The following is an 825,751-nucleotide window of genomic DNA, read 5'->3' on the forward strand; positions in this document are numbered from 1 at the left end:
AGTCTGCGCGCGGTGCCGGGCTGGGCAAACAATTATTGGCGGAAGGCATACGCCGCACCGAATTATTGTTCCCGCGATGCGCGATCCGGATTTCGGCGCAAGAGCACTTGCAAGCCTATTACGGCGGCTTTGGTTTCCTCCCGGTTTCCGATATTTATATGGAAGACGGCATCCCGCATATAGAAATGCTGAGATGAAATAATGATTCCTATCAATATTGTTCGTATACGAATGATTTGACATCAACCGATCAGGCGGGTAAGATGACGGCTTGTTAATCAAGCAACCGGGATATCAAAAACAGGAAAATGTGAGGTTATCGTGATGCTGCGCGACAGAATGAAAAAGTGTCGCTAAACTCGCGGTCATGAATGACATCGCCAAACTTGTTACCGTCAATGATTCGATACGCATCTTGCAAAGCGTACGTCGCATAGCGCAGTGCGTGGAGCACCACTCCAAGCGTCTGGCAGTCACTCATAACATCACATCGCCACAACTAGTGGCACTTCTTGCAATTGCAGAATTAGGGCCGAGTACGCTTAGATCCATAGGGCGTGCCATACAACTCAGTCCTAGTACCGTGGTCGGCATTGTCGACCGGCTGGAAGAAAAAGGCTTGGTGCAGCGTGAGCGCGATACGCGTGACCGCCGCAATGTATTTGTCGCCGTGACTGAGGCGGGCCAACAGGTCCTCGCCAACGCACCGTCGGCATTACCGAATGGTTTCGATAGCCTGCTAGGCTCATTACCCGAAACCGACCGCCAGGCTTTGATCGTCACGCTGGAACAATTTGCCTCTTTGCTCGAAGCCAAAATACCTGCCGAACCTGTGTAGCAGGATGCTTGTGTAAGTAATACAAGCTCCGCCGCAAACCTGATCTCCCATAACTGATGAGTGTAACTATGGCCTTTACTGGCTGTGGGGATCGCTTTTCTCGGAAAAGGAGAAAGCATGAACACGGAAGTAGCCAGCGCAGCCGATTACATCACGCTGCGCCCGCCCGAACGTAGTGATGGCGCAGCCCTGCATGATTTGATCGCAAGCTGTCCGCCTCTGGACCTGAACTCCCGCTACGCCTACCTACTGCTGTGCGAACACCATGCCGCGACTTGCGTTGTGGCAGAAGCAGAAGGTCAACTGGTCGGTGCCATCACCGCCTACATCCCACCAGCGAAGCCAGACACGCTTTTCATCTGGCAAGTCGCCGTCGCACCAGACATGCAAGGCCACCAGATCGCCTCCCGCATGCTGGACCAACTGATAGCACATTGTGCCGCCAGTTACCGGTTTCAGAAAATTGAAACCACCATCAGCCCCAGCAATATCGGCTCACGCAAATTATTCGAAAGCTATGCCCGGCGTCATCGCGTAGACATACAGGCGCAGCCTTACCTGGCCGCCAGCGAATTCGGTGCCGGTCAGCATGAAGAAGAATGGCTGTATCAACTTGGTCCGGGTTTGCGCGCAGCTTGATTGCGTGCGGCCCGATCATTTCACTTACCCACCATCAGGAGAAACACGATGCGTATATTCAATCGACTTGAATCAGAAGTTCGCGGTTACATCCGTTCATTCCCTACCGTTTTTGCGAAAGCGCAAAACGCCGTACTCACCGATGAAGGTGGTCGCAGCTACATAGACTTCCTCGCCGGCGCAGGCACGCTGAACTATGGTCACAACAATCCGATCATGAAGCAGGCCGTCATCGATTACTTGTCGGAAGACGGTATCGTGCACGGGCTCGACATGGCGACCAGCGCCAAGAAAACCTTTCTGCAAACCTTCGAAAGCCATGTACTGGTGCCACGCAAGATGCAGTACAAGATTCAGTTCACCGGTCCGACCGGTACCAATGCAGTAGAAGCCGCGATCAAGCTGGCGCGTAATGTGACGGGCCGTCAGATGGTGATTTCATTCACCAATGGTTTCCACGGCGTGTCGCTGGGTTCGCTGGCGCTGACCGGTAATCGCAAATTCCGCGATGCCGCTGGTGTCTCGCTGAATGACGTGCATCGCGCGCCATACTCCGGCTATTTCGGGATGAACATCGACACCATCGCAATGCTGGACAAACTAATCGTCGATCCGAGCAGCGGTGTTGATTTGCCTGCCGCCATCATTGTTGAGTGTGTACAAGGCGAGGGTGGTCTGAATGTGGCCGGGCTGAACTGGCTGAAAAAGCTGGAACAACTGTGCCAGCGCCATGAAATCCTGCTCATCGTCGATGACATCCAGGCTGGTTGCGGCCGTACCGGCACTTTCTTCAGCTTCGAGCCGGCCGGTATCAAACCGGACATCATCACGCTCTCGAAATCACTGTCTGGTTTTGGCTTGCCGATGGCGGTGCTGCTGATGAAACCGCAGCTCGATGTATGGAAACCGGGCCAGCACAACGGCACCTTCCGTGGCAACAATCTGGCCTTCGTGACAGCGACCGCCGCCTTGCAACACTACTGGGGCGACAATCGCTTCCAGATGTCTATCCAAAAGAAATCACTGGTCATCGAAGCCTTCCTCGACAAGCTGGTCGCCAGCTATCCGGATGCGCAACTCACGCGTCGTGGGCGCGGCATGATGCAAGGGATCGCCTGTGCCGACCCGGCGCTGGCAGATCGCATCACCAGTATCGCCTTCCAGAACGGTTTGATTATCGAAACCTCGGGTGGTGAGGATGAAGTCGTCAAATTGCTGATGCCACTCACCATCGAACAGGAAACCCTGCTGGCCGGTCTCGACATCCTTGAGCATGCAGTCGCCGAAGCCGTTGATGAAAAAATCAAGGACAACGTCGAATCGAATAAAGAGGTGACCGTATGATCGTGCGCCGACTGAAAGACATACTCGATACCAGCCGTGATGTGAAAGCCAAGACCTGGGCCAGCCGTCGCCTGCTCTTGCGCGAAGACGGCATGGGCTTTTCCATGCATCACACTGTCATCTATGCCGGTACGCAAACGCATATCTGGTACCAGCACCATCTGGAAGGTGTGTACTGCGTCGAAGGCGTCGGCTCGGTTGAGCTGATTCCTTCCGGTGAAACCTTCCGCATCGAGCCGGGTACCTTGTATGCGCTGAATAAAAACGATGAACACTGGTTGCGTGCGGAAACAGATCTGCACCTGATCTGTACCTTCAATCCGCCGCTGGCCGGAACCGAGACGCATGATGAGAACGGTGTCTATCAATTAGTCCCGGAAGAACCGGTCAGCAATATCGCTGCCGCCAAAACCGAAAAAGTCACAGCAGAAAGTTGAGGAGAAGATGATCATGCTATCGCAAGATGCTTACCCCACACGTACGCAAAACAATGCCGGCATCCTGGCGCGCCAGGATCCGGTAGTGTATGAAGTCGAGAACAAACGCAAGGCGGCACTCGATGCTGCACAGCGTGCATCGTATGAAAAAAACGGTTTCCTGCTGATGCCGGAATTATTCAATTCGGACGAAGTGAATTACTTGTTCAATGCGATGCAAGGCATGCGTGAAGAATTCACGAATGCCGGACGCAAGGAAGTGATTGCCGAACCAGGCAGTGGTGAAGTGCGTTCCATCTTCAATGTGCATCGCCTGAATGAGATCTTCGCCAACCTGGTGCGTGATCCACGCGTGTTGAATGTGGCGCGTGAAATCCTGGGTAGCGAAGTCTATATCCACCAGTCGCGTATCAACTACAAACCCGGCTTCACCGGCAAAGAGTTTTACTGGCATTCGGATTTTGAAACCTGGCATAGCGAAGACGGCATGCCAGCCATGCGCGCATTGAGCTGTTCCATCCTGTTGACCGATAACAGCGAGTGCAATGGCCCGCTGATGCTCATCCCGGGTTCGCACCATCACTATGTGTCCTGCATGGGCGAGACACCGGATGAGAACTATAAGAAGTCACTGAAGAAGCAGGAAGTCGGCGTGCCCGATCCTATCCTGCTGCGCTATCTGGCTGATATGGGCGGGATCACTTCGTGCGCAGGCAAAGCAGGTTCGGTGGTCTTCTTCGACTGCAATACCATGCACGGCTCGAATGGCAACATCACGCCTTACCCGCGCAGCAATGTCTTCTTCGTCTACAACAGCATCGCCAATCAGCTCGACGAGCCGAAAGGTGGCCTGACACCGCGTCCGGAATTCGTCGCTGCGCGTGAGGGCATTGCTGAACTTAAACCGGAAGCCCTGCTGATCGCCTGAACGGCATAGCTGTCACGAAAGGACTTATGGAAGAAGCTTACCTGCGTTCTTTTGCGCTGTTCTTTGCCTTGTTCAACCCCTTCCTGATGAGCATTTATTTGCTCGACTTGATCAGGGGTTTGCCGACGCCGACGTTTGCGCGGGTACTGATACGTGGCAGCATGATCAGTGCCTGCGTGTTTGTGCTGTTTGCCTGGGGTGGCGAAGCCTTCTTCCGCGATTATCTGCAGGTACGTTTCGCTTCCTTCCAGATCTTTGGCGGCATCGTCTTCCTGCTGATTGGTTTGCGCTATGTGTTTTCCGGTGCGGCCGCGATCGAAAGCCTGCGCGACAATCCGACTGCGATGGCGGGTAGTATCGCGATGCCTATCATGATAGGACCGGGTACCGTCAGTGCGGCGGTCGTCATCGGTACGCGCTTGCCCCTGGGTGGTGCGGCTGTGGTGATCGTCGGCACCCTGATCCTGACAGTCAGCATACTGGTGGTGATGAAGGTCGCGCATGACAAGCTGAAGGAGCGGCATGCAGCGATGACGGATCGTTATATTGATTTGGTCGGGCGGATGTCAGCGCTGCTGATAGGGACGATCGCGATCGACATGATACTGACAGGGCTGCAAAGCACCGGCTTTATGGCGGAATAGCCGGGCTATGCTGCGTCGCAATATGGGGCGGGCTGATGGTGCGCGATGCCCGGGATCTGCTATGTCAGCGCGTTGTTGCGGGCAAACGACATAAAGCGCGCTGGCGGGCTGTCCAAGGTCAATTCTGCTCAAAAAAAACTTGCCCTGGCTTACCTTTTTCGCAAGGGCTGTGCCTATACTCACCTCGAGAGCAGCTTAGCTTTCAATATAGAGCAACACCAAAAAACCAAATCAAAGAAAACATAGAGGAGACACTATGAAATACGTTCAACGCGCTGTCGCATTGGCATTCGTTTCGGCATTCTTGGCTGGTTGCGCGTCTACTGCAACAGATACAAAATCCGATGCAAAACCTGCTCCGGCAGCGACCCCGGCGCCAGCGGCTGCACCGGCCGCAGCTGCACCTGCAGCGGCTCCTAGCCCTGCACTGCAAAAAGCAGTGGAAGCGACACTGGCGAAGGAAAGTGAACTGAAAGGTACCAAAATTGCAGTAGCAGCGACGGCAGACGGCGCAGTTACCTTGTCCGGCACAGTGAAAAACGACTGGCAGCAATACCTGGCTGGTGAAACAGCGAAGAAAGCTGCTGGCGTCAAATCAGTTAAAAACTCGATCAAAGTACCAGACTGATTTTTTGCACATGAAAACAAAAACGTCGGGCATGCCCGGCGTTTTTTATTGTCTGTTGCTGATCTTGTTTGCGCTCAAACCGGCAAATTCAGCCGGCCTTCTTCTGCCAGCTGACGGATGATGCGTATCGTATCGATATCGGCTTCCTGGTAAGCGGACCGGCGGAATTCATTGTAGAAAGCATCCATATCGTCATCGCTGGTGCCGGTGTCATACGCAAAACGTACGAACAGGGCACCCGGACTCGGTTCCTCTATCGTAATCAGCAGGCTGGATGCCGGAATATCTTCCTGCGCCGGGACGTCATAGTGCACTTGTTGCAGAGGCGTCAGGTTGACGCGGTCATGCACCAGCAACTCACCATAGCGCAGCGTGCGCGCTATCACCTCTTCACTGCGCGACAAGAGCTTGCATTCATCCAGCCACGGGATGAACAGCTTGGGCGATTCTGCACGCATGACCAGGCCGCGCCACAGTTGATCGCGCGTCAGCGTATCGATTAGCGGGTTGAGTGGGTCGTTGATTTCTACCAGGTGCTGGAATTGCATAACTATTCGTTTCGTATGGTGTGTAAGACATGGTGCTGTGTTTGTATTGTACTGTGTCGCGCGCGATCGCCAAACCTAGATCTGCCACAGAGTGTGGTGAGGGCGCAGCAGAGATAAGTACGCTTGTAAGATTTACAGTACGCCTGCCACCATGTACTTATGGTCTAATGCCCATTATCTCTTGCTGAATTTCCATCATGAAACGCACATTTACCGTTATCGGATTGGGAGCCTTCGGCTCTACGGTGGCTCGCGAACTGGCGCGCCTGGGCAATGATGTACTAGGTATAGACCTCGACCCGGAGCACGTCAATGCGATAGCCGATGACATCACGCAAGCCGTGGTGGCTGATGCGCGTAACGAAGACACACTGCGCGACCTCGGCGTACACGACAGCGATGCGGTGGTAGTCGCCATCGGTGAAGACCTGGAAGCCAATATCCTGGTTACGCTGACCGTCAAAAATATGCCCAAGCCGGAAGTCTGGGCGAAAGCACTCAACCACAACCATCACCGCATCCTGCATAAGCTGGGTGCGGACCATATCGTGCATCCTGAGCATGAAATGGGGCTGCGTCTGGCGCACGCCATGATGTATCCGGAGGTGTTGGATTACATCAGCCTGGGTCACGATTTGTTCACGGTAGAAGTACGTGCATCGGAAAAACTGGTCGGGCAAAGCATCGCCACACTGGGCCTGGACGAGCGTGGCGTGCAGATGCTGATGGTCAAACATCAGCGGGAAATCCTGACACCGCCATCAAATGACTACGTCTTCCGCGTGGGCGATCAACTGGTGATGGTCGGTACCCTCGATAATTTGCGTAATCTGTCCCCATACTTATGAAACGCGGGTTCCGTCCGCCGCTGGTCTATCGCCAGGTGAGGCGACAGGTCTTGCACCTGACGCCGCCACAGGCCTTGATCCTGTCCTTCGTCGGCTTGTCGCTGGTGGGGACGGTCTTGCTGAAGTTACCAATGGCGAGCAACACACCGACCACCTGGATGCAGGCTTTGTTTACAGCTGTATCGGCATCGACGATTACCGGCCTGTCAGTGGTGGATGTCGGCAGTCACTTCACGCAATTTGGTTTATGGGTGTTGCTGGGACTGATCCAGCTCGGCGGTATCGGTTTGCTGACCTTTGGCGTATTGATCATCCATCTGACCAGCGGCCGTTTGACCTTGCGTGATCGTGCTGCCTTGCAGGATTCGCTGAATCAAAGCGGGCGACTCGATATGCAGGCGCTGCTGCGCGTGCTGTTTGGTTTCATCATCGTGATGGAATTGTTTGGTACAGCGTTGTTGGCGATACAGTGGGTGCCGCAACTGGGCTGGTCGCGTGGCTTGTTTTTCAGCTTCTTCCATGCGGTATCAGCTTTCAACAATGCCGGTTTCGGACTGGAAGCAAACAGCCTGGGGAATTACGTCGGCAATCCGCTGATTAATCTCGTCATCACTTTCCTGTTCATTGCAGGCGGCATAGGTTTTGCGGTAATCGCCGACTTGCGCGCCAAGCAGCGTTTCCGTGAACTGGCTTTGCACACCAAGCTGATGTTGATCGGCACCTTATTCATCAACCTGCTGGCGATGCTGGTCTTGTTTGCGCTGGAGTATGGCAACCCGGATACGCTAGGCAGCCTGCATGGCCTCGGTACCAAGTTATGGGCCAGCTGGTTCCAGGCAGTGGCACCGCGTTCGGCTGGTTTTACGACCATGGATACGTCCATGCTGACGCAAGGCAGTGCTTTCTTCGTGATGACGCTGATGTTCATTGGTGCGGGCAGTGGTTCTACCGGTGGTGGTATCAAGCTAACGACCTTTATCATCCTGCTGGTTGCGACGCGTGCCTTCCTGCGCCAGCAACACAATCCGGTGCTGTTCGGTCGCAGCATCGATGCCAGCCTGACCCTGCGGGCGCTGGCGATTACCATCATTGCGCTATTCTTTGTGGTGACAGGCACCTTTCTGTTAACACTGACCGAACACGCCAACTTTTTGGATCTGGCCTTCGAAGTGGTGTCGGCGGCTTCCACCACCGGTTTATCGCGTGGTGTGACTTCAGGACTCTCAACCAGCGGGCAGTGCGTCATCATGGTCCTGATGCTGGTCGGGCGCGTGGGCCCGCTGACGCTGGCCTTTACGCTGGCCAATACGCGTGGTGCAGGTGTTACCTATCCGGCCGGGCGGGTGAATATAGGTTAAGTTGCCTATTTTGCACCCCAGACTGAAACCAGCCGAATGCCAGCGACGGCTGTCCGCGGACTGATACAATGGCTGGCTTTCTTTTCCGGTTTACCTGATGTCCCACTCCCCGAATCCAGTCCACGGTTTGAACGCGCCCCAGCGCGATGCCATTAAGTACATGGACGGCCCATGCCTGGTGCTGGCCGGCGCCGGTTCGGGCAAGACACGCGTGATCACGACCAAGATCGCCAGCCTGATCGAGGAACACGGCTACGAAGCCAGGAATATTGCCGCGCTGACTTTTACCAATAAGGCAGCGCTGGAGATGCAGGAACGTATCGCCAAACTGTTGAAGGAGCCGAAGCAGGCCAAGCAGTTGACGGTCAGCACCTTCCACTCGCTGGGCGTTAAAATCCTGCGTCAGGAAGCGAAAGAACTGGGTCTGAAGGATCGCTTTTCCATCATGGATAGCGACGATTGCTTCTCGCTGGTACAGGATCTGGCCGTCACCACCGACAAGCAATTGATACGCCGCATACAGACCTCGATGTCTTTGTGGAAAAACGGCCTGATCGATCCGGATATGGCCTTGAACCAGGCGAAGGACGAAGACGAAGCGCAAGCCGCACGTATTTACCGTAACTATGTCGCCACCCTGTCTGCTTATCAGGCGGTCGACTTCGATGACCTGATCCGTTTGCCGGTGGAGTTATTCCGCAATAATGAAACAGTGCGCGACAAATGGCAGCGTCGTTTGCGCTATCTGCTGGTCGATGAATACCAGGATACGAATACCTGCCAGTACGAACTAGTCAAACTGCTGGTGACGGGCGTCGGCAAGAAGCCGATGTTTACCGCGGTGGGCGACGATGACCAGGCGATCTACGCATGGCGCGGTGCCACTATCGAGAACCTGAAGCAATTGCAGGTCGATTTTCCGGACCTGCGCATCATCAAGCTGGAACAAAACTATCGTTCCAGCACGCGCATCCTGCAGGCCGCCAACTCGGTTATTTCAAATAATCCGAAACTGTTTGAAAAATCTCTGTGGTCCGAGCACGGCCTCGGCGATCCGGTCAAAGTCATGGGCATGCAGGATGATGACCAGGAAGCAGAACAGATAGCCATCATGCTGTCTGCGCATCGCTTCGAGCGCCGCGCCAAATTCTCTGATTACGCCATCCTGTATCGCGGCAACCACCAGGCGCGCGTGATTGAGCAGGCACTGCGCAAGGAACGCATTCCTTATACGATTTCCGGCGGGCAGAGTTTCTTTGATCGCGCCGAGATCAAGGACATTATTAGTTATCTGCGCCTGATTGCAAACCAGGATGACGATCCGGCTTTCATCCGTGCGGTCACCACACCGAAGCGCGGTGTCGGCCAGTCGACGCTGGAAGCGCTGGGTGCATTTGCCGGACAATGGCAGTGCTCGCTGTTCGAAGCGGTCTTTAAAGGCGGCCTGGAATCCAAGCTGGCCGATCGCCAGCTGACGCCTTTGCGCGAGTTCTGCACCTTCATCAACAATCTCGAACACCATGCGCATCGCGAAGGCCATGCCGCATCGCTGCTCGACGACATGATGAAAGAGATTAACTACGAAGCCTATCTGTACGATAACTTCGACGACAGGCAGGCGCAGTCGCGCTGGCAAAACGTGATCGACTTCACCACCTGGCTCAAGGAAAAAGGTTCGGGCGGCAAGGAAGGCAATGATCCGGAAAAGAGTTTGCTCGACCTGACGCAGATGGTGGCGCTCATGACCATGCTGGAAGGCAAGGATGAGGAGCCGGATGCGGTGCGCATGTCTACGCTGCATGCGTCCAAGGGTCTGGAATTTCCCCATGTCTTCCTGGTTGGTGTGGAAGAGGGCATCCTGCCGCATAAAGGTGATCCTGATGCACCGGTTGATACCCTGGGTGCGCGCATAGAAGAAGAGCGACGCCTGATGTATGTCGGCATTACACGCGCACAGCGTTCGCTGCATGTCAGCTGGTGCAAAAAGCGCAAGCGTGCGCGTGAACACGTGCATTGCGATGTCTCGCGCTTCATCAAGGAAATGAAGCTGGACGAAGGCGATGCGGTGCCGACTGAGGAAGAAGTTATTACGCCGCAGAACCGCCTGGCGAATCTGAAAGCCCTGCTGCAAAAGCCGAAATCAGCCGGAGCCTGATTCTGTTTGCCGGCTGATGGCATGGATCATGCAGGTGTTCTGGTGCTGATATTTCCGTCATTATCCTGGCCCTGAGTGAGCTGAACCATGGCAAATCAATCGACTTTCCGTAGCATTAAAAAACACGCGCGCCATACTGCACGGGTATCGCGGCACTCTTTCCGTATCGCGATTTTCCTTGGCGGCGCAGCCTGCGTTGCCGTGTGCTCACTCGGTTTTGCATGGCTGGCAGAAGAGATGCTGGGCCTGAATCGCAAGATTACACATGCCTACTGGTGGAGTGCCTTGCTGATGTTGCCGCTGGGTTTTGCCGGTATCCGCTGGATGACGATACGACTTGCGCCGCAGGCGCGTGGCAGTGGTATTCCGCAAGTCATCGCCGCGATGTCGCTGCCAGCGGGTGCAGCGCAGAACAGTCTGGTGTCACCGCTGCAATCGATGTGGAAAGTGGTGCTGACGGCGGCCGGTTTGCTGGTAGGCGCTTCCATCGGACGTGAAGGGCCTTCGGTGCAGGTTGGCGCGGCCGTGATGTTGGCGTGGGGGCGTTGGTGGCAGAAGCGCCCGCGCTTTGCGGTTGGTTTTCGTCCCGAGGCATTGATAGCGGCCGGGGCAGCGGGTGGCCTCGCGGCGGCGTTCAATACGCCATTGGCAGGTGTCGTGTTTGCGATAGAGGAGTTGGGCCGTGGTACCGCAGTACGCTGGGACCGGCTGGTGATGTCGGCGGTATTGGGTGCCGGTTTCATCGCCTTGTCGGTATTTGGCAATAACTCTTACTTCCATCTCAACGAGTCCATACTGGCATTGAATGCGGCGTGGTGGGTGGTCGTAGTGTGTGCGTTGGTCAACGGTGTACTGGGCGGCTTGTTCGGCAAGATGCTGTTGGCCGGGCCAGCGTCGTGGTTACCTGCCGGCCAGCGTAGCTGGACTGAGCGTCATCCGGTTTTGTTGGCGGCTATTTGTGGTTTGCTGGTGGCTTTGCTCGGTATGCTGGCGCAAGGGACGACCTATGGCACCGGCTATGAACAGGCGGCGTCTCTGTTGAATGGTCATCCGGTTGATAGCATGCTGTTTGGCCTGGCCAAGCTGGGTGCCACCATACTGTCTTATTTCGCCGGTATTCCGGGCGGGATTTTCACGCCTTCATTGGCGATAGGTGCCGGTATCGGCGACAATATCGCCCAGTTGCTGCCAAGTGCCGTGGATGGACGGTTGATGGCTTTGTTGTCGATGGCGGCTTTTTTGGCTGCCGCTACGCAGGCGCCTATTACTGCCAGCGTGATCGTGATGGAAATGACGCGCAGCCAGGACGTGACTTTGCTGTTGCTGGCGACGACTTTGGCTGCGTCGCTGGTGTCACGGCAATTTTGCCCGCGTCCTTTTTATCATGCGGCTTCGCGTAATTTCCGGCGCGAAGCGATACATCAACACCGGATGTCACGCACGGCAGAAAGCTGAGTCGTGCCGGACCTTAATCAGGAAGTACACAAGATGAACGAAGATCGCCTCGTCGATATTGAAATCAAGATTGCGCACCAGGAAGACTTGCTCGATTCCCTGAATCAGCTGGTCTATCAACAGCAAAAGAAAATCGATGAACTGGAAGCGTTATGCGCTGCACTCGCGCGTCGGCTGAAAGACGTCGTGATCGCCGACAATGAGCGCAATGCAGCGAATGAAAGACCGCCGCATTATTGATGCGGCAATATTACTATCCCGAACCTATACATACTGAATCATGAGTACACCGAACGAAGAGCAAAAGTTATTGCATGCCAAGCTGAATATGGAAACCTCGCAAATAGGCTGGCAGGAATTGCTGCGCTATTTCGCTGGTGGCCTGGTGATCGTGGTCGCCGACGAGCTTGATCTGGTCGATGTGGCGGCGCGCTTTGCGATTGATGACAAGGCGGCGGTCGAGCATTGGCTGAGCACCGGTCAGCTGGCCAAGGTCAGTGACGCACAAGCCCATATCTGGCTGGAAGCGGATGCCATGCTGTGGACCGTCGTGGCGCGGCCGTGGGTGCTGGTACAAGAAAAGAAGCTGGCGTGAACAAGGACCCCTTGCACGGACTGAGCCTGGAGAAAATCCTGGTCGCACTGGTAGATCACTACGGGTGGGAAGAACTGGGACGTCGGATCGATATCAAGTGTTTCAACATCGATCCGAGTATCAAATCCAGCCTGACTTTCCTGCGCAAAACACCGTGGGCAAGAAGCAAGGTGGAAGAACTGTTTATACACATGCCCGACTAAGCCGGGCATGTCGGCAGGGCAGGATTACAGTTTGGATTGGTGGTGGATCGCGACGAACAGCGTAGCCAGCGTCGACAGCACTGCTTCGAAGTGTGCTTGCGGTTCGGTGTTGTCCCAGATGTAATGCACCATCACTGCTTCAAATTCCTTGCTGCGTTTTTTCGCGGTGACCGAGTGGGCACGGGTAATCGCTTTCAGGAACTGGCGGCGCATATTTGGCAGGACCGGAATATGTTCGCTGTCATCGAGGAATTCAAAACCGCCCGGCAAAGGGCCGCCTTTCATCTGGAACTCGAGGCGTTCAAATACTGCCGGTGGCAGGTTCTTCACTAATTCACACGCGCTTTCATTGAGCTTGAGCACCATGCTGAAGCCAGCTGGGTAAATCACATCCGAATCATCACGTTCCGACAGGAACACTGCCAGGCGTAACGAATACTCGGCCTGATACGCGTCGTCATACGAGCTCTTCAGGCTGGTACGGGTCGCTGGCCAGAAGATCAATGTGCCCGGTGTGCTTTCGTCATCCGGGTCCGGGAAGAATTCGAGTGAGATGTCGTCAGCGGAATCACCTGCGACGGACAGCATTTTCAATACGGGTGCAGCAAGGTCGCCCAGGATCGATGCGGCAATCGCGCCGGTGGCAGCGATATCGGCATTGGTCAGGTCTTCTACGATGTAGCCATTCAATGGCTTGAGTAATGCATTTGGGTCGAGCATGAGCGAGGAAGTCATTCTTAAAATTGATGTTATTTGCCTGCGCATTTGGTCCGCAGGCAAGCGTCGTTGCAATATAACTTAAAACCCGATGCGCACGAAGTGGAAATATTAGCTGAGTGCTTATTTGTGATGAACGGATGAATCTGTTTAAATGGCCGCACGCAGTCGGTCGCGGCCGACATTCATTTTCGCAATCAAGCAAGGACGCATTATGTATACATGGCTACTGCCTGCGGTGAAAGCCGTACTGCCACACGTGGGTACGATTATTTCCGCCGCGCTGCCGGTGTTTCAAAGTCGCAAGATCGATGAAAATGCGGCAACTCAGGAAGCCTTGTTGCAAAGGCAGATTAGCGAACTGCAGGAAGTCGCGTCGCATAACGCCGTGCATATCAAGGAGCTGGCCGAGCAATTGAAGCAAATGGTGGTGACGCTGGAGCAAGGCGTGATTGCCAATGAACGGCGCTATCGACGCCTGACGGCGTTATCGGCGCTTGCCACGGTCTTATCAATAATAGCTATCGCATTATGGTGGACGGGCGCACGCTGAAGAGTTGCCGCAGTGCATGAGGCGGATTTAAAAGCTGAACTTTTCGACAATATGGTGGGTCAGTACTAAGGCGTGTGACATCTGTCAGCAGACAGGGAGCATGAATTGCCGGGCGGATACATCACCTGGTTTCTTATTACTGAACAAAGGACTTGCCATGATAAAACTAAGCACCATACTCGCCGGCACCGCCGTCGCCATGTTTGCCCAAATCGCAGCGGCGCAGGCTCCAATGACACAAACCCAAGCGGCAGTACCCGCCAATGATCCTGCTTACATCGATCAGTCTCGCTTGAATTACAAGGAAGACCCGTATGTGAAAGCTCGTATTGCGCGTGGTCAGGCCAATGCAGAATATCGCGCTGAACGTAAGGAAGCGCGCACCGAGTACAAGCAGGAAGTCGGTGCCGCCCGCGCTGAACGACGCGAAGCCGTCAAGGATGCGAATACTACACGCGCCTCCGAAATCAGAAATGAACCGATGAAATAAGGATCGCTTACCTGCGCGCTGCCAAAGTGTGGTGCGCAGGAGCGCAATAGCAATTACAGCTGTAATTATCCCTTTCTGTATCCGACGATATAAATGCAAATCGTCCGGTCAAGCTGAGCAGGCATCGGTAAAATATCGTTTTACCTGAACCAGGTCTGTCAAAACCTTACGTTGCTACGCAAGGTTTTATTCCTCACTGTATGTCTGACCCCGCTCATCCTACTGCCGAGTCGCCTCGCGATCGTCGTATTGCGCATCTCGATATGGATGCTTTTTACGCGTCGGTTGAATTGCTACGCTATCCGGAATTACGCGGCCAGCCTGTTGTGATCGGCGGGATGTCCGTGCATGCGCCTGTGACACTGGAAGACGGTAGTCGTCAGTATGCAAAGTTGCGCGACTATGTCGGACGTGGTGTTGTGACGACTTCGACGTATGAAGCGCGCGCGTTGGGTGTGTTCTCTGCGATGGGGCTCATGAAATCGGCCAAGCTGGCGCCCGATGCCATCCTGTTACCGGCTGACTTTGATGCTTATCGTCATTACTCGCGCCTGTTCAAACAGGCAGTCGCCGACATCGCGCCGCATATCGAAAATCGTGGCATCGATGAAATTTATATCGACCTCAGTGAACACACTGAAGAAACCTATGCACTGGCATCACGTATCAAGACGGCGGTACAGCAGGCTACAGGCTTGTCATGTTCGATAGGCATCGCACCCAATAAATTGCTGGCAAAAATATGTTCGGATCTGGAAAAACCGAATGGCCTGACCATACTGACCCAAGCCGATATCGTGACGCGCATCTGGCCGCTGCCCGCACGCAAGATCAACGGCATTGGTCCGCGCGCGGCAGAAAAACTGACGGCGCTTGGCCTGAATACTATCGAAGAATTGGCTGCAGCAGATGCGGCGATCCTGCATGAACACTTTGGTCGCTCCTATGCAGGCTGGCTGGGGCGGGTGGCGCAAGGCATAGACGAACGCCCGGTGGTGACATACTCCGAGCCCAAATCGGTGAGCCGTGAAACTACCTTTGAAAACAACCTGCATGCCAAGCGTGATCGTGTAGCGCTGGGCGGCATCTTTACCCGTTTGTGCGAACGCGTGGCCGGGGATTTACAGCGCAAGGGCTTTGTCGGTCGCACGGTTGGTATCAAGCTGCGCTTTACCGACTTCCGGATAGTCACACGCGACCTGACCCTGCCGGACTATACCGATGATGCGGTCACGATCCGACAGGCGGCAGGGGAATGCCTGAAGCGGATCCCTCTCGATCAACCGTTCCGTCTGTTGGGTGTGCGTATAGGCACGTTGGCCAGGAAGGATGCGGTGCCTACGGTAGGGCCTGTCGTTGTGCAGGGTGAGCTGTTCCGCGAAGGGCAGGACTAAGGAAGTCACCGGTCGTCAGTGTTGGGTTCCGGGGTTCTGTTGGGAAAATGCTGCATTTTGGTGCATTTTTTGAAATGAGCTGAAAAGTTTATTTTATTTTCATTTCGACAACTTTCTGCTTTGATGTGTGTGCATACTTCGTGCATCTGCCGCATTACTGATCCCTTGTTAAAAATCTATACCTGCCCGGTTCAGGGTACGGCCTTATCTGGCGCGGCTTCCCGGCTACCTTCGCCAGAATTTGTCAGTATTTTTCAGGTTTCCCGGTGGTAATATTTTTGTCATAAAAGGTTTGCTGTCTGCTTCTTGCATCATGAAATAAGTCCGGAACGTCGTTGTGATCCACCTTGTTTATGAGAGAGATGAAAATGAAAAACCTGAAAATTGGCCAGCGTCTGAGCCTGAGTTTTGGTGCGATCGTCGTCTTGCTGGTGATACTCGCAACACTGGCCTTTACCCGGATAGGTGGTTTGAACGACGCGATTGCCGAGGTCGATGGCGATCGTTACCCGAAAACCGTCCTCGCGAATGTCATGAAGGACGACCTCAACCAGATCGCGCGTAATATGCGCAATGCCCTGCTGATGACGGACAAGGCCGCGATCCAGGCCGAGCTGGCGCAAATCGGGAAGGCAGCGACATCCCTCGGCAATGCGCTGGGCGAACTGGACAAAACCATACATTCCGAACGCGGGCGACAGACGATCGCAACCTTGCAGGCTGATCGCAGCAAATTCATTCCATTGACAGAAAACTTCATCAAGCTGGCGTCGGCCGGTATCAAGGATGAAGCGGTTGCCTTGTTGTTTGCTGAAGTACGCCCGGTGCAGCTGAGTTATCTGACGTCCATCGACAAGCTGATCGATTATCAAAACGAGCTGATGAAGAAATCCGGTGCCGAGGCAAATGCCCAAGCCAGCCAGACGCAATTACTGATCGGGATTTTCTCTGTTATCGCCGTATTGTTTGCCGCGGTGTTTGCTGTGCTCGCGACGCGCAGCATTACGCGTCCACTGAGTCAGGCAGTAGTGCTGGCGCGCAAGGTGGCTGATGGTGATTTGACCGGCAATATAGTCGTCGAGTCCAAGGATGAAACCGGACAATTGCTGCAGGCATTGAAGGATATGAATGCAGGTTTGCTGAAAATCGTCACGCAAGTGCGGCTCGGTACCGACACCATAGCATCTGCCTCGCATCAGATTGCGACTGGAAACCTCGACTTATCATCGCGTACCGAGCAGCAAGCCAGTTCGCTGGAAGAAACTGCGTCGTCGATGGAAGAGCTGACCAGCACCGTCAAACAGAATGCCGAAAACGCGCGGCAGTCGAATCAACTGGCACTCTCCGCTTCCGAAGTAGCAGTACGCGGCGGCGTGGTGGTGTCGCAAGTGGTCGATACCATGGGTGAAATCAATGAGTCCGCCAAAAAAATCGTCGACATCATAGGCGTGATAGACGGTATAGCGTTCCAGACCAACATCCTCGCGCTCAACGCTGCAGTGGAAGCGGCACGCGCCGGTGAACAAGGTCGCGGCTTCGCCGTGGTTGCTTCCGAAGTGCGCACGCTGGCGCAACGTTCGGCCAGTGCGGCCAAGGAAATCAAGGAACTGATAGGCGACTCGGTCGATAAAGTCAGTGTAGGTTCGCGCCTGGTGGATGATGCTGGAGCCACCATGCGTGAAGTTGTCGAAAGCGTGAAACGCGTCACCGACATCATGAGCGAAATTACGGCGGCCAGCCAGGAACAAACCGATGGTATAGAACAGATCAATCAGGCAGTGATGCAAATGGATCAGGTGACCCAGCAAAATGCAGCATTGGTGGAGGAGGCCGCTGCTGCCGCTGAATCACTGCAGGGACAGGCTAGTCATTTGTCGCAGGTGGTCAGCGTATTCAAGCTGGATGGTAATGACGCCGCGCTTGCGACTGCCGTGCCGACCTATGTCGCGCCAGAACCCGCCAAGGTGCAAGGCAAGCCTACATTGCACAAGGTGAAGAGCTCGCAGCAAAAAATCGAAGACCAGGAATTTGCTCGCGTGCCGCGTAATGCCGTACCGGCGGGCGATGAATGGGAGCAGTTCTAAGCGTTCAGACAGACAGCGGAAAGCAAAAAAGCCAAGCTTCACGCTTGGCTTTTTAATTGGGTGGCCTGGCGATTTACTTGTCTTCGCCGTCGAGATTGAGTTTCTCGTGATTTTTGCCATAAAACTGTACGCCCATCGCAATCCGTTCACGGCCGCTTTCACGGCGATGCTTGTTGGTATCGCGCAGTGAATAAACGCAGCCGCAATATTCCTGCTGATAAAAATTCTCGCGCTTGGAGATTTCGATCATCCGGGCGGAGCCGCCTTTCTTGCGCCAGTTATATTCCCAGTACAGCATGTCCGGATACTTGGCCGCAGCGCGTACGCCGCAATCATTGATCTGGTTCATGTCCTTCCAGCGCGAGATACCGAGCGAGCTGGAAATAACCGGGAAGCCGTGTTCGTGTGCGTACAGTGCAGTGCGTTCAAAACGCATATCGAAACACATGGTGCAGCGTATGCCGCGCTCGGGTTCGTTCTCCATACCCTTTGCACGTTCGAACCAGTTATCGGTGTCGTAGTCGGCATCGATGAACGGTACGTTGTGTTTCTCGGCAAAGCGGATGTTTTCTTCCTTGCGCAACAGATATTCTTTTTCCGGATGGATGTTCGGGTTGTAAAAGAAAATCGTGTACTCGATACCGCTCGCCAGCATCGCTTCCATCACTTCACCAGAGCAGGGCGCGCAGCAGGAATGCAGCAAGACCTTGCCGGGTTTGCTGGGGAGGGGGATGGGTTCGCGTTTGAATTTGGGGGTGGAATCGGTCATCTTGGTTCTCGCATTGTTTCAGGCGTATCAGCGCGTGGCTAATTGCATTGTCGTACTGCAGCGCCGAAAGGCAAGGAATGCGGGTTTTAAATTTGTTCAGGTCGCTATGGTATCAGAAGCAAATACGGATGAATCCTTGTCGCTATCCCAGCATTGAAGGTTAAGTTGCCTTTAAGGAATGTGGACCTCTGGCGGCGATCATTCGTGGCAAATATGTAACGCCGGATCAAGAAAAATACGCATATTAATATTAATGAGAATTATTACGAATTAGAATTGCGCAAACTTTCAATAATCCTGCATCCGCCAGCCTACCGTCAGCCAGTGCATTCTCTAAAGGAAATACTGTGCTGCAACCTAAAACTATTGCGGTGGCCGTTACTCTCGCGTGGGCTGCTCCGCTATCGCTGGCCTTGGCCCAGCAAAATGACACCGCTACAAATCCAGCTATAACGACTCTGCCAGAAGTCAAAGTGACGGCGAGTGATGATGCCAGTAGCGAATCAACACATTCTTATGCAGCACATGCAGTGACCGTCGGTTCCAAAATTCCGCAAACTCTGAGAGAAACACCGCAATCGATCAGTGTGGTGACGCGCCAGCGCATGGACGATCAAAACATCACCAAGATCGAGGATGTGCTCAAGCAAACGACAGGTGTCAACGTGACCCGTCTGGACGGCGCGGGTAACTTCAACTCGATACAGGCGCGCGGTTTCGATATCGGGACGATACAGCTTGATGGCCTGGCTATCAGCCAGGGGGCGAACTATTCCACGGCGCTTGATACGGCCATTTATGACCGGATAGAAGTGTTGCGCGGACCGGCAGGTTTATTGCAGGGAGCAGGTGAACCAGGCGGCACCATCAATCTGGTGCGCAAACGTGCACGTGCAGACTTTGGTGGCAGTGTTGGCGTCATGTTGGGGTCCTGGGATACGCGTAGAGCAGAATTCGATTTAACCAGCAAGTTGGATGAGGCTGGACGTATCCGCGCGCGCGTCGTCGGTCTGGTTGATGACAGGGAAAGCTTCGTTAATACACTGGAAAGCAAAAAGTCTCTCGGTTACGGGACTATCGAAATCGACCTGACGTCGCGTACTACTTTGTCAGTTGGACTGGCGCATCAAAAAGTAGATTCCGTCGTGGATCAGGGTTTACCGGCATTGGCAAACTACACGCTACCGAATGTTTCACGGTCTACCTTCATTGGCAGCAAAAACAATGTGCAAGACATGCAAACCGATGACATGTTCGCGGAACTGGAACATAAATTCGACGATGGTGGCTTGTTCAAATTTGCCGCCCGTCAAATTGATCGTTCGATGATCTACAAGGCTTTACGGGCGAATGGTCTGGCAAGCGTTACTACCGGAGATGTTGCCTATCAGACGGTTAATTTTGAGCAAGAAGCAAGGAATGTCAACTTCGACGCCTACTATGCCGGTCCATTCCAGCTGGGCGGCCGCACCCACAAAGTCCTGGTGGGGCTGAACCGGAGTACCGAAGAGTCGAAGAACCGATCAGTGTTTGGTCCGACCGGCACGATGAATATCTATAACCCGAACAACGACCTTCCATATCCTTCACTGAATATGGGGAATTTCACCAACGGTAGCAAACAGACGCAAACAGGTTTGTATGGACAACTGCAACTCAAACCTCTGGACCGCTGGACTTTCCTGCTGGGCGGGCGTTTAGGGCGCTGGGAAACGGAATCGCGGAATCCGACTACAGGCGCAGTCAGCTCGACTTCCAAACCTGGCACACAGTTCACGCCATTGACGAGCGCTATCTATACCTTAAGCGACAACTCTTCCTTGTACGCCAGTTACGCAGAGACCTTTGTCGGCCAGACTGCTATCGACAAGAATGGCAAACTGCTGGATCCACGTACAGGCTCGCAGATTGAATTCGGTATAAAAAGTGAATGGCTCGATAAGCGCGTCAATACCAGCTTCGCATTGTTCCGGATTATCGATAAAGACCGTGCGATTGATGACACCAGCACTGCCAGCCTGACCGACTCCATTCCAGGCGGAAAAGTCCGGAGCCAGGGTCTGGAGGCTGAGGTGAGCGGCCAAGTAGCGCCTGGCTGGGAATTGGTGGCCGGTTACGCTTATACCTCCGCGAAATACCTGCAAGCGCCTATCGCTTCGATAGGGCAGGCGTTTTCACCCATCACGCCACGGCATAGTTTCAATCTGTGGTCCAAGCATATCTGGCGCGATGGCGCGTTTAATCGCTGGAGCCTGGCAGGCGGTTTGAAAGTGGTGAGCGATTTTGCTTCAGGAATAGGCGCGACGCGTGTGGTTGGTGACGGCTATGCGACGGTGAGTGGACAAGTCGGCTACCAGATCGACAATACGACAACAGCCAGTCTCACGGTTACCAACCTGTTCGATAAAAAATACTATGAAAAGGTCAGTAACTTCGGACGTCAGAACTTCTATGGTGAGCCACGCGCAGTTATGTTGGCAGTCAAAAAAGTATTCTGATGAGGGGATTCGCCTACCTGTGGCAGGCCGCGGAATCGCGAGTACGCGATTCCCTTCAAGTCCCGCCGTGTGCCGCGCAGGCGGCGCACTCCAATCCGCAGAGTGTCGGCTGCGCCGAATAGGGAGCTGAAAACAAAAATGCCCGCTTGCGCGGGCATTTTCTTTTTCTGGCGGAGTGGACGGGACTCGAACCCGCGACCCCCGGCGTGACAGGCCGGTATTCTAACCAACTGAACTACCACTCCAACTACTAAACTGCTTCAGGCTCTCCGTTTGACTGAATGGTGGGTGCTGACGGGGTCGAACCGCCGACCTACGCCTTGTAAGGGCGCCGCTCTACCAACTGAGCTAAGCACCCGCGAATACGATTGCTCAGCCAAACTTGTGTTGACGTCTACCAACACCTGAAGGGGGCGAAGTATAGAACATAATAAAAAATTTGTCACCACTGTTTGTCGAATCTTTTCGAAATTTTCTATTTTCATTGCGAAAAAAGCCATCTTTCGGTCAGTGGTGGTGCTAAGCGAGTTTGCCCCGGGCAACCTATAATGGGCGCCTTCCCCCCGTTATTTCCGAGTACCTCTTATCAATACTTTACTTCGCCGCATCATACACGCGGTCCTGTTTGAATTTTTTGCCCTCATCATCCTGGTGCCGCTGATGTCGTATGGCTTCGGCATGGATATGCTGCATTTCGGCGCGCTGGCCGTGATGCTGGCTATCAGCGCGATGGCCAGTAATATGATTTACAACCACATCTACGAAGCCTTTGAGCACCGCTATGGCTGGCGTCGTACGGTGCGCATGCGGGTTTGGCACACCATAGGCTTTGAAGCCTTCTTCATGGCGATAGCCTTGCCCCTGACGGCCTGGTGGCTGGAGATTTCCTTGTGGGAGGCGCTGACACTGGATCTGGTGTTCTCGGCCTTCTTTATGCTGTACGCGTTTTGCTTTAACTGGGTATTCGACATCATTCGCCATCGTCTGGGTCAGGTGCGCAGCAAGTAAAAACCGGGGTGCTAGACCCCGTTTTTTTATCAGGCGTTGGCTGACTTGCGTCGCGCCGCATCCGCCACCGGGCGGGTCGACAGATGCACTTCCGACGGTACATGCAAGGTCGTGGTCGGATGAGCAAAGACGATGCCGCGTTCTGCACAGGCGCGCATGAGTTCCAGATTGATGTGCTGCTGTACGTCCATGTACACGGTGTATTCGCGGCTCAGCAGGTAATACACCACTTCAAATTCCAGGCTGCTGGGTCCGATCCGGACAAAGTGGGCGCGGTCGTAGCGTGTCGAGGGCGCGTCTTCGATGATCTTGCGCACTGTCGCCGAGAGCTCCGCAATTTTGTCGACAGGTGTGTCATGCGTGATGCCGAAGTTGAAGAGCACGCGTCGTTCCGACATGCGTTTGTAGTTGCGTATCGGCGATTTCAGCAGCTCGGTGTTCGAGCGCACCAGTTGCTCGCCGCTCAGGCTGCGCAGGCGGGTGGTGCGGATACCGACGTATTCAACGGTCCCCAGCAAGTCGTCCACCACGATGAAGTCACCGACCTCAAACGGTTTATCCAGTCCGATCGACAGCGAGGCAAACAAATCGCTGAGTATCGCTTGCAGCGCAAATGCGATGGCGATACCGCCTATGCCGAGGCTGGCGACGAAGGCCGTGATGTTGACCCCCAGATTTGCCAGTACCGCCAGCAAGACGGTCAGCATCACCGCGATGCGCAGCAAGAAGACCATGGTAGTCGTCGTGGCAGCATTGCGTAATTCGGGATCGACTTCGGGATCCACCACTTTTTCCATCCAGATATTGATACCGCGATTGAGCCAGATGGCGATCTGGATACCGATCAGAATGATGCCGAGTTGCGATAAGCGCAGTTCGACAATGGCGGGCAGGGTGAGTGTGTTGAGGCCGATCAGGATGGAGAGCAGCAAGAGCAGAAAGCGTTTGGTGCCGGCCAGTGTGCCGACGATGACTTCATCGACGCGGCGTTTGGTGATGAGGTGAAGTACCGACATGCGGCGCTTCATTAAACGCATCAGGAAGCGCGTCAGCAGATCCATGACGAGGAAACTGACCACGGTTGCCAATAATGCGTGCAGCCAATCTTCCAGCGAAATACCAAACATAAACCAGTCTTGCAGTAACATCATTCCATCACCTCTTGTTCAAATGCATTTTGCATGATTTGCACATGCGACAACTTTTCTTGAGTAAGGTAGAGGTTGCATGGCGGGAATAGTTCGCAGGAAATTTCCACGGACGCCCGTCCATCACGTGTAGAGGCAGGCGGGCTGCGGCTTTCCCGCTTAAGATCAATTACTTATTAAGTGCTATCTCATGGATGCTTCGACTTCTGAACTGCCGCTGTTTCCCCCGCTGCAAGCAAATCGCAGCGGAATGTTGCCGGTCGACGACCGGCATACCCTGTACTGGGAAGAGTGCGGCAATCCGCAAGGTGTACCGGTGCTGTTCCTGCATGGTGGGCCGGGTGGCGGGATTTCGCCGCGGCATCGGCAATTCTTTAATCCCGACTATTACCGTATTGTTTTATTCGATCAGCGTGGTGCCGGTAAATCGACGCCGCTGGGCGAGTACCGCGATAACACGACGCAGTTACTGATCTCAGATATCGAAGCCTTGCGCGCGATGCTGGGGATAGGACAGTGGCTGGTATTTGGTGGCTCATGGGGTGCGACGCTGGCGCTTGCGTACGGGCAGGCACATCCGCAGAACTGTCTAGGCTTCATATTGCGCGGGATCTTCCTGTGCACGCGCGCCGAGATAGATTGGTTTATGCACGGTATGCGCTGGTTTTTCCCCGAAGCGCATGCAGCCTTTGTCGCGCCTATCCCGCCGGAAGAGCGCGGTGATTTGCTGCAAGCCTACAAACGACGTTTGTTCAGCGATGACGCGCAAGTGTCTCTGCAGGCGGCACGCGACTGGAGTCGCTATGAGGGGCATTGCCTGTTCCTGAAGCCGCAGCCGGAAATGCAACAAGTGTTCGAAGACGACGTGGTGGCATTAGGAGTGGGGCGGCTGGAAGCGCATTACTTCCTGCATCACGGCTTTATGGAAGAAGACCAGTTGATACGCAATATCGACAGGATTCGTCATTTGCCTGCGGTGATCATACAAGGTCGCTACGATGCGGTTTGTCCGCCGGTATCTGCCTACCGCTTGCATGAAGCATGGCCGCAAGCACGTTTGCAAATCATCGCGGATGCAGGCCATGCAGCGCTGGAACCGGGTACTGCGGCAGCATTGGTAGCGGCGACTGAACAATTTCGTTTGCAGCAAAGATTTGACTAGGTAAGTAGTGATCAACAGCAAGATGGCGGTGCGCGCGCGATGTCGTTAAGATAGTCGTCAACGTGATGCGACTCATGTCGCATCGAACAGTTGATCCTGGCATGAAGATAAAAAGCGATGATAAAAAAACGTATCACCATATGTGCAATGGCACTTTTGCTGGCGGGTTGCGGCGCGCGCTCTTTGCTGGAAAAACCGGCAGAAACCACACCGGACGGCACTTCCACGGCTGATTCGATCAGCGAGTACCAGCTCGCATTGGCCCATCGCATCACGCAGGTTAATTCCACCAAGGTCTATATCGGACGGCCGCAAGCCTTGCTGCGTTCCGTGGTGGTGGTGAAGTACGTGGTGGATGCGAATGGCAGCTTGTTGCGCAGCGAGATCATGCGCTCGAATCGCGATCGCGTGACAGAGACCACGGCACTCACCAGTGTGCGCAATACCGCGCCTTTCCCCAAACCCGCGCCAGCGCTGTTGCGACATGGTCGGGTCGAAGTGATCGAGACCTGGCTCTTCAATAAAGATGGCCGCTTCCAGTTGCGCACCATCGCTGAACCGCAGATGGATGAATAAGCGCTTCATGCTGACGGGCGGAGCGACACTGTCTTGAGTGGCGTCTGGCTGTTTAATGCAGCGGCGAGCGCATTGCTGCTGCCGCCTTTAAACCTGATCCTCTTATGCGCGCTGGGCTTGCTGCTGCGACTGCGCTGGCCGCGTCTGGGTATGGCGGTCTCAGTATTGGCCTTGCTGGTGTTGACGGTGTGCAGCACACGGTTTGGTGCCGGCTTGTTCGTCGCACCACTGGAAAAACAAAATCCTCCATTGCAACTGAACGATGCCGCCGGGACACAGGCTATCGTGGTGCTCGGTGGTGGTCGTCTCACCAACGCGCCGGAATACGCCGGACAGGACATCCCGAGTTCGGCCAGCCTGCAGCGCCTGCGATATGCGGCGCATCTGTATCGCGGCACACATTTACCGGTATTGGTCAGCGGCGGTCGTCCGGATGGTGGCTATACATCGGAAGCCAGTGTGATGGCGCACGTGTTGCAGGAGGACTTCTCAGTGCCGGTGCGTTGGCTGGAACCAGCTTCCAACAATACCGCCGAAAACGCGCAGTTATCCGCGCGCATGCTGCGTGCAGCAGGTGTGAAGCGCATCTTGCTGGTCACCGATGCGATCCATATGCAGCGCGCGAAATGGATATTCATGCAAACCGGACTGGAGGTCGTCGCCGCGCCGACCATCTACATCAGCCACGCACACACGACCCCGGCCGACTTCCTGCCATCCAGCCAGGGCTTGCAATTGAGCGCTTATGCCCTACATGAATGGCTGGGCCTGGGCTGGTATCGCTGGCGGCATCCGAATCTGGCGCATTGAGACACGCGAAATAAATTGCGTGGAATAAACATAGCTCAGGCACGTTGCCGCGAATCTGCTTAAAATGGCTGGGCTGGTACCAATTGCCGGCGTATCACCATCAATATTTTTTCGGGGGCCGCAGCATGACTTTGATTGATAGTAAGCGTCCTTCCAAGCTGTACTACTTCTCGGAACGCAATGGTTTGGAGCGTTCCTTATCCCTGGGCGAGTTCCGCCTCAGCCCGCCAACTTCAGACCAGATCCTGCTGCCTAACGACAGCTACTTGGTGCTGAGCATGACCAAAACCTGGGACGGCACCTTGTTCGACGCCATGCCCAGCATAGATTCCTATCTGGTAGTGCATGACGCCGAAGAGTTCGGTGAGCGCGTACATCGTGCGGCACAAAAGGTTTTGCCTAACTGGGCGGGCATCGATGCAGCCATTTCCTACGGCGCACCTAGTCCGCTCGGCAAGATTTTTTCCAAAGCGAAGAACCTCGCAGGTCAGAACGAATGGCGTTTTGCGTGGCGTCCCATGCAAAGCTGGGCGTCAGTCAATCCTGTAGTTATCCAAATCGGCAATATTGAAGATATCGCCGAACTCCACAGCCGGAACGACTAAGCAGCTCACTCTTCGCGTAGGTCCGGCATTTCCAGAAACGGAAAACGATGAAAACACTCACATTCGACGTTGCAGTAATCGGTGCCGGTAGTGCGGGCATGTCGGCCTATCGTGCAGTCAAGGCGCATGGCAAAACCGCCGTCTTGATAGAAGGCGGCCCTTACGGGACAACCTGTGCACGCGTCGGCTGCATGCCGAGCAAGTTGCTGATAGCCGCAGCTGAAGCGGCACATGCAGCGAGTGAGGCACCGGGCTTTGGTGTGTATCCCGGCCCTGTGCGCATAGACGGCAAGCAAGTCATGCAGCGTGTGCGGTCCGAGCGTGATCGCTTCGTCGGCTTTGTGGTGGAAAGCGTGGAGTCCATAGGTCCGGCCGAGCGCTTGCACGGTTATGCGCGTTTCATTTCTCCCGGCTGCCTGCAAGTCGGCGACGATATCCAGGTCATGGCCGAGCGCGTCGTGATTGCGACGGGCTCTACACCGCAGATTCCGCCGGAATTGCGCGGACTCGGCTCACGCGTGATCACCAGTGACGATATTTTTGAGCGCGACGACTTGCCGGAATCGGTGGCCGTAGTGGGCGCAGGTGTCATCGGACTGGAGCTGGGACAAGCCTTGCAACGCCTGGGCGTGCGTGTGGCCTTGTTCGGCCGCAGTGGTCGTGTGGCGCAACTGGATGATGCCGCTATCAATCAAAGTGCCATCGACGGCATAGGTGAAGATCTGGATTTACGCCTGAATACCAGTGTGGTTTCGGCGCGCGTGGTCGATGAACAGGTTGAATTTGTCTCGCGCGACAAGGATGGCAAGGAGCGCACCGAGCACTTTCAGTATGTGCTGGCAGCGGCTGGTCGCACGCCTAACGTACAAAAGATCGGACTGGAAAACACCGGTTTGCAATTGAACCCGCAAGGCATCCCCTTGTTTGATTCATTGACGATGCAGTGCGGCAATAGCGCGATCTTTATTGCGGGCGATGCTGACAATGACCGTCCGCTGCTACACGAAGCGGCCGATGAAGGGCGTATCGCCGGTGACAATGCGGTGCGCTTCCCGGAAGTGGTGGCGGGTTTGCGCCGTACTCGCCTGATGATCGCTTTCACTGATCCGCAGATTGCAGTGGTCGGGCAAACCAATAGTGACCTCAAGCCGCGTCAGTTTGAAGTTGGTCAGGTTTCGTTTTCCAATCAGGGGCGCAGCCGTGTCATGCGGCAGAATCGCGGTCTGCTGAAAGTCTATGGCGAGCGCGGTACGCATCGTTTCCTGGGTGCTGAAATGGTCGGGCCGCGTGCCGAACACATCGGCCATTTGCTGGCCTGGGCCTGCCAGAGCGGCATGACAGTCGGGCAAATGCTGGATATGCCGTTCTACCATCCGGTGGTGGAAGAGGGCTTGCGTACGGCTTTGCGTGAGCTGAAGGAAAACCTGCTGAAGGAAGAGGATGCGATCGAGCATTGCACCGATTGCACGCCCGGCACTTGAGAATAAGCTGGGTAGGCGGATTTATTTGCCTAGAATGTGCGGTAACGCTTATTCGCGCCAGCCAAAGTATGATAAAACTGAGGAACGCGATTGCAACTAAACAATAATGTTTAGGTCACAGCATTGCTTGCCTATATAAATATCCGGCGAAAACCGGATCACAATAGCAACAACATAGCCAATCGCACTGCTGCATCTCAACGCGGGTCCGTTTGACAAGTCCATATTGAAGACGCGACACTGCTTTTGTCCAGATTAAAAAAGGGGCCCTATTATGAAAGCATCTACCTTGAAAACCACACGGAGCGATATGAAAACCTTAGTCAAAGACGCCCAAGAATTATTTCGTGAAGCAACCAGCGCAACGGGTGAGCGCGCCGATGAATTGCGTAACCGCGGTTTGCAACTGCTGGACAACGCCCTGGTAAAAGCACACGAAGTGCAAACCGCTGCGATTGAAACCGGTAAGGAATTGGCAGAAAAAACCGATGACTACGTGCATGAGAATCCATGGCGTGCAGTCGCTATCTCGGCTGGTGTTGGCGTATTGGTGGGACTTTTGATCTCGCGTAAATAAGTCATACGGCATTCGATATGGAACAGCAAACCCCGCGTTCTTCAGATTTCCGGCCCGGCCTTGTGAGCGGTGCCGTCAATCTCGCTAAAAATATGTTCGGCTTATTCATGAGCCGGATAGAACTGGCAGCGCTTGAACTGGCCGAGGTCCGTGCCAATGCATTGAAGCTGGTCGCCCTGTTTGTGCTCGGCGCGATCGTCGCGTGGTTTGCAATCGCTTACTGGAGCGCATTGATTGTCTATCTCAGCTGGCCGGTACTGGGCTGGAAGATATTGTTGATACTCGCGATTGTCTTTACTGCGGTCGCAGTCGGCATCCTGCTGTATGTGCAATCCCTGCTGCGGGAAGGCAAATTGTCGATGCCGGCCACCATGGCCGAATTGCGTAATGACCATGACGCGCTGTTGTAATCGCAGAGGATACGCATGAGCACACATCATCAGGAGCCGGAAGAAACAACGGCACAGCGCAAGCAACGTATACTCGAGCAATGCAAGGCGTATCGGGTCGCCATCGGTGAAGCGCGCGATGTCGTGCGTGAAAATCTGGGCGCAGATGCCATTGCTAAAACAGCGATCGGTTTGGTCAGTGTCCGCGCGCAATCAGCATTTTCGAATGTGGCGGATCTGTTTGATCTGAAGAGCCTGTCCGGTGACAAGCTGCGTCGCTTGTTGCCACTGGTCGTCAGCGGCGTGTCCCTGCTGAGCAAGCGTTCGGTATGGCGTCCTCTTTTGCGTGGTGCAGCAGTGGTAGGGAGTGCGGGTGCCGCGCTGTATTTTCTGTCGAAGAAAAAGAAGGGCAAGCACGTCGCGCTGCACGAGCATTTGTAATGCAGTGAAATGAACAGATAATAAAAAAGCCGACTTCAAGTCGGCTTTTTTGTTGGGCGCTGAGTCTCTTACTTGGCAGGAGCAGCAGCTGCATCGGCTGCCGGAGCGGCTGGTGCGGCCGGAGCAGGTACTGCAGGTTCTGCGAATTTGGCACCTGCGCTATTGGCCATCAGGACCACTACGCGTTCAACTTCAACGTCGTCCAGATCAGGATTGCCGCCTTTGGCTGGCATCGCGCGGATACCTTCGATTGCATGCTTGGCCAGTGTGTTGTAACCCTGGGCTATACGTGCACTCCATGCGCCTGCATCACCCATTTTAGGAGCGCCGGCTGCGCCTGTTGCATGGCAGGCAGCGCAGGCCATCTTGTAGACTTCATCGCCGGTTTTCAGGACTTTGGGGGCGTTCACATCTTTGAGTGTGAAGCCGTCATCTGCTACTGGTTTGATACGGGCGGCGACTGCTTCTGGCGACAAGCCATCAGAACCGGCACCTATGTGCTTTTCGTTGGTGACATACAGCACCAGCAAAACGATACAGATTATGGGGACAAGGAAACCCGCCAGGATAGCCATGATGAGTTGCTTAGGCGTTTTGATCGCGGATTCTTCTTCGTGGTGTGCGTCGCTCATTATTCCCTCAATACAATTATAAAAATCGTTATACGGGCGCATGCGCTCCCTGCATGCCCAGGCGGATAACACAAATACAATGGCCGCCAAACGCTCGATTATAGACGCAAAGCAAATGATAGGGAACGGGAAAACGTCGCTTTACGTGGACGGAAAGACAGAAAAACGGTATCCTGCAGGCCTCCTCGGTAGTCCCTCATGCGGCTGTAGCTCAGTGGATAGAGTATTGGCCTCCGAAGCCAAGGGTCGCTGGTTCGATTCCAGCCAGCCGCACCATTAAGTCTTATAAATCAAATAGTTACAAAATATCTGCAATGGCGACGCGTGCTTGCGTGCGCTGCATGAGCGTTGTTCGCGCCGCGCTCAGCGAGCAGCTGATGCATATATATAGTCGTTTGCCCGCAGTCCGGAATACCTTGTTTGGGCGATAGCCCGCCGTATGTGCCGTGGATAGAATCCATTCCGCAGGTTCGCTTTAATTCACTCTCAATACGGAAGAAAAATAATGAAAAAACAGTTACTGGTGGTTTTGCTCGGTTCCGCTCTGGCAGCGCCATTGGCTGCATACGCAGAAGGTGCATATGTAGGTGTCAACGTCGGTCGCAGCGACCAAAAATTAAGCCTGGATGGTATCGGTTCCATTTCGGATAGCGGTACTGGCTATAAACTGTACGGTGGCTACGGTTTCAACAAGAACTTTGGCCTGGAAGCTGGTTACATCAAACTGGGTACCGGCAAGGCATCGTACGTTGACGGCGCTGACTCCGGTTCGATCAGCTCGAAGCCGCAAGCACTGTATGTTGCTGCAACCGCGACCTTGCCGGTCAATGACCAGTTCTCGCTGTTTGCAAAAGTGGGTGCGTCTTTCAACCGTACCAAATTCGAAGCGGTTGAAAACGGCGTAAGCGGCAGCGAAAAGAAAAGCCGCACGACCGCATTGCTGGGCATCGGTGCTGCGTACAACGTAACGAAAAATGTAGCAGTCGTTGCCGAGTACGAAGACTACGGCAAGCTTGCCAAAGTCGATGGTGCCCACCTGAAAGCAAACCTGCTTTCCATCGGTTTGCGTTACAAGTTCTGATCGTCGTATCGGTAAAGAAAAAGCCTGCTGATGCAGGCTTTTTTTATGTGGCAATGGCCGGGGCTGTCAGGGTGACGGTGGCGACAGTTGATCCTGCTCCTTGGACGCGACGAAGAAAGCCGGGCTGGCCAGCAGCATAGACACCAGTTGCGCCTGGCGGTTGGTGCCGGTTTTCAGGTAAATATTTTTGAGCTGGGTTTTGACCGTATGTATGGAGCGGTCACGTTCGCTGGCAAACTCATCCAGGGTTTTGCCGCTGCATAGTGCAATTGATAATTCCGCTTCGGCGTTGGTAAGGCGGAACAGTTTTTTGATCAATTCACTGGTTGCTGCAGGGATGGCTTCGGGATCAAACGCAAACATCAGCGCTGCACCATGTATGCGCGGCGAGTCCTGTAACTGCAGCGGTGTGATCATCAGCATGAGCGGCAGCTTGCCGCTACGCGGCAGCAATATCACGTGATTGAAATCTTCATCCTTGCTGCGACTGGCAACTATCGACTTGGATAACTCCAAATTGAGTTTGCGTGTCAGCTTGTCATCCGGCGTTTGCAGGTGTCCATTTTCCAGGCGCAGATAACCGCTCCCGAGCAAAGTCTCGGCGCTCCGGTTGTAATGGGCGACAGTTGCGTACTCATCAAACAGGAAGGTCGGCATAGCCAGCATATTCAGGCTGCTGGCCAGGATATCCTGGCCCAGCTGCAGGCCGGACAAGCGTTGACGCATCTGGATCGCGCGTTGCAGGTGCGGCAGGAATGTATTGAACTGCGCGATTTCATCCGGGGTAAATGGCGGCTGTTCGGGGCTGCGCTGCAGATAGAGCTGGGTTTCCCACGGACCTTCCTGCAGTACGACGGCAGCAGCAGCGAAGGCGACGCCTTGTGGCGCCAGCCATTCCTTATAAAAACGGGTGTCCGGGAAATTCGGCGGGAAAGCGATATCCAGATTGCTGGCGTAAAAATTGGCTATTGGCGCTGCGACCAGATGCTGCGCCAGGATGTCATCGCTGGCGTAATCGAGCGCGTAATTTTCTGTCCAGTGCGGCACGATGCCGCCGCCCATCCACAGATACTTCATGTCCAGCGTTTCATTGTGGCGTATCGCCATCAGGACTGCTTTGAGATTAAACACCTCAACCAGCTTTTCGGCAAACAGCTGGAATCCCTGGGGCGCCATGACCGCATCGTAAATATGGCCGAGGAAATCATATTCCGCGGTGTCTTCAGCGCTTATTTTTCTTGTCATTGTGTGGTGCGTGATTGTTTGCGGATGCAAATAATTGCTTCTCGGCACTATCATATTGGAGGCCTAGTGTCGGAGCAAGGTATCACCACCAGTCTGGCTCTGGCTGTCGGCTTTTTACTACTCCCGAAACAGGGTAACCATCACATCACGTATCCATTTGTTGGCGGGATCGTAGTGAAAGCGTTCATGCCAGTGTTGTTTAATGTCGACATTGGGAAACGCGATTGGTGACTCCAGGATTTTGACATCGGTCGAATACGACGCGATCTTTTGCGCCATCCGGTAAGGAATGGTTGCGATCGCGTCGGTTTGTTCGATGATCATGGGTAGCACCAAAAAATTCTGCGAAGTCATTACGATCTTGCGGCGCAAATGTTCGGTCAGCAGTATCTTTTCTATCGCCGCGTCATGTCCGGTGTTGGTCGACAGCACAATCACATGGGGCGTATCTACATACTGTTGCGGTGACAGACTATCCTTCACCGTCGGGTGATCTTTGCGTGCGATGCATGCGAACTTGTCGGTGTAGAGACGCTGTTGGTAAAAGCCTGCTTTCAGGTAAGGAAATAAACCGACTGCGAGATCGATCTCACCATTCGCCATCGCTTCCTTTGCACCTTGTTCGGGTATCCGGCGCACACGTACACAGGCGTTAGGAGCTGCGGTCTGGATGTGCTTCAACAATTTCGGCAGCAATAAAATCTCGCCGATTTCCGTCATGTAGAAGGAAAAGGTTTTGGTTGTAGTGGCAGGATCAAATACCGAATTGATTTGCAGCGCAGAAGTGATCAGCTCACACGCGCGACTAATCGGCTCTATCAATTGCTCCGCATACGGCGTCGGCTGCATGCCCTGACTGGTGCGCACGAACAGTGGATCATTAAAAATCATTCTTAAACGCGCGAGCGCATTACTCATAGCCGGTTGGCTAACTCCGAGTCTAACGGCGGCAGATGTCACGTTACGTTCTTTGACTATCGCATCAAAGGCAACTAGTAGATTGAGATCTACGGAAGCAATATTCATATCGTGTGCATATTAGAAAGCAGTGGAATCCAGAACGCATTTCACAAATATCCGTGAGATGCGTTCTAGTATCGATTTGAGGAAACTATATATCACATTAAATTCGCAATATGGCCCGGACGCAGTATTCATAAGCCGTATGCATCGCATACGGAACGCCACATAGACAAATGATTACCCCACCCTTAAATTCTCTTCAAGTATGGCAAGCCCAAGCTGGTAGCCCGTCCTGACCCCTGCAGTTTTCGCGAGAACCAGGCCGCTTGCATCGATGCAGCAACGCTTAACAGATGTATACGTTTTGTCACAGCCGTCTGGCTGGCGGCCGCAGTCCGGTGTGAACCCGGAAGTTCAAGCAAAAACAGATCAAAGCGGGAGTAATGAAATGTTGATGGATGACAAAAGGATAGTTGTCGCCTTCGGCGGCAATGCGAGTTACCCGCCCAATATAAAAGGCCTGGCGGAGGAGCAGTTCGCGCTGATCCAGATCGCCTGCGAACACCTGGCGCGCCTGCTCGAAGGCGGCTTCAAGCTGGTGCTGACGCATGGCAACGGGCCGGTGGTCGGCAATATCCTCTATCGCATGGCCAAGACCGCACATGAGCTGGCGCCCATGCCTATGGATATCTGCGTTGCGCATTCACAAGGCGGCATGGGCTACATGCTGCAGCAGACCCTGACCAATGTGCTGCACGAACATGAAATTGATGTGAGGGTTTCCTGTCTGGTGACGCAGGTAGAGGTTGATGGTGATGACCCGGCCTTCCTCAAGCCGAGTAAGCCGGTAGGGAAGTTCTTCACAAAAAAAGAAGCCGATGCGATGGCGAAGGAAACCGGATGGAAGTTTGCCGAAGATTCAAATCGCGGCTATCGGCGCGTGGTGCCTTCGCCTCTCCCTTTGCGCATATTGGATACGGCCGCGATCGAAGCCCTTATTTACGCCGGTATCGTACCGATCGCCGCGGGTGGTGGCGGTATTCCGGTCATCCGCGACATCCATGGCGAGTTTCATGGCGTACCTGCCGTCATCGATAAGGATTACACCAGTGCGTTGCTGGCCAACCAGATCGGTGCAGGAACCCTGGTCATGTTGACAGGTGTGGAGCGGGTGGCGCTGGACTTTGGCAAACCGACCCAGCGTTTGCTGAGTGAGATCACTGCAGCGGATGCGGCGCGATACATGGCGGAAGGCCAGTTCCCGCCGGGCAGCATGGGACCAAAGATAGGTGCGGCATTGAAATACCTCGAACGAGGAGGGCGCCGCGTGATTATTACTTCGCTGGAGCATGCCTTCGAGGCGTTACAGGGGCGGGCAGGTACGAGGATAGTGCGCTAAATGAATGCGATGGTGAATGTGACTGAGAGTGCGACCACGAACGTGTCGACAAATGCAATCAAATTAATCGGCTTCAAGGCATACGAGGCGCTGGTGCGGGCGGGTGGCGATGCGCAAGCGATACCCGGTTTTGCGCATACACCGTATCTGCATGTAAATGGAGAGATCATCTGGCTGGGTTCAGACCTGGCCGAGCTGCATCCACGTGCGGTCATCATGGAAAGGCCGTTCCTGCTGAAAGGGAAGACGCAGCATTTTGATACCAGTGACAGCAGGCCCTGGCACCCGCATCGTGGCGTACTGGAAGCAGCGCATTTGCCGCGCGTGATGGAAACCTGCCGTGCCTTGTGCAAGCCTTTGCAGACACTCGCTCCGGCCAAAGGCTTTGGCTCCATGTTGCTGAATCAGGTACCGGAATATCCGCTGAATCTCGCCAGTCGCAATATAGAAAACATCGCCTGTGGTTTCAGGAAAGGCAGCCCGGAGCATGTGTACCAGGCTGCGCTGCCCCTCATAGGCTTTGGCCCAGGAGTAACACCGCCCGGGGATGACTTCATAGGTGCGGCCTTGTTTGGACGTGCCTTGCTGGCCAAGTCGGATGCGGCTGCGTGGGACGATATAGCGCAGCGCCTGCTGGGCAAGGCCAAAGATCGCAGCCACATCATCAGCTCTACCCTGATGGCGGATCTGATTGCAGGTCACAGTTTCGCACCCCTGCATCAATTGGCGGAAGCGCTGATGTATGCGCAAGCTCAGGCTGAAGTCATTGCCGCGATACAGAAATTAATACGCATAGGTCATTCGTCCGGCTGGGACATGCTGAGCGGATTCATCGTCGGGTTGACGGGGCGTGTATCGCTATGCGACTGAAACTGACGCAGGTACAGATAGGCGCGGGCCACGAAGTCTTCTGCGGAGAGCAAGCTATGGATAGTCATTCACGATGAGATCCAATTTAAATGGTACGGCTTTGTGCCGGAGGCTGGCCAATCTGATGCGGCCACATGTCAGTAAGTCGACCAAGCTGATAGGTATACATACCGGCGGCATCTGGGTGGCGGAATATTTGCGTACCGCACTGGAACTCAGTTCACCCATAGGGACGCTGGATGTTTCTTATCAGCGAGATGATTGTGGCCATCGTCAACTGAACTTCGGTGTGCATCGTTCCAAGATCCCATTCGATATGAACGGACAAAAAATCATCATCGTCGATGATGTCTTATATACGGGACGCACCATACGCGCAGCGATCAATGAGGTATTCGAATACGGCCGCCCCGAGAAAATTGAACTGGCCGTAGTCGTCAATCGTGGCGGACACGAATTACCGGTCAAGGAGACCTTTTGCGCCAAGCACATCAACCTGCCTTACTCACAGTCGCTGAAGCTGATACGGGATAACGAAGGCAGTCTGATTTTTAAGTTGAATGACAATGAGCGCGCCGCTACGCCATCAACGATTTGATCTGCGGAATTAATACTAAGCGCAATTTCAGTTGAAATAAAAATGGCGAGCGGTATGGATACCGTTCGCCATCAGAGATACTCCTGGGTGGAGGCAGTGTTATTTTTGCGCGTCCTTAGCAGTGTTCTCGATTTTCTCACCGGCTTTTTCTATCTGTTCGCCAGCTTTCGACATGGTCTTGTCGACTTCTTTACCTGCTCTCTCAGCAGGTCCTTCTTTCTTCTCGCAGCCGACCAGTGCCAATGCCAGCATGCCAGTGACCACTACTGCAATTGCGGTATTTTTATACTGATTCATTTGTTGCCTCCTTGAATGTGTTTCCTGATTGATGAGTTAATTACTTCTTATTCTTGCCAACTTCATTACCAATCACACCACCCACAGCTGCACCGCCCACAGTACCAAGGGCGCTACCACCCGTCAACACAGCGCCGCCTACTGCACCAGCACCTGCGCCGACAGCCATGCTTTTTTCTCGATGCGACATGTTTTCACAACCGGCCGCGCCTAACAAAACGGTAGCAGCCAGTACCGGGAAGATAATTTTCTGTATCGTTTTCATGGGGAATCCTTTTCATGTAAGAGGAGTACATATGAGTGACACCCAAGTTACGCAATTAATTCCCCGTCTTCGGTGCGTTAGCGCACCCAAGCCTGGTCTAAGTTGTTACAGATTGTGAGTTTGTTGCTAGGGGCATGCAATCTCTGCGCATGTTTCATGACAGAACTTTTCCATACTTAAAAATATTTGAACGTTATCTTCGCGTTAGCAAGCTGTTAGCAGACACGTAGCGCTTCGTTCCCATCGCGTGTATTGCGCGGATGAATGCTGCGCATCATGTTGATGAATTATCTGTGCAATGCAGAATCATCGTAGTACCTACCCTCTTGTGTGCAGTGCGCCATTCATTTCGTGAATCACGTGCATTCGTCACCGTGCATAGACGCACCCCTTATCCATTCCTAGTATCAGCTCCCATCCTTGCCAATAAAGACGCGTAAGAATTTTTACGTTCTGTCCTCGCTGGCATGGATGGTGGAGACGCATCAGAAATAGTTTTTGCATCCGATAGCTGTTACTCAAATCTAATCTAATAAAAGAGACGAATCGTGAAATCAAAAATATTACTTAGTACCTTGTTGACTACTGCCATCGCCACATCGGCTGGCGCAGCACTGGCCCAGACATCGGTCACGATGGAAGGTGTGGCAGATGGTTTTGCCGGATCCATGCGTAACAGCGGTGACGCCGCGAGTACTTCAAAAATCGGTAGCGGAGGTTTGTCGACTTCGTACATCGGCTTCAAAGGGAGTGAAGACCTGGGCGGTGGATTGAAAGCCAGCTTTACACTGGGTGCCTTCTATCGGATAGACGATGGTGCATCCGGCCGTTTCAACGGCGACACCTTCTTTGCACGGGATGCCAACGTCGCGCTGTCGAACCAATACGGCAAGATCACGCTGGGTCGCATGACACCACCGACGACTTTGCCGCTCTACATGTTCAACCCGATAGAGGATTCCTTCACGCTGTCGCCGCTGGTGCTGCATGCCATCGTCGGTACCAGTGTGTTCCCGGGCACCTTTGGCAAAACCGACAGCGCATGGAGTAATTCAATACGCTATACCTCGCCGACCTTCGCCGGCATCACCGTCAACCTGCACTATCAGTTTGGTGAGACGGCAGGCAATTCGTCGAAAAACAACAAGGGTGCCAACGTGCTTTACCAGAACGGCGCGCTTGGACTGGGTCTGGCCTATCACGATGTACAGGTAGGTAACCCGGTCGACAACCCGATTGTTCCTAACGGCCCGAGCGTGATGCTGTCAGTGCCGGTTGCGGGTGGACCCAACCTGGTTGCGACGCGCCAGAAGCTCACGTTTATCGGCGGCAGCTATGACCTCGCTTTCATGAAACTGTTCGCGACCTATGACCGCGCGACACATAACGTGGATCTGAAGGATCAGACTGGAACATTGGGTGTCAGTGTTCCGGCTGGCAGCGGCAAATTCCTTGCCGCAGTGGCACAGACCAAACGTGAAAGCACGGTGTTCGATGATCTCAAGCGCACCACGGTTTCGGTCGGCTATGACTATTTCCTTTCCAAACGCACAGATCTCTATGCATTTGTCATGAGCGACAAGACGACCAACTACGCAAATGCGGGCAGCTTTGCAGTTGGTATGCGGCATCGCTTCTGATGCAAGGTGAAAGATGTGCCGTCCGCACCGGATGGCACATCGGCAACTTCACATCCTGACCATCATTCATGTGATGAATTCGCAGCATACGGATCAGCGCGTAGACAAATGTAAACCCTATTTCTAAGATCGATTTCAATCTATGCGCATGATTATTTGCCTGATGCCGGAAGACAAGATGTAGATGGTCAGTGATGACCTGTACTGAATTTCTCGCAAAGCTTAATCGTAATAAAACATACCTATAAAGGGGACAAGCATGATTACCAGCCGTAGAGCATTTCTGAAGACAGTTGCAACAACCGCAGGTGCAGGTACATTGACATATGGCCTGTCACCGTTCGCATTCGCCGCCGATCCTATCAAGATTGGTATCCTGATGCCGGGTTCCAAACTGGACCACGGCTGGATGGAGTCCGCGTACAACGGCATCAAGCGTGCAGAAGCGCGCTACGGTAACAAGGTCAAAATTTCATTTATTGAAAACGTAAAGTTTGGCGATATGGAGCAAGTGCTGGTATCGCTGGCTACCAAGAATGACCTGGTGATCGGTGCGGCCGGACAGACACAGGCGTCCGTGCTGAAAGTCGCGCAACGCTTTCCCAAGGTAAAGTTTTCCATCGTTGGTCCTACCGGCACACCGACTGCCAACGTCGCGCAATACGACGTGTTGCAGGCGCAGATTGGCTTTGTCGCTGGTGCGGTGGCGGCCATGTCGTCGAAGAACGGCGCGGTCAGCTATGTAGGCGGTGCAGAGATTCCAGCCATCGTGAATACCGGCAAGGAATTCGGCAATGGCGCACGTTACATCAAACCGGATATTAAATACTTTGAAACCTACACCGGTGATTTTGACGATGTCACCAAAGCCAAGGAAGCCACGCTGGCAGCGATCGGGCAGGGCGCGGATGTGCACTACAACATCCTGAATCTCGGTGTACGCGGCATGGAGCAGGCAGCGCGCGACAAAAACACCAAGATGATAGGCAGCTACACCAATTACTGTGCCGATAAAAATCCTTTGTACCTGGCGTACACAGTGAGCGGTATCGGCTTCATGCTGGAGTACGCAATCGATCAAATGGTGGCCGGTACCTGGAAGCCGGAGTACAAACCATTTGGACTGGCTATGGGTCCGCAATCGGCAGGTATAGAAGTATGCGGTGGCATGACGCCGCAAATGCAGGCCAAGATCAAGGAAATCCAGGACGCGCTGTTGGCGGGCAAGATCAAAGTCCGGGTGGGATAACACCATGGCTATCCTGGAGATTGCAGGCGTTACCAAACGCTTTGGTTCGCATTTGGTGTTGAATGATATTTCCCTCAGCGTGGAAGCCGGTGAAGTGCATTGCCTGCTTGGCGAAAACGGTGCGGGAAAATCGACCTTGTGCAACCTCATCTTCGGCGTCCATCAACCGGACGCCGGCTTGATTAAATACGATGGCGGCGAGTTTCGCCCGAGCGGGCCAGCGAATGCGCTGGAGCTGGGCATTGCCATGGTGCATCAGCACTTCAGCCTGGTTTCCAATATGTCGGTAGTGGAAAACCTGATGTTGGGGCGTGCCAAAACCATCCTCAAACAGGACTGGATTATCCAGCGCATGCAGGAGCTGGCGGATGAATACGATCTGGCGATCGATCCGCACTGCATAGTCGGTGACCTGTCGGTAGGTGAACGGCAACGCATAGAGATCATTAAGTGTTTGCTGAGCGATCCACGCTTGCTATTGCTGGATGAACCGACTGCTGTGTTGCCACCGGAAGAGGTGGACTCGTTGCTGACCGTGTGCCGCAAGGTGGCGGAAAGCGGACGCGGTGTCATTCTCGTCACGCATAAGCTGGCAGAGATCGCCAAGGTCGCCGACCGTACCAGCGTCTTGCGTCAGGGGCGCATCGTGGAAAGCGTCCGCATGGAAGGTGCTGACATGCATGCGCTGGTGCGTTCTATGGTGGGCCGCGATGTTAAATCCGGCGACTCCGTGCTTGCGGCAACGCTGGGCATCATCAGCGATGCTGGCCAGGATGCAGCGACAGCTGCACCAGCGGCTGCCAAAGGTGTCGACAGTCGTTCACTTGGCTTGCCAGCCCTGCAGTTACAAGGACTGACTTTCCAGGACAAGGATGGTGTCACGCGCCTGAGTGATGTGCATCTGTCGGTCGCACGCGGCGAGATCGTCGGCATCGCAGGGGTTGAAGGGAATGGCCAAAGTGAGCTCGGTGCCATCATCGCGGGCTTGCTGACGCCGACTGGTGGCGCGATGAAGATAGGTGATCAGGACTTGACTGGCAGCTCGGCGCAAGACATTACAAATGCCGGTGCCGGTATCGTGCCGGAAGACAGGCATGCAGTTGCATGCATCTCGGAACTCAGCGTGGCAGAAAATCTATTCCTCGCTTCGCTGGAAAAATTCTCCCGCTTCGGCTTGCTGGATCGCGAAAAGATGGCGAAACGTGCGGCCAGCATGATGACCGAGTTTGATGTGCGTGCGACCAGCCCCAATGCACCGATGTCCAGCTTGTCAGGTGGCAACCAGCAAAAGGCGGTACTGGCACGTGAGCTGTCACTGGACCCATTGATATTTTTATTGGCTGCACAGCCTACTCGCGGCCTTGATGTCGGCGCAGTGGAGGCGGTCTTCAATCGCATACGTACTGCCGCCAGTAATGGACTGGGCGTCTTGCTGATTTCCAGCGACCTGAATGAGTTGATCGCGGTTTCCGATCGTGTTGCCGTGATGTACCGCGGGGCTATTGTCGGCGAACTGCCTGCGGACCCTGCCAATCGCGAAAAAATCGGCGCCATGATGTCTGGCCATTTGCATTAGGAGAAATAAGCATGGCGAACAAATCTGCACTATGGAGCGAGGGCAGTCCCTCCTTCGGTTTTAAATTCAATATCTCTTTGAAAGTAATCGTTCCGGTTGTGGCGACTATTGTTGCCTTGTTGCTGGGTGTGTTGCTCATCGCCTGTACAGATAGCTCGGTTTCGGAAGCGATCGAAGCATTCTGGGATGGCATGGTGGGTAGCGAGTACAACATAGGCGCGTCCATCAATCGCTCGATCAGCCTCGGTCTCGTTGGCTTGGGCTTCATCTTTGCCAATCGTGCCAACCTGACGAACGTCGGTGGCGAAGGGCAGATTGCGATCGGCGGCATGATGGCGACTGCGGTCGCTTTGCATGGTGCCGGTAGCCTGCCGTTCGGCCTCGCTTTCATCCTGCCTTTGCTGGCAGGAACCCTGGGCGGTGCATTGTGGGGTGGCCTGGCGGGTGCATTGAAATCATGGCGCGGTATCAATGAAGTGATCAGCACTTTGTTGCTTACCTTCATCGCACTGCCTTTGGTGTATTGGTCGGTTGAGTCGGTACATCTGTTGCGCAAGCCGATGACGCAAGTCTCTGCCTTGCCGGAGTCCGCCATCATTCCGGAAGTGACCAAGCTGCCTATGCTATTCCCTTCCAACCCGATGTCGCCTCTGCATATCGGCCTCATCCTGGCGGTGATTGCCGTGATTGCGGTCGGCATCGTACTGACTCGCACACCGTTTGGCTTGAAGCTGCGTGCGGTAGGTCTGAATCAAATGGCTTCGCGTCGTGCCGGTATGCGTTCCAGTTTCCTCGTGGTGCTGGCGATGGGACTCGCAGGTGGCTTCGGCGGCCTGGCTGGCGCCATCATGATCCAGGGTCAGCAGTATTACCTGACCAGTGATTTTTCTTCCGGTTATGGCTTTGACGGACTGGTCGTGGGTTTGTTGTCGCGTGGTTCGGCCTGGGGTGTCGTGGTCGGTGCCTTGCTGTTTGGCTTCCTGCGTTCCGGCAGTATCGCGATGGAAATCATGGCGCATGTACCCGCTGCAGTTGTATTGATTAGCCAGGGCCTGATCGTGATTGCGATTGCCGGTTCAGCCATCTTTATGGATAGGAAAGCATCATGAGCGAAGATCAATTGGCAGTATTCCTCGGCTCCGGCCTGCGACTGGCGATGCCTATCATCCTCGCCGGCATGGGTGAACTGGTTAGCCAGCGCGCCGGTGTGCTCAACCTGAGCCTGGACGGCATGATGCTGACGGCGGCCTTCGCTGCAGCGTGGGCTTCATGGGTCACTGGTAGTCCGGTGGTCGGTGTCATGGTCGGCGTGATGGCTTGCCTGATCGTGGCCTTCTTCCAGGCGATATTGAGCGTTACCTTGCGCGCCAATCAACTGGTGGTGGGTATAGGTTTCAACATCCTGGCGCTGGGGGCGACGACCTTCCTGTATCGGGAAATTTTTGGCCCGCTGTCACGTGACACCATCCCTGGTTTTGCCAAGTTGCATATCCCTGGCCTGAGTGAAATTCCGGTGCTCGGCCCCGCCTTGTTCCAGCAAACCGGTCTTGCTTATATCGGTTTGATCATGGTGGTGGTGACCTGGGCCTTGCTGAAGTACACCTCCTTCGGTCTGGCTGTACGTGCGGTGGGTGAAGATCCGCGTGCTGCTGACAAGGCAGGTATCAACGTCAAGCTGATCCGCTATATGGGTGTGCTGTATGCAGGCACGCTGGCCGGACTGGGTGGTGCTTTCATGTCCATCGCAGACAGCAATACCTTTACCGAAGGCATGACGCGCGGTGCCGGCTACCTCGCAATCACGGCTGTCATCTTTGGTGGCTGGGCACCGTGGAAGACCTTGGGTGCGTGTCTGCTGTTTGGCTTTGCGACTGCACTGCAATTCCTCGCACCTGCGATGAACCTGAACATACCGGTCGCTTCGCTGTTGATGCTGCCTTATGTGCTGGCCTTGTTTGCGATTGCAGGCTTTGTCGGTAAAGGGCGTCAGCCATCCGGCCTGACCCTGGCATTTGAACGCGGGCGTTAGGTATCGCAGTCTTGTTCGGCAATTTATAAATAGAAACTTTATCCAAGGAGGATGTATGAACGCGAAAGATGCTCAAGCCTTGAAGAGCGGCGTAGCGGGGGCAGGATTGAATCGCATCGGCTCGGTCGGTGCGCACAATCACTGGCTGGTTAATGAAAAGCACGTAGACCTGGTAGGCACGCCGGTAGCTCCGGCACCTGTCACCATCCAGTCTGATCCGCAGACGGTGACCTTTGATGCGCACCGCACGGCGCTTATTGTCATCGATATGCAAAATGACTTTTGCGCGAAAGATGGCTGGGTTGATCACCTGGGTGTGGATTACACACCATGCCGCCAGCCGATAGAGCCGTTGCAGAAACTGCTGCCGGTACTGCGTGATGCCAAGGTACCTATCATCTGGGTTAATTGGGGCAATCGTCCGGATCTGTTGAACATGCCACCTAACCAGCATCATCTGTACAAACCGAAAGGTAGCGGCATCGGCCTGGGTGAGCAATTGCCCACGCGTGCCGCCAATGTGCTGGAGAAGGATAGCTGGGCTGCGGCGGTGGTGGATGAGCTGAAGATTCATCCACAAGACATCAGCGTGGATAAATACCGCATCAGCGGATTCTGGGATACGCCGCTCGACAGTATCCTGCGCAATATGGATATCAAGACCGTGATGTTTGCCGGTGTAAACACCGATCAATGCGTCTTGTGCTCGCTGCAGGATGCCAACTTCCTCGGCTATGCGTGCATCATGGTCGAAGACTGCTGCGCCACGACATCACCTGAATTCTGTACGCAAAACGCAGTGTTCAATGTGAAAAAATGTTTTGGCTTTGTTACGAACAGCGACAAGATCATCGCTGGCTTCCAGGAAAAATAAGAGACGAAGCTGCTCGTCCTCCTCCACCTTATTAGTTGAGTTTGCTCATGCGTACGGTTTCCCAATTGCTGATGTTGAAAAACAAAAGCCTGTGCAGTACTTGTTCCCGCACACCATTAATCGATGCTCTCAAGATTATGGCGGTGCATGACGTCGGTGCAATGGTTGTGATTGATGAAGGCAAGCTGGTCGGTATCTTGTCCGAACGGGATTATGCCCGCAAGGTGGCGCTGGCCAATAAAAGCTCCATGGACATTTGCGTGGGCGAAATCATGACTAGCCGTGTCACGACGGTCAGCAAAGAACATACGGTGGAAGAGTGCATGACCCTGATGTCGGACGGGAATTTCCGCCATCTGCCGGTAACGGAACGAGGTTTTGTGATTGGTGTGATCTCGATAGGGGACCTGGTCAAGGAAGTGATTTCTACCCAGGAAGAAACGATCCAGTATCTCAAGACCTACATTCATAGCTGAGTGGTGTGATGCCCGCGAGTAGCGGGCTGAAGATTATTGTTTGATGCAACCATGTGGTGATCGCAATGCTAAGAGTATCTAGTGATGCGATCACCATTATTTTTTGGTGCCGGAGTTCAGCATGAAACAAGCGGAAAAACTGCAAAAAACCATCTTCAACAACATTCCGGATCAGGCATGGATGAAAGACATCGATTCCAGGTATGTACTCGTCAACGATGCCTTCGTTGCTGCCTCGGGTCTGAGCGAGGAACAGATACTGAATAAAACCCCGGAAGATATATGGCCGAGCGACTGGAGCCAGCAATACATGGCGACAGACAGGAAAGCCATCAGCTGCGGCACCAGGGTCAGATATGAAGAGCCGCAAAGTGATGAAGATGGCACGGTCAGATGGTTTGACACGATCAAGGCGCCGATACGGGATGAGGGCGGTTTCATCATCGGGACAGTAGGCATCTCACGCGACATCACGGATCGCAAGCAGGCAGAACAGGAATTGCTGGAGTCGCGTAATCAATTGCGCGAACTATCCGGTTATTTGCAATCGGTGCGTGAAGAAGAGCGGACACGCATAGCCCGCGAGTTGCATGATGAGTTGGGGCAATCGCTGACGGCCATACGCATAGGCTTGAGCGTGATAGAAGAGCAGATGCAGTCGCAGCAGGGTGATTCCTTGCAAAGTCTGAACTCGCTCAAGAAAATAACCGAGTCTACTGTTGAGTCAGTACAAAGGATCACGGCAGATCTGCGGCCACTCATACTTGATGAGCTGGGTTTGATCTCGACGATAGACTGGTTGCTCGAATCCTTTGCGCAGAATTCAGGCATTACTTACGAAGTATCACTGCCGACCGACAGCCTGGAGTTCAGTCCGGAATTGCGGACGGCGATATTTCGCGTCCTGCAGGAAGCGCTGACCAATATCATGCGACATAGCCAGGCCTCACATGTCGTGGTGCAGCTGCAAAGCGATAAGCGGAACGTCGTATTAAGAATCACCGACAACGGTAACGGCATAGATTTTTCCGGACAACGGGAAAAAAGCCTGGGGCTGGTTGGCATGCGGGAACGGACTTTGATGCTGGGCGGGAAGTTATACATACACAGCGAAGCCGGAGTCGGTACCAGCATAGAAATGCGGGTGCCTAAGGTCTGAACATTTTTCCATCCTGTCCGTAAGCTTCCATCCTGATACACGTCGTTGGGTATCGCCTTGCTTGTCTATAAGGCCGCCAGCGGTAAGTGCAAATCGCTAGCTCATATTGTGCATAGTCTTTAGGCCTCACTATTGAATGAGATGCATCCTATATCCTATCCTTGTCCAGACCGTTATCGTACAAAGCTTTAATGAATAAGGGAGATAACGATGATCAGACAACTGGGCGTAGCAGCGCTTGGTGCCGCATTGATGGCACCTTTCTTGGCACAAGCAGAAGGGGCATATGTTGGCTTCAATGCAGGACGTGCTAATCAGAAATTGAGTGTAAGTACAGATGAAGGAGGCGGCTCGGTCAAAGATAATTCAACCGCATACAAACTGTATGGTGGCTATGAATTCAATCAGTACTTTGGTGTGCAAGGTGGCTATGTCAATTGGGGGAAAGGAAAAATTGATTACGCCTCCGACGATATCAAAGGTACTTTTGGTAGCAAAGTACGATCGCTTTATATAGCTGCTACAGCCACGTTGCCGGTCAATGATCAGTTTGCGCTGTTTGCAAAACTGGGCGTATCGCGGAACCGTGTCAAGGTAGTGGATACCTACACGGACGCAGGGGTTGCCGGATATGAGTCTGGATCTGAAACTCGTACAGCTCGCTTGATTGGTATAGGCGCTGCTTATAATTTTTCCAAGAATCTGGCAGCAGTGGTTGAGTATGAGGATTTCGGCAAAGTGGCCAAAGATGATGGCGTCAGTTTGAAAGCGAATCTGTTCTCGGTCGGTTTGCGATACAAGTTCTAATACTGTTTGAAGTGCTCAGAAAGGTCGGCTTGCAGCTGACCTTTTTGTTTTTAAGCGATAGATATACTGTGCACCAAGCTCTTGCCCGAGGATCTCAAAAGTGAGGCTGCACCATGATGAATAGATGCGACCTCAGTCTATAGTTTTTATGGTGTCCGGATGCAGTCGAAAAAAAAGCCAGCTTGCAGCTGGCTTTTTATATTTACGCTTCAACGTTGGCAGCGATGTGGGCCAGTGCTTCTTCGACCTGATCAACCAGGATCAGGCATAAGTCGCCTGCTTCCAGTTTCGCCAGCGCGGTATCGATGGCGAGGAATTCACCCTGGATTTCCTGTGTGAACTGGGTGCGTTTGGCATTGCTCAGGCCTTCGCGCAGCAGGGCCAATACTTCACCATCGGCACGGCCGCGTTGGCATTGGTCTTCGTACAGGATGATGTCGTCGAATGCATCGCCGAGGATCTGGGTCTGGCGACGCAAATCTTCGTCACGGCGATCACCGGCACCGCTGATGACGACCATGCGGCGTTTGGCTGGCATGCCTTCCACTGCGCGGGTCAGTGCTTCGATCGCGTCAGGGTTGTGGCCGTAGTCGGCAATCACCGTCGCGCCTTTGTGCGAGAAGATGTTGAAGCGACCTGGTGTGGAACTTGCGCTGTTTTCAAACGTGCGCAAACCTTGCAGCACGACATCCCAGTCGAGGCCGAGACCCCATGCAGCGCCGATGGCGGCCATCGCATTTTCAATCTGGAAACCAACGGTACCGTTGTGGGTAATAGGAATGTCCGAGAGCTGGATGCGGTGTTCGAATTGACCTTCCGACAGGATGATCGCATTGCCATCCTGGAACAGCACGCGATGACCTTGTGCGCGATGTGTTGCGAGCACGGCTTGGTTGCCATCCTGTGCAAAGAAGGTGACGCTGCCCGGGCAGCTGCTTGCCATGTTGGCGACCATAGGATCGGCCGCGTTCAGCACTGCAGTACCGGTAGGTGCGACGTTTTGTACGATCACGCGCTTAACCACGGCGAGATCTTCCACGGTTGAGATGAAGTTCAAGCCGAGGTGATCGCCGACACCGATGTTGGTGACAACTGCAACGTTGCAGCGATCAAAGCCGAGGCCTTCGCGCAGGACGCCGCCACGTGCGGTTTCCAGCACGGCAGCATCAACGTCAGGGTGCATCAGGACATTGCGTGCGCTGCGCGGACCGCTGCAGTCGCCGGTATCGATACGTTTGTTTTCGATGTAGACGCCATCGGTGCTGGTCATGCCGACACGGTATTTATTACCTTGCAGGATGTGTGCGATCAGGCGAACGGTCGTGGTTTTGCCGTTGGTGCCAGCCACTGCGACAACCGGGATACGACCATCGTCACCTTCCTTGAACATGGTGGAGATGATGGCTTCACCAACCGGACGGCCTTTGCCGAACGAAGGTTTGATGTGCATGCGCAAGCCTGGCGCGGCGTTGACTTCAACCACGCCACCGCCTTGTTCTTCCAGGGTCTTGATAACGCTTTCGCAGACCAGGTCGATACCGCAGATATCGAGGCCTATCATTTGTGCTGCTTCAACCGCACGTGCTGCGAGGTCAGGATGGACATCATCGGTGACGTCGGTCGCGGTGCCGCCGGTGCTGAGGTTGGCGTTGTTGCGCAAGACAACCTGTACGCCTTTAGGCGGTACGCTTTCCAGCGTGTAGTTAATCTTGGCCAGGGTCGCCAGTGTCAGGTTGTCGACCTTGATCTTGGTCAGCGGGCTGGCATGGCCATCGCCGCGCAATGGATCGAGGTTAACCTGGTCGATCAGCTGGCGTATGGTTTGTGTGCCATCACCGATGACTTCCGGTGGCGCGCGCCGTGCTGCGGCGACCAATTGCTTGCCGACGACCAGCAGGCGATAGTCATGACCCGGCAGATAGCGTTCCACCACGACGTCGCTGCAGATTTCGTAAGCGACGGCGAATGCGGTTTTGACTTCTTCTTCCGTCTTCATGTTGACGGCGACGCCTTTACCCTGGTTGCCATCGCGTGGTTTGATGACGACAGGTGCGCCGATATCTTGCGCAGCTTGCCATGCTTCTTCGGCAGTGGTGACCGAGGCGCCGTCAGGTACCGGTACACCGGCCGCTGCCAGCAAGAGTTTGGTCATTTCCTTGTCTTGGGCGATCGATTCAGCGATGGCGCTGGTGAAGCCGGTTTCAGCTGCCTGTATGCGCTGTTGGCGGCTACCCCAGCCAAATTGCACCATGCTGCCTTCGGTCAGGCGGCGATATGGAATGCCGCGTGCGACTGCTGCATCAACGATGGAGCCGGTGCTAGGTCCAAGGCGGATGTCTTCGTCGAGTTCACGCAGGCTGGCCAATGCAGTTGCGAGGTCGAACGGGGTGTCTTCGGTCGCTGCACGGCACAGGTTTTGCGCCAGCTCGAATGCGAGGCGGCCGACTGCTTCTTCAGTGTACGCAACGACGACTTGATAAATGCCAGGCTCTACGGTCTGGATGGTGCGGCCAAATGTGACCGGGCAACCAGCCTGGGCTTGCAGGCAGAGTGCTGCGCTTTCCAGCACGTGCGCCATGGAGAATGTGGTGTCAGCCGGTTCCAGGAATTTGATTTCCGGGAAGCGTGCACGCAAACGGTCTTCAAAACCGGGAATGGCGAGTATGGTTTGTTCAATCCCATTGCAGGACACAATGGCTTCGATCGACGTATGCCGACTCCACAGGTTGGGGCCGCGCAGGGCGCGAACGCGTGATATTTCCATGAGCATCTTCCTTCTTGGCGCAACGGTTCTCTTTTTTCCGCTAGCCGGTGCTTTATCGATTAACGCATCGAGATAGACTGCGTTGGTCTCTTTATTATCGTGATGTGCGTAAACTGAGCTCATGATTTTTAGGCCGTGACGTTAGCATCTGTTGATTCAAATGTTTCTATCCCGGCACGCATCAAATCGGGGCTGATGCCCAAGGCCCACGCTGCTGCAATTGCTGCCAGACTGTTTTCAATGCTGAGGTCGGCACGTTCCTGCGCTGCGCTGACGACAACTTCTTCCTTGCCACTTGCCAGTACGATGTTGCCGTCGCGTACATGTACGCTGCGGCCGCCTTCGGCCTGGTGCGCAACGATGACGGGTGTCGACGCTGCAGCAGCAAAGAAAATCACGCTGCCATCGCACAGCGCAGCAAATTCAGCTACGCGCGCATCGGCGGCATTGAGTACGGCAACGCCATCAGGCAATACGATGTCGACCTGGGTACGTGCAACCTTGGTCATTTGATCGGCGTCTTCTATATAGAACTCAGGCAGCTTGTCATCCGGGTCGATATTCGTGACCACGCCAACCTGGCACCAATCATAGGCCAGGCCTTCGGACAAGATGGCTTTGCTGCTGTTTTCAAATACTGCGGCTTCAACCATGCGGTTGAGCAAGACCTGGCGGGTTGCGTGCCAGTTGTCGCTTTTCTTTTGCTGTACATGACGCTGATGCAGGAACAAGCCGTCGCGGCAAGCCAGGCCGACGTATTTACCTTGCAAGTGCAGCAGCCATGCGATCAGGCGCGAAACCACGGTGGTGCCGTTCGAGCCGGTAACGCCGACGATAGGAATGCGGCCGTTTTGATCTTCGGCAAACAGATGGTCGACGATCGCGCGTCCGACCGGACGGGCCGGGCCGTCGGCTGGTTTCAGATGCATCAGCAAACCAGGACCAGCGTTGACTTCAACGATGGCGCCGCCTTGTTCTTCCAGCGGACGGGAAATATCTTCTGCCACCAGGTCGACGCCAGCAATGTCGAGGCCAACGATGCGTGCAGCCAGCGAAGCAGCAGCGGCAACGCTAGGGTGAACCTGATCGGTCACGTCAAAGGCGACGTTGCCATTGCGTTGTACCAGGATGGTCTCGCCGGCGGTCGGGATGGATTCGGTGGTGTAACCCTGGCGTGCCAGCTCCAGCAGCACGACGCGTGGATCATCCGCTTCATCGATCAGGATCAGGTTGAGCGGGCAATCTTCACTGCTGCCGCGACGTGGATCGCTGTTGAGCTGGCTATTGATCAGTTCGGAAATGGTCGAGACGCCGTCGGAAACGATGGAAGCCTCTTCGCCGCGTGCAGCAGCGACCAGGCGGCCACCGATAATCAGCAGGCGGTGCTCGTTGCCGCGCACGAAGCGCTCAACGATGACATCACTGCTTTCCTGTTCGGCCAGCAGGAACGCCGCTTCGATATCTTTTTGATTGTTCAGGTTGGTCGAGACACCACGGCCGTGATTGCCGTCCAGCGGTTTGACGACAACCGGCAAGCCTATGCTTTCAGCAGCATCCCAGGCATCGGCCACGCTGTTGACGATGCGGCCTTCCGGCACGGGTACGCCACAGGATTGCAGCAAGGTCTTTGTTAATTCTTTGTCACTGGAAATGGTTTCCGCGATGGCGCTGGTCTGGTCAGTCTCTGCGGTCCAGATGCGGCGTTGGCGCGCACCGTAACCCAGTTGCACCAGATTGCCTTCGTTCAGGCGCATCGATGGGATGCGCCTATCGGTCGCGGCATCGACGATACAGCCGGTGCTTGGTCCGAGGGCAACGGATTCCAGGATCTCGCGCAGATTGTCGACGGTGGCTTTGACGTCAAACGGTTTGTCCTGGATCGCGGCCATGACCAGATCGCGGGCGGCAACGAGTGCGGCGCGGCTGACTTCTTCATGACGGGCGCGAACGACGACTTTGTATACACCGCGTTTCGAGGTTTCACGTGCTTTGCCGAAGCCGCTTTGCATGCCAGCCAGGTTTTGCAGTTCTATCATCACGTGTTCCATGATGTGACCTGGCCAGGTGCCTTCACGCAAGCGCATCAGGAAACCGCCGTGTACACCGACGCCGCAATGATGTTCGACCAGGCTAGGCAACCAGGCGGTCAGCCGCTCATAGAAGCCGGGGATGGTGTTGGAAGGAAAATCTTCCAGTTCGCCAATATCAACCCATGCCTCCAGCACTGGACGATAAGTCCAGATATTTGGTCCGCGTAAACTTAGCACATCGATAATATCGATGGTTTTGTTGTTCATTTGTAATGGAAAGTATGTAGGGGAAAAGCCAAAACTTGGTGGCTAAAATAGCTGTAACGCGCTCGCGGTTTTTTGGTTTACTTATTTAGTGATTATATTTTTCATGAGATCGAATACGACAAACAAGTCGGGTTCGTTTGGATATACTGGCCGCCAATCTGAGACAAAACCATATATTCTGGTCGCAAGTACACGAATATTCGTTCTTTACGGAAACCCTTCCAGCTTGATGAAAACCGCCTCTTCACCTTTATTGACAGCAAAAAATGCCGTCCCTGCAGCATGGCAGGATGTCAACGCCCGCTTGAGCAAGGATGAAATCATACTCGCTCACCTCGAGCTTGATCTTGATTTAAGTCTACATTTCGTTACTGGCATTGTAATTCTTACAAATTTACAACTGTTGGCGCGCACGCATGCTGAGGCAGATTGGCAAGTCTGGCCTTTGCGCGCCGATATGGCGTTGAAACACTACGATCACGCCGGTGTCGGCAGTCTGGAATTGCACGATGCAAATGCGCGGCTAGCGCTCTGGCGCTATACGCTGGCGCAGAATCCGCAGGCCTTGCACCTGATTACCGAGTTTGAACAACAGCGTCATGCGATCGCAACCGGTGTTGCACAGGTCCGGCCGGAAGCTGAAGAAGCAGCAGATGATGAGGATGGCGAGGACGGCAATGCAGCGGAAGAGCAACCGCCATCGACCGCTTCGCTGTTCCGTCTGTGGCGTTTCGCCAAACCGTATCGCGGTCAATTATTGCTGGGTTTTATCCTGACGCTGGCGTCGACCGCAGCTACCTTGGTGCCGCCTTACATGACCATGCCGTTGATGGATAACGTCCTGATCCCATATCAAAACGGCGTGCCTATCGATAAAGGCCTGGTCGCGCTTTACCTCGGTGGCTTGTTTGGTTCAGCCTTGTTTGCCTGGGGTTTGGGCTGGGCGCGTACCTACATCCTGGCACTGGTCAGTGAGCGCATAGGCGCGGATTTGCGTACCACCACTTATGAGCATTTGCTGCGTCTGTCGCTCGAATACTTTGGCGGTAAACGTACCGGTGACCTGATGACACGTATCGGCTCCGAAACCGATCGTATCTGCGTGTTCCTGTCCCTGCATTTGCTGGATTTTTTCACCGACGTTCTCATGATCATGATGACGGCGGCTATCCTGATTTCGATCAATCCGTGGCTGGCGCTGGTGACACTGCTGCCGCTGCCTTTCATCGCCTGGATGATCCACGTCGTGCGCGACAAACTGCGTAACGGCTTTGAAAAAGTGGATCGCATCTGGTCGCAGGTGACCAACGTATTGGCCGACACCATACCGGGCATACGCGTGGTAAAAGCATTCGCACAGGAAAAACGCGAAGCCGCACGTTTCCGTGAAGCGAATAATCACAATCTGGTAGTCAATGATCGTGTCAATAAAGTCTGGTCACTGTTTTCGCCTACGGTTACTTTCCTGACTGAAATCGGTTTGCTGGTGGTGTGGGCGCTGGGTATCTGGCAAGTGTCGCAAGGCATGATTACGGTCGGTGTGTTGACCGCTTTCCTTGCCTACATCAGCCGCTTCTACACCCGACTCGATTCGATGAGCCGCATCGTTTCCGTCACACAAAAAGCGGCAACCGGTGCCAAGCGTATTTTCGATATCCTGGATCATGTTTCCAGCGTGCCGGAAGCAACGAATCCGGTGCATCTGGATAAAGTGCAGGGCAAAATCACCATCAACAATATCGGTTTCCGTTACGGTAATCGCGCGGTGATACGCGGTCTCGACCTGACCATCAATCCGGGTGAAATGATCGGGCTGGTGGGTCATAGCGGTTCCGGCAAAAGCACGCTGGTTAACCTGATTTGTCGTTTCTACGATGTATCCGCCGGTGCGATCATGGTCGATGGCGTCGATGTGCGCTCGATACCTATCCCTGAATACCGCCGCAACATCGGCTTGGTGTTGCAGGAACCGTTCCTCTTCTTCGGTACCATCGCAGACAACATCGCTTACGGTAAACCGGATGCCAGCCGCGCAGAGATCATCGCAGCGGCGCGCGCCGCGCATGCGCATGAATTCATCCTGCGCCTGCCGCATGGTTACGACTCCATGGTCGGCGAGCGCGGACAAACCTTGTCCGGCGGTGAGCGTCAACGTATCTCGATTGCACGTGCTTTGCTGATCGATCCGCACATCCTGATTCTCGATGAAGCAACCTCGTCAGTTGATACCACCACCGAACGTGAAATTCAAAAAGCGCTCGACAATCTGGTGCGTGGCCGTACCACCATCGCGATCGCGCATCGCTTGTCCACACTGCGTCGCGCTGATCGCATCGTCGTGATGGATAGAGGCCAGATCGTTGAAGTCGGTTCGCATGATGAACTATTGCAACGTGAAGGCGCGTACTACAAGCTGTATCAGGCGCAACAGCGCCAGGCGGAAGATATGCTGGAAGATGGAATCAAAGTCGGGGAGGTCGCATGAGCAACTTTCAATTAACGCGCAACGCTTTCGGCAAACTGATTTATTCGGCACCGGGCGAAGAAGCGCAGGAAGGTGTCGTGCCCGTACGTTCTTTCCCTATTGCCGCGCCGGATATAGGTATCGCCATCGTCAGTCCTGATGGCCATGAATTGGTGTGGATAGAAAAGCTTAGTGATTTGCCGGAAGCCACGCGCCTCTTGCTGGAAGAAGAATTGGCGAGCCGTGAATTCCTGCCCGAGATCAAACAGATCAAACGCGTCTCCGTATTCGCATCGCCCAGTACCTGGACGCTGGCGACCAATCGCGGCGACGCGACGCTGGTACTCAAGGGTGAAGAAGATATCCGTCGCATTGGTGACTCGGCACTGCTGATTGCAGATACGCACGGGATACAATTCCTGATCCGTGATTTGAATAAACTGGATAAGACCAGCCGTAAATTGCTCGACAGATTCTTATAATCTGATGCACGTCTGCATGGCGTGCATCACTGCTGAGGAGAAATGTTGATGTCTGATCGCCTGCCAGCAGTACTGCAAAACCTGGCCATCCCCGTCATCGGTGCGCCTATGTTCATCGCCAGTGGTCCGGCGCTGGTCAAGGCGCAATGCAAGGCAGGTATCGTCGGCGCTTTCCCCGCATTGAACGCCCGCCCGGCAGAGTTGCTGGATGCCTGGCTGACCGACATCCAGTCCGAGCTGGCAGACTACAAAGCGGCACATCCTGATGCCATCGTCGGCCCGATTGCCGTCAATCAAATCGTGCATCAATCGAATGACCGCCTCGCGCATGACGTCGAGGTGTGCGTCAAGCATCGCGTACCCATCATCATTTCATCGTTGCGCGCACCGCCCAAGGAAATGATGGATGCCATCCATAGCTATGGCGGCATCGTGCTGCATGATGTGATCTCGATACGCCACGCACAAAAAGCATTGGAAGCGGGCGTCGATGGCCTGATCCTGGTGGCGGCTGGTGCCGGTGGTCATGCCGGTACGCTGTCGCCGTTTGTGCTGGTCGGCGAGGTGCGTAAATTCTTCCAGGGGCCGATCGCCTTGTCCGGTGCAATCTCGACCGGCGATGCAGTCCTGGCAGCGCAAGCCATGGGAGCAGACTTTGCATACATGGGCACGCGCTGGCTGGCGACCAAGGAATCGAATGTCGATGATGCCTACCGCGACGCCATCGTGACATCTGCGGCGGCGGATGTGATCTATAGCAATTTGTTTACGGGTGTTCATGGCAATTACCTGAAAAAATCCATCATCAATGCCGGACTGGATCCGGACAATTTGCCGCAAGCGGACAAGACCGTAATGAATTTCGGTTCCGGCAGCGGCAGCAAGATCAAAGCCTGGCGTGATATCTGGGGTGCAGGGCAGGGCGTCGGACTGATAGACGATGTGCCGCAAGTGGAAGAAGTGGTACAGCGCCTGATAGCCGAATACGCAGCGGCAAAGAAACGACTGCATATATAAAAAAAGCCCTCAGAAGAATGAGGGCTTTTCAATTTGCATCAGAGGTTTACATGCCGAAGCGTGCTCCTGCACCAAGCAGGGTAGCGACACCCAGTATGGCAAAAATGGCAGCGGCGATCCGGTGCACCAGCTTCACCGGCATGCGGTCGGCAATCTTGTCACCGAAGTAAACCGCAGGCGCATTTGCCAGCATCATGCCGAAAGTCGTACCGGCCACCACCCACACAAAGGAGTGGAATTGCGCAGCCAGTGCGACGGTGGCGACTTGTGTCTTATCACCCATCTCTGCGAGGAAGAAAGCGATCAGGGTGGTCATGAACACGCCGTACTTCGCCAGTTTGGTATCGTCTTCATCGAGTTTGTCGGGGATCAGGGTCCAGCCCGCCATCAGGATGAAAGACACGCCCAATACCCAGCGTAATACTTCCGGTCCCATCATGGTGGTAATCCAGGTACCAATCGCAGCGGCGAACGCATGATTAGCGATGGTCGCGACGAAAATCGCCAGCACGATAGGTAATGGTCTGCGGAATTTTGCTGCGAGGAGGAAGGCGAGTAGTTGCGTTTTGTCGCCGACTTCAGCGAGGGCAACGATGCCGGTAGAAACGAAGAATGCTTCCATGAGGGGTATAACTTTCTCGGGCCGGACGAATAACCAAAGACCAAACAACGACCCCGGCCCATGCGGTCGTAATTTGATCAATGGTCTCGCCAAGTCTTGCGACTATCTGCACCATGGCATGCGTGCCAAGAGTGTTGATGCAGATTCCTTTGTTGCCAAAGGCCGGCTACTCCCCAATGTTCAGGCGCAATGATAGCAGAATTGTGCAGTGCGGGTTTGCACTTTTGCCGTGGCGCATGCCTATTTGTCATTGTTAGGGAATTAACACGTGGCTTAAGGTTCCTACCCTGGTGACAGATGAAAACCAGACTGCAAGACGGCAATCATTGTCGGGCAGCAACCAAGGAGGAATGATGAGCAAGCACGTTACCGTCAATACCAGGCGCCCGGTGAAGACCACCGGACAAGAGCAGACCGAGTTGAAGTTGCCGCATGAAACCGATGAGTCACCCGATGAGCATGCGCTCAAGCCGCGCGATGTCATGCATCAGGCATACAAGGATATCGAGCAGGGGCAAATGGATACCGACCGCAGGGGCATGCCCGGCGTCGAAGAAGTGCAGCGCAAGCGGCCCGGGCAATCGGTGCAGGAAGATATCCCGGCATCGTCACGGATGCCGCCCAGCACACCTAAGAAATAATGCTTAGTTAATCACGCACCGGAACGCTGCCTGCTATCGACGAACGGCTGCCCGGTACTGCCTGGTTGCTCGCGCCGTGATAGGCAAACGCGACCGAAGTCTTGACCGTCGGCGTGGTGTTGACACCTGCTGCATGGAATAGCTTGCTGTGGAAAAACACCACATCGCCCTGATGCAGGTCGACCGGCTGGCCTTGTGCAAACAAGGCTGCATTTGGCGCATGATCAGGACGCAGGAAGTCGAGGTCGTCCAGCTGCTCGCGTGTAATGTCGAGCCTGTGCGAACCGGGGATGAACTTGAGGCCACCGTTGCTTGCCATTTCATCGCCGAGCGCCAGCCACACGCAGATCAGGTCAGGTTGGGTAAACGACCAGTAGCGTATATCGCGATGCCAGCCGGTCGCCGTGCCAAATTGTGGATGCTTGGTCATCACGGAATTGTGATGTGCCAGCGTCAGGTAAACCTCTTCGTCGAATAGTTGTTTGAGCTTGTCAACGATGCGCGGATCACGTGCCCAGTCATGAAAACACGGGTCGCGATGATAAGCGCCACGCAAGCGGCGTACGGTGCGGCCACCTTCGGCATCCAGTGATGCCGGTGCGCCCGGATAGCCGAGCTCGGCTTCATACTCCAATGGTTGTTGCGCGGCTTGCAACTGCGCTTTGGCTACCGCCAGCATGTGCTCGCATGCCGCCGGTTCCAGCAACTTTCGGAAAACCAGATAACCATCTTGTTCAAATTGCGCAATCTGCTGGTCGGAAAGTATCGTGGAAAGTGCCGTGTCCATTGGTGTAATGTGCTCCTTGCTCATTTTTATTGTGGATGATGATGCAGTGTAGCGCTTTGCCGCTTAGCTTGCAGGTGGGCAAATGACGTAGATCAAAAATGCTGCAAATTTAGTTAGAACTCATTTCACCAATATCCGCGAGTGCGAACGCGGCTATTTGGGAGGTAGTGCAAGGCGTGTCGCGCAGCCAAGGGTGGTCCCTTGGCAAGCGGCGCAACGCAGCAATACGCCCAAATAGCCCGTTCCCTTCGGGTTCTTACCAAAAACGTCGCTGGCCGCGTTGTGCTCCTTGCGCATAGGCTACTATGCGACGCGTCGCACGCCTTGCCAGCACCGCTTTTGGTAAGAACGCATCTCACGGATATTGGTGAAATGAGTTCTATACACTGGGTTGGTAGTTGTTGCCTGCAGCATTCCATTTTTCGACATGCCACTTCCAGTTGATGCGACCAATGACATTACCATCTGCATCCAGGCCTTCGACTGGTCCGTGGAATACGGCAAACATCACGCCGCCATTCGGGCTGACCGGCTGGTGGATCGCGCCTTCGTTTTCCCACAGGTAGCAACCGGCGTTGAACGGGCGCTCGGGTTCGTCGTGATAATAGAAACCACCTTCGATCATATAGCCTTCGACCGCACCGACGTGCCTGTGTATAGGCGCAACCGCACCGGCTTCGAATCGGATCAGCAGTGTGAAGTGACCGGTGGTGGCATTCGCATGCAGCAATTTGAAATGTGCGCCCGGCATCGCCCATGGCAGCCATTGCATATCCTGCGGGTGGCAGGTGAACAAAGTGTCGGCGGGGTTAGCCTGATTCGACTGATTCGGTTTGTTACTCATCGCATTCTTTACCAATTGCAGTTAGAACGCATCTCACGGATATTGATGAAATGAGTTCTACGTATAATGAAAACTTCTTAATAATCTCTGCCCTCATGACCCGCATCTGTCCGAAGTGCTCTTATGCACGCAAGCCCAGTGATGAAGCCCCGGAATGGCAATGCCCGTCTTGCCAGCTTGCCTATAACAAGGCATCCGGCGAGCCTGTGGTTTCCAGCCGCTATGGTACGCCTGCTGCAAAAAATCGGAGTGCTTCGTCGGGTTTGCTGAAATGGAGCGGGGCATTGGGTGTGTTGGGCCTGGCATTATTCCTCGGTAAACCACTGTGGTCTGGTCAGCAGACACAGCCTGCAGTTGCATCCGGTGTGCAGCCACAGGTGACATTGTATGCCACCGAGTGGTGTGGCTATTGTGCTGCCACCCGTAAACTGTTTGAAGAACAAGGCATTGTCTACACCGAACTCGATATAGAAAAAACCACTGTCGGTTATGAAGGCTTTAAAAAACTGGGCGGCAATGGCGTACCGGTTGTCGTGATCGGTGACAAGGTCATCCATGGCTATGACGAACGGGCGTTACAAAAGAACCTGACGCCCTGGTTCAAGAAATCTTGATAGTACGCACGCACATTCTGCGTGCTCAATAATCTGAAAGGTGCATATGCGCAAAACAAAACTTCCATCCGGTCTGGCCGTACCTGTGCTCGGACAAGGTACCTGGTATATGGGCGATGAAGCACATCGTCGCGCGGATGAAATCGCCAGCCTGCGACTCGGGCTGGATCTCGGCATGACATTGATCGACACCGCTGAAATGTATGGCGACGGCGCATCGGAAAAACTGGTTGGTGAAGCAATCGCAGGGCGTCGTGATGAAGTCTTCTTGGTCAGCAAAGTCTTGCCCAGCAACGCATCGCGCAGCGGCACCATTGCCGCGTGTGAACGCAGCCTGCGTCGCCTCGGCACCGATTGTATCGATCTGTATCTGTTGCACTGGCGCGGTCGTACGCCGTTCGCGGAAACCATTGCAGCATTTGAAGCACTGCAGGACGCGGGCAAAATCCGTTACTGGGGCGTCAGCAATATGGATGTTGATGACATGCGTGAAATTGCGCGTGCACCTGGCGGTGACGCAATGGCGACCAACCAGGTTTTATACAACCTGACACGCCGCGGTATTGAATATGATTTGCTGCCGCAGGCGCAGGATAGCGGTTTACCGTTGATGGCTTATTCGCCGATAGAGCAGGGTCGCCTGACCGATTATCCGGAAGTGCAGGACATAGCAGACCGACACGGCGTGACTCCGGCGCAGGTGGCACTGGCCTGGGTATTGCGCCAGGAAGGTGTGATCGCGATTCCGAAAGCATCGACTCCTGAGCACGTACGGGAAAACCGCGCTGCACTCGATCTGCAATTGACGGCGGAAGATCTGGAGGAATTGGATGATATGTTCCCGCCGCCGGATGGCCCAGAACCGCTGGAAATGATTTGATGGTGCGGGTGTATGGTGACGCAAGTCGCGTCGCCATGCGCTGTTAGTTCTCTTGCTGCTCGCTTAAATCGTCGAGTGCACCACGCAGCAAATCGAAAGCAGCCTGCTGGAATTCTTCAGCCTGGCTGCATTTCATCTTCAGGCGCAGGGTGACCGCATCACCGTACTGCGCATCGATCACGCTGACTCTCTGCTGTTCGCAATAACGACGAAACGTCGATTCATCGGCGAACTGCAAGGCATAGCGCCGTTCACACATGGGCTCGACCGGGATCAGTTCGGCATTCTTGACGGCTTCCGAGATCGCCTGCCCGTAAGCACGCGTCAAGCCTCCGGCACCCAGCTTCATGCCACCCCAGTAGCGGACCACCACGGCCAACACATTGAAGACATCCTTGTGTACCAGCACGTTGTACATAGGCCGCGCCGCGGTACCGGATGGCTCGCCATCATCATCCAGGCCGGAATCGCCATCGCACATCAGTACCCAGCAAAAATGCACCGCATTCGGATGGGCCGCACGCAGCTCGACCAGTTTGACGCGCGCCTCCGCCCGCGTTGTCAACGGGTAGAGCAGGCCGATGAAGCGGCTTTTTTTGATTTCTATTTCGGCGGTGGCCGGTCCGACTAGCTGGTACATGGTTAGGTCAAAAACAGCAGAACAGCGATGATAAGCGACTAAGCACGAAAGCGCCTAACCCCCAATGCCAGCGCGATGTTTTCAGCTGTTATCCCATATCTATGGGATGGGCGATGTTGCTCTGCGGATATAACATCAATTCGTCGGGAGTCGTTGATACAGACGATTTCCTGCTTCGCCGCGGCGCGCAAGCCACTTCCCGACTCAAGAAATTCCCCCTAAAGCATTGCTGGCCAGACTGCCCCTCTCTACATCAGACGGAGGCGGCTGGCGTTCCTGTTCAATTTATCGAAAGTTGTTTCATTATGAAAAATCTGAAAATCGGTCAGCGTCTGACACTGAGTTTCGGTGCCGTAGTTGCGGTACTTATTATCCTGGCAGCCATTGCCTACACCCGCCTGGACAAACTGGATGCCGCGATCAGCGTAGTCAGCAATGATCGTTATCCCAAGACCGTCAATGCCCACATCATCAAGGACACCTTGAATGAAACGGCGCGCAATATGCGCAACGCCTTGTTGATGACAGATGCAAACCAGATCAAGGGCGAGCTCGATACCATCGCCAAGGGTTCGGTTACCATCAGCGCTGCGCTCGATAAGCTGGATCAGACCATCAAAAGTGAAAAAGGGCGTACCTACGTCAAAGCGCTGACTGATGCGCGCGGCCGCTTCACCCCGGCCAAAGATAAATTTGTCTCGCTGATAGAACAAGGCATGCGTGCAGAGGCGCAGATATTGTTGTTCGCCGAAGTGCGTCCGGCACAACTGGAATACATGGCCGGGCTGGACCGGCTGGTTGACTATCAAAGCACGCTGATGCACAAGTCGGGAGAAGATGCGCATGATGTGTCCGAAAGTGCGCAGCAGCTGGTCGCCATACTGTCCGTGATTGCCGTCCTCATCAGCGCTTTCCTCGGTTTCCTCGCGACGCGCAGCATTACCCGTCCATTGAGTGAAGCCGTCGGTCTGGCGCGTAAAGTGGCGGATGGCGACCTGACCGGCACCATAGTCGTGAAATCCAAGGATGAAACCGGCCAGCTGCTGCAAGCCTTGCAGGATATGAACAACGGTCTGGTACGTATAGTCACGCAGGTACGCATGGGTACCGATACTATCGCCACCGCATCCAGCCAGATCGCGACCGGCAACCTGGATTTGTCGTCCCGCACCGAAGAACAGGCCAGTTCGCTGGAAGAAACCGCATCGTCGATGGAAGAGCTGACGTCGACCGTCAAGCAAAATGCCGACAATGCACGCCAATCGAATCAACTGGCCATGACGGCATCCGAAGTCGCAGTGCGTGGTGGCGCAGTGGTGTCGCAAGTGGTGGAAACCATGGGTTCCATCAATGATTCGGCTAATAAAATCGTCGACATCATAGGCGTGATCGATGGTATTGCCTTTCAGACCAATATCCTGGCCTTGAATGCAGCAGTAGAAGCTGCGCGTGCCGGTGAGCAGGGTCGTGGCTTCGCGGTGGTGGCATCGGAGGTGCGTAACCTGGCACAACGTTCGGCCAGTGCAGCAAAAGAAATCAAAACCCTGATCGATGATTCAGTGGAAAAAGTGGGTGCTGGCTCGCGCCTCGTCAATGAAGCGGGCGTCACGATGGGTGAAGTTGTTGAAAGCGTAAGACGTGTGACCGACATCATGAGCGAAATCACTGCAGCCAGCCAGGAGCAGACGGACGGCATAGAGCAAATCAATCAGGCCGTGATGCAAATGGATCAGGTCACCCAGCAAAATGCGGCGCTGGTGGAAGAAGCTGCTGCTGCTGCGGAATCCTTGCAAGACCAGGCCAGCAATTTGTCGCAAGTGGTCAGCGTATTCAAACTGGATGCGAACGCGGTGGCATTGTCACCGGCGAGCAAGAAAGCAGTTGCGACCAGGACCGCCGCCAGCAAGCCAGTCGCACCAGCTGTGCGTACAGCGAATACGGATAAGCAAATAGTGCGTCAGCGTGCCACTGTAGTAGCCGGTGACGGCGATGAATGGGAGCAGTTTTGACGTGTATGCAGTTGAATCAAGAAAACCAGTCCGGGGACTGGTTTTTTTTCGTCTGCAAAATCACCAACGCAAAACACGCGGCCCTAGCCATGCACCTATAACGCTGGGGATCAGGATGCCGATCAGATACCAGAAGCCGATAAACGGCGCGGCAATTTCCGGGCAGTGGAAGGAATACACCAGGGTCGCGGCAGTACCAGCTGCAAAGCCTGCCCCCGCACCTGCCAGACGCAGGCGGGTAGGTGCCAGCTCCCGCATCACTTTCAGCAACGCGACAAAAATGGGCAAGGACAGGATAGCGATCAGCCACGAACAGTAGTGCCAGGTATCACCCCAGAACAAATATGCGCGCTCATCCGGTGCCGCATTCATCATGCTCGTCGCGGCAATCAGCCAGATCAGCACTATCGGTGTCGCAATGACAAACGGTAAAGCGCGGGTACGCGCGCCTGGTGCCGACAGACGGGTGACGGCCAGCCAGCCACAGGCGACCAGCGCCAGCACGAAAATCATTTTGATCCAGAACGCAGGCAGCATGGCCAGTTCGGCCATATTCGGACGCAGGCCGAGGAAGGCCAGCATCAGGACGATGCTCAGCAACAGGCCGCCAGCGATCAGCGCGGCAAAATACCGCAGCGGCAGCTTCGGTGCTGCGATGTCTGGCCCGCTCGCCAGCATATTGATCAAGTCATCTGTTTTCATGATATTTCCTGCAATTTGAGCGCCAGTGCTTTCAGGCCGCGATGTACGGCGACCTTGACCGAGGCTTCGGATATATTCATTGTTGTTGCCGTTTCGCGCACCGACCAGCCGTCCAGCTTGGTATGTACGATGGCGGCACGTTGCTGTTCCGGCAGCAACTCCAGCAGTTTTCCCAGGTCACGCTGCGCTTCATGCGCATCGCCGTCCGCAGTTGTGAACAATTCATTTTCATCATCCAGCGGATCATTTAGTGTTTCGCGTCGCGCATGGCGGCGTAACCAGTCGATCAGCTTGTACTTCGCTATTGCATAGACCCAGGCGGTCAACGGTGCATCTACGTCATACGTCGCACGCTGGTTATGTATCGCCAATAGTGACTCCTGTACCAGGTCTTCCACTTCGTCCGGCCAGCGGCTGAGGCGGCGGCGTAAAAAGGCGCGCAAATGCGTAGCCGTGAGTTGCAGGAAGTTACGGTAGGCGATCTGGTCCCCAGCGAGCCCCTGCACCAATAGCGCATGCAAGCGTAATTCGCTTAATTCGTTGCGATCAGGCTTCTCTCTATTAGGTATTCGTTGCATCAGGGCTTTCGGTAACACGATGTGCAAAATAAATTTCGCAAAGAACAGATTTAATTCATTTTTCTTGTAACCAAATTCGGTTTCAGTGCGAACTACCTTTTACATCATCACTGTAATGGGTAGTCCCATGAAACCGTTAATTCTGACCGCTGTAAGCGCGCTGGTAGAACTTTACACCAGAGCAAGCACCATGCGTTACCTGCCTGCGCAAAGACGGGGCGCGTGATGGCCAGCCCGATCATACATCCGGCCTGGCTGCGTACCGCGCACTGGATTAATGCGATCGCGGTTCTGTTACTGATTACCAGTGGCTGGCGCATTTATAACGCGTCGCCGTTTTTCGATTTCTCGTTTCCGCCCGAGCTGACGCTGGGTGGCTGGCTGGGTGGTGCCTTGCAATGGCACTTCTTCGCGATGTGGCTGCTATTCATCAACGGCATCTTCTATCTCGCGATCAATCTGTTTTCAGGTCGCTTGCATCGTCAGTTCTTCCCGATTTCGCCACGTGCATTTCTGCAGGACATGGCCGCAGCCCTGAAAGGCAAGCTGGCGCACGCCGATCCACGCAAGTACAACACCGTGCAAAAAGCAGCCTATCTGTTTGTGATTGCCGATTTGATCCTGATTGTTTTGTCAGGCCTGGTGTTGTGGAAGTCGGTGCAATTCCCATTGCTGCGCGAATTACTGGGTGGTTATGAAGCTGCGCGTCGCGTGCATTTCTTTGCGATGTCTGCACTGGTTGGCTTTGTCGCCGTGCATCTGGTGATGGTGGCACTGGTGCCGCGCACGCTGGTGGCGATGATACGTGGCCGATAGAAGGATCAGGGGATGAATATGTTGAAGAAGAAATCGATAGTGATGCCATCCAATGCTGAGGCCATGCTGGCAGATGCGATACGCAAGGTGCAGCAGCCATCGCGCCGTGCTTTCCTGCAGCGCACGCTGACGCTGGGTGGACTGTCCTTGCTGACCGGCTGCTCTATCAGCGATGACAGCAGTGTGGAACAGGCTCTGACCAAGGTGTCGCAGTTTAATGACAAGGCGCAGGCACTGATTTTTGATCCGAATCGTCTGGCACCGACTTATCCCGATTCCATGATCACGCGACCGTTCCCATTCAATGCTTACTACGGTGTAGACGAGGTAAGACAAGTGGATGGTGACGCCTGGCGGCTCGAACTGAGTGGACTGATAGCCAATCGCGCGCCGTGGAGCCTGGCACAACTGCAACGCTTGCCGCACAGCGATCAGGTCACGCGCCATATCTGCGTGGAAGGCTGGAGCGCGATAGGCAAATGGGGTGGCGTGCCGTTTTCATACTTCCTGCGCCGCATTGGTGCCGACCTGAGCGCGAAGTACGTCGGCTTCAAATGTGCCGATGATTACTACACCAGCATCGATATGCCGACCGCGCTGCATCCGCAAACCTTGATGGCGTTGACCTACGACGGCAAGACCTTGCCGCCTGAATACGGCTATCCGATGAAGCTGCGCATGCCGACCAAGCTAGGCTACAAGAATCCGAAACACATACAGGCAATTTACGTCACGAATACGTATCCAGGGGGCTATTGGGAAGACCAGGGATACAACTGGTTCGGTGGCAGCTGATAACAGCCGCCCTGAAGTTTTACACGCGCAGTTCTCTTTTTAATCACTCAAAGGAAATACATCATGAAAACAATTACTACTGCAGTTCTGTCCGCTTGCCTGTTGATGTCCGGTGCCGTATTTGCACAGGACGCAATGAAGAAGGATGGGATGGCGCACGACGGCATGGCGAAAGACAGCATGTCCAAGGATGCGATGAAAAAGGATCACATGGGCAAGGACGGTATGGCCAAGGATGGCATGAAGAAAGACTCCATGAAAAAAGACCACATGGGTAAAGATGCTATGAAGAAAGACGGCATGGGCAAGGATGCCATGTCCAAGGATGAAATGAAGAAGTAATCATGTCCCATGCGCTTGCCGCTTGAGCGTCAAGTGCATGAGCATGTTGCAACGGGCGCGATGGCACAGCATCACGTCCGTTTTATGCTTAGGTGGTCAGGGGTTTGTAGCGGATACGCTTAGGTTTCGCGCCTTCTTCACCCAGGCGTTTACGCTTGTCAGCTTCGTATTCCTGATAGTTGCCGTCAAAGAAGGTGACTTGCGAATTGCCTTCGAATGCCAGGATATGGGTCGCGATACGATCGAGGAACCAGCGATCATGGGAGATCACCAATACGCTGCCGGCGAATTCCAGCAAGGCGTCTTCCAGCGCACGCAGGGTTTCCACGTCCAGATCGTTGGACGGTTCATCCAGCAGCAATACGTTGCCGCCCATCAGCAGGGTTTTGGCCAGATGCAGGCGGCCGCGTTCACCACCGGACAGGTTGCCGACGATTTTTTGCTGATCGCCGCCTTTGAAGTTGAAACGACCGAGGTAGGCACGCGACGGCATTTCAAAACGACCGACGGTCAGGATGTCGGCACCGCCGGTAACGTCTTCAAATACGGTCTTGCCATCATTCAGCGTATCGCGCGACTGATCGACGATAGAGACTTTGGCGGTGGTGCCGATCACGACTTCGCCGCTATCCGGTTGTTCCTTGCCAGTGATCATTTTGAACAGCGTCGACTTACCGGCACCGTTAGGGCCGATAATGCCGACGATCGCACCAGGTGGAATGCGGAAGCTCAGGTTATCGATTAGCAGGCGATCACCGAATGCCTTGGAGACATTCTTGAATTCGATCACTTCATTACCGAGGCGTTCAGCGACCGGAATGAAGATCTCCTGTGTTTCATTACGCTTTTGGTATTCGTGTTCGGACAACTCATTGAAGCGGGCCAGACGTGCTTTCGATTTAGCCTGACGACCTTTCGGATTCTGGCGTACCCATTCCAATTCCTTGGCAATGGTTTTCTGGCGCGACGATTCGGATGCTTCTTCCTGCTTCAGGCGCTCGCCTTTTTGTTCCAGCCACGAGCTGTAGTTGCCTTTCCAAGGAATGCCATGGCCGCGATCCAGCTCCAGTATCCATTCGGCCGCATTATCGAGGAAGTAGCGATCATGGGTAATCGCGACGACGGTGCCCGGGAAGCGTTGCAGGAATTGTTCGAGCCAGTCCACTGATTCAGCGTCCAGATGGTTGGTTGGTTCGTCGAGCAGCAGCATGTCGGGTTTGGACAGCAGCAAACGGCACAGAGCAACGCGCCGTTTTTCACCGCCGGACAGGACACCGATTTTGGCGTCCCATGGTGGCAGGCGCAATGCATCGGCGGCCATTTCCAGTTGTTGTTCCGGATTGTCGCCAGCGGAGGTGGAGATGATGGCTTCCAGCCGTGCCTGTTCGGTAGCGAGGGCGTCGAAGTCAGCATCCGGATCGGCATAGGCAGCATACACTTCTTCCAGTTTGGCCTTGGCTTCGAACACTTCACCGAGTCCACCTTCTACTGCCTGGCGCACGGTTTGTTCCGGATCGAGTTGTGGTTCCTGTGGCAGGTAGCCAATGTTGAGGTTAGGTGCCGGGCGTGCTTCACCGATGATATCGGTATCGATGCCAGCCATGATTTTCAGCAGCGTTGATTTACCGGAGCCGTTCAGGCCCAGTACGCCGATTTTTGCGCCGGGGAAGAAGGACAGCGAGATATCTTTCAGGATCTGACGTTTCGGTGGGACGATCTTGCCCACGCGGTTCATGGTGTAGACGTAATTTGCCATTGTTATTTCTAGATGAGGTTGCTTGTCTAAGAGGTGGGTGCAAGGATAACCGATGCGGCGCGCGAGGGTAAGCCTGATAGCCGATATCGATGGATATATCGGTGACAAAAGGCTTTAAGGGGTTTTAAAACCGAAAATTTGGCGGTTTGTAAACTAGGGCTGGGCGAGATTCAACTTTAGTGCAACACTGTCTATGCATATGGTTATATTTTCTTGCATTATGGAGTCGCTTATCCTATTGTGCGACGCACCATCCTTCTAAAGAGAGCACTCTTTGGCTTCACCAGATAAAAAAAGCAGCCTCGCTGCATTGACTCTGGCCGCTGTCGGCATAGTGTACGGCGACATTGGTACCAGTCCTTTATATACGATGAAAGAAGTGTTCTCCAAGGAACACGGCCTGGCTCTCACCCCGGAAAACCTGCTCGGCGTCGTCTCGCTGATTGTCTGGGGCCTCATCGTTATCGTTTCCCTTAAATACGTCACACTAGTGCTGCGCGCGAATAATCGCGGCGAAGGCGGCATCATGGCCCTGATGGCGCTGGCACTTTCTTCCGTCACGCGCAATTCACGCTGGTACTTCCCGCTGCTGGTCATGGGTTTGTTCGGTGCCACGCTGTTCTACGGCGATAGCGTGATTACTCCCGCGATTTCCGTACTCTCAGCGATTGAAGGCCTGAGCGTCGCGACCGAAACCTTTGATCCTTATGTGGTGCCGCTGACGGTGGCCGTACTGGTTGGCTTGTATTCGTTGCAGGCACGCGGCACGGCTGGTATCGGCAAATGGTTTGGTCCCATCATGGTGATCTGGTTTGCCACACTGGCAGTGATGGGTGTGATCAACATCATTGATGCGCCGCAAATCCTGTATGCACTCAATCCTTGGCATGCATTGCACTTCCTCGACGGTAATCGTTTCCTCGCTTTCATCGCGCTCGGCGCTGTAGTGCTCGCATTCACCGGCGCGGAAGCGCTGTATGCCGATATGGGGCACTTCGGCGCCAAGCCTATACGCATGGCGTGGTTCATGGTGGCGTTCCCGGCGCTGGCTTTGAACTACCTTGGACAAGGCGCGTTGCTGCTGATGCATCCGGATGCCGTAACCAATCCGTTTTATCAGCAACTCGGTGCATGGAGTATTTATCCGCTGGTGGCCCTGTCGACGATGGCAGCCATCATTGCATCGCAGGCGACGATTTCCGGAACATTCTCCATGACCAAGCAAGCGATCGCCCTGGGCTTCCTGCCGCGCATGAAGATTGAATTCACGTCGGCCAGCCAGATCGGTCAGATTTATATTCCTGCGGTGAACTGGTTGCAAATGACCGTGGTGGTGATGGCCGTGGTCGGTTTCGGTTCGTCGTCCGACCTGGCAGCAGCATATGGTATTGCCGTGACAGCTACCATGCTGGTGACCACGATACTGACCTTCTTTGTGATCCGTTATCGCTGGAAATACAACCTCTTGTTGTGCCTGGCTTCGACCGGTTTCTTCCTGGTGATAGACCTGAGTCTGTTCTCGGCAAATATGCTCAAGCTGTTCCACGGTGGCTGGTTCCCGCTCTTGCTCGGTATGATTTTGTTTACCCTGATGCTGACCTGGAAACGCGGTCGCGAACTGGTATTCGATAATTTGCAAAAACATGCGATTCCACTCGAAGACTTCCTCGCTTCGCTGTTCATTTCGCCACCGACCCGTGTGCCTGGCACCGCGATCTTCCTGCGTGGTGAATCAGATGGCGTGCCGCACGCAATGTTGCACAACCTGTCGCATAACAAGGTGCTGCATGAGCGCGTCGTGTTCCTGACTGTACGCATGATGGAAGTGCCGTATGTGCCGACTACCGATCAGGTACGCATCCATTTGCTGGGCGATGATTGCTATCAGATGGATGTGACTTACGGCTTCAAGAACGTGCCGGATATTCCTGCGGCGCTGGAGCTGGCCAAGGATCAGGGACTGGAATTTGAAATGATGGAGACTTCATTCTTCATCGCACGCCAGACCGTGGTGGCGAATCCTGTGCGCGGTATGGCGCTGTGGCGTGAACACATCTTCGTCGCGATGTCGCGCCATGCACGCGGTGCAGCGGATTACTATCAAATCCCATCCAACCGCGTGATTGAACTGGGTACCAAAGTAGAGATTTAAGCGTAGTAGACGGAGAAAGAGAAAAGGCAACACAGCTGTGTTGCCTTTTTTATGTGCGCTTACTTTTGTGTATCGCTGCTTGCAGGTCGGTAGTTTTGCCACACGCCATCTGCTGAATACAAGCCCAGTGCGATCCAGATTGCGGCAAAGCCGATCAGGCGCGCGCTATTGAATGGCTCGTGATACAGCCATACGCCGACCAGTAATTGCAAGGTAGGCGTGATGTATTGCAGCAGTCCGAGGGTGGAAAGCGGAATGCGTCGTGCGGCGCTGGCAAACATCAGCAAAGGGATGGCGGTGATCGGACCTGCAGCCACCAGCAACCACTGCGAAGTAGCGGGTGCGTGGATAAAACTATTTTGCCCATTCCACGCCATCACGCTTAACGCCAGGATGGCTAGCGGAAACAGCAACAAAGTTTCCAGCGACAAGCCTTCCAGCGCACCCAGCGTAGCGGTCTTGCGCAATAAACCGTAGGTACCAAAAGTCAGGCCCAGTGTCAGGCCTATCCACGGCAAATGTCCGTTTTCCCAGGTCAGCCAAGCTACCCCGACAGCAGCAATCAATACGGCTGCCCACTGCATGCGACGCAGTCGCTCACCCAGCACTAGGAAACCGAGCAAGACATTCACCAGCGGCGTCATGAAATAACCGAGGCTGGCATCGATGATGCGGTCATGATTCACCGCCCAGATATACACAAACCAGTTGGTCGAAAGCAGCAAGGCGCTGGTGGTAAACCCTGCCAGTACTTTGGGTTGGCGCAAGACCGTGCTCAACCACGTCCACTGCCTGCGCACGGCGAGCACGATCAGCAGGAAACCGAGCGCCCACACCATGCGATGCAGCAGGATTTCGAGCGGCGCAATGTCGTGCAGGGATTTGAAATAAATCGGAAACGAGCCCCAGGCCAGATAGGCGCAGAGTGCGTACAGCATGCCGGGATTCATGATGGATAAGTCCGTAAAGTAGGGCGGAAAAGTTGCCCTGAGTAACGGAAGGATTATCCCAGTAATCGGCAAAGCGCGTTTTTGTCAGGAAAAAATGAGGGTTTGCCTGGCGACGTACGAGCAGGAAGAAAAAAGCGCACTACAGCCAGGAGGCCGTCGTGCGCGAGAGGGTACTGCAGAGAGAAATATTTTAGTCAGGCATCAGAACGTGTAGTTCGCGGCGATCCACAGACGACGTGGTTCCATCGTGCTGATGTATTGGTTGGCGAAGCTGGCAACCGGAGCTGCTGGAGTGCCGCTTGTGGTCGTGACCGGACGGTAATCAACAAAGTTTTTATTAAATACGTTATTGAGAGCCATATTGAAGGAGAGCGCTTTGTTTACCTTGTATGTGCCGCCCAGGTTCAACAATGCGTATGACTTGTAATCACCCAATAAGGTTTTGGTATTGGTAAATCTTCCGCTATCTTCACCGCGGTAACGTTTGCTCTTGTACTCAGCTTGCGCCCACAGATTCAGTTGTTCCGAGAAGCGCCAATCCAGTTTCACGTTAGCTGCGTGCTTAGGTGTATTTTCCAAAGGTCGTCCAATGTTGACGCCACTTTTTTGTTCACTATTGGTATAGGTATAGTTGGCCGCTACTCTCCATACGCGAGCAAATTCCAGACTGGTTCCCAGTTCCAGACCTTTTACTGTTGCGCTGTCTACGTTAACTGGAAAACTTCCTGCGGCGCCGCCACTGGGTGGAATGTAGCCGCTGAGGTTGCTAATCGCATTCTTGAAATCTGTCTGGAATACGGTCGCATTGGCACGAAAGCCTTGGTTATTGTCGAAGTAGGTGCCGAACTCAGCGCTGACACTGCTTTCTGGCGTAAGCGCAGGATTGCCATACAACGGCGTAGTGCCCTGACCACCGATGCCGGAAATGCCATCAACTAATTGTTCCAGGTTAGGTGTGCGATATGCTTTGCTGACACCGCCTTTCAAGGTCCATTGATCTGTTGTATTCCAGACCAGGTACACACGTGGTGTAGTGGCGCCGCCAAATGTGCTGTGGTTGTCATGGCGGACACCGACAGTCAATGCCAGATCTTTGCGTATGCGCCATTCATCTTCAGCAAAAATACCAACTTGCTTTTGATCAAAAGCACGTGTGGCAATCGCATCCGTCATCTTGGCTTCCCACCATTGCGCACCGACGGTCAGCATGTGGTTGTCCAGCGAAGTCACCAGCTTGGTATCAAAGATAGTGCTGGTTGACTCGAGTGTACGGGGTGAGCCGGCCGGTTTGCCGCCCGGCGCATTATTTGGAATGGTTCGACCTATGGTTTCAGTTTTGGTCTGGCTGATACTGGATTCCAATACGCTATTAGCCATGCGTAGTGTGTGCGCCAGAGTGACTTGATCACGATTGAATTTTTGCTGAGGCAAATAGCCGCGATAAGTGCCAGGTCGATCCAACGTACCAAGTTGACCACGGCTGTTGTCGTAGGTTTGACGGGCTCGGTCTACATCAAGCGAGATATCGTTGTTTTTGTTCGGTGTGAAAGTCAGTTTTACACCAGCGTTGTCGACCGTCGATTTAACCGGATCATTACCCAGGGTCAGGCTGTTAGGCAGTTTGCCCGGCCATTGGATATTGGAGTCATCGCGATGGAATCTGCGCGCCCGCACTTGCAGACCCAACAGATTCTCTACCAATGGGCCACTCAGATAGACACTACCAGCCTGGGAATCGCCGAATTGCGATTCGCCTTGAAAGGTAGCTTCCGCGGTGACCGTACCAGACCAGACTTTGCCGACTTTGCGCGTAATGATGTTGATCACGCCGCCCATCGCATCGGAGCCGTACAGCGTGGACATCGGTCCGCGGATGACTTCGATACGTTCGATGGCTGCCGGTGGTGGCAGGAAGGATGTGGATGTTTCGCCGAAGCCGTTAGGGGTGACTGTGCCCGCGGCATTTTGCCTGCGGCCATCAATCAGGATCAGTGTGTAGCGGCTGTTCATGCCGCGCATGCTGATATTCAAGCCACCGGTTTTGCCAGGTGCGTCGCCTACGTCTACGCCTTCAACGCCGCGCAAGGCTTCCGCGATGTTGTTGACGCGGTTGGATTCCAGTTGTTCACGTGTGATGATGGTGATGCTGGCAGGCGCTTCCTTAATGGTTTGTTCGAAACCCGAAGCACTGACCACGACTTCTGCCAGGTGCTGATCTGAGGTTTGTGCAATTGAAGAGGCCGAGACAAGCATCAATGCTGCCGCCAAAGGCCAGCTCCGGCGAACATGGCGCTCCAGTGCACTTTCGGCGCGGGAAGTGGTGGTCGTTGACGGGTCAAATGGACGTGCGCCATCCGGTGATTGCATTGCTGCCATGCTTGCTCCAAAAAAAGGGGATCCCCAACAAGGGTGTCGATGGCTGGCTAGTACACAGGGGAAATGGAGCGGGGGACGTCCTACTTCGGTGTTTGGCTGGCTGGTCTTTAACGTTTTCTTAACGTAAATTTAACGCGATATTAATGCAAACGAGAATGATTTGCAATATCGATGAAGGGACCAATGCGCTTGTTGAGAGTTTTCTTGCGAGTAGTGTGGTGTATTTGATGCACGCGCGCGCAAGACTCCGACGTAGCCGGAAGATTGCTAAGAGAAAACGCAAAAAATACGGAGAAGAATGAAGATGGAGGATGCGCAGGCCAGGCCAGCCGACGCACCATAGGCTTAACCTTCGGCCGGATCGTCGAAGAAGAACTCTACCGATTCCGCCTTTTTGCCGACCTGCAGCAAGCCCTGATCCAGCAATTCGTCGTAATAGCAGACCTGGTTGCGGCCGTGGTCCTTGGCGTAGTACAACGCCTGGTCGGCGCGACCAAGGATGACGACCGGAGTTTCCTGCGAGATGCTGGCGAAGCCGATGCTGACGGTAATTTGCCCGACTTGCGGGAAGGAGTTTTGTTCGATGTTGGAACGGAAGCGTTCAAACACCATTTGCGCATCGGCCAGCGTCGCCGAGCGTAACAGCACGACAAATTCCTCGCCGCCGAAACGGAAGACGCGATCCTGTGCGCGGAAGGAGGTGCGCAGTACGTTCGCCACCAGGATCAACACTTCGTCGCCGTACAGATGACCGAACTGGTCGTTGACTCGTTTGAAATGGTCGATATCGATGACGGCCAGCCATTGCGATTTTGATTCTGCATGATGACGGCGCTCGTTGTCATCACGTGTCACCGATTCGGATGGTTTGGCATTTACCATGCGCGCGAACTTCTCGTCGAAGGTCTTGCGATTGAGCAGGCCGGTCAGCGAATCGCGTTCGCTATAGTCGAGCAGGCTTTGATAGTTGCGGTAGACGCTGAGTATGCCTTCCATCACTTGCAGCATCTGCGCTGTAAACGGCTGTGTATGCGCAATTTCCAGGCAGGTCGAGACTTTGTCGTTTTGCCAGATCGGGATCCACAACACGTGCTGGCCGTTTTCGCGGGTTTCTTCGAGGCGGGCCTTGCGTTGCGCGATGCAGGCGACCAGGCCGGGAAAAGACACGATAGGTTCGCCGGGCTGATCGGACGAGGATTGCTCTTCATCCACGGTTTTGACGGCGCCGCCGGAAATCCACACACGTGGACGCACGAACAGTTCGCCACGTGACTGGAATAATTCCATCACACGCGCCTCGGCTACGCCGACCATGTTCAACAAGGCGGTCATGACCGAAATGTCGAGCAGATCGTGGTCGCGGTGGCCGGTGATCTCTACCAGGTGATCCAGTAGCGATCCCATCATGAGGGGTTCTGAGGTGCTCACACGTTATCCATGCAAAGACTTCGACCAGAAGATGTAGTGTGTATCCGTGTGAGCATGAGGCGTGACTTCAAGAAAAATTTTCTATCAAGAGAAGCTAATTTCAAGAGCGCAAGGGAAGCAATTAAGCTGCTTTTATTGGTTTTTATTGCTTAATTAGTTAGAACCATTCTATCTGAATAGAAAGCAACAAATCCCTGGCTTGACGCATGGAAACCATATTTTACGTTTGCTTTTTTTCCTTGCTATGACATGGGGTGTGGTCAACTGACACGCCGTTTTCGAAAAGTAACAAAATAGTTTCCATGCGGTAATTTAATCGCGTGCATATTCTGTGCCCGGCGTTTTTCTGCGTGGAAAACACTGTGTATGGACGCCGGAACGGCAAAGATGTGCGACATCACTTTTAGCTACAGCGAGGTGCGTGCAAGCAGCATACTTGGAGCAATCTTTGCGCATAATCTTTGCCCGGGATGTTCATGTTTGCACCTGCTGTCTTGCTCATCGTGCGTGCCGCAAAGAGCCGCATGTAGGTAAGCGAAATGCGGGTGCACCGCAGGAGGGCATGCATGGTCTTGTCGCTGTGCATCTGCACCTTTCCTGTTCAATTGATTAACAGGCATCCAAATATTTTGCATCAATTCCATAATTCGACTATTATCGAATCATGGAAACCAAAAACGCTATCACTTCCCTTGCCGCGCTCGCGCATGATTCCCGCCTTGCCGTGTTCCGTCTGCTGGTGCAGGCCGGACCTGAAGGCCTGGCCGCCAGTAAAATCAGCGAGGCGCTGGAAATCCCACCGTCCTCACTGTCTTTCCACCTGAAAGAACTGAGCCATGCAGGTTTGCTGACCGGCACCCAGGACGGTCGCTACATACATTACGCAGCCAACTACGACGCCATGAATGGCCTGATCGCCTTCCTGACCGAGAACTGCTGCGGCGGAAATCCGTGCACGCCGGTATGTACTCCGGTATGCGATGACACGAAAACAGCAACGCGCTGATTCCAACAGTTTTTCACTCACTGCAGGTTCATCAAATGTTAGACAAGACTTTTAATGTACTTTTCCTTTGTACCGGCAACTCAGCGCGCAGCATCATGGCGGAAGCCTTGCTGTCGACCATGGGGCATGGCCGCTTTCGGGTTTTCAGTGCGGGTAGCCAGCCGGGCGGCACGGTCAACCCGTTTGCCGTCGAACTGGTAAAGACGACCGGCTATCCAAGCGAAAATTTGCGTAGCAAGAGCTGGGATGAATATGCAGCGGATGGCGCGCCGAAAATGGATTTCATCATTACCGTGTGCGACAACGCCGCCGGGGAAGTCTGCCCGATCTGGCCGGGACAGCCGATCTCTGCACATTGGGGTTTTGAAGATCCTGCCGCTGCGCAAGGCAGCGATGAAGAAAAACGCGCAGTCTTCCACAAGGTTTTCAAACAAATCATGGGACGGGTGAATACATTCGTCAGCCTGCCGATCGCCATGCTGGAAAAAAACGCGATTCATCACGAACTGAAAAAGATAGGCGCAAGCAGTGTCTAGTCTGCTCTTCTTGCGCAAGTGCGGGATGTGATGCTGACCGCTTTCCTCATATTTATCGCCACCATCGTTTTGGTGATCTGGCAGCCGCGCGGTTTAAAGATAGGGTGGAGCGCCAGCATAGGTGCTGCGCTGGCATTGCTCAGCGGTGTAGTGCTGCCGACAGATATCGCCATCGTGTGGGGCATAGTCTGGAATGCCACCATCAGCTTCATCGCCATCATTATCATCAGTCTGTTGCTGGATGAGGCGGGCTTCTTTGCATGGGCCGCGTTGCACGTAGCGCGCTGGGGGCGCGGCAGCGGACGGCTATTGTTTGCGTATCTGGTTTTGCTGGGCGCACTGGTCGCCGCCTTGTTCGCCAACGATGGCGCTGCATTGATACTGACCCCCATCGTGATCGCGATGCTGACGGCATTACGGTTCAGCCCCGCCGCGACACTGGCCTTCGTGATGGCAGCGGGCTTTATCGCAGACACCGCCAGCCTGCCACTGGTGGTATCCAATCTGGTGAATATCGTCTCCGCGGATTACTTCAAGATAGGTTTTGCCGAATACGCATCCATCATGCTGCCGGTGAACCTGGTGGCGATTGCGGCGACGCTGGGCATGCTCCTGCTCTTCTACCGACGCGACATTCCCGCCAACTACGATGTCGACAGCTTGCAACTTCCTCGTCAGGTGATACGGGACCCTGCCACTTTCCGCGCCGGATTCTGGGTACTGGGTTTGTTGCTGGCGGGCTTTTTCGGCCTGGAACCTATGGGTGTTCCTATCAGCGCGGTGGCGAGTTCAGCCGCCATCATCCTGCTGATAGTGGCTGCGCGCGGCCACCTGATTTCGACGCGCAAGGTACTGCAGGATGCACCATGGCAGATCGTGCTGTTCTCACTCGGCATGTATCTGGTGGTGTACGGCTTGCGTAATGCAGGCATGACCGATTACCTGGCAATGGTGCTGAATCATTTTGCTGAATACGGCGTGTGGGGTGCTGCACTGGGCACTGGTTTGCTGACGGCTTTGCTTTCTTCGGTGATGAACAATATGCCGACGGTGCTGGTCGGCGCACTGTCGATAGATGCCAGTACTGCACAAGGCGTAGTGCGTAGTGCGATGATTTACGCGAATGTCATAGGCAGTGATCTCGGTCCCAAGATCACGCCCATCGGCAGCCTGGCTACTTTACTCTGGTTACATGTGTTGGCGCGCAAAGACATCCGCATCACATGGGGCTACTACTTCCGTGTTGGCGTCATATTGACCTTGCCAATTTTGCTGATGACCCTGATTGCACTGGCATTGCGTCTGCAATGGACTTTATAAAGCACATCCATCATGAACACATTTGATGATAAAAGCCTGCCGGCGTTTGCGCTGAACCAGATTGACATCCCAACGCCGGAGAAGCTGGCGATTCCTTCGCACTACACGCATGCACCGCGCATATTGCTGTTGTATGGCTCATTGCGTGAGCGTTCTTTCAGTCGCTTCCTGACCGAAGAAGCAGCGCGCATCCTGCTGCATTTCGGCGCGGAAGTGCGCATCTTTGATCCGCGCGATTTGCCGATTGCAGGCAGCGTGGCTGAATCGCATCCTAAGGTGGTGGAGTTACGCGCATTGAGTATGTGGTCCGAAGGGCAGGTGTGGTGCAGTCCGGAGCGGCATGGCACGATTACCGCCGTGATGAAAAACCAGATCGACTGGATACCGCTGGAGCAGGGCGCGATGCGTCCCAGCCAGGGACGTACGCTGGCGGTGATGCAAGTCAGCGGTGGTTCGCAATCCTTTAATACCGTGAATACGATGAGGGTACTGGGGCGCTGGATGCGCATGTTTACGATACCTAACCAGTCATCGGTAGCCAAAGCTTACGATGAGTTCGACGCGGCAGGGCGCATGAAGCCTTCGCCATACTACGATCGCCTGTTTGATGTGATGGAAGAGCTATACAAGTTCACGTTGCTGCTGCGCGAACGTAGCGATTACCTGACAGATCGCTATAGCGAACGCAAACAACGCCACGTAGAAGAGTTGAAGTCCACCGCTCCCGCAGTAGATGTGATCTGACCTTACACATGCGGTATTGCTTAATGGTCTATAACAATACCGCTATGGGAAAACTGGCAGATCTCAAGTAGAATCATTTCCACCAAAGTTGGGCTCATCCAGTTCGCTGACTTATTTCCAAGCTGAGTCAGCCAGCTTCAGGTAACGCCAGTCCCGATACTCAACTGGATTCCTGTAGTTCCCACGATGCATTTCGTGCACCGTATCTTTCCCGCCTACTGATTACCCCGTGCTTTGCAGTTTTGCTGCAAGGCTGCAACACGTGCGTCTGCTGTCAGTGTGAGGGCAAGAACGGATTCCAACTAACCCATCAAAAGGAGTAAAGATCATGATGATCCGTTTGTCCAAAATCGCTATGGTGCTGGCCATGGCCCTGTTCGCATCACTTGTCAGCTTTGGCAATATCACTGACTATCAAACCAACTTTGCGTTTGTGCACCATGTGTTTCTCATGGATACCACTTTCCCCGGTAACAGTATTACTTACCGTGCGATTGAATCGCCGTTCATACAGCACGCCGGTTATATCTTCATCATCGCGCTGGAAACCGCGACTGCACTCCTGTGCTGGATAGGAGGGTTCAAGTTATGGCAAGCGCTTAAGGGCGATAATGTCGCTTTCCGCCGTGCCAAGAAATACGCAATCGCTGGTTTGACCCTGGGTTTCCTGACCTGGCAAGTCGGCTTTATGTCGGTAGGTGGCGAGTGGTTTGGTATGTGGATGTCGAAAGAGTGGAACGGCGTGCCGGATGCCAGCCGTTTCTTTACGACATTGTTGCTGGTGCTGATTTATGTCGTGATGTCGAATGACGATATCGATGAATAAGGCTTGACCTTCCTACGGTGGGAAGGTCTACAGTGTAGTCAGTTGTCCCACTTAAGGAGTCTGGTCATGTATGAATTGCAAGTTGAAGAAATGAGCTGCGGTCATTGCGTAAGCAAAGTGACCAAAACAGTACTGGAAGTAGATGCGTCAGCGAAAGTAGAAGTCGATCTGGCGCAGCGCAAAGTGCGTGTGCAGTCGGATGCTGCGCTGGAAGATATCTCTGAAGCGATCAGCGATGCAGGTTATCCGGTGACTGCCAGCGCTACTGTTTAAAAAGCAGCGCAAAAAACAAAGAGCGAGTTGGCTATGCCACTCGCTCTTTTTTATCGTCTGGGGATTTAATCCTTGCTCGTCAATTCCGGCAGCTGTGTCAATACATCGTCGCCATATGTACGCAGGACTTCGGAAATGATGACCCGATATCCGTCCAGCCAATTGGCCTGTGCTGCTTTCGCCTGTAAATGTACCGGGTGCTGGATCAGGGCTTGCAGTGAGTCCAGCGTATCCCAGTAGTAAACATTGGACGTCAGTCCGTTGCTGGTATTTTCCCAGCTTTCTTCACCCAGATAGCCGGGCATGGTCTTGGCGGCGTCCGCGATGATGCGATCGAGTCTGTGGAACTCATCATCGAACTGTTTGGTGGCGAAGATAAAAGTAGATGAATACATGGCCGCTATCGGTAGAGATACTGGGACGGCACATTCTAATCCGCAAAACTGAACGCGTATGTATGTTGTGCGCTACAGGGCAGACGCAATCAATGCGAACAACAGCCGCTGCTTTCCTCGCCATCAGCCTGCGCCAGTCCTTGCAGGATAGGGCAATCTGCACGCGCATCGCCATTGCAGGTTTGCGCCAGGTGCTGCAGGGTGTCGCGCATTTCAGTTAATTCCGCCACGCGCTTATTCAGGTCTTCCACATGGGCCAGCGCGATGGCCTTTACATCGGCGCTGGCACGATGTGCGTCATTCCACAGTGACAGCAAGTCGCGGATCTGGTCCAGTGCGAAACCCAGTTTGCGTGCACGCTTGATGAAGCGCAGCGTGTGCAAATCGTTTTCGTTATAAGTGCGGTAGCCAGCGTCGCTACGCGCACTTGGTTTGATCAGCTGGATGCTTTCATAGTGCCGGATCATCTTGGCGGTGATGCCGGATGCATGTGCTGCTTCGCCGATATTCATACTATGTCCTTTCGTTCTGGGTGTTGCTTACTTACTGTCATGCCCGGCGCTCGGATGCCAGCGGCGCAGCAGCAGTGCATTGCTGATCACGCTGACCGAGCTGAAGGCCATCGCCGCACCAGCGAGCATAGGATTGAGCAAGCCGAATGCTGCCAGTGGAATGCCGACCAGGTTGTAGATAAACGCCCAGAACAGGTTCTGGCGGATCTTGCTATAAGTGCGGCGCGAGATATCGATCGCATCTGCCACCAGTGACGGATCGCCACGCATCAGTGTGATACCCGCCGCATGCATCGCAACGTCGGTACCGGTCGCCATCGCAATGCCGACGTGAGCCGCTGCCAGCGCAGGCGCATCATTGATGCCATCGCCCACCATCGCGACGATATGGTCCCCCTGTTGCAACTCGGTGATCTTGGCGGTTTTGTCGGCCGGGAGCACTTGTGCGATTACCTGCTTGATGCCGAGTGCGCTACCGACTGCATTCGCGCTGCCGTAGTTATCACCGCTCAGCAACACGGTATCTATGCCGAGTGCATTCAGGCTGGAAATTGCGCGTGGTGCGCTGTCCTTGATTTCATCGGCAAAGGCGATCAGGCCCAGCAATTCCCTGGGCTCATCTGCCAGTGCCAGCCATGAAATTGTATGGCCGGTGTTTTCCAGTTCCTGCGCGCGTTCAGTGAGCGCGCCGCCATTCAGGCCCAGCTCTTCTATCATGCGCGAGCTGCCGAGTTGCAGGCGACGACCATTGATGACGGCGGCGACACCGCGGCCGGGTAAGGCTTGTACTTCGCTGACCGGCAGCAGTTCTATATTGTCTTTGCGTGCGGATTCGATGACTGCATGTGCCAACGGATGCTCGCTGCCGTTCTGGATGGTGGCGGCCAATTGCAACAAGGTCTTGGCTGGTATGCCATTGCCTTGCATCGCCGCGACTTGCGGTTTGCCCAGGGTCAGGGTGCCGGTTTTATCGAACACGACGGTATTGACGCGATGGACTGTTTCCAGCGCTTCCGCATCCTTGATCAGGATGCCGGCTTTCGCGGCGACGCCGGTGCCAGCCATGATGGCGGTCGGAGTCGCCAGGCCGAGCGCACATGGACAGGCGATGACGAGCACGCTGACCGCATTGATGATGGCGGTTTCCATACCGGCACCGGCCAGCCACCAGCCGATCAGGGTGGCGAGTGCGATCAGCAAAACGATAGGGACGAAGATCGCGCTGACTTTGTCGACCAGACGCTGGATAGGTGCTTTCGCCGATTGGGCGTTCTCTACCATGCGGATGATGCGTGACAAAGTGGTCTCGGCACCGACGGCGTCGGTACGCACCAGCAGCAAGCCATCCGCATTGATGGAAGCACCGGTTACTTTGGCGCCGACCTGTTTGACCACCGGCAGGCTTTCACCTGTAATCAGCGATTCATCGACCTGGCTATTGCCTTCGATGATGGTGCCGTCTACCGCGATGCGTTCACCGGGGCGTACCACCACGATGTCGCCGACCTTGACCGAATCGATAGCCACATCGGTATCCACACCATCGCGGCGTACGCGGGCGGATTCGGGACGCAGTTTTTGCAGCGCGCGGATGGCGGAGGCGGTTTGTTTCTTGGCACGTGCTTCCAGCCATTTGCCGAGCAGGATCAGGGTGATGACGACGACTGACGCTTCAAAGTAGAGATGCGGCATATGGTCGGGCATCGCGGTCAGCAGTAAATAGATGCTCAGACCGTAAGCAGCGCTGGTGCCCAGCGCGACCAGCAAGTCCATATTGCCGGTGCCTGCCTTGACTGCGTGCCAGCCTGCTTTATAGAAGCGCGCACCGAGCCAGAACTGCACCGGGGTTGCCAGCGCCCATTGCAGCCAGCCCGGCAACATCCATTCGATACCGAAGGGTTGCAGGAACATCGGCAGTACCAGCGGGATGGCGATCAGGGCGGAGTACATGACCGGCAGCCAGTCTGGGGCCGATTTCTGTTCGCTTGCCTGTTGTGTGGTTGGTGATTTGGTCAGCGGCAGCGCTGCGCCATAGCCAGCTTTTTCTACTGCCGCGATCAGGGCTGAGTTGCTGGTGCCGCGATTGACTTTGACTTGTGCGCGGTCGGTGGCGAGGTTGATGCTGGCGTCGAGTACGCCATCAACCTTGCGCAAGGCTTTTTCGACACGGCCAGCGCAAGAGGCGCAGGTCATGCCTGTGATGTCGAGCGTGACTTCTTCCTGCGGCACTTCGTAGCCCGCTTTTTCAATTGCCTGCCGGATCATGTCGGCCTGGACTTGCGAGGTCGCCTCAACCGCGACTGAATCGGTGGCGAGATTGACACTGGTTTGTTGCACGCCGGGTATGGCATTGATGGCTTTTTCCACGCGGGATGCACAGGACGCGCAGGTCATGCCCGCCACATCAAGGGTGATGCGACGGAGATTGTTTGCAGCTGTTTGTGACTGGGCGGTCGTCATGATGGACTCACTGGTGACTGTAGATGTAAGCAGTGTCGACCTTACCATGATGGGAAGGTCAAGGGCTTTTTTCAAGGGTGGCGAAGAATAGTTAGCCTCGAAGAATAGAGGCGAAAATCAATGTGAGTATGTACTCACTATTAATTCCTTCATTGCAGGCAATGATGAAATCAAGAGATACGGGTACAAACCTGGGTGAGAATATTCCTTATAAATAGGAATGATACGCATTATAATTACGCGATCTGCGTTGCCCGCAGCGCTCTCCAGCGTGGGTGACTACCTACACTTATATAGATACTGACCATCATGTTGCGTGGATTATTTGTCTTATTGCATCGCTGGTGTGGCCTGACGATTGCACTGTTCCTGCTGATCTCCGGCTTGACCGGTGCGGTGATTTCCTGGGACCACGAGCTGGATGAATGGCTCAATGATTCGCTGTTCAAAGTGGACAGCCGCGGTCCTTATAAGCAATCGATGGATCTGGTCAAGGTGGTCGAGCAAGCTGATCCACGTGCCACCGTGACCTTCATGCCTTTGCAGTTTGAGGAAGGTCACTCGGCCTTGTTTGGTGTGAGTGCCAAGGTTAATCCGGCTAGCGGTCGTTTGTATGAGCTGGGTTATAACCAGGTATTTGTCGACCCGGTCGCCGGACGCATAGTCGGCCAGCGCGAGTGGGGCGCGGTATCGTTGTCACGTGAAAACCTGCTGCCTTTCCTCTACAAACTGCACTACAGCCTGCACATCCCGGAAATGTGGGGCATAGATGAGTGGGGTGTCTGGTTCATGGGCATTATCGCCATCATCTGGGTGGTCGATTGCTTCTTTGGCTTCTATCTGACTTTACCGGTACGACGTGAAAAGAAACTGGCAGCAGTGCAAGCCGGTGGCAACGACAATCGCAAAACCTGGTGGCAACGCTGGCAACCGTCATGGCGTGTGCGCTGGAGTGGCGGTTCGTACAAACTCAATTTCGATTTGCACCGCGCATTCAGCCTGTGGACCTGGGGCTTGCTCTTCATCCTGGCGTTCACTGCGTTCTCGCTGAATCTGTATCGCGAAGTGTTTTATCCGGTGATGTCGCTGGTGTCGAAAGTGACGCCTGGTCCCTTCGATGTACGTACCCCGGTTGATCCGAAGCATCCTATATTGCCTGTCCTCGGCTTCCCGGATGCGATACAGAAAGCGACCGCCGAAGCGAATCAGCGTGGCTGGAAAGAGCCTATCGGCAGTGTGTTTTACTCAAATACCTTTGGGATCTATGGCGCCAGCTTCTTCCATCCTGGCGATGACCACGGTGGTGGCGGGGTAGGGCCAGCGGCGCTGTACTTCGATGGCAAGAATGGTTCTTACCTCGGTAATCGTTTGCCGTGGCAGGGTACGGCAGCAGATATTTTCCTGCAAATGCAGTTCCCGTTGCATTCAGGACGCATCCTCGGTTTGCCGGGACGCATCCTGATTTCGCTCATGGGCTTGCTGGTTTCCATGCTGAGTATCACCGGTGTGGTGATCTGGTGGAAGAAACGCAAGGCGCGTGTCCGTTCCGAAATCCAGGTACGTAACGCCGTCATCGCCAAAGGCGATTTGCCACAAGCGACTGCTTAATCCCGTCCTATATACATAGGGTCGGGCGAGACATAAGCGACGATGCGCCGGTTCAACAGTCCGGGCGGCGCAACCAGTTGCAGGTCGAAGGATGTGACGGTGAAGCCGACATAGAAATGCCAGGCAAAGGATTTGTCACCGACCACGAAGTTGATGATTTCACCGCCTTCGACATTTACCCATTTGGTATCAGGTGTAATCACGATGGTGCGTATTGCCGCTGCAGCGGTGGATGGGTAGCCGAGCAAATCGACGCGGGTCGTTTCGGAAAATGCCGGTGCGCTGAGCATCATGCATGCGGTAAAGGCGAGGGTAAGTAATCTGGTCTGCATGGCAGCCTCCGGGCGTGGGTAGTACTTGTTCTGTAACGTCTTCTGCAACTTATGCTGCAAAGGTGCTCCGTTTAGAGCGCCGATTCATCATACAGGTTCCACTGTTTCTCCATCGCATGCCTTACATGACATCGCCGGCAAGCATCCGCGTTTCACGCGACAATATATCTTTTTGATATATCCAAAGCCAAAATGGATGATTTACAAGCGCGGCGCGGGTGACTAACATCGCCCTGTAGCGTAGGTCGCGCGTAACTCGTGCATCCTTGCGTGAGACATCTGGCTTATAAAGGAACCCTATGCCCGGCTTCAAACGAAAACATTTATCCGCACTCGCCTTGCTGGGCGCGCTGGCCATACAGCCACTGTGGGCGGCTGATCTGAAGATCGCCTTGTCCGCCGATGTCTCCTCCCTCGATCCGCACTATCTGAACATCGCACCTAACGTTGCTTTCTCTTCGCACATATTTGATGCATTGGTGAATGTAGATGCCAACGGAAAACTGGTGCCGGGCCTGGCGACGTCGTGGCGCGCCGTCGACGCGACCACCTGGGAATTCAAGCTGCGGCACGATGTGAAGTTTCATGACGGCTCCAAATTCACCGCCGAAGACGTGGTGTTCTCACTGGATCGTCCGGCCAAGCTGACGAATAGCCCCGGCCCCTATACCGCCTACACTAAACAAATCGTTGCGAAGAAAATCGTCGATCCTTATACCGTGCGCCTGAGCACTGCGACACCTTATGGTCCGCTGGCACTCGATGTAAGCGCCATCTTCATCGTCTCGAAGAAAGCGGCAGAGAAAGCCAGCACGGAAGATTTCAACAGCGGCAAAGCATTGATAGGTACCGGCCCGTATAAATTCGTCAGTTTCAAACGCGGTGACCGTATCGAGGTCGCGCGCAATGATAGTTACTGGGGCGGCAAATCGGACTGGGATAAAGTCAGCTTCCGCATCATTACCAACTCCGCACCGCGACTGGCCGCTCTGCTGTCCGGCGACGTTGATGCAATCGAAGGTGTGCCGACCGCCGATCTGAGCAAGCTGAAAGGTAACGCCAAATTCAAGCTGGAACAAAAGATTTCATGGCGCACCATCTTCTGGGAAATCGATCAATCCGAACGCAGCTCACCATTTGTGACAGACAAGGCAGGCAAACCATTGCCTGGCAATCCTTTGCGTGACGCCCGTGTACGCCAGGCGATTTCCAAGTCCATCAATCGCAAGGCGCTGGTAGATCGTACGATGGAAGGCCTGGCAGTGCCGGCATCGAATATCGTCGCGCCGGGTTTGCTCGGTTATAACGATGCGTTGAAAGTGGAAACCTACGATCCGGAAGGTGCGAAGAAATTGCTGGCCGAAGCCGGTTATCCGAATGGCTTCGCGCTGACGCTGCACGGCCCGAACGACCGCTACATCAATGACGCACAAGTGGTGCAAACCGTCGCGCAATTCCTCAATCGCATAGGCATACAAACCAAGGTCGTCACTTTGCCGCTGTCGGTATACTTCAGCAAGGCACGGGCTGGTGAGTTCAGTGTCGCGCTGCTGGGCTGGGGCACACTGGCCGGGGACTTCGGTCTGCGTACGCTGGTCGGCACCTCGAATCCGGACACCGGCTGGGGCACCTGGAACTGGGGCAAGTACAGCAATCCGGCACTGGACAAGCTGATTGCTTCTTCGCTCGGCTCGGTCGACCAGGCCAAGCGTGCCAGCTACGCACAGGAAGCGGCAGCCGTTGCGATGAAGGATTATGCGGTCGTGCCTTTGCATCATCAATATGCGACCTGGGCAATGCGCAAGGGCTTGAAGTACACTGCGCGTACCGATGAATTCACTTTTGCACATCAGTTCCACCCAGAATAAATCCAGCGTGCTGTCTGCTTGCGCTCGTCAACTCGCGGGCGGAACCTGAACCATGTTTGATTTCATCCTGCGTCGCCTCGGACAAAGCATACTGGTGCTGGTCGTCATGTCCTTGCTGGTATTTGTTGGCATCTATGCGATCGGCAATCCTATCGACATCCTGCTCAGCCCGGATGCGGATCAGGTCGAACGCGCCCGCACCATCGCGGCCTTCGGCCTGGACAAGCCCTTGTGGCAGCAATATTTCATCTTTATCCAGAATGCCGCCAGCGGCGACCTCGGTCGCTCTTTTGCGTTCGGTACTTCCGCGCTGGGTCTGATATTGGAGCGCTTGCCAGCGACGATGGAATTGGCAGTGTGCGCGATCCTGATGTCCATCGTGCTCGGCATACCGCTGGGTTTGTGGGCTGGCCTGCGTCCTAACAGCTGGACCGGTAAAAGCATCATGGCAGTATCGATATTGGGATTTTCGCTACCGACCTTCTGGGTCGGGCTGATGCTGATCATGGTGTTTGCAGTGCAGCTGGGCTGGTTGCCGGCCAGCGGGCGCGGTGAAACGACCCTATTACTCGGCATACCGGTCAGCTTCCTGAGCTGGGATGGTTTGAAGCATTTGCTCTTGCCTGCCTTCAATCTCGCGCTCTTCAATATTGCACTGGTGATACGCCTGACGCGAGCCGGTGCGCAGGAAGCCTTGTTGCAGGACTATGTAAAGTTTGCACGCGCCAAGGGGCTGCGCAATAGTCGCATCATAGGCGTGCATGTACTGAAGAACATCCTCATACCCATCGTCACCGTGATTGCCTTGCAGTTCGGTTCCATCATTGCGTTTGCGATTGTCACCGAATCGGTCTTTGCCTGGCCCGGTATGGGCAAGTTGATTATCGATTCGATACGCGTGCTGGATAGACCCGTCATCGTTGCTTACCTGATGCTGATTGTGGCTCTGTTTATCCTGATTAACCTGATAGTCGATGTCGTGTATTCGCTGCTGGATCCGCGTGTACGCTTGTCGGATGCGAAGGGCTGATGATGGACGCTACGATCACAGCTACCCGCATTGAAACGCCATTCCGGCGTTTTGCGCGCAATTTCTTTGCCAGCAAAGTCGCGACGCTGGGGTTCATCGCCTTGCTGCTGATCGTGCTGGCGGCGATCTTTGCACCTGTCATCGCACCGCAAAATCCGTACGACCTGGCGCAGATAGATATCATGGATTCGCGACTCGAACCGGGTACGCAAAACTTCGACCACAGCCTGACGTACGTACTGGGTACCGATGAGCAGGGGCGGGATATGCTGTCGGCGATACTGTATGGCGTACGTATTTCCATCATCGTCGGCGTCGTGAGTACCGTGATTGCCTTGCTGATAGGTTTGACGCTGGGCTTGTTCGCCGGTTACTTCGGCGGCCGGGTGGAAAGCCTGATCATGCGCATCGCCGATATCCAGTTATCGTTCCCGCCTATTCTGGTGGCGCTGATCCTGCTGGCATTGATGGGGCCGGGCGTAGGCAAAATCATCATCGCGCTGGTCGCGGTGCAATGGGCGTATTACGCACGCACTGCGCGCAGCGCGGCACTAGTCGAACGCAAGAAAGAATATATAGAAGCCGCCAGCGGCCTGGGTTTGCCGCCGTTACGGATTGTCTTCCATCATTTGTTGCCGAATTGCCTGCCACCGCTGATCGTGATCGCCGCTTTGCAGGTGGCGTCGGCGATTTCACTGGAGGCGACCTTGTCCTTCCTCGGCATAGGCTTGCCCGTAACTGAACCGTCGCTGGGTTTGCTGATTGCGAATGGCTTTGATTACATGATGTCCGGTAAATACTGGATCAGCCTGTTCCCGGGCATCGCCTTGTTACTGACTGTAGTCGCCATCAATCTGGTTGCTGACCAATTGCGCGACGTGCTGAATCCACGCCTGCAAACACAATGACGATACCGACCCTCACTGTACAAAATCTGCAGATGCACTTCTCTGCACGCGAAGGCGTGGTGAAGGCGGTGGAGGATGTGTCCTTCTCGGTCGCGCCGGGCCAGATCATGGGCCTGGTGGGTGAGTCTGGCTCGGGCAAGTCTATGACCGCGTATTCGATCATGGGCCTGATCGACCCGCCGGGCAAGATAGTTGGCGGCAAGATCATGCTGCGCGAACAAAACCTGCTGGAGCTATCGCCGGAAGCGATGCGTCGTGTACGCGGCAACCGCGTCGCGATGATTTTCCAGGATCCGATGATGACGCTGAATCCAGTCTTGCGTATCGATACGCAAATGATGGAAGCGGTGCTGGCGCATCAGGATGTCAGCAAGGCGACTGCGCGCGCAATGGCACGTGATGCTCTGGCGCGGGTTGGTATCGCGTCGCCGGATGAACGCTTGCTGGCGTATCCGCATCAATTCTCTGGCGGCATGCGGCAACGGGTGGCGATTGCCATCGCGCTGCTGAATAAGCCTGACCTGATTATCTGCGATGAGCCGACCACCGCACTGGACGTTACGATACAGGGACAGATCTTGTACGAGATGCAAAAGCTGTGTCGTGAATCCGGTACCGCATTGATCTGGATCACCCACGACTTGTCGGTGATCGCCGGACTGGCCGATGCCTTGTGCGTGATGTACGCAGGCAAGGTGGTCGAAAGCGGGACTGTGCAACAAGTACTGGAACAAACGCGCCATCCATATACGCATGGCTTGATTGCCTCGTCGCCATCGCGCAATGTAGCTGGTCAAGCTCTGCGCCAAATCCCGGGCATGACGCCATCCCTGCTCAACCTACCTTCCGGTTGCGCCTTCCGCACCCGCTGTGATCGTGCGACTGAACAGTGTGCGCAAACGCCGCCTTTATCCATACATGGCACGCATACTTTGCGTTGCTTCCATCCGGTGTCGCAGGCAGTGGAGGTGGCGCATGGATAAAGCTTTGCTGGAGCTGCGTGATGTCAGCAAGCGTTTCGTCAAACCGCTGGATACGGCGGCGCGTATAGCTAAAGTATTCGGTGCGCAACGCGCAGCAGAAGTTGTGCATGCCGTAGATCACGCGAACCTGAGCATACAGTCCGGTGAAGTAGTCGGACTGGTTGGTGAGTCAGGTTGCGGCAAATCCACGCTGGGACGTATGACAGTCGGTTTGCATACCCTGTCCTCCGGTACTCGCTGGTGGCAAGGTGAGGACATGGCACAGCTGTCCGGCGGTGAGTTGCGTCGCAAGCAATTGGCCATGCAAATGATTTTCCAGGATCCGTATGCATCACTGAATCCGCGCATGCGCATACAGGACATCGTGGGTGAAGCACCGCTGGCGCATGGCATGGTGACGCGGGCAGAACAGAAGGACTATGTCGCCAACCTGTTGCAAAAGGTTGGGCTGGACCCGGCACTGGTGCATCGCTTCCCGCATCAATTCTCCGGCGGACAACGTGCACGCATAGGGATAGCACGCGCACTCGCAGTACGTCCCGAGTTACTGGTATGTGATGAAGCAGTGGCGGCGCTGGATGTATCGATACAGGCGCAAGTGCTGAACCTGTTTATAGAATTGCGGAATGAGCTGAAGCTGACCTATCTCTTCATCAGCCACGACCTGGGCGTAGTGCGACATATCTCGGATCGTGTCGTCATCATGTACCTCGGTCGCATCGTGGAATCGTCACCGACTGCTGAATTGTTTGTACAAGCAAACCATCCGTACACCAGCGCCTTGCTGGCTTCGGCGCCCAAGCTGGAAGTGAAGAAAATCGACTTCGTTGCGGTTAAAGGCGAGATCCCGTCGCCGCTACATCCGCCTTCAGGTTGTCACTTCCATCCGCGTTGCCCGCATGCGATGCCGCGTTGCAGCGTCGAACAACCCGTGCTGAAAGAAATCGCGCCGCAGCACTTCTCGGCATGCCATCTGAACGACGTGGCTTAAGCCGCGGTCTGCTTGCGATTGATATAGCGTCGTGACAGTGCTTCCAGCGGACCTTGCGTATGCGTACTGAGCCACCAGCGACTCAATAGCAGTTGCAGCAACATGATGGCGAAGGCGATCAGCATCCATCCGGCCGGCGGCCAGCTGGCTCCCAGGCCGAAACCAAATCCCTGTATCAATACTGAACACAGCAGTGATTGCATCAGGTAGTTGCTGAGCGCCATGCGACCTACCGGTGCCATCCAGTCGGCCAGCCAGCGCTGGGTGCCGGAACCAGCCAGCATCAGACAGGCGACATAAGCCGCAGCCAGGCAGCTGCCGCCGACCGGCAGCCATGCATATGCAATATAAGAGTAGGGTGACGGATGCAAAGGATCGATCGCCTCTGCCAGGATCAGCGTGGCCCAGATCAGGTTGAATGGTATGCCTATTGCAAATCCGGCCAGGCGCACGCGCCGCCAGAAAATAGTGTGGCGCCACGGTTGCGTCAGCCAGCCGCGTCTCACCGATATCACGCCGAGCAGGAACAGCACGGCGATATGCGGCAGGATGAAAACGGATTGGGTGGTTACCGAGATGTAATCACGTACACGCTGCACTGCGATACTGAGGTAGCCGCCGTAGGTATAGATGGTGCGCGCGGCCTCCACTGCATAGACCTCATTTTTACTTTGCGCGATCAGATCATCACTGCTGAAAAGTTGCGTGCCGAAGAAGACATTCAGCAGCAGAAGGGCAGCAAATATACCGAACCAGACGTACAGATGCTTGCGCACCCGGCGCAGTTTCGCATTCGCCAGACCGGACAGTACCCAGAATCCGGCGATCGCATACACGGTCAGGATGTCGCCGAACCAGATCAATACGCCATGCACGACGCCGCAAGCCAGCAACCACTTCATCCGGCGGCGGTATAGCTGCTCGGCATCGCTCCAGCGCCCCAGCTTTTCCTTGGCCGAGCGTGCGATGAGGACAAAGCTGGCACCGAACAGGAAGGCGAATATCGGATAAAACTTTTGTTCGGCGAAGAAGGCGACGAAAGCGACCGACAGGATATCGAACAGGCTGGCATCAACTGGCAGCACGCCATAACGCAGGGAGTTGAAGCCCCAGATAAATGAAAAGACATTGACCAGCAGGATGCCGAACACGGCTATGCCGCGCAAGGCATCTATATGCGCATGGCGCGCGTAATTGGTCGGAGCGGAGGGAGGATTCATGGTTGCTTGCCAGTGTGCATGAAGCTACAGGTCGCAGCATAGTGCGACCTGTCAATTCGGTACAGCGGGTTTAATCTGATACGAGTGCGCCGGATGCGGCGTCTGTTTCATTGGCTGCGGCCAGCCGGGCTTCATGTCTTTGCGACAGTACCCAGGTGAATTCGGCACCGAGCAAAAAGATTTGCGCCGAATAATAAATCCATGCGAGCAGGACTACCAGCGAACCGGCAGCGCCAAAGCCGGAGGCCATATTGGTTTTGCCGAGGTAGAGACCGATCAGGGTTTTGCCGACACTGAACAGCAAGGCAGTAATGACTGCGCCGAACCAGACATCGCGCCAGGCGATAGTCGCACGTGGCATGAATTTATAAATCATCGCAAATAGCGTGGTGATGACGCCGAAGGATACGGCCAGGTTCAATAGATGCAACACGATGGTCCAGTCGCCCAGCATGCTACCCCACCATTTGCCGAGCGCCGCCAGCGCCGCGCTGAGTATCATTGATACCAGCAGCATAAAGCCCAGACCCATCACCATGCCGAAAGACAACAGACGGGTGAAAACGAATTTCCAGATGCCACCGCTGTTGTTGTCAGCTGAAACTTTCCAGATACGGTTTAGTGCGCTCTGCAATTCGCCGAACACCGCGGTCGCACCTATCATCAGCGTCAAGGTACCCAGAGTGGCGGCGATGATGCCCTGGCCCGGCTGGCTGACGGAGCGCAAGATACCTTCTACGGCCGCTGCACCGGTATCGCCGACCAGGCCGCGCAGTTGCGAGATGATTTCTCCTTGTGCCGTGTTTTGGCCGAAGAAGAAGCCTGCAATCGCGATCACGATGATCAGCATTGGTGCAAGGGAAAAGATCGTGTAATACGCCAGTGCGGCGCCCATACTCGGTGCAAAATCCTGTAACCAGGCTTGTACCGCTTCTTTGGTCAATGACCAGGCATCTTGCAGGTGCGTTGTTTTCATTGTTGGTGTCGCTTTCTGCGGTGATCGGCAATTCGAGTTTTTTAATTTCTCTGCTGCAGTTTCCCGGATTGTACCGATAGTTGGGCTGTGATGTTGCCGCCCCCGTGATGGCATAAGAATTGCTGCCGGGTAAAGACAGATGCGATGTGATGCGCGCGGCCTGCTATGCTGAACTATCTGCCGTTCATAGTCCGCCATATTTCCATGCCGCGCCGCCATCATCACCATGTCTACGTCGTCGAATTATCGACCGATGTGCTCTACGAAGCTCGTTTTAAAAAGGCGAATCCGGATTACATCCCGGGTAAGCCCTGTGTCTACGTTGGCATGACCGGGCTGGACCCGGACCTGCGCTTCGATAAACACAAGGCAGGTATACAGAGCAATCGATACGTCGAGAAGTTCGGTTTACGTCTGTTACCGGAGCTATATGCGGTGTACAACCCTATGCCGTATGAGGCTGCATGCGAGATGGAGGTAGAGCTGGGCATCGCGCTGCGTGAAGCAGGCTACGGCGTGTGGCAGGCATGATGCTGCAAAAAAACATTTAGACGCGGAACCATTCCAGTTTTGACAAGGTCAGACTGGGACTCATTCCGCAAATACCTGTGTGTGTTACCGGATATTTGCGGCCTGAGTTCTGGTATGACTGCTGGGTTGCGATTCAAAAGGCGCTGCAACAACCAGGGATGCCCGGGCACAATTCGGGTGATTTCGCAGCAGTTATCGTCTTTTGTCCATCCCATCGGCGACGAAAGGTCAATCTTGCTTAGCTCCGTGAAGCGCATCGCGTGGAGTGTAAGCACTTTTCAAATTGGATGTGTATAGCAACTAATTGCAACGAAATGCTACGGCGACTTGATGCAATTAATCGGGATACACATCTTTGCTCCGTGCAAACCTGCATATCTGCATATCTGCAGTAGCGACGGAGGTCTGATAGCCAGCATGGAGCGGACAGTTTGTTTAGATTGGAAATCATGTTCTGTAGTTTATTTACACCCGTGCGGGCCGGTCAGCGCATCGCGTTGCTGGTTCTTGCACTTATTCCCTGTATTCCTGCGTTTGCGTTTGAGTTCAACGACGTCGCGAAGAAAGCCAAGCAGTTATCGACTAGCTCCTACAAGGCACCACAGAAAAATATTTCGAAAGCCCTGGAGAACCTGAATTACGACCAATACCGCGATATCCGCTTCAAACCTGAGCGTGCATACTGGCATGCAGACAAATTACCGTTCGAGCTGACCTTCTTCCATCAGGGTCGCCAATTCGAAAGCCCGGTGCGCATCAACGAAATCGTCGGTAAACGTGCGCGTGCGATTCCATTCGATCCCAAAGGCTTCAACTACGGTGCCAACAAGTTGACACCACATGACCTTAAACATCTGGGCTATGCCGGTTTCCGCGTGCATTACGCGATCAACACCCCCAAATATAAAGATGAAGTAGCAGTCTTCCTGGGCGCAAGTTATTTGCGTGCGGTTGGTAAAGGCCAGATCTATGGCTTGTCCGCACGCGGGCTGGCGGTCGATACCGCTCTGAACTCCGGTGAGGAATTTCCAAAGTTCGTGGAGTTCTGGATAGAGCGTCCGACTGCAAACAGCAAGCAGTTGACTATCTACGCCTTGCTCGATTCGCGCCGTGTAACCGGTGCATATCGTTTCACGATCAAGCCGGGCGAACAAACGGTGACAGATGTGAAGTCGCAGCTTTACCTGCGTGAGAATGTGACCAAGCTCGGCATTGCACCGTTGACCAGCATGTATTTCTTTGGCGAGAACCAGCGTTCGACCACCGAAGATTACCGTCCGGAGGTGCATGACTCGGATGGTTTGTCGATACAGTCGGGTACCGGTGAATGGATCTGGCGTCCGCTGGTGAATCCGAAACGCTTGCTGGTGACTTCGTATAGTTTGAGCAATCCGACCGGTTTTGGTCTGATGCAGCGTGATGAAAAGCAAAGCAGTTATGAAGACCTGGAGTCGCGCTACGAAGCACGGCCGAGTGCGTGGGTAGAACCAAGCGGCAAGTGGGACGCGGGTCGCGTGGAGCTGGTACAGATACCGACTCCGGATGAGTTCAACGACAACATCGTCGCTTACTGGGTACCCGATGTTATTCCTAAGCCGGGCACTGCCATCAATCTGGATTACCGCCTGTACTGGAACAAGAGCTCGCAACAGCGTCCCCCTTTGTCCTGGGTAAGCCAGACACGACGTGGCCATGGCCACTTGCGCAAACCGGATGACAGCACTGCGCTGTTCGTTGATTTCGAAGGACCTATCTTCAAGAAGCTGCAGGCTAACGCCAAGATAGAATTCCGCGCCTCGTCGGATAGCAATGGCGAAATCATGGAAGCACATACCTACCGCAATGAAGCGACCGGCGGCTGGCGCGCTGCGCTCAGGGTCAAGCGTATAGACGACAAGAAACCGATAGAACTGCGCGGCTTCCTGCACACCAACAACACAACTCTGTCGGAAACGTGGAGTTATATCTTGCCGGCGGATTAATGGACGCGCCCCGTATTCCGACCCAGTGTCGGCATTACCTCGATCACCTGGCCTTGCCGGAGCAGGAACGGCGTGCACTGGAAGAGCAGCTGGAACAGAGTGCGACATTTTCCACGCGCGTAGCGATGGGTGATTTGCATAATGCGCTGGCAGGTGAACATGCAAATCCTGATAACCCGGCGCTGGGTTCGGTGCTGGCACGTACCTGGCTGGCGCTGGCACCGAAGACAGCGGATAAGGCGTCAGGTAAGACAATACCAGCCGCAGCGCTCAGTGATGAGGCCGGTGTACCCTTAAGCATTGCACCGCCTATCAACCGCGCTTCGATGGTGCCGGAACCCTGGGGCGCCTTGAATCCGCTGACGCGCTGGGTGCAGCGTATCTTCAAGCGACAACCGAAAAAATCACCGCCCGCCACTGATGCTGTGACACCTGCCAACGATGGTGCAAAAGGCGGCACCCGTCGTCTGGTTTTGCTCCTGTTGATGCTGGGTCAGACCGGACTGGCTACTTATTACATGAGTAGCGTCTTGCCGTATCAGGGCAAGCAGCCATTGGAAATAGCGATGCTGGCTTTGTTTGCCCTGCTGTTCTGTTGGGTTTCGGCTGGCTTCTGGACTGCGATGACCGGTTTCATTCTGCTGGCTCGTGGCAAGGATCCCCACTTGATTTCCCGGACGGCGGTGACGGATGGACCGATAGACGCGGCTGCGCGTACCGCGATCGTGATGCCTATCTGTAATGAAGATGTGGCGCGGGTGTTTGCCGGCTTGCGTGCGACCTATGAGTCGGTAGAAAAAACCGGACAGCTGGATAGATTCGATTTCTATGTATTGAGCGATAGCAGCAATAGCGACACCTGCGCCGATGAAGTCTCCGCCTGGGCCATGCTATGCAAGACGATTAATGGCTTTGGTCGTATCTTCTATCGTCGTCGCCAGCGTCGGGTACGCCGCAAGAGCGGCAATATCGATGACTTCTGCCGCCGCTGGGGCAAGAACTACCGCTATATGGTGGTGCTGGATGCCGATAGTGTGATGAGTGGCGATTGCCTGACCAAGCTGGTGCAATCGATGGAAGCGAATCCGGATGCCGGCATTATCCAGACTGCGCCACGCGCGGCGGGTCGCGATACTTTATATGCGCGCATTCAGCAATTTTCGACGCGCGTGTATGGCCCCTTGTTTACCGCTGGCCTGCATTACTGGCAGCTGGGTGAATCGCATTACTGGGGACACAACGCCATCATCCGCATGCAGCCTTTCATCGAGCATTGCGCCTTGTCGCTATTGCCGGGCAAAGGTCCGTTTGCAGGTGAAATCCTGTCGCATGATTTCATCGAAGCTGCACTGATGCGCCGTGCTGGCTGGAAAGTCTGGATCGCCTATGATCTGGATGGCAGTTATGAAGAGATGCCGCCTAACTTGCTGGATGAGTTGAAGCGCGATCGTCGCTGGTGCCAGGGCAATCTGATGAATTTCCGCCTGTTCCTGTCCAAGGGCATGCATTCCGTACATCGCGCGGTATTCGTCACTGGTGTGATGGCTTATCTTTCTGCACCGTTGTGGTTTCTGTTCCTGATACTGTCGACCGGTTTGCTGATGCAACACACGCTGACAGAGCCTATCTACTTCACCGAGCCGTGGCAGTTATTCCCGAACTGGCCGCAATGGCATCCGGAAAAAGCGTTGGCCTTGTTCAGTGCCACAGCGACTTTACTATTCCTGCCCAAGATCCTGAGTGTGCTGCTGATCTGTATGCAGGGTGCACAGCAGTTTGGTGGGCGTCTGCGTCTGGTCGGCAGTATGTTGATCGAAATGTTTTTCTCGATGTTGCTGGCACCGGTGCGCATGCTGTTTCACACGCACTTTGTGATCGCTGCCTTCATGGGTTGGGCGCTGCGCTGGAAATCGCCGCCGCGTGAAGATGCCGAGACCAGTCCCGGTGAAGCGATACGCAAGCATGGCTTTCATACGCTGCTGGGCCTGACCTGGGGCGGCATTATCTTCTGGCTGAATCCGACCTTCCTGCCTTGGTTGCTGCCTATAGTCGGTTCGCTGGCAGTGGCGATTCCGGTGTCGATTTATTCCAGCAAGGTTTCCAACGGTTTGCGTTTCCGCCGCAAGAAGCTGTTCCTGATCCCGGAAGAAGCGCAGCCACCAGTGGAATTGCAGGATATGGTTGCCTATGTCAAAGCCGCACCGCGCAGCATGAACTTTGTCGATGCAGTGGTCGATCCACGCTTCAATGGAGTGATGTGCGCCAGCAGCTATATGCATGCGCATCGTTCGCTGGAAGCGCAGCGCAGGCGCAAGGATCAGATACAGGATGCGGTGAAGAATGGCCCGACCACTTTGCCGGACGGGCAAAAGAATGGCTTGTTGGCTGATCCAGTCTTCCTGTCGCAACTGCATCTGGACGTCTGGTCATCCGAGCAGGCGCATCCGGGCTGGTTCAAACATTTGCGTGAAGCGAATGAGAAAGAACAACTGAGTTTGCGCCACGCCGGGCGCGGTGCGCTGGGTTTGGAAGAAAGAAAACAGCCAGCCTGATTCCGGCGATGACGACATGATGCCGCTACCCTCCTTAAGCCGGAGCAGTAGCGGCATTTTTGTATGTGCCTCCGCTCTTGTCATCCGCAGGCAGGAAGATACGGAAGGTACTGCCACCGTTGGCACTATCCAGTAGTTCCAGTGTGCCGCCATGTCGTTCGATCAGGTGACGCGCCAGCGTCAGGCCGAGGCCGGTACCAGTTTTGCTGCCGGTGACACGGCCACGGTAATAGCGATTGAAGATTTTCTCGCGCTCATCGACGGCGATGCCGGGGCCATTGTCGGTGACGTCAATATGCCAGCCTGAGGCTACCGGTTCTGCACGCAGCACCACGGTACTACCACTCGGGGTGTATTTGACCGCATTGTTCAGCAAGGTGCTGATGACCAGGCGCAGGATGTCGGCGTCCGCGCGGACTGGTTTTTTGACGCGTTCCGAATCGATCAACAGTTTATGGTTGTCGGTAAATGGCTTGGCCATATTGACCGCATCTTCGAGTAACAGGTGCAAAGTCGTATCGGTCGCTTGTACGCCCTGACCAAACATTTTCAGTCGTTCACTGCTGAGGTAATGCGTGAAGAGTGAGGACAGTCTTTCTGTCGCACGATGGATTTTTTCCAGGCGCAGCGGTGCCTTAGCAGATCCCTGTTCACCTTCACGTGTCATGTTTTGTGCAGCGGCATCGATCACGGCAAGTGGGGTGCGCAGTTCATGTGACACCATTGCGATGAATTGTTGCTGTTCTTCATGTGCGGCACGTTCCTGTGCCAACGCCTTTTCTACTTCTTCCATCGCTGCCAATAAAGCCTGGGTGCGTTCGGCTACCTGTTTCTCCAGTTCGCGTTCCGAGCTGCGTACCATTTCGATGATGCGGCTCTGCGCGCTTTCATTTGCTTCACGCATGCGCTGATAGCGTTTGGTGATCGCATAGAACACGGTCAGGAAGACCAGTACCGAAGACGTCGCAGTTGAATAATTCAGGAAGTCATTGCGCACATAGCCGCGTATTGCCAGGAACTGCAACATGATAGCCACCACAAAAGTACTGCAGGCAATGAAGAAGGGCAGGCGTACTTCTATATTGCTGCGCAAGACATGCTTGACCAGGATCAGCAGCGCCAGTGGACCGGTCAGGAACGTGATGGCGAAGGAGAGCAGGTTGATCGCTGTTTCGAAACGACTGGTTACCGCAATCCCGACTATCAGCAAGGCATAGCCGCGTAGCGTCCACAGGTAGATCATGCTCAGGCGCGGCCGCAGTTCACGCATGCCGACAAAGCGAAACAGGAATTCGACGGAGGTCACCATGCCGGCCACGAGGCCGAAGAAGCGCATGTAGTTCAGCTCCCGCATATAGTCGGCACCAAAGGCGGCACGTACCGAACTGGTCGCAGGCAGGTTCATGATAACGACGCAGATGACGTAGAGCGCGAAGTAAAGATAGACACCGTCACGGATCGCACGCTCGAACCAGAGTGCGGTCAGGATCAGCAGGATGCAAATCCCGGTGCGTATACCCCAGATGAATTCTTCCTTGGCGGTCGCGCGCGCATAAGCCGAGGGTTCCCACAGCACCAGGTCCTTGGCCATGATCTGGCCGGTGTGTACTTTCATATAGAAAGTACGTGGCTGGCCATCGTTGATGACGATCTTGTAGAGCGGATTACGATAGTCGGTCGCGCGCAGAGGCACGACTCGCTCACCATCCGTATAGAACTCCACATCTTTCGGATAGTAGTAAGCCATTTGTTCGGTGGCGGCAGGCATTTGTAATTCCAGCCACCACTCTTGTGGTTGTGCCGAATCCGGTTGCAGCGTTGCTTTCAGCCAGGCGGTGTTGTTGCGGCCTATTTTTTGTAATACCTCGGGTCTGGTTTCAAACTTCTGCGCCATGTCCGGCTGCATGACATCTGTTAACGTCAGTTTTCCGTCGGGATCGATCAGACTTTCTATCCGCGACGAGATATCGATGCGTTCCTGATCCAGCGCTATCGGTTCAGCCAGTACGTAGGAACTACAGAGGAGTAAGAGGAGTAGCCACAGGCGGCACAGGGAGGAAGACATATGCGTACAGATGACGAAGCTTGGCGTCGAACATGAAAAAGATGACGCATGATAACAGCTGGCAACAAGGCTGCATAAGGCCTGGCGCGGGGTTGTGGGTTTAAAACCTCAGCTGCAGCTGGCTATCGAACTGATGTTGTTTGCCTGAGATGGGGTCGGTGAAGCGTACCGATTTGGCCAGCAATTGCAGTGGCTGGCTGTAGTCTTGTGCCGCCCCTTCATCCGGATACAGATGTGGGTAGATGCGGTCATTCACGATGGGGATGCCGAGTGCCGCCATGTGGGCGCGCAGCTGGTGCTTCTGGCCGCTGACGGGTTGCAGCAGGTAACGACCGTGCTCGCCCTGGGTTTCCAGCAGGGAGATATCCGTTTCGGCATTCGGCTCGCCAGCGACTTCGCACATCTTCATGAAGGCATCGCTTTCAACCAGGCGACTGCGATAGGTAGTTGGCAGCACGAGATCGCTGCGTAGCGGCGCAATGGCCTGGTACTCCTTGCTGACACTGCGCTCACGGAACAGGGTTTGATACAGATTACGTGTGTGTGGCTGTATTGTGAATAGCACCAGCCCGGCCGTTTCCCTGTCGATGCGATGCATGGGGGCCAGCGTGTCTATGCCGAGGGAACGCTTCAGGCGTACCAGCAAGGTTTCCTGCAAATAGCGTCCGGCGGGCGTGACTGGCAGGAAGTGCGGTTTGTCGACCGCGATCAGATACTCATCCTGATACAGCACCACCTCATCGAAGGGGATGCGTGGCTCTGCCGGCAGGCTGCGGTAGTAATAAATTTTGCTGTGTGGCTGATATGGGCTGGCAGGTGTCAGTACCTGTCCGTCGGCAGCGATGACATCACCGCGCTGCATGCGCGCCAGCCATTCGCTATGTGGAATCGCCGGGAAGTGTGCGCACAGGAAGTCCATGATGGTCGGCCAGGTTCCGGCCGGGAGCGCAACGCTGCTGGGACCGACGCCATCCTTGCTGGGTGGCTGCTGAGCTGGAGCCGTTTTCACTCGCTGTCTGCATCCAGGCGTTTGGCGCGTTGCAAGCGCCATTCCCAATCAGGCTCTCCGCCGTACACATCTTCCAGCGTGGTGTCGGTTTCCTGCATCTTGGTATCGAGTGCAATGCGGTTATCGAAGACGAAGCATTCGCCTTCCCAGTCCTTCTCCGCATCCGGCATCTCGAGGAAGTAGTTGAGGATGCCGCCTTCCAGTTGATAGACCGGCACGCCCATGTCCAGCATCCACGCGCTGGTTTTTTCGCAGCGTATGCCGCCGGTGCAGTACATTGCCACGCGCTTGCCGCTGGCCTGCCATTCCGGCACATGCTCTTCTATGTATTTGGGGAAGTCGCGGAAGTTATCGACGCCGGGGTCGACCGCATTCTTGAACTTGCCGAGTTTGTATTCAAAGCTGTTGCGGTTATCGATCACGACCACGTCGTCCTGCGCGATCAGTTCGCGCCATTCTTGCGGGCTGACATCGATCCCGGTGCGACCGATCGCATCGACGTTGTCGACACCGAGGAACACGATCTCGGATTTACGGTGCACTTTCATGCGGGCAAACGGTACCGTTTTGCAGGCACTGCGTTTGAAAACGATATTGCTGAATGCGTCATCCAGGCGCGGGTCGGTTTTGAGCGCGTGCTCGAAGCTATCCAGTGCGGCAGCTGTACCTGCCAGCACACCGTTAATGCCTTCATCGGCGATCAGGATGCTGCCTAACAGGTCGCGTGTCAGTTCACGGCATACCGTGACGACCGCATCGGCATCTGCCAGTCTGGCAAATTTATAAAAAGCGATGTGGAATTGCTCTGCGGCTGGGGCTAATGTCGGATTCATAGCGCGAATTGTCGCAGAAATTGAGCCGCAAGGCGTTAATGACAAGGAGATAAGTCCATGAAAAAAGCCGACTCAAATGGTCGGCTTTTCTATGGATGAGTTCAGCTTAATCAGGTCTGTGTAATTTCTCTGCTTCCTGTTTTTGCTTGCCGGAAGAGAAGATATCCCACAGCGTCATGAACAGGGCGGCGATGACCGGGCCGATCACAAAGCCGTTCAGGCCCAGCAGCGCCATGCCGCCGACGGTGGAGATCAAAACGATAAAGTCCGGCAGCGCAGTGTCCTTGCCGACCAGGATGGGGCGCAGGATGTTGTCGACCAGGCCAATCACCAATACGCCAAAGGCGATCAGGCTGACGCCTTGCCAGATTGCACCTGTCAGCAGGAAGTAGATCGCAACCGGAACCCAGATCAGCGCCGCACCGACCGCAGGCAGCAACGACAGGAAGGCCATCAGCACACCCCACAGCAAAGCGCCCTGGACACCGAGGAACCAGAAGGCGATGCCGCCGAGCGCGCCTTGCACAGCAGCAACGATGATATTGCCTTTGACAGTGGCGCGGATGGCGGTGGTCAGGTTGTTGAAGAGGGTGCGTTTGTGATCCGGATTCAGTGGTGCTGCTGCGCGGATGCGGGCAGCGATCTTGTCACCGTCACGCAGCAGGAAGAACAGCATGTACAACATGATGGTGAAGCTGATCAGGAAGTTGAAGGTGTTTTGCCCGATGCTGATGGCCTGCTTGGTGATGAATTCACTACCTTGTACCGCTGCTTGCGACAGCTTGGCCTGCAAGGTGGCGACATTGGTGAGGCCGAATTTATCCATCTGGTTGACGACCCAGGTCGGCAGTGCGGCAACCACTTTTTCAAAGTAGACACTGAAGTTCAGCTGGCCGGAGCGAATGTTGCTGTACAGGTTGGTCGCTTCATGTACCAGTGAAATCGAAATCAGCACCAGCGGCAGGATCACAACCACCAGGCAGATACCCAGTGTGGCGAGTGCTGCCATATTGCTGCGCTGGTTCATTTTGATCAGCAGTTTGCGGTAGAACGGCGAAAACAGAATGGCCAGTACCGCGGCCCAGAATACTGCGCCATAGAAGGGCAACAGGATACCGATGAAGGCTACCGAGAAGGCAATCAATAAGGCCAGGAAAGTCTTTTGCTGGATTTCGGGATAGTTCATATAGGAGGCCTTGTGTACGGAGCTTCGGGTGTTGTTGCTTATGCTACCCGAAGTTATGCACAAAGTGAGAGCGCTAACTCACATAAGCGCGCTGTGATGCGGGATAGCGTCGGTCGGTAGGCACAGAATCAGGAAACTGCAGACGAAAAAAAGACCGGCGCGTAGGCCGGTCTTAAGAGTTACACCTAGTTACCGTGTGACTATTATTCTGCTGGTTTGCTCATGTGTTTAGCACGCATTGGTTTCAATACGAACCATGCCATCAGAGCTGCAACAGCGTTCAGTGCACTAGCTACGACGAACACTGCGTACCAGCCGCCGGTTGCCGAAGCCAATACTGCCGACAGTGGAACCAGCAGGGAAGCTGTGCCTTTAGCTGTGTACAGCAGGCCAGCGTTCGATGCTGCGTATTTGCTGCCGAATGTATCTGCGCAAGTCGATGGGAACAGCGAGTAGATTTCGCCCCATGCAAAGAACACGATACCGGTCAGGATAACGAATGCGAATGGGTTGTGGCCGTAGTGGAACAGAGCCAGGATACCAACTGCTTCGATAGCAAATGCGATGAACATGGTTGGTTCACGACCGATTTGATCCGATACCCAGCCGAAGAATGGACGGGTCAAGCCGTTCAGTACGCGGTCGATAGCCAGAGCGAATGTCAGTGCTGGCAGTGTCAGACCCATCATGCTGACTTGTACGTCGAACACTTTGAAGTCACGAGCGATCGAACCCAGTTGCGCAGTTGCCATCAGGCCACCAGCTGCAACCATCACGAACATTGCGTACATGATCCAGAAAACTGGTTCACGCAGAACTTCGCTTGGTTTGTAATCACGTTTGGTTTGTTGAACGTTTGCGACTGCATCGCCTTTTTTGTGCTCAGGAGCACGCGACAGGCACAGAGCAACCAGAACCACGATGATGCCTTGGCCGATACCGAAGTACAGGAACGCATCTTGGTAGCCGCGGGTAGCGATCATTGCCGAGATAGGGATGATGGTTACAGCAGAACCAGCGCCGAAACCAGCAGCGGTCAAGCCAGCTGCCAGGCCGCGACGGTCCGGGAACCATTTCAATGCGTTACCAACGCAAGTACCGTATACAGCGCCAGCGCCGATACCGCTGATAACAGCTGCAAAGTACAGAGTTGCGAGGGAGTCAGCGAACGAGTTGATGAACCAGCCCACACCGCACAATACACCGCCGACCAGAACAACTGGACGTGGACCGAATTTATCTACGAACCAGCCTTCGATAGGTACCAACCATGTTTCGGTCAGAACGAAGATGGTAAATGCGACTTGAATTGCAGCGCGGCTCCAGCCGTGTTTTGCTGCGATAGGATCGACGAACAGTGTCCAGCCGTATTGCAAGTTCGCAATCATTGCCATGGCAACGATACCCAGGATCAATTGGATCCAACGGTACGATGCTGAGCGAGTAACAGTGCCTTCAGCACCGATAGTAGTTGCTTGATTCATTTTTGCCTTCTCTCAACTCTCAAGTAGAAAATGCACGTCATAATTCAGGATCAGGACGTACCCTCGTTGTAATAAACAACGGATGATTCATTTCGATCATTTGCAACCGCATCGATCTGTCGGAAAAGTTTGTAGCTCATCCAAACTCGTGCGCGGCTCGTGTTTATTTAATTCAACGACGCTACTATCGAAGAAGCGCGCATCGTTTGCTAGGGCTGAAAGCAATAATATGAGATATTCATGTTGTGGATATCACGTATTCGCGTGGCGCAAAAAAATGTGAATTGTGGATACCACGTAAGAATTTTGTGGATACTACGTAGAAATTGCGAAATGGAGTGAAAGTGGCGCTGTGCTTGATGTTGCGCCTGATGCAGCGAATATGTGGTCACTTATTCAAGGCCATAAGTGAACAATTATCCGGCAAGTGAAACAGCTGCAAACACCAGATGAACCATGCTTGTTTTCAGGTGTTTGCGGAGGGGATGCAGGTGCTTTAAGGACAGAACTTACATCCAGTATTTCGGATACGAGCGTTCTTTCGGGATATTGTTGAACACCAGGGCGACCAGTACCACGATGATGCTACCGATCAGGGTAGGTGTCAGCAAGAAGCTCCAGGCTGGTGCTGCCAGCATCACAATCACAGGGTTGGAGCCAGCCGGTGGATGTACGGTGCGGGTAAGCTGCATGACAGCGATTGCAGTACCGGCTGCCAGTGCCATGCTCCACCAGTGTGCGCCGAACAGGGTCAGGAACAACAAGCCGATCAGGGATGACAGGAAGTGACCGCCGATCGCATTGCGCGGTTGCGAGAAGGGGCTTTCAGGGAAGCCAAAGATCAATACACAGCTCGCGCCGAAGGAGCCCAGCACCAGCGGTACGTGGCTGATGTCGGTGGCGATGGCGACAGCAGCGATGGCAAGAAAGCCGCCGAGCCACGAAAGTGCAATATGACGCATGGGCGCACGTGGTGGCAAGGCGGTACCACCGCGCATTTTGGAGAAAAATGAATTCATAGCTTGTCCGTAGTAAGTTTGGGTTGATCCGGGTCTGTCGGTATCTGATGTGCGTCAGATAAATTCCTGTTACTTGAAAAGACAGACAGATCTGTATAGTATCGATACCGATACGTGACTGCAATACTTCTTTTTTGATTTGTGGGAAAAAAGCAATGGTGGATAAACGGGAAGTCCTGGTGCAGACGGCGATGAAACTGTTTGCGCAAGGCGGCTATACAGGCGTAGGCATAGATCGCATCATCGCCGAGGCAGGGATAGCGAAGATGACGCTATATAAGTACTTTCCATCGAAGCAGGATCTGATCATGGAAGTGCTGACGCAGCGCGATGTATTTTTTCGCACTTCGCTGATGAGCTATGTCGACCAGCAGGAGGGGCAGGTGCAGAAGATACTTGCGCTGTTCACCTGGCATGACCAATGGTTCAAGCGCAAGGACTTCAACGGCTGCATGTTCATCAATGCCGCTGCCGAATTCCATGAGCGCAAAAATCCCATCCATCAAATCTCGGCGCTGCACAAAAACCTCATCATTGACTATATAGAGTCATTGTTACGGGAAACACACGGTGCGCAGGCCCACAAACTGGCTACCCAGATCAATATGCTGCTGGATGGCGCCATTGATGCCGCCCATTTGACCGGCAATCCTGATGCCGCCATGCAAGCATGGGAAGTCGCGCAATACCTGGTTGAGCGCCCGCACTGAATATATCCGCCGCCCGGCAGAAGGTGTAAGGTAGCGGCAACAATGTGCCAGAGCGGATAAATATTTTCCATACGATGGAATAAAGCGGCAGCACCATCGTTTACCTCAATGTCAGCGCATTGTTGTGTGCCTAGACGTAAACGATACAAGCCGATGGGCGAGCGTATGGCTTGCCTTGATCGACTTGCCACTATCCATCGAAAAGGAACAAAAATGAAACTCTCACATATCGTATTGTCCGCCGTTGCTGCAGTCGTATTGTCAGGTAGCGCCTATGCGCAAAGTGTTCCGGTCAAGAAAGCGGACGGCATCCTGGTCACCACCAGTGGCATGACGGTCTACACCTTTGACAAGGATGTTGCCGATAGCGGCAAGAGCGCTTGTAACGGCCCTTGCGCTACTGCATGGCCACCAGTTTCCGCCAAAGACGTCAAAGTCAGCGCACCGTATTCCGTGGTGACACGTGATGACGGCAGTCCGCAGCTGGCTTACAAAGGCAAGCCACTCTATCTGTTTGCATCCGACAAGAAAGCCGGTGATCGTACCGGCGATAACTTCAAGGATATCTGGCACGTCGTTAAGGACTAAGACCTGAGTTACGGTAAGTTGCCATGCAAGATGAACGTGACCGGCTGATCGCCTGTATCCCCCGACTTCGTCGTTATGCCCGTGCGCTGCTGGGTGATCGCACGGGGGCGGACGACCTGGTACAGGACACAATGGAACGTGGCTGGAAGAAACTATCTACATGGCAACGCGGCAGCGATATGCGCGCGTGGCTGTTCGGCATCATGCACAACCTGCATGTCGATCAGGTGCGCAAGCCATCGCTGCCGACCGAAGAGCTGGATGACGACACGCCTGTGCCGGTGTCGCATCACGCGGTGAGTGACGGCCTGGAAATGCGTGACCTGGATACGGCTTTGCGCAGTTTGCCACCGGAGCAGCGCGAGATCCTGCTGCTGGTTGCATTGGAAGAAATGAGTTATGAAGAAGTCGCGGCCACCCTGGGCTTACCGCTGGGTACCGTGATGTCACGATTGTCACGTGCACGCCAGAAGTTGCGTGCACAAATGGAAGGGCGAGCTGTCGTGTCGCTATTAAAGGTAGTCAAATGAGCCAGCACACGGTGACGGAAGCAGATCTGCATGCCTACGTTGACGGCTTCCTGAGTGAAGCGCGGCAACGCGAGGTCGTGCTTTATCTGGCAGAGCGGCCGGAAGAGCAGGCACGGGTGCAGGCGTATCGCGCACAGAATGAAGAGTTGCGTGCCTTGTTCCGGCCAGTATTGGATGAGCCGGTACCGCCGCGACTGAAATCCGGTTTGCGCAGCTGGAGCGAACGCTATGGGCGCTATGCAGCAGCGCTGGTGATTGCACTCGCCGGTGGTGCGGGTGGCTGGGTCTTGCACGGCGCGACACAAACGAATCCCACCCTGGCGCAGTTTAACGGCGGAGTAGCGCCGCTCAAGGTATCGACGCTGGCGCGTCAGGCTGCGGTTGCGCATAGTGTCTACAGTCCGGATGCGCGTCGTCCGGTTGAAGTCAGTGCCGAGCAGGAAGACCAGTTGGTCGCCTGGCTGTCGAAACGTACCGGCAGTCCCATGCGCCCACCCAAGCTGGGCAAGCTCGGCTATGAATTAATCGGTGGCCGTTTGTTGCCAGGTGAAAGCGGCCCGGTGGCGCAGTTCATGTATCAGGATGGCCTGGGGCAGCGCCTGACGCTATATGTGTCGACCGACCAGGCACAGAACAAGGACACCGGTTTCCGTTTCGCGCAGGAAGGGGCGGTGAATGTGTTCTATTGGATAGATGGCAAATTCGGTTATGCTTTATCCGCCGGTATCGACAAAGGCCAACTTGCTAACATCGCGCATGCGGTGTACGAGCAATTGGATAAAGTACAGTAGGCTGGCCAGATAACTACGGAGATCAGCATGCTCTATCAAGGATCGTGTCATTGCGGCTTGCTCAAATTTGAAGCAGAAGGCGAGCTGCAACAAGTGGTGGATTGCAATTGCTCACATTGCAGTCGCAAAGGTTTCCTGCTGTGGTTCGTGCCACGCGCACAAATGAAGATCACCAGCGGTGATGGCAAGTCCACCGTCTACAAATTCAATAAACACCGGATAGACCATCATTTCTGCCCGACCTGTGGTTGCCAGACATATGGCATGGCCAGAGATAAGGACGGCAATGAGATGGCGGCAGTCAATGCACGTTGCCTGGAAGGTGTAGACCTGACCGTATTGAAGGTACAGCACTACGACGGCAAGAGCGCCTGAAGATTCCTGCGCCGGATGTTTACGGATAACCGATAGGTTTGCCCGGCAAGTCCGGTAGCGGGATGAATTCGGTTTCGCCTGGTACCGCAGCGAAGCGTTGTAAGCGCCAGTCCTCCTTCGCTTGCTCCAGTCGTTCTATCGAGCTCGAAACAAAATTCCACACCAGGTAACGCGAACCATCCATGGGTTCGCCGCCGAGCAGCATCAGGCGGGTAGTGCCGTTGCTGCCATTGCGCAAGGTAACGGCGGTATTGGCGCGCAGTACCAGCAACTGGCCGGGACCGTAGACACCATCACGGCCGAGGTCGAGCTGACCTTCGACTACATAAATAGCCTGTTCCGGATACTCGGCCGGTACGTCCAGTCGCGCCTTGGGTGCCAGTGCGACATCAACATAAAACAAATCCGATAGCGTAGGGACGGGCGAGCTTTTGCCGAAAAAGCTGCCAGCAATAATCTTGGCCGATGCACCGTCGCCTTCAAGTATCGGTAAATCGTTGGCCGCTACGTGCACGAAGCCGGGATCGGTTTCTTCATGCTTCTTCGGCAGTGCGACCCAGCATTGCAATCCTTCGATGGATGAACCACTGGCGCGCAAGGCTTTGCCGGTACGTTCCGAGTGCACGATGCCGCTGCCTGCGGTCATCCAGTTCACTGCACCGGGTTGTATGGTTTGGATAGAGCCGACGCTGTCGCGGTGTTCGATCTCGCCATCAAAGAGATAGGTCACGGTAGCGAGACCGATGTGTGGATGCGGACGCACGTCCAGGCCGTGACCGGCGGTGAATACGTGCGGCCCCATCTGGTCGAGGAAAACGAAAGGACCGACCATGCGCTTCTGCGAAGTAGGCAGGGCGCGCCTTACTTCAAAGTTATCGCCGAGATCGCGCGTACGCGGGATGACGACGGTTTCCAGTACGCTTTGGTCGGTATCCATATACGGTCCTGACTTGAGTTGGCTTTAGTTGGCTTGCGTGATGATCTTGATTTCACCTGACAACGCTTTGTGTACCGGGCACTTGTCAGCGATTTTGTTCAGGCTGTCTTTTTGTTCAGCGCTCAGGTTGCCATGATAGTGCAGGGTGCGGTTGAATACATAAGCACCATCCTGCTCACCAGCGACCACGGTTACGTCGACTTTTTCCAGCGGGATTTCCTTGCGGCCAGCGTACATATTCAATGTCACTGCAGTGCAGGCACCGAGTGCGGCTGCCAGCAAATCGTGCGGCACAAAGCCTGCATCATCGCCGCCAAATGCGGATGGCGCATCAGCGATGAGTGTGTGTGGACCGGCTGCGACGATGTGTTGCAGTTTGCCTGCACCTTTGGTGACTTTGATTTCCATCTGTAAATACCCCTAAATAGTTGCGTGATTGATCATGTTCCGTACGACATCTGCGTGCCTGCAAGAGGCGCAGCGCGACACCACTATAGCCTAGCCAGAAATCTGTCGTCTTGATCTGGGTTTGGTTTGCTGATCTGCAATCTTTCAAAAGAGTCATGCCAAAAACGCATGTCTTCACAAAAAATTCTAACTCTTATATATGACATAAGACATTTGAGTTAAAATGTGGATCGCGGCTTTTACACAAAGCTTACGCGCTCTAGTTATCTTGATCATGGATAGGACAACAACATGCCTAACAGCAGCACGCAGCAGCAAATTCCGGTCACACTGATTCCCGGTGATGGCATCGGCCCTGAAATCGTTGATGTGGTTGTGCGCGTATTTGATACGCTCGGCAATCCGTTCGCATGGGAAACCCAACAAGCTGGCGTGAACGCGCTGGAAAAACATGGCGATTTGTTGCCGCAGGCTACGCTGGACAGCATCAGCCGCACCGGCCTCGCCCTGAAAGGCCCGTTGAGCACACCAGTCGGCGGCGGCTTCCGCTCCGTTAATGTGCGTTTGCGCGAAGCCTATCAGCTCTATGCCAACGTACGTCCTGCCCGCACCATCGTGCCAGGCGGCCGTTACGAAAAAATCGACCTGGTATTGATACGTGAAAACCTCGAAGGCCTGTACGTCGGTCACGAGCACTATGTACCTATCGGCGATGACGCACATGCAGTGGCCATGGCGACCGGTATCAATACTCGTGCCGGTAGCCGTCGTATTTCCAAGTTCGCATTTGACTACGCGGTGCGCAACAACCGCCGCAAAGTCACCATCGTGCACAAGGCGAACGTACTGAAAGCATTGACCGGCCTGTTCCTGGAAACGGCGAAACAGGTTGGCCTCAACTACGCAGACCAGATCGAATTCAACGATCGCATTGTTGATGCCTGCGCGATGCAACTGGTACTGAATCCATGGCAGTTCGATGTTATCGTTTCCACCAATTTGTTCGGCGATATCCTGTCGGATCAGATCGCAGGTCTGGTCGGCGGTTTGGGCATGGCACCGGGTGCGAATATCGGTGAACGCGCAGCTATCTTTGAAGCAGTGCACGGCTCGGCACCGGATATCGCCGGTAAAGGCATGGCTAATCCGACCGCACTCTTGCTGGCGGCAGCGTTGATGCTGGAGCACAAAGGCCAGAAAGAGAAAGCGACTTTCCTGCGTGATGCGATTGATTCGGTACTGAGCACCGCAAGCGGTCGTACCGCCGATCTGGGCGGCACCGTCTCTACATCCAAGTATGGCGATCTGCTGATAGAGCGCATACGGGACATGCAAAAATAAATCTCTGTATCCGGCAGTTGTTTATCGACTGCTTATAAGAAAAACGCATGATGAATTTGTTTCATCATGCGTTTTTTATTTCTGCTGGCTGTTTGCTTGCGGCCGGGTCGGTATCCGTAACACTGTCGCCGCACCTATCGCAGCCAGTACCAGCAAACTCAGCTGTACCCACGGGCGACCGGAAAAACTCCAGATCGATACGGCAATCATGAGGGACATCGAGCCTATCGCCACGCACTTGGTCCGCAACGTGAGACTGCGATGCTCTTCCCAATTGCGCAGCATGGGGCCTATCAGCTGGTGCTGCAGCATCCACTGATGCACACGCGGCGAGGCCTTGGCAAAGCAGGCTGCGGCCAGCAGGACAAAAGGTGTGGTCGGTAAGCCTGGCAGGAAGATGCCGATGATGCCCAGCGCCAACGCGATGCCGCCGGCTAAACCGTAGAGTGCCTTGGCCAGACGCGAGCGCGGTTTGTTTTCTGTTGGGGTTGTCGGCATGAAGCGGATAGGTATTGAATAGTGAGATTCGGTACGTCGTTATCAACTGATAAGGAGCGCATCCGGAACAAGAATACATGGTTCTGATGATCTGTATGTGGGGTTGAAAAGCTGGACAGGGCTCCACGTCCAGCTTTTCTGCATGTGCTGCGGTTTCATTTATGCAACGCACACGCATTTGTATAAATCCGCGCATTGCAATTGTAGCGGCTTCTCGGCTATTATGAGAATAATTCTCATTTGCATTGATGTCTTACTCGCAATGTCTGCCACTGACACCCTCCTGCAGCAGCAAGTCCACACGCTATACAGCAACCACCATGGTTGGCTGTTCGGCTGGCTGCGTAAAAAGCTGGGTTGCGCACACAATGCGGCTGACATCGCACAAGACACTTTCCTGCGCATACTTACCGCGCAAGACAAACGCAGCGACCTGGATTTGCGCGAACCGCGCGCCTACCTGACGACGGTCGCCGGGCGCGTCATACTGAATCACTATCGTCGCCTGTCGCTGGAACGTGCTTATCTGGAAGCATTGGCGCTGGTACCGGACATGTACGCACCGGCACCTGAAGACCGCCTCATCATCCTCGAAACCCTGCACGAAATCGACGCCATGCTGGACGCCTTGCCGCACAAGGCGCGCACGGCGTTCCTGCTCGCGCAGTTTGAAGAACTTAGCTATGCGGAAATAAGTGTGCGCCTTGATGTCAGCGTGCGCACGGTCAAGCGCTACATGGCGCAAGCGTTCGAAGAATGCATCATGCTGGACCTGTAATGACGGCGACTACCTTCAATACTGATGACCGCCGTCCGATAGACCGGGCGATCGCACGTGAAGCGGCGCAATGGCTGGCAGCCTTGTATGACGGCCAGACCGATGAAGATGTTGCTGCCTGCAAACGCTGGCGTGCGGCAGATCCGGAGCACGAACGTGCGTGGCAGCGGGCACAACGCATCAATCAGAAATTCGGCATCGTGCCTGGCGCAGTCGGTTTGCCTGCACTGGGTCGCAAGGTACGGGTGGACCGTCGTCGCGTCGTCAAGACGCTGCTGCTCTTCATGCTGGCCGCGCCGGTTGGTTATGCATCGTATCGCTATACGCCGTGGGCAGCGATGAATGCAGATTACCGGACCGCGAAAGGCGAACATCGCGAGATCAGTCTGGCCGATGGTACGCGCGTCCATCTGGGTACCAATACCAGTATAGATATTGCTTACGATGGCACGCAGCGCCTGTTGCGTCTGCATGCCGGTGAAATTGAAGTGAGCACAGGCAGTGATGCCGACCATGCTGGTTATCGTCCTTTCATCGTGCAAACAACGCAAGGGCACATACGCGCGTTGGGTACACGCTTCGTCGTGCGTAAGGATGAAGGCGCGACTACCACCCGAGTCAGCGTACTCGAGCATGCGGTCGAGATCAGACCGCAGGCGGCAAACGGCAAACTGATCGTACTCAATGCCGGACAGCAAACGCGCTTTAGTGTCAGCGGTTTTGACATGGTCGAGGCGATTGATCCGCATGTGGTGGACTGGACCAATGGCGTGCTGTTTGCGAGCAAGATGCGTCTGGAAGATTTTGCTGCGGAGTTGAATCGCTACCGGCCCGGCTTGCTGCGTTGTGATCCGGCAGTGGCTGACTTGCGCATTACCGGCTCCTTCCAGCTCGACAACACTGACAATATTCTGAATGCGCTGCCTGATGCCTTGCCGGTGGAAGTACTGTTCCGTACGCGCTATTGGGTGACGATAGTCGCACCTGCACCGGCAGCAAAGGCTTGATCCGATATTTTAAGTAAAGAATTTTTCCTCTTGTCGATTTCGAACGTCGATATTTCCTTCGCCGGCTCTATGCCGGCATCTTTTTTTAAATACTTTTGTTTTATATGTCCCCTTTGTTGATTTCGCGTGTCATTGACTCGTAGCGAATGACATAGACCTCGATCAAAGGACGAATAATGATGCACCACACCCACCATTCCTCGCGCGCTGCGCAGAGGCAACTGCCGCCAGTTACACCCATGGCCAGGAATATCTATTGCGCCTTGCTCGCCATGAGCCTGGCGCTGGGCGCAGCACTGGTCTCCGAACCTGCACATGCACAGGAGAGTGCCACGGCTGCTGCACGCAAGGCTTACGCGATACCAGCCGGGGCGCTCGGCGAAACCCTGGCAGATTTTGCTGGCAAGGCCGGTGTCACCATCCAGATCGATTCCGCCGTGGTCGAAGGTCGTCGTTCGCCGGGCTTGAGTGGCAGCGTATCTGTATCAGAAGGTTTTGCCCGCTTGCTGGCAGGCTCAGGCCTGGAGGCGGTCGAACGTAGCCGCAATATCTACGTATTGCGTACTGCGCAAATGGAATCGACGCTGCCAGCGGTAACGGTCTCAGCGGCAGTGGCGGAAGATGCGACTTCCTACACCGCGCGTACAGTATCGATAGGCAAAACCGATCAGAAGCTGAAGGACATTCCGCAATCCGTCAGTGTCGTCACGCGTCAGCGCATGGATGATCAAAACATGACTTCCATTTATGACGTGCTGGAAAACGTAACCGGTGTCGTCACCACGGCCAGCCCGATGGCAGGCAAATACTTCTTCGCCCGCGGCTTTCCTATCACTTCCTTGCAATACGATGGCGTGCCTTTGTCACGTCAATACTATTCACAAGCCAGCAGCCTGACGGAAAACATGGCTTTGTACGAACGTGCTGAAGTACTGCGTGGTGCGGCTGGTCTGTGGCAGGGCGCGGATAGCATGGGCGGGGCTGTGAACCTGATACGCAAACGCGGCCAGGCTGAAAAAACCATCAGTGCTACCGTGAAGGCAGGTTCATACAATCACTACGGCGCGCAACTCGATGTCGGTGGCCCGCTAAATGAAAGCGGCACCATCCGTGGTCGCGCAGTGCTGGATTACGATACGCAGGATTCCTTTATCGATTTCGTCGGCAGCAAGAACACGACACTGTATGGTGCGATCGATATCGACCTGACTTCGCAAACCACTCTGGGTTTGGGCATCAGCTACGAAAAAACCAAAGCCACGCCGTCGTTTGCCGGTTTGCCCCGTTATGCCGATGGCGGCTCGCTGAACCTACGGCGCGGTACCTTCCTCGGTTCGGACTGGAATGAACTGAACAATCAGCAGACCCGTGTGTTCGCAGACCTGACACACAGATTCAATGACGACTGGCGACTGAAAGTGGGCGCGGTCTATATGAATGAGCGCAATGACTCCTTGTATAGCTACGGTGAGGGTGCGGTTTCCCGTGCGACCGGCACAGGTACCAACCGGATAGGTGTGGCTACTGATTTCCGTGGCGAACATGTGGGGCTGGATGCGGCGCTGAGTGGCAAGTTCCAGGCCTGGGGACGTCGCCATGAAGTCATCATGGGTGCCAACTATTCGAACTACACCTCGGATGACAAATATGCGATTGCCACCGGTCTTGGTGCTATCAATGTATTCAACCCGAATCCATATACACCGAAGCCGACCATGGCCAGCCTGGCTGCGCTGTCGAACCTGTCGACCGGTGCGTATGACGTCACCAGCAAAGGACTCTACGGCACCACCCGTCTGTCACTGACAGATCCGTTGAGCCTGATCATAGGCGGTCGCGTCAGCTGGTATGAAAATAAGTACGACTCGGTGAGCCGCTGGGGCGCAGGCACCACGCTTAGTAAAAGCTCGGGTGAATTCACGCCCTACATGGGCCTGACCTATGCGATCACGCCACAATGGACTGCTTACGGTAGCTATACCGAAGTGTTCGTACCGCAATCGCAACGTAACGCTGCACAACAGACGCTGGATCCTATTATCGGTAGCAACTACGAGCTTGGTATCAAAGGTGAGTTGTTCGATCAGCGTGTAAATACCTCGCTGGCCTTGTTCCGCTACATCCATAAAAATCGCGCAGTGCAGGACATAGACTCCGGCCTGCTGTGTGATGGTGATTACTGCTCACGTGCTTCCGGCAAGGTACGCAGCCAGGGTGTCGAAGCAGAAGTCGGCGGCAAGATTACTTCGCGCCTGAACCTGACCGCTGGTTATACCTACAACACGACCAAGTATCTGCAGGATGCGGAGAACGAAGGTTTGATTTTCAATCCGCAAGTGCCGAAACATCTGTTCCGTGCCTGGGCCGACTATCGTGTCAGTGATGCCATCAGCACCGGGCTCGGCATGACCACGCAAAGCGATACGCAAGGTCGTGACAAAACGGTGGTGCAGGGTGGCTATACGGTATGGAGTGCGCGTGCTGCATATCGCATCGATCCACGCTGGACGCTGGCATTGAACGTCAACAATCTGTTCGACAAGCATTACTACTCGGCGATAGATCGCAGAAACTTCGGTTCCTTATACGGCAATCCACGTGAAGTCATGATGACCCTGCGCGGTACCTTCTAAGCAGTTAAGGCAATGCAGTCAGCAGGCCGGAAGAGCAGATAGCCCTTCCGGCTTTTTTATTGCCTGCCGTCAGGGTGAGGCAGTGCCAAGGCTTGCTGGTCGCGGGTTTGCTCGTACCGGGATGCAAAAGGGTGGCGCTTTTAATCAGTCGGAAAAATTGTAATTTCCCCTCCAATGAGAATAATTATCATTTATAATTACCCCGGAATACCGTTCGGCATGCGGATCTAACACTATTTGCGAAGCCGATAACTAAGCAGGTTGGAGGTAAGCAATGAGTAAGTCCCACAGCAGTAATTTTGACAATATTGCGCGCGAGCACAGCGTGTTGCTCAACGAGTATGGTCGTGTCCAGAGCCGTTGCAGCGAACTGGTGGCGCGTCAGGTCGATCAGATCGAAGCCCTGCGCACAGAGATGGCGCGCAAGGATGCGGAAATCATGCGCTTGCGTGCTGAAGTGATCGCCCGCGATACCGAGCTGGCTTTTGCGCGTGAAGATATGGCGACACTGGAGGCCACCATACCGGGTCTGCCTACCCGCATCAGCCTGGTGCGCCGGGTGGAATCACTGACCGAACACATACAAAGCTTGATGCGCGAGCGTCTGGGCTGGCAGTGGCTGGGCAAGTCAGCAAGGCCGGAAGCACATGCGTCGCACCCGGTCATTCCAGCTGATTTGCGCCAGAAGTCTGTGCTGTGCATAGGCAAGGATGACTCAAGTACTTCAGTGGCGCAGATGGAAGTAGAGCGCGCAGGCGGCTACTTTCTGCATCACGACGGCACCGATACGGAAGATGAAATCGCGCTGGAAGCAAGTCTGGTCGCAGCGGACCTGGTGATTTGCCAGACCGGTTGCGTCAGCCACAACGCTTATTGGCGCATACAGGATCACTGCAAGCGCACCGGCAAACAATGCGTGCTGGTCAATCAGCCGCGCGCGATGCACTTCGTGCGCGATGCGGAAGACTTGCGGGCCATGAGTGAAAAAGCGCAGCAAGCGCAACATGTCGAAGTTGAACTGGCTGGCACCCTGAGTCCGGCAAAATAAGGTCGCCCATGTCTTCCAACGAGAACGCGCTGCGTCAGGAAATCAGCGTCTTATATAGCGACCATCATGGTTGGTTGCAGGGCTGGTTGCGCAAAAAACTCGGCGATGCCAGCAAGGCCGCCGACCTCGCGCATGACACTTTCGTGCGTTTGCTGGCGCGGGAAGAGTTGATCGCAGCGCGTGAACCGCGTGCCTTCCTGACCACCGTCGCGCAACGTGTGCTCTTTAGTCACTGGCGACGTGAAGAGCTGGAGCGCGCCTACCTGCACGCGCTGGAACAAATGCCGGTAGCGTTAGCGCCATCGCCGGAAGAGCGCGCCATCCTGCTGGAAACCCTGGTCGAAATCGATCGCATGCTCGATGGCTTGCCCACTCCAGTCAAACGCGCTTTCCTGTATGCGCAACTGGATGATATGAGTCATGCCGAGATCGCCGCGGAACTGAAGATATCCATCACCACCGTTAAACGCTATCTGATACGCGCTGGCGTGCAGTGCTACTTCGCGTTGGAGCAGGCATGAGCAAGCCTGCGCCAGGCATGACTATCGACGTGCCGCCACAAGTCGCCAGACGCGCAGTCGAATGGCTGGTCGCGCTGCAATCCGGAGATGTCTCGCGTGAAGCATTACAGGAATGGCTGGCGCAGCATCCTGATCATGCGCGCGCGTGGCAGCGCATAGAAAGCGTGAATAACAAATTGCGCGGTGTAGCGTCACCGCTGACTACGGCGCTGGCACACGCTACGCTGACTGCACCACGTTCCAACAAACGCCGCGAAGCAGTCAAAACCCTGGCTGCATTCTTCTTTGTCGGTGCGGCTGCGTATATGGCGGAAGAACATTTGCCGTGGCGCGCCTGGGCGGCCGATGAGCGCACCGCTTTGGGCGAGCGTCGCACCATTGTGCTGGCTGATGGTACTGAGCTGACGTTGAATACCGATAGCGCGGTCAATATTCGTTACAGCGAAACGGAACGTCGCGTCTTGGTACTCAGTGGCGAAATCATGGTGACCACTGCGAAAGACAAGGAAGTCATCGCCCGACCATTCATAGTGCAGACTGCACAAGGTGAGCTGCGTCCGGTCGGTACGCGTTTCGCCGTACGTCAGCAAAGCGAGTTCAGCAGGCTGGATGTATTTGAAGGTGCGGTAGAAATACGCCCGAAGGATGGTGCCGGGCTGGTGCGTGTCATACAGGCAGGCCAGCGTGTGCAGTTTACGCATGATGGCATCTCCGAGCCTGTCAACCTGAAGGGCGATGACGGTGCCTGGACCGAAGGCATGATAGTCGCCAGCGGTATGCGTTTGCAGGATTTCCTGGCTGAGCTGTCGCGTTACCGTCGCGGACGCCTGAGCTGCGATCCGGCGATTGCAGGTTTGCGTGTTTCCGGCACCTATCCTTTAAACGATACCGATCTGGTACTCACGGCGCTGCGCTCCACCTTGCCGGTAGAGGTGCATTATCTGACGCGTTACTGGGTCACGATACGACCCGAAAAGATGGGCTAAAGCCACTGAGATTTATCCGCCTCATGTGCTTCTGAAAATTTTTTCTATCGTAGTGGTCTGTTTTCGATTTTGGTTGGACATACGAGATAAGCAAGTCACATCTCTAAACCAACACAGGAATCGAAAATGCAGCATCTACTCTGTACCGGACCTGAAGCGCACCTGAAAGCGCGCACGCTCAGTCCAGGCAAACTGGCGCCACTCGCCAGTGCCATCGGCCACCTTTTCCTCGCCGCCAGCCTCGTTACCATCGTTACTGTACCGAGCCTGGTGCAGGCCGCAGATGCTGCGCCAGGCACACCTGCCAGTTTTGCTGCGCGCAAGACTTACGACATTCCTGCCGGTGCCCTGGAAACCGCACTCAATCGCTTCGGCCGCGAAGCCGGCATCTTGCTGTCGTTCCCGACTGAATTGACCAACGGTCTGAAGACCAAGGGTTTGCAAGGTAGCTATAACGTGCAGGAAGCCTTGCCTTTGCTGTTGTACGGCACCGATCTGATCGCGGTGATAGACGGTCCCAGTGCCGTCATCCGTCGTCCCAGCGTGCCTGTCGGTGAAGCCAACTTGCCAGTCGTGCATGTGACCGCAGCGGCGACGGCGACCACGGAAGGCAGCCAGTCATACTCATCCAGTGTCGTGTCACTCAACCGTGGCGATCAAAAACTGAAAGACATTCCGCAATCCGTCAGCGTCCTGACACGGCAGCGCATGGATGATCAGGCGCTGACGACATTGGCCGATGCAGTGGGCAATAGTACCGGCCTGGTCGCAACCCAGGGCGTGGGTCCGGGCACGGTCATCATGTCGCGCGGCTTCCAGATCGATAGCTACCAATACGACGGCGTCCCTATGCCGCGTAATACTTACTCCATTGGTAACTGGAGCAGCGAATCACTGGTTTTTTATGACCGGGTCGAAGTACTGCGCGGTGCCGCTGGCCTGACACAAGGTACGGGCAGTCCTGGCGGCGCGATTAACTTTGTCCGCAAACGCGGTCAGGCGAACAAGACCGTCACAGTGACTGCCAAGGCTGGTTCCTGGGACCGCTACGGCTTGCAACTGGATGCCGGTGGGCCGCTGAATGCGGAAGGTACATTGCGTGGCCGTGTAGTACTGGATGAAGATCGCAGCGATTCATATATCGACTATGTATGGGCCAATACGCGCACCCTGTACGCTGCGCTGGACTTCGATATCAGCCAGAACACGACAGTCGGTATCGGTGTCAGCAACAAGGAAACACGTTCCCGTCCTTCCTTTATCGGCTTGCCACGTTATGCGGACAATAGCGACATAGGCTTGCCGCGCTCAACCTACACAGGATCTGGCTGGAATCGTGCCTACAACGACCAGACCAGTGTGTACGCGGATCTCGATCATCGCTTTAACGACAACTGGACGTTCAAAGCGTCGGCGGCCACCATGCGGGAGAAAAATACTTCCGTGCATCAGCGCATATCTGCTTTGGGTAACGGCATACAGCCGGGTGGCAATACCGTGCGTTACGGTGACTTCGCGATGAATCTGGAAGGCGAACAATTCGGCCTGGATGCCTATGTGCGCGGACGCTTCGAAGCGATGGCCATGAAGCATGAAGTCATCTTCGGCGCCAACTATTCCAAATACCATACCGATGATGCTGTTGCCCGGAAATGGACGACCGGCGGCAATATCTTTGCGATCGATAACAATCGCCCATGGCAAGACTTCGCCAGCATATTGGCGCTGCCAGGTTCGACCAATACCGTCAGCAGTTACGATGTAAAACAAAAAGGTGTCTACGGTACCTGGCGTGCACAGGTGACGGATAGACTGACCGGTATCCTCGGTGGACGTGTCAGCTGGTTTGAGCAAATGTATTCAGAACCGGCACGTGGCACGTCGCCACGCTATGAAAGCACTAACAGCGCTTCCGGTCGCTTTACACCATATGGTGGTTTGGTCTACGCGTTGAATAATCAATGGTCGACGTATGCCAGCTACTCGGATGTGTTTGAGGTGCAATCAGCACCTGTACTGGGCGGCGGCACGATCAAGCCTATCACCGGCACCAACTATGAATTTGGCGTCAAAGGCGAATTGGCGGATGGACGTGTGAATACATCGTTTGCGGTATTCCGTTACGACCACAAAAATCGCGCAGTGCCTGACCCGAATGGATTGGGTTTGTGTAACGGCAATGATTGCTCACGCGCTGCCGGTAAAGTACGTAGCCAGGGTTTCGAAGCCGAAGTCAGTGGCGAAGTACTGCGTGGTTTGCAACTCTTTGCGGGTTACACCTTTAACACTACCAAATATCTGGTAGATCCGGAGAACGAGGGCAAAGTATTTAGTACCTGGACGCCTAAGCATATGCTCAGACTGTGGGCTGACTATAAATTGCCGGGCGATCTGAGCAAGTTCAGTGTAGGTGGTGGTGTGAATACGCAGAGCCATGCACTTAGCTATGATCGCAGCTTCGATGTACCAGGTTTTACAGTCTGGAATACACGTATCGGCTATCAGGTCACGCCTGAAGTATCACTGGCGCTCAATATTAATAATCTGTTCGACAAGACCTACTACGTGCCTTCATACAATAGCGGTTCCGCGAATAACTACTACGGTACGCCGCGTAGCGCTTTGCTGACTTTGAAGTACACGCCGCGTTTCTGATCAGTCAGATCTGGTGCATAGATACGCTGGCATATCTGCGAAGGTATGCCAGCGTTTTCTTTTTAAGCCGTGACCAGCGCGCCGCGTATCTGTTGCAAGGCACCCGGATCTTCGATCACTGACAAATCGCCGGGATCACGTCCTTCGCATATCGCCTGTATCGAACGGCGCAAGAGTTTGCCGGAGCGGGTTTTGGGCAGGGCACTGACGAAGTAGACATGCGAGGGACGGCCGATGGGCCCCAGCCGTTTGTCCACCACCTTCATGATTTCGCATTCGAGCTTGCGCGCATCTTCCGGATTGGATGCGCTCGCCGCATTCTTCAGGATCACAAAGGCGACCGCACATTGTCCCTTGATCGGATTCTCGACGCCGACTACCGCGACTTCCGACACATTGGCATGGCTGGAGATGCTTTCTTCTATCTCGCGCGTACCCAACCTGTGTCCGGCGACGTTGATGACGTCATCGGTACGGCCGAGGATGAAGTAATAGCCATCCGCATCGCGTATGCCCCAGTCGAACGTCGAGTAAGCCTCGCGTTTGAAGTTGCGCCAGTAGGTGCTGACAAAGCGCTGGTCGTCGCCATACAGGGTTTGCAGGCAACCCGGCGGTAACGGGCCTTCGATGATGACCACGCCTTTTTCATTGGCCTTGCGCTCTTCGCCGCTATCTTCATTGATGACTTTGACCTTGTAGCCATACATGGGCTGGCCAGGGCTGCCGGAACGCGTCGGCTTGTCGCCCACGCCTTTGGCCACCGAGATAATGGGCCAGCCGGTTTCGGTTTGCCAGTAGTTATCGATGACCGGCACACCGAGTACGCCTGAAATCCAGTCGGACGTGGTTTGATCCAGTGGCTCACCTGCGAGATACAGCGCCTTGAGTGAAGAGAGGTCATGCTTCTGCAGCAGCTCCAGAGGTTGCTTCTTCAGGACGCGGATCGCAGTTGGTGCCGACGACATACGCGTGACTTTGTATTTCTCGACGATGCTCCACCAGACCGAGGCATCCGGTCGTATCGGCAAGCCTTCATAGAGGATGGTGGTCATGCCTGCCAGCAGCGGGCCGTAAATGATGTAGGAGTGACCGACCACCCAGCCTATATCCGAGGTGCAGAAGAAGGTCTCGCCGGGTTTGCCGCAAAAAATCAAATCCATCGAAGTCGCGAGTGCGACCGCATAGCCGCCGACATCGCGCAGCACGCCTTTCGGCTTGCCGGTCGTGCCCGAGGTGTAGAGGATGTAAGACGGCGAATTCGATTCCAGCCAGGTCACCGGCACCGCCGCATCCATATGCTGTTTGCGCAGGCTGGCGTAGTCGACGTCGCGTCCTTCTACGGTTTTCATAGCAGCCAGGCCGCGATCCAGCATCAGCACATGAGCCGGTTTGTGTTCGGCCAGTGCAATTGCTTCGTCCAGCAGAATTTTGTAGGGCGTGATGTTGCAGCCACGGGAACCGGCATCGGCCGAGATGATGAGCGTGGGTGTCGCATCGTCTATGCGTGTGGCCAGGCTGGTCGACGCAAAGCCGCCGAACACGACCGAGTGGATTGCACCTATGCGGGCACAGGCCAGCATCGCGAATGCGGCCTCCGCCACCATAGGCATGTAGATCAGGACGCGGTCACCTTGCTTGACGCCGAGTGCCTGCATCATGGCCGCGCTGCGATTCACCTCTGCGTGCAACTGCGCATAGGTGTAGGTGACCTCGCTATCGGTTTCGGTCGAGATAGCGACCAGCGCGGGTTGCTCTGCGCGCGTGGCCAGATGGCGATCCACCGCGTTGTAGCAGAGATTGGTGGTGCCACCGACAAACCATTTGGCGAACGGTGCCTTATCGTAATCCAGCGTCTTGCTGAATGGCGTTTGCCAGTCTATGCGTTGGGCTTGCTCGGCCCAGAATGTATGTGGGTCATCAATAGATGAACGGTAAAACGCGTCATATGCTGCGGCATCGAAACTCATACGTCTCCTCCGGCCAGGTAAAGCTATGTCTGTGTTTTTATCTTGTATGTCTGTGTCGGTCGCTATGCCGACACAGTTTGCTGCATCCCTTAAATTACATACAGATCCACGTACTCATGGACAGGCATGGCTTCCAGTTTCTTTTGGTCGAGTGACACGTCGAGTATGCGTTGCTGTTGCTTGGCCGGGAACTGGCGCGCCAGGTTGATTTTGAACTTGGCTTCCAGCAGCGGTATGCCTTCCTTGCGCCGACGCGCATGGCCGACCGGATACTCGACCACGATTTCCTTGAGCTTCTTGCCATCCTTGAATTCGACCGTCAGCGCGTTCGCAATCGAGCGCTTCTTGGGATCGTGGTAATCCTCGGTGAAGGACGTGTCTTCGACGCAGACTATCTTGTCGCGCAAGGCATCGATGCGCTTGTCGGCGGCGACGTCGTCTTCGTAATCGGAGGCGGTGAGACGACCAAAGATCAATGGGACGGCGACCATGTACTGGATGCAGTGATCGCGATCTGCCGGATTATCCAGCGGTCCCTTTTTATCGATGATGCGTATGCAGGCTTCGTGCGTACGTATCGTGATTTTTTTGATGTCTTCAACTTTCTTGCCCAGCCTGCCCAGTTCAGTGTGCAGGGTCATCGCTGCTTCCACTGCGGTCTGTGAATGGAATTCAGCCGGGAACGAGATTTTAAACAACACGTTTTCCATCACATAGGATGCGTACTTGCGCTGGAACTTGAAGGGCTGGCCTTTGAACAATACGTCATAGAAGCCCCAGGTTTTGGCCGTCAATACCGATGGGTAACCCATCTCACCAGTTTTCGCGATCAGGGCCAGGCGTACCGCGCGGGAAGTCGCATCACCCGCAGCCCAGGATTTACGCGAACCGGTATTCGGTGCATGGCGGTAAGTGCGCAGCGATTGACCATCGACCCATGCCAGCGACACTGCATTCAGGATTTCATCCCGGCTCAGACCCAGCATCTCGGCCACCACGGCGGTGGAAGCAACCTTGACCAGTACCACGTGATCGAGGCCAACCTTGTTGAAGGAATTTTCCAGTGCGATGCAGCCCTGGATTTCATGGGCCTTGATCATGCCGGTCAGCACAGCCTTCATCGTCAGCGGCTTCTTGCCTGCGGCGACAGCTTCGCGTGAGAGCCAGTCGGCAGTGGCGAGGATGCCGCCGAGGTTGTCGGATGGATGTCCCCATTCCGCTGCCAGCCAGGTGTCATTGAAATCCAGCCAGCGGATCATCATGCCGATGTTGAACGCGGCTTGTACCGGATCGAGCTGGAATTGTGTGCCTGGCACCTTGGCACCATTCGGCACGACGGTGCCGGGAATGATGGGACCCATCAGTTTCTTGCAGGCTGGATATTCGAGTGCTTCCAGGCCGCAACCCAGCGTGTCGATCAGGCAATTGCGTGCGGTGTCGTAGGCGAGCCGGGAAGAGATCCGGTACTTGGTGACGTAATCGACGATATCGACCAGTACTTTGTCGTGTTTGGGACGGACGTTGGAGATATGGGCTGACATGGGCATCCTGTAATCGGTATGGTTGCGGGCGGCTTACTTGCGTTTGGCGAGCGGCACGAAGGCGAGGTCTTCCGGGCCGACGTAGTGCGCGGAAGGGCGGATGATTTTGTTGTCTATCCTTTGTTCGATGATGTGCGCGGCCCAGCCGGAGGTGCGCGCGATCACGAATAGCGGTGTGAACATGGCAGTGGGTACGCCCATCATGTGATACGAGACGGCGGAGAACCAGTCGAGGTTGGGGAACATCTTTTTGACATCCCACATCACTGTTTCCAGGCGCTCGGCGATGTCGTACATCTTCATCGAACCGGCATCCTTGGATAGGGTGCGCGCGACTTCCTTGATGACTTTGTTGCGCGGGTCGGAGATGGTGTAGACCGGATGGCCGAAGCCGATCACGACTTCCTTGTTGTCGACGCGGCGTTTGATATCGGCTTCTGCCTCGTCCGGATTTTCGTAACGCTTCTGGATTTCAAAAGCGAATTCATTCGCGCCGCCATGCTTGGGGCCGCGCAGTGCGCCGATGGCGCCAGTGATCGCAGAGTACATATCGGAGCCGGTACCGGCGATGACGCGACCGGTGAAAGTCGAGGCATTGAATTCATGTTCAGCGTACAGGATGAGCGAGGTGTGCATTGCCTTTTCCCATTTGGCAGATGGCTTTTCACCGTGCAGCAAATGCAAAAAGTGTGCACCTATCGAATCGTCGTCGGTTTCGACTTCTATCCGTTTGCCGTTATGGCTGTAGTGATACCAGTAGAGCAGGATGGAGCCTAGCGAAGCCATCAACCTGTCGGCGATGTCGCGTGCGCCGGGTGCATTGTGGTCATCCTTTTCCGGAATCACGCAGCCCAGCGCGGAGACGCCGGTACGCATCACGTCCATAGGATGCGAGGCGGCAGGCAGCCATTCCAGTGCTGCCTTGACGTTGGCGGGCAAGCCGCGCAATTCCTTCAGCTTGATCTTGTACGCTTTCAGTTCAGCGACGGTAGGCAGCTTGCCATGCACCAGCAGGTGGGCGATTTCTTCAAATTCGCAACTGTCAGCAATATCCAGAATGTCGTAACCACGATAGTGCAAGTCATTGCCGGTTTTGCCGACCGTACAGAGTGCGGTATTACCTGCAGTCACGCCTGAGAGTGCAACGGATTTCTTGGGTTTGAAGCCTGTAGCTGGTGTCTCCTGTGATGCGCTCATACCTGTCTCCTTATGGATGGTGTATTCGTGATCGGTTGTGCTTACTTGTCGGCGTATTTCTTTTCCAGTTGATCGAAATAAGGTTTGTTGACCAGACGCTGGCGTTCGCTGAACGGGGTAACCAGTGCCGGATCTTCATCGAGACGATGCGTGTCGCGCAGCACGGTGAGTGCTTGCTGCATGCCAGCCACCGCGCCTTGCAGGGCGGCATTCGCGTACAGCACGATGCCGTAGCCGAGATCGGCCAGTTCATCGGCGTTGAATATAGGTGTCTTGCCGCCTATGACCAGGTTCATCAGTTGCGGCTTATCCAGCAACTGCGGCAGCTTGCGGATTTCATCTGCGGTTTCGGTGGCTTCGACGAAGAGGATGTCGGCACCGGCTTCGCTGTAGCGTGCCGCGCGTTCGAGTGCATCGTCAAAGCCATGCACGCTGCGGGCGTCGGTGCGCGCCATGATCAGCATGCCAGCGTCGCTGCGCGCATCAACGGCGGCGTGTATCTTGCCGACCATCTCGGCGCAGGAAATCACTTCCTTGCCATTGAAATGGCCGCAGCGTTTGGGGCTGACCTGGTCTTCCAGTTGTACCGCGTCGGCACCGGCACGTTCCAGCGTGCGTATGGTGTGGCGTACATTCAGGGCATTGCCGAAGCCGGTGTCGGCATCGACGATGATGGGGATATCGACTGCGTCGCGGATGCGGGCAGTGTGGTCTGCCAGTTCATTCAGGCCGATGAAGCCCTGGTCCGGCATGCCGAAGTACATATTGGTTACACCAGCGCCGGTGATGTAGAGCGCTTCATAACCCAGGTCGGCGATGACACGTGCTGACAGCGCGTTGAATGCGCCGGGGACCAGCAAACCGCGTCGGGCATTCACTTTGTCACGTAACACTTGCTTGCTGCTGTTGGACTGACTGCTCATTGCATATCCTTTAGCCTGGGTGTTTCATGGAGTTCGCTGTGTACTGTATTTGCAATGCCTGTGCCATGCCGATGAGGTGGTTAATGCAACAGCTGTGGACATTTGGTGCTCAAAGGAAAGCGCTTGTAAATCAAGTGCTTGGGGGTGGAGGCGAGTTTCCAGCCGGATATGGGTTGGCCGCGCTGGAAGCAAAAGCCGTGTTACATTTGAAACGTTTGAAACGTGCGGGTGAAACATGAAACGTTCGACCTCTCCTTTCCGTGACGCAGCCGACAAGCCGGTTATCTGGACGGTTTCGATTTCGCGTTTGTTCGAGTTGTTTCGCGACATCACGCTGGAATTTGATGATCAGGCCGACATCGAGCCTATTCATCTGGGCTTTGAAGACGCGGTGCGACACATACGCGAACGACTGGCGACTGAGCGTTGCGATGCGGTGATTGCGGCGGGTTCGAACGGCGCATATCTGAAAAGTCGTCTCTCGGTGCCCGTCATCATCGCCAAAGCCAGCGGCTTCGATGTAATGCAGGCGCTGGCCCGGGCGCGCAAGATCACGCCGGATATCGGACTCGTCACCTACCAGGAAACTATGCCCGCACTGGCCGAGTTCCAGACGACCTTTGGCCTGCAGATCGCACAGCGCACCTATGTCACCGAAGAAGATGCGCGGGCGCAAATCAATGAATTGAAAACAGCAGGCGTGAAAGCCATCGTCGGCGCAGGTCTGATCACCGATCTGGCGGAAGAGGCAGGTTTGACCGGTGTGTTCGTCTATTCCTCCGCTTCCATCCGGCAGGCATTTGAAGATGCGCTGGAACTGGCGCGCCTGACGCAACTGGAAGCGACGCGCGGCCGTAGCTTCCCGGTGGCTGACACCTTGCGCGCCAAACATCACATCAAGGACTTGCGTGGTGAATCCGCCGCGATGGAAAGTGTGCGGCAATCGGTCACGCTGTTCGCGAAATCAGCCGCCACCGTATTGATCCAGGGCGAAACCGGCACTGGCAAGGAACTGGTCGCGCAAGCGATACACCGCGCCCATCCGCTGATGCAGGGCAAGACGCAGGCAGGCCATCCGTTTGTTGCGGTCAACTGTGGTGCACTGGCAGAGTCGCTGCTGGAATCTGAATTGTTCGGCTATGAAGAGGGCGCATTCACTGGTTCACGTCGCGGCGGCCGCGCTGGTCTGTTTGAAGCTGCGCATCGCGGCACCTTATTCCTCGATGAAATCGGCGAGATGCCTTTGTCTTTGCAGACGCGCTTGCTGCGTGTGCTGGAAGAGCGCGAAGTGGTGCGCGTAGGTGGTACCCGGCCGATACCCGTTAGTGTACGCATCATCAGTGCCACGCATTGCGACCTCGATGAGCGAGTCAGGCAAGGGCGATTCCGTGCGGATCTGTTTTATAGGCTGAGCGTATTGCGGCTCAGTTTGCCGCCCTTGCGCGAGCGCAGCGACGACGTGGCGGCACTGACGGAATGGTATTTAAAAAATGCACTGGCCGCGCTGGATGTCCGGTCACCCGCCAACCTGCAGGCCGAGATACTGACTTGCCTGCCTATGTTGACTGCTTACACATGGCCGGGCAATGTACGCGAACTGCGTAACCTGATGGAGCGACTGGCCTTGTTCCTGGCGGCGGCGCCGTTACAGGCATTGACACCAGCCTTCCTGAAAAGCATCGCGCCCGAGCTCAGCTATCTCGCAACACCGGCATTGCAGGCATTGCCGGTGGCCGAGGAAACATTGCAACAGGTGCTACAACGCTTTGATGGCAATCGTGAAGCGGCGGCAAATTATCTGGGCATCAGTCGCACGACCTTGTGGCGCAGGCTGCAGGCGGCCGGCGACGACTAATACCAGATGCATTAAGCCGCAGCGCTTACACATCCGGACGATATCTGCTGCCGCTTCATGTCGTTTCCCGACGACAGCAGGCTGTCCTTATTTGCATCTGACGTTTTCCCCATATACAATTGAGAATGATTCTTATCATCATTTGGTGGCGTGTTGCCCCGGTGCTGGTAGGGGAAAACGACATGTCTGCCACCGAAAACGCGCTAAACCACGAGATCAGCACGCTATACAGCAACCACCATGGCTGGTTGCAGGGATGGCTATGCAAGAAACTGGGTAACGCTTTTGATGCGGCCGACCTGGCGCAAGACACTTTCACCCGCATCCTCAGTTCGCGCGACATATCTGCCATCAAGGAGCCGCGTGCCTATCTGACCACCGTAGCCAAAGGTTTGGTGATCAACTGGTATCAGCGGCAAGCGCTGGAACGTGCCTACCTGGATGCTTTGGCATTGTTGCCGGAGCCGCAAGCGCCATCGGCCGAGCAGCGTTACATCATCCTCGAAACCCTGCACGAAATCGACGCCATGCTGGATGCATTGCCATCCAAAGTCCGGCGCGTATTCCTGCTCTCGCAGATAGAGGGTTTGAAGTACGAAGAAATCGCCGTACAAATCGACGCGTCACTGATTACCGTCAAACGTTATATGAAGCAAGCTTTCCTGCACTGTCTGGCATTCCATGAGTGAGGTGGCTGTCATGCGCAGACCGGAGGCGATAGATCCGCTCATCCTGGATGAAGCAGCGGACTGGCTGATGCTACTCGGCGCTGGTGCGACGGACGAAGAACGTCGTGCCTGTGAGCGCTGGAGCAAGCGCAGCCCCGAGCACACCCGTGCCTGGGCGCGTGCGCAATTGCTATTGAATAAACTGGGTGGCTTGCCGTCTGCACTGGCGATGCCTGCATTGACTCGTGAGCCAGCAGCGGGACGTCGTGCTGCAATTACAAGGCTGGCAGCCATACTTGCGCTGGCACCCGCAAGCTGGGGCATCTGGAAAGTGATAGCTGCGCAGGACTGGATAACGGATTGCCGTACCGCAGTCGGTGAACAGCGTGTCATGCATCTGGCGGATAACAGCGAAGTGACGCTGAATACGGCAACCGCTTTCAATGTTCATTTCAATTCCACGCAACGCAATATCAATTTGCGCAGCGGCGAAATCCTGATCCAGACGGCACGTGAAGCGACGGCTAACTATCGTCCGTTTAGTGTCAGCACTACGCAGGGGCTGATGGAAGCGCTCGGCACACGTTTCAGCGTGCGGGTGTATGACGAGACTACCCATTTAGCCGTGCTGGAAGGCGCGGTCAAAATCACACCGAATCAAAATGCGCTGCAACAGCAGGTGCTGCATGCAGGCCAGCAGGTGACATTTACCAAAAATGCGATAGGTGAAATTACCGCGGCAGACAATGTCGTCGTAGCGTGGACTGAGGGCATGCTGGTGGCAGACCGCATGCGGCTGGCTGATTTTGCCGCTGAACTGAGTCGCTACCGCAGCGGCATAGTCCACGTTGATCCGGCGGTTGCGCAAGTCCGGGTATCCGGTGCTTTCCCCCTGCGTGATACGGACAAGGCGCTGGCCATGCTGGTATCCACTTATCCGGTCGATGCGCAAACGCGCTTGCGCGGCCACTGGATCACTTTGGTAGCACGCTGAATAAATATTTTGCAGGTGCTGATACTTTTTTCTTTTTCAACTGGCAGAGAGATTGAAGAACACATTCTCTATCGTTGAAAAGGAATTCAATTTCATGTCATCTGCATGTCCGCGCCTTGTTGAGCGCCGTTTAAACCACGCTATCCGGATAGCGCTTATGAGTATGGCACTCGCCAGTGTTTCTGCCTTGATTCCAGTTGCACATGCGGCCGATACGCTGGACGCAGTTGCTGCTCGTCCATACAACCTGGCGTCCGGCCCATTGGGACGTAATTTGTCCAGCTTTGCCGCGCAAGCCGGTATCGCACTTTCGTTTGATCCCGCATTGACCGAAGGGCTGACGAGTCCGGCCTTGTCCGGCACATATTCCGGACGTGAAGGCTTACGCAAGCTGTTGAGTGGTAGTGGCCTGGAGTTGGTGCAGCGTACCGATGGCAGTTATACGCTGGGGAAAATAGCGACGGGTGCCAGTGCACCGCGTGAGAGCTCGACTTTGCCGGAAGTGCAGGTCACGGCAGTGCAAACAGCAACCACTGAAGGTACAGGTTCCTACACCACGGGTTCCGCCAGTACTGCCACGCGTCTGAATTTATCAATACGCGAAACGCCGCAATCGGTCAGCGTCATTACGCGTCAGCGCATGGATGACCAGGGTTTGTCGCAATTGTCTGATGTAGTAGCGCAGACGCCAGGCCTGGTGATTGCACAAAGCGGCAATGCCGGATCGGATTCGAGCCCTATCTATGCGCGCGGTTTTGCGGTGGAAAATTATCAGGTCGATGGCGTGGGGCAGGTTTTTTCCGGCTATAGCTCGGTATTCCAGAGCAATGACATGGCGCTCTATGACCGGGTGGAGGTGGTGCGTGGTGCGACCGGCCTGATGAATGGTGTGGGTTCACCCAGCGCAACGATTAACCTGATGCGCAAGCGTCCAACTGCACAATTCCAGGCTTCGGCAAAAGTGGAAGCAGGATCATGGAACTACTATCGGGCAGAAGCCGATATCTCGGCTCCGCTGAATGAAGCGCGTACCTTGCGCGGACGCGTAGTGGCGGCTTATCAGGAAAACGATTCCTATATAGATCGCCTGCACGAAAAGAAGGAAATCCTCTACGGCATACTCGAGGCTGATCTCAGCCCTTCGACCCTGGCCACTTTTGGTGTGACGCTGCAAAACCACGATGCCACCGGCCATTCGCGCAGTGGGCGTCCGGCTTATTTCGATGATGGCTCGCGTACCAGCTGGGCGCGTTCCGATTCCGCTGCCGCCTCGTGGGCTTATTCCAGGCGTCACAGCCAGGCCATCTTTGCCTCCATCGAGCATCAATTCGATAACGAATGGCTGGTCAAGGGAACCCTGAGCCAGGGTAAGGTTGATTACGATGAATTGCTGGGCTACATGGTGGTTGGCTTTCCGAATAAGGCAACTGGTGCCGGAGCTACTTTGTACGCCAGCCGCTGGGTCGGTAACCCGACGCAGAACAGCCTGGATCTGTACGCCAGCGGGCCGTTTAATTGGCTGGGTCGCAAACATGATTTGGTCATCGGTACGACAATCGCGCGTACGACGGTGGACGCGCCTACCTATGGCGGCTGGAATGTGTTGCCGGTTCCGAATGTCTATACCTGGGATGGGAATACGCCAGGCAATCCGAACACCAGCGTACAGGGCAGTTACCAGGACAAGGAAAGCATGAGCAGTGCGTACTCAACCGCACGCTTTAAACCTACCGATGCCTTGTCTGTCATAGTCGGTGCGCGTATTACCAACTGGGAGCGTGTGCAGTCGACCGTCAAAATCAGTCCCTATGAAAACAATAAGGTGACGCCTTATGCGGGGCTGGTGTACGACTTCAATAAGAACTGGTCTGGCTATGCCAGCTACACCGACATCTTCAAGCCGCAAAGCAATAAGACGCCTACCGGTGACTTTCTTGATCCATTGCTGGGTAAAAGTTATGAAATCGGTGCGAAAGGCGAATTTTTCGACAAGCGCCTGAACCTCGGGCTCGCCGTATTTAAAATCCAGCAAGACAATCTCGGCGTTTCCATTCCAGGCGTCTTTGCGCCGGATGGATCGCAAGCCTACCGCGCGGTTTCCGGTACTTCCACCCGTGGCTATGAAGTTGAGTTGGGTGGTGAGCTGGCGCGCAACTGGCAGGGCTCGATCGCTTATGCACGCAGCATGACTTCTGACCGTAACAACATGCCGCTCAATACCAATATCCCGCAAAACACCTTCAAGCTCTTCACGACTTATCGCCTGGCCGGTTTCGGCGATGGCCTGACGGTCGGTGGCGGTGTGCGTTGGCAAAGTGAGATTTACAGCGATAACCAGGGACCCGTTGGCAAAAGATCCCGTTTTACCCAGGAAGCATATTCGGTCGTCGATCTGATGGCGCGTTATCAGATTTCCAAACAATTGACGCTGACGGCCAATCTTTATAACGCTTTCGATAAATCGTATTACACCACGACCGGTGGAGCTTATTACGGTGCGCCGCGCAATCTGCGGGTGGGACTGGACATGCGCTTCTAAGCCTGGCGCGCATTTGCAGCATGCAGCACAGCCACCCGGAGTGCCAGATCGCACTTCGGGTGGCCCTTTTTTCAATCTCGTTGGTCATAGTAAGTAAGGAGTGGAGATTTTCCAGTCCTGTCTGATGGTGGATGTTTTGATGTGTATGTCCGGTTTTGCCTGTTTTCCACTGCTTTCGCTGCCAGTTTGTGGCGGCGGGCTGGGTTGCGGGCGCTTTTTGCTGCATGTTTTCGTTAACGCTTGCAAAGCCGGATAACAAGCGCGTAGCTGATTTTTCGCAAGGCTGTTTAATTTTTTATTACATAAAGGGTAATCACATGATCAAAAAAACACTCGTCACCATGTTGCTGTCATCGTTTGCTGTTGCGGCCAGTGCCCACCAGGTCTGGGTAGAGCGTGATGCTTCCGGCCCGGCCAAAGTCTATGTCGGCGATGTCGATGGTGAGCGCGATCACGGTGACGATGTCGCCAAGCTGGCAGCGACTACCCAGGTATTTGGCAAGGACAGCAAGCAGCTGGCCAAGCTCACTACCAAAAATGAATATCTGGAAGCAGCGGTAAGCGGTAGCGGCGATGTGCGCCTGATCGCTGACCAGGTCTGGAAGCCATGGAAAAACAAGGATGGCCAGATGCAAGCCGCCGTCTTCAATTCGCGTGCCGGTCGCACTGAAACCGCGGCTGTGCTGGATTTTGAATTGGTGCCGGTTAAAGCCAATGGCAATGTCTTCACATTGACCTTCAAAGGCGAGCCTGTTGCGAATAAAAAGGTCAGCGTCATCAATCCGGAACAATGGGTCAAGGGTTTCACCACCGACAAGGAAGGCCGCGTTCAGGTTCCGCTGCAAGGTAAGGGTCGTTACATCCTGATGAGCAACCATGAACAAAAGGGTGACCTCGAAGTCGCAGGCGACAAAGTACAAAAAATTTCGTACACGACGACCCTGAGTTTCGTTAACAAGTAAGTTGCAATAGTAGTGATATCCAGGGGCGCAGCATGCTGCGCCCCGATTAGTCTTGTGGTGACTGGTTTCTTTTCTCCCGACATGGTGCGGGATGTTTTTTACGAGGTTTTATGCGCATTTCCTTTTCTCCTTTTGCTTTGCTGGCCACCAGCTTGTTTCTGACCAGCGCTGCTGCGCATGCTGACTACGTCTGGCTGGAGCGCGATACGGCCGGTACCGCACATGCCTATATCGGTGAGTTTGAAGCGGTAAAAGGATCGCCAGCGAGCATCAGCGCAGCACGTGCTTTCATGGCCGATGGCAAGGACCTGCCATGGTCGGCAGAAGCCGAGCGCCTGAATATCGCTGCACCGGCGAACGGCGATTTGCGTCTGGCAGCGACGCGTATCGGTGAAAAGGGCGTGCTGAATTACTTCCAGGCCAAGAATGGGCGCAGCGAAACCAAAGCGGTTAATGATCTGGAGTTGGTGCCGACAGAAGCCAATGGCAATACCTTCAAGCTGGTATGGAAAGGCAATACCGTCGCAGCGTCGCAAGTCAACGTAGAGACTTCCGAAGGCTGGCACCGGGTACTGAAGCCGGGCAAGGACGGCACGGTGACGCTGAACGCAGTATTTCCTGCGCGCTACCTGCTGGAAGTGACAGCGCGGGTAAACGGTACCGTTACTTTGGATGGCAAAAAATATGATGACGTGCGTCACACAGCAACGCTGACATTTGAGGTCAAGAAATAATGAATACGCGCAAGAGCTTTACCCGCAAGCAAAAGACAGTGGGTCTGGTGGTGCTGGTCGCTGCGTTGGCAGCCATCGGTTTGTGGTCCGGTAATCGTGGTGACGCGCAGTACGAAGTCGCACCGGTAGCGCGCGGCAATATTGAAGCGACGGTGACGGCTATCGGTACGCTGCAGCCCATGAGTTCGGTTGATGTTGGTGCCCAGGTATCTGGCCAGGTATTGAAGCTACATGTGCAGCCCGGCGATGTCGTGAAGAAAGGCCAATTGCTGGCGGAGATCGATGCCAGCGTGTTGCAGGCGACGGTGGATGCTGGCCGCGCACAACAAACCGAGTTACAGGCGCAGCTGGCGGAACAAAAGGCGCAACATAAGCTGAGCGCGCAGCAGCACGAGCGCCAGCAACAAATGCACAAGGATGAATCGACCCGACTGGAAGATGTGCAGACGGCAGAAGCCAACCTGGCGGCTGCGGTGGCACGCATCGCCCAGACCCAGGCGCGCATTGTGCAGACCCAATCCAGCCTGAAGGCAGATGAAGCCCGCCTTGGTTACACGCGGATTTATGCGCCTATGGGTGGCACCGTCATCGGCATCGATGCAAAAGAAGGGCAGACCCTGAATGCAACTTATCAGACGCCGACACTGATGCGCATCGCTGATCTGTCGGAAATGACGGTATGGACCACAGTGTCGGAAGCAGATATCCGCCGTGTCAAAGCAGGCCAGGCGGCCTACTTCACGACGCTGGCGGGCGACCGTCGTCGCTGGAATGGACAAGTACGTCAGGTCTTGCCGGCACCTCCGGCTGCTCCGGCGACGCAAAGCAATCCTAACCAGACCCCGGTCAGCAAAGTGGTGCAGTACACCGTCTTGTTTGATGTGGATAACAAGGATGCCGAACTGCTGCCGCAAATGACCGCACAGGTTTCCTTCATCACGGCTTCGGCGCGTGATGTGCTGGTGGCGCCGCTGAACGCCTTGCAGGCGGTAGAGCACAAGCCGCAGATCTATACCGCGCGCATATTAGGCAGCGACGACAAACCGCAAACGCGAGAAGTGCGTACCGGTGTCAGCGACAGGCTGGCGGCGCAAGTGGTCGAAGGTTTGAAAGAAGGCGAGCAACTGATTACCGGTGAGGTCGTGGCGCAGACCAAGACACGGAGGTTTCAGTGGTAACAGACGCGCCGCTGATTGAGCTGCGGGAGATACGCAAGCAATACGGAGGAAATGGCGATGCACCGGCGGTAGAAGTACTGCATGGTTTATCGCTGAAGATATACGCCGGTGAGTTCGTGGCGATCGTCGGTGCATCGGGCTCCGGCAAGTCGACGCTGATGCATTTGCTGGGCTGTCTGGACCGGCCCAGCTCGGGCAGCTATCTGTTTAGCGGGCGCGATGTGGCGACGCTGGATAGTGATGAGCTGGCGTGGTTGCGTCGTGAAGCGTTTGGTTTCGTATTCCAGGGTTATCACCTGATAGCAACCGAGTCGGCACGCGAGAACGTCGAAGTACCTGCTATCTACGCCGGGATGCCGGAAGATGAGCGTGCCGCGCGCGCATCCGCACTGTTGACGCGTCTGGGCTTGAGCGACAAGCTGGATAACCGGCCGAGCCAGTTATCGGGTGGCCAGCAACAACGTGTCTCGATAGCGCGTGCGTTGATGAATGGTGGTCGCATCATCCTTGCCGATGAACCGACCGGAGCGCTGGACAGCAAGAGTGGCGCGGAAGTGATGGCGTTGCTGAATGAACTGGCTGATGCAGGACATACCATCATCCTGATTACACATGATCGCGATGTGGCGGACCAGGCACGACGCGTCATAGAAATACGTGATGGCGAAATCGTCGGCGATTCTGGCGTGTCGGCCATCAAACAAGCTTTGCCTGCACCGGATATGACACAAGCCGGACGCGACGCCGGTGCTTCATTCTGGGATGATTTGCGCGAAGCGGCGCGTACCGCATGGCGTGGTATGCGCATGAACCGCACGCGCACCGGCCTGACCCTGCTCGGCATCGTGATAGGTGTTGCTTCGGTGATCGTAATGCTGGCGGTAGGCGAAGGTGCCAAGCAACGCGTCATCGATGAGATGGGTTCGCTGGGTACCACCATCATGTACCTCGGGAGTGGTCATCCGTCGAATGGCGGGCCGCCGGGACGTCTGACGATAGAAGATCTGGATGCAGTAGCTGCACTGCCGGAAATTGGTCATGTCATGCCTATCATCGGTGATCCGGTTACCGTGCGTCGCGGTAATGTCGATCGCCAGGTTTACGCATTCGCCAGTGCTTATGTGATGCCTTTGGTGCATCGCTGGCGCGTCGGCAAGGGACGCTTCTTCACCCCCGAAGAAGATGAGCAGCTGGCTCCGGTCGTGGTCATCGGCCACAAGGCATGGAAAAACTTCTTCCCGGATGGCAGCGACCCACTTGGCAAGCAAATCCTGATCGTCGATGCACCGTTTGAAGTAATAGGCGTGATGGCTGAACGTGGCGCGGATTCAGGCTCGCAGGATTACGATGAAATGGTCTTCATCCCGTACAACTCCGGACGCATGCGCGTCTACGATGCGCGCGCCGAACCTGATTACACGGTGGTGGAAGCGGCATCGGAGGAATTGGTTGGGAAAGCGGAAGCCGCGATGAAAAAGCTGTTGATAGAACGGCGCGGGCGCGATGACTTCCGTATCGGTAACGCCGCAGCAAAATTGCAGGCAGCGGCACAAACCAGCAATGCGATGAAGATGATGCTGGGTCTGATCGCGGCCGTCTCGCTGATCGTTGGTGGCATAGGTGTGATGAATGTGATGCTGATGACGGTGCGCGAGCGCACCCGCGAAATCGGCATACGCATGGCGACCGGTGCGCGTGAGCGCGACATTCTGCGCCAGTTCCTGACGGAAGCGGTGCTGGTGTCGGTGGTCGGCGGCGTCATCGGCGTGGCCTCTGGCTTGTTTATAGGTGCGGCACTGTTGTTCTGGAATGTGGCAGTGATTTTTTCGCTGTCGGCCATCATCGGTGCCTTCGCCTGTGCAGTCGCGACCGGTTTGATTTTCGGCTATATGCCAGCGAAGAAAGCGGCCGGGCTGGATCCTGTGATCGCTTTGGCTTCTGAATAAGCGGACTAAGAAAATGATGAAGATATGGACAGGACTTTCTGCTGCCTTGCTGCTCGCCGGTTGTGCGAGCCAGGGTACGCAGGAAACATTGGCGCCGGAAGTTGCTCCGCAATGGCGTCAGGCACAGCAGGGCAGCATGCTGCCCACTGCCGTGACGCGCGACTGGTGGCGCAGCTTTGGTAGCACTGAGCTGGATAGCTTGCTCGAAGCCGCACAAGCGCAAAGCTATGATCTGGCGGCGGCAGTCGCACGGGTCAGGCAAGCGCAGGCAACCGCCACTATTGCAGGTGCTGCCTTGCTGCCGGAACTGAATGGCAACCTTGGTGCAACGCGTAATGGTCGCCTCGGCGGTGATGGCAATGGCACGCCTAGCGGCACTGTGTACCAGGCTGGATTAACGGCCAGCTATGAACTGGATTTCTGGGGGCGCAATCGCGCCTTGCGTGACAGTGCGCGTGCTGATTTGCGGGCAGCAGAATTTGATCGCGACACGGTATACCTGACAGTGACTGCCGGTGTGGCTTCGGCCTGGTTGCAGACCATGGGTTTGCGGGAACGGGCAGCGATAGCCGATCTCAGTGTGGCGAGTGCGCAGCGCTTGCTGGATGTGATCGAGTCGCGCGCACGTGCCGGTGCGGCCAATCCGCTGGAACTGGCGCAGCAGCGTGGCGTACTGGCAGCTCAGATGCGCGCGCGTGCGGCGATCCGTCAGCAAGCGGAAGACAGCCAGACCACACTGGCCGTTCTGCTCGGACGTAATCCATCTTTATTAAGCCTGGCTGCGACTGATTTGAAAGGTTTGCAGGCGCCAACTACAGGCGCGGGCTTGCCTGCTGAATTACTGACGCGCCGCCCGGATATCGCACGGGCTGAAGCGCAACTGGCGCGCGCGGATGCGAATGTCATCGCAGCACGCGCGGCGATGCTGCCGCGGATTACCCTGGGTGGCGACATGACGGCTGCCAGCAACCGGGTCAGCAGCGTATTTGATAATCCGGTGTATAGCCTGGCCGCTGGTCTGGCTGCGCCTATCTTTAATGCCGGAAGATTGGCAGCAGGACGTGATCTGGCAGTAGCGCAAAGGGAAGAGTTACTGGCGAACTATCGTCGTGCCATCGTTGCGGCCTTCGGTGATGTCGAGACTGCATTGAATGCGGTGGCGGGTATAGATGCACAACGTGTTGCGCAAGAAGAAGAGCTGCGCCAGGCACAGCGTGCGTTTAATCTGGCCGAGTCACGCTATCGTGTGGGTGCGGAAACTTCGCTGACTTTGCTGGATGCGCAGCGCACCTTGTATGCTGCACAGGATGCAGCAGCACAGTTGCGTACGCTACGCTTGCAGGCATCGGTCAGCTTATACAAGGCACTTGGTGGTGGTTGGCAGTCTACTGTTGCGGAGCCGCAGGGATAGGCACGGCACGTGTTTTGAAGGGCGGGCGTAAATGCTCGTCCGGCATTTCCAGCGCTTCCGGTGCAGGCGCTGCCTCATTCGTCAGGTAGCGCTCTACCAGCTGGAAGAAGCGGGAATAGAATTTCTCTGATGCGATGGTGGTGCTGGCGACTTTGACCAGAGAATCATCGCTCGATGAAAACGGCAGCGACAAGGAGCCCAGCGCGCCTACGCCGACACTGGCCGAGTTATTGATCTTCTTCAGCGCATAACGATCTTCCAGCGCATTCGCAAACACCGAGGTCAGGTTGCCATCCGCATTGTCGGTGGTGCATACGACGCGGAACGCGATTTGCACATGCACGTCATTCTCCGGCTGGAAACTCTTGCGCGCATCGATTTGCGTGGTGGTGTACGCGCTGATCACATAGCCCTGGCTCAACAAGGTGCGACGCACCGCCTCACATGCCACTTCGGATGAAACCGTGAAGCGGCGTGCATAAATTTCAGTTGTGTCGAATTTTTCCGTTTGATAGGCAACAGGCTTGGGCCCTGCGCAACCGGCTATCGTTGCCAGCATCAGTGCTGACAACAGGATGCGGGAGCTGAATTGCATAAACTAAATTCTCCAAAATAAGCGCATAGCGGTCCATGCGCTGTTGATTGACTCTTGTTGCCGTGAAAAATTCCTTCTATTTTCCGCAAAAAGCCCGGTGTTTGCTTTCTAAATAGTCATTTTGCGGACTTTCTTCACATTTGCCGTGATGCTGTCCGGCTATTTTCCCTGTTTTTAAGTCGAATGAAAAATGGGGTGGATGCTCCAGCCAAGTCGAATCTCAGTTAATCTTCATGCTTTGTTGCTTCGATATGAGAAAAAGTAATGGGTAATCTGGTGATTGTTCGCCATGGCGAGTCACAGTGGAACAGGGAAAACCGTTTTACCGGCTGGGCAGATATCGACCTGACCGCGAATGGCATAGAGCAGGCACGTTGCGCCGGACGCGCGCTGGCCCGGGCTGGTTTCCGTTTCGACCTCGCGATTACTTCCATGCTGAAACGCACCATACGTTCACAATGGCTGATCCTGGATGAAATGGATGCGATGTTTACGCCGGTCATCAGTCACTGGCGTCTGAATGAACGTCATTACGGCGCACTGACCGGCCATAGCCGTGCGGAAATGATAGAGCGCTTTGGTGAAGAGCAGGTCTGGGCCTGGCGTCGCGGCTTCGATAGCCGCCCGCCCCTGATGGAGAGTACGGATGCCCGTGCACCGCAACAGCAGGCGCGATACAAGGACGTGCCGCGTGCTGAATTGCCGCTGGGTGAATCGCTGCACGATACGGTGGAGCGTGTTCGGGTAGTGTGGAACGAAACCATCGCGCCGGTACTGAAGCAAGGCAAAGATGTCATTATTTCTTCGCATGGCAATAGCCAGCGCGCATTGGTCAAGTTGCTGGAAGATATGCCGGACGAAGAAGTGGCACGCTTCGATGTACCGAACAGCGTACCGCTGGTTTATAAACTGGATACCGATCTGCGTGTGCTGGAAAGAAAATCGATGACCGATATCCCACATCCGGGTTCATCCGCGATACTTTGATTTAAAAAAGCCGACCTGGGTCGGCTTTTTTATTGGGCGTATGCCACAGCCTGCATGGCATGTAGCTGATTACTTCCCTATTTGTTTGCTCACACCATTCTCTTGCTGGTTCAGGGTCTTTTGTTCCAGCTTGGTGATGTGCCCGCCATTCTGGCTGGCCATGGCTCGCTCTTCCTTGCGTATCTGATGATCTTCCTTGTGTAGCTTCTTCGCCTCTGGCTTGGACATTTTTCCTTCTTTCACTTCCTGGTGTATGCGCTTGTCCTGCTTGTCCAGGCGCTGGTTCACTTCGGCACGACGTGGATGTTCTTTCTGAAATTCGGTTGCCGCAAATGACTGTGTACTTACCGCTGCCAGCATGCCGACTACACCAATCAGGGACAGAGTTTTACGCATCGCATTCGACATGATTTTTCCTTAAGTGTTGTTTGTTGTGTCTAGTAAGCAGTAGGGGATTCTACGTAGCTACGCGTACATAAACGTGGTTTCCAAAACTGGCGATGACAGGAATTGCGACTGAAGTGTAAGCAAATGTTTGCTGGCGCCAATTCGGGCAAGGTCCGGTCGGGCAGGGGATGGCGATGAGTGTGGTGACTATTCTGATGACGACTACCGTGATGGTTGCCGTGACTTTGTGGCTACAACGTCAGCGTTAATACGCATGTTGCCAACAATCGTTGATTAACGGCGACGCTGCTCTTCGAAGAAGTCGCGTTTCAGGAATTCTTCCAGTTCCGTACTGTCGCGCAGGCGCGCCGACAGCACCACCACGCGACCCAGACGTGGTGAGTTCCAGTTGAAGTCTTCTTTTTCATATAGACGTATCAGATCTATCATCCGGCGCACGATGGCGGTTTCGATATCGCCACCCGGCCCTGCGTCCACCTGTATCAACTGGCGTGAATTGGTTTTGCGGCGCAAGTCCCAACCGCGGAACAGGAACTCTGCCGTGCGCACACCCTTGAAGGTAATCTGGAACACGCCGCCGGATTCATTGCGACCGCGCGATTGACGCTGCACCATCTCGGCGATGTTGGCACGTGCGATCGCATTATCATCTTCCACTGGCTTTGCATCGGGTTCGATAATCCCGGCGGCACGACGTCGTTCGCGTGCAGCGGCCAGCATGTCGCTCATGTCTGGTGGCAGTGCTTCCTTGCTGGTAGTTTTGGGCGCGACTGGCGGTGGTGTACCTTTGTCAGCCTGGCGTATAGGTTCGGTCTTTTTCCGCGAAGCAGATTTTTGTTGGCGTGGTGCGGGATTCGATTTCTCGACTTTCTTTTGCTCGGGTTCCGGTGGCGTTTCCGCCTTGGGCGCTGGCTTGGGAGCCGGTGCCTGTGTAATCAGGCTGACTTCCAGCGGCGCTGTCGGCGATTCACCTGATTCCACTACGCGCACCTTGGCCTGATCCAGCGCAAACAGCAGGATCAGCGCATGTATCAGCAGTGAGAGCCCTAAGCCTATGGCGGGGCGGGCACGCATATGGGTCAGAATGGATGGGAACTTCATGTTCTACTGCAAATGGAAACTGCCGTCATTATGACTGCGCTATGGAATTTTGTTCGACTGATCTGCGCTCAATAAATTCGTTATTGGTAATGATGGGGCGTTTCCCTTGCAAATATGAATGAAAGTTATGTAAATGTTACGTTTGCGCCGGGGCAAATACACGTAATCATGGCGCTGCTGGATTCCTGATAGAGAAGGAGACATATATGTATTTCATCCGCAAGTTGGGTGGTCTGGCCTTGTTGTGTTGGTGCGCCGCCGGTTGGGCGCAAGGATCGGCGACGGAAACGGACAGCTGGATCTATCTGGAGCCAACGCAGATAGACAGCACACGCTTTCTTGGTCCGCCGCCTGATGCGGCGGCGACCCGACGCGAGATTGATGCCATGCTGCTGATGCAGGAGCAACGTACCCCTGAGCAAGCTCGGCAGGCTGCGCTGGATCATGAGCAAAGTGTTTTCCGCTTTGCTGACGTGATGGGTAATAAATTCCAGCGCGATCGTTTGCCGCTGACGACGCGTTTGTTTGACACCTTGCATGAGACCGGCAATGCGATGGAGAAGCAAGGCAAGAAGAAGTGGCGACGTGTGCGTCCGCCAGTGTTTGACACGCGTATACGGCCGGTAGCCAGGTACTCTGCGAGCGGTTCCTATCCAAGTGGGCACGCTACTTTCAGCTTCCTGGCCGCCATCGTATTGGCGGATATGGTGCCGGAAAAGAGCGAGCGGATCTTTACGCGTGCGCGGGAATTCGGAGAGCATCGCGTCATGGGCGGCGTGCATTACCCGAGTGATATAGCTGCAGGGCAGCGACTGGCGACGTTGATCGCTGTGCTGATACAGCAAAATCCAGCCTTCCAGCAAGACTATGCGGCGGCACGCGCCGAATTGCGTGCGGCGTTGGAACTGCAATAAGTCCTTACACCCGGCGTCGTGCATGACGCCGGGCATCTTTTCCGCAAAAACACCCTTAAATACGTGCTCATCGCGCTTGCCGCCGGATCAACTGCGGGCAATTCCTGGCTGTTTATCGTCATATCTGACTGTATATATCGTTTGCATGATGTTTGAGCCTCCGTTTGTTGACGGCTGTTTTAAAGCGGCAACTGCGAAGCTGAAAAGCATTTCTAAATTAATAACTTATTTGTGAAATAATCGAAAAATATTTGTATGCTGCGGCGCAGCAAATGTGTTTCGATACTGGCCTCGATTTACAAAAAATTTTTGATCCCGTGAAAAAAACCACCCTACGTTTTTAGCTATAAACGGTGCGGTCTTCCGGCTGATTCGTCATATAAATTTGGTGAATATCAGCCATTCATTGCGACGCAACAGAGGGGTAAAAAACGTGATTTTTTAAGGGTAAGTACGTAGTTTGGCTAAGTATAACTACGTATTGTTCGCAAAAGTCCGAGTGCGTATCGTCACGAAATCTTAACGCTAGCTTCACCCTATCGTGAGATGAAAAAAACAGGTTTTAAAGCAGTTCCGGCGGCATGTTGCAGGAATTTTTTGAGTAACCGGATCACGAAATCACTTTGCCGCGAGGCAAAAAAATTTCGCTCAGGGATGACTTGAAAGCGACCCGTAAGCAGACCTTCGGGACAGCGCAAAAAATGCTTTTTTTGTCTGAGTTGGGCGAAAACCAGATTAAGTCGCTGCTCTAGCGATCCCACCCGGATCTCCAAGGCAAAAGGCGGAACGGCATACGACCGGTTCATTTATGACCGCCTTGCAAATACAACTTGAGGATGTCTTTGCGATCAAGCTGCACGCGAACGCATTAACTATTAATCATTGTTTGGTTTTGGCCCCGGCTCAAAACTGCGATGAACACGAGGAAGAGAAATGACAACAGCAACACAACAAATATCGGGTGGCGCATCCGGTACATCGAACGCGACGCGCTGGCTCCAGCTCGTAGTAGGTGTCGTATGTATGATCGCTACAGCTAACATCCAGTACGCATGGACATTGTTCGTACCGGAAATCCAAGGCACATTCGGTTGGGCCCGTGCTGAGATTCAAATTGCATTTACGATTTTCGTCTTGGTTCAAACCTGGCTCGCACCTATCGAAGGTTACTTCATCGATAAACTCGGCCCACGTCTGATGGTTGCGTTCGGCGCGATCTTCATCGGTCTGGCTTGGGTCATCAACTCGCAAGCGACAACCCTGATGGGCTTCTACGTCGGTGCAGCGTTGGGTGGTGTCGGTGTAGGTTCGATCTACGCAACATGTATCAACAACGCGTTGAAATGGTTCCCGGACCGTCGTGGTCTGGCAGTTGGCTTGACCGCTGGTGGTTACGGTGCTGGTTCCGCTGCAACGATCTTGCCGATCGCAGCGATGATCAAAACATCGGGTTTCCAAGAAACATTCCTGTTCTTCGGTATCTTGCAAGGTTCGCTGGCTTTCCTGGCAGCATGGTTCCTGCGCTCCCCAGCTAAAGGCGAAGTTAGTGCGTCTGCCAAACTGGTACAAGCTGCACGTGACTACACCCTGAAAGAAGCGCTGAACACCAAACTGTTCTGGCTCATGTTCTTCATGTTCATCTGCGTAGTTACCGGCGGTATGATGGCTGTGGCGCAACTGGGCGTTATCGCACAAGATTTGGGCGTTAAAGAATTTGAAGTCGATATGTACTTCTTCGTGATGGCTGCATTGCCGCTGGCACTGATGCTCGATCGAATCATGAACGGTATTTCCCGTCCATTGTTCGGCTGGATCTCGGACAACATCGGTCGTGAAAAAACCATGGTGATCGCGTTCACACTCGAAGGCTTCGGTATCATCGCTTTGGGCTACTTCGGTCACAACCCATGGGCATTCTTGATCTTGTCCGGCGTCGTGTTCCTGGCATGGGGTGAAGTCTACTCGCTGTTCTCGGCTCTGGCTGGTGACGCGTTCGGTACCAAACACATCGGTAAGATCTACGGCGTGCTGTACACCGCAAAAGGTATCGGTGCTCTGTTCGTACCAGTTGGTAACCTGATGATGGAAGCAACCGGCACATGGTCCACCGTTCTGTACACCGTTGCATGTATGGATCTGACCGCAGCTATCCTCGCAGTTGTTGCATTGCGCCCAACTCTCAAGAAACACGTGGCCTTCTCCGCGGATCTCTTGAAGAAGGAGAAAGCTGCAGAAGCTGCTAACGGAGGCGCTCCGGCGCATGCCTAAGCCGCATTAACGCAAAGATTAGAACTCAACTTTCAGGCTCCTTCGGGAGCCTATTTTTTTAGACCCGCATATGAGAGCAGTGTCATGACAGAACGGCCGAATGCAATGAGCGAAAATTTATCCGGTATCAGCCAGGAATTGCCACTGGCAGTACGTATGCAGATCGAACAAACGATACGCCTGGCGATGGCGGACGCGGTGGGTACGATCAGCAAGCATATTGAAGATGGCAAAGGGAAGGCAGACAAGGCGGTCGTCAGTGGGCGTAATGCGCGCTGGCTGATCTTCCCCGCCGCGATCATCCTGGCCTTATGGATGTACGTGCCGAGTCCGTTTTCGCTGCAGCACTTGCGGGAAGAAAAAGCGAAGTTGACGAAAGATATCGCCAAGCTGCGGCAAAGCGGTGCCAATGCCGATGTCATCACCTGTGACGTCAACGGTGAGGTGCGCTTTTGCGCGAAGATAGATAGCAATGCCCGGGGCAACTGGGACGGCTATCAAATCATCCAGAACAAATAAGTACCTGGCAACCTAGGCTCACATATACTCAATGCGGGTCCTGGTGTTGTGCACGGTTCGCCTGGTAATAGGCGATAAACTCATGCGCTGTCAGCGCTTTCGAGAACAACCAACCCTGACCAAAATCCACATCATGCGCGAGCAGATAGTCTGCCTGTGCTTGTGTTTCTACGCCTTCAGCAACGATTTGCAGCTTCAGGGCTTTGGCCATTTCTATGATGTAAGGCGTGACGCTGCTGGTCGCTGATTCGGTATCGACCGTGTCGATAAAGGATTTATCTATCTTGAGGGTATCCAGCGGTAAGCCCTGCAAATAGGACAGGCTGGAATAACCGGTACCAAAATCGTCAATGGCGACCGCATGCCCCATTTCGCGCGCGGTATTAATCGTGGTACGTGCCGCCTCTATATCCATAAAGCCGCGTTCGGTTGCCTCCAGCCAGATTTGCTGGGGCTGTATATCCGTGCCCTTGAGCGCTGCTTGCACGACATTGAGTACGCGGCCGGTCTTGATATCCTGCGCGCTGATATTAATAGCGATGTGCAACGTACGGTCTGCCTGCAGCACGTGGCGCATATCCCGTATTACTTCAGTAACGACCTGGTCCGTGATGGGCAGGATCAGCCCGCTTTCCTCTGCCAGCGGTATAAATAAATCGGGACGCGTCATGCTGCCATCCGGCCGTTGCCAGCGCACCAGTGCTTCGGCACCCACACATAATCCGGTTTTCAGTTCTATCAGCGGTTGGTAGTGCACGATGAATTCGTGTTTATCCACCCCCAGTTTTAATTCGCCCAGCGGTGACAGACGTTTGCGCGATACCCAGACGACCAGGCCGACCATAAAGGCCGCCATCAATAATCCGAGTGGCAGCAGCACGATCATTTCGCGTCCCGTTTGCGCAGCGATGCCGCTATCCGGTTCGATGACGACTGCAATCAGGTCTTTGTCGTGCAGTACTTTCGAAGCGTACGGTATGCGTTTCCCCGCTAGTAATTGCTGCACCAGCTCGGGATCCGGATCATGCAGGCTACCCAATAGCTTGCCGTTACGGGTTGCCGTCACCAGTTGTACTTCAGGGTTCAGGATGATGTCGGCGAAGCGCGCTGGATCGATCAGTACCTTATAGGCCTGGGCGCTGATGCCTATCATGCCCTTGCCGCCATTCACTTCGGGAATGATATTGGTGCTGATAGCCAGCCCGTTATCGGTAGTAAATTCGATGGGGGTTTGCCTGACTTCCCGCAGGATTAGTCCGGCTGGCGTGCATTTCAAAAGACCATCCGAGAAATACCCTATGTCTTCTATGCTGCGGGTATTCATTTCGATCAGGCGCATTTGCCGGATATGGGCGGTCGAGCAGGGCGGGCTGGTCAATTGATGTGCGGCTTGCAGTGCACGCTCGGCATCTCCCAGTGAAATACGCGCGCGTTCTATCCCGCGTTGGGCGATGGTCAGCAAACGGGCGGATTCGATATCGCTGGCGCGTTGCCAGGACAGATAGAGGGTGGCAGAAATCGGCAAAAGTGCACCGAGTACAGCCAGCATGGTTGCGATGACGATGATTTTGGCGCGACTCAAGAGGTCTCCCTTATAGGCATCTTGCATGGCCGTGCTGCTGCGACCTTCATATGAAGGTCCGGGCGATACAAATGTACTTCCTTTTGGTCAAGAGTGGTTTGCTGTGTTTCATCTATATATAGAGAGGCCGCGCTGCTTATTATTAGTGTGTGGTGCCCGGCTGGCGACATCTTGTTAAAAAATATAGTCAGGCGAGGCTAATAAGTCGCTAAAACACCTTGCTTGCTTCCCTTGGGAGGCCTAGATTGTGCTTATGCTCACTCATAGTCGCGGCGAACTGGCGGCAAGAGAGTAAACTGCGTGCATCTTTTCGCACCCCGCGATACGAACATTCTTGTGAGCAACCATGTCTGAACCATCCTTTCCCCTTTTCTCCGACCTGAAACTGAGCGAGCCGCTGCTGCGCGTGCTGCAGGAATTGGGTTATGAGTCGCCGTCGCCGATCCAGGCTGCAACCATACCTTTGCTGCTGGATAACCGCGATGTGCTGGGGCAGGCCCAGACCGGGACCGGTAAAACAGCGTCTTTCGCCCTGCCTATCCTGGCGCGTATAGACATCAAACAAAGCACGCCGCAAGCGCTGGTGCTGGCGCCGACGCGTGAACTGGCGATCCAGGTGGCTGAGGCGTTCCAGCGGTACGCTACTTATATTCCCGGTTTTCACGTGTTGCCTATTTATGGCGGCCAAAGCTATGGCGCGCAACTCAGCGCCTTGCGTCGCGGCGTGCATGTGGTGGTGGGAACCCCGGGTCGGGTCATCGACCATCTGGAAAAAGGTTCGCTCGATCTGTCGCGTATCAAAACCATGGTGCTGGACGAAGCCGATGAAATGCTGCGCATGGGTTTCATCGATGATGTCGAAACCATTCTGCAAAAAACACCCGAGTCGCGGCAGACTGCTTTGTTCTCCGCCACAATGCCATCGGCCATCAAACGGATAGCGACCACTTACTTGCGTGATCCTGACCTGATCACGGTGGCGGCCAAAACCGGTACCGCTGACAACATCCGCCAACGTTACTGGCTGGTCAGCGGTATGCAAAAACTGGATGCGCTGACCCGCATTCTGGAAGCCGAACCGTTTGACGGCATGATCATCTTTGCCCGTACCAAGCTTGGTACTGAAGAATTGGCCAGTAAATTGCAGGCACGCGGTTTCTCGGCTGCGGCTATCAATGGCGATATCCAGCAACAGCAACGCGAACGCACCATCCAGCAATTAAAGGATGGCAAGATCGATATCCTGGTTGCGACCGATGTGGCCGCACGCGGGCTGGACGTCGAACGCATCAGCCACGTCATCAACTACGACGTGCCTTACGATCCGGAAAGCTATACCCACCGTATCGGTCGTACCGGTCGTGCTGGTCGTAGTGGTGAAGCCATCCTGTTCATCGCACCGCGTGAGCGCAACCTGCTGAAAGCGATCGAACGTGCGACGCGCCAGCCGATCTCGGTACTGGAACTGCCTAGCGTGGAAGCGGTGAATGATGTGCGTATCGCGCGCTTCAAGGAACAGATTACCGACACCATCGCTGCAGGCGGTCTCGAAGTATTCCATTCGCTGATCGAGGATTACGAGCGTGAACACAATGTGCCGGCAGTGGAAATAGCTGCCGCGCTGGCCAAACTGGCGCGTGGTGATGTACCGCTGCTGCTGGATAAAAAGAATGAAGTACGCGAACGCACATGGTCGGACGACAAACCAGTGTCTGGCGGTCGCTTCGAGCGTGGCGAACGTTTTGAGCGCAGCGAGCGCTCGGCTACGCCACGCAAGGAACGCATTCCGCGCGCACCTGATCCGGGCATGCAAACCTTCCGCATTGAAGTCGGCCATATGCATGGCGTGAAACCGGGCAATATCGTCGGTGCAATCGCGAATGAAGCGAGCCTGGATTCCAAATACATAGGCCGCATTGAAATCTATGACGACTACAGCACGCTGGATTTGCCGGAGAATCTGTCGCCGGATCAATTCAATCACCTGAAAACAGTCTGGGTTGCTGGTCAGCAATTGAATATCAGCCGTGATGGCGACGCATCAGCAGCACCTGCGGCACCTGCCAGAGCCGCCAAGCCTGCATTTGAAAAACCGGCTCGTACTGAAGCCGCCCCGGTTGAAAAAACCGCGCGCAAGGAAGTCCGTGAACGCGCCGAGCCGGCCGCCGCCGCAGCAGAGCCTGCCAAGAAAGAACGTGCTCCGCGCAAAGGCGGCACGGTCGATATGGAGCCGTATCGTATCGAGGTCGGCCATGCGCATGGCGTCAAGCCTGCCAATATCGTTGGTGCGATTGCCAATGAAGCAGGGCTGGAAGCCAAATATATAGGCCGTATTGAAATCTTTGATGATTACAGTCTGCTGGATTTGCCAGCCGGGATGCCGTCCGAAGTGTTTGAGCAATTGAAATCGGTCGCCATCGGTCCGAACAAGCTGCGCCTGAGCCGTTCCGGCGTTGCGCCGGCACCGGAAAAAACCACAGGCAAGAAAATCACACTGTCGGCACCGAACAAAGGTGGTGACCGTCGGGTGGCAGAGAAGGCGCGCAACAGCAAGGCGCCGTCGAAACGCGCTGGAACCCTGGATAGCCGCTCTGCCGAGGCGGCCAAACCGAAGTCCCATCGTAAGGGTAGTAAGCCGGTGTAGCTTTTTTGCAAAGAGTGTGACGGATGTAAGCACGACGCAAAAGCTGCGCTATTATGTCCATTCGGCAATGTTAGCGAGGTAATGATGAACGTCTTACTTTACGCACTCTGTTGTTTAATCCTGCCACTCTGGATTTTCAGTGGCTTGTACCTGGCGGTCGAGATCTTCCTTGATCTTAAGGAACGCTATGCACGCTATGTAAAGAGTCAGTCGAATCGTCAGTAAATCGACTGTTTCTTTATGCTGATATCAGCGAGACATGCGCTGCCACGATGCGCCAGCCCTCCGGCAGGCGTAGCCAGGTATGACTTTGCCTTCCGATCCGCGGTTCACCCACTCGGGTGAATTCGGTATTGGCGGTTGCATAATCCCGACCATAAGTCGTAATCACCGTATTCACCAATTCACGTTCCAGGCCTTTCGATGGTCGCGCCAGCCGGAACGCCTTGATCGCCTCATATCCCAACAGATTTTCGCCAGCACCATAGCGCAGGGTGTGCGGGCTATTCCAGAATAATTCGTCCAGCACTGCCACATCATTGCCGGTGAGTGCGGCTTCATAGCGCCGGAATGCTGCGGTCACTTCCGCAACGATTTCCGGCAGGTTGATTTCGTGTGCCATCGTGTCTCTTTCCTTTTATGGCTTGTTCGCTTGGCCTGCATTCTTTTGGCTGGCGCGATGCAAAGTCTGTACGGCATTCAGCAAGTCACCTTTGGTCATCGCATCGTCTACGGCAATGCCAAATTGCGCGGCTTCGGCCAGGTGCTGTGGTTCTGCCGGTTCATCCTGGTCTTCGCGTACGGTCATTGCTTGCCGGATGGCGTATTCCAGGACGCCGAGACGTTCGATCAAATCTTCCATAGGGTTTGCTTGTGTCATATCCGTTGGTCTTGCGGTCAAATCTTAATGCACATGCGTCGTCTATCGACTCCTTACTGCCTTTATTCAACCGTCACCGATTTCGCCAGATTACGTGGCTTGTCGACGTCGGTGCCGCGCGCGAGTGCGGTGTGATAGGCCAGTAACTGCAGTGGTACTACATGCAGGATAGGGGACAGCAAACCATAGTGTTCCGGCAGGCGTATGACATGCACGCCTTCACCTGAGGTGATGCGCGAGTCGGCATCCGCGAAGACATACAGCTCACCGCCGCGGGCGCGCACTTCCTGCATATTCGATTTCAGTTTTTCGATCATCGAGTCATTCGGTGCGACGGTGACGACCGGCATTTCCTGCGTGACCAAAGCGAGTGGGCCGTGCTTCAGTTCGCCGGCCGGATACGCTTCGGCGTGGATGTATGAAATTTCTTTCAGTTTCAGCGCGCCTTCTAACGCGATCGGATAGTGCAGGCCGCGTCCGAGGAAGAGAGCGTTTTCCTTGCGGGCAAAGGCTTCGGCCCACGCAATGATTTGCGGTTCCAGCGCGAGTACAGCAGAGATCGCAGATGGCAGATGGCGCATGGCTTTCAGCTGTGCAGCTTCTTGCTCATCGTTGAGACGACCTTTGATTTGCGCCAATGCCAGCGTCAACAGGAAGAGGCCTGTCAGTTGGGTGGTGAATGCCTTGGTCGAAGCGACGCCGACTTCAACCCCGGCGCGTGTGATGTAGGCGAGTTCGCATTCGCGCACCATGGCGCTGGTCGCAGCATTACAGATGGTCAGCGTATGACGCATGCCTTGCGCTTGCGCATGGCGCAGCGCCGCCAGCGTGTCTGCGGTTTCGCCACTTTGCGAGATGGTGACTACCAATGAATTCGGATTCGGTACGCTGTCGCGATAACGGTACTCACTGGCGATTTCCACGTTGCAGGTGACACCGGCGATGGCTTCTATCCAGTATTTGGCGGTCATGCCCGAGTAGTAGCTGGTGCCGCAAGCCAGGATGAGTACGGAGTCGATTTTCTTGAAGATGCCGTAAGCCTTGTCGCCGAAGATGTCAGGTGTGATGGAAGCAATGCCTTCCAATGTGTCGGAAATGGCGCGCGGCTGTTCGAAGATTTCCTTCTGCATATAGTGACGGTAAGGTCCAAGCTCGACCGCGCCGGTGTGCGCATGTACGGTTTTGACTTCGCGCTGCACTGGTTTGCCGTTTTCATCGACGATCCAGACACGTTGCAGTTGCAAGTCGACGACATCGCCTTCTTCCAGATAAATGATCTGGTCGGTGGTGCCTGCCAGCGCCAGTGCATCGGAAGCGAGGAAGTTTTCGCCGTCGCCTATACCGACGATCAATGGTGAGCCGCGACGGGCGCCAACCACGCGATGTGGTTCATCGCGGCTGAAGACCGCAATCGCAAAAGCACCTACCAGGCGCTTGGTCGCTTGTTGTACGGTTTCGAACAAGTCACCTGTATACATATGATCGACCAGATGGGCGATGACTTCGGTATCGGTCTGGCTTTCAAACACATAGCCCAGGGTTTTCAGTTCGTCGCGCAGTTCATCGTGGTTTTCGATAATGCCGTTGTGTACCAGCGCGATGCGGTCACGCGAGAAATGCGGATGGGCATTGTGCGAAGCCGGTGCGCCATGGGTGGCCCAGCGTGTATGCGCGATACCTGTGAAGCCGCTCAGGTGTTCCTTTTCGATTTGCTTTTCCAGCTCGGCCACGCGCGCAGTGCTGCGTGCGCGTTCCAGTTTGCCATTGACGTGCAGCGCGACGCCGCAAGAGTCATAACCGCGATATTCGAGTCGTTTAAGGCCTTCGACCAGGATGGGAGTGATATTGCGTTGAGCGACTGCGCCGACGATACCGCACATAGGAACCTCGTTGTGTAGAAATGAATTGCACCATACTAGTGGAAGCAAAATGAAATAAGATTTCAAAATTTTGCAATATTTGGCTTATTATTCTATAGACTGTCTATAGTGAAATATAAATTCAAATACTACGGATATTTTTAATAAATGCTCACTAAGCAAGTGGATTTGGACGAACTGGACAAGCGCATACTCAATGCCTTGCAGATGGATGCGTCGCAGACCAACAACGAGCTGGCGCTTGCCGTGCATGCGTCGCCGCCAACCTGTTTGCGTCGCGTCAAACGACTGATAGATGCGGGCGTGATAGAACGCCAGGTTGCGATCGTGGCGCCGGAAAAGGTGGGGGCGGGCCTGACCTCGATAGTGGAAATCACGCTGGATAACCAGGCGGATGAGCGCCAGGTCGAGTTTGAGGCATTGGTGGCGCAGGAGGGGGCGGTGCTGCAATGTTATCGCGTGTCACCGGGGCCGGATTTTGTGCTGGTGGTGCAGGTGGCGGATATGCCGGCATATCACGCGCTGGCACATCGCCTGTTTGCGACGCATGCGAATGTGCGTAACGTACGTAGTTTCTTTTCCATCAATCGCAGCAAATTTGAAACGCGCATCGCGGTTTGATGATTACCGCGATGGCGTGAAGCTGCATTTACTTCTTGATCTTGACCGGGCGTTGCCAGTTGTCGACCGTGATTTGCTTGGCGCGTGAAACGGTCAGTTTATCCGCTGGAGCATCCTTGGTCAGGGTGGTACCAGCGCCCAGCGTTGCACCTTTGCCGACGCGTATCGGTGCGATCAATTGTGTGGCGCTGCCGACGAAGACATCGTCTTCTATGATGGTGCGTGATTTATTGACGCCATCGTAGTTGCAGGTAATCGTGCCCGCACCTATGTTGACGCGTGAACCTACCGTCGAGTCGCCGACATAGGTCAAATGATTGGCCTTACTGTGCGCAGCGATGTCACTGTTCTTCACTTCGACAAAATTCCCGATGTGCACATCTTCCGCGAGGACGGTGCCCGGACGCAGACGCGCGTAAGGGCCGATGATGCATTCGGCACCGACCACTGCATTTTCAAAATGGCTGTAAGGGCGGATATGGCTACGCGCACCTATGGTCGTATTGTGGATCACGCAGTTGGCATCGATACGCACGCCATCGGCCAGGCTGACGTCGCCTTCAAATACACAGCCGACATCAATGGTCACGTCGCGGCCGCAAGTGAGCGTGCCGCGGATGTCTATGCGCGCCGGATCGGCCAGCGTGACGCCTTGTTCCAGCAGGGCATGGGCGAGATTGCGTTGATGTATGCGTTCCAGCTCGGCCAGTTGCACCTTGCTGTTGACGCCGTGCGTTTCCCATTCGTGGTCTGGCTGTGCGGAAACAACAGGCACGCCGTCAGCGACTGCGCTGGCAACGATATCGGTCAGGTAATACTCGCCTTGCGCATTGTTGTTGGACAACTTGGCCAGCCATCGCTTGAGTGCAGCAGTCGGCGCGACCATGATGCCGGTATTTATTTCGTTGATCTCGAGTTCGGCGGGTTGGGCGTCTTTCTGCTCAACTATGCGCGTGATAGCACCGTTTTCGCGGACGATGCGACCATAGCCGGTCGGATTGCCGAGGTTGACGGTGAGAATGCCCAACTTATCTTTACCCGCGCTGTCCAACAAGCGCTGCAGTGAAGCTGCAGTAGTCAAAGGCACGTCGCCATACAAAATCAGCGTCGGCGTATGATCATCTAACTGGGGCACAGCCTGCATCACGGCATGACCGGTACCCAGTTGTGGTTCCTGTTTGGCAAATGACAAATCCTTGGCTTGCAGCAATTGCGGTACTTGTTCACCGCCGTGGCCGTAGATTACGCATAAACGTGTGGGTGACAATTGCCGTGCAGTATCGATCACATGGGAGAGCAAAGGCTTGCCCGCCAACGGATGTAGCACTTTCGGCAGCGCAGATTGCATGCGCTTTCCCATACCTGCAGCAAGAATGACGATATTCATAGGAAGCCAGTTAAAAGAATGCAAAATTTTATCACGCGTCCCCTGCGACATTTTGCAAAAAAAGCCACCATCGTACTGATGGCTAGCTTGTTGCTCGCCTGCAGCGCGGCGCGTCTCGGGTATAGCAATGGTGAAACGATTTCGTATTGGTGGCTGGATAGCTATGTCGACTTCGACAGTTCACAAAAGCAATGGGTTAAGGAGCGGATAGATAAGGTCTTTGTCTGGCACCGCCAGACCCAGCTCAAGGAATATGTGCGGCTGATAGATCGTATGCGGCACAGGGATTTTGCCGCGGTAACGCAAGCCGATTTGCTGGGTGATTACCGCGATGTCACCACGCAGGTGCTGGAGATCGCCGACAAAGCGACGCCAGATTTCGCCGACCTGGCTTTATCCCTAACGTCGGAACAGATCGCCAACATAGAAAAGAAATTTGCCAAATCGAACGATAAATTCCGCAAAGAGTATCTGGTCGGTACAAGCGAAGAGCGCCAGGAATTCCGCTATCGCAAGGCCCTGCAACAGGCGCAGTATTGGTTCGGTGGTTTCAGCCGTGAACAGGAAGCCAGCATACGCAGCCTGTCCGATGCACGTCCCCTGAACAATGAATTGTTGATGGCCGAACGCCTCAGCAGACAGCGCGCGCTATTAGATGTACTGAAGAAAATACACGCTGAAAAACCGGGTAAGGAAGCGGCAGTTGCGATGCTGAAGAAGTATGTGGCCGCCACTGTGGATAGATACGGCAACCAGCAGCATCAGGCTTTCTTTGAGCAATCAAATGCGGCGAATGCGCGCATGGTGGCGGGCATCATGCACATGACCACACCCAAGCAAAAGAACTACTTCATACAAACCCTGCAGGATTGGGTCAACGACTTCAACAAATTGGCGGCCAAGGCTGCTTGATTGTCAGCTCGGTAATAACATCACCAGCTTGACCTCACGCGCAGCCGCGAGGTTGAGCGTCACTTGTTCAAAAGTGAGTGCGCCTTGCGTCGGATGCCGGAAGCGACGACTGCCGCCATCCCGGCCCAGCACATGATGTGCATTCCACATGGTTTTAAATTCCTCGCTGTCTCGCCTTAACTCGGCGATCAGGCTGGCATAGGGTTCGTCATCGGCGTACTTGCCGCAATCAGCGCGGAATTCGGCGACCAGCCGTTGCGCGCGCTCCGGCCAGTCGGCGATCAGGCTGCGCGCACTGCTGCTGTCAAACATGAAGCGCAAGAGATTGGCCGGTGCCGCTGACTTGCCCTGATCCAGCCAGCCGCTGAATAAATCTGTGGCCGGACGATTCCAGGCGATCGCATCCCATTGCCGGTCCAGAATATAAGCGGGAGTGCGTATCGCTTTGACGATGGCTGCGAAGTTGGCGGATGGACTGTCGTGGTTGGCTTCCGACGTGTCCAGTTTGTCAGCCAGGCGAAACAGATAAGTGCGTTCGGCAACCGTCAGATGCATCACATCGGCCAGACGACCCAATACTTTGGCCGAAGCTGATACTGGTCGCCCTTGTTCCAGCCAGGTGAGCCAGGTCGGGCTGACATCACATAATTGCGCCAGTTCTTCACGCCGCAAGCCAGGCGTACGGCGCCGTCCATCGGCGCGCAGGCCGACGTCTTGCGGCTTGGTTTGTTCGCGGTGCAAGCGTATGAATTCGCCTAATGGCTTATGCATGGTGGTATTCCGGGTGTCAGTCTGGCAGGAAATATACCAGTATAAATACTTGTCTTGTTACAGGATAAATCATCGCCTATCGTACATCTACCCAATTACGTGGAGGTGAAAAATGAAACAGGCAGCAGTGGTAGCAGAACAGTTCGGCAATACGGCCGCGTCATATCTGACCAGTTCGGTCCATGCGCAAGGCGCGGATCTGGAGGCGGTGCGAGACATCGCGCGCAAGCTGCAGGCGCCCGAGGTGCTGGATCTGGGTTGTGGCGGCGGTCATATCAGTTTTGCCGTTGCACCGCATGCCGCCAGCGTCACGGCTTGTGATCTGTCGTCGCAGATGCTGGCAGTCGTTGCGGCCTCGGCAGCAGAACGCGGTTTATCCAATATCCGCACCGAGCAGGCACAGGCCGAGCATTTACCTTTTCCGGATGCGTCCTTCGATCTGGTCGTCACGCGTTTCTCGGCACATCACTGGTTGCACGTGCCCAGCGGTTTGCGTGAGATGCACCGGGTCTTGCGCCCGGGCGGCATGGTGGTGGTGATCGATATCGTCGCATCGGAAATTGCCCTGCACGACACGACTCTGCAGGCAGTGGAGTTGCTGCGCGATGCATCGCATGTACGTGACTATCGTGTTTCGGAATGGGCGACGATGTTTGCCGATGCCGGGTTTACACATGAATACGTGCGCGGCTGGAAGTTGCGCATGGTGTTTGATGAGTGGATTGCGCGTATGCGGACACCGCCGCAGCGGACGGCTGCGATACGCAGCCTGTTCGATACCGCGCCGGAAGAAAGCCGCGCTTATTTTGCGGTACAGGGCGACTACTCGTTTGATATCGACGCTGCTTTCTTTACTGCCAGAAAATAAAAAAGCCCCGCATGGCGGGGCTTTTTCTTGTCAGCTGATAGCTGCTTAGTCGTCTGTACGCAGCGGGATGATGCCGGGGATACTGGTGCTGCCAGTCGAGCAAGGCTCTTCATCAAATGCGATATCGCCATTCGCCATCGCCTCGCCAGTTGCTTTCAGGTCGGCAAAGCCAAACAGATCTTTATCCATCAGGTGCGAAGGCACGACCGTGGATAAGGACGAGAAAATATTGTCGACGCGACCCGGGAATTTCTTTTCCCATTCGCGCAGCATGCCTTTGATTTGTTTGCGTTGCAGGTTTTCCTGGCTGCCACACAAATCGCAAGGAATGATGGGGAAGTTCTTAACCTGCGCATAGCGCTCGGTATCGGCTTCCTTCACGTAGGCCAGTGGACGGATCACGATGTGTTTGCCGTCATCGGATTGCAGCTTGGGCGGCATGCCTTTGATCTTCGCACCGAAGAACATATTCAGGAAGAAGGTTTCCATGATGTCGTCACGATGATGGCCGAGTGCGATCTTGTTGGCACCGAGTTCGTCGGCCACGCGATACAAGATGCCACGACGCAGGCGTGAGCACAGCGAGCAAGTGGTCTTGCCTTCCGGGATCAGGCGCTTGACGATGCTATAGGTATCCTGGTTTTCGATATGGAAGGGGATATCCAGTTGCTTCAGGTAAGCCGGCAGGATGTGATCGGGGAAGTTTGGTTGCTTCTGGTCGAGGTTGACCGCGACGATGTCGAACCTGATGGGCGCGCGTTCACGCAAGGTCATCAGGATATCCAGCAATGCGTAGCTATCCTTGCCGCCGGACAGGCAAACCATGACTTTGTCGCCGTCTTCTATCATGTTGAAGTCGCCGATGGCTTGGCCGACCTGACGGCACAAGCGTTTGTGCAGCTTGTTGTTTTCGTAAACGATTTTTTCGTTTTGTTTGAAGCTCAGGGCGGCGTCGGTATCCGGCGCGGCTACAGTTTCTTGCATGAGGGCTGATGACACCTTAGTTCCCCTTGATTTGGAATACCTCTACACCTACTGATTCACAATCCGGGTAGACGTCAGGTTTTTCGGTTGAAACACGTGCGGCGCGGACTTTCGGATGCGCCAGCATGGCTTTGATCACGTCGTCGCACAGGGTTTCCTGCAAATGGATGTGGCCTTGCGCCATGCGCTTGGCGATGGTGCTGCGCATGTAGTCGTAATCCACGACCTCATCCAGGTGATCGGCGGTCGGGGTCGATTCTTTCAATGGAATGAAGAGATCAACGTTGATCAGCACGCGCTGTTCACCTTTCTTTTCAAACTCGTGCACGCCTATATTGATCTGCACTTCGTAGTTACGCAGGAAGAGGCGGCGACAGTCGGCGAGTTGTGGGTGGAACAGGAACGAATTCATATAAGTAAACCGGTTGTACTACAGGTGAAAAATCTGGGGTGTTCAGGATGCGACAAACATCACATCGCGTTGTAATGGAATCAGGTGCTGGCCACCATCGACCAGCAGCGTGGTGCCGGTCATCGCCTGCGCCTCGATTACGAAGCGGACGGCGTGGGCAATATCGTCCGGTGTGCTGGAGCGGCCCAGCGGCGTGACTTTATGCGCACGCTGAAATTCCGCTTCGCTCTGGTCGCCGGATACCAGCGTAATGCCGGGTGCTACGCCGACCACACGTACTTTGGGTGCGAGTGCCTGCGCCAGCATGGTGGTCGCTGTTTGCAGCGCCGCCTTGGACAAGGTGTAGGACAGGAAATCCGGATTCAGGTTAAACAGTTTTTGGTCCAGCAAATTCACGACGACCGCTTGCGCGCCTTCCGGCGTGGCCCGGTGCAGCGCTTGCGCCAGCAGCACGGGTGCGACCAGATTGGTATGCATATGTGCATCCAGTGTCGCCGCCGAAAAATCTGCCGCGCTATCGTAATCAAACAGCGAGGCATTGTTGACGACGCAGGTGACCGGGCCCAGTTGCGCGGCAGCCTGATCCAATAAGGTCTTTACCCCAGCCTCATCATTCAGGTCGCATTGCAATGCGATCGCGCGCTGTCCAAGCGCGACGATGTCGGCGACCGTGGTTTGCGCTTCTGCCTCCGAACGCGAGTAATGCACGACCACATCCCAGCCGTTTTGCGCCAGTGCGAGCGCGATCGTACGGCCGATGCGACGAGCGGCACCGGTCACGAGGGCAGTCTTTTTCAATGACGTTTGCTTATCTGTGGACATGAATGGTTGTGTGTTTCGCTGATTTCTCTACAATACCGCCATGCAATTGCAACTCCCAGAACCTTCTTCGGACGCATTATCTGCGTCACACAAGCTCCAGAACCTGATTGTTGACGAAATTAACCGTCATGCGGGCTGGATTTCTTTCGCCCGTTATATGGAGCTGGCGCTGTATGCGCCGGACGTCGGTTATTACAGCGGCGGTGCTGCAAAACTTGGCAAAGACGGTGATTTTACAACCGCGCCCGAAATTACGTCGCTTTTTGGTGAAACCCTGGCCCATGCGGCCGACGGGCTGATGGCACAAAGCGCACCGCAAATCCTCGAATTCGGGGCCGGTACCGGTAAATTGGCACTGGATATTCTGACTGAGTGCGCGGCCGACGGCATACCGCTGGAGCGTTACTCCATCGTCGAATTGTCCGGCGAATTGCGTGCGCGCCAGCAGGAAACCCTGGCTGGCTTCCCGCAAGTGACCTGGCTGGACGACTTTCCACCGGCATTTTCCGGCGTAGTGCTGGGCAATGAAGTGCTGGATGCGATGCCAGTCTCACTGGTTGTCAAAGGTGAAACTGAGTGGCTGGAGCGCGGTGTCAGCGTGGTGGACGGTCGCTTTGTCTTCGCCGATCGACCATGTGATCAGGACCTGATCGCACAAATACCCGATGCGGCGGAGTTGCCGGTTGGTTACCTGACTGAAGTGCATCCGATCGCGGGCGGCTTCATGCATACACTGGCCGCCATGCTGACCGCCGGGTATGAGCAATCTGGCAAGGGTGGCGCGGCGATCCTGATCGATTACGGTTTCCCCGCCAGCGAATACTATCTGGACCAGCGCGCCGAAGGGACGCTGATGTGCCATTACCGCCATCATTCACATCCTGATCCGTTTTTCTTGCCGGGTTTGCAAGACATCACCGCGCACGTCGATTTCACCAGCATGGCGTATGCCGCCGTGCGTAATGGCCTGGAAATGGTCGGTTACATGAGCCAGGCCGGTTTCCTGCTGGCGGCTGGCCTTGGTGATCGCTTGCTGGCGACCGCGCCGGAAGATCATATGGCTTACCTGCCGAAAGCAAATGCAGTGCAGAAGCTGACTTCGCCGGCCGAGATGGGCGAGTTGTTCAAAGTGCTGGTAGTGGGCAAGGCGGTGCAGTTGCCCGACCAGTTTGATCGCGCGGACCAAAGCCGCCGATTGTAAAGCCGGATGCCGGGGGTAGCTAGACCGGCGCGTCATGAAAGTTGCACATGGTTCGCTGGTTTATTACGATCTTCATCGCCGTCATTGTGTTTTCCGCTGCCTTGCCGTGGCTGGAAAAATTCGGCATTGGTCGTTTGCCCGGTGATATACGTTTCAAGTTGTTTGGCAAAACCATTTTTTTGCCATTCGCCTCTACCGTTTTGTTATCTACCGCCATTTTTCTGCTGGCGCGCCTGTTTTGAGTTTTGCTCCGGGCAAGGTTTAGCGAGGGACAAGTAATGATACGTTGGGTCGCGGTGATCTTTATTGGTCTGACCGTTTTCTACGCACTGATACCGTGGATTATCGAGAAGCTGGGCGTAGGGCGGCTGCCTGCGGATGTGCGCTTCCAGCTGTTTGGCCGGATTTTTGTGCTGCCCTTCGGTTCTACCGTGCTGTGGTCGGCGCTTGCTTTCTTGGTTGCGGAGATCGTAAAGCGAACCTGTTTGTTCTGTTAAAACGCTATAAAACCCGGGTTTTATGCAGCTAGTTTTGCGATTTTTCTGCCATTTGGCGCGCTAATGATATTATTCAGCACTTATCAACAGTAGGGCTGGCGGGTAGAAACTGCGAGTTCCCTTAGTAGTGGACATATTTATCATCCTGGGTTTGATCCTGGTTAATGGCATTTTTGCCATGTCTGAAATTGCGGTCGTAACCTCCAAACGTATCCGCCTCCAAAAATTATCTGAAAACGGCAGCCGGGGTGCACAAGCGGCACTTGATCTGTCCGATAGTCCTAGTCGTTTCCTCTCCACGATCCAGGTTGGTATTACGCTGATCGGTATTTTCAACGGTGCGTTCGGTGAAGCGTCGCTGGTTGAGCGCCTGACTCCTGAAGTCGCACTGATTCCGGTTGTGAGCGTTTACGCACGTGAAATTGCACTGGCTATCGTGGTTGTCGGTATTACTTTTGCATCGCTGATCCTGGGTGAGCTCGTGCCCAAGCGTATCGCCATGCAATATCCGGAAGTCGTGGCTTCGCTGGTGGCGGCCCCCATGTTGTGGTTGTCGCGCCTGATGGGGCCTTTCGTTAAAGTCCTGACCGGCACCACCGAATTCATCCTGCGTATCCTCGGCATGCATCACAAGAAAGACGATGCGGTGACCGAAGAAGAAATCGCTGGCTTGTTCCGCGAGGGTACCGACGCTGGCCTGTTTGAAAAAACCGAACACGATATCGTCTCGCGTGCCTTGCGCCTGGATGACCAGCGCGTGGCTGGCCTGATGACGCCGCGTCTGGATGTGCACTTCATCGATCTGGAAGATCCGATCGAAGTGAACCTGGCCAAAATTGCCGACAGCTCTTATAACCGCTTCCCGGTCTGCCGTGGCGATATCTCGCATGTGATCGGTATCGTGCACGCTGGCAGCCTGTTCGAACAGGCGATACGTGGCAAGGCGATCAATACCGTGGACATTGCTGCAGCGACACGTCCACCTTTGTTCGTGCCGGAAACCATTAGCGCGATGCAGCTGTTGGAAACCTTGAAGAAAAACCGTGCAGAACTGGCACTGGTCATTGATGAATACGGTGAAATTGAAGGTATCGTCACCCTGAGTGACGTACTGGGCGCGCTGGTAGGTGATGTTTCTGTGATCGATGAGCACCACGAAGTCGATGGCGTACGCCGCGATGATGGTTCATGGCTGATTGATGGCGGCGTCTCGTTTGACCGCTTCCGCGAATTGCTGGAAACCGATGTGCGCTTCCCGGAAGAAGCATCCGGCACCTACCATACGCTGGCTGGTTTCGTGATGACCTTCCTTGGCCACATTCCACAAATGTCCGACTCCTTTGAATGGGAAGGCTATCGCATCGAAGTGGTCGATATGGACCGTAACCGTATCGATCGTTTGTTGATTACCAAGCTCGAACCGTCGCCGGACGATGTGGCACCGGATGAGGCCGGTTAAGCCGCTTCAACAAAAATACAGCTGTAAATAAAAAATGGCCGGATAACTATCCGGCCATTTTTGTTTCTGCCGCCAGCAATTACATGGAGGCGCGGTAAAACACGTAGTCTGCCTGATACTTCACGATTTGCTTGGCGTTGACGTTGGCAGCTCCGCAAGGAGTGGCCGGTGCTGCGCCACCGACAGTGTTCAGGCGCTGGATATAGGTGATGTCGCTCATGGCGCCTTTACCCATGGATGGGTTGGCCTGTACCAGTTGTAAGGGGATAGAGCCCGGGTTCGGCGATACGGCCAACTGCTTGCCGGTTACCTTGCTGCCATCATTGGCTTCCCAGGTCGGGCCGCCATAGTATTTGCCGACGGCCATCTTGTTGCCGTCATACAGAATCGCATCCGGTCCCGCCAGCACCCATTCGAAAGCGCCTGTCATATTGGCCTTGGCGCGGCATTGGTAAGTCAGCTCGCCGATACCCACCGTTTTCATCACGACTTTATTGCCCGCCGGAACCGTCACTGCGGCAGGTGCTTCCGGTGTTTTCATCATATGGCCGGAGCAGGCGCTCAGTGCCGTAGCTGCAGCGAGCAGGGTAATTTTTGCGTACATGGAAATCTCCTGATTGGTTGATGGATCAGGGCTGGATAGCACCCTAGACCATATACGACGTGCAAGGTCCGACAGATTCAGAAAGCGTTAAGAAATTTTCCAAATGTGTCTTCGTGAAATTCTGCTTAAATTTTGTGCACAGCATTTTTGTGCGCTTCATCTTTCGTCATGCGAGTGCTTACTCTGCAAGCACGCGGCAAACATGATGGCTCTCGTGAAAGTGATAACAATTGTTGACTGAACGATGCAACATTGGCGGGCATGCGTGAATGTGACTTATGGTTAAAAGGCAATAAAAGTGCGTGTCTTTTAAGAGCGAATATGGTGTAGTTGCGTGCAGGGAATTAGCAGTAAATTGTTTCAGTCGGATGGTGTGCTCAACGAGTTTGGCAGGACTTCTCAGACGGATTTACATGCAACGAACAGGCGAACATCACGCTATGCCCGCGACGGATAACGCTCCGCTGCACACGGCCGCCCCCGATCCTGTTACGCCTTTGCGCAGTGCTGGCAGCAAGTCCGCCAAGTCGGCAAAAATCCATGTGGTGCGCGCGCGTCGCCAGACCATACTCAATCATCGCAATCGCCAGAACGCCCGCCTGCAGCGCTTGCTGCTGATCGGTTTGTTCGGTCTCTTCTATCTGGTCGGTGTGGCAGTGTTTTACATGCATGGTCTGGTCGATCAGGTGGCGTTGACGACTGCAACCGTACTGATCACCAGCACGGTATCGATGTTCTATCTGTGTTTCCTGACGGGCTGGAATAACCGCGCCCGTGAAAAGAATTTGCGCGTGCCTATCAGTTTGTGTGCGATAGGCATCATGCTGGTGCTTTCGTATATGGCACCGGCCACGCAGATCCTGTTCACGCCTTTCCTGTTCCTGACCATGACCTTCGTCCTGCACCGCGTATCACCGAAGATGATGCTATTGCTGACGATAGTGACGCTGTGCGGCTATCTGCTGGTGATCGCCGTGCACTATCAGCAATATCGCGACTGGGCGATGCTGCAACTGGAAGGTGCGCTCATGTTGAGTCTGCTGCTGACCTTGCCGGGGTTTGTGGTGCTGGCGAGCCGTATGCAGCAATTGCATAACGCTTTGTTCAAGGCGACACGCAAGATCAAGGACATTGAAGAAGATGCACAACGTGATGTCTTGCTCGGCTGTTATAACCGCCGCTACATCGTGGCAGCGCTGGAACAGCAAAAACGGATGGCAGATGAAAGTGGCGCGCCGCTATGTCTGGCGGTGATCGATCTCGACCACTTCAAGCGCGTGAATGATGAGGCGGGGCACCTGGGTGGCGATGAAGTCTTGCGCACCTTCGCTCGCGTGGCGGAGGGAAATGTGCGCAAGCAGGATATTTTTGGCCGTTATGGCGGTGAAGAATTTCTGCTGGTCTTGCCGGAGACCCCGCTTTCGGCGGCCCTGAATATCTCTGAACGGATCCGCACGCAGATCGAGCACTACGACTGGCAGGGTAAATTGCGCCATGGTGTCACGATATCCATCGGACTGACCCAGTACATAGCTGGTGAATCGGTGCTGGATTTGTTTTCGCGTACAGATACCGCCATGTACACGGCGAAACAGAATGGCCGCAATCAGGTCGTGGTCGAAGGGGCCACGGTGGAGGGCGTGCTCGCCTGATATTTGAATGGAAATTGTGTCTGCTGTGTGGTCGAATTGACAGCTGAAATGATTAAATTGCGATGACACCGTTTAACAAATGTAATATTGTTCTACGGAAAGATTCCTGTGTATCCGTGCCACGTGCCGGGCGCACCTTCTCATTTGGCTTTGAAATACCATGCAAGAACTTGCCGGACTAACCGCCCTGATCATTGAGCCGCATGCTGGCATGCGTGCCAGCATCCACAATATGCTGAGCTTGGGTGGTATAGGCAAGATCGAGTACGCCGCCGGTTCCGGCAGTGCGATACGTCCGCTCAAGCACAAACAGTTCGATCTGGTGATCTGTGAATATGATCTGGGCGAGGGGCAGGATGGCCAGCAATTGCTGGAAGACCTGCGGCATCACAAAATCATGCCGCCTTCCACTGTGTTCATCATGGTGACTGCCGAGCGCAATCATGAAAAAGTCGTTAGTGCCGCCGAGCTGGCCCTGAATGATTACGTACTCAAGCCCTTCACCGCAGAAATCCTGATGGACCGGATCGCCCGCGCGATCGATAAACGCAATGCGCTGAGTCCGATTTATCAATTGATAGAGCAGGGTAACCTGAGTGATGCGATTAACGCCTGTGTACTGGCGGAGCGTACCCAGCCACGTTACCAGGCCGAGTTCATGCGTTTGCGCGCCGAGCTGCACATGACGCTGGGCGAATTGGCGGAAGCGGAAGCGATCTATGCCGAGATCTTTGCCAAGCGTTCGATAGCATGGGCGCGACTGGGCCTGGCCACGAGCCTGTTCATGCAGGACCGGTTTGAAGAAGCGGAAGAGATGCTGAGTTCGCTGGTCGCGGAGAAAAAGCAATTCCTTGAAGCCTATGACTGGCTGGCCAAGACGCAGGAAGCGCGGGGTTTGATGCCGCAGGCACAGGCAACGCTGGAGCATGCGGTTACACGCTCGCCGCACGCCTTGCAACGCTTGCGCAAGCTCGGCAATGTCGCGCTGGAAACCGGCGATGTCGACACTGCGCACAAAGTATTTCAGCAAGTTATTAACAAGGCGAAATTCTCTGAATTCCGCGAACCGGAGGACCATGTCCATCTGGTCAGGACTTCGATCGCCAAAGGCGAACTGCAGCTGGTCTCGCCTATCATTCGCGACCTTGCGAAATCGCTGGCTAACATTAAGAAGACCCCGGCCTGTCGCGCACTGGCAACCGCCATGCTGCATAAGCATAACGGCGATGAAGAGCAGGCGGTAGAAGAGCTGGAAGCAGCGGTGCTGGCGTGCAAGGAAGCGATAGGTTTATCTAACGATACCAAGCTGGCGCTGGCGCAAAATTGTCTCGCCAGCGGGCTGGAGCAGGGCGCGGTCGAGGTGATGACCTCAGTGGTCGGTAATGCGTCCACCAATGTCGCCATGACGCGTGCAATGCGTCTGTTTCGCGAAGCCGGGCGTGAAGACTTGGCCAAGCGGGTGACACGTGAAAGCAAAAGCCAGGTGGTGGATCTGGTGTCGGCCGGTGCGGAGAAAGCGCGCCTCGGTGATTATCACGGCGCGGTTGCGCTGATGTCAGAAGCGGCAGAAAGATTGCCAGACAATCCGCAAGTGGTGTTCAACGCTGCCGTCGCCGTATTGAAATGTCTGGATAGCCTGGGCTGGGATGTGCAGCTCGGTGAGCAGGCGCGCACCTATATCGCCAATGCGCGCCGCCTCGATCCGCGTAATCCGCGTTTATCGCTATTGGCCAGCATGTATAGAGACATCCTGAAAAAATATGCGATGGAGCGTGTCTACGGCGTTCCTATCAAGGCGCTGAACACAGCGCCGCAGACCGAGAAGCAATAAGTTCAGGGTGCGATCAGGATAGCCTGTACCAACTCAGGTGGACGCGCGATCACTGCACGTAGACCGAAACGCACGATAGGGCGTTGCAGCAGCTTCGGATGGCTGGCGAGTGCATCCAACAAGCGTGCGTCATCAGCCTTGTCCAGTTGCAGTTCTTTGTATTCGTCTTCGTTGTCGCGCACCATGGCGCGTACGCTGATAGCACCATCTGATTGCAGCAATTGATGCAACTCCGCGAGTTGCGCACGGCTCAGCGGTGTTTTTTGATAATCGACGACATTCAATTCCAGGCTGTGTTGCGCGGCGAAGGCTTCAGTCAATGTGAGGGCTACGCGTGATTTTGAGCAGCGTGGGTTGTGATAAATGGTCAGCATGATGTGGCTAAGTCAGATGAGGAGAGTCGACATTATGCCGTTTTCGGTCGGGGCTGTTTATGTTGCCCTTGGTCGGGAATCGAGAGCGCGCCTATAATCAAGGCCAGATCCGGTTAAATGACGTAGCGTTGCACGACATACGATGAATTTCTGTATTTTTAAACAATTCTCGGTGAAGGCGGATAATTCTGCGATAAGCGTTGTCTATCTTTACTCGATTTAAAAGTGATGCCATGTCTGACAACTCCAATAGCAATTTGCCGCCAGAATCAAAAACTCCTGCTGAAGCCGCCTCGCCGAGTGAAGCCGTTACCCCGCCAGAAGCAACGCCTAGTGCCCCTCCTAGTGTAGAGCCGCAAGTCGGCTCGGTGCCATCGCCTGCGTCGTTCAAAACCAAGCCGGATTTCGGCAAGCACAATGTGCCTGCCTACCAGATGCCGGACGACACGCCGTGGAAGCAAACCTGGCGCATCTTCCAGGCGCGCCTGCAAAGCTTGTCCGAACAAGTCGGTCGTCGGCTGACGCAGCGCACCCTGAAAATCGGCGTCTCCGCCCGTATCTTTCACCCGGAGAGTGGCGCCAAGGGTCTGCAGGCCAAAACCCTGCAATACCTGGAAGAGTCGATTGCGCAGTGGGTGATGTCACGCGATGTATTAGTGCTGATGATCCCTACCGTGAATACCAACGGTTTGCTGCATCCAAGCAAGATACGTCTGCGCGACTATGCGAAGCATCTTGATGGCCTGGTCTTGCAAGGCGGTGCCGACGTAGCGCCGCAGACATACTCGCAAACCGCGACGCGGCCGGAGTGGAGTGGTGATAGCTCACGCGATATGTATGAACTAGAGCTGTTGCATGAATTCATAGAGGCCGGGAAGCCGGTGTTGGGCATTTGCCGTGGTTGCCAGTTGATCAATGTCGCGTTTGGCGGCACCTTATATCAGGACATTGCTACCGACGTGCCGAGCGCGATGCCGCACGTCAATGATTTGTACGATAGTCATCGTCACGAAATTGCATTCCCGCCGGGTTCGTCGCTGGCATCGCTGTTTCCCGGCCAGACTTCACCTTTGGTCAATTCCATCCACCATCAGGCCGTACGCGACCTGGGACGGGATCTCACCATTGAAGCGATATCGCAAACTGACAACATTGTCGAAGCGGTACGCTATACCAAGGCGCGTTTCGTCATGGGTTTGCAATGGCATCCGGAATTCCATCGTGCTGGTGGTTCCGAACTGCTGGATTGCACGCCAGTCCTCGATAATTTCCTGCGCGCAGCAAGGGAAACTCGTTTCTGATCCCACCTTAGCGGTCACCCTGGTCTACGCATCTATAAAAATATTTTAAAAAAATAGGTGAAGAAACGTAGCAAATTGTTGACAAGGGTGACCGACTCCCATATAGTTTGGGGTTCCCCGCGGAGGGGTGGCCGAGTGGTTAATGGCAGCAGACTGTAAATCTGCCCTCTTACGAGTACGCTGGTTCGAATCCAGCCCCCTCCACCAAGTTTTTAGCAGTAAAAATCAGTAAAGCAGTACAAAAAAGAGATGTGTAGTGGTGACCCTCGCGGGTGTAGCTCAATGGTAGAGCTGAAGCCTTCCAAGCTTATGACGAGGGTTCGATTCCCTTCACCCGCTCCAAGTTTTTAAAGGTTGGACGTGCCGCAGCAGTGTTGGTACCGGACGGCTAGTTTGCCCTTTTAGCTCAGTGGTAGAGCACTCCCTTGGTAAGGGAGAGGCCACGTGTTCAATCCACGTAAAGGGCACCAAGAATTCTGTAGTTCATTTTTATCGGTAAGTCGGTCGGGCGTGTGCCTGAACATTCTCATCAAAATTGTTAGGAGTCTAAGATGGCAAAAGGCAAATTCGAGCGGACCAAGCCGCACGTGAATGTGGGCACAATTGGTCACGTCGATCATGGTAAAACCACGTTGACAGCTGCGATCGCGACTGTATTGTCGAAAAAATTCGGTGGCGAAGCAAAAGGCTACGATCAAATCGATAACGCGCCAGAAGAAAAAGCACGCGGTATCACGATCAACACCTCGCACGTTAAATACGAACCCGAAGCCCGCCACTACGCACACGTAGACTGCCCAGGCCACGCCGACTATGTTAAAAACATGATCACCGGCGCAGCACAAATGGACGGCGCGATCTTGGTTTGCTCCGCAGCAGACGGCCCAATGCCACAAACTCGCGAACACATCCTGTTGTCGCGTCAAGTTGGCGTTCCATACATCATCGTGTTCCTGAACAAGGCAGACATGGTTGATGATGCAGAACTGCTGGAACTGGTTGAAATGGAAGTGCGTGAGCTCCTCTCTAAATACGAATTCCCAGGCGACGACTTGCCTATCGTTAAAGGTTCGGCAAAACTGGCGCTGGAAGGCGACACCGGTCCATTGGGCGAACAAGCGATCCTGGCACTGGCCAACGCACTCGACACCTACATCCCAACACCAGAACGCGCAGTTGACGGCGCATTCCTGTTGCCAGTAGAAGACGTATTCTCGATCTCGGGTCGCGGTACAGTCGTTACCGGTCGTGTAGAACGCGGCATCATCAAAGTCGGCGAAGAGATCGAAATCGTTGGTATCCGTGATACCCAAAAAACCACCTGTACCGGTGTTGAAATGTTCCGCAAATTGCTGGATCAAGGTCAAGCTGGTGATAACGTTGGTGTATTGCTGCGCGGTACCAAGCGTGAAGACGTGGAACGTGGTCAAGTTCTGGCAAAACCAGGTTCGATCAAACCGCACAAACACTTCACAGGCGAAATCTACGTTCTGTCGAAAGACGAAGGCGGCCGTCACACCCCATTCTTCAACAACTATCGTCCACAGTTCTACTTCCGTACAACTGACGTAACTGGTTCGATCGAGTTGCCGAAAGACAAAGAAATGGTTATGCCAGGCGATAACGTGTCGATCACAGTGATGTTGATCAACCCAATCGCGATGGAAGAAGGTCTGCGTTTCGCGATCCGCGAAGGTGGCCGTACCGTTGGCGCAGGTGTTGTAGCCAAAATTATTGAGTAATAAATGAATGCTGCGGCGATCTCGATGTTGAGATCGCCGCAAGTGGTTCAGGTAGTAGCAGTGCAGGTAGTGCAAAAACCGTAGGGGCGTAGCTCAATTGGCAGAGTGTCGGTCTCCAAAACCGAAGGTTGGGGGTTCGAGGCCCTCCGCCCCTGCCACCGATTCAGGTGCAGGGCATCGAAAGTAAAGTGTATGGCTAATCAACCCGTAGAAACTGTTGGCGCGTCAGGCGATAAAATCAAGATCGTTTTGGCAATACTTGCCGCAATCGCGGGCGTAGTCGGATTCTATTTTTTGTCGGATAAAGCGACGGCTGTCCGCGCCGCTGCATTGGTTGGTGGTTTGTTGGTGGCAATTGCGATTGCGTGGACTTCCGCGGCAGGTCGCGATTTCCTCAATTTCTCTAAAGAAGCAGTTCGCGAAACCAAGAAAGTAGTTTGGCCAACACGTAAAGAAGCATTGCAAATGACTGCAATCGTTTTCGGTTTTGTGTTGGTTATGGCGCTTTTCCTGTGGGGTACGGATAAGTTACTCGAAGTTGTGCTGTACGACCTGATTTTGGGCTGGAAAAGATAATGAGCGACAATATTCAGGATGACGCGCAAGGCGGTGCTCAAGGCGCCGCTGCAGCAGCTTCCACAAGTAAAAAACGTTGGTACGTCGTGCACGCCTATTCCGGTATGGAAAAGAGCGTGCAACGTGCGTTGATAGAACGCGCAGCACGTGCCGGCATGGAAGATAAATTTGGGCAGATTCTGGTGCCTACCGAAGAAGTGATCGAAGTAAAGAATGGTCACAAATCGGTTAGTGAGCGCCGCTTCTTCCCAGGCTACGTTCTCGTCGAAATGGAAATGACCGACGAAACATGGCATCTGGTTAAGAACACCAACAAAGTGACCGGCTTTATCGGTGGCAAGTCGAACAAGCCTACCCCGATCCCGCCGCACGAAGTCGACAAAATCATGCAGCAAATGCAGGATGGCGTCGAAAAGCCACGTCCAAAAGTGCTGTACGAAGTGGGCGAGCTGGTACGTATCAAGGATGGTCCGTTCACCGATTTCAACGGCAACGTCGAAGAAGTCAACTACGAGAAATCCAAGGTTCGTGTTTCAGTCACGATTTTTGGCCGCGCTACCCCGGTAGAGCTGGAATTCGGTCAAGTCGAAAAAGTCTGATCCTATAAGTATTAACGCAGGCCGGAGCGTCTGGAGCGTTCAGCTCCAAAAATCCGGAAGCAGTAAAAAGAGGAGCCCAAGTAATAAGCCGCAAGGTAAGTGAACAGGCGCTACCACTCAATCAATGTAGGAGCCATCATGGCAAAGAAAATCATTGGTTTTATCAAGCTGCAAGTGCCAGCTGGTAAAGCAAACCCATCCCCACCAATCGGACCTGCTCTGGGTCAACGTGGTCTGAACATCATGGAATTCTGCAAAGCGTTCAACGCGCAGACTCAAGGTGTTGAGCCAGGTATGCCAATTCCGGTTGTAATTACAGCGTTTGCGGACAAATCATTCACTTTCGTGATGAAAACCCCGCCAGCAACGTACCTGATCAAGAAACATTCGGGCGTTACCAAAGGTTCGGCGAAGCCACATACCGACAAAGTCGGCAAGTTGACACGCGCACAAGCTGAAGAAATCGCTAAATTGAAAGCCCCAGATCTGACCGCTGCTGACTTGGATGCTGCTGTACGCACCATCGCTGGTTCGGCACGTTCCATGGGCATCACGGTGGAGGGTCTGTAATGGCTAAGTTATCGAAACGCGTTAAAGCATTTAAAGCAAAAGTTGACCGTACCAAAGCGTACCCGTTCGACAATGCAGTTGCTTTGATCAAAGAATGCGCATCGGCAAAATTCGATGAATCGATCGATATTTCGGTTCAATTGGGTGTTGATGCTAAGAAATCCGACCAAGTAGTTCGTGGTTCGGTTGTTTTGCCAGCTGGTACCGGTAAATCGGTTCGCGTTGCAGTATTTGCAACCGGCGAAAAAGCAGAACAAGCGAAAGCTGCTGGTGCAGATATCGTTGGTATGGACGACCTGGCTGAGCAAATCAAAGCCGGCAACATGCCTTTCGACATCGTTATCGCATCGCCAGACACCATGCGTATCGTTGGTACCCTGGGTCAAATCCTGGGCCCACGCGGCATGATGCCTAACCCGAAAGTTGGTACTGTTACTCCTGACGTGGCGACTGCAGTTAAAAATGCAAAAGCTGGTCAAGTTCAATACCGTACTGACAAGGCTGGCATTATCCACGCCACCATCGGTCGTAAATCGTTCTCCGACGAAGCGCTCAAATCCAACTTGTTGGCTTTGATCGATGCGTTGAATAAAGCTAAGCCAGCGACCAGCAAAGGTGTTTACCTGCGTAAAGTTTCGCTGTCGTCGACCATGGGCGCAGGTGTACGCGTCGATCAATCGACCCTGGCTGCTTAAGTATTGAATTAAGTCCCGTTGCCAGTTTGGCAGCGGGCGCATCTTTGGGCTGGACCTGATTCGGTAGTAAAGAAACAGGTTCAGGCAATCAAAGACCGTTGGGCGGCGTGCATGTAAGTTGTGTGCAAAGTTAAATGTGAAATCGGCAACGATGTCATACCCAACGCAGATGGTGAACCCGAACAAGTTTTGTAGTCTCTTTGCTGGCTTGCCAGTATGAACTCCTAACTTCGGACGCCGTGTTCGAACCGATGTGAGGCAAGCAATCAATGACGATTGTGTATCAGCTGAACATCATTTTTGGAGGTTGATCTTGAGTCTCAATCTGAATGACAAAAAGGCCGTAGTCGCCGAAATCTCTGCCAAAGTTGCATCGGCACAGACCATCGTCGTGGCCGAATACCGTGGCATCCAGGTTGGTCACTTGACACAACTGCGCGCCAAAGCGCGGGACCAAGGTGTGTACTTGCGCGTATTGAAAAATACGCTGGCACGTCGCGCTGTTGAAGGTACCGCATTTGCCGACCTCGCTTCCGAAATGACCGGTCCGTTGATCTACTCGATCTCGGATGATGCCGTTGCAGCAGCAAAAGTCATCAGTGACTTTTCTAAAACCAACGACAAACTGGTTGTTAAAGCAGGTAACTACGCAGGTAAGCCGCTTGATAAAGCAGGCGTTACAGCGTTGGCAAATATTCCTAGCCGTGAAGTCCTGCTGGCCCAAGTTCTGGGCATGATGCTGGTTCCGGTTGCGAGCTTTACGCGTGGTCTGGCTGCTCTTGCTGCTAAAAAAGCTGAAGGCGCTGCGCCTGAAGCTGCTGCAGCACCAGCCGCCGAATCGACCGAAGCAGCAGCAGAATAAGAGTAGCCGCACAGGCGGCGCTCACTGCTCTTGTTTCGACGCATTCGCGTCAGTACCAATCAGATGTAATTATTGAAAAAATTTAGGAGTTTCAAATGGCAATTAGCAAAGACGACATCCTGGAAGCCGTAGGCAACCTGACAGTTCTGGAACTGAATGACTTGGTAAAAGCATTCGAAGAAAAATTCGGCGTATCCGCTGCTGCAATGGCTGCTCCAGCAGCTGGCGGTGGTGCTGCTGGCGGCGCTGCTGCTGAAGAACAAACCGAATTCACCGTTGTTCTGGCCGACTTCGGCGCGAACAAAGTTGGTGTAATTAAAGCGGTTCGTGAAATCACCGGTCTGGGCTTGAAAGAAGCTAAAGATCTGGTGGATGCAGCACCAAAACCACTGAAAGAAGGCGTTTCGAAAGCAGACGCTGAAGCAGCTAAGAAAAAACTGGAAGAAGCTGGCGCAAAAGCCGAGATCAAGTAATCTCGATTTGCCCGCGCGACTTTACAGCGCCCGAGTCAAAGTTCGAAACCTCCCGAAAGGGCGGTTCGGCTTTGGCTCCTTTGTCGTTCTTGATTCTAAGTGGCCAAGGGCAGACTTGATAGGTTTCATGTAATCTTGTCAGCATTTGGTTGTTAAAGGGCAGAGACTTGAGGTTTCAATGTTTCGAATTGTGCAATGTTTGCAATTCGGCAATGCAGCCTGAATCCTGAATTCTCTATCCTTCCCTGTCACTCACGGAGTGTCCATGCACTACTCATTTACTGAGAAAAAGCGCATTCGCAAATCATTCGCGAAACGCGCTAACGTTCACAACGTTCCGTTCCTGCTGGCGACCCAGCTCGAGTCTTACCACGGCTTTTTGCAAGAAGACAAGATACCGTCCCAACGCAAAAATGAAGGTCTGCAATCTGCCTTCACGTCTATTTTCCCTATCGTTTCGCACAATGGTTTTGCGCGTCTCGAATTCTTGTCGTATGTGCTCGGCGATCCGCCGTTCAACATTAAAGAATGCCAACAACGTGGATTGACCTACGCGTCACCTCTGCGTGCCAAAGTTCGTCTGGTGATCCTGGATAAGGAATCGCCAACCAAGCCTGTCGTTAAAGAAATGAAAGAACAGGAAGTTTACATGGGCGAATTGCCTTTGATGACTTCGACCGGTTCCTTCGTGATTAACGGTACAGAGCGCGTTATCGTGTCCCAGCTGCACCGTTCGCCTGGCGTGTTCTTTGAACATGACCGCGGCAAGACTCACTCGTCCGGTAAATTGCTGTTCTCGGCACGTATCATTCCTTACCGTGGTTCATGGCTGGATTACGAATTCGATCCGAAAGACATCCTGTTCTTCCGCGTCGATCGTCGTCGTAAGATGCCTGTCACCATCCTGTTGAAAGCTATCGGCATGACACCGGAGCAAATCCTCGAAAACTTCTTCGTTTTCGACGATTTCGCATTGCATTCGGATGGCGCGGAAATGGCCTTCGTTGCAGAGCGTCTGCGCGGTGAAGTTGCTCGTTTCGACATCACAGACAAAGCCGGTAAAGTACTGGTCGCAAAAGACAAGCGTATCAACAGCAAGCACGTGCGTGATGTTGAAGCTGCTGGCATCAAAAACATCTCGGTACCAGAAGACTACCTGTTGGGTCGTATCCTGGCGAAAAACATCGTTGATACAGAAACTGGCGAAGTTATTGCCAGCGCCAACGATGAGCTGACCGAAGACCTGCTGGCACGCCTGCGCGAAGGTAAAGTAACCAATATCCAGACTCTGTACACCAACGATCTGGATCAAGGCGGCTACATCTCGCAAACACTGCGTATGGATGACACCACCGATCAGATGGCCGCGAAAGTCGCTATCTATCGCATGATGCGTCCAGGCGAACCGCCAACTGAAGATTCGGTTGAAGCGTTGTTCAACGGCTTGTTCTACAACGCAGATCGTTACGACCTGTCGGCTGTCGGCCGTATGAAATTCAACCGTCGTATCGGTCGCGATGAGCTGACCGGCGACATGACTCTGTCGAACGACGACGTACTGGCCGTGATCAAGATCCTGGTTGAGTTGCGCAATGGTCGCGGCGAAGTCGATGATATCGATCACTTGGGTAACCGTCGTGTACGTTGCGTCGGCGAATTGGCTGAGAACCAATTCCGTGCTGGTCTGGTTCGTGTTGAGCGCGCTGTTAAAGAGCGTCTCGGCCAGGCCGAAGCTGACAACCTGATGCCGCATGACCTGATCAACTCCAAGCCGATTTCGGCAGCGATCCGTGAATTCTTCGGTTCGTCGCAGTTGTCGCAGTTTATGGATCAAACCAACCCATTGTCGGAAATCACGCACAAACGTCGCGTTTCCGCTCTCGGACCTGGCGGCTTGACCCGTGAACGCGCTGGCTTTGAAGTACGTGACGTGCATCCGACCCACTACGGCCGTGTATGCCCGATTGAAACACCTGAAGGCCCGAACATTGGTCTGATCAACTCGCTGGCTTTGTATGCTCGCCTGAACGAATACGGTTTCCTGGAAACCCCATATCGTAAAGTCGTGAACAGCAAAATCACCGACCAGATCGACTACCTGTCCGCTATTGAAGAAGGTCGTTACATCATCGCTCAGGCGAACGCGACCATCGACAAAGCAGGCGCGCTGTCGGATGAATTGGTTTCCGCACGTGAAGCCGGCGAAACAATTCTGGTATCGCCAGAACGCGTTCAATACATGGACGTTGCGCCAGGCCAGGTCGTGTCGGTTGCTGCTTCGCTGATTCCGTTCCTCGAACACGATGATGCGAACCGCGCATTGATGGGTGCCAACATGCAACGTCAGGCAGTTCCTTGCTTGCGTCCAGAAAAAGCATTTGTCGGTACCGGTATCGAACGCACCGTGGCAGTTGACTCGGGCACGACAGTACAGGCATTGCGTGGCGGTATCGTTGATTACATCGATGCAGGCCGTGTCGTGATTCGCGTCAATGACGACGAAGCACAAGCGGGTGAAGTCGGTGTTGATATCTACAACCTGATCAAGTACACCCGTTCGAACCAGAACACCAATATTAACCAACGTCCTATCGTGCAAGTCGGCGATCGCGTTGCAAAACATGACGTCATCGCTGACGGCGCATCGACTGATCTGGGCGAATTGGCTCTGGGTCAAAACATGCTGGTCGCGTTTATGCCATGGAACGGTTACAACTTCGAAGATTCGATTCTGATCTCCGAAAAAGTTGTGGCTGATGACCGCTACACCTCGATTCACATCGAAGAGTTGTCGGTTGTGGCACGTGACACCAAGCTGGGTGCGGAAGAGATCACACGTGATATCTCCAATCTGGCTGAAAACCAACTGGCACGTCTGGATGAATCCGGTATCGTCTACATCGGTGCAGAAGTCACCGCTGGCGACACCCTGGTCGGTAAAGTAACGCCTAAAGGCGAAACCCAACTGACACCGGAAGAAAAACTGCTGCGTGCGATTTTCGGTGAAAAAGCATCCGACGTAAAAGATACATCGTTGCGCGTACCGTCCGGCATGGTCGGCACCGTAATCGACGTGCAAGTATTTACGCGCGAAGGTATTCCACGCGACAAACGTGCACAACAGATTATCGACGACGAACTGCAACGCTATCGTTTGGACTTGAACGATCAGCTGCGTATCGTTGAAGGCGATGCATTCCAACGTCTGGAAAAAATGTTGATCGGCAAAGTCGTCAACGGCGGTCCTAAGAAAATCGCTAAAGGCGCGAAAATCACTAAAGAGTATTTGGACGACCTGGACAAATACCACTGGTTCGATATTCGCCCTGCAGACGACACATCGGCAAATGCTTTGGAAGCTATCAAAGAATCCATCGCTGAAAAACGCCACCAGTTCGATCTGGCATTTGAAGAAAAACGTAAGAAACTGACGCAAGGCGACGAATTGCCGCCAGGCGTACAGAAGATGGTCAAAGTGTATCTGGCAGTCAAACGTCGCCTGCAACCTGGCGACAAGATGGCGGGTCGTCACGGTAACAAAGGTGTGGTATCACGCATCTTGCCTATCGAAGACATGCCACACATGGCTGACGGTACACCAGCAGACGTCGTGCTGAACCCGCTGGGTGTTCCATCGCGTATGAACGTTGGTCAGGTTCTGGAAGTTCACCTGGGCTGGGCTGCTAAAGGTCTGGGCTTGCGTATCGGCGAAATGCTGAATGCACAAGTACAAATCGCTGAACTGCGCAAGTTCCTGGGCGCGATTTATAACGAGTCGGGCAAAACAGAAGATCTGGACAACTTCAGCGATACAGAAATCCTGGAGCTGGCTGGTAACCTGAAAAACGGCGTGCCGTTCGCAACACCAGTGTTTGACGGTGCTGACGAAGCAGAAACCCGCCGCATGCTGGACCTGGCTTACCCGGATCACATTGCGAAGCAACTGGGCATGACCGCTTCCAAGAACCAGGTCACCATGTATGACGGTCGTACTGGTGAAGCGTTTGAACGTACAGTAACCGTCGGTTACATGCACTACCTCAAACTGCATCACTTGGTTGATGACAAGATGCATGCTCGTTCGACCGGTCCTTACTCGCTGGTTACACAGCAACCACTGGGCGGTAAAGCTCAGTTCGGTGGCCAGCGCTTCGGTGAGATGGAAGTCTGGGCACTGGAAGCATACGGCGCGTCCTACGTCTTGCAAGAGATGTTGACCGTCAAGTCCGATGACGTGAATGGCCGTACCAAAGTGTACGAAAATCTCGTCAAGGGTGACCACGTCATCGACGCCGGCATGCCGGAATCCTTCAACGTTCTCGTTAAGGAAATCCGCTCGCTGGGTATCGACATCGACCTGGAACGCGATTGATGTAAAGCAGGGGAGAAGCGAGTCGCTTCTCCATTCGCTGTTTGGAATTTGAAGTAAAAGCAGTCAGTAAAAAATAGTAGTAGCGAAATAGTAAGAACGAAATAGCAGTTTTTGGTAGTGTCGTCTGTCCCGGTATGCGCGGAACTCAGCTCGTGAAGATAGCTTCAGGCTCAGCTCTCCCGCCCATGCGAACAGGGTATAAAGCAGCGCCGCCACTACCGTCTCATCATCAAGCGTTTTTTCACGCCAACTGGAGTGATACATGAAAGCACTGCTCGATCTATTCAAGCAAGTTCAGCAAAATGAACAATTCGACGCGATCAAAATTGGTCTGGCGTCCCCTGAAAAAATCCGTTCGTGGTCCTACGGCGAAGTTAAAAAGCCGGAAACCATCAACTATCGTACGTTCAAGCCTGAACGCGATGGCCTGTTCTGCGCAAAAATCTTTGGCCCGATCAAAGATTACGAATGCCTTTGCGGCAAATACAAACGCCTGAAACACCGCGGCGTTATCTGCGAAAAATGCGGCGTTGAAGTTACGCTGGCCAAAGTGCGTCGTGAACGCATGGGTCACATCGAACTGGCATCGCCAACCGCACACATCTGGTTCCTGAAATCGCTGCCATCCCGTCTGGGTATGGTGCTCGACATGACCCTGCGCGATATCGAACGCGTCCTGTATTTCGAAGCCTACGTTGTGACCGATCCAGGCATGACCCCGCTGAAAAAATGCCAGATCATGTCGGAAGACGACTACGCTGCCAAATACGAAGAATTCGGCGATGACTTCACCGCTTTCATGGGCGCTGAAGGTATCCGCGAATTGCTGCGCGCTATCGACATCGATCGCGATGCTGAAATGCTGCGTCAGGAATTGAAAGATTCCAAATCCGAAGCCAAGATCAAAAAATACGCGAAGCGCCTGAAAGTGCTGGAAGCGTTCCAACGTTCGGGTATCAAACCTGACTGGATGATCATGGAAGTGTTGCCAGTCTTGCCGCCAGAACTGCGCCCATTGGTGCCGCTGGATGGTGGTCGCTTCGCAACCTCCGATCTGAACGATCTGTATCGCCGCGTCATCAACCGTAACAACCGTTTGAAGCGTCTGATGGAGCTCCGTGCACCGGAAATCATCACCCGCAACGAAAAACGTATGTTGCAAGAAGCAGTTGACTCGCTGCTGGACAACGGCCGTCGCGGCAAAGCGATGACCGGTGCTAACAAGCGTCCACTGAAATCGCTGGCCGAAATGATCAAAGGCAAGGGCGGTCGTTTCCGTCAAAACTTGCTGGGCAAACGCGTCGATTACTCGGGTCGTTCCGTTATCGTCGTGGGCCCACAACTGAAATTGCATCAATGCGGTTTGCCGAAACTGATGGCGCTGGAACTGTTCAAGCCATTCATTTTCAACAAGCTCGAATTGATGGGCCTGGCTACTACGATCAAGGCAGCTAAAAAACTGGTTGAGATCCAGGAACCAGTCGTTTGGGACATCCTGGAAGACGTGATCCGTGAACATCCGGTCATGCTGAACCGCGCGCCTACCTTGCATCGTCTGGGTATCCAGGCGTTTGAACCAGTCCTGATCGAAGGTAAAGCGATCCAGTTGCACCCACTGGTCTGTGCTGCATTTAACGCTGACTTTGACGGCGATCAAATGGCGGTTCACGTTCCATTGTCGATCGAAGCACAGATGGAAGCACGCACCTTGATGCTGGCTTCGAACAACATCCTGTTCCCATCGAACGGCGAACCATCGATCGTTCCTTCGCAAGATATCGTGTTGGGTCTGTACTACGCGAGCCGCGAAGCGATCAACGCCAAGGGCGAAGGCATGATGTTCCCGGACGTGTCCGAAGTCATCCGTGCTTACGACAACAAGATGGTTGAGCTGGCGACCCGTATCACTGTTCGTATCACCGAGTATCCAAAAAATGTGGAAACCGGCGAATTCGAAAAAACAGTTACCCGCTACGAAACCACGGTTGGTCGTGCGATCCTGTCCGAAATTCTGCCTAAAGGCTTGCCGTTCTCAGTTCTGAACCGCGCGCTGAAAAAGAAAGAAATTTCGCGTCTGATCAACTTGTCCTTCCGTAAGTGCGGTCTGCGCGCAACGGTCGTATTCGCTGATCAATTGCTGCAATCGGGCTTCCGTCTGGCAACCCGTGCCGGTATCTCGATCTGCGTTGACGACATGCTGGTACCTAAGCAAAAAGTTGACATCATCGCGACCGCTGAAAGTGAAGTTAAACAAATCGAACAGCAGTACTCGTCCGGTCTGGTTACTGCTGGCGAACGTTACAACAAAGTGGTTGATATCTGGGGCAAAGCAGGCGACGACGTCGGCAAGGCCATGATGGATCAACTCAAAGTTGAAGACGTCACCAAACGTGATGGCACCAAAACAACACAAGAATCGTTCAATGCGATTTACATGATGGCCGACTCCGGTGCGCGCGGTTCCGCGGCACAGATTCGTCAGCTGGCCGGTATGCGTGGCCTGATGGCGAAACCGGATGGTTCCATTATTGAAACGCCGATCACCGCGAACTTCCGCGAAGGTCTGAACGTTTTGCAGTACTTCATCTCGACTCACGGTGCGCGTAAAGGTCTGGCCGATACCGCTCTGAAAACAGCGAACTCGGGTTACCTGACACGTCGTCTGGTTGACGTGACACAAGATCTGGTTGTGATCGAAGACGACTGCGGCACCTCGAACGGCGCATCGATGAAAGCGCTGGTTGAAGGTGGTGAAGTGATCGAAGCATTGCGTGACCGTATCCTGGGTCGCGTTGCTGCAAACGACATCGTCAATCCTGAAACACAGGCAACCCTGTACGCGGCTGGCACCTTGCTGGACGAAGACATGGTTGAAGAAATCGAACGCCTCGGCATCGATGAAGTAAAAGTACGTACACCGTTGACTTGCGACACCCGCTTTGGCCTGTGCGCACAATGTTACGGTCGTGACCTCGGTCGCGGCACACTGGTCAACGCCGGTGAAGCAGTTGGTGTGGTGGCAGCGCAATCGATTGGTGAGCCAGGTACACAGCTGACCATGCGTACCTTCCACATCGGTGGTGCAGCGTCGCGTGCCGCAGTGGCATCGTCGGTTGAAGCTAAATCGAACGGTACCGTTCGTTTCACCGCGACCATGCGTTATGTCACCAACGGCAAAGGCGGTCAGATCGTCATTTCCCGTTCCGGTGAAGTGCTGATTACCGATGACTACGGCCGTGAACGTGAACGTCATAAAGTACCGTACGGTGCAACCCTGATCGTCAAAGACGGCATGGTTATCAAAGCCGGTGCAGCATTGGCAACATGGGATCCGCTGACCCGTCCTATCATTACCGAATACACCGGTACGGTGAAATTCGAGAACGTAGAAGAAGGTTCGACCGTTGCTCGTCAGATCGACGAAGTGACCGGTCTGTCGACCCTGGTTGTTATCGATGCGAAACGTCGTGGTTCGGTGACCAAAACTGTACGTCCACAGGTCAAACTGTTGAACGAACAAGGCGAAGAAGTGAAGATCGCCGGTACCGAACACGCAGTGACCATCGGCTTCCAGGTTGGTGCGTTGATTACCGTGAAAGACGGTCAGCAAGTTACTGTCGGTGAAGTACTGGCGCGTATCCCGACCGAATCGCAGAAAACACGTGACATCACCGGTGGTCTGCCGCGTGTTGCCGAGTTGTTCGAAGCGCGTTCGCCGAAAGATGCCGGTATGCTGGCTGAAGTCACAGGTACTGTGGCATTCGGTAAGGAAACCAAAGGTAAGCAACGTCTGGAAATCACAGACATGGACGGCAACAAGCACGAGTTCCTGATCACCAAGGACAAACAAGTGCTGGTACATGACGGCCAGGTTGTGAACAAAGGCGAGATGATTGTTGACGGTCCAGCTGATCCACAAGACATCTTGCGCCTGTTGGGTATCGAAGCGCTGGCACGTTACATCGTTGACGAAGTTCAAGACGTGTACCGTTTGCAAGGCGTGAAGATCAACGACAAGCACATTGAAGTGATCGTGCGTCAAATGTTGCGTCGCGTTCAAGTGGTTGATGCTGGCGATGCGAACTACATCGTTGGTGAACAAGTTGAGCGTTCCGAACTGTTGGACGAAAACGATCGCGTCATTGCTCTGGGCAAAATCCCTGCAACCTACGAAAACGTATTGCTGGGTATTACCAAAGCATCGCTGTCGACCGATTCCTTCATCTCGGCTGCTTCGTTCCAGGAAACAACTCGTGTTCTGACCGAAGCTGCGATCATGGGCAAAAAAGACGGCTTGCGCGGTCTGAAAGAAAACGTGATCGTTGGTCGTCTGATCCCGGCTGGTACAGGTCTGGCATTCCACCGTGCCCGCAAGGAAAAAGACACATGGGAAGCAGAAGAACGTGCAGCACTGTTGCAATCGGAAAAAGCTGCACGCGCAGCAGAAGCCGAAGCGCAATTTGCTGACATCTCCAGCGTTCCGGACAGCGATACCGACGCGTCTTAATCACTACGCGTTTCAAGCATCAAAAACGGCATCAGGAGCAATCCTGGTGCCGTTTTTTTATATTCGCGGGCTTTTTCACAGGCTGACGGCAGCACCAGAAAAAGTGCGCAAAATGGCAAGGGATGCGAGGCTGTTGCAAGAAAGCGTCAGATTCCTCCTTATCAACAAAAATACATCAAATAATAATCATTATCATTTGCATGCTGCGCTATGATCTGGATCCTGATGAGCGTCGATAGACGTAATCACCAACCATATAGCGTGTTTCTCCCTCTGGAAACGCCACGCGCACAATCTAAAAACTAAGGCAGCCAGCATTTGTTTAGCGAGCAACCTATCCATTATTCAAGGAACGGTTGCTATGAAGCTATCAAAGAACAAACTCGCCCTGGCCACCATGCTCGTACTGCAGCAGTGGCCAGCACATCATGCTGGCGCGCAACAAATCGCTAAACTCGACGAAATTACCGTTACATCCACACGTGGGCTGGGTGGTGACATCAACCGCGCCGCGGCGACTGTCTCTGTGGTCACGGCAGAAGAAATCGAACAGCAGAATGCCAAAGATATCAAGGATGCATTGCGCTATGAGCCGGGTGTCGAGGTCAGGCGCTCAGTCTCCCGTACCAGTGGTATCAGTGGTGCTAGTGCGACTGCGGGGCGCGGTGGAAATGAAGGGATCACCATACGCGGACTGGACGGCAATCGTGTGCTGTTGCTGGAAGATGGCGTTCCGGTTCCGCGCGCTTTCAGTGTCGGTACCCTGAGTGCCGGGCGTGGCAGCTATCTGAATACGGATCTGTATCAGCGCATTGAAGTTTTGCGGGGGCCGGCCTCATCGATGTATGGCAGTGATGGTTTGACTGGCGCAGTTAACTTTGTCGTCAAAGATCCGCAGGATTACCTGAATATTTTCAACAAGAGCACTTACTTCTCGCTTCGCCCTTCTTACGATTCGGTTGATAACAGCTTCGGGACGAGCGGTACGTTCGCCGTGGGCGGTGAGCGTTGGCAAGGTATGTTGTTGCTAAATGCGCGTCATGGTAAAGAAACAGATAACAAGGGTGATCGCGATATCACCGGCACCAACCGCACAGCGCCGGATCCATTGACCTATGACACACAATCCGTGCTGGGTCGTGTGGTATTCCGTGCAACGTCCAAGGATGTCTTCAAGTGGACACTGGCAACGACTGAAAACAAAACTTCAGGCAGCAGCCCGTCTGCAATAGGCCCTGCTGCAGGTGGTACTTTTGTTACCGGATATCAAACCAGCGGCAAAGTGCAAAGTGATCGCTTCACGTTTGCTTATGAACGCGACGATGCCGATAACCCGGTAGTACAAAAAATCCGCGCCAATGTCTTCTATCGGGATGCCAACACAAACCAATACACGTTTGAAAGTGGTACTGGTACAGCCCGTCCGCGCTTCCGTGATGTGACTTACAAAGATGAGGCCATCGGTGGTGGTGTGATGGCCGAAAGCAGCTTTAACGTCGGTGGCATTAAAAATCAATTGGTGTATGGATTTGATGTCAGCAGAAGTCAGCTAAGCCAGCAAGCAACGGGAACCAGCTGGACTACCTGTACCGGTACGCAGTACTGCGAACTTTTCCCTAAAACGAATTACTCGATTTTCGGCGCGTACATACAGGACGATATACGCATAGGGAAATTGAGTGTGATTCCTGGTTTGCGCTATGACTCGTATGAGCTCGATCCCAAGGCCAGTGTTCGCTATGACGCACAAGCGAATGCAAATGGGCAGCCGGCTGCGCGTAGCAAAGACAATGCGCTCTCGCCACGACTCGCATTCCTGTATGAGGTGACGCCGGCGTTTGTGCCCTATGCGCAATATGCACGTGGGTTCCGTGCACCGTCGCCACATGAAGTGAACTCTTACTTCAACAATGTCGGTATTCCTAATCAATCGTATATGCAGATCGCTAATCCGAACCTCAAAGCGGAAACCAGCAACTCGTATGAGATCGGTTTGCGCGGCAAGGTTGATCTGGCGGATAGCCGTGTGCGCTATAGCGCGGCGGCATTTGCCGGACGGTATAAGAACTTTATCGAACTGGTACAGATAGGCGGCAACTTCCAGGTTGCGACCCCAGCTATCAACCAATACATCAACTCTGCCCGCGCCAATATCCATGGCGTAGAAGCGCGCGTCGACTGGCGCTGGAATTCAGGCTGGACCTTGCGTGGCGGTTTTGCTTACACCCAGGGCGACAGTATTAATCGCAACGGTGTAAAAACCGGACTGGATACTGTTGCGCCGCTGTCGGTGGTGACTGGCTTGCGTTATGAGCCAAATCAGACCTGGTTCGTTCAGGGAGATTTGGTGTACGCCGCAGCTAAAAAACGTGGCGATCTTGCGAGCCCGAATGTCGGCACACAACCAGCATTTGTCCCATCGTCATTTGCCATTCTTGATGTATTCAGCGGTTACCGCGTGAACAAAAACGTCAGCTTCAATGCAGGCATACGCAACCTGTTTGATCGCAAATACTGGGTATGGAATGACATCCGTGGTTTGGGTCTGGCGAGTACGGCAACCAATCTGGATGCCTATACCTCACCAGGTCGCAGTTTCAATGTGAGCATGAAAATAGAGTACTAATCGCGTCATTGCGACGACTCGTGTAGAAACGGGGCGTCGCTTATTTTTTATAGAAAGAGAAAATATGAGATACACAAAATTGATGGCTGCGCTGCTGGCGACGCTGGCACTGTCCGGAAACGCCATGGCGGATGCCGACGCTGATGCGCTCAAGGCCAAGCAGGTGGCATTGCAGGCTGAGCAACCAGGTCTGTTTGCGCGAGATATCGCGCAAAAGCTCGGCGTCAGTGAGGCGAAGTTGCTGGCGGCTGATATTGGTCGTGGCGCGACATTGCTGCGTTCAGATGTGGCTACTTATAAAGCGCTGTTTAACCGTATGCACGAACTGGGGCGCATCAAGGCGATTACCCGTAATGAAAACGGCGTAATCGAGCGTACCGCAGTCGCGCTGCCACCCAAGCTGGATGATCAGGGGCGCGTGAAGCCGGGTAGCGGCTTTGTCGGTACTGATATCGATCTGCGTTTCAAGATGGACAGCTGGGGTTATGTATTCGCCGTGGTTGCGCCACGCACGGGTGGCCGGACCAGCCGCAGTTTCCAATTCTTTGACAAGAATGGCGAAGCGATCCACAAGGTCTACCTGAACGATGAAAAAGGCGTGCCAGCGTTTGAGAAGCTGGTTACCGAATACAAGGCCGCAGATCAAAAGCCGGACTGGACCGTGGTCATGCCGAAACAGGCCAAGCCGCTGACGGATATGCATATCAAGGAATTACGCACTGCCTGGTATGAAATGACAGACGTGCATGAATTCCAGCGCCTGATCAATGACTTCGGTATCTCGCGTGAACGTGCGTTTGAGGTAATCGGTACGGATGCGGCCTACAAGATCACCGGCAAATCGGTGGAAACCTTGCTGGAAACAGCATCCAAACGCGAACAGCCGATTATGGTGTTCGTGAGCAACTCTGGCATGGTGCAGATCTATAGCGGCCTGATCGAGAAAACCGAAGCCAAGAATGGCTGGTTCAACGTGCTGGATCCGGACTTTGATTTACACTTGCGTCAATCCGGTGTCGACCACGGCTGGGTAGTGCGCCGTCCGGCCAAGAGCGGGACGATTACCTCGGTAGAGTTCTACGATACCAAAGGTGAGCAAGTTGTTAACTTTTTCTCGCGCCGCGATCCGGGCAAGGAAGAAACCAAGGTTTGGCGTGATATAGTTGCCAATCTGCCACAATTGCAATAACTTCTGCAGGGATATGCCGCTGCGCGCGTAGCAATTACGCATCGACCGCAGCGGCAGATGAAAAACTGTCCTTGACCCTCCATAATTTGAGGAATATACTCGCGAGTTCTCGATTTTAAGCTCTGCTGGGCTTAAGCGTTCTTTGGTCTGCCGTGTTGTATTTCCTTCCTGGCAATTCTTGCGCGCTTTTTCCTTCATGGTTCAATCGAGCCGCGCGTTGATTTAATTCTTCCGCAATGATTCTTTAGTCCCCGGACAACCGTTTTCGGGTTCGTATTATTAATGTTGTACTAGCTGGATAGAGAGCGATGCCAACCATCAATCAACTGATTCGCCAGCCGCGTGTTTCTGCACGCGTCAAGAGCAAATCGCCGGCGCTGGAAAACAGCCCGCAAAAACGTGGCGTATGTACCCGCGTTTACACCACAACTCCAAAAAAGCCTAACTCGGCTTTGCGTAAAGTTGCCAAAGTTCGTCTGACCAACGGTTTCGAAGTTATTTCGTATATCGGCGGTGAAGGCCACAACCTGCAAGAACATAGCGTCGTGCTGCTGCGCGGCGGTCGTGTAAAAGATTTGCCGGGTGTGCGTTATCACATGGTTCGCGGCGCATTGGATACCCAAGGTGTTAAAGACCGTAAACAAGCACGTTCGAAGTACGGTACCAAGCGTGCTAAGGCTGCTAAGAAGTAATTAAAGTTTTTCGCAGTCTCTGCGAAATGAGTGTCGGTCCCCAATGGGCCGAGTAAGTGGGTGGTTATGATGATCATCCGCGAGTGTACGGCGAATTTGTCACCGTGTACTCAACTGAAGATTGAAAGGAATCGAAATGCCACGTCGTCGTGAAGTTCCCAAGCGGGAAATCCTGCCAGATCCGAAGTTCGGCAATGTTGATGTTGCCAAGTTCGTTAACGTTTTGATGTTGTCCGGTAAAAAATCGGTCGCAGAAAACATCATCTACGGTGCTTTTGAGCACATCCAAAGCAAATCCGGTAAAGACCCGCTGGAAGTGTTTGCTGCTGCAATCGCAAACTGCAAACCATTGGTTGAAGTGAAATCCCGTCGCGTTGGTGGTGCAAACTACCAGGTGCCGGTTGAAGTGCGTCCAGTCCGTCGTATGGCTTTGTCCATGCGTTGGTTGCGTGAAGCTGCAAACAAGCGCAGCGAAAAATCGATGCCACAACGTCTGGCTGGCGAATTGCTCGAAGCGGCTGAAAGCCGTGGCGGTGCAATGAAAAAGCGCGACGAAGTTCACCGTATGGCAGAAGCGAACAAAGCGTTCTCGCACTTCCGCTTCTAATAAAAGTAGCGCCAATGCATTTGTATTGGCGTTTGTCTGCTTATATAAATTGTTCGAAGCCGGGCACCTCATTTAAAAAAATGATGCTCGGTTTTGTTCGTTAAAGAGATATTGGATTAATCATGGCTCGCAAGACCCCCATTGAGCGTTACCGCAATATCGGTATTTCGGCTCACATTGACGCTGGTAAAACCACCACGACCGAGCGCGTCCTGTTCTACACCGGCGTAAACCACAAGCTGGGTGAAGTGCATGATGGTGCTGCTACCACCGACTGGATGGAACAGGAACAAGAGCGCGGCATCACGATTACATCGGCTGCTGTTACTTGCTTCTGGAAGGGCATGGCGAACAATTTCCCAGCGCATCACATCAACATCATTGATACCCCGGGCCACGTTGACTTCACCATTGAAGTTGAACGCTCGATGCGCGTACTCGATGGCGCCTGCATGGTTTACTGTGCAGTGGGTGGTGTGCAGCCGCAATCTGAAACAGTTTGGCGTCAAGCTAACAAGTACAAAGTCCCACGTTTGGCATTCGTCAACAAGATGGATCGTACCGGCGCGAACTTCTTCAAAGTCTACGATCAAATGCGCGCGCGTTTGAAAGCTAACCCTGTGCCTATGCAAGTGCCTATCGGCGCGGAAGATTCGTTCGCAGGTGTGGTCGATCTGGTCAAGATGAAAGCGATCATCTGGGACGACGCTTCGCAAGGTATGAAGTTTGAATACGGCGATATCCCAGCTGCGCAATTGGCTGATGCACAAAAATGGCGTGAAAACATGGTTGAGTCCGCTGCTGAAGCATCGGAAGAACTGATGAATAAATATCTGGAAGAGGGCGATCTGTCCGAAGCCGATATCAAGGCCGCTATTCGTCAACGCACCATCGCTGGTGAAATCGTTCCTATGCTGTGCGGTACTGCGTTTAAAAACAAAGGCGTACAAGCTATGTTGGACGCTGTTATCGAATACCTGCCATCGCCAGTGGATATTCCACCAGTGCCAGGCCTGGATGAAGATGATGAGCCTACCGTACGTAAATCGGAAGACACCGAGAAGTTCTCGGCGTTGGCATTCAAAATTGCTACCGATCCGTTCGTTGGTCAACTGTGCTTTATCCGTTGCTACTCGGGTACCCTGAATTCGGGCGACACCGTTTACAACTCGGTAAAAGAGAAAAAAGAGCGTATCGGTCGTATCGTTCAGATGCAAGCGAACCAACGTGAAGAAATCAAGGAAATGATGGCTGGCGATATCGCTGCTGTTGTTGGCTTGAAAGACACCACCACAGGCGATACCTTGTGCGACGACAAAGCTATTGTTGTCCTTGAGCGCATGGTCTTCCCTGAGCCAGTTATTTCGCAAGCTGTTGAGCCAAAAACCAAAGGCGATCAAGAGAAAATGGGCCTGGCGTTGAACCGTCTGGCGGCTGAAGATCCATCGTTCCGCGTGCGTACCGATGAAGAATCAGGTCAAACCATTATCGCTGGTATGGGTGAGTTGCATCTGGACATTATCGTCGATCGTATGAAGCGTGAATTCAACGTGGAAGCGACTGTTGGTAAGCCACAAGTTGCGTACCGCGAAACAATTCGCAAAACATGCGAAGAGATCGAAGGTAAATTCGTTAAGCAATCCGGTGGTCGTGGTCAGTACGGTCACGTGGTTCTGAAAATCGAACCGCAAGAACCAGGTACTGGTTTCGAATTCGTCGATGCGATCAAGGGCGGTACCGTTCCACGCGAATACATCCCTGCAGTTGAAAAAGGTGTGCGCGAAACATTGACCTCGGGTGTCCTCGCAGGTTACCCAGTGGTTGACGTTAAAGTCACTCTGTTCTTCGGTTCGTACCATGACGTCGATTCGAACGAAAACGCGTTCCGTATGGCTGCATCGATGGCATTCAAGGACGGCTGCCGTAAAGCAAGCCCGGTCATCCTCGAGCCTATGATGGCTGTGGAAGTTGAAACACCTGAAGACTACGCTGGTACCGTGATGGGCGATCTGTCCTCACGTCGCGGCATGGTTCAAGGTATGGATGAAATCGCGGGCGGCGGCGGCAAGATCATTAAAGCCGAAGTGCCTTTGTCCGAAATGTTTGGTTATGCGACATCGTTGCGTTCGGCAACACAAGGTCGTGCAACCTACTCGATGGAATTCAAGCACTACTCTGAAGCACCTAAGAACGTGATCGACGCAATCGTCACATCGAAGGCGCCTAAGTAATAGCAAGCGTTAAAGACCCGGGAGTCGGGCGTTGTGCATAGCTCCCGGGTCGGTAGTAAATCAATTTAAACGATGTCCGATGACGGGCATCCTAATGTAAATAAATCGTTCTTTTTGAAGGAAGAATAAAATGGCAAAAGGTAAATTCGAACGGACTAAGCCGCACGTGAATGTGGGCACAATTGGTCACGTCGATCATGGTAAAACCACGTTGACAGCTGCGATCGCGACTGTATTGTCGAAAAAATTCGGTGGCGAAGCAAAAGGCTACGATCAAATCGATAACGCGCCAGAAGAAAAAGCACGCGGTATCACGATCAACACCTCGCACGTTGAATACGAAACCGAAGCCCGCCACTACGCACACGTAGACTGCCCAGGCCACGCCGACTATGTTAAAAACATGATCACCGGCGCAGCACAAATGGACGGCGCGATCTTGGTTTGCTCCGCAGCAGACGGCCCAATGCCACAAACTCGCGAACACATCCTGTTGTCGCGTCAAGTTGGCGTTCCATACATCATCGTGTTCCTGAACAAGGCAGACATGGTTGATGATGCAGAACTGCTGGAACTGGTTGAAATGGAAGTGCGTGAGCTCCTCTCTAAATACGAATTCCCAGGCGACGACTTGCCTATCGTTAAAGGTTCGGCAAAACTGGCGCTGGAAGGCGACACCGGTCCATTGGGCGAACAAGCGATCCTGGCACTGGCCAACGCACTCGACACCTACATCCCAACACCAGAACGCGCAGTTGACGGCGCATTCCTGTTGCCAGTAGAAGACGTATTCTCGATCTCGGGTCGCGGTACAGTCGTTACCGGTCGTGTAGAACGCGGCATCATCAAAGTCGGCGAAGAGATCGAAATCGTTGGTATCCGTGATACCCAAAAAACCACCTGTACCGGTGTTGAAATGTTCCGCAAATTGCTGGATCAAGGTCAAGCTGGTGATAACGTTGGTGTATTGCTGCGCGGTACCAAGCGTGAAGACGTGGAACGTGGTCAAGTTCTGGCAAAACCAGGTTCGATCAAACCGCACAAACACTTCACAGGCGAAATCTACGTTCTGTCGAAAGACGAAGGCGGCCGTCACACCCCATTCTTCAACAACTATCGTCCACAGTTCTACTTCCGTACAACTGACGTAACTGGTTCGATCGAGTTGCCGAAAGACAAAGAAATGGTTATGCCAGGCGATAACGTGTCGATCACAGTGATGTTGATCAACCCAATCGCGATGGAAGAAGGTCTGCGTTTCGCGATCCGCGAAGGTGGCCGTACCGTTGGCGCAGGTGTTGTAGCCAAAATTATTGAGTAATAAACCNCATTCTTCAACAACTATCGTCCACAGTTCTACTTCCGTACAACTGACGTAACTGGTTCGATCGAGTTGCCGAAAGACAAAGAAATGGTTATGCCAGGCGATAACGTGTCGATCACAGTGATGTTGATCAACCCAATCGCGATGGAAGAAGGTCTGCGTTTCGCGATCCGCGAAGGTGGCCGTACCGTTGGCGCAGGTGTTGTAGCCAAAATTATTGAGTAATAAACCCGATTAAATGACAGGTAGCCCTGTCATTTAAATATCGCCGCGAGTGCTAACCCGCTCGCGGCTCGCTCTTTTAAGGAATCAAAATGTCAACAGCACCGAAATCAGCTCCAAACCAAAAGATCCGTATTCGTCTGAAAGCATTCGACTACCGTCTGATCGATCAATCGGCACTCGAAATCGTTGATACAGCAAAACGTACCGGCGCAGTTGTTAAGGGTCCAGTACCACTGCCAACACGCATCCAGCGTTTTGACGTTCTGCGTTCGCCGCACGTCAACAAGACTTCGCGCGACCAATTCGAAATCCGTACTCACGTTCGTTTGATGGACATCGTTGATCCAACTGACAAAACAGTTGACGCATTGATGAAACTGGATTTGCCAGCTGGTGTTGATGTAGAAATCAAGTTGCAATAATTGTGCATATGACAGGGGTGGCTCGGATAATTGAGCCAAATCCCCTGTTTATGCGGGCTGGGAACAACAATCCGCACATTTATGTGTTGTGGAAGCCTTGTTTACCGGTTACAATCTCGGGCTTCGCTATGGATTCCTCTTTGGAGTCCTTGTCGTATTCGTAGTTTTTGTAGTTTTAAATACATCAGCCCCGCCCAATCGTAGGTGGGAATGGAGAAAAAATGAACCAAAACCAAGATAAAGGCCAAGGCCTGCTTGGTCGCAAGGTTGGTATGATGCGCATCTTCACAGATGACGGGGATTCGATTCCTGTCACTGTGCTGGACGTGTCGAACAATCGTGTGACACAAATCAAAACGTCTGAAGTCGATGGTTATTCGGCTGTTCAGGTCGCCTTCGGCAGCCGTCGTGCTTCCCGCGTCAACAAAGCAGCAGCAGGTCACTATGCTAAAGCTGGTGTTGAAGCAGGCACAGTGCTCAAAGAATTCCGCGTTGCCGCTACTGCTGCTTCCGAACTGAAAGTTGGCGATGTTATCGCTGCCAGCCTGTTCGAAGTTGGTCAAAAAGTAGACGTGCAAGGTGTCACTATCGGTAAGGGTTACGCTGGTACCATCAAGCGTTACAACTTCAGCTCCGGTCGTGCAACCCACGGTAACTCCCGTTCGCATAATGTTCCAGGCTCCATCGGTATGGCGCAAGATCCAGGTCGCGTTTTCCCTGGTAAGCGCATGACCGGTCACCTGGGTGACGTTACTCGCACCACACAAAACCTCGAGATCGCTCGTATCGACGCTGATCGCCAACTGTTGTTGGTTAAAGGTGCTGTTCCTGGTGCAAAAAACGGTCAGGTGATTGTATCGCCGGCTGTTAAAGTCAAAGCAAAGAAGGGGGCTTAATCCATGGAACTCAAGCTCCTGAATGACCAAGGTCAAGCTGCTTCGAACGTTGCTGCGCCAGATACTATTTTCGGCCGTGACTACAACGAAGCGCTGATTCACCAAGTCGTCGTTGCTTATCAAGCAAACGCACGCAGCGGTAATCGCAAGCAAAAAGATCGTGAAGAAGTGCATCACACGACCAAAAAGCCATGGCGTCAAAAAGGTACGGGCCGTGCTCGTGCTGGTATGTCGTCTTCGCCTTTGTGGCGCGGCGGTGGTCGTATTTTCCCGAACTCGCCTGACGAAAATTTCTCGCACAAAGTTAACAAAAAGATGTATCGCGCAGGTGTTTGCTCGATCCTCTCCCAGTTGGCTCGCGAAGGTCGTCTCTCCGTAATCGAAAACCTGTCGGTTGATGCGCCTAAGACCAAGCTCTTGTCGCAAAAATTGAAAGGTATGGGTCTGGATTCCGTGCTCGTCATCACTGATAGCCTGGATGAAAACCTGTTGTTGGCATCGCGCAATCTGCCTAACGTGCTGATTTGCGAGCCACGTCATGCTGATCCAGTTTCGCTGGTCTTCTACAAGAAGATCCTGATCACGAAGCCGGCATTGGCCAAGATTGAGGAGATGCTGGCATGAGCGCGGTTCAGAAATATAGCGAAGAACGCCTGATGAAGGTGTTGTTGGCACCAGTCATTTCCGAGAAAGCTACTTTCGTTGCTGAAAAGAACGAACAAGTTGTTTTCCTCGTTATGCCAGATGCTACCAAGCCAGAAATCAAGGCTGCGGTTGAGCTGCTGTTCAAGGTTCAAGTTGAATCTGTTCAGGTGGCTAACCGTGAAGGTAAACAAAAACGTTCGGGCCGCTTCAATGGTCGCCGCAACCACACACGTCGTGCGTTTGTGTGCCTGAAGCCAGGTCAAGAAATCAACTTCACCGAGGAGGCTAAATAATGGCACTCGTTAAAGTCAAGCCGACCTCGCCTGGTCGCCGTGGCATGGTCAAGGTCGTTAATACCGACCTGTACAAAGGCCGTCCATTCGCAGGCCTGCTCGAAAAGAAATCAAAGACTGCTGGCCGTAACAACAACGGTCACATCACTACTCGCCACATCGGCGGTGGTCATAAGCAGCACTATCGCGTTATCGACTTCAAGCGCACTAAAGATGGTATCCCTGCGAAAGTGGAACGTATCGAATACGATCCTAACCGCACGGCTCACATCGCTTTGGTGTTGTATGCAGATGGCGAACGTCAATACATCATCGCAACCAAAGGTATGGCTGTTGGCGATCAATTGATGAATGGTTCGGAAGCGCCGATCAAATCGGGTAACTGCCTCCCTATCCGCAACATCCCAGTCGGTACCGTTATGCACTGCGTAGAAATGTTGCCAGGCAAGGGCGCGCAAATGGCGCGTACAGCTGGCGCTGGCGTAGTGTTGATGGCACGTGAAGGTACATACGCTCAAGTTCGTTTGCGTTCCGGTGAAGTTCGCCGTGTGCATATCGAATGCCGTGCAACCGTTGGTGAAGTTGGCAATGCTGAGCATAGCCTGCGCAAAATCGGTAAAGCAGGTGCGATGCGCTGGCGTGGTGTTCGTCCTACCGTTCGCGGTGTGGTCATGAACCCGGTTGATCACCCACACGGTGGTGGTGAAGGTAAAACGGCTGCAGGTCGTCACCCAGTATCGCCATGGGGCCAGCAGACAAAAGGCAAGAAGACACGCAGCAACAAGCGTACTACTTCTATGATCGTCTCGCGTCGCGGCAAGAAATAAGGATAAGACATGACACGTTCATTAAAAAAAGGGCCGTTCTGTGACGCCCACTTGGTGAAAAAAGTTGAAGCCGCGCAAGCGAACAAAGACAAAAAGCCAATTAAAACCTGGTCGCGCCGTTCGACCATCATGCCTGACTTCATCGGCTTGACGATCGCGGTGCATAACGGTAAGCAACACGTACCGGTTTACGTATCCGAGAACATGGTTGGTCACAAGCTCGGCGAATTCGCGCTGACCCGCACGTTCAAAGGTCATGCTGCTGACAAGAAGGCTAAGAAATAAGGTCCGATGATGGAAACTAAAGCTACCCTCCGTGGTGTGCGCCTGTCGGCTCAAAAGGGCCGCCTTGTGGCAGACCAGATCCGCGGCAAAAAAGTGGATCAAGCGCTCAATATCTTGCAATTCAGCCCTAAAAAAGGTGCTGCGATCATCAAACGTGTACTGGAGTCCGCAATTGCGAACGCTGAGCACAACGATGGTGCTGATATCGACGAATTGAAAGTTACAACAATTTATGTTGAAAAAGGTTCGGTCTTGAAGCGCTTCACAGCGCGTGCAAAAGGCCGTGGTGATCGTATCTCTAAACAATCCTGTCACATTTACGTGACTGTCGGTAATTAAGGAGTCACGATGGGACAGAAGATACATCCAACCGGTTTCCGCCTTGCGGTTTCGCGTAACTGGGCATCGCGTTGGTATGCTGGCAATAGCAATTTCGCCACCATGCTCAACGAAGATCTCAAAGTTCGCGCATACCTGAAAACCAAACTGAAAAATGCTTCAGTTGGTCGCGTCGTTATTGAGCGCCCAGCTAAAAATGCTCGCATCACAATTTACAGCTCGCGTCCAGGTGTCGTGATCGGTAAAAAAGGTGAGGACATTGAAGTATTGAAATCCGCACTGACCAAAATGATGGGCGTGCCGGTTCATGTCAATATCGAAGAAATTCGTAAGCCAGAAACCGACGCACAACTGATCGCTGATTCGATTGCTCAGCAATTGGAAAAACGCATCATGTTCCGTCGTGCGATGAAGCGTGCAATGCAAAATGCAATGCGCCTCGGTGCACAAGGTATCAAGATCATGTCGTCCGGTCGTTTGAACGGTATCGAGATCGCACGTAAAGAATGGTATCGCGAAGGTCGCGTGCCACTCCACACACTGCGCGCAGATATCGACTACGGTTTCGGCGAAGCTGAAACAACCTACGGCATCATCGGTATCAAAGTCTGGGTCTACAAAGGTGACCGCCTTGCCAATGGCGAAGCGCCGGTAATCGATGTGGTATCCGATGATGACAAAAAACGTCGTGGCCCACGCCGTGACGATGGTAAACCAAGCGGTCGTCCACGTGCTCCGCGTCCAGAAGGTCAACCAGGTGCAGCTGCACCAGGTGGCGCACCGGCCGCTAAGCGTGTTCGCGCTAAGAAGCCGGATGGCGACGCTGCTGTGTCGGCTGAGAAAGCAGGAGAATAATCATGCTGCAACCAGCACGCAGAAAGTATCGTAAAGAGCAAAAAGGCCGTAATACCGGTATTTCGCATTCGCGCGGCACAGCCGTATCGTTTGGCGAATTCGGTCTGAAGGCAGTTGGTCGTGGTCGTATTACTGCTCGCCAAATTGAAGCGGCTCGTCGTGCAATGACGCGTCACATCAAACGTGGTGGCCGTATCTGGATTCGTATTTTCCCAGACAAGCCGATTTCGAACAAACCTGCTGAAGTCCGTATGGGTAACGGTAAAGGTAATCCGGAATACTACGTGGCTGAAATTCAGCCTGGCAAAATGTTGTACGAGATGGACGGTGTGGACGAGGCACTGGCACGCGAAGCGTTCCGGTTGGCTGCAGCTAAGCTGCCGCTGGCAACCACGTTCGTCGTTCGTCAAGTCGGACAATAATAGGGGCGATCATGAAAGCATCTGAACTCCAAGGCAAAGACCAAGCGGCTTTGACCAAAGAACTGAACGATCTGCTGAAAGCGCAGTTCGGTCTGCGTATGCAGATTGCAACACAACAGTTGAACAATACATCGCAACTGAAAAAAGTACGTCGCGATATAGCACGTGTAAAAACGGTCTTGAATCAGAAGGACGCGAAATAATGAACGATCAAGTAAAACAAGCGCTCAAGCGTACGTTGATTGGCAAAGTCGTGTCTGACAAGATGGACAAGACCGTTACCGTGCTGATCGAGCGTCACGTCAAGCACCCGCTGTACGGCAAAATCATCATGCGTTCGAGCAAGTATCATGCGCATAATGAAGGTAACCAGGCAAAAGCTGGTGATACGGTCGAAATTCAAGAAGGTCGTCCTATCTCCAAAACTAAAGCTTGGACCGTGACACGCGTTGTACAAGCAGCACAAATAGTTTAATTAGTTGTTGCGGGCCCGCCATTTAGGTGTAATAATGGCGGGCTTCGTTATTGCAATGTGATAGTTGCAAAGCAGTAAAAAGCTTTAGTACCAAGAAGTTGTTGTGCTAATCGAAGTTTTGGAAATCGTCCACCTCATCAGTCTGCTTTCGGCGGGCTGCCGGGACCAAGACTGACCGCGAATGTGCATTGTGTGCAGAGCGGGTTAAGTTGGGAAAGAAAATACTATGATTCAAACTGAAAGCCGGCTCGAAGTAGCCGACAACACTGGTGCCCGCGAAGTAATGTGCATCAAGGTGCTGGGCGGTTCAAAACGCCGTTACGCTAGCATTGGCGATGTGATTAAAGTCACCGTTAAGGTCGCAGCACCACGTGGTCGTGTGAAAAAAGGCGAAATTTATAACGCAGTTGTTGTGCGTACTGCCAAAGGCGTTCGTCGTCAAGACGGTTCCCTGGTCAAGTTCGACGGCAATGCAGCAGTTTTGCTGAACGCAAAACTGGAGCCAATTGGCACGCGTATTTTTGGACCGGTTACACGTGAATTGCGCACTGAGCGCTTCATGAAAATCGTTTCTCTTGCGCCTGAAGTTCTGTAAGGAGTCGTGATGGATAAGATTCGTAAAAGCGACGAAGTCATTGTGCTGACCGGCAAAGACAAAGGCAAACGTGGCGTTGTGCAACGCCGTGTTGATGCTAACTATGTGGTTGTCGAGGGTGTCAACGTTGCTAAAAAAGCGACCAAGCCTAACCCAATGACAGGCGCAACTGGTGGCATCGTCGATAAGTTGATGCCAATTCATGTGTCGAATGTTGCATTGTTCAATGCTGCAACCGGCAAGGCAGATCGTGCTGGCTTTAAAGATGTGGACGGTAAAAAAGTCCGCGTTTACAAGTCTAGCGGCGAAGCAGTGAAGGTTTAAGAAATCATGGCCCGTCTCCAAGAATTCTATAAAGAAAAAGTCGTTGCCGACCTGACCGCAAAATTTGCGTACAAGTCGTCGATGGAAGTTCCGCGCATCCTGAAGATCACCCTGAACATGGGTTTGTCGGAAGCGGTTGCGGACAAGAAAATCATCGAACACGCAGTTGGCGATTTGACCAAGATTGCTGGCCAAAAGCCGGTAGTTACCAAAGCGCGTAAAGCGATTGCGGGTTTCAAAATTCGCGAAGGTTATCCAATTGGTTGTATGGTGACTTTGCGTGGTGCTCAGATGTATGAGTTCCTTGATCGTTTCATCACAGTTGCGTTGCCACGTGTGCGCGATTTCCGTGGTGTGTCCGGCAAGGCGTTCGATGGGCGCGGCAACTACAATATCGGTGTGAAAGAGCAGATCATTTTCCCCGAAATTGAGTACGACAAGATTGATGCATTGCGTGGTATGAATATCAGTATCACGACAACTGCAAAGACCGACGATGAAGCAAAAGCGCTTCTCGCCGCATTTAAATTTCCGTTCAGAAACTGAGGTTGCCATGGCAAAACTGGCACTGATTAACCGTGAACAAAAGCGTGCAGACCTGGTAAAGAAATATGCCGGCAAACGCGCTGAGTTGAAGGCGATCATTGATGACCAATCGAAGTCGGAAGAAGAGCGCTACGAAGCGCGCCTGAAATTGCAGGCGTTGCCACGTAACTCGGCTCCTACTCGTCAACGTAACCGTTGCACTTTGACTGGTCGCCCCCGTGGCACTTTCCGTAAGTTCGGTTTGGGCCGTATTAAGCTCCGTGAAATCGCCATGCGTGGTGAAATTCCGGGTATGACTAAAGCCAGCTGGTAATAGGAGAATAAGCAATGAGTATGAGCGATCCTATCGCCGATATGCTGACCCGTATCCGCAATGCGCAAGTAGTGCAAAAGACTTCGGTAGCAATGCCGTCGTCCAAAGTCAAAATCGCAATTGCAAACGTCCTCAAGGACGAGGGTTACATTGAAGACTTCGCCGTAACAGAAGCTGCTGGTAAGGCAGAGCTGAAAATCGGTTTGAAATATTATGCAGGTCGTCCAGTCATCGAGCGCTTGGAGCGCGTATCCCGTCCAGGATTGCGCATTTACAAGGGCAAGGACGATATTCCAAACGTCATGAACGGTTTGGGTGTGGCTATTGTGTCGACACCAAAAGGCGTTATGACTGACCGCAAAGCGCGCGCAACCGGTGTCGGTGGCGAAGTGATTTGCTACGTCGCCTAAGGAGTGCAAGATGTCTCGTGTAGGTAAAATGCCGATTGCACTGCCTAGTGGCGCGGAAGCGACTATCACTGCAGCTGCAATCACAGTTAAAGGCCCGTTGGGTAGCCTGTCCCAGTCCTTGAATGGCTTGGTGAACATTGAAAACAACAACGGTACGCTGAATTTTAAAGCCGCTAACGACAGCCGCGAAGCAAATGCGATGTCGGGTACCTTGCGCGCATTGGTCAATAACATGGTCACTGGCGTAACTAAAGGCTTTGAAAAGAAATTGACGCTTATTGGCGTCGGTTACCGTGCCGCTGCGCAAGGTGACAAGCTGAATCTTTCGTTGGGTTTCTCGCATCCAGTCGTGCACCAGATGCCGCAAGGCGTCAAAGTCGAAACGCCGACCCAAACTGAGATCCTGATTAAAGGGATTGATCGACAAAAAGTTGGTCAGGTGGCTGCTGAAGTTCGTGCGTACCGCGAACCTGAACCTTATAAAGGTAAGGGCGTTCGTTATTCGGACGAAGTGGTTGTGATTAAAGAAACCAAGAAGAAGTAAGGGTTGACGATGGATAAGAAACAATCACGTCTGCGCCGCGGACGCCAAACTCGAGCCAAGATCGCCGAGTTAAAGGTGAATCGCCTGGCAGTGCATCGCACCAACTTGCACATCTACGCCAGCATCATCGGTCCGGACGCCACAGTATTGGCATCCGCCTCGACACTCGAAGCTGAAGTTCGCCAAGAGTTGGCTGGTCAGTCCGGCAAAGGCGGTAACGTTGCCGCTGCTGCACTGGTAGGCAAGCGCGTTGCAGAAAAAGCACTGAAAGCAGGAATCGCCGAAGTTGCGTTCGATCGCTCCGGTTTCCGTTATCACGGCCGCGTCAAAGCAGTTGCTGAAGCTGCGCGTGAAGCTGGTCTGAAGTTCTAAGGAAGAATCGTCATGGCAAAAATGCAATCCAAAATGCAAAGCGATAAGCCGGATGATGGCATGCGCGAAAAAATGATCGCGGTCAACCGTGTGACCAAAGTGGTCAAGGGTGGTCGTATCATGGGTTTCGCAGCATTGGCTGTAGTCGGTGATGGCGATGGCCGCATCGGCATGGGCAAAGGCAAATCGAAAGAAGTGCCGGTCGCAGTGCAAAAAGCAATGGAAGAAGCGCGCCGCAAAATGATCAAAGTAACGTTGAAGAACGGTACTTTGCAACACACAGTTACCGGTAAGCACGGTGCGTCGTCAGTTTTGATGCTGCCAGCTAAAGACGGTACTGGTGTGATCGCTGGTGGTCCTATGCGCGCAATTTTTGAAGTAATGGGTGTAACGAACGTTGTGGCGAAATCCACTGGTTCGACCAACCCTTACAACATGGTTCGTGCAACCCTGGACGGCCTGGCAAAGATGAACACTGCTTCGGAAATTGCTGCTAAGCGCGGTAAATCTGTTGAAGAAATCCTGGGCTAAGGTGAGCGCAATGGCAAACACAGTTAAAGTTAAATTGGTCAAAGGTTTGATCGGTACCCGCGAAACACATCGCGCTACCGTTCGCGGCCTGGGCTTGCGCGGTATCAACTCGGTATCCGAGTTGGAAGACACACCGGCAGTTCGCGGCATGATTAACAAAGTATCGTATCTCGTGAAAGTAGTGTCGTAAGCCTCGGCTTGCACACGGAGAAAATCATGGAATTGAATAGCATTCAACCAGCTGACGGCGCTAAGCACTACAAACGCCGCGTCGGCCGTGGCATCGGTTCCGGTCTGGGTAAGACATCGGGCCGTGGTCACAAAGGTCAAAAATCCCGTTCAGGCGGTTTCCATAAAGTCGGTTTCGAAGGCGGTCAAATGCCTTTGCAACGTCGTTTGCCTAAGCGTGGTTTCAAATCGCTGGCAACACCATACAAAGCAGAAGTTCGCTTGTCCGACCTGGAAGCATTGCCAGTAACGGAAATCGATATCCTGGCATTGAAACAAGCTGGTGTAATCGGTGAGCTGGCACGTGTAGTTCGCGTTATCCTGTCCGGTTCGATCACTAAAAAAGTGACCGTCAAAGGCTTGATCGCAACTAAAGGTGCAAAAGCAGCTATCGAAGCAGCTGGCGGTTCGGTTGCGTAAGTTTGTAGTCTGATAACGGAGTAAACATTGGCGACTACTCCTCAGCTTGCTAAGGGTGCGACAAGTGGATTTCCATGGGGTCGCCTCTGGTTCTTGCTCGGTGCATTGGTAGTATTTCGTATTGGTGCACACATTCCTGTACCAGGAATTGATCCGGAACAGTTAGCGCAGTTGTTTAAGCAAAATCAAGGCGGCATTCTGGGCATGTTCAACATGTTCTCCGGTGGCGCGTTGTCCCGCTTTACGATTTTCGCTCTCGGTATCATGCCGTACATCTCTGCATCGATCATCATGCAGTTAATGTCGGTAGTGTCTCCGCAGTTGGAAGCATTGAAGAAAGAAGGCGAATCAGGCCGTCGTAAGATCACTCAATACACGCGCTACGGCACGTTGTTGTTGGCGACCTTCCAGGGCTTGGGTATCGCAGTGGCGCTGGAATCGCAGATCGGCCTGGTTATTGATCCAGGCATGGCGTTCCGCCTCACAACAGTGATTACGCTGGTAACCGGCACCATGTTTTTGATGTGGTTGGGCGAACAGATTACCGAACGCGGTTTGGGTAACGGTATCTCGATCATCATCTTTGCAGGTATCGCAGCAGGTTTGCCAAGTGCAGTTGCAGGTTTGTTTGAGCTGGTTCGCACTGGTTCGATGAATGCGCTGTCGGCGATTCTGATCTGTGTAGTGGTTGCTGCAGTAACGTATCTGGTTGTGTTCATTGAGCGCGGCCAACGCAAGATCTTGGTGAACTATGCCAAGCGTCAAGTGGGTAACAAGATTTACGGTGGTCAAAGCAGTCATTTGCCGCTGAAGCTGAACATGGCTGGTGTGATTCCTCCAATTTTCGCCTCGTCGATCATTTTGTTCCCGGCGACGATTACGAGCTGGTTCACATCGGGGGAAACGACAAGCAAGTTCGTCGGCTTCCTGAAAGATCTGGCCGCCTCGATGGCACCAGGCGAACCGATTCATGCTTTGCTGTATGCTGCTGCGATTGTTTTCTTCTGCTTCTTCTATACCGCTTTGGTATTTAACAGCAAAGAGACAGCCGATAATTTGAAGAAGAGTGGCGCGTTCGTTCCAGGCATACGTCCTGGTGACCAAACCGCTCGGTATATTGATAAGATTCTGACTCGGTTGACATTAGCTGGCGCGGTCTACATTACGCTGGTGTGTTTGCTGCCTGAGTTCTTGATCGCACGCTGGAAGGTGCCGTTCTATTTCGGTGGAACATCACTTCTGATTATTGTGGTGGTAACGATGGACTTCATGGCACAGGTGCAAAACTACGTGATGTCGCAGCAATATGAATCGTTGCTCCGCAAAGCGAATTTCAAGGGCGGGATTCCAACGCGCTAAGCGCGACGGAAAACGGGCGAACGAATGGCAAAAGACGACGTAATCCAAATGCAGGGGGAGATTCTAGAAAATCTCCCGAACGCAACATTTCGAGTTAAGTTGGAAAATGGGCACGTAGTGCTTGGTCATATTTCAGGAAAAATGCGTATGAACTATATACGCATTCTCCCTGGCGACAAGGTGACGGTAGAGTTGACACCTTATGATTTAAGTAGGGCACGTATTGTGTTCCGTACTAAGTAACTTTAAAAACGAATCAAGAACTGTAAGAAAGAGGGCAAAAATGAAAGTGCTCGCATCAGTTAAGCGGATCTGCCGCAACTGTAAGATCATCAAGCGCAAGGGCGTCGTTCGAGTAATTTGCATCGAACCGCGTCATAAGCAGCGCCAAGGTTAATTTAACGTTATTGATTGAGGAATAACGAATGGCACGTATCGCAGGGGTAAACGTACCCAACCACCAACATACCGTAATCGGCTTGACAGCGATTTATGGTATTGGCCGCCCACGTTCGCAAAAAATTTGCGAAACCGCTGGTGTTCCGACCACTAAAAAGGTCAAAGATCTGGACGACAACGAGCTCGAGAAGCTGCGCGATGAGATTGCAAAATTCATCGTTGAAGGCGATCTGCGCCGTGAACTCTCGATGAACATCAAGCGCCTGATGGACTTGGGTTGCTATCGTGGTATGCGTCATCGCAAAGGTCTGCCTTGCCGTGGTCAACGTACCCGTACGAATGCACGTACTCGCAAGGGTCCGCGTAAAGCAGCACAATCGCTGAAGAAATAATTCAAGTAAGCAGTTCGATTAGACGTCGGATTCAAGGAAAGAATAATGGCAAAAGCACCTAATAACGCCGCAGCAGCACGTGTGCGTAAGAAAGTTAAAAAGAACGTTGCTGAAGGCATCGCGCACGTACACGCGTCTTTCAACAACACCATCATCACGATCACCGATCGTCAAGGCAATGCGCTGTCATGGGCAACGTCTGGCGGTGCTGGCTTCAAGGGTTCGCGTAAATCGACTCCGTTTGCAGCGCAGGTTGCAGCTGAAGCAGCAGGTAAAGTCGCGATCGAATGCGGCATCAAGAATCTGGAAGTTCGCATCAAGGGCCCAGGCCCAGGCCGTGAATCGGCTGTGCGTGCGTTGAACAATCTCGGTATCAAAATTACCCAGATTCAAGACGTTACACCAGTGCCACATAACGGTTGCCGCCCACCTAAGCGTCGTCGTATCTAAGCATTTGTTGTATCAACGGTAGTTTGTAGTACCGTAATTCGCCCGCCAAAGACCTTGGCGGGTTTTGTTCTTAAGCCCACCGTCTGTTGCAAGCCGCACAGACTAGCGCTCAATGAATTTGTGATGAATTTTAATAAACAAAAAATTCATTCGGAGCGTCATATATTTAAAGGAAACTCTCGTGGCACGTTATATTGGACCTAAAGCTAAGCTCTCCCGTCGTGAAGGTACCGACCTTTTCCTGAAAAGCGCACGTCGTTCGCTGGACTCGAAATGCAAACTTGATTCGAAACCTGGTCAACATGGTCGCACTTCCGGTGCTCGTACCTCTGACTACGGCAATCAATTGCGTGAGAAGCAAAAAGTTAAGCGCATGTACGGCATCCTGGAACGTCAATTCCGCCGCTACTTTGCAGAAGCAGACCGTCGTAAAGGCAACACCGGTGAAACACTGTTGAAGTTGCTGGAAGCGCGTCTGGACAACGTTACCTACCGTATGGGTTTCGGTTCGACCCGTGCTGAAGCGCGTCAACTGGTTTCGCACAAAGCGTTCACCGTCAACGGTATCGTTGTCAATATCGCTTCGTACCAAGTTAAACCAGGCGACGTAATCGCTGTTCGTGAAAAATCGAAAAAGCAAGCGCGTATCGTTGAAGCCCTGTCGCTGGCTGAGCAAACCGGTATGCCTTCGTGGGTTTCGGTTGATGCGAAGAAAATGGAAGGCACCTACAAGGCAGCTCCAGATCGCAGCGAAATCGCTAACGACGTCAACGAATCGCTGATCGTCGAATTGTATTCCCGTTAATAAAGAATCCCGGCCCACCTTCTGGTGGGCTTTTCTCGTAATGCCATCAGCCTTATCGGTGTAATGAGCCGAGGGTATTGAAAAGGACATTTCATGCAAAACAGTTTGTTGAAGCCACGTATTATTGAAGTTGAAGTGCTCGGTGCTGGTCACGCTAAAGTCGTGATGGAACCGTTTGAACGCGGCTACGGCCACACACTGGGTAACGCGCTGCGTCGCGTCCTGTTGTCCTCGATGGTTGGCTACGCGCCGACAGAAGTGACAATCGCTGGTGTTGTGCACGAATATTCTTCACTCGACGGCGTGCAGGAAGACGTTGTTGATCTGTTGTTGAACCTGAAGGGCGTTGTGTTCAAGTTGCACAACCGTGACGACGTCACCCTGACCCTGAAGAAAGACGGCGAAGGCGCAGTGTTGGCATCCGATATCGAATTGCCACACGACGTAGAACTGGTTAATCCGGATCACGTGATCGCTCACCTGACCGCTGGCGGCAAACTCGACATGCAAATCAAAGTCGAAAAAGGCCGTGGTTATGTACCAGGTAACGTACGTCGCCTGTCCGAAGATACCAACAAGACCATTGGTCGTATCATCCTGGACGCTTCGTTCTCGCCTGTACGTCGTGTTTCCTACGCTGTTGAATCGGCTCGCGTTGAACAACGTACCGATCTGGACAAACTGGTTATCAACATCGAAACCAACGGTGTGATCTCGCCAGAAGAAGCGATCCGTCAATCGGCACGCGTTCTGGTTGATCAACTGAATGTATTCGCTGCTCTGGAAGGTACAGAAGCACCGGCAGATGCTCCATCGCGCGCACCTGCAGTTGATCCTATCCTGTTGCGCCCAGTTGATGATCTGGAACTGACAGTACGTTCGGCTAACTGCCTCAAAGCAGAAAACATTTACTACATTGGTGATCTGATCCAACGTAGCGAAAATGAACTGTTGAAAACGCCTAACCTCGGCCGTAAGTCCCTGAACGAAATCAAGGAAGTACTGGCATCCCGTGGTTTGACTTTGGGCATGAAACTCGAAAACTGGCCACCAGCTGGTTTGGAGAAGTAATTAGTAGTGGGGATAGGGGCAACCCTATCCCTTTTGTAGTAAAATCCACCGTCGTAAAAATATAGATACCGGTCCGCGTCCCTGCTTCAGGTAGTGGCGATAGAAGAACTGGATGTAAACTCAACTAGAAAGGTATTACCATGCGTCACCGTCACGGCCTCCGTAAATTAAATCGTACCTCTTCGCACCGTCTCGCGATGTTGCGCAACATGACTGTTTCCCTGCTGCGTCACGAAGCAATCAAAACCACGTTGCCAAAAGCAAAAGAATTGCGTCGCGTTATTGAACCGATCCTGACCTTGGGCAAAACTGACAGCCTGGCAAACAAACGCCTCGCATTCAACCGTCTGCGCGATCGTGAAATGGTTGTCAAACTGTTCGCTGAATTGGGCCCACGCTACGCAAACCGCAACGGCGGCTACCTGCGTATCCTGAAAATGGGTTTCCGCGTTGGCGACAATGCTCCTATGGCTTTCGTTGAACTGGTTGATCGTCCAGAAACCACCGAAGCAGTAGAAGACAACAGCGGCGAATAAGCCAGCCATCGCATAGCGATAGCAAATATTAAAAAGCCAGGCCTAGCCTGGCTTTTTGCTTTTCTGCGCTGTCATCTGGCAGGCCAGCTTATGGCAAGATGGTCATAGTTAATCAAGAGCCATGTGCCTATGACTGATACAGCCATACTTGCTGTCACCGACCTGCACAAGTCCTTTGGTCGCAACGGCAGCGGTAGTAAAGTAATCGACGGCCTGTCCTTCTCCCTGCGTCGTGGCGAGTGCTACGGTTTGCTGGGACCGAATGGTGCGGGCAAGACGACCACGCTACGCTTGTGCCTGGGCCTGACTGCGCCAGATAGCGGCAGCATTACCCTGGTCGGACATGCGATTCCGGATCATGCGCGCGAGGCACGCACCCGTGTCGGCGTCGTGCCGCAGGGAGATAATCTTGATCCTGACTTTACGGTAGAAGAAAACCTGCTGGTGTTCGGCCGCTATTTTGGCTTGCCGGACAAAACCATTCTTGCGCGCATCCCATCCTTGTTGGAGTTTGCCAATCTCACCAATAAAAAGGATGCACAAATAGGCGAGTTATCCGGCGGTATGCGGCGACGCCTGACACTGGCACGTGCCTTGGTGAACGATCCCGATCTGATCTTCATGGATGAGCCAACTACCGGGCTGGATCCGCAAGCGCGCCACATGATCTGGGAACGTCTCAAAACCTTGCTGGCGCGTGGCAAAACCATATTCCTCACCACCCACTTCATGGATGAAGCAGAGCGCTTGTGCGACCGCCTGGCCGTGATGGATTACGGTCAGCTGATCGCCGAAGGCTCGCCACGCGAACTGATCGCGCAGCATATAGAAAGCCAGGTGCTGGAAGTGTATGGCGATGGCGCGGCTGCATGGGGCGCGCAGCAAGGGCGGGCGCAGGCAGCGCGCTACGAAGTCAGTGGCGAAACCATCTTCTGCTACACGGATGACGCGCAGCCTTTGCTGCATGGCCTTGCACACACTGCTAACGTTCGTTACGTACACCGGCCAGCGAATCTGGAAGATGTGTTCCTCAAGCTAACCGGTCGGGAGATGCGAGATTGAAATCGACCAACTACACATTCCCGGCATTCTCCACGCGCGCGTTCCCGATCTGGCAGCGCAACTTCCTGGTATGGAAAAAACTGGCTGGCGCCAGCGTGCTGGGTAATATTGCCGATCCCTTGATTACCTTGCTCGCTTTCGGTTATGGTTTGGGCAGTCTGCTGACCCACGTCGATGGCATTCCGTACATCCAGTACCTCGCTTCCGGCTCTATCTGCATGTCCATCATGATGGCGGCTTCGTTTGAAGCGCTGTACTCGGCATTCTCGCGCATGCATGTGCAAAAGACTTGGGAAGCGCTGCTGAATGCGCCACTGGCATTGGATGATGTGGTGCTGGCTGAGATGCTGTGGGCGGCGACCAAAGCGCTGATTTCCGGCCTGGCGATTTTGCTGGTGATCTTCGCCCTAGGTATAGGTCTGCACCCGCATACATTGCTGGTGTTGCCCTTGCTGTTCCTGATCGGGATGATGTTTGCTTCACTGGGGCTGGTCGTGAACGCGTTGGCTAAAGGTTACGATTTTTTCACCTACTATTTCACGCTGGTACTGACGCCTATGGTTTTCTTGTCAGGCGTGTACTATCCGGTAGCGCAGTTACCCGGATGGTTGCAAGGCATAGCCAGCGTCTTGCCGCTGGGAGCGGCGGTGAACCTGGTGCGACCGTTGCTGCTTGGTCATTGGCCATCTGCACCTTTGTTGGATATCGGTATATTGCTGGCTTACTGCATTGTTGCCTTTTATGCAGCGATCGTGTTGACGCGTAAGCGTTTGTTGAATTGAACGAAGGACGGATGGCGATGTCGATACCAGCGCAAGTATTGCTTGTGTGTAGCAATGTGCCAGATCTGGAGTGTGCGAAAAAACTGTCGCGGCATTTGCTCGAACAGCAACTGGTTGCCTGCGTCAATATTCTGCCCGCCGTACACTCGATGTATCGCTGGCAAGGTGTGCTGGAGGAGGCAAGTGAAGTGATGTTGCAGATCAAAACAACGCAAGCACGTTATGCCGAGGTAGAAGCTGCGATCAAGGCTTTGCATCCATATGAAGTGCCTGAAATTATTGCCTTTCCTGTCACTGAAGGTGCGTCAGCTTATTTGGACTGGGTACGACAGGAAACCAACAAGGATAGAAATGTTTAAGATTCAGATGCCAGTTCCGCTGGACATACAGCGTATGACATCATTGCTGCATAAATTCATGCTGGCCTTGAGTTGCATGCTCATGCTTGCGCTGCTGACGCCGCTGGCACATGCAGATGAAGAGTTCCTCGCGCCGGAAGTGGCGTTTAAATTCTCGGCGCGCATGGACGATGCGCAAACCATAGCCGTCACCTACGCCATCGCAGATGGCTATTACATGTACCGCGAGCGCTTTGCATTCAGGGCCAACGGTGCAACGCTAGGCGAGCCGCAGATCCCTGACGGCAAAATCAAATTCGATGAAACCTTCCAGAAAGACGTAGAGACCTTCCGCAACAGCGTAACGGTACGGATACCAGTAGAGGCTAGTGCGCCATTCACGCTGATCTCGACCAGCCAGGGTTGTTCCGATAAGGGCTTGTGCTATTCGCCTATAGATACCGAGGCGCGTTTCTCGGTGAGTGATGGCAAGGTCGCCTTGCTCACATCGTCCGCAGCTGGATCAGGCGAGCAAGCTGGCGGCGCTCTGCCTGAAACCGAAATGGGGCAGATCGAAAGCTCGCTGAAAAGCGGCAAGCTGCTGACCATATTGCCGCTGTTCTTCCTGCTCGGATTGGGTCTCGCGTTTACGCCTTGTGTGCTGCCTATGGTGCCTATTCTTTCCAGCATTATTGTCGGTGAAGGCACGCAGGTAAAACGCAGCCGCGGTTTCATACTGGCGCTGGTGTATTCGCTGGGTATGGCGATTGTTTATACGCTGCTCGGTACCGCTGCCGGTCTGGTAGGCGAAGGACTGGCCGCAGCCTTGCAGAATCCGTGGGTGCTCGGCACTTTTGCGGTGTTGATGGCGGTGTTGGCACTGGCGATGTTCGACGTTTATCAGTTGCAGATGCCTGCCGCGATCCAAACACGCCTGACGCAAGCATCCGAGAAGCAATCCGCCGGCAAGTTAATCGGCGTATTTGTGATGGGCGCATTGTCGGCGCTGATCGTCGGCCCATGCGTGGCCGCGCCGCTGGCTGGTGCCTTGGTCTATATCAGCCAGACGCGTGATGTGATGATAGGTGGTAGCGCGCTGTTTGCGATGGCGATAGGTATGAGTGTGCCTTTGCTGCTGGTTGGTTTGTCGGCGGGGGCATTGTTGCCGCGCGCTGGAATGTGGATGGATGCGGTCAAGCGCTTCTTTGGCGTGTTGATGCTGGCGGTGGCTTTGTGGATGGTATCGCCGGTGATTCCTGCGGTCGCACAAATGCTGGGTTGGACGGCACTGTTCGTAGGCTATGGCGCTTATTTGTTGTGGGGCGCAAAAGGCGGCTGGTTCTCCAAGGCAGTTGGCCTGGTGTGCGTGGCACTCGGTATGTTGCAACTGGTAGGTGTAGCGACCGGCGGTCGTGATGCGCTGGCCCCACTCGAACATTTGCAGGGTGAGCGGCAGGAGAAGGTAACGTTTAAACGGGTGAAAACAGTAGCAGATCTCGATGCTGCTTTGGCACAGTCCAAGGGCAAGCATGTGATGCTGGATTTTTACGCGGATTGGTGTGTCTCCTGTATCGAGATGGAGAAGCTGACTTTCACCGATAAACGTGTGCGTAATCACTTCTCTGAAATGGTCTTGCTGCAGGTGGATGTCACGGCGAATGATGCCGAGGATAAAGCCATGTTGCGACGCTTCAATTTATTCGGGCCGCCTGGCATTATTTTCTTTGATAAAGCCGGACAGGAAATCCAGGGTGGTCGTGTGATCGGATTTCAGAATGCCGATAAATTCACGCAATCACTGGAGCTGATCAAGCAATTTTAAGCGCGGCCCGGCTTGCGCTATGATCATAGCTTCCCGTTATTTGTATAGTTGTTATTTGTCGTTGGGAAAGCAGTCTGACCAGGCTATAGTCAGACATTGATGATTACGAAGCGAAGGAGAAAGCAATGACTTTACGTTTAGGCGATACTGCCCCCGATTTCGAACAAGATTCGTCGATCGGCAAAATTAAATTCCACGAATGGGCAGGCGATTCCTGGGTTGTTTTATTTTCGCATCCGGCTGACTTTACGCCGGTCTGCACCACCGAGCTGGGCCTGACTGCCAAGCTGAAACCAGAATTCGACAAGCGCAATGTGAAAGCGATTGCCCTGTCCGTTGATCCGGCTGACAAACACGTTGAGTGGATCAAGGATATCGAAGCGACACAAAAAACCGTCGTCGGTTTCCCTATCGTTGCAGATGCCGACAAATCGGTTTCTACTTTGTACGACATGATCCATCCAAATCAATCGGCGACTGCTACCGTGCGTTCGCTGTTTGTGATCGATCCGCAAAAGAAAATCCGCCTCACCATTACTTACCCTATGAGCACCGGCCGCAACTTCGATGAAGTCTTGCGCGTGATCGATGCACTGCAACTGACCGATGGTTATACCGTTGCGACACCAGGCAACTGGCGTGATGGTGACGATGTCATCATTCCGCTGACCGTGCAGGATGAAGCCGTCATCAAGCAAAAGTATCCTAAGGGCTTCAAAGCTGAGCGTCCTTATCTGCGCCTGACACCACAGCCGAATAAGTAATCTGAACGCAGTAAATAAAAAAAGCATCCATTTGGATGCTTTTTTTAATGGGGTGTATGGTTGCTCGCTAAATGTTTGGTGATGACGGCACCAACAATCCCGGTAGCAAGTGCGATGATGATCACATAAGCTGCAGGATTGCGTAGCCCAACAAAGTCAGCGATCAAAACTAATACTGCTGCAATGATAAGCTCGGAGACAAGCGTAAACAGAAGTGTTCTCTTACTCTGTGCAGGCAGCGTACCTCGTCTATGCAGAACCCACACGCTGGGCACCCACAATATTGCTAAGACGACCGTTATTCCTATTAATGGAAATAAAAATAGGAATAAGGAGTCGCTCATCTGATTTTGCCTTGCGGGTTTTAGCCTAGCTTCAAGCGGCGCGCGATATCGCGTGCAAAGTAAGTCAGCACGCCATCAGCACCTGCACGTTTGAAGGCGATCATGGATTCCATCATGGTTTTGTCATGATCCAGCCAGCCTTGTTGTGCCGCCGCCTTGATCATCGCGTATTCGCCACTGACCTGATACGCAAAGGTCGGCACCTTAAATTCATCTTTGACCCGACGCACGATGTCGAGGTAGGGCATGCCGGGTTTGACCATGACCATGTCGGCGCCTTCTGCCAGGTCCAGTGCCACTTCGCGCAATGCTTCATCGCTATTGGCCGGATCCATCTGGTAAGTCGATTTATTACTTTTACCGAGCGTGGCTGACGAGCCGACCGCGTCACGGAACGGGCCGTAGAAAGCCGACGCATATTTGGCGGAGTAAGCCATGATGCGGGTGTAGATATGGTGGTGTGATTCCAGTGCCGAGCGTATTGCAGCGATGCGACCGTCCATCATGTCGGAAGGCGCGACGATGTCTACTCCCGCTTCGGCTTGTGCCAATGCCTGTTTGGTGAGGATGGCGCAGGTCTCGTCGTTGAGTACATAGCCATGCGCATCCAGCACGCCGTCCTGGCCGTGGCTGGTGTACGGGTCGAGCGCAACATCTGTCAATATTCCGAGCTCGGGGAAACGCTTCTTCAGTTCGCGCACCGCGCGTGGTACCAGGCCATTCGGATTGCAGGCTTCGATGCCGTCCGGTGTTTTCAATGATGCCTGGATGACTGGGAAGAGCGCCATGACAGGGATGTTCAGCTCCACGCATTCTTCCGCCACGCTCAGCAGCAAATCGACCGACAGGCGTTCTACGCCCGGCATCGACGCCACCTTCTCACGCTGATTTTCACCTTCGGTAATGAAGACCGGATAAATCAGATCCGCCGGAGTGACGACGTGCTCGCGCATCATGGCGCGTGAGAATGCGTCCTTGCGCATACGGCGCATGCGCAGGGCAGGGAATTGTGCGTTTTGTATAAGTTTGGACATGGCAGTTTTCAGCGAAATGAGGTGGTCTAAATTACTTAAAAACGAAACGGAAAAAATAAATGAAACTTTTTTGCCGCATGCTCATCCTAGTAGCAGATGCTTTGCATCTCCCGCTTCTCCTCCCTGAGCGGGGCCAAGTCGCACAAGCGCGATATGGCGTTATTGCCCTGGAGATACTCCCCTTTCTCCAGGGCTTTTTTTTGTCTACAGCTGTTATCGTCAGACATCGCCTTCGGCCGAGCCGTTCGATTCTTCCTCTGCTTCCTCATTCAATCCCAGCAAGTCTATGATCTTGTCGGTGGCTTCGTCGAGGCCGCTGCGTTTGAGCGACGAGAATAATTGCGCGGTGAATGGAAACGGTTGTCCATTTTCATCGACATAGCTACTCAATATGGTACGCGCGGTGCGCAAGGCATTGGCGGAATCGTTGCGATTGAGTTTGTCTGATTTTGTTAACAGGCAGTGGATGGGCTTGCCGGTAGGAGCAAACCATTCCAGCATCTGGATATCGAGCTCAGTGAACGGGCGGCGCGAATCGACGATCAGGATCAGCGCGGCCAGCTGTTCGCGGCGCTGGACGTAGTCGCCCAGCAGTTCTTGCCAGTGCAATTTGGCCGAGCCGGATACTTCGGCGTAGCCATAGCCTGGCAAGTCGACCAGCAGGGCGCGGATCTCATCGACCCGGGTTTCATCCTTGCGGTGCTGTCCGACATGGGCGCCGCCGATGGAAAAATAATTGATATGCTGTGTGCGGCCCGGAGTTTTGGACGCAAATGCCAGTTTTTTCTGGTTGCACAGTATATTGATCGCGGTTGATTTACCGGCGTTGGAGCGGCCGGCAAATGCAATCTCGGGAACTTGCGTTTTTGGCAAGTCACGGAGATGATTGACCGTGGTGAAGAAGCGGGCTTGCCAAAGTAGGGACATAGGATGGGAGAAAATGCTTAATGGGTGGCAAAAATGCCGGAAAGCTATTGTACAATGAGTGGTTGCGCATTGTTGCGCCGCAGAAGCGAACTAGCATCTTAAGTGGCAGTATAAAGTCGCCAATCGGGCAGAATTTATTAATAAGTCTCCAGGGTGTTTGAATGAATCGTATTTGTATACCAATCGTAAAATCCTTGTTCGTTGCGTTATTGGCAATTGCCGCTACCGCGAATGCTTCTGAAGATAAGAAAGTTGCCAAAGCCGATCCAGCTAAAGGAGAGGCCCTCTACAACACTGGCGACGCAACCCGTAATGTCACCGCTTGTATCGCCTGCCATGGCGCTGCCGGCAATTCCAGCATCGCTGAGAACCCGAAACTGACGGGGCAGCACGGTGCCTATATCCATAAACAGTTAGTCGATTTCAAAGGCACGGCGCGTAATAACGCGATCATGGCCCCTATCGCCAAAGGCATGACGGAAGAAGATATCCAGAATGTCATCGCCTACCTGGCTAAGCAAAAGCCAACTCCGGGCGCAGCAAAAAACAAAGATACGGTTGAACTGGGCAAGAAAATCTATCGCGGTGGCATCGCCGAGAAGAATGTTCCTGCCTGTGCCGCCTGCCATAGCGCTAACGGTGCCGGTTTGCCAGCACAGTATCCACGCCTGGCCGGTCAACACCAGACTTATACCCAGGCACAACTGGTCGCATTCCGGCAAGGCACGCGTAAAAATAGCGAGTTGATGACCACCGTTGCCAAACGGATGTCAGATGAGGAAATTCAGGCAGTATCGGATTATGTGGCTGGCCTGAAATAATAAATACCTACCAAGAAAAATAATAAAAAGGGGTGGCTCAGGCTACCCCTTTTTGTTTTATACGGAGACGTCGTGCCAAACAGCCAATACTTGCGGCTGTGCATGTGGCCGACTGCAGTCCTGGTAGCAGATTGAGGAAGATGGAATGACGAGCGAAACAGAAACAAGTACGGGTGGCTGGGAGTTGCAGACCAGCCGCCGTTGGTTGGCAGATGGTGTAGAACTGTTGTCCTCGATGCGTTTTGCAATTAGTTTGCTGACCCTGATTTCGATTGCGTCGATTATCGGTACCGTCCTCAAACAAAACGAACCGATGACTAACTATGTCAATCAGTTTGGTCCTTTCTGGTTTGAAGTTTTCAGCAAGCTGAACCTGTACGCCGTGTATTCCACCTGGTGGTTCCTGGTGATCATGGGCTTCCTCGTTGTATCCACTTCTTTGTGCCTGCTGCGTAATGCGCCCAAGATGCTGAAGGATATGCGCAGCTGGCGTGAAAACGTGCGCGAACAATCGTTGCGCAATTTCCATCATAAAGCTGAATGGCGTATCGATATTTCACGCGCGGCCCTGACCGCGCAAACGCTGGCGCGGGTCACGGCGAATGGCTATAAAACCAAAGTCGTGGAAAAAGAAAATGCTACGTTGATTGCGGCCAAGCAGGGCGCAGGCAATAAATGGGGCTATATCTTTGCGCATGCGTCCATCGTGATTATTTGTCTCGGTGGCTTGCTCGATTCCGACTTGCCGATACGCATACAAAAGCTGTTGTTCGATAAAACACCATTTATCGGCAACGGTATCATTGCGCAAATTCCCGAGCAACACCGTTTGGGTTTGGGTAATCCGACTTTCCGCGGCAATACCTTGATCCCGGAAGGAAGTAGCAGCAGCACCGCGATTATTTCGCAGCAGGACGGTGTGCTGATTCAGGATCTGCCATTCACCATCCAGCTCAAGCGCTTCATCATCGATTACTACTCGACCGGCATGCCTAAATTGTTTGCCAGTGAAGTGGTGGTGACGGATCATGAAAACGGCAAAGTCTTTCCTGCCACAATCAAGGTGAATGAGCCTTTGATTTATCGCGGCGTGGCGGTGTATCAGTCTTCGTTTGAAGATGGCGGCAGTAAATTGAAAGTGGTCGGCTATCCGATGCAGGGCGTCGTGCATAATTCGTTCTCGTTGCAGGGCGAGGTAGGTGGCAGTACGCCGCTGGCGGCTTCCGGCAAGAACGCAGATTACACAGTCGAGTGGTCCGGTTTCCGCGCTTTCAACGTCGAGAATATGGCGAAGAATGGGCAGGACGTGCGCGCCGTGAATCCGAACCAGGGTTTGTCTTCCAGCTTTGACAAGCATCTCGGTTCTGCGGCAAAGAGTGCCAATAATAAAGACCTGAAAAACGTCGGTCCGAGCGTGCAATACAAATTGCGCGATCGTAATGGCCAGGCGCGTGAATATCACAACTATATGCAGCCGGTATTGGTAGATGGTGCTTATGTCTTCCTGGCAGGCATGCGGGAATCGCCGGCCGATCAATTCCGTTTCCTGCGCATACCGGCCGACGAAAACGATACGGTAGATGAGTGGATGCGCTTGCGTGGCGCTATCCTGAATCCGCAACTGCGCGAACTGGCGGCACAGCGCTATGCGCAACGCGCATTGCCGGAAGCACGTGATGGCGTCAGCGCCTTGCGTGCGCAATTGCAGGCTTCTGCGCTGAAGGGTTTGACTATTTTTGCCGGTGACGGACAGGATGCGGGTTATATTGCCGTGTCGAAATTCCTCGAGCGTATTCCGGCGCAGGATCAGGAAAAGGCGGCCGATATTTTCATGAAAATCATGAATGGCAGCATGTGGGATTTGTGGCAGATCGCGCGCGAGAAAGAGGGCTTGAAACCGGTAGAGCTGGATGAAAAGCATGGCCGCTTCCTGCAACTGGCGACGAATGCGATTTCCGATTCTTTCTTCTACGGCGCACCGGTTTATCTGCAACTGCAAGGCTTTGACGAGGTCAAGGCATCAGTGCTGCAAGTGACGCGCTCGCCGGGCAAAAATATTGTCTACTTCGGTTGTTTGTTGCTGGTGCTGGGCGTGTTCTCGATGTTTTATATACGTGAACGCCGCGTCTGGGTCTGGATCAAATCGGAAGAGGGGGGCGGTGCACATGCCATCATGGCGATGAGTTCGCAGCGCAAGACTCTGGATTTTGAAAAAGAATTCGAAGTATTTAAACAGCAACTGTTGCAAGCTGGGTCCGCACAGAAATAAGCCGGTCAACTATACTTAGTTGCATGAGGCGTTCCGCTTTTATAAAAGATGCATATAAAGAATTTACACCGCGCTGATCCGATGCACTCCTGACGGAGCATCGGATGGTTGGTAGTAATCATTACGGAGATAGCAATGGATGCAGTACAAGAACAGATTTATACGCAGCCTCCCGGTTTTTTTAAACGGCTGACAGTGCTGGACTGGGTGTACGGCGCGCTTTTGCTGGCGGGATCTTTGTTTGCGCTGAATCGTTTCGGTCATCACATGGATGTGTACGAAGAAGTCATCCTCGTATTGGCCGCGCCGACCTTTGCGTGGCTGGGTTGGTACTGGAAGTCGGTGCGCTGGCTGATGGCTGTGCTGGCGGTTTTATCCCTCTCTGCAATCTCGATGTACGGCGGCACGCTGGCTGCCGCTGACCAACGATTCTTCCTTAAATATTTATTGTCCAGCCAGTCCGCGATCCTGTGGATGAGTACGCTGTTCCTCTTGTCCACCGTGTTTTACTGGGGGGGGCTGATTACGCGCTCGGCGACCGGAGCTTCGCTCGGTAGCAAGTTGTGCTGGGCCGCAGTGGTGATGGGTTTTACCGGCATGCTGGTGCGCTGGTACGAGTCTTACCTGATAGGGGCAGATGTCGGCCATATCCCGGTCTCGAATCTGTATGAAGTATTCATCCTGTTTTGCATGATCACGGCTTTGTTTTATTTGTACTACGAGCAAGTTTACGCAACGCGCCAACTGGGGCCGTTTGTCTTGCTGGTGATCTCCGCTGCAGTCGGCTTCCTGCTCTGGTACACGGTGTCACGCGATGCGGCAGAGATCCAGCCGCTGGTGCCTGCCCTGCAAAGCTGGTGGATGAAGATACACGTGCCAGCCAATTTCATTGGTTACGGTACTTTTGCGCTGGCTGCGATGGTGGCGATTGCCTATCTGTTGAAATCGCATGGCATGCTGGTCGATCGCCTGCCTGCGCTGGAAGTGCTGGATGATGTGATGTACAAGGCGATCGCGGTCGGTTTCGCCTTCTTCACGATTGCGACCATCCTCGGCGCCTTGTGGGCAGCAGAAGCGTGGGGCGGCTACTGGTCCTGGGATCCGAAAGAGACCTGGGCGCTGATCGTCTGGCTTAACTATGCTTCGTGGTTGCACATGCGCTTGATGAAGGGTTTGCGCGGCAAGGTTGCGGCATGGTGGGCGGTTATCGGTTTGCTGGTCACGACCTTCGCATTCCTGGGGGTGAATATGTTCCTGTCCGGTTTGCATTCATACGGAGAACTGTAAGATTTTTTCATAAGCAAAATACACACTTTTGCAGTGGAATAAAAAGGGGAGGCTGAATTTGCAGTTTCCCCTTTCTGTTTTGAAACTCCTTGCAGGCTGGCGAGTCTGAATAAGTTCAGGAGTCTTATCCTTATGTGGAGTCGCCATGTTAATCAAACGCAATTCGAATGGAATCGATCTTCCATTTGCATCAGAAATTACGCCGCGCCATGTTTTTGAGTCGCGGCGTGACTTTATCCGCAAGCTGGCGGTGGGCTCCATTGCCGGTGGCGCATTGCTGGAGATGGCCTCGCGCGAAGCGTTCGCTGCGTCGTCCACTGCACAAAAACTGGTAGCACAGCCGAATCCGGCCTACGTGGTACTCGATAAGCAAACCTCTTATAAAGACGCCACGACCTACAATAATTTCTACGAATTCGGCACCGATAAAGAGAGTCCGGCGCGCTATGCGTCCGCTATGAAGACGCGCCCCTGGACGGTGTCGATAGAGGGAGAAATCAAGAAGCCGATGACGCTGGATATCGACAGCCTGTTGAAGCTGGCACCGCTGGAAGAGCGTGTTTATCGCTTGCGCTGCGTAGAAGGCTGGTCGATGGTGATTCCGTGGATAGGCTATTCCCTGTCTGAATTGATTAAGAAGGTAGAGCCTAATTCCAATGCCAAGTACGTCGAATTCGTGACCCTCGCCGATAAGGAAGCAATGCATGGTTTGAATCGTGCGGTGCTGGACTGGCCGTATGTAGAAGGCTTGCGCATAGACGAGGCGAATCATCCGCTGACGCTTTTGACGTTGGGTATGTATGGCGAAGTACTGCCGAATCAGAATGGTGCGCCGATACGCATAGTGACGCCCTGGAAGTATGGCTTTAAGTCGGCCAAGTCCATCGTCAAGATCCGCTTCGTCAAAGACCAGCCACGCACTGCATGGAATCTGGCCGCACCACGGGAATACGGCTTTTATTCAAACGTAAATCCGCAGGTGGATCATCCGCGCTGGTCGCAAGCCAGTGAGCGTCGGATAGGTGAGGATGGCTTGTTCACGAAGAAACGTCCGACCCTGATGTTCAATGGTTATAGCCAGGTTGCTTCCTTGTACACCGGCATGGATTTGAAGAAATTTTTCTGAGTTACTTGTGTAACCTTTGGGCGCGGCTGACGAATTAAGCATCATGAATATAAATCCTTCTCCGCGCCAACTCACGCTAGTGAAATGCGTGCTGTTCCTGCTGGCTTTGCTGCCTTTCGCCCGGCTTGCCGTGTTCACGGTAACGGATCAGCTGGGTGCCAATCCTATTGAGTTCATCACGCGTAACACTGGTGACTGGACTTTGTACTTCCTGTGCATGACGCTGGCGATTACGCCGTTACGTCGCTTCAGCAAATGGAACTGGTTGCTCAAGCTGCGCCGCATGCTGGGTTTGTTTGCCTTCTTCTACGCCAGCCTGCATTTCATGACCTTCTTCTGGTTCGATCATTTCTTTGATGTCAGCGAGATGTGGGCAGACGTACTCAAGCGCCCGTTCATTACCGTGGGCTTCACGGCGTTTGTATTGCTGATTCCGCTTGCAGTGACGAGTACCAATGGCATGGTCAAACGACTGGGTGGCAAACGCTGGCAATGGCTGCATCGCCTGATCTACGCGATCGCATTGCTGGGGATATTGCATTACTGGTGGATGAAGGCGGGCAAACACGATTTTGAGCAACCTATTATCTTCGGTTCTATCGTGGGTGTGTTGCTGTTGCTGCGGGTCGTCTGGTGGTGGCAAAAACGTGTCCGGACACCGGTAGTGGTGGGGCGCGCAACATAAAAAAACGGGATGCTTTGCATCCCGTTTTTGTTTATACCTTTAAGGCAGAAGTGATTCCAGTGCAAACAAATCACTGGCAGCTTCGCGCTTACGTATCAGGTGTACCTTGTCACCTTCCACCATGACTTCTGCTGCCCTGCCACGTGTGTTGTAGTTGGATGACATGGTCATGCCATACGCGCCCGCCGACATGATGGCGAGCAAATCCCCTTCTTCTATCGCCAGTTCACGCGAGCGTGCCAGCCAGTCGCCGGACTCGCAGACCGGGCCAACCACATCGTAGGTCGCTGCAGCAGCAGTGCTTTGCTTTACCGGCAGGACACCGTGCCACGCTTCATACATGGCCGGACGCATCAGGTCATTCATCGCCGCATCGACGATGGCGAAGTTTTTGGTTTCGCCGTGCTTGATGTATTGGACTTCGGTCAGCAGGATGCCGGCATTACCGACGATGGAGCGACCTGGTTCAAACAAAACCTTGATCGGTGCGCCGCCGTGTTTTTGTTTGCGCCATGCGTCTATCTTGGCAAACAGACGCGCCAGGTAATCGCCCACTGCGACTGGTTGATCATTGTCGTAGTTGATGCCGATGCCGCCACCGATATCCAGGTGATGCAAATGGATGCCTTCAGCATCCAGCGTGTCTATCAGTTCGATCAGTTTGTCGACGGCTTCCAGCAGCGGAGCGTCGTCCAGCAATTGCGAACCGATATGGCAGTCGATGCCGACGACATCGATGTTAGGCAAGGCTGCAGCGACACGATAAGTCGTCAGCGTGTCTTCATAGGCGATGCCGAACTTGTTATCTTTCAGGCCGGTCGAGATGTAAGGATGGGTCTTAGCATCGACGTTCGGATTGACGCGCAGTGAGACCGCAGCTTTTTTGCCCATTTCTGCGGCAACCGCATTCAATCTGTGCAATTCAGGGATCGATTCAACGTTGAAGCACAGGATGTCGTGCGACAGCGCGAGTTGCATTTCTTCGCGCGATTTGCCGACGCCGGAAAAAATAACTTTGCGCGGTGAGCCACCGGCTGCCAATACGCGTAATAATTCGCCACCGGAAACGATATCGAAACCAGAACCCAGTTTGCCGAGCAGGTTTAGTACCGCCAGGTTGGAGTTTGATTTGACGGAATAGCAAACCAGTGAGGTTTCGTCATTGCGGCCATGCTGTTTGCAGGCGTCAGCGTACGCGGAGAAGTTTTCAACCAGCGCTGCTTTGGAGTAAACGTAAGTCGGCGAGCCGAATTGTTGGGCGATTTGCGCCAGCGGTGTATTCTCCGCGCAGAGTACACCGTCTTGGTAAGAAAAATGCGACATGATGGGTTTTACTTGGTCTCGGATGACGGAGCTACAGGAGCAGGAGTTTGTGTCGGTATGGTCGGCACGGCTTTCTTGTTCTGCCCGGATGGCGGCTTGGTGCCCGGCATGTAGAGCGGGCCTTTTTGGCCGCAACCGGCGAGCAGGCTGATGCAGGCGATGCCGGCAAGAGTAGGAAGCAACGCGACGAAGCGCGATAAACCAGATTGGGACTTCACGATTAGAATCACTGTTTAACGAAACGTGTTGGAGTGTAGCATGACCGAATCAGAATTCCTGAAGCAAGCAGAAGCAACTTTGGACCAAATTGAAGCCAGCCTGGAAGATTTGGCTGATACCAGCGAGCTGGACGTGGAATGCACGCGTAGCGGCAATGTGCTGGAGATCGAATTTATCGATAACGGCACAAAAATCATCGTTAACAGCCAGGCGCCTATGCAGGAGCTCTGGGTAGCGGCCAAATCCGGCGGCTTTCATTTCAAGGCTGCAGGCACACAATGGGTGAATACGCGTGACGGCGCCGAGTTATTTGCTGCTTTGTCGGAAATGGTCAGCCAGCAGGGTGGCGTGGACGTGGTGTTGCAAGACGCACATTGATTACAGATGTAAAAAAGCGGGATGCCTGATGAGGGCATCCCGCTTTTTTATTGTCAAAATTAGAACAGTTCGTTCTTCACTTCATCTTTGGTCGGTGCGTTGGACGGGCTGCTTGCCTCGCCCGCATCCAGGTTACGTACCCCTAATCCCGGTGGGCTTTCCGCGTAATAGTATTCGCCATTGACCGTTACTATGCCTTCCGGCACGGTGCGCTCAACCATAGGCACATCCTTGAGCGCCTTCTGCATGTAGTTGATCCAGATCGGTAACGCGAGGCCGCCACCGGTTTCGCGATTACCCAGGTTTTTCGGCTGGTCAAAACCTATCCAAGCCACGCCGACGATATTCGGCTGATAGCCCGCGAACCAGGCATCAAAGGAGTCATTGGTGGTACCGGTTTTGCCTGCCAGGTCGGTGCGCTTGAGTGCCATCGCCTTGACTGCGGTGCCGGAGGTGACGACGCCCTTGAGCATGCTGTCCATCAGGAAAGCATTGCGTGGATCGATGACGCGATTGTTTTCGTCGCCAGCGCGCTCGGGTTTGACTTCAGACAATGTCTTGCCATTGGCGTCGGAGATCTTGGAGATCATGTACGGGCTGACCTTGTAGCCACCATTGGCGAACACAGCATAGGCTGCTGCCATTTGCAGTGGCGTGACATTGCCAGCGCCCAGCGCCAGTGTCAGATACGGCGGGTTCTTGTCGGCATCAAAGCCGAAACGCGTGATGTATTCCTGGCCGTATTTCGCGCCTATCTTGTGCAAGATGCGAATCGAAATCATGTTTTTCGACTTGGCCAGACCTTTGCGCATGGTCATAGGGCCATCGTATTTGCCATCGTAGTTCTTCGGTTCCCATGGTTGGCCGCCAGTCTGACCGGCATCGAAGCTGATAGGCGCATCATTGATGATGGTCGCAGGCGACAAGCCTTTTTCCAGTGAGGCGGAATAGATGAACGGTTTGAACGAAGAGCCAGGTTGACGCCAGGCTTGCGTGACGTGGTTGAACTTGTTGCGGTTGAAGTCGAAGCCGCCGACCAGTGCGCGAATCGCGCCGTCATCGGTATTGGCGGCAACGAAGGCGGACTGTACTTCCGGCATCTGGATGATGCTCCAGGTCTTGCCTTCCTGCATGACGCGTATCACTGCACCGCGCTTGACGCGCTTGTTCGGCGCAGCTTTTTCGCTCAGCAGGTTGGCGGCAAAGGTTAGGCCTGCACCTTCAATCTGTATCTCTTCGCCGGATACCAGTACTGCACGTACTAATTTCGGTGTGGCTTCCAGCACGACTGCAGCGACCAGGTCGTCACTATCAGGATGGTTGGCCAGTTCGACTTCGATGGCGGCTTCTGCTTCTTCTTTATTGTTCGGAATTTCGATAAAGCTTTCCGGGCCGCGATAACCATGGCGCTTTTCATAGTCCATGACGCCACGACGGACCGCGAGGTAAGCAGCGTCCTGGTCGGCCTTGGTGATCGTGGTGAAGACATTCAGGCCGCGGGTATAGGTTTCTTCCTTGAATTGCTCGTACACCAGTTGGCGCGTCATCTCCGCTACGTATTCAGCATGTACGCCGAACTCGCTGCTATTTGTCTTGATCTTGAGCTCTTCATCCTTGGCCTGCATGTATTCCGGTTCGCTGATATAGCCCAGCTGGTACATGCGCTGCAAAATGTATTGCTGACGTGCTTTGGCACGTTTCGGATTGACGACCGGGTTGTAGGCGGAAGGTGCTTTCGGCAGGCCGGCCAGCATCGCCGCTTCAGCGATAGTGATTTGCTGCAATTTCTTGCCGTAGTAAATCTGGGCGGCAGACGAAAAGCCGTAGGCGCGCTGACCCAGATAGATTTGATTCATATAGACCTCGAGGATCTGATCCTTGGTCAGGTTCTTCTCGATTTTCCATGCCAGCAATACTTCGTAAATCTTGCGTTTCAGCGTTTGTTCGCTGGACAGGAAGAAGTTACGGGCTACCTGCTGCGTAATGGTGGACGCGCCCTGACGCGCACCGCCGCTCAGGTTGTGCACGGCTGCGCGCACGATGCCGACATAGTCCACACCGCCGTGCTCAAAGAAACGGTCATCTTCGATCGCCAGTACGGCTTTTTTCATGATGTCCGGAATTTCCCGGATGTGGACCAAATTCCGTCTTTCTTCGCCAAATTCGCCAATTAAGACGTTATCTGCGGAGAAAATACGCAGGGGTATCTTGGGGCGATAGTCGGTCAGTGAATCCAGCGCTGGCAGGTTCGGATAGGCCATGGCCAAGGCAAATACCAATATCAATGCGCCTATCACGCCCAGGCCGGTAATCAGGCCGATGACGCCGAGGGTGAGTCGGAGTGCCAGATTCGGTGCGCGTTTTTTAGGTGATTTTGATTCGGAGCTATCGGACGATGATTGTTTGGAAGCCATGCAGGGAGGAAAAGTGAGGGGTCGATATTCGAGCCATTATAGCTGGCTGCCGCCTGGGGGCGTGATTGTTACTAATAAATCCAGCTAATTGCAACATCGGTTTTTCCGCGTGGATTTTTGGCAACGGATTTGCAAATTACTTTGTGGAAAGTGCTTTACACTTTTCAAGGCTTGTTGCTACGATTTAATGTAACGTTTTACCAATGTGCTCTAAATATAAGTTTTTAAACGATTTTTATCGAAAAATCATTACTTTTTCATTCCGGTCGAGTTTTTGACAAGCTAAACGGCATGGCGTTCATATACTAAACAACGTTTCTGGGGAGAACTGCCCTTGGCTTTAGATTTAGGCTCATTATTCGGCAAGAAAAATCCGCCATTGATAGGTTTGGATATTAGTAGTTCCGGGGTGAAACTCGTTGAATTGTCTGAGGTTGGGAAAAACGAGCTGCGTTTGGAGTGTTTCGCCTCAGAACCATTGCCGCGAGGTGCGGTGGTGGACGGTAATATCGAAAATATCGATCAGGTATCGGATGCCGTGCTGCGCGTGTGGAAAAAGAGTGGCACCCGCGCCAAGGTAGCTGCCATGGGCATGCCGCCCGCTTCAGTTATTACCAAAAAGATCATACTTCCCAGCAATTTATCGGAAGAAGGCCTGGAATTGCAGGTTGAAACCGAAGCCAGCCAGTACATTCCGTTTGCGCTGGATGAAGTGCGTCTGGACTTTGATGTGATCGGTCTGGTTGAGAATTCGCCGGATGACGTCGAAGTCATGCTTGCTGCGACCCGCAAGGAAAAAGTCGAAGACAGGGTGGCTGTGGCCGAGGCCGCGGGTCTCAAGCCGACCATCATGGATATCGAATCTTATGCGGCGCGCGCCGCAATCTCCCGCCTGACCGAGCAGATGCCGAATCGCGCCAAGGGGCAGATCCTGGCTTTGTTCCAGATTGGTTCACAAGTCATGCATGTGTCCATGCTGCTGGATGACCAATTGATCTACGAACGCGAGCAACCGTTTGGCGGCCATCAATTGACGCAAGAGATAGTGCGTACCTACGGCTTGTCGTACGAAGAAGCCGAGGTTAAAAAGCGCAACAATGATTTGCCGGATGGATATCAGACTGAAATCCTCGAGCCTTTCCTTGAAACTGCAGCGCAGGAAGTAACGCGCGCGATTCAATTCTTCTTTACCTCCACCCCTTATACCCGTGTCGACCAGTTATTCCTGGCCGGTGGCTGCGCCATTATCCCGGGCATGGTGGAAACCGTTGCGAATCGCACCAAGTTATCGGCGTCTGTGGTCAGCCCATTCAAAGGCATGCAACTGAGTCCGAACGTGCGCGAGAAACAATTGCGTATCGAAGCGCCCGCGTATCTGGTGGCCTGTGGTCTGGCGATGCGGAGGTTTGACCGATGATCCGCATTAATTTATTGCCGCATCGTGAAGAGCGGCGCAAACAGAAGCAAAAAGATTTTGTTGCGTTGATGTTGTTGAGCGGGATTTTTGGTGCCCTGATCGTGATTGCGGTTGGCGCTTATTTTTCTTCGCAACTGTCGGAACAGCAAGCCCGCAATTCTTTCATCAAGGCAGAGAACACAAGACTAGATGGCGAGATCAAGGAAGTGGCCAATCTGAAGCAGGAAATCGAAGCACTGAAGGCGCGTCAGCAAGCGGTAGAAGATTTGCAAAGTGATCGCAACCAACCGGTTTACCTGATGGATGAGTTGGCGCAACAAGTGCCGGAAGGTGTCTACCTGAAGTCCTTTAAACAGGATGGCCAGCGTGTACTCCTGAATGGTTATGCACAATCGAACGAGCGGGTGTCGGAGTTGTTGCGCAACCTAGGTAACAACTCGCCGTGGCTGGAGCGTCCGGACTTGATAGAAATCCGCTCCACCGGCATAGGCTCGGGCAAGGATGCGAAGAAAGTATTTGAATTCACCATCAATGCCGGTATCAAGCGTCCACGTGACCAGGATCCCGCCGCTGTGGCCGCGCCAGTCGCTGCTGCACGGAAACCTTGATATGAGACAGGCACCATGGCAGATCTGAAAAATATTGGGGAATCGATCAGTGCACAGTTCCGTGACCTGAATGGCTTGCATCCTGGCCAGTGGCCGGTTGTGCCGCGCATGTTGTGCGCAGCTGGCGTGATGGTGGCGGTGCTCGGAGTGGGCTGGTATCTGTACTGGAGTGATCAGCTTGATGAGCTGGATCGCGCAGTGGCCGAAGAGGTGACGCTGAAGGATGCGTACAAGTCCAAGGTGCAGCAAGCTATCAATCTGGTCGGTTTGCGCAAGCAAAAAGAACAGGTAAACGAATACGTCTCTACGCTGGAAAAACAATTGCCGAGCAAGGCTGAGATGGATGCTTTGTTATCGGACATTAACCAGGCGGGTTTGGGACGCGGCCTCGCTTTCGAATTATTCAAGCCTGGACAAGTCGTGGTGCGTGATTACTATGCCGAGTTGCCGATTGTGATCAAGGTAACGGGCAGCTATCACGACGTCGGAGCCTTCTCCAGTGATATCGCGAATTTGCCGCGGATTGTGACCCTGAATAATATGAATCTGGTGGTGGCCAAGGGAAATACCCTGACCCTGGATGCGGTGGCCAAAACTTTCCGCTATCTGGATGATGAAGAAGTCGCGGCACAACGCAAAGCGGCGGCGGGCAATAAAAAAGGTGGCAAAAAATGATGATGCACATCTCCGCCCGTATTCCCCGTATTAAAACTGCAGCACTGGTTCTGCTGGCAGCAAGCTTGTCTGGCTGCGGCGATAGCGGCACCGCAGATGTCAGCCAGTGGATGAAGGAAGTGCGTCAACAGACGCGCGTATCCATCAAACCTTTATCCGAACCGAAAAAATTTACTCCGTTCAGCTACGACGCGAAGAATCGCGAAGACCCCTACAGCCCGAACAAACTAGCGATGGCCCTGGCCAAGGCACGCAAGGATGGCGGCACCATACGCCCGGATTTGGATAGGCGCCGTGAAGCACTGGAGAGTTTTCCGCTGGACACCGTAGTCATGGTCGGCACACTGACCAAGCCCGGTTTGACTTATGCCTTGCTGCAAGTCGACAAGTCGATTTATCAGGTCAAGGTCGGGAATTATGTCGGGCAAAACCTCGGCATGGTGACCAAGATTACTGAAAGCGATGTGTCGTTGAAGGAAGTAGTTCAGGATGCGGCCGGTGACTGGGTCGAGCGTGAGGCCAAGCTGGAGTTGCAGGAGTCGCAAAAATGATCACGCTACAAAAACAATTCAAAAGTTCTCAAGGGATGGTGCAAAAAATGTGGCGACTTTCTGCGTTTGTCGGTCTCTTATTCATCGGTGGTGTAGCCACCGCACAGGAAAACGCGATTCAATCCGTCACGGCGAATCAGCAGGGTTCCAATATCGTCGTGAAAGTGGCATTGACGAATCCACCGGCCAAGCCGCCGGTTGGCTTCACTATTAACAGTCCGGCACGTATTGCACTGGATTTCGCGAATACCGCGAATGCAACCGGCAAGGGTTTGCAGGATATCGGTCTGGGCGATGTACGCAATGCCAACATCGTGCAGGTCGGTGATCGCTCTCGTCTCGTTTTCAACCTGACGCGCCCATTGAACTATGCAACAACTATCGATGCCAACACTGTAATCGTAACGATAGATGGAACTGGTGCGATTCCTACTCCCGTGAATGCTGTCGGTTTGCCGGTGCCAGTTCCGCAGGCAAATCCAGGGCGACAAGCTTTGCGCGATATCGATTTCCGTCGTGGTAACAATGGCGAAGGCCGTATCGTCGTCGACTTGCCTAACAACCAAGTTGCAGTAGACGTGCGTCAACAAGGTAAAAAGATCGAAGTAGATTTTATGAAAGCGACCTTGCCGGAAGTATTGCGTCGCCGTCTGGACGTGGCTGACTTTGGTACCCCAGTGAATATCGTCACGACCACGCAGCAGGGCGATAATGTGCACATGACCATCGAGCCTAAGGGTTCATGGGAGCACAGCGCTTACCAAAGCGATACGCAGCTGGTGATCGAAGTGAAACCGCTGAAGGAAGAACCGAACAAGCTGGGCCAGGGCGTACGTGATTATCGTGGCGATAAATTGTCGCTGAACTTCCAGAATGTCGAAGTGCGTGCGGTACTGCAAGTCATTGCTGACTTTACCGGTCTGAACATCATTACTAGTGACACAGTGAGTGGTAACTTGACCTTGCGTCTGAAGGATGTGCCATGGGATCAGGCACTCGACATCGTGATGCAGGCCAAAGGTCTGGATATGCGCAAGAACGGTTCCGTGTTGTGGATAGCGCCGCGCGATGAACTGTTGACCAAAGAAAAACTGGAGCTGGAGCAGCGTGCGCAAATAGCCGAACTGGAACCGATCAAGACAGAAACATTCCAGCTCAATTATCAAAAAGCGGAATCGTTCAAACAAATTTTCGGCATTGATGGTGGTAGCCGCAGCATTTTGACCAAACGCGGTAGTGCAGTGGTCGATCCGCGGACCAATCAATTGTTCATTACTGATATCGCATCCAAGCTCGAAGAAATTCGTGCACTGGTGTTGAAGACGGACATTGCGACGCGCCAGGTCATGATCGAAGCGCGCATCGTGGAAGCGGATGATAAGTTCAGCAGCAGCCTGGGTGCCAAGTTGTCTTTTGGTATAAGCAACCAAGGCAATTATCAACTTGGTGGTCGTCAGACCAGTACAACCGCGGCTGTGGGACCTCCGACCTTGGGTGGCAGCGCGGTTAATTTGCCTGCTGGAAATATCAACGGTAATACTCCAGGTTCAGTAGCGCTAACCCTGTTTAATGCTGCGGCGACGCGATTTATCGGGCTGGAGCTATCGGCACTTGAAGCCGATGGCAAAGGCAAAATTATTTCAAGTCCGCGTGTGATTACCGCCGATCAATTGAAAGCGCTGATCGAACAAGGTACGGAGTTGCCGTACCAGCAAGCTACCAGTAGCGGCGCGACCAGTGTGTCCTTCCGTAAAGCCAACCTGAAACTGGAAGTCACGCCACAGATCACGCCTGATGGCAATGTGATTCTGGATGTGGACGTCAACAAAGATACGGTCGGTGTCGAAACCCGTTCCGGCTTTGCGATTGATACTAAACACGTGAAAACACAGGTGCTGATCGATAACGGCGGTACCGTGGTGATCGGTGGTATTTTCCAGCAAACCGAGCGTGATTCAGTGTCAAAAGTGCCATTCTTCGGTGATATCCCGGTCTTTGGCAATTTGTTCAAAACCACGGGGCGTACCAATGACAAGACCGAATTGCTGATCTTCCTGACACCTAAAATTCTGACTGACAAGGTCTCAATCAGGTAGGATGCCGCTTATAGGCGGCGCCATGTCGGCTGCTGCACCTGGTAAAGAGAGCTTTTGTAACGTGGGTGGAAATATTTTTCTGGTCGGTCTGATGGGTGCCGGCAAAACGACAGTCGGTCGTGCGCTGGCAAAAAGGCTGAACAAACGATTCATCGATTCCGACCACGAAATCGAAGAGCGCACGGGCGCGACTATCCCGCTGATTTTTGAAATTGAAGGTGAAGCGGCCTTCCGGCAGCGGGAAGCGGAAGTCATACGCGACCTGACTGCGCAGCAAGATATTGTTTTGGCAACAGGTGGTGGCGCTGTGCTGAATGCAGAGAGCCGCGCCTATCTGAAGTCCCGCGGCACCGTGATTTACCTGCGTGCCAGCGTCAACAGCATCGTCCAGCGTACCAGCCATGACAAAAATCGCCCGCTATTGCAAACCGGCGATCCGCGCAAAACCATAGAGGAATTATCGCGCATACGCGAGCCGCTCTATAATGAGGTTGCGCACATCGTCATCGACACCGGGCGTCCTAACGTACAATTCCTGATGCAGTCCATTTTGTCGCAGCTGGGCCCTGAGCATACTCAGACCCAGGCGGCGTCAGCGACAGCACAGGATCATCATTCTTTACCGAAACATTCCATGACGTCTTCTTCTACTTCCGATACCTTGCACGTTGATCTTGGCGCGCGCAGCTACCCGATTACGATAGGGCAAAGCCTGTTTGGCGATTCCGCCTTGCTGGCGGCACATGTCTCAGGATCGCGGGTGGCTATCGTGACCAACACAGTGGTGGCGCCTTTGTATCTGGAGCAGGTCAGCAAGTCCTTGCGGATTGCTGGCAAGAAGGTAACGGAGATCGTGTTGCCGGACGGCGAAGAAGAAAAGAGCTGGGAAAACCTGATGAAGATTTTCGACGTCTTGCTCGCAGAAAAATGCGATCGCAAGACGACACTGATTGCATTGGGTGGTGGCGTAATCGGCGACATGACCGGTTTCGCCGCTGCAGCTTATATGCGCGGCGTACCTTTCATCCAGGTGCCAACCACCTTGTTATCGCAAGTCGACTCTTCAGTCGGCGGCAAGACCGGTATCAATCATCCGCTCGGCAAGAACATGATAGGCGCGTTCTACCAGCCGCAAGCCGTGATCGCCGACACGACCAGCCTGAATACACTGCCTGCACGTGAGCTGTCAGCCGGTTTGTCAGAAGTCATCAAGCATGGCGCGATCATCGATGCGCCGTTCTTCGACTGGATAGAGGCGAATATCGCCAAGCTGGTAGCAAAAGATCCGGCAGCACTGGCCTATGCCATCAAGCGTTCGTGTGAAATCAAGGCTGACGTCGTGCGTCAGGATGAGCGCGAAGGCGGCTTGCGCGCCATCCTCAATTTCGGTCATACCTTCGGCCACGCAATAGAAGCGGGCATGGGATATGGCGTCTGGTTGCACGGCGAAGCGGTCGGCTGTGGCATGGTGATGGCGGCGGACTTGTCGCATCGCCTTGGCTACATTGACGCGTCATCCAAAGACAGGATAGTGGCAGTAGTCAAAGCTGCTGGCTTGCCAACGACAGCACCGGATCTGGGAACGGATCGCTGGCTGGAGTTGATGGAGGTCGATAAGAAGAATGAGGGCGGACAAATCAAATTCATCCTGCTCAAGCCTCTCGGTACTTCGGTCATCACGACGGTGCCGCAAGAAGTGCTCTTGCAAACACTCAAAGCATGCGTCGCCTGATCGCTGTTCAGATGACGATGTGTCTGGCACAGGCCTGACATGAATATCGAGGCTCATCTCGCGCCTTACGCGGCCCGTTCCGATACGTCGACGGGTCGCCGCTACTCCGAACCAGCTACTTCCTCCCGTACCGAATTCCAGCGCGACCGCGACCGCATCATACACTCGGCCGCTTTTCGCCGACTGGAATATAAAACCCAGGTATTCGTTAATCACGAAGGTGATTTATTCCGTACGCGTTTGACGCACAGCATAGAAGTGGCGCAGATCGCCCGTTCGATTGCGCGCAATTTGCAGTTGAATGAAGACCTCGTAGAAGCTATCTCGCTGGCACATGATCTGGGACATACGCCTTTCGGCCATGCCGGACAGGATGCCTTGAATGCCTGTATGAATGCATACGGTGGTTTTGAGCACAATCTGCAAAGCTTGCGTGTGGTGGATGCGCTGGAACAGCGCTACGGTGCATTCGATGGCTTGAACCTGATGTTTGAAACGCGCGAAGGCATACTGAAACATTGCTCGCTGACGAATGCAAAAAAACTGGATGAAATTGGTCGCCGCTTCATAGAAAAAAAGCAGCCTACGCTGGAAGCGCAACTGGCGAATCTCGCTGATGAAATCGCCTACAACAATCACGATATAGACGACGGCTTGCGCTCGGGTTTGCTGACGACGACGCAGCTCGATGAAATCGATTTTTATGCCCGCCATCGACAACAGGTTGAAATTGCATATCCTGGTATCACGGGGCGACGCGCAATCAATGAAACGATACGCAGGATGATCAATGCATTGATCGTGGATGTGATCGAAACATCACAGCAACGCATACAGGCGGCAGGATTAACATCTGTAGACGATGTACGGAATGCACCGGCATTGATTGCCTTCTCCGATGAGATGCGCGCCGAAGCAGCCTTGCTCAAACGCTTCTTGCGGGAAAACCTGTACCAGCATTATCAGGTCAATCGCATGACCAGCAAGGCGCGTCGCATCGTGGCTGAATTGTTTGAGACCTTTATGCGTGAGCCGAATCTATTGCCGCCGGATTATCAGCAGCCACGTAGTGATTCACCGCAAGCGGTGACGGCCCAGGCACGCAAAGTGTCGGATTACATCGCAGGTATGACGGATCGCTACGCGATACGCGAGCATAAACGCCTGTTCATGATCGATGAAATGTAAGTCGACGAGTGCTTAGCTGAGTTCTCGCAGCGGGTGTGCGTAGGCTGGCCAAGCCGATGTAAAAAATGGCTTAATCATTTCAGGCGTTACTTCTTCCAGCGTTGCTGGTCGCCATTGCGGCGCAAGGTCTTTATCGATGACCAACGCACGTATGCCTTCGACGGTTTCTCCGTGTTCAAAGCAACGACGCACCATGGTGCGTTCCAGGCGCAGGCAATCTGCCAATTCCAGTTTTGCCGAGCGACGTATCTGTTCGAGTGAGACATGGATCATCAGCGGTGAACGCTTGCGCATAATCTCTAGTGTCTTTTGCGCGAACGGATCGCTATCTGCTGCCAATGAGGTAATGATGGCGGCAACATCGTCGTGCGCGAAATGACGGTCTATCAATGCGCGTTGTTTGGCTAGCAGGCTATTCGCCGGATCGATCTGCGACTTGAACGGCGCAGCGAAATCTTCTATCGCCTGGCGATATTGATTTCCCTTTACCGAGTTCAGCATAGCCAACAAAGCTGGTAGTTCTGTGCGTGGCACGAACACATCTGCCAGGTCGGCGTACAGGGCGTCCGCTGCACCGACAATTTCCCCGGTCAGGCCGAGATAGGTACCCAGCTCACCAGCCAGGCGCGACAGGAAATAGCCTCCACCCACATCCGGAAACAATCCGATATTTACTTCGGGCATGGCCATCCGCGTACGTTCCGTGACGATACGTATGCTGGCCGATGCGCTGCTTTGCGCTATGCCCATGCCGCCACCCATCACTATGCCGTCCAGTACCGAGATATACGGCTTTGGGTAGTGGTGGATCAAATGATTCAGCGCGTATTCCTCCGTGAAGAAATCCTCCAGCAAGGCGCTGCCGCCGGTCAGTCCGCCCAGCGCCACTTCATGGAAGAAACGAATGTCACCACCTGCGCAAAATGCCTTCGGCAGGCTGCTGTCGATCACTACGGCCTGCACCGCGGCATCGTTTTGCCAGGCCGCCAGGTACTCTGCCAGCGTACGGACCATGGGTAAGGACAGGGAGTTCATGGCGTCTGGCCGGTCCAGGGTCAGGCGGGCAAGGCCGTTTTCTACGGTAGAGCGTATGTGTTGTTCAGACATGATGCGAGATCGAGTAAGTAAAGTTCGCTCATTTTATCGGCTTATGTTGTTGCAGGGAGCGCAATTAGTTCAACCACTAAGGCGCCGGATCACACCGTTTGTCGGATGGTTCTGGTGCTGGAAAAGAGTTGGTTTAAATTAATGTTAACTACAAGAAAGTTCCTATGAAACATATATTCCGACCTAAATTTGCTGCCAACCGAGGTTTTACCCTGATAGAACTCATGGTGACAGTGGCGATCATCGGCATCCTGGCTTCGTTCGCTATACCGGCTTATACCGATTATGTAACGCGGGGGAAAATCCCGGATGCGACTTCCGCACTGGCAGCAAAACGGGTGCAAATGGAGCAGTTCTTCCAAGATAACCATACCTATGTAAATGCTCCGGCCTGTAACTCTGATAGTGGTACCAGCAAATATTTCACCTTCGATTGCAGCGGCACCTACGGTGTAGCCGGGACTGCGACGGTCTATACGATAGAAGCGGTCGGTACTGGGTCTATGCGCGGTTTTGTCTACACAATAGACCAGAACAATACCAAGGCGACCACCATGACTTCCGGTGCGCCTTCAGGCTGGACCGGCAGCACGAGCTGCTGGGTGACGAAAAAAGGTGGAGTGTGTTGAAACAGCGTCATCAGCAGCGTGGTGTGAGCCTGATCGAGTTAATGGTCGGGCTGGCAGTCTTTGCCATTCTGTTGGGTATCGCAATACCTAATTTCAGCACCTTCATGCAGAACAGCAAAATCCGTACTTCGGCCGAGGCTATCCAGAACGGCCTCAGCCTGGCGCGGGTGGAAGCAGTGCGTCGTAATACCAATGTGCAATTTGCTCTGGGTAGCGGCACGTCCTGGGTCGTCGGTTGCCAGACTGCGACCGCTGATTGCCCGGCGAATATTCAAACCAGGGCGGGCACAAACGGGTCGTCCAATATCCGCGTCGTCACTTCTGAAGTCGTCGCCACTACCGGTTTGGCAGCGGGTACACCAGTTTTTGATACCACCCTGATTTTTAACAGCGTGGGGCGAGTTACTACTGCTACTTTGCCAGCCGGGCATAACGCGGCTTTCGATGTTACCAATCCGGATGGCGGGACTTGTGCTGCCGTCAGCGGTTCCATGCGTTGTTTACGTGTAGTGGTTACACCGGGCGGACAGGTGCGTATGTGTGACCCGGCCCTTACTCAAGCGGGGGATGCGCAAGCATGTTAAGACAACACTCCATACGACCACCTGCTTTGGATAAGCAGGCCGGCATTATGTTGCTGGAGGGCTTGATCGCCATCCTGGTTTTCTCGCTGGGCATATTGGCACTGGTAGGCATGCAAGGTGTGGCGGTCAAACAAGTGACGGATGCCAAGTATCGTTCTGATGCCAGCATGCTCGCGAGTCAGTTGATAGGAACGATGTGGGTCAGCAACCGGACTCCGGCTGCATTAAAGGCCAACTTCGATACAGCTACGGGAGCGTCGACAGAATTGACTAACTGGAAAGCAACTGTTGCAGCGACTTTGCCGGGAATTACTGATGATGTAAACCAGCCGATGGTGAATGTGAGTTCATTGGGCGATGCGAACGATGGTGTCGTTACGATGACCATATCCTGGCGCGCTCCGGGGGACGACGCATCATCCCCTGTACATAAATATGTCACCGTCGCGCAGATAAGGTGAGGAGCGTAAATTGTCTAGTAAGTTGAAATCTTCTCCGCGCGCTTCTGGTTTCAGTCTGGTCGAGATCATGGTGGGCCTTGCCATCGGTATGCTGGCTGTCATTGTTATTTTGCAGGTGTTTGCCTTATCCGAAGGACGCAAGCGTACGACCACCACAGGTGGTGATGCGCAGAGCAACGGTGCGCTCATGATGTATCAGATGCAGCATGAGATAGGTCAGGCTGGCTATGGTGTGGCAGCTGTTAACTTAATGAATTGCAGTTTGCGTTGGCCTATCGCTTCTGGTGCGAATATCGCTACTGCAGTGCCGCTTGCCCCTGTGACGATTAATCCTGCTGCGACAATTATCCCGGTCGGAGATTTGAATACTGATCGCTTGCTGGTTGTCTATGGCAATCCGAACGGGCAGCCACAGGGCAACATCATTACTGCCCAGGCTTCCCCGGTATATACAGTGCAAATGCCGAGCTCGTTCACGCCAGGTGCCAATGGCGTTGGTGACAAAGTAATTGCTTCGCCTGCCGTGTGTGGCTCGCTGATCATAGATCGTGTGACTGCTGTATCGACGACCACTGTAACCGTGGCGACCGGTTCTGCAGGTGCTGCTTTATATAACCTGGGACCGAATCCCACGATACTGGCGTACGCAATACGTGGTGGCAACCTGACGGTGTGTGACTACATGCTGAACGATTGCGGGCTGGACGCCAATAAGGGCAATGCATCGATCTGGGTGCCGATCGCAAGCAACATCGTCAGCATGAAGGCGCAGTATGCTCGTGATACGAGTGGCACCATGGACGCCATTCCTGATGTATTTGATCAGACCCAGCCCAGTACCGGATGTGGCTGGGCGCGGATTTCTGCGATCCGGCTCGCCATCGTAGCGCGCAGCAGTCAGTATGAAAAAGAGTTGGTAACTACCACCACCGTCAATGCAGGTAGTCCGGTGAATGCGCCTAGCTGGGCAGGTAACGACACCGATCCTATCGTCGCTAATGCCGGCTATCTGGGTCCTGATGCGGTAGCGGATGAGCCCTGGAAGCATTACCGATACAAGGTGTTCCAGACGATAGTGCCAATACGCAATGTGGCGTGGATGGGAGTGCCGATAGGATGCTAAGTCTATCTACATTCCATCTCGTACGGCATACCAGACAACGTGGTGTGGTGTTGATCATCGCGCTGATTGTATTGGTTGCGATGACTCTCGCGGGCCTCGCGTTGATGCGCTCAGTTGATACCACCAATCTTATCGCCGGCAATCTGGCATTCCAACAGGCGGCAACCCGTTCCGCAGATGCCGGGGTCGAAGCCGGGATTAACTTCCTGCAGACTGCCTCCAGCGTGACGCTGGAAACGGATAGCGCTGGTAATGGTTATGCGGCGAACGGCAGTTCCTCTGGATTGAATCCGGCTGCGGGTCAGTCCTGGGATGCATATTGGATGGCCAATCTCGAGAACCGCAAAATGACCTTAAACGAAGGTAAGCCGGACGAGGCTGCCAACGTTGTTTCGTATGTGATTGATCGCATGTGCAATAACGCAGGTGGCAAAACAACAGGGGCCGCTTGTTCTGCGTCCCCCATCGTCACTACCGCAACCGGGAATAACGAGAGTGTGGAAGTTCAGTTGAATGCGCCATCGGTAGTGTACTACCGCATCACTGTGCGTGTAACAGGGCCCAAAAATACGGTCAGTTATGTGCAGGCCATGGTTTCCATGTAAGTGCCTGGTCGCGAACAGTTAAAACAAATCATTCTTCTTGCAGACTGCAAGACGTGTTGCAAATTCAGGGGGCTTCCATGAAAACTCATACAGTGTCCAAAGATATCGGCGTCGCGCTGATTGCTCTGGCTCTTTTCGTTCCCGCGCATGCGGCAGTAACGGATATTTCGACGACCCCGTTGAACACATATTCGGCTCCCACATCTACAGACGTAAAGCCGAATGTCTTCTTCATCCTGGATGATTCAGGAAGTATGGATTGGGATTTCATGCCTGATTGGGCATGTTCGTCTGTCTACTCAACGACCACCAGTTCATGTGGTAGCGCAGGGCAAGATCCTTCTTCCGCACGCATGGAGTATTGGTTCAAGAATGCCGCCTATAACGGTATGTATTACAACCCGGCGGTGCGTTACGTGCCGCCGATTGCAGTCGGGACCTCTGGTGCAATTAATACTACGACCTACTTGAGTCAAACCGGTGTGTCTGCAGCCACGGGAGGGAATGGTAGTGCTTCTGCCGCATCGCCAAATTGGGCTGCTGTTAAAAACGATGCTTTTGGTGTGCAAAGTACCGGTACTACAGACCTGCAGGGAAATACCACTACGCCGCCCTATTTTTATACGATGGTAGCCGCAGAATATTGCACCTCGCCGAATTTGAGAACTTGTACTACTGCCAGTGCGCCAAGCACTACTTATCCGTTTCCTGCAACGGTGCGTTGGTGTACTGATAGTGGACTCGGGACTTGCCGGGCGACATTCGGCAATAACAACGCATGGGTCAGGGCGCCATCACCACCAAGTGCCACGATTACGGTTTCCGGTTCGTCGAATACCATCGTAAGCAGCATTATGGTCGGTACCGTGGAAATACTTTCCACTCCGACTGGGAGTTCAAATAACGCGAATACTGTTGCACAAGCGATAGTTAATAACATTAATCTGTGTACGCTCACCCGACCTACAGGCAGTAACTGCTCAGGGGTTGGTTATACCGCTACGCGATCCGGCGCGGTTGTGACGATACTTGCTCCATCCGCCACTACATCTACTCCTGTGGTTGCGCGAACTGGCATGACGATCAGTACTACTGCTTTCGCGGTTCCCAACACGAATATCCTGGGCGAAAACCGCCGTATCACTTTGACGCCCGGTATAAACAGTTATCCCTATCCTGGCAGCACCAGCAAAGCGACGGCACGTATTGATTGTGCAGGTACTACCTGTACTTACAACGAAGAAATGACAAATTACGCTAACTGGTGGACTTACTACCGGACGCGGATGCAGATGATGAAGACCGCTGCAAGTAATGCATTTTCTACGATAGATGCGGCGACCGATATTGCAAATAATGTGTCCCGTTTTCGATTGGGGTACATGAGCATCAATAACAATACCAACAGCGATTATCTGAACCTGGGTGAGTTTGCAGGTACGCAGAAATATAACTGGTATAACAAATTGATCAGCGCAAATCCAAACAGTGGTACTGCCTTGCGTTCGACGCTGGCGACTGCCGGTCGCTTGTACGCGGGTAAGTTAAACGACACCAGTTATCGTGGAAGCACGGTAACGGATCCGATGCAATATTCCTGTCAGCAAAACTATACGATCTTATCGACGGATGGTTTCTGGAACGGAGGAGCTGGATATAAACTGGATGGCTCTACGGCAGTGGGGAATCAGGACGTAGGATTGGGTGCGCCATATAGTGATGGCGGTACACCGCAGCTCCAGGCACAAACCAGTACCTTGCAACAACGCACAGGCGCTTTGCAACTCAAGTCGGGCAAAGGAAATTGGACCAATGCCACCACATGTCAAGCCAACAGCAATACACAATGTCGTTACAACTGGTCTGCCTGGACCAATGCCTCAAGCTGTACTGTTAGTTACAGTACAGGGAGCGGAAGTTGGAGCATCAGTAACGGAACTGATTGTCAGTATGTAGATGGTTCATGGGCAACCGCGACCACGTGTACTCCGATTACCAAGTCAGTTGCACCTACATATACGGTGGGGACGGCAAGAGCCTGCCGCACGGTATCCAGTAGTGGGGGAACGTCGGATACCCTGGCCGACGTCGCTGCGTATTACTACAACACGGATTTGCGTAACTCCGATGCTACCGGTGCCGACGCAACGGGCACTTGCACCGGCCCGATCATTGCTCCAAGTACCACGGCAAACAATCTGTGTGATAACAATGTCCCTGCGAATGGTCGGGATGTTGCGACCGCGCAGCACATGACTACTTTCACACTGGGCCTGGGTGCACAAGGACAGATGGTGTACGCGCCGAATGATGGCAAGGATTACTGGAACGATACCAGTGGCGATTTCTACGACGTTAAAAACGGTACCACTGCGAATCCTACTAACGGCGTATGTTCATGGCAAAGCAGCGGTGCATGTACCTGGCCTATCCCGGCATCGAATTCGAACGCGAATATTGATGATTTGTGGCATGCAGCGATTAACGGGCATGGTGCATACTTCAGTGCTTCTGACCCGGCTTCCTTGTCGAGTAGCCTGATCAGTGCGCTGACTACGATCGTCAACACGCCTCGCCCTGGTACCGCGGCAGCTGCTGCGAGCAGTAACCCTAACGTCAGTGCTGCTGACAACTATGTTTTCAGTTCTTCATACAAATCAGTGGAGTGGTACGGCGAACTGATACGTCAGCAAATTACGCCTGAAGGTTCGTTGACGGCGCAGAACTGGTCGGCCATGCGCTTGCTCGACTGTGCAACCACTGTGTGGACAGCATCTACCAGCTATGTATTGGGTAGTGCTTTCCGCCAGGGCAATCGATGCTATACGGTGAATACTGCCTATGTCTCAGGCGCTACCTTCAATGCGTCGGGAATAGACGATGCCCATACCTCAGTCGTCAATGCTGATGAAACTGCTGCAACGAGACAACCGGTAGTTCCTTTGACCAGCAGAACCATCTACACCAAAGGTTCCAGCGGGTTGATTTCATTTGAATGGGCTAATTTGTCCAACGCGCAGAAAGCATTTTTTACCGCACCAGCGATCACCTATTCATCCGCGACTTCCGGCTTGTCGCAATTCTGTTCGCCAGCCGGTGGTGCTTGCTTAAGCACTACATTGCAAACGAATAATACGATAGCGACCGGTGGTGCGGCAGGTGAAGCATTGGTTAATTTCTTGCGTGGCGACCGAAGCTATGAAGGCAGTTATTTCCGTCAACGTACGCACATACTGGGCGATATCGTCTCTTCCGAGGCGCGCTATGTGCAAACACCTTTGTATAACTATCTGGATGCGAACTACACTGCGTTTAAAACAGATAAATCCACCCGCGCCGGTGCGGTTTACGTAGGTGCCAATGACGGTATGTTGCATGCGTTTGATGCGACGACAGGTCAGGAACTGTGGTCATATATCCCGAGCATGGTATTGCCGAACCTGTACAAACTGGCCGATAAGAATTATCCGACGGATTCGACTAAGCACCAGTTCTATGTCGATAACTCACCAGAAACTGGTGACATCTGCCCGACTGCTCCTACCACTGCATGTACGTCGGGGCAGTGGAAGACGATACTGGTAGGGGGCTTGAATCGTGGCGGCAAAGGGTACTTCGCACTCGATATCACCAATCCTAGTTCTCCATCATTGTTGTGGGAATTTACAGATCAAAACCTGGGTTACACCTATGGCAATCCAAGCATAGCCAAATTGAAGGATGGTACCTGGGTCGTTTTGCTCCCTTCCGGCTATAACAATACCGACGGAACTGTCAGTGCGGATGTCGGCAAAGGTCGTTTGTATGTATTGAATGCAGGTACGGGTGAGCTCATCAGAAGTATCGCGACGAGTGCTGGTAGTGCAACGACACCGAGTGGATTGTCACGTGTTACCGCGCATGTACTGCAATCATCAACCGACAGTACTGCTATCGCCGCATACGGTGGTGATGTGTTGGGTAATGTGTGGCGCTTCGATATAAATAATGACATCGGTGCGGTGGGGTATGACGCGCAGTTATTGGTCAGCCTGACAGATTCGACTGGTAGGGCGCAACCGCTGACGGCGAAGCCAGCAATAGCGACCTTGAGTGGTAAGCCAGTAGTCTATGTTGGTACGGGACGTTATTTGGGTACCACTGATGTCACTGATAGCAGCACACAATCTTTTTACGCAATCAAAGATAATCTTGATACGGTGACGCTCGGCAATCCTCGCACAGGCAGCAGCAATTTTGTGGCACAGACATTGACTAGTGGCGTTTGTCCTGAGGGTACGTCGTCCACGGTTTGTATTGCCCAGCAGGAGGTGCGTACCAGCACCAATAACGCGGTGGACTGGACGACTAAAAACGGCTGGTACCTGGACTTCCTGAGTGGCGGCGAGCGCTCAAGTACTGATCCTTCGCTGGCTTTGGGTACGCTATTGTTCACGACGATTACACCTCAAGCCTCGACGGTCAGTGCTTGCGGACCTACTACCGGTACTGCGGCCAGCTTTGTTTATGCGTTGAGTTATCTGACAGGTGGCCCTATTAGCACGGCAAATGGTGTGAGCGGGATCAGTCTGGGGTCCGGCCTGGTGACGCGTCCGGTCATGATCATGCAGGCAGATGGTACGGTCCGCGCCTTGATCCGGACGTCGAGTGGTGCTTCGAGCGGTACTGATCTTGGGGGAACCAAAGTTACGGCGCCACCGATAGATCCATCCCCGACAAGCGGTACGCGTCGTGTTTCCTGGCGTGTCCTGAACGCACAGTGAGATGTGCGGGATGATGGCACTAGCCATCATCCCGTCAAGATTCTTGTATGAAAATGCCCGCCTTTATCCGAAAAAAAACCGCTACCGAGCGATTAGCGATGTTGTTGTCGCTCTTCGTTCATGGTGGTCTGGCAGTGGGTTTCGTTTACGCAGTACATGGTAGTGTAGGCGGAGGGACCTATGCGTCAGAATCGTCAGCGATGATAGTAGACTTGCTTAGCGTACAGAAGGAAACAAGGTCAGCAGGCAAATCCATGCAAACAGATATCAATGTCGATAAAACTGACATTGCTAACCATCGTACTAGCACGGCCGATGTCGTGGAGAAATCCGTGGCCTCAAAGGATCAGGCCGATCTTTTGCCGCAAGCACGCGGGTCAGCGGATGCGGCTGCTTCCTCTCTTTTTAATCTCATCGCATTACCCAAGCCATATTATTTTCAGCCCACTGAGCTGACTGAGCAGCCTGCAGTGGTGGTCGATATCTCTCCCGACTTGGACGCACTCTTTGCGAGTGGATTGGCGCAGATGGCAGTGTTGGATTTGTTTATCAATGAGAGTGGTGATATTGACGATGTGCTCATCGAAAACTCTTCTTTGTCCGAGTCTGCGCAGCAACTGATCAAAGACGCTTTCTCTAAAACCAAATTCAATCCCGGCAAAGTGGCGGGGATGCCGGTGAAAAGCCAACTCAAAATTGAAGTCGTGCTGGAAGGTCGCGCAGTCGAAAACATTGCGAAGAAAGCTGAATAAGTGAGGGGCCGTGAATATTACAAAACAAAAAAGGGCGCAATTTGCGCCCTTCATTTTATCTGACCGACTTGCTCGGCCTGCCTTGTATTAAGGCGTTACAGCATCTGACGCATCCGGCAATCGTTTGATCGCATCGTGTTGATGGTCTTGCTGTTTGGTTTTGTATTTGATCACTTGTCGATCGAGCTTGTCGATCAGTGTATCAATGGCAGCGTATAAATTATCTGCAATGCTTTCTGCATGCAGGTCCTTGCCTCTCACACGCAAGTTAATTTCTGCCCTTTGGCGTTTTTCCTTCTCGGGGAGATTGTCTACAGTCAGGATGACCGCAATATCGATAACGTGATCAAAATGTCGTTTGATGCGCTCCAATTTACCTTGTACATATTCGCGGATGGCGGGGGTCAATTCGAGGTGATGTCCACTGATTGTGAGATTCATACAGTGCTCCTATGAAAGTCACTGGAGGTTATGCGCGGTCTTGTGAAGTGACTACGCCGAACACAGCAACGTATAACTACAACAAAAACTACAAAGGACGATATCTACAACGACTTGCGCAGATTGACCGGTGGGATTTTCAGGGCTTCGCGATATTTTGCTACCGTCCGTCTCGCTACCACCATGCCTTGTTCTGCCAGCATGTCGGCAATCTTGCTATCAGAGAATGGAATTTTCGGGTCTTCAGCTCCTATCAATTGTTTGATCAGTGCCCGTATCGCTGTCGATGATGCTTCACCACCGGCTTCTGTTGCGACATGGCTGCCGAAAAAGTATTTCAATTCGAACATCCCGTGGGGAGTCAGCATGTACTTCTGGGTGGTTACACGTGAAATAGTGCTCTCGTGTAGTCCCAGTGTATCAGCTATTTCACGTAAAACAAGCGGTCTCATTGCGACTGCACCGTGCGAAAAGAAGTTCCTCTGACGTTCGACAATTGCCTCGGCGACACGCAGGATGGTGTCGAAGCGCTGGCGCATATTTTTGATCAGCCATTTCGCTTCTTGCAACTGGGAACCAAGCGATGCCTCGCCCTTGCTTTGCTTCAAGATGTTGGCATACATGCTATTAACGCGCAGCCGTGGCATCACGTCGTGGTTCAGCATGACCTGCCAGCCGCTGCGGGTACGCTTGACGATGACGTCAGGTACTACATAGTCGGAAGCATCAGTTGCAAAAATGGAACCAGGATGTGGATTGCATTGCTTGATGATGGCTTGTGCTTCGCGCAAGTCTTCGTCGTCGCAATCCAGTGCCTTGCGTAATTTATTGAAATCGCGCTGCGCAAACAGCGGCAGATGGTTTTCCACGATGGCCAGTGCCATGCGGCGGGTCACCATTGCGACCTTGGGCATACGCCTGATTTGCAGTGCCAGGCACTCGGCAGCGTCACGCGCACCTACACCCGGTGGATCGAAGCTCTGCAGCATCTTGAGAGAGATCTGCAACTCTTCCAGTTCGATTTCCAGTTCTTCCGGCAAGCGTGCATGGATTTCTTCCAGCTCTTCTTCCAGATAGCCGTTGTCATTCAGTGCATCGATGATGAGTTCGAGCAGGGCGCGGTCGCGGTGTTCGCGTACGGTGACGCGCATTTGTTCCAGCAGATGTTCGCGTAGCGTGGTTTCATGCGCTTCCAGTTGCGGTCGGCCATCATCGTCTTCCGGCGCCTTGGAGGTGCGTGCGACGTCGTCGAAACTCCAATCGCTGTCGCCACTCGAGGCTTCCGGTAAATCGGGGCCTTCTGAGCCGCCTTCACTATCCGACGTCTGGGCATTCGCTTCGACGCTGGCGCCCTCCGGTGCAGTACCGCTGGCACCCATCGCACCATCTGCCAGCAGGCGTACCGCGTGATCCAGCGGATCATCGGTACGTTCCAGCATCGGGTTGTCGGCGAGTATTTGTTCCAGTTCCTGGTGCAATTCAAGAGTCGATAACTGCAGCAAACGGATGGACTGCTGCAGTTGTGGCGTAAGCGCCAGATGTTGGGAGACTCGTAGTTGCAGGGATTGCTTCATAGATGTTTTTTCTTCCGCTTACATGCGGAAGTGTTCACCTAAGTAAACGCGGCGTACCGATTCGTTGGCGATGATGTCATCCGGTCGTCCGCTGGCCAGGACCGCACCCTGGTTGATGATGTAAGCGCGATCACAGATGCCGAGTGTTTCGCGCACATTGTGATCGGTGATCAGGACGCCGATGCCGCGCTCTTTCAGGAAGCGCACAATGCGCTGGATTTCAATCACCGCGATAGGGTCGACACCTGCAAATGGTTCGTCCAGCAGCACGAAGCGCGGATTGGTGGCCAGTGCACGGGCGATTTCCACACGGCGGCGTTCGCCACCGGACAAGGACATGGCCTGGTTCTCGCGCAGCTTTTCGATTTGCAGGTCGGCTAGCAGCGTATCCAGGCGCTGTTCGAGTAGCGCACCATTGAGTGGCTTGCCATCGACGCGCTGCAGTTCAAGGACGGCGCGGATATTGTCTTCTACACTCAGTTTGCGGAAGACCGATGCTTCCTGCGGCAGGTAAGACAAGCCCAGTTGTGCCCGCTTGTGGATAGGCTGGCGTGAGATGTCGACGCCATCCAGTTCGATGCGTCCGGCGTCGGATGGTACCAGACCCACGATCATGTAGAAGGAGGTGGTTTTACCCGCGCCGTTGGGGCCGAGCAAACCGATGACTTCGCCGCTTTCGACTTGCAGCGCAACATCGCGCACCACCTGGCGCGCGCCGTAGCTTTTTTGTAATCCGTTGACGATCAACTTGCTGGACATCTTATTTTGCCTTTGTATCTGCGGCACGCGGTTGGATCACGGCCTTGATGCGGCCGCCGCCTTGTTTGCTGTCGCCGCTTGAGGTGTTGTGTACGGTAAAGAATTCAGCGCGTGTATCGTAGGAGATGAATTCACCTTCAACTTCATCGGTAGGCTTGCCGTTTTCCAGGCGACGCATGCGTGCCTTGGTGTACAACTTCATGATTTCAGCCTTGTCATCGTATTCAATGCGTTCGGCCTGGCCTTCTATCCATTGGTCGGGGCCACCATCACGTTTTTGCTTGAAGTTCGCCAGTGCATCGGACGAGCCGTACAGAGTGATGAACTGATAGCCTGCAGGATCCTGCTTGACCACCATTTTGTTGGCTTTCATCAGGATGGTGCCACGTGTTAACACGACATTGCCAGTGAAGGTGTTGATCTGCTTGAGGTCGTCGTATTCCATTTTATTGGCTTCGACATTGGTGGGCTTGGTCGCGTCCGCTTTTTCGGCGTAGGAGACCAAGGCAGTGCCCAGGCCGCAGAGAACCAGAAGTACGGAGAAGAAACGTTTCATGAAAGTTCTCTAAATGATTGCGTCAGATAAAAATCGTCTATGCGCTTAGCGCGGATGTGCTGCCTGGTACACCGCATGGACGTTGCTGGATAAATTGAATTCGCCGGTTGCATTGTTGGCGAACATACCGCTGCCGTTCAGTGTCGACAGGCCTACCTTGATGTCGACGTGTTTCGGCGTTTTCATGATCTCATCATCCGGCAATATCAGCAGGTATGAAGTCTTGAGTTGGAAGTGCTGTGAGCCCGTTGCAGGTGGTCGGTCTATCACGACGTTGTCATACATATGCACTTCGGTATTGTTGTTTTCAACCAGTGCGCGTTCGGAGCGACTCACCATAGGTTCACGGCCCTTGCTGAAGCTGTACATCACCGGCTTCTGGATTTGATAGGAATTATCCAGCGGGTAGTGCTTCATCTCGGTACCGGTCAGGTTGTAGCGTGGAACGCCATCCTTGCCCATGCGTACGAAATTGAATTTTTCTGCATAGAAGTCCGGATCGCTGCGCTGCTTGGTCGGCAAGGTTTCATCGGTCTGGCGGCGCATGACTTCGACCAGCCAGAAGCTGCCCAGTGCCAGCGCTGCGCTGAAGGCGATCAGCAAAACGATGCGGATCGTATTGGCAGGGCGCAGGGCTTTCATGCGAGATACGGCGCGAGCGCCGCCTCATAGTTGCCTTGCGCGCGCAAGATGAAATCACATAACTCACGCGCCGCACCACGGCCGCCGCTGGCTTGGGTGACGTAGTGCACACGCGTACGTACTTCCGGGTGGGCATTCGGTACGCTGGCGGCGAAGCCGACGCGCAATAAAATTGGTAAATCGATGACGTCATCGCCGACAAAGCCACAGGTATCGGCGGTGGTATTGGTTTGTGCCAGCAGTTGTTCAAACGCGCTGCGCTTGTCATGTATGCCCTGGAATACATGGTGTATGCCGAGGTCGGTGGCGCGACGTAATACGATAGGTGACTGACGCGCGCTGATGATGGCCGTCGAGACGCCGGATTGCTGCAATAACTTGATGCCGTGGCCGTCGAGTACATTGAAGGTTTTGCTGACTTCGCCTTCCGGGCCGAAGTGCAGGCTGCCGTCGGTCAGGATGCCGTCGACGTCAAAAATCATCAGTCGCACACGGGATGCGCGCTCGATGGCGACGGTATCGTTGGCTGCGCTCATCAGATTACTTTCGCGCGGGTCAGGTCGTGGATGTGTAATGCGCCGACCAGCTTGCCGTTGCTATCAGTAACCAGCAATTGGTTGATGCGGAAGGTTTCCATCATGTCGACCGCATCGACTGCCAGTTGATCCGGGTGCACGCTGCGTGGATGCGCATGCATGACTTCGGCGATCGACAATTTGGAGAAATCCTGTTGGGTTTCGATCAGGCGACGCAAGTCGCCATCGGTAAAGACGCCGATGGCATGACCGTTGGCATCGACCACGGCTGTCATGGCCATACCTTTTTTGCTGCTTTCCAGTAGTGCCGCATATAGTGTTGCGTCTTTCGCTACAGTCGGTATCGCATCGCCGGTACGCATGACGTCGCGTACATGTGTCAACAAGCGACGACCCAAGGCGCCGCCCGGATGCGAGCGTGCAAAATCTTCTTCACCAAAGCCACGTGCGTCCAGCAGCGCGACCGCAAGAGCATCGCCGAGGGCGAGGGTAGCGGTGGTGCTGGCGGTCGGGGCCAGGTTAAGCGGACAGGCCTCCTTGTCGATATGGACGTTCAGATGAACGTCAGCCTGTACCGCCAGGTTGGACGCATCGTTGCCGGTGATGGTGATCAGGCGTGCGCCCATGCGCTTGATGGTGGGGATGATGCCCAGCAACTCGCCGGCTTCACCCGAATACGAAATGCCGATCAGGACATCGTCAGCCGTGATCATGCCGAGGTCGCCATGCGAGGCTTCGGCCGCGTGCACGAAAAAGGCGGGTGTGCCGGTCGAGGCCAGCGTCGACGCGATCTTGCGTGCGATATGGCCGGATTTGCCGATGCCGGAAACCACTACCCGGCCTTTGCAGTTCAGCAGCAGTGTGACTGCCTGGATGAACTGTCCGCTGGTCTCGTGGGTGATGCGTTCTTTCAGTGCGAGGATGGCGTCGGCTTCGATTTGCAGGGTGTCGCAAGCAAATTGCAAGGCGCGCGCAGTGCTTTGGGCATCAAAAGTTGCCGGTGGGTTGGGGGCATGGGATACACTCATGCTCGAAAGTATAAACGAATTCCTAAAGCAAAAAACCTGCCAGACGTAACAAAAATGTGGTTTGATAGTTCTGTTCCTATCAGTTACCAAACCGGCACCTTACTTCAGTCGCGGCCCCACTATGCTTTCCCCATTAGAACTCACGCTCCTCCTGCTAGCGGCTGCGGTATTGGGCGTGGTCGCCTTCCGCATGATGCATTTGCCGCCTATGCTGGGTTACCTGGTGGTTGGCATATTAATAGGGCCGCATACCCTGGGTTGGGCTGAGGACAACGCCACCACGCATGCGCTGGGCGAGTTTGGCGTGGTCTTCCTGATGTTTTCGATAGGGCTGGAGTTTTCCCTTTCCAGATTGCTTGCCATGCGGCGTACCGTATTCGGCCTCGGTATGGCGCAGGTGATGCTGACCATAGGCGCGACCATGGTGTTTGGCTGGCTGGTCGCACACCTGTCAACACGGCTGAGTGCGATCAGCTGGCAGGCAGCGCTGGCGATAGGTGGCGCGCTGGCGATGTCGTCTACCGCGATAGTTTCCAAGCTGTTGACAGAGCGGGTCGAGCTGGAAAGCCAGCATGGGCGCCGCATTATCGGCATTTTGCTGTTCCAGGATCTGGCGGTCGTGCCTTTGCTGATCCTGATCCCGGCACTGGCCAATCCACGCGGCGACCTCGGCACTACGCTGTTGTGGGCGATGCTGAAAGCGGTCATCGTCCTGTTCCTCTTGTTGTTTATTGGCCATAAGCTCATCCGTAGCTGGTTCCGCATCGTCGTCAAACGGCGTTCGCAGGAATTGTTCATGCTGAATCTCTTGCTGATTACGCTGGGTGCGGCCTGGATTACCGAAATGGCGGGTTTGTCGCTGGCTTTGGGCGCCTTTGTTGCCGGTATGTTGATATCCGAGACTGAATACAAGCACCAGGTGGAAGAAGACATTAAATCCTTCCGTGACGTGCTGCTGGGTTTGTTCTTTATCACCATAGGCATGTTGTTGAATGTGCGCCTGGTGATTGAACACTGGTGGCTGGTCTTGCTGCTGCTAAGCGGCGTGGTGTTGCTGAAGTTTGGTTTGATTGCGCTTCTGGCAAGATTTTTCGGTGCGCCGGTAGGCGTGGCCTTGCGTACCGGCCTGGCGCTGGCGCAGGCCGGCGAGTTTGGTTTTGTCTTGCTGAATCAGGTCGGTGGCCTGAACCTGGTGGAGCCCCTGATCCTGCAACTGATACTGGCGTCCATGGTGCTGTCCATGCTGGCTGCGCCGCTCATCATCGCGAATGCCGATGCCATCGTGCTGAAATTGTCCGCCAATGAATGGATGGTGCAATCGCTGGCCTTGACGCAAATCGCTACGCGTACGATGGCGACTCAGCAACACGTGATTATCGCGGGCTTCGGGCGCAGCGGCCAAAGCCTGGCCAAGTTGCTGGAAGCCGAAGGCATTACTTATCAGGCGCTGGATCTGGATCCGGATCGGGTGAACGAGGCGCAGGCGGCGGGGGCGTTGGTGTCCTACGGTGATGCCGGGCGACGCGAAAGTCTGGTCGCGGTCGGTATCAATCGGGCGGCGGCGCTGGTGATTACGTATGCGAGTACGCCATCGGCTTTGAAGGTTTTGCATCATATGCATGATCTGGCGCCGAATTTGCCGGTCATTGTGCGCAGCCATGACGATAGCGACCTCGATAAATTACGCGCGGCCGGGGCGACGGAAGTGGTGCCGGAAGCGATGGAGGGCAGCCTGATGCTGGCTTCGCATGCGATGCTGACGCTGGGCGTGCCTTTGCGCCGCGTTGTGCATAGGGTGCAGGCAGCGCGCAGCGAGCGCTATGCGACCTTGCGTGGCTTCTTCCATGGCAGCAGCGACGTATCGGATGCTTCTGATAGTGTGCAGGTGCGTTTGCATTCGGTGCCCTTGGGTGAAAGCTGCAAAGCCGTGGGCAAAACGCTGGCGGAGGCAGGGCTTGAGGAGCTGGGCGTGGAAGTCACAGTAGTGAGGCGTGGCAAGGAGCGCCTGACGGTAACGCCAGAGATGACGCTGATGGCGGGCGATACTATCGTCTTGCGCGGTGGCTCTGAGGAACTTGCACGTGCCGAAACCCGTCTTCTGAAATCCTGATGCATGGCGTTTGTGGTTGACGGTATCCATGCGAAGACGGAAAATTGCCAACCCGCAAGGAGTGAAGCCTGTAAGGCTGCTGCGGGCAGGCCTGTAGCGCCTTGCGACCGGTTTCCCTCAAAATTAAGTACTTTTCTTGTCTCCAGGTGGTGATTTGAGCATTTCCCCCGGCAGTTACACTGATGCGTCCCATGAATTGCCTGCAAGCGCAGGCGATTCTGCCGCTGCTGCTTCTGCCACGTTATCGCCTTTGTATGTCGACCTCGACGGGACGCTGACTTATACCGATCTTTTGTTTGAGTCGGTCCTGCTGTTGATCAAGCGTAATCCTTTATATCTCTTCCTGTGTGTGCTGTGGCTGATGCAGGGACGTGGCTACCTGAAAGCACAAATCGCCCGACGCATACGGCTGGATGTCGCACTGCTGCCGTACAACGAGGAACTCCTGACTTATCTGCGCCAGCAGCATGTGGCTGGCCGTCGCCTGATTCTGGCGAGTGCATCCGATCGTCATTTGGTGCAGATGGTCGCCGATCACCTGGGTATCTTTTCTGCCGTCATGGGCAGCGATGTCGCCACCAATCTGAAGTCGGCAGCGAAACTGGCAGCGATAGAAAATGACGCCGGTGCTGCTGGCTTTGCTTATGCCGGTAACAGTTCGGCCGATATTGCCGTGTGGTCGCGTGCCGCTGAAGTGATCGTCGTCAATGCTGCGCCTTCCATCGTGAAACAAGCGCAACAGCTGAAAACGCCGACGCTCATCATTCCGCCGCGCCCGTTCAGGTTGCGTCTGGTGCTCAAGGCCTTGCGCCTGCACCAGTGGGCCAAGAATGCCTTGTTGTTTGTGCCTTTGCTGGCGGCGCATGAGTTGACCGCAGCACCCTGGTTGTCGACCTTGCTGGCTTTTGTTGCCTTCGGCATGTGTGCTTCAGCTACGTATGTCGTGAACGATCTGTTTGACCTCGCGTCGGATCGGGCGCATCCGCGCAAGCGGGCGCGCCCTTTTGCTGCGGCGACATTGACTATCCCGTTTGGGATTGCACTGATAGCGGTATTGCTACCGCTATCGCTGTGGCTGGCTGCAGTGATTTCACCGGTCTACCTCGGCCTGATGCTGTTGTATATCGTGGTGACCTTGCTGTATTCGGCGCGTCTGAAACAAGTTGCGATCGTCGATGTGCTGGTATTGGCTTCTTTATATACACACCGGATTCTGGCGGGTGGCGTGGTTAGCGACGTATTGATTTCCAACTGGTTACTGGCGGTATCGCTTTTCATGTTCCTGAGTCTGGCGCTGGTCAAACGCTGCGCCGAACTCGAATTCATGAGTGGTGACGGTAATGTCGCATTGGCCGGGCGCGGTTATCGCACCAGCGATTTGTCGTATTTGATTTCGATGGGTATTGCCAGTGGTTTTGTCGCGGTGATGTTGCTGGCGCTGTATATAGACAGCCAGGTGGGCGGCGAGATGTATCCGCATGCAGAGTGGCTGTGGCTGATACTGCCGGTTGTACTATTCTGGATCATGCGTCTGTGGCTGAAGATTTCTCGCATGGAAATTCATGACGACCCACTCCTGTTCGCGATCACGGATCGCACCAGCTGGGTGGTGGCGATAGTAATTGGTGGCATTGCGGTAGCCGCTTCCTGGCCGGGGGCAGCATGAGTCAGATAGCGGCTTTGGGTCTGGCTTTTTTTTGTGTCTGCCTGACGGCGCTGGCGCAGGTTTTGTTGAAGATGGGCATGTCTGCCCCTGCGATCCAGCAAGCGATGGCTGCCGATATGCGTTCCGTCTTTTGGCTGGCATTGAGCAGCCCCTTGATCTGGGGCGGCATGTTTTGTTTCGGTGCGAGTGCCGGTTTGTGGTTGCTGGTGCTCGGCAAGCTGGAAGTCAGCATGGCTTATCCATTGATCTCGCTGGGCGTGGTGCTGACCACCATGGCCGGGATTTTCATCCTGGGTGAGTCCGTCAGTATTTATAAGGTGCTGGGTGTGGCCTTGATCATTACAGGTGTCGTTATCCTGTCGGTAAAGAGTTAAGAATTAAGGAAGAGTAATGAATTTGAATTCGACGCGTTCGCTGTACGCTGGCGCAGACCCGGTACGCGCGCGACAGGTTTTCAAGTGGACGTTTGGTATTACGCTGCTGATCAAGTTGTGGCTGGCAGCGTATTTCCCTATGACCGGCGACGAAGCCTTCTTTTACCAATGGGGTGTATTCCCGGATTGGGGTTACTCCGATCATCCGCCTATGGTCGGCTGGTTGTTGTTTATCCTGAACAGTTTTTCCAGTCATCCGTTGTCGCTGCGTTTCTTTACCGTGCTGCTGTGGAGCATGATCGCGCTTGGCCTGGTTGACTTGTTGCGCCGTATTTCACCGTTCCAGGAAGGGGTTGCCTACTGGCTGGGAACCTTGTTCCTGGTACTGCCGTTTTCGCTGTTGCTGAATCTGGTGACGACCGATACGCCACTGATTTTCTTTATCTTCCTGTCGGGCTACTGCTTCATACGCGGCACTATGTCGGAGAAGATTCTGTGGTACGTCGGCGCTGGTATCTTCCTCGGCTGCGCACTGCTGTCGAAATACTTTGCCGGTTTGCTCGCCATCGCTTATTTCGTTTACCTGTGCCGCTCACGTCGTGGCTGGCTGAACCTGATCGTCATCGCTTTGTGCTCGGCACCGCTGTTCGCCATCACCATCGCTTTCAATGCAAATCATTGCTGGTCGAATGTGATGTTCAATATGATCAACCGTAATGAGAACACATCATTGTCGCTGTACACGGTTGGTGAATATGTGTTGATGATGATTTACCTGGTCACACCATGGGTCTTCATCAAGCTGCTGCGTTCCGCCAATATGATGGCGCAGCGTGGCGCTATCGTCGTCCTGTTCCTGGTGCCGTTTGCCTTGTTCCTCTTGCTGTCGATGGAAAAGACCATCGGTTTGCACTGGGTGCTGGGCTTTATGCCTTTCCTGTTCTTGTTCATCGGAACCAGCAGCAGTGCTGAAGATTTGCGTAAGTACACCAAATGGACTGCCTGGTTCGCGGTGCCGCATTTCCTGTTCCTGGCGGCACTCATCCTGTTGCCGAGCGCCATGTGGAAGGATTACGCATTGCATGACGACATCGTTTTCCACAAGGAAGCGAAGACCATAGTCGCCAATTTACGCAAGGATTTGCCACAAGGTGCAGCCATCATGGCGCGTGCTTATACGCCTGCAGCCTTGTTGTCTTACCACGCAGATGAATATTTGCCGACCTTCGGACAGGGTAAATTCCATGCGCGTCAGGATGATTTGCTGGTCGATTTCAAAACATACGCAGGCAAGACCATACGTATCTTTGATCGCCGCGCGATTAATCCGGCTGAGCTGGAACCTTACTTCGTGACAGTCACTGTGCATACGATGCAGGTCGATGGTATGACCTTCTGGTATGCAGACGGTACAGATTTCAAATACGATGTTTATCGTGAACGTATCCTGAAGACTGTGGCCGATATGTATTACCGGATTCCGTCATTCCTGCCGGTGTATGGTTGCGGCTTCCTGGAACGTTACGATATACCGCGGCCACATTAAAGTCTGAGCGGTGCCCGTAGTTGCTGAAGCAGTTTTCATTGGATACAAGGAAAGGCTGGCGACTATGAAGAAAAAGACCCTCGCTCTGCTGACCGCCACCGCATTGCTGGGTGGCTTGATCGGATGTGCACCGCTGACGGTGATTAATGCGCTGACCAGCTCGCGCAGCTATGTCAAGACGGCTGATATTGCTTTTGGTACGGATGCGCGGCAACGACTCGATGTCTATGTGCCGCGTGACCTGCAGGGCTCGGCTGCAGTTGTCGTGTTTTTCTATGGTGGCAGCTGGAATAGCGGTAATCGCGCCGATTATGCCTTTGTCGGTGAAGCCCTGGCTGCACGCGGCATCATCGCGGTGGTGGCGGATTACCGTCTGTATCCGCAAGTACGTTATCCCGATTTCATTGATGACGCAGCGCTGGCACTGGCCTGGACAGTGAAGGATATCCAGCGCTTTGGCGGTGATCCCAAGCGCCTGTTCGTGATGGGGCATAGTGCCGGTGCCTATAACGCGGCGATGGTGGCACTGGACCCGCGCTGGCTGGGCAAGCAGGGACTGACGCCGGCGATATTGTGCGGCTGGATAGGATTGGCCGGGCCGTATGACTTTATCCCGATCGAGAATCCGGATGTGAAGCCGGTTTTCTTCTTTCCCGATACGCCGCCGGAATCGCAGCCTATCAATCATGTTACGCGGGCCGCGCCACCCGCCCTGCTGATTGCCTCGCATGACGATAAAATCGTGAATCCGCTACGCAATACCGCTGGCCTGGCGAAGCAACTGCGCAGTTCCGGGGTGGCGGTGACGGAGCTGTATTTTGATCGTACCAGCCATGCCAGCCTGATCGCGACCATGTCATGGCCGCTGCGCGGTTTGGCACCGGTACTGGATAATGTGGAGCGTTTCGTGAAGTCTGACGCTGCACGTGAAAATTATGCAAGTCAGCAAAAATAGAATTTGCAGTAAGCTAGGCATTATCTTGCCGGAATGGGCGTCATCCATTCCGGCATTTTTCATGTCGCTCAAGACGGTTGGTAAAAATGGAAATATTTGAACGCATACTCGGCATTATCTTGCCGGTCTTTATCATCATCGCACTCGGCTATGGCTATGCCCGGCTACGCGGTGAGTCCGTGCGTTCGGATATGACGGCGGTGAACCGGGTCAGCATGGACGTGCTGTGTCCGTTACTGGTGTTTACCGCACTCGCGGCCAAGGATTTCGACCTTGCACACAATGGTACGCTGATCCTGGCGGGTGCGTTGATTTCACTGGGCTCGGGTTTGCTGGCATGGCCGGTGGCGCGTATGTTTGGTTACGATGTGCGCAGCTTCGTGCCGCCTATGATGTACAACAACTGCGGCAATATGGGTTTGCCGCTGGCGATGCTGGCCTTTGGTGCGTCGGCACTCGGTTCAGCGGTTGCCTTGTTCATGGCTTGCAACCTGGTCTATTTTTCCGTCGGTATCAAGATCATAGAAAGTGGCCGCAAGGGCCATGACGGTGTGCACGTCTCACCGTGGAAATTCCTCGCCAATCCGATGATGATTTCGATGATCATCGGGATGGCTTTCGCGATTGTGCATGTACCTTTGCCAGCACCGCTGTTCATGGCGATGAAGATGCTGGGTGATGCCTGTATTCCTTTGATGTTGTTTGCATTGGGTGTGCGCATGATGGATGTCAGCCTCAAGAGCTGGCATATCGGCCTGGTTGGTGCCGCAGTGTGTCCGATAGCGGGTCTGATCATTGCGTGGTTGCTGGATCATGTCTTCAGCCTTAATCCTGAACAACGTGGCCAGATGTTCCTGTTCGCTTCCTTGCCGCCGGCAGTATTTTGCTTCATGGTGGCGGAGCAGTACAAACAAGAGCCGGACAAGGTGGCTTCCATCGTCCTGCTAGGTAATGTGGCGGCGCTGGTATTTGTACCTATAGGCTTGTGGATGGGCTTACCCAACTAAACTGGTGAGACGTAAAAAAGGGCGAACCGTGGTTCGCCCTTTTTGTTTGCAGCTGCTTGCTTAGGCGGCTGATTTCTTTTGCTTGAGCAGCGGCACCAGATACTTGCCGGTGAAGCTGGCCGGATTCTTGGCGAGGTCTTCCGGTGTACCCGTACCGATGACCTGGCCGCCGCCGGCGCCACCTTCCGGACCCATGTCGATCAGCCAGTCGGCGGTTTTGATCACATCCAGATTGTGTTCGATGATGACGACGGTATTGCCCTGGTCACGCAAGCGATGGATTACCTTCAGCAGCAAATCGATATCGTGGAAGTGTAGACCTGTGGTCGGCTCATCCAGGATGTACAGAGTACGACCGGTATCGCGCTTCGATAATTCCAGTGACAGTTTGACGCGTTGCGCTTCACCGCCGGAGAGAGTGGTCGCGCTTTGTCCCAGGCGGATGTAGCCGAGGCCGACATCCAGTAGGGTTTGCAGTTTACGTGCAATGACTGGCACCGCTTTAAAGAAGTCATAGGCTTCTTCCACTGTCATGCCCAGCACTTCAGTGATGTTCTTGCCTTTGTACTGGATCTCCAGCGTTTCGCGGTTGTAGCGATTGCCGTGGCAGACGTCACAAGGAACGTAGACGTCCGGCAGGAAGTGCATTTCAACCTTGATGACGCCGTCGCCCTGGCAGGCTTCGCAGCGTCCGCCTTTGACGTTGAACGAGAAGCGTCCGGCCGAGTAGCCGCGTTCTTTCGAGGTCGGCACCGTGGCAAACAAATCGCGTATCGGTGTGAACAAGCCGGTGTAGGTTGCCGGATTGGAGCGCGGCGTGCGGCCGATCGGTGCCTGATCGACCGAGATGACTTTGTCGAAATGCTCAAAGCCGCTGATCGAATCATGCGGAGCCGGTTCTGCCTGCGAGCCATACAAGTGGCGTGATGCCGCGTGGTACAGCGTATCGTTGACCAGTGTCGACTTGCCCGAGCCGGACACGCCGGTGACGCAAGTCAGCAAGCCGACCGGCAATTCCAGCGTGACGTTTTTCAGGTTGTTGCCGGTGGCACCTGTAATCACGAATTGCTTCTTCGGATTCGGTGGTGTGCGCTTCTTCGGTACGGCAATCCCGAGCGTGCCGTTCAGATATTGCGCGGTCAGCGACTTCTTGTTCTTCAGGATTTCCTTCAGCGTACCTTCGGCGATTACTTCGCCGCCGTGTACGCCTGCACCTATGCCCATGTCGACCACATAATCGGCGCAGCGGATCGCATCTTCATCATGCTCGACCACCAGCACACTATTGCCGATGTCGCGCAAGTGTTTGAGGGTTTCGATCAGTCTATCGTTGTCGCGCTGATGCAGGCCGATCGATGGTTCATCCAGTACATACATGACGCCGGTCAGGCCGGAGCCGATTTGCGACGCCAGGCGTATGCGCTGTGCTTCGCCACCGGACAAGGTATCCGCGCTGCGTTCCAGCGACAGGTAGTCGAGACCGACATTGTTGAGGAATTGCAGGCGCGAGACGATTTCCTTGATGATGCGATCGGCGATTTCTTTCTTCGCACCAGTCAGCACCAGGCTTTCAAAGAATTCCAGCGTCTGGCGCAACGGGGTCGCAGCTACTTCAAAGATGGCGCGCTTTTGCTTGCCACTGCCAACCATGACGTTGCGTGCCTCGACGCGCAGACGTGCGCCTTCGCAGCTAGGGCATTGCTTTTCATTGATGAACTTGGCCAGTTCTTCCTTCACCGCCATCGAATCGGTTTCGCGATAACGACGTTGCAGGTTGTTCACCACGCCTTCGAACGTGTGTTCACGGATGACGGTACGGCCCTTTTCATTCACATAGGTGAATGGGATGTTTTGTTTACCCGAACCGAACAGCACCGCTTGTTGCGCGGCTTCCGGCAGCTTCTCGAATGGTACGTCGATGTCGAAGTCGTAGAACTCCGCCAGGTTGGACAGCATCTGGAAGTAAAACTGGTTGCGACGGTCCCAGCCCTTTACTGCGCCGCTGGCGAGTGAAAGGTTAGGGAAGGCGACGATACGTTTCGGATCAAAGAATTCAATATGACCGAGGCCGTCGCATTCCGGGCACGCACCCATAGGATTGTTGAACGAGAACAGGCGTGGCTCCAGTTCCTGCAACGAGTAGCCGCAGACCGGGCAGGCGAATTTATTCGAATACAGGTGTTCGACACCGGTATCCATTTCCAGTACCAGTGCGCGACCTTCGGCCAGGCGCAGTGCGGTTTCAAAGCTTTCAGCCAGGCGCTGCTTGATGTCGGCCTTGACCTTGATACGGTCGATTACGACATCGATGGTGTGCTTTTCCGCTTTCTTCAGTTTGGGCAAAGCGTCGACATCATAGATGTGCGCATTGTTGGTGCCGCTCTGTACGCGGAAGCGCACGAAGCCTTGCGCCTGCATTTGTTCAAACAGGTCTGCGTGTTCGCCTTTGCGATTGGCGACGACCGGCGCCATGATCATCAGCTTGGTATCTTCCGGCATCGCCAGTACGGCATCGACCATTTGCGACACCGATTGTGCGGCCAGCGGATTTTCCGGATGGTCGGGGCAGTATGGCGTGCCGACGCGGGCATACAGCAGGCGCAGGTAATCGTGGATCTCGGTGACGGTGCCGACGGTGGAGCGTGGATTGTGCGAGGTCGCTTTTTGCTCGATCGAGATCGCAGGCGACAAACCTTCGATCAGGTCGACGTCCGGCTTTTCCATCAATTGCAAAAACTGGCGCGCGTAGGCCGACAGTGATTCGACGTAACGGCGCTGGCCTTCCGCATACAGCGTATCGAAGGCGAGCGACGACTTGCCGGAGCCGGACAGGCCGGTGATCACGATCAGCTTATTGCGCGGTAAATCCAGATTGATGTTCTTGAGGTTGTGCGTACGCGCACCTCGGATACGAATCTCGTCCATTCACTCTTTCAGCTAGGCTTTTCCGATGTTCGCGCGCCTTTTTGAGGTTCGCGAGCGGGTTAAAACGGGTCAACCTGCTACTATAGCGGGTTTTAAAGCTGCCCGTAAAACCTGTTCTTCCCTATTTCCAGTAATACATGTCCCTAGCATCTTCAAACCAGCCCGATACAGGCATGACCCGCACCGAACTCCGCGCCAGCACGTCGCTTGCGTCGATTTTTGCACTGCGTATGCTGGGCCTGTTCCTGATCCTGCCGGTGTTTGCAGTTCATGCAAAAACCTTGCCGGGCGGCGAAAGTGCGACTCTGGTCGGTTTGGCAATGGGGATATATGGTTTGACGCAATCTTTCGGCCAAATCCCGTTTGGTATTGCTTCAGACAAATATGGCCGCAAGCGCATTATCGTGATCGGACTGATCTTATTTGCGCTGGGTTCGTTTATCGCTGCTGCCGCCGACAATATTATCTGGGTGATCATAGGGCGCGCAGTGCAGGGCGCCGGCGCGATCTCCGCCGCAGTCACCGCATTTATTGCCGATTCGACCAGGGAAGAGCATCGCACCAAGGCAATGGCGATGGTGGGGGCTTCGATAGGGCTGACTTTCGCGGCCTCCCTGGTGTTGTCCCCGTTGCTATATAAATGGGTCGGGATGGGCGGTATTTTTGCGCTGACCGGGATTTTGTCGGTATTGGCAATCCTGGTCGTTATATATGTGGTGCCTGCCGCGCCTAGCCTGCCGCCAGCGCAGGTGTCGATAAGAGAGATATTGGCGCACGGTGAGCTGATGCGTCTGAATTTCGGCGTATTTGCATTGCATTTGACGCAAATGGCGATGTTTGTCGTGGTACCGTCAGCCTTGATCCGCTTTGTGCAATTGCCGCTGGCCGAGCACTGGAAGATTTACTTGCCAGTGGTCATTGCTTCTTTCGTACTCATGTTGCCGCCTATCTTCATTGGTGAAAAACGTGGCAAGTCGAAACAGGTATTTGTCGCTGCCATTGCTTTATTATTACTGGTCCAGGTCGGGATGTGGCTGGCCTTGTCGCAAACACAGTTGCATGCGGTCTGGCTGATAGCTTTGTTGCTGGCATTCTTTGTCGCTTTCAACATACTCGAAGCCAGCCAGCCGTCACTGGTGTCGCGTATCGCGCCACCGGGTAGCAAGGGTGCGGCGCTGGGTGTGTATAACACCTTGCAGGCATTGGGCCTGTTCTGCGGTGGTGCGCTGGGCGGATGGCTGACGCAGCATGCCGGCGGTGCATCTGTCTTTGTTCTGGGTTCTGCTTTGTGTGTCGTGTGGCTTATAATTGCCGCCAATATGAAAAACTTACCGCGTCGTAGCCAGGTTCAGGCTGCAGTCGTTTAATCGGAGAAATAGCAATGGCATCAGTTAATAAAGTCATCATCGTCGGCAACCTGGGACGCGATCCTGAAACACGTTACATGCCAAATGGCGAAGCCGTGACCAATGTTGCCGTCGCAACCACAGAAAGCTGGAAAGACAAAAACAGCGGTGACAAAAAAGAAATCACCGAATGGCACCGCATCACCTTCTATCGCAAGCTGGCTGAAATCGCTGGCCAATACCTGAAAAAAGGTTCGTCGGTATATATCGAAGGTCGTTTGCAAACACGCAAATGGACAGACAAGGATGGCGTAGAGCGTTACACCACCGAAATCATTGCAGACACCATGCAAATGCTGGGCGGTCGTCCAGGTGCAGGCGGTGGCAGCAGCGCTGGTATGGATGACGACTATGGCAGCAGCGCACCAGCGCCACGCCCAAGCTCGGGTGGTGGCGGCAACGCACGTCCGGCAGCGCGCCCAGCGGCAGCGTCGAACTTCAATGACATGGATGACGACATCCCGTTCTAAGAAGCAGTTTTGCGAGATGCATCTGAAAGGCCTAAAACCTCTGGTTTTAGGCCTTTATTTTTGCGCTGCTAATGTCCTATACATTTCTTCAAATCTTGCACCTATGCCATAGGTCATTCTTCTCCTAAAGTATGGACAGAAGCGTCACGCAAGTGAGCGCATTGTTATCCTTCTTACTTACTGGAGATTAGTCATGAGTGCCCTGCGTTTGTCATACTGGACCCTTTCCCCTGAAGCCTATCAAGGCTTTGCTGCGACCAAAAAAGCGGTGGAAAAAAGCAGCATAGGCAAGCAATTGATAGAGCTGGCCTGGTTGCGTATGTCGCAAATCAACGGCTGTGCTTTTTGCCTGGAGATGCATGCAAAGGCCTTGCGTGCCAGCGGTGTGCCGGATGCCAAGATCGATAGCCTGGCCGGATGGCGTGTCAGTGAACATTTCACTGCGCGCGAGTGTGCCGCACTGGCGTGGACGGAAGCGCTGACGCATGTCGACAAAACCCATGCGCCGGATGAAGACTTCGAGCCGCTCAAGGAACACTTCAGTGATGTTGAGATAGCCGATCTGAGCTTTGCGATTGCCTTGATGAGCGCTTTCAATCGTCTGGCAATAGGTATGCGCCAGTAATTGCACCAAACAAAAAGCCCGGACATTAGCCGTCCGGGCTTTTTTAATTCAGATCAGCGCTGATGACTTAGACCAGATTGATGACGACATCGATATTGCCGCGCGTCGCTTTGGAGTAAGGGCAGGTTTGATGTGCCGCTTCGACCAGCGTTTGCACGACTTCAGGTTCCAGTCCCGGTACGCTGACGTTGAGTCTGGCTTGCAGGAAGTAAGCACCGTCCGCGTTGCACAGATCGACTTCGGCATCGACTGCCAGATCGGCAGGCAGTTTGATTTTCATCTTGCCTGCCGCCAGACCCATGGCGCCGATAAAGCAGGCGGACCAGCCTGCAGCAAACAGTTGCTCCGGATTGGTGCCGGTGCCAGCGGAGCCGGGCGACGAGAGTTTGATGTCGAGACGGCCGTCATCGCTATGCGCTGCGCCGTCGCGGCCGCCGGAAGAAGTGTGGGTTTTGCCTGTGTACAGTACTTTGGTGGTGCCGGTCATGGTAGTTCTCCTGTTTAAAGTGAGTGGTTTGTTGCTGTAAATTCAGTCGCGTATTTCAGTTACGTCGATTAACCTGCGTTGCTGAGCAGTGTCATCACTGCTGCTGAAAATTCCTGTGGTGCTTCCTGTGGCAAGTTGTGACCTGCACCCTTGATGATGCGATGCGTGCGCGGGCCGCTGAACTTGCTGGCATAAGCCTTGCCGTCGGTTGCTGGTACTACGCCATCCGAGTCGCCATCCATGGTGATGGTCGGCACCGCAATCACAGGTTGTGTGGCGAGACGTTTTTCCAGCTCGTCGTATTGTGGATCGCCTGCTGCCAGCGACAGCCGCCAGCGGTAGTTGTGGATCACGATGGCGACGTAGTCCGGATTGTCGAACGACGCAGCGGCACGATCGAAGGTGGCATCATCGAAGTGCCAGGTCGGCGAATTGGTTTTCCAGATGATGCGGGCGATGTCCTTGCGGTTAGCGGTCAAACCAGCGACACCGCGTTCGGTCGCGAAGTAGTACTGGTACCACCAGCCGACTTCAGCCTGCGCCGGTAGAGGCAGGGCATTGCGTGGGATGTTTTGTATCAGGTAGCCATTCACCGAGAGCAGGCCTATGCAACGTTCTGGCCACAGCGCGGCAATGATGCAGGCAGTGCGTGCGCCCCAGTCGTAGCCCGCCATGACGGCGCGATCTATCTTCAATGCGTCCATCAAGGCAATGATGTCCATTGCCACTGCCGACTGTTGCCCGGTGCGCTGGGTTGCGGCGTCGAGGAAGCGGGTGCCGCCGTGACCGCGTAAATGCGGCACGATGACACGGCACCCTTGTTTTGCAAGTATCTCTGCGACGTCTATGTAGCTGTGGATGTCATATGGGTAGCCATGCAGCAGGAATACCACTGGACCTTGTGCCGGGCCTGTTTCGTAGTAGGCGATGTTCAGCACGCCTGCGTCTACGTGCTTGAGTGGTGCCATGCTGGCCGTGCCGGATGCCGACAACGGATTGGCGTAGCTCAGGCCGGGCAGTGTCAGATTGGCTGCGGCGACGCCCAGTAAAGTGCCACCTAACAGTCGACGACGTTTGAGATTGATGTCCGGCATGGTGTAAGTCCTTTGCAAGTTGAGTGGAACGTGGCGCCAAATGCTGATCGCTTGGTGCCACGTTTGGTATGACTAAACTTTAAGCCGCGTGTGTATCTGACATGTGTCTCGAAACCGGGCTTTTGTATCTCTGTGTATCTGCAAAAAAGTGGATACAGATGGATACGAAGAGGTGCCGGGCAAAGTACGTTTGCCCGGCAAGCAGACTTATTGCGCGACGCGGACGGATTGCTGTGCAGCGGTTTCGATCAGTCTGGATACTTCAGCCGGATGGGACGTCATCACGACATGGGAAGCACCAGGGATCGCTATCGTCTTTTGCGAGTGTGCGCGCTGGGCCATATAGGCCAGTGCTGCTGCAGGGATGTTTTTGTCTGCCTTGCCATACACAAACCAGGACGGCAACGTTTTCCATGCCGGTTCACCCGAGGCTTCGGTAATCGCCGCTTCCGTTACCGGGCGTTGTGCCGCAGCCATCAGTCTGGCTTTGGCGGCAGGGACGTCGGCCGCGAATTGCTGGCGGAACTTGGCCTGGTCTATGTACAGATCCTTGCCACCATCCGCGAGAGGTACCGGCTGCGCCAGCGCCGAGCCTAATGTGCTGCCGGGGAATTTTGAGGATAAGCCGATCGCGGTTTCGCCAGCTTCTGGTGCGAAGGCCGCGACGTAGACCAGGCCTTTGACATTGTCATTGCCATTCGCTGCTTCAGAAATCACCGAGCCGCCATAGGAGTGACCGACCAGCAGTACTGGCCCCGGGATATTTTTAACGATGCCGGAAACGTAGTTCGCGTCATTTTTTACGCCACGCAAGGGATTGGCTGCGCCCACTACTTTGTAGCCATCGGCGAGCAAGCGACTGGTGACGCCATCCCAGCTGGATGCGTCAGCAAAAGCACCGTGTACCAGTACGATGGTTGGCTTGGCCGCATCCTGCGCATATGAAAAGGCAGGCAGTGAGACAGCGGCTACGCCCAGCGTCATGACGAAGGTGCTTTTTAGTACGTGTTGATAAATCTTGTTCATATTGTTTTCCTTGAAGTGTGGGTGAGTGCGTGTGTTGCTTTAGCTCGGCTCGGCCAGGAGTTCACGGATCTTGGCTTCGGTTTCCTGGTACTTGCCTTCACCAAAGTGGGTGTAGACGATCTGTCCTTTCTTGTTGATCAGGTAGACCGCGGGCCAGTACTGGTTGCTGTAAGCCGTCCATGTCGCATAGCGGTTGTCTTGCGCGACCGGGTATTTGATGTCGAAGCGCTGGATCGCTTTGCTGACGTTTTCCGTCGAGCGTTCAAACGGATATTCCGGGGTGTGTACACCGACTACGGTGAGGCCCTGATCCTTGTACTTGTCGTACCAGTTCTTGACGTAAGGCAGCGTGCGTATGCAGTTAATGCAGGTGTAGGTCCAGAAATCGACCAGCACGACTTTGCCGCGCAGCTTTTGCATGCTCAGTGGTTCGGAATTCAGCCATTTCTCTATACCGGTGAATTCCGGTGCCTGGGTTGGCGCACCGTATGGTGCGGCATGGGCGCTGGCGACATACAACGTGCTGGCGATCAAGATGGTTTTCAGTATCGATTTCATTTTTAAAATCCTTTCAGGTTGGGGAAAAGTTCAGCTAGCCACGCGTAGATCACTACGTCGTATTGGAGATAAATGGCGATGGCGGTGAGGATGATCAGCACGCCAAAAATTTTCTGCAGGCGCTCGGCGTACTTTGCTACTGCGCGTACCCGGGTCGTCATGAACTGGCCGCCGTATGCGATCACCAGCATCGGGATGCCTGCGCCGATTGCGTACAGCGCCAGCAACGAAGCCGACCAGCCCAGGTTTTGTGCCTGTGTGACCAGGACCAGGATGGAGGCCAGCACCGGACCGGCGCATGGCGTCCAGATCGCGCCCAGCGACATGCCGAGTACAAAGCCGCCCAGGTTGCCGGAGCCAGCATTGCCGCCGCTGGCGCCTATCCGCTGCAGTGGTTCGTTGACGTGTGAAATCAACCAGTCATACGGCGCACGCCACAACATCGCCAGGCCGGCCAGCAGCAACATCACGATGCCGGCCAGGCGCAGGGTTTCATGTGCAACGGCCACGGTTTGCGAGACGCTGGCCAGCAACATGCCGAGTGCCGCGAAGGCGAGGACAAAGCCAGCCACGATGAAGAGTGGACGCAGTTTGCTGGCGCGTTTAATCGAAGTGCCCAGGATGATGGGCAATATCGGCAGCACGCACGGGGAGGCGATGGTGAGTACGCCGGCGAGCAGGGCAAAGGGTGCTTCGAGCAGATTGTTCATGGAACCGTCCTGTTGTTGGTATGACGGTATTTGAACGCCCGAGCGTATCTGGCATGTGTCTGAAACTGGCCCGAGTGCAATGTTTTGTATCGCCTACTGTGGCAGATACATTGAGATACAAAAGGTCGGTGGAAGTCAGATATAAAGCAGGCATTGCCACTCAGGAGAAAATCAAATGTCTGCCCAGCACTACACAGGTTCCTGCCACTGCGGAACTGTTAAATTCGAAGTTCGTACAGCACTCACACCTGCTACACGTTGCAATTGCAGCCTGTGTCGCCGTCGCGGTGCGCTGATGTCACCTGCCTTCCATACGAGTGATCTGCGTATTGTTGAGGGAGAAACTGCGCTGTCGCTGTATCAATTCAATAGCCGCGTTGCGCGTCATTTCTTTTGCAAGGTGTGCGGTGTGTATCCGTTCCACCAGACGCGCAAGGATAAGGACGCCTGGCGCGTCAACCTTGGTTGTCTGGATGGCGTGGATAGCTATGCGCTGGAGCATACGCTGGCCGATGGTGCCAGCCTGTCGGTAGTGGAGGATGCATGATGGGCTATGCAAAGCGTTACTTTGCCATTATGGCTTTCCTTTTTGGCGGGCTGAGCGTGGAAGTCGTCAAGCCGATGAATTGTTCGCTGATGGTATTCAGTCAGCCACGTAATAAGCGCCTTAAGATAAGATGCAGCAATGGAAAATAATGACCACATTTTGATCGTCGACGACGATCGCGAAATCCGTGAGCTGCTCGCCACTTACCTGGAAAAAAATGGCATGCGTACCTCGCTGGCGGCGAATGGCCGGCAGATGCGCGCTGTGCTGGAGCAGGGCTCTGTCGACCTGATCGTGCTGGATCTGATGTTGCCGGGCGAAGACGGCCTGACGCTGTGCCGTGAATTGCGTGCCGGTAAATGGCGTACGGTGCCGGTGCTGATGCTGACCGCCCGCCATGAAGAAACCGATCGCATCATCGGCCTGGAAATGGGCGCGGATGATTACCTGAGCAAGCCGTTTGCGGTGCGTGAATTGTTCGCGCGCATACGGTCGGTATTGCGTCGTGCGCGTATGCTGCCGACCAATCTGCAGGTGAGTGAGCCGACACAGTTCCTGGTCTTTGGTGACTGGAAGCTGGATACCACCGCACGCCATTTGCTGGACAAGGACGGCACCATGGTTGCCCTGAGTGGTGCCGAGTATCGCTTGCTGCGTGTATTCCTCGATCATCCGCAACGCGTGTTGACGCGTGACCAGTTGCTGAACCTGACGCAGGGGCGGGACGCCGATCCATTCGACCGTTCCATCGATTTGCTGATCAGCCGTTTGCGCCAGCGCCTGCAGGATGACGCGCGTGAGCCGCGCTATATCAAGACGCTGCGCAGCGAAGGTTATGTCTTCTCTGCTGCCGTGGAGAATCACGAGGGAGCACGATGAGCACAAGCGACAAGAACTGGTGGCCGCGCACCTTGTTTATGCGGCTGACGCTGATTCTGTTCGTCGGCCTGGTCGTCGCGCATGCACTGTCGTTCTGGCTGATCATGCGCGAGCGTACTGAAGCGACGACCGGTTTGATGCTGGGTTACCTGCAGCAGGATGTCGCCAGTTCAGTGGCTTTGCTGGATCGCTTGCCGGCGGCAGAGCGCGCTGCGTGGTTGCCACGGCTGGAACGTCGGACCTATAGCTTTTCGCTGGAACCGGGCATGGCCGGGCGTGCGCCAGATACCAAGTTGTCCAGCATGATCGCCGCCTCCTTCCTGGATGCGATAGGCAGCCATTACCGAGTGACTGCGCATGTCGTACCGGGGCAGAAGGATAGGGTACAGGCGCAACTTGAATTGAGCGATGGCATGCCTTTGACCATCGATATGCGGCCTGCCGGTTTGCCTATCTCGGGCTGGTTGCCGGTAGTGTTGCTGCTGCAATTGGTTTTGTTGGCAGGTGTTACATGGCTGGGGGTGCGTCTGGCGACGCGGCCGCTGGTACAACTGGCCAATGCGGCGGATACGCTGGGGCCTGATTTACGCGCATCTACCTTGCCCGAGGACGGGCCGCTGGAAGTGGCGCGTGCAGCCAAAGCTTTCAATGCGATGCAAGGGCGCATCAGCCACTATATGGCGGAGCGCATGCAGATCCTGGCAGCGATTTCGCATGACTTGCAGACACCGATCACGCGCATGCGCATGCGGGCAGACATGCTGGACGACAGCGAGCAACGCGAGAAGCTGAATCATGATTTGAAAGAAATGGAAGTGCTGGTCAAGGAAGGCGTTGCCTATGCACGCACCTTGCACGGTACGAGCGAGCCGCCAATTGCGGTTGATCCTGATGCATTGCTGGAGAGTCTGGGTTTCGACTACACCGATGCCGGACAAAAACTGGAATTGCATGGCAAGGTTGGGCATAGCATCGTCACCCGTCCCAACGCCTTGCGGCGCGTATTGATTAACCTGATCGACAATGCGCTGAAATTTTCGACGCAGGTCGATGTGCATGTGAGTGAGGGCAATGACGGACACATCACCATCCAGGTGCTGGATAACGGGCCGGGCATACCGGAATCTGAACTGGAAGCAGTGTTCCAGCCTTTCTATCGGGTCGAAGCTTCACGCAATCGTGATACGGGCGGTACCGGCCTTGGCCTGGCGATCGCGCGACAACTGGCGCAAGCTATGAATGCCAGCCTGAGTCTGCACAATCGCGCCGATGGCGGCCTGGAGGCGCGCCTGGTGTTGTAGTACCGTCTGTTTGGTGTGCCCTGTGTTTTGCGTAGAAGCGTAGAAATTGCCGGGCGCTTGATATATCATCTCTGCTAGATTTACGCAGATTGCTACGGGACCCTGCGGGTTCCGTTTTTCATTGCGACACGCTTGTTGCGGCAGAGCAAATATTTCCCTCGACTCTCCACTCGCTGTACGCCCAATCATCCTGGCTCTGCTCCAGGGTTTGCAATACCTCGTTTCCTGAATAGATTAACCAATGAATACGCCTTTTCTGAAAAATGCGTTGGTGCTGGGCTTGTTGTCTGCCATCGGTCCCTTCGCCATCGATATGTATTTACCGGCCTTGCCGTCTATAGGCCAGACCCTGGGCGTGTCTATGAGCGCCGTGCAGGCCAGCCTGATGGCGTTCTTTATCTCGCTCGGGATAGGGCAGATTATTTATGGCCCAATCTCGGATATGGTGGGACGCAAGCCGCCTTTGTACTTTGGCCTCGCGCTGTTTGCCGTATGCAGCGTTGGTTGTGCGATGGCACCGGATATCGAAACCCTGATCGTGCTGCGCTTCCTGCAAGGCCTGGGGGCCAGTGCCGGGATGGTGATCCCGCGTGCGGTGGTACGTGACCTGCACACCGGCAATGATGCAGCGCGCCTGATGTCGTTGCTGATGCTGGTGTTCAGCGTGTCGCCGATACTTGCGCCGCTGTCCGGTAGCTTGCTGATAGAGATATGGGGCTGGCGCAGTGTGTTCTGGGCGGTAACGGTGGCGGCGGTACTGGCGCTGATATTAATGGCGACCAGCCAGCCGGAAACGCGGCCGCGTGAACAACGCGTGGATAGCAGCGTACGTAGCGCGCTGAATGGTTATCTGTTCTTGTTACGGGATCCGCACTTCCATGGCCTGGTATTTATAGGTGCGTTTGGTATTTCCAGTTTCTTTGCTTACCTTGCGAACTCTTCATTCATCCTGATCGATCACTATGGACTGACGCCGCGCCAATACAGTATCGCTTTCGCGGCAAATGCAGCATCCTTCATCGGTGTCTCCCAATTTACCGGTCGCCTGAGCGCGCGTTTCGGCCTGGTGCCGGTGGTGAAGGTGGCGGTGGCTGCGTACGCATTAGTGATGGCAGGCCTGTTGGCAGTTAATCTGATGGGCATTGAACGTCTGGACGTGATGCTGGTCATGTTATTTATCGGTTTTGGTTTCCTCGGTCTGGTGATCCCGACCACGACCGTGCTGGCACTGGAAGAGCACGGAACCATCGCCGGTACGGCTTCTGCCTTGATGGGAACCTTGCAGTTCGTGACCGGGGCAGCAGTGATGGCGGTCACCGGACTCTTTGTTGACGGTACGGCGCGACCTATGGTGGCAGGCATCGCGGTATGTGCATTGTTGGCCTGGTTCATATCGTGGCTGACCTTGCGCTCGGCAAGAATGCGCGGCGTACAAGGATAAATAAGGCGGCGACATGTATATGTATGTCGCCTGGGATAGGTAATAATTTTTGAAGTGAGAAATAGCGATGCATTTATTTTCCTTGCACCGTAATAAAACCCTGCGCAATGTCGCGCTCTCTATGCTTGGCCTCTCTGCGGCCTGGAGCGTACAGGCGCAGACTGCAGCCAGCCCGTTCAGCGATTTGATTACAGAGCCAGGCGGTGCTGGCCTCGGTTTCGTAACGCGTTTCGAAAGCTCGCCATATGTCGGCGGCGGTACACGGCAGGATTTATTGCCGCTGTATCTGTATGAGGGCGAGCATGTGTCGATGCAAGCCAATCGTATAGGCATCAAGTTCACTCCGAGTACCGAGCAGCGTTTTGATGTTTACTTCAAACGACGACTGGAAGGTTTTCCGGAAGCCGGCAAGGTTGCATCGCTGAATGGCATGGAAGTACGTAACACGGGTGTTGATCTGGGTTTCACCTACCGCTATGAGCAGCCGTGGGGGACCTTGTATGCGTCCATCCTGCATGATGTGAGCAATACCTCGAACGGTACCGAGCTGGCACTGGAGTATGCGTATGAGTGGCGCTCTGGCCGTTTGTCTTTGCGCCCCAGCCTGAACGTCTCCCTGCGCGATTCCAAACTCAATAATTACTACTATGGCGTACGTGCGAATGAAGCCGTTGCCGGGCGTCCTGCGTATGCGCCGGGCTCGGGCACGAATGTCTCGCTGAATCTGTACGGCACGTATGACTTGACGGATCGCTGGCGCTTGCTGGCGGGCGCGTCGGTGACTTCCTTCGATGGCTCGATACAGGACAGTCCTATCGTACGTCGCGGCCTGCAACCCTCAATCTTTGTCGGTGCTGCCTACGATTTCGGCAGCTATAAAAAGCTATGGTCGGATGAGCGGACACCAACCTATGTGCGCGTGCTGTATGGCCGAGCTGCGGATGACGGCTGTCATCTGGCGCGCATCCTGACCTTTAAATGTGCAGACCTCGATAAGGTGAACCCGACCAGCATCACTGGCGTACATATAGGTAAACCTTTCATAGAAAAGCTGAATGGCTGGCCGCTCGACTTCGTTGGTTATGCGGGTCTGGTGTATCACAACGATCGCAACCTGCAGGCCAACGGTATCCAGGCTGATTTGTTCATGAAGGCTTATTACTACGGCTTGCCATGGAATCACAAGGTCAAGACCCGACTGGGTTGGGGGCTGGGTGTTTCTTTCGCCAATCGTGTGCCGTACACCGAAGTCAGCAGCCAGGCGGCACGTGACCGGCCGACCTCGCGCTTGCTGAATTATCTCGACCCGACTATCGACGTCAGTCTCGGCGACATCATCGGTTCGCCGGGATTGAAAGAGACTTACATTGGCCTCGGCGTGTCACACCGTTCAGGAATTTTTGGCTCGTCCAGATTGCTGGGTGATGTGAACGGTGGTTCGAACTATATCTATACCTACCTGGAAATGAAGATCTAGGCAGGCGTCTCACACTCTTCCGCATCATCTCCTGAGGCTGCATAAGCAGCTTCAGGATTCTGCTCTTCGTCATGCTCCTCGCGTAGTTCGATACGCTCGCACCCCGCCATAGTTCCCTGCATCTGCTGCAGATTACTCGCCACACATTTTGTGCTTTGGGCGCGTATTGCCATGCTTCGTTGCTTGGCTCCGCCAACAAGTTGGATGACTGCGGCAACGTGGCGGCACACACCGCATTTTTGGCGTTAAAAGCCGGAAAAACAGAACATTTTGTTTCGGACGTTACGTAACAAGTAACACGTAACAATTGAATTTTCATGTCAAAAATGACAATGTCTTATTAATAATTATTCTCCCAAGTAATTGATTATTAAACGATTTTTTTGAGGTTGAAAAATTGCTGAAAAGCGCAAAAAAACGGGATTTCCATTGGCATGCAATTTGCCACTTGGAAAGTACGGGGGCTCTTCAATTTAATTTTGAATTACAACGAGGGAGAACGAACATGAATACGAATCTGAAACTGAACAAAAGCATTACAAGCCTTGCAGTCTTGTCCGCAGTTCTTTTGATGGCAGGCTGTTCTTCGACTGGCAGCGGTTCTTCCGGTGCCAGCCTCGGCGGTGGTGGTGGCGGTGTGACCGCAACTGCAACGCCAACCGGCCAAATTGCAAACGGCGCAGGTAACATCGTGACGTCGACCGGTAATGCAGTATCTGATACTGGTACCGCAGTTGGCAACCTGAACCTGCCTATCGTACCGCAACAAACCCAATCCGATTTGGGTAACGTCGTTACCCAAGGTGGCGGCATCGTTTCGACACTGGGCAATGGCATCAGCAATGGCCTGGGTCAAATGGGTGTGATCGATAATCCAGTCGGTGTCACTGTCGGCAGCACAGGCGGCGTGGTTAAGCAAACCGGTGTCACAGTACAAAGCGCTGGCACACTGGTCAGCAACCTCGGTACCGGTCAACTCGCCGCGTTGGCACCTGTCACCGCTCCGGTCGGCGGCCTGGTCACCAAAGTCGGTGAAACCGTTTCCAATGTTTCGGTTCCTTTGACCCAAGTGCTGACTACCGGACCAGTAGAACAAGTAACTAAAACACTGAGCCATACCATCGTGCCATTGACCAGCCAAGTGACGACATTGACACAGTCGCTCGGTAAAACAACAGGCCTGGGTCAACCAGTCAGCAATTTGCTGATCGCTGTGGGCGGCACGGTGAGCAAAGTGGGCGGTACCGTGAAAACCAGTGGCTTGCCTGTCGTGAACAACCTGGGTAATCCAGTCATCACCACAGGTAACACTGTATCGATCGCAGGCATCCTGTTGCATGGTACAGGCGGCACATCAGGTGCATTCTCGCTGGGTAGCTTGCTGGGCGGAGTCGGTGGTGAAGGTGGCACGATCAATCTGTTGTCGCCAGTAGTCAGCATCGTTAATCCTATCCTTGGCGGCGGCCTGGGTGGTGTAGGTGGCGGCCTTGGTGGCGGCAATTTGTTAGCACCTGTAGTCAGCATCGTTGATCCTCTGCTGGGCGGTAGCCTTGGTGGCATCGGTGGCGGCGCAGACGTCGGTAATCTGTTGGCGCCCATCACAAACGCGGTGAACCCACTGCTCGGTGGTATCGGTGGCGGTAGCGGTGCAGGTGGTTTGCTGGCTCCAGTGACCAACATCGTCAATCCATTGCTGGGCGGTCTGGGTGGTGGTAGCGGTGCCGGCGGCTTGCTGGCTCCAGTAACCAACATCGTCAATCCATTGCTCGGCGGTGTAGCTGGCGGTAGCGGTGCAGGTGGCTTGCTGGCCCCAGTAACCAACATCGTTAATCCACTGCTGGGTGGTGTAGCTGGTGGTGCCGGTACAGGTAACGTATTGGCGCCAGTCACCAACATTGTTAACCCATTGCTCGGTGGTGTGGCTGGCGGTGCAGGTACAACTAACTTGCTGTCACCTGTCACCAATATCGTGAACCCTATCGTTGCCCCATTGGTTGGTGGTGCGGTAGGTGGCGCGACCGGTACAACAGGTACTACTAATGTGCTGGCACCAGTGACCAATACCGTGGCTACACTCGTGAATGGCTTGCTCGGCAAAAAATAAGAGCCTGCTTCTTCCCTCTGCAAATCCTGATCCTCGTGATCAGGATTTTGCACGTGGAGGCCAGTAAGAACAAAAGCGGTGTTTCAAGGGAATATGTCTGACGTCGTAAACAGATATACAGCGAAGACGGAGTTGCCGGAATGCTTTAGTGAAGAGGATTTTATGCTTACACAGCGTGGCCTGCCCATACGGTATTGACGAGCGTAAATAATGTTTGTGCAAGTTGTGAGATGTTTTCCTTAAAGTATTGATTCGTAGAAATATTTTTTGTCGCTTTTTTTCCAAAAATACCGCATTTATGGGATGTTCAGAGTAGCCGGACACGCTCATTCTTTAAAGCAACTTCAATTGGTTAACAATTGCAAATTCTGTGCGCACATTTTTATGTGTGGTGCTTGCCTAAAGTGTCAGACCGTCAGTAAGCACTTACAAGAATACACAGTTGTAAACCTTGGGTTTGATTATTGCCATTTGGCAACTAAGCTGAATCAGGCGGTAGCTTAAGACGTAGTGATATCGAGATGTGTAGTACTGAAAGGACGCATGTGTCACGGCATGCTGACAAAGGGACTGTATGCAAAGATTCATCGAGAGATTGGTTGCGGTCTGTCTGACAAGCGCACTGGGTCAATTGGCCTTGATGCCGCATGCCAGCGCAGACGCACGCAGCGCCGGTCAGGGTAATCCTCTCGATAACCTGCCCAAGCTCGAACCAAGTCCTGCGCCCGCCGTCACCGTAGACATCCAGCCACAAGCGCTGGATCCTGCCATGCAGCGTTTGCTGGCTAGTCGCATCGTACCTTCACGCTTCAAAATTTCCGGCGTCGAAAGCATACCGTTTGAACTCGTCGCTGCTGAATTCGCCCCACTGAGCAATCGCGAAGTGACCGTCGCCCAGCTGCTGCAAGCAGCAAACAAAGTGACGCAGATCTACCAGGCCAAAGGCTATCCGCTCTCTTTTGCCTTCGTGCCCGCGCAAACCTTTCAGGACAATATCGTCGAGATCAATGTGGTCGAGGGTTATGTCAGCGCGGTCAAGATAGAAGGCAACCCAGGTGCGTCGGAAGAGCGCTTGCGGAACATTGCCGAGCAACTGAAAGAAGACCGCCCGCTGAGCCGCGATACCTTTGACCGTATCACGACCATCTTGAGTTTGCAGCCCGGCATGCGCATCAAGGCTACCGTGAAGCCGCCAGAGAATACCGATGGTGCGTCCGAGATGACGCTGGACGTCAGCCGTAAACCTGTGACTACCTCATTTGCATTGGATACCGCAACGTCGTCGCTGCGCGGCATCTTCAGCGTGACTGAGAACGGCCTGACGCCGCTTGGGGAACAAGTGACAGTGAGTGCGATTGCACCACGCGGACCTTCGCGTGAAGAGTATGTCGGTGTGAATTACATACAGCCTATCCGCTATCAAGGGATGCTGTTGCAGGTCACGCTCTCCGACTACAAGGGTGAACCAGAAAATCAATCGCTGCCTGCGCAGCAACTGCAGTCACGTTATCAAACCAAAACACAGCGTGTCAGCGCGAGCCTGAGCTATCCATTGATATTGAAGCCGACGCGTGCCCTGACCTTGTCTGGCGGCATCTACGCAGTCAAAAATTCTTCGCGCTATTCGTTGAATGTGCCTGCGCCTGCACCGAGTATCGAATTCAGTTCGGACATCCGCGCGCTGAGCCTGGAGCTGACATCGACCGAAGTCTCGGATCGCAGCAGCATGCAATGGTCACTGGGTGTCTACCAGGGGCTGGATAGCCTGGGTGCACGCCAGATCAACGGCAACATCGACCTAGACTTCCTGCGCGTCAAAGGCAGCTTCACGCGTACCAATACATTTGATGGCGGCTATGGCATCACAGTCAGCGGCATGGGGCAATACAGCAGCAACATCCTGCCTTTGTCGGAACAGGTCAGCTTTGGCGCCAAGCAATATGGCCTGGCTTATCCGGTCGGTGAAATCGCCGGTGACAAAGGCTGGGGCGTCTCACTCGAATTCAATCGCGCTTTCCCATACGACGGTAACTACGTGAAACGCATCCAGCCGTATGTGATGGCAGATGCAGCCAAGGTCTACGTCAATGCAGGACGCTTGTCGCATAGCGAGATTGCATCGGTCGGCACCGGCGTGCGCTTTACCGACCAGCGCCACTATTCGCTCGATCTGTCGATCGCACAACCGGTAGGTGAGGTCCCGATTAACGCGAGAAAACGTGCACCGCGCTTGAACCTTGGATATTCGTATCAGCTGGACTAGAACAGGATAAGACTAAGGCCATCGTGCAGGAAAAGAGATGGCCAGATGGGGAGAACGGCGTTTCCTATTGATTGTAAGAGCTGTGTTAGAGAAAGGAGTCTGACATCGAAAACGAACAGAAGGCATCAGAAAAAATGGGCGACGGTTCGGTTGAACGCGTCGTTTAAAACGAAATGAAATTTATCTTGATGTGAAACAGGAGCAAGAAATGAAAAACCAAATTATCCGTTTTATGAAAGATGAAGAAGGTGCGACTGCGATTGAGTATGGACTGATCGCTGGTTTGGTATCGATTGCCATTATTGGTGGCCTGGTACTGATCAGCCCGCAGCTGAATCGTATTTTCCGCGCTGTGGCAACGGCGCTGACAGGTGCTGTTGCGCCTACCTGATTCATCGGCAAGCAAGTGCAGCGTATGTGCCGCGTGCGATTGATTGAATTTCAATCCGGGCGACGCATACAACTGCATTAGTTATTTCCATAAATTATTCCGTGAACCGCATGTGTTCAATTGTGTTGGGACAGAATTTTTCACATGCGGGATGCAGGAAGAGCGCAAGGAGTAAAAAATGAAACGCCAAATCAAGCATTTCATGACTGATGAAGAGGGTGCCACTGCGATTGAGTATGGACTTATCGCAGGCCTGGTATCGGTCGCCATTATCGGTGGGCTGACATTAATGAGTCCGGAGCTCAATCGTATATTCCGTGCTGTTGCAACAGCGCTGACCGGAGCGGTTGCGCCAACTTGATATAGCTGGCAACTGGGCAATAGCTATACATCTTTCGCTGCACCGTATAGCTCTTTTGATGTGTTGGGTGGCCAATGATTGTGTTGTTTCTTTGTCTGTGTCTCGTCATAGTCGTCTATGACATTTTATTTCGACGTGTACCAAATAGCGTGCTTCTGTCAGCGCTATTTGTACACATCGGATACATGCTTATTCTGGGGCATGGAATAGGTGGTATCGATGTATCACAGTCGCTTATAGGCGCAGGGGTAGGACTACTGATTTTTATTCCGTTGTATGCATTGCGTGCAATGGGAGCAGGGGATGTGAAGTTTATTGCCGTGCTGGGTGCATTGCTGGGGCTCAAGTATCTCGCCATCGCTTGGCTGATCGGTAGCGCACTGGCGGGTTTGCATGCGATTGTCTTCTACGCATCGCAAGCCTGGGTCGGAGCCATTCCGTCCGGCTTGTATCGCGCGATGCAGGACATGGCAGAAAGCGGGGTGGTCCAGCGCATGATGCGGGCCCGTCAAGGACGTAAAGGAATTCCATATGCAGCCTATCTGGCAATTGGGGCTGCATCGACATTGTTGATGATGTGAGCGGAGGGACCATGAGGAAAAATGTCCTGTGCTTGGAGAGAAAACAGAAGGGCGCGGCAGCAATTGAGTTTGCGTTTGTGTTCCCCGTTTTCTTTCTCGTCTTCTATGGAATTATTACTTACGGCATCATTTTTCTCGCGCAACAATCGATCACATTGGCTGCCGCAGAAGGTGCTCGTGCTGCCTTGCGTTTCTCCGCTACCGAAACGGTTCGTGACACGAATGCCAGAAACGCCGCGATAGGAACAGGAAGCGCCGCTGCCTGGCTCGGCACGCGTATCAGCTTTGACGGTGCACTGCTGGCCAACTGTCCATTTGGTAGCGCCGGTATACGCTGCTATCGCGTGACCGTTACTTATCCTAACTATCGGCAAAATCCATTGGTGCCCTACATAGTCGGCAACGTCATGTCGATAGTTGTACCTGAGCGATTGACCAGTACTGCAATTGTGCAACTCGATTAATCACGCAATGTCACTTTAAATAACTGATAAGGCTATGAACAAACTCACAAAAATCATTGCAGTTATTCTGGTCTTGCTAGCTGTGAGTTTAGCCGCGCTTGCATGGTGGATGGGACATCAGCCTCCACCAGCCTTGCCGGCCGAAAACAGTGCTCAGGCATCTCCTAAAGCGCCATCGTATTCAGTAGTGACTGCTGCCAGGAAACTGGAAAAAGGCAAAGTCATTACCTCGGATGCAGTGAAACTGGCGAGTCTGCCTATCACTGCCAACGGCACTTATGCGGATGTTTCGGCGGTAGTGGGGAAAGTCCCTGCGGCAGATATCGATGCAGATGCACTGGTCACGGAAAGTCAGTTGGTGCATGGACTTGCGTTGAAGCTTGCCGAGGGCGAGCGAGCCGTAGCGATACCGGTTGATGAGGTCGTCGGTGTGGGTAATCGCATAGAGGCCGGAGATTATGTCGACGTCTTTTTCACCCTTAAAAAAGGCGGTGACATAGACCTTGGTCAATCCCGCTTGCTGGCCTCGCGCCGTCGGGTCCTGACCTATGGTTCTGCCACCGTAGGTGAGGTACCGCAGCCAGCAGGGAATGCACTGGCAAACAATCAGGCCGCTCAGCCATCGCAGGCACGCACAGCGGTGCTTGCGACGCCGATAGATCAGGTAAATCAACTTTTACTGGCTGCGCAGAATGGCAAGTTGACTCTGGTGCTGCGTCATCCAGGTGACGCAGGTGTTGCCGATGCAGGATTGTTTCCGGAGCCGAAAAACGTCTTGAAGGAAAAGGTCGGTTTATCGCAAGCGGACAAGGAGGAGCTGAGAACGGGTGATAACCAGGCTTTTGCAGGCGTCGATCTTTCGAGTTGGGCCGGTAACGGCAGTACGGCACGACCTTATGTCGCTGTCGGATCTTCTAGCGGCAAATCAGTGAGTAGATCGTCGAACACCTTAGAGGTCATAAAAGGAACGCAGCGGGAAAACGTTAGTTTCTAAATCGGACATACCTTATCTCTTCTTTGACCTGGATAAATAACGATGAAAATCTTTAAGGCTCTGGTGCTACTCGCAGGACTAGTACTAGTCCTGCCAGCAGTAGCTGATGATCTCAATTTCACGCTGCGCGTAAAAGAGCAGCGGCCGCTCAAGACGCCGGTAGATCTTGAACGTATTGCTGTGGCCGATCCGGAAGTCGCCGATGTCCTCATATTGCGTGGCTCAGGGAAAAAGGCTGGCAGCGTACTGCTGGTAGGCAAAAAGCCTGGTAGCACGACAGTGACGGCGTGGCAGCGTAACGGCCCGACCCAGGTCTGGCAAGTTAAGGTGATGAGCGCGTTGCAAGGGCGCTTGCCGGAAGAGGGAATCGATTTACAGATTGATGGTGAAAGCGCCAGCTTGCGCGGACAGGCACCTTCCATGCTGTCTCATGCAAATGCAGTCAGTGCGGGAATCCTGGGTGCCGGTAAGGATAAGGTGCTGGACGCATCGACTGTTGCGACTGGTGGCATGGTGCAAATAGATGTGCAGATTGTTGAGTTCAGTAGAAACATCCTGAAGGAAGCGGGATTTGACTTTCTCTTTAATCAAAATCGTGGTGCGACGTTTAGCTTCGGTTTGAATAACTTCGCGAATATCCTTTCTGCACAGGTGCAAACACCGGAACTGCAAGCCTTTAATCTGTTGGGCAGTTCCAGTGTGAATGCCAAAGTGAAACTGATAGAACAAAACGGACTGGCACGCATACTTGCGCGTCCTTCGCTCATTGCTTTATCAGGACAAAGTGCCAGCTTCCTCGCCGGTGGTGAAATACCGGTTCCGCAATCTGGCGGACTTGGAACCATTACCATTGTTTATAAGGCTTTCGGTATCGGCCTGACGGTGACACCTACCGTGCTTGCATCCAATCGTATCGCGTTGAAGGTGGCGCCAGAAGCCAGTGACCTCGATTATGCCAACGCGATTGTTGCCAGCAATATCACCATTCCGGCTATTTCGACGCGCCGCACGGAAACAACTCTTGAGCTTGGCGACGGTGAAAGCTTCGTTATCGGCGGATTGGTATCTCGCACAACCAAATCTGCTGTGAATAAGGTTCCATTCCTTGGTGACCTGCCTATTCTCGGCACATTTTTCCGCAGCATGAAATACAACCAGGATGAGAAAGAACTGGTCATCATCGCTACCCCGCGCTTGGTTAAACCGATAGCCAAAGGTGCGGAGTTACCTTTACCTGGCGATGATAAAGAGAGACGTGACACTCCGGCTAACGCCTGGGGTAGTTATGTGATGGGCGCAGCAGGGCGCGATGACCTACCAGGATTTTCAAAGTAAATAGTGGAGAAAAAATCTTTGGAAAAGCTCATGGAACATAGTCAGCAGCGTGAAACGGTGCTGAATGACAGCAATCGCTTCGTCTTTTGCTCGTCTAACGGCGCGCATCTGCGCTGGCTGGCCCATGCTTTGAAAGAGTGGCATGTGGTGCAGCAGGAACTGGCGCCGATAGCGTTGCTGACCGCACGCGTGGCCGAATGCAAGCCACGTCTGGTATTGCTCGATTTTTCGGGTAACTGTGGCGACAGTACGGCCAACTGCACGGCAGACATGATCGCATTGGCGCAAATGATGAAGACCAAATTACCGGACGTTCCGGTGGTAGCCGTCGGCACCATGGATTATCCGGAAGGCGCGGTCGCGGCCTTGCGTGCAGGCGTGCATCACTTCATAGATATGACGGCTCCGGTAGAGGAGGCGCACGATGTCATATACAAACTGGTCGCGGCGGTCGCCGCCCCGGTTGTTGCGATCCAGGGCACCTTAATCAGTTTGCTGGGAGCGCGTGCAGGCGTAGGTAGCACAACCATATCGGTACATCTGGCGGACCTGCTGCAACTGCGTAAATCTGTCCAGCACAAGGATTACCAGATAGGTTTGCTGGATCTTGGATTGCCTGCCGGGGATGGACAGCTGTATTTGAATGCGGCAGGAACTTACAGTTTTATCGACACCTTGCGCAATCGCCATCGTCTTGATCGCACCCTTATCCAGACTGCGTTGACTAACAGTCATAACGGCATCAAGGTGATTTCCTTGCCGCGTTCATTGAAGGAAATGAGCGGTATATCGCATGGAGACGTTTTGTCCCTGCTGACGCAATTACGACTTTACTTTGATGTGTTGATACTGGATCTTGGCGGCCTTGCAGATATGGAGCTGGTCGAGTGCATGGCCAATGCTTCGGATCAGGTGCTGTTTGTGACTGATCAAAGTGCCGGAGCTCTGGTTTCGCTCTCCGGCATGCTTAAGGAGTTCAATAAACACGGTGGCGATGCGAGTCGCCGACAACTGGTCGTCAATCGCTATGACATTCGTTATGGCATGAGTGCGCAGCAGATTGCCGAACGTTTCACTCTGCCGTTGGCAGCCGCGCTGCCGGAATGCACATTGCGCTTGATGAGTAGTGCCAATCAGGGAAAGTTATTACATGAAGTCGCCAAGCACGATCCATACGTGCGAGCGATACAGGATCTGGCAGAAAAATTATTAAATCCGCATGCCGAGAAACATGGCGGGAAGTTGTCGAGTTGGGTACCAGGTTTTCTCAAGCCATAAATACAACGCATACGACGGCAGCGGCCGGGATAGAGGCAGAGCGAGATGAACGATCAAGTGGGATTGGCCAATGAGGACAGCGCCTTTGTAAACACGCAAAGGTTTCAGGACATCAAAACCGCCGCATACGACAATCTGCTGACGCGGATAGAAGAGCTCGGTGCGGAGTTCGGGCGCTGGTCACGCTCGGCGATCCAGCAATTCGTCAATCTGGACGTGGACGGTTTCGTACGCTTGCGCCGCATCCCATTGAATGAAAACGAAGTACGGCTGATTGCTGATGCGCTGACCAAGGAGCTGGCTGGGCTGGGTCCACTGGAGGATTTGCTGGCTGATGGTGACGTTGAGGATATCTTGATCAATGGTTACAACGACGTCTTTGTTTCGCGGCATGGTGTATTGCAACGCGAAACCTTGCGCTTCACCGATAACAATCATTTGCTGCGCATCGTACGACGCATCCTGGCTCCGCTCGGTCGTCGACTGGATGAATCGAATCCTATGGTCGATGCACGTTTGCCGGACGGTGGGCGCCTGAATGTCGTGATTGAACCGTTGGCGGTAGACGGACCTATGGTCTCGATACGGAAATTTCGTCGTGATCCATTGAAGCCGTCCGACCTGAAGCAACTCGGCACACTGAATGACGAATTATTTGTTCTGCTGGAAAGCGCGGTCAAGGCCCGCTGCAACATCCTGATCTCCGGTGGTACCAGCTCAGGGAAAACCTCTTTACTCAATGCACTCGCTTTCTTCCTGCCCGAGAATGAACGCGTGGTGACAGTTGAAGACACCGCCGAGCTATCACTGAACCATCCGCATGTAGTACGCCTGGAGTCGCGCATAGGTAGCTTCGAAGGTACGGGTGTCGTGACCATACGTGACCTGATCCGCAACAGCTTGCGGATGCGACCAGATCGCATCATTGTCGGCGAGGTTCGTGGCGCAGAAGTGCTGGAAATGTTGCAGGCGATGAATACTGGTCATGACGGCTCGATGGCGACCATACATGCGAACACACCACGCGAATGCTTGCATCGTATAGAGATGCTGGCAGGGTTTGCCGGATTCCAGGGCAGCGAATCCAGTTTGCGTCGTCAGATCGCTGGCGCGATTGATTTCATCGTACAGATAGGGCGCTTGTCTAGTGGTCGTCGCCGCATCGTATCCATTACTGAAATTACCGGCGTGGGCGACAACATCATCACCACGCAGGAACTGTATCGCCATGAAAGCTTTAGTGGGCCGGACGGCGAGGATAAAGACCGCTGGGTTTCACTGGGTATACAGCCGCACTCACCAAAATTGAAAAAGATGCGGCCTATGACATCTAACGGGGACCATACACAAAAGAGAGTCTGACCATGTCTGCGCTGACTTTATGGATGGTTGCTGCGGCGATTCTGTTACTCGCCGGCGGTATCCTGTTATGGCAAAACGCGCAGCTGCATCAGCAACAGGATGCGACCTCGGCATTTGTCGATCATCAGATACGCAATATGTCGCAGCTGCACACCATGTCGGCCGACGATGCAGAGACGGATGCGGTAAGCATGCCGCGTGTCGAGTCGAACATCTGGCGTAAATTCTGTTTGCGCGCAGGCATAGTGCCGACTCCTTTGTTTTACATGATGCTGATCATTCCAGGTCTGATTTTCACCGTGATAGCGGCTATCTTTGGTGGCGTGTTATCTGTCATTTGTACGATAGCCCTGTATGTGACGCTGTGCTATTTCCGCTTGTGGCTGAAAGCCATGCGCAGACACCAAAAGATGGTGCATCAACTACCTGCATTCCTCGACACCATGGTCAGGCTAACGATCGTTGGCAATAGTCTGGAATCCGCATTCCAGGCCACCGTGCTGACCACTGAAGAGCCTTTGCGTGAAATGTTGGATCGCTCCAACCGTCTGGTACAGGCAGGGATGGATCTGGAGCATGCACTGCTACAAAAGGCGCGCGTCTTTCGTGTAGTGGAGATGGAACTGATTGCTGCAGTGATCGGCGTGGCTTTGCGCTTTGGCGGACGTGCTGACACCGTGTTGGAACGGATGGCGGCGTTCATGCGGGACCGCGAGCACGCGCAAAACGAATTGGTCGCTTTGTCCGCTGAGACACGTTTGTCTGCCTGGATACTTGGCTTGCTGCCTATCGGTCTCGGATTCTTCATGATCATTTTCAACAACAATATGTTCGTGACGATGATGGAAGATCCTATAGGAAAAAACATGCTATTCATCGCGGCCCTGTTGGAAGTGATAGGTGCATACTCTTTGTATCGTCTGGCTAAATCGGTGTAGATCCCATGAGCCCACAAGTCCTTAATGTCTTGTCGATCGTATTGTTTGCCATCGCGGCTTTGCTGGTTGGCAGTGTCCTGTTGCGGCAGGCGTGGCAATTCATGCGTAGCGAAAAGATATTGAATCGCCGTATCGATACGCATGAGAGCCAGATCGAGGAGGCGAAGCCGGAAGGTCCTTTCCTGCGTCGCTGTATAGAAGGTTTTCTCTCCTATATGGCGCATTGGGTGGACACACCATTAGGTAAGCAATTGGTGGCAGAAGAAGACCGGGTTTTGCTGGACCAATGCGGCATCAACGATACCCGCGGCAAAACCTTATTTTTTGCGACACGAGTTGTATTGGGCGTCGGACTTCCCATCCTTGCCTGGAGCATGTTGAGCGATGAATCTCCGTTCATTATTTTGTTTGCTGGTTTCATGGGATTCGCCCTTGGCTATATGGGGCCTAAATGGCTGATGCTGGTAAAGGCCAAGGAGCGCAGGCGCCAGGCGGCGGAGGAGCTGCCACTTCTGATCGATTTGTTGCGTCTGCTGCAAGGTGTCGGTTTGTCGATAGATCAAAGCCTGAATGTGGTGGAGAACGAATTCTCCAGTTCCTTACCTATCCTGAGCAAGGAATTGCAGATTGCGGCACAACAGTATCTGAATGGACGAACCAGAGAGCAGTCATTGCGTCGCTTCTCGACCATTTTCAACAACGAAGATATGAGCGCCATCGCACGCCTGATTATCCAGGTCGATCGTTATGGCGGCGCGGTGCAACAGCCGCTGCAGCAATTCAGCGACAGGGTTCGCGAACAGCGCAAGCTGGATATGAAGGAAAAGATAGGGAAACTTACCGTCAAGATGACAGGTGTCATGGTCGTCGCGCTTCTGCCTGCCTTGTTGATCATTACTGGTGGTGCAGGCTTTTTGGCAATTATTCGTGCCCTTTCGAAGATAGGAACCTGATTATGAAAAACCATACTGGCATAGCTGCTGCAGGCCTGGCGCTTTTGCTCGCCAGCGGTTGTTCCAGCTTTAATTCTCCGGCGAATGACTTCGCCGAGCGTAATGAAGCTGCGATACAAAGACAACAAGCTGCAGATATGGAACGGCCCGCTTTGGATAACAAGCAGGTCTATCTGGACATGATCAAAAAGATGCAGGAGCGATCACTGTATTTTGCTTCTATCGCACATATCGACGCTTATCAAAAAAATTATGGCAGCTCGCCTGAAATCCAGCGCATGTACGCCGATGCTTTACGTGCAACGGGACAAGAGGATGCCGCGGAAAAGCAATACAAAAGCATACTGAATAGTAGCGAGGCGTCAGCTGCATGGCATGGCCTGGGCTTGCTGGAAGCACAGCGCGGAAATTCTGCTGCCGCGATTGCGAATTTTCGCGAAGCCAGTCGACTCAATCCAACCAATGCCGCAATCCTGAGCGATCTGAGTTACGCATTAATGAATGACGGAAATGTCGGTGACGCGCGCATGCCGCTGATGCAGGCGGTAGAGATGGCGCCCGGCAGTCGCAAGGTAATTAGTAATCTGGCCTTATTTTTCCTGCTCTCTGGCGAGGCACAAAAAGCAAATTCATTAATGGCGGAGGCCAATATGCCATCCGATGTCAGGACAGAAATATACAAGCGTAAAGAAGCGATCGTGCTTCGCAGCGGAAAAATTGCGGCGAGAAGCAGCGACAGCACTCATCAGGAGCGGCCTTTACCGACCATAGCAAGTGGTAGCGGCATGCAATTGCAACTCCAGTTGCAGTTGTTGCAGCCGAGTGCGATACCACGCAGTCGTAGCGAATGATCTGTGGCCTGGCCACGTATGTCTGACTATTCGGGGGATTTATGTTTGTACATATGAAGAATGCACGCTCCATGAAGGCCTGGCCTGCGATTGCAGTCCTTACCTTGTTTTCGAGTTCTTATAGTTTTGCCCAGATGCTGAACAGTGATGCCGAGTCGCAGGCAACCGTTGTGCAGCCTAAACCTCCTGCACGTGAGATTGGTGATGTCACTTCATCTTTGTTGCGCATGCAGGCTGATGGCAGTGCTGCAGGCGCAGCCTTGCCGATGTTGGGCGCAACGAGCGCCATTAGCTGGGAGCGTTACAAAGATAGTTTTACTTACAAAATTCCGGAATATTTTGGCAAGGTCGTAAAGAAATCTGAAGGGCAATAGTCTTTCCTGACGCTGGTTAATATGAAAACATGGTTGAAATCATGCTTCGTTGACAGATGTATGCGACCACATGTGCATGCACCGCGCCAGCGTGGCTCGGTAGTTGTAATGGCGGCAATCGCCATTTCGACCATGGTGATCTTGCTGGCTACGATAGATATCGGCTATCTGTTCTTCCAGAAGCGTGAAATGCAGAAAGTGGCGGATATGGCCGCGCTTGCCGGTACGCAGCAGCTGTCGCGCGTGTCGAATGACCAGTGTGCATCGGCATTTGCAGTGGTACGAGGTAGCGCGTTAACGGGGCAAGGCTTTACTGGCACCCTGACCATCAGCTGTGGTCGCTGGGACCCTACTATAGCGGGGGCGACTCATTTCCAGGTATATACGAACGGTGTAACGCCGAACGGTGCACCGGCGCCTACCGCTGTAAGCGTGCTGACGAGCCGGTCTTTCCGCAGCTTCTTTGGCGCCTGGGTTAGTCGTGATATCACCGCATTGGCAATTGCGACTGCGGATGCACCTATCGCGGTATTTTCGGTTGGTTCCAGGTTGTTGCGGATAAATGGTGGCGTGGTACCCGGCATATTGAGCCGACTGGGAGTCGACATCAGCGGTACCTCATTGGCTTCTTACAACGGTCTGGCCAACGTCAGTGTGACGCCCGGCGGCCTGTTAAGGCAATTGGGTTTTCAGATTCCTGTCACTGCAGATGTGGCGACGATCGAGCAAGCCGTCATGGCTAACGTAGGTGGTTGCAGCAATGGTGCCTGCCCGCTTGAGACTCTGCTTGGTGCAGTTTCTACCGTCGCTGGACAGCAGAATCTGGTGAGCGCGCTCGGTCTGAGCGTTACGCAGCTGGCCTTGCCGGTGCGACTTCTGTCAGATGCGACAGGGCGCGGAGGTGTTTTTGCGTTGGTCAATACGGCAAGCGGGCAAGCGGCATTAACGGCCGATGTTAATGCGCTGGAGTTACTCACCGCGATGATAGGCGTGGCCAACGGCCACCGCTTTGCGGATGTTCCTTTGGGCGTCAGTGTCCCCGGCGTGCTTAACTCGCAAATAAAGGTAGGTATAGTCGAACCGCCATCTATAGGTATAGGTGGTGTCGGCGCTAGAGCCTTTACTTCCCAAGTCCGTCTCTTCAGTCGTATCCAGGCACCCGCGCCGCCAGCCTCGGCCGCACTGTCCAATTTATTGAGTGTGGATTTGCCTATGGCCATCGATGTGGTGAATGGGCAAGGCACGATTACGGCCATGTGTAATGGGCGCGATGCGAGTGGCAACCAAACTGCGACGATAGCCGTGAATGCACCTATCTTGCTGGCGTGTATAGGCAACATTGATGCAGCGACTACTTTTTCCACCACCACATCTTGTGATGTTGGTTTGCAGAATAAGCAGCTGTTTAGCTTCCTGGGCGGTGCATTAAGCATTAATGACCGGATAGTGCTCACTGCATTGAACACCAGCGGCAGCGTTACGCTGAGCAAGGGACAGACAGCGACGGTCGGCAACAACAATCTGCCTATTGGCACGACGGTGACTAACCTGACGAATGCCGTCTTGGTAACCCTGCTCGGGAAGTTGCTGAACAATAAGCAAGGCCCGGTTACCGATAACACACTGGCTACCTATCTCTTGAATGCCGACAGCGGTGTGCTACAGACAACGCTGAACACGCTAAAGGGGTCCTTGTCTTCGCTACAGACATTTATCAACAGCCTCAGTACTGATGTCACGACGATAGCCGGTGGTTCATTGGGCTCGGGCGTAGTGAGCTTGCTGAACAGTGTTGGCGGACTGGTAAGCGGGCTGCTGACCGGCGTGGGCAACTTGCTGAACAGCGTCATCGGCGGTTTGCTGAACCTGCTCTTTTGTAATGCCCATTGTCAGGTGCAAAACCAGTTAAGCGGTAACAGCAGCAATTCTGCAGTCAGCAATGTCTTGCTGGCCTTGATGGGGATACTGGAAAAATTACTGGAACCTATCCTGAATGGTCTTGGTGGCCAGATTGCCAGCCTGCTCAATAATTTGCTGGGCATAGGCCTGGGGCAGGTGGACGTCACTCTGATCGATTTGAAATGTGGCGGTGGTGATAACGTCAAACTGGTTTTCTAAATTTCTTATAACGAATTTCAATACTTTGACTCTCGATACTTGCCCATGAAAAATAAATCTTCGTTTGGAAAGTGGTTCGGCTATCTCGGCTTCGATCATTTCATCGCGCCGTTTTTGATCAAGCTAATTTACTGGGTCGGCGTGTTGGTGATCGTGAGTGCCGGCATCGGTGGCTTTTTCGCCACTTTTGACATGCCGGAGCGCGGGATCGGTGGCGTCTTGCTGGCCCTGATCGCGACGGTCCTGTCTTTATTGTTCTGGCGCCTGATGTGCGAACTGCTGATCCTCGCCTTCAATATTTATGCAAGGCTGGTGGAGATACGCAATTTGCTGTCGAGTCGGCAGGAACGTATGGATGCATATCGCAAAGTGCCGAGCGTGCGTGCCTTGAATAACGAATGACGGAAACTGTGTAAATACTCAATGCAAAAAATTAAAGCACCACAAGAGAATATCGATATTTACGTTTGGGAAGGTAAATCAGATATTTACGACCGCATCGTCCGCTGCCTGGTGAGTTCAGAAGTGGATGTGATGCGCGCCGATCATATGGATCTGATGCCGGATCAACCCAAGCTGTCGCCATCGATCGCAATTATTTCGGTGACGATGATAGATGGCGGTCGCTTTAATGCCAATGACTGGCAAAAAGCGCATGGCATGCCCGTGATCTGGGTCGCGGAAGCGCCACGCGCTTTCGATTCGCGTGTTTACCCGCCTGAGTATTCCCACATCCTTATGCTGGATTTCACCTGTGCCGAATTGCGTCGGCTGGTGTTTGGCCTGGCGGGTGAATTGCATGGTGGAGCGAAGTCGGCGCAGGAGCGTGATCCGCTGATCGCCGAATCTGACGTGATGAAGACCTTGCTCAAGGAGACTGTGGCGTTTGCTGATTGTGATTCGAATGTGTTGATCGCCGGCGAAACCGGGGTTGGTAAAGAACGCATTGCGCGCCTGCTGCATGAAAACCATCAACGCTACAGCAAGGGCCCGTTCGTCGCGGTCAACTGCGGTGCGATACCGGATGGTTTGTTTGAGTCGCATTTCTTTGGTCATGCGAAGGGTGCGTTTACCGGTGCGATGCTGGCGCACAAAGGTTATTTCGAGCAGGCAGATAACGGCACTTTGTTCCTGGATGAGATCGGCGATCTGCCTTTGTATCAACAGGTCAAACTATTGCGCGTGCTGGAACAGAGCAAGGTGACGCGTCTCGGTTCCGCGGTGGAGGTCGATGTCGAATTTCGTCTGGTGGCGGCGACCAATCGTAATTTGCGCGAGCTGGTGAAACAGGAAATGTTTCGTTCCGATTTGTATTACCGGATGGCGGTGATAGAGCTGCGGGTTCCCAGTCTGGAGGAGCGCGGCGAGGTCGATAAGATCGCGATTTTCAGCGGTATCGTGAATCAGATATTCAAGAACGCAGCGCGCGACTCTGCACCATTGCCGGAAGTCCCTGACTGGTTATTGCGCATGGTGGCGCATACGCGCTTCCGTGGCAATGTGCGCGAGCTGCGCAATATTGCCGAGCGCATCACGATTATTCACCGGCAGCTCGGTGACTGGGATAAAGGTGCGATAGATCGCGTGTTCCATGCTTTGCAGGACTTGAAGGTGGAGTGTGATCACGAAGAGCAGGGCGGCGCCCGCAAGAAGTGGGACACGGCTGATCGCAATCGCATTATTGAAGCGCTGGATGCGCATAACTGGCGCAGGCAGGATACGGCGAATCATTTGAAAATGAGTCGCAAGGTCTTGTGGGAAAAAATGCGCAAGTTCCAGATCATAGACGGTGATCCGGAGCCGGGTGAGGTCGAGTCCTGAAGAAAAAAGCCATGCCGCGTTAAGCGACATGGCTTTGGGATGTTGCGTGTACAACTGCCTTTATTCGGCACGCGCCGGGATTTGCGCAAAGCGGCCACTGTTGAAATCGTCGATTGCCTGCACGATTTCTTCATGGGTATTCATGACAAACGGACCATGACCAACGATAGCTTCATCGATAGGTTCGCCACTGATCAACAGTACAACGGCATCGTTGTTGGCTTCTATCGTGACGCCACTGCCTGCGCGATCGAGCAAGACCATTTGTGCGTCGCGTGCAATTGCATCGCCATTCACCGATACCGTACCGCGCAACACGATGAGGGCTGCATTCCAGCCGTCAGGCACCGGCAATTCACTGATGCTGCCCTGATTCAGCCGCACATCCAATACATGCATAGGTGTGAAGGTGTGCGCCGGTCCAGCGTGGCCCTGATACTCACCCGCAATCACGCGCACCGTGCCTGCACCGTCCGGCATCGCCACCGCTGGAATGTCGCGGTCGACGATGGCCTGATAGCCAGGTGCCGTCATTTTGTCCTTGGCTGGCAGGTTGACCCAGAGCTGCACCATTTCCAGCGCGCCGCCGGAACGCGTGAAGGCTTCGGAGTGGAACTCTTCATGCAGGATGCCAGAACCAGCGGTCATCCATTGCACATCGCCGGGACCGATTACACCGCCCTGGCCAGTTGAGTCACGATGCTCGACCTCGCCTTTGTAGACGATGGTGACTGTTTCAAAACCGCGGTGCGGATGGGAGCCGACGCCAGGCGGACGTTGTGCCGGGCTGAATTCAGCTGGGCCTGCGTAGTCCAGCAGCAGGAAAGGGCTGAGTTGTTTGCCATGGCTTTGATACGAAAACATGGAGCGCACAGGAAAGCCGTCGCCGACCCAGTGTGGGCGAGGAGCGCTGTAGACGCCAATGATGTTTTTCATGATTGTTTCCTTTCGGGTGCGAGATTATTTAACTGGATTAAGGATAGTGCAGGGACGATGGCTTGAGTAGGCAGTAAAATCAGGCATGAGTGTCCTATTTGGTGAACGATGGAGTGCAAATGCAGGATTTGAACGACCTTTATTTCTTCGTCCAGGTGGTCGATCACGGCGGCTTCGCGCCGGCCGGGCGTGCCTTGGGCATCCCGAAGTCCAAGCTGAGTCGCCGCATCGCGCTATTGGAAGAGCGACTGGGCGTGCGCCTGATCCAGCGTACGACGCGGCAGTTTTCGGTGACTGAGATCGGGCAAACCTATTACGAACACTGCAAGGCGATGCTGGTCGAGGCAGAGGCGGCGCAGGATGTGATCGATGTGACGCGCGCAGAGCCGCGCGGCGTGGTGCGCCTGTCCTGTCCGATTACTTTGTTGCACGCCCATGTCAGCAGCATGCTGGCTGATTTCATGGCTTTGAATCCGCATGTGACCGTGCACCTGGAGGCGACTAACAGGCGTGTCGATGTGGTGGCGGAAGCCATGGATATCGCGATCCGGGTGCGGCCGCCGCCGATACAGGATAGTGATTTGGTGATGCGGGTGCTGTCTGATCGCGGGCAGTGCCTGGTTGGTAGCCCTGCTTTATTTAATAAGCAGGAGCGGCCTGTATCTCCGGCCGATATCGCAGACTGGCCCAGCCTGGCGCTGGGTTCGCCGCAGCAGACGCATGTGTGGAATTTATTCGGGCCTGACGGTGCACATGTGTCCTTGCATCACCATCCGCGGTTTGTGACTGGCGACATGATGGCTTTGCGCGATGCCGCGGTGGCCGGGGTCGGTATCGTGCAGTTGCCGCGCATGATGATACGGGAGCAATTGGCGGACGGTAGCTTGCTGAGTTTGTTGCCGGATTGGGCGCCACGGCGTGAAATCGTGCATGCGGTATTCCCGTCACGACGCGGCGTATTGCCGTCGGTACGGGCGCTGATCGACTATTTGGCCGAGCGTTTTCAGGCGTTAAACGAGGATTGACATGATTTTTTCTAAACAATTGTAGGCGTAAACCAGGTCAAAACAGTCTTTAACGCCATAAGTGTTGTTTGCAAGCTAATGGATCTGTCGGGCGGCTGTTCTGGTGGTAGTTGTTATCGTGGTGGTAAAGCATGGCAAAAGCGCTAAAAACAACGGGTTCTGGGTATAACGTGCATTTCCTTCAGGGCCTTTGTTGACGCTTAAAAAGCGCAGTATTTACGAAAAATCACTAAATGCACATTTTTGTTTTTTTGCTGCAATCTTTTCTATTCTTTTCGTTTTCGCTGCATTAAGATTTGAGAGTTACGTTTTGATGTTTTTACATTTCCACGCAGAAAATTTACATTTTGTCAGTGTGGAGTTGAAAATTGCATTGTTACAAAAATAACTGAGGCGGCTTTCTAAAGAAAACCAGTCTCGGCCCATTAATACTCTAGCCGTTTAAGCATGTCCCTAAAGCGTAACGATTCATCCGATAACCAGCTATCCAGCCTGATGGAAATAGCTGGGGAGCTAGTGCTGCGACTTAATACACGCGGAGAGATACTCCACGTCAGCAAGCGTACTGACGCTTTGATCGGTCACGGCTCGCCATTGGCCGGGATGAAGTTGTTCGAACTGGTGCGTTTATCGGACCGACATGCAATTGAGGCGGCTCTGAGGCAAGCCATCGCCTCGCGCGAAGTAACACGCGTGAGCGTGCAGATGGCGACCCGCGCAGTGCTGCGCTGGTATGAACTCCAAATGATTGCCTACGATGACGACGCCGAAGCTGCAGTGCTGGTGGTCGGTCACGATATCTCCGGGCAGCAAGCGACGGAAGAGCGCTTGCGTCATATGGCGACACATGACGAATTAACCGGTTTGCCGAATCGCTCTTTACTGGCAGACCGTTTGCGCATGGCGATCGCACAGTCGCGTCGCACTGATCGCGGCTTTGCAGTGGTGGCGCTGGACCTCGATGGTTTCAAGAAGGTCAATGATGCGCTCGGCCATCCGGTCGGCGATGCCTTATTGCGCGTGGCGGCGGCGCGTCTGCGCGAAACCTTGCGCGATGTCGACACACTGGCACGTGTTGGTGGTGACGAATTTGTCGCCGTACTGCACGGCGCAGTCGACGAAGTGGAAATACACAATGTGGCGCGCAGAATGATCGCCGCCATTCAGTTGCCATTTGAAATCGATGGCAATGCACTCTATGTCAGCACCTCGATCGGCGTGGCGATTTACCCGGCGCACGGCGAGACCGATGTCAAATTGCTGGCGCATGCCGATAGCGCGATGTACCGCGCGAAGGAAACCGGTAAAGCGCGCTGCATTATTTATAACCATCTGAGCTTCAACCAGGTGGAACACGATGTGACGATGGAAGCCGCGATGTTTGAAGCGGTGCGCAATGGCGAGTTCCTGTTGCACTACCAGCCTATCGTGGATGCACATACGCGCCAGATTATGGGCTTTGAAGCATTGATGCGCTGGATGCGGCCTGATATCGGCCTGGTGCCGCCGAATCAATTCATCCCGATGGCGGAAAATAACGGTCTCATCAATTTGCTCGGTGCATGGGCGCTGAAGTCCGCATGCGTGCAATTGAAACGGTTTGAAGAAGCCGCTGGACGCAAGTTATATGTCTCCGTGAACGTCAGCCCACGCCAGTTCCGCAGTGATCAATTCATCAGCATGATGGATGATGCGCTCAAGTTGTCGGACCTAGAAGGCGATCAGTTGATGCTGGAAATTACCGAGGGCATCCTGATGTCGGATCCGGAGCATGCGGAAACCTTGCTTGCCAAAATTACGGCACGTGGTGTGCGTATCGCGATTGATGATTTTGGTACCGGTTATTCGTCGCTGGTTTATCTCAAACGCTTCCCGATCGCTGCACTCAAGATAGACCGTACCTTCATCAAGGACTTGCCCGACTCCATCAAGGATGCGGCGATTTGTAACGTGGTTCTCAGCCTGGCCAATCACCTTAGCCTGATGACGGTGGCGGAAGGGGTGGAGAACGAACGGCAAATGGAATTTTTATCTGCACAGGGTTGTTCACTGATACAGGGCTTTCACACCGGCTTCCCATTATTGCCGGATGCACTGATCGATATACTGAAAGCAGATGCCTTGGCTCTGCAAAATTAACTCGCCAAGTCCAAAGACATCGATTCATGACGAACCAAATCAGCCCCGCTATCAGTCCAGAAAGAACACTGGACTTGCTGTGGACACGCGTCCGCCAACGCGGTGACTTGCCCGGATTTTCCAAAGTAGTGACCGCTATTGTCGGGGCCATGCAAGGCGAAGACGATAGAGAGTTCAACATGACGCGGACAGTCTTGTCCGATCCGACATTGACGCAGCGCGTGCTGCGCCTGGCCAATAGCGCAATGTATTCAGCCTTCGGCCAAAGTATCAATACCGTTTCCAAGGCAGTGATCGTGCTCGGCACCGAAACCATAGGTCATCTGGCATTGGGCCTGAAGCTGATCGACGGTTTGTCGGCGGCTTCGCTCGGCAGCTCCGATACACGCAGCGAAATGGAACGGGCGGTGATGGCTGGGCAGATCGCGCGTCAGGTTGCATCGTCAACGACGCGCCGGGATACCGAAGAAGTGGTCGTATGTTCCATACTGCACTCGCTGGGTCGCCTGATGGTGTCCTTCTATCTGCCTGAGCAATGGGCAGAAGTGCAGGAGCGTGCGATTAGCAACGATATCTCGGAAAACGAAGCTGCCCGTGATGTGCTCGGGCTGGAGCTGGATGAAATCGGTCGCCTGATTGGTAAGCGTTGGGGTTTGCCTAGCGGCCTGGTGGCGAGCCTGAAGGAAATGCCGCCGCGCATCGACGCCGACGCCAGCCACGAACCGCTGGAACATTCGGAATGGCTGGCCGCGGTTTCGACCATGTCGACCCGTTGTGCCGGTGTCCTGTGTGAAGACGATGCGGCATCGGCTGAAGTTGATTTGGCTGAGATCGCCGAAAACTACGCAGAAATGCTGGGCCTGGATTCGGCAGTCGTGTTGTCTGCCGTGGATGCCGCGCAAAAGGCTTCGGAAGATGAAACCCTGGCGCACCAGGGTAAGCAGGCCAATGAGCCGGAAGCACAAATGTCCCTGCCGCTGGGTAAGCCGGTGGATTCGATCAATATCCTCAAGCGTGGCGTCGGCGATATGCACGACGAAGTGGCGACTGCCAGTACCGGCCAGGTCATGACCGTGGCGCTGGAAACGGTGTATCAGGGTCTGGGCCTGACGCGCGCGGTAGCCTTCCTGCGTAACCACGATGAGGGCCAATATGTAGCGCGTATGTGCTTCGGCGAATGTACCGAAGAAATGCTGGCGCGCCTGCATTTCAAGGATGCTTACCAGCCGGATGTATTTCACGCTGCATTGGCCAACGACAAAATGATTTTTGTCGAAGATGCGCAAGCACCTGGCTTCCTCAGCAAGCTGCCACGCTGGTGGCGCGACGAATTGTCGACAGCGCGCAGCTTCGTCATCCTGCCCTTGATGCTGAATTTCCATCCGGTCGGCTTTATGTATGGCGATTGGGATGCCGAACTGCCCCCGGCGAAAATTTCGCAGCAGGAAGTAGTCTTGCTGGATGAATTGCGTGCGCTGGTGGTGAAAGCCATCGGCTACCGCAATAAAAACGACGAGCCAGCCTGGACCCGTACCATGCGTTAATGCGGGCCGGTACCGGGCTTGCGACAGAAATATCGTAATTGGGGTCAGAGTTGATTTAATATGCAGTAAATCAACTCAGGTGCAAAGCCATGGCCCGACTTCCCCGGCTGGTTGTTCCCAACCAGCCCCATCACATCATCCAGCGCGGCAACGACCATCAACTGGTGTTTCGCGAAACCGCCGATTACGTCGAATTCCTGGCGCGCCTGCGTGAAGCGGCCAAGCAATTCAAGGTCGCCATCCATGCTTATGTGCTCATGCCGGACCACCTGCATTTGCTGGCAACGCCCAGCGACCAGGACGGCATGTCGCGCATGATGCAATGGCTGGGGCGCTACTACGTCCCTTACTACAACCGTAAATACGAGCGCAGCGGCACGCTGTGGCAAGGACGCTACAAGGCCACGGTGGTCGACGCCGAGCGTTACCTGATGACTTGCTGCCGTTATATAGAAACCAATCCGGTGCGTGGTGGCTTGGTCGCCGCGGCCGGTGATTACCCTTGGTCCAGTTATCCGCACCACATCGGGCTGAAATCCGATCCTGTCATCACTGATCATCCCTTGTATTGGGCTTTAGGCAACACACCGTTTGAGCGCGAGGCGGCATACAAGGCATTGATAGAGCAGGGCTTGAGTGCGGACGAGGTGGCGGCGGTCAGCGATGCCACTTTGAAGGGTTGGGCTTTGGGCAGTGAGCAGTATAAATTGTCATTAGAGAAACAAACTCAACGCCGGATTAGGCAAGTAAAGCGGGGCAGGCCGTCGCGCCAGAGCGTGGAGGTCGGCACCAAAAGCTCCTGATTTCATCACGCTGTTGAACCATTTTGGTGCAAAAATGAATTACTCTGTCCCCATTTAAAATTTGACTCCGAAGTAGGGAAAATTTAATTGACACTGACCCTATTTGTTGAGGTTGAAATTGAGATTGCTCTGCACTATCCTTCAGGCTCATTGAAAAGTAGTGGAGAAGGCTATGCATGCGCAAGGTTTGTACGATCCGGCTAATGAACATGATGCTTGTGGCGTAGGTTTTGTCGCCCACATCAAAGGCAAGAAGAGCCATTCTATTGTTGAGCAAGGTTTGCTCATCCTCAAAAATATCGACCATCGCGGCGCTGTCGGTGCCGACAAGCTGATGGGCGACGGTGCCGGTATCCTGATTCAGATCCCGGACCAGTACTACCGCGAAGAAATGGCCAAGCAAGGCGTAACCCTGCCACCAGCAGGGGAATACGGCGTTGGTATGGTTTTCCTGCCTAAGGAAAACGCTTCCCGCATCGCTTGCGAACAAGAATTGGAACGCTCGGTTCTGGCTGAAGGCCAGGTCGTGCTGGGCTGGCGCGATGTGCTGGTCGACAAAGAAATGCCGATGTCGCCTACCGTACGCGACAAAGAGCCTGTGATCCGCCAGATTTTCATCGGTCGCGGCCAGGACATCATGGTGACCGATGCACTCGAGCGCAAACTGTATGTCATCCGCAAGGCTTCGGGGCACGCGATCCAAGCACTGCGCTTGTTGCACGGCCAGGAATTCTTCGTGCCATCGATGTCGGCACGTACCGTGGTCTACAAAGGCTTGCTGCTGGCTGACCAAGTCGGTGAATACTATAAAGACTTGCAAGATCCACGCTGCGTCTCCGCACTGGCGCTGGTGCACCAACGTTTCTCGACAAACACCTTCCCTGAATGGCCGCTGGCTCACCCGTACCGCCTGCTGGCGCACAACGGTGAGATCAACACAGTTAAAGGTAACTTCAACTGGATGCGCGCACGCGAAGGCGTGATGAAGTCGGCTGTGCTGGGCGACGACCTGAAAAAACTGTTCCCGCTGATCTATGAAGGTCAGTCGGATACCGCATGCTTCGACAACGCGCTCGAACTGCTGGTCATGGCTGGTTACCCGATCGCACAAGCGATGATGATGATGATTCCGGAAGCGTGGGAAAACCACACCACCATGGATGACAACCGTCGCGCGTTCTACGAATACCACGCTGCCATGATGGAGCCATGGGATGGCCCGGCAGCAATGGCATTTACCGATGGTCGCCATATCGGCGGTACCTTGGATCGCAACGGTTTGCGTCCAGCACGTTACATCGTGACCGACGACGACCTGGTCGTAATGGCGTCGGAATCCGGTGTCCTGCCTATCCCTGAATCGAAGATCATCCAGAAATGGCGCCTGCAACCAGGCAAAATGTTCCTGATCGATCTGGATGCAGGCCGCATCATCGACGATAAAGAACTGAAAGATACCTACGCTAACGCCAAACCATACAAACAATGGATTGAGTCGGTACGTATCAAACTGAATGAACTGAACAAGGAAGCAGCGGAAGCCAAACCGGCAACCGCCTTGCTCGACCTGCAACAAGCATTCGGCTACACCCAGGAAGATTTGAAATTCCTGATGTCGCCTATGGCAACCACCGCTGAAGAAGCAACCGGTTCCATGGGTAACGACTCGCCGCTGGCTGTCATGTCGAACAAAGACAAGACCCTGTATAACTACTTCCGTCAGTTGTTTGCGCAAGTCACCAACCCGCCTATCGATCCGATCCGCGAAGCAATGGTGATGTCGCTGGTGTCGTTCATTGGTCCTAAGCCTAACCTGCTCGACACCAACAACATCAACCCGCCTATGCGTCTGGAAGTGTCGCAGCCGGTGATCGACTATGCGGATATCGCCAAGTTGCGCAACATTGGTGCACACACCGGCGGCAAGTTCAAATCGCATGAGCTAAACATTTGCTACCCGACCGCATGGGGCAAGGAAGGCATCGAAGCGCGCCTGGCTTCGCTGTGCGCGCAGGCAGTCGATGCAGTTCAATCCGGCCACAACATCCTGATCATCTCCGATCGCAAGATCGATGAAAACCACGTCGCGATTCCAGCGCTGCTGGCAACTTCGGCGATCCACTTGCACCTGGTCAGCAAAGGTATGCGTACCTCGACCGGTCTGGTAGTGGAAACCGGTTCGGCACGTGAGACACATCACTTCGCGCTGCTCGCAGGTTACGGTGCAGAAGCAATTCATCCGTACCTCGCGATGGATACCGTCAGCGAAATGGCGAAAGGCTTGCCAGGTGACTTGTCGCCAGAAAAAGCGATCGCCAACTTCCAGAAAGCAGTCGGCAAAGGCTTGATGAAAGTCATGTCGAAAATGGGTATCTCTACCTATATGTCCTACTGCGGCGCGCAGATTTTTGAAGCCATCGGCCTCAACAAATCGCTGATCGAAAAATACTTCAAAGGCACTTCGTCCAACGTAGAAGGTATCGGCGTATTTGAAGTGGCGGAGGAAGCGTTGCGCCTGCACCGTGCAGCATTCAGCGCTGACCCAGTGCTGGCACATGCGCTGGACGCTGGTGGTGAATATGCATACCGTACCCGCGGTGAAGAGCACATGTGGACCCCGGATGCGATTGCCAAATTGCAGCATTCGACCCGTGCCAACAACTTCAGCACCTATAAAGAATACGCACAGATCATCAACGATCAGTCGAAGCGTCACATGACACTGCGTGGCCTGTTCGAATTCAAATTCGATCCAGCTAGCGCGATTCCACTGGATGAAGTTGAACCGGCCAAGGAAATCGTCAAACGTTTTGCTACCGGCGCGATGTCGCTGGGTTCGATCTCGACCGAAGCGCACGCAACCCTCGCGATTGCGATGAACCGTATCGGCGGTAAATCGAACACCGGTGAAGGCGGCGAAGATACCAAGCGTTATCGCTCGGAGCTGCGCGGCATTCCTATCAAGGATGGCTCGACCCTGTCGTCGGTTATAGGTAAAGACGTGGTTGAAGTCGACATGCCTTTGATGCCTGGCGATTCGCTGCGCTCGAAGATCAAGCAAGTTGCTTCGGGTCGTTTCGGTGTCACCACCGAGTACCTGACTTCGGCTGAGCAAATCCAGATCAAGATGGCACAAGGCGCGAAGCCAGGTGAAGGCGGTCAATTGCCAGGTCACAAAGTATCCGAGTACATCGCACGCCTGCGTTTCTCGGTACCTGGCGTTGGTTTGATCTCGCCGCCACCGCATCACGATATTTACTCGATCGAAGATCTGGCGCAGCTGATCCATGACCTGAAAAACGTCAATCCTAGCGCTTCGATCTCGGTCAAGCTGGTTGCGGAAGTCGGCGTCGGTACCGTTGCTACCGGTGTGGCTAAAGCGAAGGCTGATCACGTTGTGATCGCAGGCCATGACGGCGGCACCGGCGCATCGCCATTGTCGTCGGTCAAGTTCGCTGGTTCGCCATGGGAACTGGGTCTGGCTGAAACACAGCAAACCCTGATCCTGAACGGCTTGCGTACACGTATCCGCGTACAGGCTGACGGTCAGATGAAAACCGGCCGTGACGTCGTCATCGCTGCTTTGCTGGGCGCAGATGAAATGGGCTTCTCGACCGCGCCGCTGGTGGTTGAGGGTTGCATCATGATGCGTAAGTGCCATCTGAACACCTGCCCGGTCGGCGTTGCGACCCAGGATCCGGTCTTGCGTGCCAAGTTCTCCGGCAAGCCAGAGCACGTTGTTAACTACTTCTTCTTCATCGCAGAAGAAGCACGTCAAATCATGGCGCAACTGGGTATCCGTACATTTGACGAACTGATCGGCCGTGCCGACCTGCTCGACAAATCGAAAGCTATCTCGCACTGGAAAGCCAAGGGCCTGGATTTCAGCCGTATGTTCTATCAACCTGCAGTCGCGGAAGGCGTTGCTCGCTACCACGTTGAAGGTCAGGATCACGCGCTGGAAAAAGCACTGGATAACAAGCTGATCGCACAAGCCAAGGCAGCGATCGAAAACGGTGAAAAAGTCTCGTTCATCTCGACCATCAAAAACGTCAACCGTACCGTTGGTGCGATGTTATCCGGTCAGGTCGCGAAGAAATACGGCCATGAAGGTTTGCCTGACGACACCATCCACATTCAGTTGCAAGGTACTGCAGGCCAATCGGCTGGCGCGTTCCTGGCACACGGCATTACGCTGGACCTGGTGGGCGAAGGTAACGATTACGTCGGCAAAGGTTTGTCGGGTGGTCGCATCATCGTGCGTCCTAACACCGAATTCCGCGGTCGCGCAGTAGAGAACATCATCAGCGGCAACACCTTGCTGTACGGTGCGGTTGCCGGTGAAGCGTTCTTCAACGGCGTCGCCGGCGAGCGTTTCGCGGTACGTAACTCGGGCGCGATTGCAGTGGTCGAAGGTACCGGTGATCACGGTTGTGAATACATGACAGGCGGCACCGTGGTTGTGCTGGGTGATACCGGACGTAACTTTGCTGCCGGTATGTCGGGCGGTATCGCGTATGTCTACGATCCGAAAGGTGATTTCGCCAGCAAGTGCAACATGGCGATGGTTGCCCTGCATCCTGTGGAATCGGCGTCTGAACAGGAAAACAAGGCTGAACACGCTTCCTGGCATAGCCATGTACGCGGCGCAGATGCGCAAACCGATGAAGCTATCCTCAAAGGTTTGATCGAGCGTCACTTCAAATACACCGGTAGCACACGTGCACGTGCACTGCTGGATGAGTGGAGCACCGCGCGCAGCAAGTTCGTTAAGGTATTCCCGTCGGAATACAAACGCGCATTGGCCGAGATGCATGCAGCCAAAGCTGAGCAGTCCGTGTCAACCAAGGTTGCGGTTTAACAGTTGCTGATAAGGCTGTAAGCAGCACTGTTCACAAACGATGTCATGGCCCGGTCACTAGATGATCGGGCCGAAACGAATGGTTTAGAAGGCGAGAGAAACATGGGAAAGATTACCGGTTTTATGGAATTCCAGCGTTTGCGGGAAGCAAGCGAGGAGCCGAAAAAACGTACCGCGCATTACAAAGAATTCACCATGCATCTGAGCGATGCAGATTCAAAAGTACAGGCAGCACGCTGCATGGATTGCGGTATTCCGTTTTGCAATAACGGCTGCCCGGTCAACAATATCATTCCTGACTGGAATGACCTGGTGTACAGCGGCGCATACAAGCAAGCGCTGGATACCCTGCACTCAACAAACAACTTCCCTGAATTCACCGGTCGTATCTGCCCGGCACCATGCGAATCCGCATGTACACTGGGTATCAATGAAGATCCGGTCGGTATTAAATCGATTGAACACTTCATCATCGACAAGGGCTGGGATAACGGCTGGGTCGTGCCACAAGTGCCTAGCGTCAAAACCGGTAAAAAAATCGCGGTAGTCGGCTCCGGCCCTGCCGGTATGGCAGCAGCGCAGCAATTGGCGCGCGTCGGTCACGATGTCACCGTATTTGAAAAGAATGATCGCGTCGGTGGTTTGCTGCGTTATGGCATCCCTGACTTCAAAATGGAAAAAAACCACATCGATTTGCGCGTCAAGCAAATGGAAGCAGAAGGCGTGACCTTCCGCACCGGCGTGCTGGTTGGTAAGGATTTCCCTGCGAACATCATCAACTGGGCAAAAGAAACCATCTCGCCAGAGGAAATCAATAAAGACTTTGATGCAGTCATCATCGCTGGCGGTGCAGAACAGCCGCGCGACCTGCCTGTGCCGGGTCGTGAATTGAAGGGCGTGCATTTCGCGATGGAATTCCTGCCATTGCAAAACAAGGTCAATGCCGGCGACAAGGTCAAAGACCAATTGATGGCAACCGGCAAGCACGTGGTTGTGATCGGCGGCGGCGATACCGGTTCCGATTGCGTAGGTACTTCGAACCGTCACGGCGCAGCATCGGTCGCTCAGTTTGAATTGTTGCCACAGCCACCGGAAGAAGAAAACAAGCCGCTGGTCTGGCCTTACTGGCCAACCAAGCTGCGCACATCTTCGTCGCACGAAGAAGGCTGCGAGCGTGACTGGGCGGTTGCAACCAAGCGCCTGGAAGGCAAAAACGGCAAAGTCGAGAAACTGATCGCTGCCCGCGTTGAGTGGAAAGACGGCCGCATGCAGGAAGTACCGAACTCGGAATTCGAAATGAAAGCCGACCTGGTGCTGCTGGCCATGGGCTTTGTTTCGCCAGTACAGCAAGTGCTGGACGCCTTCGGTGTCGACAAGGATGCACGTGGTAACGCCAAGGCGACTACCGATGGTGAAGGCTGCTACCGTACTTCGGTCGAAAAAGTGTTTGCAGCTGGCGACATGCGCCGTGGTCAGTCGCTGGTGGTCTGGGCAATAAGAGAAGGCCGCCAGTGCGCGCGTGAAGTTGACGCGTTCCTGATGGGCGAATCGGTACTGCCACGCTAAAGAATGTTTATGTACAGAAAACCCACCGAGTCGCAAGACCGGTGGGTTTTTTTACAACGTTTGGCGTATGTAAGCTGCTCAAAAGAAATGGCCTTGGGAGAGATTTCGTTTTCTGCACTACAATTATGACATTGCAAAAGAAATACTCCCCCTAGTGCCTAATCTTGTAGAAATCCGCGATCTCCATTTTGGTTATGGTGAGCGTCCGATACTGTCGGAGCTCAACATGGACTTCCCACGTGGCAAAGTAATTGCCGTCATGGGTGGCTCCGGCTCAGGTAAAACCACGGTTTTACGCCTGATAGGCGGGCAGTTAAGCCCACAAGCTGGGCATGTTGCGGTAGACGGGCAGGTGGTGCACCAGCTCGATACCAAGGCTTTGTATAAATTGCGTCGCAAGATGGGCATGTTGTTCCAGCATGGCGCTTTGTTCACGGATATCTCTGTGTTCGAGAACGTAGCCTTCCCGTTGCGCGAACATACAGACTTATCCGAGGAGTTAATCCGCGACCTGGTGTTGATGAAGTTGCACACTGTCGGCCTGCGTAACGCTGCCCAGTTGATGCCTTCAGAAATTTCCGGCGGGATGGCGCGACGCGTTGCGTTGGCGCGTTCGATAGCGCTGGATCCACAACTGATCATGTATGACGAGCCGTTTGCCGGTCTCGATCCGATTTCGATGGGCATGACGGCCAACCTGATCCGCAAGCTCAATGATGCGCTCGGTTCGACCACCATCCTGGTTTCGCATGATGTGCACGAATCGTTTTCGATTGCCGACTATGTGTATTTCCTGTCCAAAGGCACCATCGTCGCGCAAGGTACGCCAGCCGAGATGATGGCTTCCAGCGACCCGTATGTGAAACAGTTCGTCAATGCCGAGCCGGATGGCCCTGTGCCTTTCCATTATCCGGGCAAGTCGCTGGCCGATGATCTGGGGCTGGGGGCACGTTCATGATTTGGTTGCTGGAGACGCTGGGACGTCTGGTTCGTGAGTTTGTAGTCAATATCGGTTTTGCTACCCGCACCTTTTTCGGCATCATCGGTGCGTCTGGTGGTTTGCTGCGTCGTTTTCGCCTGGTCACCAGCCAGATCCACTTCATCGGCAATTATTCGCTGGTGCTGATTGCGGTATCCGGTTTATTTGTCGGTTTCGTGCTGGGTTTGCAAGGCTATTACACACTGAATAAATACGGTTCCGAACAGGCGCTGGGTTTGCTGGTTGCCTTGTCGCTCACGCGGGAACTGGGTCCGGTGGTGACCGCATTGCTGTTTGCCGGACGTGCCGGTACTTCGTTGACAGCTGAAATTGGCCTGATGAAAGCCGGTGAGCAATTGTCGGCAATGGAAATGATGGCGGTGAACCCGCTGCAGCGGGTGCTGGCACCGCGTTTCTGGGCCGGTGTGATTGCGATGCCTATCCTGGCCGCCATCTTCAGCGCGGTTGGTATCCTCGGTGGTTACATCGTCGGTGTGCAACTGATAGGCGTGGACGAAGGCGCTTTCTGGTCGCAGATGCAGGGTGGTGTGGATGTCTGGAATGACATCGTCAATGGCGTGATTAAAAGTATCGTATTTGGCTTCGCAGTAACCTTCGTGGCCTTGTACCAAGGGTATGAAGCCCAGCCAACGCCGGAAGGCGTGGCACGCGCGACGACGCGTACCGTGGTAATCGCGTCCTTGTCCGTGTTGTGGCTGGATTTCCTGTTGACGGCACTGATGTTCAGCTAAGTTGCAATAAAGGGGCGCGGAGCGGCTTATGCACTTTTAGATTAAAATGTGCGCCCCTCCGACGCTTTGTTCGTGTGATGGATGAGACACTATTTTTGATAAATAGCGATTTCTCCCATATTTGAGGTATCTGTTTATGCAACGAAAATCATTAGACTTATGGGTTGGCCTGTTTGTGCTGCTGGGCGCTGCCGCACTGTTCTTTTTGGCGATGAAAGCCGGGAACATGGGATCGGTGATGTCCTTCGAGCAGGTTTATCCGGTCGTGACAAGATTCGATAATATCGGCGGATTGAAGCCGCGCGCACCCGTAAAAAGTGCCGGCGTGGTGGTGGGACGCGTAGCCGATATCTCCTTCGATGATAAAAGCTATCAGGCGACCGTTACCCTGAATATTGAAAGTCGTTATGTTTTCCCGAAAGACTCGTCGGCCAAAATTTTGACCTCGGGCTTGCTGGGCGAACAATATATAGGTTTGGAACCAGGTGGCGATACCGTCAACCTGGCAGCAGGTGACAGAATTACAATGACACAATCGGCCATGGTGCTGGAGAACTTGATTAGTCAGTTCCTCTTCAGCAAGGCAACCGAAGGGAAAGAAGACCAAAAATGAAAAATACCAGCAAAACACTCTTGTTAGCTTCCGCATTGCTGCTCGGCGGATGTGCCAGCAGCACCGCCAACAATCAGGCTGATCCGCTCGAAGGTTTTAACCGTGCGATGTTCAGCTTTAACGACACCGTGGACCGTGTCGCGCTGAAACCAGCTGCGACTGCCTACCAGGATGTATTGCCTTCGTTTGTACAGACCGGCGTCAATAACTTCTTCGGCAACATCGGCGACGTCTGGACCATGGTCAATAATTTCCTGCAAGGAAAAGGCGAAGCAGGTCTGTCCGACGTGATGCGCGTTGCAGTCAACAGCACATTCGGTTTCGGCGGTATCCTGGATATCGCGTCTGAAGCGGGTATCCAGAAGCACAAGGAAGATTTCGGTCAGACCCTGGGTAAATGGGGCGTAGGTTCCGGTCCGTACGTGGTCCTGCCTTTGTTTGGTCCTTCGACCCTGCGTGATACTGCTGCCTTGCCAGTTGATATCTACGGCGATGCATGGACATACGTCACACCTGTTGACGTACGTAACGTAGGTGCAGTGGTACGCGTCATCGATCTGCGTGCTTCGGCATTGAACGCAACCAACTTGCTGGAAGATGTGGCGCTGGATCGTTACACCTTCATCCGCGGTGCTTATTTGCAACGTCGTGAAAGCCAGGTGCGTGACGGTGCGGATGCCAAACCGACCAACGACAAGGCAATTGGCCCGCAAAGCTAATCAACTGCTTGCTTCTTGTTACAGATTCGTAGCGGGGCGCAAGCATCATTGTTGAACCACGTGCGCTGAAAGCAGTCGAATCGCATGCAAACGAGCCGGTTGCACGCATGTGGGTGTAATCCGGTTATCGCGGCATGTGCTTGCTCTTATGTAATTCGCCATGCCGTTCAACCGGTCAGAAATTGGGTTAGGGAAATATGAATATATTTAAGAAATTGTCGTTCGCAGTTGCAGCTCTGATGTTCGCTGGCTATGCCGCAGCACAGGAAGCACCGGATGTCTTGATCAAGCGCATCAGTGAAGATGTGATGGCGACCGCTAAATCCGATAAGGAAATCCAAAGCGGCAATCCACGTCGTATCCAGCAAGTCGTTGATGAAAAAATCCTGCCGTATGTTGATTTCCAACGCATGACAGCGCTGGCTGCCGGTCGTTACTGGCGTGATGCAACACCGGATCAGCAAAAACAGCTGACCCACGAATTCCGCAGCTTGCTGATGTACACCTATTCGGGCGCTATCTCGCAAATCCGTGATCAAAAACTCGAGTATCGCCCTTTGCGTGCTGATCCTGCTGACACCGAAGTCATCGTGAACACACAGGTTATCCAGCAACGTGGTGAGCCTATCCAGTTGAGCTATCGCCTGGCGAAATCGGCAGCTGGCTGGAAGATTTATGACGTCAACGTGCTGGGTGCATGGCTGGTTGAAACCTACAAAGGCAGCTTTGCCGCAGAAATCAGCAAATCGGGCGTTGATGGCCTGATCAAGACCCTCGCAGAAAAGAACAAAAAGCTTGCCGCCAGCTCGGCAAAACCAGCTAAGGCTTCCTGATAATGTTCCAGCCCGGTACATCGCTCACTTTCGACAATGCCAAAACGGCATTGAACGCTGGTTTGCAGGCGATTGCTGCCGGGCAGACGGAATTTGATTTTGCTAAAGTGGAAACTGTCGATTCAGCGGCAGTTGCCACCATGCTGGCCTGGCGTCGTACCGCCAGCGCCCGCGCCGTTTCCCTCAGTTTCAACAATCTGCCAGGGAATCTGCGCAGCCTGATTTCCCTCTATGACGTGACCGAATTGATCGGTTCCAGCTCCGCGCGCGCCGATTTGCCCCATCATTGACCCCGTCGTCAATTTCCTGCGTACTACGTTTCACAGCCCTTCGTGCAGGGGTTCAACGTGAAAATCCAATATAATCAAAGGTTTTCGCATCCGGTAGCGTGAATTGCGCCGCCGTCAGCGTTCCATTCTTGCGTAAAGTGTTCTGAGCCACCATGGCTGCAATTCAAATTAACAATGTCGAAAAAAGCTATCGCACGCTGAAAGCGTTGAATGGCGTTTCACTTTCTATCGAAGAAGGTGAATTTTTCGGCTTGCTCGGCCCGAACGGGGCGGGCAAAACCACGCTCATCTCCATCATCGCCGGTCTGAACCGTGCCGACTCGGGTAACGTCACCATCCAGGGTCATGACGTCGTCAGCGATTACCGCAAGGCGCGCCAGTTGCTCGGCGTCGTGCCGCAGGAATTGGTGTTCGATCCTTTCTTTACCGTGCGTGAGACTTTACGCATGCAGTCGGGCTATTACGGCCTGAAGAATAACGATGCATGGATAGATGAAGTCATGCACAACCTCGACCTGACCAACAAGGCCGACGCAAATATGCGCGCATTGTCCGGCGGCATGAAGCGCCGCGTGCTGGTGGCGCAGGCGCTGGTACACAAACCGCCGGTCATTGTGCTGGATGAGCCGACTGCGGGTGTCGATGTCGAGTTGCGTCAAACCTTGTGGAAATTTATTTCACGCCTGAATCGCGAAGGCCACACCGTCGTATTGACCACGCACTATCTGGAAGAAGCGCAGGCGCTGTGCAATCGTGTTGCCATGTTGAAGGGTGGGCAGGTAGTAGCGCTGGATACCACCTCCACGCTGATTAAGCGCATCTCCGGTTCGCAACTGGTGGTAAAGCTGGCTGCAGGCAGTTTGCCGGACGAACTGAAGGAATTGGTTTCGCATCCGGAAGAACTGGCCTTCGGTAACAAGTACACCTTGCGCGTCAACGATTACAACGACGTCGAGCCGATACTGGCAAAGCTGCGCCAGGCGGGTGTGACGATAGAGGATATGCAATTGCAGCAGGCAGATCTGGAAGATGTTTTCATACAGATCATGGAAGGTGAGAAATGATAGGCTTCCAGACCCTGTTTTATAAAGAAATGCTGCGCTTCTGGAAGGTCGCGACGCAGACTGTGGCCGCGCCTATCCTGACGGCGGTACTGTACTTGCTGATCTTCGGGCATGTGCTGGAAGACCATGTGCAGGTTTATCCCGGCGTGAAATACACGGCTTTCCTGATACCTGGGCTGGTCATGATGAGCGTCTTGCAAAATGCATTTGCCAACTCATCGTCGTCGCTGATTCAGTCCAAGATTACCGGTAATCTGGTGTTCGTCCTGTTGCCACCGTTGTCGCACTGGGAGTTGTTCAGCGCTTATGTGATGGCGGCCGTCGTGCGCGGCCTGGTGGTTGGCAGCGGCGTGTTTATCGTGACTGCGTGGTTTGCCGACATGTCTTTCGTCGCACCGTGGTGGATAGTGATCTTTGCCGTGTTGGGCGCAGCGATGCTGGGCACCATGGGCCTGATCGCGGGCATCTGGGCGGAGAAGTTTGACCAGCTCGCAGCATTCCAGAACTTCCTGATCATGCCTGCCACGTTCCTGTCCGGCGTCTTCTACTCGGTACATTCCTTGCCACCGTTCTGGCAAACCGTGTCGCATATGAACCCGTTTTTCTACATGATAGACGGCTTCCGTTATGGCTTCTTCGGTCAGTCCGATGTGAATCCGCTGGTCAGTTCTACTGTCGTCGCATTTTTCCTGGTGCTGCTGGCAGGCGTAGGTATGTCGCTGCTGAAGAGCGGTTACAAGCTGCGTCATTAATCATCCGGAAATAAACCGTACACCCTATTTATTCACCTCATCATCACCATATTAGATAAAGGCAGAATCATGTTGCCCACACCGGAATTAGTTAAAAGTTATATCGCGGCAGGCTTGAATTGTTCACACCTCGAGGTTAGCGGCGATGGCGCGCATTTCGAAGCTGTGATCGTATCGGACGCGTTTGCAGGCAAGCGCCTGATCCAGCGTCATCAATTGGTGTACGCCGCTTTGGGTGATCGCATGCGTGAAGAAATCCACGCCTTGTCGATGAAGACACTGACGCCAGAAGAATTCCAGAAGTAAGTAACTGCATATTTGAACGGACCAGCTTTAAATGGATAAACTTTTAATTCGGGGCGGTAATCGTCTCTCCGGCGAGATCACTGTTTCCGGTGCAAAGAATGCAGCGCTGCCTATCTTGTGCGCGGGCTTGTTGACGGCCGATACGGTACAGCTGAGTAATGTACCTAATTTGCAGGACGTAACGACTATCTTGCGCCTGTTGCGCCAGATGGGTTTGCGCGCCGAGCAGGACGGCGATAAAGTCAGCCTCAACGGCAGCGCCATCGATAAGCTGGAAGCGCCGTACGAAATGGTGAAAACCATGCGTGCGTCCATCCTGGTACTGGGACCTTTGCTGGCGCGCTTCGGCGAAGCCCGGGTCTCCTTGCCTGGTGGTTGCGCGATCGGTTCGCGCCCGGTAGACCAACACATCAAGGGTTTGCAGGCGATGGGTGCCGAGGTCACGATAGAGGCCGGTTACATCCATGCCAAAGCCAAGAAGCTCAAAGGTACGCGCATCGTGACCGATATGATTACCGTCACCGGTACCGAAAACCTGCTGATGGCGGCGACGCTGGCAGAAGGTGAGACCATACTCGAAAACGCTGCACGTGAACCGGAAGTCACCGACCTGGCAAATCTGCTGGTGGCGATGGGTGCAAAGATCGAAGGCATAGGTACGGATCGCCTGGTGATCCAGGGTGTAGAGAGTTTGCACGGCGCCAGCCATGCAGTGATTGCTGACCGTATCGAAACCGCAACCTTTATGTGCGCAGTGGCGACGGTCGGTGGCGATGTTACTTTGCGCAATGTGCGTACTGATACGCTGGATGTGGCGTTCGACAAATTGCGCGAAGCCGGTGCGATCCTGACGTCTGGTGACGACTGGATACGTGTGCAAATGGCATCGCGTCCGAAAGCAGTCAGCTTCCGTACCACTGAATACCCGGGTTTCCCGACCGACATGCAGGCGCAATTCATGGCCATGAACTGTGTTGCAGAAGGCAGCAGCCGCGTAATCGAAACGATTTTTGAAAATCGTTTCATGCACGTACAGGAAATGAATCGCCTCGGCGCTGCGATTACGATTGAAGGTCACACTGCGATCATCAATGGTGTGGATAAGCTGGTTGGTGCACCGGTGATGGCCACCGACTTGCGCGCTTCGGCTTCGCTGGTGATTGCTGCTCTGGCTGCCGAAGGTGAAACACTGATAGATCGCATTTACCATCTGGATCGCGGTTACGATCGTATGGAAGTCAAATTGTCCGCCGTCGGCGCAGATATACAGCGAGTGAAATGATGACGCAAGAGAACCAACAACTGACACTGGCGCTGTCCAAGGGCCGCATTTTCGAAGAAACCTTGCCGCTGCTGGAAGCCGCAGGCATCAAGGTGACAGAAGATCCGGAAACCTCGCGCAAGCTGATCCTGCAAACCAATGATGCAAATGTGCGCGTGATCATCGTGCGCGCATCCGACGTGCCGACCTATGTGCAATACGGTGCCGCTGACTTCGGTGTGGCCGGCAAGGACGTCTTGCTCGAGCATGGCGGCGAAGGCCTGTACCAGCCTATCGACCTGCATATCGCGAAATGCCGTATGTCGGTCGCGGTCAAGGATGGCTTCGATTACGAAAGCGCCGTGCAACAAGGTGCGCGCCTGCGCGTCGTGACCAAGTATGTAGAAACTGCACGTGAACATTTTGCGTCCAAAGGTGTGCACGTTGATCTGATCAAGCTGTATGGTTCGATGGAGCTGGGGCCGTTGGTAGGCCTGGCCGATGCCATCGTCGATCTGGTCAGCACTGGCAGCACCCTGCGCGCCAATCATCTGGTTGAAGTGGAACGCATCATGGACATTTCATCGCGCCTGGTCGTTAACAAGGCTGCACTGAAACTGAAACGTGAGCGCCTGCAACCGATACTGGAAGCGTTTGAACAAGCGTCGAAACGTCACTCTTGATGTCGGCAGTATTTAATTCCTACATGGCCTGATTGAGGAAAATGATGTCCATACAGATACGCAAATTTGATTCCACACATCCCGACTTCAAGCAACAGCTCGCGGATGTACTGGCGTTCGAAGCCAGCGAAGACGAAGCGATTGATCGCTCCGTGCAGCGCATCCTGGAGGATGTGAAGAAGCGCGGTGACGTTGCTGTGCTTGAATATACGAAGCAATTCGACCATGTCGAAGCAGGCAGCATGCAGGCGCTGGAAATCGGCGGCGAAGCATTGCAAGCCGCACTGGCGCAACTGTCGCCGGTACGTCGCGCCGCCTTGCAGACTGCAGCGGATCGTGTGCGCGTGTATCACGAACGACAAAAAGCCGAGATTGGTTCCAACGGCTTCAGCTACACCGAAGCAGACGGCACCATCCTCGGACAAAAAGTAACACCGCTGGATCGCGTCGGTATTTATGTGCCGGGCGGTAAAGCAGCTTATCCATCATCGGTATTGATGAATGCGATTCCTGCCAAAGTCGCAGGCGTGCAGGAAGTCATCATGGTGGTGCCGACCCCGAATGGCGTGAAGAACGAATTGGTATTGGCAGCGGCGGCGATGTCCGGTGTCGATCGCGTCTTCACCATCGGTGGCGCGCAAGCTGTCGCTGCGCTGGCGTACGGCACGGCGACTATCCCGCAGGTAGACAAGATCGTCGGCCCGGGCAATGCCTACGTGGCCGCAGCCAAGCGCCGCGTGTTTGGTACCGTGGGTATCGACATGATCGCTGGCCCATCGGAAATCCTGGTGGTGTGCGACGGTACGACCGATCCGGACTGGATCGCGATGGACTTGTTCTCGCAAGCCGAGCATGACGAACTGGCGCAATCCATTCTGATCTGCCCGGATGCGGCTTATCTGGATGCAGTGGCAGAGAGCGTCAATCGTCAACTCGCGGATATGCCACGCAAGGAAGTGATCACCACTTCGCTGACCAATCGCGGTGCGATGATCAAAGTGCGCGATATGGACGAAGCATGCGAGATCGCGAATATGATCGCGGCGGAACACCTGGAAATCTCGACCGAGAATCCGCAGCAATGGGCCGATAAAATCCGCCACGCTGGCGCCATGTTCCTCGGTCGTTTCTCGTCCGAGTCGCTGGGTGATTATTGCGCGGGTCCTAACCATGTGTTGCCGACTTCGCGCACTGCACGTTTTTCTTCGCCACTGGGTGTGTATGACTTCCAGAAGCGTTCCAGCATGCTGCAGGTCAGCCAGGGTGGCGCGCAGACTCTCGGCAAGGTTGCCGCTGAACTGGCGTACGGCGAAGGTTTGCAAGCCCACGCCCGTTCTGCAGAATATCGCCTGAAATGAAATTGCTCCGGGCCCAGCCATGACGGATTGGCGTGATCGCATTTTCTGTGAAGATGCGCTGGCTGGGCTGGCGCGGATACCCGATGGTGCGATCGACCTGATCATTGCCGATCCGCCGTATGGACTGGGCAAGGATTACGGCAACGATTCCGACAAGCTGGATGCCGATGCCTACCTGCATTGGATGGAGCAATGGATAGATGCCGCTTTGCCCAAGCTGAAGGCGAATGGCAGTCTGTACATTTTCCTGACCTGGCGCTATTCGCCGGAAGTATTCGTCATGCTGAAGAAGCGCATGACCATGCTCAATGAAATCATCTGGGATCGTCGTGTGCCTTCGATGGGCGGCGGTACCCGCAAGTTTTCTTCGGTGCATGACACCATAGGTTTCTTTGCCAAAGCCAAGGATTACTATTTCGATCTGGATGCGGTGCGCATCCCTTACGATGCGGAAACCAAGAAAGCACGTTCGCGTTCTATCTTCGTTGGTGCCAAATGGCTGGAGATGGGCTACAACCCGAAAGATGTCTGGAGCGTGTCGCGTTTGCATAAAGAGCATCGCGAACGGGCTGACCATCCGACCCAGAAGCCACTGGAAGTAGTTGAGCGCATGTTGAAGGCTTCGTGTCCACCCGGCGGAGTGGTGCTGGATCCTTTCATGGGCAGTGGCACCACGGCAGCGGCGGCCAAACGATGCGGCCGCCATTTCGTGGGTTTTGAGCTGAATGCCGAATATTGCGAGATGATAGAAAAACGTTTGCAGCTGCTGACACCGCAGGAAGAAGCTGGCAGTCCGGTTTTGAGCGGGCAGGAGCAAAAATCGGCGTCGGAAGAAATCTGATTAATTTCGATGTGGAATTGCCAAGAGTTCGCGCATTTATGCAGATTCCTGCGATTCTCGGGCTAAAAAGGCGTGTATCTGGCGAAACAGGTGCCCGAAGCTAAAGTCCTCGTTGAAAATGTGGGTAAAATGCATGTATTGCCATAAACTTGGCTCAGCTTTGCCTCTGAAGTGGCAAAGTGATTTATATCTCGATGCTGTACCAGCATTACCCTCTTCGTCATAACTGGTTGTTAATTGAATATGTCTACGCCACGCACTGCAGAAATCACGCGCAATACCAACGAGACGCAAATCCGCGTTGCGATCAATATCGATGGTACCGGTCAGCAAAAACTGAATACCGGCGTGCCTTTCCTTGACCATATGCTGGATCAGATCGCCCGTCACGGCCTGATCGATCTGGATATCGAAGCCAAAGGTGATCTGCATATCGATGCCCACCATACGGTGGAAGACGTCGGCATTACACTGGGCCAGGCTTTTGCCAAAGCGATAGGCGACAAAAAAGGCATCCGTCGTTACGGTCATTCCTATGTGCCGCTGGATGAAGCCTTGTCGCGCGTTGTCATCGACTTCTCGGGTCGTCCAGGACTGGAATTCCATGTCCCGTTTACCCGTTCGATGATAGGCACCTTTGATGTCGATCTGACACACGAATTCTTCCAGGGCTTTGTCAATCACGCCTTGGTATCTTTGCATATCGACAATTTGCGTGGCGTGAATGCCCACCATCAGTGCGAAACCGTATTCAAGGCCTTCGGCCGTGCATTGCGCATGGCTGCTGAACTGGATCCGCGTTCCGTTGGTACGATTCCATCGACCAAAGGCAGCCTGTAAGCTGCTCGCGGCCTGCAAGAGAATTTCAATACACTGAAATCTGAATCAACCGGTATGAACAAAATTGTTGTAGTGGATTACGGCGTGGGCAACCTGCGCTCGGTCGCCCAGGCTTTGCGTAAAGTGGCTCCGGAAGCGGATGTCCGCATTTCGGGTGAGCTTAATGACATCCATACGGCGGACCGCCTGGTCTTGCCGGGGCAGGGTGCGATCCCGGATTGCATGCGTTCGCTGCAAGAGTCCGGTTTGCAGGAAGCCCTGCTCAATGCCGCGCGTAACAAACCTTTATTCGGCGTCTGTGTCGGCGAGCAACTCATGTTCGACTGGAGCGAAGAAGGCGATACGGCCGGTCTTGGCTTGTTCCCTGGCAAGGTAATCAAGTTCCGCCTCGAGGACCAATTGCAGGAAGACGGTTCCCGCTTTAAAGTCCCGCAAATGGGCTGGAACCGCGTGCGTCAGGCGCAGTCACACCCGCTGTGGAACCAGATTGCTGACGACAGTTACTTCTATTTCGTGCATAGTTATTACGCGGTTCCTGCCGATCTTGCGCACATGGTAGGTGAAACACCCTACGGCGCGCCGTTTTGCAGCGCGATTGCACGCGATAACATCTTTGCGACGCAGTTTCATCCGGAGAAAAGTGCTACGGCCGGACTGCAGCTATACAAGAATTTTGTTCACTGGAATCCGTAAGCCTTATTCTTTATCGCTTTCTTTTCTACTTACAACCTCATACTCCAAACGTATCCATGCTGCTAATACCTGCCATCGATCTCAAAGACGGTCACTGCGTTCGCCTGAAACAAGGCGATATGGACCAGGCCACCGTATTTTCCGACGACCCTGCCGAAATGGCGCGTCACTGGTTATTGCAAGGTGCGCGTCGACTGCATCTGGTTGATTTGAACGGCGCGTTTGCCGGCAAGCCGAAGAACGAATCGGCCGTCAAATCGATTTTGCAGGCAGTGCGTGAATACGCTGAGCAAAACGGCATCGAAGAAATTCCGGTGCAACTGGGTGGCGGCATCCGCGACCTCGACACCATAGAACGCTACCTGGATGACGGCCTGAGCTACATCATCATTGGTACCGCTGCGGTCAAGAACCCAGGCTTCCTGCATGACGCCTGCAGCGCCTTCCCGGGCCAGATCATCGTTGGCCTGGACGCCAAGGATGGCAAAGTCGCAACCGATGGCTGGAGCAAGCTGAGCGGTCACGAAGTGATAGACCTGGCGAAGAAGTTTGAAGATTACGGCTGTGAATCCATCATCTACACCGACATCGGCCGTGACGGCATGATGGGCGGCGTGAATATTGAAGCGACGGTCAAGCTGGCGCAAAGCATGACGATCCCGGTGATCGCATCTGGCGGTGTGCACAACATCAAGGATGTGGAAGCACTGTGCGCGGTACAGGACGAAGGTATCGAAGGTGTGATCTGCGGTCGCTCGATTTACGAAGGTACGCTGGACTTGCGCTCGGCGCAGGACCGGGCGGATGAATTGACAGACGAAGCACCGGAAGCGGACGCATGACACTGGCAAAACGCATTATTCCCTGTCTCGATGTCACCGCTGGTCGCGTCGTCAAGGGTGTCAATTTCCTCGAGTTGCGCGATGCCGGTGACCCGATAGAAATCGCGCGTCGCTACGACGAGCAGGGCGCAGACGAAATTACGTTTCTCGATATTACTGCGACCTCGGATGGTCGTGATCTGATTCTCGACATCATCGAAGCGGTCGCGTCACAAGTGTTTATTCCATTGACGGTTGGTGGTGGTGTGCGCGCGGTGGACGATGTGCGCCGTTTGCTGAACGCCGGTGCCGATAAGGTCGGTATCAACAGCTCGGCCATCAGCAACCCGCAACTGGTATTCGATGCATCGCAGAAGTACGGCTCGCAATGCATAGTCGTGGCCATCGACGCGAAGAAGGCCTCGGATGGGCGCTGGGAAGTATTCACGCATGGCGGGCGCAAGGCGACCGGGCTGGATGCAGTCGAATGGGCCAAGAAAATGCAAAGCCTGGGTGCTGGTGAAATCCTGCTGACCAGCATGGATAGAGACGGCACCAAGATAGGTTTCGACCTGGACCTGACACGCGCGGTGTCGGATGCGATCAGCATCCCGGTGATCGCTTCAGGCGGTGTCGGCGGTTTGCAGGATCTGGCAGATGGCGTCAAAGTCGGTCGCGCTGATGCGGTGCTGGCTGCCAGCATCTTCCATTACGGCCAGCACACGGTGCAGGAAGCCAAGCGTTTCATGGCAGATCAAGGTATTCCAATGAGGTTGGTATGAGCAGCAATGCAAAATGGCTGAATAAGGTGAAGTGGGATGAGCACGGCCTGGTGCCGGTCATCGCACAGGAAGTCGGCACCAATGATGTGCTGATGTTTGCGTGGATGAATCGTGATGCGCTGGCCAAGACCATAGAGTCGGGCGAAGCGATCTACTGGAGCCGCTCGCGCAAGAAGCTGTGGCACAAGGGCGAAGAGTCCGGCCACACGCAAAAAGTGCATGAAGTGCGCCTGGATTGCGATGAAGACGTGGTCTTGCTCAAGGTCGAGCAAGTCGGCGCGATCGCCTGCCATACCGGACGTCATTCCTGCTTCTTCCAGAAGTTTGAAGGCGGCGCGAAAGACGGCGACTGGGAAACCGTCGAGCCTGTGCTGAAGAACCCGGAAACGATATACAAATAAAGGCAGAGTCGCATGAGTGAAACACTGAAGCGCCTGGCAGCCGTGATTGAATCACGCAAACCGGCGAATGGCGGCGATCCTGAAAAATCGTATGTGGCGCGCTTGTTCAAGAAGGGCGACGACGCGATTTTGAAAAAAATCGGCGAAGAAGCGACTGAGCTGGTGATGGCGGCCAAGGATGCGCGCGTGAGCGATGACAAATCCAAGGTGCTGTACGAGTGCGCCGACCTGTGGTTCCATTCGGCTGTCCTGCTGGCACAATTCGATTTGACCCCACAAGACGTGCTCAATGAGCTGGCACGACGTGAGGGCATCTCCGGAATTGAAGAAAAAGCTGCGCGCAAAGCAGACTAATTATCCCTACATCTGATACGCTGGCGTTGAGAACCAACCACGATGGAGTTTCATTTGGATAATTGTATTTTTTGTAAAATTGCCGCGAAACAAATTCCCGCGCAGATTATTTATGAAGACGACGATCTGCTCGCATTCAAAGATATTAATCCTGCTGCGCCAGTCCATTTCCTGATTGTTCCAAAAAAACATGTGGCTACCCTGGCTGATTGCACGGCTGAGGATGCTGCTTTGTTGGGTAAAATATCTTTGCTCGCGCCGAAGCTGGCGCAGGAGCAGGGAGTTGGTTACCAGGCGGATGGTAATGGCCCTGGTACCGGTGGTTTCAAAACGCTGTTCAATACCGGACCGGATGGTGGGCAAGAGGTGTACCATCTGCATATGCACGTGATAGGCGGACCGCGTCCGTGGCGCAGATCACTGGCTTAAAACAATAATTCTAGAATTAGGGCGGCGACGCTTAACAAGGAGAAAATGATGGGTTCATTTAGCATCTGGCACTGGTTGATTGTACTGGTCATCGTGATGCTGGTATTCGGCACCAAGAAACTCGGCAATATGGGTTCGGACGTCGGTAAGGCAGTCAAAGGTTTTAAAGACGGCATGAAGGGCGAAGACGACAAGCCTGCTGCCCAGAACGCTGCGCCATCGCAGGTTGCCGACAAAGGCACCGTCGATGTTGAAGTGAAAGAAAAGTCGAATAGCTGATCATCTTGTGGGCAGGGCGGCCATCCGGCCTGAACTTGCCCGCACTATGTACAGCCTATCGCTAATCATATGATCGATATCGCCTTCTCCAAGCTCGCGATCATTGGTGTTGCGGCACTGGTTTTCATCGGCCCGGAAAAATTGCCGAAAGTGGCACGCATGGCCGGTACTTTGTTCGGCCGTGCGCAGCGTTATATCAATGACGTCAAATCCGAAGTGAGCCGCGAGATGGAGCTCGACGAGTTGCGCAAGATGCACCAGGAGGTGCAGTCTGCTGCCAGCGATGTCGAACGGTCGATTTCGCAGGGTGTATCGCAAGCCGAGAGTTCGCTGAATTCGGCATGGGACGACGTCGCATCTTCAGCCGATGTGGAGCTCAATCCGCTGATGGAGCCGCCGACCTACGATGAGGCCGCGGCCAAATCCAAAACCTTCCGCAAAAAGAAACTCGCACATACCTCGGCGATTCCGTCCTGGTACAAGCGTCAAAGCGGCCAAAAATCGCGCGTTATTTCCGGTGCGGCCCGTATGGCGAAACATACGCCTGCGCATGCCCGTAAATCCTCGCCTTTTTTTCATTGATGACCGGAGCGGGTGCGCAGCACAGTGCAGTGTTTGAACTGCCTCCCCGGATACCTGAGATGAATACCGTCACGCCATAATGAATGAAGAAAAGAACATGACCGGTACCGAAGACTCATTCATTTCGCATCTGATCGAGCTGCGCAGCAGGCTGATGAAAGCCTCGCTGGTAGTCATCGTGATATTCCTGTGCCTGATGCCCTGGGCTGGCGACATCTATGACGTTCTGGCACGTCCCATGATGCTGGCGCTGCCGGAAGGCAGCAAGATGATCGCAACAGGTGTTATCACGCCGTTCCTGATTCCGGTCAAGGTGACCATGCTGGTGGCCTTCCTGCTGTCGCTGCCATGGGTACTGTACCAATTGTGGGCATTCATCGCGCCTGGCCTGTATACGCATGAAAAGAAGCTGATCGCACCGCTGGTTATCTCGTCGTCGGCGCTGTTCGTGGTCGGTGTGGCGTTTTGCTACTTCTTTGTATTCGGTGTGATCTTCCACTTCATCAATAACTTCGCGCCTAAATCGATTTCGGTCGCGCCGGATATTGATAGCTACTTCGGCTTTGTGATGACCATGTTCATCGCCTTTGGCCTGACCTTTGAAGTGCCGGTGATCGTGATTGTGCTGGTGCGTATGGGGCTGGTCTCGGTCGAGAAGCTGAAGCAAATCCGCCCTTATGTGATCGTCGGTGCCTTTGTGATCGCAGCGATTGTTACGCCGCCTGACGTCATGAGCCAGTTGCTGCTGGCAGTGCCGCTGTGTCTGCTGTACGAGGTGGGTTTGTTGCTGGCGCCGATGTTCGTCCGTATTACGCAGGCGCCGAAAGAATCCGAATCGATTTAAGAACTGACGCGCAGGCACTCAGCCTGCGCTTGCTGTGGTGCTTACGCCTGGCGTAGCCAGGTCACCAGCGGGTAAGCATCCTTGAAGTCGGACGCCAGCATTTTCCCAAGATCGGCCACTTTCCTGACGTCCAGCTCGTGCCAGACGATGAAGTTCTTCAGCTTGATGTATTCGAGGTGCGGAACATCCGCATCAAAGCCTTTCGGTGGTCGGCTCAGCTTTCCTTCCTCTTGTAACTCGCCGTAAGTCTCTTTCAACTTCTTGTTCTTCAACAGTTTGGTAAAGCCCGCAGCATCGTCTATCACGTGCTGGCGGATCGCGCGCAGGCGTTCCGGTGGCGGCATCCATTCACCGGCTGCTATCAGCAGGGTGCCGGTTTCGTTGATGTGGAAGTAGTAAGTCGGGCCGCCACCCTGATGCGGTCTTTTCAAGCCGCTGGCATTAATCGCAGCCGAGAAATGCGTTTTGTACGGAATCTTTTCTTTGGAAAAGCGCATATCGCGGTTAATGCGAAACAGTGCTTTCTTCGGATTGCAGCCAGCAACCGCAGGATCAAACTTGCCGAGATCTGCGATCAACTTTGTCACCAGTTCCAGGAATTCAGCGCGCAGGATGTCGTAGCGCGGTTTGTTCATGACGAACCATGCACGATTATTGTTCTCGGCCAGCTCGGCCAGGAATTGGGTGAGATCGCGTATATGCATGGTTGTCTTGCCTGTGCTTACTCGGAGCGTTGTGCTGCACGTGGACGCTTGCCGACTGTGATGTTCAGATTGGTTTCCTGGTTGCGGCGCAAGACCACTACCTTGGCCTTGGTGCCAGGTGACAGTTGTGCGATCTGGTTCAGCATGTCGGCCATATCAGTGATGTTTTTGCCTTCGACCGATACCAGGATATCGCCAGGTTGCATACCTGCCTTATCGGCCGGGCCGCCTTTCAATACGCCGGCGATGATGGCGCCTGTACTTTTCTTCAGGCCGAAGCTCTCAGCCAGTTCTGGCGTGATGTCTTGTGGTTCGACACCGATGTAACCACGTACCACGTGGCCGTTTTTGATAATGCCATCCATCACGGATTTGACGGTTGTCACCGGAATCGCGAAGCCGATACCGAGCGAGCCGCCGCTACGGGAATAGATTGCGGTATTGATACCCAGCAGGTTGCCGTTGGCATCGATCAAGGCGCCGCCGGAATTGCCCGGATTAATCGCGGCATCGGTCTGGATGAAGTTTTCGAATGCATCCAGGATGCCGAGGTGGTTACGTCCCAGTGCCGAGATAATGCCCATGGTGACGGTCTGGCCGACGCCGAAAGGATTGCCGATAGCCAGTACAACGTCGCCAACGCGTGCTTCTTCAACACGTCCCAGCGTGATCGCAGGCAGGTTGTCCAGATTGATTTTGATGACAGCCAGATCGGTTTCAGGATCGGAGCCGACTACCTTGGCAATGGCTTTGCGGCCATCTGTCAGCGCAACTTCGATCTCATCCGCTGCTTCCACTACATGGTTATTGGTGAGGATGTAACCTTCAGCGCTGACGATGACGCCGGAGCCGAGGCTGACTTGTTTTTCCTGTTGTTCATCGAAGCGATCGCCGAAAAACTTCCGGAAGAACGGATCATCCATGAAAGGATTTTGCGATGGCGTGGCGGTTTTGCTGGTGAAAATATTGACGACCGATGGCATCGCCAGCTTGGCTGCATCGCGGAATGAACCTTGTGTCGGTGCGGTATTCGGTGGCGCTTCCAGCATGGAAACCGAGGTTGAGCTGCGCACCTTTTGCGTGCCGCTCAGTACGCCGCTCGCCCATTCAGGCTTCAAGGTCGTTACAATGAATAAAATTGCCAAACCGACGGTTACGGTTTGCGCAAACAACAGCCAAAGACGTCGCATAAAAGGTAGGAAAAATGGGTCAGGGAACGATAGATAGGGATGAACTAGCCAAATATCTAGCGAGAACGCTTGATATTACCCGTTTTCGAGATTTTTGCCCAAACGGCTTGCAAGTCGAAGGGCGCAAGCAAATCAAAACACTGGTTACTGGCGTCACCGCCAGCATGGCCTTGTTGCAGGCAGCGGTAGAAAAAGGTGCAGATGCCATTCTCGTGCATCACGGTTATTTCTGGCGCGGCGAAGACATGCGCGTGATCGGGCAAAAGCATCAACGCCTGAAAACATTGCTGACGCATGATGTAAATTTATTTGCCTATCACCTGCCGCTGGATATGCATGCCGAGTTTGGTAATAACGCGCAACTGGCTGCCCGCCTCGGGCTGCAAGCCGAATCACGTTTTGCCGAAGATGACCTTGGATGGCTGGGCAAGAGCGCGAATCCTGCCGTGACTACAGTTGGTGAACTGGCGCTGGAAATAGAAAAACGTTTGCAGCGCAAGCCTTTGCTGATAGGCGATCCGGCGCAGAAGCTGGGCGCAATCGGCTGGTGTACCGGTGCCGCGCAGGGCTACCTCGGTGATGCGATCGCTGCCGGTGCGCAGGTTTATCTGAGTGGTGAAATTTCTGAACCCACCGTACATTTGGCGCGCGAAAGTGGCGTCGCTTATCTTGCCTGCGGGCATCATGCAACTGAACGCTATGGTGTGCAGGCTTTGGGTGCGCACATCGCAAATACGTTTGGCATAACGCACCATTTCGTCGATATAGATAATCCAGTCTGATGCATTTTCAGAACATGGTTACAGACATATATGCATGTCTTGCGTAATCATGCTGCATGGCAATTTGTGTCTATGGTATAACTACAAATATTGGCAAAAAATACAGGCGCGTTTTTGTTCGCGTGTCGGGCACGGAGAGGAGTACGGATCAATGCAGGAACCGGTAGCCGATGGGCCGATTACAGTCCTAGTTGTCGAGGATGACGCGCTTACGCGTCGTACCTTGGGTCTTGCAATCGAGAAGGAGCCGTCACTGAAATTGCTGGCTGCACTCAGTGATGTGAAATCCGCATTGGGCTGGCTGGAACAGCAGTCGGTAGAACTCTTGCTGGTCGATCTGGGTTTGCCGGATGGCTCCGGCATCGACATCATTCGTTATTGCGCGCACCGCCATCCTGCGTGCAACATCATGGTCATCACCACGTCCAGTGATCAGGATAATGTACTCGACAGCATAGAAGCGGGTGCCTCCGGTTATGTGTTGAAAGATGCAGATCGCCTTGATATCGTCAGTGCCTTGCTGGACCTGCATGCCGGCGGTTCCCCGATGAGTCCTTCGATAGCGCGCAAGGTGTTGGGGCGCATACGTGATGGCAAGCGATCGGTTGATGCGGCGGCGGCTGAAGATGCGGCCGAGCAAGTGGCGCTGACCAAACGCGAATCGACTATCCTGGATTTGATCGCGCGTGGTGACAGCTACGGTGAAGTGGCGCGACAACTCTCGTTGTCGGTCGGCACCATACAGACCCATATCAAAAACATCTACGATAAATTATCGGTGCACTCGCGTGGCGAAGCGGTGTACGAAGCGAATCGCCGTGGTTTATTGCAGATGGATCAATTGAAATCCAAACGTTGAAAATTTGCAGCGGGATTCGTTGCAACAAATAAAAAAGGCCGCTGAATCAGCGGCCTTTTTGTTTATTTTTTCAGTGAGTCGCGGATTTCACGCAACAGCACGATATCTTCCGGAGTGGCTGCTTCCGGTTCCGGCGCAGCTGGTTCGGTTCTTTTCAGTTTGTTCAACAAGCGCACCATTTGGAAAATGATGAAGGCCAATATGATGAAATTAAGCGCAATTGTGATGAAATTGCCGTAGGCGAGGACCGCGCCCAGTTTTTTTGCCTCGACCAGTGTCAGGTTGGGGTCCTGATTATTCAGCGCAATATAGTAATTGCTGAAGTCCAGACCGCCGAAAACCTTGCCGACGACCGGCATGATGACATCCTGTACCAGCGAATCGACGATCTTGCCGAAAGCCGCGCCAATAATGACGGCGACCGCTAAATCGACCACATTTCCCTTGACCGCAAATTCCTTAAATTCCTGCATCATGCCCATGGCAATCCTCCGTTTAACTTGTTTGTAAAAATGCAATGCGCCAACGTATCCTAGATTTAGGCGCAAAAAACGTCAAATTAAATTTCCTCAAATTTTGTCAATTTCGATGGATAATGCGTCCCAAATAAAATAATTACATGTTGCCGTATTGCTCAAAAGTTCCGCAAAATTATCTTGAAGCATGCTATTTGCTTTAAAACAAACGTTGGCTCCGTTATAATCTAAGGTTGCTAGAAGTTTCGTACAGATTTCGCATTTTGACTGATTGGGGTTGGTATGAGTAACGAAAAGCAGGTCGATTCCGGTCGGCGAGGCTTGCTCGTCGCCACATGTGCGGCGGGTGGCGTAGCTGGCTTAGCCACAACTGGAGTATTAGTCTCTACGTTTCAGCCATCGGAGCGCGCAAAAGCCGCTGGTGCGCCTGTCGAAGTCGATATTTCTAGCCTCGTTCCGGGCGAGATGAAAACCGTCGAATGGCGCGGCAATCCAGTCTGGATTTTGAAGCGCACACCAGAGCAGGTCGCTGCTCTGGGCAAGTCAGATAATGAACTTGCCGATCCTTCGTCTTCCCGTACGCAATTCTCTACGACCCCGGAATACGCCATGAATGAATGGCGCTCCCGTCAAAAAGACCTGTTGGTCGTAGTTGGTATCTGTCCTCACCTGGGTTGCTCCCCGACTGCCAAATTCCAGACCGGTGCCCAGCCATCGTTGCCTGACGACTGGCACGGCGGCTTCCTGTGTCCATGCCATGGCTCGACCTTCGATCTGGCCGGTCGTGTTTATAAAAATAAACCATCGCCAGACAACCTGCAGGTTCCGCCATATATGTTCGAAGGCGACACCAAACTGGTCATCGGTAAAGATGAGAAAGGCGAGGCGTAATCATGGCATTCCACGAAAAGCAGCTTCCTGCCGATGCACCTATCGCTGACAAGGCACTGAACTGGGTAGATGCCCGTTTTCCGCTGTCATCGACCTGGAAAGCCCATCTCTCCGAATATTACGCTCCTAAGAATTTCAATTTCCTCTACGTTTTTGGCTCGCTCGCACTGCTGGTGCTGGTGATCCAGATCGTGACCGGTATTTTCCTCGTCATGCATTACAAACCGGACGCAAACCTGGCGTTTGCTTCGGTGGAATACATCATGCGCGATGTGCCTTGGGGCTGGCTGGTGCGCTACATGCACTCGACCGGCGCTTCGGCATTCTTCGTCGTGGTTTACATCCACATGCTGCGTGGCCTGTTGTACGGTTCGTATCGCAAACCGCGTGAACTGGTCTGGTTGTTCGGCGTCGCGATTTTCCTGTGCCTGATGGCGGAAGCCTTCTTTGGCTACCTGCTGCCATGGGGCCAAATGTCGTACTGGGGCGCGCAAGTTATCGTCAACCTGTTCGGCGCGATTCCTTTCATCGGCCCTGACCTGTCGCTGTGGATCCGTGGCGATTACGTGGTTTCCGACGCTACGCTGAACCGCTTCTTTGCATTCCACGTGATTGCGATCCCGCTGGTCCTGATCGGTCTGGTGGTAGCGCACATCGTTGCCTTGCACGAAGTAGGTTCGAGCAATCCGGACGGCGTTGAGATCAAGGAAAAAGTAGATGAAAAAGGTGTGCCACTCGACGGCATTCCTTTCCATCCTTACTACTCGGTACACGATATTTTCATCGTGACCATCTTCCTGTTCGTGTTCACCGCTGTGGTGTTCTTCGCGCCGGAAATGGGTGGCTACTTCCTCGAGTACAACAACTTTATTCCAGCTGATCCGCTGAAAACGCCACCGCACATTGCGCCGGTCTGGTACTTCACGCCGTTCTATTCGATTCTGCGTGCAACCACTTCGGACTTCATGATCTGGCTGGCAGCAGGTGTCGCGGCTTATGTCGCGCTGATCATCCTCAAGACCCGTCTGGCCAGCAAGTTCAAGATCGCTGCTGCAGTGGTTGGTCTGGTAGCGATCGCAGGCATGTTCATCTTTGATGCGAAGTTCTGGGGTGTGGTGTTGATGGGTGTGTCCGTCATGATCATGTTTGGCCTGCCATGGCTGGATGTGTCGCCGGTCAAATCGATCCGTTATCGTCCTAGCTGGCACAAATACGTGTACATGCTGTTTTGCTTCGTTTTTGTCGTTCTCGGTTATCTGGGTGTGCAGCCGCCGACCGCAATCGGTACTGCAATCGCACAGGTCGGTACCTTCATCTACTTTGGCTTCTTCTTGCTGATGCCTTGGTGGAGTGCTATGGGTACCTTCAAGCCTGTACCGGATCGTGTTGTTTTCCATCCGCACTAAGCCAAGGGATAACAGAATCATGACATTGCTGAAAAAACTGATTGCGTCTCTGGTGCTGTTGCCAGGCCTGGTGCTGGCTGCTGAAAGTAATTTCCCGCTGGATCATGCGCCTGACCGTACCAAAGACCTGGCAGCCCTGCAAAACGGCGCACGCCTGTTCGTGAACTACTGCCTGAGCTGCCACGCTGCTTCGTCGCTGCGTTATAACAAGTTGCAAGACCTCGGCCTGACCGAAGAGCAGATCAAGAACAACCTGCTGTTCACATCGGACAAGGTCGGCGGCATGATGACCATCGCGATGGCACCGAAAGATGCGAAAAACTGGTTCGGTGCAGTTCCGCCAGACTTGTCCGTCATCGCCCGTGCCAAAGCATCCGGTGCAGGCAGTGGTCCCGACTGGTTGTATACTTACCTGCGTTCGTACTATAAAGACGACACCCGGGCGACTGGCTGGAACAATATGGTCTTCCCTAACGTCGGCATGCCGCATGTGTTGTGGGAACTGCAAGGTATCCGCGACGCCAAGTTTGTCGAAGAGAAAGATCCGCATGACGCTAGCAAGGTCGTGCACAAGTTTGCTGGCTTTGAACAAGTTACTCCTGGTCTCATGACCCCGCTGGAGTACGACAAAGCTGTTGCCGATTTGGTGTCATTCATGACCTGGATGGCCGAACCGGCGCAAAATACCCGTAAACGCCTGGGCGTTTGGGTATTGCTGTTCCTGGGTGTATTCATAGTAATCACCTGGCGCTTGAATGCTTCCTATTGGAAAGATATCAAGTAATTTTCTTGCCCGCAGTTTGCGGGGTTTGTTTTAGGGTGAGCCGTAAAACGTCTCACCCTTTTGTTTCTAAGGAACTATAAAAATGATGGTTCTCTATTCGGGTACAACCTGCCCATTCTCTCAACGTTGCCGTCTGGTTCTGTTTGAAAAAGGCATGGACTTTGAAGTCCGCGATGTAGATTTGTTTAACAAGCCGGAAGATATTTCGACCATGAATCCGTACGGCCAGGTACCTATCCTGGTTGAGCGTGACCTCATTTTGTATGAGTCAAACATCATCAACGAATACATCGACGAACGCTTCCCGCATCCGCAATTGATGCCGGCTGATCCGTTGATGCGCGCACGTGCGCGTCTGATGCTCTTCAATTTTGAAAAAGAATTGTTCATCCACGTACACACGCTGGAAAACGACAAAGGTCGCAGCGGTGAAAAGGTTCAGGAAAAAGCACGGAATGAAATCCGTGACCGCCTGACCACGCTGGCTCCATTGTTCCTGAAGAACAAATACATGCTGGGCGATGAATTCTCGATGCTGGACGTAGCGATTGCTCCGTTGTTGTGGCGTCTGGATCATTACGGCATCGAGTTGTCGAAAACCGCTGCACCGCTGATGAAATACGCTGAACGCATCTTCTCGCGTCCTGCCTATATCGAAGCATTGACGCCTTCTGAAAAGGTCATGCGCCGTTAAAAAACTGCGCTATGGGGTTCCGGTCGTGTCCTTGTATGAAACCTTATGTTTCAATCAACGACATCGCCGGGGTTTCGTGGCACACTTTTTAGCCGTGTAGAGCTGATCGCCATCATGTCTGAAACTTCAACCAAACCTTATTTGCTGCGCGCCATTTACGAATGGTGTACTGATAACGGCTATACCCCTTACATGGCTGCCGTCGTAGACGGTGCCACACGGGTCCCGATGGAATTCGTCAAGAACGGCGAGATCGTTCTGAACATCAGCTTCAGCGCCACCAGTGGCCTGAAGATGGAAAATGATTTGATCCGCTTCAGCGCCCGTTTCGGCGGCGTCTCCCGCGATATCACGGTTCCTGTTGATAATGTGGTGGCCATCTATGCGCGTGAGAACGGGCAGGGCATGGCATTTGAAGCCACCAACAAGGCTGGTGCGGAAGAAGCTGACGAAGAAGTCGAAGATACAACTGTGGAAGATGCAGCGCCAGCCCATACTGCGCCTGCCTTAACCTCGGTTCCGACAGCGCCGCACAAGCACGAAGACCATGATGCAAGTGGTGATGGTAACGACGATGTACCGGATCCACCGAAAAAAGGTGGAAGACCTACCCTCACACGCATCAAATAGAGTATAATACTGCTCTGCAAAAGTTTAGCCGACTTAGCTCATTTGGTAGAGCAGTTGATTTGTAATCATCAGGTGGCCAGTTCGAAACCGGCAGTCGGCACCAAATAAAAACCCCTTATAGCCTCGCTATGAGGGGTTTTTTCTTATATGTTCGCTTTTCATCCATGCTCAGTCGTTTTGCATGGTTCAGTCCCGGCACTATCTGCGGCTAGAATGGGGGCTATTCATTTCATCCTTTTCTTCAGTGCTCATGAAATCAAGTTCATTCTTCATTGCTCCCTTGTTGTTCTCCGCTGCTGCGCTGGTCCAGGCGCAGGAAGTGCAGACCGTCAAAATCGGTCTGGCCGCACCGCTGACTGGCCCGCAAGCTTTTTACGGCAAGGATAGCCAGAACGGCGCGCGCCTGGCCGTCGATGAATTGAACGAAAAGAAAATCGTGGTCGGTGGCAAGCAACTACGGTTTGAATTGCTGTCGGAAGATGATGCTGCTGATCCGAAGCAGGGTGCGGCTGTCGCGCAGCGCTTTTGTGATTTGCATGTGAATGCAGTGATAGGCCATACCAACTCCGGCACCGCGATACCGGCTGCGCGGATTTACCATCAGTGCGGCTTGCCTAATCTGTCGCCATCTGCCACCAGCCCCGAGCTGACCAAGTCCGCTTACAACACCACTTTCCGCATGCTGGCGAATGACAGCACGCTGGCACAGGCGCTCGCTGCTTATACGGTGAATGTGCTGAAGCTGAAGACGATCGCCGTGGTTGATGATCGCAGCGCTTATGGCCAGGGCTTGGCCGATGCATTCCGGGCCGCCTTGCGCAATACATCGGTGACCGTCGTTACCCAGCAATACACCAACGACAAGGCGGTCGACTTCAGTGCCATCCTGACTGCGATCAAGGGACGTAATCCGGATGGTGTTTTCTTTGGCGGCATGGACCCGCAAGGCAGTGCCATGTTGCGACAAATGGAGCAGCTGGGTCTGACGCGACAGAAGTTCATTGGTGGTGACGGTATCTGTACGCAGGGCATGGAACAGCGCACCGAAGGCATGAAGATACAAGACAACCTGGTGTGTGCGCATAGCGGCATCGCACTGGATCGTACTGCGGCCAGCCGTGCGTGGAAGAAGCGCTATGACGATAAATTCCCGGGCCAGTTCCAGATGCATGGCCCGTACTCGTATGACGCGGTACTGGCAGTCGCCAAAGCGATGCAAGCTGCCAACAGCACAGAGCCACAGAAGTATCTGCCTGCGATGGCCAAGGTGCATTTTGCGGGGGTGATGTCTAACGTGCAGTTCGACCAGCGCGGCGAGATCAAGAATCCGACAATTTCTATCTACACCTACCAAGATGGCAAGCGACGCCTGGCCAAGTAAGCCGGTAAAACGGACTTAGTCTTTCAAGCCATTCCAGCGCGGCGTCAGGCTGTGCTGGATATCAAACAAATCCAGTACGCGACCTGTGGTGTGGTCGACCATCTCTGCGATCGAAGCAGGGCGGTGATAAAAGCCGGGTAGCGGCGGGAAGATGACGCCGCCCATTTCGGTGACAGCTGTCATATTGCGCAGATGCGCGAGATTGAACGGTGTTTCACGCACCATCAGCACCAGGCGGCGACGTTCCTTCAGCACTACATCAGCAGCGCGTGAAATCAGATTGTCGGAAAAGCCGTGTGCCACTGCCGCCAGCGTTTTCATCGAGCAGGGCGCAATGATCATGCCGTCGGATTGAAATGAACCGCTCGCGATCGCTGCGCCTACATCGCGCACGTTATGCACGACATCAGCCAGCGCTTCGACATCCTTGCGCTTCATATCAAGTTCTTGGTGGAGATTCAGCACACCTGCTTCGGATATCAGCAAGTGTGTTTCCACACTTGCGATATCGCGTAGTACTTGCAGCAGGCGTATGCCGTAGATAACGCCGGTGGCACCGGTGATGGCGATGATTAATCGCTTCCGATGCTGCGTCGGAGCAGCGTCAGCAGACGCTGTCACATCAGGCTTTCAGCAATGTTTGCAGTTCGCCGGATTCAAACATCTCATTCATGATGTCGGAGCCGCCGATGAATTCACCTTTGACGTACAGCTGAGGTACGGTAGGCCAATTCGAGAAGTCCTTGATGCCCTGGCGGACTTCAGCATCGTCCAGCACGTTGACCGTGACCAGATCCTGCACGCCACTTTCTTTCAGCAATTGAATTGCCTTGCCGGAAAAGCCGCACTGTGGGAATTGTGCTGTGCCTTTCATGAATAAAACGACTGGATTTTGGGTTACGGTTTCCTTGATCCAGGATTGTACGTCGTCGCTCATTGCTGCCTCACTTAGGGTTAATGCGCCATTATAAGAAAATCCGGGAAAACTTGCTGCTTATCCCTTCAGTTTGGCGAATGCTGCCGCCATCGCGCTGCCGGTCTCCGGTTGGCGGCTCTGCTGGTTCTGGTGCTGCGAGAGGCGACGGCTGTCATTACGGTCGCCGCGCTGCTCCGGTTTGCTGCCAGCGACTGGTGCCGAGTCTGATAAACGCATTGTCAAAGCGATACGTTTACGCTTTTCATCGACTTCCAGTACTTTCACTTTAACAACTTGTCCGGCCTTGACCACGGTGTGCGGGTCTTTGACGAAGGTGTTGGACAGGGCGGAAATATGCACCAGACCATCCTGATGTACACCGATGTCAACAAATGCGCCAAAGGCGGCGACGTTGGTGACCACGCCTTCGAGGATCATGTCCGGACGCAAATCCTTGATTTCTTCGACGCCATCCTTGAAGGTCGCGGTGGTGAATTCCGGACGCGGATCGCGGCCTGGTTTTTCCAGTTCTTTCAGGATGTCGGTGATGGTCGGGATACCGAATTTTTCATCTGCGTACTTGGCCGGGCTCAGCGATTTCAAGACTTTTTCATCGCCGATGATGCTTTTCACATCCTTTTTGATATCAGCCAGGATTTTTTCCACCAGCGGATAGGATTCAGGGTGGACTGCCGATGCATCCAGTGGATTCTCGCCGGACATGACGCGCAGGAAGCCTGCTGCCTGTTCAAAGGTCTTGTCGCCCAGGCGCGGTACCGCGCGCAGGTCGGCACGTGAAGTGAACATGCCTTTCATGTCGCGATAGCTGACTATGCTTTGCGCAACGCTGTTATTCAGGCCGGATACACGCGCCAGCAGTGGTGCAGACGCGGTGTTGACATCGACGCCCACCGCATTCACGCAATCCTCGACTACAGCGTCCAGCGAGCGTGCCAATTGGGATTGGCCGACATCATGCTGGTATTGACCGACGCCGATGGATTTTGGATCGATCTTTACCAATTCAGCCAATGGATCCTGTAAACGGCGTGCGATGGAGACCGCGCCACGGATGGAGACGTCCATATCCGGCAATTCGCGCGAAGCGAATTCGGATGCCGAGTACACCGATGCGCCTGCTTCCGACACAACGATCTTGGTCAGTTTCAGTTCCGGGCGCATTTTGATCAGGTCTTGCGCCAGCTTGTCGGTTTCGCGCGAAGCAGTACCGTTGCCGATGGAGATCAGTGCGACTTTGTGTTTCTCTGCCAGCTGTGCCAGCGTGTGCAGCGTGCCATCCCAGTCATTACGCGGTTGATGCGGATAAACGGTGGCGGTATCGACTACCTTGCCGGTCGCGTCAACAACTGCAACCTTGACGCCGGTACGCAAGCCCGGGTCCAGTCCCATGGTGGCGCGTGGTCCGGCTGGTGCAGCCAGCAACAAGGCTTTCAGGTTCAGTGCAAAGACATTGATCGCTTCGACTTCCGCTTTTTCGCGCAGATTGGTCATCAGCTCTGTTTCCAGATGCATGAAGACTTTGACGCGCCAGGTCCAGCGTACGGTATCGAACAACCATTTGTCCGCCGGACGACCCTGGTTGCTGATGCCGAAGCGCGATGCGATACGACCTTCGCATGGGTTATGCGGTGCATCCCATTTCGGTTTTTCTTCTTCGCTGTCGAGACGCAGGTTAACGTTCAGCATCTCTTCGCGGCGGCCGCGGAACATTGCCAGTGCGCGGTGCGACGGGATGGTGCCTATGGTTTCCGAGTAATCGAAGTAATCGGCGAATTTCGCGCCTGCGTCTTCCTTGCCTTCCACCACTTTGGATTCGACGATGCCGTGTTCGGTCAGATATTCACGCAATGCTTGCAGCAAGGTCGCGTCTTCCGCGAAGCGCTCCATCAGGATTTGACGGGCGCCATCGAGTGCGGCTTTGGTATCCGCCACACCCGGATTCTCCACGCCGTCTACGGTGAAGGCGGGCTTCAGGTATTTGGCGGCTTCTTCTTCCGGATTCAGCGCCGGGTTTTCCAGCAGCGCATCGGCCAGCGGCGTGAGTCCGGCTTCGACTGCGATTTGTGCTTTGGTACGACGCTTTTGTTTGTACGGCAGGTATAAGTCTTCGAGGCGGGTTTTGTCCTCTGCGTGCATGATCGCTTCGAGCAAGGCCGGTGTCATTTTCTTTTGCTCTTCGATCGAGGCGACGATGGCGGCGCGACGGTCTTCGAGTTCACGCAGATAGCGCAGGCGCTCTTCCAGCAGGCGCAATTGCGTATCGTCCAGGCCGCCGGTCACTTCCTTGCGGTAGCGGGCGATAAACGGGACGGTCGCGCCTTCATCCAGCAGGGCGACAGCAGCAGCGATTTGGTTGGGTTTGGCGACGAGTTCGACGGCGAGACGTTGTTCGATTGAAGGCAGCATGAATGATCAGAATGAAAAATAAGTGCAACGAGCGGTAGATGATACGCAATAAATGCGAATGCGCCAGTCTTGACAGCAGAGAAAAATATCCGCGTATAGCCGGATGTTTTCTCTCTTGCAACTGTTGCGGTGGAATGCCTGCGATGCCGATGCAGCATCGCAGGCGCGGTTGGAATTTACTTCAAGGAAAAATCAACGCGGCTGGCCTTGGCGCTGGCAGTTCCTTCTTTCGCCGCACCAGCACCGGACTTGGAGGCCAGGATGAAGAGGCGGTCTTCCGGGACTTTGCCGTTTTGCAGCAGCCAGTCCTTGACCACTTGCGCGCGACGATTCGCCAATGCAGTCAGGTCATCGTCGCTGACGGTGGTATTAGTCACCATCAGTTTTTCCATTTCTTCGACTGGCAAATCTTTTTGCAGACCGATCATATTGCGCGGTTTCGGGAATTTTTCCGCACTGTAGACGCGTTTCAGCAAGGCCGGATATTCCTGCGGTGTAATCGTCAGGCTATCGAGGTCGCCTGATTGTCCGCGCGACACCATATCTTTCAGTTTCAAGGCGCGCACTTTGCGATCTATCGATGCCTGTTTCAAGCCTTCACGATCAGTCTCAGGATCGCTGCGGCCGGTGATTTCGAGTTTCAGTGCAGGGCGATCGGTCAGCATCTTCGCCATGCTCTTGAGTTTGGTTTCACCCGTGTCATCGATAGTCGAGCGACCTGCTGCGAACTCCAGGTTGGAGAGTTCTTCGCCACCACCGAACAGTGAGCCGATCAGCGCGAATGGCGCGGTCACCGCTTTGGTAATCAGGTTGACGATGACCTTGACGATGATGCCACCTATCGAGAATTGCGGATCGTCGAGCGAGCCGCCGATAGGCAGATTGATGTCGATCACGCCGTTGCGATCACGCAGCAAGGCCAGCGCAAAGTTAACCGGCAGGTCGCCTGCGGTCGAGTTCTCCACTTTGTTGCCGAGTGTTAGCTGTTCCAGGATCAGGCGATTCTGCGCGCTCAGGACGCGGTCCTGTATCTTGTAGGCGACTTCAAAGGACAGCTTGCCTTTCTCGATGCCGTAACCGATGTAGCGGCCTGAATAAGGCGAGAGCGGTGCCAGTTCCATGCCGTGCACTTCCGCCTTCAGGTCTAGTGTCAAATCACCTTTCAGTGGATTGACGCTACCGGCGATGGCGAGCGGTGCGCTGTTGACCTGGCCTTTCAGGTCGACATTCGCATTGCTATTCGGATCCGACGACAAGCCACTGACGGTGCCACCGAATTTCATCAGGTTGGCGGTGTAGTTCGGTTTGATGAAGTTATCGGTAAAGCGTATCTGTCCGCCTTGCAGCGTCAGTTTTTTAATCTTGATCGGCGGGATGTCGCTGGCCGCTTTGGTCGGTGGCGGCAATACGACCGTTTTGGACGAAGCTACCGGCGGATTCGGCGTCGCTGGTTTGGCTTCCTCAGTCACGCTTTTCTGTCCGACGGTCTCACTGCGTTTGACGTCTTGCAGATTGATACGGCCGGTCGGGTCGATGATGATACGCGCGAAGAAGTCACTCAGCGAGACCTGGTCTATGCTCAGCGCAAATGGTGCGAGACGTACATCCATGCCGCCGAAGTAGAGCGATTTCCAGCGCAGAAAGTCGTTGCTGCTCAGCTTGTCGATGGTGGCGAGGTTACCTACGGTCAGGTCACCCTTGAAGCCGCCTATCAGTGCATCGCCTTTACCCTGATCGATCTGCAGCTTGCCCTTGCCGGATACATCGGCGCGGGTCAGCAGGATGTTGACCTGGTCGGTGAAGTAAGGCTGCAGCTGCATGATGTCCACGCTCTTGAAGTCGAGCGCGAGATCGGTGTGCAAAGGTGTCATGCCTACGCTGCCGTTGACTGCCAGCTGTCCGTTCTTGTTGACGGATGCTTTCAGGTCCAGTTGGCCGCGTGTATTGGCTTTGGTCGAAAGATTTTGCAGCGACAGGGTCAGAGGATCGATAGTGGTGACCGCTGCTTTTGGCAGGCTGCGATCTTCCAGGCGTGCCGACCAATTGCTGATGGCGATCTTGTTGATATCTACCGTGTACGGCGCATCGTTGGTTTTGCTTGCTGCTTTGGCCGGGCTCTCGCTACTGGTGGCTTTCTTCGCAGGCGCTGCATTGCTGCGTGGTTTGCCTTGTTGCAAATCAAAGCCAGCCTGGTTGGATGACACTTCCTCGACTGTGACGGCTTTCTTGCCGGTATCGACTTCGACCTTGCTGACGGCCAGATTGAATTTTTCTATGCTGGCGTTCACCGGGCGTTCGCCTTGTGTGTCGCTATAGCGCAGCGCGGCGTTGTTGATCGCAAGTTCGCCCAATGCCAGGGTAAAGGCTGCGGGTGCTTTGCTTGCTGCTTTGGTCGGTGCGGCTGCGGTGGTCGAGTCTGCTGGCGGTGCACTGTCGGCTGTTTTTGCGACTGGCTCTGCAGGTGCAGGAACTGGTGCGGCAGGAGCGGCGGCAGGTTTATTCGCTGCTGCAGTTTTGGACGGTGTCGGTGGTGTCAGCAGATTGTCGAAATTGAACTGGCCATTCGCATTGCGTGTGATGTCCGCTTCCACGCCATTGATTTCCAGTTTGGCGATTTCAAAGCGTTCGCTCAGTACCTTGGCTTCATTCAGCGTGACTGCCAGTTCCGGCAGTTTCACTATCGATTTGTCGTTTTGATCGTTGAGCTGCAGTGCTTTCAGTTTGATGTTGCCGCTGATCAGCAGGGCCGGGGCTTTTTCTTTTTCCTGGCGGAAATCGGCGGTCAGGTGCACATCGAGCTTGGCGCTTGGCAGTTTGAAGTGCGGCGTGCCGGGTACGTATTTCAGGTAATCGCTCAGGTCTACATCGTCCAGGTTAAGGTCGACCACGGCATTCACCGGATCGGCAAACGGATGTGCTTTACCTTTGATCAGCAGGGGGGAGCCGTTGACGTTGGCGCTCAGCAGAGGCTCGACAAAGACTTCGACCTGCGATGGCAGCGACGAGATGAACGGTACGCCCAGTTTCAGGTCGGTGATTTCATGTTTGGTTTGCGCGGTCTTGTCGTCGAGCTCGATATGTCCTTTGTCGATTTCGATATTGAAGGCCGAGAAGCGAGCTGGTTCCGGTGACGGTGGCTGGCTGTTGATCAGTTCGATGATGTCATCGATGTTGGTGCTGGTGGCATCCTTGCGTACCAGATGCACATACGGTGTGTTGAGCTGGACTTGTTCGATGACAGGTGCAAAGCGCAGCAATGATTTGTACGAAACATTGACCATCAGCTTTTCAAAGCTGGCGAAGGTGACGTCGCCTTCCGGCTCCATCAATTTCATGTCATGGATGGTCAGTCGCATCGCATACGGATTGACCTCGACCTTGCCGATAGTGGTCTGGCGGTGCAGCTTTTCCGTAATGATTTGTTCTGCCTGCGACTTGATGATGCCTGGCAACGCAAAGAAGCCGAACAGGCCAAGCAGGACGATGAATGCAAGCAAACCGATCAGGGTTCGTCGCACGGCGGGTTTGCCCGAGAATTTGCGAACGGATTGCGTCAGCTGCTCAGTGCGTAGGTTAGCCATGGGAGTTCAGCATAAGCCGGGAGTGAGGGTGAGTTAATTCTACCAGCGGCCGTAGAGCAATGTTGCTGATTTGAATACGTAATTATGTGAGTTTATGCAAACGCCGAGGTGCTGCCAAAACGGCGTTAAAACCGCGTTAACACTGGGTATTGACAACTGTAAAGCAGCAAAGGAGGCGGGTCGCCGGGTGCAGTGCGCACCCGGGCGGGAGGACTTACTCTTTTTCCGGGAAGGTGTAGACCGCTCCGGCATCGGCTCCGGCATTGCGCTTGCCCGCGCGCAGGTCGCGGTAGACGGCGGCGCGCATGATGAGCATGGCGACCACCGGTGCCGTCATCAGGATGAAGGCAGAGATGATCAGTTCATGGATCACCAGGCGCGATTGCAGCACGGTGAAGTACAGCATGGACGCCAGCAACAGGCAGCCAGCGCCCAGCGTCACCGTAATGGCTGGGCCATGTATGCGTTGGTAAAAGCTGGGCAGGCGCAGCAGGCCGAGTGCGCCGATCAGGATGACAGCGCCGCCTACGATCAGCAATATCGCCACCGGCAGTGCGGCCCAGGCTGGCAAGGTTTCAAATCCGCTCATTCTATGATCTCCCCGCGCATCAGGAATTTGGTCAGGGCGATGGTCGAGACAAAGCCCAGCAGGGCTATCATCATCGCCGCTTCAAAGTAAATCAGGTCGCCGAAGCGTATGCCCAGCACCAGGGCCAGCAACATCGCGCACATCCACAAAGTGTCCAGCGCAAGCACGCGGTCATGCGCGGTCGGGCCTATCAGCAAGCGTATCGTGCAGCACAGCATCGCCAGGATGATGCAGAGGAAGGCGAACTTGACCGACAGTTCCAGCAATAGCGTCATGTCATATTCTCCTATTCAAAAACTTCTATCAGCGGACGCTCATACTGCGTCTTGATGGTATCTATCCACCACTGTTCGTCGTGCAAGTCGAACACGTGCAGCGCGAGCTCATGGGTGTCCGGCAAGATCTCTACCCAGACTGTACCCGGCGTCGAATTGATCAGGCAGGACAGCAGCGCGAGGCCGTAAGGATTACGGATATCCAGCGGGATGCGTATGAATTGCGAATTCAGTTTGTTACGCGGTGTGAACAAAATCAGGCGGCTCACGTTGATACAGGAGCGCACGATTTCGATCAGCGCCATGCCGAGCAAACGGAACAAGGTCAACGGCTTGGAAATGCGTGGGAAGCCCAGCGGTTGCAAAGGCTGTGTCAGGACCGGGATGACGATCGCAAGGATCGCGCCCAGCAGCAGCGTCGATGCTTCCAGGCTTTCATTCAGCAGCAGCCAGAACAGGAACAAGATGCAGGACATCAGCGGTGAGGGTAGCCAGCGCTTCATGGGCGACCTCCGGAAACAGAAGCATTCGGCACCGCAGGCTCGGAAATAACCCGGTCTATATATTGCGATGGTTTATGCAAATCATTGCTGGTGCGTTCCAGGTAAGCGAATACCGGCCCGGCTTGTACCGTCAGGATCACGCACAGCAGGAGCAGTGCGCTGATAGGCAGGACTTCACTCAAGTGCAGGCGTGGCGAAGCAATCGCGCCGGAGGCCCAGAAAGTACGTACGCCAAAGCGCATCAGCGAAATAATTGCTGCGAGGCCGGACAGTACGATCAGCGTCATCAGGGCCCAGGTGGTCGAGCTGATGAGGATGTTGCTGGCGTCCGGATGCAGCAGCGCATGGAACAAACCGAATTTAGCAACGAAGCCGGACAGTGGCGGCAAACCGGCAATGATCAGTGCGCAACCTGCAAAAGCGAGGCCGAGAAAAGCCAGTGCACCCGGGATGCCGACACCGGCGGTTTCTTCCGGCTTCTCTTCAATCGCAAACGCTTCCATCGTCAGTGCCAGCATGTTGGCGCCGGGCGAACGGATGCGTTCCACCAGTTCAATCAGCAAGACAAAAGCCGCCATCGCCATGGTCGAGCCGAGCAGGTAATACAGACCCGCCGTTACCAGCGAGGCCTGGCCGTAGCCGATCACTGCCAGCAAGGTGCCGGATGACACGATCGCGCCGTAACCGGCCATGCGACCAAGTCCTTCGCTGGCGAGCATGCCTGCCGCGCCAAAGACGATGGTCGCCATGCCGCCCCACAACAGCGCATCATAGCCATAACCTGCTACCGCACCGGCGTCCGGCGAGAAGATCAGTAACCACAAACGCAGGATGACGTAAGCACCTACTTTGGTCATCAGCACCAGCATCGCAGCGACTGGTGGCGAGGCTGCGGAGTAAGTCGTTGGCAGCCAGAAACCGAGTGGCCACATTGCGCTCTTCACGAGGAAGGCGATGGCGAGTACCGCGACACCTATCTTCAGGAACACCAGATCATTTGCATCGACCTGCGGTATGCGTGCGGCGAGATCGGCCATGTTCAGCGTGCCGGTGCTGGCGTAGATCAGCGCGACACCGATCAGGAACAACAGCGAGGCTGCCAGGTTGATGGCGATGTATTGCATGCCAGCGCGTATGCGTGCCGTGTTGTAGCCGTGCAGTACCAGACCGTAGGAAGCGGCCAGCATGACTTCGAAGAACACGAACAGATTGAACAGATCGTGTGTCAGGAATGCACCGTTAATCCCCATCAGCAGGAATTGGAACAGGGTGTGGAAATGCACGCCGATACGGCTCCAGCGCATCATCGAATACAGCAAGGCAGCAGTTGCGAGGATTGCCGTCAGCAAGAGCATCATTGCCGCCAGGCGATCCGCGACCAGCGCGATACCGAAAGGAGCTGACCAATTGGCGGCCAGGTAGACACCTATGCCATCCATCCAGTCGCCGTTGTCGGTCAGCCGGATCAGTACGATGGCAAGTGCGAGTTGCAGCAAGACCGAAGTCAGGTTCACGAAGAACTTGAATTGATGTCGGCTTTCATTCACCAGTATCAGCAGCGCACCGCACAGCAGCGGCAACAGTACCGGCAGGACGATCAAATGTTGTATCCACTCCAGCTTCATCAATCGGTCTCCTCGCCGTCTACGTGATCGGTGCCGGTCAGGCCGCGCGAACCGATCATGACAACCAGGTACAGAGCCGTGGTAGCAAAGCCGATCACGATCGCAGTCAGCACCAGTGCCTGCGGCACCGGATCAGTGAACTGCGCCGGATCAGGAATGGCGTCACCCAGGGTCAGCGGTGGGCGATTCACCCACAGGCGACCCATGATGAAGATGAAGAGATTGACTGCATAAGACATCAGCATCAGGCCGGTCAACACCTGGAAACTACGCGGACGCAGGATCAGCCAGATGCCGGAGCCAAACAGAACACCGATGGCGAGAGAGATAACAATTTCCATCAGACGATCCCTCGCTTGTTGGTGGTAGCTGCTTCGGCAGCGCTACCTTGTTGCGGACGACGACTACGTATCGATTGGTGGGCCAGCGCAACCAGGATCAGCATGGTGGCACCGACCACGACGACGAATACGCCGAGGTCAAAGAAGAAGGCACTCGGGACATGAATTTCACCGAGTACAGGCAAATGCAGATGTGCAGTGTGGCTCGTCAGGAACGGATAGCCGAGCAGGAAGGCACCGAGGCCAGTGAAGCAGGCGGTGACCAGACCGAACGATAGCCAGCGCAGTGGGCGCAGGTGCAAATGCGTTTCGACCCAGGTGGTACCGGCCAGCATGTATTGCACGATGATGGCGACCGCGAAGATCAGGCCTGCGACAAAGCCGCCGCCGGGCAGGTTATGGCCGCGCATGAAGAAGTACACCACGATCATCGCCATGAACGGCAGCAGGAAGCGCAGGTAGACGCCAGGCACCATCAGGTAGCCGACTTCGACTTGTTCGGCCGGGGTTTGACGTGCGGCCAGGTCAATATTGCTGATTTGCTGTTCCGGTGGCGCCATGCTTTCCGGAGCCGGACGGAAACGACGCAGCAGCGCGTAGACCGTCAGCGCCACAATGGCGAGCACGGTGATTTCACCCATGGTATCGAAGCCGCGGAAGTCCACCAGCAAGACGTTCACCACGTTCGAGCCACCACCTTCGGACAGCGCGCGCAGCAGGAAGAAGTCACCGATGCTGGACGGTTGCGGGTGCGTCAGGACCGCATAGCTGACCGCCGCGATGCTGACACCGCCGATGATGGCCAGGATCAAATCTCGGGAACGACGCAGCCAGACCGTACGCGGGATTTGCATATTCAATTCACGCGGTACCAGACGACGTGGCAGCCAGCGCAGACCGAGCAGGATCAGGACGGCGGTGACGGTTTCCACCATCATCTGTGTCAGTGCCAGATCCGGTGCCGACAACCACAGGAAGGTCATGCTGACGACTACGCCGGTGCCACCGACCAGGATCAATGCAGCCAGTCGGTGATACTTCGCCTGCCATGCACCCGCGAGCGCACAGACGCAACCGATAACCCACATCAGCGCAAACAGCGGATCAACATTCGCAAACGAAGCTGCATTCAGTACCGGCAATGGTCGCACCATCAGCAGCGGTACACCTATCATTGCCACCATCATCAGGAAGAGTTGTGGTTGCAAGCGACGTGTGCCCAGCCATTTCACCAGCAGTGCAGCGCCAGCTGAGATACGCAACATGGTCGATTCATACGCTTGTGCACCGCTCAGGCGGTGCAGGATAGGTACGTTTTCACGCGATGCGAGGTAGAAGTAGCGACGCAGGATGATGTAGAACACGATGCCGCCCGCGAGCGCGATGAAGCTCATCAGCAGCGGCAGGTTGAAGCCATGCCACATGCCGAGATCGTATTCAGGTGTTTGCACACCCAGTACGGAAACCACGGCGCTATTGAGGAACGGTTTGACGCTGAGGCCAGGAATGATGCCGACGATCAGGCACAGCAATACGAGGAATTCCACCGGGAAGCGCATCCAGCGTGGCGGTTCGTGCGGTGTCTTGGGCAAGTCCTTCGGTAATTGGCCGAAGAAGACGCTGATGAAACGCAGCGAATAAGCGACGCTGAAAATACCCATGGCCACCGCCGCATACGACATCCACCAGTTTTCGGTGCCACCCACATGCAGGGTTTCGGCGAAGAACATTTCCTTGGACAGGAAACCGTTGAGCAAGGGGACGCCCGCCATCGAAGCACTGGCCACGATCGCCAGCGTTGCCGTGATCGGAATTGCATGGCGCAGGCCGCGCAGTACGCGCATGTCACGGGTGCCGGTTTCATGATCGATGATGCCCGCCGCCATAAAGAGCGAAGCTTTAAAAATCGCATGATTCAGCGTGTGGAAAATGGCTGCGACCACGCCCAGTGGCGAGCCTATGCCCAGCAACACGGTGATCAGGCCTAGATGACTGATGGTGGAGTAAGCCAGCAAACCTTTCAGGTCATGCTGGAAAATCGCGATGAAGGAACCGATCAGCAAAGTACATACGCCAGCGCCGGCGATCAGCCAGGTCCATTCTTCGGTGCCGGACAGCGCAGGCCAGAAACGGATCAGCAGGAATACACCGGCTTTCACCATGGTGGCCGAGTGCAGGTAGGACGAAACCGGGGTTGGTGCCGCCATAGCGTGCGGCAACCAGAAGTGGAACGGAAATTGTGCGCTCTTGGTCAATGCGCCCAGCGCGACCAATACCAGGGCGGCGACATACCAGTGATGGGCGCGGATTTTGTCGCCCGCTGCCAACACGGTATCCATATCGTAGCTGCCGACGATGTGGCCGAGGATCAGTACGCCGCACAGCAGGCACAGGCCACCGGCGGCGGTGACGGTAAATGCCATACGCGCGCCGCGTCGGGCGTCGATACGATGATGCCAGTAACCGATGAGCAAGAACGAGGTGAGGCTGGTCAGTTCCCAGAATACGACCAGCTGGATCAGGTTGCCGGAGAGGACCACGCCCAGCATTGAGCCCATGAAGGCGAGCAGGAAGGCGAAGAAACGCGGGACCGGATCTTCCGGTGACATGTAATAACGCGCATACAGCACCACCAGCAAACCGACACCCAGCACCAGCATGACAAACAACCACGCCAGCCCATCCATCCTGAGTGCAAAATCCACGCCTTGCATAGGCAGCCACGCTGCCTGGTAACGCACGATTTCACCGGAGCCGACTTCTTGATATAGGAATGCAGAGACCAACAGGCCATACAGGGCGACACCGCCAGCCAGCAAGGATTCGCGGTTGCGCGCATTTGCAGGCATACAGGCGGCGATTACGCAGCCTATGAAGGGAACGATGACGAGGGAGAGTAACAGTAAGGATTCTGGAATAAGTCTATACATGCGCAGGAAAACAATCAGGAGAAATGGCGAGTCGGGTTACATCAGCGACCGTCGACCGGATGAGTTCAGGATGTGTATGTCATAGATGTGTATTCCTTTATATTTGATAAAAATCAGTGTCTCAGCCCGTCATTCTGTTGCGCAGGTTGATATGTCACCCTGGCGTGAGAATGAGCGGCAGGGGGCATCAAGCGGAAATTGAAACTTTCATTTTCAGCCTGCACCTTGCCGCGAGATCTATATAGAAGACGGACTTATCAAAATTCAATGCACAAGAAAGGCATCGCGTACTTGCTGCTTTAGCAAAATTCCTGCCTGCTATTGCAGCGCACACCGCCGGCTTAGCCTCGCGCGCTTAGAGCGGGCAAGTGCAGCTTGTATTTCTTCCTTGAACATCCTGAACGTATCTGGATACACATGGCGTTGTACCGACGGATGGTCGCCATTGGCCCATCTGGTACTGACCGGAGGTCAGCATGTCTAAACCGTGCGCGCGCATGTTGCGCACTGCTTATAAAATCCTGTTGCCGATTTTTTCAGCCCGTCAATAATAACAGACTTGCTTTGTATGCTCGCCTGCAACTTTTTAAAATTGAGGTGAGTGCCTTATTTTTTGCGGTGTGGCGGGGGAGTTTACTGTTCGCAAAGCGGCATCGTTCGCGAAAATGACAATTCATGTATGCTGTACGGCATGGAATACTTCTGTTTCAGAAACATTCCATGCGCGGACTGAGTTATTTATCGCAGCAGCGGTCCCAGCGTACCGATGACGATCGTCACCAACCCGAGTATCAAGTTGATTCCCACCAGTTTGCGGATAGTCGCCATCGCGGCGCCGCCAGCTTTCCATTCCTGCGCTGCAACAGCGCGCAGCAGGCGACGGTAAGGTGCGAAAAAGATGTGGCCGAAAATCAGCATCATGACGATGCCGATGACCGACATCAAGGTGACATAAAGCGGTGGTTTGCCCATCAGGGCCATCATATACAGCCCGCTACCGAGTATCAGTGCGACCGAGATCCAGACCCAGACGAAGAATTTGCTGAACACACCTGACAGCAAAGTCAGGCGTTGCGGTGGTTCCAGCACGGTGGCTGCAGTCGGGCGCAAAGCATTGTGCGCGAAAAACATGCCGCCGACCCAGACCGTGAAGCCGAGGATGTGTAGGAATTTCGCAATGATCATGGGGCGTCCTCTGGGGAAATGGATAAGAGAGCCATAGGGTAGCCGAAGGTCGGCGGAATACAAAGAAAATTGCATGAAGATCGTCGCACGCGCGTTGTGAGCGTGGTGGCTGTCACAGACCGGATTGCCTGAGCGTGGCGGCTATCCGGCTAATTTGGAGAAGTGAATGTTTGTCTGGTTTGAAAAAATGTTGCACCCGTATCAGGAAGAAGTCCCTGCTACACCACCAAATGGATTTATTGCCTTTGTCTGGGCCTGTACCAAAGGCGCGCGCCGTTATATCGCGGCCATGACTTTGTTGACGGCTGCTATCGGCGTGTTTGAAGCGCTGCTGTTTGCGATGATGGGACGCATTGTTGACTGGCTTAGCAAAGTGCAGCCTGCACTGTTGTGGACGCAGGAGCGCCAGAGCCTGCTGATGCTGGCCGGGGTGCTGATACTCAGCGTGATCCTGGTCGCCTTGCAAACCTTGTTCAAGCACCAGGCGCTGGCAGGCAACTTCCCTATGCAGCTGCGCTGGAACTTCCATCGCCTGATGCTGAACCAGAGCATGGGGTTTTATCAGGATGAATTTGCCGGTCGTGTCGCGGCCAAGGTGATGCAGACCGCGCTCGCAGTGCGCGACGTCTGCATGATCATGGGCGACATCCTGGTATTCGTACTGATTTACTTCGTCACGCTGGTGAGTGTGGTCGGTACCTTCGATCTGTGGATGCTGGCACCTTTCATGACCTGGGCTGCCTTGTATGGCGTTGCCCTACGTTACTTCGTGCCGCGTCTGAGCAAGGTGTCACGACGCCAGGCTGATGCGCGTTCGCTGATGACCGGACGTATCACCGATGCGTATACCAACATCGGTACGGTAAAACTGTTTTCACATGCGGGACGTGAAGCCAGCTATGCGCGCAATGCGATGCAGGAATTCCTGGGGGCGGTGCATAACCAGATGCGCCTGGTCAGCGGCTTTGAAATCGTCAACCATGCTTTGAGCATGTTGCTGATCCTGAGCACTGCAGGTGTGGCGCTGTGGTTATGGACACTCGGACAGGTCGGCATAGGAGCGGTCGCAGCGGCAACTGCGATGGCTTTGCGCCTGAACGGTATTTCGCATTGGGTGATGTGGGAAATGGCCAGCCTGTTTGAGCAGGTCGGCACCGTGCAGGACGGCATCAATACCTTGTCGCGTGCGCACACTGTGGTCGATGCACCGGATGCATTGCCCTTGCAGGTAGATAAAGGTGAGCTGGTGTTTGAAGGTGTCGGCTTTGCTTATGGCGGTACGCGCTCGGTGATAGAGAAGCTGGACCTGACGATACGTCCGGGTGAGAAGGTCGGCCTGGTTGGTCGCTCCGGTGCGGGCAAGTCCACCATCGTGAATCTCTTGCTGCGCTTTTACGATATCGAGCAGGGCAGGATCCTGATAGACGGTCAGGATATCGCGCATGTGACGCAAACCAGCTTGCGTGCACAAGTTGGCATGGTGACGCAGGATACTTCGCTGTTGCATCGCTCGGTACGCGACAACATCCTGTATGGCCGTCCCGATGCCACGGATGAACAAATGATCGCTGCCGCCAAACGCGCAGAAGCACATGACTTCATCCTGACCCTGAGCGATGCCAAAGGTCGCACCGGTTACGATGCGCACGTTGGTGAGCGTGGTGTGAAGTTATCCGGTGGCCAGCGTCAGCGCATAGCCATTGCACGCGTGATGCTGAAGGATGCGCCTATCCTGTTGCTGGATGAGGCGACCAGTGCGCTCGATTCCGAAGCGGAAGCAGCGATCCAGACCAGCTTGTATCAACTGATGGAAGGCAAAACCGTGGTCGCGATTGCGCATCGCTTGTCGACTATCGCGGCGATGGACCGATTGATCGTGCTGGATAAAGGCCGTATTGCGGAGGAAGGCACGCATCGTGAACTGCTGGAACGCAATGGTTTGTATGCGCGCCTGTGGGCGCATCAGAGCGGTGGCTTCCTCGGTGAAGAAGATGTATAGAGTACTATTGGGTAGTTATCGAAGACATTGAGTGCGTGATTTCATTCAGTGTTCAATGTTGCAAGTTTGCCGATCCAGAGTTTTGGAAAATTAAAAAATTAAATAGGCTAAGTGCGCTTTCGCAAAGTATAAAAATAGGGGAACCAATGGTAGTTATCGATTCAATTTCCGTGGATAATTTGCGCGGATATAACCGTACAACTCTATCTTTTAATAAGCTGACGATTTTAGTAGGTGAAAATAACGAAGGTAAAAGTTCATTATTAAAGATGCTCGAACGTGCAATGCAAATTCCTTCTGAATTTTGGAATGGCGAGCGAATTTTAAATGAAGAGGATTATGAGTTTTGGTATCCGGCGAATAACGCTATGCACAAGGCGCGTCGGTTGACTATAGCGGTCCAGTTTTTGGATGGGAGGGTGGCGCGTCGATTTAATGTGACGAAAAACGATATTGTTGATTTGAGATTGGCCATTGGCTCTCTAGGAAATTGTCGTCTTAATATAGGGGCGCCTAAAAAAAATGAAACGCATGATCGAATGGCTCAACGACTTTTTGATTTGTTAAAACAAGAAGTTGAGTTAGTCGTCCTTCCCCCTGTCCGAGACTCTACGTCGTCAGAATTTACCCAGAAGGCGACACGCGAAGTAAAGAATCAATTAGAAAAAAAGATGGCCCATAGCAGGCAAGGTGGTGCTCCTATCGAATATAGGCTTGCTAAAGAAGCCATTAGTAAAATACAAAAAATTGTCGAGGCTCATAAGGGGGAGCTTTCTCGTTCTAACGATAGTCCACTTGCATCAATGCTTAAAAGTAGTGAGGTACGTGTAGAACTGTTTCCAAGAGACATTTATTCATTGATAGAAAAGTCGATGTTTGTGTATTTGTCGACCGGAGATCATGACGCACTCAAAGTTTTGCCCGGTGAAGTGGGTAACGGTCTTCAAAGTTTGATAGATATAAATTTGACGATAGAGGCATTGCTAAAAAGCACGACGCATAAGAGTGTCATAGTTATTGTGGAAGAGCCTGAGGCATTTTTACATCCGTCTGCTCAGCGGCAGTTTATGCAGTTTCTACGTCGTGCGTTAATCCAAAAAGTGCATGCAGCCATTTTAACCACGCACTCTCCTATCATCTTGGATGAAGCTAAGTATGAAGAAATTGTATTGGTCAGAAATCAAAAGCATTTTTCGCCTATTAAAGTTGTTGAAAATAGAGCTTCGATTAATACGTCATTAATGACCACGGCAAGTTCAGAACTTTTTTTTGCTAGAACTGTAGTATTAATTGAGGGAGAGGGAGACAAAGCATTTTTTAATACGTTGTTGCGCCGAATTAAGAATAAAGCGACTGTATGTGCGGATCTTTCGGGGCTCGTATTTCAAGCTACAGGAGGCTGTACTTTTTATGCGCCTTGGTTGAAGTTAGTGAAATCGTATAAACGCGGTACAGAGCATCCTTTTGATTGCCTCTGGATTATGGATGGAGATGCTGCAGTTATGAATGGGGAGCGGCCGGTCTTGCGATTGGAGAAGGAGTGTGGTTTTCATTTGGAGCCACAGCAGGTGCAAACGATTATTGACTTCGGTGACGAGCAGTGGGCAGCTAATGTGAGAACGGTGGCGAGCGTAACTTCGGCGAATGAGGTGTTGGCTACGCATGACGGGTATTTGTTTTCTTGCGATTTCGAGTGGGCATTGTTTAATCAGGCATCCAACGCGGCGATTAAATCAATTAAAACTGCATTGTCGATTGCACAGATATCAACGGACGGTAGTCATATTGAGTTGGCGAGAAGATTGGGGTCAAAGGTAGAAACGGGGAAAGCTTCAGATGGAGCAAAAAAACAACCGTTTATACGGGCACTTATTGCGGAGCATTTAGATTTTGCTTCACTGCCACCTGAAATCTATAACGTACTACGTCGCATTTTTATGGTTTCCTATAAAAATAAAAAGAGAGTTGACGATATTTTTCAAGTATGTGGGATAAGTAGAGGATGACCTTTATCGAAGGGGATTGTTGATAGTTTCATTTTGCTTGCCTACCAGCAGCAAGGCCAACAGTGTCAGCACGGTTGCACCCGACAAGTAGTAACCGACGTAGTGCAAACCATAATTGGTCGCCAGCCAGGTCGCGGCATACGGTGCCAGCGATGCACCGACGATACCACCGAGATTGAAGGTGAGCGAGACGCCGGTATAACGGATTTCAGTCGGGAACAGTTCCGACAACATAGTGCCGAGCGGGCCGTAGGTCATGCCCATCAGCGCCAGGCCGAGCGACAGGAACATGGTGACGCCGATCGCATCATTGGCGACGAACATAGGCGCGATCAGGAAGCCGAACAGTACGATGGCGATCGAGACCAGGATCATGGTGATGCGACGGCCATATTTATCTGCCAGCAGCGCAGAGATCGGGATGGTCAGCGCGAAGAAGACAACCGCAAACAATTGCAGGATGAGGAATTCCTTGCGGGTGTAACCCAGGCCGGTGGTACCCCAGCTCAGCGCAAATACGGTCATCAGGTAGAACAATACAAAGGTCGCGGTAGCGATGATAGTGCCGAGTACCAGCAGGCGGCTGTGTTCGCTGAAGATGGTGGCGATAGGCACTTTGACGCGTTCGTTTTTATCGATCACCTTCTGGAACACGGGTGTCTCTGTAATTTTCAGGCGCACATACAAGCCGACCAGTACCAGCACCGCACTGGCGATGAAAGGAATGCGCCAACCGTAGCTGAAGAATTGTTCATTGGTCAGGGTTTCACTCAGCAACAGGAAGATACCGCCGGAGAGGAAGAAGCCGAGTGGTGCGCCCAGTTGCGGGAAGCAGCCATACCAGGCGATTTTGCCCGGTGGTGCGTTTTCAGTTGCAAGCAAGACTGCACCACCCCATTCACCACCCAGGCCCAGGCCCTGGCCGAAACGACACAAAGCCAGCAGCAGCGGAGCGAGCGTGCCGATTGCTTCATAGGTCGGCAGCAAGCCGATCACCACGGTAGAGATACCCATGGTCAGTAAAGCGGCGACCAGCGTTGCCTTGCGGCCTATGCGATCACCGTAGTGACCGAACACGGCGGAGCCGACCGGGCGGGCAAAGAAAGCGATCGCGAAGGTTGCCAGCGATTGCAGCATACCGGCGGTGGGATTCGATGAAGGGAAGAAGAGGGTGGGAAAAACCAGGACTGCTGCAGTGGCGTAGATGTAGAAATCGAAAAATTCGATGGTGGTGCCGATCAGACTGGCGAATAAAACGGTAGCCGGCGAATTTTTCTTTTCGCTACCCGCGTTACGGTCATTCATTGTTACTTTCCTTCTTCCCTGATATTTAACCGCGTTGCGGGTTGCTGAGTTATTTCGATTTACTTGTTAACGACATCGTTGAGTGCGGTGGTCACGCCATGTGCCTGCTGATCGGCATGGTAAGAGCTGCGTACCATCGCGCCGACAGCTGCGTGTGCGAAGCCCATTTTGTAGGCTTCTTCTTCATACATTTTGAAGGTGTCAGGGTGCACGTAACGGCGCACTGGCAAGTGGTCGCCGCTAGGCATCAGATACTGGCCGATGGTGAGCATGTCGACATCGTGGGCGCGCATGTCGCGCATGACTTGCAGCACTTCTTCATCGGTCTCGCCGAGGCCGACCATGATGCCGGATTTGGTAGGTGTGTTTGGATGCTGCGCCTTGAAGCGTTTCAACAGGTTCAGCGAGTATTCGTAATCGGAACCTGGACGCGCTTCCTTGTACAGGCGCGGTGCGGTTTCCAGATTGTGGTTCATCACATCCGGTGGTGCTGCATTCAGGATTTCCAGCGCACGATCCATGCGACCGCGGAAGTCAGGTACCAGGATTTCAATACGGGTGTTCGGCGACAGTTCGCGTACCCGGCGTATGCATTCGGCAAAGTGACCGGCACCGCCGTCGCGCAAGTCGTCACGATCGACGGATGTAATCACCACGTAATTCAGGCGCAGCGCAGCGATGGTCTTGGCCAGGTTCTCTGGTTCATTGACGTCGAGCGGGTCCGGGCGGCCGTGGCCGACATCGCAGAACGGGCAGCGACGGGTGCACTTGTCACCCATGATCATGAAGGTTGCAGTGCCTTTGCCGAAGCATTCGCCGATGTTAGGGCAGCTGGCTTCCTCGCACACGGTGACGAGGTTGTTGGCACGCAGGATGTCTTTGATTTCGTAGAAGCGGGTGGATGGCGAAGCAGCTTTGACACGTATCCAGTCGGGCTTGGGCAGGCGCTCCATCGGTATCACCTTGATCGGGATACGTACGGTTTTGGCGGCGCCCTTTTGCTTTTCGCTAGGGTTGTATGCAGGCGTTACGGCTGGATTTGTCTCGGTAGTCATCAGGCTGGTCGCTTTATGTCAGTCGCCCTTATGTCAGCGCCGGGTAACAGTGCTGGCTAAGGACGCGTGGCGCCGACGTTCGTCATTGCCACGATAAAAATAATGGTGCTACGGGTAATGCGGTGTTGCTGCCGGTCTAACGCGACAGGCTTTTGCTTAATCTGTCTGCCAGTGCGTTTTGCACTTCAGATAATGTTGCCTGCGCGCCCAGGCTTTGCATATCGATGGTAGCCAGGTCTTCATAACCGCAGGGATTGATCCAGGTAAACGGGGTCAGATCCATCGCAACATTCAGCGAGACGCCGTGATACGTGCAACCGTTGCCACGTATCTTCAGGCCCAGTGCAGCGATTTTGGCGCCTTGTGCCGGTCCGTCCGACATATAGATGCCGGGCGCGCCGGGTTTGCGCTCGCAGGCAAGATTATACGCCGCCAGCGTATCGATCACAGCCTGTTCGATTTTATTCACCAGTTCCCTGGCAAAGAGGCGGGCATCGGCCTTGTGACGGCGCAAATCCAGTAGCAAATAGATAACAACCTGACCCGGGCCGTGATAAGTGACTTCGCCGCCACGGTCGGTTTCGACGACAGGGATGTCGTGCGGGTCCAGCACATGTGAGGGGTCGGCGGCCAGTCCGAGGGTGAAGACGGGCGGGTGCTCGACTATCCACAGTTCGTCGGCGGTCGCCACCGTACGCGCATCGGTGAATGCACGCATGGCGGCAAAGGTGGTGGCGTAATCCTCCAGCCCGCGTTGCAGGACCAAGGGTTGGTGTGGCACGGACAGGTCCACGGGATTACAGGACGTACTTCACCATAGGGTGCGACGACAGGGCGCGATACAGATTGTCGAGTTGCTCGCGGCTGGTGGCGCGCACGGTAATCGTCAGCGACAGATAGTTGCCGGCTGAAGAAGGGCGTTGCGCGACGCGGCCTTCGTGGAATTCCGGATCGTGGATGGTGACGACTTCGATAATGGTCGGGACGAATTGATCGTGCGTCAGGCCCATGACTTTGATAGGGAAGTCGCTTGGATACTCGATCAGGTTTTCCATCGGATCGACTGCATCAGTTGGTTTGCTTGGTTCTGTCATAGTGGGCTACTTTTAAGTTGTCATTTGTTCCAGCAACATAGTGTTGTCGGACTGCATTTCAGGCAAATTTGGCATCCTGATATGCCTTGTATAGTTGTTTATAAATGGGGCCGGGTTGCCCGTTTGCTATGGCCTGGCCGTCTATGGAGATGACAGGCAAGACTTCCTTGGATGCCGACGACAAGAGTACTTCGTCAGCGGTAAATACTTCATCGCGGCTGATGCGGCGCGACTCGAACGGAATATTGTTCGCCGCGCATAGCTCCTCCATCAAGCCGTAACGTATGCCTTCCAGGATCAAATTATCCCTGGGCGGACCCGACAGTATACCTTGTCTGACTATCCAGACATTGGAGGCCGATCCTTCGGTCAAAAAACCATCGCGGAACTGGATGGATTCATTGGCATCGTGTTCCGCTGCATTTTGCGCCGCCAGCACGTTGCCCAGCAGCGAGATGGATTTGATTTCGCAATGTAGCCAGCGTTTGTCTTCCATCGAGACACAAGCCACGCCATGGGTGCGTACCTGCTCGGATGGAGGTGTGAGCGGATTCGCCATGATGAATACCGTAGGCGTCAATTCCACATTCGGGAAGGCATGCGCACGTTTCGCTACACCGCGCGTCACCTGTATATACGCCAGCTGATCCGGCGTGCTTGCCGCTGTCGCTACGCGCGTGACTAGCGCCAGCCACTCCTCTTCGGTATGCGGGTTGTTGATGCCGATGGCGGCCAGGCCGCGGGACAGCCGCGCCAGGTGTTGTTGTGGCCGGAATGGTTTGCGGGCGTAAATGGGTATGACTTCGTAGATGCCGTCGCCAAAAATAAAGCCCCGGTCCAAGACAGATATTTTGGCTTCGGAGAGATGGGTCATACTGCCGTTCAGGTAGACGAGGGGATCGTGGTCCATGTCACCATTCCTTCAGTGGGGAGAACCCAATTCTGGCACAAACCCCGGACCGGCGGTGCCTTGCCTACAGATGTTGACGGACGGCATGCTTGCGCCAAACAAAAACGGCAGAGTCAACCGAAGTTGAGCCTGCCGTTATTGTGACGTGAGGATCAGGCCTCACGCCGCGTAAGCATCAGTGGATTAATGCACCCACAAGCGGATCGAGTCCAGTGCGCGACCGAAGAGGCCAGCCTGGCCGACTTGTTCCAGCGCCAGGACAGGCAATTCGGAAACCACTTTGCCGTCAGCCGACATGACCTTGATGGTGCCGACCTGGCTGTTTTTGTCGATAGGTGCAACCAGTGGATCCTTGCGTGCCAGTACTGGTTTCATCGAGTTGGCGACGCCTTTAGGGACGGTCACATAGACGTCGCGGGTGAAGCCGATCTTGACGGTGTTTTGTGTGCCTTTCCAAACGTTTGGAGTGGCGATAGGCTCGTTTTTCGCGTACAGCTTGACGGTGTCGAAGTTGAGGAAACCCCAGTTCAGCAGTTTTTGGCTTTCCTGGGCACGAGCCTGGTCGGAAATGGTGCCGAGTACGACCGAGATCAGGCGGCGTTCGCCGGTGCCGTTAGGACGTTTGGCGGTCGAGATCAGGCAGTAACCGGCGCCCTGGGTGTAACCGGTTTTCATGCCGTCTACGGTTGGATCCAGCCACAGCAGGCGGTTGCGGTTAGGTTGCTTGATGTTGTTGTAGGTATATTCTTTGGTCGAATAAATCTTGTAGAACTCAGGGTGATCGTTGATCAGGTGCGACGCCAGTACCGACAGGTCACGTGCGGTCGAGTAGTTGCTGGCGCTAGGCAGGCCGTGCGGGTTGGCGAAGTGGGTGGACTTCATGCCCATGCGTTCGGCTTCGCGGTTCATCAGCGCGACGAAGGCATCTTCGGTACCGGCAACTGCTTCGGCGATTGCTACCGCAGCGTCATTGCCGGATTGCACGATCAGGCCGTACAGCAAGTCATTTACTTTGACTGGTACGCGCGGTTCGATAAACATTTTCGAGCTGCTCGGATCGACTTTCCACGCGTTGGTGGAAATCGTGATCATTTGGTTCAGGTCCAGCTTTTTGTCCTGGATTGCGGTGAAGGCTACATACGCAGTCATCAGTTTGGTCAGCGATGCCGGTTCGATACGCATATCAGGTTCATTCGATGCCAGTACCTGGTTGCTGGTTGCATCCAGCAGTAACCACGATTTGGCGGCAATGGTAGGCGACGGAACACTTTGGGCAAAAGCGGAGGAAAGCGATAGGACGGTAGCAGCGATAGCCGCAAGTAATTTTTTCATTGGACTCTGTGGTGGATGCCCGCGTACAAATGCGGGCTTCGATTTGGAAAAGTTATCGGATTATAGCGCTGCGCGTGCTGCAGATCGATCACGCAAGATGAATGTTTATCAATGCGGCAGCTTAGCGCGGCCACACTTCGACAACGTGATTCTTGATATGTTGCAGTTTGCGATTAAAAAAGTGATCGCAGCCTGGAACCACCAATACAGGCAGGTCTTGCGGACGTGCCCATTCAAATACATTGGTTAGCGGGATGGTTTCATCCTGCTCGCCGTGGATCAGGATAGTCCCGGCCGGAACCGTAGGCAGCGGCCATTTGCCGGCGGCGGTGCCGACCAGTACCAGGCGCTCGGCGGAGCGGCCTTGTTCTTCCAGGCGTTTTTGCAATTGCGCCTGGACGAAGGTGCCGAAAGAAAAACCGGACAGCGCAAATGGCAGTTCCGGATATTTTTCTTGTGCATACGCTAACAGTTGCGCCATGTCGTCGGTTTCACCTGCGCCACCATCGTGTACGCCGCCGGATGCACCGACGCCGCGGAAATTCATGCGGAAGGCGGCATAGCCGAGTGTGACGAACGAGCGCACCAGCGTGTGCACGACTTTGTTATCCATGGTGCCGCCATACAGCGGGTGCGGATGGGCGACCAGCGCGAAGCCGCGTGGGGTATCCGTGGCTGGCAGGTCGAGGGCGCATTCCAGCGTACCGGCGATGCCGTCCAGCGTGAAGTATTGTGTTTGTGCGTTCATGACGTATAGCGTATGAATGGGATGGAGGCAGCCGCGCAGATCGTGCGCAGCATGCCGGGTTTCAGATTTTCAGACGTTCAACAACTTTGCCGCCAACCAGATGGACGTCGATGATTTCATCAAGGTCTTCATTGTCGACATAGGTGTACCAGGTGCCTTGCGGATAGATCACGATGACCGGGCCTTCTTCACAGCGACCGAGGCAACCGGACTGGTTGACGCGAACTTCACCGCTGCGGCTCAGGCCCAGCTCCTTGACGCGTGCCTTCAGGTGCTTTTGTGCGGCATGCGCGCCGCGTTCGGCGCAGCACTCGCGACCATCGTCGCGCTGATTCATGCAAATGAATAGATGCTGGCCAAAAAACTGTTTGTTTTCAGACATGAGGGGGATATGAGGCGTGATCTGCATTAAAGACCCAGATGATACACCCGTGTCATTTTCGCTTCACGCGATGGCTGGAATGCAGCAGGAACCACAAGGCGGCAAATGGCCAGAACAGTGACAGGAATTGCGCAGCACCGTTGAAGTTGAGGAATTTGCCCTGTACCCAGGTTTCCAGTGTGGCAATGAAGTAAGGATTGGCCGGCGCGATGTTGACGACTATCAGGCCTGCGATCAATAAGCCGACCGCAGCGCGTCGCTGATGGGTACGCGACAGGAAAGCCAGGCCGGTCAGCAGCGCCAGTCCCAGCAGCAAGCCGCCTTGCGCACCTGGCGTCATCCAGGCAAAGGCCGCATCCGGACTAAAGAAGATAGCGGTAGCCAGTCCTTTGACCGCGAGTGCTGCCAGCAACAGGAGTAGCAAGAGGACGACACGCGGTGCCTTGTCGCGCAGCATGCAGGCGAGCGCCAGCAAGGCTCCGGCAACACCACAGGCGGTAATGATGGCTTCGGTCAGCCAGTACTGTTCGACTGTAAGTTGTACGCCATTGCGCAAGAAGCTACCGAGGTCGATAGGCGTGGCGAGCCATTCCGATAACCAGTCGGACAGGATAGGGAAGAGCTGACCCTGGCCGAATAAATAACTTTGCGGATAAATTTGTGCCAGCGGCCAAAGTGCAAAAATAGTCAGGCCACGGCTGGCTTCTGCCGTGAACCAGCGCTGCCGGATATGGCGCAGGCGGCTACGCTCCAGTACCAGGTGGCTGCTGGCGACACCTATGATGGCGCCGATTAATGCACCGCAACTATTGGTCAGTAAATCCAGGTTGGAGGCAACGCGGCTGGGTAAATAAGCTTGGGTTGCTTCCATCGCACCAGACAAGACGATGCCGAGCAGAGTGGCGAGCAATAACGCACCAAAGCGGCGTACCTGCGGATACAGCGCATACACCGCCAGGATGCCGAGCGGAATATAACCGAGGATATTGGTCAGCAGGTCAAATCCGGTCCAGTAACGCGGCGGGATGGTCGCCAGGAAGTAAGTTTGCAGCGGGATGCCGACGTCCTGCCAGCCAGTGAATGGAAACAGGCTCGCATAAACAATCAGGAATAGATAAGCCAGCAAGCCACCGCGTGAAAACGTCGATGCTTGCGGTAGTGGCGCTGGTGCCGGGATTATTTTTTCGTCGCTACTGTTGATAACCATGCTGCTATTTCATTAATGATGTCATCGCTGGCTGCTGCCAGTGCTGCTGCGCCGCCTTGTGCATCTGCGCTCGCAGTTGGCAGCTGTCGACTAAACATTTTTTGCGCACGCAAATTGCGGCCGTCAAACAATGACGCGCGCATTGCGATCGATATCGTACTGTGCTGCGCGCTATCAAATGACTGGGAAAAATCATCGAGCTCTATACGCAGTATCGGCAAGTTCGCTGCGCCATTATCCGCCGGAACCACGATGCCGCCTGCTTGCGACAAGCGTGTTTTCAATCTTTGCTCGAGCAATTCGGCTGGTGGCATCGCCCACTGGCTGCCTGCATACGGGCGTGGTTGCTGGCCGTTGGCGTAATTGAGACGGTAAAACATCATCGGCGTGTCCAGCCAGCTAGGCGCTACCACATCGGCAACGCTGATGGCTGGCAGGTTCGCGTTCTGCGTCGCCTGTGCTTTAAGCGGGCCGAGGTCATACAGTGCCGGTGCGGATGTATTACCAACACAACCAGCGAGCACGGCGCTGCTTGCCAGTGCAAGTGTTATCAGTAGTCTGCGAGCGATCGTCATCTTGGCTATCCTTGGCAGTGATCTTATGGTGCTGGCGCACTGAAGCCGGCTTCACCTGGGCCGGGTTGTATCCGGCCGGGGCCAAACAGTATGCCTTGTGGTCGCTGATTAAATGATTCCAGTGCGCGATTCAGTGAGCGCATCGAAGTACGGGTTTCATCTATCAATGGCGACGCCTGATACTCGACTGTCGAAGCAGCAGAGCCAACCTTGCCTATGGTATCGCTGAAGCTGTCTATCGGGCCACCGGTTGCGTTCAGCTTGCTCGTGATTTGCGACGCTTCATCGGAGAAACGGTTGATCGAGTTGAGCGCGCTATCGGCTTTGTTGGCGAGGGCGGGTAGTTTATCCAGCGTCGGTTGCAGCTGTTGCGGGATTTTTTCTATCTTGTTAGCGGCGGCACTGACATCGCTGAATGCACCGAGTATGGTTTTCTGGTTTTCTTCAGACAACATCCCATTGACCTTGGATGCCAGTTCTTCGGTTTGCTTCAGGATCGCCAGGCCACGTAGTTGCAGTGTGTCGAGCAGGCTGGCGCGCAAGGTGATGCGTGCCACTTTGTTTTTCGACGAAGGCAGCAGCTCTGGTTGCGAGCCATCGTCATCCAGCTGTACGTAAGCGAGACCGGTCACGCCCTGATAGCTGAGCGTGGCAAAAGTGGAATGCGTAATCGGCGTGTCTTTGGAGACGCTGAAACGGATCAGGATTTGCCCCGGTTTTTGCGGGTCGAACAAAACCGCATCGACGCGGCCGACATCCAGCCCGCGATAGCGGACCCCGGCCTGCGGATTCAGTCCCGGCACGGACAGCGTGGTGGCGATTTCATAAGGTACGCGTTCGACGCGATCACGATTGAACCAGAGTGCAATCAGCACCGCGGCGACCAACAGGACGATCGTGAAAATACCGGCCATTAATGCATGCGCTTTATTTTCCATAATTGATCTTTAGAGTGATGACGGCTCTCCTCCCTGGTTCGGCCCCGGTTTTTCGGGTAGTGCTTCAAATGCGCGCTGTCCGCGTTCACCGCGGAAAAATGTTTCGATAAACGGATGCTTGAACTCGACCACCTTATCCGGCCTGCAATAGGCAATGATGTGTTTGTCTGCCAATACTGCTACCCGTGAGGACAACGCAAACAAGGTATCGAGATCATGGGTCACCATAACCACGGTCAGGTGCATCTCGTCGCGCAATTCACGTATCAGGTTGACGAAGCTTTCTGATGCGTTTGGATCCAGTCCGGCGGTAGGCTCATCCAAGAACAATAGTTCCGGCTCCAGCGCCAATGCACGTGCCAGCGCAACCCGCTTGATCATGCCGCCGGATAAATCGGACGGCATCTTCAGTGCATGTTCAGGACCTATACCCGCCATTTGCAGCTTCAGCAAAGCTGCATCGCGTATCAATTGTCTGGGTAGGACGCGCAATTCGCGCATAGGTTGCGCGACATTATCAAAAACTGTCAGCGCCGAGAACAATGCACCTTGCTGGAACAGCATACCCCAGCGATTGCGTAATTGCTGCAGATGCTCTGCACTGATGCGATTAATGTCTTCACCAAATACGCGCACAGTGCCGCTGGCTGGCTGATTCAGTCCCAGCATCTGGCGCAGCAGCACGGTTTTACCGGAGCCTGATCCACCTACCAGTGAAACGATTTCACCCTGGTTAATTTTCAGGCTCAGGTTTTCGTGCACCACCACATCGCCGAAACGTGTGCTCAGATTATCGATTTCTATAATCGATTGCGGATTATCTACATGGTCATCCGTGCAGGCGGCCAGATTGGGATCGATTTCGGGCAGCATCAGAATCCCACTCCGCTAAAGACGATCGCAAACACCGCATCGGCCAGGATGACAACGGTAATCGCGGTCACTACCGAGATCGTCGTGCCCGCGCCCAGGCTTTCGGTATTGGGTTTGATGCGCAAGCCGAAGTGACAGGCCACTAAAGCTATCAGGCTGCCGAAGACCACGCCCTTACCCAAACCTATCCAGTAATTGGCCAGCGGTACGGCATCCGGCAATTCACGTAAAAAATATTTGAAGGACAGTCCTAACTCAGCATTTGCCGCCACCATGCCGCCCAGCAAAGCCATCGCATCGGTCCAGACCACCAGCAATGGCATCGAGATCGCCAGTGCGATCACCTTGGGCATGATGAGGCGGTAGCCATGCGGCAAGCCCATGACCAGCATCGCATCCAGTTCTTCGGTGACGCGCATGACGCCTAGCTGCGCGGTAATCGACGAGCCGGAGCGACCGGCCACCAGGATGGCTGCCAGCAAAGGGCCGAGTTCGCGGATCACGCTCATGCCGAGGATGTTTACGAGGAAAATATCACCGCCGAATTGATGCAATTGTTGTGCCGACAAATAAGACAGCACGACCCCGATCAGGAAGCCGACCAGCGCAGTAATGCCCAGCGCCTGATAACCGGTATGAAAAATATTGGCCGATATTTCCTTCCACGGGCCGCGTTGCGGCAGGCGCAGGAAGCGTCCCAGGTCCATCACCAGTTGGCCTATCAGCGTGATGAAGCCGAGCACATGATCGACCATGCGCATTTTGAATTGCAGATAGGCGGAGAGGGTGTACCAGCGGTGTTGTGGTGCTTTCTTTACCTGCAGGGTGCCGGTTTGTTCCAGCCGCTGGAAGAAGGTTTCATGCTGCGGTGCCAGTGTGAGTCGGGCCGGACGTTTCTTGCCCCAGGCATTCCACAGTAGTTGCGCACCGATGTAATCGAGCGCTTCTATCTGTGACAGATTCCAGTGCGTCTCATCTACTTTGCGTACCCCACGCAGCGTGGCGCTGATCTTCTCCATCACCCCTGGCTGCGCCGGATCGGCCAGCGCACGCACCTGCCATGAGCCTGCTGCAATGACAGTGGCCTGGTCGTTCTGCGTGTAGCTCAGGGTGGGCAACGCGTAGTTATGCATGCAGGCAAGTGTAAGGGAGATTGCAATTTGCGTCACGCCAGCACTTCAGCCGTAGATTTGCATGGGCATCAGTTTCGCCGGGGCAAGCATCCCGTTACAATGCGCACATGACTGCACTCCCCACACCACAACGACTGGCCAGCCTGTGCGCACCCGCGGCGCAAGGCATCGCGCTGGAGATCGTGGCGGAGACCGGGTCCACCAATGCCGACTTGCTGGCACGTGCGCTCCATTTGCAGCAACCAACCCTGTTATGGACGCAGTTGCAAACAGCGGGCAAGGGGCGCGCTGGTCGCGCCTGGCACACTCCGCCCGGTTCGGCGCTGACTTTTTCACTGGCCTGGAAATTCAATTTGCCGCTGCAGGGCTTGCTGGGTTTGCCGTTGGCGGTTGGTGTCGTGATCGCTGAAGCCTTGCGTAACTATGGCGTCGATGCACGCCTGAAGTGGCCTAATGATGTATTGAAGGATGAGGGCAAGCTGGCTGGCATCCTGATCGAAACGGTTGTCGACAAATCGGGACAGGCTGCCACATGGGCGGTGATCGGTGTCGGGATTAATATTGCGCAGGCGGCTGAACTGAGTGTGCAAGCCGGTCGTGCGGTCGTGGCTGCAACCGAGCTGGCGCGTGAACCTGAGCACGTTATGGCCATCTTGCTGGATGGCTTTGCACAAGCCTTGCCAGTGTTTGAACAACAAGGATTTGCCGCTTTTGTCGAGGCGTGGAATGCGCTGGATGCATATGCCGGGCAGACGGTTAATATCCTTGATCAGGGCCAGGTGCTGCATAGCGGCTTGGCGGCCGGAGTAGACGCCAGCGGACGCTTGCTGCTGGATACGACACAAGGACGCATCACGATAGCCGCAGGCGATGTATCGTTGCGGATCAGGGAGGAATAACGATGCTCTTATTGGTCGATGCAGGAAATACGCGGATTAAATGGGCGCTGGTCGATCGTTCCGCGCCTGAGCAGACGCCAGGCAAATGGCTGCAGCATGGCAGCGTGGCGCGCGCCGAAGCTGGCAGCCTGATCGAGGCCTGGCGTGGTTTCAGTATAGGTCGCGTGATGTTGTCGAATGTGGCCGGGCATGAATTGCGCGGTGAGCTGGAGCGCGCGGTATTGCATACGCTGGGTACCAAACCGGTGGCACTGGAATGGTTTGCTTCGGCGGCGGAGCTGGGTGGGGTGAAGAACCGTTACCTGAATCCGACGCAACTAGGTGCAGACCGCTTTGCTGCTGCAATAGGTGCGCATGCCTTGTTCCCTGACGGGCCGCTGGTGGTTGCCACTTGCGGTACTGCGACCACGGTTGATGCCTTGAGTGCAGACGGTGAATTCATAGGCGGCATGATTTTGCCGGGGCTGGGTTTGATGGCCTCGTCGCTGGCCAGAAATACTGCGCAGTTGCCGCAAGTCGCATTGCAAAGTACTTTGACGCAACCGTTTGCCGACAACACCGATGCCGCCATCGTCAGCGGTTGCCTGGCGGCGCAGGCGGGCGCGATAGAGCGTGCGGTGGCGGCGCAAATGCGGGCATATCCGAATCTGCCGATTCCTTGCATACTGGCAGGCGGTGCGGCAGACTTGATTGCACCGCAGCTCACTATAGATTACACACGCGTCGATAATCTGGTTTTAATCGGTTTGCATACAGTAGCGTTACAACATACTTCCCCATGCTAAAAATCCTGTTCGGCTTATTGTTGGTGATCAACGGCGGCTTGTACGCGTTTGAGCATGGCTATCTGAATAGCCTGATCCCGCCCAGCCACGATCCTTTGCGCCTGAAGCAGCAACTGAATCCAGACTTGCTGAAACTGGTGCCGCTGGATAAAGAAAAAGCCGAAGCCGGGAAGGCGGAAAAAGTAGCTGCGGTCGAACCGGAGAAGATTCCGCAAACGGTAGAGAAACCAGCGGAAAAGCCGGTAGAGAAACCGGTTGAAGTACTGGCCTGCACCGAGATCGGTAATTTTGATGCCGCTGAAGCGAAGAATTTTGAAGCGAAGCTGACTAGCTTGGCTTTGGGTGAGCGCTTGTCGCGTCGCCAGATACAGGAAAATGCGCGTTTTATCGTCTATATCCCGCCTCTCGCCAACAAGGAAACTGCGGATAAAAAAGGCGGTGAGCTGAAGCGCCTGGGTGTCGATGATTTCTTTGTCATTACTGAACACACGGCTTTGCAGTGGGGTATTTCGCTGGGAATTTTTAAATCGGAAGAAGCGGCGCGCAATCATCTGGCGGCGCTGAATCAAAAAGGTGTGCGTAGCGCCAAGGTCGGGCCGCATCACCTAAGCGCACCTAAAGTCGCGTTCCAGTTCCGTCGTATAGACGCAGCGACCAAGGCGAACCTGGACAAGATACGCACGACCTTCCCACGCCAGGAAGCACGTGCCTGTACCTGAGCGCCGGGTTAAGTCTTAGGTGCTGAGCTGGCGGCGGCCAGTCGGCGCGCCCGCAGCGCAGACAGGCAATTCTGGCACATGCAGGTTTTGGCCTTGCCACTCGCGTCACGCATTATCTCGCCTTTGGGTGCTGTCGGCAGGGCGGTGCACCAGCAGGCTTGAGCGCTTGTCGTGTCCACCATGCCACAGGAGAAAGTGGCGCCGCATTGTGAACAACTACTCATTTTTCTTCCGTTTTCATTTTTTGATATTGCTTGTCGACAAATCGCACGGCAGCCGTGACGGCTGTTACAGGCGGGCAAACGGGCTGCATCTGCGGTGGTTTTGTCGTTTGGGCAAGACAGGGACTGAATATTCGTGGCATTTCCGGCAAAGAGCCAAGAAATGAATTGGCATTCGCTGTAAAATCGCGGTCATCCTTTTTTCAGAACCACTACTACCCAACTTGACCGATATGAACGCTGATCTTACTGTAGTTTCGCCACAAATACAGGCGCAAATTCTGGCCGAGGCGCTGCCGTATATCCGCAAATTTCACGGCAAGACCATTGTCGTTAAATACGGCGGCAATGCCATGACCGAAGAGCGCCTGAAGCATGGCTTTGCGCGCGACGTGATTTTATTGAAACTGGTCGGCATGAACCCGGTCGTGGTGCACGGCGGCGGTCCGCAAATCGATAACGCGCTGAAGAAGATCGGCAAGCAAGGCACCTTCGTGCAAGGCATGCGCATTACCGATGAAGAAACCATGGAAGTCGTGGAATGGGTGCTGGGCGGTGAAGTGCAGCAAGACATCGTGATGCTGATCAACCACTACGGTGGCCAGGCTGTCGGCCTGACCGGCAAAGATGGCGGTTTGATCCGTGCCAAGAAAATGCAAATGCCGGACAAGGAACATCCGGGTGAATTCCTCGACATCGGTTTTGTCGGCGACATCGAAGCGATCAATCCTGCGGTTGTCAAAGCGCTGCAGGACGACGCTTTCATTCCTATCATTTCGCCTATCGGTTTCGGTGATGATGGTCAGGCATACAACATCAATGCCGACGTGGTTGCGGGCAAGATCGCTGAAATCCTGAAAGCTGAAAAGCTGATCATGATGACAAACATCGCTGGCGTACAAGACAAGCAAGGCAATTTGCTGACCGATTTGTCGGCACGCGAGATTGATGAGATGTTTGAAGACGGCACCATCTCCGGTGGCATGCTGCCTAAAATTTCATCGGCACTGGATGCGGCCAAGTCCGGCGTCAATACCGTGCACATCATCGATGGTCGTATCGAACATTCGCTGCTGCTGGAAGTGTTGACCGAACAAGCGTTCGGCACCATGATCCGCTCGCACTGATCAGATTCAATTCAATAAAAAAGCGTAAGGACTTCAGGTCCTTACGCTTTTTTTATTTTCTCAACGCTTATGCCGGTAGCGATAAAACATCGGCCTGGTACTGCGCATGCCACTTTTCAAATTCCGCTGCCGGTAGCGGGCGCGAAATCATAAAACCTTGCGCGATATCGCAGCCGAGGTCAGACAGTAATTTGTAGGCATTTTCTTCTTCCACGCCTTCGGCTATGGTTTGCATGCCCATCTTGTGCGCCAGCGTAACCGCAGCTTCAACAATGTGTACAGCACCTTTGTCATCCGGCAGCCGACGTACGAAAGACTGGTCTATCTTGATCAGTGAAATCGGCAGTTGATGCAAATATTGCAGCGACGAGTAACCTGTGCCGAAATCGTCTATCGAAATCGTGATCTTGGCATCGGCAAGACGGCTCAGTTCTACTATAGTGCGTGCGATGTCGTGCATCAGCGCACCTTCCGTGACTTCCAGCTCCAGTGACTGACCACTGACTTCATAGCGCTGCAACAAGGACAGCACCAGATCGGAGAAGCCGGGCTGCAATAAATTGCGTGGTGAGATGTTGACCGCTATCGGCAGGTGTATGCCTTGCTGACGCCACGCCACGATTTGTTTCATCGCCTGCTCCAGCGCGAACTCGGTGATCAGGTTGATCAGCGTACTTTGTTCTGCGCGTGGAATGAAAATGCCGGGAGGGATGTTGCCGCGTTCCGGATGATTCCAGCGCATCAGCGCTTCGACACTGTGTATTTCGCCGGTGCGTATGCAAATCTTGGGCTGGTAATGCAGCGAGAGCTGGCCTTCCTTGATGGCGCTCATCAGACTGCCGAGTATAGAAAGGTTTTCTTTTGCGAAGTTGCTGGTTTCCGGACTGTAGGCGACACAATCCAGTGCTTCTTCATCGGCGGAGATCAATGCTGATTCCGCTCTTTGCAGATAAAAATCGGGTGACTGCGTGATCTTGCTGAAGGTGGCGTAGCCGAGACGGGAGTCGGCGTGGATGGGGATGTCGTTGAACTGGTAGGGTTGTCGCGCGCCCCTGACTAAATCTGCGAGCAGGAGCTTGATGGTTTGGGCATCCCGATCCCGGATCAGGATGCCTAACTGCTCTGGGTCGATACGGTAGACCTGTACTTTGTCCTGCAAGATGTAGGTGTAGCGGGCCGCCGATTGTTGTGCGACTTCCTTGATGACGTCAAAGCCAAATGCTGACTTCAGCTCCATCGCATTTTGCAGTGAGACCACTACCAGCATATGCAGGTTGGCATTGCTTTTGACTTTGGGCAGTTGCGCCAATGCGCCGAGTAAGGCGCTGCGGTTAGGCAGCTGCGTAGCCGGATCGTGCCGCGCTATCCATTTCAAATGTTTCAGGTAAGACCTGACGCTGTCACTGGCGACGCCGCAGGCAAATCCGACCAGCATGAAAAATCCGGTGCGGTAGAGCCAGTTGAGCATGGCTTGCTGTTCGCCGGTGATGACATCGATGGGCATGAAGGGGCCCAGTGCGATGCCGCCGATCAGGCCCACTACCAGGCCGCCGCGCATGCCAAAAACAAAACCTGCCAGCATGATGGGCAGGTACATCGAATGGGAGTAAACGAATTTGATGCCGCCGGTTGCATATACCAGCGCATAGACACCACAGACGGCGATGATGAGGATGGGCACCATGATGATCCGTATTGCACGGATATGCACGCCTAGCCATTCAAACAATCGCGTAGTGTTCATCAGACATTCCTTTGTGAGGCAACATCAGCTTGGTACTTCAGTTTGCTAGATGGCGCTCACAAAACGATATGGCGATATGGCTGCCCGGGTATAGCGAGAAGCCAATTTATGCGTCTTTTTTCATGGGCGATTTCTTAAATGCATCTTGCCATGGCGAAAAAAAATGCGCAAATAATATTTCCTTTTTGAAATGTTTTTGCGAAAAATAGGGCAGTGCAGCGCCCGGAACAGGTGGTTTTAATACAGTTTTTGTACCGTGTAGCCACGTTGTTGCAGCAAGCCGGGCACGCCTTTGGCTCCCAGCAAATGCAATGCACCCACCGCGACGAAGCTGGTTTTGTCGGTCTTGAGTAAGGCTTCTACCTGTTGCGCCATGGCCGGATTACGCTGATCCAGCAAGACCTTCTGCAGGAAGCGATCCGAGGCGTTTTCACCTTTTTGCATCTCCAGCAGGGCAGCATCCAGCGCCTTCGCATCGGCGCTTTGCCAGGCTGTGATCAGATCCAGTGCTTTTTGCATGGCAGCACCGTTGGCCAATTCAGTCAGGTTCTCTACCAAGTACTCCTCTTGTTCGGCATCGTTCATGCTGTCGAACAGTGACAACTGGTAATCCGCTGTCTCCAGTTCCTGCACGGTTTTCTTTTGTTTCTCGGCCAGCGACAGGAAGTGCAGCTCTATACCTTGTTCACTGGGAAAGCCCTGGCGTGCCATTTCCTGCACCAGCAAGAGATTAGCCACCATCCACGGCTTCATGCGCGCGATGCTTTCAAATGGTGTGCCATAGCGGCGCAAGGCCTGGCGCAATTGGGCGCTGGCATCTGCCGACAAATGCTGGTTAATGGTTTGTCCGGCCGGATAGAGGCCGTGGCGCATAACGGCCTGGCGCATCGCTTCTGTATTACGGACGTCAACTTCGATGACCAGTTTCCTGGCGGCGGAGAAGGCGCGTGTCACTTCTGGTTCGAGTGGGTAAAATGCAGTCTTGCCGACATGCACAGTGCCGAACAGATAGCTGGTATTGCCGCGATAAGTGACGCGATACAGCGTGCCGCGCTGCGGGATGGTGTGCTTTTGTGCGGCCGCAGTGGCTTTACTTGCGGCAGGGTTGTCAGCTTGTACGCTGGGATTGAAGAAGCCTAATAACAAGGTGAAAACAAAAACGATGGTACGACGCATGCAACTCCCTTGATTGTTTTAAATACCCGATATACAGATAAACGAATATAGACGATGCCCAAGCTGACCTGGCTGTTCGACCTGGATAACACGCTGCATAACGCATCGCATGCGATCTTCCCCGCGATACATCTGAATATGAATGCCTACATCGCCCAGGTGCTGCATGAGGGCGGACACGCTTCGGATGAGGCGGCGGTGAATGCTGCGCGCCTGACGTATTGGCAGCGCTACGGTGCGACTTTGCTCGGTATGGTAAATCATCATCAGGTCCGGCCTGAAGATTTCTTGCGTGAAGCACATCGTTTTGATGATTTGCCGACCATGATACGTGCCGAACGGGGGCTGGCGCGCTTGCTGCGTCGGCTGCCGGGCCGCAAGATATTGCTGACGAATGCACCACGTCGTTATTCACGCGAGGTATTACGCCATCTGGGACTGCACAAGCATTTTGCCCGGCATATTCCTATCGAAGCGATGCGTGTACATGGTCGCTTGCGACCCAAACCGTCGAAACAAATGTTACGTAAACTGATGGCGCGCGAAAAGATCAGTGCGCGCCACTGTGTGCTGGTAGAGGACACCATCGCTCACCTGAAAGGGGCCAAGGAACTGGGCATGGCGACCGCATGGGTTACCCAATATTTGGCCAGCGATTCGAACAAGCAGGCATCAACTGGCGAGCGCGCAACAATCACCTACACAAAACGCCCAATTTATGTCGATGTCAAAGTAAAATCCGTAGGGCAACTATTCAGGCAGTTGCACCGATTGCGCTAGCGGGGGCTACCCGCGGTATGAGTTTTAGATTGCTAACTTACTTATAAGAATATTATGGCAACTACAAAACCAGGTGAACGCAAGCTGCAAATACTCCAGACATTGGCCACCATGCTGGAGCAACCCAAAGGGGAAAAAATTACCACGGCAGCACTGGCGGCACGTCTCGACGTGTCCGAGGCAGCGCTGTACCGGCATTTCGCCAGCAAGGCGCAAATGTTTGAAGGCCTGATCGAATTTATCGAATCGACCGTCTTCGGCCTCATCAATAAAATTACCGAGCAACAGGAGAATGGCTTGTCGCAAGTGCAGGCCATTGTCCTCATGCTGCTCAACTTCGCCGAACGCAATCCCGGCATGACGCGTGTGATGATAGGTGATGCACTGGTGAACGAAGACGAACGTCTGCAAACGCGGATGAATCAATTCATAGACCGTATTGAACTGGCATTGAAACAATCACTGCGTATTGCGGCGACGCAAGGGCAGGCGAATGAAGCCGAGGTTGCGGTACGTGCCAACCTGATTGCGAATACGGTGCTCGGTCATTGGCAGCGCTATGCCAAAACCGGCTTCAAGCAAAACCCGTCCGAGCATGCATCGGCACAGATAGCGATGTTGCTGGCCTGATCGCGGGCTACTCTGTTGATTTGATCGTTCCCGACTAGGCAGGTGGCGTGCCGTCAGAGCAGTCTGAAAAACTCCGGAGCCGCTTGGTCGTACAATAGCGACTTGCCGCGTACTCACGGCCTGACTCACGCCCCTGTTTTATGTCTCTCTTTACCCCTGCTGTTACCGCTGACGCCTGTTTTGCCTTGCTCGACGATATAGATGCGAGTGCGGCTGATGCACGTTCACGTCTGTACACAGGTTATCTCGGTGTGTTGTCGTGCCAGCAGGTGTCGCAACTTCCTGCGCTATTGGATGAGATGCAGCAGGCGTTGAGGCAAGGGAAATTTGCCGTCAGTCTCTTCAGCTATGAGCTAGGCGCGGCCTTGCACAACATCGTCCCCCATACGGGCGAGCAGCCTTGGGCTGAAATCCTTTTATTCGAACATTGCGCGCACCTGGCATCGGCACAGGTAGGGGCGTGGCTGGCGGCGCAGGCGCCAGCCGCTGCCGGTATTGCGCAGGTGGTGGCCGACACCGATGAGGCTGCCTTCAGTGCCGCGATCGCGCGCATACATGATTACATCGCAGCCGGTGATACCTATCAGGTGAACTACACCTACCGCCTGCGTTTCGATGCCTATGGCTCGGTGCATGCCCTATATCGTCGTTTGCGTGCGCGTCAGCCAGTGCCGTATGGCGCGCTGATCGGCTTGCCGGATGGGCGTGCCGCCTTGTCGCTGTCGCCGGAATTGTTCGTGCGTCACGACGATGGTGTGCTGACTGTGCGACCTATGAAGGGTACGGCCGCTGCCAGCGGTGATGTGCAGCAGGATCAGCTAGCCGCCGATGCGCTCGCGGCTGATACCAAGAACCGCGCCGAGAATCTGATGATAGTGGATCTTTTGCGCAATGATCTGGGGCGGGTCGCGCAGACTGGTTCGGTCAAGGTTGATAAATTATTTGATGTGCAACGCTATAGCAGCGTGCTGCAAATGACGTCTACCGTGCATGCGCAGCTGCATGAAGATGCGGGCTTACCCGAAATCTTCGACGCGCTGTATCCCTGTGGCTCGATTACCGGTGCGCCCAAACATCGCACCATGCAAATCATCCGCGAGCTGGAAACTAATCCGCGCGGTTGGTACACAGGTGCGATCGGCTACTTCGATCCGCCACTAGCAAAGCAAGCCCTGGGGAATTTCTGCCTGTCGGTGCCTATACGTACCCTGCAATTGCAGGCACAGAACCAGGATGGCATACGCAAGGGTGAGATGGGCGTGGGCGCTGGCATCGTGCATGACAGTGTGGCTGCCGATGAATATGAAGAGTGCCGCCTGAAAGCGCGCTTCCTGATCGGTATGCAGGCTGAGTTTGAATTATTCGAAACCATGTATGCGACGCGTGACGATGGTGTGCGGCATCTGGACAGACACTTGCGACGCCTGGCGGCATCTGCAGCTTATTTCAGCTTTGCCTATGACGAAGCAAAAATCCGTGCAGCCTTGCATGCAGCATGCGCTGCATTTGATGATGCGTCTGCGCGCAGATTGCGCTTTGCATTGAAACAGGACGGCAGTCATACGATACAAAGTGCGGTCCTCACGCCACTGGCTGAGCCAGTGAGGCTGCTACTGGCAGAACAAACCGTGGATGCCAGCGATCTCTTCCTGCGCCATAAAACCACGATACGCACTGCCTATGACGCGGCATGGCGTGCAGCAGAACAGCAGGGTGCTTTCGATCAACTGTTTTGCAATACGCAAGGGCAGGTGACTGAAGGCGGGCGCAGCACGCTCTTCGTCAAATTGCAGGGGCAGTGGTATACGCCGCCACTCAGTAGCGGCTTGCTGCCTGGCGTGATGCGTGCAGCGATACTGGATGATGCGGTATGGAATGCGCAAGAGCGTATCCTGACGCTTGAGGATGTGCGCAATGCAGAGCAAATCTTTGTTTGCAATGCATTGCGTGGCGTTGTTCCGGCTGTGATCGTCTGGCCGTAACGAAGCAATCAAAGCATTACGCTGGCAGCGTCACCTTGAAGCAGCTGCCACCACCTGCGCGTCCGCTGCAGATGACTTCACCACCATGCGCACGCGCGATCTGTTGCACCAGGCTCAGACCCAGGCCAACGCCGCCTTCACGCTCACTGGCACCCGGCAGGCGATAGAAAGGTGCGAAGATATTTTCGCGCTCCGCTTCCGGCACACCCGGGCCACCGTCGCACACTTGCAGGACAACCTTGTTGCCTGTTTTCTGCAGGCTGACATCGATAGGTGTGCCATTGCCATAGCGCCGTGCATTTTCCAGCAGGTTGCGTACCAGGCGGCGCAGCAAGCGTGCGTCACCGGGAATCTCTACCGATTCGGTTTCCAGCTGCGCGTCCATGCGTGCGCATTCTTCAGCGACCAGCGCGGTTAAATCGATAGGCTCAAAGATCTGTGCTGCATCGGTGGTTGCATCGAGGCGACTGGCCAGCAGGATTTCATCGATCAGTTGATCGAGTTCGCCGATATTGCGCTTGAGTTCATTGCGCATCTCCGGCTGTGCATCGGCCGCCATCAATTCGACGGCCATGCGTATGCGTGCCAGTGGCGAGCGCAACTCATGCGAGGCATTGGCCAGCAGCGCTTTTTGCGCATCGACCAGCGCTTCGATACGCGCAGCAGAGCGATTGAAACTGGTGGCCAGGCGTCCGACTTCATCCTTGCCTTCGACTGCGATACGGGTCGACAGCTGTCCAGCCCCCAAGGCTTCGACACTGGTTTGCAGTCGCTCCAGGCGACGCGTCAGGCGGCGCACGATAGGGTAGGCACCTATGCCCATCGCCAGGCCGATGATGACCAGCGTGGTGAAGAAACTGAATGGTGGTTTGCGTCGGCCCGGATGCTGGCCCACCAGCCAGCGATCATCCGGTAATTTGACGGCGAAGACCGGTGGCCCGCCACCGAGCCAGCCGCTCGTGGTCTGGGTTTCATCCAGAGGTGGCAATTCACGGCCTATCGAAGCTATTTTTTCGCGCTTGGCCGAATACAGCGTGAGGTCGGCGCGCATGCGCTGACGCCAGCGGTTCAATGCTTCCTGCTGTTCTTCATTGCTCGCATCAGCTGGCGGTAAGACGTCGGCAGCAATCGCCGCAAACGATTCCAGGCTGGGCCCGATCTGACGTGATTCGGTATTGATGCGCCAGGCCGACGCGAACAATATGCCCGCGATCGTCAGGCTGATCAGCATGGCGAGATAGATGCGGATGTAGAGCCGGTGTGACCAGCTGAAACGTCCTGGTGTTGCTGCGTCAGACATCCTGCGCCTTTGCAAATACATAGCCTGCACCACGCACGGTGATGATGCGTTTAGGCTGTTTGGGGTCATCTTCTATCGCTGCGCGCAAACGACCGATATGGACGTCGATAGAGCGATCAAAGGCTTCCAGCGGCTCACCTTTGACGACGTCCATTAATTGTTCGCGCGAGAGCACACGTCCGGCGCGATCTGCCATCGCTGCCAGTAAATTGAATTGATACGAAGTGACTGGCTTTTCCTGGTCATCGAGTCGGATCACACGGGCATCCAGGTCGATCTCAAGACGGCCGAAGCGCAGCACGCGTTCATTGTTGGTCGCTACACCTTGTTGACGGCGTAATACCGCCCGTAGCCGCGCCAGTAACTCACGCGGTTCAAACGGTTTTGGTATGTAGTCGTCGGCTCCGAGTTCCAGTCCGACCACGCGATCCATAGGATCGCCTTTCGCGGTCAGCATGACGATGGGCATGGATGCCAATGGTTGTGCCTGGCCGCGAATTTGTCGACAGACGTCAAGACCGTCGGCATCCGGCAGCATCAGGTCGAGCAGCACGATGGAGTAGGCTTGCGTGGCGGCAGCTTGCTGCAATTGCAGCAGGCCCTCGCTGGCAGTACCGGCATGCGTGACCTCGAACCCGTTCTGGTTCAGGTAAGTGGCGACCATGCTGGCTAAGCGCTGGTCGTCTTCTATCATCAGTAGGCGTTGTGTCATGGGGCTAGTGTAACGCGTAGTGTCCGGCAGTGAGTCGTTGTGACTAGCGCCAGCGTCCAAATTAATGGAGGCTGGCGCGTTCATGCTACCGGATTTAACTTACTGGGCGGCTGGTGCTGCTGCCGGTGCTGGTGGTGGTCCTTTGCGGCCGTGGTCGCGGTCATGGCCTTCATGACCAAAACGGTGACCAAAACGATGACCGAAACCACCACGGTGTTTGCTCAGTTGTTCAACTGCTTTCACACGTTGTGCCGGGGTTAGCACATCGGCTGCATCAGCAAATGCCTGGGTCATGCGACGCGAACGTTGATCAGCCAGTTTTTGCTCGGTCTGACGTACTTGTTCCAGCGCCTTGCGATCGATGGTTGGCTGTGCCAGCAATTTCAGGCCTTGCTCATGCGCTGCACGGTTTTGTTCCATGATGGGACGCAGGTCGTTGAAAGCCGACTTGGCGATTGCGCCGAGCTTGGTTTTTTGCTCTGGTGTGGCATCCGGTACGACGCGTTTGAGCATGTGGTCGAAGCGCTTTTCGGCACGTTCAGGATTCATTTTGCCGTGTGGGCCACCTTGTTTCTGTTGCTGGGTAGCTTGTGGTGCCTGGCCTTCCTGTGCGTGGCTGACGCCGACGATGGAGAGAGCGCTGAAGATCGCAGCAGTTGCACCTACCATCATCAGGCGGCGTGCGCGACCGGCAGCAGGGACGGTGGCTACGGTATTGCGGGTTTGGCTATTCATACTAAGCTCCTTGTTTGGCTATGGTGCCTGCTGTGTGGTGCAGGCATGTTGATACTTTAGGAGTCCACTGTTGCGGATTCGCTTGCGAGCCGTAAAGTTATGTAAAGGGTGGTGGCGGCCGACTTGGTGCATTTTGGGCAGCATTATTTGCCCCGATAGCCTTATTTCGCACCGCTTTGGGCTGCAATAGACAGCGAGGAGAACGGCTGCGCTTGGCATAGCTTTTGCACCACGGAAATGGTGTCTGTGCTCACAGACAGCAGCCTGACAATAATAAGGAATAACAATGAACCGGCGCCATTTTCTCCAGACCAGCTTGCTGGCTACTCCCGTATTGCTGCTCGTGTCCCGGGCGCAGGCAGTCGATACGCGGATTGCGCATATCAACGACGCGATCAACAAGTCCGGACGTCAACGCATGTTGTCGCAACGACTGGCGAAGTGTTATTTGCAGATCGGCCAGGCGATCGATATGCCACGGTCGCAAAAATTATTCAATGCGTCACTGACACTGTTTGAAAAGCAATTGGGCGAGCTCGAATCGTATGCGCCGAATGCAGAAAACAAAGCGACTCTGGCGAGCCTGAAAAAGACCTGGAGCGCGTACAAGAATGCTTTGCTGGGTCAGACACCGAACCTGCAGGATGCGAAGGCTGTGATGCGACTCAGCGAAGAAGTGCTGACGCTGGCACATGCATCGACGCTGCAACTGGAAAAAATTTCCGATACTGCAGTCGGTCATCTGGTGAATATCGCCGGACGTCAACGCATGTTGTCGCAGCGCATGGCGAAATTTTATCAGGCGATTAATTGGGGTGTTGCGTCGTCCGACGCGTTGCCGGGCCTGATTAAGGCGCGTGATGAATTCCTGGCGGCGATGGCAGAGTTATCGGCCTCATCCAAAAATACGACGCCTATCAAACAGGACATCCTGCTGGCGCAGCAGCAGTGGTTTTTCTTTGATCAGGCTCTGAAGAGCAACGCGATCAACGATGACACCAAGCTGCGTTTCGCCACCAATGTCGCGACCAGTAGCGAACGCATACTGGAAACCATGGACCGGATTACCGGTATGTATGAACAGCTGGGTTAGATGAAGCAGATATTAGTGTGCCTGGCCGCATACCACGCATTTGGCATTACGTTTGACCTTGATGCTGCTCCATTCCATGGAACGCGCATCCAGCAATAGCAAACGTCCGGCCAGTGATTCACCGATGCCAACGATGAGCTTCAATGCTTCTGCTGCCTGCATGCTGCCGACGATACCGACCAATGGTGCAAAGACACCCATGGTGCCGCAATTCACATCTTCGAATTCCTGGTCTTGCGGGAAGACGCAGGAGTAGCAGGGAGCTTGTGCGTCACGCTGATCGAATACGCTGATTTGCCCGTCGAACTTGATGGCGGCACCGGATACCAGCGGTACTTTATTGGCGACGCAGGCACGATTGACGGCATGACGCGTGGCAAAGTTATCGCAGCAGTCGAGTACCACGGTCGCACTACGTACCAGCTCGTCCAGACGCTCACCGGAAACGCGTTCTTGCAGCGCCACTACTTCTATGGTCGGATTGATTTCTTCCAGTGTCTGCTTGCCGGATGCAACCTTGGCCTGCCCCACACGTTGTGTGGTGTGCAGGATTTGTCGCTGCAGGTTGGTCAGGTCTACCGTGTCGTCATCGACCAGCGTGATGGTGCCTACGCCAGCCGAAGCCAGGTAATAAGCAGCGGGCGAACCGAGGCCGCCAGCGCCTATGATGAGGACATGGGCTGCCAACAGTTTTTCCTGTCCTTCGATATCGATTTCATCGAGCAGGATGTGACGTGAATAGCGCAGGAGTTGCTGGTCGTTCATAAGTAATCCGTATAGCGTGGTGCGGCAGAAAAGCAGTCGGGACAATCAAAAAAAGCCGCATCGCTGCGGCCTTTTTTGTTAGCGGTCACGACTATTTTTTGTCGCCGTTTTTCGGTTCTGCTTTAGGGTCTGTCTTGGGCTTGTTGATGCCGGGTTCTTCTTTCTTCGGCTCAGGTTTCGCTTTGGACAGCACTACCGGCAAACCTTTCAAGTGGTTCAGGGCTTGCGTCAACTGGAAGTCATCCTTGCTACCGAATTCCAGTGGTTTGCGTTTTTTCTCGAGCGCAGCCAGGCGTTGCTCTTCTTCCAGTTCATCGACAGCGGCGTGTACTTCAGGGCCTTTGTCTTTGTCATTGGACAGATGCTTTTGCAAGTCTGCTTCGCGCAGGCGCAGGCCGTTCAGGCCATCGCCATCTGCGGTTTCATCGACCATCAGATCCGGCACGATGCCTTTGGCCTGGATCGAGCGGCCGTTCGGTGTGTAGTAACGCGCGGTTGTCAGCTTGACTGCGGTATCGGCAGACAATTGACGTATGGTTTGTACCGAACCTTTACCGAAGGTCTGGGTGCCCATGATGGTGGCGCGCTTGTAATCCTGCAAAGCACCGGCCACGATTTCAGACGCGGATGCCGAACCGGAGTTGACCAGGACAACCATAGGGATTTTTTTCAATGCTTCCGGCAATTTGGCCAGCGGGTCACCAACCGAACGGCTTGCATAGAATTCGCGGCGCGCATAGAAGCTCGCTTTGGAATCCGGCAATTGACCATTGGTCGAAGTCACGACCACGTCTTTGGGCAGGAATGCGGCAGACACACCGATCGCACCTGGCAATACGCCACCCGGATCATTGCGCAGGTCGAGTACCAGGCCTTTGAGGTTAGGGTCTTGTGCGTACAGGGTCGCGATTTTCTTCGCCATATCGTCTACCGTCGGCTCCTGGAATTGCGAGACGCGCAGCCATGCATAGCCTGGCTCAACGATTTTTGCCTTGACGCTTTGAACGCGGATTTCCTGGCGCGTGATGGTGATGATGATAGGTTTATCTTCATCCTTGCGCGCGATGGTCAGCGTGATCTTGGTATTTGGTTCACCACGCATGCGCTTGACTGCTTCGTCCAGCGTCATGCCTTTGACCGGGGTTGAGTCCAGGCGGGTGATCAGATCGCCTGCCTTGATGCCAGCGCGATAAGCAGGTGAGTCTTCGATAGGGGAAATGACTTTGACGTAGCCGTCTTCCATCCCGACTTCGATGCCGAGGCCGACAAACTTGCCTTGCGTGCCTTCACGCAATTCCTTGAATGCTTTCTTGTCGAGGTAGGCAGAGTGCGGATCCAGCGATGACACCATGCCGGAAATCGCTTCGGTCAGGAGTTTCTTGTCGTCGACTGGCTCGACGTAGTCCGATTTGATGAGTCCGAATACTTCGGACAATTGGCGTAATTCTTCCAGAGGCAAGGGCGTACCGGCGGCATTTTTTTGCGCCATCGCGTCCAATTGTGTCCCCATCGCGATCACGCCGGCAACCATGCCTAAACCGACCAGTCCGATATTCTTGAGTTTCGTTCCCATGTTCACCTAATAGTTACCCAACTGAGCGGGTCAAACGCACGGCCTTGGTGCCGCATTTCAAAGTATAAACCTGATTGCTCATTGCCGCCGCTATTACCTGTGCTGGCAATGACGTCGCCGGATTTGACGGTGTCGCCAGCGTGTTTTAGCACGGATTGATTATTGCCGTAAATCGTCATGTACTGCCCGCCGTGGTCAACAATGATCAAATTGCCAAATCCGCGCAGCCATTCCGCAAAAACGACGCGACCAGCTGCCACTGCCTTGACTTCGCTGCCTTCCTCGGCGCGTATGAACAAGCCTTTCCAGCTTGGGCCGTCGCCCCGTTTGCTGCCGAATTTGGCGACCAGGTCACCGCGTACCGGCAGGCGCAAACGTCCGCGCAGAGCGGCAAACGCTCCGTCTTGGACGCCAGCGTCAGGTGTGAGTTCATTGCGCGCCAGGGTTTTGCTAGGCGGTTCGTCGTCTTCTATCGCGTCCGGATTGCTGATTTTGCCGTTGGCGGTACGGTCGGGAGTATTGCGGGCTTTGGCCTGCGCCTGGCGTTTTTCACGTTCGGCCTGGGCGCGGGCGATGCGTTCCTGGCGGCGCTTTTCGGCAGCTGCGGCTTCCGCTTTGCGCTGTTCCTGGATCAATACCGCCAGCTTGTCGACCAGGCTGGAGAGACGACGCTCGTCACGTTCGATGGCACCGACTTCCTTGCGCTGCGCCGTTAATTTGCTGGAAAGTTGCGCCAGCAGGGCAGAACGCTGGGCTTTTTCCTTTTGCAGGATGGCATGCTGTTCGCGCGCTTCGGTGGCGATTTCATCCAGTTCCTGCTTGGCATTTTGTACTTCAGCCTGGTTTTCTTCGATCGCAGCCAGGTTGGCGCGCAGTGATTCGATCAGGGTTGCCTGTGCACGCGAGACGTAACCCATGTATTGCAACTCGCGGTTGATGCGGTTCGGGTTGTCACCTGAAAGCAGCAATTTGATGCGGTCTTCATTGCCAGCAACGTATTGTTCGCGCAGCAGCTTGGCCAGCTGGGTTTGCTGGGCGTCGACAATTTTCTGTAGCGCTGCTTGTTGCTTCGATAACTCACCGAGCTTGGCTTCGGTTTGTCTTTGCTCCTGCGCCAGGTCGTTCAGATTGCGTTTGGCATCGGAAATGGCTTCTTCCGACTGCGCCAGCGCATCGGCGGCATAGCTTTTGGCGGTTTCGGTCTTGTCTATGCTGCGTTTCAGCGTGTTGAGCTTTTGGCGCAGGTCGGCGCGTTCGGTTTCGGCAATCTTCTTTTGTTTGCTGCGGTCGGTCGCTTTTTGCGCGTGGGCGTAATCGGCCAGGCTGAAGCACAGTGCCAGGGCGGAGAGGGCGGCAAAAATGCGCATGCCCGTGCGGCCTGGCTGGTGCTGGCTGACGGGCATGGCAGATTTGCTGTTAGTGCGTGTTAGCAATGAAATGAGCACTGCGATTACTTGCTTGGTCCATGGCTGGCGGCGGCCTGGACAGCTGCCTGCAGTGATTCCTGGTCGCCCAGGTAGTAATGTCGTATCGGTTTCAGGTTTTCGTCCAGTTCATAGACGATAGGACGGCCGTTTGGAATGCTGAGTGAGACGATGTCCTGGTCGCTGATATCGTCGAGTATCTTGATCAGCGCGCGCAGGCTGTTGCCATGAGCAGAAATGATGATTTGTTTGCCGGCACGTATCGAAGGCACGATGGTGTCGTTCCAGTATGGTTCCACGCGCAGCAAGGTGTCTTTCAGGCATTCGCCCAGCGGAATTTGTTCGCGCTGCAGATGGGCGTAGCGTGGATCATCAAACATGGTACGAGGATCGTCTTCCGCCAGGTGTTTCGGCGGGATGTCATAGCTGCGACGCCATTGTAAAACCTGGTCGGCACCGTATTTCTCAGCTGTTTCGGCCTTGTTCATGCCTTGCAGCGCGCCGTAATGGCGTTCGTTCAGGTGCCAGTCGCAGACTACCGGTATCCACATCAAATCCATCTCGTCGAGCGCAATCCAGAGGGTGCGGATGGCGCGTTTGAGGACGGAGGAATAGGCCAGATCAAACGTAAAGCCTGCTTCACGCAGCAATACACCAGCATGTTTGGCTTCGTTGCGACCTTTTTCCGTCAAGTCGACATCGGCCCAGCCGGTGAAGCGGTTATCGAGGTTCCATGTGGACTCGCCGTGGCGCATCAATACGATTTTGTACATGGTTCAATTAGATAATTAATGGTTTTTTGATGCAAAATGCCGAATCCGAATTGTATTCGGTCTTCTATTTTATAATGCGAACACTCTTTCAACTAATTGGATCACCGTGAAATTCTTCCTTGATAACATTTTCCTCATCGGTATTATCATTTTGTCCGGCGGCGCTTTGGTCGCGCATACCCTGCAACGCGTAGGTGCAAAAGTTACCGCATTGCAAGCAACCCAAATCATTAACCAGGGCAAAACACTGGTCCTGGACGTGCGTTCCGCAGCTGATTTCGCAGCTGGCCACATCCGCGATGCGAAAAACATCCCATTGAAAGAATTGAAAGGTCGCGTGGCGGAATTGGAAAAATTCAAAGGCCGCCCGGTGATCGTCGTCTGCAACAAGGGCTTGCAATCGAACAAAGCAACCGCACTTTTGAAAAAAGAAGGCTACGCCGAAGCCGTTAGTTTACTCGGTGGGCAGGATGCTTGGCAATCGCAAGGCCTGCCGGTCACAAAGTAAGAAGGAGTAATGATGACTGCGCATGTAGTGATGTATAGCACCGGAGTTTGCCCTTATTGCACGATGGCAGAACGCCTGCTGACCGCCAAAGGCATCTCGAATATCGAAAAAATCCGTGTCGACCTTGATCCGGCGCAACGTGCTGCCATGATGGAAAAGACCGGCCGCCGTACCGTGCCACAAATTTATGTGGGCGAGACCCATGTCGGCGGTTTTGACGATTTGAACGCGCTTGAGCGCCAGGGCAAGCTGGACGCCTTGCTGCAAAGCGCGTAAGCGTATAAATTCTTTTATTTGCAAGTAAGCAGGAGGGGTGATCCCCTCTTTATCTAATCCTATTGAAAGTGCTTCATGGCTGACGAAAATCTGCAACCTTTATTCCAGATCCAACGTGTTTACCTGAAAGATCTGTCGCTCGAACAACCGAATTCCCCAGCCATCTTCCTGGAACAGGAGCAGCCAAATATTGAAGTCGCCGTAGATGTAGGCGCACAACCGCTGGCCGAAGGCATCTTCGAGTCGACCGTCACGATTACCGTTACTGCGAAAATTGCAGACAAGACTGCGTTCCTGGTTGAAGGCAAACAAGCCGGTATTTTCGAAATCCGCAACATCCCTGACGAACAACTGGATCCACTGCTCGGCATCGGTTGCCCGAACGTGATTTATCCATACCTGCGTGCAAATATCGCTGATGTGATTACCCGTGCCGGTTTCCCGCCAGTACATCTGAGCGAAATCAATTTTGAAGCGTTTTACCAGCAACGTCTGGAAGCCCTGGCCAAGCAGCAAGCTGAAAGCAGCCCTGGCATCGTGATGGCAGACGGTTCGGCAGCAAGACACTAAGTTTTCAATTTGCCTGCAGGTGCGTTGCCGAACGCACCTGCAGCGCGCCAGACTCTCCCTAAGGTGATTTATGAAATGGTCCGCCCCGTTTATTCCTGTTTTGCTGGTGACCATGCTGGGTACGAGTGCCGCGTATGCGGTTGAGTACAAATCCGTAGGTAACAATCCTGCTGTGCTGTACAACGCGCCGACCGAAAAAGGTCGCAAAGTGTTTGTCGCGCCGCGTGGCATGCCGGTCGAAGTTGTGCTGACGCAGACTGGCTGGAGCAAGGTACGTGACGTTGCAGGCGATCTGGCCTGGGTAGAAGCGAAGGCTCTGAGCGCCAAGCGCAATGTGGTCGTGACGGCCGCCAATCTCAAGCTGCATGCAGCAGCAGAAGATGCATCCGCTGTGGTGGCAACAGCCGACAAAGGCGTGTTGCTGGAGCTGGTCGCGCCACCTGCTGCGGGCTGGGTCAAGCTCAAGCATCGTGATGGGCAGACCGGTTTTGCCAAATCCAGTGAAGTGTGGGGCGAGTAAGCGCCGCATGAATATTTCTATACTAGGCGCAGGTGCATGGGGTACGGCTTTGGCGATGTCGCTGGCCGAACGTCATAGCGTCATGTTGTGGGGCCGCGATGCAGGCGTAATGCAGGCGGCGCAAGAGGCGCGCGAGAACGTGGCCTATCTGCCTGGTTTCCGTTTCCCTGACAGCCTCCTGCTCGGTTCCGATCTGGATGCCGCGATAGCGCATGTGGGCAACGATGGCTTGCTGATCGTGGCAACTTCGCTGGCTGGCTTGCGGCCGTTGACGATGCAATTGCGGGCCTATGCCATCCCGAATCTGGTCTGGCTGTGCAAAGGCTTCGAAGAAAAAACACATTTATTGCCGCATCAAATCGTGCATGAAATTCTCGGTGATGCGGTTCCTGCTGGCGCCTTGTCCGGACCTTCGTTTGCGCAGGAAGTTGCGCGTGGTTTACCGTGCGCACTGGCGATTGCATCGGATAGCGCCACCTTGCGTGAGCGTGTGGTGCAAGTCGTGCACAGCCCGGCCATACGCATATACGCGACCGATGATTTGACAGGTGTCGAAGTCGGTGGCGCAGTAAAGAATATCCTGGCGATTGCCACCGGCATCATTGATGGCCTCGGCCTTGGTCTGAATGCACGTGCCGCTTTGATTACACGCGGCCTGGCTGAGATCACGCGTCTCGGCGTGGCGCTGGGTGGACGTGCTGAAACATTTAATGGCCTGGCGGGTATGGGTGATCTGATTCTGACCTGTACCGGTGATTTATCGCGTAATCGTAAAGTCGGACTTGGCCTTGCCGCAGGCAAGAAGCTGGCGCAGATTGTGACTGAACTGGGTCACGTGGCCGAAGGTGTGCGTTGTGCGCAAGCAGTGCGTGAGCTGGCACGGGAGCACGGCGTCGATATGCCGATAGCGGATGCGGTAGCGGGAGTACTATTTGACGGCGACTCGCCGCGTGACACGGTCAAGCGTTTGCTGTCCCGCGATCCACGCGATGAAATCGCCTGAAGCATCAGCCAACCCCTGGCTTGTTCTGCGGTAGTGCCGTCCGGCGCTGCCCGCTTTTCCCCTCAATGCTGCAAGAGCAGCGTCAATAAAACCGACGAGTCTTCCAGCGCATGCAGCGAATGTTTCTCGCCACCTGCCAGATACACCAGTTCACCGGCGCGCAGGGTTTGCGTGGATTGATGTGCGTGTAGCTCGATTGCGCCTTCCAGGCACTGAATAGTGACCGCGCCCGGAACCGAGTGCTCGGGCATGCCTTTGCCGCATGGCAGTACCAGGCGCATCAATTCGAGTTGCGGGGTTTTGAACAAGGCGTTCGAGACGGAGCTGGAGATGCGGGTGCCGAGTGGGCGTATATCGATCAACTGGCCGGATGTTGCATGCGGTAGAGCCATAATGTTCTCCTCTAGCTGTTGTCACGTGTGTTACGAGTAACGAGCGTCCCGCATTTGTTATAACAAACAAAACGGGCAGGAGCAATCGGCAAACCTATTGTCGATAGATTCAGTCGGGTATTTGCTGTTGCCCGCGGATGCTGGGCGGCTTATTTTTCTTCCGGTTCTGACAACTTGGTTTGCAGCAAACGTTTCAATTCTTGCCGTTGTCCGGAAATGGATTTCTGATGCGGGCCGCCGACACGCTGCTTGGCGGCGAGTGCGACGTGATTGCGCGGTTTCAGCGCTTTTTGCGAGGGCTCTATGCGTATCGTGAGCTTTTGTCGTTTCGCGAGTGCTTTATTGGCCATGATGTAAATAAGGCCCGCGCGGGTAATCCATGCGGGCCCTCATCTTACAAGACGTAACGTGACAAATCTTCATTCACTGACAATGCGCCCAGTCTTTCATCTACATAAGCTGCAGTAATCGCCAGCGTTTGTTCCGGGCTGTCGGTCGCGGAAAATGAAATTTCTTCCAGTAATTTTTCCATCACTGTGTACAGGCGACGTGCGCCTATGTTTTCCGTTTTTTCGTTGACCGAGTAGGCGATTTCCGCCATGCGCTTGATACCGTCCGGCGCGAACTCTATCTTCACGCCTTCAGTGCCGAGCAATGCTTCGTATTGCTTGGTCAGGCAGGCATCAGTGCTGGTCAGGATGCGCTCAAAGTCTGCGATCGACAGCGATTCCAGTTCGACGCGGATAGGGAAACGTCCCTGCAGTTCCGGGATCAGGTCTGACGGTTTGGCCAGATGGAAGGCGCCGGACGCGATGAACAGGATGTGGTCAGTCTTGATCATGCCGTACTTGGTGTTGACGGTCGTCCCTTCGACCAGTGGCAGCAAGTCACGTTGCACACCGGCGCGCGAAACATCAGCGCCGCCGTTTTCCGAACGGGTGGCGATCTTGTCGATTTCATCGAGGAAGACGATGCCGTTTTGCTCAACGTTGGTGATGGCTTTCTGCTTGAGCTCATCTTCGTTGACCAGCTTGCCCGCTTCTTCTTCGATCAGCAGCTTCATCGCTTCCTTGATCTTGACCTTGCGCGCCTTTTTGCGTGTGCCGCCTACACCTGAAAACATGGATTTGATTTGTTCGGTCATTTCTTCCATGCCCGGTGGCGCCATGATTTCCATGCTCGGGCCAGCTTCGGCCAATTCAATTTCGATCTCGGTATCGTCCAGCGTGCCTTCACGCAAACGCTTGCGGAAAGTCTGGCGAGTCGCATTGCCGCTGGCATTGCTGTCCGGCGTGCTGCCTGACGACGATGGGTGGAAGCCGAAGTCGCGCGCCGGTGGCACCAGGATGTCGATGATGCGGTCTTCTGCGGCATCTTCGGCACGTGCGCGTACCTTGCGGGTTTCTGCTTCGCGGGTTTGCTTGATGCCGATGTCGATCAGGTCACGGATGATGGTGTCGACGTCACGGCCGACATAACCGACTTCGGTGAATTTGGTCGCTTCGATTTTGATGAAAGGCGCATCTGCCAGTTTGGCCAGGCGACGCGCGATTTCAGTTTTACCGACGCCGGTCGGGCCTATCATCAGGATGTTCTTAGGCGTGATTTCGTGACGCAAAGGCTCGGCAACCTGCTGACGACGCCAGCGGTTGCGCAGTGCGATCGCGACGGCGCGTTTGGCGCGGCCTTGTCCGACGACATGTTTATCGAGCTCTGAAACGATTTCCTTCGGTGTCATATTCATGATGTTTTTCGCAAAATTTACAGGGTGCGTATTAACGTATTCGGTCTGCGCTGCGGATATTAATCCAGCGTTTCTATGATGTGCGACAGGTTGGTGTAGATGCAGAGTTCACCCGCGATGGTCAGTGATTTTTTGACGATGTCTGCGGGAGACAAATCGGTGTTTTCCTGCAGTGCCTTGGCCGCCGATTGTGCGTAAGTACCGCCGGAGCCGATCGCGCCTATGCCGTCGTTCGGTTCGAGTACGTCGCCATTGCCGGTAATAATGAGGGTAGTTTCTTTATCTGCAACCAGCAGCATCGCTTCCAGGCGGCGCAGCATGCGGTCGGTACGCCAGTCCTTGGCCAGTTCGACCGAGGCGCGCATCAGATGGCCCTGATGCTTTTCCAGCTTGCTTTCAAAACGTTCCAGCAGGGTGAAGGCATCGGCGGTACCGCCTGCGAAGCCGACCAGTACTTTGCCGTTGTAGACCTTGCGCACTTTACGCGCAGTGCCTTTCATGACGATATTGCCTAATGTGACCTGGCCATCGCCGCCGAGTGCAACAATGTTGCCGCGACGTACTGACAGGATGGTGGTGCCGTGAAATTGTTCCATGCTTGCCTCTGAAATGAAGTGCCGAGCTGATGAATAATCGCGCCTTGCGCGGAGATTCATGAAAAAGTGGGGGCGGCCTGAGCGATTACAAGTCGAAATTGTGCCGCATACGGGCACGGATTTCAGTTTTTACGGGGGACGATGCGTACGCTGTCGGTCATGCCCATGACATTACACAATGCCACGATGAAGTGGTTCGGGCTATGCAATTCTATGGTTTTGCCACTGCTGATCAGCGGCATCAGGTCACCGAACAGGCGTCCGGCGGCGTTGAAATCCATGCGTGTGAGCTGGCTGCAGTCGAGGATGACCGGGTTATGCGTATGTGCATAAGCGGCAATATTCTGCCCCAAGGTATCGCTGCGCGCGTCTATCAGGACCGGCATCACGAAATGATCGCTGCTGGTTTCGTCGGCTGCCGCTGTCTCTTCGTGATCCGTTGTTACTTTGTCTTGTGGCGATACAAAGGCAGGCGGCGACACTTCAAAGGTGATGCAGTAATCGATGCTGCGCTCTTCAAAGTCGGCTTCACGGTTCAACAGGCGCAATACTTCCAGCAGTAGTAGCCACGGTGCTTCGGTTTCATCGCGGCGGCCGACCAGCAGGATGGCCTGGATTTTTTCCGCCAGCTCCGGTGCGCCGACCAGTATCAGTTTGTGTCCGGATTTTTGCAGACGCTTCAGTATATTCAGCAGCAGGCCACAGCCAACCGGATCGACCTGCGTGACACGTGCAAATTCCAGCTTGAGCACAGGGCTCATTTCGGCCAGGTTTTTGATGCGTTCCAGTTGCTTGATAATCCCGGCGTCGAGTTTGGCCGGGAAGGCGATGCTGGGGATGGTGTTATTGCGTGCCACCGGTGCCTGACTGTTTTCAGCGCTGCCACCTACACGCCACGTCGGTGGTGACATTTCGAATTTGTTGGCAAATTCTATCGACAGGTTTTCAAATAAATCGCGTTGGCCGGTGACCTGGTACAGGTCGAACAACATGCCCCATACCGTTAATCGGGCCTCACCAGATGAGTCTTCGGCGATGGCATTGAGCAGTACCGGTTCTATCAGGTCAGTCTGGCCGTTGGCAAACAGGATGGCGGCTTCTTCTATGACCAGCGGAGCTTCTGATTTGGAAATGGCGACCGGGCCGATGACGGTTTCTGCGCCGAGCAGGAAGGCGGTACTGGCACCCATGATGTCGGGCAGCATCGAGGGCTGGCCCAGATGGGTTGCGGTGTCAGGGACTTTGGTGGCCTGGGTATCGGGGCTGCGGACGTTGGTGTTGAGGAATTGGCTGGCAGGCCCGGGCATGGTGTTGCCGCTGAAGGGCAGCGGCTTGACGAATTCCGATGACATTTCTGATTCGATGGCATCGATTTTCATCGCAGTGGCGTGTGCCGCCATGCGCTGTACGTAGTCGTTTTCGTTTTTTGCCTGGACGCGCGAGTCTTCGCGTTTCTTTTGCGAAGATTCCGCCTCAGTCGGCTTGCGAGCCGGCTGTTTATCCTTCTTGCCAAAGAGCGAGAAAATCCCCACGTCTATCCTGGTAAGCAATGGCGTGCAATTCTGAGGAGCACGTCAAGTTGTAAGAGGCCTCTTTCGAGGCGGCACCAAAAAATCTGCTTAAAGGTAACACAGGTTAGCAGTAAGCGACCTGCCGATGAGGGCAGGTCACTAGTGTAGCCAAAATTCAGGCTACCGCGATACAAAACGGCTTAAAAACTGGTACGTACACCAACAATCAGGCTGCGGCCGGACAACGGTGCCACTTCGCGTAATACCGAAGTTGATAGTCGTATATCTTCATTCAGCAGATTTTTGGCGATCGCAAACCAGGTGATAGGTGTCGATTGGAAGTTTTGCGTATAAGACAGATTGGCATCGACCTGGGTATAGGACGGTGCGGCATAGGTCTCAAAACTGGCCAGGCGGTTCTGTTTCTCTGCATGCAAAACCTTCAGGCCGGAGCGCCAGTTGCCTTCGCGGTAGCCGATCTCTCCGCCGAAGCGGGTGGTCGGCTGCAGGGGCAGGTTGCCAGCGCCGCTCAAAGTGCCGCGCGAGGTGTCGGCAAAGGTGCGCCATGAGAAGCCGTTGCCACGCAGGTTGTAGCTGACCTCGGCTTCCAGGCCGCGGATGGTGGCGTCGTTTTGCGACCAAAAGCGTTGCAGGAATTCGCCGGTAGGGTCAGCATCACCGTGGTCATCCACCATGGTGCCGTCGGTGCGTCCATAGACATAGTTTTTCACGCGGTTCTGGTAGGCATTGGCTTTCCAGCGCAGCAGGCCTTCGGTCTTTTGCAGGCTCAGCTCGATATTGCGTGAAGTTTCCTTGCGCAGATTGGCGTCGCCAATATCGTAGGTGGCGGTCGATTCATGCGGGCCGTTCGAATACAGTTCTTCGATAGCTGGTGCACGCTGTGCCACCGATGCGGTCAGGCCGAGGCCGTAACCCTGGGTAAAGGTCCACAAACCGCCGAGCGAGTAGGAGCCCAGGTTGAAGTCGCGTTGCACCAGGCCGGAAGCTGCATCCGGACGACGTTTGACGGATTCGATACGGGCACCGGCGCTGGCGCGGACCGGACCGAAATCACGCTCTTCGACCAGGAAGCCTGCAATCGTCTGGCTCTTGGTGACCGGAACCGTGGCGTGGCTGTGGCCATGGCCGTGATCATCATCTACCGGCAAGGCCGAGAACTCCGAGTTTTCGGTTTGCAGGCCGAAAGTGCCGCGCCAGCCTGCGAGTGGCTTATGCGTTAATTCCCAGCGTGTTTCACTGGCCTTGTTTTTGAACTCGGTTGCTGGTGTGCCGTCTTCCAGGTTTTCCGTGTGCTTGTAGTCGGTGTAGCCGAGCTTGAAGCGGAAGGACTCAAAATTTTCAAATGGATTCTTGATCAGGCCAGCGACGTCGTAGCGGGTTTGCTTCTGTGTAATGTAGGACTTCTCTTCGGTCGGGATGCCGTAGCGATTGTCGTCCGCGCCGACCGACGCACCGATGTAGCCCCAGTCCTGGATGTAGGAAGCACCAAAGCCTACGCTGTTGGAACGCGCATACGAGTTGGGCAGGCGACCTGAACCCTGGGCAGGATCGCTGGCATTGGCGTAACCGGGGATCTTGTAGTCATCTGCATCACGTGCATTGCCATCGACATGCAAGCCGATAGCGCCAGCTGCACCATCGATCGAGAAAGATCCATTTTTCATTTTGTCGGCAGTACCGAAGCGGGCTTCCGCCTCACCGGTCGGTTTGCTGTTGAGTATGGTCGGAATGCGGTCATTCACGATATTGACCACGCCGCCGATGGCGCCGGAACCGTATAGCAATGCCGCCGGGCCGCGCAGGATTTCAATCTGGCGCGCGGTCGCCGATTCGCCGACCACCGCATGGTCGTTCGACAGGCTGGATGCATCCATGACCGACATGCCGTTTTGCAGGATTTTGACGCGTGGGCCTTCCATGCCGCGGATGATGGGGCGCGAAGCACCGGCACCGAATGCCGAAGCCGATACACCGAGCTCTTGCGACAGGGTGTCGCCTAATGAGTTGCCGAGCTTTTCACGCAGTTCATCGCCATACAGCACTTTGGCGGGCGCCATGATTTGTGCGTTTTCTTCATTGCTGAAAGGCGAGGCGGTGACGACCACGGACGGCAAGATTTTTTCCTGCTCTTGCGCAAGAGCGGAGTTGGAGAGGGAGGCAAGCGCGGACAGAACGGCGCTGGCCAACAGGGTACGTTGGGCGATCATGTTACTTCCTTGAAAACGAATGTATGCGAGTGCAATTCAGACGGCGTCTGATTGCAGCAGGAGATGGTTACGTTTACGCCGCTGGCGGGGCGCGGGAAGAGAAGTGACAGAGTAGTGGTGCATCCCACGAAATGTAGGCTGCCCACAGTGCGAGTACCCGTACGCTGGTTTGCAGTACGGGAGAGAAGGGTAGCAGTGGCGCGCCATCGGCCAGCGCCATGCCATCGAACAGGATACAGGAGTGTGATTTATCGCCAGCGTATTCCAGCTCCGCTACTGCGGTGCCGTGCTCTTCCATCTGGTGGTGCTGGATGCTGCCCCAGTCTGCGTGTTCTATCCGGTGCCGCAAGCCCATCCACTGCGCAAATAGCACGAGCGCGACCAGCAGTGCGGCGAAGCACAGGCGGCGAGTCGTGTTGGCAGATGATGGGAGGACGGATTTCACGTTGAAGTCTTATTTATTTGAAGCCAGTGTTGCGTTATTCATGCGGTAGTACAAGCCCATGGGATCGTCTTTCATGATTTCCATTTTGCCGGAGACGATGATGGGTTCCAGTGTGTATTTGACCGGGTTTTTTGATTTCACTTCAACCACGCCTTCCGGTCCGGCCGGCAGACAAAAGCTGCAGCTTTGCGGTACCAGCGAAATCAGGAAATGCTTTTGTTTTTCGCCCGGTTCCAGCGGCATCATGAAGCCCTGTACCTTGATTTCCTGATTGTTCAGCGCTGCTATGTCTTTGCTGAATTCAGGCAGGATACGATTCTTTACCTTCACCTGCTTCACTTTTGCCAGCGTGCTCCACGAAGTCACGCCCTGGATGTCGTACAGCACCGGCATTTGTCCGGGCGTATTGCCGACACCTGGTGGCGCGACGTGTTGCTGGCTTTGAGCGAGTGCAAATGCCGGTGCCAGCAAGGCGAGCAACAGGATACTGGTAACAGGGCGCATGGTCATTCCGTCAAGTAGTTGTAAAGTGTGCTTAGGCATTGTACCGGGCGTGTCATATAGCAGAGCAGGGTTTAATGCACATGCTTCATGCCGCACAACTTGCCCAATGCAAGACCTTTGCAGGCGTTAGCAAGTTCCGCATGACAAACTTTTTCATCCTTGCCCTTGCTGATGCAACGTGCCGCAGCATAGTGCGCGGCTGCGATTGCCTGATGCTGGGCAATAGTTTCTTTCTTGTGTTCTTTCTCACTGTCTTGCGCCTGCGCAGAAAACGCCAGGAGCGCGGCGCAGGTGATCAATAAATGTTTCATATCGGTTCCGTTCCCAAATTAGTGCGCCAGTGTGCTGGCAATGTCGGTGCGATAAGCGCGCAGGGCGGGCAGTAGCGCTGCCAGCAAACCTGTACCAACTGCAACCAATAATAACCATGCCTCATCCGCGCTAAAAACAAAGCCGGACAATGACAGATTCTGATCTGCGCTCAGTATGCGACCCAATATTTCAACTGCAAGATGGCCGAGCAACCAGCCTACAGCTGCGCCTATCAATGCCAGCAAGATACCTTCGGTCAGCAACAATATAAATAGTTTGGCCGGTGTCGCACCCAGGGTACGCAGGATGGCGAGGTCGGTTTTGCGTTCTTCCAGTGCGTTGTACAACGCGACAAACATGGACAGCGCAGCAGAGAGCAAGACGATGAGTGCAATACCGCGCAAGACATCGATGCCGACGCCGAGCAGGCGGAATAGTTTGGCCGCTTCCAGTGCCGGTTGTGCCGCCTGCAGTTCGCTCTGGCTATTGATGAAACGCGGCAGGGTGACAACCGCTAACGGTGATGCGTATTGCACCAACAGTGCGGTCAACTCACGCGACTCATCCATGACTTCTTTTTCCTGCGGATCGTTGGCGTCCAGTCCGTGTGTTTTGTCGTGTACTTGCCAGACCGAGGCTACTGGCGTGAGGATCAGACGGTCCAGCACGGTGCCGGTAGGCTGCAGGATGCCGACGACTTCAAAGGGGGCATCGTCGTGTACTTCAACTGCGCTAGCCAGACCGTGTGAGCCAAAGAAATTGGCGCCAGGCTGTGCACCAGTGCGCTGTGCAGCTTGCGCGCCGAATACGGCTTGCATGGGTGCGTCAAACAATTTGCCCTTGGCCAGCTCGCCTTTGTAATGCGTGATGTAGTCGGTATTGGTGCCGACGATGCGGAAGCCGTGATAACTGTCGCCCAAGGCCAGCGGCATGACGGCCTTCACCATGCGATTCTTTTTCAACAGATCTTCTGCTGAGAGCGGAATATTGCCGGTCGGCGTATCGACATGATAGATGGACGACAGTATCAATTGCAGTGGCGAACCTTTGGCACCAACGACCAGATCTATTCCCTCCGCATCACGCAATGCGTTGTCGGCAAGTTGCGTGGACGCAGACAGCACAAAAGTCATCATTGCAATGCCGATGGCCATCAACAGCACATTGAGGATGGTGGCCAGTGGCTTGTGTCGCAGCGATTGCAGCGCCAGTGTGTAGGCATTGAGCGTCATCAGATGGATGCTCCTGCTACGGGCGCCTGCAGGCGTAATACTTTGCCTTGCGGTAGTGCTTGTAATACACGGGCATCGTGCGTCGACAGTAGCAGTGATGCGCCTATCTCATTGGCTTGCGCCAGCAATAGGGCGATGGCTGCATCGCAAGATGAGTCATCCAGATTGGCAGTCGGTTCGTCCGCCAGCAATAATTGCGGGCGGTTGAACATGGCACGTGCCAAAGCGACGCGCTGCTTTTGCCCCTGGCTTAATTGATGTGGTCTGGCGGTGGCTTTATCGCCCAGTCCCAGTACGCTGAGCAAGGCATCCGCTCGGCTGATGTCGCTGACCTGGCCGCTGGCATAAGCTGAGAGCAGGATGTTGTCGCGTGCGTTCAGGCTGGGGATCAGCGCCAGTTTTTGCGGCAGGAAACCGATATGCCGTCCGCGCCACAGATCGGCTGCGCGTGGCGTCAGTGTTGCAATAGACGTATCCGCCACTGTGATGTCGCCGCTTTGCGGCGTCAGGATGGCGGCGATCAGGTGTAGCAAGGTGGACTTGCCGCTGCCGGATGGCCCGATCACGATCGCGTGCTCACCCCGCGCCAGCGTAAAAGCAGGGACATAGAGTTGAGGAGTGGGCGCGCCGGGATAGCGATGCGTCAGATTAGCTATTTGCAACATGGTTGCATTCTACAAAAAAACAAAGCGCGCGGATAGTGCGCCGCGCGCTTTCTTTTACAGGTAAACAGATGGAGGGATCGGCTGACCCCGCCTGTTATCAGTCGCCGTACAGTTTTTGTTTCAGTTCACGACGTTGTTGCGCTTCCAGCGACAGGGTCGCGGTCGGACGAGCTAGCAGGCGTGGGACGCCGATAGGTTCGCCGGTTTCTTCGCACCAGCCGTATTCGCCGGAATCGATGCTGAGCAGCGATTGCTGGACTTTTTTCAACAGCTTGCGTTCGCGGTCACGGGTACGCAACTCGAGTGCATGTTCTTCTTCTATCGTTGCGCGATCGGCTGGATCAGGGACCAGCACGGTTTCGCGCAGATGCTCGGTGGTTTCATCGGCGTTTTTCAATAACTCTTTTTCGAGTTGCTGCAGACGATCTCTGAAAAATGCGAGTTGCGCGTCATTCATGTAGTCCTTTTCGCCCATCTTGAGGATTTGCGCTTCGGTTAACAATGTGGTGTCGCCTGCGACGGATGTTGATTTGCTTGATTTGGTTGCCACTTCGCTTGCCTTCAAAACTACGGGTTTTTCAATTTTATCTGCGACCTTGGCAGGAGTCCTAGAACTGCTTGCCGTTGTCGATCGAGATGCGTCTTTAATCGGTTTTGCTGTCACGGTTGCTGCTTTGCTGGCGGTAGCCGTGGCTTTTGTTGCTGGGCTCGCTTTGACGGCCGGCTTTGCTGCCGGTTTAGCCAATGGTTTTGCGCTTTTGACGGCGCTTGATTTTACTGCTGTTGCTTTTGCTGCTGTAACTTTTGTTTTGACAGCGGCTGTCGGCGATTTTACCGCACTCTTGGCCGGTGTCTTTTTCACCGCTTTAGCTGCTGGTTTGGCGACCGGTTTGGCCGCTTTGCTGGCGGGCTTGGCGGCCTTGCCTGCGATTGTTTTCGCAGCGGTTTTTTTGGCGGGTGCCTTGCTAACAGGCTTTGCACGAGTAGTCGCAGTAGCCTTCTTTGGGGCAATTTTTTTTGCGCTTTTTGCAGATTTTGTGACGGTTGCGTTCATAGTCCCTTGTCCTCAATGAACTTTCCCACACTCGGATCTTATCGTGCCCTGCGTGCGAGACTCACACCTTTAGCAACACCCAGGTAGTCATACCCTGAGCTCAAAACCACGGTAGTTTATACCAAACATTGTTCCAATCCGAAAATAAACGTTTCTTTCGGCAGATTCTGCCCGATAAACACCATTTTGTTAGAGCGTACTTCGTTTTCCCCCCATTTGGCGCCTATGTCGGTACCCATGATCTGGTGCACGCCCTGGAACACAACCTTGCGGTCAGCGCCATCCATCCAGAGTACGCCTTTGTAACGCAACATGCGCGGGCCGAAGACCTGCACCAGGCTGCCCAGGAACTCGTCCAGTTTTTCAGTATTGAAAGGACGATCGCTTTTGAAGACAAAGGCTGCGATGTTATCGCTGTGATGGCCGTGATGATGGTCGTGGTGATCGTGTTCGCAGTGTGCGTCGCAGCTGTGATCGTGGCCGTGCTCATGATCGTGCTCGTGTGCATGCTCCTCCGCCGCGATGAAGTCTGGATCGATTTCCAGTTTGTCGTTGAGGTTGAAGCCGCGCAGGTCGAGTACATCGGCGATCGCTACACTGCCAAAATTAGTTGTACTAATTGGTGCACGCGGATTGATGCGCTTGATACGTTCTGTCAGTACTTTGAATTCATCAGCGCTGACCAGATCTGTTTTGGAGAACAGTAATTTATCTGCGAAGCCAACCTGGCGTTGCGCTTCTTCATAGCTGTCGAGCTGATGCATCGCATGCTTGGCATCGATCACGGTGATGATGGCGTCGACCAGGTATTCGGAAGCGACTTCTTCATCGACAAAGAAGGTTTGTGCGACCGGGCCAGGATTAGCGAGGCCGGTGGTTTCAATCACGACGTGATCAAACTGCAGTTCACCGGCATTGCGTTTTTGCGCCAGTGATGTGAGTGCGATGATAAGGTCGCCGCGTACGGTGCAGCAAATGCAGCCGTTATTCATTTCTACAATTTGTTCGGTGCCGTCCTGCACCAGGATTTCATTGTCGATATTTTCCTGGCCGAATTCATTTTCGATGACCGCAATTTTGAAGCCGTGCGGCTCTTGCAGGATGCGGTTGAGCAGGGTGGTTTTTCCTGCGCCGAGGAAGCCGGTCAGGATGGTAGTAGGGATCAGTGCCATATGAATTAAACCTGGTGAGCGCAATCTGCACACCATCCTTTGATGGTGAGCTCGATTTCGTGACTTTGGAAACCTTTGCCTAGCGTCGCCTGCAATACATTCTGCAATTGCTGGCGCAAGGTTGCGGTCGGAGATTTGCTGCTGGCCTTGTTGTCAGCAGCAAACAATTGTTCATCGACATTGTCGATACAAAATACTTTGGCGCAGCGCGTACATTTGAAATGGCCGTGCTGATGTTGTGGCGAGGCATTGTGATTGCCGGGTTCGTTATGCTCGGCCCCTGCGTTGTAACGGAACACGCGATCGTCACCGGCGATCTTGTGCGCAAGTCCGGCATCGGTCAGGCAATCGAGCGCGCGGTACAAAGTGACGCGGTCCATATCCGTCAGCTTGTCCTGCACATCCTGGTGCGACAGCGCATAGGGCGCACCCAGCAAGGCTGCCAATACCTTGATGCGGGCATCGGTGGCGCGTACCGATGTTTCACGCAACTGGCTCTCGGCCAGTGCCGGGTAATCCGGGGAAGATAATTTTTTCATAATGGACAGCTTCGATGGGTAGTGACTAGATTATGCCGCAAATTTGCAATTCAGTTGCAAAGTGTCTGCGCTATATCTATGGATGAGTGCTGCTGCAATATGCTCAGGCGGGCTTTTTCTTGGCGCGCGGATGGGCTGCATCGTATACCTGGGCCAGGCGCTGGAAGTCGAGCGAGGTATAGATTTGCGTGGCCGCGATCGATGCGTGGCCCAGCATTTCCTGTACCGCACGCAGGTCACCGGACGACTGCAGTACGTGCGACGCAAAGGAGTGGCGCAAGACATGCGGATGCACATCAGTCGGTAAACCTATGGCCTGGCCATGTGCTTTCAGCCGTAACTGGATCACGCGTGCCGAGACGCGGGTACCGCGTTCGCTGAGGAAGAGTGGATGCGGGTCCAGTTTGACCAGCGTGTCGCGCACCGCCAGCCATGCTTGCAGCGCATCCATCGCCGCCTGGCCTATCGGTACGCTGCGCATCTTGTTGCCTTTACCGGTCACCATGACTTCATGCGCATCGAAATCTATCCAGCCCGCCGAGGTGTAGCGCGCTTCCTGTGCATAGCGCAGGTCCAGCCCCACCAGTTCGGAGACGCGGAGACCGCTCGAGTACAGCAATTCAAACATCGCGTGATTGCAGCGCTGCATCGCGGAGTCGGCGTTTTTACCTGGCGCAGGTTCGGCTACCAGTCGTACCGCATCATCTGCGGCCAGTGCTTTCGGCAGCGGTTTGCTGCGTTTCGGTGCCTTGATGCCATCGACTGGATTCGAGGTGATGGCATTTTGCTCGGAGAGCCAATTGAAGAAGCCGCGCCAGGCAGATAGTTTGCGCGCGATGGAGCGCGCATTCAAACCTTGCGCGTGCAATTGCGCAGCGAATTTACGGATCTGGAAATGGCTGACGCTGGTCAGCGTCGCCTTGCTGTCGCTGGCCGTCGTGAAAGCGATCAGTTCGAGCAAGTCGCGACGGTAGCTGATGGTGGTCAATGCGGCCAGCTGGCGCTGGCTGATCAGGTTATCGAGATAACCGTCAAGGTAAGCCTGATTGCTGACTAGGCTCACGATGCGATTTAATCGAGCATGCCCGACAAGGCGGCACTGGCGGTCTGGCCAATGTTGGTCAGGAAGTCGGTGGCCATGTCGGAGGTGAAGCGATGCGGATCGGGCGAGCCGAGTACCAGCAGGCCGAACGCTTCGGTCGCCCCGTCCAGGCGCAATGGCAGTAGTGCAACCGATTGGATCGCCGGTGCATCTTCCAGCCACGATGCTGCTTCAAAGTCGTTGTTGCTGCCACAGAAAGGGGTGGTCAGGCCGTTGGCAAACAGGTGTGAGTCAGCGGAAACCGGTGCCGCAAACCATGTGTGTGCATATGCTTCCGATACACCCCACAGGCGCAGCGTGACGTGCGGTACCGAGAATGCGCTTTGTAAGCCGGTGGTCAGCGTGTGCGGCAGATCGACATCATTACGTGCCTGCAACAGCGCGCGCGTCCAGGTGTGAAACTTATGTGTGATCTGGTCGTTTTCCTGACCTATGCGCATCAATTCGGCGAGGCGCAGTTCCATGACCTTGAGCTTTTCACGCAAGACGTCCATTTGGCGTTCTTGCAGCGACAGGGTGCGGCCACCGAGTGCGCTCGATAATTTAACTCTGGACAATAACTCGGCATGTTCTTCAAAGAATTGCGGGTTATCCAGCAAATAATCGGCAACGGTATTGGAGTCCAGTGGAGAAGTCATTTGTCGTGTCTGTGAGTGTAGTTAGAAAGCGCGTCACCTGTGCGACGCGGCCTTGCTTTAGTTGGCAATGATTTTAACCGACAACCGGGCGCGGAAAACAATTCCGCGCAGTGTCCTTAAATCTCGATTTCGCCTTCGAATACGGTGACGGCCGGGCCGGTCATCATGACTGGTGCATCATGGCCACCCCAGGCGATGACTAATTCGCCGCCGCGGGTTTGTACTTTGACTGGCGATGCCAGCAAGCCACGGCGGATGCCGGCGACGACAGCAGCGCAGGCACCGGTACCGCAAGCCAGGGTTTCACCTGCGCCGCGTTCGAATACGCGCAATTTAATGTGATGCTGATCCAGGACTTGCATGAAGCCGGCATTGACGCGTTTCGGGAAGCGCGGATGGTGTTCTATCAGTACGCCGTCTTCGCGCACCGGTGCTGTCTCGACGTCAGCCACGACTTGCACCGCATGCGGATTGCCCATCGATACGACGGAGATCCAGGTGGTCTCACCTTTGACATCCAGCGGCCATAAGTTGTCTTCACCTTCAGCTTTGCATAGCAAATCAGTCGTGTCGAACGGTACTTCTTCCGGCGTCAGGATGGGGGCGCCCATGTCTACCGTGATTTGGCCGTTCGCTTCGAGGCGAGGTTCGATGATGCCCGACATGGTTTCGACCTTGATCGAGTGTTTGTCGGTGAGTTTTTTGTCGGTAACAAAGCGGACGAACGCGCGTGCGCCGTTGCCGCATTGCTCGACTTCGCCGCCGTCGGCGTTATAGATGCGATAGCGGAAGTCGACACCGGCTGCTTGCGGTTTTTCGACCACCAGCATTTGATCAGCACCGACGCCAAAACGACGATCCGCCAGGTATTGCCATTGCGCTGGAGTGAAATCGATAGCCTGATTGATTGCATCAATCACGACGAAATCGTTACCTGCGCCATGCATTTTTGTGAATTTGAGTTTCATATTGCGATTATAGCCGTGGCAGGCAAGTGCGTACTGCCTGCATGAGTTCTAGTAAGCAGGCGGTGCTTCGTCGGTATTGTTGTTGGCGTAGAAGCTGGGTTCGCCAGCCGGGCGCGTCTTGAAGCGCTTGTGGGTCCAGAAATATTCCGATGGCGTTTCGCGTGCGCGCTCTTCGATGAAGGCGTTCATGTAGCGGGTCGCTGCGGTAATGTCGTCACCCGGATAGTTTTCCCATGCCGGATAGAAAGTCACTTTCCAGCCACGGTAGCCGGGAAGATAGGTCGCTATGACCGGGATGACTTTGGCATTGGTCGCGGCAGCAATGCGTGCTGGTGCGGTCAGTGTGGCAGCCGGGACGCCGAAGAACGGTACGAATTCAGCATCCTTTTCACCAAAATCCATATCCGGCAACATGAAGAAGGGCAGGCCATCGCGCATGGCGCGGATGATGGGCTTGATGCCGTCATTACGGGAAAACAGTTTGACCGGACGGAAGCGTGAGCGTCCTTTGCGCAAGACTTCATCGAAGACCGGATTCAGTTGCTGTGTATAAATGGAGCACAGCGACGATTCCAGCATCACGGCGACACCAGCCACATCCAGGCTGACAAAGTGTGGGCACAGCAGAATGGTCGGGCTGGCCTTGATGGCTTCCACAGGTACGCCTGGTTCCACTACGATTAATCTACGCAAACGTGCTTCCGAACCCCACCACAGGATGCCGCGTTCCAGCACGCTGCGGGCATAGTTCTGGAAGTGCTTTCTCGCGATCGCTTCACGCTCCTGTTCCGATTTTTCGGGGAAGCACAGGGCAAGGTTGATCAGGGTAATGCGACGGCGTGATTTTTTGTAGGCGTACAGCAAATTGCCTATGACTTCGCCCAGGCGCGCTATGACAGGCAGTGGTAGCCAGTGCAGGCACCACATCAGGGCAACGAGGAATCTCATGAAGTACTTCCGCTCTCGGTTGTTTCGGCGCGTTGCGGTGCTGCGACGCCAGCCGGGATTTTGTAATGGTTGTAGCTCCAGAAGTATTGTTCCGGGCACAGTGCGATCAATTGTTCCATCGCGGCATTGATGGCGCGTACTTGTGCTTCCAATGGTAAACCTTCGGGGATGCTGAATTGTTGCAGGTGCAGGACATAGCCCTGGCCATAAGGACGACGCTCGGCAAATGCGAGGATCATGGCGGCCCCCGTCATTTCCAGCATTTTGGCTGGCAGGGTCATGGTGTAAGCCGGTTTGCCGAAGAAGTCAGCCCAGACGCCTTCACCGTTTTGCGGAACCTGGTCCGGCAGCAATCCTATAGCACCATTGCGCTTCAGTACTTTAAATAAGGTGCGTACGCCACTCAGGTTGGCCGGTGCCAGTGACAGGTTGTGACGCGCACGTGCACCTTCTATCAGTGGCTTTAAAGCTTCCTGCCGTGGTGGTCTATACAGCACGGTAATTGGCAACTGGGCAGCGGCAACCTGTGCCGAAATTTCAAAACAACCAAGATGGGGTGTCAGAAAGATGATGCCTTTACCGGCAGCGGCGGCCTGCTCAACGATATCCCAGTTCTCGATACGGATGGAGCGCAGGACGCGCTCCGGCGACGCGCACCAGATGAAGGGTAGCTCCAGCATGTTTTTGCCTGCTTCGCCGACCGCTTTCGACAAATGCTGGTCAAAACCTGCCAGCTTGATATTTTCCTTGAGGCGGCGGCGGTATGAACCGGATGCCAGATAGACCGCCCAGCCGATCACAAGCCCGATCGCATGCAGTAGCGGCAAGGGCAGGAAGGACAGCAGGCGGAAGAGGAAAACAAGCATGCGGGTCGTGCATCGTGCTCTTATAACAAGAGTCTTTGCCGATTTTTTTCAAGAGGCGTAAAATAGCACAAAGTAGCAACCGCCGAGTTAATGACAACTTGCGAGGCGGTATATAAATTTCGCTAAAGCGTCGCAGGTTCATTAGGTTGACCGCGACATCAAGCCAACTTAAATAAGTGTACTAAGGAACCTGTAATGGCAAATGAATACCTGTTTACCTCTGAATCCGTCTCCGAAGGCCATCCGGACAAAGTAGCGGATCAAATCTCCGACGCGATCCTCGACGCAATTTTCCAGCAAGATCCAAAAGCACGCGTTGCTGCAGAAACGCTGTGCAACACTGGTCTGGTTGTCCTGGCCGGTGAAATCACCACCTTCGCTAACGTCGACTACATCGAAGTCGCGCGTCAAACCATCAAACGCATCGGTTACGACAATGCTGATTACGGTATCGACTACAAGAGCTGTGCCGTGCTGGTCGCATACGACAAGCAATCACCGGACATCGCGCAAGGCGTGGATGAAGGTGCAGGTATTGATCTCGACCAGGGTGCTGGTGACCAGGGGCTGATGTTTGGTTATGCTTGCAATGAAACTCCTGAACTGATGCCTGCTGCGATTCACTACGCGCACCGCATCGTTGAGCGTCAATCCGAATTGCGCAAAGATGGTCGCCTGCCTTGGTTGCGCCCGGATGCCAAATCGCAAGTCACACTGCGTTATGTTGACGGCCGTCCTGTTTCCATCGACACCATCGTATTGTCGACCCAGCATGCGCCGGAAATGCAGCACAAAGACATCGAAGAAGCCGTGATCGAAAGCATCATCAAGCCAGTCGTACCAGCAGAATGGCTGAAAGACACGCGCTTCCTGGTGAACCCGACAGGTCGTTTCGTCATCGGCGGCCCGCAAGGCGATTGCGGCCTGACCGGTCGCAAGATCATCGTTGACACCTACGGTGGCGCAGCGCCACACGGCGGCGGTGCATTCTCTGGTAAAGATCCATCGAAAGTGGATCGTTCCGCCGCATACGCAGGTCGTTACGTGGCGAAAAACATCGTCGCAGCTGGCCTGGCTGAACGTGCACAAATCCAGATTTCGTACGCAATTGGTGTGGCGAAACCGACTTCGGTCATGGTTACTACCTTTGGTACCGGTAAAATCAGCGATGAAAAAATCGCTCAATTGGTGCAGGAACACTTTGACCTGCGTCCAAAAGGCATCGTGCAAATGCTGGATCTGCTGCGTCCTATCTATCAAAAAACCGCAGCGTACGGTCACTTCGGTCGTGAAGAGCCAGAGTTCAGCTGGGAACGCACTGACAAAGCCCAAGCGCTGCGTGCAGCGGCCGGACTGTAAAGGTCGGGTTCGCCGATGGCGAACCTTGGGATTTGGGGCGGAACTCATATCCGCGCAGCGGATGTGAGAGTAGACCACAAAGCCGCAGCGCTGCGCGCAGCAGCCGGTTTGTAATAATTAGTCTGTAGTGTTGTTCGATGGTCGGATAGAATTCTGCAAAGAATTAATCCGACCATTTTTGTTTTCAGAGGCGCTGATGCATATCGCACCCCTAGCCAGGCACATCCTCCGTATCTCCCTCTTGCTCCCGCTCTTTGTCGGGTTCAGCCTGCCTGCCAGTGCCAGCAATGCTTCCGCTACTGTTATTCCACCGGCACATCCTGCTGACTGGTGCAAACGCCTGGTCGTACGCATGCCGGGTGTATCCAACGCGATGTGCATGCAGAGTGAGTTGCTGCCTACAGGTGTCAATTCGCTGCAGGGTTTCCCCTTGCTGGCGCGCCAGATTCCGGCAAAAAAGACCAAACGAAATCAAGCGCCATTGCGCGTGCTGCTGATGGGGGGTATCCACGGTGATGAGCTGACCTCGGTTTCGGTGGTATTCCGCTGGTTGCAATGGATGCCGACTGCGGCTGCACAGCAATTTGACTGGAGCGTAGTGCCGGTGGTGAATCCGGATGGTTTCCTGGCGCCCAAGGCCAAGCGTGTGAATGCGAATGGTGTGGATTTGAACCGTAATTTCCCGACTCCAGGCTGGCAGCAGGATGCACCGCGCTACTGGGCGAACCGGACCAAGAAGGACCCGCGTCGTTTCCCCGGTTCTGCCCCTTTGTCCGAGCCTGAAAGCAAATGGGTGCACGATGAAATGTTGCGCTTCCGGCCGGACGTCATTATTTCTGTCCATGCACCGTTTGGCGTGCTGGATTTTGATGGCCCGGCGCAACCGCCGCGCCGTTTTGGCCGTTTGTTGCTGAACCGGGTCGGTGTTTATCCGGGCTCGCTGGGAAATTACAGCGGGGTGCATAAAAATGTGCCGGTAATCACCATCGAGTTGCCGAATGCACAAAAAATGCCATCAGATGCCGAAGTGAAGCGCATCTGGCTAGATATGTTGCGCTGGATCACTGAAAACGTGGAATCCCAGTCCGAGCTGGCCAAGGTCCATTCGGTATCTCTGCCTAGCTCAGAGCCATTGAAGAAATAACAATCGTTAGCGGCCTGAGGTGGTCGCGCGCGTTTTTTTCGATTAAAATGGCACCCGCATCAAGGAGCGTTGCGACAGGTCGTTCGATCTGCCAGGCTTGATGCGGTCAGTACCTGCAACCGCGCTCACGTTTCTTTTTTTCTAACGAAAGGAGGGCGTGATGAACGCCGCAGTAATGACTTCCTCTACCAATTTTTCCGATTACGTTATCGCCGATCTGTCCTTGTCCGCCTGGGGCGACAAGGAAATCCGTATTGCTGAAACCGAAATGCCAGGCCTGATGGCCATCCGCGAAGAATTCGCGGCAGCGCAACCGTTGAAGGGCGCACGCATCACCGGTTCCATCCACATGACGATCCAGACCGCAGTACTGATCCAGACGCTGGAAGCGCTGGGTGCAAAAGTACGCTGGGCATCGTGCAATATCTATTCGACACAAGATCATGCAGCTGCAGCAATCGCTGCCGCTGGTACCCCAGTATTCGCAGTCAAAGGCGAAACACTGGACGACTACTGGGAATACACCCACCGCATTTTCGAATGGCCGAACGACGACAAAGGTGCGCCGGTTTATTCGAACATGATTCTCGACGATGGTGGCGACGCAACCTTGTTGCTGCATCTCGGTACCCGTGCTGAAAAAGACGCATCGGTATTGAACAACCCAGGTTCGGAAGAAGAAATCTGCTTGTTCAATTCGATCAAAAAACACCTGGCTGTAGACGCGACCTGGTACTCGAAACGCCTGCCGCAAATCCTCGGCGTGACGGAAGAAACCACCACCGGCGTGCATCGTTTGTACCAAATGCACAAGGAAGGCAAACTGGCTTTCCCGGCTATCAACGTTAACGACTCCGTTACCAAATCCAAGTTCGACAACCTGTACGGCTGCCGCGAATCGCTGGTAGACGGTATCAAGCGCGCGACCGACGTCATGATCGCCGGCAAGATCGCTGTCATCGCTGGTTATGGTGACGTCGGCAAAGGTTCGGCACAAGCGATGCGTGCCCTGTCCGCGCAAGTATGGGTAACTGAAATCGATCCTATCTGCGCATTGCAGGCAGCGATGGAAGGTTATCGCGTCGTGACCATGGAATACGCGGCAGAACACGGCGACATCTTCGTTACCTGTACCGGTAACTACCACGTGATCACCCACGAGCACATGAAGAAGATGAAAGACCAGGCAATTGTCTGCAACATCGGTCACTTCGACAATGAAATCGAAGTCGCTGCGTTGAAACAATACACATGGGAAAACATCAAGCCGCAAGTCGATCACATCATCTTCCCTGACGGCAAACGCATCATCTTGCTGGCTGAAGGTCGCCTGGTTAACCTCGGTTGCGGTACCGGTCACCCATCGTATGTGATGAGCTCGTCGTTCGCGAACCAAACGATTGCACAAATCGAACTGTACGCAAACACCAAAAACTACCCGGTCGGTGTCTATACCCTGCCTAAACATCTGGATGAAAAAGTCGCACGCCTGCAATTGAAGAAACTCAATGCACAGTTGACGACTCTGACCACAGAACAGGCTAACTACATCGGCGTACAGCAAGCTGGCCCTTACAAGCCAGAGCACTATCGCTACTAAGCACTTGCAGTAGTAGGTTATAGTCGTTCAGTGTTTTGCCTGAGCTGCCCCATAGCGTATATGGGGCAGCGATTTCCTGACGTTCAGTACTGAAAAAAGGAGAAATCGTATGCGCATCATCCTCATCTGGGCAATCAATGCAGCGGCACTTTTTGCGCTTCCCTTCCTGATGTCATCCATCAGGGTCGATAGTGTCGGCACGGCCATCATCGCCGCCCTGATACTGGGCCTGGTGAATACCCTGATACGTCCGATACTGGTGTTGCTGACCTTGCCTGTCACCTTGCTGACGCTGGGCTTGTTCATCTTCGTCATCAACGGTCTGATGTTCTGGGCGGTCTCGCAACTGGTAGGTGGTTTCCATGTCGCCGGTTTCTGGTCGGCGGTAGGCGGAGCGATCCTGTACAGCATTATTTCGTGGATATTGTCCGCGCTTTTACTACAAGAAAAATGAAAGAACAGAATTTCAGCATAGAGTTTTTCCCGCCCAAGACACCTGTGGGCGTGGAAAAGCTGCGCGTCACTTGCGCCAAACTGTCTGAGTTGAATCCCAAGTATTTCTCGGTCACGTTCGGTGCCGGTGGCTCGACGCAACAAGGCACACTGGAAACAGTGCTGGAAATCCGTGGTGCCGGGCAGGATGCGGCGCCGCACTTGTCCTGCCTCGGTAGCTCGCGTGAAAGCCTGCGTGCGATCCTGGCCGAATACAAATCGCATGGCATCAAGCGCATCGTTGCCTTGCGCGGTGATTTGCCTAGTGGTTACGGTTCCATGGATATGTCGTCCAGTGAATTTCACTATGCAAATGAACTGGTGGAATTCATACGCGCTGAAACCGGCGACTGGTTCCACATTGAAGTCGGCGCTTATCCGGAAATGCATCCGCAAGCGAAATCGCCGCAAGACGATATCGCCAACTTTGTCCGTAAGGCCAAAGCGGGTGCCGATTCGGCGATCACGCAGTATTTCTACAATGCGGATGCTTACTTCCGTTTCGTCGATGATGCGCGCAAGGCTGGTAGCGATATACCGGTGACTGCGGGCATTATGCCGATCACCAATAACTCGCAGTTGATGCGCTTCTCTGATGCATGTGGCGCTGAAATCCCGCGCTGGATACGCCTCAAGCTGGCGAGCTACGGTGATGATGCTGAATCGATACGCGCCTTCGGTCTCGATGTGGTGACGGATCTGTGCGAACGTTTGCTGGCAGGTGGCGCACCTGGTTTGCATTTCTACTCATTGAACCAGGCCGCGGCGACGCAGACTATCTGGACACGTTTGAATTTGTCGCAGAAATAAGCAGCAAGTCAGAAAGTCAGGAGTGCCCTGTGCCAGAAATGGACAGGGCATTTTTTATTTCAGCGGGCGTGGAAGGTCGCTTCTTCCGTCACTACTGCATCGAGGGCGATGTCATATACCTCAGAGGCAAAGTCGACTTCACCAAACGCATACGCCACACCCAACGTGCATGGTCGTGGTTCTGCTGCCAGCGTCCGGTCGTAAAAGCCGCCGCCGTAGCCGAGGCGGAAACAGTCTGCATTGAAGCCGAGGCAGGGTATCAGCAGTGCTTGTGGCTGTATCAATGGATTGTCAGCGACCGGAATGTCGGTGCCTAACCTGTCCTTGCGCAATGCCTCACCCGGCGCCCATTCCACGAACTGCAGGGGGACGTTGTCGCCTACGATCAGCGGCAAGGCCAGTTGTACGCCCGCTGCATGCAATTCTGCATACGCCTGATGTACATCGGGTTCGCCTCGCATAGGCCAGTACACACCCAGGCTGGCTGGCTTTTCGCTACGCCACCATTGCATGATTTTATCGCCCAGGCGACGGTCAAAAAGGGCGCGTTGATCCGCGGCAAGTGCGCTACGCTTTGAGAGCAGGGTACGACGTAAATCGAGCTTATTTTGCATGGGTACGGGAAGAGAATCGCGTGCTATTCTAGGTGCCAGAGATGGGAACTCATTTTATAGCTATCCGGCCTGGGTTCCAGTATAAGCAGGATAAAAAATAGGGGTCACGATATTCATGTTTTCGCATAAATTATTCGCACGCGTCATGCTGTTGGCGGCATCCGCCGTGTTCCTGGTACCGGCGGCGCATGCGCAAAAGCGCGCGGCGGGCTTTGCCAGTGATGACGATGCATTTTTAGCATTGCGTGATGCATCACGCCGCGGTGATGCTGTGCGTGCAGCCGATATCGCATCCAAGCTCGGTAATTACTCCATCCCGTCTTACGTTGATTACTACCAGCTCAGGCCGCGTATCAAGGATGCCAGCCCGACTGAAATCCTGGCGTATCTGAATAAATATAGCGGCAGTGCCATCGCTGACCGCCTGCGCAATGACTGGCTGCTTGAAGTTGGCAAGCGCCGCGACTGGGTCACCTTCGATGAACAATATCCGCTGTTCGAGTTGAATGACGACACCCAGCTGAAATGCTATGCGCTGATGTCCAAGGCGCAGAAGGGCTTGAATGTCGCGGTGGATGCGCGTGCTTTGCTGACCGTGCCGAAGAACTATGGTGAGGGTTGCGTTGCGCTGATCGGCATGCTGATGGAAAACAGTCAGTTCAATGAAGATGATTTGTGGGCGCAGATCCGCCTGGCAGCAGAAACCGGTTCTACCGATTTCGTGCGCCGCCTGGTGCCGTTCACTGGCATAGATGATGGTTCGCTGGTGACGGCGATGGAAAAACCAGCGCTGATTACTTCCAAGGGCGTGGGTTTCCGTCGTGTGAAGCATGAAGTGTTTATCGTCGCGCTGGGGCGCATCGCAAAAAATAATCCGGCACAGGCCGCTGAAGTTTTATCCGGAAACACGCTGTTGCTGAATAAAAAGCAGGAAGCTCAAGGCTGGGCGCAAATTGCCTTGCAGGCTTCGATGAAGCTGGCGCCGGAGGCGGCAGATTACTGGCGCAAGGCAGGTAATGCACCGTTATCACTTGAAGGTCATCAATGGAAAATCCGCGCCGCTTTGCGTGCCGGTGACTGGAAATTGGTCAAACAAGGCGTCGAAGCGATGCCTGCCGCATTGCGCGACGATGCGACCTGGACCTACTGGCTGGCGCGCGCACTGCGCGAAGAGGGCAAGCGCGATGAGGCGAATGCATTGATGCAGTCGATCGCATCACAAACCAATTTCTATGGCCAGCTGGCACTGGAAGAGCTGGGTCAGAAAATCACGATACCGCCACGTGCGACACCAGTAACTGAAGAAGAGATCGCGCCGATGGCGGCCAATCAGGGCTTCCGTCGCGCTTTCAAATTCTTTGATCTGGGTTTGCGCTTCGAAGGTTATCGCGAGTGGAACTGGGAGCTACGCAAGATGAATGAGCGCCAGCATCTGGCTGCCGCCGAATTCGCACGCCGTAGTGAAGTGCTGGATCGCATGGTCAATACTTCTGATCGCACCAAGATAGAAGTAGATTTCACGCAACGCTTCCCATCGCCGTATCGCGACGTCATGCGCACCGCCACGCAAAAGCTGGGTCTGGAAATGGCCTGGGTGTATGGCCTGATCCGCCAGGAATCCCGTTTCATCATGGATGCACGTTCGCATGTGGGTGCATCGGGTCTGATGCAATTGATGCCTGCTACTGCGCGTCATGTCGCCAAGAAGATAGGCATGACCGATTACGCGCATAGCCAAGTCAATGAAATTGAAACCAATATCCTGCTCGGTACCAGTTATTTGAATATGGTCCTGAACGATCTGGGCGGTTCGCAAACATTGGCAACAGCTGCTTACAACGCCGGTCCGGGACGTCCGCGTGCATGGCGTTCGACGCTGACGCGTCCGGTGGAAGGAGCGATTTTTGCAGAGTCGATTCCGTTTTCGGAAACCCGTGACTATGTGAAAAAAGTACTCTCCAATGCGACTTACTATGCAGCGATGTTTGAAAGCAAACCGCAATCATTGAAGGATCGCCTGGGTAGCGTCACACCGACTGCATTTGTACCAACGGATCTGCCGTAAAACAGCACAGCAATATATAAGAACTTTATCGTTACGGACACTATGCAAACGACAGAACTCGATCCGACCTTATCGCAAACACTGGGTAATGCAGAAAAAAATGGCCTGAAGCTGGTCATCGCGAACAAGAACTATTCGTCATGGTCTATGCGCCCGTGGGTGGCGATGACGGCTTTTAATATCCCGTTCCAGGAAATTTCAGTCTTGCTGGATCGTTCGGATACGACGGCGCAGATCGTGCATTATTCAGCCGCGGGCAGGGTGCCGGTATTGCTGGCAGGTGAAACCGTGATCTGGGATTCGCTGGCGATATGCGAATACCTGGCGGAGCAATTCCCGGAAAAGAAAATGTGGCCGGAAGATGTGGCTGCACGTGCGCTGGCGCGTTCGATTTGTGCCGAAATGCACTCCGGCTTTACCGGCGTTCGTTCCGCGATGTGGATGAATATACGTGCCAAATTCCCAGGCAAGGGACGTACGCTGGAAGCGCAGGCAGATATCGGTCGTATCAGCGAAATCTGGGAAACCTGTCTGGCCATGTCCGGACCTAGTGAATACTTGTTTGGCGAGTTCTCTATCGCCGATGCCTACTTCGCGCCTGTGGTCATGCGTTTCCGTACCTACGAAGTCGTGCTGGCACCGGCACTGGATGCCTATGTCGAACGGGTCGCGGCACACCCTGCAGTCGCGCAGTGGATAGCCGGTGCGCTGGCCGAGACTGACCATATCGAAAAGTACGACAGCTATCCCGATTGAACTGATATGAAGACTTACATCGTTGGCGGCGCAGTACGCGATGAATTGCTGGGCGTGGCCGTCAAGGATCGCGATTACGTGGTGGTCGGCGCAACGCCGGAGGCCATGATTGCGCAAGGTTATACCCCGGTCGGCAAAGACTTCCCGGTTTTCCTGCATCCGAAGACACACGCGGAGTACGCTCTGGCGCGTACCGAGCGCAAGACTGAGCCTGGTTACAAGGGTTTCGTCTTCCATACCGATGCCAGCGTGACGCTGGAAGAAGATTTAATCCGCCGTGACCTCACCATCAATGCGATGGCGCAGGATGAAGACGGCAGCATCGTCGATCCTTTCGGCGGCCAGCGTGATCTCAAGCAACGCATATTCCGCCATGTGTCACCAGCCTTCGCCGAAGATCCGGTGCGCATATTGCGCATTGCGCGCTTTGCCGCGCGCTTTCCAGAATTTACAGTAGCACCGGAAACCAATGAACTGATGCAAGGCATGGTGGTGGCCGGTGAAGTTGATGCTCTGGTGCCAGAGCGAGTATGGCAGGAACTGGCGCGTGGCCTGATGGAAGTGCGTCCGTCACGGATGTTTGCGGTGCTGCGCGATTGCGGCGCCTTGCAGCGCATACTGCCGGAGCTGGATGCCTTGTGGGGCGTGCCGCAACCGGCGCTCTATCATCCGGAAATCGATACCGGGGCGCACATTATGCTGGTGATCGATTACGCGGCCAGCATCCATGCTGATCTGCCTACGCGCTGCGCAGCCTTAATGCATGACCTCGGCAAGGGCGTCACACCGCCCGAGATGTGGCCGCGCCATCACGGCCATGAAATGCATAGCGTGAAGCTGGTGGATGCGGTTTGTAAGCGCCTGAAAATCCCGAACGAATGTCGTGACCTGGCATTGATGACAGCGCGTGAACACGGCAATGTCGGACGTGCGCTGGAACTGCGTGCAAAAACGATAGTGAATTTATTGGAGCGTTGCGATGCTTTCCGCAAGCCGCAACGCTTTCTCGATATGTTGGTGGCATCCGAGTGCGACCATCGCGGACGTACCGGTTTTACAGAGAAACCGTTTCCACAAAGAGCGTATCTGCAGGCGGCGCTGACAGTAGCGCTAACGGTGAATGGTGGGGAAATTGCCGAGCTGACGCGGCAGCGATATCCGGATCAGCAGCAGCGCATACCGGAAGCTATTCATGAAGCACGCGTGCGGGCAGTTGCCGCTGCGATCAAGGAAACCGCGCCTGAAGAATAAGCGCAGTATGCATGCAGTCTTCAGGCTAGCTTGTTTCAGGTCATCGGTACGTGACGGCGGGTCGACAGTACATAGGCACGCAACTCATTGCGTGTGACGATGCCGTCATTGTTGGCGTCTATGCGCTCGAAGTTTTCGACGATCAGCGCCATATTGGCTGCCTGCGCTTCGGATTTGGTAATGCTTTGTACCGGTGCCTTGTAAGACGCAGTCTTGTCCTGCGCATGCTTGCTTCTATAGGCTTCGGCAGATAGTTGTGCGGCGGTGGCGTTGACGACGACCAGTGCTATCGTCAGTGCGATAAGCTTTTTCTTCATGGTTACTCCCCTTTACAAGCACGAATACGTGTTTGAAGCATCCATTGAAAGATTATTCAGCTTAATCCGCCAACGCATTTACGCCTTGTTACATTTGATACAAAACAATGGATACAAGGCAATATGTGTTTTTCGCATAAGAGTCCAACAAAGACTTCGTTGGAAATGAGGTGTTCCCTGCCTAAGCTGATGACAGCCGTTAATTTTTGCAGAAGGGGACTATTTTGGATTTGCTTGATACCTTCACCGCAGTCTCTGCCGCGGCAGTCGTGCTGGCTGCGCTGATCTATCGTTTATAGGACAGCGCAGCTGCTTGCAACTGATCAGAATTTCGGGATGTGCAAAGTCTTGCTGATCATCAAGGTGCCGGACAGTGCAAACAGCAATGCTAACGGATGTAATTCCCATGGACCGACTTGCCATACGCCACCGTAAATGGCTGCTCCTACGCTGCCTATGGATGCCAGCCACGCCAGGATGCCGGTAATGATGACGCTGGTCGGTATCGGCGTACCTTCAAAGTAAGCCACCTTATCTGCACCTTCGGACAGGCTTTCGGCCGTGACGTTGTAGCGAGCCAAGCGGCTGACGCCGCAGCAGACGAAGTAAATCATTGCAACCCAATCCCAGCCACCAGTCAGACCCGCTGCGAAACCGAGCGTAACCGGCGCCAGTCCAAACGAAATCACGTCGGCCAGTGAATCCAGCTCACGCCCCATCGCCGAATGCTGACGCCGCCAGCGCGCGATGCGACCATCCAGGACGTCGAATATAAAGGCAGCGGGTGCCATCGCCGCCGCAGCATAGAAATGATGCAGGGACTGGCTGGCCATATACAGCATGGCAAAAAATACGGCCGCTACACCGCAGGCTGCATTACCCAGCGTAAAAAAATCAGCCAGGTGAAAGCCGCGCAACATGGAAAAATGCTTGCGAGGCGCTTTGGATGGAGGCATTACGGTCTCTCTTGAATAATCTATTTTTAATTGCCGACCGGAATGAAGGGCTACACCTTCGTCGGCCGTGTTGTAGCGGCAAGTATGTCATTGAATTAAATGGTTGTGCACGGAAATAGCCAGGATTTTAATTAGCGCACCGGTTCACCCGTCCGCTTGTTATGATGCAATTCCAAGCAGGTATAAGTCGGTTACCGCACATACGATACAAAATCGGGGTTTTAGACTGAAACTTTCCTTCACTGGAGGCTGCCATGCAATTCAAAAAAAATGCCATGTATAAGGCACTGGGTTTTTCTCTGTGTGCCTTGAACCTTGCTTTTGCCGCGAGTCTGGCGTCAGCGGCTGACACCGCTACTAGCACTTATAAGCAAGACCGGGCCGATTGTATGGATGGCCGGTCGACACAGGATAGGGCGACCTGTTTGCGCGATGTTGGTGCTGCGTTGAATGAAGCGCGCCACGGTAAATTAAAAGATGACGATGCGTCGGTCTATCAACAAAATGCACGCATACGCTGCAATGCCTTGCCGGATGCCGACAGGCAGGATTGCCTGGTACGCATGAGTGGTCGCGATACGACGATCAGTGGCAGCGTAAGTGGTGGCGGTATCTTGCGTGAGACCACGACGATAGTGCCAGACCCACCGCCACCTGCGGCGCCAGCGCCTGAGCCGATGTATCCGAACATGCCTGCACCGCGTTAAACGGACTTCGCCAGACAATAAAAAAGGCCCCATACCGGGGCCTTTTTGCTGTGTGCTTTTTTACAGGTTTTACTGAACAACCATCAATGTGAATGGAATCACATAGGCTTGCAGCGTGACCAGGAAGCCGACCAGGATAGCCAGCGCAATCGAATGGAAGAAGACATAGCGCAAGATGTCGCCTTCGTGTCCGTACCACTTGGTTGCCGTCGATGCGACCACAATCGATTGCGCATCGATCATTTTGCCCATGACGCCGCCTGAGCTGTTTGCAGATGCCATTAGGACTGGTGGCAAGCCCAGCTGCTCTGCAGTGGTTTTCTGCAAGCTGCCGAACAGAACGTTGGCAGCCGTATCCGAGCCGGTCAAAGCCACGCCCAGCCAGCCGAGCAAGGTGCCGAACATGGGATAGAACACACCGGTATGTGCGAACGCCAGGCCGAGAGTAGCGTCGAGGCCGGAGTACTTGGTCAGGTAACCGACGCCGAACATGGCGCAAATCGTCAGCAGGGAATAGCGCACCAGCTTGATGGTTTGCCAGTACTCCTGCAGCAGGCGTTTAAACGAGTAGCCCATCAACACACCGGCAACGATCGCCGATACCAAAATCCCGGTACCTGCCATCGACAGCACGTTGAAGTTAAACACTGCGGCTTCGAGGAAAGGTTCTTTGGCTACCGGCGGCATCTTCATGACCATCTTGTCGAGGCCTGGAATCGCGTACTTCCATGACCAGATTGCGTCGATCGCTTTCTTGAAGAATGGCGTACCCCAGATAAAGACGAACACCGACAAAATCACCCATGGCATCCATGATTTCGCGACGCTGATACTGGCGAGTACTGGTTTCTCTTCCGATTCTGGTTCAGGCTTAATGTCATCCTTGGAATTGTCATTGCGATTGCGCAGGGCGGTCGAGGTCCAGATTTTCTTAGGCTGCCATACCTTGAGGAACAAGGTTAGCGAGCCCATCGACACAATCGCGGCGATCACGTCTACCAGCCAAGGGCCGTGGTAGTTCGATACGACGAATTGCGGGATCGCAAACGACACACCAGCGACCAGGATCGCAGGCCAGATTTCGCGCATGCCACGGAAACCGGCAAACGCCCAGATCAGCCAGAACGGAACCAATACCGAGAAGAACGGCAATTGACGACCGATCATCGACGACAGATGCAGCAAGTCGATACCGGTTACAGCCGACAACGCAATCACCGGTGCGCCAAGCGCGCCATACGCGACAGGTGCCGTGTTAGCGATCAGCGCCAGGCCGGAAGCAGCCAGCGGCGAGAAGCCAAGGCCGATCAGAATCGCACCGGTAACAGCAACGGGAGTACCGAAGCCTGCTGCACCTTCAAAGAATGCGCCGAAGCAGAACGCGACCAGCAACAATTGCAAACGTCGATCTTCGGTGATGCCGCTGATACTGTTTTGCAGCACCTTGAAATAGCCATTCAGCGTAGTGAGGCGATGTAGGAAAATAATATTCAGCACGATCCAGCCGATAGGGAACAGACCTGCGGCGATGCCGTAGCCTGCTGCCTTGCCTGCCATTGCAACCGGCATGCCGAATACAAATGCGGCGATGACGATGCCGACTATCAACGCGAGGCCTGCCGCGAGGTGGGCTTTCATGTGGAAAAATGCGAGTGCTGCGAGAAGTACTGCAACCGGTATGCCGGCGGCGATAGTGGAGAAGCCGAAGCTGTTAAGTGGATCGTAAATCTGTTGCCATATCATGGTCGTGTCCTTTGATTGGGTAACTATAGTTTTTAACCCTCGCTGATCGTTGCAGCGCAGGGGCACGCCACCATATCAGCCACTCACAAGCACATTGATGCATAAATTTAACCCATCGATACGATATTTTGATACCTCAATCTGAGGATTCTGAGACTTCTTTTATGCAGTTGCGCTGCTGCAAATTTTCAAGCGTGAATTAGCTAGTGCGCCGGGTTGCGCGCAAGAGGAGACGCGCGAGGCTGGCGCGTCTGGTATGCGGAGTTACAGAGGGATGGGGAGAGGGTGATCCATCAAGATGTTTCTTGATGAGCACGTGCTCGTCGAAGTTTTCGACTGTTGTAATTTAACGTTTAATTAATATGCCTTACTACATGCTTACTTTGCTGGCGCAATGAAGTTCGCATAGCCGCGTGCGCGTAACTCACAAGCCGGACATTTGCCGCAACCGTAGCCCCAGTCATGCAAGGCACCACGTTCACCGAGATAGCAGGTATGGGTGCCAGCACGTATCAGGTCGACCAGCGCATTGCCGCCCAGGTCTTGTGCCAGTTGCCAGGTGTCAGCCTTGTCTATCCACATCAGTGGAGTTTCCAGCTTGAGGCGTGTTGCCATGCCGAGATTGAGTGCGACCTGCAATGCTTTCATGGTGTCGTCACGACAATCCGGATAACCGGAGAAGTCGGTTTCGCACATGCCGCCAACCAGTACATCGAGTCCGCGACGATAAGCGACAGTCGCAGCGACAGTCATGAATAGCAAATTGCGGCCGGGCACAAAAGTATTCGGCAAGCCGTTTTCCATCATGGTGATTTCTACGTCTTGCGTCATCGCGGTGTTGGATATTTTGGAGATGAGCGACAGATCTATCATGTGATCTTCGCCCAGCTTCTGGTCCCACTCCGGATTAATGCCGCGCAAGGATTGCAGTACGCTCGGGCGCACTTCCAGTTCGACCGCGTGACGCTGGCCGTAATCAAAACCGATGGTTTCAACTTTGGCGTAGCGGTTCAGCGCCCATGTGACACAAGTCGTGGAGTCTTGTCCACCGCTGAACAAGACCAGCGCACCATCTGCAGAACTCATAATTTCCTTCAGTAACAAACAACAGCAAAAAATCGACAGCGAATATCTATCGCGGACGATAGTTTACATCGCCGCGCCAGGCCGAATTATATGCCCAGCTGAACTTTCGCTATGTCTGCTGCTTATACCGGATCGACTTTGGTCAGGGTTTGTTCGATGAAGTCGCCTTCAGGCTCGGTGATGCGTACGCGTGCCGGATACCATTCCATGGACGGTGCAAACCAGATATCCAGTTTCTGTGCGTTGTCGCCATCCTTGATGACGCGACTGACTTTCACTGTGTTCAGATCGCCGGTCGCGGTTTTGATTTTCTCGGCCTTGTTGACTTTGAAGACCCACGCATCCGCATCTTTTTGTCCCACCACGGTTACCGGAATGCTGGCACCGGTTTTGAATTTATTCGGTGTGCTGCGTGCAATGGTCGCCAGTTGCCAGACTATGCTGTTGCGATCCTGTTCGCCGCCCTTGATCGGATAGCTGGCGTCGGACGCGGTAAAGGTGATGGTTTTGGCGTCGCGATTAAAAGTTGTGGTGGTTGGATCTTTGCGATAACGCTTTTCTGTCGAAGTCGACGGTGCCAGGCCATATGCATCAATAGTGCCTTCGCTTTTGGCTTCCAGTATCTTGCCCAGCAGCATGGCTTTGGTTTCAGTTGTTATCGAGTAAGTTGTCTTGTCCGTTTTCCAGTGGATGATGGCAGTGCCGTTCAGCGGCAGGCCGCGCTGGTTGGCATTGATTGCATAGTTCAGGTCAGCCGATGGCGGCAAGTTAAAACTGCGCTTGGCGGGTGTTTGAGCCAGTGTGGCACTCGCTGAGGTAGCGAGCACGGTGGCGAGCAGCATGGATTCCAGATTACGGTAAAGGTTACGCTTCATTGGGGCACCAGAATGAAATATTGTTAAGTTTATATGACTAATGTGAGGCGGAAACGTTCAGATTGCTTAATGACATATCCAGATAATCGCCATTGGCTTCTGTATAGCGCAGGCGTACCGGATACCAGTTTAATTGGGGTGCGAGCCAGATATCCAGTTTTTGGTCGTAGGAGCCGCGTCTAGGCGCGCGCGCTACATGCCAGGCGCTGATAGTGGTGCCGTCGACCACGATGTCTTCCTGGCCGATCACCAGTATGTGCCATGTTTCTGCATCGCGTGTACCGGCGACAAATAAATCGATGCTAGTTCCGGCAACGAATTTCTCACTATCGCCGCGTCCTATACCTGCCAGTTGCCAGATGATGCTGGCGCGGTCTTGTTCACCACCGGTGCGCGGATAGAATTTGGTCGAAGCAGAGAAACTGATCAATTCAGGATCGCGCTGGAAGTGCGTATTGGTTTCGGAGCGGCGAAAACGCTTTTCGCTATACAGCTCGGGCACGATGCCGATGTCCGTGATGCTGCCGCTGCTCCTGAAGCGCAAGGCGGTAATGAACAGCACACCAAATTCACCATCCACCGTGTATAGCTGACCATCGGTACGCCAGCTGATGGTGCCGCTGCCATAAGTAGGCGCCCCTTCCTTAGGGATTTTCTGGATGTCATATTTCAGGCTGGCGGAAGGTGGCAAATCGATTTTGTAGGCGATGCCTGTTTCCGCTTCCGGCGCGGCTGGCTCTGGTGTTTCTTCTGCCACGATTTTGTCGTCGCTGGTGCTTGCTGTGGATGGCTCGTTGGCCGGCGGGCTGGTCGTTTCGGCGACAGGCGCAGGCGACTCAACTACCGGAGCAGGAGCAGGCCGGCGCGGGCGTGGCTTGGGTTTGGCGGCGACTATTTTCGGTTTTGGGATGACGGGTGCTTCGCTTTCCAGCGTTGCGGCGACGACCATGGTGTCATCTTGTGGTTTGCCAGATGGCAGTACGAGCAAGCCGCGTGCCCAGGAAATGATGATCAGGTGCAGCAACAGGGATGCCAGCAAAACCAATAGCCCGCCAGTCAGTAGCCTTTTGCGCGGCTGTTTATGCGGGGATGGCGGTATCTCTGTCGTCATGGCGCTAGTGTAAACGCAAGGGCCGCGATTCGGTGCACAAGCGGGCTGGTAGGCAGCCGCGTAAAATGGCCGTTTTAAGAAAGTCCTGCATTGAAAATCCAAGGCAAAAATATACTGGCGTGCGTCCTGCTGTGCGCCTGCACCGTGGCGCAAGCGGCTGAACCCATACGCATAGGCATGATAGATGGCATGTCTGGTGCATTTGCCAACGCGGGTGAGGCGGTCGTGCGTAACCTGCAAGTGGCTATAGATAAGGTTAATGCGCGCGGCGGCGTCAAGCTGCCGGATGGTGCACATCCGCTGGCGTTGGAAATCTTTGATAACAAACTGGGCGTAGAAGAATCATTGCTCGAGTTCAAGCGACTGACCGACCAGCGCATACCATTTATAGTTCAAGGAAACAGCTCGGCAGTTGCGGCCGCCTTGCTCGATGCGGTCAACAAGCATAATCAGCGGCTGCCGAATAATCGCGTGCTCTTTCTGAATTACTCAGCGGTCGATCCGGCGCTAACGAATGAGAAATGCAGCTACTGGCATTTCCGTTTTGATGCGAATGCCGATATGCGCATGAATGCATTAACCGAAGTCATCAAGCGTGATAACCGCGCTCATCGTATTTATCTGATCGGACAGGACTACAGCTTCGGCCGTCTGGTCGCGCAGGCAGCGCGTACACAACTGGCCGCGAAGCGACCGGATATCCAGATCGTCGGTGATGAGTTACATCCTATCGGCAAGATCAAGGATTTCGCGCCCTATATTGCGAAGATCAAGGCCAGCGGAGCTGATGCGGTGATCACCGGTAACTGGGGGAATGATCTGACCTTGCTGGTAAAAGCAGCAAAAGAGTTTGGTCTGAATACCAAGTTCTACACCTTTTACGGTAATGGCCTGGGCGCCCCCGCTGCCATCGGTGATGCTGGTGTGGATCGGGTACGTGCAGTGGCCGAGTGGCATCCGAATGTGGGTGACGGCGCGAAAGATGGCGCCAGTGATCGCTTCTATCACGCATTCCGTGAGCGCTATCCGCAGCCCAAGGATGATTATGTACATCTGCGCATGCACCTCATGATAGAGATGCTGGTGACGGCGATAGAAAAAGCGAAGTCGACCGATGCGCTGGCCGTGGCGAAAGCGCTGGAAGGTGCGCATTATCAGAACGCATTCCACGAAGCGACCATGCACGCCGCCGATCATCAGTTGATCCAGCCTCTATACGTATCGGTGATGCGCAAGAAATCGGATGGTGGCATGCGCTTCGATAACGAAGGCAGTGGTTATGGTTTCAAGACGGAGTTGTATCTGCCCGCAGCCCGCACCGCCTTGCCGACCAGTTGCAAGATGCAGCGCCCATTGCGCTAGCCAGGCCACTTTATCTGCTACGCTTAGGGTACTTAGACCTGCATTGCATCCAGGAGCGTAGTCATGACTCAGCCCAATATGCCCAATCTTCCCGGCTTCGATGCCATGGCCGACACCATGGAATTCGTCAAGAATATGTGGGGTGGAATGAAGCCACCGGCTGGTGCGATTCCGGGGATGGTGATGCCGACTTTGTCGGTGGAAGAAATCAATAAGCAAATCACCGACTTAAAAGCGGTCGAAGCCTGGTTGACTGCGAATATGAATATGTTGCGCGGGACGATACAGGCGCTGGAAGTGCAAAGCGCGACGATCAGCACCCTGCAAAGCATGGGGCAGACCTTTGCGGCCCCACCCAAAGCAGAAGCACCGGTCGAGCCACCAGTTGCTACTGCATCCGATCCTTTGCATAGCAGCGCTGGCACTGCGAATCCTGCAGCTTGGTGGAATATGTTGCAGGATCAATTCAATCAGGCGGTCAGCAGCGTGATGTCAGAAGAAGCTGCCTTGCAAAAGAAAACAGCTTCCAAGCCTGCAGCCAGGAAAAGCACGGCAACTAAAAAGCCCGCAGCGAAATCCTCCGCTAACAAGCCTGCAAAAAAACGCACGCCTGTTGCAAAACCCTGAAGCGCTTAAGCCGCAGGTTTGTTGCTGGCAGGGTCGGGTGGTATCCGTAAATTATGTGCCAGCCAGATGGTCAGTACACCGCATGCCACTGCGAGATAACCGACAGTATCGTAATGCTCGATCTGGCCATTAGGCGTACGCGTAATGATCAGGCCTGCAATCAGCGTCGCCAGACCGGACGACAACATCTGCACCGATGAAATCAATGTCATGAACGTGCCGCGTACATGCGCCTCCGGCACTGCACTTACCATCGCCATGCCCGGTACCATGCGACCCGGAACCAGGATAAAGAATATCGTCGAGTTGATCAGCACCAGCCACCATGCAATCGGCACCAGATGAGTTGTGATTAGCAAGGGGATGAATGAGGCGACCGCCACTATCCTGTACACCTTCAGCTTGCCGTACTTATCCGCCATGCGGCCTATCAGCTGCGAAGTAAAGAAGGTCGCAGCACCACCACACAGATACACCACGGTAATGAAGGATTCGGGCAAGCCTACATTCGTCGTCATGTACAAGGCGATGTAGGGGATAACGGTAAAGCCCGCCATCATGATCATCGCGATAAAGGCAAAGGCGGTTAAATGTCGCGGCTCTTTGGCGACTGCAAAGATGCGCTGGAAGATATTGCCGACCGGTTTGTTATGCAAATGTGCGGTCAGGTTGGGCAGCAGTTTGTAACCGATGAACCAGAAAATCCCTGATAGCAGCACGATGAAAAAGAAGGGTGCGCGCCATCCCAGCGAGGTGAAGGTAGACGCCAGCAACAAGCCCAGCGGCACACCGGCAACAGTCGAAATCGAAAATGCCGCCATCACGGTACCGAGTGCCTTGCCACGACGTTCAAATGGAATCACATCAGCAACCATGGTTTGCACCAGACCGCCGAGGATGCCACCAAACGCACCTGCCAATGCACGTGCGATGAGCAGGAAGGTAAAGTTGGGCGCGAGTCCGCAACACAGGGTTGCGATGATGAAGCAGGCGTACAAAACCAGCAGCAGTTTGCGTCTGTCAAAGCGATCTATGTAAGTCGCTGCCAACAGGCTGGACGCGGCTGCAGTAAATGTATAAGACGACAGCAAGAGGCCGAACTGATGGGTATCGATGTGCAACAGCCTGATCAGTTGCGGACCAAGCGGCATCATGATCATGAAATCAAGAATGTGCGTGAACTGTATGCCGGCGATGGTCAGCAAGAACAGGCGTTCATTTTTGATGACGGGAGTGTGGGTAGAAGAGTGCAATAGAACCTGCTGAATAAATATTGTAGGGGCTGTCTGGGATGACGTGAATCCGGACTAGCGAGAAAATCTGATACGGGTGCTGGATGCGCGTGGATATGTGGCGCGAGAGTTTGAATTCTTTTAAGCGGACGACCAGATGCATGAGGATTCTGCGTTGCTTAGTCTAATACTTTTTTAAAAGTGCTGCCGGATGCGGCACGGAATCAGCAAAGTACAGAGGCAGGTAGCTGCCATTTTACTTAAGCATGGTGCTGTCGGTATGGCGTCTGGCGTATATATCTGTTGCAGCTAATGAATAATCGACCTTCTGTAATGCGAGAGTGATGCTCTGTTTTTTAGAGAAAAAATGTTGCTCTCATTGCCGCTGATACTGCTACAGTTCGCAGATAAAAAATAATCACAAGGGTGCGGGCATGGTCTGGTTTCTGGCGTATGTATTGGCAGGTGCATTTGTCGGCGTGTTAGCCGGTTTGCTGGGCATAGGTGGCGGTATGACGCTGGTACCTATCATGGCGGCCTTGTTCGCGGCGCAGCACTTCGCACCTGACCATATCGTGCATCTGGCGCTCGGCACCTGTATGGCTTCCATCGTATTTACTTCCGGCTCCAGCGTGCGTGAGCACTTGAAGTTCGATGGCGTCGATTTCAATATCGTCAAACGTATGTCTCCCGGGCTGGTAGTCGGCAGTTTGTTGGCGACTTCAGTCTCTGCATGGATACCGCAACGTCATCTGGCGCTGAGTTTTGCCGTGATCGTGTTCTTCGGCGCGACGCAAATTCTATTGAACAAGAAGCCGAAAGCGGCGCGTACACTTCCTTCCGGCGGCCCTTTGTTTTTCGTTGGTCTCATCATCGGCATCATCGGCGGCCTGGTTTCTGCAGGCGGCGCATTCCTGACTATCCCATTCATGCTGTGGTGCGGTGTGCCTATGAAGAAAACCATAGGTACTGGTGCGATGATGGGCATACCCCTGGCCGTGGTCGGTACCATAGGTTATGTGATTTCGGGTTGGAGTGTGCAGGGCTTGCCGGATGATGCAGTCGGCTTCATTTCCATCATTGCACTGGCAGGCATAGTCTGCGGCAGTGTTTTTACTGCACCTTTCGGTGCGCGACTCGCACATCGCCTGCCGGTGCCAGTATTGAAACGCATCTTCGCCTGCCTGCTGTATGTGCTGGCGGCGAAGATGTTGTGGACTTACTGGTAGGAGAGAGGGCTTGCCTGCAGAAGTGCAGGCAAGTCAGGGCATTAGTTCTTGCGCGAGAATTTCTCTGCTAACTGGGTCAGTTTTTCTGCGCGCAGGCGATCAGCTTCTTCTGCTTCACGCTGTTTTGCTGCGGCCTTGCGCTGGGCTTCTTCAGCCTGGCGCTGTGCTTTGCGGTGCTCTGCATTCTTTTTGAAGCGTTCTTTCAGCGTCGTGGTCGCGTGTGCGCGATGGACGTCTGTGACTTCATCGGCATTGCTGCCGTCCAGGTTGAAGCGTACGGTCGCTTTTTCCATGCCCTTCAGGTAACGCAGGGAATTGGTGTGTATGCCGAGTGCGGTGCGCAGCGATTTGCGGCTGACATCCGGGATTTGCGCGATCAATTGCTTGTCGATGCCGATGGCCAGCGGCAGGTGTTCGCCGAACACGGTGAATTTTTCCTGCAGTTCCTTGAGCAAGGTACGGGCAGATTGAATTGGGTTAGGCGTAGTTTCGGTAGTCGTCATTTACAGCGGTTCAGCAATTGGGTATCCAGGGTGCGCAGGATAGCACGACGGAGCGGAATTGCCTGCAGTTGTGTGTTTTTTGTCCACAGTGATGCTACCGAATTTTCGTGCCCGGTGTACAGTGCTGCATGCCTTATCCATACAAAAATGAAACGCGATGATGTACGAAGATGATGAAGAAGCGCAGGATCAGTCGCTGGCGCGGCCGTGGATAGTCCTGAAGACCACGTATGACGTGGAAGCATGGATAGACCATCAGAACCGCAATATCCAATATCTGATCAAAGGCAATAAGAACAACGGCTGGGGAATTTGCTTTGAGCTGACCGAAGGCGGCGAGATCTATATGCATACCACGTCAGAAGGCGACGTGCTGCTGGATGTGACGCCGGAAGCGGAATGGGTTGCGCCCCTGATTACTGCAGTGACGCAGGTGGACGCGCCACGCTCACAGATCTGGGCTTTGCCCGGCGATAAATTAACCCAACTGGTACTGGGGCTGAGTCCATTGCTGGCGATGACACGACTGGTGACGGATCACAGCTTTAATCTGAAGAAATATTGAAGCGAGACATTTCAGTCAGCATAAACAAAAAGGGCGAACCAATCGGTTCGCCCTTTTGTTTGCAGCCGTCGTCGCTGGACGACGGCGCACAGCTTATTAAGCTGTTGCTTCTGTTTTGTGGTGACGCTTGCCGAGGTAGGTACCAACGATGACGACGCCGATAGCCAGTACCAGACCTGGAATGCTCAGGTGGCTGCTGCCGAACAAACCGATTTCGTGGTGTGGCATGTTCGCTGCGATCCAAGGTGTGACTGCTGTGTCAGAGAACAGCATTTCGCCAGCCAGGTAACCCAGCAATGCTGCGCCCAGTGTGATGATGATAGGGAATTTTTCCATCAACTTCAGTACCAGTGCGCTACCAAACACGATTAGCGGAACGCTGATGGCCAGACCGATGATCAGCAATACGACATTGCCGTTTGCCGCTGCAGCAACGCCGAGGACGTTGTCCAGGCTCATGACCAGATCGGCGATCAGAATGGTTTTGATGGCGCCCCACAGGTTGGAGTGGCCTTCAATGTTTTCTTCGCCGCCGTCTTCGGCCAGCAATTGGACGCCGATGTAGAACAACAGAACCGCGCCTACCAGTTTGAGGTAAGGCAGGGTCAGCAATTGCAGCGCGAAAATGGTCAGAACGATACGCAGGATAATGGCGGCAGCACTACCGTAGATGACGGCCATTTTCTTTTGTTTTGGCGGCAGTGATTTAGCGGCCAATGCAATGACGACTGCATTATCGCCGGACAGCACGATGTTAATCAGGATGATGTTGCCGAGTGCGGCCCAAAATGCTGGAGTTCCTAGTAAGTCCATGTCTTCCTCAAAGTTTATTGAATATAAGCGGCAGTCGGCATACGACCATGTTGTTATCTGTCCGTGGAAACCACAAACATCTTTTGGCCACTACTTGCTAACGTGTGCAAATTTCCTACTAATCAATACGTATGGGCTTAAGTCCAGTATAGAGACAAAAACCCAGACCGGAAGGGACGGTTATTTACAGCTGCGAACGTCCCCCACGCAGGCGCAGGTTAGCTCGGCAGAACTCAATTTAACGTGATATTAGCGTTATTTTTTCGTTAAAACCGACTGGAAGTGGATGCGGAAAATACTACCCCCTTGCGGCCTGTCGTCATGCTCAAGCTTGGCTCCGAGGTATTCGCAAATGCGGATGGCCAGCGCCAGGCCGAGACCTGATCCGGCTGAGCCTATAAGTGCGGGTTGGGTGGGGTCGTTCTTCAGGCGGGCGCGGATGATGTCCGGCACGCCGGGGCCGGTGTCTTCGACCAGCACGCTGTGGTCCTGGATGGAGACGACGACCGAGCCTTCGTCAGTGTATTCGCAGGCATTGCGGATCAGGTTGCCGATCGCTGATGACAGCAGTTCCTTGCGTCCGAATACCGAAAAATCCTTGCCTTCCTGGAAATGCAGGCTGATAGGCCGGTCCCGTACCAGTGGCTGGCCACGTTCTATTTCGGCACGGATGACTTCTGAAATGGAAGTGAGCGGCCGGTCTATGGTGTCCGGACGGCGGGCCAGCAGCAAGAGCACGCTGACGCAGTCTGTTGCTTCTTTGGCAGCGCGCATGATGCGTCGTGCCGGTGCCTGCACTGCAGGCTGGTCAGCGGTTTGCTCAACCAGCAGTTCGGCGGCACCGATGATGATGGTGAGCGGAGTGCGCAGTTCGTGGCTGACGTCGCCGGTGAAGAAGCGTTCCCGTGCGAGGAATTGCTTGAGTTCGGCCGTGTGTTCGGCGAAGGCGCGTGCCAGTACGCCCAATTCATCCTGATGATTCAGCAGGGGCAGTTCGGCATTGGTCTTTTTGTCCATTACCGCATCGGCCAGCGTAATGATGGGATCGACAAAACCACGCGCGATGAAGCTGCCGAGGAAGAGGGAGAGTGCGACGAAGCCGAGGAAACCAGCGCCCAGCATCGCGAAGATCACGTGTTCGATATTTTTGTATTCGCTGGCGCGGTCGATCACGACATAAGGGCCTGCGGCATCCTGCCCGACCAGTAAATGCACGTATTGATCTTCGAATACGCGCTTGGCAACGCCGAATGGCAAGTTGTGTAATTCAGGCGGGATGGCGGTGCCGTGGTAGAAGCTGACATCGGATGGCATTTCTACCGGCATCCCAGCTGCATGGCGTGGCGAGGCCCACGCAGCGATGCTGCGCAGGTGTTCGTCGACCAGTAAATCTTCTATGCCGACAATTGCAACTGAAGCGACGACACCAACGAAAGTACAAACCGCCAGCGCAAAGTAAAGATAGGCTACAACTATGCGGCGGCGCAGCGTACTAGGGCGCTTCATCCGCATCTACCAGGCGATAACCTATGCCTTGTACGGTGCGCAGCATGGCAAACGGATGCGATTTATCCAGTGCCTGGCGCAATGCATGAATGTGGGTGCGCAGTGCATCACTATCTGGCGGGTGATCGCCCCAGACTTCGAGCTCCAGGGTTTCGCGTGATACGACTTTCGGTGCTTCTTTCATCAGGCAGGTCAGGATTTTGAAGCCGGTCTTGGTCAGTGAAATAGGAATGCCGTCACGTTTGACCTGGTAGGTCGAGGTGTCGAATACCAGATTGCCTACGCTCAGGAAGTTGGTGCCCTGGTTCTTGCCACGGGCGCGACGCACCAGTGCTTTCAGGCGCACTTCCACTTCCAGCAGCGAGAATGGTTTGACCAGGTAGTCATCTGCGCCGCTGTCGAAGCCAGCGACTTTGTCGTCCAGCGTATCGCGTGCGGTCAGCATCAGTACCGGAGTGTCTTTTTGCAATTCATCGCGCATCTTGCGGCACAGTGTCAGGCCGTCTATGCCGGGCAGTTTGATGTCGAGGATGACGGCATCGTAATCATGTTGTGCTGCGAGCGCGAAGCCTGCATATCCGTTGGCAGCGGAATCGAGTACGTAGCCGCGCGGCTCAAGGAATGCGTACAGATTCGCGACGATATCGGCATTGTCTTCAATAATCAGAATGCGCATGGTGGTGATGGCGATTGCTCGCCTCTTTATCTATGAAATATGTGTCTGGTCTGAAAAAATCACTCAGTTTTATCGTCCGAGAGATGGCTAGTGCATCGGCCTGAAAAGTGGCCAGATGCGCGCATCGTTATTATGCCTGCGCGTACAAGGTCTTGCAGAAATTCCGCATTGCACCGTTGTTGTTCGGCTATGGCTTTTGACTCTGCCCGCATCGAAATTGTTCTATTTTTGCGCCAATGCTTTTTCTATATCTGCCACCAGCTTTTTGTCAGCAGGTGTCACTTTCGACGGATAGCTTTCGACGACCTTGCCGCTGCGATCCAGCAGGATTTTATGGAAGTTCCATTTAGGTGTCGTCGCACCGTTCGCCATCAGTGATTTATAGAAGGGATTGATGTTCGGGCCTATCACCGAGCTTTTGGCAAACATCGGGAATTTCACGCCATAGGTATTGTGGCAAAACTCGGCAATTTCCTTGTTTGCGCCTGGTTCCTGCTGGCCAAAATCGTTGGATGCGAAGCCCAGTATCACCAGACCGCGATCCTTGTATTTGGCATACAGCTGTTCCAGCCCTTCATATTGCACGGTAAAGCCGCAATAACTGGCGGTGTTGACAGCAAGAATCACTTTGCCTGCGTACTGGCAGAGATTTTGTGGTGCCTCATCTTGCAGGCGGGCAACCGTGTAGTTCAACGTGGCTGGACAGGCTGCGGGGCTGCTGGTCTGGGCGTAGGCCTGCGTGCCGAGGCCGAGACCGGCCAGAAAAATAAGGCTTACGAGCGGGCGGATGAATTGTTTTGTCATGATGGTGGGTGATGGGGCAAGAAGCGTGACTCATATTGCACCAAGACTGTCGGTTTGTCATGGCGCTGAAAAAATAATCTTCTAAGCTGAAAGAAAGCACGAAAACGGTGAATTTCGGTGTCGGAATGTTTAATTTTTTGTGCTGAATGAGATTTTTTTGCATTAGCCCCGTTCGTTAAGAAAACATTAAAAAAACAAGTAACGGCGCGGGATAGACGCCTTTTCGATACTTGAAAAGAATCGAATCAGGCAGTGTTTTTTCAGAGAAATACGCTTATGTTTAGCCGCTGAGGCTGGGTAGGCGCTGAATTTCTTGGTAGAATCAAGGACTTAACTCAATTTTTAAGGCGCGTATGCTGTACCCAGAATTGTTTAAATCGCTAGAGCAGGTTCGCTGGAACATGGAAAAAGATATTCCGTGGGATCAGTTCGACGGCTCCAAACTGACCGATGAGCAGGCACAAACCATACGCATGAATGCGATTACAGAGTGGTCTGCTCTGCCTGCAACCGAAATGTTCTTGCGTGACAATCGCGGTGACAGTGACTTTTCCGCTTTCATGTCGGTATGGTTCTTTGAAGAACAAAAGCACTCGCTGGTACTGATGGAGTACCTGCGTCGCTTCCGTCCGGAATTCGTTCCGACCGAAGAAGAGTTGCATAACGTACGTTTCGAATTCGATCCGGCACCTGCGCTGGAAACACTGATGATGCACTTCTGCGGCGAAATCCGTTTGAACCACTGGTACCGTTGTGCCTCCGACTGGCACACAGAACCGGTCATCAAGCAAATTTACAAAATCATTAGCCAGGATGAAGCACGCCACGGTGGTGCTTACCTGCGCTATATGAAAAAAGCACTGGTCGAAGTTGGTGATAGCGCACGTGCTGCGTTTGCCAAGATCGGCGTGTTGATGGCATCGGCCCGTCGTACCGAAAAACCGCTGCACCCGACCAATCTGCACGTGAACCAGTCCCTGTTCCCTAACGATACTGTGCAATCGCGTTTGCCTGATCCTGAGTGGCTGGAACGCTGGCTCGATGGCCAGATCAAGTTCGACAGCGAGTGGGAAAAGAAAGTTGTCGATCGCATCCTGCACAATATGTCGCTGCTGTTTGAGCGCACCTTCGGTACCGTGCAGGAATTGAATCGCTACCGCAAAGAAATCGTTGCACGTTTGCCTGCTGCGCAAGCAGCTTGATTTCGTACAGCTGAACCTAAAAGCCGCAAGTCTGTTTGCGGCTTTTTGTTTATTGGAAAGGACTCATCATGCAAAGACGTACAGTATTAGGTGCACTGGCTTTGGCGGGTGTGTTGCCCGGACTTTCGTTTGCCAAAGCGCAGCCGGTAATCAATGTGTATAAGAGTGCGACTTGCGGTTGCTGCACCGAGTGGATCGCCCATCTGGAAAAGAATGGCTTTAAGGTGAATGGTCATAATGTGCCGAATACCGCTGAGTATCGCAGCAAGTATGGTGTGCCATCCGCACTGGGTAGCTGCCATACCGGTGTCATTGATGGCTACGCGCTGGAAGGTCATGTACCGGCCTCAGATATCAAGCGCTTGCTGGCCGAGAAGCCGAAAGCCAAAGGTCTGGCTGTACCGGGTATGCCTATGGGGTCACCGGGTATGGAAGTGGAAGGACATGGTGCTGACGCTTATGATGTTTTGTTATTCCAGGCTGATGGCAAGACCCGTGTGTTTAGCCGCTACGCTGCCAAGTAATTTCAGCAGCACAAATAAAAAAGGACGTTTTTAAACGTCCTTTTTTATTTGTCTGGAGTAATGCCAATCAATGATGGTGATGTTCCATCTTGTCTGCTTTTTTAGCACCGTCTTCAACCACTATGGCTGCTTCTATCTTTCCTGCCTTTTTAAAGGTCAGTGTCAGCGGCAATTTATCGCCAGTCTTGAGCGGAGCCTTCAGGCCTATCAGCATGATGTGATAGCCATCGCCTGGCTGCATGGTGATCTTTTCCTTGGCCTTGATGTCCAGGCTGCCGACTTCACGCATGCGCATGACGTTATCAGCTGTCATCGCCATGGAGTGGATTTCTACCGAGCTGGCAGCGGGGGAGCTGGCGGATACCAGCGTATCTGCGCTATTGCCTTTGTTTTCCAGTGTCAGGTAGGCGCCGCCACTGGTTTGTCCGGCAACGGTCGCGCGTGCATAAGGATGACTAACGGAGATATCACCAGCGCGATAGTCGTGCGCCATGCTGCTGGCGCTGATGCATAAAGTGATGGTGGCGAAAGTAAGTTGACGCAGATTCATTGAGTTCCTCGGTTAGCAAGATGCAGGCGACGAATAAAAAGAGCCCTTATCCTAACGTAAAAGTAAAAGGCAGTGATGCCCGGCAGCGATTACTGGCCGCCGGCAAAACCGTTTTGTCGCCACGCTTCATACACCACGACCGCGACGGTATTCGATAAATTCAGGCTGCGGTTGTCCGGGCGCATCGGCAGGCGTATGCGTTGCGATGGCGGGAACGATTCACGCAAACTGGCTTCCAGCCCCCTGGTTTCCGAGCCGAAGACAAACACATCGCCAGGCTGGAAAGCCATGCTGGCAAACGGTGTGGAGCCATGCGTGGTAAGTGCAAACATGCGCTCGGTATTGAGCGGTTGTTCCGGCGGGAACGAGTCCAGGAAGGCTTGCCAGTTGGCGTGTACCTTCATTTCCGCGTAATCGTGATAATCGAGTCCGGCGCGACGCATCTTGGCGTCATCCAGCGGGAAGCCGAGTGGTTCGACTAAATGCAATTGCGCGCCAGTGTTGGCGCACAGGCGAATGATGTTGCCGGTATTGGGTGGGATTTCTGGTTCGACCAGTACTACATGAAACAAAGTGCTTCTCCTTAGCGTACAGGTCGCCAGTTTATTGCGAAAGTGCGCGGCTGGTTGGGATTTTTTGCGGCGGCTTCAGCGTGGCGGAGTTCTGGCAAACACGAAGTTGCTTACGCGTGCCGCCCCGTAGCGTTTGAGCAAGGTGGCGATTTCATTCAGGGTTACGCCGGTGGTCAGGACGTCATCGACTACGGCGACGTGCTGGCCGCGTACCAATTCGGCAGCTTGCGGATCCAATACAAAGGCATTGCGCATATTACGTATGCGGGCGTCTGGCGCCAGGCTGGATTGCATGGCAGTTTCACGGCTGCGCGAGATAAGTTGCGGCATCAAGGGGATCGCAATGGCTTTGGACAAGGGTTTGGCAATTTCCAGCGCCTGGTTGAAGCCGCGCTCGGCCAGGCGTTGTTCGCCGAGTGGCACGGCGGCCATGATGGTGGGCAGCGAGAAACTGCGGTCCCGTAACAGTGCATCAGCGATCAATCGGGCAAACAAGGGCGCCAGTGCCAGTTGATTGCCGAATTTGAGCGCGAGTACCAGGTGGTCTATAGGCGCGCTGTAATCGCTGGCGACGATGGTCGTATCGAAGGCGCGCGGTGCGCGCAGGCAGGTGCCGCATACGCGTGGTGCGTGTTCGCCGTCAGGCAGCGGGTAGGCGCACTGGGTGCACCGTGGCGGGCGGTGGCTGAAGAATTGCGCATGGCAGGGTGTGCACAAGGCTGCCGCGCCAGCGATGCCGCAGAGCGCGCAGGACGAGGGCAGGCCAGCGGGCAGATGCCGGGCCAAACGACGAGACCAGTCAATAAAACGATAAAGCATCGCGCACACTCAGCTCCATGCGTGTAAACTTGCTCGCATTATCTCATTAGCCCGATTGCATTATTCGTGTCTTCCCTGCCGCCACAATCCGATTCCAAACTCAGTGCCCCGATCGACCTGAACCGTGTCCGTGATCTGTTCAGCGATCCCGTGCGCACGCTGGAATCAGGCTTCCTGCGGCGTGAAGTGGCGGCGCGCATGCATGAGCGGCTGGCATTGGTAAAGATTGCACCTGCCCATGTACTGGACGCCGGTTGTGGTGAAGGGGCAGACCTGACGACCTTGCAGAAGCGCTTCCCGCAAGCCGCTATGCTCGGCCTGGATGCCTCCAGCGCCATGCTGGCAGCGGCGCAAGAGAGCCAGGTGGCCGGTCTGTCGTCGATGAACCGTTTGCTGCAGCAATGGTTGCCCGCGGTGATGGGTCGTGACTCGAGCGCCAGCCTGATATGTGGGAATTTCGCGCAACTGCCGCTGGGCCTCAATGCGGTCGATCTGGTATGGTCCAACCTGGCTTTGCACTGGCATCCGCAGCCGGACCGGGTGTTCGTCGAATGGCGGCGCGTGTTGCGTCAGGATGGCCTGCTGATGTTTTCCTGCTTTGGTCCGGACACCTTCAAGGAATTGCGCGCGGCGTTTGCGGCGGCTGATGCCGAACCCCATGTGTTGCCTTTTGTAGACATGCATGATTTTGGCGATATGTTGGTAAATGCCGGTTTTTCGACGCCGGTGATGGATATGGAAACCCTGACCGTGACTTACGGTTCGGTGGAAAAGCTGATGGCAGATGTGCGTGCAATGGGCGGTAACCCGCTGGATACGCGCCGCCGCGGTTTGTTGGGCAAGCAGGCATGGCAGCGCGCGATGGATGTACTGGAACAAAGTCGTCGTGCCGATGGCAAGATTCCACTCACATTCGAGGTAATCTATGGTCATGCGTTCCGGCCAGCGCCGCGGGCGACTGCGAGCGGGGAGTCGATTATTCGTTTCGACCCGCCTAGGAAGTAAGAATAGTTATTAAATAATTATTAAAAATATATGCGGGAGACAAGCAAAATTATGGTCGCGGCAACTAAAAACAACAGGCCGCACATGCGTTTCCGGGATATTCGAAGGTAGTAAAAAGTACTGAAAATGGGAGCTGTTGTCATTTGTTTTTATACTTGATAACAAAACCCTTTCCGACTTATACTTCGACGGTTTTGCGCGAGTGCAGCTTGCTTGCGCAAGGCGTTCAGGCGGTGTGCTATGGCCAACCGAGAATGGTTATTGAAACGTAATTGTTCGATATCACCACGACAACTGATGCAGGCTTATTCAGTGTTGTGCGTGGTTTCCCTGACAATCGCGTTTTCCTTCACCTGGCGCGGTGCGTGGTACATCTTAGGTTTTGCAGTAATTGAATTAGCGGCTGTAGGGTGCGCTTTTCTTTGTTATGCACGCCATGCTACCGATTGCGAACACATAGTCCTCACCGACGATCTGTTGGTAATACATCTAATTCAAGCCGACCAAGCTCGGCACTTTAAGCTAATAAGACATTGCACGAAAGTCGATCCGCCAGCGAAGCGGCATCGATTGATAGGTCTGGAATCCTCCGGTACGCGTGTTGAAGTGGGGCGATTCCTGACAGAATACAAGAGGCGTGAGTTCATACGTGAGCTGCGTCAGGAGCTGGGGTCTGCAGTTATGCCTGGTTGTTAAAAGAATTCTTAATCATGGGCTTTTGAGGAAATCATGAAACAAGCGAAGCGCCTTCAATCTTTGATGCTTGGTGCGTCGTTCCTGGCGGCTGGTATGCCGTCGTGGGCGGTGACCGATAGTCCGGGCGGACCTGCAGTGCGTCAGCTCAATTTTCACGAACCTGTAACGCAGATCGCGGAACAAATCTATTCGCTGCACACCCTGATGCTGATCATCTGTCTGGTGATTTTCGTCGCAGTGTTTGGCGTCATGTTCTATTCCATATTCAAGCATCGCAAGTCGCTCGGCCATAAATCGGCTACCTTCCACGAAAGTACCGCAGTTGAAATCGCATGGACTGTGGTTCCTTTCCTCATCGTTATCGGGATGGCGCTGCCAGCGACCAAAACCGTGGTGGCGATGAAAGACACCTCAAATGCAGATATCACCATCAAAGCCACCGGCATGCAGTGGAAATGGGGATACAACTACCTGAACGGCGAAGGTGAGGGCATTAACTTCCTGTCCAACCTGTCCACCCCGCGTGAACAGATCGTCGACAGCACCGTAGCCAAAGGCGAAAACTACCTGATCGAAGTCGACAATCCTGTCGTTGTACCGGTCAACAAGAAAATCCGTATCGTGTTGACAGCCAACGACGTGATCCACGCGTGGATGATTCCTGCCTTCGGCGTCAAGCAGGATGCGATTCCTGGCTTCGTGCGTGATACCTGGTTCAAGGCTGAAAAGATCGGTACCTACCGCGGCCAGTGTGCCGAGTTGTGCGGTAAGGATCACGCCTTCATGCCTATCGTTGTGAATGTCGTCAGCGATGAAGACTACAAGGCATGGGTAGACGGCAAGAAAAAAGAAATGGCGGCGAATGCCGACGACCCAACCAAAACATGGACTGTGGATGAGCTCGTGCAACGCGGCGAGAAAGTCTACACAGCTAACTGTATCGCCTGCCATCAGGCAAACGGTAAAGGTGTACCTGGCAGCTTCCCGGCGCTGGATGCATCGCCTATCGTGACCGGACCGAAAGCAGCCAACATCCATATGGTGATGGAAGGTAAAGGCGCGATGCCTGCCTGGAAGCCGGTGTTGTCGGATACCGAAATTGCCGCGGTGATTACTTATACCCGCAACCATTGGTCGAATAAGGCCTCGGAAAACATCGTCCAACCAGCAGAAGTGCTGGCTGCGCGTAAGTAATAGAATCGGGAGACAGAGATGAGTACAACTGCAGTCGATCACGCACACGCGCATGACCACGCGCACGATCATGACCATGCGCACGATCATCCGCATGGCTGGCGTCGCTGGGTATTTGCGACCAACCACAAGGATATCGGTACGCTTTACCTTTGGTTCTCGTTTGTCATGTTGCTGTCAGGCGGTTTCCTGGCGATGTTGATCCGCGCCGAGTTATTCCAGCCTGGCCTGCAATTGATGCAGCCTGAGTTCTTCAATCAGTTGACCACCATGCACGGCATCATGATGGTGTTCGGCGCGATCATGCCGGCTTTCGTTGGTTTTGCTAACTGGATGATCCCGTTGCAAATCGGCGCGTCCGATATGGCGTTTGCCCGCATGAACAACTTCTCGTTCTGGCTGCTGCCACCGGCAGCGATCCTGCTGGCTGTGTCCTTCCTGGTTCCAGGTGGCGCGACTGCTGCAGGCTGGACCCTGTATGCTCCGCTGTCGACCCAAATGGGCCCTGGCATGGACATGGCGATTTTTGCGCTGCATATCATGGGTGCTTCGTCGATCATGGGTTCGATCAACATTATCGTGACCGTCCTCAACATGCGCGCACCTGGCATGACCCTGATGAAGATGCCGATGTTCTGCTGGACCTGGCTGATCACTGCCTACCTGCTGATCGCTGTGATGCCGGTGCTGGCTGGTGCGATCACCATGACGCTGACCGACCGTCACTTCGGTACCTCGTTCTTTAATGCGGCTGGCGGTGGTGACCCTGTCATGTATCAACACATCTTCTGGTTCTTCGGACACCCAGAGGTGTACATCATGATCTTGCCTGCCTTCGGTATCGTGTCGCACATCATCCCGACTTTCGCGCGCAAACAATTGTTTGGTTACGCATCGATGGTGTACGCAACTGCTTCGATTGCCATCCTGTCCTTCATGGTCTGGGCGCATCACATGTTCACCACCGGTATGCCGGTGACTGCACAGTTGTTCTTCATGTACGCGACCATGCTGATCGCGGTACCAACCGGCGTGAAGATTTTCAACTGGGTTGCAACCATGTGGAGAGGCTCGATGACATTTGAGACTCCTATGCTGTTTGCGATCGGCTTCATCTTCGTGTTCACGATGGGCGGCTTCACCGGCCTGATCCTGGCGGTGACCCCTATCGATATCCAGTTGCAGGATACCTACTACGTGGTGGCTCACTTCCACTACGTGCTGGTGGCTGGTTCCTTGTTTGCCCTGTTCGCCGGTTTCTACTACTGGGGTCCGAAGTGGACTGGTTTCATGTATAGCGAAACCCGCGGCAAAATCCACTTCTGGGGTTCGCTGATTCTGTTCAACATCACCTTCTTCCCTATGCACTTCCTGGGATTGGCCGGTATGCCACGTCGCTACGCCGATTACCCAGCGCAGTTCACCGACTTCAACATGATCGCGTCGATCGGTGGTCTGGGCTTTGGTTTGATGCAGGTGTACTTCCTGTTCGCGGTGGTTATCCCTTCGATCAAAGGTGGCGTGCCAGCAGAAGCGAAACCTTGGGATGGTGCAGAAGGCCTGGAATGGACCGTTCCTAGCCCGGCTCCTTTCCATACGTTTGAAGTTCCTCCAACAGTTAAATAAACGGAGTGGCGGGCGCAAGCCCGCTACCTTGCGATGTCGGATTTGAAGACTGAACAAAAGAAACGTAATCTGCGTACCGCCCTGATACTCGGGGTCATCGCTGCGATGTTCATGTTCGGTGTTATCGCAAAACGCTTATGGTTTGTTTAGGGTAAAGATGGATAACCAGACAGAAGACAGCGCGAACAGTAAGTTGAATGCCCAGATGTTTGGCAAGCTGGTTGTTATTGCTGTGATGATGTTTGGTTTTGGTTACTTGCTGGTACCGATCTACAAGCAGATTTGTGAAATTACAGGCGTCAATATCCTGACCTCGCAAGAGATGAAGGTAAAGCCGATCGATAATTCGCAGGTCGACAAGAGCAGGACGATTACGGTCGAGTTTGATGCAAATACGCAAGGACCATTCCGTTTCCGCCCTACGGTAAACAGCATGCAAGTGCATCCGGGTGAAATGGCCCAGATCGTGTATGAAGTAGTGAATACACAGGCACGTAGCGTAGAAGCGCAGGCGATTCCGAGTTATGCGCCGCAGCAGGCAGCAGCGCACTTCAAGAAAGTGGAGTGCTTCTGTTTCCAGCAGCAAACTCTGGAAGCCAGCCAGGCGAAGCAGATGCCAGTTGTGTTTTACCTGGATCCGGCTTTACCGAAGGATGTAAAGACAATTACCTTGTCCTATACTTTCTTTGAGATCGCAGGGCGTGAGAAGAAGGCAGAATTGAAGGAACCGGCAGTAGCAGGCTAATAGTAAAAAAAGAAGTCGGCCAGGTAGTCGAGCCGATAGTCGAAATGAAATTTATCACGTGGTCTGTGGCCTCAGATGGTCCTGACAACGTCACTATTTGAATTTTGTATTGGGAGATGGAGATGAGTGCTCAACACGCGAATGCGCCTTACTATTTCGTGCCTGGCCCGTCCAAATGGCCAGCGATAGCGGGAACTTCGTTGCTCGTGATGATGCTCGGTGCGTCGGGCTGGGTGAATGATGCGAGCTGGGGCGGGTATGCCACTTTCGCTGGTTTGCTGGGTTTCCTGGTCGTCCTGTATTACTGGTTTGGTGATGCGATTGCGGAATCCGAAGGCGGCTTGTACAGCAAGCGCATCGATGCTTCGTATCGCTGGAGCATGAGCTGGTTCATTTTCTCCGAAGTAATGTTCTTTGCTGCATTCTTTGGCGCTCTGTTTTATGCCCGCAGCATCGCGATGCCATGGCTGGGCGACCTGGACAACAAAATCCTGTGGCCTGACTTCGCAGCGCACTGGGGCAATGTCGGTCCGGCTGGTACGGTAGAACCGTTCACCACCATGGGCCCATTCTGGATCCCTACCATCAATACCGCTTTGCTCCTGTTGTCCGGTGTGACGCTGACGATTTCGCATCACGCGATTCGTGAAAACCATCGCGGCAAGACAGCTTTCTGGCTGGCAGCAACTATCCTGCTGGGCGCGATCTTCATGGGCTTCCAGGTATATGAATACATCCATGCGTATACAGAACTGAACCTGAAGCTGACTTCGGGCGTGTATGGCTCGACCTTCTTCCTGCTGACTGGTTTCCACGGCTTCCACGTGACACTGGGAGCGATCATGCTGAGCGTGGTCTTGTATCGTGTACTGAAAGGTCACTTTACAGCTGACAACCACTTCGCGTTCGAAGGCGCCGCCTGGTACTGGCACTTTGTGGACGTGGTCTGGCTCGGTTTGTATGTTGTAGTCTATTGGCTGTAAGTCACGCGGGCAGTATGCGCGGGACATGAAAAAGCCGCACTTCGGTGCGGCTTTTTTGCGATTGGGGCGGCGTGTTATGCAAGAGGCAAGCGCCCTGATGGATATCTGCTTGTATTAGCGGATGCCGGTCGGCTGGATCAGGCCAAATTTGTAGGCTAGCAAGATCAGGATAAACAGCGCGACTGAAAATCCTACGCGCATCGTCAATGCCTTGACCGTGCGATTGCTTTTACCCTTGTCCCTCATCAGGAAGAACAGCGCCGAGCCCAGGCTGCCGAGGATCAGGAGGAAAGCAATGGCGACGATGATTTTCATAGCTTTAAGGGTGAGCTTGCCGGGTTCCGGAAGACTTCTTCATCCGACGCAGGTTGGTTAGATAAAGTGACATTGTAATGCGATTCACCTTTCGATTTAGGCTTGTTCCATTTGTTGCTGCAGCGATTGCGGTGGCGCTAGGTTTGTCACTGGGACAATGGCAGACCAGACGGGCGGCCGAGAAAATTGCCATTGAACAAAAGCTCAATGAACGACAAGCGGCCGCTGCCATGAAGTTCAATGAGCTTAGTGGCTCGGCATTGAATCCCGATGACATTGAGTATCACCGCCTGCTCATCAAAGGCGAGTTCCTGCGTGACTGGCCGGTTTATCTGGATAACCGCCCGCATAATGGCGTTGCCGGGTTTTACCTGTTGATGCCATTCAAGCTGGCCGGTAGCCAGTTACACGTGTTGGTCGCGCGCGGCTGGATTCCACGCAATGTGGCAGACCGCACTAAAATGCCAGCTATTGTTACGCCGAGTGGTGAGATACAGATTGAAGGTGTGGCACGACGCGATATCGGCCATGTGATGCAATTGGGTGAAATTGATCCACCGCGTCCGCAGGCGATAGTTCAGAACCTTGACGTGACAGGATTCGCTGCTGCCAGTGGTTTGCAGATGTCACCTATCGTGTTGGAGCAATTGACGGATACCAACGATGGCCTGGTGCGGGACTGGCCGGTGCCATCGACCGGAGTAGACAAACATCGCGGCTATGCATTTCAGTGGTACGGCCTGGCTGCGATGGCTTTTATATTTTTTGTTGTGACTGGAATTCGACGTGGAACCAAATAAAAACAAGGGACGCTGGAAATTATTGGCCGTGATACTGGTGTGCGCAGCACCCATCATCCTGTCTTACTTTACCTACTACGTAATCAAGCCACAAAGCCGCACCAACTACGGCACTATCCTTGATCCGCGCAACTATCCTATGCCCAAGCTGGATGCTGTGACGCTGGATAAGAAGCCAGCCAGCCTGGAGAGCTATCAGGGTAAATGGGTGATGCTGCAAGTCAGTGGTGCCGAGTGCGAAGCATCATGCGAAAAGAAATTACACGATATGCGCCAGTTGCGCCTGGCGCAGGGCAAGGAGATGGATCGCATAGAACGCGTGTGGCTGATCACCGATGACAAGCCTATCGATACCATCCTGATCCGTGAATTCGATGGCACCAATATGTTGCGCATCAAGGGTGACGTCGTGCGTGCATGGTTGCCGGTGGATGAGGGCACAGATGTGACCGATCACATCTACATGATTGATCCGCTCGGACATTTGATGATGCGTTTCCCGAAAGACGCCGATCCGAACAAGATCAAAAAAGATTTGTACAAATTGTTAAAGGCTTCCGCAATTGGTTGATTCAGGTACCTTGTTCCAACTGGGCAGCAAGGGCGTTTTTGTCGCCTTGCTGGCTTTCGTCATCGTCTGGTCGTCGAAAGATCCGGATAAATATCGCAAGCTGGTGTGGGTCACCTTATTCCTCACCTTTGATGTGATTATGTTTGGCGCTTTCACCCGCCTCACTGATTCCGGTCTCGGTTGCCCTGACTGGCCTGGTTGCTATGGCCATGCCAATCCGCTGCAAGCGATGGAGCATATACGCGCTGCCGAGGCATTGATGCCGGATGGTCCGGTCACCGTGATGAAAGCCTGGGTCGAAATGATTCACCGCTATCTGGCGATGGGCATAGGCGTGTTGATCATTGCCATCGTCGTGATTTCTTGGCGCTTTTGGTTGCAGAGCGGCCGCACGATACATAAGTTTTCCCCGCACTTCCCGGTAGCCTTGCTGATCTTCGTCTGTATTCAGGGCGCGTTCGGTGCGTGGACCGTGACGATGAAGCTGCAACCTATCATCGTGACTATCCATCTCTTGCTCGGCATGACCTTGCTTGGCATGCTGACCTGGGTCGGCGCGCGGCAGAAGGAGCATCCACCGGTGGCTGATGCTGCCTACACTTTGCGTATCCCGGCCTTGATCGCCCTGATATTGCTGACTTTCCAGATCGCTTTGGGTGGCTGGGTCAGTACTAATTACGCGGCGCTGGCTTGCAGCGATTTTCCGCTGTGCCACGGTGCGGTGATTCCGCAAATGGATTTTGATAACGGTTTTACGCTGTGGCGCAGCCTGGGCATGACGGCGGATGGTGAATACCTGCCGTTCCCGGCACTGACGGCGATCCACTGGACGCACCGCATGTTTGCTTTTGTGGTGGCGGGCTATATTGCCTGGGTTTGCTACAAGGCTTACCGGATAGAGGGTTTGCGCACGATAGCGCGCGGCGTATTGGGTGCGCTCGCTTTGCAGATCACGATAGGAATTGCCACAGTGTCATTGAAATGGCCGCTGGCGCTGGCGGTCGCGCACAATGGTTGTGCAGCGCTGCTTGTCCTCTTGCTGGTCATGTTAAACTACAAGGCTAGAATCCCCGGTACTGCCGGGGCAAATCGTGGGCTCGTACCTGGCAGAGATACGCTGAGATGAGCTCACAGGCTGCACCCAACGACTACGCATGACTACTCTGACTGCCTCTCCGAACCGTATCGCCCAGTATTGGGCCCTGACCAAGCCGCGTGTCACGCAGCTGGCAGTTTTTTGCGCCGTGATAGGCATGTTCCTGGCAACCCCCGAGTTGCCTAGCTGGAAGATAGTCGTGTCGGCAACGATAGGTATCTGGTTGCTGGCCGGTGCGGCATTTGCGATCAACTGCCTGGTGGAACGCGAAATCGATTCACGCATGGCGCGCACTGCGCGTCGTCCCATGGCACGCGGTGAAATTACCGTACTGCAAACACTGGTGTTTTCAGGTGTGATCGGCGGTGCCGGTATGTGGGTGCTGTATAACTTCGTGAATCCTTTGACGATGTGGCTGACCTTTGCCACCTTTGTTGGCTACGCAGTGATTTACACCATCATCCTGAAACCAGCGACACCGCAGAATATTGTGATCGGTGGCTTGTCCGGCGCGATGCCGCCGGCCTTGGGTTGGGCAGCGGTGGCCAATGATTTGCCTATGCAAGCCTGGATCCTGGTACTGATCATCTTCATCTGGACGCCGCCGCACTTCTGGGCGCTGGCCTTGTATCGCCGTGACGAGTATGCGAAATCGGGCTTGCCGATGTTGCCGGTCACGCATGGTACCGAGTTCACCCAATTCCATATCTGGCTGTACACCATCGCGTTGGTCGCGACCACCATGTTGCCTTTCGCGGTCGGCATGAGCGGCTTGATTTACCTGGTGTCGGTCGCCATCCTGGATATCATTTTCGTTTGGTATGCATGGCAGGTTTATCGCCATTACACCGATATGATTGCGCGCAAGATGTTCGCTTACTCGATCATCTATCTGTCCCTGCTGTTTGCGGCCTTGCTGGTCGACCACTATCTGAGATTCTGAAAACATGCGTTTCCGTTCCCTTCTGGTAATTTGTGCCGCACTATTTGCCTTGGCTGCTTGTAGCGATAAACCCAAGCAAGTTTTCAATAACACCGACCTGACTGGTCTGGGCTATGCCAAGGAATTTTCGCTGCATGACCATAACGGCAAGCTGCGTACGCTGGCTGATTTCAAAGGCAAGGCAGTCGTGGTGTTCTTTGGCTTCACGCAATGTCCGGACGTGTGCCCGACGACCATGATGGAAATGTCGAACGTGATGAAGGCGTTGGGCCCGGATGCGGATCGCGTGCAAGTCTTGTTCGTCACGGTAGATCCTGAGCGTGATACGGCGGCCTTGCTGGCGCAATACGTACCGGCTTTCGATCCGCGCTTCCTCGGCTTGCGTGGTGATCTGGCCGAGACCGAGAAGGTCGCGAAAGAATTCAAAGTGTTTTATCAAAAGGTGCCGGGCAAGACTCCAGGCAGCTATACCGTCGATCACACAGCGGGCAGCTATGTGTTTGACCCGCAAGGTCGCATCCGTTTGTTCATCCGCCACGGTCAGGGCATAGATCCTATCGTGCAGGATTTGAAGACTTTGCTGGCGGACAAGACGTAAAGACCAGACATAAAAAAAGGCGCTCCGAGGAGCGCCTTTTTTGTTTGCTGCTACTGACTGCTTAAGCGTAAGCGGCCAGCGAGCCTTTCATTTTCTTCAGTGCGACTGCTTCGATCTGACGGATACGTTCAGCCGATACGCCGAACTCATCTGCCAATTCATGCAGGGTTGCGCCCGAACCGTCATCGTTCGCCAACCAGCGCGCTTCGACGATGCGACGTGAACGCGCATCCAGTTTGCCCAATGCATTCGACAAACCTTCGGTTTGCAGACGATCAAACTGCTGCGATTCCAGCACCTTGGTCGGTTCCTGCATATCGGAGGACAGGTAAGCGATAGGCGCAAACTTGTCGTCTTCGTCATCAGTAGGCGCTTCCAGTGCGATGTCGCGTCCGGACAGACGGGTTTCCATCTCTATGACTTCTTCCCGTTTGACGTTCAGCGTTTTCGCCAGCTCGTCGACCTGGTCCGGTGTCATCGAATCCAGACCGGTTTTGTGGCTGCGCAGATTGAAGAACAATTTGCGTTGTGCCTTGGTCGTCGCGACTTTTACCAGGCGCCAGTTTTTCAGGATGTATTCATGCATTTCTGCTTTGATCCAATGCATGGAATACGAAACCAGACGTACGCCCTGATCCGGGTCGAAACGTTTCACGGCTTTCATCAAACCGATATTGCCTTCCTGAATCAAGTCTGCGTGCGGCAGGCCATAGCCCAGATAGCCGCGGGCGATCGAGACGACCAGGCGCAGATGCGAGAGCACCAGTTTTTGTGCGGCACCCAGATCGTTTTCGTCGCGCAGGCGGCGCGCCAAAGATATTTCTTCTTCGTGCGTCAGCATAGGGAGGCGATTGACCGCCGAGATGTAAGCGTCAATATTGCCCAGCGCACCAGAAAACCCCAATGCCAGCATATTGCTGTTAGGAACTAATGCGGTTGATGCAGATACTGCTTTCATGCGTTCTCCTTGCTTAAGTTTCAGTCAGAAACCACTTGTTTCTGTGAACTAGACTACTTTGAGTAGCTATATTAGCACTCTCTTGAAATGAGTGCTAATGAGCGGTTTTTATTGAAGCGATAGCCTAAACACTATTGCTTTTTTAATCATTATTGCTCTTTTCTTACAGGGATTAGAGAGGTTTCTTGCCCAGAAGTTGCGTCCCCAAGGGCGATTTTGACGAAGATTTTCATTTCTCTTGAGAAATAAAAAAGGACCTTTTCAGGTCCTTTTTTATTTGCCGTCCGGCACCGGTGATGGCACAAGTCAGTGTGTGCTCACATGGCGGTTAATGCAGTCGTGCCAAATGCCGCTGTACAGAAAGCAGTGCACCCAGCAAACCGAGGAAGGCACTGGCTGCCAGCAGGATCAGCGTAGGGACGAGATCCAGTGGTGCGAGGCGGAACTCCGACGCATAGAGGCGAGCGAAATCAGCGATAGCCGTGTTGAGCGGATTCAAGGCCAGGGCGACCGCGATCAATGCCACGCCACCGGCGATCAGACCGAGCAAGGCACCGGTGTAATAGAACGGACGGCAGATGAAGGAGTCGGTGGCACCCACCAAACGCGAGACTTCGATCTCTTCGCGCTGCGTCATGACTTGCAGGCGGATGGTATTGAAGACCACGGCAACCACTACCACGCCAAGAGTGGTGGCGAGGAAGATCAGGATCAGGCGCATGACTTGCAGCAGCGCAGCCAGGCGCTCAACCCAGGCCGAATCCATTTGCACGTATTCGACGCCATTGAGGGCTTGCAGCTTCTCGACGATGCTCTTGATTTTCTTCGCGTCGCCATCGTTCTGGAAGCCGGTCATTTTGACGACATAGGCATCCGGCAAAGGATTGGCACCCAGCGTCGAGATGGCATCGTCCAGCCCGGTTTTGTTTTTCAGCGTACTGAGTGCTTTTTCACGCGGGATGAATTCCAGTTTGACCGGATGCTTGGCTTCTTGCGCGATACGGCGAATTTCCGGTGCGATGGCAGTGGCACGTTCGCGCGAGGTATCCATTGCCATGAAGACGCTGATTTCCGGTTCGACCGCCAGTTGCTCGGAGACCGGGCGTACGTTTTCCAGCAAAGTCATGCCGGCAAACGGCAGTGCCAGTGCAATCGACACTACCAATACATTCAGCAGGAAGTTGCCCGGGGTTTTGAACAAATGACGGAAGGCGTCGCCGAGTGCGAAGCCATGGTGTCTGAGCCAGCTATTCATGCAGGCTCCTGTACTGCTGTGCGACGCCAGCTTTCAATAATTCGGCCATGATCGAGATAAATCACGCGGGTTGCGGTATCGAGGAATTGTTCATCGTGGGTGGAGATCAGGCAGGTGACACCGACCGAGTGGAATGCTTTCAATGCATCCAGTACCTTGTTCGCGGCGGCGCGATCCAGGTTGGCGGTAGGTTCATCGGCCAGGATGATTTGCGGACGGTTGACGATGGCGCGGGCAATGGCGACGCGTTGCTGCTCACCACCGGACAAGGTAAGCGGCCCCGAATTGGCCATGTCGAGCAAACCGACTTTATCCAGCGCGGCGCGAGCCCGGCGTTCGGCATCTGGTCGGGACGCACCGCAGACGATCAGCGGCAACATCACATTGGCCAGCACGCTGCGATCTGCCAATAGGCGTTGCTGTTGGAAAATCAAACCGAGATTGCGACGCAGATAGGGCAGGCCGGAGGTCTTGATGCGGCTGATGTCGTGACCACTGACGATGACCGAACCTTCGGTCGGGCTTTCCATCGCCGCGATCAGTTTCAATAGGGTGGATTTGCCTGCGCCGGACGGACCAGCGAGGAAGACCAGCTCACCTTTGCCGACCGACAAACTGATGTCGGATAGCGCAGTGACGTTTTGCGTATATTTCTTCGATACCTGTTGGAATTCAATCATCGATATGTTTAGCCCAAGAGAGCTTCTACAAATTCCTGTGCATTAAATGGCTGTAAATCTTCGATCTGTTCACCGACGCCGATGAAATAAACCGGGATCGGGCGGGCGCGGGCAATTGCTGCCAGTACGCCGCCTTTTGCCGTGCCGTCGAGTTTGGTGACGACCAGGCCGGTGAGGCCGAGCGCATCGTCGAAAGCCTTGACCTGGGTCAGCGCATTTTGTCCGGTATTGCCATCGATGATGAGCAGGATTTCATGCGGTGCGGTGGCCATGCCTTTGGTGATCACGCGTTTGATTTTCTTCAGCTCTTCCATCAGGTGCAGCTGGGTAGGGAGACGGCCTGCGGTATCGACCATGACCACATTGGTGCCACGCGCCTGTGCCGAATGTACGGCGTCGAAGGCGACGGCAGCCGGATCGCCGGATTCCTGCGCGATGACGGTAACGTTATTGCGCTGGCCCCAGACCGTTAATTGTTCGCGCGCTGCGGCGCGGAAGGTGTCGCCCGCGGCCAGCAGCACAGATTGATGATGCGCCTGCATATGCTTGGCCAGCTTGCCGATGGTGGTGGTCTTGCCCGCACCGTTGACGCCAGTAATCATCATGACCAGCGGCTGGTGTTGACCCAGTACCAGTGGTTTCTGCAGCGGGGTCAGCATTTCCAGCAGCAGGGTGCGCAAGGCGGTTTTGACCTGCTCGGCTTCGGTCAGCTTGTCGGCTTTGACCTTGCGTTTGAGGGCATCCAGCAGGAATTGCGTGGCATCCACGCCAGCGTCTGATACCAGCAGCGCAGATTCCAGCTCTTCGTACAGGTCATCGTCGATCTTGGCGCCGACGAAGAGGGTAGTCAGGTTGGACGAGGTTTTGGACAGGCCGACTTTAAGGCGCGCCATCCACGATTGTTTTTGCTCGATCGGGGTGACGGCGGCAACGATTTCAGCCTGTACTTCGGCGGCTGGTGCTTCCGCTGGTGGTGCCGGGACGGGAGCGACAACTTCAGCGCTCACCGGAGCGACCGGCGCTTCCGGAGCGGGTGCAGGTTCCTGCGGTTTTTTCTTAAAGAAACTAAACATCTCGAGTGGAGTCAGAACAGCGGTCAGAGGCGCTTGCCGGTATGTTGCAGGTAAGCGGATACAATCGACGTATTCTATCAGAGCGAAGGTCATGAAATTGAGTATCAGAACATTGCTGTTGGCGGCTTCCGTCGTTTTGACCCCCTTATGGGCAAATGCCGCACAAACTGAAGAGTTCACGCTGAAAAATGGCATGAAGATCATCGTCAATGAGGATCACAGGGCACCTACCGTCGCCCATATGGTCTGGTACCGGGTCGGTTCTGTCGATGAGCGCAATGGCGTGACTGGTGTTGCCCATGCACTGGAACACATGATGTTCAAAGGTACAAAGAAGCTGAAGCCGGGTGAGTTCAGCAAACGCGTGGCCCAGCTGGGTGGCCGTGAGAATGCCTTCACCAGCAAGGATTACACCGCTTATTTTCAGCAAATCGAAAAATCCAAGCTGGAAGCGGTGATGGCGCTGGAAGCGGATCGCATGGCGAACCTGGTGGTGGACAAGAATGAATTCGCCAAGGAAATCCGCGTCGTGATGGAAGAGCGCCGTCTGCGCACCGACGACCAGCCTGCCTCCAAATTGTATGAAGCCTTGTCGGCTACAACCTACGCAGTCCACCCCTACCGCAATCCCATCATCGGCTGGATGGATGATTTGCAGAATATGACAGCGCAGGATGTCAAAGCCTGGCACGACACCTGGTATGCACCGAACAATGCAACCATGGTGGTCTCCGGTGACGTCGAGCCGAAGAAGGTATTTGCTTTGGCGGAAAAATATTTTGGTTCCTATCCGGCGAAAACATTGACCCGCACCCGTCCGCAAAACGAGCCGCCGCAAGCAGGCATCAAGCGGGTGACGGTCAAGGCCCCAGCGGAAAACCCATATGTCGTACTGGCATTCAAAGTGCCTGCCTTGCGTGATATCGCAAAGGACGACGATGCCTATGCGCTGGATGTGTTGTCCGCCGTGCTTGATGGTTACGACAATGCACGCCTGAGCGCGAAGCTGGTGCGTACTGATCGTGTCGCGAATGATGTAGGCGCATCGTACTCCGGTATCGCACGTGGCCCGGTGCTGTTCATACTGGATGGCACACCGGCACAAGGCACTACTACCGAACAATTGGAAAAATTGCTGCGTGCCGAAGTTGAGCGTGTGGCCAACGAAGGTGTGTCGGAAGCTGAGTTGAAACGCGTGAAAACCCAATTGATCGCAGCGCAGATTTACAAGCGTGATTCCGTCTTCGGTCAGGCGATGGAAATCGGCGTGATGGAAATGTCCGGCTTCTCATATAAAGATACCGATCGCGTGATTGAGAAATTGCGTGCGGTGACGCCGCAGCAAGTGCAGGCAGTTGCACAGAAATACTTTGGCGATGATGCATTGACAGTGGGCACGCTGGTGCCACTGCCCGTGACCGAGAAAAAGCCAGCGGCAGCGCCTGCTGGTTTGCGTCACTAAGTATGCAAGCTATCTACTTATAGAAATCCGGAGTCTTGATGTTAAAAATTATTAGCAGCGTTGTACTGTGTGTCGCGTGCAATGCTTCATATGCCGCCTTGCAGATACAGTCGTGGACCTTGAGCAATGGTGCGCGCGTACTATTTGTTGAAAACCACACGATACCGATGCTGGATGTCAGCGTCGATTTTGATGCCGGTTCCCGTCGTGATCCGGCAGGTAAATCCGGCACTGCCGCGTTGACAAGTGCGATGCTGGCTCGTGGCGTACATGCAGCCCCGAACGGGAATGAAGCGGCGTTGAGCGAGGCGCAGATTTCCGATGCATTCGCTGACACTGCAGCGCAACGTGGTGGTCGCCTCGACGATGATCGGGCGGGTGCAACCTTGCGTACGCTTGTAACGGAACGCGAGACGGCAGTGTCCTTGCTGGCGCGGGTACTGGCTTATCCGAGCTTCCCGGAAGAAATCCTGCAACGCGACAAGGCGCGCACCATCGCTGCCATCAAGGAAAGCCTGACCAAGCCGGAAGCCATTGCCGGCAAGGCATTCAGCAAACGCTTATATGGCAATCATCCTTACGGTCAGCAACCTGACGTGGCATCGATAGATGGCATCACGCGCGACGACTTGCTGGCCTTCCATCGCCAATACTATGTCGCCAATCGCGCCGTAGTCGCCCTGATCGGTGACGTAACGCGGGCCGAGGCAGATCAGATCGCGCAGCAACTGACACAGCGTTTGCCGCAAGGTGCACCATTGCCAGCCTTGCCACCGGTAGTGATTGCGCCGGGCGAGGAGGAGCGGATTGCGCATCAGGCGAGCCAGGCGCACATCCTGATCGGCATGCCGGGCATGGCGCGACATGATCCTGATCACTTTGCGTTGACGGTTGGCAACTATGTATTGGGTGGCGGCGGCTTTGTCTCGCGCCTGATGCAACAGGTGCGCGAACAGCGTGGCCTGACATATGGCGTCAGCAGTTACTTCATTCCTATGGCGCAGCCTGGCCCGTTCCAGATTTCCCTGCAGACCAAGAAAGAGCAGGCGAACGAAGCCTTGCAAGTAGTGCGTTCTACCGTTGCCGATTACCTGCGTGACGGCCCGACGCCTGCCGAGCTGAAGGCGGCCAAAGATAATCTGATTGGTGGCTTTGCGCTGCGTATCGATAGCAACAAGAAGATATTGGAGAACATCGCCGCGATCGGCTTTTACGACTTGCCGCTCGATTACCTGGATACCTGGACCGACAAGGTCAGCAAGGTGACTGCGGCGGAAATCAAGGCTGCTTTCCAGCGTAAGATACAGTTGGATAAATTGGCAACAGTTGTAGTCGGCGCGGCCGATAAATAAGCCTCCATCAGCAAACGCACTGGCGCGCGTGGGTTGTACTCATTACAATCCACGCTGCAAATACTTTTCCGCGGCTGATGCCGTCAGCCGCTGCCCGCCATGCCCAAGAAACCTAGTTCCAAACCAGCACCTAAAAAACCTGTGCACAAGCCACGCCCGAGCATGACGCACCAGGTGCGCATCATAGGCGGTCAGTGGAAACGTACGCCCCTGCCGGTATTGGACGTAGAGGGCTTGCGCCCGACGCCGGATCGCGTGCGGGAAACAGTGTTCAACTGGATTAATCACCTGATAGACGGCGGCTGGAGTCGCATGAGGTGCCTGGATTTGTTTGCCGGCACGGGCGTACTCGGGTTTGAAGCAGCCAGTCGCGGTGCGGCACAAGTTGTCATGGTGGAAATGCATACCCCCGCGGTACGACAACTGGAAGCAAGCAAGGAAAAACTGCGTGCCGAACAGCTCAGCATAGTACGTGGCGATGCATTAATGGCAACGCAAGGCATGGCGCGCAATGCCGCCAAATTCGACCTGATCTTCCTGGATCCGCCTTACCATCAAAACTGGCTGGAAAAAATGCTGCCTGGCTGTGCGCAATTGCTGGCTAAAGACGGCATGGTTTACGTCGAATCCGAGGAATCCTTGGTCACGGATACGCCGCCAGCATGGCTGGCAGATTGGGAGATAGTGCGGGCAGATAACGCCGGCATGGTCTTTTACCATCTTTTGCAATCAAAAAAATTGCCTGAAGTTCAGGCATAATGCGCTTTCAGTTATTTGCGGTGTCCATAACGCCCTGGTGCGTTGTGTAGAAACTAGCAGCAAAACATCACTCTTTGCTACTCATCCGGCGCATGCGCCGCGTGCTTTCCGCGAGCTGAGAACCAAGCCACCCTACGGAGCCAAAATGGTTACAGCCATCTATCCTGGAACATTCGATCCACTGACGCGCGGTCATGAAGACCTGGTGCGTCGTGCTTCAGGTCTGTTCGATAAATTGATCGTCGGTGTTGCCGACAGCCGCAACAAAAAGCCTTTCTTTTCGCTCGAAGAGCGCCTGACGATTTCGAATGAAGTCCTCGGCCACTATCCGAATGTGCATGTGGAAAGTTTTTCCGGTTTGCTGAAAGATTTTGTGCGCCGTCATGATGCGCGTGTGATTGTGCGTGGTCTGCGCGCGGTCTCTGACTTTGAATATGAATTCCAGATGGCAGGCATGAATCGCTACCTGCTGCCAGACGTGGAAACCCTGTTCCTGACCCCGTCGGATCAGTATCAGTTCATCTCTGGTACGATAGTGCGTGAGATCGCCACTCTGGGCGGTGATGTGTCGAAGTTTGTTTTCCCGTCGGTCGATAAATGGCTGAAAGAGAAAATCGCGGCACAGCGTTAATCAGGAATTAAGTTTGTTATGGCTCTGCTGATTACTGATACGTTGAGCGGGAATTCGCAAGGCACTGCCTTGCGCCACTCATCGCAGCAAATGCTTGCAAGCGTTTGCTGTATTCGTCCTGATGCTTTGCATGCGCTTGTTCAGAGAGATTTACCATGGCGCTGCTAATTACGGACGAATGCATCAACTGCGACGTATGCGAGCCTGAGTGCCCGAACGACGCGATATACATGGGGCAGGAGATCTACGAGATCGATCCGACCAAATGTACTGAGTGTGTCGGCCACTTTGATGAGCCGCAATGCCAGCAGGTTTGCCCGGTCAGCTGTATTCCGTTCAATCCGGAATGGCGCGAGAGCAAGGAAGAGTTGCAGGCCAAATATGAACGTTTGCAGGCAGAACTTAAAACCGCTACCTGATAAAAGCAAAGGGACCAGATGGTCCCTTTTTTATGCCTGCTGGTTCAATCTGCACTCATGACTTTATTGCGTCCGGCTTTCTTGGCCTGATACAGCGCCAGATCGGCCTTGGCGAGCAATTGCTGGGCAACGGTGCCGCTTTCCTGTTTGTCTGCCGTATTTACACTGGCCACGCCTATCGAGACGGTGGCCTGCAGTTCTTCGCCGCTGTTGAGTACGATAGGGCGTCCGTTCACACTGGCGCGTATGCGCTCCGCTACCACCAGCGACGCATCCAGCGATGCATCTATCAACAGCACAACAAATTCCTCGCCACCGAAACGGCCGAGTGCGTCACTCAGGCGCAATTCAGCCTTGATGCGATTCGCCACCTCGCACAAGACTTCGTCACCACCCTGATGTCCGAAGTTATCGTTCACTTTCTTGAAGTGATCGAGGTCGATATACATGGCGGATAAGGCGTAACCATGCCTTTGTGTGCGACCTACTTCTTCCAGCAAGCGTCGTTCCACATAGCGCCGATTGTTGACGCCGGTTAGCGGGTCGGTCAGGCCTATGTGTTGCAGGCGCTCGTTATTGACGACGTTTTCTACGCAGATGGCGACGATGGAAGCGCGATGCTGCAAAAAATCACTCGCCATATTCGCAGTGAAGCGGGTCGGATCAAGGCTGCCGAGGCTGAGCCAGCCTATCAGCGTATTACGTCGTATCAGCGGCAGGATCGCGACGCTGGCTGGTTTCAGCACCGTATCCGGAAACAGGCGACGGTGCTGCATAGTGTTGTATGAGCCTAAAGTAGGCCTGCGCATCGGAAGCGCGATTTCATTGGCGCCATCCTTTTCTTCGACGAAGAGCAGGTTAGGATAGTCGCTGATATCGATGCGCAAGTCGCTCAGGATGCGGCGGATTTCAGCGGCAGGATCGATCAGTGTGAGCGTGATGACATCCAGCTCCGACGCTTCGGTCAGCGTGTCAAAGACGCTGTCTATCAATTCCTGGAAGGTGTTCGCGCCTATGAACTTCAGGTCGAATTCCTGATAGCGCTGCATGATTTGCTGATTACGATGCGCCTGCTCCAGCAACAGTTTCAGCTGGGTGCGCAACTGCGAATTTTCAGTAACCAGCTTGTTAGACATCGATGTCAGGTCAGGGCGGCAGTAGGGTAGTGCTAATAAGGAGGTAGTAACAGCGTGCTGCATACTACCTTGATGCTTACTTCATAGCAATTTTTGTGCGGATCAGAAAACCGGATCGACGCTCACGTTTTGCCCGACGCGCAAGACAGTCCCTGTGCCGTTGAGCACGACCGCATTCATGCCGAAAGTGATGCTGCCATCAACCTTGGGATTGGCGCGGTAAGTGCCGAGGATATCCAGCGGATCCGGCCCGAATTCACCGGTGGCCTGATCGACCGATGGTAATGGGCAGCGTGGACAAGGTTTGACTGGTTTCAGGGCAGCACCGGCGAATTGATAAACCTCGGCCAGGTCTTCTTCAAACGGCGCGATGTCGCTGAACACCAGGTTAGGACGGAAGCGGTTCATCGGTACCGGGCTGCGGCCTTGTGCGACCAGCTTTTCATTCAGGTCTTCGAGTGAACCTGTGCCTATGACCAGCATCGGGTAACCGTCGGAGAAGAGCACTGGTACTTCGGCGTCGGCCGTCCATTTTTTGCTTGAGTAACGTGTCGCATCCGGATGAAAACGTACCAGGCGGCATTTCACACCGAGCGCATTCGAGAACCACAGAGCGCTGGTGTCATCGCAATCGTAGGCTTCGACCTGGTCATCCCAGACTTGCACGCGTATGCGTTTTTCATCTTCCGGATCAGGCAGGCCGAGCGGTACTTCCAGGCGCAGCATGCCGGGTGCACGCAGCTCCAGCGTATCGGCCTTGATGCGTGGCGCGATCAAGGCCATCTTTGGGTATTCACGCTGCGTCAGTGCATCGCCGTTTTCATCGACGATCATCCATTCACGGTCATAAATCTGTTCGCTCATCAAACCTGCTTCTGTGAGCGTTGCTTCGCGCAATGAAATACCTGCGCAGGATTTGATGGGGTAGAGATTGAGTTCGGTGAGGATAGGCATGGCGCAGGTTTTTCGTTTGTAGAGTATGCGCATCGCCCCGTATCAGGAGCGATGCCTTATCTGGATAGACCGATTAAACGTTGAACAGGAAGTTCAGCACATCGCCATCCTTGACGATGTACTCCTTGCCTTCAGCGCGCATTTTGCCAGCTTCCTTCGCACCGTTTTCACCCTTGTAGGTGATGTAGTCTTCGTAGGAAATGGTTTGTGCGCGGATGAAGCCGCGTTCGAAATCGGTGTGAATGACACCCGCAGCTTGCGGTGCGGTAGCACCGACCGGGATGGTCCAGGCGCGTACTTCCTTTACACCTGCGGTGAAGTAGCTTTGCAAGCCCAGCAGTTTGAAGCCAGCGCGGATCAGGCGATCCAAACCAGGTTCTTCCATGCCCATGTCGGCCAGGAATTCTTTTTTGTCTGCTTCATCCAGATCAGCGATTTCGGATTCGATGGCAGCGCAAATCGCGACGACTGGTGCGTTCTGCGATTTGGCATAGGCAGTCAGTGCATCCAGCAGCGGATTGTCGGTGAAGCCGGAATCCGACACGTTACCGACGTACATTGCAGGTTTGGCAGTGATCAGGCACAGCGGCTTGATCAATTCCATTTCTTCCTTATCCAGGCCCATGGCGCGTACTGGTTTGGCTTCGTCCAGGTGCGGCATGATGCGTTCCAGCAGTGCGACCAGTTTGGACGCATCTTTGTCGCCGGAGCGTGCTTTTTTGTTTTCGCGATGGATTGCTTTTTCTACGGTGCCCATGTCGGCCAGTGCCAGTTCGGTCTGGATGACTTCGATATCGTCGAGTGGATTGATTTTGCCTGCGACGTGGATCACGTTGTCGTCTTCAAAGCAGCGGACGACGTTGACGATGGCATCGGTTTCGCGAATGTGCGCGAGGAATTGATTGCCCAGGCCTTCGCCTTTGGATGCGCCCGCTACCAGGCCCGCGATGTCGACGAATTCGACGGTGGCAGGGAGGATGCGTTCAGGTTTCACGATTTCAGCCAGAGCCTGCAGGCGCGGGTCAGGTACTTCAACCATGCCGACGTTAGGCTCGATGGTGCAGAACGGATAGTTCTCAGCAGGGATGCCGGCTTTCGTGAGGGCATTGAAAAGGGTGGATTTGCCGACGTTAGGCAGGCCGACGATGCCGCATTTGAGACTCATGATATGTGCTTTGCTGAGATGTGAATTAACCCGCTATTTTACCGTACCGGCACCGCTTGCCGGTATTTAAGACTTGCGGTGCCGGATGGGGTGTTGCGGACTTACTTGTTGGTATGCAGTTGCATGGTGGCGGCTTCGAATTTGCCTTCGCACAGCATGGGGATGATATCCAGGCTTTTGGCGATGGCTTCATCGATCAGCGGCTGTTCTTCCTTGCGTGGGCGGTGCAGTACGAAGTCGACCACGGCTTGCTGCAGGTTGAGGGTGCGCGGATGGCCTATGCCTATGCGCAAGCGCCAGTAATCCTGCGTTCCGAGCGCGGCGGTGATGTCTTTCAGGCCATTATGTCCGCCTGACGAGCCACCTTTTTTGAGTTTGGCGACGCCTGGTGGCAGGTCCAGTTCATCATGTGCGACCAGGACTTCATCCGGTTGGATTTTGTAGAAGCGGGCGAGCGCGCCGACCGACTGGCCGGAACGGTTCATGAAGGTCTGTGGTTCCAGCAACCAGACTTCCTGGCCGGCGATCACGGTTTTGGCGGCGAGCGCATTGTATTTGCTTACACGCGACAAAGTGCAGCGCGGCGTATTGCGCGCCAATTGATCGACCAGCCAGAAGCCGGCGTTGTGGCGGGTTTGTTCGTATTCTTGGCCGGGATTGCCGAGACCGACGATAAGACGTATAGGCATGGCGTCGTGAAAATTGGAAAACCTGATTATCGGGGATGTAGCCTGCTTGTGTCCGCTTTATTGAGTACAGGCGTGCAAAACAAGCGTAAAAAACCCCGCCACAAGGACGGGTTTTTCATTGTCCGACCTAAGCCGGACAAAAATTTACTGATTACTTCTTGTCGTCAGCGGCTGGAGCAGCTGCTGCGGCAGCAGCGTCAGCTTCTGCTTCGACTTTACCGGCTGGAACCGAAGCGGTAGCGATAGTTGGGTTGTCTTCACCACCGTGGATCACTGCAGAAACGCCTTTAGGCAGTTTGATGTCAGCGAGGTGGATCGAGTGACCAACGTCCAGCTTAGCCAGGTCGATTTCAACGAATTCTGGCAATGCGCCTGGCAAGCAGGAGACGTCCAGTTCGGTAGCAACGTGGCTGATGATGCCGCCGTGCAGTTTAACTGCTGGCGAGATTTCTGCATTGACGAAGTGCAGAGGCACTTTTACGTGGATCTTTTGTTTAGCATCGACGCGTTGGAAGTCAGCGTGCAAAACGAGTTGTTTGTATGCGTGGACTTGGAAGTCGCGCAACAGAACTTGTTCTACTTTGCCATCTACTTCCAGGTCGAGGATCGACGAGTGGAAAGCTTCTTTTTTCAATGCATGGTACAGAGCATTGTGGTCGAGCGAGATATTTACTGGTGCTGCGGTACCGCCGTAGACGATACCAGGGGTCAGGCCTGCATTGCGCTGGCGGCGGCTCGCTCCGGTCCCCAGATCTTTGCGTGCAAATGCGATTACTTTCATGATGAAACTCCAAATATGCGGGATGAAAAATCATCCTGCGGTTAAATCCCCCGCGACCAGGGGATTTTAAAAGCGGGCAGTGAACCTGCCCCAGTTTCGGATATCAGCATGAAACGCAGCGCTGACATCCTGCCTGTGTCTTGCGACACAGCTTAAACGTTCTTAGTCGGCAAACATCGACATCACGGAATCACCGGTGCTGATGCGCTTGAAGGTTTCTGCCAGCAATTCAGCGCAGGACAGCACGCGAATTTTTGGACAGGCACGAGCAGCTTCTGTCAGCGGGATGGTGTCGGTGACGACCAGTTCATCCAGCGGGGAGGTGGTGATGCGCTCAATCGCAGGACCGGACAGGACCGGGTGCGTACAGTAAGCGATAACTTTCTTCGCGCCGCGTTCTTTCAATACTTCTGCTGCCTTGGTCAGCGTGCCTGCGGTGTCGACCATGTCATCCATGATCACGCAGTTGCGGCCTTCGACTTCACCGATGATGTTCATCACTTCGGAAACGTTCGCTTTAGGGCGGCGTTTGTCGATGATGGCCAGATCGCAGTTCAGGCGTTTTGCCAGGGCGCGGGCGCGAACTACGCCACCGACGTCCGGGGAAACGACCAGCAGGTCTTCGTGATTCTTGGTAACTAGGTCACGCAACAAAATCGGGGATGCGTAAATGTTATCAACCGGAATGTCGAAGAAGCCCTGGATTTGATCAGCGTGCAGATCCATGATCAGTACGCGTTCAACGCCAGCTTCCTGCAACATATTGGCAACGACCTTGGCCGAAATCGCAACACGCGCCGAGCGTGGGCGGCGATCCTGGCGTGCATAACCGTAGTAAGGGATGGCGGCGGTGATACGGCCGGCCGATGCACGTTTCAGTGCGTCTACCATCAACATGATTTCCATCAGGTTGTCATTGGTCGGCGCGCAGGTCGATTGCAATACAAATACGTCTTTGCCGCGTACGTTCTCGTTGATTTCAACAACGATTTCGCCATCGGAAAATTTGGAAACAACAGCTTTGCCGAGCGGGAGGCCGAGTTGCTTGGCAACGCCCAAAGCCAGATCCGGATTTGCGTTACCGGTAAAAACCATTAGGTTTTCGAGTGCCATGGAAATCTCTGCTTGCAGTCGTTAGAAAGGTGGAAAGCCGCCAAAACTCGACGATGGTGTCTTGTGTTGGCGGCTTGCTTGTATGTCACTTACTCTTGAATGTAATGGCAGGGGAAGAAGGATTCGAACCTTCGAATGCTGGAATCAAAATCCAGTGCCTTAACCAACTTGGCGATTCCCCTACGCAACCTTGTGTTTGCCGTTGCATCTTCGCTATCAAAGCGGCGGATGCTGCGTCAAACTAATCTGGTGTCACGACTGCTGCAAATAAGCGAGCGGATGATGCTTGATCGCTTTGGCTTTCCAGGCTTTCCAGTGTGTCGGTACTGTTGCCAGTACTGCATCGGCTTGCTGTTCTTGCTCAAATGGGCAAAACACACAAGCGCCGGATCCTGTCATTCTTGCATCTCCGTATTGTCTCAGCCATTTGATGGCTTCGGCAACAGGTGGAAACAATTTTTCAGCCACGACTTGCAGGTCGTTTTTACCGAAGCAATCTTGAGCTCCGGAAAAGTCCGATATTTTGACGGGTTTCGTATCCCGTGTCAATTCACTTGATGAAAATATCTTCTGGGTTGGTACAGAAACTCCCGGTTCGATGACGACAAACCAGCGATCCGGCGTTTTTACCGCGACTAATGCCTCGCCTATGCCCTCTGCAAACGCATTTTGGCCAAAGATAAAAAACGGTACATCGGCACCCAGCTGCAGGCCCAAGGCCATTAATTCTGCGCGTGTCAGGCCTACTTGCCACAAATGATTAAGCGCCAGCAGGGTAGTGGCTGCATCGGAAGAGCCGCCGCCCAGGCCGCCGCCCATGGGCAGGTTTTTTTCGATGGCGATATCGGCGCCGAAGTTTTTATTCGGATTTTTCTGTGCTGCTGTGGTTTGCAATAATTTTGCTGCGCGCACGATCAAATCGCTTTCTTCAGGTACGCCAGCGAGTTCGGTACTGCGCCTGATGTGCGCATCATCACGTGTCGCGAAGTGCAGTACGTCGCCGCGATCTATCAGCTGGAATACGCTTTGCAGCAAGTGGTAGCCATCTGCGCGTCGCCCGGTGACATGCAGAAATAAATTCAGTTTTGCCGGTGCCGGGCAGTTGTTGAGTGTGAGTGTCATGGAAGGAACGTGCATATTGAATCAGGGAGTTTGCCAGCTATCGAGCACAATGCGTATCGCCACCTTGCCCGCCTGCTCGGTCTGGCGTTCCAGGTCTATGCGTTTCGGACGGTCTTGCGCAGGAGTCTGTTGATCGCTTTCCCAGGTCGGGTACTGGATATGCCAGCCATCGCGGGTAGTGACTTTATTGCGGCTTGCTGACGCGATGTATGCCTTGTTATTGCTGTCGTTGGCAAAGCCCTGCAGCCAGCTGCGCAAGCCGGAAACCGGCAATGGCCATCCCAGCGTTTGCGTTACCAACAGGTCGACATCAGCGGCGCTGCGTGGTGGCTGCCCCGACTGGATCAGCGTTGCGTTATCAGGTGTCACTTCTATGGTTGCCAGTATCTGGCCGAGCGGCGACAGGATGGCGATAGAGCTGCGATCCCGGTTTTGTTTCCAGGTGAAGCTGCCGTGTATCGCCTCATCCTTGTCGTCCTTTTGATATTGCACGGACAAACGGCCAGCCAGCGTAATGGCTTCCTGATACTTGCGCGCGGTGCCAGCTTGCTCACTGGTTGTTTTAGTTTGCGGCGCAATGCTGGCGCAAGCGCCGAGCAAGGCGGTGGACATGATGAGGGTGGCGGTCAGTTTGCGCGGCATAGGCAATGATTTTGTATCTGGTGGTTCAGTCTTAAGCAAGGCTGAAGCATGAGAGATGAAATGAATGATGCTGTTACTACGCGATGAAGCAAGAAACAGCATCGATTGCAGACAAGTCCGTAGCGGCAGGGCTTGCGAACCGACAACTGTAATTAACAGTTGTAACGGACGGTTGGACAGCAAGGACTGTCCAACCGTTCACATCATAATTGAGCGCGCAGGCGTGCCAGTGTGCTTTTCAATAAATCGCTCTGTGGATCTTTCTGATTGGCATCGCGCCACAATTGTTGTGCATCGGCTTTCTGGCCTTTGACCCACAGCACCTCACCGAGGTGCACGCCAATTTCTACGTCAGGACGTATTGCGTAAGCGCGTCGCAGATAGTGTTCCGCTTCATTCAGGCGACCGAGACGGAATTGCACCCAGCCCATGCTATCCATGATGAATGGATCTTCGGGGGCTATCTTCATGGCTTTTTCTATCAGCGCCAGTGCTTCCTGCAAATGGATATTGCGATCGGCAAAGGAATAGCCAAGTGCGTTGTAGGCGTGCTGATTGTCTGGTGCGAGGCGGATGATTTTGCGCAATGCGGTTTCCATTACATCCATCTTGTTGGCTTTTTCAGCCAGCATCGCATAGTCGTACAGCAGCCCGGTATCGTCCGGATAGCGTTTCAAACCATTGCTGAGTACCGTCATCGCTTCCGGTACACGATTGGCGTCGCGCAGCAATTGCGCATCGGCGACGATGACCTGGATTTGTTCGCGCTGGCCTTGTGGCTTCAGGTGGCTGAGCAAATTGCGTGCGCCATTCAGGTCGCCACCGATAGCCATTAATTGCGCGCTTCTGATTTGCGCTGCCATGTAGGCTGGGCCGGGTTCTACCTGTGCCAGCCATTTCAGTGCGGCCGGATAGTCTTTTCTATCTTCGGCAATCTGCGACATGATCAGCAAGGCTTGCACCGGATCACGGCTTTCGTCCGGGTTGTCTTCCAGTGCCTGCAGATAAGCGCTCAGATATTTTTCCGCCATGGGAATGTCATTGGTCTGCGCGCCGAGTATGCCCATCGCATACAGGATGGTCAGGTCTTTCGGGTCTTCCTTCAGCAGCACTTCGAATTGCTCACGTGCCTGATCGTATTGTTTGTCATCGATTAGGATCTTTGCGTAAGCAACGCGCACTTCGCGGGATTTCGGATTGGCTTTCAGGAAGTCGGCCAGGATTTGCAGTGCCTGGCTGCGCTCCCGTGTCGATTGCGCGACCATCAGTACTGCGAGTTCCAGGTCCGGTTTGATTTTCAATGCAATCTGCGCTTCGCTGTTGGCGCGCGCAATGTCATTCTTGATGAAGGCTGCTTGTGCCAATGCAAGGTGGGTTTCGACCAGATCCTGATATGGCGCGGTAACTTCTTCCAGCAGTGCAAAGGCTGCAGCTTTATCCTTGGTGTTGGCCAGCAGGCGCTGGATTTGCAGGGTCAGCAAGCCGCGTCCTTGCGGTGTGGCCTGACGCAAGCGTTCAATAAAGATAGGGCGCGCTTCTTTCAGGTTGTCGCCAAGAACAATCAGACCGAGGTAAAACTGGTTGGCTTCGTCCGAAGCCGGTGCCAGCTCATGCCACAGGCGTACCGCGGACAGCGCTTCACTTACCTGTTTGGCGTTCAGGGCAATTTCCGCCGCACGTCGTGCCAGGCGCGGATCGCGGGTTTCTTGTGCTGCAACCAGGTTGGAAACATATGCCAACTGCCAGTCGCCGCGCTGGTAAGCTAGTTCGGCGCGCAATAATTTATACAGCAACGGTGCGGTAAGCTGAACTGAAGGCAGGGATTCATCCGCTTTGCCCGTGGCTACTTTTTTGTTGCTGGCAGGTTTGGCCGTGACCGGAGTCGGGCTTTCCTGGGTTGCCGCAGCGGAGGTGTCGGGTGCCTGTGGTTGGGCCTGGGCATAGCCACCAGCCGCGAACAGGGTAGACAGCGTTACAATGACAAGGGCATTTTTCAATTGAAGTCCATGCAAATCGAGCGAGGTTTTATTCTACGCTCAACCGCCCGGCAATGCGCTACCTTGGTAGCATCGTTTAAATCATCCAGGAAATCGTAGTTCCCATGCCTGAATTACCTGAAGTCGAAGTAACGCGTCGCGGTGTAGCGCCGCATCTGGAAGGGCAAGTCGTCACGGGCGTGGCCTTGCGTCATACCGGTTTGCGCTGGCCATTCCCTGCCGCCCTGGCGCAGACTCTGGTCGGGCATACGGTACGCAGCACCGGGCGTCGCGGCAAATATCTGCTGCTCAATTTTGACCATGGCACGCTGATCATCCATTTGGGTATGTCCGGACATTTGCGCATCCTGCCATCCGACGTTCCGCCGAAGAAGCATGATCATTTTGATCTGGAAACCGGCAGCCAGTTATTACGCCTGAGCGACCCTCGCCGTTTTGGTGCAGTGCTGTGGCATGCCGCGGAAGAAGGCTCGATAGAAAATCATTTACTGTTGCGCACACTGGGCGTCGAACCACTGGAAGCGGGATTCAGTGCGCAATGGCTGTACCAGCAAACGCGCAAGCGTAGCTCTGCCATCAAGCAAGTGTTGCTGGCGGGCGACATCGTCGTCGGCGTCGGAAATATCTATGCGTCCGAGAGTTTGTTCCAGGCGCGTATCAATCCGCGTACGCCCGCGCACCGTATCGGGCTGGCGCGCTATGAGCGGTTGGCGGAGGCAATACGGCAGATACTGGTTGCTGCAATAGAGCAGGGTGGCAGTACGCTGAAAGACTTTATAGGTGTTAACGGCCAGTCCGGTTACTTCCAGCAGAATTACTTTACCTATGCGCGCGCAGGCGAACCTTGCCGTATTTGCAAGACGCCGATACGCCAGATCGTGCAGGGTCAGCGTTCGACCTTTTACTGTCCAAATTGTCAAAAGTAGGCAGCGGTGCTAGTGTCGCTCTGGGATGCAGGGTTTAAACCGAATAAAAGAGGCTTACGTGAGTAATCTGGTGCAAAAGTTTCAGGAATACAGCGGCTGGCGCAATGACGTCAAACTTGCGCTGGAGCGTTATCGCGATTGCGTGAGCGCGGGTGACCTGGCTGATGCTGCCAGTGACCAGCGTTTCCTGCAAACTCTGGCGCGCCTGAACGAAGATAAATTATCGATCGCCTTTGTCGCCGAATTTTCGCGTGGCAAATCGGAATTGATCAATGCGATCTTTTTTGCCGATTATGGTCAGCGTATTTTGCCAACCTCGGCTGGTCGTACCACCATGTGTCCGACCGAACTGATGTACGACGAAACCTTTCCGCCGTCGATACGTCTGCTGCCGATAGAGACACGTGCACAAGCGCAATCAACCAGTGATTTCAAATCGCAGAGCCAGGTATGGACGGTGCTGCCGCTCGATACCTCTTCTGCAGACGGCATGCTGGAAGCCTTCAAGCAAGTCAGCCTGACCAAGCGTGTGTCGATAGAAGAAGCGACGCGCTACGGTCTCTATGATGAAACCGATCTCGATATGGTCGTCGCCGTGGGTGATGATGGCATGGTCGAAATTTCACAATGGCGGCATGCGATCGTCAACTTCCCGCATCCTTTGTTGCAGCAAGGCCTGGTGATTATCGATACACCGGGTCTGAATGCGATAGGTACCGAACCGGAGCTGACGCTGAACCTGATCCCGAATGCACATGCAGTGCTATTCATACTGGCAGCTGATACCGGCGTGACCAAGAGCGACATCGACATCTGGCGCAATCACATAGGCGGTAGCGGTGCGGGGCGTCTGGTGGTGCTGAACAAGATAGACAGCATGTGGGATGAATTGCGCAGCCCGGCAGAAGTCGAGCAGCAAATCCGCATGCAGCATGCCAACGTGGCGCAAACGCTGGAGTTGTCGGAGCGTCAGGTCTTCCCGGTCTCTGCGCAAAAAGGCCTGGTCGGAAAAATCAATCGCGATGCGCCGTTGCTGGCGAAGAGCCGTTTGCCAGCGCTGGAAAGCGCGCTGTCCAGTGAACTGCTGCCAGCCAAGCAAGACATTATCCGCACCCAGTTGATGGCGGAAGTGAATGAGCTGACCTCGGCCAAGCAAGCCTTGCTGTCATCGCGGGTGCGCAATGTGGTCGAACAATTGATAGAGCTCAAAAGCCTGCGCGGCAAGAATCAAACTATCCTGCAGCACATGATGAAGCGCATCGATATGGAAAAGATGGAATTCGATGGCAGCCTGTTCAAGCTGCAGGCAACGCGCTCGGTATTCGCACGTCTGTCGACGGAAGTGTTTACGCATCTCGGCATGGGCGTCCTGAAAGACAATATCAACAAGACGCGCGATGCGATGGAGCGCAGCAAGTTTTCTTCCGGCTTGCGGCAGGCGGTAAAAGAATTCTTCCAGGAAGCGCTGGACAGTCTCGAAGCATCAGCCGCCAAGACCGACGAGATAGGCGAAATGATGTCCGTCATGTACCGCAAGTTTTCCACCGAACACGGTCTGGCCTTATCGACGCCTATGCCGTTTTCGCTGGATAAGTACAGCAAGGAAATCGTGATGATAGAACAGCTGTACCACAAGCAATTTGGTGCAGCTACCATCCTGACCACGCCGCAAGTCGTGCTGATGCAGAAGTTCTTTGATTCGATCGCGTCACGCGTCAAACAAAGTTTCCTGCAAGCCAATCGCGATGTCGAAGCGTGGCTGAAAGTGGTGATGGCACCGCTGGAAGCACAAATCGGTGAGCACAAGATACAACTGAAGCGGCGCAAAAAGTCGATAGAAAAAATCCATTTGGCGACCGACAGCCTGGAAGAAAAAGTGCTCGCTTTCGAACAAATGCAATTTGAGCTGGATACCCAGCGCGCCCTGTTGACGCGCCTGGAAAATGAATTGAAGACTGCGATCATGGCGCAGCTGGATTCCTATAAAGCGGCGGCCTGAATTTAGATGAAACGTGTAGTCAGTGATACCCGCAGCAAGGCAGTTCCTTCGGCTCAATCTTCCAAGGCTAATGTCGAGGCATTAGCCGACCCGTCGTTCTCTGCTGATGTGATCACTTGGCAAAAGCAGCATGGACGCCATGCCTTGCCGTGGCAAAACACGCGCGACGCGTATCGCGTCTGGCTCTCGGAAATCATGCTGCAGCAGACCCAGGTCGCCGCAGTGATTCCTTACTACTTGCGCTTCCTCGAATCTTTCCCTACCGTTGCTTCACTGGCGGCAGCGCCGTCTGAAGAAGTGATGGCGCACTGGAGCGGACTGGGCTATTACTCGCGCGCGCGTAATTTGCATAAGTGCGCGCAGACGATAGTCGCAGAGTACGGTGGCGTATTCCCCAGTGATCCGGAGTTGCTGGAGCAATTGCCCGGCATAGGTCGTTCCACTGCCGCCGCCATCTCTGCATTTTCCTACGGCACCCGCGCCGCCATCCTCGACGGCAACGTCAAACGCGTCTTTGCGCGCGTGTTTGGTGTGGAGCGCTATCCAGGTGAAAAGGCTGTCGAAAATGGATTGTGGTTGCGTGCGGTTGCTCTGTTGCCTGAGAGCGGTGTGGAAGCTTACACACAAGGTTTGATGGATCTGGGCGCGACGCTGTGCACCCGCAATCGTCCTTCCTGCCAGCGTTGTCCGCTGGCGCACCGCTGCGTCGCTTATGCGACTGGTCGTACCAATGAACTGCCGGTGCGCAAACCTAAAAAGGCCGTACCGGAAAAACAAACGATCATGTTGCTCATCGTTGATAAGGATGAGATCTTACTGGAACAGCGCCCGGATAAGGGCATATGGGGCGGTTTGTTATCGTTGCCGGAGATTGCTGTGACGGCAGACGAGGCCGGATTCGATGCGGCGCTGGCGCAAGCGGTGGCTCGTTTCGGTGTCGCAGCCGGGCAGGAAGAGTTGCCGATGTTTACGCATGTATTCACGCATTTCAAACTGCATATAACGCCGTATCACATCGCTTTGAAGCGTCGCCTGCAGCGCGCGGGAGAGGATGCATACGGCTGGTATCCGATTGCAAGAATGGCTGGTGCGCCTTTGCCTGCGCCCGTCAAAAAATTATTGCTGACGGTATTTCGCGAGCCGGATTTGCTGACGCAGTAACTGCGCTGTGCTTTAAATAATTTCGTGCTGTTGCAGGTATTGCTGGATGATGGTCAGACGGGTTTGTGCATCATCGACTTCCAGCAATTTCTGCCTGGCCTTCAGCGGTATAGGCAGGATTTCACACCAGCGATTGGCCACCCAGCCTGCATCGTCCAGATGCAAGTTTTCCGTAAACGGACTTTCAAATTCCTCGCCTATTTCGGCGCGTCCTTTGGTATTGATGTCGTGGATCACCAGCTTGAGCGTGTTGGCACAGCCCTGATGTTCCTGCGCCAAGATGCTGGGGCCGCCGTGTCCTATGATTTCTACGCGTCCTTCCAGATGCTGATCCTTGTGTACACGTGTTTCCAGGATACGGAAACGGGTGCCGCCTTCCGTACGTAGCAAGAGTACGCCGAGTTGTGGTGCATCCCAGTCGGTAATGTGCGCCATGCAGCCGACATCTTCCGGTTCCGCCGCTTCGCCGATCTCCTGTCCGGATTTGATCAAGACCACGCCGAACGGCATTTCTCGCTTCATGCAATCGCGCACCATGTCTATGTAGCGCGTTTCAAAAACCTTAAGGGGGAGTATGCCGCCCGGGAACAGCACGGTATTGAGGGGGAACAGCGGAAGCCAGTATTCGTTTGCAGGCATGAGAAATGGGTGTTCGGGGTAGAGGCTGATACCGCTTGGACAGAAATATGATCAGTCTAGTTCGCGATGCCTGAGGATGACGTGTTCGTGCGCACGGAAATGGGCGGCCAGTTGCTCCACCATATACACCGAGCGATGCTGGCCGCCGGTGCAACCGATGGCGACAGTCAGGTAGCTGCGATTATCCTTCTTGAACGCAGGCAGCCATTTTTCGACGAAGCCGCGTATATCTGCCAGCAAGGCAGTGGCATCCGGCTGTGCCTGCAAAAAGGCCTGCACCGGCGCATCACGTCCGGTTAACGGGCGTAATTGGGTGTCGTAGTGTGGATTCGGTAGCATGCGCACATCAAATACCAGGTCGGCATCCAGCGGTACACCGAATTTGAAAGCAAAAGATTCAAACAATACGGTTAGTGGCGAGTGATCACTTTCGATCAGCGCCTTGATCCAGCCGCGTAATTTATTCGCGCTCATGCCCGAGGTATCGATAACATGGCTGACTTCTTCGACACCGGACAGCATTTCGCGTTCTTCGCGTATGCATTCGGTCAGTGTGCGGCGATCTTCTGCTGCGCTGCTGCTGAAACCGCGGTGCGACAGTGGGTGGCTGCGCCGGGTTTCGGAAAAACGTGCGATCAGTGAATCGGTCTTCGCCGTGAGGAACAGAACTTTGACTTCATGTCCCTGGTTTTGCAGCCATGAGATATCGGCAGGCAAGCCCATGAGCGAGCTGGCACTGCGTGCGTCCATCGCTACTGCGAGCTTGTCCGCATGCTCTTCCTGGCGCGTAGCAACCAGCGCCCGCAATAGTGTAGGCGGGAGGTTGTCGACACAGAAATAACCAGCGTCTTCGAGGGAGGTCAGTCCGACTGATTTGCCGGATCCGGAGATTCCGGTGATGAGAATAATGCGCATAGCTTGATGATACCCCAAGCACACGACTAAGGTGCCGTCGCGAAAATTCTGCTTCAGCTTGCCGAGGGATTACTCGTCGCTTTCCATCGCTTTTTGCTGGCGCACCATGAAGTCTTTCAGGGTGTCTATGCCGCGCAATTGCAGGATGGTATTGCGTACCGCTGCTTCCAGCAGAACCGCCAGATTTCGACCGGCTTCGACCGGGATCACGACTTTGCGTATCGAGAGGCCGAGGATTTCTTCGCTCTGCGATGGCAGCGGCAGGCGCTCGTAACTTTCTTCCAGCGTGCTGCGACGAACCAGGTGCACGATCAGCTTCAGGCGCATTTTGCGGCGCACTGCGGTTTCACCAAAGATGGTGCGGATATCGAGCAAGCCGAGGCCGCGTACTTCCAGCAGGTTTTGCAGCAGTGGCGGACAGCGGCCTTCTATCATGTGCGGCGCGATGCGCGCGAACTCGACTGCGTCATCGGCCACCAGGCCATGATTGCGTGAAATCAGTTCCAGACCCAGTTCGCTTTTGCCTAGACCGGATTCACCGGTGATCAGTACGCCGACACCCAGCACGTCCATGAATACACCGTGCATCGTGATGCGCTGCGCCAGCTTTTTCGACAGATACACGCGCAGGTAATCGATCACTTGCGCGGCAGGCAGCGGCGTCGAAAACAATGGAATGTTTTTATCGTCGCAAATCGCCATGATGTCGGCCGGTGTTTCCAGGCCCTGCGCAATGATGAAGGCGGGTGGTTCGCCAGCGACCAGTTCGGCGGTATGGTGGGCGCGTCCGTTATCGGACAGACGCTGGTAGTACTCGACTTCCTGATGACCGAAAACCTGGATACGACCGGGGTGGATCAGGTTCAAGTGACCCACCTGGTCTGCGGCCGAAGTCGCATCGCCGGAAATCAGGCGCTCACCACCGGGGAAGCCCGCAAACCATCCGAGTTGCAGGGTTTCACGGTTATCGTCGTAAATTTGCTGGACAGAGAGCGGTGTCGGTAGTGGCATGTTGTGGATGCTGACAGGACAGGATGCGCGCCGTGGAAAGGCGCGGCGGATTAGTTGGTGCTTTGCAGGCTAGGCTGCCAGGTAATCAGGCGTGCATGGACTGCCGCCGGATCTTCGGTGCTGGCCAGCAAATTACGGAACGCTTCATCGGAAAACATTTCTGCCAGTTCGGACAGGATTTCCAGATGCTGTTGCGTCACGTGATCCGGGATCAACAGGAAAATCAGCAGATTTACCGGCTGTCCGTCAGGCGACTCAAACGGAATCGGCTGCGCCAGGCGCACGAAAGCTGCCAATGGTGCTTTCAAACCTTTGATGCGACCGTGAGGCACGGCAACGCCATGGCCGAGGCCGGTCGAACCCAGACGTTCGCGCGCGAACAGATTGTCGGAGACGACGGAACGGGCAATGCCACAGTTGTTTTCGAAAATTAAACCTACCTGTTCGAACGTACGTTTTTTACTGGAGACATCCAGATCAAGTACTACGTTGGCAGGGGGGAGAATCTGACTTAAATGGTTCATGGTGCGACGCACAAAAAAAGGACTCTGCGAGGAATTATAGGCCTATTCGATGGCGATAGGGCCTGAATCGGGAAAGCTGGGCCGGTGCCGACCCGTCTGTTGCAGATAAGACGCACCTTTTTAATGCGACTTGCCATAGCTATTGCTGTTTTCTGATAGATCGATTAGACCACAAGCCAACTGATACGTTAAGCCCGGATGAAGCATATAAATAGCTTCATCCATGGAACTTACATCGTGCTTACTGCCTTGCGTTACGGGCGTTAGACGGCGGTTTGCCAGTGCTGAAATTGCTGCGCCACGGGTTGATGTCGAGACCGCCGCGACGGGTATAGCGTGCATAAACAGCAAGTTTTTGCGGTTTGCACTGACGCAAAATGTCCATAAAGATACGTTCTACGCATTGTTCATGGAATTCGTTGTGTTCGCGGAAACCTATCAGGTAGTGCAGCAAGCCGGCCTGATTAATCTGCGGTCCCACGTAATGGATTTGCACGCTGCCCCAGTCCGGCTGGCCGGTGACCAGGCAATTCGATTTCAGCAAATTGGACAACAGGGTTTCTTCCACCGGCGCTTCATCATGTGCGGCTTGCAGCAGCGAAGGATCCGGCGTGTAGTCGTTTACTTCTATGTCCAGTCTGTCCAGCAAGACACCATCGAGCTCACCGATGCTGATCTTGCTGAAGTCTTCCGGCAATGTCAGTGAGATCTGTACAGGTGCACCAAAGCCAGCGGACAAATCCGCGCGCAGCAACTCCAGCAAGGCATCGGTGCCGCCCAGCTTGGTCTGGTTAAATGAATTCAGATAAAGCTTGAACGATTTCGATTCGATGATGTTAGGCGAATCGGCCGGTGCCATGATGCGTGCGATTGCCACTTGCGGCTTGCCGCGCATATTCAGCCACGACAATTCATAGGCATTCCAGATATCGACACCAAAGAAAGGCAGGTCGCCGGACAAGCCCAGTTCATCGCGCTTGCCCTGGCGTGGTATCGGGAACAGTAGCGACGGATCGTACTGGGTCTGGTAAACCGATGGCTTGCCCAGCGGCGACGCGTCTGGTGTGGATGAGGTGCTCATAACGATGACTTTTACAAAAACAATTTATACACAGGGTTGTCGGTCTCATCCCAGTGGCGATAACCGAGACCTGCAAGCGAAGTGCGGAAGGTTTTCATTTCTTTCTTCGGTACTTGCAAGCCGACCAGGATGCGACCTACATCGCCGCCCTGATTGCGGTAGTGGAACAGGCTGATATTCCAGTTTGGTGCCACGCTGTCGAGGAAGCGCATGAGTGCGCCCGGACGCTCCGGGAATTCGAAACGATACAGGATCTCGTCCTGCGTGAGTTCGCTCTTACCGCCGACCAGGTGACGGATATGGCCTTTCGCCAATTCGTCATGCGTCAGGTCCAGTGTCTTGAAGCCATGCTTTTCAAATAGCTTGGTGATTTTCCCGGCTTCATCACGGTCCGCGATTTGCATGCCGACGAAGATGTGCGCCAGCTTGTCATCGCTGATGCGGTAGTTGAATTCAGTAACGTTGCGCGGGCCTATCAATTCGCAGAAGCGCTTGAAGCTACCGCGTTCTTCCGGAATGGTGACGGCGAATACACCTTCGCGTGCGGTGCCGACGTCGGCCATTTCAGCGACGAAGCGCAGGCGGTCGAAATTCATATTCGCGCCGCTGGCAACCGTAACCAGGGTTTCATTCTTCAATGGCTTCTTGCTGGCGCGGGCACGTTCTATATAAGCCTTGGCACCGGCGACAGCAAGCGCGCCGGATGGCTCGAGGATGCTGCGCGTGTCCTGGAATACATCCTTGATCGCGGTGCATACTTCATTGGTATCGACCACGATGACTTCATCTACATATTGCTTCGCGAGACGGAAGGTTTCTTCACCCACCAGCTTGACCGCAGTACCGTCGGCGAACAGGCCGACATCCGGCAAAGTGATGCGTCGTCCGGCTTGCAGGCTGCGCGCCATCGCATCGGAATCCGAAGTCTGTACACCTATGACTTTGATTTCCGGACGCACGGCTTTGACATAAGCGGCTACACCGGCGATCAGGCCGCCACCGCCGATAGGAACAAAAATCGCATGGATAGGGCCAGCGTGCTGGCGCAGGATTTCCATGCCGATGGTGCCTTGTCCGGCGATCACGTCTGGATCGTCAAATGGGTGGACAAAGGTCAGCTTGAGTTTCTTTTCCAGTGTCAGCGCATGCTGGTAAGCATCGGAATACGAATCGCCGAACAGCACGACTTCACCGCCACGTGCTTTAACTGCTTCCACCTTGACCGATGGAGTCGTGGTCGGCATCACAATCACGGCACGGCACCCGAGTTTGGTGGCGGACAGTGCCACGCCCTGGGCGTGATTGCCAGCCGATGCGCAAATGACGCCGCGCTTCATTTGCGCTGGTGGCAGGTGTGCCATCTTGTTGTACGCGCCGCGCAGCTTGAAGCTGAACACGCTTTGTATGTCTTCGCGTTTGAAGTAAATCTGATTGCCCACACGCTGCGACAGCGTTGGTGCCAGCTCGAGTGGGGATTCCACGGCGACATCGTAGACGCGCGCGGTTAAAACTTTCTTCAAATAGTCGGTAGTCATAGGATTCAATATCATGGGCGCGCTGTGAAAACAGGGTTAGTCTTCGTGCGGCGCAGCACATCATTATAATGGACGACGTTTATTAGCTGTATCGGCATGCTGATATGGCTTTCCCCCACTCAATATGAATGAGCCCCTGATTTGACTTTATTTGCCTTGAATTTGCCGATACGCGTGACGCATGATTGAAAACGCCGTCCAGTGGGTGTTGACGACGCTGGCCGCACCTGAAGTCGGCCTGCTTTCAGTCTTTTTCATCAGCTTTGTTTCGGCGACCCTGTTGCCGCTGGGTTCCGAGCCTGCCGTGTTTGCGGTCGTCAAGGCGAATATAGGCCTGTTCTGGCCGGCTTTGCTGGTGGCGACCGCCGGGAATACCCTGGGCGGTGTGGTCAATTACTGGATGGGGCGGGGTGCGAAGCAGGTATTTGCCAAGGAAAGGGAAACCCGCTGGTTTGGCTGGTTGCAGCGTTTCGGCGCCAAAACCATGCTGCTGGCCTGGCTGCCGGGCATAGGCGACCCGCTGTGCCTGCTGGCCGGATGGCTCAAATTGCCATTCTGGGCCTGCGTACTCTATATGGCGATAGGTAAATTCCTGCGCTACCTGACCATGACCTGGTTGCTGCTCTATATACCTGATGGTTTTTGGCATTATTTGGCGAATGTCTTTTAAAACGCCGGATTTCTCGCTTTTTACCCCTGCTCATACGGATCAGCCCATCATTTTTCCCTTTTCTGCCATGCACGTCTGTCGGGCGTGTTGCAGCGCAATCAGCTAAAATGCGTATTTAGCGTTAATTCAATTGACCCACTGATGAACGCCCCAGTACAAATACAGAACCTTCTGGCGGATGGCCCTGGCGGTGCCGTGCCTACCCGCTTGCGTGAAATTCCCTATAACTACACTTCATTTTCCGACCGCGAAATCGTGATTCGCCTGTTGGGCGAGGATGCATGGCAGCTGCTCGACGAGCTGCGCGGTGCCCGCCAGACCGGTCGTTCCGCACGGATGCTGTACGAAGTGTTGGGCGACATCTGGGTCGTGCAACGCAATCCCTATCTGCAAGACGACCTGCTGGACAATCCCAAGCGTCGCCAGGCTTTGATCGATGCCTTGCACCACCGTCTGGTTGAAGTCGAAAAGCGTCGCACTACCGACCTGGCTACCTCGACTGATGAAAATGCTGCACGTCGCGGTGCTGCGGTCGAAGCCCTGCTGAAATCGGCGCGCAAGGCAGTCACTGCCTTTGGCGAAGAATTCCGTCGTACTTACGATTTGCGCAAACGCGCGAACCGGGTGCTGGGCCGCTATACCGAAAAAGACAATATCAAGTTTGATGGCTTGTCGCGCGTCTCGCACGTGACCGACGCTACCGACTGGCGCGTTGAATATCCGTTTGTGGTGTTGACGCCTGACAGCGAAGATGAAATGGCTGGCCTGGTCAAAGCCTGTATCGAGCTCGGCCTGACCATCATCCCGCGCGGCGGCGGTACCGGTTATACCGGTGGCGCAGTACCGCTGACGCCGATGTCGGCTGTTATCAACACCGAAAAACTGGAAGCGCTGGGCGCGGTTGAAATGACCATGCTGCCAGGCGTAGACCGTGAATACGCAACTATTTATTCGGGTGCTGGCGTCGTGACCAAACGGGTTTCTGATGCGGCAGAAAAAGCCGGTTTCGTGTTTGCGGTTGATCCGACCTCGGCCGAAGCTTCGTGTATAGGCGGCAATATCGCGATGAACGCAGGCGGCAAGAAAGCCGTGCTGTGGGGTACTGCACTCGACAACCTCGCCAGCTGGCGCATGGTTGATCCTAACGGCGACTGGCTGGAAGTCACACGTCTGGAGCACAACCTCGGCAAGATCCATGATGCGCCGGTCGCCAAGTTCAAGCTGGAATGGACGCATCCGGCCGAGAAAGGCCGCGTCAACCAGCCATTCAAGACCGAGACGCTGGAAATCGCTGGCCGCACCTTCCGCAAGGAAGGGCTGGGCAAAGATGTTACCGATAAATTCCTGTCCGGTTTGCCGGGTGTGCAAAAAGAAGGTTGCGATGGCCTGATTACATCGGCGCGCTGGATTCTGCACAAGATGCCCAAGCATACGCGTACCGTGTGCCTGGAATTCTTCGGCCATTCGCGCGATGCGATTCCATCCATCGTCGAGATCAAGGATTTCCTCGATGCCGAAACCAAAAAGGGCGGCGCTATCCTGGCCGGTCTTGAGCATCTGGACGAGCGCTATCTGCGCGCAGTCGGCTATGCGACCAAATCCAAGCGCGGCATCTTGCCGAAGATGGCTTTGTTCGGCGATATCGTCGGTGACGATGAAAACGCGGTAGCGCAAGCTGCATCCGAAGTCGTACGCCTGGCGAATACCCGCGTTGGCGAAGGCTTCGTCGCAGTTAGCCCGGAAGCACGCAAAAAATTCTGGCTCGATCGTGCGCGTACCGCTGCGATCTCCAAACACACCAACGCCTTCAAAATCAATGAAGACGTCGTGATCCCGCTGGATCGCATGGGTGAATATTCGGATGGCATAGAACGCATCAACGTAGAGCTTTCGATAGGCAATAAACTGCAATTGCTGGAAGAGCTGCACACCTTCTTCACCAAGGGCAATCTGCCACTGGGCAAGAGCGATGATGCAGAAGGCGATGACATTCCAGCCGCCGAATTGCTGGAAGATCGCGTGCATCAGGCAGAGGCGCTGATCGCTGCTGCCACCGCACGCTGGACTTATATGCTGGATAACCTCGACCAACCTTTGCGTACTGCGAAGGATGAGTTGGGCGCGCTGGGTCTGGAAAAACTCTTGCCGGTATTCGAAGAGCGTTTGCAGGTGCAACCGGACGCGACCGTATTCGATGTGATCCAGGATCGCACCATACGCGTGTCGTGGAAAACAGAAATCCGTGCGCCATTGCGCCAGATTTTCAGCGGCGCATCGTTCCGCCTGATCCTGGATGAAGCTACTGCCATCCACAAACGTGTATTGCGTGGCCGCGTCTTCGTCGCGCTGCATATGCACGCAGGTGATGGCAACGTGCACACCAACATTCCGGTCAACTCCGATCACTACCAGATGCTGCAGGATGCGCACGCAGCCGTGGCGCGCATCATGGCGCTGGCACGTTCGCTGAACGGTGTGATTTCCGGTGAGCATGGTATCGGTATTACCAAACTCGAATTCCTGACCGAAGCCGAACTGTCCGATTTCCGTTCGTACAAACGACGCATAGATCCGGAAGGCCACTTCAACAAAGGCAAGCTGATGGATATGTCTGAGCTGAGCGCAGATTTGCGCAATGCTTACACTCCATCTTTCGGCTTGATGGGCCATGAATCGCTGATCATGCAACAAAGCGATATCGGTGCGATAGCCAATAGCGTCAAGGATTGCCTGCGTTGCGGTAAATGCAAACCGGTATGTGCGACGCATGTACCGCGTGCCAATTTGCTGTACTCGCCACGTAACAAGATCCTGGCGACTTCATTGCTGGTAGAAGCCTTCCTGTATGAAGAGCAGACCCGTCGCGGCATCTCGATCAAGCATTGGGAAGAGTTCGAAGACGTGGCTGATCACTGCACGGTTTGCCACAAATGCCTGACGCCTTGCCCGGTCGATATCGACTTTGGTGATGTGTCTATGAATATGCGCAACCTGCTGCGCAAGATGAACAAGAAGTCCTTCAATCCGGGTACGGCTGCGTCGATGTTCTTCCTGAATGCGACCGATCCGGCGACCATCAATGCGATGCGCCAGGTCATGATAGGTTGGGGCTACAAGGCGCAGCGCTTTGGTCATGACGTGCTGAAAAAGCTGGCGAAGAAACAGACTTCCGCGCCACGTGCGACAGTCGGCAAGCCGCCTATCAAGGAACAGGTCATCCACTTCATCAACAAGAAGATGCCGGGCAACCTGCCGAAGAAAACGGCGCGCGCCTTGCTCGATATCGAAGACGATAAAGTCGTACCTATCATCCGTGATCCCAAGACCACGACGATGGATACCGAAGCCGTGTTTTATTTCCCGGGTTGCGGTTCCGAGCGCCTGTTCTCGCAGGTAGGTCTGGCGACGCAGGCGATGTTGTGGAACGTCGGCGTGCAAACCGTGTTGCCGCCGGGTTACCTGTGCTGCGGTTATCCGCAACGTGGTTCCGGCAATTACGACAAGGCGGAAAAAATCATCACCGACAATCGCGTGCTGTTCCATCGCATGGCGAATACGTTGAATTACCTGGATATCAAAACCGTCATCGTTTCTTGCGGTACTTGCTACGATCAGTTGCAAGGCTATGAATTCGAGAAAATTTTCCCGGGTTGCCGCATCGTCGACATCCATGAATACCTGATGGAAAAAGGCGTGAAGCTGGAAGGCGTGAACGGCGTGCGTTACATGTATCACGACCCTTGCCACAGCCCGATGAAATTGCAGGATCCGTTGAAAACGGTGAACGCCTTGATCACGACGGTAGACGATCAAAAGATCGAGAAGAATGATCGCTGCTGCGGCGAGTCCGGCACGCTGGCCGTGACGCGTCCGGATATCTCGACCCAGGTGCGCTTCCGCAAGGAAGAAGAAATGACCAAGGGCGCGGATAAATTGCGCGGCGATGGTTTCACAGGTGACGTCAAAATCCTGACTTCGTGCCCGTCGTGCCTGCAAGGCTTGTCGCGTTACAACGAAGACTCGGACACCACTGCTGATTACATCGTGGTCGAAATGGCCAAGCATTTGCTCGGACCTAACTGGTTGCCTGAGTACGTCGATCGCGCCAACAACGGTGGTATCGAACGCGTGCTGGTGTAACGATGGCGGCTTGCGAGTTATGTGAAGAAGGCGGCGGGGAAGTATTGTTCCGCAATGAGCAATTGCGCATCGTGCTGGTAGACGATGCGCAGTACCCCGGCTTTTGTCGCGTGATCTGGAATGCGCACGTAGCAGAAATGACGGATCTGCAACCGGAACAACGTTCGGTTTTGATGAAGACAGTCTGCCAGGTTGAATCTGCCTTGCGTGAAGTGATGCAAGCGGAAAAAATCAATCTGGCCAGCCTCGGCAACATGGTGCCGCATCTGCACTGGCACCTGATCCCACGCTTTAGCGATGACGCGCATTTCCCGAATCCCGTCTGGGCAGCAGTACAACGCCAGACTGCGGACGATATACTGGCGCAGCGTCGCGCCTTGCTGCCTGCATTGCGTACGGCTATCGTGCGCAACGCTAACTGCGGCGCCTGAGTAAATATACCTACAGCACAGAACAATTAATTGGCGGTATGCTTGCCGCCTGCACTCACCCTGAACGAGAGACGATCATGGCTGGTTCCAAACAAACACCTCCTGCGCCGCAACCCACCGGATTGACGGTGCGCAAACAATCGCGCGTACTGGAAATCGAATTCGATGATGGCGCGACTTTTTCGCTACCATTTGAATTGATGCGCGTCTGGTCGCCGTCGGCGGAAGTGCGTGGTCACGGCCCGGGGCAGGAAACCCTGCAGACCGGCCAGCGCAATGTGGAAATCACCGGCGTCGAACCGGTTGGCAATTACGCGATCAAACCTTCTTTCTCCGATGGTCACGATACCGGCATCTTTTCGTGGGAGTATCTGTACCACCTCGGCACCGATAAAGATGCCCTGTGGGAAGACTATCTGCGTCGCCTCGAAGCGGCCGGGTTTACACGTGAAAGCGGACGTGACGCACCGATGAGCAAGGCAGTGACCGGCGGCTCTGGTTGCGGAAGTCATTGATTTGACTGGGTTTGTGAGCAAACTCGAGTTTGAATTTATTGTGTGATCAGCAAGCAAAAAATAATTTTTAACGTTTTCTTCACATCTCAATAACGCTTGTATAATGTAATTGGCTAGCTATGACAAATTCCACACATTTCGGTTACCAAACCGTCGCTGAAGAAGAGAAAGTCCACAAGGTCGCGGAAGTGTTTCACTCCGTTGCCGCCAAGTACGACGTGATGAATGACTTCATGTCGGCGGGTCTGCATCGTGTATGGAAGACCTTCACGATTGCACAAGCTGGTGTGCGCCCCGGTTTCAAAGTGCTGGATATTGCCGGTGGCACGGGTGACCTGGCCAAGGCGTTCGCACGCCAGGCAGGTAGCACCGGTGAAGTCTGGCTGACGGATATTAATGAGTCGATGTTGCGTGTCGGGCGCGATCGACTGTTGAATAAAGGCTTGATTACCCCAACATCCTTATGTGATGCGGAGAAATTGCCTTTCCCCGATAACTATTTTGATCGCGTCAGTGTCGCTTTCGGTTTGCGCAATATGACGCACAAGGATGTGGCGCTGGCAGAAATGCGGCGTGTATTGAAGCCCGGTGGCAAGTTGCTGGTGCTGGAGTTCTCGAAAGTATGGGAGCCATTGCAAAAACCGTATGACGTGTATTCGTTTTCAGTGTTGCCGTGGTTGGGCAAGCGTATTGCAAATGATGCCGAGAGTTACCGGTATCTGGCTGAATCGATCCGCATGCATCCGGATCAGGAAACACTGAAAAAAATGATGCAGGATGCTGGGCTTGAAAGAGTCGAGTATTTTAATTTGACAGCCGGCGTGGCGGCATTGCACACCGGGATTAAACTCTAGGAGACGAGCATTATGAAGAAATTACTTTTGGCAATCGCAGTGATGGTCAGTTCGATGACCTTCATCGCTGTAGAAGCGGAAGCCAAGCGTATGGGTGGCGGCGGTTCTTTTGGTAAGCAATCGCAAAGCTTCCAGCGTCCGGCTCCGGCTCAATCTTCGTCGGCAAGCAGCGCTTCCAAACCTGCAGCAGCACCTGCTGCGGCTGGCGCAGGTGCTGCTGCAGCGGCTAAACCTAGCATGATGAAAAACATCCTCGGCGGCGCATTGCTCGGCCTGGGTCTGGGCGCACTGTTGTCGCACCTGGGTATCGGCGGCGCATTGGCCAGCATGATCAGCACCATCCTGATGGTGGCCCTGTTCGCGTTCGCAGCGATGTTCATCTACCGCATGATCAAAGGCAAAAACGCTGGCAACGGCGCGCAACCTTCGTTCGCGAACGGTTACTCGGCCAAGAACAGCACACCTGATATCGGTTCGGGCCTGAATCAGAACCAGCCTTCGGCCCTGCAATCGGCAGCGCCTATGGCATCCGGTGCTGCATACGGCGCGGCTAATGATTTGCCTGCTGATTTCGATGTGGAGTCGTTCATCCGCAATGCAAAAACCTACTTCATCCGCCTGCAAGCTGCATGGGATAAAGCTGATATCAACGATATCCGTGAATTCACCACGCCGGAAATGTTTGCAGAACTGAAATTGCAATTGCAGGAACGCGGTGCAACTGCGAACGTGACGGACGTAGTAAGCCTCGATGCAGAGTTCTACGGTGTCGAGACCGTTGGCAATGATTACATCGCCAGCATCAAGTTCAGCGGTCTGATCCGTGAAGCTGATTACGCTCCGACCGAGCCATTCACCGAAGCATGGAACCTGTCCAAGCCAGTTACTGGCAATGGCGGTTGGGTATTGGCTGGTATTCAGCAATTACCGCAGTAATTAACGTAACAAAAGCAGGGAATTGCGCTATCCGGTTGTCAGTCAGTTCCGACTTGCCATGTAGATAGTTAGCGACGCCACGCAGCAAACTGCTAAACTTGAAGCCGCCCGTGAATGGTTCACTGGCGGCTTTGTTTTTTTGACGATGACATCTCTTTCTCCTGCCCACATATTCCCTGCCGCGATTAACCACCTGCTTGCGCAGGAAGCGTGGGCCCGTGCCAAGTTGATGCCGCATGCCGGCAAGGTGGCAGTGCTGGACGGCGGTGTACTGGCAGTGCGCCTGAAAGTCAGCGCCGATGGCATGGTGGAGACGGCCGCAGCGGACGATATACCGACTGTGACGATACGCATGCAGCCATCCGATTTGCCGCTGATCATGCAGAATCGGGAACGTGCGTTTTCATACGTCAAAATCGAAGGCGATGCTGATTTTGCCAACACCATCTCGCAACTGAGCCAGTCCTTGCGCTGGGAAGCGGAAGATGACCTGAGCAAGGTAGTGGGCGATATTGCCGCTACCCGCATCGTGTCAGGCGTGCATACTGCTGTGAACACGGCCAAAGCGTTGCATCAGTCCGTCACAGAAAACATCGCCGAATACTTTCTGGAAGAAAATCCCCTATTAATCCGTCCGCAGGCAGTCACCGGCTTTACCGCAGAAGTGACTAAATTGCGTGATGATGTGGCACGACTCGCGAAGCGGATCGAAAAGCTGAAGGGCAGTAAGCAATGATATTGAAATTTCTTCGCGTCTTGAAAATCATCCGTGTCGCCCTGCGTTACGGACTCGATGAAATAGCCATCTCCGGCCTGGCGATTCCACGTACTGCCAAATTCATCAATCAAGTCATGTTCTGGCGCGACTTGTCCGCACCACGTGCGATCCGTTTGCGTCGCGCACTGGAAGACCTCGGTCCTATCTTCGTTAAATTCGGCCAGGTGCTGTCGACCCGTCGCGACCTGATGCCTATCGATATTGCTGATGAGCTGGCGCGCCTGCAGGATCGCGTACCGCCGTTCTCGTCCGAACTGGCAATTGCACAAATCATTAAGTCATTGGGCGCACATCCTGATGTCCTGTTTGCCGAATTTGATCCGGTGCCGGTCGCATCCGCATCCATCGCGCAAGTACACTTCGGTCGCCTGAAAAGCGGCAAGGATGTCGCTATCAAAGTCCTGCGCCCAGGCATCAAGAAATCCATCGATGAAGACGTCGCGCTCATGCACATACTGGCTGGCCTGGTAGAGCGTATGTGGGCAGACGGCAAACGCCTGAAACCTAAAGAAGTGGTCGCCGAATTCGATAAATACCTGCACGACGAACTCGACCTCATGCGCGAAGCGGCCAATGGCAGTCAGTTGCGTCGCAACTTTGCTAACTCTACTTTACTGGTCGTGCCGGAAATGTTCTGGGATTACTGCTCGACTTCGGTAATCGTGATGGAACGCATGGTTGGTATCCCGATCTCGCAGACCGACAGACTGATAGCGGCTGGTGTCGACCTGAAGAAGCTTTCTCGTGATGGCGTGGAAATTTTCTTTACGCAAGTCTTCCGCGATGGTTTCTTCCATGCCGATATGCATCCTGGAAATATCCAGGTATCGGTCGAGCCTGCGACGTTCGGCAGCTATATCGCATTGGACTTCGGCATCGTCGGTACGCTGAACGACTTCGACAAGGATTACCTGTCGCAAAACTTCCTTGCCTTCTTCCGTCGTGACTATAAGCGCGTCGCGGAAGCACATATTGAATCAGGCTGGGCCCCGAAAGACACGCGTGTCGACGAACTGGAATCGGCAGTGCGTGCATGCTGCGAACCTATTTTTGACCGGCCCTTGAGTGAGATTTCATTTGGTCAGGTCTTGCTGCGGCTGTTCCAGACTTCACGTCGTTTCAATGTCGAAGTGCAGCCGCAACTGGTGCTGTTGCAAAAGACTTTGCTCAACGTTGAGGGGCTCGGACGTCAGCTCGATCCGGAACTGGATTTGTGGAAAACCGCTAAGCCTTATCTGGAAAACTGGATGAACGAGCAAGTCGGCTGGCGCGGCCTGTGGGAAAACCTGAAAGCTGAAGCACCGCGTTACAGCAAGCTGCTGCCGCAATTGCCGCGCTTGGCGCATCAGGCTTTGACCCAGGCTTCGCAGCCGCAGCATGACAATACGGAACTGATCAGACGCTTGCTGGAAGAACAGAAGCGCACTAATCTCTTGCTCGGCGTCGCGGTCTACTTCGGTGGCGGCCTGGTTGCTGGCGGGATTTTGACGCTGGTGTTTTTTACCTTTATAGGTGGATAAAGCAGTAAAAACATATTTACAGGGGGCAGTAATGCCTACGATCTATCGTTCCAAAGTTGATGTCTGGTTGTTCGTCGTACTCGCCTTCGCCGCGCTGGCAGCCTTGTATTCGGCCGTGCAGACGATGGCCGCAGGTACCACCGGCGCTACCGGGGTGGCAGTACTGATCGCAGTAGTCGGCGTCGGCCTGCCACTGTGGCTGCTGTTTTCTACCCGCTACACTTTGCAGGCTACACATCTGTTGGCGCAAAGTGGCCCATTCAAATGGGTCGTACCTCTGGCTGATATCAAAAGCATCACGCCCAGCAACAATCCACTTTCCAGTCCGGCGCTGTCGCTGGACCGCTTGCGTATCGATTACGGTAAAGGTCGGATGTTGCTGATTTCCCCGCGCGATAAAGAGAGGTTTCTGCAGGATATCGAAGCAGCCCGTCGCGCCATCGCCTGAGTCCGGCTCCGCTGTCCAGTTGGGCTGGTTTTCCCCCGCCGAGCCGTCAGCCGCGACAGTCCTGGTTCTGATGCGCCATTTTTGAGAAATCAGGCGCGCTATTTGCTACAATTGCCCCGGTTTTTGTATCTATCCCTTGCAGCCCCGGCCCAGGACAAGATGGCGCTCCTCGAAATTCGCAATCTCATTCGTCGCTTCGGCGACAACACCGTAGTCGACAACATCAGTCTCTCGATAGAGGCGGGTGAGTTCTTTACTTTGCTCGGACCTTCGGGCTGCGGTAAGACGACACTCTTGCGCATGATCGCAGGCTTCGATGTGCCTGATGCAGGGCAAATCCTGCTGGATGGTGTCGACCTGACCGGCGTGCCGCCTGAACAGCGTCCGGTGCGTACCGTATTCCAGAACTACGCTTTGTTCCCACATATGACGGTGGGCGGCAATATTGCCTTCCCGCTGGAAATGGCAAATACCCCTAAAGCCGAGATCCAGAAAAAAGTCGAAGAAGCGCTGGAAGACGTGCGCCTCACCGGTTTCGCTGCGCGTTATCCGCATGAGCTGTCTGGCGGACAACGTCAACGGGTGTCGATTGCACGGGCACTGGTGACACATCCTAAATTGCTGTTGCTGGATGAACCCTTGTCGGCACTCGATGCACAGTTGCGCGAACAGATGCAGATTGAATTGATCAACCTGCAAAAAGAAGTCGGCATTACCTTTATCTACGTCACGCATGACCAGGCCGAAGCGCTGGCTTTGTCGCACCGGATTGCGGTGATGAATAAAGGCCAGGTCGAGCAGCTGGATGAACCTACCCGTATTTATAGCTACCCGCGCAGCCGCTTCGTGGCTGACTTTATCGGTACCTGTAATCTGTTTGATGGTGTCGTGACCAGGATCAATGGCGACATGATGTGGCTGGATGTGCCGGGCATGGGTGAGGTTAAGGCCTTTACCTCGCCAGGCGTGACAGTTGGCAGCAAAGGGACGATAGCCCTGCGCCCCGAAAAGACGCAGGTCAGCGCCGAAATAGTGCGGGGCGTGGCGGACGAGAACCACTTTGATGGTTACGTCAAAGAGTTGCTGTATATGGGTGGCGTGACTGTCTACATCGTCGAAACTGAAGGCGGCGTGCGCATAGAAACCATGCTGGCGAATTCGGCCATCGGTCGTCCGCGCTTCTTTGAAGTCGGCGATGCGGTGGACGTAGCCTGGCGTGTCGATGCCGGGCATTTCCTGCCGGAAGTGGACCATGTCTGACGCAGTGGTTACACCTGCAAGCAGCAAGCCGGTGAGCGGCAAGGGTGGTCTGGCGCGCTGGTTGATCAGCGGGCCGCCGCTGCTGTACCTGATTTTCTTCTTTGCGGTGCCGACACTGATCATGGTGTTTGCATCGTTCCGCTTCCCTGGCGATTACGGTGGCCTGGCGCCACTGTTCGATGCAGGCGGCGCACTCAATCTGACACTGGAAAACTTTGAGCCGTTCTTCACCAGTTTTATCTATACCTGGGTTTTCCTGAAGTCGTTTTTATATGCGATCGTGACCACGCTGGCTTGTCTGGTGATGGCGTATCCGGTCGCGCTGCTGATTGCGCGCAGCCCGCAAAAATGGCGCAACCTGCTGATCTTGCTGGTCATCCTGCCGTTCTGGAGTAACTTCCTGATCCGCATTTATGCGTGGATGATTTTGTTGGGTCCGCAATCACTGATCACGCGTGGCCTGAACGCGGTGCTGGACGTATTTGGTTTCGAGCCTGTGACACTGCTGTATAGCGGCTTCGCTGTGATCGTCGGCCTGGTGTATGTGCATTTGCCGTTTATGGTCTTGCCGCTGTATGCGAATCTGGAGAAGCACGATCCGGCCTTGCTGGATGCGGCGCAAGACCTGGGTGCAGGCAAGTGGCAGATCTTCTGGCGCGTGACTTTCCCGCTTTCCTTGCCGGGTGTGTATGCCGGTGCGGCGCTGGTGTTTATTCCTGCGCTGGGTATCTTTGCGGTGTCCGACATTCTGGGTGGTACCGGCGGCCTGATGATAGGTAATGTCATCAAGCAGCAATTCCTCGAGTCGCGCGACTGGCCCTTCGGCAGCGTGCTGTCCATCATGCTGACACTGGCAGCGTTGGCAGCGGCTGGCCTGGCCGCATTGCTGGCACGCCCACGGAGGAAGCATGCATAAGACGCGTCCTCATTCGATAGGGCTGACCCTGGCGGTGGTGTTGGTCTATGCTTTCCTGTACGTACCGCTGGCGATCGTGGTGGTCTATTCGTTTAACGATTCGCGCCTGAATGCGGAGTGGGTCGGATTTACGCTGGACTGGTATCGCACCCTGTTTGCCAATAAGGAGATGCTGCAGGCAGCAGGCAACTCGCTGATCATTGCGCTGGTTTCCAGTCTGGTATCGACCGCCTTGGGCACGATGGCTGGTTTTGCGCTGCATCGTTACAAGAGTCGTGTATTGCAGGTGCTGGTGCTGACGCCGATCGCGATACCTGAAATCCTGGTTGGTGTGTCCTTGCTGATTTTCTTCGTCATGCTGAATCTGACACTGGGTATGTTGTCGGTGACGCTGGCGCATATTGCTTTCAGCATGGGCTTTGTCGCCATCGTCGTGCGTTCGCGCCTGAGTGGTATGGATGAGAGCCTGACCGAAGCGGCGCGCGATTGTGGTGCGACGCCGTTGCAGGCCTTCCGCCGTGTGACTTTGCCATTGATCATGCCGGGTGTGCTGGCGGGGGCGTTGATGGCCTTCACGCTGTCTATCGACGATTTTGTGATTACCTTCTTTACCGCGGGTGCGAATACCTCGACCTTGCCACTGCAAATCTATTCGATGATCAAGATCGCAGTGACGCCGGAAGTGAATGCGGTTTCCACCCTGTTGATGGCTTTGACCTTGTTCCTGATCGTGATTGCTTCCAAGTTGTCGCCGAGCGCATTCCGCTCCTGATTCTGCTCCTGATTTTTACCCGGGACCGCCATGAAAAAAATAGTCACGACCCTGCTGCTTGCTCTCGTTGCCATATCAGCACAGGCGCAAGGCAAGCTCCATCTGTATAACTGGAACAATTACATCTCGGATGAGACGGTACGCCGTTTTGAAACGGCGTGTAAATGCCAGCTGGTGCAAAGCTACTATGGCGACAATGAAGAGATGCTGGCGAAGCTGGCGGCCGGTGCCAAGGGCTATGACCTCATCGTGCCGACCGGTAATGCGCTGCAGTCGCTGATTCGTCAGGGGGCATTGCAGCCGCTGGACAAGAGCAAGCTGCCGAATCTCAAGAACCTCAATCCGCAATACCTGAATACCGAATTCGACAAAGGTAACCAGTACTCGGTGCCTTATGCGTACACCATCACCATGCTCGGTTATAACGAGCAGAAGATGAAAGAGCTGGGTATCAAGGTGGATAGCTGGGCGGCGATTTTTGATCCTGCCATCCTGGCCAAGATCAAGGGCAAGGTCACCGTGCTTGATTCAGCCAATGAATTGATGGCGGCAGCATTGAAATACCTCGGTTATTCCATCAATGACACCGATGAAAAGCATTGGGAAGAAGCCAAGAACATGATCCTGAAAGCCAAGCCGTATTGGGCGGCCTTCAATGGCACCAGCTATATCAAAGGTTTGACGGTAGGGGATATCTGGCTGGTGCACGGTTATTCCAGTGACATCTTCCAGGCGGACCTGGATGCGCAGAGTGCCGGACGTAAATTCCGTATCCGCCACGCCTTGCCGAAGGAAGGTGCAGCGATGTCGCTCGATAGCCTGGTGATCCCTAAAGATGCGCCGCGGCCTGACCTCGCTCATCTATTCATCAATCTGGTACTGGACGGCAAAAATTCGGCGGAATTGACCAATATGCTGGGTACCGGCAATCCGAACAAGGCCGCGCTGCCGTTCATCAATCCGGAAATTGCCGGGAACCGGGAAATCTTCCCCGACAAGGCTGAAAGCGCCAAGCTGGAAATGCTGAAAGATTTGAATAGCAAACAACGTCGTGCGCTCAATCGTGTCTGGACAGAAATCCGTGTCCGCTAAATTGCTGCCAACATGCTGAAAGTCATCGCGCAGGATTTCATCCGGCCGGAACATATAGAGACGGTGCGTCCGTGGTACGAAGAATTGGTCGCCAAAACACGTCTTGAAAAAGATTGTATTTCCTACCATCTATACACCGATCAAAAGGATCCCGGCCATTTTGTCTTCATAGAAGAGTGGCCAGATCGACAAGCTTTGGATGCCCATTGCCAGACTGAACACTTCCGTCGCCTGGTTCCATTGATCGATGCCTGCCAGCGCCAGCCCGGAACTTTCCTGCTGATGGATGCTTTTTAGGCTGAAGTGAGGCCAGTGGCGGCACTTGAGTTACAAGTCCCCGGTAAAACGGGGCAGAAAACCTTTATAATTCAGGGTTTTGGATGATTTTTGCGGGAATTTTTTCATGCCGATTTATGCGTATCGCTGCGAAGCGTGTGGTTTTGCCAAAGATGTATTGCAAAAGATATCTGATCCAGTGCTGACCGATTGCCCGACTTGCGGCAAGGCGACCTTCAAAAAGCAACTGACTGCGGCTGGTTTCCAGCTCAAGGGTACCGGCTGGTATGTAACGGATTTCCGTGGTGGCCAGGGTGGTACGACTGCGCCTGCGGTTTCGTCTACAGCGGCGGATGCCCCCAAGGCGGATAGTGCAGCAACACCAGCAGCCCCGGCTGCAGCACCTGCGGCAAGTGCCGCAACAGGCAGTTCGGAGTCCTGATAATTTCGGCGTGCCGCATCGCAGCGGCAGCTTACTTACGGTAGAAAATCATGCGTAAATATTTTGTTACCGGTTTATTGATCCTGGTTCCGCTCGCAATTACTTTGTGGGTGTTGAACCTGATCGTTGGTACGATGGATCAGTCGCTGCTCTTGCTGCCTGCGCGCTGGCGGCCGGAAGCCCTGTTTGGTTTTGCGATACCTGGCCTCGGTACGATACTGACCTTGCTGGTCATCTTCCTGACCGGTCTCGCGACCCGTAACTTCATCGGTAATCGTGTTGTCGCCTTGTGGGAATCCATCCTGCATCGCATCCCTGTATTCAACACGATTTACTCCAGCGTCAAACAAGTCTCGGATACGCTGTTTTCTTCGTCCGGTAATGCATTCCGCAAAGCGCTGTTGATCGAGTACCCGCGCAAGGGAGCCTGGACCATCGCGTTCCTGACCGGTGCGCCGGGTGGTGACGTGCGTAATCATCTGGTGGGCGACTATGTCAGCGTATATGTGCCGACCACGCCTAACCCGACTTCGGGTTTCTTCCTGATGATTCCGCGCGCAGATACGGTAGAACTCGATATGAGTGTCGATGAAGCGTTGAAATACATCGTCTCCATGGGCGTCGTGACGCCGGAGCACCAGGAAAAGAAACTCATCGTTGATCCGAATCAAACGCAAGCGAACGATACACCACAATAATTAACGATCGCGTACTACAGCGATTGCATCACCTGAAACTGGAAATTCACTATGTCTATGCGAACTCATTACTGCGGCCTTACCTCTGAAGCGCTGCTCGACCAAACCGTCAGCCTGTGCGGCTGGGTACATCGTCGTCGTGACCACGGCGGCGTGATCTTCATCGACTTGCGCGATCGGGAAGGTCTGGTGCAGGTGGTATGCGATCCTGATCGCGTCGATGTCTTCAAGGCAGCAGAAGCGGTCCGTAATGAATTCTGCCTGCGCATCACCGGCGTAGTACGCAGCCGTCCTGAAGGTACCAGCAACGCCAACCTGACTTCAGGCAAGATCGAAGTACTGGCGCACGAACTGGAAGTATTGAACGCGTCGGTTACGCCACCGTTCCAGCTGGACGACGACAACCTGTCGGAAACCACACGCCTGACGCATCGCGTGCTGGACCTGCGTCGCCCGCAAATGCAAAACAACCTGCGCCTGCGTTACAAGGTCACGATGGAAGTGCGTAAATTCCTCGACGCACAAGGCTTTATCGACATCGAAACACCGATGCTGACCAAGTCGACTCCGGAAGGCGCACGCGATTACCTGGTGCCATCCCGTGTTAACGCTGGTCACTTCTTCGCGTTGCCGCAATCGCCGCAGTTGTTCAAACAATTGCTGATGGTTGCCAACTTCGACCGTTACTATCAAATCACCAAATGCTTCCGCGATGAAGATTTGCGTGCTGATCGCCAGCCAGAATTTACCCAGATCGATTGCGAAACATCGTTCATGAATGAACAGGAAATCCGTGACCTGTTTGAAAACATGATCCGTCTGGTCTTCAAAAACGCACTCAACGTCGACCTGCCTAACCCATTCCCGGTCATGGATTACGCCACCGCGATGGGCCTGTATGGTTCCGATAAACCGGACATGCGCGTCAAGCTGGCATTCACCGACCTGACCGACATCATGAAAGATGTTGAATTCAAAGTGTTCTCCGGTGCAGCCAATATGGAAGGCGGCCGCGTAGTCGGTCTGCGCGTTCCAGGCGGCGGCGCGATGCCGCGTTCCGAGATCGATGCTTACACCCAATTCGTTGCGATCTACGGCGCGAAAGGCCTGGCTTACATCAAGGTCAATGAAAAAGCGAAAGGCCGTGACGGTCTGCAATCGCCTATCGTCAAAAATATCCACGACGAAGCATTGGCAAAAATCATCGAAGCAACTGGCGCACAAGACGGCGATCTGATTTTCTTCGGCGCTGACAAAGCTAAAGTGGTCAACGATGCGATTGGCGCATTGCGTGTCAAAGTCGGTCACAGCGATTTCGGCAAGAAGAGCGGTTTGTTCGACGACGAATGGCGTCCATTGTGGGTGGTCGATTTCCCGATGTTCGAGTTCGACGAAGAAAACCAACGCTGGTCGGCGACCCATCATCCGTTCACCGCGCCAAAAGATGGTCACGAAGATTTGATGGAAACCGATCCGGGCAAATGTATCGCTAAAGCCTACGATATGGTCCTCAACGGTTGGGAACTGGGCGGCGGTTCGGTCCGTATCCACCGTGCTGACGTACAAAGCAAAGTATTCCGTGCATTGAAGATCGGTGCAGAAGAAGCGCAATTGAAATTCGGCTTCCTGCTGGATGCATTGCAATACGGTGCGCCACCGCATGGTGGTCTGGCATTTGGCCTGGATCGTATCGTCACCATGATGACCGGTGCAGAATCGATCCGTGACGTGATCGCTTTCCCGAAAACCCAGCGTGCGCAATGTTTGTTGACACAAGCGCCGTCGGAAGTGGACGAGAAGCAATTGCGCGAATTGCACATCCGTCTGCGCAATGTGGAACCTGCAGTCAAAGCGTAATCACGTTTTTACGGCATAATAAAAAGGCGCGGGATTCCGCGCCTTTTTTGCATCTTTTTATCCTTCTTCGTTTGCCGTCTGGTGATCTGTAATGACTGCGCAATACAAAATTCCCGAATCAGTACTGGTCGTCATCCATACCGCCGAGATGGAAGTCTTGCTTATAGAGCGCGCTGACCGCCCGGGATTCTGGCAATCGGTGACTGGTTCCAAGGATGTTGAGAACGAACTCTTGCTGGAAACCGCTGTCAGAGAAGTGGCAGAGGAAACCGGTATTGTTGTACAGAATTTATCGACGCCGGTGCCCGCAGCATCGGAGTTTTCAGCTGTTGCCCTGGAAAATCTACAAGACTGGCAACTTTCCAACGTTTATGAAATCTATCCTGTGTGGCGTCATCGCTATGCACCAGGTGTGACTCAAAATACCGAGCATGTATTCGGTTTGCTGGTGCCGCGTGAGATACCGATAGTGCTGGCACCGCGCGAGCATCTGAATTTTATTTGGTTGCCGCATCGGGAGGCTGCTGACAGGTGTTTCTCTTCGTCGAATGCCGAAGCGATATTGCAACTTCCCATGCACATGAAGATTTGAAGCGGATATATTTTCATCTGATGGATTTTGGTTTTTAACTTACGTTTAAGACTTAGGCCATACAACAGCATGCAATTACGTATCACGACGTACAACATACACAAGGGCGTCTCCTCCTTCGGCAGTCGCCCGCGCATACACGCACTCAAGCAAGCAATTAATTCGATGAAGTCCGACGTGTTATTCCTGCAGGAAGTGCAGGGGCGGCATGATTTGCACGCCCTCAAACACGCGACTGATTGGCCCGAGTTATCGCAGCAGGATTTTCTCGCTGGCGATTCGCATGAATGTGCGTATGGCATGAATGCAGTTTATGACCACGGTCATCATGGTAATGCGCTGTTGAGCTGCTATCCCATCCTGTCGTCGCGCAATCAAAACATCTCCGATCATCGCTATGAGTCACGTGGCATCCTGCACTGCGTCGTGCGTGCGCCGGAAGCCGAAGTGCATTGCTTCGTGATTCACCTGGGTTTGTTTGCCGGTAGCCGTAAGCGCCAAACGGAAGCATTGATAGAAGCGGTGACCAACTCGGCCAAGCCGGGTGACCCCCTCATCATCGCCGGTGACTTCAATGACTGGAGTAATGACCTGAGCGAAGAGTTGCGTGCGCGTCTCGGTGTGAACGAGGTCTATGATGAAAACCTCGTCAAACGCGGCTTTGGTACCTATATCCGGCAACTAGCCGGGCGCGGTCCCAAGATACAGCCAGCACGTACTTTCCCGGCCGCCATGCCCTTTTTAAGGCTGGACCGGATTTATGTACGCGGTTTCAAAGTAGAATCAGCGGAAGTCTTGCATGGAGCGATCTGGGCCAAGCTGTCTGATCACGCACCTTTGGTTGCAACCCTGCGCCTGAAATAGCATATGGTTGGCCGTCGACAGAGCGGCGGCGCATGCGGTTATGCGCTTATAAAACAGCTGGCAAGGGACGGCCTGTGTATTCCTGCCTTACTTTAGTCAGCATTCCGACTCACCATTCATTGCAAGGCATTCCTGCTTATGCGTTCAGTCAGTTTCACCGGCAATAACGACATCCAGCTCCTGCATTGTGGCGGTGAATACTTTCCTGCATTGATCCAGGCCTTTGACAATGCGACGCAGGAAATCTATCTCGAGACGTATATCTTTGCCGATGATGTCACGGCGAATCTGATCAAGGAAGCCTTGATACGTGCTGCGCAACGCGGCGTGATAGTGAATGTGCTGACCGACTGGCTGGGTACCGGCAACAAGGAATCGGCCTTGTTGCATCGGGAATTCCAGAAGCATGGTGTCGAGCATCGCAGCTTTAATCCACTCTTCATACGCGGCATCGCCCGCATGCATCGCAAAGTGTGCGTGGTTGATCGTATCGAAGCCTTTCTTGGCGGCCTGAATATCGTCGATGACATGCATGACGATGGTGACGTGCATATAGCCTTGCCTGCACCGCGCTGGGATTTTGCCGTGCGCGTGACTGGGCCGCTGGTAGCGACCATCCATTGGGAAGTGGCTGTGCATTGGGCGCGCCTGGGTAGCCTGAGCTGGCGCACGCGCTGGGCGACGTTCAGGGAGCTGCGCCAGAATAAACCGAGTGATGCGCGCGAGCCCATGGTGGCGGGGCTGGTGATGCGCGATAACTTGCGGCATAGGCGCACGATACAAACCGCCTACCTGAAGGCACTCGGTAGCGCGCGCCACACTGCCTTGCTGGCCAATCCTTATTTTGCACCCGGGCGCCGCTTGCGCAACGGCCTGGCGCAGGCGGCGCGGCGCGGGGTCGATGTGACCTTGTTGCTGGGCATAGGTCACTATCGTTTCCAGGATGTGGTGGCGCGTTCCTTTTATCGCGGCTTGCTGAAGGCAGGCGTCAAGATAGTTGAATATCGCAAGACCCATTTGCATGGCAAGGTCGCCGTGATTGATGACACCTGGGCGACTGTCGGTTCCAGTAATTGCGATGGCTTCAGCCTGTTCCTGAACCAGGAAGCGAATGTGGTGGTGCTCGATACCGAGTTCGCGCAAAAATTGCGGGCACAGATAGAGCAGGGTATCGCCGATGGCGTGGTGATGAACTGGGAAGAGTACGCCAACATCCCGCTCTACAAACGCATCTTTTATCGCTTCTCCTACTTCATCTATAAAAACATGATGCGTGTCATGACCTGGGGTAAGTCTAACGAGTAGTGATCGCTTGTCACCATCATCACTTCGGAAGACTGCCGTCTATAGACAGTAGATTTCAGGCCCTCGCCGACGTACATTTCAAAATAGATTTAAACTACGCTCTGTAACGTGGCGCTGATATACATTGGATATATGATCAATGTAGTCGGCGCCACTATTCTTTAGACTGCCGATTAATGGGTTAGAGCGATATGTCCACGCAGAGTAGTGCAACAGCGCAGCAGGGGATGACAGAACAGGACGGCTTGCCGGAGCACGAGCGGCGTTGGGCCATCGTTTCAGTCGCGATCGGTGTCGGCATGGCTTCGCTGGACACGGCGATTGCAAATACCGCCTTACCGGCTATGGCCTTGCAGTTGAACGCGACTCCCGCTGATTCGGTCTGGATCGTGAATATTTACCAGCTGGCGATGGTGGCAACCCTGTTACCGTTTGCTGCGCTGGGCGAGATACTCGGTTATCGCCGCATTGCGATTTTTGGCTTGCTGCTCTTTACCGCTGCTTCGCTGGCTTGTGCCTATGCCTGGTCGCTGCCGACGCTGGTGATTGCGCGTTTCTTTCAGGGTGTCGGAGCCAGCGCCATCATGGGTGTGAATACTGCCTTGCTGCGCTCCATCTATCCGGCGCGCATGCTGGGGCGTGGCCTGGGTACCAATGCACTGGTGGTGGCGGTGGCCTTTGCGGTCGGCCCGACCACCGCTTCGTTGATCCTGTCGGTGTGGTCATGGCCCTGGCTGTTCGCGGTCAATGTGCCGCTGGGTTTGTTTGCCTACTTCCTGGCGCGCAAGGTCTTGCCGCATACCCGCCGTGCCACGCATAAATTCGATGCGTTGACTGCCATCTATAACGCCGGTGCTTTCGGTTTGCTCATCCTCGCCATCGGTGAAGGCGCGCATCTCAGCGATGCCAAAACTGTGGCGCTGGAATTATTCGGCGCGCTGGTTTTCTTCATCCTTCTGTTACGCCGACAAAAAGGGCATGCTGCGCCTATGTTGCCGGTGGATTTGTTTCGCCGTCCGCTCTTCACTTTGTCTGCGTTGACGGCTGTCTGCACCTTTGCAACGCAAAGCCTGGCCTTTGTTTCACTGCCGTTTTACTTTGAATCCGTGCTTGGTCGTTCGGCGATAGAAACCGGCTTCCTGATTACGCCGTGGGCCGTATTGGTCGGCATCATGGCGCCGATAGCAGGACGCCTGAGTGATCACTATCCGCCAGGTTTGCTGGGTGGTATCGGTTTGTCGGTGCTGTCGGCGGGCATGGTGTCGCTGATATTGATGTCGCCTGATGTGTCCGTGTTCGGCATTTGCTGGCGCATGGCGATATGCGGGATAGGCTTCGGCTTTTTCCAGGCGCCTAATTTGCGCGCCATCATGAGTAGCGCACCACCGGAGCGTGGCGGCAGTGCCAGCGGTGTGGTCGCGACTTCGCGCTTGCTGGGACAGGCATCCGGCGCAGCCCTGGTCGCCTTCTGTTTCATCATCTCGGCGCAACACGGTGAAACGCTGGCACTGGGTCTGGGTGCAGTGTTTGCAGCGATCGCCAGTATTGCGAGCTTCATGCGTTTGTTTGTGCAGCAACCCAAATAAAAAAGCGGGTCTCATTCCGAGGCCCGCTTTTTTTATATCACTAAGCTGTCTGACTTAGATGTGCAGCCATGCGCCTTTGAAGACGATAGGTCCGGTCGGACCATTCGGATTTGGCGAGCCACCTTTCGGTTCCAGCGTGACGGCCAACAAAGGAATCGAGTCAGGCGTAGATCCCGCAGGCATAGGCAAGGTCACCGTACCATCGGCGGCGATCAGGCCGAGTGAACGTGGCGCACCGTCTTTCGGTACGGCCCACAATTCCAGACTCTTGTCTTCAGCCACAGCCTGGCGTGTCACCACCTTGATGACCATTTTGTGATTATGCGCATCGCCGGTTACCAGTGCGATAGGTTGCGCCTGTTCGTTGGTCAGTGTGGCCACAAACATAGGTGCTGGCGGCACGGCGACTTCCGGTTGACGTGTCAGCAGGATGGCGATCAGCACAGTAGCCAAAGCAGTCGAGGTCATGCCCAGGCCACGCCAGAAACTCAGGTCTTCGCGCAGGCCTAGCCAGAAGGATTTACGGCTTTGCTGTTCCGCTTTCTTCAAGCCTATCTGTTTCGAAATGGCGCGCCATACTTCCGGCGACGGTTGCTCCGGCGTTGCGAACTCGGACATTGGGTTCAACCTGTCCTGCCATTCGCTGATCGCAAAACGGAGTGCTGCATCATCTTCCAGCCACGATTCCAGGCGTCGACGTGCGCCTCCCTTGAGGGTGCCGAGTGCGTATTCCGCTGCCAGCATTTCCCTTAAGGTTGCATTTTGTCGGACGTTTTGCCGTATGGTCATACGCCCTCCAGTTTAGTCAGGCACAGGCGCAGCTTTTCCAGCCCGCGTCGTACCCAGGTTTTGACGGTGCCTATCGGCAGTGCCAATTGTTCGGCGACTTCGCTATGCGAGAGGTCATGGTAAAAAGCCAGTGCTATGGCTTGCCGGTGCAGGCTTTCCAGCTTGGCAAAGCAGCGTGCCAAAGCCTTGGATTCGTCCGAGATCTGCAATGCTTCGATCGGGGTCGGATCTACACTTTCCAATGCGTCCATGACTTCCTTGTCAAAGTGATCGGCATCGATTTCCACTGCGCCATCGATCCGGCGCAAGGTATCGAATGCCTTGTTACGCACTATGGTGGTCATCCAGGTCATCGGAGCAGCCAGACCAGCTTGGTAGCTGGCTGCGTTGTTCCAGATGCTGACAAAACTTTCCTGTAAGACTTCTTCCGCCAGTTCGCGCTTAACTAATATACGTAGCGCGAAGCCAAACAGTTTCGAAGAAGTTGCATCGTAGAGTTGGCGGAAGGCGTCGCCATCCTTGCGGGCGGTGGCGGCGAGCCAGGTTTTGAGTTGGCGGGTATCAGTTGTCAATTTTCAGTCCGTTTCGAAGTAGGTCGGCGTAAGTGCTTGATTGATAACATTGCTGTACCGTATTTTTTATTCTTGCAATGCGCAGGTTACCTCATGCTACACACAAAAAATATGCTTTTTTTAACAATCTGCGCCGTCCATTGAGGCTCGCGCCACTTCTTTTTCATAGCTGGCTACAATGGGGTTTTACTGACAAACGAGTACGGAAGCACGATGGCGACTGAGAATGTGCGTTTGGATAAGTGGTTATGGGCGGCCCGGTTCTTCAAAACCCGGACGCTGGCGACCGATGCGGTTGACAGGGGCAAAGTGAAACTGGAGCAGGAGCGAACCAAGCCGGCTCGTACGGTCAAATGTGGTGATGTGCTGCAGATAGATAATGGCTCGACCGAGTGGGAAGTCGTCGTGCAGGCTTTATCCGATGTGCGAGGTTCGGCTGAAATGGCGCAGAAGCTTTACACGGAAACCGAACTAAGCCTTATCCAGCGGCAGCACGAAGCGGATCAGCGCAAGTTCTTCAAGGAGCCCGGCCTGGGTATCAAGGGCAGGCCGACCAAGCGCGATCGCCGCTTGCTGGATAAAACCAGTCAATAAGATAGTGTGCAGCGCGTCAAAGTCGCTGTCATGCGCTAGTATTCAACTAGCAATTTAATAAATCAGTAAATCAGCCGCGAGGAGACGTTTATGGGTCAATACATTGCACCGTTACGCGATATGCAATTTGTACTGCACGAATTACTACATGTTGCAGATGAATTGAAGGTTTTACCCAAGCATGCTGAGATCGACGCCGACATCATCAACCAGGTGCTGGAAGAAGGCGGCAAATTCACCTCTGAAGTCCTGTTCCCGCTGAACCATAGCGGCGACCGTGAAGGTTGCAAACTGGACAGCACCACACACGAAGTCACCCCACCCAAAGGTTTCAAGGCCGCCTACGAGCAATACGTGGCAGCGGGCTGGCCATCGCTGACCTGCGATCCGGAATACGGCGGCCAGGGTTTGCCTATGGTGTTGCAGAATTCTTTTTATGAAATGCTGAATTCGTCGAACCAGGCCTGGACCATGTATCCGGGTTTGTCGCACGGTGCTTACGAGTGCCTGTATGCGCATGGTACCGAACAGCAAAAAGCGCTGTACCTGCCGAAGCTGGTGTCCGGTGAATGGACCGGCACCATGTGTTTGACTGAAGCGCAGTGCGGTACCGATCTCGGGCTGTTGCGCTCGAAAGCCGAACCACAGGCAGATGGCTCGTACAAAATCACCGGCAGCAAAATCTTCATTTCTGCTGGCGAGCACGACATGGCTGCCAACATCCTGCATCTGGTGCTGGCTCGCTTGCCGGATGCACCGGAAGGCACAAAAGGAATTTCATTGTTCATCGTGCCTAAATTCCTGCCGGATGCAGATGGCAAGCTGGGCGCGCGCAATCCTATCTTCTGCGGCGCACTGGAGGAGAAAATGGGCATACACGGCAATGCGACCTGCCAGATGAATATCGATGGCGCTACCGGCTGGCTGATAGGCGAACCGAACAAAGGCTTGAACGCGATGTTCGTGATGATGAATGCGGCACGTCTCGGCGTTGGCATGCAATCGCTGGGTCTGACCGAAGTGGCGTATCAGAATGCCCTGGTCTACGCAAAAGACCGCCTGCAAATGCGCAGCCTGACCGGACCAAAAGCGACTGACAAACCAGCTGATCCCATCATCGTGCATCCCGACGTACGTCGTATGCTGCTGACGGCCAAGGCCTATGCCGAAGGTGGTCGTGCGTTCAGCTCCTACGTCGCGCTGCAAATCGACAAGGAATTGAATCATCCGGATGAGGCAGTACGAGCCGAAGCGGTGGATGAAGTCGCATTGTTGACACCTATCATCAAAGCCTTCCTCACTGATAACGGCTGGATCTCGACTTCGGAAGCGATGCAAGTCTATGGCGGCCACGGCTTCATCTCCGAATGGGGCATGGAGCAATACGTGCGCGACTCGCGCATCAATATGATTTATGAAGGCACCAACACCATCCAGTCGCTGGATTTGCTGGGCCGCAAAATCCTGCTGGATAACGGTGCCAAGCTGCGTAAATTCGGCGCCAAGATACAAGCCTTCATCGAAGAAAACGGCACCGATGAAGCGATGTCGGAATTCATCACGCCATTGGCGGATCTTGCCGACAAGGTCACCAAGCTGACAATGGAAATCGGCATGAAAGCTTTTCAGAATCCGGATGAAGTCGGCGCGGCTGCTGTACCTTATCTGCGCGTGGCCGGTCATCTGGTCTATGCCTACTTCTTTGCGCAAATGGCGAAGATCGCATTGGCCAAACAGGATGACAGCGATCCATTCTATAAATCCAAGCTGGCGACCGCGCGCTTCTACTTTGCACGCCTGTTGCCGGAAACCGCGATGCTGATACGCCAGGCACGCGCCGGTTCAGCCAGTCTGATGGCACTGGATGCTGAATTGTTTTGAACTTCAGGCCAGCTCGTTACGATAGAAAAATACGCATTACTCATTGAGAGGTTTAGGCATGTCAAATTTCATCGTCAGGAAAGTCGCCGTATTGGGCGCGGGCGTGATGGGCGCGCAAATTGCCGCGCATTGCGTGAATGCCAAAGTGCCGGTCATATTGTTCGACCTGCCAGCCAAGGAAGGCCCGAAAAACGGCATCGTCTTGCGCGCGGTCGAGAACCTTAAAAAACTCAGTCCGGCACCTTTGGCGAACGTTGATTACGCGCCTTTGATCGAAGTGGCGAACTACGAAGATGACCTGGAAAAGCTCAAGGATTGCGACCTCATCATCGAAGCGATCGCCGAGCGCATGGACTGGAAGCATGACCTGTATAAAAAGGTTGCGCCGCACATCGCAGCCAACACCATCTTTGCATCGAATACTTCCGGCCTCTCCATCACTGCATTATCCGAAGGATTTGCAGCGGATTTGAAAGCCCGTTTCTGCGGTGTGCACTTCTTCAACCCGCCGCGTTATATGCATCTGGTGGAATTGATACCGACCGCCGCGACCAAAGCGGAAATCCTTGATCAGTTGGAAGGCTTCCTCACTTCGACCCTGGGCAAGGGTGTGGTGCGTGCCTACGATACGCCTAACTTCATTGCCAATCGCGTCGGTATCTTTGGCATGCTGGCTACCATGCATGAAGCTGAAAAATTCGGCCTCACCGTGGACGTGGTGGATGACCTGACCGGTAGCAAGCTGGGACGTGCCAAATCAGGCACCTTCCGCACTGCCGATGTGGTCGGTCTCGACACCATGGCGCATGTGATCGCCACCATGCAAAACACTTTGCAGGACGATCCTTTCTTCCCGGTATATAAAACGCCGGACATCCTCACCAAGCTGATAGGTGGCGGCGCACTCGGACAAAAAGCCGGTGCCGGGTTTTATAAAAAAGTCGGCAAGGATATCCTGCGCATCGATCCGGCCAAAGCAGATTACGTCGCCGGTGGCGGCAAGGCAGATGACTTGATCGGCCGCATCCTGAAAGAAAAAGATCCGGCCAAGCGCATGAAAGCGCTGCACGACTCCACCAATCCACAAGCGCAATTCCTGTGGGCCATCTTCCGCGATGCCTTCCACTACATTGCCGTGCATCTGGAATCCATCGCCGACAACGCACGCGACATAGACTTCGCCTTGCGCTGGGGCTTCGGCTGGAATAATGGCCCGTTCGAAACCTGGCAAGCCGCAGGCTGGCAACAGATCGCGACCTGGGTCAAGGAAGACATAGATGCAGGCAAGGCACTCAGCAATGCGCCGTTGCCGGCATGGGTATTCGACGGACGCAATGGCGTGCATGCGGCGGATGGTTCATGGTCGCCCAAGCAAAAGAAAAACATTCCGCGCTCCCATCTTCCTGTCTATCAACGCCAGGCCTTCCGCGCTGCGCTGGTTGGTGACAATGGTGCGAATGGTCAGACAGCAGGTACCACCGTATTTGAAGATGAGTCTGTACGCATCTGGCATCAGGATGATGAAGTCCTCATCCTGTCCTTCAAAACAAAAATGCACGTCATCGGTGCCGGCGTCACTGCAGGCATCAAGCGCGCGATAGAAGAAGCAGAGCAGAACTACAAAGGCCTGGTCATCTGGCACGCGGATGCCGCCGAAGGAGGCGCGTTCTCGGCGGGTGCTGATTTGCAATCGATGCTGCCGCTCTTCATGTCTGGCGGTGTGAAAGCGATAGAGCCCGAAGTCGTCAAATTGCAGCAGGCGCACCAGGCATTGAAATATGCGAATGTGCCGGTGGTTGCCGCGGTCGCCGGACTGGCGCTGGGCGGTGGCTGCGAATTGCTCCTGCATGCCGCCAAGCGTGTTGCTTCGATAGAGTCCTACATTGGTCTGGTTGAAGTCGGCGTCGGCCTCATTCCTGCCGGTGGTGGTTTGAAAGAGGCGGCTGCACGAGCAGCTAATGATGCGCGCGGTAACGACATTCTGCAATTCCTCAAAAACTACTATATGAATGCGGCGACGGCTGCGGTCTCGCGTTCCGCACTGGAAGCACAAACCATGGGTTACCTGAAGAGCGATGACATCATCGTCTTCAATGCCTATGAATTGCTGCACATCGCGAAGACGCAGGCACGTGCCATGTTCGACGCAGGCTATCGTGCACCACGTAAAGCACTGGTGCCTTTGACCGGTAAATACGGCCTGGCGACGATAGGTGCGCAGCTCCTCAATATGCGTGATGGTGGTTTCATCTCGGCACATGATTACAAGCTCGGCATGATGATTGCGGAAGTCGTCAGCGGCGGTGACATCGAGCAGGGCAGCCTGGTCGATGAACAATGGCTGCTGGATCACGAGCGCAAGGCCTTCATGGAATTGCTGAACAACCCTAAAACCCAGGAACGCATCATGGGCATGATGCAGACCGGCAAACCAGTGCGTAATTGAAGAGGCGATTAAGCTACTGCGCGAACCAATCTCGACGCTGTGATGCTCGCTGTACCGACGTACAGCTGCGCTTCTCGCGCCGACCTTGATTCGCTCGCTACGCTTACTCACCCCTTCCGATACTTAAATAAGCGAAGTTCCCTTAGGAGCATAAGATGAGCAAACAACTTCAAGATGCCTACATCGTTGCCGCGACACGTACGCCTATCGGTAAGGCGCCACGCGGGATGTTCAAGAATACGCGGCCGGATGATTTGCTGGTGCATGCCTTGCAATCAGCTTTGGCGCAAGTGCCATCGTTGGATCCGAACCTGATTGAGGATGCCATCGTCGGCTGTTCTTTCCCGGAAGCGGAGCAGGGTTTGAACATGGCGCGCATGGGCGTGCTGCTGGCAGGTCTGCCGAAGACCGTGGGCGGTGTCACAGTGAATCGCTACTGCGCATCCGGCCTGACCGCAATTGCCATGGCAGCGGACCGCATCCGTGTGGGCGAGGCTGATGTCATGATCGCTGCCGGTGCCGAGTCCATGTCCATGGTACCTATGATGGGCCACCATCCGTCGATGAACATGGGCATCTTCAAGGAAGAAAATATAGGCATGGCCTACGGCATGGGCCTGACCGCAGAGAAAGTCGCGACGCAATGGAAAGTCAGCCGCGAAGCACAAGATCAATTCGCACTGAATTCACACCTGAAAGCATTAGCGGCGCAGCAAAGCGGCGAATTTAATAATGAAATGACGGCGGTGGAAATCGTCGAGCGCTTCCCGAATCTGTCGACTGGCCAAATTGATGTCAGCACCCGCATCGTGAACATGGATGAAGGCGCACGTGCCGACACCAACCTCGAAGCACTCGCCAAACTGCGCCCAGTGTTTTCGCCTAAAGGGTCAGTCACTGCAGGCAACAGCTCGCAAACTTCGGATGGTGCAGGGGCGCTCATCCTGGTCAGCGAAAAAATCCTCAAGCAATTCAACCTGACACCGCTGGCACGCTTCGTCTCCTTCGCCGTGCGCGGCGTACCACCGGAAATCATGGGCATAGGTCCGAAGGAAGCGATTCCGGCCGCCTTGCGTGCTGCAGGCCTGAAGCAGGATCAGATGGACTGGATAGAGCTGAATGAAGCCTTTGCCGCGCAAGCCTTGGCTGTTATTCAGGATCTGGGCCTTGATCCGGCCAAGGTCAATCCTATGGGCGGCGCGATTGCGCTGGGCCATCCATTGGGCGCGACTGGTGCGATTCGCTCGGCGACCGTGGTGCATGCACTGCGTCGCAAGAATCTGAAGTATGGGATGGTGACGATGTGCGTGGGTACGGGTATGGGGGCTGCGGGGATTTTTGAGAAAATGTAAGGCAACACCGCCTCATAAAAAAGCACAGGATTTATACCCTGTGCTTTTTTTCTGCCCGATGGCCTTGTTCATTCCGTCCGCGATCAACTCTGCTCGAACCATTCAACGGCATCGGCGCCAGCAGGAACACGGAATGCAGTCGTATTGTCTTGCGTCACTTGCCAGACCACTTTGGCGACATCGATCGCATGCGTTACTGCACCCTGGTAGTTCTGGAATCCCGACAGCACTGCATTCATGGTGGCTGCATAGTCATCAGGAAATGTCTGCGCGACCCGTGCATGAGCATTGCTGGCAAATGCGGTTTCCGGTGCCATGCCGGGCAATACCGTACCCACCCTGATATTGAATTCCTGCAGCTCCAGTGCCAGCGATGCGGTGAATGCGACTATCGCTGCCTTGCTGGCCGTGTAGACCGGTAGCAAAGGTAGCGTTTTCAACGTCACAGACGATGCCACGTTGACGATGACACCGGATTTGCGTGCGCGAAACTGCGGGAGCAGGGCTTGCGTCATGGCCATAGTGCCAAACGTATTTGTCTCAAACACATCGCGTACCGCATCCATGCTCGTGCTTTCGAATGGTCCCAGCATGCCGACACCGGCATTGTTTACCAGGACATCCACGGGGCCGGCTTCCTCGACTGCACGACGTATGCTCGCGGCATCTGTCACGTCTAGTTGCAGGATGCGTAAGTGCTCGGATTGCGGCAAAACATCAGCGCGTGGTGTACGCATGGTGGCGATGACATTCCAGTTGCGTTCCAGGAAATATTTGGCGATTTCAAGACCGAATCCGGATGAACAGCCAGTGATTAAAACGGTTTTCATGTGCGTCCTCTCATCAATAGGGAGGCTCAACGATAGTCGTGATGCGGCAAACCATCTACAATAGAAAATCTTAAATTTGTTTGCGAGAGTCCGAAATGGTTGATCCTTTGACCTCGGTTGTCACCCTTCTTCAGCCCAAGATGGCGTATTCAAAAATTGTGACCGGTGCCGGGCGCTGGGGTGTACGCGGTGAATTCGATGATGCGCCCTTGTTCTGTTGCGTCGTCCTGGAAGGGAGGATGCGCTACATGGTTGACGAGTCGCCATTGATAGTTGAAGCAGGCGATTTCCTGCTGATTCCTTCGATGTCGAAATTCTCGGTATCGAGTTTCGACGTGCCTGCCGATCACGAATGGCAAACGGAACCTGCATTGCTGGAAAACGGCGAGCATCGCAATGGTTTGCTATCAGTCGATGCCGATGTGAGAACGCTGGTCGGTTTCTGTCATTTGACTTCGCCAGATTCTGCCTTGCTTTTGACGCTGCTGCCGAAGCTGGTTCATATTCGTGGCGACCTCCGCCTGTCGGCGCTGGTTCAGTTGGTCATAGATGAGTCGCGCTCACAGCGACCCGCACGGGAAGTGGTACTTGAGCGCCTGCTTGAAGTGTTGCTGATAGAGGCTTTACGTTCGTCCAACAATGCGGGGACTTCACCCGGCCTGTTGCGTGGACTCGCCGATATTCGTCTGGCGAATGCCATACGGTGCATCCATGAAAATCCGGAGCAGCCGTGGACTGTTGCACTGCTGGCGAAAGCATCGGCGCTGTCGCGTTCCACTTTCTTTGAGAGATTCAGCACGGCTCTGGGTGTCACGCCGATGGATTATCTGCTGTCGTGGCGGATGGCATTGGCCAGAAATTTTCTTGAGCAGAAAAAGAGCATTGCAGAAGTGGCGGCGTTGGTCGGCTACAGTTCATCAAGTACTTTTACCGTTGCTTTCACTCGTCACACCGGTATGCCGCCTGGTCAATATTCCAAATCGCGCCTCCTTGCGGCGGTGGCCGACAAGGTGGATGCTGTTTCATGAATTGTTTTCAACTTTGAACGAGTGCTAGATAAAGCTCTCTGCTATTTGATGGCCGTTGCGATCGATAGTCGCATAGCAACTCGCCTGCTTGCTGGCAAACCATACTTCACCTCTGCATCAAGCAATTGCCTTAAGCGTTGTTCTACCGACGCAGACACAATCTGAAATCCGAGTTGTGCATACCAGGGGGCATTCCAACTAACATCGCTGAAGGTCGTTAAGGTGAGTGCAGACAAACCACGATCCGATGCATGTTTGTATGCCTCCTGCACCAATCGTTTACCTATGCCCATGCGCTGAAAGTCTGCGTGAACGGAAAGCTCCCAAATATGCAGTTCATCATCGAACTCCTCTGTGCAGATAAAACCTATGACTTGTCCGGCATCAGTCTGTGCAACCCAGACAGTCCCTAGCGAGATAAGGCATATAAGTACGGGCTCGGACAAAGTGTCACTGTCAGCAAGCCATTCCAGACCTGGTGCTGTTTTGAATAATTGGGCTGCCGACTTTTCGATGACGGGTAACAGCGCCGCATCTTGCAGACAGGCGGGACGGATAGAAAATTCCATATCTAAGGTGTGTAGCAATCAGATTTAAATTCTACGACAGAGGCATGATAAGCATCTGTTAGCAAAGTAATGCACTCAAGCAGTGCAAGCACGCACCACGGCGACCCCCTGCGCCTGCATCCGGCGCAATCCCTCATCTCCCTCTGAACACAGTCAGCAATTTGTCGACTATTTGCCGAAAAATCGTAGTGGCACAGACCTTGCTATGACGTAGTTAAGCTTGTACACAAGAAGGTATTCTAATTACCGATCTGGTGTTGGCAGGCCGAATGCGCGCTTACTCGTCAACTTAATAAGGATCAGCCATGCACCCACGCAGAAAATTTATTGCCTCCCTGATTGCAGCATCGTTTGTCTGTGCCGCAGCGTCTACATCAGCACTGGCAGCGGATCAGGTGATCCGTGTCGGCACTCTTAAACTGATGCATGGCATCACGCCTTACTTCTACGATAAGTTCACACCACCGGGCTACAAGATAGAAGTGATCCCGTTTGAAACACCAACCGATGGCAAGAATGCAGTCGTGACCAAATCAGTTGATTTCGGTACCTACGGCCTGGCAGCAGCGACATTGGGTGCAGCAGCAGGTGAGCCGGTCGTGATCGTCGCAGCGCAGTGCAATCGCGGCATGGCAGTGGTGGCACGTGCTGACAGCAAGATCGCTTCCATCAAGGATTTGAAAGGCCAGCGCGTCGGCATCCTGCCTGGCTCGACGCAGGAAGTGGTGATTCTCGATCGCCTGAAACAAGAGGGCATGACTGTAAAGGACATCAAGCCTGTGCGTGTCTCTTTCAGTGAGATGGCTTCCGCACTGGAACGCAATGATATCGATGCATTCGTCGGTGCAGAACCTGGTCCATCCATCAGCGTCAGCCGTGGCATCGGCAAGATAGTTGAGTACCCGTATTCGACGCCGACCGGCACCGTGAATATGGTCATGACCACGCACGCAGATAACCTGAAAAACAAACAGGAACTGATCAAGGTCTTCCTGAAGATACATCGTCAGGCTACCGAGTACGCAATGGCGAATCGTGGCGCCTTCGTCGAGATGTCGGAACAGAAGCTGGGCTTGCCAGCCAAGGTCGTAGAGCTGGCCGCGCCTAACGTCGAGCTGACCTGGAAACTCGATGATGAATGGATCAAGCGTGCCAAGTACTACGGTTCGCAAATGCTGGACAAGAAACAAATCCGCCAGTTGCCTGATTACGGCAAGTTCATTGATGCCAGCTTCAATCAGCAAGTGAAGTAAGCATGACGTATCAAGCAGCAAGTATCTAGCTTAGTTTTATCTGGAAGGATTTATCGTGGAACAAACCGTCGAGTTACCGATGAAAGTTGTCAGGCCTGAGTTGTGGCCGCGTATCAAGCGTAGCCTGACGCCGTTGATAGTGCCCCTGTTGTTGCTGTTGGGCTGGCATGTGGGTGTCAAGGCGTCAGGTACGCAGTTGATCCCGCTGCCCAAGGACGTCGGCCTGATGTTGTATGACTTCGCGTTCGGCGGTATCTACGACGATGCCTTCAGCGAAACCTTGCCGCTGCATTTATGGAAATCGGTCACGCGCGTCTACGGTGGTTTCTTCGCCGCCGCGCTGGTCGGTATTCCGCTCGGTTTGCTGATCGGTCGCATCAAGGTAATACGCGAGTTGCTCGATCCGACCTTGCAGTTGCTGCGTCCAGTACCGGTGACTGCGTGGTTGCCGCTGTCGATGATTTTCTTCGGCATTGGTCCGAACGCAGCGATTTTCCTGGTCTTCCTCGGTGCGTTTTATCCGATTGTTTTTAATACGACTTTTGGTGTGAAGGCAGTTGATAACCGTTTGTTTGAAGCGGCGCTGATGCTGGGCTGTAATGGCTCATCGTTGTTCCGTCAGGTAGTGCTGCCTGCTGCAATGCCATCCATCCTGAATGGCTTGCGTCTGGGGCACGGCTTCGCCTGGATTCTGATCGTGGTCGGTGAGATGACAGGTGTACCGGAAGGCCTGGGTGCGGTGATTATGGATGGTCGCATGTTGTCGCGTACCGACCTGGTGATTGCAGGCATGGTCGTGATCGGCATCGTTGGTTACAGCACCGATCGCATCCTGGTCGCGATCAACAATTATTTACTCAAATGGAGCCCGCAACATCATGTCTGATACATACTCCGAACGTCGCCCTTTACCGGCGATAGATATCAAAGGCGTCAGCAAGGTTTTTTCGATAGGCGGACAAACCGTGCAGGCTTTGCGTGAAGTGAACCTGACCATTAACAAAGGCGAGTTCGTATGCCTGATCGGTGCTTCTGGTTGCGGTAAATCGACGCTGTTGCGCATCATGGCTGGATTTGAAACGACTTCTTCCGGTAGCGCGAATATGTATGGCATGCCTATCGATGGACCCAGCCCGGAGCGCGGCATGGTGTTCCAGGATTACGGCTTGTTCCCGTGGTTGACCGTGAAAGAAAACATAGGCTTCGGTCAGCGTCAGCGTAATCTGCCCAAGGCCAAGCTGGAAGAACTCTCGGCTTATTACACCGATATGGTTGGACTGACCAAATTTGCCAATTACTATCCGGGGCAGTTGTCCGGCGGAATGAAGCAACGTGTGGCGATAGCCCGTGTGCTGGCGAATGATTGCGAAGTCTTGCTGATGGATGAGCCGTTCGGTGCGCTGGATGCGTTGACACGTGAAAAACTGCAGCAGGATTTGCTGGAAATATGGGAACGTACCAAGGTGACCGTCGTGTTTGTCACGCATGCGGTAGAGGAAGCCGTGATGCTGTCGGATCGGGTGGTGGTGATGACAGCTGGCCCGGGCCGCATCGAAGAAGATATCAAGCTGGATCTGGCACGTCCGCGCGATATTACGGCGGTCGAGTTCAATGAAATCCGGCGCGATATTACCCAGTATTTGACCAGTCACGTATCGGCCAAAGTCGCAGCCTGAAGTTGGCAGCAAAATAGTCGTAAAGGCGGAAATTCGCGCTACCATGGCATAGGATTTCCGCCCATGCGGAAAAAAGAGCCAAATAAAATAACAACGTGAATCCGCTATGAATTCGATATATCACGGCATGGACCAGGCCGCTCTGGACGCCGGTTACAACAACTCGCTGGCGGTCAAGGACAGTCCCGCCATATTGAAAGATTTTGATCAGCGCAGTGCGGCTTTGCGCGCCGAGTACGGGCAGCGGCTAGACCTGCGCTATGGCCCGGCAGAACGCAATCGCATCGATTACTTTGCCGGCAACAAGCCGGGACCGCTGCTAGTGTTTATCCACGGCGGCTACTGGCAAATGCGGGCCAAGGAAACCTTCAGCTTTCTCGCTGCAGGACCGTTGGCGCACGGCATGCATGTCGCGCTGATTGGTTATACGCTGGCACCGGATGCGACATTGACTGAAATCGTGGCAGAGGTAAGGGCGGGCATAGCCTGGTTGCGGCAGCATGCCGCAGAGTTTGGCGCTGACGTGGAACGCATCGTCGTATCCGGTTGGTCGGCCGGTGGGCACCTGACTGCCATGTGCGTCGATGAGCCCGGTGTGATCGGTGGTGTGGCGATCAGCGGCATCTATGACCTGGAACCGATACGCCTGTGCTACCTGAATAACAAACTGCAACTGAGTGCAGCGGAAGAGAAGGAGCTGAGCCCGTTACTGCTGCCGCTCAGTCCACGTCCGTTGACGCTGATGTATGGTTCGGATGAATTAGCCGAGTTGCAGCGTCAGTCCGAGCAATTCGGTGCAGCGCGTAATGCCTTGCCAGGCGCGCTGGTGCCGCTGGCGCAGCGCAATCACTTTACTATCCTCAATGATCTGGCCGCGGTCGATGGCGCGATTACGCGTGAAGTGTGCGTCATCGCCGGGATCGCTTAATTTGGCGCAGCGGCTATCGTGGCGTCAGAGCGGAAACGCTGGCGGTAGTCGCTCGGTCCTATACCCAATCGTTTCGAGAAGATGCGGCGCAGCGTAGCTGCATTCGTCAGTCCGCAACGGCGGGCAATTTCACTCAGGCCGAGATCGGTCGATTCCAGATAACGACGTGCCGCATCGATGCGGGCGTCATTGACGAAATTCATCAGTGTTAAACCGGTTTCCTGCTTGAAGACGCGCGACAGATTGCGCGCACTCATTTGCATTTCATCGGCGATGCTGAGCAGCGTATGCTCAACGTTGAGGTTGTTGAGTACATAGTTCTGTACCGCGGCAACCGGCGAATCGTTCTTGACCTGGACTTCCAGCAGCGGACTGAATTGCGACTGTCCGCCAGCGCGGCGCAGGTAGACGATGAGATACTTGGCCACATCGAGTGCCATTTGTTTGCCGAAATCTTCTTCTATCAACGCCAGCGACAAGTCTATGCCCGCCGTCACGCCAGCCGTGGTGTAGAGACTGTCGTCCTTCACATAAATCCGGTCAGGCTCTACCGTCGCCTTGCGGAACATGGACGCCAGGCGTGCGGCATCCATCCAGTGTGTGGTGACGGTCTTGCCATTGATCATGCCCGCCGCACCCAGTGCGAATACACCGTTACAGATCGCGCCTATGCGACGGCAGCTTTCGCCTTGCGCCGCCAGCCAGTCGGTCAGCGTGGTGTCTTCCAGGATGTCGAACACCCCAAGCCCGCCCGGCACGATCAGCGTATCAAAGTGCGGGCAGGGATCAAAGATGGTGCGATCCGGCATGACGGTCAGTCCGCTGGATGACTGGATAGGCCCGCGCGTGGTGGCGATAGTCAGGATTTCATATTCGCATTCGCCATTGCTGAGTACTTTGACCTCGGCAAAGGCGTCGCCGGGCGCAGCGATGTCCAGCATCTGGAAACGGGGGAAGACGACGAGGCCTATCGTAATTTTGCGCATGAAAAGTGGTGTGCAGAAAAATTCGGGATTGGTAAAAATCTGTGCAAATCATACCTGATGCAGGCCGCCAGTTGCATATAGACAGAATCAGGGGGGCAAGCATTGCTTTGGCAGGATAGCCGTCATGTTTGGCGGATTAAGACCGCAGACTATGGTTTTGCTTTTTGCTCTTGCTTTGCATACTGGATACGGGTTCAGCACAGCTCATTTCGGGATGTGCGACTGGTTATTCAATCAGGAGAGCAAGATGGAAGTAGCAATATCCAGTGCCGAGGATGTAGGCCCGGCTTTTTCAGTAGATGGCATGTTGCAGGCGCGCGCCAAAACTCGTGAAGCGATACGTACCATCGCCGCGCTGGTGCGACCGGGCATGGTGGAAGAGGATGCGGTCGACATGGCGAAACGTACGCTGATCGCTTCCGGCCTGGATCTGACCTGGCATCCGACGCGCATACGGTTCGGCAGGAATACCATGAAGGCGATGAAGCAGGCTTCCGAGCCGGGCATCGTGTTGCAGGAAAACGATATTTTCTTTATCGATATGGCACCGCGTTTTGCAGCATGGGAAGGGGATGGCGGCGCATCCTTTGTAGTCGGCCAGAACGCCGAGTACGCACGCTGTGCTGCCGATGCAGAAGAGATTTTTCATGTCGTGCGCAAGGTCTGGCTAGAGGAGCGGGCGAGCGGACAAGAGCTATATCGCTACGCCGAACAGCAAGCGCGGCAACGTGGCTGGGAATTGAACTTTGACCTGCCCGGCCATCGCGTATCTGACTTCCCACATGCGGCCATACACACGGGTTCGCTGGCCGATTTTGCAGCGACACCATCCGGCATGCGCTGGATACTGGAAATCCATATCCGTCATCCGGAACAGCAGTTTGGTGCCTTCTTTGAAGACATGCTGCTGGACGACAGCAGCTATATCGTCGCTTGATCCGTATCAGTTGCCGATCCGCTCAGGCCGATAGCTGCGCCGCCAGCCGCGCCTGGTGCAACATCTGTATTGTGATTTTCTTCACTTCAGATTGACTCAGGGCGATGTGGGCGCGCAGCAGGTCCTTGGCCTGACAGCTGCGTTTCTCGATGATGGCACGCAGGATGTGTGCATGTTCGGTATAGGTGACTTCTATGCGCATTTCCTTGGTGAATTCGAGACGACGGATGACGCGTATGCGTTCGGTGATTTCGTGATGTATGCGTGCCATCTCGACGTTGCCACTGGCTTCTACCAGTTGTTCGTGGAAGCGTTCGTCATGCACCGAGAGTGTAGGCACATCTGTGATGCGTTCATGTTCCGGTACGAACCAGAGCGCAGCCAGTTCCTGCAATAGTGGCGGTGTTTCCGGCATCGTGCACAATTGCTCGACGGCAGCGCATTCGAGCACGCTGCGTACGTCGTACAGTTGCTCAAACATCTGGAAATCGAAGGGCCTGATTTGCCAGCCTGCTTTGTGCAAGACTTCTACATAGCCTTCACGCTGCAAACGGAATAATGCTTCGCGTACTGGCGTACGGCTCATTTGCAGGCGCTCGCTCATTTCGTTTTCGCTAAAGCGATCACCGGGCAGGAAGTGGAAATCAAAGATATCCGCTTTCAGCCGGGTGTAGGCTTGTGAGGCGAGGCTGTCCGGCAGGACTTTGGCAAATTTAAGCTTGGGGATCATGGTGCATTCCAAAAGTCAGTTCAGGCTGCCTTGTTGCAATATGCGCGCCAGCCGCCGTAGGTTGTAATGTCCTGCGCACTTTCCAGTGCATAGGGTTCACAGATGAAACCTTTCACCAGCCTGCCGTCGGCCAGTTCCAGCGTGCCTATACCCAGTGGCGCGGGTACACCAGCGACAAAGGAGCCGAAGGCGGTGAGCGGGATATCCCATAACTCCACAGCAATCGCAGCGCCATCCTTGCTGCGCACCAGACCGGGCTTGGGCGGGACGGTTTGTGCCAGTGCGTACAGACGGTAATTGCTGGCGGTTAGTGTGCTTTCTACCAGCATGGCTTGGCGTTCCGTCAGCTCACGATTCAGTGGCATGCCGGTCAGGTGTGCACCTACCACGGCGATGCGCAAGTGACCTGCCGGTACTTGCTCCTTGGTCGATGTCGTTGCGTCAGCCCCGTTATAAGGCAATCCGGTAGCACCACGCGTCAGCCCTGTTTGCGCCTGCCAACGTTTTCCGTAGGCAGCCAAGGCCTGATCCGACCAGGCCGGGCCTATCAGCGTCAGTCCGAACGGCAGGCCGTCGTTACGCAGGTTGGCCGGTACGGCCAGAGCGCACCAGTTCAGCAGATTGACGTAGTTGGTGTACTTGCCCATGTGGCTGTTGAGGCGAACCGGGTCTGCAGCGACGTCTGCGATTTTGTAATGCGTCGGTGCGGTCGGTACCAGCAAGGCATCGACCGAGGCCATGATCTTGTCGGCAGCGCGCTTGAGGTCAGCCAGCTTGTATTGCGCATTGAAGGTATCCGCCGCAGAGAATTCCTGCGCGCGGAAGATGATGTTGCGTACGACCGGATGGATGGCATCCGCATGTTCTTCGGCGAAGGCTGCAATGGCGGCGTAGCGTTCGGCTACCCATGGGCCATCGTAGAGCAGGGCGGTGACTTGATCGAAGAGTGAGAAGTCGAGCGGTATGCATTCCGCGCCGCTGGCGCGTACTGCATCCAATGCCTTTGCATAAGCCGTTTCGGCCACAGCATCACCATAGAATTCGGGTGCAGCCGGGATGCCGAAACGCGGTTTGGCTGGCAGCGTGGTTGACACTTGTTCCGGACGCGCACGGGAATAGGCATCTGCGTCATCGTAGCCCGCAGCTTGTGTATAGACCAGTTCTGCATCAGCGACGGTGGTCGCGAAAATGGAAACGCAATCCAGCGTACGGCATGCCGGTACTACGCCACGTCCGCTGAGTGAACCTACCGTTGGTTTCAGTCCGACGATATTGTTAAGTCCTGCCGGTACGCGACCCGAACCTGCGGTATCGGTGCCGAGTGAAAACGGTACCAGGCCACGCGCAACGACCGAGGCAGAACCGGAACTGGAGCCACCGGAAACATATTCCGCATCGAAGGTATTTGGCACGACGCCGTAAGGAGAGCGGATGCCGACCAGGCCGGTAGCGAATTGATCAAGATTGGTTTTGCCGATGACGATAGCGCCTGCATCCAGCAAGCGCTGTACCACGGTCGCATGTTGTTCCGCGATGTAGGCAAATTCGGGGCAGGCCGCAGTGGTACGTATGCCTGCTACATCGATATTGTCCTTGGCCGCAAACGGTACCCCGTACAAAGGCAGCTTGCTCAGATCCGGATTGGATACACGTCTGGCTTCCAGCGCTTCTAATTGCGTTGCCAGATAAGGCTGGTCTATCAGCGTGATCCAGGCGGCATCATCCTGCGCCATGCTGTCCAGCAAGCCGGGAAGTAAAGATGCCGGTGTTGCACCGTCGCGGTAAGCGTTTTGCCAATCAACTATAGTCCATCCCAACATTTTGAATACCCTCATGTATACAAGTTTGTATTTGTCTTAGCATGAGTCATGCCAGTGGAAATTGGCAAGCTTTTGCTCACGGCAGGGCAGATGTGTGCACTCTTGCATGTGGCCTGTTTCGCCTTGGTGCGGGCGCGCACTTTTCGAGTGCGTTTGTATGTTGCGTACGATAAGAGTGCGCTTTCTTTTGCAATTTTTCTCTCGCTACTCTCGTCAATTCTCTCTGTTGTTTTTCGCTGATGTTCATGTCGCGAAACACTTCACTTCTCATAGCAAATTTCATTTTGCTTCACATCGGATTGCATCCTTTTCACGCCTTCGCCGGAATCAGCTATGACAGAATTTGCGTCGCTGTTCAGCTGTAAAGATCAATTAAAAAAATGACGTCGGCTTCATGCCTGCTAACGATTACCCCCATTTCCTGGGAGACTAAATGATGTGGTCACACGTGTACGATCCTTTTAACAACGCGCTACTTTCAACGCTGGCGGCGGCAGTACCTGTCGTCGTGATGTTGTCGGCGTTGGCTTTCTTTCATATCAGGGCACATATTGCCGCGCTGCTCGGTCTGGGCTCGGCTATCGTGGTCGCGATATTCTGTTTCACCATGCCTGCTTCGAGTGCGCTGTCGTCCGCTGCATACGGCGCGGCGAATGGTCTGATGCCTATCGGCTGGATCATCCTGAACGTCATTTTTCTGTATCAACTCACCGAGCGTAAAGGCTACTTCAAGGTGCTGCAGGAAAGTATCACCGGCATTACGACGGACCGACGTTTGCAACTGTTGCTGGTGGCGTTTTCCTTCGGTGCATTCTTTGAAGGTGCAGGTGGCTTCGGCACGCCGGTAGCAGTAACTGGTGCGATGCTGATTGGACTTGGTTTCGCTCCGCTGGCTGCTTCCGGTTTGTCGCTGATTGCGAATACCGCACCGGTAGCGTTCGGTGCACTGGGTACGCCCATCATCGCGCTGGCTGGCGTGACCGGACTCGACATGCTGCAACTGTCGGGCATGGTAGGTCGTCAGTTGCCGGTGTTTTCCATGCTGGTGCCATTTTGGTTGATCTGGGCCTTCTGCGGTTTCCGCGGCATGCTGGCTGTGTGGCCTGCGATCCTGGTGGCTGCTGCTGCGTTCGCGGTACCGCAATACCTGATTTCCAACTTCCACGGACCGTGGCTGGTGGACGTCGGTGCAGCGATTTCGTCTATGGTCTTGCTGACCCTGTTCCTGCGCGTATGGAAACCGGCCACGATCTGGACTTCGGCTGCTGGCAAGTTCAAGGCTGCGCCACAACAACAGCAAGCGTCAGTGATCCATACCCATACACGTGAGGCGGTGATACGCGCGTGGTTGCCGTGGTTCATTCTGTCGGTGCTGGTGTTCCTGTGGGGTATACCGGGCTGGAAGAAGATGCTGGACGGCATTTCGGTGCTGCGCTTCGAATGGCCGTGGTTGCATATGTTGACGCAAAAAATGCCACCAGTCGCTTTGCATCCGCATGTGGAAGCCGCCATCTTTAACCTGAACTGGTTGTCTGCAACCGGTACCGGGATTTTCATTGCGTCGATGATTTCCGGCCTGGTGATGGGCTATCGCTTCAAGCAATTGTTTGTCGTGTATTGGGACACGCTGAAGATACTGCGTCACTCACTGATCGCCATCGCCGCGATGCTCGCGCTCGGTTACATCACACGTTACTCCGGCATGGATTCGACCCTGGGTCTGGCATTTGCCCACACCGGTGCCTTTTATCCTTTCTTCGGTACTTTGCTGGGCTGGATGGGCGTCGCACTGACTGGTTCCGATACTGCAGCGAATGTCCTGTTCGGCGGCTTGCAAAAAACTACCGCAGAGCAGCTGGGCTTGAATCCTGTGTTGATGGCATCAGCCAATTCATCGGGCGGCGTGATGGGCAAGATGATCGATGCGCAATCCATCGTGGTGGCCGCAACGGCCACCAAGTGGTACGGCCATGAAGGCGAGATCCTGCGCTATGTCTTCTTCCATTCGATCGCACTGGCTTGTCTGGTTGGTCTGTTCGTCACCTTGCAGGCGTATGTGTTCCCGTTCACCCGCATGGTCTGGTAGCGGCTCTGGCATTAGGGATGCAGTTTTCCTGCATCCCGGATGCAAATCATTTCAATCTGTAAAGCGCTCTTTTTTCGCTGTACCCCGCCTATAGTGGCACGTGACTTTCGGACTCACTATCCGGACTCAAAATATATTTTAGGAGAGTAGTAATGAAGGAATATCCAAAATTCAAGGCTGCAGCATGTCATGCAGCGCCTATCTATTTCGACACCCCTGCCACCATTGATAAAGCTTGCGACCTGATCGCTGAAGCTGCGCGCAATGGCGCTTCGTTGATTGCATTCCCGGAAGCGTTTGTCTCTGCATTCCCGATCTGGTGTGGTGTATGGGCGCCAGTTGAAACGCATGAATTCTTTTTCAAGCTGGCTTCGTCAGCGATAACAATCAATGGCCCGGAAGTAGCGCAGTTGCGCGAAGCAGCACGTCGTCATGGCGTGTTTGTTTCGATGGGTATCAATGAAGGCACACCTGTCAGCATGGGCTGTGTCTGGGATACCAACATCCTGATCGGCGACGACGGCAGCATCCTGAATCGTCATCGCAAACTGATCGCCACCCATTGGGAAAAGCTGGCATGGGCCAGCGGTGATGGCAGTGGTTTGCGCGTGGTCGATACACGTATCGGCCGCATCGGCGCACTGGTGTGCGGTGAAAACACAAACGCGCTGGCGCGCTTCTCACTGATGGCGCAAGGCGAAAACGTACACATCTCCGCATACTCGCCACGTTGGCCTACCCATCCTTCCGGCGAAGTGGCGTATGACCTGGAAGCATCGATCCGCTTGCGTGCCGGTGCTGCTGCGTTTGAAGGCAAGATGTTCAACATCGTTGCTTCCGGCTTCCTGCCACCAGAAGCGATTGACATGATCAGCCGCAATGATCCGCGCGTACGTCGCCTGATGGAAGAAGCATCGAAGAGCGTTTCCATGATCATGGGCCCGGATGGCATGCCTATCAGCGACACCTTGCAGGATGAAGAAGGCATCGTCTATGCCGATATCGATCTCGCCAAATGCGTCGTACCTAAACAATTCCAGGATGTGGTCGGTTACTACAATCGTTTCGATGTATTCGAATTGAAGGTCAATCGTCGCGCATTGACACCAGTCGAGTTCAATGACGCAGAAGCGGAAACCGAGCGCGCGCAGTTTGCTGCCGAGCTCGGACCTTTGCCTGCACTGTCACGTGTACCTGACGGCAGCGACCGTTTGCAATAAGGTTAAGCCGCCTTTACGAAGGCGGTGTTTTCATTTTTAGATAGCAGGGTGATTATGTCTTTACCTCTCATCACTGAAATGCGTGTACGTGCGTTGATCGTACCGCTCGCACAACCACTGAAAACGGCGAGCGGTACGGTGCAAGCAGCACCCATGCTATTGCTGGATGTACAGACGGATGCCGGTGTTTGCGGTCATGCGTATATCTTCACGTACACGCCGCTGGTGCTGGGCGCAGTCAAACAACTGGCGACTGACCTGAACTTGTTGCTCGAAGGTCAGCCGCTGGATCCGCTGGGGCTGACGAATAGTCTGCGTAGCCGCTTCATGCTGATCGGTACCTATGGCCTGGTGGACATGGTGCTGGCCGGTATCGACATGGCGGTGTGGGATGCGCATGCGAAGTTTCTTCAGCTGCCGCTGGTGCGTGCGCTGGGTGGCAGCGTAGGCAGTGGTACTGCGGCTGACGGTATCCCTGCGTATGCCAGTTTCGGTATGGATGGGATGGCAGATGCGGTCAAGCATGTGGCCGCTGCAGTGGAGCGCGGCTTCAAGGCGATCAAGATCAAGATCGGCTATCCGACCTTGCAGGAAGATATTGCGGTGGTGCGTGCAGCGATCAAGGCGACGGAAGGTGCGGCGCGCCTGATGGTCGATTACAACCAGAGTCTGGATGTGGCTGAAGCGATGGTGCGTTGTCCGGCGCTGGATGATGAAGGTTTGCTGTGGATAGAGGAGCCGACCCGTTACGACGACAACTGTGGTCATGCGCAAATTGCAGCTGCCATCAAAACGCCGCTGCAGCTAGGCGAAAACTTGTGGGGGCCTCGTCAGGTAGCAGAGAGCCTGCGCATGAAGGCATCGGATTACATGATGCCGGACCTGATGAAGATAGGTGGCGTGTCGGGCTGGATGCAAACGGTCGGTTTGTGCGCGGCGAATAATGTGCGTGTCTCGAATCACTTCTTCCAGGAAATCAGCGTGCATTTGCTGCGCGTGACACCGACTGCGCATTACATAGAGTATTTCCAGATGGCAGATCCGATATTGGTCGACCCATTGCAGGTACGCAATGGCAACGCGATCGTACGGGATAGTCCTGGCAACGGTATCCAGTGGAAAGAGGAAGCCGTTGAACGTTACACCCTCTGAAGATGGTGTGTCTCTTTAGGCAGTGCCCCGCGCGTGCGAGGTACTGCCTATTTTTTTCTTTTGCCTGATGGTTTGCTGGCCAGCGCCAATGCCTGCATCGCATCTTCACGCTCAAGGTCGCTGCGCAGCCAGTTGATTACTTCCAGCGACTCCGTATGTTGCAAGGCTTCCGGCAAGCAAGTTGCGAAGTAGGAATAGGCAGGCTTCGCACTCAAATCAAACACCGGTACCAGGCGCCCGCTGGCGGTCAGTGAGGCTGCCATTTTCGGACGCGCCAGCGCGACGCCGTGACCCCATGCCGCTGCCTGCATGCAGGACCCGATATCGACGAATTGCAGTGTACCGACCGGCTCGCGCCAGTCCAGACCGGCCGCCTGGAACCATGGATGCCACGGTTCTATCGTGCAGCGTAGCAAGGTCGCGCGCTGCAGGTCTTCGTAAGTCTCAAACGGACCGTGTTGCGCCAGGTATTCCGGGCTGCACATAGGCACCACATCTTCATCGAGTATGCGCGTGACGTGATAACCGGGATAGTGGCCTATGCCGAAACGTATTTCTATATCCGAATCGTCTGCTTTCAAACCGACCAGTGGCACTGATAGCTGTAACTCAAAACGCAGTGCCGGGAAATTTTCCTGCAACGAGCTCAGGCGCGGAATGATGATCTGATAGGCAAAGGTCGGTGGCGCGGCGATGCGCAATTGCTTTTTAACTTTGCTGCTGGCAGCGGGATTGCGCCCGAAGTGACTCAGTGTATTCAGCGCATTGCGCACCGCTTCCAGGTAAGCCTGGCCATCGGCGGTGAGGACTGCTTCGCCGCTGGTCTTGCGAAACAGTTGCAGATTGGTCGCTTCTTCCAGTTGCTTGATGCGATGACTGACGGCGCTCGGTGAAATGCACAATTCGCGCGCGACCAGTACGCCGCTGCCCAGGCGTGCACGCGCTTCAAATGCAATCAGGCAAGGAATCGGTGGCAGGCGGAAATCGATAGTAGACATGGATGCGCTATTTCGATGGTGATGTGCAATGAACGATTATAGAGCGCTATGCGGAGATGCGATTAACCGTAAGCACCACCAGTGAGAAATAAATCTGTCATGCGTGCCATGCTGATGACGATGGTGGTGAATGTGCAGGCGAAAGTGAGCACGATCAGGATGACGACAGACCAGCGCGAGTCGGATTGTTGTGCCGACAGTTCGTTATGTTTCGCATCCCATTTCTCATCCGGTGTGAGGCCGATCACGAGCGCTTCTATCCACGCCGCGAAGACGGGAATAGGAAACAGGCTGAGCAGATTCAGCGCCAGCGAACTCGATGTCTGCGCGACGAACAGGGTCAGGATGAAAAGAACAAAAGCACAGAAGTAAATCCAGGCCCAGAAGTCCTTGCGACCATATAAGTAAAAACGATGTGCACCGGTGCCGCCGAGCAAGACTGCCAGCAAAGTGGTGCTGGTCTTGCTCTTGTGTTTGCTGCTTAGTAGTGGTGTGTGACGTGATGATGAATGCGATGCAGGCATGTTTTAACGTGAGCGATAACGATTGACATCGTTGGGTGAGACCGCGCTAGCCTGGTTGCCCCAGGAATTGCGGATGTAGGTCACGACAGAGGCGACTTCTTCATCCGTCATCGAGTGACCGTATGGTGGCATGCCGTAAGGACGCGGATTGCCTGCGGTACTCGGGGCATAGCCGCCATGCAAGACCATGCGGATGGCATTGGTCGCAACCGGTGTGGTGATCGCACGGCTACCGGCCAGTGCCGGATAGATGGAGGCTACACCTTTGCCGGATTCCTGATGACAGCTGGCGCACTGGTTTTCATACAACTTGGCACCGGCCTTGATCATGTTTTTCTTGGTTTCATCCGGGATGCTTTCAGCTGTCACTGCCGGTGCCGCGATTTGTTGCGGTAGTGATTTCAGGTAAACCGCCATCGCCTTGATGTCTTCATCCTTCGCATATTGCAGGCTGCCGAATACGACTTCTGCCATCGGCCCGCTGACGGAGCGGCTTGGTGCGACGCCGGTTTTCAGCAGTGCTGCCAGGTGTTCGGTTTCCCATTTGCCGAGGCTGGTCGGGGCGTCACCATTCAATGGCGGTGCGTACCAGTTCAGCACTGGGATCATGCCGCCGCCGAGTTCTGCTTTCAGGTCGGTACCGCCGAGGCTATCGCGCGGGGTATGGCAGGCACTGCAATGGCCCAGGCCCTGTGCCAGATAAGCACCGCGATTCCATTCCACCGATTGTTTGTCATCATTCGCGTACTGGCCGGGACGGAAGTAGAGCGCACGCCAGACATAGAGTGCGAGACGGTTGTCGTAAGGGGAGCGCAGCTCAGGTGCGCGATTCGGCTGACTGACCGCAGGCAGGGTTTGCAGGTAAGCGAAGATGGCATCCGAATCTGCGCGCGTGACCTTGGTGTAGTTGGTGTACGGGAAGGCCGGATAGAGCAGGCTGCCGTCTTTCGATTTACCGTTGTGCATCGCTTGCCAGAAATCGTCGCTATTCCATTTGCCCAGACCGGTTGCGTCATCCGGCGTCAGGTTGGATGTATAGATATTGCCAAACGGGGTCGGTACCGCACGGCCACCAGCATAGGACTCGCCGCCGCGCGCGGTGTGGCAGCTCATGCAATTGCCGACGCGTGCGAGGTAGGCACCTTGTACCAGTTGCTGGGCCGGATCGGCAGGTGGCACCGACGGCTGGTCGAGGTCAGGGTTGCGATTGGCGAGGAATAGCCAGACGATGAAGACCGTGAAGATGCCGAGCAGCAGAGCAAAAAGGCGGAGGAGATAGGATCGTTTCATGGGTCTGCTTCCCTACGGTGCGAGTTTGCCGCATTCCAGCGGGAGCTTGGCCGTGATGGCGGGGGCTGGCGAGGCATCGGCCGGTACGCGCTGTTCGGACAACCAGGCGGCGGCGGCACTGATATCTTCCGCACTCATTTTTTTGACGATGTCGGCCATGCAGTCCGGCTTGGCGGCGTGGCGCGTGCCTATCTTCCATGCGCCTATTTGGCCCAGCAGATAGTCACGCGGCAAACCGATCAGGCCGGGGATGGCAGGTGCGGTGCCGGTCATTTTTGCGCTATGGCAGGCGACGCAGGCCGGTATACCTTTGGCTTTGTCACCGTCATGCACCAGGCGACGACCCCGTTCCAGTTCAGCAGGATTTGATTGCGAGGCTTGCGGTTCGGGGTAGGGCGGATGCTGATCGGAGAAGTATTGTGCGATTTCGCGCAGGTAGGTATCCGACATGTTTTCCAGCATGGCGGTCATGACCGGATAAGTCCGTTTGCCGTCGCGGAAGTTGATGAGCTGGTTATATAGATAGCCGGCTGGTTTGCCTGCAATGCGTGGATAGTAGCCGTCGCTGCCGGCGCGGCCTTCCTTGCCGTGGCACACCACACAGGCAGCCACGCGTTGCGCGATGGTGTCGGGGATTTTGCCGGTGTCGGGAGCCGCGTCCGCTGCAGCAATTGCAGTACCGGCGGCAAGAACGAGGCTGGCGGCGGCGAGCACTCGGAGCAAGGCTGAGCATGGACTACGCATGGTGTGCGATGCACTCATTGTTATAGGTCTCTGGTGGGCTGAGGGCAGGATGATGCGCGCTAGCTCCTCTGCAGCTTGTCGGATTTTCTACATGATACTGCAAGGGTAAGGGGGTAAGGCTGCTTTGCCTAGCATCAGTAGCTGCGCAAAAAACCATAGCAGTTTGCGCACAAATGCCTGATCACCATTTTGTGATGATTAAAAAGGTATGGTTGCGCAGGCTCAGGCCATCTTTTGTACCAATGCGCCCAGGGTTGCGAGTGCGGTCTCGCTGCGTTCATCCCACGTATGGCCATAGTTCAGGCGTATGCAATTGGTGAAACCGTGATGGGCGGAGAAGATAGGTCCCGGTGCAATGCTGATGCCCATTGCCAGCGCCTGCCGATGCAATTCCAGTGCATTGACTTCAGCAGGTAGTTCCAGCCACAGGAAATATCCGCCTTTGGGCCGTGTCGCCTGTGTACCCGGCGGAAAGTAGCGGGCGATCGCTTCCATGAAGAGTGTTTGCTGGACCGACAGTGTGTGGCGCAACTGGCGCAGGTGTTTGTCGTAGCCGCCTTTTTCCAGATAGGTGGCGAGTGCTGCCTGTGCCGGAGCGGAAGCGGCCAGCGTCGTGGTCAGCTTGTGGCGCGCCACGGCACGAGTAAAACGGCCGGGTGCAGCCCAGCCGACACGATAGCCGGGAGCCAGGCATTTGGAGAAAGACGAGCAATGCATGACCAGGCCTTTGCTGTCATAGGCCTTGGCCGGCATCGGTCGTTTGTCGCCGAAGTAGAGTTCGCCGTAGACATCGTCTTCGATCAGCGGGATTTCATGTTGTGTCAGCAACTTGACGAGGTCGCGTTTTTTTTCATCCGGCATCAGGCTGCCGAGTGGGTTCTGGAAGGTACTCATCAGCCAGCATGCTTTTGGCTGGTGCCGTTCGATGGCGCGTGCCAGCGCTGCGAGGTCTATGCCTTCACGCGGATGGGTAGGTACTTCTATCGCGTGCAGGCTGTTGCGTTCCAGTGCCTGCAATGCGGCATAAAAGGTAGGTGACTCGACCAGTACTGCGTCGCCGGGACGCGTCACTGCGCCTAGGCACAGGTTGAGCGCGTCCAGCGCACCGTTGGTGATGACGATTTCATCGCTATGTATATGCAAACCGTCAGCCAGATAGCGCAAGGCGATCTGGCGCCGCAATTGCGGATTGCCCGGCGTCAGGTCATCGACGGCGCTCCACGGATCGAGTTGCTGCACGCTGGATGCCATCGCCCGCGCCAGCCTGGCCATAGGGAATAGCAAAGGACTGGGGAACGCCGAGCCGAACGGCACTAGGTCGCGCATCTTCGCGGATTCCAGGACTTCAAACACGCGTTCACTGATGTCGACAGGCGATGACGCTTCGTCCGGCTGCGAGGCCTGTTCCGGTTCCGGCGGTAATTTCTGCGCGGCACCGGCTACGTAGTAACCGGAGCGTTCGCGCGCCCGTATCAGGCCGCGTGCTTCCAGCAGGTAGTAAGCCTGGAAGACGGTGGATGGGCTGACCGCGCGACTGGTGCTGGCCTGGCGTACTGAAGGCAGACGATCACCCATGCGCAAGACGCCATCCTGTATGGATTGCGCGAGTTCGGCGGCGAGCGTTTCGTACAATTTCATGTAATGAATCTCTGCGTGCAGGGGGATGGGTGAAATCAGGATAAATTTCTATCGCGCAAGTGCATGATAAAACATTATTCGCGCTTGCCGACGCTTGCTGGACTACAATGTCGGCTGAAGTAAGCCAAGACAACCGCTGGCTGTCATTTCGGTGATGGCGGGAGGAAGGTCCGGACTCCATAGAGCAGGGTGACGGTTAACGGCCGTCCGCCGTGAGGCGAGGAATAGGGCCACAGAGACGAGCGTATTAAGTTACGGTGAAACGCGGTAACCTCCACTCGGAGCAATTCCAAATAGGCACGCGTTGACGTTGCTCGCGGAGCGTGCGGGTAGGAAGCTTGAGCCGTGGAGTAATTCACGGCCTAGAGGAATGGTTGTCATAACGCATGGGCTTGCCCATGTGTCGTAACAGAATCCGGCCTATCGGCTTGCTTCAACTTCTATGCAAAACGGTGCGATGAAAGTCGCACCGTTTTTTTTTGCGCCATCGGTATGGCCATGCAGCCAGTTAAGTTGCTGCAGGTATATATGCAGGCAAATACATACGCACATAGTTGAATCTGTCCGTGTCGGGACGCCGTATATCACTACGCAATCCTGCACACTCCGGAAGGAAACGATCATGCGCAAACTTTCTTATGCCTTGCTGCTGTCCGCCTCACTCGCTTCAGTTTCATTCGTTTATGCTGCCGATGCCGTCATGGTCGGTGGGCAAAGCATGCTGCCCAGCAAGGATATTGTTGATAACGCAGTGAATTCAGCCGATCACACTACCTTGGTCGCTGCCGTGAAAGCAGCGGGCCTGGTTGATACCCTGAAAGGGAAAGGCCCGTTCACTGTATTCGCGCCAACCAATGCTGCGTTCGGCAAATTACCCGCCGGTACGGTAGAGAATCTGGTCAAGCCGGAAAACAAGGCAACCCTGACAAAAATCCTGACCTATCACGTGGTACCCGGCAAATATGACTTTGCTGCTCTCGAAAAAGCCATCAAGAAAAACAAAGGCAGCGCACAACTGGCAAGCGCCAATGGTGCAAAACTGACCTTTGTCATGAATGGCAAACACAATATCAATGTGAAGGATGACAGCGGTAATACGGCCAGTATCAGTACCTATGATGTGTATCAATCTAACGGTGTGATCAACGTGATCGATACGGTTCTGCTGCCGAAATAAATAAATCCTGATGCGATGCCTGAGGGTGTTGCTTGGCGCGCGATCGTTACCGATTGCGCGCTTTTTTATTTGCGACATGGTGCGCTGTGCAAGCGAACGAGCGATGCGGATAGGGTAAGCTTCTGCCGCAAGAATTTGCCTTGACGGTTTACATATAGGAGTCTGCCTTGAATCTGCATATTACCCTCGCACCACTGCTCGCCCTGATCTCCGGTATCCTGATTTTGCTGATGCCGCGTTTGCTGAATTTCATCGTGGCCTTGTACCTGATCGTGATCGGTCTCATCGGCTTGTTCGGCACCGGTCACTTCTTCCGCTGAGATGACGTGGGCATGCGCGTTACAGGCATGCTATAAAGCTATTACCTGTCCGCGTATACAAGGCGACTCATGGCACACACCTTCCTTACTTTTATCGCTTGCTGCTGCATGGCGTCGGCCGTGCATGCAGATGAAATCTATCGCTGGGTAGATGAAAAAGGGCGTACCCAGTTTTCGGACCAGGTGCCTGAGCGTTACCGGAATGCGGCGACCCGGGTCGATACCAATCCTTCCGAACTGACTGATGCGCAGCGCCAGGATGCGGCGGTACGTGCAGCGCGTGAAAAAGCGATGGTGGAACGTGCGAATGAAGAGCGGCCAGCGCCGCCGCAACCGGCAGGAGCGGTGATGGGGGCGCGTGACAGCCTGACGCAGAAGCAGCTCGATTGCGAACGCATGCAACGCGAGTATCGTGAAAGCCAGGAGTGCTTTGCTCCATTCATCATACGTGGCCGCGATGGTCGTCCGCGTCGACGTGGTGCAGCAGTGCGGGAGGAAGCTTTCCTGTACTGTAAACCAGTACCTGATCCGTCGGCCCAATGTGGTTCGCCGCCGCAATATATCGGACAGTAAAATCCGGTTTGGCAGGACGGTGGCGAATTGTTAAATTGGCCTGTTTAAATGGTGCAAATTAGGCAATAAAACAACCTTGTTTTTGCGTTGCATCATATTCTTTTGATATCAAATGCTGTGGTCCGCAGCGAAATTTTCGATATTAGCCAAGAAATCGGCATTAAGCCGATTTTTCCGCGATCTTGACGACAAGACGCACCAAAATCCTACAGAAATTTCCCCATCGTGCACTGCGTTTTCCTGGATAAACACATGTGTTTATCTGAAGTGCCACTTTCACTATCAATCATAAGTGCTTAATTCTTAGAGGTATTTCATTTACATGTTGCGTCAACGTAATGCGCTAAGTCCTTGACTTCATTGAAAAAATTCTTGTTTTTACCCCTGAATATCGCTTGACCGGTAATGGTGCATCCTCTAAAGTGGGCGACAGTGTGAAAAAGTGTTTATTTGTGGGTATTTGAAACGTAAAAAATAAACACGGAATCCACCCGATTCAGCATGTAAAACGTACAAAAAAAGGATTTCAGGGTGTTTCAAGGCGCGTCCTCTCTCAATCTCGATGCCAAAGGCCGGATGACTATTCCGTCGCGGCATCGTGACGCACTGCTTTTGCAGTGTGAGGGTCGTGTCACCCTGACCAAACATCCGCACGGCTGCCTGCTGTTCTTCCCGCGCCCGGTATGGGAAACCCATCGCGAACAAATCGCTGCATGGCCTATGTCTGCGCGCGCGTGGCAACGAATTTTCCTCGGTAATGCTTCTGACGTAGAGATGGATGGCGCTGGTCGCATCCTGATCGCGCCTGAATTGCGTTCGGCGGTAGGTATGACGCGTGACGTGATGTTGCTCGGTATGGGTAGCCATTTCGAGATTTGGGATGCGGCGAAACTGGCGGAAAGCGAAGCGGCGGCCGTAGCCAACGGCATGCCGGATGTACTCAACGATTTTTCTTTCTGACGCCGTGATGAATGCAGATGCGGTGCAGCAATACCAGCACCGTACGGTGTTGCTGGATGAGGCGGTCGATGCGCTGGCGCTGAGTGGTGATCGCGTCAACGGCGTGTACGTCGACGGCACCTTCGGGCGCGGCGGGCATAGCCGCAAGATTTTGCAGCAGCTTGGTAGTGGTGGTCGTTTGCTGGCCTTTGACAAGGATACGCAAGCGATAGCCAATGCAGCGACGATCAGTGACCAGCGTTTTGAGATTGCGCACGACAGTTTTGCAACCTTGAGTGAGGCTTTGGCTGTACGCGGTATCAAGCAGGTGGATGGAGTATTGCTGGACCTGGGGATTTCGTCACCGCAAGTTGACGATGCGACGCGTGGTTTCAGTTTTCGCGCAGACGGGCCGCTCGATATGCGCATGGATACAACGCGCGGCATGTCGGCAGCGGAGTGGCTGGCGACGGAAACTGAACAAAAAATCGAGAAAGTGATACGAGATTATGGGGAAGAACGGTTTGCTTTTCAGATTGCAAAGGCGATTGTTGCTCGCAGGGCAGTCGAGCCAATTTCAAGCACACGACAGCTTGCCGAGATCGTGGCACGCGCCGTCAAAACCCGCGAGAAAGGCAAAGACCCGGCCACTCGCACCTTTCAGGCTATCCGGATTTTCATCAATCAGGAGCTTGAAGAACTCGAAGTAGTCTTGAACGAGGCATATCGGTATCTGGCCCCGCATGGGAGATTGGTTGTGATCAGCTTTCATTCTTTGGAAGATCGCATCGTCAAGCAGTTCATGGCCGGCAAAGCGAATGTGCCGCAGCCAGACCGTCGCCTCCCGATTCGTGCCATCGATTTGCCGCAACCAGAAATGAAGCTGTTGTCCCGCGTAAAACCATCCGCTGCAGAAATCAGTGAAAACCCACGCGCGCGTTCCGCCGTGATGCGGGTCGCTGAGCGTCTGTCGCCTGCTGGTGTTGCACCATCCGGGAGTGCAGCATGAGCGGCCGCATCTGTTTTGTCTTCACCCTGATCCTGGTCGCCTGCGCGTTGTCGGTCGTCAATGCGCATTATCAATTCCGTCGTCTCTTCATCGAACTCGAACGTGCCCAGGCACAAGCGCGCCAGCTCGACATTGAATGGGCGCAGCTGCAACTCGACCAATCCACACTCGGCAAACACGCGCGTATCGAAGGCAACGCACGCCGTGATTTGCGCATGGTGCCGGTAACACCGGCCAGCACGCAGTACCTGACGATGGGGGCTAAATGACGCGTAGTACGTCGCGCACTGCCGCATCCAAGGGCGTGCCATTCTCGTCGAACCCGGTACTGGCAACCAAGTTGCCAGCCTGGCGTTCGCGGGTCGTGCTATTCCTGATTTTCGCTGCTTTCCTGACGCTGGCAGGTCGCGCCTTGTGGTTGCAGGGCATGTCGACCGAGTTCCTGCAAAAGCAGGGCGCTTCGCGTTACGCGCGTACGCTGGAGCTGCCTGCTACCCGCGGCAAGATTACCGATCGCAATGGCCAGGTACTGGCTTCGTCTATCCCGGTGCGTGCAGTCTGGGCGATCCCGGAAGATGTACTGGAATCGCCACCGGAAAAATTGCAGGCACTGGCCAAGTTGCTGGATATGCCAGAACGTGAATTGCGCCGCAAGCTGGATTCGGATCGTACCTTCGTCTATCTGAAGCGTCAGGTTGAGCTCGACACCGTCGACAAAATCCTCAAGCTCGGTATCGCTGGTATCGACACCCGTAAAGAATACAAGCGCTATTACCCTGAAGGCGAAGTCATGGCGCACATCGTCGGCTTCACCAATGTCGAAGACAAAGGCCAGGAAGGCATGGAGCTGGCCTATCAAAAGACCCTAGTTGGTGTGACTGGCAGCCGTCGCGTTATCAAGGATAGACTGGGTCGTATCGTCGAGGATATCGAATCGGTGCGCGAGCCGCATGATGGCAAGGACCTGGCTTTGTCGATAGACAGCAAGATCCAGTACATCGCATTCACCGCCCTGAAAGAAGCCGTCGAAGAGAATAAAGCTAAGGCTGGCGGCATCGTTGTGCTCGATGCAAAAACCGGTGAAGTACTGGCGCTGGCCAACCTGCCAACTTACAACCCGAACAACCGTTCCGTGCTGACCGGCGCGCAACTGCGTAATCGCGTGATTACCGATACTTTCGAGCCAGGTTCGACCATGAAGCCGTTTTCGGTTGGACTCGGACTGGAAACCAAGCGCGTCACACCTAACACCATGATCCAGACCGCGCCGGGCAAGATGACTATCGGTACCGCCACCATTGGCGATGCCCATGCATCCGGTTTGTTGTCGGTGTCACAGGTGATACAGAAATCATCAAACATAGGCACTGCAAAAATTGCGCTGCAAATGGAACCGCATGAAATGTGGGACATGTTCACCAGCATAGGTCTTGGTCAGCAGCCTAAGATCAATTTCCCTGGTGCAGTAGCCGGACGGGTCCGACCCTATAAATCCTGGCGTCCGATTGAACAAGCCACCATGAGTTATGGGCACGGTATATCCGTGTCTTTGTTGCAATTGGTGCATGCGTATACAGTCTTCGCACGCGACGGTGATTTGATTCCGATCACCTTCCAGCGCGCTACCGACCAGCCTATCGGTGAACGTATTTTCAGCCCGACTACTGCGCGTCAGATGCGCGGCATGCTGGAGATGGCGGCGGGTCCGGCTGGGTCAGCTCCACGGGCACAAGTGCCGGGTTATCGCGTCGCTGGTAAAACCGGTACCGCTTACAAAATTGAAAAAGGCCAGTACGTGCGGAAGTATGTGTCTTCCTTCGTGGGCTTTGCGCCGGTATCCGATCCACGCATCATTATTGCCGTGATGATCGATGAGCCGGGCGCAGGTAAGCACTACGGTGGTCAGGTTGCAGCGCCGGTCTTCGCGACCGTGACGGCAAATGCCTTGCGCTCGATGAACGTGGCGCCGGATTCCAGCGTGACCAATATCATCATCCCGGCTGGTTCGGAACAGGAGAATATGTAATGTCTATCCTGACCACGACCGCACTCGCAAACATCCTCGACTGGCTGGCCGCTAACGCGCCCAAGGCCGAGCTCGCGTCTGATTCGCGTCGTATTGCGCAGGGCGATGCTTTCTTTGCCTATCCTGGTGACGAAGCCGATGGTCGCAACTACATCGCCAACGCGATCGAGCGTGGCGCACAGGCAGTAATCTATGAAGCTGCCGGTTGCACCTGGGATGCGGAATGGAATGTGCCGCACCTGGCGGTCGAAGATTTGAAAACGCATGCAGGCGAAATCGCCGCAGCGTATTACGCCCATCCTGATCGTTCGATGTTTACCGTCGCGATCACCGGTACCAATGGCAAAACCTCATGTGCGCAATGGCTGGGCAATGCCTTGTCGCGCCTCGGTCAACCGACGGCAGTGATAGGTACGCTCGGTATCGGCATCTATACCAATGGCGGAGCGGGTGATTTTGACGTCACCGGTTACACCACGCCGGATGCAGTCTTGCTGCAACGCTCGTTGGTCAATGTACGCAATCTCGGTGCAAGCGCGCTGGCAATAGAAGCGTCGTCCATCGGTTTGCATCAGGGGCGCTTGTCCGGCATGCACTTCGACATGGCCTTGTTCACCAACTTCACGCGCGATCACCTGGATTACCACGGTGATATGGCGGCTTATGAAGAAGCCAAGGCGATGCTGTTCGACTGGCCGGGATTACAACACGCGGTCATCAATCTGGATGATGCGATGGGTCTGCGCTTGGTGCAGCGCTTGCAAGGAAAGCAAGCCGATACCGCGATTACAGGTTACACACTGGGCGCGCAAACAGTCGATGGTATTGCACTGTTGCGCGCAACGGATATCCGCAGCAGCCAGAGCGGTACTACTTTCCATCTCGAAGCAGAGGCGGGTAGTGCACAAGTCAAAACGCAACTGGTGGGCCAGTTCAATGTCAGCAATGTGCTGGGCATCATCGGCATCCTGCTGGCGAAAGGCGTGAGCCTGCATGATGCAGTCAACGCCATCGAGGCTCTGACAGCAGTGCCAGGCCGCATGCAGCAACTCGGCGGCGGTGAAGCACCGCTGGTCGTGATTGACTATGCGCACACGCCAGACGCGCTGGAAAAAACACTGGCTACCTTGCGCAATGTCGCAAATGACCGCGGTGGCGAGCTGTGGTGTGTGTTTGGTTGCGGCGGTGACCGCGATCCGGGCAAGCGTCCGCAAATGGGCAAGGTCGCAATGGCGGCTGACCATATCGTGGTGACGACAGACAATCCGCGCAATGAAGAGCCGACCGCCATCATCAGCGACATCGTGGCTGGCATCACTACACCTAAAAATGCACCACAAATCATAGAGGATCGCGCCAGCGCGATTCTGTGGGCCGGACGTCATGCAGCACGACACGACGTTATCCTGCTGGCGGGTAAAGGACATGAAGCCTATCAGGAAGTGAAAGGCCGCAAATTACCTTTCCTCGACGCCGACCATGCCGCACTGGCTTTGTCGACACGTGTCATGCAGGGAGCGAGCTAATGAACTCTACATTAGCCATCCTCCAGTCTGCACTGCAAGGTGCACGCATGACGGCTGACGCAGCTTTTGATGGTGTCTCGACTGACAGCCGCACTGTAGGCGAGGGTAATTTGTTCGTTGCTTTGCGCGGTGAGCGCTTTGATGCGCACGACTTCCTGCCTCAAGTGGCGGAGCACAAAGTCGCAGCCGTGGTGGCAGAAACCGTACCGGCAGGCCTGACAGTGCCAGCGTTGATTGTGCCGGATACCCGCGTTGCGCTCGGGCAGATCGCGCATTACTGGCGTCAGCAATACGCGATACCTGTGATTGGCGTGACCGGGAGCAATGGCAAAACCACGGTCAAGGAAATGATCGCGGCGATTCTGGAAGCAGCATGCGGTGTCGATAACTATCTGGCGACACGCGGTAACTTCAATAACGACATCGGCGTGCCTTTGACGCTGATGCGCTTGCAAAAGTCTTGCAAAGCCGCGGTGATCGAACTGGGTATGAACCATCCGGGTGAAATCGCCGTGCTGTCCGCGATTGCGCGTCCGACGGTAGGCCTGGTGAATAACGCACAGCGCGAACATCAGGAATTCATGGAGAGCGTGGAAGCGGTTGCCAAGGAAAACGGTGCGGTACTGGCTGGCTTGCCAGCTGACGGCATCGCGGTATTTCCGGCAGATGACGAATTCACGCCTTTGTGGCGCACGCTGGCAGCGCAGCGCAAGGTGCTGACTTTCGGTTTCTCGGATGATGCAGACGTACGCTGCAGCTACAGCGCGAACGCCTTCGGCAGCGATATGGAAGTAACGGCGGGGCGTCAGCAATTCAGCCTGGCACTGGCTGCTGCCGGTGTGCATAACGTCCGCAATGCGCTGGCAGCGATCGCTTGCACACTGGCGATTGGTATTTCGACCGATGCCATCGTGCGCGGCTTGCAGGCGTTTGCACCTGTCAGTGGTCGTTTGCAACGCAAGCATGCAGCGAATGGCGCACTGGTCATAGACGACACCTATAACGCCAATCCGGACTCGGTACGTGCTGCGATCGATGTGCTGGCGCAGATGTCGGCGCCACGCATCCTGGTCCTCGGAGATATGGGCGAAGTCGGTAATGACGGTCAGCAGTACCACGAAGAAATCGGTGCGTATGCACGTACTAAAGGTATACAGCATGTGCTCGCACTGGGCGATATGACGCGTTACATCGTCAGCGCCTTCGGTAGCGGCGCACATCACTACGACAGCGTAGAAGAATTAAACAATGCATTGGCTGGAATCTTTACGGCGGATGCAACGGTGCTGGTTAAAGGTTCGCGTTTCATGAAGATGGAGCGCGTGGTCCAGCACTTACTCGGTCAACAAACTCAGGAAGCCCATTAATATGCTGCTCTGGCTGGCACAATATTTTCAAGACGAACTAGGGCCACTGCGGGTCTTTAACTTTATTACTTTCCGCGCGGTGTTCGCGACCCTGACTGCGCTGGTCATCGGCCTGGTCACTGGGCCGGCCGTGATACGCATGCTGACCCGCCTGAAAGTCGGACAAGCAGTGCGCACCGACGGCCCGCAAACACATCTGGTGAAAAGCGGTACGCCTACCATGGGTGGCGTGTTGATCCTGGTTTCCATCGGCATTTCGACTTTGCTCTGGACTGATCTCAGCAACCGCTTTATCTGGGTCGTGTTGATCGTGACGCTGGGCTTTGGTGCGATTGGCTGGGTCGATGATTACCGCAAGGTGGTCTATAAAGATCCGAAAGGCATGGCTTCGCGTGAGAAGTACATGTGGCAGTCCATCATCGGTTTGTTTGCCGCTATCTATCTGGCGTTCTCGGTCTCGGCACCGAGCAATTCGCAATTCCTCGATCTGTTTGTGGCATGGGTACAGTCCGGCTTCAGCATGGACTTGCCACCTAAAGCCGATCTGATCGTTCCTTTCTTTAAAACCATCAGCTATCCGCTGGGCGTCTGGGGCTTTATCGCACTGACTTACTTCGTCATCGTCGGCACCAGCAATGCAGTCAACCTGACCGACGGCCTCGATGGCCTGGCGATCATGCCGACCGTGATGGTGGGTACCGCGCTGGGTTTGTTTGCTTACCTGACCGGTAGCGCCAACTATTCCAAATACCTGTTCATTCCGCATATCCCGGGTGCAGGCGAATTGATTATTTTCTGCGGTGCGATGGCCGGTGCGGGTTTGGCTTTCCTCTGGTTCAACGCACATCCGGCGCAAGTTTTCATGGGCGACGTCGGTGCGCTGGCATTGGGTGGTGCGCTCGGCACCATCGCCGTCATCGTGCGCCAGGAAGTTGTGCTCTTCATCATGGGCGGCATCTTCGTGGTGGAAACACTGTCCGTCATGTTGCAGGTGGCCTACTTCAAGTACACCAAGATGCGCACCGGTATCGGTAAGCGCGTGTTGCTGATGGCGCCTTTGCACCATCACTTTGAACAAAAAGGCTGGAAAGAAACACAAGTCGTGGTGCGCTTCTGGATCATCACGATGATGCTGGTGTTGTTTGGTTTGTCTACTTTGAAATTACGCTAATGAACTACGCAGGTAAACACGTTCTGGTTTTAGGGCTCGGTGAATCCGGGCTGGCGATGGCGCAATGGCTGGTCCGTTGCGGCGCGTCTTTGCGTGTTGCCGATACGCGTGAGCAACCGGATCGCCTGCCGCAGTTGCGCGAGATCGCACCGCAAGCCGAGTTCATCGCAGGTACATTTGATGCCGCCTTGCTGGAAGGAATCGATTTCGTTGCCGTCAGCCCTGGCCTGATGCCAGCGCGCGAACTGGCCGCGATTATTCCAGCCGCCGCAGAAAAAGAAATCCCGGTCTGGGGCGAGATCGAGCTGTTCGCGCAGGCCCTGGCTGCACTGAAAGAAGAAAAAGAGTACGCACCGAAAGTCATCGCTATCACCGGCACCAATGGCAAAACCACGGTCACCAGCCTGGTTGGTTTGTTGTGCCAGCGTGCGGGTTTGACGGTGCAGGTGGCGGGCAATATCAGCCCGGCAGCACTGGATAAATTGCATCAGGTGCTGGCCGATGATCAATTGCCGCAAGTCTGGGTGCTGGAGTTGTCCAGCTTCCAGTTGCATACGACTTACAGCCTGCAAGCCGATGTCGCTACCGTCCTGAACCTGACCCAGGATCATCTCGACTGGCATGGCGACATGGCCGCTTACGCCGATGACAAGGCACGTATCTTCGGCAGCAACACGATACGCGTGCTGAATCGCGACGATGCGCTGGTTATGCACATGGCTAGTCCGCTGGCGAAAGTCATCACCTTTGGTGCAGATGAAGCAGAGCAGGCAGATTGCTTCGGCCTGGTCGATGAAAACGGCATGCGCTGGTTGTCGGTTGCGGTAGAGGAAGAAGAGCCGCAAAAGAAACGCCGTAAGAAAGACAATGTCGAGCTGGCCGTATCGACCAATAAATTGATGCCGGTGGATGCACTCAAGATCCGTGGTCAGCACAATGCGATCAATGCCTTGTCGGCACTGGCGCTGTGCCGTTCGATAGGCTTGCCGTTTGCCCAGTTGCTGCACGGCTTGCGTGAGTATCACGGCGAGCCGCATCGGGTTGAACATGTGATGACCATAGGTGGCGTTGATTACTACGACGACAGCAAAGGTACCAACGTCGGCGCGACCGTGGCGGCCTTGAATGGTTTGGGTGCGAGCCAGGACGGCGCTTCCAATCATCTGGTGCTGATCGCTGGTGGTGATGGCAAAGGACAGGATTTTTCGCCACTGGCGGATCCGGTCGCCAAATATGCGCGTGCCGTGCTGCTGATCGGCAAGGATGCCGACAACATACGTGCAGCCTTGCAGGCGACCAGCGTGGAATTGATCAACTGCGCGACTTTGCAGGAAGCAACCCAGAAAGCCGCGGAACTGGCACAAGCGGGCGATGCAGTCTTGTTGTCGCCAGCATGCGCTAGCCTGGATATGTTCAAAAACTATGCGCATCGGGCGCAGGTTTTTGTTGATGAAGTACGTGAAATCGGTTTGTCGCGTGGCGAGGTCTCTGCATGAAATTCGCCTTCCCATCATTCTCCGGCGCAGCGGCTAAAAAAGCCGTGACCAGTCTCGACCAGCGTTCGAAGATGATGGCTTACGACCAGCCTTTGGTGTGGGTGGTCGTGTTGCTGATGTTGTTTGGCATGGTGATGGTGTACTCGGCTTCGATTTCGCTGCCCGATTCGCCGAAGTATGCGCGTTACGACAATGCGCACTTCCTGACCCGCCAGGCGATGTTTATCAGTGTGTCGCTGTTTGCTGGTTTGCTGGCTTTCCGCGTACGCATAGAAACCTGGCAAAAGCTGGCGCCTTACCTGTTTGTGGCGACGCTGATTTTGCTGGTGCTGGTATTGGTGCCGGGCGTAGGTAAAGGCGTGAATGGTGCGCGTCGCTGGTTGTCGTTCAAGGTCTTCAACCTGCAACCGTCCGAGCTGATGAAGTTGTTCGTGGTTTTGTATGCAGCTGATTACACAGTGCGTAAGCAGCAGTACATGCACAAGCTGACCAAAGGCTTTATGCCGATGACGCTGGCGATAGGTTTCGTTGGTTTGCTCTTGCTGCTGGAACCGGATTTGGGCGCGTTCGGTGTGATCGTGTGTATCGCGATGGGTATTTTGTTCCTCGGCGGTATCAACGGTATCTGGTTTGGTGGCATAGGCGCGACGCTGGTCGGTATTTTCAGCATGGTGATTATCTTGTCACCGTGGCGGCGCGAACGAATATTTGCTTACCTGAATCCGTGGGATGAAGAGAATGCATTGGGCAAGGCGTATCAGTTGTCGCACTCGCTGATCGCATTTGGTCGTGGTGAATTGTTTGGAGTCGGCCTCGGCGGCAGCGTGGAGAAACTGCATTACTTGCCGGAAGCGCATACCGACTTCTTGCTGGCGGTGATTGGTGAAGAGCTCGGTTTTGTTGGTGTGCTGGTGGTGGTGGCGCTGTTCTATTGGCTGATCAAGCGTGCATTTGAAATCGGCCGCCAGGCGATTGCGATTGATTTGACGTTTGCCGGTTTGACGGCGAAGGGCATAGGTATCTGGATAGGTGTGCAGGCTTTCATCAATATGGGCGTGAACCTTGGCTTGCTGCCGACCAAGGGTTTGACGCTGCCATTGATGAGCTATGGCGGTTCGGGTGTGCTGATTAACTGCATAGGTTTGGCGATCCTGCTGCGTATCGATTATGAAAATCGCGTCCTGATGCGCGGAGGTCGTATATGAAACGACTCGTGATCATGGCGGCAGGTACGGGCGGACATATTTTCCCGGGACTCGCGATAGCGGAAACGATGAAGGCGCGCGGCTGGCAAGTGAGCTGGCTCGGCACTTCGCACGGCATGGAGCGTGAGCTGGTGCCTAAAGCGGGCGTCGAGATGGACACCATCGAGTTCAGCGGCCTGCGCGGTAAAGGTTTGCGTCACACGATTACCGGTGCGTTCAAGCTGGTGGCGAGTTTTGCGACTTGCTTCTCCATCCTGAAGCGTCGCAATCCGGGCATTGTGCTGGGCATGGGCGGTTATGTGACAGTGCCTGGCGGTTTCATGGCGAAACTGCGTGGTGTGCCGGTAGTGTTGATTAATGCGGATGCTGCTCTGCAGTTGTCGAACAAGACTTTGACGCCGGTGGCCGAGCGCGTGTTGTTTGGCTTCCCGGCTGATTTTGGTCCGGCTGCCAGCAAGGCTTTGGTGACTGGTAATCCGGTGCGTCAGGAAATCATTTCGTTGCCGACGCCGGCCGAGCGCTATGCACAGCACAGCGGTCCTTTGAAGGTGCTGGTAGTGGGTGGCAGCCTGGGTGCAAAAGCTTTGAACGATGCGATGCCTTTGGCTTTGGCGATGTTGCCAGCCGGGCAGCGACCAGTGGTTACGCATCAATCGGGTAAGAAGAATATAGATGCTTTACGCGCTAATTATGCGCAAGCAGGAGTGGAAGCAGAAGTTCTCGATTTTATCGATGACATGCCGCGTCGTTATGCAGAAGCAGATCTGGTGATTTGCCGTGCTGGTGCGATTACGGTGTCGGAATTGACCGCTGCGGGTGTGGCCAGTGTGCTGGTGCCTTTGCTGGTATCGACCACGACCCATCAACGTGATAACGCGCAGTGGATGGAAAAACAAAATGCGGCGATACACCTGCCGCAAAGTGAATTAAGCGCGCAGGGTTTGGCAGAACTGCTGCAAAACATGACGCGCGAGAAATGCAAGCAAATGGCCGAGGCAGCGTATGCCCAGGGTCGCCGCGATGCGAATGCCGCTATCGCCGATGTACTTGAAAAGTTAGTGAAGATCACATGAAGCACAAAGTCAAAAATATTCATTTCGTCGGCATCGGCGGCAGCGGTATGAGTGGTATCGCTGAAGTGCTGCTGAATCTCGGCTACACGGTGTCAGGCTCCGACCTCGGCAGCAATGCCGCGACCCGTCGCCTGAGCGAGCTGGGTGCGAAAGTGATGCTGGGCCACGCGGCTGAGAATGTGGAAAAAGCAGATGCGATCGTCACTTCGACCGCAGTCAAGGAAGACAATCCGGAAGTCATCGCTGCCCGTGAAAAGCACATTCCTATCGTGCCGCGTGCTGTGATGCTGGCTGAGCTGATGCGCCTGCGTCGCGGTATCGCGATTGCCGGTACCCACGGCAAGACCACGACTACCAGCCTGGTTGCCAGTGTATTGGCCGAGGGTGGCCTGGACCCGACGTTTGTGATTGGTGGTTTGCTTAATAGCGCAGGTGCGAATGCCAAGCTCGGTACCGGTGAATTCATCGTGGCTGAAGCCGATGAGTCGGACGCGTCCTTCCTCAATCTGTCGCCGGTGATCGAAGTCATTACGAACATCGATGCCGACCATATGGAAACTTATGGTCACGACTTTGAAAAACTGAAGCAGGCTTTCATCGAATTCACGCAACGCCTGCCGTTCTACGGCGTTGCAGTGCTGTGCCTGGACGATGCGACGATACGCGAAATCATGCCGCGTATCTCCAAGCTGATCACGACATACGGCTTCCATGAAGATGCGCAAGTACGCGCGATTGACGCGCAAGCCATCGATGGTCATATGCATTTCACCGTGTTGCAGCAAGGTTATGCGCCGATGAAAGTCAGCCTGAACCAACCTGGCATGCATAACGTACAGAACGCCTGTGCCGCGATTGCGATTGCACGCGAACTGGGTGTCGCTGATCAGGCGACACAAAAAGCACTGACCGAATTCAATGGTGTGGGCCGTCGCTTCACACGCTATGGAGAAATAAGCATCCCGGCTGTCAACGACAAGCCTGCTGGCTCGTTTGCTCTGGTGGACGATTACGGCCATCACCCGGTGGAAACCGCAGCAACGATAGCAGCAGCGCGTGGTGCTTATCCGGGGCGTCGCCTGGTGCTGGCATTCCAGCCGCATCGTTATACGCGTACCCGTGATTTGTTCGAGGACTTCGTCAAGGTCTTGTCGACTACCGACATGCTGGTGCTGGCGGAAGTGTATGCAGCAGGAGAGCAGCCTATCGTTGCCGCCGACGGACGTACGCTGGCGCATGCGTTGCGGGTGGCGGGCAAGGTAGACCCGGTGTTCGTGGAAAAGATAGCCGATATGCCGGCGACCATCATGAACATCATCAAGGATGGTGATGTGGTGATCACGATGGGTGCAGGATCGATTAGTGGCGTGCCAGCCAAATTGGCAAAGCCTGAGTGAAGAAGATCATGACTACAGAGCAAATGAAAAAGGAATTTGGCAAGGTCGGCGTACTGTTCGGCGGCCGCTCTGCCGAGCGCGAGGTTTCGCTGATGTCGGGCAAGGGGGTATTGGCAGCCTTGCAATCGAAAGGCATAGATGCGCATCCGTTTGATCCGGCTGAGCGCAGCCTGGCGGAACTGGCAGCGGAAAAATTTGATCGCGTTTTTATCGCGCTGCATGGCCGCTTTGGCGAAGACGGCAGCCTGCAGGGTGCGCTGGAACAGCTGGGTATTCCATACACCGGACCGGGGGTAATGGCGTCGGCGATTGCGATGGATAAAGTGATTACCAAGCGTGTGTGTCTGAGCCACGGTGTGCCTACACCGAAGTTCACCGCGCTGGAAGTGGAAGCGACTACGCCAGAACAGTTGCAGGCAATCGCAGCCGAGTTCGGTATGCCGCTGATGCTGAAGGCGCCGCATGAAGGTTCGACCATAGGTATCGCCAAGGTTGAAACAGCGGCAGGCATGCAGGCCGGTTTTGATTTGTGCGCCAAATACGATGATGTGGTGCTGGTTGAGCAATTCGTCAAAGGACGTGAATTGACCGTGCCGGTACTGGGTAGTGGTCGCAATGCACGCGCGTTACCGATAGTTGAAATCATCGCGCCGCAAGGTAACTACGATTACGAGCACAAGTACTTCAGTGATGACACTCAATACCTGTGCCCGGCACCGTTCGATGATGCATTTACCAAGCGGGTACAGGCATTGGCGGTCAACGCCTTCAATGCCGTCGGTTGCACCGGCTGGGCGCGGGTGGATTTCCTGGTGCGTGAATCGGATAACGAGCCATTCCTGTTGGAGATTAATACTTCGCCGGGCATGACTGGTCACTCGCTGGTGCCGATGTCGGCCAAGGTGGCGGGTACTGCTTATGAAGATTTGTGCGTGGAAATTTTGCGTATGGCCAAGCTGGGCCTGAAACCAGTGCAGCACAAGTAATTGAGACGGAACGATAGATAACGCTATGTGGCAAGACATCAGAACCCTGAACGCAACCGCCAATGCCTTGTTCGGCCTGGTCGCGCTCGCGCTGGTTTCTTGCTGCCTGTGGTGGGTCGCGCAACGGCCTTATTTCACCCTGAAGGTGATACGCATAGAAGGTGCGGAGCAGGCGCAGTTGCGGCATATCAATCCGCTTACCGTACGCAGTGCAGTGCTGGCACGTATCAAGGGCAATTTCTTTACGGCCAATCTGGATACGGTACGTCAGACATTTGAATCAGTACCTTGGGTACGCAAGGCAACGATACGTCGTGACTGGCCGAACCAATTGACGGTGACGCTGGAAGAGCACACACCGCTCGGTACCTGGGGTGAAGACGGACGTTTGTTGTCGACCAAGGGCGATGTATTTACCGCCAACCTGGCCGAGGCGGAAGAGGATACCAACCTGCTGACCTTCAATGGTCCGCCGGGAAGTGAAAAAGAAGTGGTGGCGCGCCTGAATGATTTGAATGAATGGTTCGCGCCGTTGAATTTAAGTGCCGAGGCACTTTCATTGTCGGGGCGCTATGCGTGGACTGTGAAGCTGAGCAATGGCGTGACAGTGGAGTTTGGCAGGGAGAAAAGCAGTACGACTTTGAAGGAACGCGTGGATCGATTGGTGGGGATATATCCGCAATTGCTCGCACGTTTGCAGGACAGGATAGAAAGTATTGATATGCGTTATCCGAACGGATTGGCCCTGAAGGCGCAGGGTTTGAAGGTCGGATCGGACAGTAAAAAAAAGTAAGTGGAAAAACATGACTAAAGACGCAAAAAACCTGATCGTCGGTCTCGACATCGGCACCTCGAAAGTGGTGGCTGTAGTGGCGGAAGTAATGCCCAACGGCCGACACGAAGTGATTGGTCTGGGCCAGCACGAATCCAAGGGGCTGAAGAAGGGGGTGGTCGTTAATATCGAAGCGACCGTCGAATCGATACAGCGCGCACTGGAAGAAGCAGAGCTGATGGCGGACTGCAAGATCCGCAATGTGTATACCGGTATCGCCGGTAACCACATCCGCAGCTTCAATTCCAGCGGCATGGTGGCGATCAAGGATAAGGAAGTCACGGCGACCGATGTTGCACGCGTGATCGAAACCGCGAAAGCCGTCAATATCCCGACCGACCAGCAATTGCTGCACACCGTGCCGCAGGAATTCATTGTCGATAATCAGGAAGATGTGCGTGAACCTATCGGCATGAGCGGCATCCGACTCGAGGTGAAGGTACACATCGTGACCGGTGCTGTTTCCGCAGTGCAGAACATCGTCAAATGTATCCGTCGTTGCGGTCTCGAAGTATCCGATCTGATTTTGCAGCCTATGGCTTCAGCCGAAGCGGTGCTGACGGCAGACGAAAAAGAATTGGGCGTGGTGTTGATTGATATCGGTGGCGGTACGACCGATGTTGCGATCTTCACCGAAGGTGCGATCCGTCATACCGCAGTGATCCCGATTGCCGGTGACCAGATCACCAACGATATCGCGATGGCGGTACGTACGCCGACTGCGGAAGCAGAAGAGATCAAATTGCGTTACGGCATGGCCAAGCAAGTGCTGGCTGATCCGGCCGAAACGCTGGAAGTACCCGGCCTCGGTGATCGCGGTACCCGCGCCTTGTCACGCCAGGCTTTGGCTGCAGTGATCGAGCCGCGTATTGAAGAATTGTTTTCGCTGGTGCATCAGGTGGTGCGTGAATCCGGTTACGAAGAAGTGCTGTCATCCGGCATCGTGCTGACCGGTGGTACCGCGATGATGCCGGGTATGGCAGAACTGGCAGAAGATATTTTCTTAAAGCCTGCGCGTTTGGGTACGCCCGAATACAACGGCCAGTTGGCAGATGTAGTCCGTAGTCCGCGGTATGCAACCGTATTGGGTTTGTTGTTGGAAGCGAAAAAGCAGTACCTGCGTGGACACATCGTCACGCGTCAGGATGGCTCGACGGTGGCAATTTTCCGTCGCATGAAGGAATGGTTTTTAGGTAATTTTTAAGTTGGTATTTACGCAGTAAGTATTTAATTCGCAGCAAATATTTAGTTTTGTCTTAACTCATTTTGTAATAACCCGCAGTTAGCAGTTGCTAGTTGTCACACCGCGTGAGAACTAGCAACTGGAAACTGCATAATCTTTAAGGAACTATCATGGAAATCGACATGCTCGAAAATGTGGCACAAGGAACCGTGATCAAGGTGGTTGGCGTTGGTGGTGCTGGTGGCAACGCTGTACAACACATGATCAATAAAGGCGTGAACGGCGTTGAATTCATCGTCGCCAACACCGATGCGCAAGCATTGCAATTATCGAAGGCGCACAACATCATCCAGATCGGTGAAACCGGTCTGGGTGCTGGTATGAAGCCTGCGGTAGGTCGTCAGCTGGCGGAAGAAACCCGTCCACGCATTGAAGATGCACTGCGCGGCGCGCACATGGTCTTTATCGCTGCAGGTATGGGCGGTGGTACCGGTACCGGTGCTGCTCCTATCATTGCGCAAATCGCGAAAGAGCAAGGCGCACTGACAGTGGCTGTGGTTTCCAAGCCATTCTCGTACGAAGGCCGCAAGTGCATGGACATCGCTGACGAAGGTCTGGAAGCGTTGGGCCAGCACGTAGATTCACTGATCATCATCCTGAACGAAAAACTGGAAGAGATTTACGAAGACGACAGCATGATCGAATGGCTGCAACACGCGGATGACGTATTGAACAATGCCGTTGCCGGTATTGCAGAAATCATCAACGTACCAGGTCATATTAACGTCGACTTCAATGACGTGAAAACGATCATGGGCGAACAAGGCAAGGCGATGATGGGTACCGCAACTGCACAAGGTATCGATCGTGCACGTATCGCTGCTGAACAAGCAGTGGCTTCGCCATTGCTCGACGGCATCGACCTGTCCGGCGCGCGCGGCGTACTGGTCAACGTGACCGCCAGCCGTGGCCTCAAAGGTAAGGAAATCAAGGAAGTCATGGCGACTGTCCGTGCATTCGCAGCTCCAGACGCATCGATCGCGCAAGGTATCGCGTACGACGATGAAATGGGCGACGATATCCGCGTGACCGTGGTGGCAACTGGCCTGGGTCGTGCGCGTAAAGGCGTACAACTGGTACAGACTCCAATGTTGCGTACCGGCACCCATAACGAACCTATGATGGCCAACACCGGCATGATGCAAGGCGCAGCGCAACCAGCCGCTTCGTTCGACGGTTTGAAGGCGCCAGCAGTATGGCGTCGTGAATCGGCGTCCGATACGGTACGTGCGCTGGAGAAAAACGGCATGGAAACCTACGATATTCCTGCCTTCCTGCGCAAACAGGCTGACTGATTCCGTATGGCATTTTGCGGGTAGCTTGACGATTTATTGTCAAACTACCTGCAAAATTGAACGGAACAAGGCATACTTCGGTTTCTACGCCGCGCCACGTGCGCGGCGTTTTCTAGTCGGCTATGCCGGTAAAACTATTCAAAGGAATTCGCAATGACAATCAAAGTTGGTGATCAGCTGCCAGAAGCGCGGCTCGCAGAATACGTCGATGTAGCAACTGAAGGCTGCTCCGTTGGCCCAAGCAAAGTCATGGTGCACGAAGCAACCAAAGGCAAAAAAATCGCAATTTTCGCGGTTCCTGGTGCATTTACCCCAACCTGCTCCGAACAACACGCTCCTGGCTACATCCAGGCAGCTGACCAGTTCAAAGCCAAAGGCGTTGACGAAATCTGGTGCATCTCGGTTAACGATCCGTTCGTTATGGGCGCATGGGGCCGTGAACAAAAAGCAGCTGGCAAAGTACGTTTCATCGCTGACGGCAGCGGTACTTTCACCAAGGCACTGGGTCTGGAATTCGATCTGACCAAGGGCGGCCTGGGTGTGCGTTCGCAACGTTACTCGATGCTGGTTGAAGACGGCGTCGTCAAACAATTGAACGTTGAAGACAGCGGTCACCTGGAAGTATCGACAGCAGAAAAACTGCTGGCACAAATCTAAGTTCCTGTTTCCGCAGGAAAATATAAAGAACGGCGCCTGGTGCGCCGTTTTTTATGCCTGCAGTTGGCGGAGAGCGCCGCCTGGCTGTTGTTTTAGATGTCAGCAGGCGTAACAGTGTCGGGTGATTTGCGGCTTAGGTTGCTATAATCACAGCATGTTAAAACAACGCACCATCAAACAAGTGGTCAAGTCCGTTGGCGTCGGTCTGCATTCCGGCACCAAGGTAGAACTGACCATGCATCCGGCACCGATCGATGCCGGTATCGTATTTCGTCGTGTCGACCTCGACCCAGTGGTCGAATTGCCTGCGCAGGCGACCATCGTCGGCGATACGCGTATGGCATCGACACTGCAAAAAGGTGATGCCAAGGTTTCCACGGTTGAGCACCTGATGTCGGCCTGCGCCGGCCTGGGTATCGACAATCTGTATGTCGACCTGACCGCTGAAGAAGTGCCCATCATGGATGGTTCGGCCTCTTCCTTTGTCTTCCTGCTGCAGCAAGCCGGTTTGCAGGAGCAGGACGCGCCGAAGAAATTCATCCGTATCAAGAAAACGGTGGAAGTGCGCCAGGGCAGTGGTGATCGTGAAATCTGGGCACGACTGGAGCCATATGAAGGCTTCAAGCTCAAGTTCTTTATCCAGTTCAATCATCCGGCAGTCGACGGCACCGGCCAGACTGCAGAAATCGATTTCAGCTTTGAGTCATACGTAAAGGATGTCGCACGTGCGCGTACCTTTGGTTTCATGCAGGATATGGAAACCTTGCGTGGCATGGGCCTGATACGCGGCGGCTCGCTGGAAAATGCGATCGTGATGGATGAATATCGCATCCTCAATACCGATGGTTTACGCTACGACAATGAGTTCGTGCGGCACAAGATACTGGATGCGATTGGTGATTTATATCTGGTGGGGCATCCGCTGATCGCCAGCTATAACGCTCATAAATCCGGTCATATGCTGAACAACCTGCTGGTAAGGGCGTTGCTGGAACAGCCGGATGCGTATGAAATCGTCACGTTTGAAAAAGTCGAAACCGCACCTACCGATTATGCCCGTCAAGCCAGCCTTGAATGGGCGCTGACCTGATCAGACAGGTCGTCTTCCTATTGATTATTTGATGCCAGCGCTGCCGTCGGGCGTCAAATAATCAGCTTTCCATCAAATTCCTGCTTTTGCTTTTTTGCTGTGATGATGTTGCATCATCGATTCCAGCGCCGCTTTTAATGCCTGGTTGCGCGGACTGTCTTCCAGCGCTTCTTCCAACTCTGCAAACGCGGAAATCGCTTGTCGGGGCAGTTCCAATTGTCTGGAAGCTGTTGATTTTATAAGGGTTTTGGCAACTTGCACTTTGAGGCGTATTGCGTTAACCTGCCAACCCCGCTGCTGCAATTCATCTTGTAATTTTGGTAATTGTTGTTTCAGTCGCGCCGCCAATGCTGCATTGGGCGTAGACAAAACCAGCTGGTTCGCCTCAAACTGCAACACCGCACAGTGCGCAAACATGGCCGGTAACGCTGCAGCACAATCGTTCTGTAGCGACGCCATGCGTTGGACTGCCGGTAACAGTGCCGCAAGCTTGTCGTGCGAACGCAAGAATTCCGCAGCACCCTTCGCAGGTTTTTGCGTGGGAGTGCTTTGTTTGAATGGGATAAATGAGGATGGTCGCATCGTCATGGAACCTTATCACACCTCGTCTTGAAGCGGCGAGCCTAGGGAGTCGCGATGCAGATTATTTTGTTGCACCCTCGTTTTACCCATGCCAAGTCAGTCACGCTGACGCGCCGGCATTTGCTGGCCTTGTTCGTCAGTTTTGTCGTGGCAGTTATCCTCGGCGCATCCTTCCTGTCCTACCTCGTATTCAGCAATGCCTCCAGCATGCCGTCGCCGGTGCGCGAACTGGTGAGTGGCGGTTCCAGTGGCGAAGAGGCTAATAAAGACAAATTCCTCAAAGAGAACCTGGCGCTGATGGCGCGCCGCCTCGGTGAGATGCAGGCGCAACTGATGCGTCTTGATGCGTTGGGCGAACGGGTGCAAGGTCTGGCCGGTGTCAAACCAACCGAATTCAATTTCCGCGAGATGCCTGGTCGTGGTGGCATAGAGCCGATGGACGGTACCAGCAGCCGTGATCTCACCATGTCCGAATTCAAGGCGCTACTTGATGCGATGGCGCACGACGTCGAGCGTCGTGCCGACTATATGAATGTGGTCGAGTCGACGCTGATGAGCGACAAGATCAAATCCAAGCTACTGCCTACCATCCAGCCGGTTAACGTCAGCTACAACGCTTCGACCTTTGGCCGTCGCCTTGATCCGTTCTCGGGTCGCAGCGCGATGCATGAGGGGATAGATTTTGCTGCGCCTATCGGTACGCCTATCGTGGCGGCTGCTGGCGGTGTGGTGACAGTGGCTGAATTCCATCCGCAATACGGGAATATGATGGAAATCGACCATGGCAATGACATGATTACCCGTTATGCGCATACTTCGCGCCTGTTGATGCAGGTCGGCGACATCGTGCGACGTGGCCAGCATATTGCCGATATCGGTACCACCGGCCGTTCGACTGGCCCGCATCTGCACTTCGAAGTGCGGGTCAAGGGTGTGGCGCAGGACCCGCATAAATTCCTGTTGGCAGGTGCAAACCAGGCGCGACTGGCCGCGAAATGACGTTTTATACCCGAGCGCGAGCTAAGGGTATTCAGGCGCTGGGCGAACAAAAGTCGCTATGACGGGTCAGATCTGGCACTGCTAGTTGCAAAAGCCATTGCAAAAGCTATTGTTTCCGGACTGATAAGCCCAATATGCCGGAAACGACATGATAAAATCCACCATTTAGCCCAAGCCCAATTCGATGCAGGTCAGGCCATAGCTTGCTGCATCCGGTTGTTTCAAGGCGCCTTTTTTAGAATCCAAGCATGTCATTACTGACTCAGATTTTCGGTAGCCGCAATCAGCGCTTACTTAAGCAATACCAGAAGACCGTTCGTGAAATCAATGCTCTTGAACCGGCGCTGGAACAATTATCCGACGAGGCCCTGAAGGGCAAGACCCCGGAATTCAAGGAGCGTCTCGCCAAGGGCGAAGACATCGACAAGCTCCTGCCGGAAGCCTTTGCTGTCTGCCGTGAGGCTAGCAAGCGTATTCTCAAGATGCGCCACTTCGACGTGCAACTGATAGGCGGCATGGCGCTGCACTACGGGAAAATCGCCGAAATGGGTACGGGTGAAGGTAAGACCCTGATGGCAACGCTGCCAGCCTACCTGAATGCACTGGCTGGCAAAGGCGTGCACGTGGTGACGGTCAATGATTACCTGGCCCAGCGCGATGCTGAATGGATGAGCACCCTGTACGGCTGGCTCGGCCTGACGACTGGTATCAACCTGTCGCAAATCGATCACGAAGCCAAGCAAACTGCGTACAACTCCGACATCACCTACGGTACCAACAACGAATTCGGCTTTGATTATCTGCGCGACAACATGGTCTACGATACGGGCGATCGCGTCCAGCGTGGCCTGCATTACGCGATTGTCGATGAAGTTGACTCCATCCTGATCGACGAAGCGCGTACCCCGTTGATCATTTCCGGTCAGGCTGAAAACCACACTGACCTGTATCACAAAATCAATGAAGTGCCGCCGCTGCTGTCCTTGCAAATCGGTGAAGAAACACCGGATGGCAAAGGCAAGATTGAAGTGCCGGGCGACTACACCAAGGATGAAAAATCCCATCAGGTCCTGTTGACCGAAGCCGGTCACGAAAAAGCCGAACAAATCCTGACCCGTATGGGCTTGCTGCCGGAAGGTGCATCGCTGTACGACGCTGCCAATATCACCCTGATCCACCACTTGTACGCTGCCTTGCGCGCACACACGCTGTATCACAAGGATCAGCACTATGTGGTGCAGAACGGTGAAGTAGTGATCGTTGATGAATTCACCGGTCGTCTGATGACTGGTCGTCGTTGGTCCGAAGGCTTGCACCAGGCGGTGGAAGCGAAGGAACACGTCAAGATCCAGAACGAAAACCAGACCCTGGCTTCGATCACATTCCAGAATTACTTCCGTATGTACACCAAGCTGTCCGGCATGACCGGTACAGCGGACACCGAAGCCTACGAGTTCCAGGAAATCTACAAACTGGAAACCGTCGTCATCCCGCCGAATCGTCCTAGCCAACGCAAGGATCGCCAGGATCAGGTTTACAAATCGTCGGAAGAAAAATACGGCGCGATGCTGAAGGACATTCAGGATTGCTACGAGCGTGGCCAGCCAGTCCTGGTCGGTACGACTTCGATTGAAAATTCCGAACTGTTGTCCGGCATCCTGACCAAAGCCAAGTTACCGCATAATGTGCTGAATGCGAAACAGCATGCACGCGAAGCGGAAATCATTGCGCAGGCAGGTCGTCCGAAAGCCATCACTATCGCTACCAATATGGCGGGTCGCGGTACCGATATCGTCCTCGGCGGTAACGTTGGCAAGCAAGTACAGATCATTGAAGCCAATGATGCCTTGAGCGATGCGGATAAAGCGGCGCAAGCGCAAACCTTGCGTGACGAATGGCAGTCCTTGCACGATCACGTCGTGAACGCAGGTGGCTTGCACATCATCGGTACCGAGCGTCACGAATCCCGTCGCGTCGATAACCAGTTGCGTGGTCGCTCCGGTCGTCAGGGTGATCCGGGTTCCTCGCGCTTCTATCTGTCGCTGGATGACGCTTTGCTGCGTATCTTCGCTGGTGACCGTGTACGCGCGATCATGGATCGTCTGAAAATGCCGGAAGGCGAACCGATTGAAGCAGGTATCGTGTCGCGTTCGATTGAATCGGCACAGCGCAAGGTGGAGGCACGTAACTTCGATATTCGTAAGCAATTGCTCGAGTACGATGACGTTGCCAACGACCAGCGTAAAGTGATTTACCAGCAGCGTAATGAATTGCTCGAAACCACCGACGTTTCCGAGATGATCACTTCCTTGCGCCAGGGCGTATTCACCGACTTGTTCCGCACTTATGTGCCAGAACAATCGATGGAAGAGCAATGGGATCTGGCAGCACTCGACGCAGCGTTGCGCGATGAGTGGAAAGTCGATTTCTCGCTGGCTAAAGTACTGGAAGCCGAGCCGAATATCACTGACGAAGACATGCTGGAACGTCTGCTGAAATTCACCGACGACATCTATGCACAAAAAATTGAAATCGTCGGCAAGGAAGCATTTGCCGGTTTCGAACGCAGCGTGATGTTGCAGGCAGTTGATTCGCACTGGCGTGAACATCTGGCGGCGCTGGATCATCTGCGCCAGGGTATCCATCTGCGTGGTTACGCGCAGAAGAATCCTAAGCAGGAATACAAGCGTGAAGCATTTGAATTGTTTGGCCAGATGCTGAACCTGATCAAGGATGAAGTCGTCAAGATCGTGATGACAGTGCGCATCCAGTCGCGTGAAGAAATTGATGCGGCGGAAGAGCAATTGTCGCAATCGCATGTGGAAAACGTGCACTACCAGCACGCTGACTTCGACGCTGATGCAGCGCCGGAAGAATTGCTGGCACCGACCGCAGCGGCGAGCGAGGCGAACCAGACCCAGGTGAATGCCTTGCCTAAGGTTGGTCGCAACGATCCATGCCCGTGCGGTAGCGGCAAGAAGTACAAGCAATGCCATGGTCGCCTCGCTTAATCGCGACCTGATGCGTTGAAACCGGAAGGGCGGGCTTATCCCGCCCTTTTGCTTTGGTAGTCCGCCTGCGGGGCTGATAGATGCATATGCCCGCTAGCGATTACAATATTGATCTGATCTGTAGTCCGCTTTGGTAGTCTGTCTTATTAACCCTCTGATATAGAAAACTTGCGATGGCCGTTAATCTTCCTCTCCCGATTCCTGAAAATCTGACCGCTGTAGCCGGTATCGAACTCGGCCATGCCGAAGCAGGCATACGAAAAGCCAATCGCAAGGACGTGCTGGTCATGAAGCTGGCACCGACCGCAACCGTGGCGGGTGTGTTTACGCAAAACCGTTTTTGCGCAGCACCGGTACAAGTCTGTAAAGAACACCTGGGCAAGCTGCAAGCCAGCGCGCCTATACGCGCACTCGTGATCAATACAGGCAATGCCAACGCAGGCACCGGCGAAACCGGCCTGGCGGACGCAAAAGAAACCTGTAGCGCACTCGCAGGTCTGCTGGGCTGCGATGCGTCGCAAATCCTGCCGTTCTCGACCGGTGTGATCCTGGAGCCGCTGCCTATCGACAAACTGAAAGCCGGTTTGCCACAAGCGATCGCCAACCTGAAGTCGGATAACTGGTACAACGCTGCCTTGTCCATCATGACTACCGACACGCAGCCGAAAGCAGCTTCGCGTCAGGTCAGCATCAATGGCCAGACCATCACCCTGACCGGTATCAGCAAAGGCGCAGGCATGATCAAGCCGAACATGGCGACCATGCTGGGCTTCATGGCGATGGATGCGAAAGTTGCACAACCGGTACTCGATCATCTGACCAAGGAAGTGGCGAATCGCTCGTTCAACTGCATCACCATCGACGGCGATACCTCAACTAATGATTCCTTCATCGTGATCGCAACCGGTGCTTCCGGTGTTGAAGTGCATGCTATCGACACCCCTGAATACCAGGCACTGGCAGCTGCAGTGCTGGGCTTGTCGCAAGAGCTGGCGCAAATGATCGTACGTGATGGTGAAGGTGCGACCAAGTTCATCACCGTCACGGTAGAAGAAGGCAAGAGCGTTGAAGAATGCCGCAAGATCGCCTACTCGATCGCGCATTCACCATTGGTTAAAACCGCTTTCTTTGCCTCCGATCCTAACCTCGGCCGTATCCTGGCGGCGATAGGTTATGCCGGTGTCGATGATCTCGATGTGACTACCTTGAACCTGTACCTGGACGATGTCTGGGTCGCGAAGAACGGTGGCCGTAATCCTGACTATCAGGAAGCAGACGGACAGCGCGTGATGAAGCAAAGCGAAATTACAGTGCGCGTAAAACTAGGTCGCGGCAAGGCAGACGCCACCATCTGGACCTGCGATTTGTCGCATGAATATGTAACGATCAACGCGGATTACCGTTCCTGATTCGCTTTTGAATAATTAATACGCTCGATTACGATGACTCAACTAGAACAGTTTTTAACGCGGGCGGAAGCCTTGCTCGAACGCCTCGAATCCTTCCTGCCACCGGCGGTGCCGACACCGGACTGGAATGCAGGGATCGCTTTCCGCTGGCGTAAATCCAGCGGCAACGCGCGCGGCTATCTGCAGCCGGTCGCGCATTTGTCGCCTATCGCTCTGGATGACTTGCATAACATCGGGCCGCAAAAGCAGCAGATAGAACAAAACACCCGCCAGTTTGTGGAAGGTGTGCCGGCTAACAATGTCTTGTTGACGGGCGCACGCGGTACCGGCAAGTCTTCACTGATCAAGGCTTGTCTGAACCAGTTTGCCGACCAGGGTTTGCGCCTGATCGAAGTCGACAAGGATGATCTGGGCGACCTGGCTGATATCGTGGATCTGGTTTCTGGCCGTCCCGAACGCTTCATTATCTTTTGCGACGATTTGTCGTTTGAAGAGGGTGAAGGCGGATATAAGGCATTGAAGGTGGCGCTGGATGGCAGCATTTCCGCGCAGTCCGACAATGTCCTGATTTACGCGACCTCGAATCGTCGGCACTTGCTGCCGGAGCGCATGTCGGACAACGCCGGTTACAAGACTGACGATAACGGTGACCTGCATCCGGGCGAAACCGTGGAAGAGAAAATCTCGCTGTCCGAACGTTTCGGTCTGTGGGTGACTTTTTATCCATTCCGTCAGGATGACTATCTGGATATCGTCGCGCACTGGCTCAAACATTTCGGTTGCAACGAGCAACAGATAGAAGAAGCACGCACCGAGGCTTTGCAATGGGCCTTGCAGCGTGGTTCACGTTCTGGTCGTGTGGCCTGGCAATTCGCCAAGGACCACGCCGGAAAAATGCGCAAGTAATCCACTACGGGTGCCTGGTCAGTCCGGGCACCTGCCTAGCTCCCTTCAAGTCTTCCTCATGTCTGAAACCAAATGCGCACCCATCGATGTCGCTGTAGGCATCCTCATGAAGCCGAATGGTGATGTCCTGCTCGGCCAACGGCCGGATGGCAAGCCCTATGCCGGTTACTGGGAATTCCCGGGTGGTAAAGTCGAATCCGGCGAAGCCATCATAGATGCACTGAAGCGCGAGTTTGTCGAAGAGCTGGGTGTCGAAGTGTTGTCAGCGGAGCCGTGGTGTGGCGTCGAACATGTTTATCCGCATGCGCATGTACGGCTGCATTTCTACATCAGCCAGGAGTGGCGTGGCGAACCGCAGAGCCTGGAGAATCAGGCTTTTGCATGGCAGGGGAGTGTCGGGGTGGAGCCTTTGTTGCCGGCGACCATCCCCTTGATTGAATGGCTGGATAAGTTGCGCTATCCGGCGGCGTCTGCTTAAAACCAGACTTCAGGGTTGCGGTGGTGGCGGGATATCGTCTTCCAGGTCATCCAGCGGATTGACGACCGGAATCACATACTTCTCTTCAGCCCAGGCACCGAGGTCTATCTGTTTGCAGCGGTTGGAGCAGAACGGGCGAAACTTGCTCAGCTCGGTCCATTCCACTTTGGTGCCGCATGTCGGGCAATTGACTGTTGTAACCATTATTCTCTACTCAGAAGCTGCACAAGCTCAATTCAAAAGGCACATCGCCTTCAAAGGCTTTTGGCTTCATGTCGCCATCCTGTGAAGTAAAGCGTATCCACAGCATGTATTTGTTGGCGGAGATCTCGGGAATCGCACCCAGCGCTTCATCAATATTTAGACGCAGCATTTGATAAGCCTTGCCTTGCAGCATTTGTTGGTAGCTGCCGGTTTGCGCAATCATTTTGACCGGACGACCAGATTCACGCAGCAGGCGCAAGACCATGCCGATGGCATCGAACAGTGGGGCCAGCGGGGTGAACCATTTATGGATATCGGCCAGGCGCTGTTCTGCCGAATCATGCTGCCACGCGTAATACGACGGTAAATCGAATTCGCAGGCACCGCCCGGGATGATGGTACGGCCACGTATGCTCATCAGCCATTCGTTTTCACGGATGTGCTGACCGGTCTTGCCTTGGGATGCGATCAATGCGGCACTGATGCGATCCAGGTCAAACAGGATGGCGTCCAGCATTTCTGCTTCGACGTTCGGATTGGATTTAAAACCAAGCAGGGTTTGCTTTTGACGTTCCAGCTCTTGCAGCAAGTCGGATTTGAGGTCGGCGCGACCAGCCACCTCCAGCATTTCGAACATGGTGGCAAGGGCAACGTGGTGATGCTGCGGATGATCCTGACCGATAAAGAAAGCGAATTTCTCGTATAGGTCTTCTAGCCGCAACAACGTGCGAATACGCTCGTTGAAAGGGTATTCGTAGACAATCAAAGTGGCATCCCTTAAAAGTTAAAACCGGGCAATACGAGCTAATGTTGTGATTCTGAACGAAGCCGCGACAAAATACAAATGATGCAACGATTTTGTTTGGCATTCATTAAAACGGGCACTGCTTTTGTTCTGATTTTAGTACCGGATTCCGGTGCCGGATTGCAGCTATAGACAGCGTCGCTGCGCTAACGTTCACTGGGCTGATGCCAGTTTCAGATATAGCTGGTGCAACTCCAGGACCTGGGGTAATAGCGCTGCGCTATCGCCTTCGTTGCTGATGACGTCATCGGCTGCTTCCAGCCGTGCGCTGCGGCTGGCCTGATTCGCCATGATGGCACGCACTTGCTGCTCACTTAAGTTATTGCGTTGCATCACCCGGCGTATCTGTACTTCTTCCGAACAGTCGACAGTCAGTACGCGTGATACCCGCTGTTGCCAGAGGCCGGACTCGACCAGCAAGGGCACTACGAAGAGCAGATACGCTCCTTCGGCTTGCTCCGCTGCCTCACGGGTGGATAGGCGTATTAACGGAATCAGGATGGCTTCCAGGCGCTTCTTTTCATGCGGCTCGGCAAATACGCGCTCGCGCATCGCCGTCCTGTCCATAGAGCCATCGGGCAGGATGAGCTCCGCGCCGAAGGTAGCGCGGATAGCCGGGATCGCGATGCCGTCAACGGCAGTCAGTTGATGCGCTATCAGGTCGGTGTCGACGACCGCCGCGCCTTGTTCGGCAAACAGATCGGCCACCGTGCTTTTACCGCTGCCTATGCCACCGGTCAGGCCTACGGAAAAGCGTTTGAATGTGCCCAGTTCGTCCATGCTGCCTAGTAGTAGAAGCCCAGATAAGTTTCGGCCAGTGATTTGCCATATACCAGGGCTATCATACCGGCCGCAGCGAGATAGGGGCCAAACGGAATCGGGATGTCGCGTCCGCGCTTGGCCAACACGATGAGGGCGATGCCGACTACGGCGCCGACCAATGACGACAGCAGGATGATGACAGGCAGCATCTTCCAGCCCAGCCAGGCACCGAGTGCGGCCAGCAGTTTGAAGTCGCCATAGCCCATGCCTTCCTTGCCGGTCAGCAGCTTGAATAGCCAGTAAATCGACCACAGGGTGAGGTAACCCGCCGCCGCGCCTATGACTGCTTCATGCAGCGGCACGAAGGTGGCATTCAGATTCAGTAGCAAGCCCAGCCACAGCAGCGACAGGGTCAGGTCATCCGGCAGCAGTTGCGTGTCGGCATCGATGAAGGTCAAGGCAATCAGCAAGTAAGTGAAGAGCAGGGTACTGAGTCCGAGCAAGCCACTGCCGAAGTGCCAGATCAGGAAGGCGGACAGCACGCCGCTCAACAGTTCGATGATCGGATAACGTACCGAGATCGGGGTTTTGCAGGCCTTGCATTTACCACCTAGCGCGAGGTAGCTGACGACGGGGATGTTTTGCAGTGCGGTGATTTGGTGGCCGCATTGCGGACAGGCGGAGCGTGGCACGACCAGGTTGTAACGATCTTCGTGCGGCAGCGGCTGACCGCTTTCGCTGGCGACGTAGTTATCCGATTCACGTTGCATCATTTTCGGGATGCGGTGAATCACCACGTTCAGGAAGCTACCTATCAATAAGCCAAATACGCCTGCGACAACGGCAGGTAATACGCTGCCCGCAGGGGCAGACCAAAGTAAATCCATCATCAGACTACGGAACCCAGTTTGAAAATAGGCAGGTACATGGCGATCACCAGACCACCAATCAGCACGCCCAGTATGACCATAATCAGCGGTTCCATCAGGCTGGAGAGTGATGAGACAGCTTCATCGACTTCGTCTTCGTAGAAGTCCGCGACCTTGCCCAGCATATTGTCGAGGGAGCCGGATTCCTCACCGATGGAAACCATCTGCGTCACCATGTTCGGGAACACATCCGAGTTTTGCATTGCGACCGTCAGGCTGACACCAGTGCTTACTTCGGTTTGTATGCGCTTGGTGGCGTCCAGATAAACGGCGTTACCAGATGCGCCACCTACCGAGTCCAGCGATTCGACCAGCGGTACGCCAGCAGCAAACATGGTCGCCAGGGTGCGGGTCCAGCGTGCGATGGTGGCTTTGCGTATGACGGCACCGAAGATGGGTAATTTCAGCAGTAGCTTGTCCATCGAGCGCTGCATTTTCAGCGAGCGTTTCCACGACTGGAAGAACAGGTAGAGACCGCCAAATAGCAGGCCGAAGATGATGTACCAGTTGGCTACCATGAAATCAGACATGGCCATCACCATTAGCGTCGGTGCCGGAAGGTCGGCACCAAAGCTTTTGAATACTTCCTTAAAGGCTGGAACCACCCAGATCATAATGACGGCGGTCACGATGAAAGCGACGGCCAGGATCGATACCGGATAAAACATCGCGGACTTGATCTTGCCCTTGATGGCCAGGGTTTTTTCCTTGTAGATCGCGAGTCGGGTCAGCAGATCTTCCAGGATACCGGCTTGCTCACCGGCGCCGACCAGATTGCAAAACAGCGGATCGAAGTAGAGCGGGAATTTGCGGAAAGCCTGGTTCAGGCTGGTACCGGTTTCGACATCGGAGCGTATGTCCTGGACCAGCTTCGATACGGACGGGTTGTCATTGCCCTTGGCGACGATATCAAAGGATTGCAGCAGCGGCACACCGGCTTTCATCATGGTGGCCAGCTGGCGGGTGAATAAGGTTATGTCTTTTTCGGAGACCTTCTTGCCGCTGCGATAGGTTTTCTTTTTGACCTTGGTGACCAGCACGCCCTGACGACGCAGCGTTGCGCTGACTACGGATTCGCCGCCGGCCCGTAATTCGCCGCGCACGATCTTGCCGGATTTGTCCTTGCCTTCCCAAGCGAATACGGACTCCTTGGGTAGTGTTGCGCTTCCGACCTTACGTGCGGATGTTGCCATGCATAGACCTCTTTATTATTCGTTGGTGCAGCCGAGAACTTCTTCCAGGCTGGTCAATCCCAGTTTGACTTTTACCAGGCCAGATTCACGCAGGTTACGTACGCCATCTTTTTTGGCTTGCGCTTCGATTTCCATCGAGGTGCCGTGATTCAGGATGATGGCTTCGATTTCCTCGCTGATCGGCATGATTTGATAGATGCCGACCCGACCTTTGTAACCACTGCCGCTGCAGCGTTCGCAACCGACCGGTTTGTATGGCAACCAGGTACCGTCCAGATCATCTTCGCTAAAACCTGCTTCCAGCAATGCCTCATCCGGTATCACTGTGGTTTGCTTGCAGGAGCAAAGTCGGCGCGCCAGGCGTTGCGCAGTAATCAGGATCACGGACGATGCGATGTTGAACGGTGCGACGCCCATATTCATCAGGCGCGTCAGTGTTGCTGGTGCGTCATTGGTATGCAGCGTGGAAAACACCATGTGTCCGGTTTGCGCCGCCTTGATGGCGATATCGGCGGTTTCCAGATCGCGGATCTCACCGACCATGATGATGTCAGGATCCTGTCGCAAGAAGGCTTTCAGCGCGACCGGGAAGGTTAGTCCGGCGCGGTCATTAACGTTGACCTGATTCACGCCTGGCAAGTTGATCTCGGCCGGGTCTTCCGCGGTCGAGATATTGATGCCAGGTTTGTTCAGGATGTTGAGGCAGGTGTAGAGCGAAACGGTTTTGCCGGAGCCCGTCGGGCCGGTGACCAGCACCATGCCGTATGGGCGCTGGATAGCATTGAGCAGCGTTTCCTTTTGATCCGGGTCGTAACCCAGTGCCTCGATCCCCATTTGCGCCTGTGTGCCGTCGAGAATACGCATGACGATTTTTTCGCCAAACAGGGTAGGCAGGGTGCTGACGCGGAAGTCGATGGAGCGCGTCTTGGACATCACCAGTTTCATGCGGCCGTCTTGCGGCACGCGTTTTTCTGAAATGTCGAGTTTGGAGATGACCTTGATGCGTGAAGCCAGTTTTTCCTTGATTGCCAGCGGTGGCTGCGCGATATCGCGCAAGACGCCATCGACGCGGAAGCGGATGCGGTAAAACTTTTCAAACGGTTCGAAGTGCAAATCGGATGCGCCCAGGTTGATCGCATCAACCAGGATTTTTTGCAGGAATTTGACGATGGGTGCGTCATCGATATCAGCGGTGCCGCCTTCTGCCGGGGTCGCCAGCTCTTCCTCGATGAAGTCGATGTCGAGATCGTCACCTATCAGTTCATTCAAGCCTTGCTCGGCACTTTGGCCTAGCTTCTCTATGATCTTGAGCAGTGTCAGGTGGTCGACGATGATGGGTTCGACCGCCAGCTGGGCCTGGAATTTGATTTGATCCAGCGCCTGCGAATTGGTCGGATCCGAGATCGCTATCGAGACTTTATTGCCGCGTTTGCCCAGTGCAATCACGTGCTGGCTTTGCATTAGCTTCGCATCGATGATTTTTTCGGGCAGCAGGCTGGTATTAAAGGCCGCCAGATCCAGTAAGGGATAGCCGAAGGTTTCAGAGCAAAAGGCGGCGAGTTTGCCGGAATCGATCACTTCGCTTTTCAGCAACATGTCGATAAACGGACTTTTTTCGTTGGTGGCTTGTTTACAAATGGTATCGGCTTGCTGTTGCGTCAGCCGCCCTGCTTGCAAGAGTGCGCGGGCGAGGCCAGGCATTGCATTAGTTGATGCCGAACTAGGAAGGACTGCAGCCATTTATTTACGCCAGGAGCATCAAGAGGTGCATTAGATAATGCCTCTAGGCACCTGTTTTGTAAAGATATCCTGCGGGAAATGTTACTTTTGCGCATAAAAATGCAACGGCTGTGAGCGCCTGCTGAAGGAGCGGCATTTAACAGTGTTTACAGCCGATAAGGACGGGGAGATTACGATAGTGGTGCGCATGCGTGGAACATGGCACCACCAGCGTATTAGTGATTGCGGTTGACCGCGAAGGCGCTCAGTTTGAGGAGGGCATCCTTGAAAGCATTGTCCGGCAGACCGGCGATGGATGCGGTGGCGCGGGCAGATGCTTCTTCTGCCTTGCGTTTGGTGTAGTCGAGGGCACCGGAAGTGGTTACAGCCTGCAGTACAGCGTCGAAATGTTGTTCGTCGCCATTCTCGATGCAACCGCGTACCAGTTCACGTTGTTCCGGTGTGCCATGCTCCATCAGATAGATCAGTGGCAGCGTGGCTTTGCCTTCGCGCAGGTCATCACCGACGTTTTTGCCTATATCGTCGGCCTGGCCGGAGTAGTCGAGCACGTCGTCGATTAACTGGAAAGCGGTGCCCAGCGAGCGACCGTATTCCGCAGCTGCTTCGATTTCATCATCGGAAGCGCCTGCGATCAGGGTGCCGAGCTGGGCAGCGGCTTCAAACAGCTTGGCCGTTTTGGAGCGGATCACTTGGGTGTAGCGTTCTTCCGAGACGTCTGGATCATGCATATTTAGCAACTGCAGCACTTCGCCTTCAGCGATCACATTGGTTGCGTCAGCCAGGATTTGCATGATGCGAATATCGCCGACCGAGACCATCATCTGGAATGCGCGCGAATACAGGAAGTCACCTACCAGTACCGAGGCAGCATTGCCAAACAGGGCGTTGGCGGTCTTGCGGCCGCGGCGCAGCGAGGATTCATCGACCACGTCATCATGCAGCAATGTTGCCGTATGGATAAATTCCACCACGGCAGCCAGTTGATGATGGTCGGTGCCGCGGTAGCCATAAGCATTGGCCATCAACAGGACCAGGACCGGGCGTATGCGCTTGCCACCTGCGCTGATGATGTAGTCGGCGATCTGATTGACCAGCGCTACTTCAGAGTGCAGCTTCTGGCGGATCACAGTATCGACTGCATTCAAATCAGCTGCGATGGGTTGTATAAGCAGGTTTTGAGCGGAGGGTGCGGAAGCGGAAACCAAGTTGAGCCTGATTGATGAGCGTTAATAAGCGTTAATTTATGGAATTATACGACGAGCCGGGCGGGAAACGTTGCTTACCCGCTACGAAGCAAGGGTATAGATGCCCTGGAAAGCTGTCTTTTTAATACAGTAATACAGTCTTTGACCGGGATCCTAAGTCCATGTATAATTGGAGGTTTTCCCGATTCCGTCTGCGTAGTTCTGGCCGGTTTCAAGAGAAAAAGTCCTTAAATCATTTGATGAGGTTTCACATGTACGCGGTCATAAAAACCGGTGGCAAACAATATAAAGTTGTCGCTGGTGAAAAATTCAAAGTAGAACAGATACCGGCAGACATTGGATCCGAAATCACCTTAGATCAGGTGCTCGCATTGGGCGCTGGAGAAACCATCAAGTTTGGTGCTCCGCTGGTCGCTGGTGCTACGGTCCTTGCTACGGTTGTCTCCCATGGTCGTCACGACAAGGTTAAGATTTTCAAGATGCGTCGCCGTAAGCACTACCAGAAACACCAAGGCCATCGCCAAAATTACACCGAATTGCAGATCGTTTCGATCAACGGCTAAGCCGCTGACTCGGACTAACCAGATACAAGGAGTCAGAAATGGCACATAAAAAAGGCGGCGGCACTACGCGAAATGGTCGTGACTCAGAGTCAAAACGACTGGGCGTTAAAGTCTACGGTGGTCAAGCTATCAACGCAGGCGGCATCATTGTTCGCCAACGTGGTACCAAAATGCACGCAGGCGAAAACGTCGGTATCGGCAAGGATCACACCTTGTTCGCACTGACCGACGGCAAAGTTGCATTTGTTACTAAAGGCGCGTTGAAACGCCATTACGTCACTGTAGTACCTGCTTAATTCACTTAAGCGCAAGGTAAGGCGAAAGCCTTCAATCGAAAGGCTCTGCCCCAGGTAGAGCCTTTTTAGTTTTATAACGGCAAATATTATGAAGTTTATCGACGAAGCAAAAATCGAAGTCATTGCCGGTGATGGCGGCAACGGCGTCGCATCCTTTTGTCGTGAAAAATTCAGGCCGTTTGGTGGTCCGGATGGCGGCGACGGCGGAAAAGGCGGCAGCATCTATGCGGTAGCAGACCGCAATATCAACACGCTGGTTGATTTCCGTTTTGCCAAAATGCACAAAGCCAAGAATGGCGAAAATGGTCGCGGTGCTGATTGCTACGGCAAGGGCGCGGACGACATCAAATTGCGCATGCCAGTCGGCACCCTGATTATTGATAACAAAGATGGTGAGCTGATCGCCGACCTGACCGAGCACGGGCAGGAAGTCCTGATCGCCAAAGGCGGCGAAGGCGGCTGGGGCAATATCCATTTCAAATCATCGACCAACCGCGCCCCTCGGCAAAAATCCGAAGGCAAGGAAGGTGAACGACGTGAACTGCGGCTGGAGCTGAAAGTGCTCGCCGACATCGGTTTGCTCGGTATGCCGAATGCAGGTAAATCGACCTTCATTACCGCTGTGTCGAACGCGCGTCCGAAGATCGCAGATTATCCGTTTACTACGCTGCATCCGAACCTGGGCATGGTGCGTGTCAGTCATGAAAAGAGTTTCGTGATTGCCGACATTCCAGGTCTGATCGAAGGCGCATCTGATGGCGCCGGACTGGGTATCCAGTTCCTGCGCCACTTGCAACGTACCCGTCTGCTCTTGCACATCGTGGACCTGGCGCCGTTCGACAATGTCGATCCGGTCAAGGAAGCGAAAGCCATCGTCAAGGAATTGCAGAAATACGATGAGTCGCTGTACGACAAACCACGCTGGCTGGTGCTGAACAAGCTGGACATGGTGCCGGAAGACGAACGCAAAAAACGCGTGAAGGACTTCATCAAACGCTTTGGCTGGAAAGGTCCGGTGTTTGAGATTTCGGCGCTGACACGTGATGGTTGCTCCGACCTCGTGAATGAAATCTACGAATACATAGCTGTGCAACGCCAGGCAGAACAACGCACTGAAGAAACACCGCAAATGGTTGAAGAGGCGCGTGGTATTGACTCTATCGACCCGGATGATCCGCGCTTCAAGATCATCGACTAAAGTTGTAAGGGATTGCCGTAGCCCGGCAATCCGGCATCCTCACCGTTCAGGTACCTCAAAACTAAAACAGAGCCGGGTTATTAAGCATGGACTCCGTCATTCAAGAAGCCAAACGCGTCATCATCAAAGTCGGTTCTTCCCTCGTCACCAATGACGGTCAGGGCCTGGATGCGAATGCAATACAGAAATGGGCCGCACAGATCGCACACTTGCGTGCGCTGGGTAAGGAAGTGGTATTGGTCAGCTCTGGCGCCATCGTCGAAGGCATGCAGCGTCTGGGTTTTGACAAGCGACCGGTAGGTATCCATGAATTGCAGGCTTGCGCCGCAGTAGGACAAATGGGCCTGGCGCAAATTTACGAAACCAGCTTCCGCCAGCATGACGTGCGTACCGCGCAGATCCTGCTAACGCATGCCGACCTGGCCGATCGTGAGCGCTACCTGAATGCGCGTTCTACCTTATTCACCTTGTTGCGCCTGGGCGTCGTTCCCATCATCAATGAAAACGATACCGTGGTCACCGATGAAATCAAATTCGGCGACAACGATACCCTGGGTGCACTGGTTGCAAACCTGATCGAAGCGGACGCCCTGATCATCCTGACCGATCAGCGTGGCTTGTTCAGCGCTGATCCACGCAAAGACCCGAATGCAGTCTTCATCCATGAAGCCAAGGCCGGTGATGTGGCGCTGGAAGCAATGGCCGGCGGTGCGGGTAGCAGCCTCGGACGTGGCGGCATGCTGACCAAAATCCTGGCGGCCAAACGTGCGGCCTTGTCCGGTGCACATACCGTCATCGCCTGGGGGAGGGAAGATAATGTCCTGACACGCCTGGCTGGTGGCGAAGCCATCGGCACCCAGCTGACGGCTCAAACCGCGCAACTGACGGCGCGCAAACAATGGATGGCCGATCACCTGCAAACCGTAGGTGCAGTGGTGCTGGATGATGGTGCGGTACAGAAGTTAACGGCTGATGGCAAATCACTGTTGCCTATTGGTGTCACCGACGTGACTGGCAGTTTTGGTCGCGGGGATGTGATTACTTGTGTTGACCAGCACGGACGTGCGCTGGCACGCGGGATCAGCAATTATGCAAGTTCGGACGCACGTCGCATCATGCGCAAACCTTCATCGGACATCGCTGCCATACTCGGTTTTGTCGAAGAGCCGGAATTGATCCACCGGGACAATCTGGTCTTGCTGTAATTGATCCTGCAATAAAGCAAAACGGGCGCTAGTGCGCCCGTTTTTTTATTCCCGCAACAGCTCGTCTGTGAGCGTCTTGCGATACTTCATGCGGTTCAGCATCTCTTTTTCATCTCCGACTATCGTCAGATTGCTGCAAAAGTAATCCTGCGCCAGTGCCGCATGCTGGCGGTTCACCTTGCTGCGTACGATCACTTCCCACTGGTTGCGGCGTGACGGCGCCCATGTGCCGTCTTCACGTCCCAATGCATAGATTTTCTTTTCGAAGGTGGCGCAACGTATGCCTTCGTAACTGATGTTTTTTGCACCGCCCTGGCTGACCGCAACCAGCGTGTAACGGATAACGCCGTCCTTGCCTATCGCCAGCGACTTGGTGTCAATCGCAAAAGTCTGGGTAGCGGTAGGTCCTACATAAAAAGGTTGCAGGTTTTCAGTCTTGGGTGCTGGAGGTGGCGGCACCTCAAGTTCTTCCCAATTTTTTGCCTCGGCTTCTTCGAACCCTTTGTTGTATTCCAACTGTTGCGCCACGGAAATTTGTGTGGCTGCCAACAGCGCCAGGACCAGCAGGGTTTGCGGCAATGCGTGCAAGGAAAAGAACGACTTATTCATTGTCAGGTTTGGTCTTTGCGGTAGATGGTTCGTCAGGTTTGCGCGATGCATGCGTCTGGCGCAGGTAGCGTGCGGTATTGTGCTGTGGCGGTACATGTTGCGTCGGGCGCGACAGGAAACGTGATAATTCCTGCAAGGCACGCTGGTAAACATCCCGTTTGAATTCGATCACCACATCCAGTGGTACCCAGTAATCATGCCAGCGCCAGGCGTCGAACTCCGGATGTTCGGTCATGCGCAGATTGACATCGCAATCACGTCCGACCATGCGCAGCAGGAACCAGATCTGCTTCTGGCCCTTGTAATGACCGCGGATTTCCCGCTTGATGAAATGATCCGGCACCTCGTAGCGCAGCCAGTCGCGGGTGCGACCTATGATTTTGACGTGCTCCGCCCGCAAGCCGACTTCTTCTTCCAGCTCGCGATACATAGCCTGCTCAGGGGTTTCGCCAAATTTAATGCCGCCCTGTGGGAATTGCCACGAATGCTCGCGCACCCGCTTGCCCCACCACACTTCATTCCTGGTGTTGATCAGAATGATGCCGACGTTAGGGCGAAAGCCTTCACGGTCCAGCATGTTGTACCTCAAAACTTTCTGCGGCTAACGGACCCTCAATCGAACATCGTCACCTGTACGGCCTTATACCGTAGTCCCGCGCAATGACGCGCGAACAACGGAGAGAGCAATCAATTGTACGAAGAGTGGGTGCATCAGCCAGCTAATCCTTTAAAATTGAGTTGATTATAACCCTCTCTCTTTTTAAAAAGAATTCATCGTCATGCGCGCATCCCGTTTTTTCATTTCCACTCTCAAAGAAGCTCCTTCCGACGCAGAAATCGTCAGCCACAAGCTGATGATGCGTGCCGGCATGATCAAGCGCATCGGTTCAGGTATTTATACCTATATGCCCATGGGTTTGCGCGTGATCCGCAAGGTCGAGGCGATTATCCGTGAGGAAATGAATAAGGCCCATGCCATCGAGCTGCTGATGCCATTAGTGCAACCGGCCGAGCTGTGGCAGGAAACCGGCCGCTGGGACAAAATGGGCGCAGAGTTGATGCGCGTCAAGGACAGGCATGGCCGTGAATTCGCGATCCAGCCGACTTCGGAAGAAGTGGTTACGGACGTGGTACGGACGGAAATCAAGTCCTATCGCCAGTTGCCTATCAATTTTTACCATATCCAGACCAAGTTCCGTGACGAGCGTCGCCCACGCTTTGGCCTGATGCGGGGTCGTGAATTCACGATGAAGGACGCCTATTCCTTTGACCGTGATGTCGACGGTTTGAAGCGTTCGTATCAAATCATGTTCGATGCCTACGTCAAAATCTTCAATCGTTTCGGCCTGCAGTTCCGTGCGGTGGCTGCCGACAATGGTGCGATCGGCGGTTCCGGTTCACACGAATTCCACGTGATTGCCGATACCGGCGAAGACGCCCTGGTTTACTGCCCGAACTCTGACTATGCCGCCAATATGGAAGCGGCTGAAGCCTTGCCACTCGGCACTGAACGTGCAGCGCCGACCCAGGCCCTGACCAAGACCGCAACACCTGGCAAAGCCAAGTGCGAAGACGTGGCTGCCTTGCTGAACCTGCCGTTGGCACAAACCGTGAAGTCCATCGTGTTGACGGTGGAAAAAGAAGAAAAAGGCGTGACCAGCAAGCAAGTCTGGCTCCTGTTGCTGCGCGGTGACCACGAATTGAATGAAGTCAAAGCCGCGAAAATCCCTGGCATCGCCGGTTATCGCTTTGCCAGCGAGGCAGAAATCGTTGAATGGTTCGGAACGCCACCTGGTTACCTCGGTCCGATCAACACCAAGAAACCGGTCAATGTGGTGGTCGATCGTACGGTCACCAACATGCATGACTTCGTCTGCGGTGCGAATGAAGTCGATTTCCACTTTACGGGGGTGAACTGGGGCCGCGATTTGCCGGAAGCGCAGGTTTTCGATATCCGCAATGTGGTCGAAGGCGATCCATCGCCGGACGGCAAAGGCGCGCTCGCGATACAACGCGGCATCGAAGTCGGCCACGTATTCCAGCTCGGCACCGCGTATTCCGAATCGATGAAAGCGACCTACCTCGATGAAAACGGCAAGCCACAACTGATCCAGATGGGTTGCTACGGCATCGGCGTGACCCGCATCCTGGGTGCTGCGATCGAGCAGAATTTCGACGACAAGGGCATTATCTGGCCGACTGCACTGGCGCCATTTGAAGTGGTGCTGTGCCCTATGGGTTACGACCGCAGCGAAGGTGTCAAGGCTGAAACCGACAAGCTGTATGAAGCTTTGCAAGCTGCCGGAGTCGACGTGATTCTGGATGATCGCGGTGAGCGCCCAGGGGCCATGTTTGCTGACTGGGAACTGATAGGCGTACCGCACCGTATCGTGATCGGTGATCGCGGCCTGAAAGAAGGCAAGCTTGAATACCAGGGCCGTCGTGATGTCGCGGCGACACCGGTTGCGCTGGAAGAAATGCTGGCTTTCGTTCAAGCCAAACTGGCTGAGTAATCATTACGATGCGTCAGGCCAGCATGTATGCGATAGGGCAGGACTTGAGTAGTCATCAGGTTGTATCTCCCGTATGTGCTGCGCCTGATACTTCGTTGCATGGCTATCGTAGATATGGCACTGGACTCGCTTGTGCCTTGTTGTTCGCGCTGCTGAGTAATGCCGCCAGCGCGGGTAATCAAAAAGAAGAGGCGATGGCCGATGGTGTCCGTATTGCCTTGTCACGCGCGATTACAGATCCGCGTCCGCCGATACCGCAGTTTGCCGGTATCGATGAGCGCATCGAGTATTTGCATTGGCTGGGTGAGATGTCGGATCGGCTGTACAAGAAGCTGCCGGATCGTCAGGTCCGCCTGGAGTTCTTGCGTACGACATGGTATGAGGCGCGGCGTGCTGGCCTGGATCCGGCTTTGGTACTGGGTTTGATACAGGTGGAATCGGCGTTTCGCAAATATGCGGTATCACCAGTCGGTGCCCATGGCTATATGCAGGTGATGCCGTTCTGGACGCGTGTCATAGGCGATGGTGATCGCAGCAAGCTGTTCCATATGCAAACCAATTTGCGCTTCGGCTGCTCCATCCTGCGTATGTATCTGGATATGGAGCGTGGTGATTTGTATCTGGCTTTAGGCAGGTATAACGGTAGTCGCGGCCGTCCTGAATATCCGAATGCTGTGCTGGCGGCGTGGAAGAAGTGGGAGCATCAGCGTGCACCGATCACGAACGTAGTGGCAGAAACCGGATCGGAACGGAAGTAAAGCAGAACAGAGTACAGATACAAAAACGCCCGCGCGATGCGGGCGTTTATGTTTGGCACAGAGGCAAATTATTTCAGGTGACCCGAGATGAGTTTGGTCATCTCAAACATGGACACTTGTTTTTTACCGCCAAAGACAGCTTTCAGCTTTTCATCCGCATCAATCATGCGTTTGTTAGCTTCGTTTTGCAGTTTGAACTTCTTGATGTAGTCCCACACTTTTTTGGTGACTTCAGTGCGTGGAGCTGGCGATGCACCGATAACAGCGGCCAGAACGGCGGACGGTGTTACTGGTTTCATGAATGCGGCGTTAGGCTTGCGTGCGGCTGCTGGCTTTTTCGCTGCAACTTTTTTCGCTGCTGGCTTTTTAGCGGCTACTTTTTTAGCAGGAGCGGCTTTCTTTGCCGGCGCTGCTTTTTTTGCTGGTGCTGCTTTTTTCGCTACGGGTTTTTTCGCAGCTGGTTTCTTGGCGGCCGGTTTAGTGGCCGCTGGTTTTTTGGCTGTTGCCATCTTCAAACCTCCTTCACATTGTGTTGGGAAATTGCGCCAATTCACGCACCGTCAATAGTGGTGTGGTTTTTCTTGCTACGCAAGTGTTTTTTGTGCGTTCCCCTCTGTATTTGTAGGCTGCAAGCCACGTATAGCGTAGTGTTGGAAAGTGCGGCTGGTTTATTCGATTCTGTGGCGCAGTTTTTCATCTCATTTTTCGATGCGCTTTGGGATGCGCAAGCGGCAGGTTTTGCATCGCAGCGAATCGGAAAGACGGCACCGCATTCCTCCCTTTTTTGTGCGGATCAGTAAAAAGGTCGGGATGTAGCGGTGGCAGAATAAGAAAAAGCCCGGTCTTGCGAGCCGGGCTTTTTGTCTAAATGGCGGGAAAAATCAGCGCATGCCGGGTAGCATACCCTTCATGCCGCGCATCATTTTCATCATATTGCCGCCTTTGAGCTTCTTCATCATGGTCTGCATTTGATCGAATTGCGCCAGCATGCGGTTGACTTCCTGCACCTGGACGCCTGCGCCGGTAGCGATACGGCGTTTGCGCGAAGCCTTGATCAGCTCTGGTTTGGCACGTTCTTGCGGCGTCATCGAATTGATGATGCCTTCCATGCGGACCACCTGTTTGTCAGCCATGCCCATATTCGCGCCAGCGGCGGCTTGCTGCAGTTGCGCTGGCAGTTTATCCATCAGGTTGGACATGCCGCCCATTTTCTTCATTTGCGCCAGTTGCGATTTGAAGTCGTTCAAATCGAACTTGCCGCCGACCTTGATTTTATTGGCCAGGCCTTGCGCCGCTTCCATGTCGACGCCTTTGCGGGCTTCTTCCACCAGCGCCAGGATGTCGCCCATACCGAGGATACGGTCGGCCATACGAGCCGGATCGAACGCTTCCAGGCCATCGAGTTTTTCTGCGACACCAGCGAATTTGATCGGTTTGCCGGTGATGTGGCGTACCGAAAGTGCGGCACCGCCGCGTGAATCACCATCCAGTTTGGTCAGCACGATACCGGTCAGTGGCAGTGCATCGCTAAAGGCTTTGGCCGTATTGATTGCATCCTGACCCAGCATCGCGTCGACCACGAACAGGGTCTCTATCGGTTTGACGGCACCATGCAGGGCTTTGATTTCCTGCATCATCGCTTCGTCTATGCCGAGGCGACCGGCGGTATCGATGATCAGTACGTCGTGATAATGGCGTTTCGCATAGTCCAGTGCGGCCAGTGCGATGTCGACCGGCTTGTCAGTCGGCTGCGACGGGAAGAAGTCAGCACCGACTTGTGCGGTGACGGTTTCCAGCTGGCCGATAGCGGCCGGACGGTAGACGTCGGCGGAAACGGTCAGGACTTTTTTCTTCTTTTGCTCGCGCAGGTATTTGGCCAGCTTACCGACGGTGGTGGTTTTACCTGCACCTTGCAGACCGGCCATCAGGATAATGGCGGGCGGCTGGGTGGCAAAATTCAGTTGTGATGCTTCCGGACCGAGATCGCCGCCCATGATGGCAGCCAGTTCGCGCTGTACGACACCGACCAGTGCCTGGCCAGGTGTGAGCGAGCCCACTACATCTTCGCCCATCGCTTTTTCTTTGACGCGGCTGATGAATTCGCGCACGGCGGGCAAGGCAACGTCGGCTTCGAGCAGGGCCAGACGGACTTCGCGCAGCATTTCTGCAGTATTGGTTTCCGTCAGGCGCGCTTCTCCGCGCATGGTTTTGACGGCTTTGGCTAAGCGTTGGGTGAGATTGTCGAGCATGGATAGTGGCTGGTGTGAGTCTGACTAAACGGTGATGCCAAGGGCGACAGCGCTAAAGCGGCTTGCGGCACAGTATGGCGAAAGTCTCATTTTAACCGATGCGCTGGCGGATGCGCCGCCTGGCCTGAGATAGTTGCTGGCCTGCTATCTATATATAGACGCCTGCTTGGGTCGGCCCTGGCCTGGCAAATTTTTATCGCGCAAACGCATCTAGTACGCGCGTTTGTGTCCGGCTAGTGGTAATGTCACGGGAGCAATTTCACGGCAGACACAAAGCTGCTGCCAGTGAGCTGCAAAAGCGGCGCGCCGCTGGTCCTGCCGACCGGGGTGCTGGCCTTACATGGTGTAAACTTAAGCGATGTACACATACTTCTTTGTCTTGGCTGCATTGTTCTACGCAGCTTGCGCATTCCTGCCGTCGAAACAGCACACGGCAATCTCTACCGGCACCCTGATCGGCTGGCTGCTGCACGGGGCTGCGCTGTGGGTTGATGTGATCGGGCATGGTGTCTTGCGGATGGGATTTGCCATCATGTTGTCCGGTGCCTTGTGGATTTCGGTCGCGATTTACTGGCTGGAAAATCGCAATTTCAGTCTCGATGGTTTACGTGTTCTGGTTTTGCCCAGCGCGGCCATCGGCGTATTGCTGCCCACGGTGTTTCCCGGCAGCCTGATCCCGCTGGATGGCAAGTCGGCACTATTTCCCTGGCATATTGCGATTGCGATGCTGGCTTACAGCACGCTGACCATCGCGGCCTTTCACGCAGTGCTGATGGCGTTGCAGGAATCCAAGCTGCATACCCGTCTGAGTGTACAAAAGACCGGCTGGTTTGCGCTGGCGATCGACCGGTTACCAGCATTGCTGACGATGGAGAAATTGCTGTTCCGCCTGATCGGCATCGGTTTCTTCCTGTTGACGCTGACGGTATTGTCGGGCGTGGTGTTTTCCGAAGAGTTATTCGGCAAGGCATTTAAATGGGAACATAAAACCATCTTCACGATGCTGTCGTGGATTTTGTTCGGTGTCTTGCTGGCCGGACGCAGATGGCGCGGCTGGCGTGGCAAGACTGCGCTTAGTTTTACACTGACGGGGTTTACTACCCTGTTCCTGGCGTATGTCGGCAGCCGTTTTGTATTTGAAGTAATCCTGCACCGGAGCCTGGCATGAAGTTGTTGTTATGGGCTGGTGTAATCGTCGCAGTGATCTGGATACTGCGCAGCAAAAAGTCGAACAAGGCTGAGCCGCCAAAAGCGCAAACTCGCCCGCCAGCCGCGACCGGCGAGACCGAGACTATGCTCAGCTGTGCCCATTGCGGCACCCATTTCCCCGCATCCGAGGCGGTGTTGGGGACTTCCAGCCTGGCCTTTTGCAGCGATGAACATCGCCGTCAGCATCTGGCGCGCTGATACATGGTGAATACCAAACCGGTGGCAGCGGATACGCGGGATACCTTCTGGCGTACTTTGCAGGCTTTTGCGCTGACGCGCACCCTGATTGCCGCAGTTTTGTTCGGTTACTTCGGCATGGGCTCATCCAAGCTGTGGCTGCATAAGGAAAATTTCTGGGGCGCCTGCGTGGTGTACCTGGTGCTGGGTTTGCTGTTTGTCTTGTTGTCACTGTACTGGCGCCGTCGCTTCCTGTTGCAGGTCGTGGTGCAGGTATCGGTAGATATCGTCGCCATCTCCATGCTGTACCTGACCGCGGGCGGTCTCAAGAGCGGTCTCGCCATCCTCTATTTATTCCCGCTGGCTGGTGGTGCGATTCTGACGCCACTGGTGCTGGCGCTCTTCTTCGTTTCTGCGGCGACGCTGGTCCTGCTGGCAGAAAACGGCTATCAATTATTGAATGACAACGCCGACATTTCGTCTTCGCAAGTCGGTTTGTATGGCGCAGCGTTTTTCATCATCATCTTTGCCATTAACCGGCTGGCGGCGCGCCTGATCAAACAGGAAACGCTGGCACGCGGCCGTGGTCGCGCCTTGCATGTGCAACAGGCAATCAATCGTTTGGTGATCGCCGATATGGAGGATGGCATTTTGGTGGTGGATCGTAAAGGTCGCGTACTTACCAGCAATCCGGCAGCAGCACGTATGCTCGGCCTGACTTTTCCACACGTAGGTGACTACGGCAGGTTGTCCGATATGGTGTGGCTGGCACCGATCGCTGCCGCTTATTCCGCCTGGGGCGCACGTTCCGGCTTGCGCGCACCGACGCAGCCCAACACATTGCAGCAGACTCCGACTTTTGTATTCATCAAACACACGGAAGAAAACACCTTGCAAGGCGGTAGTACCATCATGGGTGGACGTCGTGAATTGATGACGCATTTGAAACTGCGCTTTGCCCGGGTCGATGCCGATGGCGTGCAGGAAGACCGGGTCGTGATTTTCCTGCAGGATGTCAGCGAGATTGAAAACCAGGCGCAGCAATTGAAGCTGGCGTCCATGGGGCGGCTCACCGCCAGCATTGCGCATGAGGTGCGCAATCCCTTGTCGGCGATAGGCCATGCGACTTCTTTGCTGAAAGAAGATGAGCTCAGCTCCGGCCAGCAGCGCCTGCTCGCCATTATCAGCGACAACGTGGCACGCCTGAACCGGATGATAGAAGACATCCTGAAGCTGTCGCGCAAGGCACACCAGTACCACGAGCCGCTAAGCCTGGATCTGCTGTTCGAAGACTTGCTGAACGAATTAAATGAGCTGCACGAGATCAAGGATGGCATGATCACAGTGTCTGACATGAAGCCGTATAAAGTCCGTTTCGATCCGTTGCATTTGCGCGAAATCGTCTTGAACTTGCTGACAAATGCGTTACGCTACGCCAGTGGAGCCGCCGCCAGTATACGTATATATATAGTAGCGACGCCCGGCCATCGGCTGGAGTTGCACGTACAGGATGACGGCGCGCAGATCACGCCTGCGGTACGTGCTCATCTGTTCGAGCCGTTTTATACGACCTCCAACAAGGGTACCGGCCTCGGTCTGTATCTGGCGCGCGAGCTGTGCCTGAATAATGGCGCGATGCTGAACTATGAGTACCGGACGGATGAGGAGTCGGGTAAGCCCTCAGGTCGGTTTGTGATTACTTTTGCCACTAACGAAGCTGTTTAAATGTCCTTCAACCCTACACACTGCGCACCATGACATCTCCTCGTATTCTTATCGTCGATGATGAGGCGGACCTGCGCGAGTTGCTGGAAATTACACTCGTCAAAATGGGTTTGGATATCGACAGCGCATCCGACCTGGCTACTGCGCGCGATTATCTGAAGCAACATGAATATGCGCTGGTCTTGACCGATATGCGCTTGCCGGATGGCCTGGGCATAGAGCTGGTGCAGGAAATTACTGCGCAATATAAAAACACCCCGGTCGCTGTGATTACCGCTTTCGGTAGTGCTGACAATGCGGTGGTGGCTTTGAAAGCCGGTGCTTTTGATTATTTGTCGAAACCGGTCGGGCTGGAGCAATTGCGCGTCATGGTGCGTTCCGCCTTGCGTATCAGCCAGTTCGATGAGCAGCCTAGCGTCAAAGTGGCAGTCACACCAGCCTTGCGTCTAATGGGGCAGTCGGCAGCGATGCAGGCACTGCGGGCACAGATTGCCCGCCTGGCGCGCAGCATGGCACCGGTTGCCATCAGTGGTGAGTCCGGCAGCGGCAAGGAATTGGCGGCCCGCGATATTCATGCACAGAGTGGTCGCAGCGACAAACCGTTTGTAGCCGTTAACTGCGGCGCCATCCCGGAAGCGCTGATGGAAGCGGAGTTCTTTGGTTACCGTAAAGGTGCGTTTACCGGTGCGGTTGATGACCGTGATGGTTTCTTCCAGGCGGCGAACGGCGGCACCTTGCTGCTGGATGAGGTGGCCGACCTGCCGCTGGCGATGCAGGTCAAGCTGCTGCGCGCAATTCAGGAGCGTCGTGTGCGCAAAGTCGGGGCGACGGTGGAAGAGCCGGTCGATGTACGTATTATTAGTGCGACTCATCAAAACCTGCTTGATTGCGTGGGACGCGGTACCTTCCGCCAGGATTTGTATTACCGCCTGAATGTCATTGAATTGAATTTGCCGCCTTTGCGCGAACGCCTCGACGATATTGCCTTGCTGGCGCAAGCCATCCTGACGCGTCTGGATACCGAGCCGGTCAGCCTGGCTCCGGCGGCACTGGATGCCTTGCTGGATTATTCCTTCCCCGGCAATGTGCGTGAACTGGAAAACATACTGGAACGTGCGCTGGCCTTTGCCAATGACGGCGTGATCGAAGTAGGCGACCTGGTGCTGAAGGCCGCATATACGCCCAAGACGGTTGCGGTAGCGGAAGCAGAGCAATCAGTCGCAGCGCTGGCCGAGTCTAAAGTGGTGGTGCAGGACGCCCCGGCGTTGACAGCCATTAACGATATACCCGGTTCCTTGCCGGATCACCTGGATGACGTCGAGCGTGAAATCATCCGCCGTGCCTTGAGCAAAACCCAGTTCAACCGTACCCAGGCCGCCGAATTGCTCGGCATCAGCTTCCGCCAGTTGCGTTATCGGATGCAGCGGCTCGACATCAATGCACCGGAATAAGACTTTGGGCCAGCCATCAACGCAGTTCCGGATCGACGCCGCGGGTTGGGCTATCGGGGCAGAGCACCTGCCTTCGCCCAATTTTGACGCACGGGCAGAAGGAACAGAAATTGCATTACTGGTGATACATAACATCAGCTTGCCGCCGTCGCAGTTTGGCGGACCGTATATTGCTGACCTGTTCCTGAACAAATTGGATTATGATGCCGACCCGTATTTTGATCAGCTGCGGCCTTTGCGTGTTTCTGCACACTTCCTGATCCGGCGTGATGGTGCGGTGATGCAATTTGTTTCCGCGCATGACCGGGCCTGGCATGCCGGGGTTTCGTCCTTTTGCGGACAGGAGCGGTGCAACGATTTTTCGATCGGGATCGAATTGGAAGGTACCGACTTTGCTGCTTTTGCGGATGCGCAGTACAGCGCGTTGGCGGCGTTGACGGCAGCACTGAAGGTGGCTTACCCGCTGATGCATGTGACCGGACATGAAGATATCGCGCCTGGTCGCAAAACGGATCCGGGACCTTTTTTCGATTGGGCAGAGTATCAGGCACGTTATCGCCTGCAGCAAAAACAGGCAAATACAGGTGAGCCCGCACCAGATTTGGCTTTCCGCGTAATGTAAAAAATGCAGCTATGCAATCCCATATATTCTTATAAAAAAATATATCTGAAACTGCTGAAAAATTGATTGCATCCTCGCGTCTCGCGCACTAGAATTAGTGCAGATCGTGATTTTCACACTAGATGTAGTAAGTTTTCGGTCCCGCCTTAAGTTTGTTCAGGTAGATGCACCTTCAAGCAATTTGTTAATTCATATGATGTAAGGGCTCTGGGCAGATGCCATATATAAATAGAACGATGTTGGCACGGGCATTCAACACAGCTAGCTGTGTTTCTGGCTGCGGCTTTGGTTTTCATTTGAACCTGGTTCTGCAGCTGTCATCGAGACAAAACAATTTCGCGAAACCGGCAGTAGCCGGTTTTCTCTCTTAAAAAAAGTACGGCAATATTGCCCCCAATCCCTATTGAAGGAGTCGTAATGCTCTCTACGCAAGAAATTTCAGCCAAGTCACCGACAGAAATTGGCAATATCGCGTCCCTCGCGACTGCACCGTCGACCTCCAATACACAGACCGCTGGTCTGGGCGAACATCGCATTATTCGTCGTAATGGCGCAGTTGTTGGTTTTGAGCCATCGAAGATTTCCATCGCAGTAACCAAAGCATTTTTGGCAGTTAACGGTGGCCAGGGTGCGGCATCGGCGCGTGTGCGCGAACTGGTAGAACAACTGACTTCGAACGTCGTCAATGCTCTGGTCCGTCGTCAGCCTGCCGGTGGCACCTTCCACATCGAAGACATCCAGGACCAGGTTGAACTGGCGCTGATGCGTTCGGGTGAACACGATGTCGCGCGCGCTTACGTTCTATACCGCGCCAAACGTATGGAAGAGCGTGCGCAGCAGCAAGCCGCCAAACCAGTCGAAGAAGCACACCAATTGCACGTGACCGAAGACGGTCAGCGTCGTCCGCTGGACATGAATCAAGTGCGTGACCTGATCAATGCAGCTTGCCTGGGTCTGGAAAAACACGTTGATGCTGAAGCGATCCTGCACGAAACAGTTAAAAACCTGTACGACGGCGTACCGGTTGAAGAATTGCACAAGTCTGCCATCCTGGCTGCCCGCGCGCTGATGGAAAAAGACCCTGCATACAGCACCGTAACCGCACGTTTGCTGATGCACACCATTCGTAAAGAAGTATTTGGCCAGGAAGTGGCACAAGCTGACGCGCCTGCGCAGTACATCGAATACTTCCCGAAATTCATCAAAAAAGGTATCGAAGCAGAATTGCTGGACTCCAAACTCGGCCAGTTCGATCTGAAGAAACTGGGCGACGCACTGGTTCCTGAGCGCGATCTGCAGTTCGGCTACCTCGGCCTGCAAACCCTGTACGACCGTTACTTCCTGCACATCCGCGATACCCGTATTGAAATGCCGCAAGCGTTCTACATGCGTGTAGCGATGGGCCTGGCACTGAACGAAATCAACCGCGAAGAACGCGCTATCGAGTTCTACAACCTGCTGTCCAGCTTCGACTTCATGAGCTCGACACCAACCCTGTTCAACTCCGGTACCCAACGTTCGCAATTGTCGTCGTGCTATCTGACCACCGTTGCTGATGACCTCGACGGCATCTACGAAGCGATCAAGGAAAATGCATTGCTGGCTAAGTATGCCGGCGGCCTGGGCAACGACTGGACTCCGGTCCGTTCGCTGGGCGCACATATCAAAGGCACCAACGGCCGTTCGCAAGGCGTGGTTCCATTCCTGAAAGTCGTCAACGACACCGCAGTTGCGGTTAACCAGGGCGGCAAACGCAAAGGCGCAGTCTGCGCATACCTGGAAACCTGGCACATGGACATCGAGGAATTCCTCGACCTGCGTAAAAACACCGGCGATGACCGTCGTCGTACGCATGACATGAATACCGCTAACTGGATTCCTGACCTGTTCATGAAACGCGTCATGGAAAAAGGCGAATGGACCCTGTTCTCGCCATCCGATGCACCAGACCTGCACGACAAAGTCGGCAAAGCGTTCGAAGCGGCTTACACCGGCTACGAAGCCAAGGCAGCGCGCGGCGAACTGAAACTGTTCAAGAAAATTCAGGCACTGGACCTGTGGCGCAAAATGCTGTCCATGCTGTTCGAAACCGGCCACCCATGGATCACATTCAAAGATCCTTGCAACATCCGTTCGCCACAGCAACACGTGGGCGTGGTTCACAGCTCGAACCTGTGCACCGAGATCACACTGAACACCAACGATTCGGAAATCGCAGTCTGCAACCTGGGTTCGGTCAATATGCCGGCCCACATGAAAGACGGCCAGCTGGACCACGTCAAGCTGCAAAAAACGGTACGTACCGCGATGCGCATGCTGGATAACGTGATCGACATCAACTACTACGCAGTCAAGAAAGCACGTGATTCCAACCTGCGCCACCGTCCGGTCGGCCTCGGTATCATGGGTTTCCAGGATTGCCTGCACATGATGCGCATTCCTTACGCTTCGGATGAAGCAGTACAGTTTGCTGACCGCTCAATGGAAGCCGTCTGCTACTACGCTTACTACGCATCGACCGAACTGGCCGAAGAACGTGGTCGTTACAGCTCCTACCGTGGTTCGCTGTGGGATCGTGGCATCCTGCCGCAAGACTCGCTGAAGCTGCTGCAGGAAGAGCGCGGCGGCTATCTGGAAGCCGACCTGACAGAAACCCTGGACTGGGCACCGTTGCGTGAACGCATCAAACAATACGGTATGCGTAACTCGAACTGCGTGGCGATTGCACCAACCGCAACCATTTCGAACATCATCGGCGTTTCGGCATGTATCGAACCGACTTACCAGAACCTGTACGTTAAATCGAACCTGTCGGGTGAGTTCACCGAGATCAATGAATACCTGGTACGTGATTTGAAAGCACGTGGCTTGTGGGATGAAGTCATGATTTCCGATCTCAAATACTTCGACGGCAGCCTGGCCAAGATCGACCGCATTCCGCAAGACTTGCGCGACATCTACGCAACGGCGTTTGAAGTTGAGCCGAAATGGCTGGTTGAAGCGGCATCGCGTCGTCAAAAATGGATCGATCAGGCGCAATCCCTGAATATCTACATGGCTGGCGCATCCGGCAAGAAACTGGACGACACCTACAAACTGGCATGGTTGCGTGGCCTGAAAACCACTTACTACCTGCGTACCATGGGTGCAACGCATACCGAGAAATCGACGTCCAAAACCGGCGCGTTGAATGCAGTGGATTCGGGCGCTCCATCGGCAGCACCACAAGCAGCGGCAGAAACAGACGGTCCTGCTTGCATGTTGCGTCCTGGTGATGCAGGATTCGAGGAATGCGAAGCTTGCCAATAAGCGGTAGCCAAGCGCTGGCAGGGCGGGATTAAACCGGCTGGCCAGCGCGAGATTGAACTAGATGTAAAGAAAGCAGACAAAGGACTATGAGCTTTTGTTCTGCAACGACGGTGTAACGACACCAGCAGAATACGAATAAGGAAATAAGTCATGCTAAGTTGGGATGAAGAAGTAACTCCGGCAGCACCTGCGCCTGGCGCGCAACCAGCGTTGCAACCAGTGCGTGAAGCAGCCGCACCACGCGCGCAGGCGCAACAGGATGTGGCACTGGATCCTGCACTGGTAGCGAAAAACGCTGCTGCAGTCGACCCGACCCGCCGTATGGACGCCGCCGACAAGCGCGTCATCAACGGGCAAACAGACGTTAACCAACTGGTTCCGTTCAAATATAAATGGGCATGGGATAAATATCTGGCCGGTTGCGCTAACCACTGGATGCCGCAAGAGATCAATATGCAGCGTGATATTGAACTGTGGAAAAACCCGAATGGCCTGACCGAAGACGAGCGTCGTCTGGTCAAGCGTAACCTCGGCTTCTTCGTTACCGCCGATTCTCTGGCTGCCAACAACATCGTGCTCGGTACCTACCGCCACATTACCGCTCCGGAATGCCGCCAGTACTTGCTGCGCCAGGCATTTGAAGAAGCGATCCACACTCACGCTTATCAATACATCGTTGAATCGCTGGGCCTGGACGAAGGCGAAATCTTCAATGCTTACAATGAAGTCGAGTCGATCCGCGACAAGGATCAGTTCCTGATCCCATTCATCGAGACGCTGACCGATCCTGAATTCAAGACCGGCACGATTGAGAATGATCAAAAATTGCTGCGCTCGCTCATCGTGTTTGCCTGCCTGATGGAAGGTCTTTTCTTCTATGTCGGCTTCGCACAAATCCTCGCGCTCGGTCGTCAAAACAAGATGATGGGTGCTGCAGAGCAGTATCAATACATCCTGCGTGATGAGTCGATGCACTGCAACTTCGGCATCGATTTGATCAACACGATCAAGCTCGAAAATCCGCATTTGTGGACGCCGCAATTCCGCGAAGAGATTAAAACGTTGTTTTTACGCGCAGTAGAGTTGGAATATCGTTACGCAGAGGATACAATGCCGCGTGGAGTGCTTGGTCTTAACGCACCGATGTTCAAAGGCTATTTGAGATTCATTGCAAATCGCCGCGCACAACAAATCGGTTTGGAACCGATGTTTGAACAAGAAGAAAATCCATTCCCATGGATGAGCGAAATGATCGATCTGAAAAAAGAGCGCAACTTTTTTGAGACACGTGTCATCGAATACCAAACTGGTGGCGCGCTCAACTGGGAATAAATAATTAAAAATCGCGTTGCCTGAGCAACGCGAAACAAGCAGCAAAAGAGTAGTTCCAAAGATGCAGTCGCTCAAGCAGGAATTACAAAGACTGCGTAAAACAGGAAAGGCAACAACCAAATTTAATGAACAGTAGAAGACCTATACGATCTCATCTGCTCAAACCGCAACACTTGATTCAGTCAGGTGCGGCGGTTTTTTTCTTTTAAAAAGGGTTGTTTTTTTTGAAAGAGGATTTCAATGCCGGCGTGTGCGCTGGGGTTTTTTTTGGCTATAGCGGGAGCTCCGCTACGTTGGACGCATAGCCAAGCAAGGCTGAAGTGCTGCATAAGTGAGGGGATGCAGCAGTTCAGCTGGAGCCGAATTCATTAGCGCAAGCAACAAGCACGCTTGTGCCGATGAATAATTCGCCCAAACCATCGCGATGGTGCGGGAGAGTTTCAAACCTAGAAGCTTGATTTTTTCCATCACGTGAAGGAGAAACAAAATGGCAACAGCAGCAAAAAAACCAGCAGCTAAGAAACCAGCTGCAAAGAAAGCAGCAGCTAAAAAACCAGCTGCAGCAAAAAAACCAGTAGCTAAAAAAGCAGCAGCTAAAAAGCCAGTGGCTAAAAAAGCAGCAGCTAAAAAGCCAGTAGCGAAAAAAGCCGTAGCTAAGAAAGCTGTAGCTAAAAAGCCAGTGGCTAAAAAAGCAGCAGCTAAAAAGCCAGTAGCGAAAAAAGCCGTAGCTAAAAAAGCTGTAGCGAAAAAAGTCGTTGCTAAGAAAAAGCCAGTGGCTAAAAAAGCAGCAGCTAAAAAGCCAGTAGCTAAAAAAGCAGTTGCTAAGAAAGTCGTAGCTAAGAAAAAGCCAGCGGCCAAAAAAGCAGCAGCTAAAAAGCCTGCTGCTAAAAAAGCAGTTGCTAAAAAAGCCGTGGCTAAAAAAGCTGTAGCTAAAAAGCCAGCAGCTAAAAAGGCAGCCGCAAAAAAGCCAGCAGCTAAGCCTGCTGCTAAAAAAGCAGTTGCTAAAAAACCTGCAGCTAAAAAAGCAGCGCCTAAAAAGCCTGCCGCTAAGCCAGCAGCAGTAGCAGCGCCTGCAGTTAAGACGGTGTTGAATCCGGCAGCAGCATGGCCGTTTCCAACGGGCACACGTCCGTAAATCCAGGTTCGCTTGGATGCGCCTGATTAAATTCAGGCACAATCCCGCTGTGTGGCTTTGGTCGCACAGCGGTTTTTTTTTAAGGAGTCTCCGTGCTGGATAGCATCTTTACGCTGATTATCGATACGGTCGCCATCGTGCTGGCCGGTGCCTTGCTGCTCAGATTCTGGATGCAGGCTGTGCGCGTGCGTCCACCGATGGAACTGGCACAATTTACCTATCAACTGACAGACTGGCTGGTACGCCCGTTGCGCCGAGTATTACCGGGTGCCGGTGGTTACGATTGGGCCAGTGTGATTGCTGCCTTCCTGGTGGCGTTGGTGGCAACAGCTGTTGACCTGTTGTTGCGGGGTGGCTTTAGCGCGCAAACGCTGTTGCTCCTGTCCTTGCTGCGCGTCGTGCAGTGGGCTTTATATGGCCTGATCGGCCTGATCCTGATCGAAGTGATCTTTAGCTGGGTGAATCCGCGTGCGCCGCTGGCACCGTTCGTCCGTGCCTTGAATGATCCGCTGATGCGGCCTTTGCGCCGGGTAGTGCCTTTGATAGGCTCGGTGGATTTATCGCCGCTGGTTGCGCTGATCCTGCTGCGCATAGCGATACAGTTGGTCACTACCGTGGTGGCAGCGCTACTGTAATGAATATGCGGTCCGGCCACCGAGCCGGATCCGCAGTACTTCCTTCTTACAGACGATAGCCGAAAGCTTGCTGGAAGCGATCGTCGATCTCTGTACGCGACAATACGTGGTTTTGTGGGCCCTGGTGTGCAATCTTGATGGAGCCCATCAGACTGGACAAACGTCCGGTCGTCGCCCAATCCATATTGTTGGTCAAACCAAACAACATACCGGCACGGAATGCATCGCCGCAACCGGTCGGGTCGAGTACCCGTTCCGCCTTAACGCATGGGATATTCAGATGTTCGTTGCCGGTGAATATCTCTGCGCCTTGTTCGCCGCGGGTGACGACCAGGGCCGAAACGCGCTCTGCGATCTGTTTCAGTGACAAGCCGGTACGCTCAGTCAGCAATTCTGCTTCGTAATCATTGACTGCAACATAGGTTGCCAGGTCGATGAAGTTCTTCAGCTCATCACCATTAAACATAGGCAAGCCCTGGCCCGGATCGAAGATCAGCGGGATATTCAGGTCGGCACAGTGCTGTGCGTGCTGCAACATGCCGTCGCGGCCATCTGGTGCGACGATGGCGATGGCGACCTGGCCAGCGTCTGCCACCTTGTTGTAATGGGAGTAGCTCATTGCGCCCGGGTGGAACGCATTGATCTGGTTACCGCCAGCATCTGTCGTGATGAAGGCCTGGCCGGTATAGGAGTTATCTATGGTTTTCAAGCATTGCTGCGAAATCTGCAATTGCTCGAGGCGGTCACGATAGGACGCGCCATCCTGGCCTATGGTTGCCATGATGAGCGGATCGCCGCCCAGCAATTTCAGGTTGTACGCGATGTTACCGGCGCAACCACCGAATTCGCGGCGTATGCTCGGAACCAGGAAGGACACATTGATTTTGTGCAATTGGTCGGCCAGCAAGGCTTCGGAGAAACGGCCTTCAAAGGACATGATCGTATCGAATGCAACGGAACCGCAAATTAAGGATTTCATATTTAGTATGGAATAGGCCAGAGATAAGAAATTGGTCGCAATCATACACTGGGCCGCTGCTTTGCGGCACGGTGTTCAATGGCAGGAGTTCAGGGGTAGAACAGGTAGACGCGGTAGCCGGATGCTTTCAGCTGCGATAGTTCAAACGATAGTTTGACGCTGCGCTCGCTGTTGGCGCTAAAGCCTATGCGCACATCCTCGCTATTGTTGAGATAGTCAGCCGGTGTGAAGACGCGTCGCAACAAGGCTTTTTCATTGGTGTCGTTGAGCGTCAATTCTATGTGCGGCCACTCCTGATACGTACTGCTGTAGTTGCGTAGCAGCGTAGTGAGTACAAACGTATCTTTGTCATTGGCGAGCGTTTGCAGTTCGCTGGATTCTATCGATACCTGGTCGATCTGGGCAGGCAGGTCGATGCGGCAACCCAGTAATTCACAGGCGTTGATCAACGCCGGTTTGGCTTGCGGGAACCAGCCAGCGATTTGATTGCGGAATATATAGGTGCCCTGCAGCAGGGCCGCGATCAGCAAAATGAAGCAACTGACGCTGAGGAAAATGCGCAACTTGCGGCTCAGGCGTTGTTTGCGCCTGCCTCGTTTCAGGAAGTCGGGCTCGTCATCTGCATCGACTTCATCCAGTGCGTCTTCGGTCGCTGCTTTCGCCGATTTGCGGCTACCGCGCCAGGGTTTGCGTTGCAAGTCATTGATCGCCTGGTCCAGCTCGTTCGGGTCGTAGGTGGACGCGGTGTTTTCGGCATTGATTTCATCCGGGAGTTCACGGGTGAAATCCAGCAAGGTCATACGCTGCAGCGGGTCTTCGGGTTTGTTTGCTTCGTAATCGGGATCAGGTACATAGACATCCGCATCACGTTCAAAACCGGCCGGGATCTCGAAATCTATCTTGCTGGCGGCCGGTGCTTTTGCTACTTCCGGTTCTTCTTCTACTGCTTGGTCTTCGATTGCGGCTTCGTCTGTCTCGGTTTCTGCGGTATCCGGTGCGGATGCGCTGCTTGTGTCAGCGCTGTTATCCATATCTACTTCAGAGACGGGTGCTACCGGAGTTGCAGGAACAGATGGGGTTTCGACGACGGCGGGCGCAGCAGGTGTCGCGGGTGCTGGTGTGGATGCTGCGGCATCTTCAGACGGCAACAGATTCTCTATGCCGTTAAAGATTTCCTTGCAGTAGCCGCAGCGCACCAGGCCTGCGCGCAACTTCAATTGATCATGCGCGACGCGGAACGTCGTCTGGCAGTGGGGACATTGAGTCGCGAGTGCCATAAGTGCGTTGGTCTTTATGCCTGGCCGGGCGGGAGATGGCCAGCCAACGCGACCCAACCTTCATGTTCTGCCCAGACACTGAGCGCGATGAAAGGAGCGTAAGCGGCGGTGACTTCTTCGACCTGGGTCGCGAGTACGCCGGACAGGATCAGCTTGCCACCCGGACGGACGCGTCCGGATAGCATCGGCGCCATCACCTTGAGCGGGTTGGCGAGGATGTTGGCGACGACCACGTCAAACGTGTGGGCATGGCCGGAGATGGCAAATTCATCCGGCAGGTAATAAGCGACGTCGCAATGATTGCGTTCGGTATTGAAAACTGCCGACTTGATCGCTTGCGGATCGATATCGATACCGATCACGTCGGTGGAGCCCAGCTTGGCTGCCACCATCGCCAGTATGCCGGAGCCACAGCCATAGTCGAGTACGCTCAGGCCGACTGGCGGATTTGCTTCCAGCCATTCCATGCAGAGTCGTGTGGTCGGATGGCTGCCGGTGCCAAAGGCGAGGCCGGGGTCCAGTTCCAGTACCAGCGCCTGCGGGTCAGGTGCATCGTGCCAGCTCGGCACGACCCAGATGTTTTTACCGATATGGATAGGTTCGAATTGCGATTGGGTTAAACGTACCCAGTCCTGTTCTTCCACGGCGCGCAGTGTAAAGACGACGTCAGCAGCGACGAGCCCGACTGCTTGTGCGGCTTCGGCCACGATGCTGGCCTGGTCTGCTTCGATGGGGGTGAGGGCGACAACGCGGCTATGTTCCCACGCTGCTTCTGTCGGTTCCATGCCGGGTTCGCCAAACAAAGGTTGTTCGGCGTCAGTGCCGAAGTCAGCGTCTTCTACCGAGACTGATAATGCGCCAGCCTCCATCAGCGCATCGGATAATGCTTCCGCATGCGTACGGGCGACTTCGATCACAATTTCGGTCCAGCTCATGTATTACCTCGATGTACTTTACTGTCAGCCATTATAGGGGCTGTGCGCCCGCAAGGGGCAGGGTGATGATAGTTTGTATACGCTGTAACAATCAAACCGCTTGATTGTTACAGCGATAGGCTCGACGCCAGGAGATGATGCTGATTACGCTTTCGGCAAATCTGGCTTGTTTGCCAGTTTTTGCTCGAGGTAGTGAATGTTGGTGCCGCCTTCGATGAAGCGTGCATCCACCATCAGTTCACGATGCAGTGGGATGTTGGTTTGTATGCCTTCCACCACCATTTCGGACAAAGCGATTTGCATGCGCTTGATCGCTTGTTCACGGGTCGCACCGTAAGCAATGACTTTGCCTACCATCGAGTCGTAGTGTGGCGGCACGTAGTAACCAGCATACGCATGCGAGTCTACACGGATGCCAGGACCACCAGGTGCATGCCAGGAAACAATCTTGCCTGGCGACGGAGTGAACTTGAACGGGTCTTCCGCATTGATACGGCATTCGATGGCGTGGCCGCTCAGGATCACGTCACGTTGGCGGAAACGCAGTTTTTCGCCAGCAGCGATACGGATCTGCTCTTGCACGATGTCGATGCCGGTGATCATTTCGGTGACCGGATGTTCAACCTGCACGCGGGTGTTCATTTCGATGAAGTAGAACTCACCGTTTTCGTACAGGAACTCAAACGTACCAGCACCGCGATAACCCATTTTGCGGCAAGCTTCTGCGCAGCGATCGCCGATGCGTTCTATGGTTTTGCGTGGAATGCCAGGAGCTGGCGCTTCTTCCATGACTTTCTGGTGGCGACGTTGCATGGAGCAATCGCGCTCGCCCAACCAGATGGCGTTTTTGTGTTCGTCGGCCAGGATCTGGATTTCCACGTGACGTGGATTTTCCAGGTACTTCTCCATATAGACTTCCGGATTGCCGAAGGCTGTACCGGCTTCGGTCTTGGTCATGGTGACCGCATTCAGCAAAGCTGCTTCGGTATGCACAACGCGCATGCCGCGTCCACCGCCACCGCCGGCTGCCTTGATGATGACCGGGTAGCCGATCTTGCGTGCAATCTGCACGATTTCTTTCGGATCATCCGGCAATGCGCCGTCCGAACCTGGCACGCATGGCACGCCAGCTTTAATCATGGCTTGTTTGGCCGACACTTTGTCGCCCATCATGCGGATCGATTCCGAGCGTGGACCGATAAAGACGAAGCCGGATTGCTCTACGCGTTCAGCAAAATCCGCATTTTCCGACAGGAAGCCGTAGCCGGGATGGATCGCTTCGGCGTCGGTCACTTCTGCCGCGCTGATGATGGCCGGCATGTTCAGATAGCTTAATGTGGATGGTGCCGGGCCGATACAAACGGACTCGTCGGCCAGTTTGACGTATTTTGCATCGCGGTCTGCCTCGGAATGGACGACCACGGTCTTGATGCCCATTTCGCGGCAGGCGCGCTGGATTCGGAGCGCAATCTCGCCACGGTTGGCGATAAGAATTTTTTCAAACATAGTGGAAACTGGATTCGTCGTTATAGGGAATGAATCGAATCAGCAAAATGGGAGGGGCGGCTAAGCGTCTCTTGCTTACGCTACCCCTGCAACCATTTATTAGCCGATGATAAACAACGGTTGGCCAAACTCGACCGGTTGGCCGTTTTCGACCAGGATTTCCTTGATAACGCCAGAAGCGTCAGCATCGATTTCATTCAAGAGTTTCATCGCTTCGATGATGCACAGGGTGTCGCCTTCTTTGACAACCGAGCCAACTTCAACGAATGCTGGCGAACCTGGAGCAGAGGAGCGGTAGAAGCTGCCAACCATAGGCGATTTAACGACATGACCCTTGATTTCAACTGGTGCTGCTGCAACTGGTGCCGCGGCGGCTACTGGAGCTGCTGCTGGTGCAGGTGCATATTGCGCTGGAGCGCCTTGCGGTTGCATCATCACTACTTGGTTTTGCGGTGCTGCGGAAGATTTGACGATACGGACTTTGCTTTCGCCTTCCGTGACTTCCAGTTCAGCGATATCCGATTCTGCGACCAGATCAATGAGGGTCTTGAGCTTGCGTAAATCCATGTGAATTTCCTTGGAAATTTTAGTTTTTATGATTGAAGATGGCGGCAATTATAAGTCATTTGCCGACAAATGGTGAAATTTAGAGCTTTTTGAGCGCAAAAGAGATAGCTGCTGTATATCCTTCGGTGCCCAATCCGCAAATCACGCCGACAGCGATGCCGGACAGATAGGAATGATGGCGAAATGCTTCGCGCTGGTGAATGTTGGAAACGTGGATTTCCACAAATGGTATGGCAACGCCTGCCAATGCATCGCGCAATGATACGCTGGTATGCGTAAGTCCGCCCGGATTTATCACGATGGCATCGATACCTTCTTTTTTCGCGGCCTGGATGCGGTCGATTAACGCGCCTTCATGATTGCTCTGGAAGGTCGTCAATTTGGCACCGGCTTGCGCAACCTGTTCGCTGGCCGCACGTTCCACATCAGCAAGAGTGGTGCTGCCATAGACTTCAGGCTCGCGCGAACCCAGTAAATTCAGGTTCGGGCCGTTTAATAAAAGAATATTTTTTGCCATGGAGATGCAACTCCGTTTGCAGACGATGGGCGCATTTTGCCGCTAAATGGCGCTGATTGGCAAGGAAAAATCTTGCTTTGGATTTAAAGAGCGGCGATGTCGGCGCGCAGTTGATCCATCTTCAGGCGACCCAGGTAGGTTTTGCGTACGTCGCCTTTCGGTCCAATGATCACGGTAAAAGGCAGGCCGCCAGCCTGATTGCCGAATTGGCGCGACAGTTCGCTGCCGGTCAGTCCGGCTATATAAAGCGGATAGGTGATTTTATATTTGGCGGCGAATTCGCGGATATTGCTCGGCGAGTCTATGCCGATACCGAGGATCTGGATGTTCTTTCCGGCCAGCTCTGTTTGTAATTCCGTCAGTTCAGGCATTTCTTCCACGCAGGGTGCGCACCACGTTGCCCAAAAGTTAACGATCAGGGTTTTGCCATGGTATTCACCCAAGCTATGTGTTTTGCCGTTGCTGTCTTCCATGTTCTGCGCGAAGAAGTTGGCGACGGCGGGAGATTCGGGATTGGCCGGACGGTGATGTTTGGCACCGAAGTAGATGCCGAAGGCAGCAAAGAATACGGCGATAGTGGCGAACAAAAAGACATTACGTTTCATATTTACTCATTTTCCTCGGATAGCAGTGCGCGCACTGATTCTATATCAGCACGCTCGGCACGGCCGGATGATGACTTTTTCAGGGCGCCTCGCAGATCATCGCTGTTGTAGAGTGCCAGGTGTACGCCTTCCTGTTGCCAGAGGAAGCTCAGGGTTTCTACCGGCTCGTTGTGACCTTTGAAATGATTGGACTCCGAAACGTCGAAGTCCACCCCCTTATTTAATAGATAGATTTCTACGTCTTTCGGACTTTCTGCGAACAATTGCAGATGGATTTCCGAGTGTTCGCCTGCGGTGCCGTTCAGGATCGCGCCGGTCAGGTGGGGCTGGAAAGGTGCCAGTTCGGCCATCAGGCGCACCGCGAGTTGCCGCAAATGCAATAAGCGGGCAGGCTGGGTGTCACCGAAAAACAGCTCGTTATATATCCGTACCTCGTCTTCGATCTGGCTGTTGTCCGGCAGCACATTGCCGCGCACTTTGCTATTGCCCAGTATCTGTTTGACGGCCTTGCGTTTGGCCGTGCCGTAGTCGACCCCATCTTCTGCAATCAGGCGGGCGGCGGCTGCGGCGATTTCCGCGCGCAGCAATTCGGTATCGGACAAAGGGGGTGTAGGCATGGCGTGATTGATACTCCCGCCGACATAGGCCCGTCGTCGGGTAAAATCTCGTTAATTCAATCTGAAATTGTACAATGCATATCCACATACTTGGCGTTTGCGGCACCTTCATGGGTGGTTTGGCAGTTCTGGCTAAGGCCGCCGGCCATACGGTTACCGGATGCGACGCGAACGTCTATCCGCCTATGAGTACCCAGCTTGAAGCACAAGGCATCAAGCTGATCGAAGGTTACGGTCCCGAACAGATCAGCCTGTCCCCTGATTTATATGTCATCGGCAACGTTGTTTCGCGCGGCAATCCGCTGATGGAAGAAATCCTCAATCGAGGTTTGCCATACACCTCCGGCCCGCAATGGATAGGTGAGCACATCCTGCAAGGTAAGTGGGTGCTCGCTGTTGCAGGTACACACGGTAAAACCACGACTTCGTCCATGTTGGCGTGGATACTGCAAGATGCAGGCTACGATCCCGGCTTCCTGATCGGCGGCGTGCCTATGAACTTTGGTATTTCTGCGCGCTTGTCCGGCAGCGGCAAGGAATCGTCATTCTTCGTGATTGAGGCGGATGAATACGATACGGCCTTCTTCGACAAGCGCAGCAAGTTCGTGCACTACCACGCGAAGACAGCGATCCTGAATAACCTGGAATACGACCACGCCGATATTTTCCCTGACCTGCATGCAATCGAAACCCAGTTCCATCATCTGGTGCGTACCGTGCCGGGTGTAGGGCGCGTGATTGCAAACGGACGCGAGGAGGCGTTGCAACGCGTATTGCAACGTGGTTGCTGGAGCGAGAGCGAATGGTTTGGCGGCAAGGATGGCTGGTCGCTGACCACGCATGACGATGGCAATTTCGATGTGATCTTCAATGGCGAATTGCAAGGCACAGTGCAGTGGTCGCTGACCGGCGAACACAATCGCATGAATGCGCTGGCTGCCATCGCTGCTGCACGCCACGTTGGCGTATTGCCAGCACAGGCAATCGCCGCACTCGGACAATTTGAAAACGTCAAACGACGCATGGAGCTGCGCGGTACGGTCAACGATATCGCCGTCTATGACGACTTCGCGCATCATCCGACGGCCATCGCGACCACGGTAGAGGGCTTGCGCAAGAAGGTCGGCAAGGCACGCATACTCGCAGTGCTGGAACCGCGCTCGAATACGATGAAGCTGGGCACGATGAAAGAAGCCTTGCCTGGCAGCCTGGTCGATGCCGACTTGGTCTTCGGTTATGGCGCCAGCGGTAACGGCAAGGATGCGCTGGGCTGGGATCTGGCGGAAGCACTGTCACCTTTGGGCGACAAGGCGCGCGCCTTTAATGACTTGCCAACTCTGGTGCAAGCGATTGCGCAAAGTGCACAAACCGGCGACCAGATCCTGGTCATGAGCAACGGTGGCTTTGGCGGTGTGCACCAAAAGATTCTGGATGCGCTGGCTCAATGATTTTGTATCTGCACGGTTTCCGTTCTTCCCCGCTGTCATATAAAACCAGTTTGCTGGCGGCCCGCATGCAGGCGCTGGGGCGGGGTGATGAATATATTTGTCCGCAACTACCCGCTTCACCAAGCGCAGCAATCGCGCTGGCATTGTCGCTTGCGCAGGATATTCCTCCTGCCGAGCTCACACTGATCGGTTCTTCGCTCGGTGGCTACTACGCAACCTGGCTGGCAGAACGACTGGGTTGTCGGGCTGTCATGCTTAATCCTGCCGTGCACGCAGCACGCGACCTGGCGAGCCAGGTTGGTGTCAAAACGCAATATCACTCGAATGAGGCGTTTGAATTCAAGCGCGAGTATATTGATGAATTGACGGCGCTGGCCGTGCCTGTGATTACGCAGCCGCAACGTTATTTCCTGATAGCAGCAAGCGGTGATGAGTTGCTCGACTGGCGTGAGATGGTGACGCAATTCGCAGGTGCAAAACAGCATGTAATAGAAGGCAGCGACCACGGCATATCTGATTTTGCCGAGTATGCAGATGAAGTGCTGGCCTTTTGCGGTGTCGACCTCGGAGCGGTGCAGTGATGAGCGAGACCAGGACACATCGCGCGGTTACGCACGCGTACTGGTATGCACATGTCAACGCCGTGCAGCCGTCGCCGCAGATGCGGGGCTGGCTGACGGATGAGATGTCGCTGACGATGAAGCTGGTCGCACGCTGTGAGCAATTTCGCATACGCCGGCTGGTACAACAGCAAGCGATGGTGTTGGCGGATGAATATGAGATGGTCGCCTTGCCGCGCCGTCTGCAAGTGCAGGAACGTGAAGTATTGCTGTGCTGTGATGACACGCCTGTCGTCTATGCACACACGATAGTGCCGCTGTCGGCGACTGCTTCTGACTGGCCATTTTTTGGCACGCTGGGCGAGCGCTCGTTGGGGACTACCTTGTTTGGTGATCCCAAGGTGTGGCGCGGCAAACTGGAATATGCGCGCCTGTCGGCACAGCATCCGCTGGCGGTGCGCGCGGCGGCAGCCCTGGGTCAGGCCTTGCCTGCACCTTTATATGCGCGTCGTTGTTTGTATCGTCGCGGCCAGGGTTTGCTACTGGTAACAGAAGTTTTTCTCCCCAATCTGGCTACGATCCGGCAGAATCCGCACGCCGAGAGGAAAAGCTAAATAACACAGCGCAAATGTGCGCGTAATCCATGCAGCAATCTATCCTGTGTACAAGCGGGAGCGATAGTAGGTGCAGCTGTATAAAGAACGATTAAGAATTACTAAATAAGCAAAGTATTGAATGAATCTATTTTTTGATGAATCCGGTGACTTCAAGGCCGGCGTCGCGATGTCGCAGCAGGGTGAGGCATATCAGGTAGAACTGCCTACGGGCAAACGCAGCAAGGTGAGATCCAAGGATGTCCTGCTGCAATTTGCCAGTCCTGCACCAGCGGAATTCATGACGGATGCGCAAGCCATCGCCGCGGATATCGATCTCGATTTCCTGTGGGAAGTGGCGGGCCAGGAAGAATTTGGTTTTGCAGAACTGGGTACCGAGTATTTTGGTCATGAACCCAAGCCACATGAAGCGGCCGGGTTGATACTGCGTTTGCATGCTGCCCCGATTTATTTCTATAAAAAAGGCAAAGGCCGTTACAAGGCAGCGCCGGAAGCATCGTTGAAAGCGGCTTTGGCGGGCGTTGAGAAAAAGCGCCAGCAAGCGTTGGTGCAAGCCCAGTACGTTGAAGAATTAAAAGCGATGCGCTTGCCGGATGCCATGCTTCCTATCGCGTTGCAGCTCTTGTTCAAGCCGGATAAAAACTCGATCGAGTACAAAGCGCTGGATGCTGCCTGCGCAGAATTGCAAATGGCACCACAGCGCCTGATGCTGGCGGTAGGCGGCATTCCATCAGCCAAGGATTTGCACTTCTCGAAATTCCTGTTTGAGTCATTCCCCAAAGGCACAGGCTTCCCTGAAATTACTTTGCCGACCTTGCCGGAATTGCCGGTGGCTGACGTGCAGGCATTTTCTATTGATGACGTCACCACCACCGAGATCGATGATGCGATGTCCGTGACGCGCCTGCCGGATGGCAAGGTTTGCGTCGGCATCCATATCGCTGCACCTGGCCTGGGTATCAAGCGTGACGACGCACTTGATGTCATTGCGCGTCAACGCCTGTCTACCGTGTATATGCCGGGTGACAAGATCACCATGCTGCCGGATGAACTGGTAGAAGAATATACGCTGGCAGAAGGCCGGACTTGTCCGGCGCTGTCCTTGTACGTCACGCTTGATCCAAGTGACTGGTCCGTGATTAGTACTGAAACCCGTGCTGAACGCGTGCCTATCGCTGCCAATCTGCGCCATAACGATCTCGATGCTTATGTCACCGAAGACAATCTGGCGGCCGACGTCGGCGACTATCCGTACAAGGAAGATATCGCGCTGTTGTGGAAATGGGCGCAGGTATTGGAACAAGGTCGTATGGCCAAGCGTGAGAGCTTTGGCTTGCGGCCGGAACAAAACAATCGCGTCGATTTCAACTTCTATGTAGAGAATGACGTGGTCTCCATCCAGCGTCGCAAACGCGGCGCACCGCTGGATAAAATCGTCGCCGAACTGGCGATCCTGACCAATAGCAGCTGGGGCAAGTTATTGCATGACCACGGTGTGCCAGGCATTTACCGTGCTCAAGGTGGGGCTGGTAATGGCTGGGCGGCAAAAATGCAGGTGCGCATGCAAACACATGCAGCGCCGCATCAGGGTCTGGGTGTCGATCAATATGCGTGGAGCACTTCGCCTTTGCGTCGTTACACCGATCTGGTCAATCAATGGCAAATCCTGGCTTGTATAGAGCACGGTGTAACAGCACCGCTGGTCGCGCCATTCAAACAACGTGATGCGGATCTGTTTGCGATCGTGTCGGCATTCGACGCTGCTTATAGCGCCTACGGTGCGTTCCAGGCGGACATGGAGCGTTACTGGTGTCTGCGCTGGTTGAGTCAGGAAAAAGGCGAGGCCGAGACCCTGAAGCTCGAAGCCGCGGTTCTGAAAGAAGAGATCTTGCGCCTGATGGATATACCACTGGTCATCAAACTGTCCGGTATGCCGCAGCTGGCACGTGGTTCGCAGGTCAAGCTGGATTTGCTGCGCTGGGATGAAGTGGATCTGACCGTGGAAGCACGTTTGCTCGATATCATCCAGGATGCCGCTGCCAATGCGGCAGTAGCCGAGGAGCTGGATGATGAAATGACGGACGATATGATGGAAGGCGATGCCGAGCCGGTACCGCTGGAACCGGAATTGCAGGAAGCGCCGACAACGGAAGGCGAGCCCGCACCAGAAGGTAATACGAATCCGTAGCGGCAGACCGGCTTTGCCGTAAAATTCATTCTTTTAAACACTATTGCCTAACGCCTGCACGTGAAGTCTCTTTTCCAGAACCGCTTTTTGACTGCTGCCGTCACGATTTCCGTGCTGGCGCATGCGGCGTTGCTGGCCGTGCACTTCACGCCACCCGAAGCCTTCAAGTTCAAGCCGACTGATCCGGGACTGGAAGTCATCCTGGTCAACGCCAAGCATGACAAGCAACCGTTGAAAGCGGATGCGCTGGCACAGGCGAATCTGGACGGTGGCGGGAATGCGGACGCCGGACGCGCCAAATCGCCTTTGCCGGATTTGCGCAAGAGTGAGGATGGCGATAGTGCGAAGGCTGCGCGCCGCAAGATAGAAGAACTGGAACGGCATCAGCAGAAATTGCTGGCGCAGATGGAAAAGAAAACACCTGTGCACACGCCGAAAGTCAGCGATGTGGAACCGGTCAAGGATGTGCCGATACAGCGTAATGCGACTGACATGCTGGACAGCGCGAAAGCTTTGTTGCGGCGTGAAGCGGAAATCTCGCGCAGCATAGAGGAATACAACAAGCGTCCGAAGAAAACCCAGGTCACACCAAGTACGCGTGAAGTCGGTTATGCCGCGTACTACAAGACCTTGCAGGATCGCATCGAGAAAAACGGAACGCTGAATTTCCCGCAAAAAGACGGCAAGAAACTCTACGGCCAACTGGTGGTGTATATCCCCATCTTCCAGGACGGCACCATTTATATGAAGGAAGGTGGTCCGCGGGTCGAACGTACTTCCGGTAACCCGGCACTGGACCAGGCGGCGCTGAACATCGTGCGGCGTTCCGCGCCGTTCGGCAAGTTCCCCGATAATATGCGCTCAGTCGGCAAGGACGATGTGTGGGAAATTATTACGCGCTTTAACTTCACGCGTGACGATGCATTGCAAACCGAAACACGAGGGCAGTGAGTGAGTATGACGACGGATCATTATGCAGTGATCGGCAATCCGATCGCACACAGTAAATCGCCGGATATCCATGCGCGCTTTGCGGCGCAGACCCGGCAAGACCTGCGATACGATCGCTTGCTGGCGCCGCTAGACGGTTTCCTGGCAACCGTACAGCAGTTTGTGCGCGCAGGTGGTAAGGGCTTGAATGTGACAGTGCCGTTCAAGCTGGAAGCGTATGCGATGGCAACCCGCCTGACCGAGCGTGCGCGTGCAGCCGGTGCCGTGAATACCCTGAAATTCGAAAATGGCGAGATGTTGGGTGATAACACCGATGGTGTGGGCCTGGTCACCGACATCGTGCGCAACGCAAGTGTCGCAGTAGCCGGTAAATCAGTCTTGTTGCTGGGTGCCGGTGGTGCGGCACGCGGTGTGATCCTGCCTTTGCTACATGAAAAACCGGCACGTCTGGTCGTCGCGAATCGTACTCACTCCAAAGCGGTCGAACTGGTGGAACGCTTTGCGCCGCAACCTTGCCTGGAAGTCAGCGATTTCGGCATGCTGGACGATACCTTTGATATCGTGATCAATGCGACCGCAGCCAGCCTGGCGTCGGAAGTGCCGCCGATTTCGCCGCGTGTTTTTGCGCCGCGCACTTTAGCTTATGACATGATGTATGGCGCAGCGCCCACCGCTTTCATGCAGTTTGCTACCCAGCATGGCGCAGCTGCGCGTGATGGCCTCGGCATGCTGGTAGAGCAGGCGGCAGAATCGTTTTATCTGTGGCGCGGTGTACGACCAGAGACCGCTGCCGTGTTCGCGGAGTTACGCGACAAACTGTAAGGCGCGCAGTATCCTGTTTTACAGTTGTCGTAGACAGTGCACCATGCTTTTTCCAAGAACCAGGCAGACTATATAAAAATGAAAATACTGCGCAAGCTGCTGTTTTGGCTAATAGTTGTGCCAGTGCTGCTGGTGTTGCTACTGCAACTCTACTTCTTCCTGCAGATCGGTTGGTGGGTCAACCATAATCCGGATTCGACCAGCTTCATGCGGCACCAGCTTTCCATCCTGCAGGAAAAAAATCCGAAAGCGCAGCTCAAGCAAAAGTGGATACCGTATAAACGTATTTCCAATAACCTGAAGCGCGCCATCATCGCGTCGGAAGATTCCAACTTCTCCGAGCACGAAGGCGTGGATTGGGATGCCTTGCAAAAAGCCTACGAGAAAAATATCAAAAAAGGCAAGGTTGTGGCCGGTGGCTCCACCATCACGCAGCAACTGGCAAAAAACCTCTTCTTGTCCGGTGAGCGCAGCTACCTGCGCAAAGGGCAGGAAGTCATCATCACTTACATGCTGGAATACTGGATGGACAAAGAGCGTATCTTTGAAATCTATCTGAACGTGGTCGAGTGGGGTGTGGGCGTGTTTGGCGCTGAAGCTGCAGCCCAGCATTATTACGGTGTATCCGCTGCGCAACTCAGTGCGGCTCAGGCAGCGCGCCTGGCCGTGATGTTGCCGAATCCGCGTTTTTACGATGTGCACCGCGGTACTGCTTATCTGGGGCGTCGCACTGATCTGATCCTGCGTCGCATGAACTCGGCGGCCTTGCCCTGAGTCACTACACACTGCAGTCATATTGCCTGTGTAAAAGACAGTCTGAAGGACAAGGTGGTGTCGGCAATACAGAGTTGAGGAAAAAATGCTGCAGTGCGCTATTCGCGGCTTGCTAGCCGTTGCACTTATCAGTACACTTGCGCTGTTTTCGTTTCCGGAGCCCTGAATTGGGTAGTCCTACTTATAGTTGTCCGCCGTCTTGCGACGGTTATTCCGCGAGATAGTGCTTTAGCGATCACCTTCCTTTAGCGCCTCTCGCCGGATACGGTGAGTGGTCGCGTCCTGGCCTGTGTATTTTGTTGCATGGCCGCGTTCCCTCAAAAAATAATGAGCTGCAGCGTTGGCGCTGCAGGATATGTTGTGTGTTTCATCAATCATATTGATGTTTCCGGCGCGACAGGGAGAGCTAATGATCAATGTATTTGTATTGCAAAATGGTCGCCTGAACCAAATCAATATCGACAGCCGTGCTGATCTCGAGCGGGCTACGCCGGTCTGGGTCGACCTGACTGATCCGAACGACGATGAGCGGGACTGGGTTAAAAGCATTTATGGCGTGACCTTGCCGGGTGAGGATGACGTCAAGGACATTGAGGCGTCCGCGCGTTATTACGAAGGCGAAAACGGCGACTTGCACCTGCGCACCGATTTCCTGCTGGAAGAAGATGATGGCCCGTCCCGTGTGGTGACCGTAGCGTTCATCCTGGCGCGCGACATCCTGTTTTCCGTCCATCCCGAAGATTTGCCGATTTTCCGCCTGGTACGCATGCGTGCGCGTTCGCGTCCCGGCTCGATTGCAGATTACAAGGATGTCTTGCTCGACCTGTACGCAACCGATGCCGAGTATTCGGCGGATGCGCTGGAAGGCGTGTACCAAAGTCTGGATGAAGTCAGCCGCAGCGTCTTGCAGGAAGAACTGAGCGATCAGGACGCCGCCGTTGCGCTGAATGCCATCGCGCATGAAGAGGATTTGAATGGTCGTATTCGCCGCAATATGATGGATACGCGACGCGCAGTCAGCTTCCTGATGCGTGGTCGTTTATTGAATGCGGAGCAGTTTGAAGAAGCGCGCCAGATTATGCGCGATATCGAATCGCTGGACGGTCATACTGCCTTCCTGTTCGACAAGATCAACTTCTTGATGGATGCGACCGTTGGTTTCATTAACATTAACCAGAACAAGATCATCAAGATCTTCTCGGTTGCTTCGGTCGCCTTCCTGCCACCGACGCTGATCGCCAGTATCTACGGTATGAACTTCAAGGTTCTGCCGGAGCTGGACTGGACCTTCGGCTATCCGCTGGCCATCGTCATGATGATCGCCTCTGCGGTCACGCCATTCTGGTACTTCCGCCGCCGCGGCTGGCTGAAGTAATTCACTACATGTTTTCCACGCACCGTGCGGTGCGTGGAGTACTTCCTCACATCAATCGTCGCAGTCGTCGGCCAGCTGGGCAAAGGCGGCGCGTGCTGCCTTGATGCTGCTCTCTATGATGGCTTCATCATGCTGGGCCGAGACGAAGCCAGCTTCAAACGCAGACGGTGCGAGATACACGCCAGCATCCAGCATCGCATGGAAGAAAGCGTTGAAACGTGTCTTGTCGCACTTCATCATCGTGTCATACGACACTGGCACTTCTGTCGCGAAATACAAACCAAACATACCGCCGACCGAGTTGGAACAGAAGGCAATGTCCGCCTCGCGTGCCGCAGCGCTGAAGCCATGTACCAGCTTGGCGGTTTGCGCGCTCAGGTTTTCATAGAAGCCTGGCGCCTGTATCAGTTTCAGCGTGGCCATACCGGCTGCGACGGTGACCGGATTGCCGGACAGCGTGCCCGCCTGGTATACACCACCCAGCGGTGCCAGGTGACGCATGATGTCAGCGCGGCCACCGAAGGCAGCAACTGGCAAGCCACCGCCTATGACTTTGCCGAGTACTGTCAGATCCGGTGTGATACCGTACAGCGATTGCGCCCCACCGAGGGCGACGCGGAAACCGGACATCACTTCATCCAGAATCATCACTGCGCCGTACTGGGTACAGACGCGGCGCATGGTTTGCAGGAATTCAGGTGTGGCAGGCAGCAAGTTCATATTGCCTGCAACTGGTTCGACGATGACGCAGGCGATTGAGTCACCCATTTCCTTGAACACGTTTTCCAGTTGTGCCGGATCGTTGTAGTCGAGCACCAGCGTGTGTTTGGCAAAGTCTTCCGGTACCCCGGCTGAAGTCGGATTACCAAAGGTCAGCAAGCCGCTGCCTGCTTTCACCAGCAGCGAATCGGCGTGGCCGTGATAGCAACCTTCGAACTTGATGATCTTGTCGCGTCCGGTTGCACCACGCGCCAGACGTAGTGCGCTCATCGCTGCTTCGGTACCGCTGGAGACCAGGCGTACTTGTTCTATCGATGGAACCAGGCGGCAAATCAATTCAGCCATCTCGATTTCAGCTTCCGTCGGTGCGCCGAAACTCAGGCCGCGGGTCGCCGCTTCCTGTACCGCCTTGACCACATCCGGGTGTGCATGGCCGACGATGGCCGGACCCCAAGAGCCTATGTAATCGATGTAGCGGCGGTCATCGGCATCCCAGAAGTAGGGGCCTTCGGCACGAGTGATGAAGCGTGGCGTGCCGCCGACCGAGCGGAAGGCGCGGACTGGCGAATTAACGCCGCCCGGCGTACTCAATTGTGCGCGGGCGAAGAGTTGATCGTTCTTGGATGTCATGCAGAGACCGTAGCGGTGAAAAATAATTATTGTATCGGTGGCGGCAGGATATCGATGCTTTCATCGAATTCGCGCGCCCAGAAATAGCGGTCCAATACCAGCTTACCCATGCCCAGGCGTTGCGCATTGGCGATCGAGGCGATGGTGAATTCCTGTGCTTCGAATACCGCTTCCGGCACATCGAGACCGTTCGCCAGCAGGGCGGCAATGGTCGCCGCCAGTGTGCCACCAGCACCACTGTAGGAACCGGAGATGCGTTGCCAGTTATCGTGGCGGATCACGCCGGTTTCGTCGAACAGGGTATTCGCGACATCGGTCAGGTCGGACGGGGTACCGGTCACGAATACATATTCGCAACCCATTTCTATCAGGCGCATCGCATCGACCGCCATCATGTCTTCCTCGGACGCTTCGCGCCAGGTTTCTGCCAGGCGTGACAGTTCGACCGCAGAGATGATCAATACCGTGGTTTGCGGGATCAGCAATTCACGGGTGGCCATCAACATATCCTCGCCATCCGGGCCCTGGTCGGGCAGGGAAGACAGGAACGGGTCGAAAATGAGCGGAATATCCGGGTAATCGGACACGATTTCGGCAATGGCCGAGACATTTTCTATGCTGCCGACGGCGCCGACCTTGAAAGCGGCGACCGGCATATCTTCGAGTACGACGCGTGCCTGGTCGGCCACCCAGTCGGAATCAATGACTTGGGTATCTTCGATCCGGGCGGTGTCGCCTATAAATAAGGAGGTAATCACCGACAGGCCGTGGCAGCCCATCGCGGCAAAAGAGGCCAGATCAGCCTGAATACCAACAGCACCGACCGGATCGGTAGGGCCAAAGGTCAATATAAGCGGAGAAGTTTGGTTTTGCACGGCGGGTATATTAAGATAGCTGACTATGCATTTTAACTTGAAGGGCTGTCAGACGTGAGCAATAACGAAACATCGAACGAACAATTCCAAACCTGGATGTGCCTGATCTGCGGTTGGATCTACGACGAAGCCGCCGGTTTGCCGGAAGAAGGCATTGCGCCGGGTACGCGCTGGGCCGATGTGCCTATGAACTGGACCTGTCCGGAGTGCGGCGCGCGCAAGGAAGACTTCGAAATGGTAGCAATTTAAGGCAGTAATCACGCTAGTCCAGCGTTATGACTTCGGCAATTTTTGTTTAAAAACGACGGGTGTTAATACATACCCCCGAGTTGGCTTAAAGAATCTTGCTTTTTGTTACGGATGCGCCGTATATTGTTGACACAGTTCAACGAGACGAATCATGACAATAGCGCTGGATAATGCCGACATGAAAATCATGGTGATCGACGATAGCAGCACTATTCGTCGGTCTGCCGAGATATTCCTTGGTCAGGCAGGTTATAAGGTCGTGCTGGCTGACGATGGATTTGACGCACTTGCCAAGATGCATGATCACAAGCCTGCGCTGATCTTCTGCGACATCCTGATGCCGCGTCTTGACGGTTATCAAACCTGTGCACTTATCAAGAAAAGTGCGAAATTTCATACAACGCCGGTCATTATGCTGTCATCCAAAGATGGTTTATTCGACCGTGCGCGTGGTGCGATGGTCGGTTCCGACGCATACCTCACCAAGCCATTCACAAAAGACAGCCTGCTCAAAACTGTGCGCGAACACGCGCTCGAGGCAGTCGCAAGGTAAATTCGATCTAAAGGTTTCAGATGGCTATTCAAAAAATTCTGGTCGTGGACGACTCACCGACTGAACGTTACTTTCTTACCGATATCCTGATTAAACGAGGTTTTTCCGTCTCTACCGCAGAGAATGGCGAAGAAGCGCTGCTGAAAATCAAGGCAGACAAACCACAATTGATCCTGATGGATGTCGTGATGCCAGGTCAAAACGGTTTCCAGGTAACCCGTTCCATTGCGCGTGATCCGGAAACCCAAGATGTACCTATCATTATTTGCACCAGCAAGGGCCAGGAAACCGATCGCATCTGGGGCTTGCGCCAGGGCGCGCGCGACTACATCGTCAAACCAGTGGATCCGGCTGAACTGTTATCCAAAATTGCAGCGCTCGGATAAGTAGCTCCTCATGAGCCAGCCTACGTCGGATTTTCAAACGGATAGTGCATCCCCGAAATCGGATATCACCGCGCGGCGTACGCGTTTGCGCGAATTCCAGGCGCAGTTGGTGGAGCGCATGCAAACCGCACGCAGCGGTACCGATGCACGTGTAAGCCAGTTGGGTGTGATGATAGGTGATCAGCGCTGGCTGCTGAATCTGCAGACCGCAGGCGAAATCGTCTCGGTCGGCACGATCACACCGGTGCCGCTGACACAGCCGTGGTTTCTCGGCCTGACGAATATACGTGGCAACCTGATCAGCGTGATCGACTTCGCGCGGTTCCAGGGTTTGCCCACTACTAATATAGAGAAAGACAGCCGTATCGTGGCCTTTGGTCCGTCGCTGGCATTTAATAGCGGTTTGCTGGTGTCGCGTGTACTGGGTTTGCGCAATGTCGCGCAAATGCAATTGCAGGCTGACACTGCTGAAGCCGATGCACCATGGGCCAGCAAACGCTACCTCGATCAAGAGTCGCAAGTCTGGACCGAGCTCGACCTTTCTTCAGTAATACAAAATCCCCAATTTTTACATGTCGGCCTGTAAGCCTCGTAACCATAGTCCGAGCGCTTCATCTATAGAGAATCAGGAGAATCAGTATGGCGTTTAAATTACCGCTCTTTTCCCAAAATAAAAAAGAGACGGCTGCGCAAGGCAATGATGCCAATAATGCTGCGCCAACTGAGGGTGGTACACACGCAGAGTCTCCTGCTGCGCCAAACACGATTACACGTGCCAACATCAATCCGAACGCGACCTACATCGGCGACGTATTGCAGAAAAGTGGCGACATCACGCTGCCACTGATCGGCAAGCTGCCACTGCAACAACAGGTTCGTATTTTGCTGATCGCACTTGGCGGTTCGCTGGTGGCTGGTGCCTTGTTCGTCTGGCTGAGTGCCGACTCCTCTGCTTTGAGTTCGACCCAGACCCAGATCGCCGGTGATGCACTGATGCACTCGCAGCGTGTGGGTAAGGCGACGCCGAATGCGATTCAGGGTAACAAGGAAGCGTTCAAGCAACTTGCTGACAGCCGCAAAGAATTCAATAACGACCTGGCCATTCTGTCCAAGGGTGGTGTGTACCAGGGGCGCAGCATCAGCCCGCCGGACGCACAGATGGATGCGATGCTGAAAGAAACACAAAAGCTGTGGACCGGTACCGACAAGGCTGCCGGAACAATTCTGAAGCTGGAAAAAGAATTGACTGGTTTCGGTAGCACATTGCAGATCCTGAACGGTATCTCACCTAACTTGCTGGAGCTGACCGAACAAATCTCGACCCTGAAAGCACAGGGCGGTGCTTCTCCGCGTGAAACAGCGCAGGCTGGCCAACTGGTCATGCTGACACAGCGTCTGGCACGTAGCGCGAACGAATTCCTGACGTCCGAAGGTGTGAACCCGGAAACAGCCTTCTTGCTGGGTAAAGATACGAACACCTTCCGCGAAATCGTCGATGGTTTCCTGAACGGTAGCGAAGCTTTGCGCCTGAGCAAAACCACGGAGCCTGATACCCGCGACAAGCTGCTGGAATTGCAGGCCAACTTCAATGAATACCAAAAATCGATTTCGCTGATTCTCGGTAACCTGCAAAACTTCATCTCGGCAAAACAAGCGGAGGAATTGATCTTTAAAGAAAACGAAGCGCTGAAACAACGCCTGACCGAACTGCAACAAAGCTATCGCAACGAGCAGGATTCGCTGACAGTGCCATTCTGGTTAATGCTCTTGAGCGTGCTGGCGGCACTGTTGTCTGCTGCAGGTATTGCACTGGTACTGCTGCAGGACAGCCGTAACCGTACCAAGGAAGCGGATGCACGTCGTCTCGAAGCTGAGGGCCAACGTCTCGAAGCGCAGAAACAGGAAGAAGAAGCGAAACAAGCGAACGATCAAAACCAGGCGGCGATTTTGCGTCTGATGAACGAATTGCAGGAAGTGGCGGATGGTGACTTGACGGTGCAGGCGACGGTCTCGGAAGACATTACCGGCGCGATTGCCGACTCGGTTAACTACACGGTGGAAGAGTTGCGTGGCCTGGTAGGGCGTGTCACGAATACAGCGGAACAGGTTACCTCGGCCTCGACACAAGCGCAGAACATCTCGACCGAATTGCTGGAAGCGTCGCAAAAGCAATCGCGCGATATTCAGGAAACCGGCCAGGCGGTATTGGATATGGCGGTACAAATTACCGACGTTTCCAAATCAGCCAATGAATCAGCCGAAGTTGCACGTCAGTCCGTGACGGCGGCGGAAGAAGGTTCACGTGCGGTGGAAAATGCGATCAAGGGCATGAACGAGATTCGCGAACAAATCCAGGAAACCTCGAAACGAATCAAGCGCCTCGGTGAATCGTCGCAAGAGATTGGTGAGATCACTGAACTGATTTCCGACATTACCGAGCAGACCAACGTACTGGCGCTGAATGCGGCGATCCAGGCGGCGTCTGCCGGTGAGGCCGGTCGCGGCTTCTCGGTGGTGGCGGAAGAGGTGCAACGACTGGCGGAACGCTCAGGTGAAGCGACCAAGCAGATCGGTGCACTGGTACGTACGATTCAAACCGATACCCATGATGCGGTAGCGGCGATGGAAAAATCTACACAGGGTGTGGTCGAGGGGGCCAAGCTGTCAGATGCGGCCGGTGCTGCGCTGTCCGACATCCGCCGCGTGTCAAACCGACTGGCGGAACTGATTCAGGGTATTTCGTCCGCGACCGAACAGCAGGCAACATCGGCGAACGGCGTGGCGCAAAACATCCAGGGCATTTTGACGGTTACCGAGCAAACGCAAGAAGGTACGCAGCAGACGGCACATTCGATTCGCGAATTGTCGAAACTGGCCGAAGAATTGAAGAACTCGGTATCACGCTTCCGCGTCACCGCTTGATATTAGAACTCATTTCACAAATATCCGTGAGATGCGTTCTTACCAAAAGCGGTGCTGGCAAGGCGTGCGACGCGTCGCATAGTGGCCTATGCGCAAGGAGCACAACGCGGCCAGCGCCGCTTTTGGTAAGAACCCGGAGGGAACGGGCTATTTGGGCGTATTGCTGCGTTGCGCCGCTTGCCAAGGGACCACCCTTGGCGGCGCGACACGCCTTGCACTACCTCCCAAATAGCCGCGTTCGCACTCGCGGATATTTATGAAATGAGTTCTAACTATTGCAGGCTTGCAGTGGCTTAGACCCAATAGCAATTGCGGTGATCGACCAATATAGGTTGATCACCTACGCACCGCGAGGCAGTCATGAATACCCCTACCTCCCCATTGTCGCAAGGCAGCGGGGCACACTTCGATACCGGCCCCTTGTCATGGGTGATCGGTGAAATCAGCGGAGCGCTGACGCGTTCAAAAATCGCGCTGGGCGAAGCATTGATGCAAGATGCCGAAACCAGCTCGACCACCTTGCGTCATGCCAAGGCATATTTGCATCAGGCACATGGTGCTTTGCAAATGGTGGATGTTGATGGCGTCGTCATCATTACCGAAACAGTAGAAGATTTGCTCGACCGCGTAGAGTCCGGTCAGTTGCAGCTGGATGAAGGCTGCGTGCATGCGATCACGCATGCTTACCAGGCTTTGCTCGAGTACCTGGAAGAGTTGCTGGCAGGTGTGCCGCACCAGCCGGTGCGCTTGTTTCCATACTACCGCGCATTGTTGCAAGTACGCGGTGCGGAACGCATTCATCCAGCCGATCTGTTTTTCCCCAACCTGGCGATACGACCACAGCTGCCATCAGCCAGCGTCAAGCTGTCGCACGATGATTATGTAGCGCTGCGCAAACGCTTTGAGCGCGGCCTGTTGATGTTCCTGAAGAATGCGCCTGATGGTTCGGCCATCGCCAGTGCGCAGGCGATGCGCGACATCGTCCTGCGTGTCGAGCAGGCACAGAATACGCAGCAGGGACGCAGCTTCTGGTGGGTCATGCGAGGCTTTGCCGAAGCGGTCGCAGGCGGACAAGTACCGAACGAACTCTACGTCAAACAATTGTTTGCACGTATCAATCTGCAGATGCGCCGTCTGAGTGAGGGTTCATCCAGCATCACGGAAAGATTGTTGCGTGATGCCTTGTTCTTCATCGCGAAAGTTGAGCAACCATCGCCGGTGGTACAGCAAATCCGCGCCGCTTATCAGCTCGACGGCGTGGTCCCGCCTGATTATGAGAAGAAGCGTTACGGCCAGATTGATGCACAGGCGTTGACACAGGCGAAAGAGCGCCTGATGCAAGCCAAGAATTTCTGGAATCGCATCGCAAGCGGCGATGCCAGTGTTGCCACGGCTTTTGAAAAAGAAATGGGCGGCCTGGCAGAAGCTGGTGCACGTCTGAATGCACCAGCGCTGGCCAAGTTGTTGCGTGAGCTGGGCGGCATTGCCCGTCATGCGGCGCATACCCAGCCGGGCGATAACCTGAGCCTGGAAATCGCGACCAGCCTGCTGTTTGTGGAAAACGCCCTGCAGCAAATCGGCCACTTGTCTGAAGACTTCGCCGAACGTGCTGATGCATTGACTGCACGTTTGTTGTCGGCAGTAGCGGGCGAGCAACTGAGTGTATCGGCATCGTGGCTGGATGACATGTCGCGTGAAGCGCAAGAGCGCCAGACCATGGGTGCACTGGCGACAGAAATGCAATCCAGTTTGCGTCAGGTAGAGAAACTGCTTGACGAATACTTCCGTGACACGACGCAACGTAGCGGTCTGGCTGATATCGACACCATACTGCATCAGATCAGCGGTGCACTGGCCGTACTGGAGCAGGATGATGCAGTGCTGGCAGTCCAGCATACGCAAGCGGCAGTACGTCGCTTCATCGAAGCGGAAGACGAGCCTTATGTACAGGAATTTGAGCAGGTCGCGCAAAACGTCGGTGCGCTGAGTTTCTTTATCGAGACTTTGCAACTGCATCCGGACGGTGTGAAGAATCGCTTTTCCTTTGATCAAAAGCTGGGCGTGTTCCATGCCCGCCTGACGGAAAAGAATCAGCCGGATGAGAGTGCGCTGGATGTTGCGCTGATGCCGATACCGGACGAAGGTACACCGGTGCCAGCAGATCGTGCGTTCGATGCACCTGATTTGCCTACGGTTGAGGCTGAACTCGCTTACCACCAGAAGCAATCGGAAGAACTGGCGATGTCCTTGCTGGCCGAGCCTGATAACTCCTTGTTGCAGGAGCAGCTGCGCGAATCGCTGGAACAGGTGCGCCTGGATGCGACGCTGGTCGATAATCCGGAAGCCAATGACAGGGCGCGTGCCGTGATCGATATGCTGGAGCATCCGGCTTTCGTGGCCTCGCAGGATGCGATGGAAGACGTCGCACTGGCCGCCGCTGCGCCGGTCAAGACAGTCGCGCAAGTCGATGAAGAAGCGCCGCGTGCGACGCCAGTCAGCGATGAGGCGATCGATGCAGAATTGCTCGAAATCTTTTTGTCGGAAGCGGTCGAAGTGCTGGATTGCGTCAGGCAAACCATGCCGGAATCGCGTAATGCACCGCATAACCAGGAATACCTGACCACGCTGCGTCGTTCCTTCCATACACTCAAAGGCAGTGGCCGTATGGTCGGTTTGCTGGCTTTCGGCGAAACCGCATGGAGTGTGGAGCAAGTCCTGAATCTGCGCTTGTCTGAAACTCGTGGTGGCGATCCTGATTTGTATGCCTTGCTGGATCGGGCGACACAGGAACTGGATGCCTGGGTTCAGGATTTGCTGACACAAGGCCGCTCTGATCGTCAGGGTCTGGCACTGATCAATGCAGCGGAACGCGTGAAAAATAATGCAGGCTTCTATTACGAAGCTGCAGAGGAAGCCGCGCATGAAGCTGCCCCTGCAGTAGCAGACGTAGTTGCCGAAGCTGAGGATGGCAAGGTAGCAGAAGCAGATACTGCCCTTGAGTTCAACACGGAAGAAGCGCCTGCAGTCACGGAAGCGGAAGAACTTGAATTAAGTGACGAAGAATTGGCGCAATTCCGTCAATTCGATGCTGCACCTGAAGCGATAGCGGCGGAAACCAAGAAGACGCAGGCAGCGGGTGAATTTGATCATCTGCAGATAGCCGATGTCATTGATTTCCCGAACAAGCCTACGCCGCTGAAAACAGATGACAACATCAAGTACATAGGCGATCTGGAAATCAGCCTGCCGCTGCACAATATCTATCTGGCAGAAACCGATGAGCTGGTGCGTTTCCTGTCGCAAGATATAGGTGAATGGCGGCACGAACCTGATCGCCAGGTGAATACCCAAGTCGTGCACGCGGCGCACTCGCTGGCTGGTAGTTCCGCTACCGTCGGCTTCAAGCCGCTGCAGGAAATTGCCTATGCGCTGGAAACAGTGCTGCAATACCTGGCACGCAAACCGGTGAAATTGCTGATCTCTGAATACGATGCGCTGGAGCATGCGGTTGGTCGCATACGTTTCATGCTGCAAATGTTTGCGCTCGGCGAAATGCCGGATGCAGAACCGGATCAGGTCGCTATCCTGCAAAGCATGCCGGAAGATTTCGAGGCGCGTTCGGGTTTGCGTAACGGCTTCGCTGCGCCTGATGAAACAGAATATGCAGAGCCGGAAACAGCCGCGCCATTGCCGGATTATCCTGAGCTTAACGAGCAAGTATTTGTCGCGCCAGTTGCAGAAGCAGCGCCGCAAGTACAAGCCGATAGTCAGCAACCAGCGCCGTTTGCCGAACCGGTTTATCCGCAGCTGGATGAAGAGTTAAGTGATCCTGCGCTGCTGATCCGCGATGAAATCGATGCCGATTTGTTGCCGGTATTTATAGAAGAGGGCCGCGATATGCTGCCGCAGATGGGGCAGGCGCTGCGCGCCTGGCAACAGGATCTGGGTAATTCCTTGTTGCCGCAATCCTTGTCGCGTTTGCTGCATACGGTTAAAGGCAGTGCGCGTATGGCTGGTGCGATGTCGCTGGGTCAGCATATGCACGAGATGGAAACCCGGATCGAAAACATTACGCATGCCGGTCATCCATCGCATGCAGCGCTCGAAGATTTGCTGGCGCGCTACGACCAGGGTCTCTATCTGTTCGAGCAATTGCAAAGCCAAAGCAAAACTGCAGCACCAGCTGCCGCAGCAGCGACGACGATTACGCCAAAAGCAGAGTTGCCACAAATTCATAGCGCGATGCCGGTACCGCCGCATCGTCTTGCACCTATTGTGCCGGATGCTGCTGCGCTGGCTGCGACAACTGCCGCGCCTTTGGTGCGGGTGCGCGCCGACATTCTGGATCGCCTGGTCAATCAGGCGGGTGAAGTATCGATCTCGCGTTCCAAGCTGGAAAACGAGGTTGGCAGCTTGCGGCAGTCCATGGGCGAGTTGTCGGAAAACGTGGTGCGTTTGCGTGAACAACTGCGCGAAATTGAAATGCAGGCGGAATCGCAGATTACGTCGCGCATGGGTATCTCCGCAGACCGTGAATTCGATCCGCTCGAGTTCGACCGCTTCACGCGCTTGCAGGAACTCACACGCATGATGGCGGAGAGTGTGAATGACGTCGGTTCGGTGCAACAGAACCTGAGTCGCACCATCGATAGTGCCACCACTGACTTGTCTACGCAGGCACGTTTGACACGCGATTTGCAGCAGGATTTGATGCGTGTGCGTATGGTGCAGTTTGCCAGCATCTCTGAGCGTCTGTTCCGCGTCACGCGCCAGGCAGCTAAAGAAACAGACAAACGTATCAACCTGGATATCCGTGGTAGCGCGGTCGAGATCGACCGCGGCGTGCTGGAAAAAATGGCCGGTCCGTTTGAGCACTTGCTGCGGAATGCGATCGTGCACGGTATCGAGTCACGCGAACAACGCCAGGCGGCAGGCAAGAATGAAACCGGCGAGCTGCGCATAGAAATCCGTCAGGAAGGTAATGAAGTTGTGATCCATTTCTCTGACGATGGTCAGGGTTTGAATCTGAATAACATCCGTAACAAGGCACTGAACAGTGGTTTGCTGACGAACGATATGGATTTGTCCGATGCCGAAGTCACCGATTTGATTTTCCATCCGGGCTTCTCCACTGCAGAAGAAATCACCGAGCTGGCTGGTCGCGGCATTGGTATGGACGTGGTGCGTTCGGAAGCCGCCTCGCTCGGTGGTCGCGTTGCGATTGCATCGGAAGCGGGCAAGGGTGCACAGTTCACCATCCACTTGCCACTGACACTGGCCGTTACGCAAGTGGTGTTGTTGTCCACTGGCGGCAAGACTTATGCAGTGCCATCGGTGCTGGTCGAACAAGTGCAGCAATTGAAAACGGGGCCGCTGGCCGCCGCGTATAACGAAGGCGCAGTCATGTGGCAGTCGCAACGCGTGCCTATGCATTATCTGTCCAGCTTGCTGGGCGACCAGCAGGTGGCACCGGTGACGCAGCAGTATTCACCGTTGCTGATTTTGAAGAGCGGCAATGAACGCGTCGCCTTGCACGTCGATGAAATCCTCGGCAACCGTGAGGTGGTGGTCAAGAACATAGGCCCGCAATTGTCACGCATGATAGGGATCGCTGGTGCGACGGTGTTGGGTTCGGGTGAGATCGTGCTGATCCTGAATCCGGTGCCACTGGCACAACGCGCAGCGCTGGACAATATTCGTGCACCGCGCCTGACACCATCGGATGCACCTGATGGCATGGGTGCGATCGCGGAGATGGCTGATTCGAATGTGCGCGGCGCTGAACCGGTACAAGGCTTGCGTACGCAATCTATCGTGATGGTGGTTGATGATTCCCTGACCGTGCGTCGTGTCACCCAACGTTTGTTGACACGTGAAGGCTATCAGGTGGTGCTGGCAAAAGATGGTGTCGATGCCTTGCAGCATTTGCAATCGGTGACGCCGGATGTGATGCTGGTCGATATCGAAATGCCGCGCATGGACGGTTTCGATTTGACGCGTAATATACGTGACGATGAGCGCACACGTAATATTCCTATCATCATGATTACCTCACGCACCGCCAGCAAGCATCGCAACTACGCGATGGAACTGGGTGTAAATGAGTACCTCGGCAAGCCGTATCAGGAAGATGCCTTGCTGGAGTTGATCGCCGGTTTCGTGGCTAAGGCAGCGACCCTGAATTAAGTAATCGTCCTTCACAAAAAAATCCCGCATTCAGGTGCGGGATTTTTTTATGGTTAGTCGTCTGCTGTGACCTTTTTCACGACGGCGTAGCGCTGCAAAGTACGTGCGCGTGCCTCGTCGTGTTGCAGTAAGGGATGCGGATAGTTCTGTCCGAGCGTGACGCCCGCCATTTGCAATTCCATCGCCGGTACGCGCCACGGTGCATGGATATGCTTGCCGGATAGCTTGGCCAGTTGCGGCAGGTAGCGGCGTATGAATTTGCCGTCCGGATCGAATTTTTCCGACTGCGTCAGCGGATTGAAAATGCGGAAGTAAGGCTGTGCATCACAGCCAGACGATGAGGCCCATTGCCAGCCACCATTGTTGGCGGACAAGTCGAAGTCATTCAGCTTCTCGGCAAAGTAACGCTCACCCCAGCGCCAGTCTATGCCCAGGTCCTTGATCAGGAAGGAGGCGGTCACCATGCGCAGGCGGTTATGCATATAGCCGGTCTGGTTCAGTTGCGCCATCGCCGCATCCACCAGCGGATAACCGGTACGACCATCGCACCAGGCCCGGAATATTTCTTCTGCATGCGGCCCGCTTTCCCAGACGATGGCGTCATAGTCTGGTTTGAAGGCACTCTCGCGCACATGTGGATGCTGGTACAGGATCATGAAATAAAAGTCGCGCCACACCAGTTCGGATAGCCAGACTGCGGCACCGCTGCCGCCTGCGCCCATGCGGATGGCGTCCAGCGCACGCCTGACCAGTCCGCGTATCGATACCGTACCGAAGCGCAGGTGTACCGACAGGTAAGAAGGCCCTTTGACGGCCGGGAAGTCACGCGTGCTGTCATAGTTGCGCATGCGTTCGACAAAGTCGTCCAGCAAGTCCTGGCCACCCTGCATACCGGTCGGGATCTGCAGTTCACCCAGGTTGGTTTTTTCAAAGCCGAGTTCGCCCAGTGTCAGGATGGCAGGCGTTGCGGGTGGCAAGGGTGCGAAGTGTGCACTGAGTGCGTCGACTTCGTACGCAGGCAGTTCGGCTGGCGCCAGTTCGGTTTGCAGTTTTTTCAGCCACGCATTCTTGTACGGCGTGAATACCGAGAACGGTTTGCCTGCCAGCGACAAGACTTCATCTTTTTCAAAAATGACCTGGTCTTTATAGCTGCGGAACTCGCGCCCGGCTTTCTTCAGGGTGGTGGCCACTGCCGTATCTCGTGCGATGGCCTGCGGCTCATAATCATGGTTGCAAAAGACGGCATCCACGCCGAGTTCGGTTGCGAGTTCGGGGATTGCCTGTTCCGCGTGGGCATGGCGCACGATCAGGCCGCCACCCAGTTCGCGTAGTGCCGTATCCAATTCCAATAGACTGGCACGGATGAATTCGACGCGGCGGTCATATTTGGGCAGATCATCCAGTATGTTGCGGTCAAAAATGAAGGCGCAGTAGACCTGGCCGCTCAAAGTCAGTGCATGGTGCAGGGCGGCATGGTCAAAGCTGCGCAAGTCGCGGCGGAACCAGACCAGGGATTTATCAAATAGCAGCATGGGCGGGAGGTCTGAAAATTCAGGGTTGAACAAAAAACATGAAAAATATGGGCAAAATCGATCCGGACTGCGGTTGGGGAGCTAGATTTCGGCTAAAACTGCTAAAATACCGCCATGCCGAAGCAACGTAAGACTAGCAAATCCTCCGAACATCCCGATTCACCTTGGGAATCCCTCGATTTTTCCGCAGCACCCGATACTCCACCCCGCGAATCGCTGAACCTGGCCGATCATTTCCTGATTGCCATGCCATCCATGCTTGATCCGGTATTTGGTGGAACCGTAGTGTACCTGTGTGAGCATAACGCCAACGGTGCACTGGGTGTGATTATCAATAAAGCGACTGATATGACGGTCGATGTCTTGCTCAATCGTATCGATTTGACGCTGGAAATCGCCCCTGAGCTGTCGGCGCTGGACAAGGCTCCGGTCCTGTACGGTGGTCCGGTACAGTCGGATCGCGGCTTTGTGCTGCATGCACCGCGCGGCGACTTTACGTCGACTTTGCCGGTAACGGAAGATATTTCGCTGACCACCTCCAAGGATATCCTGGCGGCAGTCGCGCTCGGCTCGGGTCCACAGCGCATGCTGGTCAGTCTGGGCTGCGCTGGCTGGGGTGCTGGTCAGCTGGAAGATGAAATTACCCGCAATGGCTGGCTCACGGTACGCGCCGACCCGGCCGTATTGTTTGACCTGCCGCTGGAGCAGCGCTTTGTCGCTGCGATCAAATTGCTGGGCATAGACCCGATGATGCTGAGTGGCGAGGCCGGGCATGCGTGACGGGGTAGCGCGCTAGTGGAAACCGTACTGGGTTTCGACTTTGGCCTGAAGCGCATAGGCGTTGCGGTCGGCAATACATTAATTAAACAGGCACAACCCTTGACGATCATCAGCGAGGCGACGAATGACGCGAAATTCGCGGCCATCGCCGGACTGGTGCAGGAGTGGCAGCCAAGCGTATGCGTAGTAGGCTTGCCGCGCCACCCGGATGGGGAAGAGCATGAAATGACGGTGCGCTGCCGGCGTTTCGCCAATCAGCTGCATGGACGTTTTAACGTGGCAACGGTGCTGGTGGATGAGCGTTATTCATCCGCAGTGATTTCTCATCAACGTGGTGAACTGATCGATGATCAGGCTGCCGCAATCATCTTGCAACAATACTTCGATGACTATACCCAATCCGAATCCTGAGCACGCGCTCGACGCTGAAGCCCTGTACACGGTACTGGCGCAACAAGTGAAAACCGGTCTCGCACAAGCTGAAAATGTGGCGATAGTCGGCATCCATTCGGGCGGCGCCTGGCTGGCAGAACGCCTGGCCAAGGAATTGCAGCTGACCGAGCGCCTGGGTTTTATCGATGTTTCTTTTTATCGCGACGATTTTTCAGAAAAAGGTTTGCGCCCGGACGTGAAGCCAACGCAGATTCCATTCGATGTCGATGGTGCGACCATCCTGTTGGTGGATGATGTGCTCTACACCGGCCGCACCACGCGCGCTGCGATCAATGAGTTATTTGATTACGGCCGTCCGGCCCGCATCATGCTCGCCGCACTGGCTGATCGTGGTGGTCGTGAGTTGCCGGTGGCAGCTGACTTTGTCGCAAAAACGATTTCTATTCCCGGCCAGCAATCGCTGGTACTTCAACGGGCCGATGACGGCCGCTTTTCCCTGACGGTGGATCATGTTTAATCCGCAACTGAACAAAAACGGTGAGCTGCAACATTTGCTCACTATCGAAGGCCTGCCCAAGGCTAACATCCTGCACATACTGGACACCGCATCGTCCTTTGTCAGCATCGGTGACCGCGAGGTGAAGAAGGTGCCGCTGATGCGCGGTAAAAGTGTTTTCAATCTGTTCTTTGAAAACTCGACGCGCACCCGTACCACTTTCGAAATCGCTTCCAAGCGTTTGTCGGCCGATGTGATCAACCTGAACATCCAGGCATCGAGCTCGAGCAAGGGCGAATCCCTGCTCGATACCATCGATAACCTGTCAGCCATGCACGCCGATATGTTCGTGGTACGCCACGCGCAATCGGGCGCACCGTACCTGATCGCCAAACATCTGAGCGACACTTCGCAGTCGCATGTGCACGTCGTGAACGCAGGCGATGGTCGCCATGCGCATCCGACCCAGGGTTTGCTGGATATGTACACGATCCGGCACTACAAGAAAGACTTCAGCAACCTGACCGTTGCGATTGTCGGCGACATCCTGCACAGTCGTGTCGCGCGTTCGGATATCCACGCGCTGACGACGCTGGGGGTACCGGAAATCCGCGCCATCGGTCCGCGTACCTTGCTGCCTAGCGGCCTCGAGCAAATGGGCGTGCGTGTCTTCACCGACATCAACAAGGGTTTGAAAGACGTCGACGTCATCATCATGCTGCGCTTGCAGAATGAGCGCATGAGCGGTGCCTTGCTGCCATCCGCGCAGGAATTCTTCAAGAGCTACGGCCTGACGACAGAACGCCTGGCATTGGCCAAACCTGATGCCATCGTCATGCACCCGGGCCCGATGAATCGTGGTGTGGAAATCGAATCGGCAGTGGCCGACGGTACGCAAGCCGTGATCTTGCCGCAGGTGACTTTCGGTATCGCGGTACGTATGGCCGTGATGAGTATTTTGGCGGGAAATTAAGAGATGAAAATTCATATCAAGAACGGCCATCTGATCGATCCGGCCAACGGCATCGATGCACAACAGGACGTCTTCATAGCAGCAGGGAAAATCGCCGGTATCGGCAGCGCGCCGGAAGGCTTTGTCGCCAGCAAGGTGATTGATGCGACCGGCCTGGTCGTCGCACCTGGCCTGGTCGACCTGAGCGCACGCTTGCGCGAGCCTGGTTATGAGCACAAGGCGACACTGGAATCGGAAATGCAGGCAGCAGTGCAGGGCGGCGTTACTAGCCTGGTATGTCCGCCGGATACTGAGCCTGTGCTGGATGAACCGGGCCTGGTCGAGATGCTCAAGCATCGCGCCAAGTCGCTGAACCAGGCACACGTGTACCCACTCGGTGCCTTGACCGCTGGCTTGAAAGGCGAGTCGCTGACTGAAATGGCAGAGCTGGCTGAAGCCGGTTGCATCGGTTTCTCGCAAGCCGACAATCCTATCCTCGATACCACCGTCCTGTTGCGTGCGATGCAGTACGCAAAGACATTTGAATACACGGTCTGGTTGCGTCCGCAGGACCCGCATCTGGGCCGCACCGGTGTCGCGCATAGCGGACCGGTTGCATCGCGCCTGGGCTTGTCCGGCGTACCAGTGATGGCAGAAACCGTCGCCTTGCACACCATCCTGGAACTGGTGCGCGTCACCGGTGCCCGCGTGCATCTGTGCCGCATGTCTACCGCTGCCGGTCTGGAGTTGGTGCGTGCTGCGAAAAAAGAAGGTTTGCCGATCAGCTGTGACGTCGGCGCACATCATATTCACCTGACAGAAAACGATATCGGTTTTTTCGATTCGAATGCACGCCTGACACCGCCGTTGCGTAGCCAGCGCGATCGCGATGCGATCCGCAATGCTTTGCTGGATGGCACCATCGATGCAATCTGTTCGGATCACACGCCAGTCGACGATGATGAAAAATTATTGCCGTTTGGTGAAGCGTCACCGGGTGCAACTGGTCTCGAGTTGCTCTTGTCGTTGGCTTTGAAATGGGCGGAAGACTGTGTCGATGGCAAGCAGCAGTTGTCGCGTGCCATTGCCAAGGTCACGACCGATGCAGCGCGCATAGTCGGTTTGCAATCCGGTCAGCTGGCTACCGGTAGCGTCGCCGATATCTGCGTGTTTGATCCGGCACAACGCTGGACCGTATCGTCCAAAGTATTGGCCAGCCAGGGCAAGCACACACCTTTCCTTGGCTATGAAGTAGCGGGACAGGTGAAGGCTACTATCGTTGCCGGACATATCGCATTCCAGCGCTGATCCGTAGTTTCTCCTTACTTTCGGTTCACGCATGATTCAGTATCGTTTGATAGCTGTCATCAGCGGCAAGGCTTACCCATGATAGCCTTGCCGTTTGTACGTGTAATGCTGCATTTGTTGCAGGGTTTGTGCACGAGTGCTTTCATTTTTCCGTTTATCGGCAGCGTTGGCCGTGACCGGCGTATCAAGAAATGGTCGGCTGGTTTGCTGGCCATCCTGCATGTCGAAGTAGAGGTCATCAATGAAGCAGGGCCAGCGGCGCAGGCACTAATCGTATCCAATCATATTTCCTGGCTGGATATCTTCGTCATCAATTCCCTGCAACCTTGCCGCTTCGTTGCAAAAGCCGATATACGCAGCTGGCCAGCGTTAGGCTGGTTATGCGCAAAGTCGGGCACTATCTTTATTGCACGTGGCAAGCAACGCGAAGTGCGTCGCGTCTACGAAGGCCTGGTAACCAGCATACGCGCTGGTGAACGCATCGCCTTCTTCCCGGAAGGTACGACAGCTGCGCAAGGTACCTTGCTACCGTTCCATCCGAATCTGTTTGAAGCCGCGATAGAAGCGGGTGTGCCGGTGCAGCCGTATGTGCTGCGCTATGTCGATGCGCAAGGCAATTTGCATAGCGCTGCCGATTTCATCGGTGACATGACCTTTGTGGATAGCATGTTGCTGATCATGAAGACACGCCAGATGACCGCGCAATTAACCTTGCTGTCAACGATAAGCAGTACGCATGAGCACAGGCGTGACCTGTCGCAGAAAGCGCGCCAGGCAATCGCTGGCAAGCTTGGCTATGACGGTCAGCCTGGAGCGGCGTCCTAGTTCTTCCCGGGTTTCTGGTGTTGCGGACACTTGACTTGTATGGTGTTGCGGTCCTGCAGGTTCATGGCTGTCAACTGACCACCCCAGACGCAACCAGTATCCAGTCCGATTACATTTGGTGAGACCATCAATCCCAGCGTCGACCAATGACCGAACACCACGGTCGTATCAGCACTGCGCCGGTTCGGCGCTTCAAACCATGGCATTAAACCGGCAGGCGTGTGTGCGAGGCCTTCGACTGCCTTGAAGTCCATGCGACCATCTGCCTGGCAGAAACGTATGCGTGTCAGTGCATTGACGATGCAACGCAGACGATCATCACCTTGCAGGCTGTCATCCCATATCGCAGGCTCGTTGCCATACATTTTTTGCAGGAAGGCGACCCAGTCCGGGCCTTGCAATACGGCTTCCACTTCGCGTGACAGTGCGACCGTCTGCGCCGCAGTCCATTGCGGTAAGACTCCGGCGTGTACAAATAAATGACCATCCTGTTCCAGCGCCAGCGGCTGGTGCCGCAACCAGGTAATCAGTTCATCCCTGTCATCCGCTGCCATGATGTCATCCAGCGTATCGCTGGCGTGTGGTTTGCGCAGGCCACAGGCGACTGCCAGCAGGTTGAGATCATGGTTGCCGAGTACGATGCGGGCACGTGTGCCGAGTGCACGTACCTGGCGCAGGGTGGCGAGCGAACGCGGCCCGCGATTGACGATATCGCCGACGAAAACCAGTTTTGCTTGTGGTGCGACTGCATCAATTTCTTGCAGCAAGTCGTTTAATTGCGTCTGGCAACCTTGCAGGTCGCCGATGGCGTAAGTAGTCATGTAGGCAGATATCCGGTAAAAGCAGGCGTGATGGCAGACATTATCGCGGATTCCGTACGGAATTTCTGGTGGGCAGCAAAAGATACCCATCCTGCTGCAATCTGTTTGAAACTAGCGGGCCGGTGATGTGTCGAACTAGCTCGTGTAACAAATGTTGACCGCAGGAACGATGACCACAGGCAGCCAGTAAATGAACGCTTAAGCATCGCATCCTATAAAATGCGTGCAGTTGGCTGGTATCGCAAGCGGCAGCGCCGACAGAAAACTAAACTGGATAAGGATAACGACTAAACATGCTGACTCTCTCGCAAAGCATTTTCAAAGCCTATGACATACGCGGCATTATTGATTCCACGCTGGATGCTGATGTGGCGCGCGATATCGGACGCGCTTTCGGTAGCGCGGTACGCGCCAAGGGTGAGCAGGTCGTGGTGCTGGGACGTGACGGACGTTTGTCCGGCCCTGCACTGGCAGCGGCACTCGCGGAAGGCATGCAGGAAGTTGGCATTGATGTAGTCGACCTCGGTGTAGTCGCGACGCCTATGCTTTATCTCGGCACTCACGTACTGGATGCGCAGTCCGGCATCATGGTCACTGGCAGCCACAATCCGCCTGATTACAATGGTTTCAAAATGGTGTTGGCAGGTGAAGCAATTTACGGCGACACCATACAGGCTTTATACCAGGCCATCGTGAATAAAGAATACGCAGAAGGCAAAGGCAGTTATCGCACATACGATATCGCTGATGGCTACCAAAACCGGATAGTGAGCGACGTCAAACTGGCGCGTCCTATGAAAATCGCTATCGATTGTGGTAATGGTGTGGCGGGTGCATTTGCCGGTGACCTGTATCGCGCGATGGGTTGCGAAGTCATAGAATTATTCTGCGAAGTCGATGGTACTTTCCCTAACCATCATCCCGACCCGGCTCATCCGGAAAACCTGCAAGACCTGATACGTTGCCTGCAAACTACCGATGCTGAAATCGGCCTCGCTTTCGATGGTGACGGTGATCGCCTCGGCCTGGTAACCAAGGATGGCCAGATTATTTATCCGGATCGTCAACTGATGTTGTTTGCACAGGATGTATTGACCCGTCATCCGGGCGAACAAATCCTGTATGACGTGAAATGTACGCGTCACCTCGCGCCGTGGATTACCGAGCGTGGCGGCAAGCCGCTGATGTGGAAAACCGGCCATTCGCTGGTGAAGGCAAAAATGCGTGAAACCGGTGCACCGCTCGGTGGTGAAATGAGTGGCCACGTATTCTTCAAGGACAGATGGTATGGCTTTGATGACGGCATGTATGCGGGTGCACGTATGCTGGAATTGCTGAGCCGCGAAAATAATCCTTCGGCAGTCCTGAATGCCTTGCCGCAATCGGTTAGCACACCGGAACTGCAACTGAAGCTGAAAGAGGGCGAAAGCTTCCCGCTGATCGCCAAGCTGCAACGCGAAGCACAATTCCCCGGCTCCGATCAGATCATCACCATCGATGGTTTGCGGGTTGAGTATCCGGACGGCTTTGGCCTGGCACGCTCGTCGAACACCACGCCGGTAATCGTGATGCGCTTTGAGGCAGAGTCGCAAGCGGCTTTGCAGCACATCCAGGCTGAATTCAAACGGGTGATCCTGGCGGCCAAGCCGGATGCGGTATTGCCCTACTAAGCCGGTATCCCGGGCGCAGTCGGTGCAAAGCCGGTTGCGCCTGTTGATAAAAACACGAAATCCTGTTTGAACTCCATACGGAATCTGCACCAGATTCCGGCTGCACGGCATAATACGGCTGACCGATTTAATTTCTCATTGATGCCAGCGATGCTGCCTTTTCCCTGCCCGGCAATACTATGCGCCTGATTTATTCCCTAGCCTGGTGGTTCGCCTTGCCGCTCGTCTTGTTGCGGCTGTTTGTACGCGGGCGTAAAGAACCGGGCTACCGTTTGCATATAGCTGAACGCCTGGGTTTTTATGGTGGCGTACGGTATGACGGCAAAACGCCTTTGCTATGGGTGCATGCGGTGTCGGTGGGTGAGACGCGTGCGGCACAACCGCTGATCGACGCTTTGCTGGCGGCTTATCCGACTCATCAGTTATTGCTGACGCATATGACGCCGACCGGTCGCGCGACTGGCAAGGATTTATTTGGCAAGCAGCCACGCGTATTACAAAGCTTTTTGCCGTATGACACCGGCTGGATGGTAGGGCGTTTCCTGCGCACTTTCCAGCCGCGTATCTGTGTGCTGATGGAAACCGAAGTGTGGCCGAATGTGATGGCGCAATGTGTGCGCTACGATGTGCCAGTCGCTTTGGTCAATGCTCGCTTGTCTGAGCGCTCATTGAAAAAAGCATTGAAGTTTCCGTCGCTGTTTATCGAAGCTGCGGCTGCCATGTCTTGCGTCGCAGCGCAAACCGAGAGTGATGCCCAGCGTGTCAAACAACTGGGTGCGCCCGATGTACATGTCACCGGCAGTATTAAATTTGATGTGACGCCGCCAGCGGAAATGCTGCAACGTGGCGCATTGCTGCGTGCGCAATTCGGTCAGCGCAAAGTGCTGGCCTGTGCCAATACGCGCGATGGTGAGGAAACGCTGATCCTTGATGCGTTGCTCGCCGTGAACCGTCCCGATATCTTGCTGATGATAGTGCCGCGCCATCCGCAGCGCTTCGATGATGTCGCACAAATGGTGCGGGCGCGTGGTTTGTCGTTGGCCAGACGCTCGACGGCCGGTAGTGCAACGCTGGATGCCGATGTGCGCGTCTTCCTTGGCGATAGCATGGGTGAAATGTTTGCCTATTATTCGGCGTGTGATCTGGCTTTTGTCGGTGGCAGCTTGTTGCCGCTGGGCGGGCACAATCTGATAGAAGCCAGTGCGGTCGGCAAACCCGTGCTGGTGGGACCGCATACCTTTAACTTTGCTGATGCCGCGGAGAATGCCATCGCCGCCGGTGGCGCGATCCGCGTCGCGAATGCTGCGAGTCTGTGGCAACAGGCCATCCGTCTGCTGGATGATGATGCCGCACGCAATGCGATGGGTCTAAAGGCGCAACATTTTGCGCAGCAGCACGGCGGTGCTACCCGCCGCACCATGAGCCTGCTCATGCCGCTCATTAAATAATGAGCGGCTTCAAATCACTTCAGATCAATAGCGGTAGGGATTGTTAGGTCGACGGTCATAACGGTTAGGTACGCCGTCATGGTCGCGATCGTGACGATCGTAGTAATGCCTGTGACGATAATGTCTGTCGCCGTAGTAAGGACGCGGATGGACATAAACCGGACGGGGCTGCACGTACACCGGTTGCGGTTGTACATACACAGGCTGTGGCTGCACATAAACAGGTGCGGGTGCGCCGTAAACCGGGACGCCGATATTCAGGTCGACATCCACGCGTGCCATTGCTGGTGTTGCTGCAAACAGCAAGGTGGCGGTAGCCAATATGCCTGCGCCTGCGCTTAAAAATTTATTCATGGTCTGCTCCTTGTTCTATGCCTGTATTACAAACCAAGGCAGCAGTCATATCTAGAGTAAATCCGTAAGCTTTGTTACGACTTGTATCAGCGCTGGACTAGCTGCAGGCCAGCAGTTTAGTTACCGAGCTTGCCGACAGGACAGCTTGCAGCAATCCAACGGCCGCTGGTATTGGCCGATTCATCGACTGCCACGCCGCGCACGTTACCTTTGAACGAGGTTTTGCCGATGAAACTTTCCGGCGTATTCAATGTGGCTTCGGCCTTGCCCTGGCCACTTACCTGATCACTGTTGCAGACCAGATCGGCGCTATAGCGATTGTCGACGCGATTGGCATTGCGTGCTTCACAGCCGGACTGGCGATGATAGAAGGATGGTGGAATGTTTTGTGCTGCCATTTCCGGCGTGATGCACACCTTGGAGGTGGCTGCACCGTTTTGAATTTTTGGCATGTCAAAACCATATTGTTTTGCCAGATTGCTCAGATTCTGCATTTGATTCGGTGGAATTTGTTCGACCAGATTCAGCAATTCCGAGCTGGCACTCATTTCCCACAAGCCAGGTTTCATTTGCATCTTGTTTTCTGCGGCATGCGCCCCCATATGGAGTGCCATCAGCAAGGTGAGGGAGAGCGGGAGTTTACGCATGAACTTTCCTGTTGAGTTTGAATCCGATATTCGTCTGAGTGTAATCAGGCGACGAGGTTCAAATCACAGCCGAAACATATCGGCATAAAAATAATCAATAGCGAGAAACGACGTTATACGCGCTTATCTTGATCGATATCCCATATCGATGGGATACGAAAAGAACGCGAATACGACGAGAATAGAGACTGAAACGGAGCACACATTATGTCATTTCAATTACCACCGAATGTCACCGCGCAGCGGAAACCCATCTCTGCGACTTCCTACGAATATATTTTGCGTCACAGCGAACTCGGCCAGTTGGGCCAGATCATGTTGAGCGCTTGTACATCCGGTAGTTGCAAGGTGACTAGTCTGGTCAACGGCCAGCCTGGCGATCAATTGACGGAGCAACGTCGTGCTGTGTTTGAGCCGCTGGCAAAAACACTGGCTGAACAAATCCAAATGACAACCAATTTCCCCAAAGCAGTAACGGAAAAAAATCAGACTGTTACTGCTTAGTATGTTGATGTAATCCATCAACGGGTAGTCGTCTGTACCTGCGGATGGCAAAAAAAAGGGAGGCCACACAATGGCCTCCCTTTTTTATTGTTGCTGCAGTTTATTTTACTGGCGTCGCTGCTGGTGCGGCCGCCGGAGCAGTTGCCACGGTAGTTTCTACCAGGCCACCGCCGAGCGAACGATACAGATCGATCGCGTTGGTCAGGCGCAGCAAGCGTGCTTGTACCAGCGTCAATTGCGCCGTGAACAATTCACGTTGTGCATCCAGCACGTCCAGCGAGCTGGCTATGCCGTTCTGGAAACGTTGCGTCGCAAACTTGTAACGCTCTGCCTGTGCTTCCTGTACCAGGCGTTGTGCATCAATTTGTTCGTCGAGCAGGCTACGTGCAACCAGTGCATCCGAAACTTCGCGGAATGCAACTTGTATGCTTTTCTCGTAATTCGCAACGGCGATGTCTTTGCGCACTTCTGCCAGGTTCAGGTTGCCACGATTACGGCCTGCATCAAAAATCGGCAACACCAGTTGCGGTGCAAACGACCATGAACGCGAACCGCCTTCAAACAAGCCGGACAACTCATTGCTGGAGGTACCCAGGCCAGCGGTCAATGAAATACGCGGGAAGAACGCTGCACGCGCTGCGCCGATATTTGCATTGGCGGAGAGCAGAGTTTGTTCTGCACTGCGGATGTCAGGGCGCTGGGTCAGCAAGTCGGAAGGCAAGCCTGCCGGGATGTCGGTCAGGATGTCTTGTGCCGACAGAGGCTGGGCCGGTGGCAAATCATTCAATGGCTGACCGACCAGCAAGGTCAGTGCATTCATTGCCTGTGCGCGCTGGCGTGATGCCGCCAGTTCGGCAGCACGTGCGGTTTGCATCAGTGCTTCGTCATTGCGTAAGTCCAGTGCTGATGACGCACCTACGTCAAAACGCTGTTTCGACAGCTTGTAGGCTTGCGCACGGCTTTCATAAGTTTGGCGTGACAATTCCTGCTGCTCGGCAAACGCACGCTCCGACAGATAGGCTTTGGCAACTTCCGATACCAGGCTGATCTGTGCAGCGCGCTGTGCTTCTTCGGTCGACAGGTAGCTGGCCAGTGCTGCATCGCTCAGGCTACGGACACGACCGAAGAAGTCCAGTTCGAATGCCGCCAGACCGAGACCGACCTGGTAGTTGCTCGATACCACGCTGCTGCCGGTATTGTTGATCGAAGCCGGAACACGGCCACGTGAGCCGGTTGCGTTGGCATTCAGGGTCGGCAACAAGTCTGCCGACTGAATGTTGTACAGCGCACGGGCTTCTTCAATACGCAATGCTGCTACACGCAGGTCCCGATTGTTGACGAGTGCGTTGGTGATCAAAACCTGCAGGCGCGGATCAGTAAAGAAATTGCGCCAGCCGATGTCAGCTGCACGTACCTGGTTGTTACCAGCTGCGGATGGCACACCGTAATCCGCAGCGACAGGTGCGTCAGGGCGCACGTATTTCGGCGCCATCGAGCAGGCGCTCAAGACGCCCGCTGCCAATAAGGCCAGGGTTATGGACTTCATCATAATTCTTCTTCCTCATCACGTGGCTTGCTCGCAGCGTATTTACGACGCTGACGTTCGCTACCTTTGAACATCGTACGAACCACCACAAAGAACACCGGTACCAGGAACACTGCGAATACGGTAGCGGTGATCATGCCGCTCATCACACCAGTACCGATAGCGCGTTGGCTGGCAGAACCGGCTCCGCTTGCAAGCACCAGCGGCAATACGCCAAGGATGAAAGCCAGCGAGGTCATGATGATAGGGCGGAACCGCAGGTGTACCGCTTCCAGTGTTGCTTCGATCAGGCCTTTACCCTGCGCTTGCAGGTCTTTCGCAAATTCGATAATCAGAATCGCGTTCTTCGCAGAGAGCCCGACCACCGCAATCATGCCGACCTTGAAGTACACATCATTCGGCATGCCGCGCAGCGTCACACCCAACAGTGCACCAAAGATACCGAGCGGCACCACCAGCATCACCGAGAATGGGATCGAAGTGCTTTCATACAATGCAGCCAGCACCAGGAATACAGCGATCAGCGACAGTGCATACAGTGCAGGAGCTTGTGAGCCGGAGGTTTTTTCTTCCAGCGACTGACCAGTCCATTCGAAACCGAAGCCAGGTGGCAACTTCGCTACCATCGCTTCCATTTCCGCCATCGCTTCACCAGTACTGCGGCCAGGCGCTGCACCACCGGAAATCTTGACTGCCGGGTAGCCGTTGTAACGGATCAGTTGGACCGGACCGATAATCCACTTCGATGTCATGAAGGAGGAGAACGGCACCATGGTGCCCGACGAGCTACGTGCGTACAGACGAGTCAGATCTTCTGGTTGCAAACGTCCCTGGCTGTCAGCCTGCACGATCACACGTTGTTGACGACCCTGGTTCGGGAAGTCATTCACGTAAGACGAGCCGAGTGCTGTCGACAACACGCTATTGATGGTCGAGAACGGTACGCCCAAAGCATTCGCCTTGTCGCGATCGATATCTACCTGCAATTGTGGCGCATCTTCGAGACCTTCAGGACGTACACCTGCCAGCACTTTGCTTTGTGCTGCCATGCCCAGCATCTGGTTACGTGCTGCGATCAGCGCATCATGGCCGAGACCAGCGCGATCCTGCAGACGGAAGGTGAAGCCGGTTGCATTACCCAATTCAGGGATAGGCGGCGGGTTCAATGGATACACAATCGCATCCTTGATGCCCATGAATGCACCGAAGGCCTTGCCTGCTACTGCATCAGCAGATTCATCAGGACCGCGTTTGCTCCAGTCTTTCAGCGGGGTAAATACCAGGCCCGCATTTTGACCGTTACCCGAGAAGCTGAAACCTGCAATCGCAACCACGTGTTCCACTGCCGATTGTTTCAGGTAATAGTCTTCAATGGTTTTCAATACTTCCATGGTACGACCGGTGCTGGCACCCGCTGGCAACTGGACGTTGGTCACGATGTAACCCTGGTCTTCGTTAGGCAGGAAGGATGCCGGCAGGCGTGCATACAGGATACCGACGCAAGCCAGGATCAGACCGTAGACCAGCATGTAACGACCGGTCTTGGTCAGCATCTTCGCCACAAAGCCCTGGTAACCTGCAGCTGTGGTGTTGAAGTGACGGTTAAACCAGCCGAAGAAGCCACGCTTCTCGTGATGATGGCCGGCTTCCACTGGTTTCAACAAGGTTGCGCACAGTGCTGGTGTCAGCGTGAACGCCATCAATACCGAGAACACCATCGAAGCAACCATGGACAGCGAGAACTGACGGTAAATCGCACCGACCGCACCACCGAAGAATGCCATCGGGATAAACACCGCGATCAGAACCAGCGTAATACCGATCAGCGCGCCGGTAATCTGGCCCATCGCCTTGCGGGTCGCATCACGTGGCGACAAACCTTCTTCGCTCATGATACGTTCGACGTTCTCCACCACCACAATCGCATCATCGACCAGAATACCGATCGCCAGCACCATACCAAACATGGTCAGCACGTTGATCGAGAAGCCGAACAGCAGCAAGGTCGCGAACGTACCCAGCAATGCGACCGGCACCACGATGGTCGGGATCAATGTATAGCGGATGTTCTGCAAGAACAGATACATCACCAGGAACACCAGGATGATCGCTTCGAACAGTGTTTTAACCACTTCTTCGATCGAGATCTTGACGAACTTGGAGGTGTCGTAAGGGATGGTGTACTTCACGCCTGCCGGGAAATACTTCGACAGTTCATCCATCTTCTTGTGCACTGCAGTTGCAGTACCCAGCGCATTTGCAGTTGGTGTCAGCTGTACGCCAATAAAGGAGCTAGGCTTGCCGTCGAGACGACCGGAAGTCGCGTAGGACTGACCACCGACTTCGATACGGGCAACGTCACGCAAGCGTACCGACGAACCATCCTTGTTGGCGCGCAAGACGATATTGCCGAACTGCTCCGGGCTGGTCAGCTGGCCGTTAACAACAACGGTTGCTGCGATCTGTTGCGTGCTCGGACTAGGCAAGTCACCCAGCGTACCACCAGCGACCAGTGCATTCTGGGTCGAGATAGCGCTGCTGACATCAGATGGTGTCAGGTTCAGGCCGACCAGTTTGTTCGGGTCGATCCAGATACGCATCGCACGTTCGGTACCAAACAATTGTGCCTGGCCGACGCCTGGTACACGTTTGATTTCATTGAGTACGTTACGTGACAGATAGTCACCGAGTGCAACCGGATCCAGTGTGCCGTCAGTCGAAGACAGACCGATAAACAGCAGGAAGTTACTACGCGATTTGGTTACCTGCACACCTTGTTGTGTAACGGCTGCAGGCAAACGTGCTTCCACGCGTTTCAAACGGTTTTGTACATCGACCGCTGCCAGATCCGGATTGGTACCCGGCAAGAAGGTCACGGTGATTTGCACAACGCCATTGGCCTGGCTTTGCGATTCGACGTATTGCAAACCGTCGGCGCCGTTCATTTCCTGTTCGATCAGACTGGTGACGCTATCGTCCAGCGTCTGTGCCGTTGCACCCGGATAGGTAGCGGTAACAACGACTTGCGGTGGCGCGATGTTCGGGTACTGCGAAACCGGGAGGCTGGTGATAGCCAGGACACCTGCCAGCATGATGAAGATCGCCAGCACCCAGGCAAAAACCGGGCGGTCAATAAAAAATTTACCCATTACAGTACTCCCTTACTTCGACTTCGATTGTTCTGCGGTCTTGTCTGCAGGGGCTGGTTGCGCAGGTTTGGCAGCTGCGTCAGCAGCGGGTTTCTCTGCAGGTGCGGCAGCTGTCGGAGCTGCTGGAGCAGCCGCAGGAGCAGCACCGGCTGGTGCAGGTTTTTGCCATTGCACCGGTTTAACCGTTGCGCCTGGTTGTACTTTTTGCAGCCCTTCAACGATGACCTGGTCGCCTTCTTTCAAGCCGTCAGTGATGATCCATGCGGTGCCGCTCGAGTTACCGGTTTTGACTGGACGCGAAGCGACCTTGCCGTCAGCACCGACCACCATGACAGCAGAGCCCCCTGGGGTACGGAGTACCGCTTGTTGCGGTACGGTGATGGCGTTTTCATCAACCGCTTGTTCGAGGCGGGCACGTACATACATACCCGGCAGCAGCAGACCGTCCGGGTTAGGAATTTCAGCACGCAATGTGATGGCGCCCGAAGTCTGGTCTACGGTCAGATCGGAGAACAGCAGCTTGCCGGTGCGACCATATTCCTGGCCATCGTCAGTCACCAGGGTGACCTTGGCAGCACCTTTGCCAGCGCTCTTCAATTTACCTTCGTCCATTGCGCGTTTCAGTTGCAGGACTTCATTCGCTGATTGCGTCATGTTGACGTAGATAGGATCGATTTGCTGCACAACGGCGAGTGGCGTCACGTCGCCCTGGCCAACCAGTGCGCCTTCAGTGACGAGGGCGCGACCGATACGGCCGGAGATAGGCGAAGTCACGCTGGCATAACCGAGCGACAGACGTGCATTTTCACGTGCAGCCTTGGCCGAAGCGAGATCAGCGATAGCTTGTTTTTCGGCAGCGACGACATCGTCATATTCCTGTTTGCTGACGGCATTGGTTTCTACCAGCGGTTTGTAACGCTTGGCTTTCAGTTCCGCCGTCGCCAGGGTTGCTTCGCTGCGCGAGACGGCTGCGTCAGCACTGTTATAAGTGGCTTGCAGCTGTGCCGGATCGATCTGATACAACTGCGCGCCCGCTTTGACATCACTGCCTTCGCGGAAGACACGCTTCAGGACGATGCCGGGTACGCGCGCACGTACTTCAGCGACACGGATCGATTCCATGCGGCCGGGCAATTCATTGGTCACACCCAGTACGCCTGGCTGAACGGTGACGACGGATACTTCTTGTGGGGGTGGGGCTCCGGCTTGTTCGGATTTTGCACCGCAACCGGCGATTGCATAAATAAGGAAGAGGGCGGCGCTAAGGCGTGTCAAACGGGGAAGTGAACTCATAAACATCTCGCACGGTAGGTGGATTGCGCTGTCAGAACATCAACAGTCCGGTAAAGAAAAAGTAAGGCTGAATTGGGGCAATACATTCGTTTCTGCGATCTGGCCAGAATGCTTTGCTTTGCTGCTATGCGGTAAATCGGGTATTATACATACGTTCGCGAATGTATGTATAGGTGGCAATTATTGATTTGGCCAGATAACTAAACATACATAAATATTCGAAAATTATGACAGGACTATGATTTTATGGCTCGCTCAACGAAAGAAGAGGCACTCGAAACACGCAGTCGCATACTTGATGCTGCGGAAGAGGTGTTCTTTACTCGTGGTCTTGCGCAATCTTCGTTAGCAGATGTTGCAGTTGCAGCAGATGTGACACGTGGTGCAATTTATTGGCACTTCAAAAACAAGAGCGATCTGTTTGAAGCCATGTGCGAGCGCGTGCGTTTGCCTATGGAAACCATGATGACAACGCCGGGCGAGAAATTCGTGCGTGATCCCTTGGGCCATTTACGTCATACCTGGATATATCTGTTGCGCGATGTCGTCGACAATCCGCGCTCACGCCGGGTACTGGATATCATATTCCTGAAATGCGAATTGGTCGATCACAACGATCCGATCTGGGTACGTCAACGTGAGTGCCATCGCGAAGGTCTGGAAATGATGGAAGGCATTTTGCGCGAAGCGGTTGCCATCGGGCAATTGCCCGCGGATCTGGATACTCATCTGGCCGTCTTGTGCCTGCACGCCAGCTTGGTCGGTTTGCTGACTGACTGGTTGTTTTCACCAGATAGTTTTGATTTGAAAGCAGTAGTGGAACCGCTGGTGGATGCCTGCCTGGATAGTTTGCGCAATGCACCATCCTTGCGCCAGAAAAAAGCAGTTGTAGCTAACTAAGTAAGTGCGCCATCAGCAGATGGCCGCATGTATCCGCAGAGAGATCTGCAGAATATTCAGGGCTGGATCAACAAGGTATTGATCTGTACCAGGTCCTGTTCCCGCAATGAGCCAGCTGCCGACTTCAGGCGCAGGCTATTCATCAGGGTGTCGTAACGCGCTTTCGACAGATCGCGCTGTGTGATGAATAATTGTTGCTGTGCATTCAGCACATCAATATTGATACGTACCCCTACCTGATACCCCAAACGATTCGATTCCAGCGCCGAACGGCTGGAAACTTCCGCCGCCTGCAAGGCTTTCACTTGCGCCAGGCCGCTCGTTACGCCCAGATATGCCTGCTGCGCATTTTGTGCTGCACTACGACGCGCACTTTCCAGATCCGAACGTGATTTGTCTTCCAGTGCAATTGCTTGTCGTACCTTGCTGGTAACGGCAAAGCCGCTGAAGAGTGGGATGTTCCATTGCAGGCCTACCGAGCTGGTCGCGCCGGTGCCGCTGTTGAGGCTGGGTATGGCGCTGTTGCGCTGGTTGCTGTCACTGCGGCTGGCAACCAGATCGACGGTAGGGTAGTGACCGGCGCGATTGCGCGTGATCTCACGCTTGGCGATTTCGAGTGCCAGCTTTTGTTGCAGCACGACGTAATTCTGTTCTTCTGCGCTGCTAACCCAGGTGCTGATTTGCGCTGGTTCCGGTGCATTCAATTCCACACCTTTGCGCAGGATGGCCAACTCAGCGGGTGGCTTGCCTATGATTTGTTGCAAGGCTGTGCGTTTGATCGCGAGGTCATTTTGCGCGCCGAATTCCTGCGCAATCACCAGATCGTAACGAGCTTGTGCTTCGTGTGTGTCGGTGATGGTGGCGGTGCCGACTTCGAAGTTGCGTTTGGCCGAAGCGAGTTGTTCGCTGATTGCATCTTTCTGTACCAGCAATGCTGCCAGCGTATCCTGCGCTGCCAGCACATCAAAGTAAGCTTGCGCCACCCGCAGGATCAAATCCTGCTGCACGACGGCGAATGCAGCTTCGCTGGCCGCGACTGCGAGCTTGCTTTGTTCGTAATTCTGCCAGGCTGCGACATCCAGCAAGGGTTGCGACAGTGAGAGCGTATAACCGTGCGACCTTATATCCGGCACATTGCCGCGTTGTGCACGCTGATAGGTGCCGCCGATACCGATCAACGGCAAGAGCTCGGCACGACCCTGTACGGAAGCTTCTTGCCCTGCGCTCAGGTTTGCACGCGCGCTCGAGTACACCGCATCATTGAGCAAAGCGTCCTGATACAGCTGCAACAAATTGACTGCCTGCGCCTGCAGTGAGAGAAAAGCGCCTGCGATCAATGTGATGAGCTTGGCATTACGCATTGCTTTTCCGTTTACTGAGTGATGTGTAGGGCAGGCGAGTGACGGAAGGAATTAATAAGTAGGCATGGCTGGATCGACTTGCTGGGCCCATGCATGGACGCCACCAGTCAGATTGGTCACGCGCGAGAAGCCGTTGGCTTCGAGGAAATGTGCAACCCGCAGGCTGCGTGCACCGTGATGACAGATGCAAACGATAGATGCATTCCGGTCCAGCTGTTCGAGCTGACCGGGTATGGTATTCATAGGAATCGAGACTGAGCCCTGGATCTGGCAGGTTTGTACTTCCCATGGCTCGCGTACATCGAGCAGGAAGGGGGCGGCACCGTCGGGTGCCGCGATCAGCGCTGCCAGTTCGGGCGCAGTCAGGTGTTGCATGCTATTCCTTAGAACTTGAACTGCGAAGGTGCAGGTGCATTACGCAGTGGCTTGAGCAGGGTCTCAAACAAGCCAACGGTGCTGTAGCCTACATCCGAAGTACGGGTGATGATTTGTGCGGTCATCGCAGGTGCAGTACCGACGACAGCCAGCAGGCGACCACCGACTTTAACGTTAGCCAGCAAGCCAGCAGTGACGCTAGGTACCGAACCGGATACCACGACGACGTCATAAGTCGCATCGCCCCAGCCTTGTACGCCGTCGCCCAGTTCAACATTAACGTTGCTGATGCCGTAGTCAGCCAGGTTCTTTTCAGCCATGGCTTTGAGTTCTGGTTCGATTTCAACGGTGGTGACGTGACGTGCTTTGTGCGCCAACAGTGCTGCCATGTAACCGGAGCCAGCACCGATTTCGAGTACGTTTTCGTGTTTTTGTACGGCCAGCTCTTGCATGATGCGTGCTTCAAGCTTAGGCGTCATCATGCTTTCTTCGTGCGACAGCGGGATTTCGCTATCGGCAAAAGCCAGGGCACGGTAGGCGAGCGGAACGAAAGCTTCGCGCTTTACTACAACCAATAATTCGAGGACGTCCTGATCGAGCACATCCCAAGGACGAATTTGCTGTTCGATCATGTTGAAACGGGCTTTTTCGATGTTCATTTTGTTGGCTCTAGAATAGCTAAATAAGAAAAACAGGCATTTTATCAAATGACGGGCACCTGGCCGCATTCATATAGTCGATAACAGACGCAACATAGCTGGCGTAAGCGCTGGCTATGAAGCGGAAGGACTTAAGCATTCCAGGGGGAGGCTGCGGTCACGACGTGATCAGTGTTTGCGGCACTGTGCTGCACCTGGGCAAAATGAATGGCTTCATTGCCGGGCATCCGTAATGTAAGCGCCCACCCTGCAAGCGTCAAGCCTGCGAGCCGAATCGGCCATTTATTTGTGGCGATAGCGTGCTTTTGCAGCTTAAAAGGGGCGATTTCGACACTTCCCGGTAGAATCACGCCTGTCCTGCATCCCTTGCCAAGTTAAATTGTCGAATGACTAACGATTTACAATGCCGCCCCGATTGTGGTGCCTGCTGCACCGCGCCGTCGATTTCATCGGCGATACCCGGCATGCCGAACGGCAAACCGGCCGGGGTCCGTTGCGTGCAACTGGATGAGCGCAATCTTTGCCGGATTTTTGGACAACCGGAACGACCAACAGTGTGCGGTGGTTTGCAGCCGCAAGCGGAAATGTGCGGTAGCTCGCGCGAAGAAGCGATGATTTATTTAATGACATTGGAACGATTAACCGCCGCCTGAGTCGGATCGTTAGCGCGCTGGACAGGCTAGTCTTCCGGTGCGGCAATACGTGCTGTCAGCTCTGCTGATGACGCGAAATCAGAACAGCGATATGCGCTCTCGTGGTAACCTTTGAGCCTGCACGATCGCGCTGACTGAAGTGCCGCATGCTGGCCACACAGCGCATACGTTGTAACCCGTACGGCGTCACAACCGGCGGGTTTTTTATTACCCTCTTCATACTGAACACATCGCCATGGATCCAATTCTCGCGCTCAAAGCCATCATCATGGGCATCGTCGAAGGCTTTACGGAGTTTTTGCCGATTTCTTCGACCGGACATCTGATACTCGCCGGCAGCCTGCTGGATTTCACCGGACCCAAGGTTAAGGTTTTTGAGATTGCGATCCAGACCGGCGCCATGCTGGCAGTGGTGTGGGAATACCGCGCCAAAATCGCTGCAGTGCTGGGTGGCTTATTTACTGAGCGCAAGGCGCAGAAGTTTGCGCTGAATATCATCATCGCTTTCCTGCCAGCTGCCTTGCTCGGTTTTGTCTTCGCCAGCAAGATCAAGGAAAAACTGTTTGCACCGGTGCCGGTCGCGATTGCCTTTATCGTCGGCGGCTTCATCATCCTGTGGATAGAAAAGCGCAACCGCAATACGGATTTCGTGGCGCGTGTAGAGACTGTGGATGACATGACCATGCTGGATGCGTTGAAGGTCGGTTGCGCGCAGGCATTCGCATTGATCCCGGGTACCAGTCGTTCCGGTGCCAGCATCATAGGTGGCATGTTCTTTGGTTTGTCGCGCAAAGCGGCCACGGAATTTTCTTTCTTCCTCGCGATTCCCACCCTGATGGGGGCAACGGTTTATTCTGTTTATAAAGACCGGGCCTTGTTGTCTATGGCCGATATTCCTTTATTCGGCCTCGGTGGTTTCGCTGCTTTCGTATCTGCTTTCCTGTGCGTACGCTGGTTGCTGCGTTACATCAGCACACATGATTTCACTTTCTTTGCGTACTACCGCATCGTGTTTGGCCTGTTTGTATTGTTGAGTGCCTACTACGGCTGGGTTGTGTGGGCGGATTAAATCGCAAGACTGAATGAACAAGACTGACCTCGGCGCGCAGGCGCTGCATATCCTGGAAACCGTTTTCGGCTACTCGTCCTTTCGTGGTGAGCAAGCCGAGATCGTGGATGTGGTCGCGCGCGGTGGTGATGCACTGGTGCTGATGCCGACCGGCGGCGGCAAGTCGCTGTGCTATCAGATTCCGGCCTTGCTGCGCGACGGTGTTGGCGTCGTGATTTCCCCTTTGATCGCCTTGATGCAAGACCAGGTTGATGCGCTGGCTGAAGTCGGTGTGCGCGCCGCCTTCCTGAATTCGACGCAGAGTTTTGAAGAGTCGGTACGCATAGAAAGACGTTTGCGTAGCGGCGACCTTGACCTCCTATATGTCGCACCCGAGCGCCTGATGACGTCGCGTTGCCTGGACATGCTGGAGACCACCAAGATAGCCCTGTTTGCCATCGACGAAGCGCATTGCGTGTCGCAATGGGGGCATGACTTCCGTCCGGAATATATACGCCTGTCGGTATTGCATGAACGCTTCCCGCAGGTGCCGCGTATCGCATTGACGGCGACCGCCGATCAACAGACCCGCGCTGAAATTGCCCATCGTTTGCAGCTGGATGATGCGCGCATGTTTGTCTCATCCTTCGACCGGCCGAACATACGCTACCAGATAGTAGAGAAGGCTAACGGTCGCAAACAGGTGCTGGACTTCATAGAAAGCGAGCATCCGGGTGATGCCGGTATCGTCTACTGCCTGTCACGCAAGAAGGTGGAAGAGACGGCCGAGTTCCTCAATGAAAACGGCATCAATGCCTTGCCGTATCACGCCGGGATGGACTTCGCTACACGTAGCAAAAACCAGGCGCGTTTCCTGCGGGAAGAAAGCATCGTGATGGTCGCGACCATTGCGTTTGGCATGGGCATAGATAAACCGGACGTGCGCTTTGTTGCGCATCTGGATTTGCCGAAAAGCATAGAAGGCTATTACCAGGAAACCGGCCGTGCCGGACGCGATGGTGGTGCCGCGAATGCCTGGATGGCTTACGGTTTGCAGGATGTGGTGCAGCAGCGTCGCATGATAGATGAGTCGGAAGCCGACGATACCTTCAAGCGGGTGCAAAGCGTCAAGCTGGATGCGATGCTGGGTCTGTGCGAAACGCTGCATTGTCGGCGTACGCGCTTGCTGGATTACTTCGGGCAGGCTTCGACGCCTTGCGGTAACTGCGATACCTGCCTGAATCCACCGCGTTCCTTCGATGCGACCGTCGAAGTGCAGAAGCTGCTATCGACGATATATCGTGTCGGTCAGCGCTTTGGTGCGATGCATGTGCTTGATGTATTGCGCGGCGTAGACTCGGACAAGATCAAGCAATGGCAGCATGAAGAAGTTTCTACCTTTGGTATCGGCTCCGATCGCAGCGAAGCAGAATGGCGCGCCATCTTGCGCCAGTCGATTGCACTCGGCCTGGTCAGTGTTGATCATGAATCGTATGGTGCACTCAAACTGACTGAAGCAGCGCGTCCGGTGCTGAAGGGCGGTGAAAAAGTACAGCTGCGCGAATACCAGAAACCGCTTAAATCCAAGCGCGCCAGCAGCAAGCCTAAAGGCTTTGTGGAAACCGATTTGTCGGCGGCAGAGCAAGCGGTATTCGAGAAGTTGCGCTGGTGGCGCATGGAAACAGCACGCAAGCACAATGTACCGGCGTATGTCATTTTCCATGACGCGACCATGCGTGAAATCGCCAAGGCGCAACCAGCGTCGCTGGATGATTTGCGCGGCGTCAGTGGGGTTGGTGAAAAGAAACTGGAAACTTACGGAGCAGATATCGTGGCCCTGATTGCCGAGATGGCCTGAGGCCAATCCGGATCAGGGACGCGGATTTATTTTTTCTCGAACACCAGATCCCACACGCCGTGGCCTAACTTCAAGCCACGGTTTTCAAACTTGGTGACAGGACGGTAGTCCGGCCGTGGCGCGTAGCCATCGGCAGTATTTTTCAAGCTCGCGTCACCACTCAATACTTCCAGCATTTGTTCTGCATATTCCTGCCAGTCGGTAGCGCAGTGCAGATAGCCGCCTTTTTTAATGCGTGACGACAGCAGCTCGACCAAAGGCGGCTGGATCAGGCGACGCTTGTTGTGTCGTGCTTTATGCCATGGATCCGGGAAGAATACATGTACGCCCGCCAGTGATTCTGGGGCGATCATATTGGTCAGTACTTCAAATGCATCGTGCTGGATGATGCGCAGATTGCTCAGGTTTTGCTCGCCGATCAGCTTTAACAGGCTGCCGACGCCGGGCGTATGCACTTCGACGCCAATGAAATTTTTCTCCGGCATACCGGCAGCGATCTTGGCGGTGGTTTCACCCATGCCGAAGCCGATTTCAAAAATTGTAGGTGCAGTGCGGCCGAAGGCCTGGTCTATATCCAGTGGTGCTTTGTTGTACGGGATAAAAAATTGCGGTCCCAATTCTTCGATCGCGCGCGCTTGCGCAGTCGACAGGCGACCGGCGCGTGTCACGAAGCTGCGGATGCGGTGCTCGGTCGGATCGTAGAAAAGAGGCTTTTTGCCGTCGTCGGCTGTGTGATCGGTCATGCTGGATATCTTCTGTACAGGAAATAAATTGCGCGCTTGCCTCGGGGAAAAGCCTAAAACGGCTTACACCAAGTGCGCTGGCGGGGCGTATTGTACCGTGCAGGCATGGTTACTACCGTATTCCGGATGATTTATGCCTCTGAATGGCAGGTGGTAGCGCTACAACATTTATTTTTAAAATAGCTTGCAATTAAATAGTGCACTATATATTATTCATTTCATGAAATCGAGATCCGCAAAAACCGATAACGCGCCACGGCTGGATAACCAGCTTTGCTTTGCGCTGTACTCAACGTCATTGGCGATGAGCAAGGTTTATCGCAAGCTTTTGCCGCGGCTCGGGCTGACCTATTCGCAGTATCTGGTCATGATGGTGTTGTGGGAGCAGGATGAGTTGACGGTGTCGGATATAGGCGAGCGCCTGTTCCTCGATTCCGCTACGTTGACGCCTTTGCTCAAGCGGATGGAAGCAGCAGAATTGATTACCCGTGTCCGGGCGGCCAACGATGAGCGTCAGGTCATCATCACGCTGACCAAAAGCGGGGATGCCTTGCGTAGCAAAGCGCTGGAAATGCAGGGCGAAGTATTGTGCGCGACTGCATGCAGCCTGGATGAAGTCGTGGCAATGAAAGAACAGCTGATCGCCTTACGCGGCAAGCTGGCAGGAAATAGCTAGGTTTTAAAAATTCGTGGGGCAGGTGTATAAATGTTCCATTAATAATTGTATTTATATAGTGCGCTATTTAATAGTTCACAATTAATAAGCTTGTAACTTTTGTTTTGTAATTTCGGTATGCAGCGAGCCGTATAGATTAAATCGCTGAATTTCTTAAATGATGCAACCTTCAGGAGAATGACCATGTCGATCGAAAAAGTCCTTTATCGCGCTCACGCAACTGCAACCGGTGGCCGTGACGGCCGTGCTGTTTCATCCGATGGCGTGCTGGACGTCAAACTGGGTACACCGAAAGAACTCGGTGGTGCCGGTGGCGCCGTCACCAATCCGGAACAATTGTTTGCAGCTGGTTACTCGGCTTGCTTCCTGGGCGCGATGAAATTCGTCTCTGCCCGCGAAAAAATCGCCTTCCCGGCAGATGCATCGGTACAGGGTAATGTCGGCATTGGTCAAATCCCGACCGGTTTCGGTATCGAAGTAGAACTGCAAATCAACTTGCCAGGTCTGGACCGCGCAGTAGCACAAGGCCTGATCGAAAAGGCGCACATCGTTTGCCCATATTCGAACGCGACCCGTGGCAACATCGACGTGACGCTGACACTGGTGTGATTGCAGCAAATTAACTACCGCTGTAGCGAAAACGGACTTGCTGAGGCAGGTCCGTTTTTTTATGTGCGTCTGAAAGAGTGGCGATGTTGGTTTAGCGGACTTGCCAGGCACCATCACGATAAACAACGTCATCATCGAGATAGACTGCGTCGGTCACCGCGAATACATCGACGTGATAGCGTGCAGTAGCGCGCCGGATCAGCGCCTTGTTGTAGACGCCGTGTTTGGCTCCGAGTGACAAATGGATGCCGCACATGCGTTCATAGGTGCCTATGTCATCCACCAGGCAGGTTCGTGAAAACGCGCGGTTCATGCCAAAGCCCAGTTCCCGTAACCAGACTTCGCCTTCGTCGGCGCGTATGTTGGCCATGACCTGATCAAAGGCTGGGGTGGAGTTGATGACATCTGTCACGCGTCCCTGCGTGATGACGAGTGTAATCGGATGTTCCGGTTTGTTGACGTGGAATGAGGTATCGCCAAAGACGAAAATTTTTACCCTGCCATGGACTGCTTCCAGGTCGCGCGCCTCGGTGAAGACTTCGCCCAGCGGAAACTGGCCACCGACATTGTTCATTTCGCTGTAGTCGCCGATATTTAATTTGGCGGGTTCAAACGGCGACGTGAAGTGCAAATGTTCGCCGTCGCTTTCCACCATGCCCTTACTGGCTTTATCGATGCGTGCTTTCAACGCATGGCCGACGCCGCGATAGTAGGCCGGGTCATAGGCCAGCGATGCGATGTAGTGCAGGGCCTGGATGCCGGGCATGCGCGACAGGTGCGGATGTTCTATGACTTTGAGCCCGAGTTTGAAGAGCTCGACCCGTATGCGGAACGCTTCGAGACGGAAGTTGGTGGACTGGATCAATACCACCAGGTCGCCGGGCTTAAGCTCGTCAAAGGCGGCGCGTACGGCTTCCGGGCTGACACTGTCAAAGTCTATGAACCGTGCGTCAGGCAGGCAACGTCTATACGCCTCGCTCAATGCGCGTGATAGTTCGCTACGCGTATCCATCACGATCAGAGCAGCTTGTTCAGGCGTGTGTTGTATCGCCAGCGTCAGTACGTCGCGCAGGTGTTTTTCCGCGTCGTCTATGGCGAGGTCGCTAATTGTGCTGCTGGCGGTATGCGCGCTGGGGCTGGGACTAGTCATGGGATGTTGCTCTGCAAAGGAGGAGCATGGCGCATGACGGGAAATGGCAAACGAATAACAGTATGTCAAGCGCTTGCACAAGCCGGCACGGCGATGCGGTGACGCATGTTACACCATGCGCCACCCCGACATAACTTCAGCGCGGATGGGCGAGCAGGTGTTGCGCCAACGCGTGATAGGCGGGTAGTGAGGTAGGGTCATTGGCTGCATTGCCAGCGACCGGATTGGATGCAAAGCGGACGATGACCATTTCCGCTTTCGGATCGATGTAGATAGTCTGTCCATGTACGCCACGGGCTGTGTATGCGCCATCTTCATTGTGCGTGACCCACCACATATTGCGATAGCTCCAGCCGGGCAAAAGGGTGTAGTTGGCTTGGGCGAAAGCCTCTTTGTCGCCACCACGACGGATATCGTCGACCACTGATTTTGGTACGATTTGCTGGCCGTGATAGCGACCATTGTTGCGCAGCATTTCGCCAAAGCGGGCGAGGTCGCGCAAGCCTGCGTTGAAGCCGCCGCCCGCGAATGGTGTGCCTATCGAATCGACGCTGAAGTAGGCATCCTGTTCGGCACCGAGGCGACGCCAGATACGTTCGGATAGCAGTTCAGCGACGTTGCGCCCGGTTACCCGTGCGATGACCCAGCCCAGCACATCGGTGTTCACGGTTTTATAGCCGAAAGCCACACCATGCTGTCCTTGTGGCTGCACGGTTTGCAGGAACTCGTAGTAGCTGCGCGGGCCGGTGTAGTCCTTGGGTTTGGGTAGCGGATTGCCCGCCTGTGCATGGGCCCAGACTTCAGCCTTCGGATCAGCGTAGTCTTCGCTGAATTTCAAGCCTGTCGTCATATCCAGCACCTGACGTATGGTCGCGTTGCCAAAGGCGGATTGCGCCAGTTCCGGCACGTATTCTGCGACACGCTTGTTCGCATCTATGCGTCCTTCGGCGACCAGCGTCGCACCCATGGTGCCGATCAGGGATTTGGTGACTGACATCGCGCCATGCTGGCCATCCGCTTTCAAGACACCAAAGTAGCGTTCATACACGATGCGGCCTTGATGCAGCACGACGATGCCATCGGTATAGTTGGCTGCGAGTGATTCTTTCCATGTCATGCTGGTCTTGCCGTTTAGCGGCATGAAGCGCAGATTGTCGATATCGCTGCGCAACGCACGGGGCAAGGCTACAGGTGCTGACAAACCGCGCGAGACATTGATGGTCGGCATCAGCTGGCGGAAGTTGGATACACTCCAGCGCAGCGCCGGGAACTGGAAATAACTGCCATCTTCGAAGCGCAGTATGCGATCCGGTGGCGGCGGTGCACCTACCATCCAGCCTAGCGTGGCCGGATCACTGGCTGCGGCGTCGGGAAAGCTGACTAGCTCGCTGGCGTGGACGCTGCCATACAGGCTGCAGGCAAGGAGGGTAGTGACTAGGGAAGCGCGTTGCATACGTGTTTTAAGCATGATGGCCGCCATTTCTGTGGGAGAGTGCTTGCTGCCGCGAGGGCATGTCGTCCCTATACTGCCTGATTTATTCCTAAACGACGCGATATTGCAGAAAAAGGTCGGTGTGACAGCCAAATTGAAAGTAATCTTGCTGTCACAGAAATATATGCGCACATCGATATAATGCTGATCAAGCGCTCCTTCCTCTAACCCAGCAACGCATAAAAACAATGTTCACTCAACGTTCCGGCCTGTGGCGTACCGCATCCATATTGATGTTTAGCGCTTTACTTGCTGGTTGCAGCAGCCTGGTGCAATACAACATCAATGAGCCATTGACGGAATACAAGCCGGATCACGGCTACACCATCAAGTCGATAGACCTCGCGCCTGGCGATAGCAAGATGTTTATGGTGGTGCTGTTTTCCGGTGGCGGTGCGCGTTCCGCTGCTTTGGGCTATGGCGTGCTGGAAGAGCTGGCACGCAACAAGTTTATGCAGAACGGCAAGGAAAAACGTTTGTTCGAAGAAGTCGACCTGGTCTATGGCGTGTCAGGTGGCTCCATCCTCGCGGCTTACTATGGTTTGCACGGGCAGGATGTTTTTCCCAGTTTCAATGATCGTTTTCTGAATCTGGATTTCCAGGACAAGATCGTCAGCCAGATTATTTCCTTTTCCAATCAATGGCGCCTGACCTCGCCGCGCTTCGGCCGCTCCGATTTGCTGGAGGAGCAACTGGACGAAGTCTTGTTTGATAAAAAGACTTTTTCCGATCTCGCCAAAAAGAAACGCAAAGGCCCGTTGACCATCATTAGTGCGACCGATATGTCTTCCGGTGCGCGTTTTGATTTCATCCAGGAGACTTTTGATTTCCTGTGCTCCGATCTGAACCGTTTCTCGATTTCGCGCGCCGTTGCAGCTTCCAGTGCCGTGCCCTTATTGTTTTCGCCTGTCACCTTGTGGAACTACGCGGGTACCTGTGATTTCCATGTGCCGGATAGCCTGATGGCCGCAGCCGACAATAAGAATCGTGGTCGTATCGCCGCAGTGTCGCGCACGCGTGCGCGCGAGTTGTTCAGCTATCTGGATCCGATTAAACGACCTTACATCCATCTGCTGGATGGCGGCCTGTCCGACAACCTCAGCATACGCAGTATCCTGGATATGGAAGCGCTGGTCGGCAGCGAAGAGGTCAGGCAAGACTTCCGCCTGGATGAAATGGAAAAGCTGGTGCTGGTGGTCGTGAATGCGCAAAACAATCCGGAGAATACGATAGACCAAAGTGCCGATGTGCCGGGCTGGCGCGACGTGATACGTGCGATCAGCGATATTCCGATTGCGCGTTATACGCAGGAAACCGAGCTGGCGATGCAGTCATCTATAGAGCGCTGGCAGGAAGCAGGTCGCCTGCGTGCCGAGAAGAATCACACCACGCCTCCTTCGGTGTATTACATCAATGTTTCGCTGAAGAATATGACGGATGAAGAAGCGCGGACTGACTTGCTGAACGTGCCGACCTCTTTATACTTGCCGAAAAAAACGGTGCGCGAGTTGCGTGCGGCAGCGACCACGCTCTTGCATGATTCGCCTGAATTCCAGCGCCTGCTGAAAGATATTTCAGCCAGACAGGACAATTGAGCAGCATACTCATATTCATATTCATGAAATCAGTAAGTGAGGTGCAGTATGGGTAAGGACGATGAATTGCAAAAAGCAATTCTGAACAATATTCCCGATCAGGCATGGCTGAAGGATAAGGATTCACGCTACATCCTGGTCAATGAAGCGTTCATCGCGGCATGCCGTTTGCCGGAAAGCGAAATCCTGCATAAAACTCCGGCCGACGTATGGCCCGAAGAATGGGGTAACAAATACATAGATACCGACAAACGGGTGATGGAACAGGGTGAACGTCTGCGCTATGAAGAATGGCGTCATACCGAAGATGGAACGCTGCGCTGGTACGACACCATCAAGACACCTATCCGCAATGAGCAAGGTGAAGTAATCGGTACCACCGGTATCTCGCGTGACATCACTGATCGCAAAATGGCGGAGCAGGAATTGCTCGCTTCGCGTACCCAATTGCGCGAGCTGTCGGCTTATCTGCAAGTGGTGCGCGAAGAAGAGCGCACGCGCATTTCACGTGAGCTGCATGATGAATTGGGACAGGCGTTGACAGCGATCCGCATTGGTCTCAGTGTAATAGAAACCCAGCATGAAATGCACGACGATGAATGGCTCAAGAGCGTTTCCGGCTTAAAGAAAATTGCGGACTCCACCGTAGAGTCGGTGCAGCGCATCGCGGCCGATTTACGTCCGTTGATTCTGGATGAACTGGGCTTGCTGCCAGCGATAGACTGGCTGCTCGAATCCTTCTCCGAACGCAGCGCGATTACCTATGAATTGAGTTTACCCGCTGCACCTTTGCACTTCAGTCGCGAAGCAAGTACTGCTATATTCCGCATCCTGCAGGAATCACTGACGAATATCAGTCGGCATAGCCAGGCGACACTGGTAGTGGTGGCACTGAAAGAAACAAAAGATTTCATCACGATGAAAATTACCGATAATGGAAGCGGCATAGACAGTACCGTATCGCGGCAGAACAGCCTGGGTTTGCTCGGTATGCGCGAACGTGCGTTTATGCTGGGCGGTAAGCTAAGGATACAGAGCCGCGCCGGGTCTGGCACCAGTGTCGAGCTGCGTATTCCAAAAATAAATGCCGCGCATCCGGGAGAAAGAAAATGATCCAAATCCTGATTGCTGACGACCATGCCATCATCCGTGATGGCTTGAAGCAAATCATTTCTTTCGTGTCGAATATGGCGGTGGCTGGCGAAGCATCGAACGGCGAAGAAGTGCTACAAAAAATCCGCATGCTGAAGGTCGATGTGCTGGTGCTGGATATGTCCATGCCGGGCAAGAGCGGAATCGCGCTGATCCAGCAGATCAATGCGATCAAGCCGGATTTGCCCATCCTGGTATTGAGCATGCACCAGGAGAGTCAGTATGCGGTGCAGGCCATGCGCGCCGGTGCATCCGGCTACATCACGAAAAACACCGCCTCCAGCCAGCTGATCGAAGGCATACGCAAGGTGGCCGAGGGCGGGACCTTTGTTTCACCAGAGATTTCAGCTAAGCTCATCAAACAGTTGCACAAGCCGGAAACAGATTTGCCGCATACCAAGCTGACGGCGCGGGAATTCCAGATTTTCAGCATGCTGGTTGAGGGACATTCGGTCAATGATATTGCTAGAATATTGACACTTAGCAACAAAACCATCAGCACCCATAAAGCCGCCGTTTTACAAAAAATGGAGGCTTCCACCACGGCCAGTCTGGTGTATTACGCGCTCAAACACGGCTTGATCAATGAGGGGTACGATTGAATCGTGAGCACCTAGGAAAATCCCTAGATTCGAATCAGGTAATCCTGATTCCCACCTGAGTCATTGATCTTTATGCTCATCTTCCATGAACCCGATTCCTGGAGAAATGATGAGAACCACCCGCCCAGTCAGTTATGCCGAACACGGCATGGTCGCCACCGCCCACTACCTGGCGACCGGCGCAGCGCTGGATGTGTTGAAGGAAGGTGGTACGGCTGTTGACGCAGCAATCTGCGCGGCCGCGACCATGAGCGTGGTCTTGCCGCACATGATAGGCATAGGCGGCGATGCATTCTGGATGATCCACGACGCCAAATCCAACACCCTGTCAGCGCTGAATGGCAGCGGCACCTGCGGTAAAGACATCACACTGGACACCTACCGCGGTATGGACGTGATTCCGAACCGTGGACCGCAATCCGCGATTACCGTACCTGGCGCGATCGATAGCTGGGCGCTGGCGCACGAACGTTTCGGCACCATGCCACTGAGCCGCTTGCTGGCACCGGCCATCCGCTATGCAAGCGAAGGCGTAGCAGTCACGCAGGATATCAGCCGCTGGATCAGCGATGACACCGAAGACTTCCGCAAAGATCCTGGCTCGGCTGGCATCTTCCTGAAAAACGGCAACGCCTATCAACCTGGCGAACGCCTGCAACAACCGGCATTGGCCAAGACGCTGGAAAACATCGCACAGCACGGTCCGCGTTACTTCTATGAAGAAACCGCCAAATCGATCGTGTCTTACCTGAAGAGCCAGGGCGGTTTGTTGACGGTTGAAGACTTCCAGAGCTACCACGCGAAATGGGTCAAGCCGATTTCGACCAACTATCGCGGCTTCCAGGCGTTCCAGGTGCCGCCACCGTCGCAAGGTATCGCTGGGTTGATGATCCTGAATTTCCTGAACGGTATCGACCTGTCAGGACTGGACTCGAACTCGCCTGAGTACTACAACGCCATGATCCAGGCCATTAAATGGGCCTTCAACAAGCGCGATAAGTACCTGACCGATCCTGAGTTCTCCGATATCCCTATCGAGAAACTGCTCGATCCGGAACTGGCCAACGCCGAGCGCGCAGAGTGGCTGGCAGATACCAAACGTACGCATGAAAACCGTCCGGGCGGCAGCGACACCACCTTCATCAGCATCGCCGACAAATACGGTAATGCGGTTGGCCTGGTGCAAAGCCTGTACTTCGACTTCGGCTCCTGCGTCACTGACCCAGGTTCGGGCGTGTTGATGCAAAACCGTGGCGCGTTCTTCTCGCTGCAACCAGATCATCCGAACGTCCTCAAACCAGGCAAACAAAGTGCATCGACGCTGATGTCGGGCATGTTGTTCAAGGACGGCAAGCCTTACATGGTGTACGGCACCCAGGGTGGCGAAGTGCAGCCACAGACGCAAACATCAGTTGCAACCCGCGTGGTCGACTTCGGTCTGAACGTGCAGGAAGCCATCGATGCGCCACGCGTGCTGTACGGTCGCTCATGGGGCGATACATCGAACAAATTATTGCTGGAGTCCGCAGCACCGGAGGCAACCTTTGACGCATTGCGTGAACAAGGTCATCCGGTGGAACCGGCACAGTGGCCATTCCCACGTATGGGTACGGCGCAAGCGATCCGTTTGCCGGGTCCGTGGTCGCCGTTCTTTGAAGGCGGTGCAGATCCGCGAGGCGAGGGAATTGCTTTAGGTTTTTAGTTGTTTCATCCAGAGGAGAAGGTTATGGAGATGGACTTGTTAATACACAATGTACGCGTGTGGGATGACAAACCACTGATGGACATTGGTATCAAGGATGGAAAGATTGCTGCCATAGAAGAAGGCCTCGATGCCTCGGCAAAAGAAGCAATCGACGCAGAAGGCCGTGCTGTTATTCCAGGCATGGTTGAGCCACACATGCATTTGGAAAAAGCATTCCTGCACCGCCGCTTGCCGCCGGTCCTGGGTACGCTGGAAGAAGCGATCCGCGTGACCGGTATCCTGAAAAGCAAACAGGAACGCAAGGACGTGCTGGATCGCTCCCGCCAGGTGCTCGATATGGCCGTCAAAAACGGTACCGTCGCATTGCGCGCTCACCCGGACGTTGATTTGATCCAGGGGCTGATCGGTGTGGAAACACTGGTCGAGCTGCGCGACGAATACAAAGACCTGATGGATATCCAGATCGTTGCGTTCCCACAGGAAGGCATCATCAAATCGCCAGGCACGACCGACTTGATGGAGAAATCCATGAAGCTGGGTGCTGACGTGGTTGGTGGCTGCCCATACAACGAACTGACCTGGGAAGACACCAAGCGTCATATCGACATCGTGTTCGATATGGCGATCAAGCATGATGCACCTATCGACCTGCACGCGGACTTCTCCGACGATGCCAGCGATCAGCGTTTTGCGGCCACTGCTTATGTCGCACAAAAAACCATAGATACCGGTTATCAGGGACGCGTCTCGATGGGTCACGTCACCAGCCTTGGTTCGCTCGATCCGGACGAACTGAAACCGATCATTGAATTGCTGCGCAAGGCTGACATCAGCATCGTGACCCTGCCAGCAACCGATCTCTATCTGGGTGGCCGCAACGATACCAAGAACCGTCGTCGCGGTTTGACACCAGTACGTTCGCTGCATGAAGCAGGTGTCAACGTTGCTTACTCGTCGAACAATATCCGCAATGCGTTCACGCCTTTCGGTAAAGCCGACATGCTGGTCATCGGCAATATGCTGGCGCATGCAGTGTCCTTCGGTACACCTGCACACCAGGCCGCGATCCTCGAAATGGGCACCACCAATGCTGCACGTTCCATCGGCATCGGCGGTAACTACGGTGTCGCTGTCGGCAAACAGGCTGACCTGGTCATCCTCGACACCTACCAGGTCGCGGATGCCTTGCTGGATATTCCGGCTCGTTCATGGGTAATCAAACGCGGCAAGATCACCGTCGTTACCCAGCACAAAGCGGAAATCCACCGTCACGGCTGTTGCGGTGCAAAAGACCATGGCGCTAAAGGCCACGTCTGCGAACCGGCTACTGCCAAATAAGAACTACAAAAGAATCACATCATTTGATAAATCAGGAGACAGAAATGAAAAAGCCACCACACGCCGTTGTTGCATCACTACTCGCAGTTACCACCGTCCTTATGGTCCAGTTGCCGTGGCATTTGCCAGTCTGGGCGATCTTCGTCAGCTGGGCAGGTACCTTTGCGATGGGTGGTCCAACCGCAGCTAATATGAAACGTATCTGGCCTACGCTGGCCTTCGGTTCCTTTACCGGCTTCCTGGTCGTCACCGGTTTCGGTATCGCATCGAAAAACTTCTCCGGCACCAACCTGGTGATCGCAGAAATGATTATCCTGTTTATCCTCAATACAGCGATGATCATGATGGCACGCGTACCAGGCCTGAGCTTTGTGCCAGGTATGTTCTTCGGTTTCGCTTCGTTCTTCGCGACCATGTTCGGCGGTTTCGGTCCTACCCCCAAAGATCCGCTGTCGGCACTGGGCGTCGTGATCGTGATGAATGCACTGGGTCCTATCTATGCATGGATCACAGCTAACTTCTCGCATCGCCATGTACCGTTGGAAAATACTTTCCCGCAGGCAAAGCAAAATCAGCAAGTAGAGCAAAAAGTATAAGTGTAAAAATATCGCCGCCCTCTCTGATAGATGGGGCGGCTTTTTTTTCGACCATATGCGATATAGGCGCTGCTATTATTTAGCTTGCCGTACCGTTGCATGCATTACCTAAAAAGATAGGCAAGCTCGCATCAATCGCTGTGGAATTTGTTGTTGGTGCGTGTCTTGTCCCAATTAAAAAATGGAGAAGACATGAAGAACAAGATGTTTCAGGATATGACGAGACGAGACTTTTTATCCGCTTCCGGTGCAATGGCACTGGGTTCGCTGGCACCACTGTCGCTGGCACAAGATGCCAAGCCCAAGAATATATTGGCAACCTCGACCAAAGGCATGGTCACCAGCCCGCACGAACTGGCTACCAAGGCCGGTCTGGACGTGTTGAAATCAGGTGGTAATGCGATCGAAGCAGCGATCGCCATCGCCAGTTGCCTGAACGTTACCTATCCCCATTTCTCCGGATTTGGCGGTGACGCCTTCATGATCATCAGTGATCGCAACGGCAAAGTCAGGACCCTGTCTGGCATCGGTCAGGCTCCGCAAATACTCCCTCAATACAGTGGTTCCATCCCGGTACGTGGCCCTGGTTCCATGCTGACGACAGCTGCTAACGTTGATACCCTGGGCAAGGCCTTCGATATCAGCAACAAGGAACTGGCAGGTCGCAAAAGCTGGGCTGAATTGCTGAAGCCGGCGATAGGCTATGCACGTAACGGTTTCCCGGTTTCACCATCAGAGCGCTTCTGGATGGATTTCCGCCTGAAGGAATTGGCGGACATGCCAGCGATTGCCAATCACTTCATGGTGAATGGCAAAGTGCCGGAAGTAGGTGAGTTGTACAAGCAGCCGCAACTGGCTGACACGCTGGAAATGCTGGCTGTGCGTGGTTACCGTGACTTCTATGACGGCAAGCTGGCAGAACGTATTGCGAAAGGCCTGAAGGATGCAGGTTCGCCGCTGACTGCTTCGGATCTGGCAAAGACGCAGGCGCGTATCGAACCGCCTTTGCGCGTTGCTTATCGTGGCGGCGAATTGCTGGCCAACCAGCCGCCGACACAAGGCATCACTACGCTGGAAATCATGGGCATACTGGATCGTTTCGATCTGAAAAAAATCCCGGAAGGCAGTGCCGACTACTACCACGTTGTGGTGGAAGCAGTGAAACGCGCTTTCATCGACCGCAACCAATACGTGGCCGATCCGGAATTTGTACACGTGCCGTCAACTACCATGCTGTCCAAGTACAACCTCGATAAATGGGCAGGCCGTATCAAGATGGATCAGGCGCTGGCCTGGCCGCACGTCTTTAAAAATGGCGATACGGTCTACATCGGCGCAACCGACAATCAGGGTAATTCAGTGTCGATGTTGCAGACCGTGTACTTCGACTGGGGTAGTGGCGTGATGGCGGGTGATACCGGCATTTTGTGGCACAACCGTGGTGCTTCTTTCAGCCTGAAGCCAGGCCATCAGAACGTACTGCAACCAGGCAAGCGTCCGTTCCATACCCTGAATCCGGGCATGTACATGAAAAATGACAAGCCGCAGATCCTGTACGGTACGCAAGGTGCGGACGGGCAACCGCAAACACTGGCGGCGATCCTGACGCGCATGATCGACTATGGCATGGATCCGGCCACGGCTCTGTCCAGACCGCGCTTCCTGTTGGGCAAAACCTTCTCGGATACGCGGGATACCTTGAAGCTGGAAAAAGATGCGGGCGAACAGGTGTTCCAGGAGTTGGCACGACGTGGTCATGAGATGAGTGTGATTCCGGCGCAAAGTCCGTTGGCAGGACATCCGGGCGCAATCATGATCAACCAGAAAACAGGGACGTTCACGGGTGCACATGATCCACGCAGTGACGGCAGGGCTTTAGGCGTTTAATGTGCAATGTGTTGCTTGATGCGTCTGGTGCGCGTTGAGCAATACATAAAGCAAGCGCGCATAAAAATGCCCGATCAGTATCCGGTCTGATCGGGCAATAAAAAAGACAGGCAAGACCTGTCTTTTTTAATTACTGCGAATTACTTAGCTGCTGCAGGCGCTGCTGCTGCAGGTGCTGCTGCAGGAGTCGCTGCTTTTGCTTTCTTAGCTTTTTTGTGTTTTTTAGCGTGTGTTTTGGTTGCTTTAGCTGGGGCTGCAGCTTCTGTTTTTGCAGCTACTGGAGCTGGGGCAGCAGCAGGTGCTGGAGCAGCAGCTTGTGCGAAAACGGTGGAGGCAAACAGACCGGCAACCAGGGCAGCGATTAATTTATTCATTTGAGTGCTCTCTCTAAAGTATTAGGAAATTTTGCGAACTGCTTAGTCAGTTCGTACGTATATAACGCCAGCCAATTAATGCGGTTGACGCGATTACACAAATATTTTGAAATCATTTTCAGAGTGAAAATCATGTGATTTGCGTGACGATATCGTTAAGAATTCGTGACGAATTTTGATCCCTTGCCGTCACCTCTGGTCGCGTCCGACTACTGCATTTGCAGTATTTACTCCCGGCAAGTCGATTGCTATTCTCGCCGCCATTAGCCGTATCCGTGTACGGCATGCCTAGGGAGAAGCACATGCACTCAACTACCTCTATATATAAGTCCAGACCAGTGCTGCCGATACGGCAGAAATGGATGCTGTGCTGCGCTTCGTCCGTCTTGTTAACGCTTGTCTCTTTGCATCCGGTGCCGCTACAAGCGCAAGACTTGCAGGGGATAGAGCTAGATCCGATCCAGTGGATGACGCCACAGCTTCCGGCCCAACAAGGAGAGCAATCAAAGCCAGTCACTCAACGGGCACCTGTGCCATTGTCCGAAAAATCTCTGCAAATCATCTCGAACATCATCAAGAACCTTTCCCCGACAGGAAGGGAACTGATGTTGAGCAAGACCTATACGCCTGAGGAGCGACAGCAGATTCTGACTTACATGGAATCCCAGACTCCAAAGACACAAGCGCCGCAGCAGGAAAGCAAGCCACAACTGACTCTGGAGCAGAAGAGGCAACTGATGTTAGGCCAGCAGTCCGAGATGACCCCGCCTGCAAAAGAAGAAATCAAGAAGAAGGAGATGCTGACGACTGAGCAGCAGAAGAAGATAGAACAAGTTCAGACTGAGAAAGCAAAAGAGCAGATCAAGCAGACCGAGAAGCTGACTCCAGAGCAGCAGAAGCAGCTATTGCTGACGCAGCAGCTGGAGCAACAGAAGAAGATAGAGCAAGTTCAGACTGAGCAGACAAAAGAAAAAATCAAACAGGTAGAGAAGCCGACGACTGAGCAGCAAAAGCAGCTAGTGGTGATACAGCAGTCGGAACCGCAAAAGCAGCAGGAAAAGATACAGCCGCAGCAATTGAAGGAAGTCATCAAGCAAGTCGAACAGCCTGCACTGGAACAACCCAAACAAATTTTGCAGACTACGCAAACCAGTCTGCCCGCAACTACGCCTCCTGATAGCCTGGTGCAGCAGAAGTATCAAAAACTGCTGGAAGCAGGAGTCTTCTCCAGCAGCGATGGTAAGACCCCGTTTTCGGATGCAACGATGACGCGTGCACAGTTCGCGATGATTGCGAACAAGCTGAAGGATCTGACGGGGAACTCAGGAACGACCTTCTCTGATATACCCGGCTCGCTCTGGAGTGGTCTGACGGGGCAGCAGACTATCGGCACGATAGAGGGCGCTGGTAAGCCATCTCTCACAGTCGTTTCTGATGACAAGAAAACTTCGGTTGATTTCTTGGCGCTGCTGGCGGCCTACAGCAAAGAAAAAGTGAATCAGGAAGACTTGGATAAGTTAATCACAAAACTCGGCTCCATGAATCCGACTGTTAAACCGGCTGCATCACTGTTTAACGGCGAGGTTCCTGTACTGGGCGCAATCCGGCCAGTCGAGCAGATCGTCGCTCCGCCTGGTGGAGCTGTTGTGGCAACGGGTATAGCCGGCATCACAAGCGGAGGACTCACTGCCATACAGGCAGCTTTAGCTGCTGCGCAGGCGGCTGCCATTGCAGCATCCAGCAGTGCAAACAATATTGCGCTGGCAAACGCAGTGACAATGGGCACTGAATATACCGTGGTCACACCGCGTGCGAATTTCCCCACCAATCTGAACGCAACTTTCAATGGCCGCATGACCGGAACCCTGAGCGATAGTTCGGCAGTCGGCGCTAACCTGACCATGAACGTCAACTTTGCCAATATAGGCAATGGCACACCGATAGGCGGCAACGTCCAGTTCGACAATAACAAAGGCAGTGCGAGCTTTAATAGTGTCGCTTACATCGGCGGATATGTAGGCGGTGGCATGAATGGCACGTATAACGGTGCAGCCATGAATGGCTTTATCCGGAACGGACAATTCTTTGGCCCGGCTGCTAACGCAGTCAAAGGTTCCTGGGATATGACGACGAATAGCGTAAGTGGCGGCGGTAGCTTTGCTGCTACACGTTGATGTCATGCCAGATATTTACTCCCTACCCATTTCATCCATGAATCATATGCTCCGTTCGCTTGTCGTCGTATTGATGTTGTCCTCTTCCGTCGCTTACGCTGCGACCCCTGCAGTCGATGGTCGGAATGAATTATTGGTCGCGCGTTTGATGCAGGAAAACGGCAGGCCGGATATGGCATGTGCATTGCTGGAAGATACGCCTGTAAACAGTGTGGATGCAGATCGCCTGTATGTGCTGGCGCGTTGCAATGCATCCTTGCAGCGGATAGACACGGCGATTGTCTACTATCAGCGCGTGATCGCTTTGAAACCGGCAGAAGCAAATCCGCGGGTGGAACTGGCGGCGATCATGGTTGCGCTGGATCGCAAGGATGAAGCGGCACAGCTATACAAGCAAACCTTGCCCCTGTTGCCAGCCGGGCAGGTATCGACCCAGATGAGTAACCTGATCGAGCAACTGGGACGTGACGACCCCGCTGCATTTGCGCGCCAGGCATCAGGTAAACCGTGGTCACTGGAGTTCTATGCCGGGCTGGTGCATGACAGCAATATCAATGGCGGGCCGGTGTCGAATATCATTCCTGCGATGGTTGGCGGCTTTCCGGGTAACTTCGTTTTGTCGCCCGATGCGATGCCACGTTCTTCATGGGGTGCCAGCGGCAGCCTGACAGGCAGCTATCTGGTGCCACTGAATGAACGCTGGTCGGTGCTGTTCCAGGGCGTATTGCTGGGGAATGGTTACTTCGATACGTCAGACTTCAATAATGAATACATGTCCTTGTCCGCGGCTTTCATTTATCGCGATAAGGACTGGAGTGCCAGCATACAGCCGAATATCGGTTTTTCGCGGCAGGCGAATCGCATGAATGAAACCACGCCTGGTGTGATCACGCGTGTTTCGCGCAATCTGAATTCGACCTGGTCGCTGACCGGTTCGCTAGGCTATATCAACCGCACCGTGCATTTGGATAGCAACAGAAACGCCGGTGGCGTACTCGGCAGTGTCGGCGTAGTCGCGCAAGTGCAGCCGAATTTGCAGGTGGGTGCTGATTACAATATGCAACGTGAGCATGCCGACGCGGCGGTGTACTCACGTCGCCTGGACGGGCCTAGTGTGTTTGCCGCCTATCGCATCAAGCCGCAATGGACGGTAGTCGGCAACTATAGTTATTCCAAGGCGAAGTACGACGAAGGCAGCTTCTTTTTCCCGGCCCGTGAAGATACACAAAAGACTGCCAGCCTGACCAGCTTGTGGGACATCAGTGCATGGGCGGGACGCAATATGGTGGTACGGGCGCAATATACGCAGATCGATAATCCGTCGAATATCGGCTACAGCAATTACTCACGCAATATCTTCAGCGTGGGTGTGCAGACGCAATTCTGATAGTGATTTAGAGCAGCCCCTGATGCATGGCGTAACGCGTCAGTTCCACCGCGTTGTGCAACGATAATTTGGCCATCAGGTTTTGTTTGTGTTTGCGCACGGTAAAGATGCTGAGTTGCAGTGCATCGGCAATTTCCTGTGATGATTTGCCGGCGGCGACCAGTTTCAGGATTTGTTGTTCACGTGGCGTGACGGCCTGGTCTTCCTGCTCCTGGAAGTGCGTCAGCGGTCCCAGCAGTTTGCTGACGTAGCGTTGATTGCGCAGCACGGTGGGGATGGCTTCCAGCAATTCGCTGCTATCTTCCAGTTTCAGCAGATAACCATCAGCACCTGCAGTGAAAGCCTGGCGTACGCTATTGTGATCAGTTGATCCGGTCAGGATCAGGATTTTGATGTGCGGATGTTGTTGCTTAATGCGTGCGGTGAGGGTGATGCCGTGGCAACCGGGCAGGTCGAGGTCTAGTAGTAGCAAATCGGCAGCGTGCCGGGTCAGCAGCTCCTCGACTTGCGTACCGCTGCCGGTATCCGCAATGATCTGCATGCCGTCGACGTGCGCCAGCAAGGAGCGTAATCCTTCGCGGATCAGGGTGTGATCTTCTGCAATGATGATGTTAGTCATGGTGCCGGACGCGTGATAATTTCCGCTGGGACTTATATTGTTACACGGTAATAATAGGCAAATATTACACTGCGCAGCAGTAGCTATCCATTTTCCTCGTTTTAGGCGGGACATTCATGAACAATCATCCAGCTGCATCCGCAGTGGAGACGCGCATATTCGACGAACTGGTGAATGTCCTGTACCGACAGGCAACTCCTATCTTTTTTGGCAATTTTTCAGTTGTCATCCTCTCGGTTTACCTGCTGTGGAATGAGCTGCAGCACAGCGTCCTGCTATCGTGGGCGAGCGCGATCTTTGTCCTGACGCTGATCCGGATAGTCATCGTTCGCCGCGATTTGCGCGCAGTCCATACGCCGGACCAGGCGGAGCGACGGGCATGGGTATATACCGCGTTCGCCGGACTTTCCGGCTGCCTGTGGGGTTCTATCGGGATATTCTTCTTCGCGCCTGACAGCACGATAGTTACGGTCTTCATCTGCATCCTGTTGGCCGGGATGACCGGCGGTTCAGTCGCGTCGCAGTCTTCATTTCCGCCAGCGTATTACGCGTTTGCGCTGCCTACTGTCCTGCCATTTGCCATCCGTTGCTTTATGTATGGCGGCCCCCTGTTTTCCGTACTCGCTTTGTTGTCGCTTTTTTTGCTGGGCGTGAATCTGGCTTACAGCCGTAACGTGCATCGCACGGTGCGTGAGGCCGTATCCCTGCGTTTCGAAAACACCCAGTTGATAGCGCAACTGCGACAGGAGAAGGAACGGGCCGAATCTGCCAGCCGTTCCAAGTCACAGTTTCTTGCCGCGGCCAGCCACGATTTGCGGCAGCCTACGCATGCGCTGGGTTTGTACATCGCTACTCTGCGTGCGCTGTGCAGCACGCCTGCGATGAGCGGGGCAGAGGTTGGCAATATCGCCGGTAAATTGCAGACGGCGCTGAAAGGCCTGGTGCAATTGCTGGATGTGCTGCTGGATATTTCCAAGCTGGATGCCGGTGCGGTCAAGGTCAAGCGTGAGGTATTTGACTTGCAGGACTTGCTGGAAACGATAGACCAGCAATTCTCTGCCGTTGCCGTTGAGCAGAAATTGCGCTTCATCGTCAGACCAACTGCAGTACTGGTACAAACCGATCGCGCCCTGGTGCACAGCATATTGGCAAATTTCGTTTCGAATGCCTTGCGTTATACCGAGAGTGGCAAGGTATTGGTCGGTGCGCGCAGGCGTGGCGAGTTTATAGAAGTGCAGGTGCTGGATACCGGTATCGGTATTGCTGCTGAGCAGTCGCAGCTGATCTTCAGCGAGTTTTATCAGATCGGGAATGCAGCGCGTCGTCGTGAGCATGGCCTGGGTCTGGGATTGGCCATCGTCAAACGTACAGCCGATTTACTGAAGATACGTATAGGCCTGCGTTCGATACCGGGGCGTGGCTCGGTCTTTTCCGTCTGGCTGCCATTGGCACCGCAGGTAAGCGCCGCAGCGGGTGCTGCCATGTCTGTGCAGACGCCATCGTCCGGCGCGGCGAAAAACATCCTGGTGATAGATGACGATGCTGCCGTATTGGATAGCATGCGTTTACTGCTGTTATCCTGGGGGCATCAGGTTACGGCGGTGGCATCGCTGGGCGACGCTTTGCAGGCGGCAAAGACACAGCAGGGTGCAAGCGGACCGGCGTTTGACCTGATTCTGAGCGACTTCCGTCTGGCGGAGAATGTCAGCGGGGTGGATGTGGTGCAGGCAGTACGGCAAGCTAGTGGCTATGCCATCCCGGCCGTGGTGATTACAGGTGACACATCGGTGGAAAGCATACAGAGCATAGCCGGCGCCCAGCTAGGTATATTGCATAAGCCTTTGGCACCCGAGATGCTGCAGGAAGTGTTGCGCGATTTACACTAAATTTCTGTTTTATCCAGCTCTTCAATACATAAAATCTGTCAACTTGCGCAAACTGCGTTTAAAGTGAGTTTCTGCCGTCATGGTATACGCTTGTTAATAAAGAAAAATTTCGTAAAAAGAAATCTTTCCTTAAAACTATTAAAGCACCAGTGCATCTAAAAGATGCATGCTACCAATGAAGTAGCCACGGGACATCGAATGCGACCAAAAACACCGGAGCGCTTGCGACTAGCTACCCTAGTGACGATAGGCGTGTGCGCGACCGTGATCGTGACCATGCTGACCTTGCTGGTACTGATCGATCATTTCGCTGCGACCTACGCCAAGCAACAAGCGCAAGAACGACTGCAACAACTATCGTGGCAAATGCGTGATTCGATGGATCGCGGCATGAGCCGCATGATAGATCATGCGCAAGTGATAGCCGAACTGGCACCTGTGCGCGACGGGCAGAATCCTGCCGAGATCCGGCGCGTCTTTGACAGCGTCAATAAAAATTTCCCCAATTACGCCTGGATAGGTTTGACCGATATTGAAGGCAAGGTAGTTGCCGCCAGCAGAGGTTTGCTGGAAGGCGTGGATGTAAGCCAACGTCCGTGGTTCAAGGGCGGCGAAAAGCAGATATTTGTCGGCGATTATCATCCGGCCTTGTTACTTGAAGATAAATTGCCGGAAACCGAAGACCGCTGGCGCTTTGTCGATGTCGCCTTACCCGTCACGCATAGCGACGGCCACTACCGCGGCGTATTGGGCATACACCTGAGCTGGAGCTGGGCACGTGGTTTGGTGAATAGCTTGCTGATACCGGCAGACCGCCAATACCTAGTCGAAGTGCTGGTGGTGCGCAACGATGGCGTGGTGATGCTGGGGCCGGATTATCTCGAGGAAAGCACGATAGCCACGACCAGCCTGGATCTGGCGCGCACTGGCAGTACTGGTGCCGTGGCAGAAAAATGGCCGGACGGACGACGTTACCTGACCGGCTATGCATTAACCGGTACGCAGGCACGTCCCGGACATCCGACCTTGAAGTGGGCCATCCTGATCCGGCAGCCGGAAGAAATTGCACTGGCTGACTTCCGCGATTTACAGCAACAGGTCTTATGGGTAGGCGGTGCCATCGGTGTGCTGCTAGCCTTGATCGCGGTCGCCCTGGCACGACAACTGGCACGACCACTGGATGAGTTGAGTGCCGCGATTACGCAGCGCAAGGAAGGCACCGCGGCGACTATTCCGGTGATTGATGGTTACCATGAAGTTCATTTGCTTTCGCGCACACTGGCCGACATGGTCGGACGTGAGCAGCAGCATATCGGCAAGCTACGCACCCTGAATGAAAACCTTGAGAACCTGGTGCGTGAACGCACGCAGGAGATAGAACAAAAAGCGCAGGCGCTGGAAGATGCCTTGCAACAGCAACTGGTGATACAGGACAGATTGCAGGAGAGTGAAGCGGAACTCCGGGCCACGTTGCAAAATGCGAATGACGCTTTCATCTCGATGGACCAGGACGGCATCATCGTCGACTGGAACGAGCAGGCCGAACATTTGCTGGGCTGGACGCATAATGAAGCAGTCGGCCAGTCGCTGGCTGAACTGGTGGTGCCGCCAGCGATGCGCGAAGGATATGGGAAAGACTTCCAGCACTTCTTGCAGACCGGCCAGAGCAACATCATCAATCGTCGGGTCGAACTGACTGCCTTGCGTCGCGATGGTGTGGAATTCCCGATAGAACTGGCGGTGGGCTGCGTCGCCCGTCGTAAAGGTTATTTATTCATCGCCTTCCTGCACGACATCACGGAAAGAAAACTGATGCAGGCGTCGCTGATGGGCATGGCGCTGAAAGATCCGCTGACTGATCTGCCGAATCGGCGCGCACTGATACAAAAGCTGCCTGAATCTATCGCGCGCGGCGCGCGTCTCGGCAAACCTGTCGCAGTGTTGTTCCTCGACCTTGATGGCTTCAAAGGGGTGAACGATGGTTATGGCCATGAAGCGGGCGACGAGCTACTGCGTACCATCGCGCAACGCATGATAGGTGCGGTACGTACGACCGATACCGTAGCGCGGCTGGCGGGTGATGAGTTTGTCGTGGTACTGGAAATGTTGAATGGCGATCAGGATGCGATGGAGGTCGCGGACAAGATACTGCAGACCTTGCAACAGCCGTTTGCATTATCTGCAGCAACGGTATCGATATCAGCCAGCATAGGCATCGCCATGCATTGGCCGGAAGATGCGACCACGCCGGAACAATTGATTACGCTGGCGGACGGTGCAATGTACGCAGCGAAAAAGCAGGGCAAGAACCGCGCAGTTGCGGTCTAGCCCGGCCAGGTCTTACTCCACGGTTTCCCATGCATTGGGTTCCTGCCGCGCATCGAGGAAGCGTCGATAGGTGCGACCTCCTAACCACAAGCTTAGTGCGATCAGCGTAAATATCATCTGTCCCGCTGCCAGCGCGATCGGTGTATGTGAGAGTGCCGGTGCAATCACACCTGCTACCAGAGCACCCAGTATCGTCAACACAAAGGATTGGCAGGAAGCGACGATGCCACGGATATTCGGAAACAAATCCAGCACCAGCAGTGTGGCACCCGGTGCCACCATAGACATGCCAAAGGTATAGAAAAACAAAGGCGCAACCGACCACGGCAAAGCAGGCGGGAACAGCGCATGGTAAGTCACGTTGAATACCGTGGCACCGATCAGGAAGCCAAAGCCGATCAGGACCTGACGTGAAATCGGAATATTGCCTGCCAGTCGATTCGCTGCCAACGCACCACAGAAAATACCGGCCACGGTAGGGATGAATTGCCAGCCAAACTGATCCGGTCCCAGCCCGAGATGCTCGACCAGGAACACAGGCGCTGCCGCAACATACAGGAACATACCCGCGAAGTTAAATGCAACAGCACCGGCTTTCAAATGAAACAGCGGTGAACGGAATACGCGCTTATAGCTGTGGTACAGGAAGTGTGGGTTGAAGGGCTGTCGTTTTTCAGGTGGCAGTGATTCGGGTAAGCGCTTGTAGCAATAAATCAGCAACAGCACCGCATACGCGAATAGCGCGAGGAAGATGGTGCGCCAGTCGCTATGCTTGACTATCCAGCCGCCCAGTATCGGCGCGATCGCCGGAGCAATGGAAAATATCATGGTCACCAGCGACAGCAAACGTTCCGCTGCCGATCCGGCATACAGGTCACGGATGATGGCGCGTCCGATCACCACACCCGCACCTGCAGAAATACCTTGCAGCATACGGAACACCCATAGGTATTCAATGCTATGCACGGCCGCGCAGGCTAGCGTTGCCACCGCAAAGACCGCGAGCGAGACCAGGATGATGTTGCGACGGCCAAACGCATCTGATAGTGCGCCATGCCACAGGATCATGACTGCGAATGAAAACAGATACGCGGTCAGCGTTTGCTGCACTTCCAGTGCGCTCGCATTCAGTGATGCCTGGATATTCGGAAACGCAGGCAGATAGGTGTCTATCGAAAACGGGCCGAGCATGGACAAGGCCGCCAGCATGATAGCCAGCGCGCTGCTATTGATGACCACGGCTGCGGCTGTGCTTGCAGGCAGCGTGTTCGTTTCTTTTATCTCAGACATCGGTATTACTCTTTATTGTTGGAACTACGTTTGTGACCGATGTGATGGAACCATGTAACCGCGCGGGTTTAGATGCCGCCCATGCACAGATATTTGATTTCCAAATATTCTTCTATACCGTACTTCGAACCTTCCCGGCCCAGACCGGATTGTTTGACTCCGCCAAAGGGTGCGACTTCATTCGAAATCAGGCCGGTATTAATGCCGACCATGCCGTACTCTAGCTTTTCGGCGACACGCCAGACGCGGCCGATATCACGTGAGTAGAAATAACTGGCCAGGCCGAAGTCGGTGTCATTGGCAGTGGCGATCGCTTCTTCTTCGGTTTTGAACTTGATGACAGCGGCTACCGGACCGAAGGTTTCTTCATGCATGATCAACATGTCTTTACTGATATTGGATAGCACAGTCGGTTCATAGAAATAGCCACCCAGCGCATGCTGTTTGCCGCCAGTCACGACGTGTGCGCCTTTGTTCACGGCGTCGCTCACATGCTGTTCTACTTTCTTTACAGCTTGCGCATCGATTAGCGGGCCTTGCAGCACGCCTTGTTCAAAGCCGTTACCGACTTTGATCTTGGCCGCACCTTCTCCCAGCTTCTGCACGAAGGCATCGTAGATGGATTCATGTACATAGAAGCGATTGGTGCAGACGCAGGTTTGTCCTGCATTGCGATACTTGGATTGCAAGGCACCGACCACGGCTGCATCCAGGTCGGCATCGTCAAAGACGATGAAGGGTGCATGGCCACCGAGTTCCAGTCCTATCTTTTTCACTGTCGGTGCGCATTGTTCCATCAGAATGCGGCCGACGGGTGTCGATCCTGTGAACGAGACATGGCGCACAATAGGGCTGCTGCAGAGTACCTTGCCGACCAGGATAGATTGCTCGGAATCTGCCGTAACGACGTTGACAACACCAGCGGGAATGCCAGCCTGGTGCGCCAGCTCAGCGATGGCCAATGCTGACAATGGGGTTTGCTCGGCGGGTTTGATGACGATGGTGCAGCCTGCGGCGATGGCAGGTGCGACCTTGCGCGTGATCATCGCAATCGGAAAATTCCACGGCGTGATCGATGCACACACGCCTATAGGCTGCTTGAGCGTGACCGTGCGTTTATCGCTCCAGGTCGATGCCATTACATCGCCGCTGACGCGTTTGGCTTCCTCGGCAAACCATTCGATGAAGCTGGCCCCGTAAATGACTTCGCCGCGTGATTCGATCAGTGGCTTGCCTTGCTCTGCTGTCATTAGCGTCGCCAGATCGTCTGCGTTCGCGATGATGAGGTCAAACCATGCGCGCATGACAATCGCGCGTTCCTTGGCGGTTTTGGCAGCCCAGGCGGGAAAGGCGACATGCGCGGCCTGTATCGCCTGCTCCGCTTCTGCCGCACCCATGTTAGGTACTTGTGTGATGTGTTTGCCATCGGCCGGATTGTTCACGTCGAAGCTGGCCTTGGCCGTTACCCATGCGCCGTTGATGTAGGCCTGGTTACGCAAGAGGCTAGGGTCTTTTAACTGTAAGGCGATGTTGTTCGACATGGCATGCTCCTGCGTGGCAAAAGGAAAAGCATAGCCCAATCAAGGCGAACGCGCTGACGACGCTCGTAAGCGCTGCGGAATCCGGCACGGACGTTGACGGCGGATGACCTTAGTTGCAGTCCATTTGTCGTTTCATCGCGCGCACAAAATCCGGCAGTCGACGGCCGCTGACACCAGTGTAGGAGCCGCCATCGGCCAGTGTCTGCACGCGATCCAGGCGAAAGGAGCGGAAATCGCTGCGCGTTTCGCACCAGGCCGCGATAGACCAGGTATTGCCCCAGAAATACAGTGCCAACGGCCAGATGGTGCGGCAACTGGCTTGCTGTTTGGCATCAATGTAATTGAGCAAGAGCTTGTTTTGCCTGCCTATCGCCTTGCGTATGTTTTCCAGTCGTTCGCCGTGGCTGGCATCGATATGGAAATCCGGTGCAAACAAAGGTGTGGCTTCGACGAAGTCGCGTTTCTCGCGCGGGAGGGCGAGGGTGATTTTGGCCAGTGCTGCAGCACCGGAGGCTGCCAGTTGTGGACCACCCCAGGCTTGCACCATGCGCACACCAGCGACCAGTGCTTCGATTTCATCGGAGCTGAACATTAACGGTTGTAAATCGAAGCCTGCCTTGACGCGGTAACCGACGCCAGCTTCGCCTTCGATCGGCACGCCAGACAATGAAAGGTCGCGTATATCGCGGTATATGGTGCGTTCGGATACGTACAGCCATTCCGATAATTGCAAGGCGGTAGTCAGTCTGCGGCCACGCAAATATTGGGCGATCTGGAACAGGCGTTCAGCGCGGCGCATGGTGTTTCTTGGTAATTGATTGGAACTGCAGCATACAGATACTCCAGTGACAGGAAGGCCGGGCGCGCGGAGCGACAGGCGCTTCATTTTGACAAATGCTAGCGCCAGCGTCCAGTTGCCCGTAGTTCGGTTTATTGCATGGCGTGCAGGCCGATCAGATTGCCTTCGGTATCGACGAAGTGCGCCATGTAACCGATGTCGTCCGGCAACTGTGTTTTCGGTACATAAACTTTGCCACCAGCCGGTGCGATGCGTTGTATGACGGCATCGATAGATGCGCCCGCATCCAGATAAATCATGGTGCCGTTGCTGCTGGGCTTTTGATGCTCGCTGTGGGTGACACAGCCGCAGCTATCACCGGCAGGGCTGGTGAAGATAGCCATCTGCATCAGGTCGGCAGTCGCACTTTCTATCTGTAGTTTGGTATCAAACAGCGTTTCGTAGAAACGTGTGGCGCGTGCAAAGTCGTTGGAAGGGATTTCGAACCAGTTTATTTTTGTTTGCATGATGTCCTCGCATGAAATGGCCAAATGGCAGATAGCATCATGCGCGGATGCTCCTGACAGCATACTGTCAGGAGACTTCAGCAGTTTTACTGTTTTGGTTCGGTTTTTGGGATTGCTTGTTCACGGCGGTTGAAGCCAGCCACCATATCGAAGCGGAACAGGCGGCATTCCAGTGCACCGTTGAAGAAAGGTGTTTTACGCGCTTCTTTCAGGCGCAGCAATTTCGGCAAACCGAGGTCGGCAGTGAAGAGGAATACTTTCCAGCCAGCGAAGCGTTGCTTGAGCGTGGTACCGAAGGCGCTGAAGAATTCTTTCGCCATGTCATCCGCTTCCATCGTGCTATCACCACGCACACCGATACGTTCGCCATAAGGCGGATTGGTCAACAGGATGCCCGGTGTTTCGCTAGGCGCTTTGACTTCCTGTGCTTCGATTTGTTTGAGCGGAACTTCGAAGCGTATGCCGGCCTTGTTCAGGTTGTTGCGCGTCATGGAGACCATGTCGCCCGAGATGTCGCTACCGAAGATGGTCGGTTCGGTCGGCAATGGATTTGGTTTGACGTCGGCTTTGATCGCGGCCCATTCTGCCTTGCTGAAACCAGCGAATTTTTCAAAAGCGAAATCGCGATGCAAGCCGGGCGGGATGCCTGCCAGCATTTGTGCTGCTTCTGCCAGGATGGTGCCGGAGCCACACATAGGATCAAACAGGGTCATGCCTGGTTTCCAGCCTGAGGTGCGCAGCAAGCCCGCTGCGAGGTTTTCGCGCAATGGTGCGTCGCCTGTTTCCATGCGCCAGCCGCGTTTGAATAATGCTTCGCCGGAGGTGTCCAGGTAGAGGGTGAAAGTGCGCGCGTCGAGGAAGCCGACGATGCGCATGTCCGGCATCTTGGTATCGACCGATGGGCGGCGATTGTAGATGTCGCGGAAGCGATCGCAGATGGCATCCTTGATTTTCAGCGTGGTGAATTCCAGGCTGCGCAATGGTGATTTGATGGCGGTGACGTCTATGCGTATGGTGTGGTCGACTTCAAACCAGTCTTCCCATGCCTGCGCCAGTGTCAGGTCATAGATATCGTTTTCGGTGGTGTAGCTGGCATGTGCCATGCGCATTAATACACGAGATGCGATGCGTGAGTGCAGGTTGATGCGATACGCATCCTGCAAACTGCCGGAGCAATGTACCCCGCCCGGAACCTGGGTGTGTACCTTCAGGGTTTTATCGAGCAGGGCGATTTCGTTGAGCTCTTCCGCGAGGGCGATTTCCAGGCCACGTGGGCATGGGCAAAAATAGGAATACGATGAAGACATGTGGGGAACCCTTTATCCGTTATAAAAATAGACGCGCGACCACATCATGGTGATGCGTCGCGCGAAGCTTGTTGCTACTGGTGTTGCCAAATACTGCGTTGCTGCTTTTACTTTTGGAATGCGCGTTCCACGAAATCCAGCCGATCCTGGCCCCAGAAGGCTACACCGTCGACGATATACCACGGTGCACCGAAGACACTGGCCGCCATCGCATCGTTGGTAAATTGTTCGTACTCGTTTTGTACGCTGGTGGTTTCTGATGCCTTGACCAGCGCGTTACCGTCATGGCCGGCGGCGCTTGCCAGCCCGCTCAGGGTTTCGGCATCCATGATGTTTTTATCGTCGGCCCAGAACGCATGCATGATGTCACCCGTCAATTTCAGCGCGGCGTCAGTGCCATGTGCAAACTTGGTCGCGATGATGAGTTTGGATGCTGCATCACCAGAGGCTGGTGAAAACTTGGGCTGCAGATTCAGCGGCAAGTCCAGGTGCGCACTCCAGCGTTTGAGTTCGACCAGGCGATACGCCTGGCGCTGCGGTGGGCGCTTGGCCAGTGGCAAGCCGCCGGATACGCTGAACAACTTGGGTAGATCGATAGGTTTCATATCGATTTGCACATCATATTGCTTCGCCAGCGCGATCAGGCGTGCATGGCCGAAGTAGGCCCACGGTGACTGGGGCGCAAAATAGTATTCGCAGATCTTGGCCATGTAGGCTCCGAAGAATGTTTAAAACGGTTTGACCACAACCAGGATCACGATGGCGAGCAGCAGGACGATAGGCACTTCGTTGAACCAACGAAACCAGGTATGACTGCGCTTGTTGACGCCATGCTCAAATTTTTTCAGCAAGGAATTGCACGCATGCTGGTAGCCGATGACCAGGATGACTAATACGACCTTGGCGTGTAACCAGCCATTACCGGGACCCTGACCAAAGCCGTAAAACAGCAGGCCGGCACCGAACAGTACTGCCGGCACCGCCAGGATGGTGGTGAAGCGATACAGTTTGCGTGCCATGAGCAGCAGGCGCGTGGTCGCAGTGGCATCGGTTTCCATCGCCAGGTTCACGAAGATGCGCGGCAGGTAAAACAAGCCTGCGAACCAGGAAATGACGAATACGATGTGCAGCGCTTTGATCCAGAGCATGTGATTTTCCTGCTGAATATAAATGCCGTAGGTGCGTTATTAAACGCGCACTTCCCCGTGGTGCAGCAGGGATTTCACAGGGCATCTGCCCTGTGCCTGCGAAACGATGTTGCCTTGCAAGGCAACACTCCTTTGCACGGCATTAAGCACGTACTTCCCCGTGCCCAAAGACGACATACTTCAGCGACGTCAGTCCATCCAGACCTACAGGTCCGCGTGCATGCAGTTTGTCGTTGGAAATGCCTATCTCGGCACCCAGGCCATATTCAAAGCCATCAGCAAAACGGGTCGATGCATTGATCATGACCGATGCCGAATCCACTTCACGCAGGAAGCGCATCGCACGGGTGTAATCCTCGGTCACGATGGCGTCTGTGTGTTGCGATGAATAGGTGTTGATGTGATCAATGGCTTCATCCAGGCTGCCGACGATTTTGACCGACAGGATGGCGGCCAGGTATTCGGTGCTCCAGTCTTCTTCGGTGGCGCTGGCCAGGTGCGGATAACCTTGCAGGATGGCACGCGCTTCATCGTCGCCACGCAATTCCACTTCTTTGGTGGCGTACAGTTTGGCGAGTTCAGGCAAGACTGCAGCGGCGATGCTGCGTGCGACCAGCAGGGTTTCCATGGTGTTGCAGGTGCCGTAGCGATGGCATTTCGCGTTGAAGCAGATATCCAGCGCTTTTTTAAGGTCAGCCTTGTCGTCGATATAGACGTGGCAAATGCCATCCAGGTGCTTGATCATAGGCACGGTGGCTTCACGCATCAGGCGTTCGATCAGGCCCTTGCCGCCGCGTGGCACGATGACATCGACATACTGCGGCATGGTGATCAGTTCACCGACTGCAGCGCGGTCTGTGGTTTCGACGATTTGTACGGCATCGGCTGGCAGGCCAGCGGCAGCCAGGCCTTCGTTGACCAATTTGGCCAAGGCTTGATTGCAATGAATGGCTTCGGAGCCGCCACGCAGGATGGTGGCATTGCCGCTCTTGATGCACAAACCGGCAGCGTCGACGGTCACGTTAGGACGTGCTTCGTAGATGATGCCGATTACTCCCAGAGGCACACGCATCTGGCCGACCTGGATGCCGGTCGGACGGTATTTCATGTTCGAGATTTCGCCGATAGGATCCGGCAGCGCAACGATTTGCTCCAGGCCTTCAGCCATGGTGGCGATGGCTTTGTCAGACAAGGTCAGGCGATCGAGCAGGGCGGGTGCCAGGCCGTTGGCACGGGCTGCTTCCAGATCACGCTGGTTGGCGGCGCGCAAGGTGTCCGCTTCGCGTCGTATCGCTGCTGCGATGAAGAGCAAAGCCTGGTTCTTGGCTGCGGTGTCAGCTTTGGCCATGGCGCGTGATGCCTTGCGTGCACGCAGACCAACTTCTTTCATGTATTGCTTGATATCCATTTTGCTAAGGAATGGTTGGTGTGACTATTAATGAATAACTAACTGTTGATGCTTAAGGCCCGAACAACTATATGCTGGACGTTCCGCGCGATTGCAAGTTGTGACAGCTGCAAACTAACCGCGTGCGATTTTCAGTCCTAACTGCAACATGGCATCCCAGGCATCGCCGGAAAACTGTTTCGCCCGTAAACCTTTCACCATCTTATCGATTTGTGCCGCTTCTTGCAGCGCACTTTCCAGTGTCGATAATTTGAGGCGGCGCAGAGCAGGTTCTATCAGGCGCTCGCGCGGTCCCCAGATGCGATATTCTTTCGTCAACTGACTCAGCGGGCGGCCTTGTGCCACGCCAGATTTCAATTTCAACAAGGTGCGCACCTCTTCTGCCACCGCCCACAGTACCAGCGGCAAGGCTTCGCCTTCGCCTTTCAAACCTTCCAGCATGCGTACCAGACGGGTGGTGTCGCCGCTGAGCATGGCTTCATTCAGCTTGAACACGTCGTAACGCGCCACGTTCAATACCGCATCGTGGATTTGCTCGAAACTTAAGGGCCCTTCCGGATAGAGCAGGGCCAGCTTCTGGATTTCCTGATGTGCAGCCAGCAAGTTACCTTCGACCCGATCCGCGATGAAGTCCAGGCATTCTCGATTGGCGCTCTGGCGCTGCGCTGCCAGTCGCACGCCCAGCCAGGCCGGTAATTGCGCACGTTCCACTAGTGGAATGTCGATGTACACACTGGCTTGCTGCAGGCTGGCAACCCAGGCCGCCTTTTGCGTTGCCCAATCGAGTTTGGGTAAGGTGATCAGCGTGACATTGTCCGGACTAAGCGATGCCGCATAGTCCTGCAATGCCTTGCCGCCATCTTTGCCCGGTTTGCCGGTAGGGATGCGCAGTTCTATCAGCTTCTTATCGCCAAACAGCGATTGCGATTGATTCGCTGCCAGCAATTCGCCCCATTTGAAGCTGCGATCAACGACCAGCACTTCGCGTTCCGAATATGCTTGTGCACGGGCCGCCTTGCGTATCTTGTCGGCGGCTTCGAGTGCCAGCAGATGCTCATCGCTCGTGATGACATACAAGCCGGACAAGGGCTTGTTCAGATGAGCGTCTAGCGCATCAATCCGCAGTTGCATTGTCGACCGGCTTGATGGCGGCGATGCGGCGCAGGATTTGTTGTACCAGATCGGATTGCATGTCGCGGTACAGCATCGCTTCTTCTGATTCCTTCGCCAATACTTGTGCTTCGTTATAGCTGAGGTCGCGCTTGAGGATGAGCGTGGTCGGCGGCATGTATTCGATGCCGGCATTGTTGCGCACGCGTACCGTGACGTTGTAATTCAGCACGTATTCACGCACGCGACCCTGGCTGTTCAGCGACAGGATGACTTTGTTGCGTACCTCGCTGACGATGTCCAGGATCGCTTCCGCTTCTTCCGGCCTGTCCTTGATGGCCAACTCACCGCTGCCGCGTATATAGCGACGCAATTCACTGCCCAGTGTGGAATTTGCCGGTGCGGCGATGTAGATCGACTTGAACGGCAGGTCGCCGCCAAGTATGGTGCCGCGCAGTTTGAAGCCGCATGCACTCAGCAAGAGGCTGGAAGCCAGTGCCAGGGTCAGGAGACGACGGTTCTTTAACATGAATAATCCTGCGTCAGTTGTACTTCAAATGTTATGCACTAAATGTAAGCAGCGATCAGGCAACGATGTTGACCAGCTTGCCTGGAACCACAATGATTTTCTTCGGTGTGCCTTCGATGAATTTCTGCACGCTTTCATTCGCCAGCGCTGCTGCTTCTATGCTGGCTTTGTCTGCGTTCTTGGCCACGATAATGCTGCCGCGCAGTTTGCCATTCACCTGGATCATCATTTCGATCTCGGCTTGTTCCAACGCCGCTGGATCTACTTGTGGCCATGGCGCATCGAGGATGTCGCCGTGTACTTTGGCAAAGCCGAGCTCCTGCCACAGCGCATGCGTGATGTGCGGTGCAACCGGATTCAGCACGCGCAGGAAGATGCTGAGGCCTTCGCTGATGACGGCATTCGATGCTGGCGAGTCATCCAGCTTCGCCGCTTCCAGTGTATTGAGCATTTTCATGCTGGCTGATACCACGGTGTTGTACTGGATGCGTTTGTAGTCGTTATCCGCTTGCTGCAGGATCTTGTGCGTTTCACGACGCAAGGCTTTGTGTGTTTCGGGCAAGGTGCCCAGATCAACAGCTGTCACGTTGGCCACGCGCGCTGCCTGATTGTAGCCATAAGCCCAGACCCGACGCAGGAAGCGATTGGCACCTTCGACGCCAGCACCCGACCATTCCAGTGTTTGTTCTGGTGGCGACGCAAACATGGTGAAAAGGCGTGCGGTGTCCGCGCCGTACTGATCGATTTGTGCTTGTGGATCGATGCCGTTGTTTTTCGACTTCGACATTTTTTCGGTGCCACCGATTTCGACGGCTTTGCCATCGCTGCTCAGGACGGCAGAAACAGGGCGACCTTTGTCGTCGAGTTGCAGTTGCACATCGGCCGGATTGAACCAGGTTTTCTTGCCGCTGGCATCTTCGCGGAAGTAGGTTTCGTTCAGCACCATGCCTTGCGTCAGCAGATTGGTGAACGGCTCGTCGAATTTGACCAGGCCGAAGTCACGCATGACTTTGGTCCAGAAACGCGCATACAGCAAATGCAGGACCGCATGTTCGATACCACCGATGTATTGATCCATCGGCATCCAGTAATCGTTACGGCTGTCGACCATGGCGTCGCTGCTGTTAGGCGAGCAATAGCGCATGTAGTACCACGACGAATCGACGAAGGTATCCATGGTGTCGGTTTCACGACGCGCAGGCTTGCCGCATTGCGGGCAATCGACGTGCAGGAATTTTTCGTGCTTGTTGAGCGGGTTGCCGCTACCGTCCGGTACGCAATCTTCCGGCAGGACGACAGGCAAATCTTTTTCCGGTACCGGTACATCACCGCAATCCTTGCAGTGGATGATAGGAATCGGTGTGCCCCAGTAACGCTGGCGGGAAATACCCCAGTCGCGCAGGCGGTAGGTGATTTTCTTTTCGCCGAGGCCGAGTTCGGCCAGGTCGGCGGCAATCGCGTCGACTGCTTGCTGGTAGTTCAGGCCATCGTATTTGCCGGAATTGATGCAACGACCGTTTTCCTTGTCGCCATACCATTCATGCCAGGCAACGTCGGAGAATGTCTTGCCCGGTACATCGATGACCGGGTGGATAGGCAATACGTATTTTTGCGCAAAGGCGAAATCACGTTCGTCATGTGCCGGTACGCCCATCACCGCGCCGTCGCCGTAAGTGATCAGTACATAGTTGCCGACCCAGACTTCGACCAGTTGGCCGGTCAGTGGATGCTTGACGAAAAGGCCGGTAGGCATGCCTTTCTTTTCCATCGTTGCCATATCGGCTTCGATGACGCTGCCGAGTTTGCATTCGGCGATGAAGTCGGCGAGTTCAGGATTCGATTTGGCGGCGTAGGTCGCCAATGCATGTTCCGGCGCCACGGCGCAGAACGTGACGCCCTTGATGGTGTCGGCGCGGGTGGTGAAGACCCACAGCTTGCCGTCATTGATGAGCTTGCCTTCGTCAGCGATATCGTGCGTAAACGCAAAGCGTACGCCGGTCGATTTGCCGATCCAGTTCGATTGCATGATGCGCACACGTTCTGGCCAGCCTGGCAATTTATTGTCGACGTGGTCCAGCAATTCTTCCGCGTAATCGGTAATGCGTGCGTAATACATCGGGATTTCGCGCTTTTCGATCAGCGCGCCAGAGCGCCAGCCGCGACCATCGATGACTTGCTCATTGGCGAGCACGGTCTGGTCGATCGGGTCCCAGTTCACGGTACCGGTTTTTTTGTAGATGATGCCTTTTTCCAGCATCTTCAGGAACATCCACTGGTTCCATTTGTAGTATTCCGGACGGCAGGCGGTCATTTCGCGCGACCAGTCGATCGCCAAGCCCATGGAGGCCATCTGCGTCTTCATGTAATCGATGTTGGCGTAAGTCCATTGCGCTGGCGGCACGTTGTTGGCCATCGCCGCGTTTTCCGCAGGCATGCCGAACGCGTCCCAACCCATAGGCATTAACACGTTGTAGCCGTTCATCCGCAGGTAGCGGTACATCACGTCATTGATGGTGTAGTTGCGCACATGCCCCATGTGCAGCTTGCCGGATGGGTACGGCAGCATAGAGCAAGCGTAGAATTTCTTCTTGTCGTTGCCGTTTTTATCCTTGGCGTTTTCGACGGCTTTGTAAGCGTCGATTGCCTGCCAATGGTCGTGCGCCGATTTCTCTACTTCGGCGGGGCTGTATTTATCTTGCATGACGGATGGAGCCAAAAGTGAATGTGAACCTGTGATTATACTGGTTCACCACCTAGAACTCATTTCCTAAATGCGTGTGTATGCGACTGTGGCCGCTTATGTGGTCGCTAATGGTCGTTAAATCAGGCCAGCTTGAGTTCCAGCGCCGGATTTTCGCCGTAATCGGCGTAGCGTTCGTTGATGGCTTCTATGCAGAAAGCGAGGTCTTCCAGGATGTCCGGGGCTTTTTTCTGCAAAATATCTGCATGATCGACGATGATCTGGAGTTTTTCTGCCGGTTTTAAACGGAATTTGGTCATGCCGTCTTCATCACGCAGATAGCTCATGCAATCGACCCAGGCATCCATATTGTCGCCATAGAAATCCGGAAAGCCGAAGGCAGTCTTGCAGGCGCTGTGAAAGGATGGCCAGTCGGTGATGGTTTCACCGTTTAAATGTACGACAGCCATCGACTATTTCTTGTTGGATTGCGGTGTTTCGGTGACAAAACCCAGCTTGGTGATGCCATTGCCCTGCGCGGCAGCCATGACTTGCGCAATGACTTCATAGCGGGTGCCTTTGTCGGCGCGCAACTGCACCTGTGGTTGTGGTTGCTGCTTGGCAGCGGCTGACAGCCTGGTCGTCAGATCATCCAGCGTGACCGGGTCATTGTTCCAGAAAACTGCGCCCGCACCATTGATGGAAAGCGAAATCGTGGTCGGTTCGGTCGGCGCCGGTGCTGATTTGGCGCTAGGCAGGTCGAGCTTGATGGCGTGTGTGAACAGCGGGGCAGTGATGATGAAGATCACCAGCAATACCAGCATGACGTCCACCATAGGCGTGACGTTGATGTCGGCCATAGGACCGGCTTGCTGCTTGTCGTTGAATCCGCCGAATGCCATATTGCTCTCCCGGTTTGCTTACTTGCCGACGCGCGCGCCGGTAGTCAGGTAGGCGTGCAAATCATGCGCGAAGGCGTCCAGTTCAGCCAGCGTGATGCGATTGACGCGGGTGAAGGCGTTGTAAGCCAGTACTGCAGGAATCGCGACAGCCAGACCGAGCGCGGTCATGATCAATGCTTCACCAACCGGGCCTGCGACTTTGTCGATTTGTATGGTGCCGGACGAAGAGACCGCGACCAGCGCGTGGTAAATCCCCCAGACCGTACCGAACAAGCCGATGAATGGCGCGGTAGAGCCGACTGATGCCAGCAAGGTCAGGCCGGTTTCCAGGCGCGACGACACACGATTGATTTCCTGGCGCAGCGTACGGGTGATCAGTTCGCCGGGATCGGTATTGGCGTTGAGCGAATTCGCGTGTGGTTTGATATTGGCGGCTTCTACGCTTTGCGCGGCCAGTGGCGTGTAGACGTTTTCGCTATCGCTGCGCTTGATGGTCGCGATGGCGTCTGTCAAGGTTGGTGCCTGCCAGAAGCCATCCAGCGCGGCTGCGCTGCGACGGATGCGCCATGAGCTCCAGGCTTTGGACAGGATGTAGTACCAGCTGAGGATGGACATGATCAGCAGCACGTACGCAACGCTATGCGAAACGGCATCGCCTTGTGCCCAATAGTGCGCGAGTCCCAGGCTTTGCTCTGCTGCTGTTGAATTCATGTTGTCTATCCGAGGAGAGTTGTTTTAGTCAGTCAGGGATCAGCGCAAGCCGAGCACGTCCTGCATATCGTACAAACCGGTTTTCTTGTCAGCCAGGAAGCGGGCGGCACGCAAGCTGCCGTGTGCATAGCTGACACGGCTCGACGATTTGTGCGAAATCTCTATGCGTTCGCCAGTACCGGCAAACAGCACGGTATGGTCACCGATGATGTCGCCGCCGCGTACTGTGGCAAAGCCTATTGATGACGGATCGCGTGCACCGGTCACGCCTTCACGTGCCCAGACTGCAACATCGTTGAGTTCCTTGCCCAGTGCTCCGGCTATCACTTCGCCCATTTTGATCGCGGTACCGGATGGTGCATCGACCTTGTGGCGGTGGTGTGCTTCTATGATTTCGATGTCATAGCCTTCGGAGAAATTCTTCGCCGCCATTTCCAGCAACTTCATGGTGACGTTCACGCCTACGCTCATATTTGGCGCAAACATGATGGCGGTTTTTTCTGCGGCAGCAGCGATTGCCGCTTTGCCAGCCGCGTCGAATCCGGTGGTGCCTATGATCATTTTGATGTTGTGCGCCGCGCAGTATTCGAGGTGCTTGAGTGTGCCTTCAGGGCGGGTGAAGTCGATCAGGAAGTCGGAATCAGCCAGGCCCTGGGCGAAGTCGGATGCGATCAATACGCCGCTAGGTTTGCCGAGGAAGGCTGCGGCATCAGTGCCGATAGCTGGTGATGCTGCGATATCCAGTGCGCCCGCGAGTTTGGCATCCGGTGCTTCCAGGATGGTTTCGATCAGCATATGGCCCATACGGCCGGACGCACCCGCTACCGCGATTTTCAGTTGATTCATGTGTTCAGATTCGGTTGATTATTTGTTTGCTGCTTTGGCTTTGTCTGCGATACGCGCCAGGTAGTCTTTTTCAGTTGGCAGGTCGCCACCGCCTTCGAAGGACGAGACCAGCTTGTCCTTGAAGTAGACAGTAACGCGGCTGCTGGTGATTTCGCCATTACCTTTTTGCATGCGGAACGCGTAGTCCCAGCGATCAGCGTGGAAGACGTCGGTCAGCAAAGGTGTGCCGAGCAGGAAGACGACCTGGTCCTGCGTCATGCCTTCTTTCAACTGGGCGACCATTTCCTGCGAAACGAAGTTGCCTTGCTGGATGTCAGGACGGTAAGGGGAGAAAATGCCGAGGAAGCGTTTTTCACGTTTGACTTGCACACCGCTGCTGGCGGCGGCTGGTACGGCGGCGACTACTGCTGGCTTGGCTTCGGCCGCAGCAGTTGTCGTTGCGGCTGCAGCAGCAGCAGCTGCTGCTGCTGCAGTTTCCGTTGCTTCGCTTGCAGGTGCGGCTGTTTCTACGGCTACTTTTTCTTCGTTGGCTGCTACTGGTGCTGGCTGTGCGGCTGGCTTGGCGGCAGGTTTGGCCGCAGCGGCTACCAGTGCGGGTTCGTCTATCAATGGGTTTTTCGAGGCGCAGCCTGTGAGTACACCTGCCAATACCAGGCAAAATGTACCAGCGATGAGCGGAGCGCGATTAGAATGACGGGGCAGCATTTGCATATGGGGTCTCAAGGGATTGAGCAATTGTACGAAAACACTATATGATAAGGCAGATATCCTTAATATGAGCAAGAACATGCCGAACAATCCATCCGAGTTAAAAGCCAGCGGCCTGAAAGCGACGCTGCCACGTCTGAAAATCCTCGATATTTTCCAGACTGCCGAAGTACGCCATCTGAGCGCAGAAGACGTCTACAAGATGTTGCTCGCTGACAATCTGGATGTCGGCCTGGCAACGGTTTACCGTGTTTTGACGCAATTTGAACAAGCGGGCTTGCTGCAGCGCAATCACTTTGAAACCGGCAAAGCCGTATTCGAACTGAATGAAGGCTCGCACCATGACCATCTGGTTTGCCTGGATTGCGGCAAGGTAGAAGAGTTTTTTGATGCTGAAATCGAAAAGCGCCAGGTACGTATCGCTGAAGAGCATGGTTTTGAAATCGCCGACCATGCGCTTGCCTTGTATGGGCATTGCAAGAGTTGCCAAAAAGCTAAAAAGTAAGCTGTCACGTTTTACGAAAACCATGCTGGTGGAAACACCCGCATGGTTTTTTTACGTTTTGCAGTTTTTTCTTGGTTGCTTCAGCCAGGATTGTGGCTGAGTGCGTTCGACAGCAATTTGGCCGTGATGTCGACGATAGGAATCACGCGTTCATACGCCATGCGTGTCGGGCCGATAACGCCCAGCGTGCCGACGACTTTGCCGTTCACGGTGTAGGGCGAGGTCACTACGCTCATCTGGTCCATAGGCACCAGCTTGGATTCGCCACCGATAAAGATTTGTACGCCGTTCGCCTTGTTTGACACGTCCAGCAATTGCATCAGGCTGGTTTTTTGTTCGAACAGGTCAAACAGCTGGCGCAAGGACACCATGTTCGATGACAGGTCACTCACGCTGAGCAGATTGCGTTCACCGGAAATGACGACATCATCGCTATTGTCATTCATCGCATCGCTGCCAGCTTCGACTGCAGCTTGCATCAGGCGCGTCATATCGTCGCGCAACTGCTTCAATTCACCCTGCAAACGTATTCTTACTTCGTCGAAGCTGAGGCCACCGTAGTTCTGGTTGATGTAATTCGCTGCCTGTATCAACTGGCTAGGTGTGTAATCGACATCGGTCAGTAGCAGGCGGTTTTGCACGTCGCCACTGGGGCTGACGATGACCAGCAGTATGCGTTTCTCGGACAGGCGCAGGAAATCGATTTGCTGGAATACCGATTCGTGTCGCGGCGTCATGACGATGCCAGCGAATTCGGATAGCGAAGACAGGATTTGTGCGGCGTTGGAGATAATCTTTTGCGACGAACCGGTTTGCAGCGAATTCTGCAATTTCGATTCGAGTGCGCTTTCATCGATGGATTGCACCGTCAGCAAGGTATCGACAAACACACGGTAGCCGCGCGGCGTAGGTACGCGTCCGGCCGAGGTGTGCGGACTGGCGACAAAGCCCATCTCTTCCAGGTCCGCCATCACGTTGCGTATGGTCGCAGGTGACAGGTCGAGGCCCGAGATTTTGGAAAGCTCGCGCGAGCCGACCGGCATGCCGTCCGCTATATAGCGTTCGACGAGGGCTTTCAGCAGGGTTTGTGCGCGGTTATCAAGTTGCATAGTATCGCTATTGTATGAGTGGTCATGCCGGGCGGCAAGGGCAAGGCCGCAGGGGGCATGCTGCCCATTATGCGCGCTTTAGCCAGGCATCGAGCTCATATAAATTGGTGACGCTGGCAGTCGGCACAATATGGTCGGGCAATGTGTGGTCGAAGCGATTCATCCACACCGCGCGCAAACCGGCGTTTTGGGCACCCTGGATATCCAGGGTGGGGTCGTCACCGACGTAAATGGCTTCGTGTGGCGCAACGTCCAGTGCGGCGCAGGCCGCATGAAAAATCTCTGCGCCGGGTTTGGCGCTGCCAAATTGATGGGCCGCGATCGATACCTGGAAATAAGATGCCAGGCCAATTTCGCCGAGGTCGGCAAAACCGTTGGACACCGAGCCCAGGGCAAAACGTTCGCTCAGGCTGGTCAGACCAGGTGTGACATCTACAAACGGGTTGACGGCGTTGCGCGCGACTGAAAAAACCGCCATCGCCTGATCCACCAGATCCTTGTTTTCACTCGTTAAATGACAGGCGCGTGTCAGCGCAGCGTGGCGTAAAGCCCATACATTGAATTGGAATTGCGGATCGGTAGGCAGCAATTCCATGCGCAGCTCGCGCAATTCCTCATTGCTGAAGCGTTGTGTTACACCCGGAATGTGCTCATTCAGCCAGTCATACAAAATGGCTTCTGCCTTGACCAAAGTCGGGGCCAGGTGCCACAAGGTGTCATCCAGATCGAACAGGATGGCCTTCACAGGCGGATGAGTGGAATGCGGTGTAGGCTGGGACGTCATGTTGGATACTCAATCATTTGCATGGATGATGCGTTGCATAGCGCACGAGAAGGCCAAAAGAAGGACAAATTATGGTCTAATCTGCAGCATGTCGCTTACCTCACACTCTACACACCCTTCCAGTTTTAATACGATCGCTATCTTCGGCAAACATATGGCCGGTGGGATTGCGAAATCGTTGACTGATATCGCCGATTGCCTGGGCAAGACCGGCCGCAAAGTCATTTTCGAAGCAGAAACCGCACTGAACTTTTCGCTCAGCAATTACGATTCCATGACTTTGCCGGAAATCGGCGAGTGCGCGGATGCCGCTATTGTAGTCGGCGGCGACGGTACCATGCTGGGGATTGCGCGCCAATTGGCGCCATACAATGTGCCGCTGATAGGCGTGAACCAGGGACGTCTCGGTTTCATGACCGATATTTCGCTGGACCAGATGATGCCGCTGCTGAAAGAAATGCTGAATGGGAAAGTCCGTTCCGAACAGCGCAGCTTGCTGAAGGGCTCGATAGAACGTGAGGGTGAGGCTGTATACAGCACACTGGCTTTCAATGACGTCGTCTTGTCGCGTGGCTCGGGTTCCGGCATGGTGGAATTGCGCGTCGAAGTCGATGGTCATTTCATGTACAACCAGCGTTCGGATGGCCTGATTGTGGCGACACCGACTGGCTCCAGCGCGTATGCTTTATCGGCCGGTGGCCCGATTTTGCATCCCAGCCTGACCGGGATCGGACTGGTGCCGATTGCGCCGCACGCCTTGTCGAATCGTCCTATCGTGGTGCCGGACAGTAGCGTGATCGAAATCGAAGTCGTCGGTGGTCGCGAAGCCAATGTCAATTTCGATATGCAATCAGTGGCGCGCCTGCTCAAGCATGACCGGATTACCGTGCGTCGCTCCGAACATACGATTACCTTCCTGCATCCGGAAGGCTGGAATTATTACGATACCTTGCGCGAAAAGCTGCATTGGAATGAATACCCGTCAGTAGAAGGTCGCTTGAAATAAACATGCTGCGCACGCTCTCCATCCGTGATTTCGTTATTGTCGATGCCATCGAACTGGAATTTTCGCCTGGTTTCTCCGTTTTCACCGGCGAAACCGGCGCGGGTAAATCCATCCTGATCGATGCGCTGGCACTCGCGCTTGGCGGGCGTGGTGATGCCAGCGTGGTACGCGAAGGCGCAGCCAAGGCTGACATAACGGCCGAGTTTTCCAGCAGTGCCGAGCTGGATGCCTGGCTCGCCGAAAACGAATTCAGCAATGAAGACGGCGGCGCATTGCTACGCCGCGTCATAGACAATGCCGGTCGCTCCAAAGCCTTCATCAACGGCATCGCCGCTACCGCCACGCAATTGCGTGAGCTGGGTGAGCAACTGGTCGATATCCACGGCCAGCATGCGCACCAATCGCTGCTCAAAACCGATGCGCAACGCGTGCTGCTGGATAACCAGGCTGGTTTGCAGGATGAAGTGAAAGCAGTCGCCGCCGCATATAAAGCCTGGCGTGCGCTGGCGCGGCAACGCGAAGAATTCGAAACCAATGCCAAGAATGTCTTGTTGGAGCGTGAGCGCCTGGAATGGCAAGTCGGCGAACTGGAAAAGCTCGCAGTCAAACCGGGTGAGTGGACCGATATCAGCAATGAACATAGCCGCTTGTCACATGCCGCCAGTCTGATAGAGGGGGCGCAAGAAGCGCTCAGCCTGATCTCCGAAGCCGACACACCGATGCTGTCGCAGCTGTCGTCGCTGAATACCCGCATCGGCAAACTGGTCGATCTCGATGCGGGCTTGCAACCGGTGCTGGATGCACTGGAGCCAGCGCGTATCCAGTTACAGGAAGCGGTCTATGCGCTGAACGATTACCTGAGCCGGGTCGAGCTGGATCCGGCGCGCTTGCGTGAGGTTGAAGTGCGGCTGGAAAACATCCATTCGGCCTCACGTAAATTCCATGTCGCTGCCGATGATTTGCCGCAGGAACTGGAAACCCTATCCACGCAATTGAAGCAGCTGGCTGATGCCAGCGACCTTGATGCCTTGCGTGCGCAGGAAGAAAAACTGAAAGCGGTCTACACCAGCGCCGCGCAAAAACTCACCAAAGCACGCACCAAAGCCGCCAAAGCGCTGGGTGACGCAGTGACTGCAGCGATGCAGGACCTCAGCATGAGCGGTGGCAAGTTCGCAATCGCCCTGCAGCCATGCGAGCCCGCTTCGTACGGATTGGAACAGATTGAGTTCATGGTGGCTGGTCATGCCGGTACCACGCCGCGCCCACTGGCCAAGGTTGCATCGGGTGGCGAGCTGGCGCGTATCGCGCTGGCAATTTCCGTCATTACCTCCAGCGCGACTGCGACGCCTACATTGATTTTCGATGAAGTTGACAGTGGCATAGGTGGTGGCGTCGCCGAAGTTGTCGGCCGTTTGTTGCGCCGTCTCGGGCAGGACCGGCAAGTACTGTGCGTCACGCATTTGCCGCAAGTGGCGAGCCAGGCCAATCAGCACTTCCAGGTCAGCAAACAAAACAACAAGGGCAAGACTGCATCGTCGATCGCTGCGCTGGATAGCAATGCGCGCGTAGAAGAAATCGCGCGTATGCTGGGTGGACTGGAAATTACTGCCACTACACGTACGCATGCACGGGAATTGCTGGCAAACTGAGCTAAGCTTATACCTGCGATGCTCAGGCATCGCTTCCCATAAGACCAATAATATTGAGAGCTCATGTCCTTTAGAACTGAACCACCGTACACCCATGGCAGTTTGCCGAAAACAGCAGTCGTACTGGTTAATCTTGGTACCCCCGATGCACCGACGACTTCGGCAGTAAGGCGTTACCTCAAACAGTTTTTATCCGATCCGCGCGTGGTGGAAATCCCGCGTACGATCTGGTGGTTCATCCTGCATCTCATCATCCTGCCGTTCCGGTCAGGACAGTCGGCGAAGAAGTATGCGTCGATCTGGAGTAATGAAGGTTCACCGCTCAAAGTACATACCGAGAAACAGGCCAGGCTGCTCAAGGGCTATCTGGGCGAACGCGGTCACAAAGTAAAAGTGGTGTATGCGATGCGTTATGGCCAGCCTGCGTTGCCGGATGTCTTGCGCGAGCTGAAAGCTGACGGTTGTGAACGCATCCTGATCCTGCCTGCCTATCCGCAATATTCAGGGACAACGACGGCTTCTATCTTCGATGCCGTATTCAGTCATTACGCGCAAGAACGCAATGTCCCCGAGTTGCGCTTCGTTAAGCATTATCACGACCACGATGCCTACATCCGTGCCTTGTGCAAATCGGTGCAGGCGCATTGGGATATGGCCGGACGTCCGGACAAGCTGGTCATGAGTTTCCACGGCGTGCCCAAGCGCACCTTGACGCTGGGCGATCCGTATCACTGCGAATGCCATAAAACGGCACGCCTGCTGGCCCACGAGCTGGAGTTGACGCCGGATCAATACATGGTCACTTTCCAGTCGCGCTTCGGCAAGGCTGAGTGGCTGCAACCCTACACCGCACCGACGCTGAAGAAACTGGCGCAAGATGGTATAGGCCGGGTCGATGTGATTTGCCCGGGCTTTACCAGCGATTGCCTGGAAACGCTGGAAGAGATCGCAATGGAGGCGCGCCATGACTTCATGAGCGCCGGTGGCAAAGACTTCAACTACATCGCTTGCCTGAACGAGGATGATGCGTGGATTAAGGCAATGGCGGAAATTACGGAGTTGCATCTGGTAGGCTGGCCGACTATCGTCTCGCCTGCGCAGCACGAAGAGCAGGTCCACGAGGCGCAGGTTTCGCTGGATGAGGCGAAGCGCCTGGGCGCCCAACAATAAAAATGGCCCGCGAGGGCCTTTTTCATTAGAAAACCTTGTTTTTTTGCAATAAACCCCTATTTATTGAGGGTAAAAGCGGTCTGCACATGCTTTTACCCCGCTGCGGCTATTAAGTGGCTGGTGCATTGTTTTACAATGTCGTATAACAAATGACCGTGGTCGCAATAGCGGTATAGGCAACAATCGACATGGAAATAAGCGGCAGTTTCATGGCTGGCTCCTGTCGGTAGCAGTGGTGGCACACGAGCCACCCAATTACAGCCTAGTCCGTATAGAGAAAAATGCCATCCCATGAACAGGGAAATTTTGTAACAACGACACTGCCACAGCGCTTATCATCGCGTTTCGTGAATTTTTGCTAAGCCTGCAGGAATACCCCTTGAAATAGTGTGGGATAACCCCATGTGCACTGTCGCATTGGCATTTTTTGTCATAACTCATTGATTGTTGGAGATTTTTTCATGCAAGACCAAGATAAATACGCTGAGCAAGCAGCGTCGATCGAAGATCCGGTAACGGCTGAGGCGGCTACTGCACCTACTCCTACTGTGGAGGAGCAGCTCGCGGCGTCCCAATTGCTCGTACAGGAATTGCAGGACTCATTCTTGCGTGCCAAAGCTGAGGTCGAGAATTTCCGTCGTCGCGCCCAGGAAGATGTCACCCGCGCACACAAATTCGCGATTGAAGGCTTTGCCGAAATGCTGCTGCCAGTGAAAGACAGTCTGGAAATGGCGCTGCAAGTAGAAACACCTTCCATCGAGTCCTTGAAAGAGGGTGTGGAAATGACCTTGAAGCAGCTGAATGCTGCCTTCGAGAAGAACCGCCTGCTGGAAATCAAACCACAGCAAGGCGACAAACTGGACCCTATGAAGCATCAGGCGATGTCCCTGGTTCCTGCTGATCAGGAGCCAAACACAGTCGTCAACACGCTGCAGAAGGGCTATCTGATTGCAGATCGCCTGTTGCGTCCAGCGCTGGTAACGGTTGCACAAGAAAAATAACTTGAAAGCATCTGTTTACACCACATATTGACGTTAACAAATTTTGTATTTAACAGTTTCGCATCACAGACATTAAGGGAAATTCCATCATGGGCAAAATTATCGGTATTGACTTAGGTACGACCAACTCCTGCGTAGCAATCATGGAAGGCGGTAAACCAAAAGTTATCGAAAACTCGGAAGGTGCGCGTACTACGCCCTCCGTGATCGCATATCAGGAAGACGGTGAAATTCTGGTTGGCGCACCTGCCAAACGCCAGGCTGTCACCAATCCGAAAAACACGCTGTACGCAGTCAAGCGTCTGATCGGCCGTAAATTCGACGAAAAAGAAGTGCAAAAAGATATCGGCATGATGCCGTATCAAATCGTCAAAGCCGACAACGGCGACGCATGGATCTCCGTGCGCGACAAAAAGCTGGCCGCACAGCAAATCTCCGCAGAAATCCTGCGCAAAATGAAAAAAACCGCCGAAGACTACCTCGGTGAAGAAGTGACTGAAGCCGTCATCACGGTTCCTGCTTACTTCAACGATGCACAACGTCAGGCAACCAAAGACGCAGGCCGTATTGCTGGTCTGGACGTCAAGCGCATTATCAACGAACCTACCGCAGCTGCGCTGGCTTTCGGCCTCGACAAAGGTGGCAAGGGTGACCGCAAGATCGCTGTGTACGATCTGGGCGGCGGTACTTTTGATATCTCCATCATCGAGATCGCAGACGTAGACGGTGAAATGCAATTTGAAGTGTTGTCGACCAATGGTGACACCTTCCTCGGCGGTGAAGATTTCGATCAACGCATCATCGATTACATCATCGACGAATTCAAGAAAATCAACGGCCTCGACCTGAGCAAGGATGCGATTGCATTGCAACGTATTAAGGCATCGGCTGAGCGCGCGAAGATCGAATTGTCGTCGTCGCAACAAACTGAAATCAACGAACCGTACATCGCGATGGCGAACGGCGCACCTGTGCATTTGAACTTGAAAATCACCCGTGCAAAACTGGAATCGCTGGTTGAAGAACTGATCTCGAAAACCATCGAGCCATGCCGCACCGCGATCAAGGATGCAGGCGTTAAAGTTTCCGACATCGATGACATCATCCTGGTCGGTGGTATGACCCGTATGCCTAAAGTGCAGGAAACCGTAAAAGACTTCTTCGGCAAAGATCCACGTAAAGACGTGAATCCAGATGAAGCAGTTGCTGTCGGTGCTGCAATTCAGGGTTCGGTTCTGTCCGGTGATCGTAAAGATTTGTTGTTGCTCGACGTGACTCCGCTGTCGCTGGGTATTGAAACCCTGGGTGGCGTGATGACCAAAATGATCCAGAAGAACACCACCATCCCGACCAAGTTCAGCCAGGTGTTCTCGACCGCTGACGACAATCAGCCTGCGGTCACCATCAAAGTGTTCCAGGGTGAACGCGAGATGGCAGTTGGCAACAAGGCTTTGGGTGAATTCAATCTGGAAGGCATCCCACCAGCAGCACGTGGTACGCCGCAAATTGAAGTGACCTTTGACATCGATGCCAACGGTATCTTGCACGTCGGCGCGAAAGACAAGGCAACCGGTAAGGAAAACAAGATCACCATTAAGGCAAACTCCGGTTTGACCGAAGAAGAAATTCAAAAAATGGTGCAGGACGCAGAAGCGAATGCAGAAGAAGACAAACGCCTGAAAGAAGTAGCGGAAGCGCACAACCAGGGCGATGCACTGGTGCATTCGACGCGTAAAGCCTTGACCGAATACGGCGACAAGCTGGAAGCCGGTGAGAAAGAAAAAATCGAAGCAGCGATTGCTGAACTGGAAGAAGCATTGAAAGGTAGCGACAAGGCTATCATCGATGAAAAATCCGCAGCCCTGACCACTGCAGCGCAAAAACTCGGCGAAAAAATGTACGCCGACATGCAAGCGCAACAAGCAGCAGGCGCAGCTGGTGGTGATGCAGGCGATGCCGGTCACAGCCACGCTGACAGCAAACCACAGCAAGATGACGTAGTGGATGCTGACTTCAAAGAAGTGAAAGACAAGTAATTTTTAATGGTCTAGCGGTCTGATGCATGGCACCGCTGGTCACTTCAAATTGTTGTCTTGGAGTGTCTTGCGCTTGCCATCGTCTGTACTGTGCAGACTCGCCGGGTCGTATGGTTTTTGTAAAAAAACCGTCGATTCGGCGTTTTAGTTTAGATAGAACAAGGCGCCTACAAAAATGGCAAAACGTGATTTTTACGAAATTCTTGGCGTAGGGAAGAGCGCTTCCGACGAAGAAATCAAGAAAGCGTATCGCAAGCTTGCAATGAAACACCATCCGGATCGCAATCCGGATAGCAAGAGCGCGGAAGAAAAATTCAAAGAGGCTAAAGAAGCCTACGAGATGCTGTCGGATCCGCAAAAGCGCGATGCCTATGATCGCTATGGTCATGCCGGTGTTGATCCGAATATGGGCGGCGGCGGAGGCGGCGGTGGTTTTGCTGATGCCTTTGGCGATATCTTTGGCGACATCTTTGGCCAGGCTGGCGGCGGTCGCGGTGGACGCGGCGGCCCGCAGGTATATCGCGGCGCAGACTTGCGCTACAACCTCGAAATTACACTGGAACAAGCTGCACACGGTTACGACACGACTATCCGTGTTCCATCGTGGGATAACTGCGAAACCTGTGACGGTAGCGGTGCCAAGCCGGGCACTTCGCCAGTCAGCTGTACGACTTGCGGTGGCCACGGCCAGGTACGCATGCAGCAAGGCTTCTTCAGCGTGCTGCAAACCTGTCCCAAGTGCCACGGTAGCGGCAAGATCAATCCATCGCCTTGCGGTACCTGCAGCGGCGCTGGCAAGATCAAACGCAACAAGACACTGGAAGTCAAAATCCCGGCAGGGATAGATGACGGCATGCGTATCCGTTCGTCCGGTAACGGCGAACCAGGTATGAATGGCGGTCCTCCAGGTGACTTGTATGTGGAAATCCGCATCAAGCAGCATGCGATGTTCCAGCGCGACGGCGATGACTTGCATTGCGAGATTCCTATCTCGTTTGCGAAGGCAGCCCTTGGCGGTGAAATTGAAGTGCCGACGCTGAATGGCAAGGCTTCGTTCACGATTCCTGAAGGTACGCAGTCGGGCAAGACTTTCCGCCTGCGCAGCAAAGGGATCAAGGGCGTACGTTCCGGTTATGCCGGTGACCTGTTCTGCCACGTGATTGTGGAAACACCTGTCACCCTGACCGAGCGCCAGAAGGAATTGATGCGTGAGTTTGAACAATTGACGGTGGAAGGCGGCTCCAAGCACAGCCCGCAAACCAAATCATGGAAAGATAAGGTCAAGGAATTCTTTGAATAAGGTTTCCTGATGCCAGCAAAATGCCGGTCGATATTTCGACCGGCATTTTTTTTGTTGATCGCCGGACGACAAGGTTCTATGCTGGTTCCACATCCATCACAGGAGACACCATGAAACCGTTACAGGCGCTAGGCTGCATCCTGGCCTTATGCAGTGCCGTGTTTTTCTCCGGCAATGCCGCAGCAGTCGAATTGGCCGGGGTCAAGCTGGACGACAGTGTGCGAGTGGCGAATCAGGACTTACGTCTGAATGGTGCGGGCATACGCAGCAAGCTGATTTTCAAAGTGTATGTGGTGGGTTTGTACTTGCCGGAAAAGAAAACCTCGACCGCTGAGGCGCTGGCTACTACCGGAGCGCGACGCGTCAGCATTGTGATGTTGCGCGACGTTGCCAGTGATGAATTCGCCAAGGCATTTAGTACGGGCATAGAGCAGAATACCGACGCGGCAGAACGCGCGACGCTGGCGCCATCAATGGCAAAATTCAACGCCATGTTTGCATCTGTTGCGCAGTTGAAGGAAGGCGATGCCCTGCAGGTGGATTGGGTACCGGCGACCGGCATGACCGTGCAACTGAACGGCAAACGCATACTCGAACCGCTGGCCGATGCTCCTTTCTATAATGCGGTACTGCGCATCTGGCTGGGTAACAAACCTGTAGATGACAAGCTCAAACGACAGCTATTGGCAGAGCAGTAAAGCCAGATATGTATCGTTCCATGCTGTTCTATGCTCTTTATCCGGGATGCCCAATACCGGATAAAATGGCAGCCATTGCAGCCAGGCCGTCGGCCTGGCCAGTCCGCAGCATGATAGAAAAAGATGACTAAAAAAGAACCGCTGGAATTGGAACAACTGTTTCAGAAGAACCGTAATTGGGCAGCAGCGATGGTGGCGCAGGATGCAGATTTCTTCGCCAAACTTGCTGCCCAGCAATCTCCCGAATATTTATGGATAGGTTGCTCCGATAGTCGGGTACCAGCGAATGAGATCGTCGACCTGCAACCGGGTGAATTATTCGTGCATCGCAATGTGGCCAATGTGGTCGCGCATTCGGATTTGAATTGCCTGTCCGTGCTGCAGTTTGCGATAGATGTATTGCGTGTCAAACATGTGATCGTCTGTGGCCATTATGGCTGCTCGGGTGTGCATGCCGCGATGACAGGACGCCGCGTTGGTCTGGCTGATAACTGGTTACGCCACGTGCAGGATGTGCATCAGAAGCATGGTCGTTATCTGGGCGATGCCTTGCCGACCCAGGCCCAGCATGATCGCTTGTGCGAGCTGAACGTGATAGAGCAGGTCGCCAACGTTTGCCGGACCACCATCGTGCAGGATGCCTGGGAAAACGGCCAGGACCTGACGGTACACGGTTGGGTGTATGGCTTGAAAGACGGTTTGCTGCACGATCTGAACGTGACCATCAATAGTCCGGATGCGGCAGACGAAAAACTGAAAAATAGTTTTGCCCGTTACGAGCAACTGGAAAAACGCTAAGCTAGCAAAACAAGCTTTAAGCCGGGGGAGGCAACATGAAATGGGAAGGTAATCGCGAAAGCGATAATGTGGAAGACAGGCGCGGCGGTGGCTTCGGCGGTCGTTCGATAGGCATAGGCACCATCGTGATTGCCTTGCTCGGCTCTTATTTCCTCGGCATTAACCCGGCCACTATCATCAGTTTGCTCAGCGGTGGTCCGGGGCAGCTGCAATCGCAGCAGGCACCGGCGCAACGGCCGCCAGCGGATGACCAGACGGCACGCTTTGTCGGCACTGTGCTGGCAGATACCGAAGATGTCTGGGGTCAGATTTTCCGTGAAAATGGCGGTACTTACGGCCGGCCTAAACTTGTGTTGTTCTCCGGGCAGACGCCGACCGCTTGCGGTACCGGCGATACGGCAGCCGGACCATTCTATTGCCCGGGTGACCAGAAGGTTTATATCGATCTGGAGTTCTTCCAGACCATGCGTGATCGTTTCCGTGTTTCCAGCAACTTTGCGCAAGCCTATGTGATCGCGCATGAAGTCGGTCATCATGTACAGCACATCAGCGGCATCATGGACAAGGTCGATCAGGCACGTCGCGGCGGTACGCAAAAGCAGGCGAATGCCTTGTCGGTGAAGGTTGAGTTGCAGGCGGATTGCTTCGCCGGTGTCTGGGCTTACCACGCGAACCAGGCGCGCAGTATTCTGGAAGACGGCGATGTGGAAAGTGCATTAAAGGCAGCGAGTGCGATAGGTGACGATGCCTTGCAGCGTCAGTCGCAAGGTGTGGTGGTGCCGGATTCATTCACGCATGGCACATCGGCACAGCGGGTGCGCTGGTTCCAGCGTGGCATACAACGTGGTCAGTTAAATGACTGCAATACCTTCGCGGCGCAACAGCTGTAAGTATTCGTAGCCTTATGAAAAAAGCCTGTCCACTACGAACAGGCTTTTTTATTTTTAGAAGCAGTGTTCCGGGGCTGGAAATGATCCGTCCTTGACCGCTGCGACATAAGCGCGGGTCGCGCCTTCTATGCTGGTCTGGCCTTCCATGAAGTTGCGCACGAAACGTGCTTTTTTGCCAGGAAAGACGTTGATGTAGTCGTGCAGTACCAGTACCTGTCCGGAACAGTCAGGGCCTGCACCTATGCCTATGGTCGGCATGTCGACCAGCTCGGTGAGCTCTTTGCCGAGCGAAGCTGGAATAGCTTCCAGCAATAACATCGCAGCACCGGCTGCTTGTAATGCCAGTGCATCGCTTTTCATTTGTTCTGCGCCTTCTGCAGTTTTACCTTGTACTTTGTAGCCACCGAACTGATGTACGAATTGCGGTGTCAGGCCGAGATGCACCATGACCGGGATCGCACGTTCGGTCAAAAAGCGCACGGTGTCAGCCATCCATGCACCGCCTTCTATCTTGACCATTTGCGCACCGGCTTGCACCAGTTTGACGGCGTTTTTGAACGCGTCTTCCTTGGTTGCATACGAGCCGAAAGGCATGTCGGACATCACGAATGCGGTCTTCGAACCACGTGCCACGCAAGCGGTGTGATAAGCGACGTCATCGATGGTGACTGGCAGCGTGGAATTATGTCCCTGGCAAACCATACCCAGCGAATCGCCTATCAAGATCATCTCTACGCCGCAGGTATCCATCATCGATGCAAAGCTGGCATCGTAGGCGGTCAGCATGGTGATTTTCTCACCGCGCTCTTTCATTGCGAGCAGGGATGGAACGGTGACGGCTTTGGTACGTACTTCTTGCAAATAGCTGGACATGCTTATTCTCCACGGCTAAAAAATTCGCGTTTTCCGCGCATGTTGGCGATGCGCGTCAGCAGCAGCGCAAAGTCTTCATTGTTATCAATCGGGTTCAGATGTTCGGTGTTGACGATCAGCAAGGGTGCGGTGTCGTATTCGTAAAAGATACGGCTATAGCTGTCGCACAGGCGATGCATATAATTTTCCGAAATGCCTGCTTCCATCGGGATGCCACGCTTCTTGATGCGATCGATCAGGGTTTGCGGTTCTGCCTGCAGGTAGATCACGAGGTCAGGTAATGGTGCTTGCGGACGCAGGTGATCGTACAGTTGCTGGTACAGCGCGAGTTCGTCATCACTCAGGGTCAGGCGCGCGAAGATAGGGTCTTTGTCCAGCAAGAAATCAGACACGATGCGGGCATCGAATAAATCCGGTTGTGCCAGGTCGCGTAACTGATTCATCCGTTGCAGCAGGAAGAACATTTGCGTCGGCAATGCATAGCGCGCCGCATCGCGATAGAACTTTTCGAGGAACGGATTTTCTTCCGGCAATTCCAGCAAGGTCTGTGCGCCGAGCTGGGTCGCGAGCTTGCGTGCCAGCGTGGTTTTGCCAGCGCCGATAGCACCTTCGACCACGATATATTTGTATTTCTCTAAATCCATAAGATGCTTTCCTGATCTTTTCTATAGGCGATGTTGCGATGGCGTTGCAGCTGCTATCAGGTGCGGAAAATGAAGTACACCGCGCCGACCAGACAGAGTGCAGCCCAGACGTAGTCCAGCTTGAAAGGCTGATCCATAAAGACAATCGCAAACGGCACGAACACCGTGAGTGTAATCGCTTCTTGCATAATTTTCAGTTGGGCCAGACTGAACTGGGTATAGCCGATGCGATTGGCCGGGACTTGCAGCAAATATTCGAAGAGTGCAATGCCCCAACTGATGAGTGCCGCTATCCACCATGGCTTGGATGCCAACCCTTTGAGGTGGCCGTACCAGGCTACTGTCATGAAAATATTCGACAACGTCAGCAAGCCGACGGTTTGGACGATTACAGGTATTTGCATGCTGGCCTCGTGTAGGGAGTAATCAGTATGTGTATGCGGCGCTAGGGATGCGGATAACGATATCAGGCTATCTTGCTGATGGCCTGATCAGCTACTGCCGGAGCAAACTGATGTGCGGCACCCAGTCCCGGGATCTGGATGAAGGGATCGATTTGCAGCAATGGAATGAGTACGAAGGCGCGACTCGTCATGCGGGGATGCGGCACGGTCAGGGTGTCGGTGTTGATGACTGCATCACCGTACAGCAGCAAGTCGAGATCCAGCGTGCGCGGTGCGTTGAAGTAAGGACGTTCACGGCCGCGTGTTTGTTCCAGTGCCAGCAAAGCCTGCAGCAATGCTTCGGCTGACAGGCTGGTGCTGACAGCTGCAACCGCGTTGATGTAATCGTCGCCGCTGGAATCTATCGGTGCGGTGCGAAACAGCGATGACTGCGCCAGCAGGCGAGTGGATGCGAGTTGATCCAGCTCGCGCAAGGCGTACAAAACATGATCCTGCGCATCGCCCAGGTTCGAGCCTATCGCGATGTAGGCAGTAACAGCTGTTGTCACTGGGGTCATTCGGCTTTGGCTGTACCGCTAGCGCCACCACCGCCGGAACGCGAACGACGACGGCGTGGTCGTTTCTTGGCAGGAGCTGCTTCAGCAGTGCTGCTTGGTTTCTTCGCCAGCAAGGCTTCACGACCTGGGCCGTCTGCTTCCATGAAGGCAGTCCACCATTCACCAATCTCGCTATCGATTTCACCTGATGCGCAACGCAGCAACAGGAAGTCGTAACCGGCGCGCATGCGCAGGTGTTCGAGCAATTTGTATGGCGACTTGCCGATGCGGCGTTCGAAGCGTGGCTGCATCGCCCAGATGTCACGCATGTCGGATGCGATCTTGCGTTGCAGTGCGAGCTTGTCGGTTTGCGTATTCAGCACGTCATCGGCAGCCAGGTGCAACGCCGGAATCGGATACTCGCCAGCTGCCTGGTAAGCCTTCCATTTTTCCAGTACCTGATGCCACAGCAATGAGGCGAACAGGAAGCCCGGTGAAACCGGTTTGCCTTGTTTGACGCGTTCATCGGTGCTGGCCAGCGCCAGGCGCACAAACTTCTCACCCAGCGGTTGTTCGAGTACCACGTCCAGCAGAGGCAGCAAGCCGTGGTGCAAACCTTCCTTGCGCAATTGCTGCAGGCAGGCGAGGGCAGAGCCACTCATCAGCAGCTTGAGCATTTCATCGAATACGCGCGCCGCCGGGACATTGTTGATCAGCGGTGCCATCACACGGATAGGTGCGCTGGTGGCCGGATCAATGACGAAGTTCAGTTTGGCGGCAAAGCGTACGACGCGCAGCATGCGCACCGGATCTTCGCGGTAGCGTGCTTCCGGCACGCCTATGATGCGCAGGGTTTTATTGCGGATGTCGGCCATGCCGCCGTGGTAATCCAGCACGGTTTGCGTGGCGGGATCGTAGTACATCGCATTGATGGTGAAGTCGCGGCGCAACGCATCTTCATGTTGTTCGCCGAAAGTGTTGTCGCGCAATACGCGGCCATGTTCATCCTTCGGTGCTGCGTCGGTGGAGGTACCACGGAAGGTGGTGACTTCGAGCAGGTCCTGGCCAAACATGACATGTACGATTTGGAAGCGTTTGCCGATGATGAAGGCGCGGCGGAACAGGCGTTTGACTTGTTCCGGCGTCGCATTGGTTGCGATATCAAAATCCTTGGGCTTCACGCCCAGCAGCAAGTCGCGCACTGCACCGCCGACCAGGAAGGCTTTGAAGCCAGCCTGTTGCAGGGTACTGGTGACGCGCACGGCATTGGCGGATACCAGCTTGGGATCGATGCGATGTTCTTTCGCAGTCAATACGACAGCTTTGCTGGTATCGCCGGTTTTTTGTTTGGTGCCGAGGATGCGACGGATAAGCTTTTTAATCATTGAAGAGATTGATGATCGGCCAGCCCTGCGCTTTAGCGTGCGCAGTCAGCAAGGCATTAGGGTTGGTTGCAATCGGATGAGTGACGACGGACAACAAGGGAATATCGGCTTGCGAGTCGCTATAGAAATAGCTGCGTTCGAAATCCTTTAATGTAAGGCCACGCGCGGCCAGCCACGCATTGGTATGTGCGATTTTACCCGCGCCTGAGGTCGGAACGCCAACTAGTTTTCCGGTCAGGTTGCCGTCTGCCTTGACTTCAGGCTCGGCGGCCAGCAAATGCTCGACATTCAGCGCCTGTGCGATAGGTGCTGTCACGAAGCGGTTGGTGGCGGTGACGATCGCGACCAGGTCGCCAGCATCCTGGTGCTTTTTCAATAAATCACGAGCAGATGGCAGGAGTACCGGGTGGATGACTTCATTCATGAATTCTTGATGCCAGGCGTCGAGCTGGGTGCGTGGGAACTGCGCCAGGGTGCCGAGCGCGAACTCCAGGTATTCATGCGGGTCCAGCGTGCCATTTTGGTATTGCGCGAAGAATTCGGCATTGCGCTTGGCAAAGGCCTCGCGATCAACGGCGCCGGTACGGGCCAGGAACTGTCCCCATTCATAATCGGAATCGAGCGGGATCAGCGTGTGGTCGAGGTCAAATAAAGCCAGGTTTTTCATGTTTCTGCTTAACGGTTTGTTCAGTCTTGCCGTTGCAGCAATTCGCGCAGCAAAGGCAGGGTAATCGGGCGTTTTGTTTCCAGCGAATATTGGTCGAGTGCGTCCAGCATCGCTGATAAAGAGCGCATGTCGCGCGCAAAATGCGTAATGAGATAGGGTAACACGCCGGGCGACAGCGTTAGCCCGCGTGCGTTGGCCGCATGCGTAAGGGCGGCAATTTTCTCTTCATCACTCAAGCCGTGCACCTGATAAATCAGACCCCAGCCGAAACGGGTACGCAAATCTTCCCGCACCTCCAGGCTGGCGGGTGCGGCATTGCCCGCTGCAATCAGGCAGCCACCTTGTTCGCGCACCTGGTTAAACAGGGCAAACGCGGCGATTTGTGCCTCCGGCGATAGTTTGTGGCTGTCATCCAGCAGGTATAGCGTGGTTGCCGGGTCGTACAGGAAGTCGTCAGTACCGGCATCTGCCGCCAAGTAGCGCGCCCGCGGCGTTTCTGCCATCGCACGTAGCAAATGGGTTTTGCCCGCGCCAGCCTCGCCCCACAGGTAGACGAAGCGTTCATCCAGGCCATTTGGCTGGCCTGCGGCCAGGCGGTGCAGTAATTGCGCCAGTTCGGCGTTGGTGCCGACCACGAAGCTGTCCAGCGTCTGTGGCTTTTCGGCGGGTAAATCGAGTAACAACTGCCTCATGCGTGTTTAGTCATATTTATTTGTAAAAAAGGCAATGTTCGCAACCGGTATGAAAAACCGGTAAAACGCCATTCCGTGCAGCATACCCGAGCATATCCGGGTTTATTTTGTTCCCAAGGCAAAGAAAGTGGCATCAAATGACGGAGGAGGGGGATCGATTTGCTAGAATACGGGCTAATCCGAATTATAGAGCCTGAATCGTCCTGTTTTGGAAGCGCGCTTAGTGATTTTGCCCGCGATGACTCCCGCTCATTGTGATCCTGATCCGATCCGTCCTCCAGAACTAATGATCCACAGGCTAGCCATCTGGCCATAACCGTCTATTTTACTGCCTCTGCTGACTATCCATCATGAGTTCCAATTCCAATATTTCCCTTTCCTACCGCGACGCTGGTGTAGACATCGATGCCGGAGATGCTCTGGTCGAAGCGATCAAGCCATTTGCCAAACGCACCATGCGTGAAGGCGTAATGGGTGGCCTGGGCGGTTTCGGCGCGATGTTCGAGATCAGCAAGAAGTACAAGGAGCCGGTACTGGTCTCCGGTACCGACGGTGTCGGCACCAAGCTGAAACTGGCTTTTGAATTGAATCGTCACGACACGGTCGGTATCGATCTGGTCGCGATGAGTGTCAACGACATCCTGGTCCAAGGTGCAGAACCTTTGTTCTTCCTCGACTACTTCGCCTGCGGCAAGCTGGATGTTGCCATTGCAACCGACGTTATCAAGGGTGTGGCCAAGGGTTGCGAACAGGCCGGTTGCGCGCTGATCGGTGGTGAAACCGCTGAAATGCCTAGCATGTACCCAGCAGGTGAATACGATCTGGCCGGTTTCGCGGTCGGCGCAGTAGAGAAATCGAAAATCATCGACGGTACCAAAATTGCCCCGGGCGACGTGGTATTGGGCCTGGCTTCGTCGGGCGCACATTCCAACGGTTACTCGCTGGTCCGTAAAATCATCTCGGTCGCCAATCCTGACCTGAACGCTGATTTCCATGGTCGCAAGCTGGCTGATGTATTGATGGAGCCTACCCGTATTTACGTTAAACCATTGCTGGCTTTGATGGCTGCGATGGAAGTCAAAGGCATGGTGCACATCACCGGTGGTGGCCTGGTCGAAAACATTCCACGCGTGTTGCAGCCGCATCTGACTGCCGTGCTGGACAGCGGTGCATGGGACATGCCGCCATTGTTCAAATGGTTGCAGGAACACGGCGGCGTGGCTGACGCAGAAATGCATCGCGTCTTTAACTGCGGTATCGGCATGACCGTTATCGTGTCCAAAGAAAATGCAGATGCAGCGATGGCACAATTGAAAGCCGCTGGCGAAACCGTAATGCGTATCGGTGAAATTCGTGAGCGCGCAGAAGGCCAGGCACAAACCATCGTGCTGTAAAGATCAGCGCTGACCAGCGCATAGCAAGAAGGCTGCGACACGCAAGTGTGGCAGCCTTTTTTATTTGCCAGACGGCGTTTGTGTGGGCTAGTGCTGTTGGTTATTGCCTTCGTCCTGCGCCAGTGTCTGCAAGGGACCCGGTGCGCTGACGGTTTTATCCATGCCGAACTGGGCCGGCGCCTGTATGCGTAGCGGCTGGTTCTTGTGGCCCTGGCTGGACAGGACATTGCTGGTGGTTTCCGGTGCGGCATTCCATACCGGATCGTTGATGCTTTCAAACACAGTCTTCAATTGCTTGGCCCAAGTGTTACGTATCATCTGGAAGTATTGATTGTGTTCGTCGATGGTGACGAAGCGGGTCACGGCCAGCTTGTCCGTTTCGTAGATCAGCAAGTCCAGCGGCAGGCCAACCGAGATATTCGAGCGCAGGGTAGAGTCCATCGAGATCAGTGCGCACTTGGCTGCTTCATCGAGTGGTGTGTCTGGTGTGACGACGCGATCGATGATGGGTTTGCCGTACTTCGATTCACCGATCTGGAAGTAGGTGTTTTCGTCCTGCGATTCGATGAAGTTGCCTGCCGAGTACATTTGGAACAGGCGGCAACGTTCGCCCTTGATCTGTCCGCCAAACACCATGCTGACATTGAAGTCGATGCCGAATTCTTTCAGCGTACCAGCATCACGGTCATGCACCATGCGGATTGCTTCACCGACAACTTGTGCTGCTTCATACATGGACGAGACATTCCAGATGCTCTTGCCACCAGCTGTTGTGTGTTCTGCAATGATTTGCCGGACCGATTGTGAAATCGACAAGTTCCCAGCTGTCATCAAGACCATCAGGCGCTCGCCCGGGATCTCGAAAACATTCATTTTGCGGAAAGTACCGACGTGATCAACGCCAGCGTTGGTGCGCGAATCTGACAGAAACACGAGCCCGGCGTCCAGCCGCATCGCAACACAATAAGTCATGGTGAGCAGAGAAAAAGCAAAACGCGAATTTTACAGGAAGCCCGGCTTTTGTTCATTTACTGGGCACACAGGGGCACCACTTTGACGCTTACATCCAACGATTCCTCACCGCCGCCGCGCCGCACTCCGCTGACCGGGGCTGCCGAGTCGTAATCGCGCGCCACCGCGAGGCGACAATGCGCATCGCTGGCAAAGCAGGCGTGCGTGACGTCTATGCTGACCCAGCCGGTGAAATCCAGTTCTTCGACCCAGACATCGACCCAGGCATGGCTTTCGGCATGGCCGGTGCTGCCGGAATCGATATAGCCGGAGACATAGCGCACCGGAATATTGCGCGTGTGGCAGCAGGCGATGAAGAGATGTGCATGGTCCTGGCATACGCCCTGACCCAGTTGCAGTGCATCGTTGGCGGTACTGGTAACGGCAGTCGCACCGCTTTGGTACGCGACTGCACCACAAATTGCTTCAGCCAGTTTGAGCAGCTCGCTGCTCCCGGTGCCGTGCAGGTTTTTCTCCGCAAATGCCTGGATGTAATCGGTCGCTTCGGTCAAACGGGTCGGCACAGTGAAGACCAGTGGCGATAAGGTGCCGTTGTCCAGCAAGCGTCCTCTATCCAGAGGCAGCACTTCCACTTCGCCGGTGACAACGATGCGCACCGTATCGTGGCTGTCGGTGATCGTCAGCATGTGGCACAAATTACCGTATGCATCGGTAAAGGCATGACGTTGGCCGGATGTGTCTATGGACCATGTCAGCAAGTGCTGGTGTGTCTCCACGCGCGGCGTCAGGCGCAGTTGCTGGATCGTATACGTCAGTGGCGAGGTATAGCGATATAAGGTTTCGTGACGGATGGCTAGTTTCATTTATGCCGCCAATGGAACGAGAAATTCACGACTGATGCGATTGCCCAGTTCGTAAATATCTTCAAGGAATTCGGTCAGGTAGTCGTGCAAACCTTCGTGCAAGACATCGTTGATGGTAGCGAATTTCAATTCCGCATGCAGCTTGCCAGCGAAGCGCAAGGTGTCGTTATGCGGATCGCCTGTGACCATGCTCAGGTTGTTGACGACTTCGGTGAGCGAGGCCAGCAGTGAGCGCGGCATATCAGCCTTGAGCATGAGCAGATCGGCGACGCGTGCTGGGGTAATCGCATCACGATAAACCTTGCGATAGATTTCAAAGGCCGAGACCGAACGCAGGATAGCGGCCCAGTAGTAAAAGTCGAGCTGGTTTTCGTGGCTCGATTTTTCACCCGCTTGCGCACTGGCGCCGTGGAATTTGACGTCGAGTATGCGTGCGGTGTTATCCGCGCGTTCTAGGAAGGTGCCGAGTCGGATGAAGAACAGTGCTTCGTCCTGCAGCATGGTGCCCAGCGTGACGCCACGTGACAGGTGTGAACGATGCTTGACCCATTCAAAGAATGGACTGGGATCGTTTGCAAAATCGCTTTCATCGATCTGGTTTTGCATTTCGAGCCAGGTTGTGTTGTGCGTTTCCCAGACTTCGGTGGTGAGGGTGCCACGCACTGCACGTGCATTTTCGCGAGCGGAACGCAGGCAGGAGGTAATCGATGACGAGTGTGAAGTGTCGAGTGCCATGAAATGCAGGACATCACGCGGTGTCAGCTTGTCGTATTTCCGGTCGAAGGCTTCCTGCAATTCCGAAATACCTAGCGTGGCGCGCCAGCCTTGTTCGGCGCTGCGGGCGGATTGTGGTAACAGCGCAGTCTGGACATTCACGTCCAGCATGCGTGCAGTGTTCTCGGCACGCTCGGTGTAGCGCGCCATCCAGAACAGGTGATCGGCGGTGCGGCTGAGCATATTAGTTCTCCAGTATCCAGGTGTCTTTGGTACCACCACCTTGTGAAGAGTTGACGACGAGTGAGCCTTCTTTCAGCGCGACGCGTGTGAGGCCACCGGGCACCATAGAGATGGTTTTGCCGGACAGGACGAAAGGGCGTAAATCAATATGGCGTGGTGCCACGCCTGACTCGACAAAGGTCGGGCAGGCCGACAATGCCAGCGTAGGCTGTGCGATATAGCCGTCGGGGCGCGCGATGATGCGCTGGCGGAAACTCTCGATTTCAGCCTTGGTCGACGCCGGGCCGACCAGCATGCCGTAACCACCGGCACCATGCACTTCCTTGACTACCAGCTCTGGCAGATTCGCCAACACATAAGACAGTTCATCCTTTTTGCGGCATTGGTAAGTCGGGACATTATTGAGTATCGGTTCTTCCGACAGGTAGAAGCGCACCATGTCCGGCACATATGGATAAATCGATTTGTCGTCGGCGACGCCAGTGCCGATTGCATTCGCCAATGTGACACGGCCGGAGCGATACACCGACAGCAAGCCCGGCACACCGAGAGTGGAATCAGCGCGGAAGGCGAGCGGGTCCATGTAGTCATCATCGATGCGGCGATAGATCACGTCGACGCGTTTTGGGCCGCGTGTAGTGCGCATATACACCGCATTGTCGTTGACGAAGAGATCCTGTCCTTCGACCAGCTCGACGCCCATTTGCTGCGCGAGGAAGGCGTGTTCGAAGTAAGCAGAGTTATACATGCCCGGTGTCATCACGACGACGGTCGGATCAGTGACGCCTATCGGTGCCACCGAGCGCAGATTGTCCAGCAACATGTCGGGATAATGTGCGACTGGCGCGACCTGATGCTTGGCGAATAATTCGGGGAAGAGACGCATCATCATCTTGCGGTCTTCCAGCATGTAGGAGACGCCAGATGGCACGCGCAGGTTGTCTTCCAGCACGTAGAACTCGCCTTGCCCGGCACGCACGATATCAACGCCGGCGATGTGTGCGTAGATGTCAGATGCGACCGAGATGCCTTGCATTTCAGGGCGGTACTGTGCGTTGCGGAAAATTTGCTCGGGCGGAATGATGCCGGCCTTGACGATGTTCTGGTCGTGGTAGATGTCGTGGATGAACATATTCAGCGTGCGTACACGCTGCTCGAGCCCAGCTTCCATATGTGCCCATTCGCGCGCGGTGATCATGCGCGGAATGATGTCGAAGGGGATCACACGTTCGGTACCGGCTTCATTGCCGTAGACGGCGAAGGTAATGCCGACCCGGCGGAAAATCAGGTCGGCTTCCGCTCGCTTGCGCGCTACGGTCTTGGGCGACTGGGTCGCCAGCCAGGCTTCGAATTCACGGTAATGGTCGCGTACGTTGTTGCTTGCGCCATCTATATACATCTCGTCGAAAAATTTTCGCATGGCGTCGCTCACTCTTAGTTTTCATGGAGATGAAATCTAGCTATATCAAGAAGCATGCCAGATCGAGCGAGTGCTGCTTACGGTGAGCGCAGATGTTTCAGTAAGTCTTCTGTACGTTGATCGGGGGCGCGCGTCAGCAGACTCACGACAATAATGGCACAAAATCCGGCAGGAACACCAAAAACTCCTGCGGAAATTGGCGCAATGTTGAACCATTGTCCAGTTGCAGAGCCACCGAAAGCGGGCAGGGTGTGAATCATGTAGTACGCGCATACCGAGAAGCCGACCAGCATACCGGCGATGGCGCCCGGCTGATTGGCGCGCTTCCAGAACACGCCCAGTACCAGTGCCGGGAACAAGGCCGACCCCGCCAGTGAAAACGCGGCACCGACCAGCGACAGGATATCGCCGGGTTTCATGGAGGCAATATATGCGGCCACCAATGCGACCATGAGTAAGAGCAGTTTGGACACTGTCACGCGCTTTTGCGTCGATGCTTGCGGATCTACGGTTTTGTAATAGATGTCGTGCGACAGCGCATTCGAAATGGTGAGCAGCAAGCCGTCGGCGGTGGACAGCGCGGCAGCCAGGCCACCGGCAGCAATCAGGCCGGAGATGACATAGGGCAGGCCAGCAATTTCCGGTGTTGCCAGCACCACGATGTCGACGTCCATCACGATCTCTGCCAGCTGTACGATGCCGTCCCGATTGACGTCATTGATGCTGACCAGCGGATGCAGTTTATCTATGCTGGCCCAGTAGGAAACCCATTCCGGTAATTGCGAGAAGCTGGTGCCGACCAGCGAACTGTAGATGTCGTACTTGACCAGTACCGCCAGCGCCGGGATGGTGATGTACAGCGCCATGATGAGGAATAAGGTCCAGAACACCGAATGCCGCGCTTCCTTGACGCTGGGTGTGGTGTAGTAGCGCACCAGTACATGCGGCATTGCGGCCGTGCCCAGCATCAGGCAAAAGACTAGTGCGAGGAAATTATTGCGCTTGATATCTGACGCTTCCTTGCTGTCACCGGGAAAGGGTTCGGTGTGTCTGGTCGGAGGTTTGGCCAGTTCGAGATTGAGTGCCCGCTCTTCTTTCCATAATCGTTCTGCTTCGTCGGCATCACGCGGGTAGGCTGCCAGTTCGCGTGCGGTTTGCTTGATGTCCTGTAGCGCGGCATTGCCGAGTTTGAGTGCTTCCAGATTGTGCTGGATTTCGGCGCGACCGTTTTCCCATGACTCTGGCAGGGTCGCCAGGCGGTCGTCGAGGTCATAGGCACGCTGGCGGAAAATCGCGCGTACTTCTTTTTCCTTGGGATCGTCGATCAGGACTTTTTCACGCTCGGTCAGTTGCGCAATCGCGGAGCCGTAGGCGATAGGTGGGACCGGCATATTCGTATGCTTCATCGACAGCCAGACCACCGGGATCATGTAGGCGATGATGAGGATGATGTATTGCGCTACCTGGGTCCAGGTAACGGCGCGCATGCCGCCGAGGAAGGAGCACACCAGGATGCTGGCGAGGCCCAGGAAGATGCCGACCGAAAAGTCGACGCCTGTAAAGCGTGAGGTAATCAGGCCGACGCCGTATATCTGTGCGACGACATAAGTAAACGAAACGATGATGGTGGCGATCACGGCGATGACGCGCACCACATTGTTGCTAAACTGCCCGGTGTAGCGCGCTGCCAGGTAATCGGGAATGGTGTACTGACCAAACTTGCGCAGATAAGGCGCGATCAATAAGGCAACCAGCACGAAGCCGCCAGTCCAGCCCATGATGTAGGCCAGTCCGTCAAAGCCCCATAAGTACAGGCCTCCGGCCAGGCTGATAAAGCTGGCGGCGGAAATCCAATCCGCTGCCGTCGCCATACCATTGAAAAATGCCGGCACGCGGCGTCCTGCGACGTAGTACTCCTGCACGTCGGAGGTGCGACTGATGACACCGATGGTGGCGTACACCACGATGGTGGAAAACATAAAGACGTAGCCTATCCAGACGCGCGGGAAACCCTCGTGTTCAAGGATGGCGACACCAAACAGGAAAAGCACAAAACCCACCGTGTATAGCAGGTAGTAGCGAACTAGGCGCTGGAAGAAGGACTTATCTTTCATGTTCGCTATCGTGGTTATAGGCGTCGTCGAGTCTGTGCATGCGCCAGCCGTAGAAGGCGATGATGGCGACAAAAATCAGGATGCTGCCCTGTGCTGCCATGAAGAAGGAGATGGGCCAGCCGAGGAAGGTATAAACCGACAATTGACGGGCGAAGAAGATCGCAGAAAATGTCACGATGAACCACAACAGCATCAGCCAGAAGGTCATGACTTTCGTGCGCCGCCAATAGAGTCGTGCGCGTTCGGAAGTCTGTTCTCGCTGGCTTGCGGTCATATCAGATACTGCCATCAAAGAATGGTGCGGGTTGTTCCAGTGGCAGCGTGATACGCATCAGGCAGCCCGGCGCTTTCGGATTGGTGCAGTTCGGATTAGTAAGGATATCGATTTCTGCGCCATGTTGCTGTGCAATTTCACGCACGATGGCGAGTCCCAGTCCGCTGCCTTCGACGTTGCTGCCGAGGATGCGGTAGAAGCGTTCAAAGATGCGTTTATGTTCGTGCGGTGCGATGCCGGGGCCGGTATCCTCGACTTCGAGGAAGGCCAGTCGTGCTTCATCGTCAGCGCGTACACGTACGGTGGCATGGCCACCGGCAGGCGTGTAGTTAAGCGCATTGTCGATCAGGTTGTTCAGCAATTCGCGCAACATGATGGCATCGCCATTGACCATGATGTGGTAGTCCGGTTGCTCGAAGCCGAGATCGATTTTCTTGTTGAATGAAGTCTGTACCCATTCCTGTACGGTGTCGCGCGCCAGTTCGGATAATTCCAGCGGTAGCAGCGGGCGCGTGGTGGGCGTCTGGTTCTCGGCGCGAGCCAGTGCCAGCAACTGGTTGATCATGCGGGTCGCCGATTTGGAACTCTTGGCCAGTTGTTCCAGTGATTTATGGATTTCAACCTGATCGGTCTGGCGCAGCGCCAGTTCGGATTGCATGCGCATACCGGCCAGCGGTGTTTTCATCTGATGCGCAGCGTCTGCGATAAAGCGTTTTTGTATCTTGATACTTTGCGACAGACGCTCCAGCATTTCATTCAGCGAGCCTACCAGTGGCAGGATTTCTTCCGGCACGTAACCGGAATCGATAGGGCTTAAATCATCGGGACGGCGTTCGCGTATGCGTTGCTGCAATTCAGCCAGCGGGCGCAAACCACGGGTCAGCGCAAACCACACCAGTACCAGCGCGATCGGCAGGATGATGAATTCGGGCACGATGACGCCCTTGATGATTTGATTGACGAGTTGCGAGCGTTTATCCAGCGTCTCCGCTACCTGTACCAGGGCCATTCTTGGCTCTACGCTGAGTTGTGGTGCGGTCTGGGTCTTATGCAAATCGACATAAATGTAGGCGATACGTACTTCAGTATTGCGTATAAAGTCGTAGCGGAATTGGGTCGACCACGGTGGTGGTGGCTCCAGATCTTTCGGCAATGGTATTTCTCCGTCACCTTCGACTATGTCACCGACCGCATTGCGTACTTGGTAATACACATTGTCGACATCGTCGGCATGCAGAATGTCGGTGGCGGCGCCGGTCAGGCGCGTGACGACCTTGCCGTTGACTTCCTTGACCTGTTGCGCGACGACCGTAACTTTGTCTTCGAGTGCGCGATCAAAAGGTTCATTCGCAATGGACTTTGCGACCAGGTAGGTGATGGCGATGCTGAGTGGCCACAACAAGAGTAGTGGTACCAGCATCCAGTCGAGGATTTCACCGAACAGCGAACGCTGCGTGCGTTCTTCCGGCTGGGTCGCATTGGTGCGCGTCGCCATAGGCTTGTGCGGCGTACCGGCATCGGCTGGCGCATCGAGTCGTTGGGCGTCAGGCATGGGCTGGATTAGCCGGGTGGCGCGATGGTGTTAGGAGCTGTCTCGGTAAATTTTTCGAGGCAATAACCGAGGCCGCGCACGGTGGCGATGCGCAAACCGCCAATTTCTATCTTCTTGCGCAAGCGATGGACATAGACTTCGATCGCATTGTTGCTGACTTCCTCGCTCCATTCGCACAGATGATCGACCAGCTGTTCCTTGGAAACCAGGCGACCACTGCGTTGTAGCAAAACTTCGAGCAAGCCGAGTTCGCGCGCGGACAGATCCAGCATCTGATCGTTGATGTAAGCGATACGACCGACCTGGTCATACGAGAGCGGACCGTGCTTGATAACGGTTGGGCCGCCACCAGCACCACGTCGCGTCAATGCGCGCACGCGTGCTTCCAGCTCCGACAAGGCAAAGGGTTTGGCCATGAAATCATCGGCGCCCAGGTCGAGGCCCTTGACGCGCTGTTCGATCGAATCACCAGCGGTCAGGATGAGCACCGGCAAGCGCGAATTGCGTGCGCGCAGGCGTTGCAAGACCTCGAGGCCGGACATCTTGGGCAAGCCCAGGTCGAGTATGAGTAAATCGAAATCTTGGGTGGACAGGACGGAGTCCGCCTCTGCTCCATTTTTTACGCAATCGGTGGCATAACCGGACTGACGCAGGGAACGCGTTAAACCGTCGGCAAGCACACTATCGTCTTCGGCAAGCAGGATTCGCATGGGAATGGCAGGAGGGGGAAGTTGGCTCGTAGTCTATTGGGTTTCGCTCGCAGCAGCAAGACAAGTGTCATGCTGCGCGACTTGTTATTTACATATTAGGCCTGTTGCGGGTTTGCCGCTGCCGCACTGTTACGGATGGCCTGTTGTGACAGGGCGTCGGCCTGGGCATTCCGGTGACGTGGTATCCAGTTCAGGCTCACTTGCGGCAGGCGGGCGATCAGGCATTGCGCCTTTAAACGCTGTGCGCTGAGGATGGTCGCACCGCCGCTCTGGCTTGGTACATCGTTGATGACAACCTGGCTGTCGCCGTAAATCATGAGTTTATCGGCACCGGCCTGGATGGCTGTTTCCAGTACGCTGATGAGGGCGATGTATTCCGCCTCGCTGCTATCACCGATGCCGGCATGGAAACTGATCTCGGTCTCCGTGCCTTGCGGGCTTTTGAGCAGGCCGCCTATGCCCATCTTGCCCGGATTCGGATGGCAGGAGCCGTCGAACCAGGCCAGCCATGCGCTGGCATCGGGTTGCCGGGACGCCTGTTTCTGTGCGTGTGCCGTGAGTTTGGCCTGTTTATGCGCGGCGAGCTTGGTGGCGATATGTGCTTTTTCCTGCAGTCGTCGGGTCAACAGTTCGTTTAAAGGGCTGCTTCCTGCTACTTTGCTCAAGATTTCGCTCAGTGCTGCTTCTTCGCTGATGCCGAGGCGTTTCGCCAGGCGCAGGCTGGCGGACTTCTCTTTTTTATAAGCGATTTCGGATAATTCAGCGGCGGTGCACATATAGATAGGGTGTAAGCAGGTAGGCAGATATTACGTGGAAATCAGCTTGCCGCTGGAAGGAAATAGTCGCTCTTGCTAGTATGTGGGTTACTTTTCAGGCGCCGTGCTTGCAGATATGAATACATGTCAAAAAGCAATTTTTTTGACTGTTTTCAAAAATATCGCAAGAGCAGCTTGCATAAAGCACTGTTTTTTTATACAGTACGGTTTCTGGCTCCAAACACTGTATAAACCCTGTTTCGTTACAACCAACCGCCGAAAGAATCTTTATGGACGACAAAAAAATCGCTGCCAGCTCGGACAAGAGTAAAGCACTCGCCGCTGCACTAGCGCAAATTGAAAAGCAGTTCGGTAAAGGTTCGGTGATGCGCATGGAAGATGGCGCGGTCGTCGAAGAAGTACAGGTTGTATCTACCGGCTCCCTCGGACTGGATATCGCACTCGGCGTCGGTGGCTTGCCACGTGGCCGTGTGGTTGAAATCTACGGTCCTGAATCGTCGGGTAAAACCACGCTGACCCTGCAAACCATCGCAGAAATGCAAAAGCTGGGTGGCACTTGCGCGTTTATCGATGCAGAACATGCACTGGACGTGACTTACGCGCAGAAGCTGGGCATCAATTTGTCCGAGCTGCTGATTTCGCAACCAGATACCGGCGAACAGGCACTGGAAATCTGCGACGCGCTGGTACGCTCGGGCGGCGTCGACCTGATCGTTATTGACTCGGTCGCGGCACTGACACCACGCGCTGAAATTGAAGGCGATATGGGTGATTCCCTACCAGGTTTGCAAGCACGTCTGATGTCGCAGGCATTGCGTAAATTGACCGGTAGTATCAATCGCACCAACACGCTGGTGATCTTCATTAACCAGATTCGTATGAAAATCGGTGTGATGTTCGGTAATCCTGAAACCACCACCGGCGGTAATGCATTGAAGTTTTACGCATCGGTTCGTCTGGACATCCGTCGTACCGGTTCGATCAAATCTGGCGATGAAGTGATAGGTAACGAAACCAAGATCAAAGTCGTTAAAAATAAAATCGCTCCACCATTCAAGGAAGCGCACTTCGACATTCTGTATGGCGAAGGCACATCGCGTGAAGGTGAAATCCTCGATTTGGGCGCCGATGCCAAAATCGTTGAAAAGTCGGGCGCCTGGTATAGCTATAACGGCGAACGCATCGGCCAGGGTAAGGACAATGCACGTAATTACCTGAAAGAGCGTCCGGAACTGGCACGCGAAATCGAAAACAAGGTACGTGCTTCGCTGGGCGTGCCTGAATTGAGCCCGATCAAGGCGGATGAACCAGCTGCAAAGAAATCTTCGGCCAAGGAAAGCAAAGAAGCCAAAGAACTGAAAGAAGTTGAATAAGGTACAGCGTCGCTGCACTTGATTCAAAGTTTGATATTAACGAGCGCCCGCGCTGAAGGACTCATATGGCAAAACTGCAAGTGAGTCTGAAAGCGCGGGCGCTTCGCTATTTATCGGCACGCGAACACAGTCGGCAAGAGTTGGGACGCAAGCTGGCGCGCTATGCGCAAGAGGGCGACGACGTCGAAGCCTTGCTCGATACGCTGGAAGCAGCGAAGTTTCTTTCACAAAGTCGCTTTTCCGAATCGCTGGTACACAGACGTGCGGCTCGCTTCGGCAATAGCCGCATCATGTCTGAATTAAAAAGTCATGGCATAGATCCAGAGTCGCTGACTGACATCAAGGCGAATCTGGAAACAGATGAGTTTGCGCGCGCACGCGGAGTGTGGGAGCGCAAGTTTGGTACGGTGGCAACGAGTCAGGAAGAGCGGGCCAAGCAGATGCGTTTTTTGATGCAGCGCGGATTTTCGCATCGGGCGATACAGGCTGCGATGCGTGCAACAAATACAGACGAAGATTGAAATGCCAGTCTGTGTTTATAAGAACCACAGACTGGCAGACATGATTAGTGATCCATCAGGGCTTTGACATGCACTGCCGTGCTTGAAGCCAAACCTTCCAGGCTGTAACCACCTTCCAGTATAGAAACGATGCGTCCTGCGCAGGTTTCGTCAGCGATTTTCATCAATTCACGTGTAACCCAGTCAAAGTCATCATCCTGCAACTTTAGACCTGCCAGCGGATCCAGGTGATGCGCATCGAAGCCGGCTGAAATAATGATCAGTTCGGGATTGAAGGCACGGATAGCGGGCAGCATTTTTGCTGCAGTCTGTTCGCGGAACAAGGCCGAATCACAACCGCGTGGCAGCGGCACGTTGACGATATTGTGCGACACGCCGGTTTCCTTTTCGAGGCCGGTACCCGGATAGAAATGTGACTGATGGCTGGATGCATAGAACAATTCCGGCCGGTCATAAAACGCTGCTTGCGTACCGTTACCGTGATGGACGTCGAAATCGATGACGGCTACGCGTTCCAGCTTGTGTACTTCGTAGGCATAGGCCGCAGCAATCGCCGCCTGATTGAAAATGCAAAAACCCATCGCACGGCTGGGTTCGGCGTGGTGACCACATGGGCGGGTTGCGCAGAATACGTTATGCGCTTCGTTGTCCAGCACCAGGTCTACACCCGCGCAGGCTGCGCCTACACAGCGCATGACGGCTTCCAGCGAACCTGGCGACATGACGGTATCGCCGCCATCCAGCGGCATGGTGCCACGGTAGGGTGATGCGTCTTCAACGTCGAGTACAAAGTCTTCGGTATGGATGAGTAACACCTGTTCACGTGTGCCCATAGGCGCTTCGCGCCACTCTGCCGCGGCAAATTCCGGTACGCGCAAGGCGCGCAGGACGGCCTTCAAACGCTCCGGAGATTCAGGATGTCCGGAGCCAGGTTTGTGTTCCAGGCAGGCGTCGTGCGTATAGATAACTGTGGTCATATTTAATTATTGATGCCAGCTGTGGCGGCATCTTCTCCTTGATAAAAACCTGAATAGCGGATGCGTCGTTGCGCCCCGATCTGTGCATGCCTGCCATTATAGAGGCGCATTCCCGGGCAGGCGACTATAGCCGGCCGATTTAAACGACGGCTTCCTGGTATGCGGTAAGCAAGACAGTTTTATTGCGTTGACTGTGGCCGGATAGCGGTAAACGTCCATTTTTGGCCTGAAAGCAGGATATGATCTGTTCCTGTCAGGAATGTAAGTTCGCCTGTAGAAGAGTAATTCGTACTTTCACCGCCTAAAACCCAGCCGCTAATCTGCCATCTTTATGACGTATTCCGTCGAGCTTCAATTCGCCGCCAAAACCGATACGGGTTTGGTGCGTGCGCATAATGAAGATGCGGTGGAAATCAGTGAGGTACACAAAGCAGTCGTTTTGGCTGATGGTATGGGCGGCTACAACGCTGGCGAAATTGCCAGCGGCATCGCGACTACCGTTTTCCGCGCCGCGCTGGAACAGCAATTACAGCAAGTGCAGGAAAAAGGCCGTGCCACCAGCAGCAAGTCTTTGCAGCGACTGGTAGTGGACTCAGTCAGCGCTGCTAATGAGCAGATACTTGAGGTGGCACGCATCCAGCCGCAGTACAGCGGCATGGGTACGACACTGGTCGCCGCTTTATTCCATCATGACCGGGTTGTCGTCGCACACGTCGGCGATTCCCGGGCCTATCGTTTCCGGCGGGGACAACTGACACAAATCACTCGCGATCATTCGCAACTGCAGGAACAGATCGATGCTGGACTGGTAAGTCCGGAGTGGGCACGTTTCGCACCGAATAAAAACCTGATTACGCGTGCGTTAGGGGTGGCCGCGCAAGTTGATGTAGAAGTGAATGATTACCAGACCGAGGGCGGCGATATCTACTTGCTGTGCTCGGATGGTCTGTCCGACATGTTGGGCAGTGAACAGATGAGCGCGATGCTGGCTGATAACGATACGGATCTTGAATTATTATGTAGTTCGCTGGTGCAAGCGGCAAATGACAATGGCGGGCGCGATAACATTTCCGTCATCCTGGTCCAGGTTGTATCAAGCATGCCCGCGCCTAAAGCGTGGTGGGAACGTCTGGCGGCCAGCTTCAAATCCTGACTTGGCATAGATATTGATAGTGTGGTCGTTGAACCCGCCTAAACAGGTGTAAACAGATAAGCAAGAAGAAAGCTGGGAAGTAATAATGCCTACGATTATTTTGGCAAAAGACGGTATCGCCTTGCAGAAATTCCAGTTGTTGAAAGAGCGCACCAGCATAGGCCGGCGTTCCTATAACGACATCGTCATAGATGCGGCCGGAATCAGCGCTGAACATGCGGTGATCATTTCACATCCGGTCGGATGTTATTTTGAAGACCTGGGCAGTACCAATGGCAGCCAGATTAACGGCAGGGTCGTCACGAAACATTTGCTGGAAGACAGTGATGTGATTGCACTTGCTACGCATACCATTCAGTATTGCGCGACTGCCAGCATGGACGATTCCATCATGGTATTGGCTGACAATATAAGTGGCATGGAAGATCTGGGCGATATCCAGCAAATTACCGAACCATCGTATCGCGATTCAATAGAAGCAACCATGAGTACAACCGCTGTAATCAAAATCCTCAACGGAGCCAGTGCGGGCAAGGAAGTGGTCTTGAACAAGGTCCTGACGACCATAGGTCGCCCGGGCCGGCATGTCGCCGTATTCGCGATAGGCCCGCAAGGCTATAGCCTGACCCATGTCGAAGGCGAAGATTATCCAGTGGTCAACGGGGCATCGATAGGCATGCTGACCCAGAGCCTGAACAATGGCGACCAAATCCACCTGTCGGGTACTGACATCGTTTTTCTGCATGAGGCCTGACGTATTCCTGCGTCGCTGCACTGCCGCAAGACAAAATTTATCGCACCATGTGACAAATTTTGGCGCGGCTCTAACCAAAATTGTTACTTTTCGTTAAATAATTGTGACAATCTCGCAAGATTGGGCTGAATTTGGGGTGGCACAGCGATTGCTGTATGTCTGTCAGGGTGGAAAAGCTACCTGTATTCCCAAACCAGGAGAAAAAGATGAAATCGATGAAAATGATGAAGAAAGCACAAAGCGGTTTTACGCTGATCGAATTGATGATCGTTGTGGCGATTATTGGTATTTTGGCTGCGGTAGCGATTCCACAGTATCAGGATTATGTGACACGTGCGAAGTTGGCGAAAGTTAATGCGGCTGTGGATTCCCTGAAGCTTGCACAGGCGGAATATATGCAAAACAATAACGGTACTGCATCGACCTCGTTGACTAGCTTGGGTATTGGGACTCCGACGCTCACTAATGAAGTTACTAACTTGGCACTGGATGGATCGGGTAATATTGCTGCGACTCTTGGCAATATTGGTTCTCCATATAACGGTGCTGTAGTTACATTTACTCCGCAAGCAAGTGAAACGGCTGTAACTTGGGCTATCAGTTGCTCTGGTTATACTGCTTCTACGAAAACCAATGGGATTATGACTAAAGTATTTGGCCCAGTAGATGCAAGTTGCTAATCCAGTAGCTTTGGGTGAAAGGGACTCTGAGGAGTCCCTTTTTTATTATTCATAAGTAGCGATGTGATGAATCCATAAATGTGCAAAAGAGGGATACCTTCTATTTGGGTTGTGCTATGCATAGCCTTATTAGCTGCCGCGCTTTATCTTCCTTTTCTTGGTAATGGTCTGGTATTCGACGATCACGGCTTGTTCACAAGCATGATGGTTTATGACAGTGCGCTGTTACCGTTTGATCTTCAGCCACGAACATTCCCCTATTTCACGCTTGGACTGATACAGGTCTTGAGTGGAAGTATTGAAGTCAATCGCATCTTCAACATTGCCCTGCATTTGGCTTGCGCCTTCACGCTATTTTTTTTGTTAAGAGATTTATTGCAGCAGGCTATAAGGGAGTCAAACTTCCAGCGCATAGACATCAGGCCAGATCCGGCACGTGCGCAGCTGCTTGCAGGCCTGGGTGCGTGCATTTTTACAATTCATCCGATTGCTGTATACGGTGTTGCCTATCTCGCCCAACGTACGATTCTATTTGCAACACTGTTTTCTCTTCTTTCACTCTGGTTTTATCGTCGGGCATTCGAGAAAAACAGAGCAGCAGATTTGTTCACTGCCGCGTTGTTTTACTCGATGGCTATTTTTTCCAAGCAGCATGCAATCATGTTGCCTTTGGCAGGAATATTTCTGACCGCTTTGTATCAACAGAATTTGGGTTCAATTTACAAGCGGATTTCGCTTTATCTTGTGTTGTGTTTTCCCGCCGCATGGCTGGTCTTGTCTATGACGACACAAGTTGTCGCGACCAGTTATGAGCCGTCTGTCGGGGCGATGGTGGTGCAGATGAATAAGGCCGTTGTGTTGCAACATGAGACTGCAATACTGGATCAGCCTTGGGGGAGGTGGCTGGTCAGTATATTAATGCAGGCGGGTTTCTTTTTTGACTATTTCTTTTATTGGATAGTGCCCGACGTGAGGGTGCTTTCGGCGGATATGCGGTTTGATTTCGTCGACATCTGGTTTTCGTGGGCAACTTACCTGAAGGCGATTCTCTTCTTTTTATCGCCGTTGATTGCTGTTTATTTTTTGCGGAAAAAGGGGCTGGTTGCGCTATTTTGCTGTGGATTTTTGTATAGCTGGTTTCTTTTTTTGACAGAATTGGCCGCGGTGCGTTTTCAGGAACCATTTGTTTTATACAGAAGTTATTTATGGGCACCGGGCTACTTCATCATGCTGGTGGCCGTATGTGCACATTTTTCGAGCCGTTGGTTAATGATTGCAGCAACGCCATTGTTGATTATTTGTTTTTTGTTGGCGCGAGATCGTCTGCATAGCTTTTCTGACGAAAGCGCACTATGGAAAGATGCTGCCCAAAAGCTGACGTCAACGGAGCTTGTGGGTAGCGATCGAATTTTTTATAACCGAGGCAATGCGTATTTGGCAGAGAAAAAATATGCGGAAGCAATTGCGGACTATTCGTTGATGATTCAGCGAAATCCTACGTTTCCGTATGCTTACTATAATCGCGGTCTGGCTTACTCGTCTCTAAAACAGAATAAAGAAGCGCTCGCCGATGTTGATTACTCACTATCGCTTGATCCTAATAATGCAGCCGCAATGTACACGCGGGGTTTTATTCTTGAAGAGCAAGGATGTTTTGAGCAAGCCAGGGGTGCGTATGCGAGCAGTCTGGCTTTGGGTAACCGCGTTGCGAAACTGAAGCTCGGTGAGCTGGATAAGAAAAGTGCTATGCGCAAATCTGTTAAGCAGGGCACAGAAATCGGCGCTTGCCCTGAGTAATCCTTTGTTTATGGGGCGCTGAGACTACCATCAGTAGTCGACCAGCTCCCCGACTTCCCACCATGCTTTTCCTCCACCCGGACGTCAGACATCACCATCCCTCTATCCACCGCCTTGCACATATCGTAAATCGTCAACAAACCGATTTGCACGGCGGTCAGTGCTTCCATCTCAACGCCGGTTTTGCCGAAGGTTTCAACTTGTGCGGTACATGTAACGCTGGAGTTCGCTTCGTTTACCGCGAAATCTACCGTGACGCGGGTCAGGGCGAGTGGGTGGCATAGCGGGATCAGGTCGCTGGTGCGCTTGGCACCCATGATGGCGGCGATGCGCGCGATGCCCAGTACATCGCCTTTTTTGGCGGTACCTGAAGTAATGATGGCCAGCGTTTCCGCTTTCATGCGGATGACGCCGCTGGCTATCGCGATGCGGTGGGTTTCATTTTTGCTGCCGACATCGACCATATGCGCCTGGCCGGTGGCATCGAAATGGGTCAGGCCGTCGTTGGCGGCTGTGTTGTCTTTATTTGTAGTCATGGTGACAAAAGGGCGGGGAAGCGCCAGAGGTGGAACGTTTGCAATGAGCAGGTATCATAGCATCGTGAAACTGAAATTCATTATTCCTTCTGCTATTTCCTCATCACGACCATGGCTGCGCTCGCTGGCTATGGCGGGCTTGTTGGCATGCGTGAGCATGCCGGGATTGGTCGCGCCCGTGCACGCGCAATCGCTGCCCAGCCTGGGTGATACCGAACGCGAGGCTTTGTCGCCGTTGATGGAGCGCAAGCTGGGTGAACAGATCATGCGCGAGATCAAGCGTAATCGCGATTATCTGAGCGATGCTCCGTTGCAAGAATATTTGAATAATCTGGGCGCCAGCCTGCTGACCGTGCGTCCGGAAGCACGTGGTGAAGCACAATACGATTTCTTTTTCTTTGCGGTACGCGATCCCATGCTCAACGCGTTCGCCTTGCCGGGTGGATTCATAGGTGTGCATTCGGCGCTGGTGCTGGCGGCGCAGAATGAGTCCGAATTGGCCTCGGTGATGGCGCATGAGATCGGCCACGTGGCGCAGCGTCATATTGCTCGTATGCTGGGCAAGCAAAAGCAGGACATGTTGATTCCGCTGGCGGCCATGGTGTTGGGTGCGTTGGCCATCAGCTCCAGTCCGGATGCCGGGATGGCGATGATTATGGGTGGGCAGGGGCTGGCGATACAGCGTCAGCTCAATTTCAGCCGCGAAGCCGAACGTGAAGCCGATAGGGTCGGGCTCGATATCATGCGCGAAGCAGGTTTTGAAACCACCGGCATGATCAATTTCTTTGGCCGTTTGCAAACCGCCAGCCGCAACTATAGCGACAACGCGCCGCCTTACCTGCGTTCACACCCGATGACGACGGAACGTATCGCCGATATCCAGGCGCGCACCCGTGATTTGCGTTACCGGCAACATGTGGATAGTCTCGATTTCCCTTTGATACAGGCGCGTGTGAAAGTCTTGCAAGATCCCAGTCATCAAGGTTTGATCGATGCAGCATCCGCGTTTGAACGTCAGTTACAGCTGAAAACACGTACCGCGATAGTGGCTGGTAAATATGGTTTGGCCGTGATTGCCCTGCGGCAGGGTAATCCTGCCAAAGCGCAAAGTCTGTTGAACGATGCTCGTGCTGCCTTGAATAATGGCTCGCCGAGTTCCAAGAGCGCAGTGCTGTCCAGCCTCGCTATCGAGATCAAGCTGGCAGCACATCAGCCACGCGAAGCAGTGCAGGAAGCGGACGCGGCGCGTGCACAATTCCCAATTTCGCGCGGCATCGCATTGCAGTATGCGGATGCACTGTTTGCGGCCGGGCGTTATGAAGATGCTGCGACTTATTTACGTGACCAGACACAGTTGTATCGGCAGGAGCCACAGCTGTATGAGCGTCTGGCCAAAGTCTATGCGGCATTGAAGATGCAGGCGCAGCAGCATCTCGCTTTGGCTGAATCGTATGCGTTGAACGGCAGTCTCTCGGCGGCACTGGATCAGTTGTCTATTGCACGCAAAGCACCCGATGCCTCGTTCTACGATCAGTCGATTATCGATGCACGTGAACGTGAGATTAAAGCGCAGCGTCTGGAAGAAATACGCCAGGAAAAAGAAGGCTATACCGGATAGTTACCGAGCCTCAGTCTGCAGCGCGCGGCTTGCGTATGAAACCGAAGTGAGTATCAAGGTCGTCATCCTTGATGTAATGCAGGTTGATGTAGCCTGAGTTTGTTTGCAAACTTAAGCTACCGGTCTTCCCTTCATTTTCCAGCCAAGCCAGCAGTTCCTCATCTTTAATCGGGCGATTCCCGAGTTCAATCTGCGGTAAGCACAAAGCCATATCCCGGTCGTCCAGCGCGGAAAATTTGTCATCGCCATGCAGAAATAATCTTCCCGTAGCACTGAGATAAGCAGCATTGATATTGTTCGACGGCTCACCTGTATGCAGGACAAAACCATGAACGGGATCAGTGTGCGCAATATATGGTGCGATTTCGAGATCGACATACACGCGTTGCGGGCCGTTCTGAAAATAGTAGCGACCTTGCGTGTCGCAAGCGTAGTTGCGCTGTATGAAGCTGATTAAAGCGGGATGGGCGATTTTGTCGCCCGGTAGTTGCTGTGCTTGTGCCGCCTCATTGCGCATGCGCCAGTTGCCACGCGCATCGAGTGCCAGCCAGCCGTAGCAATGCGGGACATTGGGCCACTTGGCCAAAGCTTGTGCAACGATTGCATCCATTCCACCTCCTCAGGCGGCTGTACCTTCGAGGAATCTGACCATACGTTGTGGCAGCCAGTTCAATTTACCCGGTATAGTGCCGACGGCAAAGCCGACATGCCCGCCATGTGCCGGATATTCCAGCGTGACTTTATCTGATGCTTTGGATGGTAAATATTTTGCGGGCAGGAAAGGATCGTTGCGCGCATTCAGTACCAGTGTCGGCACGGTGATGTCTTTCAATACGTGCTTGGCACTGGCGCGCTGCCAGTAGTCTTCGGTGTTGAGGTAACCATGCAGCGGTGCTGTCACTATATTGTCGAAGGCGTACAGGTCACGCGATTGCAGCATGGCATCGCGATTAAAGAGGTCAGGGAATTGTGCCAGCTTGGCCACGCATTTCGGCTTCAGTGTTTCGAGGAAGACGCGCGTGTAAATCATATTGAAACCGCGCGATAGCGCACCGCCGCCACCAGCCAGATCGAGTGGTGCGGACACTGCGCAAGCGGCGTCGACGATTTCGGCCTGATGTTGCGATTCGCCCAGCCAGCGCAACAGCGCATTTGCGCCGAGCGAAACACCGGTTGCATAGAACTTGCCCGCACCGCGTGCGCGTGCATACGGCACCAGGCGTTGCAGTATCCAGTTGATTTCCGGTGCATCGCCGGAGTGATAGAAGCGCGGTGCGCGATTCAATTCACCCGAACAACCACGGAAGTGCACCACCGCTCCCGACCAGCCTAGACCGCTGATGTGCGCCATCAAGGCGCGTGCGTAGTGGCTGTTGGACGAGCCTTCCAGCCCGTGGAACAGCACAATGAAAGGCAGGTTTTTACGCCCGTCGACAAAATCCAGATCGATGAAGTCAGCGTCGGGCGTATCCCAGCGTTCACGCCGGTAGCTGACTTCAGGTTTGTTGATGAACTTGGCTGGATAGATGGTTTGCAGATGGCCGCCGGGCAGCCAGCATGGAGCGGGATAGTTCATTACTGGCTTAGTCCTGGAAATTCTGAGGCGTCATGCACGGCACGAAGGTGGCTTGCTTACCTGGTGACAAGCACTGCAATCAGTGCAGCACATTGCTGCTGTGTGCGAGTTCGGCGCGCGGTTTGCCGGGTGCGATGGAAGCGTGATGCAGCACGATGCGCCAGCCCACCGGCGTTTTGATATACACATTGGTGGCGATGATGTGAATGTCGCGGTCGTCTGTCGTGTTGACGGCTTCGATCAGATTGTGCACGGCATTCATGGTGTTCTGTGAAGTATGCAGCTGGGTCGGGCGGATATGTACACCGCCGCGGGTGAAGATTTCCTCCCATGAGGCACGGATGGCGGCGTAGCCGATCAAGCGCGTGCCGTCAGGGTGGATGCAGACGATTTCTTCATCGTCTGCCCATAAAGCCATGAGTGCATCCAGATCGGCACGGCCGATAGCATCGTAAAGTGCGACTTCGATGTCGTCTGCGGTACCGAACTGTTTGCGGGCTTTGGGCATGATGGTCTTAGTGGTGGTGTACGACTGCACCTGGTTTCAGGCGATATACGGTGCCGCAGTACGGACATTTTGCTTCACCGCCGTGGGACAACTCCAGGAACACGCGTGGATGCGAGCTCCAGGCCGGCATCGCCGGGTTAGGGCAGTAGGCTGGCAAATCCTTGCCGTCCAGTTCGATTGCGGATGTGCCCTTGCTTGCTTCTGTCATTTCATTCTCCGAATTACTAGGTTGTAGTCTTGATGCTTGCTTATATATTTAAACGATAGTCAGCCAATGGCTGTATTGCGGCGCTTTACCAGCGACCACATCAAAGAACAGCGATTGCAGTTGGGTTGTGACCGGGCCGCGCTTGCCGTCGCCGATCTGGCGGTTGTCGAGTTCGCGTATCGGTGTGACTTCTGCTGCGGTGCCGGTAAAGAAGGCTTCGTCGCAGCAATACATTTCGTCACGGGTGATGCGTTTTTCGATGACTTCGATACCGAGGTCACGTGCCATCGTCAGCACTGCGTCGCGGGTGATGCCGTCGAGGCAGGATGCCAGGTCTGGTGTATAGAGTTTGCCGTTCTTGACGATGAACACGTTTTCGCCGGAGCCTTCGGAGACATAACCGTCGGTGTCCAGCAACAATGCCTCGTCGTAACCGTCGGTCAGCGCTTCCTGGTTCGCCAGGATGGAGTTGATGTAGTAACCGCAAGCCTTGGCGCGTACCAGCGAGACATTGACATGGTGACGGGTGAACGACGAGGTTTTGACGCGTATACCTTTGTTCAGGCCGTCTTCGCCCAGATAAGCGCCCCACGGCCACGCTGCGATCGCGACATGGATGGTATTGCCTTTGGCGGAGATGCCGAGTTTTTCATCGCCGATCCAGACCAATGGACGCAGATAGCAGGTTTCCAGCTTGTTTTCGCGGACCACTTGCAATTGCGCTTCCATTACTGTTTCCAGATCAAATGGAATTTTCAGCTGAAAAATCTTGGCGGAATTAAACAGCCGTTCTGTATGTTCGCGCAGGCGGAAGATCGCCGTGCCTTTGTCGGTTTTGTAAGCGCGCACGCCTTCAAACACACCCATGCCGTAGTGCAGTGTATGGGTCAATACATGAACGGTTGCATCGCGCCAGTCGATTAATTTGCCGTCTTTCCAAATTTTGCCGTCGCGATCAGACATCGACATTTCGGGATCTCCAGTAATTGTGCAAGATCTCGATTTTAACGGATTCGGCTATCGAGAAAGAATGATCAAGGGCATTCTTGCGCGAAATATTGCGATTTTGCGTGCGTATTGAGATCGCTTGAACCGTGCGGATAGTGCTGAAAATATTTTTTGTTATAAAAATTGAATCAATTTGAGGTGGGTGCTTCTAACCCGGGGATTTGCTGCATCGCGGTAATTTCCTTAATATGCGGCCTCTGATTTCCGTCCGGATTGCCTTTTTTGCCCTTTTTCAAGCTGAAACTAGGCATAAAACCAAGGTTTTTGCGGCATCTGGTGCGGTAAAATAGCGGTCTTTCTGATTTTTCATCTTTAACCCTCCAATTTACGAGCACATGCAATTTAAAAGATTGAGCGACCTGATCGCGCGTGGTGAACTGCAGGGCAAGCGCGTTTTTATCCGTGCCGATCTCAATGTACCGCAAGACAGCACGGGCAATATTACCGAGGACACGCGTATCCGCGCTTCGGTGCCGGCGATACAGCAGGCCTTGCAGGCAGGTGCCGCGGTCATGGTAACGTCGCATTTGGGACGTCCGGTCGAAGGCGAATTCAAACCTGCCGATACCCTGGCGCCGATTGCGCAACGTTTGTCCGAATTGCTGGGCCAACCCGTGGCCTTGAAGCAAAACTGGGTAGACGGCGTTGATGTTGCGCCGGGCCAGGTGGTCTTGCTGGAAAACTGCCGCGTCAATAAAGGCGAAAAAAAGAACGACGATGCACTGGCGCAAAAGATAGCAGCGCTGTGCGATGTCTACGTCAATGATGCATTCGGTACCGCCCATCGCGCGGAAGCAACGACACATGGCATCGCCAAGTACGCACCGGTAGCCTGCGCGGGTCCTTTGCTGGCAGCCGAGCTGGATGCATTGGGCAAAGCCTTGTTTGCACCGGCCAGCCCATTGGTTGCCATCGTTGCCGGTTCCAAGGTTTCGACCAAACTGACTATCCTGAAAACGCTGGCGGATAAGGTTGATAACCTGATCGTCGGCGGTGGTATTGCGAATACCTTCATGCTGGCTGCCGGTCTGAAAATCGGCAAGTCGCTGGCCGAAGCGGATCTGGTCGGTGACGCCAAAGCCATCATAGACATGATGGCTAAACGCGGTGCATCGGTACCTATTCCGGTCGACGTCGTGTGCGCGAAAGAATTTGCGCCGACCGCAGCAGCGACCGTCAAGGATGTCGCTGATGTAGCCGATGACGACATGATCCTCGACATCGGCCCGAAAACAGCCGACTTGCTGGCCAAACAAATTGCGCAGGCTGGCACCATCGTCTGGAACGGTCCGGTCGGCGTATTTGAATTCGACCAGTTCGCCAACGGTACTAAAACCCTGGCTTACGCGATTGCGGAATCCAAGGGCTTTTCAGTGGCTGGTGGCGGCGATACTCTGGCGGCGATTGCCAAGTACGATATCGCTGACAAGATAGGCTATATCTCGACTGGTGGCGGTGCCTTCCTCGAATTCCTCGAAGGTAAAGCCTTGCCTGCGGTCGCTATTCTGGAACAGCGCGCACAAAGCTGAATGCAGCAAACGGAAGCACGCGATTCCTTGCGTGCCTTCCGCTGATTGTTTTTAAAGAAAATTGCAGCAGTATCGAACTACTGTTGAACCTTTTACTGATTTTGGAGAATTACCATGCCTCTCGTATCCATGCGTCAATTACTCGACCACGCAGCCGAAAACGGCTACGGTCTGCCTGCGTTCAACGTCAACAACCTTGAACAGGTCACGGCCATCATGGAAGCGGCGAATGAAGTCGGCGCACCGGTAATCATGCAAGCATCCGCTGGCGCACGCAAATATGCGGGTGAACCATTCCTGCGTCACTTGATTGAAGCAGCAGTCGAAGCGTACCCACATATTCCCGTCGTCATGCACCAGGATCACGGCCAGTCGCCAGCAGTCTGTATGGCGGCGATCCGTTCCGGTTTCACCTCGGTGATGATGGACGGTTCCCTGAACGAAGATGGCAAATCAGTTGCCAGCTACGAATACAACGTTGAAGTATCGCGCAAGGTTGTCGAGTTCTCGCACGCGATCGGCGTCACGGTAGAAGCAGAACTGGGTGTGCTCGGTTCGCTGGAAACCATGATGGGCGACAAGGAAGACGGTCACGGCGCTGACGGCAAAATGACACGCGAACAATTGTTGACTGACGTGGAGCAAGCAGCAGACTTCGTTAAGAAAACCCAGTGTGACGCACTCGCTATCGCGATCGGTACTTCGCACGGCGCATACAAATTCACCAAGAAGCCTACCGGCGACATCCTGGCGATCGAACGTATCCGCGAAATCCACACCCGCATTCCTAACACCCATCTGGTGATGCACGGTTCGTCTTCGGTACCGCAAGAATTGCTGGCGGAAATCCGCGAATTCGGCGGTGACATGAAAGAAACCTACGGCGTGCCAGTAGAAGAAATCCAGGAAGGCATCAAGAACGGCGTGCGCAAGATCAATATTGATACCGATATCCGTCTTGCGATGACCGGTGCGATCCGTCGTTACTTCATCGAGAATCCATCCAAGTTCGATCCGCGCGATTACCTGAAACCAGCACGTGAAGCGGCCAAGCAAGTATGTAAGGCACGCTTCCTGGCATTCGGTTGCGAAGGACAGGCTGCCAAGATCAAGCCGCTGCCTTTGGACAAAATTGCAGAGAAGTACAAAAAAGGCGAACTGGCGCAAATCATTCAGTAAAGTGTCCGCAGCAATTTGTTTGCTGCAATTATTTGGTAGTGCATACCCACCTTCGGCGATTCCTGGAATCGCCGTTTCAGATTTATGGAAACGTCATGACTAGTTTGTATCAATCCACCATTACATCACTGCCTTTACTCGGTCGCGGCAAAGTGCGCGAAAACTACGCGGTAGGCGACGACAAAATTCTGATCGTTACCAGTGATCGTTTGTCCGCATTCGACGTGGTGATGAATGAACCGATTCCAACCAAAGGTCAGGTGCTGAATCAGATGTCTGACTTCTGGTTCGAGAAACTGAAAGATATCGTGCCTAATCATTTGACAGGGATTGCACCTGAATCCGTGGTGGCACCAGACGAAGTGGCACAAGTAAAGAATCGTGCAGTGGTCGCCAAGCGTCTGCAACCGATACTGGTGGAAGCCGTTGTGCGCGGTTACCTGATCGGTTCCGGCTGGAACGATTACAAAGCGAGCGGTGCAGTTTGCGGTGTGGCTTTGCCAGCAGGTCTGAAGCAGGCAGAAAAACTGCCTGAACCGATCTTCACACCGGCAGCGAAAGCCGAGATGGGTGAGCACGATGAAAACATCACTTTCGCTGATATGGAACAACGCATAGGCAAAGAACTGGCCAACAAAATCCGTGACGTCAGCATCAAGCTGTACAAAACTGCTGCTGACTATGCAGCTACACGCGGCATCATCATTGCCGACACCAAATTTGAATTCGGCCTGGATAAAGACGGTACCCTGCACCTGATGGATGAAGTGCTGACCGCTGACTCGTCGCGTTTCTGGCCTGCTGATTCGTATGCTACCGGCATCTCGCCACCATCGTTCGACAAGCAATTCGTGCGTGATTACCTGGAAACACTGACCGAGTGGAAAAAGACTGCGCCAGCACCAGCATTGCCTGCTGACGTCATCGAAAAAACCGGTGCCAAGTATCGCGAAGCACTGACCCGTTTGACTGGTCAAGAACTGAAAGGCTGATATGGCAGACGCATTGACAACCAAGCCAGTAGTTGGCGTGATCATGGGCTCTTCATCTGACTGGGATGTGATGCAGCACGCAGTCGCGATCCTGAAGGATTTTGGTATTGCACATGAAGCGCAGGTAATTTCTGCGCATCGCATGCCGGATCAAATGTTTGCCTATGCCGAGTCGGCACGCAGCCGCGGCTTGCGTGCCATCATCGCTGGTGCTGGCGGTGCTGCGCACTTGCCGGGCATGGTTGCAGCCAAAACCATCGTGCCCGTGCTCGGTGTGCCGGTACCTTCCAAATACCTGCGTGGTGAAGACTCCCTGCTGTCCATCGTGCAAATGCCGAAAGGCATCCCGGTTTCGACCTTTGCGATCGGTGAAGCAGGTGCGGCGAATGCTGCGCTGGCGGCAATCGCCATCCTCGCCACCACTGATGACAAACTGGCTGCCAGCCTGCAAGAATTCCGCGCCAAACAAACGCAAATCGCCGTAGAAATGACCCTGCCGACATGAGCACACCGAAACAACTCCCGCCTTTGAATCCATCCGCAACACCTGGCACCTGGCTGGGTGTCATGGGTGGTGGCCAGCTCGGCCGTATGTTTGCGCATGCCGCACAACAAATGGGCTTCAAGGTCGCGGTGCTGGAACCGGCACTCGATTGCCCGGCCAGCCACGCGGCTGATTATTTGCATTGCGCCGATTACACCGATAGCGAAGCCCTGGGCAAGCTGGCAGCGCAATGCGTAGCTGTCACGACTGAATTTGAAAACGTCTCGGCCAAGAGCCTGGCTTTCCTGGCGGAGAGCACCTTTGTTGCACCATCTGCCGATTGTGTTTCGATTGCACAGGACCGGATGGCAGAGAAGCGCTTCTTCATAGAATGCGCGACGACTTCGGGCGTATTCCCGGCGTCGCATAAAGAAATCAATTCAACTGCTGATGTTGATGCCGTACCTGATGATTTATTGCCTGGCATCCTGAAAACGGTACGCATGGGTTACGACGGTAAAGGCCAGGTCCGCGTCAAGACCCGTGAAGAATTGCACGCTGCCTATGCCGGTATGAATGGCGTGGCCTGCGTGCTGGAAAAAATGCTGCCGCTGGCATATGAAATCTCGGTGCTGGCTGCGCGTGGCGCGGACGGCAAGGCAGTGGTATATCCGATCGCGGAAAACGTCCATCGCAACGGCATCCTGTTCACCACCACGGTACCAGGTCCTAACATTACCAAGGCTTCTGCCGAGAAAGCACAAGCAGCAACATTGGCGGTGATCGAACAACTCGGTTATGTCGGCGTGCTGTGCATAGAATTCTTCGTGCTGACCGATGGTTCGCTGGTCGTCAATGAAATGGCACCACGTCCGCACAATAGCGGTCACTACACCATCGACGCCTGCATCACCAGCCAGTTTGCACAACAGGCACGGGCGATGGCGCGTTTGCCTTTGGGTGACGTACGTCAACACTCGCCAGCCGCGATGCTGAACATCCTGGGCGACATCTGGTTCGAAGGTGATTCCGACGAAGCACGTGAGCCGGCATGGGACAAAGTGCTGGCTTTGCCGGGTGCGAATTTGCACCTGTATGGCAAAGACACCGCACGTCGCGCGCGCAAGATGGGTCACATCACCTTTGTTGCAGCGACACTGGAAGAAGCGCAAGCCAACTTGCGCAAAGCCTGTGACATCCTTGGCATCGCTGCCTGATTGCACTGACTAAGTTATCCATGCCTGAAGAGAAACTGGACTGGCCGGCGATACGCGATGCAGCTCGTCGGCTGGAGCAGGGTGAGCTGGTCGCATTCCCTACTGAGACTGTTTACGGTCTTGGCGCGGATGCAGAAAACCCGGCCGCTGTAGCGAATATCTATGCGGCCAAAGGTCGTCCGTCGAATCATCCTGTCATCGTGCATCTGGCACCGGAAGCTGACCTGAGCTATTGGGCGCAGTCGGTTACGGCTGATGCGCAGAAACTGATCGCGGCATTCTGGCCGGGTCCGCTCACACTCATCCTGAAGCGTGCTGCACACATCCCGGACACCGTCTCAGGTGGCCAGGATTCGATAGGTTTGCGTTGCCCTTCACATCCGGTGGCACAGGCTTTGCTGCGTACTTTCAAGGATGGCAAAGGCGGCGTTGCTGCACCTTCCGCCAATAAATTCGGTCACGTCAGCCCGACCACGGCCGAGCACGTACGTAATGAGTTTGGTAATGATGCTGACAGTTTGCTGACTTGCATACTGGATGGTGGACAAAGCGAAGTCGGTATCGAATCGACCATCGTTGATATGTCGCGTGGTCACGCCGTGCTGCTGCGGCCAGGTCATATCAGTGCGGCGCAAATTGCAGAAGTCATAGGCTCTGCACCTGCGCTGCCGGATCAGGGGGCGCCACGTGCTTCCGGCACGCTGGAAGCACATTACGCACCGCGTACGCCAGTCGTGCAGGTAGATGGTGAACATTTGCTGGCCGTGGTGCAAAAGTTGATTACACGCGGCCGTCGCGTGGCGTTGATGCAGCATGCAGCCGATGCGATACCACCGGTTGCTGCCAACATGCGTTTACCGAATACACCGGGTGCTTACGCTCATGATTTGTACGCAGCACTGCGTGCGATGGATGAGGTACATGCCGATGTGATCATTGTGCAGACGCCACCGGCAGATGCCGCATGGAGCGGCGTCAATGACAGATTGCGCCGCGCGGCGCATGATTCACTCGGCGTCTTGCAGCAGCTGTTGCAGGATTGATGCGGCAGGAATAAAGCAGCTGGATTAAAACTGCAGCAGCTTTATTCAGACAGGAAGCGCCCGCCGTGGAAGACCAATGGCGCTTGCGCACGGACATCACAACATTCCACTTCGCCGACAAAGATAACGTGGTCGCCTTCCGGATAACGACTGCGGTTATGGCATTCAAACCAGGCCGAGACGCCAGTCAGGATGGGCAGGCCGGTAGGTGAGAGTGTGTAATCCACACCGGCGAAGCGATCATCGCTGGGTTTGGCAAACTTCATCGCCAGTTCAGCCTGATCGGCGGCCAGGATGTTGATCACGTAGTGCGAGTTACCGCTGAATACCGGCATGCTTTTGGCGGCCTGGTTGAGGCTCCACAATACCAGCGGCGGATTCAGCGAAACGGAATTGAAGGAGCTGGCAGTCAGTCCGAGAAAGCTATTGTCAGCCAGACGGGTCGTGATAATGGTCACGCCAGTGGCAAATTGTGAGAGCGCATCACGGAAATGGCGCGCATCCATCACAGGCGCAGCGTTGGGTGAAGAAGAAATAGACATCGATGTTCCATGAAATTTCATTCATTATGCCGAAAAAGGAAGTGACATGGCAAAACGCCTCACGTTGCATAGGGCTTTTGCATAAAATGATGTCGGAGGAGACCCCGGTATATGATCTTGTTTGAATTACTACGTGCCCGTGCGAAAACGCATGAAGGTATTATTGTCTCGCGCTCCAGCCGACGTCTGGTGAGCTGGCGCAAGTTCTGGTCGCGCATAGAGCGGGGCACCGCGCGTCTGCAGGGCGAGTGGGGTGTCACCAGCGGCGATACCGTAGCGTACTGGGGGCTCGGCCATCAGGATGCGCTGATGCTGTACATTGCCACCGCGCGCTGTGGTGCACGATTGCTGCCTTTGGAGCATCCGTCCTTGCAGCAGGCGAGTGAGGCTATCCTGCGCGATATTCCGGTCAAGATTCTGTTGCACGATGATGAGCTCAGGTTTGCGCAGCCTCCAGCGGCTCCGGTACTGACCAATTTGTCGTCGCTCATTGCCACCCGTAGTTATCACGCGCCGGTTGTGGTGGAAGACGTGCAGTTACCCAGCCTGATTACTATGTTTCGTGATGCGAATGGGCGTTTCCGCACAGAAGAGCATAGCCTGCAGCAACTATCATCAATGACAACCACTCCTGTCACGCAGGAATTCAGGGTAGGCGCCGCACTCTTTGATAATGACGTATTCGCACCACAGGTTTTATCGACGTTGACAGCTGGTGGCACGATCATTTTTCGCTGAAATTCCGCACGGGCTCCCGATATATGGAGAGCCAGGCTGATATTTGCCTCTGCCAAGAGCGGTGATTAGTCTGGAATTTGGTAGGCAGGCAGCAACAGTTGCGCTACAGTCACAGGCATACATGAAGGGAGTCTATGAATGGCAATGGAAATCGCAACTCTGGGTGGTGGCTGTTTTTGGTGCACCGAGGCTGTGTTCCAGCAGCTCAAAGGTGTGCAGGCGGTTGAGTCCGGCTATACCGGTGGTCACGTCGAGAATCCGGTGTATGAGCAGATATGTGAGGGCACGACCGGCCATGCTGAAGTCGTACGCCTGACTTTCGATCCTGCGGTCGTCAGTTACCGTGAAATCCTCGAAGTCTTCTTCACTATCCACGATCCGACTACGCTGAATCGCCAGGGTAATGATGTCGGCACCCAATATCGTTCAGTGATCTATTTCCACTCGCCGGAACAGCAAGACACGGCCAAGCACGTCATCTCCGAAATGGCGAATGTCTGGGACGCGCCTATCGTGACCGAATTGAGTCCGGCCGAGACTTACTACAAGGCGGAAAATTATCATCAGAATTATTTCCGCATGAACCCGATGCAAGGCTATTGCGCTTTCATCGTGGCACCCAAGGTTTCCAAATTCAGGAAAACATTCAGTGACAAAATCCGCGGAGATATGATTTAAGCCGCAGATTTAACGCAGGAGGGCCGCATCATGCATATTGAAGAGTCAGTCAAACTGGATTTCAAGGATGTGCTGATACGGCCCAAACGCTCCACGCTGACATCGCGTCTCGATGTCGATATCTCGCGTGAATTCATCTTCCGCAATTCACACAATACCTATCGCGGCATTCCCATCATCGCTTCGAATATGGATAGCACCGGCACCATGGCTATGGCACAGGCGCTGGCAGGGCACGGCTTGTCGGTAGCATTGCACAAGCATTATTCGGCGGATGAACTGGCCGATTTCTTCCTGCAACGGCATGAGCAAGGTATACCCGCCTCCGGTGCGTTCTACTCGATGGGTATCAGCCAGCTTGATTTTGAAAAGCTGAATGCAGTGATGGCACGTACTGGCGACACGCTGGAGTATGTGTGCATAGACGTTGCGAATGGTTATACCGAGGGCTTCATCAACTTCGTCAAGAAGATACGCAAGGCTTATCCGCAACTCACCATCATGGCAGGCAATGTGGTGACAGGTGATATCACCGAGGAATTGATCCTGGCCGGAGCCGACATCGTCAAGGTCGGCATAGGGCCGGGTTCGGTATGCACCACGCGCAAGATGACAGGTGTTGGCTATCCGCAGCTATCGGCGGTGATTGAATGTGCAGACGCTGCGCATGGGCTGGGCGGGCAGATTTGTGCCGATGGCGGTTGCTCGGTACCGGGTGATCTGGCCAAGGCGTTCGGTGGTGGCGCAGACTTCGTGATGCTGGGTGGCATGCTGGCCGGGCATGATGAAAGCGCTGGTGAATTGATAGAACGCGATGGCAAGAAATTCAAACGCTTTTACGGCATGAGCAGTCGTACCGCGATGGAAAAATATGCGGGTGGGGTCGCCGAGTATCGTGCGGCCGAAGGCAAGGATGTGCTGATTGATTATCGCGGCCCGGTCGCCGATACGCTGCAGGATATCCTCGGTGGTGTGCGTTCAGCTTGTACTTATGTCGGTGCGCATAAGTTGAAGGAGCTGACCAAGCGCACAACCTTTGTACGCGTGACGCAGCAATTGAATGAGGTGTTCGGCAAGTCCTGATCGGACTCAGGTGCTGGCTTGTTCCGCTGCCTCTGCCAGTTTGCGCAAGACGTGCGCTGCGGCTACCAGGCCGAAGGAAGCCGTTACCACCATCGCAGAGCCGAAGCCTGCGCAATTCAAGCCAGTAATGCCGCTTTGTTCATCGCCATCGACTGCACACACTTCTGCCGCTTCCGGAAAGCGTAATGGCTCACTGGAAAACACGGCATCGATACCGAACTTGTTCTTAGTCCCGCGCGGGAAGCCGTGTTCTGCACGCAAGCGTTTGCGTACCTTGGCCAGCAACGGTTCCTGTTCGGTACGGCATAAATCCAGTACTTCTATGCGGGTCGGATCAATCTGGCCACCGGCGCTGCCTATGGTCACCAGCTTCAGGCCGTGTTTGCGGCAGTAAGCAATCAGTGCAGTTTTGGCGCGTACATTGTCGATTGCATCGATGATGTAATCGTACTGATGCGCACCTATCATTTCATCCAGGTTGTCCGCGGTGAGGAAGTCTTCGATTTCGGTGACGACGCAATACGGATTGATTTGTGCGATGCGTTCCGACAAGGCCGTGACCTTGGCTTTGCCGAGGGTGTCGGTCAGCGCGTGGATTTGGCGGTTGATATTGGATTCCGCCAGGTTATCCAGGTCTATCATCGTAATCTTGCCGATGGCGCTGCGGGCCAGTGCTTCGACTACCCAGGAGCCGACGCCACCGACGCCGATGACGCAGATATGGGCGCTACGGAAACGTTCCAGCGCGGCGCTGCCATACAGGCGCGCAATGCCGCCGAAGCGACGGTCAAAATCGATATCGGGTACGGCGGTAAGGGTAGGGGCTGCATTTGAAGTCATCCCGCCATTTTAACGGAGGACGGCCCGACTTTCCTGTTTGATGATGGATAGGCGAGCGTCAGGCGTGCTGTTCTTGTTGTCTATGCAAGAAATGCTTGCGTTGGATCAAATGCGCGGGAGCTGCCTGCGGTTAAGGTAGCTGCAGGGACAGGAAATACGCGCTGTCTTACAATGCATGACTAGAACTCATAAAAGAATCAGGAGAAAGAAGTATGTCGATTGCAGATATCCGTACCGATTACACACAGGCTGCCTTGTCGGAGCTGGATACTGATCCGGACCCGGTTGCGCAGTTTGCCAAATGGTTTGATGAAGCCTTGCGGGCGGAAGTGCCGGAGCCGAATGCGATGAGTGTGGCGACGGTAGGCGCCAACGGCCGTCCATCGTCGCGTATTTTGCTGATCAAGGATTTCGATCAGCGCGGCTTTACCTGGTTCACCAATTACGATAGCCGCAAAGGTCAGGAGCTGGCGCAGAATCCGCATGCCGCTTTGCTGTTTCACTGGATACCGTTGGAGCGGGAAGTGCGGATAGAAGGCAAGGTGGAACGCGTCAGTGCGGCTGAGAGCGAACAGTATTTCCAGAGTCGCCCGGTCAAGAGTCGCCTAAGCGCGTTAGCCTCATCACAAAGCCAGCCGGTAGCGGATCGTGCGGCCTTGGAAGCGCAGTATGCTGAGGTTGAGGCGCAGTTTGGTCAACATCCGCCACGGCCTGAGCACTGGGGCGGTTATCGCCTGAAACCGGATTACATCGAGTTTTGGCAAGGCCGTGCTTCGCGCCTGCATGACCGGATAGTCTATACGCTGGATAAAGACGGCAAGTGGCAACGTCATCGTTTGCAGCCGTAAATCATTCCGTCGTCGTCAATAAAAAAGCCGCTATCCTGAGGAAGCGGCTTTTTTTATTCGGAGGCGGTATTACTTCGCGTCTTTAATATCCTTGCAACTGGCTTGTGGCGGGATGATGCCCCACTCGACGACCACGATAGGGCCACCAGCTTTCTTGGTCCATGGGATTTCCAGCGTGCCGTGTTCGGTAGATTGCGCCATCAGAGCAATGACGTCGATGCCGATGTCGTCAGGATTGGCTTCGCTGCGGTTGATTGCCACCAGCATGCCGCATTTCTCGGCTTTTTCTTCATTCACCCACGGTGCCTTGTGGAAGTCGCCATCGATGAAGACCTGAACTTGCGGGCCGATGTGGGTTGCGATATTGCCGCCCAGCCAGGTATCGGACGCAACAAGTGTCAACGGCGTCTGCATATGGGCTTGCCATTGTGCATGCACCTGACGGGCCACTTCAGCACCCGGGAAAGTAGCGCGGCTGGGGCGGCCGGATTTGTCCGCCAGCGGGCCGCGTGCCAGGCCATAGCCGATGGAGCCAAGGACCTGGAACAGGACTACGATGATGATGGTTTTGCGCAGCAGTGCGGTATCGTCGCCCGAACGGAAGACCCAGAACGAAAAGAAACCGAACAACACAAAGAAGGTAGTCGCCCAGTGCGCTGCCAGCGGTACTTTCATTGCTCCGGCTACCAGCAGTGTCAATACCAGTGGAGCCAGGCCGATGAAGAGCAGGAAGAAGCGATCCGAAGCGGCCAGTTCGCTGGCGATTTTGCCTGGACGAGCAGATTTCGGCGTGAGTTTGTATTGGCGACCGGCCCAGATGGCAATCACAACGATAGCCAGGATCAGGGCGGCGATACGTCCCAGGTTGGTCACCAGGAAGCTGGACAAGTCCTTGATTTCCAGCCAATAAGTCTCCAGCGGCACCATTTCACTGCCAGCGTAGGCTATCGGGCCAGCAGCTTGCTGTTTCAGCCACATCAAGTGTGGTGCGACCATTACCAGCAGGATGACCGTTGCAAGCAAAATGCCTTTCCAGGTTTGTGCGCGCAGCAGTTTGCCGGTTACCAGCAAGTACAGGAAGAAGGCAGCGAACTGGATCAGTGCGCTGTATTTGGTCAGGAAGGCGCAGCCGCAAAAGAAGCCGAGCGTAGCCCAGGCGCGCATGCTGTCATAGCGGGTGGCACGGTAAAACATCCAGATCGCACCGGCTACGGCCCACAATTGCATCGTATTGTGGTTATTCATGACGCCGCGTACGGTGAAGTAGGCGACCAGCGAAACCAGCAAAGTCGCGACCAGTGCGCGGCTTTGCGTGGTCATTTCACAGCCTAGTTTCCAGACCAGCCAGAGTGTCAGGATGACGCTTAATTGGCCGGTGAAGAAGGTCAGCCAGACCGGACGGCCAAAAATCGAGACCAGTCCATACAGTATCCAGGTTGGCAGCGGTGGATGCTTGTAGTAGCCCCATTCCAGTCCGCTGGCCCAGACCAGCTCTTCCATATTGTCCCAGTCGGGTGCACGGTGGCTGCTGATACCAGTGAAAACGCTCCATAAAACCAGGTGCAGCAGCAACAGTACGATGACCAGCGGTACCAGATTGGATGAGTTCAGCGAAAAGAGCCGACTATTTTGATTGGACGAGGAAACTGGTGGAGTGGGCATCATCGGTAGCGAAAAATGGAAAAGATGTAGATCTGGCGTGGAAACAGGCTTAGTTTCACAAATGCATACAGTGGTGCTGAATTATAATCGCTGCTAAGAATCGTCTTATACACAATTTTTTCAGAATACATGCCTGTTTTCCTGAATTTTGCGGGATGGGTAGAAGCCCAGCAAATGGCGTCCGAAAGGCTTTTTACATGTTGACAGTGCCAGCACTTCCGAAGCATCGTCCGGCTGATGCCCTGATTTCCTGTGTAATTCCGGCTTATAACGAAGCCGCCCATCTGGCCGACTTTTTGCGCGATTTGCGTAAAACGCTGGCGGGTTTCGCTGTGCGCTATGAAATTATCGTGGTCAATGACGGTAGCCGTGACAATACCGACGAAATCATGGCCTCGCTGTTGCACGAGGGCGGGCTGCGTTATATCAGCTTCTCGCGCAATTTCGGCAAGGAAGCGGCCTTATCGGCAGGTATCGATGCAGCGCAGGGCGATGCGGTGATCCTGATGGATAGTGATTACCAGCATCCGCTGGAGTTATTGCCGGAAATGACGCGTTTGTGGCGTGACGGTATCGATATGGTCTACGGCGTGATCAGCGATCGCAGTAATGAGTCGCGCCTGAAGCGCTGGGGCACTGGTATGTTTTATTACCTGATGGAATCCGGTTCGCCGATTACCATCCCGCGCAACGCGGGTGACTTCCGCCTGATGGATAAGAAAGTAGTGGACGCCTTGCGACAGCTGCCGGAGCGCAATCGCTTCATGAAAGGCTTGTACGCCTGGGTCGGTTTCAGCAGTATCGCCTTGCCGTTTGTCCCGGCGGATCGTGCAACTGGTGTTTCCAGTTTCAGCTATCGTAGCCTCGGGCGTCTAGCGATGGCGGGGGTGACCGCCTTCACGACCTTGCCGTTGCGGATCTGGAGTATGGTCGGCTTTGTGATTTCCATTATCGCGATCCTGTATGCGTTCTGGATTGCCGGTGAATCACTGCTGTTCGGTAATGACGTACCGGGCTGGTCGACGCTGGCTGCGGGTTTGATGTTTTTCTCCGGCGTACAACTGATTTCCATCGGTGTCTTGGGTGAGTACCTGGGCCGCGTCTATGATGAGGTCAAGAAACGTCCCTTGTACGTGGTAGCGCACGACATTAATAATGGCCCTGCAACGACTGTAAGCAACAGCAACGATAAAGACGGCACGCCATGCGCCTGATGGAGTTGTTTCGTGTAATGCGTTTCGGCATCGTCGGCCTGACGGCGGCGGCCGTGCATTACTGGGTGGTGATAGGCCTGGTGGAGTTGCTACATATTGCGCCCTTGCTGGCGAATGTCGGTGGCTTCATCGTTGCCTTCTGGGTCAGCTATTTCGGCCACCGGCACTGGACTTTTTCTGATGCGGTTGCCAGCCATGCCAGTGGCTCCAGGCAATCATTCCTGCGTTTCCTGGCGGTGGCGGTGCTGGGTTTTTGCATGAATGAATTACTGTTTTATCTGTTGCTGCGTTATGCCGGTTTGCCTTACTACGTGGCGTTGGCTATCGTGGTCTTCACAGTGGCGGTGATGACCTACATCCTGAGCCGGCTGTGGGCATTTCGCCATGCAGCACATACGTAAGAAGCTAGACTGACCATGACTCCGATTGCACTTTGCTCTGATGACTACGCACAGAATCCCGGTATTGATGCGGGCATTTTGCAATTGCTGGCGTTTGGTCGCCTGAGTGCGGTCAGCTGCTTTAGTACTGCACCGAACTGGAAGAGCACAGCGGCACCGGCGATACGCGAGCACAAGGGGCAGGCCGATATCGGTTTGCATTTCAACCTGACCGAAGGCTTTGGCCAGACCCGCATGCCGAGCTTGCACGCAGTGATCTTGCGCAGCTTGCTGAAAGGGATGAATGCAGAGCGCTTGCAGCAGGAACTGGAGCGGCAACTGGATGCGTTTGAAGATGGTTACGGCCAGGCACCTGATTTTATTGATGGCCATCAGCATGTGCATCAATTGCCCGGCGTGCGCCAGATCGTGCTGCAAGTGATTAAACGTCGTTATGCGGATAAGACTATCTGGGTGCGCAATACGGTGCCGGCGAATCCGGCATGGAGTGGCAAGCCGCAAATCCTGAAGTATCTGGGTGGGCAGAAACTGGCGGCCGGTTTACAAGTATCCGGCATCAAGACCAACCACGGCTTTGCCGGGGTGTATGGTTTTGATCGCGCTGATTACGGTAACTGCTTCAAGGAGTGGCTGGCGGCGGCGCAGCCTGGCATGCTGATCATGTGCCATCCGGCGACCGAGGTGTATCCGGATGACGAGATAGCGAAGCAACGGGTGGTGGAATACAACTTCTTCCGTTCGCAGGAGTATCTGGATATGCTGGCAGCCGCCAAACTCAAATTGGCGCGGCTATCCAGCATAGTTTGAATCACAGCTTAGAAAGTATCGAGACGATAGCCTATCGTGTACACCGTCGTCAGGCGTACATTGTTGTCCAGCTTCAGTTGCAGCTTGGTCCGTACTTGCGACATATGGGTGTCGAGCGTGCGCGAAGTCATCATGAGTTCGCGTCCCCACACTTCTTCCATGATGCGTTCGCGTGAAATCAATTGCCCGATGTTTTGAAAGAACAGGGCGGCAATATCAAATTCCTTGGGTTTCAGATCAACCGGCTCGCCGCGTATGGTGGCGATCTTGCGCATCAGGTCGAAATTGAAAATGCCGACTTCTACCGTGGTCGCCTGTGGTGCGACGATGGCCGCATCATTGCCTGACACGTGACGTATGCGTTTCGACAGCGCATGAATGCGGGCTGACAGTTCTGCCTCGCGTATCGGCTTGGTCATGTAATCGTCGGCACCGGCCATCAGACCTGCGACGATGTTTTCTTCCAGTACGCGATTGGTGAGGAACATCACGATAATGTTCTCGCCGATATTGCTACGCACCCATTCTATGACGTCCTTGCCTGTCATGTCGGGTAAATGCCAATCCAGTATCAGGATGTCGAAACGTTGGGACTGCAATGCAGCGATCAGCGTTTTTCCATCTGCAAATGACGTACATTCATGGCCTGCATCGGTAATGACCTGATTGATCAGTTGTGATTCGATCGGATCATCTTCCAGTGACGCTATTCTCATGGCTTACTCTCTAACTCCGTTTTTTAATTAATTTATCCAATCACGCACGGTAAGGTGATGGTGAAGGTACTCCCTAGCCCTACGGTACTGCTGACTTCTATGCTGCCGTTGTGACGTTCGACCACCATTTTTACAAAGGCCAGCCCTAACCCGACGCCATCGTGATCCTGCTCGTCCGCGCGCAGGAAGGGCGAAAAGATTGCGCTGCGATCCGCATCGGCTATGCCTTTGCCATGGTCGGTAATATTGCATACGACGCTGCTGCCGGTTTCGGTATGGAGTGGCTTGGCGCTGCAAATAATTTCTGATCCTTTGGGACTGAATTTGATGGCATTCGATAGCAGATTGCCGAGGGCACGTATCACCAGCGAACGATCGACATTCAGCCAGCAATCCTCGACTTCCTGTGCATCAACCACGATGCTGATGGACTTGCTGTGCGCAAAGGCCCACATATCGTCGGCAGCTTCAGCCAGCAGCGACGAAAAATCCGTGTCCTGCAATTGATAGGATTGTGATTCCGCCTTGGCCAGATGGACGAAGTCATCGGCCAGGTTCAGCGTGGTTTCAACCGATTTTTCTATGCGGTTGAGGAATTCCGGAATCGCGAATGCAGTACTCGGGTTGCGTTGCAGCTGGATCAGCGCCAGGATAGACGATTGCGGTACGCGCATATCGTGAGAAATAAAGTTCAGGCTTTCCTCACGGCGACGTTCAGCGGCGCGCAAGGTGGTGACATCAATCAGCGAGACGATCCAGCCCAGCATGGAACCGTCAGCCATGCGTGACGGTGCGGATTTGATCAGGAATTCACGCTTGTTGATATCGCGCGTTTCAATTTCCACTGCGGTGTTGCCCGGGGTTGAATGCAGCAGGGCGACACGCCAGTCGGTACCATTGCTGCCGACGTCCTGCAACATGTCGAACTTGGAGAAAATCGCTTCCAGCGTCGGGGTCTGGCCTTTATCCAGGTTCAGCGTCGCAAAGTACTCGCGGGCGATGCGGTTGTACATCAGGATCTCGCCGGTTTGCGACAAGACCAGGGTGGCATCCGGCATGCTGTTCAGATTGTCGATCACGAACTGATGCATGTCGCGGGAGCGATTGGCTGCTATGCGGATGGCACCAATTTGTCGGTCCAGGTAGTCTGAATTCTTGATGCGTACGGTCTCATTGGCATGACGCAAAACCATAGGCGTGGTTTGATTCAGGCGCGCAAATTCTTCGCTGAGATAGGCGAGGGCAGCCTCCAGGCGACGCCAGCTCCACAGCGGATAAACAATCACAACCATCAGGATGGCCGCGCTAGGTGGTATCCATAATTCTTCGAGGAAGGCGCCATAGGTCAGCGCACTGATCAGGCTGGCTAGGAATAGCGTCAGGCCGAGCGCACCGAACGGTGAGAAGTAGCGGCAGGCAAGCAGTGCCAGCGAAGTGGACAGCAGGGTAAACAGGATGGTTTGCCAACGCGCTGCCGGGCGGATGCTGCGTCCTTCGATCAGGCCGCTCAGGATGTTGGCATTGATTTCAACACCGGACATCGCTTCGTGATCGGTGGTCACCGGTGTCGCAAAGGTTGATGCTATGCCTGCGGCGGTCGCGCCGATCAGGACATATTTATCGGTAAAGAAGCTGGGAGGAATCTTGCCCGACAAGACGTCGATATAAGAGATCGTTTTGAAGTGACCGGGGCGGCCAGTGTACGGAATGCGCGCCGGATTATCTCCTTGCAGGATGCTGTTGACGTCGATATCCCGATAGTCGTCGGATACGATGTTGTCGGCAAGGACGCTCCGTTTGCCATCACTCTGCGCCGCATTGAAAACTGCTTGTGCAAATTGCGGCCAGGACACGCCATGCAGGTTTTCCTGCAGGTAGATGCCGCGCACGACGCCATCCGCTTCAAAGGTGAAGTGGATATGTCCCAGGCTGTTGGCCGCCTGGCGGAACGCGGGCAGCGGCAACGTTGGCTGCAAGCCTATGGGTGTGCGTTCTATCAGTACTGGTAAAACAGTGCGTTTGTTATTCGCAATCGCACTTGCCAGCAAGGCATCGTCATCGGAGAGGTATTGTGGTTCGGCGAAGATGATGTCCATGCCGACCGCTTTCGCTTTGGCTTTGGTCAGGATATCCAGCAATTCCGCATGGGTACGCCGTTGCCACGGCCAGCGCCCGAGGGAGGCGATACTGAATTCATCGATTGCGATAATGACGACGTCGGATGGCGCCGGACGTTGTGTTGCCTTGACCAGATTGTCATATATAAAGCGATCCGCCTGGCCCAGGCCATTTTCGTAGCCGAGCAGGATTGCCAGCAACAACATGAGGAACAGGAAAATACGCCATTCTTTTCTTAATGGTGATTTGGCTGTTCGCAAATTGGGCGTAATGGATCGGATAAGCAAACCGGGGTGACTTGATTAGTAGCTGGTGCCCAGGGGCTGCCCCTGCGATTCGAGCGGTGCATCGTACTCAGTACGCCATTGCAGCGGGACAGAGAATTTTTGTGCCGGTGAGAAAGCACCGACGAAGCCATCGTCATCCGTACTGCGTACGCGTGCATAGTAGGTGCCTGCTTCCGGACGCGGAATGGCGACTTCTGCCTTGCTGCTCTCTATATTGTTCAGCAAGGTTTTGAAGTCAGGCGTGGCGGCAACCTGGAAGGTAAAGCGCTGGCCAGGTTCTGCACTCCAGGAAAACTGGATTTCTTTCTGGCCGATGCTGGCCGATGGTGCGTCCAGGCCTGGTATCACGGCCAATGGCTTCGCATCGCCAAACGGACCTTGTTTGGATGTGTTGCCGGAACGGAGTATAGAGGCGACACGCCAGTAATAATTTCCACGCGCAAGCGGCACCGTCATTTCGTCGGCGCCGGTGTCGGCAGTCTGATCGAAGATGATGCCCTGGAACCTCGCGTCGCTTGCAACTTGCAGGCGATAATCCTTGATGCCTTCGGCCAGCGACCATTTCATCGTGACCGGGATGCGTTCATTTTGCAACTGACCCTGGAACTTGGCACCTGGTTGCAGCAGGAAAGGCGGGAATGGACGGGCATCGACACGGAAGGCTTGTATCGTCGGTATACCTTCGAGTCCGGCCGCATCCAGCGCGCTGGTACGGACGAAGTAGGCACCGTCTTCCAGGTTTTCCAGTTTCGCGACAGCTTTGCCGTTATTGCTGCGTATGCTGGTTTCGGCAATATTGTTGCGTCCGGCTGCGTCGGTAGAAACGATGACGCGGAATGCCGCGGCACTTGCGTGCGACAACGGGAACTGAATAGGCAGGCGTATTTGCTGCTGGTAGCCGTCTTGCAATACCGGTGCCGTCAGTAGTGCGACTGGTTTGCTGACGCGGCCATTCTCAACCACCGTGCCATAACCGGCCGCAACCAGTTGCTTGCTGGGTTTGTTGACGGCAGTGTTTTGTGCAACCGCGACTTTACCTTCGAGGACTTCATTCAAGACCCGTTTGTCATCCACATTCACACGGAAGTTGGTGCCGCGCACACCAGAGACGGCGAGCGGGCTGATGACTTCAAATTTTCCGTCGGGTCTATTATTTAATGGCGTGACTTGTGATTCAACTCGACCCTTCTGCAGATACAGCTGGGTGCGCGGTGTTTCCACATACTGTGTGGCGCGCAACAGACGCAGGCTGACCACGCTATTCGGTGGCAGTGTGAATTGGGTGCCGTCATCCAGCATCAGCGAGATAAAGCTGTTCGCCATTGTGGTCAGCGTGTCGCCTTCCTTTAATAGCGCGTCTATTTTCGCTTCTATCGCGTTGCCGTCATGTCCGCGGATCACCACGTCGCCAAAGAAGCTTTTGATCCGCGCAAATGTTGAAACCGGCGTGAGCAGACGGGCAGGGATCAGGACTTTGCGACCGATAGGAATAGTCCTGTCGTTTTCGATCTGGTTGGTCTGGCCTATGGCGCGCCAATTTTTGACGTGGCCGGTAAATTTCTGCGAAATACTGGACAAGGTTTCGTGTTGCGAAACGGAGTACACAACGCCATCGCGCGTCACGCTGATGTTATCTGCGGATGCGGAAGAACTGATTGCGATTAACAGGAATGCACTAGCTATGGTTCTCAACACTGCTTGCCTCTTAAGGTACTTCGCGAAATCCTTGAATTTATGCGGTATTTTGTTGATTTCGGGAATTATAGGTGGATCAGAAAAGCCGGATGGAGGTGAAACGTTAACATTTGCAAATATTCGCGTTTTGGCCTGATTTTGCTTGGCGCGGGCCGTGTTTCTTATGATACCGGGGCAAGTATGGATGCTGTCTTGAACGCACATACACATTTGTTGCTGTATGGAAATGCTTTGTTGTGGCTTTTCCGCAAATTACAATGAATTGTTCGCTCCTGAACAAGTTTGCCCGCGTTGAGCAGCCTAGTATCTGCTCAATTCTATCTCCATTCCGCAGCGCCGAATTTATTCCAGGCAATGTTGTATATGAATGAGTTTCTCATTCTTTTTGTCAGCCCGGTCTGATAGCGAGTGAGCTGTCGTAATATTGCATTGAATAGAATGAGCGTGCCGCTGCAGGCATATGGAATTGGAAGATGTGGGTGAAGCATGGCTGATAACTTTAATCGTTTTTCGACGGACGCCTTCCCTGGCGAGTTGCGTGCTGCAGCATGGCAGCAAACCCTGAGTCGAATCGGACTGGCCTGTGATTTCCCCGCAGCTGAACGCACACCTTTGCATGGTTGTGCCTCCGTCAGTGTTTCTTCCCACGCTTCCGTATTCGCTAAATTACATGGTTCACCACAGATATTGCATTCGCCGCAGGATGCGGTGGGCAAGCGCAATGACGTCGTCCTGATCCTTGCGCTGCTGGAAGGCCATGGCCAGGTCAGTGTCGGTCCCGAATCTGCGACTGTGGATGCCGGTGATATCTTTTTGCTCAATCCGCAGCAAGACTGGCGTCTTGATTTACGAACTGCATTTACCGCGATTCTGGTCGAACTGAAGGAAGCCGGATTTTTGGCACGCCTGATGCGCACCGGTTCCAGTGATTTGAACAAGGTGGCGACGAGTTTTGGTACTGGTGGTATCAGTGCTGACTTCCTATATTCGATAGGCGAACACTTCGATGGCCTAGGCCCGGAAGACCTGGGGCAAATGGAGGCCAGCCTGATCAGCCTGTTGATCGCGGGCATGGCGCGGCATGCTGATGCCGAAGACTCTGGTGATGGTGATGCCGAGCATTCGACCTCGGTTCAGCTCGGACATTTGCGTCGGGTTTGTCGCAGCATAGAGAACCGCCTGACCGATCCGGATGTATCGATAGGCGAAATCGCCCGTATCGAAAATCTATCTGCGCGTTATATACAAAAATTGTTTGCAGGTGGTGATACCACCTTCGGTGAATATGTGAAGAAGCGCCGACTGGATCGTTGTCGCAATGATCTGGCCAATAGCGCGCTCAAACATTTGACCATCTGCGAACTTTGCTTCCGCTGGGGCTTTAATGATGCGGCAAACTTCAGTCGCGCTTTCAACCTGGAGTTCGGCATCAGTCCGAAAGCGTATCGCTCTTCTGCGGGCAAGCAAGTCGCTTTGCATTTGCAGCGGGGACGTCCTGCCAGCAATGCTGCAGCGACTTCTGAAAAGAGGCGCAACAGTCGCAAAACACACGGTGCCCCACGTGTTGCGCACGTCGATGGTGTGGTGGATGGCCTGCGTGACCAATTTGCCAGCATACTGAGTGAAATTGCCGAACATGCGCATGTTCCGCTCGGCGATGAGGCGGTGTCGACCAACTCCGTACAAAGCAAACATCACTACATTCCGGTTTCGGACAAGACTGTGCACTGGGGCTATTTCAGCAAAACGATCAAACCGGTCGTCAGTGTACATTCAGGCGATTGCGTCACGATAGAAACGCTGACCCAGCATGCATACGATGATTACGAGCGCATGATCAAAAATGATCCGGGCGCAGAGAGCGTATTTCATTGGGATGCCAACGGAAAGTCGGTAGACCGGCGCGGTTCCGGCCCGATAGACGGTTCCATCTACGGACGTGGAGCAGGTGAGGGCTTTGGCGTACATATCTGTACCGGCCCGGTTTATGTGCAGGATGCAGAGCCTGGCGATGTGCTGGAAATACGCATCCTTGATATACAGACCCGTCCCGCAGCGGCGGAAGAATACGCCGGCAAATCATTTGGCAGTAACGCCGCGTCATGGTGGGGCTTCCATTATCACGACTTGCTGACCGAACCCAAGCCGCGTGAAGTCGTGACCATCTACGAAATCGAGCATCCGACGCATGAGCATTGCTGCGCGAAGGCGGTCTACAACTTCCGCTGGACGCCGCAGACCGATCCGTTTGGCGTGCGCCATACCACTATAGATTATCCCGGCATCCCGGTTGATCACAGCAGCATCGTGAAGAACTATGGCGTACTGAAAAATGCGCGCATTCCTATCCGGCCCCACTTTGGTGTGATGGCAGTTGCGCCTTTGCTGGACGATGAAGTGGATTCAGTGCCGCCAGGTTCGTTTGGTGGAAATCTGGATAACTGGCGTGCGGCCAAGGGTTCTACCCTGTTCCTGCCGGTCGCGGTGCCAGGGGCCTTGTTCTCGGTTGGTGATCCGCATGCTTCACAGGGCGATTCCGAACTGTGCGGCACGGCGATTGAGTGCTCGCTGACCGGCGAATTCCAGCTGGTTCTGCATAAGAAGAAAGACATAGCCGGGACTTTCCTCGACGATCTGGATCATCCCTTCCTCGAGAGCGAGACTGAATGGGTAATCCAGGGCCTGAGCTATGCCAATCACCTGGTCGAGCTGGGTGCCAACGCGCAGGCTGATATTTACAAAAAGGCTTCGCTCGACATGGCGATGCGCGATGCCTTCCGCAAGACCCGGCGCTACCTGATGACCGCGCACGGCTTAAACGAGGATGAGGCGATATCCCTGATATCGGTGGCGGTCGATTTCGGTATCACCCAGGTTGTCAATGGCAATTGGGGGGTACACGCCATCATCAAGAAATGCATACTGGGCCATCCGGACGAAGCGATTTAAGGACGACATCGCGTTGCATTCAATGCAGACCAGGCGTCGGATAGATGGCTATGGTGTTTGACGGATGTACGCATGCCCTTATCAATAAACAAATAATCCTGCCTCGGGAATAGAAACGATTCCCATATCCGATGATTAGCGTGTTTTTCCTCCTCCTTGCCGGTTTATATACACGGCTGATTACAGCGTCTTTTCCCTCAATAAAACGTTAAAAAAAGTACCAAATACACAAACGTTTTTCGCGATTTAACCAAAAGTCACAGATACACCAGAATATCTTCGTGATGGCCTCGTTTTTCTCTAAAGATTCGTTACGGAATGACGTAATCAGGATTAAGTTGAAAGGGGAATTTTTCCCGTTTCAACTGCCTATATTTTTACGCTAAAAGTGTTAACCACAGCGCAAAAAACAATCCTTCTTATAAACAGGCCACCCATGCAAAACAAGCAACAATCTCTCGGCGGGACCGAGGTATTGGCGTTTACTTTAGGCAGCGAAGAATACGGCATCGATATCCTGAAAGTTCAGGAAATTCGTGGTTACGACGCTGTTACGAAAATCGCTAATGCACCCGAGTTCATCAAAGGCGTTATTAATCTGCGCGGCATCATCGTACCGATTGTTGATATGCGCATCATGTTCAAACTGGGGGCGCCTACTTATGACCAGTTCACGGTCGTCATTATTTTAAATATTGGTAATCGTGTAGTCGGAATTGTGGTCGACAGCGTTTCGGACGTCATCACACTCAATAGCGAGCAAATCAAACCGGCCCCGGAAATGGGAACCTCCATGAATGCAGACTTTTTGATCGGGCTGGGGACGATAGAAGAGCGCATGCTGATTTTGCTGGATATAGACAAGCTGATGTCTTCATCCGAAATGGGACTGATAGAAAAATTAGCGGCCTGATAAAAAAATAGAGCCGTCTTCACAATAATGGTCTGAGAGGGAAAAAATGTTTAATAACTTATCAATCAAGATGCGCTTGATAGGCACGATGGCCTTTATGGGCATCATGCTGATCGTTGGTGGCGCCATGGGTGTATTTGGCTTGCAAAGCACCAATGACTCACTGAAAAATGTGTACGGTAACCAGCTTGCGTCATCGCAGGCTATTGATACTGCAATGACGCGCTTGTTCCAGGCACGCTCAAATATCGATCGCGTATTGGTCAAGCCGCATGCAGCAAACGCAGCTGACCTGATCGCTCGTGCGGCGACTTTGCGTGCGCAGTCTGACGAGGCATGGAAGCGTTACACCGAATTACCAGCGGATGCAGAAGAAAAGAAACTGGCTGAAGACGTGAATGCCAAGCGTGATGCCTATGTACGCGACGGCGCACTGCCTTTGGTCACCGCGATACAGGCTGGACGCTTTGAAGAAGCAGAGCGCCTGATGTTTGAAAAAACCACGCCACTTTTCATAGAAATGAATAACAGCGCGGAAAAACTTTCAGAGTTCCAAATGAAAGTTGCCGCTGCCAGCTATGACGCGAGTCAATCCATGTACGGTATGTTCCGTATCGCTGCGATTGGTGGTGTGTTGTTTGGTCTGATCGTTGTCGCGATTGCTGCTTTCTTCCTGATCCGCGCCATCATGCAACCGTTGACGGAAATGCTGGGCCATTTCAGCGCGATCTCTTCTGGCGACCTGACCAGCCGTATCGAAGTCAAATCGCGCAATGAAATGGGTATCTTGATGAGCGGCCTGCAAGTCATGCAAAAAAGCCTGATAGAAACCGTCTTCAATGTACGCCAGGGCAGTACCGCCATCGGTGTCGCTACCCAGCAAATCGCTGCCGGTAACCTGGACTTGTCCAGTCGTACCGAGCAACAAGCCAGTTCGCTGGAAGAAACTGCGTCGTCGATGGAAGAACTGACTTCTACCGTCAAGCAAAATGCTGATAACGCACGTCAGGCCAATCAACTGGCTGCTTCAGCTTCCACCGTGGCGGAAAAAGGTGGCCTGGTTGTTTCGCAAGTAGTCGATACTATGGAAGACATCAATACATCGGCGAAGAAAATTGTCGACATCATTGGTGTGATCGATGGCATCGCTTTCCAGACCAACATCCTTGCCTTGAATGCCGCAGTGGAAGCCGCGCGTGCCGGTGAGCAAGGTCGCGGCTTTGCCGTGGTCGCCAGCGAAGTGCGTAACCTGGCACAACGTTCCGCTGCTGCTGCCAAGGAAATCAAAACATTGATCGGTGATTCGGTTGATAAAGTCGAAATCGGTAGCAAGCTGGTCGCCGAAGCTGGTGTGACCATGAAAGAAGTTGTTCATGGCGTACAGCAAGTGACCGACATCATGTCGGAAATCACTGCAGCCAGCCAGGAACAAAGTGCAGGTATCGAGCAAGTCAATCAGGCGATCAGCCAGATGGATCAAGTCACGCAACAGAATGCTGCGCTGGTTGAAGAGGCTGCCGCTGCCGCTGAATCGTTGAATGAACAAGCCGGCAAACTGGCGGAAGCAGTCAGCGTCTTTAAACTGGATGGTGTGGCTGCCGCTACACCGCTTAAAAAAGCTGCGAGCAAAATCACCGCAGTTCCTAGCACACCGGCACCAGTCAAACGCGCAATCTCGGCACCCGCTCCGGTGCGTCAGAAAGTAGCGAATGGCGCGCCGACCGGTGGCGACGATTGGGAAGAGTTTTAAACCCACGCCCATTTGAAGCGTGTGATTGAAGCAGGGACAGCTCTGTTCCTGCTTGATTCCGACTATGCGATGACATCAAGTTCGCCAGCTGGCCTGGCAACTTGATGTTTTTTCGTGAACCTCCTTTTGCAAATATCCTTTCTTCACTTTGAGTATAAAAATGAAAATAACTAATCTGAAAATTGGCGTACGTCTGGGACTGGCGTTCGCTGTGATACTGGCACTGATGGCATCCATGATCGTGATCGGTGTCTGGCGTTTGCAGGAGGTCGCACAGGCTACTGTGCATATGGAGGAGGCCGCTACCAAGGAGCGGCTGACACATCAATGGTATCTGGGCAATATCGCGAATGCAGTACGTACCGCAGCACGTGTGCGTAGCAATGATGCGGAAGTACAGAAGCAATTCCAGACCGAAATGGAAGCACAAAGCCTGGAAATCACCAAGCTGCAAAACCAGATCGTTGAGTTGATCCATAGCGACGAAGGCAAGAAGCTGATGAGCGTCGTCGGTGAGAAGCGTACAGCTTACATGGATGTCCGCAAGGATGTGTTCAAACTCAAGGCGGAAGGCAATCCTGCAGCTGAAGCCGCAGCAAAAAAACTGATAGAAACAAAAATGGATCCGGCGCTGCTTTCCTACAATCAGTCAGTACAGGCTGTCGTGGAGTTTCAGCAAACGATTTTCCTGAAAGCCAAAGCCGAGGTCGATGAGCTGTATGCATCCGGCCGCACGGTCCTGATTGCTTTGGGCACCATGGCTTTAATATTGAGCGCGATACTGGCGTGGCTGTTGTCACGCAGCATTACACGCCCGCTCGATTACGCGGTGTCGGTTGCGCGTACCGTGGCCTCCGGTGATCTGCGTAACAAAATCCAGTCCAACTCCAACGATGAAACCGGCCAACTCTTGTATGCCTTGCGCGACATGAATGATGGGCTGGTGAAAAGCGTGAGCCAGGTGCGCACAGGTATCGATACGATAGCGACCGCTTCCAGTCAGATCGCTGCCGGTAATCTGGATCTGTCCAGCCGCACCGAAGAACAGGCCAGCTCATTGGAAGAAACAGCATCTTCGATGGAAGAACTGACTTCTACCGTCAAACAGAATGCTGACAACGCACGTCAGGCAAATCAACTCGCCGTATCTGCGTCGGGAGTCGCAGAAAAAGGCGGTGCGGTTGTATCACGCGTGGTCGATACGATGGAAGACATCAATGCATCGGCGAAAAAAATCGTCGACATCATCGGTGTCATCGATGGCATCGCTTTCCAGACCAACATCCTCGCACTCAATGCGGCCGTTGAAGCAGCACGTGCTGGCGAGCAAGGTCGCGGCTTCGCGGTGGTGGCGAGTGAAGTGCGCAACCTGGCGCAACGTTCCGCGGCTGCTGCGAAGGAAATCAAAACCCTCATCGGTGATTCGGTCGATAAAGTGGAGCTCGGCAGCAAGCTGGTTGAAGAAGCTGGCGTGACCATGGATGAAGTGGTGCAGAGTGTACGTCACGTCACTGACATCATGTCTGAGATCATGGCGGCGAGCCAGGAGCAAAGCGCCGGTATTGAGCAGGTCAATCAGGCGATCGGTCAGATGGATCAGGTCACCCAACAGAATGCAGCATTGGTAGAAGAAGCTGCGGCTGCGGCGGAGTCGCTTAATGAGCAAGCAGCGAAACTGGCTGAAGCAGTCAGTGTATTTAAGCTGGAAGGTTCGGCTGTGACGGCAGCACCAGTGAGAAAAACAGCAAAGGTACAGGTCGTTCCTACACATGGTGATGCTGCGAATCGCGCGATCTCGGCTCCAGCGCCGAAGAAAATTGCGAACGGTGCTAGCAGCGGTGCCGACGATTGGGAAGAGTTCTGATCTTCACTGTTGTAAAAAAACGAAGCCGGGTTTAGACCCGGCTTTTTTTATGCGTGGTGTTTGCAAGTGCAAATTTTGTAAACGATGTGTTGGATATTTCAAACGGATTGTGAAATTGAGACGCGCCTATGTCGTCTAGTTTGCAAACGTTTACTCAACAAAAAAATCATAAATTATTTCCATGTGGAAATAATTTACGCGTGTATGTGCGTCGTATCGATAAGGCGATAACGCGCTAACTAATTGTTTTTCTTGTGAGAATTTATTTCTTATCAAAAATATTCACACACGACTCTTCTCGCATTTTTTCCTTCCTCTTCGCTCTCCTTAGTTCCGCGCGTCTCAGCATTTGTCAGCATTTCCATCGCGAAACTTATTAACCTCGCGCAGCATTTCTTCAGCGAGTTTTCTTCTGTCAACACCGCGTCAACAGGACATCTTCCGCAATTCGTTTGCAAATGTTGACGATCGTTTACGTGCGATTCCTCCGCCTGAAATTTATATTCCGTTCGGAAATTTATTGCGCTGGATCAATTTTTTAGCAGTCGATCGATGTGCTCCCGGTTTTAAAAATTTTTGAAAAGTAGATAGGTCTGCCATGTCGCGTCCCACAATTTTTGCCAAATCGTCTTTCGCATCCATGCTCCGGTCAGTGCCTCTGGCTCTGGCGATGGGCTTGTTGCCTATGTCTGCATTTGCTGCATTGACTGCATCGGTGACGACGCCGGACCCGTCTTCTTTTTATCCGGGCGAGGTGCGTACCCTGCGCATTACTTTGTCGAACAATGCGACGGTGCCTGTCAATAACACCGCGTTTGACAATCTGTTGCCCGGTACTTTGCCGAACGGTTTGAAAATAGCCGGTACTCCGGTTTCTACATGCGGCGGAACCATGACTACCTCGGTTGGTACGCAGCAGATCAAGCTGGATGGTGGCGTAGTTCCAGCTGCAACGACAAGCCCTGCGGTAGACGGCTCTTGTACTATCGATATTCCTGTTACTGCGGGAACTTCGAACGGTGCCGCTGCTAGCTACGATTATCAATTGGGTAGTGGTGCGGTAACCGGTACAGAGAACGGCGTTAATGTGGCGAATAGCGGTCAGGTAACCCAGACCTTTGGTGTACGAGCGCTTGCACAGCCGGAAATTAACAAGTCATTTGCAAATTCGAACCTGGTACTTGGTGGTGCGCCGACCGCGTTGACTGTTACCGTCAGCAATACGAATCCGGTTGCTATCGACAGTTTTAACATTGCTGATGCATTCCCTCAATTGGGTGGTAGCAGCATCATCAAGGTCGCTACTCCTCTGGTTGCAAATGCTACCTGTACCGGTGGCGGTCCCGCTCCGACTATCACTGCAGTTGCAGGTGCCACGACCGTAAGTGGTAGTGGTACTTTGCCCGCGAGCGGAAGTTGTACCTTCACAGTCAACGTTGAAGCGAACCAGACCAATGGTGCATATTCGACCGGAGCGCAAACCAACCGCATCAATCGATCCACGGGCTTCACCAACAGCGTGGGTATACCCGCATCTGCCGATGCAACTGCAAATGTCACCGTCCTTTCGCCGCTCAAGGTGTCAAAGGCATTTTCTGCGGCATCGTTATCCAGTGGAGAAAACGGTAGCTTCACGATCACGCTGACGAATGAAGGCGACACACCGCTTAACATCAGCAATTTTGTAGATAGTCCTATTGATGGAGTGGGTGGAGCAGACGGAACCAAAGGTCTGTTGGTAACTGGCGCCACCAGCACATGTGGTGCTGTACCGACCACTACTGCGGTAGGATTTTCTTTGGCAGGTGGCACCATACCTGCGAAAGTCGGTAATACAGCTGGAACTTGTACCGTCACCGTGAACTTTACCGGTCGTGTGCAAACTACTGGTGTTCCGGTTACTTATACCAATGCATTGTCGGAAGGCGCGGTCAATGTCGGTAACCCGGCGATACGTAGTCAACCGGCATCCTCCTCCATCCTGGTGGCGGATGATTTGCGTGTTTTGAAAACCTCTACACCTACCTCGGTGGCACCGGGTAACCCGATCCGCTATGAGGTTGAAGTACAAAACTACGGTGCAGGTGCGATCAACAACGTCAGCATTACTGACACCTTCACCAATGGCCAGACATTTCTGACCGGCACCATCAACGGAGTAAATTACTCGCCGACAGTGACTGGCGCAGGTTGCGGCGCGGTGAGCACGTCGTCGCCAGTCGGCGCAACATCACCAGTGGTTAACCTGACGACGGTTCCTGGTCGCAGCACCATTAACGCACCTGGTTCTTGTAAGGTCAGTTTCTGGGCGATGACTTCGCTGACTACCAATACCTCGACTGCTAACGTTATTAATTCAGGTGGCGTCTGTTACAACAATGGTGCAGGTCAGGTTTGTAACGGCGGTGGTTCGAATACGACACCGCCTAATCCAACTGCTCCGGTACTTTCTGTAAGCAAGGCATTTGCAGAATCAGCGCCTGGCGTCAGCACTTTTGCCGAAGGCACCATCGTCCGCATGACGATCAGGCTGAACAATAAATCGGTAAATCCGCTGACCAGCGTAACCATCTCCGATACTTTGCCAGCGGCAACTGCGGGTGGTGGTCTACTGCGTGTCGCAACGCCATCGAATGCCGCCAGCACCTGCGGTGCGCCGACCATCACTGCAACACCAAATTCAACTTCGGTCAGCATGAATGGCGCAACCGTTCCGGCTCGTGCAGGCAACGGGACAGGCGCGGATGGTACTTGCGTATTGCAAGTGGACGTAGTGGGGCCTGCTGGTGTGTACAACAATATTGCAACGGTAGGCGGCAATGAAACCCTGGCAGATAACCAGACGCGCTCGCTGACGCCGCTGGCGACGAATCAGGCGACCGTGACCTATACCTCGGCGCTGACTGCAAATAAAAGCTTTAATCCGGCCAGTGTAGCTTCTGGTGGCAAATCGACTGTTACCGTGCAGCTGCTGAATTCGAGCACTCTGCCACTGACCAACGTGGCCGTGACGGATCCATTGCCGACCGGGATGGTTTTGGCGAATCCGACCAACGCATATTCGACTTGTGCAGGTACACCTGTCATTACCGGCGCAGCTGGAGCGAACTCGATTTCGCTGGCTGGAGCCAGCATCAACGGCGGCGGAAGTTGCTCGCTGCTGTTTGATGTCATCGCAACGGGTAACACGAACTGGCTTAACAGCATTCCAGCCAACAACATCACCGCCGACGGTGGCGTACGCAATGTAAGTTCGGTCGATGCGCCCCTGATACGTAATGCGCCAACCAACCTGACCATTTTGAAATCGACGAATCCATCTTCGTTGACCTTTCCGGGCCAGGTCAGTCAATTGACGATTGATATCAATAGCGGTACCCAAGGCGTTACCAATATGGGTGTCACCGATTACTTCACGACTGACGGTACTGCTGGTGCACCGGAAAATGGCTGGGTTATCACTGCCAGTCCTATGGCGAGCACGACTTGCCCGGGGGGGAATGTGGTTGCCGTGCCCGGCTCGCGCTCGGTCAGCCTGAGCATTGCAACATTGGCGGCGAACACGACTTGCTCGGTCAAGGTTAATGTGACTTCAACCGTGGCAGCGGGTGTGACCAACATCATCCCGGCAGGTGCCTTGCATACTGACCAAGGCCTGACAAACAGCGCTCCTGCATCGACCAGTCTGGCGACCAGCAGCAACGTAGGTATCGTCAAGCAGTTCACACCGAATGTAGTCAAGCCAGGTGAGCGTTCGCGTTTGCGTATTTCCTTCTTCAATCCTACGGCACAGGTCGGCACCAACCTTGCGGTAAGCGATACTTTGCCGGCTGGTGTAACCATACCTGCTGATGGTGGTAACCCGACGACGACATGTACCGGCGCAACAGTGACCTCTTCCGGTGGCAACATCGTACAAGTAAGCGGCGGGACCATTCCTGCTGCCAATGGTTTGGTGCCTGCCAGCTGCTACGCGGAAATCGATGTGCTGGTTGCAGCGGCAGGCGACTACGTTAATACGATTCCGGCTGGTGCCTTGTCCGTCACCATCGGTGGTGCCACAACCAATAACACAACGCCGACCAGCGATACCTTGCTCGCGAAATCACCATTGACGGTGCACAAGGCTTTCAGCTTGCTTACGCTGGACGCAGGTAACCCTGTAGGTTTTACGACAGGTGTTGATAACAAGGCTCCGGGCGGGGTTGCAGTACTGACCCTGCGTTTTGACAATAGCAATGCCACCAGCCTGACGGGTGTCAACGTAACGGATGCCTTGCCTGCAGGCCTGGTTGTTGCACCTACACCAGGTGCAAGTACTACCTGTACGGGTGGTGCAGTGACTGCGGATCCATCGGGAACCAGTGTGCGACTGAGCGGCGCGTCGATTCCAGCGACGAGTTCTTGTACTGTCACGGTTAACGTATTAAGCAACGTCTCCGGTACATATACCAATATGATTCCGGCAGGTGCTGTCACGACCAACGAAGGTGTATCGAATGAAGCTCCGACGCGTGCAGAACTGATCGTCTCGACACCACCGACCGTTAGCAAGCAGTTTTCTCCTGCAGTGATTCCACCGAACGGCGTATCGCGCCTGAGCATCGTCATTACCAATGACAATGCGACGACGATGACCCTGACGTCCAATTTTGACGACGTACTGCCGGTCGCTCCTGGTCAGATCAGCTTGACGGCGGCGCCTGGCATAACGACCACTTGCGGCGGCACGGTCGATGCAGTGCCGAATGCAGTCAGTGTACGTTTGCGTAGCGGCGGTACCATCCCGCCAGGCGGCTGTTCGATCGATGTCAATGTGACCGGATTTGCTGCTGGTGTACATACCAACAATATCCCGGCCGGTGCCTTGCAAACCAATCTGGGTAATAACCAACAACCTGCGAATGCACCGCTGACTATCAGCACACGTGGCTATATTTCGGGCAAGGTATTCAAGGACAACAAGCTGGTTCCTAACGGTGTATTTACCAGTGGTACCGACACCCCGATTGCTAACTCGCCAATTGAATTGCGCAGCGGCCCGACTTGCAGCGGCCCATTGCTTGCAACCGCGACGACCGATTCACTAGGTAACTATATATTTGCCGACCTGGGTGCGGCCACCTATTCGGTGTGCCAACCTACGCAACCACCAGGAACACTGAATGGCACGACCACTGCGGGCACGATAGTGAACGTAGCTGGCAGCACAGGTACACCAGGCACAGCCTCTAACCCAAGCACGACCAGCAGCCAGATCGCGAATGTCGTACTGGGTGATAACGGCGCGGGTGAAATTTCGGGTTCGATTAATAACAACTTTGCCGAGATCGCTGCATCCACGATTTCCGGTAAGGTATTCAAGGATAACAATCCTGTAGCAAACGGTACGTTTGAAAGCGGTCTGGACGCGCCGCTGCCGGGTGTCACCATCCAGTTGCTGAATGCAGCGAACACCGTTATCGCTACAACGGTGACGGATGCTGACGGTAATTATAGTTTCAGTGGCCTGTTACCAGGTACCTACTCGGTCCTGCAACCCAACCAGCCTGCTGGTACCGGTAATGGCATTACGACTGCGGGTACGGTACCTAATGGCGGTACGCCAGGCACTGCTACGCCACAATCGGTGACACCGAGCCGTATCAGCAATATAGTCCTGCCACCGAATACTTCTACGCTGAATAACAACTTTGCAGAAGTAGGATACGGCGGTGCAACCGGTGTGGTCTACGACGCAATTACGCGTCAACCAGTTTCTGGAGCGAAGGTCACTATTCACGGTCCTGGAGGATTCCTCGCCTCAAGAGACGTGGTCGGCGGTACTGCATCGTCAACGACCGGCGCGGACGGCCTCTATCAATTCTTGCTGACTTCAGATGCGCCTCCAGGTATGTATACCTTGGTCGTGGAGACCTACCCTGCGGGCTATGTGCCATCGCCATCGACGATGCTGCCTACATGTAGCAATACATTGTTGGTTTCGCCTACGCCAGATCCGGCGTTGGTACAAAGTAACGTCGGTGCGCCAGCGTTGGCTGTAACCAAACAAAATCCTGCCACTTGCCCGGCCACTACCAGCACTTTGGGTTCTGGCTCGACGCAATACTACACAACCTTCAACCTTTCGAATACGCCAGGTCCTACCAGGTCGGCCAATGTCGGGAATAACCATATCCCGTTAGACCCAGTCTTGGGTGGTGCGATCGTGATGACGAAGAGCACGCCATTGGTCAACGTGGTACGTGGTGACCTGGTGCCTTACACCATCACTGCTACCAACACATTGGCGGCAACCCTGACGGGTATCAATGTCGTCGACGTGATACCAGCTGGTTTCCGTTATCGTACCGGTTCCGCTTCGCTGAACGGTGTGCCAACCGAGCCTGTAGTTAGCGGCCGCAGCCTGAGCTGGCCGAACCAGACCTTCACAGCGGGTGAGCGTAAAACACTGCGCATGATGTTGGTCGTCGGTACCGGCGTCGCCGAAGGTGAATTCGTTAACCGAGTCTCTTCGATTAACAACATCACTAATACGCAAGTCTCGAACATTGCGTCGGCTACCGTGCGTGTGGTGCCAGATCCGACCTTTGATTGCTCGGACATCATCGGCAAAGTTTTTGATGACAAGAACGCCAATGGTTATCAGGACCAGGGCGAACCAGGTATTGCCAACGTGCGTATCGCGACTGCCCGTGGCTTGCTGGTGACCAGCGATCAGGAAGGACGTTTCCACGTTGCTTGCGCGGCTATTCCGAATGCGGATCGCGGTTCCAACTTCGTCATGAAAGTGGATGAACGCACCTTGCCGTCCGGTTATCGCCTGACCACAGAGAACCCGCGCGACGTTCGTGTCACCCGCGGCAAGATGGTCAAACTCAATTTTGGTGCAAGCGTACATCGCGTAGTGCGACTGGAACTCTCCAGTGCTGCATTCGTAGGTGAGGGCACAGAACTGCAAGCACCTTATATCTCGGAGCTGGATAAATTGCCTGAGCAACTGCAATCACGTCCTACGGTTCTGCGCATTGCATACCGTCAGGGTAAGGAATCGAAAGACCTCGCCAAGAAACGCATCGCTGCCGTCAGTGATCGTGTACAGCGAATGTGGAAGGAGAAGCGCAAGAAAGGGCATGAGGAAAGCGAGCCACTTGTTCCGCTGATGATAGAAACAGAATTGGAGGGCGCGCAATGATGCTCCGACCACACACCATCGCATTGGCGATCAGCATGTTGTTTGCAGGTCCATCTACCTGGGCGGATACAGAAATACATGGCAAGCGTATTGATAACGGACGTATCGATTTGCATTCGATACCGCGCCCTGCAGAAGTACAACCGGCGATTGCTTATCCTATGCCGTCCGGCGTGACACGCGCTGAAGCGACCGAGATGCGTAATCGTGCAGCGCAAGTACCAGCTGCACCTGCAGACCTGAGCAAGGCGTTGCAGGAAGCCAAGGGCTTGAGCCTGTTCGTATCCGGTAAAGCTGACCTGACACCGTCCGCCAAGGAGTCGCTGGATGCATTGATAGCCGAGATCCACGCACGTAAAGGTGTGATCGCCGGTATGCGTATCGCGATCGTCGGCCATACCGATAATCAACGTCTGTCACCGAATGCCAAACGTATCTTTACCGACAACCAGGGCTTGTCTGAAGCACGTGCGTTGACGGTAGCCGCCTACCTGAAGCAGGCATTAAAAAATCCTGCGATCACCTACTCGATAGATGGTAAGGGCGAAAGCCAGCCGCTCGCAACGAATGCGACGCCGGAAGGCATGGCGAAGAATCGCCGTGTGGCCTTGCAGGTCTGGTTTGATATGGCAGCACCGTTAGTTGCCTTGCCTAAGCCTGCACCTTGCTCCCCGCAAGCGATGTCGCAGATGATAGATGCGCCATTCCGTATCACTATCGACGGCGTACCGTTCCAGGGTAATGATGCGAATGAGGCGGATGGACAGCGTTGTACCGACGTTGCGCTCGAGCGTGCAGATATCCAGGTGCGCTACGACAGCCTGGCAATTGCACCGACCATGAATATCTGGGCAACGCCAAATGCAGCTGTCAAAGGCCAGCAAGTCGAATTCCGTGCCTGGTCCAACTATATTCCATGGCTGAAGAAGGCCGAGTTGCGTTTGTTCAAAGCAGGACAAAAGACACAAGAGCAACCATTGGAAGTGTTGCCAGTTTCGTGGACCGGTGTGACGAACTGGACTGCACCTGTGGTCGCGGATGACCAAGTCTTTTATCTGTTGCGCGTGTATGACGAACAAGGCCGTTTCGATGAAACCAGTCTGAAGTCGCTGAATCTGTTGAATCGCGCGATGCCTGCGAATGAAGATCAGGACAAGATAGAACGTGAACGCCTGACCGGTTACGGTGAAAACAGCCTGGCACTGCGCAACATCCCGGTAACCGGCGGCACGATTACCGTCAATGGCACCCATATGCAGCCAGGTCAGCGCGTTGCTGCACTCGGACTGGATTTGCCGGTGGATGCGAATGGCAAGTTTGCGATGAAGCAAATTATGCCAGCGGGGCCACAGTCGGTCGAAGTCACCGTGACAGAAGCAGATGGCCGTGCGAACAGCTTCCGTCGCAATCTGAACATTGCAGCTGATGACTGGTTCTATCTGGCGCTCGGTGATTTGACGGTAGGACAGAACAAGACATCCGGTCCGATAAAATTGGTGACGGGTGATAACGGAGATCACTACGACAATAAAGTCTACGTCGATGGTCGTGCCGCGTTCTACCTGAAAGGCAAGATCAAGGGCGAGTACCTGCTGACTGCATCGGCGGATACGCGCGAAGGTCCGTTCAAGGATTTGTTCTCGAACTTCTCCAGCAAGGATCCTAAATACCTGTTGCGCAGCATAGATCCAAACCTGTATTACCCGGTCTATGGCGATGACAGCACCACGGTTGATGATGCGCCGACACAAGGCAAGTTCTATGTGAAATTGCAAAAAGGCGACTCGCATGCGTTGTGGGGTAACTTCAAAACTACCTGGTCGGGTACGGAGTTGATGCAGTACTCGCGTGGCCTGTACGGTGCGCAACTGCGTCACCGTTCGGAGGATGCAACCACCTATGGTGAAAAGCAAACGCAGGTCGATGCCTTCCTCGCAGATCCGGGGACCTTGTCGTCGCGTGAAGAGTTCCGTGGTACCGGTGGCTCGTTGTACTACCTGCGTCACCTGGATATCACCCAGGGTTCGGAGCGGGTGTGGGTAGAGGTACGCGACAAGGATTCCGGCATGGTGATCGAACGTCGTGAGCTGGCACCAGCACAGGACTATGAGATCAACTACCTGCAAGGTCGCATCTTGCTGCAATCGCCATTGTCTTCGACTGGTGGCAGCGCCAGCCTGATCATGACTTCGGCGGTGAGTGGTAATCCGGTTTATCTGGTAACGACCTATGAGTACGCACCGGGTGTGACAGCCATTAACAATCTGTCGACCGGTTTCCGTGGCAGCCAATGGCTGAACGATCACGTACAACTGGGTATCAGCAGCTACCATCAGGGTGAAGACGGCACTAGCCAGACTCTGAAAGGAGTCGATGGTACTTTCCGCTACAAGCCGGGTACCTGGGTCAAATTCGAAGTAGCACAATCGAAGGGGCCGGGCAGTGGTTCGCAAACTTCGCTGGATGGCGGTTTTGGTTTCAACAGCCTGAATCCCGGTACCAACCAGACGGCTGGTGCGCAGCGTGTGGAAGCGGCGGTCGACCTGGCAGAAGTCACGGACGATATGAAAGGCAAGTTCTCCGCCTATGCGCAGAACCGTGAACGTGGTTACTCTGCACCAGGCCAGATCGGTGTCAGTGGTGAAGCGATCCGGCAAACCGGCGTGAACGCTGACGTCGAGATCGTGCAGGGTACACGCTTGCTGGTCAAAGCAGATCAACGTAACGGTGATCTGCAGGATAGCCAGAACCTCGAAGTCGCAGTACGCCAAACCATCAATCCTGAATGGGATGTGGCAGTCGGTACGCGTATGGACGACCGCAGCAAGGTGGTTGCCAATGCCAGCCCATTGTTGTCGCAAGTCGGGTCACGTACCGATGCACAAGTACGCGTCGGCTACAAACCGGAGCGCAAGGATGGCAAGCCGGGTGAGAAGGATGACTGGGAAGCCTACGGTTTCGTGCAGGCGACACTGGATCACGATGCCACACGCGATGCAAATAATCGCGTCGGTGTCGGTGGCTCGCTGCAAGTTAGTGAGCGCGTCAAGTTGCTGGCCGAAGTATCAGATGGCAGCATGGGTATAGGCGGTAAGGTGGGTGCTGATTATCGTGTCTCGGATCGCAGCAATGCCTACCTGACCTATGCGATGGAAACAGAAAGTCCGGATATCGCGTGGCGCGGTCGTCAAGGAACTTTGGTTTCCGGTGCCAGCACCCGTGTATCGGATCAGTTGCGTGTCTTCGGTGAAGGACGTGCATCCAACGGTGCAGGTCCGCAAAGCCTGACCCAAGCCTTCGGTATGGACTGGGCGCCGAATGATCGCTGGAACTGGGGCGCCAAAGCTGAATACGGTACGGTCTCCGATCCGTTGGCGGGCGATCTTGAACGTCGCGCGCTGGGCGGTTCGGTCGGCTATAAAAAGGATGGCCTTAAATACGGCGGTAGCCTGGAATGGCGCAAGGACAGCGGTAATGTGTCCGGTGAGCGCACAACCTGGCTGATGCGCAATACCCTGGGTTATCAGGTTGATCCAGCCTGGCGCATCCTGAGCAAATTCAATGTGTCACGCTCGCGCAATAACCAGGGTGCATTCATCGATGGTAACTATCGTGAATTCGTGTTGGCCAGTGCTTACCGTCCGGTCGATAACGATCGCTGGAATACCTTGTTCAAGTACACCAACCTGAACAATGTACCTACCAATGGTCAATTGACGCCGTCCGGTTTGAATGCGGATTACGCACAACGTAGCCAGGTGTTTGCAGTTGATACGATTTACGACTTGCTGCCGTGGTTGTCGGTTGGTGGTAAGTACGCTTTCCGTATCGGTGAACTGAAGACCCCGGTGGCCGGTGGCGAATGGTTCTCCAGCCGCGCGGATCTGTGGGTGCTGCGCGCTGACATACATTTCGTCAAAGAGTGGGATGCACTGGTTGAATTCCGCAATCTGCGTGCGACGGAAGCGAAAGATGCGAAGGCAGGTGCATTAGTTGGTCTGTATCGCCACTTCGACAAAGGCATCAAAGCGGGTGTCGGCTATAACTTCACCAACTACTCGGATGATTTGACGGACCTGTCGTATCGCGCTCGTGGCTTCTTTGTGAACGTGTTGGCGACTTACTGATAGAAAACGCAGGCGGAAGGCAAAATATTGCCTTCCGGAATGTGTTGACGGCTGTTTCTGTATAATGCGCGGCCTATAAGGTCGGCATGGCAGCAATTTGCCGTTTCCCATTGTTCAGGGTCACGCATTCCGTTTTCGTCAGAAGTGTAATGTCCATTAAACCGCTCGTTTTTGCAGTGCTATCCGTCGTTTCCGCCGTTTCGTTTGCAGATGAAAATGATGTCGGGAAATTCTATTTAGGCCTGGATGCCGGTAGCGGCAAGGTCAAGAAAAAAGACCCGCTAACTCCGAATTCTCGGGTTACTTCCGAAACGGACAGGGTGGATGGCGGCCGACTTTACGTCGGTTACCAGATCACGCCCAAGCTGAGCGTAGAGCTGGGAGCGGTACGTCCCAGCGACTATAAGCAAAGCGCGATTAACGGCGTCTTTTCTTACAATGCGCGGGTCGAGACCAAAAATCATGACCTGGCTTTCTTTTATAAATTACCCGAGCTCCTACCTGGCCTGTATGTACTGGGCGGCGCGACGTATTCGACTATCAATACCACGATCGAGTTTCCTGCATTACGCAGAACTAACTCGGTCCGGAAAACGGATACAGACTTTACGTGGGGGGGCGGTTATGAAGCCCGGCTATTCGGGAACGTGGACGGACGCATCATGTATGCGCGCTATGCGGGCACCAACCTTGTTACGGTCGGTCTCAAATATCGTTTCAAATAGCATGGGATAGGGCGCAGATGCCTTGTTAGCGGCTGCTTAAAATACTTCTATGTCGGCGCAGAAGCTATAGCCTTTGCCATGCTCGGTTCGGAAGGGAAGTTCTTCCGGACAGTTTTCTCGCCAGCGACGGCGCAGGCGGCTAACGATTTGCTCCAGCCTGCGTTCATCGTAATCCAGCCAGTCGGCACCGAAGGCATTCGCAATAGTACGACGACTGACGGCCTGGCCGGCTTGCGCGGCCAGCAGTTCGAACAACTTCAGTTCGTATTCAGATAATACTTCGGCATGCCCGTTAGGCGCATACAGCTTGCGTTCCACGCTATCGAGCCGCCATCCACCCAGGCCCATGCGTCTCTCCAGCGCGCTGATATGGGCCAATAGCTCGTCATAGCGTACCGGTTTGACCAGGTAGTGATCGGCACCGTCGCGTAAGCCAGTAATTTTGTAATTGACGCCGCCCTGGGCGGTCAGCATGATGATGCCGCATTTGTTGCGATACTGACGCAACCTGGCTGCGACTTCCAGGCCATCGCCGTCCGGCAGTCCCACGTCTATCAAGGCGATATCCATGACATCCATCAGGGGCATGAATTCTGCGGCGCTGCCTGCTTCCATCACCTGATGTCCTTCGCTCCTCAGGAAGTCGGCGATTTCCTGCCGATAGTCAACCTCATCTTCCAGTAACAACAGCTTTGCCATATCTGTATACGCCCGTTATCAGCCTGCCCAATACATACTTGCCGCACTTATCCTTCAGGGCGCATATTGCCATACATTTTTTGCGTGTTGATGTGGCTAGGTCAAATGATCACCTCTTTCCTGAGCCGGAAAGCGCATAGGGTGGGACTTACGAAGCCGGACGACTCACCATTTCGATAGTTGAAATAACATCCCTGACCTTGAATGGCTTCAGAAGGATGCGGGAAACTTGCAATATCTTTAGGCGTTCAGCCAATTCTTCGTCGCAGCTTGGTGTGATGATGAAATCCAATAGCTGTCTGGCTCGATTCTGTTGCCGTAAGGGGAGGAGTGTCAATAAGGACCTGTCAGTGGATTACGATAGTGGGCTCCCGACTGTGTGCTTGCAAGCGCACAGCGCTCAGCCAGCACAACGCATGCGTTGCGCAACCCTGGCTACGCCCCGCGTCCCGCGAGTTCGATCCCCTCAACGTCAATACAAATAAAAAAGGCCATCCTGATGGATGACCTTTTGTATTGGTGGTGGAGGCGGCGGGAATCGAACCCGCGTCCAGAAGCACTCTACAGACAGTTCTACATACTTAGTGCTGCCATTTGATTTAACCCGTACGACGCGGACGCACACGCTGCGGACAGGCGAGTCACCTATTGTTTAACGTCTTGCCAAGTGACCCGGCACGACGCGATTCCTTGTATATGACTTCACTGCTGTTGCCAGCCCGCCCCAAGGAAGAAACGGTGTGAAGCTAACCGGTATTAAGCGGCTAGTGCGTACGAGTTATCGTTTGCAGTTATTACTTTTCTGGTTGTATTTACGAGGTGACCAGTCCTCGGTATGCCCTGCGCTGCTTTGCAACCCCTGTCGAAACCAGGTCGCCCCCAAAGCATTGCCATTGTATCGCATTAGATGGGGTGTTTCACGGCAGATTCAAGTGAGCCGATTTTTGCCGGTGTATCTGAAGCTGCATTGCCGTTTTACTGCTTAATCAGTGTAAATAATTGCTGTGGTGACTCTGCCAATGCATCCGCATTCCAGCTTGCCGGTTCTACATTTCCGCAATAACCCCAGCCTGCTGCGATGGTAGTCATGCCAGCAGCCTGGCCAGCCTGGATGTCGCGTAAATCGTCGCCAACGTACCAGCAGTGCTCAGGGTCTATGCCTATGCGTTTGGCGGCTTCAAACAGCGGGGCAGGGTGCGGCTTGGGATGGCTGGCCGTGTCGCCGGAGACGACGCAGGCTGCGTGATCCAGACCAATTTGCGGTACCAGTCTGTCGGTCAGGTAGCTGACTTTGTTAGTGACGATGCCCCAGACGATGCCCTGATCCTGCAATTGCGCCAGCAGTTCAGTGACGCCATCGAACAGACGGCTTTCTACTGCTATCGATGCTTCGTAGTTTTTCAGGAAAGCATCGCGTAGTTCAGGATACTCGGCATCTTGCGGAGTCAGGCCAAAGGCGGCACCGATCAGGCCACGTGCGCCAGCAGAAGCAGTAGGACGCAGCAATTCGTAGTCGGTTGGTTCCAGGCCGCGTGCAATGCGTAATTGATTGACGGCTCCGGCCAGGTCGGGCGCGGTGTCCGCGAGTGTGCCGTCGAGATCAAACAATATGGCGAGTGGCGTGCGTAGTGTCATGTGAACTCGTGCAGAGAGGTAAGCAAGGCCAGGCTACATGCGCAGGCCTTGCAGTGTGTCGAAGATCAGGCTGGCTTGGTGCAGGCGATCAGATAGTTGACGCTGGTGTCCTGGTTCAACGAGTAGATCTTGGTCAATGGATTGTAGCCCATGCCTTTGAGTGCATCGATATCCAGGCCAGCTTCGCGTGCGAAGCGTGACAACTCTGCCGGAGTAATGAACTTGGCGTAATCATGTGTGCCTTTGGGCAGCATGCGCAGCAAGTATTCTGCACCTATGACCGCATGCAGATACGCTTTCGGATTGCGGTTGATGGTCGAGAAGAATACTTTGCCACCTGGCTTTGCGAGTTTGGCGCAGGCAGCAACGATGGCTGCAGGATCCGGTACGTGCTCCAGCATTTCCATGCAGGTCACCACATCGTAGCGACCAGCTTCGCGCTCCGCCAGATCTTCTGCCGCGATCAGTTCATAGCGTACCTGTACGCCGGATTCCAGGCTGTGCAGATCGGCTACTTTCAATGCTTTTTCTGACAGGTCTATGCCGGTGACATTGGCGCCGCTCTTGGCCATCGATTCGGCCAGGATGCCACCACCGCAACCGATGTCGACTACAGTTTTGCCAGCCAGTGGCGCACGGCCATTGATCCAGCCCAGGCGCAGCGGATTGATTTCATGCAGAGGACGGAATTCTGATGTTGGGTCCCACCATTGATGGGCCAAATCGCTAAATTTTTTCAGTTCTAAAGGATCGGCGTTCATGGGCTAAATGATAACTGGAAAGTGCGGCGAGCGCGCTGGTTTGCGCAGACGAAAAAAAACCCCGCCGGAGCGGGGTTTAGATTTCGCTAGAAACGAATTATTTGCGTGTGCCAACAACTTCGATTTCTACGCGACGGTTTTGTGCGCGACCAGCAGCTGTTTTGTTAGTAGCAACTGGTTGTTTTTCACCTTTGCCTTCGGTGTAAACACGTTTCGCGTCAACGCCTTTGCCAACCAAGTAAGCTTTAACAGCTTCTGCGCGGCGAACCGACAGTTTTTGGTTGTATGCATCGGAACCGACCGAGTCAGTGTGACCAACAGCAATGATAACTTCCAGGTTCAGATCTTTCAGTTTCGAAGTCAGATCGTCCAGTTTAGCTTTGCCTTCTGGTTTCAACACTGCTTTGTCGAAATCAAAGAATGCGTCAGCTGCGAAAGTTACTTTTTCCGAAGTTGGAACTGGAACAACTGCTGGAGCTGGGCTAGCTGGAGCAGGGGCTGCAGCTGCAACCAGTGCACCGTCGCAACCTGGAACCGAGTCAGCTGGTGTCCAGTAGCCAGTGTGCCAGCACAGACCGGTCGAGTTGCGAACGATCGTACCGTTAGTAGCTTGTGCATAAGCGCTGTTTGGTGTGCTTGCTTTGATGTCGGTCTGTGCTTGAGCAGACATTGCGACAATCGCGGACGCAGCGAAGACGAGTTTTGCTAATTTATTCATATTTCTTTCTCCTCTCGAGTGAGATATCCGCAGACTAAACTGCGCAAAATTACGTGAATGACATCGGAAATGGATATTAACACGCGCTTCAACAACCACATGAAACAAATTGTTCGCATGCAATGGTTTAACTTGGCTCCATTTTGCCACAGCCAGCCACTACAACGACCGATTGCTAAATCGACTAATTAACGTTTTTTCCAAAGCGTTGTGTTTAAACAACGCTTGCTAAGAATTATTTCCCCTCGCAAAACATTGACCTTTGGACATCAAAAACGTTCATGTTTTGAAGAAATATTTATTAAAAAGCACTCTTTTATTTCGGCAAACTGTGCATTTCTATTAAAACGCGCCGATTTGGTGCTAAACATGCAACTAGTTTGGTGCGGCTCAATTTGCTGTCACATTCCTTGATCGGCTGTGTCGCACCGGCACCGGCTACCTTCATATTGACCGTCACGCCCTTTTTCTTTAGATAGCCGGCGACCGCAGCGGCACGTTTTTCCGACAGGGCCTGGTTGGAGTGCGCATTGCCCAGCAGATCCGTGTAGCCGGTAATCGTCATGCTGCTGGCGCCGTTGCAGGCAGTCAGTTTTGGCAGGACGTCGCGATCGATGCGGTTTTTGGCTGCTCTATTTAACACTGCCTGGTTCAGGCCAAAGGTTTGGTCGCTTTCCAGTGCGATAGTGAAATCGCAAGGATTGGCCGCAAGCGCAACCGGCGCTACCTTGCCATCCAGATGGCTGGCAACGTCGGGTGCGATTGGGTTCGGAATAGGGGAGGCCAATGCACCGTCGCAGCCTGGGACTGCATCGGCTGGCGTCCACGTGCCGGAGCGCCAGCACAGGCCAAAGGCACTGCGTGTGACGACGCCGCGGCTGTCCTGGGCATAAGCATTGTTGGCTGGGACCTGAATATCAGTTTGCGCGGCGACGTAGGAGGAGGATGCGCCAAGCAGCAAACCAAGGACCACTTTGTTGATCATGTTTTTCTCTTATTAATAGATGAGTGCTGGAAAAAGCAGCAAATTTTTGACAGTCAGCATTTAAACATATTTTCTTCTTGCCACGTGACCGCAATGGTCGCCGCGGCGAAAGCTCCCGGAATGCCGAAAGCGGGGAGCGAAGGTCTCTGCCGTGTTAAAATCTTACGATTTGCCGGATCGCCCGTAACTAAGCTTTACTGCTCAAGCGATTCTTCATTATTAAAACCCCTAGCCAAAGACCAGACGAACCGCCAATGGATCAATTCGCTAAAGAAACAATTCCTATTTCACTCGAAGAAGAGATGCGCAAGAGCTACCTCGATTACGCGATGAGCGTTATCGTTGGCCGCGCATTGCCCGATGTGCGTGACGGCTTGAAACCGGTGCATCGCCGGGTATTGTTTGCCATGCATGAGATGAATAACGTGTGGAACCGCCCGTTCGTGAAATGTGCGCGCGTGGTCGGTGAAACCATGGGTAAATATCACCCGCACGGCGACGCGTCGATTTACGACACGCTGGTGCGTATGGCACAGCCGTTCTCGCTGCGCTATATGCTGGTCGACGGGCAGGGTAACTTCGGCTCCATCGACGGCGATAACGCAGCGGCTATGCGTTATACCGAGTGTCGTCTGGATAAGATCGCTGGCGAATTGCTGGCTGATCTGGACAAGGAAACTGTCGACTTCGTACCGAACTACGACGGCAAGGAAAAGGAACCATCGGTACTGCCGACGCGTATTCCTAACCTGCTGATCAACGGTTCGTCCGGTATTGCGGTCGGTATGGCGACGAATATCCCGCCACACAATATTACTGAAGTCATCGATGGTGCTTTGCATGTGTTACGCAATGCAGATGCGACAGTCGATGAACTGATCGAAATCATTCCGGCACCGGACTTCCCTACGGGCGGCATCATTTATGGTGTGTCCGGCGTACGCGATGGTTATCGCACTGGCCGTGGCCGTGTGGTGATGCGCGCGAAGACGCACTTCGAGGAATTCGGCAAGGAAAACCGTGCGGCCATCATCGTCGACGAGTTGCCGTATCAGGTAAACAAAAAGTCGCTGCTCGAACGTATCGCTGAATTGGTACGTGACAAGAAGCTCGACGGCATCTCCGACATCCGCGACGAATCCGATAAATCGGGTATGCGCGTAGTGATCGAACTGAAGCGCAATGAAGTACCGGAAGTCGTGCTGAACAATCTGTACAAACAGACCCAGCTGCAAGACACCTTCGGTATGAATATGGTTGCGCTGGTGGATGGTCAGCCTAAGTTGCTGAACCTGAAGCAGATGCTGGAATGCTTCCTGTCGCATCGTCGCGAAGTCGTAACACGCCGTACCATATTTGAACTGCGCAAAGCACGCGAACGCGGTCACGTACTGGAAGGCCTGGCAGTTGCATTGGCCAACATTGACGACTTTATCGCGATCATCAAAGCAGCACCGACTCCGCCGGTGGCAAAAGTTGATCTGATGTCGCGCGCCTGGGATTCGTCCGTGGTGCGTGAGATGCTGGCACGTACCGGTGAAGCATCTATCGGTGGCGTGAATGCATTCCGTCCGGAAAACCTGCCTAAGCATTACGGCATCCAGACTGACGGCTTGTACAAACTGTCGGATGACCAGGCACAGGAAATCCTGCAGATGCGTCTGCAACGCCTGACCGGTCTGGAGCAAGACAAGATCGTTAATGAATACAAGGAAGTCATGGAGCAGATCGCTGATTTGCTCGACATCCTGGCCAAGCCGGAGCGTGTCACCGTCATCATCAATGATGAACTGACGCTGGCTAAAAACGACTACGGCATCGGCAATAAAGATGAACGTCGTTCGACCATCGAACTGAATGCTACCGACCTCGGTACCGAAGACCTGATCACACCGCAGGATATGGTCGTGACCTTGTCGCATACCGGTTACATGAAGGCGCAGCCGATTTCCGAATACCGTGCGCAGAAGCGTGGCGGTCGCGGCAAGCAGGCGATGGCGACCAAGGATGACGACTGGATCGACCAGCTCTTCATCGCGAACACACATGATTACATCTTGTGCTTCAGCAACCGCGGTCGTTTGTACTGGCTGAAGGTATGGGAAGTGCCACAAGGTTCGCGCAACTCGCGCGGCAAACCTATCGTCAATATGTTCCCGCTGCAGGATGGCGAAAAGATCACTGTGATCCTGCCTATCTCCGGCGAAAACCGCAGCTTCCCTGAAGATCATTACATCTTCATGGCAACCAGCCTCGGTACCGTGAAGAAAACCTCGCTCAGCGATTTCAGCAATCCACGTAAGGCCGGCATCATCGCGGTCGACCTGGATGATGGCGACTTCCTGATCGGTGCTGCACTGACCGACGGCAAGCATGACGTCATGCTGTTCTCCGATTCCGGCAAGGCAGTGCGCTTCGACGAAAACGATGTACGTCCTATGGGCCGTACAGCACGCGGCGTGCGCGGCATGAACCTGGAAGAAGGTCAGCAAGTCATTGCATTGCTGGTGGCTGAGAACGAACAGCAATCCGTGCTGACGGCAACGGAAAACGGCTTTGGCAAACGTACGCCTATCACCGAGTACACCCGTCATGGTCGTGGCACCAAAGGCATGATCGCGATCCAGACCAGCGAACGTAACGGCAAAGTTGTGGCGGCGACCCTGGTCGATGCCAGCGATGAAATCATGCTGATTACGACCGGTGGCGTACTGATACGTACCCGCGTGGCAGAGATCCGCGAAATGGGCCGTGCGACGCAAGGTGTGACCCTGATTGCAGTCGAAGACGGCACCAAGCTGAGCGGACTGCAACGCATACTTGAATCAGATGTAGAAGTTGATGATGATCAATCCGGTACGGAGGAAGCAGAATAATGAAGCGTGTGTATAACTTTTCGCCGGGTCCGGCTGCATTGCCTCAAGAAGTAATCAAGCAGGCAGCAGAGGAAATGACAAACTGGAGAGGTAGCGGTTTGTCAGTGATGGAGATGAGCCATCGCGGGCGGGAATTTACGGAAATCCTGGCAACAACCAAAGCCGATCTGCGCTCCTTGTTGTCGATTCCGGATAATTACAAAGTACTGTTGATGCAAGGTGGTGCCATCGCGGAAAACGCGATCGTGCCTATGAACCTGGTTGGCCACAAAGCGCAACCTGCGACTATCGACTTCGTCAACACCGGTCACTGGTCGAGCAAGACGATCGAAGAAGCACACAAGTACGCGAAGGTGAATGTTGCTGCTTCGTCCGAAGACAAAGGTTACACCTATGTCCCTGCACGTGATACCTGGAAGCTGACACCTGACGCCGCCTATGTGCATATCTGCACCAACGAAACCATCGGCGGTGTCGAGTTCGACTTCACACCTGACGTCGGCAACGTACCTTTGGTCGCGGATATGTCGTCGAATATCCTGTCGCGCGAAATCGATATCTCCAAGTACGCCGTAATCTACGCTGGCGCACAAAAGAACATTGGTCCTGCTGGTGTCACCATCGTCATCGTGCGTGATGACATGCTGGGTCACGCATTGCCTATCTGCCCGTCCGCATTCGACTGGCAGCAAGTGGCTGAGCATGACTCCATGTTCAACACGCCGCCGACCTATCCTATCTACATCGCCGGCCTTACCTTCCAATGGATGAAACGCCAGGGCGGTGTGGCTGCGATGGAGCAGGTCAATATCGCGAAAGCGAAATTGATGTATGACTATTTGGATTCGACCGGTTTCTACCTGAACAATGTTCCTGCAGCGAATCGCTCGCGCATGAACGTACCGTTTTTCCTGAAAGACGAGTCGCTCAATAGCAAGTTCATCGCGGAAGCGGACCAGCAAGGCCTGGTACAACTCAAAGGCCATAGCTCGGTCGGCGGCATGCGTGCGTCGATCTACAACGCGATGCCGATGGAAGGTGTACAGGCACTGGTCGCGTTCATGAAAGACTTCGAGAAAAAGTACGGCTGATTTTTATTCAAATAAAAGATTGTTTGCATAACTATGACGACCGACGACAAGCTCAAACCACTGCGTGAACAAATCGATGCCATCGATGCGCAACTTCTCGATTTACTGAATCGACGCGCACGCGTCGCGCAGGAAGTCGGCCACGTCAAGGCGGAGACCAATGCACCGGTCTTCCGTCCGGAACGCGAAGCGCAGGTCTTGCGCAGCGTGGCAGAACGTAATCCCGGGCCTTTGCTCAACACCGATATCCAGACTGTTTTCCGTGAAGTGATGTCAGCTTGCCGCGCGCTGGAAAAGCGCGTGACCGTCGCTTACCTGGGACCGGTCGGCACTTTTAGCGAACAGGCTGTCTATCAACAATTTGGTCGCTCTGTCGATGCGATGCCTTGCGCTTCCATCGATGAAGTCTTCCGCGCTACCGAAGCGGGTACTGCCGATTTCGGCGTCGTGCCTATCGAAAATTCGTCGGAAGGCGTGATCAATCGTACGCTGGATTTGCTGTTGCAAACCACACTGACGATTAGCGGTGAAGTGTCTATCCAGGTGAATCACAGCCTGATGACGCGTACCGGTTCGATGACAGGTGTAAAAACTATCTGTGCGCATTCGCAGGCGCTGGCGCAATGCCAGGTCTGGTTGAACCAGAACTACCCGAACATCGAACGTATGGCTGTCGCTTCCAATGGCGAAGCGGCGCGCCTGGCGGGCGAAGATCCGAGCGTGGCTGCTATTGCAAGTGAGATCGCCGGACAGAAATACCAGTTGCAAGTCATCAAGGCGCACATCCAGGATGATCCGCATAACCGTACACGTTTTGCTGTCATCGGCCGTTTGCAAACGTCGGCCAGCGGCAAGGATCAGACTTCGTTGGTACTCTCGGTGCCAAACAAGGCGGGTGCGGTTTACAACTTGTTGGCACCTCTGGCCAAGCACGGTGTGTCGATGACCCGTTTTGAATCGCGTCCGGCACGCATGGGTACGTGGGAGTATTATTTCTACGTCGACGTCGAAGGTCATCTGCAAGACGCCAAGGTCGAAAGCGCCTTGAAAGAGCTAAAAGACAACGCAGCATTTTTCAAAGTGCTGGGTTCGTATCCTTCCAGTTTGTGATCTATAGCGGGCACTGTATGCGGTGCCCGACTTTGCTTCAGACGTGATTAATTTTGGAATCTGCTATGTCAATTAAGTTTGGTCCTGACTACGTTCGTGCGATTGCGCCTTACCAGGGCGGTCGCCCGATTGCTGAAGTCGCGCGTGAATTCGGCCTCGATGAAGCGAAAATCGTAAAACTCGCTTCAAACGAAAATCCGCTCGGCATGCCTGAGGCGGCGAAGCAGGCGATGGCAGCAGCGCTGGCGGATGCCGGTCGCTATCCGGATGGCAATGGTTTTGAGCTGAAAGCAGCGCTGACCGCCAAGTATGGTGTGCCTGCTGAATGGATCACACTAGGTAACGGCAGCAACGACATCCTCGAACTGGCCGCGCACGCATTCGTGCAGCCGGGTCAATCCGTCATTTACGCGCAGTATTCTTTTGCCGTGTATCCGCTGGCGGCGCAAGCCGTCGGTGGCCGTTCGCTGGTAATCGCGGCGAAAGATTTTGGCCATGACCTGGATGCGATGGCGGATGCGATAGAAGCTGATACGCGTTTGATCTTTGTCGCGAATCCAAACAATCCGACTGGTACCTTTATCCCGGGTGAGCAGATTGAATCTTTCCTGAAGCGCGTGCCGCCGGAAGTGGTGGTGGTGCTGGATGAAGCCTATACCGAATTCCTCGCACCGGAACAGCAATACGATTCCATCGCCTGGGTCGCCAAGTATCCTAATTTGCTGGTGTCGCGCTCCATGTCCAAGGTCTATGGCCTGGCAGGTTTGCGCATCGGCTACGGCATTGCGCAAGCGGGCATCACCGATTTGCTGAATCGCATACGCCAGCCTTTCAACGTGAATTCGCTGGCGCAAGCTGCGGCGATTGCTGCATTGAATGACCATGCTTTCGTACAGAAAAGTGCGCAATTGAATGCCGCCGGTTACCGTCAACTGACACAGGCTTTCGATGAATTGAAGCTGCGCTATTTGCCATCTTCCGGTAACTTCGTCATGGTCAAGGTTGGTGATGACGATGGCGCCGGTGCGCGCGTCAACCTGGCTTTGCTGAAGCAGGGCGTGATTGTGCGTCCGGTCGGCAATTATGGTTTGCCGCAATGGCTGCGCATCTCCATTGGACTGGAAGAAGAAAATACCATCTTCATTGCCGCGTTGAAAAAAGCCCTGGCCTGATTTTGTATTGAACCGATCAACTTTAATCCCTACGCTCTCGTGCTAAAAAAAATCGTCATCTTTGGAGTGGGTTTGATAGGCGGATCGTTTGCGCGCGCTTTGCGCCAGGCGGGAGCAGTTGAACAAATCGTTGGCGTAGGGCGCACCGCTAAGGTGTTAGAGCGCGCTAAAGAACTGGGCATCATCGATGTCGCCAGTACGTCGGTTGAAGAGGCTTTGCGCGGTGCTGACCTGGTATTGCTGGCAGCACCGGTTGCGCAAACCGAAGTGATCCTAAAATCTATCAAGCCTTATTTGCAAGCCGGTACCGTGGTGACTGACGCCGGGAGTATCAAGGGCGAAGTCGTCACTACTGCGCGTGCAGTCCTGGGTGACAAGATTACGCAATTTGTACCCGGTCATCCTATCGCCGGCTTGGAAGCCAATGGCCCTGAAGCAGCGATTCCCGATCTGTACGTAGGCAAGAAGGTCGTATTGACGCCGCTGGCGGAAAACTCCGCCGCCGATGTCGCTTTGGTAGCGCAAGCCTGGCAACAATGCGGTGCGATCATCCATCAGCTAACACCTGAAAATCACGATGCAGTATTTGCAGCTGTCAGCCATTTGCCGCACTTGCTGGCGTTTGCACTGGTAGACGATATTGCGAACAAACCGCACGCTGATTTGCTGTTTCAGTACGCCGCCAGCGGCTTCCGCGATTTTACACGGATAGCGGGCTCTTCCCCCGAGATGTGGCGCGATATCAGTTTGTCTAACCAGGGCGCGATCCTGACTGAACTGGATGCCTATATTGCACAGCTGACCCGCTTCCGTGCGCAATTGGCGGCTGGTGATGGTTTGGCGATGCAAGCGATGTTTGCGAACGCACAGCAGGCGCGCCAGAACTGGCAGCGCAGCATAGAAACGGCTGAACCTCAGCACCAACCAGATGGCGATAAATGAAACACTATCCGCATTATCTTGACCTGAAACCGGCGATGCACGCGAAAGGCGTGGTGCGTTTGCCTGGTTCCAAAAGTATTTCCAACCGTACCTTGTTGCTGGCAGCATTGGCGCAGGGGACGACGCATATCCGTGATTTGCTGGCTTCCGACGATACGCATGTCATGCTGATGGCATTGCAAAAACTGGGCGTCAAATGGGAGCAGATAGGCGAGTCGCAGGATTACATCGTGCACGGCGTCGATGGCAGCTTTCCGGTACACCAGGCCGATCTGTTCATGGGTAATGCAGGTACCGCGATACGTCCGTTGACCGCGGCACTGGCAGTGACAGGTGGTGATTACACCTTGCATGGCGTGTCACGCATGCACGAGCGTCCTATCGGTGATCTGGTCGATGCCTTGAATGCAATCGGTACACATATTGAATACACCGGCGAGCCGGGTTATCCGCCGCTGCATATCCAGCGTGGTCGTATACACGCGCATGAGATGTCGGTGCGTGGCAATGTATCCAGTCAGTTCCTGACGGCGTTGCTGATGGCTGCGCCTTTGATGGCGCGCGAACAGGATGTAACCATCAATGTGATCGGTGAGTTGATCTCCAAGCCGTATATCGAAATCACGCTGAACCTGATCCAGCGTTTTGGCGTGGAAGTGCAACGCAACGGCTGGCAATCGTTCACGGTGAAAGCCGGTCAACGCTATATCAGCCCGGGCAATATCCATGTTGAAGGCGATGCTTCGTCGGCATCCTACTTCCTCGCCGCTGGTGCAATCGCTGGTGGTCCGGTGCGTGTCGAAGGTGTGGGGCAGGACAGCATCCAGGGCGATGTGCGTTTTGTGGAAGCGCTGGAACAAATGGGTGCAACCATACGCATGGGCGATAACTGGATAGAAGCCGAGTCGAATGGTGTCTTGCGCGCGATTGATGCCGACTTCAACCATATTCCGGATGCAGCGATGACGATAGCCGTTGCGGCACTGTATGCCGACGGTCCGAGCATCTTGCGCAATATCGGCAGCTGGCGCGTCAAGGAAACCGATCGCATCAGTGCGATGGCGACCGAGCTGCGCAAGCTGGGTGCGATCGTGGAAGAGGGCGAAGACTACCTGAAGGTGACGCCACCTGCCGAGATACTGTCCGCAGCGATTGATACCTATGACGACCATCGCATGGCCATGTGCTTCTCGCTGGCGACCCTGGATGGGGCAGCACGCCGTGGCAACAAGGAACGTATTAATGACCCGCAATGCGTGGCCAAGACCTTCCCTGAGTATTTCGAAGCCTTTGCCAAGGTTACCGAAGAGAGTTTGTTTTAATGCATGGCGGGATGTAGTGTCATCCCGCTAGTATCCATTCCCTTTATGACTGCGGCGCTGGGCCGCAGTTGTATTTTTGACACACTTGTTAAATGACATCCACTCCAACTTCCGCTATTCCGGTCATCGCTATTGATGGTCCGACCGCTTCCGGCAAAGGCACGGTTGCCCAATTGGTAGCAACCGAACTTGGCTTCCACTACCTCGATTCGGGTGCTTTGTATCGTCTGACTGCCTTGTCTGCCTTGTATCGCGGCATCGCCATTGATGATGAGCAAGCTGTCGCTAATTCCGTCGAAACCCTCAAATGTGGCTTCAAAGATGGCGACATCTTCCTTGATCGTGAAAACGTCACAATGTCGATCCGGGCTGAGGAAGTTGGTAATACAGCATCAAAAATCGCTGCTTTGCCTGCTGTGCGCAAGGCCTTGGTCGATTTGCAGTTGCGCTTCCGTGAAGCTCCAGGCCTGATTGCTGATGGCAGGGATATGGGAACCGTGATTTTCCCGGACGCCAAACTCAAGGTCTTCCTCACCGCCAGTGCCGAAGCGCGCGCTGAAAGACGTTATAAGCAATTGATTGACAAGGGATTTTCTGCTAATATAGAAGACCTTCTGAAGGATTTGAACGAGCGTGATGCCCGTGATGCGAATCGCGCAATTGCCCCGCTCAAGCCCGCCGAAGATGCGTATTTGCTGGATACCTCGAATCTGACTGTGCAACAAGCAGTGGATCAGGTGCTCACCTGGTATGCCGCTGTAAAGAATTAAGCAGTAAAAATAAGAAGTAAGCGTAGTAGCTGTTTGTAGTACCTGGTGTCTGTCCGGTGCAAAGTCGGGCAGGCGTTGAAAAACCTAACCCATGATTCGTTCCATTTGCTGTTTTTATATACGGCAATCGATTAAACCCGAATCCTGGTCAACTTGTTTAAATCTATGACTACTGTTGTCACCTCTGAAGCAACACCTGTTGGTATGGAAAGTTTTGCCGCTCTTTTTGAAGAATCGTTGTCACGTCAGGACATGCGTTCTGGTGAAGTGATTTCGGCTGAAGTTGTCCGCCTCGACCATAACTTCGTTATCGTCAACGCTGGCTTGAAGTCGGAAGCATTTATTCCTATCGAAGAATTCAAAAACGACAATGGCGAACTCGAAGTCAACGTTGGCGATTTTATTTCCGTCGCTATTGAATCCCTCGAAAACGGTTTTGGCGACACTATCCTGTCGCGCGACAAGGCTAAACGCCTGGCATCGTGGCTCTCGCTTGAAAAAGCGATGGAATCCGGTGAAATCGTTGTCGGTACCGTTAACGGTAAAGTCAAAGGCGGTCTGACCGTTTTGACCAATGGCATCCGCGCATTCTTGCCGGGTTCGCTGGTTGATACCCGTCCTGTTAAAGACACGACTCCATTCGAAGGCAAAACGCTCGAATTCAAAGTTATCAAACTCGATCGCAAACGTAACAACGTTGTGCTGTCGCGTCGCGCTGTCATCGAAGCATCGATGGGCGAAGAACGTCAAAAACTGATGGAAACCCTGAAAGAAGGCACCATCGTTACTGGCGTCGTTAAAAACATCACCGACTACGGCGCGTTCGTGGATCTGGGTGGTATCGATGGTCTGTTGCACATCACCGATCTGGCATGGCGTCGCGTGCGTCACCCATCGGAAGTACTCACCGTCGGTCAAGAAATCACCGCGAAAGTACTCAAGTACGATCAAGAGAAAAACCGTGTATCGCTGGGCGTCAAACAATTGGGCGACGATCCTTGGACCGGTTTGTCCCGTCGTTACCCACAAGGCACACGCCTGTTCGGTAAAGTCACCAACCTGACCGACTACGGCTCATTCGTTGAAGTCGAACAAGGTATCGAAGGCCTGGTGCACGTTTCCGAAATGGACTGGACCAACAAGAACGTGGCGCCAAACAAAGTCGTTCAATTGGGCGATGAAGTTGAAGTCATGGTTCTGGAAATCGACGAAGAACGTCGTCGTATCAGCCTCGGCATGAAACAATGTAAAGCCAACCCATGGGATGACTTTGCTGTGACCCATAAAAAAGGTGACAAAGTTCGTGGCGCGATCAAATCGATCACCGACTTCGGCGTGTTCATCGGCCTGGCTGGCAACATCGACGGTCTGGTTCACTTGTCCGACCTGTCTTGGACAGAAACCGGCGAAGAAGCTGTTCGTCGCTTCAAGAAAGGTGACGAGCTGGAAGCAATCGTGTTGGCTATCGACGTGGAACGTGAACGCGTATCCCTCGGCGTTAAACAACTCGAAGGTGACCCATTCAACAACTTCGCTGCAATGAACGACAAAGGCGCGTTGGTAACTGGTACCGTTAAATCGGTTGAGCCTAAAGGCGCAGTGATCCAATTGTCCGATGAAGTTGAAGGCTACTTGCGCGCTTCCGAAATCTCCCGCGATCGCGTGGAAGATGCTGGTACGCACCTGAAAGTCGGCGATACAGTTGAAGCTATGGTTATCAACGTTGACCGCAAAGCACGCGGCATTCAACTGTCGATCAAAGCGAAAGACAATGTTGAAACGCAAGAAGCAATGCAAAAAATGTCGTCGGATGCAAACGCTGCATCGGGTACGACCAGCCTCGGCGCATTGCTCAAAGCTAAGCTCGATAACAAGAACTAAGACCATCGTCAATGACAAAGTCGGAGCTGATTGCTCGCTTGGCTGAGCGTTATCCGCAACTGGTAGCTAAGGATGCGGATTACGCGGTCAAAACCATTCTTGATGCAATGTCCGATGCCCTGGCAACCGGACAACGCATCGAGATACGTGGTTTTGGCAGCTTTGCACTCAATAGCCGCCCGCCGCGTATCGGTCGCAACCCGAAGTCGGGTGATAAGGTGATGGTCCCGGAAAAACGGGTTCCTCACTTCAAGCCAGGCAAGCAGTTGCGTGAGCGTGTGGATGCGATGGTTGGGCAACCAATCATCGAAGACTGAGTTGTTTGTAACGAAATAAGAACGGCATCTTCGGATGCCGTTTTTTTTCACGTACAATTTCATTAATCTATTACTGTGCCAAACTGAGGGCATGCAGTAGCCCGGATCAGCTTATAAAGGAACGAATGCCATGAAAATCCTGCTCAGAATTATTGCTGTCCTGCTTTTCATCGTGTTCTTTGGTTTCGCCATGAAGAATACGCAGGAAATCTCGCTGCAGTTCTTCCTCGGTTATGAAATGCGCGGACCTTTGGTATTGCTCTTGCTGGGTTTCTTTGTCGGTGGTGCCGCTCTGGGTGTATTGGCGATGACGCCGACCCTGTTCCGTCACCGTCGTGAACTGGCGAAACACAAGAAGACGATCGCAACGATACAAAAAGAAGTACAAGAACAGGCTATGGTGAAATCGCAGCCACCACAGCCGGACGCTGTGATTCATCTGTGAGTCGTGCGTCTTGCATCATTTGATTACTCTCTACGACACAACATTGCATGGAATTTGAAACTTGGTGGTTGCTTGCCATACCGGCCTTTTTTACCCTGGGCTGGATAGCTGCGCGCGTGGATATCAAACAATTGGTTTCGGAATCGCGCAGCCTGCCGCGCGGCTATTTCAAGGGTTTGAATTTCCTGCTGAATGAACAGCCCGATAAGGCGATCGACGCCTTTATCGAAATCGTCAAACTGGATCCGGAAACCGCTGAGCTGCACTTTGCGCTCGGCAATCTGTTCCGTCGTCGCGGTGAGACTGAGCGCGCAATACGTGTGCACCAGAACTTGCTGGCGCGTCCTGATTTACCGCTGGAACACAAGGTGCACGCCCAATACGAGCTGGGGCAGGACTATCTGAACGCTGGCTTGCTGGACAGGGCAGAGGAAACCTTTAACCAACTGATAGACACTCAGTACGGTGCGCAAGCCAGGCGTGCATTGCTGGAAATTTATCAGCGCGAAAAAGAATGGGAGCGCGCGATCGAAGCGGCCCATGCATTGCAGGAATCAGGTGCCGGCGGCCGTCAGAAGGAAATCGCACAGTTTTACTGTGAGCTGGCGCAGGATGAATTGGTGCATACCCATCCAGAGACCGCGATCAGTTTGCTGGAAAAAGCATTGGCGGCAGATCGCACCAGCGTGCGAGCCACCATCCTGCTGGGCGATGCGCAACTGGCGCAAGGCGATACCGAATCTGCATTGCTGACCTGGCGCCGGGTTGAGCATCAAAGCGTGCCGCACGTGGCATTGGTGGCGCAGCGTTTGATGGATGGCTATCGTGCAGTCGGACGGGCGCAGGAAGGCGTGAACCTGTTGAAGTTCTATCTGGCGGAGGCATCGTCGATAGATTTGCTGGAAGTCGTGTTCAAGGCCGTGCTGGAACTGGAAGGTGTAGACGCAGCGAATCAAATGGTCAGTGACGAACTGCGGCGTACCCCGACTTTGCTGGGGCTGGATAAGCTGCTGGAAGCGCGTCTGATGGAAGCGCCGCCGGAAATGCGTTCGGAACTGTCGCTGGTCAAGAACCTGGTGCATGGTTACACGCAAAAGCTGGCGCGTTACCAGTGCAGCCATTGCGGTTTCAAGGCACGTCAGTATTACTGGCAATGCCCAGGTTGCAGCAAGTGGGAAAGCTACCCGCCACGCCGTACCGAAGAATTGAATGTCATGAATTAAGTAGTCTGCAATACCCCCGGCTAAGCTGCTTTATGTGTATTTAAATGCACGTAGGTTAGCCGGTACTCACTTTTCTCTCCCTTGATGTATTTCCTTTGGGAGATGTCCGATTCAAATCCCTGCTTGTTTTTTCTACATTCGGCGCTGGGCTAGCGATAAATATAGCTGTCTGACGTCGTTATCTCTGTGCATTTTTATAAACTGACCAGGAGATTCAAATGTTGAAAAAAGTGTTTTTTACACTCGTAGCTGCATTTTTCTCGATGAGCTTTGCGTGGGCACAAGTTGATGTCAATAAAGCGGATCAGGCGGCACTGGACGGCATCAAGGGCATAGGCCCGGCTACCTCCAAGGCCATACTCGAAGAGCGTAAGAAAAGCGGCAATTTCAAGGACTGGGATGATTTGCAGAAGCGCGTCAAAGGCGTAGGTGAAAAGAGCGCTGAAAAGCTCTCGCAAGCCGGGCTGACGGTGAATGGTGCCGGGAAATCAGCTGTAAACAAACCGGCAGAAAAGAAGGGTGCTGCGAAGGCCAAGTCAGGGAAGTAAGCGCCAGGTATTTGCGTATCTTCAAGAAAGCCCCGTCCACGTCAGCGGATGGGGCTTTTTGCTGTCCGCATGGTTTTAATCGAGTTCGTACGCGCAAAGGCATCTGCGATTAAAATGGCGTTTTCCCGGATACACCATATAAGCACTCACTATGCAATATTTGACCATCGAAGACACCATCGGCAATACCCCACTGGTACAACTTAAACGACTGGGCGGTGAAGAAGCAGTACGTCGCAACAACGTCATCCTCGGCAAGCTGGAAGGCAATAATCCGGCCGGTTCTGTGAAAGACCGTCCAGCGCTTTCCATGATCCTGCACGCGGAAGAGCGCGGCGTGATCAAGCCAGGCGACACCCTGATCGAGGCGACCAGTGGCAACACCGGGATTGCGCTGGCGATGGTGGCAGCGATGCGTGGCTACAAGATGGTCTTGCTGATGCCGGAGAATCTGAGCGAAGAGCGCAGACAGGCGATGGCAGCATACGGTGCGCGTATTGTCCTGACGCCGAAAACCGGTGGCATGGAGTATGCGCGTGACCTGGCAGAACAAATGCAAAAGAACGGCGAAGGTTTGATCCTGGATCAGTTCGCCAACCCGGACAATCCGCGTGCACACTACGAAACGACCGGTCCGGAAATCTGGCGCGATACCGGCGGCAAGATCACGCACTTTGTCAGCGCGATGGGTACGACCGGCACCATTATCGGTGTTTCCGAATATCTGAAACAACAGAATCCGGACATCAAAATCATCGGTGTGCAGCCGGATGAAGGTTCGCAAATTCCTGGTATCCGCAAATGGCCGGAAGCCTATTTGCCCAAGATTTATGACGCTAGCAAAGTCGACCAGCTTGAATACGTTAGCCAGGCTGTAGCCGAGCAAATGGCTCGTCGTTTGGCTATAGAAGAGGGGATTTTCTGCGGGATTTCAGCAGCGGGCGCATGTGAAGTTGCGCTCAGGATTTCTCAGACGGTAGAAAACGCGACGGTAGTCTTTATCGTCTGCGACAGGGGGGATCGTTACTTGTCGACAGGCGTATTCCCGGCCTAAGCCGAGAATACTCTGCGGGTAACTTTCATTACTCTTGCGGCTCGCTTGCTACGACGCCGCCTTCTTTTGGTTTGAATTGCTTGTCGCTGATACGGAATTTATCGCGACGGTCACCCATCAGGATACGCAGGTCACGAATACTCAAATCACTGACTTCGTGCATGCGAATCAGCAGGGATGCGCCTACCGGCAGACGGCGATGGCGGATTTTGCTGATAACTGGTGGGGCAACTTCCAGTGCGCGCGACAGAGCTGCATCATTTTTAAGATGTAGTCTTTCAATCAGGGAGTCCAACAAATGATTGGGGTCGTACGCAACTTGATCTGCAAGTCGGTTACTTGTGATTTGGCTATCTGGAGTAGTCATAATATCTTCGATTTCAAAGTGTCAAACGAGGGATCGGTGAAATGCAAGGCACCTTGCAATTTCGTCGGCTACTGATATTGGAGTCTTGTCATATTAGTAAAGTTGCAAATGGTGATGATTTTTTCAGGGTATTACGACATATATGAAAAAATTAACTATATGCAATCAATATAGCAAGGAATTTCAAAAAAGCAATTACAACTCAGTGTTCTTTTGGCCTCACAATTGGTCAAGAGTTCCTTCAAACAATCTTTTCTTTTTGAGAAAAGTAGCGTTATTGAAATTTTATTCTTTTCTGTGATTTTTCACAAAAAAACCTTAAAAATCAATGCTTGTTGTTGTTTTAAGGAATGATGCCGCATGGCAATGTGCACGCTTAAACGATGCTTAAATAATACTTGTATGTCATTATTTGCGCTTATGCCCGGGTGCTAACAATTGTAAATTCATCCATCCTTCCAGTCCCAATTTCCGTAACGTTTCCATATTCTTTTCGTAAATTTCCTCCGCCTCGGGGAAAGCTTCGACTGCGCGCTCTATGCTCGCTTCGCGTAAAAGATGCAAGATTGGATATGGTGAACGATTCGTGTAGTTTTCTATATCGTCTGCTTTGCTGTCTGCAAATTGATAGTCAGGGTGGAAACTGGCAATCTGGATTTCTCCATCCAATTCCAAATCTTCAATTGCTTCATCTGCAACATCGAGGAAGTCGTTGTAATCAAGGAAGTCGGCCAGGAGCTCCGGCAGGATTAGCAAGGTGGTATCGATTTCGGCCGGATCGCTCTGATGCAAATGCTGCAACTCTGCACTGAGTTCTTCATATAAGGCATCGGTGTTGCGCGCAGTGCTGACGACATAGCGGATTTGCTGTTTGACGTAGACCGCTTTGGCGAAGGGGCAGAGATTCAGGCCGATAACGGCTTTCTCCAGCCAGGCTTGGGTAAGGGCGATGACTTCATCGTGTGCTGCCGGGGGAGTAGGTGTGTGCATGCAAGCCATCCTGTTGATCGATCGCTATTTTAAACGTTTGCCGTAATCGGCTCTGAACGATATCGAAATGCGTACGCACATGCGGCGTATATAAATTGATCGCAGAGCGGGGCTGGATCGGCTATTCTTGCCACCGTTCCGTTGTGCGCATACGCGCGACATTTTCATCAAAGTAGAATTTCATGGCTCTTAAATCCACCATTTTCAAAGCTGACCTGCAAATCGCCGATATGGACCGGCAGTATTACGATGGCCATGCGCTGACGATAGCGCGCCATCCGTCCGAGACCGATGAGCGCATGATGGTCAGGATCCTAGCCTTTGTGTTGCATGCGCATGAGGCCCTGTCCTTTGGCAAGGGTTTGAGCGCGGATGATGAGCCTGACCTGTGGCAAAAGGATTTAACCGGTGCGATCGAACTGTGGATAGATGTCGGTCAGCCGGATGAGAAGCGCATCATGAAAGCATGCGGCCGCTCGAACCAAGTGATGATTTACAGCTATAGCAGCATGAGCAATATCTGGTGGAACCAGATTGCCAGCAAGGTGGATAGGGCGAAGAACCTGAGCGTGTTTAATCTGCCGGCAGCGACCAGTCAGGCGCTGGCCAAACTCGCGCAACGCAATATGCAATTGCAATGCACGATACAGGACGGTCAGGTCTGGATTAACGGTGAAGGCGAGTCGATACAGATCGATCTCGTCCAGTTGAAAGCGCCTGCGGACGCAGCGCGCTGAGCGTGACCGCCGTCTGGCGGTCACCACATGCAATTAGAAATTGCGCGCAGCGCGCACAGCGCGGCTCAGGTCTACTACCGACATTGCATAGAAGAAGCTGCGATTGTATTGTGTGATCGCAAAGAAGTTATCCGCCCCCAGCCAGTACTCACTGGCATCAGCGCCATTCTGCAGATCGACCAGGCCGAACAGCATATCGGCAGGTGGTTCGACCAGCGGCGTCACGCCTGCTTCCTTCATTTCCTGCAATGTGAATTTCGCGCTTAGTCCCTGATTGATAAAGCGCTGCCAGTTTTCCGTCATGTCCACCTTAGCTGGAAACACGATGGGTTGTCCGCTACGCCAGCCATGTTGCACCAGGAAATTGGCAACGCTGCCTATGGCGTCGACTGGTGAGTTGCGCAGATCGATATGACCATTGCCATCGAAGTCGACCGCGAATTTACGTATGCTGCCCGGCATGAATTGCGGCCAGCCTATCGCACCCGCGTAGGAACCAAGCAGTGAGAATGGATCGATCTGTTCATCGCGGGCAAACAACAGGGTGTTTTCCAGTTCGCCGCGGAAATAGTTCATGCGTGCCGTGCGATTCGGTGTCTCCGGATAAGCGAAGGCCAGCGTCGTGATGGCATCCATCACGCGGAAGTTGCCGGTGTTACGGCCGTATACAGTTTCGACGCCCAGGATGGCGACGATGATTTCCGCAGGTACGCCATACTTGGCTTCAGCGCGTGCCAATTCACCAGCATATTGATTCCAGAAGGCGACGCCGCCGTTGATGCGCACAGGCTCAACAAAGCGTGCCCGGTAAGCCGCCCAGTTCTTCGGCTTGCCTGGTGGAGCCGGTTTCATTAACTGGATCGCGCTATCGACGTAGTGGGTCTGGTTCAGTGTGGCTTGCAACTGCTTCTTATTGAAGCCATTTTTTTCCACCATCTGGTCGATGAAGCTGGAGACATCACTCCATTGCGAGAAATTTGCGAATTCATCACCTTGTACTGGCTTGACGGCTTTTTTGGCCTTGGCTGTGGTCTTGTTTGCGGTCGCCGGTTTCTTACCGGTTTCACCAGCGGAAGCACAGCCACTCAAGGCGAGGATGGAAGAGAGAGCGATTAGCGGAATAGCTTGTCTGGAGAGCAGTGGAAATGTCATCGAATTTGAGTCAGCAATGATTTGAGTGTGGTAAGTGCGTCGGATGGCGACAAATCTTCAGCGCGACCATAACGAACTTGTTCATAAAGAGTCATAAATTTCCTGGTGGCATGTTTGTGCTTATCGGTCAGCGCAGTATCAGCAGCCAGCAATCGTAGTGCATATGTGCGCGGTCCTTCATGTGCCTGGCGCGGATAACCATGACGTGCCATCAGTTTGCCAAACTGCGCATACGTAGCTGTCAGCGGATCACCTTTGCGACGCACACCCAGCAGCAGGGCGGCTAGTGCGGCCATCACCGTGGCCCCCGCAAGCAGTAGCAACAAGACCAGTGTTTGCCAGTCGATGTTACCGAAGCCGAGTGAACGTAGCAAATTCTTTTGCTCATCCGGCGTGTAGTTCAACACCCATTGGTTCCAACCGTTGTTAATGGCTTCCCATTGAAAGCGCATGCTGCGCAACCATGATGCCGGATTACTATTCGTATTGAGCAAGCCGCCCAACACCGGTTCACCTGCATCCGTCGTGGCTGTATCGCGCGAGATACGCTCCGGCGCGATCACGGCAGTCGGGTCGACGCGTACCCAGCCACGCTCTGCCAGCCAGACCTCAGTCCATGCATGCGCATCGGATTGCCGCACGATCATATAGCCATCAACCGGATTGATTTGTCCGCCTTGATAACCTGTCACTACACGAGCGGGTATGCCCATCGCACGCATCAGTACGACCAGGGCACTCGCATAATGTTCACAAAAACCTGCGCGCGTAGAAAATAAAAAGTCATCGACGCTATTGACGCCCAGCAGTGGCGGTTCCAGCGTGTAGCGGAAGGGATCGCTACGGAACAGTTGCAGAACGCGATCGATGGCAGCCTGATCGTCGATAGATTCGCGCCGGATCTGTGCTGCCAGCGCCAGCGTGCGTGGGTTGTAGTCCGGTGGCAAAGCCAGCCATTGCTTCAATACATTCGCATCTGCTTGCGGCAGGAAATCAAAAGCCAGGTGCGAAGTGACGTCGTAACGTATGCGTTCAGTGATGGGGCGTGCCGTGCGCAATTCGTACGAAGACGTATTGGCAACGAATTTTCCAGCCAGTTGCGGCATGGAAGTCGGCAATTCAAGCGCGAACAGCCATGGTTCCGAGCTGGCTTCCTGCGTGACCTGATAGCGCACCGGATTGCCATGGGTTTGCAGAGGAGTCTGACTGTTTCTGCGGCTGGCTGCTGCTTTGGTCCAGGTACGGCCATCGTACTGATCCAGCACGATACCGCGCCAGTACAGCTGATGGCTGGACGGGACGGAGTCTGTAAATTTCACCCTGAAGGCGACTTCGCCAGACAAGGCCAGCTTGGCGATATTACCCGGACTCATGCTGCTGGACAGGCCGCTGCGCGCAGTCCTGCTATCGTTAGGCATGCCCCACAGCGGTCCCTGTATGCGCGGGAACAGGATGAAGAGTACGACTGTCAGCGGCACGGCCAGCAACAGGATCTTGCTCGCGAGCTGCAGGCGTTTGCGCAAAGAAGGTATCGCATCGGTGTACTGAAACGATAGCTGCGCGGCCAGCATCACGATGATGGTGATGATGCTCAGTGCAGCGATGGCCAGTGATTGGGAGTTGAAGAAATTCGTCAGCAGTAAAAAGAAGCTGAGGAAGACAACTGCAAAAAGATCGCGGCTGGCGTGCATCTCCAGTAGCTTGAATGTCAGCAGCAAGGTCAGGACGGCGACACCAGCTTCACTGCCGACAAATGTCCTGAAGGTCAGATATACACCGCCCATGGTCAGCAAGGCGAGCGGCAGCAGCAGCCAGCGCGATGGCATGCGATTGCCACGGAAGGTGATCCAGCCGCGCCACAGCAACATCACACTGCAGGTGGCGACTATCCATGGCGGGAGGTTCGCAACATTGGGTGCCAGTACCAGTGCGCATGCGCATAGCAGGAGCATGGTATTGGCCTTGTCGCGTGACATGGGGCGCAGCATTTGGGCGAGCAGCTTCATGGCGCGCGCTCGTACAAGGCGAGTGCCTGCAGGCAGGCGGCCTGATGAGCCGGGCCGATGGACGGTGGCAGGTAGATGTGGGCGAGGCGGAATGCATACGGCAAGCCTTGCGCTTCCGCCATGAGTACCCAGCTCGTCATGCGCGCCAGCCTGTGTTCCACATCCATAGTCAATGGCAGCTGCTTGTAGTCGAGCGTGAGTTCACTGGCTGCGCCGCCTTCAAACTGTTTGCTGACAAGTGCGCCACCGTTGCTGCGTGCAATCTGCCGCCATGCCAGTTGGCGTATGGAGTCGCCAGTCTGATATGCGCGTATCCCAGCGAAATCATCATGCCCGGCACTGCCGCGACCATCTGTCTGGGTTCCTGCATTTAATGGCAAGGGTGGGCTGTCTGTTTCCGGGCGCGGATAAACCAGCACCTGCATGGCTGGTTGCCAGTAAGCCCATGCCTGCAGCAAGCCGAGCGGAAAGGTTGTTTGCAGGCGTATGCGTGGTGCCGCCAGCCAGCCGCGTTCTGTTGCTGGTGTGCTGAGGGTCACATCATTGCCCGCTTGCGACGGGATGTCGGCGACGTGTGGAATACCGACATTGCCATCGGCTATGAATGCCAATCGTATCGCGTAGCGCTCATAGGAGCGGCGATTATCCAGGTGCAGGCTGAATTGCGCGACTTCTCCGGCGTAGACCGGCGTTGTGCGTCCGGGTGACAGATGCAAATAGGCGAGGTTGCGAAAGGTCAGGTGCATGCCGACGATGGCGCAACTGGCGAGCAAAAAAGTCAGCGCGAAGCCCAGGCTCAGGTTGTAGTTGATCGAGCATACGAAGAGTACGACCAGCATCAGGCCGAAGATTAGCCCGGCGCGAGTCGGCATGATGAAGATGCGGCGCTGTTTCAGGAACACTGTCCCTGTTTCGGCCGTACTTAGTCTGAACAGGTATTTTCCTGTCCATGGCTTGAACATCGTTTGCAGCTGTATAGGGATGAGGCGCACGCAGTGATCCCGCTTCAGACGCTGACCGACCTCATTAATTGCAATACCAGGTCGCGACTGGCGAGCGCGCTGGCGCTGCCAGTTTTGAGCGGACGCAGGCGGTGTGCAGTGACGGGCACCAGCACTGCTTGCACATCTTCCGGAATCACATGATTGCGTCCTTCGAGTGCGGCCCAGGCACGCGCTGCCTGTAACAATGCGATCGTTGCGCGCGGACTCAGGCCTTCGGCAAACATGCCGTTCTGGCGCGATGCTGCGGCCAGCGCCTGGATGTAGTCTATGAGTGCGGTAGAGACGTGGATGTTCTTCAGTTCGGCTTGTGCCGCCAGCAAGTCGCTGGCTTGCATCGCCATCGGTAGTGATTTCAATAAGGTGCGTCTGTCTTCGCCCATCAGCAAGGCGCGTTCCGATGCAGCATCCGGATAGCCGAGTGACAAACACATCAGGAAGCGATCAAGCTGCGATTCCGGCAAGGGGAAGGTGCCGAGCTGGTGTGTAGGATTTTGGGTGGCGATGACAAAGAACGGTTCCGGTAATGCGCGAGTCAGGCCGTCGGAAGTGACTTGCCGTTCTTCCATCGCTTCCAGCAATGCAGACTGCGCTTTCGGCGTCGCACGATTGATTTCATCGGCCAGCAAGACTTGCGTAAAGATAGGGCCGGGGTGGAATACAAAACCGTTTTTCTCTCTATCGAAGATAGAAATACCAACCACATCGGCTGGCAACAGGTCGCTGGTGAATTGCTGTCGGTTGAATTGCAGGCCAAGCGAGATCGCCAATGCATGCGCTAATGTGGTCTTACCTACGCCGGGTAAGTCTTCTATGAGTAGATGACCGCCAGCCAGCAGACAGACCAGCGCCTGGCGTATCTGCACATCCTTGCCGACCACAATTTCGCCTACTTGCCTGGCGACTGCATGCACTTTTGCGAACATTCGATTTTCCGTCGTTGATGGGCGCCATAGCGACGCGGTGAGGGCGAGTTTCAGATTCTATGCGAAATCACTTGCTTTGACGCGAGCATAGTTAGCACTGAAAGCACTTGGAAATTGAACGAATGTTCGTTTATGCACAAGATGTGACAGTCGTTAATCCTGCTTCTGTTTGCGTATCACCAGCCAGCCGACGATGGCGGTACAGGTGGGGACTATGCCAGCCACTATCCAGAAGCCATAGCTGTGCTCGGCAAAGGGGATGCCGCCTACGTTCATGCCGAGCAAGCCGGTAATGATATTGATAGGCAGCGCCAGCACGGTCACGATGGTCAATACGTAAAGGCTGCGGTTGTTTTCTTCGTTGACCTGGGCTGCGATTTCTTCCTGCAGCAATTTGATGCGTTCCTGTAGCGAACTCATATCGCTCAGGACCACAGTAAATTCCTCGGTAGATTGGCGTAACTCTTGTGCTGCCAGTTCGGCGACCCAGGTTGGTGGCTTTTGCAGCAAGCGGAACAGGGCGGCCGGTTCCGGTGCCAGCAAGCGTTGCAGGCGTACCAGGATACGGCGCAATGCGCCGAGGTCGGTGCGTTGTTTATTCACTCTGCCGGAGAGCAGGGTGTCTTCTACTTTGTCGACTCGTGCGACGGCATCGCGCACGATCTTGACCAGTACGTCAGCCTGGTCACGTAGCAGGTGCACCAGCAATTCGACCGAGGACTGTATCTGATCGCCGTGTTCGACTGCCTGGCGCAGGCGTTCGATAGATTTCAATGGTGTGCGGCGGGCGCTGATGACGACATTCTGCGTGACGTTCAGCCACAAGGTCGCGATATCGGCTGATTCAAAAGAGAAACTGTGCAGCACATCATTGACGACTGCAATCAGGGTGTTGTCGGCTTGCTCAATCCGGGTTGAGCGTGAACCATCATGCAAAGCTTCATTGAACTCATCGGCGACTTGCGCATGCTCATGCATCCACTTTTCGCTGGCGGTATTGCTTAGGTTGAAGTGCAGCCAGATGAATTCGGCCGGATCGTGTTCTTGCACACCCAGCAGCCATTCAGCGGCTTCGACCGAGTTGATGCGGCTCGCTGTCACGCCCGGCTTGAAGCGGAAACCCCAAATCAGACCGGATGGATCCGAGCCATAGCTGAAACCAGTAACGCCTGTCATCATTTATAGGGGGTGCTGGATGTGAGGTGATTTCTTCACGTGGCAGGTCAGGCCGCGCAATAAGTCGGCAGACGGGCCAAGAAGGTGCACGAGAGGTGCGTTTCTTGCAATGTCGGATAGGGCTGGCAACATTACTCGGGAATTGGTCGGGGCCTTTATTTGCGCCGATCCCCGTTAGCGCTAGCGGATGCCAGTGTGCATGCCGGATATGACGCGCGTATGACAATTTCACCCATTTAATGCGTGGAATATGACGAAACCCGGTCTGCCCAGCCGTTGAGGGGGCTGTGAGCAGGTAAAATAGCGGCTTGCTTCCCTCAGATAAAGTCACGCATGTCCATACAATGGTACCCAGGTCACATGAACGCCGCCCGCAAGAAGGCGGCGGAAGCCATGGAAAAGACCGACATGATCATCGAGGTGCTGGACGCGCGCGTACCGCAGGCCAGCCGTAATCCGATGATCGAAGAGCTGCGCACCTTCCGCCAGCGTCCTTGCTTAAAAATATTGAACAAGAGCGACCTGGCCGATCCGGTCGCGACCAAGAAATGGCTGGATTTTTATAACAGCCAAAAGAATGTGCACGCGGTCGCTCTCAGCTGCAAGAAGCCGTCCGACGTGGCCAAGATTCCCAGCCTGTGTCTGAAAATTGCGCCGCATCGTGGCACGCCGCTCAAGCCTTTGCGTATCATGATCATGGGCATCCCTAACGTCGGTAAATCGACGCTGATGAATGCACTGCTGAAGAAGCGCGTGGCCAAGGTCGGCGACGAACCTGCGGTGACCAAGACGCAGCAGCGCCTGTATCTCGGCAACAATATGGTGCTGACCGATACCCCGGGCATGATGTGGCCGAAGATCGAGCATCCTAGCGATGGCCTGATGCTGGCTGCCAGCCACGCGATCGGTAGCAATGCCTTGATTGAAGAAGAAGTGGCGACTTTCCTCGCCGATGTAATCCTGATGCACTATCCACAGCTGTTGACAGCTCGTTACGGTTTTCCGACCGAAGGGATGGATGGCGTCAGCGTGATCGAAGGTGTGGCCTTGCGTCGTGGTTTCCGTATCAAGGGTGGGGAGCTGGATCTGGAGAAAGCGGCACACACTTTCCTGCAGGATTACCGCGTCGGTGCAATTGGTCGCGTCAGCCTGGAGACTCCGGAGAGCCGTATAGCCTTGCTCGCCAGCTATAAACCACCGCCATCGTTGAGCGATGTGGAAGATGAAGTGGATGAAGAAGAGTAAGCGCAAACATTGAAGTACAAACAAAAAGCCCGCAAGGCATAAACCTTGCGGGCTTTTTTGATGTGCAGATAAGCGCATAGTGCTTCGGCATCGTGCAGCACGATGCCGAAAGCAGGCCGGCAATTACATCATGCCGCCCATACCACCCATGCCGCCCATACCGCCCATATCACCCATGCCGCCTGCTGGTTTGTCTTCGACAACTTCAGCAACCATGCAATCGGTGGTCAACAACAGGGCAGCGATCGAAGCAGCATTTTGCAATGCCGAACGGGTCACTTTAGCTGGATCCAGCACGCCCATTTCAACCATGTCGCCGTAGGTACCGTTAGCAGCGTTGTAACCGAAGTTACCTTTGCCTTCCAATACTTTAGCAACTACAACCGAGGCTTCTTCACCGGCGTTTTGTACGATCATGCGCAGTGGTTCTTCCATTGCACGCAGAACGATACGGATACCAGCGTCTTGATCCGAGTTATCGCCTTTGATGCTGATTGCAGCACGTGCGCGCAGCAGGGCAACGCCACCGCCAGGAACGATACCTTCTTCAACAGCAGCGCGGGTTGCGTGCAGAGCATCTTCAACGCGTGCTTTTTTCTCTTTCATTTCAACTTCGGTAGCAGCACCGACTTTGATCACTGCAACGCCGCCTGCCAGTTTGGCAACGCGTTCTTGCAGTTTTTCACGGTCGTAGTCCGAAGTTGCTTCTTCGATTTGCGCGCGGATTTGCTTAACGCGTGCTTCGATGTTGATAGCCTGGCCGTTACCGTCAATCAGCGTGGTGTTTTCTTTGCCGATTTCGATACGTTTAGCCTGGCCCAATTCTTCCAGAGTGATTTTTTCCAAAGTCAGGCCGACTTCTTCAGCGACAACCTGGCCGCCGGACAAGATAGCGATATCTTCCAGCATTGCTTTACGACGGTCGCCGAAGCCTGGAGCTTTCACTGCGCAGGTTTTCAGGATGCCGCGGATGTTGTTCACAACCAGGGTTGCCAGTGCTTCGCCTTCGATGTCTTCTGCGATGATCAGCAGTGGACGACCAGCTTTGGCAACTTGTTCCAATACCGGGAGCAGGTCACGGATGTTGGAGATTTTTTTGTCGCACAACAGGATGAACGGATTGTCCAGGATAGCGGTTTGCTTTTCTGGGTTGTTGATGAAGTATGGCGACAGGTAGCCGCGGTCAAACTGCATACCTTCAACGATGTCGAGTTCGTCGTTCAGGGATTTGCCGTCTTCAACAGTGATGACGCCTTCCTTGCCGACTTTTTCCATCGCTTCAGCGATGCGCTCGCCGATCGATGCATCGCTGTTAGCGGAGATCGAACCAACTTGAGCGATTTCTTTGGTGGTGGTGCATGGTTTAGCAATGGCTGCCAGTTGTTCGACAGTTGCTGCAACAGCTTTGTCGATACCGCGTTTCAGATCCATTGGGTTCATGCCGGCTGCAACGTATTTCATGCCTTCGCGAACGATCGCTTGTGCCAATACGGTTGCAGTGGTGGTGCCGTCGCCTGCGTTGTCGCTGGTGCGGGAAGCCACTTCTTTCACGAGCTGCGCGCCCATGTTTTGCAATTTGTCTTTCAGTTCGATTTCTTTAGCGACCGAAACACCGTCCTTGGTGACGGTAGGTGCGCCGAACGAACGTTCCAGAACCACGTTACGGCCTTTAGGGCCCAGGGTTACTTTAACTGCGTTGGCCAGAACGTTAACGCCTTCGACCATCTTGGCACGGGCTGCGTCGCCGAAAATTACTTCTTTAGCTGCCATGTTGATTGCTCCTGATTATTCGTTGAGTGACTGAATCACTGAATTCCGACTAGGAATGAAACCGTTTCGAGCTCTGCGGCACGGCCGCTACGCTCGAGAAACGGGATCACTTTTGTACGATTGCCATGATGTCTTCTTCGCGCATCACGAGAACTTCGTTGCCATCAACTTTGACGGTTTGGCCAGCATATTTGCCGAACAGAACGCGGTCGCCGACTTTAACGTCGAGTGGGCGTACTTTGCCGTCTTCGAGGATTTTGCCGTTGCCGATTGCCAGAATTTCACCTTGATCAGGCTTTTCAGCTGCTGCTTCAGGAATGATGAGGCCAGACGCAGTTTTTGTTTCCTGGTCGAGGCGCTTGACGATGACGCGATCGTGCAAAGGACGAAGGTTCATACAAACTCCTTAGTTTTCAATAGGTTATGGTGATTTGCGGCATAAAGCTGCAAAGCTAGCTTTACAGTGCATACATGCCGCACTAGAAAGTTGGTCGTACGGGAAAAGTTGTTAGCACTCTCGCCCGGCGAGTGCTAAGTATATGGATGCTTGTTGGATAATTCAAGTGATCAGTAAAGGAATATTGACGAGACAGTACCGGAATCCATTTATCTCTATATAGATAGGCATGGTGCAGATGGTCAATTTAGCTAGAAGGTCATTTAATGTATAAAAGATAATTTTTTGGTCGAAGTCAGTAGCAAATATTCCGTGATTAATGATCCCCGGTTTCTCAAAACAACACGCTGCAACAAGCGTGTTGCACTTCTTGCGCCTGTTTGTAAAATGCCATTAGAAAAAATAACAAACGCTACAGGGAGTAGTAATGAGTCGCTTGAAATCCAACAAGCTTAGGATTGCTGTATCCGTATTTTCCGCTTGCGTCGGTACCGGAGCATATGCGCAGAATGCCGGGCAAGAGAAATGGAGTACTTATCTCGACCTGGAAGGCAAAGTCGGATCCAAGCGTGACATCGGCGAAGCGAATCTTTTTATCCCAGCAGTACAAGATGCGCGCTCACTTTATTTTGCGAACGTTCGTGCGCGTCTGGCGAATGGTGGAGATTTTGAAGGAAGCCTGGGCGGTGGTATGCGTCATATGCTGGAGACCGGATGGAATCTTGGTGCGTATGGCTTTGTCGATAGGCGCAGAACTACTTATAACAATTCCTACGATCAGGCGACATTAGGTTTTGAGGCGCTCGGGCCTCAGTTCGATTGGCGCGCTAATGTCTATCAGCCCTTTGGTAAGAAAAGCACCACCTTATCCAGTGTCAACACAGGATCGGTGTCTGGTGGTTCTCTCTTTGTAACCAGTACGGTGCAGGAAGAGCGCGCACTACCTGGCTTTGATGTGGAGGCCGGATGGCGTCTCCCTATCTTCGACGAAGAAGATACGCGACAGGTGAGAGCTTACCTCGCGGGCTATCGATTTTCCGATGACGGGATCAAGGTACAAGGCACCCGTGTGCGAGCCGAGTATGTGATGGCTGACTTCAGTAATACGTGGAAAGGCGCGCAGTTAACCATAGGTGCGGAGTACCAGGACGACAATGCTCGCGGCAGTCAGAGTTTCGTCGCGCTGCGCTTGCGCATCCCATTGGGAAATGCCACTTCCTCTTTGCAACGGATGAAGGCGCAGGAGCGTCGCATGACTGCGCCGATCGTGCGTGACGTGGATATCGTCAGCCAGGTCAGCACGCGGCAAATTGCGTCTGAAAAAGCGTCTACGACGGCTGGCGGGCAGACGATAGTTGCTCTTTCCAGCGAAACGACCACTGGTGCATCTCTTCCCGGTGAAGTGGCGGCTGCGGGTAGCAATAGCACAGTAGTGTTGGCGGGCACATTCAATACCACTGCTTCTACAGTGCTCCAGAATGGCCAGACACTGATAGGTAAAGGCTCGCTGGATGTCGTTACCGCAAGTGGAAGGACCGTCACTACGTCATTGCCTGGCGCAACCATTAACTCATCGTTTGCTTCCTTTGGCGCCGGCACCAGGGCGACTGTTGCTATGGCTAACAACAGCACCATCAGCGGCATGAACATAGTTTCCACCGATGTCGCCGGAAGCGGGGTGAACTATCGAGGCATCAATACCATAGGTGTAAGCAATGTACGTATTCTGGATAACACGGTATCGCTAGCATTAAATAATTCAGTGGGCAGTAGTTCTACGGCGCTGGGAGTTGAGAATTCGACCAACGTTATCATCGGTAACAACTCAGTGAGCGCATATAACCAGAATTCCAACGCAGCGGCGCTCGTTGTACTCGATTCGAGTGTGCAAATATTTAATAATCGCCTGTCTGCCCAGGGTTCAAGCCCCGCACATAGTTTTGCCGTTCTGCTGGCGGACACTACAGGATCTGCTCTTACTGTGTTGCCTAACTCGACGGGCAACGTCATTCTGAATGGAGCATGCGATATTCCGGTCGCCACGCCAATTGGTGCTGTTCATATGGTGGACGGTACGACTTGTCCTTAAATATTGCTAACATCGTTTTTTCAATTGCTTGATTCCAGGTTTAACTTAGATGCTTTTTCTATTCACTTCGCGAGGTGTTACCACTAAGGTTGGATATGGACGCAATTAGTATTTGGAGGGCACTGCAAGTATTGCATCCGGAAAGAACTGAGCGGTTGTCTGAGATAGTTGGCCCTGTGTCAGGCACTCCAGAGAGTTTTATTATCCGTTTGGACAAATTACGTCAGGACGCGGTCATTGCAAATGATCGATGTGGTTACATCGGAAATCCTTATGAACAAATTGCGGAGGATTTCGAGGTACTTGTGTGCGTTGCTAAGAGAGATTTTTAGTCTAGGTAATCGCTTAAAATATATGTGCTCGAATGCGTAAGCACTTTGAACATGGTAGACATTGGCAGATTGTGGATTTCTCGTTCAGATAAATTATAGACCTTGAAGGAAGTGCCGTATGTCTTGGATACCTATGTACGCAACGAAGAAGGATATTGCCCAGCTCGTAGAGTACCTGAACGGTTCTGAGGAGATTGCATTCATTGTTTCGAACGGTACAAATCAATGGATTGCAGTAAACAGTGTCGAGACTCTTGAGCCAGGAAAACATTGGCTTTGGCACGTACCTAGCGGTGCATTACCTTTGGCGCGTATGGGTGAACCGTATGGAGAGATTGAGGATCCGTTTGAAGGATGGGCCGCAACATATGCCACAAGGGATCCTTCGGTGCCGTACTTTGGTCCTGGCCATCCTGGCGTATTCAGTCTTGAAGTGCGACGGGAGCAACTAGCCAAGGATGGTACTCATTACATTCCCATGAGTAGCTTTGGATGGATTGGAAATCGCTATCGCATAATAGGATTTCCGGCAAACCCGGCCACAGAAAAATATTGGAAGGTGCTAAAACGCTGGATGAAAAAAACCAGCGTTCAGGTACCACGTGGCGGTCCTGGCGGCGAGTACAAACCTGAGATATGGGCATTTGAAGATGCTATGGGCCACTTTGCGCAGGGCGCTAAAGGTGTCATGAATCCTTTTTAATGTAGGTTCTTACAAATCTCGTAATTTGTGTAGAGGACATCTAAATCGATGCACTCGGATCCGCAAATAACTCCGTAGACACCTCAAACACCCCTCGTCCTATCAAGCCCGCTTCCGCTGCGTGATCCAGTATCGCCAGATTGACCATGGGCGCGCAGTCATTGCTCAGTATGCTTTTCAAATCGACGATGCCGCTGCGCGCGTTCACGACTTGTGATCTGTGCATGTGCAAATCTTCCGGCAGGTACTGCGCCCAATCCCGCGCCAGGCTGGGCACGTAAGCCAGTGCTTGTGCGCCCAGTCCGGAGAAGTCGATGACAGCGCTGTCACCTATCGCTCCCAATGCTGCCGTGAGTTCATGTCCGACAAAGCGGGTGCCTTGTGGTGGTGTGGCGGCTATGGTTTGCCAGGTAGCGGTATCACGCAAGCGATAACCAAAGGCGAGGCCGTTGCCACCGGCGGCGACGATGTGACCGGTTTGTTCAAGACGTAGCGAGCATGCCGCCATCATTAACGGCAGTACGAAACCGGGATTGGCGAGTATGACTTGTCTGTCGCGCGCGTGTAAGGTATCCAGTTGCGCCGCCAGTGCCGCATTGGCGCGTGCGGTAAGCGCATGGCATTCTTCGCCGCCTTGCAAGGCGTAATGGATGGCTTGTGACAGTGCGGGTGCATGTGCCTGTACGGCGGGCTTTAATACATGCATACCGAATTGCGATAGCAATTGCAGCTGCGCGCGCGTACTGGCTACCGGCTTGCCGAAGCGCAGTGCAGGCGCTGGTCCTTCCACCAGCGGTGCATAGCGCGTGCTGTCATTGCTGCTGACGACGAATAGCGGCATGGAGGCTGAGACCACTTGTGCCAATGGCGTGACCAGGCCGTGATCCTGTGCCGGTAACAGCCTGACCTTGCCTTGTGACAGCAGTTCTGCTGCGGCACCATGATCGTCAGCTAGCCCTTCGAACAGTACGGCTTCAATCGCCGCCTGCCGGATCGGTGCGGGTAGTACGCCTGTCAACGGCGGGCCAGCATGCAGCAGTACATCGGCTGAAAGTTCAGGCAATGCCTGTGTACGCAGCTGCACATCGGTCCAGCGGATGCCGTCGTAGCGGCTGGCTATTTGTGCGATTTCTTCATCGAACTTGCTGGTAGTCATGGCTGTTCTCCGTGAGGGTTCAATTCGCAATAGGTTCAACTTGCAATACGAGCCTGTAACTGTTGCGCTGCATGCAGAACGATTTCATCGCAACCACGGCCACCGATGATGGATAGTCCTACCGGTGCGCCGTTGACCTGTATCCACGGCATGCTGAGTTGCGGCAAGCCGGCCAGCCCCGCGATGCATAGCAGTTGCTGCGAGCGCATGCGTATATCGTCGACTGCAGCAGCATCGGCGGCGAGTAGTGGCGCAGGTGTCGGTACGGTCGGGATGACGATGACTTTATGCTGGTCATCGAGGATGTGATTCAGCGCACGGATGGCGGCTACCCTGATTTGTTGCGCGCTACGGACTTGCCCGGCGGTGACGCCGGAAGCAATGTCGAAGCGGCGACGGATATCTTCGCCCAGCTCATCTGAGTGGCGTGATACCCAGACGCCGTGTTCCATCCATGCTTCCGACGCTTGCAAGGTACGGAAGGCGGCAGCCCAGTTACTCAGTTCCAGCGCGCTCGTTACCGGTACAAAATCTGCCTGCTCGCTTTTCAACTCATTGAAAGCCTGCAGCACGGCTGGGTCTAGCAGATTGTTGATGACAGTATCGTTGAGTGCGAGGAAGACTGATTCCGTGTCGGTGGTTTCTGCATGCGCCAGTGCGCAGAAAGTTTGCTCCAGGTGCTGCAGATTACGGGCGAACCAGCCGACTGTATCAAAGCTATGCGCCAGCACCAGGCAACCATGTCCGGATAGTCGGCCATGTGTAGGTCGCATGCCCCACACCCCGCAGTAGCTTGCCGGTAGCCGCACCGAGCCACCGCAATCGGTACCTAGTGCGACATCGGCCAGGCCAGCTGCAACTGCGGCGACTGAGCCGGAGGACGAACCTCCGGGTAGGCGATCCGGGCTGGCCGGGTTGCGTGGCACGCCGTAGTGCACATTGATACCGGCGAGGCTGTAGGTGAGTTCGTCGGTTAGTGTTTTACCGACGAAGGTGGCACCGCCGGACAATAGGCGTTCGACTGCGGTTGCATGTTTATGTGCAACCTCATGGTCGGAGAACCAGACCGGATTACCTGCACCGGTGCGCGTACCTGCGATGTCGAATACATCCTTGACGGCAAAGCGTATGCCTTCCAGATTATTGCTGACTGGACGATGCGCCTGTAATGCATAGCCATAGGCCTCCGTCAGGAAGGCACCGCCGGTATCCGGTTGTAGCTGACTCATGAGCGGGATGTTCATTTGACGTCCATCCAGCTCACGTGGGCAGCGACAACATGCCAGCCATCCGGGAATCTCACCCAGGTCTGGGTTTGCCGACCTATGCGTGTATCACCATTTTTGCTGAAGGTGATGTTGGCGACTGCGCAGTCTGTACCGAAGGTGGTGACATGTCGGCTGGTGACCGTGCGTGCCAGGTTGGCGGCCGGACGTTGCGAACGGAAGTCACGGATGGCATCGTAGCCGACCAGGTTTTCCGTTGCGCCATAACGCAGCGTGGCGTCGTTGTTCCAGAACAGTTCGTCGAGTTTGGCGACATCGTTACCGACTAAAGCCTGTTCGTAGGCATCGAAGGCCAGCTCGACTTCTTGCAGGGTAGGGGCGTGGTTGATATCCATCATGCCGCCTTTGCGACTGGGAGTATCGCTGCGTTGGAATCGAAACGCTCACCCGCGCGATAGCAGCAGACAGGGAACAACATGCGGTCGGTGATGACTTGTGTGCCTTCGTTGTCGTGCAGTGCCCAACGGCCGCGCTGGTCTTCCATCACGCTGACGTCTGCTACGCCACCTACTTTGAGGGTGCCGATTTCATCTTCCATGCCTGCCAGTTTGGCGGCATTGCTGGTGACCATTGCTACCACATGGTTGAGTGGCAGGCCGACGGCCAGCATGCTGCTCATCGCCGAAACCAGGCTGAAGCGCTCGTTACCCTTGAAGATGTGCACGCTTTCATCCGGATGCCAGTTGGGTGTGCCAGCCGGTGGCGGTACGATGGTGTTGTAACCGTGCATGTCTGCGCCCAGGGTATCCGGAATGACGCCGGCGTCGAGCACGATGCGCGCGGTTTTGAAGCTGAAGTGCGAGCCGTGGCCGACGTCTATCTTGAGGCCGCGCGCGATCGCTTCTTTCACCATAGGGTGGATGGAGCCGTTGACTTCGACGAAGCCACCCGGATGGCGGCTGAACGGATGGGCCAGGATGTCGCCGGGTTTGAGCATATCGACGACCTGATTGAAGATGCTGTCCGGATTGACCGGTGAGCCGCCGTCCTCCGGTTTCGGCCACAGTTGACCAAAGTGTATATAGACAGGCAGTGCAGCTTCGCGTCCGATCTGCGATGCGATGCGCATCACATCGACGCCCCAACGTGCAAAGCCGCCAACTTCTGCGTGTGCCTTCAGGCCGCGCACGATGTCGCTATTCTTTTTGGCTGCGGTAACGGTTGCTTCTACATCCAGGCAATCAGGGCGATACAGCTCAGGATAGAAGTGTCCTTCCAGCCCACCGACCAGATAGGCCGACATATACGAGAGCACGCGGGTTTTCGATGGCTCGATCACATATTGGCGGAAGCCGGGCAGGGTAATGCAGCTGGCACCACCCTGGTCGACGATGGTGGTAACACCTGAATACACGCCGCACATATCAGCATTGAGGCCGAAGCGACCGGTTACGCCCTGGTATACATGGCCATGCGTATCGATCAGGCCTGGGGTGACCAGTTTGTCGCGGCAATCCACTACTGTTGTCTTACTATCCGGAGGCGTGATGTCACGATCGATTGCGGCTATGACGTCATCCTTGATCAATATATCGAATACACCATCGCGGTTGGCCTTGGGATCAATGACGCGGCCGCCCTTGAGAAGAATATGATTCATGGCAACTCCTTTAAGTTAAATAATATGTGGTGCACCGCATATTCTATGCCAACTTTAAATAAATGTGGTGCACCACATTTATGATATATTTTTATTGCCGTTTTTGTTGTGGATTCACATATACTCCTGATTTGTGGCATACCGGATTCCATCCTGTTCCCTTATATACCGACCATTCATGAATAAGATTGAAGAAGCAGCTTTTCCCTCTCTGATGAGCGATATGGAGTCAGTCCAGGCGCGTTCCCTGTTATTTACCCGTCCCGGGTTTTTGATACGCCGCCTGCACCAGATCCATAGTGCCTTGTTCACGGAAGAGACGCTGGAACACAACATCACGCCTGTGCAATACAGCCTGTTGACTGCACTGGAAGAGTACGGCGAACTGGATCAGAATTCATTGGCGCACCATATTGGACTGGAGCGCACCAGTGTGGCCGAAGTCTTGCCGCGCCTGGAGCAGCGTGAGTTGATTGTGCGCAGCCAGTCTGAACACGACAAGCGTGTGAAGTACGTCAAGCTGTCGCGCAAGGGACGTGCGCTGGTAAAGAAGATGCGTCCTGCCGTACAGCGCGCGCATGACCGCACTATAGAGAATCTGTCGCCGGAAGAACGTCAGCTGTTTATATTGCTGATGGTGCGACTGGTTGAATCGGAGGCCACTGATCGTGTGCCTTTACTCAAAGCCCGTTAATATTTTTCTGTTTTTCAAAATGCGCTGCATTGCACTGCAGCGTGCAATTTCTCATTTGCTTTGAGATGATGACTCACGTTTGTTGTCGTCATGAGTAATCGCAGTGTGAGCATGTTGTTGTACTGAGTTAGTTGCTCGCTGAAAGTTTGAAGAGATACAAAGTAGTGCGCAAGTGTCGTTGTTGTTGCACCTTTTTGAAACAAATTTTTTCCAATTTGATGCAAAGCGTGTGATTTTCATGTACAACAGCAAATATCGGTATTTATTCAAGAACCTTGCTTGATTAAAGTCCAATAAATGTGCTGTACCACATAAATTGAAATTTGATATTGTTTATTAAAATCAATTGCTTAACTTGTTCTTTGCCTGACATGTCTGTGTAGTTGGCATGGTCGTTGCTAAAGGTATTCGGTAAGTTTGAAGTATGTGGACCTGGCTTGAAAAAGCGCATTTAAGTTGATGTTTGGTATTCAGTATCACGAGAGTTGCACAGTGCCCGGTCGATTAGCGGCACTCTGAAATAAAATCGTAGTACAGCGCATAGGAGGTGAAAAATAATTCATGCTCGTAACGCAAAAATGAATCACACATAACAACATAAATGTGGTATGCCACATAATTATTGGAGATGCAGGGAATATGAATTTAATTTCAGTTCCCGGCAACGTTCAGGAGATATCGATGAATGATCTGGTGATGCCCGAGCTGCTCACGCAAGCCGGTACCGATCAAGGAATTGGTCGCGAAGTACTGCGCAAGGAAGACAAGCGACTCTTATTGGGTCAGGGCAAATATGTCGGCGATATGCGTATGCCGGATATGCTCGAAGTCGCATTCGTACGCTCACCCGTGGCGCATGCCCGTCTCGGACAAATCGAGAAGCCGCAAGGCGTGGAGCATCTGGTCTACACGATGGCAGACATGACTGGTGTGCGTCCCATCGTCGCGGCATCCTCATTGCCCGGTTTCAAACTCTCGGCACAATATCCACTTGCGCAAGACAAAGTACGCCACGTCGGTGAACTGGTCGCAGCCTGCATCGCGCCGGATCGCGCACAGGCGGAAGATATCGCAGCCAGTGTATTCGTGGATTACCAGGAACTGCCGGTGATGGCAGATATGTACGGCACGCTGCAAAGCGATACACGCGTACATGATGACTGGAGCGAAAACGTCTTTGCCGAAACCAATATAGATAAACGCGTCAGTGCTACCGATGAGGCAGTGCACAGTGTCAGCCGCAAGTTGCGCATGGCGCGCCAATGTATGGCACCGATGGAAGGTCGTGCCGTGCTGTGCTTCTGGGATACCCGTGTCGACCAGCTGATCATGTACTCGGCCGCACAAGTACCGCACATCAATCGCACCGGCCTGGCTGAATGCCTGGGTCTGGACGAAGGACAGATACGCGTCATCTCGCCGGATGTCGGTGGCGGCTTTGGTTACAAGGGTATCTTGCTGCCGGAAGAAATCTGCTGCGCCTGGCTGGCGATACAATTGAAACGTCCTATCCGCTGGCTGGAAGACAGACGTGAACAACTAACTGCGAATGCCAACTGCCGTGAACACGGCTATGACCTTAGCGTCGACGTCACCAGGGACGGACGTCTGGCCGGCATACGTTGTGATGCAGTCGTCGATTCCGGTGCTTACTCATCGTATCCATTCAGCGCCTGCCTAGAAGCGGCACAGATCGGCTCCATCCTGCCTGGCCCTTATGTAATGGATAGCTTTGTTTGCCGCACCCGTTCTGCTGCGACCAACAAGCCTCCTATCCTGCCGTATCGCGGTGTGGCGCGTACCGGCGTCTGCTTTGCGCTGGAAGTCATGCTGGATATCGCAGCGCGTGAGTTGGGCATAGAACCGCATGTATTGCGCGCCAAAAGTTTGGTGCCAGCAGCGGCCATGCCTTACGCAAACATCACCAACAAATTATTCGACTCCGGCGATTACACGACTTGCATGAATAAGGCGGTCGAAGCGATCGACTGGGACGGCTGCCGCGCGCGTCAGAAAGAACGGCACGCTGCAAATGGCAGCGATCCGACGCAGAAGCGTCTCGGCCTCGGTATGGCGGTGTTCTGTGAACAAGGTGCGCACGGTACTTCGGTTTATCACGGTTGGGGTATCCCTATGGTGCCGGGCTACGAACAATGCACGGCACGTTTTACACCTGACGGCATACTTGAATTGCGCATCGGTGTGCATTCGCACGGTCAGGGACTGGAGACTTCGATGGCGCAGGTCGCGCATACCGTACTCGGTATCGATATCGCCAAAGTCCGTGTGATACACGGCGACACCGGCATGACACCTTATTCGACCGGTACCTGGGGTTCGCGTTGCGCGGTGATGGCCGGTGGTGCAGTCGGTACCGCCTGCGAACAGCTGGCCGAACGCATCAAAGTCATGGCCGGTGTCTTGCTCGATACCGATGCCAGCCTCATCACTTTGAAAGACGGCACGGTCGGTGTGCAAGACAGCGTCAAACGTTTGCCTTTGTCCGAGATCGCGCACACCTGGTACCGCGCACCGCAAAAGCTGCCAGTCGGCGCAGTCGATCCGGGTGGACTTGAAGTGGTAGCCGGTTACAAGATGATGCCGGACGCCGGTACCTTCAGCTATGCCTGTCATACCTGTCTGGTTGAAGTCGATACCGCTACCGGTCATGTCGCCATCCTCGATTACGTCATTTGCGAAGACGGCGGCGTGTTGCTGAATCCGCTCATCGTCGAAGGCCAGATATATGGTGGCCTGGCACAGGGTATAGGCACGGCCTTGTATGAAGAAATGCCATTCGATAGTGAAGGCCAGCCCCTGGCATCGACGCTGCAGGATTACCTGTTGCCGGGTGCCGGTGAAATGCCGCCGCTCAAGATGCTGCATATGGAAACCCCAAGTCCGAACAGCAAGTACGGACAAAAAGGCATAGGCGAGGGCGGTGCGATTGCGCCACCGGCTGCCATCATCAACGGCATCAACGATGCGCTGTATGACCTGGGAGCTGAACTATTGCAGTGCCCGGCCAACCCGCGCCGCGTACTGGAAGCCATCGCCGCAGCGCAAGGAGCACAAGCATGAAACCTTCCGCATATAGCCTGATCAAGGCCGACGACCTCGCGCAGGCCTCTGCGCAGCTGGCAGAAAACGGCTGGGGCAGCAAACCGGTCGCAGGTTGCCAGTCGCTCGGTGCGATGCTGAATCTGCGTTTGGCGCAACCGGAATCCTTGCTGGATCTCGATGCCTTTGAATCGCTGCGCGCCGTCACCGATACCGGCGACGCGATACGTTTCGGTGCGATGACTACCCACGCCGCGATCGAAGACCAGCGCGTACCTGACCCTAGCCAGGGCCTGATGCCTTACGTCGCACGCGGGATTGCCTACCGTGCAGTCCGCAATCGCGGCACCCTCGGTGGCAGCCTGTGCCACGCCGATCCTGCCGCTGACTGGATCAGCACCATGCCTTTGCTGGGCGCGACGCTGCATGTACTCGGCCCGTCCGGTCAGCGCGATATCGCGGCACGCGATTTCATGACCTCCGCTTATGAAACCCAACTGGTCGACGGTGAAATCCTGGTGGCCGTCAGTGTACCCAAGCGTACTAACACTATGCAGTGGTCGTATCGCAAGCTATGTCGCAAGACCGGTGAACTGTCGCATGCGATGACTTCAGGCATCCGCGACAGCAGCGACGGTACCGAACGGGTAGTGATCGGCGCGCTGGACGGCGCACCCTTCGTCGTCGAAAGAGCGGGCCTGATGACTGAATTGCTGCAAGGCGCAGTACGTGAACAGATCGTGCGGCAGGCTGCGCCCGAGCTGGAACTTGATCGTCGCCACACCTTGATGGAGATGTTGAGGTTAGTGGCATTGGATATGGGGAAAACACGATGAGCGCATTACCAATAGCATTTCCGGCGGTGGAAACCACCGCTGTGGAGCTGACTGTCAACGACCGTTGCTACCAGCTGACCCTGCAACCACGAACCCACCTGGCTGATGCCTTGCGTGACCACTGCGGCCTGACCGCGACGCACGTCGGTTGCGAGCAGGGTGTATGTGGCGCCTGCACCATCGAAGTGGATGGCGCACCGCAACGTAGTTGCCTGCAATCGGCGAAACGCTTTGAAGGCAAGCAGATACGGACGCTGGAAGCGTTTGATGATGACCCTTTAATGGCCAGGCTGCGCGCGGCGTTCTCCGCCGAGCATGCATTGCAGTGCGGTTATTGCACGCCCGGCATGTTGATGACAGCACGCGACATCGTATTGCGTTTGCCTGAAGCCGATGAGGACAGGATACGTGAAGAATTGGCGGGCAATCTGTGCCGCTGCACCGGTTACTTCGGCATTGTGCGCGCGATCCAGCGTGTGCTGCGCGAACGCGACTCAACCGTTTCATCTCAGGAGATCACTCATGCAGCTTGAACAATCCTTTCATATCGCAGCACCGACCGACTCCGTGTGGAAAGCTTTCCACGATATCGAATTGCTGGTCGATTGCCTGCCCGGTGCATCTATTAATAAAGAGGCGACAGCGACCGAAGAAGGATCGATACCTTTGTTGTTCAAGGTCAAGCTCGGTCCCATCGCGGCCAGCTTTGCCGGACAGGGACGCCTGAATCTGGATGAAGCATCGAACAGCGGCGCCATCATCGGCACGGCAGTCGATGCGCGCAGCAATAGCCGCGTCAAAGGCGAAGCCAGTTTTACCGTCAGCTCAGCCGCAGGCGGTGGCACCGATGTGCAGGTCAAGGTAGATCACAGCATCACCGGCTCACTCGCACAATTCAGCCGCGAAGGCATAGTCCGCGCACTGGCTGAACAGCTGACCAAACAATTCGCCGAGAACCTGCAGGCGCGCCTGCCACAACCGGTAAGCGCGAGCGACGTACACGGCAGCGGGGTCGCCGATATGGCGGCCGCCGCTCCGGCCAAACCGCGCGCAGCGCAAAGAGATACGTCGTCGATAGACCTCTGGACCCTACTTAAAGCGTGGCTGGCTGGTTTGTTTTCCAGTCGCCGCAATTAATCGCACTGAACCCACACTCTGAACTGATCAATCAGATATTCACTCACTTCGGACACTAAGGATATTTACTATGAACTGGCAAACTTCAAAATCATGGGCCGCCTCTCTTGGCTTCGCCATGCTCACCGCTACATCTGCCTATGCGCAGGAAACCATCAAGATCGGCGTCAGCGAACCACTGACCGGCCCGGTCGCGGCTTCCGGCACCTACGTCACCAACGGCGCACGCATTGCGGCCGACTACGTCAACCAGAACGGTGGCGTGCTGGGCAAAAAGCTGCAGCTGGTGATCGAGGACAACAAATCCAATCCGCGTGAAGCAGTCAACTCGGTAGAGAAACTGATTTTGAAAGACAAAGTGCCGGTCCTGATGGGCGCATGGAGCTCGACCTTCACACTCGCCGTCATGCCTAAGCTGATGGAATACGGCGTCCCTATGGTGGTAGAGACTGCGTCATCGAGCAAGATCACCACTGCAGGCAATCCTTGGGTATTCCGCACCAGTCCTACTTCGGCGATGGAAGCCAAGGCCTTTGCCAAGCTGATCGACAGCTACAGCCCGGCTATCAAGAAAGTTGATTTCCTCGCTGTGAATAATGACTGGGGCCTGGGTGCCGCGGTTGAATTCAAAAAAATGCTGGAAGCCAAAGGTATCGCCATCGGTCGTACCGAAACCATGACACCTGATATGACCGATCTGTCGGCACAGCTCGCTGCATTGAAAGGTAGCGGTTCCGATACCGTCATCGTGACGTCGGGCATCGAACAACTGACACTGGCGATCCGCCAGGCTGGTGAACAGCGTCTGCCACAACGCATCATCACGACCGGCGGTTCCTTTCCTGAGCCACTGCTGAAGACACCTGGCCCTAAAGGTTATGTCAGCCAGCATCTCCTGTTCTTTGCCCCGTGGGCACCAGAGCGTGCGAAACATCCTGCGATTGCCAAGGCATTCATGGATGGCTGGAAAGCGCGTGGCCTGGAATTCGCTGGCCAGACCGAGGGCTTCCGTGGTTTCGACGCGATCCTGACGATCGCCGAAGCGATCCGTGTTTCGGGCAAGGCAGAACCTACAGCCATCCGTGATGCGCTGTGGAAGGTACAAGTACAGGGCGCGAATGGCGATATCGCCTTCGGCAAGGAAGGTCCGGCCGGTAAGGAAAGCGGGCAGGCGGCACCGAACGTCTATGTGGTCGAACTGAAGGACGGCCAGGTATCGGTTAAATGACGCGCGTGGACAACGCCGTCGAATAAGACCTAGCGTACGGGCTGAGTGTAGCGGCCCGCTTATTTTCCACCTATACGCGGGGTGGGCGTGACAGCTTGCTGAACACCCCCTGCCGAAGGATACCTATGGACCAATTATTACAGCATACGTTAAACGCGCTTGTGCTTGGCTCGACGTACGCCTTGCTCGGGATCGGCCTGACCCTGATCTTCGGGATCATGCGGGTGGTGAACTTTGCGCATGGTGAGCTTTATGCACTCGGTGCGTATGTCGCTTATGGCGTGGTCGCCATGTTCGGCATGAATTTCTTTGCTTCCTTGCTGGTCGCTGCCATCGTCGGCTTCCTGTTCGGCACTGCCATCGAATACTTCTTGCTGCGTCGTCGTGACCTGAAGGCGATCGATGAAGTCATGCTGATCATGATAGGCGTGATGATCATTATGCAGAACGCGGAGTTGCTGATGTGGGGCGGTGTCGCTAAATCGGTGCCATCTCCATTCAGCCAGGAGCCGATAGTCTGGGGCGCGATCTCGGTATCACCTATCCGTCTGTTTGTACTGGTGACAGCTGTCGCCTTACTGGTGATCTTCTACCTGCTGATCGAACGTTCGCGTCTGGGTCTGGCGATGCGTGCCACCTTCCAGGATAAGGATGCGGCAAAAATCGTCGGCGTGAATGTATCGCACATCTACACGCTGACCTTTGCGCTGGGTTCGTGCCTGGCTTCCGTAGCGGGTGCCTTGCTGGCACCAGTGTTTGTGGTGACGCCGACCATGGGTGATCTCGCCAGCCTGAAAGCGTTTGCGATTGTCATCCTGGGCGGACTGGGCAATCTGCCGGGTGCTGCACTGGGTGGCTTCATCCTCGCCATCGTTGAAGAGTTCGGTGCCGGATACATCTCTACCGCTTATCGCGATGCATTGGGCTTCCTCGTCATTCTTGCGGTCATGATTTTCCGTCCACAAGGTTTGTTCACCATCAGGGAAAGGGTGGGTTGATCATGAAAAAGAAAATGACTTTTTGTATTTCAGTCCTGGCGCTGGCGCTGTTGCCTTTGATCTGGCCGGATCCATACCTGCTGTCGGTGGTGGCTTCGGTCGGCATTTTCATCATCGCCGCGATCAGCCTGAATCTGCTGCTCGGTTATACCGGGCAACTGAGCCTCGGTCATGTGGCGTTCTTCGGCCTGGGGGCGTACACCACCTCGCTGCTGTCACTGGGCTTTGATGTCACGTTGTGGGGTATGACGGAGCCGCTGGTGGTGACGCCGAAGCCGGTATGGCTGGCCTTTGTTTGCGGTATTGCATTCGCTGCGGTCGCAGGCTGGTTGCTCGGCAAGCTGGCATTCCGCGTACGCGGCGCTTACTTCGTGATCGTCACCATCAGCTTTGCGCAAGTGATGCGCATGGTGGCACTCAACTGGGTAGATCTGACCGAAGGACCGATGGCCTTGAACAACATCCCGGCTTTGACGATGTGGGTGCCGGGTGAAGGGGTGATCGATCTCTCGACCAAGTTGTCGACCTATTGGCTGGTATTGGCAGTGGCCGTTGTCGCTTACTTGCTGGTCGCAGCGCTGGTGCATAGCCGTATCGGTCGCGCCATGATTGCCTTGCGTGAGAACGAAGTGCTGGCGCGTTCGGTCGGCATACGCGTGACCCACTATCTGGGTATCGCCACTGTCTTTGCTGCGGGTATCGCCGGTGCAGCTGGTGGACTGTATGCACATACGGTGCGGATTATTGATCCGGATGTCTTCATGTTTATGTTCACCATCATGATGGTCATCATGGTCATCGTCGGTGGCAAGGGCACGCTGGCAGGGCCGGTAGTTGGTGGCTTGTTGTTTGGTTTGTTGCCGGAAGTGCTGCGTGGCGTCGTGTCGCCGGAAATCCAGTGGATGATTTATGGCGTGCTGATGATTGCAGTCCTGGTCTTCATGCCTAAAGGTGTGGTGCCGTCAGCCGGTAACCTGCTGCGTCGCTATTCATCCCGCCCTGTGCAAGAGCAAACACCTGTCGTGCGGAGGAAAACAGCATGAATTCTACTCAGACCCAGAACAAGCAGATACCAGCACTCGAGCTGGAAGGCGTGACCATGCGCATCGCCGGATTGACAGCAGTCGACAATGCCAGCTTCGCGGTACCGGCTGGCAAGATCGTCAGCCTGATCGGTCCGAACGGCGCGGGCAAAACCACTACCTACAACGTGATCTCTGGATACATGAAACCGACTTCGGGACGCGTTAAATTATTTGGCCATGACATAACCGGCATGGCCCCTGAGCAAATCTCCGCGCTTGGGCTGGTGCGCAGTTTTCAGCGTACCAGCATTTTTTCAGCGTGTACCGTGGCGGAGAACATACTCACTGCGCTGCATCTGAAGGGTGAGTGTGGCGTGTTGCAATCGCTGTTGCGTACGCATAAATTCCGTAAGGAAGAAGCAGACTTGCAGGCGCAGGCACACGACCTGATCGCCTTCCTCGGCCTCAGTGCACGGGCGAATACGCTGGCTTCCAATCTGTCATACGGCGAGCAGCGCTTGTTAGGTGTCGGACTTGCACTGGCAGCCAAGCCGAAAGTGCTGCTGCTGGATGAACCGGCAGCGGGGCTGAACCCATCGGAAACCGAAGCCTTCAAGGAAATGGTCAGGCGCATAGGGCAGGGCGGCGTCACCGTGCTACTGGTCGAGCATGACATGCACATGGTGATGTCTATCTCGGATCACATTGTGGTGCTTAACTACGGCCGCCTGATCGCCACCGGTTCGCCATCTGAAATTCAGAATGACCCTGAAGTCATTCGCGCCTATCTTGGATCGGGGATTGAACATGCTGAAAATTGAAGAAATCACCGTGCGCTATGGTGCCACTACCGGCATCAACAAAATCTCGCTGGAAGTCAACGAGGGCGAGATCGTTACCCTGATCGGTGCCAATGGCGCGGGCAAATCGACCACGCTGCGCGCCATCAACGGACTGGAGCCACTGGCACATGGCAGCATACGCATGGATGGTCATCTGGTTTCTGGTGCGTCACCGGCCGAAGTCATCGATCACGGTATCTCGCATTGCCCGGAAGGGCGACGCGTCTTCCCGCAGCTGACCGTGCGCGAAAACATGGAGATGGGTGCCTACCGACGCAAGGACAAGCCGCAGGTGCGTGACGATATGGAGCGCATGTTCGACAAGTTCCCGCGTTTGCGCGAGCGCATACAGCAAGTGGCGGGCACCTTGTCCGGCGGCGAGCAGCAAATGCTGGCAATCGCACGTGCGCTGATGTCGCGGCCACGGCTGGTCATGTTTGACGAACCATCACTCGGACTTGCACCGAATATCGTTGAGCAAATCTTTAGCCTGATCCAGGAAATCAACAAGGAAGGCACGACGGTACTCATCGTCGAACAGAATGCCTACGCTGCGCTTGCCATGTGTGATCGTGCTTATCTGTTGGAGAACGGTCATATCGTGACGCAAGGTACGTCTGCTGAAATGCGTTCCAATCCTGAAATTCGTCGCGCCTATCTGGGCGGTTAAGGAGTCATGATGGAGAACCTCGACCTGATCGTATTGCGCACCTTGCGTGACTGGCGTTTGCAAGGCAGGAACGCAGTGCTGGCAACCGTGACGCGAACCTGGGGCGCTTCACCGCGCCCGGTTGGTTCGCTGATGGCATTGTGCGAGACGGGCAGTGTGGTCGGGTCGGTTTCTGGTGGTTGTATCGAGGATGACCTGATCACGCGCTTCACGAGCAGGGAAGCTTTCGTCACGGATAAAGGACAGGCGCGGCGGCCACAGTGGGATTGCTATGGCTTGTCGGCCGATGAAGCACATCGCTTCGGTTTGCCTTGCGGCGGGACGCTGGAGTTGCTGCTGGAATTTAATCCGGATGCACTGCCACTCGAACAACTTGTCAGCCAGCTGGAATCGGGTGCGCTGGTGCAGCGGACAGTGGATCTGGTCAGTGGGGCGGTAGCGTTGGCTCCGGCTGACCGGCCATCGGCCCTGGCGGTTACCAAGTTCGCGATGAAAGCTGTATTCGGACCCGGCTACCGCATGTTGCTGATCGGTGCCGGACAATTGACGGAGTACCTTGCGACGATGGCAGTCTTCAGTGGCTTCTCCGTGACGGTATGCGATCCGCGTGATGAATACAGACGCGGCTGGAGTGTGCCGAATGTACGCTTTGTCGAAGGCATGCCGGACGACGCAGTGCACGAGATGAAACCAGATCAGCGCACCTGCGTCATCGCGTTGACGCACGATCCCAAGCTGGATGATTTGGCTTTGATGGAAGCGCTGGTTAGTCCGGCCTTCTATGTCGGTGCCATCGGCAGCCGACGCAACAATACGGCACGTCGGGAACGCCTGGCTGAGCATTTCGAACTCAGTGGTGAAAACCTGGCGCGCCTGCATGGCCCGGTCGGTATTTATATAGGCAGCAAAACACCATCGGAAATCGCTATCAGCATCATGGCTGAAGTGGTGGCGGCGAAGAATGGCATACAGCGGCCGGATCTGGATGTCGCTATCAATAAAAAAAAGCATGAGTTTGAGGAGGCTGTGCCTGCGCTGCACATGTCCTGAAACCCGTATCACATCACTAGCCTGAGCAGCACCCATAAACCTGTGGGTGCTTGCTGTCTGTATTCCTGAAATTCGTATCTCCTGATTACCGGTTATATTGACGCTTGTCACCAGACAGACGTTGCACTTTCCATTTCTACAGGAGGTCTTATGGGATTCCGGTTCAGGCAGTGGCGAAAATTGACAGTGCAGCTGTGCGCGCTCAGCTTGTTCGCAGCACCTATGCATAGTTATGCGTGTACGCGCTTCGTTTATCTGGGACAGGACGGCAACGTGGTCACGGCCCGTTCCATGGACTGGAAATACGATATAGGCAGCAACCTCTACATCCTGCCGCGCGGTATGGAGCGTAACGGTGAGGTCGGGCCTAATTCGCTGCGCTGGACGGCGAAGTATGGTTCGGTTGTGACGACTGCTTATGATGTATCCACCACCGATGGTGTGAATGAAGCAGGTTTGTATGCGGGCGTCTTGTGGCTGACGGAATCGCAGTATCCAAAGTATGAAGCGAGCAGTAAACCGGGCCTGACGATTGCTGCATGGACGCAATACGTGCTGGATAATTTTTCCAGTGTGGCGGAAGCGGTGGCAGTGCTCGAGAAGGAACCGTTTACGCTGGTCACTGACAATGTGCCGGGTCAGCAGCGCCTGACTACCTTGCACTTGGCTATCTCCGACGCCAGCGGCGACAGTGCGGTGTTTGAATATATCAACGGCAAGCAAGTGATCCATCATGGTCGCCAGTATCAGGTCATGACCAATTCACCGACTTATGATCAGCAACTTGCGTTGAATAGCTACTGGCAGCAGATAGGTGGCACCGTCATGTTGCCGGGTACGAATCGGGCATCTGACCGTTTTGCGCGAGCTTCTTTTTACGTGAATGCGATTCCGCAAAAATCCACGCCTGATGAAAGCCTGGCCAGCGTCTTCAGTGTCATACGAAATGTATCTGTGCCGCTGGGCATTGCGACACCGGATCAGCCAGAGATTTCATCGACCCGCTGGCGCACCGTGTTTGATCACAAGCGCAAACTCTATTTCTTTGAATCAGCGATGACGCCGAATACATTCTGGGTCGATATCAGGAAAGTCGATTTCTCGAAAGAGACGGGGCGTGTGCAGAAACTGGATCTGGGGCCGCATCAATCGCACACATATTCAGGCGAAGTCAGCGGCAGCTTTGTTCCGGCCCAGCCTTTCGTCTTTCAGGGCATATAAGCAGGCAGGCTCAAGCTCGATGCATCGCTTGAGCCATAAAGTCAGTGCTGATTTTTTCTCCAAAAAAATTTCCATTCGGAAACTAATTTTGCAGCGGCAATGTAGGTGTTTTTGTTATCTCATCGAGATAGAAAAATGCCTCATGGAAACATTTTTTCTCTGCAAATTTCTACCCGTTTTGTGTCAACAAATAAATGTTTACATGCGTAAAAACTGGCGATGTTTCAATCGTTAACAATTGCCGTTTATGAGTGTGTTAATTCAACAATTAATTAGCAATTGTTGACAATTTTTTGACGATCTGGCTTCGTCCCTCTGATACAGTCCGTTCTACTTTTTAAAAGTAATTTTCGTCGCCTGCTCATCCCCTGTTTTATGGGTAGATAAATGAAGCAGAGAAGAAACCAGCAACATGCTTTTTTCTTTCAAGGCAACAGTTTTAGGTGCAAGTGAATCTGTGTTGCTATTTAGCCCGCATGAACTCTACGCCCACAAATATGTCGGTTTGTTATTAAGTTGACATTTGTTGGCAAAGAGGCGCAACTGGTCGGCGATTCGCTTTTAAAGGTGTGTATTTCTTTCAAGTAAAAAAATACACATTCATTTTTTATAGCGAGCTCATGAAAAATAAGCGCAATCGTTTGCAAGTAGCAGTATCGGGAATCACATTTTGCTTTTTGGGTTTCGGCGTGACACATCTGTCACAAGCAGCTATCCCATCAGGTGAATATGATGCCGTGATCCTTGCTGCGCGCGACGGTCAGACCGCTAACGCGCTAGAGAAGCTGCAAGCCTGGCATCGCGAGTATCCGCAAAATCAAAAAATTCTGTATGACCTGGTGGTTGTCTACGCGTGGGCTGGTGACTTTAATAGTGCACTGGCATATGCGGATGAACTCAGTGTCACTGGGACACCAGCTTACGTATTGAAATCACTCGGGCAGTCTGCCCGTTCTGCCGAGCGCTGGACGCAGGCGGAAAAAATCTACCGCCTCGTGCTGCGTACCAGTCCGGATGATATGGAAGCGCGTACGGGCTTGGTTCACGCGCTGCTGGAACAAAAGCAACCTGACGCCGCCTTGCAGTATGTACAAAGTTTTCTTCCTGCATTCAGCTCTGCGTACAAGCGCAGCGATGCAGCTATGGTTACCTTGCTGGGTTTTGTTTACACCCGTCGTGAAGAAGCCTTGTATGCAGCCAATGCTTACCAGGACGCTGTGCGACTTGATCCGCAATCGCGAGAAGCTTATCGCGGCTATGTGTTTGCGTTGAATGGTGCAGGTATGCCGTATCTGGCAGCGCGCACTGCAGATAAGCGCAAGGATTGGTTCAGCAAGGAAGAGCAGAGACAGCTCGCGCATTCGGTCGCTGGCCATACTGTCAATTTCGGCGAAGCCCAACTGCTCGTCGATACCAAACAGCCACGTTTCCAGACTACCGATGCCGCCATAGCCGAAACAGCAAATGTCTTGCATCACTACGATCCGCAGCCTGCGACCCAGTTTGACCGAATGGTGGCATTGCGCGACCGGCAGCTGATGAAACAGGTTGTGCAGCTGTATCAGGAATTGCTGGCCGCCGGAATCGTGATGCCGTCCTATGCGAAGGCCGCGGCAGCCGATGCCTATCTCTACCTGGAGCAACCAGAGCAGGCGCGTGATTTATATATAGCCGCCATCAGTGAAGCGGGTCGCGGCGATGTGGCCAATATTGATACATGGCGCAATGGCCTGGCTTATGCGTATAGCGAAGGCGAGCAACACGATGAGGCGCAGGACATGGCTGACGGTGTGATGAAGGTGACGCCGACCTTGGCCAACCGTGGCATCCCGTCAGTCGAAGCGCCGAACGGTGATTATCCGACCGCTACCGTCACGCCCGCTTTGATGCGCTTGTATGCGGATCGCCTGAACGCAGCCGAAAAGCATCTGGCCGAGTTGCGTGGGATCGCGCCATTCAACGGACAAGTGAGACTGGCGTGGGCCAGCCTGCAAAGCTCGCGTGAACATCCGCGCGCTGCGCTGGAAGAGTTCACGCTGATGCAAATGGATGATGACAAGTCGCTGGGTGCGCAGGTCGGACGTGGCGAAAGCCTGCTGGCGCTGAATGAATTTGCGCAGGCCAAGATTATTTCACGGCCGTTGACTGCTGATTACCCGGAAGATAAAGGCGTGCAAAACCTCGCACGCAAGCTGGACATCCATGACCGTCCATTTCTGCGCGTCAGCACGACCATAGGTAAGGGCGGGCAGCTGGCCGGAGCGGAGTCAATTTTTGATGCGCAGTTATATTCGGCGCCGCTGACCAATACGCTGGGTGAAGAGTACCGGGTATTCACGCATCTCTCTCGTTCGACCGGTAGTATCGATCGCCGTCTGCCGACTGAAACCAGCGTACCGCGTACCCGTATCGGCGTCGGTCTTGATTACCGTGTACGTGACCTGGAGATCGAAGGTGAAGTGAATCAGGCTACACAAAACGCGGATAAAAGCGGTATCGCTTTGCAGTTTGTGAAGTATTTTTCCGATCATTGGCGCATGCGCATGGCGGCAGATAGCAACGTCAATGATTTGTCAGCGGCTGCCTACAACGCGAATGTGACAGGGCGTCGCGTATTGGCCGGTGTGACCTGGCAGCAAAACGAATCGCGCAGCATCGATGCGGAGATATCCAATACTAAATATAGCGATGGCAATAATCGCGATGTGTTCGGTATCGCATGGACGGAGCGCTGGATCAGTGGTCCTATCTTCAAGCTGGATTCCATGGTGTCGCTGGCAACTTCGCGCAACAGTGCGCGGAATACTGTGTATTTCAATCCGATCAGTGATCGTGAAGCGACCGTTGCGCTGCTGGGCGAATGGCGTACCTGGCGCCGTTACCGTCGCTGGATGGTGCAGCAAGTGCAGGTCTACACAGGTCGTTACTCGCAGGAAGGTTACAACACCGGCACCACGTCCGGTTTGCAATATGGGCACCTGTGGTCTTTTGACGATGAATTCAGCATCGGCTACGGCCTCGGCGTCAGCATGCACCCGTATGACGGCGTGCGCGAAAAGCGGCATTACGGATATTTGAATTTGAATTGGGCGATAAAGTGAAGAACCTGTTGGCGACAGCGCTGATTAGTCTGCGCAAACCTGAACATCTCTTCCGGCACCTGCTGAGTGTGCTGCTGATTGCATTGCTACCAGGCTTTGCATGGGCGCAGTCAGCCGCTGGGGTGGAAGTACCACGCTTGCAAATCGCGACGCAGGGTATGGATGTGCCGCAGTCCTATCGCGTGCTGTGTTATCACGATGTGCGCGACAACGTCAGGGAAAGCTTCAAGGTCTGGCCGGAAGCCACTGCGGTGGATACGCGCGACCTGATCGCACAACTGAGCTGGCTGGATCAGAACGGCTATCATCCGGTCAGCCTGCAACAAATCATCGATGCACGCGCAGGCAAGAAACCTTTGCCGGAGAAAGCCATTCTGCTGACCTTCGATGACGGCTTTGAAAGCATGTACACCAAGGTGTTTCCGATGCTGAAGCAATTCGGCTTCCCGGCTCTGATCGCCATCGTCGGTGACTGGATACAGACGCCGCAGGATCAACCGGTGCAGTTCGGCGATATCAAGGCACCACGCCAGGCATTCGTGAACTGGGATCAGGTCCGCGAGATGCAGGCTTCGGGTCTGATCGAAGTGGCTTCGCATTCGCACAGTCTGCATAAGGGCATCATCGGTAATCCGCAGGGCAATATGATGCCAGCGGCGATTACGCGTTTTTACTGGCCACAGAACAAGCAATACGAAAGTGATGAGGCATACACCAAGCGCATACGCGCAGACCTGGAACGCAGCGCCAGCCTGATTGAAAAGGAAACCGGCAAACGTCCGCGTGCGATGGTGTGGCCGTACGGTGCGAACAGCCGGATTGCAAACAAGATTGCGGCGGAAGTCGGCATGCCGATTTCGCTCAACCTGGAGCCGGGCCCGAATACGCCAAACGACGATCCGAATTACATCCGTCGTACCTTGGTGGTGTTTGATACTGAACTCAATGGCATGGCTGAAATACTGCGCCAGCCAGCGACCTATGATGGCGTTGAACGTCCTATGGAGCGCGTGATCCATATTGACCTTGATTACATCTACGATCCCGATCCGGAAGTGCAGGAAGCGAATTTGTCCAAGCTGCTGGATCGCATAGTGCGCCTGCGTCCGACTACTGTTTATCTGCAGGCGTATGCGGATCCGGATGGCGATGGCGTGGCCGACGCCCTGTATTTCCCGAATCGTCATATGCCGGTACGTGCTGATTTGTTTACGCGCGTTTCATGGCAGTTACGCACGCGTGGCGGAGTGCGGGTATTTGCCTGGATGCCGGTAATGGCTTTCAAATTACCGGATACCCATCCGGCAGCGACGCATCTGGTACAAACCATGCCGGGCGCACCGGAATCTGCTTCGCAGAATCGTTATTTGCGTCTGTCACCTTTCGATCCTTTGGCGCGTCAGACCATTACCGAGATATACGAAGACCTGGGCAAACATTCCGCTTTCTACGGTGTGCTGTTCCACGACGATGCGACCTTGTCGGATTACGAAGATGCCAGCCCGGCGGCGCTGGCGGTATATCGCGATCAGTGGCAGTTGTCGGCTTCGATGGAGGAACTGCGTAAAGATCCGCAGCTGCGTCGCTTGTGGTCACAAAAGAAAACTGCTTACCTGAATGAATTCACTTTGCACCTGGCGGCGACACTACGCCAATACCAGCCTGCACTGATGACAGCACGCAATATCTATGCGGAACCTATCCTGAATCCGGATTCGGAAGACTGGTTCGCGCAGACGTATCCTAGCTTTCTCGCGACCTACGACTACACCGCTATCATGGCCATGCCATATATGGAAGGCGCGAAAGATGCTACTGCATGGCTTGCACACCTGATGGATACGGTGAAGAAAACGCCGGGCGCCTTGCGCACGACAGTTTTTGAATTGCAAAGCAAGGATTGGCGCACGGGCCAGCCTATTCCGTCGAAGACACTGGCGGCACAGATACGTCAATTGCGCCTGGCCGGAGCACGCGGCGTCGGCTACTACCCGGACGACTTCCATGCGAATCAGCCGGAAGAAGACATCATCAAACCTGAAATCTCCGTAGAGACGCATCCGGCGCGGAGATAGTCATGACTTTTGAAAACGTCCTCTTCGGTTTTACTTTTTACTACCCTTTGTTCATGGCGTATGTCTGGATCATTGGTGGTATTACGTACTACCTGCGTTATGAGAGGACTAGCCTGCATGACCAGAATCCACTGACGGAGCTGAAGTCGACGCCGCCGGTTTCTGTGATCGTGCCGTGCTTCAATGAAGGCGACAATATACGTAGCGTGGTCGATGCCCTGTCGCGCCTGAACTATCCGGACTACGAAATCATTTGCGTCAACGATGGCAGCAAGGACAACACCGGTGCCATCCTCGATGAATTGATCGCGACCCATCCGAAGTTGCGTGTCGTGCACCAGGCGCGCAACCAGGGCAAGGCCGTGGCCTTGAATACGGCTGCACTGATCGCCAAGAGTGAATTCCTGATGTGCATAGATGGCGATGCGATCCTTGACCCGGATTCGATCCCTTGGCTGCTCAAGCATTTTGAAACCGGCCCGCGTCTCGGCGCAGTGACCGGCAATCCGCGCATACGCACACGTTCGACTTTGCTCGGACGTTTGCAGGTCGGTGAGTTCTCGTCCATCGTTGGCCTGATCAAACGTACGCAACGTATTTATGGTCGCCTGTTCACTGTCTCCGGCGTGGTCGTGATGTTTCGTCGTCGCGCCTTGCTGGATGTCGGTTTCTGGAGTCCGGAAATGCTGACCGAGGATATCGACATCAGCTGGAAACTGCAGGCGAACCACTGGGATGTACGCTTCGAGCCGCGCGCCTTGTGCTGGATCCTGATGCCGGAAACGGTAAAGGGTTTATGGAAGCAGCGTTTGCGCTGGGCGATGGGTGGCGTGCAGGCGATTTTCAAATACGCCTACATCTTCCGCCACTGGCATTTGCGTCGCCTGTGGCTGGTGTACATCGAGTACAACCTGTCAGTCTTGTGGGCTTACACCATGGTGACGGTGCTGGTGCTGTATATCCTCAGTCTGTTCATTTACATACCGCCGCTGTGGCGCGTAGAGATATTCCCGAGCTGGCACGGCGTGCTGATCGGCACCACCTGTTTGTTGCAGGTCTTGGTTGGCATGATCCTGGACCGGCATTACGACAAAAAAGTGTATCGCCATTACTTCTGGATGATTTGGTATCCGGTTTTTTATTGGATGCTGAATATGTGTACCACCGTCTGGTCGGTGCCTAAAGTTCTGTTTCGCAAGAGCGGACGGCGCGCGGTCTGGGTCAGCCCGGATCGTGGTGTCGGCTCGGCCGACGGCGTGCACGTGAAAGCATTGCCGCCGACCAGCAATGAACCTGTACCACAGCCGCATCGAGGCAATCATGACTAGCGACCTGCAAGAGCAAACCAATCCGCTCATCCTTAATAAACCACATCTGGTGGCGCCGTTGACCAAAGTTGTCAGCGCCTTGATCACTGTTGTGTTCTGGGGTTTCTTTGTGTACCTGTGGTGGCCGCTGATTACTCTGGTGGCAGGGATGCTGGGTTACCACACGATCAATGAGCTGACCTATGCGGCCGACATGCTCAATGTGCGCCACCTGACGATTTCTTATGCGCTGATCGTAATGGCGTTGTCTGGTTCATTATTGTTGTGGGCTGCGGTCGAGTATTTCCGCTTCCGTAACCTGAACCGTCGGCGCTGGCCGAATGCGGTAGTAGTGGCAGATCTGGCTACCTATTCCAGCCTGCCGGAATCCGACTTGCAGCAATTGCAAAGCGAACGTCGCATGGTTGCGCATCATGATGACCATGGTGGCGTGATGCAGTTTGACGGCGCGCAGCAGGAGAAGGCTGCTGCGGGCGGCAAAACCGTGGACTTTGCGCTTCACGCACGGTTGCTGGGTCATCCGACCTGATCCTGTCTGTTCTCGCGAGCTAACATCTTCCTTTTCACCTGAGGGCGTTTGCAACGCGTCTCTCTATCCGGTTCTTACTGTTTTCCCCTCATATTTACCCGCCTGCCTGCACTGGCTGGGCGGGCAGAGCGTGTCTGGATGAGCTTTTGACACTTGTCAAAAATCAATAAAAATTCACATCCATGTACTTTATATCTGTTAATGATAATCATTATCGATTAAAATAAGCGCGTTTCGGCGGGCATCCATAAGATGCCGCGATTGTTGCTTCCACCAATACGGTCGCCCGCGACAAGCAGACAGGCATCAAGGAAGTCGCGCCAGCTCGGTCGCGCATTCAACTCAAGTGATTTCAAGCAGATGAAACTGAACCAGGAATTGCACTACCGCTTAGGAGTTGCATCACGTGCCATAGCCGCCATCCTTGGCGGCTATGTTGTGACGGCGCTCGCCACCGCCTTGCTGGCGGTCATCCTGCCTATGGTGCGGATTGATGCCGTGCTGACGGCTACCTTGTTATCTTTTACCGTCTATACCTGTGCAGTGCTGTGGGTGTTTGCTGCACGTAGTGCATTCCGCGCCTGGATAGGCATCGTGTTACCAGCCGCTATCCTGGGATTGGGTTTGCTGGCGCAACGGAGTTTCGCATGAAAGAAGGATTCCGCCAGTCGATGGCATGGCTGCACACCTGGTCAGGTTTGCTGGTTTGCTGGGTGTTGTTCCTGGTGTTTTTCGCCGGAACCGCTTCGTATTTTCGTGATGAGATCAGCCTGTGGATGAAACCGGAGCTGCACGTAGCGGCCGCGACGCCGGTACCTGCTGTGCAAGCAGTAGACAACGCCATACGCATGCTGGAAAAAGAAGGTGCCGGTGCATCGCGCTGGTTTATTACTTTGCCGGACGATCGCAACCAGGCTTTGGGCGTAACGTGGATCGCGCAACCTGAACCAGGTAAAAAGGGCAGGGGCAAACTCGAGCGGGCGCAATTGAATCCTGCGACGGGTGAGCGCCTGGCTGAAGTGCGCGAAACACGCGGTGGTGAATTCATCTATCGTCTGCACTACGATTTGCATTACATGCCTGCGATCTGGGCGCGCTGGATAGTCGGTTTCTGCGCGATGTTCATGTTGGTTGCGATCGTCAGCGGGGTGATTACGCACAAGCGTATTTTCAAAGACTTCTTCACCTTCCGTCCGAAGAAAGGCCAGCGTTCGTGGTTGGATGCGCATAACGCCGTAGCAGTACTGGCGCTGCCGTATCACCTGATGATTACTTATACGGGTCTGGTCACGCTGATGTTTCTGTACATGCCGTTCGGCATACAGTCCGCATACAAGGGCGATGAAAAAGCCTTTAACGCGGAAGCTTTCCGCCAGGCCGAGAACAAGAAGCCTGCAAAGATTGCAGCACCGCTGGCACCACTGGCGCCTATGTTGCTGCAAGCAGAGAAACAATGGAACGGTGGTCCGGTAGGACGTGTGACTATCAACAATCCGGGCGATGCGAATGCCACCATCCAGATCACGCGTGAGAAGGAGCACAAGCTGTCGAGTACACGTCAGTCCATGCAGTTTGATGGTGTGAGCGGTGCTTACATTTCCTCTATCGGTGATGAAACAAGTACTGCGGTTGAAGCACGCGGCGTGCTCTATGGTTTGCATATCGCGAACTTCGCGAATCCTTTGCTGCGTACCTTATTTTTCCTGTGCGGCCTGGCAGGCTGCGCGATGGTCGCGACCGGTGCCTTGCTGTGGGCCGTCAAGAAGCGACAAGGTTATGCCAAGGAACTGGCCAAGGGTGGACGCATCGGTTTTGGCCTGCGTCTGGTCGATGGCCTGAACATAGGCGCGATTGCCGGTTTGCCGATTGCAATGGCAGCGTACTTCTGGGCCAATCGCTTGCTGGCGGTTGGAATGGAAAAGCGCATAGAAACTGAAATCGCCTGGTTCTTTATTGCATGGGGTACCGCTGCCGTCCTGGCACACATACGCCCGAATCGCCGCATGTGGCAATGGCAGCTGACGGCAGGTGGCTTGTTGTTTGCACTGATCCCGGTGCTGAATGTATTCACCACCAACTCACATCTGGGCGTGACCCTGCTGCAAGGTAAAGGTCCATGGGCGGTCGCCGGTTTTGATTTGTTTGCGCTCGGCTTTGGCTTGTGCCTGATCTATGCGGCCAAGCGTCTGGGGCAGAAGAAAGCAGTGGCCAAGGCCAAAGTGGTCGAAAAGCCGGTAGAGAAAAACAGAAGCGAGACTGATAGCTCGCTGCAGGAGGCAGTATGAGCGGATTCGGATTCATAGCAGCACTGGCGTTGGCATATGGTGGCTGGACTGCGCTCAGCCTGGGTATGGACAGGCATTACGCCGACATCCATGGTCGTGGCAAAGAACCGCAACAGAGCGAGCGCAATCTGTATCGCATGCTGGGCACACTAGCCTTGCTGGCTACGTATGCGATCAGCGTCAAGCTGCAAGGCTGGACGGTAGGTTCGGTACTCTGCCTCGGTACCATGACAGCAGGCGCTTTGTTATTGGTCATGTTGTTGACATATGCACCGCAACGCACCGTCTTCGCTGGCAAGCTGGCCATCGGGCTTGCGATCTTGCTGGGTGCGGTGTGGTTGTTTAACTAGCGCTGTTGTTTGCATCCCACCTACGCTAACGGCCGCATTTGCGGCCGTTAGCATTTCTGAATGAGAAAAATTTCTCGTTTCAGACAGCCTTTGTTATCGTCCACCAGGCTGGGCATGCATCCACATATGAATGCGATACCGGTCGCAGTTCAGATAAATCACTGTCATCAAAACTTCCAGTCACCAAAGCGACCATGGGTGCATCATCGACCGCACCTAGCGTGCTGCCACAACGTGGACAAAAGGAACGACTCGAGTAATCCGACGAACGAAACAGTGAGGGCATGCCGCCGGTACCTGTCCACTCTACGACGTCTTTGGGAAACTCGACCCAGCATAAACTGGGCGCACCCGAATGTCTCTGGCAGTTGTCGCAAGAGCAGCTGTGCGGATTAGCAGCCACACCATGCGCTGTAAAACGGATATGGCCGCAGAGGCAGCCGCCTGAGTATCGCTTTCCTTCCATAGAAATCTCCTCGTTTTCTGCGAGTCAGCTTTAGCAGATATTAAATGCCTGAGCAGAAGTCGTTTTGTTCCTTTTTGCTCGTAAAGTCGTAAAGCTTGGGCGGAAACGCCTAATCTGTTCGTAGCTTCGGATGCGTTCAAGATAGAGATTGCAGCTGTCCTCAAGGGCAGGGTCAACAACAATATCCGATTTTTTCATGTCTGAATATTTGCGTTCCGTCCGCAGGATACTTGCTCAAAGGGAATGGCATAATTGCATCTCCAGTGCTCATTGCGACGATGGGCTGAACTATCCACTTTTGCTCGGAAGAAGCGCTGCATGATCAATCTTGAACAGATGGACTTAATTCTGGAAGCTTTGCCAGATCCAGCTTTCATCCTTTCCCGCAGTGGAAAATACGTCGCGGTCTTCGGGGGGCGTGATACGCGCTACTACCACGATGGTACCGGCCTTATCGGACTGTACATTTCAGACGTGATCAAGCCTGAGAAAGCAAACTGGTTTCTCCTGCAGATAGCCAGGGCGCTGGAATCACGGAAGCTGGTGGTCGAAGAGTACGAACTGAGCAACCGGGACGTAAAGGGCCTGGACGATGACGGCCCTAAGGAGCCAATCTGGTTTGAAGGGCGCATCCAGGCATTGAGTTTTTTGGTGGACGACGAAGAGGTAGTGCTTTGGGTCGCCAGCAATATCTCCGAGCGCCATACTCTGGAAGGCAAGCTGAGGGAACTTAGCGATACCGATCAGCTAACCGGTCTTTTCAACCGCAGAAAACTCGAACATGACCTGACGCTGCACTACGAGTCATGGCTGCGGTATTCAATCCCGACGTCCATCATTATGTTTGATCTGGACAACCTCAAAAAAATCAACGACACCAACGGGCATCATGCGGGGGATGAAATCATCCAGGTGGTGGCTAACATCTGTCGTACGACGATACGGAAAGCCGATACCGCATGCCGTTTTGGTGGTGATGAGTTTGTCGTTGCGCTACCCAATACCGGACATGAGCAGGCTATGCAGTTTGCGCAGCGTTTGCATGAGCGTATCCGGCAAGAACTCAGCCATTTTTCAGTGGAAGGCACTTTCGTCACGGCGAGCATAGGTGTGACGACGATGCTGACAACAGATCGATCGTATGAGGACACACTTAAACGGGCAGATCGTGCGTTGTATGAAGCTAAAAGCTTGGGTAAGGACAGGATCGTTTTGGCTTGATGTCCGGGAGCGCTCATCGCAGGTGTTTTACGTGACTTACCGTGTCGCCTGTCACAAGCTGGTAACCAAGACGGCAATAGAAATTGCTTGCATCTGTCGTATCAGTGAACAATTGCAGGGTATCGAAGCATTCCGTGGCGTGCTTTTCAATTTCTGTCATCAATAGTCGGCCTATACCTCCCCGACGTTCATCTGGATGCACATATAAACGGCGGATTCTGCCTAGGCGGCGATCAGAAATGGACGATTCAACATTAATGCCGCCAATGGCAATTAAATCCTCATTCCGCCTGATCACATAAAGTGCTTCCCCGGGCTGGTCAAAGCAGTTTATGCCTGCGCTGTAGTCCTGCACCAGGCGATTCAGAAAGCGAAACCCTTCCGATGTGGCTGGTTGTAGGAGCGCATCAATGTCATCGGGAAGCTGTGTAACACGGGATGTTTTCAGCTGACTCATTACGTTTTTGTCGTGCCAGTTTTTCGTCGTGTTTCAATTTTAAATTTGACGGGAATTAAAAGAAAGCCACTTCATGAATAAGGCGAAGGTCTATTGGACCAAGTATGTCTTCAAGCATATTGAATTTTATTTTTGATAAAAATATTCGTTTCTTACAGGCTGTTTCGTCTATGCATTTTATGCGATACCAAAGTTCTGTGTAGTTGGCTTAATGTCCGCTATCTGGCCGATAGCGGAAGTCTTCCCATGACTCAAAGCTGACACTGATGCCCCTTGGGGCAAGGTCGGCCACACCTTTGGACGATAGATTGTTCGATTTCTCCAGCGCATGCTACCTCCCTGTTTAGGTAAGTAGTCTTGCTATCAAGGAGAACGTAATGATTCGATATGCATCAGCATTTCTCATTGGGCTTGTTTCCCTGTCCAGTGCCGTGTCGGCTTTTGCTGCCCAGGATGCCTTGGTCAATACGCCAGCTTCCCCCGAAGTTGTCGCCAAAGGACTTGAGACAGATGGCTATCAACTAGCGATCTCTGCTTACACATGGGGCTATCCTCTGGTTCGCATGGAACAAGTCTCGCGTGATTACACCAACGTTCCCGCCAACAAACCTGCAACCAGTTATCGCGCACCGCTCAACCAGATAGGCTGGGCCACAGAACTGGCTACGCCTGAAGCCAAGGACATGCCAACCGCTAATAACGACACTTACTACATGAGCGCGGTAGTCGACCTTAACCAACCTTATTTGTTTACGGTGCCGGACACACATGACCGCTATTACGTCGTCAATGTCTTCAATATGTACCAGGAACTGGAGCACTATATTGGTCGACGCACGACGGGTACCAAGCCAGGTCGCTATGTCATCGTTCCACCTGGCTGGAAAGGCACGCTGCCGAGTGGAGCCAAGCGACTGGATGTAACGACGAATAAAGTCTGGTTGTGGGGACGTCTGCGTATCGCACAAGGTGAACCGGTCGCGCCAGTGCTGGCCTTGCAGAAGCAGTTCAAATTGACACCATTGGACGCATCCAAAGTGCAGCGCACATCACTGCCTGCCTTGCCTGCTGCTAACGATGAGCTGGGCTTCCTTACCCTGTTAAGTAATGCACTCAAAAGTAATCCGGTTAAACAGGCGGACACGGGGCTCTTTGCCCAATACGCACGTATTGGACTCACACAGAAAGGTTTCGACCCGGGCAAGATGAGCCCTGAGATGCGCAAGGGAGTTGCGCGTGGCCTGGCCGATGCGCCGACCGTCGCTGTCGCCTCACTCGCGAGTACTGCGACGAAACGTAACGGTTGGGATTGGGTCACCGGTCTCGACAGCTTTGGCTATAACTATCCATTGCGCGCAGTTGTTGCAGCCGCCTATCTGGGCGGCAATGGCGAGCGTGAGGCTATGTATCCGATTCGGTATACCGATGCGGACGGCGCAACACTCAATGGAAAAAATCATTACGAATTGAAATTTGATAGCGCACCACCAGTGGGCGCGTTTTGGTCACTGACCATGTACAACGCCGGTGACAAGATGCTGGTACCCAACGAATTGGCGCGTTACAAGATTGGTTCGGACACGGCAGGCCTGAAGAAAAATGCCAATGGTTCGTTTACCTTGCAAGTACAGCACGCTGCGCCTGCCGATAAAGCGAACTGGCTGCCTGCGCCGGATGGAGATTTCTATGTGATTTTACGGATGTATCAACCCAACGACGACATCCTGAGCGGGAAATGGAAGATTCCTCAAGTGACAAAGACCAGGTAAGTCCGAAGCATATCGCTCACTTTGCTAAGTGGAATCGTATTTTGAACTGTGGCAGCTTTCGACGCAAATCAATAACTTCGTGACATCGTCAAGAGCTGCCCCAGGCAACACAGTTCAGAGCGAGAAAGAGCCCGGTCTTAGCTTACAACTTCAAAGTCCGGCATCTTGAAAATCTTCTTGTTCATGGCTTCAGTCGGACCGTAGAAACGCATGGCTGGCATAGGCCGCTTACCTGACGTCGGGATCCAGTTGTTTTCCAGACCGACCGGCGCTTGAGGACCGACGTAGATGGTCACGCTGCCATCTGCGTTCTTCTTCATCTTGTCTACGTCATAGGATGAAAGCGTGGTGCGATTGCTTGCGCTATAGATGAAGGACATGGTCATGCGGTCATACACTGTCAGCGCCCAGAACTGCTTGACCGGCATATTGGCTGGTACATCGACCTTATAGGTCTTCCCGGCCTCGAGTAATTTCCCGTTCTTGTCGGCCAGCGCCATCATGTATTGCGTTGCCGGTGTGTCGCTCAGCATCTTCGGCATATAGGTACACCAGAAGTATTCAGCGGCCCGTTCGGTGAGATCAATATCGTTGTCGTAGATGAAGGTGAAGGTGCGGTTCGCATCGGTCTGCAGCAACGAGACATAGTGGCGGTCGGGCCAATAAACACGCTTGACCATTTCGGTATCGAACCACCAGTGCATGTAGTACCAGGCGTCGATGGCCGCCTGACGCATAGCGCGCTTTGCAACGTCGTCGGGCGCAAACGGCTTACCTTTCTCGATACCCAAAGATTTCAGCATGCCCATCATGACCTTGTCATGTTCCCGCACAGGCTCCACGCTCATGATCGCGTGCATGTCCTCGAAATGCCGCTCATCGTAGAAAGGCAGCGTTGGGTAACGCCTGTTCGAAGGATCGACAAACTTCTGCTGGGGCGGATTCTTGGCTTCTGCCAGGTAGTACATCTTCAGCTTCTGCGCATATTGGAAAGCATCTTCAATTGTTTTTCCGGGTCCTCGTACGGACCGAAAAGCAAAGGCAATGCGATAGTTGGGCGAGGGCACGTGGAGGTAACCTTTCGGTACCTTGCCCTTGAAGCCGGGCGGGGTGAACAGATACTTGCCACCCTTGCCTTTATCCAGGCCCGACGGTCCCACATCGGCAATGGTGAGTTGCCATGCATCGACCACCTGCCCGTAAAGGCTGCCATCGGGGCTGGAAACCGGCACCTCCAGCACGACCGGCCCCTTGCTCAAATCGGTGTAAGCCGCGATATAGGGCGTGGAGCTGTTTGCGGTGATAGCTTCTAGTCGTGGCGTCGCCGTGTTCGAGTAGGTGATGATGTCGTTGTCCTTCATTCCCAACTCATCGAAGGCCGCGCGCCGGAAAGAGTAGATCGCAATGGCGGGCATATTCCAGAGTACCGCTTCGAATGCACGTTGATACTTCACTTGATAGTCGAAGTCTTTGACGGAGGGGCCTGTGCCGGCGGGTGGATGCCCGCCCAGCGGCTCAGCGCCAGCTTGCGCAAAGGCGGGGCTGGCTTTCATCAAGCTTAACAAAGGAGTTGCGCAGGCAACTGCGCTGGCGAGGGTAACGAATGCTCTGCGTTTCATGATTTTCCTTTAGCAAGCGGGGGGGCGACGATGAAGGAGGCATGAGCGGGGATCTCGTAGCCCATCATGTAGAAGTTGTCGCGACTTGGATCAGCCGATGTCATCACGCATGATGACATCGGCTGCTCTTTTGGCCATTTCGTATCCATAAATTGAATAAGAAACGCTAGCTTTTCAGTATGGAAATATCGTGTCAATTGCACTTTAGTGCATCAATCGCTTTAGCTTCCTGAATAAACCACATGGTTAGGCATTAGCCGTATTGTTATTTTTTTGATGCTGGTGAGATTGGCTGCTGACTGCCCGGCGGTATCTATGTAATTGGAAAAACTATAGACAGCGATGGCATCTTTATGGCGTTTCGGCAGCGCTACATTGACGATAGATCCCGGTGGGACTTGCAAGGAGACGAAATCGATGTCGTTCGCCAGCCCGCTAATCAAAGCGTTTTTCTTTTCGAACCATGCACCAGCCGTAGTCGGTAGTAGAGCGATAGAGCCGCTGTCGTATACGAATACGATGTCGATTGCCGTCGCAGTATTTTGATGGGCACCGTTTTCTGCAACGATCTGGATGCTGTCGATAGCTGTTTTCGGCGATGTGCTGCATCCCGCAAGTATCGACAGGAATACCAATAATGAAATCAGATATGCACGCATGATTGAGTGAGGAACGGCTTTTACTATTTTGGAGCGAAGGATTGTTATTAATCCAGAGTAGGCATTCTCATCGCTTACATTCACCAATTAAATACACGCATCAAAACCGCACCATCTCCCCATGCTCCAGCGCCACAAAATCCGCCGCCGGTATATGCGCTTTCTTCAGCTCTTCCGCCAAAGCCCTGGGCGGTTCATCCAGCGCTTCATCTGTCAGTTCAAACGTGCCCCAGTGTATGCCGATAGAACGTTGGGCGTGTACATTCTGATGGATTTTCACGGCTTCGCCCGGATCGACGTGTTGCGCGCGCATGAACCAGCGCGGTGCGTAAGCACCTATCGGTAGTAGCGCCAGATCGAACGGCGCAAAGCGTTTGCCTATGTCTTCAAAATCTTTGGAGAAGCCGGTATCGCCGGCAAAGAAGAATGATTTTGCTGGCTTTGCATCAGCCGCCGTCGTGACCGCCCAGCCACCCCACAAGGTCTGGAAGCGGTCGTTCAGTGTACGTGCCGACCAGTGCTGGACCGGCACGAAGTTGAAGGCGAGGCCACCCAGGTCGGTCTTGTCCCACCAACCCAGTTCCTGCACGTTGGTGATGCCTATGTCTGCCATCCATTGCTTGATACCCAACGGCACGAGGAATAAGGGCGCGCCACCTGCTTGCTGGTTCAGCTTGAGGACGGTGTCTTTGTCCAGATGGTCGTAGTGATTGTGCGAGATGAGGACGACGTCTATGTGCGGCAGTTGCGCATAGGCTAGCGCGGGTGGCACTTTGCGTTGTGGACCCATGAAGGTGAATGGTGATGCACGTTCCGACCAGATCGGGTCGGTGAGTATGTTGAGGCCGCGCATTTGTACCAGCACGGTGGCGTGGCCTATCCAGGTGGCGGTTGAGATTTCTTTGTTCGCCTGCAGCCAGGCTGCATCTGCCTTGACGATGGGGAAGTGATAGCCGTTGGCGGGTGGTTTGGGCAAACCTTGTGTCAGACGCTCCCATTGCCATTTCAGGAAGGAACCGCCGATGTCGCCTTGCAGGTAGTTGTTTTTGTAGAGCGGTGGTGGCGGGCTGATGTAGGCGTGGTAACAGCCGTAACTGGCCATGAGGAGGGAGGCCAGTAAGGCCCATCGAAGACGGCGGCGCGTCTTCGATGGTGGCGTCTGGGCAGATGAAACTGATGGGGATGGTTCCGTACTGCTCATGACTATGCTTTACCTATTTTTTCGGGCTGAGCGTGGTCGCTTTGATTTTGGATTCCAGCATCTTGCCTTTGCGTGCACGTTTGCCGATGTGGATGCCGAGGCCGGATGCAGACAAGTCTACTTCCTGTGCCTTGCCGCCACGTCCTGCGCCAGTGACGATGACGCCGCGCTGGCTGATCGGTTGTGCTGCCAGCAGTTTTTCTTTCGGCTCCAGATCCATCAGGATCACGCCGCGGCCACCTGCGGTGAGTGATTTGATTTCATCAATGCCGAATACCAGCAGGCGTCCTTTTTCCGACAGGCAGGCAATCGCGCTGGCGCCTTCGATTACAGGACGTGGTGGCAATGGTTCATCACCGTCGTCCAGTGTGATGAAGGCTTTGCCGCCGCGGGTGCGGCTGACCATGTCGCCGGATTTGGCGGTGAAGCCGTAACCTGCAGTCGATGCCAGCAGCAGCGTGACATCAGCAGGGCCCGCGAAGTAATGCAGGATGCGGGTGCCGCTCGCCAGTTCAACCAGTGTGGTGATAGGTACGCCATCGCCGCGCGCGCCTGGCAGGGCAGAGACCGGAACCGAGTAGATACGACCATTCGAGCCGAAGACCAGTAGTGAGTCCACGGTGCGACATTCGAAGGTGTCGTACAGCGTGTCGCCCGCCTTGAAGGTGAACTGTGCAGCATCGTGGCCGTGGCCGGTACGTGCACGGACCCAGCCTTTTTGCGAAATGACGACTGTTACTGGCTCATCGATGACTTTGGTTTCGACCGATGCTTTTTCTGCCACTTCGATCAGGGTGCGACGTGCGTCACCAAACTGTTTCTCGTCCGCTTCGATTTCCTTGATGACCAGGCGTTTCATCGACGATGGATTGTCGAGCAGGTCTTGCAAGGTGGTTTTTTCGTTGCGCAGTTCGGCCAGTTCTTGCTGGATCTTGATGGTTTCCAGTCGTGCCAATTGACGCAGGCGGATTTCCAGGATGTCGTCAGCCTGGCGTTCCGACAGGCGGAAGGCGTCCATCAGTGCCGGTTTCGGTTCGTCCGATTCGCGAATGATTTTGATGACTTTATCGATATTCAGCAGGATGGCTTCGCGGCCTTCGAGGATATGGATACGGTCGTCAACTTTTTGCAGGCGGAATTGGGTACGACGGGTGATCGTGGTGAAGCGGAAGTCTATCCATTCACGCAGGATGTCGCCCAGCGATTTCTGACGCGGACGGCCATCGCCACCTATCATCACCAGATTGATGGAGACGCTGGTTTCCAGCGAGGTGTGCGCGAGCAACAGGTTGGTGAATTCGGTCTGGTCGAGGTTCTTCGATTTCGGTTCGAAAACCAGGCGCACCGGTGCATCACGGCCGGATTCATCGCGTACCGCATCCAGCATCGAGAGCACGGTTTGCTTGAGTGCCAGTTGTTCCGGCGACAGCGATTTCTTGCCGAGCTTGATCTTTGGATTGGTCAGCTCTTCGATTTCTTCCAGTACTTTTTGTGCTGATGTGCCGTGCGGCAGTTCGGTCACGACTGCTTGCCACTGGCCGCGCGCCATGTCTTCTATTTTCCAGGTCGCACGTACTTTGACGCTGCCGCGACCGCTGGAATAAATGTCGCTGATCGCGGTTGGTGAGGTGATGATCTGACCGCCGCCGGGGAAGTCGGGTCCCGGTACGATAGCCATTAATTCTTCGTGCGTCAGTTTCGGGTTGCGTATCAGTGCAACCGCTGCTTTCGCAACTTCATGCAGGTTGTGCGACGGGATTTCGGTCGCCATACCGACGGCAATACCAGATGCACCATTCAGCAAGACGAAGGGCAGGCGGCTAGGCAGCAGCTTGGGTTCGTCGGTCGAGCCGTCGTAGTTGGGTTGGAAGTCCACCGTGCCCATGTCGATTTCATCGAGCAGCAGCTTGGAGATCGGTGTCAGGCGTGCTTCGGTGTAACGCATCGCAGCGGCACCGTCGCCATCGCGCGAACCGAAGTTGCCCTGGCCGTCGATCAGTGGATAGCGCAAGGAGAAGTCCTGCGCCATGCGTACCAGCGCATCGTAGACCGATTGATCACCGTGCGGATGCAACTTACCGAGTACATCACCGACCACTGCGGCCGATTTACGCGGTTTGGCAGCAGAGTTCAGTCCCAGTTCATTCATCGCAAACAGGATGCGGCGCTGTACCGGTTTCTGGCCGTCGCAGACATCCGGCAAGGCACGACCCTTGACGACGGAGATGGCGTAATCCAGGTAGGCGCGTTCGGCGAAGGTGGCCAGTGTCAGCGCTTCCTCGTCATCGGCAGGTGCTGGGTCAAAGAGATTGGCTTGATCAGTCATTGTTGTTCTGAAAAATTATTCGATGTAGGTGAGGGCGTACAGGCGTCTATCAGATATCGGCTTCGGCTTCATTGCCGTGCTCTTCTATCCAGGTGCGGCGTGCAGCAGCTTCGCCTTTGCCCATCAACATATTGAAACGCGATTCGGAGGTACTCAGGTCGAACTCGCCGAGTGCAACCGGCAACAGGCGACGGGTGTCCGGATTCATGGTGGTTTCCCACAACTGTTCGGCATTCATTTCACCCAGGCCCTTGAAGCGCGAAATGCTCCACGCGCCGTCCTTGACGCCATCCTTGCGCAGTTTGTCTTCGATCGCTTCCAGTTCGCCATTGTCCAGTGCATAGATTTTTTGCACAGGCTTCTTGCCGCGTGCAGGTGCGTCTACACGGTACAGCGGTGGACGAGCGATACAGATATGACCGCGATCGATGAGTTGCGGGAAGTGTTTGAAGAACAGTGTCAGCAGCAGGACCTGGATGTGCGAGCCATCGACGTCCGCATCGGACAGGATGCAAATGCGACCGTAGCGCAGGTTGCTGAGGTCGACGTTATCGTTAGGGCCGTGCGGATCGACGCCTATCGCGACGGCGATATCGTGGATTTCATTGTTTGCGTACAGGCGGTCACGTTCGGTTTCCCACGAGTTGAGTACCTTGCCGCGCAGCGGCAGGATGGCCTGGAATTCCTTGTCGCGGCCCATCTTGGCCGAACCACCTGCTGAGTCACCTTCGACTAGGAACAGTTCATTGCGCGAGATGTCGCTGGATTCGCAATCGGTCAGCTTGCCCGGCAGGACGGCGACGCCCGATGATTTTTTCTTTTCGACTTTTTGTGCCGAGCGCAGGCGCGATTGCGCTTGCTTGATAACCAGCTCGGCCAGTTTCTTGCCGTAATCGACGTGCTGGTTGAGCCACAGTTCGAGTGCGGGGCGGGTGAATGATGCGACCAGTCGCACTGCGTCACGCGAGTTGAGGCGTTCCTTGATCTGGCCCTGGAACTGTGGGTCGAGTACTTTGGCCGACAACACAAAGGAAACACGTGCAAACACGTCTTCCGGCAGCAGCTTCACGCCTTTCGGCAGCAGCGAATGCATTTCAACGAAGCTTTTCACCGCGCCAAACAAGCCTTCACGCAAACCGGATTCATGCGTACCGCCGTTCGAGGTCGGGATCAGGTTGACGTAGGATTCGCGCACTACTGCCCCATCCTCGGTCCAGGCCACGACCCAGGCTGCGCCTTCACCTTCAGCAAAACCTTCGGCGTCGGCACTGGCGTATTGCTCACCTTCAAACAATGGGATCAGGGTGTCTGCGTTGGACGCCTGTGCCAGTGATTCGGTGAGATAGCCGCGCAGACCCTGGTCGTATTGCCAGGTTTGCGTTTCGCCGTTCTTGGCATTGACCAGTGTGACTTTGACGCCCGGCAGCAGTACCGCCTTGGAGCGCAACAGGCGTTGCAGCTCGGCTTGTGGGATGACGGAAGAGTCGAAGTATTTCGCATCCGGCCAGGCGGTGACGCGCGTACCGCTGCGTTTTTCATCGCGGGCGATAGGGCGGGATTTCAGTGGTTCGACCACGTCGCCACCGGCAAACACCAGGTTGTGCACGCCGTTTTCGCGCCATACGGTAATTTCGAGGCGGGTCGAGAGTGCGTTCGTGACCGAAACACCGACACCATGCAAACCGCCGGAGAAGGCGTAAGCACCACCCGAACCCTTGTCGAATTTGCCGCCGGCATGCAGACGGGTGAAGACAATCTCCACGGTCGGGACTTTTTCTTCCGGGTGCAGGCCGACCGGAATACCGCGACCGTCGTCTTCGACGCTGACGCTGCCGTCAGTATTCAGTGTGACGAGGATGTTCTTGCAATAACCACCCAGTGCTTCATCGGAGGCATTGTCTATGACTTCCTGAATGATGTGCAGCGGGTTCTCGGTACGTGTGTACATGCCGGGACGCTGCTTGACCGGTTCAAGGCCTTTGAGAACACGGATGGATGATTCGCTATAGTCTGCAGAGGATTTTTTAGTGGCCATTCAATCGAATACTGGTAAGGGTGCTGGAATTAGGGTGCTAATTGCAAAACAGCATGAAATAGCGAAGTGTCTGCATTCTAATGAAAAAAGGCAATCCCCATCGCTTTCCATTTCCGTGATGCCGGCATCAACACTGGATTGTGCCCAATTGTTAAATATGGTTATTTCCGTACGGCAATTGTGGCGTTTTTTTTGTAAAAGCGTTCAAATATATCTGTTTTGACAAATTGCCGACGAAATCGTGTGCTTGTCGGTACTACGCATCCGGACCAGATGGGTGCGCCATCAGATTTTATCAATGCATGCGTGTTGCATGGTAGTGGATTACCCGGCTCTGCGCCTCAGCAGCGCATCCTCAACAACAAGCAGATGTCAGCTAACAGTATTCCTTTTGCGGTCCGCCTGATCGGTTTCAAACCACAGGAGGTCGAGATTTTCGATGCCACTTTTGCCCTGGACCAAGGCAAGGGGTACGGCTATATCCGTCTGTCGGAAGACAATCTGCAAGATCCCGATTTATATATCGCCAATGCCGAGGAGTTGAAGGCATTGGTGGCTTTGTCCGATTTGCGCCCCAGCGACGTGCGCCCGGCCTTGCTGGTAGGGACTACCAGCATTCCTTTGCCTTATCCCAGCGTGGAGCGGCCGATACGCTGGCATCGCCTGTTCGATGCGCTCGATAAGTTAATAGAGAAGCGCGCCGATGCGCTGTCACGTCTCGAGGCATCCGACGTGGTGGCGGTGCCGGAGCGCAGGCGGCGTGACCGCGTTGATATTGATCTGACTGATCCAGCCGAGTACCAGCGCATGCGTACCGAGTTACCGCATGGCGGCGCAGTATTGGTCATCGATAAAACACCCGCCTTCCGCGATTACATCGCCGAGCTGCTGTTGCGTAACAAGACCGAAGTCTTGTGGGCCAGCAGTGAGGCTGAAGCGGAAGGTGCTTGCGCGCGTCAACGCGTGGCAGTAGTGGTAATCAATACTTCTATGCAGGAAATCAATCCTTATCGCCTGTGCCAGACAGTGAAGGCGATACGTCCGGCCGACCGTACCTCGGTCATGTTCCTGGTCAGTAAAAGCAGCGGCTACGATGCCGAGCAGGCGCGTCAGGCCGGTTCAGATGGTTATCTGACCAAGCCGGTAGCGGCACATCACTTCATCAGCGCGCTCAAGAAATTCATGCATTTGCCGCGCTAAGGGCGACAACCGTCATTTGCTGAGCATGCGCATCCCGCGTTCCAGACCCTCAAGGGTCAGCGGATACATGCGGTTGTCCATCTGGCGACGGATGATGGCAATGGACTGGCGATATTCCCAGATGTGTTCCGGTTCAGGATTGAGCCAGATGTAGTTGGGGAAGGCTTTGGTAAAACGCTGCAGCCATTCGGCTCCGGCTTCTTCATTGTGATAATCGACGGCGCCGCCAACCTGCAATATTTCATACGGGCTCATGGTCGCGTCACCAACGAAGATAACTTTGGTATCCGGTGTGTACTTGCGCAGTACATCCCAGGTGGCGAAACGTTCGGTGCGCTTGCGTTGATTGTTGCGCCACAGCTGATCGTAGACGCAATTATGGAAGTAGTAAAACTCCATATTCTTGAACTCGGCCCGGGCCGCCGAGAATAATTCCTCGGTGCGCTGGATGTGATCATCCATGGAGCCGCCTACATCCAGCAGCATCAATACCTTGATATTGTTTTTGCGCTCCGGCTGCATCTTGATATCGAGATAGCCGGCATTGTTGGCGGTGGCACGTACGGTATCGTCCAGTGAAAATTCATCGTGCGCACCTTGCCGTGCAAATTTGCGCAGGCGACGCAAGGCGACCTTTACATTGCGTGTGCCGATTTCGCGCGATGCATCGTAATCGCGGTAGGTGCGTTGCTCCCAGACTTTGACCGCAGTGCGGTTGCGACTTTCGCCGCCGATGCGTATACCTTCCGGGTTGGTACCGCTATTGCCGAATGGCGAGGTGCCGCCGGTGCCTATCCACTTGTTGCCGCCTTCGTGGCGTTCTTTCTGTTCCTTCAGCAATTGCTGCAGGCGTTCCTGCAATTTGTCGTAGCCGAATTTTTGCAGTGCTGCCAGATCTTCCGGCGATAGTTTGCGCGCAGCATTCTTCAGCAGCCAGTCGAGCGGGATCGCAGCATTTTCTTCAAAGGCAGTACTGATGCCTTTGAAGTAGAGACCGAAGGCGCGATCGAATTTATCGAAATTCGATTCATCTTTCACCAGCGTTAGACGCGCCAGATAATAAAAATCATCGAAGGAGAGGCTGATCACGTCTTTTTCCAATGCTTCGAGCAGCACCAGGAATTCCTTGATGGATACAGGAATTTTGGCGTCTTTCAGCGTGAAGAAAAAATCGATCAGCACAAACGTATTCCTCAGCGATTGGTGCGCGACATGAAGACCAGACGCTCGAACAGATTGATGTCCTGTTCATTCTTCAGCAAAGCACCATGCAGCGGCGGCACGATGGTTTTATCGTCCTGGCTGCGTAATGCTTCCGGCGGGATGTCTTCCGCCAGCAAGAGTTTGAGCCAGTCCAGCAATTCGGAGGTCGACGGTTTTTTCTTCAGGCCGCTGACTTCGCGTATCTGGTAAAACACTTCGAGTGCCTTGGCCAGCAGTTCGCGCTTCAGGTTGGGGAAGTGCACGGCGACAATTTGCTCCATCGTGTCGCGGTCCGGAAACTTGATGTAATGGAAGAAGCAGCGGCGCAAAAAGGCGTCCGGCAGTTCCTTTTCGTTATTCGATGTAATAATGACGAGTGGTCGGTGCTTGGCTTTGACCATTTCACGTGTTTCGTACACATAGAATTCCATGCGATCGAGTTCGCGCAGCAAGTCGTTGGGAAACTCGATATCTGCTTTGTCGATTTCATCAATCAGCAGTACCACTTGTTGGTCCGCGGCGAATGCCTGCCACAGTACGCCTTTGACGATGTAATTGCCGATGACCTTGACGCGCTCATCGCCGAGCTGCGAATCACGCAGGCGCGATACCGCATCGTACTCATACAGGCCTTGCTGGGCTTTTGTGGTGGATTTGATATGCCATTGCAGCAGCGGCATGCCGAGGGCGGCAGCGACTTCTTCTGCCAGCATGGTTTTGCCGGTACCTGGCTCACCCTTGATCAAGAGCGGACGTTGCAAGGTCAGCGCGGCATTGACGGCCAGCTTGAGGTCGCCGGTGGTGACATAGCTCTGGGAACCTTCGAAGCGTGTTTCTTGTCGCATGGCGGTGTCATTAAAATGAAAAGAAATCGGAGTATAAGCGAGAAGGCTGGCTATATACACAGCGGCGATAATGGCTGTTACGCTTCAGCATAGCTTCTCCTTACAATAAATATAATGAAAATCTCTTTCCTTAGAATCTTCGCAGTGTGGCGCAGATTCCGTACCGGTGCTTTGCAACATCACGCTGACAATGCGCGCTACCTGCAGCAGTTCGAAGCACTGGCGCGGCGTGCTGATCCGAATGCGTCGTGGCAAATGCGTGCCAACTGGATGATAGACCTGGCCGACTGGATACGCCGCGAACCCAAGGTGTCCTTGCTGGACGAAGCCGAGTGGAGCCGTATCAAGAGCCTGCGCATACGCTATATGCTGGACTGGCTGGATGAAAATCGCGATGTGCGCCAGATTGTGCAAGCGACCCTGCGCAAGACTTTGCGTGAAGCAACCGGCCCCGAATTGTTTTCTGCCACCGGCTTGCCGCGTGAATCGGCATTCTTCTCGGAACTGTCGGAGCGGGTGGTCAAGCACATACTGCCGCCGCCACTGAACCAGCATGATTTGTCGACCCTGTTCACCGCGATGTTCCCGGATGAATCGGATGCCGACTGGTTGCTGGAACTGGATTCCCAGACCCTGTCGCGCCTGTGGAAGCTGGGTGCAGATGACGGCATTGCGCACGGTTATCGCAAGCAGATCGATGAAGCGATGTTGTATCTGGTGACGATGGTGATCTCCATCGGTATCAGTCCGGCCTTCCGGCAGCGCCTGGAACCGCGCATGCCTTTGCTGGCTACGCCATTCATGGCTTTGCGCCGTGAACTGGAAAACTATCTGGTGACCAGTGAACGCGATGAAGGTGCATTGCGCAGCGTGCGCATGCTGATTGCAGTGTGCCAGGCGCAGACCGATAAGATCTACGCGCATCTGGATGAATACGGTGTGTCGGTCGGCCTCGTGTACAACGTTGAGCGCATGCGCGCACAGTTGACGCGTGTCGCGCGCTTGCTGGATTTGCGTAACACCTCGCACGTGGAAGAGGGCTCGGGGCAGGTGCAGGCTGTGCTGGTCGACCTGATCGTGGCGCACCACCGTCGTTCCTCGATCCGTGAACTGGTCAATCGCAGCTTCTCGCTGCTGGCGCGCAAGATGGTTGAACGCAATGCCAGCCACGGCGAGCATTACATCGCCAGTGATCGCCAGGAATATCGTGCGATGTTGAAAGCCGCCTTGCTCGGTGGTTTTGTCACTGCTTTCACCGCGCTGGCCAAAGTCGGCATTACCGGCCTCGGCCTGGCGCAATTCTTTGAAGGCGCCTTTCTTTCCATCAATTATGCAGTGAGCTTTTTGCTCATCACCGCGATTGGCGGCGTGCTGGCGACCAAGCAACCGGCTGTGACGGCACCGGCGCTGGCAGCGCAGATGGGCGAGCTGGAAACGGTAGAGGGCTTGCGCGAGTTGCTGGCCAAGATTGCGGCCTTGCTGCGCTCACAAGCTGCTGCTGTATTCGGTAATTTGCTGGCGGTTGCACCTGTTATCGTCGCGCTCTCGTTTGCCTTCCTTTACCTGACCGGCAAACCGGTGATGAATGCAGAGAAAGCACATGCCAGCATTGCTTCGTTGTCCTTCATCGGCGTCACACCGTTATTTGCTGCCTTCACCGGCATCTTGCTGTGGATTGCCAGCCTGATTTCCGGCTTTGCGGATAACTGGTTTGCCTTGCGTCGCCTGAAGGAGTCCATCGCACATCATCGTCGCCTGGTACATGCACTGGGTGCGAACCGGGCGCAACGCTGGGCGGAATGGCTGGAGCACAATATCTCCGGTATCGTCGCCAACGTGTCGCTCGCTATCTTGCTCGGCATGGTGCCAGTGATCGCGCATTTCTTTGGCTTGCCGCTGGATGTACGCCACGTAACGCTGTCGACTGCGACGCTGGCGGCGGCGGTGACTACGCTGGGCTGGCACGTGATGGCGACGCCGGAATTCTGGCTGGCTTGCGTCGGTATCGTTGCCATCGGTTTGCTCAACGTCGGTGTGGCATTTGGCTGTGCTCTGACACTGGCATTGCGTGCGCGTGACGTGCCGAAACGGGTGCGTCGCCTGGTTTTTCGTGCCATGTTGCGACGCTTCACCCTGACACCATATATCTTCTTCTGGCCGACCCAGCCGGAGGCGGCAGCCCCTGCCGCAGCGCTTGAAAACGACGTCGAAGAAGACGAAGAACAAGCACCGGCGCGGCCTCGCGACGAGTAAGGGAGTGCTTTGTCGGATACTGTCCACGCTCCGGGAATTGAGCGTGGACGCTCCGATAGTCTTGGGGTAGAATCGAGCGGTTTTGGTGTGGCGAAGTAATAATTTCACTATATAAAAAGCTGTCCGCAGCCACGCCACCCGCAGGTTTCGTCTCACTTACCCATAGCTATCATGAAAAAACTATTTGCGCTTCTCGCGCTCGCGGGTGTGGCTAACATCACTACCGCAGCGGAAATCGTTGGTGACGCTAAGGCGGGTGCCAACAAGGTGTCGATGTGTATCGGATGCCATGGCATCCCGGGATACAAGGCGACGTTTCCTGAGGTATACCAAGTTCCGATGATAGGTGGACAGTCGGATAAATACATTGCAGCAGCCCTGCATGCATATAAAAAGGGTGATCGCAATCATCCTTCGATGCGTGGCATCGCTGAGAGCTTGTCGGATCAGGACATCGCTGACGTTGCTGCGTACTACTCGCAGCAGAAATAAGGGGAGCCACAAATGAAAAAAATCATCTCATTGGCGGTTCTTTCCCTGTCGGCAGTTGTTTCGGTGCATGCATCGGCTGAGAGCAAAATCGATGCGGGCAAGGCAGCCGTCACCAAATTCAATTGCGCATCCTGTCACGGTGCGGATTTCAAAACCCCTATCGATCCTGCCTATCCGATTTTGGCTGGCCAGCATAAGGATTACCTGAAGCACGCACTGGTGTCGTACAAGCGCGGTAACAAGGCATCGAACGGTCGCAGCAATCCGATCATGGAGCCACTGGCCAAGCAGTTGTCGAGCCAGGATATCGAAAACATCGCTGCTTATCTGCACAGCCTGCCGACCAATCTGGTACTGCGCAAGTAAGCATCATCGCTCAATAAAAAAGCCACGCTCTGCGTGGCTTTTTTATTGGCTTGTTTGGGCTTACGACAGCAACTCAGTGACCAGATCCTTTTTCGGATCGTGCTCGGTAGTGAATTGCAGCGCCTGTTCGACGTGGTGCAGGTGGTGCATCATCAGTTCCACCGCTTCTTCTACCTTGCCAGCCTTGGCTGCTGCCACGAAGGCAGAATGCTCCTGCGTCGAGCACATGGCGTCACGTGAAGATTGATACAGCATCGTGATCAACGAACAGCGTCCCGCCAGCTTGACCAGGATGTCGGTCAGGACTTCATTGCCGACCACCTGGGTGAGCAGGATGTGGAAATCGCTGAGCAGAACAGAGCGTATCTGCAAATTGTTTTCTTCTACCGACTGCAACTCCTTGCGCAAATGCTCTTCCAGCATCTCGTAGTCTTTTGCCGTTGCGCGTGCGATGAATTCGCGCACCATCGCGGCTTCCAGGATACGGCGCACGAAGAAGATATCGCGCGTTTCTTCCATCGTGGGTTTGCTGATGAAGGCACCCTTGTCCGGAATCAGGTCGATCAGTTTGTCCTTGGCCAGCATGACCAAAGCCGCACGGATCTTCGTGCGGCTGACTTGATAGGCTCGTGCCAGCGCCTCTTCCCGGAGTTTTGCCCCGGGAGGGAGACGCTGTTCTGCAATGGCTATGGTGATGCTGCGCGCGATTGCTTCAGAGCTGTCAGGAAGTGGTGCAGTCAATGTCATGGAGTGGGCAGGCTTTTCATCGATTTACGTAAGATAACAGAATTGTACTCTCAGTATTTCGTGCTACCCATACGCAATCCTAGGCAGAAATGGTGACTGGAATCTCGCCATTCAGCACTGCCTTGGCGCGTGTCTTGTCGATATCCTTTTCCCATGCTGCGATCACTACCGTTGCCACGCAATTGCCGAGCAGGTTGCCCAGAGCGCGTGCGATACCGACAAACCAGTCGACCGATAACACGAGCACCAGCCCGACGACCGGGATGGCCGGTACTGTCGTCAGCGTTGCTGCCAGGATCACGATGGCTGAGCCAGGAACACCATGTGCACCCTTGGAGGTGATCAGCGAGATTGCGAGGATCAGCAACAAGTCGCTCATCGCGAGATGGGTATTGGTGGCCTGTGCGATGAACACTGCCGCCATCGTCAGGTAGATGGAGAATGCATCCAGATTGAACGAGTAGCCGGTCGGGATCACCAGGCCGACTGTCGATTTCTTGATGCCCATGTGTTCCAGCTTGCGCATGATTTGCGGCAGTACGCTATCGGAAGAAGCGGTAGCCAGGACGATGACCAGTTCTTCACGCAGGTAACGGATGAGCTTGAAGATGCTGAGGCCGGAGGTACGCAAGATCGCACCAAGCACGACGACCACAAAGAAAATCACCGCGCCATAGAACAGCAGCACCAGTATGCCCAGCTGCTTGAGCGAGCCGATGCCGTATTTACCGACGGTGAATGCGATGGCACCAAAGACGCCGAGGGGTGCCAGGCGGATGATGAAGGACATGCATTTAAAGAATGCTTCCGACAAGGAGCTGATCAGGTTCACAGCCGGTTGTCCCTTGTCGCCTATCAGCAGCAGGGCGCAACCGAAGATCATGGAAACCAGCAAGACCTGCAACACGTCACCGGAAGTGAAGGCGCTGACGATGGTGTTTGGAATGAGCTTCATGAAGAAGTCGGCGAAGCTGGTGCCTTTTACCTTGTTGGCGTTTTCGATGTAGCTGCTCATGGCGCTGGCATCGAGGTGTGTGGCGTCTATATTCATGCCAACGCCAGGCTGGAAGACATAGGCCAATACCAGGCCGAGTACCAGTGCGATGGTGGTCACGATTTCAAAGTAAATAATGGCCTTGACGCCGACGCTACCGACTTTCTTCAAGTCGCTGGCCCCGCATATGCCCTGTACCACCACACAGAATACGATGACCGGGATGATCATCTTGATGAGCTTGATAAAGCCGTCGCCCAGCGGTTTCAGGCTTTGCCCGAACTCCGGGTAAATAAAGCCGACAATGATGCCGACTACGAGGGCAACGACGACCTGCCCGAATAAGGATTTAAAGAATCGATTCACCATGGTCTCCTGATGTTGTTTCGAATAAGTAGCGCCGCACGGTATTTGTGTAAATTGATTTGACGTGTTCAGGCAAGGTCACTATATTGTATACAATTCATGAATACAATAAAAATATACAAATTTAGTGGACATATGGAGACATGCGATGAAAGATGCTTCAGAGCAATACCAGCGTTGTGCGCGAGAGGTGATGCAGCGCGCAGATGATTTGGCTGTGCACACCGAAGGTAGCGGTGTATTGACGCGTACATACTTAACTCCGATGCACCATGCAGCTGCGCAACAGCTCAGCGCATGGATGACGGAAGCCGGGATGCAGGTGCGGCGGGATGATGCCGGTAATGTCATCGGCCGTTACGAAGCAGAGGCCGGCAGTCCGCTAGGCGCGCCTGCATTGGTCACCGGTTCTCACTTTGATACCGTGCGCAATGCGGGTAAATATGATGGGAACCTCGGCATACTTTTACCCATTTCATGCATAGCGGCCTGGCATCGCATGGGCAAACGCTTTCCTTTTCCGATAGAAGTGATCGGTTTTGCGGAAGAAGAAGGCGTGCGTTTCAAGGCGACCTTGCTCGGCAGTCGTGCAATCGCAGGTACTTTCGACGGAAAGGTGCTGGCGAATCTGGATGAGCATGGCAGCAGCATGCGTCAGGTCATGCAGGAAGCCGGTTTCAATCCGGATCGCATAGCTGCGGCGGCATGGCGCCCCGAAGCTGTCAGTGCTTTTGTTGAAGTGCATATAGAACAAGGTCCCTTGCTGCTGAATGAAAACCTGGCGGTTGGCGTGGTGACTGCGATCTCAGGTGCCACGCGTTTCATGGCCGAGTTGCAAGGGCTGGCCGGACATGCCGGTACCGTACCCATGCATATGCGGCGTGACGCAGCGATGGCGGCGGCAGAAATCGGTTTGTATATAGAACAGCGTTGCAGTGGCCAGCCGGGTTTGGTCGGCACCATGGGCATTCTTGAAGTGCCGAATGGCGCAGCGAATGTGGTGCCGGGCAGTGCGCGCTTTTCGATCGATATTCGTGCCGAACAGGATGCGGTCAGGATTGCGGCGGTGGAAGATGTGGTGGCTGAAATCCAGCGCATCTGCAGCAAGCGTGATGTGCAGATTGAATTGCGTAAAACGCATGAAGCCAGCAGCGTCGCCTGTGCCGATCAATTGCAGACACAGCTGGCGCAGGCCATTGCATCCAGTGGTTTGCCGGTACGCCATTTACCTTCCGGTGCCGGACATGACGCGATGGCGATAGCAGCGATCGCTGACGTTGCGATGCTGTTTGTCCGTTGCGGTAATGGCGGTATCAGTCATCACCCGGATGAAATCATGACTGAAGAAGACGCAGCAACGGCTGCGCAAGTGTTTACACGTTTCGTTGAAAATTTTGTGGCTTGAGTCCACGGCCCAACATACTGCAGAGGAATTTCATGAACAAGATCACCATCGATGGCTTCACACTGACCGCAGCGCAAGTCCTGGCAGTCGCACGCGCGCCGCACCTGCCGGTAGCACTGGCCGACTCTTCACGTGCCGCACTCAAGGAAAGCCGCGACTACATCGAAGCCACCTGGATGCATGATGAAGCACCGATGATGTACAGCTTCAACACCGGTGTCGGTTTGCTCAAAGATACACGCATCAAGGTCG

The 825,751-nt window shown here is 54.3% G+C and carries 781 protein-coding genes, 9 tRNA genes, 2 other RNA genes, 1 pseudogene and 2 riboswitches (1 of these 795 only partly in view); of the genes and pseudogenes, 497 read left to right on the top strand and 296 right to left on the bottom strand.

Annotation, left to right across the window (positions count from 1 at the left end):
* The 8 genes from H7U06_RS01645 to H7U06_RS01680 all read left to right on the top strand — a co-directional run.
* On the top strand, positions 1-197 hold the 3' portion of the coding sequence (locus tag H7U06_RS01645; protein ID WP_175624487.1) for a GNAT family N-acetyltransferase. Its footprint begins 262 nt before the window's first position; 197 of the gene's 459 nt are visible here — the last part of the coding sequence; its start codon lies off the left edge, out of view; the stop codon is at positions 195-197.
* 170 nt (positions 198-367) lie between these two features.
* Positions 368-838 carry a MarR family winged helix-turn-helix transcriptional regulator gene (locus tag H7U06_RS01650; protein ID WP_175624488.1) on the top strand — a complete coding sequence of 157 codons (471 nt, stop codon included), beginning with the start codon at positions 368-370 and terminating at the stop codon, positions 836-838.
* Between the two features lie 117 nt (positions 839-955).
* Positions 956-1,477, top strand: coding sequence for a diaminobutyrate acetyltransferase (ectA, locus tag H7U06_RS01655; RefSeq protein ID WP_175624489.1), 522 nt, complete (start codon positions 956-958; stop codon positions 1,475-1,477).
* Between the two features lie 48 nt (positions 1,478-1,525).
* Positions 1,526-2,821: a diaminobutyrate--2-oxoglutarate transaminase gene (gene ectB / locus H7U06_RS01660; RefSeq protein WP_175624490.1), complete on the top strand. Its 1,296-nt coding sequence runs from the start codon at positions 1,526-1,528 to the stop codon at positions 2,819-2,821.
* On the top strand, positions 2,818-3,258 hold the full coding sequence (locus H7U06_RS01665; protein ID WP_175624491.1) for an ectoine synthase: 441 nt from the start codon (positions 2,818-2,820) through the stop codon (positions 3,256-3,258). Before ectB ends, H7U06_RS01665 begins: the two co-directional genes overlap by 4 nt.
* Positions 3,259-3,265: 7 nt before the next feature.
* Positions 3,266-4,186, top strand: coding sequence for an ectoine hydroxylase (gene thpD / locus H7U06_RS01670; protein WP_217703424.1), 921 nt, complete (start codon positions 3,266-3,268; stop codon positions 4,184-4,186).
* A 26-nt stretch (positions 4,187-4,212) separates the two neighbouring features.
* On the top strand, positions 4,213-4,830 hold the full coding sequence (locus H7U06_RS01675) for a MarC family protein (RefSeq protein WP_175624493.1): 618 nt from the start codon (positions 4,213-4,215) through the stop codon (positions 4,828-4,830).
* Positions 4,831-5,086: 256 nt separating this feature from the next.
* A complete protein-coding gene (locus H7U06_RS01680) occupies positions 5,087-5,458 on the top strand; it encodes a BON domain-containing protein (RefSeq protein ID WP_175624494.1) in 372 nt (123 codons plus the stop codon).
* A 74-nt stretch (positions 5,459-5,532) separates the two neighbouring features.
* On the opposite strand, the gene H7U06_RS01685 is transcribed toward H7U06_RS01680, so the two are convergent.
* Positions 5,533-6,006, bottom strand: a complete 474-nt coding sequence (locus tag H7U06_RS01685; RefSeq protein ID WP_175624495.1) for an SRPBCC family protein — start codon at positions 6,004-6,006, stop codon at positions 5,533-5,535.
* 197 nt (positions 6,007-6,203) lie between these two features.
* On the opposite strand from H7U06_RS01685, the gene H7U06_RS01690 reads away from it, so the two are divergent.
* The 7 genes from H7U06_RS01690 to H7U06_RS01720 all read left to right on the top strand — a co-directional run bounded on the left by H7U06_RS01690 (position 6,204) and on the right by H7U06_RS01720 (position 12,620).
* The gene (locus H7U06_RS01690) at positions 6,204-6,854 is read left to right on the top strand and encodes a TrkA family potassium uptake protein (protein ID WP_175624496.1); all 651 of its coding nucleotides are present in this window, start codon (positions 6,204-6,206) and stop codon (positions 6,852-6,854) included.
* On the top strand, positions 6,851-8,212 hold the full coding sequence (locus H7U06_RS01695; protein ID WP_254873106.1) for a TrkH family potassium uptake protein: 1,362 nt from the start codon (positions 6,851-6,853) through the stop codon (positions 8,210-8,212). The genes H7U06_RS01690 and H7U06_RS01695 overlap by 4 nt, the downstream gene beginning before the upstream one ends.
* 97 nt (positions 8,213-8,309) lie before the next feature.
* Positions 8,310-10,367, top strand: coding sequence for a UvrD-helicase domain-containing protein (locus tag H7U06_RS01700; protein ID WP_175624497.1), 2,058 nt, complete (start codon positions 8,310-8,312; stop codon positions 10,365-10,367).
* Positions 10,368-10,454: 87 nt separating this feature from the next.
* Positions 10,455-11,822, top strand: a complete 1,368-nt coding sequence (locus tag H7U06_RS01705; protein WP_175624498.1) for a chloride channel protein — start codon at positions 10,455-10,457, stop codon at positions 11,820-11,822.
* 33 nt (positions 11,823-11,855) lie between these two features.
* The gene (locus H7U06_RS01710) at positions 11,856-12,062 is read left to right on the top strand and encodes a SlyX family protein (RefSeq protein WP_175625183.1); all 207 of its coding nucleotides are present in this window, start codon (positions 11,856-11,858) and stop codon (positions 12,060-12,062) included.
* Positions 12,063-12,102: 40 nt separating this feature from the next.
* Complete coding sequence (locus H7U06_RS01715) at positions 12,103-12,417, top strand: DUF2288 domain-containing protein (protein WP_175624499.1); 315 nt, start codon at positions 12,103-12,105, stop codon at positions 12,415-12,417.
* Positions 12,414-12,620 carry a VF530 family protein gene (locus tag H7U06_RS01720; RefSeq protein WP_175624500.1) on the top strand — a complete coding sequence of 69 codons (207 nt, stop codon included), beginning with the start codon at positions 12,414-12,416 and terminating at the stop codon, positions 12,618-12,620. Before H7U06_RS01715 ends, H7U06_RS01720 begins: the two co-directional genes overlap by 4 nt.
* A gap of 24 nt (positions 12,621-12,644) precedes the next feature.
* Here H7U06_RS01720 and H7U06_RS01725 read toward each other — a convergent pair whose 3' ends face one another.
* Complete coding sequence (locus tag H7U06_RS01725) at positions 12,645-13,355, bottom strand: hypothetical protein (RefSeq protein ID WP_175624501.1); 711 nt, start codon at positions 13,353-13,355, stop codon at positions 12,645-12,647.
* A gap of 196 nt (positions 13,356-13,551) precedes the next feature.
* On the opposite strand from H7U06_RS01725, the gene H7U06_RS01730 reads away from it, so the two are divergent.
* The 4 genes from H7U06_RS01730 (at position 13,552) to H7U06_RS01745 (ending at position 17,858) form a co-directional block, all read left to right on the top strand.
* The gene (locus H7U06_RS01730; protein ID WP_175624502.1) at positions 13,552-13,890 is read left to right on the top strand and encodes a hypothetical protein; all 339 of its coding nucleotides are present in this window, start codon (positions 13,552-13,554) and stop codon (positions 13,888-13,890) included.
* A gap of 157 nt (positions 13,891-14,047) precedes the next feature.
* Positions 14,048-14,380 (top strand): hypothetical protein, encoded by a 333-nt coding sequence (locus H7U06_RS01735; protein WP_175624503.1) that lies wholly within the window; start codon positions 14,048-14,050, stop codon positions 14,378-14,380.
* Between the two features lie 200 nt (positions 14,381-14,580).
* Positions 14,581-15,774: a DNA polymerase IV gene (dinB, locus tag H7U06_RS01740; RefSeq protein ID WP_175624504.1), complete on the top strand. Its 1,194-nt coding sequence runs from the start codon at positions 14,581-14,583 to the stop codon at positions 15,772-15,774.
* 362 nt (positions 15,775-16,136) lie between these two features.
* Positions 16,137-17,858: a methyl-accepting chemotaxis protein gene (locus H7U06_RS01745; protein ID WP_254873108.1), complete on the top strand. Its 1,722-nt coding sequence runs from the start codon at positions 16,137-16,139 to the stop codon at positions 17,856-17,858.
* A gap of 73 nt (positions 17,859-17,931) precedes the next feature.
* Here H7U06_RS01745 and H7U06_RS01750 read toward each other — a convergent pair whose 3' ends face one another.
* A complete protein-coding gene (locus tag H7U06_RS01750; RefSeq protein ID WP_175624506.1) occupies positions 17,932-18,627 on the bottom strand; it encodes an epoxyqueuosine reductase QueH in 696 nt (231 codons plus the stop codon).
* Positions 18,628-18,974: 347 nt separating this feature from the next.
* Between H7U06_RS01750 and H7U06_RS01755 the strand changes: the two genes are divergently transcribed.
* Positions 18,975-21,125 carry a TonB-dependent siderophore receptor gene (locus H7U06_RS01755; protein ID WP_175624507.1) on the top strand — a complete coding sequence of 717 codons (2,151 nt, stop codon included), beginning with the start codon at positions 18,975-18,977 and terminating at the stop codon, positions 21,123-21,125.
* A 168-nt stretch (positions 21,126-21,293) separates the two neighbouring features.
* Here H7U06_RS01755 and H7U06_RS01760 read toward each other — a convergent pair.
* Positions 21,294-21,370: transfer RNA gene (locus tag H7U06_RS01760), tRNA-Asp, on the bottom strand.
* A gap of 37 nt (positions 21,371-21,407) precedes the next feature.
* Positions 21,408-21,483, bottom strand: a tRNA-Val gene (locus tag H7U06_RS01765).
* Between the two features lie 227 nt (positions 21,484-21,710).
* On the opposite strand from H7U06_RS01765, the gene H7U06_RS01770 reads away from it, so the two are divergent.
* On the top strand, positions 21,711-22,133 hold the full coding sequence (locus tag H7U06_RS01770; protein ID WP_175625184.1) for a PACE efflux transporter: 423 nt from the start codon (positions 21,711-21,713) through the stop codon (positions 22,131-22,133).
* 29 nt (positions 22,134-22,162) lie between these two features.
* Here the strand turns inward: H7U06_RS01770 and H7U06_RS01775 are convergent, their stop codons facing one another.
* The gene (locus tag H7U06_RS01775) at positions 22,163-23,284 is read right to left on the bottom strand and encodes a mechanosensitive ion channel family protein (RefSeq protein ID WP_175624508.1); all 1,122 of its coding nucleotides are present in this window, start codon (positions 23,282-23,284) and stop codon (positions 22,163-22,165) included.
* Positions 23,285-23,471: 187 nt separating this feature from the next.
* Here H7U06_RS01775 and pip point away from each other — a divergent pair, with 187 nt between their 5' ends.
* From pip to H7U06_RS01815, 8 genes are all read left to right on the top strand, one after another.
* Complete coding sequence (pip, locus tag H7U06_RS01780; RefSeq protein ID WP_175624509.1) at positions 23,472-24,443, top strand: prolyl aminopeptidase; 972 nt, start codon at positions 23,472-23,474, stop codon at positions 24,441-24,443.
* A gap of 117 nt (positions 24,444-24,560) precedes the next feature.
* Positions 24,561-25,019, top strand: a complete 459-nt coding sequence (locus tag H7U06_RS01785; protein ID WP_175624510.1) for a TonB family protein — start codon at positions 24,561-24,563, stop codon at positions 25,017-25,019.
* 33 nt (positions 25,020-25,052) lie between these two features.
* The gene (locus H7U06_RS01790) at positions 25,053-25,829 is read left to right on the top strand and encodes a YdcF family protein (RefSeq protein WP_175624511.1); all 777 of its coding nucleotides are present in this window, start codon (positions 25,053-25,055) and stop codon (positions 25,827-25,829) included.
* Positions 25,830-25,954: 125 nt separating this feature from the next.
* The gene (locus tag H7U06_RS01795) at positions 25,955-26,434 is read left to right on the top strand and encodes a hypothetical protein (protein ID WP_175624512.1); all 480 of its coding nucleotides are present in this window, start codon (positions 25,955-25,957) and stop codon (positions 26,432-26,434) included.
* Positions 26,435-26,481: 47 nt separating this feature from the next.
* Positions 26,482-27,915: a dihydrolipoyl dehydrogenase gene (locus H7U06_RS01800; protein ID WP_175624513.1), complete on the top strand. Its 1,434-nt coding sequence runs from the start codon at positions 26,482-26,484 to the stop codon at positions 27,913-27,915.
* A 274-nt stretch (positions 27,916-28,189) separates the two neighbouring features.
* Positions 28,190-28,492 carry a YqjD family protein gene (locus H7U06_RS01805; RefSeq protein WP_175624514.1) on the top strand — a complete coding sequence of 101 codons (303 nt, stop codon included), beginning with the start codon at positions 28,190-28,192 and terminating at the stop codon, positions 28,490-28,492.
* A 17-nt stretch (positions 28,493-28,509) separates the two neighbouring features.
* Complete coding sequence (locus H7U06_RS01810; RefSeq protein WP_175624515.1) at positions 28,510-28,902, top strand: phage holin family protein; 393 nt, start codon at positions 28,510-28,512, stop codon at positions 28,900-28,902.
* A 15-nt stretch (positions 28,903-28,917) separates the two neighbouring features.
* Positions 28,918-29,322, top strand: a complete 405-nt coding sequence (locus tag H7U06_RS01815; RefSeq protein WP_175624516.1) for a hypothetical protein — start codon at positions 28,918-28,920, stop codon at positions 29,320-29,322.
* Between the two features lie 68 nt (positions 29,323-29,390).
* On the opposite strand, the gene H7U06_RS01820 is transcribed toward H7U06_RS01815, so the two are convergent.
* Positions 29,391-29,954: a cytochrome c5 family protein gene (locus tag H7U06_RS01820; RefSeq protein WP_175624517.1), complete on the bottom strand. Its 564-nt coding sequence runs from the start codon at positions 29,952-29,954 to the stop codon at positions 29,391-29,393.
* 200 nt (positions 29,955-30,154) lie between these two features.
* On the opposite strand from H7U06_RS01820, the gene H7U06_RS01825 reads away from it, so the two are divergent.
* Together H7U06_RS01825 and H7U06_RS01830 are read left to right on the top strand one after the other, a co-directional pair.
* Positions 30,155-30,230, top strand: a tRNA-Arg gene (locus H7U06_RS01825).
* 229 nt (positions 30,231-30,459) lie between these two features.
* Entirely contained in the window at positions 30,460-31,035 is a 576-nt protein-coding gene (locus H7U06_RS01830) for an outer membrane beta-barrel protein (protein WP_175624518.1), read from the top strand.
* Positions 31,036-31,101: 66 nt separating this feature from the next.
* Here H7U06_RS01830 and H7U06_RS01835 read toward each other — a convergent pair whose 3' ends face one another.
* Both H7U06_RS01835 and H7U06_RS01840 read right to left on the bottom strand, forming a co-directional pair.
* Positions 31,102-32,280, bottom strand: a complete 1,179-nt coding sequence (locus H7U06_RS01835; protein WP_175624519.1) for a helix-turn-helix transcriptional regulator — start codon at positions 32,278-32,280, stop codon at positions 31,102-31,104.
* 117 nt (positions 32,281-32,397) lie between these two features.
* Entirely contained in the window at positions 32,398-33,306 is a 909-nt protein-coding gene (locus tag H7U06_RS01840; RefSeq protein WP_175624520.1) for a LysR family transcriptional regulator, read from the bottom strand.
* A gap of 391 nt (positions 33,307-33,697) precedes the next feature.
* Here H7U06_RS01840 and H7U06_RS01845 point away from each other — a divergent pair, with 391 nt between their 5' ends.
* From H7U06_RS01845 to pyrR (H7U06_RS01855), 3 genes are all read left to right on the top strand, one after another.
* The gene (locus tag H7U06_RS01845; protein ID WP_254873110.1) at positions 33,698-34,642 is read left to right on the top strand and encodes a carbamate kinase; all 945 of its coding nucleotides are present in this window, start codon (positions 33,698-33,700) and stop codon (positions 34,640-34,642) included.
* Positions 34,643-35,512 carry a DUF2877 domain-containing protein gene (locus H7U06_RS01850; RefSeq protein ID WP_175624522.1) on the top strand — a complete coding sequence of 290 codons (870 nt, stop codon included), beginning with the start codon at positions 34,643-34,645 and terminating at the stop codon, positions 35,510-35,512.
* A 73-nt stretch (positions 35,513-35,585) separates the two neighbouring features.
* On the top strand, positions 35,586-36,110 hold the full coding sequence (gene pyrR, locus H7U06_RS01855; RefSeq protein ID WP_175624523.1) for a bifunctional pyr operon transcriptional regulator/uracil phosphoribosyltransferase PyrR: 525 nt from the start codon (positions 35,586-35,588) through the stop codon (positions 36,108-36,110).
* A gap of 99 nt (positions 36,111-36,209) precedes the next feature.
* Here pyrR (H7U06_RS01855) and H7U06_RS01860 read toward each other — a convergent pair whose 3' ends face one another.
* Both H7U06_RS01860 and H7U06_RS01865 read right to left on the bottom strand, forming a co-directional pair.
* Entirely contained in the window at positions 36,210-36,407 is a 198-nt protein-coding gene (locus H7U06_RS01860) for a hypothetical protein (RefSeq protein ID WP_175624524.1), read from the bottom strand.
* Between the two features lie 40 nt (positions 36,408-36,447).
* Entirely contained in the window at positions 36,448-36,672 is a 225-nt protein-coding gene (locus tag H7U06_RS01865; protein WP_175624525.1) for a glycine zipper 2TM domain-containing protein, read from the bottom strand.
* 548 nt (positions 36,673-37,220) lie between these two features.
* Between H7U06_RS01865 and H7U06_RS01870 the strand changes: the two genes are divergently transcribed.
* From H7U06_RS01870 to H7U06_RS01910, 9 genes are all read left to right on the top strand, one after another.
* On the top strand, positions 37,221-38,312 hold the full coding sequence (locus H7U06_RS01870; RefSeq protein ID WP_368492551.1) for a porin: 1,092 nt from the start codon (positions 37,221-37,223) through the stop codon (positions 38,310-38,312).
* Positions 38,313-38,571: 259 nt separating this feature from the next.
* Positions 38,572-39,561 carry a BMP family protein gene (locus tag H7U06_RS01875; RefSeq protein WP_175624526.1) on the top strand — a complete coding sequence of 330 codons (990 nt, stop codon included), beginning with the start codon at positions 38,572-38,574 and terminating at the stop codon, positions 39,559-39,561.
* 4 nt (positions 39,562-39,565) lie between these two features.
* Positions 39,566-41,137, top strand: a complete 1,572-nt coding sequence (locus tag H7U06_RS01880; protein ID WP_175624527.1) for an ABC transporter ATP-binding protein — start codon at positions 39,566-39,568, stop codon at positions 41,135-41,137.
* A gap of 11 nt (positions 41,138-41,148) precedes the next feature.
* A complete protein-coding gene (locus H7U06_RS01885; protein ID WP_175624528.1) occupies positions 41,149-42,246 on the top strand; it encodes an ABC transporter permease in 1,098 nt (365 codons plus the stop codon).
* Complete coding sequence (locus tag H7U06_RS01890; RefSeq protein WP_175624529.1) at positions 42,243-43,166, top strand: ABC transporter permease; 924 nt, start codon at positions 42,243-42,245, stop codon at positions 43,164-43,166. Before H7U06_RS01885 ends, H7U06_RS01890 begins: the two co-directional genes overlap by 4 nt.
* A gap of 55 nt (positions 43,167-43,221) precedes the next feature.
* The gene (locus tag H7U06_RS01895; RefSeq protein WP_175624530.1) at positions 43,222-44,040 is read left to right on the top strand and encodes a cysteine hydrolase family protein; all 819 of its coding nucleotides are present in this window, start codon (positions 43,222-43,224) and stop codon (positions 44,038-44,040) included.
* Between the two features lie 47 nt (positions 44,041-44,087).
* The gene (locus H7U06_RS01900; protein WP_175624531.1) at positions 44,088-44,516 is read left to right on the top strand and encodes a CBS domain-containing protein; all 429 of its coding nucleotides are present in this window, start codon (positions 44,088-44,090) and stop codon (positions 44,514-44,516) included.
* Between the two features lie 121 nt (positions 44,517-44,637).
* Complete coding sequence (locus H7U06_RS01905; protein ID WP_175624532.1) at positions 44,638-45,675, top strand: PAS domain S-box protein; 1,038 nt, start codon at positions 44,638-44,640, stop codon at positions 45,673-45,675.
* Positions 45,676-45,885: 210 nt separating this feature from the next.
* Positions 45,886-46,482, top strand: a complete 597-nt coding sequence (locus H7U06_RS01910; protein ID WP_175624533.1) for an outer membrane beta-barrel protein — start codon at positions 45,886-45,888, stop codon at positions 46,480-46,482.
* Between the two features lie 202 nt (positions 46,483-46,684).
* On the opposite strand, the gene cphA (H7U06_RS01915) is transcribed toward H7U06_RS01910, so the two are convergent.
* Together cphA (H7U06_RS01915) and cphA (H7U06_RS01920) are read right to left on the bottom strand one after the other, a co-directional pair.
* Positions 46,685-49,246, bottom strand: a complete 2,562-nt coding sequence (gene cphA, locus H7U06_RS01915) for a cyanophycin synthetase (RefSeq protein WP_175624534.1) — start codon at positions 49,244-49,246, stop codon at positions 46,685-46,687.
* 128 nt (positions 49,247-49,374) lie between these two features.
* Complete coding sequence (gene cphA / locus H7U06_RS01920) at positions 49,375-51,543, bottom strand: cyanophycin synthetase (protein WP_175624535.1); 2,169 nt, start codon at positions 51,541-51,543, stop codon at positions 49,375-49,377.
* Between the two features lie 304 nt (positions 51,544-51,847).
* Between cphA (H7U06_RS01920) and H7U06_RS01925 the strand changes: the two genes are divergently transcribed.
* The 3 genes from H7U06_RS01925 to H7U06_RS01935 are packed head-to-tail and all read left to right on the top strand — an operon-like array spanning position 51,848 to position 55,506.
* The gene (locus H7U06_RS01925; RefSeq protein WP_370458599.1) at positions 51,848-54,028 is read left to right on the top strand and encodes an ABC transporter ATP-binding protein; all 2,181 of its coding nucleotides are present in this window, start codon (positions 51,848-51,850) and stop codon (positions 54,026-54,028) included.
* On the top strand, positions 54,025-54,489 hold the full coding sequence (locus H7U06_RS01930; protein WP_175624537.1) for a DUF1854 domain-containing protein: 465 nt from the start codon (positions 54,025-54,027) through the stop codon (positions 54,487-54,489). Before H7U06_RS01925 ends, H7U06_RS01930 begins: the two co-directional genes overlap by 4 nt.
* Positions 54,490-54,537: 48 nt before the next feature.
* Positions 54,538-55,506 carry a nitronate monooxygenase family protein gene (locus H7U06_RS01935; protein ID WP_175624538.1) on the top strand — a complete coding sequence of 323 codons (969 nt, stop codon included), beginning with the start codon at positions 54,538-54,540 and terminating at the stop codon, positions 55,504-55,506.
* 46 nt (positions 55,507-55,552) lie between these two features.
* Here H7U06_RS01935 and H7U06_RS01940 read toward each other — a convergent pair whose 3' ends face one another.
* Positions 55,553-56,128, bottom strand: coding sequence for a TMEM165/GDT1 family protein (locus H7U06_RS01940; RefSeq protein WP_175624539.1), 576 nt, complete (start codon positions 56,126-56,128; stop codon positions 55,553-55,555).
* Positions 56,129-56,146: 18 nt separating this feature from the next.
* Positions 56,147-56,315, bottom strand: a riboswitch (yybP-ykoY riboswitch).
* Positions 56,316-56,481: 166 nt separating this feature from the next.
* Here H7U06_RS01940 and H7U06_RS01945 point away from each other — a divergent pair.
* The gene (locus H7U06_RS01945) at positions 56,482-56,769 is read left to right on the top strand and encodes a hypothetical protein (protein ID WP_175624540.1); all 288 of its coding nucleotides are present in this window, start codon (positions 56,482-56,484) and stop codon (positions 56,767-56,769) included.
* Between the two features lie 7 nt (positions 56,770-56,776).
* Here H7U06_RS01945 and H7U06_RS01950 read toward each other — a convergent pair whose 3' ends face one another.
* Both H7U06_RS01950 and H7U06_RS01955 read right to left on the bottom strand, forming a co-directional pair.
* A complete protein-coding gene (locus H7U06_RS01950) occupies positions 56,777-57,556 on the bottom strand; it encodes a phytanoyl-CoA dioxygenase family protein (protein ID WP_254873111.1) in 780 nt (259 codons plus the stop codon).
* A 379-nt stretch (positions 57,557-57,935) separates the two neighbouring features.
* Positions 57,936-58,400 (bottom strand): 2,4'-dihydroxyacetophenone dioxygenase family protein, encoded by a 465-nt coding sequence (locus H7U06_RS01955; protein ID WP_175624542.1) that lies wholly within the window; start codon positions 58,398-58,400, stop codon positions 57,936-57,938.
* A gap of 95 nt (positions 58,401-58,495) precedes the next feature.
* Between H7U06_RS01955 and H7U06_RS01960 the strand changes: the two genes are divergently transcribed.
* Entirely contained in the window at positions 58,496-59,014 is a 519-nt protein-coding gene (locus H7U06_RS01960; RefSeq protein ID WP_175624543.1) for a glutaredoxin family protein, read from the top strand.
* 46 nt (positions 59,015-59,060) lie between these two features.
* On the top strand, positions 59,061-59,894 hold the full coding sequence (locus H7U06_RS01965; protein WP_175624544.1) for an aldo/keto reductase: 834 nt from the start codon (positions 59,061-59,063) through the stop codon (positions 59,892-59,894).
* Positions 59,895-59,937: 43 nt separating this feature from the next.
* On the opposite strand, the gene H7U06_RS01970 is transcribed toward H7U06_RS01965, so the two are convergent.
* Positions 59,938-60,534, bottom strand: coding sequence for a YigZ family protein (locus tag H7U06_RS01970; protein WP_175624545.1), 597 nt, complete (start codon positions 60,532-60,534; stop codon positions 59,938-59,940).
* 305 nt (positions 60,535-60,839) lie between these two features.
* On the opposite strand from H7U06_RS01970, the gene H7U06_RS01975 reads away from it, so the two are divergent.
* Complete coding sequence (locus tag H7U06_RS01975; RefSeq protein WP_175624546.1) at positions 60,840-62,543, top strand: methyl-accepting chemotaxis protein; 1,704 nt, start codon at positions 60,840-60,842, stop codon at positions 62,541-62,543.
* Between the two features lie 60 nt (positions 62,544-62,603).
* Here the strand turns inward: H7U06_RS01975 and H7U06_RS01980 are convergent, their stop codons facing one another.
* Both H7U06_RS01980 and H7U06_RS01985 read right to left on the bottom strand, forming a co-directional pair.
* Positions 62,604-63,245, bottom strand: a complete 642-nt coding sequence (locus H7U06_RS01980; RefSeq protein WP_175624547.1) for an NrsF family protein — start codon at positions 63,243-63,245, stop codon at positions 62,604-62,606.
* Positions 63,242-63,823 (bottom strand): sigma-70 family RNA polymerase sigma factor, encoded by a 582-nt coding sequence (locus H7U06_RS01985; RefSeq protein WP_175624548.1) that lies wholly within the window; start codon positions 63,821-63,823, stop codon positions 63,242-63,244. Before H7U06_RS01985 ends, H7U06_RS01980 begins: the two co-directional genes overlap by 4 nt.
* Positions 63,824-64,048: 225 nt before the next feature.
* On the opposite strand from H7U06_RS01985, the gene H7U06_RS01990 reads away from it, so the two are divergent.
* The 3 genes from H7U06_RS01990 (at position 64,049) to H7U06_RS02000 (ending at position 65,776) form a co-directional block, all read left to right on the top strand.
* On the top strand, positions 64,049-64,639 hold the full coding sequence (locus H7U06_RS01990; RefSeq protein WP_175624549.1) for a cytochrome b/b6 domain-containing protein: 591 nt from the start codon (positions 64,049-64,051) through the stop codon (positions 64,637-64,639).
* Between the two features lie 42 nt (positions 64,640-64,681).
* Positions 64,682-65,434 carry a molybdopterin-dependent oxidoreductase gene (locus H7U06_RS01995; protein WP_370458600.1) on the top strand — a complete coding sequence of 251 codons (753 nt, stop codon included), beginning with the start codon at positions 64,682-64,684 and terminating at the stop codon, positions 65,432-65,434.
* Positions 65,435-65,497: 63 nt separating this feature from the next.
* Positions 65,498-65,776 carry a pentapeptide MXKDX repeat protein gene (locus H7U06_RS02000; RefSeq protein WP_175624550.1) on the top strand — a complete coding sequence of 93 codons (279 nt, stop codon included), beginning with the start codon at positions 65,498-65,500 and terminating at the stop codon, positions 65,774-65,776.
* A gap of 88 nt (positions 65,777-65,864) precedes the next feature.
* Here the strand turns inward: H7U06_RS02000 and ettA are convergent, their stop codons facing one another.
* The gene (gene ettA / locus H7U06_RS02005) at positions 65,865-67,532 is read right to left on the bottom strand and encodes an energy-dependent translational throttle protein EttA (RefSeq protein ID WP_175624551.1); all 1,668 of its coding nucleotides are present in this window, start codon (positions 67,530-67,532) and stop codon (positions 65,865-65,867) included.
* A 274-nt stretch (positions 67,533-67,806) separates the two neighbouring features.
* On the opposite strand from ettA, the gene H7U06_RS02010 reads away from it, so the two are divergent.
* The gene (locus H7U06_RS02010) at positions 67,807-69,684 is read left to right on the top strand and encodes a potassium transporter Kup (protein WP_175624552.1); all 1,878 of its coding nucleotides are present in this window, start codon (positions 67,807-67,809) and stop codon (positions 69,682-69,684) included.
* Between the two features lie 59 nt (positions 69,685-69,743).
* Here H7U06_RS02010 and rarD read toward each other — a convergent pair whose 3' ends face one another.
* From rarD to H7U06_RS02025, 3 genes are all read right to left on the bottom strand, one after another.
* Positions 69,744-70,634: an EamA family transporter RarD gene (gene rarD, locus H7U06_RS02015; protein ID WP_175624553.1), complete on the bottom strand. Its 891-nt coding sequence runs from the start codon at positions 70,632-70,634 to the stop codon at positions 69,744-69,746.
* Positions 70,635-70,835: 201 nt separating this feature from the next.
* A complete protein-coding gene (locus tag H7U06_RS02020; RefSeq protein ID WP_175624554.1) occupies positions 70,836-73,010 on the bottom strand; it encodes a TonB-dependent receptor domain-containing protein in 2,175 nt (724 codons plus the stop codon).
* A gap of 345 nt (positions 73,011-73,355) precedes the next feature.
* Positions 73,356-74,417 carry a GGDEF domain-containing protein gene (locus H7U06_RS02025; RefSeq protein ID WP_175624555.1) on the bottom strand — a complete coding sequence of 354 codons (1,062 nt, stop codon included), beginning with the start codon at positions 74,415-74,417 and terminating at the stop codon, positions 73,356-73,358.
* Positions 74,418-75,102: 685 nt separating this feature from the next.
* On the opposite strand from H7U06_RS02025, the gene H7U06_RS02030 reads away from it, so the two are divergent.
* The 6 genes from H7U06_RS02030 (at position 75,103) to H7U06_RS02055 (ending at position 79,143) form a co-directional block, all read left to right on the top strand.
* The gene (locus H7U06_RS02030) at positions 75,103-75,444 is read left to right on the top strand and encodes a helix-turn-helix transcriptional regulator (protein WP_175624556.1); all 342 of its coding nucleotides are present in this window, start codon (positions 75,103-75,105) and stop codon (positions 75,442-75,444) included.
* Positions 75,445-75,479: 35 nt separating this feature from the next.
* Positions 75,480-75,980 (top strand): arsenate reductase ArsC, encoded by a 501-nt coding sequence (locus tag H7U06_RS02035; protein ID WP_175624557.1) that lies wholly within the window; start codon positions 75,480-75,482, stop codon positions 75,978-75,980.
* A 30-nt stretch (positions 75,981-76,010) separates the two neighbouring features.
* Positions 76,011-77,300 carry an arsenic transporter gene (locus H7U06_RS02040; protein WP_175625187.1) on the top strand — a complete coding sequence of 430 codons (1,290 nt, stop codon included), beginning with the start codon at positions 76,011-76,013 and terminating at the stop codon, positions 77,298-77,300.
* 12 nt (positions 77,301-77,312) lie between these two features.
* Complete coding sequence (gene arsH / locus H7U06_RS02045) at positions 77,313-78,044, top strand: arsenical resistance protein ArsH (RefSeq protein WP_175624558.1); 732 nt, start codon at positions 77,313-77,315, stop codon at positions 78,042-78,044.
* A 328-nt stretch (positions 78,045-78,372) separates the two neighbouring features.
* A complete protein-coding gene (locus H7U06_RS02050) occupies positions 78,373-78,870 on the top strand; it encodes a DUF2165 family protein (protein WP_175624559.1) in 498 nt (165 codons plus the stop codon).
* 66 nt (positions 78,871-78,936) lie between these two features.
* Entirely contained in the window at positions 78,937-79,143 is a 207-nt protein-coding gene (locus tag H7U06_RS02055; RefSeq protein ID WP_175624560.1) for a heavy-metal-associated domain-containing protein, read from the top strand.
* 65 nt (positions 79,144-79,208) lie between these two features.
* Here the strand turns inward: H7U06_RS02055 and H7U06_RS02060 are convergent, their stop codons facing one another.
* From H7U06_RS02060 to H7U06_RS02070, 3 genes are all read right to left on the bottom strand, one after another.
* On the bottom strand, positions 79,209-79,538 hold the full coding sequence (locus H7U06_RS02060; RefSeq protein ID WP_175624561.1) for an antibiotic biosynthesis monooxygenase: 330 nt from the start codon (positions 79,536-79,538) through the stop codon (positions 79,209-79,211).
* Positions 79,539-79,627: 89 nt separating this feature from the next.
* Positions 79,628-80,050 (bottom strand): Cu(I)-responsive transcriptional regulator, encoded by a 423-nt coding sequence (gene cueR / locus H7U06_RS02065; protein WP_175624562.1) that lies wholly within the window; start codon positions 80,048-80,050, stop codon positions 79,628-79,630.
* A 27-nt stretch (positions 80,051-80,077) separates the two neighbouring features.
* A complete protein-coding gene (locus tag H7U06_RS02070; protein ID WP_175624563.1) occupies positions 80,078-82,510 on the bottom strand; it encodes a heavy metal translocating P-type ATPase in 2,433 nt (810 codons plus the stop codon).
* Between the two features lie 312 nt (positions 82,511-82,822).
* Between H7U06_RS02070 and H7U06_RS02075 the strand changes: the two genes are divergently transcribed.
* Positions 82,823-84,118: a PepSY-associated TM helix domain-containing protein gene (locus tag H7U06_RS02075; protein ID WP_370458601.1), complete on the top strand. Its 1,296-nt coding sequence runs from the start codon at positions 82,823-82,825 to the stop codon at positions 84,116-84,118.
* Here the strand turns inward: H7U06_RS02075 and H7U06_RS02080 are convergent.
* Complete coding sequence (locus tag H7U06_RS02080; protein ID WP_175624565.1) at positions 84,115-84,450, bottom strand: CzcE family metal-binding protein; 336 nt, start codon at positions 84,448-84,450, stop codon at positions 84,115-84,117. The two genes, H7U06_RS02075 and H7U06_RS02080, sit on opposite strands and share 4 nt — an antisense overlap.
* Before the next feature lie 299 nt (positions 84,451-84,749).
* Here H7U06_RS02080 and H7U06_RS02085 point away from each other — a divergent pair, with 299 nt between their 5' ends.
* The 5 genes from H7U06_RS02085 to H7U06_RS02105 are packed head-to-tail and all read left to right on the top strand — an operon-like array spanning position 84,750 to position 90,230.
* Positions 84,750-86,318 (top strand): ABC transporter substrate-binding protein, encoded by a 1,569-nt coding sequence (locus tag H7U06_RS02085; protein ID WP_175624566.1) that lies wholly within the window; start codon positions 84,750-84,752, stop codon positions 86,316-86,318.
* A 52-nt stretch (positions 86,319-86,370) separates the two neighbouring features.
* On the top strand, positions 86,371-87,348 hold the full coding sequence (locus H7U06_RS02090) for an ABC transporter permease (protein WP_175624567.1): 978 nt from the start codon (positions 86,371-86,373) through the stop codon (positions 87,346-87,348).
* Complete coding sequence (locus H7U06_RS02095) at positions 87,348-88,256, top strand: ABC transporter permease (protein ID WP_370458596.1); 909 nt, start codon at positions 87,348-87,350, stop codon at positions 88,254-88,256. Before H7U06_RS02090 ends, H7U06_RS02095 begins: the two co-directional genes overlap by 1 nt.
* Positions 88,253-89,239, top strand: coding sequence for an ABC transporter ATP-binding protein (locus H7U06_RS02100; protein ID WP_175624568.1), 987 nt, complete (start codon positions 88,253-88,255; stop codon positions 89,237-89,239). Before H7U06_RS02095 ends, H7U06_RS02100 begins: the two co-directional genes overlap by 4 nt.
* Positions 89,232-90,230, top strand: a complete 999-nt coding sequence (locus H7U06_RS02105) for an ABC transporter ATP-binding protein (RefSeq protein WP_175624569.1) — start codon at positions 89,232-89,234, stop codon at positions 90,228-90,230. Before H7U06_RS02100 ends, H7U06_RS02105 begins: the two co-directional genes overlap by 8 nt.
* Here the strand turns inward: H7U06_RS02105 and H7U06_RS02110 are convergent.
* Positions 90,227-91,450 carry a DUF418 domain-containing protein gene (locus tag H7U06_RS02110; RefSeq protein ID WP_175624570.1) on the bottom strand — a complete coding sequence of 408 codons (1,224 nt, stop codon included), beginning with the start codon at positions 91,448-91,450 and terminating at the stop codon, positions 90,227-90,229. The two genes, H7U06_RS02105 and H7U06_RS02110, sit on opposite strands and share 4 nt — an antisense overlap.
* Positions 91,451-91,520: 70 nt before the next feature.
* Positions 91,521-92,426: a YihY/virulence factor BrkB family protein gene (locus H7U06_RS02115; protein ID WP_175624571.1), complete on the bottom strand. Its 906-nt coding sequence runs from the start codon at positions 92,424-92,426 to the stop codon at positions 91,521-91,523.
* 204 nt (positions 92,427-92,630) lie between these two features.
* On the opposite strand from H7U06_RS02115, the gene H7U06_RS02120 reads away from it, so the two are divergent.
* From H7U06_RS02120 to mdoH, 3 genes are all read left to right on the top strand, one after another.
* On the top strand, positions 92,631-92,957 hold the full coding sequence (locus H7U06_RS02120; RefSeq protein ID WP_175625189.1) for a hypothetical protein: 327 nt from the start codon (positions 92,631-92,633) through the stop codon (positions 92,955-92,957).
* A 449-nt stretch (positions 92,958-93,406) separates the two neighbouring features.
* Entirely contained in the window at positions 93,407-94,939 is a 1,533-nt protein-coding gene (locus tag H7U06_RS02125) for a glucan biosynthesis protein G (RefSeq protein WP_254873112.1), read from the top strand.
* The gene (mdoH, locus tag H7U06_RS02130) at positions 94,939-97,491 is read left to right on the top strand and encodes a glucans biosynthesis glucosyltransferase MdoH (RefSeq protein ID WP_175624572.1); all 2,553 of its coding nucleotides are present in this window, start codon (positions 94,939-94,941) and stop codon (positions 97,489-97,491) included. Before H7U06_RS02125 ends, mdoH begins: the two co-directional genes overlap by 1 nt.
* A 34-nt stretch (positions 97,492-97,525) precedes the next feature.
* Here the strand turns inward: mdoH and H7U06_RS02135 are convergent, their stop codons facing one another.
* From H7U06_RS02135 to H7U06_RS02160, 6 genes are all read right to left on the bottom strand, one after another.
* Complete coding sequence (locus H7U06_RS02135) at positions 97,526-99,556, bottom strand: sensor histidine kinase (RefSeq protein WP_175624573.1); 2,031 nt, start codon at positions 99,554-99,556, stop codon at positions 97,526-97,528.
* A gap of 100 nt (positions 99,557-99,656) precedes the next feature.
* Positions 99,657-100,607: a pseudouridine synthase gene (locus tag H7U06_RS02140; RefSeq protein ID WP_175624574.1), complete on the bottom strand. Its 951-nt coding sequence runs from the start codon at positions 100,605-100,607 to the stop codon at positions 99,657-99,659.
* Positions 100,562-101,398: a rhodanese domain-containing protein gene (locus H7U06_RS02145; protein ID WP_175624575.1), complete on the bottom strand. Its 837-nt coding sequence runs from the start codon at positions 101,396-101,398 to the stop codon at positions 100,562-100,564. Before H7U06_RS02145 ends, H7U06_RS02140 begins: the two co-directional genes overlap by 46 nt.
* Before the next feature lie 106 nt (positions 101,399-101,504).
* Positions 101,505-102,584, bottom strand: coding sequence for an AI-2E family transporter (locus tag H7U06_RS02150; RefSeq protein WP_175624576.1), 1,080 nt, complete (start codon positions 102,582-102,584; stop codon positions 101,505-101,507).
* Positions 102,585-102,787: 203 nt separating this feature from the next.
* Positions 102,788-104,068 (bottom strand): oxalate/formate MFS antiporter, encoded by a 1,281-nt coding sequence (gene oxlT, locus H7U06_RS02155; RefSeq protein ID WP_175624577.1) that lies wholly within the window; start codon positions 104,066-104,068, stop codon positions 102,788-102,790.
* Positions 104,069-104,577: 509 nt separating this feature from the next.
* Positions 104,578-105,087, bottom strand: coding sequence for an HPP family protein (locus H7U06_RS02160; protein ID WP_175624578.1), 510 nt, complete (start codon positions 105,085-105,087; stop codon positions 104,578-104,580).
* Between the two features lie 155 nt (positions 105,088-105,242).
* On the opposite strand from H7U06_RS02160, the gene H7U06_RS02165 reads away from it, so the two are divergent.
* The 5 genes from H7U06_RS02165 (at position 105,243) to H7U06_RS02185 (ending at position 108,081) form a co-directional block, all read left to right on the top strand.
* Positions 105,243-105,797: a TetR/AcrR family transcriptional regulator gene (locus tag H7U06_RS02165; RefSeq protein ID WP_175624579.1), complete on the top strand. Its 555-nt coding sequence runs from the start codon at positions 105,243-105,245 to the stop codon at positions 105,795-105,797.
* Positions 105,798-106,010: 213 nt separating this feature from the next.
* Positions 106,011-106,385, top strand: coding sequence for a hypothetical protein (locus tag H7U06_RS02170; protein WP_175624580.1), 375 nt, complete (start codon positions 106,011-106,013; stop codon positions 106,383-106,385).
* A gap of 23 nt (positions 106,386-106,408) precedes the next feature.
* Positions 106,409-106,915, top strand: a complete 507-nt coding sequence (locus H7U06_RS02175) for an RNA polymerase sigma factor (RefSeq protein ID WP_175624581.1) — start codon at positions 106,409-106,411, stop codon at positions 106,913-106,915.
* Positions 106,912-107,706, top strand: coding sequence for an anti-sigma factor (locus H7U06_RS02180; protein ID WP_175624582.1), 795 nt, complete (start codon positions 106,912-106,914; stop codon positions 107,704-107,706). The genes H7U06_RS02175 and H7U06_RS02180 overlap by 4 nt, the downstream gene beginning before the upstream one ends.
* 27 nt (positions 107,707-107,733) lie before the next feature.
* Entirely contained in the window at positions 107,734-108,081 is a 348-nt protein-coding gene (locus H7U06_RS02185) for a GFA family protein (RefSeq protein WP_175624583.1), read from the top strand.
* A gap of 19 nt (positions 108,082-108,100) precedes the next feature.
* Here H7U06_RS02185 and H7U06_RS02190 read toward each other — a convergent pair whose 3' ends face one another.
* Both H7U06_RS02190 and H7U06_RS02195 read right to left on the bottom strand, forming a co-directional pair.
* Positions 108,101-109,018, bottom strand: a complete 918-nt coding sequence (locus H7U06_RS02190; RefSeq protein WP_175624584.1) for a pirin family protein — start codon at positions 109,016-109,018, stop codon at positions 108,101-108,103.
* 24 nt (positions 109,019-109,042) lie between these two features.
* Positions 109,043-109,426 (bottom strand): OsmC family protein, encoded by a 384-nt coding sequence (locus tag H7U06_RS02195; RefSeq protein ID WP_175624585.1) that lies wholly within the window; start codon positions 109,424-109,426, stop codon positions 109,043-109,045.
* A 291-nt stretch (positions 109,427-109,717) separates the two neighbouring features.
* Here H7U06_RS02195 and H7U06_RS02200 point away from each other — a divergent pair, with 291 nt between their 5' ends.
* Positions 109,718-110,767 (top strand): isocitrate/isopropylmalate dehydrogenase family protein, encoded by a 1,050-nt coding sequence (locus H7U06_RS02200; protein WP_175624586.1) that lies wholly within the window; start codon positions 109,718-109,720, stop codon positions 110,765-110,767.
* Between the two features lie 75 nt (positions 110,768-110,842).
* Here the strand turns inward: H7U06_RS02200 and H7U06_RS02205 are convergent, their stop codons facing one another.
* Positions 110,843-111,265, bottom strand: a complete 423-nt coding sequence (locus H7U06_RS02205; RefSeq protein WP_175624587.1) for a YbaN family protein — start codon at positions 111,263-111,265, stop codon at positions 110,843-110,845.
* Positions 111,266-111,527: 262 nt separating this feature from the next.
* On the opposite strand from H7U06_RS02205, the gene H7U06_RS02210 reads away from it, so the two are divergent.
* The 7 genes from H7U06_RS02210 to H7U06_RS02240 all read left to right on the top strand — a co-directional run bounded on the left by H7U06_RS02210 (position 111,528) and on the right by H7U06_RS02240 (position 120,893).
* Positions 111,528-112,043: a sigma-70 family RNA polymerase sigma factor gene (locus tag H7U06_RS02210; RefSeq protein WP_175624588.1), complete on the top strand. Its 516-nt coding sequence runs from the start codon at positions 111,528-111,530 to the stop codon at positions 112,041-112,043.
* A complete protein-coding gene (locus H7U06_RS02215; RefSeq protein ID WP_230089485.1) occupies positions 112,043-113,050 on the top strand; it encodes a FecR domain-containing protein in 1,008 nt (335 codons plus the stop codon). The genes H7U06_RS02210 and H7U06_RS02215 overlap by 1 nt, the downstream gene beginning before the upstream one ends.
* Before the next feature lie 239 nt (positions 113,051-113,289).
* On the top strand, positions 113,290-115,683 hold the full coding sequence (locus H7U06_RS02220) for a TonB-dependent siderophore receptor (protein WP_175624590.1): 2,394 nt from the start codon (positions 113,290-113,292) through the stop codon (positions 115,681-115,683).
* A 274-nt stretch (positions 115,684-115,957) separates the two neighbouring features.
* Entirely contained in the window at positions 115,958-116,731 is a 774-nt protein-coding gene (locus H7U06_RS02225; RefSeq protein ID WP_175624591.1) for a DUF2325 domain-containing protein, read from the top strand.
* 8 nt (positions 116,732-116,739) lie between these two features.
* Complete coding sequence (locus H7U06_RS02230) at positions 116,740-117,252, top strand: sigma-70 family RNA polymerase sigma factor (protein ID WP_175624592.1); 513 nt, start codon at positions 116,740-116,742, stop codon at positions 117,250-117,252.
* On the top strand, positions 117,249-118,238 hold the full coding sequence (locus H7U06_RS02235) for a FecR domain-containing protein (protein WP_175624593.1): 990 nt from the start codon (positions 117,249-117,251) through the stop codon (positions 118,236-118,238). Before H7U06_RS02230 ends, H7U06_RS02235 begins: the two co-directional genes overlap by 4 nt.
* Before the next feature lie 126 nt (positions 118,239-118,364).
* Complete coding sequence (locus H7U06_RS02240) at positions 118,365-120,893, top strand: TonB-dependent receptor (RefSeq protein ID WP_175624594.1); 2,529 nt, start codon at positions 118,365-118,367, stop codon at positions 120,891-120,893.
* A gap of 62 nt (positions 120,894-120,955) precedes the next feature.
* Here H7U06_RS02240 and H7U06_RS02245 read toward each other — a convergent pair whose 3' ends face one another.
* The 4 genes from H7U06_RS02245 to H7U06_RS02260 all read right to left on the bottom strand — a co-directional run bounded on the left by H7U06_RS02245 (position 120,956) and on the right by H7U06_RS02260 (position 126,521).
* Positions 120,956-122,860 carry a propionate--CoA ligase gene (locus H7U06_RS02245; RefSeq protein WP_175624595.1) on the bottom strand — a complete coding sequence of 635 codons (1,905 nt, stop codon included), beginning with the start codon at positions 122,858-122,860 and terminating at the stop codon, positions 120,956-120,958.
* A gap of 89 nt (positions 122,861-122,949) precedes the next feature.
* Positions 122,950-124,401 carry a bifunctional 2-methylcitrate dehydratase/aconitate hydratase gene (locus H7U06_RS02250; RefSeq protein WP_175624596.1) on the bottom strand — a complete coding sequence of 484 codons (1,452 nt, stop codon included), beginning with the start codon at positions 124,399-124,401 and terminating at the stop codon, positions 122,950-122,952.
* A 33-nt stretch (positions 124,402-124,434) separates the two neighbouring features.
* Positions 124,435-125,598 carry a 2-methylcitrate synthase gene (gene prpC / locus H7U06_RS02255; protein WP_175624597.1) on the bottom strand — a complete coding sequence of 388 codons (1,164 nt, stop codon included), beginning with the start codon at positions 125,596-125,598 and terminating at the stop codon, positions 124,435-124,437.
* A 41-nt stretch (positions 125,599-125,639) separates the two neighbouring features.
* Positions 125,640-126,521, bottom strand: coding sequence for an oxaloacetate decarboxylase (locus tag H7U06_RS02260; RefSeq protein ID WP_175624598.1), 882 nt, complete (start codon positions 126,519-126,521; stop codon positions 125,640-125,642).
* 235 nt (positions 126,522-126,756) lie between these two features.
* Between H7U06_RS02260 and prpR the strand changes: the two genes are divergently transcribed.
* From prpR to H7U06_RS02305, 9 genes are all read left to right on the top strand, one after another.
* A complete protein-coding gene (gene prpR / locus H7U06_RS02265) occupies positions 126,757-128,376 on the top strand; it encodes a propionate catabolism operon regulatory protein PrpR (protein WP_175624599.1) in 1,620 nt (539 codons plus the stop codon).
* A 182-nt stretch (positions 128,377-128,558) separates the two neighbouring features.
* Positions 128,559-129,065 carry a sigma-70 family RNA polymerase sigma factor gene (locus H7U06_RS02270; RefSeq protein WP_175624600.1) on the top strand — a complete coding sequence of 169 codons (507 nt, stop codon included), beginning with the start codon at positions 128,559-128,561 and terminating at the stop codon, positions 129,063-129,065.
* A 10-nt stretch (positions 129,066-129,075) separates the two neighbouring features.
* Positions 129,076-130,038, top strand: coding sequence for a FecR domain-containing protein (locus H7U06_RS02275; RefSeq protein WP_217703426.1), 963 nt, complete (start codon positions 129,076-129,078; stop codon positions 130,036-130,038).
* A 157-nt stretch (positions 130,039-130,195) separates the two neighbouring features.
* Positions 130,196-132,577 carry a TonB-dependent receptor gene (locus tag H7U06_RS02280; protein ID WP_254873113.1) on the top strand — a complete coding sequence of 794 codons (2,382 nt, stop codon included), beginning with the start codon at positions 130,196-130,198 and terminating at the stop codon, positions 132,575-132,577.
* A 317-nt stretch (positions 132,578-132,894) separates the two neighbouring features.
* On the top strand, positions 132,895-133,539 hold the full coding sequence (locus tag H7U06_RS02285; RefSeq protein ID WP_175624603.1) for a nickel uptake transporter family protein: 645 nt from the start codon (positions 132,895-132,897) through the stop codon (positions 133,537-133,539).
* Between the two features lie 110 nt (positions 133,540-133,649).
* Positions 133,650-134,273, top strand: coding sequence for a hypothetical protein (locus H7U06_RS02290; RefSeq protein ID WP_175624604.1), 624 nt, complete (start codon positions 133,650-133,652; stop codon positions 134,271-134,273).
* Positions 134,273-135,451, top strand: coding sequence for an efflux RND transporter periplasmic adaptor subunit (locus H7U06_RS02295; RefSeq protein WP_175624605.1), 1,179 nt, complete (start codon positions 134,273-134,275; stop codon positions 135,449-135,451). The genes H7U06_RS02290 and H7U06_RS02295 overlap by 1 nt, the downstream gene beginning before the upstream one ends.
* Positions 135,445-137,397 (top strand): MacB family efflux pump subunit, encoded by a 1,953-nt coding sequence (locus H7U06_RS02300; RefSeq protein ID WP_175624606.1) that lies wholly within the window; start codon positions 135,445-135,447, stop codon positions 137,395-137,397. Before H7U06_RS02295 ends, H7U06_RS02300 begins: the two co-directional genes overlap by 7 nt.
* A gap of 13 nt (positions 137,398-137,410) precedes the next feature.
* Positions 137,411-138,808, top strand: coding sequence for an efflux transporter outer membrane subunit (locus tag H7U06_RS02305; protein WP_368492552.1), 1,398 nt, complete (start codon positions 137,411-137,413; stop codon positions 138,806-138,808).
* Here H7U06_RS02305 and H7U06_RS02310 read toward each other — a convergent pair.
* A complete protein-coding gene (locus H7U06_RS02310) occupies positions 138,783-139,403 on the bottom strand; it encodes a DUF2242 domain-containing protein (RefSeq protein ID WP_175624607.1) in 621 nt (206 codons plus the stop codon). The two genes, H7U06_RS02305 and H7U06_RS02310, sit on opposite strands and share 26 nt — an antisense overlap.
* A gap of 264 nt (positions 139,404-139,667) precedes the next feature.
* Between H7U06_RS02310 and gpmA (H7U06_RS02315) the strand changes: the two genes are divergently transcribed.
* Entirely contained in the window at positions 139,668-140,390 is a 723-nt protein-coding gene (gpmA, locus tag H7U06_RS02315) for a 2,3-diphosphoglycerate-dependent phosphoglycerate mutase (protein WP_175624608.1), read from the top strand.
* A gap of 69 nt (positions 140,391-140,459) precedes the next feature.
* Here gpmA (H7U06_RS02315) and H7U06_RS02320 read toward each other — a convergent pair whose 3' ends face one another.
* A complete protein-coding gene (locus H7U06_RS02320; protein WP_230089497.1) occupies positions 140,460-140,750 on the bottom strand; it encodes a hypothetical protein in 291 nt (96 codons plus the stop codon).
* Positions 140,751-141,071: 321 nt separating this feature from the next.
* Positions 141,072-141,899, bottom strand: a complete 828-nt coding sequence (locus H7U06_RS02325; RefSeq protein WP_175624609.1) for a hypothetical protein — start codon at positions 141,897-141,899, stop codon at positions 141,072-141,074.
* A 206-nt stretch (positions 141,900-142,105) separates the two neighbouring features.
* On the opposite strand from H7U06_RS02325, the gene H7U06_RS02330 reads away from it, so the two are divergent.
* From H7U06_RS02330 to H7U06_RS02340, 3 genes are all read left to right on the top strand, one after another.
* Positions 142,106-142,813 (top strand): phosphatase PAP2 family protein, encoded by a 708-nt coding sequence (locus H7U06_RS02330; protein ID WP_175624610.1) that lies wholly within the window; start codon positions 142,106-142,108, stop codon positions 142,811-142,813.
* A gap of 933 nt (positions 142,814-143,746) precedes the next feature.
* Positions 143,747-145,081 (top strand): oxalate/formate MFS antiporter, encoded by a 1,335-nt coding sequence (gene oxlT / locus H7U06_RS02335; RefSeq protein ID WP_175624611.1) that lies wholly within the window; start codon positions 143,747-143,749, stop codon positions 145,079-145,081.
* A gap of 105 nt (positions 145,082-145,186) precedes the next feature.
* Positions 145,187-145,600, top strand: coding sequence for a hypothetical protein (locus tag H7U06_RS02340; RefSeq protein WP_175624612.1), 414 nt, complete (start codon positions 145,187-145,189; stop codon positions 145,598-145,600).
* Between the two features lie 28 nt (positions 145,601-145,628).
* Here H7U06_RS02340 and H7U06_RS02345 read toward each other — a convergent pair whose 3' ends face one another.
* Entirely contained in the window at positions 145,629-147,182 is a 1,554-nt protein-coding gene (locus H7U06_RS02345; RefSeq protein WP_175624613.1) for an EAL domain-containing protein, read from the bottom strand.
* A 346-nt stretch (positions 147,183-147,528) separates the two neighbouring features.
* Here H7U06_RS02345 and H7U06_RS02350 point away from each other — a divergent pair, with 346 nt between their 5' ends.
* Both H7U06_RS02350 and H7U06_RS02355 read left to right on the top strand, forming a co-directional pair.
* Positions 147,529-149,826 (top strand): DEAD/DEAH box helicase, encoded by a 2,298-nt coding sequence (locus tag H7U06_RS02350; RefSeq protein ID WP_175624614.1) that lies wholly within the window; start codon positions 147,529-147,531, stop codon positions 149,824-149,826.
* 84 nt (positions 149,827-149,910) lie between these two features.
* The gene (locus H7U06_RS02355) at positions 149,911-150,051 is read left to right on the top strand and encodes a hypothetical protein (protein WP_175624615.1); all 141 of its coding nucleotides are present in this window, start codon (positions 149,911-149,913) and stop codon (positions 150,049-150,051) included.
* Positions 150,052-150,064: 13 nt separating this feature from the next.
* On the opposite strand, the gene hpxZ (H7U06_RS02360) is transcribed toward H7U06_RS02355, so the two are convergent.
* From hpxZ (H7U06_RS02360) to glmS, 3 genes are all read right to left on the bottom strand, one after another.
* On the bottom strand, positions 150,065-150,448 hold the full coding sequence (gene hpxZ, locus H7U06_RS02360) for an oxalurate catabolism protein HpxZ (RefSeq protein WP_175624616.1): 384 nt from the start codon (positions 150,446-150,448) through the stop codon (positions 150,065-150,067).
* 15 nt (positions 150,449-150,463) lie between these two features.
* A complete protein-coding gene (locus H7U06_RS02365; RefSeq protein ID WP_175624617.1) occupies positions 150,464-150,706 on the bottom strand; it encodes a hypothetical protein in 243 nt (80 codons plus the stop codon).
* Between the two features lie 62 nt (positions 150,707-150,768).
* Entirely contained in the window at positions 150,769-152,586 is a 1,818-nt protein-coding gene (gene glmS / locus H7U06_RS02370) for a glutamine--fructose-6-phosphate transaminase (isomerizing) (protein ID WP_175624618.1), read from the bottom strand.
* Between the two features lie 147 nt (positions 152,587-152,733).
* On the opposite strand from glmS, the gene H7U06_RS02375 reads away from it, so the two are divergent.
* Positions 152,734-153,207 carry an Lrp/AsnC family transcriptional regulator gene (locus H7U06_RS02375; RefSeq protein ID WP_175624619.1) on the top strand — a complete coding sequence of 158 codons (474 nt, stop codon included), beginning with the start codon at positions 152,734-152,736 and terminating at the stop codon, positions 153,205-153,207.
* Positions 153,208-153,235: 28 nt separating this feature from the next.
* Here H7U06_RS02375 and glmU read toward each other — a convergent pair whose 3' ends face one another.
* Positions 153,236-154,594: a bifunctional UDP-N-acetylglucosamine diphosphorylase/glucosamine-1-phosphate N-acetyltransferase GlmU gene (gene glmU, locus H7U06_RS02380; protein ID WP_175624620.1), complete on the bottom strand. Its 1,359-nt coding sequence runs from the start codon at positions 154,592-154,594 to the stop codon at positions 153,236-153,238.
* Positions 154,595-154,612: 18 nt separating this feature from the next.
* Between glmU and H7U06_RS02385 the strand changes: the two genes are divergently transcribed.
* A complete protein-coding gene (locus tag H7U06_RS02385) occupies positions 154,613-155,506 on the top strand; it encodes a DUF6279 family lipoprotein (protein ID WP_175624621.1) in 894 nt (297 codons plus the stop codon).
* A 3-nt stretch (positions 155,507-155,509) separates the two neighbouring features.
* On the opposite strand, the gene H7U06_RS02390 is transcribed toward H7U06_RS02385, so the two are convergent.
* Positions 155,510-156,277, bottom strand: coding sequence for a helix-turn-helix transcriptional regulator (locus H7U06_RS02390; RefSeq protein ID WP_175624622.1), 768 nt, complete (start codon positions 156,275-156,277; stop codon positions 155,510-155,512).
* A 112-nt stretch (positions 156,278-156,389) separates the two neighbouring features.
* Here H7U06_RS02390 and H7U06_RS02395 point away from each other — a divergent pair, with 112 nt between their 5' ends.
* Positions 156,390-157,145: a class I SAM-dependent methyltransferase gene (locus tag H7U06_RS02395; RefSeq protein ID WP_175624623.1), complete on the top strand. Its 756-nt coding sequence runs from the start codon at positions 156,390-156,392 to the stop codon at positions 157,143-157,145.
* Positions 157,146-157,190: 45 nt separating this feature from the next.
* Here the strand turns inward: H7U06_RS02395 and ttcA are convergent, their stop codons facing one another.
* From ttcA to H7U06_RS02410, 3 genes are read right to left on the bottom strand one after another with little or no spacing between them, the layout of a single operon-like run.
* On the bottom strand, positions 157,191-158,129 hold the full coding sequence (ttcA, locus tag H7U06_RS02400) for a tRNA 2-thiocytidine(32) synthetase TtcA (protein WP_175624624.1): 939 nt from the start codon (positions 158,127-158,129) through the stop codon (positions 157,191-157,193).
* Between the two features lie 16 nt (positions 158,130-158,145).
* Positions 158,146-158,541 (bottom strand): dihydroneopterin aldolase, encoded by a 396-nt coding sequence (locus tag H7U06_RS02405; protein ID WP_124572596.1) that lies wholly within the window; start codon positions 158,539-158,541, stop codon positions 158,146-158,148.
* Positions 158,542-158,583: 42 nt separating this feature from the next.
* Positions 158,584-159,363 carry an SDR family oxidoreductase gene (locus H7U06_RS02410; RefSeq protein ID WP_175624625.1) on the bottom strand — a complete coding sequence of 260 codons (780 nt, stop codon included), beginning with the start codon at positions 159,361-159,363 and terminating at the stop codon, positions 158,584-158,586.
* 40 nt (positions 159,364-159,403) lie between these two features.
* Here H7U06_RS02410 and H7U06_RS02415 point away from each other — a divergent pair, with 40 nt between their 5' ends.
* From H7U06_RS02415 to H7U06_RS02430, 4 genes are all read left to right on the top strand, one after another.
* Positions 159,404-160,564, top strand: coding sequence for a class I SAM-dependent methyltransferase (locus H7U06_RS02415; protein ID WP_175624626.1), 1,161 nt, complete (start codon positions 159,404-159,406; stop codon positions 160,562-160,564).
* A 47-nt stretch (positions 160,565-160,611) separates the two neighbouring features.
* Positions 160,612-160,806 carry a DUF2905 domain-containing protein gene (locus H7U06_RS02420; RefSeq protein WP_175624627.1) on the top strand — a complete coding sequence of 65 codons (195 nt, stop codon included), beginning with the start codon at positions 160,612-160,614 and terminating at the stop codon, positions 160,804-160,806.
* A 36-nt stretch (positions 160,807-160,842) separates the two neighbouring features.
* Entirely contained in the window at positions 160,843-161,061 is a 219-nt protein-coding gene (locus H7U06_RS02425; protein ID WP_175624628.1) for a DUF2905 domain-containing protein, read from the top strand.
* Positions 161,062-161,188: 127 nt separating this feature from the next.
* Entirely contained in the window at positions 161,189-162,520 is a 1,332-nt protein-coding gene (locus H7U06_RS02430; RefSeq protein WP_175624629.1) for a hemolysin family protein, read from the top strand.
* A gap of 79 nt (positions 162,521-162,599) precedes the next feature.
* Here H7U06_RS02430 and H7U06_RS02435 read toward each other — a convergent pair whose 3' ends face one another.
* A complete protein-coding gene (locus H7U06_RS02435) occupies positions 162,600-163,124 on the bottom strand; it encodes a DUF3455 domain-containing protein (protein ID WP_175624630.1) in 525 nt (174 codons plus the stop codon).
* Between the two features lie 413 nt (positions 163,125-163,537).
* Here H7U06_RS02435 and H7U06_RS02440 point away from each other — a divergent pair, with 413 nt between their 5' ends.
* Both H7U06_RS02440 and H7U06_RS02445 read left to right on the top strand, forming a co-directional pair.
* The gene (locus H7U06_RS02440; protein WP_175624631.1) at positions 163,538-164,776 is read left to right on the top strand and encodes a GGDEF domain-containing protein; all 1,239 of its coding nucleotides are present in this window, start codon (positions 163,538-163,540) and stop codon (positions 164,774-164,776) included.
* Between the two features lie 160 nt (positions 164,777-164,936).
* Positions 164,937-166,607 carry a response regulator gene (locus tag H7U06_RS02445; protein WP_175624632.1) on the top strand — a complete coding sequence of 557 codons (1,671 nt, stop codon included), beginning with the start codon at positions 164,937-164,939 and terminating at the stop codon, positions 166,605-166,607.
* Between the two features lie 2 nt (positions 166,608-166,609).
* On the opposite strand, the gene arsC is transcribed toward H7U06_RS02445, so the two are convergent.
* A complete protein-coding gene (gene arsC / locus H7U06_RS02450; RefSeq protein ID WP_175624633.1) occupies positions 166,610-166,981 on the bottom strand; it encodes an arsenate reductase (glutaredoxin) in 372 nt (123 codons plus the stop codon).
* Between the two features lie 233 nt (positions 166,982-167,214).
* On the opposite strand from arsC, the gene H7U06_RS02455 reads away from it, so the two are divergent.
* The 55 genes and pseudogenes from H7U06_RS02455 to H7U06_RS02725 all read left to right on the top strand — a co-directional run bounded on the left by H7U06_RS02455 (position 167,215) and on the right by H7U06_RS02725 (position 211,094).
* On the top strand, positions 167,215-168,282 hold the full coding sequence (locus H7U06_RS02455; protein ID WP_175624634.1) for a type 1 glutamine amidotransferase: 1,068 nt from the start codon (positions 167,215-167,217) through the stop codon (positions 168,280-168,282).
* A gap of 121 nt (positions 168,283-168,403) precedes the next feature.
* Positions 168,404-168,489: transfer RNA gene (locus H7U06_RS02460), tRNA-Tyr, on the top strand.
* A gap of 61 nt (positions 168,490-168,550) precedes the next feature.
* Positions 168,551-168,624: transfer RNA gene (locus H7U06_RS02465), tRNA-Gly, on the top strand.
* Positions 168,625-168,677: 53 nt separating this feature from the next.
* Positions 168,678-168,752 (top strand) — tRNA-Thr (locus tag H7U06_RS02470).
* Positions 168,753-168,833: 81 nt separating this feature from the next.
* Complete coding sequence (gene tuf, locus H7U06_RS02475) at positions 168,834-170,024, top strand: elongation factor Tu (RefSeq protein WP_175624635.1); 1,191 nt, start codon at positions 168,834-168,836, stop codon at positions 170,022-170,024.
* Between the two features lie 82 nt (positions 170,025-170,106).
* Positions 170,107-170,182 (top strand) — tRNA-Trp (locus H7U06_RS02480).
* Between the two features lie 34 nt (positions 170,183-170,216).
* The gene (secE, locus tag H7U06_RS02485) at positions 170,217-170,600 is read left to right on the top strand and encodes a preprotein translocase subunit SecE (protein WP_175624636.1); all 384 of its coding nucleotides are present in this window, start codon (positions 170,217-170,219) and stop codon (positions 170,598-170,600) included.
* Complete coding sequence (gene nusG, locus H7U06_RS02490; RefSeq protein WP_012081262.1) at positions 170,600-171,199, top strand: transcription termination/antitermination protein NusG; 600 nt, start codon at positions 170,600-170,602, stop codon at positions 171,197-171,199. The genes secE and nusG overlap by 1 nt, the downstream gene beginning before the upstream one ends.
* Positions 171,200-171,337: 138 nt before the next feature.
* Positions 171,338-171,769 (top strand): 50S ribosomal protein L11, encoded by a 432-nt coding sequence (rplK, locus tag H7U06_RS02495; protein WP_175624637.1) that lies wholly within the window; start codon positions 171,338-171,340, stop codon positions 171,767-171,769.
* Positions 171,769-172,464 carry a 50S ribosomal protein L1 gene (gene rplA, locus H7U06_RS02500; RefSeq protein ID WP_124575663.1) on the top strand — a complete coding sequence of 232 codons (696 nt, stop codon included), beginning with the start codon at positions 171,769-171,771 and terminating at the stop codon, positions 172,462-172,464. Before rplK ends, rplA begins: the two co-directional genes overlap by 1 nt.
* Positions 172,465-172,777: 313 nt before the next feature.
* Positions 172,778-173,326 (top strand): 50S ribosomal protein L10, encoded by a 549-nt coding sequence (rplJ, locus tag H7U06_RS02505; protein ID WP_175624638.1) that lies wholly within the window; start codon positions 172,778-172,780, stop codon positions 173,324-173,326.
* A 95-nt stretch (positions 173,327-173,421) separates the two neighbouring features.
* The gene (rplL, locus tag H7U06_RS02510; RefSeq protein ID WP_124575665.1) at positions 173,422-173,799 is read left to right on the top strand and encodes a 50S ribosomal protein L7/L12; all 378 of its coding nucleotides are present in this window, start codon (positions 173,422-173,424) and stop codon (positions 173,797-173,799) included.
* 265 nt (positions 173,800-174,064) lie between these two features.
* Positions 174,065-178,171, top strand: a complete 4,107-nt coding sequence (rpoB, locus tag H7U06_RS02515; RefSeq protein ID WP_175624639.1) for a DNA-directed RNA polymerase subunit beta — start codon at positions 174,065-174,067, stop codon at positions 178,169-178,171.
* Between the two features lie 262 nt (positions 178,172-178,433).
* Positions 178,434-182,678: a DNA-directed RNA polymerase subunit beta' gene (gene rpoC / locus H7U06_RS02520; protein WP_175624640.1), complete on the top strand. Its 4,245-nt coding sequence runs from the start codon at positions 178,434-178,436 to the stop codon at positions 182,676-182,678.
* Positions 182,679-183,039: 361 nt separating this feature from the next.
* A complete protein-coding gene (locus tag H7U06_RS02525) occupies positions 183,040-185,304 on the top strand; it encodes a TonB-dependent hemoglobin/transferrin/lactoferrin family receptor (protein ID WP_175624641.1) in 2,265 nt (754 codons plus the stop codon).
* Positions 185,305-185,368: 64 nt separating this feature from the next.
* Positions 185,369-186,493, top strand: a complete 1,125-nt coding sequence (locus tag H7U06_RS02530; RefSeq protein WP_175624642.1) for a hemin-degrading factor — start codon at positions 185,369-185,371, stop codon at positions 186,491-186,493.
* Positions 186,494-186,801: 308 nt separating this feature from the next.
* Complete coding sequence (rpsL, locus tag H7U06_RS02535) at positions 186,802-187,185, top strand: 30S ribosomal protein S12 (protein ID WP_175624643.1); 384 nt, start codon at positions 186,802-186,804, stop codon at positions 187,183-187,185.
* A 136-nt stretch (positions 187,186-187,321) separates the two neighbouring features.
* Positions 187,322-187,792 carry a 30S ribosomal protein S7 gene (rpsG, locus tag H7U06_RS02540; RefSeq protein WP_175624644.1) on the top strand — a complete coding sequence of 157 codons (471 nt, stop codon included), beginning with the start codon at positions 187,322-187,324 and terminating at the stop codon, positions 187,790-187,792.
* Positions 187,793-187,914: 122 nt separating this feature from the next.
* Positions 187,915-190,023 (top strand): elongation factor G, encoded by a 2,109-nt coding sequence (fusA, locus tag H7U06_RS02545; RefSeq protein ID WP_175624645.1) that lies wholly within the window; start codon positions 187,915-187,917, stop codon positions 190,021-190,023.
* A 130-nt stretch (positions 190,024-190,153) separates the two neighbouring features.
* Positions 190,154-191,344 carry an elongation factor Tu gene (tuf, locus tag H7U06_RS02550; RefSeq protein ID WP_175624646.1) on the top strand — a complete coding sequence of 397 codons (1,191 nt, stop codon included), beginning with the start codon at positions 190,154-190,156 and terminating at the stop codon, positions 191,342-191,344.
* Between the two features lie 15 nt (positions 191,345-191,359).
* Positions 191,360-191,572, top strand: a pseudogene (gene tuf / locus H7U06_RS02555) (elongation factor Tu); the annotation flags it as partial.
* 89 nt (positions 191,573-191,661) lie between these two features.
* The gene (gene rpsJ, locus H7U06_RS02560) at positions 191,662-191,994 is read left to right on the top strand and encodes a 30S ribosomal protein S10 (protein WP_012081250.1); all 333 of its coding nucleotides are present in this window, start codon (positions 191,662-191,664) and stop codon (positions 191,992-191,994) included.
* Between the two features lie 221 nt (positions 191,995-192,215).
* On the top strand, positions 192,216-192,890 hold the full coding sequence (gene rplC, locus H7U06_RS02565) for a 50S ribosomal protein L3 (RefSeq protein WP_175624647.1): 675 nt from the start codon (positions 192,216-192,218) through the stop codon (positions 192,888-192,890).
* A gap of 3 nt (positions 192,891-192,893) precedes the next feature.
* On the top strand, positions 192,894-193,514 hold the full coding sequence (gene rplD / locus H7U06_RS02570) for a 50S ribosomal protein L4 (RefSeq protein ID WP_175624648.1): 621 nt from the start codon (positions 192,894-192,896) through the stop codon (positions 193,512-193,514).
* Entirely contained in the window at positions 193,511-193,828 is a 318-nt protein-coding gene (gene rplW, locus H7U06_RS02575) for a 50S ribosomal protein L23 (RefSeq protein WP_124574223.1), read from the top strand. The genes rplD and rplW overlap by 4 nt, the downstream gene beginning before the upstream one ends.
* Positions 193,828-194,655: a 50S ribosomal protein L2 gene (rplB, locus tag H7U06_RS02580; RefSeq protein ID WP_175624649.1), complete on the top strand. Its 828-nt coding sequence runs from the start codon at positions 193,828-193,830 to the stop codon at positions 194,653-194,655. The genes rplW and rplB overlap by 1 nt, the downstream gene beginning before the upstream one ends.
* A 9-nt stretch (positions 194,656-194,664) precedes the next feature.
* Complete coding sequence (gene rpsS, locus H7U06_RS02585; protein WP_124574225.1) at positions 194,665-194,940, top strand: 30S ribosomal protein S19; 276 nt, start codon at positions 194,665-194,667, stop codon at positions 194,938-194,940.
* Between the two features lie 6 nt (positions 194,941-194,946).
* On the top strand, positions 194,947-195,279 hold the full coding sequence (gene rplV / locus H7U06_RS02590) for a 50S ribosomal protein L22 (RefSeq protein ID WP_012081245.1): 333 nt from the start codon (positions 194,947-194,949) through the stop codon (positions 195,277-195,279).
* A gap of 9 nt (positions 195,280-195,288) precedes the next feature.
* A complete protein-coding gene (rpsC, locus tag H7U06_RS02595; protein ID WP_175624650.1) occupies positions 195,289-196,134 on the top strand; it encodes a 30S ribosomal protein S3 in 846 nt (281 codons plus the stop codon).
* Between the two features lie 2 nt (positions 196,135-196,136).
* Positions 196,137-196,556: a 50S ribosomal protein L16 gene (gene rplP, locus H7U06_RS02600; RefSeq protein WP_175624651.1), complete on the top strand. Its 420-nt coding sequence runs from the start codon at positions 196,137-196,139 to the stop codon at positions 196,554-196,556.
* An 11-nt stretch (positions 196,557-196,567) separates the two neighbouring features.
* Positions 196,568-196,759, top strand: a complete 192-nt coding sequence (gene rpmC, locus H7U06_RS02605) for a 50S ribosomal protein L29 (protein ID WP_112990603.1) — start codon at positions 196,568-196,570, stop codon at positions 196,757-196,759.
* On the top strand, positions 196,759-197,031 hold the full coding sequence (rpsQ, locus tag H7U06_RS02610; RefSeq protein WP_012081242.1) for a 30S ribosomal protein S17: 273 nt from the start codon (positions 196,759-196,761) through the stop codon (positions 197,029-197,031). Before rpmC ends, rpsQ begins: the two co-directional genes overlap by 1 nt.
* Before the next feature lie 226 nt (positions 197,032-197,257).
* A complete protein-coding gene (rplN, locus tag H7U06_RS02615; protein WP_014004403.1) occupies positions 197,258-197,626 on the top strand; it encodes a 50S ribosomal protein L14 in 369 nt (122 codons plus the stop codon).
* Positions 197,627-197,635: 9 nt separating this feature from the next.
* On the top strand, positions 197,636-197,950 hold the full coding sequence (gene rplX, locus H7U06_RS02620) for a 50S ribosomal protein L24 (protein WP_012081240.1): 315 nt from the start codon (positions 197,636-197,638) through the stop codon (positions 197,948-197,950).
* Between the two features lie 6 nt (positions 197,951-197,956).
* Positions 197,957-198,496: a 50S ribosomal protein L5 gene (rplE, locus tag H7U06_RS02625; RefSeq protein ID WP_175624652.1), complete on the top strand. Its 540-nt coding sequence runs from the start codon at positions 197,957-197,959 to the stop codon at positions 198,494-198,496.
* A 7-nt stretch (positions 198,497-198,503) separates the two neighbouring features.
* Positions 198,504-198,809 carry a 30S ribosomal protein S14 gene (gene rpsN, locus H7U06_RS02630; RefSeq protein WP_041296706.1) on the top strand — a complete coding sequence of 102 codons (306 nt, stop codon included), beginning with the start codon at positions 198,504-198,506 and terminating at the stop codon, positions 198,807-198,809.
* Positions 198,810-198,823: 14 nt separating this feature from the next.
* Entirely contained in the window at positions 198,824-199,219 is a 396-nt protein-coding gene (gene rpsH / locus H7U06_RS02635) for a 30S ribosomal protein S8 (protein WP_012081237.1), read from the top strand.
* 10 nt (positions 199,220-199,229) lie between these two features.
* Positions 199,230-199,763 carry a 50S ribosomal protein L6 gene (gene rplF, locus H7U06_RS02640; RefSeq protein ID WP_175624653.1) on the top strand — a complete coding sequence of 178 codons (534 nt, stop codon included), beginning with the start codon at positions 199,230-199,232 and terminating at the stop codon, positions 199,761-199,763.
* 9 nt (positions 199,764-199,772) lie between these two features.
* Positions 199,773-200,135, top strand: coding sequence for a 50S ribosomal protein L18 (gene rplR / locus H7U06_RS02645; protein WP_012081235.1), 363 nt, complete (start codon positions 199,773-199,775; stop codon positions 200,133-200,135).
* 12 nt (positions 200,136-200,147) lie between these two features.
* Positions 200,148-200,666, top strand: a complete 519-nt coding sequence (gene rpsE / locus H7U06_RS02650; protein ID WP_012081234.1) for a 30S ribosomal protein S5 — start codon at positions 200,148-200,150, stop codon at positions 200,664-200,666.
* 10 nt (positions 200,667-200,676) lie between these two features.
* Positions 200,677-200,856 carry a 50S ribosomal protein L30 gene (rpmD, locus tag H7U06_RS02655; protein WP_011872511.1) on the top strand — a complete coding sequence of 60 codons (180 nt, stop codon included), beginning with the start codon at positions 200,677-200,679 and terminating at the stop codon, positions 200,854-200,856.
* A 26-nt stretch (positions 200,857-200,882) separates the two neighbouring features.
* A complete protein-coding gene (gene rplO / locus H7U06_RS02660) occupies positions 200,883-201,314 on the top strand; it encodes a 50S ribosomal protein L15 (protein ID WP_012081233.1) in 432 nt (143 codons plus the stop codon).
* Positions 201,315-201,341: 27 nt separating this feature from the next.
* Positions 201,342-202,673 (top strand): preprotein translocase subunit SecY, encoded by a 1,332-nt coding sequence (secY, locus tag H7U06_RS02665; RefSeq protein ID WP_012081232.1) that lies wholly within the window; start codon positions 201,342-201,344, stop codon positions 202,671-202,673.
* Positions 202,674-202,697: 24 nt separating this feature from the next.
* Entirely contained in the window at positions 202,698-202,916 is a 219-nt protein-coding gene (infA, locus tag H7U06_RS02670) for a translation initiation factor IF-1 (RefSeq protein WP_005663428.1), read from the top strand.
* Positions 202,917-202,956: 40 nt separating this feature from the next.
* Positions 202,957-203,070, top strand: coding sequence for a 50S ribosomal protein L36 (gene rpmJ / locus H7U06_RS02675; RefSeq protein WP_012081231.1), 114 nt, complete (start codon positions 202,957-202,959; stop codon positions 203,068-203,070).
* Between the two features lie 28 nt (positions 203,071-203,098).
* Complete coding sequence (rpsM, locus tag H7U06_RS02680) at positions 203,099-203,464, top strand: 30S ribosomal protein S13 (RefSeq protein ID WP_124574231.1); 366 nt, start codon at positions 203,099-203,101, stop codon at positions 203,462-203,464.
* 45 nt (positions 203,465-203,509) lie between these two features.
* Positions 203,510-203,914: a 30S ribosomal protein S11 gene (gene rpsK, locus H7U06_RS02685; RefSeq protein ID WP_007875349.1), complete on the top strand. Its 405-nt coding sequence runs from the start codon at positions 203,510-203,512 to the stop codon at positions 203,912-203,914.
* Between the two features lie 181 nt (positions 203,915-204,095).
* Positions 204,096-204,719, top strand: a complete 624-nt coding sequence (rpsD, locus tag H7U06_RS02690) for a 30S ribosomal protein S4 (RefSeq protein ID WP_175624655.1) — start codon at positions 204,096-204,098, stop codon at positions 204,717-204,719.
* Between the two features lie 93 nt (positions 204,720-204,812).
* On the top strand, positions 204,813-205,790 hold the full coding sequence (rpoA, locus tag H7U06_RS02695) for a DNA-directed RNA polymerase subunit alpha (RefSeq protein WP_012081228.1): 978 nt from the start codon (positions 204,813-204,815) through the stop codon (positions 205,788-205,790).
* A gap of 140 nt (positions 205,791-205,930) precedes the next feature.
* A complete protein-coding gene (rplQ, locus tag H7U06_RS02700) occupies positions 205,931-206,326 on the top strand; it encodes a 50S ribosomal protein L17 (RefSeq protein WP_175624656.1) in 396 nt (131 codons plus the stop codon).
* Between the two features lie 129 nt (positions 206,327-206,455).
* Positions 206,456-207,388: an ATP-binding cassette domain-containing protein gene (locus H7U06_RS02705; RefSeq protein WP_175624657.1), complete on the top strand. Its 933-nt coding sequence runs from the start codon at positions 206,456-206,458 to the stop codon at positions 207,386-207,388.
* Positions 207,385-208,170 carry an ABC transporter permease gene (locus H7U06_RS02710; protein WP_175624658.1) on the top strand — a complete coding sequence of 262 codons (786 nt, stop codon included), beginning with the start codon at positions 207,385-207,387 and terminating at the stop codon, positions 208,168-208,170. The genes H7U06_RS02705 and H7U06_RS02710 overlap by 4 nt, the downstream gene beginning before the upstream one ends.
* A gap of 17 nt (positions 208,171-208,187) precedes the next feature.
* Positions 208,188-208,529 carry a divalent-cation tolerance protein CutA gene (gene cutA, locus H7U06_RS02715; RefSeq protein ID WP_175624659.1) on the top strand — a complete coding sequence of 114 codons (342 nt, stop codon included), beginning with the start codon at positions 208,188-208,190 and terminating at the stop codon, positions 208,527-208,529.
* Positions 208,522-210,330 (top strand): protein-disulfide reductase DsbD, encoded by a 1,809-nt coding sequence (dsbD, locus tag H7U06_RS02720; RefSeq protein WP_370458597.1) that lies wholly within the window; start codon positions 208,522-208,524, stop codon positions 210,328-210,330. Before cutA ends, dsbD begins: the two co-directional genes overlap by 8 nt.
* Positions 210,331-210,455: 125 nt before the next feature.
* A complete protein-coding gene (locus H7U06_RS02725) occupies positions 210,456-211,094 on the top strand; it encodes a peroxiredoxin (protein ID WP_175624660.1) in 639 nt (212 codons plus the stop codon).
* A 44-nt stretch (positions 211,095-211,138) separates the two neighbouring features.
* Here the strand turns inward: H7U06_RS02725 and H7U06_RS02730 are convergent, their stop codons facing one another.
* From H7U06_RS02730 to yihA, 3 genes are all read right to left on the bottom strand, one after another.
* A complete protein-coding gene (locus H7U06_RS02730; RefSeq protein WP_175624661.1) occupies positions 211,139-211,438 on the bottom strand; it encodes a hypothetical protein in 300 nt (99 codons plus the stop codon).
* Positions 211,439-211,458: 20 nt separating this feature from the next.
* Positions 211,459-212,472, bottom strand: a complete 1,014-nt coding sequence (gene hemB / locus H7U06_RS02735; protein WP_175624662.1) for a porphobilinogen synthase — start codon at positions 212,470-212,472, stop codon at positions 211,459-211,461.
* Positions 212,473-212,691: 219 nt separating this feature from the next.
* Positions 212,692-213,399, bottom strand: coding sequence for a ribosome biogenesis GTP-binding protein YihA/YsxC (yihA, locus tag H7U06_RS02740; protein ID WP_175624663.1), 708 nt, complete (start codon positions 213,397-213,399; stop codon positions 212,692-212,694).
* Between the two features lie 161 nt (positions 213,400-213,560).
* Between yihA and H7U06_RS02745 the strand changes: the two genes are divergently transcribed.
* The 5 genes from H7U06_RS02745 to H7U06_RS02765 all read left to right on the top strand — a co-directional run bounded on the left by H7U06_RS02745 (position 213,561) and on the right by H7U06_RS02765 (position 219,587).
* A complete protein-coding gene (locus H7U06_RS02745) occupies positions 213,561-214,220 on the top strand; it encodes a cytochrome c (RefSeq protein WP_175624664.1) in 660 nt (219 codons plus the stop codon).
* A gap of 145 nt (positions 214,221-214,365) precedes the next feature.
* Positions 214,366-216,489 carry a cytochrome c biogenesis protein ResB gene (locus tag H7U06_RS02750; RefSeq protein ID WP_175624665.1) on the top strand — a complete coding sequence of 708 codons (2,124 nt, stop codon included), beginning with the start codon at positions 214,366-214,368 and terminating at the stop codon, positions 216,487-216,489.
* Positions 216,490-216,624: 135 nt separating this feature from the next.
* Positions 216,625-217,776, top strand: coding sequence for a c-type cytochrome biogenesis protein CcsB (gene ccsB / locus H7U06_RS02755; RefSeq protein ID WP_175624666.1), 1,152 nt, complete (start codon positions 216,625-216,627; stop codon positions 217,774-217,776).
* A 145-nt stretch (positions 217,777-217,921) separates the two neighbouring features.
* Complete coding sequence (msrP, locus tag H7U06_RS02760; protein ID WP_175624667.1) at positions 217,922-218,902, top strand: protein-methionine-sulfoxide reductase catalytic subunit MsrP; 981 nt, start codon at positions 217,922-217,924, stop codon at positions 218,900-218,902.
* A gap of 43 nt (positions 218,903-218,945) precedes the next feature.
* Complete coding sequence (locus H7U06_RS02765) at positions 218,946-219,587, top strand: sulfite oxidase heme-binding subunit YedZ (RefSeq protein ID WP_175624668.1); 642 nt, start codon at positions 218,946-218,948, stop codon at positions 219,585-219,587.
* Between the two features lie 39 nt (positions 219,588-219,626).
* Here the strand turns inward: H7U06_RS02765 and lysA are convergent, their stop codons facing one another.
* Positions 219,627-220,910, bottom strand: coding sequence for a diaminopimelate decarboxylase (gene lysA, locus H7U06_RS02770; RefSeq protein ID WP_175624669.1), 1,284 nt, complete (start codon positions 220,908-220,910; stop codon positions 219,627-219,629).
* Positions 220,911-220,918: 8 nt separating this feature from the next.
* Positions 220,919-221,128: a lipoprotein gene (locus H7U06_RS16355; protein WP_175624670.1), complete on the bottom strand. Its 210-nt coding sequence runs from the start codon at positions 221,126-221,128 to the stop codon at positions 220,919-220,921.
* Positions 221,129-221,168: 40 nt separating this feature from the next.
* Here H7U06_RS16355 and cyaY point away from each other — a divergent pair, with 40 nt between their 5' ends.
* Positions 221,169-221,507, top strand: a complete 339-nt coding sequence (gene cyaY, locus H7U06_RS02780) for an iron donor protein CyaY (protein ID WP_175624671.1) — start codon at positions 221,169-221,171, stop codon at positions 221,505-221,507.
* A gap of 59 nt (positions 221,508-221,566) precedes the next feature.
* Here the strand turns inward: cyaY and H7U06_RS02785 are convergent, their stop codons facing one another.
* Positions 221,567-223,921 (bottom strand): penicillin-binding protein 1A, encoded by a 2,355-nt coding sequence (locus H7U06_RS02785; protein ID WP_175624672.1) that lies wholly within the window; start codon positions 223,919-223,921, stop codon positions 221,567-221,569.
* 334 nt (positions 223,922-224,255) lie between these two features.
* On the opposite strand from H7U06_RS02785, the gene H7U06_RS02790 reads away from it, so the two are divergent.
* From H7U06_RS02790 to H7U06_RS02820, 7 genes are all read left to right on the top strand, one after another.
* Positions 224,256-225,338, top strand: coding sequence for a pilus assembly protein PilM (locus tag H7U06_RS02790; protein WP_175624673.1), 1,083 nt, complete (start codon positions 224,256-224,258; stop codon positions 225,336-225,338).
* Entirely contained in the window at positions 225,335-225,946 is a 612-nt protein-coding gene (locus tag H7U06_RS02795) for a PilN domain-containing protein (RefSeq protein WP_175624674.1), read from the top strand. The genes H7U06_RS02790 and H7U06_RS02795 overlap by 4 nt, the downstream gene beginning before the upstream one ends.
* Positions 225,947-225,961: 15 nt before the next feature.
* Complete coding sequence (locus H7U06_RS02800; protein WP_175624675.1) at positions 225,962-226,621, top strand: type 4a pilus biogenesis protein PilO; 660 nt, start codon at positions 225,962-225,964, stop codon at positions 226,619-226,621.
* Entirely contained in the window at positions 226,618-227,172 is a 555-nt protein-coding gene (locus H7U06_RS02805) for a pilus assembly protein PilP (RefSeq protein ID WP_175624676.1), read from the top strand. Before H7U06_RS02800 ends, H7U06_RS02805 begins: the two co-directional genes overlap by 4 nt.
* Positions 227,173-227,219: 47 nt before the next feature.
* Complete coding sequence (pilQ, locus tag H7U06_RS02810) at positions 227,220-229,268, top strand: type IV pilus secretin PilQ (protein WP_254873114.1); 2,049 nt, start codon at positions 227,220-227,222, stop codon at positions 229,266-229,268.
* Between the two features lie 61 nt (positions 229,269-229,329).
* Positions 229,330-231,000: a bifunctional shikimate kinase/3-dehydroquinate synthase AroKB gene (gene aroKB / locus H7U06_RS02815; RefSeq protein ID WP_175625195.1), complete on the top strand. Its 1,671-nt coding sequence runs from the start codon at positions 229,330-229,332 to the stop codon at positions 230,998-231,000.
* A gap of 39 nt (positions 231,001-231,039) precedes the next feature.
* Positions 231,040-232,188, top strand: coding sequence for a deoxyguanosinetriphosphate triphosphohydrolase (locus H7U06_RS02820; RefSeq protein WP_175624677.1), 1,149 nt, complete (start codon positions 231,040-231,042; stop codon positions 232,186-232,188).
* A gap of 12 nt (positions 232,189-232,200) precedes the next feature.
* Here H7U06_RS02820 and H7U06_RS02825 read toward each other — a convergent pair whose 3' ends face one another.
* A complete protein-coding gene (locus H7U06_RS02825; protein WP_175624678.1) occupies positions 232,201-233,295 on the bottom strand; it encodes an enoyl-CoA hydratase/isomerase family protein in 1,095 nt (364 codons plus the stop codon).
* A 164-nt stretch (positions 233,296-233,459) separates the two neighbouring features.
* Between H7U06_RS02825 and H7U06_RS02830 the strand changes: the two genes are divergently transcribed.
* The 7 genes from H7U06_RS02830 (at position 233,460) to H7U06_RS02860 (ending at position 242,212) form a co-directional block, all read left to right on the top strand.
* Complete coding sequence (locus H7U06_RS02830) at positions 233,460-233,924, top strand: type IV pilin protein (RefSeq protein ID WP_175624679.1); 465 nt, start codon at positions 233,460-233,462, stop codon at positions 233,922-233,924.
* On the top strand, positions 233,921-234,508 hold the full coding sequence (locus H7U06_RS02835) for a GspH/FimT family pseudopilin (RefSeq protein ID WP_217703429.1): 588 nt from the start codon (positions 233,921-233,923) through the stop codon (positions 234,506-234,508). The genes H7U06_RS02830 and H7U06_RS02835 overlap by 4 nt, the downstream gene beginning before the upstream one ends.
* Positions 234,502-234,969 (top strand): type IV pilus modification protein PilV, encoded by a 468-nt coding sequence (gene pilV, locus H7U06_RS02840; RefSeq protein WP_175624680.1) that lies wholly within the window; start codon positions 234,502-234,504, stop codon positions 234,967-234,969. Before H7U06_RS02835 ends, pilV begins: the two co-directional genes overlap by 7 nt.
* Positions 234,970-234,979: 10 nt before the next feature.
* Positions 234,980-236,092, top strand: coding sequence for a PilW family protein (locus H7U06_RS02845; RefSeq protein WP_175624681.1), 1,113 nt, complete (start codon positions 234,980-234,982; stop codon positions 236,090-236,092).
* Entirely contained in the window at positions 236,086-236,697 is a 612-nt protein-coding gene (locus H7U06_RS02850) for a hypothetical protein (RefSeq protein ID WP_175624682.1), read from the top strand. The genes H7U06_RS02845 and H7U06_RS02850 overlap by 7 nt, the downstream gene beginning before the upstream one ends.
* Positions 236,698-236,774: 77 nt before the next feature.
* The gene (locus tag H7U06_RS02855) at positions 236,775-241,460 is read left to right on the top strand and encodes a pilus assembly protein (protein ID WP_175624683.1); all 4,686 of its coding nucleotides are present in this window, start codon (positions 236,775-236,777) and stop codon (positions 241,458-241,460) included.
* Between the two features lie 47 nt (positions 241,461-241,507).
* Positions 241,508-242,212: an energy transducer TonB gene (locus H7U06_RS02860; RefSeq protein ID WP_175624684.1), complete on the top strand. Its 705-nt coding sequence runs from the start codon at positions 241,508-241,510 to the stop codon at positions 242,210-242,212.
* Between the two features lie 87 nt (positions 242,213-242,299).
* Here H7U06_RS02860 and hpf read toward each other — a convergent pair whose 3' ends face one another.
* From hpf to H7U06_RS02895, 7 genes are all read right to left on the bottom strand, one after another.
* Entirely contained in the window at positions 242,300-242,653 is a 354-nt protein-coding gene (hpf, locus tag H7U06_RS02865; RefSeq protein WP_012081196.1) for a ribosome hibernation-promoting factor, HPF/YfiA family, read from the bottom strand.
* 104 nt (positions 242,654-242,757) lie between these two features.
* Positions 242,758-244,227 (bottom strand): RNA polymerase factor sigma-54, encoded by a 1,470-nt coding sequence (locus tag H7U06_RS02870; RefSeq protein ID WP_175624685.1) that lies wholly within the window; start codon positions 244,225-244,227, stop codon positions 242,758-242,760.
* An 18-nt stretch (positions 244,228-244,245) separates the two neighbouring features.
* Positions 244,246-244,986, bottom strand: a complete 741-nt coding sequence (lptB, locus tag H7U06_RS02875) for an LPS export ABC transporter ATP-binding protein (protein WP_175624686.1) — start codon at positions 244,984-244,986, stop codon at positions 244,246-244,248.
* 1 nt (position 244,987) lies between these two features.
* Positions 244,988-245,542: a lipopolysaccharide transport periplasmic protein LptA gene (gene lptA, locus H7U06_RS02880; RefSeq protein ID WP_175624687.1), complete on the bottom strand. Its 555-nt coding sequence runs from the start codon at positions 245,540-245,542 to the stop codon at positions 244,988-244,990.
* A 45-nt stretch (positions 245,543-245,587) separates the two neighbouring features.
* Positions 245,588-246,184 carry an LPS export ABC transporter periplasmic protein LptC gene (gene lptC / locus H7U06_RS02885; protein WP_175624688.1) on the bottom strand — a complete coding sequence of 199 codons (597 nt, stop codon included), beginning with the start codon at positions 246,182-246,184 and terminating at the stop codon, positions 245,588-245,590.
* The gene (locus H7U06_RS02890) at positions 246,181-246,720 is read right to left on the bottom strand and encodes an HAD family hydrolase (protein WP_175624689.1); all 540 of its coding nucleotides are present in this window, start codon (positions 246,718-246,720) and stop codon (positions 246,181-246,183) included. Before H7U06_RS02890 ends, lptC begins: the two co-directional genes overlap by 4 nt.
* On the bottom strand, positions 246,720-247,748 hold the full coding sequence (locus H7U06_RS02895; RefSeq protein ID WP_175624690.1) for an SIS domain-containing protein: 1,029 nt from the start codon (positions 247,746-247,748) through the stop codon (positions 246,720-246,722). The genes H7U06_RS02890 and H7U06_RS02895 overlap by 1 nt, the downstream gene beginning before the upstream one ends.
* Positions 247,749-247,869: 121 nt before the next feature.
* Here H7U06_RS02895 and H7U06_RS02900 point away from each other — a divergent pair, with 121 nt between their 5' ends.
* The 6 genes from H7U06_RS02900 to H7U06_RS02925 all read left to right on the top strand — a co-directional run bounded on the left by H7U06_RS02900 (position 247,870) and on the right by H7U06_RS02925 (position 255,406).
* Complete coding sequence (locus H7U06_RS02900; RefSeq protein WP_175624691.1) at positions 247,870-249,858, top strand: monovalent cation:proton antiporter family protein; 1,989 nt, start codon at positions 247,870-247,872, stop codon at positions 249,856-249,858.
* 154 nt (positions 249,859-250,012) lie between these two features.
* Positions 250,013-251,524: a UbiA family prenyltransferase gene (locus H7U06_RS02905; RefSeq protein ID WP_254873115.1), complete on the top strand. Its 1,512-nt coding sequence runs from the start codon at positions 250,013-250,015 to the stop codon at positions 251,522-251,524.
* A complete protein-coding gene (locus H7U06_RS02910) occupies positions 251,521-251,898 on the top strand; it encodes an EamA family transporter (protein WP_233588335.1) in 378 nt (125 codons plus the stop codon). Before H7U06_RS02905 ends, H7U06_RS02910 begins: the two co-directional genes overlap by 4 nt.
* 16 nt (positions 251,899-251,914) lie before the next feature.
* The gene (locus H7U06_RS02915) at positions 251,915-253,444 is read left to right on the top strand and encodes a glycosyltransferase family 39 protein (protein WP_175624693.1); all 1,530 of its coding nucleotides are present in this window, start codon (positions 251,915-251,917) and stop codon (positions 253,442-253,444) included.
* A 64-nt stretch (positions 253,445-253,508) separates the two neighbouring features.
* On the top strand, positions 253,509-254,399 hold the full coding sequence (locus H7U06_RS02920; RefSeq protein WP_175624694.1) for an alpha/beta hydrolase: 891 nt from the start codon (positions 253,509-253,511) through the stop codon (positions 254,397-254,399).
* An 86-nt stretch (positions 254,400-254,485) separates the two neighbouring features.
* The gene (locus H7U06_RS02925) at positions 254,486-255,406 is read left to right on the top strand and encodes an AEC family transporter (RefSeq protein WP_175624695.1); all 921 of its coding nucleotides are present in this window, start codon (positions 254,486-254,488) and stop codon (positions 255,404-255,406) included.
* 60 nt (positions 255,407-255,466) lie between these two features.
* Here the strand turns inward: H7U06_RS02925 and uvrA are convergent, their stop codons facing one another.
* Positions 255,467-258,331, bottom strand: a complete 2,865-nt coding sequence (uvrA, locus tag H7U06_RS02930) for an excinuclease ABC subunit UvrA (RefSeq protein ID WP_175624696.1) — start codon at positions 258,329-258,331, stop codon at positions 255,467-255,469.
* A gap of 173 nt (positions 258,332-258,504) precedes the next feature.
* On the opposite strand from uvrA, the gene H7U06_RS02935 reads away from it, so the two are divergent.
* The 3 genes from H7U06_RS02935 (at position 258,505) to H7U06_RS02945 (ending at position 260,832) form a co-directional block, all read left to right on the top strand.
* On the top strand, positions 258,505-259,698 hold the full coding sequence (locus H7U06_RS02935; protein WP_175624697.1) for an MFS transporter: 1,194 nt from the start codon (positions 258,505-258,507) through the stop codon (positions 259,696-259,698).
* 14 nt (positions 259,699-259,712) lie between these two features.
* A complete protein-coding gene (gene ssb / locus H7U06_RS02940) occupies positions 259,713-260,207 on the top strand; it encodes a single-stranded DNA-binding protein (RefSeq protein ID WP_175624698.1) in 495 nt (164 codons plus the stop codon).
* 193 nt (positions 260,208-260,400) lie between these two features.
* The gene (locus H7U06_RS02945) at positions 260,401-260,832 is read left to right on the top strand and encodes a carboxymuconolactone decarboxylase family protein (RefSeq protein ID WP_124574274.1); all 432 of its coding nucleotides are present in this window, start codon (positions 260,401-260,403) and stop codon (positions 260,830-260,832) included.
* A 67-nt stretch (positions 260,833-260,899) separates the two neighbouring features.
* Here H7U06_RS02945 and H7U06_RS02950 read toward each other — a convergent pair whose 3' ends face one another.
* The 5 genes from H7U06_RS02950 to H7U06_RS02970 form a co-directional block, all read right to left on the bottom strand.
* Complete coding sequence (locus H7U06_RS02950; protein ID WP_175624699.1) at positions 260,900-261,319, bottom strand: organic hydroperoxide resistance protein; 420 nt, start codon at positions 261,317-261,319, stop codon at positions 260,900-260,902.
* 68 nt (positions 261,320-261,387) lie between these two features.
* The gene (locus H7U06_RS02955) at positions 261,388-262,413 is read right to left on the bottom strand and encodes an alpha/beta fold hydrolase (protein WP_175624700.1); all 1,026 of its coding nucleotides are present in this window, start codon (positions 262,411-262,413) and stop codon (positions 261,388-261,390) included.
* Positions 262,414-262,620: 207 nt separating this feature from the next.
* The gene (locus tag H7U06_RS02960) at positions 262,621-263,439 is read right to left on the bottom strand and encodes an alpha/beta fold hydrolase (RefSeq protein WP_175624701.1); all 819 of its coding nucleotides are present in this window, start codon (positions 263,437-263,439) and stop codon (positions 262,621-262,623) included.
* Positions 263,440-263,478: 39 nt separating this feature from the next.
* Entirely contained in the window at positions 263,479-263,997 is a 519-nt protein-coding gene (locus tag H7U06_RS02965) for a thioredoxin family protein (protein WP_175624702.1), read from the bottom strand.
* Between the two features lie 2 nt (positions 263,998-263,999).
* Positions 264,000-264,707: a cytochrome c biogenesis CcdA family protein gene (locus H7U06_RS02970; RefSeq protein WP_175624703.1), complete on the bottom strand. Its 708-nt coding sequence runs from the start codon at positions 264,705-264,707 to the stop codon at positions 264,000-264,002.
* A gap of 175 nt (positions 264,708-264,882) precedes the next feature.
* Here H7U06_RS02970 and H7U06_RS02975 point away from each other — a divergent pair, with 175 nt between their 5' ends.
* From H7U06_RS02975 to H7U06_RS03080, 22 genes are all read left to right on the top strand, one after another.
* Positions 264,883-265,254 (top strand): GFA family protein, encoded by a 372-nt coding sequence (locus H7U06_RS02975; protein ID WP_175624704.1) that lies wholly within the window; start codon positions 264,883-264,885, stop codon positions 265,252-265,254.
* Positions 265,255-265,392: 138 nt separating this feature from the next.
* On the top strand, positions 265,393-266,133 hold the full coding sequence (locus H7U06_RS02980; protein WP_175624705.1) for a response regulator: 741 nt from the start codon (positions 265,393-265,395) through the stop codon (positions 266,131-266,133).
* Entirely contained in the window at positions 266,130-267,434 is a 1,305-nt protein-coding gene (locus H7U06_RS02985) for an ATP-binding protein (protein WP_175624706.1), read from the top strand. Before H7U06_RS02980 ends, H7U06_RS02985 begins: the two co-directional genes overlap by 4 nt.
* A gap of 241 nt (positions 267,435-267,675) precedes the next feature.
* A complete protein-coding gene (locus H7U06_RS02990) occupies positions 267,676-268,875 on the top strand; it encodes a multidrug effflux MFS transporter (protein WP_175624707.1) in 1,200 nt (399 codons plus the stop codon).
* Between the two features lie 67 nt (positions 268,876-268,942).
* Positions 268,943-270,352, top strand: a complete 1,410-nt coding sequence (locus H7U06_RS02995) for a MipA/OmpV family protein (protein ID WP_175624708.1) — start codon at positions 268,943-268,945, stop codon at positions 270,350-270,352.
* Between the two features lie 505 nt (positions 270,353-270,857).
* Entirely contained in the window at positions 270,858-272,456 is a 1,599-nt protein-coding gene (locus H7U06_RS03000; RefSeq protein WP_175624709.1) for a collagen-like triple helix repeat-containing protein, read from the top strand.
* Between the two features lie 574 nt (positions 272,457-273,030).
* Positions 273,031-274,719: a ShlB/FhaC/HecB family hemolysin secretion/activation protein gene (locus H7U06_RS03005; protein WP_175624710.1), complete on the top strand. Its 1,689-nt coding sequence runs from the start codon at positions 273,031-273,033 to the stop codon at positions 274,717-274,719.
* A gap of 208 nt (positions 274,720-274,927) precedes the next feature.
* Complete coding sequence (locus H7U06_RS03010) at positions 274,928-275,110, top strand: Flp family type IVb pilin (protein ID WP_175624711.1); 183 nt, start codon at positions 274,928-274,930, stop codon at positions 275,108-275,110.
* Positions 275,111-275,288: 178 nt separating this feature from the next.
* On the top strand, positions 275,289-275,471 hold the full coding sequence (locus H7U06_RS03015) for a Flp family type IVb pilin (RefSeq protein ID WP_175624712.1): 183 nt from the start codon (positions 275,289-275,291) through the stop codon (positions 275,469-275,471).
* A gap of 74 nt (positions 275,472-275,545) precedes the next feature.
* On the top strand, positions 275,546-276,052 hold the full coding sequence (locus H7U06_RS03020; protein ID WP_175624713.1) for a prepilin peptidase: 507 nt from the start codon (positions 275,546-275,548) through the stop codon (positions 276,050-276,052).
* Positions 276,053-276,063: 11 nt separating this feature from the next.
* Positions 276,064-276,516 (top strand): TadE/TadG family type IV pilus assembly protein, encoded by a 453-nt coding sequence (locus H7U06_RS03025; RefSeq protein WP_175624714.1) that lies wholly within the window; start codon positions 276,064-276,066, stop codon positions 276,514-276,516.
* Positions 276,517-276,550: 34 nt separating this feature from the next.
* Positions 276,551-277,510, top strand: a complete 960-nt coding sequence (gene cpaB, locus H7U06_RS03030) for a Flp pilus assembly protein CpaB (RefSeq protein WP_175624715.1) — start codon at positions 276,551-276,553, stop codon at positions 277,508-277,510.
* A 42-nt stretch (positions 277,511-277,552) separates the two neighbouring features.
* On the top strand, positions 277,553-278,845 hold the full coding sequence (locus H7U06_RS03035; protein WP_175624716.1) for a type II and III secretion system protein family protein: 1,293 nt from the start codon (positions 277,553-277,555) through the stop codon (positions 278,843-278,845).
* Between the two features lie 30 nt (positions 278,846-278,875).
* Entirely contained in the window at positions 278,876-280,123 is a 1,248-nt protein-coding gene (locus H7U06_RS03040; RefSeq protein WP_175624717.1) for a pilus assembly protein CpaE, read from the top strand.
* A gap of 45 nt (positions 280,124-280,168) precedes the next feature.
* Positions 280,169-281,485 (top strand): CpaF family protein, encoded by a 1,317-nt coding sequence (locus tag H7U06_RS03045; RefSeq protein ID WP_175624718.1) that lies wholly within the window; start codon positions 280,169-280,171, stop codon positions 281,483-281,485.
* A gap of 2 nt (positions 281,486-281,487) precedes the next feature.
* On the top strand, positions 281,488-282,423 hold the full coding sequence (locus tag H7U06_RS03050) for a type II secretion system F family protein (RefSeq protein ID WP_175624719.1): 936 nt from the start codon (positions 281,488-281,490) through the stop codon (positions 282,421-282,423).
* Positions 282,424-282,428: 5 nt separating this feature from the next.
* Positions 282,429-283,376, top strand: a complete 948-nt coding sequence (locus tag H7U06_RS03055) for a type II secretion system F family protein (RefSeq protein ID WP_175624720.1) — start codon at positions 282,429-282,431, stop codon at positions 283,374-283,376.
* A 2-nt stretch (positions 283,377-283,378) separates the two neighbouring features.
* On the top strand, positions 283,379-284,227 hold the full coding sequence (locus H7U06_RS03060; RefSeq protein ID WP_175624721.1) for a tetratricopeptide repeat protein: 849 nt from the start codon (positions 283,379-283,381) through the stop codon (positions 284,225-284,227).
* Between the two features lie 41 nt (positions 284,228-284,268).
* Positions 284,269-284,601 (top strand): DUF3613 domain-containing protein, encoded by a 333-nt coding sequence (locus H7U06_RS03065; protein ID WP_175624722.1) that lies wholly within the window; start codon positions 284,269-284,271, stop codon positions 284,599-284,601.
* A 60-nt stretch (positions 284,602-284,661) separates the two neighbouring features.
* Complete coding sequence (locus tag H7U06_RS03070; protein WP_175624723.1) at positions 284,662-286,719, top strand: pilus assembly protein TadG-related protein; 2,058 nt, start codon at positions 284,662-284,664, stop codon at positions 286,717-286,719.
* A gap of 45 nt (positions 286,720-286,764) precedes the next feature.
* Entirely contained in the window at positions 286,765-287,121 is a 357-nt protein-coding gene (locus H7U06_RS03075; RefSeq protein ID WP_175624724.1) for a DUF4282 domain-containing protein, read from the top strand.
* Between the two features lie 21 nt (positions 287,122-287,142).
* Entirely contained in the window at positions 287,143-288,540 is a 1,398-nt protein-coding gene (locus H7U06_RS03080; protein WP_175624725.1) for a sigma 54-interacting transcriptional regulator, read from the top strand.
* A gap of 60 nt (positions 288,541-288,600) precedes the next feature.
* Here the strand turns inward: H7U06_RS03080 and H7U06_RS03085 are convergent, their stop codons facing one another.
* Complete coding sequence (locus H7U06_RS03085) at positions 288,601-289,476, bottom strand: pirin family protein (protein ID WP_175624726.1); 876 nt, start codon at positions 289,474-289,476, stop codon at positions 288,601-288,603.
* 119 nt (positions 289,477-289,595) lie between these two features.
* On the opposite strand from H7U06_RS03085, the gene H7U06_RS03090 reads away from it, so the two are divergent.
* The 29 genes from H7U06_RS03090 to tatC all read left to right on the top strand — a co-directional run bounded on the left by H7U06_RS03090 (position 289,596) and on the right by tatC (position 317,890).
* The gene (locus H7U06_RS03090) at positions 289,596-290,501 is read left to right on the top strand and encodes a LysR family transcriptional regulator (RefSeq protein ID WP_175624727.1); all 906 of its coding nucleotides are present in this window, start codon (positions 289,596-289,598) and stop codon (positions 290,499-290,501) included.
* 447 nt (positions 290,502-290,948) lie between these two features.
* Positions 290,949-292,640, top strand: coding sequence for a bifunctional diguanylate cyclase/phosphodiesterase (locus tag H7U06_RS03095; RefSeq protein WP_254873117.1), 1,692 nt, complete (start codon positions 290,949-290,951; stop codon positions 292,638-292,640).
* Positions 292,641-292,666: 26 nt separating this feature from the next.
* On the top strand, positions 292,667-294,184 hold the full coding sequence (locus H7U06_RS03100) for an HDOD domain-containing protein (RefSeq protein WP_175624728.1): 1,518 nt from the start codon (positions 292,667-292,669) through the stop codon (positions 294,182-294,184).
* A gap of 89 nt (positions 294,185-294,273) precedes the next feature.
* The gene (locus tag H7U06_RS03105) at positions 294,274-294,987 is read left to right on the top strand and encodes a transposase (protein ID WP_175624729.1); all 714 of its coding nucleotides are present in this window, start codon (positions 294,274-294,276) and stop codon (positions 294,985-294,987) included.
* Positions 294,988-295,159: 172 nt separating this feature from the next.
* Positions 295,160-299,848 carry a glutamate synthase-related protein gene (locus H7U06_RS03110; protein ID WP_175624730.1) on the top strand — a complete coding sequence of 1,563 codons (4,689 nt, stop codon included), beginning with the start codon at positions 295,160-295,162 and terminating at the stop codon, positions 299,846-299,848.
* 102 nt (positions 299,849-299,950) lie between these two features.
* Complete coding sequence (locus H7U06_RS03115; RefSeq protein WP_175624731.1) at positions 299,951-301,414, top strand: glutamate synthase subunit beta; 1,464 nt, start codon at positions 299,951-299,953, stop codon at positions 301,412-301,414.
* Between the two features lie 154 nt (positions 301,415-301,568).
* Positions 301,569-302,372, top strand: coding sequence for an ABC transporter ATP-binding protein (locus H7U06_RS03120; RefSeq protein WP_175624732.1), 804 nt, complete (start codon positions 301,569-301,571; stop codon positions 302,370-302,372).
* Positions 302,369-303,145: a lipid asymmetry maintenance ABC transporter permease subunit MlaE gene (gene mlaE / locus H7U06_RS03125; RefSeq protein ID WP_175624733.1), complete on the top strand. Its 777-nt coding sequence runs from the start codon at positions 302,369-302,371 to the stop codon at positions 303,143-303,145. The genes H7U06_RS03120 and mlaE overlap by 4 nt, the downstream gene beginning before the upstream one ends.
* 136 nt (positions 303,146-303,281) lie before the next feature.
* Positions 303,282-303,758, top strand: a complete 477-nt coding sequence (gene mlaD, locus H7U06_RS03130; RefSeq protein ID WP_175624734.1) for an outer membrane lipid asymmetry maintenance protein MlaD — start codon at positions 303,282-303,284, stop codon at positions 303,756-303,758.
* The gene (locus H7U06_RS03135) at positions 303,755-304,477 is read left to right on the top strand and encodes a VacJ family lipoprotein (RefSeq protein ID WP_175624735.1); all 723 of its coding nucleotides are present in this window, start codon (positions 303,755-303,757) and stop codon (positions 304,475-304,477) included. The genes mlaD and H7U06_RS03135 overlap by 4 nt, the downstream gene beginning before the upstream one ends.
* Before the next feature lie 197 nt (positions 304,478-304,674).
* Positions 304,675-305,310 carry a phospholipid-binding protein MlaC gene (locus H7U06_RS03140; RefSeq protein ID WP_175624736.1) on the top strand — a complete coding sequence of 212 codons (636 nt, stop codon included), beginning with the start codon at positions 304,675-304,677 and terminating at the stop codon, positions 305,308-305,310.
* 2 nt (positions 305,311-305,312) lie between these two features.
* Positions 305,313-305,600 (top strand): lipid asymmetry maintenance protein MlaB, encoded by a 288-nt coding sequence (locus tag H7U06_RS03145; RefSeq protein WP_175624737.1) that lies wholly within the window; start codon positions 305,313-305,315, stop codon positions 305,598-305,600.
* A gap of 152 nt (positions 305,601-305,752) precedes the next feature.
* Positions 305,753-306,664, top strand: coding sequence for an ABC transporter ATP-binding protein (locus tag H7U06_RS03150; protein ID WP_175624738.1), 912 nt, complete (start codon positions 305,753-305,755; stop codon positions 306,662-306,664).
* Positions 306,661-307,416 (top strand): ABC transporter permease, encoded by a 756-nt coding sequence (locus H7U06_RS03155; protein ID WP_124574305.1) that lies wholly within the window; start codon positions 306,661-306,663, stop codon positions 307,414-307,416. The genes H7U06_RS03150 and H7U06_RS03155 overlap by 4 nt, the downstream gene beginning before the upstream one ends.
* 69 nt (positions 307,417-307,485) lie before the next feature.
* A complete protein-coding gene (locus tag H7U06_RS03160; RefSeq protein ID WP_175624739.1) occupies positions 307,486-307,722 on the top strand; it encodes a BolA family protein in 237 nt (78 codons plus the stop codon).
* A gap of 31 nt (positions 307,723-307,753) precedes the next feature.
* Complete coding sequence (gene murA, locus H7U06_RS03165) at positions 307,754-309,004, top strand: UDP-N-acetylglucosamine 1-carboxyvinyltransferase (protein WP_175624740.1); 1,251 nt, start codon at positions 307,754-307,756, stop codon at positions 309,002-309,004.
* Complete coding sequence (hisG, locus tag H7U06_RS03170; RefSeq protein ID WP_175625198.1) at positions 309,004-309,666, top strand: ATP phosphoribosyltransferase; 663 nt, start codon at positions 309,004-309,006, stop codon at positions 309,664-309,666. The genes murA and hisG overlap by 1 nt, the downstream gene beginning before the upstream one ends.
* 44 nt (positions 309,667-309,710) lie before the next feature.
* Positions 309,711-311,024 (top strand): histidinol dehydrogenase, encoded by a 1,314-nt coding sequence (hisD, locus tag H7U06_RS03175; protein ID WP_175625199.1) that lies wholly within the window; start codon positions 309,711-309,713, stop codon positions 311,022-311,024.
* Positions 311,025-311,043: 19 nt separating this feature from the next.
* Positions 311,044-311,865 carry a site-specific DNA-methyltransferase gene (locus tag H7U06_RS03180; protein ID WP_175624741.1) on the top strand — a complete coding sequence of 274 codons (822 nt, stop codon included), beginning with the start codon at positions 311,044-311,046 and terminating at the stop codon, positions 311,863-311,865.
* Between the two features lie 243 nt (positions 311,866-312,108).
* The gene (gene hisB, locus H7U06_RS03185; protein WP_175624742.1) at positions 312,109-312,705 is read left to right on the top strand and encodes an imidazoleglycerol-phosphate dehydratase HisB; all 597 of its coding nucleotides are present in this window, start codon (positions 312,109-312,111) and stop codon (positions 312,703-312,705) included.
* Between the two features lie 54 nt (positions 312,706-312,759).
* Positions 312,760-313,398: an imidazole glycerol phosphate synthase subunit HisH gene (hisH, locus tag H7U06_RS03190; protein WP_175624743.1), complete on the top strand. Its 639-nt coding sequence runs from the start codon at positions 312,760-312,762 to the stop codon at positions 313,396-313,398.
* Positions 313,399-313,454: 56 nt separating this feature from the next.
* Entirely contained in the window at positions 313,455-314,240 is a 786-nt protein-coding gene (hisA, locus tag H7U06_RS03195) for a 1-(5-phosphoribosyl)-5-[(5-phosphoribosylamino)methylideneamino]imidazole-4-carboxamide isomerase (RefSeq protein ID WP_175624744.1), read from the top strand.
* On the top strand, positions 314,237-315,001 hold the full coding sequence (gene hisF / locus H7U06_RS03200; RefSeq protein ID WP_175624745.1) for an imidazole glycerol phosphate synthase subunit HisF: 765 nt from the start codon (positions 314,237-314,239) through the stop codon (positions 314,999-315,001). Before hisA ends, hisF begins: the two co-directional genes overlap by 4 nt.
* Positions 314,998-315,402 carry a phosphoribosyl-AMP cyclohydrolase gene (gene hisI, locus H7U06_RS03205; protein WP_124574313.1) on the top strand — a complete coding sequence of 135 codons (405 nt, stop codon included), beginning with the start codon at positions 314,998-315,000 and terminating at the stop codon, positions 315,400-315,402. Before hisF ends, hisI begins: the two co-directional genes overlap by 4 nt.
* A gap of 12 nt (positions 315,403-315,414) precedes the next feature.
* On the top strand, positions 315,415-315,756 hold the full coding sequence (locus H7U06_RS03210; RefSeq protein WP_175624746.1) for a phosphoribosyl-ATP diphosphatase: 342 nt from the start codon (positions 315,415-315,417) through the stop codon (positions 315,754-315,756).
* Between the two features lie 54 nt (positions 315,757-315,810).
* Entirely contained in the window at positions 315,811-316,185 is a 375-nt protein-coding gene (locus H7U06_RS03215; protein WP_175624747.1) for a histidine triad nucleotide-binding protein, read from the top strand.
* A 48-nt stretch (positions 316,186-316,233) separates the two neighbouring features.
* Positions 316,234-316,464, top strand: a complete 231-nt coding sequence (gene tatA, locus H7U06_RS03220) for a Sec-independent protein translocase subunit TatA (protein ID WP_076593136.1) — start codon at positions 316,234-316,236, stop codon at positions 316,462-316,464.
* A gap of 69 nt (positions 316,465-316,533) precedes the next feature.
* Complete coding sequence (gene tatB, locus H7U06_RS03225; protein WP_175624748.1) at positions 316,534-317,046, top strand: Sec-independent protein translocase protein TatB; 513 nt, start codon at positions 316,534-316,536, stop codon at positions 317,044-317,046.
* A gap of 97 nt (positions 317,047-317,143) precedes the next feature.
* Positions 317,144-317,890, top strand: coding sequence for a twin-arginine translocase subunit TatC (gene tatC, locus H7U06_RS03230; protein ID WP_230089541.1), 747 nt, complete (start codon positions 317,144-317,146; stop codon positions 317,888-317,890).
* A 41-nt stretch (positions 317,891-317,931) separates the two neighbouring features.
* Here the strand turns inward: tatC and H7U06_RS03235 are convergent, their stop codons facing one another.
* Entirely contained in the window at positions 317,932-318,594 is a 663-nt protein-coding gene (locus H7U06_RS03235; protein ID WP_175624750.1) for a DUF2461 domain-containing protein, read from the bottom strand.
* A 17-nt stretch (positions 318,595-318,611) separates the two neighbouring features.
* The gene (locus tag H7U06_RS03240) at positions 318,612-319,784 is read right to left on the bottom strand and encodes a Do family serine endopeptidase (RefSeq protein WP_175624751.1); all 1,173 of its coding nucleotides are present in this window, start codon (positions 319,782-319,784) and stop codon (positions 318,612-318,614) included.
* 14 nt (positions 319,785-319,798) lie between these two features.
* On the opposite strand from H7U06_RS03240, the gene H7U06_RS03245 reads away from it, so the two are divergent.
* Together H7U06_RS03245 and H7U06_RS03250 are read left to right on the top strand one after the other, a co-directional pair.
* A complete protein-coding gene (locus H7U06_RS03245; RefSeq protein WP_175624752.1) occupies positions 319,799-320,566 on the top strand; it encodes a Nif3-like dinuclear metal center hexameric protein in 768 nt (255 codons plus the stop codon).
* 151 nt (positions 320,567-320,717) lie between these two features.
* Complete coding sequence (locus H7U06_RS03250) at positions 320,718-321,425, top strand: response regulator transcription factor (protein WP_175624753.1); 708 nt, start codon at positions 320,718-320,720, stop codon at positions 321,423-321,425.
* 62 nt (positions 321,426-321,487) lie between these two features.
* Here H7U06_RS03250 and mscL read toward each other — a convergent pair whose 3' ends face one another.
* Positions 321,488-321,907 (bottom strand): large conductance mechanosensitive channel protein MscL, encoded by a 420-nt coding sequence (gene mscL, locus H7U06_RS03255; protein ID WP_303049229.1) that lies wholly within the window; start codon positions 321,905-321,907, stop codon positions 321,488-321,490.
* 276 nt (positions 321,908-322,183) lie between these two features.
* On the opposite strand from mscL, the gene petA reads away from it, so the two are divergent.
* The 7 genes from petA (at position 322,184) to H7U06_RS03290 (ending at position 327,687) form a co-directional block, all read left to right on the top strand.
* Positions 322,184-322,792 carry a ubiquinol-cytochrome c reductase iron-sulfur subunit gene (gene petA, locus H7U06_RS03260; protein ID WP_175624755.1) on the top strand — a complete coding sequence of 203 codons (609 nt, stop codon included), beginning with the start codon at positions 322,184-322,186 and terminating at the stop codon, positions 322,790-322,792.
* Positions 322,792-324,198: a cytochrome bc complex cytochrome b subunit gene (locus tag H7U06_RS03265; RefSeq protein ID WP_175625200.1), complete on the top strand. Its 1,407-nt coding sequence runs from the start codon at positions 322,792-322,794 to the stop codon at positions 324,196-324,198. Before petA ends, H7U06_RS03265 begins: the two co-directional genes overlap by 1 nt.
* 19 nt (positions 324,199-324,217) lie before the next feature.
* On the top strand, positions 324,218-324,982 hold the full coding sequence (locus H7U06_RS03270; protein WP_175624756.1) for a cytochrome c1: 765 nt from the start codon (positions 324,218-324,220) through the stop codon (positions 324,980-324,982).
* A gap of 82 nt (positions 324,983-325,064) precedes the next feature.
* Positions 325,065-325,676, top strand: a complete 612-nt coding sequence (locus H7U06_RS03275; RefSeq protein ID WP_124574326.1) for a glutathione S-transferase N-terminal domain-containing protein — start codon at positions 325,065-325,067, stop codon at positions 325,674-325,676.
* A 114-nt stretch (positions 325,677-325,790) separates the two neighbouring features.
* Entirely contained in the window at positions 325,791-326,306 is a 516-nt protein-coding gene (locus H7U06_RS03280) for a ClpXP protease specificity-enhancing factor (protein WP_175624757.1), read from the top strand.
* Positions 326,307-326,333: 27 nt separating this feature from the next.
* Positions 326,334-326,409, top strand: a tRNA-Thr gene (locus H7U06_RS03285).
* A gap of 147 nt (positions 326,410-326,556) precedes the next feature.
* Complete coding sequence (locus H7U06_RS03290; RefSeq protein ID WP_175624758.1) at positions 326,557-327,687, top strand: branched-chain amino acid ABC transporter substrate-binding protein; 1,131 nt, start codon at positions 326,557-326,559, stop codon at positions 327,685-327,687.
* A gap of 15 nt (positions 327,688-327,702) precedes the next feature.
* On the opposite strand, the gene H7U06_RS03295 is transcribed toward H7U06_RS03290, so the two are convergent.
* The 11 genes from H7U06_RS03295 to H7U06_RS03345 form a co-directional block, all read right to left on the bottom strand.
* The gene (locus H7U06_RS03295) at positions 327,703-328,308 is read right to left on the bottom strand and encodes a UbiX family flavin prenyltransferase (RefSeq protein WP_175624759.1); all 606 of its coding nucleotides are present in this window, start codon (positions 328,306-328,308) and stop codon (positions 327,703-327,705) included.
* A gap of 1 nt (position 328,309) precedes the next feature.
* Positions 328,310-328,624, bottom strand: a complete 315-nt coding sequence (grxD, locus tag H7U06_RS03300) for a Grx4 family monothiol glutaredoxin (RefSeq protein ID WP_124574330.1) — start codon at positions 328,622-328,624, stop codon at positions 328,310-328,312.
* A gap of 57 nt (positions 328,625-328,681) precedes the next feature.
* Positions 328,682-331,030 carry a Tex family protein gene (locus H7U06_RS03305; RefSeq protein WP_175624760.1) on the bottom strand — a complete coding sequence of 783 codons (2,349 nt, stop codon included), beginning with the start codon at positions 331,028-331,030 and terminating at the stop codon, positions 328,682-328,684.
* A 176-nt stretch (positions 331,031-331,206) separates the two neighbouring features.
* On the bottom strand, positions 331,207-334,611 hold the full coding sequence (locus tag H7U06_RS03310; protein ID WP_175624761.1) for a DUF748 domain-containing protein: 3,405 nt from the start codon (positions 334,609-334,611) through the stop codon (positions 331,207-331,209).
* Between the two features lie 214 nt (positions 334,612-334,825).
* Positions 334,826-335,200, bottom strand: coding sequence for a monovalent cation/H(+) antiporter subunit G (gene mnhG / locus H7U06_RS03315; protein ID WP_175624762.1), 375 nt, complete (start codon positions 335,198-335,200; stop codon positions 334,826-334,828).
* A complete protein-coding gene (locus H7U06_RS03320) occupies positions 335,197-335,475 on the bottom strand; it encodes a K+/H+ antiporter subunit F (RefSeq protein ID WP_175624763.1) in 279 nt (92 codons plus the stop codon). The genes mnhG and H7U06_RS03320 overlap by 4 nt, the downstream gene beginning before the upstream one ends.
* Positions 335,476-335,486: 11 nt before the next feature.
* Entirely contained in the window at positions 335,487-335,978 is a 492-nt protein-coding gene (locus tag H7U06_RS03325) for a Na+/H+ antiporter subunit E (protein ID WP_175624764.1), read from the bottom strand.
* Positions 335,975-337,603 (bottom strand): monovalent cation/H+ antiporter subunit D, encoded by a 1,629-nt coding sequence (locus tag H7U06_RS03330; protein WP_175624765.1) that lies wholly within the window; start codon positions 337,601-337,603, stop codon positions 335,975-335,977. The genes H7U06_RS03325 and H7U06_RS03330 overlap by 4 nt, the downstream gene beginning before the upstream one ends.
* Complete coding sequence (locus H7U06_RS03335) at positions 337,603-337,944, bottom strand: Na+/H+ antiporter subunit C (protein WP_124574336.1); 342 nt, start codon at positions 337,942-337,944, stop codon at positions 337,603-337,605. Before H7U06_RS03335 ends, H7U06_RS03330 begins: the two co-directional genes overlap by 1 nt.
* Complete coding sequence (locus tag H7U06_RS03340; RefSeq protein ID WP_175624766.1) at positions 337,944-340,874, bottom strand: monovalent cation/H+ antiporter subunit A; 2,931 nt, start codon at positions 340,872-340,874, stop codon at positions 337,944-337,946. The genes H7U06_RS03335 and H7U06_RS03340 overlap by 1 nt, the downstream gene beginning before the upstream one ends.
* A gap of 738 nt (positions 340,875-341,612) precedes the next feature.
* Positions 341,613-342,059 carry a CopD family protein gene (locus H7U06_RS03345; protein WP_175624767.1) on the bottom strand — a complete coding sequence of 149 codons (447 nt, stop codon included), beginning with the start codon at positions 342,057-342,059 and terminating at the stop codon, positions 341,613-341,615.
* A gap of 166 nt (positions 342,060-342,225) precedes the next feature.
* Between H7U06_RS03345 and H7U06_RS03350 the strand changes: the two genes are divergently transcribed.
* Together H7U06_RS03350 and H7U06_RS03355 are read left to right on the top strand one after the other, a co-directional pair.
* Positions 342,226-344,058 (top strand): ABC transporter ATP-binding protein, encoded by a 1,833-nt coding sequence (locus H7U06_RS03350; protein ID WP_175624768.1) that lies wholly within the window; start codon positions 342,226-342,228, stop codon positions 344,056-344,058.
* 35 nt (positions 344,059-344,093) lie between these two features.
* The gene (locus tag H7U06_RS03355) at positions 344,094-346,064 is read left to right on the top strand and encodes an ATP-dependent endonuclease (RefSeq protein ID WP_175624769.1); all 1,971 of its coding nucleotides are present in this window, start codon (positions 344,094-344,096) and stop codon (positions 346,062-346,064) included.
* Between the two features lie 3 nt (positions 346,065-346,067).
* Here the strand turns inward: H7U06_RS03355 and H7U06_RS03360 are convergent, their stop codons facing one another.
* The 13 genes from H7U06_RS03360 to H7U06_RS03420 all read right to left on the bottom strand — a co-directional run bounded on the left by H7U06_RS03360 (position 346,068) and on the right by H7U06_RS03420 (position 357,616).
* Positions 346,068-347,369 carry an MFS transporter gene (locus tag H7U06_RS03360; RefSeq protein WP_175624770.1) on the bottom strand — a complete coding sequence of 434 codons (1,302 nt, stop codon included), beginning with the start codon at positions 347,367-347,369 and terminating at the stop codon, positions 346,068-346,070.
* A 59-nt stretch (positions 347,370-347,428) separates the two neighbouring features.
* Positions 347,429-348,424, bottom strand: coding sequence for a lipoyl synthase (gene lipA, locus H7U06_RS03365; RefSeq protein WP_175624771.1), 996 nt, complete (start codon positions 348,422-348,424; stop codon positions 347,429-347,431).
* A 136-nt stretch (positions 348,425-348,560) separates the two neighbouring features.
* Positions 348,561-349,211, bottom strand: a complete 651-nt coding sequence (lipB, locus tag H7U06_RS03370; RefSeq protein WP_175625201.1) for a lipoyl(octanoyl) transferase LipB — start codon at positions 349,209-349,211, stop codon at positions 348,561-348,563.
* Between the two features lie 10 nt (positions 349,212-349,221).
* Positions 349,222-349,518 (bottom strand): DUF493 family protein, encoded by a 297-nt coding sequence (locus H7U06_RS03375; RefSeq protein ID WP_175624772.1) that lies wholly within the window; start codon positions 349,516-349,518, stop codon positions 349,222-349,224.
* A gap of 58 nt (positions 349,519-349,576) precedes the next feature.
* A complete protein-coding gene (locus H7U06_RS03380; RefSeq protein ID WP_175624773.1) occupies positions 349,577-350,428 on the bottom strand; it encodes a D-amino acid aminotransferase in 852 nt (283 codons plus the stop codon).
* Positions 350,429-350,611: 183 nt separating this feature from the next.
* Entirely contained in the window at positions 350,612-351,760 is a 1,149-nt protein-coding gene (locus tag H7U06_RS03385) for a D-alanyl-D-alanine carboxypeptidase family protein (protein WP_175624774.1), read from the bottom strand.
* 121 nt (positions 351,761-351,881) lie between these two features.
* On the bottom strand, positions 351,882-352,508 hold the full coding sequence (locus H7U06_RS03390) for an alpha/beta hydrolase (RefSeq protein ID WP_175624775.1): 627 nt from the start codon (positions 352,506-352,508) through the stop codon (positions 351,882-351,884).
* 61 nt (positions 352,509-352,569) lie between these two features.
* The gene (locus H7U06_RS03395; RefSeq protein ID WP_175624776.1) at positions 352,570-352,890 is read right to left on the bottom strand and encodes a ferredoxin; all 321 of its coding nucleotides are present in this window, start codon (positions 352,888-352,890) and stop codon (positions 352,570-352,572) included.
* Between the two features lie 52 nt (positions 352,891-352,942).
* On the bottom strand, positions 352,943-354,097 hold the full coding sequence (locus H7U06_RS03400) for a VanZ family protein (protein WP_175624777.1): 1,155 nt from the start codon (positions 354,095-354,097) through the stop codon (positions 352,943-352,945).
* On the bottom strand, positions 354,067-354,672 hold the full coding sequence (locus H7U06_RS03405) for an ABC-type transport auxiliary lipoprotein family protein (protein WP_175624778.1): 606 nt from the start codon (positions 354,670-354,672) through the stop codon (positions 354,067-354,069). The genes H7U06_RS03400 and H7U06_RS03405 overlap by 31 nt, the downstream gene beginning before the upstream one ends.
* Positions 354,673-354,695: 23 nt before the next feature.
* Positions 354,696-355,610: an MlaD family protein gene (locus tag H7U06_RS03410; RefSeq protein WP_175624779.1), complete on the bottom strand. Its 915-nt coding sequence runs from the start codon at positions 355,608-355,610 to the stop codon at positions 354,696-354,698.
* Positions 355,611-355,619: 9 nt separating this feature from the next.
* Positions 355,620-356,483, bottom strand: coding sequence for an ABC transporter ATP-binding protein (locus H7U06_RS03415; protein WP_254873118.1), 864 nt, complete (start codon positions 356,481-356,483; stop codon positions 355,620-355,622).
* On the bottom strand, positions 356,483-357,616 hold the full coding sequence (locus H7U06_RS03420; protein ID WP_175625203.1) for an ABC transporter permease: 1,134 nt from the start codon (positions 357,614-357,616) through the stop codon (positions 356,483-356,485). Before H7U06_RS03420 ends, H7U06_RS03415 begins: the two co-directional genes overlap by 1 nt.
* Before the next feature lie 107 nt (positions 357,617-357,723).
* Here H7U06_RS03420 and H7U06_RS03425 point away from each other — a divergent pair, with 107 nt between their 5' ends.
* The 3 genes from H7U06_RS03425 to H7U06_RS03435 are packed head-to-tail and all read left to right on the top strand — an operon-like array spanning position 357,724 to position 360,019.
* Positions 357,724-358,515, top strand: coding sequence for a biotin--[acetyl-CoA-carboxylase] ligase (locus H7U06_RS03425; protein WP_175624780.1), 792 nt, complete (start codon positions 357,724-357,726; stop codon positions 358,513-358,515).
* Between the two features lie 2 nt (positions 358,516-358,517).
* Entirely contained in the window at positions 358,518-359,300 is a 783-nt protein-coding gene (locus H7U06_RS03430) for a type III pantothenate kinase (RefSeq protein ID WP_175624781.1), read from the top strand.
* Positions 359,294-360,019, top strand: a complete 726-nt coding sequence (locus H7U06_RS03435) for an SPOR domain-containing protein (protein ID WP_175624782.1) — start codon at positions 359,294-359,296, stop codon at positions 360,017-360,019. The genes H7U06_RS03430 and H7U06_RS03435 overlap by 7 nt, the downstream gene beginning before the upstream one ends.
* Positions 360,020-360,027: 8 nt before the next feature.
* On the opposite strand, the gene H7U06_RS03440 is transcribed toward H7U06_RS03435, so the two are convergent.
* Entirely contained in the window at positions 360,028-360,243 is a 216-nt protein-coding gene (locus H7U06_RS03440; protein ID WP_175624783.1) for a cysteine-rich CWC family protein, read from the bottom strand.
* Between the two features lie 230 nt (positions 360,244-360,473).
* Between H7U06_RS03440 and argB the strand changes: the two genes are divergently transcribed.
* On the top strand, positions 360,474-361,367 hold the full coding sequence (gene argB, locus H7U06_RS03445; RefSeq protein ID WP_175624784.1) for an acetylglutamate kinase: 894 nt from the start codon (positions 360,474-360,476) through the stop codon (positions 361,365-361,367).
* Between the two features lie 67 nt (positions 361,368-361,434).
* On the opposite strand, the gene H7U06_RS03450 is transcribed toward argB, so the two are convergent.
* Positions 361,435-363,111, bottom strand: a complete 1,677-nt coding sequence (locus tag H7U06_RS03450) for a bifunctional diguanylate cyclase/phosphodiesterase (RefSeq protein WP_175624785.1) — start codon at positions 363,109-363,111, stop codon at positions 361,435-361,437.
* Between the two features lie 237 nt (positions 363,112-363,348).
* Positions 363,349-364,287 (bottom strand): TraB/GumN family protein, encoded by a 939-nt coding sequence (locus H7U06_RS03455; protein WP_175624786.1) that lies wholly within the window; start codon positions 364,285-364,287, stop codon positions 363,349-363,351.
* Positions 364,288-364,341: 54 nt separating this feature from the next.
* Between H7U06_RS03455 and H7U06_RS03460 the strand changes: the two genes are divergently transcribed.
* From H7U06_RS03460 to pabB, 3 genes are all read left to right on the top strand, one after another.
* Complete coding sequence (locus tag H7U06_RS03460; protein WP_175624787.1) at positions 364,342-365,067, top strand: pyrimidine 5'-nucleotidase; 726 nt, start codon at positions 364,342-364,344, stop codon at positions 365,065-365,067.
* Positions 365,068-365,121: 54 nt separating this feature from the next.
* A complete protein-coding gene (gene slmA / locus H7U06_RS03465) occupies positions 365,122-365,697 on the top strand; it encodes a nucleoid occlusion factor SlmA (protein WP_175624788.1) in 576 nt (191 codons plus the stop codon).
* Between the two features lie 140 nt (positions 365,698-365,837).
* Complete coding sequence (gene pabB / locus H7U06_RS03470) at positions 365,838-367,679, top strand: aminodeoxychorismate synthase component I (RefSeq protein WP_175624789.1); 1,842 nt, start codon at positions 365,838-365,840, stop codon at positions 367,677-367,679.
* 16 nt (positions 367,680-367,695) lie between these two features.
* Here pabB and H7U06_RS03475 read toward each other — a convergent pair whose 3' ends face one another.
* The 3 genes from H7U06_RS03475 to H7U06_RS03485 form a co-directional block, all read right to left on the bottom strand.
* The gene (locus tag H7U06_RS03475; RefSeq protein ID WP_175624790.1) at positions 367,696-368,979 is read right to left on the bottom strand and encodes a HAMP domain-containing sensor histidine kinase; all 1,284 of its coding nucleotides are present in this window, start codon (positions 368,977-368,979) and stop codon (positions 367,696-367,698) included.
* The gene (locus H7U06_RS03480) at positions 368,972-369,673 is read right to left on the bottom strand and encodes a response regulator transcription factor (protein WP_175625204.1); all 702 of its coding nucleotides are present in this window, start codon (positions 369,671-369,673) and stop codon (positions 368,972-368,974) included. The genes H7U06_RS03475 and H7U06_RS03480 overlap by 8 nt, the downstream gene beginning before the upstream one ends.
* 117 nt (positions 369,674-369,790) lie before the next feature.
* On the bottom strand, positions 369,791-370,426 hold the full coding sequence (locus H7U06_RS03485; RefSeq protein WP_175624791.1) for a Spy/CpxP family protein refolding chaperone: 636 nt from the start codon (positions 370,424-370,426) through the stop codon (positions 369,791-369,793).
* 286 nt (positions 370,427-370,712) lie between these two features.
* Here H7U06_RS03485 and H7U06_RS03490 point away from each other — a divergent pair, with 286 nt between their 5' ends.
* On the top strand, positions 370,713-371,519 hold the full coding sequence (locus H7U06_RS03490; RefSeq protein ID WP_175624792.1) for a type IV pili methyl-accepting chemotaxis transducer N-terminal domain-containing protein: 807 nt from the start codon (positions 370,713-370,715) through the stop codon (positions 371,517-371,519).
* Positions 371,520-371,531: 12 nt separating this feature from the next.
* Here H7U06_RS03490 and H7U06_RS03495 read toward each other — a convergent pair whose 3' ends face one another.
* The 4 genes from H7U06_RS03495 to gpmA (H7U06_RS03510) all read right to left on the bottom strand — a co-directional run bounded on the left by H7U06_RS03495 (position 371,532) and on the right by gpmA (H7U06_RS03510) (position 376,054).
* On the bottom strand, positions 371,532-372,284 hold the full coding sequence (locus H7U06_RS03495; protein WP_175624793.1) for a molybdopterin-synthase adenylyltransferase MoeB: 753 nt from the start codon (positions 372,282-372,284) through the stop codon (positions 371,532-371,534).
* Between the two features lie 91 nt (positions 372,285-372,375).
* A complete protein-coding gene (locus H7U06_RS03500; protein ID WP_175624794.1) occupies positions 372,376-373,857 on the bottom strand; it encodes a S41 family peptidase in 1,482 nt (493 codons plus the stop codon).
* Between the two features lie 2 nt (positions 373,858-373,859).
* Positions 373,860-375,224, bottom strand: coding sequence for a peptidoglycan DD-metalloendopeptidase family protein (locus H7U06_RS03505; RefSeq protein WP_175625205.1), 1,365 nt, complete (start codon positions 375,222-375,224; stop codon positions 373,860-373,862).
* A gap of 83 nt (positions 375,225-375,307) precedes the next feature.
* Positions 375,308-376,054 carry a 2,3-diphosphoglycerate-dependent phosphoglycerate mutase gene (gpmA, locus tag H7U06_RS03510; RefSeq protein WP_175624795.1) on the bottom strand — a complete coding sequence of 249 codons (747 nt, stop codon included), beginning with the start codon at positions 376,052-376,054 and terminating at the stop codon, positions 375,308-375,310.
* Positions 376,055-376,160: 106 nt separating this feature from the next.
* Here gpmA (H7U06_RS03510) and H7U06_RS03515 point away from each other — a divergent pair, with 106 nt between their 5' ends.
* The 5 genes from H7U06_RS03515 (at position 376,161) to H7U06_RS03535 (ending at position 378,931) form a co-directional block, all read left to right on the top strand.
* Complete coding sequence (locus H7U06_RS03515; RefSeq protein WP_175624796.1) at positions 376,161-376,562, top strand: rhodanese-like domain-containing protein; 402 nt, start codon at positions 376,161-376,163, stop codon at positions 376,560-376,562.
* A gap of 12 nt (positions 376,563-376,574) precedes the next feature.
* The gene (gene grxC / locus H7U06_RS03520) at positions 376,575-376,838 is read left to right on the top strand and encodes a glutaredoxin 3 (protein ID WP_175625206.1); all 264 of its coding nucleotides are present in this window, start codon (positions 376,575-376,577) and stop codon (positions 376,836-376,838) included.
* A 75-nt stretch (positions 376,839-376,913) separates the two neighbouring features.
* Entirely contained in the window at positions 376,914-377,408 is a 495-nt protein-coding gene (secB, locus tag H7U06_RS03525; protein ID WP_124574369.1) for a protein-export chaperone SecB, read from the top strand.
* Positions 377,409-377,478: 70 nt separating this feature from the next.
* Entirely contained in the window at positions 377,479-377,928 is a 450-nt protein-coding gene (locus H7U06_RS03530; RefSeq protein ID WP_175624797.1) for an SH3 domain-containing protein, read from the top strand.
* Positions 377,929-377,935: 7 nt separating this feature from the next.
* Positions 377,936-378,931, top strand: coding sequence for an NAD(P)H-dependent glycerol-3-phosphate dehydrogenase (locus tag H7U06_RS03535; protein WP_175624798.1), 996 nt, complete (start codon positions 377,936-377,938; stop codon positions 378,929-378,931).
* Positions 378,932-378,993: 62 nt separating this feature from the next.
* Here H7U06_RS03535 and H7U06_RS03540 read toward each other — a convergent pair whose 3' ends face one another.
* The 12 genes from H7U06_RS03540 to dksA form a co-directional block, all read right to left on the bottom strand.
* Positions 378,994-379,323 carry a cupin domain-containing protein gene (locus H7U06_RS03540; RefSeq protein WP_124574372.1) on the bottom strand — a complete coding sequence of 110 codons (330 nt, stop codon included), beginning with the start codon at positions 379,321-379,323 and terminating at the stop codon, positions 378,994-378,996.
* Between the two features lie 149 nt (positions 379,324-379,472).
* Positions 379,473-379,673, bottom strand: coding sequence for a hypothetical protein (locus H7U06_RS03545; RefSeq protein WP_175624799.1), 201 nt, complete (start codon positions 379,671-379,673; stop codon positions 379,473-379,475).
* A gap of 44 nt (positions 379,674-379,717) precedes the next feature.
* The gene (gene hslU / locus H7U06_RS03550) at positions 379,718-381,067 is read right to left on the bottom strand and encodes an ATP-dependent protease ATPase subunit HslU (protein WP_175624800.1); all 1,350 of its coding nucleotides are present in this window, start codon (positions 381,065-381,067) and stop codon (positions 379,718-379,720) included.
* A gap of 59 nt (positions 381,068-381,126) precedes the next feature.
* On the bottom strand, positions 381,127-381,663 hold the full coding sequence (hslV, locus tag H7U06_RS03555) for an ATP-dependent protease subunit HslV (RefSeq protein WP_175624801.1): 537 nt from the start codon (positions 381,661-381,663) through the stop codon (positions 381,127-381,129).
* A gap of 122 nt (positions 381,664-381,785) precedes the next feature.
* Positions 381,786-383,195, bottom strand: coding sequence for a hypothetical protein (locus H7U06_RS03560; RefSeq protein WP_254873120.1), 1,410 nt, complete (start codon positions 383,193-383,195; stop codon positions 381,786-381,788).
* 179 nt (positions 383,196-383,374) lie between these two features.
* Positions 383,375-385,402 carry a TonB-dependent receptor gene (locus tag H7U06_RS03565; RefSeq protein ID WP_175624803.1) on the bottom strand — a complete coding sequence of 676 codons (2,028 nt, stop codon included), beginning with the start codon at positions 385,400-385,402 and terminating at the stop codon, positions 383,375-383,377.
* Positions 385,403-385,475: 73 nt separating this feature from the next.
* Positions 385,476-385,847, bottom strand: a complete 372-nt coding sequence (locus H7U06_RS03570) for a hypothetical protein (RefSeq protein ID WP_175624804.1) — start codon at positions 385,845-385,847, stop codon at positions 385,476-385,478.
* A 9-nt stretch (positions 385,848-385,856) separates the two neighbouring features.
* Complete coding sequence (locus H7U06_RS03575) at positions 385,857-386,351, bottom strand: DUF3299 domain-containing protein (protein WP_175624805.1); 495 nt, start codon at positions 386,349-386,351, stop codon at positions 385,857-385,859.
* Positions 386,352-386,422: 71 nt separating this feature from the next.
* Positions 386,423-386,662 carry a hypothetical protein gene (locus H7U06_RS03580; RefSeq protein WP_175624806.1) on the bottom strand — a complete coding sequence of 80 codons (240 nt, stop codon included), beginning with the start codon at positions 386,660-386,662 and terminating at the stop codon, positions 386,423-386,425.
* Positions 386,663-386,680: 18 nt separating this feature from the next.
* Positions 386,681-387,895, bottom strand: a complete 1,215-nt coding sequence (locus tag H7U06_RS03585) for an FtsX-like permease family protein (RefSeq protein ID WP_175624807.1) — start codon at positions 387,893-387,895, stop codon at positions 386,681-386,683.
* Positions 387,895-388,560, bottom strand: coding sequence for an ABC transporter ATP-binding protein (locus H7U06_RS03590; protein ID WP_175624808.1), 666 nt, complete (start codon positions 388,558-388,560; stop codon positions 387,895-387,897). The genes H7U06_RS03585 and H7U06_RS03590 overlap by 1 nt, the downstream gene beginning before the upstream one ends.
* Positions 388,561-388,657: 97 nt before the next feature.
* Entirely contained in the window at positions 388,658-389,110 is a 453-nt protein-coding gene (gene dksA / locus H7U06_RS03595) for an RNA polymerase-binding protein DksA (RefSeq protein WP_175624809.1), read from the bottom strand.
* Here dksA and H7U06_RS03600 point away from each other — a divergent pair.
* Positions 389,091-389,633, top strand: coding sequence for a hypothetical protein (locus H7U06_RS03600; protein ID WP_175624810.1), 543 nt, complete (start codon positions 389,091-389,093; stop codon positions 389,631-389,633). The two genes, dksA and H7U06_RS03600, sit on opposite strands and share 20 nt — an antisense overlap.
* A gap of 97 nt (positions 389,634-389,730) precedes the next feature.
* Here H7U06_RS03600 and H7U06_RS03605 read toward each other — a convergent pair whose 3' ends face one another.
* From H7U06_RS03605 to H7U06_RS03635, 7 genes are all read right to left on the bottom strand, one after another.
* Positions 389,731-390,786, bottom strand: a complete 1,056-nt coding sequence (locus H7U06_RS03605) for a GTP-binding protein (RefSeq protein ID WP_175624811.1) — start codon at positions 390,784-390,786, stop codon at positions 389,731-389,733.
* A gap of 5 nt (positions 390,787-390,791) precedes the next feature.
* The gene (locus tag H7U06_RS03610) at positions 390,792-391,325 is read right to left on the bottom strand and encodes a Fur family transcriptional regulator (RefSeq protein WP_175624812.1); all 534 of its coding nucleotides are present in this window, start codon (positions 391,323-391,325) and stop codon (positions 390,792-390,794) included.
* Between the two features lie 103 nt (positions 391,326-391,428).
* Positions 391,429-392,388 (bottom strand): tyrosine recombinase XerC, encoded by a 960-nt coding sequence (xerC, locus tag H7U06_RS03615; protein ID WP_175624813.1) that lies wholly within the window; start codon positions 392,386-392,388, stop codon positions 391,429-391,431.
* Between the two features lie 8 nt (positions 392,389-392,396).
* Positions 392,397-393,065 (bottom strand): DUF484 family protein, encoded by a 669-nt coding sequence (locus H7U06_RS03620; RefSeq protein ID WP_175624814.1) that lies wholly within the window; start codon positions 393,063-393,065, stop codon positions 392,397-392,399.
* A gap of 116 nt (positions 393,066-393,181) precedes the next feature.
* The gene (gene dapF / locus H7U06_RS03625; protein WP_175624815.1) at positions 393,182-394,033 is read right to left on the bottom strand and encodes a diaminopimelate epimerase; all 852 of its coding nucleotides are present in this window, start codon (positions 394,031-394,033) and stop codon (positions 393,182-393,184) included.
* A 48-nt stretch (positions 394,034-394,081) separates the two neighbouring features.
* Complete coding sequence (locus H7U06_RS03630; RefSeq protein ID WP_175624816.1) at positions 394,082-394,981, bottom strand: lipid A biosynthesis acyltransferase; 900 nt, start codon at positions 394,979-394,981, stop codon at positions 394,082-394,084.
* Positions 394,978-395,871, bottom strand: coding sequence for a lysophospholipid acyltransferase family protein (locus H7U06_RS03635; protein ID WP_303049233.1), 894 nt, complete (start codon positions 395,869-395,871; stop codon positions 394,978-394,980). The genes H7U06_RS03630 and H7U06_RS03635 overlap by 4 nt, the downstream gene beginning before the upstream one ends.
* A gap of 171 nt (positions 395,872-396,042) precedes the next feature.
* Between H7U06_RS03635 and metK the strand changes: the two genes are divergently transcribed.
* The 5 genes from metK (at position 396,043) to metF (ending at position 401,252) form a co-directional block, all read left to right on the top strand.
* Positions 396,043-397,206, top strand: coding sequence for a methionine adenosyltransferase (metK, locus tag H7U06_RS03640; RefSeq protein WP_175624818.1), 1,164 nt, complete (start codon positions 396,043-396,045; stop codon positions 397,204-397,206).
* Between the two features lie 196 nt (positions 397,207-397,402).
* Positions 397,403-398,350, top strand: a complete 948-nt coding sequence (locus tag H7U06_RS03645) for a M14 family zinc carboxypeptidase (protein WP_175624819.1) — start codon at positions 397,403-397,405, stop codon at positions 398,348-398,350.
* Between the two features lie 55 nt (positions 398,351-398,405).
* Positions 398,406-398,484: riboswitch (S-adenosyl-L-homocysteine riboswitch) on the top strand.
* A 26-nt stretch (positions 398,485-398,510) separates the two neighbouring features.
* A complete protein-coding gene (gene ahcY, locus H7U06_RS03650) occupies positions 398,511-399,950 on the top strand; it encodes an adenosylhomocysteinase (protein WP_124574393.1) in 1,440 nt (479 codons plus the stop codon).
* A gap of 109 nt (positions 399,951-400,059) precedes the next feature.
* Positions 400,060-400,404 (top strand): phage holin family protein, encoded by a 345-nt coding sequence (locus H7U06_RS03655; RefSeq protein ID WP_124574394.1) that lies wholly within the window; start codon positions 400,060-400,062, stop codon positions 400,402-400,404.
* Positions 400,401-401,252 carry a methylenetetrahydrofolate reductase [NAD(P)H] gene (gene metF, locus H7U06_RS03660; protein WP_175624820.1) on the top strand — a complete coding sequence of 284 codons (852 nt, stop codon included), beginning with the start codon at positions 400,401-400,403 and terminating at the stop codon, positions 401,250-401,252. Before H7U06_RS03655 ends, metF begins: the two co-directional genes overlap by 4 nt.
* Before the next feature lie 59 nt (positions 401,253-401,311).
* Here the strand turns inward: metF and H7U06_RS03665 are convergent, their stop codons facing one another.
* Positions 401,312-401,866 (bottom strand): 5-formyltetrahydrofolate cyclo-ligase, encoded by a 555-nt coding sequence (locus tag H7U06_RS03665; RefSeq protein ID WP_175624821.1) that lies wholly within the window; start codon positions 401,864-401,866, stop codon positions 401,312-401,314.
* Between the two features lie 115 nt (positions 401,867-401,981).
* On the opposite strand from H7U06_RS03665, the gene H7U06_RS03670 reads away from it, so the two are divergent.
* Genes H7U06_RS03670 through H7U06_RS03680 form a run of 3 tightly spaced genes read left to right on the top strand, consistent with a single transcriptional unit; the run spans position 401,982 to position 405,938 of the window.
* Positions 401,982-403,931, top strand: coding sequence for a lytic transglycosylase domain-containing protein (locus H7U06_RS03670; RefSeq protein ID WP_175624822.1), 1,950 nt, complete (start codon positions 401,982-401,984; stop codon positions 403,929-403,931).
* A gap of 42 nt (positions 403,932-403,973) precedes the next feature.
* Positions 403,974-404,687, top strand: a complete 714-nt coding sequence (locus tag H7U06_RS03675; protein WP_175624823.1) for a glutathione S-transferase family protein — start codon at positions 403,974-403,976, stop codon at positions 404,685-404,687.
* A gap of 6 nt (positions 404,688-404,693) precedes the next feature.
* On the top strand, positions 404,694-405,938 hold the full coding sequence (locus H7U06_RS03680) for a multifunctional CCA addition/repair protein (protein WP_175624824.1): 1,245 nt from the start codon (positions 404,694-404,696) through the stop codon (positions 405,936-405,938).
* 35 nt (positions 405,939-405,973) lie between these two features.
* On the opposite strand, the gene H7U06_RS03685 is transcribed toward H7U06_RS03680, so the two are convergent.
* Both H7U06_RS03685 and H7U06_RS03690 read right to left on the bottom strand, forming a co-directional pair.
* On the bottom strand, positions 405,974-406,255 hold the full coding sequence (locus tag H7U06_RS03685) for a hypothetical protein (RefSeq protein ID WP_175624825.1): 282 nt from the start codon (positions 406,253-406,255) through the stop codon (positions 405,974-405,976).
* Positions 406,256-406,578: 323 nt separating this feature from the next.
* On the bottom strand, positions 406,579-407,211 hold the full coding sequence (locus tag H7U06_RS03690; protein ID WP_124574401.1) for a phosphatidylcholine/phosphatidylserine synthase: 633 nt from the start codon (positions 407,209-407,211) through the stop codon (positions 406,579-406,581).
* A 254-nt stretch (positions 407,212-407,465) separates the two neighbouring features.
* Between H7U06_RS03690 and H7U06_RS03695 the strand changes: the two genes are divergently transcribed.
* Positions 407,466-407,918, top strand: a complete 453-nt coding sequence (locus H7U06_RS03695; RefSeq protein WP_175624826.1) for a hypothetical protein — start codon at positions 407,466-407,468, stop codon at positions 407,916-407,918.
* Positions 407,919-407,987: 69 nt separating this feature from the next.
* On the opposite strand, the gene H7U06_RS03700 is transcribed toward H7U06_RS03695, so the two are convergent.
* The 4 genes from H7U06_RS03700 to H7U06_RS03715 form a co-directional block, all read right to left on the bottom strand.
* Positions 407,988-409,658 carry an L-lactate permease gene (locus H7U06_RS03700; RefSeq protein ID WP_175625207.1) on the bottom strand — a complete coding sequence of 557 codons (1,671 nt, stop codon included), beginning with the start codon at positions 409,656-409,658 and terminating at the stop codon, positions 407,988-407,990.
* Between the two features lie 381 nt (positions 409,659-410,039).
* Positions 410,040-410,747, bottom strand: a complete 708-nt coding sequence (gene queC / locus H7U06_RS03705) for a 7-cyano-7-deazaguanine synthase QueC (protein ID WP_175624827.1) — start codon at positions 410,745-410,747, stop codon at positions 410,040-410,042.
* A gap of 122 nt (positions 410,748-410,869) precedes the next feature.
* Positions 410,870-411,622, bottom strand: coding sequence for a DUF3108 domain-containing protein (locus H7U06_RS03710; protein ID WP_175624828.1), 753 nt, complete (start codon positions 411,620-411,622; stop codon positions 410,870-410,872).
* 37 nt (positions 411,623-411,659) lie between these two features.
* Positions 411,660-412,733: a DUF3108 domain-containing protein gene (locus H7U06_RS03715; RefSeq protein ID WP_175624829.1), complete on the bottom strand. Its 1,074-nt coding sequence runs from the start codon at positions 412,731-412,733 to the stop codon at positions 411,660-411,662.
* Between the two features lie 90 nt (positions 412,734-412,823).
* On the opposite strand from H7U06_RS03715, the gene H7U06_RS03720 reads away from it, so the two are divergent.
* Complete coding sequence (locus tag H7U06_RS03720) at positions 412,824-414,095, top strand: branched-chain amino acid ABC transporter substrate-binding protein (RefSeq protein ID WP_175624830.1); 1,272 nt, start codon at positions 412,824-412,826, stop codon at positions 414,093-414,095.
* A gap of 63 nt (positions 414,096-414,158) precedes the next feature.
* Positions 414,159-414,722 (top strand): PhaM family polyhydroxyalkanoate granule multifunctional regulatory protein, encoded by a 564-nt coding sequence (locus tag H7U06_RS03725; protein WP_175624831.1) that lies wholly within the window; start codon positions 414,159-414,161, stop codon positions 414,720-414,722.
* Between the two features lie 5 nt (positions 414,723-414,727).
* Here the strand turns inward: H7U06_RS03725 and H7U06_RS03730 are convergent, their stop codons facing one another.
* The gene (locus tag H7U06_RS03730) at positions 414,728-415,975 is read right to left on the bottom strand and encodes an MFS transporter (protein ID WP_175624832.1); all 1,248 of its coding nucleotides are present in this window, start codon (positions 415,973-415,975) and stop codon (positions 414,728-414,730) included.
* A 413-nt stretch (positions 415,976-416,388) separates the two neighbouring features.
* Between H7U06_RS03730 and H7U06_RS03735 the strand changes: the two genes are divergently transcribed.
* Positions 416,389-417,183, top strand: coding sequence for a sulfite exporter TauE/SafE family protein (locus H7U06_RS03735; RefSeq protein ID WP_175624833.1), 795 nt, complete (start codon positions 416,389-416,391; stop codon positions 417,181-417,183).
* A 41-nt stretch (positions 417,184-417,224) separates the two neighbouring features.
* Here the strand turns inward: H7U06_RS03735 and H7U06_RS03740 are convergent, their stop codons facing one another.
* Positions 417,225-417,686, bottom strand: coding sequence for a ProQ/FINO family protein (locus H7U06_RS03740; RefSeq protein ID WP_175624834.1), 462 nt, complete (start codon positions 417,684-417,686; stop codon positions 417,225-417,227).
* A 157-nt stretch (positions 417,687-417,843) separates the two neighbouring features.
* Here H7U06_RS03740 and H7U06_RS03745 point away from each other — a divergent pair, with 157 nt between their 5' ends.
* A complete protein-coding gene (locus H7U06_RS03745) occupies positions 417,844-418,251 on the top strand; it encodes a hypothetical protein (protein WP_175624835.1) in 408 nt (135 codons plus the stop codon).
* Positions 418,252-418,347: 96 nt separating this feature from the next.
* Here the strand turns inward: H7U06_RS03745 and H7U06_RS03750 are convergent, their stop codons facing one another.
* From H7U06_RS03750 to H7U06_RS03765, 4 genes are all read right to left on the bottom strand, one after another.
* Positions 418,348-419,064 carry a TerC family protein gene (locus H7U06_RS03750; RefSeq protein WP_175624836.1) on the bottom strand — a complete coding sequence of 239 codons (717 nt, stop codon included), beginning with the start codon at positions 419,062-419,064 and terminating at the stop codon, positions 418,348-418,350.
* A 255-nt stretch (positions 419,065-419,319) separates the two neighbouring features.
* Positions 419,320-420,570 carry a sensor histidine kinase KdpD gene (locus tag H7U06_RS03755; RefSeq protein ID WP_175624837.1) on the bottom strand — a complete coding sequence of 417 codons (1,251 nt, stop codon included), beginning with the start codon at positions 420,568-420,570 and terminating at the stop codon, positions 419,320-419,322.
* Complete coding sequence (locus tag H7U06_RS03760; RefSeq protein ID WP_175624838.1) at positions 420,557-421,246, bottom strand: response regulator transcription factor; 690 nt, start codon at positions 421,244-421,246, stop codon at positions 420,557-420,559. Before H7U06_RS03760 ends, H7U06_RS03755 begins: the two co-directional genes overlap by 14 nt.
* Before the next feature lie 222 nt (positions 421,247-421,468).
* Positions 421,469-422,050 (bottom strand): glutathione peroxidase, encoded by a 582-nt coding sequence (locus H7U06_RS03765; RefSeq protein ID WP_175624839.1) that lies wholly within the window; start codon positions 422,048-422,050, stop codon positions 421,469-421,471.
* Between the two features lie 353 nt (positions 422,051-422,403).
* Between H7U06_RS03765 and H7U06_RS03770 the strand changes: the two genes are divergently transcribed.
* Both H7U06_RS03770 and H7U06_RS03775 read left to right on the top strand, forming a co-directional pair.
* A complete protein-coding gene (locus H7U06_RS03770; RefSeq protein ID WP_175624840.1) occupies positions 422,404-423,252 on the top strand; it encodes a ferritin-like domain-containing protein in 849 nt (282 codons plus the stop codon).
* 68 nt (positions 423,253-423,320) lie between these two features.
* A complete protein-coding gene (locus H7U06_RS03775) occupies positions 423,321-423,776 on the top strand; it encodes a DUF411 domain-containing protein (protein WP_175624841.1) in 456 nt (151 codons plus the stop codon).
* A gap of 67 nt (positions 423,777-423,843) precedes the next feature.
* On the opposite strand, the gene H7U06_RS03780 is transcribed toward H7U06_RS03775, so the two are convergent.
* From H7U06_RS03780 to H7U06_RS03790, 3 genes are all read right to left on the bottom strand, one after another.
* Positions 423,844-424,326 carry a copper chaperone PCu(A)C gene (locus tag H7U06_RS03780; protein WP_175624842.1) on the bottom strand — a complete coding sequence of 161 codons (483 nt, stop codon included), beginning with the start codon at positions 424,324-424,326 and terminating at the stop codon, positions 423,844-423,846.
* A gap of 89 nt (positions 424,327-424,415) precedes the next feature.
* On the bottom strand, positions 424,416-424,898 hold the full coding sequence (gene trmL / locus H7U06_RS03785; RefSeq protein ID WP_175624843.1) for a tRNA (uridine(34)/cytosine(34)/5-carboxymethylaminomethyluridine(34)-2'-O)-methyltransferase TrmL: 483 nt from the start codon (positions 424,896-424,898) through the stop codon (positions 424,416-424,418).
* A gap of 75 nt (positions 424,899-424,973) precedes the next feature.
* The gene (locus H7U06_RS03790) at positions 424,974-425,684 is read right to left on the bottom strand and encodes a phosphoribosyltransferase family protein (protein ID WP_254873121.1); all 711 of its coding nucleotides are present in this window, start codon (positions 425,682-425,684) and stop codon (positions 424,974-424,976) included.
* 99 nt (positions 425,685-425,783) lie between these two features.
* On the opposite strand from H7U06_RS03790, the gene H7U06_RS03795 reads away from it, so the two are divergent.
* From H7U06_RS03795 to H7U06_RS03820, 6 genes are all read left to right on the top strand, one after another.
* Positions 425,784-426,722, top strand: coding sequence for a methyltransferase domain-containing protein (locus H7U06_RS03795; protein WP_175624845.1), 939 nt, complete (start codon positions 425,784-425,786; stop codon positions 426,720-426,722).
* Positions 426,723-427,019: 297 nt separating this feature from the next.
* Positions 427,020-427,418, top strand: coding sequence for a DUF2244 domain-containing protein (locus H7U06_RS03800; RefSeq protein WP_370458602.1), 399 nt, complete (start codon positions 427,020-427,022; stop codon positions 427,416-427,418).
* 33 nt (positions 427,419-427,451) lie between these two features.
* On the top strand, positions 427,452-428,612 hold the full coding sequence (gene coxB / locus H7U06_RS03805) for a cytochrome c oxidase subunit II (protein ID WP_175624847.1): 1,161 nt from the start codon (positions 427,452-427,454) through the stop codon (positions 428,610-428,612).
* A gap of 18 nt (positions 428,613-428,630) precedes the next feature.
* Positions 428,631-430,238 (top strand): cytochrome c oxidase subunit I, encoded by a 1,608-nt coding sequence (gene ctaD / locus H7U06_RS03810; protein WP_175624848.1) that lies wholly within the window; start codon positions 428,631-428,633, stop codon positions 430,236-430,238.
* A 157-nt stretch (positions 430,239-430,395) separates the two neighbouring features.
* A complete protein-coding gene (locus H7U06_RS03815; protein WP_175624849.1) occupies positions 430,396-430,983 on the top strand; it encodes a cytochrome c oxidase assembly protein in 588 nt (195 codons plus the stop codon).
* Positions 430,984-431,105: 122 nt separating this feature from the next.
* Positions 431,106-431,966 (top strand): cytochrome c oxidase subunit 3, encoded by an 861-nt coding sequence (locus H7U06_RS03820; protein WP_175624850.1) that lies wholly within the window; start codon positions 431,106-431,108, stop codon positions 431,964-431,966.
* Positions 431,967-432,080: 114 nt separating this feature from the next.
* On the opposite strand, the gene H7U06_RS03825 is transcribed toward H7U06_RS03820, so the two are convergent.
* The gene (locus H7U06_RS03825) at positions 432,081-432,281 is read right to left on the bottom strand and encodes a twin transmembrane helix small protein (protein ID WP_175624851.1); all 201 of its coding nucleotides are present in this window, start codon (positions 432,279-432,281) and stop codon (positions 432,081-432,083) included.
* A 77-nt stretch (positions 432,282-432,358) separates the two neighbouring features.
* On the opposite strand from H7U06_RS03825, the gene H7U06_RS03830 reads away from it, so the two are divergent.
* From H7U06_RS03830 to H7U06_RS03850, 5 genes are read left to right on the top strand one after another with little or no spacing between them, the layout of a single operon-like run.
* Positions 432,359-433,081 (top strand): SURF1 family protein, encoded by a 723-nt coding sequence (locus H7U06_RS03830; RefSeq protein WP_175624852.1) that lies wholly within the window; start codon positions 432,359-432,361, stop codon positions 433,079-433,081.
* Positions 433,068-433,652, top strand: coding sequence for a cytochrome C oxidase subunit I (locus tag H7U06_RS03835; RefSeq protein ID WP_175624853.1), 585 nt, complete (start codon positions 433,068-433,070; stop codon positions 433,650-433,652). The genes H7U06_RS03830 and H7U06_RS03835 overlap by 14 nt, the downstream gene beginning before the upstream one ends.
* Entirely contained in the window at positions 433,645-434,778 is a 1,134-nt protein-coding gene (locus H7U06_RS03840; RefSeq protein ID WP_175624854.1) for a heme A synthase, read from the top strand. The genes H7U06_RS03835 and H7U06_RS03840 overlap by 8 nt, the downstream gene beginning before the upstream one ends.
* A gap of 28 nt (positions 434,779-434,806) precedes the next feature.
* On the top strand, positions 434,807-435,691 hold the full coding sequence (gene cyoE, locus H7U06_RS03845) for a heme o synthase (RefSeq protein ID WP_175624855.1): 885 nt from the start codon (positions 434,807-434,809) through the stop codon (positions 435,689-435,691).
* Positions 435,692-435,695: 4 nt separating this feature from the next.
* A complete protein-coding gene (locus H7U06_RS03850; RefSeq protein ID WP_175624856.1) occupies positions 435,696-436,289 on the top strand; it encodes an SCO family protein in 594 nt (197 codons plus the stop codon).
* Between the two features lie 61 nt (positions 436,290-436,350).
* Here the strand turns inward: H7U06_RS03850 and rpoH are convergent, their stop codons facing one another.
* The 4 genes from rpoH to ftsY form a co-directional block, all read right to left on the bottom strand.
* Entirely contained in the window at positions 436,351-437,247 is an 897-nt protein-coding gene (gene rpoH / locus H7U06_RS03855) for an RNA polymerase sigma factor RpoH (protein WP_175624857.1), read from the bottom strand.
* Positions 437,248-437,575: 328 nt separating this feature from the next.
* Positions 437,576-438,502 (bottom strand): permease-like cell division protein FtsX, encoded by a 927-nt coding sequence (ftsX, locus tag H7U06_RS03860; RefSeq protein WP_175624858.1) that lies wholly within the window; start codon positions 438,500-438,502, stop codon positions 437,576-437,578.
* Positions 438,499-439,182 (bottom strand): cell division ATP-binding protein FtsE, encoded by a 684-nt coding sequence (locus tag H7U06_RS03865; protein ID WP_175624859.1) that lies wholly within the window; start codon positions 439,180-439,182, stop codon positions 438,499-438,501. The genes ftsX and H7U06_RS03865 overlap by 4 nt, the downstream gene beginning before the upstream one ends.
* 8 nt (positions 439,183-439,190) lie before the next feature.
* Positions 439,191-440,255: a signal recognition particle-docking protein FtsY gene (ftsY, locus tag H7U06_RS03870; RefSeq protein ID WP_175624860.1), complete on the bottom strand. Its 1,065-nt coding sequence runs from the start codon at positions 440,253-440,255 to the stop codon at positions 439,191-439,193.
* A gap of 91 nt (positions 440,256-440,346) precedes the next feature.
* On the opposite strand from ftsY, the gene H7U06_RS03875 reads away from it, so the two are divergent.
* The 5 genes from H7U06_RS03875 (at position 440,347) to H7U06_RS03895 (ending at position 444,878) form a co-directional block, all read left to right on the top strand.
* Entirely contained in the window at positions 440,347-441,717 is a 1,371-nt protein-coding gene (locus tag H7U06_RS03875; RefSeq protein WP_175624861.1) for a pitrilysin family protein, read from the top strand.
* 38 nt (positions 441,718-441,755) lie between these two features.
* A complete protein-coding gene (locus H7U06_RS03880; protein ID WP_175624862.1) occupies positions 441,756-443,069 on the top strand; it encodes a pitrilysin family protein in 1,314 nt (437 codons plus the stop codon).
* Positions 443,070-443,168: 99 nt separating this feature from the next.
* Positions 443,169-443,828 carry a 16S rRNA (guanine(966)-N(2))-methyltransferase RsmD gene (rsmD, locus tag H7U06_RS03885; protein WP_175624863.1) on the top strand — a complete coding sequence of 220 codons (660 nt, stop codon included), beginning with the start codon at positions 443,169-443,171 and terminating at the stop codon, positions 443,826-443,828.
* Between the two features lie 145 nt (positions 443,829-443,973).
* On the top strand, positions 443,974-444,459 hold the full coding sequence (gene coaD, locus H7U06_RS03890) for a pantetheine-phosphate adenylyltransferase (RefSeq protein WP_175624864.1): 486 nt from the start codon (positions 443,974-443,976) through the stop codon (positions 444,457-444,459).
* 155 nt (positions 444,460-444,614) lie between these two features.
* The gene (locus H7U06_RS03895; RefSeq protein WP_175624865.1) at positions 444,615-444,878 is read left to right on the top strand and encodes a YfhL family 4Fe-4S dicluster ferredoxin; all 264 of its coding nucleotides are present in this window, start codon (positions 444,615-444,617) and stop codon (positions 444,876-444,878) included.
* A 44-nt stretch (positions 444,879-444,922) separates the two neighbouring features.
* Here H7U06_RS03895 and H7U06_RS03900 read toward each other — a convergent pair whose 3' ends face one another.
* From H7U06_RS03900 to H7U06_RS03945, 10 genes are all read right to left on the bottom strand, one after another.
* Complete coding sequence (locus tag H7U06_RS03900) at positions 444,923-446,014, bottom strand: DUF484 family protein (protein WP_175624866.1); 1,092 nt, start codon at positions 446,012-446,014, stop codon at positions 444,923-444,925.
* Positions 446,015-446,116: 102 nt separating this feature from the next.
* Positions 446,117-446,968, bottom strand: coding sequence for an MOSC domain-containing protein (locus H7U06_RS03905; protein WP_175624867.1), 852 nt, complete (start codon positions 446,966-446,968; stop codon positions 446,117-446,119).
* Positions 446,969-447,041: 73 nt separating this feature from the next.
* Complete coding sequence (ychF, locus tag H7U06_RS03910; RefSeq protein WP_124574442.1) at positions 447,042-448,133, bottom strand: redox-regulated ATPase YchF; 1,092 nt, start codon at positions 448,131-448,133, stop codon at positions 447,042-447,044.
* A gap of 101 nt (positions 448,134-448,234) precedes the next feature.
* Complete coding sequence (gene pth, locus H7U06_RS03915; protein WP_175624868.1) at positions 448,235-448,822, bottom strand: aminoacyl-tRNA hydrolase; 588 nt, start codon at positions 448,820-448,822, stop codon at positions 448,235-448,237.
* Between the two features lie 151 nt (positions 448,823-448,973).
* Positions 448,974-449,603, bottom strand: coding sequence for a 50S ribosomal protein L25/general stress protein Ctc (locus tag H7U06_RS03920; protein ID WP_175624869.1), 630 nt, complete (start codon positions 449,601-449,603; stop codon positions 448,974-448,976).
* A gap of 162 nt (positions 449,604-449,765) precedes the next feature.
* Complete coding sequence (locus H7U06_RS03925) at positions 449,766-450,716, bottom strand: ribose-phosphate pyrophosphokinase (RefSeq protein ID WP_124574445.1); 951 nt, start codon at positions 450,714-450,716, stop codon at positions 449,766-449,768.
* A 105-nt stretch (positions 450,717-450,821) separates the two neighbouring features.
* A tRNA-Gln gene (locus tag H7U06_RS03930) sits at positions 450,822-450,898 on the bottom strand.
* A gap of 70 nt (positions 450,899-450,968) precedes the next feature.
* The gene (ispE, locus tag H7U06_RS03935) at positions 450,969-451,838 is read right to left on the bottom strand and encodes a 4-(cytidine 5'-diphospho)-2-C-methyl-D-erythritol kinase (protein WP_175624870.1); all 870 of its coding nucleotides are present in this window, start codon (positions 451,836-451,838) and stop codon (positions 450,969-450,971) included.
* 21 nt (positions 451,839-451,859) lie between these two features.
* Entirely contained in the window at positions 451,860-452,480 is a 621-nt protein-coding gene (lolB, locus tag H7U06_RS03940; RefSeq protein WP_175624871.1) for a lipoprotein insertase outer membrane protein LolB, read from the bottom strand.
* 203 nt (positions 452,481-452,683) lie between these two features.
* Entirely contained in the window at positions 452,684-454,477 is a 1,794-nt protein-coding gene (locus H7U06_RS03945; RefSeq protein WP_175624872.1) for a tetratricopeptide repeat protein, read from the bottom strand.
* A gap of 104 nt (positions 454,478-454,581) precedes the next feature.
* Here H7U06_RS03945 and mutM point away from each other — a divergent pair, with 104 nt between their 5' ends.
* From mutM to mutY, 3 genes are read left to right on the top strand one after another with little or no spacing between them, the layout of a single operon-like run.
* A complete protein-coding gene (gene mutM, locus H7U06_RS03950; protein ID WP_175624873.1) occupies positions 454,582-455,403 on the top strand; it encodes a bifunctional DNA-formamidopyrimidine glycosylase/DNA-(apurinic or apyrimidinic site) lyase in 822 nt (273 codons plus the stop codon).
* A gap of 58 nt (positions 455,404-455,461) precedes the next feature.
* Entirely contained in the window at positions 455,462-457,402 is a 1,941-nt protein-coding gene (locus tag H7U06_RS03955) for a dynamin family protein (RefSeq protein ID WP_175624874.1), read from the top strand.
* A gap of 6 nt (positions 457,403-457,408) precedes the next feature.
* Positions 457,409-458,563: an A/G-specific adenine glycosylase gene (gene mutY / locus H7U06_RS03960; RefSeq protein ID WP_175624875.1), complete on the top strand. Its 1,155-nt coding sequence runs from the start codon at positions 457,409-457,411 to the stop codon at positions 458,561-458,563.
* A 12-nt stretch (positions 458,564-458,575) separates the two neighbouring features.
* On the opposite strand, the gene H7U06_RS03965 is transcribed toward mutY, so the two are convergent.
* The 6 genes from H7U06_RS03965 to ilvA all read right to left on the bottom strand — a co-directional run bounded on the left by H7U06_RS03965 (position 458,576) and on the right by ilvA (position 464,268).
* A complete protein-coding gene (locus H7U06_RS03965; RefSeq protein WP_175624876.1) occupies positions 458,576-459,202 on the bottom strand; it encodes an LON peptidase substrate-binding domain-containing protein in 627 nt (208 codons plus the stop codon).
* A gap of 51 nt (positions 459,203-459,253) precedes the next feature.
* Complete coding sequence (rapZ, locus tag H7U06_RS03970) at positions 459,254-460,117, bottom strand: RNase adapter RapZ (RefSeq protein WP_175624877.1); 864 nt, start codon at positions 460,115-460,117, stop codon at positions 459,254-459,256.
* A 69-nt stretch (positions 460,118-460,186) separates the two neighbouring features.
* Positions 460,187-461,128, bottom strand: coding sequence for an HPr(Ser) kinase/phosphatase (hprK, locus tag H7U06_RS03975; protein ID WP_175624878.1), 942 nt, complete (start codon positions 461,126-461,128; stop codon positions 460,187-460,189).
* Between the two features lie 50 nt (positions 461,129-461,178).
* Positions 461,179-461,652 carry a PTS sugar transporter subunit IIA gene (locus tag H7U06_RS03980; RefSeq protein ID WP_012080961.1) on the bottom strand — a complete coding sequence of 158 codons (474 nt, stop codon included), beginning with the start codon at positions 461,650-461,652 and terminating at the stop codon, positions 461,179-461,181.
* A gap of 241 nt (positions 461,653-461,893) precedes the next feature.
* Positions 461,894-462,733: an NADPH-dependent 7-cyano-7-deazaguanine reductase QueF gene (gene queF / locus H7U06_RS03985; protein ID WP_175624879.1), complete on the bottom strand. Its 840-nt coding sequence runs from the start codon at positions 462,731-462,733 to the stop codon at positions 461,894-461,896.
* A gap of 11 nt (positions 462,734-462,744) precedes the next feature.
* A complete protein-coding gene (gene ilvA / locus H7U06_RS03990; RefSeq protein WP_175625208.1) occupies positions 462,745-464,268 on the bottom strand; it encodes a threonine ammonia-lyase, biosynthetic in 1,524 nt (507 codons plus the stop codon).
* Between the two features lie 181 nt (positions 464,269-464,449).
* On the opposite strand from ilvA, the gene H7U06_RS03995 reads away from it, so the two are divergent.
* The 21 genes from H7U06_RS03995 to H7U06_RS04095 all read left to right on the top strand — a co-directional run bounded on the left by H7U06_RS03995 (position 464,450) and on the right by H7U06_RS04095 (position 486,220).
* Positions 464,450-464,938 (top strand): YqaA family protein, encoded by a 489-nt coding sequence (locus H7U06_RS03995; RefSeq protein WP_175624880.1) that lies wholly within the window; start codon positions 464,450-464,452, stop codon positions 464,936-464,938.
* Between the two features lie 141 nt (positions 464,939-465,079).
* Positions 465,080-469,078 carry an FAD/FMN-binding oxidoreductase gene (locus H7U06_RS04000; RefSeq protein ID WP_175624881.1) on the top strand — a complete coding sequence of 1,333 codons (3,999 nt, stop codon included), beginning with the start codon at positions 465,080-465,082 and terminating at the stop codon, positions 469,076-469,078.
* A 2-nt stretch (positions 469,079-469,080) separates the two neighbouring features.
* The gene (locus H7U06_RS04005) at positions 469,081-469,509 is read left to right on the top strand and encodes an HIT family protein (RefSeq protein ID WP_175624882.1); all 429 of its coding nucleotides are present in this window, start codon (positions 469,081-469,083) and stop codon (positions 469,507-469,509) included.
* Between the two features lie 77 nt (positions 469,510-469,586).
* Positions 469,587-470,024, top strand: a complete 438-nt coding sequence (locus H7U06_RS04010) for a gamma-butyrobetaine hydroxylase-like domain-containing protein (RefSeq protein WP_175624883.1) — start codon at positions 469,587-469,589, stop codon at positions 470,022-470,024.
* 119 nt (positions 470,025-470,143) lie between these two features.
* Positions 470,144-470,878, top strand: coding sequence for a bifunctional demethylmenaquinone methyltransferase/2-methoxy-6-polyprenyl-1,4-benzoquinol methylase UbiE (gene ubiE, locus H7U06_RS04015; RefSeq protein WP_175624884.1), 735 nt, complete (start codon positions 470,144-470,146; stop codon positions 470,876-470,878).
* A gap of 12 nt (positions 470,879-470,890) precedes the next feature.
* Positions 470,891-471,814, top strand: coding sequence for a Tim44 domain-containing protein (locus H7U06_RS04020; protein ID WP_175624885.1), 924 nt, complete (start codon positions 470,891-470,893; stop codon positions 471,812-471,814).
* Between the two features lie 145 nt (positions 471,815-471,959).
* Positions 471,960-472,550 carry an SCP2 domain-containing protein gene (locus tag H7U06_RS04025; RefSeq protein WP_175624886.1) on the top strand — a complete coding sequence of 197 codons (591 nt, stop codon included), beginning with the start codon at positions 471,960-471,962 and terminating at the stop codon, positions 472,548-472,550.
* The gene (ubiB, locus tag H7U06_RS04030; protein ID WP_175624887.1) at positions 472,547-474,112 is read left to right on the top strand and encodes a ubiquinone biosynthesis regulatory protein kinase UbiB; all 1,566 of its coding nucleotides are present in this window, start codon (positions 472,547-472,549) and stop codon (positions 474,110-474,112) included. Before H7U06_RS04025 ends, ubiB begins: the two co-directional genes overlap by 4 nt.
* Before the next feature lie 31 nt (positions 474,113-474,143).
* The gene (locus tag H7U06_RS04035; protein WP_175624888.1) at positions 474,144-474,560 is read left to right on the top strand and encodes a PH domain-containing protein; all 417 of its coding nucleotides are present in this window, start codon (positions 474,144-474,146) and stop codon (positions 474,558-474,560) included.
* Between the two features lie 159 nt (positions 474,561-474,719).
* A complete protein-coding gene (locus tag H7U06_RS04040; protein WP_175624889.1) occupies positions 474,720-475,820 on the top strand; it encodes an ABC transporter ATP-binding protein in 1,101 nt (366 codons plus the stop codon).
* Positions 475,813-476,736: an ABC transporter permease gene (locus H7U06_RS04045; protein WP_175624890.1), complete on the top strand. Its 924-nt coding sequence runs from the start codon at positions 475,813-475,815 to the stop codon at positions 476,734-476,736. The genes H7U06_RS04040 and H7U06_RS04045 overlap by 8 nt, the downstream gene beginning before the upstream one ends.
* A complete protein-coding gene (locus H7U06_RS04050) occupies positions 476,729-477,508 on the top strand; it encodes an ABC transporter permease (RefSeq protein WP_175624891.1) in 780 nt (259 codons plus the stop codon). Before H7U06_RS04045 ends, H7U06_RS04050 begins: the two co-directional genes overlap by 8 nt.
* 30 nt (positions 477,509-477,538) lie before the next feature.
* Complete coding sequence (locus tag H7U06_RS04055; RefSeq protein WP_175624892.1) at positions 477,539-478,600, top strand: PotD/PotF family extracellular solute-binding protein; 1,062 nt, start codon at positions 477,539-477,541, stop codon at positions 478,598-478,600.
* A 12-nt stretch (positions 478,601-478,612) separates the two neighbouring features.
* Complete coding sequence (locus H7U06_RS04060; RefSeq protein ID WP_175624893.1) at positions 478,613-478,897, top strand: putative quinol monooxygenase; 285 nt, start codon at positions 478,613-478,615, stop codon at positions 478,895-478,897.
* A gap of 106 nt (positions 478,898-479,003) precedes the next feature.
* Complete coding sequence (locus tag H7U06_RS04065) at positions 479,004-479,318, top strand: FmdB family zinc ribbon protein (protein ID WP_175624894.1); 315 nt, start codon at positions 479,004-479,006, stop codon at positions 479,316-479,318.
* Positions 479,319-479,368: 50 nt separating this feature from the next.
* Positions 479,369-480,016: a DUF502 domain-containing protein gene (locus H7U06_RS04070; protein ID WP_175624895.1), complete on the top strand. Its 648-nt coding sequence runs from the start codon at positions 479,369-479,371 to the stop codon at positions 480,014-480,016.
* 51 nt (positions 480,017-480,067) lie between these two features.
* Positions 480,068-481,873 carry an aspartate--tRNA ligase gene (gene aspS, locus H7U06_RS04075; RefSeq protein ID WP_175624896.1) on the top strand — a complete coding sequence of 602 codons (1,806 nt, stop codon included), beginning with the start codon at positions 480,068-480,070 and terminating at the stop codon, positions 481,871-481,873.
* A 91-nt stretch (positions 481,874-481,964) separates the two neighbouring features.
* Complete coding sequence (gene nudB / locus H7U06_RS04080) at positions 481,965-482,465, top strand: dihydroneopterin triphosphate diphosphatase (RefSeq protein ID WP_175624897.1); 501 nt, start codon at positions 481,965-481,967, stop codon at positions 482,463-482,465.
* A 69-nt stretch (positions 482,466-482,534) separates the two neighbouring features.
* Positions 482,535-483,329, top strand: a complete 795-nt coding sequence (locus H7U06_RS04085; protein WP_175624898.1) for an endonuclease/exonuclease/phosphatase family protein — start codon at positions 482,535-482,537, stop codon at positions 483,327-483,329.
* Between the two features lie 138 nt (positions 483,330-483,467).
* On the top strand, positions 483,468-484,634 hold the full coding sequence (clsB, locus tag H7U06_RS04090; RefSeq protein ID WP_175624899.1) for a cardiolipin synthase ClsB: 1,167 nt from the start codon (positions 483,468-483,470) through the stop codon (positions 484,632-484,634).
* Between the two features lie 191 nt (positions 484,635-484,825).
* Positions 484,826-486,220, top strand: a complete 1,395-nt coding sequence (locus H7U06_RS04095) for an MFS transporter (protein ID WP_175624900.1) — start codon at positions 484,826-484,828, stop codon at positions 486,218-486,220.
* A 54-nt stretch (positions 486,221-486,274) separates the two neighbouring features.
* Here H7U06_RS04095 and H7U06_RS04100 read toward each other — a convergent pair whose 3' ends face one another.
* Entirely contained in the window at positions 486,275-487,009 is a 735-nt protein-coding gene (locus tag H7U06_RS04100; RefSeq protein WP_175624901.1) for an anti-sigma factor domain-containing protein, read from the bottom strand.
* Positions 487,006-487,581: a sigma-70 family RNA polymerase sigma factor gene (locus H7U06_RS04105; RefSeq protein ID WP_175624902.1), complete on the bottom strand. Its 576-nt coding sequence runs from the start codon at positions 487,579-487,581 to the stop codon at positions 487,006-487,008. Before H7U06_RS04105 ends, H7U06_RS04100 begins: the two co-directional genes overlap by 4 nt.
* A gap of 213 nt (positions 487,582-487,794) precedes the next feature.
* On the opposite strand from H7U06_RS04105, the gene H7U06_RS04110 reads away from it, so the two are divergent.
* The 4 genes from H7U06_RS04110 to H7U06_RS04125 all read left to right on the top strand — a co-directional run bounded on the left by H7U06_RS04110 (position 487,795) and on the right by H7U06_RS04125 (position 493,854).
* A complete protein-coding gene (locus tag H7U06_RS04110; protein ID WP_175624903.1) occupies positions 487,795-488,175 on the top strand; it encodes an RNA-binding S4 domain-containing protein in 381 nt (126 codons plus the stop codon).
* A 90-nt stretch (positions 488,176-488,265) separates the two neighbouring features.
* Positions 488,266-490,056 (top strand): acyl-CoA dehydrogenase C-terminal domain-containing protein, encoded by a 1,791-nt coding sequence (locus H7U06_RS04115; RefSeq protein WP_175624904.1) that lies wholly within the window; start codon positions 488,266-488,268, stop codon positions 490,054-490,056.
* Between the two features lie 58 nt (positions 490,057-490,114).
* Positions 490,115-492,502, top strand: a complete 2,388-nt coding sequence (locus H7U06_RS04120; protein WP_175624905.1) for a 3-hydroxyacyl-CoA dehydrogenase/enoyl-CoA hydratase family protein — start codon at positions 490,115-490,117, stop codon at positions 492,500-492,502.
* 155 nt (positions 492,503-492,657) lie between these two features.
* Entirely contained in the window at positions 492,658-493,854 is a 1,197-nt protein-coding gene (locus H7U06_RS04125) for an acetyl-CoA C-acyltransferase (RefSeq protein WP_175624906.1), read from the top strand.
* An 83-nt stretch (positions 493,855-493,937) separates the two neighbouring features.
* Here H7U06_RS04125 and H7U06_RS04130 read toward each other — a convergent pair whose 3' ends face one another.
* Entirely contained in the window at positions 493,938-494,684 is a 747-nt protein-coding gene (locus tag H7U06_RS04130) for an SDR family oxidoreductase (RefSeq protein ID WP_175624907.1), read from the bottom strand.
* 95 nt (positions 494,685-494,779) lie between these two features.
* Here H7U06_RS04130 and H7U06_RS04135 point away from each other — a divergent pair, with 95 nt between their 5' ends.
* A complete protein-coding gene (locus H7U06_RS04135) occupies positions 494,780-495,712 on the top strand; it encodes an AraC family transcriptional regulator (protein WP_175624908.1) in 933 nt (310 codons plus the stop codon).
* A 41-nt stretch (positions 495,713-495,753) separates the two neighbouring features.
* Here the strand turns inward: H7U06_RS04135 and H7U06_RS04140 are convergent, their stop codons facing one another.
* Positions 495,754-496,281 (bottom strand): GNAT family N-acetyltransferase, encoded by a 528-nt coding sequence (locus tag H7U06_RS04140; protein ID WP_175624909.1) that lies wholly within the window; start codon positions 496,279-496,281, stop codon positions 495,754-495,756.
* A 305-nt stretch (positions 496,282-496,586) separates the two neighbouring features.
* On the opposite strand from H7U06_RS04140, the gene H7U06_RS04145 reads away from it, so the two are divergent.
* The 4 genes from H7U06_RS04145 to H7U06_RS04160 all read left to right on the top strand — a co-directional run bounded on the left by H7U06_RS04145 (position 496,587) and on the right by H7U06_RS04160 (position 500,138).
* Positions 496,587-497,534: an ABC transporter substrate-binding protein gene (locus H7U06_RS04145; protein WP_175624910.1), complete on the top strand. Its 948-nt coding sequence runs from the start codon at positions 496,587-496,589 to the stop codon at positions 497,532-497,534.
* Positions 497,535-497,589: 55 nt separating this feature from the next.
* Positions 497,590-498,420 carry an ABC transporter permease gene (locus tag H7U06_RS04150; RefSeq protein ID WP_233588345.1) on the top strand — a complete coding sequence of 277 codons (831 nt, stop codon included), beginning with the start codon at positions 497,590-497,592 and terminating at the stop codon, positions 498,418-498,420.
* Positions 498,413-499,210 (top strand): ABC transporter ATP-binding protein, encoded by a 798-nt coding sequence (locus H7U06_RS04155; RefSeq protein WP_012080927.1) that lies wholly within the window; start codon positions 498,413-498,415, stop codon positions 499,208-499,210. Before H7U06_RS04150 ends, H7U06_RS04155 begins: the two co-directional genes overlap by 8 nt.
* A gap of 106 nt (positions 499,211-499,316) precedes the next feature.
* Positions 499,317-500,138, top strand: coding sequence for an alpha/beta hydrolase (locus H7U06_RS04160; protein ID WP_175624911.1), 822 nt, complete (start codon positions 499,317-499,319; stop codon positions 500,136-500,138).
* Here the strand turns inward: H7U06_RS04160 and H7U06_RS04165 are convergent.
* The gene (locus tag H7U06_RS04165; RefSeq protein WP_175624912.1) at positions 500,135-501,124 is read right to left on the bottom strand and encodes a GlxA family transcriptional regulator; all 990 of its coding nucleotides are present in this window, start codon (positions 501,122-501,124) and stop codon (positions 500,135-500,137) included. The two genes, H7U06_RS04160 and H7U06_RS04165, sit on opposite strands and share 4 nt — an antisense overlap.
* A 247-nt stretch (positions 501,125-501,371) precedes the next feature.
* Between H7U06_RS04165 and H7U06_RS04170 the strand changes: the two genes are divergently transcribed.
* Positions 501,372-502,061 (top strand): M24 family metallopeptidase, encoded by a 690-nt coding sequence (locus tag H7U06_RS04170; RefSeq protein WP_175624913.1) that lies wholly within the window; start codon positions 501,372-501,374, stop codon positions 502,059-502,061.
* Between the two features lie 22 nt (positions 502,062-502,083).
* On the opposite strand, the gene H7U06_RS04175 is transcribed toward H7U06_RS04170, so the two are convergent.
* Together H7U06_RS04175 and atzF are read right to left on the bottom strand one after the other, a co-directional pair.
* Positions 502,084-502,791 carry a GntR family transcriptional regulator gene (locus H7U06_RS04175; protein WP_175624914.1) on the bottom strand — a complete coding sequence of 236 codons (708 nt, stop codon included), beginning with the start codon at positions 502,789-502,791 and terminating at the stop codon, positions 502,084-502,086.
* A 20-nt stretch (positions 502,792-502,811) separates the two neighbouring features.
* A complete protein-coding gene (gene atzF, locus H7U06_RS04180) occupies positions 502,812-504,611 on the bottom strand; it encodes an allophanate hydrolase (protein ID WP_175624915.1) in 1,800 nt (599 codons plus the stop codon).
* A gap of 436 nt (positions 504,612-505,047) precedes the next feature.
* Here atzF and H7U06_RS04185 point away from each other — a divergent pair, with 436 nt between their 5' ends.
* The 3 genes from H7U06_RS04185 to H7U06_RS04195 all read left to right on the top strand — a co-directional run bounded on the left by H7U06_RS04185 (position 505,048) and on the right by H7U06_RS04195 (position 509,069).
* On the top strand, positions 505,048-506,697 hold the full coding sequence (locus H7U06_RS04185) for an L-lactate permease (protein WP_175625209.1): 1,650 nt from the start codon (positions 505,048-505,050) through the stop codon (positions 506,695-506,697).
* A 152-nt stretch (positions 506,698-506,849) separates the two neighbouring features.
* The gene (locus H7U06_RS04190) at positions 506,850-507,917 is read left to right on the top strand and encodes a carbon-nitrogen hydrolase family protein (RefSeq protein WP_175624916.1); all 1,068 of its coding nucleotides are present in this window, start codon (positions 506,850-506,852) and stop codon (positions 507,915-507,917) included.
* A gap of 54 nt (positions 507,918-507,971) precedes the next feature.
* Positions 507,972-509,069, top strand: coding sequence for an enolase C-terminal domain-like protein (locus H7U06_RS04195; RefSeq protein WP_175624917.1), 1,098 nt, complete (start codon positions 507,972-507,974; stop codon positions 509,067-509,069).
* Between the two features lie 47 nt (positions 509,070-509,116).
* Here the strand turns inward: H7U06_RS04195 and H7U06_RS04200 are convergent, their stop codons facing one another.
* The 5 genes from H7U06_RS04200 to H7U06_RS04220 form a co-directional block, all read right to left on the bottom strand.
* The gene (locus H7U06_RS04200) at positions 509,117-510,067 is read right to left on the bottom strand and encodes a LysR substrate-binding domain-containing protein (protein ID WP_175624918.1); all 951 of its coding nucleotides are present in this window, start codon (positions 510,065-510,067) and stop codon (positions 509,117-509,119) included.
* Between the two features lie 62 nt (positions 510,068-510,129).
* Positions 510,130-510,591, bottom strand: coding sequence for an NINE protein (locus H7U06_RS04205; RefSeq protein ID WP_175624919.1), 462 nt, complete (start codon positions 510,589-510,591; stop codon positions 510,130-510,132).
* Between the two features lie 3 nt (positions 510,592-510,594).
* Entirely contained in the window at positions 510,595-511,881 is a 1,287-nt protein-coding gene (locus tag H7U06_RS04210; RefSeq protein ID WP_175624920.1) for a cytochrome c, read from the bottom strand.
* 12 nt (positions 511,882-511,893) lie between these two features.
* Positions 511,894-512,643, bottom strand: a complete 750-nt coding sequence (locus H7U06_RS04215) for a cytochrome c4 (protein WP_254873122.1) — start codon at positions 512,641-512,643, stop codon at positions 511,894-511,896.
* Between the two features lie 204 nt (positions 512,644-512,847).
* Positions 512,848-514,263: a PLP-dependent aminotransferase family protein gene (locus H7U06_RS04220; RefSeq protein ID WP_175624921.1), complete on the bottom strand. Its 1,416-nt coding sequence runs from the start codon at positions 514,261-514,263 to the stop codon at positions 512,848-512,850.
* A gap of 116 nt (positions 514,264-514,379) precedes the next feature.
* On the opposite strand from H7U06_RS04220, the gene rnpB reads away from it, so the two are divergent.
* From rnpB to lpxC, 21 genes are all read left to right on the top strand, one after another.
* An RNA gene (gene rnpB, locus H7U06_RS04225) (RNase P RNA component class A) lies at positions 514,380-514,702 on the top strand.
* 183 nt (positions 514,703-514,885) lie between these two features.
* The gene (locus H7U06_RS04230) at positions 514,886-515,440 is read left to right on the top strand and encodes a fasciclin domain-containing protein (RefSeq protein ID WP_175624922.1); all 555 of its coding nucleotides are present in this window, start codon (positions 514,886-514,888) and stop codon (positions 515,438-515,440) included.
* A gap of 167 nt (positions 515,441-515,607) precedes the next feature.
* Complete coding sequence (locus H7U06_RS04235) at positions 515,608-515,760, top strand: DUF3096 domain-containing protein (RefSeq protein WP_175624923.1); 153 nt, start codon at positions 515,608-515,610, stop codon at positions 515,758-515,760.
* Between the two features lie 69 nt (positions 515,761-515,829).
* Positions 515,830-516,333 carry a DUF4124 domain-containing protein gene (locus tag H7U06_RS04240; protein ID WP_175624924.1) on the top strand — a complete coding sequence of 168 codons (504 nt, stop codon included), beginning with the start codon at positions 515,830-515,832 and terminating at the stop codon, positions 516,331-516,333.
* A gap of 531 nt (positions 516,334-516,864) precedes the next feature.
* Positions 516,865-517,293, top strand: a complete 429-nt coding sequence (gene mraZ / locus H7U06_RS04245) for a division/cell wall cluster transcriptional repressor MraZ (protein WP_124574501.1) — start codon at positions 516,865-516,867, stop codon at positions 517,291-517,293.
* A gap of 7 nt (positions 517,294-517,300) precedes the next feature.
* Positions 517,301-518,281, top strand: a complete 981-nt coding sequence (rsmH, locus tag H7U06_RS04250; RefSeq protein WP_175625211.1) for a 16S rRNA (cytosine(1402)-N(4))-methyltransferase RsmH — start codon at positions 517,301-517,303, stop codon at positions 518,279-518,281.
* On the top strand, positions 518,278-518,550 hold the full coding sequence (ftsL, locus tag H7U06_RS04255; protein WP_175624925.1) for a cell division protein FtsL: 273 nt from the start codon (positions 518,278-518,280) through the stop codon (positions 518,548-518,550). The genes rsmH and ftsL overlap by 4 nt, the downstream gene beginning before the upstream one ends.
* Positions 518,547-520,307 carry a penicillin-binding protein 2 gene (locus tag H7U06_RS04260; protein ID WP_175624926.1) on the top strand — a complete coding sequence of 587 codons (1,761 nt, stop codon included), beginning with the start codon at positions 518,547-518,549 and terminating at the stop codon, positions 520,305-520,307. The genes ftsL and H7U06_RS04260 overlap by 4 nt, the downstream gene beginning before the upstream one ends.
* Positions 520,307-521,833, top strand: a complete 1,527-nt coding sequence (locus H7U06_RS04265; RefSeq protein WP_175624927.1) for a UDP-N-acetylmuramoyl-L-alanyl-D-glutamate--2,6-diaminopimelate ligase — start codon at positions 520,307-520,309, stop codon at positions 521,831-521,833. The genes H7U06_RS04260 and H7U06_RS04265 overlap by 1 nt, the downstream gene beginning before the upstream one ends.
* Entirely contained in the window at positions 521,833-523,200 is a 1,368-nt protein-coding gene (gene murF / locus H7U06_RS04270) for a UDP-N-acetylmuramoyl-tripeptide--D-alanyl-D-alanine ligase (protein WP_175624928.1), read from the top strand. The genes H7U06_RS04265 and murF overlap by 1 nt, the downstream gene beginning before the upstream one ends.
* A 1-nt stretch (position 523,201) precedes the next feature.
* On the top strand, positions 523,202-524,371 hold the full coding sequence (gene mraY / locus H7U06_RS04275; RefSeq protein WP_175624929.1) for a phospho-N-acetylmuramoyl-pentapeptide-transferase: 1,170 nt from the start codon (positions 523,202-523,204) through the stop codon (positions 524,369-524,371).
* On the top strand, positions 524,371-525,867 hold the full coding sequence (gene murD / locus H7U06_RS04280) for a UDP-N-acetylmuramoyl-L-alanine--D-glutamate ligase (protein WP_175624930.1): 1,497 nt from the start codon (positions 524,371-524,373) through the stop codon (positions 525,865-525,867). The genes mraY and murD overlap by 1 nt, the downstream gene beginning before the upstream one ends.
* Entirely contained in the window at positions 525,864-527,072 is a 1,209-nt protein-coding gene (gene ftsW / locus H7U06_RS04285; protein WP_175624931.1) for a putative lipid II flippase FtsW, read from the top strand. The genes murD and ftsW overlap by 4 nt, the downstream gene beginning before the upstream one ends.
* Positions 527,069-528,145, top strand: coding sequence for an undecaprenyldiphospho-muramoylpentapeptide beta-N-acetylglucosaminyltransferase (murG, locus tag H7U06_RS04290; protein WP_175624932.1), 1,077 nt, complete (start codon positions 527,069-527,071; stop codon positions 528,143-528,145). The genes ftsW and murG overlap by 4 nt, the downstream gene beginning before the upstream one ends.
* Entirely contained in the window at positions 528,142-529,542 is a 1,401-nt protein-coding gene (gene murC / locus H7U06_RS04295; protein ID WP_175624933.1) for a UDP-N-acetylmuramate--L-alanine ligase, read from the top strand. The genes murG and murC overlap by 4 nt, the downstream gene beginning before the upstream one ends.
* A gap of 8 nt (positions 529,543-529,550) precedes the next feature.
* Positions 529,551-530,528 (top strand): D-alanine--D-alanine ligase, encoded by a 978-nt coding sequence (locus H7U06_RS04300; RefSeq protein ID WP_175624934.1) that lies wholly within the window; start codon positions 529,551-529,553, stop codon positions 530,526-530,528.
* Between the two features lie 25 nt (positions 530,529-530,553).
* On the top strand, positions 530,554-531,321 hold the full coding sequence (locus H7U06_RS04305; protein ID WP_175624935.1) for a cell division protein FtsQ/DivIB: 768 nt from the start codon (positions 530,554-530,556) through the stop codon (positions 531,319-531,321).
* 10 nt (positions 531,322-531,331) lie between these two features.
* Positions 531,332-532,564 carry a cell division protein FtsA gene (gene ftsA / locus H7U06_RS04310; RefSeq protein ID WP_175624936.1) on the top strand — a complete coding sequence of 411 codons (1,233 nt, stop codon included), beginning with the start codon at positions 531,332-531,334 and terminating at the stop codon, positions 532,562-532,564.
* A gap of 149 nt (positions 532,565-532,713) precedes the next feature.
* On the top strand, positions 532,714-533,898 hold the full coding sequence (gene ftsZ, locus H7U06_RS04315) for a cell division protein FtsZ (protein WP_175624937.1): 1,185 nt from the start codon (positions 532,714-532,716) through the stop codon (positions 533,896-533,898).
* Between the two features lie 153 nt (positions 533,899-534,051).
* On the top strand, positions 534,052-534,555 hold the full coding sequence (locus H7U06_RS04320) for a peroxiredoxin (protein ID WP_175624938.1): 504 nt from the start codon (positions 534,052-534,054) through the stop codon (positions 534,553-534,555).
* 154 nt (positions 534,556-534,709) lie between these two features.
* Positions 534,710-535,645 (top strand): UDP-3-O-acyl-N-acetylglucosamine deacetylase, encoded by a 936-nt coding sequence (gene lpxC, locus H7U06_RS04325; RefSeq protein ID WP_175624939.1) that lies wholly within the window; start codon positions 534,710-534,712, stop codon positions 535,643-535,645.
* 72 nt (positions 535,646-535,717) lie between these two features.
* Here lpxC and H7U06_RS04330 read toward each other — a convergent pair whose 3' ends face one another.
* Positions 535,718-536,233, bottom strand: coding sequence for a DciA family protein (locus tag H7U06_RS04330; RefSeq protein WP_175624940.1), 516 nt, complete (start codon positions 536,231-536,233; stop codon positions 535,718-535,720).
* 48 nt (positions 536,234-536,281) lie between these two features.
* Here H7U06_RS04330 and H7U06_RS04335 point away from each other — a divergent pair, with 48 nt between their 5' ends.
* From H7U06_RS04335 to H7U06_RS04355, 5 genes are all read left to right on the top strand, one after another.
* Entirely contained in the window at positions 536,282-537,226 is a 945-nt protein-coding gene (locus H7U06_RS04335; protein ID WP_175624941.1) for a M23 family metallopeptidase, read from the top strand.
* 248 nt (positions 537,227-537,474) lie between these two features.
* A complete protein-coding gene (secA, locus tag H7U06_RS04340; protein WP_175624942.1) occupies positions 537,475-540,237 on the top strand; it encodes a preprotein translocase subunit SecA in 2,763 nt (920 codons plus the stop codon).
* Between the two features lie 173 nt (positions 540,238-540,410).
* Positions 540,411-541,646 (top strand): bifunctional glutamate N-acetyltransferase/amino-acid acetyltransferase ArgJ, encoded by a 1,236-nt coding sequence (argJ, locus tag H7U06_RS04345; protein ID WP_175624943.1) that lies wholly within the window; start codon positions 540,411-540,413, stop codon positions 541,644-541,646.
* Between the two features lie 33 nt (positions 541,647-541,679).
* Complete coding sequence (locus H7U06_RS04350; protein WP_175624944.1) at positions 541,680-542,552, top strand: ATP-binding protein; 873 nt, start codon at positions 541,680-541,682, stop codon at positions 542,550-542,552.
* A gap of 58 nt (positions 542,553-542,610) precedes the next feature.
* Positions 542,611-543,030 carry an NUDIX domain-containing protein gene (locus H7U06_RS04355; RefSeq protein WP_175624945.1) on the top strand — a complete coding sequence of 140 codons (420 nt, stop codon included), beginning with the start codon at positions 542,611-542,613 and terminating at the stop codon, positions 543,028-543,030.
* A gap of 9 nt (positions 543,031-543,039) precedes the next feature.
* Here the strand turns inward: H7U06_RS04355 and yacG are convergent, their stop codons facing one another.
* The 7 genes from yacG to ispB form a co-directional block, all read right to left on the bottom strand.
* Positions 543,040-543,234 carry a DNA gyrase inhibitor YacG gene (gene yacG / locus H7U06_RS04360; RefSeq protein ID WP_175624946.1) on the bottom strand — a complete coding sequence of 65 codons (195 nt, stop codon included), beginning with the start codon at positions 543,232-543,234 and terminating at the stop codon, positions 543,040-543,042.
* A 10-nt stretch (positions 543,235-543,244) separates the two neighbouring features.
* Positions 543,245-544,000 (bottom strand): cell division protein ZapD, encoded by a 756-nt coding sequence (gene zapD, locus H7U06_RS04365; RefSeq protein ID WP_012080849.1) that lies wholly within the window; start codon positions 543,998-544,000, stop codon positions 543,245-543,247.
* Between the two features lie 192 nt (positions 544,001-544,192).
* A complete protein-coding gene (coaE, locus tag H7U06_RS04370; protein WP_175624947.1) occupies positions 544,193-544,819 on the bottom strand; it encodes a dephospho-CoA kinase in 627 nt (208 codons plus the stop codon).
* Between the two features lie 5 nt (positions 544,820-544,824).
* Entirely contained in the window at positions 544,825-545,688 is an 864-nt protein-coding gene (locus H7U06_RS04375) for an A24 family peptidase (protein WP_175625212.1), read from the bottom strand.
* Between the two features lie 2 nt (positions 545,689-545,690).
* Positions 545,691-546,923: a type II secretion system F family protein gene (locus H7U06_RS04380; protein WP_175624948.1), complete on the bottom strand. Its 1,233-nt coding sequence runs from the start codon at positions 546,921-546,923 to the stop codon at positions 545,691-545,693.
* Between the two features lie 15 nt (positions 546,924-546,938).
* Positions 546,939-548,663, bottom strand: coding sequence for a type IV-A pilus assembly ATPase PilB (pilB, locus tag H7U06_RS04385; protein WP_175624949.1), 1,725 nt, complete (start codon positions 548,661-548,663; stop codon positions 546,939-546,941).
* A 215-nt stretch (positions 548,664-548,878) separates the two neighbouring features.
* Complete coding sequence (gene ispB, locus H7U06_RS04390; protein WP_326838353.1) at positions 548,879-549,829, bottom strand: octaprenyl diphosphate synthase; 951 nt, start codon at positions 549,827-549,829, stop codon at positions 548,879-548,881.
* Positions 549,830-550,119: 290 nt separating this feature from the next.
* Between ispB and rplU the strand changes: the two genes are divergently transcribed.
* From rplU to proB, 4 genes are all read left to right on the top strand, one after another.
* Positions 550,120-550,431: a 50S ribosomal protein L21 gene (gene rplU / locus H7U06_RS04395; RefSeq protein WP_012080843.1), complete on the top strand. Its 312-nt coding sequence runs from the start codon at positions 550,120-550,122 to the stop codon at positions 550,429-550,431.
* 38 nt (positions 550,432-550,469) lie between these two features.
* Positions 550,470-550,727: a 50S ribosomal protein L27 gene (rpmA, locus tag H7U06_RS04400; RefSeq protein WP_124574528.1), complete on the top strand. Its 258-nt coding sequence runs from the start codon at positions 550,470-550,472 to the stop codon at positions 550,725-550,727.
* 88 nt (positions 550,728-550,815) lie between these two features.
* Positions 550,816-551,925: an Obg family GTPase CgtA gene (cgtA, locus tag H7U06_RS04405; RefSeq protein WP_175624951.1), complete on the top strand. Its 1,110-nt coding sequence runs from the start codon at positions 550,816-550,818 to the stop codon at positions 551,923-551,925.
* Positions 551,926-552,011: 86 nt separating this feature from the next.
* Entirely contained in the window at positions 552,012-553,130 is a 1,119-nt protein-coding gene (proB, locus tag H7U06_RS04410; protein WP_175624952.1) for a glutamate 5-kinase, read from the top strand.
* 45 nt (positions 553,131-553,175) lie between these two features.
* On the opposite strand, the gene H7U06_RS04415 is transcribed toward proB, so the two are convergent.
* Both H7U06_RS04415 and H7U06_RS04420 read right to left on the bottom strand, forming a co-directional pair.
* The gene (locus H7U06_RS04415) at positions 553,176-553,739 is read right to left on the bottom strand and encodes a CNP1-like family protein (protein WP_175624953.1); all 564 of its coding nucleotides are present in this window, start codon (positions 553,737-553,739) and stop codon (positions 553,176-553,178) included.
* Positions 553,732-554,316 (bottom strand): RNA pyrophosphohydrolase, encoded by a 585-nt coding sequence (locus tag H7U06_RS04420; protein ID WP_124574532.1) that lies wholly within the window; start codon positions 554,314-554,316, stop codon positions 553,732-553,734. Before H7U06_RS04420 ends, H7U06_RS04415 begins: the two co-directional genes overlap by 8 nt.
* A 202-nt stretch (positions 554,317-554,518) precedes the next feature.
* Here H7U06_RS04420 and H7U06_RS04425 point away from each other — a divergent pair, with 202 nt between their 5' ends.
* On the top strand, positions 554,519-556,252 hold the full coding sequence (locus H7U06_RS04425; RefSeq protein WP_175624954.1) for a proline--tRNA ligase: 1,734 nt from the start codon (positions 554,519-554,521) through the stop codon (positions 556,250-556,252).
* Between the two features lie 8 nt (positions 556,253-556,260).
* Complete coding sequence (locus H7U06_RS04430) at positions 556,261-557,010, top strand: lytic transglycosylase domain-containing protein (RefSeq protein WP_230089334.1); 750 nt, start codon at positions 556,261-556,263, stop codon at positions 557,008-557,010.
* A 68-nt stretch (positions 557,011-557,078) separates the two neighbouring features.
* Here the strand turns inward: H7U06_RS04430 and H7U06_RS04435 are convergent, their stop codons facing one another.
* Both H7U06_RS04435 and ffh read right to left on the bottom strand, forming a co-directional pair.
* Positions 557,079-557,519 carry an SWIB/MDM2 domain-containing protein gene (locus tag H7U06_RS04435; RefSeq protein WP_124574534.1) on the bottom strand — a complete coding sequence of 147 codons (441 nt, stop codon included), beginning with the start codon at positions 557,517-557,519 and terminating at the stop codon, positions 557,079-557,081.
* Between the two features lie 372 nt (positions 557,520-557,891).
* Positions 557,892-559,259, bottom strand: coding sequence for a signal recognition particle protein (gene ffh, locus H7U06_RS04440; protein ID WP_175624955.1), 1,368 nt, complete (start codon positions 559,257-559,259; stop codon positions 557,892-557,894).
* A gap of 358 nt (positions 559,260-559,617) precedes the next feature.
* Here ffh and H7U06_RS04445 point away from each other — a divergent pair, with 358 nt between their 5' ends.
* The 9 genes from H7U06_RS04445 (at position 559,618) to H7U06_RS04485 (ending at position 570,854) form a co-directional block, all read left to right on the top strand.
* Positions 559,618-560,427: an inner membrane protein YpjD gene (locus tag H7U06_RS04445; protein ID WP_175624956.1), complete on the top strand. Its 810-nt coding sequence runs from the start codon at positions 559,618-559,620 to the stop codon at positions 560,425-560,427.
* Positions 560,424-560,666 carry a PP0621 family protein gene (locus H7U06_RS04450; protein ID WP_175624957.1) on the top strand — a complete coding sequence of 81 codons (243 nt, stop codon included), beginning with the start codon at positions 560,424-560,426 and terminating at the stop codon, positions 560,664-560,666. Before H7U06_RS04445 ends, H7U06_RS04450 begins: the two co-directional genes overlap by 4 nt.
* 3 nt (positions 560,667-560,669) lie before the next feature.
* On the top strand, positions 560,670-562,370 hold the full coding sequence (locus tag H7U06_RS04455) for a PAS domain-containing sensor histidine kinase (RefSeq protein WP_175624958.1): 1,701 nt from the start codon (positions 560,670-560,672) through the stop codon (positions 562,368-562,370).
* A 29-nt stretch (positions 562,371-562,399) separates the two neighbouring features.
* The gene (locus tag H7U06_RS04460; protein WP_175624959.1) at positions 562,400-563,821 is read left to right on the top strand and encodes a sigma-54 dependent transcriptional regulator; all 1,422 of its coding nucleotides are present in this window, start codon (positions 562,400-562,402) and stop codon (positions 563,819-563,821) included.
* A complete protein-coding gene (ampD, locus tag H7U06_RS04465) occupies positions 563,808-564,443 on the top strand; it encodes a 1,6-anhydro-N-acetylmuramyl-L-alanine amidase AmpD (protein WP_175624960.1) in 636 nt (211 codons plus the stop codon). The genes H7U06_RS04460 and ampD overlap by 14 nt, the downstream gene beginning before the upstream one ends.
* Positions 564,444-564,860: 417 nt before the next feature.
* Positions 564,861-567,752, top strand: a complete 2,892-nt coding sequence (locus H7U06_RS04470) for a ribonucleoside-diphosphate reductase subunit alpha (RefSeq protein WP_175624961.1) — start codon at positions 564,861-564,863, stop codon at positions 567,750-567,752.
* Positions 567,753-567,902: 150 nt separating this feature from the next.
* The gene (locus H7U06_RS04475; protein ID WP_175624962.1) at positions 567,903-569,084 is read left to right on the top strand and encodes a ribonucleotide-diphosphate reductase subunit beta; all 1,182 of its coding nucleotides are present in this window, start codon (positions 567,903-567,905) and stop codon (positions 569,082-569,084) included.
* Between the two features lie 487 nt (positions 569,085-569,571).
* Positions 569,572-570,219 carry a histone H1-like DNA-binding protein gene (locus tag H7U06_RS04480; protein WP_175624963.1) on the top strand — a complete coding sequence of 216 codons (648 nt, stop codon included), beginning with the start codon at positions 569,572-569,574 and terminating at the stop codon, positions 570,217-570,219.
* A gap of 92 nt (positions 570,220-570,311) precedes the next feature.
* Positions 570,312-570,854 carry a YggT family protein gene (locus H7U06_RS04485; protein ID WP_175624964.1) on the top strand — a complete coding sequence of 181 codons (543 nt, stop codon included), beginning with the start codon at positions 570,312-570,314 and terminating at the stop codon, positions 570,852-570,854.
* A gap of 46 nt (positions 570,855-570,900) precedes the next feature.
* Here H7U06_RS04485 and H7U06_RS04490 read toward each other — a convergent pair whose 3' ends face one another.
* The 8 genes from H7U06_RS04490 to H7U06_RS04525 all read right to left on the bottom strand — a co-directional run bounded on the left by H7U06_RS04490 (position 570,901) and on the right by H7U06_RS04525 (position 577,857).
* A complete protein-coding gene (locus H7U06_RS04490; protein WP_175624965.1) occupies positions 570,901-571,833 on the bottom strand; it encodes a carbohydrate kinase family protein in 933 nt (310 codons plus the stop codon).
* 89 nt (positions 571,834-571,922) lie between these two features.
* Positions 571,923-573,110 carry a DUF3426 domain-containing protein gene (locus H7U06_RS04495; RefSeq protein ID WP_175624966.1) on the bottom strand — a complete coding sequence of 396 codons (1,188 nt, stop codon included), beginning with the start codon at positions 573,108-573,110 and terminating at the stop codon, positions 571,923-571,925.
* Positions 573,111-573,124: 14 nt separating this feature from the next.
* Positions 573,125-574,045, bottom strand: a complete 921-nt coding sequence (gene prmA / locus H7U06_RS04500; protein WP_175624967.1) for a 50S ribosomal protein L11 methyltransferase — start codon at positions 574,043-574,045, stop codon at positions 573,125-573,127.
* 144 nt (positions 574,046-574,189) lie between these two features.
* Complete coding sequence (accC, locus tag H7U06_RS04505) at positions 574,190-575,551, bottom strand: acetyl-CoA carboxylase biotin carboxylase subunit (protein WP_175624968.1); 1,362 nt, start codon at positions 575,549-575,551, stop codon at positions 574,190-574,192.
* 99 nt (positions 575,552-575,650) lie between these two features.
* Complete coding sequence (accB, locus tag H7U06_RS04510) at positions 575,651-576,118, bottom strand: acetyl-CoA carboxylase biotin carboxyl carrier protein (protein WP_175624969.1); 468 nt, start codon at positions 576,116-576,118, stop codon at positions 575,651-575,653.
* A gap of 79 nt (positions 576,119-576,197) precedes the next feature.
* On the bottom strand, positions 576,198-576,635 hold the full coding sequence (aroQ, locus tag H7U06_RS04515) for a type II 3-dehydroquinate dehydratase (protein WP_175624970.1): 438 nt from the start codon (positions 576,633-576,635) through the stop codon (positions 576,198-576,200).
* A gap of 83 nt (positions 576,636-576,718) precedes the next feature.
* Positions 576,719-577,240, bottom strand: a complete 522-nt coding sequence (locus H7U06_RS04520) for a TlpA disulfide reductase family protein (RefSeq protein ID WP_124574551.1) — start codon at positions 577,238-577,240, stop codon at positions 576,719-576,721.
* 2 nt (positions 577,241-577,242) lie between these two features.
* Positions 577,243-577,857 (bottom strand): hypothetical protein, encoded by a 615-nt coding sequence (locus tag H7U06_RS04525; protein ID WP_175624971.1) that lies wholly within the window; start codon positions 577,855-577,857, stop codon positions 577,243-577,245.
* Between the two features lie 74 nt (positions 577,858-577,931).
* Here H7U06_RS04525 and mpl point away from each other — a divergent pair, with 74 nt between their 5' ends.
* The 8 genes from mpl (at position 577,932) to corA (ending at position 586,589) form a co-directional block, all read left to right on the top strand.
* Positions 577,932-579,305, top strand: a complete 1,374-nt coding sequence (gene mpl / locus H7U06_RS04530) for a UDP-N-acetylmuramate:L-alanyl-gamma-D-glutamyl-meso-diaminopimelate ligase (protein WP_175624972.1) — start codon at positions 577,932-577,934, stop codon at positions 579,303-579,305.
* Positions 579,302-579,886, top strand: a complete 585-nt coding sequence (locus H7U06_RS04535; RefSeq protein WP_175624973.1) for a YqiA/YcfP family alpha/beta fold hydrolase — start codon at positions 579,302-579,304, stop codon at positions 579,884-579,886. Before mpl ends, H7U06_RS04535 begins: the two co-directional genes overlap by 4 nt.
* Complete coding sequence (locus tag H7U06_RS04540) at positions 579,886-580,479, top strand: chorismate lyase (protein ID WP_175624974.1); 594 nt, start codon at positions 579,886-579,888, stop codon at positions 580,477-580,479. The genes H7U06_RS04535 and H7U06_RS04540 overlap by 1 nt, the downstream gene beginning before the upstream one ends.
* 121 nt (positions 580,480-580,600) lie before the next feature.
* Positions 580,601-582,667: a ribonuclease catalytic domain-containing protein gene (locus H7U06_RS04545; protein ID WP_175624975.1), complete on the top strand. Its 2,067-nt coding sequence runs from the start codon at positions 580,601-580,603 to the stop codon at positions 582,665-582,667.
* A gap of 60 nt (positions 582,668-582,727) precedes the next feature.
* A complete protein-coding gene (locus tag H7U06_RS04550; protein ID WP_175624976.1) occupies positions 582,728-583,618 on the top strand; it encodes a TonB C-terminal domain-containing protein in 891 nt (296 codons plus the stop codon).
* 6 nt (positions 583,619-583,624) lie between these two features.
* Positions 583,625-584,440, top strand: a complete 816-nt coding sequence (gene aroE / locus H7U06_RS04555) for a shikimate dehydrogenase (protein WP_175624977.1) — start codon at positions 583,625-583,627, stop codon at positions 584,438-584,440.
* Positions 584,441-584,518: 78 nt separating this feature from the next.
* Positions 584,519-585,214, top strand: coding sequence for a monofunctional biosynthetic peptidoglycan transglycosylase (gene mtgA, locus H7U06_RS04560; protein WP_175624978.1), 696 nt, complete (start codon positions 584,519-584,521; stop codon positions 585,212-585,214).
* A 409-nt stretch (positions 585,215-585,623) separates the two neighbouring features.
* Positions 585,624-586,589 carry a magnesium/cobalt transporter CorA gene (corA, locus tag H7U06_RS04565; protein WP_175624979.1) on the top strand — a complete coding sequence of 322 codons (966 nt, stop codon included), beginning with the start codon at positions 585,624-585,626 and terminating at the stop codon, positions 586,587-586,589.
* A 51-nt stretch (positions 586,590-586,640) separates the two neighbouring features.
* Here the strand turns inward: corA and hemL are convergent, their stop codons facing one another.
* Positions 586,641-587,939 (bottom strand): glutamate-1-semialdehyde 2,1-aminomutase, encoded by a 1,299-nt coding sequence (gene hemL, locus H7U06_RS04570; RefSeq protein ID WP_175624980.1) that lies wholly within the window; start codon positions 587,937-587,939, stop codon positions 586,641-586,643.
* A gap of 26 nt (positions 587,940-587,965) precedes the next feature.
* Positions 587,966-588,814 (bottom strand): hydroxymethylpyrimidine/phosphomethylpyrimidine kinase, encoded by an 849-nt coding sequence (locus tag H7U06_RS04575; protein ID WP_175624981.1) that lies wholly within the window; start codon positions 588,812-588,814, stop codon positions 587,966-587,968.
* Positions 588,815-588,868: 54 nt separating this feature from the next.
* Between H7U06_RS04575 and H7U06_RS04580 the strand changes: the two genes are divergently transcribed.
* From H7U06_RS04580 to H7U06_RS04605, 6 genes are all read left to right on the top strand, one after another.
* Positions 588,869-589,063: a rubredoxin gene (locus H7U06_RS04580; protein WP_012080806.1), complete on the top strand. Its 195-nt coding sequence runs from the start codon at positions 588,869-588,871 to the stop codon at positions 589,061-589,063.
* A 151-nt stretch (positions 589,064-589,214) separates the two neighbouring features.
* Complete coding sequence (locus H7U06_RS04585; RefSeq protein ID WP_175624982.1) at positions 589,215-589,616, top strand: PleD family two-component system response regulator; 402 nt, start codon at positions 589,215-589,217, stop codon at positions 589,614-589,616.
* A gap of 20 nt (positions 589,617-589,636) precedes the next feature.
* Positions 589,637-590,002 (top strand): response regulator transcription factor, encoded by a 366-nt coding sequence (locus H7U06_RS04590; protein ID WP_124574565.1) that lies wholly within the window; start codon positions 589,637-589,639, stop codon positions 590,000-590,002.
* Positions 590,003-590,012: 10 nt separating this feature from the next.
* Positions 590,013-590,588 (top strand): chemotaxis protein CheW, encoded by a 576-nt coding sequence (locus H7U06_RS04595; protein WP_175624983.1) that lies wholly within the window; start codon positions 590,013-590,015, stop codon positions 590,586-590,588.
* A gap of 53 nt (positions 590,589-590,641) precedes the next feature.
* The gene (locus H7U06_RS04600) at positions 590,642-592,924 is read left to right on the top strand and encodes a methyl-accepting chemotaxis protein (protein ID WP_175624984.1); all 2,283 of its coding nucleotides are present in this window, start codon (positions 590,642-590,644) and stop codon (positions 592,922-592,924) included.
* A gap of 360 nt (positions 592,925-593,284) precedes the next feature.
* Positions 593,285-599,110, top strand: a complete 5,826-nt coding sequence (locus tag H7U06_RS04605; RefSeq protein ID WP_175624985.1) for an Hpt domain-containing protein — start codon at positions 593,285-593,287, stop codon at positions 599,108-599,110.
* Between the two features lie 53 nt (positions 599,111-599,163).
* On the opposite strand, the gene H7U06_RS04610 is transcribed toward H7U06_RS04605, so the two are convergent.
* Positions 599,164-600,642, bottom strand: a complete 1,479-nt coding sequence (locus H7U06_RS04610; RefSeq protein ID WP_175624986.1) for a deoxyribodipyrimidine photo-lyase — start codon at positions 600,640-600,642, stop codon at positions 599,164-599,166.
* Positions 600,643-600,756: 114 nt separating this feature from the next.
* On the opposite strand from H7U06_RS04610, the gene H7U06_RS04615 reads away from it, so the two are divergent.
* From H7U06_RS04615 to H7U06_RS04640, 6 genes are all read left to right on the top strand, one after another.
* On the top strand, positions 600,757-601,422 hold the full coding sequence (locus tag H7U06_RS04615) for a YqgE/AlgH family protein (RefSeq protein ID WP_175624987.1): 666 nt from the start codon (positions 600,757-600,759) through the stop codon (positions 601,420-601,422).
* A 15-nt stretch (positions 601,423-601,437) separates the two neighbouring features.
* A complete protein-coding gene (ruvX, locus tag H7U06_RS04620) occupies positions 601,438-601,833 on the top strand; it encodes a Holliday junction resolvase RuvX (RefSeq protein ID WP_175624988.1) in 396 nt (131 codons plus the stop codon).
* Positions 601,808-602,332, top strand: a complete 525-nt coding sequence (pyrR, locus tag H7U06_RS04625; protein ID WP_175624989.1) for a bifunctional pyr operon transcriptional regulator/uracil phosphoribosyltransferase PyrR — start codon at positions 601,808-601,810, stop codon at positions 602,330-602,332. Before ruvX ends, pyrR (H7U06_RS04625) begins: the two co-directional genes overlap by 26 nt.
* The gene (locus H7U06_RS04630) at positions 602,325-603,284 is read left to right on the top strand and encodes an aspartate carbamoyltransferase catalytic subunit (RefSeq protein ID WP_012080796.1); all 960 of its coding nucleotides are present in this window, start codon (positions 602,325-602,327) and stop codon (positions 603,282-603,284) included. The genes pyrR (H7U06_RS04625) and H7U06_RS04630 overlap by 8 nt, the downstream gene beginning before the upstream one ends.
* 3 nt (positions 603,285-603,287) lie before the next feature.
* The gene (locus tag H7U06_RS04635) at positions 603,288-604,571 is read left to right on the top strand and encodes a dihydroorotase (protein WP_175624990.1); all 1,284 of its coding nucleotides are present in this window, start codon (positions 603,288-603,290) and stop codon (positions 604,569-604,571) included.
* A gap of 78 nt (positions 604,572-604,649) precedes the next feature.
* Entirely contained in the window at positions 604,650-605,396 is a 747-nt protein-coding gene (locus tag H7U06_RS04640) for a 1-acyl-sn-glycerol-3-phosphate acyltransferase (protein WP_175624991.1), read from the top strand.
* Here H7U06_RS04640 and H7U06_RS04645 read toward each other — a convergent pair.
* Positions 605,393-606,217, bottom strand: a complete 825-nt coding sequence (locus tag H7U06_RS04645; protein ID WP_175624992.1) for a symmetrical bis(5'-nucleosyl)-tetraphosphatase — start codon at positions 606,215-606,217, stop codon at positions 605,393-605,395. The genes H7U06_RS04640 and H7U06_RS04645 overlap by 4 nt on opposite strands.
* Positions 606,218-606,510: 293 nt before the next feature.
* Here H7U06_RS04645 and H7U06_RS04650 point away from each other — a divergent pair, with 293 nt between their 5' ends.
* Both H7U06_RS04650 and waaA read left to right on the top strand, forming a co-directional pair.
* On the top strand, positions 606,511-607,887 hold the full coding sequence (locus tag H7U06_RS04650; protein ID WP_175624993.1) for a phosphomannomutase/phosphoglucomutase: 1,377 nt from the start codon (positions 606,511-606,513) through the stop codon (positions 607,885-607,887).
* A gap of 179 nt (positions 607,888-608,066) precedes the next feature.
* Positions 608,067-609,335 carry a lipid IV(A) 3-deoxy-D-manno-octulosonic acid transferase gene (waaA, locus tag H7U06_RS04655; RefSeq protein ID WP_175624994.1) on the top strand — a complete coding sequence of 423 codons (1,269 nt, stop codon included), beginning with the start codon at positions 608,067-608,069 and terminating at the stop codon, positions 609,333-609,335.
* A gap of 24 nt (positions 609,336-609,359) precedes the next feature.
* Here the strand turns inward: waaA and H7U06_RS04660 are convergent, their stop codons facing one another.
* Positions 609,360-609,689: a hypothetical protein gene (locus tag H7U06_RS04660; RefSeq protein ID WP_175624995.1), complete on the bottom strand. Its 330-nt coding sequence runs from the start codon at positions 609,687-609,689 to the stop codon at positions 609,360-609,362.
* Positions 609,690-609,805: 116 nt separating this feature from the next.
* On the bottom strand, positions 609,806-610,336 hold the full coding sequence (locus tag H7U06_RS04665; protein ID WP_175624996.1) for a DUF3617 domain-containing protein: 531 nt from the start codon (positions 610,334-610,336) through the stop codon (positions 609,806-609,808).
* Between the two features lie 207 nt (positions 610,337-610,543).
* Between H7U06_RS04665 and H7U06_RS04670 the strand changes: the two genes are divergently transcribed.
* Positions 610,544-610,840: a hypothetical protein gene (locus H7U06_RS04670; protein ID WP_175624997.1), complete on the top strand. Its 297-nt coding sequence runs from the start codon at positions 610,544-610,546 to the stop codon at positions 610,838-610,840.
* 100 nt (positions 610,841-610,940) lie between these two features.
* Here the strand turns inward: H7U06_RS04670 and H7U06_RS04675 are convergent, their stop codons facing one another.
* Genes H7U06_RS04675 through H7U06_RS04685 form a run of 3 tightly spaced genes read right to left on the bottom strand, consistent with a single transcriptional unit; the run spans position 610,941 to position 616,828 of the window.
* Positions 610,941-612,389 (bottom strand): efflux transporter outer membrane subunit, encoded by a 1,449-nt coding sequence (locus tag H7U06_RS04675; protein WP_303049230.1) that lies wholly within the window; start codon positions 612,387-612,389, stop codon positions 610,941-610,943.
* Positions 612,386-615,535 carry an efflux RND transporter permease subunit gene (locus tag H7U06_RS04680; protein ID WP_175624998.1) on the bottom strand — a complete coding sequence of 1,050 codons (3,150 nt, stop codon included), beginning with the start codon at positions 615,533-615,535 and terminating at the stop codon, positions 612,386-612,388. The genes H7U06_RS04675 and H7U06_RS04680 overlap by 4 nt, the downstream gene beginning before the upstream one ends.
* Before the next feature lie 12 nt (positions 615,536-615,547).
* Positions 615,548-616,828, bottom strand: coding sequence for an efflux RND transporter periplasmic adaptor subunit (locus H7U06_RS04685; RefSeq protein ID WP_303049231.1), 1,281 nt, complete (start codon positions 616,826-616,828; stop codon positions 615,548-615,550).
* A 246-nt stretch (positions 616,829-617,074) separates the two neighbouring features.
* On the opposite strand from H7U06_RS04685, the gene H7U06_RS04690 reads away from it, so the two are divergent.
* Complete coding sequence (locus H7U06_RS04690; protein WP_175625000.1) at positions 617,075-617,728, top strand: TetR family transcriptional regulator; 654 nt, start codon at positions 617,075-617,077, stop codon at positions 617,726-617,728.
* Positions 617,729-617,784: 56 nt separating this feature from the next.
* Here the strand turns inward: H7U06_RS04690 and H7U06_RS04695 are convergent, their stop codons facing one another.
* From H7U06_RS04695 to H7U06_RS04705, 3 genes are read right to left on the bottom strand one after another with little or no spacing between them, the layout of a single operon-like run.
* Positions 617,785-619,089 (bottom strand): TolC family outer membrane protein, encoded by a 1,305-nt coding sequence (locus H7U06_RS04695; protein WP_175625001.1) that lies wholly within the window; start codon positions 619,087-619,089, stop codon positions 617,785-617,787.
* A 51-nt stretch (positions 619,090-619,140) separates the two neighbouring features.
* Positions 619,141-619,464, bottom strand: a complete 324-nt coding sequence (locus H7U06_RS04700; RefSeq protein ID WP_175625002.1) for a rhodanese-like domain-containing protein — start codon at positions 619,462-619,464, stop codon at positions 619,141-619,143.
* Positions 619,465-619,472: 8 nt separating this feature from the next.
* Positions 619,473-620,123, bottom strand: a complete 651-nt coding sequence (locus H7U06_RS04705) for a protein-L-isoaspartate O-methyltransferase (RefSeq protein ID WP_175625003.1) — start codon at positions 620,121-620,123, stop codon at positions 619,473-619,475.
* 386 nt (positions 620,124-620,509) lie between these two features.
* Between H7U06_RS04705 and H7U06_RS04710 the strand changes: the two genes are divergently transcribed.
* The 3 genes from H7U06_RS04710 to recQ all read left to right on the top strand — a co-directional run bounded on the left by H7U06_RS04710 (position 620,510) and on the right by recQ (position 623,682).
* On the top strand, positions 620,510-620,776 hold the full coding sequence (locus H7U06_RS04710; RefSeq protein ID WP_175625004.1) for a YkgJ family cysteine cluster protein: 267 nt from the start codon (positions 620,510-620,512) through the stop codon (positions 620,774-620,776).
* 235 nt (positions 620,777-621,011) lie between these two features.
* A complete protein-coding gene (locus H7U06_RS04715; protein WP_175625005.1) occupies positions 621,012-621,845 on the top strand; it encodes an undecaprenyl-diphosphate phosphatase in 834 nt (277 codons plus the stop codon).
* Between the two features lie 13 nt (positions 621,846-621,858).
* Positions 621,859-623,682 (top strand): DNA helicase RecQ, encoded by a 1,824-nt coding sequence (gene recQ / locus H7U06_RS04720; protein WP_175625006.1) that lies wholly within the window; start codon positions 621,859-621,861, stop codon positions 623,680-623,682.
* Between the two features lie 26 nt (positions 623,683-623,708).
* Here the strand turns inward: recQ and trmB are convergent, their stop codons facing one another.
* On the bottom strand, positions 623,709-624,425 hold the full coding sequence (gene trmB / locus H7U06_RS04725) for a tRNA (guanosine(46)-N7)-methyltransferase TrmB (RefSeq protein WP_175625007.1): 717 nt from the start codon (positions 624,423-624,425) through the stop codon (positions 623,709-623,711).
* 220 nt (positions 624,426-624,645) lie between these two features.
* Here trmB and H7U06_RS04730 point away from each other — a divergent pair, with 220 nt between their 5' ends.
* Together H7U06_RS04730 and H7U06_RS04735 are read left to right on the top strand one after the other, a co-directional pair.
* Positions 624,646-625,101, top strand: a complete 456-nt coding sequence (locus H7U06_RS04730) for a MarR family winged helix-turn-helix transcriptional regulator (RefSeq protein WP_175625008.1) — start codon at positions 624,646-624,648, stop codon at positions 625,099-625,101.
* A 183-nt stretch (positions 625,102-625,284) separates the two neighbouring features.
* Entirely contained in the window at positions 625,285-625,710 is a 426-nt protein-coding gene (locus tag H7U06_RS04735) for an organic hydroperoxide resistance protein (RefSeq protein ID WP_175625009.1), read from the top strand.
* A 91-nt stretch (positions 625,711-625,801) separates the two neighbouring features.
* On the opposite strand, the gene H7U06_RS04740 is transcribed toward H7U06_RS04735, so the two are convergent.
* On the bottom strand, positions 625,802-626,860 hold the full coding sequence (locus H7U06_RS04740; protein ID WP_175625010.1) for a hypothetical protein: 1,059 nt from the start codon (positions 626,858-626,860) through the stop codon (positions 625,802-625,804).
* Positions 626,861-626,996: 136 nt separating this feature from the next.
* Positions 626,997-628,193: a serine hydrolase domain-containing protein gene (locus H7U06_RS04745; RefSeq protein ID WP_370458603.1), complete on the bottom strand. Its 1,197-nt coding sequence runs from the start codon at positions 628,191-628,193 to the stop codon at positions 626,997-626,999.
* Between the two features lie 347 nt (positions 628,194-628,540).
* On the opposite strand from H7U06_RS04745, the gene H7U06_RS04750 reads away from it, so the two are divergent.
* The 7 genes from H7U06_RS04750 to ggt (H7U06_RS04780) all read left to right on the top strand — a co-directional run bounded on the left by H7U06_RS04750 (position 628,541) and on the right by ggt (H7U06_RS04780) (position 637,227).
* A complete protein-coding gene (locus H7U06_RS04750) occupies positions 628,541-629,947 on the top strand; it encodes a patatin-like phospholipase family protein (protein ID WP_175625012.1) in 1,407 nt (468 codons plus the stop codon).
* 48 nt (positions 629,948-629,995) lie between these two features.
* Positions 629,996-631,060 (top strand): PAS domain-containing protein, encoded by a 1,065-nt coding sequence (locus H7U06_RS04755; RefSeq protein WP_175625013.1) that lies wholly within the window; start codon positions 629,996-629,998, stop codon positions 631,058-631,060.
* The gene (locus H7U06_RS04760) at positions 631,057-631,701 is read left to right on the top strand and encodes a response regulator transcription factor (RefSeq protein ID WP_175625014.1); all 645 of its coding nucleotides are present in this window, start codon (positions 631,057-631,059) and stop codon (positions 631,699-631,701) included. Before H7U06_RS04755 ends, H7U06_RS04760 begins: the two co-directional genes overlap by 4 nt.
* Positions 631,702-631,810: 109 nt before the next feature.
* The gene (gene ggt / locus H7U06_RS04765) at positions 631,811-633,403 is read left to right on the top strand and encodes a gamma-glutamyltransferase (protein WP_175625015.1); all 1,593 of its coding nucleotides are present in this window, start codon (positions 631,811-631,813) and stop codon (positions 633,401-633,403) included.
* A 30-nt stretch (positions 633,404-633,433) separates the two neighbouring features.
* Entirely contained in the window at positions 633,434-634,744 is a 1,311-nt protein-coding gene (locus H7U06_RS04770) for an amidohydrolase family protein (RefSeq protein WP_230089333.1), read from the top strand.
* Between the two features lie 44 nt (positions 634,745-634,788).
* Positions 634,789-635,340, top strand: coding sequence for a DUF1097 domain-containing protein (locus H7U06_RS04775; protein WP_175625017.1), 552 nt, complete (start codon positions 634,789-634,791; stop codon positions 635,338-635,340).
* A gap of 192 nt (positions 635,341-635,532) precedes the next feature.
* A complete protein-coding gene (gene ggt / locus H7U06_RS04780; RefSeq protein ID WP_175625018.1) occupies positions 635,533-637,227 on the top strand; it encodes a gamma-glutamyltransferase in 1,695 nt (564 codons plus the stop codon).
* Positions 637,228-637,367: 140 nt separating this feature from the next.
* Here ggt (H7U06_RS04780) and H7U06_RS04785 read toward each other — a convergent pair whose 3' ends face one another.
* Positions 637,368-637,601, bottom strand: coding sequence for a hypothetical protein (locus tag H7U06_RS04785; protein ID WP_175625019.1), 234 nt, complete (start codon positions 637,599-637,601; stop codon positions 637,368-637,370).
* Between the two features lie 605 nt (positions 637,602-638,206).
* Between H7U06_RS04785 and H7U06_RS04790 the strand changes: the two genes are divergently transcribed.
* Positions 638,207-639,775 carry a hypothetical protein gene (locus tag H7U06_RS04790; protein WP_175625020.1) on the top strand — a complete coding sequence of 523 codons (1,569 nt, stop codon included), beginning with the start codon at positions 638,207-638,209 and terminating at the stop codon, positions 639,773-639,775.
* A gap of 46 nt (positions 639,776-639,821) precedes the next feature.
* Positions 639,822-641,162, top strand: a complete 1,341-nt coding sequence (locus tag H7U06_RS04795) for a surface lipoprotein assembly modifier (RefSeq protein ID WP_175625021.1) — start codon at positions 639,822-639,824, stop codon at positions 641,160-641,162.
* A gap of 7 nt (positions 641,163-641,169) precedes the next feature.
* On the opposite strand, the gene H7U06_RS04800 is transcribed toward H7U06_RS04795, so the two are convergent.
* Positions 641,170-641,781: a response regulator transcription factor gene (locus H7U06_RS04800; RefSeq protein ID WP_175625022.1), complete on the bottom strand. Its 612-nt coding sequence runs from the start codon at positions 641,779-641,781 to the stop codon at positions 641,170-641,172.
* A gap of 116 nt (positions 641,782-641,897) precedes the next feature.
* Here H7U06_RS04800 and H7U06_RS04805 point away from each other — a divergent pair, with 116 nt between their 5' ends.
* Both H7U06_RS04805 and H7U06_RS04810 read left to right on the top strand, forming a co-directional pair.
* Complete coding sequence (locus H7U06_RS04805) at positions 641,898-643,667, top strand: hybrid sensor histidine kinase/response regulator (protein ID WP_175625023.1); 1,770 nt, start codon at positions 641,898-641,900, stop codon at positions 643,665-643,667.
* Positions 643,668-643,865: 198 nt separating this feature from the next.
* Positions 643,866-645,995: a diguanylate cyclase domain-containing protein gene (locus H7U06_RS04810; protein ID WP_254873123.1), complete on the top strand. Its 2,130-nt coding sequence runs from the start codon at positions 643,866-643,868 to the stop codon at positions 645,993-645,995.
* A 12-nt stretch (positions 645,996-646,007) separates the two neighbouring features.
* Here the strand turns inward: H7U06_RS04810 and H7U06_RS04815 are convergent, their stop codons facing one another.
* The 16 genes from H7U06_RS04815 to H7U06_RS16360 all read right to left on the bottom strand — a co-directional run bounded on the left by H7U06_RS04815 (position 646,008) and on the right by H7U06_RS16360 (position 661,483).
* Positions 646,008-647,285 carry a multidrug effflux MFS transporter gene (locus H7U06_RS04815; RefSeq protein WP_175625025.1) on the bottom strand — a complete coding sequence of 426 codons (1,278 nt, stop codon included), beginning with the start codon at positions 647,283-647,285 and terminating at the stop codon, positions 646,008-646,010.
* A gap of 68 nt (positions 647,286-647,353) precedes the next feature.
* Positions 647,354-648,826 (bottom strand): NAD-dependent succinate-semialdehyde dehydrogenase, encoded by a 1,473-nt coding sequence (locus tag H7U06_RS04820; protein WP_175625026.1) that lies wholly within the window; start codon positions 648,824-648,826, stop codon positions 647,354-647,356.
* 109 nt (positions 648,827-648,935) lie between these two features.
* A complete protein-coding gene (locus tag H7U06_RS04825) occupies positions 648,936-649,625 on the bottom strand; it encodes a YafY family protein (protein ID WP_175625027.1) in 690 nt (229 codons plus the stop codon).
* A 131-nt stretch (positions 649,626-649,756) separates the two neighbouring features.
* Positions 649,757-650,131 (bottom strand): VOC family protein, encoded by a 375-nt coding sequence (locus tag H7U06_RS04830; protein WP_175625028.1) that lies wholly within the window; start codon positions 650,129-650,131, stop codon positions 649,757-649,759.
* An 86-nt stretch (positions 650,132-650,217) separates the two neighbouring features.
* The gene (locus H7U06_RS04835; RefSeq protein WP_175625029.1) at positions 650,218-651,438 is read right to left on the bottom strand and encodes a class I SAM-dependent RNA methyltransferase; all 1,221 of its coding nucleotides are present in this window, start codon (positions 651,436-651,438) and stop codon (positions 650,218-650,220) included.
* Between the two features lie 107 nt (positions 651,439-651,545).
* Positions 651,546-652,148 carry a 2-hydroxychromene-2-carboxylate isomerase gene (locus H7U06_RS04840; protein WP_175625030.1) on the bottom strand — a complete coding sequence of 201 codons (603 nt, stop codon included), beginning with the start codon at positions 652,146-652,148 and terminating at the stop codon, positions 651,546-651,548.
* Between the two features lie 18 nt (positions 652,149-652,166).
* A complete protein-coding gene (locus tag H7U06_RS04845) occupies positions 652,167-652,586 on the bottom strand; it encodes a CopD family protein (RefSeq protein WP_175625031.1) in 420 nt (139 codons plus the stop codon).
* Positions 652,587-652,728: 142 nt separating this feature from the next.
* On the bottom strand, positions 652,729-653,994 hold the full coding sequence (locus H7U06_RS04850) for a glutamate-5-semialdehyde dehydrogenase (RefSeq protein WP_175625032.1): 1,266 nt from the start codon (positions 653,992-653,994) through the stop codon (positions 652,729-652,731).
* Positions 653,995-654,108: 114 nt separating this feature from the next.
* The gene (holA, locus tag H7U06_RS04855) at positions 654,109-655,125 is read right to left on the bottom strand and encodes a DNA polymerase III subunit delta (RefSeq protein ID WP_175625033.1); all 1,017 of its coding nucleotides are present in this window, start codon (positions 655,123-655,125) and stop codon (positions 654,109-654,111) included.
* Complete coding sequence (gene lptE, locus H7U06_RS04860) at positions 655,109-655,633, bottom strand: LPS assembly lipoprotein LptE (protein ID WP_175625034.1); 525 nt, start codon at positions 655,631-655,633, stop codon at positions 655,109-655,111. Before lptE ends, holA begins: the two co-directional genes overlap by 17 nt.
* Positions 655,634-655,688: 55 nt before the next feature.
* Positions 655,689-658,334, bottom strand: coding sequence for a leucine--tRNA ligase (leuS, locus tag H7U06_RS04865; RefSeq protein WP_175625035.1), 2,646 nt, complete (start codon positions 658,332-658,334; stop codon positions 655,689-655,691).
* Between the two features lie 122 nt (positions 658,335-658,456).
* The gene (locus H7U06_RS04870) at positions 658,457-658,783 is read right to left on the bottom strand and encodes a barstar family protein (protein WP_175625036.1); all 327 of its coding nucleotides are present in this window, start codon (positions 658,781-658,783) and stop codon (positions 658,457-658,459) included.
* A 3-nt stretch (positions 658,784-658,786) separates the two neighbouring features.
* The gene (locus H7U06_RS04875; protein WP_175625037.1) at positions 658,787-659,215 is read right to left on the bottom strand and encodes a biopolymer transporter ExbD; all 429 of its coding nucleotides are present in this window, start codon (positions 659,213-659,215) and stop codon (positions 658,787-658,789) included.
* 18 nt (positions 659,216-659,233) lie between these two features.
* Positions 659,234-659,926, bottom strand: coding sequence for a MotA/TolQ/ExbB proton channel family protein (locus H7U06_RS04880; RefSeq protein WP_124574626.1), 693 nt, complete (start codon positions 659,924-659,926; stop codon positions 659,234-659,236).
* A gap of 39 nt (positions 659,927-659,965) precedes the next feature.
* A complete protein-coding gene (dapB, locus tag H7U06_RS04885) occupies positions 659,966-660,772 on the bottom strand; it encodes a 4-hydroxy-tetrahydrodipicolinate reductase (RefSeq protein ID WP_175625038.1) in 807 nt (268 codons plus the stop codon).
* 18 nt (positions 660,773-660,790) lie between these two features.
* Positions 660,791-661,483: an outer membrane protein assembly factor BamE gene (locus H7U06_RS16360; RefSeq protein ID WP_368492553.1), complete on the bottom strand. Its 693-nt coding sequence runs from the start codon at positions 661,481-661,483 to the stop codon at positions 660,791-660,793.
* 76 nt (positions 661,484-661,559) lie between these two features.
* Here H7U06_RS16360 and fur point away from each other — a divergent pair, with 76 nt between their 5' ends.
* On the top strand, positions 661,560-661,985 hold the full coding sequence (gene fur, locus H7U06_RS04895) for a ferric iron uptake transcriptional regulator (protein ID WP_175625040.1): 426 nt from the start codon (positions 661,560-661,562) through the stop codon (positions 661,983-661,985).
* 80 nt (positions 661,986-662,065) lie between these two features.
* Here fur and hrcA read toward each other — a convergent pair whose 3' ends face one another.
* Both hrcA and H7U06_RS04905 read right to left on the bottom strand, forming a co-directional pair.
* The gene (hrcA, locus tag H7U06_RS04900; RefSeq protein WP_175625041.1) at positions 662,066-663,094 is read right to left on the bottom strand and encodes a heat-inducible transcriptional repressor HrcA; all 1,029 of its coding nucleotides are present in this window, start codon (positions 663,092-663,094) and stop codon (positions 662,066-662,068) included.
* Positions 663,095-663,161: 67 nt separating this feature from the next.
* Positions 663,162-663,878 carry an HAD family hydrolase gene (locus tag H7U06_RS04905; protein ID WP_175625042.1) on the bottom strand — a complete coding sequence of 239 codons (717 nt, stop codon included), beginning with the start codon at positions 663,876-663,878 and terminating at the stop codon, positions 663,162-663,164.
* An 88-nt stretch (positions 663,879-663,966) separates the two neighbouring features.
* On the opposite strand from H7U06_RS04905, the gene H7U06_RS04910 reads away from it, so the two are divergent.
* The 9 genes from H7U06_RS04910 (at position 663,967) to H7U06_RS04950 (ending at position 674,426) form a co-directional block, all read left to right on the top strand.
* Positions 663,967-664,884, top strand: a complete 918-nt coding sequence (locus H7U06_RS04910; RefSeq protein ID WP_175625043.1) for an NAD kinase — start codon at positions 663,967-663,969, stop codon at positions 664,882-664,884.
* Positions 664,885-664,886: 2 nt separating this feature from the next.
* Complete coding sequence (recN, locus tag H7U06_RS04915) at positions 664,887-666,533, top strand: DNA repair protein RecN (protein WP_175625044.1); 1,647 nt, start codon at positions 664,887-664,889, stop codon at positions 666,531-666,533.
* Positions 666,534-666,596: 63 nt separating this feature from the next.
* Positions 666,597-667,703: a ferrochelatase gene (gene hemH, locus H7U06_RS04920; protein WP_175625045.1), complete on the top strand. Its 1,107-nt coding sequence runs from the start codon at positions 666,597-666,599 to the stop codon at positions 667,701-667,703.
* Positions 667,704-668,164: 461 nt separating this feature from the next.
* Positions 668,165-668,704, top strand: coding sequence for a nucleotide exchange factor GrpE (gene grpE / locus H7U06_RS04925; protein WP_175625046.1), 540 nt, complete (start codon positions 668,165-668,167; stop codon positions 668,702-668,704).
* A gap of 89 nt (positions 668,705-668,793) precedes the next feature.
* On the top strand, positions 668,794-670,740 hold the full coding sequence (gene dnaK, locus H7U06_RS04930) for a molecular chaperone DnaK (protein WP_175625047.1): 1,947 nt from the start codon (positions 668,794-668,796) through the stop codon (positions 670,738-670,740).
* Between the two features lie 175 nt (positions 670,741-670,915).
* Positions 670,916-672,040: a molecular chaperone DnaJ gene (gene dnaJ / locus H7U06_RS04935; protein WP_175625048.1), complete on the top strand. Its 1,125-nt coding sequence runs from the start codon at positions 670,916-670,918 to the stop codon at positions 672,038-672,040.
* A 110-nt stretch (positions 672,041-672,150) separates the two neighbouring features.
* Positions 672,151-672,738 carry a chalcone isomerase family protein gene (locus H7U06_RS04940; protein ID WP_254873125.1) on the top strand — a complete coding sequence of 196 codons (588 nt, stop codon included), beginning with the start codon at positions 672,151-672,153 and terminating at the stop codon, positions 672,736-672,738.
* A 123-nt stretch (positions 672,739-672,861) separates the two neighbouring features.
* Entirely contained in the window at positions 672,862-673,536 is a 675-nt protein-coding gene (gene can, locus H7U06_RS04945; protein ID WP_175625050.1) for a carbonate dehydratase, read from the top strand.
* A 35-nt stretch (positions 673,537-673,571) separates the two neighbouring features.
* Positions 673,572-674,426 (top strand): neutral zinc metallopeptidase, encoded by an 855-nt coding sequence (locus H7U06_RS04950; protein WP_175625051.1) that lies wholly within the window; start codon positions 673,572-673,574, stop codon positions 674,424-674,426.
* A 54-nt stretch (positions 674,427-674,480) separates the two neighbouring features.
* Here the strand turns inward: H7U06_RS04950 and panB are convergent, their stop codons facing one another.
* The 7 genes from panB to hda form a co-directional block, all read right to left on the bottom strand.
* Positions 674,481-675,299 carry a 3-methyl-2-oxobutanoate hydroxymethyltransferase gene (gene panB / locus H7U06_RS04955; RefSeq protein WP_175625052.1) on the bottom strand — a complete coding sequence of 273 codons (819 nt, stop codon included), beginning with the start codon at positions 675,297-675,299 and terminating at the stop codon, positions 674,481-674,483.
* Positions 675,300-675,301: 2 nt separating this feature from the next.
* On the bottom strand, positions 675,302-675,943 hold the full coding sequence (locus H7U06_RS04960; protein ID WP_175625053.1) for a deoxynucleoside kinase: 642 nt from the start codon (positions 675,941-675,943) through the stop codon (positions 675,302-675,304).
* Between the two features lie 56 nt (positions 675,944-675,999).
* Positions 676,000-676,347, bottom strand: coding sequence for a DMT family protein (locus tag H7U06_RS04965; protein ID WP_012080725.1), 348 nt, complete (start codon positions 676,345-676,347; stop codon positions 676,000-676,002).
* A gap of 62 nt (positions 676,348-676,409) precedes the next feature.
* Positions 676,410-676,904: a 2-amino-4-hydroxy-6-hydroxymethyldihydropteridine diphosphokinase gene (gene folK, locus H7U06_RS04970; RefSeq protein ID WP_175625054.1), complete on the bottom strand. Its 495-nt coding sequence runs from the start codon at positions 676,902-676,904 to the stop codon at positions 676,410-676,412.
* Positions 676,901-678,268 (bottom strand): polynucleotide adenylyltransferase PcnB, encoded by a 1,368-nt coding sequence (gene pcnB / locus H7U06_RS04975; RefSeq protein ID WP_175625055.1) that lies wholly within the window; start codon positions 678,266-678,268, stop codon positions 676,901-676,903. The genes folK and pcnB overlap by 4 nt, the downstream gene beginning before the upstream one ends.
* Positions 678,261-678,935 carry an HAD family phosphatase gene (locus tag H7U06_RS04980; protein ID WP_175625056.1) on the bottom strand — a complete coding sequence of 225 codons (675 nt, stop codon included), beginning with the start codon at positions 678,933-678,935 and terminating at the stop codon, positions 678,261-678,263. Before H7U06_RS04980 ends, pcnB begins: the two co-directional genes overlap by 8 nt.
* 20 nt (positions 678,936-678,955) lie before the next feature.
* A complete protein-coding gene (hda, locus tag H7U06_RS04985) occupies positions 678,956-679,627 on the bottom strand; it encodes a DnaA regulatory inactivator Hda (protein ID WP_175625057.1) in 672 nt (223 codons plus the stop codon).
* A gap of 350 nt (positions 679,628-679,977) precedes the next feature.
* Here hda and purM point away from each other — a divergent pair, with 350 nt between their 5' ends.
* Positions 679,978-681,021 (top strand): phosphoribosylformylglycinamidine cyclo-ligase, encoded by a 1,044-nt coding sequence (purM, locus tag H7U06_RS04990; protein ID WP_175625058.1) that lies wholly within the window; start codon positions 679,978-679,980, stop codon positions 681,019-681,021.
* Between the two features lie 87 nt (positions 681,022-681,108).
* Here purM and H7U06_RS04995 read toward each other — a convergent pair whose 3' ends face one another.
* From H7U06_RS04995 to H7U06_RS05035, 9 genes are all read right to left on the bottom strand, one after another.
* Positions 681,109-681,993 carry a proteasome-type protease gene (locus tag H7U06_RS04995; RefSeq protein WP_175625059.1) on the bottom strand — a complete coding sequence of 295 codons (885 nt, stop codon included), beginning with the start codon at positions 681,991-681,993 and terminating at the stop codon, positions 681,109-681,111.
* A 56-nt stretch (positions 681,994-682,049) separates the two neighbouring features.
* Positions 682,050-682,856, bottom strand: a complete 807-nt coding sequence (locus H7U06_RS05000; RefSeq protein WP_175625060.1) for a transglutaminase family protein — start codon at positions 682,854-682,856, stop codon at positions 682,050-682,052.
* Positions 682,857-683,813: an alpha-E domain-containing protein gene (locus H7U06_RS05005; protein ID WP_175625061.1), complete on the bottom strand. Its 957-nt coding sequence runs from the start codon at positions 683,811-683,813 to the stop codon at positions 682,857-682,859. It lies immediately after the preceding gene.
* A 1-nt stretch (position 683,814) separates the two neighbouring features.
* The gene (locus tag H7U06_RS05010) at positions 683,815-685,233 is read right to left on the bottom strand and encodes a circularly permuted type 2 ATP-grasp protein (protein ID WP_175625062.1); all 1,419 of its coding nucleotides are present in this window, start codon (positions 685,231-685,233) and stop codon (positions 683,815-683,817) included.
* A gap of 77 nt (positions 685,234-685,310) precedes the next feature.
* Complete coding sequence (locus H7U06_RS05015; RefSeq protein WP_175625063.1) at positions 685,311-687,347, bottom strand: sodium:solute symporter family protein; 2,037 nt, start codon at positions 687,345-687,347, stop codon at positions 685,311-685,313.
* Positions 687,337-687,621 (bottom strand): DUF4212 domain-containing protein, encoded by a 285-nt coding sequence (locus H7U06_RS05020; RefSeq protein ID WP_175625064.1) that lies wholly within the window; start codon positions 687,619-687,621, stop codon positions 687,337-687,339. Before H7U06_RS05020 ends, H7U06_RS05015 begins: the two co-directional genes overlap by 11 nt.
* 1 nt (position 687,622) lies before the next feature.
* Complete coding sequence (locus H7U06_RS05025; RefSeq protein WP_175625065.1) at positions 687,623-689,173, bottom strand: sensor histidine kinase; 1,551 nt, start codon at positions 689,171-689,173, stop codon at positions 687,623-687,625.
* Between the two features lie 8 nt (positions 689,174-689,181).
* Positions 689,182-689,883 (bottom strand): response regulator transcription factor, encoded by a 702-nt coding sequence (locus H7U06_RS05030; protein ID WP_012080712.1) that lies wholly within the window; start codon positions 689,881-689,883, stop codon positions 689,182-689,184.
* A 95-nt stretch (positions 689,884-689,978) separates the two neighbouring features.
* Positions 689,979-690,659: a ribonuclease HI family protein gene (locus tag H7U06_RS05035; protein WP_175625066.1), complete on the bottom strand. Its 681-nt coding sequence runs from the start codon at positions 690,657-690,659 to the stop codon at positions 689,979-689,981.
* A gap of 269 nt (positions 690,660-690,928) precedes the next feature.
* Here H7U06_RS05035 and recA point away from each other — a divergent pair, with 269 nt between their 5' ends.
* Together recA and recX are read left to right on the top strand one after the other, a co-directional pair.
* Positions 690,929-692,032, top strand: a complete 1,104-nt coding sequence (recA, locus tag H7U06_RS05040; protein ID WP_175625067.1) for a recombinase RecA — start codon at positions 690,929-690,931, stop codon at positions 692,030-692,032.
* 65 nt (positions 692,033-692,097) lie between these two features.
* On the top strand, positions 692,098-692,553 hold the full coding sequence (gene recX / locus H7U06_RS05045; RefSeq protein WP_175625068.1) for a recombination regulator RecX: 456 nt from the start codon (positions 692,098-692,100) through the stop codon (positions 692,551-692,553).
* Positions 692,554-692,597: 44 nt separating this feature from the next.
* On the opposite strand, the gene H7U06_RS05050 is transcribed toward recX, so the two are convergent.
* Positions 692,598-693,530, bottom strand: a complete 933-nt coding sequence (locus tag H7U06_RS05050) for a histone deacetylase family protein (protein WP_175625069.1) — start codon at positions 693,528-693,530, stop codon at positions 692,598-692,600.
* A 331-nt stretch (positions 693,531-693,861) separates the two neighbouring features.
* Here H7U06_RS05050 and H7U06_RS05055 point away from each other — a divergent pair, with 331 nt between their 5' ends.
* The 4 genes from H7U06_RS05055 (at position 693,862) to H7U06_RS05070 (ending at position 697,914) form a co-directional block, all read left to right on the top strand.
* Positions 693,862-694,683 (top strand): Stp1/IreP family PP2C-type Ser/Thr phosphatase, encoded by an 822-nt coding sequence (locus H7U06_RS05055; RefSeq protein WP_175625070.1) that lies wholly within the window; start codon positions 693,862-693,864, stop codon positions 694,681-694,683.
* Between the two features lie 85 nt (positions 694,684-694,768).
* Positions 694,769-695,437 carry an FHA domain-containing protein gene (locus H7U06_RS05060; RefSeq protein ID WP_175625071.1) on the top strand — a complete coding sequence of 223 codons (669 nt, stop codon included), beginning with the start codon at positions 694,769-694,771 and terminating at the stop codon, positions 695,435-695,437.
* 215 nt (positions 695,438-695,652) lie between these two features.
* A complete protein-coding gene (locus tag H7U06_RS05065; protein WP_370458604.1) occupies positions 695,653-696,117 on the top strand; it encodes a pilin in 465 nt (154 codons plus the stop codon).
* 78 nt (positions 696,118-696,195) lie between these two features.
* Entirely contained in the window at positions 696,196-697,914 is a 1,719-nt protein-coding gene (locus H7U06_RS05070; protein ID WP_175625072.1) for a tetratricopeptide repeat protein, read from the top strand.
* A gap of 8 nt (positions 697,915-697,922) precedes the next feature.
* Here H7U06_RS05070 and moaC read toward each other — a convergent pair whose 3' ends face one another.
* Positions 697,923-698,450, bottom strand: coding sequence for a cyclic pyranopterin monophosphate synthase MoaC (moaC, locus tag H7U06_RS05075; RefSeq protein ID WP_175625073.1), 528 nt, complete (start codon positions 698,448-698,450; stop codon positions 697,923-697,925).
* Between the two features lie 43 nt (positions 698,451-698,493).
* On the opposite strand from moaC, the gene H7U06_RS05080 reads away from it, so the two are divergent.
* Positions 698,494-700,068: a M48 family metalloprotease gene (locus tag H7U06_RS05080; RefSeq protein WP_175625074.1), complete on the top strand. Its 1,575-nt coding sequence runs from the start codon at positions 698,494-698,496 to the stop codon at positions 700,066-700,068.
* Between the two features lie 10 nt (positions 700,069-700,078).
* On the opposite strand, the gene H7U06_RS05085 is transcribed toward H7U06_RS05080, so the two are convergent.
* The 5 genes from H7U06_RS05085 to H7U06_RS05105 form a co-directional block, all read right to left on the bottom strand.
* Positions 700,079-700,678, bottom strand: coding sequence for a DUF2946 family protein (locus tag H7U06_RS05085; RefSeq protein WP_175625075.1), 600 nt, complete (start codon positions 700,676-700,678; stop codon positions 700,079-700,081).
* Positions 700,679-700,687: 9 nt separating this feature from the next.
* Positions 700,688-701,644, bottom strand: coding sequence for a YheT family hydrolase (locus H7U06_RS05090; RefSeq protein ID WP_175625076.1), 957 nt, complete (start codon positions 701,642-701,644; stop codon positions 700,688-700,690).
* A 79-nt stretch (positions 701,645-701,723) separates the two neighbouring features.
* On the bottom strand, positions 701,724-702,152 hold the full coding sequence (locus H7U06_RS05095) for a nuclear transport factor 2 family protein (protein WP_175625077.1): 429 nt from the start codon (positions 702,150-702,152) through the stop codon (positions 701,724-701,726).
* Between the two features lie 7 nt (positions 702,153-702,159).
* On the bottom strand, positions 702,160-702,360 hold the full coding sequence (locus H7U06_RS05100; protein ID WP_175625078.1) for a zinc-finger domain-containing protein: 201 nt from the start codon (positions 702,358-702,360) through the stop codon (positions 702,160-702,162).
* A 48-nt stretch (positions 702,361-702,408) separates the two neighbouring features.
* Positions 702,409-703,329, bottom strand: a complete 921-nt coding sequence (locus tag H7U06_RS05105; RefSeq protein WP_175625079.1) for a branched-chain amino acid transaminase — start codon at positions 703,327-703,329, stop codon at positions 702,409-702,411.
* A gap of 374 nt (positions 703,330-703,703) precedes the next feature.
* Here H7U06_RS05105 and H7U06_RS05110 point away from each other — a divergent pair, with 374 nt between their 5' ends.
* The 6 genes from H7U06_RS05110 (at position 703,704) to H7U06_RS05135 (ending at position 709,812) form a co-directional block, all read left to right on the top strand.
* Positions 703,704-704,897: a phosphoglycerate kinase gene (locus tag H7U06_RS05110; protein WP_175625080.1), complete on the top strand. Its 1,194-nt coding sequence runs from the start codon at positions 703,704-703,706 to the stop codon at positions 704,895-704,897.
* Positions 704,898-705,011: 114 nt separating this feature from the next.
* Positions 705,012-706,076 (top strand): class II fructose-bisphosphate aldolase, encoded by a 1,065-nt coding sequence (gene fba, locus H7U06_RS05115; RefSeq protein WP_012080695.1) that lies wholly within the window; start codon positions 705,012-705,014, stop codon positions 706,074-706,076.
* 95 nt (positions 706,077-706,171) lie between these two features.
* Positions 706,172-707,068 carry a phosphoribosylaminoimidazolesuccinocarboxamide synthase gene (locus H7U06_RS05120; protein WP_175625081.1) on the top strand — a complete coding sequence of 299 codons (897 nt, stop codon included), beginning with the start codon at positions 706,172-706,174 and terminating at the stop codon, positions 707,066-707,068.
* Position 707,069: 1 nt separating this feature from the next.
* Entirely contained in the window at positions 707,070-707,573 is a 504-nt protein-coding gene (gene purE, locus H7U06_RS05125) for a 5-(carboxyamino)imidazole ribonucleotide mutase (protein ID WP_175625082.1), read from the top strand.
* Complete coding sequence (locus H7U06_RS05130; protein ID WP_175625083.1) at positions 707,570-708,769, top strand: 5-(carboxyamino)imidazole ribonucleotide synthase; 1,200 nt, start codon at positions 707,570-707,572, stop codon at positions 708,767-708,769. Before purE ends, H7U06_RS05130 begins: the two co-directional genes overlap by 4 nt.
* Positions 708,770-708,789: 20 nt before the next feature.
* The gene (locus H7U06_RS05135) at positions 708,790-709,812 is read left to right on the top strand and encodes an L-threonylcarbamoyladenylate synthase (RefSeq protein ID WP_175625084.1); all 1,023 of its coding nucleotides are present in this window, start codon (positions 708,790-708,792) and stop codon (positions 709,810-709,812) included.
* Positions 709,813-709,853: 41 nt separating this feature from the next.
* Here H7U06_RS05135 and H7U06_RS05140 read toward each other — a convergent pair whose 3' ends face one another.
* Entirely contained in the window at positions 709,854-710,354 is a 501-nt protein-coding gene (locus tag H7U06_RS05140; RefSeq protein ID WP_175625085.1) for a flavin reductase family protein, read from the bottom strand.
* Between the two features lie 111 nt (positions 710,355-710,465).
* Between H7U06_RS05140 and H7U06_RS05145 the strand changes: the two genes are divergently transcribed.
* From H7U06_RS05145 to H7U06_RS05155, 3 genes are all read left to right on the top strand, one after another.
* Positions 710,466-711,092 carry an AMP-binding protein gene (locus H7U06_RS05145; RefSeq protein ID WP_175625086.1) on the top strand — a complete coding sequence of 209 codons (627 nt, stop codon included), beginning with the start codon at positions 710,466-710,468 and terminating at the stop codon, positions 711,090-711,092.
* A 138-nt stretch (positions 711,093-711,230) separates the two neighbouring features.
* Positions 711,231-711,770, top strand: a complete 540-nt coding sequence (gene msrA, locus H7U06_RS05150) for a peptide-methionine (S)-S-oxide reductase MsrA (protein WP_175625087.1) — start codon at positions 711,231-711,233, stop codon at positions 711,768-711,770.
* Positions 711,771-711,800: 30 nt separating this feature from the next.
* Positions 711,801-712,853 (top strand): GMP reductase, encoded by a 1,053-nt coding sequence (locus H7U06_RS05155; protein WP_175625088.1) that lies wholly within the window; start codon positions 711,801-711,803, stop codon positions 712,851-712,853.
* 6 nt (positions 712,854-712,859) lie between these two features.
* On the opposite strand, the gene tcdA is transcribed toward H7U06_RS05155, so the two are convergent.
* Positions 712,860-713,693, bottom strand: a complete 834-nt coding sequence (gene tcdA, locus H7U06_RS05160; RefSeq protein ID WP_175625089.1) for a tRNA cyclic N6-threonylcarbamoyladenosine(37) synthase TcdA — start codon at positions 713,691-713,693, stop codon at positions 712,860-712,862.
* Between the two features lie 212 nt (positions 713,694-713,905).
* On the opposite strand from tcdA, the gene pdxH reads away from it, so the two are divergent.
* A complete protein-coding gene (gene pdxH / locus H7U06_RS05165) occupies positions 713,906-714,541 on the top strand; it encodes a pyridoxamine 5'-phosphate oxidase (RefSeq protein WP_175625090.1) in 636 nt (211 codons plus the stop codon).
* A gap of 69 nt (positions 714,542-714,610) precedes the next feature.
* Here the strand turns inward: pdxH and H7U06_RS05170 are convergent, their stop codons facing one another.
* Positions 714,611-716,203, bottom strand: coding sequence for a glycosyltransferase family 39 protein (locus H7U06_RS05170; protein ID WP_254873126.1), 1,593 nt, complete (start codon positions 716,201-716,203; stop codon positions 714,611-714,613).
* Between the two features lie 197 nt (positions 716,204-716,400).
* Between H7U06_RS05170 and H7U06_RS05175 the strand changes: the two genes are divergently transcribed.
* From H7U06_RS05175 to H7U06_RS05185, 3 genes are read left to right on the top strand one after another with little or no spacing between them, the layout of a single operon-like run.
* Positions 716,401-717,417, top strand: a complete 1,017-nt coding sequence (locus tag H7U06_RS05175) for a glycosyltransferase family 2 protein (RefSeq protein WP_175625092.1) — start codon at positions 716,401-716,403, stop codon at positions 717,415-717,417.
* Complete coding sequence (locus H7U06_RS05180) at positions 717,408-717,818, top strand: GtrA family protein (protein ID WP_175625093.1); 411 nt, start codon at positions 717,408-717,410, stop codon at positions 717,816-717,818. The genes H7U06_RS05175 and H7U06_RS05180 overlap by 10 nt, the downstream gene beginning before the upstream one ends.
* Before the next feature lie 15 nt (positions 717,819-717,833).
* The gene (locus H7U06_RS05185; protein WP_175625094.1) at positions 717,834-718,625 is read left to right on the top strand and encodes a ChbG/HpnK family deacetylase; all 792 of its coding nucleotides are present in this window, start codon (positions 717,834-717,836) and stop codon (positions 718,623-718,625) included.
* 8 nt (positions 718,626-718,633) lie between these two features.
* On the opposite strand, the gene H7U06_RS05190 is transcribed toward H7U06_RS05185, so the two are convergent.
* The 3 genes from H7U06_RS05190 to H7U06_RS05200 all read right to left on the bottom strand — a co-directional run bounded on the left by H7U06_RS05190 (position 718,634) and on the right by H7U06_RS05200 (position 723,441).
* Positions 718,634-719,341 carry a response regulator transcription factor gene (locus tag H7U06_RS05190; RefSeq protein WP_175625095.1) on the bottom strand — a complete coding sequence of 236 codons (708 nt, stop codon included), beginning with the start codon at positions 719,339-719,341 and terminating at the stop codon, positions 718,634-718,636.
* 32 nt (positions 719,342-719,373) lie between these two features.
* The gene (locus H7U06_RS05195) at positions 719,374-721,665 is read right to left on the bottom strand and encodes a CHASE2 domain-containing protein (RefSeq protein ID WP_175625096.1); all 2,292 of its coding nucleotides are present in this window, start codon (positions 721,663-721,665) and stop codon (positions 719,374-719,376) included.
* Between the two features lie 96 nt (positions 721,666-721,761).
* Positions 721,762-723,441 (bottom strand): FecR domain-containing protein, encoded by a 1,680-nt coding sequence (locus H7U06_RS05200; RefSeq protein ID WP_175625097.1) that lies wholly within the window; start codon positions 723,439-723,441, stop codon positions 721,762-721,764.
* A gap of 486 nt (positions 723,442-723,927) precedes the next feature.
* Between H7U06_RS05200 and H7U06_RS05205 the strand changes: the two genes are divergently transcribed.
* From H7U06_RS05205 to H7U06_RS05235, 7 genes are all read left to right on the top strand, one after another.
* Entirely contained in the window at positions 723,928-726,390 is a 2,463-nt protein-coding gene (locus H7U06_RS05205) for an acetamidase/formamidase family protein (protein ID WP_175625098.1), read from the top strand.
* A 436-nt stretch (positions 726,391-726,826) separates the two neighbouring features.
* Positions 726,827-727,303, top strand: a complete 477-nt coding sequence (locus H7U06_RS05210) for a chemotaxis protein CheW (protein ID WP_175625099.1) — start codon at positions 726,827-726,829, stop codon at positions 727,301-727,303.
* 46 nt (positions 727,304-727,349) lie between these two features.
* Complete coding sequence (locus tag H7U06_RS05215) at positions 727,350-729,053, top strand: methyl-accepting chemotaxis protein (RefSeq protein WP_175625100.1); 1,704 nt, start codon at positions 727,350-727,352, stop codon at positions 729,051-729,053.
* 160 nt (positions 729,054-729,213) lie between these two features.
* Positions 729,214-730,917 (top strand): methyl-accepting chemotaxis protein, encoded by a 1,704-nt coding sequence (locus tag H7U06_RS05220; RefSeq protein ID WP_175625101.1) that lies wholly within the window; start codon positions 729,214-729,216, stop codon positions 730,915-730,917.
* Between the two features lie 598 nt (positions 730,918-731,515).
* Entirely contained in the window at positions 731,516-738,112 is a 6,597-nt protein-coding gene (locus tag H7U06_RS05225; protein ID WP_175625102.1) for an SdrD B-like domain-containing protein, read from the top strand.
* On the top strand, positions 738,109-742,239 hold the full coding sequence (locus H7U06_RS05230; RefSeq protein WP_175625103.1) for an OmpA family protein: 4,131 nt from the start codon (positions 738,109-738,111) through the stop codon (positions 742,237-742,239). Before H7U06_RS05225 ends, H7U06_RS05230 begins: the two co-directional genes overlap by 4 nt.
* A gap of 149 nt (positions 742,240-742,388) precedes the next feature.
* Positions 742,389-742,964 carry an outer membrane beta-barrel protein gene (locus H7U06_RS05235; RefSeq protein ID WP_175625104.1) on the top strand — a complete coding sequence of 192 codons (576 nt, stop codon included), beginning with the start codon at positions 742,389-742,391 and terminating at the stop codon, positions 742,962-742,964.
* Positions 742,965-743,000: 36 nt separating this feature from the next.
* On the opposite strand, the gene H7U06_RS05240 is transcribed toward H7U06_RS05235, so the two are convergent.
* The 6 genes from H7U06_RS05240 to H7U06_RS05265 form a co-directional block, all read right to left on the bottom strand.
* Positions 743,001-743,663 carry a response regulator transcription factor gene (locus tag H7U06_RS05240; RefSeq protein ID WP_175625105.1) on the bottom strand — a complete coding sequence of 221 codons (663 nt, stop codon included), beginning with the start codon at positions 743,661-743,663 and terminating at the stop codon, positions 743,001-743,003.
* Positions 743,664-744,183: 520 nt separating this feature from the next.
* Positions 744,184-744,544, bottom strand: a transfer-messenger RNA (tmRNA) gene (ssrA, locus tag H7U06_RS05245).
* A 94-nt stretch (positions 744,545-744,638) separates the two neighbouring features.
* On the bottom strand, positions 744,639-745,298 hold the full coding sequence (locus tag H7U06_RS05250) for an HAD family hydrolase (RefSeq protein ID WP_175625106.1): 660 nt from the start codon (positions 745,296-745,298) through the stop codon (positions 744,639-744,641).
* A 65-nt stretch (positions 745,299-745,363) separates the two neighbouring features.
* On the bottom strand, positions 745,364-746,059 hold the full coding sequence (gene ubiG, locus H7U06_RS05255) for a bifunctional 2-polyprenyl-6-hydroxyphenol methylase/3-demethylubiquinol 3-O-methyltransferase UbiG (protein ID WP_175625107.1): 696 nt from the start codon (positions 746,057-746,059) through the stop codon (positions 745,364-745,366).
* Positions 746,060-746,156: 97 nt separating this feature from the next.
* Positions 746,157-746,777: an outer membrane protein OmpA gene (ompA, locus tag H7U06_RS05260; RefSeq protein ID WP_124573344.1), complete on the bottom strand. Its 621-nt coding sequence runs from the start codon at positions 746,775-746,777 to the stop codon at positions 746,157-746,159.
* A 316-nt stretch (positions 746,778-747,093) separates the two neighbouring features.
* Positions 747,094-747,762 carry an OmpA family protein gene (locus tag H7U06_RS05265; RefSeq protein WP_175625108.1) on the bottom strand — a complete coding sequence of 223 codons (669 nt, stop codon included), beginning with the start codon at positions 747,760-747,762 and terminating at the stop codon, positions 747,094-747,096.
* Between the two features lie 254 nt (positions 747,763-748,016).
* Between H7U06_RS05265 and gyrA the strand changes: the two genes are divergently transcribed.
* The 13 genes from gyrA (at position 748,017) to cysM (ending at position 762,513) form a co-directional block, all read left to right on the top strand.
* On the top strand, positions 748,017-750,638 hold the full coding sequence (gene gyrA / locus H7U06_RS05270; protein ID WP_175625109.1) for a DNA gyrase subunit A: 2,622 nt from the start codon (positions 748,017-748,019) through the stop codon (positions 750,636-750,638).
* Positions 750,638-751,729 (top strand): 3-phosphoserine/phosphohydroxythreonine transaminase, encoded by a 1,092-nt coding sequence (gene serC / locus H7U06_RS05275; RefSeq protein WP_175625110.1) that lies wholly within the window; start codon positions 750,638-750,640, stop codon positions 751,727-751,729. The genes gyrA and serC overlap by 1 nt, the downstream gene beginning before the upstream one ends.
* A 33-nt stretch (positions 751,730-751,762) precedes the next feature.
* On the top strand, positions 751,763-752,839 hold the full coding sequence (gene pheA, locus H7U06_RS05280) for a prephenate dehydratase (RefSeq protein ID WP_175625111.1): 1,077 nt from the start codon (positions 751,763-751,765) through the stop codon (positions 752,837-752,839).
* 65 nt (positions 752,840-752,904) lie between these two features.
* On the top strand, positions 752,905-754,011 hold the full coding sequence (gene hisC / locus H7U06_RS05285; protein ID WP_175625112.1) for a histidinol-phosphate transaminase: 1,107 nt from the start codon (positions 752,905-752,907) through the stop codon (positions 754,009-754,011).
* A 39-nt stretch (positions 754,012-754,050) separates the two neighbouring features.
* A complete protein-coding gene (locus H7U06_RS05290; RefSeq protein WP_175625113.1) occupies positions 754,051-754,953 on the top strand; it encodes a prephenate dehydrogenase/arogenate dehydrogenase family protein in 903 nt (300 codons plus the stop codon).
* Positions 754,950-756,275 (top strand): 3-phosphoshikimate 1-carboxyvinyltransferase, encoded by a 1,326-nt coding sequence (aroA, locus tag H7U06_RS05295; protein ID WP_175625114.1) that lies wholly within the window; start codon positions 754,950-754,952, stop codon positions 756,273-756,275. The genes H7U06_RS05290 and aroA overlap by 4 nt, the downstream gene beginning before the upstream one ends.
* Before the next feature lie 92 nt (positions 756,276-756,367).
* Positions 756,368-757,045, top strand: a complete 678-nt coding sequence (gene cmk / locus H7U06_RS05300) for a (d)CMP kinase (protein ID WP_175625115.1) — start codon at positions 756,368-756,370, stop codon at positions 757,043-757,045.
* Between the two features lie 204 nt (positions 757,046-757,249).
* Complete coding sequence (gene rpsA, locus H7U06_RS05305; protein WP_175625216.1) at positions 757,250-758,926, top strand: 30S ribosomal protein S1; 1,677 nt, start codon at positions 757,250-757,252, stop codon at positions 758,924-758,926.
* Between the two features lie 11 nt (positions 758,927-758,937).
* Positions 758,938-759,243: an integration host factor subunit beta gene (locus H7U06_RS05310; protein ID WP_011871954.1), complete on the top strand. Its 306-nt coding sequence runs from the start codon at positions 758,938-758,940 to the stop codon at positions 759,241-759,243.
* A 130-nt stretch (positions 759,244-759,373) separates the two neighbouring features.
* Positions 759,374-759,688, top strand: coding sequence for a lipopolysaccharide assembly LapA domain-containing protein (locus tag H7U06_RS05315; protein ID WP_175625116.1), 315 nt, complete (start codon positions 759,374-759,376; stop codon positions 759,686-759,688).
* 47 nt (positions 759,689-759,735) lie between these two features.
* A complete protein-coding gene (gene lapB, locus H7U06_RS05320; RefSeq protein ID WP_175625117.1) occupies positions 759,736-760,911 on the top strand; it encodes a lipopolysaccharide assembly protein LapB in 1,176 nt (391 codons plus the stop codon).
* 218 nt (positions 760,912-761,129) lie between these two features.
* Positions 761,130-761,459, top strand: a complete 330-nt coding sequence (locus H7U06_RS05325) for a helix-hairpin-helix domain-containing protein (protein WP_175625118.1) — start codon at positions 761,130-761,132, stop codon at positions 761,457-761,459.
* Positions 761,460-761,610: 151 nt separating this feature from the next.
* Entirely contained in the window at positions 761,611-762,513 is a 903-nt protein-coding gene (gene cysM / locus H7U06_RS05330) for a cysteine synthase CysM (protein ID WP_175625119.1), read from the top strand.
* Positions 762,514-762,541: 28 nt separating this feature from the next.
* Here the strand turns inward: cysM and H7U06_RS05335 are convergent, their stop codons facing one another.
* Together H7U06_RS05335 and H7U06_RS05340 are read right to left on the bottom strand one after the other, a co-directional pair.
* Positions 762,542-762,880: a hypothetical protein gene (locus H7U06_RS05335; protein WP_175625120.1), complete on the bottom strand. Its 339-nt coding sequence runs from the start codon at positions 762,878-762,880 to the stop codon at positions 762,542-762,544.
* Positions 762,881-763,288: 408 nt separating this feature from the next.
* Entirely contained in the window at positions 763,289-763,870 is a 582-nt protein-coding gene (locus tag H7U06_RS05340) for a DUF1415 domain-containing protein (protein WP_175625121.1), read from the bottom strand.
* Between the two features lie 182 nt (positions 763,871-764,052).
* On the opposite strand from H7U06_RS05340, the gene H7U06_RS05345 reads away from it, so the two are divergent.
* On the top strand, positions 764,053-764,607 hold the full coding sequence (locus tag H7U06_RS05345; protein WP_175625122.1) for a YaeQ family protein: 555 nt from the start codon (positions 764,053-764,055) through the stop codon (positions 764,605-764,607).
* A 33-nt stretch (positions 764,608-764,640) separates the two neighbouring features.
* On the opposite strand, the gene mltB is transcribed toward H7U06_RS05345, so the two are convergent.
* The 5 genes from mltB to H7U06_RS05370 form a co-directional block, all read right to left on the bottom strand.
* Positions 764,641-765,759, bottom strand: coding sequence for a lytic murein transglycosylase B (gene mltB / locus H7U06_RS05350; protein WP_175625123.1), 1,119 nt, complete (start codon positions 765,757-765,759; stop codon positions 764,641-764,643).
* Complete coding sequence (locus H7U06_RS05355; protein WP_175625124.1) at positions 765,756-767,765, bottom strand: DUF3488 and transglutaminase-like domain-containing protein; 2,010 nt, start codon at positions 767,763-767,765, stop codon at positions 765,756-765,758. The genes mltB and H7U06_RS05355 overlap by 4 nt, the downstream gene beginning before the upstream one ends.
* Positions 767,762-768,757, bottom strand: a complete 996-nt coding sequence (locus H7U06_RS05360) for a DUF58 domain-containing protein (RefSeq protein ID WP_254873127.1) — start codon at positions 768,755-768,757, stop codon at positions 767,762-767,764. The genes H7U06_RS05355 and H7U06_RS05360 overlap by 4 nt, the downstream gene beginning before the upstream one ends.
* Before the next feature lie 14 nt (positions 768,758-768,771).
* A complete protein-coding gene (locus tag H7U06_RS05365; protein ID WP_175625125.1) occupies positions 768,772-769,692 on the bottom strand; it encodes a MoxR family ATPase in 921 nt (306 codons plus the stop codon).
* A gap of 153 nt (positions 769,693-769,845) precedes the next feature.
* A complete protein-coding gene (locus H7U06_RS05370) occupies positions 769,846-770,871 on the bottom strand; it encodes a transporter (protein WP_370458598.1) in 1,026 nt (341 codons plus the stop codon).
* Between the two features lie 330 nt (positions 770,872-771,201).
* Here H7U06_RS05370 and ylqF point away from each other — a divergent pair, with 330 nt between their 5' ends.
* Positions 771,202-772,113 carry a ribosome biogenesis GTPase YlqF gene (gene ylqF, locus H7U06_RS05375; protein ID WP_175625126.1) on the top strand — a complete coding sequence of 304 codons (912 nt, stop codon included), beginning with the start codon at positions 771,202-771,204 and terminating at the stop codon, positions 772,111-772,113.
* 123 nt (positions 772,114-772,236) lie between these two features.
* Here the strand turns inward: ylqF and groL are convergent, their stop codons facing one another.
* Complete coding sequence (gene groL / locus H7U06_RS05380; protein WP_175625127.1) at positions 772,237-773,883, bottom strand: chaperonin GroEL; 1,647 nt, start codon at positions 773,881-773,883, stop codon at positions 772,237-772,239.
* Positions 773,884-773,989: 106 nt separating this feature from the next.
* A complete protein-coding gene (gene groES, locus H7U06_RS05385; RefSeq protein ID WP_012080503.1) occupies positions 773,990-774,280 on the bottom strand; it encodes a co-chaperone GroES in 291 nt (96 codons plus the stop codon).
* A 427-nt stretch (positions 774,281-774,707) separates the two neighbouring features.
* Between groES and H7U06_RS05390 the strand changes: the two genes are divergently transcribed.
* A complete protein-coding gene (locus H7U06_RS05390; RefSeq protein WP_175625128.1) occupies positions 774,708-776,369 on the top strand; it encodes an inverse autotransporter beta domain-containing protein in 1,662 nt (553 codons plus the stop codon).
* 450 nt (positions 776,370-776,819) lie between these two features.
* Positions 776,820-777,404 (top strand): hypothetical protein, encoded by a 585-nt coding sequence (locus H7U06_RS05395; protein WP_175625129.1) that lies wholly within the window; start codon positions 776,820-776,822, stop codon positions 777,402-777,404.
* Between the two features lie 40 nt (positions 777,405-777,444).
* On the opposite strand, the gene H7U06_RS05400 is transcribed toward H7U06_RS05395, so the two are convergent.
* Genes H7U06_RS05400 through H7U06_RS05415 form a run of 4 tightly spaced genes read right to left on the bottom strand, consistent with a single transcriptional unit; the run spans position 777,445 to position 781,446 of the window.
* Positions 777,445-778,560 carry a DUF1116 domain-containing protein gene (locus tag H7U06_RS05400; RefSeq protein ID WP_175625130.1) on the bottom strand — a complete coding sequence of 372 codons (1,116 nt, stop codon included), beginning with the start codon at positions 778,558-778,560 and terminating at the stop codon, positions 777,445-777,447.
* Between the two features lie 35 nt (positions 778,561-778,595).
* Positions 778,596-779,804 (bottom strand): amidase, encoded by a 1,209-nt coding sequence (locus H7U06_RS05405; RefSeq protein WP_254873128.1) that lies wholly within the window; start codon positions 779,802-779,804, stop codon positions 778,596-778,598.
* On the bottom strand, positions 779,801-780,184 hold the full coding sequence (hpxZ, locus tag H7U06_RS05410) for an oxalurate catabolism protein HpxZ (protein ID WP_175625131.1): 384 nt from the start codon (positions 780,182-780,184) through the stop codon (positions 779,801-779,803). Before hpxZ (H7U06_RS05410) ends, H7U06_RS05405 begins: the two co-directional genes overlap by 4 nt.
* On the bottom strand, positions 780,181-781,446 hold the full coding sequence (locus H7U06_RS05415) for an amidohydrolase/deacetylase family metallohydrolase (protein ID WP_175625132.1): 1,266 nt from the start codon (positions 781,444-781,446) through the stop codon (positions 780,181-780,183). The genes hpxZ (H7U06_RS05410) and H7U06_RS05415 overlap by 4 nt, the downstream gene beginning before the upstream one ends.
* 178 nt (positions 781,447-781,624) lie before the next feature.
* On the opposite strand from H7U06_RS05415, the gene H7U06_RS05420 reads away from it, so the two are divergent.
* The 19 genes from H7U06_RS05420 to H7U06_RS05510 all read left to right on the top strand — a co-directional run bounded on the left by H7U06_RS05420 (position 781,625) and on the right by H7U06_RS05510 (position 803,875).
* A complete protein-coding gene (locus H7U06_RS05420; protein ID WP_175625133.1) occupies positions 781,625-782,140 on the top strand; it encodes a MarR family winged helix-turn-helix transcriptional regulator in 516 nt (171 codons plus the stop codon).
* Positions 782,141-782,821: 681 nt separating this feature from the next.
* Complete coding sequence (locus H7U06_RS05425; RefSeq protein ID WP_217703431.1) at positions 782,822-785,221, top strand: xanthine dehydrogenase family protein molybdopterin-binding subunit; 2,400 nt, start codon at positions 782,822-782,824, stop codon at positions 785,219-785,221.
* A complete protein-coding gene (locus H7U06_RS05430) occupies positions 785,218-786,036 on the top strand; it encodes a xanthine dehydrogenase family protein subunit M (RefSeq protein ID WP_175625134.1) in 819 nt (272 codons plus the stop codon). The genes H7U06_RS05425 and H7U06_RS05430 overlap by 4 nt, the downstream gene beginning before the upstream one ends.
* The gene (locus tag H7U06_RS05435; RefSeq protein WP_175625135.1) at positions 786,033-786,569 is read left to right on the top strand and encodes a (2Fe-2S)-binding protein; all 537 of its coding nucleotides are present in this window, start codon (positions 786,033-786,035) and stop codon (positions 786,567-786,569) included. Before H7U06_RS05430 ends, H7U06_RS05435 begins: the two co-directional genes overlap by 4 nt.
* Positions 786,559-787,173, top strand: a complete 615-nt coding sequence (locus H7U06_RS05440) for an SRPBCC family protein (RefSeq protein WP_175625136.1) — start codon at positions 786,559-786,561, stop codon at positions 787,171-787,173. Before H7U06_RS05435 ends, H7U06_RS05440 begins: the two co-directional genes overlap by 11 nt.
* A gap of 70 nt (positions 787,174-787,243) precedes the next feature.
* Positions 787,244-788,401, top strand: a complete 1,158-nt coding sequence (locus tag H7U06_RS05445) for an ABC transporter substrate-binding protein (protein WP_175625137.1) — start codon at positions 787,244-787,246, stop codon at positions 788,399-788,401.
* A 125-nt stretch (positions 788,402-788,526) separates the two neighbouring features.
* Positions 788,527-789,399, top strand: coding sequence for a branched-chain amino acid ABC transporter permease (locus H7U06_RS05450; RefSeq protein WP_175625138.1), 873 nt, complete (start codon positions 788,527-788,529; stop codon positions 789,397-789,399).
* A 2-nt stretch (positions 789,400-789,401) separates the two neighbouring features.
* Positions 789,402-790,442, top strand: a complete 1,041-nt coding sequence (locus tag H7U06_RS05455; protein WP_175625139.1) for a branched-chain amino acid ABC transporter permease — start codon at positions 789,402-789,404, stop codon at positions 790,440-790,442.
* Positions 790,439-791,245: an ABC transporter ATP-binding protein gene (locus H7U06_RS05460; protein WP_175625140.1), complete on the top strand. Its 807-nt coding sequence runs from the start codon at positions 790,439-790,441 to the stop codon at positions 791,243-791,245. Before H7U06_RS05455 ends, H7U06_RS05460 begins: the two co-directional genes overlap by 4 nt.
* Positions 791,232-791,936, top strand: a complete 705-nt coding sequence (locus H7U06_RS05465; protein ID WP_175625141.1) for an ABC transporter ATP-binding protein — start codon at positions 791,232-791,234, stop codon at positions 791,934-791,936. The genes H7U06_RS05460 and H7U06_RS05465 overlap by 14 nt, the downstream gene beginning before the upstream one ends.
* Before the next feature lie 9 nt (positions 791,937-791,945).
* Positions 791,946-792,986 carry an XdhC family protein gene (locus H7U06_RS05470; protein ID WP_175625221.1) on the top strand — a complete coding sequence of 347 codons (1,041 nt, stop codon included), beginning with the start codon at positions 791,946-791,948 and terminating at the stop codon, positions 792,984-792,986.
* 222 nt (positions 792,987-793,208) lie between these two features.
* The gene (locus tag H7U06_RS05475) at positions 793,209-794,207 is read left to right on the top strand and encodes a linear amide C-N hydrolase (RefSeq protein ID WP_254873129.1); all 999 of its coding nucleotides are present in this window, start codon (positions 793,209-793,211) and stop codon (positions 794,205-794,207) included.
* 620 nt (positions 794,208-794,827) lie between these two features.
* Positions 794,828-797,308 carry a poly-beta-1,6 N-acetyl-D-glucosamine export porin PgaA gene (gene pgaA / locus H7U06_RS05480; RefSeq protein ID WP_175625143.1) on the top strand — a complete coding sequence of 827 codons (2,481 nt, stop codon included), beginning with the start codon at positions 794,828-794,830 and terminating at the stop codon, positions 797,306-797,308.
* The gene (pgaB, locus tag H7U06_RS05485) at positions 797,305-799,383 is read left to right on the top strand and encodes a poly-beta-1,6-N-acetyl-D-glucosamine N-deacetylase PgaB (RefSeq protein ID WP_254873130.1); all 2,079 of its coding nucleotides are present in this window, start codon (positions 797,305-797,307) and stop codon (positions 799,381-799,383) included. Before pgaA ends, pgaB begins: the two co-directional genes overlap by 4 nt.
* Positions 799,384-799,385: 2 nt before the next feature.
* Positions 799,386-800,711, top strand: a complete 1,326-nt coding sequence (pgaC, locus tag H7U06_RS05490; RefSeq protein WP_175625144.1) for a poly-beta-1,6-N-acetyl-D-glucosamine synthase — start codon at positions 799,386-799,388, stop codon at positions 800,709-800,711.
* A complete protein-coding gene (pgaD, locus tag H7U06_RS05495; protein WP_175625145.1) occupies positions 800,704-801,240 on the top strand; it encodes a poly-beta-1,6-N-acetyl-D-glucosamine biosynthesis protein PgaD in 537 nt (178 codons plus the stop codon). Before pgaC ends, pgaD begins: the two co-directional genes overlap by 8 nt.
* A 360-nt stretch (positions 801,241-801,600) precedes the next feature.
* A complete protein-coding gene (locus H7U06_RS05500; protein ID WP_175625146.1) occupies positions 801,601-801,891 on the top strand; it encodes a DUF3649 domain-containing protein in 291 nt (96 codons plus the stop codon).
* Positions 801,888-803,525 carry a PepSY domain-containing protein gene (locus H7U06_RS05505; protein ID WP_175625147.1) on the top strand — a complete coding sequence of 546 codons (1,638 nt, stop codon included), beginning with the start codon at positions 801,888-801,890 and terminating at the stop codon, positions 803,523-803,525. Before H7U06_RS05500 ends, H7U06_RS05505 begins: the two co-directional genes overlap by 4 nt.
* Entirely contained in the window at positions 803,522-803,875 is a 354-nt protein-coding gene (locus H7U06_RS05510) for a DUF3325 domain-containing protein (protein WP_175625148.1), read from the top strand. The genes H7U06_RS05505 and H7U06_RS05510 overlap by 4 nt, the downstream gene beginning before the upstream one ends.
* Positions 803,876-803,954: 79 nt before the next feature.
* Here the strand turns inward: H7U06_RS05510 and H7U06_RS05515 are convergent, their stop codons facing one another.
* The gene (locus H7U06_RS05515; protein ID WP_175625149.1) at positions 803,955-804,341 is read right to left on the bottom strand and encodes a GFA family protein; all 387 of its coding nucleotides are present in this window, start codon (positions 804,339-804,341) and stop codon (positions 803,955-803,957) included.
* A gap of 318 nt (positions 804,342-804,659) precedes the next feature.
* Here H7U06_RS05515 and H7U06_RS05520 point away from each other — a divergent pair, with 318 nt between their 5' ends.
* Positions 804,660-805,562, top strand: a complete 903-nt coding sequence (locus H7U06_RS05520) for a sensor domain-containing diguanylate cyclase (RefSeq protein ID WP_175625150.1) — start codon at positions 804,660-804,662, stop codon at positions 805,560-805,562.
* 13 nt (positions 805,563-805,575) lie between these two features.
* Here H7U06_RS05520 and H7U06_RS05525 read toward each other — a convergent pair whose 3' ends face one another.
* Positions 805,576-806,019 carry a GNAT family N-acetyltransferase gene (locus tag H7U06_RS05525; protein ID WP_175625151.1) on the bottom strand — a complete coding sequence of 148 codons (444 nt, stop codon included), beginning with the start codon at positions 806,017-806,019 and terminating at the stop codon, positions 805,576-805,578.
* 377 nt (positions 806,020-806,396) lie between these two features.
* Here H7U06_RS05525 and H7U06_RS05530 point away from each other — a divergent pair, with 377 nt between their 5' ends.
* Positions 806,397-807,788, top strand: coding sequence for a DUF1254 domain-containing protein (locus H7U06_RS05530; protein WP_175625152.1), 1,392 nt, complete (start codon positions 806,397-806,399; stop codon positions 807,786-807,788).
* 137 nt (positions 807,789-807,925) lie between these two features.
* Here H7U06_RS05530 and H7U06_RS05535 read toward each other — a convergent pair whose 3' ends face one another.
* The 5 genes from H7U06_RS05535 to H7U06_RS05555 all read right to left on the bottom strand — a co-directional run bounded on the left by H7U06_RS05535 (position 807,926) and on the right by H7U06_RS05555 (position 815,628).
* Positions 807,926-809,407 (bottom strand): DUF1254 domain-containing protein, encoded by a 1,482-nt coding sequence (locus H7U06_RS05535; protein WP_175625153.1) that lies wholly within the window; start codon positions 809,405-809,407, stop codon positions 807,926-807,928.
* A gap of 221 nt (positions 809,408-809,628) precedes the next feature.
* The gene (locus H7U06_RS05540) at positions 809,629-810,150 is read right to left on the bottom strand and encodes a hypothetical protein (RefSeq protein WP_254873131.1); all 522 of its coding nucleotides are present in this window, start codon (positions 810,148-810,150) and stop codon (positions 809,629-809,631) included.
* Between the two features lie 16 nt (positions 810,151-810,166).
* On the bottom strand, positions 810,167-811,168 hold the full coding sequence (locus H7U06_RS05545; RefSeq protein WP_254873132.1) for an MBL fold metallo-hydrolase: 1,002 nt from the start codon (positions 811,166-811,168) through the stop codon (positions 810,167-810,169).
* Between the two features lie 112 nt (positions 811,169-811,280).
* The gene (gene parC / locus H7U06_RS05550; RefSeq protein WP_175625155.1) at positions 811,281-813,593 is read right to left on the bottom strand and encodes a DNA topoisomerase IV subunit A; all 2,313 of its coding nucleotides are present in this window, start codon (positions 813,591-813,593) and stop codon (positions 811,281-811,283) included.
* Between the two features lie 49 nt (positions 813,594-813,642).
* Positions 813,643-815,628, bottom strand: a complete 1,986-nt coding sequence (locus tag H7U06_RS05555) for a DNA topoisomerase IV subunit B (protein ID WP_175625156.1) — start codon at positions 815,626-815,628, stop codon at positions 813,643-813,645.
* A gap of 243 nt (positions 815,629-815,871) precedes the next feature.
* Between H7U06_RS05555 and H7U06_RS05560 the strand changes: the two genes are divergently transcribed.
* Entirely contained in the window at positions 815,872-816,828 is a 957-nt protein-coding gene (locus H7U06_RS05560) for a PleD family two-component system response regulator (protein WP_254873133.1), read from the top strand.
* 12 nt (positions 816,829-816,840) lie between these two features.
* On the opposite strand, the gene H7U06_RS05565 is transcribed toward H7U06_RS05560, so the two are convergent.
* Entirely contained in the window at positions 816,841-818,010 is a 1,170-nt protein-coding gene (locus H7U06_RS05565) for a VWA domain-containing protein (protein ID WP_175625157.1), read from the bottom strand.
* Between the two features lie 11 nt (positions 818,011-818,021).
* Complete coding sequence (locus tag H7U06_RS05570) at positions 818,022-818,876, bottom strand: MoxR family ATPase (RefSeq protein ID WP_124573396.1); 855 nt, start codon at positions 818,874-818,876, stop codon at positions 818,022-818,024.
* A 144-nt stretch (positions 818,877-819,020) separates the two neighbouring features.
* Here H7U06_RS05570 and H7U06_RS05575 point away from each other — a divergent pair, with 144 nt between their 5' ends.
* The 3 genes from H7U06_RS05575 to H7U06_RS05585 all read left to right on the top strand — a co-directional run bounded on the left by H7U06_RS05575 (position 819,021) and on the right by H7U06_RS05585 (position 821,987).
* A complete protein-coding gene (locus H7U06_RS05575; protein ID WP_254873134.1) occupies positions 819,021-821,129 on the top strand; it encodes a site-specific recombinase in 2,109 nt (702 codons plus the stop codon).
* A gap of 171 nt (positions 821,130-821,300) precedes the next feature.
* Entirely contained in the window at positions 821,301-821,621 is a 321-nt protein-coding gene (locus tag H7U06_RS05580; RefSeq protein ID WP_175625159.1) for a cytochrome c, read from the top strand.
* Between the two features lie 12 nt (positions 821,622-821,633).
* Positions 821,634-821,987: a cytochrome c gene (locus tag H7U06_RS05585; RefSeq protein WP_175625160.1), complete on the top strand. Its 354-nt coding sequence runs from the start codon at positions 821,634-821,636 to the stop codon at positions 821,985-821,987.
* Between the two features lie 60 nt (positions 821,988-822,047).
* Here H7U06_RS05585 and H7U06_RS05590 read toward each other — a convergent pair whose 3' ends face one another.
* Both H7U06_RS05590 and H7U06_RS05595 read right to left on the bottom strand, forming a co-directional pair.
* Positions 822,048-822,734 (bottom strand): GntR family transcriptional regulator, encoded by a 687-nt coding sequence (locus tag H7U06_RS05590; RefSeq protein WP_175625161.1) that lies wholly within the window; start codon positions 822,732-822,734, stop codon positions 822,048-822,050.
* A gap of 79 nt (positions 822,735-822,813) precedes the next feature.
* A complete protein-coding gene (locus H7U06_RS05595) occupies positions 822,814-824,094 on the bottom strand; it encodes a C4-dicarboxylate transporter DctA (protein WP_175625162.1) in 1,281 nt (426 codons plus the stop codon).
* A gap of 148 nt (positions 824,095-824,242) precedes the next feature.
* Between H7U06_RS05595 and H7U06_RS05600 the strand changes: the two genes are divergently transcribed.
* Both H7U06_RS05600 and H7U06_RS05605 read left to right on the top strand, forming a co-directional pair.
* Entirely contained in the window at positions 824,243-825,499 is a 1,257-nt protein-coding gene (locus tag H7U06_RS05600) for an allantoate amidohydrolase (protein WP_175625163.1), read from the top strand.
* Positions 825,500-825,531: 32 nt separating this feature from the next.
* Positions 825,532-825,751 (top strand): aromatic amino acid lyase (locus tag H7U06_RS05605; protein WP_175625164.1); only part of this gene is annotated, 220 nt, incomplete at its 3' end.

The organism is Herminiimonas sp. Marseille-P9896 (assembly GCF_903993245.1).
GTDB lineage: Bacteria > Pseudomonadota > Gammaproteobacteria > Burkholderiales > Burkholderiaceae_D > Oxalicibacterium > Oxalicibacterium contaminans.

Bases quoted from the DNA above. Each gene is read 5' to 3' on its own strand.
- H7U06_RS01725 (WP_175624501.1), bottom strand. From the start codon at position 13,355: ATGACTTCCTCGCTCATGCTCGACCCAAATGCATTACTCAAGCCATTG.
- H7U06_RS05060 (WP_175625071.1), top strand. From the start codon at position 694,769: ATGCCTACGATTATTTTGGCAAAAGACGGTATCGCCTTGCAGAAATTC.
- oxlT (WP_175624577.1), bottom strand. From the start codon at position 104,068: ATGAATCAAGCAACTACTATCGGTGCTGAAGGCACTGTTACTCGCTCA.
- H7U06_RS04045 (WP_175624890.1), top strand. From the start codon at position 475,813: ATGTCTGACGCAGTGGTTACACCTGCAAGCAGCAAGCCGGTGAGCGGC.
- H7U06_RS04645 (WP_175624992.1), bottom strand. From the start codon at position 606,217: ATGACTACTTACGCCATCGGCGACCTGCAAGGTTGCCAGACGCAATTA.
- pgaA (WP_175625143.1), top strand. From the start codon at position 794,828: ATGAAAAATAAGCGCAATCGTTTGCAAGTAGCAGTATCGGGAATCACA.
- yihA (WP_175624663.1), bottom strand. From the start codon at position 213,399: ATGTCCCTACTTTGGCAAGCCCGCTTCTTCACCACGGTCAATCATCTC.
- H7U06_RS02990 (WP_175624707.1), top strand. From the start codon at position 267,676: ATGAATACGCCTTTTCTGAAAAATGCGTTGGTGCTGGGCTTGTTGTCT.
- purM (WP_175625058.1), top strand. From the start codon at position 679,978: ATGAGTTCCAATTCCAATATTTCCCTTTCCTACCGCGACGCTGGTGTA.
- H7U06_RS04705 (WP_175625003.1), bottom strand. From the start codon at position 620,123: ATGAACATCGAAAAAGCCCGTTTCAACATGATCGAACAGCAAATTCGT.
- H7U06_RS02705 (WP_175624657.1), top strand. From the start codon at position 206,456: ATGACTGATACAGCCATACTTGCTGTCACCGACCTGCACAAGTCCTTT.
- H7U06_RS02800 (WP_175624675.1), top strand. From the start codon at position 225,962: ATGGCAGATCTGAAAAATATTGGGGAATCGATCAGTGCACAGTTCCGT.
- panB (WP_175625052.1), bottom strand. From the start codon at position 675,299: ATGTCCAGCTATTTGCAAGAAGTACGTACCAAAGCCGTCACCGTTCCA.
- H7U06_RS04305 (WP_175624935.1), top strand. From the start codon at position 530,554: ATGTGGCAAGACATCAGAACCCTGAACGCAACCGCCAATGCCTTGTTC.
- H7U06_RS03035 (WP_175624716.1), top strand. From the start codon at position 277,553: ATGAAAATCTTTAAGGCTCTGGTGCTACTCGCAGGACTAGTACTAGTC.
- H7U06_RS02390 (WP_175624622.1), bottom strand. From the start codon at position 156,277: ATGCATAAGCCATTAGGCGAATTCATACGCTTGCACCGCGAACAAACC.
- H7U06_RS03545 (WP_175624799.1), bottom strand. From the start codon at position 379,673: ATGGCCAATAAAGCACTCGCGAAACGACAAAAGCTCACGATACGCATA.
- H7U06_RS03210 (WP_175624746.1), top strand. From the start codon at position 315,415: ATGAGTGAAACACTGAAGCGCCTGGCAGCCGTGATTGAATCACGCAAA.
- H7U06_RS04135 (WP_175624908.1), top strand. From the start codon at position 494,780: ATGGTTGATCCTTTGACCTCGGTTGTCACCCTTCTTCAGCCCAAGATG.
- H7U06_RS03665 (WP_175624821.1), bottom strand. From the start codon at position 401,866: ATGCAAAATAAGCTCGATTTACGTCGTACCCTGCTCTCAAAGCGTAGC.
- H7U06_RS02225 (WP_175624591.1), top strand. From the start codon at position 115,958: ATGAGTAAGTCCCACAGCAGTAATTTTGACAATATTGCGCGCGAGCAC.
- H7U06_RS03620 (WP_175624814.1), bottom strand. From the start codon at position 393,065: ATGACTTCTCCACTGGACTCCAATACCGTTGCCGATTATTTGCTGGAT.
- coaD (WP_175624864.1), top strand. From the start codon at position 443,974: ATGGTTACAGCCATCTATCCTGGAACATTCGATCCACTGACGCGCGGT.
- H7U06_RS02980 (WP_175624705.1), top strand. From the start codon at position 265,393: ATGGAAAATAATGACCACATTTTGATCGTCGACGACGATCGCGAAATC.
- H7U06_RS03670 (WP_175624822.1), top strand. From the start codon at position 401,982: ATGTTTTCGCATAAATTATTCGCACGCGTCATGCTGTTGGCGGCATCC.
- H7U06_RS05220 (WP_175625101.1), top strand. From the start codon at position 729,214: ATGAAAATAACTAATCTGAAAATTGGCGTACGTCTGGGACTGGCGTTC.
- H7U06_RS05095 (WP_175625077.1), bottom strand. From the start codon at position 702,152: ATGCCCAAAGCCCGCAAACAGTTCGGTACCGCAGACGACATCGAAGTC.
- H7U06_RS05510 (WP_175625148.1), top strand. From the start codon at position 803,522: ATGAGCGGATTCGGATTCATAGCAGCACTGGCGTTGGCATATGGTGGC.
- metK (WP_175624818.1), top strand. From the start codon at position 396,043: ATGGCAAATGAATACCTGTTTACCTCTGAATCCGTCTCCGAAGGCCAT.
- H7U06_RS04755 (WP_175625013.1), top strand. From the start codon at position 629,996: ATGGGTAAGGACGATGAATTGCAAAAAGCAATTCTGAACAATATTCCC.
- H7U06_RS04785 (WP_175625019.1), bottom strand. From the start codon at position 637,601: ATGAATAAATTAATCGCTGCCCTGGTTGCCGGTCTGTTTGCCTCCACC.
- H7U06_RS04165 (WP_175624912.1), bottom strand. From the start codon at position 501,124: ATGCGCAAAATTACGATAGGCCTCGTCGTCTTCCCCCGTTTCCAGATG.
- H7U06_RS03605 (WP_175624811.1), bottom strand. From the start codon at position 390,786: ATGGCACTGATCCCTACTACCATCCTGACCGGCTTCCTCGGCGCAGGA.
- H7U06_RS05070 (WP_175625072.1), top strand. From the start codon at position 696,196: ATGTGCAAAAGAGGGATACCTTCTATTTGGGTTGTGCTATGCATAGCC.
- H7U06_RS02235 (WP_175624593.1), top strand. From the start codon at position 117,249: ATGAGCAAGCCTGCGCCAGGCATGACTATCGACGTGCCGCCACAAGTC.
- H7U06_RS02270 (WP_175624600.1), top strand. From the start codon at position 128,559: ATGTCTGCCACCGAAAACGCGCTAAACCACGAGATCAGCACGCTATAC.
- mtgA (WP_175624978.1), top strand. From the start codon at position 584,519: ATGAAAATACTGCGCAAGCTGCTGTTTTGGCTAATAGTTGTGCCAGTG.
- H7U06_RS03135 (WP_175624735.1), top strand. From the start codon at position 303,755: ATGAAAAATACCAGCAAAACACTCTTGTTAGCTTCCGCATTGCTGCTC.
- H7U06_RS04215 (WP_254873122.1), bottom strand. From the start codon at position 512,643: ATGAGTGCATCGCACACCATGCGTAGTCCATGCTCAGCCTTGCTCCGA.
- H7U06_RS02180 (WP_175624582.1), top strand. From the start codon at position 106,912: ATGAGCCAGCACACGGTGACGGAAGCAGATCTGCATGCCTACGTTGAC.
- ubiE (WP_175624884.1), top strand. From the start codon at position 470,144: ATGACAAATTCCACACATTTCGGTTACCAAACCGTCGCTGAAGAAGAG.
- H7U06_RS04845 (WP_175625031.1), bottom strand. From the start codon at position 652,586: ATGCTCTGGATCAAAGCGCTGCACATCGTATTCGTCATTTCCTGGTTC.
- H7U06_RS02745 (WP_175624664.1), top strand. From the start codon at position 213,561: ATGAATCGTATTTGTATACCAATCGTAAAATCCTTGTTCGTTGCGTTA.
- H7U06_RS02425 (WP_175624628.1), top strand. From the start codon at position 160,843: ATGATACGTTGGGTCGCGGTGATCTTTATTGGTCTGACCGTTTTCTAC.
- H7U06_RS01785 (WP_175624510.1), top strand. From the start codon at position 24,561: ATGATAAAAAAACGTATCACCATATGTGCAATGGCACTTTTGCTGGCG.
- H7U06_RS04660 (WP_175624995.1), bottom strand. From the start codon at position 609,689: ATGAATAAATTTTTAAGCGCAGGCGCAGGCATATTGGCTACCGCCACC.
- hpxZ (WP_175624616.1), bottom strand. From the start codon at position 150,448: ATGGCACACGAAATCAACCTGCCGGAAATCGTTGCGGAAGTGACCGCA.
- H7U06_RS04905 (WP_175625042.1), bottom strand. From the start codon at position 663,878: ATGACGTCCCAGCCTACACCGCATTCCACTCATCCGCCTGTGAAGGCC.
- H7U06_RS03500 (WP_175624794.1), bottom strand. From the start codon at position 373,857: ATGGGAACGAAACTCAAGAATATCGGACTGGTCGGTTTAGGCATGGTT.
- H7U06_RS03025 (WP_175624714.1), top strand. From the start codon at position 276,064: ATGAGGAAAAATGTCCTGTGCTTGGAGAGAAAACAGAAGGGCGCGGCA.
- rplW (WP_124574223.1), top strand. From the start codon at position 193,511: ATGAGCGCGGTTCAGAAATATAGCGAAGAACGCCTGATGAAGGTGTTG.
- H7U06_RS01895 (WP_175624530.1), top strand. From the start codon at position 43,222: ATGAACGCGAAAGATGCTCAAGCCTTGAAGAGCGGCGTAGCGGGGGCA.
- H7U06_RS04415 (WP_175624953.1), bottom strand. From the start codon at position 553,739: ATGAATAAGTCGTTCTTTTCCTTGCACGCATTGCCGCAAACCCTGCTG.
- H7U06_RS02395 (WP_175624623.1), top strand. From the start codon at position 156,390: ATGAAACAGGCAGCAGTGGTAGCAGAACAGTTCGGCAATACGGCCGCG.
- rplK (WP_175624637.1), top strand. From the start codon at position 171,338: ATGGCAAAGAAAATCATTGGTTTTATCAAGCTGCAAGTGCCAGCTGGT.
- H7U06_RS03690 (WP_124574401.1), bottom strand. From the start codon at position 407,211: ATGCCTCCATCCAAAGCGCCTCGCAAGCATTTTTCCATGTTGCGCGGC.
- cgtA (WP_175624951.1), top strand. From the start codon at position 550,816: ATGAAGTTTATCGACGAAGCAAAAATCGAAGTCATTGCCGGTGATGGC.
- H7U06_RS01845 (WP_254873110.1), top strand. From the start codon at position 33,698: ATGGATGACAAAAGGATAGTTGTCGCCTTCGGCGGCAATGCGAGTTAC.
- H7U06_RS04480 (WP_175624963.1), top strand. From the start codon at position 569,572: ATGGCAACAGCAGCAAAAAAACCAGCAGCTAAGAAACCAGCTGCAAAG.
- H7U06_RS04425 (WP_175624954.1), top strand. From the start codon at position 554,519: ATGCGCGCATCCCGTTTTTTCATTTCCACTCTCAAAGAAGCTCCTTCC.
- H7U06_RS02320 (WP_230089497.1), bottom strand. From the start codon at position 140,750: ATGCTGGCAGCGGTAAGTACACAGTCATTTGCGGCAACCGAATTTCAG.
- hda (WP_175625057.1), bottom strand. From the start codon at position 679,627: ATGAGGCAGTTGTTACTCGATTTACCCGCCGAAAAGCCACAGACGCTG.
- H7U06_RS04745 (WP_370458603.1), bottom strand. From the start codon at position 628,193: ATGGTAGGTGCACCGCCGCCACCGGATCGCATACTGCGCTTCGAAGAT.
- H7U06_RS01715 (WP_175624499.1), top strand. From the start codon at position 12,103: ATGAGTACACCGAACGAAGAGCAAAAGTTATTGCATGCCAAGCTGAAT.
- H7U06_RS02830 (WP_175624679.1), top strand. From the start codon at position 233,460: ATGAAACATATATTCCGACCTAAATTTGCTGCCAACCGAGGTTTTACC.
- H7U06_RS02795 (WP_175624674.1), top strand. From the start codon at position 225,335: ATGATCCGCATTAATTTATTGCCGCATCGTGAAGAGCGGCGCAAACAG.
- H7U06_RS05235 (WP_175625104.1), top strand. From the start codon at position 742,389: ATGTCCATTAAACCGCTCGTTTTTGCAGTGCTATCCGTCGTTTCCGCC.
- H7U06_RS02095 (WP_370458596.1), top strand. From the start codon at position 87,348: ATGATGGACGCTACGATCACAGCTACCCGCATTGAAACGCCATTCCGG.
- H7U06_RS04640 (WP_175624991.1), top strand. From the start codon at position 604,650: ATGATAGCCTTGCCGTTTGTACGTGTAATGCTGCATTTGTTGCAGGGT.
- folK (WP_175625054.1), bottom strand. From the start codon at position 676,904: ATGACCCCAGTGACAACAGCTGTTACTGCCTACATCGCGATAGGCTCG.
- H7U06_RS04795 (WP_175625021.1), top strand. From the start codon at position 639,822: ATGCTCCGTTCGCTTGTCGTCGTATTGATGTTGTCCTCTTCCGTCGCT.
- H7U06_RS02295 (WP_175624605.1), top strand. From the start codon at position 134,273: ATGAATACGCGCAAGAGCTTTACCCGCAAGCAAAAGACAGTGGGTCTG.
- rpsH (WP_012081237.1), top strand. From the start codon at position 198,824: ATGAGTATGAGCGATCCTATCGCCGATATGCTGACCCGTATCCGCAAT.
- H7U06_RS04685 (WP_303049231.1), bottom strand. From the start codon at position 616,828: ATGAGTTCACTTCCCCGTTTGACACGCCTTAGCGCCGCCCTCTTCCTT.
- H7U06_RS01875 (WP_175624526.1), top strand. From the start codon at position 38,572: ATGATTACCAGCCGTAGAGCATTTCTGAAGACAGTTGCAACAACCGCA.
- H7U06_RS02025 (WP_175624555.1), bottom strand. From the start codon at position 74,417: ATGATGGGATCGCTACTGGATCACCTGGTAGAGATCACCGGCCACCGC.
- H7U06_RS04615 (WP_175624987.1), top strand. From the start codon at position 600,757: ATGCCGAAGCAACGTAAGACTAGCAAATCCTCCGAACATCCCGATTCA.
- H7U06_RS03895 (WP_175624865.1), top strand. From the start codon at position 444,615: ATGGCGCTGCTAATTACGGACGAATGCATCAACTGCGACGTATGCGAG.
- recQ (WP_175625006.1), top strand. From the start codon at position 621,859: ATGAACAAGACTGACCTCGGCGCGCAGGCGCTGCATATCCTGGAAACC.
- rplL (WP_124575665.1), top strand. From the start codon at position 173,422: ATGGCAATTAGCAAAGACGACATCCTGGAAGCCGTAGGCAACCTGACA.
- H7U06_RS04730 (WP_175625008.1), top strand. From the start codon at position 624,646: ATGAAATCGAGATCCGCAAAAACCGATAACGCGCCACGGCTGGATAAC.
- H7U06_RS03775 (WP_175624841.1), top strand. From the start codon at position 423,321: ATGCAAAGACGTACAGTATTAGGTGCACTGGCTTTGGCGGGTGTGTTG.
- H7U06_RS03925 (WP_124574445.1), bottom strand. From the start codon at position 450,716: ATGGCACTCGAAAACCTAATGGTTTTTACCGGTAACGCAAATCCGGAT.
- H7U06_RS01650 (WP_175624488.1), top strand. From the start codon at position 368: ATGAATGACATCGCCAAACTTGTTACCGTCAATGATTCGATACGCATC.
- hisB (WP_175624742.1), top strand. From the start codon at position 312,109: ATGTCTACGCCACGCACTGCAGAAATCACGCGCAATACCAACGAGACG.
- rpsC (WP_175624650.1), top strand. From the start codon at position 195,289: ATGGGACAGAAGATACATCCAACCGGTTTCCGCCTTGCGGTTTCGCGT.
- H7U06_RS05005 (WP_175625061.1), bottom strand. From the start codon at position 683,813: ATGCTCAGCCGCACCGCCGATCACCTGTTCTGGATGGCGCGCTACACC.
- H7U06_RS02725 (WP_175624660.1), top strand. From the start codon at position 210,456: ATGACTTTACGTTTAGGCGATACTGCCCCCGATTTCGAACAAGATTCG.
- H7U06_RS02410 (WP_175624625.1), bottom strand. From the start codon at position 159,363: ATGTCCACAGATAAGCAAACGTCATTGAAAAAGACTGCCCTCGTGACC.
- H7U06_RS01830 (WP_175624518.1), top strand. From the start codon at position 30,460: ATGAAAAAACAGTTACTGGTGGTTTTGCTCGGTTCCGCTCTGGCAGCG.
- H7U06_RS04695 (WP_175625001.1), bottom strand. From the start codon at position 619,089: ATGCGTAATGCCAAGCTCATCACATTGATCGCAGGCGCTTTTCTCTCA.
- H7U06_RS02365 (WP_175624617.1), bottom strand. From the start codon at position 150,706: ATGACACAAGCAAACCCTATGGAAGATTTGATCGAACGTCTCGGCGTC.
- H7U06_RS02220 (WP_175624590.1), top strand. From the start codon at position 113,290: ATGGCCAGGAATATCTATTGCGCCTTGCTCGCCATGAGCCTGGCGCTG.
- H7U06_RS02915 (WP_175624693.1), top strand. From the start codon at position 251,915: ATGAATTTGAATTCGACGCGTTCGCTGTACGCTGGCGCAGACCCGGTA.
- H7U06_RS02405 (WP_124572596.1), bottom strand. From the start codon at position 158,541: ATGAATTCGTTCCTGTTCCACCCACAACTCGCCGACTGTCGCCGCCTC.
- H7U06_RS03815 (WP_175624849.1), top strand. From the start codon at position 430,396: ATGGATAACCAGACAGAAGACAGCGCGAACAGTAAGTTGAATGCCCAG.
- H7U06_RS02120 (WP_175625189.1), top strand. From the start codon at position 92,631: ATGCCGCGCCGCCATCATCACCATGTCTACGTCGTCGAATTATCGACC.
- H7U06_RS03345 (WP_175624767.1), bottom strand. From the start codon at position 342,059: ATGATCATTGCGAAATTCCTACACATCCTCGGCTTCACGGTCTGGGTC.
- prmA (WP_175624967.1), bottom strand. From the start codon at position 574,045: ATGAGCTGGACCGAAATTGTGATCGAAGTCGCCCGTACGCATGCGGAA.
- H7U06_RS02920 (WP_175624694.1), top strand. From the start codon at position 253,509: ATGAAGAAAAAGACCCTCGCTCTGCTGACCGCCACCGCATTGCTGGGT.
- H7U06_RS05175 (WP_175625092.1), top strand. From the start codon at position 716,401: ATGTTGACAGTGCCAGCACTTCCGAAGCATCGTCCGGCTGATGCCCTG.
- H7U06_RS02730 (WP_175624661.1), bottom strand. From the start codon at position 211,438: ATGAGCGACTCCTTATTCCTATTTTTATTTCCATTAATAGGAATAACG.
- H7U06_RS04115 (WP_175624904.1), top strand. From the start codon at position 488,266: ATGGGTCAATACATTGCACCGTTACGCGATATGCAATTTGTACTGCAC.
- H7U06_RS02125 (WP_254873112.1), top strand. From the start codon at position 93,407: ATGTTCTGTAGTTTATTTACACCCGTGCGGGCCGGTCAGCGCATCGCG.
- H7U06_RS02200 (WP_175624586.1), top strand. From the start codon at position 109,718: ATGCCTAACAGCAGCACGCAGCAGCAAATTCCGGTCACACTGATTCCC.
- H7U06_RS01955 (WP_175624542.1), bottom strand. From the start codon at position 58,400: ATGAGTAACAAACCGAATCAGTCGAATCAGGCTAACCCCGCCGACACT.
- H7U06_RS02420 (WP_175624627.1), top strand. From the start codon at position 160,612: ATGGTTCGCTGGTTTATTACGATCTTCATCGCCGTCATTGTGTTTTCC.
- H7U06_RS04300 (WP_175624934.1), top strand. From the start codon at position 529,551: ATGACTACAGAGCAAATGAAAAAGGAATTTGGCAAGGTCGGCGTACTG.
- H7U06_RS03160 (WP_175624739.1), top strand. From the start codon at position 307,486: ATGTTGCCCACACCGGAATTAGTTAAAAGTTATATCGCGGCAGGCTTG.
- H7U06_RS04130 (WP_175624907.1), bottom strand. From the start codon at position 494,684: ATGAAAACCGTTTTAATCACTGGCTGTTCATCCGGATTCGGTCTTGAA.
- hpxZ (WP_175625131.1), bottom strand. From the start codon at position 780,184: ATGATGGATATCAACCACGCCCCTACCCTGCAAGAAGTCGAGCTGGCC.
- coxB (WP_175624847.1), top strand. From the start codon at position 427,452: ATGAAACAAGCGAAGCGCCTTCAATCTTTGATGCTTGGTGCGTCGTTC.
- H7U06_RS01695 (WP_254873106.1), top strand. From the start codon at position 6,851: ATGAAACGCGGGTTCCGTCCGCCGCTGGTCTATCGCCAGGTGAGGCGA.
- H7U06_RS02260 (WP_175624598.1), bottom strand. From the start codon at position 126,521: ATGAGCAGTCAGTCCAACAGCAGCAAGCAAGTGTTACGTGACAAAGTG.
- H7U06_RS04770 (WP_230089333.1), top strand. From the start codon at position 633,434: ATGGACTTGTTAATACACAATGTACGCGTGTGGGATGACAAACCACTG.
- H7U06_RS05025 (WP_175625065.1), bottom strand. From the start codon at position 689,173: ATGCCTGACGCCCAACGACTCGATGCGCCAGCCGATGCCGGTACGCCG.
- H7U06_RS02945 (WP_124574274.1), top strand. From the start codon at position 260,401: ATGAGTGCCCTGCGTTTGTCATACTGGACCCTTTCCCCTGAAGCCTAT.
- H7U06_RS03280 (WP_175624757.1), top strand. From the start codon at position 325,791: ATGTCTGAAACTTCAACCAAACCTTATTTGCTGCGCGCCATTTACGAA.
- H7U06_RS04880 (WP_124574626.1), bottom strand. From the start codon at position 659,926: ATGAATTCAACAGCAGCAGAGCAAAGCCTGGGACTCGCGCACTATTGG.
- H7U06_RS03150 (WP_175624738.1), top strand. From the start codon at position 305,753: ATGGCTGCAATTCAAATTAACAATGTCGAAAAAAGCTATCGCACGCTG.
- H7U06_RS04630 (WP_012080796.1), top strand. From the start codon at position 602,325: ATGTTTAATCCGCAACTGAACAAAAACGGTGAGCTGCAACATTTGCTC.
- H7U06_RS05340 (WP_175625121.1), bottom strand. From the start codon at position 763,870: ATGCACACACCTACTCCCCCGGCAGCACACGATGAAGTCATCGCCCTT.
- H7U06_RS02185 (WP_175624583.1), top strand. From the start codon at position 107,734: ATGCTCTATCAAGGATCGTGTCATTGCGGCTTGCTCAAATTTGAAGCA.
- pilQ (WP_254873114.1), top strand. From the start codon at position 227,220: ATGTGGCGACTTTCTGCGTTTGTCGGTCTCTTATTCATCGGTGGTGTA.
- lysA (WP_175624669.1), bottom strand. From the start codon at position 220,910: ATGTCGCATTTTTCTTACCAAGACGGTGTACTCTGCGCGGAGAATACA.
- recA (WP_175625067.1), top strand. From the start codon at position 690,929: ATGGACGACAAAAAAATCGCTGCCAGCTCGGACAAGAGTAAAGCACTC.
- H7U06_RS04675 (WP_303049230.1), bottom strand. From the start codon at position 612,389: ATGATGAAGTCCATAACCCTGGCCTTATTGGCAGCGGGCGTCTTGAGC.
- pcnB (WP_175625055.1), bottom strand. From the start codon at position 678,268: ATGATTAAAAAGCTTATCCGTCGCATCCTCGGCACCAAACAAAAAACC.
- H7U06_RS04070 (WP_175624895.1), top strand. From the start codon at position 479,369: ATGCGTAAATATTTTGTTACCGGTTTATTGATCCTGGTTCCGCTCGCA.
- H7U06_RS03880 (WP_175624862.1), top strand. From the start codon at position 441,756: ATGTTAAAAATTATTAGCAGCGTTGTACTGTGTGTCGCGTGCAATGCT.
- rpoA (WP_012081228.1), top strand. From the start codon at position 204,813: ATGCAAAACAGTTTGTTGAAGCCACGTATTATTGAAGTTGAAGTGCTC.
- rplO (WP_012081233.1), top strand. From the start codon at position 200,883: ATGGAATTGAATAGCATTCAACCAGCTGACGGCGCTAAGCACTACAAA.
- H7U06_RS02145 (WP_175624575.1), bottom strand. From the start codon at position 101,398: ATGAATCCGACATTAGCCCCAGCCGCAGAGCAATTCCACATCGCTTTT.
- H7U06_RS04835 (WP_175625029.1), bottom strand. From the start codon at position 651,438: ATGTCTTCATCGTATTCCTATTTTTGCCCATGCCCACGTGGCCTGGAA.
- H7U06_RS03420 (WP_175625203.1), bottom strand. From the start codon at position 357,616: ATGCATAACTACGCGTTGCCCACCCTGAGCTACACGCAGAACGACCAG.
- dapB (WP_175625038.1), bottom strand. From the start codon at position 660,772: ATGAATCAACTGAAAATCGCGGTAGCGGGTGCGTCCGGCCGTATGGGC.
- H7U06_RS04690 (WP_175625000.1), top strand. From the start codon at position 617,075: ATGGCTCGCTCAACGAAAGAAGAGGCACTCGAAACACGCAGTCGCATA.
- H7U06_RS03535 (WP_175624798.1), top strand. From the start codon at position 377,936: ATGAATATTTCTATACTAGGCGCAGGTGCATGGGGTACGGCTTTGGCG.
- H7U06_RS02525 (WP_175624641.1), top strand. From the start codon at position 183,040: ATGAAGCTATCAAAGAACAAACTCGCCCTGGCCACCATGCTCGTACTG.
- H7U06_RS03655 (WP_124574394.1), top strand. From the start codon at position 400,060: ATGCGCATCATCCTCATCTGGGCAATCAATGCAGCGGCACTTTTTGCG.
- tatC (WP_230089541.1), top strand. From the start codon at position 317,144: ATGACCGGTACCGAAGACTCATTCATTTCGCATCTGATCGAGCTGCGC.
- H7U06_RS03155 (WP_124574305.1), top strand. From the start codon at position 306,661: ATGATAGGCTTCCAGACCCTGTTTTATAAAGAAATGCTGCGCTTCTGG.
- H7U06_RS03405 (WP_175624778.1), bottom strand. From the start codon at position 354,672: ATGACGATCGCTCGCAGACTACTGATAACACTTGCACTGGCAAGCAGC.
- lpxC (WP_175624939.1), top strand. From the start codon at position 534,710: ATGTTAAAACAACGCACCATCAAACAAGTGGTCAAGTCCGTTGGCGTC.
- rpmA (WP_124574528.1), top strand. From the start codon at position 550,470: ATGGCACATAAAAAAGGCGGCGGCACTACGCGAAATGGTCGTGACTCA.
- H7U06_RS02330 (WP_175624610.1), top strand. From the start codon at position 142,106: ATGTATTTCATCCGCAAGTTGGGTGGTCTGGCCTTGTTGTGTTGGTGC.
- H7U06_RS05475 (WP_254873129.1), top strand. From the start codon at position 793,209: ATGCATAGTTATGCGTGTACGCGCTTCGTTTATCTGGGACAGGACGGC.
- H7U06_RS02785 (WP_175624672.1), bottom strand. From the start codon at position 223,921: ATGGCTTCCAAACAATCATCGTCCGATAGCTCCGAATCAAAATCACCT.
- H7U06_RS04840 (WP_175625030.1), bottom strand. From the start codon at position 652,148: ATGGCCAAGATCTGCGAATACTATTTTGCGCCCCAGTCACCGTGGGCC.
- H7U06_RS03725 (WP_175624831.1), top strand. From the start codon at position 414,159: ATGACTCAGCCCAATATGCCCAATCTTCCCGGCTTCGATGCCATGGCC.
- queC (WP_175624827.1), bottom strand. From the start codon at position 410,747: ATGAGTTCTGCAGATGGTGCGCTGGTCTTGTTCAGCGGTGGACAAGAC.
- pabB (WP_175624789.1), top strand. From the start codon at position 365,838: ATGTCTCTCTTTACCCCTGCTGTTACCGCTGACGCCTGTTTTGCCTTG.
- secA (WP_175624942.1), top strand. From the start codon at position 537,475: ATGTCATTACTGACTCAGATTTTCGGTAGCCGCAATCAGCGCTTACTT.
- H7U06_RS03015 (WP_175624712.1), top strand. From the start codon at position 275,289: ATGAAACGCCAAATCAAGCATTTCATGACTGATGAAGAGGGTGCCACT.
- H7U06_RS05515 (WP_175625149.1), bottom strand. From the start codon at position 804,341: ATGGAAGGAAAGCGATACTCAGGCGGCTGCCTCTGCGGCCATATCCGT.
- H7U06_RS03920 (WP_175624869.1), bottom strand. From the start codon at position 449,603: ATGAAAGTAATCGCATTTGCACGCAAAGATCTGGGGACCGGAGCGAGC.
- H7U06_RS05210 (WP_175625099.1), top strand. From the start codon at position 726,827: ATGCAAAACAAGCAACAATCTCTCGGCGGGACCGAGGTATTGGCGTTT.
- parC (WP_175625155.1), bottom strand. From the start codon at position 813,593: ATGACTGATCAAGCCAATCTCTTTGACCCAGCACCTGCCGATGACGAG.
- rplV (WP_012081245.1), top strand. From the start codon at position 194,947: ATGATGGAAACTAAAGCTACCCTCCGTGGTGTGCGCCTGTCGGCTCAA.
- H7U06_RS05090 (WP_175625076.1), bottom strand. From the start codon at position 701,644: ATGAACTATCCCGCTCCATGCTGGCTGCCCGGCGGCCATCTGCAAACC.
- H7U06_RS03335 (WP_124574336.1), bottom strand. From the start codon at position 337,944: ATGGAAATTGTTATCTCTCTCGCCATCGGTGTTCTGTTTGGCTCCGGC.
- H7U06_RS03900 (WP_175624866.1), bottom strand. From the start codon at position 446,014: ATGTCTAACAAGCTGGTTACTGAAAATTCGCAGTTGCGCACCCAGCTG.
- rplB (WP_175624649.1), top strand. From the start codon at position 193,828: ATGGCACTCGTTAAAGTCAAGCCGACCTCGCCTGGTCGCCGTGGCATG.
- H7U06_RS05430 (WP_175625134.1), top strand. From the start codon at position 785,218: ATGAAACCTTCCGCATATAGCCTGATCAAGGCCGACGACCTCGCGCAG.
- groL (WP_175625127.1), bottom strand. From the start codon at position 773,883: ATGGCAGCTAAAGAAGTAATTTTCGGCGACGCAGCCCGTGCCAAGATG.
- H7U06_RS02275 (WP_217703426.1), top strand. From the start codon at position 129,076: ATGCGCAGACCGGAGGCGATAGATCCGCTCATCCTGGATGAAGCAGCG.
- H7U06_RS04155 (WP_012080927.1), top strand. From the start codon at position 498,413: ATGTCTGATACATACTCCGAACGTCGCCCTTTACCGGCGATAGATATC.
- H7U06_RS04205 (WP_175624919.1), bottom strand. From the start codon at position 510,591: ATGCCTGCATCGCATTCATCATCACGTCACACACCACTACTAAGCAGC.
- lolB (WP_175624871.1), bottom strand. From the start codon at position 452,480: ATGCCGCGCAAACTGACCGCCACCCTCATCATGTCCACCGCCTTGCTC.
- H7U06_RS05215 (WP_175625100.1), top strand. From the start codon at position 727,350: ATGTTTAATAACTTATCAATCAAGATGCGCTTGATAGGCACGATGGCC.
- hrcA (WP_175625041.1), bottom strand. From the start codon at position 663,094: ATGCAACTTGATAACCGCGCACAAACCCTGCTGAAAGCCCTCGTCGAA.
- H7U06_RS01800 (WP_175624513.1), top strand. From the start codon at position 26,482: ATGAAAACACTCACATTCGACGTTGCAGTAATCGGTGCCGGTAGTGCG.
- H7U06_RS05015 (WP_175625063.1), bottom strand. From the start codon at position 687,347: ATGAAAGATAAGTCCTTCTTCCAGCGCCTAGTTCGCTACTACCTGCTA.
- H7U06_RS03565 (WP_175624803.1), bottom strand. From the start codon at position 385,402: ATGATCGCCCAACGTACCCTGTTGGCCAGCGCCGTTCTGTCCGCGCTT.
- H7U06_RS03760 (WP_175624838.1), bottom strand. From the start codon at position 421,246: ATGCGCATTCTGATTATTGAAGACAATGCCGATATCGTCGCGAATCTG.
- H7U06_RS04435 (WP_124574534.1), bottom strand. From the start codon at position 557,519: ATGGCAACAGCCAAAAAACCAGCGGCCACTAAACCGGCCGCCAAGAAA.
- H7U06_RS02290 (WP_175624604.1), top strand. From the start codon at position 133,650: ATGCGCATTTCCTTTTCTCCTTTTGCTTTGCTGGCCACCAGCTTGTTT.
- accB (WP_175624969.1), bottom strand. From the start codon at position 576,118: ATGGATTTACGCAAGCTCAAGACCCTCATTGATCTGGTCGCAGAATCG.
- cysM (WP_175625119.1), top strand. From the start codon at position 761,611: ATGCAATATTTGACCATCGAAGACACCATCGGCAATACCCCACTGGTA.
- H7U06_RS01910 (WP_175624533.1), top strand. From the start codon at position 45,886: ATGATCAGACAACTGGGCGTAGCAGCGCTTGGTGCCGCATTGATGGCA.
- cutA (WP_175624659.1), top strand. From the start codon at position 208,188: ATGTCGATACCAGCGCAAGTATTGCTTGTGTGTAGCAATGTGCCAGAT.
- ftsY (WP_175624860.1), bottom strand. From the start codon at position 440,255: ATGTTTAGTTTCTTTAAGAAAAAACCGCAGGAACCTGCACCCGCTCCG.
- H7U06_RS03415 (WP_254873118.1), bottom strand. From the start codon at position 356,483: ATGCTGCCCGAAATCGATCCCAATCTGGCCGCCTGCACGGATGACCAT.
- H7U06_RS01975 (WP_175624546.1), top strand. From the start codon at position 60,840: ATGAAAAATCTGAAAATCGGTCAGCGTCTGACACTGAGTTTCGGTGCC.
- aroQ (WP_175624970.1), bottom strand. From the start codon at position 576,635: ATGGCAAAAAATATTCTTTTATTAAACGGCCCGAACCTGAATTTACTG.
- proB (WP_175624952.1), top strand. From the start codon at position 552,012: ATGGACTCCGTCATTCAAGAAGCCAAACGCGTCATCATCAAAGTCGGT.
- H7U06_RS01865 (WP_175624525.1), bottom strand. From the start codon at position 36,672: ATGAAAACGATACAGAAAATTATCTTCCCGGTACTGGCTGCTACCGTT.
- H7U06_RS04320 (WP_175624938.1), top strand. From the start codon at position 534,052: ATGACAATCAAAGTTGGTGATCAGCTGCCAGAAGCGCGGCTCGCAGAA.
- H7U06_RS02305 (WP_368492552.1), top strand. From the start codon at position 137,411: ATGATGAAGATATGGACAGGACTTTCTGCTGCCTTGCTGCTCGCCGGT.
- trmB (WP_175625007.1), bottom strand. From the start codon at position 624,425: ATGACCGATCACACAGCCGACGACGGCAAAAAGCCTCTTTTCTACGAT.
- murC (WP_175624933.1), top strand. From the start codon at position 528,142: ATGAAGCACAAAGTCAAAAATATTCATTTCGTCGGCATCGGCGGCAGC.
- H7U06_RS02950 (WP_175624699.1), bottom strand. From the start codon at position 261,319: ATGACCGGCACCACCAAAGTACTGTACACAGGCAAAACCCACACTTCT.
- H7U06_RS03830 (WP_175624852.1), top strand. From the start codon at position 432,359: ATGCGATTCACCTTTCGATTTAGGCTTGTTCCATTTGTTGCTGCAGCG.
- pip (WP_175624509.1), top strand. From the start codon at position 23,472: ATGGATGCTTCGACTTCTGAACTGCCGCTGTTTCCCCCGCTGCAAGCA.
- mraY (WP_175624929.1), top strand. From the start codon at position 523,202: ATGCTGCTCTGGCTGGCACAATATTTTCAAGACGAACTAGGGCCACTG.
- petA (WP_175624755.1), top strand. From the start codon at position 322,184: ATGAGTAACGAAAAGCAGGTCGATTCCGGTCGGCGAGGCTTGCTCGTC.
- H7U06_RS05020 (WP_175625064.1), bottom strand. From the start codon at position 687,621: ATGACCGCAAGCCAGCGAGAACAGACTTCCGAACGCGCACGACTCTAT.
- rplX (WP_012081240.1), top strand. From the start codon at position 197,636: ATGGATAAGATTCGTAAAAGCGACGAAGTCATTGTGCTGACCGGCAAA.
- H7U06_RS05130 (WP_175625083.1), top strand. From the start codon at position 707,570: ATGAGCACACCGAAACAACTCCCGCCTTTGAATCCATCCGCAACACCT.
- H7U06_RS01810 (WP_175624515.1), top strand. From the start codon at position 28,510: ATGGAACAGCAAACCCCGCGTTCTTCAGATTTCCGGCCCGGCCTTGTG.
- H7U06_RS05155 (WP_175625088.1), top strand. From the start codon at position 711,801: ATGCATATTGAAGAGTCAGTCAAACTGGATTTCAAGGATGTGCTGATA.
- tatA (WP_076593136.1), top strand. From the start codon at position 316,234: ATGGGTTCATTTAGCATCTGGCACTGGTTGATTGTACTGGTCATCGTG.
- H7U06_RS04715 (WP_175625005.1), top strand. From the start codon at position 621,012: ATGGATCCAATTCTCGCGCTCAAAGCCATCATCATGGGCATCGTCGAA.
- gpmA (WP_175624795.1), bottom strand. From the start codon at position 376,054: ATGTACAAAATCGTATTGATGCGCCACGGCGAGTCCACATGGAACCTC.
- H7U06_RS03005 (WP_175624710.1), top strand. From the start codon at position 273,031: ATGCAAAGATTCATCGAGAGATTGGTTGCGGTCTGTCTGACAAGCGCA.
- corA (WP_175624979.1), top strand. From the start codon at position 585,624: ATGATCAATGTATTTGTATTGCAAAATGGTCGCCTGAACCAAATCAAT.
- H7U06_RS03050 (WP_175624719.1), top strand. From the start codon at position 281,488: ATGTCTGCGCTGACTTTATGGATGGTTGCTGCGGCGATTCTGTTACTC.
- slmA (WP_175624788.1), top strand. From the start codon at position 365,122: ATGGCAACTACAAAACCAGGTGAACGCAAGCTGCAAATACTCCAGACA.
- H7U06_RS03495 (WP_175624793.1), bottom strand. From the start codon at position 372,284: ATGAACGACCAGCAACTCCTGCGCTATTCACGTCACATCCTGCTCGAT.
- H7U06_RS01965 (WP_175624544.1), top strand. From the start codon at position 59,061: ATGCGCAAAACAAAACTTCCATCCGGTCTGGCCGTACCTGTGCTCGGA.
- H7U06_RS03070 (WP_175624723.1), top strand. From the start codon at position 284,662: ATGCGACCACATGTGCATGCACCGCGCCAGCGTGGCTCGGTAGTTGTA.
- H7U06_RS05335 (WP_175625120.1), bottom strand. From the start codon at position 762,880: ATGACTACTCCAGATAGCCAAATCACAAGTAACCGACTTGCAGATCAA.
- H7U06_RS01950 (WP_254873111.1), bottom strand. From the start codon at position 57,556: ATGGACACGGCACTTTCCACGATACTTTCCGACCAGCAGATTGCGCAA.
- H7U06_RS03740 (WP_175624834.1), bottom strand. From the start codon at position 417,686: ATGACGACTACCGAAACTACGCCTAACCCAATTCAATCTGCCCGTACC.
- H7U06_RS01860 (WP_175624524.1), bottom strand. From the start codon at position 36,407: ATGAATCAGTATAAAAATACCGCAATTGCAGTAGTGGTCACTGGCATG.
- dinB (WP_175624504.1), top strand. From the start codon at position 14,581: ATGTCTGACCCCGCTCATCCTACTGCCGAGTCGCCTCGCGATCGTCGT.
- H7U06_RS04010 (WP_175624883.1), top strand. From the start codon at position 469,587: ATGGCTGGTTCCAAACAAACACCTCCTGCGCCGCAACCCACCGGATTG.
- lapB (WP_175625117.1), top strand. From the start codon at position 759,736: ATGGAATTTGAAACTTGGTGGTTGCTTGCCATACCGGCCTTTTTTACC.
- mscL (WP_303049229.1), bottom strand. From the start codon at position 321,907: ATGGGCATGATGCAGGAATTTAAGGAATTTGCGGTCAAGGGAAATGTG.
- H7U06_RS03310 (WP_175624761.1), bottom strand. From the start codon at position 334,611: ATGGCTAACCTACGCACTGAGCAGCTGACGCAATCCGTTCGCAAATTC.
- mutM (WP_175624873.1), top strand. From the start codon at position 454,582: ATGCCTGAATTACCTGAAGTCGAAGTAACGCGTCGCGGTGTAGCGCCG.
- H7U06_RS04820 (WP_175625026.1), bottom strand. From the start codon at position 648,826: ATGTCGAACAACATCGCCTTACAGTTAAAAGACCCTAGCCTCTTGCGT.
- mnhG (WP_175624762.1), bottom strand. From the start codon at position 335,200: ATGAGCGGATTTGAAACCTTGCCAGCCTGGGCCGCACTGCCGGTGGCG.
- H7U06_RS04950 (WP_175625051.1), top strand. From the start codon at position 673,572: ATGAAATGGGAAGGTAATCGCGAAAGCGATAATGTGGAAGACAGGCGC.
- H7U06_RS03825 (WP_175624851.1), bottom strand. From the start codon at position 432,281: ATGAAAATCATCGTCGCCATTGCTTTCCTCCTGATCCTCGGCAGCCTG.
- H7U06_RS04850 (WP_175625032.1), bottom strand. From the start codon at position 653,994: ATGGATATCAAGCAATACATGAAAGAAGTTGGTCTGCGTGCACGCAAG.
- H7U06_RS03020 (WP_175624713.1), top strand. From the start codon at position 275,546: ATGATTGTGTTGTTTCTTTGTCTGTGTCTCGTCATAGTCGTCTATGAC.
- H7U06_RS04125 (WP_175624906.1), top strand. From the start codon at position 492,658: ATGAGCAAACAACTTCAAGATGCCTACATCGTTGCCGCGACACGTACG.
- lptE (WP_175625034.1), bottom strand. From the start codon at position 655,633: ATGTTAAAGAACCGTCGTCTCCTGACCCTGGCACTGGCTTCCAGCCTC.
- ectA (WP_175624489.1), top strand. From the start codon at position 956: ATGAACACGGAAGTAGCCAGCGCAGCCGATTACATCACGCTGCGCCCG.
- H7U06_RS01795 (WP_175624512.1), top strand. From the start codon at position 25,955: ATGACTTTGATTGATAGTAAGCGTCCTTCCAAGCTGTACTACTTCTCG.
- H7U06_RS04050 (WP_175624891.1), top strand. From the start codon at position 476,729: ATGCATAAGACGCGTCCTCATTCGATAGGGCTGACCCTGGCGGTGGTG.
- H7U06_RS01665 (WP_175624491.1), top strand. From the start codon at position 2,818: ATGATCGTGCGCCGACTGAAAGACATACTCGATACCAGCCGTGATGTG.
- H7U06_RS16360 (WP_368492553.1), bottom strand. From the start codon at position 661,483: ATGCAAATGCTGCCCCGTCATTCTAATCGCGCTCCGCTCATCGCTGGT.
- H7U06_RS05455 (WP_175625139.1), top strand. From the start codon at position 789,402: ATGAAAAAGAAAATGACTTTTTGTATTTCAGTCCTGGCGCTGGCGCTG.
- H7U06_RS03695 (WP_175624826.1), top strand. From the start codon at position 407,466: ATGCAATTCAAAAAAAATGCCATGTATAAGGCACTGGGTTTTTCTCTG.
- H7U06_RS05140 (WP_175625085.1), bottom strand. From the start codon at position 710,354: ATGTCTATTTCTTCTTCACCCAACGCTGCGCCTGTGATGGATGCGCGC.
- H7U06_RS05355 (WP_175625124.1), bottom strand. From the start codon at position 767,765: ATGAAGCTGCTCGCCCAAATGCTGCGCCCCATGTCACGCGACAAGGCC.
- H7U06_RS02805 (WP_175624676.1), top strand. From the start codon at position 226,618: ATGATGATGCACATCTCCGCCCGTATTCCCCGTATTAAAACTGCAGCA.
- H7U06_RS05100 (WP_175625078.1), bottom strand. From the start codon at position 702,360: ATGACAGAAGCAAGCAAGGGCACATCCGCAATCGAACTGGACGGCAAG.
- H7U06_RS04610 (WP_175624986.1), bottom strand. From the start codon at position 600,642: ATGCTGCTATTTGATAAATCCCTGGTCTGGTTCCGCCGCGACTTGCGC.
- H7U06_RS01905 (WP_175624532.1), top strand. From the start codon at position 44,638: ATGAAACAAGCGGAAAAACTGCAAAAAACCATCTTCAACAACATTCCG.
- H7U06_RS03000 (WP_175624709.1), top strand. From the start codon at position 270,858: ATGAATACGAATCTGAAACTGAACAAAAGCATTACAAGCCTTGCAGTC.
- rsmH (WP_175625211.1), top strand. From the start codon at position 517,301: ATGAATGCAGATGCGGTGCAGCAATACCAGCACCGTACGGTGTTGCTG.
- H7U06_RS04185 (WP_175625209.1), top strand. From the start codon at position 505,048: ATGTGGTCACACGTGTACGATCCTTTTAACAACGCGCTACTTTCAACG.
- H7U06_RS05450 (WP_175625138.1), top strand. From the start codon at position 788,527: ATGGACCAATTATTACAGCATACGTTAAACGCGCTTGTGCTTGGCTCG.
- rplN (WP_014004403.1), top strand. From the start codon at position 197,258: ATGATTCAAACTGAAAGCCGGCTCGAAGTAGCCGACAACACTGGTGCC.
- H7U06_RS04495 (WP_175624966.1), bottom strand. From the start codon at position 573,110: ATGGCACTCGCGACTCAATGTCCCCACTGCCAGACGACGTTCCGCGTC.
- grpE (WP_175625046.1), top strand. From the start codon at position 668,165: ATGCAAGACCAAGATAAATACGCTGAGCAAGCAGCGTCGATCGAAGAT.
- clsB (WP_175624899.1), top strand. From the start codon at position 483,468: ATGCGTTCAGTCAGTTTCACCGGCAATAACGACATCCAGCTCCTGCAT.
- H7U06_RS04670 (WP_175624997.1), top strand. From the start codon at position 610,544: ATGTCATTTCAATTACCACCGAATGTCACCGCGCAGCGGAAACCCATC.
- ompA (WP_124573344.1), bottom strand. From the start codon at position 746,777: ATGAATAAATTAGCAAAACTCGTCTTCGCTGCGTCCGCGATTGTCGCA.
- H7U06_RS02325 (WP_175624609.1), bottom strand. From the start codon at position 141,899: ATGAAGTTCCCATCCATTCTGACCCATATGCGTGCCCGCCCCGCCATA.
- H7U06_RS03275 (WP_124574326.1), top strand. From the start codon at position 325,065: ATGATGGTTCTCTATTCGGGTACAACCTGCCCATTCTCTCAACGTTGC.
- dsbD (WP_370458597.1), top strand. From the start codon at position 208,522: ATGTTTAAGATTCAGATGCCAGTTCCGCTGGACATACAGCGTATGACA.
- H7U06_RS03270 (WP_175624756.1), top strand. From the start codon at position 324,218: ATGACATTGCTGAAAAAACTGATTGCGTCTCTGGTGCTGTTGCCAGGC.
- H7U06_RS05390 (WP_175625128.1), top strand. From the start codon at position 774,708: ATGAGTCGCTTGAAATCCAACAAGCTTAGGATTGCTGTATCCGTATTT.
- hpf (WP_012081196.1), bottom strand. From the start codon at position 242,653: ATGAATCTCACAATCAGTGGACATCACCTCGAATTGACCCCCGCCATC.
- H7U06_RS03715 (WP_175624829.1), bottom strand. From the start codon at position 412,733: ATGACGACAGAGATACCGCCATCCCCGCATAAACAGCCGCGCAAAAGG.
- H7U06_RS05435 (WP_175625135.1), top strand. From the start codon at position 786,033: ATGAGCGCATTACCAATAGCATTTCCGGCGGTGGAAACCACCGCTGTG.
- H7U06_RS03010 (WP_175624711.1), top strand. From the start codon at position 274,928: ATGAAAAACCAAATTATCCGTTTTATGAAAGATGAAGAAGGTGCGACT.
- H7U06_RS01880 (WP_175624527.1), top strand. From the start codon at position 39,566: ATGGCTATCCTGGAGATTGCAGGCGTTACCAAACGCTTTGGTTCGCAT.
- ggt (WP_175625018.1), top strand. From the start codon at position 635,533: ATGAAGAACAAGATGTTTCAGGATATGACGAGACGAGACTTTTTATCC.
- argJ (WP_175624943.1), top strand. From the start codon at position 540,411: ATGGCCGTTAATCTTCCTCTCCCGATTCCTGAAAATCTGACCGCTGTA.
- hisA (WP_175624744.1), top strand. From the start codon at position 313,455: ATGCTGCTAATACCTGCCATCGATCTCAAAGACGGTCACTGCGTTCGC.
- H7U06_RS04375 (WP_175625212.1), bottom strand. From the start codon at position 545,688: ATGGATTTACTTTGGTCTGCCCCTGCGGGCAGCGTATTACCTGCCGTT.
- H7U06_RS03110 (WP_175624730.1), top strand. From the start codon at position 295,160: ATGCATGCGCAAGGTTTGTACGATCCGGCTAATGAACATGATGCTTGT.
- ectB (WP_175624490.1), top strand. From the start codon at position 1,526: ATGCGTATATTCAATCGACTTGAATCAGAAGTTCGCGGTTACATCCGT.
- rarD (WP_175624553.1), bottom strand. From the start codon at position 70,634: ATGAATCCCGGCATGCTGTACGCACTCTGCGCCTATCTGGCCTGGGGC.
- H7U06_RS03055 (WP_175624720.1), top strand. From the start codon at position 282,429: ATGAGCCCACAAGTCCTTAATGTCTTGTCGATCGTATTGTTTGCCATC.
- secB (WP_124574369.1), top strand. From the start codon at position 376,914: ATGGCTGACGAAAATCTGCAACCTTTATTCCAGATCCAACGTGTTTAC.
- H7U06_RS01805 (WP_175624514.1), top strand. From the start codon at position 28,190: ATGAAAGCATCTACCTTGAAAACCACACGGAGCGATATGAAAACCTTA.
- H7U06_RS02040 (WP_175625187.1), top strand. From the start codon at position 76,011: ATGCTGACCGCTTTCCTCATATTTATCGCCACCATCGTTTTGGTGATC.
- H7U06_RS05440 (WP_175625136.1), top strand. From the start codon at position 786,559: ATGCAGCTTGAACAATCCTTTCATATCGCAGCACCGACCGACTCCGTG.
- H7U06_RS01705 (WP_175624498.1), top strand. From the start codon at position 10,455: ATGGCAAATCAATCGACTTTCCGTAGCATTAAAAAACACGCGCGCCAT.
- H7U06_RS05225 (WP_175625102.1), top strand. From the start codon at position 731,516: ATGTCGCGTCCCACAATTTTTGCCAAATCGTCTTTCGCATCCATGCTC.
- H7U06_RS01940 (WP_175624539.1), bottom strand. From the start codon at position 56,128: ATGGAAGCATTCTTCGTTTCTACCGGCATCGTTGCCCTCGCTGAAGTC.
- H7U06_RS03330 (WP_175624765.1), bottom strand. From the start codon at position 337,603: ATGAAGCTGGAGTGGATACAACATTTGATCGTCCTGCCGGTACTGTTG.
- tatB (WP_175624748.1), top strand. From the start codon at position 316,534: ATGATCGATATCGCCTTCTCCAAGCTCGCGATCATTGGTGTTGCGGCA.
- H7U06_RS04200 (WP_175624918.1), bottom strand. From the start codon at position 510,067: ATGTCTACTATCGATTTCCGCCTGCCACCGATTCCTTGCCTGATTGCA.
- lptC (WP_175624688.1), bottom strand. From the start codon at position 246,184: ATGAAAGCCCTGCGCCCTGCCAATACGATCCGCATCGTTTTGCTGATC.
- prpR (WP_175624599.1), top strand. From the start codon at position 126,757: ATGAAACGTTCGACCTCTCCTTTCCGTGACGCAGCCGACAAGCCGGTT.
- H7U06_RS04430 (WP_230089334.1), top strand. From the start codon at position 556,261: ATGCGTCAGGCCAGCATGTATGCGATAGGGCAGGACTTGAGTAGTCAT.
- rpoH (WP_175624857.1), bottom strand. From the start codon at position 437,247: ATGAAAGCAGTATCTGCATCAACCGCATTAGTTCCTAACAGCAATATG.
- rpmD (WP_011872511.1), top strand. From the start codon at position 200,677: ATGGCAAACACAGTTAAAGTTAAATTGGTCAAAGGTTTGATCGGTACC.
- groES (WP_012080503.1), bottom strand. From the start codon at position 774,280: ATGAACCTTCGTCCTTTGCACGATCGCGTCATCGTCAAGCGCCTCGAC.
- H7U06_RS03320 (WP_175624763.1), bottom strand. From the start codon at position 335,475: ATGACGCTATTGCTGGAACTGTCGGTCAAGTTCGCCTTCCTCTGCATC.
- H7U06_RS05370 (WP_370458598.1), bottom strand. From the start codon at position 770,871: ATGATGACAGGCGTTACTGGTTTCAGCTATGGCTCGGATCCATCCGGT.
- H7U06_RS02195 (WP_175624585.1), bottom strand. From the start codon at position 109,426: ATGGAAATCAAAGTCACCAAAGGTGCAGGCAAACTGCAACACATCGTC.
- H7U06_RS04000 (WP_175624881.1), top strand. From the start codon at position 465,080: ATGAACGCCCCAGTACAAATACAGAACCTTCTGGCGGATGGCCCTGGC.
- H7U06_RS01945 (WP_175624540.1), top strand. From the start codon at position 56,482: ATGAGCAAGCACGTTACCGTCAATACCAGGCGCCCGGTGAAGACCACC.
- H7U06_RS02170 (WP_175624580.1), top strand. From the start codon at position 106,011: ATGAAACTCTCACATATCGTATTGTCCGCCGTTGCTGCAGTCGTATTG.
- H7U06_RS02765 (WP_175624668.1), top strand. From the start codon at position 218,946: ATGAATATAAATCCTTCTCCGCGCCAACTCACGCTAGTGAAATGCGTG.
- rplR (WP_012081235.1), top strand. From the start codon at position 199,773: ATGGATAAGAAACAATCACGTCTGCGCCGCGGACGCCAAACTCGAGCC.
- H7U06_RS03090 (WP_175624727.1), top strand. From the start codon at position 289,596: ATGCAGGATTTGAACGACCTTTATTTCTTCGTCCAGGTGGTCGATCAC.
- H7U06_RS04220 (WP_175624921.1), bottom strand. From the start codon at position 514,263: ATGAAATTGTACGAAACGCTCGCCGCCGAACTCGCGCAATCCATACAG.
- ggt (WP_175625015.1), top strand. From the start codon at position 631,811: ATGAGAACCACCCGCCCAGTCAGTTATGCCGAACACGGCATGGTCGCC.
- H7U06_RS05035 (WP_175625066.1), bottom strand. From the start codon at position 690,659: ATGTGCACCGCCGCTGAATTATCCGAAATCGCTTATAAAAAAGAGAAG.
- cmk (WP_175625115.1), top strand. From the start codon at position 756,368: ATGACATCCACTCCAACTTCCGCTATTCCGGTCATCGCTATTGATGGT.
- H7U06_RS01935 (WP_175624538.1), top strand. From the start codon at position 54,538: ATGTCTGATCGCCTGCCAGCAGTACTGCAAAACCTGGCCATCCCCGTC.
- H7U06_RS02080 (WP_175624565.1), bottom strand. From the start codon at position 84,450: ATGCAGACCAGATTACTTACCCTCGCCTTTACCGCATGCATGATGCTC.
- H7U06_RS02175 (WP_175624581.1), top strand. From the start codon at position 106,409: ATGCAAGATGAACGTGACCGGCTGATCGCCTGTATCCCCCGACTTCGT.
- lptB (WP_175624686.1), bottom strand. From the start codon at position 244,986: ATGTCCAGCAAGTTGATCGTCAACGGATTACAAAAAAGCTACGGCGCG.
- hisH (WP_175624743.1), top strand. From the start codon at position 312,760: ATGAACAAAATTGTTGTAGTGGATTACGGCGTGGGCAACCTGCGCTCG.
- H7U06_RS04020 (WP_175624885.1), top strand. From the start codon at position 470,891: ATGAAGAAATTACTTTTGGCAATCGCAGTGATGGTCAGTTCGATGACC.
- H7U06_RS03450 (WP_175624785.1), bottom strand. From the start codon at position 363,111: ATGAACACTACGCGATTGTTTGAATGGCTAGGCGTGCATATCCGTGCA.
- H7U06_RS03745 (WP_175624835.1), top strand. From the start codon at position 417,844: ATGATGTACGAAGATGATGAAGAAGCGCAGGATCAGTCGCTGGCGCGG.
- H7U06_RS03965 (WP_175624876.1), bottom strand. From the start codon at position 459,202: ATGCCTGCAAACGAATACTGGCTTCCGCTGTTCCCCCTCAATACCGTG.
- H7U06_RS04025 (WP_175624886.1), top strand. From the start codon at position 471,960: ATGACATCTCTTTCTCCTGCCCACATATTCCCTGCCGCGATTAACCAC.
- H7U06_RS03240 (WP_175624751.1), bottom strand. From the start codon at position 319,784: ATGCGACGTCTTTGGCTGTTGTTTGCGCAAACCGTAACCGTCGGTTTG.
- hemB (WP_175624662.1), bottom strand. From the start codon at position 212,472: ATGTCCAAACTTATACAAAACGCACAATTCCCTGCCCTGCGCATGCGC.
- rplP (WP_175624651.1), top strand. From the start codon at position 196,137: ATGCTGCAACCAGCACGCAGAAAGTATCGTAAAGAGCAAAAAGGCCGT.
- H7U06_RS04230 (WP_175624922.1), top strand. From the start codon at position 514,886: ATGCGCAAACTTTCTTATGCCTTGCTGCTGTCCGCCTCACTCGCTTCA.
- H7U06_RS02230 (WP_175624592.1), top strand. From the start codon at position 116,740: ATGTCTTCCAACGAGAACGCGCTGCGTCAGGAAATCAGCGTCTTATAT.
- pheA (WP_175625111.1), top strand. From the start codon at position 751,763: ATGACGACCGACGACAAGCTCAAACCACTGCGTGAACAAATCGATGCC.
- ftsX (WP_175624858.1), bottom strand. From the start codon at position 438,502: ATGAATAGCTGGCTCAGACACCATGGCTTCGCACTCGGCGACGCCTTC.
- H7U06_RS02355 (WP_175624615.1), top strand. From the start codon at position 149,911: ATGAACGTCTTACTTTACGCACTCTGTTGTTTAATCCTGCCACTCTGG.
- hslV (WP_175624801.1), bottom strand. From the start codon at position 381,663: ATGGAACAATTTCACGGCACCACCATCCTGTCAGTACGTCGCGGCAAC.
- H7U06_RS03585 (WP_175624807.1), bottom strand. From the start codon at position 387,895: ATGACGCTCAATGCCTACACACTGGCGCTGCAATCGCTGCGACACAAG.
- glmU (WP_175624620.1), bottom strand. From the start codon at position 154,594: ATGAATATCGTCATTCTTGCTGCAGGTATGGGAAAGCGCATGCAATCT.
- H7U06_RS04665 (WP_175624996.1), bottom strand. From the start codon at position 610,336: ATGCGTAAACTCCCGCTCTCCCTCACCTTGCTGATGGCACTCCATATG.
- H7U06_RS03325 (WP_175624764.1), bottom strand. From the start codon at position 335,978: ATGAAGCGCTGGCTACCCTCACCGCTGATGTCCTGCATCTTGTTCCTG.
- H7U06_RS04055 (WP_175624892.1), top strand. From the start codon at position 477,539: ATGAAAAAAATAGTCACGACCCTGCTGCTTGCTCTCGTTGCCATATCA.
- pgaD (WP_175625145.1), top strand. From the start codon at position 800,704: ATGACTAGCGACCTGCAAGAGCAAACCAATCCGCTCATCCTTAATAAA.
- H7U06_RS04980 (WP_175625056.1), bottom strand. From the start codon at position 678,935: ATGAAAAACCTGGCTTTATTTGACCTCGACCACACGCTGATCCCGCTC.
- H7U06_RS04520 (WP_124574551.1), bottom strand. From the start codon at position 577,240: ATGAAACGTAATGTCTTTTTGTTCGCCACTATCGCCGTATTCTTTGCT.
- H7U06_RS05205 (WP_175625098.1), top strand. From the start codon at position 723,928: ATGGCTGATAACTTTAATCGTTTTTCGACGGACGCCTTCCCTGGCGAG.
- fusA (WP_175624645.1), top strand. From the start codon at position 187,915: ATGGCTCGCAAGACCCCCATTGAGCGTTACCGCAATATCGGTATTTCG.
- H7U06_RS03350 (WP_175624768.1), top strand. From the start codon at position 342,226: ATGTTTGTCTGGTTTGAAAAAATGTTGCACCCGTATCAGGAAGAAGTC.
- H7U06_RS04170 (WP_175624913.1), top strand. From the start codon at position 501,372: ATGGAAGTAGCAATATCCAGTGCCGAGGATGTAGGCCCGGCTTTTTCA.
- ilvA (WP_175625208.1), bottom strand. From the start codon at position 464,268: ATGACTACCGACTATTTGAAGAAAGTTTTAACCGCGCGCGTCTACGAT.
- H7U06_RS02070 (WP_175624563.1), bottom strand. From the start codon at position 82,510: ATGACGACCGCCCAGTCACAAACAGCTGCAAACAATCTCCGTCGCATC.
- ubiB (WP_175624887.1), top strand. From the start codon at position 472,547: ATGATATTGAAATTTCTTCGCGTCTTGAAAATCATCCGTGTCGCCCTG.
- murD (WP_175624930.1), top strand. From the start codon at position 524,371: ATGAACTACGCAGGTAAACACGTTCTGGTTTTAGGGCTCGGTGAATCC.
- fur (WP_175625040.1), top strand. From the start codon at position 661,560: ATGCCGAACAATCCATCCGAGTTAAAAGCCAGCGGCCTGAAAGCGACG.
- H7U06_RS03735 (WP_175624833.1), top strand. From the start codon at position 416,389: ATGGTCTGGTTTCTGGCGTATGTATTGGCAGGTGCATTTGTCGGCGTG.
- H7U06_RS04960 (WP_175625053.1), bottom strand. From the start codon at position 675,943: ATGGATTTAGAGAAATACAAATATATCGTGGTCGAAGGTGCTATCGGC.
- H7U06_RS04450 (WP_175624957.1), top strand. From the start codon at position 560,424: ATGAAGTTGTTGTTATGGGCTGGTGTAATCGTCGCAGTGATCTGGATA.
- H7U06_RS02935 (WP_175624697.1), top strand. From the start codon at position 258,505: ATGACCCGCACCGAACTCCGCGCCAGCACGTCGCTTGCGTCGATTTTT.
- H7U06_RS05460 (WP_175625140.1), top strand. From the start codon at position 790,439: ATGAATTCTACTCAGACCCAGAACAAGCAGATACCAGCACTCGAGCTG.
- H7U06_RS02240 (WP_175624594.1), top strand. From the start codon at position 118,365: ATGCAGCATCTACTCTGTACCGGACCTGAAGCGCACCTGAAAGCGCGC.
- H7U06_RS05580 (WP_175625159.1), top strand. From the start codon at position 821,301: ATGAAAAAACTATTTGCGCTTCTCGCGCTCGCGGGTGTGGCTAACATC.
- H7U06_RS02060 (WP_175624561.1), bottom strand. From the start codon at position 79,538: ATGTATTCATCTACTTTTATCTTCGCCACCAAACAGTTCGATGATGAG.
- H7U06_RS04740 (WP_175625010.1), bottom strand. From the start codon at position 626,860: ATGACTAGTCCCAGCCCCAGCGCGCATACCGCCAGCAGCACAATTAGC.
- hslU (WP_175624800.1), bottom strand. From the start codon at position 381,067: ATGAATATGACACCGAAGGAAATCGTTTCAGAGCTCGATAAACATGTC.
- H7U06_RS04420 (WP_124574532.1), bottom strand. From the start codon at position 554,316: ATGCTGGACCGTGAAGGCTTTCGCCCTAACGTCGGCATCATTCTGATC.
- rplF (WP_175624653.1), top strand. From the start codon at position 199,230: ATGTCTCGTGTAGGTAAAATGCCGATTGCACTGCCTAGTGGCGCGGAA.
- rpsG (WP_175624644.1), top strand. From the start codon at position 187,322: ATGCCACGTCGTCGTGAAGTTCCCAAGCGGGAAATCCTGCCAGATCCG.
- H7U06_RS02850 (WP_175624682.1), top strand. From the start codon at position 236,086: ATGCTAAGTCTATCTACATTCCATCTCGTACGGCATACCAGACAACGT.
- pdxH (WP_175625090.1), top strand. From the start codon at position 713,906: ATGTCGATTGCAGATATCCGTACCGATTACACACAGGCTGCCTTGTCG.
- H7U06_RS05425 (WP_217703431.1), top strand. From the start codon at position 782,822: ATGAATGATCTGGTGATGCCCGAGCTGCTCACGCAAGCCGGTACCGAT.
- H7U06_RS04700 (WP_175625002.1), bottom strand. From the start codon at position 619,464: ATGCAACACCTGACTGCGCCCGAACTGGCAGCGCTGATCGCGGCACCC.
- H7U06_RS04160 (WP_175624911.1), top strand. From the start codon at position 499,317: ATGAATTCGATATATCACGGCATGGACCAGGCCGCTCTGGACGCCGGT.
- rsmD (WP_175624863.1), top strand. From the start codon at position 443,169: ATGCCCAAGAAACCTAGTTCCAAACCAGCACCTAAAAAACCTGTGCAC.
- ispE (WP_175624870.1), bottom strand. From the start codon at position 451,838: ATGACACTCACACTCAACAACTGCCCGGCACCGGCAAAACTGAATTTA.
- H7U06_RS03065 (WP_175624722.1), top strand. From the start codon at position 284,269: ATGTTTGTACATATGAAGAATGCACGCTCCATGAAGGCCTGGCCTGCG.
- H7U06_RS04490 (WP_175624965.1), bottom strand. From the start codon at position 571,833: ATGAAATCCTTAATTTGCGGTTCCGTTGCATTCGATACGATCATGTCC.
- H7U06_RS04805 (WP_175625023.1), top strand. From the start codon at position 641,898: ATGAACAATCATCCAGCTGCATCCGCAGTGGAGACGCGCATATTCGAC.
- H7U06_RS03995 (WP_175624880.1), top strand. From the start codon at position 464,450: ATGATTGAAAACGCCGTCCAGTGGGTGTTGACGACGCTGGCCGCACCT.
- H7U06_RS03115 (WP_175624731.1), top strand. From the start codon at position 299,951: ATGGGAAAGATTACCGGTTTTATGGAATTCCAGCGTTTGCGGGAAGCA.
- H7U06_RS03235 (WP_175624750.1), bottom strand. From the start codon at position 318,594: ATGCATATACGCGATCTCACCCAATTCCTGGCCGAGCTGGCCGAGAAC.
- H7U06_RS04475 (WP_175624962.1), top strand. From the start codon at position 567,903: ATGCTAAGTTGGGATGAAGAAGTAACTCCGGCAGCACCTGCGCCTGGC.
- H7U06_RS01995 (WP_370458600.1), top strand. From the start codon at position 64,682: ATGCCATCCAATGCTGAGGCCATGCTGGCAGATGCGATACGCAAGGTG.
- H7U06_RS04775 (WP_175625017.1), top strand. From the start codon at position 634,789: ATGAAAAAGCCACCACACGCCGTTGTTGCATCACTACTCGCAGTTACC.
- H7U06_RS01675 (WP_175624493.1), top strand. From the start codon at position 4,213: ATGGAAGAAGCTTACCTGCGTTCTTTTGCGCTGTTCTTTGCCTTGTTC.
- dnaJ (WP_175625048.1), top strand. From the start codon at position 670,916: ATGGCAAAACGTGATTTTTACGAAATTCTTGGCGTAGGGAAGAGCGCT.
- holA (WP_175625033.1), bottom strand. From the start codon at position 655,125: ATGCAACTGCGGATTGATGCGCTAGACGCTCATCTGAACAAGCCCTTG.
- H7U06_RS03410 (WP_175624779.1), bottom strand. From the start codon at position 355,610: ATGGAAAATAAAGCGCATGCATTAATGGCCGGTATTTTCACGATCGTC.
- H7U06_RS02995 (WP_175624708.1), top strand. From the start codon at position 268,943: ATGCATTTATTTTCCTTGCACCGTAATAAAACCCTGCGCAATGTCGCG.
- H7U06_RS05535 (WP_175625153.1), bottom strand. From the start codon at position 809,407: ATGAAACGCAGAGCATTCGTTACCCTCGCCAGCGCAGTTGCCTGCGCA.
- H7U06_RS04145 (WP_175624910.1), top strand. From the start codon at position 496,587: ATGCACCCACGCAGAAAATTTATTGCCTCCCTGATTGCAGCATCGTTT.
- H7U06_RS01680 (WP_175624494.1), top strand. From the start codon at position 5,087: ATGAAATACGTTCAACGCGCTGTCGCATTGGCATTCGTTTCGGCATTC.
- H7U06_RS03385 (WP_175624774.1), bottom strand. From the start codon at position 351,760: ATGAAAAAATTACTTGCGGCTATCGCTGCTACCGTCCTATCGCTTTCC.
- ftsW (WP_175624931.1), top strand. From the start codon at position 525,864: ATGAAATTCGCCTTCCCATCATTCTCCGGCGCAGCGGCTAAAAAAGCC.
- H7U06_RS05065 (WP_370458604.1), top strand. From the start codon at position 695,653: ATGAAAATGATGAAGAAAGCACAAAGCGGTTTTACGCTGATCGAATTG.
- H7U06_RS04265 (WP_175624927.1), top strand. From the start codon at position 520,307: ATGTCTATCCTGACCACGACCGCACTCGCAAACATCCTCGACTGGCTG.
- H7U06_RS03085 (WP_175624726.1), bottom strand. From the start codon at position 289,476: ATGAAAAACATCATTGGCGTCTACAGCGCTCCTCGCCCACACTGGGTC.
- H7U06_RS05545 (WP_254873132.1), bottom strand. From the start codon at position 811,168: ATGGCCAGTTACGGCTGTTACCACGCCTACATCAGCCCGCCACCACCG.
- mltB (WP_175625123.1), bottom strand. From the start codon at position 765,759: ATGACATTTCCACTGCTCTCCAGACAAGCTATTCCGCTAATCGCTCTC.
- H7U06_RS03755 (WP_175624837.1), bottom strand. From the start codon at position 420,570: ATGAAGCGCCCTAGTACGCTGCGCCGCCGCATAGTTGTAGCCTATCTT.
- H7U06_RS01885 (WP_175624528.1), top strand. From the start codon at position 41,149: ATGGCGAACAAATCTGCACTATGGAGCGAGGGCAGTCCCTCCTTCGGT.
- H7U06_RS01685 (WP_175624495.1), bottom strand. From the start codon at position 6,006: ATGCAATTCCAGCACCTGGTAGAAATCAACGACCCACTCAACCCGCTA.
- H7U06_RS02205 (WP_175624587.1), bottom strand. From the start codon at position 111,265: ATGCCGACAACCCCAACAGAAAACAAACCGCGCTCGCGTCTGGCCAAG.
- H7U06_RS03580 (WP_175624806.1), bottom strand. From the start codon at position 386,662: ATGAAACATTTATTGATCACCTGCGCCGCGCTCCTGGCGTTTTCTGCG.
- mlaE (WP_175624733.1), top strand. From the start codon at position 302,369: ATGATTTGGTTGCTGGAGACGCTGGGACGTCTGGTTCGTGAGTTTGTA.
- H7U06_RS02890 (WP_175624689.1), bottom strand. From the start codon at position 246,720: ATGAGCGCAGCCAACGATACCGTCGCCATCGAGCGCGCATCCCGTGTG.
- H7U06_RS04095 (WP_175624900.1), top strand. From the start codon at position 484,826: ATGTCCACGCAGAGTAGTGCAACAGCGCAGCAGGGGATGACAGAACAG.
- H7U06_RS02350 (WP_175624614.1), top strand. From the start codon at position 147,529: ATGTCTGAACCATCCTTTCCCCTTTTCTCCGACCTGAAACTGAGCGAG.
- H7U06_RS01850 (WP_175624522.1), top strand. From the start codon at position 34,643: ATGAATGCGATGGTGAATGTGACTGAGAGTGCGACCACGAACGTGTCG.
- H7U06_RS03060 (WP_175624721.1), top strand. From the start codon at position 283,379: ATGAAAAACCATACTGGCATAGCTGCTGCAGGCCTGGCGCTTTTGCTC.
- H7U06_RS04195 (WP_175624917.1), top strand. From the start codon at position 507,972: ATGTCTTTACCTCTCATCACTGAAATGCGTGTACGTGCGTTGATCGTA.
- H7U06_RS05415 (WP_175625132.1), bottom strand. From the start codon at position 781,446: ATGAATCATATTCTTCTCAAGGGCGGCCGCGTCATTGATCCCAAGGCC.
- H7U06_RS02340 (WP_175624612.1), top strand. From the start codon at position 145,187: ATGAGCGAAAATTTATCCGGTATCAGCCAGGAATTGCCACTGGCAGTA.
- H7U06_RS05520 (WP_175625150.1), top strand. From the start codon at position 804,660: ATGATCAATCTTGAACAGATGGACTTAATTCTGGAAGCTTTGCCAGAT.
- H7U06_RS01980 (WP_175624547.1), bottom strand. From the start codon at position 63,245: ATGAAAACAGATGACTTGATCAATATGCTGGCGAGCGGGCCAGACATC.
- rpsN (WP_041296706.1), top strand. From the start codon at position 198,504: ATGGCAAAACTGGCACTGATTAACCGTGAACAAAAGCGTGCAGACCTG.
- rapZ (WP_175624877.1), bottom strand. From the start codon at position 460,117: ATGCGCATTATTCTCATCACCGGAATCTCCGGATCCGGCAAATCAGTC.
- H7U06_RS02190 (WP_175624584.1), bottom strand. From the start codon at position 109,018: ATGGATACCGACCAAAGCGTACTGGAAACCGTCGTCATCCCGCGTACG.
- rpsQ (WP_012081242.1), top strand. From the start codon at position 196,759: ATGAACGATCAAGTAAAACAAGCGCTCAAGCGTACGTTGATTGGCAAA.
- cphA (WP_175624535.1), bottom strand. From the start codon at position 51,543: ATGAACAACAAAACCATCGATATTATCGATGTGCTAAGTTTACGCGGA.
- H7U06_RS03140 (WP_175624736.1), top strand. From the start codon at position 304,675: ATGAATATATTTAAGAAATTGTCGTTCGCAGTTGCAGCTCTGATGTTC.
- H7U06_RS03475 (WP_175624790.1), bottom strand. From the start codon at position 368,979: ATGTCTGACGCAGCAACACCAGGACGTTTCAGCTGGTCACACCGGCTC.
- H7U06_RS03040 (WP_175624717.1), top strand. From the start codon at position 278,876: ATGGAACATAGTCAGCAGCGTGAAACGGTGCTGAATGACAGCAATCGC.
- H7U06_RS05470 (WP_175625221.1), top strand. From the start codon at position 791,946: ATGGAGAACCTCGACCTGATCGTATTGCGCACCTTGCGTGACTGGCGT.
- H7U06_RS05085 (WP_175625075.1), bottom strand. From the start codon at position 700,678: ATGGATGCAATCGTTGCACAAGCTTTGGCCAAGTGGCCCAATGTCCCG.
- H7U06_RS03490 (WP_175624792.1), top strand. From the start codon at position 370,713: ATGAACCGGCGCCATTTTCTCCAGACCAGCTTGCTGGCTACTCCCGTA.
- H7U06_RS01730 (WP_175624502.1), top strand. From the start codon at position 13,552: ATGTATACATGGCTACTGCCTGCGGTGAAAGCCGTACTGCCACACGTG.
- H7U06_RS02860 (WP_175624684.1), top strand. From the start codon at position 241,508: ATGAAAATGCCCGCCTTTATCCGAAAAAAAACCGCTACCGAGCGATTA.
- H7U06_RS03395 (WP_175624776.1), bottom strand. From the start codon at position 352,890: ATGTCTGAAAACAAACAGTTTTTTGGCCAGCATCTATTCATTTGCATG.
- ylqF (WP_175625126.1), top strand. From the start codon at position 771,202: ATGTCCATACAATGGTACCCAGGTCACATGAACGCCGCCCGCAAGAAG.
- pilB (WP_175624949.1), bottom strand. From the start codon at position 548,663: ATGGCTGCAGTCCTTCCTAGTTCGGCATCAACTAATGCAATGCCTGGC.
- ctaD (WP_175624848.1), top strand. From the start codon at position 428,631: ATGAGTACAACTGCAGTCGATCACGCACACGCGCATGACCACGCGCAC.
- H7U06_RS04110 (WP_175624903.1), top strand. From the start codon at position 487,795: ATGGCGACTGAGAATGTGCGTTTGGATAAGTGGTTATGGGCGGCCCGG.
- H7U06_RS04470 (WP_175624961.1), top strand. From the start codon at position 564,861: ATGCTCTCTACGCAAGAAATTTCAGCCAAGTCACCGACAGAAATTGGC.
- H7U06_RS03425 (WP_175624780.1), top strand. From the start codon at position 357,724: ATGACTGCACTCCCCACACCACAACGACTGGCCAGCCTGTGCGCACCC.
- ychF (WP_124574442.1), bottom strand. From the start codon at position 448,133: ATGAGTCTCAAATGCGGCATCGTCGGCCTGCCTAACGTCGGCAAATCC.
- H7U06_RS04710 (WP_175625004.1), top strand. From the start codon at position 620,510: ATGACTAACGATTTACAATGCCGCCCCGATTGTGGTGCCTGCTGCACC.
- fba (WP_012080695.1), top strand. From the start codon at position 705,012: ATGCCTCTCGTATCCATGCGTCAATTACTCGACCACGCAGCCGAAAAC.
- H7U06_RS02105 (WP_175624569.1), top strand. From the start codon at position 89,232: ATGGATAAAGCTTTGCTGGAGCTGCGTGATGTCAGCAAGCGTTTCGTC.
- ttcA (WP_175624624.1), bottom strand. From the start codon at position 158,129: ATGCAAGAAACTGTAGCCGCGCCGGATACCGACGCCGCCCTGAGCTTC.
- H7U06_RS03430 (WP_175624781.1), top strand. From the start codon at position 358,518: ATGCTCTTATTGGTCGATGCAGGAAATACGCGGATTAAATGGGCGCTG.
- H7U06_RS02385 (WP_175624621.1), top strand. From the start codon at position 154,613: ATGCAAAATTTTATCACGCGTCCCCTGCGACATTTTGCAAAAAAAGCC.
- H7U06_RS02245 (WP_175624595.1), bottom strand. From the start codon at position 122,860: ATGAGTTTCGATGCCGCAGCATATGACGCGTTTTACCGTTCATCTATT.
- H7U06_RS03680 (WP_175624824.1), top strand. From the start codon at position 404,694: ATGAAGACTTACATCGTTGGCGGCGCAGTACGCGATGAATTGCTGGGC.
- lipA (WP_175624771.1), bottom strand. From the start codon at position 348,424: ATGACTACCGAGACAAATCCAGCCGTAACGCCTGCATACAACCCTAGC.
- cphA (WP_175624534.1), bottom strand. From the start codon at position 49,246: ATGGAAATATCACGCGTTCGCGCCCTGCGCGGCCCCAACCTGTGGAGT.
- H7U06_RS04750 (WP_175625012.1), top strand. From the start codon at position 628,541: ATGTTCACTCAACGTTCCGGCCTGTGGCGTACCGCATCCATATTGATG.
- rplE (WP_175624652.1), top strand. From the start codon at position 197,957: ATGGCCCGTCTCCAAGAATTCTATAAAGAAAAAGTCGTTGCCGACCTG.
- H7U06_RS05445 (WP_175625137.1), top strand. From the start codon at position 787,244: ATGAACTGGCAAACTTCAAAATCATGGGCCGCCTCTCTTGGCTTCGCC.
- H7U06_RS04760 (WP_175625014.1), top strand. From the start codon at position 631,057: ATGATCCAAATCCTGATTGCTGACGACCATGCCATCATCCGTGATGGC.
- H7U06_RS04035 (WP_175624888.1), top strand. From the start codon at position 474,144: ATGCCTACGATCTATCGTTCCAAAGTTGATGTCTGGTTGTTCGTCGTA.
- H7U06_RS04005 (WP_175624882.1), top strand. From the start codon at position 469,081: ATGGCGGCTTGCGAGTTATGTGAAGAAGGCGGCGGGGAAGTATTGTTC.
- H7U06_RS01710 (WP_175625183.1), top strand. From the start codon at position 11,856: ATGAACGAAGATCGCCTCGTCGATATTGAAATCAAGATTGCGCACCAG.
- serC (WP_175625110.1), top strand. From the start codon at position 750,638: ATGAAGCGTGTGTATAACTTTTCGCCGGGTCCGGCTGCATTGCCTCAA.
- H7U06_RS03675 (WP_175624823.1), top strand. From the start codon at position 403,974: ATGCAAACGACAGAACTCGATCCGACCTTATCGCAAACACTGGGTAAT.
- H7U06_RS04995 (WP_175625059.1), bottom strand. From the start codon at position 681,993: ATGACTTATTGTGTTGCGATGCGGCTGGACGCCGGGCTCGTGTTTCTG.
- H7U06_RS05180 (WP_175625093.1), top strand. From the start codon at position 717,408: ATGCGCCTGATGGAGTTGTTTCGTGTAATGCGTTTCGGCATCGTCGGC.
- mdoH (WP_175624572.1), top strand. From the start codon at position 94,939: ATGGACGCGCCCCGTATTCCGACCCAGTGTCGGCATTACCTCGATCAC.
- H7U06_RS04790 (WP_175625020.1), top strand. From the start codon at position 638,207: ATGTTGAGCAAGACCTATACGCCTGAGGAGCGACAGCAGATTCTGACT.
- H7U06_RS03540 (WP_124574372.1), bottom strand. From the start codon at position 379,323: ATGGCTCTACCGCATGCAACATCCGGCCAGTTGATCGATATACGCCCA.
- H7U06_RS04590 (WP_124574565.1), top strand. From the start codon at position 589,637: ATGGCTATTCAAAAAATTCTGGTCGTGGACGACTCACCGACTGAACGT.
- H7U06_RS02985 (WP_175624706.1), top strand. From the start codon at position 266,130: ATGAGCACAAGCGACAAGAACTGGTGGCCGCGCACCTTGTTTATGCGG.
- H7U06_RS05590 (WP_175625161.1), bottom strand. From the start codon at position 822,734: ATGACATTGACTGCACCACTTCCTGACAGCTCTGAAGCAATCGCGCGC.
- H7U06_RS01835 (WP_175624519.1), bottom strand. From the start codon at position 32,280: ATGACAAGAAAAATAAGCGCTGAAGACACCGCGGAATATGATTTCCTC.
- purE (WP_175625082.1), top strand. From the start codon at position 707,070: ATGGCAGACGCATTGACAACCAAGCCAGTAGTTGGCGTGATCATGGGC.
- aspS (WP_175624896.1), top strand. From the start codon at position 480,068: ATGTCTATGCGAACTCATTACTGCGGCCTTACCTCTGAAGCGCTGCTC.
- H7U06_RS04535 (WP_175624973.1), top strand. From the start codon at position 579,302: ATGATTTTGTATCTGCACGGTTTCCGTTCTTCCCCGCTGTCATATAAA.
- H7U06_RS05190 (WP_175625095.1), bottom strand. From the start codon at position 719,341: ATGAGAATAGCGTCACTGGAAGATGATCCGATCGAATCACAACTGATC.
- H7U06_RS03440 (WP_175624783.1), bottom strand. From the start codon at position 360,243: ATGAGTAGTTGTTCACAATGCGGCGCCACTTTCTCCTGTGGCATGGTG.
- H7U06_RS05325 (WP_175625118.1), top strand. From the start codon at position 761,130: ATGTTGAAAAAAGTGTTTTTTACACTCGTAGCTGCATTTTTCTCGATG.
- murA (WP_175624740.1), top strand. From the start codon at position 307,754: ATGGATAAACTTTTAATTCGGGGCGGTAATCGTCTCTCCGGCGAGATC.
- H7U06_RS02750 (WP_175624665.1), top strand. From the start codon at position 214,366: ATGACGAGCGAAACAGAAACAAGTACGGGTGGCTGGGAGTTGCAGACC.
- H7U06_RS03575 (WP_175624805.1), bottom strand. From the start codon at position 386,351: ATGCGCCCTGTTACCAGTATCCTGTTGCTCGCCTTGCTGGCACCGGCA.
- nudB (WP_175624897.1), top strand. From the start codon at position 481,965: ATGACTGCGCAATACAAAATTCCCGAATCAGTACTGGTCGTCATCCAT.
- H7U06_RS02530 (WP_175624642.1), top strand. From the start codon at position 185,369: ATGAGATACACAAAATTGATGGCTGCGCTGCTGGCGACGCTGGCACTG.
- H7U06_RS01890 (WP_175624529.1), top strand. From the start codon at position 42,243: ATGAGCGAAGATCAATTGGCAGTATTCCTCGGCTCCGGCCTGCGACTG.
- H7U06_RS04085 (WP_175624898.1), top strand. From the start codon at position 482,535: ATGCAATTACGTATCACGACGTACAACATACACAAGGGCGTCTCCTCC.
- secE (WP_175624636.1), top strand. From the start codon at position 170,217: ATGGCTAATCAACCCGTAGAAACTGTTGGCGCGTCAGGCGATAAAATC.
- rpmC (WP_112990603.1), top strand. From the start codon at position 196,568: ATGAAAGCATCTGAACTCCAAGGCAAAGACCAAGCGGCTTTGACCAAA.
- H7U06_RS04445 (WP_175624956.1), top strand. From the start codon at position 559,618: ATGTACACATACTTCTTTGTCTTGGCTGCATTGTTCTACGCAGCTTGC.
- can (WP_175625050.1), top strand. From the start codon at position 672,862: ATGACTAAAAAAGAACCGCTGGAATTGGAACAACTGTTTCAGAAGAAC.
- H7U06_RS03390 (WP_175624775.1), bottom strand. From the start codon at position 352,508: ATGAACGCACAAACACAATACTTCACGCTGGACGGCATCGCCGGTACG.
- H7U06_RS02210 (WP_175624588.1), top strand. From the start codon at position 111,528: ATGTCTGCCACTGACACCCTCCTGCAGCAGCAAGTCCACACGCTATAC.
- hemH (WP_175625045.1), top strand. From the start codon at position 666,597: ATGTCCTTTAGAACTGAACCACCGTACACCCATGGCAGTTTGCCGAAA.
- rplC (WP_175624647.1), top strand. From the start codon at position 192,216: ATGAACCAAAACCAAGATAAAGGCCAAGGCCTGCTTGGTCGCAAGGTT.
- rplU (WP_012080843.1), top strand. From the start codon at position 550,120: ATGTACGCGGTCATAAAAACCGGTGGCAAACAATATAAAGTTGTCGCT.
- H7U06_RS05310 (WP_011871954.1), top strand. From the start codon at position 758,938: ATGACAAAGTCGGAGCTGATTGCTCGCTTGGCTGAGCGTTATCCGCAA.
- recN (WP_175625044.1), top strand. From the start codon at position 664,887: ATGCTGCGCACGCTCTCCATCCGTGATTTCGTTATTGTCGATGCCATC.
- H7U06_RS05555 (WP_175625156.1), bottom strand. From the start codon at position 815,628: ATGGCCACTAAAAAATCCTCTGCAGACTATAGCGAATCATCCATCCGT.
- H7U06_RS02035 (WP_175624557.1), top strand. From the start codon at position 75,480: ATGTTAGACAAGACTTTTAATGTACTTTTCCTTTGTACCGGCAACTCA.
- mpl (WP_175624972.1), top strand. From the start codon at position 577,932: ATGCATATCCACATACTTGGCGTTTGCGGCACCTTCATGGGTGGTTTG.
- H7U06_RS03505 (WP_175625205.1), bottom strand. From the start codon at position 375,224: ATGCGCATTTTTGCCGCCCTCTCCGCCCTGGCACTGTGCTTCAGCCTG.
- H7U06_RS04460 (WP_175624959.1), top strand. From the start codon at position 562,400: ATGACATCTCCTCGTATTCTTATCGTCGATGATGAGGCGGACCTGCGC.
- H7U06_RS03045 (WP_175624718.1), top strand. From the start codon at position 280,169: ATGAACGATCAAGTGGGATTGGCCAATGAGGACAGCGCCTTTGTAAAC.
- H7U06_RS04240 (WP_175624924.1), top strand. From the start codon at position 515,830: ATGGCACACACCTTCCTTACTTTTATCGCTTGCTGCTGCATGGCGTCG.
- H7U06_RS04605 (WP_175624985.1), top strand. From the start codon at position 593,285: ATGAATACCCCTACCTCCCCATTGTCGCAAGGCAGCGGGGCACACTTC.
- H7U06_RS03820 (WP_175624850.1), top strand. From the start codon at position 431,106: ATGAGTGCTCAACACGCGAATGCGCCTTACTATTTCGTGCCTGGCCCG.
- H7U06_RS05110 (WP_175625080.1), top strand. From the start codon at position 703,704: ATGCAATTTAAAAGATTGAGCGACCTGATCGCGCGTGGTGAACTGCAG.
- H7U06_RS03750 (WP_175624836.1), bottom strand. From the start codon at position 419,064: ATGGACTTACTAGGAACTCCAGCATTTTGGGCCGCACTCGGCAACATC.
- H7U06_RS03630 (WP_175624816.1), bottom strand. From the start codon at position 394,981: ATGAGATTCCTCGTTGCCCTGATGTGGTGCCTGCACTGGCTACCACTG.
- H7U06_RS03435 (WP_175624782.1), top strand. From the start codon at position 359,294: ATGCTAAAAATCCTGTTCGGCTTATTGTTGGTGATCAACGGCGGCTTG.
- H7U06_RS03305 (WP_175624760.1), bottom strand. From the start codon at position 331,030: ATGCTGCCTTCAATCGAACAACGTCTCGCCGTCGAACTCGTCGCCAAA.
- H7U06_RS04545 (WP_175624975.1), top strand. From the start codon at position 580,601: ATGAATCTATTTTTTGATGAATCCGGTGACTTCAAGGCCGGCGTCGCG.
- H7U06_RS02020 (WP_175624554.1), bottom strand. From the start codon at position 73,010: ATGGCAGCAATGCAATCACCGGATGGCGCACGTCCATTTGACCCGTCA.
- H7U06_RS03485 (WP_175624791.1), bottom strand. From the start codon at position 370,426: ATGAATAGCCAAACCCGCAATACCGTAGCCACCGTCCCTGCTGCCGGT.
- H7U06_RS03080 (WP_175624725.1), top strand. From the start codon at position 287,143: ATGCAAAAAATTAAAGCACCACAAGAGAATATCGATATTTACGTTTGG.
- H7U06_RS05000 (WP_175625060.1), bottom strand. From the start codon at position 682,856: ATGAAACTAGCCATCCGTCACGAAACCTTATATCGCTATACCTCGCCA.
- H7U06_RS02055 (WP_175624560.1), top strand. From the start codon at position 78,937: ATGTATGAATTGCAAGTTGAAGAAATGAGCTGCGGTCATTGCGTAAGC.
- cueR (WP_175624562.1), bottom strand. From the start codon at position 80,050: ATGAATATCGGCGAAGCAGCACATGCATCCGGCATCACCGCCAAGATG.
- rpsJ (WP_012081250.1), top strand. From the start codon at position 191,662: ATGTCAACAGCACCGAAATCAGCTCCAAACCAAAAGATCCGTATTCGT.
- yacG (WP_175624946.1), bottom strand. From the start codon at position 543,234: ATGGTTACAACAGTCAATTGCCCGACATGCGGCACCAAAGTGGAATGG.
- H7U06_RS02975 (WP_175624704.1), top strand. From the start codon at position 264,883: ATGTCTGCCCAGCACTACACAGGTTCCTGCCACTGCGGAACTGTTAAA.
- uvrA (WP_175624696.1), bottom strand. From the start codon at position 258,331: ATGGACGAGATTCGTATCCGAGGTGCGCGTACGCACAACCTCAAGAAC.
- H7U06_RS03250 (WP_175624753.1), top strand. From the start codon at position 320,718: ATGCAGGAACCGGTAGCCGATGGGCCGATTACAGTCCTAGTTGTCGAG.
- H7U06_RS03480 (WP_175625204.1), bottom strand. From the start codon at position 369,673: ATGATAGAAGACGACCAGCGCTTAGCCAGCATGGTCGCCACTTACCTG.
- H7U06_RS03100 (WP_175624728.1), top strand. From the start codon at position 292,667: ATGACGAACCAAATCAGCCCCGCTATCAGTCCAGAAAGAACACTGGAC.
- leuS (WP_175625035.1), bottom strand. From the start codon at position 658,334: ATGCAAGATAAATACAGCCCCGCCGAAGTAGAGAAATCGGCGCACGAC.
- H7U06_RS03800 (WP_370458602.1), top strand. From the start codon at position 427,020: ATGCAGGCTTATTCAGTGTTGTGCGTGGTTTCCCTGACAATCGCGTTT.
- H7U06_RS02955 (WP_175624700.1), bottom strand. From the start codon at position 262,413: ATGCCGGACATCAATCTCAAACGTCGTCGACTGTTAGGTGGCACTTTA.
- msrA (WP_175625087.1), top strand. From the start codon at position 711,231: ATGGCAATGGAAATCGCAACTCTGGGTGGTGGCTGTTTTTGGTGCACC.
- H7U06_RS04190 (WP_175624916.1), top strand. From the start codon at position 506,850: ATGAAGGAATATCCAAAATTCAAGGCTGCAGCATGTCATGCAGCGCCT.
- ubiG (WP_175625107.1), bottom strand. From the start codon at position 746,059: ATGAACGCCGATCCTTTAGAACTGAAAAAATTTAGCGATTTGGCCCAT.
- H7U06_RS04830 (WP_175625028.1), bottom strand. From the start codon at position 650,131: ATGCAAACAAAAATAAACTGGTTCGAAATCCCTTCCAACGACTTTGCA.
- pilV (WP_175624680.1), top strand. From the start codon at position 234,502: ATGTTAAGACAACACTCCATACGACCACCTGCTTTGGATAAGCAGGCC.
- H7U06_RS02910 (WP_233588335.1), top strand. From the start codon at position 251,521: ATGAGTCAGATAGCGGCTTTGGGTCTGGCTTTTTTTTGTGTCTGCCTG.
- H7U06_RS05405 (WP_254873128.1), bottom strand. From the start codon at position 779,804: ATGAACATCCCGCTCATGAGTCAGCTACAACCGGATACCGGCGGTGCC.
- H7U06_RS05170 (WP_254873126.1), bottom strand. From the start codon at position 716,203: ATGCCCACTCCACCAGTTTCCTCGTCCAATCAAAATAGTCGGCTCTTT.
- dnaK (WP_175625047.1), top strand. From the start codon at position 668,794: ATGGGCAAAATTATCGGTATTGACTTAGGTACGACCAACTCCTGCGTA.
- H7U06_RS02110 (WP_175624570.1), bottom strand. From the start codon at position 91,450: ATGAATCCTCCCTCCGCTCCGACCAATTACGCGCGCCATGCGCATATA.
- H7U06_RS04525 (WP_175624971.1), bottom strand. From the start codon at position 577,857: ATGCCTACACCCCCTTTGTCCGATACCGAATTGCTGCGCGCGGAAATC.
- H7U06_RS03980 (WP_012080961.1), bottom strand. From the start codon at position 461,652: ATGAACCATTTAAGTCAGATTCTCCCCCCTGCCAACGTAGTACTTGAT.
- mutY (WP_175624875.1), top strand. From the start codon at position 457,409: ATGAAACGTGTAGTCAGTGATACCCGCAGCAAGGCAGTTCCTTCGGCT.
- H7U06_RS02135 (WP_175624573.1), bottom strand. From the start codon at position 99,556: ATGTCTTCCTCCCTGTGCCGCCTGTGGCTACTCCTCTTACTCCTCTGT.
- rpsL (WP_175624643.1), top strand. From the start codon at position 186,802: ATGCCAACCATCAATCAACTGATTCGCCAGCCGCGTGTTTCTGCACGC.
- rpsA (WP_175625216.1), top strand. From the start codon at position 757,250: ATGGAAAGTTTTGCCGCTCTTTTTGAAGAATCGTTGTCACGTCAGGAC.
- H7U06_RS04965 (WP_012080725.1), bottom strand. From the start codon at position 676,347: ATGCAAATACCTGTAATCGTCCAAACCGTCGGCTTGCTGACGTTGTCG.
- H7U06_RS02825 (WP_175624678.1), bottom strand. From the start codon at position 233,295: ATGTCTGAACAACACATACGCTCTACCGTAGAAAACGGCCTTGCCCGC.
- msrP (WP_175624667.1), top strand. From the start codon at position 217,922: ATGTTAATCAAACGCAATTCGAATGGAATCGATCTTCCATTTGCATCA.
- ahcY (WP_124574393.1), top strand. From the start codon at position 398,511: ATGAACGCCGCAGTAATGACTTCCTCTACCAATTTTTCCGATTACGTT.
- arsH (WP_175624558.1), top strand. From the start codon at position 77,313: ATGAACACATTTGATGATAAAAGCCTGCCGGCGTTTGCGCTGAACCAG.
- H7U06_RS05145 (WP_175625086.1), top strand. From the start codon at position 710,466: ATGATCTTGTTTGAATTACTACGTGCCCGTGCGAAAACGCATGAAGGT.
- H7U06_RS04350 (WP_175624944.1), top strand. From the start codon at position 541,680: ATGACTCAACTAGAACAGTTTTTAACGCGGGCGGAAGCCTTGCTCGAA.
- glmS (WP_175624618.1), bottom strand. From the start codon at position 152,586: ATGTGCGGTATCGTCGGCGCAGTCGCTCAACGCAATATCACTCCCATC.
- H7U06_RS02895 (WP_175624690.1), bottom strand. From the start codon at position 247,748: ATGAGTGTATCCCATGCCCCCAACCCACCGGCAACTTTTGATGCCCAA.
- H7U06_RS01745 (WP_254873108.1), top strand. From the start codon at position 16,137: ATGAAAATGAAAAACCTGAAAATTGGCCAGCGTCTGAGCCTGAGTTTT.
- H7U06_RS03455 (WP_175624786.1), bottom strand. From the start codon at position 364,287: ATGCGTCGTACCATCGTTTTTGTTTTCACCTTGTTATTAGGCTTCTTC.
- H7U06_RS03460 (WP_175624787.1), top strand. From the start codon at position 364,342: ATGCCCAAGCTGACCTGGCTGTTCGACCTGGATAACACGCTGCATAAC.
- ccsB (WP_175624666.1), top strand. From the start codon at position 216,625: ATGGATGCAGTACAAGAACAGATTTATACGCAGCCTCCCGGTTTTTTT.
- murG (WP_175624932.1), top strand. From the start codon at position 527,069: ATGAAACGACTCGTGATCATGGCGGCAGGTACGGGCGGACATATTTTC.
- H7U06_RS04940 (WP_254873125.1), top strand. From the start codon at position 672,151: ATGAAACCGTTACAGGCGCTAGGCTGCATCCTGGCCTTATGCAGTGCC.
- nusG (WP_012081262.1), top strand. From the start codon at position 170,600: ATGAGCGACAATATTCAGGATGACGCGCAAGGCGGTGCTCAAGGCGCC.
- H7U06_RS05585 (WP_175625160.1), top strand. From the start codon at position 821,634: ATGAAAAAAATCATCTCATTGGCGGTTCTTTCCCTGTCGGCAGTTGTT.
- rpmJ (WP_012081231.1), top strand. From the start codon at position 202,957: ATGAAAGTGCTCGCATCAGTTAAGCGGATCTGCCGCAACTGTAAGATC.
- ffh (WP_175624955.1), bottom strand. From the start codon at position 559,259: ATGCTCGACAATCTCACCCAACGCTTAGCCAAAGCCGTCAAAACCATG.
- H7U06_RS05080 (WP_175625074.1), top strand. From the start codon at position 698,494: ATGAGCAGGTATCATAGCATCGTGAAACTGAAATTCATTATTCCTTCT.
- atzF (WP_175624915.1), bottom strand. From the start codon at position 504,611: ATGTTGGGATGGACTATAGTTGATTGGCAAAACGCTTACCGCGACGGT.
- hisD (WP_175625199.1), top strand. From the start codon at position 309,711: ATGTCCATACAGATACGCAAATTTGATTCCACACATCCCGACTTCAAG.
- H7U06_RS03340 (WP_175624766.1), bottom strand. From the start codon at position 340,874: ATGTATAGACTTATTCCAGAATCCTTACTGTTACTCTCCCTCGTCATC.
- hisC (WP_175625112.1), top strand. From the start codon at position 752,905: ATGTCAATTAAGTTTGGTCCTGACTACGTTCGTGCGATTGCGCCTTAC.
- H7U06_RS04595 (WP_175624983.1), top strand. From the start codon at position 590,013: ATGAGCCAGCCTACGTCGGATTTTCAAACGGATAGTGCATCCCCGAAA.
- grxC (WP_175625206.1), top strand. From the start codon at position 376,575: ATGACTGCGCATGTAGTGATGTATAGCACCGGAGTTTGCCCTTATTGC.
- H7U06_RS03360 (WP_175624770.1), bottom strand. From the start codon at position 347,369: ATGAATGACCGTAACGCGGGTAGCGAAAAGAAAAATTCGCCGGCTACC.
- H7U06_RS04815 (WP_175625025.1), bottom strand. From the start codon at position 647,285: ATGTCTGAGATAAAAGAAACGAACACGCTGCCTGCAAGCACAGCCGCA.
- H7U06_RS05525 (WP_175625151.1), bottom strand. From the start codon at position 806,019: ATGAGTCAGCTGAAAACATCCCGTGTTACACAGCTTCCCGATGACATT.
- rpsK (WP_007875349.1), top strand. From the start codon at position 203,510: ATGGCAAAAGCACCTAATAACGCCGCAGCAGCACGTGTGCGTAAGAAA.
- H7U06_RS05400 (WP_175625130.1), bottom strand. From the start codon at position 778,560: ATGACTACCAGCAAGTTCGATGAAGAAATCGCACAAATAGCCAGCCGC.
- H7U06_RS04330 (WP_175624940.1), bottom strand. From the start codon at position 536,233: ATGACGATGCGACCATCCTCATTTATCCCATTCAAACAAAGCACTCCC.
- H7U06_RS02000 (WP_175624550.1), top strand. From the start codon at position 65,498: ATGAAAACAATTACTACTGCAGTTCTGTCCGCTTGCCTGTTGATGTCC.
- H7U06_RS03685 (WP_175624825.1), bottom strand. From the start codon at position 406,255: ATGAAGAAAAAGCTTATCGCACTGACGATAGCACTGGTCGTCGTCAAC.
- H7U06_RS04335 (WP_175624941.1), top strand. From the start codon at position 536,282: ATGCAGATTATTTTGTTGCACCCTCGTTTTACCCATGCCAAGTCAGTC.
- pyrR (WP_175624989.1), top strand. From the start codon at position 601,808: ATGACTATACCCAATCCGAATCCTGAGCACGCGCTCGACGCTGAAGCC.
- H7U06_RS05465 (WP_175625141.1), top strand. From the start codon at position 791,232: ATGCTGAAAATTGAAGAAATCACCGTGCGCTATGGTGCCACTACCGGC.
- H7U06_RS03865 (WP_175624859.1), bottom strand. From the start codon at position 439,182: ATGATTGAATTCCAACAGGTATCGAAGAAATATACGCAAAACGTCACT.
- H7U06_RS05135 (WP_175625084.1), top strand. From the start codon at position 708,790: ATGCCTGAAGAGAAACTGGACTGGCCGGCGATACGCGATGCAGCTCGT.
- H7U06_RS05010 (WP_175625062.1), bottom strand. From the start codon at position 685,233: ATGCGAAAATTTTTCGACGAGATGTATATAGATGGCGCAAGCAACAAC.
- cyaY (WP_175624671.1), top strand. From the start codon at position 221,169: ATGACCGAATCAGAATTCCTGAAGCAAGCAGAAGCAACTTTGGACCAA.
- tcdA (WP_175625089.1), bottom strand. From the start codon at position 713,693: ATGACTTCAAATGCAGCCCCTACCCTTACCGCCGTACCCGATATCGAT.
- H7U06_RS05345 (WP_175625122.1), top strand. From the start codon at position 764,053: ATGGCTCTTAAATCCACCATTTTCAAAGCTGACCTGCAAATCGCCGAT.
- H7U06_RS02090 (WP_175624567.1), top strand. From the start codon at position 86,371: ATGTTTGATTTCATCCTGCGTCGCCTCGGACAAAGCATACTGGTGCTG.
- gyrA (WP_175625109.1), top strand. From the start codon at position 748,017: ATGGATCAATTCGCTAAAGAAACAATTCCTATTTCACTCGAAGAAGAG.
- H7U06_RS03180 (WP_175624741.1), top strand. From the start codon at position 311,044: ATGACGGATTGGCGTGATCGCATTTTCTGTGAAGATGCGCTGGCTGGG.
- H7U06_RS03850 (WP_175624856.1), top strand. From the start codon at position 435,696: ATGCGTTTCCGTTCCCTTCTGGTAATTTGTGCCGCACTATTTGCCTTG.
- lptA (WP_175624687.1), bottom strand. From the start codon at position 245,542: ATGAAACGTTTCTTCTCCGTACTTCTGGTTCTCTGCGGCCTGGGCACT.
- H7U06_RS01985 (WP_175624548.1), bottom strand. From the start codon at position 63,823: ATGCAACGAATACCTAATAGAGAGAAGCCTGATCGCAACGAATTAAGC.
- H7U06_RS01700 (WP_175624497.1), top strand. From the start codon at position 8,310: ATGTCCCACTCCCCGAATCCAGTCCACGGTTTGAACGCGCCCCAGCGC.
- H7U06_RS02250 (WP_175624596.1), bottom strand. From the start codon at position 124,401: ATGTCAGCCCATATCTCCAACGTCCGTCCCAAACACGACAAAGTACTG.
- H7U06_RS01735 (WP_175624503.1), top strand. From the start codon at position 14,048: ATGATAAAACTAAGCACCATACTCGCCGGCACCGCCGTCGCCATGTTT.
- H7U06_RS04100 (WP_175624901.1), bottom strand. From the start codon at position 487,009: ATGACCATACGGCAAAACGTCCGACAAAATGCAACCTTAAGGGAAATG.
- H7U06_RS04680 (WP_175624998.1), bottom strand. From the start codon at position 615,535: ATGGGTAAATTTTTTATTGACCGCCCGGTTTTTGCCTGGGTGCTGGCG.
- H7U06_RS03380 (WP_175624773.1), bottom strand. From the start codon at position 350,428: ATGGACCACGATCCCCTCGTCTACCTGAACGGCAGTATGACCCATCTC.
- H7U06_RS03645 (WP_175624819.1), top strand. From the start codon at position 397,403: ATGCATATCGCACCCCTAGCCAGGCACATCCTCCGTATCTCCCTCTTG.
- aroA (WP_175625114.1), top strand. From the start codon at position 754,950: ATGAAACACTATCCGCATTATCTTGACCTGAAACCGGCGATGCACGCG.
- H7U06_RS04735 (WP_175625009.1), top strand. From the start codon at position 625,285: ATGTCGATCGAAAAAGTCCTTTATCGCGCTCACGCAACTGCAACCGGT.
- cyoE (WP_175624855.1), top strand. From the start codon at position 434,807: ATGACTACTCTGACTGCCTCTCCGAACCGTATCGCCCAGTATTGGGCC.
- infA (WP_005663428.1), top strand. From the start codon at position 202,698: ATGGCAAAAGACGACGTAATCCAAATGCAGGGGGAGATTCTAGAAAAT.
- H7U06_RS03075 (WP_175624724.1), top strand. From the start codon at position 286,765: ATGAAAAATAAATCTTCGTTTGGAAAGTGGTTCGGCTATCTCGGCTTC.
- gpmA (WP_175624608.1), top strand. From the start codon at position 139,668: ATGGGTAATCTGGTGATTGTTCGCCATGGCGAGTCACAGTGGAACAGG.
- H7U06_RS02285 (WP_175624603.1), top strand. From the start codon at position 132,895: ATGATCAAAAAAACACTCGTCACCATGTTGCTGTCATCGTTTGCTGTT.
- H7U06_RS05505 (WP_175625147.1), top strand. From the start codon at position 801,888: ATGAAAGAAGGATTCCGCCAGTCGATGGCATGGCTGCACACCTGGTCA.
- hemL (WP_175624980.1), bottom strand. From the start codon at position 587,939: ATGACATCCAAGAACGATCAACTCTTCGCCCGCGCACAATTGAGTACG.
- H7U06_RS02150 (WP_175624576.1), bottom strand. From the start codon at position 102,584: ATGAACTATCCCGAAATCCAGCAAAAGACTTTCCTGGCCTTATTGATT.
- H7U06_RS02965 (WP_175624702.1), bottom strand. From the start codon at position 263,997: ATGAAATCGATACTGAAAACCATCTTGATCGCCAGCACGTTGTATGTC.
- rpsM (WP_124574231.1), top strand. From the start codon at position 203,099: ATGGCACGTATCGCAGGGGTAAACGTACCCAACCACCAACATACCGTA.
- pth (WP_175624868.1), bottom strand. From the start codon at position 448,822: ATGCCTATACGTCTTATCGTCGGTCTCGGCAATCCCGGCCAAGAATAC.
- H7U06_RS05395 (WP_175625129.1), top strand. From the start codon at position 776,820: ATGTCTTGGATACCTATGTACGCAACGAAGAAGGATATTGCCCAGCTC.
- H7U06_RS02960 (WP_175624701.1), bottom strand. From the start codon at position 263,439: ATGAACAAGATTTATCAACACGTACTAAAAAGCACCTTCGTCATGACG.
- H7U06_RS04875 (WP_175625037.1), bottom strand. From the start codon at position 659,215: ATGGCATTCGGCGGATTCAACGACAAGCAGCAAGCCGGTCCTATGGCC.
- H7U06_RS01970 (WP_175624545.1), bottom strand. From the start codon at position 60,534: ATGTACCAGCTAGTCGGACCGGCCACCGCCGAAATAGAAATCAAAAAA.
- H7U06_RS01690 (WP_175624496.1), top strand. From the start codon at position 6,204: ATGAAACGCACATTTACCGTTATCGGATTGGGAGCCTTCGGCTCTACG.
- pyrR (WP_175624523.1), top strand. From the start codon at position 35,586: ATGAGATCCAATTTAAATGGTACGGCTTTGTGCCGGAGGCTGGCCAAT.
- argB (WP_175624784.1), top strand. From the start codon at position 360,474: ATGAACGCTGATCTTACTGTAGTTTCGCCACAAATACAGGCGCAAATT.
- H7U06_RS02280 (WP_254873113.1), top strand. From the start codon at position 130,196: ATGAGTATGGCACTCGCCAGTGTTTCTGCCTTGATTCCAGTTGCACAT.
- H7U06_RS04825 (WP_175625027.1), bottom strand. From the start codon at position 649,625: ATGCGCCGCGCTGAACGCCTGTTCCAGATCGCCCAATATTTGCGTGGC.
- H7U06_RS04540 (WP_175624974.1), top strand. From the start codon at position 579,886: ATGAGCGAGACCAGGACACATCGCGCGGTTACGCACGCGTACTGGTAT.
- H7U06_RS04910 (WP_175625043.1), top strand. From the start codon at position 663,967: ATGTCGCTTACCTCACACTCTACACACCCTTCCAGTTTTAATACGATC.
- H7U06_RS01930 (WP_175624537.1), top strand. From the start codon at position 54,025: ATGAGCAACTTTCAATTAACGCGCAACGCTTTCGGCAAACTGATTTAT.
- H7U06_RS05105 (WP_175625079.1), bottom strand. From the start codon at position 703,329: ATGTCGATGTCTGATCGCGACGGCAAAATTTGGAAAGACGGCAAATTA.
- H7U06_RS02115 (WP_175624571.1), bottom strand. From the start codon at position 92,426: ATGAAAACAACGCACCTGCAAGATGCCTGGTCATTGACCAAAGAAGCG.
- ftsL (WP_175624925.1), top strand. From the start codon at position 518,278: ATGAGCGGCCGCATCTGTTTTGTCTTCACCCTGATCCTGGTCGCCTGC.
- H7U06_RS04870 (WP_175625036.1), bottom strand. From the start codon at position 658,783: ATGGCTGTCGTACATTTAAACGGTGAAACCATCACCGACTGGCCATCC.
- H7U06_RS03145 (WP_175624737.1), top strand. From the start codon at position 305,313: ATGTTCCAGCCCGGTACATCGCTCACTTTCGACAATGCCAAAACGGCA.
- H7U06_RS02970 (WP_175624703.1), bottom strand. From the start codon at position 264,707: ATGAACAATCTGCTCGAAGCACCCTTTGCCCTGCTCGCCGGCGTACTC.
- H7U06_RS02140 (WP_175624574.1), bottom strand. From the start codon at position 100,607: ATGGCGCTTGCAACGCGCCAAACGCCTGGATGCAGACAGCGAGTGAAA.
- H7U06_RS02440 (WP_175624631.1), top strand. From the start codon at position 163,538: ATGCAACGAACAGGCGAACATCACGCTATGCCCGCGACGGATAACGCT.
- H7U06_RS05030 (WP_012080712.1), bottom strand. From the start codon at position 689,883: ATGCGAATCCTGCTTGCCGAAGACGATAGTGTGCTTGCCGACGGTTTA.
- H7U06_RS02165 (WP_175624579.1), top strand. From the start codon at position 105,243: ATGGTGGATAAACGGGAAGTCCTGGTGCAGACGGCGATGAAACTGTTT.
- H7U06_RS05315 (WP_175625116.1), top strand. From the start codon at position 759,374: ATGAAAATCCTGCTCAGAATTATTGCTGTCCTGCTTTTCATCGTGTTC.
- H7U06_RS03105 (WP_175624729.1), top strand. From the start codon at position 294,274: ATGGCCCGACTTCCCCGGCTGGTTGTTCCCAACCAGCCCCATCACATC.
- H7U06_RS04260 (WP_175624926.1), top strand. From the start codon at position 518,547: ATGACGCGTAGTACGTCGCGCACTGCCGCATCCAAGGGCGTGCCATTC.
- thpD (WP_217703424.1), top strand. From the start codon at position 3,266: ATGATCATGCTATCGCAAGATGCTTACCCCACACGTACGCAAAACAAT.
- H7U06_RS02435 (WP_175624630.1), bottom strand. From the start codon at position 163,124: ATGTACGCAAAAATTACCCTGCTCGCTGCAGCTACGGCACTGAGCGCC.
- H7U06_RS01900 (WP_175624531.1), top strand. From the start codon at position 44,088: ATGCGTACGGTTTCCCAATTGCTGATGTTGAAAAACAAAAGCCTGTGC.
- dapF (WP_175624815.1), bottom strand. From the start codon at position 394,033: ATGAAACTCAAATTCACAAAAATGCATGGCGCAGGTAACGATTTCGTC.
- H7U06_RS02085 (WP_175624566.1), top strand. From the start codon at position 84,750: ATGCCCGGCTTCAAACGAAAACATTTATCCGCACTCGCCTTGCTGGGC.
- H7U06_RS02215 (WP_230089485.1), top strand. From the start codon at position 112,043: ATGACGGCGACTACCTTCAATACTGATGACCGCCGTCCGATAGACCGG.
- H7U06_RS04175 (WP_175624914.1), bottom strand. From the start codon at position 502,791: ATGATCCCCAAGCTTAAATTTGCCAAAGTCCTGCCGGACAGCCTCGCC.
- accC (WP_175624968.1), bottom strand. From the start codon at position 575,551: ATGTTTGAAAAAATTCTTATCGCCAACCGTGGCGAGATTGCGCTCCGA.
- H7U06_RS03530 (WP_175624797.1), top strand. From the start codon at position 377,479: ATGAAATGGTCCGCCCCGTTTATTCCTGTTTTGCTGGTGACCATGCTG.
- H7U06_RS02445 (WP_175624632.1), top strand. From the start codon at position 164,937: ATGCAAGAACTTGCCGGACTAACCGCCCTGATCATTGAGCCGCATGCT.
- H7U06_RS05230 (WP_175625103.1), top strand. From the start codon at position 738,109: ATGATGCTCCGACCACACACCATCGCATTGGCGATCAGCATGTTGTTT.
- H7U06_RS03875 (WP_175624861.1), top strand. From the start codon at position 440,347: ATGAAATTGAGTATCAGAACATTGCTGTTGGCGGCTTCCGTCGTTTTG.
- H7U06_RS04800 (WP_175625022.1), bottom strand. From the start codon at position 641,781: ATGACTAACATCATCATTGCAGAAGATCACACCCTGATCCGCGAAGGA.
- H7U06_RS04065 (WP_175624894.1), top strand. From the start codon at position 479,004: ATGCCGATTTATGCGTATCGCTGCGAAGCGTGTGGTTTTGCCAAAGAT.
- H7U06_RS02455 (WP_175624634.1), top strand. From the start codon at position 167,215: ATGTCTGACAACTCCAATAGCAATTTGCCGCCAGAATCAAAAACTCCT.
- queF (WP_175624879.1), bottom strand. From the start codon at position 462,733: ATGAGCACCTCATCCACACCAGACGCGTCGCCGCTGGGCAAGCCATCG.
- metF (WP_175624820.1), top strand. From the start codon at position 400,401: ATGAAAGAACAGAATTTCAGCATAGAGTTTTTCCCGCCCAAGACACCT.
- H7U06_RS02820 (WP_175624677.1), top strand. From the start codon at position 231,040: ATGAATATCGAGGCTCATCTCGCGCCTTACGCGGCCCGTTCCGATACG.
- H7U06_RS02030 (WP_175624556.1), top strand. From the start codon at position 75,103: ATGGAAACCAAAAACGCTATCACTTCCCTTGCCGCGCTCGCGCATGAT.
- hprK (WP_175624878.1), bottom strand. From the start codon at position 461,128: ATGCCACTACCGACACCGCTCTCTGTCCAGCAAATTTACGACGATAAC.
- H7U06_RS01820 (WP_175624517.1), bottom strand. From the start codon at position 29,954: ATGAGCGACGCACACCACGAAGAAGAATCCGCGATCAAAACGCCTAAG.
- ftsA (WP_175624936.1), top strand. From the start codon at position 531,332: ATGACTAAAGACGCAAAAAACCTGATCGTCGGTCTCGACATCGGCACC.
- hisF (WP_175624745.1), top strand. From the start codon at position 314,237: ATGACACTGGCAAAACGCATTATTCCCTGTCTCGATGTCACCGCTGGT.
- H7U06_RS04455 (WP_175624958.1), top strand. From the start codon at position 560,670: ATGGTGAATACCAAACCGGTGGCAGCGGATACGCGGGATACCTTCTGG.
- tuf (WP_175624635.1), top strand. From the start codon at position 168,834: ATGGCAAAAGGCAAATTCGAGCGGACCAAGCCGCACGTGAATGTGGGC.
- H7U06_RS04355 (WP_175624945.1), top strand. From the start codon at position 542,611: ATGTCTGAAACCAAATGCGCACCCATCGATGTCGCTGTAGGCATCCTC.
- rplQ (WP_175624656.1), top strand. From the start codon at position 205,931: ATGCGTCACCGTCACGGCCTCCGTAAATTAAATCGTACCTCTTCGCAC.
- H7U06_RS02855 (WP_175624683.1), top strand. From the start codon at position 236,775: ATGAAAACTCATACAGTGTCCAAAGATATCGGCGTCGCGCTGATTGCT.
- H7U06_RS05500 (WP_175625146.1), top strand. From the start codon at position 801,601: ATGAAACTGAACCAGGAATTGCACTACCGCTTAGGAGTTGCATCACGT.
- H7U06_RS03610 (WP_175624812.1), bottom strand. From the start codon at position 391,325: ATGAAAAAATTATCTTCCCCGGATTACCCGGCACTGGCCGAGAGCCAG.
- coaE (WP_175624947.1), bottom strand. From the start codon at position 544,819: ATGGACGAACTGGGCACATTCAAACGCTTTTCCGTAGGCCTGACCGGT.
- H7U06_RS01960 (WP_175624543.1), top strand. From the start codon at position 58,496: ATGACCCGCATCTGTCCGAAGTGCTCTTATGCACGCAAGCCCAGTGAT.
- H7U06_RS03245 (WP_175624752.1), top strand. From the start codon at position 319,799: ATGGGTCAGGGAACGATAGATAGGGATGAACTAGCCAAATATCTAGCG.
- H7U06_RS02870 (WP_175624685.1), bottom strand. From the start codon at position 244,227: ATGAAGCAATCCCTGCAACTACGAGTCTCCCAACATCTGGCGCTTACG.
- H7U06_RS02100 (WP_175624568.1), top strand. From the start codon at position 88,253: ATGACGATACCGACCCTCACTGTACAAAATCTGCAGATGCACTTCTCT.
- hisI (WP_124574313.1), top strand. From the start codon at position 314,998: ATGAGCAGCAATGCAAAATGGCTGAATAAGGTGAAGTGGGATGAGCAC.
- H7U06_RS03770 (WP_175624840.1), top strand. From the start codon at position 422,404: ATGCTGTACCCAGAATTGTTTAAATCGCTAGAGCAGGTTCGCTGGAAC.
- aroE (WP_175624977.1), top strand. From the start codon at position 583,625: ATGACGACGGATCATTATGCAGTGATCGGCAATCCGATCGCACACAGT.
- H7U06_RS05265 (WP_175625108.1), bottom strand. From the start codon at position 747,762: ATGATCAACAAAGTGGTCCTTGGTTTGCTGCTTGGCGCATCCTCCTCC.
- arsC (WP_175624633.1), bottom strand. From the start codon at position 166,981: ATGCTGACCATTTATCACAACCCACGCTGCTCAAAATCACGCGTAGCC.
- H7U06_RS02050 (WP_175624559.1), top strand. From the start codon at position 78,373: ATGATGATCCGTTTGTCCAAAATCGCTATGGTGCTGGCCATGGCCCTG.
- recX (WP_175625068.1), top strand. From the start codon at position 692,098: ATGGCAAAACTGCAAGTGAGTCTGAAAGCGCGGGCGCTTCGCTATTTA.
- H7U06_RS02310 (WP_175624607.1), bottom strand. From the start codon at position 139,403: ATGCAATTCAGCTCCCGCATCCTGTTGTCAGCACTGATGCTGGCAACG.
- waaA (WP_175624994.1), top strand. From the start codon at position 608,067: ATGCGCCTGATTTATTCCCTAGCCTGGTGGTTCGCCTTGCCGCTCGTC.
- H7U06_RS03400 (WP_175624777.1), bottom strand. From the start codon at position 354,097: ATGGTTATCAACAGTAGCGACGAAAAAATAATCCCGGCACCAGCGCCA.
- H7U06_RS04810 (WP_254873123.1), top strand. From the start codon at position 643,866: ATGCGACCAAAAACACCGGAGCGCTTGCGACTAGCTACCCTAGTGACG.
- H7U06_RS03780 (WP_175624842.1), bottom strand. From the start codon at position 424,326: ATGAATCTGCGTCAACTTACTTTCGCCACCATCACTTTATGCATCAGC.
- H7U06_RS05365 (WP_175625125.1), bottom strand. From the start codon at position 769,692: ATGTTCGCAAAAGTGCATGCAGTCGCCAGGCAAGTAGGCGAAATTGTG.
- H7U06_RS04380 (WP_175624948.1), bottom strand. From the start codon at position 546,923: ATGGCAACATCCGCACGTAAGGTCGGAAGCGCAACACTACCCAAGGAG.
- H7U06_RS04140 (WP_175624909.1), bottom strand. From the start codon at position 496,281: ATGGAATTTTCTATCCGTCCCGCCTGTCTGCAAGATGCGGCGCTGTTA.
- H7U06_RS02160 (WP_175624578.1), bottom strand. From the start codon at position 105,087: ATGAATTCATTTTTCTCCAAAATGCGCGGTGGTACCGCCTTGCCACCA.
- cpaB (WP_175624715.1), top strand. From the start codon at position 276,551: ATGAACAAACTCACAAAAATCATTGCAGTTATTCTGGTCTTGCTAGCT.
- H7U06_RS05600 (WP_175625163.1), top strand. From the start codon at position 824,243: ATGAAAGATGCTTCAGAGCAATACCAGCGTTGTGCGCGAGAGGTGATG.
- murF (WP_175624928.1), top strand. From the start codon at position 521,833: ATGAACTCTACATTAGCCATCCTCCAGTCTGCACTGCAAGGTGCACGC.
- H7U06_RS03590 (WP_175624808.1), bottom strand. From the start codon at position 388,560: ATGTTGCAAATAGCTAATCTGACGCATCGCTATCCCGGCGCGCCCACT.
- H7U06_RS04650 (WP_175624993.1), top strand. From the start codon at position 606,511: ATGCTGACTCTCTCGCAAAGCATTTTCAAAGCCTATGACATACGCGGC.
- H7U06_RS05420 (WP_175625133.1), top strand. From the start codon at position 781,625: ATGAATAAGATTGAAGAAGCAGCTTTTCCCTCTCTGATGAGCGATATG.
- H7U06_RS03765 (WP_175624839.1), bottom strand. From the start codon at position 422,050: ATGACAAAACAATTCATCCGCCCGCTCGTAAGCCTTATTTTTCTGGCC.
- ftsZ (WP_175624937.1), top strand. From the start codon at position 532,714: ATGGAAATCGACATGCTCGAAAATGTGGCACAAGGAACCGTGATCAAG.
- H7U06_RS01775 (WP_175624508.1), bottom strand. From the start codon at position 23,284: ATGATGTTACTGCAAGACTGGTTTATGTTTGGTATTTCGCTGGAAGAT.
- ssb (WP_175624698.1), top strand. From the start codon at position 259,713: ATGGCATCAGTTAATAAAGTCATCATCGTCGGCAACCTGGGACGCGAT.
- moaC (WP_175625073.1), bottom strand. From the start codon at position 698,450: ATGACTACAAATAAAGACAACACAGCCGCCAACGACGGCCTGACCCAT.
- H7U06_RS05530 (WP_175625152.1), top strand. From the start codon at position 806,397: ATGATTCGATATGCATCAGCATTTCTCATTGGGCTTGTTTCCCTGTCC.
- hisG (WP_175625198.1), top strand. From the start codon at position 309,004: ATGACGCAAGAGAACCAACAACTGACACTGGCGCTGTCCAAGGGCCGC.
- H7U06_RS05240 (WP_175625105.1), bottom strand. From the start codon at position 743,663: ATGGCAAAGCTGTTGTTACTGGAAGATGAGGTTGACTATCGGCAGGAA.
- rplD (WP_175624648.1), top strand. From the start codon at position 192,894: ATGGAACTCAAGCTCCTGAATGACCAAGGTCAAGCTGCTTCGAACGTT.
- H7U06_RS04040 (WP_175624889.1), top strand. From the start codon at position 474,720: ATGGCGCTCCTCGAAATTCGCAATCTCATTCGTCGCTTCGGCGACAAC.
- H7U06_RS04600 (WP_175624984.1), top strand. From the start codon at position 590,642: ATGGCGTTTAAATTACCGCTCTTTTCCCAAAATAAAAAAGAGACGGCT.
- rpsE (WP_012081234.1), top strand. From the start codon at position 200,148: ATGGCAAAAATGCAATCCAAAATGCAAAGCGATAAGCCGGATGATGGC.
- H7U06_RS05570 (WP_124573396.1), bottom strand. From the start codon at position 818,876: ATGCGACAAGAAACACGCTTCGAAGGTTCCCAGAGCTATGTCACCACC.
- H7U06_RS04060 (WP_175624893.1), top strand. From the start codon at position 478,613: ATGCTGAAAGTCATCGCGCAGGATTTCATCCGGCCGGAACATATAGAG.
- H7U06_RS04120 (WP_175624905.1), top strand. From the start codon at position 490,115: ATGTCAAATTTCATCGTCAGGAAAGTCGCCGTATTGGGCGCGGGCGTG.
- prpC (WP_175624597.1), bottom strand. From the start codon at position 125,598: ATGAGCGCATCACAGGAGACACCAGCTACAGGCTTCAAACCCAAGAAA.
- rpoB (WP_175624639.1), top strand. From the start codon at position 174,065: ATGCACTACTCATTTACTGAGAAAAAGCGCATTCGCAAATCATTCGCG.
- H7U06_RS01840 (WP_175624520.1), bottom strand. From the start codon at position 33,306: ATGAATATTGCTTCCGTAGATCTCAATCTACTAGTTGCCTTTGATGCG.
- H7U06_RS04210 (WP_175624920.1), bottom strand. From the start codon at position 511,881: ATGAAACGATCCTATCTCCTCCGCCTTTTTGCTCTGCTGCTCGGCATC.
- H7U06_RS04585 (WP_175624982.1), top strand. From the start codon at position 589,215: ATGACAATAGCGCTGGATAATGCCGACATGAAAATCATGGTGATCGAC.
- rpoC (WP_175624640.1), top strand. From the start codon at position 178,434: ATGAAAGCACTGCTCGATCTATTCAAGCAAGTTCAGCAAAATGAACAA.
- H7U06_RS02900 (WP_175624691.1), top strand. From the start codon at position 247,870: ATGCTTTCCCCATTAGAACTCACGCTCCTCCTGCTAGCGGCTGCGGTA.
- H7U06_RS03375 (WP_175624772.1), bottom strand. From the start codon at position 349,518: ATGACAGAACCAAGCAAACCAACTGATGCAGTCGATCCGATGGAAAAC.
- mlaD (WP_175624734.1), top strand. From the start codon at position 303,282: ATGCAACGAAAATCATTAGACTTATGGGTTGGCCTGTTTGTGCTGCTG.
- H7U06_RS05120 (WP_175625081.1), top strand. From the start codon at position 706,172: ATGACTAGTTTGTATCAATCCACCATTACATCACTGCCTTTACTCGGT.
- H7U06_RS05050 (WP_175625069.1), bottom strand. From the start codon at position 693,530: ATGACCACAGTTATCTATACGCACGACGCCTGCCTGGAACACAAACCT.
- H7U06_RS03710 (WP_175624828.1), bottom strand. From the start codon at position 411,622: ATGAAGCGTAACCTTTACCGTAATCTGGAATCCATGCTGCTCGCCACC.
- ampD (WP_175624960.1), top strand. From the start codon at position 563,808: ATGCACCGGAATAAGACTTTGGGCCAGCCATCAACGCAGTTCCGGATC.
- H7U06_RS01750 (WP_175624506.1), bottom strand. From the start codon at position 18,627: ATGACCGATTCCACCCCCAAATTCAAACGCGAACCCATCCCCCTCCCC.
- H7U06_RS01815 (WP_175624516.1), top strand. From the start codon at position 28,918: ATGAGCACACATCATCAGGAGCCGGAAGAAACAACGGCACAGCGCAAG.
- H7U06_RS02925 (WP_175624695.1), top strand. From the start codon at position 254,486: ATGGAAATATTTGAACGCATACTCGGCATTATCTTGCCGGTCTTTATC.
- H7U06_RS05055 (WP_175625070.1), top strand. From the start codon at position 693,862: ATGACGTATTCCGTCGAGCTTCAATTCGCCGCCAAAACCGATACGGGT.
- H7U06_RS02415 (WP_175624626.1), top strand. From the start codon at position 159,404: ATGCAATTGCAACTCCCAGAACCTTCTTCGGACGCATTATCTGCGTCA.
- H7U06_RS05195 (WP_175625096.1), bottom strand. From the start codon at position 721,665: ATGTTGTTGCTGGCAATCCTGCTCGGCTACGAAAATGGCCTGGGCCAG.
- rplA (WP_124575663.1), top strand. From the start codon at position 171,769: ATGGCTAAGTTATCGAAACGCGTTAAAGCATTTAAAGCAAAAGTTGAC.
- H7U06_RS04635 (WP_175624990.1), top strand. From the start codon at position 603,288: ATGAAAATTCATATCAAGAACGGCCATCTGATCGATCCGGCCAACGGC.
- H7U06_RS05185 (WP_175625094.1), top strand. From the start codon at position 717,834: ATGACTCCGATTGCACTTTGCTCTGATGACTACGCACAGAATCCCGGT.
- H7U06_RS03290 (WP_175624758.1), top strand. From the start codon at position 326,557: ATGAAATCAAGTTCATTCTTCATTGCTCCCTTGTTGTTCTCCGCTGCT.
- H7U06_RS03905 (WP_175624867.1), bottom strand. From the start codon at position 446,968: ATGCCTATCCTCACCGAACTCAATCTCTACCCCATCAAATCCTGCGCA.
- rpsS (WP_124574225.1), top strand. From the start codon at position 194,665: ATGACACGTTCATTAAAAAAAGGGCCGTTCTGTGACGCCCACTTGGTG.
- H7U06_RS01990 (WP_175624549.1), top strand. From the start codon at position 64,049: ATGGCCAGCCCGATCATACATCCGGCCTGGCTGCGTACCGCGCACTGG.
- H7U06_RS05250 (WP_175625106.1), bottom strand. From the start codon at position 745,298: ATGACACTACGCACGCCACTCGCCATATTGTTTGATCTCGACGGCACA.
- H7U06_RS02375 (WP_175624619.1), top strand. From the start codon at position 152,734: ATGCTCACTAAGCAAGTGGATTTGGACGAACTGGACAAGCGCATACTC.
- H7U06_RS03095 (WP_254873117.1), top strand. From the start codon at position 290,949: ATGTCCCTAAAGCGTAACGATTCATCCGATAACCAGCTATCCAGCCTG.
- tuf (WP_175624646.1), top strand. From the start codon at position 190,154: ATGGCAAAAGGTAAATTCGAACGGACTAAGCCGCACGTGAATGTGGGC.
- grxD (WP_124574330.1), bottom strand. From the start codon at position 328,624: ATGAGCGACGACGTACAATCCTGGATCAAGGAAACCGTAACCCAAAAT.
- oxlT (WP_175624611.1), top strand. From the start codon at position 143,747: ATGACAACAGCAACACAACAAATATCGGGTGGCGCATCCGGTACATCG.
- pgaC (WP_175625144.1), top strand. From the start codon at position 799,386: ATGACTTTTGAAAACGTCCTCTTCGGTTTTACTTTTTACTACCCTTTG.
- ettA (WP_175624551.1), bottom strand. From the start codon at position 67,532: ATGGCAAATTACGTCTACACCATGAACCGCGTGGGCAAGATCGTCCCA.